Genomic DNA, 907,963 nt, shown 5'->3' on the forward strand with positions numbered 1-907,963 from the left:
TTGATGCGGCCATCGTCATAGAAGTGGATGCTGTGGAACACCGTCAACCGCTGTCCGGCCAGCGCTGGCAGCTGCTCCAGTGCCTGGCGGGCAGCCAGCAGGTAGTCCGCATCGAACAGGCGATTGTTGCGCTCGGGCGCCGCAGCGGTACTCGCGGCGGGGAAGGGCGCCGGAGATGGCACAAGCGATGCCCGTTGTTCGCGCGGCGACTGTGACGAGACGGAGGGTGGCAACCGGTCCGGCTGTACCGAATGCCCCAGCGTTTCACTGATGGTCTGCACTGCGCCGCCGGCAACGGCCGCGCCCGCCAGAACCAGCAGCAGTACCAGGAACACGGTGCGGGTGGAGGGCGGCTGTTTCATATTCCCTCCAGGCGCACGTTGCTGCGGTCATCCGGGTCGTACAGCAGGGTCACGTGTTCGCGCGGGATGTTGGCCAGGTCGATCAGCGGAATGAAGCGACGCACGCTCACCTGCTGTACGCGGCCGTCACGATCGGTGTACTCCAGCTGGAACTCCACCTGCGGCTGCTCGTTGAGGTAGGTGCCGGTCTGACGCACCTTCAGTACCCTGGCCTCCACGCCGATGCCGCGGTACTTCAACGCGTCGCCGCGCGCATCAGCCTGCAGCAGGCGGCCAAGCAGGCGCAGTCCCAGCGCATAGCCGCACAACACCAGCGGGCACACCAGCAGTGGATGGCCGAACGACAGGAAGGTCCAGCCTAGGCCCTCGCTCTGCAGCCGGTAGGCAAACACATAGGCACTGGCCACCGCCACGATGCCGATCGCTCCGCCGACACCACGACGCCAGAGGCTGGCGACATCCAGTTCGGGCTGCGCCCCCTCCAGCACCACGTTGGGGAACGCGCCCGGTTCGCGGCTCAGGCGAACCTCGATGCGCTGGCCGGCAACGAAACGCTGCAGTCGCGGCTTGCTGTCCACCACCAGCATCTGTTCGTTGATGGGCGTGCCGGACAGGTTCTGGAAGCCCAGCTGCAGCTTCCACTGCGCGAAGCCGCGCACGTGCACGCCGGTCTGCTCGGCCTGTTCGATCAGCGCATCACGCGGTTCGCCATCGGCGAGGATCGAGCGAACGCGATGCAGGGCGCGCGGTGGGCCGAGCAGCAGGAAATGCAGGAACGCGAACAGCAGAGAGAGCCATGCAGCCAGCGACAGCACAAGCAGCAGCAGGGACAGCCACGGCGCGCTGCGATCAGCCAGCGCCACCGGCCAGGAGGTGCCGAAATAGAGGATGCAGGGGAAGGGCAACGCGAAGAACAGCAGGAACGCGCCCCAGAACCAGAGATAGGCTTTCATGGGGGGAGGTGGCAGGCCGGTGGAACAGGGCGCGTAGCGTACTACGCTCAGCGGAACTGCAGGGTAAGCAGGTAGTAACGACCCAGTGGATCGTCCAGTCCCGGCATCTGCCCGCCATTGCCGTCCAGGTAGTTCACCGGCTGCGCATCAAGCACGTTGTGCACGTCCAGCGCCGCGATGACGCGCGGGCCCAGGCGGCGCGCCAGGTGCAGGTTCCAGCGCAGCTGGCGCGGGTTCATGCAGTGGTTCTGTTCGATCTGCCGCTGCGGGCACTCGGCGCCGGGCAGCCATGCACGGGTGCGGCCCACCTGGTTGCCGCGCAGGGCGATGTCCCAGTTGCTGTTCTGCCATTGCACGTTCAGGACCGCCGCCATTTCGGGCGTGACATGTCCGCGCAGGTCGATCGCCGGTTCGTGGTCGCGACGGCGGCGCAGCTCCTGCTGCTTCAGCGCGTCCAGCGAGAACATCCACTGGCCGTTGCTGCCGGTGTCGATCCGGTATTCGCCACGCAGGACCCAGTTGCGGGAGGTGGTACGGCCGATATTGTCGAACGACAGCCGCAGGCTGCTCAGGTTGCCATCCTCATCCAGCTGCCAGGTATCACGGTTCCACACGGCATCGGCTGGCTGCAGCGCGAGGATCTCATTGCGCAGTTCGACGATGTTGTGGGTCAGCGAAAGCGAGAACGCATCGCTGGGTGACCAGGTCGCCGCCAGCGAATGGCTGCGTGAGCTCTCGGCCTTGAGCGTGGTGTTCTCCGCCACATCCGCAGTGACCACACAGCGGCCGTCGGGCTCGCTCTGTGCACAGGGCGGCAGTGCGCTTGAGGCGGGCAGGGTAAGGGTGCCGAACTGTCCTGGTGGACGGCGCTGTTCGAACAGGCTGGGCGCGCGATAGCCGCGGCCGCTGGCCAGCAGGAACGACCAGTGCGGTGTTGGTGTCCAGCGCAGGCCGGCACGGGGCGAGAATGCCGTGTAGTCGCCGTCGTAGTCCCAGCGCGCGGCCACGTCCATGCGCAGTTCCGATGTGAGCGGCAGGCCCAGTTCCGCATACGCGCCGCCACTCTGCCGCGACAGGCGCCGCTGCTGCTGCGGCAGCCCCAGTGCCAGATCGCCCTGGCTCAGCAGGGTGTCCGGGTGGGACGTCCAGCGTTCATGGCGCAGGTCGATACCGGTGGCCAGCTGCGCATTGCCGCCCCGCATCGGCATCAATGCGCGCTGTATGCCCCACCAGCCCTGCCACTGCTCGGTAAGTCCACGGTTGCGGATCGATGGGAACAGCGACGTGGCTTCATCGGCGGGCAATGCATCGAAGCCTGGCAGGAACCTGAGTGACTGCGCAGCCTCGATGAAGGGCTTGGCGCGCACGGTGCCCGGCGTGGACAGAGTGACGTCGCTGCGCTGCGCGCTGATGCCGGCGTCCCAGCTGTGGCTGCCCTGGTCCCGGCCGATGCCCAGGGTGAGGTCGGCGTCGGTGGCACGTACCTGGGGACGCACATTGCCGGCTTCGCGCAGGACGCTGTTGAAGGTGTAGCCGTACAGGCCGAGGGCGACGGCGGTCGGGCCCAGATCGAAGCGCTGCCGGTTGTGGCTGGCGCGGGCTTCGGCATAGACGTAGCGCCCCTGGCCACGCTCATGCCGGTAGCGCACGTAGGCCGACGCGGTATCGGAGGCCGGTTGAAGCGAACGAGGGCGCGAGCTGTCGAACCAGCAGGCGCCATCGCGTCGTTTCAATGGTCCGTCGCAGCGCGTAGCGGGCCAGTAGTCGCCATCGCGGAAGGCACCGATCAGGTATTGCGACGTCTCTGCGTGCCAGTCACGCTGGTCCCCCGCCAGGTGATCGACGCGATGCAGGTCGATGCCTGCGAACCAGCGGTCGCCGTTCCCGCGCAGGCCTCCGGTGGCGGCCTGCACGCGGTACTGGCCAGCGTCGCCACGGCTGCTCAGGCCGGTCTGCAGCGTCGCCTCCGGGCCGTCGGCCTGGTCGCGCAGGATGATGTTGACCACGCCGGACATGGCATCGGCGCCGTAGATGGCCGAAGCACCGCCGCGCACCAGTTCGATGCGTTCGACAAAGCTGAGTGGAATGCCGCCCAGATCGGTGAGCCCGCCCTGCTCCAGCGACACCATCGGGTAGCGGGGCAGGCGCCGGCCATTGACCAGGAACAGGGTGGCGCGTGGTCCCATGCCATCCAGGCTGGTGGTGGCGGCAGCACCGACAGGCAGGTACTGCGAATCGCCACTGCGGGCGCTGCTCATGGCTGGCAGCCCGTTCATGCCGGGCAGGTGCCGCAGCAGGTCGAACAGGCTGCCGTAGCCGCTGCGCAGGATGTCTGCGCGATCGATCGTGGTCACCGGCAGGGTGGTCTGCACGGAGGTGCGCGGCAATCGGCTGCCGGTGACATGGATCGGCGCCAGTTCCACCTGGGGTGGCGACTGCGGGGGCATGTGCGGGCGCGGCGCGACCGTTGCAGGAGCCGGCGGCGCGGCGGCGGGCGCGACGCGGATGCGGCGGACCACGAAGCCTCCGGACGGTGTTCGAAGGATGGTCACCGGCATGCCGGCGACCAGCTGTTTCAGGGCCGATGCTGGATCGGCCTGGCCATGGGTGCCATTGGCATGGAGCCCCGCCAGTTCCCGGGCATCGAACACCAGAGCGATGCCGCTTTGCCGTGCCCATTGCTGCAATGCCGAAGGCAACGGGCCAGCGTTGATGCGGTAGTCGTGGGTGGCGGCCTGATCGCCTGCGAGGGCGGCAGGCGGCGCGGCGACCAGCAGCGCCAGGCACAGCAGGGGGCGGAGCAGCCCCCACTGCAGCGCGCCTGGTCCTGCCATCACCGCAGGCCTCCTCAGTACGTGCGGCGCAGTTCCAGCGCGCCATCCGGGCGCGTCTGGCCAGCAATGGACCAGCCAAGTTCCAGCGCGGACAGCAACTCCTGTGCGTCACCTGCGCGGAACGTGCCGCTGACCGCTAGATCACTGATCTCCGGGTCAGCGATCACCAGCGGTGCATGACCATAGCGGTTCATGCGTTCGACCACGATCGACAGCGGGGTGGCATCGAAGACCAGCTGCCCGTGCAGCCAGCCTTCGGCGGCTGCCGTGGAGGACAGCGCTGGACCGGGCTGGATGCGCCCGGAGGGCAGTACCTGCAGTTGCTGGCCAGGGGCCAGCGTGTGCTGGGCGGCGCCGTTGCTGACTTCCACCGCGCCCTCCAGCAGCGCGACCTCGACCAGGCCATCGTGCAGGCGCTCAACCTGGAAGGTCGTGCCGATATCGCGGATCGTGCTGGTGCCGGCGCGCAGCTGCAATGCCTTGCTTGATGGCGCGACCTGCAGCTGCAGGCGGCCGCGTTCGAGGTCCAGCTCGCGGTGGCGCCAGCCGAAGCGGGCATGCAGCGTCGTGCCGGCATCGAGCATGGCCACGCTGCCATCGGGCAGGGTCAGCCGCTGTGCCTGATGCGTGTCATTGGCAAAGCGTTGCGGGGCAGGGTTGCCATCCACCGCTACCATCCAGCCCACGCCGATGGCCAGGCAGATACCTGCGGCTGCGGCCGCAGCAGGCAGCCAGCGGCGCCGGGCAGGCCGTGCCGCGCGCGCCGCAGCCGTCCGCAGCCACGGGTCCGCAGCCAGGCCCTGGCCCTGCTGGAAAAGGTCTTCGGCCTGCACCCAGGCTTTGACATGGGCAGGGTCTTCAGCAAGCCAGTCTTCGAACGACTCGCGTTCGGCCGCGGTGCAGTCCGGAGCTTCCAGACGCGCCACCCAGGTGCTGGCGCGTGCGAACAGCGAGGCGTCTTCCCTATGCCGGTGGCTGCTCATTCGGTATCCCTGTCGTTGTGCAGCGGATCCGGTCCCAACTCCTGGCGCAGGCCCTGCAGGGCGCGGGCGATATGTTTTTCCACGGTCTTGGCTGTAATTCCACAGTGCCGCGCGATCTGTGTATAGCTCATGCCGGTGATCCGGTTGAGCAGGTACACCTCGCGCGCGCGCTCGGGCAGTTTGAAAAGGGCCTGCCGCAGCAGGGACAACATCTGCCCGGACTCTGCCTGGCGCAAGGGGTCCGGCGACAGGCTGGTGGGCTCGTCGTGACCATCATGCTCGGCCAGTGACAGGTGCGGTCGCGACTGCGGCGATCGGCCGCGATCGGCCAGGCGATTGCGCGCGATACGATACAGCAGCAGGCGCAGTTCGTCGGTGCCGTGCGCGCGATAACGGATCAGCCGCTCCATGCAGTCCTGCGCGATGTCCTCCGCATCCTCCGGCCCGACGCCCCGTGTGCGCAGGAACGCGCACAGTGGCGCGCGTTCCTCGCGTACGAACGCGATGAAGGCGTCCGCAGGCGCGTGTGGCTCCGGCGCGTGGTGGATCAGGGGGGACGGGACGGACAGGGCTGGCCTCGGCTGACGTTGGCGGATGCGCCTTCGAGTTTTACGCGACGATGATCGGATGGGGAAGAGTGTGTGGTGCTCCTCTCTCATTGTGAATGCATTCATTTTTCCTGGCCTGGCGGGCTGGGGGAGATTCCGGCGCTTTGCCGTTTGACTCCTTACCCGCGTGTTGCGGGTGGAGAGAGAGAACGTATGAAGCATTCGAAGTTGAGCCTGGCCCTGGCCGGGCTGATCGCCGTTGGCGCCATCGCGGCGGCTGATGACGTCATGGCAATGAGTTATCACGTGCAGGGGGATCGCATCTTCCTGAGCGGCGGGGTGACCTACGCCGATGTGGTGTCGTTGCCCGCGTTGCTGGCCAAGGCACAGGCCGAGGGCCGGCCGATCCGCGAAGTGGTGCTGCGCACCTCCAACGGTGGCGCGCTGATCGCCGGCGAGTGGCTGCAGGGCGTGATCCGCACGTCCGGCCTGAACACCATCGTGTCCGGCCACTGCATTTCGTCCTGCTCGATCATGCAGTCCGGTGGCGTCGAGCGCTATCTGGCCGGTGACCTGCCGATCGTCGATTCGGTACAGATCCACGCGGCCAGCAACAGCGGCAAAGTGATCTACACGCCGTCGCCGCGGATGACCCAGATCTACACCGGCAACTACGGCGGCGGCATCGATGCCGGGCTGCTGCACAAGGCCATGTATGAAGTCGTGCAGCCCAACGGCCTGCTGGTGTTCCGCGATCCGGCGCGCACCACGGGTGCCTCGGTCACTTTCGATCCTGATGGCAGCGGCAGCAAGCTGGAGTCGTTCCCGGGGCAGGACATCTACAACAACAGGATCATCACCGCGAAGGGCTACCGCGATCCGGGCGATACATTGAATGTCGCCGCCAACGTGAGCGGCGACATCAACCCGGGCTACCTGCGCACCGGTCGCCAGCTGCAGACCTTCGTCGATGATGATTTCGCGCGCTGGAACACCAACTGGCAGTCCAGCTACATCAACCTGGCGCAGAGCATCTACAACGCGTCCAGCAATGGTCCGCAGGGCATCGGCGCGAACTCGGTACAGGACTACCAGAACGATCCCACATACAAGGCCCTGCTGCTGTCCAAGCTGCGCCTGGGCGACCTGGATGCGTCCACGCTGGACAACTCCATGGGCGTGATCCGCGTGACCAGCGGCGCGACATGGCGGACCTCCGCGACCACCGGTGCCGACTTCATGCTGGTCGACAACGGCACCATCGCGCTGGAAGGCGGCGCCCTGCGCGCTTCGGAGGTGCGGGTAATGGGCGCAGGCATGCTGGTCGGCAATGGTGACGTGGCCGGCACCGCTATGGATCTCAGTGCGCTGGCCAGCGGTAGCCGCCCGTCCTGGCGCGAGGACGGCTTCAACCGCCTGCGCGTGTACGGGACCCTGATGCCGCGCGGCGGCGATCTGGTCACCCATGGCTACGTCAACATCATGCCGGGCGGGAAGGTGTTGTTCGATGTGACCGAGAACGGCGGGACGGGCAGTGGCCGCTTGCGCGTAGGCAGTTTCTTCGACAGCAAGCAGACCGACGGCGCGCTGGTGATCTCCAAAGGGGCCTTCCTCGAACTGAACGTGGCGCAGGGTTACTACGGTCAGGACTTCCGCCGTGACCTGGTGCAGGGCCCGATCTACCAGGGCGGCTTCGAAGAGGTCGTGCGTCTGGGGGACACCGGCTACAGCGCCAGCATCACCGGCGGCGAAGTGTTCCGCCCACGCCACAACTCGCTGCTGAGCTTCAACGTGAAACAGACCGCGGATGGCCTGTGGTTGACCGCCAACCCGGGCTTCGACCAGCTGGGGCTGTTTGCCAATGGTGCTTCGGGCGATGCCCTTGGCCGTGCGCTGGCGACCGCTTCCGATCGCAGGGATGGTGGCCTGAAGTCGCTGCTCGGCGCGCTGCAGTTCGCCGACCGTGATGTGATCGCACAGCAGGCCGGTGCCCTGCGCGGTGACGCGCACGCGAGCCTGCGCCTGGCCGACAACGCATTGGTGGGCAGCGTTGGCAACGTGGTGCAGCAGCACCAGGCCGCGATGCGCAGTGGCGGTGATGCCGACGGCCTGGCCTCGCAGGCCGCGCAATCGGTGTCTGCGCAGCCGGGCATGCGCCACGGCAGCCTGTTCAACCAGCTGGCCATGCATCTGGTCGAGCCGGCGGCGGGTGGCGGTGAAGGCAGTGGCTCTGGTCGCAACCATGGCCTGTGGGCGCGAGGTTTCGCCAGCCACGGCCGCATCGATGCCGACGGTGGCGTGGCCGGCTTGAGCCATAACATCGGCGGCGTCGTCGTCGGTGCCGATACCCGCGTTGCCGATGACCGCGTCACCCTGGGCGTCAGCGTGGCAGCGGCAGATATGTCGACCAAGGGCCGCGACGGCTCCGACTTCAGCGGTGACGTGCGCGCGCTGGACGTGGGCGGCTACCTGGACGCGACCTATTCGCGCGGCTATCTGTCGGCGGCGGTGCGCTACACCGACCTGCGTCACGACACCCGCCGCAGCGTCAGTGGGATCGATGGCCTGCAGCAGCCGCTGCGCGCCAAGTACAGCAACGATGCGATCTCCGCGCGGGTGGAACACGCGTTCTCGTTCACCACCGGCAAGGGCCTGGTGATCCAGCCGTTGTTGCCGGTGGTGGACTACGCGCGTACCTCGGCCACGCGCTTCAATGAAGGGCAGGGCGCGGGTGCTCTGGTCGGTCGCAGCGGCAGCCTGGAGAGCATCCGTGTGGGTGCCGGCCTGCAGCTGTTCAGGACCTTCGAGGGCAACAACGGCGAGCGCATCACCCCGCGTGCGCGCGTGGTCTGGCAGAAGGAACTGGGCGACTCGCAGGCGCGCTACAGCACCGGCTTCGCCGCAGCACCGGATTTGGTGTTCGGTGCCAGCAGCCAGGCCGTGGGCGAGCAGGTGCTGACCTGGAACGTCGGCGTGACCAGTCGCGCCAGCGAGCGCCTGTCGATCATGGCCGACTACGTGGGTGAGCGCCGCGACGGGCAGATCCAGAACGGCGTGATGCTGGGCCTGGGCTACCGGTTCTAAGTAAGTGGCAGGGGGTACCGGCGATGCCTGCATCGCCGGTGCCATCCCCATGCGTGCGTGGCTGCGGTATGGTCGGCAGGGCATTCCATCCCAGGTCCTTCCATGCAGATCGCCGTCTTCAGCGCCCGTCCTTATGACCGCCGCTTCATGGACGAAGCCAACCAGCGTGTTGCGGACGGGCAAGGGTACACGTTCATCTACTTCGATGCCGCGCTGGATGTGCATACCGCAGCACTGGCACAGGACTGTGCGGCCGTCTGCGTGTTCGTCAACGATCGCCTGGATGCAGCGGTGCTGCACGCCCTTCATGCGATGGGCGTGCGGGCCGTGCTGCTGCGCTGTGCTGGGTTCAACAACGTGGATCTCGCCGCCGCGAAAGCACTGGACCTGTTCGTCGCCCGGGTGCCAGCGTATTCGCCCGAGGCCGTGGCCGAGCATGCACTGGCGCTGGTGATGACCCTCAACCGCCAGACCCATCGCGCCTACAATCGCGTGCGCGAAGGCAACTTCATGCTCGATGGGCTGCTCGGGCGCACCCTGCATGGACGCACCGTCGGCATTGTCGGTACTGGCAAGATCGGGCTGGCCACCGCGCGCATCTTCAAGGGCATGGGCTGCACCGTGTTGGGGCATGACCCGTATCCGTCGGCCGCCTTCGCGGCTGTCGGCGAGATGGTGGCGCTGGAAGAGCTGCTGGCGCGCGCTGACATCGTCTCGCTGCACTGCCCGCTGACGCCCGATACCCAGCACCTGATCAATGACGGGTCACTGGCGCGGATGAAGCCGGGCGCGATGCTGGTCAATACCTCCCGCGGCGCATTGGTGGACACCCATGCGGTGATCCGCGCGCTGAAGTCGCGCCGGCTCGGCCACCTGGCCATCGACGTGTACGAACAGGAAAGCGCGTTGTTCTTCCAGGACCTGTCCGGCGAGATCATCGACGACGAGGCCTTCCAGCGCCTGATGACCTTCCCCAACGTGCTGGTGACCGGCCACCAGGGCTTCTTCACCGTGGAGGCGCTGCAGGAGATCTCGGCAATCACGCTGGGCAACCTGGCCGATTTCGCCGCCGGGCGGCCCTGCGCCAACCGGGTCGAGGCGTGCTGAGCCGGGTGGATTGACCGCCGGGGCGCCCAACCCGTAAAATCGCGGGCTCCGCCGGAATAGCTCAGTTGGTAGAGCGGCGCATTCGTAATGCGTAGGTCGCAGGTTCGACTCCTGTTTCCGGCACCAGTTGTAGAAAAGCCCCGGCCTTGGCCGGGGCTTTTTGTTTGGGCGTTCGACCCGGATGGGGTTGGGTGGGGCTGGCCCGGCCCGGGTTTCGAAGAATTATCGGATTAATCTGATTCACATTCAGGCCGGAGCCTGCTATCAAGAAGGCGGGTGTGGAGGGGAATTCGCACCGGCTCCAACGTCTGCACTGTCGTCTCTGGTCAAAGGTCAGGGAAGGGGACGGCTTGTGCCTGAAATTGAGGCTCCAGGTCGCCAACGGACGGAGGACTCTTCAATCGTTGCGCGGCTCCCGTTCCGGGGGCGTAGGTAGGGAGGGAGAAGCATGCAGGGAAGACGAGTGCCTGGGGCTGCCAGCACGTCCGAGTACCGTAGAAGCAGGGCCTTCAAATTGCGCGTCCGGAGTTGGATTCTCCTTGTCTCAGGTACCTGCGCCCTGGCCGCTTTTCATGCGCAAGGGCAGGAGGTTCCCAGTTATGCCGAGTCGATCAAGGTTGGAAGTACGGTTGCCCCTCTGGACCAGAATGCCTTCGGCGAGCGCTTGGACAAATACAAGGGCGATCTGTCCTTTCATCAGACCGATCTGGTTCTAAGAGGCACGGGACCGGACATCGTCGTTGGCAGAAGCTACGAACTGGGGCGCTATCGAAAAGGCGATGGCCCCTTGGGCTTTGCGGATTGGTCCCCGTCCATCCCCCACATGCTCACCAGGGGAAGCGCAGAAAAACCCTGGCGCGTGGTCCAGCAGGACGCGTTGAAGCGTTGCACGTTCTTCTCCGCCAGTGGGCCGGTCATTCCCATCCCTGTGAGGGAGTGGTGGGAGGGCTACGAACTCGTTGACGAGCTGGGGCGAGTGCAGGTACCGATGCGCCGGGATGCCAATAATGCGGTGGCGCCATCAGACAATCCGGCTGGCTATCCCATTGTGACCCAGGCGGGCTGGCAGGCGAGTTGCCTGCCGCAGACATCCAATGGGCAGGAGGGTGAGGGTTTCAGCTTCCTGTCTCCAGCGGGGAACCGCTACCGGTTGGATCGTCTGCTGGTCTCCCGCCGATCGCAGGTCCACATCCTCGAGAGGGATCCGGTGCCACCTGTTCGCGCGCGGGTCAGCACCCTCGCCATGGTCGCCAGTCGAATCGAAGATCGCTTCGGGAATTTTGTCGACTACAACTATGACGGCGACAGGTTGATCTCCATAAGCGGCAGCGATGGCCGTCTGGTCACATTCGAATGGAACGACGATGTCATCACTGCGATGAATGCCAATGGTCGCGTGTGGACCTACGGCTATGCCGTCGAGGGGACATCTGCCATCTCCCAGTTCAAGACCCTCAAGTCGGTGACCCAGCCGGATGGAAGCCGTTACAGCTTCGATCTGGGCTCGTTCTATTCCCTGGTTGCGCCGCCGCCGCCCACGGAATGCGCGCCTCCTGATACTTCAGCCATCAATCGGCCCGTACAGGCCTCGATGGCCGGACCCTCGGGTCTGTCTGCAACGTATCAGCTGAATGTCGCCCGACGTGGGCGGTCCAACGTGCCCTACGAATGTGTTCCCGCAAACGCGATGAGCGACGAACACGTGGTGACTCCTTCCGCCTATGACGTGTATGCGCTGAGTTCAAGAACGTACTCCGGTCCGGGTGTGAACCAGACGTGGCAGTACTCGTATGGAGCTCCCAACGCCAGCTGGACTCATCAGTGTGTTGGGGGCTGTATCCGAACTGTGCAGACCACCGAAACGCTGCCGGGCGGCCGCTGGGTGCGCAGCACCTTCAGCAATGAATGGGGCACGTACGAGGGAAAGCTGATGGTGGTCGAGGACGGAGGCTCTGGGGCCGTACTTCCGACCAGAACAACTCGGTACCATTACGCTCCGCCCAGCGGGAATGCCTATCCTGCGGTGCTGGGTGCTGTGCCTGCCAGTTCACCGTGGGCGTCGAACTTCGCTCCGCTTAGCAGCCTTACACCAGTTCACCAGGTAGACATCGAGCTGGATGGTGATTGGTACCGTTCCACTTTCGGGGGCTACAACGCATTTGCGCAGCCGTCGTCCCGGTCCGATCTGGATTCCACAGGCGGTGGTCGCACTCTGGATTTCGCGCCCGTGAACAACGTGAAGCATTGGGTGCTGGATCTGCCCGGAACAACATCTCTGGCCGGGAGTGCGGTCGCTTCCGAGCAGGTGACCTACGACGACAGGGCCCGTCCCGTATCGGTAAGCATCTTTGGTCGCATCGACCGGACCGCAGAGTACTGGCCTGACGGCAATCTGCGCAGTGTCGTGGATGGAAGGGGCAATGCGACACTTCTCTCGGAATGGTACCGGGGGACGCCGCGCCAAACCGTCTTCGCCGACGGTACCTCCCAGCGTGTCGACGTCGATGCTAATGGCTGGATCACCTCCGTGGTCGATGAGGCTGGCAACAAGACCTGCTACGCATTTGATCGCATGGGCCGGATAAGTGGCATCACTTTTCCGGCTGCCACGCCGGGGGTTTGCGACGGCAGCATCAGTAATCCGGTGGCAGTGGTATTCGGACCCGTTGGCAGTGCAGAGCATGGCCTTGCCGCAGGGCACTGGCGAAGGGCCGAGACACGGGGCAATGCGGTCAATGAACAGTTCTTTGACGCGCTATGGCAGCCGGTGTTTTCCACCCGGCGTGACAATGGACGTGCCGATTCCACTGTCTGGATTCGGCGCAGCTATGACGAAGCGGGAAGAACTACGTTCGAGTCCTATCCCACACGAACAGCGGACGGCGCGACGTCTGGTGTATGGACCGAGTACGACGCTCTGGGGCGAGTGAGTTCGACATCCCAAGACGGTGAAGTTGGATTGCTGACCACAGTCACGACCTATCAGGCCGGCAACTCGGCGCTGACCCGGCTCCCGGAAGGACAGGTCACAGCCTATCGATTCGATGGCTACGGTGCTCCGGTGAAAGAGCTTCCTTCCGTCATTGACCGTCCCGAATCGGCCAGGACGTCCCTCCAGCGCGACGCGTGGGGCAAGCCTTTGATTATTGAAAGGAGCAAGCGATGAGCCGTACTTGGCCGATTCGACAATCGTGCTTCTCCTGGCACCGGGGGCTGCGTGCTGCGGTACTCGTGATATCGCTTTTGTTGTTCGGATCAGCATTCGCTGCACCGCCACGATGTGAGGATGGGAGCCGACCGCATCCAACCAAGGGGTGCCCAGAAGACTACGAACCCCTGCCAGGTTCGCTTCAAAGGCAGTCGACCTACATCTCGATGTCGGTGCCCACGCAGATGGTGGTCGGGCAGCCTTATGCAGTCAGTGTCACCTACAAGAACATTGGCAAGGCCACATGGACGAATGAACAGAATTTCAGGCTCGGTTCCTGGTACCCCCCTGACAATCTGACCTGGGGTATTTCCCGGGTCAATCTGCCGGCGGCAGTGGCACCCAATGAAACGGTGACTATCCCCTTTTCCGTGCGAGCGCCTGCACAGCCCGGTCAATACGGGTTCCAGTGGAGGATGGTGCAAGACGGGGTGGAATGGTTTGGCGGTGAAACGCCTGCACCGTTTGTAAATGTCGTTGCGTCCAATGTCACAGGCTACATCGATGGAATCTCCGGGATCTATCTGACCGGTTGGGCGTGTTCGACGGGAATCGAATCTCCAATTGACGTACATCTCTACGTAGGTGGCGCTGCTGGGCAGGGCATCGGTGTCTCCTCGACCCGAGCAGATCTGCCCGCTGGTGCCGGGGTAGCATCCGCTTGCGGGACGCATGGTGACGCACACGGTTTCCGCATTCCCATTGATGGCGGGCTGATCGCAGCGCATCAGGGAAAGTCGATCCACGTGCACGGCATTTCGCCCGTTGGAGCGGCCAACAACGCGATAGGGCAGTCAGGCGTATTCGTAGTCCCGGCCAACCAGCAGCCCGTCGTAACGTTGGTATCTCCGGAGCATGGCGCCGTGTACTCGGAAGGCACGGTCATTCGTCTCTCTGCAACGGCCAGCGATGCGGATGACGGCGTTGCATCGGTGAGTTTCGTCGTGGATGGCGCCACGGTCGGCGTGACGTCCCCGCCCAATCACTTCGTTGACTGGGTGGCATCACCGGGTAGCCATACAGTGCAGGCATCTGCGCGAGATACGCGTGGAGCGGTGGCGTTGAGCGACTCCAGGACCGTACATGCATCAAAGGTCTCAGGTGCAATCACGGGTCTGCGGGACGGCAATATCGTCGGCTGGGCCTGCTCGACGCATGTGCCCGGGCCGATCAACGTGCGTGTGTTCATTGGAGGGCCTGAGGGCGCAGGACTGTCTTCTGGAGAGTATCTGGCCGACCGGGCAAGTCCGGCTGAAAGGGCGGCCCAGTGCGCAACGGGGAGCGCGCATGACTTCCTGATCACTCCTTCGGCTGACGTGCTTCAGGCTGGCTTGGGAAAGACCATTCACGCCTATGGAGTTTCCGCGCTGACCGGACAGCCGGTTGCGCTCGAAGGCTCGGGGCGTCACGCGCTCTCAGCGAACCAGGTCCCCGTTGTCCGCATTACCGCTCCGCAAGCGACGACTGCGCTGACCGCGCCTGCGACGACGCTCTTTACCGTTTCGGCGAGTGATGCCGATGGTGTTGTCAGTGATGTCAGGCTTTACCGGGATGGAGCCCTCGTCGCGGAATTGTCCTCGGCTCCCTATCAGGTGCAGCTGACGGGGCTGGGCGAAGGACCGCACACGCTGCGTGCCGTTGCACGCGACTCCAGGGGAGCATCGGGTAGCGACGAGATCACGATCAGCGTGAGTGCGCCGCAGTCACCCGCCAGTGCGGTCCGGCGATACGTGTATGACGCCCAGCAGCGACTGTGCAAGGTGATCGAGCCGGAAACCGGTGCGACCGTGATGGAGTATGACGGAGCTGGCAATCTGACCTGGTCTGCCGCGGGCCTGGCACTGCCGGATGCCGGGCGCTGTGACCGCGAATCGGCCTGGTCTTCTGGACGTCGTGTCGATCGCGTCTATGATGTGCGAAACCGCCTTGTGGAACTGCGCTTTCCAGATGGCAGGGGCAATCAGCGCTGGGAGTACACGCCTGACGGGCTTCCCTCGAAGGTGATCACCAGCAACGATGGGCCGAACGCCGCGGTCGTCAACAGCTATCGATACTCACCAAGCCGGCAGCTTGTATGGGAAGAGTCGACCCTCGATGGCGGCAGCCCGCTTTCAATAGGCTATGGCCACGATAGAAATGGGAACCTGTCCAGCGAGACGCGACCAGGAGGGCTGATACTGAGCTATGAGCCCGACGCCCTTGGCCAGGCCAGACGAATCTGTGACAGTGCTGGAGCGCTCTATGCCGAGAACATCGCCTGGCATCCCAATGGCGCGCTCGCTGGCATGCGCTATGGCAATGGCATCGAGCATCAGGGCATGCTCAATGCGCGGATGCTTCCGTCGCAATTAAAGGACGGCACCGCCAGCGAGCTTCTATATCAGTACGGTGCCAATGGTGATGTTTCGGCAATCACCGATCGGCAGCAGGGGGCTGCGCATGACATCCGCATGGGTTATGACGGGCAGGGCAGGCTGACGCTTGCGCAGTCGGCATCCTTCGGGGGCGATGGCGCATTCCGCTACACCTATGACGCGCAGGACAATCTACTGAGCGTGCAACTGGCAGGCGTACGCAGCCAGCAGTTCTGGTACGACGCGCGCAACCAGCTGACCAATGTCCGCGATGATGCCGGCGCGACAGTAACCGGATTGGCCTGGGATGTTCAAGGCAATCTCTCGCTGCGCAACGGGCGGAAGTACGACTTCGACTTTGGCAACAGGCTGCGCGAAGTGAAGGAGGCGGAGCGTTATGCCTACGATGCCTATGGGCGGCGTGCGGTGGCGTACGATGCTCAGGGGCAACGCCTTCGCGCGATGTATTCGTTGGCCGGGAAGGTGGTGCATGAGGAGCGACGAGGGAAGGGCGCTTCGGAGAACATCCATGTAGGTGGTCGACTGCTGGCGACCCGCAGCCCGACAGGGGTTACCTGGATGCATGTGGACGCGCTGGGCAGCCCGGTTGCGGTCACGGATGCCACAGGCAGCGTTGTCGAGCGACGCCGGTTTGAGCCGTACGGTGCCGAGTTGGGTGGGCTGGTCAAAGACGGGCTTGGGTACACCGGGCATGTGAGTGATTCGGCCACAGGGCTGAGTTACATGCAGCAGCGGTACATGGATCCGCAGCTGGGTGTGTTCCTGTCGGTGGATCCGGTGACGGCGTATGAGCAGCCTGTGGGGCAGTTCAATCGCTATCGGTATGCGAATGGAAATCCATACAAGTTCACCGATCCCGACGGCAGACAGGCAGTCCCTGACCAACCGCTTGTCTTCTACCAAACAACTACGCGTACGACGACCGGCAGTGGGGCGGTCGATGTCGTGAGGACGAATGTTTCCAATTATGGAATTGTCCATGGAACACGGACTGAAGTTCGTGGAACCGTCACTCTTCTGCCTCAGAATTCACTGGGTGGTGCGCCAGCCAATCCAGGATCTGAAGTGACGACCAAATTACTCAACTTCAGTGATAAATACGGCAAGAATGTCGAAGTGACCAGTGGTCAAAGAACGGTGGAGCAGAATCGAACGGTGGGTGGCGCGAGTCGGAGCCAGCACCTACAGGACAACGCGGCAGACATACGGATCAATGGGAGCACAGCAAAGCAGACCGCTGATGCGGCCCATGGTTCCGGCGAATTCAACCGGGTCAATCAATATACTGATGGCCGTGGTGTACATGTAGATCTTAAGCAGGATGGAACGCAGGGACGCTTCACTGACTGGAAACCCAAAAAATGAAGATCATCTCCGGCGGAGCTTGGCTCATGATGCTAGTGGCATGCAGCCCTGCTCCCTCCGACGTAATGGATGTCACGAAGCATACGCCCACTGAAGCCCCCTCCGTGGTGGCAGGCATTGATGCCAGTAGCGGCTCTCTTGCGGGCCTGCGTATTGGGATGACCAAGGGCCAGCTTTTCGCAGCCGGGAATTCCATCATTGAGCGATCGGTTATGCAGGAAGGGGACGAATATATAGTCATGGACGTTTCGTTACCCGGCGGTTTGGCTGTCGAATGCTGGTTCGATCAAGGCCGGATAGAAAGGCTGCGGACTATCTCCAAAGGATTGGTGGATGAGAAGGGAATTGGTGTTGGCTCCACACTGGCGGCACTGAAAGCTGCCTATCCGGACGGTCGTCTTGTCACGGGAAATGAAGATGGCAGACGCTATGCCAACTTCGTCAACCGTTCCAGAGTGGTCTTCGAAATGGACATGGCTGGGCTTCCGCAAGAGTGTTTCAACGACGAAAGCGCGGAATGTGAGGTGCACCAGGACTTGCGTGTGCACGGCGTTGTCGTGCATTCCGGTCCAAGCACTTAGGGCCAGCCTTCTAAGCAAGTATGGTGACCGGATTGGCCTGGGATGTTCAAGGCAATCTCTCGCTGCGAAACGGGCGAAAGTACGACTTCGACTTTGGCAACAGGCTGCGCGAAGTGAAGGAGGCGGAGCGTTATGCCTACGATGCCTATGGGCGGCGTGCGGCGGCGTACGATGCTCAGGGGCAACGCCTTCGCGCGATGTATTCGTTGGCCGGGAAGGTGGTGCATGAGGAGCGACGAGGGAAGGGCGCTTCGGAGTACATCTATGTAGGTGGTCGACTGCTGGCAACCCGCAGCCCGACAGGGGTTACCTGGATGCATGTGGATGCGCTGGGCAGCCCGGTTGCGGTCACGGACGGCACAGGAGGTGTTGTCGAGCGACGCCGGTTTGAGCCGTACGGTGCCGAGTTGGGTGGGCTGGTCAAAGACGGGCTTGGGTACACCGGGCATGTGAGTGATTCGGCCACAGGGCTGAGTTACATGCAGCAGCGGTACATGGATCCGCAGCTGGGTGTGTTCCTGTCGGTGGATCCGGTGACGGCGTATGAGCAGCCGGTTGGAATGTTCAATCGGTACCGATATGTAAAGGGAAATCCATACAAGTTCACGGATCCGGATGGTCGGAGCGCCTTACTGGCTGCGCCGCTGGTGATTGTTCCAATCGTTATTGGCGTGACCTACTATGCAACCACGACAGCCGAGCAGCGTACGGATATCGGCAACAAGCTGGGCGGGGCAGTAAAGGGCCTGCTTCAGAAGTCTGAGGAATCATCGAGACTACCCGCACTGCAAGATGATGGGTCAATTGCCAGAGATAAACAGTCTCCGAAAGCCGAATCGGACGCCGGAGAGCAGAGGGCAACTGGCACGATCTATGTCGATTCAAAGGGAAACGCGATCCCGACACCGCCGGGTGGCAAAATTGAAGGATCACCCGATGGTCGATTTGTTCAGGCAAAAGGACCGGATGGTCAACCCACCGGGATTCGAATAGATGGCGGGCACAAGCCATCAACTCATCCCGATCCCCGGGCCCAGCAACCGCATGGCCATGTTCCCGGTATTACTAATGCCGACGGAACCCCATGGCTTCCTATCAATCAATGATTTGGAGGGGCGTAAATCATGGAAACTGAAGCTGCGATTATTGAAATGACGAAGCTTGTGAGAGATTTTGCGTTGGGCTCTGTTGATGCCCAAATCTTCATTGATAAATACTCGAATTTCTACTACTACGAAGCGCTGGACGGACATGAATCTTCAAGTGTGCTGCACCCCGAGAGCATGATGAAGCTCGGGCCTGCTATCGAGCTGCATCGCCGCGTTCAAGAAGATGTGGTGAACAAGATCTCGTTCGATGCGGGGCTTTCAGCTGAAGAAATGAGGATGGCTGGGCGATTGTCCCCGGCAGAAGCTCGGGAGCACGCTCTGCGGGTATGTGCAGATGTTGGGATTGAAGTCGTTCTGTCGACGATTAATTCCGCATGAAACCTGTCTGGCGACAGGTCGTTAATGTCAGTGCGCGATGCACCTGAGTTTGGCATACAGGGGCTTAATCAGATCAGGAAGCAAGGGGCTCTGATGCGCTGGCCTCCAAAGATCTCGAAACAAGGGCTAACGGAATGCGGGTGGGGAAGTTGGAGGATGGGGGTCAGGTTGTTGATAGAAACTACTTGAAAGAGCGGCGGCCTACGCTGGAGATCCAACATCAGGATGGTCGCCCAGCTGAGAGATTTAGATATGGGAGGGGCTGTGATTGGACGGAATTCAGGAAATTTTGAAGAGTGGCGGCCTGGCGAAATGGACGGGGATCACTCGTGGGACGTGGGGGAGGTTGGATGTTCGATCGACGGATCTCTGGCTGTAGATTTATTCGAGAATGCGCGAAAGAAGGCGTGGGTTCTGATGTTCACAACGCCGTTGACCGTTCGAATTACTCAGGAGGGAAGCCTTCACGAATACTGGGAGTCAGGCGTAGTGGTGGTCAGGCATAACCTGGTTCGTGCAACCAGCTCATCGCTGCTGACGTGGTTGGAGAGCTCGAGTGGCGGCGTTCACTCTTCAGGTCATGTGGCTCATTACGCTGTCTTCTCCGATGATGTCTGTGTTGAAATACTCTCACGTGCCGTTCCTTCTCTGACGCCAACATAGACTTGGCTGAGGATGATCCTTATCCAAACACCCCCTCGCATCCTGTCCTAAGTTGGCCCTGTCGCTACTTAAGGACAGGTTGTCTGACGTCATCCAATAGCGCGCTCGCTGGCATGCGCTATGGCAATGGCATCGAGCATCAGGGCATGCTCAATGCGCGGATGCTTCCGTCGCAATTAAAGGACGGCACCGCCAGCGAGCTTCTATATCAGTACGGTGCCAATGGTGATGTTTCGGCAATCACCGATCGGCAGCAGGGAGCTGCGCATGACATCCGCATGGGTTATGAAGGGCAGGGCAGGCTGACGCTTGCCCAGTCGGCATCCTTCGGGGGCGATGACGCATTCCGCTACACCTATGACGCGCAGGACAATCTACTGAGCGTGAAACTGGCAGGCGTACGCAGCCAGCAGTTCTGGTACGACGCGCGCAACCAGCTGACCAATGTCCGCGATGATGCCGGCGCGACGGTGACCGGATTGACCTGGGATGTTCAAGGCAATCTCTCGCTGCGCAACGGGCGGAAGTACGACTTCGACTTTGGCAACAGGCTGCGCGAAGTGCAGGAAGCGGAGCGCTATGCCTGCGATGCCTATGGGCGGCGTGCGGTGGCGTACGATGCTCAGGGGCAACGCCTTCGCGCGATGTATTCGTTGGCCGGGAAGGTGGTGCATGAGGAACGACGAGGGAAGGGCGCTTCGGAGTACATCCATGTAGGTGGTCGACTGCTGGCGACCCGCAGCCCGACAGGGGTTACCTGGATGCATGTGGATGCGCTAGGCAGCCCGGTTGCGGTCACGGACGGCACAGGAAGTGTTGTCGAGCGACGCCGGTTTGAGCCGTACGGTGCCGAGTTGGGTGGGCTGGTCAAAGACGGGCTTGGGTACACCGGGCATGTGAGTGATTCGGCCACAGGGCTGAGTTACATGCAGCGGCGGTACATGGATCCGCAGTTGGGTGTGTTCCTGTTGGTGGATCCGGTGACGGCGTATGAGCAGCCGGTTGGGCAGTTCAATCGTTATCGGTATGCAGCAGGAAATCCCTACAGATACATTGATCCGGATGGGAGGGCTGAAAGCCCTGCCTGGATGCGCTATACGATCCCTGGCCAAGCTACTTGGGACGCGGCCGTCACATCCGCAGAGCAAGGCAACTATGGCCTGGCAGCAGCAGGTGGGGTGGTTGCCATTGCGGAAGGCGTAATGGGGATTGTTACACTGGGCCAGTCCCAGCGGGTCACCGTCTCAGGCCAGCTAGTCTCCAAAGAGATTGCAGCGTTGAGCGCGGCTAGATCGGCATCGGCAGAAGCTCAAGCAAGCAAGGCGGCAGGAGGAGGCGTGACGGGTCTTGTGACAGAATCCGGTGAAGTTTTTGTTGGGGCAAGTTCTCGCGCCGGTGGCCCTGGCGGTGCGTCGAATGCCGCGATCCAGAAATCACTGGATGGGGTCGCCGGCAGAGCCAGATCTCCATTCCACGGCTGCTGTGGAGAAATCGATGCGATGAGCAAAGCCTTAAACTCAGGCGCCAATTGGAGGGGGGGGGCACGATGGCGACAGTTCGAGCAGTGGGTTCGAAGGCCGGACAAGTCATGGAGCTCTGTACCAGCTGTGCCACTGTGGCGAAGGATCAAGGCGTTCGTGCCATTCTGCCGGTTAATACACCTCCATTATAGGATGTTGCCATGAATATCGAGAATGTCTCTTCTGGGCGCATGCGCCATCTGATCGATGGTCTTGATGAGGTGCTTGATGTCGCTGGACTGGAGCGAAGTAATGCTGCGAGGGCGAAACTTGCGATTGCATTGTGCGATCATCTTGGTGAACGCCTTGGCGAGGATGGGTTGGCTGCAGTGAATGCGGCTAGAGGGTTTTGGTTGAGAGGTGAGTTCGTTGAATATAATAGATGGTTCGATTTATTCTCTCTGAGGATGAATGATCAGCACATGTTGCAATCAATCGATCGGCTGGTTTGGAGTTCGTTAGCCCAGTCAGGTGGGCTTGATTCATATGCGGGGGAGTGTCTTGTCCTTGAGGCTTTCGATGCTGGCTTGGGGGTGGATGACATTTCTGCGGCGATAGCCGAAGTCGTGCCTGGTTTTTCGGCTGGTTGAGGATTTTGTTCTGCTTCCATGTTTTGAGATGCGTAGTTCGCAGGTACGAATCATGGACCAGGCAAGAGTTGCGTGAACGGTTCCGAGCTGGGTGGGCTGGTCAAGGATGGGGGGTGTACGCGGGCATGTGAGCGATTCGGCCACAGGTCCGAGTTACATGAAGCAGCGCCACTGCGATCCACAGATTGGGTTGTTCTTGTCTGGGGGTCCAGTAACGGCGCGCAGTAATTTAGTTAATCAATTCCACCGCTAGGGATCAGTCCGATTACTGACAAGGGGTGGGGCTCAGTCAGTGGGGGTGACAAGGCTGGGGCGGGGCCGGAGATAGCAACTGTGCTTCCCTCAGTGAAGCTATTGCGGAGTTTCAACCTTCTAGCCAAGGAAGGTATCATGTCAATGAATTTCAGTCGCTCTCAGCTGTGGCATGCTTTTAAACATGCTGGCGACTTTGGTGTGGTTGGAAATGCCAACAGTAAGACATTATCGAAATTCGGCTCAGCCATCGAGCGCCATGTAGCAGGCGATTCAACAGTCGCCATCCAGGGGGGCATGTCGCGGCAAGGATGTAACGCATTTTGTCGATCCCAGGGCAGGGTTGAACGTGATGAAGGGTTCTTCTGGGAGCTTTCTCTTGGGCTGGAAAATGAGTGGCCAGCAGCTGAGATATGTGCTTGACACTGGTTCGCTTGGAGGAAGGGAGTGATGCGCAGAACAGACGAGTACCTATCACTGATCACTTCGTACATTGATGGCAAGGTTGATGCCAGGAGCTTTAGTGGGGTGTATCTTGAGAAGTTTAAGAGTGAGAGATCGGAGCTTCCCGGCGATGCCTTTGAGATCCTTGATCGGCTGTTCGGAGATGTGGATTCATACACCGATGACGAAGATCTGTTGGCGTCGACGCCATCCTTTTATCTCAGCGCCGAACAGTTGAAAGAGCGGGCGGCGATGGCGGCAGCTGAGCTTGCCAACGGTGTTTGAAAATTCAGTTGATGGGTCGATGAGTTCATGCGGGCAGGCGGCTAGATCGGCATCGGCAGAAGCTCAAGCAAGCAAGGCGGCAGGAGGAGGCGTGACGGGTCTTGTGACAGAATCCGGGGAAAGTTTTGTTGGGGCAAGTTTGCGCGCCGGTGGCCCTCGTGCTGCGTCGAATACCACGATCCAGAATTCACTGGATGGGGTTAGAAGGGCGCTTCGGAGTACATCCATGTAGGTGGTCGACTGCTGGCGACCCGCAGCCCGACAGGGGTTACCTGGATGCATGTGGACGCGCTGGGCAGCCCGGTTGCGGTCACGGACAACACAGGCAGCGTTGTCGAGCGACGCCGGTTTGAACCGTATGGTGCTGAGTTGGGTGGGCAGGTCAAGGACGGGCCTGGATACACCGGGCATGTGAGTGATTCGGCCACAGGGCTGAGTTACATGCAGCAGCGGTACATGGATCCGCAGTTGGGTGTGTTCCTGTCGGTGGATCCGGTGACGGCGTATGAACAGCCTGTTGGGCAGTTCAATCGGTATAGGTATGCGAACGGGAATCCTTACAGGTTCACGGATCCGGATGGACGCATTGTCGAGACCGTATGGGACGTTGCGAACATTGCGATGGGCGCGACCAGTGCCTACTCGAACTTTAGCCAAGGTAATGTGGGGGCAGGTATTGTCGACTCAATCGGCGTGGCGATTGATGCGACGGCAGCTGCAGTGCCCTTTGTTCCCGGAGGCGCGGGTACGGCAATCAAGGCAGCCAGGGGACTTGAGAAGGCTGTTGACGGTGCGCGCACAGCTGAAAAGCTCGGTGACGCGGGCAAGATGGTTGGAGATCTTCCAAAGCCACCCACGGGCCCGGGGGCAGTTCCAGTAGCACAACGAGACCCGCAGCGGTTGTTCACTGATTCCGCACGAGAATCCAAGCGAGCTGAACAAGGTGGAAAGTGCGCGACGGGCTGCGGGACGTCAATTGATCGGAGTAATTCCGCCGGGCATCATATCGAGCGACACGCCGACGGTGGTCCTACAACTTCCTCCAATCATGCCGAGGTCTGTTTGGACTGCCACAAGCAATTGCACGGGAGAGATTAGCAATGAATGAGACGACCATAGCTAAAGATGGTGAGAACGAGACTGCGGTGCCGCAAGCTTGGCGGCCCACGCTCGCAGCCATCGTTGATGCTCTGATTCAAGGTGGCGAACCATCGCTACCGCAGGTAACCCTTCAGGCCCCAGATGTGTGGGCAAGCGCGCTAGAGAACATTCGCGCGTATGGCGCACACTTGAAAAGGCTGCCAGATGAGTCCTGGAACTCTTCTGTCTGCATCTGGTATGGAGATTTTTGGAATGTTCTGGTTGATCTTTACACAGAAGAAGAGGGGAGGAGTGATCTAGTGCTTCAGGCTCACGTGTACGAAGTTGGTGATGGGTATCGATACGAGGTGATTTTGGTATACGTGCCGTAGAACCTGAAGGTCTGTTCGAATTTCATCGGTTTTCAGATTAAGTGGTGACTTAATTGGCGGCTACATGGGGCGGGGCTGTGCACTGCGGACGATCCGCATCCAAACATGGCCTTGCATCCTGTCCTAAGTTGGCCTTATCGCCACTTACGGACGCTCCGCCCAATGTCATCCGCCCTCACCAAGCGCATCGTTCTCACAGCAGAACCCCGAGATCGCCCCTACGAGCTCAGGGACGCTCAGGTTCGCGGCCTGATTCTGCGAGTGCAACCCTCGGGCCACAAAGCTTGGATCGTCACCTGGGCGCACGGTAAGCGTCGTACCTTGGGGTCGGTCGAGCACCTTCTGGGGAGGAGTTGGACGCGCGGTCGGTGATGCTGCCTACAGCATTGGCCGGAATGCTGGCCCGAGCGTATACGGCACCGTAGATATGTCCCGAACGCGGGAGCTAAATGGCGGCCCGTTGTTTGGTGCGCCGGCGAGTCAAGTTGGGCAAGGTGGCTACAAATTCGGTTCCGCACTAATGGTTGCGGAGGGGATGCGGGGCGCTGGTCAGGCCGTCGGAGGGCTCGCAACGGCTGAAGCTCGATTGGCGAACAGTGCATTGGTAGTTCGAGGTGGCTCCGCTCAGGGAGCAAATTCAGCGGCCGGAATTGGGAAGGGTGCCGGCCAGCATCCAGCAGGGCCCTTCGGTTTCTCCGCAGAGAGTGCAAATGGATCGTCGTTCTGCCAGTTGTGCAGCAATGTAACTCACAATCAGGTCGGTGTTTCCACGGTTGGGCAGGTAAGGGCTGCGGGAGGTGATGTCATCTCGACAGGCGGGGTCTCGCCGACGCACGCAACAGTTGTGGGGCTTGAGCCGGAAGCAGCGAGCCGGTTGTTTTCCCCTGCAGTATCCAATCCGGTTCCAGCCGTTGAAAGGCTGCAGAGGCCATAGATGTCTGAGCTCAGAATATTTGTCGACTTCAACAATAGAGATTCTGATGGCTTCTTGAGGCTTAACCTCACGGGGACGCTGGAGGATCTGAGAAGAGAGCAACTGGTTCTCGAAGAGGGGATGCCCGCTACAGGATCAGACGGTGATCTCACTGCCAAGATCATCGTTGTTGCACCTGGAATTGAAGGCGTATGGCGGGGGAGGATCGTTGAAGGTCCTTGGGAGGAGGGTGCATAAACTGGTACCCGTTGTTGGTTAGGTTGGGAGACGCTCCTCGTCCGATCGGGGGAAGCAAGAGCCAAGCCCAAATGACAGGCCCGTTGGCTTCCGGATCCTACCCAAGGAGGGCTTTGGGGATGAACGGTGAAAGCTGCGCTTCTGGCCAGAATTGTGGATAGAATTTGGGCGAGCGTGGTTGAAGATGCTCTGTGACATTTGCGCCGGTATGGCCGACTGCTGCATGGCGTGTTTGGCCTTGGCGCGGGTTGACTGCTGTTGAGGTTCAGTTGGCGAGTCACCTTTGCGTAGGTCGCAGGTTCGACTCCTGTTTCCGGCACCAGTTATAATGAAAAGCCCCGGCCTTGGTCGGGGCTTTTTTGTACTCCGTTAGTGCCGGCCGCTGGCCGGCAACCCCAGGAGTGCCAGCCCATGGCTGGCAGGTCGCGATTTCCGAATCTCGGGGGTCAGCTCGCCCCTCCGGCTTCCCAGGCGCTTAGCTCCTCGCACAGTTCCTGACCTGGCAAACACAGCGGTCATTCCTGTGCTATGGGTACCCAGCCTTGCTTCAAGGCATTTTCAGGAATTGCAGGGATGCGCAGGTTCGGGCGAACTGCAGGCGGTGTGTCGACCCGCTTCAGCAGGATTGAAGATCGAGTTCGGAAGCTGGGGGCATTTGGCGCCTGGCTGTGCTGCGTGCTGCTCGTTGGCCTTGGCGTGTCGCCAGCCGCAATCGCCCAGACGACGGTCACTTACATCCACACGGATACCTTGGGCTCGGTTGTGGCCAAGAGCGATGCCAACGGCAAAGTGATCAAGCGCTATGACTACGAGCCTTATGGGGCCGTGGTGGGTGGTCAGGTCACGGATGGCCCGGGATATACCGGGCATGTGAGTGACTCGGCGACCGGACTGAGTTACATGCAGCAGCGGTACATGGATCCGCAGTTGGGTGTGTTCCTGTCAGTGGATCCGGTCACGGCGTATGACCAGCCGGTTGGGCAATTCAATCGCTATCGGTATGCGAACGGCAACCCGTACAAGTTCATTGATCCGGATGGGCGTCAGAGTCTGCCGCGTTCGGTTTTACGAGACCGACTGGACGAAGCCTGAAACTAGGCAGGCGTTCCGTGAAGCAGCCACTATGGTCGCGGACTTCGTCCCTGTAATCGGTGACGTCAAGGGCGCGATTACTGCAGTTCAGGATCCTTCTGCTGTCAACATAGCTGCCGCAGCCGTTGGCCTAGTCCCCATCGTGGGTGATGGCGCTGGCACGATGGCCCGAGGAGTAGCGTCGGAAGCAAGGGTTCTTGGAGCCATCGGTGAAGTCAAGAACACGGAGAAGGCGCTGACCTCGCACGGGGCGACAATTCCTGATTTCAAGGATTCTCGACAGGTTGGCGAAATTAAGGATACAAAACGACTGTCTGATTCGTCGCAACTCAGAGCGCAGCGGGAACATGCTCAGGCGACTGGGCGAGAGCATGTTGTCGTCACTGGCACAAATACTAAGGTAAGCTCTACGGTAGAGCGGCAGTCATCAATTGTTCGACGAGATGACTTAGGACCTAAAAGATGACGCCCAAAGAACAAGTCGAGAAAATGCTCGAAGACATTCTGAATTTCGCCAGAAAGATGCTTGTAGAGCATGGTGAGTTTCACCCATTTGGAGTTTGCCTTGCATCTACTGGAGATATGGTGCATGCGGGCGTCAAGATGAATGGTGGAGGCGCCGCAGGTCGGATGAGGCTGCTTCAGTTGGCGCTGCAGGAGCGGAAGGATTGTGCGATCGCATACGGCATAGCTTCCAATGTATGGTTGCCGCAGAATGATGAGTCTGGTCTCGATGCGGTTAAAGTGTTCTTGGAGCATCGGGATGGGTATTGCGCGGAAGTGTTCTGCCCGTATGACCTTTCCAAGAGTGATCCGCTGATAGTTTCGGAAATTTTTGCTCAAGAAGGCGATGCAGTCTTCTTCTCCAGCTCGCCCGCTGACGACGAGAGGTGTTGAGCTTGAACGCTGAATGTCTGGCGCCGCCGTTCGATAGACGGGTCGTTGTGGCGTAGGTCGCAGGTTCGACTCCTGTTTCCGGCACCAGTTTCATGAAAAGCCCCGCCCTTGGCCGGGGCTTTTTTGTGCTCTGGTAGTGCCGGCCGCTGGCCGGCAACCCCAGGAGTGCCGTGTGTCTGGCATTGCTCACAAGGCGGGTCCGGTTTCTCGCGTGCAGGGTTGCTTGCGCGAGGATCCGGGGACGTTGTTCATCCTCGAAACTACAGGTCGATTTCCCGAGTCCCTTCCTGTGCTATGAATGCAGCGCCTTGCTTCGAGGCTCTTTCAGGAATTGCAGGGATGCGCATGTTCGGGGGGACTGCAGGCGGTGTGTCCAACCGCCTCAGGAAATTCGAGGATCGAATTCGGAAGCTCGGCGCAATGGGCGCCTGGCTGTGCTGCGTGCTACTGATGGGCCTTGGCCTGTCACCAACCGCAATCGCCCAGACCACGGTGACGTACATCCACACTGATGCCCTGGGCTCGGTCGTGGCTGAGAGCGATGCCAACGGCAATGTGACCAAGCGCAACGACTACGAGCCCTATGGCGATTTGGTAGGTGGCCAGGTTGCGGATGAGCCGGGCTACACCGGTCATGTCAGCGACTCGGCTACTGGTCTGAGCTACATGCAGCAGCGCTACATGGATCCGCAGTTGGGGGTGTTCCTGTCGGGCAGTTCAACCGGTACCGGTATGCCAACGGGAATCCTTACTCGTTCACGGATCCGGATGGGCGAGTGGCCTACCAGGCCGGCAGTACCGTCTACATTCCCATCTACTATCAGGGCGTAGGAGCGACCCCCGACTTCATCGCTGGCCAATTGAAGGCGGCCGCCGGTTTGGTTACTGAAGACGGTACCCGGTTTGTCATCGTTCCGCTTCGCAACAGCATGTATCCCCCGGCAACATCATGGACGTATCGCCAGGACAGAATTCAAATACGATCCGTGGCGAAGGCATCGTGAGGGGATACAACGGATCGGTGGCCCATATCGACTCCACCCGCAGTGATGCCAAGGGGGGCGACCCTGCATGACTCTCTGCACTTTGTGCCGGGTTTGGGGGATGGCCGGAAGTCCGATGGCTACCTTGAGACCGCGGGCAAGGACGGGGGACGTGCATTCACTGGTTACAAGCCGGGATTCGGCAAGGACCAGATCATGGCCAATACCGGTGGCAACCTGCTGAAGTCGTTTGAAACAAGCTTCATGAACCACGCATACAACGGCAACGGTAGTGAGCAGCAGTTCAAGACGCTCGTTGAGGATGACAAGAAAAATGATTGCGCGGATTGCTTCTTCGGCCGTCGTTCTGATCGCCTTGCTCCCGGCTGCGGCATCCGCTGCGCCGCCGGCGTCTGTGCCGCAGGCCTGCGCGCCGACCTACTGTATCGAGGTTATCGCCACGATGCCTGACCGGCCGATGGCGATCCGGGTTGAATCGATGGTTCCCGCAGACGCTTCGACGACAACGGTGGACATGGGGCGTGGATTTTCAATTGCCTTCCATTCCCGGTATGTTGAATGGAAAGCCGGGCGAATGGGCCTTCCGCCCGCGCGATGGACACCAGGCAAAGCCAAGGCGAGCGCGGCAGCTTGCCTGAAGTGTGGCGCGCCGGGCTGGAATGAAGTCATGGGCATTGCCATGACCGGCATCCCCGAAAGCTATGGCAATGACCTTTCCGGTATCAGTGTCTGCTTCTGGCCGCTTGATCGTTCATCGGCCGGGCACGGGGACGGAAGGACCCTGCGCCTTGGGGAGAAGGTCTGCATCGCAGATCCCGCCCCGAAGCGCTGAGCAGCATGTCTGAGCGGATCGGTGCCCTTTGGTAAACCCGCGATTCGCGGCGGCCTATCCATCCTCACGTATGGAGGTCGATTTTGCGAGTCGCTTCTTGTGCTATCAATACCCTGCCTTGCTTCAAGGTTCTTTCAGGAATTGCGGGGATGCGCAGGTTTGGGCTGCTGATTGCGTTGGCCTTGTCCAGTGGCTCATGTCGCGCCGGTGAGGAGCTCCCGAAGCCTTGCCAGGACGCAAGCAGCCCGGTGGAATCCATTGCGCCGGTCGTTCCCGCCACGACTGAAATGCAGCTGCGCGGCTCTATTGTGGCGACAGTCGTCGTTGAAGAGAATGGACAGGTGACGAGTCCGGTCATCACGCGGTCCCTGCTTGAAGGGCAGGATCGGGGAAGGGTCGACAATGCTGCTTATGAGCGCGCAGTCCTGATTGCTGTGGCGAAATGGCGTTTCCCGCCGCTCCCATTTCGTTGCACCAGGAAAGTCACATTCGACTTCCAGCGTCTGGAGTGATTGAGCTTGCCTCAATAGTGAAGATCACATGTCTTCCCTGCAGGCCCGGGTGATCAAGCCCTATATATAGCGCAGTACGTGCCGGATCTGATGAGCGCGAGCATCATCAGTTGCCGCAGGAAGCCGCCGATCACCCCGGCCAGCACCCCGGCGGCGATCCGCATGGCCAGCCGGAACCATCGCCCGGTGCGTTCCCGCAGCCAGGGCAGTACCACCGTTACCTGTGCAGCCAGCAGCAACACCACCACATCCAGCCCCAGCGCATCGACCAGCGACAGCAGCGGCAGCAGGTCGGGATTGCAGGCCAGTACAAGCAGCAACACGCTGCACAGCAGCGCAATGGCCCGACGGCTGGTCGGCAGGGTGGTACAGCGCAGTAAACGATCAATCAGGGGCATGAATCTACGGGGCCTTGTCAGAGCGGTGCATGCAGGCGGTCATTTCGCGCGGACGGGCTGCCGCAGCACTGTCCTCAATCGAGCGGCTTCGGTCCTGCGCGGGTCGCTCAGGTAGATCTCATGATGGGGGCCGGCAAAGGTGTAACCCAGTGCGGGCATCAGTTCGTCGTGCAGATGGGCCAGGGCCGGACCCTCGTCATCGTAGGCGCCTACGTGAAGCGTCTGCAGGCAGAGGCCTTCTTCGAGAATTTCGTGGCGAAGGCTGGCCGGAACGTCGCCCAGTTTCTTCGCCGCCTTGGCAATGGCAGCCTCCAACTGCGCTGGACTGATCCCGTCCGGCGTGCGGATCATCACCGTCCACCTCCACTCATCCTTGCGGCGTGCCACAAAGCTCGACGGATCCTTGGCGGTCCAAAGCGCTTCCAACGGCGGCACCACGTAGTCCTGGCCCCCGGCCTTCAATGCGAACTTCAGTGCATAGCTCACCGAGTACAGCCATTGCACCGCCTGCAGGTAGGCCGGGGCGGTGTTCGGGTCGCCGCGACCATCGACCATCAGGTAGGGCAGGGGCGGTACATCGACCGGTACGAACTGGCCGGCGGGCGGTTGATAGAGCGCCCGGTCGCGCTTCTTGAAGTCGATCTTGTCCATCGGGGGCTTCCTCCTGCGCCGAGCATCCCATGCCAGGCACCGCTCAGCACGCCTGAACCGGTTCAGGTGACTTTGCCGAACGAGGGCGAACGACCCGCGAACGTCCGGGGCCGGAATGCCGCCCTGGGTCATGCGCGCGTCATGCCCGCGCACTGCGACAACGTGTCGCAGCCAGAATCGGGCCTTTCCTGCGCTCGATCAATGTCAATGCCTTTCTTAAATGGTGGGTGACGGCCTAAAATTGAAAGGCTGACTCGACCCCACCTCCCTGCCTGTCTTCCGGACCGGCGGGACCGGCTTTTGCCGGAACAGGCAGGACGGGGAACGGCATTCCCTCGCAATTGGATCGACCGATGATTCCGTTGAAAACCCTTGGGCGCTGGTTGCGCCCGGGCCTGCTGCTGTCGTTGCTGGTGATGCTCACCGGCTGCGATGCCGTGGCCATCCTCAGTCCGAAGGGCCAGATCGGCCAGGATGAGAAGACCCTGCTGATCACGGCCACCGTGCTCATGCTGCTGGTCGTCATCCCGGTCATCATCATGACCCTGACCTTCGCGTGGAAGTATCGCGCCTCCAACACCAAGGCCCGTTACGAGCCGAAGTGGTCCCACTCGACGGCGATCGAGGTGGTGGTGTGGTCCATTCCCTGCATGATCGTGCTGGTGCTGGCGGTCCTGACCTGGCGTTCGTCGCACGCGCTGGACCCGTACAAGCCGCTGGAATCGGACGTCAAGCCGGTCACCATCGAGGCGATCTCGCTGGACTGGAAGTGGCTGTTCATCTATCCGGAAGAGAAGGTGGCGGTCGTCAACGAAATCAAGTTCCCGGTCAACACGCCGCTGAACTTCAAGATCACGTCCGATTCGGTGATGAATGCCTTCTTCATCCCGCACCTGGGCAGCATGATCTACTCGATGGCTGCGATGGAGACCAAGCTCCACCTGATCGCCAACGAGACCGGTGAATTCCCGGGCATGTCCTCGCACTACAGCGGCGCGGGCTTCGCCAAGATGCACTTCACCGCCTACTCGGTCACCGATGCCGAATACCGCCAGTGGCTGGACCAGGTCCGTGCCGGCGAGCAGACCCTGGACAAGACCTCGTTCAAGGCCCTGGGTGAAGCACGCAACGCCGAGTGGTACCCGGTCACCTACTTCGGCAAGACCGAAGACGGCCTGTTCGACTGGGTCATCGCCAAGCACATGGGCGACAACAAGCATTACGGGATGAAGCACTCGCACGCCGGTGCCGCCGCTGCCGATGCCGCCAGCCATGAAGCGCACGAGGGGCATGCCCCCAGTGACGCGCATGATTCCAAGGAATCGGGTGAAAACCTGGATGCCACCGAACACGAACACGCTGGCCATGCTGGCCACGCGGGTTCGGGAGAATGAACATGTTGGGAAAACTCTCTCTTGAGTCGATCCCCCACGATCCGATCGTGCTGACCACCCTGGTCGGCGCGGTGCTGGGTGGCCTGGGCGTCATGGCCCTGATCACCAAGTTCAAGCTGTGGGGCTATCTGTGGAAGGAGTGGTTCACCTCGGTGGACCACAAGAAGATCGGCGTGATGTACCTCATCGTCGCCTTCGTCATGCTGCTGCGCGGCTTCTCCGACGCCATCATGATGCGTACCCAGCAGGCACTCGCCGTCGGCGGGTCCGAGGGTTACCTGCCGCCGCACCACTACGACCAGATCTTCACCGCCCACGGCGTGATCATGATCTTCTTCGTGGCGATGCCGCTGATCACCGGCCTGATGAACCTGGCCGTGCCGTTGCAGATCGGTGCGCGCGACGTCGCGTTCCCGTTCGTCAACTCGCTCAGCTTCTGGCTGTTCGTGTCCGGCGCGGTGCTGATCATGCTGTCGCTGTGGATCGGTGAATTCGCCGCCACCGGCTGGCTGGCGTTCCCGCCGTTGTCGGGCATCGAATACAGTCCAAGCGTCGGCATGGACTACTACATCTGGGGTCTACAGGTCGCAGGCCTGGGTACCACGCTGAGCGGTATCAACTTCTTCATCACCATCCTGAAGATGCGTACCCCCAGCATGAAGCTGATGCAGATGCCGGTGTTCACCTGGACCGCCCTGGTGACCAACGTGCTGATCGTCGCGGCCTTCCCGGTGCTGACCATCACCCTGGTGCTGCTGACCCTGGACCGTTACCTCGGTACGCACTTCTTCACCAATGACGGTGGCGGCAACGCCATGCTGTACATCAACCTGATCTGGATCTGGGGTCACCCGGAGGTGTACATCCTGGTCCTGCCGGCGTTCGGTGTGTTCTCCGAAGTCATCGCGACCTTCTCGCGAAAGGCGCTGTTCGGCTACAAGGGCATGGTCTACGCCACCGCCTGCATCGGCGTGCTGTCGTTCATCGTGTGGCTGCACCACTTCTTCACCATGGGCTCGGGTGCCAACGTCAATGCCTTCTTCGGCATCACGACGATGATCATCTCGATCCCGACCGGCGTGAAGATCTTCAACTGGCTGTTCACCATGTTCCGCGGTCGCGTGCACTTCACCACTCCGGTGCTGTGGACCATCGGCTTCATGGTCACCTTCGTCATCGGCGGCATGACCGGCGTGATGCTGGCGATCCCGGCCATCGACTTCGTGCTGCACAACAGCCTGTTCCTGATCGCCCACTTCCACAACGTCATCATCGGCGGCGTGGTGTTCGGCATGTTCGCCGGCATCACCTACTGGTGGCCGAAGATGTTCGGCTTCCGCCTCAATGAGTTCTGGGGCAAGTGCGCGTTCTGGTGCTGGTTCATCGGCTTCTACGTGACCTTCATGCCGATGTACGTGCTGGGCTTCATGGGCATGACCCGCCGCCTGCAGAGCACCGTCAACCCGGCCTATGAGCCGCTGCTGCTGATCGCCGCCGCAGGTGCCTTCATCGTGGGTGCCGGCATCCTGTGCCAGATCATCCAGGTGGCCGTGTCGATCCGCGACCGCAAGAAGACCGTCGACCTGACCGGCGACCCGTGGGATGCCCGTACGCTGGAGTGGGAAACCTCTTCGCCGCCGGCCTTCTACAACTTCGGCACCCTGCCGGAAGTCACCGAGCTGGACGATTTCTGGGAGCGCAAGCAGCGTGGTGAAGCCTGGCCGAAGCCGGCCAAGTACACCGACATCCACATGCCGCGCAACACCGGCACGGGCGTTGTCATCGGTGCCTTCAGCCTGGTGTTCGGCTTCGCGATGATCTGGCACATCTGGTGGCTGGCCATCGTCGGCTTCGTCGGCATGATCGCCACGTTCATCTACCGCACCTTCGACCAGGACGTGGACTACTGGGTCCCGGCCGCCGAGGTGGAACGCATCGAGAACGAACACCGCAAGCACCTGGAAGCCCAGGGCCTGGTGAAGTCGGAGCTGAAGGCATGAGCACCAATACCTCGACCCTGAGCCACGGGCACGCCGCGCATGCGGCGGCCCATGGCCATGACGACCACGAGCACCACGACACCGGCGGCAACACCGTCTTCGGTTTCTGGGTGTACCTGATGAGCGACTGCCTCATCTTCGCCTCGCTGTTCGCCACCTACGTGGTGCTGGCAGGCGGCACCGATGGTGGCCCCACCGCGAAGGACCTGTTCGAACTGCCGTTCGTGGCATGGGAAACCGCGCTGCTGCTGACATCGTCGCTGACCTTCGGCCTGGGCATGATCGCCATGCACCGCAAGCAGATGGGCCAGATGTACCTGTGGCTGGGCATCACCTGGCTGCTGGGCTTCGGCTTCATGTGCATGGAAGTGTGGGAGTTCCAGCACCTGATCCACCAGGGCTACGGTCCGGACCGCAGTGCCTTCCTGTCGGCGTTCTTCGCCCTGGTCGGTACCCACGGCCTGCACGTCAGCGCCGGCCTGCTGTGGCTGCTGGTGATGTTCGTGCAGCTGAAGAAGTACGGCCTGACCCCGACCAACAAGACCCGCATGGCGTGCCTGAGCCTGTTCTGGCACTTCCTGGACCTGATCTGGATCGGCGTGTTCTCCGTCGTCTACCTCAATGGAGCCCTGTAATGGCACATGACAACCATGCACACGACCACGGCACCGGCGGCGAAAGCCATGGCACCGTGAAGTCGTACCTGATCGGCTTCGTGCTGGCGGTGGTGCTGACCGTCATCCCGTTCTGGATGGTGATGTCGGGCGATTTTTCGCGCACCGTCAACGGTGTGGTCATCGCCATCACCGCGGTGCTGCAGATGCTGGTCCACCTGGTGTTCTTCCTGCACCTGGACCGCTCTTCGGAAAGCCGCTGGAACGTCAACGCTGCGGCCTTCACCGTGGTGGTGATCGGCATCATCGTGGTCGGCACCCTGTGGGTCATGCACAACATGAACGTGCACATGATGCACTGACGTCTTCGCGACGTTGCCACGCAGGAAGGCCGCCCTCGGGCGGCCTTTTTGTTTGTCGCGCCCGCCGGGAATGGCACGCGCGGTGGTAGTGCCGGTCGCTGGCCGGCAATTACGGGAAGCCGGCCAGCGGCCGGCTCTACCAGGAGATCCACGCCATGCGTGGATGGGCTCTCACCCTACCCGGCGCAGGAATTCCTCGGCGTCCATCGGTCGGCCCAGGTGGTAACCCTGCAATTGATCACACCCCAGTTCGCTCAGGTATTCGCGCTGCGCCTGCGTCTCCACGCCCTCTGCCACCACCTGCAGCTGCAGGGTGCGCCCCAGCGCGATGATCGACGAGACGATAGCGGCGTCCTCTTCATTGCATTCCAGATCGTGCACGAACGCGCGGTCGATCTTCAGTTCGGTGGCGGGCATGCGCTTCAGGTAGAGCAGGCTGGAATAGCCCGTGCCGAAGTCGTCGATGGCAATGTGCACGCCCATCGCGGTCAGGTCGTTGAGAATCGCCAGGCTGGCGTCCACGTCCTTCATCGCCGTGGTCTCGGTGATCTCCAGGGTCAGGCACGCCGGCTCGATGCGGTGCCGTTGCAGCACCTCGCGCACACTGTCCAGCAGCGCCGGCGAGGCGAACTGCAACGGTGACAGGTTCACCGCCATCGACCATTCGCTGTGCCCTGCGTCGTGCCAGGCACGCAGCTGTGCACAGGCACGGTCCAGTACCCAGTCACCGATGGGCAGGATCAGACCGCTGCGTTCGGCGATGGGAATGAACACATCCGGTGCCAGCAGGCCCAGCTCCGGGTGCTGCCAGCGCAGCAGGGCCTCGGCGCCGGTGGCCGGTGCACCCGCCGCGGGGAACTTGGGCTGGTAGTGCAGCACCAGCTCGTCGCGGGCGATGGCCTTGCGCAGGTCCTGCAGCAGGCGCAGCTGGCGGTTGGCACTGAGCTGCATCGAGGGGGTGAAGAACGTATAGCCGTTCCGGCCGGTCTCCTTGGTGTGGTACATCGCCGCATCGGCGTGTGCCATCAGTTCGCGCTCGTTGCCGGCATCATCCGGATACAGGGCGATGCCCAGGCTGGCGCTGACCTGCAGCTCGGCTGCATCCAGCAGGAACGGTTCGCCCGCCGCCGCGATGATCCTCTCGGCGACCACCACGGCATCGTCGGGAATATCGATGGCCAGCACGATCACGAACTCGTCGCCGCCGAGGCGGGCGAAGGTGTCCTGCGGCCGGAGCAGGCCGCCGATACGCTGCGCCACCGCCACCAGCAGGCGATCTCCCAGCTGGTGTCCGTACGCATCATTGACCGCCTTGAAGCCGTCCAGGTCGCAGAACATCACCGCCACCGCCTGGTTGCGCCGCCGCGCCTTCTCGATGGCCTGCTCGATGCGGTCCTGCAGCAGCATGCGGTTGGGCAGCTGGGTCAGCGGGTCGTGCAGGGCGGCCTGGATCAGCTTGTCGTTGGCGTGCGCCAGCGAGTCGGCCAGCAGCCCGGTGCGCACGCGCATCTGCCGGTCGAACAGCGAGGCCACCAGGGCGATGCCCAGGGTCGCCACGGTGGTGACGATCACCAGCACTGCCAGCCAGCGCGTATCGATGCCGCCACTGCCAACCGCGCCGCAGATGCTGCCTTCGGGGAAGCGCGCGGCCGCCATGCCTGTGTAGTGCATGCCGACGATGGCCAGGCCCATCACCAGTGAGGCAAGCAGGCGCAGGCGCGTGGTGTTGCGCTGCTCGGCACGCAGGCGGAAGGCAATCCACAGCGCCGCACCTGCTGCACCGATGGCGACCGCGATCGAGGCGGCAAACCAGCCGGGGTGGTAGTCGATGCCCGGCTGCATGCGCATCGCGGCCATGCCCAGGTAGTGCATGGTGGCGATGCCCAGCCCCATCAGTACGGCGCCGGCCAGCAGCCGTCGCCAGGGCAGGCTGGGCCGCGACACCAGCCACAGTGCGTAGGCCGAAGCGCCAATCGAGACCGCCAGCGAATACAGGGTGATGCCGAGGTCGTAGCCGACCGGGATCGGCAGGTCGAAGGCCAGCATGCCGATGAAGTGCATCGACCAGATGCCCAGACCCATTGCCGCCGCGCCCCCGGCCAGCCACCAGCGGGCCACGCGCCCCTCGGCCGTGGCCAGGCGTCCGGCCATGTCCAGCGCCGTGTACGAAGCAAGAATGGCCACCAGCAGGGAGATGATGACCAGGCTCTGACTGTAACTGCCAGTCATGTTGAATCCAGTGGGAGAGGGAGGGGCGCCCGCAAGGCGCACGCCCGCGACCCCTATCGGCGCGGGTGGGCGGGACTTGAGCGGTCGCAGCACCTGCGACCCGGCTCGGCTATCCTGCCACGCCTGTTCCCGTTGCTGGAAATCATCCGATGGCAAAAGCCCGCACCGCCTACGTCTGCAATGAATGCGGCGCCGAATTCAGCAAGTGGCAGGGCCAGTGCACCGAGTGCAATGCCTGGAACTCGCTGTCGGAAATCGTGCTGGAGAGCGCGGCGGCGGCCAAGGCGCCGGCGTCGCGGCGGGCGGGCTGGGCGGGCAAGATCGATCCGCCGAAGATCACCGCCCTGAAGGACGTGGAGCAGACCGAGCACCGACGGGTCAGTACGGGCATCGGTGAGTTTGACCGCGTGCTGGGCGGCGGCCTGGTCGAGGGCGCGGTGGTGCTGGTCGGCGGCGACCCGGGCATCGGCAAGTCCACCCTGCTGCTGCAGGCAGTGGCGAAGATGGCGGCGGAGCTGCCGGTGCTGTACGTCACCGGCGAAGAGTCGCTGGCGCAGGTAGCCGGCCGCGCGCACCGGCTGGAACTGCCACTGGATGGCGTCAACGCGCTGGCCGAGACCGGCGTCGAGTCGATCCTGCAGCATGCCTCCAGGGCCGGCCCACGGTTGATCGTGGCCGATTCGGTGCAGACCCTGTGGACCGAGAGCCTGACCGCCGCGCCGGGTTCGGTCAGCCAGGTGCGCGAGAGCGCCGCGCGCTTGGTGCGCTTTGCCAAGGAGACCGGCACCGCGGTGTTCCTGGTCGGCCATGTGACCAAGGAGGGCGGCATCGCCGGCCCGCGCGTGCTCGAGCACATGGTCGACGCGGTGCTGTATTTCGAAGGCGAGAGTGGCAGCCGCTTCCGTTTGCTGCGCGCGTTCAAGAACCGCTTCGGCGCGGTGAACGAGCTGGGCGTGTTCGCAATGGGCGACAAGGGCCTGAAGGAAGTCTCCAATCCTTCGGCGATCTTCCTGTCCGGTGGCAGCACGCACCAACCCGGCAGCTGCGTGATGGTCACCCGCGAGGGCACCCGGCCGCTTCTGGTCGAGGTGCAGGCGCTGGTGGATGCGTCGCCGCTGTCGAACCCGCGCCGTGTCGCGGTCGGCCTGGAGCAGAACCGTCTGGCCATGCTGCTGGCGGTACTGCACCGTCATGGTGGCGTGCTGGTCGGCGACCAGGACGTGTTCGTCAATGTGGTCGGGGGTATCCGCGTACAGGAGACCGCGGCCGACCTGCCGGTGCTGCTGGCGGTGCTGTCCTCGCTGCAGGACCGGCCGCTGGCGGAAAAGACGATTGCCTTTGGCGAGGTTGGCCTGTCCGGCGAGATCCGCCCGGTGCCCAATGGCGAGGACCGCCTGCGCGAGGCGGCCACCCATGGTTTCAAGCGCGCCATCGTGCCCAAGGCCAATGCGCCCAAGGGCGGTTCGGTGAAAGGCATGGAAGTGATCGCGGTGGAGCGCCTGTCCGAGGCCATCGACGCGGCGTGATGCCAGCCCTGTAGAGCCGAGCCCACGCTCGGCTGCTTTCTGTAGGGTCGAGCCATGCCCGACGGGTGGTCGAACTGCAGCCGAGCATGGGCTCGGCTCTACAAGTGTCCAATGCAGTAACGGTCAGCTTCACTGTGCTAGTTTTTCCCGCTCGACGAAGGCGCCCTCTGGCGTCTTTCCGTGCCCAGGAGTAAACGATTACATGCAGGACACCGCGCTCACCGCCCCCAACGCCGAAATCCGTCGTGCCGGGGTCGATCTCAATGGACTGATGACGGTGCTGGGCAAGCACCTGTACTCCACCCCGGTGGTGGCGCTGCGTGAGCTGGTGCAGAACGCGCACGACTCGATCATCCGCCGTCGCATCGAACAGCCGGGCATCGAAGTGCCTTCGCGCATTTCGGTGCAGGTCGATGCCGCTGCCGGCGTGCTGCGCATCACCGACACCGGTGCCGGCCTGACCCGCCAGGAAATCCACGACTACCTGGCTACCGTGGGCGTCGGCTACACCCGTGGCCTGCGCCAGGGCGGCGAGGACGATGAAGGCCTGATCGGCATGTTCGGCCTCGGCTTCCTGTCGGCCTTCGTACTGGCGCGCAGGGTCAGCGTGCGTACCACCTCGTACCAGACGCCGGAGCTGGGGCATCTGTACGTGTCCAGCAATGCCGAGCAGTACACCGTCAGTGAAGTGCCGGCACGTGCGGTCGGTACCGAAGTGGAACTGGAGCTGCATCCGGACTTCCTGCCGCTGGCCAACGAGGCGCGCCTGCACGAGGTGCTGGGCCGTTACTGCGCACTGCTGTCCGAGCCGATCTTCATCGGCGCTGCGGCCGAGGCGCTCAACCCCGAGCCGCCGCCGTGGCGCAGCCACGGTGACGTCGTCGTGCATCCGGTGCAGGCGCGTCGCCAGGCGCTGCAGTTCGCAGCGCGCTTCGAGCACGATTTCGAGCCGATCGTCACCGTGCCGTTGCGCGCGGATGGCGACAGCGATGCCACCGGCCTGCTGTGGGTGCAGGACGGTGCTACCTACGGCACCAGCGACAACCGCAACCTGTCTGTGTTCGTGCGCGGCATGCTGCTGGACGACGACGCCCGCGACCTGCTGCCGCCCTGGGCCGGTTTCATCGGCGGGGTGATCGAATCCTCGCGTCTCACGCCTACCGCCAGCCGCGAAGACCTGCAGCGCGACGACCAGTACCGCGCCGTGCAGCATGCACTGCTGGAGGCGCTGATTGATGGCCTGGCCGACGTCGCACGGCAGCAGCCGGAAGCCTGGAGACGCGTTCTCACGCGCCATAATGAGGCCTTGCTGGGCGCGGCGCTGTGTGATGACCGCCTGTTCGACCTGCTGCTGGAGCACGTGCGCGTGCCGACTTCGCAGGGCGACCTGCCGGCCAGTGCGCTGCCGGCGCGTGGTGCCGTGCATGTGATTCTCGACAATGGCGGTGGCTTCGAGGAGATGCTGTTCCGCGCGATGGGCGTGCCGGTGGCGCACGGCCATCGATATGCGGTGGTGCCATTCCTGCGGCGCTGGGCCCAGGCCAAGGGCCTGCGCCTGGTCGAGCTCGGCACAGAGCAGGGCAACCGCGCGCTGTTCCGCACTGACGACAGCCTCGACGAGGCGCAGCTGGCATGGCTGCGCGAGCAGCTCGGCGATGGTGAACAGCTGCTGCCGGCACGTTTCAGCCCGGAGGCATTGCCGGTGGTGGTGGTGCCCGACCGCGAGGCCGAACTGAAGCAGCGCCTGGAAGACGACGAGAACGACAAGCGCGTTTCGATGGCCGCGCTGCGCCTGGCCCGGCAGTTCACCGCACGCATTGAGTCGCGTGCGCCGTCGCGGCTGTACCTCAACCTTGACAATCCGGCCGTGCAGGCGCTGTTGCGCGCCCAACGCGACGGGCACCCGCAGGCCGAAGCCGCAGCACGCCTGCTGCGTTCGCTGAAGATCATCGTCGCCGCGCAGGGCCGTCCGCTGGCCCGTGCGACTGCCACGCCCGGCCCGGACCTCAACGGTGCCTTCGCCGATATCGCCGGTGCCCTGCAGCAGATGCTGCGCTGAGCACCGCCCCCTCTCATCCAGCCTTCGCTAGACAGGAGCACTTACCCCATGGACATCTGGAACTGGGTCGAAAAACTGCAGGGTGACCTGCGCCAGGCAGGCCAGGCGCAGAGCGCGCACCTGCTGAACCGTCTCGCCGACGAGGTGAGTGAACTGCAGATCGACCGCGTCGATGCGTTGCTGCCCGAAGCGCGTGCGCTGGGCAAGGCGCTGGACAACCCGTGGGTCGACGTCTACGTCGGCCACTGGGCGCTGCGCAACCGCGTCGGCAACCGCGTCGAAGGCGAGAGCGCGCTGGGCGAAGCCGTGGCGCTGTTCGAACGCGCGCATCGTGAGGACACGCTGGAGTGCCCGCAGTCGATCTGCGTGACCCAGGATCTGGCGGCCTGCTACGGCAACATCGATGGCCCGGGCTGGGTGCCCGAGCGCATCGAGGTCTGCGATGAAACACTGGGTCGCATCGACCCGAGCTGGGCCTGTTTCCAGTGCCTGAGCTGCGAGAAGGCCGATGCGCTGCTCGATGATGGTCGTGGCCAGGCGGCGCTGGATTACCTGCAGGCGCAGGCCGATGCCGTGGAGGCCTGTGGCAAGGAAGTGTTCGACAGCTTCCCGGAGATGCAGATCAAGATCCTGCTGGGAATGGGCCGTGCCGATGAGGCACTGGCGCTGATCGAAAAGCGGGAGGCCGAAGTTGCTGCGTCCGGAGAATACGAGCCGGCCAACTGCACGGTGCCGCGCCGCCTGTCCAAGGCCTGGGCGCTGGCCCAGCTGGGCCGCGACGAAGAGGCGCTGCAGCAGCTGGTGCCGTGGAGCGAGCTGACTCCGAACTACTGGCGCCTGTGGGCCAACACCGCCGCCGCGCTCTGTCAGCGGGATCCTGCGCGCAATACCTGGGATCTGGGCACGCGCTTCAACACGATCATCGAGCACTTTGCCCGGGTCGGATCGCATCGCCTCCTGATCGAAGTGGCAGCGCTGAGCCTGGAGCTGGCGCTGCAGCGTGGCGCTCGCTGGGTCGCACTGCGGCAGCTGGAACTGGCCCGCACCCATCTGGCGCAGCTGCGCCAGGATCGGGGTGCTGCGGCGCTGGTGGCCGGCCTGGCCGCGCGCATCGACGCGTTGCCGGATGTCGCACCGCTGCCGGTGCCGGCGGGCCAGCTGCTGGCATGGCTGGACGCGCAGGGCGAACAGAACCAGTCGCGCGATCCCGAGCGCGAAGCGCAGTGGTTGCTGCAGGCGCATGCCGAGTTGCCCGATGACGAGGCGCTGGCCGAGATGGCGGCTTCGGCACTCAATGCCTGCGGCGCGCAGCCCGAAGCGCGCGCGCTGCTGTGGCGGTTCGTACGCGGCCATGCGCAACACGATGGCCCCGCGGCCTACACACTGATGCGCTGGCTGGCCGAGCAGGGCGACGACGATGGCCTGCGCCAGCTGGCCGATCTCTACCGTGGCAGCGTGCCGGTGTTCGCACACTGGTGCGAGGTGCAGCGTGCCCGTCGCGTGTCCGACTGGCCGGCGCTGGAGCAGGCGGCTCGATCCCTTCTGGAGCTGTCTCCGGGTTCGCACGGTGCGCGTGGCACGCTGGCGCGCATGTACATGGAAACCGGACGCTTCAGCGAAGCACAGGCCTGCTATGCGCAGCTGGTTGAATTGTTGGAAGAGCCGAATGCCGCGCATTGGGACCACATGAGTGCCGCCAGCGCGGCGCGGGATTGGGGCGCCGTGCGTCGCTCGGCGACGGCGATCGGCATGGAGCTGTCCAGCCAGGATGGCGTGGTCGAAGAGCCGTGGGGCTGGGTGATCATCCGCAGCGAAGAGAACGGTGAGCCGATGGAGTACTACGCCCGTCGCAGCGGACCGGTGACCGCGCGCATCGTCGAGAACGCGCCGTCCAACCGCGCCCAGCAGGTGGGCGACTGGGTAGTGTTCGATGCCGCGCTGGTGCATCCGGCACCCGAGGAGGAGGAAGCGCGCGAGCATTTCATCCCGACCTATGCGCAGGTGCATGTGCTGGAACGCGGCGGCTTCGCCCGCAGCTGGATGATCGATGGCGCGCACCCGGGCGAAGAGGCCTGGAACGTCTTCGTCGAGGCGGCCGAAGCACAGGGTTGGAAGGTGTGGTCACACAGCCGGCCGGACTACACCGTCACCGACCCCGATGTGGAAGAGGGTACGCTGCCCGGCCTGCTGTTCACCGTGGCCCAGCCGCAGGACCATGCACCGCTGGCACTGCACCGCTTCCTGCAGCAGCACACCGCGACGTGGCCGCATCCGCATTGCTGGCTGCGCCTGGCGGAAGCCTGTGACCAGGATCGCCAGCCGCACCTGGACGTGATCGAGCGTTACGGGTTGTAAACCGGGTATCGGGTAGTGCCGGCCGCTGGCCGGCAGCGCCGGGATATCCTGTATTGCCGGCCAGCGGCCGGCACTACCTCAAGGAAAAATACATGCGAAAGACAGGGATGTTGATGATCGCCGGGCTGCTGCTGGCCCCCACCGTGCAGGCTGCACCTGCCTGCCAGGAACCAGAGGCGGTGGCCCGCGCCTTCTACGAGGCAACGACGGGCAACGGTGATCTGCTGGAGCCACCCCCGGCGCTGGTCAGCCCTGCCTTCGGCAAGGCGCTGCGCGGCGAGCGAGCCTGCCAGCAGCGCGAACAGGGCATCTGCACGATCGATTCCGATCCGTGGCTGGATGCGCAGGACGGTGACATCGAAACCCCGGTGCGCTACAGCTGGAAGGAGGCTTCGGCCTCCGCCGGCCAGGTCGAGATGCGCTATTCGGTATGGAAGAAGGCCTACGTGACCCGCCTGCCCATGGTGCGCCAGGCGCAGGGCTGCTGGCAGGTCGATGACATCCTCACCAACAGTGGCCGTTCGGTGCGGAAGATCCTGGCCCAGCCGCTGACTTGATCGCGTACGGCCTCCACGCATGATGCGGTCCAGTTGCCGGCCAGCGGCCGGCACTACCCGGTGATGTTGGGTGGGTGCCGACCGTTGGTCGGCACGCCTCTACCGCGTATGCCCGAACACCAGCTCGATCACGAACTGGCTGCCGAAGAAGGCCAGCAGCAGCAACAGCATCGCTGCCAGCGTCCAGTGCACCGCCTTCATGCCGCGCCAGCCGTAGCGCCGGCGGCCGATCAGCAGCACGCCGAACACGATCCACGACAGCACGCTCAGCACGGTCTTGTGCACCAGCTTCTGCGCCAGCAGGTCGTCGACGAACAGCACCCCGGTGACCAGGGTGAGGGTCAGCAGCGCGAAGCCGACGGTGATCACCCGGAACAGCAGTGATTCCAGGTCGGCCAGCGGCGGCAGCGCCCGCAGCCACGGGCGGAACTCGCGGCGGCGCAGCGCGCGTTCCTGCAGCCACAGCATGATCGCCAGCAGCGCGGCGATGCTCAGCGTCGCGTAGGCCAGCAGCGCCAGCCAGGCGTGGCTGGCCAGGCGCCAGCCGAGCACCTTGCTCGGTTCGTGGCCGTAGCCGTGGTAGGCCAGCAGCAACACGGCGGCCAGCGGGAACACCACCACGCCCAGTGCCGACATGCGTCCGCGCGCGCCGACCAGCGAGGTCAGCCAGGCCATGCCCAGGCCGACCAGCGACAGCGCGGCGAAGAAGTGCATGTCCGGCCCGCCGTTGGTGCGCATCGCCACCATCACGTGGTAGCCGCCGTGCAGCAGCATCGCCGGCAGGGCGGGCCACAGCCAGGCGGGGGAGCCGGTGCTTTCATCGCGGCCAAGCGCACGCACCAGCAGGGCGCTGGCGGCCAGGTAGAGCAGGGCGGCGATGAGAACGATTAACATCGTTGCAGTTTCGCACACCCCTGCGGTGGTGGCGACGGCCCCGTGGTCGCAGTCCGGGGAGGCAGCCGGACCCGTTATACTGTCTGCCTTATTGTCCCCCGCTTTCAGACAGGTTGCGCCGCATGTTCGAGTCCCTGACCCAGCGCCTTTCCGGCACCATCGAGCGCCTGCGTGGCCGTGGCCGCCTGACCGAGGAGAACATCCGCGAGGCGACCCGCGAAGTGCGCATCGCGCTGCTCGAAGCCGACGTTGCGCTGCCGGTGGTGCAGGCCCTGATCGAGCGCATCAAGGTGCGCGCGGTCGGCCAGGAAGTGCTGAAGTCGCTCACCCCGGGCCAGGCGCTGATCAAGGTCGTGCGCGACGAGCTGACCGCGGTGATGGGCGCCGAAGCCAGCGACCTGAACCTCAACGTGCCCGCGCCGGCCATCATCCTGATGGCAGGCCTGCAGGGCGCCGGCAAGACCACCACCGTGGGCAAGCTGGCCAAGCACCTGAAGGAAAAGCGCAAGAAGAAGGTGATGGTGGTCTCGGCCGACGTCTATCGTCCGGCCGCGATCGAGCAGCTGAAGACGCTGGCCGAGCAGGTCGGCGTGCTGTTCTTCCCGTCCAGCGCCGACCAGAAGCCGGAAGCCATCGTGCGCGCCGCCATCGACGATGCACGCAAGTCGTTCGTCGACGTGCTGCTGGTCGATACCGCCGGCCGCCTGGCCATCGACGAAGCGATGATGGCCGAGATCAAGGCCCTGCACGCTGCCGTGAACCCGGCCGAAACCCTGTTCGTGGTCGACGCCATGACCGGCCAGGACGCGGCCAACACCGCCAAGGCCTTCGGCGACGCCCTGCCGCTGACCGGCGTGGTGCTGACCAAGACCGACGGTGACGCCCGCGGCGGTGCCGCGCTGAGCGTGCGCTACATCACCGGCAAGCCGATCAAGTTCGTCGGTGTCAGTGAAAAGCCGGAAGGCCTGGACGTGTTCCACCCGGACCGTATCGCCAGCCGCATCCTGGACATGGGCGACGTGCTGTCGCTGGTCGAGCAGGTCGAGCAGCAGGTCGACAAGGACAAGGCCGCCAAGCTGGCCGAGAAGGTCGCCAAGGGCAAGAAGTTCGACCTGAACGACATGCGTGACCAGCTGGAGCAGATGCAGAACATGGGCGGCATCGGCGGCCTGATGGACAAGCTGCCGGGCCTGGGCAACATCCCCGACCATCTGAAGCAGCAGGTCAGCCAGGGCAAGGAAGTGCCGCGCATGATCGCCATCATCAGCTCGATGACCAAGAAGGAACGGCGTAATCCGAACCTGCTCAACGGCTCGCGCCGCGCGCGCATTGCCAAGGGCTCGGGCGTGACTCCGGCTGACGTCAACAAGCTGATGAAGCAGTACATGCAGATGGAAAAGATGATGAGCAAGATGGCCGGCGGTGGCATGAAGGGCATGCTGCGCAGCATGAAGGGCATGATGGGGGCCATGGGCGGCCGTGGTATGCCGTTCCGTTGATGACGGATCCGTCCGCACCCTGATGTAGCGCCCGAGCCTGTGCTCGGGCGGCGTCGCGCAGGCGTCGCAACACGCCGCCGCGCAAGCTCGACTCTGCCCCCATCCTGCGCGCACCATGGGGGCCTGTCCGAAACGATGGGCCGTCATGCAGAGTTCCGCCGTATCTTCCCGCGTCGAGGCGTTCTGCCGGCGCTTTGGCGTTTCCGTTCCAATCCTGCTGGCCCCGATGGCCGGTGCCTGCCCGGTGCCGTTGTCGGCGGCGCTGGCCAACGCCGGCAGCATGGGCGCGATGGGCGCGGTGCTGTCGTCATCGGCCGATATCGGTCGCTGGATGGACGACTTCCGCGCGGCCTCCAGCGGTCCGGCGCAGGTGAACCTGTGGGTGCCGGATCCGGTACCGGCCCGTGATGTGGCCGCCGAAGCTGCCAGCCGCGCCTTCCTCGCGCAGTGGGGCCCGGAGGTGCCAGCCAGCGCTGCCGACGCCACGCCCGCCGATTTCGAGGAACAGTTTGCTGCGTTGCTTGCGGCACGTCCGGCGGTGGCCTCGACCATCATGGGCGTGCTGCTGCCGCGCCACGTGCAACAGCTGAAGGATGCCGGCATTGCCTGGATCGCTTGCGCGACCACGTTGTCCGAAGCACGCGCTGCCCAGGACGCGGGTGCGGATGCCGTGGTGGCGCAGGGAGTGGAAGCGGGTGGGCATCGTGGTTCATTCGATCCGGCGATGGCCGAGCGCCAGCTGGTGGGCCTGTTTGCGCTGTTGCCGCGCCTGGCCGATCACCTGCAGATTCCGGTGATCGCCGCCGGTGGTATCGCCGATGGCCGTGGCATCGCGGCCGCACTCACCCTGGGGGCCAGCGCCGTGCAGATCGGCACCGCCTTCCTGCGCACGCCCGAAGCGGCGATCGCCTCTGCGTGGGCAGACGGCTTGGCCGCCAGCGAACCGGAAGACACCTGGCCGACCCGCGCCTTCAGCGGGCGCCTGGGCCGCGGCCTGGCGACACCCTATGTACGCGCCGCCGCTGCGGAAGGCGCCCCGGCGCCGCGTCCGTATCCGGTCCAGCGCGGGCTGACCGCGCCGATGCGCAGGCAGGCCGCGCAGGAAAACCGCCTGGCGGCGATGCAGGCCTGGGCCGGGCAGTCGGCGTGGATGGCGCCGGCACAGCCGGCCGCCGACGTGCTGCGCGGCATGTGGGAACAGGCGCAGGCACTGCTGCGATGACGCTGACCTGCAACGGCCTGCCGGCACAGGTGGAGGATCTGCTGCCGGCGCTGGTCAACTACGGCCACTTCACTTCGCTGCAGGTGCGCGACCACGCCGCGCAGGGACTGGACCTGCATCTGGCGCGGCTGTCGCAGGCGACGCGTGAACTGTTCGGCAGCGAGCTGGATACGGTGCAGGTACAGACCTGGATGGCACAGGCCCTGCAACAGGCCGGCCTGGCCGATGCCTCGCTGCGGGTGACGGTGTACTCGCGCCGGTTCGATTTCCGCAACCCGCTGGCGGCGGTGCCGGTGGACGTGCTGGTGGCAGTATCAGCGCCGGTGGCCCTGGTCGCGCCCAAGCGCGTGCGCAGCGTGGTCTGGCAGCGCGAAATGGCGCAGATCAAGCACGTGGGCACGTTTGGCCTGTTCGCCGAGCGCCGCGCGGCGATGGCCGAAGGATTCGACGATGTGCTGTTCGTGACCGCTGATGGCGACGTGAGTGAAGGCAGCACCTGGAACCTGGCCGTGCACGATGGTGAACGGCTGCTCTGGCCGCAGGCGCCGGCCCTGCGCGGTACGGCCGAAGCGCTGCTGAAGCGGCATTGGCCCGATGCGCAGTTGACGCGGCCGTTGGCGCTGGCTGAACTGGGCTGTGTGAAGGCCGCTTTTGCCTGCAACGCCAGCGGCCTGTGGGCGCTGGAGGCCATCGACGGGCACGTGTTTTCTGGCTCGCAGGCCTTGGCTGAACGGGGCAGGGCGGTGCTGGCGGCGGTGCCTTGGGACAGATTGGGGCCAGATCCCTTTTGCGGCGCAAAAGCGATCTGACCCCAAGCGAACCCCCGGGGTTGGCTCGGCCGGGCTCTGCCGCTATAATCGCCCGCTTACCTCGCCATCCTGGCGACTGGGCAATAGGAAAAACACCATGGTCAAGATTCGACTGACCCGCGGCGGCGCCAAGAAGCGTCCGTTCTACCACATCATCGTCACCGACGTGCGCAGCGCGCGCGACGGCCGCAACATCGAGCGCGTTGGTTTCTACAACCCGGTCGCCCAGGGCGGCGAGAAGCGCATCGAGCTCGACCTGGCCCGCGTTGACCACTGGGTCAAGAACGGCGCCCAGCCGACCGACAAGGTCCGCAACCTGATCAAGGAAGCGACCAAGTCCCAGGCCGCTGCGGCCTGATCCTGACGGGCCACGCTTCGGCGTGGCCCTCTTGGTTGAAGCAGATGAAAGATATCGAGCGCCGCATCCTGCTGGGCAGGGTTGTCGGCGCTTTTGGTGTGCGCGGCGAGATCAAGCTCGAGTCCTGGACCGAGCCACGTTCCGCCATTTTCCGTTACCAGCCGTGGATCGTGCGCAGCCCGTCCGGCGTGGAAACCACGATTGAAGGTGTGCGTGGCCGCGACAGCGGCAAGCACCTGGTCGCCCGTTTCCCCGGCGTCGAGGACCGCGATACCGTCGAAGCGATGCACGGCACCGAGATCTACGTGGCCCGCAGTGCCTTGCCGCCGCCGAAGCCCGATGAGTATTACTGGGTGGACCTGGAAGGCCTGGATGTGAAGACCACCGAGGGCGTTGCCCTGGGCCAGGTCTCGCACCTGTTCAGCACCGGCGCCAATGACGTGGTGGTGGTCCGTGGCGACCGCGAGCGGATGATTCCGTTCGTGCAGCCGGACTTCGTCAAATCGGTCGATTTCGAGGCCAACCTGGTCGTGGTCGACTGGGATCCCGAGTTCTGAGTGTGAGCATGCGTTTCGACGTCATCACCCTGTTCCCCGAGTTCCTCGCCCAGTCCGCCGGACTGGGCGTGGTCGGGCGCGCGCAGGAGAAGGGGTTGTTCAGCCTGCACGGCTGGAATCCCCGTGATTACGCCGAAGGCAACTACCGCCGGGTGGACGACCGTCCGTTCGGCGGTGGCCCGGGCATGGTGATGCTGATCGAGCCGCTGCAGGCCTGCCTGCAGGCGATCCGCGATGCTGATCCGACCCCGGCGCGGGTGATCTACCTCAGCCCGCAGGGTGCGCCGTTGACCCAGGCCAAGGTGCGGGAACTGGCGGCACTGCCGCGCATGGTCCTGCTCTGCGGCCGTTATGAAGGCATCGACGAGCGTTTCCTGGAGGCCAATGTCGACGAGGAGATTTCCCTCGGCGACTACGTGCTGTCCGGCGGCGAACTGGGTGCGGCGGTGATCATCGACGCCGTGGCCCGCCTGCAGGACGGGGCCCTAAATGACGCCGAATCGGCGGCCCAGGACAGCTTCGAAGGTGACCTGGGCCTGCTCGACTGCCCGCACTACAGCCAGCCGGCCCAGCACCCGCTGGGTGACGTGCCGGATGTGCTGCGCTCGGGCAACCATGCGGCCATCGCGGCCTGGCGCCGCCAGCAGTCGCTGGTCCGTACTGCCGAGAGACGCCCGGACCTGCTGGATGAACAGGCGCTGGGCAAGGCCGACCGCAAGCTGCTGGAACAGGGCCGCCAGACCCGGAAACAGAAGGCCAACCCCTAGCGCAGGGCTGGCTTTATCGGCTATCATGGCCAATTACCGCCAGCCCCGGCCGGCGCGCGCAGTACCCACAACAAACGTGCAGCACAGTCCGGTGACTGCATGAGCCTACGTTGTCGACACGACACGCCCACCCGAACAAGAATCGGTGTAACCCATGAGCAAGCTGAACAAGTCCATCGTCGCGGAATTCGAATCCGCCCAGATCACCCGTGAACTGCCGAAGTTCAGCCAGGGCGACACCGTTGTCGTCAACGTGAAGGTGAAGGAAGGCAGCCGCGAGCGCGTGCAGGCCTACGAAGGCGTCGTCATCGCCACCAAGAACGCCGGCCTGAACTCCTCGTTCACCGTCCGCAAGATCTCGCACGGCTACGGCGTCGAGCGCGTTTTCCAGACCCACAGCGCCATCATCGACTCGGTCGAAGTGAAGCGTCGTGGTAAGGTCCGCGCCGGCAAGCTGTACTACCTGCGTGGCCTGGAAGGCAAGGCTGCCCGCATCAAGGAAGACCTGGCTGCCGCTGCTGCCGCCAAGGCTGCCCGTCTGGCCGAAAAGGCCTGATAAACAACTTCGGTTGTTGCCGCGACGGCCACCTTCGGGTGGCCGTTTGCGTTTCCGGCATCGCATCGGCCACGATCAGGTGATGAACGACATCAACCCGCACTATCCCGCTGTGATCCAGGCGGCATTGCGCTTCCTCGACGGCAAGGGGCTGGCGCGCGTGCAGTCGGCGCCGCTGCTGCACCGCCTGCTGTGGCGCCTGGGCATTGCCCTGCCGCCACCGATCCTGGCCGGCTTCGGCATCAATGCGCTGATGCAGGGCCTGCTGTTCGGGTTGTTCTGGACCGCGCTGATGTGGCTGATGCTGTGGCAGGGCAGCGAGCGCCCGCTGGCGCTGCTGCTGGTGGCTGGCCTGTTGGCCGGCGCGCTGTTCGGCGTGGTGATGGCGGCCCTGATGCGCGCGCTGCGCCGCCACCGCAAGCTGCCGGACTGGCGGCAGTTCCGCGCGGGGCAGGCGGACTGAGCCGATGGCGCAGTGCGCCGTGACCACTCGGCGGGTCCGCGCTAGGCTGCAGCTTCATCCCGATGGACGTATCGTGCGATGCCTGCCAAGCGAACCGCACCTTCCACTGCGCCCACGCTGCTGTCCGGTGGCAACCCGCAGATCGCCAAGGGTGAGGGCGATGCCCCGGTGCAGGCCTACATTGCCGCCATGCCGGACTGGAAACGTCCGATCGGCGCGCGACTGGATGCATTGATCGAGCAGGCCGTACCTGGCGTGCACAAGGCGGTGAAGTGGAACTCGCCGATGTATGCGGTTGCGCCGGGCGAAGGGTGGTTTCTCAGCTTCCATTGCTTCACCCGCTACATCAAGGTCGCGTTCTTCCGCGGCGCTGCGCTGAAACCGGTGCCGCCGGAGCCGTCCAAAAGTGCCGATACGCGCTACCTGCACATTGCACAGGATGGCGTACTGGATGAAGCACAGTTCCTCGACTGGGTGCGCCAGGCCGCCGCGTTGCCCGGCGAGCGCATGTAGCCCCGACATTCTGATTCCTTTCCCGACGAGAACCGCTGATGGCCACGCATGCCCCCAACCCGGCCGATGCCGGAACACCGGCCACCGAGTTGATCGATGCACGCATCGCCGAGCTGGGAGACTGGCGTGGCGAAGCGCTGGCACGCGTGCGTGCGTTGATCCATGAAGCGCTGCCGGATGTGCAGGAAACCTGGAAGTGGCGCGGTACGCCGGTGTGGGAGCACAACGGCATCCTGTGCACCGGCGAAACCTACAAGCAGGCGGTGAAACTGACCTTCGCCAACGGGGCGGCGCTGCCCGATCCGAAAGGCCTGTTCAACGCCAGCCTGGACGGCAATACGCGGCGCGCGATCGACATCCATGAGGGCGCGATGCCCGATTCCGCGGCGTTGAAGGCGCTGCTGCGCGCGGCGGCCACGTTCAACGCGGCGAAAAAGAAGAAGCGGTAGAGCCGGCCGCTGGCCGGCTGTTGCACGATGCTTCCGGAGAGGTCTGAAGGTGCCGGCCAGCGGCCGGCACTACCGCAGCGGCGCTGCATCCGGGTCAGCCACCGGCGACGGTGGGCAGGCGGGAATTTCCGAGGGCGTGGCCAGTTCTTCGGCATGCGAGGGCTTGCCCATCATCTTCGCCTTGCGCCAGCCACCCCAGCGGTAATACGCCAGCGACAGCAGCATCGACACCAGCGAGCTGACCGGGAAACTCCACCAGATCGCATCGGCGCCCCAGTACGGCTGCAGCAGTTCGGCGAACGGCACGCGCACGCCCCACAGCGAGCCGGCCAGGATCAGCAGCGGCGGAATCACCGCGCCGGTGGAGCGCACCACGCCGGAGATGACGAAGCTGACACCGAAGAACAGGAACGAGCCGATCACCACGTGATTGAGGTGGCGGGCGATGTCCAGCGCCTGGCTGGCCGGAGGCAGGAACAGCGCCAGCAGCTGGCGATCGAACACCACCAGCGGCAGGATCAGCGCGCCGGTCAGCAGGAAGTTGAACAGCACGCCCTGGCGCGCGGTGCCGCGCACGCGATCCCAGCGCTGCGCACCGACGTTCTGTGCGGCCATCGACGAGCACGCTGCACCGATCGCCATCGCCGGCATCTGCAGGTAGTTCCACAGCTGCAGCGCGGCGCCGTAACCCGCGCCGGTGTCGGTGCCGTACTGGTTGACCATGGTCATCAGCAGGATCACCGACAGCGAGATCAGCACCATCTGCAGGCCCATCGGCACGCCCTTGACCACCAGCGCCTTGAGGATGGTCAGGTCGAGCTTGAACAGGCGCATGTCGGCACTGCCCAGCCACAGCGTGTGGCGCTTGTGCCGCATGTACAGCAGCAGGCCTGCCAGCGACAGCGTCTGCGCGACCAGCGTGGCCCAGGCCGAGCCGGCAATGCCGAGCGCAGGGAACGGCCCCATGCCGAAGATCAGCACCGGGTTCAGCACGATGTCCAGCGCCACCGAGACCATCAGGAAGCGGAACGGCGTGCGCGAATCGCCGGCACCGCGCAGCGCGGCGGTGAGGAAGGCGAACGCATACAGCGTCGGCATCGCCAGGAAGATGATCCGCAGGTAGGCCTCGGCCAGCGGCAGCGAGGCGGCCGGGGTGCCCATCGCCGCCAGCAGCGGGTGCGCCATGAACCAGCCGGCGATGGCGATGATCACCGACAGGCCGATGAAGAAGGTGGCACTGGTGCCGACCACGCGCCGCGCCTGGGCGATGTCGCGCGCGCCGATCGCCTGGCCGATCAGGATGGTCGAGGCCATGCCGAAGCCGAATACCGAGCCGATCAGGAAGAACATGATGTTGTTGGCGTTCGCGGTGGCGGTCAGTGCCGCTTCGCCGAGGAAGCGCCCCACCCACACCGCATTCACCGAGCCGTTCAGCGACTGCGCGATGTTGCCCGCCAGGATCGGCAGCGAAAACAACAGGAGATTGCGGCCGATCGGGCCGGAGGTCAGGTCAAGCGGCGCTTTGGCCATGGAGTGGTGATCGAATCCCGGGAGGCGCACACTAGCACCAAGCCGGTTTGCGGGATGTGGCAATGCATCAACGACTGCAGGTGACGCGGGCTCTGGCGCTGGCCTTGATCGGCGCCACACTGGCCGCATGTTCGACAGGTGACCGGCTGGGCGATACCCAGGTGCGGCCGACCGACCGTCCCGAGTGCCTGGTCGGCAGCCAGCGCCAGGATCTGTCCGCGGGTGTGCCGACCCTGATCGGCGGCACCGGCTGCCGGACCGACCCCGACCATCCGCGCCCTCTGAACAAGCCACCGGAGTAGTCCAGATCGATGCATGAACTTTCCCCGCTGTCGCCCAGTGTCCGCCTGGACATCTGGCTGTGGGCGGCCCGTTTCTTCAAGACCCGCAGCCTGGCCAAGCAGGCCATCGAAACCGGCAAGGTCAGCGTCGCCGGCCAGCGTCCGAAATCCTCGCGCGCGGTGCGCGTGGGCGAGCAGCTGCAGGTGGACCGTGGCGAGGAGTATTTCGAGGTCCAGGTGCTGGGCCTGAGCGATCAGCGCGGGCCGGCACCGGCGGCGCAGCAGCTGTATGCCGAGAGCGAGGCCTCAAAGGCGCGCCGTGCCGAACAGCGTGCGCTGCGTATCGCCGCACGCGATGGGTTCCAACCGCCGGAGCACAAGCCGGACAAGCGCGCGCGGCGGTTGATCCGCGCGCTGGGCGATATCGACGCGTTGTAAGCAACAGGGCGCCGGACCGGGTCCGGCGCCCGCAGACCTCAGCGCTTGCCGCCCAGCAGGCTGCCGCCGATCTTCAGCAGATCGCCCACACCGAGCTGGCCGTCACCGTCCTGGTCCAGCAGGCTGCCGAGCAGACCACCGGCAAGACCGCCCTGTTGCTGCACCTGCTGTTTTTCCTGGCCGAGTGCCTGGCTGAGTGAGCCGGCATCGGCCTGGCCGCCACCGAGGCGCTGGGCAAGGAAGGCCATCACGATCGGGGCAAGGATCTGCAGCAGCTGGCTGGTGCGGCCGCTGTCGAGCTGGGTGGCCTGGGACAGGCCGGTTTCCACCTTCTGCTGGCTGCCGCCGAAGATGTGGCCGAGGATGCCGGCGCCGTCGCTGGCGGCACCACCGCCACCGCCACCCAGTACCGAGCCGAGCACGCTGCCCAGGTCCAGCCCACTGTGGTTGTTCTGCAGTGCGCCGAGCAGCGCCTGTGCGCCCTGAGGCTGCGAGGCGTTGTTGCCCAGTGCACCCATCAGTACCGGCAGTGCCGCGCTGATCGCGCCGGAAGCCTGGGTATCGCTGATGCCGAGCTGCTGGGAGACCTGCTGCAGCGGCGCGCCCTGCAGTTTGGCAAGAAGTTCATCGGTCAGGCTCATCAGGGGAATCCTCGATTGGGGTTGGGCGTGCAGAAGGTACGACGCGGACCGTTAAAACGGCGACGCCGCCTCACGGGGAGGCGGCGTGCCGTACACGGGGCAGGGCGATCAGAGCTCGATGTCTTCGGCGCCCGGGGTCGCGGTGGGGAAGTCCGCTTCCGGCTGCGCCGGCTTGAACGGATCCGACGGCTGGCTGGCCAGCGCCTTCAGGGCCGCGGCAATGCCGGCGCCATAGGCCGGGTCGGCCTTGCTGCAGTTGTCGATGTGGCGCTGCTTGATGAAGTCCGGCGCATCGCCCAGGGCACGGGCGGTGTTGGCGAACAAGCGGTCCTTCTGCGCCTGGTTGTAGCTGCGGAACAGCGCACCGGGCTGGCTGAAGTAGTCGGCGTCGTCTTCGCGGAAGTTCCAGAAGTCGGCGTCACCGCGGATCTTCATCGGCGGCTCGCGGTACTCCGGCTGCTCCTGCCACTGGCCGTAGCTGTTCGGCTCGTAGTGCGGCAGGCCACCGTAGTTGCCGTCCACGCGCATCGCACCGTCGCGGTGGTTGCTGTACACCGGGCAGCGTGCGGCGTTCACCGGAATCTGGTGGTGGTTCACGCCCAGGCGGTAGCGCTGCGCATCGGAGTAGGCGAACAGGCGCGCCTGCAGCATCTTGTCCGGCGAGGGGCCGATGCCCGGCACCAGGTTGCTCGGTGCGAATGCCGACTGCTCAACGTCCTGGTACCAGTTGACCGGGTTGCGGTTCAGTTCGAACTGGCCCACTTCGATCAGCGGGTAGTCGCTCTTCGGCCATACCTTGGTCAGGTCGAACGGATGCACGCGATAGGTTTCCGCCTCCAGCTCCGGCATGACCTGGATGAACAGCTTCCACTTCGGGAAGTCGCCCTTCTCGATCGCGGCGAACAGGTCGCGGCCGTGGCTTTCGCGGTCATGGCCGACCAGGATCTGCGCCTGCGCGTCGGTCAGCGATTCGATGCCCTGCTGGCTTACGAAGTGGAACTTCACCCAGAAGCGTTCGCTGTCGGCGTTGGTGAAGCTGTAGGTGTGCGAGCCGAAACCGTGCATGTGGCGGAAGCTGCGCGGAATGCCGCGGTCGCTCATCACCACGGTCACCTGCAGCAGGGCTTCGGGCAGCAGCGTCCAGAAATCCCAGTTGTTGCGTGCGCTGCGCAGGTTGGTGTGCGGGTCGCGCTTGACCGCCTTGTTGAGGTCGGCGAACTTGCGCGGGTCGCGCAGGAAGAACACCGGCGTGTTGTTGCCGACCAGGTCCCAGTTGCCTTCCTCGGTGTAGAACTTCAGTGCGAAGCCGCGGATATCACGCTCGGCGTCGGCGGCGCCACGCTCGCCAGCCACCGTGGTGAAGCGGGCGAACATCTCGGTCTGCTTGCCGACCTTCTCGAACAGCTTGGCGCGGGTGTACTTGCTGATGTCGTGGGTGACGGTGAAGGTGCCGAACGCACCCGAGCCCTTGGCGTGCATGCGGCGCTCGGGAATGATCTCGCGGTTGAGGTTGGCCAGCTTTTCCAGCAGCCACACGTCTTCCATCAGCAGCGGGCCGCGCGGGCCGGCGGTCTTGCTGTTCTGGTTGTCCACCACCGGAGCGCCGAAGGCCGTGGTCATCGGCGTGACCGGATCGTCGCCCTGCTTCTGCTTGGGCGTGGTGCTCAGCTCACGCTGCTGCTGGGCGCCTTCCTCGGGCGACGGGGCGCTGTGGTACGGGCACTTGGCGTTGTTGTTGTCGGACTGGCTCATCGGCTGGCTCCTGGTGGCGGTGAAGACGTGGGAGAAACATCTTCACTCGACTGTAGCTAGGGCCAGATGAAATGAATAATCGAATGATCCATTCAGGTTGATAGATTCTGTCAATTGAAACGCAGATTCGGATTTGCGTAATCTTTCGACGGCCTCGCGCACGGTAGCGGGAGGCCATCGGCGTGTGCTGCGGTTACAGCAACACTTTCAACCGGTACAGGGCTTCCAGCGCCTGCTTCGGCGTCAGTTCGTCCGGGTCGATCGCTGCCAGCGCTTCCTGCGCCTTGCTGGCCGGTGCGCTGAACAGGCCGAACTGTTGCGGCGCATCCAATGCCTGCGGCGCCAGCTCGGCGGCATGGCTCTCGCCGCCGCGCTGTTCCAGCTCGGCCAGGCGACGACGTGCCTGCGCTACGGTGGCCCGCGGCAGGCCGGCCAGCGCAGCTACCTGCAGGCCGAAGCTGCGGTTGGCCGGGCCGTCCTTCACCGCGTGCATGAACACCAGCGCTTCGCCATGCTCGACCGCATCCAGGTGCACGTTGGCGATGCCGCTGCGGCCGCCCTCGTGCTGCTCGTCGGCCAGCGCGGTCAGCTCGAAGTAGTGGGTGGCGAACAGCGTGTAGCAGCGGTTCTGGTAGGCCAGGTGGCGGGCCACCGCGTCGGCCAGCGCCAAGCCATCGTAGGTGGAGGTGCCGCGGCCGATCTCATCCATCAGCACCAGCGAATGGGCGGTGGCGTGATGCAGGATGTAGCTGGTCTCGGCCATCTCGACCATGAAGGTCGACTGCCCGCGGGCCAGGTCGTCGCCGGCGCCGATGCGGGTGAGGATGCGGTCGATCGGGCCGATCAGCGCACGGCTGGCCGGCACGAAGCTGCCGATGTGGGCCAGCAGCACGATCAGCGCGTTCTGCCGCATGTAGGTCGATTTACCGCCCATGTTCGGGCCGGTGATGACCAGCATGCGACGGTCCGGATGCAGGTCCAGATCATTGGGTTCGAACGGCTGCTCGCGCACCGCCTCAACCACCGGATGGCGGCCACGCTCGATCTTCAGGCACGGCTCGGGCTGCAGCTCCGGGCGCGCCCAGTCCAGCGCCTGCGCGCGTTCGGCGAAGGCTGCCAGCACGTCCAGCTCGCTCAGTGCAGCGGCGCACTGCTTCAGTGGCTCCAGTTGCCCGCCCAGGGTATCCAGCAGCTGCTCGTACAGATACTTCTCGCGCGACAGCGAACGGTCGCGCGCGGACAGCACCTTGTCTTCGAAGGCCTTCAGTTCTTCGGTGATGTAGCGCTCGGCATTGGTCAGCGTCTGGCGGCGGGTGTAGCGCACCGGCGCGCGGTCGGACTGGCCCTTGCTGATTTCGATGTAGTAGCCGTGCACGCGGTTGTAGCCCACCTTCAGGGTGGGAATGCCGCTGCTCTCGCGCTCGCGCAGTTCCAGGTCGACCAGGAACTGGTCGGCATGGGTGGACAGGCGGCGCAGTTCATCCAGCTCTTCATCGAAGCCGTCGGCCAGCACACCGCCATCGCTCAGTTTCAGCGGCGGCATTTCGGCGATGGCGCTGGCCAGCAGCTGCGCGCACTCATCGTGTTCGCCCAGCGCGGCATGCAGGGCCTGCAGGCGCGGCGAATCCAGCGGCGCCAGCACCTCGCGCACCGCCGGCAGCAGGCCCAGGCCATCGCGCAGGGTGGAGAAATCGCGCGGGCGCGCCGAACGCAGTGCGACGCGGGTGAGGATGCGTTCCAGGTCGCCGAGGCGACGGAACTGTTCGCGGATGTCGGCGTCGCTGCCGCGATCGATCAGGGTTTCCACCGCATGGTGGCGCTGCACCAGCACCTCGCGCAGGCGCAGCGGGCGGTGCAGCCAGCGCCGCAGCAGGCGGCCGCCCATCGGCGTCACCGTGCTGTCGAGCACGCCCAGCAGGGTATTGCGGGTATCGCCGTCGACGCGCGTATCCAGTTCCAGGTGGCGACGGGTGGCGGCATTCATCGCGATCGCCTCGCCGGCGGTTTCCATCGCGATCGAGGTCAGGTGCGGCAGGCGCTGCTTCTGGGTTTCCTCGACATAGCCGAGCAGGGCACCGGCGGCGGCGGTGGCACGTGGCTTGTCATCGATACCGAAGCCGCTCAGATCGTGCAGCTTGAAGAAGTTCAGCAGCTGGCGGCGGCCGCTGTCGGCGTCGAACAGCCACGGCGCACGGCGGCGCACGCCGGTGCGCTGGCGCAGGAAGTCGGGCCAGTTCTCCTCGTCGGGCACCAGCAGCTCGGCCGGCTCCAGGCGGGCCAGCTCGGCTTCCAGCGCGTCGTCGGTCTCCACCTCGTTGACCAGGAAGCGGCCACCGGCCAGGTCGGCCCAGGCCAGGCCGTAGCCCTGCTTGCTGCGCGACAGGGCCATCAGCAGGGTGTCGCGGCGTTCGTCCAGCAGCGCCTCGTCGGTGACGGTGCCGGGGGTGACGATGCGCACCACCTTGCGTTCGACCAGGCCCTTGGCCAGCGCCGGGTCACCGATCTGCTCGCAGATCGCCACCGACTCGCCCAGCGCCACCAGCCGTGCCAGGTAGCCTTCGTAGGCATGCACCGGCACGCCGGCCATCGGAATCGGTGCGCCGCCGGAGCTGCCACGCTGGGTCAGGGTGATGTCGAGCAGGCGCGCGGCCTTGCGCGCGTCGTCGTAGAACAGCTCGTAGAAGTCGCCCATGCGGAAGAACAGCAGCAGGTCCGGATAGTCGGACTTGGCTGCGAAGAACTGCTTCATCAGCGGGGTGTGTTCAGCGGACTTGTCTTTGGACATGGGACTCGTGGATCTGGGCGTCCGGCCGCGCCAGAGGGCGGCGGCAGCGGAGCGGGTACAGGGCCGTCCATGGTAACTGCTGGGGCCGGTGGACGCCGCTGCGGTTGGCGGGCATTGCCCGTGCGGGGCACGCAGTCAGGCCGGGATGAGGGTGATCCGCCGGTGGCTGGCGAAGATCTCCATCACGATCTCGAAGTAGGTCTGGCCCTGGCCCTGCTGCAGGGCGTCCAGCTGGAGCACAATGGCCCGCGTGTTGAAGGTGCCCGGGGCTTGAAGCTTGGACTGTAGCCACTGGCAGGTGGCAATTTGCCCCAGTGCGGCGCGGCTGTGCTCGATATCACTCCAGATGACCGTGGCACGGTCGTGGCCGGCCAGCGCGCCATAGCCGCCATGCAGCAGGTCGTCCAGCGCGTCCAGGCTTGGCCCGAGCTGCCAGCCCTCGTCGGCCATGAACACGCGGTTGATCTCCGCGTACAGGCTAGGGATGTCGTGAATGGCACAGCCTTCAATCTGCAGGACAAGCGTCATATGTCGACTGTAGCGTCGTTTCCTGTGCGTTGGGCATGGCTGAGCGCCGGATGCTTTGGGACCCACGCTGGGGTTTCGCATACTTCTTCGCTGAGTCAAGGTGCTCGGCACTCCCGTCGCGGCGCGCGCCGGTTTGCAGGGAAGAAAACGATGTGACCCATCCCCAATAGCAGGGCCAGCAGCTGGTAGAGAGATCGCCCGAAGTCTTCTTCTTATTAATTGATTGGTGCCATCGGCAGCAGGACCCCCTCGGGCGCGCTCAACTTCCACTGTCAGTGATGATTGGCTGGGTGATGGAAATAGTTTCTCATCCTGTATCATCGGCGAGAAAGGTCTGGCAAATTGTTTCTGGCATGGTCAGTAACGTTGCATCTGCGTCTCCGGTGCGATGGGGGTTGTTTGATCTGTCCCCGTTGTGAGCAGGGTGAGGTGTTGAAAGCTCAAGTAAAGGAGCGCGGCGTTCAGATATTTGTCTGCGACGAGTGTGATGCCGTGTGGTTCTCCTTGGCTGCGGTAGGGGTCTCTCCGTTCAGAGACCTTGAGGGGTATCTTGAGGAAATTTCCGTCGCCCCGTCCTGGGAGTCAATTTCTGTGGACAGGCATGAGTAGAAAGTACGCAATTTCCATGCACTCCTTGATCGTGTTGCCTCAGCGCAGCGCGTGGGTCCGTGCAGCATGGGGTGACCTTCCCGTCTCCTACTTCCAGAGCGACGAAAATCTGAATGACTGCAGTTTTATTGACTTGAAGGTCAACAAGTGGGAGATCAGTGGCAGTGGAGCCCAAGGGGGTCTGGACCCCTTCATCAGGGTTGAAATACTCAAGGGCCGGGGACTCGTAGATTACCTGGGGGAAACAGAATTTCGCCCGGCTGTAGATGTCGCTCAGGAAATTCTGCTTGTTTTCGAGTTGGACGATGGTGGTGATGAATCCGACGAGTGGCTGTTGATGCGGCTTGTATCTGTCCTGGCTGACGGCAGCAGGCTCTATTGCTGGAGGGACGGCTTCCAGCAGATCGGCATGGAGTTTTTCAGCGCTGTCCCGGCATTGGGGGGCGTTCGGGTGCGGCTGCAGCAGCGTGGGTAGCCCTGCGATGGCAGCTGCCAGATTGCAGCCCTGATGGTAGTTGCGAAGTGGCGCGCGTTATTCCTCTGGACAGCGGGGGGATCGATGGGCTTCATCCTCGTCTTCCGTACATCAAGTGAAGGCTTCTGCAGTCACGACTCGCGAGCGCTGCGTGATGATTGCGATTGATGTGCTCGTACATTGATATGCCCAGCAGGAATAACCACCTCAATTGAATGTGTCCTTCACACCTGTCTGCACAGTTCCAGAGTTTTAGATCGATATAATAATACCGACCCATAAAGTTTCCCCTGCCTGCGCCGCCATCGATCGTACGGCCATGATCAAGGGAATTGAGATGCTCGCCTTACGCAACCTCCGAGTGGGATCCCGGCTGGGTGCCGGGTTCGGTTTGCTGCTGCTGTTCATCGTGGCCATCGTCGGCCTGGCGCTGTACGGAAATCACCTGAAGTCTGCCCAGTTCGAGAAAGTGGTGGACGTCAACATGGTGAAGATGCGGCTGTTGAACGACATGCTGGATACCAACAACGCGGTGTTGATGCACCGCCGGCTGATGGTGATCAAGCGCGGTGAGGATTTCGACAAGGATTATCAGAAGGCGCAGGAGCTGTCGCAGACCTACGACGGTATCTGGGCCAAGTACATCAAGATTCCGCGCGACGCGACCGGCGATACCTTGGTTGCGAAAATCGACGCGGCACGCAAGGCCACCGACGCCTCCACCCAGCATCTGCACGAGCGCATGAAGGTCGGGGACTTCGATGGCGCGGCCAAAGAGTTGCTCGCCGAGCACGGCTTGGCCACCGCATGGAATGAGGCGATCTCGACCCTGCTGCGGCATCAGGAGACACTGACCGAGCGCAGCCGCGAGGAATACCGTTCAACCGAATCCTGGACCGGCACGTTGTCGATCGTGTTCGGGGTGCTGAGCCTGATACTTGGTTCACTGGCGGCGTGGGCCATCACCCGCAGCCTGACCCGCCCGCTGGAAGGTGCGGTGAAGCTGGCCGACGGCATCGCCAACGGGCGGCTGGACAGCAGCATCGACGCGTCCGGCAACGATGAGGTGACGCAGCTGCTCAGGTCGATGCAGCGCATGCAGGCGCAGTTGCAGTCGGTGATGGCGGCGCAGGGCGAGCTGGCCCGCCAGCACGATGCGGGCAGCCTCAGCTATCGCATGGATGAGAGTGCCTTCCCCGGCGACTACGGGCGCATGGTGCACGAGACCAATGCGCTGGTCGGCTCGCACGTGCAGGTGCAGAACCGGCTGATCGAAGTGATGAAGCATTACGCCCGTGGCGACCTGTCGGTGGACATGGATCCGCTGCCGGGCGAGAAGGCTGCGATCACCCAGGCCATGGACGAAACCAAGACCAGCCTGTCGGCGATCAACAGCGAGATCCGCCGGTTGGCGACAGCGGCCGCGGCAGGCGACTTCAGCCTGCGCGGTGACGAAGATCGCTTCGCCTACGATTTCCGCGACATGGTGGCCGGGCTCAACCGGTTGATGCAGACCACGGACGAGAATCTGGTACAGGTATCGACCCTGCTGCAGGCGATCTCGCGCGGTGACCTCACCGTACGCATGCAGGGTGACTTCCACGGCGTGTTCGCCCGCATGCGCGATGACTGCAATGCCACCGTCGATCAGCTCAAGCAGATTGTCGGCCGCATCCAGTCCAGCGCGTCCAGCATCAACCTGGCAGCAGGCGAGATTGCCTCGGGCAACACCGATCTGTCGCGTCGCACCGAGCAGCAGGCGGCGAACCTGGAAGAGACGGCGGCGTCGATGGAAGAACTGACCTCCACCGTGAAGCAGAACGCCGAGCACGCACGCCAGGCCAACCAACTCGCGATCGGCGCGCACGGTGTCGCCTCGCAGGGCGGCGAGGTGGTCGGCCAGGTGGTCACCACGATGTCGGCCATCGAAGCCTCGTCGAAGAAGATTGCCGAGATCATCAGCGTCATCGACGGCATCGCCTTCCAGACCAACATCCTGGCCTTGAACGCGGCGGTGGAAGCTGCGCGTGCCGGCGAGCAGGGCAGGGGCTTTGCGGTGGTGGCCAGTGAGGTGCGCACGCTGGCACAGCGCTCGGCCGGTGCGGCCAAGGAGATCAAGGGCCTGATCGAGGATTCGGTCGGCAAGGTCGCCGATGGATCGGCGCTGGTCCGCCAGGCAGGCACCACGATGGGCGAGATCGTGGCGTCGGTGCAGCGCGTGACCGACATCATGGCTGATATCTCCGCGGCATCGCAGGAGCAGAGCTCGGGCATCGAACAGGTGAACCAGGCGGTGGTGCAGATGGACGAGACCACCCAGCAGAATGCCGCGCTGGTGGAAGAGGCCAGCGCCGCAGCGCGCTCCATGGAGGAGCAGGCCACCCTGCTGGCCGAGGCGGTGTCGGTGTTCCGCACCGGCGCGGCAACGGCGGTGGCAGCCGTGCGTCCGGCCCTGGCTGCGGTGGCCGCGACGGTCACCACGGTGCGCAGGCCGGCGGCACTGTCGCCGCGCATAGAGCCGACACTGGCGGCCAATGCCGGTGGCTGGGAAGAGTTCTAGAACGGGGCACGCCGGCAGGGAGACGGCGCCCATCGCGATGGCTGATCGTGATGGGCGCGGATCTTCTTCCTGAACGCGCGATGGCCGATGAGGTGGCGGGCACGCGCATTTCACTTCCGGTTGCCAACGGCGGGAGGACACTTGCGTCATACCGGAACTCAGGAGATGGCCATGAAGACCTCGACCCGATTGCTTGTGCTGGGCACCCTGCTGGCGGCTTCGTCGGTAGCCGGTGCGCAGACCTATGGGCCGCGCGATGAGGGACGCAAGTTCAATGACGGCAGCCGCGTGGTCTGCAAGAACGTGGAAGTGCAGCGCAACTCGCGCGATCCGAACCGCATTGCCGGTACGGCCACCGGTGCGGTGATCGGCGGCCTGCTGGGCAACCAGGTGGGCGGCGGCAATGGCAAGAAGCTCGCTACCGTGGCCGGTGCCGTGGCCGGTGGTGCGGCCGGTCGCCAGATCCAGGGCAACAGCCAGCAGAAGAACGGCGACCGCGTGGTCGAGCGCCGCTGCGAACGCGTCTACCGCTGATCTATCACTGCCACGCTCGATTTCCCTTCCACATCGCGATACCTCGAACGCCGGCCCCGCGCCGGCGTTCTTCGTTACGGGGCCCTGTATCGCCGGCCGCTGTGTCGTGCCTATACTGCGCCGACCTCCAAGGATGAATGCCCTGTGAACGAATTGCCCCTGGCAGAGTCGCAAGTGCCGGTTGCTGGCCGCGATCCCGGGCCCGAGCCGACCACGCGATTCAGTCGGCTGCGCGAGCGTACCGATGAATTGGAACTGTTCATTTCCGGCCTGCTGGCGTTCGCACTGTTGGCGGTACCCGGCTACCTGTTCGATGCGTGGGCGCACAGCAGCCTGCACACGGAAGGCATGTACTTCCAAGTGCTGTGGTTTGGTTTCAGCATCAGCGTGGGCATGTGCTACGTGCTGGCGGTGGCGCTGATCGCGCACCTGACCGTGCGCGGGTACTGGATCGGCCTGATCGGGCTGAAATCACACTTCCCCAAGGGCATCGACTGGGAACGGTTGCCGCAGATGGGCCCGGTATCGCGTGCCTTCCTCAAGGCTCGCGACGGTGGCCTGGACGGCAGTATCGAACGCGCTGATCGTTTGGCCACCATGCTCTTCTCCACCACACTGCTTGCGGTGCAGACGCTGGCCGGCACGCTGGTGATGGCCGTGCTGACATTGTGCGTGGCGATGGCGATCAGTGCGCTTGCCGGCGGTTCCGATCGTGTGGCCATGATCGTGGTCGGTACCGTGCTGGTCATCCTGCTTGCGCTCGCACTGGTTCCTGCACTGCTGGAGCGTGTCATTGCGCGCCGGCAGCGGCGCGACCAGTCATCGGACGGCCTGCAGCGGTTGCTGCAGCGTTTCCTGGCGGTGCTGCAACGGATTCCCCTGCTAGGCCTGATGCAGACGATGCAGTTGACCCTGCAGAGTAACCTGCGCTCGCGTTCGTTCATGGCGGTCTATCTGCTGGCGGTGATGGTGGCCATGGTGCTGGGCGCGGTACAGGTGCTGGGCTCGGTGAAATTCTCGTTGTTCAACCGATACCAGGTGATGACCGACGAGGCCGTCGAACAGGGCATGTTGAGCGCGCATTACGAGTCGATGCGCTCGGCGCACGATCAGCTGCTGCCGTACCCGATGATCCCGTCGGACACGATCAGTGGTTCACGCCTGCGTGTGTTCATTCCACACCGCCCCCAGCGCGACAACCCGCTGGCGCGCCAGCACTGCACCGCCTTGCCCGCAGCGCGCAATGAAGCGACTGGCGCAAAGGCTGCCAGCGCAGCGGTGGAGTGCCTGTCGCGGTTGTGGCGGGTGCAACTGGATGGCACGCCGGTCGACCTGCACGACTTCATGCCGATGGAGCGCCGCGATCTCGACATGCGTGGCCTGGTGGGCTATCTGCCCATGGCGACGCTGGCACCCGGTCGCCACGACCTGAGCCTGGTCTGGAATGCCGAAGGGGGCGAGCGCGGCCCGGAGCGACGCCGCGAGTACCGCATCCCGTTCTGGTACGCGCCAGACCCCTGAAAAGGGGGGGGATTAAGTCGCAATCCCCCAGCCTTCCCGTTTACGACTTAATCCCCTCCGTCCCCTTTTGCGAGGAGGCGCCAGGTGGCGAGGCCGCCGTAGAGCAGCAGCAGGACGGTGAGGGTGATCAGTTCGTGGCTGACTTCGGCCAGGCGGGCGTCCATCTGGTTCAGGCGCACCATCAGGTTGATGCCCGAGGTAGTTGGCAGCAGTTGCGCCAGCCACACCAGCGGTTGCGGCGTCATCACCGCCGGCCACGACAGGTTGGCGAGGAAGAACAGCGGGATCGAGGTGGCGATGATGTACTGGAACGCGCGTTCGCGGGTACGGAAAAAGCTGCCGATGAACAGGCCGAACGCCACCGTCGCGGCGATGAACAAGGTGCCGCCCAGCAGCTGGCCCAGCGGATTGCCGCCGCGCGGATAGTCCTGCACCCACGCGGTGAACCCGGCGTAGTAGAACAGGCCGAACAGGCCGATCAGGCCGAAGCCCAATGCCATGCCGGTCAGCGTCGGCAGGTCGAAGCGCAGGCGGCGGCCCAGTACGAGTCGGCGGCCGCCGAGCAGTACGCCGATGCCCATCAACAGGGTCTGGTGCACGATCAGCTCGGCCACGCCGGGCACGATGGCGCTGCCATAGCCTTCCTGGGTGTTGTACAGCGGGCGCTGCACCAGCGTGACCGGCGGTGCCTGCGGTGCGCCCATGAAGGCGGCCTGGCCGACCACCGCGTCACGTCCGAATGCGCCCAGTGCATCGGCCACGCTGCCCAGCACCCAGCTGGCGCGGCCCAGGTACGCACCGTTGCCGAGCAGTACCAGCTTGGCCGGGTGCCCACGCAGGATGTCGCGCTCAAGATTGGCCGGGATCAGCACGATGCCCTCGGCGTGGCCGGCTTCCAACTGCTGGCGCGCGCTGTCGATGTCGGCCGGCTGCCCGACCACGCGCGCGACCCGCAGGGCATCGAGCTTGCGCAGCAGTTCGCGGCTGGTGGCGCTGTGGTCTTCGTCCACCACCAGCACCGGCAGGTTGCCGGCCACCTGGTGGCGATACGCGGCCGGGTAGAAGAACGAGTACAGGATGACCGCACCGACCATCACCACGATCGCGTAGCGGTCGCACAGCACCGCCATCAGGGTCTGCCGCAGGCTGCGCCAGAGTGCGCTCATGCGTCTGCCCCTGCCGGTTGTGCGGCTTCGGGCGTGTGCGCGAAGGCGATCAGGCGCACGCCGCCGATGCCACCGGCCACCACCGTCATCAACAACAGCGTGGCCAGCGGCCATGCCGAAACCTGCAGCGGCGAACCGATGAACTGCTGCTGGGTCTGCAGCTTGATGTAGGCGCTGAGTGGCAGCAGTTGATGCCAGATGCGGGTGAACAGGGGGCCATCCAGCACCGGGAAGGTGGCGCTGGAGAATGCCAGCGCCGTGCCGATGCTGAGGCCGACCGCGGATAGCGCAGTACCCATGTCGCGAGTGACCCCGACGAAGAACAGCGCGTAGGCGGCGGTGGCCAGGTAGAACACCGGCTGCGCGAGCAGCAGCAGGAGCACGCTGCCCGCAACGCCATCGCCGCGCAGCCAGGCCAGGTAACCGATGCCGAGCGCGCCATACAGCGAGAACAACAGGATGTACGGCGCGATCTTGCCGGCAATCGCAGCCCACGGCGTGCGGCCCAGCCAGGTGGGCAGGGTTCCGTCGCGGATCTCGCGGCCGAGGCTGCCAGCCACGGCAAGCGCCAGCACCAGCGACAACACTGCCGGGAAGATCAGCGGCAGCAGGAACAACTCGTAGCTGCGCGCCGGGTTGTAGAGGATGTCCGACTGCACCGCGATCGGCGCCGCGCGCAGCTTGCCCGGGCCGACCTGCAGGCCGATGCGCTCGCGCAGCAGGCGCGCGTTCCATGCCGAGACCGCATCGCCGATATCGCGCGCCGCCGACTGGCCGGTGGTCATGTAGGTGGCGTTGTAGTAGGCGAACACCGTGCCCTGGCGGCCGCGCAGGGCTTGCCGGGTGACGTCGCGCGGCACCAGCACGATGGCGAACACATCCAGGCGGCGCAGCTGCGAACGTGCGTCTTCCATGTCCGCAGGCTGGCTGGCGATGCGCACGCCGGGGCTGGCATCGAGCATGCGCAGCAGCAGGCGGCTGTCACTGCTGTGGTCGAGATCGACCACGGCGATCGGGATGTCGCGCATCACCGACGGAGTGAACATCCACGCCATCACCACCAGCATCAGCAGTGGCAGCAGGGTGACCAGCATCAGATCGGCGCGGTTGCCGTACAGCGCACGCAGCTCGCGCCGCCAAGAGGCGGCGAAGCCGCCTTGGCCGGGGCTCAGTGCTGGGGCCATGCGAACAGCACGCTCATGCCGGGGCGGAAACCCTCGATGCGGCGTACCGGGCGCACCCGCACCTCGAAGCTGCGGACGTCGTAGCCGGACGACTGGCGGGTTGTGCGCCAGGTTGCATAGTCGCCGGCCGGGTTGATGAAGTAGACCTCGAACTCGCCGTCCAGGCCGAGTGCCGGCACGCTGCCCTGCAGCTTGCTGCCGACCTTCAGGCCCTGCATCTGCGATTCGCGCAGGTTCATCGCTACCCACATGCGATCGATGTCGACCAGGGTGAACACCGGGTAGCCGGCCGGCACCAGTTCGCCCGGGTCGGCCATGCGCTTGTTGATCTCACCCGCCACCGGCGCGCGTCCTTCCACTTCGGCACGCGCAGCGTTGACCTCGGCCACCGCGCCTTGTGCCTGCTGCACCTGGCCCTGCGCCGCGCGCTTGTCCTGCTCGCGTGCGCCGGCCAATGCCATGTCGTACTGCGCGCGGGCGGCACGCGCCAGTTCGCGCGAGCTGGTGGCCTGGGCATGCGCTTCATCGCGCTTCTGCCGGGTCATCACCCCTTCGTTGAACAGGTTCTGCACGCGCTGGTAGGTGGCTTCAGCCAGCGTCGCACCGGCTTCGGCCCGCTTCCAGTTCGCTTCGGCGGCGCGGATGTCCTCGCTACGCGCACCTTCGTCGGCCTTGTCGGCCACCGCCTGCGCGGCGGCCAATGCGCCGTGGGCCTGCTGTTCCTTGGCGGCCACCTCGGGGCTGTCGAGCAGGAACAGCACCTGCCCGGGCTGCACGCGGTCACCCTCGCGCACCTTCAGTTCGGCCACGCGCGCGGTGATCTTGGCGGCCACGTTGATGGTGTCCGCATCGGCCATGCCCTGGATCTGGTCCGCCGGGCTGCGCCAGGCCAGCCACAGGCCGAGCACCACCACGACCAGCAATACCACCACCAGGATCGGTCCCAGCCGCCGCTTGCCAGGGGGCGTCGTCGCTTCGTCGTGCAGCACATCACTCATGGTCGATCACCTCGTCCGCACGCCGCCGGAACTCTTCGAAACGGTCCATCTGTCCACTGATCTCCAGCAACTGTGCCAGCGCAATATCGTATTGGTAGGCGGCCTGCGCACGCTCGACACGGGCGCCGCCCAGGCCGAGCCGCGCGTCGATCACATCCAGCGAAGTCGCCTGGCCTTCGCGGAATGCCAGCTCCTGCAGGCGCAGGTTTTCCTGCGCCTGCGCGATGCTGCTGTCGAGCAGCACATACTGCTGGCGCGCGGTTTCCAGCTCATTCCAGGCCTTGCGCACGCCCAGCGCGACCTGGTTCTCGGCCTCGCGCAGGCCGGCTTCGGCCTGGTCCTGCTGCGCACGCGCGGCGCTGATCTGCGCCGGCCGCGAGTTCGGCGACAGGAAGGTGTACTTCAGGCCGATGCCGAACGCCCAGTCCGGATCGGTCAGCATCTCGTCGCGGCGGCGGAAGTCGTACTGGCCGAAGGCGAAGATCTGTGGCTTCAGCTTGGCCTGCTGCACGCGCACGCCCTGTTCGGCCTGCGCCACCTTCGCCCGCAGGCGCGCGATCTGCGGCTGGCGCGCCTGTGCAGTGCGCTCGAAGCTGGCCACCGGTTCCAGCGGCACGCGCTGCACGAACAGCGGCGACACCGGCTGCACCTCGCCACCGCTGCGCAGCAGCGTGGCCAGCGCGGCCTTCAGCGTGGCCAGGTCGTTCACTGTCTTCTGGTATTCGCGCTCGGCCTTGTCGCGGGCCACGGTGGCCTGCAGGCGCTGCGCGCGGGTGGCGAAGCCCTCGCGTTCCAGCTTCTCCGCATCGGACAGGTGGCGGTTGAGGCCATCACGTACGTCGCGGCGTACGTCCACTGCCTGCTCGGCCAGCCGCTGGCCGAAATAGGCCTGGGCCAGCTGCACGGTCAGCGATTGGCGCTGTGCCTCACGCTCGGCGCTGGCCTGTTCGTGGGCGGCGCTGGCGGCACGTTGCGCGGCCGGAATCACGCCGCCGGTGTACAGCGGCAGCACCGCGGTGACCACGGGACGGGTACGCCAGTCGCGCTCGGTGAACGACAGTGGCGAATCGATGCCGAAGGCTTCTGCCACGGGGGCCAGCGAGCCCAGTGGCAGGGTGAGGGTCTTCTGGAACTGCAGGCGGCGCACTTCGCCGGTGATTTCCGGCAGGCGCAGCAGGCGGGTGGCGTCCTGCAGGTCCTGCTTGTTGCGTACCGCTGCATCCGCGGCCGCCAGTGCATCGGAGACCTGCTCCAGGCGTTGCCGCGCTTGTTCCCAGTCCAATGCAGGTGCGTCGGTGTTGTTCTGCGCGGACGCAGCAAATGGCAGGCAGGTCGCCAGCGCCAGCGCCAGCGCGGCGTTCGCGCGGTGCATCCTTGTACGTCGGCCGATCACGCCCATGCCGTCCCAGTGGTAAAGAAGTGCGCAAACGGTAGTGCGCGCGGCGTGAAGCCCGGGTCTGCGATCATCGGATTGTCCTCAACGAAGGGTGCCGCTGGCCGCAGTGCGCAGCGCCTGGGTGATGTGCTGCAGCGTGCTTGAGCGCACGGCGGCATGCTGCCAGTACAGCGGCACATCGAGCCAGCGGCGGGGTTCCAGTACCACCACGCGGCCGGCGCGCACGGCAGGTGCGACCAGCGATTCCGGGGCCATGCCCCAGCCGAGTCCGCACGCGGCGGCTTCGACGAAACCGGTGGAGGAAGGCAGGTAGTGTAGCGGTGGCTGCAGGCGCGCGCGGGTCAGTCGTCGCACGAAGCGCCACTGCAGTTCATCCTTACGGTTGAACACCAGCATCGGAACGCGTGCCAGTGCTGTGGCGTGCATGCCGTCGCTGAAGTATTGGCGGGCGAAGCCGGGCGAGGCGATGGCGTGGTAGCGCATCGCGCCGAGCGGGTGCACGTTGCAGCCCTTCACCGGCTGGCTTTCAGCGGTGACCGCGCCGAGCACGCTGCCATCGCGCAGCAACTGCAGGGTGTGGTCCTGGTCGTCCATGCGCAGGTCGAACAGGTAGCCATGGCGCTGGTGCAGGTCGGCGATGGCCGGCACGAACCAGGTGTCGAGCGAGTCGTCGTTGACCGCCAGCGGGATCGGCGTGCGCACGGCGTCACTGCCACGTTCGGGCAGCAGCTCGGCCAATGCCTCGGCCTCCAGCGCCTGCATCGGTCGTACCCGGCGCAGCAGCGCTTCACCTGCGGTAGTCGGCCGGCAAGGTGCCTGGCGTACCACCAGCACCTGGCCCAGCCGGTCCTCGAGTGCCTTGATCCGCTGCGACAGCGCCGACGGGCTGATCGACAGGCGGCGTGCGGCGGCCTCGAAGCTGCCTTCCTCCAGCACGGCAGCGAACGCGGCCAGTTGTGGATGTACCAGGTCCATGCGGGGCCTCTTCAGTCCTTCTGCACAGGATAAAGAAAAACCAGATTGTATTAACCGGCCATTGGCCGCACCCTGCGCATCCCCTCGCTGCCCGGCCTGTCCTGATGTGGATCGCCGCTACCGTTGCCGGCCTGTTCGCGGGCGCCGGCCTGATCATCGCCATCGGTGCACAGAACGCCTTCGTGCTGCGCCAGGGCCTGCAGCAACGTCACGTGGGAACGGTGGTGGCCGCCTGCGCCGGCGCGGACATCGCGCTGATCCTTGCGGGCGTGGGCGGCATGGGCGCGCTGGTGCTGCAGTGGCCGTTGCTGCTGCAGGTGCTGCGCTTCGGTGGTGCAGCGTTCCTGCTCTGGTATGGCCTGCAGGCCGGGCTGCGCGCGTGGCGCGGTGGCAGTGCGCTGGCGGCGGGCGAGGTGGAGGGTGGCAATCGATGGCAGGTGCTGCTGACCTGTCTGGCCTTCACCCTGCTCAATCCGCACGTGTACCTGGATACCGTGGTGCTGCTGGGCAGCCTGTCCACGCGCTACCCGGGTGATCTGCGTTGGGCGTTTGCTGCCGGCGCCTGCGCGGCCAGCGTGATCTGGTTCTGTGCACTGGGCTATGGCGCGCGGCTGCTGCAGCCGGTGTTCCGCAGGCCGAGTGCCTGGCGTGTGCTGGACGCCGGCGTGGCGATCTTCATGTTCTGCCTCGCCACGCTGCTGCTGTTGCGCCCGCTCTAGGCCGCTTCCACCGCGCACAACGGTGTTTCGCCCGGACGCAGGGTCAGTACGCGCACGCCGTTGCGGGTGACCGCGACGGTGTGTTCGAACTGTGCCGAGAGCTTGCCGTCGCGGGTGTAGACCGGCCACTCGTCCGGCTGCTGGCGGATGGCCGGCTTGCCCTGGTTGAGCATCGGTTCGATGGTGAACACCATGCCTTCTTCCAGCACCCTGCCGGTGTTGGGATGGCCGTAATGCAGGATCTGTGGTTCCTCGTGCATTTCCTGGCCGATGCCATGGCCGCAGTATTCCTTCACTACGCTGTAGCCGTGGCTGCGCGCGTGGCGGGCGATGGCGTGGCCGATGTCGCCCAGGCGTGCGCCGGGGCGCACCGCGGCGATGCCTTTCCACATCGCCTGGTAGGCGGTCTGCACCAGCCTGCGCGCGGCGTAGTCGACCTCACCGACCAGGTAGGTGGTACTGGAATCTGCGATGTAGCCGTTCTTCTCCAGGGTGATGTCGAGGTTGACGATCTGGCCGTTGCGCAGCACGTCGGTGGTGCTGGGCACGCCGTGGCAGATGACGTTGTCGATCGAGGTATTGAGCACGTACGGGAAGCCGTACTGGCCCTTGCTGGCCGGCCGCGCCTCCAGCTCGTCGACGATCATGCGTTCGACGAAGTCGTTGATCTCCATCGTGCTGCGGCCCTGCAGCGGCAGCTGGTCGAGCGCGGCGAATACCTGTGCCAGCAGGCGCCCGGATTCGGCCATCAGCGCGATCTCGTGCGGCTGCTTGATCATCGCCATGTCAGGCCCGCCCAGGCGCCAGCGCCTGCGGCTGTACCCCGGCCGCGCGCAGTTCGCTGGCGACGATGTCCTGGAAGCTCAGTGTGGGGTTCATCTCGCACAGCATGCCGACCCGGATCCAGAAGTTGGCCTGGGCGTTGATCGAGCGGCTGGAGACGGTGCAGGCACGGCGCAGCTGGTCGTGCAGGGTGTCATCGATGTTGACGATGCCCATGGGCGGTCCTCGAGAAGCGGTTATACGAATCGTATATGTTTCGTATATCCATCTCAAGCCGACGTCGTTTAGTCCACGTGGGTGGCAAAGCGCAGCCGGTTGCCGTCGGGGTCGCGCAGCAGCATTTCGCGGCTGCCCCATTCGGTGTCGTGCGGTGGCTGCTCGATCGGCACGTTGGCCGCACTGAAGGCGCGGTGCAGGCTGTCGACGTCGTCGACAATGAAATACACCGCGCCGCCGACCTCGCAATCGCCGCTGTGTTCGGTGAGGAAGATCGTCTGGCCATCGCGGGTAAGCTGGGCGAACAGCGGGAAGCCGGGTTCGAAGCGGTGTTCCCAGTCGACCACGAAGCCCAACCCCTGCACGTAGAACGGCAAAGTGGTGTCGGCGTGGCGCATGCGCAGCTGCGGGATGACGGTCTGGGGCATGGCGGTGGCTCCTGGGACAGGCGCCCAGTGTAGTGCCGGCCGCTGGCCGGCATCCTTGGGAGCCTGGCCACGATGAGGTTGCCGGCCAGCGGCCGGCACTACCGAAGCCACGCCGGCCAGCGGGCGGAACGAACGACAGCGGTCAACCGGCCATCGGCACCGAAGCCATCGCCGCCAGCAGTTCGCGGTTCACCTGCTGGTGCCGGGCCTGCCAGGCAGGAAGATCATCGGCGCTGACGTCCGGCTGGCCATCCAGCGACGACAGCCAGCGCTTGAAGCGGCTCTGGTAATTGGCCAGCGACACTTCGCCGGTAATGTCGCTGCCGACCAGGCCGCCGGCACGCAGCGCTTCGATCACCACCAGCGCGTCTTCCAGCTGGAAACGGCCCTGGTCCCAGTTGCTACGCGCGACGTCCTCGGCGAACACGTCCTTGTCGATCGACAGGTAGGTCGGCTGCGGCGACTTGGCCTGTTCGGCAGCAAACGCAGCCACCAGCGCTTCGGGGTGCTCGAAGCGGCGGAACGCGTGGCCCATGCCGAGGCGATGGCCCCAGCCGACATCCACGTCCATGCACCAGTAGGTCAGGCGACCGCCCATCAGCGGGCGCCAGTGGTTCTCCCAGGCATGGCCGAGGCCGATGTCGCTGGAGGTGATGCCGAGCACATGGATGTGCGAGATCTGCGGCAGCTTGCTGGCGGCATTCACCCATGAACCGCAATGCATGCCGAACGGAAAACGCATGTTGTCCGGATGGTTGTCCAGCACCACCAGCTGGAACGGCGCTTGCGCGCGCATGCGGCGCAGCAGCGGCAGGCTGAGGTGATGGAAGTCACCACTGCCGAGCATCACTGTGCCGAGCTGGGCCGGCAGCGGCGCAAGCACCTCGGTGCTGAAGCGATCCAGGGTGCCGTTGCTGCAGGCGAAGCGCAGCGGGTCGTGCCACTGCGGCAGCGCCAGGGTCTGCGCCTGGGCCAGTGGCAGCACGCCACCGTCCAGGTCGAGGATCAGCGGAGAACGCAACTGCATCACTCAGCCGCCTCCATCAGGTTCGCCCTGCAGGTACGGGGCCAGCCGGCGCAGGGCGGCACGCAGCAGTGGGGAACGGGCGTGGATCGCGTGCCGGGTTGAGGTGAAGCTGGCCCCCAGCTCGGCCTTGATCCGCGAGTCGGTCCAGCCGGCCACGTAGTGGCTCAGGCCGTGCTGCAGGGCGTACTCGAGGTTGTGCATCCAGCTGACCGCGTACAGGTTGTGCTCGCGCGACTGCGGGTAGGCCAGGCCGATGTACTTGTCCACCAGCTTGCCGGCATGCACATAGCACAGGTTCCAGCCGATCAGCTGGCCCTCGTGACGGTACAGGAACATCCGGCCCTGACCCTGGCTGTCGGCCAGCAGGTGCTGCAGGTAGGGCAGGCCGAGCTGGTCGAAGTGCACCGCGCTCTGCGCATACACGCCCAGGTACAGCGCATGCAGTTCGGCCTGCAGCCGTGGGTCGGCCAGGGCCGGATCACCGGTGGCGATGCAGTCGATCTGCAGGTCGTCGCGCGAGCGCAGCTTGCGCCGGATGTTCTTGCGGCGCGAGGACGACAGGCGGCCGAGATAGCCGTCGATCGAATCGAAATCGATCGCCACCCAGGCCAGCGGCATGCCTTCCAGTTCAACGAAGCCGCGTGCCAGCAATGCCTGCAGGAAGGCGCCACTGTGCGCATTGGCCGCGTCGTCCAGCAGCGGTGAATCGATGGCAAGGTCCTTTACCACCAGCAGCCGGGTATCGCCGATGGCGTGACGCGTCACGTCCTCGGCCAGCGCCTCCGGCGCAACGTGTGCCGGCAGCGGGGTGTACTCGGTGCTGGTGGCGCCGACGAAGCGGGTCTGCCAGGTGATCCACGGCCGCCACAGGCGCGACAGCGGCAGGCCGAGCAGCTTGCTGCGCAGCGCGTCGTCCATCGTGGTGGTCAGGTCGAGCGGTGCACGGAAGGTCGGCAGGCCGCTGGGAAGGCGGCCTGCCTCGAATCCGAGCGGCGGGTGGGCCAGGAAGCCCTCCAGCAGCGCGGCCGGTTCCAGCGCGGTGCTGGATGCGCGTGACGTCATCTCCATCGGCACGGGAACCGGCAGCGCATCGACCTCAGCCCTTGGCCTTGGTCAGCGCCTGGTCGAGCAGGGTGATCGCCAGGTCGATTTCTTCGTAGCTGATGTCCAGAGACGGCGCAAAGGTGATCACGTTCTTGTACCAGCCACCCACGTCGAGCACGAGGCCCATGCGCTTGCCGTCATGCAGCAGGTCGCCGGCCAGGCCGATGTCGACCATGCGGTCCAGCAGTTCCTTGTTCGGGGTGTAGCCGTCGGCCTGGCAGATTTCCGCGCGCAGGGCCAGGCCCAGGCCGTCGACGTCGCCGATTTCCGGGTGACGCTTCTGCAGGCCACGCAGGCCGTCGAGGAAGTACGCGCCCTTTTCCGGCACGGTGCGTTCGTAGTCCATTTCCTTGCCCAGCTTCAGCACTTCCAGGCCCAGGCGGGTGCCCAGCGGGTTGGAGTTGAAGGTGGAATGGGTGGAGCCCGGCGGGAATACGGTCGGGTTGATCAGCTCTTCGCGTGCCCACAGGCCGGACAGCGGGTTCAGGCCGTTGGTCAGCGCCTTGCCGAACACCAGCACGTCCGGGGTCACGCCGAAGTGCTCGATCGACCACAGCTTGCCGGTGCGCCAGAAGCCCATCTGGATTTCATCGACCACCATCAGGATGCCGTACTTGTCCAGCACGCGCTTGAGGCCGGTGAAGAAGTTGCGCGGCGGGATGACATAGCCGCCGGTGCCCTGGATCGGCTCGACGTAGAACGCGGCGTACTCGGCCTGGCCGACCTTGGGATCCCACACGCCGTTGTACTCGCTTTCGAACAGGCGCTCGAACTGCCACACGCAGTGGTCGGAGTACTCGTCCGGGGTCATGCCCTTCGGACGACGGAAGGGGTACGGGAACGGAATGAACATCGCGCGCTCGCCGAAGTGGCCGTAGCGGCGGCGGTAGCGGTAGCTGGAGGTGATCGACGACGCACCCAGGGTACGGCCGTGGTAGCCGCCTTCGAAGGCGAACATCAGGCTCTTGCCGCCGCGCGCGTTGCGCACGATCTTCAGCGAATCCTCGATGGCCTGTGCACCGCCGACGTTGAAGTGCACGCGGCCATCGAGGCCGAACTTCTCGTGCATGTCCACGGCAATGGTCTTGGCCAGCTGCACGCGGGTCGGGTGCAGGTACTGGCTGGCGACCTGCGGCAGGGTGTCGATCTGGTCCTTCAGCGCGTCGTTCAGGCGCTTGTTGCTGTAGCCGAAGTTGCAGGCCGAGTACCACATCTGCAGGTCGAGGTAGGGCACGCCCGCACCGTCGAACATGTAGCTGCCTTCGCCACGCTGGAAGATCTTCGGCGGGTCGACGTAGTGGACGGTGTCGCCGAAGGAGCTGTAGCGCGCTTCGTCGGCCAGCAGCTGCGCATCGGAGGCAGCGGCGTCGGCGTTCTTGTCAAAAATGTTCATGCAGTTCGGTTCCGTGAAGGACGTTCGAAAGGGGGCAACGGGGGAGCGTGGCTGGAAGGGCGTGCTCAGGCGGTGGCCAGCAGCAGGGGCGGTACGGCGGGCTGCGGGCTGGCGTCGATGCGACGTGGCTGCAGCAGGTTGCCATCGAGCAGGCGCGGCAACAGCGCGATTGCATCGTGGAAGGTGTCGATGGCGGCATGCTCGATGCCGGCATTCGTGCAATGGGTGATCAGGCGACGCTTGGCGAACACGAAGTCGGCATCTTCGGACACGCAGAAATCCGAGCTGCCGTCGCCGATCATCAGCACGCGCGGCGCTTCGTTGGCACGCGCCTGCGCGGCGCAGGTGCACTTGCAGGTACCGCTGCGGCAGCCTTCTGCCTGGTAGGGCGATTCCAGTTCCCAGTGGCCGTCGCACCAGCGCAGGTGGTTGGCCACCACCGGCAGCCGCGACAGGCCGTGGTTGGCGAGGATGCGGTGGATCGCATAGTCCAGGCCGTCGCTGACGATGCGCAGCGGCAGGCCCAGCTGCTCGGCGCGGGCGACGAAGTCGACGAAGCCCGGATCGATCTGCACCTGGTCCAGGTGCGCATCAAGCGTGGCCGGGTCCAGCTTCAGCAACCGCACCTGGCCCTGCATGCATTCGCGCGAGCCGATCTTTCCAGCCTTCCACTGGTCTTCCAGCGCCTGCCAGCCCGGCTGGCCGTACTTCTCCAGCAGCGAGTCGATGACATCTTCGAGGCTGATGGTGCCATCGAAGTCACACAGGATGCTCCAGCGCATGGGCAGGTCCGTCGATGAAAGAAGCGTCCGGCACGATGCCGGGGCAGGCTCAATGTAGGCAGGCCGCCTTTCTCGTTCCTTTCCTGTTGAAAGGCTCTTTTGACGGGCTGGGAAAGCGTTCAGGAAGGTGCATGGATGAATGCGCGGAGCGCAGGCCACGCGTGCACGTGCGGGTCAGCCGCGGGCCAGGGCCTGCAGTATTTCGGCCGTCTCTTCACGGGTCTGCCAGGCGCTGTTGCCAAGGGTCAGCATGCGTGCGGCGAAGTCGCGTGCGTTGGGCATGTCGTCCTGGGGCACGATGCCGCGCAGGTACGCGTAGTCGGGCAGGGCATGGATGAACATGCGGCTGGCGCCGAGACCGCGTGGCCACAGGTCTTCAAGTACGGCATCGCGGGCCCGCTGGCTGGGCAGCAGCAGCATCAGCATCGGCCAGGTGCCGCCGGTACCGGCCAGCCCATCGACCACTTCCACCGCCGGCAGCTGTGCCAGTTGCACGCGCAGCTGCAATGCACGCAGGCGTCCGGCCTGCAGGAAGGCAGGCAATCGCCGCGCGGCATGGGCACCGATGTTCTGCCGCCACTGGCTGACCCGGTGTTGCGGAATCTCCAGCGGGAAAATGTCACCGACCGCTTCTTCCAGGTCGCCACGCTGCAACGCACTGCGCAGCGGATTTCCGTACACCAGCGATAGGAGCGATGGTCGATAGCAGGCGGCCAGGCCGAGCAGCTGCACACTGCGCAGCAGTTCCCAGCGCAGGCTGGAACGCACCTGTTCGGCGGCATGTCCGGCCAGCGCGGCACGCAGCTCGTCATCGCGGCTGACCAGCAGACCGCCTTCGTGCAGGCTCAGGCCCTTTCCGGCGGCCAGGCTGAAGAATCCGATATCACCGCGCAGGCCGACACTGGTGTTGCCAACGCGCGCGCCGAGCGCCTGCGCGGCATCTTCGATTACCCAGGCGCCTGCGCCGCGTGCGACCTCGCAGGCCAGATCGACATCGGCGATGCGCCCGCCCAGGTGGGTGGGCAGGATCGCCAGCGTGCGTGCGTCGGCCAGGCGCTTGAGCTGGCCAGGATCGAAATCGAAGTGGCCATGACGGGTGTCGCACAGCTGCACGCGCAGGCCCAGGCTGTGCACCGCGATCGGCACCAGCGGGCAGGTGTAAGCCGGCAGGATCACGGTGTCGCGCTTGGGCGCGCGCTTGCGCAGCGTCCGCAGGGCGATCAGCAGCGCGTGCGTGCCGGAACAGGTCAACTGCAGCGGCGGTGTGCCAAGCTGGCTGGCCAGGATCGCGCGCAGGTCGCCACCGCCGGGGAGGAAGTCGCTGGCCTGCATGGGCAGGCCGGCGGTGGGCGGCAGCTCGCGCGCGAACAGGCTCATCGCAACGCGCTCATGCGGCGCTTTCGGCAGGGCTGTGCGGATCGTCCGCTTCGGCACGGCCGAGGCAGACGATGCCGGCCACGATCAGTACCGCACCTAGCAGATGGTGCAGGGTCAGCGGTTCGTTCAACAGCCAGGCCGACAGCAGCAGCACGCTTATCACTTCCAGGTGCGATGCGGCAAATGCAGGGCCGATCGGCGCATGCCGCAGCAGGCTCATCCAGGTGAAGAACGCACCCACGTAGCCGAGGATGGCGCCGTACACCCACGGCTGCGACAGCACGCGCAGCAGCCATGCCGTGTTGGCCTCGACCGGCAGCGCGGCATCGCCGGCGTACTTGAAGCACAGCTGGGCCAGCGTGTCGAAGGCCATCAGCAGCGGGAAGCCGATCACATACAGGCGCCTCATGAGCCCGCTCCCACCACGGCCACGCCGGCGGTGACCAGCAGCATGCCGGTCACCCGCAGCGGGGTGAGCTTCTCGCGGAACAGGAAGCGGCCGGCGATCATCAGCGCGACGATGTTGATCGAGCCCAGCAGCACGCCCTTGGACAGCGGCACCAGCGACAGGAAGGCGATCCAGGCGACGAACTCAAGCACGTAGCAGGCGATGCCGATCCACAGCCACGGGCGGCTGAGCATGTGTTTCCAGCGCTGCAGGCCTTCGCCGTCCTGCGGGTCGCTGGCGGCGGCCTTGAAGGCAAGCTGGCCACCGGTATCGAGCACCACGTTGGCCAGCCACAGCAGCGTGGCAAGTGCCCCCATCTCAGGCCACCGCCTTGAGCACACCCGTACGCTCACCGATCTCGGTGAAGAAGCGGGCGCTGCGGCGGATCACGTCGCGGCGTTCGCGGTCGATGGTGATCATGTGGTAGCTGTCTTCCAGTACCACCAGCTCCTTCGGGCCGCTGACCCGCGACATCACCAGCTCGGCGTTGCCCATGCTGGCCACGTCGTCCTCGCGGGCGTGCATCACCAGGCACGGCGCGGTGACCTGGTGCAGGTGGCGGCGGGTCCAGTGGCTGAGCGCACGCATTTCGGCCAGCGCATGCCAGGGGTTGCCCGGCAGGCCAGCGGCGGCGCTGTCGCCGGACAGCATGGCGGCGCTGACCTGCGCACGCAGGCGCTCGTCACGCAGGCCGTACGGCGGTTCTTCCATGAACATGCGGTCGCGGCCGATGTTGAAGCGCTTGAACCACGGCAGGAGGAACGAGAAGCGGGCCACGGCGGGAATGTTCCAGCCGTCGTAGCGGAACGTGGCGCCGTATACGCCCACGCCGGACACCCATTCCGGGCGACGTGCCGCCAGCGCCAGCGACAGTACCGCGCCCATTGACAGGCCGCCGACGAACAGCTGGTCAACCTTGCCGCGCAGGCTGGCCGCCGCGTCTTCCACGCCCTGGTACCACTGTTCCCAGGTGGTCGCCAGCAGGTCATCCACGGTGCCGCAATGGCCGGGCAGCTGCACGCCGTGCACCGTGAAGCCGGCATTGTTCAGGCCCTTGCCCAGCATGCGCATTTCCGCCGGGGTGCCGGTCAGGCCGTGGACCAGCAGCACGCCCTGTGGGCCACCGGGGAGGAAGAAGTCGTGCGATTCGGTCACCTGGCGGCTCCGGGACGGCAGTGGGGATGGCAGGATCGCAAGCGCGATTTTCACCAGCCTTTCAGCGCCCCGGGCCGGGTCAGGGGGCCTTCAGCAGCGGCAGCGTGATGGCGACCTTGAGCCCGCCACCCGGGCGGTTGAGGAAGCTCAGGCGACCGCCGAAGTGCTCCACCGCCTCGTGCGCGATGGCCAGGCCCAGCCCGGTGCCGCTGGCAGTGGTGCCAGGGGCGCGGAAGAAGCGCTCGCCGAGGCGCGGCATCACGTCTTCCGGGACGCCCGGGCCGTTGTCTTCCACATAGAGTTCGACATCATTGTCGTCCAGTGCGTGCACGCCGACTGTGACGGTGGCTTCCCGGCCCGCATAGCGCACGGCGTTGTCGATCAGGTTGTCCAGAGCTTCCTGCAGCATGGCACCGTTGCCCAGCACGCGCAGCGGCTGGGGGCTGCCACGGTAGCCGAGGTCGATGCCATCACGGATCGCTTCCGGCACCCGCATGCCGACCCACTGCGGTATCAGTTCGCACAGGTCGAGTGCTTCCACGGTATCCGGCACGGTCTGTGCCCGGCTCAGCGCCAGCAGCTGGGTGCTGACCCGCGCGGTGCGCTGGTTGAGCCGGCGGATGTGCTGCAGGGCCTCGCGCACCGTATCCGGATCGCCATGTGCCAGCGCCTGGTCCACGTGCAGGGCCATTCCGGCCAACGGCGAGCGCAGCTGGTGCGCAGCGTCGGCGATGAAGCGGTTCTGCAGGGTGATCATCTCCGCCTGGCGCGCGAACAGATCGTCGATGGTGCTGATCAGCGGCTGGATCTCTTCCGGAACGTCGGCATCGGAAATCGGCGCCAGCTCGCCGCGGCGCTGCGCCAGGCGGGTTCTCAGCGGGGTCAGGATGCGCAGGCCGTAGGTCACGCCGAACCAGACCAGCGCGGCGGTGCCCAGCGCCAGCATGGTCATCAGCGGAATGATGATCATCAGGATCTCGCGTGCGCGCTGGCGACGGTCGGCCATGCTCTCCGCCACGGTCACTGCCAGCTGGTCCTGCGGATCATTCATCGCCTGCGTGCAGACCGTGGCCATGCGTACCTGCTGGCCGTTGAGGGTGCCGTCGTACAGCGCCGGGTGCACGCCGGTGCAGTCCTGCGAGGGGGCATAGGGGCTGAAGTCGGCGTTGCCGCTGAGGGTGCCCTTGCGGCTGCTGTCGACGTTGAAATAGCGGTGGCCGTCGGGGTCGTACTCGATCAGGAAGCGCGCCTGTGGTGACAGGTCGCTGGTCACCGGCATGGTGCTGAGCATCTGCGCGAACGAGTGGGTGTCGTCGATCAGGTTGCGGTCGTGGATGCGGTTGGAATAATCCAGCGCAACGTAATAGGCCAGGATCGTGTTGAAGGTGAGCAGGCCCAGCATCGGCAGCGCCAGGAAGGCGAGCAGGCGCCGGCGCAGGCTGGGCGGTCCACTGATCACGGGGTGCTGTCGTCCTGCGCGTCTTCCAGCATGTAGCCCAGCCCGCGCACGGTGCGGATGCCCATGCCGCCGGGCTGCAGCTTGCGGCGCAGGCGGTGCAGGGCGATGTCCAGGCCGTTGTCGGTCAGGTCCTGGCCCCAGTCGCACAGCGCTTCCACCAGCTGCGCGCGCGATACGATGCGCTCGGCGCGTACCGCCAGTGCCGACAGCAGGCCGAATTCGCGCGCGGTCAGTTCCAGCGACTGGTCGTCGATCCACACCCGATGCCCGGCCAGGTCCAGGCGCAGGCGGCCGATGCGCAGGTCCGGGTTGCCATTGCTGGTGACCCGGCGCAGCTGGGCACGCACGCGTGCTTCGAATTCGTCCAGCGCGAACGGCTTGACCAGGTAGTCGTCGGCACCCAGGTCGAGCACGCGCACGCGTTCGGCCAGGCCGTCGCGGGCGGTCACCACCAGCACGGCCAGGCCATCACCGCGCTGGCGCAGGCGCTGCAGCACGTCGCGGCCATCCAGCTGCGGCAGGCCCAGGTCCAGCACCAGCAGTGCGTACTGGGTCGAGCCCAGGGCAGCGTCGGCGTGCGCGCCATTGTCGACGTGGTCGACCACGTGCCCCTGCCGGCGCAGCGAGGCGCACAGGCCGGAGGCGATGTCCGGGTCGTCTTCAGCAATCAGAACGCGCATGCGCGGGGCTCCTGTAACGGTCAGGCCCACCGGATGGACGGGGTGGGCCTCTCGGCTGCCGAGGGTAGCCGCAAACCGGGTGAAGGTGGAGCGCGGCGGCGCCGTCGGGCGCGGTCGCGCTGTCCGTCCATTCAGTCCTGAAGGCCGGGCTCGCCCTGCGCCAGCGGCACCCGCGAACCGTCCAGCAGGCCACGGCTGAGTCTGCCATCTTCGATGAACAGAAGTTCGCCGTTCTCGCCGTTCTTGATGCTGCTGTCGATGGCGATCACGCGGTCGCCGTGGAAGCTGCTGACGTGCGGCATCGAGGTGTGGCCGACCACGATGCGCGAGAGCTGCAGGCGGTCGAGCACGTTCTGCACTCCTGCGGTGTCGAGGCGGCCATCGAAGTAGCCGCGGTACCAGATCGGGCTGGTCTTGCCGTCATACAGCGGAGCGGTGGCCGGATCGGCTTTCACTTCGGCCTTGGGCAGGCCCAGCGAGGCCTGGTAAGCCGCGTTAGTGCGTGCCGGGTCCAGCGCCAGCTCGACGGCTTCGGGCGAGATGCCGCCGTGCAGGAACAGGGTGTCACCGATCTTCAGCAGTACCGGGCGGGTACGCAGCCACTGGCCGATCACCGAGTCGGGACCGTACAGCTGCGGGTAGCTGCGACCAAGCAGCTGGGCGCTGCGCAGGTACTTCGGGTTGACGTAGCGCAGGTCGTCGTACAGCACCATGGTTTCGTGGTTGCCGAGCACGAAGTGCACCGCGCCACCGGCCGCAGCTGCCTGCTGCTGCAGGCTGTACAGCAACCAGAAAGCCTCGGTCACCTGCGGGCCGCGGTCGAAGACGTCGCCGGCGATGACCAGGGTGTCCTTGCCCAGCGCCCAGCGGTCCTGTGCGTCGATGACCCGGTTGGCGCGCAGCAGGCGCACCAGCAGCCCATATTGGCCGTGGATGTCGGACAGCGCGACGATGCGAGGCACCGCAGGCAGTACGGAGACCAACGGTGTACTCGCTGGCGCCACATGCACGCTGTGCTGGTAGCCGCACAACGGGGCGATATCGGTGCCGGCCGCGTTGGCGGGCAGCGTGCGCGACTCGACCTTGTCGGCGCAGATCCAGTTGGCCTGCAGCTGCTTGCCCTGGCGGAACACGTAGGGGCCGTCGGCCTCCACATGGGCAGCCGGTGCGGCGACCTCGCGGGCCTGCAGGGTTCCGGTGGCGCAGGCCAGCAGCAGGGCGGTCGACAGGAAGGGGCGATAGCGCGACATTGGCGGCATCCAGCGGCGGAAAGCGCCGATGCTACCCGGCGCGGCCGCGCCACGGTGTGCGCGAATGGGCGGATCAGGCGTCGCGCCCTTCGTCCCTGAGCTTGCGCACACGGGTGGCCGCGGGCTGAAGCGGTTGGCCATCGCGCCCGCGCGGCTGCATGTAGGGCAACGGCCGCCGCGTGCTGGATTCAATCAACTGCGAATGTGCTTCGCCCGCGCCGAAGCGGTGGCGCTCGCCCCACTGGCGCAGCGCGACCAGCAGCGGGAACAGCTCCTGGCCGGCGGCAGTGAGCACGTATTCCTGGTAGGCCGAGCCGTCGGAGGCCGGCTGCAGCCGCAGGATGCCGGCATCGACCAGCCTGCGGAGGCGGTCACTGAGGATGTTGCGTGCCGCGCCGAGGCTGCGCTGGAAATCACCGAAGCGGGTGATGCCGTCGAACGCGTCGCGGATCACCAGCAAGGCCCAGCGGTCACCGAGCAGGTCGGCACTGCGGGCTACAGGGCAGGGGCTGTCGGCGTGCATGGGGCATCCATGGGGCATCTCCTGAATATGGTTGCAGTTTAAAACCAATGGCGCTAGCCTGCATCAGGTTTCAAATTGCAACTACATGATGAGCGTCTCGTCTGTTCCGCGCCCACTGCGGGTCCTGCTTGCTGTTGCCGCCGGTGCCAGTGTTGCCAACGTCTATTACGCCCAGCCGCTGCTGGAGCAGCTTGCGCGCGCTTTTGCACTGGACCGTGCGGTGGCCGGCGCGGTATTGGCCGCGACCCAGGCGGGCAGCGTGCTGGCGTTGCTTGGCCTGCTGCCGCTGGCCGACCGCGGTGACCGACGGCACTTGGTGCGGCTGCAGCTGGCGGCGCTGGTTGTCGCCCTGCTGTGGCTGGCGGCCGCGCGCACTGCCGGCTGGCTGCTGTCGGGCATGCTGCTGGCCGGACTGCTGGGCACGGCGCTGACGCAGGGGCTGATTGCCTACACGGCAACATTGGCACCGCCCGAGCAGCGCGGTCGCGTGGTGGGCGTGGTGCAGGGCGGTGTATTCATCGGACTGCTGCTGGCGCGTGTGGTGTCGGGTACGGTGGCGGCAGCATTGGGCTGGCAGGCGGTCTATCTGCTGTCGGCGCTGGTGATGGCAACCCTGGCGGTACTGTTGTGGCGGCGCCTGCCTGCAGTGCCGGTGCCGGAAGTCCCCCCACGCTGGCGCGAGCTGCTGGGCTCGATGCTGTGCATGCTGCGCACCGACCGAACGCTGCGCGAGCGTGGGCCGCTGGCACTGCTGCTTTTTGCCGGGCTCAACGTGTTCTGGGCGGCCGCCCCGCTACCGTTGTCGGCACCGCCGTTGCACTGGTCGACTGCGGCCATCGGTGCACTCGGCCTGGCCGGGGTGGTTGGCGCATTGATGGCGGCGCGGGTCGGGCACTGGATGGACCGTGGATTCGCACATCGGGTCAGCCTCGGCGCGCTGCTGCTGATGCTCGCCGCGTGGTGGCCGCTGCTGGGCCTCCCGCATTCGCTGTCCTTGCTGTTGCTGGGTGTGGTCGTGCTCGACCTCGGCGGCCAGGCACTCCATGTCTCGAACCAGGCATCGTTGCTGCGTGCACCGGCAGAACAGCATGGGCGCCTGGTGGCGTTGTACATGCTGTTCTATGCGGTGGGCAGCGGTGCGGGAGCGGCGGCGGGGCCCTGGATGCAGGTGCGGCATGGCTGGCCCGCCGTGTGCCTGCTGGGGGCAGGCATCGCGTTGCTGGCGCTGCTGTGGTGGGCAGCGTGGCGGGTGGGGGCGGTGAAAGCAGCGGCTGGCGCGCGAACCGGTAGAGTCGACTGTTAGTTGTGTAAACCCACTACGTTGTTCAGCGGCACTCTGGAGATAGGTGGCTGGCCGCCGATCGCCATATGGGGACGGTGCCAGTTGTAGTGGTGCAGCCATTGGCTCAACACGGAATTGCGCTGGTCCGAGGATGCGTACTCGCAGGCGTAAGCCCACTCGCGCAGGCTGGTCTGGATGAAGCGCTCGGCTTTGCCATTGGTCCGCGGCGTGTAGGGCTTGGTTCTGATGTGCTTGATCCCAAGGGATTTGAGCAGCTTGGCAAAGGCGGTGGAGCGATAGCAGGCACCGTTGTCGGTCAGGATCCGCTTGAAGGTGATTCCCAGGCTGGCGTAGTACTCCAGAGCGCCCAGCAACGCCTGGCAGGCGGTTTCGCCCTGTTCGTTGGGGTGGACGCTGCTGAAGGCGACCCGGGAGTGATCGTCAATGGCCACGTGGACGTAGCCCCAGCCACCGCCAGCGGTATTTCCCCGGCGTTTGGCATCGGTTCTGTGCCCTGGCCGCTGGAAGTTGCCCAGCTTCTTGATGTCCAGGTGCAGCAGCCCTCCGGGCTGATCGTATTCGTATCGGATGACCTCCTTGGGCGGATCAAGCCGACACAGCCGATTGAGGCCGTGGGCGCGCATCAGCCTTGAAATCGTACTGTGGCCGACCCCCAGCGCCTTGGAGATGGTCAGGTAGGTCTGCCGCTTACGGCGATGCTCCTTGATCTGCTCGACTACCGGAGCAGGTGTGGCATGCGGCGTCTGGTGAGGCCGTGAGCTGCGGTTTTCCAGCCCCGGTGCCCCGAACTGGCGGAATCGGGCCAGCCACTTGTAGGCCGTACGCACACTTACGCCACACGCTTGAGCTGCTTCTTCCGGGCGTAAGCCCTCGTGGAGGATACGGTGGACCAGAAGCGCTCGACTAAACGTCGTCAAACGGGCATTTTTATGATTGTTCATCCGGGCTCTTTGGGGGCTGGAACGGTGTGGTAACCACCATTTTCCAAAGATGCCCCGGATGAACAACGTACAGAGAGATCACAGTTAGTCGACTGCTCTTCGTTCCGACGGCGAAAAATCCCGCGCTGCGCGCGATAGTCGACCAGCGGTCGACTCTACCTGTCCTGCCGTCATCGCTGCAGTGCACGCCGCCCCGGGGCTTCCTGCAGGTCCGCGCTGGCCACCACCACGCGGTTGCGGCCGCTGCGCTTGGCCTCGTACATCGCGGCGTCGGCACGTGCCATCAGCCGCTCGTAATCCGGATGACCATCGTGACCGGCCACGCCGATGCTGGCGGTCAGCTCCAGCACCTGGCCGTTGGCCAATGCCACGGGTGACTGCGCGATCTGCCGGCGCAGGCTCTCGGCGATCACCGCGGCCTGTGATTCGCTGGCCGCGACCAGCACCACCACGAACTCCTCGCCGCCATAGCGGAACAGGTAATCACTGCCGCGGGTCAGCTGGCCGAGCAGGCCGGCGACGTGCTGCAACGCGCGGTCGCCGGCATCGTGGCCGTGGCCGTCGTTGATTGCCTTGAAATGATCCAGGTCGAGCAGCAGCAGCGAGAACGGCGTGCGGTTGCGGGTGGCCAGCTCGATTTCCCGGCGCAGCACGGTGGGCAGGAAGCGGCGGTTGAGCAGGTTGGTCAGGGCATCGCTGCCGGCATCCAGTTCGCCGATGCGTTCGAACAGCAGCGTCATCAGGGTGCGGATCGCGGCCAGGTCCTCGCGGATGGCCGGCAGCACCGCCAGTCGCTGCGCCGGAGCATCGCCACTCGCGCGCTGCAGGTGGCCGTCAATGCGGGCCATCAACTGGCCCACCTGCTGCGTTTCGCTGCTTTCGCCGAAGCTGGGGATACCCTTGTGGGTGAACCACAGGCCGAACTCCGAGGTGGCGAGGCTGGCGTTGTCGCTGGCCTGCACGTGGCCGGCGAGTGCGTAGAGCAGGGCGTTCTCCCAGTCCAGCAGCAGTGCGCGCTGGCGCTCGCGTTCGGTACCGACGTTCTGCACCAGCGAGAACAGCCTGTAGGCGGCGTCGGCACGGGTGGAGCGTTCGCGCGCATGGGTGTAGGCCAGGGTCATGCCTTCCATGGCGATGTCCATGATCGCGCTGAGGCAGTCGATGGCAGCGAAGGCGGTGGCGCTGTCCGGCGCATCGTCGCGTAGGCGCAGGAACAGTTCGTGCTTGAGCACGCGTGCGCCGCGGGTGACCAGATCGACCGGAATGCCAACCCGCGCATGCACGTCGCCGATCACCCGCTGCGAGGCGACGGTGGCGACGACGCCGGCGGTGTCGGTGGTCAGCAGTTGTACCAGCCAGCGCTGCATGGCCGGCTGCAGGCGCTGCTTGACCTGCTCGTGGGACAGGAAGCGGCGCGCGCGGCCATCCTGCAGCAGCACTTCATAGAAGCGCCCGGCGAGCGCCGGTGGCGCGTCCGCGGCGGCGGCGTGCAGCAGCGCGGTGGCGGCTGGGCCGGCCTGCTGCAGGCACAGTTGCCACGCCTCGGCCAGCGGTTGGCTGGCTTCATCCAGTTGGGGTGTTTCCACGTCGATCTCTGACTGCGTACGGCAAACCACGGGTATCGGCCGCGGCGGCGTGCGGTTGATGGCGGGTTAGCCAGCCAGTTTACGCGGGGTGCAGGGTTGCGCGGTGCGCAAACCACATCGGTGCCGCTGCGGCAATGCGCGAACGCATTTGAGAATCACTCGCATTAATGGGAGAATGCGCGCACGGAGCGGGGTGCAGGTGCCTGCAGCAACGTTCCGCACCTCCCCCTCGTCGTTGCCTCAAGCCCTTTGCCAGAGGCCCCGTAGCCCTGCCAGAAGGTCCTGATCATGTCCCCTGCCGTTGTCCTTTCGCCGCGCCCGCTGGCGCTCGCCGTTACCGCCCTGTTGGCGGGCGGCGCCCTGACCGCCCATGCCGAAACCGACGCCACCGATATCGACACGGTGCATGTCACCGCCTCGCAGATCGCACGCCAAGCGCTGGGTACCTCGACGATCACCGCCGAGGACATCGCCAGGCGCCCGCCGGCCAACGACATCGCCGAGCTGCTTCGCACCATGCCGGGCGTCAACCTGACCGGCAACAGTGCCTCCGGCCAGTACGGCAACAACCGCCAGATCGATCTGCGCGGCATGGGCCCGGAAAACACCCTGATCCTGGTCGATGGCAAGCGCATCGGTGCCCGCGATGCAGTACGCATGGGCCGCAGCGGCGAGCGCAATACCCGTGGCGATACCAACTGGGTGCCGGCGGAAATGATCGAGCGCATCGAGGTGCTGCGCGGCCCGGCGGCGGCACGCTATGGCTCCGGTGCTTCCGGCGGCGTGGTCAACATCATCACCAAGCGCCCGACCGGCGACCTGACCGGTGCGGTGGACCTGTATGGGCTGGTGCCCGAACACAGCGCCGAAGGTGGCAGCGAACGCATCGGCCTGCAGCTGAGTGGGCCGATGACCGACACCCTGTCGTTCCGCCTGTACGGCAATCTCAACAAGACCGACGCGGACTCGCTGGAGCTCAACCGCCAGTACGCTACCAACCCGAACGCGGTACCGCCGGCCGGTCGTGAGGGCGTCAAGAACCGCGATGTCAACGCGCTGCTGCGCTGGGACGTGACCGCCAACCAGGTGGTCGAGTTTGAAGCCGGCACCAGCCGCCAGGGCAACATCTACGCCGGCGACCGTGCGGTCAGCACCACCGGCACTTCGACCGGCATCGATCTGGCCGCCTTGGCCGACGACAAGGCGGAAACCAACCGCATGTACCGCAACACCGGCGCGATCACCCATCGTGGCCGCTGGGGCGATGTCACCTCGCGGGTGACGGCCGCGGTGGAGGCGGTGAACAACTCGCGCATCAACGAAGGCCTGGCCGGTGGCCCGGAAGGCAGCTTCAACGGTACCGACTGGTCGACCTCGCGCCTGCGCAATTACCAGCTGGATGGCGAAGTGAGCTTCCCGACCACGCTGGGCGGCGCCGAGAACATCTGGACGCTTGGCTTTGAATACCTGGACAGCCGCCTGACCGACCCGTACTCGATGAGCCAGTCCAGCAGCAGCGGCGGCGGCATCCCGGGGCTGTCGGCCGATCGTGCGCGGGGCAAGGCCGATGCGCAGACCACCGCCGTGTTCGTCGAAGACAACATCTACCTGGGTGAGCGCTGGATCGTTACCCCGGGCCTGCGCTTCGACCACCACAGCCAGTTCGGCAATAACACCAGCCCCAGCCTCAACGCGCAGTTCCGCATCAACGGCGACTGGGTGGTGAAGGGGGGCATCGCCCGTGCATTCAAGGCGCCGAACCTGTACCAGTCGAATCCAGACTATCTGTACTACACCCGCGGCAACGGTTGCCCGAATGCACTGCCGAGCCTGGGCGCCGGCTGCTACATGCGCGGCAGCGCGGACCTGAAGGCGGAAACCAGCCTGAACAAGGAACTGGGCATCGAATGGGCGCCGCAGAGCGGCTGGCAGGCGTCGCTGACCTACTTCCACAACGACTACAAGGACAAGATCCAGGCCGGCTACGACCAGATCGGCCTGACCGCCGACGGCCGCGGCCGCATCTTCCGCTGGGAGAACGCACCGAAGGCGATCGTGCAGGGGCTGGAAGGCAATCTGGTGGTCCCGCTGCTGGGCGAGCAGGGCAACCGCCTGAAGTGGAGCAACAACTTCACCTACATGGTGGAGAACGAGAACAAGACCACGCGCCAGCCGTTGTCGGTGATCCCGAAGTACACCATCAACACGATGCTGGACTGGCAGGCCACCGACAAGCTGTCGTTGCTGCTGACTGGCACGTTCTATGGCAAGCAGAAGCCGGCTACCACCAACATCAACAACGATCCGCGCTGTACCGGCACCTGCGATCCGTCGCTCGCGCTGCAGGATCGTGGTGCATACAACATCTGGGGCGTGAGCGCGCGCTACAAGGTGACCGAGACGGTCAGCTTCGGCTTCGGCGTCAACAACCTGGCTGACAAGCGCCTGTTCCGTGAGGCCAACAGCAGCGATGCCGGCGCGGCAACCTATAACGAGCCGGGCCGCGCGTACTGGGCCAGCCTGCGCTTCGGATTCTGACTGGATGAGCGCTGCGCCGGGGAGCTCCCCGGCGCAGCCTGATGGTTACTTCACCTGCCGGCAATCGCGCAGGTGGACGCCACCGGTGTCCATCTTGTCGACCACGCCCTCCAACTTCACCCAGTCGTTCTCGCGCAGAGTGGCACCCAGCGCCATCTGATCCGGGGCCAGCGCACAGTGCACGGTGAAGTTGGCGTTGTTGTCGTCGTTCGACTGGCGTCCACCAATGCCACCGATGCCCTTCATCTTGGTGACCAGATAGCCGACCTCGAAGGTCTTGGCAAAGCGGTTGGGCTGAGCGGTGTAGACCTGGCCATCGATGATGAAACGACGGCCGAAGTACTTGACGAGCAACGGCTGGTACATTGCTTCGGTATCCGGCGCAGTGCTGGTGCCGGAGAACAGTGCCCTGAGCGGTGCGGTGTTGATTTCCCGCTGCAGGCGCTTGGCGTCCTTGCCCATCTCGGTGGACATGCCGACCGCAGTAGCCTGGATCGGCTTGTCGAAACCGCTGGAGACACGTACGGCTTCGGCGATCGCCTCGCCTTCGGGGCCGGTCTTGAGCTTGTCCAGCCAGCCGCACAGCGCGCTGCGCGCGTCCTCTTCCTTGGCAGTCTGCCCGCGTGACAGCTTGGTGCCGACCACCACGTTGCCGCCATTGGAGGCGGTGATGATGCTGACCAGCGGCATCTTCGTGTCGGTCTGCAGCACGTACATCTGGCCTTCGGTCTCGGTGATGACATCACCGCTGACGAAGTTGTTGCCCTCATCAAGCGCTGCCTTGCGGAGCTGTCCGAGCGCACTGCGGGGCTTCAGGCCGGGAAGGGTGACTTCGGAGGTGAAGAACTGGCCATTGCGGGGGTCGCCTACTGCCTGGAAGTTCTGTTGGCAGGTCTTGGCCGAGGCGCTTGCGGCCAAACCCAGCGCGCAGGCTACGGCGACGGCGACCCAGGGGGTCTTGGTAGTCCACATGTTCCAGATTCCTTGTGCTTGGGTGTCCATTGCGGGCAGCAACGCCGAAGCGATCTGGCTGCCCGTTCCCCGTCCAGAGGGGATGCGGCCATCATAGTGTGGCCCGGCGCAGGCGCAACCTGCAGCGACCCGCGCCGTGGATTCTGCAATGTTATAAATACCGTGATAGTTTCCCCACGGTCGCCAGCGTAGCCTGCCTCCATCGCAAAGGAGCTGTTGCCATGGGCCACGACCACGACCACCTGCCGTCCGAGATCCGCCACGAGAAGCCCTTGTGGTGGGCACTCGGCCTGACCTCCACCTTCCTCGTCGTCGAGGTGGTGGGTGCGTTCTGGACCAACAGCCTGGCGCTGTTGTCCGACGCGGCCCACATGGCCACCGACGCATTGGCGCTGATGATCGCGCTGATCGCGGTGCGGCTGAGCCGGCGCCCGCCGGATGCGCGCCGCACCTATGGCTACGCGCGCCTGGAAGCACTGGGCGCGATGATCAACGGCGCGATGCTGTTCGTGGTTGCCGGCTACATCCTGTGGGAAGCCGTCGGGCGCTTCAGCAAGCCGCAGGAGATCGCCTCCACCGGCATGCTGGTGATCGCGGCTGCAGGTCTGGTCATCAACCTGATCTCGATGCGCCTGCTGCAGGCCGGCAGTGGCGAGAGCCTCAACGTAAAGGGCGCCTACCTGGAAGTCTGGGCGGACATGCTCGGCTCGGTGGCGGTGATCGCGGGTGCGTTGCTGATCCAGTTCACGGGCTGGAAGCCTATCGACCCGATCCTGGCGGTGCTGATCGGCCTGTGGGTGCTGCCGCGCACCTGGGTGCTGATGCGCGAGGCGATCAACGTGTTGCTGGAAGGCGTGCCCAAGGGCATGGACGTGGCCAAGGTGCGCGACAGCCTGTCCGGCCATGCCGCGGTACTGGACGTGCATGACCTGCACGTGTGGGCGCTGGCCTCCAGCACGCCGGCGCTGACCGCGCATGTCGTGATGCGCGACGGCACCGATGCCGATGCGCTACGCCGTGAGCTGGGCGCCCGCCTCCACGATGATTTCGGCATCGAGCACGTGACGCTGCAGATCGAGGCCGACCACTGTGGCGAAGCCTGCGGTGAACCGGTGCCGGCCAAGGGCGGCGAGCACGAGGGCCATGAAGGTCATGACCATGGCGAGGACGCGCAGGGCCATCGCGGCCACGTGCATCGTTGAATGGGATGTGCCGTCACGCGGATCGGGTGAAACCGACCGGGCGAATCCGGCTTGGTAGAGTCGACTGTCAGTCGACTGCTCTTCTGCGAGGCTGCGACAGAGCCCGCGCTGCGCGATAGTCGACTGACAGTCGACTCTACCCAATCGTCCCGACGCGACTGCGCAGGCTGCATCCGTCCAGAGCAGCGAAGGTCATTCGTCCCGTCGGGAAGCCAGTCGATCCGCCAGCCGGGTCGGCTCCGGCAGCCGGTAACCGCGCAGGGTGCGCCGCACCCAGTCCAGCGCGGTATCGGCACCGACTCGATGGCCACCGGCCACGAACAGCGGCTTGCAGCGCAGCTTGCTGCGCAGCACCCAGCCCAGCTGCTCATCGCCGTCCAGCAGTCCAGCATGCGCGCCCGCTTCGGCGCCCGGTTCGATGAACCGGCCCACCAGTTTCGACTTTGCGACGCCGATGCTGGGCAGGTCGGTGACCACGCCCAGGTGCGCGGCCACGCCCAACCGGCGTGGATGGCTGATGCCGTGGCCATCGACGAATACCAGGTCCGGCGTGCGTGGCAGCAGCGTCAGCGCGGCCAACAACGCTGGCAGTTCGCGGAAGCTGAGCAGGCCGGGGATGTACGGCATCACCGTAGGAATCCGCGCGATCTCCTGCGCCACGGGCTGCAGCGTATTCGCATCCAGCAGCACCGCTGCGGCGCGGGTGATGGCGCCGTTGTCCTCGAAGCCGACATCCAGCCCGGCAAGCCAGCGCACGTTGCGCGGCAGGCGGTCCTGGCGCTCCACGCGGCTGGCAAGCTGGGTCTGCTGCGCGCGGGCAGTGGCGACGCTGCCTTCCCAGCGTCCGGGGTCGATCACCGTATTCATTGGCCACAGCATCGCATGGGTGGCGCCACGGCCCGGTGAGTGGCGGCCGGGGCTACAATGGCGGCCTGCCTTTCCTCGCGTTGGAGACCCTGCAGTGACCCGTAAACTCGTACTGTTGCGCCATGGCCAGAGCCAGTGGAACCTGGACAACCGCTTCACCGGCTGGGTCGATGTCGACCTGACCGAGCAGGGGCGCCGGGAAGCGGCCGCCGCCGGTCGCCTGATGCGCGAGGAAGGCCTGCAGTTCGACGTCGCCCATACCTCCGTGCTCAAGCGTGCCATCCACACCCTGCAGGGGGCGCTGGCCGAGCTGGAGCAGGACTGGCTGCCGGTGAGCAAGTCCTGGCGCCTCAACGAGCGCCACTACGGCGGCCTGCAGGGCCTGGACAAGGCCGAGACTGCAGCCAAGCACGGCGAGGACCAGGTCAAGGTGTGGCGCCGGTCGTACGACATCCCGCCGCCGGCCATGGACCTGGAAGATCCGGGCCACCCGATCCATGATCGCCGCTATGCCGGCCTCGATCGCAACGCGCTGCCGGGCACCGAATCGCTGGCCACCACCCTGGACCGCGTGCTGCCGTACTGGCACGACGCGATTGCGCCGCAGCTGAAGGACGGGAAGACCGTGCTGGTCACCGCCCACGGCAACTCGCTGCGCGCGCTGTACAAGTACCTCAACAACGTCTCGCGCGAGGAAATCCTCGAGCTGAACATCCCGACCGGCATCCCGCTGCTGTTCGAACTGAACGATGACCTGACCGTGCAGTCGTTCCGCTACCTGGGCGACCCGGAGGCGGCGCGGAAGGCCGCTGAAGCCGTGGCCAACCAGGGCAAAGCGAAATAAGCAGCAGAAGGCCAGCGCAAGCCGGCCTTCTCTTCTGTAGCGTCGAGCCCACGCTCGGCTGACGCTGTCGCAACCCAGTAGAGCCACCCCACGGGTGGCTGTATCTGTCCGCTACGAAGGGCCCAGCAGGCGCACCTTCGGCGGCTGCAATGCAGCAATGTCGATGACGTGGTCCTGGCATATCACCTGATAGTGCGTGAATGGGCCCGGGTAACGGGTATCAGCGAAGGTGGCACGGTCCAGATAATCAAGGAACTTCGAACGGCTGTATCGGCGGAACAGGTTGCCGCTCCAGGCTTCGGAGTCATCCCAGCTCTGGTAGGACTCGTTGTGCACGGCATAGCTGATGTAGTGGTCCCAGATCAGTTCAAACCGCTGCGAGTGGGGCACCACCTCTATTGCACGAACACCATCGATTGAACGTCCATGACCGAGCTCCACACGGGAGGGTTTTCCGACGACTTGGCCTTCTTCGACGACCAGGCGCAGTTGATTCGCTTCCGGCTCGCCAATGCTCGTCAGGAACAGAAACTCACAGGCGTCGACGGCCAGCAGCAGTGCAGGTTCGTCCATGGTCATGAGCTCCAATGTTCGCGGAGGCCAGAGCATACCGGCATGTGGCGGAAGCCGCGGCGGGGGCTCGTGACCTTTGGCCGGTCCCCGCGCTGGGCCTTCCCGGCTACCCTGTGAAATTACCCGCAGGAGAGCCTCATGAACTTCCGCAACCTGGCCCCGCTGGGCCTGACCATCGCCATTGCTGCCTCGCTGGCCGCCTGTGGCAAGAATGAATCTGCGCCGGCTGCCAACGCCGACGCCAAGCCGGCCTTCGACCAGTCGCAGATCAAGACCCCGCTGATCTCGCTCAACAGCGCCGATCTGGACCCGTCGATCTCGGCCTGTACCGATCTCAATGGCTTCGTCAACAGCAAGTGGCTGAAGGCCAACCCGGTGCCGGGCGACCAGACCACCTGGGGCAGCTTCGAGATCCTGCGCGAGCGCTCGCTGGAAGTGCAGCACGCGCTGGTGCAGCAGGCCGCCGCCAGCCAGGCCAAGGCCGGTTCGGTGGAAGCCAAGATCGGTGACATCTGGAAGACCGGCAACGACGAAGCCAAGATCGAAGCCGCCGGCCTGGCGCCGCTGCAGCCGCAGCTGGACAAGATCACTGCACTGAACGACACCGCCGCCATCACCCAGTACCTGCGCGACAGCCAGGCCGAGGGCAAGGGCGTGCTGTTCTCGCTGTTCGCCAATGCCGACTACAAGGATTCGGCCAACGTCATCGCCTACGTCGGCCAGGGCGGCCTGGGCCTGCCGGAGAAGGGCTACTACTTCGACGATGCGCAGGCCAAGATCCGCGACGCCTACGTCGCCTACATCGCACAGGTGCTGACCCTGTCCGGTGTGGACGCGGCGCAGGCCGCCGAGCAGGCCAAGGCCGTGATGGCCTTCGAAACCCGCCTGGCCAAGGCCTCGATGTCACGCATCGAAATGCGTGATCCGGCCAAGCGCTATAACCCGCTCAGCGCCGCCGACGCCGACAAGCTGACCCCGAACTTCAGCTGGACCGCGCTGTTCGATACCCTGAAGGTGCCGGCCGCGCAGAAGTTCTCGCTGGCCCAGCCGGGCTTCTTCGGTGAAATGGACAAGATGCTCGCCGACGTGCCGGCCAGCACCTGGCAGGCCTACCTGCGCTTCCACACCATCGACGACGCCTCGCCGTACCTGAGCAGCCAGTTCGAGAAGGCCAACTTCGATTTTTACGGCACCACCCTGCGTGGCCAGAAGGAAATGCAGCCGCGCTGGAAGCGCGTGCTGGAGTCGGTCAACGGTGGCATGGGCGAAGCGCTGGGCCAGCTGTACGTCGACGCCGTGTTCCCGGCCGAGTCGAAGGTGGCCATGCAGCACCTGGTGGAGAACCTGTCGCAGGCGCTGAAGGCGCGCCTGGAGCAGCTGCCGTGGATGGGCGAAGAAACCAGGAAGAAGGCACTGGAAAAGTGGGCGAGCTTCACTCCGAAGATCGGCTACCCGGACAAGTGGCGTGACTGGGCGGGCCTGCAGACCAACGGCGACAGCTATCTGGGCAACATGCAGGCGGCGCGTGCGTTCAACTACCGCTACATGCTGGACAAGATCGGCAAGCCGGTGGACAAGACCGAGTGGGGCATGACCCCGCAGACCGTCAACGCGTACTACAACGCCACCAAGAACGAGATCGTGTTCCCGGCGGCGATCCTGCAGGCGCCGTTCTTCGACGCCAAGGCCGATCCGGCGCTGAACTACGGTGGCATCGGTGCGGTCATCGGCCACGAAATGATGCACGGCTACGATGACTCGGGCAGCCAGTTCGCCGCCAACGGCAATTTCGACAACTGGTGGACCGACGCCGACCGCAAGGCCTTCACCGAGCGTACCGACCAGCTGGTCGCGCAGTTCGATGCCTATGAATCGGTGCCGGGCGTGTTCGTGAAGGGCAAGCTGACCCTGGGCGAAAACATCGGCGACCTGGGCGGCCTGACCGTGGCCTACGACGCGCTGCAGATGGCGCTGAAGGAAGACCCGAAGGCCAATGTCGAGGTTGATGGCCACAGCCAGGACCAGCGCTTCTTCATGAACTGGGCCACCGTGTGGCGCCGCAACTTCACCGATGGTGAGCTGCGCGTCCGCCTGAACACCGACCCGCATGCGCCGGCCAACTTCCGTGCCAACGGCGCGCCGTCGAACATGCCGTCCTTCGCTGCGGCGTTCCAGTGCAAGACTGGCGATGCGATGGTGCGTGCCGACGACAAGCGCGTGGTGATCTGGTAATTGATCGCACGTGATGCGTGATGCGAAAGGCCCGGCGAACGCCGGGCCTTTTGCTTGCCGGCACGATGGCGCCAGGTCGGTAGAGTCGACCGTTGGTCGACTATCGCGCGCAGCGCGGGATTTTCGCGATCTGTAGCAAGAGCAGTCGACTAACAGTCGACTCTACCAGCAAGTCGGTCGACGCATCAGCGGACGTGTCCGTCGGCAAGTCGGTCGGCGCATCAGCCGCCACGTCAGCGGACGCATCCGTCAGCACATCAGCCGACGCGTCACCTCACGTCCGGGAAAATCTCAGGCCAGCTCGGGCTCCCGCGCCAGCATGCGATGGAAGCGCTGCAGCACATAGGGATCCACCAGTCCTCCGGATTGCGCTTCCATGATCCGCAACGCGGTTTCGTGCTCCATCGCGTCGCGATAGGGGCGCACGCTGGTCATCGCGTCGTAGGCATCGGCGATGGTGACGATGCGCGCGCCCAGCGGGATGGATTCACCGCGCAGCCCATCGGGATAGCCGCTGCCATCGAAGGCCTCGTGATGGGCGCGGATCAGCTGCGCGACCGGTGCGGCATCGCTGCGGCCGGTGGCGAGGAAGATGTGTTCGCCACGCACCGGATGCTCACGCATGATCGCGCGTTCCTCATCGGTGTGTCGGCGCGGTGCCAGCAGTACATCATCGGGAATACCGATCTTGCCGATGTCATGGAAGCGCGCGGCCAGGCCGATCTGCGCACAGGCCTCGTCGTCGAGATCGCAGTGCGCGGCGAGGCGCTGCGCGAACAGGCTGACGCGGTCGCAGTGGTGGCGGGTGTAGGCGTCGCGCATCTGCAGCGACATCGAGAGGGCATCGATCAGGCAGGCCTGCGCGTGCAGCAGGTCGGGGGCGGGTACGGCGTCAGGGAACATGGTCATCCGCCCGCACCGGGTGGGGACCGGTGCGGGGTGTTCGGGGGGCGATCAACCCGGGGCGAGGGTGGTCAGAAGGGCGCGGGCCGCATTGAAGCGGTCTTCCGGCAACGGCAGCGGGTGCTTGATGCGCAGCTTGTCAGGCCCTTCCATGGCGTAGAGGTTCGGTTGTTTCTGGATCAGCTGGATCACCGCCATCGGATCGATGTTCGGCTTGGACTCGAACACGATGCGGCCGCCGTTCTCGCCCAGGTCGAGCTTGCGGATACCCAGCGTATTGGCTTTCAGCTTCAGCTCGGCGATGGCGAACAGGTGCTTGGCCGCATCCGGCAGCAGGCCGAAGCGGTCGATCATCTCCACCTGCAGCTCGCGCAGCGCATCGCTGTCGCGCGCGCTGGAAATGCGCTTGTACAGGGTCAGGCGGGTGTGCACGTCCGGCAGGTAGTCTTCCGGAATCAGCGCCGGCACATGCAGTTCGACCTCGGCGCCGCGCACTTCCTCGCCGGCATCCAGGTCGGGCAGCTTGCCCTGCTTGATGCTGCGCACCGCGCGCTCCAGCAGCTCGGTGTACAGGCTGAAGCCGACCTCGGCCATCTGCCCGCTCTGGTCCTCGCCAAGCAGCTCACCGGCGCCGCGGATTTCCAGATCGTGCGTGGCCAGGGTGAAGCCGGCGCCCAGCTCGTCCATCGAGGCGATCGCTTCCAGGCGCTTCTCAGCGTCGGGCGTGATCGCGCGGCGGTCGGGCGTGATCAGGTAGGCGTAGGCGCGGTGGTGCGAGCGACCGACGCGGCCACGCAGCTGGTGCAGCTGGGCCAGGCCGAAGCGGTCGGCGCGGTTGATGATGATGGTGTTGGCGTTGGGGATGTCGATGCCCGACTCGATGATCGTGGTCGACAGCAGTACGTTGAAGCGCTGCTTCTGGAAATCCAGCATCACCTTTTCCAGCTCGCGCTCGGGCATCTGGCCGTGGGCGATGCCGATGCGCGCCTCCGGCACCAGCTCGGACAGCTCGCGCTGCATGCGGCCGATGCTTTCCACGTCGTTGTGCAGGAAATACAGCTGGCCGCCGCGCGCCAGCTCGCGCTGGAAGGCTTCGCGCAGCAGCGCATTGTCCCACTGGGTGATGAAGGTCTGCACCGCCAGCCGGTTCGGCGGTGGGGTGGCGATGATCGACAGGTCACGCAGGCCGGCCATGGCCATGTTCAAGGTGCGCGGGATCGGCGTGGCGGTCAGGGTCAGCAGGTGCACGTTGGCGCGCAGCGCCTTCAGGGCCTCCTTCTGGCGCACGCCGAAGCGCTGTTCCTCATCGACGATGACCATGCCCAGGTCCTTGAACTTCACGTCAGGCTGCAGCAGGCGGTGGGTGCCGACGATGACATCGATGGTGCCGGCGGCCACCTTCTCCAGTTCGGCCTTGATTTCCTTGGTGGTCTTGAAGCGCGACAGCACCTCGACCTTCAGCGGGTAATCGGCGAAGCGGTCGCGGAAGTTGCGGTAATGCTGTTCGGCCAGCAGGGTGGTCGGCACCAGCACGGCCACCTGCTTGCCGGCACTGGCAGCGGCGAATGCAGCACGCACGGCGACCTCGGTCTTGCCGAAGCCGACGTCGCCGCAGACCACGCGGTCCATCGGCTGGCTGCTGGCCAGGTCGCGCAGGGTGGCATCGATCGCGGCCAACTGGTCCGGGGTTTCCTCGAACGGGAAACCGGCCGCGAACGGCTCGTACATCGCACGGTCCACCTGCAGCGCCAAGCCGGCACGCGCCTGACGGCGCGCCTGGATCTCCAGCAGCTCGGCAGCCACATCGCGCACCTTCTCGGCGGCCTTGCGCTTGGCCTTGCTCCACTGCTCGCCACCGAGCGAATGCAGCGGCGCGGTTTCCGCCGATGCACCGGAGTAGCGGCTGATCAGGTGCAGCTGGGCGACCGGCACATACAGGCGGTCGCCCTTGGCATATTCGATTTCGAGGAACTCGCCGGGCATGCCGCCGACGTCCATCGCGATCAGGCCACGGTAGCGACCGACGCCATGGTCCTCGTGCACGATCGGCGCGCCCTCGGTCAGTTCGCCGAGGTCGCGGATGATCGCTTCCGGCTCGCGGCCGGCGCGGCGCGTACGGCGGGTGCTGCCGGCGCGCTCGGGGAACAGCTGGCGTTCGGTCAGCACCGCAATGCGCGGATCGTCCAGTGCGAAGCCATCCTCCAGCGGCGCCACCGCGATCGCGAAGCGCGCATCGTCGGCGAGGAACGCGGGCAGGTCGGCCACCACCGGCGGTTTCAGCTCGGCGGCCTGCAGCACTTCCAGCAGGGCTTCACGACGGCCGGGCGAATCGGCCGCGATCAGCACGCGGCCCGGGTAGTGGCCGAGGAAGGATTTCAGTGCGTCGCCGGCCGGTGCGTCGCGCGCGGCCACCGGCAACGGCGGCAACGGCTGGTCGCCCAACGGGTGCGCGTCGGCGATGCGTGCGTGGTCAGCAGCCCACACCTCGATGCGCGGGGCATCGTTCAGGCGCTCGCGCAGGAGCTCCGGCGACAGGTACAGCGCCGATGGCGGCAGCAGCGGCCGTTCGACATCGTGGCGGCGCTGTTCGTAGCGCTCACCGGTCTGCGCCCAGAACGCCTCGGCGGCTTCGCCGGCACCGGCGCAGACCACCGGCAGGCTACCGTCGGGCAAGTAATCGAACAGGGTTGCGGTGCGCTCGAAGAACAGCGGCAGGTAGTACTCGACGCCCGCCGGGGCCAGCCCGGACTTCAGGTCCTGGTACAGCGCGCTGCGTCGGGTATCGACGTCGAAGCGCTCGCGCAGCGTGGCCAGCACGCGGGCAATGCTGGCCTCGTCCATGGGGACTTCGCGGCCGGGCAGCATATGCACCGCTTCGACCCTGTCCAGCGAACGCTGGCTTTCCGGGTCGAAGGCGCGGATCGAGTCGATGTCCTCGTCCAGCAGTTCGACACGCAACGGCTCATCGGCACCCATCGGGAACACGTCGAGCAGGCCGCCGCGCACGGCGAAATCACCCGGGTCCATCACCTGCGGTACGTTGCGGTAGCCGGCGCTTTCCAGGCGTCGCTTCTCTGCTTCCAGGTCCAGGCGCTGGCCGACCTTCAGGTCGAAGCTGCCACCGATCACATAGCTGCGCGGGGCCAGCTGCTGCAGCAGGGTCTGCACCGGCACGATCACCAGGCCGCGCTTCAGCGTGGGCAGGCGGTGCAGGGCCGACAGGCGCTGCGAGATGATGTCCGGATGCGGGCTGAAGCGGTCGTAGGGCAGGGTTTCCCAGTCCGGGAAGGCGACCACCGGCAGGGCGGGGTCGCCGCCGAGCAGGGTGTGCAGATCGGCTTCGAGCTGGTTGGCACCGTGGTTGTCACGGGCGATCACCAGCAGCGGAGCGTCGTGCACGCGCGCGGCCTGGGCCAGGTACCAGGCCAGGGCGGTCGGCGAGGCGGGGGCGCGCCACCAGGCGCGGAGCTGGCCGGCACGCGGCAGCGGCGGGGCGGGATATGAGGTACGCGACATGGACCCCGGATTTTAGCAGAAGCCCCTGCCGGGCCCATGATCGTGACGTGAGCGGGTGTAGCGCCGGGCCAAGCCCGGCGAGCGCAGCGGTTGAATCAACGTCGCCGGGCATGGCCCGGCGCTACCTTCAGTTGTCCAGCTCCAGCACCATCCGCACCAGGCCTTCGGCACCGGTCGGGTGCGGCACCGGCTTGAAGCCCAGCGAGGCGGCCAGCTGCTTCATCGGCTCGTTCTCGGCGGCAACGTCGCCGTACAGGCGGTCCAGGTACTTGCCGCGGCCCCACTTCACCAGTTTGCGCATCAGCTGCCGGCCCAGGCCCTGGCCGATCAGGAAGCGGCTGATCAGGATCGCGTACTCGGCTTCACGGGTACCGGGGATGATCGAGGCCCGGGCGACCGCGCCGACCACCGCTTCGCCAGCGGGCAGGGATTCGGCTGCGACCAGGGTGATCTCGGTCTTGGGATTGGGGTGGGTCAGGCGCTGGGTGGTTTCCGGCGACAGCTCGGTCACCGCCTGCAGGAAACGATCACGGATTTCTTCCGGCCCGAACAGGCTGAACGCCGCTTGCAGCGGTGCGCCATCTTCCGGGCGGATGGGGCGGATCAGCAGCTCGTGGCCGCTGGGAGCCTTGAAGATCTCATGCCAGGGCGGCATGCGGTTGCGAGTGGCCATACCGGGTGATTCCTTGGTGGTCCACCGATTGTGGCATCACCGGGGCTGCATTCCGTGAACGAAAGGCTCACGGCGGTACAGCCTCGTGAAGGCCGTTATTCGGGTGCTTTGAGCCAATCCAGGCGGGTACTGGCACCGGGCTCGCCCAGGTGCTGGCGCAGCGCCGGCAGGGCCGGGCCGACCACCCGGTCGAACTGCCAGGGCGGGTTGAGCAGCAGCATGCCGCTGCCGTTGAGGCGCAGCGGTGAGTCGTCCGGGCGTACCAGGAACTCGATGGTCATCGCCGATTTCACCGGAAGGGCGGTGGCCTTGCGCAGGAAATGCAGGATGGTGCGGCGCTGCTTGATCGGGAACCAGACCGCGCAGGTGGCCTGCGGCCAGCGTGCCAGGGTCTCGGCCAGCGCGGACAGGACGGCCTGGTATTCGGCGTCCTGCGCCTCGTAGGGCGGGTCGATCAGCACCAGGCCGCGGCCGATCTTGCTGCCGTTGAACTTCGGCGGCAGCAGCGAACGCAGCAATGCATAGCCATCGCCCGGATGCACGCCGACCCGGCTGTCATGCGCGAACAGCGCCTTCAGCGTGGCCGTTTCGGCTTCCTGCAGCTCGCACACCGCCATGCGGTCCTGGGAGCGCATGGCCTGCGCGCTCAACAGCGGCGAGCCCGGATAATTGGTCAGCGCGCCCACCGGGTTGTCGGCCTGTACCGCCTTCAGATAGCGCTCGACCACCTCCGGCAGCTTGGGCTGGGCCATCAGCCGCATGATCCCGGATTCGGCCTCGAGGGTCTTGCGGCTCTCTTCGCTGGCCAGCAGGTAGCGGCCGGCACCGCCGTGGGTGTCGAGCACGAAGAACGGGCTGTCCTTGCGCTTGAAGCTGTCGATCAGGGCCAGCTGCACGATGTGCTTGAGCACATCGGCGTGGTTGCCGGCATGGAAGGCATGGCGATAGTTCATGGGCGGCAGTGTACGGGGCGGCGGCCGCAGCGGCTATGCTGCGCGCCATGACAGCTCCCGTTGCCCATGTCCTGGTAGTCGAGGACGAAGCCGCCATCGCCGAAACCGTGCTCTATGCGCTGCGCAGCGAGGGCTATGCCGCCAGCCATTGCCTGCTGGGCGGCGAGGCCCTGCAGCGGCTGCAGGCTGGGGATATCGACGTGGTGGTGCTGGACGTGGGCCTGCCCGACCTGGGCGGCTTCGAGGTGTGCCGGCGGCTGCGCGCGCAGCCCGGACCGGCGGCCCAGCTGCCGGTGATCTTCCTGACCGCCCGCAACGATGAAGTGGACCGGGTGCTTGGCCTGGAGCTGGGCGCCGACGATTACATGACCAAGCCGTTCTCGCCGCGCGAACTGGTGGCGCGGGTGCGTGCGCGCCTGCGCCGCGCGGCACCGGTCGTCGCAGCACCCGGCGCCGATGCGGGCTGGCAGGAACATGGCGCCTTTGCCATCGACCGTGAAGGCCGGCGTATCCGCTTCCATGGCCAGGCACTGGACCTGACCCGTTACGAGTACGCGCTGCTGGAGGCGCTGCTGCAGCGCCCCGGCGCCATTCTCAGCCGTGCCCAGCTGATGGACCGTGGCTGGGACAGCAGCGCCGACAGCGCCGACCGGACCGTCGATACGCATGTAAAGACGCTGCGCGCCAAGCTGCGTGCGGCCGGTGCCAGCGATGACCCGATCCGTACCCACCGTGGCCTTGGCTACGCGCTGGAGGTCTAGCCGATGCGCCTGGTACTGAAGCTGTTCCTGGGCTTCTTCCTGATCACCGGCATCGCCGCCTTCTTCGTGATGCGCGTGTTCGTCAACGAGGTGAAGCCCGGTGTGCGTCAGGCGATGGAATCGACCCTGGTCGATGCGGCCAACGTGCTGGCCGAAATGGCCGCCGCCGACGTCAAGGCCGGCACCATCCGCAGCGGCAGCTTCACCCGCAACCTCGCCAAGGCACGACAGCGCGACCTGAAGGCGATGGTCTGGCGCTTCCCGAAGCGCTCGCTGGATTACCGGGTGACCATCACCGATGCCAAGGGCATCGTCATCTACGACTCGCTGGGCCGCGACCTGGGGCGCGACAACTCGCGCTGGAATGATGTGTACCGCACGCTGCGCGGCGAGTACGGCGCCCGCTCCAGCCCGGAAACACCGGGTGAGGAAGGTGACACGGTGATGCACGTGGCCGCGCCGGTGTATGACCCGGCCGATGGGCGCACCCTGATCGGCGTGCTCAGCCTGGCCCAGCCCAACCGCAGCATCGATCCGTTCATTGCCGCCAGCCAGCGCGCCATCATCGAGCGCGGTGCCTGGCTGATCGGCTTGTCGGCGCTGGTCGGTGTGCTGGTGACGATGTGGCTGACCACGGGCCTGGGCCAGCTCAGCCGCTATGCGCGTGCGGTCAGCGCCGGCGAACCGGTGCCACCGCCGCGCCGCCGCCGCGACGAGATCGGCGATCTGGGCCAGGCACTGGAGACCATGCGCCGCAAGCTGGAGGGCAAGGCCTACGTCGAGCAGTACGTGCAGTCACTGACGCATGAAATGAAGAGTCCATTGGCGGCGATCCGCGGTGCCGCCGAGCTGCTGCAGGAGCCGCTTCCGGAAGCCGATCGCATGCATTTCGCACGCAGCATCGTCGATCAGCAGGAGCGGTTGACCGAGACCATCGACAAACTGCTGGCGCTGGCCGAAGTGGAACAGCATGGCTGGCTGCAGACCCGTGATCCGATCGCGCTGCCAACCTTGTTGGCCGATGCGGCCGCGGCCGCACAGGTACGCGCACAGGCGGTGGGCGTGCAGGTCCGCATCGGCAGCGTGCCCGACCTGCAGGTGCAGGGCGACGGCTACCTGCTGCGGCAGGCACTGCACAACCTGATCGACAACGCGATTGCGTTCTCTCCGGCCGGCGCGGAGATCGCGCTGCAGGCCGAGGCGGACGGGCAGGGCGTGCGCCTGCAGGTGGCCGACCGCGGTGCAGGCATTCCCGACTATGCACGCGAACGGGTGTTCGAACGCTTCTATTCGCTGGCCCGCCCCGGCAGCGGACGGCGCAGTTCCGGCCTGGGCCTGCCGTTCGTGCAGGAGGTCGCGCGCCTGCATGATGGCCGCGCCAGCGTCGATGCCCGCGACGGCGGCGGTACCGTGGCCAGCCTGTGGTTGCCGCTGGGTACACCGGGCCAGCGTCCGCGCCGCTGACTTCACACTCGCTTCAAATTCGCCACAAACCCTGCTCACTGCAGCGGTCCATCCTGCAGCCCTCTCCAACGAGGATGGACCATGAAATCCCTGAAGATGCTGCTGCGGTTCGCCATTGTCGGCGGGCTGATCCTGCTGCTGCTGGTTCCGCTGACGATGATTCGCGGTGTCATCAACGAACGCAGTGCGTACCGCGACGAAGCCTTCTCGCGGGTGGCCGACAGCCGCGCCGGTGCACAGCAGCTGGTGGGCCCGGTGCGGGTGGTGCCTTGGGTGGAGCGCAAGCAGGTTGAGCTGGTCGACCCGCTGGGCGTCAAGAAGACCGAGGTACAGGTCACCGAAGGGCACTGGCTGCAGATGCCGGCGTCGCTGGAGGTGGGCGGTGAGATGCTGCCGAGCCAACGTGAGGTCGGCCTGTTCAAGGTGCCGGTGTACAGCTGGAACGGCCAGATGAAGGCGATCTTCGCCGAAGACGATTACCCGGTGAAGGCAGGCCGCAGCTACGGTCAACCGTACGTGGCGGTGGGGGTTTCCGATGTGCGTGGCCTGGTGGGTACGCCTAACCTGCGCGTGGATGGCCAGCAGCTGCGCCTGCTGCCGGGCGTCGGTGCAGCCAGCGAAGTGGGCCGCGGTCTGCATGCACCGGTGGCCGGATTCGCCGAAGACCATGGCGGCACGCTGGCCGCCAGCACAGTCGAGCTGGAGCTGCGCCTGGACGGCAGCCGCATGCTGTCGGTGGTGCCGGTGGGCGATGACACCCACATCGCGCTGCGTTCGAGCTGGCCGCATCCGTCGTTCAGCGGTGCGTTCCTGCCGAATGAACGCCGCGTTGATGCGCAGGGCTTTGATGCGCGCTGGGCGGTGTCCTCGCTGGCGTCCGACGCACAGCGACAGCTGCGCAATGATGGTTCGGTGGATTCGCAGGCAGTGACGGTATCGCTGGTCGATCCGGTCGACACCTACACCCAGGCCGACCGTGCCTCGAAGTATGGCGTGCTGTTCGTGCTGCTGACCTTCGTCGGCTTCATCCTGTTCGAGCTGATCAAGTCGCTGCGCATCCATCCGCTGCAGTACCTGATGGTGGGCCTGGCGCTGGCGATCTTCTTCCTGCTGCTGATCAGCCTGTCCGAGCACATCGCCTTCTGGAAGGCGTACGTGGTCTCGGCGGTGGCCTGCATCGGCCTGCAGGCGGTGTACCTGGCCAACGTGCTGGGCCACTGGAAGCGTGGCCTCGGCTTTGCCGCGCTGCTGACCGTGTTGTACGGCGCGCTGTATGGCCTGCTGGTGTCGGAGAACAACGCGCTGCTGATGGGTTCGCTGCTGCTGTTCGTGATCCTGGCGCTGGCGATGTGGGTGACCCGCCGGGTCGACTGGTACGCGCTTGGCGCGGAACTGAAGTAAGGAGCACGCCATGGGCTGGCGCCAGGGATTGCGGCAACGGGCACGGCAGGGCATCCCGGCCCTGCTGGAAGTGGATGCATTGCTGCAGGCACATGGCGTGCTGGCGGCCTTGCCGGGGGCACGGATCGCCCCTGGCCTGGTCCGATTCCAACTGGCCGCGGTGACCTGCGAAGGATTGCAGGGGCAGGGGCTGGGATGGCTGCAGGGTGCGCGGCAGGGACGCGGCGCGATGGCCGGCCGGGTGCCGCGCTACCGGCCATGGAAGGCCGGGGCAGAGGCGCTGGCCGAGATCGGCATCGGCGGCCTGCCGCATGACTGGCCGGCACATGCGGCGGTGTATGGCTGCAGCAGCATCGATCGGCGGCACTGGTTGCTGTTGCTGCCGGAGCGGGCCCAGCTATGGCTGGGCTGGAATGAGTGATTCGGCTGTTCATCCACGCACGGCGTGGATCTACTGGCGAGAACCCAACACCTTGGTGGGTGCGAGCCGACCGGTCACCTGTGGGTGCGAACCTTGGTTCGCACGCTCCTGCCCCATGACCGATGGGACGGTATCGCGCTCTCCGGGCTGGCTAGACTCGATGGGTTGATGATCGAGCCGAAAGGCAGGGGTGCGATGTGTTGAAGTGGGGCGTGCTGGCCGCAGCGCTGGTGATGGGTGGCAATGCAGGGGCGCAGCAGCGCGAAACGGTGGACCTGGACATGGTCAGCCGCATCCGCCAGGAGGCCTTCCACCGTTCGCAGGTGATGGACACCTTCAGTTATCTCACCGAGCGCATCGGCCCGCGCCTGACCAACTCGCCGGCGATGGGCCGCGCCAACGCCTGGACCCGCGGCAAGTTCAACGAATGGAAGCTGGACAACGTCCACGACGAAGCCTTCGATGACTTCGGCCGTGGCTGGGAGTTCACCTCGGCCAGCGTGGAAATGCTGGGTGACCGCGTGCAGCCGCTGCATGCGCTGCCGAAGGCCTGGACGCCGGGCACCAAGGGCCCGGTCGAAGGCGAGCTGGTCCAGGTCGAGATCAAGAAACCCGAAGACATCGAGAAGTACCGTGGCAAGCTGCGCGGCAGGATCCTGCTGCTGGGCGAGGCACGCGAATACAAGCGTGGCACCGAGCCCGATTCGCACCGCCACGACGCGACCTCGCTCGAGGGCCTGCAGGAGTTCACCCTGCCCAAGGACAAGGACGCTACCGCCGAGCGCGCCAAACGGGTCAAGGAATACCAGGAGCGCCAGCAGCTGGCGGCCAAGGTCAATGCGTTCTTCGTCGAAGAGGGCGCACTGGCCTCGATCAGCATCAGCAGCTGGGACAACGGCATCATCCGGGTTGCCGGTGGTGGTTCGCGCAAAGCCGGCGAGTCGGTGGGCATCCCCGAGCTGGCGATGATCAGCGAACACTTCAATCCGTTGGTGCGCGCGCTGGAGGCCAAGCAGACCGTGCGCCTGCGCGTGGATGTAGCGGCGCGCTTCACCGACGAGGCCAACCAGCCGGGCTACAACACGCTGGCCGAGATCCGCGGCAGCAGCAAGCCGGATGAAGTGGTGATGATCGGCGCGCACCTGGATTCCTGGCACAGCGGCACCGGTGCGGCCGACAATGCCGCCGGCGTGGCGGTGATGATGGAAGCGATGCGCATCCTCAAGGCCACCGGCGCCAAGCCCAGGCGCACCATCCGGGTGGCGCTGTGGAGCGGTGAAGAGCAGGGCCTGATCGGCTCGCAGGCCTACGTGGCCAAGCACTTCGGCCAGTTCCCGGAACCGGCCGACCCGGCGCAGAAGGCGCTGCCGGCGTCGCTGCGCGAGCCGACCGGTGCGCTGCAGAAGACGCGCGACTACGGCAAGTTCCAGGTCTACTTCAACATGGACAACGGCTCCGGCCGCTTCCGTGGCATCTACGCGCAGGAAAACCTGGCGGCGATGCCGATCTTCGAAGCCTGGCTGGCCCCGTTCCATGACGTAGGCGCCGCCACCGTGGCCACCCGCAACACCGGCAGCACCGACCACATCAGCTTCGACCGCATCGGCCTGCCGGGTTTCCAGTTCATCCAGGACCGGCTGGACTACTTCACCAATGTCCACCACAGCCACCTGGACACCTGGGACCATGCCGAACCGGAAGACCTGAAGCAGGCCGCGGCCATCGTTGCCTCGTTCGCCTACAACGCCGCGATGCGCGAGCAGTCCTTCCCGCGCAAGCAGGAACCGTAAAAGGGGACGGAGGGGATTAAGTCGTTTCTCCCCCTCCGTTTCCCGGTTGCAGCGCCCAGAGGCTGGGCAATCGCGACTTAATCCCCTCCGTCCCCTTTTTCCGTCGGGGGCGGAGGGCTGGTAAAATCGGGGAATTCCCGTTCCTCGAGCCGTCCATGACCTGCCGCACCCGCTTCGCCCCCAGTCCCACCGGCTACCTGCACATCGGTGGTGCCCGCACTGCGCTGTACTGCTGGCTGGAGGCCCGCCACCGTGGCGGCGAGTTCGTGCTGCGCATCGAGGACACCGACCGTGAACGCAGCACCCAGGGTGCGATCGACGCCATCCTGGAGGCGATGGAGTGGCTGGGCCTGGATTACGACGAGGGCCCGATCTACCAGACCGACCGCGTCGCCCGTTACCAGGAAGTGGCCGAGCAGCTGATCGCCGACGGCAAGGCGTACTACGCCTACGAGACCCGCGAAGAGCTGGATGCGATGCGCGAGGCCGCCATGGCCAGGCAGGAAAAGCCGCGTTACAACGGCGCTGCACGCGAACTGGGCCTGCCGTACAAGGACGACCCGAACCGCGTCATCCGCTTCAAGAACCCGCTGGAAGGTACGGTGGTGTTCGACGACCTGATCAAGGGCCGCATCGAGATCGCCAACAGCGAGCTGGATGACATGGTCATCTTCCGTCCGGACGGCTACCCCACCTACAACTTCGCGGTGGTGGTGGATGATTGGGACATGGGCATCACCGAGGTCATCCGCGGTGACGACCACATCAACAACACCCCGCGCCAGATCAACCTGTACGAAGGCATCGGCGCCCCGGTGCCGAAGTTCGGGCACATGCCGATGATCCTGGACGAGCAGGGCGCCAAGCTGTCCAAGCGCACCGGCGCGGCCGACGTGATGCAGTACAAGGACGCCGGCTACCTGCCCGACGCGCTGCTGAGCTACCTGGCCCGCCTGGGCTGGTCGCACGGTGACCAGGAGCTGTTCAGCCGCCAGGAACTGATCGACCTGTTCGACGTGAAGGACTGCAATTCCAAGGCCTCGCGGCTGGACATGGCCAAGCTGGGCTGGGTCAACCAGCACTTCCTGAAGACCGAGGATGTGGGCGCCATCGTGCCGCATCTGGTCTACCAGCTGCAGAAGCTGGGCCTGGACGTGGCCGCTGGTCCGGCCCCGGAGGACGTGGTGATCGCCCTGCGTGAGCGCGTGCAGACCCTGAAGGAAATGGCCGAGAAGGCCGTGGTCTGGTACCAGCCGCTGACCGAGTACGACGAAGCGGCGGTGGCCAAGCACTTCAAGGCCGGTGCCGAGGTGGCGCTGGGCAAGGCCCGCGAGCTGCTGGCCGCCTTGCCGGAATGGACCGCCGAGTCGGTGGGCGTGGCCCTGCACGACGCCGCCGCCGCGCTGGAGATCGGCATGGGCAAGGTCGCCCAGCCGCTGCGCGTGGCCATCACCGGCACCCAGGTCAGCCCTGACATTTCCCATACCGTGTACCTGGCCGGCCGCGAGCAGGCCTTGAAACGCATTGATGTGGCCATCACCAAGGTAGCAACGGCCTGAGGCATCCTTGCCAGGCCCGAACCGGAGAACACGCATGCCCGCCAAGACCGCCACTGCCTGTACCGCCCCGCACCACCACGTCCATGACGCATCGGATTTCGTGGCGGTGGTCGAGCGCGTCTCGCGCGAACGCGGGCTGCGCCTGACCCCGATCCGCGCCAATGTGCTGAAGCTGATCGCCGAGGCCGGCAAGCCGGTCAAGGCCTACGAGCTGCTGGAATGGGTACGCAACGGCAAGGGCGTGGGCGCTGACGCCCCGCCCACCGTGTACCGTGCGCTGGATTTCCTGATGGCCAATGGCTTCGTGCACAAGCTGGAATCGGTGAATGCCTTCGTGGCCTGTCACCATCCCAGCAGCGCCGCGCATTCGGTGCCATTCCTGATCTGCAACAGCTGCCACAGCGCGGTGGAACTGGAAGACCGCGAGATCGTCACCCAGCTGGAGAAGCGCGCCAAGGAGCTGGGTTTCCAGCCGCAGGCACAGACCCTGGAAGTGCACGGGCTCTGCGCGCGCTGCGCGGGCTGAGCGCGAGGGGGCGGGGTAGAGCCGACGGGGTAGAGTCGACGGGGTAGAGTCGACGGGGTAGAGTCGACGGGGTAGAGTCGACGGGGTAGAGTCGACGGGGTAGAGTCGACTGTTAGTCGACTACCGCGCGCAGCGCGGGGTGTTCATGGGGTTCATGGAAGAGCAGTCGACTAACTGTGTAAACCCACCACGTTGTTCAGCGGGATTCTGGAAATAGGCGGTTGGCTGCCGATCCCCATGTGGGGTCGGTGCCAGTTGTAGTGGTGCAGCCATTCAGGCAGCACGGCGTCGCGCTGCTCTGACGAAGCGTACTCGCAGGCGTAGGCCCATTCGCGCAAGCTGGTCTGGATGAAGCGCTCGGCCTTACCGTTGGTTCGCGGGGTGTAGGGCTTGGTCCGATAGTGCTTCATGCCCAACGAGGCGACGAGTCGAGCGAAGACGCCGGAGCGATAGCAGGCTCCGTTGTCAGTCAGGACACGCTGGAAGGTGACTCCCAGCGTCCTGTAGTACGCCACGGCGGCCAGCAGCGCTTGGCAGGCCGTTGAGCCCTTCTCATCGGTGTGAACGCTACTGAAAGCGACTCGGGAGTGGTCATCAATGGCCACATGGACATAGCCCCAGCCACCGCCGCCAGCGTTGCCACGCCGATTCGGATCGACCCGGTGCCCGGGCCGGCGGAAGTTGCCGAGTTTCTTGATATCCAAGTGCAGCAAGCCGCCCGGGCTGTCGTACTCATACCGGACCGCCTTCTTCGGTGGGTCCAGAAGGCACAGGCGATTGAGTCCTCTTCGACGCATCAGTCGTGAAATGGTGCTGTGAGCCACGCCCAGTGCCTTGGAAATGGTCAGGTAGGTTTGCCGTTGACGTCGACGCTGGACGATCTGCTCAACGAGCGCCTCGGGGGTGCTATGGGGGCTGCGGCCGGGCCGAGAGCTGCGGTTCTGCAGCCCACTCAGGCCCTCGGCTCGATACCGGGCCAGCCACTTGTAAGCCGTGCGCACACTCACCCCGCAAGCCTGGGCGGCCTCTTCTGGCCGAAGGCCTTGCTCAGTGATGCGGCGGACAAGAAGTTCTCGACTAAACGGCGTCAAACGGGCATTTTTATGGTGGTTCATCCGGGCTCTTTGGGGACTGGACAGGTGTGGTAACCACCATTTTCCAAAGATGCCCCGGATGAACAACCTACCGAGAGATCACAACTAACAGTCGACTCTACCCAGCCGAGTCCACCAGGCCGCAGGCTAGTCCATCGGCTTGCTTGCCGTATCCACCCGCACGATCACCGACATGCCGGGGCGCAGCTGCGCGGCCAGCTTCTGGCCTTCATCGATCGAAATCCGCACCGGTAGCCGCTGCACCACCTTGGTGAAGTTGCCGCTGGCATTGTCGGGGCGCAACACGCTGAATTCCGATCCGGTGGCCGGGGCGATCTCCTGCACGCGGCCCCGCAGCACCTGGCCCTGGAACGCGTCCACCGAGAACGAGGCCGGCTGGCCGATCGCCATTCCCCAGGTCTGGCCTTCCTTGTAGTTGGCCACCACCCACAGCGTGTCAGGGACCAGGAACAGCAGCTGCGAACCGGCCGCGACGTACTGGCCGACGCGCACGCTGGCCTCGCTGATCTGGCCGTCGCGCGGCGCATGGATCACGGTATTGGCCAGATCGATGCGCGCCAGTTCCAGCTGCGCCTGCGCACTCTCCACCTGCGCCTCCAGGCTCTTGCGCGCGACCTGGGTCGAGACCAGGGTCTCCTCGGCGATGCGGATCTGCGCCTGCGACTGCTGCACGCTGGCCTGCGCCGAGGCCTGCGCGGTGCGGAACTTGTCGCGATCGTTGATCGATACCAGCTGCTGCGCGGCCAGTTCCTCGTAGCGCTTGGTCTCGTTGCGTGAGCGTTGCAGCTCCGCCTGCCCGGCCGAAAGTGTGGCCTGTGCGGAGGCGATCTGCGCACGGTTCTGCGCCTGGGACTGGTCCGAGTTGGCCAGGGCCGCGCGTGCGCTGTCCAGCGTCGCCTGCGCCTGGGCGACCCGCTGCGTATAGATGCGGTCATCGATGCGCAGCAGCGGCTCGCCTTCCTTCACGTGCTGGAAGTCCTTCACCAGCACCTCGGTCACATAGCCGTTGACCTGTGGCGCCATCACCGTGATCTGTCCGCGCACATAGGCGTTGTCGGTCACCATCACGCTGCTGGTGAACGGCCACAGGTGCCAGGCGCGCAGAATCAGCGCAATGCCCAGCAAGGCCACCACCACCATCACCACCACGCTGCGCGCGCTGGGCTTGAGGTACTTCGGCGCGACCGCGGGTTCTACCGGCGTGGGGGCAGGCGCCGCGTCGGTCGGCGGCGGTGGGGTGACGCTGTCGGTGCCGGTATCGTCAGGGCGGGGCGGGAGGGGAGGCATGAGGACGGACTCAACGGGATGCGGCCGGCGCGGCCGCAACAGGGGAAATGGGATGGCGCTTGTGCCATTGCTTGAGCACGGCGGTGCGCAGCGACAGCAGCAGCAACCAGCACAGGAAGCCGATGGCCAGCCAGCCACTCAGCGTGAACACATCATTGAAGCCACGCACGTTGGCTTCCCGGCGCGTCGTCTGCGCCAACTGCGCGCTGCCCTGTGCGCTGCGCAGGACCGGGTCGGTGATCTGGGCGGCGTACAGCTGCTGTTGGATGCGCAGGCGTTGTGCCACCACCGGATCGGCCGGGTCGAGCTGGCTGGTCAGCGCGCTGGAATACAACTGCTCGCGATGCAGCTGGAAGGTGCCCAGCACCGCCGAGCCGGCCAAGCCGCCCAGCGTCTGCGTGATCGACAGCGTCACCAGGAAGGTGATCATGTGGTCCACGCCCTGTTTCAGCGCGGCGGAAATGCCGAGCATGATCAACGGGCCCATGAACATGCCGGCACCGACCGAGGCCAGGAACTGGCTGGCGTAGAAGTCGTGCGGGCGATCCATGCTGGTGCGGTGCTGGTCGAAGAACGCGGCGGCGCCCAGCAGCAGGATCGCCATCAGCAACTGCGGGATCAGCCGTTTGGGCCCGAAGGTCAGGGCAGTGCCGGCGATACCGGTGATCACGCCGGCGAGAATCACCACGAACAGCGGCCGCAACTGATCAGGGCCCATGCCGAGCGTGCGCATCAGGTTGACCACGCCGTAGGACTGCTCGGTGGTCAGGAAGCGGATCAGGAACGCACCGACGATGAAATGCAGTACCGGCAGGCTGGCCAGCCAGCGTGTCTGCAGCAGCGGATTGCGCCGGTAGTGTTCGATGATGAAGGCGGTGGTGGACAGCACGATCGAGGCAACCAGTGCCCAGCCCAGCCACGGCGTGTTGAGCCACCAGCGCGTGTAGCCCTGCGCCAGCACGATCACCAGCAGCGCAACCGCCGGTGCCAGCAACGCGAAGGTAAGGAAATCCAGCGGCTCGAAGGCCTTCACCTGGATGCCGGGCGGCAGCTTCAGCACCACCACGGCGGCAAACGCGCACAGTGCCAGGCCGGCTTCGAAGGAATACAGCTGGTGCCACTGGCCGGTATCGACCAGGCCTGGCGAAACGATCCAGGCGATCGGCACCGCCAGCTGCGAAAGGCCTACCCCGACCACCAGCAGATTGCCGGTGAACCGCCGCGGCAGCGCCTGCAACATGTACAGCGTGCCCAGGGTCGAGCAGGCCGCGCCGGCGAAGCCGCTGGCGGCACGGGTCAGCATCGTGGTCTCGAAGCTGCCGACGAACAGGTGCAGCACCGCCAGCGCTGCATACAGGCCCAACCCGATCTCGGCGAACAGGCGGATGCCGTACTGCTGGCGGAACTTGAAGGCCAACAGGTTGGCGGTGACATTCACCATCGCATATGCGGCCACCAACCAGCTGCCCTGGGTCGGGGTCAGCGCCAGCTGGCCCTGCAGGAACGGCAGGTTGGCGGTGACCAGCGCATTGCCGAGGCCGCCGGTGATCGCCACCAGCAGCGATACCAGTGCATAGGCCAACCGACGGTACGGTGGGTGCCAGGGCATCGACGCCGAACCGGGCATGGTCGGCTTCTCGTGCTCCTCCCAATCCGGAACCGGCTTCAGATACGGCTGGACCATCAGCGGGCCTCGCTGGTTGCTCCCTGGAGACCCCCACGCAGCAGCTGGAGGGCGCGCCCGGCCAACTGGGCGCGCTCGTCGCGGGTCTTGCCGCGCAGGGCCGCACCCAGCATGCCCGAGATCAGTGAAATATCCGTCTTTTCCAGGTCGGAACGGCACAGCCCGGCGGCCTTGGCGCGCGCGATCGGTTCCTCCAGCAGGTCGCGCACGGTCTCGCGCGCGGCGCGCATGGAGGGCACGTCCGAATCGACCGCACGCCAGTAATCCGCCAGCGCCGGCGAATCGATGATGCGCTGGGCCATGCCCTCGAACACCTCGAACAGGGCGTCGTCGCGGTCGCCGAGCTGTTCGACCTGGCGCCGGATGCGATCGACCGTACGCTGCAGCAGCGCCTGGATCAGCGCGGTGCGGTCGGGGAAGTTGCGGTACAAGGTGGCGCGGCCTACCTGGGCACGTTCAACCACCAGGTCCAGCGGGGCGGTGACACCGTGTTGGCCGAACACATGATCGGCGGCGTCGAGGATGAGGGCGCGGCGGGCAGCAGCATCGGCACGTTGGGCGGTCATGGGTATATTTTCGGACATTAATGTCCGGTTGGCGAGACATTGAGTGACGGGATTGTCCGCTTGTTGTCGTACGCACATCTTTGTGACGGATACGTGATGGTATCGACCCCAACGAGAACGGGGACCCGAAGGCCCCCGTGGGATCCGACCCCTGCCGATCGGTACATCCACGCCATGCGTGGATGCCGTTGCTCTGGGGTCAGAGCCCTTTCCGTCGGAAAGGGACCCGCCCCCCGTTACGCGATCAGAAGAACGCGCGGATGCCGAACGCGACGCCACGGCCCGGCAGCGGCGAGTAGTCACGCAGCAGCGACGTATGCGGGCGCACTTCACGGTTGGTCAGGTTGCTGCCATCCAGGAAGACCTCGTAGCTGTTGCTGGCGTTGCGGTCCCAGCGATAGGCCAGGTGCGCATCGACCAGGGTGTAGCCGTTGCTCGGCTCCTCGTTCTGCGCCACGTCCTTCTGGCGGCTGTAGCGCACCGCACCGACCGACGCGCGCCAGCCGTCCTTCGACCAGCGCAGGTCGGCGCCGACGCGGGCCGGGGCGATACGCGGCAGGTAGCCGGTGTTGGCCAGCTCCACGCTGTAGTTGTGGTTGTGGTCGCCGTGCGGCACGGCGATGTCAAGGTTGCGGCTGCCGCTGCCATCCAGCTTGGCCTTCACGTAGTCACCGAACAGGCGCAGATCCCAGTCACCGGCGCCACCCTCGAACAGGTGCACCAGCGCTTCGGCCTCGGCGCCGCGGAACACCGCGTCCTGCTGGGTCCAGGCGCGGACCGGCAGGCCTTCGGTAACGCCGGTGTCGGCCAGGTAGATGAAGTCCTTGAACTTGGTCTGGTAGACCGATGCGGAGAAGTCCAGGCGCTCGCTGTGGGTGTGGATGCCCAGTTCCACGCGCTGGCCGCGCTCGGTCTTCAGGTTGCCGTCGCCGATTTCCAGCGAACGGGTAGCAATGTGCGCGCCGGCGGCGTACAGCTCTTCATTGGTCGGCGCACGCTCGGAGCTGTCCACGCCGATGCGCAGGTCGACTGCGTCGTTGAGCTTCCAGATGCCGGCAGCCGACAGATTGGTGGCGCCGAAGGTGCGGCGACGGTAGTCACCGGTCGGGTCCAGCTTGACCTGGTCGTGGCGGCCGCCCAGTTCCAGCTTGAACGGGCCGAACTGCTTTTCCTGCAGTACGAACAGGCCGATGTTCTTCGTGCCGGTATCCGGAACGAATGCCTCTTCGCCCTTGGCGCCGAAATCACTGTTGCCGAACTGCAGGCCGAAGGCACCGTCCCAGCCGCCGATCTGCTGCTGCACCGCCTCCAGGCGTGCTTCGATGCCACGGTTGGTGAAGCGGGTCGACGGCGTGCCGGCCTCCAGCTCCACGTGCTCGTAGTCGGTATAGGCCACGCGTGCGTTGATGTTCTTCAGGAACGAGACCGGGTTGTAGATGCCGGCTTTGGTCTCGAAGCGGTTCTGCACCATGTCGATGCGCACGTCGTGCTCGTCGCCGCCTTCCTCTTCGTCGCCGTGGTCGTGGCCGTGGTCATGGCCGTGATCGTCGCCATCGGCGTGCACGTGCGCGCCATTGGGAATGCCGTAGTTGGTGCGGTAGGTGCTGGCCGACACGCCGAAGTAGCCGCCTTCGCCCAGCCAGGTCGCGCCGACGCCGCCGGCGCGGGTACGGATGGAGCTGTTGTCGAGGCGGCCGCGGCGCGGCTCTTCGCCTTCCTCGCCCGCGTGGTCGTGGTCATGGTCGTCGTGGTGGTCTTCCAGGCTGTCGATCACCGCATAGCCGGGAATGCGGTAGTCGTCGCCATTGCGCACCAGGCCGTCCACATGAAGCACGACATTGCCGCTGACGCCATCGAGGCGGAACATGCCGCTGCGCTCGTTGTTCACCGAATTGCCGCGCAGCTCGGCGCGGCCGCTGAGCGGGCGCTCCGGCAGTTCGCGCGCGATGCGCCCATCGACCACATTGACCGCGCCACCGATGGCGCCGCTGCCGAACAGCAGCGTCGCCGGCCCCTTCAGCACTTCGATCTGGTCGGCAAGGAACGGCTCGATGCTGGTGGCATGGTCCGCACTGACGGTGGACGCATCCATGTTGCCCATGCCGTTGGACAGCACGGCAACGCGCGGGCCTTCCTGGCCGCGGATGATCGGCCGGCCGACGCCGGGGCCGAAGAAGGTGCTCTGCACGCCCGGCAGCTTGGCCACGGTGTCGCCGAGGGTACCGGCCTTCTGCTCGTCCAGGCGCTCGCCAGCCAGCACGTCAACCGGGCGCGCCAACGATTCGGCATCGCCCTGAAGCGGCGACGCGGTGACCTGCACCGACGACAGTTCAGTCAGGTGGCGGTCACGATGGGAGGTGTCCTGGCCGGCTGCAAAGGCAATGGACGGTAGCAGGGTGGCCAGAGCCAGGGCCAGGGAATGCGGCTTGAGCCGCGGGGTGTGGGCGGGCATGAAGAAGTCCTTTGTTACTGTATATCAATCGCTGGGCGCACGAATCCCGTCAGCGGGACAGGGGGAGGGAAACCGTGCGGGTCGGGAATGGATGTTATATTATTCCATAACGATTCGCCGACCCTGCTGGAAGTCATGTCCCTGTCCTCACGCCTGCGCCACCTGCTCGACCGTTTCGGCGCCACGGGTTCGATGCTGTGCGCGGTGCACTGCGCGGTGATCCCGGTGCTGCTGGCCGCCGCGCCCTCGCTGGGCCTGTCGTTCTGGCTGAGCGACGGCGTGGAACAGGCGCTGGTGGTGTTCGTGACCCTGCTGGGGTTGTTCAGCCTGGTCTGGGGCTACCGTCGCCACGGTGCGCTGCGTGCGCTGGGCTTCCTGATTCCCGGTCTGGTCGCGCTGTGGGCGGGCGTGCTGTACGACCCGCTGCATCACAACGCGGTACCGCATGCGGTGGTGATGACCATTGGCGGCTTGTTGGTTGGCGTTGCCCACCTGGTCAACCTGCGCCTTAACCACGGCCACGTGCACGACGCCAGCTGCGCGCACTAGGCGCTCCATGGTAGGATTTTCGATCGTGCGCGGGGGCGCCCAGCAAGGCGGCCCCGCCGAACCCGTGTCAGTACGGGGTAACCAGATTTCACACTTGAGGAGTTGAAGACATGGGTAAGGGTGACCGCAAGACCGCCAAGGGCAAGCGCTACAACGCCAGCTACGGCAACGCCCGTTCGCACACCGCGAGCAAGGTCGCCGTAGGCGCCGCCGCTCCGGTTGCCAAGAAGACCGTGGCCAAGGCTCCGGCGAAGAAGGCTGTGGCGAAGAAGGCCGTCGCCAAGGCCTGATCCGGCGGAACGACCGGTTCAAGGAAGAACGCGGCGCCTGGCGCCGCGTTTTTTTATGCGTGTCGTCCGGGCCGGCGCTACCCACATTGGCGCGGTAGCGCCGGGCCATGCCCGGTGAAGACATTCGATCAACGCAGGGTCTGCTTCAGTGTTTCCGCATTGCCGTCGTTCGGCGCGGCCGGTACCTGCAGCAGGTGAGCCAGCAGCGGGTAGACGTCGACGTTGTCGAAACCGTCGATCACCAGGCCCTGGCGGAACGACGGGCCACCGGCCACGAACACGGCGCGCATCGAGGGCAGGGCGTTGTCATAGCCGTGCGAGCCGCGGTCCTGCTTCGCGCGCTTGGCGATCTTTTCGCGGTGCAGCGCATCCCAGCCTTCATCCATCGCACAGACGATGGCCGGAACCCGCGGGTGCGTACCGTAATGCCAGCGCGGTGGCAGGTTTTCCTTCTTCCAGCATTCGTAATGCGCATGGCGGCCAAGCAGCGCGCGCTCGGCATCCGTTTCACGGCCGGGCAGAGGGGCGAACCCTACAGATTGGCCCTGGCTGACATTGCGCGCGATGGCCGGATCGACCATCGATTCGGTCGCGATCACATGGCCGTCGGCGACACTGGCCATGCCATGGTCGGACACCACGATCACATTGGTGGTCGATGCCAGCCCACGCTGCTGCAGGCCGTCCAGTACCTGCCCGATGATCTGGTCGGCACGCACGATGGCCTCGGCGTACTGCTTCGATTCAGGGCCGTAATTGTGGCCGGCCTTGTCCACGTGTTCCATATACAGCGTGGTCAGGCGCGGCGCATCGGCGTCGGTCTGCGACAGCCAGTCCAGCACGGTGCCGGCGCGCTGCTCCAGCGGTTCCTTGTCGTCGTAGACCCGCCACTGGCTGGGGCGCACGCCACGGATTTCCGACTCGCTGCCCGGCCACGAGGTGGTGGCGGTGCGCACGCCGACGTTCTCGGCGCCGACCCAGATCGGTTCGCCACCCCACCAGCCGCTGGTGATGACCGCGTCGCGGTTGCTCAGTTCGAAGCGGCCCAGGATTGCATCGTCCATGCTGTTGTTGACGATGCCGTGGTGGTCCGGGCGCAGGCCGGTGACGAGGGTGTAGTGGTTGGGGAAGGTCAGCGACGGGTACGAAGGCGTCATCCAGCGCGCGCGGACGCCGCCGTCGATCAGTCGCTGCAGGTTCGGAGTGAGCCCGCGGTCCAGCGCATCGGCGCGCAGGCCGTCGATGGAGATCAACAGCAGCTTCGGCGGCGCGGTCGTTGCAGCAGCGGCGGGAACGGAGGCGGAAGGGGCGGGCGTGGTGGTGCAGGCGGCCAATGGCAGCAGCAGCGCCAGCGCGCAGGTCAGGCGTACGGAAGTCATCGGAACATCATAAGCGGCGGCAATGACGCGCCCAAGACACGCTGCACCGAAGGGCGCAGCGTGTCCGCGCATTTTTCCTTATCCCCGCGCCTGTGGGCGCGCGCCCTTCAACAACAAGGGGGCTCTTCTCCAGACAGAGTACAGACGCTTCCATCCACGCATGGCGTGGATCTACCGTGTCGACCAAGGTCGACACCTGCCAGCAGCAGTGCAGTACGCCGTCCCGGCAGATCGCAGGAATCAGTCGAAGGCGGGGTGGGTCCGGTTGCAGGGGCGTGAGCGCCATGGATGGCGCGACCGAGCTTACAGGGATGTACTTGCAGCGTCCCCTGCAACCGGACCCGCCCCGCCTCCCCGCAAGTAGCGCGCTGTTGCAGTTGCTGTTGCTCTAGCCTCGGCGGGTGCCGGGCGCAGCCCGGCCAGCAACTCTCAGGTAAACAGCGGTGCCTGCCGTTGTTCCAGCCGCAACAGCGCGGCCTTGGTTTCCAGCCCGCCGCCGAAACCGGTCAGCGCGCCGTTGCTGCCGATCACACGATGGCAGGGCAGGATGATCGGCAACGGATTGCGGCCGTTGGCCGCGCCCACCGCGCGGGTCGCGCTGGGTTGGCCCAGGTGCTGCGCCAGCTGCAGGTAACTCCAGGTCTGGCCGAACGGGATCAGCGCCAGCGCCTGCCACACGCGTAGCTGGAACGGGGTGCCACGTGGCGCAAGCTGCAGGTCGAACTGGTGGCGCTCGCCGTGCAGGAACTGCAGCAGCTGGTCGCGCGCTTCCGGCAAAGCATCCGGCACGTAATGCCAGTCGTCGCGGCCGCGTGCCGGATGGCGGTTCTCCGGGAACAGCACATGTGACAGGCCACGCTCGTCACCGGCGATGGTCAGCACGCCGATGGGGCTGTCGAAACGATCAAACAACAGGGTCATGTCGGTTCTCCAACGAAGGTGCCGGACAGGTGCCACAGGTGCAGCACGGCGTAGGCGCGCCACGGGCGCCACGGTTGCGAGCGCGCTTCAGTTGCACGCTCGCTCAGGCGCTGGCCCTGTGCGTGGCCAAGCACCTGCTGCAGTACGAGGTCGCCGGCGGGGAAGGCATCGGGTTGGCCGAGCCCGCGCAGGGCGATGTACTGCGCGGTCCATGGGCCGATGCCCGGCAATGCCACGCAGCGGGCCACGAACTCCTCCAATGCCTGGCCGGGTCCGAAGTCGAGCTGGCCACTGGCACACGCAGCGGCCAGCGCACGCACGGTGGCGGCGCGGCTGCGCGGCAGGCCGATCAATTCCAGCGGCGCTTCGGCCAGTACCTCGGGCGCCGGGAACTGGCGATCGAACTCGGACGGCATGCCCGGCAGATGCGCCCCATACGCATCCACCAGACGCCGCGCAAAGGTCGTGGCGGCGGCGACGCTGACCTGCTGGCCGAGCACGGCGCGTACGCCGACCTCGAAGCCATCCCAGCCGCCCGGAACGCGCAGGCCCGGGCGTTCGGCAATGCCGCGTGCCAGCAGCGGTTCCTCGCCCAGGGCGGCATGGACCTGTTGCAGGTCGGCGTCCAGATCGAATACACGACGCACACGGCGCACGATGTCGGGGATCAGGCGTGGATCGACGGCACCCAGCTGCAGGCGTAGTTCCGGCCGTTTCGGGTCGGCGGTGACACGCAGCAGCGTAGGGCGCTCGGGGGTGCCGAGCACGCGCTGGTAGCTGTCTTCGCCGATCAGCTCGATGCCGGGCAGGCTGCGCTTGCGCAGGAACGCCAGCATGCGTGGGAAATCCAGTGGCGGGCGATACACCAGGCGCAGCACCAGGCTGCCATCATCGGATGCCAACGGTTGATGCTGGCGGCGCAGCGCGGTCGGCGCCATGCCACAGCCCTGCAGGAACGCGGTATTGAAACGACGCAGGCTGTTGTAGCCGGCGGCCAGCGCGACGTCGGTCACCGGCAGCGTGGTTTCGGTCAGCAGCTGCTTGGCCAGCAGCAGGCGGTGGGTGGCATGGATCTGCCCGGGTGTTGCGCCGAGATGTTCGACGAACAGGCGCTGCAGCTGTCGCGCGCTGAGTCCGATCTTCTGCGCCAGGTCCGCTACCGGTTGCTCCTGCAGGAAGCCGCCATGGATGATGGCCAAGGCGCGCTGTACGGTCTGCCCGGCGAGGGCCTGCTGGGCCTGTGGCGCCAGTTCCGGGCGGCAGCGCAGGCAGGGGCGGTAACCGGCGGCAGCGGCCGCGGCGGCGGTCGGGTAGTAGGTGATGTTGTATGGTTTCGGCGGCGGCGCCGGGCAGACTGGGCGGCAGTAGATGCCCGTGCTGCGCACGGCGGTGAAGAACACGCCGTCGAAGCGTGCGTCACGGGCCAGGCGGGCGCGGTCGCAGGCGGCGGTGTCGAGGGCGAGGGCGGTGTCCATGGCGCCAGTCTAGGCCTGCGAGGGCAGCGATACTCGCCACATTCGGACATGGATGCTGAAGGGGGATCTGGCAGGGCCGCGCCCTGCACCCGCCGAGGCCAGAGCAACAACAGCGGGCTTCCTGGGGGACGGCGGGGTGGGTCCGGTTGCAGGGGACGCTGCAAGTACGTCCATGTAAGCTCGGTCGCGCCATCCATGGCGCTCACGCCCCTGCAACCGGACCCACCCCGCCTTCGAGAGGTTCCTGAGGCTGTTGGTGGGTGTCGACCTTGGTCGACACGCTTTCCCAAGGGTCAGAAGGGGTTCAGTGCCACGCGCTGAATGCGCGCCCCGGACGGGTAGACTGTGGCTCTTGCTCCCATGAATCCCGGTTGCCCGATGTCCGCCAAACTCCGCTGGTTGCCCCTGTTGTGCCTGGCCCTGGCGGGCTGCAGTCAGCTGGAGAATCCGGGCAATGTCACCGCCGCCGACAAGGCCGCACGGGCGCCGGCCAGCGATGGCGAGAACATGGTGTCGATCAACGCCGCCGACGCACCACCACCACCGGCGCCGCCGCGCAGCCGGGCGGATCGGCCGTGGCCTCAGGCGCAGCTGGAGAACGGCCGTGCGTGGGTCAGCTGCAGCACCGAATATGCCGGTGACGCGGGCGACGGCACCGAACTGAAAGGCCTGCAGCGCGAGCAGATCAGCCAGGCGCTGGCGCCGTGTGCCGAGCGCGGCCTGATGCGCGTGCGCTACGCCGGCAAGATCAATCCGGGCTTCGCCGAAATGATGTGGCGGTTGGCCGTGGTCGCTGACGAACAGAAGATCCACAAGCGCATCCTCGACCTGGACTCCAGTGGTGGCCAGGTGGAGTCGGCGATCGTTGCCGGCGACAGCATCGGTGAATCGGGCTGGACGATCTGGGTGCGCGAAGGCTCGATCTGCCACAGCGCCTGCGTGTTCGTGCTGGCGGCGGGTGACAACCGCCTGCTGTCGGGCAAGGTCGGCATCCATCGCATGATGCGGATCAGCTCCAAGGCCACCTCGCGCGCGGAACTCAACCGCGAGCTGCACGAGGTCTACGACAACGTGAAGGACTACCTGCAGCGCAACGGCGTGGCGGTGGGCGTGGCCGACCTGATGATGACCGTGCCCAACCGCAGCCTGCGCCTGCTGACGCAGGATGAGCTGCGCCAGTACGGCCTGGACGGCACCAACGCGGTGCAGGACGATCTGGAACGAATCAAGCAGATGCGGGCCTGTGGTGACGATTTCGTGCAGCGCAAGGACGCATTCCTTATCGCGTTCGACCAGCAGTGCAAGCGCGAAGGCGCCGACATGGAATCGATCAACAGCTGCGGCCAGGCACTGAAGCAGCGCTTCGGTTTCCCGGATGCGGTGTGCCCGGAAGAAAGCCCGCTGTCGGAAATCGACGTGGCGACGCTGCCGCCGGCACCGTCGGAGCCGGCGCCGGTGGCTGAGCAGGCGCCTGCAGACGTCGCCAAGCCCGCCGCGCAGGCCGATGCCGCCGTGGTGGAAGGCAGTGCCCACGCGCGCTGACGGCGTGGTCACCACGCTGGCGTAGACTGCGGTTCTTTCCCGAGAACCGGCGGTGTCCATGAAGCGCGTGCTCCTGCTGCTGTCCCTGATGCCCCTGACCGCGTTGGCGCAGGTTCCTGCGCCGAGCACGCCTGCACCGGCACCGGCGCGCCCGGCCCCGTCATCGCCGGCGGCTGCGAAACCGGCCACCGCCGGTATACCCGCGTTGACCGCCGCGCAGCAGGCGCAGGTGCAGAAACAGGATGCGGAAATGGGCGCGGCCGCAGTGAAGGCGGCGCAGCTGGTCGATGCCAACCGCGCCGGCGAATTGTGGGATGGCGCGTCGGCCGTTGCGCGCCGTGCGGTACCGAAGGCCGCCTTCGTCAGCCAGTTGACCGCCGAGCGCACGCGCCTGGGCGCGCTGGCGGGTCGAGGCCAGCCGACCATTACCCGGGTCAAGTACAGCGCCGGTGCTGCCGTGCCGGAGGGTCTGTACATCAACGTCAGTTTCCCGACCCGTTTCGCCAACAGTGCGCAGCCGGTGCGCGAGCTGGTCTCGTTCCGTTTCGACGAGGACCAGGTGTGGCGCCTGGCCGGTTACAGCCTGCGTGCGTCGGCACCCTGAGGAGATGATCGATGACAACTGAACTGACGATGCTGACGTGGTCGGTGCTGCTGGGCTTCGTCTACATCTTTGCTACTTCCACCGTGGTCACCCGCGAGCGCGGGATGAAGTGGAATGCCTCGGCACGGGATGGCGATGCGAAGCCGGTCAGCCCGCTGGCTGGTCGCCTGCAGCGGGCCCAGGCCAACTTCCTGGAGACCTTCCCGTTCTTCGCCGCCGCCGCGATCGCAGTGGTCGTGGCCGGTCGCGGCAACGACACCACGGCGCTGGCCACGCAGGCCTACTTCTGGGCGCGCGTGGTCTACCTGCCGCTGTATGCCGCGGGCGTGCCTTACGTGCGCAGTCTGGTGTGGCTGGTGTCGCTGCTGTCGATTCTGGCGCTGGTGTTCGCACTCCTGTAAGTCGGCCTGATCCAGATCAAGGCCGCTCAGGTGCGTGACGCTATGCTGGCGCGGACTGAATCAACAGCAGGAGGCGCGCATGCGCAGGATGGACGTGGTGGTGGTCGGCGCCGGACCGGCAGGCCTGTGCTTCGCGCGCGCGCTGGCCGGCAGTGGCCTGCAGGTCGGGCTGGTCGAAGTGCAGCCGCGCCAGGCCCTGGCCGAAGCCGCCTTCGATGGCCGCGAGATCGCGCTGACCCATGCCTCGCGGCAGAGCATGGAGCAGCTGGGGCTGTGGCAGCGCCTGCCGCAGGCCGAAGTCGCTGAACTGCGCGACGCCAAGGTAATGAACGGCGGCTCGCCGTTCGCGCTGACCTTCGCCAGCAGCCAGGTTGATGGCCAGCCGCTGGGGTGGCTGGTACCCAACCATCTGATCCGCCGCGCCGCGTGGGATGCGGTGCAGGGCCAGGACGGCCTGGAACTGTTCGATGGGCGCAAGGTGCAGGGCGTACAGGCCGATGCACAGGGCCATGTGGTCAAACTCGATGACGGCAGCCAACTTCATGCACGGCTGCTGGTGGCCGCTGACAGCCGCTTCTCCGCCACCCGCCGCACGCTTGGCATCGGTGCGCAGATGCGCGACTTCGGCAAGTCGATGCTGGTGTGCCGCATGCAGGTCGAGCGCGACCATCACCACACCGCCTGGGAGTGGTTCGGCTACGGCCGCACCATGGCGCTTTTGCCGCTCAACGAGGGCCAGGCGTCGGCGGTGATCACGTTGCCGCCTCGGCAGATCGAGGCGCTGCTGGCGATGGACGAGATAGCCTTTGGTGAGGCCGTCAGTGCCTGCTTCGAGCGCCGCCTTGGCCGGATGCAGCCGGTGGCCACGCCGCAGGCGTATCCGCTGGTGGGGGTGTACGCGCACCGCTTCGTCGGCGAGCGTTCGGCGCTGATCGGCGATGCCGCGGTGGGCATGCACCCGGTCACCGCGCATGGCTTCAACCTGGGCCTGGCCAGCGCGCAGCGGCTGGCGCAGGGTATCGTCGCGCAGCAGCGCCGCGGTGCCGATATCACCGCCGAGGGGATGCTGGCCAGCTACCAGCGTGGTCATCGGCTGGCGTCGCGGCCCCTGTACGAGGCCACCAACGCGATCGCCAGCCTGTACACCGACGATCGCCGTCCGGCGCGCCTGCTGCGGGCGGCCGGCCTGCGCCTGGCGCAGGGCGTGGCACCGTTCAGGCAGCTGATCGCCTCGCACCTGACCCAGCGCGTGGCCTGAACCGGTTCAGATCAGCCGGCAGCCAGCACCCGGATCTGGCTGTCGGCGAACTCGACCACCTGGCCTGCGCGGATCTTGCAGGCCTTGCGCAGTTCGATTTCGCCATCGACCCGTACCTGGCCCTCGCTGATGACCATCTTGGCCTCGCCGCCACTGGTGACCAGGTCGGCCAGCTTGAGCAGCTGCTTGAGTTCGACGTAGTCGCCGTCGAGGTCGAATTCGAGAATCTGCATGGAACGGTTTCCTGGAGAGGGGCGTGGGCCAGCGGCCGGGCCGGTGAAGAGGGCGCGTATTGTGCGCCAGCGCGGGGCATGACGGCACACGCACGGCAAGCTGTACGCCTCGTTCAGGATCAATGCGGTATCATTCCGCTCTGAGCGAGTGAAATCTCCTCCGACCGAGCAGCGCCAGGGCACGCGATAAGAAGGGCGCCCAAAGCGCGGACCACCACCTTTTTTATCGCACTGCCAGGAAGACGGCAGTGCCTTCGGAGTTCCCCATGTCCCAAGATTCCCAAGCGCCGCTGCAGTTTGCGCAGCTCGGCCTGTCCGAGCCCGTGATGCAGGCGGTCACCGCCATCGGCTATGAAACCCCGTCGCCGATCCAGGCTGCCACCATCCCGGCGATGCTGGAAGGCCGCGACGTGCTGGGCCAGGCCCAGACCGGCACCGGCAAGACCGCAGCGTTCGCACTGCCGGTACTGTCCAACATCGACCTGCAGCAGATCAAGCCCCAGGCCTTGATCCTCGCGCCGACGCGCGAACTGGCCATCCAGGTCGCCGAGGCGTTCCAGTCGTATTCGTCGAAGATCCCGGGCTTCCGCGTGCTGCCGGTGTACGGCGGACAGCCGTACGGCCAGCAGCTGTCGGCCCTGCGTCGTGGCGTGCATATCGTGGTCGGTACCCCCGGCCGCGTGATCGACCACCTCGACCGCAGCACCCTGGACCTGTCCGAGCTGAAGACGCTGGTGCTGGACGAAGCCGATGAAATGCTGCGCATGGGCTTCATCGACGACGTCGAAGCGGTGCTGAAGAAGCTGCCGGAGCAGCGCCAGGTGGCCCTGTTCTCGGCCACCATGCCGCCGCAGATCCGCCGCATCGCGCAGACCTACCTGCAGGACCCGGTGGAAGTGACCATCGCGGCCAAGACCACCACTTCGGCCAACATCCGCCAGCGTTACTGGTGGGTGAGTGGCATGCACAAGCTGGATGCGCTGACCCGCATCCTGGAAGTCGAGCCGTTCGACGCGATGATCATCTTCGCGCGCACCAAGGCCGGCACCGAAGAGCTGGCCAGCAAGCTGCAGGCCCGTGGCCTGGCCGCTGCCGCCATCAACGGTGACATGCAGCAGGCCCAGCGTGAGCGCACCATCGCCATGCTGAAGGAAGGCAAGCTGGACATCCTGGTCGCCACCGACGTGGCCGCGCGCGGCCTGGACGTGGAGCGCATCAGCCACGTGCTGAACTACGACATCCCGTACGACACCGAAAGCTACGTGCACCGCATCGGCCGTACCGGCCGTGCCGGCCGCAGCGGCGAGGCGATCCTGTTCGCCACCCCGCGCGAGAAGGGCATGCTGCGCCAGATCGAGCGCGCCACCCGCCAGCCGATCGAAGAAATGCAGCTGCCGAGCGTGGAAGCGGTCAACGACACCCGCATCAACAAGTTCACCTCGCGCATCAGCGAGACCCTCGGCGCCGGTGGCCTGGACTTCTACCGCCAGCTGCTGGAGCGCTTCGAGAACGAGCAGAACGTGCCGGCGATCGAAGTGGCCGCCGCGCTGGCCAAGATGCTGCAGGGCGACACTCCGTTCCTGCTGCAGGCGCCGGTGCGCGCCCCGCGTGAAGAACGGGGCCCGCGCGAGCGTTTCGACCGTGGCGACCGCCCGGAACGCGGCGATCGCTTCGACCGCAACGAGCGTGGCCCGCGTTTCGAGCGCGGCCCGCGCCGTGACGACGCCGAAGGTGGTTTCGAGCAGCGTCCGCGCCGCGAGGTTCCGCCGCGTGGTGCACCGGAGCAGGGCATGGAGACCTACCGCATTTCGGTGGGCCACCAGCATGGCGTGAAGCCGGCCAACATCGTCGGCGCCATCGCCAACGAAGCCGGCCTGGAAAGCCGCTTCATCGGCCGTATCGACATCCACGACGACTTCTCGCTGCTGGACCTGCCGGCGCAGATGCCGCCGGACGTGCTGTCGCACCTGCAGAAGGTGTGGGTGTCCGGCCAGCAGCTGCAGATGCGTCCGCTGGCCCCGGGTGAAGACACCAACCCGGCCCCGCGTCCGTTCAAGCCGCGCTTCGACAAGCGTGGTCCGGGCGGCCCGGGTGGCCCGCGTCGTGGTGGTCCGGGTGGTCCGGGTGGCCACGGCGGCGACCGCGGCGGTGACCGCGACAGCCGCCCGCCGCGTCGTGACGGCTTCAAGCCGCGCGGTCCGCGCAGCTACTGAGCCGTAACGCAGCCATGACAACGCCAGCCTTCGGGCTGGCGTTGTGCGTTATGGGGCTGGAAAAGGGGACGGAGGGGATTAAGTCGTAAATGGCTGGCCGGGGCGCTTATGCCGAAAACGACTTGATCCCCTCCGTCCCCTTTTTCGCATGGCCAACACATTCCCGGTCCTAGGCTGAGCCGGTTCCAAAGGAGGTTGTCACCGCATCACATTCGGGGGGATCCGGGATGGGTAGGAGTGGCACGGACCAACAGAGCCGGCGGGTGCCGATGACCCGTGGCCTGGGACTGCGGTTTGCGTTGTTGACGGGCATGGCGATTGGACTGGTCGCACTGTCCGCCTTGATCCAGGAACTGCAGGCGGCTTCCACCGCCTGGATTGCCGGCCAAGGGTACTGGTCGCGGGGGCAGCAGGATGCGACCGCCGCACTCAGCCGCTACCTGGCGCGTGGTGATGCCCAGGACCTGGACGATGCGCGCCGGGCCCTGCAGGTGCCCATGGGGGATCTGCAGGCGCGGCTGGCACTGGAGCAGGCCGAACCGGACGAGGCCAAGGCCCGGCAGGGCTTCCTGCGGGGCGGCAACGCGCGCGCCGACATTCCACGACTGGTGTTCTCGTTCCGGTATGCACGCGACATCGGTGCATTCCGTGAAGCGACCGCCTTGTGGCGGCAGACCGATGGCGACCTGATGGCCGTGCAGCGGCTGGTGGATGAGCTGCAGCAGCGGCATGGCCAAGGCGTGCTGCCGGTCGCTGCGCGTGACCGCTACCTTCAACAGCTGCGTGATCTCGACCGTCGCCTGCAGGTGCAGGCGCAGGCGTTCTCGCAGGCATTGCTGCGCATGGCCACCATGGTGCGCATCGCGACGTTGGTGGTGGGAGGACTGTCGGTGCTGGCGATCAGCCTGATGGCGGTGGCCCTCGCGCGCCGCGTAGGCAAGGACCTGACCGAACACGAGAGCCGCTTCCGCGCGGCGTTCTACCAGGCCAACGTCGGCATGCTCAAGCTTGACACCGAAGGCACGGTGGTCGAAGCCAACCAGGCGATGGCCGATATCCTCGATTACCGGCGTGAGGTGCTGCTGCAGATGTCGCTCGGCGATCTGCTGATGGAAGGCGAGCTGGTCATCGACGGCGTTGGCCGCATCGACTGGGACCGCCAGCTGCGGCCGAGCGAACTGCGCTTCTGCCGCCGTGACGGCAGCCTGGTCTGGGGGCGCTGGAGCGGTACCGGGGTGCGCAGCGCCGGCGGTGGCCTGTCGGTGTTCGCGATCATCGAGGACGTCAGCCAGAACCATGCGCTGGCACGCGAGATCGAGCACCACGCCAGCCATGATCCGTTGACCGGCCTGATCAACCGTCGCGAGATCGAACGCCTGCTGGAACGCGCACTGCTGCAGGTGCGCAGCGATGGTGGAACGCATGCGCTGTGCTACATCAACCTGGACCACTTCAAGCTGGTGAACGACAGTTTCGGCCACGCCGCCGGCGATCAGATGCTGCGCAGTTTTGCCGACTACCTGGTGGCTGCGGTGCGTGATGGCGACTGGGTCGGGCGACTTGGCGCCGATGAGTTCGCGGTATTCCTTGCACATGCCAGCCAGGACGAAGCCAAGCGGGTGCTGCAGCGGGTGATCCGCAATCTGGGGCAGGCGACCTTCCCCGTCAGTGAAGGCAGCCCGCAGCTGAGCTGCAGCATCGGCGTGGTCGAAGTCAGTGCCGACGCACCCGATGTGAACTGGCTGATGAGCGCTGCCGACAGTGCCTGTTATGCCGCCAAGCAGGCAGGCCGCAACCGCGTGCACTGCTTCAACGAGAACCGCATGGCACTGGAGGAGCGGAGGCAGGAGGCCGAGCGCCTGCAGGGTGTCAGCCTGGCGATGGCCGAGAACCGGATGCTGCTGTATGCGCAGCGCATCGCCCGGGTTGGCGATCCGTCCTACCTGCACTACGAAGTGCTGGTGCGCATGCGGGGCACCGACGGCAGCCTCCACCTGCCCGGGCAGTTCATGCCCGCGGTGGAGCGCTATGGCATGGCGGTAGCGCTGGACCGGCATGTGCTCGGACTGCTGTTCCGCCACCTGCAGGTCTGCCCGGCGCATGTCCGCCAGCTGGGGCTGTGCAACGTCAATGTATCTGCCCAGTCGATTGCCGAACCGGGTTTCCTCGCCTTCGTCTGCGACCTGCTTGAACGCAACCGTGCGCTGGCTTCCAAGCTGTGTTTCGAGATCACCGAAACAGCCGCGATCAGCAACCTCAGCCAGGCCCGTGCGTTCATCGATGCGGTCAAGGCGCGGGGCTGCCGGATGGCACTGGACGACTTCGGCTCCGGCCTGTCTTCTTTCGGCTACCTGCGCCAGTTGCCGGCGGACATCCTGAAGATCGACGGCGCCTTCGTGCGGGACATGGATACTGACCCGGTCAGCCACGCCACGGTGCGTGCGATCAGCGAGCTCGGGCGCGAGCTGCAGATGGAAGTGGTGGCGGAGTGGGTGGAGACTGCCGAGGTCGCCGGTGCGCTGACCCGGCTTGGCGTACAGGGCCTGCAGGGCTACGCGATCGAGCGCCCGCAGCCGCTGGAACGGATGACCCTGGCGGACCTGAGGCCGTTCCGGCTGGTGGCCGTGAAGGGACCGCCCAGCGCTGGCTGAACCGCGGGCGCCGACTTTGGTCTACACATGCGCGGCGTACCCGGCTGCGATAATGCGCGCCAGGGGCGACGCGCAGTGGGCGCGGACGTAAGCAGGAACAGGACGTGGCGTGGGCGGCAGGCAGTGGCGGTATGGAACAGGAGCGGTGCTGGCCGTCCTGATGGTGTGGTTGGCGTTGCCGTGGCCACTTCAGGCTGCAGAGGCCGTGTCGGGCCGTGATTATCTTCTGGTCGGCGGCGCTACCGACGAGCCGACGCCGCACCGTGCGTGCACGCCGCAGATGCTGTCCGGCGCCCGCCAGCAGGCCGAGGTGCCGGCACCACCCACTGGCTGGTCGGGGGAGCCGCAGGCACTGGATGTGTTCAACGTCTTTGCCGGTGAAGTGCGCGTCCGGCATGGTGATCGCGAAATCTGCGGCGACATGCATGATGCCCGTACCCGCGATTCGCGTTTCCGTGCTGGTATCGGCATGGTGGCCGTACCGCCGGCCGGCAGCCACGAGCCCTTCCTGGTCTCCTGGCAGACGCCGCTGAAAACACGCTGGGTACCGACCCTACGGCTGGGCGCGCCCAGCCCGGTGCAGCAGAACGATACCGCGCGCCTGCTGGTACGTGCCGCCTGCATCGCGGTGGCGATCGCGCTGGCGCTGTCGGCGCTGATGGCGTTCCTGACCACGCGCGACCGCAGCTTCCTGGTCTATATCGCCTGCACCACCGTGCTGGTGCTGTGGCAGGCCGTCCTCGGTGGGCTTAGTGGCTACCCGGAACCCTGGTTGCCGGTGGGGGAGCATGGCGCGAAGTGGCTGCTGTCGTTGACCGCGGCCTCGCAGGCGCTGGTGCTGCCAGCGCTGTGGCGGCTGAACGGAGGCGACCGCGTGCTGCCTCGATCGCGCCCGGCGCAGCTGTTTGTGTTGTGGACCCTGATGGTGCTGGCCGCGCTGGTGCCGTGGCTGCGCTGGGAGCATCTGGCCTGGGTCGCACAGGGCCTGCAGGTGTCCTATCTGTCCGGGTGTGGCCTGGCACTGCTGGTCGGCATATGGGCACGCTGGCGCGGTGACCGTTGGGCGCAGGCGGGCCTGGCTGCACTGGCACCGATGCTGGTGCTGATCATCGCCGATGCCTGTGGTGCGGAGTGGCTGCTGGAATACCGGGTGGAAGCGTTGCAGCTGGCGGTGACCTGGCTGCTGATGATGGCTGCCTATGCCCTGAACCAGCGGCTTGGCCGCCTGCGCCAGCAGCGTGACGAGCTGCGCCAGCTGGCCGAGACCGATGGCCTGACCGGCCTGCCCAACCGTCGTGCCGGCCTGCAGCAGCTGGCGCGGCATCTGGAGCGTGTCAACCGCGAGGGCGGGCCGCTGGTGATCGGCTTCCTCGACATCGACCTGTTCAAGGACATCAACGACCGTCATGGCCACGCGGTTGGCGACCAGGTGCTGGTGGCCGTTGCGCGGGCCCTGCGTACGGCGGTGCGCAGCCAGGACGAAGTGGTGCGGATGGGTGGCGAGGAGTTCCTGCTGCTGATGCCGGGCATGCCGCGTGAGGCGGCATCGGCGCGACTGGACCGCCTGCGCCAGCGCATCACCGAGGCCGGGCAGGCGCTGCAGGTAGCGGGGCTGGAGGTAACCGCCAGCATCGGCCTGGCACAGTGGCGGCCGGGCGAGGATGACCTGGCGGCACTGCTGCGGCGGGCCGACCATGCCATGTACGTGGCCAAGCGCGCCGGCCGCAACCGTGTGTTCGACGGTGAAGAGCTCGATCCGCCTGGCCCGGCATGAGGCGCAGCGGGCGGCGATGCCGGATAATAGGGCGATGACCACCCGACTCAACAAACACATCGCCGACACCGGCTTCTGCTCCCGCCGCGAGGCCGATCGCCTGATCGCCGCGCGCCGCGTCACCGTCAACGGCCACCCGGCCGGCACCGGTGCGGTGGTGGGGGAAGAAGACCAGGTGCTGGTCGACGGCCAGCCGCTGCGCGCCCGCGTCGCCCGCAAGCCCGGCACCCGCCGCCACGTCTACATCGCGCTGAACAAGCCGGTTGGCGTCACCTGCACCACCGAAACATCGGTCAAGGGCAACATCGTCGACTTCGTCGGTCACGAACAGCGCATCTTCCCGATCGGCCGCCTGGACAAGGAGTCCGAAGGCCTGATCCTGATGACCAGCAACGGCGACATCGTCAACCAGATCCTGCGTGCCGAGAACGGTCACCAGAAGGAGTACCTGGTGGCGGTCAACAAGCCGGTCACCGATGAGTTCCTGCGCGGCATGGCCCGCGGCGTTCGCATCCACGACCAGATGACGCTGCCGTGCAAGACCTCGCGCATCGCCAAGTTCGGGTTCCGCATCACCCTGCAGCAGGGCCTGAACCGGCAGATCCGACTGATGGCTGCTGAGTTCGGCTACCGCGTGACCCAGCTGCGCCGTGTGCGCATCGACAACATCAAGATCGGCGCGCTGAAGCCGGGCCAGTGGCGCAACCTGACCGAGCAGGAACTGCAGGGCCTGCTGCCGAAGCAGCTGGACTGGTAAACGACGCCTGTGGGGCCGAGCCATGCTCGGCCGCCATTTGCCGGGTGCAGCCGGGCATGGGCCCGGCTCTGCATAAGCTAGACTTCGCGGTGACCTGCCGGAACGTGACGCTGCATGATCAAGCCCGACAAGCCTGCCAACGAAGCCCTTCGGCTAGAGGCGCTGTACCGCTACCGCATCCTGGATTCGGAGCGCGAAAAATCCTTCGACGACCTGGTGGTGATCGCCAAGGCGGTCTGCGGCACGTCGATGGCGGCGGTGACCCTGATCGACGTCGAACGGCAATGGTTCAAGTCGATCCAGGGCATCGATGCGGCGGAGAACCTGCGTAGCGAATCGATGTGCGGCCACGCCATCCTGCAGCCGCAGGAAATCATGGTGGTCGAGGACGCGCTGCAGGACATCCGCTTCCACGACAATCCGGTGGTGACCGGCGATCCGCACATCCGCTTCTATGCCGGTGCGCCGCTGATCAGTTCCGATGGCCTGCCGCTGGGCACGCTGTGCGTGTTCGATGCGCATCCGCAGCACCTGGCCAGCGACAAGGCCGAAGCGCTGGCCGCACTGTCGCGGCAGGTGATGCTGGTGATGGAACTGCGGCGCTTCGCCCTCGACATCCAGAAGCACATGCTGGAGCGGGATGATTACGAGCGCCTGTTGTCGGAATATCAGGAAGTACTGCTGGCGCAGAATGCCGATCTGGCCGCACAGAGCCGTACCGATGACTTGACCGGCCTGCCCAACCGCCGTGCGATGGCGGCCGCGCTGGAAGAGGCGGTGGCCGGGAATCCACCCACCGCGGCCTGCGTGGCGCTGTTGGACATCGACCATTTCAAGCACATCAACGACTTCCAGGGGCACGCCACCGGCGACCGGGTACTGGCCGAACTGGGAGCGTTGCTGCGCTCGCACTTCGCCGGCCGCGGCATGGCCGCGCGTTATGGCGGCGAAGAGTTCGTGGCGGTGATGCCCGGTACCGACCTGCGCACCGCGGAACTGCAATGCGAGTTCCTGCGCCTGGCGGTGGCCGACCTTCCGCTGGGGTTCCCGGTCACGATCAGTATCGGTGTCGCCCAGCACCACATTGGCGAGAGCGTGGACGAGACCCTGGCACGTGCCGACAAGGCGCTGTACCGGGCCAAGGGCAATGGCCGCAACCGGGTGGAACGGGCGGGCTGAATCGCCCCGCCCGGTAGATCCACGACATGCTTGGATGCACTCAATCGGCGATGTTGCGTGCTTCGGCCGTGCCAAGGATTTCCGGGTGCTGCACCGGCTTGCGGCGGTTCAGCAGCGGATGCAGGAACACCGCGCCGACAATGATGGCCACGCCCAGGTAGAACCACGGCGTGACCTCGTGCTGCTCGCGCAGCAGCACCACCGCCAGCACCACCGCATAGACCGGCTCCAGGTTGGTCACCAGTTGAACCGTATAGGCGCTCAGGTGGCGCAGCGCGACCAGGGCCAGGGCGAACGGCAGCAGCGTGCAGAACCCGGCCAGCACCAGCAGCAGGATGCCGTCGTGCAGATTCGGGACCACCCACAGCGGGCTGGCCAGTGCTGGCAGCAGGTAGGGCATCAGCGGTGCCAGCAGGGTCAGGGTGAGGGTGCCGGCCCCCAGCTCCAGGGCGGTGACCGTGAGCGGATCGGCGTGGCTGACCATGCGCTTGTTGAGCGAGCCGAACACCGCCACCAGCAACGCCGAGATCGCGCCGATCAGTACACCCAGGCGCATGCCATCGGGCACGCCACCCACCACCAGCGCCACGCCCGGCAGTACTGCCAGGCCGAAGGCCAGTTCACGCAGCTGGAACGGCCGCTTGGCCACCCACGGTTCGATGATTGACGTGAACACCGGCGCCAGCGCGATGCAGGTGGCGGCCACCGAGGCATTGGCCAGCTTCACCGCACCGTAGAACGTCAGCCAGTGCAGGGCGACCAGCGCGCCGATGCCGGCGTAGCCGGCCACCAGCCGCAGGGGCAGGGTGCGCAGCCCGCGCCACACCCGTGGCAGCAGGGCCAGCATCGCCGTCACCAGCAGCATGCGCCACCACACCAGCGGCAATGCGGGCAGGGTGATCAGCTTGCCGAGGATGGCGGTGATGCCCCACAGCAGGACACAGAAATGGATCTGCCACAGCGCTTTGCGGGTGTCGGGTGTGCTCATCTGCCTATTGTGAGGCAAGGCGAACGTCGCAGCGCTACCCGCGTGCGGAATGGCTGCTCTGGTCAACCTGCCGCTGCAGCGCCATCGCTGCCGCCGGGTTGCGCGCCTTGCCTGCGCCGATGCACAGCAGGTAGACCTCGCGCGGGCTTTCAGGGGTGGGCCCTGCCAGGCAGGGCAGGTCGTCCACCGGCTCGCCGCGCGACCAGCGCCTGGCCCGTTCGGCCCAGCGCTGCTGCACGGGCGCCGGCAGGCCCTCCTTCAAGCGGGCCTGGCTGCGCTTGATCCGTGCGTAGACGAAGCCGGCGCTGACATCGCCGTGCAGGGGCGCCTCGTCGCTGTCCTCGATCACCAGGGCCACGCCATGCGCGCGTGCGGCGGTAACCAGTGCCGGGCCATGCGCCTCGGCATTGCGGACTTCCAGGGCGTGCTGCAGCGGCACGCCGTCCAGCTGCTTGGGCAGCTGCGCCATCAGCCGTTCCAGTGCTTCGGCATCGGCCGGATGCCGTGGATCGAACTGCCACAGCAGCGGGCCCAGCCGGTCGCCGAGTGCGAGTGCGGCCTGCAGGAACGGCGCCGCGGCATCCACCGTGCTGGACAGGTCGCGGCGCTGCACCAAGTAGCGCGGCGCCTTCAGCGAGAAACGGAAGCCTTCGGGGGTCTGCGCCGCCCACTGCGCACACTGCGCTGCGGTCGGCGTGCGGTAGAACGTGCCGTTGATCTCGATGCAGCGCAGCGCACGGCTGGCGTGTGCCAGCTCTTCGCGCTGCGGCAGGCCGGCGGGATAGAACACGCCGCCGCGCCATTCCGGAAACACCCAGCCGCCGATGCCGCAGCGGATCGCTTCGGCGGTCACTGGCCGTGGTCCGCGCGCCACGGATCGTAGCTGCCGAACCACCACAGGTAGCCTTCCGGATCGGCGCAGGCATAGCCACGGCCGCCGTAGTCCTGGTCGGCGATGTCGATGACGATGCGGGCGCCTGCGGCCTTGGCCCGGGCGTAGTGCGCGTCGGCATCGGTGACGATCACGCAGGCACTCTGGGTCTGGCGGCCGCCCACCTCGTCCGGCATTGCGGCATGCTGGCTCCACGCGCTTTCCTTGTTGGCCGAGCCGAGCATGATCATGCCGTTGCCGAAGGTCAGCTGGGCGTGGAACACGGTATCGCCGTCGGCATACACCGCCTGGGCATGGAAGCCGAAGGCGCGCTGCAGCCAGTCGATCGCCGCCTGCGCATCGCGGTAGCGCAGGCAAGGAATGATGGTGGATCCATTGCTCGGTTGGCCGTTCCCGTCCATGACGCCCCTCCTATGGCACAGGCCAGCCTGCGCCGATGACCGTTACCATCGCGCGAACCCCTGATGACGGCCTGCACATGGCCGCCACCCCTGTTCGGAGATCGTGCTGGATGAAACCCTGGATTGGAGGAGCCGTGCTGCTGGCATGCACGACCATGGCAAGCGCGGCCACGCCGGCGCAGCTGCAGGACCTGGATGCGACCGTCGAGCGCGTACGCGCGCAGTTCGACGTGCCCGGCATCGCCGTGGCCGTGGTCAAGGACGGCCAGGTGGTGCTCGAGCGCGGCTGGGGCGTGCGTGAACAGGGCAGGCCGGAGCCGGTCCAGGCCGACACCCTGTTCGCCATTGCGTCCAATACCAAGGCGTTCACCGCAACCTCGCTGAACCTGCTGGCCGAGGACGGCACGCTGAAGATGGACGACAAGGTGATCGATCACCTGCCGTCGTTCCGCATGTCCGACCCGTTCGTGACCGGCCAGATGACGATCCGCGACCTGCTGTCACACCGCAGTGGCCTGAGCCTGGGCGCTGGTGACCTGCTGTTCTGGCCGACCACCTCCTACAGCAATGCCGAAGTGGTGGAGCGCCTGGGCAAGGTGCCGCTGAAGGGCGGTTTCCGCGAAAGCTATGCCTACGACAACATCCTGTACGCGGTGGCCCAGCAGGTGATCGAACATGTCTCCGGCATGAGCTACCAGCAGTTCCTGCAGACCCGCATCTTCGACAAGGTCGGCATGGCCGGCACCCGCTACAACGCCGATCACCTGAAGCCCGGTGACAAGGCCGCCGTCGGCCACGCCAAGTACGATTTCAAGGACCTGCGCACCGTTGCGCCGCTGACCTGGTCGAACAACGCCGGTGCCGGTGGCATCTATTCCAGCGCGCATGACATGGCGCGCTGGATGCAGGTGCAGCTGGCCGAGGGCAAGCTGGCCGATGGCACGCCGCTGTTCACCGAGAAGAGCCAGCAGCAGATGTGGCGGATGATCACGCCGCAGTCGATCCCGGCGCCGAGCGTGCCGGAGCTGGCACCGGCTCGGGCCAACTTCGCCGGCTATGGCGAAGGTTGGAGCCTGAGCGACTATCGCGGGCAGAAGCTGGTCTGGCACACCGGTGGCTGGCCGGGCATGGTCTCGCGGCTGACCCTGGTGCCGGGCGAGAAGCTGGGCGTGGTGGTGCTGACCAACCAGGAAGTGGGCGCAGCGTTCAATGCGATCACCCTGAGCGTGCTCGATGCCTACCTGGGCGGTGAAAAGCACGACTGGGTGGATGCCTATGCCAAGGCCGTGGCCAAGGGCCAGGACAAGGCCGACGAGGCGTGGGCCAAGCACCAGAGTGCACGCGACAAGGGCAGCAGGCCGTCGCTGGCGCTGGCCGGCTATACCGGCACCTTCCGTGACCGCTGGTACGGCGACATGCAGGTCAGCAGCGAGGGCAAGGGCCTGCGCCTGCGCTTTGCGAAGACCGCGCAGCTGAGCGGGCGCCTGGAACACTGGCAGCACGACACCTTCATCGTGCGCTGGGATGATCGTTCGCTCAACGCCGACGCGTTCGTGAACTTCAGCCTGGACCCGGATGGCAAGGTGCGCGAGGTGCACATGCAGCCGATTTCCGACCTGACCGATTTCAGTTTCGATTTCCAGGACCTGCTGTTCACCCCGGTGAAATGACGCCGCCGGGCGTGGCCCGGCGCTAACGTTTGACGAACCCGATGGGTAGTGCCGGCCGCTGGCCGGCAACCTCATGATCCCCGGAATCATCGCGAGGTTGCCGGCCAGCGGCCGGCACTACCGGAGCCGCGGAGATCATCGGCCGGCGTACACATCCGCCGTGGGATACTCCGCCGGCTAATGTTTGCGAGGGAATGCAATGTTCCGTTGGTTTGAATCCCTGATTCCGGTGTTCCCGCCCGTGGATGGGCGCATGCCACCGCGCAAGGTACTGCCGTTCTACCTGCACTACCTGCGCCCGGTGTGGCCGGTGCTGCTGGCCACGCTCATCGCCGGCCTGCTGCTGGCGCTGGTGGAAGTGGCGATGTTCGATTACCTGGGCCGCATCGTCGACATGGTCGCCGAGCAGCCGGGCGCCGACTTCTTCAAGCGCCACGCCAATGAACTGGGCTGGATGCTGTTCATCACGGTCATCGCGCGGCCGATCCTGGTCGGCCTGCACAACCTGCTGGTCAACCAGGCCATCGTGCCCGGCCTGAGCAACCGCTCGCGCTGGCTGATGCACAACTACGTGGTGCGGCAGAGCCTGAGCTTCTTCCAGAACGACTTCGCCGGCAGCGTCGCCAACCGGGTGATGCAGACCGGTACCTCGCTGCGCGAGTCGGCGGTGCAGATGGTCGATTCGCTCTGGTACATCGTGGTCTACACCGGTACGGCGCTGTACCTGTTCGCGCAGGCCGACTGGCGGCTGATGGTGCCGCTGATCCTGTGGCTGCTGGCCTATGCGGTGATCCTGGCCTACTTCGTGCCGCGCGCGAAGGAACGGGCGTGGATCGCGTCGGAGGCGCGTTCCAAGGCCATGGGCCGCATCGTCGATGGCTACACCAACATTCCCACGCTGAAGCTGTTCGCCCATGGCGGGCGCGAGCAGGCCTACGTGGCCGAGTCGATCCAGGAGCTGGCGGTCAAGCACCGCGCACAGACCCGCATCACCACCGGCATGGACCTGACCATCGCCATCGTCAACGGCTTCCTGATCGCCGGTACCTGCGGGCTGGCGCTGTGGCTGTGGAATGGCGGGCACATCACCGTCGGCGCGATCACCCTGGCCACCGGCCTGGTGATCCGCATCCACAACATGTCCGGCTGGATCATGTGGACCATCAACGGCATCTTCGAGGATATCGGCACGGTGCAGGATGGCATCACCACCATCGCCCAGCCGCTGACCGTGCAGGACCGCGACGATGCGGTGCCGCTGCAGGTGACCCGCGGCGGCGTGCATTTCCAGGACATCCATTTCCACTACGGCAAGAAGGGTGGAGTGATCGCCGGCCTGGACCTGATGGTGAAGCCGGGTGAGAAGATCGGCCTGGTCGGTCCGTCCGGCGCCGGCAAGTCGACCCTGGTCAACGTACTGCTGCGCCTGTACGACCTGGAGAGCGGCCGCATCCTGATCGACGACCAGGACATCGCGTACGTCACCCAGGAAAGCCTGCGCCAGCAGATCGGCGTGGTCACCCAGGACACCTCGCTGCTGCATCGCTCGATCCGTGACAACCTGCTGTACGGCCGCCCGGATGCCACCGATGAGCAGCTGCACGCGGCGGTGGCCAAGGCACGCGCGGCTGCTTTCATCGATACGCTGGTGGACGGGCAGGGCCGTCGCGGCTACGACGCCCACGTCGGCGAGCGCGGCGTGAAGCTGTCCGGTGGCCAGCGCCAACGCATCGCCATTGCCCGCGTGCTGCTGAAGGACGCACCGATCCTGGTGCTTGACGAAGCCACTTCCGCGCTGGACTCGGAAGTGGAAGCGGCGATCCAGGACAGCCTGGATGAGCTGATGGGCGGCAAGACGGTGATCGCGATCGCGCACCGGCTGTCGACCATCGCGCGCATGGACCGGCTGGTGGTGATGGACCAGGGCCGCATCGTCGAGACCGGCAGCCATGCGGAGCTGATTGCGGCCGGTGGCCTGTACGCACGATTGTGGGCGCGGCAGACCGGTGGTTTTGTCGCCGCCGATCAATGACCGCTTCCGGGTCAGAGTCCTCTCTGCGAGAGGGATCCGACCCCGATCCCGTATCCCTTGGGGTCAGAGCCCTTTGCGAAGGAAAGGGCTCTGACCCCAGTGTGCTTCTGGAGACCTGCATGATCCTCCCCCTACGCTCCCTGTTGCTGGCGATCGCGCTGGGTATGAGCACTGCAACCGCAACGGCCGCACCCGCCGCAGACGAACAGCTTGAGCAGGTCATCCTGCTCAGCCGCCACAACCTGCGCGCGCCGGTGGTGGCCTCCGGCGCGCTCGCCAACGCGACACCGGAACCCTGGCCGCGCTGGGAGGTGGCACCGGGCGAACTGACCACCAAGGGCGGCGTGCTGGAGGTCTACATGGGCCGCTACATCGCCCAATGGCTGCGCCAGGCACAGTTGCTGCCGGCAACAGGCTGCCCGCAGCCGGGCGACTTCCACGCCCATGCCAACAGTGTGCAGCGTACCCAGGCCACCGCACAGTTCTTCGTTGCCGGTGCCTTCCCCGGCTGCCATGTTGCGGTCGAGCAGCGCATGCCGCTGGGCACGATGGATCCGTTGTTCAATCCGGTGATCCACAACCGAGACACGGTCTTCCGCGAGCGCGCGCTGTCGGCAATGCAGCAAGCGCTGACCGACGTGGACCTGGCGCCGGCACTGGCGGTGGTGGAGGCGGTCACCCGCTACCCGGAGTCGGCGGCGTGTACCGGCCGCGGCGACTGCCGTCTGACGCTGGCCGATACCACCTTCAGTGCGGAGCCGGGCAACGAGCCTCGCGCTTCGGGTTCGCTCGCGCTGGCCAGCGGGGTGGTGGATGCGCTGCTGATGGAGCACTACCAGGAAAGTGGCATTCCGCGCGAAGGCTGGGGCCGCTTGAACAACGAGGCGCAATGGCAGGCGCTTGCGCAGATCCGCAATCGCTACCAGGACATCCTGTTCGGAACGCCCGAAGTGGCGCGGGACGTGGCCACACCGCTGCTGGCACGGGTAGACGCGCTGTTCAAGGATCCGGCGTCACCGAAGGTGACCCTGCTGGTCGGTCACGATTCCAACATCGGCTCCGTGCTGGCGGCGTTGGGAATCGGTGACTACACGCTGCCGGGCCAGTACGAGAAGACGCCGATCGGAGGCCTGCTGCAGTTCGAGCGCTGGCGCGAGCGTCGCAGTGGCCTGGAGCGTTTCCGCATGTCCTACGTCTATCCCACCACCGGGCAGCTGCGCGACGCGCTGCCGCTGACCGGGGTGCAGCCGCCGGGCCGCGTCGTACTGTCCTTGCCGGGCTGTAATGCACAGGGCTGCAGCAGCGCGCAGTTCCAGCAGCTGCTGCAGCGGACGATGCGCTGAGGCACGCGGCTAGCGCACGGGCGTGCGCACGATGCCGTGCGCGGCCATCAGCGTAAGGTCGCCACCCAGCCGCGGTGAGTGGAACGGTCCGCGTGCATGTGCGGCATCGAACAGGCCGCCATCCGGTGAGCGCAGCCGATAGAACTCGACCCAGCCGCTGACCTTCAGTGGCAGCTGTGCGACGCCGGTGCGTTGGTTGAACCACGCGGGGTCGTTGCTTCCACCGATCACCCGGCGCGCCAGGCGGTCGATGGCGTGATCGCGGCTGGCGTACCAGTCCTGTCCGCGCAGCCGCGCCAGTTCGGCCATCATCACCAGTGGCGCCAGCGCGTAGTCGTGGTAGTGCAGGGCCCGTTGCCCGCGCGCCATCTCCAGCGGCAGGCTGCCATCGTCCTGGATGTCATCGATGCCCTTCTGGAAGGCGGCGCGGCCGGCCTGCCACAGGGCGTCGTCGTCGGTGGCCAGGCCGGTCGCCAACACGCCCAGGCCTCCCCAGTAGTAGTGGTTGTTGCGGCGCCGTTTCGGGTTGTCCCAGTACACCAGGTTGGCCCGTGCCAGCTGCTGCAGCCAGGGGTCGATGCGCGCACGCTGGCGGCCATCGGCCTGGCCGTGCACTTTCAGGTAGGCCATGGCCACTGCATCAAGCATCCACTGCCGCATGTAGAACGACTGATCGTTGTTGACCCGGATCATCTGCCCGAGCATGGCGCCATCGTCGGCCCACGCGCCCAGCCAGCGCAGCGTGCACTGCGCCGCTGCCGGGTCACCGTTGCGCAGATAGTCGTCGCTCATGCGCGCCACGTCAGCGGCATAGCGGTCCAGCGGCGCAGTGGCGTCCTTGTTCTGCTGGTGCAGTGCCGGGTCGATCACCGAGCCGACCTTGTCGGTGTAGTAGCCAAGAGCGCGGATGTCCGGCTGGCCGGGCGGCGGCGGGGGGCAGGCGGCGAAGGCACAGGCGCTGGCCAACAGTGCGGGCAGCAGTGCAAGACGGAGTAGAGGGAGAGACATGGACGCCGGTGGAAGGGGGGAACCCGGCGAACGATGCGCCCGGAGTCGTTCGCCAGGTGTGAGGTCACGCACGCCCGATGTGCAACTGTTCAGGACCGTGGAGGCTCCAGCGTGGCGGGAAGGATGCGTTGCCCCGTAGGCGACGCGTGCCCTTCTGGACAGCGGGGGGGCCGATGTAGTCTGCGGGTGGTTCACCTACTCCGGAGATCGACCATGAAAATCACAGACTTCCTCGTGATGGATCACTATGGCGACCAGATTGACGCCGATCCCCATGGCAACAACATTGCATTCTGCTGTTTCGACTGCGGGCATCCCATACTGGCCGTCGCGCTGGAGAACCAGCGTGGGTTTGATGAAATGCATCCGGCGGCATGCCGGGGCTGCAAGGCGAAATACTTTCTTGATATCCGCAGCCATGCCGGGAAGCTGTACATACACCGGATGTGAGGCAGTCGGGCGCTTCAAACGAGAACGGCCCGGGAAGCCCGGGCCGTGAGGTACTGCCAGACCCGCGGGGCATTCAGCCCCGCGCCCGATCACTCGATCGGCTGGTCCAGCATCAGCTGGCGTGCGAAACGCACCGGCGGTGCGCCGTAGGACAGTACCTGGTCGTGGTACGCCTTCAGGTTGAACTTGTCGCCCAGCTTCTCCTGCACCGCCTTGCGGGTGTCGAAGTGTTCCTGCGCACCGACGAAGTAGGTCGGCAGCTGCGCCGAGGTCAGCTGCGCGCGCACCCACTTGCCCGAGGCTTCGCTTTCCTGCTGGAACGCGTCGTGGGTCATCAGGTGCATCGCCTTTTCGCGATCCCAGTTGTCCACGTGCACGCCCTGGTCGAGGATCGCGTTGGAGATCGTGCGCAGGTAGAACTTCAGCTGCACCAGGTGGAACAGCGGATCGTTGTTGAGGTAGCCCTGCTCCTGCATCATGCGCTCGGTGTAGACCGCCCAGCCTTCGGCGAACAGGCCCGAACGCAGTACCGCACGCAGGGTGGAGGGGAACTTGGCCGAGTGCCAGCCTTCCAGGTAATGGCCCGGAGTACCTTCATGGATGCTGAGCAGGTGGATCATGCGCGAGTTGTATTCACGCAGGAACGAGTCGACCTGCTTCTCGTTCCAGTCGTCCGGAATCGGCGACACGGCGTAGAAGGTCTTCAGGTTCTTGTCCAGCGGGCCCGGCGAATCGCAGTAGGCCACGGCCACGCCACGCTGGAATTCCGGCATCAGGATGATGTCCACCGGCGCGTCGGGCAGGGTCACCAGGTCGTGCTCGCGCACGAAGGCGGTGGACTGCTCCAGCGCGGCCTTGGCATCGTCGACCACCTTGTCGCGTGCCGGCTTGTCGGCGTAGGCCAGTTCCAGCGCGGCCTCGATCGCCTTCTGCTGCTGCTCGTCGGTCGGCTGGGCCGGCATCTCCGGCGCACCCGGCTTGTCCTTCAGCACGGTCTGCGCGATGCCGTACATGTCTTCGCGCACGCGCTTGAGTTCGGCACGTGCACGCTCACCGATCTCCTGGCGCGACAGCGACGAGCTCAGCGCGAACTTCAGCTTCTGGTCGTACTTTTCCGCACCGATGCGGAAATCACCCTTGGCGTTCGGCACCAGCGTCTTGTCCAGCCAGGTCTGCTGCTCGTCCACGGCCTTCTTCAGCCCGTCGATGGCAGCCTGCAGGCGCTGCTGGTCGGCCTGCGGCAGTTCACCGATGTGCGGGGTGATGAAGGTATCGACAATGCTGAGGATGCCCTTGTTCTGCTTGGCCACGGTCTCGGCATGGATCTTCGGCACGCGGGCCGGATCCAGGTTCTCGCGGGCCTGGGCGAAGATCGCCGGCAGCTTCTCCATGCGTGCGGTGGCCGACTTCAGGCGTTCCGGCAGCGGTGCGAATTCACGCGCCATCAGGCCGTAGATCGCGCTGCCGGCGATGCCGTTGTACAGCTGCGGGTCCCACTTGCCGGACTGCAGCACTTCGGCATTCCAGATTTCCGACTGCAGCTGGTTGCGCAGGATCGCCGCGTCCACCTGGTTCTCGCGGCCCAGCTTGGCCACCTCGATCTTGTCCAGCTCGCCCAGCAGCGCCTTGTAGGCGGCCACGGTCTTCTGCTGGCCGGCGGCGCTCAGGTCGTCCAGCTCGCTGTCGTAGCGATGGTCACCGATCTGGGTGGCACTGACTGGCGACAGCTGCATCCAGGTATCCAGCGCACGCTTGGACAGATCTGCGAAGGCGGCATCGACCGCCGCGTCGCCGGCCTGCTGGCTGGCGGTCGGGGTGGAAGCGTTGGTCGGGGCGTCGGCCGGCTGGCAACCGGCCAGGGCGGCGACCAGGGCAAGGGCAAGAAGATGCGGGCGCATCGGCGTTCCTGTACGGGGTCAAACCCCGAGCATAGGGCCCTGGAGCTGCTTTGTCCCCGTGCCATAGGATTACCATGGGCGCAGACACGGACCCTCCAGCGGAGCACAGGACATGGAATACCAGGGAAGCTGCCATTGCGGCAGGATCGCATTCACCGTACAGGCCGAGGCGCCGATCAGCGACGTCATCGACTGCAACTGCTCGATGTGCCGCCGTCGCGGCAGCCTGCTGTGGTTCGCCCCGCGCGAGGCGTTCCAGCTGACCACCGATCCGGCCGACGTGGCCACCTACCACTTCAACAAGGCCCACATCGACCATCACCACTGCCGCGAATGCGGCATCGCTCCCTACAGCGAAGCGGTCGACCCGCGCACCGGCACGCCGATGGTGGCGGTGAATGTGCGCTGTGTGCCTGCAGTGGATCTGGCCACGCTGGCGGTGAGTTCCTACGACGGAGCCGCACTGTGAGGCCGGTGTGCGCGTGGACGCGCATGGCAGCAATGCCGGTGCTGTTGCTGGCGCTGGCAGCGTGCGGAAAGCATGGCGACGTCGCGGCCGATGCCGGAGGCGGTGCCGAAGCCGCGGTCGCTTCGCCGGAAGGTGCGTTCCTGGCCTACGAGCATGACGTGCAGATACAGCTGGACGCTGCGCAGATCGCACCGCGCATCCAGCAGGTGGCGCTGGCCTGCCAAAGCGCGAAGTTCGGGGATTGTGCGGTGCTGCAGGTCGACCAGCGCAGTGGCGAGCAGCCCAGCGGCGAGGTCAAGGTACGCATCGCTCCGAAGGGTACCGAGCCGCTGATCGCGATGGCCGGTGAGGGCGGCACGCTGCAGTCGCGCAACACGCGCGCCGAGGACCTCGCGCAGGAAGTAGCGGACACCGCGCTGACCAAGTCCCGGCTGGAGAAGGAACACGCGCGGCTGCTGTCCTACCAGGACCGCAAGGACCTGAAGATCGAGGACCTGATGGCGATCACCACGCGGCTGTCGGAGATCGAGGCGGGCGTCGAGCAGGCCAACAAGGATGCCGCGCAGCAGCGCCGGCGCATCGATACCCAGCTGGTGACGATCCACTTCGACACCACCTCGGGGCAGCGCAGCCGCAGCGAGATCGGTGAGGCACTGAGCGAATCGGGCAGCATCCTCAGCACCAGTATCGCGTTCCTGATCCGTGCGGCGGCCGCATTGCTGCCGGTCGCGGTACTGGCGTTGATTGCAGGATGGGGCGTGCGGACGTGGTGGCGTCGCCGCCGTCGCGCGCCGTAATCGCGCACGGTCGCCGGGCATGGCCCGGCGCCACCGGAATTTGCAGAACGTAGCGCCGGGCCATGCCCGGCGGACAGTCATCCCTCGTCAGTCTCGTACTCGATGAACACATCGAGTTCCAGCGCCAGCTCCTGCACCGCGTCACGCACCTTCTGCGCGGTGCTTTCGTTGCCGACTTCCACTTCCAGTTCGTGGATGCCCGGACCGATGTCATCGGACAGTCCGGCCGAGCTGGAATCGTCGTCGTCCATGTGCGGCATCAGGTCGTCGGTTTCCTCGACATGCTCGATGCCCTCCAGGCCGAGCAGCAGATCGCTGATGGCGCGGGCGTCGTCTTCGGTTCCGGTGATGCGCAGTCGCAGCAGGCTCATGTCAGGGGCACGTGGGAGGGTTCGACTGCAGCCTAGCCAGCGCGAAGCAAAGAGCGGGTGAGGGCGCAGTCAGCCGCGCGTGGCCGGGCGCCCCAGCAGACTGTCCGGCAGCGCGGGAATCGGCGTGCGCTCGTCCTGCGCCTGCTCCAGCAGCCAGTCGATGAACAGGCGTGCCGCAGGGCTCGGCGGCTGCCCTTCGGCATGCACCACGTAGTAGGCGTAACGGGCCTTCAGCGCAGGGCCGGGCAGGCGCACCACTTCATAGCGCTGCAGGTAGGGCTGGGCGACGTGGGTGCGTGCCAGCACCGCGCCCATGCCGTACACCGCCGCACGCATCGCATCGGTGCTGTCGGCAAAGGTGTGCATCGGTGGCAGCGGTGAGGGCGGACGCACGCCGGCATGGCGGAACCAGTCGCGCCACCCCTGCGGCGACAGGTCGGTCAGCAGCGGCAGCTCGGCGATGCGCGCCGGGTCGTCCAGGGTTTCGACGCCGGCCAGCGCGGGTGAGGCCACCGGGAACAGATAGTCGTCCATCAGATGCTGCGCGCGCAGGCCGGGCCACTGGCCCAGTCCGTAGCGGATGCCGACCTCTGGGCCGTTGTCATCGTAGCGATCCAGTCCGCTGCCGGTGTGCAGCTCGATGCGGATATGCGGATGCGCCTGGGTGAAGCGCGGCAGGCGTGGCAACAGCCAGCAATAGGACAGCGAGCGCAGCGTGGTGATCCGCAGCGGCACGCTGTCGGCATCGGGGTGCAGATGGTGGGCAACCGCTGCGACGTCGGTGAACGCGGCGCTGGCGGCGTCGGCCAGCTGCCGGCCTTCGGCGGTCAGGCGCACGCCGCGGGCGTGGCGCAGGAACAGCCGGGTTTCCAGTACCTCTTCCAGGCGACGCACATGGTGACTGACCGCGCTGGCGGTCAGGTGCAGTTCCTGCGCGGCCTGGGCGAAGTTCTGATGGCGTGCGGCGACCGCGAACACGGCCAGTGCGGGGAGCAGGGAAGGGCGTAGCAGCATGTCGAGCCTCAAACCATATTTGTGGCTGACAGCGATACTACGCGCTTGTGCGGTGGACGTCTGCGCCCGATCCTGTCTGCCCTGGCGAGAAACAGACGATGGATGGAGGCAAGGCATGAATGCGGTCCCACAGGCGGTCGAGCGCGACTGGCGCACACCGCTGGAATTGACCCTGCTGGGCGCCATCTGGGGCTGCTCGTTCCTGTTCATGCGGGTGGCGGTGCCGTCGTTCGGCCCGTTCGCGCTGGTCGAGGTGCGGCTGGTGCTGGGCGCGCTGGTGCTGCTGCCGTTCCTGTGGCGCGCCCGCGCGCAGTTCCCGCCGCGGCGCTGGCTGTGGCTGGCGCCGATCGGCCTGATCAACTCGGCGTTGCCGTTCGTGCTGTTCGCCTATGCAGCGGAACAGGCGCCGGCGGCGATCGGCGCGATCTGCAATGCGATGACCGTGCTGTTCGCCGCGCTGATCGCCTTCCTGTTCTTCGGCGAGAAGATCGGCATGCGCCGCGCCGGTGCCTTGCTGGTTGGCTTCGCCGGCGTAGTGGTGCTGGCCACCGCCAAGGTGTCGGGCCTGAGCATCGGCACCGCGGTGCTGGCCGGGGCTGCTGCGTCGCTGCTGTACGGCCTGGGCGTAAACCTGGTGAAGCGGCACATGACCGGCCTGCCGTCGGCGGCGGCTGCGGCAGCCACGCTGTCGTGTGCCTCGCTGTGGATGCTGCCGATGGCGCTCAGCCACTGGCCACAGACGGCGATTCCGCTCAAGGCATGGGGTGCGGCAATCGCCTTGGGCGTGGCCTGTACCGGCCTGGCGTTCCTGATGTTCTATCGCCTGATCGGTCGTATCGGCCCGTCACGCGCATCGACGGTGACCTACCTGATTCCGCTGTTCGGCGCGGCGTTTGCGTGGTTGTTCCTGGGTGAGGCGGTGACGGTGCAGATGCTGATTGCCGGTGCGTTGATTCTGGGTAGTGTGGCGGTTAGCCAGAAGGGCTGAGGGTGCCGAAGCGCTGGTAGTGCCGGGCGCTGCCCGGCAGGTCTTTTCCGCGCCTGCGGAGAGGTGTCACTTTCTTTGCTCGTGCAAAGAAAGTAACCAAAGAAACACGCCGCCAGGTCGCGAGCCGCCGTGCTTCGCACGTCGGTCCCCTGCGCTTCTCGGTGAATCAGGGGACGGTGCCGAACTCGCTGCGCTCAGACATCGGCACCTCTTCGCCCCTGATTCCCCTGCGATGCTCGGCTTGCTCAAGGCGGATTCAAGATCAAGGGCAGAAGCGGTCGCTTCGCTCGCCGGGCCTGGTCCGGCGCTACCCAATATCGTCGTGCAGCTGTGGCCTTTGATCTGGGTCCGCCTTGAGCGAGCCGAGCACCGCAGGTCCGGCGAGGGCGAAGAGGCGCGGGTGTTTGAGCGCAGCGAGTTCCCGCGCCGTCCCTCGACGGGCCGAGGAGCGCAGGGTACCGGTGCGCAGCGCCGGCTCGCGGCCGGCGGAACGTTTCTTTTGGTTACTTTTCTTTGCGTACAAAGAAAAGTAACGTCCATGAACAGTGAAGCACCTTCAGCACGCGCCACGTGCAGGAAGCCAGGCTCCTACCGCACCGGCACCGGGATATTGCAGAGATCGATATGCCCCGCCGGGCGCTTGTAGAAATCATCCACGCGATTGCGTCGCGCCTCTACCGTATCGGCGAAGGTCTTCGAATCGGTACGCAGTACCTGGATCGGCGTGCGCTCGGCCGCTGGCACGTCGCTGGCACGGCGGATCGACACGATCGGCGTGCGCAGCTTCGGGTCGGTGTAGAAGCCCATCGGCGCCGGTCCGCGCGGGATCGCGCTGAGCAGCTCCATGCCCTTCAGCACGCGGCCGACCAAGGTGATGTTGCGGTCCAGCTGGCGCGGCGACTGGCCGGTCACCACGTACAGTTCGGCGCCGATGCTGCTGTCTTCTTCATTGCTGCGGCCGGCGCCGAGCATCCCGTAACAATGCGCCAGCCAGGCCTTGCCGGCCTGCGGATCCTGGCCGACCGGGAAGCCGTCGACGAAACCAGTCTGCGCGGCCCAGCCATCGCGGTCCGGCAGCACGCTGACCTTCAGGCCGGCGCTTGCGCGTTCGAACTCAGCCGGCAGCTTGCGCACCGCACTGCCGAACGGCTTGGCCTTGGCCGCGTCATCGGCGTCGGCATCGCCGAACTGCACCACGAAGTTGTCCTGCGAGCGGTAGATGCTGGTGCCGTCCCAGAAGTGCTCGTGGGCGAAGGTCTGGATGTTGGCGACATGGCGCGGGGCGAACTGCGGCGCCAGCTCAATGATCACCCGCCCCGCCGGTAGGTCCATGTACAGCAGGTTGGCCGGGTCCGGCGTGCGCCAGTCGCTGGCGGCCGAGGCGTCGAGGATCTGCTGCGGGCTGCGGTACGGGGTGGCCGCGCTGGCCAGCGAGGGCAGCAGGCAGGCCAGGGCGACGGCGGTCAGGGCAAGGCGACGACGGTGCGGCATGGGAACCCCGGAACATGAACGAGGGTTCGATTCTGCGTGAGCGCACCGGTCTCGCCAACCGGCACGATGACTAACGACACATTCGCTATACCGAACTTCGCACTACTGTGGACTTCAACGTAGTGGAGGGCCGGTCATGGTCGAAGACGATGTCCACCTGAAGAAGTTCCAGAAGGAGCTGAGCGCCGGAACGGTGTCGCTGGCCCTGCTGGCGGTGCTGGCCCGGGCCGGGGAGCCGCTGTACGGCTACCTGATCGCCAAGGAGCTGGAGCGCGTGGGCGAGGGCGTACTGAGCGGCAAGCAGAGCGCGCTGTACCCGGTGCTGCGCAACCTGGAAGGCGCCGGCCTGCTGGAAAGCCATGTGGAGCCGTCCAGCAGCGGGCCGCCGCGACGCTACTACCGCATCAATGAACGTGGCCGTGACGTGCTGGCGCAGTGGCGCCAGGCCTGGCAGGCCACCCGCGATTCCGTCGATTCCGTGTTGGAGGGGGTACCGCAATGAACGACCCGAACCTGGCAGGCCGCGCCCTGCCGACCACCATCCCGCAGTACCTGGCGCAGCTGCGCGCGGCGCTGGAAGACGCCGACCCGGCGATGGTGCAGGACGCGCTGTACGACGCCGAGGAGTACCTGCGCTCGGAGCTGGCCGCGCAGCCCGGTCGCAGCGAGGCCGAGGTGATCGCCGACGTGGCCGGCAGCTACGGTGCGCCGGATGAAGTGGCCGAGATCTACCGCGAGACCGAAGTGACGGTGAACCGCGCGCTGCGTACGCCGCGTGCGGATACCGCGCCGGTACTGCGTGCGGCGGCCGAAGCCAGTGGCGTCGAGCCGGCCGCACCGCCGCCGGCGCCGGTGCAACGCTCGCTGCTGGCGCGCTTCTTTGGCGTGGTGGCCGATCCGCATACCTACGGTGCGCTGTTCTACATGCTGCTGTCGCTGGCCACCGGCATCTTCTTCTTCACCTGGGTGGTGACCGGCCTGTCGCTGTCGCTGGGCCTGCTGATCCTGATCGTGGGCATTCCGCTGACCGTGCTGTTCTTCGGCTCGGTGCGCGGGCTGGCGCTGCTGGAAGGGCGGCTGGTGGAAGCGCTGCTGGGCGAGCGCATGCCGCGCCGTCCGCGTTACACCGACCGCAGCCGCAGCTGGCTGCAGCGCATCGGCGACATGTTCACCGATGGCCGCACCTGGCTGACGCTGCTGTACTTCGTGCTGATGCTGCCGCTGGGCGTCATCTACTTCACCATTGCTGTGACGCTGCTGTCGCTGTCGCTGGGACTGATCTGGGCGCCGGTCGCGGCGATCTTCAGTGGCGAGATTCCGGGCGTGTACGTCGATGGCGTGAATGTACTGCCGATGGCGGCATCGCCGCTGGTGGCGATCGCGGTCGCCGCGGTGGGCGTGCTGTTGCTGCTGTTGACGATGCATCTGGCGCGCGGCATCGGCAAGCTGCATGGGTTGATCGCCAAGAACCTGCTGGTGCGGTTGTAAGCAGGGGCCGACGCTCTGGTAGGTGCCAACCTTGGTTGGCACGATCCATCAGTTACCGGGATTCATGGTAAAGCGCCAACCAAGGTTGGCATCTACCAGGGCGTATCGACCAAGGTCGGCATCCACCACGGCGGTTTACCCCGCCTTTCGCCGCAGCGGAGTGACGTTGCTCTTCTTCCTGGTGGCCTTCGCCGCCGGTGCTTCGGCATGCGCTGCGAAGAAGTCGCGCACCTTCGGATACACCACTTCGCGCCAGCGGCGGCCGCTGAAGATGCCGTAGTGGCCGGCACCTTCCACGATGAAATGCTCGCGACGGTCAGCGCTGATGCCGGTGCACAATGCCTGCGCCGCTTCGGTCTGGCCGAGGCCGGCGATGTCGTCCAGCTCGCCTTCGATGCTCAGCAGCGCGGTATCGCGGATCGCCGACGGATCGACCTTCTCGCCGTTGACCACCCACTCGCCACGCGGCAGCAGGAAGTCCTGGAACACCACGGAAATGGTATCGAGGTAGTACTTGGCCGGCATGTCCAGCACGGCGTTGTACTCGTCGTAGAAACGACGGTGCGCGTCGGCGTCTTCCAGGTCGCCCTTGACCAGGTCGGTGTAGAAATCCCAGTGCGAGCTGAAATGACGGCTGGGGTTCATCGACAGGAAGCCGGCATGCTGCAGGAAGCCCGGATACACGCGACGGCCGGCGCCGGGATAGCTGGCCGGCACGGTGTGGATGACGTTGTTCTCGAACCACGACAGCGGGTTCTGCGTGGCCAGGTTGTTCACTGCGGTCGGGCTGCAGCGCGCATCGATCGGGCCACCCATCATCACCAGCGTGCGCGGCGTCGGCTCGCCACGGCTGGCCATCAGCGAAACCGCGGCCAGCACCGGTACGGTCGGCTGGCAGACGCTCACCACGTGCAGGCGCTCCACACCGAGGTGACGGATGAATTCCTGGATGTAGGCGATGTAGTCGTCCAGGCCGAATTCGCCTTCGCTGGCCGGCACCATGCGCGCATCCACCCAGTCGGTGACGTACACGCGGTGGTCGCGCAGCAGGGTGCGCACGGTATCGCGCAGCAGGGTGGCGTGGTGGCCGGACAGCGGCGCCACCACCAGCACGAACGGCTGGTTGAGCATGGTGTGCAGCTGGTCGGCTTCATTGCTGTGGCGCTTGAAGCGCAGCAGCTTGCAGAACGGCTTGCTCACTTCTTCGTGCACGACGATCGGCACGCGCTCGCCATCGACATCGATTTCGTTGATGCCCCATTCGGGCTTCTCGTAATCCTTGCCGATGCGATGGAACAACTCGTTGACCGCGGCCAGGCGATCGGCACCCGGCATCTGCGACCACCAGTGGCCCGGGTTGGCGAAGAATCTGGCGTTGGCCTGGGCCTGGTGCACCCAGGGGGCGAGCAGGTTGCGGGTCAGTTCGTGCAGTTGATAGAGCATGACGACCGAATATGTATGGTCATATGTTGCCGCGCAGCATATCCCATCCGGGTGTCCCGCAGGTTAAGTTGGCTGAAAATAATGAATCCGGATTCACATCCGTTCCAGCGCGGCCGCATCGCCTGCCAGCGCGGGGCCCAGCCAGCAGTGCGACCCTACCGGCTGCAGGCCATGCCGGCCCAGCGTGCGGCGGTACCAGCGCGCCGGGCGATCCTGGAAGCCGTCGTGGTCGCCCTCGAACGCGTCCTCGGCAGCGAAGGTTTCCAGGAAGGCTACCCCTCCGGTCAGTTCGGATAGTCCGGCCAGGCCGGCGCGCAGCTCGCGGTCGGGCACGTAGTGCATCACGTCCGAGCAGACCAGCAGGTCGACCGGAGCGCAGGGCCGCAGCCAGGCGAAATCGCCGAAGCTGGCCAGGTGCAGGTTGCGGGTCCTGCCGTAGCGGCGAACAGCGTACTCGCTGCTGTCGAAGCCCAGGTATTCGACCTTCGGACGCAGCTTCAGCAGCGGTGCGCGCCAGGCGCCTTCGCCGCAGCCGATGTCCAGCACGCTGCGGATCGGTCGTTCCAGGTAGTACTCGGCACTGGCCACGGCCAGGGCGACCTTTCGCGCCAGGCGGGCGCTGCCGCCGATGTCGGCACGGCGGTACCAGCGTTGGAAATAGGCGGCGTCGTAGGTCTTGTCCATGGGGCGGTGCGCGATCGGGGAAAACGGCGCCTATCGTACGGTGTTGCGACGCGCCATGCGTCGATGTGTCGCGGCGTACGTGCCTGCGGCGGCTTCGCCACGGCATGCGAGAATGGCCGCCAATCTACGCCAGCCGCCGGAGCGAGCGCATGCAGAGCTACTACTGGGTCAAGACCTTCCACATCGTGTTCGTGGTGGCGTGGATGGCCACGGTGTTCTACCTGCCGCGCATCCTGGTGAACCTGGCCGAGACCGCTGGCCAGCCGGCCGTGACCGAGCGTCTGCAGCTGATGGGGCTGCGCCTGTACCGCTTCGGTCATTCGATGTTCGGCCTGGCCTTCCTGCTGGGCCTGGTGCTGTGGCTGGGCTACAAGGTGATCCCCGATTTCCCGACCATGGTCGCGCCTGGTGGCGCCGGCTGGCTGCACGCCAAGCTGGGCCTGGTGGTGCTGCTGCTGGTCTATTTCGGCTGGACCGGTCGCCTGCTGAAGGGCGTGGCCAAGGGCCGCGCGCTGCCGTCCTCGCGCGCGCTGCGCTGGATCAACGAGATTCCGCTGCTGGCGTTCATTCCGATCGTGTGGCTGGTGCTGGCCAAGCCGTTCTGACCCAACCGGTAGATCCACGCCACGCGTGGACACGCCCGGTAGATCCACGCCATGCGTGGATGCCGTGAGGGCACAAACGAAAGAGCCGGGCATCTGCCCGGCTCTTTCGTTTGTGCAATTACCCGGATGCTGCCGGCCAGCGGCCGGCAGTACCTCAGGCGGCTTCGTACGTGCCGTAGCTGCGCAGGCGCGCGTAGCGCTGTTCCAACAGCTGCTCGGTGGACAGCTTTTCGAGCGCGTCCAGTTCGTTCAGCAGCACGGCCTTCAGGCGCTTGGCCATCTGCGTCGGGTTGCGGTGGGCGCCACCGGTCGGCTCGCGCACGACCTTGTCCACCAGGCCCAGGCTCTTCAGGCGCGGGGCGGTCAGGCCCAGCTGCTCGGCGGCTTCCTTGGCCTTGCCGGCGTCCTTCCACAGGATCGAGGCGCAGCCTTCCGGCGTGATGGTCGAGTACACCGCGTATTCCAGCATCACGGTGCGGTCGCCCACGCCCAGCGCCAGCGCGCCGCCGGAGCCGCCTTCACCGATCACGGTGCAGATGATCGGCACCTTCAGTTCGGCCATCTCGATCAGGTTGCGTGCGATCGCTTCGGACTGGCCGCGCGATTCGGCGTCAATGCCCGGCCAGGCGCCGGCGGTGTCGATCAGGGTCAGCACCGGCAGGCCGAAGCGCTCGGCCATCTTCATCAGGCGCAGGGCCTTGCGGTAGCCCTCCGGCTTGGGCATGCCGAAGTTGCGCTTGATCTTTTCCTTGGTGTCACGGCCCTTCTGGTGGCCGATCACCATCACGGAACGGCCATTGATGCGGGCCAGGCCGCCCATGATGGCCTTGTCGTCGGCGAAGGCGCGATCACCGGCCAGTTCCTGGAACTCATCGCAGATGATGCGCAGGTAGTCGGCGGTGTACGGACGCGACGGGTGGCGGGCCAGCTGCAGCACCTGCCACGAGGTCAGGTTGCGGAAGATCTGCGCGGTGCGCATGCGCAGCTTGTCCTGCAGCGCGTGCACTTCCGCCTCGACATTGACCGCCGGCCCGGCACTGGCGTTGCGCAGTTCCTGGATCTTGGCTTCCAGGTCGGCGATGGGTTGCTCGAAGTCGAGGTAGTTCGGATTCATCGGAAGCCGTCGTGTAAAGAAGAGGGGAATTCTAGCCGAATGCGTGCAAACCACCCGTACGCCCTCGTCTGGAAGGCGACGGTAGCGCAGCCGGGCAGGGCGCGCCAGTCAGCTCAGGGCACCACCAGGGCGCTGCGGCCCATCAGCTGGCTGCGCTGGGAGACGAAGTCGTTGTAGGCCTCGTTGGCCTCCCGGCCCAGCCCGCTGCCCAGGGTGGCGGTGGCCGAGGTGAAGGCCATCTGCGCGGCGAAGTCCTGCTTGCGCAGGGCCTTCTGTTCATCGGCGGTGGTGGCCTTCAGCCAGTGCGCATAGACCTCGCGCAGCGGCGCGGCGTGGGTCTCGAAGGCCGGTACCAGCGCCGGCAGGCTGGCCGGGGCCGGTTCCAGGCTGTAGGCCGGGGCCACGTAGCCAGCCGGCTGCTCGCGCTTGAACGCACCTGGCTCGCCCATGCCTTCTTCGACGTAGGCGATGAAGTCCGGCGCGGTGAACACCTTGGCCACGATCTGGCCACCGCTGGAGTCGACGTGGGCCACCACCTTTTCCTTCGGGAAGGGCTCGCGCACGCCGTAGGTCCAGGTCTTGTCGATGAACAGTTCGTGGTGCTTCTCGAACGGGCCTTCGAAGTCGACGCCACCCAGCTCGATGCCAGCCTTGCCGGTGCCGAAGTTCTTCAGCTTGCTCTCGTCGGTGACGTAGATCTCGCGGGCGACCACGTACTCGCTCAGGGTCGGGTTGATCAGTCCGCCGCGGCCATCGACGTAGACGATGAAGCGCACGTCGCCCAGTTTGTCGGTGTGCAGGCGGTGCTCACCGACGGCGAGCGAGATCGGGCGCGAACCCTGTGCGGCCACCGGCAGGTCCTTGCCATCGATGCTCAGCGCCAGCGGCGTGTCGGTCGGGTTGTCGATCTGGAACTCGATCTTCGACGGCGAGCAGGCGGCCAGGGCCAGAGCGGCGGCGAACGGGAACAGCAGGGTCTTCATGGGCAATCGTCCTTGATACTTGGAACGGGGAAACAGGGGGTTCAGGAAAACCAGGGAGCCAGCCTCAGCTGGCCCACGGTGGGCTGTAGCGCACCTTCAGCGTGCGCACGGCCGGGTCGGCGCGCAGCGCCTCCATCAACTTGGAATCGATGCGCACCGCGCTTTGCCCGGAGACATCGAGCATGCCGGCGACGCCGCCCTGCGGACCCTTCAGCAGCAGGTCCAGGCGCAGGGGGGTGCGTCCGGGGCGATGGCGGTCGAGCAGGGCGTCGATGCGCTCCCAGACCGGGCGCTGCTGGCGCAGGTCCAGGCGCAGCGACAGCCGCGTGGCGTAGTTGGCGCAGACCTCATCGAAGTCCCAGCACTGGCGGATGCGCAATGCGTAGCCGCCGTTGAATTCGTCCTCGCGCAGGCCACCCTTGACCACCAGGATGCGGTCCTTGGTCATCAGGTGGCCGAACTCGGCCATCGCGTCGGAGAACGCGCTGCACTCGACGCGGCCGCGGCCATCTTCCAGCTGGATGAAGATCTGGCTCTCGCCCTTGCGGCGCACGCCGACCACCTGGCCGGCCAGCACGGTCTGCACTTCCGGGCGCCAGCGCTTTTCGCCGCCACCGCCGCCACCGCTGTTGGCGCTCCAGATCTTCTCCACCGAGCCCAGATCGTTGCCGACCAAGTCGCGCACATCATCGCGCCAGGGATCGAACGGGTGGCCGCTGAGGTAGAAGCCCAGCGTGTCGCGCTCGCCGTTCAGGCGCTGCAGCAACGGCCATTCCTCGGCCTCGGGCAGGTCCAGCTGGATTGTGGTCGCGCTCGGGTCCGGGCCGCCGAACAGCGAGTTCTGCCCCGAAGCACGCTCGCGTGCCATCTGGTCGGTGGCCTTGATCACCTCCGGCAGCTGCAGCATCAGCGAGGCACGGTTGCGACCGAGCTCGTCCAGCGCACCGCAGTTGATCATCGCTTCCAGCGTGCGCCGGTTGAGCTTGGCCGAGCCGACGCGGGTGCAGAAGTCGAGCAGGTCCTTGTACTCGCCGCCCTTCAGGCGCTCGTCGACCACCGCTTCGCAGGCGCCCTGGCCGACGCCCTTGATCGCGCCCAGGCCGTACTGGATGGTGTCCGGGGTGACCGCTTCGAACATGAAGGCCGACTGGTTCACCTTCGGCGGCAGCACGGTCAGGCCGAGGTTGCGTACTTCGTCGAGGAAGCCGACCACCTTGTCGGTGTTGTCCAGGTCGGACGACAGCGTCGCGGCCATGAACTCGGCCGGGTAATGGCGCTTCAGCCACGCGGTCTGGTAACTGACCAGCGCGTAGGCGGCGGCGTGCGACTTGTTGAAGCCGTAGCCGGCGAACTTCTCCATCAGGTCGAAGATCGCATCGGCCTTGGCTTCGTCCACGCCGTCCTTGGCCGCGCCCTCGCGGAAGATCTCGCGGTGCTTGGCCATTTCGGCCGGCACCTTCTTGCCCATCGCACGGCGCAGCAGGTCGGCGCCGCCCAGCGAGTAGCCGCCGACGATCTGCGCCATCTGCATCACCTGCTCCTGGTACACCATGATGCCGTAGGTGTCCTTCAGGATCGCTTCGGTGCGCGGATCGGGATAGATGATTTCTTCCTGGCCGTGCTTACGCGCGTTGAAGGAGGGAATCAGGTCCATCGGGCCGGGGCGGTACAGCGACACCAGCGCGATCAGGTCTTCGAAGCGGTCGGGGCGCGCGTCCTTCAGCAGGCGGCGCATGCCCGAGGATTCGAACTGGAACACCGCGCCGGTGTTGCCGTTGGCGAAGATGTCCTTGTAGGTGGGCGTGTCGTCGAGCGGAATCGCGGCGATGTCCACCGGCGGGATGCCCGCGCGTTCGTGGCGCTTGTTGATCGCCTTCACTGCCCAATCGATGATGGTCAGCGTGCGCAGGCCGAGGAAGTCGAACTTCACCAGGCCCACTTCTTCCACGTCGTTCTTGTCGAACTGGGTGACCGGGTTCTTGCCGAGGCCGTTCTCGTCGTGTTCGGCGTACAGCGGGCAGAACTCGCTCAGCGGTTCGGGCCCGATCACCACGCCACCGGCGTGCTTGCCGGCGTTGCGGGTCAGGTCCTCCAGCTGCAGCGCCAGGTCGATCAGGTCGCGGACATCGTCCTCGGTCTCGTAGCGCTGGATCAGCTCCGGCGAGGCCATTTCCGAACTGGGGCCTTCCTTGCCCTTGCCCAGCGCATCCTTCAGGTGGATGCCGAGGATGTTCGGGATCAGCTTGGAAACACCGTCGACCAGGCCATACGGGAAGCCCAGCACGCGGCCGGAGTCGCGCACCACCGCCTTGGCCGCCATGGTGCCGTAGGTGATGATCTGGCTGACGCGTTCGCGCCCATACTTGCGCGCGACGTAGTCGATCACTTCGTCGCGGCGGTCCATGCAGAAGTCGATGTCGAAGTCGGGCATCGACACGCGTTCCGGGTTCAGGAAGCGCTCGAACAGCAGGTTGTAGGGCAGCGGGTCCAGATCGGTGATCTTCAGCGCCCACGCCACCAGCGAACCGGCACCCGAACCACGGCCGGGGCCAATCGGGATGCCCTGGTTCTTGCCCCACTGGATGAAGTCGGCCACGATCAGGAAGTAGCCGGGGAAGCCCATCTTGATGATGGTGTTGAGCTCGAACTCCAGGCGTTCGAAGTATTCCTCGCGGGTCTTGCCCGGCGCCAGCGGATTCTTCTCCAGGCGCTCGGTCAGGCCGTCGCGCGACATCTTCTGGATCCAGGTGTCCAGCGTTTCGTCGTCGGGCACCGGGTAATTGGGCAGGAAGTAGGTGCCCAGGCGCATCTCGATGTTGCAGCGCTCGGCCAGCGCCATCGTGTTGTCGATCGCATCGGGAATGTCGGCGAACAGCGCGCACATTTCCTCGGCCGACTTCAGGTACTGCTGGTCGCTGTACTCGCGCGGGCGCTTGGGGTCGTCCAGCACGCGGCCGGTGGAAATGCACACGCGCGCTTCGTGCGCGCTGAAATCGGTCGGCGACAGGAAGCGCACATCATTGCTGGCCACCACCGGCAGGCCACGCTGGCCGGCCGCCATCAGCGCGAACTGATTGAAGGTTTCCTCGCCCTCGCGGCCGGTACGGGTCAGTTCCAGGTGCAGGCCATCGCCGAACACGCGCTGCCAGTCGGCCAGCTGCTGTTCGGCCAGTTCATGCTTGCCGTCCAGTGCCAGGCGCCCGGCCAGGCTCTGCCGGCCGGCCAGTGCGAACAGGTTGGCATTGCCGGCCTTCAGCCAGTCCGGGTGGATGGCCACACCGCCCTCCGGGCGATGGCCTTCCATCCAGGCGCGGGTCAGCAACCGCGACAGGCTCAGGTAGCCCTCGCGGTCGCGGCACAGCAGGGTCATCCGCCACGGGTCCTGGCCTTCCTCGGCGATCAGCACGTCGGCACCGGCGATCGGCTTGATGCCCACGCCTTCGGCGGCCTTGTAGAACTTGACCAGGGCGAACAGGTTGTTGAGGTCGGTGACCGCCAGCGCGGGCAGGCCGAGTTCGACCGAGCGCGACAGCAGGTTGGCCTGCTTGGCCTTCTTCGGGTCCGCCTGGTCCGGCTTGGCCGGCACACGGATGGTGGAGTCCGCCAGCGAGAACTCGGTGTGGACGTGGAGATGTACGAAGCGGGAGTTGGACATGCCGGACCAGGTTGGAGCGCGCGGGCCCCGGGTGCCGACGGGGGAATCGTCGCCGGGGTCGGGAAGCGCTGGAGTGCCCGGTCAGGGTAGCGAGGGCGGGGGGAGGCGACAAGGACTTGACGGTACGTCGATTGCGCGAATACCGCCGGGCATGGCCCGGCGGCTGTTCAGGCGATCGTGGCGGCCTGCTCGGCCTGCAGGCACTCACGTACCGGGGCGAAGCTGCGGCGGTGCTCCTCGCAGGGGCCGTGCTCGCGCAACGCGGCCAGGTGAGCCGGGGTGCCATAGCCCTTGTGCTGCTCGAACCCATACTGAGGGTGGCGGGCGTGCACGTCCTGCATGTAGCGGTCGCGCGAGACCTTGGCCAGGATCGAGGCGGCCATGATCGAACGGTCGATGCCATCACCCCCGACCAGGGCCTGCGCCGGCAGCACCAGGCCCTTGGGCACCACGTTGCCGTCGATGCGGGCGAAGCCGGCCACGTGGGCCACTGCCGCGACCACGTCGCGCATGCCCTGCAGGGTGGCCTGGTAGATGTTCAGGCGGTCGATGGTGTCCGCGTCCACCAGCACCACATGCCAGGCCAGGGCGCGCTCGACGATGCGGTCATGCAGCTGCTCGCGACGGGCCGCGGTCAGCTGCTTGGAATCGTCCAGGCCGTTGATGCGCGGCCGGGATGGATCGAACACCACTGCTGCCACCGCGACCGGTCCGGCCAGCGGACCACGGCCGGCTTCGTCGACGCCGGCGACCAGACGCTCCGGCTCGACCACGGCGGCGCCGTCGAACAGGGCCAGGCTGGCCGCTGCGGCGTGGCGGCGGCTCATGCCTGGGCCTGGTCGCGCATCAGCAGCTCGCCCACCGCATCGGCCGCGCGGGCCGAGGCATTGCGGCGCAGGCGCTCGTGCAGGCGGGCATAGGTGTCCTGCAGGTCGGTCACCCGCTGTGGGTGGTCGAACCACTGCTGGATGGCTGCCGCCAGCTTGTCCGGCGTGCAGTCGTGCTGCATCAGTTCCGGTGCCAGGTCCTGGCCCGCCAGGATGTTGGGCAGGGCAAAGCGGTCGACCTTGATCAGGCCCAGCGCCTTGACCAGGCGGTAGGTCAGCTCGTTGACGCGGTAACCGACCACCATCGGCCGCTTGACCAGCATCGCCTCCAGCGTCGCGGTGCCGGAGGCCAGCACCACCACATCGGCGGCGATCATCGCGTTGCGTGCCTCGCCGTCGAGTACGTGCGAGAAGGCCACCGGCAGCGCTGAGCGTGACAGCTGCTCTTCGATCAGACGCTTGCAGGCCGGGTTGGCCGCGGGCACCACCACGTGCAGGCCGGGGATGCGTTCGGAGACCTGCCAGGCGGCCTCGAAGAACGGTTCGCCCAGGCGCGCAATCTCGCCCAGGCGGCTGCCTGGCAACACTGCCAGTACCTTGGCCGAGGTCGGCAGGCCAAGCGCGGCACGGGCCTCCTCGCGGTTGCCCTGCAGCGGAATGTCATCGGCCATCGGGTGGCCGACGAAGCGCGCGTCGATGCCGTGTTTGGCATAGATCGGCGGTTCCATCGGGAACAGGCACAGCACCAGGTCGGCGCTGCTGCCGATCTTCTCCGCCCGCTTCTCGCGCCAGGCCCAGACCGAGGGGCTGACGTAGTGCACGGTGCGCACGCCGCGCTGCTTCAGCCAGCGCTCGATGCCCAGGTTGAAGTCGGGCGCGTCGATGCCGATGAACACGTCCGGCTGCCATTCCAGCGCACGCTGGCGGAACGCCGAACGCAGTTTCAACAGGCGTGGGAGATGGCGCAGTACTTCAGTCAGGCCCATCACCGCCAGTTCGCTGGCATCGTGCCAGGTCTGGCAGCCGGCGCTGCGCATGGCATCGCCGCCGATGCCGGCGAATTCGGCATTCGGGAAGCGTGCTTTCAGTTCGCGCACCAGGCCCGCACCGAGCAGATCGCCGGAGGCCTCACCGGCCACCAGGGCAATCCGCAACGGGCGCTCGCTGAGCACCCGCTGGGCAGGGACGCTGCCGGCCATCGAGGCCAGCGGAATCACGGCGGCGCCGGCCGGCGCCTGGCCGGTCGTGCTGCTCATCGCAGCAAGGGCCTCTCGGCGTGCTCGATGAAGTCCAGCATCGCCTTCACGTCATCGCTGTCACGCGCCTGTTCGGTCAGCTGCACCTTGGCTTCGGCCAGCGGCAGGCCTGCCACGTACAGGGTGCGGTAGGCACGCTTGATGGCGGAAATGCGCTCGGCATCGAAGCCGCGACGCTTCAGACCTTCGCTGTTGATGCCGCGCGGGCGGCCCAGCGAATCGGTGCCGACCATGGTGAACGGCGGTACGTCGCCATTGGTCAGCGCGCCCATGCCGAGGAAGGCGTGCGCACCGATGCGGCAGAACTGGTGGGCACCGGCGAAGCCGCTGATGATCACGTAGTCGCCCACGGTCACGTGCCCGGCCAGCGTGGTGTTGTTGGAGAACACGCAGAAGTTGCCGACATGGCAGTCGTGCGCCACGTGCGTGTAGGCCAGCATCCAGTTGTCGTTGCCGATGGTGGTGATGCCGCCGCCGCCGCCGGTGCCACGGTTCAGGGTGACGAACTCGCGGAACACGTTGCGGTCGCCGATCACCAGTTCGGTGCGTTCGCCGGCGAACTTCTTGTCCTGCGGCTCGCCACCGATCGCGGCATGGCCGATGAAGCGGTTGTCGCGGCCGATCCGCGTCGGGCCGTGGATGCTGCAGTGGGGGCCGACCACCGTGCCGGCACCGATTTCGACATCGGCCCCGATCAGGGTGAACGCGCCGACCTGGACGTCATCGGCCAGGCGCGCGGCCGGATCGATGACGGCGGTCGGGTGGATCCGCGGTGCGTTGTCAGTCATTCCTGCCTCCAGTGGATCAGCCCTTGGCGCCGGCGCACATGACTTCGGCCGAGGCAACGACTTCACCGTTGACCTTGGCTTCGCCGTAGTACCAGCCCATGTTGCGGATCAGGCGCTTCATCTGCACATCCAGCATCAGCACGTCGCCGGGGACGACCTGCTTGTTGAAGCGGGCGTTTTCCACCTTGACCATGTAGAACAGCTTGGACTGCGCATCGCGGCCGAGCGTGAGCTGGGTCATCACGCCACCGGCCTGGGCCAGCGCTTCGATGATCAGCACGCCGGGCATGATCGGGCGGCCCGGGAAGTGGCCCTGGAAGAACGGCTCGTTGATGCTGACGTTCTTCTGCGCCAGGATGCGCTTGGCCTCGATGTCGAGTTCAAGCACCCGGTCCACCAGCAGGAACGGGTAACGGTGCGGGAGCAGTTCCTGGATCTGGCAGACGTCGATAGGAAGCTGCAGCGTGTCGTTCATTCTTTCTCCTTGCCAGCAGCCAGGACGCGGCGAGCCAATGCGTCCAGCTGCTTGAAGCGCGCGGCGTTCTTGCGCCACGTGCGGTTGTCGGTCAACGGGGTGCCGGACGAGTACTCGCCCGGCTCATGGATGGAATTGCGGACCACCGACTTGCCGGTGATCACGACCTTGTCGCAGATCTCGAGGTGGCCGACCACGCCGACGTGGCCACCGAGCAGGCAGTAACGGCCGATCTTGGCGCTGCCGGCGATGCCGGTGCAGCCGGCGATGGCCGAGTGCGCGCCGATCTGCACGTTGTGCGCGATCTGCACCAGGTTGTCCAGGCGCACGTCCTCGTCCAGCACGGTGTCTTCCAGCGCACCGCGGTCGACGCAGGTGTTGGCGCCGATTTCGCAATCGTCGCCGATGCGCACGCCGCCGAGCTGCGGCACCTTGATCCACTTGCCAGCGTCCATCGCCAGGCCGAAGCCATCGGCGCCGAGCACGGCACCCGGGTGCACGCGCACGCGCTTGCCGAGCTTGACCCGGGTGACCAGGGTGACCCGGGCGATCAGCTCGCAGCCGCTGTCCAGGCTGCAGTCTTCGCCGATCACGCTGCCGGTGCCGATGATGCAGTTCTCACCGACCACGCTGCGCGCGCCGATGGAGACGAAGGGACCGATATGGGCGCTGACGGCGACCTGGGCGCTGGGATCGATGACGGCGCTGGGGTGGATGCCCGGCGGGCGCGTCGGTGCGATGTCGAACAGCGCGGCGATCTTGGCGAAGGTGGTGTACGGGTCCTTGGCCACGAGCGCGGCGCCGGGGGCGGCCTCGGCATCGTCGGCGCGCAGCACGACCAGTGAGGCCTGGCTGTCGGCCAGCTGGGTGCGGTAGCGCGGGTTGGCGAGGAAGGTCAGCTGGCCAGGACCGGCATGGGCGAGGGTGGCCACGCCATGGATGGCGGTGGCGGGGTCGCCATGGACCTGCAGGCCGAACTGCTCGGCGAGTTGCTGGGCGGTGTAGGTGGGAGTATTCACGGCGGGAGTTTAACGTGTGACGCCATTGCGGTCATGCGGGGGGCATGCAGCCAACGGCAGGGCCCCTCGCGGCCGGCAGAGCCAGTGTCATGGGCTGGGTCGGACGGGGCGGGGCTGCGGGGGGCGGCGCAAGTACGTCCATGTAGCCTTGGTCGCCGCTTCCATGCGGCTCACACCCCCGCAGCCCCGCCCCGTCCGACCTCCGACGGCGTGGCGCGAGTGCCAGCCACGGAAAAACAGAAAAGATCAAAAGCAGAGCGGGCGTTTCCGGCATCCGGGCCAAACGAAAACGCCGGGCAGTGCCCGGCGCTTCGCGCTCCGTCTGGTGGAGAGCCCCCCTTTGTTAAGGGGGGGCGCGCCGACGGCGCGGGGGATAGGAGGGATGCGCGTGCAGTTCTGATGAACCGCAGGGCGGTTCGTCAGAACTGCCCACCGAACGTGAACTGCAGCCGTTCGATCTTGTCGCCGTCTTCCTTCTTCAGCGGGAACGCGTAGCTGATCGAGATCGGGCCGACCGGGGCGCGCCACAACAGGGCGACACCGGAGGACACGCGCAGCTCGTTGGCCTTGAAGTTCTTGGTGCCGTTGTAGACGTTACCGAAGTCGACGAAGGCCGACACGCGGGCCGACGGGCTGTCGAACAGGCGCGGGAAGTAGGCTTCGACCGAACCGACGGTCTTCAGCGAACCACCCAGCGGCTGGCCTTCCGGGTAACCCTGGGTCACTTCGCGCGGACCGAGGGTGTTGTCCTCGAAGCCGCGGACCGAGTTGGTACCACCGGCGTAGAAGTTCTCGAAGAACGGCAGGCCGCTGGCCGTGACGGTACGGGTTTTGCCGTCGGCGTCGGTGATCGTGCGGGTGTAGTCCTTGCCGTAGGCATCACCGTAGCCCACTTCGGCGCGGGTGTTGATCACCAGCGACGGCATGATCGGCCAGTACTTGCTGATCTGGTAGTTCAGCTTGTAGTACTCGATGGTCGAACCTGGCAGGGTCGTTTCCAGGCCGATGCGCTGGTAGGTACCGCGGGTCGGCATGAAGTAGTCGTTGCGCGAGTCGCGCGCCCAGCCGAGCTCGGTACGCCAGGCATGGAAGGTGCGCGAACCGACCGCATCGATGTAATCGATGATCGAGGCGGGAGTCGAGCCACGGTAGGTGGTGATCTGGTTGCTGTCGATGCCGAACATCAGCGAGACGGTATCGGTCTCGGTCAGCGGCACGCCGAACACCACCTGCGCCGAACCATTGGTGCTGTTGTACTGCGCGGTGTTGAAGTCGGAGTAGTCCAGTTCGCGCCAGGACAGGTTGTAGCCCAGCGACACGCCGTCATCGGTGAAGTACGGGTTGGTGTAGCTGAAGCCGTAACGCTGCAGGTAGCTGCTGCGCGAGGCTTCGACCGACACGCGGTTGCCGCCGCCAAGGAAGTTGTTCTGCGACAGCTGCACCGAGGTGGTCATGCCGTAGGACTGGGAGTAGCCCAGGCCGAACACGAAGCTGCCGGAGGTGGTTTCCTTGACGTTGTAGACGACGTCGACCTGGTCGTTGCTGCCGCTGACGGCTGGGGTTTCGACGTCCACCGACTCGAAGTAGCCCAGGCGCTGCAGGCGGATCTTGGAACGGTCGATCGCGGCCTGCGAGTACCAGCTGTTCTCGAACTGGCGCATTTCGCGACGCATCACTTCGTCGGACGTGCGGGTATTGCCGCGGAACAGGATGCGGCGCACCGACACGCGTGGGCCCGGAACGACCTGCATGTTGATGGCCACGGTCTGGTCGGCGCGGTTGGTGGTCGGGATCGGGTTCACCTTGGCGAACGCGTAGCCGATATTGGACAGCGAGTTGGTGATGGTGTCCGAGCTGAATTCCAGCAGGGCACGCGAGAACGTGTCGCCGGACTTCTGGATCACCATGCGCTCGACGTCCTCCTGCGGGAGGATGGTGTCGCCGCTGACCTTGATCTCGGAGATCTTGTACTGCGCACCCTCGGTCACGCCCGCGGTGAGGAACATGTCGCGCTTGTCAGGGCTGATCGAGACCTGGGTGGAATCGATGCTGAAGTCGACGTAGCCGCGGTCCAGGTACCAGGAGTTGAGCTTTTCCAGGTCGCCGGACAGCTTTTCCTTGGAGTACTGGTCGTCACGGCGGTACCACGACGCCCAGTTGTGCTCCTTGGACTCCCAGGTCTCCAGGATGTCCTTGCTCTCGAACTTCTCGGTGCCGACCAGGTTGACGTGGCGGATCTTGGCCGCCTTGCCTTCCTTGATGGCGATCGCGATGTCGACGCGGTTGCGGTCCAGCGGGCTCACGGTCGGGGTGATCTCGACGGTGTACTTGCCGCGGTCGTTGTACTGGCGGCGCAGTTCCTGGGTCACGCGGTCCAGGCTCAGGCGGTCGAAGGTGCCACCCTCGGTCAGGCCGATGTCGGACAGGCCCTTGAGCAGCTGCTCGGACTTGATGTCCTTGTTGCCGGTCACGGTCAGCTTGTTGATCGCCGGGCGTTCCTTGACCGTCACCACCAGGATGTTGCCCTGGCGGTCCAGCTGCACGTCTTCGAAGAAGCCGGTCTTGTACAGGGCGCGGATGGTCTCGCCGATCTTGTTGTCGGTGATGGTCTCGCCACGTTCCACCGGCAGGTAGGTGAACACCGTACCCGAGCTGATGCGCTGCAGGCCGTCGACGCGGATGTCGCTGACAGTGAAGGGCTCGGCTGCCTGGGCCAGGGCGGGAGCGCCGGTGACGGCGGCGAGGGCGAGGGCCAGCAGGCGGCGATTGGGGAGTCGCGTCATGTCACGTCCGGTAGGAAGGTCGATTTCATTGGTGCGGGATGCCGACGCTGTAGACGGCAACAACGTGGAAAAGTTCATCGCGGGACCAGGCCGAGGATGTCGTTGTAGAACGCCAACCCCATCAGCCCGGCCAGCAACGCCAGGCCGATGTATTGGCCGGCGGCGATGGCACGCTCGCTCAGCGGGCTGCCCTTGACCAACTCGATAAGGTAATACAGCAGGTGGCCGCCGTCCAAGATCGGGATCGGCAACAGGTTGATGATGCACAGGCTGAGTGACAGCAGGGCAAGGAACTGCAGGAACCAGTCGAGGCCGCGCTTGGCCGAGACATTGGCGACGCGGGCGATGGTGACGGGCCCGGAAACGTTCTGCAGCGAGGCTTTGCCGGTGACGATGCGGCCCATCATGCCCAGCGAATCGGCGGCAAGCCGGCCGGTTTCACGTACGGCGACGGTCACCGCATCCAGCGGCCCATAGCGCAGCAGGGTGTCGTAGGAGGGGCTGTAGGTGGTGGGGAAGCCGATGCCGATCTGCCAGACCGGATTGCCCTTGCCATCCTTGCCCTGGCGGGGCGTGACTTCCAGTGCAAGGCGTTCACCGCCTCGCAGGACCTCGATCATGCCAGGGCCTCCGGCACGGCCAAGGGCCTGGATCTCGCCGATCACCTGGTCGACGCTGTCGATCCGCTGGCCGTCGATCGCCACGATCAGATCGCCCGGCTGCAGCAGCCCGGTGACCACCGAATCGGCGGTGAGCGAGTCGACCAGCGCAGGCTGCAGCCACGACTGCCAGTACAGGCCGGCCAGGATCGGCACCCGTCGTTCATCGAAACCGGCGGGCAGCTGCGACAGCGGCAGGGTGCGCACGCGCACCTGGTCCGCAGGGTCGAGTACTTCAAGCTTGACGTCGCGGCGATCCATCGCGGCGGCGGTCAGCGCCATGCTGGCCTCGCCCAGGGTGGCGACCTGGCGGTCATCCACCCGCAGAACGCGGTCACCGCTGGCCAGGCCGGCACTGGCGGCGATGCCGTCAACCCGGCCGATCGTCGGCGAGTAGTCCTGCTTGCCGATCACGAACATCGCCCACAGAAGCAGGATGCACAGCAGCAGATTGGCGATCGGCCCAGCAGCAACAATGGCGATGCGCTGCCACACGGTCTTGTGGTTGAAGGCCTGGCCGCGCTCGTGGGGATGGACCTCGACCTCACGTTCGTCGAGGAACTTCACGTAGCCACCCAGCGGGATGGCGGCAATGGCGAACTCGGTACCGTGCTTGTCGCGGCGCGACCACAGCGGGCGGCCGAAGCCGACCGAGAAGCGCAGGATCCTGACCCCACAGAGGCGGCCGACCCAGTAATGCCCGAACTCGTGGAACGTGACCAGCAGCCCGAGGCTGACAATCATCCACCAGACCGATCCGATGAAGTCAGTCATGCAGGCTCACAGTGGCGGGCAGGGGCGGCGGCGTCATGCTGGGCGAGGCGGTCGTTCAGGCGGCGTCGATGGCGTTCAGGGTGAGCTGGCGTGCCCGCTGGTCGGCGGACAACAGGACCTCCAGTGTATCGGCTGGCTGGGTCGGCAGTGTTGAAAGAGCGTTAGCAACCAGCTCCGGGATGGTCAGGAAACCGATCCGGCCCTGAAGAAATGCTGAAACCGCCTCTTCATTGGCGGCGTTCAGCACCGCCGGGGCGGTACCGCCGGCCTGCATGGCCTGCCAGGCCAGCGCCAGGCAGGGGAAGGCGTCGGTGTCAGGCGCCTCGAAATCCAGCCGGCCCTGCGCCAGCAGGTCCAGTCCAGCCACGCCTGATTCGATGCGCTGCGGCCAGCCCAGGCCGACCGCCAGGGTGGTGCGCATGTCCGGCAGGCCCATCTGGGCCAGGGTCGAGCCGTCGACGAACTCGACCAGCGAATGCACCAGGCTCTGCGGGTGCACCAGCACTTCGATGCGCTCGCCGGGCACCGCGAACAGGTGATGGGCCTCGATCACCTCAAGGCCCTTGTTCATCAACGTCGCCGAATCGACCGAGATCTTCGGGCCCATCGACCACTTCGGGTGGGCCACGGCCTGGGCCGGGGTGACCTCGGCCAGCTCGGCGCGGCTGCGGCCGCGGAATGGGCCACCGGAGGCGGTCAGCAGGATCCGGCGCACGCCGGCGCCGTCGATGCTGGCGTCGCGCGAACGCAGGCACTGGAAGATCGCGCTGTGCTCGCTGTCGATCGGAATGATCTCGGCGCCGGCGCGCTCGGCGGTGCGGGTCAGCAGTTCGCCGGCCAGTACCAGCGATTCCTTGTTGGCCAGCAGGATGCGCTTGCCGGCCGCAGCGGCGGCGAGGGTCGAGGACAGCCCGGCAGCACCGACAATGGCTGCGACGACGGTGTCGCAGGCATCGCTTGCTGCCAGCTGGTCCAGTGCGGCATGACCGGCGTGGGCTTCGGTGGACAGCCCGGCATCGCGCAGGCCGTCGCGCAGTTCGGTGAACAGCGCTTCGTCGGCGATGACCGCGTGCGCGGGCTTGTGCTGGCGGCACAGCGCCAGCAGCGCCTGGACCTGCCGGCCGGCGGCCAGCACCGTGGCCTGGTAGCGCTGCGGGTGGCGGCCGATCACGTCCAGCGTGGAGGCACCGATCGAGCCGGTGGCGCCGAATACGGCGACCCGGCGCAGGTCTGCGACAGCATTCATGGTCAGAACCCGAAGATTTCCTTGCCCAGCGCGAACACCGGCACGGCGGCGAGGACACCGTCGACGCGGTCGAGCACGCCACCATGGCCCGGAATCAGGTTGCCCGAGTCTTTGGCACCGGCGTGGCGCTTGATCAGGCTTTCGAACAGATCACCCAGCACCGACGCGAATACGGCCACCACCGAGGTGATCAGCAGGCCCGGCAGGTGCGCGATGTCGATGCCGGCCAGCCAGCCCAGGCCGAGGGCCACGGCGACACCGGCCAGCAGGCCGCCGAACAGGCCTTCCCAGGTCTTGTTGGGGCTGATCCGCGGCGCCAGCTTGTGCTTGCCGAAGTGACGGCCGGCGAAATAGGCGCCCGAATCGGCTGCCCAGACCAGTGCCAGTGCCGCCAGCAGCCACAGGTGGCCCTGCTTGCCGGGCGGGTCACCGCCAGCGTGGATCAGCACCAGCGCTGCCCAGGCCGGAACGATGGCCAGGGTGCCGGCCAGCATCTTCACGATCCGGGAGGGGGCAGTCGGCTGGGCGCCGAAGTTGAAGAAGCGCAGCCAGACCAGCGCTGCCAGCCACCAGGCGACACCCGCCAATGTGGTGATCTGGAACAGCACCAGCGTGCTGCCATCGGCCCACACCAGCAGCACCATCAGCAGCAGGTTCAGCACCAGCAGCACGGTGCGCGCGAGGGTGTCTTCGATGCCGGCCAGCTTCAGCCATTCCCACAGGCCGATCAGCAGCACCGCGGCGGCGGCGGCGGCCAGCCATTGCGTCGGCAGCAGCAGGATCGCGGCGATGGCGACCGGCGCCATGATCAGCGCGGCGAGGACTCGGGTCTTGGTCATGGGCTGGAGGTCTCGGTGGCCAGTGCGGCGATCTGGGCGCTGGTCAGGCCGAAACGACGCTCGCGGCTGCCATAGGCATCCAGCGCCTGCTGCAGCAGGGCGGCATCGAAGTCCGGCCACAGCGCCTCGGTGAACCACAGCTCGGTGTAGGCCAGCTGCCACAGCAGGAAGTTGCTGATGCGGGTGTCGCCACCGGTGCGGATGAACAGATCCGGCGGCGGCAGGTCGGCCAGGGCGACCTGGCTGCCCAGCAGCGATTCGTCGATCTGTTCGGGCAGCAGGCGACCTGCGGCGACTTCAGCAGCCAGCGCGCGCGCGGCACGGGCGATGTCCTGGCGACCGCCGTAACTGGCGGCGATCGACAGGGTCAGGGTGGTGTTGTCGGCGGTGCGCTGCTCGGCCAGCTGCATGCGGCTGACCAGTCCGGCACCGAAGCGCTCGCGTTCGCCGATGAAGCGTACGCGCACGCCACGCCGGTGCAGCTCGTCCACTTCGCGGTCGAGCGCGCCGAGGAACAGCTTCATCAGGGCGTCGACCTCTTCCTGCGGCCGGCCCCAGTTCTCGCTGGAAAACGCGAACAGGGTCAGCGCCGGAATGCCCAGTTCAAGGCAGCGCTCGATGGTGCGGTTGACCGCGCGCGCGCCGGCGCGGTGGCCGATCACGCGCGGGCGGCGGCGCTGCTGTGCCCAGCGCCCGTTGCCATCCATGATGATGGCGACGTGGCGGGGCAGGGCGGCCGGCAACGGAGGCGGGACTGAAGGCATCGACTTCAGACCGACAGCAGTTCTTTTTCCTTGTCGGCGACGACCTTGTCGACGTCCTTGATGTTGGCGTCGGTCAGCTTCTGGATGTCGTCTTCGCCGCGCTTCTTTTCGTCTTCGCTGATCGCCTTGTCCTTGACCAGCTTGGCGATTTCCTTGTTCGCGTCCTGACGGATGTTGCGGATCGCGATCTTGGCGCCTTCGCCTTCCTTCTGCACCTGCTTGGCCAGTTCCTTGCGGCGCTCTTCGGTCGGCGGCGGCATGTTGATGCGGATCGCGGTGCCCAGCGTGTTCGGGGTGAACTCGGCGTTGTAGAGACCCTTTTCGATCTCCTTGATCATGCCCTTGTCGAACGGGGTGACCAGCAGCGAGTGCGCGTCGGCGTTGGAGATCGAGGCAACCTGGTTCAGCGGGGTGCTGGCGTTGCCGTAGGCATTGACCGTCACGCGGTCCAGCAGGGCTGGCGTGGCACGCCCGGTCCGGATGGAGGTGAGGGTGTGCTTCAGAGCGTCGATGCTCTTGGCCATGCGCGTCTGCGCGTTGTTCTTGATGTCGTTGAGCATCGCCCGGTCCTGGATGTATCTGGAATCGGGCGATTATAGGCGAATACGGGACGCTGCCGGGCCTGAATCGGCCCGGTTGTCGCCGCGCGCTCAGGCTCAGGCCGGATCGCGGCCCTGGACCAGGGTGCCGATGTTCTCGCCGTTGAGGATCTTCAGCAGCTCGCCCGGCTGGCCCATGTCGAACACGCGCATCGGCAGGTCGCTGTCGCGGGCCAGTGCGAAGGCCGCGGTATCCATCACTTCCAGGCCGCGGCGGATCACTTCGTCGTAGCTCAGGCTGTCGAAGCGGACCGCATCGCTGTGCTTGTTCGGGTCCTTGTCGTACACGCCGTCGACCTTGGTGGCCTTCAGCAGCAGGTCGGCGCCGATCTCGATCGCGCGCAGGGCAGCGCCGGAGTCGGTGGTGAAGAACGGGCTGCCGACGCCGGCGGCGAAGATCACCAGTCGGCCCTTTTCAAGGTGGCGGATGGCGCGGCGGCGGATGTAGTCCTCACACACGTCGTTGATCTTGATCGCACTCATCACGCGGGCCTTGGCCCCGAGCTTCTCCAGCGCGTCCTGCATGGCCAGGGCGTTGATGACAGTGGCCAGCATGCCCATCTGGTCGCCGGTGACCCGGTCCATGCCACCGGCGGCCAGGCCGGCACCGCGGAAGATGTTGCCGCCGCCGATCACCAGCGCCACTTCGGCACCGGCCTGCTGGGCTTCGATGACCTCACGGGCCAGGCGGTTGATGATCTTCGGGTCGATGCCGTAGTCCTCATCTCCCATCAGCGCCTCCCCGGACAGTTTCAGAAGGATGCGGCGATAGGCGAGCTTGGACATGGGGACCTCGGGTGCGTGGAAATCGCGGGCGATTCTACGCGCATGCGGCGTCGGGCCAAAGTGTTTTGTGCACTGCGGCGCAAAATCCTGGCATCCGCCCCGGTCATCCGGGGCTTCCCGTTCAGCCCAGCTCGGCGCCCGCGGTCGCTGACAGCTCGTCGTGGCCGAGGGCGCCGGGGGAGCGCGCGATCACCCGGTTGCGGCCGAGGTTCTTGGAGCGGTACAGCACGTCGTCGGCGGCGCGCAGCAGGTCCTGCACGTCGGCGAAGCGTTCGTAGCCGCCCTGGGTGGCTACGCCGGCGGAGAAGGTGACGAACAGCGGGCCGCCTTCCAGTTCGGCCATCGGCGTGGCAACGATGTTGGCCAGCACCCGGCGGATCACGTCCAGTGCTACCGATTCGCTGGTGTTGGGCAGCAGCGCGACGAACTCCTCGCCGCCGAAGCGGGCCACGGTGTCGCTGTGGCGCAGCTGGCCCTGCAGTTTGCCGGCAAAGGCCCGCAACACCTCGTCGCCGGTCAGGTGGCCATGGGCGTCGTTGATCTTCTTGAAGTCGTCCAGGTCGATGAAGGCCACCGACAGCGGCCAGCCCTGGCGACCGGCGCGCAGGAATTCCTGCTCCAGCACGGCTTCCAGCTGGCGCCGGTTGAGCACGCCGGTGAGGGCGTCACGATGAGCCTGGTCGGCCAGGCGCTTGGCCCGGGCTTCGAATTCGTCGGCGCGGCGACGGGCCTGGTCGGCATCCTGCAGCTCGCGCAGGTTGCGCAGGGTCGCCAGTTCCTGCGCGTGGTCGATCAGCTCGCGCACCCGCAAGGGGGAATTCAGGCCGGCCTCGAACAGGCTGGCGATGTCCGGCAGCGCCTCGCTGATGCGGGTCAGGACCTGGTCGAAACGGGCGCTGTCCAGTTCAAGGCGGTCATGCACCTGCTGCAGGGCGCGCTCGCGGGCGGCATCGGCGTCATCGTCCAGCCAGATGTCGGCCACCGCGCCGGACAGCTGCACGCAGGCCTGGAACGGCGATTCCGCAGCGTCCAGGTCTTCGCTGTGACTGATGCTTTCCACCAGATAGCGGGGCAGGCCCCACTGCTCGGCCACCCAGGCGCCGACCTCGGCGTGGCTGCAGCCCAGTTCGTCACGCTCGCGCGCGACCAGATCGATGTTGTCGCGCGCTTCGCGCAGCAGCGGCAGGTAGCGCTCCGATTCGGCCTGGGCCAGGCACAGTACACCCAGGTCCTGCAGCAGGCCGGCCAGCATCAATTCTTCCAGCCGGCGCAGGCCGCGGGCCTGGCCCAGCTGGCTGGCGGCCAGCGCGCTGAGGATGCTGCGCTTCCAGGCGCGTTGGCGCAGGTCGTGGTCGGCGCCGGTGCCGCCGGTCAGTCCCTGGGTGACGGTGAAGCCGAGGGCCAGGCTGATCGTGGCATTCAGGCCGAGCATGGTCAGCGCCTGGCCGAGGTTCTCGATCCGGCGGCGGCTGGCGTACAGCGGCGAATTGGCGATGCGCAGCATGCGAGCACTCAGCGCCATGTCGATGGCGATGATGTCGGCGGCGGTGGCGATATCCGCTTCCGGGTCCTGTGCCAGTTCGATGATGCGCAGGGCAATACCGGGTGGCGAGGGCAGGTTGCGGCAGAGCGCCAGGGCAGCTGTCAGCTCGGGAGGCATGTCGGGTCGTTCAATTCCATTGGGACAAGAATACCTAGGAATGCATCACAGTCCGCGATTTTCGTTCCTGCTAAATGACTGTTGATTCCCTGTGCCGAGTATCGGCTTGATTCGCGCGCAACGCAAAGCCCTCTGGTGCCGGTGTGCGCACCCACGGTGCGCACCCACAGAGAGCAGGGAGTACCCACAGAGAGCAGGGCACCCTCAGAGGTCAGGGGCAGCCACAGTGGTGCATGGGCGCCCCCCATCTTCCCGGACATAAAAAAAGAGCCGCGGTTTCCCGCGGCTCCTTCTGGTCGTTTCACAGCCCGAGGGCTGGAATCAGACCTGCATCGCCTTGGCAACTTCGGCGGCGTAGTCTTCCACCACCTTCTCGATGCCTTCGCCGACGATCAGCAGCTTGAAGCCAGCAACATCGGCGCCAGCGGCCTTGACCACCTGCTCGACGGTGGTGTCGCCCAGCACGTAGGTCTGGCCGTACAGGGTCACGTCGCTGACGATCTTGTTGATCTTGCCGCTGATGATCTTTTCCAGGATGTCGGCCGGCTTGGCCTTGTCCTTTTCGGACATCTTGGCCAGCTCGATTTCCTTTTCCTTCTCGACGAAGTCGGCCGGAACGTCCGCAGCCTTGTTGTGCGGCGGCTTCAGCGCAGCCACGTGCATGGCCAGGCCACGGGCCAGCTCGACGTCGCCGCCGATCAGATCGACCAGCACGCCGACCTTGCCGTTGGTGTGGACATACGCACCGATGTTGCCGGTGGTGTCGACATTCACCATGCGACGGATCTGGATGTTCTCACCCAGGGTCTGCACAGCGGTGGCGCGGGCTTCTTCAACGGTGCGGCCATCGGCCAGCTTGGCAGCCTTCACGGCTTCGACGTCGGTGGCGCCCGATGCCAGGGCGGCAGCGGCAACGGCATTGACGAAGGACTTGAAGTTGTCATCGTTGGCGACGAAGTCGGTTTCCGAGTTGACTTCGACCAGCACGGCCTTGCCGCCATCCTGGGCCAGTCCCAGACGGCCTTCGGCGGCCACGCGGTCAGCCTTCTTGTCGGCCTTGGCAGCGCCGGACTTGCGCATGGCTTCAGCAGCAGCGTCGATGTCGCCGTTGGCTTCGGTGAGCGCCTTCTTGCATTCCATCATGCCGGCGCCGGTGCGCTCGCGCAGTTCCTTGACCAGGGAAGCAGTGATTTCCACGGGATTACCTCACGAAAGAAAGGGGTTGGGCCGGCATGGTGGCCGGCCCGTGTGACACGGTCCTGTCACGCGCCAAAGGCTGCGCGCAGGGAGGGTGGACGCCGGGCGTCCACCCCGGGCCTGGATCAGGCCTGGGCGTCGTCGCCCTTCTTGGCAGCCTTCTTGGCCGGAGCGCGGCGGGCCGGCTTCTCTTCGCCTTCAGCAGCGGCTTCAGCGAACTCTTCCTCGCGCACCGAAGCGGCGTGCGGAGCAGCGGCCTTGCCTTCCAGCACGGCGTCGGCAGCGGCGCGGGCGTACAGCTGCACAGCGCGGATGGCGTCGTCGTTGCCCGGGATGGCGTAATCAACCAGTTCCGGGTTGTAGTTGGTGTCGACCACGGCGATGACCGGGATGCCCAGCTTCTTGGCTTCCTTGATCGCGATGTCTTCGTGGCCGATGTCGATCACGAAGATGGCGTCCGGCAGGCGGTTCATGTCCTTGATGCCGCCCAGCGAGGCTTCCAGCTTGTCGCGCTCGCGACGCAGGCCCAGCACTTCGTGCTTGACCAGCTTCTCGAAGGTGCCATCGGTTTCACCGGCTTCCAGTTCCTTCAGGCGGGCAACCGACTGCTTGACGGTACGGAAGTTGGTCAGGGTGCCGCCCAGCCAACGCTGGTTCATGAACGGCATGCCGCAACGCTCGGCTTCTTCCTTGATGGTTTCGCGGGCGCTGCGCTTGGTGCCCAGGAACAGGACGGTGCCGCGCTTCTGGGCAACCGACGAGATGAAGTTCATCGCGTCGTTGAACAGCGGGACGGTCTTTTCCAGGTTGATGATGTGGATCTTGCCGCGGGCGCCGAAGATGTACGGAGCCATCTTCGGGTTCCAGTAGCGGGTCTGATGGCCGAAGTGGACGCCGGCTTCCAGCATCTGACGCATGGTGACCTGGGGCATTGCAATACTCCTGATATGGAACCAGCGATTCCGCCCGCGGGGATAGGTATGCGGGACGCGTGGAAGCGCGATCGGTTCCGGGGTTGGGCTTCCCTGTTGCCTCCGTGGCCGAACTCCTTGCGGAGCACCCCGGCACGGATGGGGGCAGCAGGTGTGGATTCACCGGTGACGTCCGGTGTGGACGGGCTCCCGCGCACGCAGGCGGCAGGAATCCGGTCGATTATAGCCCGCTCGGTGCGCTCGCTGCAATTGCCGGGTCTGGAGCGGCCAGATCGACCACCCGGCCATCCTGCAGCCGGGCCTGGAAATGACCGCCGGCGTAGCCATCGGCGTGGGCGGGCAGGGCCCAGCGGCGCTCACGGCCGGCCAGCAGATAGCCGGCCAGGCCCGGCAGCAGCAGGGTGCGCCGGCCGTCGCTGGTGATGTAGGCGAGATCGTTCAGGCGTGCGTGCAGGGCACCGGTGTTGCTCAGTCGCAGGAAGGTATGTGACTGGCCCGGTTCGATCCCTGCATGCAGCCGCGGCTGGGTCATTGGTGTGGCGTGCCCTCGGAACAGCGGCAGGGAATAGCGCTGCAGGCCTGGCGTGGTGGGAGCCAGGACGACCCGATAGGCCTGTTCACCGACTGCGGGTGTCGGCTGGCGTGGCAGCAGCCAGATGCGCTGGCGGGTGCCGGGCGGGATGTCGAGCTGGGTGGGGCTGGCGAGAACCTGGTCGGTGGGGCGCAGCACTTCGGCGTCGGTCTGCTGTTCCCAGCTCAGGATCTGCACCCGCCCCTGCCAGCGGCCGGGACCGGGGTTGTAGAGCCACAGTTCGCCCTGGCCACCTTCGGCGGGCAGTTGCAGTGTGGTCGGCAACAGGTCCAGTGCTGCGGCAGGCCACACCAGCAGCAGCATCGCCAACAGGGTCGGAAGTGCCCGCATCAGTAGATGACGGTTACGGCGGACGTCGAGTCTTCGTCGTCGGCGGGAGGTGCGAGCTCGCGGACCTGGGGAGGCAGTTGCGGTGCGTCGCTGCGCTGGTGGGGGGCGGGGCAGTGGGTGCTGCCGGGGTCATCGCCACAGGCTTCGACCACGGTCAGGCGGATCTGCAGCGGCGTGGGACTGGGTTCAGCCCATGCGGGCGTGCTGGCGACCAGCATCGCCCCGATCAGAATTGCGCGAACCACCTGCCGACCACCGTGCTGAAAGATCTCGCTGCGCGGTATCGGCTGGATCGGCCGAATCTGTAGAGTCGACTGTCAGTCGACTGCCCCTGGCGCAAGCGTGATGCGCGCATCCACGCATGGCGTGGATCTACCGAGGCCTGCCCGGTGGGTGTCGGCCGTTGGTCGGCACGCAGGTCAATAGGTGATCGTCACCTGCACCACGTCGTTGTAGGTGCCGGCCGGCGGTTGGCCCGTGACCGGCGGCACCCGGCCATAGATCGTCAGCTGCTGCGCGCTGCCAGTGCCGGTGCCGCTGGCGGTATCGACGGTCAGCGTGTTGCCCCAGCGCTGGGTGCGTGTGGAATCGCGGTACAGCTCGTAGGTGAGGTAGTAGGTGCTGGCGCCGATGGTGGTGGCCATGCGTCGCGTGCTGGTGGCGGTGGGGTTGTTCTGGCCGTTGTTGAGGCTGACCTGGTAGGCGGTGTTCTTCAGGCAGGTCAGGGTCAAGGTGGCGGTCTGGTCGATGTTGGCGGGGATGCTGCCGGTGACGTTGCCGAAGTTCATGTTGGTGGTGACGTAGCTCCCGCACTGCGGCAACACGTCGGCGGTGGCGGTGAAGCTGAAGGCGGCACTGGCGCTGTTGGTGCCGGTGGCGCCGCCGTTGCAGGTGGCCGGCACGGTGGCTGTGCCGAGCAGCACTTCGTTCCAGGCCCAGGTCAGTACCACGTTCGCGCCACTGAAGGTGCTGCTGTAGGCGCCCGACGCCAGCACCTGGTTGGCCGGGATCTGCGCGAACAGCTGGGTGGCCTGCGCGCCACTGCCGCCGGTCAGCAACGGCACGTTGTAGGTCATGGTCAGTTCCTGCGCCGGCGGTGTGCCGCGCGGGGTCAGCCCGGTTACCTGGCTGAAGTTGGAGGTGTTGTAGAGCTGGAAATTCATGGTGTCGCTGGCGCTGGTCTTCATCGTGCGCCAGGTGGAGCTGCTGCCGCCGCCGCTGCCGGCGCCGATGCCCACGCAGACCCGCACGCCGGTGGTGGCCAGCAGGCTCAGCGCGGTGGTGGTGCAGGACACCGTGATGTTGAGCGTGCCGGTGGTTGCGCCGGGCGCATTGCTGTTCACGTTGCCGAACGGCAGCGTCGGATCGGCGATGGCGGTGCAGACCGCGGTGGCACGTGCCGGTGCCGCCGCCAGCAGGCCGGCAACCAGCAGCAATCCGAGCAGCTGCACCTTCATGGCGCCACCTCCGGAATGCACTGCAGCGGCGCCGGTTTGGGGCGTGCACCGGTGGCCACCACCTTGGGCAGGTCCGGCACCTTCACCCGGCACTGGGCGCGGCTGGTGGTGATGTACAACACGCTGCCGGCGGCCACGTCTTCCAGGTACAGCAGACCGTCATAGCCCACCAGCGCCTGGCGCCCGTCCGGCAGCTGCACCTCGCTGCCGACCTCCAGCGGTTGCCCGTCCATGCCGTGCAGGGTCAGGCTCAGCGAAGGCCGCGAGCGCAGTGCGAAGGTCACCCGCGTGCCCGCGCGCTGGCGTGGGGTCACCCAGTCTTCGATGCGGTCGGCGCGCATGTCCTCGGGCAGGTCCAGGGTATCGATGGAGACGCGGTTGCGCTGCCAGGACAGCAGCGGGCTGACCAGCAGCAGGCCGCGATCATCAGTCACGCCGATCAGCCGGTTTTCCAGCCGCACCGGCACGCCGCCGACGCCATTGGTGCTGATCACCGCGAATGCGTCGGAGACCTCGCGGGTGGCGAAGGCATGCCCACCCATCCACACCAGGCTGCCACTGGCGCTGGCGTAGGCATAGTTCAGGCCGCCCTGGCGCGAGGCGCCGAATGAGTAGCGACCGACGTCATTGAGGATGCCGACTTCGGCCAGGCCACCATTGCCATCTTCGCCATGGCGCACCTGCGCGCGCCAACCGACGCCGCCGGCGCTGCCGTCGCCGGGCACCGGCTGGGTGACGTCGGCCACCCAGCTCTGGCTGTCGCCATTGCGCTGGCTGGACAGGCTGGCCTGGCGGTTGTTGCCCAGGCTGGCGGTAACCGACAGGTAGATGCTGCGGTCATCGCCCTTGTCCAGGTTCTGGTTCACCGACAGGTACGCCGACCAGCGCTGGCTCCAGGTGCGCGACCAGAACAGGCTGGCGTAGCGGTTGTCCTCGCCGTCGGGGTAGCGCAGGCGCAGGTAGCTGGCGCTGAGCGTGCCCAGCCGCAGCAGATCGGCGCCGACCGTGGCCTGTTCGCTGATGCTCGGCGGCAGGTTGCCCTGCAGTGCGCCCAGATCGCGGTAGTCTCCATGGCTGCGCACGGTGCGCAGATTGACGTTGAGTCGGCGGTTGTTCCAGCTGTAGCCCAGTGCCCATTGCCCGCCCTGCAGGCCGTGATAGTCACTGTGCGCATAGGCGGCGTTGAACACGCCCGCGCCGCCGAGCAGCCACCAGCCGCCGATGCCGGCCTGGGCCAGGCCCCCACCGCCTTCGGCATGGGCTTCACCGGTAAAGTTATCGCTGACGCCGCCGCGCCAGCTGGCACTGGCCACGGTGCGATCGTCGTAGGCGAAGGAACGCTGGCCGAAATCCTCACGCAGGCGGCCAACGCCGGCCGACCAGTCCGACAGGCCCTTGGCCAGCAGCTGCTGGGTGCCATAGAAACTGAAATCCAGCGTCTGCATGCGGCCGAACGCATCGGTCACCACCACCTGCGCACTGCCGGTGCCGCTGATGCCGGGCTGCGCGGCCAGCTGGAATGGACCGACCGGCACCTGCCCGCTGTACTGGCGCAGGCCGTCGACGTACAGCTCGACCGTGGACGGCACCACCGCCTGGCCGAGGAAGCTGGGGGTGGGCGTGAGCACGCGGTAGGGCTGCAGGCCGTAGTTGCGGCCGATCTGCAGGCCGCCCATGCGCACGGGGCGGGTCCAGTCGACGAAACCGCTGTAGAAGTCGCCGACGTCCAGGGTCATCGCCCTGTCGGGGAAGTCCAAGCTCCAGCGGGTGTCCAGGCGCACGCTCTCACCACGCCAGCGGCGGTCACCGGATTGCTGGTAGCGGCGGCTGATCGCGGTGTTTTCGAAGGTGCCGTTGCCGATCCCGAACAGACGCAGCTCCGAGCTGAGGCTGAGGTTGCCGAGCGTGTCGACCCGGCTGCCATAGACGTCGTAGTTCAGCAGCAGGCCGGGCGAGGCGCTGCCGGCCGGTGCGCGGGTCTGCGGCTGGCTGAGCACGGTGGTCGGCAGGGTCAGCTGGTCCAGTGGCACGTCCAGGGCCAGGGTCTGCATATGCGCGTCGTAGCGCACCACGGCCCCGCTGATCTGGTCCAGATAGACCGGCGCATCGCCGCGGGCGCTGAAGCCGAGCTGGCGCAGCACTTCCGGACTGGCCTGCAGCCGGCCACGGTTTTCGGTGAACGGCAGCAGGCCGCGCGGCGTGCTGTTGAGCGAGACGTCCAGGTAAAGCGTCTGGCTGGCGGTCAGGGGCGTGGGGGCAGGCAGGATCGCATCGGCCGATACCCCGGAGACATCCGCAACCCCGGCAGCAGCCATGCCGGACACATCGGCGGCCTCGGTCACCGCAGGAGCCAGAGCAGCCAACAGCGCGCCCATCAACGCCTCAGCGAGCCGGTGGTGGCGACAGCGGCGTCTGTTCCGACTCGCCATTGAGCTTGGCCGTGATCTGGTCGTTGTCGCGGTCGATGGCCGTGCGCTCGATCGGCCAGCGCATCACCTGCCCGGGCAGTACATACCCCAGCAGGCCGGGGTGCACGATGCGCGGACGCTGGACGCTGCCCAGCGCGAGGTCGGCGATCTGTGCATAGCTGTTGCCGGTGTTGGCCACCTCCACGCCGTTGCGTCCGTCTTCCAGCTTCACCAGATGCGCCCGGAGTTGAGCGGCCAGCTTGCCGCCCGAGGGTTGCACGAACACCGGAATCGAATAGCGCAGCACGAACTGCATGCCGTTGGCACGGGTCGCCAGGTCAGGCACTTCGTCGACGATCAGCCGGTAGTACTGCTGTGCCGCAGGCGGTTCGTGGTTCGGGCGCATCACCCGTACCAGCTGCTGCTGGCCAGCGCCCAGTTCCTGCATCGGAGGGGTGGCCAGCAGTTCATCAGTGGGCAGCAGTTGTTCCTGGCCATCCTGCTGTACCCAGCGGAAGACCCGCACCTGCAGCCTGACCGGCGAGGTGCCACTGTTGGTCAGCCACAGTTCGCCGGCGCGCTGGCGGGCCTCAAGCTGAAGGCTGGTGGGGGCGACCTGCAGACTGGTAGCACCGGCAGGGGCGGCGGCCAGCAGGTAAAGGGCGAGCAGCGCCACGCCGGTGGCGCGCCACGGGCGGGGTCCGGCCATGCGGGCGTGCTCCATCAATAGGTGATCGTGGCGGTGACCGTATCCAGGTAGTTACCGGTGGCCGGGTTGTTGGTGCTCAGGTTCAGGATCTGGCCGTAGACGATGTAGGGCACGGCCAGGCCGGTGCCGATGCCGGCCTGGGTGTTGGTGCCCGAGGTGGCACCCCAGACCAGGGTATGGGCGGCGTCCTGGTACAGCTGGTAGCCGACGAAGTTGTTGGCGGTCACCGCGGCATTGGTGTTCTTCATCCGGCGGGTTGTGACGTCGTTGGCGGTGCTGGCATTGGCGCCCGCGTTCAGCGAAATCGTGTAGGGGGTCAAGGCCGAGCACTGGGCGGTCACCGTACCCTGGCCCAGAGTGGGGGTCGCCGTGGTCGAGGCCGCCGTGCCGAAATCAACGTTGGTGGCGGCCGCGGCCGTGATCGTGCAGGCCTTGGTGACCACCAGGGTGACGTTGAAGGTCGTGGTATCGGCCGCCAGTGCGGGGCCGGCCAGCAACAGTCCGGTCAGGGCCCAGGCGAGCGGTGAGCGGAGCGTGGATCGCATGGACAACCTCCCTGACCCGAAGGTCTGTTGAACAAGGCGAAGGCGGCGCGTTCAGGGCCGCTTTGACGACGGTCGCGGCCAGCTTGTGCGGGTAAGTGTCTGTAATCCGTGATAAATAGGCGTGCGAAAGGGGGGAGGTCGTCACGCTTTCACTTTCCTTGCCGGAACCGTGCATGCCCCGGATCGCCAGTTGGGTGGCGTTCGTTCAGATTGCAGCCGGATCAGCGATAATGGGCGCCATGAGCGTGAATCTGAAAACCCCGCAGGAAATCGAGATGATGCGCATCGCCGGCCGCCTGGCCAGTGAAGTGCTCGACATCGTCACCCCCCACGTCAAGCCCGGTGTCACCACCGAGGAGCTGGACCGCATCTGCCACGACCACATCGTGAACGTGCAGGGCGCGATTCCGGCCAACGTCGGCTACCGCGGCTTCCCGAAGACCGTGTGCACCTCGGTCAACAACGTCATCTGCCACGGCATTCCCAGCGAAGGGAAGGTGCTCAAGGATGGCGACATCATCAATATCGACGTTACCGTCATCAAGGACGGCTGGCACGGCGACACCAGCCGCATGTACTTCGTCGGCACGCCGTCGGTGATGGCCCGCCGCCTGGTGGAAACCACGTACGAAGCGATGTGGCGCGGCATCCGTGCGGTGCGTCCGGGCGCAACCCTGGGCGACATCGGCCATGCCATCCAGAGCTACGCCGAAGGCGAGCGATTCAGCGTGGTGCGCGAGTACTGCGGCCACGGCATCGGCAAGGTCTACCACGACGAGCCGCAGGTGGTGCATTACGGCCGCCCGGGCCAGGGCCTGGTGCTGCAGCCGGGCATGACCTTCACCATCGAGCCGATGATCAACGAGGGCACCCGTTACAACAAGGTGCTGCCGGATGGCTGGACCGTGGTGACCAAGGACCGCAAGCTGTCGGCGCAGTGGGAGCACATGATCGCGGTCACCGAGACCGGCGTCGACGTGCTGACGCTGTCGCCGGGCGAGTCGCAGGTCTCCTGAGGATGCTGCCGGCGAGTTCGCTGCTGGACACGCCGGCCGCGTCGCTCAACGACCCGGACTGGGCTGCTGCTGCGCGCCAGGCGCTGCAGCAGGCCGACGCGCGCCTGTACCGCCGCTTCGACCAGGGCGACAACATCGAGCGCCTGCTGGCGCTGCGCGCGCGTGCCGCCGATCATCTGATCCGCCTGGCCTGGCAGCGCTGCCTGCCGGTCGACAGCGGCCTGTCGCTGTTCGCAGTGGGGGGGTATGGGCGCGGCGAACTGTTCCCGCGCTCGGACATCGACCTGCTGGTGTTCGGCGACCCGCCGGCACAGTTGGCGCACGAATCCGCCCTGGCACGCCTGTTCGCGCTGCTGTGGGATTGCGGGCTGGCGGTCAGCCATGCGGTGCGCAGTGCCGCGCAGTGCCGCGAGGCTGCTGCCGACCAGACCGTGTTGACCGCGCTGATCGAGGCGCGTCCGATCCTGGCCGAGGACACTGCCCGCCGTGCGCTGCGCGAGGCCATCGACGACCGTGAGCTGTGGCCAGCACGTGCCTTCTTCCTGGCCAAGCTGGAAGAGCTGCGCAACCGCCACCAGCGTTTCGGCGACACCGCCGACAACCTGGAACCGGATCTCAAGGATGGCCCCGGCGGCCTGCGCGATCTCAACACGCTGGGCTGGATGGCGCTGCGCGCCTTTGGCGTGCGCGACCTGGAAGCGCTGGTCGGCCTGGGCCACCTGGGTGCCGACGAAGCGGCCGCGCTGAAGCGCGAGCGTGCGGTGCTGGCGCGTCTGCGCTTCGGGCTGCACCTGGTGGCGCGGCGCCCGGAAGAACGGTTGCGCTTCGATTACCAGAAGACCCTGGCCGCGCGTCTGGGCTTCGAAGACGATGCCGAGAATCTCGGTGTCGAAAAGATGATGCAGGGCTTCTACCGCGCCGCGCTGGTGGTGCGCCGGATCAGTGACCGCCTGCTGCAGCGCTTCGAGGAACAGTTCGATGGCGAGGCGCAGCCGGAACCGCTGACCGTGGGTTTTTCCCTGCGACGCGGCTACCTGGCAGCCAATGATGCCGATTGGCCGTGTGGCGATATCGGCCAGGTGTTCGCGCTGTTCTCCAGCTGGGCCAACAACCCGCAGGTGCGCGGCCTGCATTCGCTGACCGCGCGCGCGCTGGCCGAATCGCTGCCGCTGCTGCCGGCCTACGACCAGGCCGACTCCGATGCGCGCGAGCAGTTCCTGGCCCTGCTGCGTGGCCAGCGCCCGGTCGATACGCTTTCGCGCATGGCGCGGCTGGGTGTGCTCGGCCAGTGGATTCCGGCATTCGCCCAGGTCAGCGGGCGCATGCAGTTCGACCTGTTCCATGTCTATACGGTGGATCAGCACACGCTGATGGTCCTGCGCAACATCGGCCAGTTCGCCAGCAGCCGTGCCGATGAGCGCTTCTCGATCGCGCATGAGGTGTGGCCGCGCCTGCGCAAGCCGGAGTTGCTGCTGCTGGCCGGCCTGTTCCATGACATTGCCAAGGGGCGCGGTGGCGACCACTCCGAACTGGGCGCGGTCGATGCGCGCGCGTTCTGCCAGGCGCATGCCCTGAGCATCTCCGACACCGAACTGGTGGCCTGGCTGGTCGAACAGCATCTGCGCATGTCGGTGACCGCGCAGAAGCAGGACATCGCCGATCCGGTGGTGATCCATCGCTTTGCGACCCTGGTCGGCAGCCGCGACCGCCTCGACTATCTGTACCTGCTGACCTGTGCCGATATCGCCGGCACCAGCCCGAAGCTGTGGAATGCGTGGAAGGACCGCCTGCTGGCCGACCTGTACTTCGCGACCCGGCGCGCGCTGCGTGAAGGCCTTGAGCACCCGGTGCCTGCCGCCGAGCGCGTGGCCGAGGCGCGTGACAGCGTGCGTGCGCTGGTGCGCGAGCAGGGCTACGACGATGCCACCATCGACCGCCAGTTCGCCGTGATGCCCGACGAAGGCTTCATCCGCCTGCGCCCGGAGCAGCTGGCCTGGCAGGCCGCCGCGCTGGTACCGGTGAAACAGGGCCAGGCGCTGGTGAAGGTGCGCCGCATCAGCGTCGACGACCCGGCACTGGAAGTGTTCGTGCATTCGCCGGACCGCGACGGCCTGTTCGCCGCCATCGTGATGACCCTGGACCGCAAGGGCTACGGCATCCATCGCGCGCGCGTGCTGGATGGTCCGGCCGACACCATTTTCGATACCTTCGAAGTGAACCCGGCCGACAGCTTCGCCGATGGCAGCAGCGCCAATCTGGAGGCCGCGCTGCGCGAAGCACTCAGTGGTGACCTGTCGCGCCTGCGCCCGTCGCGTCGGGTGGTGCCACGTCAGCTGCGCCATTTCCGCTTTGCCCCGCGCATCGAGTTCCGCGATGAACCGGGCGCAACCCGTTTTGCCCTGGTCGCACCCGACCGCCCCGGCCTGCTGGCCGACGTGGCGTTCGTGCTGCGCAACCAGGGCCTGCGCGTGCATGATGCGCGCATTGCCACGTTCGGCGAACGCGCCGAAGACACCTTCGTGATCAGTGACGAACACGACCTCCCCCTGACTGAACCTGCCCGGCAGCAGCTGCATGACGCGATGCTGGCCTGCCTGGACCCTGATCGAAACGCCGGAGACCCCGCCTGATGGCCACCAAGCCTGTTAAGAAGACTGCTGCCACCGCCAAGAGCGCAGCGGCCAAGAAGATTGCCGCCGTGCCGGCCGCGAAGAAGGCTGCCGCGCCGAAGAAAGCCGCAGCGGTGAAGGCGCCGGCGAAGAAGGTGGCGGCACCGAAGAAGGCTCAGGCCAAGAGTGCAGAAGCCGCACGCGCCGAAACCATCGCCCGCAAGTCGCTGCGCAAGCCGGCCACGCCGGGCGTGGAAGAACTGAAGTTCGGCATCGAAAGTGCCTTCGAACGCCGCGCCACGCTGACCCTGCACGAACTGGAAGGCTCGACCAGGCCGCTGGTCAACCGTGTGATCGATGGCCTGGAAAGCGGCGAATTCCGCGTTGCCGAACCGGACGGCCACGGTGGCTGGAAGGTCAACGAATGGCTGAAGAAGGCGGTGTTGCTGTACTTCCGTGTCAACGACATGGCCGTGGTCGATGCGCGCCCGGCGCCGTTCTGGGACAAGGTCGAATCGCGTTTTGCCGGTTATGACGAAGCGAAGTTCCGTCGCGGTGGCGTGCGCGTGGTGCCGGGCGCCATTGCCCGCCGCGGTACGTACTTCGGCAAGGACGTGGTGCTGATGCCGAGCTTCACCAACATCGGCGCCTATGTCGGTGAAGGCACCATGGTCGATACCTGGGCCACCGTGGGTTCCTGCGCGCAGATCGGCCAGCACTGCCACCTGTCCGGCGGTGCCGGTATCGGCGGCGTGCTGGAACCGCTGCAGGCCAGCCCGACCATCATTGAAGACCACTGCTTCATCGGTGCGCGTTCGGAAGTGGTGGAAGGCGTGGTGGTCGGCCACCACAGCGTGATCGGGATGGGCGTGTTCCTCAGCCAGAGCACCCGCATCTACAACCGCGCCACCGGCGAGATCAGCTACGGCTACATTCCGCCGTACAGCGTGGTGGTGTCCGGCTCGCTGCCGAGCAAGGACGGCACCCACTCGCTGTACTGCGCGGTGATCGTCAAGCAGGTCGACGCCAAGACCCGCAGCAAGACCAGCGTCAACGACCTGCTGCGCGGCCTGGCCGACTGAAGGTGACCGCGCCGGAGGATCTGGCGCAGTCCGCGGTCTACCGACATCCGTCCGACACCCTGTTCGGGCGGATGCTGCCGCGCCTGCTGCACGCTCCCCGCTGGACCCGGCTGCGTCGCGCGCTGTCGCGGCGCTGGCCGATGCCGGCACTGGTCAGCGATGTGCGCGACGTGGTCTACGCGAGCTGGTGGGTCGACGTGCGGCATGCACCGCCGCCACCCCCGGGCCATCACTACGTGGTGCATGCCGGGCGCACGCCATACACCATCCTCAGCTACCGCCACGGGTACTTCGGGCCCGCACTGGCCGGGCCGCTGCGCGCGCTGATGCCGTCGCCGCGGCAGAGCAACTGGCGCTGGTACCTGCGCCGTGACGACGATCCGGACGCAACGCCGGTGGTGCTGTTCGATCGCAACGTGATGGACCAGCTGGCCTTCGTCGCCGGCGCGCGCGCGTTCAGTGATGCCATGCAGCCCCATCTTTCCACCCGCTTCGAGCATGTGCTGGATGCCACCGGTCGTGGCCACACGCTGATCGAAGGCGGGCAGGGCAGTGCACCAGACCTTCGCCTGCAGTGGCGGGCGGCTGCCGAATGGGCGGATGCCGCGTGGGCGGCGGCCTTCGGTGGCCAACAGGCCCTGCTGCGCTTCCTGACCTGCCAGGACGCAGCCATCGCCCGCACCTGTGATCGCCGCTGGGCCAGCACCCGCATCGCGCTGCCGGTGGACGTCGACAGCCTCCAGCCGCTGCACCTGGAAGGCGAACTGCATTGCCCGCGCCTGCAGGCGATGGGCGTAGCGCTTGAATCGGGCCTGGCCTTCCGCTTGCCGAGCGTGCCGTTCCGGGTCGTGTCCGAGCGCCTGTTGTGAGATTCTGGACCCCTGTTTTCCAGCATCACAGATGGCCATGAGCACCACTGTCTACGGTTTGAAGAACTGCGATACCTGCAAGAAGGCGACTAAGTGGCTGGACCGCTTCGGCGTGCCGTACACCTTCGTCGACTACCGCGAGAACAAACCCAGCCCGGAAATGCTGTTGGAATGGGCCGCGCAGCTGGGCGGGCTGGCGGCGATGGTCAACAAGTCCTCCACCACCTGGCGGCAGCTGCCGGACAACCGCAAGGCCGCCGATTCCGACGCCGAGTGGAAGCTGCTGCTGCGCGAGTACCCGCAGCTGATCAAGCGCCCGCTGGTGGTCACCGCCGATGGCAAGGCCAGCCAGGGTTTCAGTGACAACGGCTTCAAGGCCCGCTTTGGCGTGGGCGACGCATGAGTGCCGTCCTCGACCTGGCCTGCGAGCTGATCGCACGGCCTTCGGTGACGCCGGATGACGCTGGCTGCCAGGCGCTGCTGGCGGCGCGGCTGAAGCAGGCTGGATTCCACTGTGACCACCTGCGTCTGGGCGACGTCGACAATCTGTGGGCGACCCATGGCCAGGGCGCACCGGTGCTGGTCCTGCTGGGCCACACTGACGTGGTGCCAACCGGCCCGCGCGAAGCCTGGACCAGCGACCCGTTCACCCCACAGATCCGTGATGGCGTGCTGTACGGGCGCGGTGCTGCCGACATGAAAGGCAGCGTGGCTGCGTTCGTGGTCGCCGCCGAGCAGTTCGTCGCCGCGCATCCCGATCATCCCGGCACGCTGGCGGTACTGCTGACCAGCGACGAGGAGGGCGATGCCATCGATGGCGTGCGCCACGTTGCACGCCTGTTCGCCGCACGGGGGCAGCGCATCGACTGGTGCATCACCGGTGAGCCGTCATCGACCGCGACGCTGGGCGACCTGCTGCGCGTGGGCCGCCGCGGCAGCCTGTCCGCCAAGCTGCGCGTGCAGGGCGTGCAGGGGCATGTGGCGTACCCGGAGAAAGCGCGCAATCCGATTCACCAGGCGGCGCCGGCACTGGCCGAACTGAGTGCGCGACGCTGGGACGACGGCTACGAGAGCTTCCCGCCGACCAGCCTGCAGATTTCCAACATCCACGCCGGCACCGGTGCCAACAACGTGATTCCCGGCGAGCTCGAAGTGGATTTCAACCTCCGCTACACCCCGCATTGGGACGCGCCGAAGCTGGAAGCAGAGATCGCCGCACTGCTGGACCGGCATGGCCTGCAGTACACGCTGAAGTGGCACCGCAGCGGTGAGCCGTTCTACACCCCGGAAGGCACGCTGCGCGCCGCGGCACGCGCAGTGCTGGCCGAGCACATCGGCCGCGCGCCGGAAGAAAGTACCGGCGGCGGTACCTCCGATGCGCGCTTCATCGCGCCCTTGGGTGCGCAGTGCATCGAAGTAGGACCGGTCAACGCCAGCATCCACCAGGTGGACGAGAACGTGCGCGTGGACGAACTGGAAGCACTGCCCGGGCTGTACCAGCGGCTGGTGGAACGGCTGCTGGTGTAAGGACGGTGGGGTGGGAATGGTGGGTGCCGACCGTTGGTCGGCACGCCCCCCGCCGGGGCTGCATCCCTGTAGAGCCGAGCCATGCTCGGCTGGTGTCCACCGGCAGAAGCAGGCGAGCACGGCCCGGCTCTACTATTCCGAAAAAAGGAAGAACGGCGGCTCTACCGCTTTTTTCCAGTAGCTGGGCGCCGCCATGTAGAAGCGCTGTGCTTCGGCCTTCGCGAACCAGCGTGCCGCCGCCTCGGTGTCCTTCTCCACGCCCGGCGCACTCCGGCCCAGCAGCAGCCCGGCAAAGTACTGGCCGAACACATTGCCCTGTTCCCCGGCACGCCGGTACAGCTGCAACGCACGTGCCGGATCGCTCGGCACGCCCACGCCGCGTTCCAGCAGTGCGCCCAGATCCACCTGCGCCTCGGCATCGCCACGCGCCGCGCGACGCTGCAGGTGGGCGACCAGCGGGTGCACGGTGCCGGCCTGCGCGGCCACTGCATCCGGCAGTCGCGAGGAACGGCTTGGATAGCGGTGATAGATCATCGCGCGCAGGTCCCAGCGCAGTGCCTGCTGTGCGTCGCCCTGCTGGCGATAGGCAGCAGCCAAGTCGTGGAACGCGTAGGGATTGCCGTGGTTGGCCGCGGCCAGGTAGGCGCGCTCGCCGCGTCGCCACGAAGCGCGCAGCACCGGTGCAGGATCGATGCGGGGGCTGTCGGCATGCCGCAGCGTGCCGGAGGTCCAGATCCGGCCCAGTGCTTCTTCCGCCTTGGTGTTGTGGAAGGTCCAGGGCGTGACCGCAGCGGCACGCTCGTAGTAGGCGACCGCGCGCGGGTCGTTGAAGCGCTCGAAGGTCTCTGCGGTATCCCAGGCGCCGTCAAAGCTGCCGTCGCTGCCGCGTTGTTCCAGGGCCTGCAGCTGGGCCGCTGGCAGGCGCGAAGGCGGGGGCAGGGTCTGGCAGGCGCTCAGGCCCAGGCCGAGCAGGACGGCCAGTAGGGCGGTGCATCCAGTGCGGTGTTGCATTTCCATTACACATTGCTGGGCGCGCCATTATGCGCTTCACGCGTGGTTGCCAACGCAACTGTTGCGCCGCGCCGGAAACCGGGGTACGGTCGATCCCATGTCGATCCGCCTGGCCACCGCCGTCAATAACAACAACCGCAATAATCTGCGCGCGAATAATCGTGCGCGGCCGATGCGGGACTGCGCCCTGGGTAGATAGACAGCAACACACGCCCGGACACCAGAAAACCCGCATCGGCCGATGCGGGTTTTTTTGTGCCCGGGTGCAGCCTTCCCGGGCCTGGATGGCCGGTCGAACACCTTCCCCTCGTGAAATCCCCCAACAGGAGCTCCGCCATGTGTTCGATCTTCGGAATCTTCGGCCTGCAGGCCGGTGATGATCTTCCCGCCCTGCGCCGCCACGCGCTGGAACTGTCGCAGCGCCAGCGCCACCGGGGCCCGGACTGGAGCGGCGTGTACCTGGACGAAGGCGCATTGCTGGTCCACGAGCGGCTGGCCATCGTCGATCCGGCCGGCGGCTCGCAACCGCTGCTGTCTGCCGACGGCCAGCTGGCGCTGGCGGTGAACGGCGAAATCTACAACCACCAGCAACTGAAGGCCGCGCTGACCACCGCCTACGACTTCCAGACCGGCTCGGACTGCGAAGTGATCAACGCGCTGTACCGCCAGGGCGGATCGCCGGCGCGGTGGCTGGAGCAGCTCAACGGCATCTTCGCCTTCGCGCTGTGGGACCGTGACCGCGGCCGCGTGCTGGTGGCACGCGACCCGGTCGGCGTGGTGCCGCTGTACTGGGGCCACGATGCGCAGGGGCGCCTGCGCGTGGCTTCGGAGATGAAGGCGCTGGTCGATTCCTGCGCCGATGTCGCGCAGTTCCCGCCGGGCCACTATTTCGACAGCGCCAGCGGTGAACTGGTGCGCTACTACCAGCAGCCGTGGCGTGAGTATGCGCATGTGCAGGGCCGCCAGGCCGACCTCGCCGAACTGCGGCAGGCCTTCGAGCACGCCGTGGAGCGCCAGCTGATGAGCGACGTGCCGTATGGCGTACTGCTGTCCGGTGGCCTGGATTCATCGCTGGTGGCCGCCGTGGCCGCACGCTACGCGCGCCGTCGCATCGAGGACGGCGGGCAGACCGAAGCGTGGTGGCCGCGCCTGCACTCGTTCGCGATCGGGCTGAAGGGATCGCCCGATCTGGCCGCTGCCGCGGTTGCTGCCGAAGCGCTGGGTACTGTGCACCACGGGTTCGAATACACCTTCGAAGAAGGCCTGGACGTGCTGCCGGAAGTGATCCGCCACATCGAAACCTACGACGTCACCACCATCCGCGCGTCGACGCCGATGTTCCTGCTGGCGCGGCGGATCAAGGCGATGGGCGTGAAGATGGTGCTGTCCGGCGAAGGCAGCGACGAGATCTTCGGTGGTTACCTGTACTTCCACAAGGCGCCGGATGCGCGCGAATTCCACGACGAGCTGGTGCGCAAGCTCGACGCCCTGCACAACTACGATTGCCTGCGTGCCAACAAGTCGATGATGGCCTGGGGCGTGGAGCCGCGCGTGCCGTTCCTGGACCGTGAATTCCTCGACGTGGCGATGCGCTTCGATGCCGCGCACAAGATGGTCGGTGCCGGGTTCGGTGGCCGTCGCATCGAGAAGGCGGTGCTGCGCGAGGCGTTCGATGGCTACCTGCCGGACAGCATCCTGTGGCGGCAGAAGGAGCAGTTCAGCGATGGCGTCGGCTACGGCTGGATCGACGGGCTGAAGGCGCATGCCGAAGCGCAGGTGAGCGATCGTGTGCTGGCGGCCGCCGACAAGCGCTTCCCGCACAACCCGCCGCAGACCAAGGAGGCGTATTACTACCGCCACCTGTTCGAGCAGTTCTTCCCGAGCCGCGCGGCGGCCGAGACCGTGCCGGGCGGCAAATCGATTGCCTGTTCCTCGCCGGCGGCGATTGCCTGGGATGCCAGCTTCGCCGCGGCGGCCGACCCTTCCGGACGCGCGATCGCCGGCGTGCACGAACAAGCCCTGGCGTAATGCTTCCGCCGGGCATGGCCCGGCGCTACCGAGCGATGGTAGCGCCGGGCCACGCCCGGCGAGCACAAGGAGGACTTAATCCCCTCCGTCCCTTTTTGCGACGTATCATCGGCGCCCTGCACATTGGGGAATGTTCATGGACGTACCGCGCGGCAGCCAACGGCCGCCGATGAAGTGGGGATGGCGCTATCTGGCATGGGCCGCGCTGCCCTTGCTGGCCGGTGTACTGCTGGCACGCTTCGCTGGCCCTGCTGCACCCGCTGCGGTTGCCCGCGCTGCGGCTGTGGCCGAGGGCGGCTGGGCGCAGCATCTGGCCTCGCCGTTGGGCCTGTTCCTGCTGCAGTTGCTGGTGCTGTTGCTGGTGGCCAAGGGGGCGGGCGCACTGCTGAAGCGGCTGGGCCAGCCGGCGGTGATCGGCGAGATGGCGGCCGGCCTGATGATGGGTCCACTGGTGCTGGGCAGCGTGCTGCCGCAGCTGCATGGGGCGCTGTTCCCGGCCAGTTCGCTGGGGCCGCTGGGCATGCTCAGCCAGCTGGGCGTGCTGATGTTCCTGCTGGTGGCCGGTGCCGAGCTGGATCTGGCTGCGCTGCGCGGGCGACGGCGTCTTGCGTTCACGGTCAGCCATGCCGGCATCGCGGTGCCGTTCCTGCTCGGCATCGCGCTGGCGATCTGGCTGTACCCGCAGCACGGCCCCGAAGGTGTGGGCTTCACCGCGTTCGCGCTGTTCGTCGGCATCTCGATGAGCATCACCGCGTTCCCGGTGCTGCTGCGCATCCTCGCCGACCGTGGCATCACCCAGTCATCGCTGGGCCAGACCGCCATCGCCTGCGCCGCCTTGGGCGACGCCACCGCGTGGTGCCTGCTGGCGCTGATCGTTGCCGCGGCCCAGGCCAGCGGCTGGCTGCCGGCCAGCCTCAACCTGCTGTGCGTGGTTGCGTTCGTGGCGCTGATGCTGGGGCTGGTGAAGCCCTGGTTCGCCCGCCAGCAGGTCGCGCCGGGCCGCGAGGGGCGCTGGCTGCTGGGCATCCTGCTGCTGTCGCTGGCCAGTGCGCTGGTCACCGAGATGCTCGGCATCCATGCGCTGTTCGGTGCCTTTGCTGCGGGCGTGGCGGTGTCGTCCAACGTGCAGCTGCGCGAGCTGCTGATGGCCCGCGTCGAACCGTTCGCGGTGACGCTGCTGCTGCCGCTGTTCTTCGCCATGACCGGTCTGCGCATGCGCGCCGACGCATTGCAGGCCAGCGATATCGTGCTGTGCGCGGTGGTGATTGTGGTGGCCACGGCCGGCAAGCTGCTGGGTACCTTCAGTGCTGCGCGCAGTGCCGGCATGCCCACGCGTGAGGCATGGCGGTTGGGCGCGCTGATGAATACCCGCGGCCTGATGGAGCTGATCGTGCTCAACCTGGGCTACGAGCTGGGCCTGCTCGGCGACCGCCTGTTCGCGGTGCTGGTGATCATGGCGCTGGTGACCACGGCAATGACCGGGCCGCTGCTGAACCTGATCGAGCGGCGCAGGGGCTGAGCGCTGGACGGTAGTGCCGGCCGCTGGCCGGCATCCATGCGGGTGTGTCCAGGATCATGAGGTTGCCGGCCAGCGGCCGGCACTACCGTGTTGGGACCAGCGTCATGGTGTGCTGCGCCTTGCCGGGCAGGAACGGGGTTGGGCGGCCATGCACCCAGTCCTCGTGGCCGGCACCCCAGTAAGGTGACAGCGGATGGCCGCTCTGGCCGCCAGGCATGTGCACGATGCCGTCGGCCTCGTGGCCGGGCGAGACCACCATGCGCTCGGAGGCGCCGAAGCTCGGCGTCTGCACGCGTGGCATGTCACGATCGCCGGGAAGGCGGTCGGCCGGCATGCACAGCCAGCGTTTGGCGATGTCCGGCAGCGCCTGTGCAATGGGGTGGCAGATCGCCGCAGTGTTGCGTTCGCCCCACGTACGCTTGGCCAGCGGGCCCTGCTTGGCCAGCTCGCTCTCGGTGCGGCGTGCGGCATCAAGCAGCAGCGTGTCCCAGCTGTCGTAGGCCGGCGGCAGCAGATTGGCCGGACGCTGCTGCAGCATCGGCCAGGCCACGCCTTCCAGCTGCGCCAGGCGTGGGTCCAAGTAGTCATCGCCCAGTTGCGCGTTGGCCGGTGCCAGCAGTGCATCGGACAACGTCTCCATCACCTGCGTACGGAACTCGCGCACCACCCGGTAGCTGACCGAACTGGCCGAGGCACGGCCGCCCCATTGATGGCTGGCTTCCTTCAAACGCTTCAGTGCAGGGTCGTCACTGCGTTCGATGACGTCGTGCAGCAGGGCCCACCAGCGCTGCAGGAACACGGCGCGGTCGTCGAGCTGGATCGCCAGCAGGTCGTGTTCGTCGAAGCGCTGCTGGATCGCCAGCAGGTCGCGGATCTGCCGTGCGCGGGCGCCAAGGTCATAACCACCGTTGCCGACATGGGCCAATGCCTCGCCGTCGAGGACGCGGCCGTTGGCGGTCCACAGGCGATGGTTGGGTGGGTCGATCAGTGCCGGCGAGGCGTCGCTGCGGATCGGCCAGGGGGCGCAGTCCTGGTTGTTGGCGACCGTGAAGCCGGCCGGTGCGCAGCCCGGACCGCGATCCGGGCGGGCGCCGATCAGGCGCCAGGCGATGCGTCCGCTGCGGTCGCCGACCACCAGGTTCTGCGCGGGAATGCCAGCGCGGTCGGCGAACTGCAGGGCCGCGTCCAGATCGCCAGCGCGGGCCAGGTCACCGAAGTCCAGGCGCACCGCGCCGGGCAGGTGGGCGACCCAGCGCAGCGCATCGCCGCGGCCATCTGCATGGGTGTGCAGGATCGGGCCCCAGGCGGTTTCGCGCACCGGGAACACCACGTCGGCCTGGCCGGCTACGGCGATGCGTTCTTCATGTACGGTCGCGGCGACGTTGGCCGGTTCAGTCCGGTAGTCCGCCGTGTCGATGTAGCTGTTGGTGAAGCCCCAGGCCACGTGCCCGTTGCTGCCCACGATCACCGCGGGCAGGCCGGGCAGCGAGAAGCCGGTGACGTCGACCTGGCCGCCCGCGGCCTGCGGGTCCGGGTAGCGCAGGCGCACGCGGAACCACAGGCCCGGTGCGCGCAGGCCCAGGTGCATGTCGTCGGCGACGATGGCGCGGCCATCGGCGGTAAGCGCCCCGGCCACCGCGAAGTTGTTGCTGCCGACAGCGTCCGCCTCTTCCTGCGCGGTGCCGGATTTTCCCTTCAATGTGCGCAGGTCGAGCTGGCTGGCATCGGGGAGCGTGGCGTTGCCGGTCGGTTCGCCGAACAGCGGTGCATCCCATTCGGTGCCGTCGTGGGCGATGAGCGCGTACAGCGCGGGCGGCACCACTGCGCGGATGCGGCTCAGTGCAAGCTCGGTCTGGTTGCCGGGGTCCTGCAGGTCGGCGTACATGGCCAGCCCGGTCAGCACGCTGTCGCTGGCCTGCCACGGTTGCGGTGACTGCCGCAGCAGCAGGTAGGCCCATGGCCGCACGGAGAGATCGGCCAGGCCCTCATTGACCCCACCGACATAGGCGCTCATGGCTTCGATGTTGTCGCCCAGCGCAGCCTGCATGTTCGCCTCGGTGCGTGCGCGCAGCCGATGTACGCGCATGCGCTTGTCGGCATCGATCGCCTTCGGCCCGAACAGCGCCGACAGTTCGCCGGCGGCGCTACGGCGCATCAGGTCCATTTCGAAATAACGTTCCTGCGCATGCACGCGACCCAATGCGCGCATGGCGTCGGCCTGGCTGGCGGCGGTGATGGTGACCACGCCCAGCGCATCACGTTCGATGGTGACTGGCTTGGCCAGCCCCGGCAGCGCATGCTCGCCGTCCAGGTCGGCCAGGCTGCCACGCAGCAGCAGCCACAGGACCAGTGCGGTGACCAGCACGATGGCGATCAACACGCCCAGCACCCAACGCCATGTATGTCGCATCGCACGTCCTTTCCGAACTCGTGGGTCGATTGTAGCCGCAGGCGCAACTGCGACTGATTCCGATTAGATCACCGTATTCTGAAATGCGGCACCCTATGCCACATCGATTCACAGGAGCCCCCCATGAAAGGCAACCCGGACGTCATCGCCTGCCTGAAGGAACTGCTGCGCGGCGAGCTCGCTGCCCGCGACCAGTACTTCATCCATTCCCGCCGCTACGAGGACCAGGGCCTGTTCGCGCTGTACGAACGCCTGAACCACGAGATGGAAGAGGAAACCCAGCACGCCGATGCGCTGCTGCGCCGGATCCTGTTCCTGGGCGGCGACCCGGACATGCGCCCGCATGCCACCGAGCCCGGCAGGACAGTGGAGGAGATGCTGCAGAAGGATCTCGATACTGAATACGCCGTTCGGAACAATCTGGCCGCCGGCATGAAGCTGTGCGAGGAGAAGGGCGACTACGTGAGCCGCGACATCCTGCTGGCGCAGCTGAAGGACACCGAGGAAGACCACGCCTGGTGGCTGGAGCAGCAGCTGGGCCTGATCAAGCGCATCGGCCTGGAGCTGTACCAGCTGAGCAAGATCGACGGCAGCGGCGCCCCGGCGCACTGAGCCGGCACCGCGCTTCGGTAGAGCCGACCGCTGGTCGGCTGCTTTCCGGTAGAGCAGCCGACTAGCAGTCGGCTCTACCAGGAGCAAAAGAGCAGCCGACTGACAGTCGGCTCTACCAGAAGCACAGCGTTCTGTCGCCCGCCAGCACCGGAGCATCGCCAGCCAGCCTTCGCCCGCCAGCTGCTCCACCGCCCGCCAGCCGACAACGAAAAAGCCGGGGATTGCCCCGGCTTTTTCGTGTCTGATCCCCGGCAAGGCGTGTCAACCAAGGTTGACACGCACCAGGGGCCGGGCCCCAGCCCTCATTCCACCGACAACCCTTCCACCTTCTGCCAGCCGCGCGGCAGCAGGTGGCCGCGGGTGGCGCGGGCGCCGAGGTAGGCGTCGAGCTCGTTGAACTTCAGCCCCATCGTGCGCTGGCCACTGCGCACCTGCAGGGTCTGCCCCGGGCTGATCGCCACGATGGCGACCACGCGTTCGGTGGCGAGCTTGGCCTTCGGGATCTCGATGATCTTGTTGCCCTTGCCCTTGTCCAGTTCCGGCAGGTCGTTGGCGGCGATCGCCAGCAGGTTGCCCGAGCTGGTCACCGCCACGATGCGGTCGGTGGCCACGTTGGCGAGCACCGACGGAGTGAGCACCGACGAGCCGGACGACAGGTTCAGCATCGCCTTGCCGGCCTTGTTGCGGCCGATCAGGTTCTCGAAGCGGGTGACGAAGCCATAGCCATGACTGGAGGCCAGCACGAAGCGGGCATCCGGCTCGGCACTGGCCAGGGTCACGAAGCTGGTGCCCGGTGCCGGCGAGAAGCGGCCGGTCAGCGGTTCACCGTTGCCGCGCGCCGAAGGCAGGGTGTGCACCGGCGTCGAGTAGGCGCGGCCCTCGCTGTCGAGGAACGCGACCTGCTGGGTGCTGCGCGCACGCACCGCGCCCTGCAGGGCGTCGCCGTCGCGGTAGGAGAGGGCGGACGCATCGACGTCGTGGCCCTTGGCGGCACGGATCCAGCCCTTCTCCGACAGCACCACGGTCATCGGCTCGCTCGGCACCAGCTCGGTCTCGTCGATGGCCTGCGCGGCCTGGCGCTGCACCAGCGGCGAACGGCGCGCGTCGCCGAACTTCCTGGCGTCGGCGGTCAGTTCGTCGCGGATCAGCTTCTTCAGCTTGGCCTTGCTGTCGAGGATGCCGAGGATCTTCTCGCGCTCCTTGGCCAGCTCGTCCTGCTCGCCACGGATCTTCATCTCTTCCAGGCGGGCCAGCTGCTTCAGCTTGGTTTCCAGGATGTACTCGGCCTGTTCCTCGGACAGGCCGAAGCGCGCGATCAGCGCCGCCTTCGGTTCGTCCTCGGTACGGATGATGTGGATCACCTCGTCCAGGTTGAGGAAGGCGACCAGCAGGCCTTCCAGCAGGTGCAGGCGGCGCTCGACCTTCTGCAGCCGGTGCTGCAGGCGGCGGGTGACGGTGTTGCTGCGGAAGGTCAGCCATTCGCTGAGCAGCATCTTCAGGTTCTTCACCTGCGGACGGCCGTCCAGCCCGATCACGTTGAGGTTGACGCGGTAGCTGCGCTCCAGGTCCGTGGTGGCGAACAGGTGGCCCATCAGCTGCTCGGCGTCGACGCGGTTGGAGCGCGGCACCAGCACCACGCGCACCGGGTTGGCGTGGTCTGACTCATCGCGGATGTCTTCCAGCCACGGCAGCTTCTTGGCGCGCATCTGCGCGGCGATCTGCTCGATCACCTTCGACGGCGACACCTGGAACGGCAGCGCCGTCACCACGATGTTGTTGGCTTCCTTGGTGAAGGTCGCACGCGCACGCACGCTGCCGTTGCCGGTCTCGTAGATGTTCCGCAGATCGTTGGCGGCGGTGATGATCTCGGCGCTGGACGGGTAGTCCGGGCCCTGCACGTGCTCGCACAGGTCGCGCACGGTCGCATCGGGGTTGTCCAGCAGGTGCAGCAGCGCGCTGACGATCTCGTTGAGATTGTGCGGCGGTACGTCGGTGGCCATGCCCACGGCGATGCCGGTGGTGCCGTTCAGCAGCAGGTGCGGCAGCCGCGCTGGCATCCAGGTCGGTTCCTGCAGGGTGCCGTCGAAGTTCGGTGCCCAGTCGGTGGTGCCCTGGCCCAGTTCGCCCAGCAGCACTTCGGCGATCGGGGTCAGCTTGGATTCGGTGTAACGCATCGCCGCGAACGACTTCGGGTCATCGCTGGAGCCGAAGTTGCCCTGGCCCTCGATCAGCGGGTAGCGGTACGAGAACGGCTGCGCCATCAGCACCAGCGCCTCGTAGCACGCGCTGTCGCCGTGCGGGTGGTACTTACCGATGACGTCACCGACGGTGCGCGCGGACTTCTTCGGCTTGGACGCGGCATTCAGGCCCAGCTCGCTCATCGAATAGATGATGCGGCGCTGCACCGGCTTCAGGCCGTCGCCGATGAACGGCAGGGCGCGGTCCAGGACCACGTACATCGAGTAGTCGAGGTAGGCGCGTTCGGCGTACTCGCGCAGCGGCAGTTGTTCGAATCCGTGGAACACGGGGCGGGCAAGTTCGGTCATGCGGCGTTGTTACCTATGTCGGGAGGCGGCGACGGCGGTCGCCGCTCGCAATCCTGTGATTATCCGGATGCGGCGGGGGATGCCAAGCCACGTGCAGGGTCCAGCCCGGTTTCGAGGCCATGCCCGGCCCGCGCCAGATAGCGCCCCGGTGGCAGCCCGAAGTGGCGGCGGAACACGGTGACGAAGGCACTGGCGCTGCTGAAGCCCAGCGCGTGGGCGATGTCAGCCACGCTGCGGCCGTCGGTGAGCTGGCGCAGGGCCTCGGCCAGGCGGGCCTGTTGCCGCCACTGGGCGAAGCTGAGCGTGGTCTCATCGCGGAAGTGGCGGGTCAGGCTGCGCGGCGACAGACCGGCCCAGTGCGCCCATTCGGCCAGGCTGCGCTCGTCGGACGGGTCGGCCAGCAGCTGCGAGGCGATCTTCAACAGGCGCCGGTCGTGCGGCATCGGCAGGTGCATGCGCTGGCGCGGCGCGGTACGGATCTCGTCCAGCAGCACGTCGATGATGTGCTGGCGCTCGGGCGTGGTGTCGTAGCCCAACGGCCATTCGCAGATGCGGTCGGCCAGCGCCTGCGCCAGCTTGGACAGGCCCAGCACGCAGGGATCGGCGGGCAGGGGGGCGCAGGCCGGTGCGGCCAGTGCCATGCCCCAGCCCCGCAGCGGACCGTCCAGGGTCACCGTATGCGGCTCCAGCGGCGGCATCCAGCCGGCCGAGCCCGGCGCCAGCGACCACGTCCCGTGCGAGGTGCGGGTGGTCAGCAGGCCGCGTTCGACGCAGATCAACTGGGCGCGCTGGTGGTGGTGCCAGTCCACTTCCCGGACCAGGCCGAGGGGGCTGTCGAAGCGGAACGCGACCACCGGCGGGCCGTCGTTGCGCTCGAACCAGTCCAGTGCGTCGTCGCGCAGCAGGCGTTTCGGAGGGGGGATTTCTGCCTTGTTCATCATATCCGCTGGCTGAAATGTGTCATCCATTGGCTTAATTGTACTACCGGGCCAGCTGAGCAGACCATTAAGGTGTGCGCCGTCACTGATCCAGTCCACTGCTGCAACACAGCATTCGATGCCAGATCGAATATTTCCATTGAGAAATATTTTTTTTGGAAGAGAATGCTCCCCCATGATCTGTCCTGCAACCACTCCCCCCAGCTTCGGCCTGCTGCTGCGCCAGGTGCGCGACGGCCTGGTCCGGCAACTCGACGCGTCCATGGCTGAAGAAGATCTGGGTATCGGCTTCACCCATTACATCGGGTTGAAGGTGCTTTCCCATATGGCGCCGTGCACCGCCAACGAACTGGCCCAGGCCATCGACCAGGTGCCCAGCGCGGTCACCCGCCTGCTGGACAAGCTCGAGGCACTGGGCTGCGTCCGCCGCGAACCGCATGCACAGGACCGGCGTGCGCTGCAGATCGTGCTGACCGATGAAGGCCGCGCGCTGTGGGCGCGGCTGAAGCTGCGCGGCGACGCGGTGATGGATTACGCGCTGCGTGATCTTTCCGCCGACGAGCGCACGCTGCTGCTGTCCCTCCTTACCCGAATCCGCGATTCCCTGACGACCCCATGAACCCGATCCCGCATTCCACTCTCCGCCGGTCCGGGCGCGCGCTGCTGGTGTCAGCGCTGGCCCTGGCCCTGGCCGCCTGCGCCAGCAGCCGTGGCCTCAACCCGCAGGGCCACGTGCTCGATGTGGACAGCCTGCACAGCGAACGCACCCTGGCCGACACCGACCTGAGCGCCACCGGCTTCCCGGCGCAGGACTGGTGGAAGGCACTGGGCGACGCGCAGCTGGACGCGCTGGTTGCCGAAGGCCTTGCCGGTCATCCGAGCCTGGATGCCGCCGACGCGCGCCTGCGCCAGGCCCAGGCCCAGGTCGGCACTGCGCGTGCCGATGAGCTGCCCAGCCTGTCGGTGTCCGGTGGCTACACCGGCTTGCGCCTGCCCGAGTCGATGGTCGGCAGCGAGATGGGTGGCCGCTATGGCGGCAGCAGCCAGGTCGCCTTCGACTTCAGCTATGGCGTGGACCTGTGGGGCGGCAAGCGTGCCGCCTGGGAAGCCGCCGTGGATGGCGCGCATGCGGCCACCGTCGAGGCCCAGGCTGCACGCCTGAACCTGTCCACCGGCATCACCCAGGCCTATGCCGACCTGGCCTACGCGTGGCAGCTCAACGACGTGGCCGAGGAAGAGCTGGCCCGTTCGCAGAAGTCGCTGCAGCTGACCCGCCAGCGCCGCAGCGCCGGTATCGACAGCGACCTGCAGGTGCGCCAGGCCGAAGCCCGCGTGCCGGCCGCGCAGCAGCAGGTGCAGGCTGCGCAGCAGCGCATCGATGCCGCCCGCACCGCACTGGCGGCACTGGTCGGCAAGGGCCCGGACCGTGGCCTGTCGATCCAGCGCCCGCAGCCGTTGAACCCGATGGCGCTGCAGCTGCCGGGCGTGCTGCCCAGCGAACTGCTTGGCCGTCGCCCCGACATCGTCGCCGCACGCTGGCGCGTGGAAGCGGCCGACAAGCAGATCAAGGTCGCCAGGACCAAGTTCTACCCGAGCTTCAACCTGACCGCGCTGGCCGGCGTGGTCGCCCCGAACGTGGGCGACCTGCTGAAGAGCAGCTCCACCTTCGCCTACATCGGCCCGGCGCTGAGCCTGCCGATCTTCGAAGGCGGCAAGCTGCGTGCCAACCTGGCCAACACCGATGCGCAGTACGACCTGGCGGTGGCCAACTACAACCAGGCTGTGCTCGACGCGCTGCGTGACGTGGCCGACCAGGTCAACGCGGTGCGCTCGCTGGCCCAGCAGGCGCAGTCGCAGCAGCAGGCGGTGGATACCGCACGCTCGGCCTTCGACCTGGCCCAGCAGCGTTACCGCGCCGGCATCGGCAGCTACCTGGACGTGCTGACCGCGCAGTCCACCCTGTTGCAGTCGCAGCAGCAGCTGGCCGGCCTGCAGTCGCAGCAGGTGCAGTCCTCGGTGCGCCTGAGCAAGGCGCTGGGCGGTGGTTTCCAGCCCGCTGACGCCGACCTCGCACCGATCGCCTCCCATTCCAATTCCTCGCATTCCTGAAGACGCCCGCCATGAGCCAGACCCAAGACACCGCGGCACCGGCCGCCCCCAACCGCCGCGGCAACCTGCTGCGCGGCCTGTTCGTGATCGTCGTGCTGCTGCTTGCCGCACTGGCGCTGTGGTACTTCATGTTCGGCCGCTGGTTCGAAGAGACCGACGACGCCTACGTACAGGGCAACCAGGTGCAGATCACCCCGCTGGTGGCCGGTACCGTGGTCGCCATCAACGCCGATGACGGCATGCGCGTGGAGCGCGGCCAGCTGCTGGTGCAGCTGGACCCGTCCGACACCGCGGTGGCACTGCAGCAGGCCGAAGCCAACCTGGCCAAGACCGTGCGCCAGACCCGTGGCCTGTACCGCAGCGTGGAAGGTGCGCAGGCGGACTTGAACGCGCGCCAGGTGACCCTGAAGCGCGTGCGTGATGACTTCGCCCGCCGCAAGGACCTGGCCGCCACCGGCGCCATCTCCAACGAAGAGCTGGCCCACGCCCGCGACGAGCTGGCTGCTGCCGAAGCGGCCGTGGCCGGTTCGCGCGAGACCGTCGAGCGCAACCGCGCACTGGTCGACGACACCGTAATTGCCACCCAGCCGGACGTGCAGGCGGCGGCCGCGCAGCTGCGCCAGGCCTTCCTCAACAACGCCCGGGCCGGCATCGTCGCGCCGGTCACCGGCTACGTCGCCCGTCGTTCGGTGCAGGTCGGCCAGCGCGTGCAGCCGGGCAATGCGCTGATGGCGGTAGTGCCGACCGAGCAGATGTGGGTCGAGGCCAACTTCAAGGAAACCCAGCTGCGCCACATGCGCCTGGGCCAGGAGGTGGAGCTGAAGTCGGACCTGTATGCCGGTGACGTGAAGTACAAGGGCCGCATCCAGAGCCTGGGCCTGGGCACCGGTTCGGCGTTCTCGCTGCTGCCGGCGCAGAACGCCAGCGGCAACTGGATCAAGATCGTGCAGCGCGTGCCGGTGCGCATCGCCATCGATGCCAAGCAGCTGGCCGAACACCCGCTGCGCATCGGCCTGTCGATGAAGGCTGAAGTGAGCCTGCGCGACCAGAAGGGTGAAGTGCTGCCGAGCACCCCGGCCAAGGGCACGGTGTTCGACACTGACGTGTATGCCAAGCAGCTGCATGATGCCGACGAGGTGATCCACACGATCATCCAGGGCAACCTGCCGCAGCAGCAGGCAAAGGTGGGCTGAGGTCGCCATGTCCGCACAAGCTCCAGCCGCGCCCGGCGCTCCGGGCGCACCGGCGGCGCCGGGTGCGGCCTCCGGGTTCCTGCCGCCCAGCGTCGCCCTGTGTACTGTTGGCCTGGCGATGGCGTCGTTCATGCAGGTGCTCGACACCACCATCGCCAACGTCTCGCTGCCGACCATCGCCGGCAACCTCGGCGCCAGTTCGCAGCAGGCGACCTGGGTCATCACCTCGTTCGCGGTCAGCACGGCCATCGCGCTGCCGCTGACCGGCTGGCTCAGCCGCCGTTTCGGCGAACGCAAGCTGTTCGTCTGGGCGACCCTGGCCTTCGTCATCACCTCGCTGTTGTGCGGCCTTGCGCAGAGCATGGGCATGCTGGTGGTGTCGCGTGCGCTGCAGGGTTTCGTGGCCGGTCCGATGTACCCGATCACACAGTCGCTGCTGGTCTCGATCTATCCGCGCGAGAAACGCGGGCAGGCATTGGCGCTGCTGGCGATGATCACGGTGGTGGCGCCGATCTGCGGCCCGATCCTCGGTGGCTGGATCACCGACAACTACAGCTGGGAATGGATCTTCCTGATCAACGTGCCGTTGGGCATCTTCGCCGCGCTGGTGGTGGGCAACCAGTTGAAGGGGCGCCCGGAACAGATCGAGAAGCCGAAGATGGACTACGTCGGCCTGATCACGCTGGTGATTGGTGTCGGCGCGCTGCAGCTGGTGCTCGACCTGGGCAACGACGAGGACTGGTTCTCGTCGATGAAGATCGTGGTGCTGGCCTGCGTGGCGGTGGTAACGCTGACCGTGTTCCTGATCTGGGAACTGACCGACAAGGATCCGATCGTCGACCTGAAGCTGTTCCGGCACCGCAACTTCCGCGCCGGCACGCTGGCGATGGTGGTGGCCTATGCGGCGTTCTTCAGCGTGGCCCTGCTGATTCCGCAGTGGCTGCAGCGTGACATGGGCTATACCGCGATCTGGGCAGGCCTGGCGACCGCACCGATCGGCATCCTGCCGGTGATCATGACCCCGTTCGTGGGCAAGTACGCCTCGCGCTTCGACATGCGGATGCTGGCTACGATTGCATTCATCGTGTTGTCGATGACCAGCTTCCTGCGTTCGGGTTTCAATCTGCAGGTGGACTACATCCACGTGGCCGGCGTGCAGTTGATCATGGGTATTGGTGTCGCGCTGTTCTTCATGCCGGTGCTGCAGATCCTGCTGTCGGACCTGGATGGGCGCGAGATCGCGGCGGGCTCCGGCCTGGCCACCTTCCTGCGTACGCTGGGCGGCAGCTTTGCGGCGTCGCTGACGACGTGGCTGTGGGCGCGGCGCACCCAGGTGCACCATGCCGACCTGACCGAGCATATCTCGGCCTATCAGCCGGGCATGCAGGACCAGGTTGCCGCGATGGGGCAGGGCGACCTTCAACACGGTGCAGCGGTACTGAACAACATGATCAACCACCAGGCATCGCAGATGGGCTTCAACGACATCTTCTTCCTGCTGGGCTGGATCTTCCTGGCGATCATCACCTTCCTGTGGCTGGCCAAGCCGCCGTTTGGTGCGGGCGCGGGTGCGGCCGCCGGTGGTGGACACTGATTGATTGTTGTTGCTGAAAAAACGAAAACCCGCCGTAAGGCGGGTTTTTTGTTTGCAGCCCCACTGTTGGTGGACGACTACGGAGTTGGCTCAGATTCAGCGGCTCGCTTCAGCATCGCTGCGGCCCTATCGAGTTTGGAGGTGAAATCGATAAGGGCTGCACTGAGCAGGAATGCACCCAGCAGCGAGAACGCGACGGCGTAAGGGAAATGATTCCACTGCTCCCAGAGCCCATATTCGACCCCTTTTTGGTAAATGGGGGTTGATGCCGCGGACAGGCCGACAATAACTGCGGTAAGGCCGTGACGTCGCATCGCCAGTGACGACTCCAGTACGTACTGCTCTGCGCGCAGCCTCAAATCGGACGGGGCGAACGGGCGGAGAGCAAGCAAAACGCTTTCGGCATGCAGTCCGCGGCGATCAATTGCGGCATGCATGGATTGAGAGCCATTGAAGAACGCAACGATGGCTGTCGCTGCGGTGGCTACCACCCACAACAGTCCTAACACAAGGATCAGGATCGCAATTCCCCACGCCATAAGGCGCAGATCCGGATGTGGTGCCAAGCCCCATGCAACGGCGACCGCAAGCAAAATTACCAGGAAGACCGCATAGACTGACAGTACCACGCGATCAAAGGTACTCAGAAAGGTCTTCTGACCGCTGTTGAACAGGATCTTGAAAAGTTCTTTCGAGGGCGGGAGAGGCTGTGATGGTGGCGAAGTCGACTGTTCAGGCATCGTCATCTGCTCATGGGCAAGGCGCACAAGAATGAGGGCAGCGAGTCTCAGGGGACGAGACCATCATCCGAAGTTGCCGAATCGTCACTCGTCCGTTTGGAGGAGCCAAACCCCGGAAACGAAAAAACCCGCTTTCGCGGGTTTGATCATCTTGAGTCGTGGTGCCCAGGAGAGGACTCGAACCTCCACGGTTTTACCCGCTAGTACCTGAAACTAGTGCGTCTACCAATTCCGCCACCTGGGCGACTCAGGAGATGAATTGTGCGGGACGGCAGAGAGTGTGTCAACAACATTTCACACTTTTTTCTGCGGCCGTACGCCCAGGTGATGAAGCAGGCTGCGCATCGCTGGTGAGAGCTGCGCCCACTCGGCGAAACAGGCGCACAGGCGGCGCTGTGCCCACGCATCTGCAAGCGGAACTGCAACAGTACGGGTATTGCGTCGATGCTGGCGGGCGATGGTACGCGGCACGATGCCGACACCAATGCCGTGGCCGACCATGATGCACACGCCCTCGAACGTCTTCATGCGGATGCGCACGTCCAGGCGTCGCCCGATGTCGCGTGCCTGGTCTTCGATGTAGGCCTGCAGTGCATTGCCGTCGGCCAGCGCGACGAAGGTCTCGCCGGCAACATCGGCGAAGGCCACGCTGCGCCGCGATGCGAAGCGGTGTTCCGCGGGCAGCAGCATCACCAGTGGATCTTCGGCGACCACGTGCTGCTGCAGGCCGGCAGCGTCGACCGCATCACTGATGATGCCGGCTTCGGCCTGGCCAGCGTTGATCGCACGCACGACTTCGGGGCTGGTGCGCTCCAGCAGTTCCACGTGCAGGCGCGGGCGTTCGGCCAGCCACGGTGCCAGCCGCGAAGGCAGGTAGTTGGTCAGTGCTGCGGTGTTGGCATACAGATGCAGTGTGCCGCGCGCGCCGTGCGCGAACGCCTGCAGTTCACCGCGCAACTGCGCCTGCTGCTGCAGGATCAATCGTGCATGGTGGGCGAGGGCGGCGCCGGCTTCGGTCAGGCTGACGCCGCGGGGGTGCCGGTTCAACAACGCGGTGCCGGCATCGGCTTCGATCATGCGCAGGCGTTCGCTGGCCGACGCCAGTGCCAGGTTTGCCTGCGCTGCGCCGGCCGTGATGCTGCCCGCCTCGGCAATCGCCAGGAACAGGCGCAGGTCGGCGATATCCATCCGCATGTGATGCCCTCATCGCAACGGCTGCGCCTTCGGATCAGCCGAAGGCAAGGCCGGAAACACCGCATTGTGCGCCGAGCGGCCGGCCGATCCAATGAAGGCATGAATGAATCAATGTACTTCTACGTGCTGCTGGTGGCGGTGTTCGTGCTGGCCGGTGTGGTCAAGGGTGTGACTGGCATGGGGTTGCCGACGGTGGCGATGGGGCTGCTGGGCAGCACGCTGTCGCCGGTGGCGGCAGCGTCGATGCTGTTCATTCCCACTTTCGTCACCAATGCGTGGCAGCTGTTGTCCGGGCCGTCACTGGACCGTATCGTGCGGCGCCTGTGGCCGATGATGCTGGCCGTGGTGGTGGTGACGCTGGGCTCGGCGGCGCTGCTGGTGCGGGTCGATCGCACTTGGTCGCGCGTTGCGCTGGGCGTGGCATTGGTGGTCTATGCCGCCTATGCGTTGCTTGCGCCGGTGTTCCGCGTGCAGCAGCGGCGCGAGCGTTGGCTGGGGCCGCTGGTGGGTGCGTTGTCGGGCGTGGTGACCGGCGCCACCGGCGTGTTCGTGATGCCGGCGGTGCCGTACCTGCAGTCGCTGGGGTTGCAGCGCGAGGAGCTGGTGCAGGCGCTGGGGCTGGCGTTCACGGTGTCAACGGTTTCGCTGACCGCCGGCCTGGTGCTGCACGGCGCATTCGGCATCCAGCAGCTGGGGCTGAGTGCGCTGGCGGTGCTGCCGGCATTGCTGGGCATGTGGCTGGGGCAGGTGATCCGGCAGCGCATCAGTGCGCGGGTGTTCCGGGGCTGCTTCCTGGGTTTCCTGCTGCTGCTCGGGCTGGAACTGGTGCTGCGGCCGCTGCTCTGATGCCGGGCATGAAAAAACCCGCTCTCGCGGGTTTTTCTCATTCTCGACGTGGTGCCCAGGAGAGGACTCGAACCTCCACGGTTTTACCCGCTAGTACCTGAAACTAGTGCGTCTACCAATTCCGCCACCTGGGCGTCGAGGAGCGAGATTATGGGGTGTTGTTACGGGGGTGTCAACACCTTCTGGGTGAAATCTCCTGTCTCAGTTTTCGGTGAGCTTGACCAGGTAGGCGGTCGGGGTGAACTGGCCATGGAACGTGGCCCAGGGGTCGGTGATGATCTGCAGCCTGGGATTGGCGTTGCAGCTTCCAACCAGGTACAGATGGTAGTTCTGGCACAGTCTCTCTGCAGCGCGGCGCTCGTTCTCTGTGATTTCAAAGCTCAGGAAGAACTGTCCGGTGGTTGATTTGACTTCGACAGCGATCTGCTGGCCAGTCCGGTCCACGTATTCAATGTCCCATCCGGGGAAGAGGCCCTCATTTGCTATCCAGCGGAGCGTCTGCCGCTCAGTCGCCGATAGCGTCGCTTGAAGATGAGTGAGGACGGCCTTTTCTCCTGCGTCTCCAATGGCCTTGGCATTTCTGGAAAATCTACGCGAGGCCTGTGCTCCAGGCTGTTCGTCGGTTTCGCGTCGCACGGTCGTCCTCAGAAGGTCTGTCACTATTGGGAGTGCACCCTTTGCAGCGACCGGAGCGCTGTCGATCGCTATGGGCTTCGACTGCTGTGGACGGCCAATCAGTTTCAGTGCCCAGTTGTCGATGCTTCCGAAAGTCGCAATTGCGTGCTTTGCTCGCACCATGTCCGTGATCGGACTTGCGCCGCGAGGCGGATATGACCAGTAGGTTCCATCGGAGGAAAGACTCTTTCCCAATTCTTGTGGGGTGAGTGCGAGTTCTACCGGCTCTTCCAGGAAGTAGGGGATGAAGTCTGGGGAATCCCAGAGCGCGCTGGAGAAAAGCTGCTGGTCGGTAGTCGCTATCTGGAAGACCTTCGCCGCGCGAAGGTAGCCGCCTCCTTCCTTGATGCGCATGTAGAACAGGCAAATGTCGCCAGCCTTCATGGCAAGGGCGTTCTTCTTGTTCCTGTCGTTGTTGGGAAAGCCCCAGGCGAACAAAGGGGACTCGGGTGGTAGCGGGTCATGAGGCAGGGCAGCCCTGCGTTGAGCGCTTACCGGAGATGTAAGGGTCTTCGGGTAGTTCTCTTGGGATTTAGAATCCGAAGCGGGAATGATCCAGACGGCCATCGCGATCAGTACTCCGTGTACTTCTTCGATGAGCCGAAGACCAGGCTTGCCGGGTACTTGAGGGCATTGACCTCGATCTTTCGGTGTATGGCGGATTCCAGATCTACGCCAGCGAGGTCGGACAGCCTTAACAGGTAGAGCGCAATGTCCGCGAGCTCTTCGGCAACTTTTGCCTGAAGGTCGACGTTCATGGGGATCTGCGAGGCTTCTTCCGGTGTGAGCCACTGAAGTAGCTCGAGCAGTTCGCCAGTTTCGCATGCCAGCGCCATGGCGAGATTCTTCGGGTTGTGGAACTTGTTCCAGTCCCTTTCGTCCGCGAACGCCTGCAGTTGTGATTGGATTGCTTGGATGTCCATAGATCCGTGTCGTATTCGGCCTGTTGCATCGTAATGCACGGGCGAGCACGGCTGGGACGGACGGTGATGTGATGCTTGGCTTTGGGAGTTGGCCTGCGTGAGATCAGGCTGCAGGCAAAAAAAATCCCCGCCGAAGCGAGGAGTTTTTTCGTTGGTGCCCAGGAGAGGACTCGAACCTCCACGGTTTTACCCGCTAGTACCTGAAACTAGTGCGTCTACCAATTCCGCCACCTGGGCGTTCCAGAGACGCCATTGTGAAGATGAATCCGCAGGCTGTCAACGACTTCCTGAATATTTTTCACGCAAGGCCTTCAAGACGGCCACTGACCCGTTCTGCACGCCGTCAACGGCTACCATGTAGGGCGATGACTACCAAAAAACCAAGCAAGGGCGGGAGCACCTCCCGCAGCCAGGCCCCGAAGAAGGGCGCCAAGGCGGGCACGGCCCGCGCCACCAAGCCGGGCAAGCCGTTGCCGGGCTGGTTCCCTGAATTGAATGAAGGCGGCGCACCGCCGCGTGGCCGCAAGGTCCGCAGCAGCGACGCACCGGGCCCGGCCCCGGGCCGCAAGTTGCCGCCGACCGGCAAGGTGATCGACGATCCCTATGCCGCCCGCGAAGCAGAGAAGTACGAACAGCCCATCGCCAGCCGCGAAGCCATCCTGGCCCTGCTGGAGCGTTGCGAAGGGCCGCAGACGGCAGAGGAACTGGGCGCACGCCTGGGCCTGACCGCCCCGGACCGTGCCGAAGCACTGTCGCGCCGGCTCGGCGCCATGGTCCGCGACGGCCAGCTGGTGCAGAACCGCCGCGGCGGCTTCGCCCCGATCCAGACCCTGAACCTGGTCACCGGCGTGGTGATCGCCAACCCGGAGGGGTTCGGCTTCCTGCGCCCGGTCGAGGGCGGCGACGACCTGTTCCTGCCGCCGTATGAAATGCGCAAGGTCATGCACGGCGACAAGGTGCTGGCCCGCGTGACCGGCATCGACCACCGTGGCCGCCGCGAAGGCAGCATCGCCCGCGTGCTGGAGCGCGGCATGACCCGTCTGATCGGTCGCTTCAGCGTCGAGATGGGCATCAACTACGTGGTGCCCGACGACAAGCGCGTGCAGCGCAACGTGCAGGTGCCGCCGGACCAGACCGGTGGTGCGCGCGACGGCCAGCTGGTGGTCTGCGAACTGACCCAGGCGCCGGACAGCCGTCGCCCGCCGATCGGCCGCATCATCGCCGTGCTCGGCGACAAGCTGACCGCCTCGCTGGTGGTGGAGACCGCCATCCACGGCCATGAACTGCCGTTCGAGTTCCCGCAGGAAGTGCTGGACGAAGCCGCCTCGGTGCCGCTGGTGGTCGAGCCGGCGATGATCGGCGACCGCGTGGACCTGCGCAGCATGCCGCTGGTCACCATCGACGGTGAAGATGCCAAGGACTTCGACGACGCGGTGTACTGCGAGCCGAACGCCGATGGCTTCCGGCTGGTGGTGGCGATTGCCGATGTCTCCAACTACGTCCGGCCCGGCACGCCACTGGACGAAGAGGCGCAGAAGCGTGCCACCTCGGTGTACTTCCCGGGCTTCGTGGTGCCGATGCTGCCGGAGACGCTCTCCAACGGCATCTGTTCGCTGATGCCGAAGGTCGACCGCATGTGCTTCGTCTGCGACATGCAGATCGACCGCGACGGCCTGGTCACGCATTCGCGCTTCTACGAGGCGGTGATGAACTCGCATGCGCGCCTGACCTACACCCAGGTGTGGAAGGCGGTGGGCGAGGACGATGCCGATACCAAGGCCTGGATGGGCGACCTGCTGCCGCAGGTGCAGCGCCTGCACCAGCTGTACAAGGTGCTGTCCAAGGCACGCGCCAAGCGCGGTGCCATCGAGTTCGAAAGCAGCGAAGTGCGCTTCGTGCTGGACAACCGCGGTGAAGTCACCCAGGCCGGCATGCTGGTGCGCAACGACGCGCACAAGCTGATCGAGGAATGCATGATCGCGGCCAACGTCGAGGCGGCGAAGTACCTGCTGTCGCGCCACGTGCCAGCCCCGTACCGCATCCACGAGAAGCCGCCGGAAACCAAGTACGCCGACCTGCTGGAATTCCTCAAGGAGTTCAAGCTGAGCCTGCCGCCGTGGTCGAAGGTGCGCCCGGGTGACTACACCAAGCTGCTGAAGAAGATCCGCGACCGCCCCGATGCCACGCTGCTGGAATCGGTGCTGCTGCGCAGCCAGAGCCTGGCCATCTACAGCCCGGAGAATCACGGCCACTTCGGCTTGGCGCTGGAGGCATACGCGCACTTCACCTCGCCGATCCGCCGCTACCCCGACCTGCTGGTGCATCGCGCGATCAAGCACGCACTGTCCGGCAAGCCGCTGGACAAGTTCACCTACAACGCCCGCGAGATGGCCGCGCTGGCACTGCAGTGTTCCGAACGCGAGCGACGTGCCGACGAGGCAGAGCGCGAGGTGGACGAGCGCTACCGCGCCGCGTGGATGGAAAAGCATGTGGGCGGCCAGTTCGACGGCGTGATCAGCGGCGTGACCAGCTTCGGCCTGTTCGTGGAACTGGACGAGTCGAAGGTGCAGGGCCTGGTGCACGTTACCCAGCTGCCGCAGGACTATTACAAGTTCGACGCCACCCGCAAGACGCTGACCGGCGAACGCCGCGGCAGCAGCTACCGGCTGGGCGACCGCGTGCGGATCCTGGTGCTTAAGGCCAGCATGGAAGAGCGCAAGATCGACTTCCGCCTGGTGGAACACAAGGGCGAGGACGAAGGCGATGGCCTGCCGCCGCTGCCCGAGCGTGGCAAGCCGGCCAAGCGCACCAAGAAGCAATATTGAATGGTGTGCCGACCAGCGGTCGGCACCTACCTCAGCTGGTGGGTGCCAACCTTGGTTGGCACATCCCTCACCCGGTAGGTGCCAACCTTGGTTGGCACGCCGTTACGGAGGAAAGCAGCAATGCAGGGCCAACCCGAATACAGCGGCGGCTGCCAGTGTGGCGCGATCCGCTTCCAGGCGCGTGGCGCGCTCACCGACAGTTCGATCTGCCACTGCCGGATGTGCCAGAAAGCCTTCGGTGCCCACTACGCGCCGCTGGTCTCGGTGCGTGGCGTGCAGTTCAGCTGGACCCGCGGCCAGCCGCGCTATTTCCAGTCGTCCAACGTGGTGCGGCGCGGCTTCTGCGCCGACTGCGGCACACCGCTGACCTACGAGGCGCCGGACGGCGTGGCGGTGGCGGCCGGGGCCTTTGACGAACCCGAGCGCCTGCCGCCGACGATCCAGTACGGGGTCGAGCGCAAGCTGCCGTTTGTCGATACGCTGGCCGGCCTGCCGGCCCGTCGTACCGAGGAAGACATCGCTGCGCTGGAGTTCCTGGCCACCATCGTGTCCCATCAGCACCCGGACCACGACACGCCGCACTGGCCGCCGCGCAGCCGTTCAGCCGAAGGGTGAACGGCGGGTAGCGCTGGGCCGTGCCCGGCGAGCGCGAAGCGCGGCCGTCGCCGATGCTCTACCATAGCCACCCCCTTTCCGGTCCCCGCCCGCATGAGCAAGAACAGCCAGTGGATCGTCGGCGTCAACGCCGTCGCCTCCTCCATCGAGAACGACGCCGAGAACGTCCGCGAAGTGCTGGTCGAGGCCGGTGCGAAGAACCCGCGCCTGACCGAGATCGAGGAAAACGCCCGCCGCAAGGGCATCGACGTGCGCAAGGTGAACAGCCAGGCGCTGGACGGTGTCGGTGGTTCGGTGCGCCACCAGGGCGTGGCCGCGCGCTATGCCGCCGCCCGTACCTACAGCGAGAACGAGCTGGAAGGCCTGGTCACCGCAGCCGAGGGCAAGGCCCTGCTGCTGGTGCTGGACGAGGTGCAGGACCCGCACAACCTCGGCGCCTGCCTGCGCTCGGCCGCTGCGGCCGGTGCGACCGCCGTGATCATTCCCAAGGACAAGTCGGCCACGGTCAATGCCACCGTGCGCAAGACCTCGGCCGGTGCCGCCGATCTGATCCCGGTGGTGGCGGTGACCAACCTGTCGCGCTGCCTGAAGGACCTGCAGAAGCAGGGCGTCTGGATCTATGGCCTGGCCGGTGAAGCCACCGCCTCGCTGTACCAGCTGGACCTGAAGGGCAATATCGCCCTTGTGCTGGGCGGTGAAGCCGACGGCCTGCGTCGCCTGACCCGCGAGAACTGCGATGGCCTGGTCAAGATTCCGATGCCGGGCGAGATCGAGAGCCTGAACGTCTCCGTCGCCGCCGGCGTCAGCCTGTTCGAGGCCGTGCGCCAGCGCGGTTGATCGGCCCGCGCGATGTGATCGGGGTCAGATCCCTTTCCCCTTGGGAAAAGGGACCTGACCCCTTTTTCATGTGCCGTGTCGACCAAGGTCGACACCCACCGGGTAGTCGCCAACCTGGGTTGGCGCCCTTGCCGCCTCACCCCGCGCTGCCGCCCAGTGCCTTGAACAGGGTCACGTCGTTGTTCAGCTGCCCCTGGCGCACGCGCGCCAGCGACAGCTCGGCATCGCGCCGGGTCTGCTGCGCTTCCAGCCAGGTGCGCAGGTCGGTGGCACCCACGCGGTAACGCACTTCCTGCGCGCGCTCCACTTCCACCGCTTCGTCGTACGACGCCTGCGAGGCCGCCACCTGGCGCGCCAGCTGCTCGCGTGCCGACAGCGCGTTGTCCACTTCCGAGAGCGCGGTGTACAGCGTCTTGCGGAAATTGGTCGCGGCGATCTGATAGCTGGTGCCGGCGATGTCGGTATCCAGCTGCGCGCGCTGCAGGTTGAGGAACGGCAGCGACAGGCCGGCGCCCAGCGTGGCCACCGGGTTGCGCAGCACGTCACCCAGCGATGTTGCACTGGAGCCGAGGCTGCCGGTCAGGCTCAGCGCCGGGTAGTACTGGGTGGCGGTCACCTTGATGGTCTTCAGGCTGTTGCGCAGGCGCAGTTCGGCCGCGCGCAGGTCGGGACGGCGGCCGAGCAGGTCGGCCGGCAGGCCTTCATTGATCCCCGGGCTGCGTGCGCCCAGCAGGTCCTGCGGTTCGTCCTGCTGCGGCCAGGGCGTGCCGTCCAGCAGCACGGTCAGTGCATTGCGCACCTCCACCCGCTGCTGTTCCAGCGCGCTCTGCGAGGAACGCTGCGACTGCAGGTTCTGCAGCGCCTGGCGCACTTCCAGGCGCGATACCGCACCGGCGTCGAAGCGGGCCTGCACCAGGTCGCGGGTGCGCTCCAGCCGCTCCAGGTTGGCCTGGCCGGTGGCGATGGACTGGTTGAGATACGCCAGGTTCCAGTACTGGGTGATGGTGTCGCCGATCACCAGCAGCGCGGTGTTCTGCCGGTCTTCCTCGCTGGCCTCGGCTTCCCAGCGGGCGATGTCGCGCTGGGTGCGCAGGCGGCCCCACAGATCGACCTCCCAGCCCAGCGAAACGCCGGTGGAATAGCTGCGGCGCCAGTCATCAGCCTGGTCAGTGGCGCGGCTGGCGCTGCCACTGACGCCGGACGACGAAGGCTGCGGCCACAGCGCGTTGCTGGCCAGGCCAGCCTGCAGGCGTGAGCGTTGCACGGCCAGGCCGGCGGCAGCGAGGTCGCTGTTGGCGGCCAGCGCCTGCGCCACCAGACGGTCCAGCCGCTCATCGCCGAAACCGGTCCACCATGTGTCCTGGCGGATGTCACGGCCCGGTGTGTCCAAGCTGCTGCGCGGGTCGTCGGCCGGTGCATTGAGCGCGGCATCGCCGCGCCCGTAGGTGGCTGCCACATCGGGGTCGTGTACTGGGTAGCGGCCTATCGACGCACAACCGGACAGCGCGAGCAGGACGGCGCCGGCCAGCAGCAGGCGCGAGGGAGCAGGGAAGGACAATCGGGTCATCATCTTCATTCGCGGGCCAGGGCCTCGACCGGGTCGAGCTGCGCGGCATTGCGCGCGGGCAGGAAGCCGAACGCCACGCCGATCAGGGTCGAACAGGCGAACGCGGCAACAATCGAGGCAGTGGAGAACAGCACCTGGAAGTCACTGGCAAAGCGGCCGATCATCGAGCCCAACAGCAAGGCCAGGCCGATGCCGAGCACGCCGCCGAGCAGACATACCAGCACCGCTTCGATCAGGAACTGCTGGCGGATATCGCTCTGCCGCGCGCCCACGGCCATGCGCACGCCGATCTCGCGGGTACGCTCGGTCACCGATACCAGCATGATGTTCATCACACCGATGCCGCCGACCAGCAGCGCGATGGCGGCAATGGCGCCGATCAGCAGGGTCATCGTGCGCGTGGTCTGTTCGATGGTCTGGCGGATTTCGGCGCTGTTGCTGAGGAAGAAATCCTCGGTGCCGTGGCGCAGGGTCAGCAGGCGGGTGATTGCTTCCTGCGCCGCATCCATCGGCGTGCTGTCATCCACGCGCACGGTGATGCTGGAGACGTGGCTCTGGCCGAGCATGCGCGACATCACCGTGGTATACGGCACCCACACGCTGAGACTGGTGCTGCCGCCGAAACCGAAACTCTGGCGCTTGGCCACGCCGACCACGCGCGCCGGCACATTGCCGAGCAGAATCACCTGGCCGACCGGGTCGACATCGGGGAAGAACTGGGTCTGGGTGTTCTCGTCGATCACCGCCACCTGGCCGAGGCCCTTCACTGCGTCACTGTCGAAGAAGCTGCCACTGAGCAGGGTCACGCCCTTGACCCGGAAGAACTGTTCGCCGACACCGCTGACCTGCGCGGTGGACGACTGGTTGCGGTAGCGCGCGGTGACCGAAGTCGACACGCTCGGGGTGGCGCTGTCCACGTAGCTCTGCTTGGCCAGGGCGTCGGCATCGCTGGCCTTGAGCGTCTGCACGCGTGCCGAGCGCATGTCGCCGAAGCCGCGGCCCGGATAGACGTCGATGGTGTTGGTGCCGAGCGCGCTGATGTTCTGCAGGATCTGCTGCTGCGAGCCATTGCCCAGCGCCACCACCGAGACCACCGAGGCGATGCCGATGATGATGCCGAGCATGGTCAGGAAGGTACGCAGCCGATGTGCGTTCATTGCCAGCAGTGCCATGCGGAACGCTTCGGTGAAGCGGTCGCGGGCCGCCCGCCAGCTGTTGCCGCGGGCGACGCCGGTGCTGGCCTCGCGCTGCGCACGGTAGGTCGGTGCGTTCGGGTTGGCGCGGTCGGCGATGATCTCGCCGTCGCGGATCTCGATGATGCGCTGTGCGTGTTCGGCCACGCTCATGTCGTGGGTGACGATGATGATGGTGTGGCCTTCGGCGTGCAGCTCGCCGAGGATCGCCATCACTTCCTCGCCGGATTTCGTGTCGAGCGCGCCGGTGGGTTCGTCGGCCAGGATCACCTCGCCGCCGTTCATCAGGGCACGTGCAATCGACACGCGCTGCTGCTGGCCACCGGACAGCTGGCCCGGCTTGTGGTGCATGCGGTCAGCCAGGCCCAGCCGCTGCAGCAGCTGCTCGGCCCGCGCGTTGCGCACCGGGCCAGGGCTGCCGGCATACACCGCGGGGACTTCCACGTTGCCACGCGCGTCCAGGTCTCCCAGCAGGTGGTAGCGCTGGAAGATGAAGCCGAAATGTTCGCGGCGCAGTTCGGCCAGTTCGTCCGGCTCCATCCGGCCTGTTTCGCGGCCAGCCACCTGGTAGCTGCCGCGGGTAGGGCGGTCGAGGCAGCCGAGGATGTTCATCAGCGTCGACTTGCCCGAGCCGGACTGGCCGACGATCGCCACTATCTCGCCGGCGTGGATATCCAGGTTGACGTCGCGCAGTACGGCGATGACGTCATCGCCCGCCGGGAATTCGCGTCGCAGGTCGCGCAGGCGCAGCAGCGGCGCCGTCGTGCTCATCGGCGCGGACCCATGCCCGGGCCGCCGACCCGCATCTGCATGCCGCCACGGTTCCCGCTACCGGCACCGGCCGCAGCCGCATTGGCCTCGCCGACCACCACGCGCTCGCCTTCCTTCAGCCCGGACAGGATTTCGGCCGAGGCGCCGTTGTTGATGCCGACCGTCACCTTGCGCGGCTGCGGCTGGCCCTTGTCGTCCAGTACCCGCACCATGCGCTCATTGCCACGGCGCTTCGGCCCCAGCGCCACCGCCGGCACCATCAGCACGTTCTTGGCCTGCCTGAGCAGTACCGAGACCTGGGCGGTCATGTCGATGCGCAGCGTGCCGTCCGGGTTTTCCACGTCGAACAGTGCGTTGTAGTAGACCGCGCTGCTGGAACTGGAACTGGACGAGCTGCTGGAACTGGAGGCGTTCTCGTTGGCGATCGAGGCCGGTGCCGGATTGATCTGGCGCAGGGTGGCGTGGTACTTGCGGTCCGGGTCGCCCAGCGTGGTGAAGTACACCGGCATGCCGGCCTTGATCTTGACCACGTCGGCCTCGGAGATCTCGGCGTTGACCGTGACCACGTCCAGCCGAGCCAGCATCACGATGGTGGGCGCGGTCTGGTTGGCGTTCACGGTGCGGCCTTCCTCGGCCACCACCGCCACCACGGTGCCATCCATCGGCGCGGTAATGCGGGTGTAGGCCAGGTTGGCGCGGGCGGTGCCCAGTTCGGTCTGGCGGCCCTTGATCTGCGCCTCGTAGGACTGCAACTGGGCGCGGGCGGTCTTCAGCTGGGCCTCGGCGGCATCATATTCCTGGCGCGAAGTGGCTTCGGCGGCCAGCATCTGCTGCTGGCGCGCGAACTCCAGTTCGGCCTGGCGCAGGGTGGCCTGCTGCACGGCACGCTGGGCGGTGACCTGGTCCAGCGAGGCCTGCGCGTTGAGCACCTGGTTCTGCTGGGTGGTGGCGTCGATCTCGGCGATCAGGTCGCCTTCCTTCACTGTGTCGCCCAGCTGCACCTTCAGCGACTTGATCTGGCCGGAGGCCTGCGCGCCGACGCTGACCAGCTTGTAGGCGTCGATCACGCCGGTGGCATCCACGGTCTGTTCGATGTCGCCGCGGCTGACCGGGGTGGTCGCCACGGCCGGGGCGGCGGGCTTGCGCAGCAGCCACCAGGCGGCCACGGCAACGATCAGGGCAAGCAGGGCGATCAGTATCAGGCGACCCCGGCGGGTCGCGGGCAACAGGCGGAACGTCACGTCGTGGCTTCACTCTCGGGGCCGCGGTGGCGGCGTTGGTGGGCATTGTGAAGACCGGGCGATGGACGGCTCAATCCTCGGGGTATGTCTCTATGTAACACTGTCGGTGAATACGCGTAACCAGAGGTATCCCGCCCGCGGCTGGATACACTGGTACGCATTGCCCCGGATGCGGTTCAGCTGCCGACACGGGATGATCGCGACATGGAGACTGAAAACACGATGCATCGACTGCTGATCGTCGACGACGACAACGACATCCGCACCCTGCTGGCCGAGCAGCTCGGCCGTGCCGGTTACCAGGTGAGCACCGCCGCCGATGGCACCGCCATGCGCCAGCTGCTGGACCGCGAGCACGTGGACCTGATCGTGCTCGACCTCAACCTGCCGCGCGAGGATGGCCTGACCCTGTGCCGCGACCTGCGTGCGCGCTCGAACACGCCGGTGATCATGCTGACCGCGCGTGCCGAGCCGATCGACCGCGTGCTGGGCCTGGAAATGGGCGCCGACGATTACCTTGCCAAGCCGTTCGAACCGCGCGAGCTGCTGGCGCGCATCCGCAACGTGCTGCGCCGGACCGAGGCGCTGCCGGCCAACCTGGAGCCGCTGGCGGTGCGCCGTGCGCGCTTCTCGCGCTGGGTGTTCGATCTGGAGCATCGCCACCTGGTGGACCCGGATGATCGCGTGGTGGTGCTGTCCGGCGCCGAGTTCCGCCTGCTGCGGGTGTTCATCGCCCATGCCAACAAGGTGTTGTCGCGCGAGCAGCTGGTCGCGCTCAGCAGTGGCCGCAACTATGAGGCGCAGGACCGCGCGATCGACCTGCAGGTCAGCCGCCTGCGCAACAAGCTGGGCGATGATGGTGGCCCGGATGGCCTGATCAAGACCGTGCGCAACGAAGGCTACGTACTGGCCTCCTCGGTGAACCTGGAATAGGCCGCCATGAAGCGCCTGCGCCATTTCCTGTCCTCGATGGTCGGGCGGTTGTTCGTCATCCTGCTGCTGGGCATGAGCGTGGCTGCGATCGGCGCGACCATGCTGGCTACCTCCAAACGCCAGCAGGAGTTCGAGCGGCAGAACCTGAACCGCATTGCCGACCGCCTGCAGGGCTACGTCAACCTGCTCGATGGCAATCCCGAACTGCGTGAGCGCCTGCTTGAGGTCGGTGGGCCCAGCGTGCGTGCGCTGCAGCCTGGCGCGCGCCTGGGGCGGGCGGATACCGCACTGATGGAAGTCCTGGATGACCGGCCCGGCCCGGTGTCGCGCGCGCACGTGCACTTCACTTCGTTCCGTTCCTGCATTCCCAAGCTGCAGGATCTGCTGCCGCCACCGCCGCCGGGGCACCGGCGGCATCCGCGTGAGCGTGATCCGGCCTTCATTCCGCCCAAGTGCCGCGCGGTCGACGTGACGCTCAACGACGGTACGCTGCTGAAGCTGGCGCTGGATTCGCCGGCGGTGGCCCACAACGGCATTCTGGCCGTGGACCCGTGGTTCCTGACCTTGCTGGTGCTGGCCATCGCCGTGCTGGCCTACATCGTCGCGCGCATGGCCAGCGCGCCGCTGCAGGAGCTGGCGGCCGCCGCCGAGGATCTCGGTGACGATCTGCAGCGCGATCCACTGCCATTGCGCGGCCCGCGCGAGGTGCAGCGCGCCGCCGAGGCCTTCAATGCCATGCAGCACCGCCTGCAGCGGCACCTGGCCGAACGCACGCAGATGCTGGCGGCGATTACCCACGACCTGCAGACCCCGTTGACCCGCCTGCGCCTGCGCCTGGAGAACGTCAGCGACGAGGTGCTGCGCGAACGCCTGATCGGCGATCTGGCGGCGATGCAGGCACTGGTGCGCGAAGGCCTGGAGCTGGCCCGCAGCGCCGAGAGCGCCGAGCAGCGCGCCGCGCTGGATCTGGATTCGTTGCTGGAAAGCATCGTGGAAGACGCCGCCGAGGGCGGTGCCGACGTGGTCTTCGAAGGTGGCACCGGTGCGGTGCTGATGCTGCGCCCGCTGGCCATGCACCGGCTGTTCTCCAACCTGGTGGACAACGCCGTGATGTATGCCCACCGCGTGCGCGTGCGGGTGGAGCGCAGCGGCGGCGCGATCACGGCGATGGTGTCCGACGATGGCCCGGGCCTGGCCGAGGATCAGCTGGAAGCCGTGTTCGATCCGTTCGTGCGGGTGGAGACCTCGCGTTCGCGCGAAACCGGCGGCGCCGGTCTGGGCCTGACCATCGCGCGCGCCCTGGCCGAGAAGGATGGCGCGCGGCTGTGGCTGCGCAACCGCGCCGAAGGCGGGCTGGAGGCGGTAGTGCAGTGGCCGGCCAGTGCACAGGTGGTGCCGCCAGGCCGGGCCGGCTGAGCCTGCCGGCCGCACGGTGATGACGCCGGGGCCAGGGTTTGGCCTATCATCTGCGCATCTCCCCAGTTTCTCCCCGATGAGTCAGCCTGTTCCTGCCGGCACGCTTTTCCGCGTTGCCCGGTCGTTCCCGCTTGCTGCCATGCCCTGCAGCCGCCACCGGCCACTGCCGCCGAGCTGATGGGCAGGCCAGGGGACAACGGGTGCTGGGTGGAGCGCCGCGTTTCGAAAGCCAGGCAGGCGCTGCGGCGCGGCCTGCTGTGGCTGTTGCTTGTCCTGGCGCTGCCGCTGGCCGCGCAGGAGGGAGCACCGACCCTGCGCGACTACGCCATCGATGTGTGGACCTCGCGCAATGGCCTGCCGCACAACTCGCTGCGCGATATCGCGCAGACCCCCGAGGGGCACCTGTGGTTTGCCACCTGGGAAGGCCTGGTGCGCTACAACGGCCTGGATTTCACCGTGTTCGACCGCAGCACCCGCCCGGGGCTGCGCGACAACGGCATCGGCGCACTGCTGGTCGATCGGCAGGGTGGGCTGTGGATCAGTGATTCGCGCGGTAATGTCAGCCATCGCGGCAACGACGGCCAGTGGCGGGTCTGGGAGCATCAGGCCGACACCCCGCAGGTGCTGATCCAGTCCATGCAGATGGACAGCCAGGGGCGCCTGTGGCTGCTGTACGAAGGCAAGGGCATCGGCTATCTGACGCCGGACAAGGGCATCGTCTACCAGGCACCGGCGGCCGACCTGCCGATGGCGATGAGCTTCACCAAGCTGGTGGTCGATGCGCAGGACCGGGTCTGGGTTGGCACGCTGGACGGGCTGGTGCTGCGCGACAACGACGGCGTGCTCAAGCGCGCACCCGCGGCGTGGGGTCTGGGTGCCGGCACTGGCCTGTCATGGCCGTACCGGGCTCCGGATGGCGCGCTGTGGATCGTCGCCGGCGAGCGCCTGTACCGCGTAGAGGACGACCAGCTGGTGCTGGTGCACCGCCTGCCGGGCCAGCTGCACATGACCTCGATGCTGCAGGACCGCCACGGCGACCTGTGGCTGGGAACCGAGAACCAGGGCCTGCTGCGGATCTCGGCGCATGGGCTGGAGCGGTTGCCGGCCGGCCTGAACCTGCCGGGCGGACGCGTTGTCAGCCTGCGCGAGGATGCCGAAGGCAGCATCTGGGTGGGGGCCAACGGTGGCCTGTACCGCCTGCGAGAAACCCTGTTCAGCAGCTACACCGAGCGCGATGGCCTCAGTGGCGACTATGTGCGCACGGTGCTGGAGGACCGCGACCGCCAGTTGTGGGTCGGCAGTGCCAGTGGTCTGGATCTGCAGACCGCTGATGGCCGCTTCCGCGCAATGCCGCTGCACAACCGCGGCGGCAAGGCACCTTCGGTGCTCAGCCTGGCGCAGGGCCCGGACGGTGACCTGTGGGTCGGAACGTTCGGCGATGGTGTCTACCGTCTTGGCCGCGATGGCCGGCTGCGGCACAACTATGCCGCCGCCGATGGCATGCCGGGCGGCAACATCCGCGCGATCAGCGTGGACCCGCAGGGCGTGGTCTGGGCAGGCACGCAGAAGGGCGTGGTACGCATCGACGGCGACCGCGTGCAGGTATCAAACGTTGTGGGCATGCCCAGTGGCCTGATCACCGCGCTTGAGCACGATCACCAGGGCAACCTGTGGATCGGCACCATCGAGGGAATCCGCGTGCTGCGTGGCGACCACGTGCAGTCGATCGACCTGGCACCGATGGGCGGGGGCCGCAGCGTGTTCGGCTTCCATCAGCTGGGCGATGCGATGTGGATCAGCAGCGACCGCGGCCTGTACCGTTGGCTCGACGGAAAACTGGCACGCGTCGGTCTTGAGCAGGGCATGCCGGTGGATGCGGTGTTCCAGCTGGTGCCGGACCGTCTGGGCAATGTGTGGATCAGCAGCAACCGCGGCGTGCTGCGCACCGACATGGCCACCCTCAACGCCGTGGCCGATGGTCGTGCACCGCGCGTAGTGGTGGAGCGCTACAACGAGATCGACGGCATGGCCAACGCACAGGCCAACGGCAGCTCCGGACCCTCGGCGATCCTGCGCCAGGACGGCACGTTCTGGGTGGTCACCGCCGGTGGCCTGAGCACCGTCGACCCGCAGCGCCTGCAGCGTTTCCGTGAGCGTCCTTCACCGCCTGCAGCGATCGAGAGCGTGCAGGTGGATGGCGCCCCCGTGCATTGGGAGGGCCCGGATCGCAACTACATTCCCGGCGGCCGACGTCTGGCGGTGAGCTATGTGGGCCTGAGCTACCTGATGTCGGACCGGATCCGATATCGCACGCGGCTGGATGGCCTGGACACCGGCTGGGTCGAGCGCGGCCCGCAGCGCAGCGTCGAGTTCGTCGGCCTGCCTCCGGGTGACTACACTCTGCACGTGTCGGCGGCGCATCCGGGCGGGGCCTGGGGCCAGCAGGAAGCCGTGTGGAGCTTCACGGTGGAGCCGTTCTGGTGGCAGCGCCGCAGCGTGCAGATGCTGGGCGGGCTGCTGCTGCTGGCCGGGCTGGTTGTGCTGTACCGCCTGCTGCTGCAGCAGCTGAAGGCCAGCAACCTGCGCCTGGCACGGCGCGTGGACGAGGCAACCTTCGACCTGCAGGCCAAGACCGTGCACCTGCAGGCGCTGAACCAGGAAAAGACCGAACTGGCCGAGCGCCTTGCACGGCAGGCCGAGGCCTTCGAGCGGCAGGCGCGCGAGGATGCGCTGACCGGGCTGGCCAATCGCCGTGCCTTCGACGAAACGCTGGCGCGCGACTTCGCCCGCTCACAGCGCAGCGGCCACCCGCTGTGCCTGGTGGTGCTGGACATCGACCACTTCAAGGACGTCAACGACCGGCACAGCCACAGCATTGGCGATGCTGTGCTGGTGCAGGTGGCCCGACTGATCGCCGCGGCCTGCCGCGACTCGGACCTGCCCGCGCGCACCGGTGGCGAGGAGTTCGCGCTGCTGCTCAACGACACCCGCCTGGAAGAAGCCGCGCAGCTGTGCGCGCGCCTGCGTGGCCTGTTCCATGACCACCCCGACTGGGCCGGAGTAGCGGGCCTGCGCGTGACCTTCAGTGCGGGCCTGGTGGAACTGGATGCCGATGACCGCACCCCGGCGCTGTTGTACCAGCGTGCAGACCGCGCGCTGTACCGCGCCAAGAGCGACGGCCGCGATCGTACGAGTATTGGTTGATCGCATCCACGCATGGCGTGGATCTACTGGTGTTGTCGTACCAACCGGCGGTGCCGACCAACGGTCGGCACCCACCAGAGAAGTGCGGCTAAGCCCCCAGGGACGGGTTCACGGCGTCCCCCGCGAACCCACCTTGTCCGGCCCGACCGCTGATTTGCTTCACGCCACGAGGGGCTCCGCCGTTGGACGCTTCACCGCGGCCAGGCGTTGGCGATGGTGCAGAACAAGCGTGCGGTCTGTTCGGTGTCGTACACCGCGCTGTGCGCTTCGTTCGCATCCCAGCCCAGCCCGGCGGCGGTGGCGGCACGCGCCAGCACGGTCTGCCCGTAGGCGATGCCGGCCAGGGTGACGGTGTCGAACACGCTGAACGGATGGAACGGATTGCGCTTGTGGCCGGTCCGGGCCACCGCGGCGTTGACGAAGCCCAGGTCGAAATGGGCGTTGTGGCCGACCAGGATCGCGCGCTGGCAGCCGTACTTCTTCATCGCCGCGCGTACCGGGGTGAAGATGTGGTCCAGTGCGGCCTTCTCTTCCTTGGCCAGCCGGAACGGATGGTCGAGGATGATGCCGGTCACTTCCAGCGACTTCGGGTCGATTTCCAGGCCTTCGGCCGGCACCACATGGGCGCTGGCGGTCTGGCCGGGGTAGAGCAGCCCGTTCTCGTCCATCTCGATCGGCACTGCGGCGATTTCCAGCAAGGCGTTGCGCTGGCTGTCGAAGCCGCCGGTCTCCACGTCCACCACCACCGGCAGGAAGCCGCGGAAGCGTTGTGACATCGCGCGCTGCGCCTGGGGGACTGCGGAATCGGAGGCGGCGGCAGGTGCGGGGGTGGGGTCATTCATCCGTGAATTCTAGCAGAGCGACCCTGAGCGCCCGGCCAGCCTTCGGTGCATGCGTTCCCTGCGCGGGCGTGTGTCGACCAAGGTCGGCATCTACCGGACTGCTGGCCGCGCAGGCTTGGCCGAGGGAGACCTCCGCGCCAACCACGCATCCAGGCTCAGCCTACCGGCGCCGGTGAAGATCAGCGGCAGCAGCATCGCCATGAACAGTACCGGCAGCTTGAAGTTGCCGAAGCCCTGGTCAGTGATCGCGTAGCCCATGGCCAGGTCGGCCAGCGAGTTCCACTCCATCGGCCAATGCACCGCATAGGTGGCCACTACGGTCAGCACCAGCAGGCTGGCGGCGGCGAAACGCGTGCCGAAGCCCAATAGCAGGCAGGCCGCGCCGACCAGTTCGAACCAGGTCGCCAGCTGCCAGTTCAGCGAGCTCGGCAACTGGTCGAACGGGAACGGGAAGGCATCCTGCAGGTCGGCAAACCAGTTCTGGCCGTGCAGCTTCTCACGGCCGGATTCGAAGTATTCCCAGGCCAGCAGCAGGCGCAGGCCGAGCGGGGCCAACCACGGGGCGAGACGGTCCAGCTGGCCACGCGCGGTGGCCAGGGTCGGAAGCTTCATCGGTGGATCTCCGGGGGAAGGGGGTGTCAGCCGGGGGCCGGCAGTGGGCCGATCACGCCGGCCTGCAGGAACTGCTGCAGCAGCGCAGCGCCGGGTCCGGCCAGTGCATCCCCGGCCAGGCCGTGCGCGGCAGCCAGTCGCTGCAGGTAGGCATGACCATCGAGGCCAGGGTGTTCGCCGATGCTGGACAGCAGGTATACCGCCAGCGGGCTGAGCGTGGCGAACCGCACCTCGCCGTCGGCATCGCGGCGCACAAGAAGGCCCGTCGGCTCGGCCGCTGGCTCGGTCGGTGCATCCTCGGCGCCGAGGCGGTGCACCGGCCACTGGTACAGCAACGGCCAGGCCAGTGGCGAGCGTTGCAGCGGCACCCGCAGCGGGTCGATGTCCGCCGCGACCGGCAGCGGTTCGGCGTCCAGCTGGTACAGCGCGGTTTCCACCCACTCGTAGTGGGCCAGCTCGGCCAGCGCCGGGTGTGGCAGCTGCGGCTGCGCCTGCAGCCACTGCACGAATTCAACGGCCAGCTCGGTGAACAATGGTGTCTGGCAGCGGTGCGTGGCGAAGTAGTGGCGGACCAGCGTGCTCCAGGCCGGTCCGCCGAGCAGGCGCACGCAGACCGGGAAGCCGTTGCTCAACAGACCGAGCAGGTTGTTGAACAGCAGCCGCTGGTACACGGCCACGCGGTGCGGTTCCAGCCCGGCTGGTGCAGCCACCGCCTGTGGATCGCGCAGGTGTGCGGTGAACGCGTGCTGCTGCGCACGCAGCGTGGCGGGGGTATCAGCCATATGCCGCCTCGGCGTGCACGGCCTGCAGGTGGCGGATGGTCTGCAGTTCGCTGCGCAGCTCGGCGTAGGGCGGGAAATTGAAATCGCGCTCGAGCAGGGTGGGGCGAGCGCCGATGCGCGCATAGGTGCGTGCCAGCAGCTCCCAGACCGGGTCGATCACCGCACTGCCATGGGTATCGATCTTCAGGTCCGGTGCCTCGTCCAGATGCCCGGCCACGTGCAGGCAGACGATGCGGTCTGCGGGCAGGCCAGCGATGAATGCGTCGGCGTCGTAACCGTGGTTGCAGGCGTTGACATAGACGTTGTTGACGTCCAGCAGCAGGTCGCAATCGGCTTCGGCAAGCACGGCGTTGGTGAAGGCCAGCTCGTCCATCGCCGGCTCCGGCGCCAGGTAGTAGGAGACGTTCTCCACCGCGATGCGGCGGCCAAGCAGGTCCTGCACCTGGGCGATGCGCGCGGCGGTATGGTGCACGGCCTCGTCGGTGAACGGAATCGGCAGCAGGTCGTACAGGTGGCCGTCGTCGCTGCAGTAGCTCAGGTGTTCGCTGTACAGCGGCACGCGGTGTTTTTCCAGGAACTGGCCAACCTGCTCCAACAGCTGCGTATCCAGTGGCGCAGTGCCGCCCAGCGACAGGGACAGGCCGTGGCAGCTCAGCGGATGGCGCTGTGCCAGCTCGGCCAGTGCGTCACCGGCGGGGCCGCCGACATGGATCCAGTTCTCCGGCGCGCATTCGAGGAAATCGAAATCGCCCGCCGGTGCATCGCGCAGCTCCTGCAACAGCGCCCGGCGCAGCCCCAACCCGACGGCCGCCGCACGAAGCGGCGACCGCAGGTTGGCGATGCTGGCGCGGACCTCAGTGCTTGCCACCGCACTTGCCTTCGCCACACTTGCCTTCGGCGGCCTTCTTGTCGCCGGTCTTGGCCTTGGCGCCTGCTGCCGCACCGGCAGCCTTGCCCTTGTCTGCGCCGCACTTGCCTTCGGCGGTCTTGCCGTCGGCACCACACTTGCCTTCGGCATGCTTGGTCGCGTCAGCGGCCATCCTGGTGTCGGCGGCCTTGGCGTCGGTGCTCGCCTTGGCTGCCTGTCCGGCCACCAGGTAGCCTTGGGCGAGGTTGCTCATGCTCAGGGCCGAGGCACTGGCGGTCATGCCCAGGCCGGCGGCCAGGGCGGTAGCAGTCAGCAGGGACAGCGTCTTGTTGGAACTGCTCATCGGTCGTGCTCCTGGGTGGTGTGGGCGGGTGCCCGGGTGGCCGGCAGGGATGCCGGTGGAAACGATGGTGCAGCGATCCTACTCAACGAATCCTCGCCAAGAACTCAAATTTTCGTGAGGTTTGTTACAGAAGCATCCGGAAGGTCCGCACCGGGCAAGCCCGGCGCCCACAATGCGGGGGGATACCCAAAAAAGAAGGCCGCTGTCACCAGGACAGCGGCCACCTTGGACCCAACTCCGTTGTTGCAGTGCAGCGTCAGATCTGGCCGGTACTGGAGGTCTCGTCACGTTTCTCACGCGGCGGCAACGGCTGCTCGCCGTGCACTAGGAACCACACGTTCTCGGCGATGTTGGTGGCGTGGTCGCCGACCCGCTCCAGGTTCTTGGCCATGAACAGCAGGTGGGTGCATGGGGTGATGTTGCGCGGGTCTTCCATCATGTAGGTCAGCAGCTCGCGGAACAGCGCGGTGTACTGCGCGTCCAGGCGGGCGTCGTCCTCGCGCAGTTCCAGCGCGGCATCGGCGTCGTTGTCGCGGTAGGCAGCGATGGCGCGGCGCACCTGCTGCGCGGCGAGGCGGCCGAGCGCACGCAGGCCCTGGATCTGCGGCAGCGGCGGCACCTTGCCCAGCGCGATCGAGCGCTTGGCCACGTTGGCCGCGTAGTCGCCGATACGCTCGATGTCTGCAGGGATGCGCAGGCCGGCGAGGATCTCGCGCAGGTCGCGCGCCATCGGGCCACGCAGCGCCAGACGCATCACGTCGTGGCTGATCTGCTGTTCCAGCGCGTCGATCGCTTCATCATTGGCAATGATGCGATGGGCAGCGTTCTCGTCGCGCTTCTCGATCACGTCCATCGCCGCTTCGAGCTGGGCGACGGCCATCTCGCCCATGCGCACGATTTCGGCCACCAGGCGCTGCTGCTCTTCGTCGTAGCTCTTGACGATGTGGTCGTTGGGAAGATTCATGGTCTGCAATCCGGGTAGAGCCAGGCCATGCCTGGCTGGGACATATGTCGAAGAAACAGCGTCGATCAGCCGAAGCGACCGGTGATGTAGTCCTCGGTCTGCCGCTGCGACGGCTGCGAGAAGATCACTTCGGTGCGGTCGTGCTCGATCAGGTCACCCAGGTACATGAAGGCGGTGTAGTCGGACACGCGCGCGGCCTGCTGCATGTTGTGGGTGACGATGACGATGGTGTACTCGTGCTTGAGCTCTTCCACCAGCTGCTCGATGCGGCTGGTCGAGATCGGGTCCAGCGCCGAGGTCGGCTCGTCCAGCAGCAGCACCGACGGGCGCAGGGCCACGGCACGGGCGATGCACAGGCGCTGCTGCTGGCCACCGGACAGGCCCAGCGCGCTCTGCCCCAGCTTGTCCTTCACTTCGTCCCACAGCGCGCCCTGGCGCAGCGCCTGCTCGACACGGTCGGCCATGTCGGCCTTGCTCAGCTTCTCGTGGTGGCGGATGCCGTAGGCCACGTTCTCGAAGATGGTCATCGGGAACGGCACCGGCTTCTGGAACACCATGCCGACCTTGCTGCGCAGGCGGTTCATCGGGTACTTCGGCGACAGGATGTTCTCGCCGTCCAGCAGCACCTCACCGCGCGCTTCCAGCTTCGGGTACAGCGCGTAGATGCGGTTGAAGATGCGCAGCAGGGTCGACTTGCCGCAACCGGAAGGACCGATCAGCGCGGTTACGCGCTTTTCCGGGATTTCCAGGTTGATGCCCTTCAGGGCGTGGAATTTGTCGTAGTAGAAGTCCAGTCCACGCGCAGCCAGCTTCACCGGCGACGGCGTGTGCAGGCTCTCGTGCGAGGACGGCACGGCGATGCGCTGCATCGGCACGGCGTTGGAAAGGTCGTTCATGGCGTTATCCACGGAAAGGTCAGTCATGGGAGATACGGTTGCGCAGCAGGATGCCGCGGGCGGCAAGGCTGACCAGCAACACGAAGACAGTCAGCACCAGGGCACCGGCCCAGGCCAGCACCTGCCAGGATTCATACGGGCTGCCGGCGAACTGGTTCATCACCACCGGCACCGAGGCCATCGGCTGGAAGATGTTGTTGTTCCAGTACTGGTTGCCGAAGGCCGTAAACAGCAGCGGGGCGGTTTCGCCGGAGATGCGCGCCAGCGCCAGCAGGATGCCGGTGATGATGCCGGCCGATGCACTGCGGTACAGCACCTGCACGATCACCTTCCACTGCGGGATACCGAGCGACAGCGCCGCTTCGCGCATCTGCGAGGGCACCAAGCGCAGCATCTCGTCGGTGGTGCGCACCACCACCGGCAGCACGATGAAGGCCAGCGACAGGGCACCGGCGAACGCCGAGAAGTTGCCGCCGGTCTGCATCACGTACAGGGTGTAGACGAACAGGCCCAGCACGATCGACGGTGCCGACAGCAGGATGTCGTTGACGAAGCGGACCACGGTGCCGGCCTTGCGGGCGTTGCCGTACTCGGCCAGCCAGGTGCCGGCCAGCACGCCCAGCGGGGTGCCGATGCCGATCGCCAGCGCGCACATCACCGCGCTGCCGAAGAAGGCGTTGGCGAGGCCGCCTTCCTGCATCGGCGGCGGCGTCATCTTGGTGAACAGATCCAGGTTGATGCCGGCCAGGCCCTTGGAGGCCAGGGTGAACAGGATCCAGCCCAGGAAGAACAGGCCGAACAGCGCGGTGGCGCACGACAGCGCGATGGCAATGACGTTGCCGATGCGGCGGCGCAGGTACAGGGAGTCAGCGGTGCTGGACATCAGTTGCCCTCCTTGCGGGACAGGCGCATCAGCATCAGGCGGGCGATGGCCAGCACCACGAAGGTGACGATGAACAGGACGAAGCCGAGCAGCAGCAGGGCCGAGCGGTAGGTTTCAGTGGCTTCGCCGAAATCATTGGCGATCAGCGCGGCGATGGTGGTGCCCGGTTCCAGCAGCGACGGCGACAGGCGCACGCTGTTGCCGATCACGAAGGCGACCGCCATCGTCTCGCCCAGGGCGCGGCCGAGGCCGAGGAAAATGCCGCCGATCACCGCCGAGCGGGTGTAGGGCAGGACGATGTCCCAGCTCACTTCCCACTTGGTGGAACCCAGCGCATAGGCCGATTCCTTCAGGCGGGTCGGCACGGTCAGGAACACTTCGCGCATCACCGAGGAGATGAACGGAATGACCATGATGGCCAGCACGAAACCGGCGGTGAGCATGCCGATGCCCAGCGGCGGGCCCTGGAACATCGGGCCGATGATCGGCCATTCGCCCAAGGTCTCGTTGAGGAACGGGGTGACGTACTCGGTCATCACCGGCACCAGCACGAACAGGCCCCACATGCCGTAGATGATTGAGGGAATGCCAGCCAGCAGTTCGATGGCGGTACCGACCGGGCCACGCAGCCAGCGCGGCGCGACTTCGGTGAGGAAGAAGGCGATACCGAAGCTGACCGGCACGGCGATGACCATCGCGATGACGGCGGTGACCAGGGTGCCGTAGATCGGGGCGAGCGCACCGAACTTGTTTTCGACCGGATTCCAGTCGGCGGAGAAGAAGAAGCTCAGGCCCTGCATCTGCAGGGCATGGCGACCGCCCCACAGCATCGACAGCGCGGCACAGGCCAGGGCGATCAGGACGAAGATGACGGTGCCGACCAGCACCCATCGGAACAGTTTGTCGTTGCGGGCATCACGCGCATCACGCGTGGACGGGGCGGCTACAGGCTGGGCGATGGCATTCATGGGGACGGCAGGGCCAGGAAGGGGCGGGGCGGCACGGCGTGGAAGAAGCGGTGCCCGCGTGGGGCGGGCACCGTCGTGTCCATCACTTCAGGTCGGTCGCCCAGTAGGCCTCGATCTGCTTGACCAGTTCGGCCGGCAGCGGCACGTAGTGCAGCTCGTTGGCCTGGGCCTGGCCGTTTTCGAAGGCCCACTTGAAGAAGGCCAGGGTGTCCTGGTTGCGCTTGGCATCCTTCGGCTGCTTCTGCATCAGCATGAAGTTGGTGGCGGTGATCGGCCACGCCTGCTCGCCCGGTGCGTTGGTGATGACCAGGTTGAAGTCCTTGGCGCTGGCCCAGTCGGCGCTGGCGGCCGCGGCGGCGAAGGTTTCCGCGCTCGGCTCGACCCAGTTGCCTGCGGCGTTCTGCATGGCGGTGTACGGCATGCCGTTCTGCAGCGCGTAGGCCAGTTCGACGTAGCCGATCGAGCCCTTGATCTGCTTCACGTACGAAGCGACGCCTTCATTGCCCTTGCCACCGACGCCGTCCGGCCACTGCACCGAGGTGCCTTCGCCGACCTTGGTCTTCCACTCCGGGCTGACCTTGGACAGGTAGTTGGAGAAGTTGAAGGTGGTGCCCGAACCGTCCGAACGGTGGACCAGGGTGATCTTGCCGTCCGGCAGCTTCACGCCCGGGTTGGCGGCGACGATGGCCGGGTCGTTCCAGGTCTTGACCTTGCCCAGGAAGATGTCCGCCAGCAGGGCGCCGCTCAGGCGCAGCTTGCCGGTTTCCAGGCCCTCGATGTTGACCACCGGCACCACGCCGCCGATGGCGGACGGGAACTGGGCCAGGCCGGCCTGGGCGAGTTCTTCGCTGCTCAGCGGCTTGTCGGAGGAACCGAAGTCGACGGTGCCGGCCTTGATCTGGGCGATGCCGCCGCCGGAACCGATCGACTGGTAGTTGATCTTGGCGCCGGTGCTGGCGTTGTAGTCAGCCGACCACTTGGAGACCAGCGGGAAGATGAAGGACGCGCCCGCGCCGGACACTTCGGCGGTCACCTTGGCACCGGCGGCGGCCGGAGCGGCGGCACCGTCGGCCGCCGGCTGCTGCGCGGCCTGCTTGTCGCCACCGCAGGCCGACAGGCCCAGGGCGATGGCCAGGGAAAGGGCGGCAAGGCCGGCCGAGTGCAGTTTCATGGTCACTCCATAGCGGGGAAGAGCCGACGTCGTCGGCGGATGCGGCTATGAAATGATGTTTTTGTTACAGCCGTATTACGACCATGACAGAGGTGTCCTGGATCACGTTACGACAAGGGTTTCACAGGGTTGGCTGCGATCCGTGAGACCCCCGCAGACCCCGGATCTGCGCACCGGCATGACCGCCGGATGGCCCTCGTAGCGTCGAGTCTGCTCGACTGCTCCCTGCCCTCGGTAGGTGCGGACCGTTGGTCCGCACGCTCCAGAGCGCAGCCGAGTATGGGCTCGGCACTACAGAGGCAGGTGCACCCCGAAAACAAGAAGAGCGCGAGATCTCGAGGATCTCGCGCCCGGGTGGGATCGACGGGGGAGAGAGGACCCGCCGATCCCGTTCCTGCGGGGGAACGCTTACTTCAGGTTCTGCGACCAGTAGGTCTCGATCTGGCGGACCAGGCTGTCCGGCAGCGGCACGTAGTCCAGCTGGCGGGCCTGGGCGTCGCCGCTCTTGTAGACCCAGCGGAAGAACTCCTGGGTGGCCTTGCCGTTGGCAGCATTCTTCGGCTTCTTGTGCACCAGGATGAAGTTGGTGGCGGTGATCGGCCAGGACTCGGCGCCCGGGGCGTTGGTCATCACCAGGTAGAAGTCCTTGGCGTTGGCCCAGTCGGCGCTGGCGGCAGCGGCGGCGAAGGAGGCGTCGCTCGGCTGCACGAACTTGCCGGCGGCATTCTTCATCGCGGTGTACGACAGCTTGTTCTGCAGCGCGTAGGACAGTTCGACGTAGCCGATGCCACCCTTGATCTGCTTCACGTAAGCGGCAACGCCTTCGTTGCCCTTGCCGCCGATGCCAGCCGGCCACTGGACCGAGGTGCCTTCGCCGACCGAGCTCTTCCACTCCGGGCTGACCTTGGACAGGTAGTTGACGAAGTTGAAGGTGGTGCCCGAACCATCCGAGCGGTGCACGACGGTGATCTTGGCGCTCGGCAGGGTCACGCCCGGGTTCAGCGCGGCGATGGCCGGGTCGTTCCAGGTCTTGATCTTGCCCAGGAAGATGTTGGCCAGCACGGTGCCGTCCAGCTTCAGCGCGCCCGGGGCGATGCCGGCCACGTTGACCACCGGCACCACGCCGCCGATCACCGACGGGAACTGGGCCAGGCCCGAAGCGGCCAGTTCTTCCGGCTTCAGCGGAGCGTCGGAGGAGCCGAAATCAACGGTCTTGGCCTTGATCTGGGCGATACCACCGCCGGAACCGATCGACTGGTAGTTGACCTTGTTGCTGGTGGCGGCGTTGTAGTCGGCCGACCACTTCGACATCACCGGGTAGATGAACGAGGCGCCCGCGCCGGTGATTTCAGCGGCGTTGGCGGCGAACACGGACGACGCTGCGAAGACGGCAACGGCAACGCGCGACTTGAAGGCGTGGATCACGGGGTGGCTCCTGGGTTGATTGGGATGCGGGGTTACCCGCCCGGCGCACATTCCATAACGGTTCGATGACAGCGCAGGGACCGTTGTATGACGCAACCGTTACAGCGCTGGCCGCTGCCGCTGCAGGGGGGGGCGTGAAGGTTTCGCGCGCGGTCGAGGCGCGGCTGGGCGGCGCGTCGCCAACCTCCATATGTCGTTGACGGAGCTTCCGCGCTGACGCGCGGGCATCCCGGGAAATGGGCATCCGGCAGCGATGTCATGTAGTGCACAGGGATGCATGGGGGCCGCGTTGCGCGTTGAAGCGGATACATCACGCCATGTGCCGCAAGGCCTCGACACAGATGCCGGCGCAAATGCGTCGTCCGCATGACCGCACGAAGAAACCTGTGTTTGGTGCGCAGTTTGTCATTCGACTGTCATGGTTTTAACGGAACGTTCGCAAAACGCTTGACCGGCCTGCCGGCGTGGCGTTCTGCCCAAGCCATTCCAACCCTCTGGAGAGATCCAAAATGCGTTCCCATTTGCTCGCCGCCGCGGTCGTTGCAAGCCTCGGTCTGGTTTCCGCCGACGCCTTCGCAGCCCCCGCCAGCTCGGGCGTATCCCAGGCACAGCTGCAGCAGCTGCAGGCACAGATCGCCGCGCTGCAGGCCCAGGTCCAGCAGTTGCAGAACGATTCGCAGGCGCTGCAGGCGCAGTCCGACGCGCAGTCCGAAGTGAACATCACCCAGGCGCAGGCGCTGGAAGGTGCACAGAAGACCCAGACCAGCGTCGACAAGCTGGCCAAGCTGGTCAATGACAACAAGATCGGCGGTCGCATGTTCTTCGACCTGACCAACATCGACAAGACCAGCAACGGCAAGGACACCGCCGCCAGCGGCACCGGCCTGGACGTCAAGCGCTTCTACCTGACCGTCGACCACAAGTTCAACGACATCTGGTCGGCGAACCTGACCACCGACTTCCAGTACAGCTCGGCCATCGGCAATACCGAACTGTTCGTCAAGAAGGCCTACGTGCAGGGCAGCTTCGACCCGGCCTTCAACCTGCGCGTCGGTGCCGCCGACATGCCGTGGATCCCGTACGTCGAGAAGTTCTACGGCATGCGCTATGTCGAGAACACCCTGACCGACCGTCTGAAGTACGGCAACTCGTCCGACTGGGGCCTGCATGGCTTCGGCAACCTGGGCAACAACTTCAACTACGCCGTCTCGGTCGTGTCCGGCGCCGGTTACAAGAACCCGACCCGCAGCAAGGGCATGGACGTGGAAGGCCGCGTGGCCTACACCCCGAACGAGAACTTCGTGGTCGCCGTCGGTGGCTACAGCGGCAAGCTGGGCAAGGAAACCGACATCCAGAGTTCCGAGAACACCTACACCCGCGCCAACGCGATGGTGGCCTACGCCGACAGCAACTTCCGCGTCGGTGGTGAGTACTTCCAGGCCAAGAACCTCAACAACGTGATGACCGTTGCCACCGACAAGTCCAGCGGCTGGTCGGTGTGGGGCAGCGTGCGCGTGACCGATGGCGGCATCAACGTGTTCGGTCGTTACGATGACACCGACGTCAGCAAGACCCTGGACCCGACCCTGAGCGACAAGTACTGGAACGTCGGCGTCGAGTTCCCGGTCATGAAGAACCTCAAGCTGTCGACCGTGTACAAGTACACGCACCTGGCCAACGCCGGCGACAAGAAGAACGACAAGACCAAGGAGTTCGGCGTCTGGGGCGACCTGTCGTTCTGATCCCCTGAAGCAGGCTTGTCCTGAAACACAGACGGCGGGCCTTGTGCCCGCCGTCTTCGTTTGGTCACAACAGAGACTGCGTCACGCCTCGGCCGTGGTCTTTTCCTTGAACCGGCACAGATCGGCGATCACGCAGCCCGGGCAATCCGGCTTGCGCGCCTTGCACACATAGCGTCCGTGCAGGATCAGCCAATGATGCGCGTCGAGCAGGAACTCGGCGGGGATCACCTTCACCAGCTTGTCTTCCACTTCGCGCACATTCTTTCCCGGGGCCAGTCCAGTACGGTTGGAGACGCGGAAGATATGCGTGTCCACCGCCATCACCGGCTCGCCGAACGCGGTGTTGAGCACCACGTTGGCGGTCTTGCGGCCCACGCCCGGCAACGCTTCCAGTGCATCGCGATCGCGCGGTACTTCACCGCCATGCTTTTCCAGCAGGATCGCGCAGGTGGCGATCACGTTCTTCGCCTTGGCGTTGAACAGGCCGATGGTGGCGATGTACTGCTTCAGTCCTTCTTCGCCAAGCGCGAGGATCTTCGCCGGCGTATTGGCCACCGGGAACAGGCGGCGCGTGGCCTTGTTGACGCCGACGTCGGTGGCCTGCGCCGACAACGCCACCGCCACCAGCAGCTCGAACGGCGAGCTGTACTCCAGTTCGGTCTTCGGGTGCGGGTTGAGTTCACGCAGGCGCGTGAACATCTCCACCACGTCGGCGCGCGGCATCGTGCCGCCACGCCGCGCCGGGGCGCGTGCGGTCTTCTTCGTGGTGGCCATTACTGCTCCTTGCCGCTGGCGCGGGCCTTGGCCCGGGCGAGGATGGCGGCGGCTGCGGCGGGCAGGGCGGGCTTCACGTCCGGCGCCGGGGCTGGCGTGCGCCGCGCGTCGCGTTCGGCTTCGCGGCGGGCCAGTCGCACCGCACGGGCGCGGTAACGTTCGCGGGCCGCCCAGGCGGCCTGAAGCTGCTGCTGGGCCTGCTGCAACCGCTGCGGGAGTTCCGGGTGGCCGGGCAGCAACCGCGCGTCGTCGGCGCGGGCGACATAGTCCATCAGCCCGGCCTGCAGGGCGCCATCGAGATCGTCTGCCTGGACCCGGGCGAACAGCTGCGCGGGGTTGGGTCGGGATGCCATGGCGTCAGCGGTTCTGGAAGGCCGGCGGGCGGCGCTGCAGGAAGGCGCTGGTTCCCTCGCGCATATCCTCGGTGGCGAACAGCAGGCCAAACTGCGTGCTTTCGTATTCCAGCCCGGCTTCCAGGCTGCATTCGCCACCCACGTGCACCGCGTCCAGCAGGCCGCGCAGGGCCAGCGGCGCCGAGCGCGCCAGCTGGCGGGCGACGTCATTCACGCGATTGTCCAGCGCGTCGGCCGGCACCACCTCGTTGACGATCCCCAGTTCCAGCGCACGTGCGGCGTTGATCGGTGCACCCAGCAGGCAGAGCTCCAGCGTGGCGGCGCGGCCGCACAGGCGCAGCAGGCGCTGGCTGCCCCCGAAGCCGGGAATCAGGCCGAGATTGATTTCCGGTTGGCCGACTTTGGCGGTATCGGCGGCGATGCGCAGGTGGCAGGCCATGGCCAGTTCCAGGCCACCGCCCAGCGCGAAACCGTTCACGCGGGCGATGACCGGCTTGGGCATGCGCTCGATCTGGCGCATCAGGGCCTGGCCCAGCAGCGAGAAATCACGTCCCTGAACCGCGCTGAGTGTGTTCATCTCGGCAATGTCGGCGCCGGCCACGAACGCCTTCGGGCCAGCACCGGTCAGCACCACCACGCGCACCTCCGGATCTGCGGCGGCAGCACTGAAGGCCTCGGCCAGGGCCTGCAGGGTCGCGGCATTGAGGGCGTTGAGCTTGTCCGGGCGCTGGACGGTCACGGTGCGGATGGCGCCGTCGTCGGTGACAGCGATCAGGGCATCGGCCACGGGTAAACTCCTGGAACGTTAAAAAAAAGTGATATTGAACTCCGCGAACGCAGACGGGTCATAGCCTGCATCGTGAGTAGCGGTTACACGTTGCGCCCGTTATCCTAACCCGTCGCCTCAGGGCGGCGCAGAACGTCCCTGAGTTACCACCCCTGGAGAACTGTTTGATGAAGTTGCGTTCTATCGCGGTCGCCGTCGCGGCCCTGGCCCTGACGGGCAATGCCTTCGCCCAGGACGTTTCGTCCGAAAAGGGCAAGCTGAGCTACTACTTCGGTTACGACTACGGCAACAACCTGGCGGAGCTGACCGGTCGTGGTGAGCAGCTGGACATCAACTCGGTGGTGAAGGGCCTGCAGGACGCCTACGCCAAGAAGCAGCCGGCGATCACCGCCGAGCAGCTGAAGCCGGCCGTTGAAGCGTTCCAGAAGCGCGAGCAGGGCCGTGCCCAGGCTGCCAAGGCCGAGTACGAAAAGGCTGCTGCCGAAAACAAGACCAAGAGCGATCAGTTCATCGCGGCGAACAAGGCCAAGGCCGGCGTGCAGTCGCTGCCGAGCGGCGTCCAGTACCGCGTGATCGAAGCCGGCAAGGGTGCCAAGCCGACCCAGGCCAGCACCGTGCAGCTGGAAGTGGCCGGCCCGTTCCCGTACGGCCAGCGCCCGACCGAAGCCCGCCCGGCCCAGCAGATCCCGTCGATCAAGGTCAGCGAAGTTGAAATGAAGGCCATGCGCGAGACCCTGCTGCAGATGCCGGCAGGCTCGAAGTGGGAAGTCACCCTGCCGCCGGACCAGGCCTACGGTGCCGACCCGCGCACCCCGTTCCCGCCGAACGTGGCTGTGCAGTTCGAGATCAAGCTGGTCAGCGTCAAGTAAATCGAAGCGGTAAACCAAACGCGCCGGTGATTCCACCGGCGCGTTTTTGTTTGCGCAGTCCCCGACGGTAGAGTCGACCGTTGGTCGACTATCGCGCGCAGCGCGGGGTTCCCCGCAAGAAGATGGAAGAGCAGTCGACTAACTGTGTAAACCCACTACGTTGTTCAGCGGCACTCTGGAGATAGGTGGCTGGCCGCCGATCGCCATATGGGGACGGTGCCAGTTGTAGTGGTGCAGCCATTGGCTCAACACGGAATTGCGCTGGTCCGAGGATGCGTACTCGCAGGCGTAAGCCCACTCGCGCAGGCTGGTCTGGATGAAGCGCTCGGCTTTGCCATTGGTCCGCGGCGTGTAGGGCTTGGTTCTGATGTGCTTGATCCCAAGGGATTTGAGCAGCTTGGCAAAGGCGGTGGAGCGATAGCAGGCACCGTTGTCGGTCAGGATCCGCTTGAAGGTGATTCCCAGGCTGGCGTAGTACTCCAGAGCGCCCAGCAACGCCTGGCAGGCGGTTTCGCCCTGTTCGTTGGGGTGGACGCTGCTGAAGGCGACCCGGGAGTGATCGTCAATGGCCACGTGGACGTAGCCCCAGCCACCGCCAGCGGTATTTCCCCGGCGTTTGGCATCGGTTCTGTGCCCTGGCCGCTGGAAGTTGCCCAGCTTCTTGATGTCCAGGTGCAGCAGCCCTCCGGGCTGATCGTATTCGTATCGGATGACCTCCTTGGGCGGATCAAGCCGACACAGCCGATTGAGGCCGTGGGCGCGCATCAGCCTTGAAATCGTACTGTGGCCGACCCCCAGCGCCTTGGAGATGGTCAGGTAGGTCTGCCGCTTACGGCGATGCTCCTTGATCTGCTCGACTACCGGAGCAGGTGTGGCATGCGGCGTCTGGTGAGGCCGTGAGCTGCGGTTTTCCAGCCCCGGTGCCCCGAACTGGCGGAATCGGGCCAGCCACTTGTAGGCCGTACGCACACTTACGCCACACGCTTGAGCTGCTTCTTCCGGGCGTAAGCCCTCGTGGAGGATACGGTGGACCAGAAGCGCTCGACTAAACGTCGTCAAACGGGCATTTTTATGATTGTTCATCCGGGCTCTTTGGGGGCTGGAACGGTGTGGTAACCACCATTTTCCAAAGATGCCCCGGATGAACAACGTACAGAGAGATCACAACTAACAGTCGACTCTACCGTCCGGCCAGGCCACCCGCGCAAATCCCGCCCATTCGCGCTACTGTTGGCGGGTGCAAACAATGGAAGAAACGGCGCGTGTTGTCGCAAGTCCCTGCATCGGAGTGTGCACGCTGGATCCGCACCGGCAGTGCAGCGGGTGCGGGCGGCATATCGACGAAATCGCGCGGTGGTCGTCGATGAGCAATGACGAACGCAACCGCATCCTGCACCGCGTGCAACCGCTGCGCGCGCAGCTTCAGCAGTCACTGCGCGGCTCGCTGGCCGACCACGAACGGCTGATGCGCGCGCTGCACCCGCTGGCCGAACCGCCGGTTGGTGATGGCTGGAACCGCAGCGAACTGATTGACCTGCTGCCGCCCGGGCCTCCGGTGGAAGCGGCGGTGCTGGCCGGCATCGTGCCACGCGCCAATGGCGCGCAGGTGATTCTCACCCGTCGCACCGAAACCCTGCGCCAGCACGGCGGCCAGGTCGGCTTCCCGGGTGGCCGCACCGAACCCGATGACCGCGACGCGCTGGCGGCGGCCCTGCGCGAGAGTCAGGAAGAAATCGCACTGGCGCCCGGGCAGGTGCAGGCGCTGGGGTATCTCGATCCCTTCGTGACGATCACCGGCTACCGGGTCACCCCGGTGGTGGCGGTGGTCGATCCGGACTTCGTGCCGGTGCCGCAGCCCAGCGAAGTGGCCGAGGTGTTCGAGGTGCCGCTGGACTACCTGATGGCGGCGGACAACCTGCGCCAGGTCGAAATCAACCATCGCGGCCGCATCCGCCACGTCCTTGAGTACGGCTGGCCCGGCCAGCGCATCTGGGGAGCGACCGCGGCCATTCTCTACAACCTGCGTCGTCGCCTGGAGCAAGTGCAATGAACCCGATCGATCCGCCGTGGACCACCCTGGTCGATGTCGCCACCCTGGCTGCCGCGTTGGGCGAAGGCATCCGCGTGGTCGACGCACGCGCCACCGCCAGCACTGCGGTGCGGGTGGTCGATGCGCGCTCCTCGCTGGCCGACCCGCAGGCGGGAAGCAGCCAGTATCTGGCAGGTCATATCCCGGGTGCGGTGTATGCCGATCTGAATCGTGACCTGTCTGATCTGTCGCGCGTCGGCCATGGTCGCCATCCACTGCCGGACAGCGATGCCTTGGCCGCAAAGCTGGGGCAGTGGGGCATCGACGCCGACACCCAGGTGGTGGTCTACGACGGCAGCGACGGCAGCATGGCCGCCTCGCGCCTGTGGTGGCTGCTGCGCCTGATTGGTCACAGCAAAGTCGCCGTGCTCGACGGCGGCATCGCGGCCTGGCAGGCCGCCGGTCACACGCTGGAAAGCGGCCAGGCTGAAGTGACAGCGCTGCCCGCCTACCCGGGCCGCTTCGACACCACCCAGATCGCCAACGCCGATGAAATCACCGCGCGCCTGAAACATGCACCGGGCTGGTTGGTCGACGCACGCGCGGGCGAACGTTTCCGCGGCGAAGTGGAGCCCCTCGACCCTGTTGCCGGCCACGTGCCGGGCGCGGTCAATCGGCCGTTCGCGTTGAACGTGCTCGATGGCCGACTGCGCGACGCACAGGAACTGCGCGCCGAACTGCAGGGCGTGATCGGCAACCGCGATCCAGAACAGGTGGTGCTGATGTGTGGCTCTGGCGTGACCGCCTGCCACCTGCTGCTGGCGATGGAAAGCGCAGGACTGAGCGGTGCGCGCATCTATGCCGACTCCTGGAGCGGCTGGGTCAGCGACAGCAGCCGCCCGGTCGCCACCGGCGCCTGACTCTATCGTCTCGATTTCCACGCAAAGGGCAGTCGAGCTACAAAAGCCCGTTCCGATCGCTTCAACGTCCATCCACGCATGGCGTGGATGAACCGTGTCGACCAAGGTCGACACCTACCAACAGCGGCGGAGATCTGTCGAAGGCGGGGTGGGGCCGGTTGCGAGGGTGTCCGCGGCATGGATGCCGCGGCCAAGCCCCCATGGATGGGTTTACGGCGTCCCTCGCAACCGGACCCACCCCGCCATCCCACGGAATGCTGCTGTTGCACTTGCTTCGGCCGTTGCTTCTGCGGGTGCAGGGCGCAGCCCTGCCGCTTACCCAACAGGCTGCAACGGCACCTTCGCCAGCACCCGCGCCCACGGGAACAGCGGCCCCGGGTCACGCTTGCGCGCCACCCTCAGCGCCGGATCATCACTGGCCGGCACCTGTTCCCGATCCAGCTGGTCATGCCCGGCAATCCGCCGCAGCGACGGATAGCGCGCCACCAGCGCCAGCAGCAGCGCCTCCAGCGCCACCAGCTGCGCCTCGGTGTAGGCCTCGTCCATCGCCTGGTGGCGGCTGTCGAACCAGTGCGGATAGCGTCCGGTATTGACCAGTTCGATGCCCAGCGTATGCGCGTTCATGCCGCGCACGTGGTGGGCCACCCGCTCCGGCGCCACGTACTGCGCCACGGTGCCATCGCGGTCGATGTAGAAATGCCCGCTGTTGCCGGCGCCGCTGTCGTACAGCACGCGCTCGCCGTACTCCCGGGCCATGGCCAGATCGGGCAGCTCGGTGCAGTGGATCACCACCATCTCCAACGTGGCCGGGTCGCGCAGCGGCAGGCGGTCTTCGTAGGGCAGGGGCTGCAACAGCAGGCCGGGCAGGAGCGGGTTGGGCATCCGGCGATGCTAGCATTGCGGCATGAACCTGCCTTCCCTTTCCTTGTCGAACCGCGCGCACGGAGCCTGCGCGTGAGCCGCGGCCACTGCATCCTGTCCCACGGCTTCGAGAGCGGCCCGGAAGCGACCAAGGTCACCGCGCTGGCCGAGGTGGCCCAGCGCCTGGGCTGGACCCACGAGCGCCCCGACTACACCGACCTGGACGCGATGAGCGAGGTCAGCCGGGTAGGCGACGTGCCGACCCGCTTGCGCCGCCTGGTCGAGCGCGCCGCCATCGCCGCCCGGCAGGGCCCGGTGGTGCTGGCCGGCTCGAGCCTGGGCGCCTATATCTCCGCCATCGCCTCGCTGCAGGTGCCGGTGGCCGGCCTGTTCCTGATGGTGCCGCCGACCACCATGGGCCCGATGCCGGCGCTGGATGCCGCCGCGGTGCCGACCACGGTGGTACAGGCCTGGCATGACGATGTGGTCCCGGCCGCCGGGGTCATCGCCTGGGCGCAGGCGCGCGCCGCGCAGCTGCTGCTGGTCGACGATGGGCACCGCCTGGAACGCCATGTGGAGGCCTCCGCGCAGGCCTTCGAGCGCCTGCTGCGGCAACTGTGAAGCCCGGGCGCACGGCGCGCCCGCCCGCTTTGACTACAATGGCAGCCCCGCCGCCCCCGGCGCGGGCCTGCCGGCCGTGCTTGCGGCCCTCCTTTCCGACCGGCCCGGCCCTTGTGCCGCGCCCGACCACCTGCGAACCGATCCCGTGAAATTCTTCGTCTCCTGTGCCAAGGGCCTGGAATACCTGCTTGCCGATGAACTGTCGGCCCTGGGCCTTGGCAAGGCCACTGCCACCATTGCCGGCGTCAATGCCGAGGGCGAACTGGAGCAGGCGCTGCGGATCGTGATGTGGTCGCGTCTGGCCAGCCGCGTGCTGTGGCCGATCGACGAGTTCGACTGTCCGGACGAACAGGCCCTGTACGACGGCGTGCGTGCGCTGCCGTGGCACGAGCACATCAAGCCGGAGATGACCCTGGCGGTGGATGCGCACGTGTCCGGCGACAAGATCACCCACGCGCGTTTCGCCGCGCAGCGGATCAAGGACGCCATCGTCGACCGCATGCGCGATGAAGGCCTGGAGCGTCCCTCGGTCAACACCGATCTGCCTGATGTGCGCGTGAATCTGTCGCTGCGCAAGGGCCGCGCCTCGTTGTCGATCGACCTCGGTGGCGGCCCGCTGCATCGCCGTGGCTGGCGTGGCGCCGCCCACGAGGCACCGCTGAAGGAAAACCTGGCCGCCGCGCTGCTGCTGCGCGCGCAATGGCCGCGCCTGCATGCCGCCGGTGGTGGCCTGCTGGACCCGATGTGCGGCAGCGGCACGCTGCTGATCGAAGGCGCGCTGATGGCCGCCGATGTCGCCCCCGGCCTGATGCGCCATGGCAGCCTGCCGCCGAGCCGCTGGCTGGGCTTCGACAAGGCCGCCTGGAAGGCGATCCAGAGCGAAGCGCGTGACCGCGAGGCGGCCGGCCTGGCCGCGCTGAAGCCGGTCATCCACGGCAGTGACATCGACCCGACCGCGATCCAGGCGGCACGCGAGAATGCGGAAGTGGCGGGCGTCGCCCATGCGATCCGCTTCACCCGTGCCGACGTGGCCGACCTGGCTGCGCCCGAACAGGAGATCGGCGCGGTGGTCTGCAACCCGCCGTACGACGAACGCCTGGCCGCCGATCCGGCGCTGTACCGCGCGCTGGGCAATGCCCTGCAGAAGGCCGTGCCGCAGTGGCGCGCCAGCCTGCTGTGCGGCAACGACGAACTGGCCTTCGCCACCGGCCTGCGCGCCGGCAAGAAGTACCAGATGTTCAACGGCGCACTGGAATGCGCGCTGATCGTCTGCGACCCGATCGCCGTGCCGGGCCGCGATCCGGCGCAGCCGCGCGAGTTGAGCGAAGGTGCGCAGATGGTGGCCAACCGCCTGCGCAAGAACCTGAAGAAGTTCAAGAGCTGGCGCGCCCGCGAAGACATCACCTGCTTCCGCGCCTATGACGCCGACCTGCCGGAATACGCGGCCGCCATTGACGTCTACGAGGAAGATGGTGGCAAGCGCCGCACCTTCCTGCATGTGCAGGAGTACGCCGCACCGGCGGCGATTCCGGAGAACGACGTGCGCCGCCGTCGTAACGAACTGCTGGCCGCCGCGCGTGAAGTGTTCGGCGTGCCGCCGGAGCAGGTCTCGATGAAGTCGCGAGAGCGCGGCAAGGGCGGCAGCAAGTACGGCCGTTTCGAGCAGCGTGATGAGTTCATCGTGGTGCGCGAGAACAACGCGCTGCTGCAGGTGAACCTGTTCGACTACCTCGATACCGGCCTGTTCCTCGACCACCGCCCGCTGCGCCGGATGATGGCCGAGCAGGTGCGTGGCAAGCGCTTCCTCAACCTGTTCTGCTATACGGGCGTGGCCAGCGTGCAGGCCGCCGTGGCCGGTGCCGCCAGCACCACCAGCGTCGATCTGTCGGCTACCTACCTTCAGTGGTGCTACGACAACCTGGCCTTGAACGGGCAGGGCGGCAACCAGCACCTGCTGGTGCAGGCCGATGCGATGGCATGGCTGGAAGCGGACCGTGGCCAGTACGATGTGATCTTCTGCGATCCGCCGACCTTCTCCAACTCCGCGCGCGCCGACGATTTCGACGTGCAGCGTGAGCAGCTGAAGCTGCTGCGTGCGGCGGTGGCACGATTGGCGCCCGGCGGTGTGCTGTACTTCTCCAACAACTTCCGCCGCTTCAAGCTGGAAGAGAACGCCATCGCCGAGTTCGCCCAGTGCCGCGAGATCACCGCGCGCACCATCGGCCCGGACTTCGAGCGCAACGCGCGCATCCACCGCGCGTGGGAACTGAAGCGGTTGGGGTGATTCCAGCCGAAAGGGGATGCCGGCCAGCGGCCGGCACTACCCACGTGCGCGCAGAACGGTAGCGCCGGGCCATGCCCGGCGAGCGTGGGTCCGGTAGATCCACGCCATGCGTGGATGGCGGTTACAGCAACGCCACCACCAGCCCCAGCACCGGCAGCGCGATCGCCAGCGGCGCGATCCACGTTGGCCGATACGGGTACAACCCGAACGACAGCACCACGCCACCCACGGTCATCGCACCCAGCCACAGCACCGGGCCCATCGCCCAGCCGTGGTCGGCCACGCACAGTGCGAAGGCCACTGTCAGCAGCACCCAGCCCAGTACCCGCCACTGCATCCGCCGTGCCGGTGCAGCAGCGGCCTTGCCATGCAGGTCGTGCTGGTGCTTTTCCATCCCCAGCGACAGGGCGGTGAACGCAGAGAACGACAGCGTCAGAGCCAGCAGCATCATGCGCTGGCCTCCGCTTCGGCCGCTTCGACGGATGCCTTCGGCGCTGCTGCGGCAGCCGCGCGCTTCTTCTTCTCGGCCGCACTCAGCGGAGGCGTCCAGCGCTGCATGCGCCAGCCGCACATCGCCAGCATCGCGCCGAAGGCAATCATCGACAGATCAACGCCGGCCAACACCCAGTCACCGTTGCGCAGGGTGACGCCGAGGTGGGCATGCGTGGTCAGCGCGTTGACCACCGGCACCAGCGCGAACGCGGCCGCGCCCAGGTACAGCTGCCACGCCCACATCATCCGCTTGGGCCAGATGAAGGCGGCCAGCAGCGCCGCGCCCCAGGCGTAGAAGAACACGTTGGCCTCGGCGCTGGAGCGCTCGGCGATGTCCAGCGGCAGCAGGCGGTTGCCCCAGAAGTAGGCCGCGAAGGCAATCGGCAGGCCGGCTACGGTGCCGATGTTCAGCGCATCGACCAAGCGCAGGCCGAAGCCGGTGCGTCCACTCTTGGCATGCTTCGGCCGTTCCTTCACCGCCCACAGCACCACGCCGCTGGCCACCATCAGGCAGCCGACCAGGCCGGACAGGAAGAACAACGCGCGCAGGCCCCAGTCGGCAAAGCGTGCCAGATGCAGGCCGTACAGCACGCCGCGGGTGGCGGTGGCGCCACCGGAAGGCGGTGTTTCTTCCAGCAGCGCACCGCTGACCATGTTGTAGCGCACGGCCGGGGTGTCGGTGGACAGTCGCTTGCCGTCGCGCTGGCGTATGTCGATCACCGCATTGGCCGCGCCCGGGTTGGACACGGTGAAGCCGGCCACTTCCACGCCGTGCCAATGCGCGCGTGCGCTGTCCAGCAGCTGTGCGATCGGCAGCGGGGTGGCGCGTCCTTCGGCCGGCGCGGTCACCTCTGGCATGCCGCCGAAGGCCTCGAAGAAGAATTTGTCCTCGTCCTGCGGATAGGCCACCTTCACGCCCCAAGGCAGGTACATGATCATCAGGGTGACGATGCCGGTGTAGGTGATCATCGCGTGGTACGGCAGCGCCATCACTGCGCTGACGTTGTGGAAATCCAGCCAGGAACGCAGGCCCTTGTCCTTGCGGAAGGTGAAGAAGTCCTTGAAGATTTTCTTGTGGGTGATGACGCCGGTGATGATCGCCACCAGCATGAACATCGCGCAGAAGCCGACCAGATAGCGCGCCCACAGCACCGGGATGTAGTGCAGGTCGAAGTGCAGCCGGTAGAAGAAGTCGCCGCCGCGGGTCTCGCGCGCCTCCAATGCCTGGCCGGTGTTCGGGTCCAGCGTGGCGTCGCCAAAGCCACCGCGGCGGCCACGGCTGGGGTCGGCCAGCTCCGGTGGCAACCGCCAGAACATCTGCATGGCCGGGTTGCGCGGCTGCGGCAGCGTGACGAACCAGTTCCCGGCCTGGCTGGCATTGGCCTGCAGGTAGTCCACCGCGCGCTGCGCGGCCACATCGATGTTGACCTTGTTGGCCGGCAGCTCCGGGCGCATCCAGCGGCTGATTTCCTCGCGGTAATAGCTGGCTGTGCCCGCCATGAAGATCAGCAGCAGCAACCAGCCGACCAGCAGCCCGGTCCAGGTATGCAGCCAGGCCATCGATTGGCGGAATCCGTTCTTCATGCCCAGGCCCCCATCAGGCGCGAAATGCCTGCCATCAGCAGGGCCGGGGCGAGGATGCCCACCCAGGCGCGCAGTGCGCTGCGGGTGGCGAATGCCCACAGGGCGGCACAGGCGGCGACCAGGATCGCCAGCAGCATGCCGGTCAGCACGGTCTGGCCGCGCGCGCCGGGCAGCGCCACCGCGCAGAACACGCTGGTCACCGAGGCCAGCGCATAGCCGCCGAAGATCGCGGCCAACGAACGTGACAGCACGCCCCAGCGCGGGTTGGAGAAAAAGGTGCGGGGGCTGGCGGTTGCGGGCGAGCGGTCCACGGCGTTCCTGCAGGTTTCAGTGGAAGAGGGCCGGCGCACCGCAGTGCGCCGGAGGAGGCCATCCCTGGCCTGGCACCGGTCGCAGAACCGGTGCCATCCATCAGGGTCAGAGCTTCCAGCGCAGCGTCACGGTGACATTGCGTGGTTCGCCCCAGTACACGCCGTTGTAGAAACCGACGTTGTTGAAATACTTCTTGTCCAGCAGGTTGTTGATGTTCAGCTGGGCGCTGAAGTTCTCGTTGAAGCGGTAGCCGCCGGCGAGGTTGACCAGGTAGAACGCGTCCTGGGTGATCCTGGCCTTGCTGCGGTCGGGTTTGGTGCTGGTGTTCCAGATGCTGCTCTGCCAGGTCACGCCACCACCCAGCCAGAAGCGGCCGTCGACACCGCCAGGGCGCCAGCTGGTGTTGAGCCGGAAGGTATCCTGTGGGGCTGTGGTCCGCTGCAGCACGCCGTCCTTGTTGCGGATGACGGTGTGGGCGAAACCGGCCGAGACGTTCCACTGCTCGCCGATGCTGCCCTGGGTTTCGATCTCCCAGCCCTTGACCTTGTTGCCCTTGCCAGTGGAGCGGTAGGCCTGGCTGCCGTCGGGCAGCGAGTTCACCGGCACCGAATCATCGATCTCGGCGACGTTGTTCTGCTTGCCCTCGAACACGGCGGCCGAGGCATTGAGCAGGCCGCCGAAGAACTCGGCCTTGACGCCTGCTTCGTACATGTTGCCGACCACCGGCTCCAGGTAGTTGCCATTGCGGTCGCGGTAGTTCTGCGGCTTGAAGATGTCGGTGTAGCTGACATAACCGCTGAAGATCGAATTGAAGTCGTAGACCAGGCCGGCATACGGGGTGAGCATGTCGTCCGGCCTGTAGCCGGTGCGGGTAGTGCGGTTGCGGCTGCCATTGACATCGTAGCCGTAGGCCCAGCTGCGGGTTTCCCAGCTGCCGTAGCGTGCGCCGACCACCGCCAGCAGCGGGTCGGCCAGGCGCAGCCGCGCGGCAACGTAGGCTGCGCGCTGGCGCAGTTCATTCTGCGAAGACAGCCTGCCCAGGCGGGTCACCGGCAGCACCGGCACATTGCCGGTCCAGTGGCGCCAGTCCGGCACCACGGCATAGGCATCGTCGTAGTCGAAGTCCATGCCTTCCGACTCGCCCTTGCGCACCGACTGGCCCAGGCCGAACACCAGTTCATGCTCGCGACCGAACAGTTGGAACGGACCACCGACGTTGACGTCGAACACGTCCATCGTGCTGTGCTCGTTGAAGTGCGAGATGTAGGCGGTGACGCCGGTTCCATCGGCACGCGGATTGCCGGCGGCGCCGTACCAGACGCTGCCGTCGGTATCACGCACGGCGTGGCTGATATTGCCCTTCACCGACCAGCCGTTGCCGAGCTGCTGCTCCAGCCGCGCGAAGCTGGTCTTCTCCACGATCGGCCAGGCGCTCCACGAGGCCGACAGGTTGGTCGAGCGAGGCAGGTTGGCTGGCGTGCCATCGGCACCCCAGTACGGCACCACGCCCCAGGTCACGCCGGTGGTGCGGGGCGACTGGTATTCGTAGCCCACTTCGAACAGCGTGTTGTCGCTCAGGTCGGCCTGCACGATGCCGTAGAACACATCCTTGTCGAGCGAATAGACATCACGGAATGAATCGCTCTGCTGCTTGGCCGCGACCACGCGCGCACGGATGCGGCCGTCCCAGGCAACCGGACCACCGAGATCGGCTTCCAGGCGGCGGTTGCCCCAGCGTCCCGCGGTGAGGTTGGCGCCCATCTGGAAGGTGTCAGTGGGGCGCTTGCGGATCATGCTGATGGTGCCGGAGGGATCGCCGGCGCCGGTGGTCAGGCCGGTGGCGCCACGGATCACCTCGATACGCTCGTAGATCACGCTGTCGGTGTTGGTCTTGACCGAGCCACCGAACGTGTTGAGCATGCCGTCGATCTGGAAATTGTCGATGGTGTAGCCGCGCGAAACATAGTTGATGCGCTCGCTGTCGGTGACCGACACGCTGACGCCGGTCACCTGGCCCATCACGTCCGACAGCGAGAACAGGCCCATGTCGTCCAGGCGCTGGCGGGTGATCACGGTCACCGACTGCGGCGTCTCGCGCAACGACAGGTCCAGCCTGGTCGCGCTGCGCGCGTTCTTCACCGTGTAGCTGTTCGGAATCTCGCCATCGGCGGTCACCTTCACGGTGTCCAGCGTGCGCGCGGAAGATTCAGCGGTGCCGTCGGCGTGTGCCAGCGGAGCGATCATCAGTGCGGTCACGGCCAGGGCCAGCAGAGAGGGACGAGGGTGGTTGAGCGGCATTGCCATCGGTGCGATTCCATGCAGGACGAAACAGGCGATGGAATGCGCAGACGCAGCAACCGCGCGCTCCGCGCACGTCGCCCAGCGAGTCCCATCGACGGTGCGCCACCCGCGCAGTGCGGGCGACCCGGTAGTCGGGGGATGTACACGGGCGAAGGGGCGGGTGGGTGCGTGCTTCCGTGCCCCGCTTGGCTAAGCGTACAACCGATTAGCAAATGATAGGCATTCGCATTTCGTTAATCAAGCGTGACGGCACCCGCTCCCGTGCAGGGAGGCTTCAGAAGTGGAAAAGGACCGTCGCAGCGTGCAGCAGCAGGCCGATCAGCCCGCCGACCAGGGTGCCGTTGAAGCGGATGAACTGCAGGTCACGGCCCACGCTCAGTTCCAGCTGTTCGACCAGGTGCCGCTCGTCCCAGCCCTTCACGGTCTGCGCGATATGCGTGGTGACGCCCTCGCGCAGGCGCCCGGTCAGGCGCTGCGCACCTTCCATCAGATGCTGGTTCAGTGCCTCGCGCAGCGCCGGGTCGGCCTGCAGGCTGGCACCGAGCGAACCCAGGCTGCGCTGCAGGTGGCCGACCAGCGCCGAATCCTCGCGCTGTAGGTCCGCCCGCAGGCTGGCGTGGATGCGCGCCCACAGCCCCTGCACGTACTCCTGCAGGGCCGGGTGGTCGATCATTTCCTGCTTGAGCTGCTCGATGCGCTCGGCCAGCGCCGGATCCTCGCGCAGGCGCTGCACGTAGTTCTGCAACCAGGTCTCGTAGTCCTGGCGCAGCGGATGCTGCGGCTCGGCCAGCACCTGCTGCAGCTCTTCCAGCACCGCGCGGGCCAGGCGTTCGGCCAGGCTGTCGCCGATCTCGTCGATCGGCTTGACCCAGTTCACCGTGCTCGACAGCGTCGGCCATTCGCGCTGGATGTAGCGCACGATCAGCTGCGAGGCGCGTTCCTTCACCTCCGGCTGTTCCAGCCAGCGGCCCAGCCGCTGCAGGCCCTCGTCCAGCACGCGTTGATGGCGACCATCGGCGGTCAGCAGGGCCAGCAGTTCACCGGCAGTGGCAGCGGCATTCCACTGCCGCAACTGCTGCACCACGAAGCCGTGCAGCTGCCGGCGCACGGCGGTTTCGTCGAAGAAATCCAGCGCCTGCAGCGCCCAGCCGCGAGCCATGTCGGCCAGCATGCGCGAGCGTGCCGGGTCGGCCAGCCAGCTACCGAGGCGGCTGGCCGGATCGAACACCTGCAGCTTGGCCAGCAGCACACCTGGCTCCAGGAACTGGTCGCGCACGAACAGCGCCAGGCTGTCGCCGATGCGCTCCTTGCTGCGCGGGATGATCGCGGTGTGCGGAATCGGCAGGCCCATCGGCCGCCGGAACAGCGCGACCACGGCGAACCAGTCGGCCAGCGCGCCCACGGCTGCGGCTTCGCAGAAGGCCGAAACCCAGGCCCAGATGCCGCGTTCGCCCTGCCAGTGGCTGACCGCGAAACCGGCCAGCATCAGCAGCAGCAGGCCCAGCGCGAGGGCTTTCAGGCGCCGCAGCTGAGCGCGGCGCGGATCGATGGCAGGCGTCATGCCGGAAGTCTAACCGCCACCGAATGAGCGTCGGGTAGTGCCGGCCGCTGGCCGGCATCTGCAGTTCACCCGATACGTTCATGGGGTTGCCGGCCAGCGGCCGGCACTACCCAAGGGGTCAGAGCGCTTCCAGCTGCTTGCGCAGCGCGGCCAGCTGCGCGCGCAGGGTGTCGTTCTCGCGGGTCAGGGCGACCACGCGACGGCGCAGGGCCGGTGCATCCTCGCCCAGCTGTTCCAGTGCGGACAGCACTTCGGCATCGCGGCTGGCGATCTCGTCCTCATCCGCCTCCTCGAAATCCATCTCGGCCGGTTCAGGCTTCGGCGCGCGCGGCTTGCGCTTGGACTCGCGCACGCGCTTGGCGGCCTGCTTCAGCTCGTCCTTGCCACCGGCGGCGGCGGCGCGCTGTTCTTCTTCAGGCAGGTCGGCCACGGCCGCGGCGGCGCTGATCGAGATCATGCCGGCCTTCACCGCTTCCACCACCTCGGCCGCGGCCTGGGCGTGGATGCGTTCGATCATGCCGACCTGGCTGGTGCTCAGCTTGGCCTCGCGGGCCAGCTCGGCGCGGCTGACCTTCGGTGCCGGCTCCCACGGCGGGCTGTCTTCACCGCCTTCATCGGCCATCTCTGCCGTGCCATCGCTCTCGCGCTGCAGCTGGGCCTGCTCGACCTGCTTGCGGGCGGCCAGGATGTCGCGCTTGCGCAGCGCCAGCACGCCGCGCTGGAAGTCGGACACGCTACGGCGCCCCAGGTGCTGCTCGATCATCCACAGGTGCACGTCTTCCATGCTCTGGAAGCGGGTGTTCTGCACGGTGTTGAACGGCAGGCCGTGCTTCTGGCAGATGCCGAAGCGGTTATGGCCATCGACCAGCACGTCACCCCACAGTACCAGTGCATCGCGGCAGCCTTCGGCCAGGATGCTGCGCTCCAGCGCGTCATGTTCGTCCGGGGTCAGTGGGTCGATATAGGCCTTGAGTTCTTCTTTGACGACGATATCCATGGGCACGGCAACGAGCAGGAGCGGAACCGACCATTGTACCCGCTCGCCGCCGCCGGCCCGGGCTCAGGCCGTGGCCCGGATCATCTCACCCAGCGTGCCGGTGATCTGGTCGATCTGCGCCTTGTCCACGATCAGCGGCGGTGACAGCGCGATGATGTCACCGGTGCAGCGCACCAGCAGCCGGCCATCGTGGAAGCAGCGCCGGAACACCTCGTAGCCGCGGCTGCCGGGCATGTCCCGGCGTGGCGCCAGCTCGACCGCCCCGACCAGCCCGAAGTTGCGGATGTCGATCACGTTGGGCAGGCCCTGCAGCGCATGCAGCCGTTCCTGCCAGTATTCGCCCAGTTCGATGGCCCGCTCGAACAGGCGCTCCTCGGCGTAGACCTCCAGAGTGGCCAGCGCGGCCGCACAGGCCAGCGGGTGACCAGAGTAGGTATAGCCGTGGAACAGCTCGATGGCCTGCGGTGGCGCCTGCATCAACGTAGCGTGCACCGCATCGCTGGCCAGCACGCCGCCCAGCGGCACCGCGCCGTTGCTGACCGCCTTGGCGAAGGTCAGCAGGTCGGGGGTGACCCCGAAGCGCTGTGCGGCGAAGGGCATGCCGACCCTGCCGAAGCCGGTGATGACCTCATCGAACACCAGCAGGATGCCGTGGTGATCGCACAGCTCGCGCAGGCGCTGCAGGTAGCCCGGCGCCGGCAGGATGACCCCGGCGGACCCAGCGATGGGCTCGACGAAGACCGCCGCGATGGTCGAGGCGTCATGCAGCGCGATCAGCCGCTCCAGGTCGTCGGCCAGTTCAGCGCCCTGGCGCGGCAGGCCCCTGCTGAATGCATTGCGCTGCAGGTCCAGGGTGTGGCGCAGGTAGTCCACGCCGCCCAGCTGCAGGCCGAACGCCCTGCGGTTGTTGGGCAAGCCGCCTAGTGCCATGCCGCCGAAGCCGACGCCGTGGTAGGCCTTCTCGCGGCTGATGAAGCGCGTGCGCTGGCCCTCGCCGCGCTGGCGGTGGTAGGCCAGCACGATCTTCATCGCGGTATCCACCGCCTCCGAGCCGGAGCTGGTGAAGAACACATGGTTCAGGGGCGTTGGTGCCAATGCGGCCAGCCGCTGCGCCAGCGCGAATGCCGGCGGCGAGCCCATCTGGAAGGCGGGCGAGTAGTCGAGCGTATGCGCCTGCTCGACGATGGCCTCGACGATGCGCGGCCGCGCGTGGCCGGCGTTGCAGCACCACAGGCCGGCGGTACCGTCGAGGATCTGGCGGCCGTCGACATCCTCGTAGTGCATGCCCTGGGCACGCACCAGCACACGCGGCGCCGCCTTGTACTGGCGGTTGGAGGTGAACGGCATCCAGTACGCCTCCAGTGATTCCGGGCGCTGGGTAGCAAGGTCGTGCAGGTCGCTTCCGGGACGCTTCATGCCAGCTCCGTCGGGTCCGATGGGGGAAATGTAGCGCAGCCACGTCACGGTGAAGTCGCGGTCGCGCCGGTATAACCGGGGAAACTGTTCCGTGGAGCCCGACATGGCCGACTTTCCCCACCGCAGCCACTGGCAGGCGTTGTCGCAGCAGCTTTCGATGCCCGGCCAGGCCTTCATCGATGGCCGCTACACCGACGCCGCCAGCGGCGCCCGCTTCGACTGCATCAGCCCCATCGATGGCCGTGTGCTCGCGGCGGTCGCCGACTGCGATGCACAGGACGTGGAGCGCGCAGTGCTGGCGGCGCGGCGTGCCTTCGATGCGGGCCACTGGTCGCAGGCCAGCCCGGCGCATCGCAAGCGCGTGTTGCTGGCGCTGGCCGCGCTGGTGGAGAAGCACGCCGATGAGCTGGCGCTGCTGGAAACCCTGGATATGGGCAAGCCGGTGCGCGACGCACGCCGTATCGACCTGCCCGGCGTGGTGCGCTGCCTGGCCTGGACCGCCGAAGCGGTGGACAAGCTGTACGGGGAAATCGCGCCGACCGGCCCACACGAGCTGGGGCTGGTCACGCGCGAGCCTGCCGGCGTGGTGGCGGCGGTCGTGCCATGGAATTTCCCGTTGCTGATGGCCTGCTGGAAGATCGCGCCGGCACTGGCGATGGGCAATTCGGTGGTCCTCAAGCCGTCCGAGCGTTCGCCCCTGTCGGCGTTGCGGCTGGCGGCGCTGGCGGCCGAGGCGGGCCTGCCGGACGGAGTGCTGAACGTGCTGCCCGGCCATGGTGCGCGCGTGGGCGAGCCCTTGGCACTGCATATGGACGTGGACGTGCTGGCCTTCACCGGTTCCACCGCCACCGGCGCGAAGCTGCTGGAGCATGCGGGACGGTCCAACCTCAAGCGGGTCTGGCTGGAATGCGGTGGCAAGAGCCCACACCTGGTGTTCGCCGATGCGCCGGACCTGGACGCAGCGGCCAAGGCCGTGGCGCAGGGCATCTTCTTCAACCAGGGCGAAGTCTGCACCGCCGGCTCGCGGCTGCTGGTGCAGCGCTCGATCCGTGAGGACTTCGTGCACCAGGTGATTGCCTATGGCCAGCACATGCAGCCCCGCCATCCACTGGAGGCCGATGCACCGATGGGTGCGCTGGTCGACGCCGCGCACGTGGACAAGGTGCTGGCCGATATCGCCCGTGCCGAAGGCGAGGGCGCTCGTCTGCTGATGGGGGGCCATCGGGCCGAGGTGGAGGCCGGCGGCTGCTACGTGCAGCCCACGGTGTTCGACCAGGTGCGTCCGGATCACGCCTTGGCACGCGAGGAAGTGTTCGGGCCAGTGCTGGCCGTGCTTGGTTTCGACGACGAGGCCGAAGCGGTGCGCGTGGCCAATGACAGCCGCTATGGATTGGCGGCGGGCCTGTGGACGCGTGACCTGGGCCGCGCCCATCGTGTCGCACGCCAGCTGCGCGCCGGCAGCGTCTGGGTGAACGGCTGGGACGGTGGTGACATGACGGCCCCGTTCGGTGGCTACAAGCAATCCGGCAACGGCCGGGACAAATCGCTGCACGCCTTCGGCAAGTACAGCGAAATCAAGGCCACCTGGATCCAGTTGTAACGACGCGCCTGCCTAGCGCTTTTCGTAGAGCCGAGCCCACGCTCGGCTGCTGTTTGCTCTTAGTAGAGTCGAGCCATGCTCGACTGCACTTCGCGAGATGCAGCCGAGCATGGCTCGGCGCTACAGAATGCTAGAAGCCGTCGAGCAAGCTCGACGCCACAGTAATGCGACTACCGGCAACGCGCGCTCACCTGCAACACCGCCGCACGCAGCATGTCGCGGTCGGCTTCTTCGACGGCGTTCTGGAAATAGTCCATGTCCTGCTTGCCCAGCTCGCACGGGTCGACGATGTAGCCCGGTGGCCACAAACCCAGCAGTTGCGCGACGCCATGCACGATCTGCTCGGGGGTCATCTGCCGACGGATCCGGAAGTAGTTGCGGCGCGCCGCGAATGCCGGGTGTATCTCGCGGCGACCAATAAGGCGCGGAGCGACACCCGCAGCGCTTATGCCGTCACCACCGTCGATGCTGCCCGCAGGCAGACTCAGGATCAGTGGCGCCACCGCAGCCGCGTTCTCCGCGGCAGGCTGGGCGCTGTCTGCCTGCGCAACCGGGGCAGGGCGGGGCATCACCGATGCGGCCGGACGCGTCAATTGTGCAGAGGGCAAGGTGGGCTGCTTGGCTACCGGCGTCGGCAGTTCCGGTGGCAGCCAACGCAGCAAGATCCGTGGGCCGTCGTCGCTGCGCAGTTCGATCCGGCCGCTGTCCAGCAGCCACAGAGCAAGCCCGCCATGCACCAGCAGTACCACCAGCCACGCCGCCATGCGCGGCAGCTTCGGCGAATCGGACCACGACAGCGCGACTGCAGTCATCGGCAAAGCATCCATGCAGGGACCGGTGGCGCAGCCTAGCGGGTGGCCCGAAAAATTCCGTTGGCATCGGTGTCGGCTGAAACCATCGCCCCGTGCGGCCATCGGCCCGTGGCAGAATCGGGCGATCCGCCGTTACCCGTGTTGCCGATGTCGACGATCACCGCTGCCGCGCCGTCCGTGAATTCCCCCAGTCGAGTCCTGCTGGCCAGCCTGATCGGCACCACCATCGAATTCTTCGATTTCTACATCTACGCCACGGCAGCAGTGCTGGTATTCCCGCACCTTTTCTTCCCGGACAGCAGCGAGCAGGCGGCCCTGCTGCAGTCACTGGCGACCTTCGCGGTGGCGTTCATCGCCCGGCCGGTCGGCTCGGCAGTGTTCGGCCACTTCGGTGACCGTATCGGCCGCAAGGCCACGCTGGTGGCCGCGCTGCTGACCATGGGCCTGTCCACGGTGCTGATCGGCCTGTTGCCCACCCATGCACAGATTGGCCTGTGGGCCCCCGGGTTGCTGGCGCTGTGCCGCTTCGGCCAAGGGCTGGGGCTGGGCGGCGAATGGGGTGGGGCGGTGCTGCTGGCCACCGAGAATGCGCCACCGGGCAAGCGCGCCTGGTACGGCATGTTCCCGCAGCTGGGCGCGCCCATCGGTTTCCTGCTGTCGGCCGGCATCTTCCTGGTGCTGGGCCGCTGCCTGAGCCAGGACGACTTCCTGCAGTGGGGCTGGCGCATTCCGTTCGTGGCCAGCGCGCTGCTGGTGGGTCTGGGACTGTGGGTGCGGCTGAACATCCACGAGACGCCCGATTTCAAGAAGGCGCTGGAGCGCAAGGCGCCGGTGCGGCTGCCGATGTGGACGGTGCTGCGTGACCATCCAGTGCCGATGCTGTTGGGTACGCTGGGCGCGTTCGCCACCTTCGTGCTGTTCTACCTGATGACGGTGTTCAGCCTCGGCCACGGCACTGCGGTGCTGGGCTACAGCCGCGAGCAGTTCCTGCTGATGCAGATGGCCGGCATGCTGTTCTTCGCGCTGGGCATCCCGCTGTCGGCGCGCTATGGCGACCGCTGGGGCACGCGTCGCACCATGATCGTCGCCAGCGTGCTGATCATCGGCTTCGGCGTACTGTTCGCGCCGTTGTTCCAGCCGCACAGCCCATGGCTGGTCACCGCCTTCCTGTGCCTGGGCCTGTTCCTGATGGGCCTGACCTATGGCCCCTGCGGCACCTTCCTGGCCGAGATCTACCCGGTGGAGGTCCGCTACACCGGCGCTTCGCTGTCATTCAACCTGGCCGGCATCCTCGGTGCGGCACCGGCCCCGTATCTGGCGACCTGGCTGGCCGAGCGCTTCGGCCTGGTCGCGGTGGGTTACTACCTGTGCCTGACCGCGGTTGCCACCCTGTGCGCGCTGGTGGCACTGCACCGGCGCGCGCTGCGGCTCAACCAAAGAAGCGCTTGAGCGTGCGACCCAGCCAGCCACCGCCCTGGTGTTCGCGGGCGAACTGGTTCAGGTGCGCCTTGACCTGTTCGGCATAGGCCTGGTCATCACCACGGATGTGGTTGAACAGCCAGCGCGAAAGCATGGTGCGCAGTTCGTCGCTGATGTCCTCGCCGGCCTGGAAGCGCATGCGGTACTCCGATACCCGCTTGATGAAGACCTCATGCACGCGCTTGTGCGCGGCACAGAACGGGTAGCCCGCTTCTTCCATCAGCTCTTCCTCGAACGCGAAGTGCGACATGGTGTAGTCCACCACTTCGTCGATCACTTCACCCACCGCGGCACGCTGCATGCTGGCCTGGGCCACGTGCAGGTGGTTGAGCATTTCGATGATGCGGCGGTGTTGTTGGTCGATCACATCGATGCCGATGTTCAGATCGTCCTGCCAGACCAGTAGTGCCATCCCCGGCTCCCCTTCATGCGTATGTCGGGGCCGACTGTAGAGCCGCCCTGCGCGGGCGGCGTTGATCTGGATCAAAGCGTGCCGGTCAGGGCAGCGCCGGCTCGCGTGGGCGCAGCGGGCTGGCCACCGTGGTGCAGCTGACCCGGTTGCGGCCACCGGCCTTGGCCAGGTACAGCTGGCGGTCGGCTTCGGATATCAGCCGGTGCAGTGCATCGCGCTGCGGGCGCAGGCAGCACAGGCCGATGCTGACGGTCATGCGCAGGGTTGCAGTGCCGATGTCGACCTCCAGCGCGGCGATGCGCTGGCGCAGTTCCTCGAAGTACAGCAGTGCCTCGTCCTGCTCCATGTCAGGTACCAGAAGGCAGAACTCCTCGCCACCGAAGCGTGCGATCAGGTCCTGGCTGCGCGCGTGCGCGGCCACCGCGCTGGCCACAGCGCGCAACGCATCGTCGCCGGCTTCGTGGCCATGGGTGTCGTTGATGTGCTTGAAGTGGTCGATGTCGATCATCGCCACCGCCACGCACTGCCCGTGCAGCTGCAGTTGCGGCAGCTGGCGCTGGCTCTGCTCGAGGAAGCAGCGCCGGTTGGGCAGCCCGGTGAGGAAGTCGCGGGTGGCCAGGTCCTGCAGGGTGCCGATCAGCTCCAGCTGGTCCACATTCTGCGAGACCCGGCAGAAGAATTCCTCGCGCGAGAACGGCTTGCGCAGGAAATCGTTGGCGCCGTTCTTCAGGAAGCGCGGGATCAACGACGCATCGGTATTGCCGGAGATGCCGATCACCGCCACCTTGTCGCGCGAGCGCAGGGTGCGCAGGCGGCGGGTGAACTCCACGCCCTGCATGCCCGGCATCTCCTGGTCGACCACCGCCAGGCGGATCGCAGGATGCGCTTCGATCGCCGCCAGGCCCTCGTTGCCGTCGGCCGCTTCGTGCACCTCATGGCCATACATGCGCAGCAGGGCGGCGGCATAGCCACGTGCAGAGGGCGAATCATCCACCACCAGCGCGGCGATGCGGCGGTTGCGTTCCAGCCGCTGTACCAGCCACACCAGGTAATCGATGCTGCCGGGCGTGTTCTTCAGCACATAGTCGATGATCTGCTGCTGCAGCACGCGCTTGCGCAGGTCCTCGTCGTAGACGCCGCTGACCACCACGGTGGGCAGGTTGCGCTTGAGGAAGAACTCGACCACCGCGTCGCGGTCGCCATCGGCCAGCACCAGCCCGGTCAGTACCAGGAACCAGCCGCCACCTTCGTTCAGCAGGCGGTCGGCCTCGGCCAGGGTGGAGGCGATCACCACCGGCAGCTCCAGGCGCTGCTCGATGGCCTCGCGCAGCATGCCGGTGAAAGCACGGGAGTTTTCGACCAGCAGGATCCGCTGCGGCAGCGGATCGGCCAGGTCGCCATCGACGGCGGCCTGCGGCAGGACGGGCATGATGCGGTGGCTCACGAGGGAGGGGCTCGGCACGGATAACGGCGGTTTCGGCTGCAACTTTAGCTGCGAACGCTGCGCGCCGGGCGGGATTGCGTGTCAGGCCGCCGCGGGCGACGCGTGGGTGATTGGTTCATGCAGGACCAGTCGCAGCCGATTGCCCCGACAGTGGACTGCTCCGCCGTAGGCAAGCATCCGCCCGGCCAGGCGCTCGATGGCCTGGTGGGTGGTTCGCGTGGACAGCGTGCAGCCACGGTCGAGCAGGCTCACCACAGCAACAATGCCGCGACGTTTGCCTGCCCGACCACTTCGGGCACGCACGCATACCTGGCCGGTCTCCAGCTCCAGCAGAAGTGAAACCGCCTCGATCAGCGAGCGATAGATGGCCAGTTGCAGATCCACGGTCAGCAGGCAGGGATTGCCCGCCAGCCTGGGCGGAATGACGCGATGCGTGTTGTTCCAGATTTCGCATGCACCGCCGGCTTGCAGCGCGATGTAGAGCCCGACCTGTTCCAGTCCAGTGGGATAGACCAGGCTGGCCTGTTCACGGAACAGGCGTGAATGCACCGACGACGCGTGCTGCAGGCTGTTTGCGACCGCATGGTGGCCTTGGGACTTCAGCCAGCTGACCATCTCGCTGAGCGAACTGTCCATGCCCTCGCCCAGGTGTTTCAGGTGGACGGCCCGTTCACGCAGCTCACGCTCGCTGGTCTGATGCGAGCCGCGTGCCAGGCGCAGTGTGGTTGCCTCGGCCAGGCCGCGGGACCGGGCGCGCTGATGGTGGTAGCTGATGCTGGAACCGAGTGCCAGCAGTGCGACACTCATCACCGCCATGTTCTGTTGGGTGGCGAACGTGCCCAGGTCGAATGAGGAAGGCAGGCCGGTGCTGGGCGTTGCACCGTGCAGGGGGAGGTTCAACAACGGAATCGCGATGGCCGCACCGCGCCACCCATGCATGAAGGTCAGGGCGATGGCGGGCAGGGCGGCCAGCAGCACCATGTGTGTGCGCGTCGTGTGGGCGCCGGCGCTAGTCAATTGCATGCACAGGCCCAGCACCAGCATCACCAGGATCGCCGAGGCGGTAGGGGCGACGAAACGGTCGGTCCAACCGGGATCGGCCTGCCGTCGCGCCCAGAGGAATGCCAACGGCACCAGGGTGATGATGGCGGCGAAGTGGCCAAAGATCGTCCGGTCGACCGCGTCCAGCAGATTGCTGGGTGGTGGGTTCGACCATAGGACATATGAAATGCCCAGGTTGAGACCCGGGACGAACAGTGCCGTGCAGAAGGACAGTGACAGCAGCCAGAGACCGGTAGCTGCTTCGGACGGCATTCTCATCCGATGCAGGTAGACCACCAGCATCGCCATCGGCATCAGCAGTGTCGAAGCCAGGATGACCCAGTCCAGGCCATAGGTGTCGATCATGGGGATGCGCAGCGTTGCGAAGTACGCGTACTCGCCCAGCAGCAGGTAGGGCCACAGGCGGGTCGGTACGATCAGCAGTGCCGCTGCACGGATGCCCGCCGGCAGGAAGAACTGATCCAGCGAGAACTGACGCGAACCGAGGCAGCTCAGCGCATAGACGGCCGCGAGGGCGATCCCGGCTGGCCGGATACGGAAGCTCAGTTCAACTGCCTTTTTGAATCGGTCCAAACCCGAGCCTCCCTCGCTCGTGACATGGCGGCGGGCGTGCGGGTTGCTTGAACGCGCCATGACGCGCCATTGGATGACAGTATCGATAGAAGCATGGGGGCGCAATTGCACGCCGGCGCCGGATCCTGACGGGGTGGGTTCGGCGCCGACCAAAGATCACTTTCGAGTAGTGATCCGCATCTCCTTTCATTGGGAAGGTCAGATCGCGGCCCGGGGGGCGCCAGGGTCGATGGAGCGTGTGCTTTCCTTCACGGCTTCAGGAGCGCCTGCCTGACGGGGAGCTTCCCGTGCTTCGGTCAACACCATCCTGAGCCTGTTGCCACTCAGGTCCATATGGCCCGCGTGTGCGAGGACCCGGCCCAGCAGCTGCTCGTTTGCCAGTTCCTTTGCCTGGCTTCCCAGTGATTCGTGGCGGTCCAGAAGAGCCACGCAGATGAAGGCACCACGCTTCCGGATGGAACTTCCGCAGCGGATACTGACCGAGATCTGTCCAGACTCGCATTTCAATAGAAGCGAGACCGCATCGACCACGAGTCGATAGGCAGCAAGCTGCAGGCCGACCCCGAGCGCACAGGGGTCCCCCGTCAACCTCGGCTGGCCGATTCGATGCGTAGCATTCCATGCCTCACGTACCCCACCTGCCTGCAATGCCACGTACAGGCCCAGCTGTTCCAGGGCGGCGGGATAGATCATGCTGGCCTGGGCCCGGAACAGGCGTGAATGTACCTCCGAGGTATGCCGCAGGCTGTCGGCCACGGCGTGATGACCCTGGGCATGCAGCCAGTTCACCATTTCATTCAGGGACAGGTCCATGCCATCGCCCAGCTGGCGCAGGTGCGCCGCCCGTTCGCGCAGGTCCATCTCGCTGGCCAGATGTGAATTCCGCGCAAGCTGCAGGGCCGCTCTGCCATCTTCCTCGCGCAACCGGTGCTGGCTCTGGAAGTGGGTGATGCGCGCACCGAGCAGCAGCAGGGCGATGCTGGCGATGGCCATGGCCTGCTGGGTGGCGAAGGTGGGCGGGTCGAATGCCGTCGGATGGTCGGCGGGGGCGCTCAGGCCAAGGATCATGTTCACGGCGGCGACACCAATGGCCGCGCCGCGCCATCCCAGCAGGCAGGTCAGGGCGATTGCGGGAATAGGCAGGATCAACAACAACTGCAGCGAACCAGGGGCCGTGATCGAGGCAGGTACCGGCGTCGCCTGCAGGCCAATGACCAGCATGGCGCCGAGTGCTGCGACCGTGGCCGCAACAGACCGGGTTGTCCATTCTTCCTCGGCGCGGCGTATCCACAGCAATGCCAGAGGCGCGAGGATCAGGATGCCGGTGAAGTCGCCCAGCGCATAGCGCAATACATTGGTGAGAAATGTCTCTTCATGCATCGGGGCCCAGAGCAGGTACGAGATTCCCAGGTTGAGCAGGCTGATGACCGTCGCGGCGCATGCCGCGATGGAGATCACGCCGACGATCGTGGTACGTGCCAGCAGTCTCCGGTGCAGGCGCACGATCAGCATCACGGCAGGCATCAGGAATACCGAGGCCAGGATCACCCAGGTCAGGTTGTATTTGCTGATCAGGGGGATGCGCAGATGCGCGAAGTAGGCGTATTCACCAATCAGCAGGTAGGGCCAAAGACGGGGCGGGCACAGCAACAGTGCGGCCACCCGCACGCCGGCAGGCAGGAAGAACTGGTCCAATGACAGCTTGCGCGCGCCCCAGCAGGCGAAGGCATAGAGCAGCGCCAGCACCAGCCCCTCGGGGCTGACGCGTATCTTCACCTGCAGGCCGTCCTTCCACCACTGCATCTACGTGCTCCCCAGCTCCTGCGCCGATTATGTGGCTGGGAAGGGGCCCGCTACCACAACGCATCCCGCAGCTTGTACCACGACATCGCCGCCACCAGCAGCGGCGTGCGCAGCAGCCGGCCGCCGGGGAAGGGCGCATGACGCAGGCGCTGGAACACGTCCAGGCGCTCGCTCTGGCCGGCGATGGCGGCGGCGATCACCTCGCCGGCCAACCCGGCGGCGGCGACGCCATGCCCCGAAAACCCCTGCGCGAAGTACAGATTGCCGTCCAGCCGGCCCCAGTGGGGTGCGCGGTTGCGGGTGATGTCCACGTAGCCACCCCAGACCTGGTCCAGCACCACGTCGGCCAGCTGCGGGAAGACATCGTGCATGCGTCGCTGCATCACCCCGCGCAGGCCGGGCGGGGGCAGTGCCGAGTAGCTGGCGCGGCCGCCGAACAGCAGGCGGTGGTCGTGGCTGAGGCGGAAGTAGTCCAGTGCCCAGGCGGTGTCGGCCACGGCCATGTTGTTGCCGATCAGGGCGCGGGCACGTTCTGCGCCCAGTGGCTCACTGGCACCGATATAGGTGCCCACCGGCATGATCCGCCGTTCCATCTCGGGCAGCAGGCCCTGCAGCCAGGCATTGCCGGCCACCACCAGATGCGTGGCGCACACGCTGCCCTGGGCAGTGTGCAGGCTCGGCCGTGGCCCGCGCTGGATGCGCACGACGGGCGAATCCTCGTGGATGACCACACCTGCCGCGCGCGCTGCATCGGCCAGACCGCGTGCATACGCCAGCGGGTGCAGGTGTGCGCTGAGCGGGTCGAACATCGCGGCGCGGTAGCGCGGGCTGTCCAGCTGCGCGCGCAGAGCGTCACGGCCCCACCACTGCATGGGGTAGTCGTAGTGGCGTTGCAGGTGCTCGCAGTTGGCGCGCAGGCCACGCTCGTGGCGTTCTCGGATGGCCACGCTGGCGTGGCCTTCAACCCAATGGCAGTCGATGCGGTGGCGATCGATGCGCGTGCGCATCGCCTGCACCGCGTCGCGCGACCAGTCGAACAGGTGGCGTGCATCATCACGACCCAGCTGACGCTCCAGTTCGTCCACCTCGCAGCCGTAGCCGACCAGCGCCTGGCCACCATTGCGGCCGGACGCGCCCCAACCGATCCGCTGCGCCTCCAGCACCACCACGCGCTGGCCACGTGAGGCCAGTTCCAGGGCCGCGGTCAGGCCGGTGTAGCCCGCACCAAGCACTGCGACATCGGCCTGAACCTCGCCCTGCAGCGGGGGCAGCGCGGGTGGTTCGGGCAGGCTGGCGGCATACCAGCTGGGCGGGAACGCGGCACTCACCGCAGGCCTCGCGGGCGCAGTGCGGTGGAGGAGAGCGGGGGAGGACGATCAGCATTCACCCGAGTAGTTTCGCCGATGCGTGACAGCCATGGTGTGACGGCGACGACTTGCCGCCTTCGCCGGACGGCGGGTAACGTGTCGGCACGCCAAGGAGTTTTCCCATGCGCCGCCTGCCCTGGGTGGGCCTGCCCACCGACAGCACCGTGCTCGGCCATCACCGTTTCGCGGTGGCCGGCGAGAAGTACGTGCGCGCGCTGGCCGAGGCCGCCGAGGTGACCCCGGTACTGTTGCCGAGCGTGCAGCCGCCGCTGCTGGCCGGCGACTGGCTGCAGGGGCTCGATGGCCTGCTGTTGACCGGTGCGGTCAGCAACATCGAACCGCAGCATTACGACGGCGGTCGCAGCTGGCCGGGCAATCCGCATGACCCGGCCCGTGACGCCAACGCGTTCGCGCTGCTGCACGAGGCGCTGGCGCTGGACCTGCCGGTGCTGGCGATCTGCCGCGGCCTGCAGGAGCTGAACGTTGCGCTGGGTGGCACGTTGCATCCGCAGGTGCACGCGGCGCCCGGTCTTTCGGATCATCGTGAAGACCCGAAGGCGCCGGTTGATGTGCAGTACGGGCCGGCCCATGCGGTCGCCCTGGCGGCGGATGGCTGGCTGGCGCAGTGGCAAGGCGGTGACCGCGCACAGGTCAATTCGGTTCACGGGCAGGGCATCGACCGACTGGCACACGGGCTGCAGGTCGAGGCCGTGGCCGATGATGGACTGGTCGAGGCAGCGCGCAGCCCACGCCATCGTTTCGTGCTCGGCGTACAGTGGCACCCGGAGTGGCGTGTCATGGACTCGCCGTTCTATCACGCTATTTTCCGTGCGTTCGGCCAAGCTTGCCGGCAGCACCAACAGAACCGACTGGATTCCCGATGAGTTCCCGAACGCGCCCGCGCAAGACGGCCACGCCCCCCGCACCGCAGGAAAGCAGCCTGCTGCGCTGGCTGAAGGAGCGGCGCATCACCGAGGTCGAATGCCTGGTGCCGGACATCACCGGCAATGCGCGTGGCAAGATCATTCCTGCCGACAAGTTCTCGCACGACTACGGTACGCGCCTGCCCGAAGGCATCTTCGCCACCACCGTCACCGGCGAGTTCCCTGACGATTACTACGAGCTGACCTCGCCGTCGGACTCGGACATGATGCTGCGCCCCGATCCGGACACGGTGCGCATGGTGCCGTGGGCGGCCGACGCCACCGCGCAGGTCATCCACGATTGCTACACCAAGAGCGGTGAGCCGCACGAGCTGGCACCGCGCAACGTGCTGCGCCGCGTGCTGGCGGCCTACGCCGAGCTGGGCCTGCGCCCGGTGGTGGCACCGGAGCTGGAGTTCTTCCTGGTGCAGAAGAACACCGACCCGGATTTCCCGCTGCTGCCACCAGCCGGCCGCTCCGGGCGACCGGAGACGGCGCGGCAGTCGTACTCGATCGATGCGGTCAACGAGTTCGACCCGATCCTCGACCTGATGTACGACTACGCCGACGCGATGAAGCTGGACGTGGACACGCTGATCCACGAATCCGGCGCAGCGCAGCTGGAGGTCAACTTCACCCACGCCGATGCGATGGACCTGGCCGACCAGGTGTTCCTGTTCAAGCGCACCATGCGCGAGGCGGCGATGCGCCACGGCGTGTATGCGACGTTCCTGGCCAAGCCGATGGAGAACGAGCCGGGCAGTGCCATGCACATCCACCAGAGCCTGGTGCGGGTGAGCGATGGCAGCAATGTGTTTGCCGGTGATACCGATGCCGAAGGCGAGTTCAGCCCGGTGTTCGGCCATTACCTGGGCGGTCTGCAGAAGTACGCGCCGCAGGCGATGGCGTTCTTCGCGCCGAACGTGAATTCCTACCGCCGGCTGGTGTTCGGCGAAGTCTCGCCGAGCAACGTGCACTGGGGCTTCGACAACCGTACCTGCGGCCTGCGCGTGCCGCTGGATACGCCGGAAAACATGCGCGTGGAGAGCCGCTTCGCCGGTTCCGACGCCAACCCCTACCTGGCGATGGCCGCGACCCTGGCCTGCGGCCTGCTTGGCATCCGCGAGCGGCTTGCACCGGACGCGCCGGTCACCGGCAGTGCCAAGGAACTGGGCTACAACCTGCCGCGCTCGCTGGGCGAAGCGCTGGACGGCCTGGAGCAGTGCAGCGAGTTGCAGGCCCTGCTGGGCGAGCGCTTCTGCCGCGCCTACATCTCGGTGAAGCGCAAGGAATACGAGACCTTCTTCCGCGTCATCAGCTCGTGGGAGCGCGAGTTCCTGCTGCTGAACGTCTGAGCATCTGGAATAGAAAAATCCGCCGCCGGGGGGTAGGCTGGCACCCGTCACCGGCCCCGCCGGCCCCCCTTCCCGCATTCTGGAGCACCCGATGAAGCTGCGTATCCTCACGCTCGGCCTGGCCTCCGCCATGCTTGCCGCCTGTGGCGGTGGCAACGGCGGCGCGCAGGACAGCCAGGTCCTGAACGTCTACAACTACAGCGATTACATCGCCGAGGACACCATCCCGACCTTCGAGAAGGAGAGCGGCATCAAGGTGACCTACGATGTGTTCGACAGTGACGAGATGGTCGAGACCAAGCTGCTGGCCGGCAACAGCGGCTACGACGTGGTGGTGCCGACCCTGAACTTCTTCGGCCGCCAGATCCAGGCCGGTGTGTTCCTGCCGCTGGACAAGAGCAAGATCCCGAACCTGGCCAATCTCGATCCGGCGGTGATGAAGCGCATCGCCACCCAGGACCCGGGCAACCAGTACGGCGTGCCGTACATGATCGGCACCACTGGCATCGGCTACAACGTGGAGATGCTGAAGCAGCGTTTCGGTGGCAGCACCGACATCGCCAACAGCTGGGACCTGGTGTTCAAGCCGGAGAACATCAGCAAGATGAAGGACTGCGGCGTGACCATCCTGGACACGCCGGCCGACATGATCCCGATCGCGCTGCACTACCTGGGCCTGGACCCGCACAGCGGCGACCCGGCCGAGCTGCAGAAGGCGGCCGACCTGCTGAAGTCGATCCGCCCGTACGTGCAGAACTTCCACTCCTCGCAGTACGTGGGTTCGCTGGCCAATGGCGGTACCTGCCTGGTGGTCGGCTGGTCGGGTGACATCATCCAGGCCCGCGATCGTGCCGAGGAAGCCAGCAATGGCGTGCACGTGGCCTATTCGATCCCGAAGGAAGGCGCACCGCAGTGGTTCGACATGCTGGCGATCCCGAAGGACGCCAAGCATCCGGAAGCCGCGTACGCGTTCATCAACTACCTGCTGCAGCCGAAGGTTGCCGCGGCCAACACCAACTTCATCCACTATGCCAATCCGGTTCCGACCGCGACTCCGCTGGTGGACGAGGCGATCCGTACCGACCCGACCATCTACCCGCCGGCCGATGTGGCCGAGAAGATGTTCACCTACTCGATCAACACGCCGGAGACCGACAAGCTCTACACCCGGCTGTGGACCGAGGTGAAGACCGGCCGGTAAGCGGCCCGGGTAGCGCCGGGCCATGCCCGGCGGCTGCCTTACCCTGCGTCGGAGCCGGCCCTGTCGCTCCGGCCAAGGTGCTGCAGGATGGCAGGCAGCAGGTCGCGTGCATCGCGACCGCCGTTGCACAGGAACGACGAACTCATCCGCTGCAGGTTGTGCATGCCGATGAAGAACAGCCCCGGCTGCGGTGAAACACCGAACTCGCCGAGCGGGTAGCCATGTGCATCCAGCGCGCCCGGTACGTCGAGCAAGGGCCATTCGGCGACGAAGCCGGTGGCCAGCACCACCGAGCGGATGCCCGCGGCCTGCAGGTCCAGTTCGCGCGGGGATGCGTCCGGTTCCCAGTGCAGATAGACCTCCTCCGGAATGTAGCGGGCATCGTCGGTGCGTGGCTCGGGACGCGTGGCGTAGTACGCGCTGGCCAGCGAATCGAGATAGGCGTATTCGGCCCGCGTCGCCTCGATCGCGGTACGCAGCTGCGGGCGGACATCGGCGAAGCGGGCGATGCTTCCATCGAAGCCCTGCAACCGGCCCAGCAGCCTGATGCCCGCGCGGTGCATCGCCAGCAGGCTGATCGAGCTGCCCAGGCCGCCGCTTCCCTTGCCGGAAATGAGCGGGAACTCCGCGGTACGCGCCTTGCGCAGCGCATCCGGTTCCCCGGCCAGCACGCCCGCCGCTTCACTCACATGCTGGTGGATGCGCCCGGCCATGTCCCACCAGGTCATCGAGTCCTTGCCGCGCAGCCGGCGGGTATGCGAATGACGCTGGGCCAGTGACCAGTACACGCTGCGACCGCTGTCGTGCAGGTCCTGGGCGATCTGCGCGCCGGACTGCCCACCGCCGATGACCAGCACGGCGCCATCGGGCAGCTGGCGGGCACCGCGGTAGTCGCCCGAGTGCAGCACGGCAAGGCCGGGCGCGGGCGCGAAGGGGACCCGGGGCATCCGCGCACGGCGGTACTCACCGGTCGCGACCACCACCGCGCGGGCATGGATCAGCCCCTGGCTGCTGTCGATGGCATAGCCGCCGCACTCGGGCGCGACCCGATGTACCGCGCACCCTTCGCTGATCGGCAACACGCGCTCGTCGGCATAGTCGCGGAGCCGGCGGATCACCTCCGGGGCGCCCATGAAGCCTTCCGGGTCCTCGCCCGAATAGGCATGACCGTGCAGGGCCATGGTCGCGTTGGCGGTGTTGGTCTGGAACGAATCCCAGCGCCGCTGCCAGCTGGCGCCCACGGTTTCGGCCTCCAGCACGCGATGCTCGACGCCGGCCTCCTGCAGGAGTGCGCTGAGGGACAAACCGGCCTGGCCGGCGCCGATGATGGCCAGCGGCAGCCCTGCAGGCAGGGAGCCCGGCAGGCGGGGCGGGAAGGGGGAGGGGCTGTCCGGGGAAATCACCAGTGTGGGTCCATGCAAGGCCTTGATCCCGGGCATTGCGCGGGGAATGTCCCGGGCCTTCAACACATCCGGTTCTGAAAAACGTTGCAGATCGGGCCAACGCCCGTGGCGCCTAGCCGGGAAGGCCGCAGGAGCGTCCAGGCGAGCCCGGGCCTTGGAGCGGACAAGCCGCCATGGCGGGGGAAAACCGACACCCCTCGGGGCCCCGGGGGCGGGCCGCAGGCGGCTTCCGCCCGTCGCCGTCATATCCCCTTCGGCCCCCGGCCGTTAGAATGGCGGCCGCTGTCCACCGCCCGCTCCCGGAGCCCCCATGCCCGTTGAAGCCCAGCCGGTAGCCACCGTCGTCGACACGACCGGTGCGCCCGGCTATCTCTCCATTCGTGATTTGCGCAAGGAATTCGACGGTTTCGTCGCCGTCGACGACGTCAACCTGGACGTGCGCAAGGGCGAAATCTTTGCCCTGCTCGGTGGCTCCGGCAGTGGCAAATCGACCCTGCTGCGCTGCCTCGGCGGCTTCGAGACGCCCACCAAGGGCAGCATCACCGTCGATGGCCAGCGCCTGGACGCGCTGCCGCCGTACCAGCGACCGGTCAACATGATGTTCCAGTCCTATGCCCTGTTCCCGCACATGACGGTCGAGCAGAACATCGCCTTTGGCCTGAAGCAGGATGGCCTGGGCAAGGACGCGATCAGCAAGCGCGTCGGCGAGATGCTGGACCTGGTGCAGATGGGCCATCTGGGCAAGCGCAAGCCGCACCAGCTGTCCGGTGGCCAGCAGCAGCGCGTGGCGCTGGCGCGGTCGCTGGCCAAGGGGCCGAAGCTGCTGTTGCTGGACGAACCAATGGGCGCGCTGGACAAGAAGCTGCGCTCGCAGATGCAGCTGGAACTGGTCAGCATCATCGAATCGTCGGGCGTGACCTGCGTGATGGTCACCCACGACCAGGAAGAAGCGATGACCATGGCCACCCGCATCGCGGTGATGGATGCCGGCTGGATCCAGCAGGTCGGCAAGCCCGACGAGGTCTACGAGCAGCCGGCCAACCGCTTCGTCGCCGAGTTCATCGGCTCGGTCAACCTGTTCGACGGGGTGATCGACGAGGACCTGCCCGAGTACGTGACCGTGCGCTCGCCGTTGTTCCCGGCGCCGATCTACATCGCGCACGGCATCACCGGTTATGAAGGGCAGCCGGTCGCGTTCGCGCTGCGCCCGGAGAAGGTGATGATCGGCAAGGACGAGCCGGAAGGGCACACCAACAAGGCGCAGGGCGTGATCGAGGACATCGCCTATTTCGGCAGCCACTCGGTCTACCACGTGCGCCTGCCCAGCGGTGCCAAGGTGCTGGCCAACTTCGCCAACTCGCAGCGCTGGGCCAGCGACGGCCTCACCTGGGGCGACAGCGTGTGGGTGCACTGGCGCGACAACGACGGCGTGGTGCTGACCTCATGAGCGTCGCCGGCCTGAAGCGCTGGCTGCCGGGGCTGCGTGCCACGGTGATCGGCATTCCATACCTGTGGCTGCTGCTGTTCTTCGCAGTGCCGTTCCTGATCGTGCTGATGATCAGCTTCTCGCTCAGCCGGGTCGGCTCGCCGCCGTACACCTGGTTGCTGCAGTACGTGGATGGCGGCTTCTCGCTGAAGCTGAACCTGGAAAACTACCTGGCGCTGTTCCGCGATTCGATCTATGCGCAGGCCTTCCTGAGTTCGATCAAGATCGCGGCGATCTCCACCTTCCTGACCCTGCTGATCGGCTACCCGATGGCCTATGCCATCGCCCGCCTGTCACCGGCCGCGCGCAACGTGGCGATGATGCTGGTGGTGCTGCCGTCGTGGACCTCGTTCTTGATCCGCGTGTACGCGTGGAAGGCGATCCTGGACCGCAACGGCCTGCTCGACCAGTTCCTGCAGTTCACCGGCCTGCAGTCGCTGATGACCAGCCTCGGCCTGCCCAAGCTGCAGCTGATCGATACGCCGACTGCCGCCTACATCGGCATCGTCTACTGCTACCTGCCGTTCATGGTGCTGCCGCTGTACGCCAACCTGGTCAAGCATGACCATCGCCTGCTGGAAGCGGCCTACGATCTTGGCGCGAAGCCGTGGCAGGCGTTCCTGCGCATCACCCTGCCGTTGTCGAAGCCGGGCATCATCGCCGGTTGCATGCTGGTGATGATTCCGGCGATCGGTGAATTCGTGATCCCGGAAATGCTGGGTGGCTCGGAGACGCTGATGGTGGGCCGCCAGCTGTGGAACGAGTTCTTCAACAACCGTAACTGGCCGGGCGCGTCGGCGATGGCGGTGGCGATGATCCTGTTGCTGCTGGTGCCGATCCTGCTGTTCAACCGTTCCCAGCAGCGCCTGCTGGAAGGGAAGCAGGCATGAGCCCGCGTACCGCCAAGGGCCTGGGGCTGGGCGTGCTGCTGCTCGGCTTCGCCTTCCTGTACCTTCCGATCCTGCTGTTGATGTTCTATTCGTTCAACAGCTCGCGGCTGGCGATGGTCTGGGCCGGGTTCTCCACCCGCGCCTACAGCGACCTGTTCGCCGACCGCGCGCTGATGGATGCGATGTGGACCAGCCTGGTGGTGGCGTTCTGGACCGCCTGCACCGCCACCGTGCTGGGCACGCTGGCGGCGATGGTGATGACCCGCTTCAAGCGCTTCCGGGGCAAGCCGCTGTTCGGCGCGCTGGTGACCGCACCGCTGGTGATGCCGGATGTCATCCTTGGCTTCTCGCTGATGGCGCTGCTGGCCTCGATGGGCGCGATTCCCGGCTTCCCGGCACGCGGCCTGACCACCATCTGGATCGCCCACGTCACCTTCACCCTGTGCTTCGTCACGGTGGTGGTGTCCTCGCGCCTGCAGGAAATGGACCTGTCGCTGGAAGAAGCGGCGATGGACCTGGGCGCGAGCCGGCTGACCGTGTTCGGCCGCATCACCCTGCCGATCATCGCGCCGGCGCTGGTGGCGGGCTGGCTGCTGGCCTTCACCCTGTCGCTGGATGACGTGGTGGTGGCGAGCTTCGTCGCCACGCCGGGCTCCACCACGCTGCCGATGAAGGTGTTCGCGTCGGTGCGCATGGGCATCAGCCCGAAGATCAATGCGTTGGCCACGCTGCTGGTGTCGGCGGTGTCGGTCGCCGCGGTGATCGGCTGGTACATCAATGCGCGTGCGGAGAAGCGGCGCCAGCGCGACCTGCAGCTGGCGCGGCAGGACAACGGCTGACGCCGCAGCCACATCCGGCTCACGGCCGGCGGCGCACAATGGGGGTCTTCCAGAAGGAGATCCCCATGACCGTCGAGATCGTCGACCCGGCCACCGGACAGGTGACCTACCGCCATGAACTGATGGGCGCTGCCGACATCGAGCAGCGCCTGCAGGCCGCTGCCGATGCATTTCCGGGCTGGGGCGAGCGCTCGTTGCAGGACCGCGGCGCCATCCTGCGCCAGATCGCCGCGCAGCTGCGCGCGCGTCGCGACGACCTGCAGCAGGCGATGACCCACGAGATGGGCAAGCTCAAGACCGAGGCGCTGGCTGAAGTGGACAAGTGCGCCGCCGCCTGCGAGTACTACGCCGACCATGCTGCCGACTACCTCAAGCCGCAGCTGATCGACACCGAAGCCCAGCGCAGTTACGTGCGCTACGAGCCGATCGGCTGCGTGTTCGCGGTGATGCCGTGGAATTTCCCGATCTGGCAGGTGTTTCGTTTCCTGGCCCCGGCGTTCATGGCCGGCAACGTGGCCCTGCTAAAGCACGCCAGCAACGTACCGCAGTGTGCCGACCTGATCCTGGCGGTGTGTCGTGATGGTGGCCTGCCGGACGGCGTTTTCGATGTGCTGCACATCGACAACGACCAGGCCGCCGACGTGCTGCGCGACGCACGGGTGAAGGCGGTGACGCTGACCGGCAGCGAGCGGGCAGGGCGCTCGATCGCCTCCAACGCCGGCATCCAGTTGAAGAAGTCGGTGATGGAGCTGGGTGGCAGTGACGCCTTCGTGGTGCTCGACGATGCCGACCTCGACAAGACCGTGGCGGCGGCAGTGAAGTCACGCTTCGACAACAGCGGGCAGACCTGCATCGCGGCCAAGCGCTTCATCGTGGTCGATGCGGTGGCCGATGAATTCACCCGTCGCTTTGTGGAAGCGGCGGGTGAGCGCCAGTACGGCGATCCCGATGAGCGGGGCACCACGCTGGCGCCAATGGCGCGCGCCGACCTGCGTGACGAACTGCACAAGCAGGTGCAGGCCAGCGTGGCCAAGGGCGCACGCGTGCTGGTCGGTGGCGAGCCGATTGCCGGTACGCATTCCGGTTATCCGGCCACGGTGCTCGACCAGGTCGGGCCGGGCATGCCGGCCTACGATGAAGAACTGTTCGGCCCGGTTGCCGCGGTGATCCGGGTGAAGGATGAGGCCGAGGCACTGCGCGTGGCCAACGACACCCGTTTCGGCCTGGGCGGCAGCGTGTGGACGCGCGACCCGGTGCGCGGTGAACGTTTTGCCCAGCGCATGGAATGCGGCGCCGCATTCGTCAACGCCATCGTCAAGAGCGACGCGCGGCTGCCGTTCGGTGGCAGCAAGCAGTCCGGTTTCGGTCGCGAACTGGCCGACCACGGCATCCATGAGTTCATGAACATCAAGACCGTCTACGTGGCTTGATGCCTGTCAGGTAGTGCCGGCCGCTGGCCGGCATTGCCTGGTTGCCGGCCAGCGGCCGGCACTACCGAGCATCATGGGCCACCGGCCCGGTGGGTATCGACCGTTGGTCGATACGCCCTACAACCATTTAGCGCGCTTGAACAACCGGTACAGCACCACGCACACGCCGCCCACGCCAACGATCATCAGCGGGTACGACCACGGCTCACTCAGCTCCGGCATGTGGCTGAAGTTCATGCCGTACCAGCTGGTGATCAGCGTCGGCGCGGCCAGCAGCGCGGCCCAGGCACCCAGTCGCTTCACCGTCTCGCCCTGCGCCAGTGTCACCAGCGAAAGATTCACGCTCAGCGCGGTGCCCAGCATCTCGCGCAGGGTGTCGATCACATCGCTGATGCGCACCGCATGGTCATGCACGTCGCGCACGTACAGCTTCACTTCGTCGGGAATCAGATCGCCCTGGTAGCGGCGGATCTGGGCCAGCACATCCTGCAGCGGTGCCACCGCCATGCGCATCTTGTTCAGTTCGCGCTTGAGCTCATACAGCCGCACCACCGTGCTGCGCTTGTAGGTGTCGGCGAAGATGTCCTTTTCCAGCAGGTCCAGGGTGTCGCGGAAGCGGTGCACGATGGGCAGGTAGTTGTCGACCACGAAGTCGGTCACCGCGTACAGGCAGTACGACGGGCCCATCTTCAGCAGCTGCGGCTCGCGCTCCACGCGTGCACGTACCGGGGCGTAGGACAACGAGGCGCCATGGCGCACCGTCACCAGGAAGCGCGGGCCGAGGAAGGCATGGGTTTCGCCATACTGGATGCGTTCGTCGACCATCTGCGCGGTGGTCACCACCACGAACAGCGAATTGCCGTAGGTCTCGACCTTGGGCCGCTGGTGCGCATTGCGCGCATCCTCGATGGCCAGGTCGTGCAGGCAGAATTCTTCCTGCAGTTTCAGCAGCACGTCTTCGTTGGGGTCGTACAGGCCGACCCAGACGAAGCCGTTGCCGCTGGCAATGACATCGCTGATGGCGTCCAGGCTGATGTCGTGGCGCTTGCCCTCGTCATCGTAGTGGACGCAGTTGATGACGCAGGTAGGGTTGGCCGAAGCCGGGGCGGAAGCGGAGGCGGGCAATGACATGCCCGCCATCGTGCGTCAGGGCCGTGTTTCGGACAAGTGAGGACGACGCGCCAGCACCCACGCCAGGGCGACGTGCACCGGCAGCAGCAGCACGATCCACTGCACGTTGTACTGCGCCTGCAGGCTCAGCCAGTGCAGCACCAGCGCGGCCACGGCCTGCACTGCCAGCAGCCACAGCACCACCCTGAACATGCGGCCCGGCGCGCGCCGGCGCAGCAGGGCAATCGCACCCGGCAGCAGCAGCAGGGCCAGCGGCGAAAGCAGCAGCAGGTTGCGGTTGGCCCACGCGGCGTAGTGGATGCTGAAGCCCCACAGGAACACCAGCACGCCACCGAACAGGGCACACAACAGCCAGAACGGCAGCGCCAGCCCGGCCAGCAGGCGCGGACGGTGGCGCAGCGCCAGCACGCCGGCGGCGATCACCAGGCCGCACAGCAGCCACGGCCACCAACGGCGCGCGAACTCCTTCGGCTCCGGGGCGATGCGGTGTGGCAGCAGTTCCTGTTCGGACTGCACCAGCGGCCGGCCGTCGCTGTTGCGTGCCTGGCGCAGGGCATCGGCCAGGCGCATCGGCACGAACGCCTCCTGCCAGCGGGACAGCGGCTGGTCGGCGAACGGCCCCAGGCCGACGTCGAAGCCCAGCCACATCCACGGAGCTGGCGAGGCCAGGCGCACCGATTCGCTGCGGTAGGTGTTGCCGCGCGAGCGACCGGCCAGCTGCGACTGCAGGCCGCCGCCCAGTGCCTTGTCCACCGTGTCGCGCACCATCGTGGCGCAGTTGGCGGTGTAGTAATCGTAGTGGTAACGCGCGTTTTCCGGCTTGGCCCGTTCGGCAAGGTCGGCGGCCAGCGAGCGCGCCTGGTCCGGGCGCAGGTCCAGCCACTGCACGCTGGCGCCACGGCCGGTCTCGTCGTAGTAGGACAGGTCCTGCTGCAGCGGCAGCGCCACCAGGTAATACATCATGTCGCCGCGCGCGAAGCGGCTGATGAAATCGTCCTCGGACGGATCGAAGTAGCCGAAGTTGTACGAGGTCGCTTCGCCGCTGAGCGGATCGACCACGACGATGGCGTCGTGGCCGAATCGCTCGAAGAACACCGTGCCCGGTTGCATGGTGACCACGCCGATGCGAGGCGCAGGCGACTCGGTGCTTGCGATGGGCGCTGCATGCGTGGCCGCCGCCGGCTGCGCGAAGGCGGCCAGCGGCAAGGCCATGGCCAGCACGCACAGTGCCAGCCACAGCGTCAGGATCAGGCCGCGGCGCTTCAAGCGTCGTCCTGCGCGTCCGGCGGCAGCACGGTCACATGGAAGGCCTGCACCCGGCGCGCATCGGCGCGGGCTACGCGGAACATGAAGCGGTCCAGCGCCAGTTCGTCCCCGACTTCCGGCAGGTGGCCCACGGCCTCGGTGACCAGGCCACCGATGGTGTCGTAGTCCTCGTCGGAGAAGGTGGCACCGAAGCGTTCGTTGAAGTCGCCGATCGGGGTCAGCGCGTCGACCACGTACTGGCCGTCGGACTGGATCGCGATCTGCGCGGAAGGATCCTCGGCCTCGTCATGCTCGTCATCGATCTCGCCGACGATCTGTTCCAGCACGTCCTCGATGGTGACCAGGCCGGCGACACCGCCGTACTCGTCCACCACGATGGCCATGTGGTTGCGGGACAGGCGGAACTCCTTCAGCAGCACGTTGAGCTTCTTTGCCTCCGGAATCAGTACCGCCGGGCGCAGCAGCTCGCGCACGTTGGCCGGGCCGTTGTCGGCCACCACGCCGCGCAGCAGGTCCTTGGCCAGCAGGATGCCGAGGATGTCGTCCTTGTTCTCGCCGTGCACCGGGAAGCGCGAATGGCCGGATTCGACCACCTGCTTCATCAGTTCCAGGAAGGGCGCTTCGACCGGCAGCGAGACCATCTGCGAGCGCGAGATCATCACGTCGCCCACGGTCAGCTCGGCCACCGAAATGGCGCCTTCCATCATTTTCAGGGTATCGGCGGCGATCAGACCCTCTTCCTGCGCGGTGTGCAGGACAGCGACCAGCTCGTCGCGGGTATGGGGTTCGCCGGAGAAGGCGGAGGTCAGGCGTTCAAGCCAGCCGCGCTTCTTTTCACTGTGCTCCGCAGGGGAGCTACTACTGTCGTCTTCTGACATCTCTGGAAAAAAGGCACCCGGCAGGCCGGGCGTTGGCCCAAGTCTAGCAGGATGTAGCGGCCTGTCAGTGACTGCCGGTGGCCGGGGCAGGGGCGGCCGCGGCCGGCTCCTCCTCGGGCAGGTCCAGGCTGTAGGTGCAGCCGGCCAGGGTCTTGCCCGGGTGGGAGGCCACGGTGGAGACGCTGAGGATGATCGACTCGATCTGGGCCTCGCCGGTCCGCGCGTCGGTCACGTCACGGCTGACGACCTCGCGGCCGGCCATGAACTTGCCGTCCTGGTCGTAGCCGGTTTCCAGCGCCAGGCGCTTGGCCAGCGGGCGTGGGTCGGCCTGGTCGAGGACGGCCATGACGCTGGCCCCGGCCACCGCCACCCGCTCGGTGCTCACCCCGAACACGCTGATCGGCTGGGCCAGGCGGTACTCGCTCATGAACTGGTTGCCCTGCGGCAGCGGCTGCAGGCCCTGGGCCACGGCCTTCAGCGGGTCGGCCAGCAACGGCGCCAGCGCGGCCTGGTCGGCCACGCCCTGGCGGCATTCGATCAGCGCCGGCAGATCCAGGCGGGAAGCGAAGGCGGATGGAACCGCAAGGGCACACAGCAGTGGCAGGCAGCAACGCAGGGACACGGGCAGGTTCCGCAGGCGGGCTGGACATCATAACGGTGACGGGGGCGGGTTCTCAGCCTTGCTGCTGCGGCGGCCACGGGTCAGCAGGGCGCGTAGCCCCATCACCGGCAGGGTGAGCAGCACCGCCTGCATCGAAGCGTGGACGACCGTGACCAATCCGCGAGCCGCCAACGGCAGCAGGCCCGATTGTTCGAACCAGGGCATCAGTGCCGGCTCGGCGGCCTTTGCGAGTGGCATGTACATCACGCAGAGCGCGTACAACAGCCAGAGTGAGCCGGTTGACGCATGGAAGAACGGCAAGGTCGCCGCCGAGCGCCGCAGGCGCTGCTGGACCGCCACGCGCCAGGCCACCGGCGCGGTGAGCGCGCCAATCAGCATCAGCAGCAGCGCGCTCGTCACCAGGCCCATCGTGGTGCTCATTCCGTGCCGCTGTTGCATCAGCTGAGGCCCGATCACGCCGACCGCCAGGCTGGCAATGACGCACGCCGGTGACAGCAGTGCCAGCGTGCGCAGCAGCCAGTGCTGCCCGCTGGGGTCGCGTGCACTGACACGGCGCACGGCATGCGCGCCCAGCACCAGCAGAATGGCGAAAAGGCCGGCAGCTATCATCGTCGTCATGAAGCCGTACCCTGGGTTCATCCTTTTTCCTTCCGAGTCCTGGCAGGTGTTGAACAATAGCGCAGCGCATGGGCTGGCGTTCCAGCCCGGGCGCAGTCAGGGCGGATGCCAGCGCGTGGCCGCTGGGTACCAGCGCAGCCTGACCGGGTAGCCCAGTCGCGCCTGCAGGTGGTCACGCACGGCCGCCGCCGTCGCGCGGTTGGCTGGGGTATCCCGCAGCTCCACCTCCAGCTCCCCGGTCTTGACATCCAGGCCACAGCCGAACAGGTCAGGCAGCTGGGCCCGCAGCCAGTCCCGCTGTGCGTGCAGCCGGCGCGTCATCTCCGCTTCGGTCATCGCGGCGCCGGTGATGTAGCGCACACGTTGCGGGCCATCCGCCCCTGGATGTGTCTCATCGGCCTCGGGTGCGGCGCCTGTCAGTCGCACGACAACGTTCCAGCCCCTCGCATTGTCCACCCAGATGCCGGCCAGACGTGCCGCGTGCCGCGCTTCCAGGCGCTCGATCAGTGCCCGTTGCTGGGCAGTGGCGACGATGTTGCGGGTGTCGCGCTCGCTGCTGCCGAAGAACGCCCGTAGTTCGGCGATCTTTGCGGCGATGTCGGCCTCGCTGTCGCTGGTGGGGAAAGGTGAGGGACGGTCAGGATCGGGCATCAGGCCTGCCCCGGATTGCAGTAGCGCGGCAAGCACAAGTGCGGGCAGGGTCATGCTGCGCTCCTCTTCCGTGAGTGCGTGGGCTCGGAACAGGGCCCGGTGTCAGCGCTCGCCCGCGTAGGGGTCGTCGATGCCCAGCTCGGCCAGGATCTCCCGTTCCAGCTGTTCCATCGCTTCGGCTTCCTTGTCGTCCTCGTGGTCCCAGCCGAGCAGGTGCAGCACGCCGTGCACGGTCAGGTGCGCGTAGTGGGCGTTGAGCGCCTTGCCCTGTTCGTCGGCCTCCCGCGCTACGACCGGTGCACAGATCACCAGATCGCCGAGCAGCGGGAACTTGACGCCCTTGGGCAGGCCTTCGGGCACCTCGGCCGGGAAGCTGAGCACGTTGGTGGCGTAGTCCTTGCCACGGTAGTGGCGGTTCAACGACTGGCCTTCCTTGGCGTCGACCACGCGGATGGCCAGGTCGGCCTCGCGGATGCGGCCCTTCAGCGCGGCAGCCACCCACTTGCGGAAGCTCACTGCCGCCGGCAGGCCGGCACGCGGCAGGGCATAACTGACGGCGACGTCCAGTCGCACGGGACCACGGGTCATGGAGTTGCTCCAGGTTGGATCTGATGCAGGTCGCGGCGGTCGTAGGCGCTGACGATGCGCGCGACCAGCGGGTGGCGGACCACGTCGCGGGATTCGAAGAAGGTAAAGCTGACACCCTCCACCTCGCGCAGTACATCGATGGCATCGCGCAGTCCCGACTTCACGTGCTTGGGCAGGTCGGTCTGGGTCAGGTCACCGGTGACCACCGCAGTCGAGCCGTAGCCCAGGCGGGTCAGGAACATCTTCATCTGCTCGATGGTGGTGTTCTGTGCTTCGTCCAGGATCACGAACGCATCGTTGAGCGTGCGGCCGCGCATATAGGCCAGCGGCGCGATCTCGATGACGTTCCTTTCCAGCAGCTTGACCACCTTCTCCACGCCCATCATCTCGTACAGGGCGTCGTACAGCGGTCGCAGGTAGGGATCGACCTTCTGGCTCAGGTCGCCGGGCAGGAAGCCCAGCTTCTCGCCGGCTTCCACTGCGGGGCGGACCAGGATCAGCCGCTGCACCCTCGATTCGTTCAGTGCTTCGACCGCGCTGGCCACGGCCAGGAAGGTCTTGCCGGTACCGGCCGGCCCGATGCCGAAGTTGATGTCGTGGGTAGCAATCTGATGCAGATAGCGGGCCTGGTTGGCACCGCGACCGCGCACCGTACCGCGCTTGACCTTGATCGCGACCTCCTGCGCTTCGTAGGAGCGTTCGGCGATCTGTTCGACATTGGCCTGCGCCAGGCGCAGATGGATGGCGTGGTTGTCGAAGGTGGTTTCGCCGGCTTCGGCGTACAGCGCTTCAACCAGCTTCTGTGCCTCGATGATGGCTTCGTTGGGCCCGCTGATGCGGAACACGAAGCCACGGTTGGCGATTTCCACGCCGAGTTTCAGTTCGATCTGCCGCAGATGACCGTCGAACGGGCCACACAGGTTGGCCAGCCGTTCGTTGTCTTCCGGCGACAGGGTGAAGTCTCGATGCTCGATGCTTTTCATTGCTTCGGGTGGGGCGGACGCCTTCCACCGCAGTGTATTCAGGGGAGACAAGGGTAGCGCGCGCATGGGGCGCGCGGCCAGCAGCGGGCCGATACGCGGTTTTCCACACCCGGTGTGGACGGGGTGCGCGAAAACCTGTGGATAGGCCCTCGCAGTGCTTGTGCCACAAGGTCCATGAGGTGGTGGTGAAAAAACCGTCACGGCCGGTCGGCCCGTGTGACGGCAGCGCATGTTCCGCTGCCAGGCAGCCAACCCGGCCACCTCCTGCCGGTTTTCCACACCGGCTGTGGAATGATGCTGAACCAAGCTGTGGATAGGTGGCGCGGAGCCCTGCGGTAAAAGGCCCGGCAGCCGGCGGTGAAAAAAACACCATGGCTGATTGCAATCATTGTGGGTGCACGGAGCGCGTGGCACCGTGGCGCCGTCGCAGAAGGGGATGGCATGGACACCGGAAGCTGGACGCGCGGGATCGGACTGGCAGGCCTTGCCTTGCTGGCAGGCTGTGGCCAGACGCCTCCGGTTGCACTGGGGACACTGGAGTGGGACCGGATCACGGTGCCGGCGCCGGCGGCCGAGGTGATCGCTACGGTGGAGGTGCGCGAGGGCCAACAGGTCAAGGCCGGTGCGGTGCTGATGCAGCTCGACCCGGCGCGCGGCGACGCGCAGTTTGCCGCCGCCCAGGCCGACACGGTGCGCGCGCAGGCGCAGCTGGAAGAGCTGAAGATCGGACCGCGCCAGGAACAGATCGCCCAGGCCCAGGCACAGCTGGCCGCGTTACGGGCGCAGTCTGCCGAAGCCAGTGCCTACTACCGCCGGGTGCAACCGCTGGCACGCCAGCGCCTGATCGCTGCCGCCGAGCTGGACCGCGCACGGGCTGCGGCCGGCAATGCCGAGGCCAGCGTGCGTGCCGCCGAGCAGGCCTGGCTGGAGCTGGTGCATGGCAGCCGGGCGCAGGACATCGCCCAGGGCCAGGCCGCGGCGGACGCCGCGCAGGCGCAGCAGGTGGTGCAGGGCGTCAACCTGCAGAAGCTGCAGCTGCGCGCGCCCCGCGATGGCGTCGTCGATGCCTTGCCCTACCGGCAGGGCGACCAGGCGCCGATTGGCGCACCGCTGGCGGTGATGCTGGTCGGCGAGCGCCCCTATGCGCGCGTCTACCTGCCGCAGCCCTTGCGGTTACAGGTCAAGGTCGGGCAGGCCGCGCAGGTGCATCTGGAAGGGCAGGGCGCTGCGTTGAAGGGGCATGTGCGCTCGATCCGCAGCGAGCCTTCATTTACGCCGTACTACGCGTTGACCGGCGACGACGTCGCGCGGCTGAGCTACCTGGCCGAGATCGAAGTGGACGACGCTGCCGACATGCGGAAGCTGCCGGCGGGAATGCCGGTGCAGGTGAGCTTCTGAACACCGGCGGCGACATTGCGGTGCATGCGCAGGGCCTGACCCGCCGCTTTGGCGATCTGCTGGCCGTGGACAACGTCGACCTGACCGTACCGCGCGGACAGGTGTATGGCTTCCTGGGCCCGAACGGGTCGGGCAAGTCGACCACGATCCGCATGCTGTGCGGCCTGCTGGAACCGAGCGCGGGGCAGATCGAGGTGCTCGGCCTGGCGGTGCCGGAACAGGCCGAGGCGCTGCGTCGTCGCATCGGTTACATGACCCAGCGCTTTTCGCTGTACGAAGACCTGTCTGTGCGCGAGAACCTGGAGTTCCTCGCCGCCATTCAGGACCTGCCGCGCGGCCAGGCACGGCAGCGGGTCGATGAGCTGCTGCAGCAGTACCGGTTGCAGGACCGGCAGCCGCAGCTGGCCGGCACGCTCAGCGGTGGCCAGAAGCAACGCCTGGCGTTGGCCGGTGCCGTCGTGCAAGCCCCGGAGCTGCTGTTCCTGGACGAGCCGACCAGCGCGGTCGATCCGGAATCGCGCCGCGATTTCTGGGAGGCCCTGTTCGAACTGGCCGATGCCGGCACCACGGTGCTGGTTTCGACCCACTACATGGACGAAGCCGAGCGCTGCCATCGGCTGGCTATTCTTGATCGTGGCGCGCTGGTCGCCGATGGCACGCCGGCTGAACTGTGCGCACGGTTGCAAGGGCGCACGTTGCAGGTGACATCCTCGCAGCCGCGCCAGGTCAGCCGCGCGCTGGCGGAACTGCCTGGCGTGCTGAGCGTGGCGCAGATTGGCACGCAGCTGCGCGTACTGTGCAGCGAAGACGCGGCCGACATGGCCACGTTGCAGCGCGCATTGGCCAGTGCCGATCCGCAGGCCCGCATCGACGCGGTGGCCCCGAACCTGGAAGACGTGTTCGTCGCCGCCACCCGCGGCCGTGGCCGGGAGCCGGCGGCATGAACCTGCGCCGGCTGTGGGCGATCATGCTCAAGGAGCTGCGCCAGCTGCGCCGCGACCGCATCACGCTGGCGATGATCGTCGGCATTCCGGTGATGCAGCTGTTGCTGTTCGGCTATGCGATCAACCTCAACCTGCGTCATCTCGATGCGGGTGTCGCCGATCAGGCCAACAGCGCCGCTTCGCGCGCGCTGGTGCAGGACATGGTCGCCACCGGTGTGATCACCCCGCGCAGCGAAGCCTATACGCCTGACCAGCTGATGCAGGCACTGCGTCGTGGTGAGATCAGTGTCGGCATCGTGGTGCCGGCCGATTTCGAGCGTCGCCGTTTCGATGGACGCGAAGCGGTACAGGTGCTGGTCGATGGCAGCGACACCGTGGTGCAGAGCGCGGCGATCCAGCTGGCGCAGGTGCCGCTGGATACGCGCCCGACCAGCAACACGCGGTCGTTGCGCGAAGGCAGCATCGCCAGTGGACAGGTCAGCGTGACCAGCTTCTACAACCCGCAGCGGCGCTCGGCGGTGAACATCGTGCCGGGGCTGATCGGCGTGATACTGACCATGACCCTGGTGATGTTCACGGCGGTGGCGGTGGTGCGCGAACGCGAGCGCGGCAACATGGAGCTGCTGATCGCCACGCCGGTATCGCGCAGCGAACTGATGGTCGGCAAGGTGCTGCCCTACGCAGCGATCGGCCTGCTGCAGACCACGCTGGTGCTGGTGCTGGGCACCTGGCTGTTCCAGGTGCCGATCCGCGGCAGCCTGCTGGACATCTACCTGGCCGCGGTGCTGCTGGTGCTGGCCAACCTCGCGCTGGGCCTGCTGATCTCCACGCGCGCGCGCTCGCAGTTCCAGGCGATGCAGATGACGTTGTTCCTGTTCCTGCCGTCCATCCTGCTGTCCGGCTTCATGTTCCCGTTCGCCGGCATGCCGCGGCCGGTGCAGTGGCTGGCCGAAGTGCTGCCGCTGACCCACTTCCTGCGGCTGGTGCGCGGCATCATGCTGCGCGGCGCCTCGCTGTGGGAGTTGTGGCACGACGCACTGGCACTGCTGGCCTTCATCGTGGTGATGATGACGCTGGCGATCCTGCGTTTCCGCAAGCGCCTGGATTAAAAGCATGCCATCCGGTAGTGCCGGCCGCTGGCCGGCATCATTTCCGGTGGGTGCCGACCGTTGGTCGGCACGCCCAATCCTTACTCCGCCACCACCCGCGCGCGCAGCGAATTGGTCAGCGCCTCGGTGATCACCACATCAACGAACTGGCCGATCAGCCGCGCCGGCGCCGGGAAGTTCACCGAACGCATGTTCTCGGTCTTGCCGGTCAGCTCGTTCGGGTTCTTGCGCGAGGGGCCTTCCACCAGCACGGTCTGCACGGTGCCGACCATCTTCTCGGAGATGCCGGCGGCGTGTGCATTGATGCGCTCCTGCAGGCGCGACAGGCGCGCGTGCTTCTCGGCATCGCTGATCGTGTCCTCCAGGTCGGCCGCCGGGGTGCCCGGGCGGCGCGAATAGATGAAGGAGAAGCTGTGGTCGAAGCCGATGTCCTCGATCAGCTTCATGGTCTTCTCGAAATCGGCATCGGTCTCGCCGGGGAAGCCGACGATGAAGTCCGAGCTGATCGAGATGTCCGGACGCACCGCGCGCAGCTTGCGGATCTTCGACTTGAATTCCAGCGCGGTGTAGCCACGCTTCATCGCCGACAGCACGCGGTCGCTGCCGGCCTGTACCGGCAGGTGCAGGAAGTTGGCCAGCTGCGGCACGTCGCGGAACGCATCGATCAGCGAATCGCTGAACTCCAGCGGGTGCGAGGTGGTGAAGCGGATGCGGCCGACGCCGTCGATCTCGGCGATGGTACGGATCAGCAGGCCGAGATCGGCGAATTCGCCATCACCATAGGGGCCGCGATAGGCATTGACGTTCTGGCCAAGCAGGTTGATCTCGCGCACGCCCTGCGCGGCCAGCTGCGCCACCTCCACCACCACGTCCTCGAACGGGCGGCTGACTTCGGTGCCGCGGGTGTAGGGCACCACGCAGAACGAGCAGTACTTCGAGCAGCCTTCCATGATCGACACGAACGCCGAGGCGCCATCGGCGCGCGGTTCCGGCAGGCGGTCGAACTTCTCGATCTCGGGGAAGCTGATGTCCACCTGCGGGCGCTTCTGCTCGCGACGGGCGCGGATCAGTTCCGGCAGGCGATGCAGGGTCTGCGGGCCGAACACCAGGTCGACGAACGGCGCGCGCTTGATGATCGCTTCGCCTTCCTGCGAGGCGACGCAGCCGCCCACGCCGATGATGACCTCGCGGCCCTTGTTCTTCAGGCCCTTCCACACGCCCAGCTGGCTGAACACCTTCTCCTGCGCTTTTTCGCGGATGGAGCAGGTGTTGACCAGGATGACGTCGGCGTCGTCCGGGCTGTCGGTCAGTTCCAGGCCATCGCTGGCGGCAAGCACGTCGGCCATCTTGGCCGAGTCGTACTCGTTCATCTGGCAACCGTGGGTCTTGATGTACAGCTTGCCTTTCACCTGGTCGGGCTTGCGCGGACCGGCGGGCAGGGCAACGAGCGGGGTACCGCCCGGCGTGGCGGGCGGAAAGACGTCTGGCGTCCCGGTCATGGCGCTTAATCCATTCGGGTGGCGGGAAAGCGGGCAATTCTACCCGCATCCCGGCGCGGGCGCCGCGCTGTGCGCTCGCGGGGCACGGCCCCGCGCTACCTGCATCCCGCCGGTCCCGGTGGCGCCGGGCCGTGCCCGGCGGGCGCCCTTACGCGGCCACCAGCTCCGCATCGATCCGCCGCGAACGATCGAAGGCGGTCATCGCGCTCATCCGGGCGATGTAGTCGGCCGTTGCCGGCGCCGGCTGCACCAGGCCGAAGGCGGTGGTCCAGGCCAGCGCATTGCCCCACAGCACGTCGGCGGCGCTCATGGTCTCGCCGAGCAGGTACGGGCCCTGCGCCAGCTGGGCCTCGACCACCTGCAGCACGGTCTCGGCGTCGTTGTAGGGCGACATCAGGCGCGGCGGCGGTTCGCGATGCATCGCCTTGTCGATCATGGCCGGCTCGAAACAGGCGCCATAGAAGGCCATCCAGCGCAGGTAGGGGCCGCGCAGGGCGTCGCCGATCGGCGGGGCCAGCCCGGCTTCCGGGTACAGGTCGGCCAGGTACAGGTAGATCGCCACCTGCTCGGTCACCAGTGCGCCGTTGTGGACGATGGCCGGCACCTTGCCCATCGGGTTGATGGCCAGGTAGGCCGGGGCCAGGTTGGCGCCGGCCTTCAGGTCCAGCACCTGCATGCGGTAGTCGGCACCCAGCGCTTCAAGCAGGGCCACGGCGCCGCTCGAGCGTGAACGGGCGGCGTGGTACAGGGTGATCTGGCGTGAGGTCATGGCATTGCTCCTTGCGGTGGGTGGTGAACTGGAGGCCATCCTGGGGCACTATTGCGGACGACTTCTGTCCTCGATCCTTCATGCGGCACACCGCCCACCGACTGCTGCGCCTGATCGCCCTGTTGCAGGCCCGCCGCCAGTGGTCGGGGGCCGAGCTGGCCGAGCGCATGGGTGTGGAGCGGCGCAGCATCCGCCGCGATATCGAGCGCCTGCGCGAACTGGGCTACCCGGTGCAGGCCTCGGCCGGGGTGGGGGGCGGCTACCAACTGGGGGCCGGTGCACCGGTACTGCCGATGCTGCTGGACGAAGAAGAGGCGACCACCCTGGCCATCGCGCTGCGCGCGGCCTCGGCCACCGTTGCCGGCATCGATGACACCGCGCGTGGCCTGCTGTCCAAGCTCGACCCGCTGGTACCCACCCGCCGTCGCCAGCAGGCCGGCGAAGTGCATGCCGCCACCGCCACCCTGTCGGATCTGCCCGCCACCGACGCGCGCCTGCTTGGCCGGTTGGCGCAGCATTGCCGGCAGGCGTCACGGCTGGCCTTCGAGTACCGCAGCGCGCAGGACGCGGTCACCCAGCGCGAGGTCGAGGCCCAGCATCTGGTCAACTATGGCCGGCGCTGGTACCTGCTGGCCTGGGACCTGGGACGCCAGGACTGGCGCACCCTGCGCGTGGACCGGATGGGCGCGGTACGCGAATGCACCGAGCCGGGCCTGCATCGGCGCACGCCAGCGCCTCCGGACGTGATGGTGCGGCAGGCGGTCAGCCAGGCGCCGTTCGCGCTGCAGGCCATCCTCCGCCTGGCCGGCAGCCATTCCGAGCTGGAAGGCCGCGTTCCGCCGTGGTGTGGAGTACTGGAAGCGGATGGCCCCGACCACTGCCTGCTGCGCATGGGGGCCGAGAGCCGCGGCATGATGCTGGCGCAGATTCTCAGCCTGGACCGCATACCTGTGGCGCTTTGGACCACCCCGCCGGGCCTGCGCGAGGAACTGGCGCAGCGCCTGGCGGGCCTCGGCCAGCTGCTGGCTGTGCCGCCGGTCACAGGCTGAGCCACATCGCTTGGCAAGCCCCGGCGAAGCTGGGACACTCGCCGCCATGAAGGGGATACTGGGGACAACGGCGATCATCATCGCTGCGCTGACCGCTGCGCCGGCCAGCGCTGGAACCCTGTACAAGTGCCAGGGCGCCGACGGCGTCACCAGTTATGTGAGCAAGCGGGTGGCCGGTGCGCGCTGCAGCACCATCAGCTATAGCCGTGACGCCCGCCCTGCACCGCGCCCGGTGGTGGCTGCACCGAAGCCTGCGCCGACCACTGTCGCCAGCATCGAACGCAATCCGGTCGCTGTGGCGGCCGGCGCCGCTGCGCCGGCCCAGGTCGCACCGGCGCCGGCTGCGCCAGCCCCGGTCGCGGCAACGACGGCCTCGCGCGCCGGGCGCATGGTCAGTGGCCAGGTCTATTCCTTCATGAAGGACGGCGTGCGGCACTACACCAGTGCGCGCCCCACCCAGGTGGCCAATCTTGGCCCGGTGCGGACCATCCGCTACAGCTTCATCGAGCGCTGCTACGCCTGCGGGGTCACCCCGCGCGTGGACTTCGGCACGGTGCGGCTGAACACCTCGGCCTTCCAGACCGAGATCACTTCGGCTGCGCGCGAGTTCGGCGTGGAAGAGGCGGTGGTGCGCGCCATCATCCATGCCGAGTCGGCCTACAATCCGACCGCGCTCAGCCGTGCCGGGGCACAGGGCCTGATGCAGCTGATGCCGCCGACCGCCGCGCGCTTCGGGGTCAGTGATTCCTACGACGCCGGGCAGAACATCCGCGGCGGCGTGCAGTATCTTGCGTGGTTGCTGAAGCGCTTCAATGGCGACCTGACCCTGGCCGCGGCCGGCTACAACGCAGGCGAGGGCGCGGTCGACCGCCACGGCGGCGTGCCGCCCTACAGCGAGACGCAGTACTACGTGCGCCGGGTCGGGCAGCTGGCCGAACGTTACCGCACCGCTTTGACCAAGCAGTAGGTGCCGACCGTTGGCCGGCACGCATTTGGTAGTGCCGGTCGCTGGCCGGCAACCCCGTAATTCAATGTTGTTGCAGTGCGTTGTGTGGCGCGCGACGGTTCCGCTACACTCGCCCAAGATTCAATGCGGCTCTGGCCCCCACCGGATCCGCTGGCAGCCTTAAAGCTACCTAATCAATATCGGAGTGCCGGATGGCCAACGATGGGGTACACGATCCAGTCAACACCGGACGTCGGCGTTTTCTTTCTGCCACCACAGCCGTGGTGGGCGCCGTCGGCGTCGGATTCACCGCAGTTCCTTTCATCAAGTCCTGGAACCCCAGTGCCCGCGCCAAGCTTGCCGGCGCACCGGTGGTGGCCGATATCAGCGCCCTGCAGGAAGGCCAACGCCTGATCGTGGAATGGCGTGGCCAGCCGATCTGGATCGTCAAACGGTCCAAGGCCATCCTCGACGCGTTGCACGGGCTGGATGGCCGTCTCAAGGACCCCGAGTCCGGCGAGAAGGACCAGCAGCCGGACTACGTGCTCAAGCAGAATCCCGAGCTGCGCTCGATCAAGCCGGACATCTCCGTGCTGGTCGGCCTGTGCACGCACCTGGGCTGCTCGCCGGAAATGGTCGCCGAGATCCGACCCGAACCGTATGACCCGCAGTGGAAGGGCGGCTACTTCTGTCCCTGCCACAAGTCGCGCTTCGACATGTCCGGCCGCGTCTTCAAGGACGTGCCGGCACCGATCAACCTGAAGGTGCCCGCGCACCACTACCAGGACGACAACACCATCATCATCGGTGTCGATCCGCAGGGGGCTGCCTGATGGCCAATATCCTCAGCCGTACCGCCAGCGGCGTGGCCGACTGGGTCAACGCCCGCGCGCCCGGCCTGATGCCGGTCTACCGCAAGCACGTCAGCGAGTACTACGCGCCGAAGAACTTCAACATCTGGTACTACTTCGGTTCGCTGGCGCTGCTGGTGCTGGTCAACCAGATCGTCACCGGCATCTTCCTGACGATGCATTACAAGACCAACGCCGCCGAGGCGTTCGGTTCCATCGAATACATCATGCGGGACGTGGAGTGGGGCTGGCTGATCCGCTACATGCACTCCACCGGGGCCTCGCTGTTCTTCATCGTGGTCTACCTGCACATGTTCCGCGGCCTGCTGTACGGCAGTTACCAGAAGCCGCGCGAGCTGGTGTGGATCCTGGGCATGCTGATCTACCTGGTGCTGATGGCCGAAGCCTTCATGGGCTACGTGCTACCGTGGGGCCAGATGTCGTTCTGGGGCGCCAAGGTGATCATCTCGCTGTTCGGCGCGATACCGGTGATCGGCAACGGCCTGACCGAATGGATCATGGGCGATTACCTGCCCAGTGACGCCACGCTCAACCGCTTCTTCGCGCTGCATGTCATTGCATTGCCGCTGGTGCTGCTGCTGCTGGTGGTACTGCACCTGGGCGCGCTGCACGAAGTGGGTTCGAACAACCCCGATGGCGTGGAGATCAAGAAGGGGCCGAAGGGCAACCGCTGGTCGCCGAACGCGCCGGCCGACGGCATTCCGTTCCACCCCTACTACACGCTCAAGGATGGCGTCGGCGCCGGCTTCCTGCTGATCATCGCCGCCTTCATCATCTTCTTCGCGCCCGGTTTCGGTGGCCTGTTCCTGGAACACGACAACTTCACCGAGGCCAACCGCCTGGTGACCCCGGAACACATCAAGCCGGTCTGGTACTACACGCCGTACTACGCGATGTTGCGGGTGGTGCCGAACAAGCTGGGCGGCGTGCTGGTGATGTTCTCGGCCATCGCGATCCTGTTCCTGGTGCCGTGGCTGGACAAGGCGCGGGTGAAGTCGGTGCGCTACCGCGGCTGGATCTCGAAGGTGATGCTGGGCGTGCTGGCGGTGTGCTTCGTGTGGCTGGGCGTGATCGGCTCCGGTCCGGGCACTGACGTGCACGAGACCTACATCGGGCGGGTGCTGACCTTCCTGTACTTCGCGTTCTTCATCACCATGCCGCTATGGACACGGTTGGACAAGACCAAGCCAGTACCGGAGAGGGTGACCACCCATGACTGATCGCTGGATGGTCCGGCTGGCCCTGACGGCCGCCCTGATGCTGGGCAGTTTCCTGGCCTCCGCCGCCGAAGGTGGCACCAAGCTGCTGCAGGCCGGCAACGACCTGGGTGACCGGGCCTCGCTGCAGCGCGGCGCGCAGCTCTACATGAACTATTGCTCCGGCTGCCACGCGCTGAAGTACCTGCGCTATTCGCGGATGGCGCAGGACCTGGGCCTGACCGAAGAGGAGGTGATGAACAACCTCAACTTCACCGGCTCGGCGATCGGCGACCCGATCCCGGTGGCGATGCCCAAGGAGAACGCCGAGAAGTGGTTCGGCAAGATGCCGCCGGACCTCAGCCTGATTTCGCGCGTACGCGGCAGCGACTGGGTCTACACCTACCTCAAGTCGTTCTACCTGGACAGCAGCCGGCCGCTGGGCTGGAACAACGCGCTGTTCGCCAACGCGTCCATGCCCAACCCGCTGTGGGAGATGCAGGGCCTGCAGCATGCCGTGCATGGCAAGCCTGAAGCACCGGGGATGGACCCGCCGGTGACCGGCCTGAAGATCGAAACGCCGGGTTCGGTTGACGCCGGGCAGTACGACCAGGCCGTGCGGGACATCACCAACTTCCTCGAATATGCCGGTGAACCGGCCGCGCTCAAGCGCCAGCAGCTGGGCGTGTGGGTGATCCTGTTCCTGGCCCTGTTGACCTTCCTGCTGTACCTGCTGAAGAAGGAATACTGGAAGGACGTTCACTGATTCTGCCGCCGACCATCGCACGGGCCTATTGGCTTTTGTGATGGTCGGTTGCACACTCGGGGAGGAGTCGATCGCTGGCACGGTGCCGGCGGCGCCGATGCGGCAGGCGGTCTCCTGTCGTGGGAGAGCCTTTGATGGCGGCGAGCGTACGCATGCGCAATACACTGACGCTGTTTTCCTCGAACGACGATGTGCTGTGCCACCGAGTGCGCCTGGTGCTGGCGGCCAAGGGGGTCACGTTCGACTTCGTTCCGGTCGATCCGCAGAACCCGCCTGAAGACCTGATCGACCTCAATCCGTACCATTCGGTGCCGACCCTGGTCGAGCGCGAGCTGGTGCTGTACGCCGCATCGGTGGTCAGCGAGTACCTTGATGAGCGTTATCCGCATCCGCCACTGATGCCGGTCGACCCGCTCTCACGCGCACGCATCCGCTTGGCGATGCTGCGCATCGAGCACGACTGGGTGCCGCAGGTGCAGGCCATCCAGCTGGGCAACAAGACCCAGGCCGAGGCAGGGCGCAAGCGCCTGAAGGAACTGCTGACCGCCTCGCTGCCGCTGTTCAAGGCCAGCAAGTTCTTCCTCAATCCGGAAATGAGCCTGGCCGACTGTGCGATGGCGCCGATCATCTGGCGCCTGCAGTCGCTGGATGTGCCGCTGCCGAAGGACGGCAAGGCGATCGAAGACTACGGCAACCGCATCTTCCGCCACCCCGGCTTCGTCCGCAGCCTGACCGACCAGGAAAAGAAGCTGCGCGATCTGCCGGTCTGATCCGGCCATGCGTTACCCGTCTGCACGCCGACCGGCGTGCAGGCGATCCGCCCCGGCGGGGCGCCGGGCGCGTACACTTCACGCATGACCGAAGACTTCTTCCACATGACCAGCCACCGCCCGTACCTGCTGCGGGCGCTGGTGGAATGGATCAACGACAACCAGCTGACCCCGCACATCCTGGTCGACGCCGGCGTTCCCGGCGTGCAGGTCCCGCCTTCGGCGGTCAAGGATGGCCGGGTCGTGCTCAACATCGCCGAACGTGCCGTCGTACGGCTGATGATCGACAACGAGATGGTGAGCTTCTCGGCGCGCTTCTCCGGCACCAGCTATCCGGTGCAGGTACCGATCAGCGCCGTGCTGGCCGTCTACGCCCGCGAGACCGGGCAGGGCATGGCGCTGCCGGACGATATTCCGGGCAACGATACCGCTCCGACCAGCGATGAACTGCTGCACGATGAAGGTACGCCGCCGGACGATACGCCGCCGGCCAGTCCGCCGCCCAAGGGGCGCCCGAACCTGCGCGTGGTCAAATGATGTTTCCGACGCCGCCCCGATGGGCGGCGTTTTTCTTTGCAGGATTCACCGGTGGGTGCCGACCGTTGGTCGGCACCCAAAGCCCCTAGACATCCTCGGCATCCTCCACATCCGGCCGGATCTGGCTGATCCGCGCCGCCCCCGGGCCGGTGAACGAGATCAGCTGGTCGCCGCGCAGCACCATGCGGCCCACATGGCGGTCGATGCCATCGTAGGAATACTCGAACTTGAAGGTGCGCTCGAAGCCGAGCCGGCCATCTTCGCCGCGCGACAGGCGCAGGCCGGTGGCGTGCACCGCCTGGTCCAGCCATTGCACATCGGCGGCGCGGCAGGCGTTGCGACCCAGCTCGACGGCGCGCTCGGCGGCCGAACGCGCAGCGTTCCAGAAGAAGTAGATGATTCCGCCGGCAATCAGCAACAGCAGCAGGGTGGGCATGGCGTCAGCCGTCAGAGTTCGATCCCGCAAAGATGGCGGCGAACGCGGGCTGGATCAAGCGCCGGCATCAGCGTGTCGGTCGAGGTTCGTCCGTCACCGGCTGTGCGGGCGCGCTGGTCGGTTGCGACACCGGCGTGGGTTGCAGCGGCGTGGCAGTGGGCGAGGGCATCACCAGCGGTGAGGTTGCAGTCAGCTGCAGCAGGGCGGCCCAGTCCTGGCGGTTGAAACTGCATTCTTCCTCACGCCCCGGGGTGCAGCTGGGGTCAATGCCAGTGCTGTTGCGTTCGCGCGCCGGTGGCAGTTTGATCAGCCCGGTACGATCAAGCTGCAGCAACCGCATCGCCACCGTGTTCATTACGTTGCCGCCAACCAGGTACAGCGTCTGGTCGCCGCCGAGGTTGGCCGCCACCACCACTTCGCAATGCGATTTCCAATGGCCCACCGAGCCATTGCCAAGCGCCTGTACCAGCCCGCTGTAGCTGAGCGTGGTACTGCGGTCACGCAGGAAGCACAGCAGGTCGCCGGGCGCGGGCTTGGCGGTGGCGGGGTCGACCAGCCGGTAAGGTACGCCCGATGGGCCGCCCTGGTAGGCCGCGCGGATGTAGTCGATATGGCGTGGCGAGGTGTTGAAGCCCGGAACACCGGCGCGCACCATCACCCAGGAAATGAAGGCAGCCGACCACGGGTTGTCGATCAGGAACGCCCGGCAGTCACTGTCGGTGTAGCGCGTGCCCAACGGGGCCAGGCAGCTGCTGGCCCCCGCGATGCTGCCCATCGCATTGAGCGTGCCGCTGTTGCGCCAGTAGCCGGCCACGCGCTGCCAGGCGATCAGACCATTGTCAGCCAGGTGATCGCTTTCGGCCTCGGTGACGCTGAGGCTGGCAGCGCGGCCATCACGATCGATGAAGGGCCGGAACCACAACCGGTGCTCGTTGCAGGCGGTATTGCGGATGGCCACCGCCAACGGGCTCAGGCCGAAGCGGGGCGGAACATCGCAGGCCTCGGCGGCAGCCGCGGACAGCGGGGCGGCCAGCAGCAGGCAGGCAGGCAAGAGCATCCGGCGCATGCGCGGCTCCTGTGGGGGATGGCCGCAGCGTCGCAGAGGCTGGCGTAGCCGAGCCGTGAAGGCCGCCAAGCCGGTAGCGCCGGGCCATGCCCGGCGAGCGAAGCGGTAGATCGGCTCATCGCGCGCAGCGCGTGCGGGGCTCGCTGCAGATCGAGAGGCAGCCGAGCGTTGGCTCGGCTCTACAAGGTCCCGTAGGCCTCAACCCGGCGGCGGGCCCAGCTTCAACGAAAGATCGATGGCCTGCACATGCTTGGTCAGTCCACCGATGGAGATGCAGTCCACGCCGTCTTCGGCGATCGAACGCAGTCCGCCCAGGCCCACGCTGCCCGACACTTCCAGCGGAATGCGGCCCGCCGTGATGCGCACCGCCTCGCGGCGCAGGTCGGGGCTGAAGTCATCCAGCAGGATACGTTCGCAACCGGCTTCCAGTGCCTGTCGCAGCTGCGCCAGATCCTCGACCTCGACCACCAGCGGCAGCCCCGGCCATTGCCGGCGTGCGGCGGCCACGGCCGCGGCCAGCGAACCGGCGGCACGGATGTGGTTTTCCTTCAGCATCACCGTGTCGTACAGACCGAAGCGGTGGTTCTCGCCGCCGCCACAGCGCACTGCGTACTTCTGCGCCAGGCGCAGGCCGGGCAGGGTCTTGCGGGTGTCGAGGATGCGCGTACCGGTACCGGCCACGGCGGCCACGTAGCGGGCAGTGGTGGTGGCGGTGCCGGACAGCGTCTGCAGGAAGTTCAGCGAGGTGCGCTCGGCACTGACCAGGCTGCGGCTGCGCCCGTGCAGCAGGGCCAGCACGGTGCCGGCAGTGACCGCGTCACCTTCGGAGACACGCCATTCGATGCGCACCTCCGGGTCGAGTGCGCGGTGGGTGGCGTCGAACCAGGGGCGACCGGCGATCACTCCGTCCTGCTTGCACAGCAGGTAAGCGCTGTCGGCCTGGTCGGGCAGCAGCGCAGCGGTGACGTCGCCGCTGCCCAGGTCCTCGGCCAGCGCACGCGCGACATCGGCGGCGACAACGGCCGCATCCGGCGTCGGCAGCGCGCTCATGCGGCCGGGAAGTCGGCGATCTGGGCGGTCGGGATGGCTTCCTCGGCCAGCAGCACCGGGATGCCGTCGTCGACGCGGAACACCTGCTTACGGTCGCGGGTGACCAGCGCTTCGCGCAGCGGCTGCGCCAGCGGGTTGCCATCGGCCTTGTTCACCGCACCGGCGGAAATGGCCTTGTTGAGGGCTTCCAGGCCCTTGCCATCCAGCAGGGACAGGGGCTGGCGGGTGTCCGGCGACACCAGCAGGTCGAGCAGCTTGCGATCCATGGTTCTTCGTCTTGCGTGGAAGATGGCTAGAATACGTCTTTAAGGCAGGTGACGGCCAATGACCCCCAACCCGATCGCGCCGCTTGTCGGCATCGTCATGGGTTCCCGTTCCGACTGGGAAACCATGCAGCACGCCGCCCAGAAGCTTGAAGCCCTGGGTGTTCCGTTCGAAGTGAAGGTGGTGTCCGCGCATCGGACGCCGGATGTGTTGTTCAGTTACGCCGAGCAGGCGGGCCCGCGTGGCCTGCGCGCGATCATCGCCGGGGCCGGCGGGGCCGCCCACCTGCCGGGCATGATCGCCGCCAAGACCGCCGTGCCGGTGCTGGGTGTGCCGGTGCAGTCCAAGGCCCTCAACGGCATGGACTCGCTGCTGTCGATCGTGCAGATGCCAGCCGGCATCCCGGTCGCCACCTTCGCCATCGGCAATGCCGGCGCGTCCAACGCCGCGCTGTTCGCCGCCGCGATGCTGGCCAGCGACCAGCCGGCGATCGGCCAGGCGCTCGACGCCTTCCGTGCACGCCAGACCGAAGACGTGATGGCCCACGACGATCCGCGCCAATGAGCCTGACCGTCGGTATCCTGGGGGGCGGCCAGCTCGCCCGCATGATGGTCCTGGCCGGTGCGCCGCTGGGGCTGCGCTTCGAACTGTACGACCCGGCGGCCGACGCCTGCAGCGGCCCGCTGGCGCCGCTCACCGTCGGCGCCTTCGATGACCGCCAGGCACTGGCGGACTTCGCTGCCAAGGTCGACGTGGTCACCTTCGATTTCGAGAACGTGCCCGCCGGCAGCGCGCAGTTCCTGGCCGACCGCGTGCCGGTCTATCCGCCGCCGGCCGCGCTGGCGGTGGCCCAGGACCGGTTGAGCGAGAAGACCCTGTTCCAGCAGTTGGGCATCCCGCTGCCGGCCTTTGCCGATATCCGCAGCCGTGACGAGCTGGCTGCGAAGGCGGCTGAGTTCGGCCTGCCGTGCATCCTCAAGACCCGCCGCCTTGGTTACGACGGCAAGGGCCAGTTCCGCCTGCGCAGCGAGGCCGACATCGACGCCGCGTGGGATGCACTGGGTGCGCAGGTCGAGCGTACCGGCCTGATCCTGGAAGGCTTCGTGGCGTTTCAGCGCGAGGTCAGCGTGGTGGCCGTGCGTGGCCGCGATGGCAGCTTCGAGGCCTGGCCGGTCACTGGCAACTGGCATGTCGACGGCGTGCTGTCGGCCAGCGTGGCCCCGGCCGTGCTCTCCGATGCCGAGCAGCAGGCCGCGATCGGCTATGCCCGCCGCGTTGCCCAGCACCTGCAGTACGTCGGCGTGTTCGCGCTGGAGCTGTTCTGCCGCGATGGCGAACTGCTGGCCAACGAGATGGCACCGCGCGTGCACAACTCCGGCCACTGGACCATCGAAGGCAGCGAGACCTCGCAGTTCGAGAACCACCTGCGTGCCGTGCTGGGCCTGCCGCTGGGCAGTACCCGCATGCTCGGCCATGCCTGCATGCTGAACTGGCTGGGTGCGATGCCTGACCCCGCGCCGGTGCTGGGCCAGTCCAGCGGCCATTGGCACGACTACGGCAAGGAGCCGCGCGAAGGTCGCAAGGTCGGCCACGCCACGTTGCGCGATGACGAGGCTGCCGCACTGGCCGATGCGCTGGAGCAGGTCGGCCTGGAGCTGGATCGCCAGGCGCAGGTGGCGCCGGCGGTGCACGCGCTGCGCAACCGCTGAGCAAAGGGGGCCGGCCAGCGGCCGGCACTACCCTGTGTGGCTGCAACGGTGTGGCGCGCCGGTGCAGGCATCGGCGCAACATTCCCGGTGGTAGCGTGGAGCTCCTTTCACAGGAGTCACCCCCATGCTCGACTGGAATGCCTACCGCAAGGAACTGAAGGGCCGCATCGGCGAGATCGGCAAGCTCTCGCCGGATACGGTGAAGGGTTACGCCACCCTGGCCAATGCCGGTGCCCAGACCAACCACCTCGATGCAAAGACCCGCGAGCTGATCGCGCTGGCGGTGGCGGTGACCACCCGCTGCGACGGCTGCATCACCGTGCACGTGGATGCCGCGCTGAAGCACGGCGCCAGCCGCGAGGAAATCGCCGAGGCGCTGGGTGTGGCAGTGTCGCTCAATGCCGGTGCGGCGCTGGTGTACTCGGCACGGGTGATGGACGCGGTGGCCGCGCACGAGAGCGCGTGAAGCTTCATCTGTAGAGCCGAGCCCATGCTCGGCTGCTGTCCGGCCAGCCGAGCATGGGCTCGGCTCTACAGGGGGTCAGCGCAGCTGGCTTTCGGCGAATTCCCAGTTGACCAGCTGCCAGAACGCATCCAGATAACGCGCGCGGTCATTCTGGTAGTCGGTGTAGTAGGCATGCTCCCAGACATCGCAGCACAGCAGCGGGGTGCTTTCACCCGTCAGCGGCGTGCCGGCATTGCGGGTCGCCTGGATGCCCAGCTGCCCGCCCGGGTGCTGCACCAGCCACACCCAGCCCGAGCCGAACAGGCCCAGCGCGGTGCGGTTGAATTCCTCGCGCAGGCGCTGCACGTCGCCGAACTGGCGTTTCACCAGCTCGCCCAGGCGGCCCTGCGGTTCGCCGCCGCCTCGGGGGCGCAGGCACTGCCAGTAGAAGCCGTGGTTCCACGCCTGGGCGGCCGCATCGAACAGCTTTCCCTGGGCCTGGCGGACGATCTCCTCCAGTGACGCGTCCTCCCACTCGGTGCCGAGGATGCCGGCATTGACCGCATCCACGTAGGCGCGATGGTGGCGGCCGTGGTGCAGCTCCAGGGTCTGTGCGGACAGGTGCGGCTGCAGGGAGCCGGAAAGGTAGGGCAGGGCAGGCAATTCGACAGGCATGGACAGGTTCGTGGCCAGAGGGGCGGCGGCAGCCGGTTCCATCCGCTTACAATGGCGGCTACCGTGGGCAGTCTAGCCGACCACCGCGGTCGGTTTGTCCGGCGAAGCAAGGAGTGAGGTTGTGGCGGTAATGCAGCAAATCCAGGCCGAGGTCGATCGTTACCCGCTCGTGCTGTTCATGAAGGGCACCCCGCAATACCCGATGTGCGGCTTCTCCAGCCGCGCCGTGCAGGCATTGATGGCGGCCGGCGCGGTCACCCTGCGTACCGTCAACGTGCTGGAAGAACCCGAGATCCGCGCCAACCTGCCGCGGTTCTCCAACCTGCCGACCTTCCCGCAGCTGTTCATCAACGGCGAGCTGATCGGCGGCTGCGACATCGTCCTGGAACTGTTTGAAGCCGGCGAGCTCAAGCGCATCGTCGAAGAGGCGACCCAGGGATGAATGCCCGGCCATCGACGTCACCGACCAACGGGGCGCTCGATGGCCGCCCGTTGCAGGATCGCGTGGTGCTGGTTGCCGGCGCCGGCGGTGGGCTGGGCAGTGCGGCGGCCGTTGCCGCCGCCGCTGCCGGGGCTACCGTGGTCCTGCTGGGCCGCAAGCCGCGCCGCCTGGACCGTGTCTATGCCCAGGTCCAGGCCGTCGGCCCGGAACCGCTGCTGTATCCGCTGGATCTTGAGGGTGCGGGCCCCGACGACTATGCCGAACTGGCCCAGGCCCTGCAGCGCGAGCTGGGGCGGCTGGATGGAGTGCTGGTCTGCGCCGCGCATTTCCCCGGCCTGACCCCGTTCGAGCTGGCCGACCCGGCCAGCTTCGCCCGCGCGGTCCACGTCACCCTGACCGCCCCGGCCTGGTTGGCCCAGGCCTGCCTGCCGCTGCTGCGGCAGCGCGAGGATGCCGCCCTGGTGTTTGCGGTCGATGCCTCCGAACGGGTGGGGCAGGCCTACTGGGGTGGGTACGGCGTGGCCCAGCATGGCCTGCGCGGGCTGATCACCACCCTGCATGACGAACTCGGCCGCAGCCCGGTGCGGGTCAGCGGCCTGTATCCGGGCCCCCTGCGCACGGCGCTGCGCGCCCGGGCCTATTCGGTCGACCAGGACCCGGCCGCGCAGGGTCCGGAGGCCGCCGCTGCTGCGGCCGTGGCCTTGCTGTCCAGCGCTGGCAGCGCCTGGCGGGGCCAGATTCTCGATGCCAGCCAGGCATTCCCCGGCGAGTGAACCCCGGGGAAAGGCGGAGTGAAGAACCCGTCACGATTGCGTTGCGATCCGGTGCCGTTTGTCGCACAACCGTCACATTGATGGCGTAGCGTGTTAATCTAGTGTTAACCGTTATGGCTGCCTTCAGCCAAGCGGTAGGGAACCCCAGATAAATCTCCGACCAGCCACCCGCAGGGCTGTTTGGATGCGCTTTTTTTCCGCCATCGCCAACTCGCATCGAGGCTACCGAAAAATGACCCACCCACTCCGGATGTCCAAGCTTACCCTTGGTCTCGTGGCCGCACTTGCCGCCGCTCCCGCCTTTGCCCAGAGCACCTCTGCAGGTGTCGGTGGCCAGGTGATGTCCGCCGCAGGCCAGCCTGTCGCCGGCGCTGAAGTCACCATCACCCACACCGAGTCGGGCACCGTTTCGCGTGCGACGACCGATGCGTCGGGTCGATACAACGCGCGCGGCCTGCGCGTGGGTGGTCCGTACACCATCACCATCACCAAGTCCGGTGAAGGTACCAAGACCGAAGAAGGTGTCTTCCTGAACCTGAATCAGGTCAACACCGTCAACGCCAGCCTCGGCGGTGACCTGGCTGCGACCAACCTGGACGCAGTGAACGTCGTCGCCACCGCGGGTGGCCTGGACCTGTTCAGTGCCAACAAGATGGGCACCGGCAGCAACGTGACCCGCGAAACGATGGACGCGCTGCCGTCGGCCAACCGCAACATCCAGGACTACATCCGCCTGGACCCGCGCATCTCGCAGGTCAGCAAGGCTGACGGCGCGATCTCGGCCGGTGGCCAGAACACCCGCTACAACGCCATCCGCATCGACGGCATCAGCGCCTCCGATCCGTTCGGCCTGGGCTCCAACAACCTGCCGACCGAGCGTCAGCCGGTGTCGATGGACGCCATCCAGGAAATCAACATCGACCTGGCCAACTACGACACCACCATCGCCGGTGGTACCGGTGCGGTGATCAACGCCGTGACCAAGTCGGGTACCAACGAGTTCCACGGCACCGTGTACGGTTCGTACCGCGACAAGGACATGATCCGTACGCGCCTGGAAGGTGACACCACGGACTTCAACGGCTTCAAGGACGAGAAGACCTACGGCATGACCCTGGGCGGCCCGATCGTCAAGGACAAGCTGTTCTTCTTCACCAACTATGAAAAGTACGAGCGTAGCGGCGGCGGCGTGAGCCTCGGCGAAACCCCGTACAACAAGCCGAACGGCATCAGCGACGCCGACATCGCCCGCGTGCAGAAGCGCATGTCCGATCTGGGCTACCCGGTCGGCGGCATCGGTGCGCTGGACAACAAGACCTCGATCGAAGAGTACGCGATCAAGCTCGACTGGAACATCAACGAGAACCACCGCGCGGCCCTGCGCTACAACAAGATGAAGCAGGACGTCGTCCGCTTCCCGCAGGTCAACAACAGCGCCATCTCGCTGAGCGACTTCTGGTACACCCAGCCGACCCAGTACGAAACCTGGATGGGTGAACTGTTCAGTGACTGGTCCGAGAACTTCTCGACCGAGTTCAAGGTTTCGCACAAGGACTACTCGTCCAACCGCGTTGCTGCCTCGCACCTGCCGCAGATCCGCGTGCGCTTCGGCAACAACTCGCTGTACCTCGGTACCGAGCAGAACACCCACACCAACATCGTCGAGTCGAAGGAACTGAGCGCCTTCGGTGCCGGTACCTGGTACATCGGTGACCACACCGTCAAGTTCGGTTTCGATTACACCGACAACGACCTGATGAACTTCTACGGCCGCAACCTGTACGGCGCGTACGAGTTCGCCGACCTGGCTGCGTTTGAAGCCGGTACCCCGTCGGCCTACCAGGTGCGCGTCCCGCGCGCCGGCGGCAGCGTTGACGACATCCCGGCCAAGTTCCACCTGAAGAACACCGGTCTGTTCATCCAGGACACCTGGGCGATCAACTACAACCTGAGCCTGATGTTCGGTATCCGTATCGACATGCCGGACTTCAGCACCCAGCGCCTGTACAACCCGCGCATCGAACAGCTGTACGGCTTCAACAACACCCAGCTGGTCGACAAGAAGCTGTTCCAGCCGCGCGTCGGCTTCAACTACACCTTCGACACCGATCGTCCGACCCAGCTGCGCGGTGGCGTTGGCCTGTTCGGCGGCGCTGCGCCGAACGTGTGGCTGGCAGGTGCCTACCAGAACACCGGCCTGAACTACTCCGAGTACAACCTGACCCGCAACCCGGGTGGCTTCAGCTTCGACGCCGACAACCCGTACATTCCGAACCCGTCGCTGGCCTCGGCCCGCCAGAACGTCGACCTGATCGCTCCGGGTACCCGTCTGCCGTCGGTGTGGAAGGCCAACCTGGCGTTCGACCATGAGCTGCCGTGGTACGGCATCGTGGCGTCGGCTGAAGTGCTGTTCACCAAGGTCAAGGATGGTCTGTACTTCGATCGCCTGGACGTGATGTCCCCGAATGCCAACCGTTCGGTCGGCCAGGATGGCCGTGCGCTGTACTGGAACGACTACGGCATGAACGGCGCCAATGCCGGCCCGAACGGCATGCAGGCTGGCCAGAAGAATGGCCGCGCCTGCTCGGCGACCGATCGGACCTGCCCGGGTGACCGCGTCAACCGTCCGGGTGACATCGGCGACGTGATCCTGCTGCGCAACACCGACAAGGGTCGTGGTTCGCAGGCTACCTTCTCGCTGGCCAAGCCGCTGACCGAGAACTGGGGCTGGTCGCTGGGTTACACCTACACCCAGTCCAAGGAAGTGAGCCCGCTGTCCAGCTCGCAGAACACCTCGAACTGGAACAACACGCTGAGCCTGAACGCCAACGACAACGTTGCGTACAACTCGCGCTACGCGATCAAGGACCGCATCACCGGCACCCTGGAGTGGAAGCACAACTTCTTCGGTGACAATGCCACCCGCGTTGGCCTGTTCTACGAAGGCCGTTCGGGCCGTCCGTATAGCTACGTCTACTACAACGACGTGAATGGCGACGGTGCCGGTACCAACGACCTGTTCTACGTGCCGAAGGGCCCGGGTGACGTGATCTTCACCGGCGGTGCCGACATGGAGAAGAAGTTCTTCGATTGGCTGGCGCAGAATCCGGAACTCGAGGCCTACCGTGGCAGCGTGGTCCCGGCCAACTCGCACCGTGCCAAGTGGGTCAACAGCTTCGACGTCCGCATCAGCCAGGAATTCCCGGGCTTCGTGAAGGGTCACAAGGGTGAAGTCGCCCTGGACATCATGAATGTCGGCAACCTGCTGAACAAGAAGTGGGGCCTGATCGACGACTACGGCTTCTACGCCACCCGTCGCGTTGCCAACTACTCGGGTATCGACCCGGCTACCGGCAAGTACCTGTACAACTTCACCGGCCGTACCGACAATTCCTCGATCCAGGAAAACAACAACGACAAGGGCAACACCGCCGTGTCGCGTTGGTCGATGCAGCTGACTGTGAAGTACAAGTTCTGATCAATCAGAGCCTGAAGCGGTAAGTGAAAACGGCCGGGGAAACCCGGCCGTTTTCCGTTCAGGCGAAAGTCCTTGCGGGCCACTCTGCATCGGCGTACCATCCAGAAATGTGCGCGGTGCCAACGCCGCCGATGCGGTCCCGGAAAGGCGAACGCGGGGAGCACACATCCAACGGTCGGGCTTCCCGGCCGTTTTGCTTTTTAAGGGGGCGGCAGTACAGTCGGAAACCTTGAAGGAAGCGAAAAATTGGACATGACCACGAACGAAAAATCAGCCCGTGCACTGCCGGTGCAGGACGCGCGGATCTACCCGCGCGGCGGGCTGGATGTGCTGTCGCGTGCCGAAGTGGCCCGCCTGCGCGATGCCTCCGCCGGCGGCATGCACGAACTGCTGCGCCGCTGCGCGCTGGCTGTGCTCACCAGCGGCAGTGCCTCTGACGATCCGCGCGCGGCGCGCGATCTGTATCCCGATTTCGACATCCAGGTGGCACAGCAGGATCGCGGCGTGCGCATCGACCTGGTCAACGCACCGGCGATGGCCTTCGTCGATGGCGAGATCATCCGCGGCGTCGCCGAACTGCTGTTCGCCGTGGTGCGTGACCTGGCCTACATGGCCATCGAGATGGGCCCGGCCTACGCGGCCGAACTGGAGTCGTCCGAAGGCATCACCAACGCGGTGTTCGGCCTGCTGCGCAATGCACGCATCCTCAACCCGGGCGACCCGAACCTGGTTGTGTGCTGGGGTGGCCATTCGATCTCGCGCGACGAATACCTGTACACCAAGCAGGTGGGCTATGAGCTGGGCCTGCGCGGCCTGGACATCTGCACCGGCTGTGGCCCGGGCGCGATGAAGGGCCCGATGAAGGGCGCCACCATCGCCCACGCCAAGCAGCGCCGTACCGTGACGCGTTACATCGGCCTGACCGAGCCGGGCATCATCGCCGCCGAGTCGCCGAACCCGATCGTCAACCACCTGGTGATCATGCCGGACATCGAAAAGCGCCTGGAGGCCTTTGTCCGCATCGGCCACGGCATCATCGTGTTCGCCGGTGGCGTCGGCACCGCCGAGGAGATCCTGTATCTGCTCGGCATCCTGCTGCGCGAGGAGAACAAGGATCTGCCGTTCCCGCTGATCCTGACCGGACCGACCGTGGCGGCGCCGTACTTCGAGCAGATCGACCGCTTCATCCGCCTGACCCTGGGTGACGAAGCCGCCGAGCGCTACGAGATCATCATCGGCGACCCGGTCGCGGTGGCGAAGAAGATGGCCAATGGCATCAAGCGCGTGCGCGAGCACCGCCTGGCGCAGAAGGACTCGTTCTTCTTCAACTGGTCGATCGAGATTCCGTGGGAGTACCAGCAGCCGTTCGTGCCGACCCATGAGGCGATGGCGGCGCTGGACCTGCACCACGGGCGTGCACCGCATGCGCTGGCGGCGGACCTGCGCCGGGCGTTCTCGGGCATTGTCGCCGGCAACGTGAAGGAAGACGGCATGCGCCGCATCGAAGAGTTCGGGCCGTTCCAGATCCATGGCGACCCGGACATGATGCAGGCCCTGGATGGGCTGCTGCGCGCTTTCGTCGAGCAGCGCCGGATGAAGATCTCCGGCGAATACCAGCCCTGCTACCAGGTGCTGGCCTGAGCCTGCGCCGGCGCGATGGGGATCGCGCCGGCCGGGGTGGGGCGGGGCGGGTTGTCAAGGCTTTGACGCCCGTCGCCCTGGATTGACCGTTCATCCTGCCGCCGCTTGCCGGTGGCAGGGCGATGGCCCATCGTGGCCATCAACACGCTGGGGAGCGTCCAATGTCTTTGCGCCGGCAAAACGGCTTCACGCTGGTCGAGTTGATGATCACGCTGGTCATCCTGGTCATTCTGGCCAGCATCTCCTATCCCAGCTTCCGCACCGCGATGCGCTCCAACCGCCTGACCACCACCAACAACGAGGTGATCGGTCTGTTGTCGCTCGCCCGCAGCGAGGCCATCCGCAACCGCCACGGTGGCGGGGTGTGCGGCAGCAGCAACGGTACGTCCTGCGATGGCGAGTGGAGCAAGGGCATGCTGGCCTGGGGCGACGTCGATGGCGATGGCTCCGTCAGCGGCAGCGAGAGCGTGCTGCGCTTCTCCAAGGGCAGCAGCAGCCTGGCGGTCGAGGCTCCCAGCCCGGCCGTCATCTCCTTCGACTCCCAGGGGCGCCGTCGCGCGTCCGCCGACCAGGTCGTGAGCCTGGTGCCGCAAGGCTGCAAGGCGGGTGACCCCATGCGGACCCTGATCGTCCTGTTCTCCGGTCAGGTCCGCTCCACCGCAGGAACCTGCAAATGAAACGTCGTCGTTCCGGCTTGGGCGGGCCCGCCCGCAGTCGTGGCTTCAGCCTGATCGAGGTGCTGATCGCGCTGCTGGTGCTGGCGTTCGGCCTGCTTGGCTTTGCGCTGCTGCAGACCATGAACGTGCGGTTCGTGCAGAGCGCCAGCCAGCGCACCCAGGCCACCAGCCTGGCCTACGATCTGATCGAGCTGATGCGCGTGCAGCGCAGCGAAACCCTCAACGGTGGCGAATACACCAAGGCCTCCTTCACCGCCGGCTCGGTCACCGCGCCGGCGGGCCCCTGCACCTGGCCCAACAGTGCCGACGTGACGGCCTCCAAGGCGAACGTGGCGCGCTGGCAATGCCAGGTCGTCAAGGTGCTGGGAGGCAAGGCCAGCGCCAACGTGACTGTCAATGATGGCTTGGTCACGGTGGGCATCGGCTGGGGAGACGAGCGATGGAACGCAGCCAATCCCGACAGCATCACCACGTTCACCCTGGTTACCCGTCTATGAAGCGCGCGCCTTCCGTTGCCAGCCATGCGGCAGGCCTTTCGCTGGTGGAACTGCTGATCTCGCTGGTCATCGGCCTGGTGCTGATGCTGGGCGTCACCCAGATCTTCATGGCCTCGCGGGCGGCCTCGCAGCTGTCCGAAGGTGTCGCGCGCACCCAGGAAAACGCTCGATTCGCACTGGAGTTCCTCGAGCGCGACATCCGGATGGCCGGGCACATGGGCTGCGTGAATGACCAGGCGCACCTGGTGCGCGCCCAGGACAGTGTCAAGGTCAACATTGCCGGCGTGAAGTCGGGTGATGGCAGCCCGATGGACTTCTCGGTGCCGATCCAGGGTTACGAGGCGCAGGGCACCGCGCCTGGCAACAAGCTGACCCTCGGCGCAAGCTGGGGAGCTGCCGGCAGCACGCCGTCGGCGATCACCAATCTGAAGCCCAAACCGCTGGGTGGCAGCGACATCATCGTGATGCGCTACCTGGCGCCGGAAGGCTCGCCGGTGCTGTCCATTGGTTCCGGTAATTCACCGGACATCACGATCGCCAAGGACGCGGCGGCCCGACTGTCGGCCGGTGCCGTCACCACGCCCTCGGCGTTTGCAGTGGCCGATTGCAGCAAGGTGGATGTGTTCGCCGGGAAAATCGCCGACAGCACGATCACGGCCAGCAAGGTCGATCTCTCGGCGTATTCGGCCAACAACGCGGTGACCATGGTCTATCGGGTGGAATCGATGGCGTACTACGTGGCCACCAATACCGCCGGCGAACCGGCGCTGTACCGCGCGCGTGGCGCTGGCGACAACACGTTCGCCACCGGTGAGGAACTGGTGGAAGGCATCGAGAGCCTGCAGTTCCTCTACGGCCAGGATACCGAGACGGCGATCAGCAGCACTGCGCCGCCGACCGGGGTAATCGCCTTCCAGAAGACCGCCAGCGGGGTCAGTACCGGTACCGATGCCGCCGCTGTCGCTGCGTGGCGACGGGTTGGCCTGGTGCAGTTCGGGCTGCTGGTGCGCAGCCCGCAGCGCGCCGCCGCCGAGCAGGCCAATACGGCCGTGGCCCAGCTGGGCGTGCTCGGCGTTGGCTTCAATCCGCCCACGACCTACGACGATCGCTACCGTGCCTCCTACGAGGTGTCCGTGGCACTGCGCAACCGACTGTTCGGGAACTGACCCATGAAGCCCTCCGTCTCCCGTCGATTCCAGGGGCGCGCGCAGCAGCGCGGTGCGGTGCTGTACGTGGCCCTGATGCTGTTGATCCTGCTGTCGCTGATCGGCGTGGTCGGCATGCAGGTGGCGAGCATGCAGGAGCGCATGTCTTCCAACTACCGGGCCGCCAACGTGGCGTTCCAGGCCAGCGAGCGGGCGGTCCGTGATGCCGAGCGGTCGATCGAGGAGATCGACAACAATACCGGCGATGGCGGCGCGTTGAAGGCTGACGCCATCAAGCGCATCTGCGATGACGGCTTCGATCCCACCCGCTGGGTGGGTGAGCAGAAACTGTCGGCGGCGCCGGTGGTCAGCGTGCGCCGCATCGACGCCTGCATCCAGGGCGAATCGACGCTGGGCATGGGCACGCCGGAAAGCGAAGAGCCCACCCGCGTCTACCAGATCACCGCGTTCGGCTCCGATCGCGATGCCGCCACCAGCAACGAGGGTACTTCCTCGGCAGCTGTCGACACTGTTTTCAAGCTTTGAGGAACCCGGTCATGGCGACCCGAAAGATCAAGATCCTGGCCGGCTCCGGGCTGTTGCTGGCGGTGGCTGGCGGCACCTGGCTTGCGATGAACCTGTTCGCCGCACAGGCGCAGGGCACGTTGTCGCAGCACCCGATGAACCTGAAGGTCTCCGCGCCGCCGTCGTTCATCATGGCGGTGGACGATTCGGGTTCGATGACCTTCCAGACCCAGTTCCCGGGGCAGGATGGTACGGCGTGCTGGAGCAACGCGCGCAAGAGCTTCTTCAAGTCGGCCGGGGTCCTGAACAAACCGGATGACATCATTGCTTACGATTCGCGGAACAGGCCCTACAACGATGGGCAGTGCAACTATTTCTACCTGTTGCCGGGGCCTCGGATCAACACCAGTTATCTCGGAATCCCTGCGTTGGACGTGTTCGGGTTTGCCCGATCCGCGGCCTACAATCCGGCCTACTACGATCCCTCGATCCAGTATCAACCCTGGCTCCGTATCGTCAATGAGGCTGTTGAATCCTACCCGGCATCGGTCGCCAGCGCCGCGCTCATTGATCCGCGCAACCAGAATGACAACAACTATGTCGTAAATGTATCGAGCAGCTACCTGGGAACTCGATCCTGGGATGTGCAACGCATGCAGGACGGCATGTATGCCCCGCCGGGCCAGCGATACATGACCGTATCCGACTCCGGACGGTTCAGTTCCGTGCAGGAGAACAAATATGGGAACTCATGGTCGTCCGCGGCCAACGCGTCGTTGGAGTACACGCCTGCGACGTTCTATATGCCCTTCAAGAGCGATGGCGACCCCTATCCGCAGTTGGCAGGAACGCCCAATGCCTATGCCAACGCGGGCAACAATCGGACCAAGGTCCTGGATGCCTGCGGCAAGGGTTGCCACATGTGGAAGTACGTGCTCACGGCAAGTGATGCGGCGGCAATGCAGAACTTCGCCAACTGGTTTACCTACTACGGAAACCGCAACCGCGCGATGATCGCGGGCATGACGCATGCGTTGAATGTCAACGATATGTATGTCGGCTATTTCAGGATCAACGATTTCCTGAAGTACAACAGCTCGACGGATGCTGCGAAGCGTCTAACGATCCAGGACATGAGCCTGATTGGTCAGAAGACTCAGCTGTATAACGACATGATCGCACTGACGGCCAGCGGTGGCACGCCAAACCGCAATGCGGTAAATGCGGCCGGCCTGCAGTTCATGCGAACCGACGATGCGGCCCCCATCAAGCTTTCCTGCCAGAAAAACGCTGTGATGCTGTTCACCGATGGCTACAGCAACAACGGCAACGGGTTCCCATCGAGTTCGATTCCCACCCCAGGGAACATTGACGGTGCCATGGGTGCCCCGTTCAAGGACAGCAACTCGGATACGATGGCTGATATCGCGGCGTACTACTACGTCAATCCGTTGCGCACCGATACAGCGATGCCCAAGGGCAATGTACCGGTGCCGGAGCAGTGCGCGACCAGTACCGACAAGTCGCTGGACTGCAACAAGGACCTGCATATCAACTTCTACGGGATCACCCTGGGTGCGCGTGGCAATCTGTTCGATCCTGACAAGCAGCAGAATCCGTACACCGATTCGGCGGTCTACAACAACTGGCCGGATCGCCAGAACGACAACCCCAGCACCGTGGATGACATCTGGCACGCCGCGACCAATACCCGCGGTGAGTACATCAACGCGCGTACTCCGGCAGACATCACCACGGCCATGCGGCGGGTGCTGTCGTCGGTCACCTCCGGGCCAGCGCCTTCGGGCAGCCAGGGCCTGACCGGCGCGCGTATCGGTACCGGATCGCTGGCGGTCACGCCCCAGTTCGAAGTGGCCAACGAGGAAACCGATTGGTTCAGCCGCCTGAAGGCATCCAAGCTCGCGGTGAACGACAAGACGCAGCAGACCGAGTACACGCAGGTGTGGGAAGCGGCGGAGAAACTGGGCGCGCAGCGTTCGCGCACCATCGTCGCCACCAAGGGCAATGCTGCAGTTGACTTCAGCAGCACCAACATCGCCTTCACCGACCTCTGCAACAAGGACGAGAAACAGTATCCGGGCATTGCGCGCTGTTCTGCGACCGAGGCTGAAAAGCTGGGTGGCGACATCGCCACGGCCATGGCTTATCTGCGCGGCGACGCATCACGCGAAGTACGCAATTCGGGGGGCATCTATCGCACCCGTACCACCGTGCTGGGCGACATCGTCAATTCCAGCCCGGTGATCAGTTCGCCCCGCGACGACTATGGCTACCAGCGCATCAGCACCGCGATGGCGACCTCGTATGCCACGTATCTGACCCGCAAGCGCAACAACGGCCGCTACATGGTCTATGTCGGTGCCAATGACGGCATGCTGCATGCCTTCGACGGTGGCATGAACGGCAACGGCGTGAGTGACAGTGCCGGTGGCAGCGAGACCTTCGCCTACATCCCTGGAACTGCGCTGGGCCACATGGCCAACCTTCTGTATCCCTACGTGGCGGCCAACAAGTCCGACCAGCGCTTCCGTCATCGCTACTACGTGGATGGACCGATCGCGGTGGCGGACGCACAGATCGGTGGCAACTGGGCCACGGCACTGGTCGGTACGGCGGGCGCCGGTGGGCGCTCGGTGTTCGCGCTGGATGTCACCACGCCGTCCAGCTTCGGTACCGGCAATCGCTTGTGGGAAATCAGTGACGTGGCGCCGGGGCTCGATAGCACCGTGAAGGCGAACATCGGCCATGTCCTTGGCAAGCCGGTGATCGTGCCGGTGAAGGAAGGGACCGGGGTGGCGTGGAAAGCGATCTTCGGCAACGGTTACAACAGCCTCAGCCGCAAGGCCGTGCTGTTCGTGGTCGACCTGGGATCGGGCGCGGTGCGGATGATCACTGCTACCGAGGCCGCGGCGACTGCACCTGCCGGTGACAACGGCCTGGGCAATATCGTGGCTGTCGACCGTTGGCGCGCCGAAAGCGCAGGTGGTACGGGGCGTGTACGTGGCCGCGACGGCCTGGCGGACACGATCTATGCGGCCGACCAGCGCGGCGCGCTGTGGAAGTTCGACCTGGAAAGCACGGCGACCTCGGTCACCACACCGGTGTTCACCACGGCGCGCCAGACCAACAACAACAACCAGGTGTACCGCCAGCCGATTACCGGTGGCATGACCGCCGTGACCGGACCGGGTGGTGGCGTGATGCTGGTGCTGGGTACCGGCAGCTTCTCCTTCGACAATGACCCGCAGGATCTCACCGCGCAGTCGCTGTACGGTGTCAACGACACCAGCAAGGACCAGCCGGAGGCTACGATCGTGCCCGCCAATCTGCTGGCCTATACGGTGACCACCACCAACAAGTTGCGCACGGTCACGGCCACACCCTTCTCCGGGGCGGCGCGCGGGTGGAGCATTGCATTGCCCGGCGCAGGTGAACGCTTTGTTGGTAATCCTGCCGTGGCGTCGGGAACGGTGTTCATGCCGACCTACATGCCCACCGCGGGTGGCCGTGGCTGTTCGACCGAGGGAAGCAACTGGCTGTTTGGCCTCAATCCCATCTCGGGTGTTGCATCGCTGGAGCAGGCGCGGGTCGGGTCCATCACGGGCACGCCCTACGGGGCGGGCACGGCCGGCGTCAGTCTCGACACCGGCGGCACTGCACCGGTGAAGGACGTCAATGTCTCGGTGATGCCGCGCCTGGCAAAGGGCGCCGATCGAGGCGGGCGCGCCTGCTGGATGGCGGTCAACGTGGCGGGTGCTCCGACGATGTACGTGCCTTATCCCTGCGGTCGCCAATCCTGGCGCCAGATCCAGTAACGAAGACATTCCCATGAGCCTGAACACTCTTTCCAGCACCCTGCGTCGTCCCGGCAGGCAGCACGGTTTCTCCCTCATCGAACTGATGATCGTGGTGATCGTGCTCGGCATCCTGGCCGCGATTGTCGTTCCGTCGTACCAGCAGTACATCCGCCAGTCGCACCGGGGCGTGGCCAAGGCGGACCTGGTGGAGTACGCACAGCGTGCTGAGCGCTACTACTCGGTGAACAACACCTACTCGGGCTTCGCGCTGCCCAGCAAGGTGTCGCCGCGCGAGGGCGGGACCACACGCTACGCGATCACCTTCGATGGCAAGGCGTCCTCGTTCACGCTGACGGCGACGCCCCAGGGCAACCAGACCAAGGACAGCTGCGGGACGCTGAGCGTGGACCAGGCCAACCGCAAAACGGCCAGCGGCACGGTTTCCGATTGCTGGTAAATCAGGTGTTGATCTTCCTCTGAACGCCCAGTACAATGCGCCTCCCCGCCCGAATAGCTCAGCCGGTTAGAGCACTTGACTGTTAATCAGGGGGTCGTTGGTTCGAGTCCAACTTCGGGCGCCAGATACTGCAAAAGCCGCGAGAAATCGCGGCTTTTGTCTTTTTGGCACGTCAGCAGGGCAGGGTGCGGTCGACGCGCTCGCTGCGGATGCGGCCGCCATTGTTGATGACCAGCCTGCCATGCAGCCGGTTTCCTGCGCAGATGCGTAGCGTCAGATTGGCGCCGGGACTGCGCCCATCAGGCTGGAAGAACAGCAACGGCCGTCCACTGCTGGCCTGGGCGACGATTGCGATGTCGGTCCGGCCCTGGTGGTGGGTCAGGATGTCCTCGGCGGATGCCGGTGTCCCCCGATGCCTGCCGCTGCGATAGATGATCCAGCCGGTGCTCCAGTCGAGTGAGCACTGCTCACCGTCGTCGCTGGCGCACAGCCCGATCAGTTCACGGCGCTTCAGAGCTTCGCTTCGGGCGCTTGAAAGACTGGCATGCAGGGCCAGTTGCAGGGCGTCGGCGCGATGCCGCAACAGCAGCGGATGCAGCGCGGGCCAACCCGCGGCTACCAGGACGGCAAGGACGGCGATCACCACCAGCATCTCGACCAGGTGCATGCCGCTTAGCGCCGAACGATTGGGACGGGGGGTGTGGTGCATGGCTTCAAGCCTCGCGCCCCGGCAGCAGCGCCGCCATCAGGCACCGCCGCGCCAGCCTGCCCGGAAACCCCTCAGCTGGCCGTCACCCCTTGCCCCGTATACTTGTGCTCCCCGGGAACTGGCAACACCATGAGCGACCGTTTCGAACTCGTCTCGCCGTATTCGCCGGCGGGCGACCAGCCTGATGCCATCGCGAAGCTGACCAGCAACTTCGAAGCGGGCATCGCCAAGCAGACCCTGCTGGGCGTCACCGGCTCGGGCAAGACCTACACCATCGCCAACGTCATCCAGAACGTGCAGAAGCCGACGCTGATCATGGCGCCGAACAAGACGCTGGCGGCGCAGCTGTATGGTGAGTTCAAGGCGTTCTTCCCGCACAACGCGGTCGAGTACTTCGTCAGCTACTACGACTACTACCAGCCGGAGGCCTACGTGCCTTCGTCGGACACCTTCATCGAGAAGGACAGTTCGATCAACGAGCACATCGAGCAGATGCGGCTGGCCGCGACCAAGACCCTGCTGTCGCGCCCGGATGCGATCGTGGTGGCCACGGTGTCGGCGATCTATGGCCTGGGTGCGCCCGAGGACTACCTGTCGCTGCGCCTGATCCTGTCCAAGGGCGAGCGCATCGACCAGCGCGACCTGATCAATCACCTGACCCAGCTGCAGTACACGCGCAACGAGTACGAGCTTCAGCGTGGCACGTTCCGCGTGCGTGGCGAAGTGATCGACGTGTTCCCTGCCGAGTCGGACAGCGAAGCGCTGCGCATCGAGCTGTTCGACGGCGAGGTCGAGAAGATCACCCTGTTCGACCCGCTCACCGGTGAGACGATGCGCAACATGCAGCGTTTCACCGTCTACCCCAAGACCCACTACGCCACCACCCGCGAGCGCGTGCTGGCCGCAGTGGAAACCATCAAGGTGGAGTTGAAGGAGCGGCTTGAGCAGTTGTATGCGGAAAACAAGCTGGTCGAGGCGCAGCGCCTGGCTCAGCGCACCCAGTTCGACATCGAGATGATGGCCGAGGTCGGGTTCTGCAACGGCATCGAGAACTATTCCCGGCACCTGACCGGCAAGAATGCCGGCGAGCCGCCCCCGACGCTGTTCGACTACCTGCCGCCGGACGCGCTGCTGGTCATCGACGAATCGCACGTGACCATTCCGCAGATCGGTGCGATGTTCAAGGGCGATCGCTCACGCAAGGAGACCCTGGTCGAGTTCGGCTTCCGCCTTCCGTCGGCACTGGACAACCGACCGCTGCGTTTCGAGGAGTGGGAGGAGCGCTGCCCGCGCGCGATCTACGTGTCCGCCACGCCGGGCCCGTATGAGTACCGCGAGGCCGGCGACGAGATCACCGAGCTGGTGGTGCGCCCGACAGGCCTGATCGATCCGGTGGTGGAGATCCGCCCGGTGGGTACCCAGGTCGACGACCTGATGAGCGAGGCCAACGCGCGCATCAAGGCGGGTGACCGTGTGCTGGTCACCACGCTGACCAAGCGCATGGCCGAGAACCTCACCGAATACCTGACCGAACACGGCATCCGCGTCCGTTACCTGCACTCGGACGTGGACACGGTCGAGCGCGTGGAGATCATCCGCGACCTGCGCCTGGGCAAGTTCGATGTGCTGGTGGGCATCAACCTGCTGCGTGAGGGCCTGGACATGCCGGAGGTGTCGCTGGTGGCGATCCTCGACGCCGACAAGGAAGGCTTCCTGCGCTCCACCGGTTCACTGATCCAGACCATCGGCCGCGCCGCCCGCAATGTGCGCGGCAAGGCGATCCTGTATGCGGACAAGGTGACCCGCTCGATGCAGGCAGCGATCGACGAGACCGACCGCCGCCGCGCCAAGCAGGTCGAGTACAACGAAGAACATGGCATCGTGCCGCGCTCGGTGGCGCGCCCGATCGTCGACGTCCTCGAAGGTGCGCGTTCGGATGCGGCGGAGAAGGAAGCCAAGAAGGGCAAGGGCAAGGGCAGGGCGGGTGTTGCCGAGGACGGAGCCGATTACCGTTCGCTCGGTCCGGCGCAGCTGGCGGCGCGTCTCAAGGCGCTGGAACAGCAGATGTACCAGCACGCCAAGGACCTGGAATTCGAGGATGCCGCACGGGTGCGTGACCAGATCCGGCAGCTGAAGGAAGCGAGTCTGGGCTGAACGCGGCGGTGCGGCATCTTCTTCACAAAAGTGTTGCGCTTCACGGCCGGCATCCGTAATATACGCGGCCTGCACCGACGCAATCGCGGACGTCCAGAAGCAAAAACGGGCGGTTAGCTCAGCGGTAGAGCACTACCTTGACATGGTAGGGGTCACAGGTTCGAACCCTGTACCGCCCACCACGAAGTCTTCGGAAGGGGGCTGTCGTGAACTGAAGAGCCCGGCCCTGGCGCCGGGTTTTTACGTAGCAAGGCCAGCCTTCGGGCGGCAAGAACAAGATGGGCGGTTAGCTCAGCGGTAGAGCACTACCTTGACATGGTAGGGGTCACAGGTTCGAACCCTGTACCGCCCACCACCTGGCTCCCGGCATTGCCGGTGCAGCGGTGGATCACGATGAAAGCCGGCCCTGGGCCGGCTTTTTCGTTTGCGACGGTTGCCGGTGCCCGAGCGTCAGCGCTGGGCAACCCATTCGTCGATGCTGATCATGCGCTGCAGCCGCCAATGGCCGTCCACGCGTTCCCAGACCTGCGCGAAACGAGCTGAGCCGGCCTGATGCTGCTGGCCGCCTGCAGGCAGGCGCTGGTTACCCACGCGCAGCACGCGGTCCTGGCGCAACCGGTACAACTGCAGGGCCGTTGGCTCCGGTGTCTGGTCATGCGCCGGGGGCACGCCTGCATGCCCGGCGTCGGCCTGCAGGATCTGGCTGCGCAGGGAGGCATCCCCGGCGTCGGCATCGCGGCCGAACAGGCCAGCGCACAACAGCAGCAGGGCAAGCATCGGCATGGCACGGTGCTCCGGAGAAGGGAGTCCAGCGTGGCACTGCCCCCTGCGGTGTGAAACCGGTATGCGACGAAAGCCGGTAAAGCGCGCGCCAAGCCGCTGCGGGAAGGATGAATCCGGGCCGGGAAGTGCCGGGCCGCGCTTCAAGGCGGCCCGGCGTGGTGGGCCACTGCGGGGTGGCCCGGTCATGGCCGCGGCGCTGGCTCAGCTCCGCGGCGGGTGAGGCAGGTCAGCGATGCCGACCCCATTTACGGATCCGGTTACAGCGGGTCGCAGCACAGCAGCTGGCCGTGCTTGCCCGCGTTGCCGAACGGGCACTGCGGGTGCGGTTCGCAGCCCGGTGCATATCCGGTCTTGGGCGAGACGGCGAAGGCCTGGCTGGCGCCGAAGGCCATGGCCGCGACAACGACGATACCGGCGACGGACGAAAGCACTTTCTTTCCGATCATGTGTATCTCCTTGGTTGGCGTTGTGGAGTTGCAGTTGCCGAAGGCACGGGAGTGCCGGTTGTGGCGCGAATGCGGTAACAGGGCGCCGCGTCGTGATGCGCGGCATGCGGGATCAGGGCAGCGCCGGCTTCGGTGCGAGCGACGCCACGGCGGCCTGCACGACCTGGGCGTCGAGCTGGCCCACATGCTTGTAGGCAACGCGGCCATCGGCAGCCAGCACCATCAGCATTGGCGTGACGGTGGCACGATAGCGCGTGGACGCAGCGGCTTCGTTGTCGATGGCGATCGGGAAGCGCAGTGCATGCTTGCCGGCGTAGTCCGCCAGCCGGTCGTATGGCGGCAGGCCGACACCGACCAGTTCGCTGTTGCCGCGGGCCGCGGCGATCTGTTGCAGCTGCGGTACCGAGGCCAGGCAGTAGCGGCATGCAGTGGAGAAGAAATAGAGGATCTGCGGAACGTCGCGCGCACCGCCGATATCGACGAAGGTCTGCTGCGTGGTGCGCAGCGCCAGTGCATCCGGGCGACTGCCCAGCTCGAGGCCGTGCGCTTCAAGGCGCATGTCCTGCAGCTGCGTGGCCATCTGCTCGTTGATCTGCCGCAGCTGGCGGTTCTGCCATCCGAGCGCGATGACCAGCACGGACAGCATCAGGGCGACAACAGGGAACAGGACGCGCTTGAGCATCGATCATCCTTGAACGCAGCGTTGGGTCGAACATACCCGAACTGGCGCGCAGGGTGTTAAGCGGATGTTCTCGGCACATCCACCGATGACGCACCTGTACTAGAGTGATGCCCGCGCAGGCATGCGTGCATACCCTCCACCCATCATCAGGATCTTTCACCGATGAGCGATCATGTGCCGGTTTCCAGGCCCAATCCGTTCTTTGAACTGCTGTTCGGCGGCAACATGCTGGAAGGCACGTTCAAGGCAGTAATCTGGGTCGCCCTGTTGTCCGCTGTGCTGGCCTGGACTACGTTCCGCTGAGCGGGTGCGCGGCACTGCAGCATCGCTGCCGATGACCCGAGCTCAGGCGCTGAAGGCCTGGCGCAGGCTACGCAGGGTGGCCTGCCGATGCTCTTTCGCGCTGGCCTCGCCCATCTCCAGTTCCTGCAGGCGCAGCCCGACCAGGGTCATCGACAGCGCGTATCCCCGGGCCGCGTCGGCAACGCGCGACTGGCCGAGCGCGCGGCGTGCAAGCGCGCTCACGTGCGCAAGGTCGGGCATCAGCCCAAGGTAGACGCGCTCGGCGCTGTCCAGATCGGGGGCTCGCAGGATCGCGTGTGCTTCGGAGGTGGGGGAGAGGGAGGCCATGGGGGTCCTTGTCCGTAGCGGGCGCTCGTTCAGAACGAGCGCATCAGGGAAATGAAGGCCGACGACTGTGTGCCGCGTCGTGCCATCGGGCTGTCCTTCACCGCATCGCCGAACCACTGGTTGGCGACGACGCCGGTCGCGCGCCACTTCGTGCCCAGCGGCGTGCTGACGGCGATCTGCAGGCTTGGCGATGTCGTGCTGCCCGGCCGGTAGGCGGCCAGTCCGGAGCGCAGCGCTTCCTCATCGCTGATGCCGTAGTAGTAATCCAGCAAGCGTGCGCTGGAGTGCACCACGCCCACCTTGGGGACCCAGGTGAAGCGGCCGGCCTGGATCGGATAGCTGTAGTGCAGGCGCGATTCGAAACCGCCGCCGTGGCCGGTGATCTCACGCATCACCCCAGCTTCGATGATGCCCCAGTCGGCGCTGTATTCGCCGTTGATGCCGGCCATGGCCGACATCTGCCGGCTGTGCAGGCGGCGCAGCTGCGGATCATTCACGTCATCGGTCTTGAAGCGCAGCGTGTAGGGCGTGAGCGCCGTCGAAAGGCGCAGGCCCTGGCCCTTGTACAGGTACATCCCCAGCGAGCCGGGGCTGGCGAAGAAGCGCTGGCCCTGCCAGGCAATGGACGGAACCACCAGTGGCTTGACGTCGTAGTGCGCATACGCGCCCGAGGTTGCGCCAGCGCTGATGCCGGCCTGCACGCCCGGGTTGCGGTCGGCGGCCTGCGCGAACACCGGCAGGCCGAAGGCAGCGGAGAACAGCAGCGGGCGCAGCAGGGTCGGGGACAGTGACGGCATCGATCAGCGACTTTGCGGGGGATGGCTGCGCATGATGGCGGGGCAACATTGTCAGAACATTGCGTCGGCGCATCCGGCAGGCCGAAGCGGAAAAAGTGGGCGCCAGGCACTATGATCGGCACCGTTTCCGGTAGCCGAGCCCCCGATGCGCATCCTCCTGGTCGAAGACGATCCTGATCTGTCCCGAGCCCTGCAATCGGGACTGGAGCGGCAGGGCGTGGTCGCCGATGTGGTTGGTTGCCTGGCCGAAGCGGCCATCGCGCTGCGCGAACCCGTGCACCAGCTGATGCTGCTCGACCGCCAGTTGCCTGATGGCGACGGCGCTGGCTTCGTTGCCGTTGCGCGGGCCCTGCGCCCGAACCTGGCGGTGATCATGCTGACTGCCAAGGGCACGCTGTCGGACAAGGTCGAGGGCCTGGATGTCGGCGCCGATGACTATCTGGTCAAGCCGGTGGCGATCGAGGAGCTGATGGCGCGCATCCGTGCGGTGTCGCGGCGGCCGTCTGCGATGGTGACACCCAGCCTGCGACTGGGCCGGCTGGAATTCGATTTCGAATCGCTGCAGGCGCAGGTCGACGGCCAGCTGCTGGCGCTGCCGCGCCGGCAGGTGCTGGTGCTGCAGGCGCTGGCGATGCGGCAGGGACGCACCGTCACCCGCAGTGCCTTGGAGGCGGCGGTGTACGGCTTCGATGACGAGATCCAGTCCAATGCACTGGACGCGCATATCTCCAAGCTGCGCAAGGCGCTGCAACAGGCGGGGGCCGGCGTGGAGATCCATGTGATCCGCGGTGTCGGCTACCTGCTGGCGGAGGCCTGAGATGGCACGTCCGATCCGTTCCATCACCCTGGGCCTGGCCTGGCGCCTGTTCCTTGCACAGGCCTTCACCGTGCTGTTCGCAGTGGTCGCGTTGATCCTGACCTGGGGTGACAAGGACACCTGGGGCATGGACATGTTCATGGCCGAAGCAGTGGCCAAGGCAGTGCACAGCGAGGGTGGCCGGCTGGTGCTGGACCAGGCGCGCTGGGAAAAGCTCGATGCCAGTGCAGGCGGCAACCTCTGGTTCGCGGCAGTCGACGACAAGGGTGTCTGGTTGGAGCGCGGCACGATTCCGGCGATCCACGCGCCGCTGCTGGCGCGGTTGCCGACGCTGGGCGCGACCGAACTTGGTTCGCTGGTGCCGCCGTACCTGGATGTGGCGCGGGTGATGATCCGCAACGAAGAGGGGCGCCGCATCACGGTGATGGTCGGTGGCGCTCCAAAGGGCGGGTTGCTGGATGGCGCGCTGATGGTGCTGCGCCTGATCGGCCTATGGTTCTTCCTGCCGTTGATCGTGGTCACGCTGCTGGTAATGCCGACGGTGATCCATCGCGCGATGCGCGGCGTGCGCCGCTCCGCGCAGCAGGCCAAGGAACTGGACATCGGCCAGCCGGGCGCGCGCCTGGATGCGCAGCTGGTGTCGACCGAGGTCGCACCACTGGTGGAAGCGTTCAACGATGCGATCGACAAGGTGCAGCAGGGCTATGCAGCACGCGACAAATTCCTCGCCGATGCCGCGCATGAGCTGCGCGTACCGATCGCGGTGGTGCAGGCACGCCTGTCGCAGCTGCCGCAGGGTGAACTGAAATCGCAGTTGCTGACCGATGTCGCCCGCCTCGGCAACGTGGCCGAGCACCTGCTCGACCTGCAGCGGCTCGACCGCAATGTCGGCGCGCTGCAGCGGCTGGACCTGGCGTTGCTGGTGCGCGAGGCGGCCGCCGATCTGGCACCGCTGGTGGTCGGCGCCGGTTATGGCTTCGAGGTGGATGCGCCGGAGTCGCCCGTGTGGATCCATGGCGACAGCCTGGCGCTGGGGCGGGTGATCGCCAACCTGGTGCACAACGCCATCGTCCATGGTGGCGGGCGCGGCATCATCTGCGTGCGCCTGGATGCACGCGGCCTGCTGGAGGTCAGCGACCAGGGCGCCGGCATTCCGGTCGGTGACCGCGAAGCGATCTTCGAGCCCTTCCACCGCCTGCGTGCAGCCGGCAGCGGCAGTGGCCTGGGCCTGCACCTGGTGAAGGAAATCGTGCAGCACCACGGTGGCTCGGTCAGCGTGGGTGAAGCGGCGGGTGGCGGCGCCAGCTTCAGAGTCAATTTCCACCGCGGTACCGTACGGCGCTGACAGGCACACGGGGAAAGGCCCGATAGGCAGGCTGCCACCTCCAGCGGCAGGCTGGGGGAATGGTTCCCGATCGCTCCGCCCCGGCCCTGTTTGGCTTTGGCTGCGCCGCAGGCCTGGTGCTGGGGGCGCTGGCCTGCGTGCAGATGCCGATGCTGCTGCCGCTGTGGCTGAGCGTGCCGATGGCGGTCGCCGGCGCCAGCAGCTGGCTGCTGCGCTGGCGCGGCCGTGCGTGGGCCGCGACCCTGCTCGGCCTGGCATGGGCAACACTGCACGGGCACTGGGTCCTGCACGGCCAACTTGCACCCGGCGCGCCGCCGCAGGATGTGCAGGTGCGGGGCCGGGTTGCCGACCTTCCGCAGCAGGGGCCCGGCTACACGCGTTTCGTGCTGCATGTCGAAGATGCCGACACGCTGCCATCGCTGCGTGGCAAGCGCCTGCAGGTCACCTGGAACGATCCGTGGCGCGGGCCTCCGCAACGTGGCCCGGGCGCTGGACGCCATGCGGTTCGCGCCGGCGCGTACTGGGAACTGTCGTTGCGCGTGCGGGCGCCGCGTTCACGGATCAATCCCGGTGGCTTCGATGGCGAGCGCCACGCCGTGCTGCGGGGCATCTCCGGCAATGCCTCGGTGCGTGATCCGGCAAGTGCACGCGAGTGGCTGCCGGCGCAGGGCCTGCAGGCCTGGCGGGAACGCAGCAGTGCCGCGATTGCCGTGCAGGTGGCACATCCTGCCGCACGGTTCGTGCAGGCGCTGGCACTGGGCGATACCCGTGGCCTGTCCGATGCCGACTGGGAACACCTGCGCGCGTTGGGCCTGACCCATCTGGTCGCCATTTCCGGTTTCCACGTGGGCGTGGTCGCAGGCTTCGGCGTGCTGCTGTGCCGCCTGTCGTGGTGGCTGTGCCCGCTGCTGGGGCGGTACTGGCCACGGCCGCAGGCCGCCGCATGGGGAGCGGCGCTGGCCGCAGCCACCTATGCGGTGGCGGCGGGGGGGGCACTGCCGACGGTGCGCGCGGCGCTGATGATCGGGCTGGTCGCACTGGCCAGGGCCGGGCGCCGCCCGGTTGGCGCAGGGCAGGGGCTGGCGTTGGCCGCGATGGTGATGCTGCTGCCGGCGCCGCTGTCGGTGCTCTCGGCTGGATTCTGGCTGAGCTTCGGTGGCGTGCTGTGGCTGCTCTGGTGCCTGCCGAGGACGGGGCCGGAGGGTATCGGTGGTGGGCTGCGCGGGTTCCTTGCCGCGCAGGGGGTTGCCAGCCTCGGCCTGCTGCCGCTGTGCGTTGCCTTGTTCGGCGGGACCGCGCGGTTGGGGCCGCTGGTCAATCTGCCGATCATCCCGTGGTGGACAATGCTGGTTGTTCCGCTGTCGCTGCTGGGTACCGCCCTGCACGTGCTGCATGACGGCGCGGGGCGTTGGGCCTGGCGCGCCGCGGCCTGGCTGTTCGAGCTCAGCTGGGAGGCCCTGCAGCCGTTGGCGCTGCATCCGCAGGCGATGTGGTGGCTGGCCGAGGCGCCGCGCTGGGCGGCACCGGTGGCCTTGCTGGGCGTGTTCTGGTGGCTGCTGCCGCGCGGTGCCGGCGGTGGCCTCGCTGGCCTGCTGTTGTGCCTGCCACTGCTGTGGCCGGCACGGCATGCCCCTGCCGAGGGCGAGCTGGAGCTGCTGGTGCACGATGTCGGCCAGGGCACGGCGGTGCTGGTGCGCACGGCCCGGCACGCGCTCTGGTACGACGTTGGGCCGCCGACCGGTGGTGACGGCAACGAGCGGATCCTGATTCCGGCGTTGCGTGCGCTCGGTCAGGGGCCGCCGCAGCAGGCGATGCTCAGCCATGACCACCTGGACCACACCGGCAGCCTGCCCGGCCTGCGCCGGCAGCTGGCCGGGCTGCAACTGCTGGCGCCGCCCGGCAGCGCCATCGCCGGGGCTGCCCCGCGCCAGCAGGGGACGCGCTGGCAGTGGGATGGGGTCGATTTCCAGGTCCTGCATCCCGCGCCGGGCAGCCGGCAAGCCGAAAACGAGGACAGCTGCGTGCTGCGCATTGCCAGCCGCCACGGCGTGGTGCTGCTTCCCGGCGACATTGGTCGCCCGGCCGAGGGGGCGCTGCTGCGGGCGTATCCGCACGCGCTGAAGGCGGACGTGGTACTGGTGCCGCACCACGGCAGCGGTGGCAGCTCCAGTGCGCCGTGGGTTGCGGCGGTGGCGCCGCGGCTGGCGATGGTCTCTGCCGGGCACAGGAACCGCTTCGGCCACCCGCGCCAGGAGGTGGTCCAGCGTTGGCAGGCGCAAGGCGCGGAAGTGCTGGCCACGGCCGACTCCGGGGCGATCCGCGTATGGCTTGGCGCACAAGGCCTGCAGCTGCGTGAACAGCGCATCCATGCATCCCGGTGGTGGGATGCCGCTGGGCGGGCGCGGTCGGCTGCTATCCTATCGCCGATCGAACAAGCGGCCGTTGGGCCGGAGGGTTGAAACGTGTGGGAACTGGTCAAGGCCGGTGGCTGGCCGATGGTGCCGCTGCTGCTGTTGGGCGTACTGGCTTTGGCGATCATCCTGGAGCGTTTCTGGTCCCTTCGGCGGACTGAGGTGCTGCCGCCCGGCCTCGGCCAGGAAGTGCGCAACTGGGCCGCTCGCGGCAAGCTCGACCCGGCCCACCTGCAGACCCTGCGGGCGAACTCGCCGCTGGGGGCGCTGCTGGCTGCCGCATTGGAAGCCCGCAACCGCCCGCGCGACCAGATCCGCGAGCGCATCGAAGACACCGGCCGCCACCTGGTGCATCGCATGGAGCGATTCCTGAACGCACTGGGCACCATTGCCTCGGCGGGCCCGCTGCTGGGCCTGCTCGGCACGGTGATCGGCATGATCCAGATGTTCCTGGGCATCCTCGACCACGGCGTGGGCGACGTGAACCAGCTCGCTGGCGGCATCGGCAAGGCGCTGGTGTGCACCGCCACCGGCATGATCGTGGCGATCCCGGCGCTGATGTTCCATCGCTACTTCAAGGGCCGCATCCACGGCTACGTGGTGGAGATGGAGCAGGAAGCCAGTGCCCTGCTGGATACGCTCGACGGCCGCCCCGGGGTGATGAACCCGGCACCGGCCGCGCGCCAGGCCGGCGCCGCCACGGCGAAGGCCTGATCGATGCGTATCGGCAACGACCGATCCCAGGATGAGCCGCATATCGACCTGGTGCCGCTGATCGACGTCATCCTGGTGCTGATCATCTTCTTCGTGGTCACCACCACCTTCGACGCGCGTTCGACGCTGCAGGTGCAGCTGCCGACCGCAAGCCAGCAGCAGACCAACGAGCCGCCACGCTCGCTCAGCGTGCTGATCAACGCCGAGGGCCGCTACTTCATCAATGACCAGGAAGTGCTGCGCAGCGACGTCGAGTCGGTCAAGCAGACCATCGCCGCCGTGGCCGGCAGCGATCGCGAGCAGACCGTGCTGCTGCGCGCCGACGCGCGCACTCCCTACCAGGCCGTGGTGACCGCGCAGGACGCGCTGGGTCAGCTCGGCTTCCGCCGTATTGCCATTGCAACAGCACCCGAGGTGCGTCCATGAGTTCCAATCACGCGCCGGTGTGGCCGATCTACAAACGCCTGCTGGGGTACACCCGCGCCTACTGGGTGTTCATGGTGGCCGCGGTCATCGCCATGGTGGTCGAAGCCCTGGCGGGCTACCACTTCACCAAGTTGATGGAGCCGCTGGTCAACCGTGGTTTCGTCAACCCGGAACCGCGCATGGCGGTGATCCTGCCGCTGACCATCCTCGGCCTGTTCCTGATGCGCAGCCTCGCCACCTGGGTGAGCGACTATGCGCTGGCCAAGACCGGCCGCAGCGTGGTGCGCGACCTGCGTGAGCAGGTGCTGGCCAAGTACCTGCATCTGCCGTCCTCGCACTTCGATACCGAAGCGACGCCGGTGATGGTCAGCCGCCTGAACTTCGACACCGAACAGGTCACCCAGGCCAGTGCCGACGCACTCAAGACCGTGGTGGCCGACACCCTGACCATCATCGCCATGCTGGCGGTGATGCTGCAGATGAGCGTCAAGGTCACCGTGGCCATGCTGGTGGTGGTGCCGCTGATCGGCGTGATCGTGTCCTACGTGGGCAAGCGCTACCGCCGCATCAGCCGCGGTATCCAGGACGGCATGGGCTCGATGGCGCAGACCGCCGAACAGTCGCTGGCGGCGCAACAGGAAGTGAAGGTGCATGGCACCCAGCAGCATGAAATCTCGCGCTACTCGCGCCTGGCCAACCGCATGCTGTCGCTGAACATGAAGGTGGAAGTCACCCGTGCGGCGGCGTCCAGCGTGGTGCAGTTCCTGGCCGCACTGGCGCTGGCGGTGATCGTCTGGGTATCGACCCGCGAAGCGCTGGCCGGCCGCCTCAACGCCGGCCAGTTCATGGGCCTGATGACCTCGATGATGGCCATCATTCCTTCGCTGCGCCGCCTGACCAGCGTGCAGACCTCGATCTCGCGCGGCGTGGCCGCCGCAGAGCGCCTGTTCGGCATCCTCGACATGCAGGTCGAGCGTGACGAGGGCCGCAACAGCGTGCAGCGCGTACGCGGCGAACTGGCCTTCGACCACGTCATGCTGCGCTACCGCGAGGACAGCGGCATTGCCCTGGACGACATCAGTTTCGTTGCCAAGCCCGGCACGGTCACCGCCATCGTGGGTCGTTCCGGCAGTGGCAAGACCAGCCTGATCCGGCTGGTGCCGCGTTTCTACGAGCCCAGCGGTGGTGTCATCACCCTCGATGGCGTCGCGCTGGATGACTATCCGTTGGCCGACCTGCGTCGCCAGGTGGCGATGGTCGGACAGAAGGTCATGCTGTTCGATGACACCATCGCGGCCAACATCGCCTATGGCATGGAAGCGAGCGAGGAGCAGATCCGTGCGGCGGCCGAAGCAGCCAATGCGTGGGAGTTCATCGCGCGCATGCCGCAGCAGCTGCAGACCCCTGTCGGCGAGAACGGCGCGCTGCTGTCCGGTGGCCAGCGCCAGCGCCTGGCGATCGCCCGCGCGATCCTGCGTGACGCGCCGATCCTGATCCTCGACGAAGCCACCGCCGCGCTGGACAACGAATCCGAGCGACTGGTGCAGGATGCACTGCAGCGCCTGATGCCCGAACGCACCACGCTGGTCATCGCGCACCGCCTGTCGACCATCGAGCATGCCGACCTGGTGCTGGTGATGGACCACGGCCGCATCGTTGAACGGGGCACGCACAAGGAGCTGCTTGCCATGGGTGGCCTGTACCAGCATCTGCACAGCATGCAGTTCCGCGAAAGGCAGGACTGATGGCTGGCAAGGGTACCCAGACCCCGCCGTACTGGTACGACGGCAGCCCGGTTCCGTGGGCGATGCGCCTGCTGGCACCGCTGTATGCCGGCGTCACCGCGTTGCGTCGCCGCGCTTATCGGCGCGGCTGGCGCAAGCGCTACACGCTGCCGGTGCCGGTCATCGTGGTCGGCAACATCACCGCCGGTGGCACCGGCAAGACACCGCTGACCATCGCCCTGGTCGAGCGCCTGCGCGCGGCCGGCTGGAAGCCGGGCGTCGCCAGCCGTGGCTATGGCCGCGAAGACGCCGACAAGCCGCTGTGGGTGCAGGCCGACACGCCAACTGCCAAGGGCGGTGACGAACCGGTGCTGATCGCCTGGAAGACCGGCGTGCCGGTGCGCGTGGACGCTGACCGCGTGGCTGCGGGCAAGGCACTGATCCAGGCCGGCTGCGATGTGATCGTCTGTGATGACGGCCTGCAGCACTACCGGCTGGCGCGCGACATCGAGATCGAAGTGGTCGATGCCCAGCGGCGCTACGGCAACGGCCGGATGATTCCCGCCGGACCGCTGCGCGAGCCGGTCAGCCGGGCCGGCGAATGCGATTTCCGTGTGGTCAATCTGGGCCAGGCCGATGAGGAAACCGCGGCGCAGGCCTGCGGTTTCGGCCAGTGGCCGATGGCCCTGCACATCGACAGTGCGCAGCCGCTGGCCGGTGGCCGCGCGCGCCCGTTGTCGTACTTCAAGGGCCAGCGTGTTCATGCGGTGGCTGGCATCGCCCATCCACAGCGCTTCTTCGACATGCTGCGCGCGCGTGGCATCGGCGTGGTGCCGCATGCCTTCGCCGACCACCAGGCCTACCAGCCGCAGGACCTGTCCTTCGGCAGCCAGCTGCCGGTGCTGATGACCGAGAAAGACGCGGTGAAATGCCGCGCGTTCGGCAACGATTGGCATTACGCGGTGCCGTTGCGTGCCGAGCTGCCTGCCGCGTTCTGGGTGGCGCTGACTGACCGCCTGGACAAGCTGCGACCGAACTGAGTGGCGCGGCGGCGCTTGCATTCACGCGTCGCCGGCCGCACCCCCGTTGTAACGAGCCTGCCGAGTATCGCCCCATGACTGAATTCGTTGTCGCCATTCCGGCCCGCTATGCCGCCTCTCGCCTGCCGGGCAAGCCGCTGCGCCTGCTGGGCGGTGAGCCGCTGGTGCTGCACGTGGCGCGCCGCGCGCTGCAGGCCGGCGCTGGCGAGGTCTGGGTCGCGACCGACGATCAACGCATCGCCGACGCGCTGTCCGGGCTGGCCGAGGTGAAGGTGGCCATGACCGCCACCTCGCATGCCTCCGGTACCGACCGCCTGGCCGAGTGCGCGCGCATCGTCGGCTGGGCCGACGACACCGTAGTGGTCAACCTGCAGGGGGATGAACCGTTCGCGCCGGCTGCGGGAATCCGTGCGGTGGCCCGGGCGCTGGTTGAAGGCAATGCGCCGATGTCGACCCTGGCGACCGCCGTGGAGGATGCAGAAACCCTGTTCGATCCGAACGTGGTCAAGCTGGTGCGCAACGTGCGCAACGAAGCGATGTACTTCAGCCGAGCGCCGATTGCCTGGCACCGCGATGGCTTCGCGCGCAGCCGCGACGTGCTGCCGGAAGGGCATGCCTGGCTGCGCCACATCGGCATCTACGGCTACCGCGCCGGTTTCCTGCAGCAGTTCGCGGCGATGCCCCCGGGCCAGCTGGAGCAGGTCGAATCGCTGGAGCAGCTGCGCGTGCTGGAAGCGGGCCATCCGATCAGCGTGGCGATCTCGCCGGAACCGTTTCCGCCCGGCATCGACACGCCCGAGGACCTCGAGCGCGCCGAAGCACTGCTGCAGACGCTGGTCGCGCGATGAGGCTGCTGGTCGTCTGCCTCGGCAACATCTGCCGTTCGCCGATGGCCGAAGGTGCGCTCCGCGCACGCCTGGACGCTTCACCGCTGGCGGGGCGGGTGCAGGTGGATTCGGCCGGCACCGGCGACTGGCATGTCGGCCAGCCGCCGGACCGGCGCGCGATCGCCTGTGCGGCCGGGCATGGCGTGGACATCGGCGGCCTGCGTGCGCGCCAGCTGCAAGCCGCGGATTTCGACCGTTTCGACTGGATCCTGTGCGCCGACGAGGCGAACCTGCGGGATGCGGGACGCTTGGCTGCACCTGCCCAGCGTGAGCGGTTGGCGCTGTACCTGCCCTGGTCGGGCGGGGAGGGGCGGGTGGCCATCCCGGATCCCTACACCGGCGGCAGCGATCACTTCGAACAGGTCTGGACGCTGGTCGACAATGCTGCAAAACGTGCAGTGGCACGACTGTTGCATGACGCCGACTCCGGCATAATCGGGCCATGAACGTCCAGCCCGTCCCGGACCTGCCCGAGTTCGCCACCTGGCTCAATGCCGCCCCCTGCACCCTGACCGAACTGCGCGGTCGGCCGGTGGCGCTGTTGTTCGTCAACGCCGCTTCTGCCTGGAGCGCGCAGCGCCTGGCCGAGTTCGGTCAATGGCTGTCGCGTCACCCCGGCATGCTGCAGCCGCTGGTGTTGCAGGTCCCCCGTTTCGATTTCGAGCGTGATGCCGGCGCCGCACTGAAACTGCTGCGTCGCCAAGGGCTGTCAATGCCGGTCCTGCTCGATGCCGACTGGGATGGCTGGCGTCGCTTCGGCATCACATCCTGGCCGACCGTGGTGCTGCTGGACGCGCAGGGGCGCGAACAGCAACGGCTGGTCGGGCTGGGTGCTCCGGGAGACCTTGAGCGTGCGTTGAATGCGCTGTGCCACGGCGCGCCGTCGGCTCCGCCGCGCGGCGGTACCGAGCTGCATCCGGAGCCGCGCCAGGCACTGCGTTTCCCGCTGGGCCTGGCGGTCAGCACCGAACGCCTGTACATCGCCGACAGTGGCCATCACCGCATCCTCGAATGCAGCCACGGCGGGCGCATCCTGCGCCAGTTCGGGTTGGGGACGGCCGATTTCATGGACGGCAACCTCGCCGAAGCGGCGTTCCATCGTCCGCAGGCGCTGGTGCTGGAGCGCGACGCGCTCTACGTGGCCGACACCGGCAACCATGCCGTGCGTCGCATCAACCTGCTGACCGGCATCGTCGACACGCTGTGCGGCAATGGCCGCCCCGGCGCGCCGGTGGAGGGCCCGGTCGCGCAGGCGCGGCAGGTCTCGCTGGACCACCCGGTTGGCCTGGCCATCGCGGACAACCAGCTGCACATCGCCATGGCCGGCGACAACCGCATCTGGAGCTACCACCTCGGCCAGCGCAGCCTGCAATGGCGCGCCGGCAGCGGTGCCATCGACGAGCGTGATGGCAGCGGCCACCTGGCCGCGTTCGCACAGCCGACCGCACTGGCCGTGGTGCAGCAGGTGCTGTACGTGGCCGATGCGCTGGGCTCCTCGATCCGCGCACTGCAGCTGCGCGGGGATCTGGTGCAGACGCTGGTCGGGCAGGGCCCCTGGCGTTTCGGTGACGAAGATGGCCCGCGCGCGCAGGCCAGCCTGCAGTTCCCACAGGCGATCGCGCTGAGTCCGGATGCACCGTTGCTGTGGATTGCCGATACCGGCAATGGCCGCCTGCGCACGCTGCGCCTGGGCGGTGGCGAACTGACGACCCAGCCGCTGCCGCGCCGCCTGCATGGCCCGGCCGGTCTGGCCGTGGGTGCCGGTGCGGTGTGGATCGCCGAGACCGATGCCCACGCCATACTGCGATTCGACCCCGAAAGTGGCGTGCTCAGCGAAGTGCCGATCAGCGAATGACCGACGTTCCCGCCCCGGCCTTCGACGGCAAGGCCTTCGCGGCCCAGCTCAGTACCGCCCCCGGTGTGTACCGCATGTACGCTGCCGACGACACGCTGCTGTATGTCGGCAAGGCGCGTGCGCTGCGCAACCGTGTCGGCAGCTATTTCAACGGCAGCCCGAAGAATGCGCGGATCATGTCGATGATCTCGCAGATCGTGCGCATGGACGTGACCGTGACGCGTTCGGAAGCCGAGGCGTTGCTGCTGGAAAACCAGCTGATCAAGTCGCTGTCGCCGCGTTACAACGTCTCACTGCGCGACGACAAAACCTATCCGCATGTGCTGCTGACCCGCGAGGACTGGCCGCGCATCGCCCTGCATCGCGGCCCGCGTGCCATTCCCGGGCGCTATTTCGGGCCGTATCCCGGCGTCACTGCGGTGCGCGAAACGCTGAACCTGATGCACAAGCTGTTCAAGCTGCGCAGCTGCGAGGACAGCGTGTTCCGCAACCGCTCGCGGCCTTGCCTGCAGTACCAGATCGGCCGCTGCAGCGCGCCCTGCGTGGAGCTGGTGGCGCCTGCCGAGTACGCCGAATCGGTGCGCCGCGCCGCGCTGTTCCTGGAAGGCAAGAGCGACGAGCTGACCCGTGAACTGGGCGAGCAGATGCAGGTCGCCAGCGAGGCGCTGGAGTTTGAACAGGCCGCGCGCCTGCGTGACCTGATTTCCTCGCTGCGCAGCATGCAGACCCGCCAGTATGTGGACGGCCGCGCCGCCGATCTGGATGTGCTGTCGGTGGCCATGCAGGGCTCCCAGGCCTGCGTGCTGCTGCTGGCCTTCCGTGATGGACGCAACCTCGGCACCCGCCCGTTCTTCCCACGCACCAATGGTGAAGAAAGCCCGGAAGAAGTGCTGGCGGCGTTCGTCTCGCAGTACTACATCGAGTTCGAGCCGCCGCGCGAGATCCTGCTGGATCGCGAGATTCCGGACGCCGATCTGCTGGTCGCCGCGCTGTCCGCTTCGGCCGAACGCAAGGTGCAGCTGAAGTGGAACGTGCGCGGCGAGCGTGCCGGCTACGTGGAACTGGCCAGCCGCAACGCGCAGCTGACCCTGGCCACTGAACTCAACAGCCGCAACGCGCAGCACGCGCGCAGCGATGCGCTGCGCGACATGCTGGGCCTGGCCGAGCCGGTCAAGCGGGTCGAGTGCTTCGATATCAGCCACACCCTGGGTGAGGCCACCGTGGCCTCATGCGTGGTGTTCGACGCCGCCGGTCCGGTGCGCGCGCAGTACCGCCGATTCAACATCAGCGGCATCGAGCCAGGCGACGACTACGCCGCCATGCGCCAGGCCATCGACCGCCGGTTCCGCCGTGCGGTGGAAGAGCAGGGCGTGCTGCCGGACGTGCTGCTGATCGACGGTGGCGCGGGCCAGTTGGCGCAGGCGCAGGCCGCACTGGCCGATCTGGGGGTGGAGGGCGTGCTGCTGGTGGGCGTGGCCAAGGGTGTGGAGCGACGCGCCGGCCATGAAGCGCTGGTGATGCCTGACGGCCGCGAGCTGCGCCCCGGCGCGGCCAACCCGGCGCTGCAGTTCATCCAGCAGGTGCGCGATGAAGCCCACCGCTTCGCCATCACCGGCCACCGGGGCCGCCGCCAGAAGGCGCGGATGACCAGCAAGCTGGAGGACATCCCCGGCATCGGCCCGCGCCGTCGTGCCAGCCTGCTCAAGCATTTCGGCGGCCTGGTCGGCCTGAAAGCGGCTGGTGAAGCGGAAATCGCCAAGGTGGAAGGCATCAATGACGCCCTCGCGGCACGTATCTACGCTAACCTGCACGGGTTGGCCACGCCTGATGCGGCCGAGTAGAGAGAGAAGCACGCAAGCATGAAGTTGACCCTGCCCACCTGGCTGACGTTGTTGCGGATCGTGATGATCCCGGTGCTGGTGCTGGTGTTCTACCTGCCCTACACCTGGACCAACTTCGCTTCGGCGGCGATCTTCGGCCTGGCCGCGATCACCGACTGGCTCGATGGCTGGATCGCACGCCGTTACCAGCTGGAGTCGGCCTTCGGTGCCTTCCTCGACCCGGTTGCGGACAAGCTGATGGTGGCAGTGGCACTGTTCCTGATCGTGCAGGGCCACCCGACGCCGTGGATGGCGTTCTGGGCGGCGGTCATCGTCGGCCGTGAGATCGCGGTGTCGGCGCTGCGCGAGTGGATGGCTGAGCTGGGCCAGCGTGCCAAGGTGCGTGTGGCGATGATCGGCAAGGTCAAGACCACCGCGCAGATGGTTGCGCTGCTGTGCCTGCTGTATTCGGTGGCCCCGAACGTGCCGGTGGAAGATATCTGGATGGGCTGGCCGGTGTTCCATATTGGCGACTGGACCCTGGCGATTGCCGCGGTGCTGACCCTGTGGTCGGGCCTGCAGTACCTGCATGCCGCCTGGCCGAGCCTGCGCGAAGACGAACGGGCCGCACGCGAGCGCTCGCGGCAGAAGAAGCTGGGCAACTGAGTCCCGGGGACGGAGGCCCTTCCGCAAGGAAGGGCCCTGACCCCATTGATGCGCCTATCCACGCATGGCGTGGATCTACGCGACGCGCTGGACGGATCTACGGTGATGCCCCATCCACGCATGGCGTGGATCTACTGGAAATGCTGCATCCACGGAGGATGCGGAACAATCGGTTTGCGGGGACGCCGTGGTAGATCCACGCCATGCGTGGATACGCGGTGCAAGGCGCCTCGCAGACCCTGAAAAAAAGCGCTTGACGCCATCCTTGGAACAGGTAAAATTTCGCCTCCCAAGCGGGAATAGCTCAGTTGGTAGAGCGCAACCTTGCCAAGGTTGAGGTCGCGAGTTCGAGTCTCGTTTCCCGCTCCAGATTCAAGAAAAGCGCTCCCGGAAGGGGGCGTTTTTCGTTTGCGTACTGTTCGCTTCATCCCCACTTCACCGCCACTCCTTCGCCTCACCACGCGGCAGTTCGAAGCTGCATCTGTGTTCCTCCAGACCGATGCAGCAATGCCCCACACTCCCTCCGCCTACGACCACGACGTAGTCATCGTCGGCGCAAGCTTCGCCGGTGCCGCCTGCGCCTTGGCGGCCGCCCAATACGGCCTGCGCGTCTGCGTGCTGGAACGCAAGGCTGACCCCGGCGAGCGCCTGCACACCACCGGCATCGTGGTGAAAGAGGCGATGGAGCAGACCTGGCTGGGACGCATGCCCGAATGTCTGGTGCGCCGCGTCGCCAACGTACGTCTGTATGCCCCCAATCTGCGCAACGTGTTGCTGGCCGCGCCGGGCTATTACTTCCTCACCACCGATACGCCGAATCTGATGCGCTGGCTGGTCAGCGAGCTGCATGCGAGCGGTGTCGACCTGCGCCTGCAGCAGTCCTTTACCGACGCACATCGCAGCGGTGATGGCTGGCAGGTGGATGGGGCAGGGCGATGCGCCTATCTGGTTGGCGCTGATGGCGCACGCTCACGCGTGGCACAACGCACCGGGCTCGGCCAGGTACGTGACAACCTCTACGGCGTCGAGCGTGAGTTCGCCGGCCTGCAGGTGTCGCAGGGCGACGCGCTGCATTGCTTCGTCAGCAAGCACTACGCGCCGGGCTACATCGGCTGGGTCGCGCAGAATCCGACTGGGCTGCAGGTGGGGTTGGCGCTGCGCCATGACCTGCAACAGGTGCGGTCGCCGAATATCGATGGCTTCCTCGACCACGTGCGCGATGTGGTCGGCATTCCGCCTTCGGCGCGTCCCTCGGCCACCCGCGCAGGGCTGGTGCCCTGCGGCCGGCCGGATGGGCCGTTCACCGGCCAACGCGTGATCCTGACCGGCGACGCGGCAGGCATCGTCTCGCCGCTGTCCGCCGGGGGCATCCACTCCTCGTGGCGGCACGGCTGGGCGGTCGGCGAGGCGATTGCCCGCCATCTGCGTGGGCAAGGGCCGGAAGCGGAACGGGTGGCGCGGCAGGTAGCGCCGGCATTCCATGGCAAGCGTCTGCTGCGCTGGGCGATGGATCATCTGCAGGCCGACTGGCCGCTCAACGCGCTGCTCCACACGGCGCCCACGCGGCGCATCGCCGAGCAGGTCTACTTCCACCGCCGTGGTGTGCGCACGTGAAGAGAGCAGGTGGGGGCGTCTGAACACCGTCCTTCACTCACGTGAAAATTCCTGTTGACGCCGCGCAGCAATATCGACACAATAGCGCTCCTTCGACGCAGGTCGAACGAAATCTGCGGGAATAGCTCAGTTGGTAGAGCGCAACCTTGCCAAGGTTGAGGTCGCGAGTTCGAGTCTCGTTTCCCGCTCCAGATTCAAGAAGAACGCTCCCGGAAGGGGGCGTTTTTCGTTTGTCATGAAGTTGGCCGGCAGGGCCGCTACAGTCGCGCCACGGCATCTTCATGGCGGGCGTGATATCAGTGGCCCGGCGTGACGAATCCGACGTCAGTGTCGCAATCGGAATGGCGGGGCGTATCGGTCGTGGGGATGGCCGCAGGCGCGGGGCTCGGGGAAGGTGGCAACAAGACGCAATGGCCTGGATGTCGCACCAGCGTTCCGTGCGTCGCATGCAGTGAAAGGCTGGCGAAAGGCCAATGCCATCGTTGCCTGAACCGCACGCGTGCTGTGACCTTTTTCGGACCATTTCTCCATGTTCGCTCCACAATCGCACGGTAGCCTTCATGCTCCTTCTACACGTTGGCGGGCTGGTGGTCAGGCGTATCACTCCAGTGGCAGTGCCCAGGACCGGGCGCGGATTTTCCCTGCAGGCAGTGCTGCGCCCCGGCGCGCTGCTGGCAAGCCTGGCCCTGGCGGGCTGCATGTCGGTACCGGTTCCGGACCTGCCTGACCGCACACCCAGCGCCTGGACCCAGGTGCCGCAGGGCCAAGGCGTGGCCGTGGATGCCAGGCAGTGGTGGAAGGTGCTGGCCGACCCGGCGTTGGACGGCCTGGTCGACCACGCCATCGCCGGCAACCTCGACCTGCAGCAGGCCGCGCTACGGCTTCAGGCCGTGCGGATCGTCGCCGGCACCTCGGACTCGCGCTTCCTGCCGGAAATCACGGCCAGCGCCAAGCAGGTACAGGACGCTGCTGCCGTCGATACCTACTTCCATGCCGGTATTGAAGCGATCTGGGACCTGGGCCTGTTCGGTGCCGCCGAGAGCGCGCAGTTGAGTGCACAGGCCTCGGCCGGCAATGCCGAGGCGCTGCGTAGCGCCGCGCAGGTCGCGGTGATTGCCGACGTGGTGCGCAGCTATCTTGACCTCACCGTGGCACAGGCCCAACAGGACCTGCTGGCCCGGCAGCAGACCGTGGACGACCGCGGTGAACAACTGGCCCTGGTGCGCCAGCGCCTGCGCCTGGATGAACCCGGCGAGCTGGACCGCTTGCGTGCGCGCCAGGCGGCGACCCGCGCGGCCGCGGCGCAGGCCCGCGAAAATGCTGACAACGCGGCCCGCGCGCTGGCGTTGCTGCTGGGCCGTGACGGTCCGGATCCAGCCTGGCGCGCGTATCGCACGCCGCCGAAGCTGGGCACGTTCTCGCTGCAGCAGGTTCCTGCGGATCTGCTGCGCCACCGGCCACAGATCCTGCTGGCCGAATCGGAGGTGATGCAGGCCGCGGCCAGCAAGGGTTCCGCGCGTGCAGCTATGTATCCGCGGGTCAGCCTTGGCGGCTCCATCCTGTACGCCTACAACCTTACCCAGAACGCGCGCTCCAATTCCGACTCCAGTCCGTCGATCGGCCCGTACGTCGATATTCCGCTGTGGGACTGGGGCCAGCGCCGCGCGCGGTTCCATGCCGATGAGAAGCAACTGGACGCCGCATTGCTCGGCTACCGCAAGGCCGTGCTGGAAGGCGTTAGCGAAGTGGAAGGTGCGCTGGGCAGTCTGGCGCGGCAGGACAGCAGCATCCAGTCGCTGCGTGCGGCCAATGATGCCGCCAACCAGCAGGTCAAGCGGCAGGCGCGGCAGGTGCAGCTGGGCCTGTCCAGCGAGTTCGATGGGCTGGATACACAGCGTGCCGCGTTGGCCTCGCAGGCCGACCTGATCGGTGCGCAGGGTGCGCGCGTGTTGGCGTTTGCGTCGCTGTACCGCGCCCTTGGCGGCGCACCGCTGCCGGTCGAGGGTGAGGACGTGCCGCAATGATCGCGCTGGCCCGCAAGACCCTGGCCTACGAGTGGCGCCGGTTCCTGCCGGTGGTGCTGGCGATGTGTTTCGCCGGTGTGCTGCTGATCGTGCAGGCCGCACTGGTGCTGGGCATCTTCGGCACCGCCGCGATCTACGTGAAGGCATCCTCGGCCGATATCTGGGCCGGTTTCCCCGGAACCCAGAGCGTCAACTACGGGCATGCGATCAGCGCGGATGTCGAAAGCCACCTGCGCATGGACCCGGATGTCACCCGCGTCGAACCCTACGAGTGGGTGGATGGCGAGTGGCGTTCCAGTGCGCAGGGCACCGGCAATGTGTCGGTGTACCTGTCCGGCATTTCCACCCGCGACGACGCGATGATGTTCGCGCACATCCTGCCGGCCGATCTGCGTGCACAGCTGCGCGAACCGGGCGCCGTGATCGTGGACAGCGCCGACCTGGATACGCTGGGCGTGGACCTGCAGAACAACCGCGCCTGGATCAACGGCAAGGCCGTGCGTGTGGTTGCCGCGCAGCCGGGCCTGCGTGGCCTGGGTGGCGTAAACGTGCTGGCCTCGCTGGACACCGCGCGCGCCATCGCCGGTACCGACCCGCATGAGGGCAGCACCTATTTCGTGGCGGGCCTGCGCTCGCCGGAACTGGCCGATCGCGTGCGTGACCGCCTTGCGGCGTCGATGGGCCAGGCCACACCGGTCGAGTTCTGGACCGCACCGGAATTCGCCAGCCGCTCGCAGCAGTACTGGTTGTTCGATACCGGCGCGGGTATCGCGGTGTTGTTCATGGCGGTCATCGTCTGCTTCGTCGGTGCGGTGATCACCAACCAGTCGTTCGCGTCGGTGGTGGCCGGATCGGTACGTGAGTACGCCACGCTCAATGCACTCGGTGCGGGTCGCTATGCGCTGGCGCGTGTGGTGTTCGAGCAGGCCTTGCTGATCGGCGGCGTGGGCATGTTGCTGGCGGCAGCCTTCAGCACGGTGGTGCTGTTGATCGCGCAGACCCAGCGCGTGCCGGTGCAGCTGACGCCGATGGTGATCCTTGGTTGCGTGGCGCTGGTTGCGGTGATGGCCATGCTGTCGAGCATCATGGCAGTGCGCAGCGTGGTCCGTTCCGATCCATCGTTGCTGCTGCGTTGAGGACCGGCCGATGACCTCCAAACATGCCGTCGCCCCCACGTTGCAGGCCGACGCACTGGAAAAGGGCTTCATGTCCGGCGATGTGCAGGTGCCGGTGCTGCGTGGCCTGTCGCTGGACATCTATCCCGGCGAACTGACCCTGGTATCCGGCCCGTCCGGCTGCGGCAAGAGTACGCTGTTGTCGCTGCTGTCCGGCCTGTCCGCACCCGATGGTGGTCGCGTGCATGCACTCGGCCAGGATGTGGGCCACATGAGCCGCGCCGAAGTGGAGCGTTTTCGCCTGCACCATGTCGGTTTCGTGTTCCAGGGCTTCAACCTGTTCCCGGCGCTGACCGCGCTGGAGCAGGTGCAGCTGCCACTGGGCTACCGCGGCATGAGCAATCGCGAAAGCGAACCGCTGGCGCGCCGTGCGCTGGAAGAAGTCGGCCTCAGCCATCGCAGCCACATGCGCCCGGCGCAGCTGTCCGGTGGTGAGAAGCAGCGCGTTGCTGTCGCCCGCGCATTTGCAAAGTCGCCGACGCTGATCTTCGCCGACGAACCCACCAGTGCGCTGGATGCCGAGAACGGCCAGCGCGTGATCGACATCCTGCATCGCTATGCACGCGCGCATGGCGCCACCGTGCTGTGCGTGAGCCACGATCCGCGCCTGATCCGGCATGCCGATCGGGTGATCGCCATGGAAGACGGCATGGTCCGTGATGACCGCCGCCAGAACGAAACTGTAGAGTCCGCCCCATGACCAAGACGTCGCACCTGCTTCCCCTCAGCCTGGCTCTGTCCGCGGCATTGCTGCTCGGTGCCTGTTCCAGGGAAGCGCCCACCCCCGCATCTGCACCCTCAGGCAAGGCGGGTACTGCCGTCGCCGGAAAGGTCGCCGTGGCGCGGGGCATCATCGACGTTGAAGGCGGGCTGATCGCACTGGCGCCGCCGGTGGATGGCTCGATCACCGCTGCGCCGGTGAAGGAAGGCGCCGTGGTGAAGAAGGGGCAGCTGCTGCTGTCGCTGGATGGCGCCCTGTTGCAGCAGGAAGTAGCAATGGCCACCGCCGACCTGGCGTTGGCCAATGATCGCCTGAAGGGCAGCCAGGCGCAGCTGCGCGAACTGGAGCGCAACGCCACCCGCCTGTCCACGGGCGCCAGCGAAGGCGTGTCCTCGAACCAGCAGGCCGATGCGGCCAAGCAGCAGCTGGCCGGCGTACGTGCCGATGTCGACGTTGCCGGTGCGCAGGTCGATATGGCCCAGCACAAGCTGGAGCACGCCAGGCTGAAACTGCAGCAGATGTCGTTGAGCGCGCCGGAAGCCGGCACCGTGGTCGGCCAGGTGCCGGGCCTCGGCGCTTTCGTGCAGGCGGGCAAGCCGGCGATCTCGTTGTTGCCGGCGCGCCCGCTGCAGGTGCGTGCCGAACTCAGTGCCGCCTACGCCGACGCGGTGCAGGTAGGCATGCAGGCCACCGTGGTGCCGGACAGCGATGGCGCCGAGAACACCGGCACGCTGCCGCCGGCACGCGTGGTACGCATCAGCCCGGTGTTCGCGCAGGCGCGCCTGCCTGAAGACGCAGGCCGTGGCGTAGCCAAGGTGGTGGAGTGCGTGCTGGAGTTCGATGGCGAGGCCAAGGCGCGCTTCGGCCAGCACGTGCGCGTGGAGTTCCGGAAGTAACTTCAGCCCGGTGGCGGGGCTGGTTCATGGGCCCTGCGATGCCGGAGCGTGCGCCAGGCGCTCACCACCGAGACAAGGCATAGCGCCAGCAGCAGGCCCACATCCAGCAGCAGTAACCACAGCAGGTGGGTGCCATGTACCGGCGGCTGGTGCATGGCCGAGAGCATCCACGGCACCGACCACGCCAGCAGCAGCGCGAAGGCGATCAGCAGGCGCAACCACAGCCGCTTCAGTTTCCAGGGCCGCACGATCAAGGCGGCCACCACCAGCTCGACCGTTCCCAGCAGTGCGAACACGATGACGGTGCTGGTCGGGTAGGGCAGCTCGGCGCCCTCCAAGTGATGCAGCAGCCAGTAGTCCGGGGTGAAGCCGGCATTGACCAGTGCGGCGATCAGCGCCAGCCAGGTCAGCGCGACCAGCAGCCAGAACAGGCGGACGTAGCGTCTAGGCATCGGCGGTGTCCGTGGTGGCGGGCAGGTGGTTGCGTGATGCATACCACGCGGAAATGGCGATCGCGGCCAGTGCCAGCAAGCCGGGCCCGACGGTGAAGTACAGCAGGCGCAGCGGGTGGTTGTGCATCAGTGTCCAGCTCGCGAACGCCAGGGGAATCGCCAGCACCAGCAGCTTGGCGAAGAGCGGTCGCAGCACGGCGATCAGTGGCTGGGCGCCAATGAACATCCAGAACAGATGAAACTGGGCGATGCCCAGGCCGATGTCACGATGTGAAGCAAAGCCGAAATGGTCGCGATACCCGTTCATTCCCAGTGGTATGAGTGCCCAGTACAGCAGGGCCACCAGCAGGTGCAGCAGCAGGGCGATCAACAGGGGCGTGCCGCGAAGGAACATGGGCGAACCGGGCCGGGCGGGGCAGCGTACCCCAGCGCGTACGCCTGTGACCGCATGATGTGAAGACTGTTGACGGCGTGAAGGAATTTGGACACAATAGCGCTCCTTCGACGCAGGTCGAACGGAATCTGCGGGAATAGCTCAGTTGGTAGAGCGCAACCTTGCCAAGGTTGAGGTCGCGAGTTCGAGTCTCGTTTCCCGCTCCAGATTCTACAGGGCCCCGGTAGGGGCCTTGTTTTTCTCCCGCCATGGCGAGGCGGGGCACGTTGGGCCACAAGGCTTTGCGCGCAGTCAGAAAGGTGAAATCGCTGGTGTGTTTTCCGGATTTCCGGTAGCATGTCGGCTTACGCGGGAATAGCTCAGTTGGTAGAGCGCAACCTTGCCAAGGTTGAGGTCGCGAGTTCGAGTCTCGTTTCCCGCTCCATGTTCCGACAGGCCCCGTCTTGGGGTTTTGTCTTGTCAGGGCTCAGTTCCTGGCGCGCAGTACGTTGGCCTCATGGCAGAGTGGCTATGCACCGGATTGCAAATCCGTTTACAGCGGTTCGATTCCGCTTGAGGCCTCCAATTGAAAAGCCCTGACTCCGGTCAGGGCTTTTTGTTTGCCTGGATACCGGCACGCGCCCGGATCGATACCCGCTACAACCGGGCCAGCGCCTGCACCGTGGCCTGGGTCAGCGGTTGCGGCAGGGCATCCCGCGCGAACCAGCCCAGCCCGGTCTGCACGCCCGGCTCCTGGATGGAGGCCTCGATGCCGGCAATTGCCTGGGCTTCGTAGATCGGCGCGACCCAATGCTGCGCAAGCGCCGGCTCGAAATGATCGGCCACGCACAGCAGGCGCAGCAGCGTCACTTCCAACGCCGTCTCCTCGCGGATTTCACGGACCACGGCAGCCTCCACCGTTTCCATCCAGTCGACTTTTCCACCGGGCAGGCCCCAATGCCCGCGCTCCGGCTCGCGTCCGCGCTGGATCAGCAGGATGCGGCCGTCGGCATCACGGACGACGGCGCCACATCCCACGCGGGGAATCTGCAGTTCAGTCATGGCGGTGAATGAAGGAGGGACGGTTTTCATTCTTGCATGCACGCCGCACCGGGCGAACCCGCGCTAGGCTGGGCACCTGTGCATCAACAACCTCGCGGGTGTGTCGCATGGTCATCCGGCAACTTGGTGCTGACGACGCCGACATTCTCTGGCAGGCGCGGTTGCAGGCGCTTCGCGAGTCGCCCGCTGCGTTCCTGTCCACGCTGGCCGAGGCGCAGAATGAGACAGCAGACGTGATGCGCGCCCAGCTTGCTGATCCCGGCACGCGTTATTTCGGCGCTTTCATCGACGGCAAGCTTGCGGGCTTCCTGCGCTACGTACGCCCGATGCGAACGGCGCGACGGCATACGGCGGAAGTGCACAGTGTCCATGTGGGCACCGGCCACCGTGGCCAGGGTATCGCCCGCCACCTTCTTCTTGCTGCGTTTGCATCTGCGCGCGCCGAGGGCATTGAATCGCTCACCCTCACGGTGCTGGAGGACAATGCTGCTGCGCGCGGGCTGTATGAATCGCTGGGTTTCAGCGTACTCGGCAGGGAGCCGCGCGCAGTCAAGCGCGAGGGCAGCTACACGGATATCGTTTCGTACTGGATCACATTGCACTGACAGTGAAACGTTACTGCGGGCCCGGTCATGTTTCCGTGGCACGATGGGCCTGGACACACATTCATTCGACGAAGATAGGGCAATGCACGTTCAGGTATGCCGCTGGCAAAGCGTAGCGCCGCAACACCGTCAGCAGGCGGTGGATCTGCTCCGCCAGGCTTTCCCGGACATGCAGGGCGAGGGCTACGCCATCCCGGGGCCGGTTGCTCTGGTCCTGGCGATGGAAAGTGATCACGTGGTCGCCCACCTCGCACTGTACGAACGCAATGCACTGCTGGATGGCGAGCCGGAACGCATCGGCCTGATCGGCGGCGTGGTGGTGCGTGCCGACGTTCGCCGGCAAGGCGTTGCCTCGCGCTTGATCGAGGCGGCCCATGCAGAGCTGCGCCTGCACGGTATCGATTTTGCCGTGCTGTTCGCTCTGGATCATCGGCACTATGCTTCTGCGGGCTATGTGCCGATGCAGAACGAGACCTGCTTCATTGAAGACGGTCACGTACGTCGGTTCGTCTATCGCGGCGGCATGGTGGCCACGCTGGGAGCGCGCCGCTGGACCACGGATGTGCTCGATCTGCAGGGCGAAACGGTCTGAATGGCGGCAGCGTGCAGTCGCCACCAAACCACCGTATCGTGGCGGTTGTCCAATGAACCAGGGAGTGGTGCAGGATGAAGGGGAAGGTAGTGATGGCGATGATCCTGCTGGGGTGTGCCCCGCTGGCATCGGCCCAGGTCTACAAGTGCAAGGGCGCATCCGGCGAAACGGTGTACAGCCAGAATCCCTGTGCTGCCGGCGCTGAACCCATGAAGCTGCGTTCCAGCCGTTCCTCCACGGAATCGGCGGGGGAGGCATCGAACCGCGCGGCGGTGTACCAGAACACCGAACTGGCCGACGCCGGCATCGCCGAGCGCAACTGCGTGCAGGGCGAGCGCTCGCGCATCTACGGTCCGCTGGAGTCGCGCAGCCAGCAGATCGGTCGGCAGATCGCCGAGTTGAACCGGCAGATGGCCGCGTCGAGCAACAACCTGGCCGGCGCAACCCGTGACTCGGGCATCCGCACGCAGATTGCCAGCCTGCAGCAATCGTTGAGTGCCGAGCGGATGGCGGCGGATACACAGATGGCGAGTGCGCGCGAACAGTGCGCCTCGACCCGGCGTGAACGCGAGCGTTCGGTGCGCGACAAGTTCAGCAACGTACCCGCGGGTACGCCATGAGTCGTTACCGCTAGGCGGGAAGGCGCATGGGTGTCTCCGCACGGAAGTTGCGCCCGACCGGCGCGCTCACGCCCAGGCAGTGCCGGAACAGGTAGATCAGCGGTTTCCAGCGCGCCACATCGATGTGCTGGGTGCCGTCCACGGTGATGTCTTCGTGCGCATGCACGCAGCGGATGCGGCCTTCGACGATCACGAAGCCCTGGCCATCATCTTCGCCTGGCGGATGCATCGCCATTACGCTGGCCTCCACCTGCAGCGGGCACTCGGCAATGGTCAGCGGAGCAACGTGGGTGGATGCGACGGGGCTGAACCCGCCCAGCGCGAATTTGTCACGCACATGCACGTAGCCCATCGCCTGCTTGGCGGCCGGCACAGGGTTGCAGCCGGTCGCTCTGGCGATGGCCTCGACCTGTGCGGCCTGCGCGGAGGAGGGGAAGTTCAGCACGCACTCGTTGCGCAGCTGCAGGTTGCGATAGCCCTGGCCGTGCGTGCCGAGGCCCAGCACCACCCGGTTGCCCAGTGCCCAGAACGAAGAAAGCGGGCTGATGTTGCTGCTGCCATCGTCATTCAACGTGGTCATCAGCAGCACGGGCGTGCCTGGGTACAGGACCGAAGGGGTGATGCGGCGGCGATGGATCGAAGCGGTCTTCACGGCAGGTCTCGCGGTTGCGGGCGGCCACTGTGCCGTGCCAGCGGCTGCAGACGCTTCGGCCTGCATCGAACTGTCGGCAGATGACGGCATGCCACAATGCGGCATGGTCCACACCTCCGGTTCCCTTGTCAGTGTCGGTGCCCTGGTCGGGGACCAGGCGCGTGCCGCCATGCTGCTGCAGCTGATGGATGGACGGGCCTATACCGCGACGGAGCTGGCGCGCGTGGCCGGGGTAAGCCCGCAGACGGCGAGCACGCACCTGCGCAGGCTGGTCGAGGGCGACCTGCTGGTGGCGGTGGCGCAGGGGCGTCATCGCTACCACCGGCTGGCCTCGAGCGAGGTGGCAGAGATGCTCGAAGGCATCCTGCGCGTGGCCGACCGCACGCCCTCGTGCACCGCCGCAGCGTCACGCAGCATGCCTGCACTGCGCGAGGCGCGTTCCTGCTATCGGCACCTGGCCGGCGTGCACGCGGTCGCCATCACCGATCGCCTGCTGCAGGCGGGGCATGTACTGCCATGCGAAGGGCATTGGCAGATCAGCGCTGGAGGCGCCGCATTCCTTGCCGGACTGGGCCTGCCGTTGCGCGAGCTCCTGCAGCAGCCGGTGACGGCCAAGCCGGCGCGCTACTGCCGTGGCTGCCTGGACTGCACCGAACGGCGGCCGCACCTGGCAGGGCTGGTCGGTGAGGCGATGCTGGACAGTTTCGTGAACAACGATTGGCTGCGGCGCGTCGAGGGCCGGCGCGAACTGCGGCTGACGCCACCCGGGCGCGAGGCGCTGTGGCGGCTGTTCAACCTGGCGACCTGAGGCGCCCGCTCAGTCTCAGTCACCCACGACATGGCAAGGCGCTATGGTCGAGTTCCACGTCTCAGGGAGCTGCAATGGCGAGCAAGGACATCACGGGTCGCTTCGGGCACGGAGCGAGCCGGAAATGAGCAAAATCATGGCAGATGTGCGCTGGCTGACCTTTCGGCTGAAGAACGGGCAATCCATCGGGCCGGAGCGGCTGAAGGATGGATGGGTGATTGCCTCAGAAACCGCCCGCTGCGAAGTCCGCCGCGAGCATATCGAGGGATCGGGCCTGGTGTATGCCCTGTATGCGCCGGCCAACCTGGCCTCACCGCGGCGCGCGGAAATGCGCATGCGCGAATTCCTGATGAGCTCGGGCTACACCTTCACGATGGGCACGCTGGGCGGCTGATCCCCGCCTGCTGCGGCTACGGGCGCACGGCCAAGACCTGGCCGAGCGCGCCGATCTGACCGCGCGCATCGAATGGCACTGTGCTGGTCGGCCGACACCGGGGTGGCCAAACGGCACCGACATGTCGAAGCCCAGCCACTCGCCTTCGGGCATGCCGAACAGGTGCGCGGTCGGATCGAGGGGAGGCGACACATGCTGCGCGGGTCCTTGCACCGTAAGCGTTGCCAGCCTGGCGGACACGTTTCGCTACGCGATGGACTCAGCGTTGCACTGTCTTCAAGGCATCGACAACCTGTGCTTCCGAAAAGCCACAATGCCCTTCGCCCACCGATGGCAGTACCCGCGGCGCTGGCCGCGCACCGGCGTGTGCGGCCAACTGCGGATACACCGTCTGCATGTGCGGCACGATGGTCGGGTCGTTGTGGTTGAACTGGATCACCAGCGGTCGCTTCAGTGCGCCGGTCAGCGCCAGCGTCGCACGTACCTTGGCCTGCGCGGCAGGTACAGCATCCAGGCGCCGCACCCCAGCGTTGAATGCGGCGTCATCGCCGAAGCCGCTGTAGACCACGCCCATGTTGCCAACCGGCATGCCACCGCTGCGTGTGGCCAGTTCATGCAGGACCAGGGCGTGCAGGCTGATCGTGCCGGCTACTTCGTCGGGGGAAACCTGCAGCCGCTGCGCCAGCAACGCGGCATGCGCTGGGTCGCGCTGCAATGCAGTGGCGATACTCTGGTACAGCTCACCCTGCGGCAGCATGGCGGCTTGGCGCGATGCCAGCCCGGTGCCCGGCAGCCCCTCGGCCTTGGGGAAGAAATAGTCGAACGCGACCAGCGTGGTGAGCAGGTCGGCCGCGATCTGTTCGCCGCTGAGATTGGCGCCGCACAGCGACACGCCACCGGCATAGTGCTGCGGGAAGCGCTCGAGGCTGCCAATGGCCACGGCACCGCCCATCGAGAAGCCCAGGATCCAGGTGTGCTGCACGCGCTTGAGTTCATCCAGCGCATGTTGTCGCAGGTGTTCCATGTCGTTGACCGCATCAGCCACCGCCCAGCCCTGGCTGGAATACGCGCTCTGCGCGACGGCGTAACCGGCGCCCAGCAGCGCTGCCATGCTGTCGTTGGCAGCCATCGGCGTGGTGCGCGGCGCGCCCACGGGCTCATAGCCATGGGCCAGCATCACCAGGTCGCCGTTCCAGTCTGCCGGTACATCCAGCCGCCAGGGGGCGCCCTGCAGCTCGCCGCTGAGCGTGCGTGGCGCCGTGGGTGGCGTTGCCAGCAATGCCGTCGAAGGAAGCAGCAGGCCAAGGGCGAGGGCACATCGAAGCAAGGGGCGCATCGTGGTCATTCCATGCGGGAATGGCGCCGAGCATAGATGCCAGCGAAACGTTGCGCGCGCTGCACTGCCGCAGGGGATTGCGGGCCGAACAGGCGGCGCTCTACGCTGTCGACATGGTCCCGCACGTCACCGCGTCGATTATCCGCATTCCCCACGGGAAGGCGGGGTAGCGCGCGGTCGTCACGGCCCTGCAACCCGCCCGGGAAGGCGGATTGCAGGCAGCGCTCTCCCGGGAACTGGAATCCACCGAGGAGATCGCAGATGCAACACCCTTCATCCGCCGATGGCGGCGCAACCCTGCACCTGCTGTGCGGCAAGATCGGCGCAGGCAAATCGACGTTGTCGCAACAGCTGGCGGCCAAGCCTCGCCACGTATTGATCAGCGAAGATGCCTGGTTGGCCACGCTGCACCCGGGCGAAATCCACTCCGTCGCCGATTATCTGCAGCGCGCAGCCACGCTGCGCAGCGTGCTGACCGATCATCTGCGTGCGCTGCTGCAGGCCGGCGTCTCGGTGGTGCTCGATTTCCCCTTCAACACGCCCGCCACCCGCGGGTGGGCACGTGCGGTGTTCTCGCCAGTGGGCGCCGCGCATCAACTGCACTTCCTCGATATCGCCGACGAGGTCTGCAAGGCGCGGCTGCGTGCACGCAATGCATGCGGCGAGCATCCCTTCCAGGCCAGCGATGAGGAATTCGAGCAGATCACCCGCCACTTCGTTGCACCGGCCGCAGAAGAGGGTTTCATGGTGATGCGCTACACCGAGGCAGGCCCGGCATAGCGCGGTCGGCTCAGTCGCCGACTGCCGGCTTGCCTTCGGTGGCGGTGCGCACGAGCGTCCTGCGGAAGGTCTCGACCAGGGGGCGCAGGTTAATGTGGTGCCAGGCCGCCCACAGCGGTGTGCGGTAGCTGAACCACGGCAGCTCGCGCAGCACCACGCCGTCCGGCGCCTGGTGATCCAGGCTCTGCTGGACGGTGGTCAGGCCCAGGCCGGCGGCAACCAGGCCAAGCGCGGCCAGTGGCTCGGTCGCTTCCATGGCGATGGTCGGGGTGAACCCGGCTTTCGCACACGCGGCGATGAAGGTGTCGTGGCGCAGTGCGTTTTCCCTGTGCATCACGCCGATCCACTGCTGGCTGGCCAGATCCTCTGGCGTGATGGTCTCTGCGCTGGCCAGCGGGTGGTCGGCCGGCACGGCCAGCAGCATCGGGTCGTTCAGCACCTGCGTGGCTTCCAGGTCCGGATCGTCGAACGCCGGTGGTTCGCAGACCAGGGCGATGTCCAGGCTGCGTTGTCGCAGGCCTTCCAGCTGCACGTCCGACTGCTGGTTGTAGAGCGCGATATGCACCGCCGGGCGATCGCCGCGCAGTTCGCGCAGGGCGGTGGGCAATACGCCGGAGTGCATCGCGTACTCCAGATAGCCGATGCACAGGCCGCCTTCGTCGCCGCGGCCGAGCCGGCGTGCCAGCGATTCCAGCCGGTTGGCATGGGTCAGCAGGGCCCGCGCCTCGGCCAGGAAGGTACGGCCATCGGCGGTCAGCCGGATGCGCTGCTGCGAGCGTTCGAACAGCTGCAGCTCCAGCCGTTCCTCCAGCTGGGCGATCTGCCGGCTGAGCGGGGATTGGGAGATGTGAAGGCGCTCGGCAGCGCGGCCGACGTGTTCATCTTCGGCGACTGCCACGAAGTAGCGCAGTTGGCGGAGGTCGAGCATAAGACCTTGTAGGACTCAAGATAATCAAATTATGTCTTGGAGGGTCTTATCGGGCAAGCCTAGCCTGTGCCTCAACTTCAACAACCTCCCCAAGGGGGAATCCATGAGCATCAACACGCTGCTGGCTGGCAAGACCCTCGGCTTCGGCACCGCCCCACTGGGCAACATGTTCCGTGACATTCCGGAAGCCGAGGCCCAGGCCACGGTGGACGCGGCCTGGGAACAGGGCACCCGCTACTTCGATACCGCCCCGTTCTATGGCGCAGGCCTGGCCGAGATCCGCCTTGGCGACGCGCTGGCCAAGCGCAACCGCGATGACTTCGTGCTCAGCACCAAGGTCGGCCGCCTGATCCTGGACGAAGTGGAAGACACCAGCGCCCGCGACCTTGGCGAGAAGGGCGGCCTGTTCGTCGCCGGCCGCCCCAACAAGCTGGTCAACGACTATTCGGCCGATGCCACCCTGCGCTCCATCGACGACAGCCTCACGCGCCTGAAGACCGATCGCCTGGATATCGTCTGGGTGCATGACATCGCCCAGGACTTCTACGGCGATGAGTGGCTGTCCTATTTCGAGACTGCACGCCGCGGCGCCTTCAAGGTGCTGACCCGCCTGCGCGAGGAAGGCGTGATCAAGGCCTGGGGCCTGGGCGTCAACCGTGTCGAGCCGATCGAGCTGACCCTGGACCTGGATGAAGTCCGTCCCGACGGCTTCCTGCTGGCCGGCCGCTATTCGCTGCTCGACCACGAGCGTGCGCTGCAGCGGGTGATGACCAAGGCGGCCGAGCGCAACACCGGCATCGTGGTCGGCGGTCCGTACAGCTCCGGCGTGCTGGCCGGTGGCAGCCACTTCGAGTACCAGAAGGCGTCGCCGGAGATCCTGGCCAAGGTCGAGCGCATCAAGGCCATCGCGGCCGAGTACGGCATCAGCATCAAGGCGGCCGCGTTGCAGTTCTCGCTGGCCAACCCGGCAGTGGCTGCGGTGATCCCGGGCGCCAGCCGTCCCGAGCGCATCGCCGAAGACTACGCCGCACTGAAGGAAATCATCCCGGCCGGGTTCTGGCAGGCGCTGCGCGCCCAGGGCCTGGTCGCGGCCAACGCCCCGCTGCCGATCGACAACATCTGAGTCCCGAAGGAGACATTCCCATGGCAACTGCTTTTGTATCCATCACCGTGCCGACCCCGGCCGACCAAGTCTGGAACCTCATCGGCGGCTTCGATTCATTGCCCGACTGGCTTCCGTACATTCCCCAGAGCACGCTCAGCGAAGGCGGTCGCGTGCGCCATCTGGCCAATCCCGATGGCGATGCCATCGTCGAGCGCCTGGAAGCCTTCGACCAGGCCGATCGCAGTTACACCTACTCGATCCTGCAGGCCCCGTTCCCGGTCAGCGGCTATCGATCCACCCTGCGTGTGGTCGAGCAGGGCGACGGTTCGCGGATCGACTGGTCCGGTGAGTTCACTCCGGTGGGCGTCAGCAACGAAGAAGCGTCCGCGCTGTTCGAGGGCATCTATCGCGATGGCCTGAAGGCCCTGGAAACCACGCTGGCCGGGTGAATGCCCGTGTGGCGTTGACCGCATGCAGGCGCCCCGGCCGGTCCGGGGCGTTTGTGTGTCAGCGTGCGGGAGCCGGCCCACCGCAGGCGATGCGGTGCATCGGGAAATCCATTGCCTGTTCCGGATTGTCCTGCGCGATCTCGATGCGCGCATTCGCCCGCTGCTCGTCCAGGCGCCGGTAGCGGATGCGCTGCGGAAAGTCGTTGGCCGGGTTCTCGAACACCGCTTCGTTGCCATCGACCCGCGTGGCGTTGAAGTCCGTGGCGTTCTGGCCAGAGGGCAGGGCGGTCAGCACCAGGCGCCCATCATCGTGCTGGCGCAGTTGCATGAATTCGAAGCCGACGGTTCGCCCGTCACGAAGGCTGCGGCTGCTGCCGAACAGGGTGTTTCCAGCAAGGCTGGACCACTGCTCGCCGGCGCCGGGCGGCTGCCCATCAAGCTGCCAGCAACCGGCCAGCCACGCCAGGTGTTCGATCTTCGACGGCGGCGAGGCCTGTGCGTGGGCCACCGCAAGCAGCAGCGTCAGCAGGGCCGGGGCGGTGCGGATCGACATCGGTGCCTCCATGCGCGGGAATCTGTGGCCTGTATAGCGCCCGGTGGATCGCCGGGCCAGTGCCCTCCTTTCCTGCAGTGATTCCGATACGATCTGTCGCACTGAGCCTGTCTCGCTTGACCCAACGTCCCGCCATGGTCGATCGCCTCGCCATTCTGCTTGAACGCTTCGCGGTCACCGCCTCGGTGTTCCATGCCGGTGCGCTGTGCGGCATCAACACGCTGGAGGGTGAGGATGAAGCCGGGCAGCTGCACCTGGTGCGACGTGGCCCGCTGCAGGTCAGTCATGCCCAGCAGACCGTACAGGTGGATGTGCCCAGCCTGCTGCTGTATCCGCGGCCGATGCCGCACCGCTTCAGTACCGACCCACAGCAGGGCGCCGACATGGCCTGCGCGAACCTGCATTTCGAAGGCGGCCGGCTCAATCCGATCAGCGCCGCGTTGCCGGATTTCATCTGCCTGCCACTGGCCGAGCTGTATGGCGGCAAGGCGGCCCTGGAGTTGTTGTTCGAAGAAGCGTTCGAGCAGCGTTGCGGGCGAGCGGCGATGGTCAACCGCCTGTTCGAGGTGGTGATGATCCAGGTGCTGCGCCAGCTGATGGAAGGTGGCGAAATGCGCGGCGGTCTGTTCGCTGGGCTTGGCCATCCGCGATTGCGGTTGGCGCTGGTGGCGATGCACGAAGCCCCGGCGCAGGGGTGGACGCTGGAGGATCTGGCCGAGGTGGCCGGCATGTCACGCAGCGTGTTCGCCGCCAGCTTCCGCGAAGCGATGGGGACCACCCCGGGCCAGTACCTGCAAGGCTGGCGGGTCGGGCTGGCGCAGCAGGCGCTGCGCCAGGGCCGGCCGCTGAAGCGGATTGCCGACGAGGTGGGCTACGGCAGCGAGGCGGCACTCTCGCGCGCGTTCAAGGCGCACACGGGGCAGTCGCCACGCGAATGGCGCGGACAGGCGCGTGCTGGCGCGGCCTGAGCCTCAGCCCAGGACCAACCGGGCCAGCTTCATGCCACCGAACAGGCCGGCAAGGCCCAGCGCCACCGAGCCACCGGCATACAGCGCGGCCAGTCCGTGCTGCCCGCGCTGCAGCAGCAGGCCGATCTCCAGCGCATAGGTAGAGAACGTGGTGTAGCCGCCAAGGATGCCGGTGGCGAGCAACAGGCGAAGCTGCGGCGAGGCACCATTGCGCATCGCGAAGACCTCGACCACCACGCCCATCAGCAGGGCGCCGCTGATGTTGATCAGGAAGGTCGACCACGGCCAGGGGCTGCCGACGGCCACTCGGGCGCCGATCAGGTTGCAGGCGTGGCGCAGGCAGGCACCGATGCCGCCGCCGACGAAGACCAAGAAATAGTTGTTCAATGCTTGCATGGCGTGCCTCGAATGCGGGTTCGCAGGGTCGATGGCGAACGCCGAGGGCAGGCACGGCCTGCCATCGACGAACACCGGGTTCGTCTTGGCAGGAGCCATCAGCCTTCTCAGGCGGTTATCGGGGGAGCCCCATCCCCATCGTGCTCCATGCTACCAGCGGTAGTGCATTCACGTCATCGAGGTGGTCAGCACGCGGGCGACCTTGCTGCGGCTGAAGCCATCCATCAGCAGTTCGAACGCGAGCAGGTCCAGCGCCGCGTGGCGGCGGTGGTCGATTTCCAGGCCATTCTCGGCCACCAGATGACTGACCAGCTCGTAGGCGTCCTGCCATACATCCAGGTGGGCCTGGCTGGGAATGTAGGCGTTACCCGGCTCCCCGACGCCGCGCCCGTTCACTCCGTACAGCAGCTCGCGTGCGTCCAGCTTGGCCGCATCTGCGATGCGGAACAGCTGCTCGGCTTTCACATGGGACGCACTGACATGGTCGTTGAGCCAGTTGCTGATGGTTGCCGTGGTGGATTTGGCGGCGCGGGCCAGATCGGCCGGGCGGGGGTGCCCGGCTTTCTTCATGGCGGCGGCGAGTCGTTGGCCGAGAGTATTCATCTATGCAAGCCAGCTTAACGCGTGGAATGCGAAGAATCCTTGCCGCAAGAATAAGTCTGGTTAACAGAAGGGCAGACCATGACCGAATTCTGGAACAAGCGGCAGGTGCGCACGCGGCTGGGATTCCAGACCGATGCGGAGCTGGCGCGCTTCTTCGGCATCAGCCGTTCCGCAGTATCGCAATGGCCGAAAGACTTCCCGATTCCGGCTCTGCGGCAGTACATCCTGCATCAGCGCTACCCGAACCTGTTCCCCGCAACTGCCGCCGCCGAAGTCGAATCCATCTGAATTACGCCGCTTTTTGTCGCATTTAGCACGCTAAGCGCATTCGGCTAAGTACACTTAGCAAAATAGGAAAAACTGATCGTTCTGGCAGTACCGATCGTCGACGCCTACCGGCTGCCGTGACAGGTGCCTGGGTCGCGTTGTCGGCTTCACCCCATCCGGGAGGGGCGGGGTCCCGTATGTAGTTTCGTGAACGATTAATAATTTCAATCGCGAAAGTCGCTGCATGTAATTGACCTGTCGTGAAATCTGTGACTAATTTGGATCAACCGGACGTGAAGCCCGGGAGTCTTTCAGTAGCACGCAAGTGAGTCGGTAGACCGTCAACGATGCAGAACAAGTCCAACGGAGGTCGTATGGAATACGGCATGCATGGCTTGGCTGAACGGGTACGCCGCGAACTGGAAGCCAGCTATCACAAACACGGATGCGGTCCGGCGTTCTGGGATACCTACCAGCAGGTGCTGGACCGGCTCGTCCCGCAGGGGACCGAGCGTACCGAGTTCACCAACGAAATGGCGCTGATCATCGAGCAGCTGGGCATTGTCCGACGTGCGCAGCTGGTTCCGCCGCACGCCGACGGGCCGCGTTGATTCAGAGCAAGCGCCAGGCGCCGAAGGCAAGCAGCGTCAGCATCAAGCACAGCAGGGCCAGGGTCCGGGGTCGCCACCAGCGCTTCTGTTGCCCGGCCATCGCCTGCGGACTGCAGTAGCGCACCAGCCCCGGACCGAACCCGGCCCGGTGCTGTTGCTGTGCGCAGGCTTCCAGACAGGCGCCGCAGGCCAGGCAGTCGGCCTGCGGCCCCTGGCGGATGTCCAACTGCATCGGGCAGGCGCTGACACAGGCGGCACAATCGGTGCAGTCTCCGAGACGATCGGCGTTGAAGGTCGGCATCGGTCCGGCCAGCAGCGGGTGCGCGGCGCGGAACACGTAGTCCTGGGCGGTGGTCGGGTCGAGCAGGCCGCGACCCCGGCCCAGTACGCCGCCCAGCCCCGACGGGCGCGGCCCACGCGGCTCGCCGCGGCGGGCGTCGTACAGCATGCGTGGCGTGTGTGGATCGGTCAGCAGCGGCTGCATGCGTGCGAATGGGCACAACGAACGGCAGACCTGTTCGCGCAGGAAACCGGCATTGCCCCAGGTGGCGGCGGCGTAGAACAGCACCCAGAAGGTCTCCCAGCCGCTCCAGCCAGCACGCGGCGCTGCGATCACCAGCTCGGCGATCGGGCTGAACAGGCCCACGAAGGTGATGCCGGTCCACAGTGAGAGCAGCCCCCAGGCCAGCTGCGTGGCCGCGCGCGCAACGCGTGCCGGAAGCGTGCGGACCATGCCGCCGGCGATCCAGTCGAAGGCGCGGCGCCAAAGTGTCTGCGGGCACGCGTGGCCGCACCAGATGCGCCCGGCGAGGTGGGTGAGCAGGGCAAGGCCCACCGCGAGCACCGCCAGCAGGCCGATCAGCACGCCGACGTCGCTGGGCCACAGGGTCCAGCCGAACAGGTCGAAGCGCCGTGCGTTGATGTCCAGCAGCAACGCCTGCCGCCCGTCCCAGCGCAGCCACGGCAGGGCGTAGAACAGCGCCAGCAGGGCTGTGCTGAGCGTGCCGCGCCAGTGCCGGGGCCTGGTTCTCGAGGTAGGGCGCGCGCTCATCCCAGTGGCAGCTCGTCGTCGTCGTCACTGGGCATCGGGCGTTGCAGGTACCAGGTGACCGCGCTGGACAGCGCCGTCACCGTCCAGAACATGAAGAAGCCTGCGGTATAGCCCAGCTCGCGGCTGATGGAGGTGTCCGGGAAACTGATTGCCTGCAGGCGCAGGGGATCGACGAAGGCGAAGAACACCACGCTGGCCACGCCCGCGGCGATGAAGCTGGGCCAAAGGATGGCGCCCCAGTGCTGGATCAGCTGCTGGCGGCGGCTGGGAGAGGGTCTGTTCATGCTGTCCCGGATCGAAAAGTGGGCGGCGCGTATACTCCGCCGAGGTTGGCGCAGCATCCGCAGGGCATGCTTCCTGCAGGCGTGCCAGCCTAGGTGCAGCCGACTGCGCCGACATTGATCTGGATCAACGGTGGTGCCGCCTCGCTGCGGCACACTGCCGGCACGCTTTGGGTACCCCGATGAACGCAACACCGCCGCCTGTTCTCCCCGTCGCCTCGCCTGGGTTGTGTACCGAGCAGGAGGTGACCCGCCTGGTCCACGACTTCTACGCGCGCGTGCGCGAGGAAGAGCGCCTCGGGCCGGTGTTCGAGGCGCATGTGCACGACTGGCCAGAGCACCTGGCACAGCTGGTCGACTTCTGGTCGGCGATGCTGCGCGGTACCCGCCGCTTCAAGGGCTCGCCGATGTCCAAGCACATGGCCATCGAGCTGGACAAGGACCTGTTCGACCGATGGCTGGTGCTGTTCCGGATCACCACGGCCGAATGCGACAACCCGGCGATGCAGGAACTGGCCAACGACGTGGCCGCACGCATCGGCGATACCTTCTGGAAGCGCTACCAGATGCTGCGCTGGCCGCAGGTCGGGCTGCCGGTGCTGGGGATCGCCGCCAAGGATTGATCTGGGTCAAGGCGGTAGCGGCCGTCCGGCGCGATGCTGGTGGCATGGACACGTTCTCTCCCGCCGCCGGTGGCCTGGCCTGGACCTTCGACCCCGACCTTCTGCGCCGGCATGACCGGCCGGGGCCACGCTACACCTCGTATCCGACCGCGCCGCACTTCCACGATGGCTTCGATGCACCGGCGCTGCGCCAGGCGATTGCCGACAGCAACAAGCTGGCACGCGCGCTGTCGCTGTACGTGCATGTGCCGTTCTGTTCCAGCCCGTGCTTCTACTGCGGCTGCAACCGGGTGATCACCCGCGATCGCGGTCGTGGCCACAGCTATGTGTCGCGCCTGCTGGCCGAGGCCGATCTGCTGGCACCACAGTTCGATGACGGTCGCGAGGTCATCCAGCTGCACCTGGGTGGCGGTACGCCGAATTTCCTGGATGCCGAGGCGATGACCACGCTGGTGGAAGGCCTGCGCCGTCGCTTTGACTTCAGCGATTCGCCGCAGCGCGATTTTTCGATCGAGCTCGATCCGCGCTTCATCGATGCCCGCGACGTGGGGATGCTGGCGCGGCTGGGGTTCAACCGGGCCAGCCTGGGCGTGCAGGATTTCGACCCGTTGGTGCAGGAATCGATCAACCGCGTGCAGGGCGTGCAGCAGACCCTGGACATCCTCCGTGCGTGCCGCGACAGCGGCATGCGTTCGGTCAATGTCGACCTGATCTACGGCCTGCCCGGGCAGAGCCTGGAGGGATTCGGGCGAACCCTGGACCGGGTACTGGCGCTGCGCCCCGACCGCCTGGCGGTCTACGGCTACGCACACCTGCCGCATCTGTTCCGCGCGCAGAAGCAGATCGACGAAAGCCGCTTGCCCTCTCCAGAAGACAAGCTGGCGCTGCTGGGGCTGGCGGTGGAGAAGCTCTCCGCGGCCGGCTACCAGTACATCGGCATGGATCATTTCGCATTGCCGGAGGAGGATCTTTCACGCGCGCAGCGTGCCGGCCAGCTGCATCGCAACTTCATGGGCTACACCACCCACGCCGATACCGATCTGCTCGGCCTGGGCGTCAGTGCGATCAGCCATATCGGTGCCACCTACAGCCAGAATCCACGTGACCTGCCGTCGTGGGAGGACGCGGTGGACCAGGGACAGTTGCCGGTCTGGCGCGGTGTCGCGCTGAGTGCCGACGACCAGCTGCGCGCGGAGCTGATCCAGCAGCTGATGTGCCAGGGCGAGGTGGATGGTGCAGTGCTGGGGCAGCGCCACGGCGTGGATTTCCAGCAGTACTTCGCCGAGGACCTGCGTTCGGTACAGCGGCTGCAGGAAGATGGCCTGGCCGAATACCGCGATGGCGTGGTGCGTGCCAGCGAACCCGGGCGACCGTTGCTGCGGTTGCTGGCAATGTGCTTCGACCCGTATCTGCGTGCCGCACATGAGCAACCACGTTACTCGCGGGCGATCTGAAAGCGGGATGTGCTGCGTGCGTGTGGTGCCCGGAGCCGGAATCGAACCGGCATGGGGTTGCCCCCGGCGGATTTTAAGTCCGATGCGTCTACCAGTTTCGCCATCCGGGCCTGCAGCGCGGCGCCGATTGTAGCCCACCTGCAGCGCGGCGACCGGATCGCGTCGCGCCGGTGACGTGCTTAACTGTTATCCCTGTTCATGTCATAGTCGCAACCATCGTTCCCGGGGGGGGAGCCACCCGATGTCGCTGCACGCGATTGCCTATGCCAGTGAGGCCCGCGCCGATCTGCGGACAACCGATCTTGATCGCCTGCTGGCCGATGCCACGGCCTTCAATCGTGTAGCGGGTGTCACCGGTGTGCTGATGTTCGATGGCAGCCGCTTCCTGCAGTATCTGGAAGGCCCGGAAGATGGCATCGATTCGGTGTTCCAGCGCATCGTCAATGCACGCAGCCATGCGCAGATGAGGGTGTTGTGCCGCGCGCCGGTACTGCAGCGTGCGTTCCCGCGCTGGTCGATGGGCACGCGGCGGATCGATGCGGACCTGCTGACCCAGATCGTTGACGCGGCGTGGCCGGGTTTCCTGCTGGGCAGTGGAGGTTTCGAGCGCCTGCTGCAGGCCTGGACCGGTGCCGATGGCGAGCTGGAACCGGCTGCGGTCGCGCTGGGCTCCTGAGCCCGCCTTGGCGGCGGGGTGCCGGGGCCGTTAGGCTGTAGCCTTCCTGGTGCGGGTTTTCCGGAGTGGTACAGCGAATGAGTGGGTTGGCCGAAGCCATGGCAGCACGCATCAGGTTTCACCCGGTGCACGGGATGTGCCGATGAGCGTGCCCGTTGCCGCGGCGGTGACGCCGCGTTTCGCTGTGATCGGCCTGGGTTACGTCGGCCTGCCGTTGGCGGTGGCGTTTGGCCGGCACTGGCCGACACTGGGCTTTGACATCGATGCCGGCCGCATCGCCGAGCTGCGCGGTGGCCGCGATCACACGCTGGAGATGGAGGCTGACGAGCTGGCCGAAGGCACGCATCTGCAGTACGGCAGCGATCCTTCGCTGCTCGATGCCTGCAATGTCTATATCGTCACCGTGCCTACCCCGATCGATGCCTACGAGCAGCCCGACCTGGAGCCATTGCGTTCGGCCAGCCGCCTGATCGCCAGCCATCTGCGCACGGGCGATCTGGTGATCTACGAATCCACGGTGTATCCCGGCACCACCGAAGAGGTGTGCGTGCCGCTGCTCGAGCAGGGCTCGGGCCTGCGCTTCAACGAGGATTTCTACTGCGGCTACAGCCCGGAACGGGTCAGCCCAGGTGACCGTCAGCGACGCCTGGCCGACATCCGCAAGATCACCTCCGGCTCGACGCCCGAGGTCGCGGCGGTGATTGATGGCCTGTACCAGCGCATCATCGACGCCGGGACCTTCCCGGCGCCGTCGATGCGCGTGGCCGAAGCAGCCAAGGTGGTCGAGAACATCCAGCGCGACGTCAACATCGCGCTGGTCAACGAGCTGGCGCTGATCTTCGACCGGCTCGGCATCGATACCCAGGACGTGCTCGATGCGGCGGGCAGCAAGTGGAATTTCCTGCCATTCCGGCCTGGCCTGGTGGGGGGGCATTGCATTGGCGTGGATCCGTACTACCTGCTGCACAAATCCGAAAGCGTGGGCTACCACCCGGACCTGATCCACACCGCACGGCAGGTCAACAACCGCGTCGGCGAGCACGTCGCCGCGCGGGTGCTGGCCATGCTGGCCGAGCGTGGCCGCGCACCCGCGCAGTCGCGTGTCCTGGTGCTGGGCGTGACCTTCAAGGAGGACTGCCCGGACCTGCGCAACAGTCGCGCGCTGGAACTGGCCCAGCGACTGCGCGATGCCGGTGCCGAGGTGGAAGTCAGCGACCCGTGGGTGGGGCCGGCGGCGCTGGCCGAGGCCGGCGTGCAGTGGCTGCCCGAGCCGGTTCCAGGCGGCTATGACGCGGTGGTGCTGGCGGTGGCCCATGCCCGCTTCAAGGCCATGGATGAAGCGGCCATCCGGGGCCTGCTGGCACCGGGGGGGCTGGTCTACGACGTGAAATCGGCCTGGCCGCGCAACGTGGTTGACGGTCGCCTGTAAGCCTGGGCGGCGGGCAGCGCGGTAGACTCGGGAGCAGTTGCAACCGAGGAAAGCCATGCACCGGTATATCGTCTACCTGCTCGCCATCCTGATGTTCCCGATATGCCTGTGGCTGGCCACGATATGGCCGGCCTGGTATTGGGGCGTCGGCCTGACTGCCGCGATGGTGGCATTGGGGACCTGGGATCTGCTGCAGAAGCGCAGCACGCTGCGCCGCAACTATCCGGTGATGGCGCACTTCCGCTACGGGCTCGAATCGATCGGACCGGAAATCCGCCAATACTTCGTGCAGAGCGACCTGGAGGACGTGCCGTTCTCGCGCCAGCAGCGCGCGCTGATCTACCAGCGCTCCAAGAACGAGATGGACACGGTACCGTTCGGCACCCTGCGCAGCACCTATGCGGTGGACTACGAGTGGATCAACCATTCCTTGGCACCGACCGCCATCGCCAAGCATGACTTCCGCGTGCTGATCGGTCCGAACTGTGCCAAGCCCTATTCGGCCAGCGTGTTCAACATCTCGGCGATGAGCTTCGGTTCACTGTCGGCGAATGCGATCCGCGCACTGAACGAAGGCGCGCGGCGCGGTGGTTTCTACCACGACACCGGCGAAGGTTCGATCTCGCCCTACCACCGCGAGATGGGCGGTGACCTGGTGTGGGAAATCGGCTCGGGCTACTTCGGTTGCCGCGACGACAAGGGTGGTTTCAGCGAGGAGCGCTTCGTTGCCAATGCCACCCATGACCAGGTCAAGATGATCGAGATCAAGCTGTCGCAGGGTGCCAAGCCAGGCCATGGCGGCGTGCTGCCAGCGCCGAAGGTGACCGCCGAGATCTCGGTGACGCGCGGTGTACCGATGGGCGTGGACTGTGTGTCGCCGTCGCGTCATTCTGCGTTCTCCACGCCCGTGGAGCTGTTGCAGTTCGTCGCCCGCCTGCGCGAGCTGTCCGGTGGCAAGCCGGTCGGTTTCAAGCTGGCCATCGGCCACCCGTGGGAGTGGTTCGGCATCGCCAAGGCCATGCAGGAAACCGGGCTGCTGCCGGACTTCATCGTGGTGGACGGCGCCGAAGGCGGCACCGGCGCGGCACCGGCTGAGTTCGTCGACCATGTCGGCGTGCCGATGCACGAGGCGCTGCTGCTGGTGCACAACACCCTGGTGGGCCTCGACCTGCGCGAGCGCATCCGCATCGGTGCGGCCGGCAAGATCACCAGTGCGTTCGACATCGCGCGCACCATCGCGCTGGGTGCCGACTGGTGCAATGCCGGGCGTGGCTTCATGTTCGCGCTGGGCTGCATCCAGTCGCTGAGCTGCCACACCGACAAGTGCCCCACCGGCATCGCCACCCAGGACCCGGCGCGCTGGAAGCATCTGGACGCACCGGACAAGGCCACCCGTGTGTACAGCTTCCATGAGCACACACTGCATGCGCTGAAGGAGCTGCTGTGTGCTGCAGGCCTGAATGACCCGGCGGAACTGGGCCCGGAACATATCCTGCGTCGGGTTTCGCCTGTTGAGATCCGCTCGCTGGCCTCGCTGTACCGTTACCTGGAACCGGGCGAGCTGCTGCACAAGGTGCCGGACCACGCCGTGTTCCATGCGTTCTGGGCCGACGCACGCAGCGATTCCTTCCAGCCGCCGCCGAAGATCCAGGCACTGCGGGCCAGCAAGTCGCGATAGCCGTTGTTGTAGAGTCGAGCCATGCTCGACCGCCTTTCGATCAGGCATCGCGACGTCGGAACGAAGAACAGCCGGGCATGGGCTCGGCTCTACAAGGAGATGCCATGCGGTTCAGGACCGGCACCATGGATGACGTGGCCATGCTGTGGGCGCTGCGCACGCGGTGCGTGCGTGAGACCTGCAGCAGTCATTACCCACCCGAGGTCATCGCGCCATGGTCGGCCTCGCCGCCACCGTCGCAGTACGCGCGGCTGTTGTCGCAGGGCGGATGCGTGGTGGCCGAGGACGGGCAGGGCGACCTGCTTGGCTTCGGGGTGTTCGATGCCGATGCCAATGAAGTCGATGCGTTGTTCGTTGATCCGGATCGTGGCGGCCAGGGCATCGGCCAGGCGCTGATGCAGCGGTTGCTGGCAATGGCCGATCGCGAGCGTGAGGTGGTGCTGTCGGCCTCGCTCAATGCCGTGCCGTTCTATCAGCGGCAGGGGTTCATCAGCGTGAGCGAAAAGGTCTACCCACATCCCAGCGGCGTGGCGCTGGCGTCGGTGGGCATGCGCCGGCCGTGGTGATGTAGCTCGACGGCTTTTGTAGAGTCGAGCCATGCTCGACTGCTTTTGATTCAATCGATGAAGTAGTCGAGCATGGCTCGACTCTACAAGGCAGGCGTCACCGCTCCGCCAGCCACCTGATCACGCCTTCCGCAGCACGCAGGCCACTGGCGTAGCACGCGGTCAACAGGTAGCCGCCGGTGGGGGCTTCCCAGTCCAGCATCTCGCCGGCGCAGAACACGCCGGGCACTGCCCGCAGCATCAGGCCGTCATCCATCGCATCCAGGCGCACGCCACCGGCGGTGCTGATCACCTCGACCATCGGCCTTGGCCGCAGCAGGCGCAGCGGCAGGCGCTTGAGCGTGGCAGCCACGGCCGGTAGATCGTTGCCGGCCTCCTTGCCAAGACTCTCGAACACCAGTGCGGCCTTCACCGCATCCAGACCCGCCTGGCGGCGCAGGTGTTCGCCGAAGCTGCGGCCCTTGCGCGGACGTGACAGGTCGGCCAGCAGGCGCGCTTCGTCGCGGCCGGGCACCAGGTCCAGCCACAGCATGGCGTGGCCGTCGTGGTTGATGGTTTCGCGCAGATCGGCGGCCAATGCGTAGATCAGGCTGCCTTCAATGCCGTACTCACTGGCCACGCACTCGCCCTGCAGCGACTGCGGCTGTCCAGCCAGGTCGATCCAGTGTGCAATCACCGGCTTCAATGGTTCACCGGCATTGCGCTGGGCGAAGAACGGGGTCCAGTCCACGTCGAAACCGCAGTTGGCCGACTGCAGTGGCGCGATGTCCACGCCACGCGCCTGCAGTGACGCAACCCAGGCGCCGTCGCTGCCCAGCTGCGGCCAACTGCCGCCGCCCATCGCCAGTACCGTGGCATCGGGGCGCACATCGATTTCCCCCGCCTCGGTGGCAAAGCGCAGGGCGCCGTCGTCACTCCAGCCGATCCAGCGGTGGTTGGCATGCAGGCGCACGCCCTGTTCCTTCAGTTGGCGCACCCAGCCGCGCAGCAGCGGCGCTGCCTTGCGGTCGACCGGGAACACCCGGCCAGAGCTGCCCACGTAGGTCTCCACGCCGAAGCCGGCGGCCCAGTTGCGCAGTGCCTGCGCGTCGAAGCCATCCAGCCAGCTGCCGACCACGGCGGCCTGCTCGCGGTAGCGGCTGTCGAACAACGGCCGTGGATCGGAATGGGTGAGGTTGAGCCCGCCCTTGCCGGCGATCAGGAACTTGCGGCCGGGTGACCCCTTGGCCTCGTACAGGTCGACCTCCAGCCCAGCGGCGCGCAGGCGCTCGGCGGCGAACAGGCCGGCCGGGCCGCCACCGATGACGGCGACCCGCTGGGGCAGTGCGGTATTACGGTTTGACATCGAGCAGCTCGACGTCGAACACCAGTGACGAGCCGGCCGGGATCGGGCCGACGCGGCGGTCGCCGTAGCCGTAGTCCGGCGGGATCATCAGGGTGCGCTTGCCGCCGACCTTCATGCCAGCCACGCCCTCATCCCAGCCGCGGATGACCTGGCCGGCGCCGAGTGCGAAGGTGAACGGTTCGCCGTGCTTGAAGGAGCTGTCAAATGTCTTGCCGTGCTTGGTTTCGGTGCGGTTGTCGTAGATCCAGCCGGTGTAGTGCACGGTGACCTTGCTGCCGGCAACGGCTTCGGTGCCGGTGCCGGGCACGGTATCGATGCGCTCGAAGGCGGTCAGGGTGCCGCCGGGCGGTGGGCCGGACGGTTCGGTCGAGCAGCCAACGGCGGCGAGGGACAGCAGCAGGGGAAGCATCAGGCGGCGCATCGGGCGTCTCCGGAAGGGCGCAGGGCAAGGGCGGCAAGGGTAGCGCATCGGCGCCGGGTATCATGGGGCCATGGCAAAACTACTGCTCAATCTGCGCAATGTCGGCGATGACGAGTATGCCGATGTCTGCACGTTGCTCGACCAGCACGGCATCGCCTGGTATCGCACCGAACCCAGCCCGTGGGGCATTTCCAACGGCGGCCTGTGGCTGCGCGAGGACGCTGATCATCCGCGCGCGAAGGCGCTGATGGACGAGTACCAGGCCGAGCGCGGGCCGCGCATCCGCGCCGAGCGTAAGCAGGCATTGCGTGATGGCACCGCCGAGACCTTCGGCAGCCTGTTCCGGCGGCGGCCGGTCTACGTGGTGCTGGTGCTGCTGGGGATGGTGGGTGCGGCGGCGCTGGTGCTGCTGCCGTTCATGCTGTTGCGGGGGTAAGGGGGCTTCTGGCCGGGTTACACCCGGCACCCGCGGTAGTGCCGGCCGCTGGCCGGCAGCAGCAACAGCAGGCATTCCGTGGGATGGCGTAGCGGTGTGGGTTTGCGGGGCCGCCGTGAACCCGTCCCTGGGGGCTTGGTCGCCGCATCCATGCGGCTCACTGATCTGGCCCCCCGTCAGCGGACGCCAAGAAGCGATACTTTGATCGCACCTGGAGGTCCCTTATGTCCCGTATCACCCGTCGTAGCTACACCGATGAGTTCAAGCACCAAGCCGTGGAGTTGGCCGAGTCGCTCGGGCCTGCCGCAGCAGCCCGTCAGCTGGAGATGTCGGTCAAGACGCTGGCAAATTGGCTTGACGCGGTCCGTGCTGGCCGGTCGTTGACCTCTGAGGCTCGCAGGCCGGCCACCGACCTGGAAAGCGAGATCAGCCGCCTTCGGGCCGAGAACGCCAATCTGAAGATGGAGCGGGAAATCCTAAAAAAAGCGGCGGCGTTCTTTGCCAGAGAGTCCAAGTGAGGTACGCCTTCGTCGCCAGTCAAAGGACTCACTACCCGACCAGGTTGTTGTGTCGGGTTCTTAGGGTTTCTGTCTCTGGATTCCATGATTACCTGCGCCGGCAGTGTGCCCAAACGTGCGATGTCGATTCGGCCCTCCGTACCGAGCTTCGGGCCATTCATGTGACCAGCAAGCGCAGTTATGGGCGACGTCGGCTGGTCAGGGCCTTACGAGCCAGGAATCACCCAGTCGGCCACAAGCGCGTGGCACGGTTAATGGCCGAGGAGCGAATCCAGGGCAAGACCAAAGGCCGATTCCGACCCAAGTCCTCCGGCGGCTCATCTCAGCTCGCCCCCAACCTGCTGGATCGGCAATTTGCCCCCGGAACCGGACCGACGGCGTGGGTTGGGGATATCACGTATGTCCCCACCCGCCAGGGATGGCTGCATCTGGCCGTGGTCATCAGCGTCCAGACCCGGCAGGTGCTGGGCTACAGCGTTTCCAAGCGCCTGACTGAAGAGCTGGTGGCGAAAGCATTTGCCAATGCTTGGGCTCTGCATCCACAACGACCCGGCCTGATCTTCCATTCAGATCGTGGTGGGCAGTACTGGGGGAACCAGTTTCGCCAGCTGCTGCAGTCCCATGACGTGGTCCAAAGCATGAGCCGGCCTGGCAATTGCTGGGACAACGCGGTGGCCGAGAGCTTCTTTGCGACGCTCAAGACAGAAGAGGCTGCCGAGCCTTACGCCAGTAGGGAACAAGCCAGCCAGTCCATCGCTGCTTACATCCACGGCTTCTACAATCCAGCCCGGCTACACTCGGCGCTGGGCTACCGCTCGCCTAACAACTACGCCCGGCAGCGCCGGGCTGCCGCCTGAAACGGCTTCATGGCGTCCGTTTTCAGGGGGCCAGATCACACACCCCGCAAATCCACACCGCCCCGCCTTCGACAGTTTCACGCGATCTGCTAGCGCTGGGGGCGGATCCTTCCGATGCGCAGAGGGCTCTGACCCCTGAATCTGCAGATCCTCGGTAGATCCACGCCATGCGTGGATGAACGTGAAAATCTGACCCTGGGGCGGTCTGGCGCTAAAATGGCGGGATGATCGCCAATACTGCTGCCTACCATTTCGCCGTCATCGACGCTCCCCAGGCCCTGTGCGACCAGTTGCTGGCGCGTGCCGAGGCGGCGCAGTTGCGGGGCACGATCCTGGTGGCGGGCGAGGGGCTGAACCTGTTCCTGGCGGGTGCGCCGGAGGCGGTCGAGGGTTTCTACACGGCGCTGCGTTCTGACGCGCGGTTCGCCGATATGCGGGTCAAGACCAGCTTCAGTGAACATCAGCCGTTCGCGCGGCTGAAGGCCAAGGTGAAGGACGAGATCATCAGCTTCCGCCGCGACGACGGTCAGCCGCTGGACTATCCGCGCGCGCCGGCGGTCGATCCGGCCTCGTTGCAGCGCTGGTTGCGGCAGGGGCATGACGACGCCGGCAAGCCGGTGGTGATGCTCGACACGCGCAACCTGCAGGAAGTGGAGTACGGCACCTTCAAGGATGCGCTGGTGCTGCCCATCCACAAATTCACCGACCTACCCGAGGCGCTGGCGCCGCACCGCGAAGCGCTGAAGGACAGCACCGTGGTCAGTTTCTGCACCGGCGGCATCCGCTGCGAGAAGGCCGCGCTGTGGATGGTCAACGACGGCATGGACAACGTGCTGCAGCTGGACGGCGGCATCCTCGGATACTTCGAGGAGGTGGGCGGCGAAGGCTACGAGGGGCGTTGCTTCGTGTTCGATGAGCGCGTGGCGCTGGATGCCGAGCTGAAGCCGATGGTCGATCAGCCGCTTCCGGAGCCGCGCCCCAGCGCGTTCTGACGCTTCCCCGGTAGAGCCGGCCGCTGGCCGGCTGCGAAGCCATCTCCCTGTATGCCGGCCAGCGGCCGGCACTACCAATCGCGCTTGGCGCGGATCAGGGCACCCCGGATCGGCCCGGTCAGCGCTGAACCTGCCCCACGGGAATCAGCATCCCGCCACCGTCACTGGCCGCGGCGCCTGGCCGTCCCCATGCATGGGGGATCCCGTGACGGAAAAACGCCTGATGATCCCGTTGTCGATTCTCGACCTGGCCCCGGTCTGCGAGGGCAGTGACACCACCGCCGCCTTCGCCAACATGCTGGAACTGGCCCAGCACGCCGATGCGCTGGGCTATCGCCGCTACTGGCTGGCCGAACACCACAACATGCCCGGCATCGCCAGTGCGGCCACCGCCGTGCTGATCGGCCATGTGGCCGGGGGCACCAAGCGCATCCGCGTCGGTGCCGGCGGCATCATGCTGCCCAACCATGCGCCGCTGCAGGTGGCCGAGCAGTTCGGCACGCTGGCATCGCTGTATCCGGATCGTATCGACCTTGGCCTCGGCCGCGCGCCGGGCACCGACCAGCCGACGGCGCGGGCCCTGCGTCGCTACTTCGACAGCGCCGACCAGTTCCCGCAGGACGTGCGCGAACTGCTGCACTACTTCGAACCGGTACAGCCCGGGCAGGCCGTGCAGGCAGTTCCGGGTGGGGGGCTGCGGGTGCCGACCTGGATCCTCGGTTCGAGCCTGTTCGGTGCGCGCATGGCCGCCTCGATGGGCCTGCCGTACGCGTTTGCCTCGCACTTCGCGCCGGACGTGATGGACGAAGCGCTGGCGGTGTACCGCCGCGAGTTCCGACCCTCGGCCACGCTGAAACAGCCGCACGCGATGCTGGCCTTGAACGTTGTCGCCAGCGACAGCGAAGCCGAATCGCGGCGTTTGTTCACCAGCCAGCAGCAGAGTTTCGTCAACCTTCGTCGCGGCCGTCCGGGCAAGATTCCGGCACCGATCGACGACATCGAGTCCTTCTGGGAACCGCATGAAAAGCTGGGCGTGGAGCGGGCATTGGCCTGCACCGTACTGGGTGATCCGCAGCAGGTGGCCGAGGGCATCGCCGCCTTCGTCGAACGGCACAAGCCCGACGAACTGATGCTCACCGCCAACCTGTACGACCACCGCGCGCGCCTGCGCTCGTTTGAATTGGCCATGCACGCCTGGCATGCCCGCCACGCGGGCTGAACAATTGCGTCACGGCCTGTTGCGGCCGATCCGCGTCTGATGGGGGCTCCCCCTTCTGGAGTCCCCACCATGGTCGAGACCCGTGCCGAACACATCACCCAGCTGGCCGAACTGATCAAGGACGTGGAGGTGGCGATGTTCACCACCACCGGCGTCGATGGCCGCCTCTACAGCCGGCCGTTGGCCACCCAGCAGGTCGCCTTCGACGGTGACCTGTGGTTCGTGATCACCGGCGACAGCCCGAAGGTGGCCGAGGTCGCGCTCGACCCGCGGGTCAACGTGGCGTATGCCTCGCCCTCGAAGAACACCTATTTGTCGGTGGCGGGGCGGGCACGCGTGGTTGACGATCGCGCGAAGATCGAGGAGCTGTGGTCACCGGCGATGAAGCTGTTCTTCCCCGGTGGCAAGGATGACCCCAACCTTCGCCTGATCCATGTGCGCGCCGACAGTGCCGAGTACTGGGACGGACCGGGCACGCTGCTGGGCAAGGCGTTGACGTTCGTGCTGTCGGCGGTGCAGGACGAACCGGCGGCGTTGGCCGACAACGGTTTCATTGATCTGCGCTGAGGTTTCGCCCCGCCGGGCATGGCCCGGCGCTACCGGGGGCGCATCGTGGGTAGCGCCGGGCCATGCCCGGCGAGCGCAGTGGTCGGCTTTCAGAACCAACGCTGGAACAGATCCACCGTATAACCCACCAGCTGCCCCGAACTGAAACCGAAGAAGGCGATCGCCGCCAGCGCCGCGATCCAGTTGAACAGCATCAGCGCGCCATCGCGCTCCAGCAATGCCAGCGCGAACAGCAGCAGCTGGAAGCCGAACAGGAAATTGGTGAACGGAATCGGCAGCGACAGCAGCACGCCCAGCAGCACCAGCAGCAGGCCGGTGAAGGCGTGCGCCGGCAGCGGTGTCAGCAGCTGCGGCAGGCGCGGCTTCAGCATCTTGTCCAGGCGCCGCAGCGGGCGATCGATACGGTCAAGGAAGCGGTGCATGGTGCCGCGCTTCGGCCCGCGCCGGGCAATGAAGCCGGGCAGCCAGGGGCGGCGCAGGCAGCACAGCATCTGCAGGCCGATCAGGATCACCAGTGGACCGCTGACCGCGCCGCCCATGCCCGGAATCGGAATGAACGAGGGCAGGATGGCCACGAACAGGAATACGCCGAACGCGCTCTGCTGCAGGTTGCACAGGATCTGGCCGAGCGGCATGTGCTCGGCCGGATCACCGGAGGCGAACATCTCCAGCAGGGTGCGGATGCCCTCGTTGCGGTAGGCCGGGCGCTCGGCGCCCGGACCCTGGCCGGCCTCAGGCGGTGAGCTCATCGGCCTGCTCGTCGGACAGCGTGCGCAGCAGCAGCTTGTCCACCCGCGCACCGTCAAGGTCGACCACCTCGAAACGCCAGCCGGCCCAGTCGAAGTACTCGCCGGCGTGCGGAATGCGACCGAAGTAATGGATGCACATGCCGGCCAGCGTGTAGTAGTCGCCGTCCTCGGCGTCGGGCAGGTCGTTGCTGCCGATCAGTTCGCGCACGTCTTCGATCGGCAGCGAGCCGTCCACCAGCAGCGAGCCGTCTTCGCGGGTCACCACCAGGGCGTCCTCATCGGCGTTCTCCACCGCCTGCAGGCGGCCAACCACCGCGCCCATCAGGTCGCTGATGGTCACCAGGCCCTGGATCTCGCCGTACTCGTCCACCACCAGTGCCATCGACTGCTGTTCCTCGCGGAAGATCTCCAGCAGCTTCATCGCGTGGGTCGATTCGGAAACATACAGGGGTTCGCGCAGGGTCTGGAACAGCGCGTTGTCGCCACGCGCCATGCGCGTGGCCAGCGATTTCAGCTCCAGCACGCCGACCACGTCCATGTCGTTGTCGCGGTACACCGGGTACCGCGAGAACTCGTGCTCGGCCATGATTTCCAGGTTGCGCTCCAGCCCGGCCTGGGTATCCAGCCACGCGATGCGGTTGCGCGGGGTCATCAGGCTGTCGGCGGTGCGGTCGCCAAGGCGCATGACGCGGTTCATCATGTCGCGCTCGTGGGCATCGATCACGCCCGCCTCGTGGCTCTCGGCCACCAGCATGCGGATCTCTTCTTCGGTCACCGAGGCGACTTCATCCTTGCCCAGGCCGAACAGGCGCAGGACCAGCTGGGTGGTCTTGGACAACAGCCAGACGAAGGGCAGGGCCAGCTTGGCCAGCCAGCTCATCGGCATCGCCACCAGGCCGGCGATGGCCTCCGAACGGGTCAGCGCCAGGCGCTTGGGTACCAGTTCGCCGAAGATCAGCGTGATGAAGGTGATCAGGCTGACCGCCAGCGCCGTGCCGATGTTGCCGGCATAGGCGAAGCCCGGCATCAGGCCCTGGATCCAGCCGGCGAAGGCCTCGCCCAGTGCTTCGCCACCGAGGTAGCCGGTCAGCACGCCGATCACGGTGATGCCGATCTGCACGGTGGACAGGAAGCTCTCCGGCTTCTCCGACAGCTCCAGCGCCTTGGCGGCGCGCTTGGAGGTGGCGGCCATCTGCTTCAGGCGGCTCTTGCGCGAGGTCATGACCGACATCTCGGACATGGCGAAGAAGCCGTTCAACAGAACAAGCGCGAAGACAATCAGGATCATTTCAAACACGGGCGTCGTCCCCGGTTGGTGGCAGGGAGGGCGGGTGCTTGCGATGGCGGCAGGCGCTCAGGAATGGGGTCCGGCGCGGCGCTGGGGGATAAGGGTCGTCGTCCATAAGGTGCGCCCGAAGGCGCGCTGGCATCTTAGCAAAGGGGCGTGGCAGGGTGGCAACCGCCTGTTCAGGTTGGGGGTTCCACGCCCTTGAAAGGGGGCGGGGATACCCGAGATGGTCATCTAGCCGTCATAATTCCGTCTGGTGCCGTCCTTCCCGCGACGGCTGACAGGTTTCTCAATGTTCTCTCTGCAGACCATTTTCGGTTCCGGCAAACAGTTCTACACCCTGCTCGATGAGGCCGCCGTCGCGGCGTCCGACGCCGCCAAGGCGCTGCATTCCATGCTGCGCGAGGCCGACCGCCAGCCCGCGCTGGACGCTTTCAAGCTGGCCCGCCTGCGCGAACGCGCGGCCTCGGACAAGATCAGCCAGGCGCTGGTGGACAGCTTCATGACCCCGATCGAGCGCGAAGACATCGAAGCGCTGGGTTCGGCCCTGTACAAGATTCCCAAGCAGATCGAGAAGTTCGCCGATCGCTATTCGCTGGCCACGACCCACCTGGAACACATCGACTTCGCGCCGCGCGCGGCGATGCTGGAACAGGCCGCTGGCGTGGTGGTGGAGATGGTGGCCGACCTGCGCCACATGAACCTGGACCGGATGACCGCGCTGAACGAGAAGCTGCGTTCGCTGGAGAACGAGGCCGACCGCCTGATGCTCGAGCTGTACCGCGACATCTATTCCGGCCGCCTGGACAACCTGCAGATGTTCCTGCTGAAGGAATTCTTCGAGATCCTGGAAAAGGCCATCGACCGTTGCCGCGAGGCCGGCGTGGTGGCGTACCAGATCGTGTTGAAGAACAGCTGACGGACGCCGCCGCATGTTGACCCTTGTCCTGGTGGTGATCCTGGCCGCACTCGTCTTCGAGTTCATCAACGGCTTCCACGACACCGCCAACTCCATTGCCACCGTGGTCGCGACCAAGGTGCTCTCGCCCGGCTGGGCGGTGATGCTGGCCGCCTTCATGAACCTCATCGGCGCGCTGACCGGTACCGCGGTAGCGCTGACCATTGCTTCGGGCCTGCTCAACACCAACGTGGTCGAGGTCACCCCGCAGGTGATCCTGTGTGCCCTGCTGGGCGGCATCATCTGGAACCTGATCACCTGGTGGAAGGGGCTGCCGTCCTCGTCCTCGCATGCGCTGATCGGTGGCCTCTGCGGCGCCGGCCTGGCCGCGGCCCACAACAACTGGGACGCGCTGATCTGGTCCGAGCGGCTTGGCAGCTGGGCGCAGAACAAGGGCCTGCTGTGGAAGGTGTTCGTGCCGATGATCACCTCGCCGATCGCCGGTTTCCTGCTCGGCATCGTGGTGATGGTGCTGCTGTGGGGCCTGATCGCCGGCCTGGCCAAGATCGGTGGCGCCATCGGTCGCCTGGCCCGTCCGCGCATCGTCAATGCGTTCTTCGGCAAGGCGCAGATCGCTTCGGCGGCCTATATGGGCTTCGCCCACGGCCACAACGACGCGCAGAAGACCATGGGCATCATCGCCATGACCCTGATCGGTGCCGAAGCTACCGGCGCCCTGAACGACCTGCCGTCCTGGCTGGCCTTCATGCACCCGGACGCGCACGCCGGTGACGGCATTGCGATGTGGATCGTGCTGACCTGTGCGGTAGTGATGGCCGCCGGTACCGCCTCGGGTGGCTGGAAGATCATCAAGACCCTGGGCCACAAGATGGTCAAGCTGCACCCGATCCACGGCTTCGCCGCGGAGACCAGCTCGGCCACCATCCTGACCCTGGCTGCCCACTTCGGCATGCCGGTCTCGACCACGCACAGCATCTCCACCGCGATCATGGGCGTCGGCTTCGCCAAGAACCCGCGTTCGCTGAAGTTCGGCGTGATCGAACGCATCGTCTGGGCCTGGATCCTGACCATCCCGGCAGCCGGCGGCTGTGCGTACCTGATCCTGAAGCTGTTCGAGCTGTTTGGCTGGACCTGATCTGCACGCACACGTTGCACGAAAAAAGCCCGCCGTATTCCGGCGGGCTTTTTTCATGGGCAGAGAATTCTTCCGCACACATCGTGTCGACCAAGGTCGACACCTACCAGAGCAGAAACAGGGATCCGATCCCGTGCCGACCAACGGTCGGCACCCACCAACAGCAGCAGGAACCTGTCAGCGGCGGGGTGGGGTGGGGTTGCAGGACCGTTGGCGCCATGGATGGCGCCATCGAGCCCCCAAGGACGGGTTTACGGCGTGTCCTGCAACCCCACCCCACCTCGCCAGCCCACGGAAACCCTGCTTCTGCCGTTGCCGTTGACCCGGCGGGTGCCGGGCCGCAGGCCCGGCCGCCCCCCTCAATTGCGCTGGAACAGCGCCTGCACATCCTTGCGGAATGCCGCCTGGCTGTCCGCCCGGCTGTAGAACATGTGCCCGCCCGGATAGCTGCGCACCTGCACCCGGTCCGGGTTGCTGCCCATCGCCGGCATCTGGTCCACCGTCAGGATCGAACCCATGAACGGGCACGACAGGTCATTCCAGCCGTGCACGATCAGCACCTGCAGATGCGGGTCGATCGCCACCGCCTGGCGCAGCTGGGTCACCGCACCCTGGCGCAGTTCGCCGTTGCGGTCCCACAGCCGGTTCACCTCGTAGTTCAGCGCCTGGTAGCGCGCATCCACCTTCCAGCCGACCACGCGCGTCACGAAGTCGACCATCGCCGTGGTGGTCGGCGCGATGATGCTGTCCAACAGCGGATCGTTGGCACGCTGCTCCGGATCGTTCGGGAACGGATCGAACGCGGTCACGTTGGAATCGTAGCGGCTGCCCAGCGTGCCCTTGTCGCGGAACACTTCGCGCAGGTAGGCCTGGGTTTCAAGACGGCCGCCGGCGCGACGCACGAACTGCGGGTCCAGCCCGGTCAGCTCGGTCACCCGGCGCAGCATCGCCTCGGTCGCCTGCGGGTCGCTGCGGCCCTTCATCAACGCGGTGGCGTAGTCGCCGCGGGTGTACTCGACCACCTCGCGCATCGCCGCATCGGTCAGCCTGCCCTGGCGCTCCAGGTGCGCGGCCGCGATCGACGGCAGCGTCTGCATCCATGCCATCGGCGAGACGTCGGCGTTGTCTTCCAGCGTCGGGCTCAGGTATGGCGACACCAGCACCAGGCCGTTCATCGCCACGCCCAGCCGGGTCTGCAGGAAGTGGGTGATGCGCGGGCCGCGATAACCGCCGTAGCTCTCGCCGGTCAGGTACTTGCGTGACGCCATGCGCTGGTTGCGCAGCAGCCAGTCGTAGATCGAGCGCGACAGGTACTCGATGTCGGCGCTGGGGTTGTACAGCTGCTTCTTCGCCTCGTCATCGCCGATGCGCGCGCGGCTGAAGCCGGTGCCAACCGGATCGATGAACACCAGGTCGGTGAAGTCCAGCCAGGTGCCGGGGTTGTCGTGCAGGGTGGCGGGTGCCGATGCGCTGTCACCCTCCGAACCAAAGGTGACCACCTTGGGCCCGATCGCGCCCATGTTGAGGTAGACCGACGAGGCACCGGGGCCGCCGTTGAGCGCGAAGGTCACCGGCCGGTCCTTGCCCGGCATCGTGTAGGCGGTGAACACCACATCGGCGATCACCTTGCCCTTGTCATCGCGCACCGGCAGGGTGCCGACCGTGGCGGTGTAATCGAGGCTGCGCCCGGCCAGGCGCATGCTCTGGCGGACCGAGGCATCGGCCGGCAGCGCGGGCGCTTCGCTCTTGTCATCCTTCTGGTCGGGTTTGGCGTCGGCCGGTGCGGCCAGCACGCTGGCAGGGGCGATGAGCAGGCCGACGCAGAGCGCGGCAGTGTGCAGCAGGGACTTCATGGCACCGTATCGGCAACGGAAGGGGGTTCCGATGCTAGGCCGGTGGGTGCCGCACCGGATGTGTCCAAAGGCATGCCCGAGCGCGCTGGCCGGTTGCGGCCAGATTGGGTCAAGCGGGCAGGGCGGTTGCCGCTTCGTCGTTGGCCAACAGGCCGTAGACGGCCGAGTCCGAAAGCTCACCCTGGATGCGCCAGCGCTGGCGCAGTACCCCCTCGCGGTGGAAGCCCAGGCGGTCAAGCACATGTGCCGAGGGTATGTTGCGTGGATCGATCTCGGCTTCGATGCGGTGCAGGTGCAGGGTGCGGAACAGATAGCCCAGCATCTGCTGCAGGGCCTCATGCATGTATCCCTGGCCCTGGCGGTCGGGCGCCAGCAGATAGCCGATCTCGGCCCGCATGGCCTCGCGATCAATGGCGAACGCAACGCAGATGCCCAGCAGTGGGCCGTTGGGCGATTCGCGCACGGCCAGCTTCAACTGGGTACCGACGGCGTGCGCAGCAAGATCGTCGTCGATCTGTTCGCGGGCTTCGGCCGGACGGGTCCAGGCCGGGTGGTTCCACCAGCGCATCACGTCCGGATTGGACTGCAGCGTGAACAGCGCGGCCGCGTCGTCACGGCGGATCGGGCTCAGCACCAACCGTGCGCTGTGCAGCGGCAGGGCGGGGAACAGCAACGAGTGGCTGGCCAATACGATGGTCCACACGGGTGGACGCGCATTATGGCGCCGCCGGGTTTGCCGATGGCGGCGGGATGGCCGGGGTCGGAGCCGTTTCGCCCGGGAAACGGCTCCGACCCCGCGCCGGCGTCAGACTTCGAGGGAGGCGAGGTCGCCCTTCGACTCCAGCCAGCCCTTGCGGTCGGAGGCGCGCTTCTTGGCCAGCAGCATGTCCATCAGCGAGCTTGTCTGTTCGCGATCGTCCACGGTCAGCTGCACCAGGCGGCGGGTATCCGGGTGGATGGTGGATTCACGCAGCTGCGGCGGGTTCATCTCGCCCAGGCCCTTGAAGCGGGTCACGTTGATCGCGCCCTTGATCTTCTCGCGTTCGATCTTGTCCAGCATCGAGCGCTTTTCTTCCTCGTCCAGGGCGTAGAACACCTGCTTGCCCACGTCGATGCGGAACAGCGGCGGCATCGCCACGAACACGTGGCCGGCATCGACCAGCGCCGGGAAGTGCTTCAGGAACAGCGCGGTCAGCAGCGTTGCGATATGCAGGCCGTCGGAGTCCGCGTCGGCCAGGATGATGACCTTGCCGTAGCGCAGGCCGCTGATGTCATCCTTGCCCGGGTCGCAGCCGATGGCGATGGCCAGGTTGTGCACTTCTTCCGAGGCCAACACGCTGTTTGACGAGACTTCCCAGGTGTTCAGGATCTTGCCGCGCAACGGCATGATGGCCTGGAAGTCCTTGTCGCGGGCCTGCTTGGCGCTGCCGCCTGCCGAGTCACCTTCCACCAGGAACAGCTCGGTGCGCGACAGGTCCTGGCTGATGCAGTCGGCCAGCTTGCCGGGCAGGGCCGGGCCCTGGGTGACCTTCTTGCGGACGACCAGCTTCTCGGTCTTCAGGCGCGCGCTGGCGCGCTCGATGGCGATCTGCGCGATCTTCTCGCCCAGTTCCACGTTCTGGTTCAACAGCAGGCTGAAGGCATCGTGGGCGGCGCCTTCAACGAAACCGGCCGCCTGGCGCGAGGACAGGCGTTCCTTGGTCTGGCCGCTGAACTGCGGGTCGGTCATCTTCAGCGAGAGCACGAACGACACGCGGTCCCACACGTCTTCCGGGGCCAGCTTGACGCCACGCGGCAGCAGGTTGCGGAAGTCGCAGAACTCGCGCAGCGCCTCGGTCAGCCCGGTACGCAGGCCGTTGACGTGGGTGCCGTGCTGGGCGGTGGGAATCAGGTTGACGTAGCTTTCCTGTACCAGCTCGCCCTCCGGCAGCCAGGCCACGGCCCAGTCCACCACCTCGGTGTCCTTCTTCAGGTTGCCGACGAACAGGTCGGCCGGCAGCGATTCGCGCTCGCCCAGTTCCAGCTTCAGGTAATCACGCAGGCCGTCTTCGTAGTACCAGGTGTCGACTTCACCGGTGGCCTCGTCGGTCAGCTTGACGGTCAGGCCCGGGCACAGCACGGCCTTGGCGCGCAGCAGGTGCTTGAGCGCGCGCACCGCGAACTTCGGCGTATCGAAGTACTTCGGGTCCGGCCAGAAGCGCACGCGGGTACCGGTGTTCTTCTTGCCGACAGTGCCGACCACTTCCAGCGGGGTGGCGCGGTCGCCATTGCGGAAGGTGATGCGGTGTTCGGCACCTTCGCGCTTGATGTGCACTTCCACCAGGGTCGACAGCGCGTTGACCACGCTGACGCCGACGCCGTGCAGGCCGCCGGAGAAGGTGTAGTTGTTGTTGCTGAACTTGCCGCCCGCGTGCAGGCGGGTGAGGATCAGCTCGACGCCCGGGATCTTCTCTTCCGGATGGATGTCCACCGGCATGCCACGGCCGTCATCGCTGACCTCCACGCTGCCGTCCTTGTACAGGGTGATCTCGATCGAGCGGGCGTGGCCGGCGAGGGCCTCGTCCACCGAGTTGTCGATCACTTCCTGCGCCAGGTGGTTCGGGCGCGCGGTGTCGGTATACATGCCGGGACGGCGCTTGACCGGGTCAAGGCCGGACAGGACTTCAATATCGGCGGCGTTATAGCGGGCGTTCATCTATCTTCTAAAGCGCGGAGCGACGCGCAAGTGTGCGGTCTGTGCGGCGAATTTGCACGCCTGCGGTTCAGCCTCGGCGGCGGGGAGGGGGTAAAATGGCAGCCGCTGGAATCTGAACGCCGGCGACCCCCGTTGGGTCGGAACATCCAAGCCATACCGCGAGGAGGACCTCATGAAGAAGTTGCTGACCATTGCGATCCTGGCCGCTGCCGCCGTTGCAGTGCCGCTGGTGGTGGCGCAGAACGCCGGCCAGCCGGCCCCGCAGCAGGGTGACCAGGTCGACAAGGCGCAGGCCGAAGCCGATGCCAAGGCCAAGCGCCGCGCCCAGGCCAATGCCGAAATGAAGGCGCAGGGCCAGCCGGCCCCGCAGCAGGAAGAGGAAGAAGAGGCGAGGAAGAAGAAGTAACGCTTCCGCCCTCTGAAGCCCTTGCCGCAAGGGATTCGCCCCCCGACGCCCCGCCCAGCGGGGCGTTTCTTTTGGGTGATGGCCGCAACTGCCTCTTGGGTTGGCGGCCATCAATCTGTAAACTATGGCTTTCCGGGAGTAAGTGCGTGTCCACCCTTTGCGAATGGGCTGGCACGGCCATGCGTGGTCGCCAGCAATGCGGGTCGCAGGTGACGGTCGATATGACCGGCACGGTCGCCCCGACCTCGCAGGGTGGTCCCCGTCCGGCGCCTGCCGCCGCACGGCCCAGCACCTCCCTCGCTGCCCCAGCGAACCGGAAAACCCCCTTCAAGCACCATGCCCGCCCTACGGGTGCGCGTGGTGCTGCCGTTTTCCATTTCCAGACAGGATGCTTGCAGCCATGACTCCCTTGATTTTCGTAACCGGCGGCGTGGTGTCCTCGCTCGGCAAAGGCATTGCCGCTGCGTCACTGGCCGCCATTCTCGAAGCCCGTGGCCTGAAGGTCACGATGATGAAGCTCGACCCGTACATCAACGTCGACCCGGGCACCATGAGCCCGTTCCAGCACGGTGAGGTCTACGTCACCGACGACGGCGCTGAGACCGACCTCGACCTGGGCCACTACGAGCGCTTCGTGCGCACCCGCCTGAGCCGCAAGAACTCGGTCACCACCGGCCGCATCTACGAGAACGTGATCCGCAAGGAGCGTCGCGGTGATTACCTGGGCGCGACCGTGCAGGTCATTCCGCACATCACCGACGAGATCCGCCGCTGCATCGATGAAGCCACCGAAGGCTACGACGTGGCGCTGGTCGAAATCGGCGGTACCGTCGGTGACATCGAATCGCTGCCGTTCCTGGAGGCGATCCGCCAGGTGCGCACCGAGCGCGGCCCGGAGAAGGCGCTGTTCATGCACCTCACCCTGGTGCCGTACATCGGCGCCGCCGGTGAACTGAAAACCAAGCCGACCCAGCACTCGGTGAAGGAACTGCGCTCGATCGGCATCCAGCCGGACGTGCTGCTGTGCCGTTCGGAACAGGCCGTGCCGGATTCGGAGCGCCGCAAGATCGCGCAGTTCACCAACGTCTCCGAGCGCGCGGTGATCAGCGTGCCGGACGTGGACGTGCTGTACCGCATCCCGTCGGGCCTGCATGCACAGGGCCTGGACGAAATCGTGGTCAACCAGCTGAAGCTGGCCGACAAGGCGGGTCCGGTCGACCTGTCGATGTGGGAGGACGCGGTCGACGCGACCCTGCATCCGCTGGATGAAGTGACCATCGCCGTGGTCGGCAAGTACGTCGACCACCAGGACGCCTACAAGTCGGTCGGCGAAGCACTGAAGCACGGCGGCCTGCGCCAGCGCACCAAGGTCAACCTGAAGTGGCTGGAAGCGCAGGATCTGGAAGGCACCGACATGGCCGCACTGGCCGATGTCGACGGCATTCTGGTGCCCGGTGGCTTCGGCGATCGTGGTTTCGAAGGCAAGGTGCTGACCTCGAAGTTCGCCCGCGAGCAGCAGGTGCCGTACTTCGGCATCTGCTACGGCATGCAGGCGGCCGTGGTCGACTACGCGCGCAACGTGGTCGGCCTGGAAGGCGCCAACAGCACCGAGAACGACCGCCAGTCGCCGAACCCGGTGATCGGCCTGATCACCGAATGGCGCACCGCCACCGGTGATGTGGAAAAGCGCGACGACAAGAGCGACCTCGGCGGCACCATGCGCCTGGGCCTGCAGGAGCAGCGCCTGAAGCCGGGCACGCTGGCCCGCGAGCTGTACGGCAAGGACGTGGTCGCCGAACGCCATCGCCACCGCTACGAGTTCAACAACCGCTACCGCACCCAGCTGGAAGATGCCGGCCTGGTGATCGCCGGCAAGTCGATGGACGACACCCTGGTGGAAGTGGTCGAACTGCCGCGCGATGCGCACCCGTGGTTCCTGGCCTGCCAGGCGCACCCGGAATTCCTGTCCACGCCGCGTGACGGCCACCCGCTGTTCATCGGTTTCATCCGTGCCGCGCGCGAGCGCAAGGCCGGCGGCAAGCTGCTTTCCGAAGCGCGCGCCTGACTTGTGAATGGGGGCTTCGGCCCCCATCCTGCATGCATCAACCCCCAGCGCACCGGCCCGTCCGGTGCTGCGGACAACAAGGAAACGCCATGAAACTGTGTGGATTCGAGGTCGGGCTGGACCAGCCCCTGTTCCTGATCGCCGGCCCCTGCGTGATCGAGTCGATGCAGCTGCAGCTCGATACCGCCGGCAAGCTGAAGGAGGTCACCGACAAGCTCGGTGTCAACTTCATCTTCAAGTCCAGCTTCGACAAGGCCAACCGCACTTCGGGTACTGCCTTCCGCGGCCCGGGCATGGAGGAGGGCCTGAAGGTCCTGGCCGAGGTCAAGAAGCAGATCGGCGTGCCGGTGCTGACCGACGTCCACGAGTACACCCCGATGGATGAAGTGGCCTCGGTGGTGGATGTGCTGCAGACCCCCGCGTTCCTGGTCCGCCAGACCGACTTCATCCGCAAGGTGTGCTCGGCCGGCAAGCCGGTCAACATCAAGAAGGGCCAGTTCCTGGCGCCGTGGGACATGAAGCCGGTCGTGGAGAAGGCCAAGGCCACCGGCAATGAGCAGATCATGGTCTGCGAGCGCGGTGCCAGCTTCGGCTACAACAACCTGGTCAGCGACATGCGTTCGCTGGCGGTGATGCGCGATACCGGTTGCCCGGTGGTGTTCGACGCCACCCATTCGGTGCAGCTGCCGGGCGGGCAGGGCACCAGTTCCGGTGGCCAGCGCGAGCACGTGCCGGTGCTGGCCCGTGCCGCCGTGGCGGTGGGCATCTCCGGCCTGTTCGCCGAGACCCATCCGGACCCGTCCAAGGCGCTGTCCGATGGCCCCAATGCGTGGCCGCTGGACCAGATGGAAGCCCTGCTCGAGACCCTGATGGAACTCGACGCGGTGACCAAGAAGCACGGCTTCTCGCGCTTCGCGTGAGTCGTGACCCGTGGGTGGCGCTGGAAGCCCAGCGTCATCGCCGGCACTGGAAGCAGTGGCCCTGGGGCCTGATTGCACTGGGCCTGGCCGTGCTGTTCACCCTGGGCATGTTCGGGCTGGTGTTGATCGGCGCAGCGTCCGTGCGGCCACCGGGTGATGGTGGCAGCGCGCTCAATCTGCGCGCGTACTTCATCGCGCTGCTGGTGGCGGAGCTGCTCGGCGCCGTGGGCTGCGTCGCTGCCGCCGTGCTGGCCTGGCGCCTGAATCGCGGCAAGGTGATGGCTGGCCTGGCGATCATCCTGCTTTCGCTGTGGTTCGGTGCCCTGTTCTACGGAGTGCTTTGATGAATACGACCACGTCGGCGCGCGGCTGGCCCTGGGGTCTGATCGCTCTGGGCCTGGCCGTGTTGACCTGGATGGCCCTGGTGGTGGGCGTGCTGGCCTTCACGTCCGGCTTCCGGCCGCCGGGAGACGGAAACAACGGCGTGCAGGCCACGCAATGGTGGATGCTGGGCGCGTTGGTCACGATGGTGCTGTCCTTCCTGGGCTGCCCGGTGGCGATGGTGCTGGCCTGGCGTCGGCAGCGTGGCCCCATCCTGGCGGCGATTGCCGGTGCATTGCTGGTGATGCTGGTGTCGATGGTCCTGATCGTGATCGGGTCCAGCTGGGGCTGAAGCCGCCTGCGCCATTTGGCAAGTGGCGGGCAGCCGGGGATAATCACGCGGCATTCGTTTTGTCGCCCCCTCTCCATACAGGTAACCGGCCCGACCATGAGTACGATCCGCAGCATCCACGCCCGTGAAATCCTCGACAGCCGTGGCAACCCCACGCTGGAAGCCGAAGTCATCCTGGAGGACGGTTCGTTCGGTCGCGCCGCGGTTCCCTCCGGCGCCTCGACCGGCACCAAGGAAGCGGTCGAGCTGCGTGATGGCGACAAGACCCGTTACCTGGGCAAGGGCGTGCGCAAGGCCGTCGACAACGTCAACACCACCATTGCCAATGCGCTGAAGGGCTTCGAGGCCACCGACCAGAACGGCCTCGACCGTCGCCTGATCGACCTCGACGGCACCGAGAACAAGGGCCGCCTGGGCGCCAACGCGTTGCTGGGTGTTTCGATGGCCGCCGCGCATGCCGCCGCCGCATCGAGCAAGCAGGCACTGTGGCAGTACCTGGCCGCCAAGACCGGCGTGACCCCGTCGCTGCCGGTGCCGATGATGAACATCATCAACGGCGGCGCACATGCCGACAACAACGTCGACTTCCAGGAATTCATGGTGCTGCCGGTCGGCTTCACCTCGTTCTCCGAAGCGCTGCGCGCCGGTACCGAGATCTTCCATTCGCTGAAGTCGGTGCTGAAGGGCCACGGCCTGAGCACCGCCGTGGGCGACGAGGGCGGCTTCGCACCGGACTTCCGCAGCAACGTCGAAGCGCTGGATACCATCCTCGAAGCGATCGGCAAGGCCGGCTACACCGCCGGTGAAGACGTGCTGCTGGGCCTGGACGTGGCGTCCAGCGAGTTCTTCGAGAACGGCAAGTACAACCTGGTCGGCGAGAACAAGCGCCTGACCTCCGAGCAGTTCGTCGACTTCCTCGCCGACTGGGCCGCGCAGTACCCGATCATCACGATCGAAGACGGCCTGGCCGAGAACGACTGGGCCGGCTGGAAGCTGCTGACCGACCGCATCGGCAAGAAGGTGCAGCTGGTGGGTGACGACCTGTTCGTGACCAACCCGAAGATCTTCCAGGAAGGCATCGACTCGGGCACCGCCAACGCGATCCTGATCAAGGTCAACCAGATCGGCACCCTGAGCGAAACCCTGGAAGCGATCGCCATGGCCGATCGCGCCGGCTATGCCGCCGTGGTCTCGCACCGTTCGGGCGAAACCGAAGACACCACCATCGCCGACATCGCCGTGGCCACCACCGCCACCCAGATCAAGACCGGCTCGCTGTGCCGCAGCGATCGCGTGGCCAAGTACAACCAGCTGCTGCGCATCGAGGAAGCCCTCGGTGCCGGCGCGCGTTACGCCGGTCGTGACGCGTTCGTTTCGCTGAAGCGCTGAGCCGATGCGCGACTGGCGCTGGATGCTGCTGGTGCTGGCCCTGCTGCTGGGCTGGCTGCAGTACCGTTTCTGGTTCGGTCCGGGCAATTCGGGTGAAGTGATGATGCTCGAAGCCCAGGTCGCCAACCAGGAGCGGGACAATGAGGGCCTGCAGCAGCGCAATGATGCGCTGGCTGCGGAAGTGAAGGACCTCAAGGAAGGCCAGTCCGCCATCGAGGAACGCGCGCGCAGCGAGCTGGGCATGATCAAGCCTGGCGAAAAGTTCTACCGCGTGGTCGAGGATGCGCCGGTCCAACCGCCGCAACCTGCGGCAGGTGTCAGTGCGCAGGTCGGCGAACACCCGGCGGACGTGCCATGAGTGCGGCGATCTGGGTCGTGGTTCCGGCTGCCGGCCGTGGCACCCGCTTCGGCGCGCCGTTGCCCAAGCAGTACCTGCAGGCAGGTGGGCAGATCCTGCTTGCCCATACCCTGGACGCCCTGCTGGCGCACCCGGCCGTGGCCGGGGCGATGGTGGTGATCGGCCAGGACGACGCCGACTGGCCCGGCTGGAACGAATGGGTGGGCAAGCCGGTGCTGACCTGCATCGGTGGCGCGACCCGTGCCGCTTCGGTGCTGGCTGGCCTGCAGGCGTTGCCGGAGACGGTGCGCGCTGATGAGTTCGTACTGGTCCACGATGCCGCGCGGCCGAACCTGTCGCCGGCCGATCTCGGCCGCCTGCTTGAGGTCGGCCGTGCCGACCCGGTCGGCGCGATCCTGGCTGCCCCGGTGCGCGACACGCTCAAGCGTGCGGGTGACGACGGTGGCATCGATGGCACCGAGCCGCGCGAACGCCTGTGGCGCGCACTGACCCCGCAGTTGTTCCGTCGCCATCAACTCAGCCGCGCGTTGTCCGAAGCCGCGGCGGCCGGTGTCGAAGTCACCGACGAGGCGATGGCCATGGAGCGCCAGGGCCAGCGCCCGCTGCTGGTGGAAGGCAGCGAGGACAACTTCAAGGTCACCACCCCGGCCGATCTGGACCGGTTCGAATTCGTACTTTCCCGCCGCGCCAGCTGATTGCCCGCGCGGCCCTGCTGCAAGGGTTGCATCCATGAGCACCGCACCGTTCCCGCCCGTCCGCATCGGCCAGGGCTATGACGTCCATGCCTTCGGCGAAGGCGATCACATCATGCTTGGCGGCGTGAACGTTCCACACAGCTGTGGCGTGCTTGCGCACAGCGACGGCGACGTGATCCTGCACGCCTTGTGCGATGCGATGCTCGGTGCGCTGGCGCTGGGTGACATCGGCCAGCATTTCCCGCCCAGTGACGACCGCTGGAAGGGCGCCGACAGCAGCGATTTCGTGCGCCATTGCGACAGCCTGCTGCGCGAGCGCGGCTGGCGTGTCGGCAACACCGACATCACCGTGATCTGCGAGCGGCCCAAGGTCGGCCCGCATGCCCTGGCCATGCGTGAGCGCATCGGCGAGCTGCTGCAGTTACCGCTGGATACGGTCAGCGTGAAGGCAACCACGTCGGAGAAGCTGGGTTTCACCGGGCGCGGTGAAGGCATTGCCGCACAGGCGGTCGTGTTGCTGGTGGCGGCATGATCCCGCTGCCGCTCGCGTTCGGTGCGCCGTTGTTGACGGCGCGCATTCGCACCACGCCGGAAGATTTCCAGGTCGACGAGCTGCCCGCCTTCGAGGCCACCGGCGAAGGCGAGCACCTGTTGCTGCACATCCGCAAGCGCGGTGCCAACACCGTGCATGTGGCCAAGCTGCTGGCCAAGTGGGCCGGCCTGCCGGAAATGGCGGTGAGCTACGCGGGCATGAAGGATCGCCACGCGGTCACTACCCAGCGTTTCAGCGTGCACCTGCCCAAGCGCGTCGCGCCGGACCTGGCCGAGTTGGCCGGTCACGAGATCGAAGTGATCGAGTCCACCTGGCACAACCGCAAACTGCAGCGTGGCGCACTGGCTGGCAATCGCTTCAAGCTGGTGCTGCGTGAAGTGCAGGGCGATGCCGCAGCGATCAGCGAACGCCTGCAGCAGATTGCCGGACGCGGCCTGCCGAACTGGTTCGGCGAACAGCGCTTTGGCCGCGACGGCGGCAACGTGCCGGCGGCACTGGCGATGTTCGGTGGCCGCCGCATGCGCAAGGATCAGCGTTCGCTGCTGCTCTCGGCCGCGCGCTCGGCGCTGTTCAACCGCGTGCTGGCCGCACGCGTGGAGCAGGGCAGCTGGGATCAGCCGCTGGACGGTGAAGTGTGGATGCTCGATGGCAGCCGCAGCGTGTTCGGACCCGAGCCGTACACCGACGTGCTGGCCGAGCGCCTGACGCGTTTCGACATCCATCCCAGCGCGCCGCTGTGGGGCGAAGGCGAGCTGCGCAGCACCGAAGCGGCACGCGAGCTGGAGCTGGCCGCGCTGGACGACGAGGAATCGAAGGCCCTGCGGGCCGGCCTGGAAGACGCGCGCCTGAAGCAGGAGCGCCGCGCGCTGCGCCTGCGCCCGGCGTTGCTGCAGCACCAGTGGCTGGCCGATGACGTGCTGGAGCTGTCGTTCGCATTGCCGCCCGGCTGCTACGCGACGGCCGTGCTGCACGAGCTCGGCCCCGTCGAAGACGCTTCGCAGGCCTGACCGGGGTGCGCGGTTTTCGCGCGCCGCTGGAAGAGCAGTCGACTGACAGTCGACTCTACACCGCTGTGCTGCACGAGCTCGGTCCGGTCTGAGCAGAGCGCGCGGTAGAGTCGACTATTAGTCGACTTTCGCGCGCAGCGCGGGGTATTCGCGTGCCGCTGGAAGAGCAGTCGACTGACAGTCGACTCTACCTGGATGCATGGCGTCCCCTTTTTTCATCGTCGCGCCAGCAGCACCAGCACCGCGCCGGTGCCGCCTTGTCCGGTCGGCGCCGAATGGAAGGCCAGCACGTCGTTGCGCAGCCGCAGCAGGCGATCGACCAGGTTCTTCAGCACCGGCGCGCCACCATCGGACTGCAATCCCTTGCCATGGATGATGCGCACGCAGCCGTACTCATGTGCATGCGCCTCCAGCAGGAACTGGCGCAGCAGCGTCTCTGCCTGCGCGGCAGTGGCACCATGCAGGTCCAGTTCGTCCTGCACCGAATACTGGCCACGCTTCAGGCGCTGAAACAGGCGCGGCGGCAGGTTGTCGCGGCGATAGCTGGCCACGTCGCCGGCTTCCAGCGGGGAGCTGTCGCGCAGCAGCCGAGCGAACTCGCCGGCCGCTTCGGCCTCGTCGCGTTCGGCCATGCGCGCGCGCGGCTTCGGCCGGGGCGCGGCGGGGGCCGGCTCGGCATCCTTGCGCAGCGGCGTCACTTCGCCGATGGCCGCACGGAACAATGCGGCCGGATCTTCGTCTTCAGGGTGCGACATGTGCACAGGGTAAACCGCCGGCGCAGGTCTGCCTATGACGGTTCGATGTCGGCCGTGACCGCCGGCAGGGTAGGACCGGCGGCTCGCATGCGGCACAATAGATGATGCCCTTGCAGGGTCGACGGCTTCCGCAGGGAGCACGACGGTCCCGCCCACACTGCACGGTGACGGAATCGAATTCTTGGAAAATCAAGCGGTTAAATCGAAGATGCGAATCCTGGTGAGTAACGACGACGGTGTCGACGCCGCAGGCATCCGGATGCTGGCCTCGGTGCTGCGCGAGGCTGGACACGAAGTCACGGTGGTCGCACCCGACCGCGATCGCTCCGGCGCCAGCAACTCGCTGACCCTGGACCTGCCGATCCGCCTCAAGCGCATCGACCATTACACCGTCTCGGTGGCAGGCACGCCCACCGACTGCGTGCACCTGGCGCTGACCGGCCTGCTTGAATTCGAGCCCGACATTGTCGTGTCCGGCATCAACAATGCTGCCAACCTTGGCGATGACGTGATCTATTCCGGCACCGTCTCGGCGGCGATGGAAGGTCGTTTCCTCGGCCTGCCGGCGGTTGCTGTTTCACTGGTCAGCCGCAATCACGACCCCAAGCATTTCGAGACCGCAGCGCGCGCCGCGGTCGAGATCGTTGCCCGGCTCAAGGCTGATCCGCTGCCCGCCGACACCATCCTCAACGTCAACGTGCCGGACCTGCCGTGGAACGAGGTCAAGGGCTTCGAGGTCACGCGCCTGGGCAATCGCCACCGCGCCGAAGGCTGCATCGCGCAGAAGGACCCGCGCGGCAACGAGGTCTACTGGATCGGCCCGGCTGGTCGTGAGCAGGACTCCGGCCCCGGTACCGATTTCCACGCGGTACGCACCGGCCACATCTCGATCACCCCGATCCAGGTCGACCTGACCCGCTACCAGGCCCTGGAGAAGGTGGCCAGCTGGGTCGGCGGCCTCAGCGCCGCGCTGGGCCAGCCGGCATGAGCCCACGCCTTCGCCTGCAACCGGAAGCCGTTGGTATCGGCATGACCTCGCAGCGCGTGCGTGACCGCCTGGTCGATCGCCTGCGCGAGGCCGGCATCGTCGACGAGTCGACCTTGAATGCGATCCGGGTGGTGCCACGTCATCTGTTCATCGACGAAGCGCTTGCGTCACGCGCCTACGAAGACACAGCCCTGCCGATCGGCCACGGCCAGACCATCTCACAGCCGTGGGTGGTGGCGCGCATGACCGAAGCCGTGCTGCAGGTCTCGCCGAAGAAAGTGCTGGAAGTCGGTACCGGTTCCGGCTACCAGGCCGCCGTGCTCGGCGCGCTGGGCCTGGAAATCTACACCGTCGAGCGCATCGGCGACCTGCTGCGACAGGCGCGCAAGCGCTTCCGTGCGCTGGGCATGAACATCCGCACCAAGCATGACGACGGCCGCGCCGGCTGGGCCGAGCATGGCCCGTTCGATGCCATCGTGGTCACCGCCGCAGCGCCCGCACTGGTCGATGAACTGGTCGGGCAGCTGGCCGAGGGCGGCCGCCTGGTGGCGCCGGTCGGTGGGCCGGGCGGGCAGTCGCTGGTGCAGCTGGACCGCAAGGCTGACGGCAGCATCGAACAACGCGTGCTGGCGCCGGTCACCTTCGTGCCGCTGCTGTCCGGCATGCTCGACTAATCCACGGAGCAGGGTTGCATGAAGATTTTCGGGCCGCTGTACGAGCGGGCGATGAAGTGGGCGGCGCACGAACGCGCGCCGACCTACCTGACGGTGTTGAGCTTCTTCGAGGCGATCATCTTCCCGGTGATGCCGGAAGTGATGCTGGCGCCGATGTGCGTGGCCCAGCCCAAGCGCGGCTGGTGGTTCGCCACCCTCAGCCTGGCCGGCTCGATGGTCGGCGCGCTGGTTGGCTATGCACTGGGTCATTACGCCTTCGAGGCGATCAAGCCGCTGTTCGAAGTGCTGGGCATGCTGCCGGCCATCGAGCAGGGCATCACCACCGTGCAGGCGAAGATGGCCGAGTCGCCCTGGGCGGTGTTCACCTTCCTGGTGCTGGGCGGCTTCATGCCCATCCCGATGAAGGTCTTCACGTGGGCATCGGGTATCGTCGGTGTACCGATGCCGCAGTACCTGTTGAGCATGCTGATCGGTCGTGGCAAGCGCGTGTTCGTGCTGGCTGCGGTCATCCGTATCGGTGGTGCGCGTGCTGAAGCGGCACTGCGTCGCTGGATTGAACCGCTGGGCTGGATCGCCACCGCGTTGGTGGTGGTGCTGATCGCCTGGCTTGTATGGAGGTCGAAGTTCGCATGAATCCTGATCGTCTGAGCAAGGGAGTGCGCATCGGCGCGCTGGCGTTGCTGGTTTCCACCCTGGCCGCCTGCGGCACCGCCACCGTGGTCCGCCCGGGCGGCGGCAGCACTGGTGGCGTGACCACGCCGAAGACCTCGGTGCCCAAGCCCGGGCAGACCGTGGTGGTGCGCAAGGGTGACACCATCTATGCGCTGGCCCGCATCCATGACATCACTCCGGCCGACCTGATCGCCTGGAACAGCCTGGACAACCCGTCGACCATTCATCCGGGCCAGGTGATCCGCCTGTATCCGGCCGGTGCCAGCGGTGGCCGCGCGCCGACCACGGTGGTGACCCCGCCGCGTTCCGGCGGTGGCAGCACGGGCAGCACCACGCCAGCCCCGGCGCCGGTCGGCCCGGTGAAGAGCAACATCGCCTGGCGCTGGCCGGCTGACGGCGCCATCGTTGGCCGCTACGTGGCCGGTGATGCGACCAAGCAGGGCGTGGATATCGCCGGCACCAGCGGCCAGGCGGTGAAGGCCACCGCCAATGGCGTGGTGGTGTACTCCGGTGCCGGCCTGGTCGGCTACGGTGAACTGATCATCATCAAGCACAGTGACCAGTGGCTGTCGGCCTATGGCCACAACCGCAAGCGGCTGGTGAACGAAGGCCAGAGCGTGAAGGCCGGTGAGCAGATTGCCGAAATGGGCCGTACCGGTGCGAACCGCGACATGGTCCACTTCGAGATTCGATACAACGGCAAGCCGGTCGACCCGCAGCAGTATCTGCCGGCGCGCTGACGCAGGCAGAGACGGGCAGCGCCACATGTAGAGCCGAGCCATGCTCGGCTGCGCTTCGCTTCGCTGCGATGCGGCGCCGCCCGGGCGTGGGCTCGGGCGCAGGCCACGGGTGATCCAGGGTAGGGCCGGGGCATGCCCGGCGTGCGCCCAGGCTGAACGGTAATGGCCGTTTACGACCCTGATTGCCGCGTCTCCATCTTCCCGGTCAACCGCGAACGCGGCATCCTGCCGCAGACCCCATCGCCTGTGGTGCCGCATGATCCGCCGCCTTCCCGTTCTGGCGTTGCTTGCCATCCCGCCGCTGGCCACCGCGGCCAGCGATCCGCACGAGGCCGTCTCCCGCTTCTACGCCGCTTTGCAGGCCAGTGGGCCAGACCAGGCCGCGATTGCGCCGCTGCTCGGCGATGCCCTCCGCTCAGCCATCGATGCGCAGCGTGCATATGAACAGGCCTGCACCGCACTGGCGGTGCCCGACGAAAAGCCGCACATGCTGGACCAGAGCCCGTATCTGATGGCGCCGGATCGGCCGGAAACGGTAAAGGTGGGGCTGCCCGCGACCAGCGGCGATGCCGGTTGGGTGCCTGTCGAAATGGCAATAGGCGACCATCGCTGGACCGACCGGGTCCTGCTGCAGAGGCAGGGCCAGGACTGGAAGCTCATGGATATCCGCTGGAGCCAGGGCGGCAACCTGATCGGACGGCTGAAGGACTTCTCGGCCTTCCGTTGTACCGCTACGCACGGGTAGCGCCGGGCCATGCCCGGCGGCACCACGTCAGCCTTCGAGAATGAAGGCGGCGGCAACCTTGCGGCCTTCGCCTGCAAGGATGTTGAAGGTGCGCGCGGCGGCCGGATTGTTCATCACTTCCAGGCCGATCCCGCGCGACAGGCAGGCGGCCATCACCACCGCCGGCGGGAACACCTGGCGGTCACCGGTGCCAAGCACGATCAGTGCCGGATTCAGCGCCAGGATCGGCTCCAGGTCGGCCAGCTGCAGTTCGGTGGCCTGCTTCACCGGCCAGCGCTCGACCAGCTGGTCCGGGGTCAGGAAGAAGCTGCTGCCCAGCACCAGCTCGTTGACCCGGGCCGAGCGGCCGTCGGCGGCGCGCAGGCTGTAGGCGTAATCCGGCGGTTCGTGGTTCAGCTGCATGGCAGTCGGGCGATCAGCCGCGCGGCAGCACGATCTGGCGCTGTTCCTTGCTCGGGCGGTACAGCACGGCGACGTGGCCGATGCGCTGCACCAGCGCGCTTTCGGTGGCTTCGACGATCTCGCCGATCATCACGTCACGTGCATCGCGGTCTTCGGCAGCGACTTTCACCTTGACCAGCTCGTGGCGCTCCAGCACTTCGTTCAGCTCAGCGATGAAGGCCGGGGTCACACCCTTGCCGCCGGTCTGCAGCAGGGCCTTCAGGTCGTGGGCTTGGCCGCGCAGGAAACGGGTCTGGGAGGCGGTCAGGGCGATGGACATGCAGGAAAACACGGTTGAATGGGGCGATCAGGGTATCATGAGGACCCCATCTGCCCCTATTTTCAATGGCTACCCGCAGCAAAAGCAGCCAGCGCTGGCTCAAGGAACACTTCTCCGACCCCTTCGTGAAGAAGGCGCAGGCCGAAGGCATGCGCTCGCGCGCCGCCTACAAGCTCGAAGAGCTGCTCGAACGTGACCGGTTGCTGAAGCCGCACATGGTGGTGGTCGACCTCGGCGCGGCGCCGGGTGGCTGGTCTCAGCAGGTGCGGAGACAGATTGGCGACACCGGTCGCGTGCTCGCCTTGGACATCCTGGACATGCCGCCGCTGGCCGGCGTGGAGTTCCTTCATGGTGACTTCAGGGAAGAAGCCGTCCTATCACAGTTTGAAGCCATGCTCGGGGACCAGCCGGTAGACCTTGTGCTGTCGGACATGGCCCCCAATAAGAGTGGTGTGGGCGCGGTTGACCAGCCGCGGATGATGCACCTGGCGGAGCTGGCCCTGGATTTTGCCGACAACCACCTGAAGACCGGTGGGGCGTTCCTGATCAAGCTGTTCCAGGGTGAAGGCTTTGACGACTACGTGCGAGACATGCGCCGCCGGTACGACAAGGTCTCCATCCGCAAGCCGGAGGCCTCGCGCAAGCGCTCTCCCGAGGTGTATGCCTTGGGTCAGGGAAAACGCGCCCACATGAAGTAAGCTCGCAACGTACGCAAGTTCGACCCCAACGCAACGCCAGCACTGAGAGGAACACCGGAGCCAATGAGGATGAACGACTTGACCAAGAACCTCCTGCTATGGGTGGTCGTCGCCGTCGTGCTGATGGTGGTCTTCCAGAGCTTCTCGCCCAAGTCCTCCGGGGCCGGGGCGCAGGGCGCGTCGTATTCGCAGTTCCTGGACCAGGTGGACAGCGGCAACGTGCAGAAGGTCGCTTTCGGCGGCGACATGCGCGGCGGCACCAGCCAGCTGACCTACACCACCCGCGGTGGGCAGTCGTCCACCATCACCGCGCCGTTCGATCGTGACCTGATCAACGTGCTGCGTACCAAGAACGTGGAAATCGTGCAGGAGGAGCCGTCCAGCGGCATTTCCCTCGGTGCGATCCTGATGAATTTCCTGCCGGTCATCCTGATCATCGGCTTCTGGTTGTTCATCATGCGGCAGATGCAGGGCGGTGGCGGCGGTGCCAAGGGCGCGATGTCCTTCGGCAAGTCGCGCGCCAAGCTGCAGGGCGAAGACCAGATCAAGGTCACCTTCGCCGACGTCGCCGGCTGCGACGAGGCCAAGGAAGAAGTGGGCGAGCTGGTCGACTTCCTGCGCGACCCGTCCAAGTTCACCAAGCTGGGCGGCAAGATTCCGCGCGGCGTGCTGATGGTGGGTCCGCCGGGTACCGGCAAGACGCTGCTGGCCAAGGCCATCGCTGGCGAAGCCAAGGTGCCGTTCTTCTCGATCTCCGGTTCGGACTTCGTGGAAATGTTCGTCGGCGTCGGCGCCAGCCGCGTGCGCGACATGTTCGAGCAGGCCAAGAAGCACGCCCCGTGCATCATCTTCATCGACGAAATCGATGCCGTCGGTCGCCACCGTGGTGCCGGCCTGGGCGGCGGTCATGACGAGCGCGAGCAGACCCTGAACCAGCTGCTGGTCGAAATGGACGGTTTCGAGGGTGGCGAAGGCGTGATCGTGATCGCCGCGACCAACCGTCCGGACGTGCTGGACCCGGCGCTGCTGCGTCCGGGCCGTTTCGACCGTCAGGTCGTGGTCGGCCTGCCGGACGTGAAGGGCCGCGAGCACATCCTGAAGGTGCACATGCGCAAGCTGCCGCTGGCCGACGACGTCGAGCCGATGGTGATCGCGCGTGGTACCCCGGGCTTCTCCGGCGCCGACCTGGCCAACCTCTGCAACGAGGCCGCCCTGTTTGCCGCCCGTGGCAACGAGAAGGAAGTCCGCATGGACCACTTCGACCGTGCCCGCGACAAGATCCTGATGGGTGCCGAGCGCCGTTCGATGGCCATGAGCGAGGAGGAGAAGACCCTCACCGCCTACCACGAAGCCGGCCACGCCATCGTTGGCCGCCTGGTGCCCGAGCATGATCCGGTCTACAAGGTCACCATCATCCCGCGCGGCCGTGCGCTGGGTGTGACCATGTACCTGCCCGAAGGCGACAAGTACTCGATGAACCGCGTGGCGATCAAGTCGCAGCTGTGCTCGCTGTACGGCGGCCGCGTGGCCGAGGAGCTGATCTTCGGTGCCGACAAGGTCACCACCGGCGCGTCCAACGACATCGAACGTGCCACCAAGATGGCCCGCAACATGGTCACCAAGTGGGGCCTGTCCGACCAGCTCGGCCCGATCGCCTATGGTGAAGAGGACGACGAGGTGTTCCTGGGCCGTTCGGTCACCCAGCACAAGAGCGTGTCCAACGACACCGCGCGTCGCATCGATGAGGAAGTGCGCAACATCCTCGACGAGGCTTACGCACGCACCACCGAGCTGATGACGGCCAACCTGGACAAGCTGCACGCCATGTCCCAGCTGCTGCTGCAGTACGAGACCATCGACGCGCCGCAGATCGACGCCATCATGGAAGGCCGCGATCCGCCGCCGCCGGCGGGTTGGAACAAGTCGAACAAGGATGGTGGCAACGACAAGGGCGGCGACGCCCGTCCGCTGCCGCCGATCGCGGGCCCGGCCGAATCGCACTGACGGCCCGCTGCACGTGACACCAGACGAGGCCGGGGCAACCCGGCTTCGTCGTTTCCGGGCCCCCGGCCCATCTGCTGAACTGAACTGACGCTGGAGTCTGCATGTCCGCCCCGAAGCCCGAACCGATTTCCCACACCGTCGAAATGGTCATCGCCACCGTGGTAGGCGTGGGTGTGGGCCTGGGGGCCGACAACCTGCTGCTGGGCTGCGTGGTGGGTATCGGTGTGGGCATCGTGCTGAGCATCGCCAAGACCCTGTACGTGGACCGCAAGCGCCGCCGCCGTTGAGGGCGCGGCAGGGCTGCGCCCTGCACCTGCTACGAGCCAGAGCAACAGCAACGGCAACAGCAACAGCAACAGCAACAGCAACAGCGGTATTCCGTGGTTTGGCGGGGCGGTGTCGGATGGCGGGGACGCCGTAAACCCATCCATGGGGGCTTGGCAGCCGCATCCATGCGGCTGACACCCCGTCATCCGACACCGCCCCACCTCTGACAGAGTCCTGCTGCTGTTGGTAGGTATCGACCTTGGTCGACACGGTAGATCCACGCCATGCGTGGATGAGTCTCCATCGAATTCGAGTATTTCGAGAATTGAACGAAGAGCATCCACGCATGGCGTGGATCTACCGGGCCCCATCCAACCGTCACCGGGAATCTGCCGAAGGCGGGGCGGTGTGGGGCTGCAGGACCGTTGGCGCCATGGATGGCGCCATCGAGCCCCCAAGGACGGGTTTACGGCGTGTCCTGCAGCCCCACACCGTCCCGCCAGACCATCAGCAATCCAGCGCTGCTTTGGCTTTGGCTTTGGCCGTTGCCTCTGCGGGTGCAGGGCGCCGCCCTGCCGAACTAAACTACCCGCCGTTGTCCCTGCAGGATTGCCCATGTTCGATACCTCGCCCCAGCTCGATTGCGCCGGCCGCATCCTGCGCCTGGACCGTGCCCGGGTCATGGGCATCGTCAACGTCACCCCGGATTCGTTCTCCGACGGCGGCGCGCACGACACTACCGAAGCCGCGGTCGCGCACGGACTGAAATTGGTGGAGGAGGGCGCCGACCTGCTCGACATCGGCGGCGAATCGACCCGCCCGGGCGCCGCGCCGGTATCGGTCGAGGATGAGTTGCGCCGGGTGATTCCGGTGATCGAGCAGTTGGCCGCGCGCAGCGCCGTGCCGATCAGCATCGACACCTTCAAGCCGGAGGTGATGCGCGCGGCGGTGGCCGCCGGCGCCGGCATGATCAACGACATCTACGGCCTGCGCCAGGACGGCGCATTGGAAGCCGCTGCCGACGCCGGCGTGCCGGTGGTGCTGATGCACATGCAGGGTGAGCCGGGCCATATGCAGGCCGATCCGCACTACGACGACGTGGTCGCCGAGGTGCACGGTTTCCTGGTGCAGCGGCTGTTCGCTGCGGAAATGGCCGGTATCGCCAAGAAGAACCTGCTGATCGATCTCGGTTTCGGTTTCGGCAAGACCACCGTGCACAACATGACCCTGCTGGCACGCTCCGAGCGCTTCCTGGAACTGGGCGTGCCGATGCTGGCCGGCCTGTCGCGCAAGCGCAGCCTTGGCGAACTGACCGGCCGCGACACGCCCTCCGAGCGCGTGGCTGCCTCGGTGGCCGCGCATCTGATCGCGGTCCAGCGCGGCGCGCGAATCGTGCGCGTGCATGACGTGGCCGCCACTGTCGATGCGCTGAAGATCTGGCAGGCGGTCGAGGCCGTGCCAACGCCGCGCGCCGACGCCACGCCGACGGTCCGCTGGCCGGACGAAGACTGATGGGCATTGACCGGCGGCCACTGGCGATCGCCGTGATGGGGCCGACCGCCAGTGGCAAGACCGCCACCGCGATCGCCCTGGCGAAGCAGCTGGATGGCGAGATCGTCAGCGTCGATTCGGCGCTGGTCTACCGGCATCTGGATATCGGCTCGGCCAAGCCGGATGCGGCCGAGCGGGCGCAGGCGCCGCACCATCTGCTGGACCTGCGCGATCCGTGGCAGACCTATTCGGCGGCCGAGTTCGCCGTCGATGCCGGCCGCGTCGTGGCCGACATCGTGGCACGCGGCAAAACGCCGATCCTGGCAGGTGGCACGGGGCTGTACTTCCGGGCCCTGCTGCAGGGCCTGTCGCCGATGCCGGAGGCCGACCCGGTGATGCGCGAAGCGCTCAGTGCCGAAGCCGCCGAGCGTGGCTGGGCAGCGCTGCATGCGGAGCTGGCCGAGGTCGATCCGGCCGCGGCCGCGCGGATCCATGCCACCGACCCGCAGCGCATCCAACGGGCGCTGGAGGTCTATCGCCTCAGCGGCACCCCGATCTCTGAATGGCAGCGCCGGCCAGGCGTGGCGCCGTTGCCGGTGCGCACCCTGAAGCTGATCCTGGCCCCGCGTGACCGTGCGGTACTGCACCAGCGCATCGAGGCCCGCTTCGATCTCATGCTGGCGCAGGGCTTCCTCGACGAGGTGAGGGCGTTGCGTGCGATGCCGGAAATGGCCGCCGTGACGGCGCCGCTGGACCTACCGGCGGTGCGCGCGGTCGGCTATCGCCAGGCCTGGGAATACCTGGACGGCCAGGGCGATGCCGCCCGTTTCCGTGACAAGGCGATCTTCGCCACCCGCCAGCTGGCCAAGCGCCAGCTGACCTGGCTGCGCGGCGAGCTTGATGCGCGCTGGTTCGACCCCCATGTAGATGGAGAGCGTCTGGCCGGCGCGGTGTCGACCTTCGTCGCACGCTGAACCCCCGCCGGCCGTGTAACATCATCGGTCGGCGGGCGGCTCGGGGGCCGCGGCAGCCGTCGGCAACCCAATAAGAACAATAATCAGGAGTGTGCAATGTCCAAGGGGCAATCGCTGCAGGATCCTTTCTTGAACGCACTGCGGCGCGAACGCGTGCCGGTTTCGGTGTACCTGGTCAACGGCATCAAGCTGCAGGGCACGATCGAGTCGTTCGACCAGTTCGTGGTCCTGCTGCGCAACACGGTCAGTCAGATGGTCTACAAGCACGCCATTTCCACGGTCGTTCCGGCACGCAACGTGAAGGTTGGTCCGGGCGGTGGGTATGTGCAGTCCGGTGAAGGTGGTCAGGCGGGTGATGAAGCAGACGAGTAAGACCGGAGCGGTGAATGTTTGACCGCTCAAAAAAGGGCGAACACGCCCTGTTGATCCAGCCGCATTTCGGCAAGCTGGAAGACGATGTGCTGGAAGAATTCGGTGATCTGGCCCGCTCGGCTGGGGCCAGCATCGCCGCGACGATCACTGCCCGCCTGGACCGTCCGAACCCGTCGACCCTGATCGGCAGCGGCAAGCTGGACGAGATCAAGGCTGCGGCCGATGCCAGTGGTGCCGACCTGATCCTGGTCAACCATGCGTTGAGCCCGGGCCAGGAGCGCAACCTGGAACGGTTCCTGGAGCGCCGGGTGATCGACCGTACCGGCCTGATCCTGGACATCTTCGCCCAGCGTGCGCACAGCCACGAAGGCAAGCTGCAGGTCGAGCTGGCGCAGCTGCGCCACCTGGCCACGCGGCTGGTGCGCGGCTGGACCCACCTGGAACGCCAGCGCGGTGGTTCGATCGGCCTGCGCGGCCCGGGTGAAACCCAGCTGGAAACCGACCGCCGCCTGCTGCAGAAACGGGTCGAGCAGCTGCAGAAGCGCCTGGAAAAGGTCGAAGTGCAGCGCACCCAGATGCGCCGTGCGCGTGTGCGCAGCGAGTTGCCGCGCGTGGCCCTGGTGGGCTACACCAACGCCGGCAAGTCGACCCTGTTCAACGCCATGACCGGCGCTGAGGCCTATGCCGCCGACCAGCTGTTCGCGACGCTGGACCCAACCGTGCGCCGCATTGCGGTGCCGGGGGGCAACGTGGTGCTGGCCGACACCGTCGGTTTCGTCCGCGACCTGCCACATGATCTGGTGGCCGCGTTCCGTTCGACCCTGTCCGAGGCGCGCGAGGCCGACTTCCTGCTGCACGTGGTCGACGCTGCCGATCCGCATCGCGAGGAACGCATCGCGCAGGTCGACGAGGTACTGACCGCAGTCGGTGCAGGCGACCTGCCGCAGCTGCTGGTGTTCAACAAGATCGACCGCATCGACGGTGCTGACGTCCGCCACGATGGCCAGGACGGTATCCCGGATGAGTCGCGCCGCGAGCGGGTGTGGATTTCCGCACGCGACGGGCAGGGCCTGGAGCTGCTGCAGGCGGTGCTCGGCAAGCGCCTGGGCCTGCAACACGTCACCGGTGAACTGCGCCTGCCACCCGATGCCGGTCGCCTGCGCGCGCGCCTGCACCAGCTGGAAGTGATCCGCAGCGAACAGGCCGATGAAGACGGTTGGCTGCTGCAGGTCGACCTGCCGATCGCCGAAGCCGAGAAGTTGGCCGCCAGTGCCGACGGCGCGCCGATCCGGGCGCTGCTGCCGGAGAAGCTGCCGGAGTGGTGAGCTAGCGGCCGATGCCTGGTAGTGCCGGCCGCTGGCCGGCAACGCAACCGCGCCGGGGGGGCGCGACATCAGGCTGTCATCTGCGGTACAACGTGCAGGTTCTTCACCCCACCGTCATGCCGATGTCCATTCCCACCGACGCTGAACTCAATGCCCAGTCCGCCGCGCTCGGGCAGCGCCTGCAGCAGGCCTCCCTGCAGCTGGTGACCGCTGAAAGCTGCAGTGGTGGCTGGATCGCCAAGTGCATGACCGACATTGCCGGTTCCTCGGCGTTCTTCGACTGCGGCATGGTGGTCTACAGCTACGAAGCCAAGCAGCGCCTGCTCGGCGTGCGCGCGCAGACCCTGGAGCAGTTCGGTGCGGTCAGCCGCGAAACCGTGCTGGAAATGGTCTCCGGCGCGCTGGTCAATTCCGGTGCCGGCATCGCGGTGGCGGTGACCGGCATTGCCGGCCCCGGCGGTGGCAGCCCGGACAAGCCGGTCGGCAGTGTCTGGATCGGCTGGAAGCGCCGTGGAGGCTATGCCCGTGCCGAGCTGTTCCAGTTCGATGGCGACCGCGAAGCCATCCGCCGGCAAACCGTAGCGGCGGCATTGCGCGGTATCGACGTCCAGCTGTGACATGCTGCTCCGGTAATCGTCCGGAGCACGCATGATGTGGGAAACGCTGGGCACGGTCCGTGACCTGGGCCGACTGCAGGAAATCGCGGTTGTCCTGATCCGCTATGGCTTTGGCGACGTGGTGCGGCGCATCGGCCTGGCCAGCACGCTGGAGCGGGCAGGCCGCCTGCTGCACTGGAACGAAGAGCGGCAGGAACTGCTGCGGATGACCGCGCCGGTGCGTGTGCGCAGCGCTATGCAGGATCTCGGTCCCACTTTCGTCAAGCTCGGGCAGGTGCTGGCGACGCGCGTTGACCTGCTGCCGCCGGAATGGATCGCTGAACTGTCCGAACTGCAGAACGCGGTGCCGGCGCTGCCGTACGCGGATATCCGCGAGCAGCTCGAAGCCGACCTTGGCGCCTCGCCGACGGAAGTGTTCGCCTTCCTTGATGAAACCCCGATGGCCGCCGCCTCGCTGGCGCAGGCCCATCGCGCGCGCCTGCATGACGGCCGTGAGGTGGTGCTGAAGGTGCGGCGCCCGGGCATCCGGGATGTGGTCGAGGCCGACCTGCGGCTGCTGGCCCGCCTGGCCGAGATCGTCGAGGCGCGCCTGCCGGACCTGCGTCGCTATCGTCCGGCCGAGGTCGTGCAACAGTTCACCGTGTCACTGCGCCGCGAACTGGATTTCGCCGCCGAGTGCCGCAACGCCGAGCGCATCGCGCGCAACTTCAACGGCCGTGACGACATCCTGATACCCAGCGTGCACTGGCAGTGGACCTGCGAGAGCCTGAACGTGCAGGATTTCGTCGACGGCATTCCCGGCCGAGACCTCGCCGGTGTCGATGCGGCCGGGCTGGACCGCCGCGAACTGGCCCGGCGCGGCGCGGACATCGTGTTGAAGATGGTGCTCGAAGACGGCAGCTTCCATGCCGACCCGCACCCCGGCAACATCATCTACCTGCGTGACGGCCGCATCGGCGTGATCGATTTCGGCATGGTCGGCGCCTTGTCGGAAGTGCGGCGATTCCAGGTGGCGCAGCTGCTGCACGGGCTGGTCGAGCAGGACCCGCAGGGCGTGGCCGACGTGCTGCTGGACTGGGCCGGCGGTGTTGAGGTGGACGAGAACCGGCTGCAGCACGACATCAGCCAGTTCGTAGATCAATACCGTGGTGTGCCGCTGAAGGACCTGCGCATCGGCCTGATGCTGGGCGACATCACCCAGCTGCTGCGCAGCTACAGCCTGACTCTGCCGGCCGACCTGGCGCTGATGATCAAGGCGTTCCTGACCCTGGAAGGCATGGGCCGGCAGCTGGATCCGGATTTCGACATGGCCAGTGCCGCGCGCCCTTTCCTGGAGCGGGTGGTGCTGCAGCGCTATGCGCCCAGGGCGCTGCTCAAGCGTGGCCGACGCAGCCTGCTGGGCCTGGTCGACTTCGCCGGGGAATTGCCGCGCGACCTGCGCAAGCTGGTGCAGGCGGCGCGCCGGGGACGCCTGCAGTTGAAGGTGGAAACCACCGCGCTGCAGGGCTTCGGCGAACAGGTGAACCGCGCAGCGAACCGGTTGGTGATGGGCATCGTCACTGCTGCGCTGATCATCGGTTCCTCGATCGTGATGCACAGCGTCGGCGGCGTCTCCAGCCGCTGGCTGCTGGCGCTGGGCGTCTGCGGCTTCATCGGCGCCGGCTTCTGCGGCGTGTGGATCCTGTTTTCGATATGGAGAAGCGGCAAGCACACCTAGTGTGCTTGCCGCAGCGGTTCCCAACGGGAACCGCGGAATCGCGCAGCGATTCCTGTAGAGCCGACTGTCAGTCGGCTGCATCTGCTTTTGCCCTTGCCTTTGCCGTTGCCTTCTTCGACCGGCTGGCTGGCTGGCCGGGGGCGCGCCTGCCGAGCATGCCTCGGCCCAACAGGTCCGCATCACCCCGTGTCGCCCCCGGCACTTGCAGTCCCGGATATTAGTAGTAATACTACTAACCATGGACCTGACCGACACCCAGCAGGCGATCCTGCAGTTGATCGCCGAGCGTATCGAGAGCGAAGGCGCACCGCCGTCGCAGACGGAAATCGCACGTGCGTTCGGCTTCAAGGGCGTACGCGCGGCCCAGTACCACCTGGAAGCCCTGGAGCAGGCCGGTGCGATCCGTCGCATTCCGGGCCAGGCCCGGGGCATCCGCCTGGTACAGGCGCCACCGGTCGAGAAGCTGGCTGAGCCGGGCCTGCCCGACAGCGTACTGCGCCTGCCGGTGCTGGGCCGGGTTGCGGCCGGCCTGCCGATCGGCGCCGATATCGGCTCGGACGACTTTGTGGTGCTGGATCGGGTGTTCTTCTCGCCGGCACCGGACTACCTGCTGAAGGTGCAGGGCGATTCGATGATCGACGAGGGCATCTTCGATGGCGACCTGATCGGCGTGCACCGCACCCGCGACGCCCATTCCGGGCAGATCGTGGTGGCCCGCATCGATGACGAGATCACCGTCAAGCTGCTGAAGATCGCCAAGGACCGCATCCGCCTGCTGCCGCGCAACCCCGACTACAAGCCGATCGAGGTGCTGCCGGACCAGGACTTCGCGATCGAAGGTCTCTATTGCGGCCTGCTGCGGCCCAACCGTTGACCCGTTCCATAGCGCATTACCCCGCGGTCTTTTGTGGCGATTCTCTGGTTCCACTGAGGTTGGTACGGATGTCCGATAATTCTTTTCAGAGCGCCGGGCAGAATCTCAGCCTGTGCGATACGTCCGACTTAAAGTGAGCCCATGGCAAAGAAGACCCCCAAAGACAGCACCCCCAACGACACGACCTCTGCAAGGACCAATCCGATGGACGAGAACAAGAAGCGCGCCCTCGCTGCAGCTCTGGGCCAGATCGAAAAACAGTTCGGCAAGGGCTCGGTGATGCGCATGGGCGACCGCGTGGTCGAACCCGTCGAAGCCATCCCGACCGGTTCGCTGATGCTCGACATCGCGCTGGGCATTGGTGGTCTGCCGAAGGGCCGTGTCGTCGAGATCTACGGGCCGGAATCCTCGGGCAAGACCACCTTGACCCTGCAGGCCATCGCCGAATGCCAGAAGATGGGCGGCACCGCGGCCTTCATCGACGCCGAGCACGCGCTGGACCCGATCTACGCCGCCAAGCTGGGCGTGAACGTGGACGACCTGCTGCTGTCGCAGCCGGATACCGGTGAGCAGGCGCTGGAGATCGCCGACATGCTGGTCCGTTCGGGCTCGGTCGACATCCTGGTGATCGACTCGGTCGCCGCGCTGACCCCGAAGGCCGAAATCGAAGGCGAGATGGGCGATCAGCTGCCAGGCCTGCAGGCCCGCCTGATGAGCCAGGCGCTGCGCAAGCTGACCGGCAACATCAAGCGCTCCAACACCCTGGTGATCTTCATCAACCAGCTGCGCATGAAGATCGGCGTGATGATGCCGGGCCAGAGCCCGGAAACCACCACGGGTGGCAACGCGCTGAAGTTCTACGCCTCGGTCCGCCTGGACATCCGCCGTATCGGCGCGATCAAGAAGGGTGACGAGATCATCGGTAACCAGACCAAGATCAAGGTCGTCAAGAACAAGCTAGCACCTCCGTTCAAGCAGGTCATCACCGAGATCCTGTATGGCGAAGGCATCAGCCGTGAAGGCGAGCTGATCGACATGGGTGTGGATGCCAAGCTGGTCGAGAAGGCTGGTGCCTGGTACAGCTACGGTGAAGAACGCATTGGCCAGGGCAAGGACAACGCCCGCGGCTACCTGCGCGACAACCCGACTGTCGCCGCCAAGCTCGAGGCCGAGCTGCGCGAGAAATTCCAACCGGCCGAAGCGGCCCGCGAGGAAGGCGACGACGAAGGCGAAGACGAATAAGGCTTGCTGTGGGGCAGGGCGGCGCCGTCAGTGACGTCGCCCTGTCCCGCAGGTTCGAATCGCCCAGGGATGGGCTGGGCGCCACGGATGGCGCCACCCTTGGAGTACCCATGTCCGACGCCGAAGACATTCCGACCGGCCGCAAGCGCCGGCCGCGTGAGCAGACCCCCGTGCAACGGGCGCTGGGCCTGCTGGTCCGCCGCGAGCACTCGCGCAAGGAACTCACCCGCAAGCTGACCGCCCGTGGCATCGAAGACGAAGCCGCGCAGGCTGCTGTCGCCAAGTTGACCGAGGCCGGCTGGCAGGACGACACCCGTTTTGCCGAGAACCTGGTGCGGATGCGCGCCAACACCGGTTACGGCCCGATCCATGTCCGTGCTGAACTCGGTACCCACGGCCTGGACAGCGCCGCGATTGCGGCGGCGATGGACAGCTACGAAGGCGACTGGCAGGAAAACGCCCGTGATCTGGTCCGCCGACGCTTTGGCGAGGCCGGCCCGCAGGACCTGACACAGCGGCGCAAGGCTGCCGATCTGCTGGCCCGACGGGGCTTCGACGGCGACAGCATCCGCCGCGCGACCCGCTACGACCCGGATGACTGAGACTGGCGGCGCCGGGCCTGATACCCTTTAGGTTTTCGGCGGTCCCTCGCGACCCTGGCCAACGCGGCCGGTGGTCCGGGTCCGCCGGCCCGCAGACTGCCAGCCCCCAATGAACGCATCCGCCAAATTCACGACTTCCCAGATCCGCAGCGACTTCCTTGAATTCTTCAAGGGCAAAGGCCACACCATCGTGCCGTCGGCGCCGCTGGTGCCGGGCAATGATCCGACCCTGCTGTTCACCAACTCCGGCATGGTGCAGTTCAAGGACGTGTTCCTTGGCGCGGAGAAGCGCAGCTACGTGCGTGCAGCCGACGTCCAGCGCTGCCTGCGCGCGGGCGGCAAGCACAACGACCTCGACCAGGTCGGCTACACCGCGCGGCATCACACCTTCTTCGAAATGCTCGGCAACTGGTCTTTTGGCGACTACTTCAAGAAGGACGCGATCGCCTGGGCCTGGGAGCTGCTGACCCAGGTCTGGAAGCTGCCGGCCGATCGCCTGCTGGTCACCGTCTACCAGACCGACGACGAAGCCTACGAACTGTGGCGCGACATGGTCGGCGTTCCGGAAGAACGCATCGTACGCATCGGCGACAACAAGGGTGCGCCGTTTGCTTCGGACAACTTCTGGCAGATGGCCGACACCGGCCCCTGTGGCCCGTGCACCGAGATCTTCTACGACCACGGCGACCATATCGCCGGCGGCCCCCCGGGTTCCCCGGATGAAGACGGTGACCGCTTCATCGAAATCTGGAACCTGGTGTTCATGCAGTTCGACCGCCAGCCCGACGGCACCCTGGTGCCGCTGCCGGCGCCGTGCGTGGACACGGGCATGGGCCTGGAGCGCCTGGCGGCGATCCTGCAGCACGTGCACACCAACTATGAGATCGACCTGTTCCAGGCCCTGATCCGCAAGGCCTCCGAGCTGACCGGCACCGCCGACCTGGAGAACAAGTCGCTGCGCGTGATTGCCGACCACATCCGTGCCTGTTCGTTCCTGATCGTCGATGGCGTGCTGCCGTCCAACGAAGGCCGCGGTTACGTGCTGCGCCGTATCATCCGCCGCGCACTGCGCCACGGCTGGATGCTGGGCGTGCGCCAGCCGTTCTTCAGCAAGCTGGTGCCGACCCTGGTCGAGCAGATGGGCGAAGCCTATCCGGAACTGCCGGCTGCGGTGGACACCGTCACCCGTGCGCTGCAGGCCGAGGAAGAGCGTTTCGCTGAAACCCTCGATGCCGGCATGAAGATCTTCGAGGACGTCGCGGGCAAGGCCAGCAATGGCGTGATCCCGGGCGTTGACGCCTTCCGCCTGTACGACACCTATGGTTTCCCGCTCGACCTGACCCAGGACATCGCCCGCGAGCGCGACCTGACGGTCGACATCGCCGGCTTTGATGCTGCGATGGAGCAGCAGCGCGAAACCGCACGTGCGGCCGGCAAGTTCGGCGGCGGCGTGACCCTGCCGGCCGAGCTGGTGGCGACCTTGAGCCCGACCCGGTTCCTTGGCTACGACCGCCTGCAGGCCGATGGCCTGACCGTGCTGGCCCTGCTGAAGGACGGTCGACCGGTGCAGTCGGCCGATGCCGGTGACGCAGTCATCGTGATCACCGACCAGACCCCGTTCTACGCCGAGTCCGGCGGCCAGGTCGGCGACACCGGCGTGCTGACCGGCAACGGCGTGCGCCTGGCGGTGGACGATACCCAGAAGTTCGCCGGCCAGTTCCATGGCCACGTCGGCACCCTGTCCGACGGCGGCCTGAAGGTCGGCGACGTGCTGTCCGGCCAGGTCGATGGCGAGCGCCGCGGCGCCACCATCCTCAACCACTCGGCCACCCATCTGCTGCACGCCGCCCTGCGCGAAGTGCTGGGCACCCACGTGCAGCAGAAGGGCTCGCTGGTCGCTCCGGACCGCCTGCGTTTCGACTTCTCGCACTTCCAGCCGATCAGCGCGGAAGAGCTTGCCGTGATCGAGCGCAAGGTCAACCAGCAGGTGCGCGCCAACAACGCCGCCGAAGTGCACAACATGGGCATGCAGGAAGCGCTGGACTTCGGTGCGATGGCGCTGTTCGGCGAGAAGTACGGCGAGCACGTGCGCGTGCTGAAGATGGGTGACTACTCCACCGAGCTGTGCGGCGGTACCCACGTCAACCGCACCGGCGACATCGGCCTGTTCAAGATCACCTCCGAGGGCGGTGTCTCCGCCGGCGTGCGCCGCATCGAGGCGGTTACCGGCCAGGGCGCCCTGGATTACGTGGACGCCGAAGAGGCCCGCCTGGCCGAGGCCGCTGAACTGCTCGGCGGTAGCGCTACCGACGTGGTCGAGAAGATCCGTGCCCTTGGCCAGCGCCAGAAGCAGCTGGAGCGCGAACTGGAAGCCGTGAAGGCCAAGGTCGCCGCAGGTGCCACGGCCGACCTGTCCGGCCAGGCCGTCGAGGTTGCCGGCGTGAAGGTGCTGGCCGCCCGTCTGGAGGGCTTCGACGCCAAGGCGCTGCGTGACGCCATGGACCGCCTCAAGCAGCAGCTGGGCGACGCGGTGATCGTGCTGGCCGGTGCCCAGGACGGCAAGGCTGCCCTGGTTGCGGGTGTGAACGGCAGTGCAATGGGCAAGGTCAAGGCCGGGGAACTGTTGTCCCATATCGCCAGTCAGATCGGGGGCAAGGGCGGCGGACGCCCGGACCTCGCCCAGGGTGGTGGCGAGGACGGGCCCGCCCTTGCCACTGCGCTGGCTGCAGTCGTCGAATGGGTCAGCCCCCGCCTGTGATGAACCTGGCCGTCCCCCTCCTTGTAGGAGCGGGACGGCTGACGGTACCATTGCGAATCTTTTCCCTTTGTCGTGGTAGCGCTTCTTGACGGAGCGTCAAGCCGGTGGGGGATACCCTTCCACACGGTTCCATGGAGACTTACAAAAATGTTGATCCTGACTCGCCGCGTCGGCGAAACCCTGATGATCGGTGACTCGGTGAGCGTCACCGTGCTTGGCGTCAAGGGTAACCAGGTGCGTATCGGCATCACCGCGCCGAAGGACGTCGCTGTGCATCGCGAAGAGATCTATCAGCGCATCCAGCGCGGTGACGAAGCCGGTGGCACCGGTAGCGAAAATTCTGCCGAATAACGCTTTACCTTCGCACTCGATTAACGTTATGATTCACGCCCCGCTGAGGTGCAACGCACCAGACGCGGAGAAAACCCCGGAGTGATGCCCGAGTGGCCGAAGGGGCTCCCCTGCTAAGGGAGTATAGGGTCAAAAGCTCTATCGAGGGTTCGAATCCCTCTCACTCCGCCAGATACAAAGAAGCGCCTGCAGATCCTCGATCTGCAGGCGTTTTTCTTTATGGCGGCACTCATTGCCGGTGCACCATCCACTGATCATCGATCAATGGATGGCGCTTCGGATGCCCCCGGCTCAGAGCCTTACCGTCACCCCCACCTGGAACCCACGCCCCGGCAACGGCGCGATGTATTTCAGCGGCGAGTTGTGCGGGCGTGCTTCCTCGTTGAGCAGGTTGCTGCCATTGACGAACACCTCCATGCCGGCGATGTAGCTGTTGCGTACCGGCAGCTCACGACTGACCTGCAGGTCGACCAGGTTGAAGGCATCCAGCGGTACTTCCTCGCTGACGTTGCGGCCGAGGTACTTCTGCGTGTCGTAATAGGTGCTGGACAGCTGTGCCTTCCAGCCTTCGCGCTGCCACTGCAGGTTGGCACCGTAGCGGTTGGTCGGCATGTTCGGCAGGTACTCGCCGTCGTTGTGGGCGCGCAGCGAATCGGGGCGATCGGCCTTGTTCTTCACCAGGTCGGCGAAGGCGGAGAGGTTCAACGTGCCATAGCGGCCAAGGTCCAGAGCCTGTGATGCGTCGATCTCGAAGCCCTTCACCGTGGTGTCGGTCTGCTTCCAGTATTTCAGCGGCAGGCGGTTGGCGGTCTGCACGCCCGAGTAACCCAGGTACAGATAGTTCTCATATTTCATCCGGTACGCGGTGGCCGACAGTTCGAAACCACCAAGGTGGAACAGGCCGGTCAGTTCCAGGTTCTTCGCGCGTTCCGGCTCGAGGTTCTGGTTGCCTTCTTCCTGGGTCATCACCGAATAGTGGGCATTGCTCGCATACAACTCGTTGATCTCCGGTGCGCGCTGCGAGGACGAGTAGCGCACCTTGGCGGCGAACAACGGACCGAGCTCGACATACGAACCCAGGCTGTAGCTGTTGAGCCGGTAGGAACGATCCTGCAGTTTCGTGTTGGCAGCATTGCGCGCGGTCTTGAAGCGGCTCGGCTGCAGTTGGTGATCGACACGCTCGTGGCGCACGCCGGCATCGAAGGTGGCCCAGCCGACGTCCAGCGTTTCCTTCAGGAACACCGCGTTGCTGCGGGAATCCACATCAGGCAGGTAGCGCAGCGATCCACTTCCTGTCACGTCACGCGACTGGTGGCTGAAACCGAGCAGGCCGCTGAGCGGTCCGATCCGCTGGTGGCTGAGCAGCAGTTCGGCCTGGGTGCTCTCGAAATCGTAGTCGTTGGCCTTGGAAGCACCCAGCCGTTCGCCGGAGGTGTTGTCGAGCCTGGAGACACGCAGTTCGGCACGCTCGAACCCCGGCAGCGGATCGCGTAGCAGTGTTTCCAGCGCGTAGCGCTGCTGCTTGATCACCACGCCCACCGGCAGCCCATCCGTGTAGTTGGAACCAAACGACAGGTTCTGCATCGAGAAACCAGGCACGCCGTATTCGCTGTCCTTGGCATCGATGCTGATGCCCACATAGCCGCGATCGCAGAACAGAGTGGAACCGAACGCCACCTGCGAGTTGCGCGCGTAGCTGTTGCCTAGCGTGTGGTGATAGTCGGGGGTCACATCGTTGTTGATCTGTTTCTGCACGTATGAGGGCGTGCCAGCGACATAGGCAGGATTGACCGGGTTGATGTAGGTGCGGCGCTGCCAGACCGAAGTCGGGTTGTTGGTGTAGAACGAGAAATCACCGTCGGCCCAGTCCGGGTTCTCGGTCATGAACTGGTCGATGTAAGGCTGCGAGGCCTTGTTGTAGATCTGCTGCACGCGCGCTTCCTTCTGGCAGCTGTCGGCCAGCGCAGAGTTCACGCCACCGGTCGGCGGGAACAGGCGCGTATTGCAGACACTGGCCTTGCTGTTGCCGGGGATGTCGTAGTGCGAGATGCGCTGACGCGAGACCTGCAGGTTGGTCGAGAAGTTGCGCTGGTTGTTGAAGTTCATGCGGAAGCCCTGCGCGTCGGCGGCATTGAAGCCCTTGCGCAGGACCAGTTCCATCGCCTGGTCCTTGTCTTCCATGCTGCGCGAGATCAGGCCGGAATCGATCTCCACGCTGCCGCCGATCGCGTTGCCACCGTAGCGCACGGTATCGGACGACTTGTTGACGGTGACGCTGCGCACGAACAGCGGGTCGAACGGAATGTTGATGTCGCCGCTGATCGCGTTCATGCCCAGAATCGACTGGCCGTCCTGCAGGATCTGCACGCGGTTGCCACTGAGGCTGCGGATGACTGGGGCGCCCGCGTTCGGCCCGAAGGCGCTGCTCTGCACACCGGAGACGTGTTCGAGCAGGCCGCCGAGGGTGCGGTTCTGCGCCTGCGGATTGTCGACGGTGACCCGGCTGTCGATGCGCGAGGGTTGGGAGGCCTGGACCTGGATGGTGGGGAGGGTGGGTTCGTCCGCAGCCTGGGCGGTGTGGACGGCGAACAGAATGGCTGCAGCAAGGAGATGGCGGCGCATGACACGATCCGTGAAGTTGATGTGAAATGTTATAACGTAACTATTTGTATCGACAAGGGCGAATTGGGCCTTGCCATCAGGACTGGATATGAGAACGGTTCTCATATGAGAATGGCAGGTGATTCTTCACGGGCGCACCATGTACAGCCTCACCCTGGCCGACCTCGACCGCCTGGGCCGCAGCAGCGGCTTCCGCTATCGGCTGCCTGCGCGGGCGGCTTCCGATCTGTCGGGCGAGGAATGTGTGGTGCAGGGCAGGGTCGAGCAGCGTCGCCTGCGTCCGGGCGTCCATCTGGCGCTGTCGGACGTGATCGCACGCCAGCCGTTCGAGGCCACGTCCGAGTCGCCGCCTGCCTTCTCGGCAATCGTGATGCTGGAGGGCCGCGCAGGTGCGCGCCTGGCGGGGCAGGCGGTGATCGGCATGGGTCCAGGCGCTGGCACGATGGTGCTGGCCGACGCCACGCCGATGACCGCTATACACCCAGCGGGCCAACGGATGCGCAGCCTGAATGTCTCGCTGGACGCACCGGCCGAGCTGGACGATCCGATCATCACCGAACTGCTATCCGCCGTGCATCGCAGCGGTGGCCAGCAGCTGCGCAGCTGGCAGGTGCCCGGGCATCTCGAGCACGCCGCCGACCAGGTGTTGTCGGGCACCTGGCAGGGCGCAATGCATGCACTTTTGTGCGAAGGCATTGGCCTGCAGATGCTGGCCATGGCGCTCGGCGCGCCGGCACCGGGGGCATCGCCCGACCTGCGCGTTTCAGCACGTGATCGCCGCATGCTGCAGCGGGTGATCGACTGCCTGCAGGCGGCACCGGCCGCTGACCACAGCCTGGAGGATCTGGCGCGCCTGGCCTGCATGAGCCCGAGCAGCCTGCGGCTGAAGTTCCAGCAGTTGCACCGGTGTTCGGTGTTCGCCTGGCTGCGCGAGCGGCGCCTGCAGTTGGCCTGCGAGCAGCTGCGGCAGGGCTGCAGCGTGCAGCAGGCCGCGCATTTCGTCGGCTACCGGCACGCCACCAATTTCGCGACCGCATTCCGCGCGCGCTACGGCATCGCACCCAGCGAGCTTCGCTGAGCCCGGGCCACCGTCGGCAGTGCGCATACGCCTGCTGCGTCCGCGCATACGTGCGCTCACGCTCAAATGACAATAATTCTCATCCAGCCTTTTCTTCCCGCTGGATCTCCCATGCCTGCCTGTTTCCGCCCGTGTGCCCTGGCTACCGCCGTCGGCACGACCCTGGCGCTGTTCAACGCTGCCCACGCCGCCGAACGCGCCCCTGCCGCGACGACCTCCCAGTTCCCGACCGTGCAGGTCACTGCCGACCTTGATGGCAGCACCGAAACGTCGCGTTCGTACACCACCGACTCGATGGGCACGGCGACCGGACTGTCGCTGACCTCGCGGCAGACCCCGCAATCAGTCAGCGTGGTCACCCGCCAGCAGATCGAGGACCGTGGCCTGCTCAGCACCGCCGATGCCTTGGCGACCGCACCCGGCATCTCGGTCACGCGCAGCGACGCCAACCGCTACTCGTTCTCCGCACGCGGCTTCGACATCGACAACTACCAGTTCGATGGCGTGGTGATGCCGGTATTGTCGCCATGGAACTTCGGCGAAAACAACCTGGACATGGTGGTGTACGACCGCATCGAGATCGTGCGCGGCGCCAATGGTCTGATGACCGGTGCCGGCAACCCCTCGGCGGCGGTGAACTATGTGCGAAAGCGTCCGCTGCGTGATTTCGCTGCCAGTGGCGGCATCAGCCTGGGCAGCTGGGACGCGCGGCGCGCCTGGGTGGACGTGTCCAGCCCACTCAGCCGGGAAGGGCGCGTGCGTGGCCGCGTGGTCGCCGCCCAGGCCGAGGGGGACAGCTATACGGCGGGCCTGGACAGCACCGCAAAGACGCTCTACGGCGTGGTCAGCATGGACCTGGGCGAAGACACCGGATTGATCGCCGGCTTCTCCTACCAGGCCAACGACAACCGCGGCTTCGGTAGTGGCTTCGCGCTGTTCAATGCCGACGGCACGCGTACCCGCTTCGATCGTTCGGTATCGGCTACCGCCCCGTGGGCACGGATGAGCACCGATACCCGCAACGGCTTCTTCGATTTCAACCACCGTTTCGGCAACGACTGGCAGGCGCGCGTGTCCTACAGCCGTTCGCACACCGACATGGAGATGAAGCACCTCTATCGTGGCGGCTATCCCGATCCGGTTACTGGTGCCATGCCCAGTGGCAACAGCTTCACCCGTTACGACGGGCCGGTGCGCCGCGAGGCGGTCAGTGTCAGCCTGACCGGCCCGTTCCAGCTGTTCGGCCGCCAGCACACTGCGTCGGTGGGCTGGTCGCGCTCGCGAGATCAGATCGCACTGGGGCAGTACCGCGCACTGGCGCCGTTGCCACCGTTGGCCAGCTATTTCGACTGGCACGGGCCGGGCACGCCGGAGCCGGTGTGGGCCAGCAGCACGACCCAGGCCGATGACCTGGACAACCATCAGAGCGGTGCCTACGCGGTGGCGCGCTTGTCGCTGGCCGATCCGCTGCATGTGATCGTCGGCGGCCGCCTGAGCAACTGGGAGACCGACCAGGTCTACTTCGGCAGCAAGCGGAAATACCGCTACCGCAACAAGTTCGTGCCGTATGCAGGCGTGGTCTGGGACCTGAACGGCTACAGCAGCGCGTATGCCAGCTACACCGGCATCTTCAAGCCGCAGAACAACCGCAATGAATCCGGGCAGATCCTCGACCCGGTCAGCGGCCGCAGCTATGAGCTGGGCCTCAAGGGCAGCTGGCTGCAGGAGCGCTTGAATGCGTCCGCGGCGCTGTTCCGCACACAGCAGGACAACCTCGCCGAAGCTACCGGTGGGCTGGTCGAGGGCAGTACGCAGGCGGCCTATCGTGCGGTGAAGGGCGCAACGGTGGACGGCCTGGAACTGGAACTGGCCGGTGAGCCGCTGCCGGGTTGGAGCCTGGGCACCAGCTTCACCACCTTCATCGCGCAGGACGCGCAGGGCCGGGCGATCAACACTGCCAAGCCGCGCAGCCTGTTCAAGCTGTTCACCACTTGGCGCCTGCCCGGTACCTGGGACCGGCTGACCATCGGTGGAGGCGTGGACTGGCAGAACCGCATGTACCAGACCGCCACCGCGCCAGGGAACCGGCCGGCGCCGGTCGAGCAACCCAGCTACGCGTTGGTGAACCTGATGGCGCGCTACCAGTTCAGCTCCAACGTGTCGGCGGCGGTCAACATCAACAATCTGTTCGACCGCCACTACTACTCGCAGATCGGCTTCTACAACCAGGGCTGGTACGGCGCGCCGCGAAACGTGATGTTCACCGTGAAGGTTGGCTATTAAGGCAGGAGGTTGCCGTACGTTCAGCGCCCTGCCTTGTGCAGGGCGCCGATGCTGTGCACGATCCGGGTTGCTGCGCCCCACAGCGCTTCACGCAGCGTCTTCTTCACGGGAATGGAGCAACGTATGAAGCTGCTGTCCGCTGTGTTGATGTCTGCGCTTTCGCTGCCGGCCGCTTCGGCGTTCGCGGTGGAGGCACCGCCTTCACCGCTGCTGGGGCGCTGGTCGCTGGATGTCGCGACCTCTGCGCTGCCCGAGGCGCAACGCCCGAAACAGGTGGTGCTGGAATTCAAGGATGCCGGGAGTGGACGCTGGAGTTCGCACGTGGACATCGTCCTGCACGACGGCAAGACGATGAAGTCCGATGGCACGCTGTCCCTTGACGGCACGCCGGGCGCCCTGTCCGGCACCTACGGCGCGGACAAGGCCAACCTGAAACTGCCGGCGCCGAACACCCTGGTGATGCAGCTGGTGGACCATGGAACGCCGGCGTCCACCCGCATCTATACCGTAGCGGCCGACCGCACGACGATGACCGAAACCAAGGCGTTCTACAGCCACGACGGTACGCCGATCCTGCAGACCAATCTGTTCAAGCGGATGCCTTAGCGTTGCCACCGGCACCACGCCCGTAGAACGGGCATGGTGAATGCTGCAGCCTTACACCGCGGCCGGGTCGCGCTTGCCGGTGTCGATGCCGTACTTGTCGATGGCCTCCTGCATCCGCGAGCGTTCGATGCGCCCCTCGTCGGCCAGCGACCTCAGGGCGGCCAGCACGATGAAGTGACGATCCACTTCGAAGAACGTGCGGAGCGACTCACGCGTGTCGGAGCGGCCGAAGCCATCGGTGCCGAGTGCGGTGAAGCGGCGGTCGTTGATGAACGGGCGGATCTGGTCGCCGACGATCTTCATGTAGTCGGTGGCCACCACCACCGGGCCGTCGTGGCCCTGCAGGCATTGCTGCACGTAGGGCACGCGCGGCTGCTCGGCCGGATGCAGCAGGTTCCAGCGTTCGGCGGCCAGGCCATCGCGGCGCAGTTCGGTCAGGCTGGTCGCGCTCCACACATCGCTGGTGACGCCGAAGTCCTGCTGCAGCAGTTCTGCCGCGGCTTCCACTTCGCGCAGGATCGAGCCGCTGCCCATCAGCTGCACACGTGGCTGCGAGGCGGCATCGGCGGCTGCCGGACGCAGCAGGTACAGGCCCTTCAGGATGCCGGCCTCGGCGCCTTCGGGCAGTGCCGGCTGCGGGTAGTTCTCGTTGAGTACGGTGATGTAGTAGTAGATGTCTTCCTGGTCGACATACATGCGGCACAGGCCGTCATGGATGATCACCGCCAGCTCGTAGTTGTAGGTCGGGTCGTAGGACACGCAGCTGGGGATCACCGACGACAGCACGTGGCTGTGGCCGTCATCGTGCTGCAGGCCTTCGCCCATCAGCGTGGTGCGGCCGGAGGTGGCACCCAGCAGGAATCCACGGGTGCGCGCATCGGCGGCGGCCCAGGCCAGGTCACCGACGCGCTGCAGGCCGAACATCGAGTAGAAGATGTAGAACGGGATCGTCGCCAGGCCGTGGTTGCTGTAGGCGGTACCGGCCGCGATCCACGAGCAGATCGCACCGGATTCGTTGATGCCTTCCTGCAGGATCTGGCCGTCCTTGGCTTCCTTGTAGTAGCTCAGCTGGCCGGCATCCTGCGGGGTATACAGCTGGCCCAGGTAGGAGTGGATGCCGATCTGGCGGAACAGGCCTTCCATGCCGAAGGTGCGCGATTCATCGGGCACGATCGGAATCACCAGCTCGCCCAGCTCCGGGTCCTTCAGCAGGCTGGTGAGGATGCGCACGAAGCCCATGGTGGTGGACTGGCCACGATCGCCGCTGCCCTGCAGCTGGGTGTTGAAGATCGACAGCGGCGGCAGCGGCAGCGGATCGACCTTCGCCAGCCGCGCCGGCAGCTGGCCGCCCTGGATGCGGCGGCGCTCGGCGAAGTAGGCCGCCTCGGGGCTGCCCGGCTCCGGACGCAGATACGGCATGTCCTCCAGCTGGTCGTCGCTGACCGGCAGGTTGAAACGATCGCGGAAGGCACGCACCGCATCGGCGCTCATCTTCTTCAGCTGGTGGTTGATGTTCTGGCCTTCGCCGGCTTCGCCCATGCCGAAACCCTTGACCGTCTTGGCCAGGATCACCGTCGGCCGGCCGCTGGTGTTCACCGCCTGCTGGTAGGCAGCGAAGACCTTCTGTGGATCATGGCCGCCACGCGCCAGCGCCCAGATATCGTCGTCGCTCATGTGCGCGACCAGTTCCAGCAGCTCAGGGTAGCGGCCGAAGAAATGCTCGCGCACATAGGCGCCGCTCTGCGACTTGAAGGTCTGGTAGTCGCCGTCCACGCATTCCATCATGCGCTGGCGCAGCAGGCCGCTGTGGTCGCGGGCCAGCAGGTCGTCCCAGCCGCTGCCCCAGATCAGCTTGATCACGTTCCAGCCGGCTGCGTGGAAGGTGCCTTCCAGCTCCTGGATGACCTTGGCGTTGCCGCGTACCGGACCATCCAGGCGCTGCAGGTTGCAGTTGACCACGAACACGATGTTGTCCAGCCGCTCGCGGCCGGCCAGCGAGATCGCCGCCAGCGATTCGGGCTGGTCCATTTCGCCATCGCCGAGGAAGGCCCAGACCTTGCGGCCCTGGTGTTGTTTCAGACCGCGGTACTCCAGGTAGCGCATGTAGCGTGCCTGGTAGGCGGCGGTCAGCGGGCCCAGTCCCATCGACACGGTGGGGAACTGCCAGAACTCCGGCATCAGGCGTGGGTGTGGATACGAGGACAGGCCTTCGCGGCCGGCTTCGCGGCGGAAGTTGTCCATCCGTGCCGGATCGATGCGGCCTTCCACGTACGCGCGGCCGTAGATCCCCGGCGCGGAGTGGCCCTGGATGTAGATCATGTCGCCGTCGAAGGTGTCGGTGCGGCCACGGAAGAAGTGATCGAAGCCCACGTCGTACAGCACCGCCGCGGACTGGTAGGTGGCGATGTGGCCACCGACGTTGGAGTGCTTGCCGGCGCGCAGCACCATCACCATCGCGTTCCAGCGGATCATCGCGTTCAGGCGGCGCTCGATGGCCAGGTCACCGGGGTAGGCCGGCTGGCGCTCGGGTGGTATGGTGTTGACGTAGGCGGTCCAGGCACGGGTATGCAGGTCGCCGTGCTGCTGGGCGTCCAGATCGCTCAGCTGGTCGATCAGGTAGTGCGCGCGCGGCCGGCCGCCGGCCTGCATCACCGCCTCCAGCGATTCACGCCACTCCTGGGTTTCCAGTGGATCGGTATCGAAGGAAATGAGGGCTTGGTTCATGGCTTTCTCCAGAGGGCGCCGGTCGGACGTCTGCCTGGGCGACAACACCGGCAGGGCGCACAGCACTGGAGCGGGGTCGCAACGGCGGGGGCCGTGACGCGAAGGGCGACCGTGGCGGCCACCGAGAAGACAAGCGTAGGCCTGCCCCCCACGCTTCGGTAGGCGGGCGGGGCTTGGGTCTCTGGCAAGCAAGGGTTGGCGCCACGCGCCGTATCATGGGCGGATTCGCTGGGTGCGGCAGCTGATCAGGCCGGGGACAGCCCCGGCAGGAACACCGGGATGACCGCCACGCCGATGCCGAGCAGGCACCAGGCGACGATGGGCAGCCAGCGCGCCAGGCGTTGGGCGGGTTCCGGTGCGCGACGGCCGCCGATCCACAGCAGCAGCGTGAGCACGCCCAGTGCATAGGCGAGGGCGACGATCACCGGATGCACATGGATGACCCGGCTGGGCGGCCACATCTGCTGCTGGTAGGCGGTGGTGTGGGCGACCAGCAGCAGGAATAGCAGGCTGCTGAGGGTGTTGATGGCGATGCGTGTGTTCATTGCGGGGCACTCCTTGTGCCGGCTGCCGGGACATTGCAGGGGCGGCATTCTAGCGGCTGCCTGCCGGTCGTTGAAACGCCACTGTCATCGATGGCGGTCACCCTGCGGGGCTTTCCAGCCTCGGGGTGATTGGCCGGCCGTGAACAGCGTGAGGATCTGGGAGAAAAGCTACGAACTGCGGCGCCGGCTGCTGCGTGGCTTCTTCCTGCGTCGCGGTTCGGCCAGCGAGGATGCCGAAGACCTGGCGCAGGAGGTCTACCTGCGCCTGCTGCGCAGCACCGGCGAGGATGCCGATGCGGTCGAGAACCCGGAAGCCTACCTGTTCACCGTGGCGGCCAACCTAGCGCGCGAGCATGCGCGCGCGCGGTCGTCATTGCCGCCGCTGGAAGACGTCGACCTGCTGGCCGAAGTGCTGAAAAGCGAAGAAGACATCGAAGGCGAATTCGAGCGTGCGCAGCGCTGGAACGATATCCGCAGCACCATCGCACGACTGCCGGCAACCACGCGGCGGGTGATGGAGCTGCACTACCGCGACGGACTGGACTGCCCGGGAGTCAGCCAGCAGCTGCAGGTGTCGGTGCACATGGTGCGCAAGCATATCGGCAAGGGGCTGGAGGCCTGCAGGAAGGTGCTGGCCGCCAGGGAGGTCACATGAACCGGTATCCATCGCGCAGGCCTGACGACGAGGTAGCCCGTGAGGCAGCTCACTGGTTCCTGCGTAATCGCGACGGAACACTGGGCGAGGCCGAGCGGGTTGACTTCCTGGACTGGATGAAGCGCTCGCCCGAACATGTGCGCGCCTACATGCGTACCCTCGCATTGCATCGGCAGTTGGGCGAGGCGCTGCAATCGCCATCGGCTGACGAGGTATCGGTTCCACCGCGGCAGGTCGCCGCCAAGGTGGTGCCGCTGTTCGGTAGCGTGCACGCGCCGCCGCGCGCTGTGCCGCGTCGCGGTCGTGCGCGCTGGTGGGTGGCGGCTGCCGCAGCCTGTATCGCCCTGCTCGGCGTGGGCCTGGTTCCGCAGGTGGTGCCCGCCGAGCAGCTTTACAGTGCCGGACAGGGCGAACTTCGCGACCTGGTGTTGCCCGACCAGACCCAGGTACGGCTCAACGCGGACAGCCGCCTGCGGGTACGCATGGGCTGGTTCAGCCGCAAGGTGGAGCTGCTGCAGGGTGAGGCCACATTCGACATCGCCCGCGACCGCCGTCCGTTCGAGGTGCAGGTGAACGGCCTGGAGATCCGGGACATTGGCACGGTGTTCGATGTCTCGCGACGGCTGCAGAGCACGCGCATCGGTGTGGTTTCCGGCGAGGTGGAGGTATGGAGCCAGGGTGTGGACGGCCGGCGTCTTGCGCAACTGGGCGAAGGCCGGGTGGTGCAGGTCGACGCGCGCAGCCATGCGGTCGAGCCATTGGACCTGCCATTGTCGATGCTGCTGGATTGGCAGCAGCGCAAAGTGTCCTTCCTCGATGAGCGGCTGGACGAGGTGGCAGCTGCCTTCAACCGGCACAACCAGGTACAGGTGCGCGTGCTGGACGAAGGCGCGGCATCGGCACGGTTGTCCGGCAGCCTCGATGCGCATCGCATCGGTGCGCTGCAGGCCTTCCTCGAACGCGACCCGCGCTTCATGGTGAGGCGCGAAGGCGACACCGTGCGGGTTGGCAGCCGCTGAGGCCCGTGTGGTCGTGGACTGTCAGAAAAAATTCATCGAATCCGTGTTCTCCACTTCGGTGGATGCCGGCTCTTACTTGGGAGAAGCCGCTGCCGATCCGCGCAGCGGCACCTGCTGCCTTCTCTCTTCCAAGGACCCGTGATGCGCAACACGCTCTATCTGTCGATCATCCTCGCCCTGTCTCCCTGCAGCGTGCCACTGGCCTTCGCCGCCGCTGCCGATGGCCTGGAAGCGCATCTGTCCACGCCAATCGCGGCACAACCGTTGGCGCGTGCGCTGGAGCAGTTGTCGCGCGGTTCCGGGGTGCAGTTCCTGTACTCGGCCGGCGGTGATGCCCGCATGGCCGGTGCGGTGCCGCGCGGTGCTACCGTCAGGCAGGCGCTGGACGCGCTGCTGGCCGGTACCGGCCTGGGCTACACCGTGGTGGATGGCAATGTCATCGCCATCGATCCGGCGCCAGCTCGCAACCAACCGAAACCGGCAGCGCCGAAGCCGCGCGAGGCCGAGGCAATGGTGGCGCCGACCCTGGACACGGTGAAGGTGATTGCCGCACATGAGGTCATCGGCCAGAAGAAGTCGTCGCCGGTGATCAAGGATTCGGTGGTGTATGACGAGATGGACAGCTATGGCGACGAGACCCTGGCCGAGAGCCTGATGGCTGCTCCAGGGCTGAGTGCGGTGGAGGATGCCGGCGAGCCACGTTACGTGACCGTGCGCGGCGTACAGGCCAACCTCAACTACACCACCATCGATGGCATCGCGATTGCCAGCGTGGGGGGCAGTGGCTCCGGCGAGCGCATGAACAACCTTCAGCTGATTCCCAGCGACATCGGCACCCGTACCGACATCTACAAGAGCTTCAGTGCCGAGCAGGCACCGGATGCGATCGGCGGCGTGATCGACATCATCAGCCGCAGTGCCTTCGACCGGTCCGGCAAGTACGTGTTTGCCGATGTGGCAGGCATCTATTCCACCGCCGAGACCAACGTCGAGCGCAGCGCTGGCGGCAACCACCAGACCCTGGGCCACTTCGGCAAGAGCGCCAAGATGGTGTTCTCCAACCAGTTTGGTGTCGACCAGGAGTTCGGCATCGTTGCGGTGGCACGCTATGAACAGCGTTCGCGCAACAGCGTCAAGCGCTGGGTGGAATCGAATTACTACTACAACGACGCCGGCAAGTACCTCACCGACGGCACTACCGGTCCGGACGAGGCCAAGGGCTGGAACGGGCTGCGTGCGCCCGGCAATTTCAGCACCGGCACCTATACCAATTTCATCACCAACTTCGGTGGCTCGGCCAAGCTGGAATGGAAGCCATCGGACGATCCTTTCTACGCATCGTTGCTGCTGTATTCGTACCGGTTCTACGAGAACTCGACGATGAACAAGACGGATCTGTACGGCAACGCCAAGTTTCCAGTCCGCAACCAGACCGAAGACAGCGGCACCACCCAGATCAACAGCATCTACATCAAGAACCGCCACGACCGCTGGGACCGCAGCAACCGTGGCGCCATCGCCAGCTTCAACTGGGACATGGGTGACCGTTCGCGGCTGACGCTACGTGGTGGCCATACCGAAGAGACCTTCCACAACAGCCAGGTCTACTGGGGCGTGCGCGCCTATCCAAGCAATCTGTCCGTCGACTACGAGAACGACAGCCATGGTTTCCCCAACGCGGTGGCCATTTCCGATTCCAGCCTGCTGACCAGTTCCGCATTCAAGCTCAATCCGGCGCAGGCCTATGTCTCCCCGCGCGATGCCAAGGAGAGCATCGACAACCTGCGCGCCGACTTCAGCTACAACATCGACGCCGATGCGAGAGGTTTCGGCCTGGCCGCCGGCGCCGAGTACCGCCACCTGAAGATCTGGCAGGACATCGACTTCGACTACTTCAAGAGCAGTGCCACGCTCAACGACTACCTGTATCCGGGTTCGACGCTGCTGGGTAGCGTGTCGGGCTTCCCGCTGATCGACAACCGCAAGTGGAATGAGGAACTGCTGCCGAAACTGGGCAACAACAATGCGGCGTATCCGAATGCCAACTTCACCAGTGACTACAAGTACGTGGAGGACATCACCAATGCCTATGTGTCCGCGCACTACGCCTGGGACCGGTTGCTGCTGATCGGCGGCCTGCGCTACGACCACACCCGCTTCGATGCCTACAGTCCGTTCAGCGATGATGGCGGCACTACCTATACCCATGCGTTCCGCAACACGAGCGGTGGCTACAACAATCTGCTGCCCTCGTTGAACGCAACCTTCAAGCTCACCGAGGACCAGCGCCTGCGCTTCTCCGCCAGCCGCACGCTGGGCCGGCCGACGCCGAGCAACATCGCCCAGGCTACCAGCACCAGCTGTGGCGATGACGAGGAGGGCAGGGGCTTCTGCAGCATCAAGCAGGGCAATGCCGGGCTGCAGCCCCGCCGTTCCACCAACATCGACCTGGCGTGGGACCTGTATTTCAACGGCAACAACGGCCTGGTCTCGGTGGCGTTGTTCGACAAGGTGATCAAGGACGACATCTACACCCTGACCACCTTCGAGAACGTGGGCGATACCCGCTACCGGGTAACCCAGCCGATGAACACCGATGAGTCCAAGCTGCGCGGTGTCGAGTTCGCGGTGGCCAACCGCAACCTGCAGTGGGGCCGCCAGCGTTTCGACATGTACTTCAACGCCACGCGACTGGAAGGCCAGACCAACTACCGCATCAGTGATGGCACCGAGCGCCGCCTGGACCGCCTGCTGTACCAGCCGGACTGGTCGCTCAACGGTTCGGTGATCTGGCGCATGCCGTGGAAGAGCGCGCAGCTGCGCCTTTCCGGCACCTACCGCAGCCGGATGCTGGTCGACTTCGGCGACACCCAGTGGCTGGATTCGTACTACGACCCGTACATGACCTTCAACATGGGCTTCAGCCACAAGGTCAGCAGGCACGTGACGCTGAAGTATGAGACCAAGAACCTGTTCAACACCCAGCCGACCTACAGCACCGGCCCGAACGGGCGCTTCCGTACTGAGATCGACGACTACGGCCGCTTCTTCTACTTCCACATCATCTACAACTGAGGGCACAGCCGTGGATACGATCAATCGCAGGCGATTCCTGGCCCTGGCCGGCCTGTCCGCTGCCGGTGCCTGGATGGGCACGGCACACGCGCTGGCAGCGCAGGCCGATGCCACCGTGCTGAATCCGCGCAACCTGCTGGCCAAGCCGCGCTTCGCCAGCACACCCTTCACTCTGGGCGTTGCCTCGGGCGATCCTTCGGCCGATGGCATGGTGCTGTGGACGCGACTGGCAACTGAGCCACTGGTGTTCGGCGGCGGCATGCCGACCCGGCCGATGCTGGTCGATTGGCAACTGGCCGCAGATGAAGGCATGCGCAGGGTGGTACGCCAGGGGGCGGCGATGGCGCATCCCGAGCTCGGCCACGCCGTGCACGTGGAGCTGGACGGGTTGGCGCCCGGACGGCCCTACTGGTACCGCTTCAGCGTCGGTGGCCACGCCAGTGCGGTCGGTTGCACCCGCACGCTGCCCGCAGCCACGGCCGCGGTGGATCGCGTGCGCTTTGCGGTGGCCGGTTGCCAGCACTACGAGGAAGGCCACTACACCGCGTGGCGGCACATCGCCGAGGAACCGCTCGATTTCGTCTTCCACTATGGTGATTACATCTACGAAGGCGAAAGCCAGCCGGGCCTGCGGAAGATGAACGGCCAGCCGTTCACCAACCTGCGCAACCACGTCGGCCCACAGATCTATACGCTGGATGATTACCGCCGCCGCTATGCCCAGTACAAGAGCGATGCCGACCTGCAGGCCGCACATGCATCGGCACCCTGGTTCGTCACTTTCGATGACCACGAAGTGGACAACAACTGGGCCGGCGCCGAAGACCAGGATGACACGCCCAGCGAAGTATTCCTGCTGCGCCGCGCACAGGCGTTCCAGGCCTACTACGAGAACATGCCCTTGCGCCGCTCGGCATTCCCGCGCGATGGCCACATGCAGATGTACCGACGTGCGCGCTACGGCACGCTGATGGACCTGCACCTGCTCGACACCCGCCAGTACCGCAGCAAGCAGGTGAACATGGCGCTGCGTGAGGAAGTGGAATCGCCGGAGCGCAGCATTGTGGGGGCGAAGCAGGAGCGCTGGCTGTTCGACGGCCTGGCCGATGCCGCACCGCGCTGGCATTCCATCGCCCACCAGGTGGCGCTGGGCAACTACATGCGCGAGAAGGACGGGGTGGTGCAGTCGTCCGACGACCAGTGGTCGGGCTATCTGGACAGCCGCCGGCGCCTGCTCGATCACATCCAGAAGGTGGGTTTCGGCAATGTGGTGACCGCCTGCGGCGACGCGCATCGCCACTATGCCAGCGATCTGGTGCAGGACCACCTTGACTCGGGCGTGATTTCCAGCGAGTTCCTCGCCACGTCGATCACCTCCGGCGCCGATGGCCAGGGTGTGGACGCGTATGCCAGGAACCAGCTTGCGCACAGCCCCTATCTGAAGGCGACCACCGACAAGCGTGGCTACGTGCTGTGCGATGTCACCCGCGATGCGTGGATCGGCGACATGAAGACGCTGGATACCGTGATGCAGCCGAATGGCGCGGTGCAGAGCTGGAAGCGCTATGCGGTGGAGCACGGCCGGCCGGGCCTGCAAGAGGCCTGATCGGCCCCGCCCCCTTGTAGAGTCGAGCCATGCTCGACTCTACAAGGGGGCAGGGTTGCTCAATCGTGCTCGAACCGCAATGGCTCGCTGCCCATCGCCGGGTCACTGGTGCCGGGGCGCCCATCCTCGGCGCGGCCGGCCAGGCGCAGCACACTTTCACCCGCGCTGAGCTGCAGGTCATACCAGCCTGCGGTGGGCGCTGCTTCCCAAGCCACCGTGGTCTCGGCATGCGCCGGCAGCGCCAGCGTCTGCTCGGGCATGTGCCCGGCATAGGCACCTGCCTGCACGCGCACCTGCTGCGCGCTGTCATCGAGGTTGCGCAGGTGCAGCCGCAGCTGGCCATCCGCACGCTCGACCGTGGCCTGCATGGCCACCTTGGCGCTGCCCCGGAAGTGACGGTGGAAACCGTTCGGGCCGAGCAGCCACAGGTCATAGCGGCCCTGGGCGTCCAGCGGCCAGCGCTCGCGCAGCGGCGTACCCGGCAGCAGCGTGTAGCGGCGTGGCACCGCATCCAGCCGCAGCCGGTCGTAGACATGCAGCACAGCCGCTGCGCCTTCGCAGGACAACGTCAGATCCACGCCCGCGGCGTCGACCGCAGCAATCGATGCCTGCGGGCGATAGGGCAGGGCGCGTGCTGGGCGTACGCCGCTTTCCTGCTTCGCTGGCTTCAGCCCCTCCGGCAGCGCCGGCACGGTCCGCCCGGGCAGCGCCGCCGCACGTGCCGCCACCGCGCTTACATCGGGCAGGCCACGCACGAATGGGCGGATATCGCGCTGGGCGAAGTCGAAGGCGCCCGTCAGGTCTCCGCAGACGGCGCGGCGCCACGGCGAGATGTCCGGTGCGGCGACGCCGAAGCGACGTTCGATCAGCCGTATGACCGAGGTGTGGTCGTACACCTGCGAATCGACCCAGCCGCCACGGCTCCACGGCGAGATGACGTACAGCGGCACGCGCGGGCCGAGGCCATACGGGCGTCCGCGCAGCTCGGCAGCATCGTACTTTTCGTCGCCCGGAGCGGGATGACGGTGATACTCGCCCTCGGTACTGACCGACGAGGCACCTGCCCATCCACCGTTCACCGATGAGGGAGGGGCCGGTGGCGGCATGTGGTCGAAGAAGCCGTCGTTCTCGTCGAACATCAGCAGCAAGGCGGTGCGGCTCCACACCTCAGGATCGGCGGTCAGCGCGTCCAGTACCCGTGCGGTATAGGCCGCGCCCTGTGCCGGGCTGGACGGGCCAGGATGTTCGCTGCCGGCAGCGTCGGCGATGATGAAGCTGACCTGCGGAAGGCGCCCGTCCAGCACATCCTGGCGCAGCTGTGGCAGGCCACGGGTGCTGACACCACGTGCGCGCAGCTGCGGATCATGCCCGGCTGCAGCGCTGTAGGCCCGACGGAACGCATCGAAACCGGCCAGCGGGTTGTCGGTGAAGTTGTCGGCCATGTCCTGGTAAATCTGCCAGGACACGCCGGCCTTCTGCAGGCGCTCGACATGGCTGGTCCAGCGGTAGGACGCCGGATGCCCGCCGTGTTCGGGGAAGTTGTCGTGCGAGTTGGCGATCACTGGGCCACCGGCGCGGGCCTGCGCATCGTTGTGACCGGTCCACAGGAACACCCGGTTCGGGTTGGTACCGGCCTGCATCGCGCAGTGGTACGCATCGCAGATCGTGAAGGCATCGGCCAGCGCGAACTGGAACGGCAGGTCGTTGCGCTGGAAGTAGCCCATCGAGTGGTTCTGCTTGGCCTTCGGCCATTGCCCCATGCGGCCGTGGTCCCAGGCGCGCTGCGCATCGGGCCAGGTATGCGGCGTGCCTTCCACGCGCATGTAGCCGAAGTGCGCGGCGGTATCCAGCGGGAAGGGCGCGATCGCACGCCTGCCGCTGGCATCAGGCTGCAGCCACAGGCTGCGGGTGCGGCCACCCGCTTCCAGCGCGGCGGCCGGGGCGACGAACCGATCACCGAAGCCACGTACGCCCGGCAGTGTGCCGAAGTAGTGGTCGAACGAACGGTTCTCCTGCATGAACACCACGATGTGCTGCAGGTCTTCCAGGCTGCGCGTCTGCGCGGCGGGGGCGATCGCTGCGGCCCGGGCGATGCTGGGCAGCAGAGGGGAAAGGCCGGCGGCAACGCCGGCCTGCAACAACCGGCGTCGGCCGATATCGGTCACGGGCTCACTCACAGGTCCACGCGGAAGGAGATGCCGACGGTGCGCGGAGCGCCGATGAAGGCGTTGTCGCGGCCGTCCACCCCTGCAAGATACCGCTTATCGGTGAGGTTGCTCACCACCAGGTTGGCCCCCATGCCCTTCAGGCGCGGCGACAGGCCCTGCAGGTCGAAGCCGATGTTGGCGTTGAACACGGTCGCCGAGGGCAGCTTGTTGACGTTGGCGGCATCGAGGTAGCGCGTGCCCAGGTAACGTCCGGAGAGGCCGACGTTCCAGTTGGCGCCCTGCCAGTCGGCCGACAGCACCAGGGTGTTCTCCGGCTGGCCGATCACCTTGGCGCCGTCGACGATGCCCAGCTGGGTATCGCGGGCGGCATTGCCACTGCCCAGGTATTTGGAGCGGTTGTAGGTGTAGGCCGCGTTGATCCGCCAGCCATTGTCCCAACCATAGCCGAACGCCGCTTCCAGGCCGTTGCTTTCCACGCCACCGAAGTTCTCATAGACGCCGTCGGTCTCGCCCAGGTAGTCGATGCCGCTGACGAAGCCCGCCGGCAGGTAGACGATGCGGTTGTCGAACTTGATGTTGTAAAGCGTGACCGAGGCGGTCAGCGGCCAGCGGCTGATGCGCATGCCCACTTCGATGTTGTCGGCGGTTTCGGGTTCGACATTGCGGAAGCGTTGCGGGTCGGTCTCGCCAAGCACGCCGGACGGAATCGCGGCGAAGTTCTGTGAGAAGCCGGCGAACAGCTCCATGCCGTCCCAGCCGGGTGCCCAGGTGAAGCCGGTGGAGAGCAGCGGATCGGACTTGGAATCGGAGGTGACGTGCTCACTGGCACCGATCACGCGGCGGCGCGACTGGTCGACGAAGAACTGCTTCACGCCCAGGCGCGCGCTGAACGGACCGAAGCGGGCTACGTCCTCGACGTAGTACATCTGCTCGTCAACCTTGTACTTGTCCTCGAACTGCACCCAATACGGCTGGTGGTCGAAGGCGATGCTCTGGCCGACATTGAGCAGGCGATGCCAGTCGCGGCGCGCCGAACGGTCCAGCTTCTCCACCCACAGGCCGCCACGGATCGTGTTGTCGACCGCGCCAAAGGTCTGTCGCCACTCGACATCGGCGGTCACGCCCATGCGGTCGTTGTCGTAGTGCGTGTGGCGATACGACTGCGCGCCCAGCACGTTGCCGGCGTAGCAGTTCGGATCATATTCGGCGGTGAAGCCCCGCCGCGGCGTGCAGCTTGCCAGGCGCTGTGCGGCGCTGCCATCGGGATTGACGAAGAAGATCTGGCCGCGATTGCTGCCGCCGTACACGGTCTTTCCACCGATGTACTCCGATTCGGGGCGGCCGGCACCATCGTCGCTGACCTGTGCCAGGTAAGGTGGCAGCCAGTCGCCACGGCCCTGCATCCGGTGCCCGTACGCGGCCATCGAGGCCTTGAATCCATTGCCGCCATCGAACGCCGCGCGCAGGTAGCCGAAGGTGTTCTCGCGCAGCGCACGCGAACCGGAACGGTAGTTCTGGTCCAGGTAGGGGATGCCGGTCAGGGTGCCGACCAGGTTGTCGCGCTCCGGGTTGGTCGCGAAGCCCTTCGGCGAAACGCTGGTGTACTCCGGTTCGTCGGCATCGTTGTAGGACAGGTAGCCGGTCAGCGTCCAACGGTCCAGTTCGGTGATGAACTTGCCGGCGATGTGGTCGTTGCTGGCGTGGCCGGTGCCGTCGATCCAGTCGTGCACCTTCGACGAGGAGGCACTGACCCACGCGCGGGTGTGGCCGCCGAGCAGGCCGGTGTCGTAGCGCACGTAGTACTTGCGCGCATCGTTGTCACCGGCGCCGACCACGAAGCGCAGGCGGCTGTCCTGCAGCGGGTCGCTGGTAAGGAAGTTGAGCGTGCCGCCCAGTGCTTCGTTCGAGCGCGAGGAGATGTCAGCGGTGCCCTGGCTGACCTCCACCGTCTCCAGGTCGAGGGTGTCGATGTAGCGGTTGGCCAGTGAACCGCCACCGTAGCCGGAGCCGCCGTTGGGCAGGCCGTCGATGGTGGTGCCGATCTGCTGCGTATCGCGGTTGGTGACGAAGCCGCGCATGCTGATCTGCGTGCCCCACACCGACGAACCGGTGGCGTCGGCCTCGCTGACCACCACGCCGGGTACTTCGTTGAGCGCATCGTTGACGCTGCTCATCACCGTCTGCCGGTTCAGTGTTTCTGCGCGCACCGACGTCTTGGCGTAGCTGGTGGCCTGGCCGATCACCTGCACCTGGTCGAGGGTGCGGGCATCGCTGCTGCGCGCTTCGGCCGTCTCGCCCTGCGGTGCTTCGGCCAGGGCGTCCAGTGAGGGGGCGATCAGCAGGGCAAGCAGCGAAACACGGGGAAAGCGCGCAATCGTTCGCATCGATACCGGACCTTGAGGGGAGACAAGCCCCCGAGTGTCGGCAGCACCAATGACATCGACATGACGTAGAGATGCAGGAACCGTGTTGTGTGACGGCCGGCGCCCCCGGCCGCCTGCCTGTCAGTACCGCGCGTCCTTGGGTTTCGGGTCGCGCGGCCAGTCCTTGGCCTTGTTGGCGAAGTCCGGGCGTGGCTGGTTGATGAAGTAGCTGGCGATGTCCACCGCATCCTGGTCGGGCATCACCTGCTGCCCAAGCGGGGGCTCGCGGGTCACCGCCGGTGGCATGTTGTGCTTGACGAAGCCGGCGGCCTTGTACAGGCGCGCCATGCCGGCGCCGATGTTGAAGCTGTGGTCGCCCCACAGCGGCGGGAAGGCGATGTCACCGCTGGCGTCGCGCCGACCTTCGCCGTTTTCGCCATGGCAGGCTGCGCACTGCACGGCGTACAGCGCCTGGCCGCGGACCGGGTCCGGGGTCAGCGTGCTGTCGATGGGCCCCTCACTGGGGGCGGCCACCTTTGCACCGTCTGGCACGGGACTGCTCAACCACGCCATGTAATCGAGCATCGCGCGCATCTGCGGTGCGTCCTTCGGCAGCGGCTTGCCGTTCATCGAACGCTGCAGGCAGCCATTGATGCGCTCGGCCAGCCCGATCACCTTGCCCGGACGCGGCATGTAGCGCGGATAGGCGCCGCCGCCGGTATTGAAATAGTGATTGCCGAAAGGCCGCTTGCCTTCGGCCATGTGGCATGAATTGCAGTTCAGATCGTTGCCGACATTGTCCGGCAGCAGCCGTGCGGTCTCGTTGAGGATACGGCGGCCGAGCATCACCGATTCGGCATTGCCGAGCCCGGCGATCTCTTCGGCGCTGGGCGCGTGGTAGTGGCCGACCACCTTGCCCTGCGCATCGAGAATATCGATCGTGCTGGCCACGGCGGCATCCAGGTCCGGGTACAGATGACGGTAAGCGAGGGTACCGGCACCGGCCAGCACCACGAGGGTGATCGCACTGCCGATCAGCAGGTGGGAACGCGTGCGCGAACGCTTCATTGTGCGGCCTCCTGCGGAACGTAGTGCACCGGCTTGTCGCGCACCACCCGGCGCATGCGCGCCACGTCGACCTCGCTCACCGCGCTGGCCTGGTTGCCCCAGCTGCTGCGGATGAAGGTCAGGATCTGTGCCAGCTGCGCGTTCGGCAGCTGCTCGAAGCCCGGCATGGTGAAGGCCATGCGGTCATGCGGGGTATGCGGCGTGCGGCCGCCGATCAGGGTCACCTGCACCAGCGAGCTGGGGTCATCGGCGAACACGATCGAGTTGCCGGCAAGGGCCGGATAGACGCGCGGCATGCCGCGCCCGTCGACACGGTGGCAGGCCTGGCAGTGCTCGGCATAGGCCAGCGAGCCGGCAACACGGTAGTCGCCGCTGCGCAGTGCGGCGGTGGTGGTGTCGGTACCGGGGGACCACTGCGCACTGCGGCCCTCACGCGCCGGCAGCTGCTTCAGGTAGCGCGCCATCGCCAGCAGGTCAGCGTCGGACAGGTACTGCGTGCTGTGCTCGACCACGTCGGCCATGCCACCGAAGGCCGCCGATCGATCGGTGCGGCCGGTGCGCAGGAAGTCGACGATCTCGCCTTCGTTCCAGCTGGCCAGGCCGGTCGATTCATTGCGCAGGTTCTTCGCATACCAGCCTTCCAGCACCGAGCCGGACAGGAACTGGCGGCTGCCATCATCGGCCATCGCCTTTTCCTGGAAGGCCAGGCCGCGTGGCGTGTGGCAGGCGCCGCAGTGGGCCAGGCCTTCCACCAGTTCGGCGCCGCGCTGCTGGCTTGCATCCAGCTTCGGATCCGGGTTGAACGTGCGCGGGCGTGCGAACAGCAGCTGCCACCAGGCCAGTGGCCAGCGCATGTTGGCCGGCCACGGGATCGTGCTGTCGGCGTTGTCCTGCTTCACCGGCTGCACCGAGCCCATGAAGTAGGCGTACAGCGCCTTGATCTCGGCGTCGCTGGCGATCACGTACGAAGCGTACGGCATGGCCGGATACAACGGCTGCCCGTCGTGACGGATGCCGCGACGTACCGCGCGCTCGAAGTCGGCGTAATCGTAGGCACCGATGCCGGTCTGCGGATCGGGCGTGATGTTGGTCGAGTAGATCGTGCCCATCGGCGTCTGCATGCCGAGGCCACCGGCGAACGGCTTGCCGCCCGGTGCGGTATGGCAGGCCGCGCAATCGGCGGCGCGCGACAGGTACTGGCCCTGCGCGATCAGCGCCGGGTCGTGGATATCGACCTGCGCCGTCTGCCGCGGCGCAAACCAGTAGGGCGTGGTGCGGGCGATGCCGTAGGCGGCGGCCAGTGAGGCGGCCAGGGCAATGGCGAGCTTGAGCGAGGTGCGCATGGCGGCACTGTGAGCAATCCCGCGCGCGCGTTCATTGATCCGGATCAAGGACTGAACCGATACAGCTTGTACACCAAGCTGAATCGTTCCTGCGTTGTCATCAAGCCGTCATCCATGCGCGATAGATGGCCCGCGCGCGCGTCGCTAACCTGCCACGCTGTCGCACCTTTTCCCCGATTGCCCATGAAGCGCCTGCTGCTGTTGTTGCTGGCGTGCGCCGGCCTGTGGCTGGCTGCATGCTCGTCCTCGATCAACGCCTCGTCCACCTCGCTCGCCGATAGACTCATCGCACCGGGTGGCGTGTCGACCCTGCTTGATCGCCCGCGCATTGCCGCGGCCATTGCCGAACTGCCCAACCGCCATGGTTTCGCGCCGGGCCGCGATGGCGTGCCGATCTTCTGGCGTGTGTTCGATCCCGGCGATTACGGCGCGCGTTACCGCTACCTGCCGCAGCGCCACGAGAACGGCCTGCCGCTGGATACCGGCCTGAGCCTGGCAGTACCGCAGCCGTTCCGCGCGCAGGCACCGCGCGGCACCGTGGTGCTGCTGCACGGCTGGATGATGAACGGTGATTCGATGCTGCCGTGGTCGCTGCAGCTGGCCGAATCGGGCTACCGCGTGGTCACGCTCGACCTGCGCAATCATGGCCAATCCGGTGCGGGGCCGTCCGGCTATGGCACCTATGAATCCGACGATGTGGTCGATGTGATCAACGAACTGCGTGCACGCGGCGAAGTAACCGGCCCGCTGTACCTGTTCGGCGTGTCCTATGGCGCCGCCACAGCGGTACTCACCGCCGACAAGCTCGGCGACCAGGTGGAAGGGGTGGTGGCGATGGAATCGTTCGCCAATGCTGGTGTGGCGATCCGCACGATGATTCCGCACCTGATGGGACTGCAGCCGGAAGGCCTGAAGGCGCAGGCGATGGCGTCGTACGCGCGCTGGCGCTACGGCGGCCAGGACATCAACCAGGTGATCGCAGCTGCCAGCCGCCGCATCGACGTCGATCTGGACCGCGTGGATGTAGCGCGCGCGCTGGCCGATACCCGCGCCTGCGTGCTGCTGCTGCACGGGCAGGGCGACCAGCACATTCCGGTCAGCCAGGGCCGCGAGTTGGCCCTGGCCAACCCGCGCGCGCACTACATCGAGATGCGCGGCGAGGACCACATCACCCTGCCGCTGCGGCTGGACCTGCTGGCCGGCGTGGTCGACGACTGGATGGCGCGCGACGAGCACCACTCGAAGAGCGCCTGCCCGGCCCCGCAGCTGCCAGCCCAGGCCGAGTGGCTCACCCACACCTGAAAAGAAGGGGACGGAGGGGATCAAGTCGTTTCCAATCCAGGTGTGTGGGAAACGACTTGATCCCCTCCGTCCCCTTTTCGTGTCAGGGCAGGCGTTGTGCCAGTGCACGGGCGGAGGCGGCTACGCCGAGCAGCAAGGCGGCCACGCACAGGAAGGCAAAGCCGAGGCTGGTGGCGTGAGCCAGCGCACCAATGGCTGCCGGGCCGGCGAGGATGCCGGCGTACCCCAGCGTGGTGACCGCGGTGATGGCGATGCTCTCCGGCATCACCCGTTGCTGGCCGGCCATCGAGAACAGCGCCGGCACGATGTTGGCGCAGCCCAGCCCGACCAGCACGTAGCCGGCCAGCGCCACCGGGAACGAGGGCACCAGCGTGGCCAGGGTGAAGCCTGTTGCGGCGGTGATGCCGCCGAAGACCAGGGTACGGGTCCGTCCGAGGCGCTCGACGATGCTGTCGCCGAACAGGCGCATCGCGGTCATTGCCAGGGTGAACACCGCAAAGCCAGCCCCGGCCTGGTCGCGTGGCACCTGTCGCACTTCGGCCAGGAACACCGCGCTCCAGTCCAGCATCGAGCCTTCGCCGAGGAACACCACGAAGGCCAGCACGCCGATGAACAGCACCACGCCATGCGGCAACGCCAGCAGCGGGCCTTCATGCAGGATCCGTTGCGGACGCCAGTGCGGCGCCGAGAGCGCTGCCACCAGCAGCAGAGCAGCCACCGCAACCAGAGCGGCCAGCCACAGCGGCGTGCCGAGGATCAGCAGCCCGGTCATGCAGCCGGCGCCAATGAACCCGCCGATGCTGTAGAAGGCGTGGAAGCCGGACATCATCGCGCGCCCGGCGTCGCGTTCGACCGCTACCGCCTGCATGTTCACCGTGCAGTCCATCGCACCCACGCCGGCACCGAACACGAACAGGGCAGTGCCCAGTGCGAGTGGCGAGGGGGCCAGCGCCAGCATGGGCAACGCCAGCAGCACCATCGAGCAGGTGGCCACCAGCAGACGGCGGCATCCCAGTCGCCCAGTCAGCGCACCCGCCAGTGGCATCGCCAGCAACGAACCCAGCCCCAGGCACAGCAGCACTGCACCAAGGCTGGCATCGGTCAGCCCGGCCTTGGCCTTGGCATAGGGCACCATCGGCGCCCACGCGGCGGTAGCGAATCCGGGAATGAAGAAGGCGGCACGGGTGGCGTGCTGCTGGGCACGTGGGGATGAAGGCGTCATGCGCGATACGAAGCTCCAGGGAATCGTCATGAAAACGTTCCCAAGAAGAATCGGCAAGTGCCAAGGGCGACAACCTTCGACGCATACGTTTGCAATGACGCGAGGGCGTCACCAGTGATTAACGCGATTCACGGACAGTGGCTGCACGGTCGGCATCCCGCCGGCCGCTGCCGGAGACCTGTTCATGAGCACGACACCGACCATCCTCCTCGTCCATGGATTCTGGGGCGGGGCCGCACATTGGGCCAAGGTGATCCTGGAACTGCATCGAAGTGGCCACGATCGCGTGCAGGCGGTGGAACTGCCACTCACGTCGTTGGCTGACGACGCAGGGCGCACCCAGAAGATGATCCGCCAGATCGACGGGCCGGTGCTGCTGGTCGGCCATTCCTACGGCGGCGCAGTGATCAGCCAGGCCGGCCACGAGGCCAATGTGAAGGGCCTGGTCTACATCGCCGCGTTCGCGCCTGATGCCGGCGAGAGTCCCGGTGGCATCACCCAGCAGCACCTGCCGGAGGCGGCGCCGAACCTGGCACCGGACAGCGATGGCTACCTGTGGCTGCGTGCGGACAAGTTCCATGAGAGCTTCTGCCAGGATCTGAGCGAGGACGAGGGCCGGGTGATGGCGGTGACCCAGAAGGCGCCGCTGGCCAGCACCTTCGGTGATACGGTCAGCGATCCAGCGTGGAAGGTCAGGCCGAGCTGGTACCAGCTGTCCCGCCACGATCGCATGATCGCACCGGAAAACCAGAAGGCCATGGCCGCAAGAGTGCAGCCCAAGCGCCTGCTGGAGCTGGATGCCAGCCATGCCTCGCTGGCCTCGCAGCCGAAGGAAGTGACCGCGCTGATCCTGGAGGCCTGCGCCGCCATCGGTGGGTAACACTCCTCCTGTAGCACGCCTGGCGCAGGCCGGGCTCTACGAAAAGGCCCCCGATGCTCTGCAGCATCGAGGGCCTTGTGGTTACAGCGGCAGGTCGAACACCAGCACTTCGGCATCGTTGCCGTTTTCCAGCGTCAGCTGGGCCTCGTCGCTGACCTGCAGCGCATCACCGGCTTCCAAGGTGATGCCGTTGACCTGCAGCTGGCCACGCGCCACCTGCACATAGGCGCCACGGCCGTTGCCGAGCGCATGGTGCAGCCTCTGGCCGCCGTCGAGGATGGTGGCGAAGATGCGGGCATCCTGGTGGATGCGCAGCGAACCGTCGGCACCGTCCGGTGAAGCGATCAGGCGCAGCTGGCCGCGCTTGGTCTCCGGCGCGAAGTGGGTTTCCTCGTAGGACGGCGCGATGTTCTCGGTGTCCGGGAAGATCCAGATCTGCAGGAAGTGCACGGTCTCGTCGGCCGAGTGGTTGAACTCGCTGTGGGTGACGCCGCTGCCGGCGCTCATGCGCTGCACGTCGCCGTAGCGCAGCACCGAGCCGGTGCCCATCGAGTCCTTGTGTTCCAGCGCACCGCCCAGCACGTAGGAGATGATCTCCATGTTGCTGTGGCCGTGGGTGCCGAAGCCCTGGCCGCCGATCACCTTGTCTTCGTTGATCACCCGCAGCGGGCCGAAGCTGACGTAGCGCGGGTCGTAGTAGTTGGCGAAGGAGAAAGTATGGCGCGAGGACAGCCAGCCATGCTCGGCCAGGCCACGGGTAGCGCTCTTGCGGATCTGCAGCATGATGGGATCTCCTTGTTCGATGGTTTCGATGGGGCGGGGTGGGCTGGCAGCCGCTGTGTTTCCCCGTTGGAGAGAAGTATCCGCTTGCGCCCTGGGTTTGAAAAACGGATAGTTTTGACAGCCATCATCGAAAAATTCGAATGCTCAAGCTCAGCCTCGATGCCCTGCAGATCCTGGATGCCATCGACCGCCGTGGCTCCTTTGCCGGCGCCGGCAAGGCCCTGCACAAGGTGCCCTCGACCATCTCCTACACCGTGGCCAAGCTGGAGGAGGATCTGGGCGTACAGCTGTTCGACCGGGTCGGCCCGCGTGCCGAGCCGACCGAGGCCGGCCGCGCGCTGCTGGACGAGGGCCGGCACCTGCTGCGGGCGGCCCGCGAGCTGGAGCTGCGGGTACGCCGGGTGGCCTCCGGCTGGGAAACCGAACTGACCCTGGCAGTGGACTCGGTATTTCCGACCTGGCTGCTGGGCCCGGACATCGCCGCCTTCCGTGAGGCCGAGGCGCCGACCCGGCTGCGGCTGATCGACGAGGCCCTGTCCGGTACCTGGGAGGCCTTGCTGGATCGCCGTGCCGACCTGCTGGTCGGCGCGCCGGGCGAGGGGCCCAGTGGTGGCGGTTACGTGGTCGAGCCGCTGGGCACAGTGGAGTTCGTATTCGCGGTCGCACCTGATCATCCATTGGCTGCAGTACCGGGCGTGCTTGGGCGCGAGCAGCTGGTCGAGCACTGCGCGATCGCCGTCTCCGATTCGGCGCGTCGGCTGTTGCCACGCACGGTCGGCCTGTTGATGGGGCAGGAGATGCTGACGGTGCCGGACATGGCCAGCAAGCTGAAGCTGCAATGCGAAGGGGTGGGCTTCGGCTTCCTGCCTGAGCCGTGCGCGCGTGCTGCGGTGGCACGTGGCCAGCTGGTGATCCGCGAGGTGGAGGAGCACAAGCCGGAAGAGACCTTCTGGCTGGCCTGGCGCACCGGCGAGGACGGCGCCGCGTTGCGCTGGTGGCGCGAGCGCCTGCGCAGGCCGGAGCTGCTGTCGCAGTGGTGGCAGGCAATGGCCAGGGGGTAGGGGTACGGCAGGGCTGCGCCCTGCACCCGCCAGGGGCTGGAGCAACAGCAACAGCAGAGGCAGAAGCTGTTTCCTGAGGGATGGCGGGGTGGATCCGGTTGCGGGAGACGCCGTAAACCTGTGGTGGTCCAGTATTTTTGGACACTCCCAAAGGGAGTTCAGGCCACCTGCTCTTCACAAAGCGCAGGTGGCACAAGGCCGTTGGCACTGTGTAGCCGACGGTGGTTGTACCAGTCCACGAACTGCTCGATGTCTGCTGCCGCCTCCTGTCGAGTAGGGTATTTGGAGTAAAGCCATTCCCCTTTGAGGGTGGCGAAAACCCGTTCCACCACCGCGTTGTCCCAGCAGTTGCCCTTCCGGCTCATGCTCTGGGTGATGCCGTTGTCACGCAGGATTTCGGCCATGGCATGGCTGGTGTACTGCCGACCTTGATCCGAGTGGAAAAGTAGTCGCCCGTTGGGACGACGCTGTTTCAGCGCCCCGCGCAGGGCTCTGACGGCCAGCCAGGCATCCCCTTCGTGAGAGTGGGCCCAGCCCACGATCCGGCGGGCAAACAGATCCACCACGATGGCCAGATAGAGCCAGCCTTGCTGGGTCGGGATGTAGGTGATATCCCCTGCCCAGACCTGGTTGGGGGCCGCCGGGTTGAATTGGCGTTCCAACACGTTGGGCGCCGTCAGTGCCTGCGGCCCAAGGCTGTGGTACTTGTGCCGCCGGTGCTGTCGCGCCCTGACACCGGCTCGGCGCATCAGCGTCCGGGCGCGGTAGCGCCCCATGGGTAGGCCGCGGTTGGTCAGCTCCCTGGCCATCTTGCGAGAGCCACAGCTCCCCCGATGGGACTGATGAATGCGACGAACCAGATCAACCTGGGCCAGCAGCGCCCGGTCAATCCGGGGCTCCCGGTGCAGCCAGGCGTAGTAGCTGCTACGGGGATAGTCCATCAACTGACACACCAACCGGATCGGAGCGACCTTCCCCAATTCCTGGATCACCTGTTCCGGTGATCGCTGTCCCGAATGAAGAAGGCGATGGATTTTTTTAGCAGGTCGCGCTCCTCCTTGAGCCTGCGATTCTGGGCCTCCAGCTCGGCGATTCTGACTTGGGCATCCACGGGCGGTGCCTCGGCCTGAGGGTCATGCTTCCGACGCCATTGCTCGATCCAGCGCCTCAGCGCCGTCGGGCCGACATCCATCAGCTGGCAGACGTCCCTGACTGTCTGCCCCTCCACAACGACAAGGCGAACCGCCTCATCCCTCATGCCCTGAGTGATCTGTTTTGCCATGGGTCTACCTCGATGCTCGAAATTGATCCTATCGAGTGTCCAAGTTGATTAGACCACCACAACCCGTCCATGGGGGCTTGGCAGCCGCATCCATGCGGCTGACACTCCCGCAACCGGACCCACCCCGCCTTCGACAGATTTCTGCTGCTGTTGGTAGGTGTCGACCTTGATCGACAAGGTAGATCCACGCCATGCGTGGATGCTCTTGGATCAATTATCGAAATACTCGAACTCGATGGAGATTCATCCACGCATGGCGTGGATCCATCAGATCGCTGGAATCTGTCAGAGGTGGGGCGGTGTCGGAGTGCGGGGTGTCCGCGGCATGGATGCCGCGGCCAAGCCCCCATGGACGGGTTTACGGCGTCCCCGCACTCCGACACCGCCCCGCCAACCCACGGAATGCCAGCTTTTGCTTTTGCCGTTGAGGTTGCCGGCCAGCGGCCGGCACTACCAGGGGTGCAGGGCGCAGCCCTGCCGAAAAACACGCACAAAAAAAACAGCAGGCCGAGGCCTGCTGTTTCGGTGTAATGGTGCGCCCGGAGAGATTCGAACTCCCGACCGCCTGGTTCGTAGCCAGGTACTCTATCCAACTGAGCTACGGGCGCCAATTACATAAACTTGTTGTGCTGACTGTGTATGGTGCGCCCGGAGAGATTCGAACTCCCGACCGCCTGGTTCGTAGCCAGGTACTCTATCCAACTGAGCTACGGGCGCGCGGTACACAATCAAATTTTACTGCATTTCCAGCGGCGGATGCTGGAAACCTGTCGAGTGGTGCGCCCGGAGAGATTCGAACTCCCGACCGCCTGGTTCGTAGCCAGGTACTCTATCCAACTGAGCTACGGGCGCCCTGCGACAGGAGCGGAATTATGCGGATGTCGGCGCGTACCGTCAACAGTTTTGTGAAAATTTTCATCCAACTGAATGAGAAAGCTGTCAGCCACGGCGTCCGGGGCCTTCAGCCAGGCGAAGTGATCGGCGTGCGTACCCAGTTCCTGCGCGGACAGCACGCGCAGCTGCGCGACCACATTCGGCAGTTTCGCCAGCAGCGTCTGCATCGATCCGGTCGGTGCCAGCCAGTCATGTTCCATCAGCACCGCCTGCGCGCTGCCATGCACGCGCGCCATCTGCGCGTCGAGGTCTTCGTCCATGCCGACCGCGGCGTAATGGTTGTTCAGGCCGACGCGCGCCCAGTCGGCGATCAGCCCGCGCGCTTCGGTGCCACCGAAGCCGAGGCGACGGCCATGCAGCACGCCCTGGCGCTGTGCGATCCACGGCAGGAAGCGGTAGACCAGCGGCAGCAGCCAGCCACGCGGTGGTGGGAATCCGCGCCAGAACGGTGAGCCGCTGGCGGCCAGCCACAGCCGGTTGAAGTGCTGCGGGTTGCGGCCGGCATGCACGCAGGCCAACTGCCCGCCGAGGCTATGGCCGCCGATGATCCAGGGCAGGGCGTCGCCTTCGTCATCCGCTGCGGCCAGGACGGCCTGGCTGGTCGGCAGATCCTGTTCGAGTACCTCGCGATAGCCCCAGTCCTGCGTGCGCGACGGGCGCAGCGAGCTGCTGCCGTTGCCGCGCCACTCGTGCAGATAGACCGCCACGCCCTTCGCTGCCAGTGCCTGCGCCAGCGGCAGATAGTGGCGCGCGGCCACGCCCAGCGCCGGCAGCCACAGCAGGCGTGCGACGGGCTGTGCGGGCACGCGGGCGATCACTTCGTAGCGATGGCCGTCGTTGCATTGCACGGCGAGGATGCGCGGTGTCAGGCTCATGCGTGCGGTGCCGCGCCGAAATGGTCGAGCACCAGTACTTCGCTGCGGCCCGGCGCATAGCCTTGCTGCAGCCCACGTGCGACGTAGTCGATGCCGGCTTCGCAGGCATTGGCCAGGCTCAGACCATTGCACAGCTGCGCAGCAATGGCCGAAGCCAATGTGCAGCCGGTACCGTGCGCATCCAGGGGCAGTCGCGCATGGATGAATTCTTCGCTGCTGACGCCGTCGAAATAGCGGTCGATCACGCGATTGCCTTCCTGCAGGTGCCCGCCCTTGAGTAGCACTGCGCCAGCACCGAGGTCGAGCAGGGCCGAGGCGGCCTGTTCTGCGTCTTCGCCGTTGCTGATCTTCCGCCCGACCAGCAGTTCTGCTTCCGGCGTGTTGGGGGTGATCAGCGTGGCCAGCGGGATCAGGCGCTCACGCATGGCCTGCAATGCGCTGTCTTCCAGCAGGCGTGCGCCGCTGGTGGCAACCATCACCGGGTCCAGCACCACATGTGGTGGCCGGTGGCGCTCCAGTGCGTCGGCGACGGCATTGATCACTTCGGCGTTGGCCAGCATGCCGAGCTTCACCGCGTGGATGTCGAAGTCGTCGAAGCAGGCCTCCAGCTGCGCGTGCAGGAACTCGATGGGTGGCACGTGCACGGCGGTGACGCCGCGGGTGTTCTGCGCGGTCAGTGCAGCAATCGCGGAAAGGCCATGCACGCGGTGCGCGGCGAAGGCCTTGAGGTCAGCCTGGATGCCGGCGCCACCGCCGGAGTCGGAGCCGGCGATGGTGAGGGCGGAAACGGGAGTGGTCGGGCTCATCAGGCGATTGTGCCGTGGTCCCGCAGGGGAAGGTAGATCCACGCCATGCGTGGATGTCCTTGATTCAATGCCGCCAACGCGCCCACTGCTGGTACACCACATAGCCCAGCCCGGTCAGGCCGGTCAGCAGGGCAGGGGCGAGCAGGGCGTCATACTGCCAGCGCACGAACAGCCAGGCGCCGATGATGCCTCCGGCGAGGAAGCCGCTGATGATCAGGCCGCTGAGGGTCAGGCGACGTATCTGCAGCGGCAACCCGCGCAGCAGGTGACCGAGGCCGATGCCCAGGTCGGTGAACATGCCGCTGAGGTGGGTGGTGCGCACCACCGCGCCACTGAAGGTGGTGGCCATCGCGTTCTGCAGGCCGCAGGCCATGGCGGCGGCCAGCGCGCCCCAGATCTGGTGTTGTTCAAAGAGCGGAATGGCGATCAGCAGCAGTGCCGATTCCAGCGCCAGTGCCACGCCATAGCGCCGGCCCAGTTGCAGGGCGCTGTCCTGGATCAACAGGCCGCTGAGCATCGCGCCCAGCGAGAACGCGATCAGAAGCCCCCACAGGTGCCCGACGGCGCGCCAGTCACCCTGCGCAAGCGCCATGCCGAGCTGGCTGGTGCTGCCGGTCATGTGGCTGACCGCCTGGTGCTCGAAACCGAGGAAACCGACCACGTTGACCATGCCGGCCACGCACGAGAGCGCGACCGCACCGATCCAGACCCAGGTGGGCAGACGTATTCCCATCGGCGGGGCCCCTCAGGGCCCGCCGAAGCCGCCGTTGAACTGCAGCTCGCTGAAGGTGTTGCTGGCCGGATCGAACACTGCGCCCCAGAACTGTGCGCCGCCATCGCAGGCGCGGATCGCTTCCCGTGCGGGATTCACGCCGCTGTCGTCGTGCGGGAAGGCGTTGATGTAGATCAGCCGCTTGCCGGCACTTTCGATGCCGACGTACTGGCGGTCGAAGTCCAGCACCTTCGGCACCTGCGCTTCAAGCGATGACAGCCGCGCTTCCAGCTGATCGATCTGCTGCCGGCTGGGTGCCCAGTAGCCGCTGACCCGCCCGGCCTCGCGGCCGGGGCTGGGCCGCGAGCAGGTGTCGAGCACCTGCGCGGCGATGATCGGGCGGGTGACCACCCAGGACTGGCCGGTGCGCTCGGCGGTCGGCACGCTGGCCGGGCCGCGCGTAGTGGTGCAGGCGCCCAGAGTGGCCGCGAGGGCGATCGCAGCCGTGGGCAGCAGCAGGCGGGTGCAGCGGTTCACAACACCTCCGAAGCGTAATCGGCCAGGCGCGAACGCTCGCCACGGCGCAGGGTGATGTGCGCACTATGCGGCCAGTTCTTGAAGCGATCCACCGCGTAGGTCAGGCCCGAAGTGGTTTCGGTCAGGTACGGGGTGTCGATCTGCTCGACGTTGCCCAGGCAGACGATCTTGGTGCCGGGGCCGGCACGGGTGATCAGCGTCTTCATCTGCTTCGGGGTGAGGTTCTGCGCCTCGTCCAGGATCAGGTAGCGCGACAGGAAGGTGCGGCCGCGCATGAAGTTCATCGAGCGGATCTTGATGCGGCTGGCGAGCAGGTCGTTGGTGGCCTGGCGGCCCCAGGTGCCGCCTTCCTGGTTGTGCGTGAGCACTTCCAGGTTGTCGGTCAGCGCGCCCATCCACGGCGTCATCTTCTCTTCCTCGGTGCCCGGCAGGAAACCGATGTCCTCGCCGACGCTGACCGTGGCGCGGGTCATGATGATCTCGCGGTAGCGCTGCTGGTCCATCGTCTGCGCCAGGCCGGCGGCCAGTGCCAGCAGGGTCTTGCCGGTACCGGCGGTACCCAGCAGGGTCACGAAGTCGATCTCCGGGTCCATCAGTGCGTTGAGCGCGAAGTTCTGCTCGCGGTTGCGCGCACTGATGCCCCACACGGCGTGGCTGCCGTGGCGGAAATCATCGACCAGCGACAGCACCACCTTGCCGTCGCCGACCACGCGGCTGACACGCAGTTCGACTTCGTCTTCGCCGGGCAGGTAGACGTACTGGTTCGGGTACCACTCCTCGCCGTCCTGCGCGAGGATTTCGTAATGGGTACGGCCCTTGTCGCTCCAGCTGCGCAGGTCGTCGCCGTGGCGCTTCCAGAAGTCTTCCGGCAGCTCGGTGGCGCCGGTGTAGAGCAGGCTGAAATCGTCCAGCGCGCGGTCGTTTTCGTAGTCCTCGGACACGATGCCGGCGATGGCGGCCTTGATCCGCAGGTTGATGTCCTTGGAAACGAACACCACCGGCAGGTCCGGCGTTTCTTCCTTCAGGGCCAGGATCGCGCCGAGGATGGCGTTGTCCGGAATGACCTTGCCGAAGCTCTTGCCGGCATCGAAATGGCTGGTCTGGAAGCGCAGCTTGCCCGCGCTCTGCTTGCCGCGCAGCTGCAGGCCATTGGGCCGCTGCAGCGGAATGCCGTCGGCCAGGTTGTCCAGGCCCGATGCCTGCACCAGTTCGTTGAGGAAGCGGCTCACCTGGCGGGCGTTGCGGCTCGCTTCGGAGGTGCCCTTCTTGCCGTTGTCCAGCTCCTCGATCACCTGCATGGGCAGGTAGACGTCGTGCTCCTCGAATTTGAACAGCGCGGTGGGATCGTGCATCAGCACGTTGGTATCCAGCACGTAGATGCGCTTGCCTCGGGTCATCGTCGATTCCTGGTTACGGACAGGGAAAAACCACCACGGCCTGCTGCGGGGCAGGGTGATGGCAGACACAGTAGGCAGTGGGACTCACTTGGACTGGGAGGCCTTCAGTTCGGCGAGAACAGCATCGGCATGGCCTGCAACCTTGACCTTGCGCCAGGACTGCACGATGCGGCTGTCGGGGGAAATCAGGAAGGTGCTGCGCTCGATGCCACGCACCTGCTTGCCGTACATGTTCTTCATCTTGATCACGTCGAAGGCGGTGCACAGCGCTTCGTCGCCATCGCTGACCAGCGGGAAGCTGAAGCCCTGCTTGGCACAGAAGTTGTCGTGCGACTTCACCGAGTCGCGCGAGACACCGAGCACGACCGCACCGGCCTTCTTGAACTTCGGCAGCAGCGCGTTGAAGTCGATGCCTTCGGTGGTGCAGCCGGGCGTGCTGTCCTTGGGGTAGAAGTACAGCACCAGCCACTGGCCGGCATAGTCGCCGAGGGTGGCCTGGTTGCCACCGGACAGTGCCAGCGGCAGGGAGAGGGTAGTGCTGTCCAGGGTATCGCCGTTGTTCATGAGGTCCTTCTGTCGAGCCTGGGTTGTTTCTACGACAATTGCATGAAACGCCACGCGCCCGTGAGAGGCGCGCGAAAAATCCGCACTTCCGATCAGAATTTCATCGGGTCCATGATCGCGTCCAGGTTCAGGTGGTCGCAGAACTCGAGGAAATCGTCGCGCAGCGCGGCGATGTGCATGTTGGCCGGCACGCCGATGGTGACCTGCGCGCTGAACATCTCCGCACCGGTCTGCATGGCGCGGTAGCGGGTGCTCTGCAGGTTCTCGATGGTGATGCCCTGGCGGTCGAAGAAATCGGCCAGCTGGAACAGGATGCCCGGCTTGTCGGCGGCGATCACCTCGACGATGTACGGCAGCAGGTTGGACTGCGCCTGCTTGGCGGCGGTGCGGTACCAGACCAGCTTCAGGCCTTCCTCGCGCTCGAGCCGGGTCAGCATCGCTTCCAGCTTGGCCACCGAGTCCCAGGAGCCGGTGGCCAGGGCGGTGACCGAGACATCGCGACCGACCGTGGCCAGGCGTGCGTCCACCAGGTTGCAGCCGCTGTCGGCGATGCGGCGGGTGACGGACAGCAGGGGGGACTCCGGATGCGTCGTATAGGCGTTGATCAGGAGGTGGTTTTCGCTCGGCGCGGGGCGCGGGGTGGTGTCGGTCAAGGCGATTCCGGGTAATGCATGCGTTAGTCTGAATGCCCGCCAGAGGCGGGGATCCACCGGTGTCCAGCATACTTGCCCGTGCTTTCGCGCCGCAAGTAACATTCAGGTCGCCCCCGGCCTTTCGTGGCGGGCGTTTTCCCTTTCCAGCCAAGAGCAGCACGTCCTTGTCCCTTTCCGGCCTCATCACCGCGCTGGCGACCCCGTTCCGGGCCGACGGCGCCCTCGATCCCGACGGTTGGCAGCGCCTGCTGCACCTGCAACTGGAAGGTCGCGTCCACGGCGTTGTCGTTGCCGGTTCGACCGGCGAAGCGGCAACGCTCACCGATGCCGAGTACGACCTGCTGCTGGCCAGTGCGGTCGAGCGCATTGGCGGCCGCATTCCGGTCATGGCCGGTACCGGCCTGTCGGGCACCGCCAAAACCATCGAACAGACCCGCCGCGCCGCTGCACTCGGTGCCAGTCACGCGCTGGTGGTGACCCCGCCGTACGTGCGCCCGACCCAGGCCGGCCTGATCGCGCACTACCGCGCGGTGGCCGACCAGGGTGGGTTGCCGGTCGTGCTGTACAACGTGCCCGGCCGTACCGGTTGCGACATGCAGCCGGAGACCGTGGCCGAACTGGCCAGCCATCCCAACATCGTCGGCATCAAGGAGGCGGTGGGCGACACCGGCCGGGTGCAGGCGCTGCTGGCCCTGCGCAGCCCGCAGTTCGCCGTGCTCAGCGGTGACGACGGCACGGCGGCCCGGTCGATCCAGGCCGGCGTCGATGGCTTGATCTCGGTCGGTTCCAACGTGCTTCCGGGCGCCTACCGCCGGATGTGCGAGCTGGCCGCCGCCCACGACCATGAAGCCACCGGGTCCTGGGACGCGCGCCTGCAGCCGTTCCATGACTTCTGCGGTGTCGAGCCGAACCCGATTCCGGTCAAGGCGCTGCTGCGCCGTATCGGCATCGGCCACGACCTGCGCCTGCCGCTGCTGCCGCTGTCGGCGCCGCATCATGCGGCTGCCGACCATCTTGCCGGCGACATCGCCGCCCTCGAAGCCCTTTCCAGCCACTGACCTTTCGTCTTGGTCTGACCCAGGAGATTCACATGCGTCAATCCGTTTCCACTGTCCGCGTGCTGTCCTACGCCCTGCTTGCTGTAGCTGTTGCGGCCGGCACCACCGGTTGCTTCAAGCGTGGCGTCAAGGGCGACTACGCCCTGGCCCCGGAAATGCGCCCGCTGGAAGTGCCGCCGGACCTGAACCTGCCGGCCACGACCGGTGACAACAAGGTGCCGGCGCTGGTTTCGGCCACCAAGCCGGCAGCGCCGGCGGCCGCGGCTCCGGCCGTTGGCAACACCGGTTTCACCATTGCCGGTGGCAAGGATGAAGCCTTCGCCAAGGTCGGTACCGCGCTGGAAGGCGTGCAGGGCGTGACCATCGCCAGCCGCGCCCAGCTGCTCGGCTCGTACGACGTGGCCTACGAAGGCAGCAACTTCCTGGTCCGCGTGGTCGCCGTCGATGCCGGCGCCTACATCTCCGCGGTCGACCCGCGTGGCCTGCCGGCCACCGCCGAAGCGCCGGTGAAGCTGATCGCCGCGCTGAAGGCGAAGCTGGCACAGTAAGGGCCAGCCGGGCGGGTGCGGGCCTTGGTCCGCACCTGCCTTGGGTAGCGCCGGGCCATGCCCGGCGAGCGTGAAGCGCGGCCCAGGATCCGCCGGGCATGGCCCGGCGCTACCGGAAATGGAAAAGGGCGCCCAAGGCGCCCTTTTTCGTTGCTGCTGCTTGCGCCTCAGCGCTCCAGCAGCTTCAGCTTGTCCGGCTTGCCATCCCATTCGCCGGCGTCGGCCGGCGGATCCTTGCGCACGGTCAGCACCGGCCACTCTTTCGCCAGTTCGGCGTTGAGGGCGACGAAGCCTTCCTGGCCGGCGGGGACATCGTCCTCCGGGAAGATCGCATTGACCGGGCACTCCGGCTCGCAGAGGGTGCAGTCGATGCACTCATCCGGGTCGATCACCAGGAAGTTTGGGCCTTCGTGGAAGCAATCCACGGGGCACACTTCCACGCAATCGGTGTGTTTGCACTTGATGCAGTTTTCGGTGACGACAAAGGGCATGGGCTGGGGGTGGATCGATTCCTGAACCCGCCAATTCTAGAACAGGTTGGCCCCCGGTGTCGGCGCAGGGCGGAAATCGGGCGTCTGGCAGGCGCGGCCGGGGCGCTCATTGGCGGCAGGGCGAGGCCTGTGCGACGCTGCGGGTCAGCCGGCTGCGTCGGATGGCCGGACCCCTTCCCAGCAGGATCGTCCATGTCCCCAGCCCAGCCCAACATCGCCTCCCATGGCGGTGAGAACACTGCATTCATCGTCCTGATCAGCTGCGTGGCCACCCTGGGTGGATTCCTGTTCGGCTTCGACAGTGGTGTCATCAATGGCACGGTCGATGGCCTGCGCCAGGCTTTCAACTCCAGTGAGGCGGCGCTCGGTTTCGAAGTCGCCTCGATGCTGCTGGGCTGCGCGATCGGTGCCTTCCTGGCCGGCTGGCTGGGAGATCGCCTGGGCCGTCGTGGCGTGCTGATCGCCTCGGCGCTGATGTTCCTGGTTTCGGCGCTGGGTGCCGGTGCCGCACACGCCTCCTGGTTGTTCATTGCCGCACGCGTGCTCGGCGGCTTCGCGGTGGGCGCGGCCAGTGTGATGTCGCCGGCCTACATTGCCGAGGTGGCTTCGGCGCGCTATCGCGGGCGTTTGGCCACGGTGCAGCAGATGGCGATCATCTGCGGCCTGTTCGCCGCCTTCCTCAGCAATTACCTGCTGGCCCGTGCCGCTGGGGCGTCGACCGAGCCGCTATGGCTGGACCATGAGGCCTGGCGCTGGATGTTCTGGATGCAGGCGCTGCCGTCGGGGCTGTTCCTGCTGTTGTTGCTGGTGATTCCGGAAAGCCCGCGCTTTCTGGTCGTGAAGGGGCGTCAGCAGCAGGCGAGGGCGGTACTGTCGCGGCTGTACGGCGAGGCCGCTGCGGCGGCCAAGCAGGCCGAGATCGAAGCCAGCCTGGCGCAGGACCAGCACAAGCCGCGCTTTGCCGACCTGCGCGACACGGTCAGCGGCAAGCTGCGCCCGATCCTCTGGGTGGGCATCGGCCTGGCCATGTTCCAGCAGCTGGTCGGCATCAACGTGGTGTTCTACTACGGCGCGGTGCTGTGGCAGGCGGTGGGCTTCTCGGAAAGCGATGCGCTGCTGATCAACGTGCTGTCCGGCGCACTGAGCATCGGCGCCTGTCTGCTGACGGTGCTGTTGATCGACCGCATCGGGCGCAAGCCGCTGCTGTGGATCGGCTCGGTTGGCATGTCGGCCGCACTGGTGCTGATGGTGGTGGCCTTCGCCAGTGGCAGCCTGGCCGACGGTCGCCTGCAGCTGTCCGACGGCATGGGCCGGCTGGCGCTGGTCGCGGCCAATGTCTACGTGGTGTTCTTCAACATGTCCTGGGGCCCGGTGATGTGGGTGATGCTGGGCGAGATGTTCCCGAACCAGATCCGCGGCCCGGCGTTGGCCGTTGCGGGTGCGGCGCAGTGGACCTCGAATTTCGCGATCACCGTGACCTTCCCGATGCTGCTGGCCGGCATCGGGCTGGCCGGTGCCTATGGCATCTATACGGTGGCGGCCATCCTCTCGATCGTCTTCGTGGTCCGCTACGTGCGCGAGACCAAGGGCAAGGAGCTGGAGCAGATGGAAGGCTGACGGCGACTGGCTTCGGTTGCGTTCCGTTGGCGCCTGCTTGTCCAGAGTGTGAGGGGGCAGGCCGCCCTCTCCAGGACACGCAAGAGCCCATCCATGGTGCTCGATGGCGCCATCCATGGCGCCAACGGTCCTGGAGAGGGCGGCCCGCCCCCTCCTGACAGTTTCATGGTGCGTGCGGATGCGGCGAAGCGCTGGTCGGTTGTTGCCGCAGCTGGCGGGAAACCGTCCAGAGCCGGTGGGGTCACCCAGGGCAGGACCGTTGGCGCCATGGATGGCGCCATCGAGCCCCCATGGATGGGTTCACGGCGTGTCCTGCCCTGGGTGACCCCGCCGGCTCAAGCCGATTGCAGGGAGGCGCCAACGCGACCAACCCGACCGCAATCACTGCAATCCCGGAAAACAGAAAAGCCCGCACAAGGCGGGCTTTTTCGGTTCCTGCTGCGGCGACTGGCGCTCCCTAGGGGACTCGAACCCCTGTTTTAGCCTTGAGAGGGCCACGTCCTAACCACTAGACGAAGGGAGCGTAACTGTGTCGCTGCCGAGGCAGGAGCGCTAGTATATGCACCTCGATGCCATTGGGCAATCCCGAAACTTCAACCGGAAGCGCCAACATCATTTCCTCTGCTACATCACCGTTCAGCCTGCGCGTCATCCCGCGCGACCAGCACACGATCTCCCGCAAGGACATCAGCCCGAACGCCCTGCGCGTGCTTTATCGCCTGCGCGATGCCGGCTTCGGCGCCTACCTTGTCGGCGGCGCGGTGCGCGACCTGCTGGTCAATGGCCAACCCAAGGATTTCGACGTGGCCACCGATGCCACGCCCGAACAGGTCAAGCAGCTGTTCCGCAACTGCCGCCTGATCGGTCGTCGGTTCCGCCTCGCCCACGTCGTGTTCGGCCGCGAGATCATCGAAGTCGCCACCTTCCGTGCCAACAGCGATGACGGCAGCGGCGACCGCGAGATGGAAAACGGCATGCTCGTGCGCGACAACGTGTACGGCCCCATCGAAGACGACGCCATCCGCCGCGACTTCACCTGCAACGCCCTGTACTACGCCATCGAGGACTTCTCGGTGCGTGACTACACCGGCGGCTTCGAAGACGTGCAGGCGCGCCTGATGAAACTCATCGGCGACCCGGTACAGCGCTACCAGGAAGACCCGGTACGCATGCTGCGCGCCGTGCGCCTGGCGGCCAAGCTCGGCTTCCAGATCGAAGAGGGCACCGCTGCGCCGATCCCGCAGCTGGCCGGCCTGCTCAACGAAGCCGCGCCGGCACGCCTGTTCGAGGAAGTGCTGAAGCTGTTCCTGTCCGGGCACGGCGTGGCCAGCTTCGAAGGCTTGGAGCGCTACGGCTTGCTCGACGTACTGTTCCCGGAAAGCGCCAAGGCGCTGAAGTCCAACCGCACCGGCGCGCTGCGCCGCATGCTGGTCGAGGGCCTGGCCAACACCGATGCGCGCGTGGCCAACGACGAGCCCGTCTCGCCGGCGTTCCTGTTCGCGCTGCTGCTGTGGCCGGCGTTCTGCCGCGCGCAGGCGACCCTGCTCAAGCAGGGCGTGGCACCGGAAGAGGCACAGCGTCGTGCTGCCGACCGCGTCACCGTGCAGCAGCTGAGCACCATCGCATTGCCGCGCCGCTTCTCGCTGCCGATGCAGGAAATCTGGCTGCTGCAGTCGCGCTTCGGCTCGCGCCAGCGCAAACGCGTATTCCGTACGCTCACCCACCCGCGCTTCCGCGCCGCTTTCGACTTCCTCAGCCTGCGCCAGGTGGCCTCGGCCGAGCACGCAGCCGACGTTGAATTCTGGCGTGAGGCACAGGCCCAGTCCGGCCGCGAGCTGGAATCGTCGCTGGACGCGATGCACAGCGAAGAGGGCGATGGCGAGAACGGAGTACCGCGCAAGCGGCGCCGTCGTCGTCGCCGTCCGGGTGCCTCGGCCGGTGCAGCTGGCGAATAAGCAATGACGCCTGCGTGGATCGGTCTCGGCGCCAACCTCGGCGATGCGGCCAAGACTGTAGGGGCGGCGATCACCGCGCTGGACAGCCTGCCCGGGACACGCGTGCTGCAGGCCTCGCGCCTGTACGCAACGCCGGCCTGGGGCAATGAAGACCAGCCACCGTTCGTGAACGCGGTGGCCGCGGTCGAAACGTCACTGGTGGCCGATGAACTGCTGCAGGCGATGCTGGCACTGGAGCAGCGCTTTGGTCGCGTGCGTGATGCGGCGGTGCACTGGGGGCCGCGCGCGCTGGACCTGGACCTGCTGCTGTATGGCGCGCAGGTGCTCGACCAGCCCGGCCTGCAGGTGCCGCACCCTTACATGCACGAGCGTGCCTTCGTGTTGGTGCCCCTGGCCGAAATCGCGCCGGATCTGGCCATTCCCGGTCATGGCCGCGTGCGGGATGCAGTGATGCGGGTGGATGCCTGCGGGATCGCGCCGATAGGGTGATAATGCCCGGGTTATCTCCCCCGGTTATCAGCACATGAGCACCCACGCAGACAGCAAGCCCTGGACCGTTCCCGCCCTGGCCGAGGCCAAGCGCAACGGCCAGAAGCTGGTCATGTTGACCGCCTACGACGCTGGCTTCGCCCGCACCTTCGATGCCAATGGCATCGACCTGATCCTGATCGGCGATTCGCTGGGCATGGTCGTGCAGGGCCATGATTCGACCCTGCCGGTGACCGTGGCCGACATGGTCTACCACACCCGCGCCGTGGCCCGCGTGCTGCAGCGTGCGCTGCTGGTGGCCGACCTGCCGTTCGGCGCCGATGCCACTCCGGAACGCGCGCTGGATGCCTCGCTGCAGCTGCTGCAGGCCGGTGCCGAGATGGTCAAGATCGAAGGTGCCGGCTTCAAGGTCGACATCATCCGCTATCTGGTCGAGCGCGAGATTCCGGTCTGCGCGCATCTGGGCCTGACCCCGCAGTCGGTATTGCGCCTGGGCGGCTTCAAGATCCAGGGCCGTGGCGATGCCGCGCGCCAGCTGGTGGAAGATGCCAGGGCGGTGGCCGCCGCCGGCGCCAGCATCATGGTGCTCGAATGCGTGCCGACCCCGGTCGCCGCCGAGGTGACCGCGGCGGTGGATGTGCCGACCATCGGCATCGGTGCCGGCCCGCAGTGCGATGGCCAGGTGCTGGTACTGCACGATTTCCTCGGCCTGGACAGTGGCCATCGCCGCCCCAAGTTCGTCAAGGATTTCCTTGCCGAAGGCGGCTCGGTGGCCGGAGCCACCCGCGCCTTTGCCGACGCCGTGCGCGACGGCAGCTTCCCTGACGAACAACACGCCTACGCCCAATGATCCAGACCTTCAACGAACTTGGCGCACTGCGCGAGCAGATCGCCCAGTGGAAGCGGCAGGGCCTGCGCGTGGCGCTGGTGCCGACCATGGGCAACCTGCACGGTGGCCACCATTCGCTGGTGACCCTGGCCCGCCAGTACGCCGACAGGGTGGTGGCGAGCATCTTCGTCAACCCGACCCAGTTCGGGCCGAACGAAGACTTCAACCGCTACCCGCGCACGCCCGAGGCCGACGTGGCCGGGCTGGAGCAGGTCGGCTGCGACGCGGTGTGGTTGCCCAGCGTCGAGGCGATGTACCCGCTGGGCGTGGACAAGACCACGCAGATGCACACGCCGGGCGTGAGCGAGGTGCTGGAAGGCGCCAGCCGCCCGGGCCACTTCGATGGCGTCTGCACGGTGGTGGCGCGCCTGTTCCTGCAGGTGCAGCCGGATGTGGCCGTGTTCGGCCGCAAGGACTACCAGCAGCTGGCCGTGATCAAGCAGATGGTGGCTGAGCTGTCGTTCCCCATCCAGATCGTCGGCGCCGAGATCGTGCGCGACGAGGACGGCCTGGCCAAGAGCTCCCGCAACCAGTACCTCAGCGCAGAACAGCGCCCGGTTGCGACGACCATTCACCGCACGCTGCTGGGCATGCGCGAAGGCTACGTGGCCGGGTACACGCTGGCGCAGATCGAGGCCGACGCCACGGCCGCGCTGCAGGCGGCTGGTTTCCAGGTCGACTACGCGGTGCTGCGCACGCCCGAGCTGGCCGAGCCGACCTTCGATGGCGGCGGCCGCGTGGCGCTGATCGCCGCGCGCCTGGGCACGACGCGCCTGATCGACAACCTGGAATTCTGAGCCGCACCTGGCTCCTGGGCGCCCCACGGGGCGCCTCTCACCATCCCACGGACGGGAGACTGGAAATGAAGGAACCGAACACTGACGCGGGCCGCCTCGCCCAGGCCTCGATCCTGGCGGTGCTGGCGGCCGGCATGCTGCCGGCCCAGCTGTTTGGCGGCCTGTTGTTCGCGCTTGAATTCAGGCGTACGCCGATGCCTGCGCTCACCGGTGGGGGGCTGATGTTCGTGCTGGTAGCCTGCAATGCGATTGCCGTGCTGTTGCCGATGGCATTGATCCAGCAGTCTCAGCGACGCCTGCGCCGGGCCGGTTTCGTGATGGCCGGCTTTGGCGTTGGCGCGCTGGCGATGGCCACCTGCGGCTGGCCGGGTGAAACCCAGGGCCCCCTGCTGCACCGCCTGCGCTATGTCGATACCTTCGATGTGATCAGCTACGCCTTGATGGTGCTGGCGGCGGGTGGCTTCGGCCTGCTTGCCGGGCTGGCCTTCCATGCGGTGTTCCGCCTCTGGCTGGAGGGTGTCTCCGGCCGCGCTCCGGCAATGCCACCGGGCGAGGGCACCTGAACGGCCTTCAGCGTCCTGCCTTGGGCCCCTGACGATGGCCAAGCGGGTGCTAGAATCCGCTCTTTCCTTTGCCGTTGCAGCGCCCCCATGCACCTGTCCCTGCTCAAGACCAAGATCCACCGCGCCACCGTCACCCATTCCGAGCTGAACTACGAAGGCTCGATCGCCATCGATGACAACCTGCTGGCTGCCACCGGCATCCGCGAGTTCGAGCAGGTGCACATCTGGGACGTGACCAACGGTGCGCGCTTCTCGACCTATGCCATCCGCGCCGAAGCCGGCAGCGGCGTTGTCTCGCTCAACGGTGGCGCCGCGCGCCACGTGCAGGTCGGTGACATCATCATCATCGCCGCGTTCGCCAGCATGACCGAGCAGGAAGCCGACAGCTTCAAGCCGAAGCTGGTGTACGTTGATGGCAAGAACCAGATCACCCACACCAACGACACGATCCCGACCCAGGCCGCATGACAACGAACAACGGATTCGACTCGCTGCATTCCCACGCCCAGCGCCTGAAGGGCGCAAGCATCCCCAGCCTCCTCGCCGCCGAACCCGGCCGTGTGCAGGAACTGGCGCTGCGGGTCGGTCCGTTGTACGTCAACTTCGCCCGGCAGAAATACGATGCCGCGGCGTTGCAGGCATTGCTGGCTTTGGCCGCCGAACGTGATGTCGGCGGTGCCATCACGCGCCTGTTCCGTGGTGAGCAGGTCAATCTGACCGAAGGTCGCGCTGCACTGCACACCGCACTGCGCGGCGACGTGGTCGATGCGCCGGTGGCGGCCGAGGCCTATGCCACCGCGCGCGAAATCCGCCAGCGCATGGGTGTGCTGGTGCGCGCGCTGGAAGACAGCGGCGTCACCGACGTGGTCAGCGTCGGCATCGGTGGTTCCGATCTCGGTCCGCGCCTGGTCGCCGATGCGCTGCGCCCGGTCAGCGGTGCGCGCCTGCGCGTGCATTTCGTCTCGAACGTGGACGGCGCCGCCATGCAGCGCACGCTGGCTGCGCTGGATCCGGCCAGGACCGCCGGCATCCTGATCTCCAAGACCTTCGGTACCCAGGAGACCCTGCTCAACGGCCAGATCCTGCACGACTGGCTGGGTGGCAGCGAGCGCCTGTACGCGGTCAGCGCCAATCCGGAACGTGCCGCCAAGGCCTTCGCCATCGCCGCCGAGCGCGTGCTGCCGATGTGGGATTGGGTCGGTGGCCGTTATTCGTTGTGGTCGGCGGTTGGTTTCCCGATTGCGCTGGCCATCGGTTTCGAGCCTTTCGAGCAGCTGCTGGACGGCGCCGCGCAGATGGATGCGCACGCGCTGGACGCGCCGCTGGAGCGCAACCTGCCGGTGCTGCATGGCCTGACCGACATCTGGAACCGCAACGTGCTGGGCCATGCCACGCATGCGGTGATGACCTACGACCAGCGCCTGGCACTGCTGCCGGCCTACCTGCAGCAGCTGGTGATGGAAAGCCTGGGCAAGCGCGTGCAGCGTGATGGCCAGCCGGTCACCACCGATACCGTGCCGGTGTGGTGGGGCGGGGCAGGTACCGACGTGCAGCACAGCTTCTTCCAGGCGCTGCACCAGGGCACCAGCATCGTGCCGGCCGATTTCATCGGCTGCGTGCACAACGATGATCCGTACACGATCAATCACCAGGCGCTGCTGGCCAACCTGCTGGCGCAGACCGAAGCGCTGTCCAATGGCCAGAGCAGCGACGACCCGCACCGCGATTACCCGGGTGGCCGTCCGAGCACGCTGATCCTGCTCGACGCGCTGACCCCGCAGGCGCTGGGTGCGTTGATCGCCATGTACGAACACGCCGTGTACGTGCAGTCGGTGATCTGGAACATCAACGCCTTCGACCAGTTCGGTGTTGAACTGGGCAAGCAGCTGGCCAGTGGCCTGTTGCCGGCGCTGCAGGGCGAGGATGTGGCGGTAGCCGATCCGATGACCCGCGAGATCCTGACGCAGCTCAAGCGCTGATGCCCTGGTAGTGCCGGCCGCTGGCCGGCCTTCCGGCGATGCGTCCACCGTTCATGAGGTTGCCGGCCAGCGGCCGGCACTACCGGTGGACGGCGTGGCGTCTCACCGGCTCGGATCGCGTTCCGGGCTGGGCCGCTTGGCCAGCTTGCGCTGCAGCGAACGCCGGTGCATGCCGAGCAGGCGTGCGGCCGCCGATACGTTGCCACCGGTCTCGTGCATCGCCTGCTGGATGTGTTCCCACTGCAGGCGGCTGATCGGCGTCATCGCGTCGGGCACTTCCATTTCGCCGTCGTCGGCCGGGCCGTCATCCTCCTCGCCCAGGGCGCGCAGGATCATCGGTACCGTGGCCGGCTTCGGCAGGTAGTCGTCGGCACCGAGCTTGATCGCTTCCACCGCGGTGGCGATGCTGGCGTAGCCGGTCACCAGCAGGATCCGCATGTCCGCACGCAGGGCGCGCAACGGTTGGATCAGTGCCAGGCCGGAGTCGCTGCCCAGCTTCAGGTCGATCAGGGCGAACGCCGGCGGGTGCTGGCGGGCCAATGCCAGCGCGCTGGCGGCATCCTGCGCGGTCTGGGTTTCAAGCCCCTTGCGGGCCAGGCTGCGCTGCAGGGTACGCAAGTACAGTTCGTCGTCGTCGACCAGCAGGCCGAGGGTTGAGGCGCTCATGGGGTTTCCTCGCGTGGGGCCAGCGGCAGGCGGAAGCCGACGCGGCTGCCGGCCCCTTGGGCCGGGCGCATCCACATCTCGCCGTCGAGGCGTTCGATCGTGGCATGGGACAGGGCCAGGCCGACCCCCATGCCTTCACTCTTGCTGCTGCCGAACAGCTTGCCCGGCAGTACCGCGGCGCGCGCGTTGAAGCCGTGGCCGTAGTCACGTACTTCGCCGATCAGGTCGTCGCCTTCGATGCGCAGGTCCAGGTCCACGCGCGGCCGGCCGGCCTGTTCGCCGGCATCGGCGGCATTGTTGAGCAGGACCATCAGCAGGTGGCCCACGCCCGGGTCGAGCGGCAACCGCAGCGGCGCATCGTCGTTGCGGTGCAGGTCGATGGTCGGGCGCACCAGCCGCCATTGCTCCAGCACCTGCTGGGCGCTGGAATGGCTGCGTCCGGGCGCATCGGCCGAGGCCGGTGCGGCCAGCGCCAGCACGCGCTCGCGGCACTGCACCAGCAGTTCGCGCAGCGTTTCCATGTCCTCGCGCACTTCCGGTTCTTCGCTGCGCTCGGCGACATCGTCGGCCAGCAGGGTCATGGTCGCCAGCGGGGTGTTCAGTTCATGGGCTACCGAGGCGGCATGAGTGGCCAGAGCGACGATGCCCTCGTTGCGGGCGAAGCGCTCGCGCAGGGCCGACAGTTCCAGTTCGCGCTGGCGCAGCGCAAGGGCCAGCCGGGTCGAGAAGGCCAGCACCACCGCCGCGGAGATCAGGAAGTTGGCGACCACGCCCCAGCGGTTGAGGTCCTGCGCGCGGAAGTAACCGTCCGGCAGCGGCTGGCCGAAGATGCCACTGCTGGCATAGCCGAGCAGGCAGGCCAGTGCCACCGCCAGCGCCCAGCGCAGGGGCAGGGCGAACGCAGCCAGCGCGATCAGGATCAGGAACAGCGAGCTGAACGGATTGGCCATGCCACCGCTCCAGCCGACCATCCAGGTCAGGATGATCACGTCCACCAGGATGTGGCCGAACGCGGTCAGGGGCGCGGTATCAGCCGCTTCCGGGCGCAGCTGGGTGTAGATGTTGAACAGGGTCAGTACGGCCACGCCGGCCCACAGTGGCAGCTGCGGCAACGGCAGGCCCAGCACCCAGGTGGCGACCAGGATGGTGGCGGCCTGGCCGCCCACGGCAAGCCAGCGCAGGCTGCACAGGGTACGGAGAAACGGGGCGTCGGGACCGGTCATGCACGCTCATCGTATGCGTTCACGGGCGAGCGTGCCTGCGACAATAGGCCGCAGCCGTGCCGCTGGCTGAATGCGAGTCACCCCGAATGCGGGGGCGGGCGGTAGAATGCGCCCATGCACGACGCCGTCACCCGCCCGACTCCTCCCTCCGATGCCACCTCCTGGCCCCGCCGCCAGACCCATGCCGTGCAGATCGGCGGGGTCACCGTAGGCGGGGGCAAGCCGGTGGTGGTGCAGTCGATGACCAATACCGACACTTCCGACGTCGCCTCCAGCGTGAAGCAGGTGGCCGAGCTGTGGCGTGCCGGTTCGGAGATGGTGCGGTTGACCGTCAACACCGTGGAAGCCGCTGCGGCGATTCCGCGCATCGTCGACAAGCTGGCGATGATGGGTATCGATGTACCGCTGATCGGTGACTTCCACTACAACGGCCATCAGTTGCTGACCGCCGAGCCGGCGTGTGCCGAAGCGCTGGCCAAGTACCGCATCAACCCGGGCAACGTCGGCTTCGGCAAGAAGAAGGACCTGCAGTTCGCCCAGCTGATCGAGTTCGCGATCCGCTACAACAAGCCGGTGCGCATCGGCGCCAACTGGGGCTCGCTGGACCAGGCCCTGGCGGCGAAGCTGATGGACGAGAACAACCTGCGCGAACAGCCCTGGGACGCCGGCCGCGTGCTGCGCGAGGCGCTGATCCGCTCGGCGCTGGATTCGGCCGAGCAGGCGGTGGAACTCGGCCTGCCGCGCGACCGCATCGTGCTGTCGGCCAAGGTCAGCGGCGTGCAGGAGCTGATCGCGGTGTACCGCGACCTGGCCCAGCGCTCGGACTTCGCCCTGCACCTGGGCCTGACCGAGGCCGGCATCGGCAGCAAGGGCATCGTCGCCTCGTCCGCGGCGCTGAGCGTGCTGCTGCAGGAAGGCATCGGTGACACCATCCGCATCTCGCTGACCCCGGAACCGGGCCAGTCGCGCACGCAGGAAGTGATCGTCGCCCAGGAACTGCTGCAGACCACCGGCCAGCGTGCCTTCACGCCGCTGGTCACGGCCTGCCCGGGTTGCGGCCGTACTACCTCCGAGTTCTTCCAGGAGCTGGCCAAGGTGGTGCAGAACCACGTGCGCGAGAAGATGCCGCTGTGGAAGATCCACCACCCGGGTGCGGAAAACATGACCCTGGCGGTGATGGGCTGCATCGTCAACGGGCCGGGCGAGTCGCGTCACGCCAACATTGGCATCTCGCTGCCGGGCACGGGTGAGACGCCTGCGGCACCGGTATTCGTCGATGGCGAGAAAAAGGTGACCCTGCGCGGCGACAACATCGCCCAGGAGTTCGTCGCCCTGATCGACGATTACGTCGAACACAAATATGTCCGAAGCGCCGGATAAGCCTGCGATCCTCGCCGCACCGGAGTCCGCCTCCGGCTTCCGCCACTGGATGGCGCGCAACGCCTGGCGCCTGGTCCTGTTGTTCGGTGGCGTACTGCTGCCGTTGGCAGGCTTTGTTGCCCTGGCGGACGAAGTGCACGAGTTTGAATCGTTCCATTTCGACGCGCCGCTGCTGTGGCAGATGCATGGCCTGCATTCGCCGTGGCTGGACCGTTTCTTCGTGCTCATCTCGAAACTGGGCTACGAGTGGTTCCTGATCCCGGCTGACGTGCTGATCATCGGCGCGCTGCTGGGCTACCGGCGCTGGCGCGAGGCGACCTTCGTTGCGGTCAGCTTCATGGGATCGGCGCTGCTGAACATGGGCAGCAAGCAGTTCTTCCAGCGCCAGCGCCCCAGCCTGTGGGAATCGATTGCGCCGGAATCGACGTTCAGCTTCCCCAGCGGGCACGCGATGGGCTCGATGACACTGGCCGTGACCCTGGTGCTGCTGGCCTGGAACACCCGCTGGCGCTGGCCGGTCCTGATGCTGGCACCCGCGTTCAGCCTGCTGGTCAGCGTGTCGCGGGTCTACCTGGGGGTGCATTACCCCTCCGACATTCTGGCCGGATGGTGTGCCGCGCTGGTTTGGGTGGTAGGGTGCTACCTGGTCATGTTCAGCCGCCGACACCCTTGGCGACGGCACGGCCCGCCGCCAGCGAAGGCCAGCGAAGCACCACCACAGGGGGTTTGACGTGGATGGCCCTTGAGGGACGTCTACGTGATAGATCAGTTGTTTCGTTGCAGCAGGTTCTGCAAGACAGGGGGCAAGCACAACGCGCGGTTATGTGATGCGCAAGGCAGATCGCCGGCGCCGCATTCCAGACGCGCTTGCAGGGTATCGGCACCCTGCCTAGCTTGACCTGCAATGGCCGCATTCGAAGAGGTACGTGAATGACGATTCGAGTCTACCTGGTGGATGACCACGCACTGGTCCGCACCGGTATGAAGATGATTCTGTCGGGGGAAACCGACATCGAGGTGGTGGGCGAAGCCGAGACCGGCGAGGACGCGCTGCGCGAGGTCCGCCAGCTGCTGCCGGACGTCGTGCTGTGCGACCTGCATCTGCCGGGCGTGAGCGGCATGGAAGTGACCGAGCGCATCGTCCGCAGCCACCGCAACACCCGCGTGGTGATCGTGTCGGTACTGGAAGACGGCCCGCTTCCCAAGCGCCTGCTCGAAGCCGGCGCGGCCGGTTACATCGGCAAGGGCTGCGATGCGCAGGAACTGCTGCGTGCGGTGCGTGATGTGGCGGCCGGTCGTCGCTACCTGGGCACCAGCATCGCGCAGAATCTGGCGCTGTCGACGGTGGAAGGCAATGGTTCGCCGTTCGACAACCTGTCGCCGCGCGAGCTTGAGGTGGCGCTGCTGCTGACCCAGGGCCTTCGCCAGGAAGACATCGCGCGGCGCCTGAGCCTGAGCGCGAAGACGGTGAACACGCACAAGGCGCGGTTGTTCGAGAAGATGGGGATCCACGACAACATTGCGTTGGCGCGGATGGCCAGCCAGTACGGGCTGGTGGATCCGGCGCGGCCGCTGTAAGGGGTTCGGCCAACGGCTGAGCCCCTCGCGGTGTGCGGCAGGATTCGTGTGGTTGGCCCTGCGGAGGGATTGCGCAGGGGCGTAAGCGCCATGGATGGCGCGCCCGAGCCTTCAGGGATGGATTCACGGCGTCCCCTGCGCAATCCCTCCGCAGGGCCACGGACAGTTTCCGTGCGCGTCCATCGCGGAATGAAGAAGGAAGAGCAGGAGCGGGTCGCGCGCTCTGGATGCTGGCCCTGTAGAGCCGAAGGTAGCGGCAGGAGCCGCTGCCAACGTCGCTTGCGACGGCCCGAAGGGTGCCGGTCAGGACGACCGGCATAGCCATGCTCGGCTGTTTTCCATTCCGCTGGCGTGGAGCCGAGCGTGGGCTCGGCTCTACAGCTGCGTTGGGCTCAGTGGCCGCGTACGCGCTTGATGATCTTCGCGGCGTCGGCGGCGCTGGCGCGCACCTTGTCCCATTCGCCGTCGGCGATCCAGTTGCCCGGCACCATCCACGAACCGCCGATACAGACCACGTTCTTCTGCTCCAGGTACTCGGCAGCGGTATTTTCGGTGATGCCACCGGTCGGGCACAGCTTGAGGTCGGCGACCGGGCCGGCCAGGCCCTTGATCATCGCCAGGCCGCCCACGGCCGTGGCCGGGAACAGCTTGCACACGCGGAAGCCGCGCGCGTACAGCGACAGCAGCTCGGTGGGCGTGGCCGCACCCGGCACCACCGGCAGCGGTGCAGCGGCCAGTGCATCCGCCAGCGCTGGCGGCGTGCCCGGGGTCACCAGGAAATCCGCACCCGCGTCGATGGACTGCTGCATCTGCTCCACGGTCAGCACCGTGCCCGCGCCCACCACCACATCCGGCAGCTCACGCTTGAGCATCGCCAGCGCTTCCATCGCCACTGGCGTCCGCAGCGTCAGCTCGATGGCCGGCAAACCACCTTCCAGCAGCGCCGCACTGACCGCACGCGCCTGGTCCAGCGTATGAATCGTCACCACCGGCAGGATGCCCGCCGCATGCAACAGCTCCGCCGCCTTCACCTGATGTTGTTCGATACCCATAGCTCTGCTTCTGCCTTTGCTTTCGAGTTTGATTTTCAATGATCACTTCGCGGCGCGAGGGCGCCGGGAAACTGTGCTGAGGCGGCGGGTAGCCCCCACCAGGACCGTGAGCGGCATGGATGCCGCGACCGAGCCCCCAAGGATGGGTTTACGGCGTGTCCTGGTGGGGGCTACCCGCCGCCTCAACCAGGACACTCACCGCCAACGCACGCCCGCAGCGCTCTTCGACCCTCAGGCGTCCTTCGCCTCATGCGGCGCCGCCGCCGCGGCCGCATCGTGCCCCAGCTCATACTCCGCGTCGTAATCCCACGGCCCGCCATCGGCCGCCGCCGGCCCGCACGAAATCGAGATCGCCCCCTGGTCCGCCGGACCCACCACGCGACGGTTGATCGCGAACAGATTGCGGCCCAGGTCATGCGCGGCCGGCGCGGTGTTCGGTGCCAGCGAACGTGCGGCCCATTCCGCCGCATCCACCAGCACTTCCAGCGTGCCAGCTTCACCGTCCAGGCGGATCATGTCGCCCTCGCGCACCTTGGCCAGCGGGCCACCGCGCGCCGCTTCCGGCGTCACGTGGATCGCTGCCGGAATCTTGCCCGAGGCGCCGGACAGGCGACCGTCGGTCACCAGCGCCACACGGCGGCCCTGGTTCTGCAGCAGGCCCAGCAACGGCGCCAGCGAATGCAGTTCGGGCATGCCGTTGGCACGCGGGCCCTGGTAGCGCACGACCGCCACGAAGTCCTGCGGCAGGAGGCCACCGGCGTGCAGCTTGTTCAACACCTGCGGTGCATCCACCACCACCGCCGGTGCTTCAATCGTGCGGTACTGCGGTTTCACCGCCGACAGCTTGATCAGCGACTTGCCCAGATTGCCGCGCAGCAGGCGCAGGCCGCCCTGGTGTTCGAACGGGTTGTCGACACCACGCACGACCTCGTCATCGGCGCTGTGTTCCAGGCCCGGCAGATAGACCAGCTGGCCGTCGCGCAGCTGCGGTTCGCGCGCGTAGTCGGCCATGCCGCCGCGCGCCACGCTGACCAGGTCGCCGTGCATCAGGCCGGCCTTGATCAGCTCACCGAACACGAACGCCGGGCCGCCGGCCGCAGCGAAACGGTTCACGTCGGCGTCGCCGTTCGGATAGACGCGGGCCAGCAGCGGAATCAGCTGCGACAGCTCGTCGAAGTCGTCCCAGGTCAGCACGATGCCGGCGGCACGTGCCACCGCGATCCAATGGATGGTGTGGTTGGTCGAACCGCCGGTGGCCATCAGCGCGATGACCGCGTTGATGATCGCGCGCTCGTCGATGATGCGGCCCAGCGGACGGAAGTCATCGCCCAGCGCGGTGATGTCCAGCGCACGTTCGGTCGCTTCGCGGGTGAGTGCATCGCGCAGCGGCGTGCCCGGATTGACGAACGACGCGCCCGGCAGCTGCACGCCCATCGCTTCCAGCAGCACCTGGTTCGAGTTGGCGGTGCCGTAGAAGGTGCAAGTGCCGGCGCCGTGGTACGAGGCGGACTCGGCTTCCAGCAGCTCTTCGCGGGTGGCTTCGCCGGCGGCATAACGCTCGCGCACTTCCGCCTTCTGCTTGTTCGGGATGCCCGGGGTCATCGGGCCGGCCGGCACGAACACCGCCGGCAGGTGGCCGAAGGCCAGTGCACCGATCAGCAGGCCGGGCACGATCTTGTCGCACACGCCGAGGTAGACGGTGGTGTCGAACATGTCATGGCTGAGCCCGATCGCGGTCGCCTGTGCGATCACATCGCGCGAGAACAGCGACAGTTCCATGCCGCCACGGCCCTGGGTGACACCGTCGCACATCGCCGGCACGCCGCCGGCCACCTGTGCGGTGGCGCCCAGCTCGCGGGCGATCTCGCGGATCTGCTCGGGATAGGTCTCGAACGGCTGGTGCGCCGACAGCATGTCGTTGTAGGCGGTGATGATGCCCAGGTTCGGCGTCACGCCACCGCGCAGGCGGCTCTTGTCGGTGCCGCCGCAGGCGGCGAATCCGTGGGCGAGGTTGCCGCAGCTCAGGCGGCTGCGGAACGGGCCCTCGCGCAGGGAGGCGTCGATCGCGGCCAGGTACGCGGCGCGTGAGGCGGCGCTGCGGCGGATGACGCGCTCAGTGATGGCTTGCAGTTGCGGATGGAGGCTCATTGGCTACCGGCGTTCGTGGTGGCGAGAGGCAAGCGGCGGCATGCGCCGCCGCCGACATCAATCAGCCCAGTGGACGCGCAGGCGCGCGCCGTCCAGGTTGATCGCATTGAGGATCGGGTACTGCTGGGCGTCATTGCTGTCCAGCGCCTGGCGCAGCACCTGCAGCTTCTGCTTGCCGCGCAGCAGCAACAGGCGCTGGCGGCACTGGCGCAGGCCATGCGGGGTCAGCGTGATGCGCAGCGGCCACTGGTTCGCGCCCGGGCAGCCGGTGGCATCCAGCGCTGCGTAGGGCAGGGTGCTTTCCAGTGCACGGGCCAGGTCCTTCGAACCCGGGAACAGCGAGGCGGTGTGGCCATCGTTGCCCATGCCAAGTGCCACCAGGCTCGGCGGCTGGCTGTGCTGGGCCTGCAGGTTGGCGGTATAGACGCATTCCGGCAGCGGCTTGCCGATCCGTACCAGCGGATCGAAGTGGGCGCCTTCAGCGCGCTTGAGCAGGTGCTCGCGGACCAGCCAGGCGTTGCTGTCGCGATCCTGCGGCGACAGCCAGCGCTCGTCGGCCAGGCTCACCTCCACGCGGTCCCAGTGCACGTCCAGTTCGGCCAGGGCCTGGTACACCGGCGCCGGCGTGGTGCCACCGGACAGCAGGATGCGCGCACGGCCTACTTCATTGATGTCGTGGTTGAGGGTCTGCGCCATCTCGGCGGCCACCGCTTCGATCCAGCCATCGGCGTCGCCGTGGTGGATGAACTCGATGCGGTCGTCGTGGAAGGTGGGGCTCATGCGGCAACTCCTGGTGCGTCACGTTCGGCGTCGGCGGCATAGGCGGCGGCGCCCAGCAGCCCGGCGTGGGGGTGCATCACGGCCAGCGACGGCACCCGCGCCATGATCGAAGAGAACCGCCCCTTGTGTTCGAAGCGCTGGCGGAACCCGGAGTGCTGCAGCGAATCGAGCATCTTCGGGGTCAGTCCGCCGGTGAGGAACACGCCGTCCCAGGCGCCCTGGGTCAGTACCAAGTCGCCGGCAATGGCGCCGAACACAGCGCAGAACACATCGACGGTGCGCATTGCCTGCGGATCGCCATGCAGGGCGCGGGCGGTCACGTCCACCGGTTGCAGCTGGCCCGGGTCGATGCCGGCCATCTCGCACACCGCGCGGTGGATGTTGACCAGGCCGGGGCCGCAGATCAGCCGCTCGTTGGAGACGCGGCCGAACTGTTCGGACAGGATTTCCAGGATGCGGATCTCTTCCGGTGTTCCCGGTGGGAAGCTGACATGGCCGCCTTCGGTCTCCAGCGGATAGCAGCGGCCGTGGCGCAGGATCAGGCCACCGACGCCCAGGCCCGTACCCGGCCCGATCACTGCGTAGTTGCGCGGCTGGCCCGGCTTGCCGGGCACCCAGGCGGCACCACCGACCTGGACCACGTCCTCGGGCTGCAGCAGCGAGATCGCCATCGCCTGTGCGGCGAAGTCATTGATCAGGTGCAGTTCGTTGAAACCCAGCATCGCCGCGGTGCGGCTGCGCGAGATCACCCACGGATGGTTGGTGATGCGGGCTTCATCGCCATCGACACGGCCGGCCACCGCGAATACGCCGCGGCTGGCGGCGGCGCCGATCTGCTCAAGGTGGTGGCGGGCCGCATCGCCGAGCGACGGGAACTCCGCCACCGCGTACTCGCGGATGCTCTCCTTCAGCAATGGCGCGTCCAGCGAGGTGTCAGCCAAGGCGAAGCGAGCGTTGGTGCCGCCGATGTCGGCGACCAGCACCGGCTGCGAGTTGGCACTCATGCCGACGCCTCGCTGTCCGGTGCGTCCACGCCCTGCGGCAGGAACTCCGTTGCGTTGCTTGGGCCCCATTGGCCAGCGGGGTACGGTTCGAGCGGGAGCTTGGCCTCTTTCCAGGCGTCGGCGACGCTGTCGATCCAGGCCCACGCGGCGCGCACTTCGTCGTCGCGCACGAACAGGGTGTGGTTCCCGTTGAACGCATCCAGGAACAGGCGTTCGTACGCGATGCGCCGATGTAGGCCGGTCGGCACCGACAGTTCCAGCTCCAGCGGATGCAGTTCCAGCGCCCCCCATTCCGGGCCGGCCAGACTGCTCATCAGGCCCAGTTCGATGTTCTCCTGCGGCTGCAGCTGGAACACCAGGCGGTTCGGTGCAGCCTGTGCGCGCTGCGGGCGCTCGAACAGCCAGTGGGTGACCGGCTTCAGCGTGACCACCACGCGGGTGGTGCGTTCGGGCAGGCGCTTGCCGGTGACCAGGTGGAACGGCACGCCGCTCCAGCGCCAGTTGTCGATGTGCGCGGTGACGCCGGCGAAGGTTTCCACGTCGCTGCCTTCTGGCGGCTGGTAGGCCTGGGCCGGCTGGCCGTTGATGGTGCCCGCGGTGTAGCGGCCACGGATGCTGTCACGCGCGGCGTGCCTGGCATCGAGCGGGCGCAGCGCGCGCAGCACCTTGACCTTCTCGTCGCGGATGCGATCGGCTTCCAGCGACGCAGGTGGCTCCATGGCCACCATGCACAGCAGCTGCAGGATGTGGCTCTGCACCATGTCGCGCAGCGCGCCGGAACGGGCGTAGTAGGCATCGCGGCCGTCCACGCCTTCGCTCTCCGCGACCAGGATGTGCACCGATTCGATGTAGTTGCGGTTCCACACTGCTTCCAGCAGCGTGTTGCCGAAGCGCAGCGCGATCAGGTTCTGCACCGCCGCCTTGCCCAGGTAGTGGTCGAGGCGGAACACGCGGTCCTCGTCGATCCACTGGCCGATGGTGCTGATGATTTCCTCGGCGCTCTCGCTGTCGCTGCCGATCGGCTTCTCCAGCATCAGGCGTGCCGGGGCGGCGAGGGCGCCGCCCTTGGCCAGGCCTTCGCAGGTGGAGATGTACAGGCCCGGCGGAATGGCCAGGTAGCTGACGCACTTGCGGTGCACCAGGTCGGAGACCGCGGCGGCGACAGAGTCGACGTCGCGCAGGTCGACCGAACGGTAGTCGATGCGGCGCAGCAGGCCGTTGATGTCGTCCTGCGATGCCATCGGCATGGCCTGCTGCAGGCGCGGGCGCAGGATGTCATGGAAGGCTTCGGTGTCATGCCCGGAAAGGGCCAGTGCGCGGATGCGGAAGTCCTCCGGCAGCAGGCCGTCGCCAAGCAGGCGAAGCAGCGAAGGGAACAGGTAGCGCTGGGCCAGATCACCTGTGGCACCGAACAGGAAGAGGGTGTCGTGCATCGCTCGAGTTTCAGATCCGGGTGACATCGTTGTCAATCGCTTCATGGCTGGGTTCGGGGGACATCCGCGCAACTGCCTGTCCGAGGTTCGTCAGGGGCGTTCTACCGTACTGCGGAAGACCGTTCCATTCGAAACCACTGCCCCGGCGGAACCTTCGTTCAACCGCCGACGCAGATCGGTGCGCACCGATCATCGGATAGTGCCACGTGAAAACGTTTACATGGCAGAATGGGCAACTGTATTCGATTGCAGTGCTCGCCGTCATGCGGCAAGCGCGCAATCATCACTGCCATCGGGAGGGCCGAGGCAGTCCCAAAAGACAGCCCGGCTTCGGGCGGACCGGATAGGTGATATGGCAAAAGTGCAGTTGCAGGGTGTGCGCAAGGTCTATGACAACGGCCAGGTCGCGGTGAAGGACGCCACCTTCGAGGTCGCCGATGGCGAGCTGATGGTGCTGGTCGGTCCGTCCGGCTGTGGCAAGTCGACCCTGCTGCGGATGGTGGCCGGCCTGGAGGAGATCAGCGGCGGCACGCTGAGCATCGGCGACCGCGTGGTCAACGACGTGGCGCCGAAGGATCGCGACATCGCCATGGTCTTCCAGAGCTACGCGCTGTACCCGCACATGACCGTGGCCGAGAACCTGGCCTTCGGCCTGAAGCTGCGCGGCCATGACAAGGCCACCATCGAGAAGCGCATCGCCGAGGCGGCGCAGACGCTGGGCCTGACCGAGATGATGGACAAGCTGCCCAAGGCGATGTCCGGTGGCCAGCGCCAGCGCGTGGCACTGGGCCGTGCGCTGGTGCGCGAGCCGGCGGTGTTCCTGCTTGACGAGCCGCTGTCCAACCTCGATGCCAAGCTGCGCCACAGCGTGCGCACCGAAATCGCGCAGCTGCACCGCAAGCTGGGCACCACCATGATCTACGTGACGCACGATCAGGTGGAAGCGATGACCCTGGGCCAGCGCATCGTGGTGCTGAAGGACGGCATCATCCAGCAGATCGATACGCCGATGGCGCTGTACGACCGCCCGGCCAACCTGTTCGTGGCCGGCTTCCTCGGCAGTCCGGCGATGAACGTGCTGCGCGGTATCCTGCAGGGCGATGCCGGTGGCGTGACCGTGGTCGACGGCGACTGGCGTGCACCGCTGGGCCAGGCCACGATCGATCCGGCGTGGCTGCAGAAGCCGATCGCGGTGGGCGTGCGTCCGGAGCACCTGCAGCCGGCAGGCGCTGATGACGCGCATGCGTTCACCGCACGTATCGAAGGCATCGAACCGGTCGGCAACGAGATCTTCGTCAACCTCAGCAGTGGCCAGCACGCGCTGACAATGCGCGTGGCGCCGCAGTCGCTGCCGGCCGTGGGCGAGGATATCCGCGTGGCGATCCACCCGCAGGGCCTGCATTTCTTCAACGCGGAAACCGGCGAACGCCTGTAAGGGGTAGTGCCGGCCGCTGGCCGGCAACCCCAACCCTGCATGGTTGCCGGCCAGCGGCCGGCACTACCATTCCTTCATCCACCAGTGCAGGTCCCCGCCTGCTTCAGCGGGCCAGTCCATCCAGCAGCGGCACGCGCTGCGCGATCGACCCACCCACCTGCAGCTCGGCGTCGCCGGCCTCCAGCGGCAACACCGCCAGCGCCAACTCACCAGCCACGCTGGCAATCGTCCCCAGCGCTGTGTCGTCCTGCTGCACGCCATCGCCGGCCTGTGCCGGCGCTGCGGTCTGCAGCAACTGCACCGCGCGCTTGGCCTTGCCGAGGAAGTGGGTGCGGGCAACGATTTCCTGGCCCGGGTAGCAGCCCTTCTTCACGCTGTAGCCGTTCAGGCGGTCCAGGCCCAGCTGCTGTGGGGTCCACACTTCGCGCTGGCTTTCTTCCAGCCGCGGAAGGCCGTAGCGCAGGTCGGCCTGGCGCCAGGCCAGGGCGAAAGCGGCCTCATCGGTTTCGCTGCCGGCCGCAAAGGCATCGGCGGCGCCAATTCGCAGGGTGCGTGGCAGGGCATCGCTGCCCAGGTCCAGTTCCCAGCCGTCCGCTGCAGCGTGCGCAATGGCGGCGTCGCTGGCGGCCTCCGGCGCAGTGAACGCGCCGGCCACGGCCAGATCGCTGCGCACCTGCACCTTCACCTTGCGACGGAACACGAAGCGCTGCAGTTGCGACGCAATCGCATCGGCATCGCCGTCGGCCAGCACCAGCATCACGTGGTCCTCGGCCAGCCGAAGCAGCTGGAACACCGCCAGAGTGCGGCCCTTGGCGCTCAGCCAGGCACTCCACTGCCAATGAAGCAGGGGCAGGGCAGTGACGTCGCTGCTGAACTGGGCATGGGCGAACACGGCCGCATCCACGCCCTGCAGGCTCAGCAACTGGTGGCCGGGCAGGCGCGGATATCCGACGAAAGCAGGGGGCAGGTTGTCAGGCACGTGAACGAGGTCTAAAATTTGTGCGTTGCGAGACCGAACATGATAGGCCAAACAACCCCCACTCCCGACGACGAATCTGAAGCTCCGCTGGTCCCCGCGGCACCCGTGCCCGTGGAACAGGAAAAAGCAGAGGAATTCGGCGGCCGCGGCGGACTTGATCCGGTGCGGTATGGCGATTGGGAGAAAAACGGACGCTGCATCGATTTCTGATCAGCATTGAGCCAACGCGGCCGTGTGCCGCCCAGCCGAGACAACGAGCCCAGCGAATGGCGACCAGACAACGCCCACTTTCCCCGCACCTTCAGGTGTATCGCTGGCAGATTCAGATGGCCACCTCGATCCTGCATCGAGCCACTGGCGTCTTTCTGTCTGTTGGTGCCCTCATCATCGCCGCCGGCCTGCTGGCCCTGATGATGGGGCCCGAGTCCTGGAACTGCTTCACCGGCCATGCCGGGGCCTGGTATGGCCGCGTGTTCCTGTTCGCGTGGACATGGTCGTTCGCCTATCACCTGTGCAATGGCATCCGCCATGTGGTGCAGGACTTCGCCATCGGCTTCAGCATCCCCGCTTTCATCCGCAGCAGCTGGCTGTCGGTCATCGGCAGCCTGGTGATCACCCTGCTGGTGTGGGCCTATGTGATGTTCGGAGGTGCTGCGTGAGCAAGTTCCGTACCCCGCTGAAGAACGTGCGCGGCCTGGGCTCGGCCAAGACCGGCACCGAGCACTTCGTGCACCAGCGCCTGACGGCCGCCGCGCTGGTGGTGCTGGGCATCTGGTTCCTGGTCTTCGTGCTGGGCCTGCTGGGCTCCGACTACGCGACCGCCGCCGCCGCCGTGGCCAAGCCGTGGAACGCCGTGCCGCTGATCGGCCTGCTGATCGCCATGTTCTGGCACGCGCAGCTCGGCATGCAGGTCGTGCTGGAAGACTACATCCACGAATCGCTGCTGGCCCTGGTGCTGCAGACCGCGGTGAAGTTCGTCGCCGTGCTCGGCATGATCGTCAGTGTGTTTGCGGTGGGCCGCATCGCCCTCGGCGTTGCCTGAGCCCAGGCACCTACACAGGAATCCAGATTAGATGTCCGCTTACAAGATCACCGAACACAAGTACGACATGGTCGTGGTCGGCGCCGGCGGCGCCGGCCTGCGCGCCACGTTCGGCCTGGCCGCCAAGGGCCTGCAGACCGTGTGCCTGACCAAGGTCTTCCCGACCCGTTCGCACACCGTTGCCGCCCAGGGCGGTATCTCGGCCGCGCTCGCCAACATGGGCGAGGACGACTGGCGTTACCACTTCTTCGACACCATCAAGGGGTCGGACTGGCTGGGCGACCAGGACGCCATCGAATACATGTGCCGTGAGGCCATCCCGGCCATCATCGAGCTCGAACACTACGGCGTGCCGTTCTCGCGCACCGCCGAAGGCAAGATCTACCAGCGTCCGTTCGGTGGCATGACCACCAAGTACGGCGAAGGCCCGGCGGCGCAGCGTACCTGCGCGGCGGCCGACCGTACCGGCCACGCGATGCTGCACACCCTGTACCAGCAGTCGCTGAAGCACGATGCGCGCTTCATGATCGAGTACTTCGCGCTCGACCTGATCTTCGACGACGAAGGCGCCTGCCGCGGCGTGCTGGCCCTGGACATGTCCGACGGCACCCTGCACCTGTTCCGCGCCCAGGGCGTGGTGCTGGCCACCGGTGGCTACGGTCGTGCCTACTTCAGCGCCACCTCGGCGCACACCTGCACCGGCGACGGTGGCGGCCTGGCCATGCGTGCCGGCATCGCCATGCAGGACATGGAGTTCGTGCAGTTCCACCCGACCGGCATCTACGGCGCCGGCTGCCTGATCACCGAGGGTGTCCGCGGTGAAGGTGGCATCCTGCGCAACAGCAGCGGCGAGCGCTTCATGGAGCGCTACGCACCGCACTACAAGGACCTGGCCTCGCGCGACGTGGTCAGCCGTTCGATGACCATCGAGATCCGCGAAGGCCGTGGCGTCGGCGAGCACAAGGACCACATCCTGCTCGACCTGACCCACCTCGGCCCGGGCGTGATCGACGAGAAGCTGCCGGGCATCGCCGAAAGCGCCCGCATCTTCGCCGGCGTCGACGTGCACAAGCAGCCGATCCCGGTCATCCCGACCGTGCACTACAACATGGGCGGCATCCCGACCAACTACCACGGCGAAGTGGTGCAGAAGGTCGGCGACAACGACAATGCCGTGGTGCCGGGCCTGTACGCCATCGGTGAAGCGGCCTGCGTGTCCGTGCACGGCGCCAACCGACTGGGCTCGAACTCGCTGCTGGACCTGGTGGTGTTCGGTCGTGCGGTGGCCAACCGCTGCGCCGAGACCATCAAGCCGGGCGCATCGCACAAGCCGCTGCCGGCTGATGCCTGCGACAAGGCGCTGGGCCTGCTGGACAAGCTGCGCCACGCCAACGGCGATACCCCGACCTCGGTCATCCGCGATCGCATGCAGCGCACCATGCAGGCCGACGCGGCCGTCTTCCGCACCAGCCAGACGCTGAAGGAAGGCTGCGAGAAGATGGACAAGATCTTCGACTCGTTCCAGGACGTGAAGGTCTCCGACCGTTCGCTGGTGTGGAACTCGGACCTGATCGAGACCTACGAGCTGAACAACCTGCTGCTCAATGCGGTGGCGACGATCAACTCGGCCGAACAGCGCAAGGAAAGCCGTGGTGCGCATGCGCACGAGGACTATCCGGACCGCGACGACGTCAACTGGCAGAAGCACACCCTGGTCAGCGTCGACGAGAAGGGCAAGTGCAGCTTCGACTACCGTCCGGTGCACATGTACACGTTGACCGACGACGTGTCCGTGGTTCCGCCGAAGCCGCGCGTGTACTGATCCGACCCCGCCTACCATGCAATCCGCGCCCAAGGGCGCGGGCCGCCTGAGCCAACGAGAGCAGCCATGGCCGAGTTTTCACTCCCCAAGAATTCCAAGATCACGAAGGGCAAGCACTTCCCCGTCAAGAACGGCGGCAAGAACGTGCGCACCTTCAAGATCTACCGCTGGAGTCCGGACGACGACAGCAACCCGCGCACCGACACCTATGAAGTCGATCTGGACGCCTGTGGCCCGATGGTCCTGGACGCCCTGATCAAGATCAAGAACGAGATCGACCCGACCCTGACCTTCCGCCGCTCCTGCCGCGAAGGTATCTGTGGTTCGTGCGCGATGAACATCGACGGCACCAACACCCTGGCCTGCACCCGAGCCATCTCGGACTGCGGCAAGAAGGAAGTGCCGATCTACCCGCTGCCGCACATGAACGTGGTCAAGGATCTGGTTCCGGACCTGACCCACTTCTACGCGCAGTACGCATCGATCAAGCCGTGGATCCGCACCCAGACCCCGGCGCCGCCGGACCGTGAGCGCCTGCAGTCGCCGGAAGACCGCAAGAAGCTCGACGGCCTGTACGAATGCATCCTGTGCGCCTGCTGCTCGACCAGCTGCCCGAGCTACTGGTGGAACGGCGAGCGTTACCTGGGTCCGGCGATCCTGCTGCAGGCCTACCGCTGGATCATCGACTCGCGCGATGAGGACACCGGTGCGCGCCTGGACGATCTGGAAGATCCGTTCAAGCTGTACCGCTGCCACACCATCATGAACTGCGCCCGGACCTGCCCGAAGGGCCTGAACCCGGCGCTGGCGATCGCCGAGATCAAGAAGCTGATGATGGAACGCCGCGCCTGATACGGTCCGGCTGTACCCGGTAGAGTCACGCCGTGCGTGGCTGCACCTCCCAGCAGAGCCACGCCATGCGTGGCTTTGCTGCATCTGGAGAAACACGATGGAAGAAGATGTTCTGCTGAAGAAGCTGCGCTGGCGCTGCCGCCGCGGCATGCGCGAGCTGGACCAGCTGTTCGGCCGTTACCTCGACCACGAATGGAGCACTGCGCCGACCGAAGAGCGCGAGGTTTTCCTGTTCCTGCTCGACTGCGAGGACGATAAGTTGTGGCGCTGGTTCATGGGCTATGAGGCCTGCCCGCATGCGCACGCAATCCCCCTCATGCAGAAGATCCTCGCCCTCAAGCCTTGAGTGGCGGCCCTCACGGCTGCAGGGCGCCGCCCAACTGGCGGTGCTGCTGGCCGCACCCTGGCTGCTGCGCGCATCGGACCTGCCGCCACGCCTGCTGATGCCCGCGGTGCTGCTGGCCTGGGCCATCGGCGTGGCCGAACTGGTCTGGCGACAGCGCAGGCCACGCGTGCAGGTGCTTCTGCCGGCGCCACCCGAGCCGCTGCAGGTGGCGGGGAAGGAGGTGCAGGCGCCGCAACTGGTGGTGCGCGGCCCCTGGCTGCTGTTGCTGTGGCGTGAGGATCGGTGCCGCCGGCGCCTGCTGTTCTGGCCGGATGTGCTCGATTCCGGGCAGCGACGTGAACTGCGACTGGCCGTCGCCGCACGCAGCGTTTCCCGTCGGCCCCGGTCGATGGCACCATAAGCTGAATTGACCGGCGTGCCTGCATGTTCAAACCCATCCCCGTGGCCATCGGCCTGCGCTACCTGCGCGCCAAGCGCCGCAACGGCTTCATCTCCTTCATCTCGATGGCATCGATCCTGGGCATCGCGCTCGGCGTCACGGTGCTGATCACCACCCTGGCGGTGATGAGCGGTTTCCAGAAGGAAATCCGCAGCCGCCTGCTGCAGATGACCGCGCACACCACCATCAGCCGTGACGGCGAGCCGATGCCGGACTGGATGCGGGTGGTCGACGTGGCCAACAAGGATCCGCGCGTGGCCGGTGCCGCGCCGTACATCGAGATCCAGTCGATGATCAGCGGTCCGCGCGTGCAGGGTGCGATCATCCAGGGCATCGATCCGGCGCTGGAGCCGAAGGTGTCGGTGATCGACAGGAAAATCACCAAGGGCAGCTATGACAGCCTCAAGCCGGGCAGCTTCAACGTGCTGCTGGGCAAGGAGCTTGCGATCTGGTTGGGTGTGGACGTCGGCGACCAGGTGCTGGTGACCTTTGCAGAAGTGCAGGGCACGCCTGCCGGCGCGGTGCCACGGATGAAGCGCTTCACCGTCAGTGGCATCTTCGAGGCCGGTTACAACGAAGTCGACCGTGGCGTGGGCTTCGCCAACATGCAGGACCTGGAGCGCGTACTGCGCAGCGACGGTGCCACCGGCGTGCGCCTGAAACTGCACGACATGGACCGCTCGCTGGAAGTGGGCGTGGATCTGGCGCAGAACCTTGGTGGCGCCTACCGCGTGAGCGACTGGACCCAGCAGAATGCCAACCTCTACCACTCGCTGCGCATGGAGAAGGTGGTGATGGGCATCCTGCTGTCGCTGATCATCGCCATGGGCGCTTTCAACCTGGTCTCCTCGCAGGTGATGCTGGTGACCGACAAGCAGGCCGACATCGCCATCCTGCGCACCCTCGGCCTGACCCCGGGTGGCGTGATGCAGGTGTTCATGGTGCAGGGCTCGCTGATCGGCATCTTCGGCACGCTGGCCGGGCTGATCGGTGGCATCACCCTCACACTCAACCTGGAGCGCATCCTCGGCGCCATCGAGAGCGTGTTCAACGTCAAGCTGCTGCCGGAGGATGTGTACTACATCACCGGCCTGCCGACCGACATGCAGACCGGCGACGTGGTGGCGATCACCGTGGTCGCGCTGCTGATGAGCTTCCTGGCCACCCTGTATCCCGCCTGGCGGGCAGCACGCACCCAGCCGGCGGAGGCCCTGCGCTATGAATAAGGTCTTCAACCGCGGCGATGAAGTGATCCGCGCCGAAGCACTGGGCAAGACCTACGCCGAAGGGCGCATGCAGACCCCGGTGTTCGATGGCCTGGACCTGACCGTGACCGCCGGCGAAACCGTGGCGATCATCGGTGCCTCCGGTGCCGGCAAGAGCACGCTGCTGCACCTGCTGGGTGGCCTGGACATTCCTACCGCCGGCGAGGTCTATGTGACCGGCCAGCGTATGTCGGCGCTGTCGGACACCGCGCGCGGCCTGCTGCGCAACCAGGCGCTGGGTTTCGTCTACCAGTTCCATCACCTGCTTCCCGAGTTCACCGCACTGGAAAACGTGATGATGCCGGTGCTGCTGGCCGGCACCGCGGTGGCCGAGGCGAGCAGCCGGGCGACCACGCTGCTGGAAGCGGTCGGCCTCGGCCATCGCCTGGATCACAAGCCGGGCGAGCTGTCTGGCGGTGAACGCCAGCGAGCAGCGGTGGCGCGTGCGCTGGTCAACCATCCGGCCTGCGTGCTCGGTGACGAGCCGACCGGCAACCTGGATGACCGCACCGCTGGCACCGTGTTCGAGCTGATGCTGGAACTCAATCGCGCGCGCCATACCAGCCTGGTGCTGGTCACCCACGACCGCAGCCTGGCGCGTCGCCTGGACCGGGTACTGGAGTTGCGCGAAGGGCGCCTCCACGCACTGGCCCACGCCGACGTCTGAGGCGCCCGGCCCGCTTTGGTAGAAGCCGACCTTGGTCGGCTGCTCCTGCAGGGCAAGCGCCTATCAAGGTTGGCGACTACCGGAATCGGGAGCCCTGGGTCTGCTTTGGTAGAGGTCGACCTTGGTCGACCGCCGACCGGCGCCTGAATGGGGCTGCCGGTCGTCGCGCCGGCATTGCCGGCCCAGGCGCATGATGGCGGCAGTTCCCCGAGGAGATCGCCATGAAGACCCCGCTTCTGCTGGCCGGCCTCTGCCTGGCCCTGGCCGCCTGTGCCACCACTGGTCGGATCAGCAGCACTGAAAAACTGGCTCTGTACCGCGCCCATGCGGGCGCGCCACAGAATGACATGCAGTTCTTCGGCAGCCTCAATGGCTGGACCGAACTGGGTGACAGCGCGCTGGCGGTGTGGACCCGGCCCAGCGAGGCTTATCTGCTGGAATTGAGGGGACCCTGCCAGGACCTGCCATATGCCACCGCCATCGGCCTGACCAGCCAGATGAACCGCGTTTCGGCGCGTTTCGACAAGGTGCTGGTGCGCGACCCTACCGGTGGCCCGCGCATGCCGTGCTTCATCGACAGCATCCGCAAGCTGGATGTGAAGGCACTACGCGCTTCCGAGCAGGAGCTGCGCCAGGCGCAGGTGCAGGAGCGCGAGGAAAACACGAAATAACGCGGTAGTGCCGGCCGCTGGCCGGCATCGCGCAGATGCCAGGTTGCCGGCCAGCGCCCGGCACCACCTGTGCGTCAGGCTTCCGGAATGAAGCCGGCCGGCTTCTCTGCGTCCTTCTCGAACAGGAACTTGACCAGTTCGCCTTCCAGGAACGCACGATGCTCCGGCGTGCGCGGCGACAGCCGGTTCTCGTTGATCAGCATGGTCTGGTGCGCCAGCCACGCGGCCCAGGCCTGCTTGCCGATGTTGTTGAAGATGCGCTGGCCCAGCTCACCGGGGTAGGGCACGAAGTCCAGGCCCTCGACATCGCGTTGTTCGTACTGGCAGAAGACGGTTCGGGGCATGGCACTCACTCGTGGTTGCGGGGTTTCTTGGAATTTCGTTTCGGCTTCTTGATCGTGGCGCCGTCGAGCAGTTTGCGGATCGGCGCGGGAAGGCCCAGCGCGGGCAGTTCGTCGGCAGCCACCCAGCGCAGCGTGGGTTCTTCCACGCGCAGGCCGTGTACCTGCCGTGACAATACCTGCAGATGCAGCTTGTAGTGGCTGAAGGTGTGCTGCAGCACCGGCAGTTCGTCAGCGTCTTCCAGCGAGCCGTCGACATGCGCGTCGAACCAGTCCTGCAGGTCACTGCCCGCCTCGGCCTGCGGCAGCGTCCACAGCTGCGCCCAGATGCCGGTGTCCGGCCGCTTCTGCAGCAGCACGCGCTGCTGGGCGTCGCGCAGCAGCAGGGCGACCGCTTCGCGCTCGGGCAGCGTCCTGCTCGGCTTGGGCGTGGGCAGGTCCGCAGTGCGGCCTTCGCGGCGCGCCACGCACGCGTCCTGCAGCGGGCAGATCACGCAGGCGGGTCTGGCGCGGCTGCACACGGTGGCGCCCAGGTCCATCTGCGCCTGGGTGTAGTCGGCCAGGCGCCCGGCCGGCACCCGTGCCACGTGCGCCTCGGCGACGGCCCACAACTGCTTCTCGATGGCCGGCAGGCCGGGGAAGCCGTCGATGCCATGGTAGCGGCTGAGCACGCGCTTGACGTTGCCGTCGAGGATCGCGAACGGGTCGTTCCAGGCCTGGCTGAGGATCGCACCAGCCGTACTGCGGCCGATGCCGGGCAGGGCATGCAGCGCGTCGAAGTCACGTGGCAGATCACCATCGTGCAGTTCGACGCAGCGCTTGGCTGCCGCATGCAGGTTGCGCGCGCGGGCGTAGTAGCCGAGCCCGGCCCACTGCGCCATCACCGCGTCGTTGCTGGCGGCGGCAAGGTCGGGCAGGGTCGGGAAGTGCTTCAGGAAACGCTGGAAATACGGGATGACAGTGGCCACCTGGGTCTGCTGCAGCATGATCTCCGACAGCCAGACCCGGTACGGGCTGCGCGGGTGCTGCCAGGGCAGGTCGTGGCGGCCGTGGTCGTCGAACCAGTGCAGCAGGCGGGCGACGAAGTCGTCTTGCTGGGCGGTGTCGGCGCTGGCGTGCGGCTGGCGGGGCATTGGAGTTCCATAGAGGCAGCCATCCGCGGGGTGGCTCTACCGGGCTGCAGTAGAGCCACGCCACGCGTGGCTGCACGGTCTATCAGGCACCCAGCGCTTCAGGCAGCAGGGCGTCGACGAAGGCTTCCGGATCGAACACGCGCAGGTCTTCCGGGCGCTCGCCGATGCCGGCAAAGCGGATCGGAATGCCGAACTCGCGGGCCAGCGCGAACACCACGCCGCCCTTGGCAGTGCCGTCCAGCTTGGTCACCACCAGGCCGGTCACGTTCACCGCAGCATTGAACTGGCGCAGCTGCGACAGCGCGTTCTGGCCGGTGGTGCCGTCGATCACCATCAGCACCTCATGCGGCGCGGTGGGGTCGATCTTGCCGAGCACGCGGCGGATCTTGCCCAGTTCGTTCATCAGACCGGACTGGGTGTGCAGGCGGCCGGCGGTATCGGCGATCAGCACCGAGGTGCCACGGGCCTTGCCGGCCTGCAGCGCGTCGAACGCCACCGAAGCGGCATCGGCGTTCTGCCCCTGTGCGACCACGGCCACGCCGTTGCGCTCGCCCCAGGCCTGCAGCTGCGCGACGGCAGCGGCACGGAAGGTATCGCCGGCGGCCAGCATCAGGCTGTGGCCATCATCCTTGAAGCGCTTGGCCAGCTTGCCGATGGTGGTGGTCTTGCCGACACCATTGACGCCGACGGTGAGCACCACGAAGGGCTTGGCGTTGCGGTCGATCACCAGCGGCTTGGCGACCGGTTGCAGGATCGCGATGAGCTCGGCGCGCAGCGCGGCCAGCAGCGCATTGGCATCAGCGAACTCGCGCGACTTCATGCGCTTGCGCAGGCCCTCGACCAGGTCGGTGGTGGCACCCACGCCGACGTCGGCGGTGATCAGTGCGGTTTCCAGTTCGTCCAGCAGGTCGTCATCGAGCTTGGGATTGCGCGAGAACAGACCGCCGAAGCTGCGTGCGATGACGCTGTTGCGCAGGCGTTCGCGCCAGCCGGGCTTGCCGGCCGGCGCCGGAACGGCGTCGACCGAAGCAGCGGCCGGCAGGTCGTCGGCGGCCGGTGCCGGGATGGACTCAGGCGCCGGTGCCGGCTCGATGACCGCGGGCGCGATGGGAGCGACGTCGATCGGCGCCGGAGCTGCCGGAACCGGAGTGGCTGGAGCCGGAATCACCGGAGTGGGCTCGACAGCGACCGGAACGACGGCTGCGGCGGGCAGCTCGACCGGTGCAGGCTCGGCCGGTACGACTACCGGTGCCGGCTCCTTGTCCTCGACCGGCGCGGCCGACGGGAACGCCGCCGCCAGCTCTTCAGCCGAGTAGTGCTGGGTCTTGGGGGCCTCCGTTGCGGGGGCATCCTGGGGCTTCTTGCGGCGGAAAAAACTGAGCATTGGCAAAAGGCGCTGAAATCAGGGGGATATGCTACCACTCGGGCCTGTCCGGCCGATGTGGACTCAAGGCCGCGGCCCGTCGGCCGTTAACGGGTCCGAAGGGCTGCGCGGGGCGGCCCGGAGACCACCATGAACAACGTGATGGGAACTGCACTCGGCGGCATGCGTGCAGCCCTGCAGGGCGTGCAGGTGGCCGCGCACAACGTGGCCAATCTGGCGACCCCGGATGCCCAGCACCTGCAGTTGCAGCGCAATACCTCCGAGCAGGGTGGGGTGCAGGCTTCGGTGACGTCCACCGGCGCCGATGCCGGTGCGCCGCTGGGTGATCTGCTGGCGGCGAAAGCCGAGGTAGTGGCCTTCACCGCCAATGCCGCGGTGATCCGCCGCCAGGACCAGATGCTGGGCTCGCTGCTGGATCGCGAAGCCTGAGCAACCCGTCTCGGCAGGTGCCAACCTTGGTTGGCACGCTTTTGGGGCGCCAACCAAGGTTGGCACCTACCAGAGCATCGCCGGGCCATGCCCGGCGACCACCGCCTCGATCAGGCCGACAGCTCCAGCAGCAGCTTGTTCAGCCGCGCCACGTAGGCGCCCGGGTCCTTCAGGCTGTCACCGGCAGCCAGTGCGGCCTGGTCGAACAGCACCCGGCCGAGGTCGTCGAAACGCGCGCCATCGGCTTCGGCATCGAGCTTGGCGATCAGCGGATGGCCCGGGTTGATCTCCAGCACCGGCTTGCTGTCCGGCACCTTCTGCCCGCTGGCTTCCAGGATCTGGCGCATCTGCAGGCCCAGGTCCTGTTCGCCGATGGCCAGTACCGCCGGCGAATCGGTCAGGCGGTGCGAGACGCGCACTTCGGCCACGTCATCGCCCAGCACCGTCTTCAGGCGCTCCACCAGGCCCTGCTTGTCCTTGGCCGCTGCTTCCTGTTCCTGCTTGTCCGCTTCGGTTTCCAGCGCACCCAGGTCGAGGTCGCCGCGGGCGATGTCGACGAAGCCCTTGCCGTTGAAATCGGTCAGGTAGCCCATCAGCCACTCGTCGATGCGGTCGGTCAGCAGCAGCACTTCCACGCCCTTCTTGCGGAACACTTCCAGGTGCGGGCTGTTGCGCACCTGGCTGTAGCTCTCGCCTGTCAGGTAATAGATCTTGTCCTGGCCTTCGGCCATGCGGCCGAGGTAATCGGCCAGCGACACGGTCTGCGCATCGCCGTCGCCACGGGTGGAGGCGAAGCGCAGCAGGCCGGCCACCTTCTCGCGGTTGTTGTAGTCCTCGGCCGGGCCCTCCTTCAGCACCTGGCCGAATTCCTTCCAGAACGTGGCGTACTGCTCGGGCTTGTCGGCAGCCAGCTTTTCCAGCATGTCCAGCGAGCGCTTGGTCAACGCGGCCTTCATCGAATCGATGACCGGGCCGGACTGCAGGATCTCGCGCGAGACGTTCAGCGACAGGTCGTTGGAATCGACCACGCCCTTGATGAAGCGCAGGTACAGCGGCAGGAACTGCTCGGCCTGGTCCATCACGAATACGCGCTGCACGTACAGCTTCAGCCCCTTCGGCGCGTCACGGTGGTACAGGTCGAACGGCGCGCGGCCGGGCACGTACAGCAGCGAGGTGTACTCCAGCTTGCCTTCGACCTTGTTGTGGCTCCACGCCAGCGGGTCGCTGTGGTCGTGCGCCACGTGCTTGTAGAACTCGGTGTACTCGGCGTCGCTGATCTCGGTGCGCGGGCGGGTCCACAGCGCGCTGGCGCGGTTGACGGTCTCCCACTCGACGGCGGCGCCTTCTTCGCCTTCCTTCGGCATCTGGATCGGCAGACCGATATGGTCCGAGTACTTCTTGAGGATGCTGCGCAGGCGCCAGCCATCGGCGAAGTCGTGCTCGCCGTCCTTCAGGTGCAGCACAATGCGGGTGCCGCGCTCGGCCTTGTCGACGGTGGCCACCTCGAAATCGCCTTCGCCACGCGAGGTCCAGCGCACGCCTTCGCCTGCAGCCAGGCCGGCACGGCGCGAGGTCACTTCCACTTCGTCGGCGACGATGAAGGCGCTGTAGAAGCCGACACCGAACTGGCCGATCAGCTGCGAATCCTTCTTCTGGTCGCCGGACAGCTGGCGCAGGAAGTCACCGGTGCCGGATTTTGCAATCGTGCCCAGGTGGGCGATGGCTTCGGCGCGGCTCATGCCGATGCCGTTGTCTTCGATGGTGATGGTGTGGGCGGCGGCGTCGAAGCTCACATGCACGCGCAGCTCGCTGTCGCCTTCCAGCAGGGCCGGCTGGGTCAGGGCCTCGAAGCGCAGCTTGTCGGCGGCATCGGCGGCGTTGGAGACCAGCTCGCGCAGGAAGATTTCCTTGTTGGAGTACAGCGAGTGGATCATCAGCTGCAGCAGCTGCTTGACTTCGGTCTGGAAGCCAAGGGTTTCGGTCTGGGTGGTCTCGGTCATCGATAGGGCTCCATGTGCAATGCCGCGCCAGCGCGTGCGGCCTCGCCAAGGGGTAGGGATGATTGTCCCGAAATCAAGGGGTTGGTCGGGCAGGGCTTGCAGCCCTGCACCTGCAGAGGCCGATGCAACAGCAACAGCAACAGCAACAGCGGGCTATCCGTGGGATGGCGGGGCGGTGTGGGTTGGCAGGACACGCCGTGAACCCATCCATGGGGGCTCGATGGCGCCATCCATGGCGCCAACGGTCCTGCCAACCCACACCGCCCCGCCTCTGACAGGTTCACGCGGCTGTTGGTAGGTGTCGACCTTGGTCGACACATCTGTCAGATATCGAAATAAATCTGGGGTCAGATCCGTTTTCCGCAGGAAAACGGATCTGACCCCAAGAGTCGTTCCGACAGCTCGCAGGAAACTGTCGAAGGCGGGGTGGGTCAGGTTGTGGGGGTGTCCGCGGCATGGATGCCGCGGCCAAGCCCCCAAGGATGGGTTCACGGCGTCCCCCGCAACCTGACCCGCCTCGCCAACCCACAGGAAACCAGCTTTGCCGTTGCTCTGGCTGTTGCTTCGGCCGCTGCTTCGGCCTCTGCGGGTGCCGGGCGCCGCCCGGCCGAACTACAATCCCGCTCATGCTGAAATTCTCGAATGAACCCCGCCGGGGGCGCCGATGAGCGGCCGCGCGGGCAATGACGGCCAGGTCCGCATCATCGGCGGGCGCTGGCGCAACACCCGTCTGCCAGTGCCGACCCTGCCAGGCCTGCGGCCCAGCAGCGACCGCGTGCGCGAAACCCTGTTCAACTGGCTGATGCCCAAGCTGGGCGGTGCGCGGGTGCTGGACCTGTTCGCCGGCAGTGGCGCGCTCGGGCTGGAGGCAGTCTCGCGCGGTGCCAGCCACGCCACCCTGGTCGAGCGTGATGCTCAGCTCGGGCGCAATCTGACCGCCGCCGTGGCCAAGCTGCAGGCTACCGGACAGGTCACCGTGGTGCAGGCCGATGCCCTGCGCTGGCTGCAGGGCGCTCCGGCACAGCTGGCCGATCTGGTCTTCATCGACCCGCCGTTCGCCGACGGGCTTTGGCAGGACGTGCTGGCCCAGCTGCCGCGGCACCTGGCCGCCGATGCCTGGCTGTACCTGGAATCCCCGGCCAGCCACGTGCCGGTGCTGCCGCCGGAATGGCTGCTGCACCGCGAGGGCGGTACCCGCGAGGTGCGCTTTGCCCTGTACCGCCGCGCCGCTGCTACACTTTGACTTCATCTGAACATCTGCATCCGCCCATGACCGTGGCCAACCGCCGCATCGCCGTCTACCCCGGCACGTTCGACCCGATCACCAATGGTCATATCGACCTGGTCAGCCGGGCCGCGCCGCTGTTTGAAAAGGTCGTGGTGGGCGTGGCGCAGAGCCCGTCCAAGGGCCCGGCGCTGCCGCTGGAACAGCGCGTGCAGCTGGCGCGTGGCGCACTCGGCCACCATGGCAACGTCGAGGTCATCGGCTTCGACACCCTGCTGGCCCATTTCGTACGTTCGGTCCAGGGTGGGGTGCTGCTGCGCGGCCTGCGCGCGGTGTCCGACTTCGAGTACGAGTTCCAGATGGCCAGCATGAACCGCCACCTGATCCCCGAGGTCGAGACCCTGTTCCTGACCCCGGCCGAGCAGCACAGCTTCATTTCGTCCTCGCTGGTCCGCGAGATCGCGCGCCTGGGCGGCGACGTGTCCGGCTTCGTGCCGGCCGCGGTGCTCGAAGCCCTGCGCAAGGTCCGCGAAGCGAAGGCGGCACAGTCGTAAGCCCTGCTGTACCCGCACCCCATTACGTACAACACCACGCACCATTCCGGGAGGAAACCCATGAACACCACCATGCGCGCGATGCTGATCGCTTCATTGGCCCTGGCCTTCACCGCCTGCAAGAAGGAAGAGGCCGCACCGGTCGACGAGGCCAAGCAGGCCCTGGTCGCCCCGGCCAAGGATGACGATGCAGGCTGGAAGAAGTACCTGCAGGAAGTGGCCATCCAGAACATGGGCAACATCACCAACAGCCCGTTCCTGTACTACCTCTCCCCGGAATCGGACCCGGACTTCCAGGCCAAGTACGAGCGCCAGACCGAGAGCGCGACCCAGGCCGTGGCCCGTGGCGTGCAGCCGGGCAACATGCTGGCCTTCGGTTCGTCGGCCTCGGGCAAGATGGCTGACATGATCCAGGCCGTGTTCAAGGACGTGTCGCCGGATTCGATGAAGGGCGTGCGCGTCGTCTTCATCGGCCAGTCGGCCGACAACGCCCGCGTGCAGGCTGCCATCCAGCCGACCGGTGCCGAGTACATTTTCGTCGAAGCCAAGTAATACCGAGCCATGGCGGCCATGTTCCGGCATGGCCCGGGCGGCGCTCCGCAAGAGCGCCGCTGATGACCTGACCGGCCCGCGCGCCCGCGCTGGCCGGTCCTTTGTCCCAGGGCGCGGGCGAGGAGTATCGCCGTGTCGCTGAAAATCAACGAGCTCTGCGTCAACTGCGACGTATGCGAGCCGGCCTGCCCGAACCAGGCCATTGCGATGGGTGAAACCATCTACGTGATCGACCCTGCGCGCTGCACCGAATGCGTGGGTCATTTCGACGAGCCACAGTGCGTGGTCGTCTGCCCGGTCGAGTGCATCGATCCGGACCCGGAGATCGTGGAAACGGAAGACCAGCTGCTGGCCAAGCTGCGCCAGCTGCAGCACGATCACCCCGAACTCTATGCGGAGCCCCCATCCGAATGAAGACGTTGATCGTCCGCCCCCTGTTGCTGCTCGGCCTGCTGCTGAGCCCGGTTGCCTGGGCCGACAGCCCGGCCCGTGCCGAGCGCCCCGATGGCGCGGCCATTGCCAGTGGGCACGCGCTGGCCACGCAGGCCGGCATCGACATCCTGGCGCAGGGCGGCAACGCCTTCGACGCCGCGGTGGCAGTGTCGTCCACGCTGGCGGTGGTCGAGCCGATCAGTTCCGGGCTGGGCGGTGGTGGCTTCTTCCTGCTGCACGACGCGGCCACCGGCAAGGACGTGATGCTGGACGCGCGCGAGACCGCGCCGGCCGCTGCAACGCCGCAGGCCTTCCTCGACAAGCAGGGCAACCTCGACCGTGACCGCTCGGTCAACGGTGCCTGGTCGGCCGGTATTCCGGGCCTGCCTGCAGCGCTGGTCGAATTGTCGGCCAAGCATGGCAAGCTGCCGCTGTCGGCCTCGCTGCAGCCAGCCATCCGCATCGCGCGCGAAGGCTTCCCGGTGTACGACCGCATGGCCAAGGGCTATGCCTCGCGTCGTGAGGTGATGGAGCGCTATCCCGGCACGCGCGAGGTTTACCTGCGCAACGGCAAGCCGATCGCCAGCGGCGACCTGTTCAAGCAGCCGGAACTGGCGCAGACGCTGGAGCGCCTGGCCGCGGGTGGCTTTGATGGCTTCTACAAGGGCCAGACCGGAAAACTGCTGCTGGCCGGGGTGAAGCAGGCTGGCGGCAAGTGGACCGCTGAAGAGCTGGCCGGCTACCGCGTGAAGCAGCGCGAGCCGATCGTCTTCAACTACAACGGCTGGAAGATCACCACTGCGCCGCCGCCGTCGTCCGGTGGCATCGCGCTGGCCAGCATGCTGCAGATCCTGGAAGGCTGGGACATCAACAAGATGGACCCGGCGCACCGCACCCACCTTGTGGTGGAGTCGATGCGCCGTGCCTACCGCGATCGCACCTTCTTCCTCGGCGATCCGGACTTCGTGCAGATCCCGCAGAAGGTGCTGACCAGCAAGGATTACGCACAGGGCCTGCGCGCCACCATCCATCCGGAGAAGGCCACGCCCAGCGACCTGCTGTCGGGCAATCCGACCCCGCTGGAAGACGACGAGACCACGCATTTCTCGATCATCGACCGTGACGGCAACCGTGTCGGCGCCACCCAGACCGTCAACCTGCTGTACGGCTCGGGGCTTATTCCGAAGGGCACCGGCGTGCTGCTGAACAACGAGATGGACGACTTCGCGCTGAAGCCGGGCACGCCCAATGCGTTCGGTGTGATGGGCTACGAGGCCAATGCGCCGAAGCCGGGCAAGCGCATGCTCAGTTCGATGACGCCGACCTTCATGGAGAATGCCGACAAGGTGGTGGTGTTGGGCACCCCGGGTGGCAGCCGCATCATCACCATGGTGTTGCTGGGCATCCTCGGCTACGACGCCGGGCTGGATGCGCAGCAGGTTGCCGCGCTGCCGCGTTACCACCACCAGTGGCTGCCGGACCTGATCGAAGCCGAGGACGATGCGTTCGACGCGGCGACGGTGAAGCAGCTGCAGGCGATGGGCCACAAGATCGACCTGCCGGGCAATGTCGCCGCCGGCGGCCGCGGTTCCAGCCACGTGTGGGGCAACCTGCAGACCGTGGAATGGGACCGCAAGGCCAATAGACTGTTCGGCGGCAGCGACCCGCGCAACCCGGTCGGCAGCGCCCAGGTCGTGCCGGCCCGCTGATGCGGCGGTAGCGCCGGGCCATGCCCGGCGGACGCAAACCTTGAAGCCCCGCCACGGCGGGGTTTTCTGTTTTCTTCCTAGCGATTATTTAACGAGCCGGCGCCGATAATCAGCCCATGAAACTCTGGTCTATTCGTGGAAACTCGCAACGCCTCGATGGCGGCGCGATGTTCGGCAACGCGCCGCGTGCGTTGTGGGAAAAATGGGCGGCACCGGACGAGCTCAATCGCATCGAGCTGGCCTGCCGTGCGCTGCTTGCCAGCCCGCTGGAAGGCAAGACAGTGCTGTTTGAAACCGGTATCGGGGCATTTTTCGATCCGCGCATGCGCGAGCGTTACGGTGTGCAGGAAAGCCAGCACGTGCTGATCGATTCGCTGCGCGAGGCCGGTTTCGAGCACGAGGATATCGACGTGGTGGTGCTCAGCCACCTGCACTTTGATCACGCCGGTGGCCTGCTGGCGGCGTGGAGCGAAGGGCGTGAGCCGGAACTGCTGTTTCCCAATGCGACCTATGTGGTCGGTGCGCAGCATTGGCAGCGCGCCATGCAGCCGCATCCGCGCGACCGCGCCAGCTTCATTCCGGAGCTGCCTGGCCTGCTGCAGGCCAGCGGCCGCCTGGAAGTGGTGGACGGCGAGTATTCGAAGGTACTGGGTCGCAGCGTCCGCTTCAGCTACAGCGATGGTCACACGCCGGGGTTGATGCTGGCCGAGATCGTCGGCCATGCGCACGCCGGCGAGGATGCGCACGGCGGGGTGGTGTTCTGTGCCGACCTGATTCCCGGCCGCTCATGGGTGCATGTACCGATCACCATGGGCTACGACCGCAACGCCGAACTGCTGATCGACGAGAAGCGGCAGTTCCTTGAGGACAAGCTGGCGCGCAACGTGCATCTGTTTTTCACCCACGATCCGCAGGTGGCACTGGCGCAGCTGGGGCGCGATGACAAGGGGCGTTTCGTGACCCTGCACGAGCAGGGCGAACTGAAGGCGCGCGCGCTGGGGTGAGGGGTGTTGTCGGCAGGGCTTGCAGCCCTGCACCTGCACGACGGCAACGTCAACGTCAAAAGCGGGCTATCCGTGGGGTGGCGGGGCGGTGTCGGATTGCGGGGACGCCGCAAGTACGTCCCTGTAAGCTTGGCCGCCGCATCCAAGCGGCGGACACCCCGCAATCCGACACCGCCCCGCCTCTGACAGATGGCTGCGATCTGTCGGGGTCGGATCCCGTTGCTGTGCAACGGGCTCTGACCCCATTCGATTGAACTGGACTGTCTTACGAGGCTTTCAGGCAGCTGCTCATGAAGGTCTTGCGCGCGTCACCGGCCAGCTTCTTGGCACCCGCGTCAGCGTTGCACTTGCGCATGCGTTCCTGCTGCGCATTGACCGGCTTGGCTTCGGCGGCATGGCCACTGAGGCAGGAACTCTGCGCGGTCTTGTAGGCGTCCCCCTTCAAGCCCTTGTTCTTGGCCGAGCAGTCGGCCATGCGCTGCTGCTGTGGGGTGGTGGCATTGGCGGCCAAGGGCAGGCTGACCAGCAGGACAGCGGCCAGCAGGAAAGAAGCTTTCATCGAGGACACTCCAAGCGGTGGCGGGTGCGCGGAGCATTGGCCTGCGGGCAGCAAGGCCACGTGAAGAATCGTGCCCCGGCAGTGATCGCTTGCAGCGGCATTCAGATGGGCGTATTACTTAGTCGTATGGGTAAGTATGATCCTGCCATTCAAGACGTGTTCCAGGCTCTGGCCGACCCCACCCGATGCGCGATCGTGGCCGCACTGGGGCAGGGGCCGCGCACGGTGTCGACCTTGGCCGAGCCTTTCGAGATGGCCTTGCCCTCGCTGATGAAACATCTGGCCGTGCTGGAGCGCAGCGGCGTGGTGCGCAGCCGCAAGCAGGGACGTGTACGCACCTGCGAACTGGTGCCGGAACGGTTGGGCCAGGCCGAGCAATGGCTGGCCGCGCAGCGCGCCGTGTGGGAAGCACGCGCCGACCGCATGGTCGAGTTTGTTGAAACCCTTCACCGACAGGAGCAGGCCCATGGCCGTAGACGCAGGTAAAAACCCCGACACCGATCTGGTCATCAGCCGCGTACTGAACGCACCGCGTTCCGCGCTGTGGCGGGCTTGGACCGACCCGGAACTGCTGCGCCAGTGGTGGTGCCCGAAGCCATGGACCACCGAGGTCCGCGCATTCGACCTGCGCCCCGGGGGGGCCTTCCACACCTTCATGCAGGGCCCCGACGGCGGCAGCAGTGACAATCCGGGCAGCTTCCTGGAGATCGTGCCGCAGCAGCGCCTGGTGTTCACCTCGATGCTGGGCCCGGGTTGGCGGCCGCAGTCACCGTGGCTGGGCTTCACTGCCATCATCACGATGGAGGACGAGGGCCCGGGCTGCCGTTACACCGCGCGGGTGATGCACCCGGACAAGGCCCTGCGTGACCAGCATGAGCAGCTGGGTTTCTTCGACGGCTGGAACACCGTCATCGGCCAGCTGGAAGCGTTCGCAGCCGGCCTGTAGTCCATCGCTTGGGGTCGGAGCCCTCTCCCGTGGAGAGGGATCCGAACTGGGCCCGGTTGGGGTCAGATCCCTTTCGGCACGAAAGGGCTCTGACCCCCGGTACTCCGGATCAGCCCACGCGGGTACCGAAGATGCGATCACCGGCATCGCCCAGGCCCGGCAGGATGTAGCCCTTGTCGTTGAGCTGGGCGTCGATGGCCGCGGTGTAGATTTCCACGTCCGGGTGCACGGCCTTGACCGCCTTGATGCCTTCCGGCGCGGCCACCAGGAAGATGCCCTTGATGCGGCGGGCGCCGGCACGCTTGAGCATGTCGATGGTGGCGATCAGGGTGCCGCCGGTGGCCAGCATCGGGTCCAGGATCAGCGCGTCGCGCTCTTCCAGTCGGCCGGTCAGGCGCTCGAAGTAGGGCACCGGCTGCAGGGTTTCCTCATCGCGCTGCAGGCCGACCACGCTGACGCGCGCGGCCGGGATCAGCGAAAGCACGCCGCTGAGCATGCCCAGGCCGGCGCGCAGGATCGGCACCACGGTGATCTTGGCGCCGGCGATGCGCTGCACGGTGACCGGGCCGGCCCAGCCGGGCAGGGTGTGCGGTTCGGTGTCCAGGTCGGCGGTGGCCTCGTAGGCCAGCAGGGTGCCCAGCTCGTTGGCCAGTTCGCGGAAATCCTTGGTGCTGAGCGCAGCGTTGCGCATCAGGCCGATCTTGTGCTGCACCAGCGGGTGGCGCACTTCGACGATCTTCATGGTCGGGAAGGGGGAAAGGAGAGAGGAGGCCATTTTGCCGGATTGGGCGCCCAACCCCAAACCGGGGCCGGAGACGGCCTGCATGAAATGTGCAGATGCATGTCATTGCCATGCAACCTTGCGGACATACCGTGCAGACCCATTCTTAACAGGAATGGGGATTCCCAGTGCATATCAAGACTCCGTTGGCCGTTGCCATCACCCTGACCCTGGCGATGGGAGCTGCCGCACCACTGCAGGCCGCCGGGCAGCAGGCGGTCGCCACCACCGGCGCAGTGGCCGCCGATGCGGTCGACCTGGACCGCATTGAAGTGCGCGCCCAGCTTGAATCGCAGATCCGCGCGGTGGACCTCAAGCGCAGCAGCAACGCCATCGAGGATGCGGTGTCGTCCGACGCGCTGGGCCAGTACCCGGACAAGAACGTGGCCGAGTCGCTGCAACGCCTGCCGGGCATCAGCGTCACGCGCGACCAGGGCGAGGGCCGCTACGTGGTCGTGCGCGGACTGGATGCCAACCTCAACAGCGTCAGCGTCGACGGCATTGCCATCGGCACCCCGGACAACTCCAGCCGCGCCGCACCGATGGACGTGATCCCGTCCGATTCGACCGAGCGCCTGCGCGTGGTCAAATCGCCGACCCCGGACATGCCGGGTGATGCCATCGGTGGCGCGATCCTGGTCGAGACCGCCTCGGCGTTCGACCGTGATGGCCGCAGCCTGCGTGGCAAGATCGAAGGCAGCCACCAGCAGCTTTCGGGCGAGACCAGCCCGAAGGCCGCCTTCAACTACAGCGAAGTGTTCAACGACACCTTCGGCATCGCCGCCGGCGTGAACTACCAGAAGCGGACGTTCGAATCGGACAACAGCGAAGTGGAGTACGGTGATGTCAGCGGCAACAAGGACCTGACCACCACCCGCCCAGGTGAAATCACCGCGCTGAACCTGCAGAACCGCAAGTACGAGATCGAGCGCAAGCGCATCGGCGCCAACCTCAATCTGGACTGGCGCACGAACGAGGACAGCCGCTACTACCTGCGCACGCTGTACAGCCAGTTCGACGATGCCGAAACCCGCCAGCGCGTGATCTTCAACTTCAACAGCGCCGACATGATCGCCACCGGCACCGACCAGTATCGACTGGCCGGCATGCCGAAGGATTCGATCGACAAGCGCATGCGCTACCGGACCAAGGAAGAGAACACCTTCGCCGCCAGCCTGGGGGGCGAGAACAAGCTGACCGACGCGGTACTGGACTACAAGATCGGCTATACCCGCACCGAAGAACGCGTGGACGACGAGATCGAGGCGCGCTTCAAGCTCAACGGCAAGGCCTTCAATGGCACGTTGGACCAGCGCAGCCGCCTGCCCACCTATACCTTCGACAACGACCAGTGGCTGGACAACGCCAACTACAAGTTCGACCGTGTAGTGGCCAAGCCGAAGAAGGTGGACGACGAGGAGCGCAGCGCGCAGGTCAACATCCGCTTCGACGGCGACAACAGCAGCTACAAGTTCGGCCTGCTCGGCCGCTGGCGCGACCGTGACGTGAACGTCGACGAGGCGTCGCTGCGCGTGGGTCCGGCGATCAAGCTCAGCGACTGGACCAGCGGCTCGCCGGAACACCGCCATGGCCCGATGGGGCAGGGCATGGACTCGTCGGCGATGCGCAGCTACTGGTCGCAGCACAGTGGCGAATACAGCGCCCGTCCGCAGGACGTCGGTGGCAACGCCGCGACGTCTCTGGAAGGCGACTACACCGCGCGCGAAGACGTGTTCGCCAGCTATGCGATGGGCACCTGGGATATCGGCGCGCTGCGCGTGATCGGTGGCGTTCGCGTGGAGAACACTCGCTTCAGCGCCACCGGCAATCGCGTGGACGTGGCCAAGGACGGGCGTTCGTACACGGCGACCCGGGTCACCGCCAGCAAGAGCTACAACAATGTGCTGCCGGGCCTGCACCTGCGCTATGACGCCAGCGATGACTGGGTGATCCGCTTGGCCGCCAACAAGACGGTGGCGCGCCCGGGCTTCGGCGACGCCTCGCCGCGCATCGGCCTGGCCCGCAACGACAATGAAGTGCGTTTGGGCAATCCGGAGCTGGATCCGTACGAATCGACCAACATCGACCTGTCGGTGGAGAAGTACATCGGCGACAGCGGCATCCTCTCGCTGGGCGTGTTCCACAAGTCGATCGACGGCTACATCGTGCAGGTCCGACAGGGCGGCACCGACGGCATCTACGACGGCCTGCCGGTGGTGACCTCGATCAATGGCGACAAGGCCAAGGTGCGCGGCGCCGAATTCAACTGGCAGCAGCAGTTGTCGTTCCTGCCGGCCGGCTGGGATGGCCTGCTGGTGGGTGCCAGCGGCACTTGGCTGGACACTGATTTCGACCCGGACCTGGCCAAGCGCGCCGGCGAGGACTTCACGCTGCCCCGTGCCTCGAAGAACGTGTACAGCGCGCACATCGGCTACGAGAAGTACGGCCTGAGCACCCGCGTGGCGGCCGTGCACCGCAGCGAGTACCTGGACACTCTCGGTGCCGGCCGCGCCTTCGATATCTACGTTGCGCCGAACACCCAGCTCGACTTCTCGCTGGACTACAAGTTCACCCCGCGCGTGAGCATGTACCTCGAAGCGCAGAACCTGCTGGACAAGCCGCTTGAGCTGTACCAGGGCACGCGCTCGCGCACGCTGCAGATGGAAGAGTATGGCCGTACCTACGCGCTGGGCCTGAAGGTGGCACTGTGATGGGGCGTCGCATCACCGTCATGGCCGCGGCGCTGGCGGCTGCCCTGCTGGCGGGCTGCACGCCGGGCTCCAGCAACGATCCGTCCGTGGCCAAGCCCGAGGCGAAGGCCACGGCCGAGCGTGCGGTGACCACCATCGCCGAGGCATTCCTTTCACCGATGACGCCGGCCGACAACATCGATTCGCCCGCCGCCTGGCGTGCACCTGACGGAAAGCTGTGGCTGATCGCCACTGCCAAGGCCACCGACAAGCTGGTGGTCTACGACGGCAGCAGCGGCCAGCACCTGCGCGACGTAGGCAGCAGCGGCACCGCGCCGGGGCAGTTCGACCGCCCAAACGGCATCGCGGTGACCGACGATCTGCTGTGGATCGTGGAGCGCGACAATCACCGCGTACAGGTGCTGAGCCTGCCGGAACTCACCCCGCTGGCGACCTTCGCTGCGGACGACCTGCGCAAGCCGTACGGGCTGTGGGTCGACCGCCGTGCCGATGGCTACAGCGTCTACGTCACCGACTCCTGGGACAACGGCGAGGATGCACAGGGCCGTGACATCCTGCCGCCGCTGGCCGAGCTGGACAAGCGCGTGCGCCTGTACCGGGTGACCCGCGACGGTGCGAAGGTCGAAGCGAAGCTTGTGGCCAGCATTGGTGACACCACGGAGGCCGGTGCCCTGCGCGTGGTCGAATCGATCTGGGGCGACCCCGAGAACGATCGCCTGCTGATCGCCGAAGAGGACGAGAGCTACGCCAGCGAGTTCAAGGTCTACACGCTGGCCGGGCGTTTCACCGGAACCACCTTCGGTCGTGATGTGTTCAAGGCGCAGGCCGAAGGCGTGACCCTGCGCACCTGCGGCAAGGACGGCTGGTGGATCACCACCGAACAGAGCAAGCAGCGCAGCGTGTTCCACCTGTTCGACCGCCACACCCTGAAGCCGGTTGGCGCATTCCAGGGCAATACCGTTGCCAACACCGATGGCATCTGGATGATGCAGCAACCCAGTGCACGCTTCCCGCACGGTGCGCTGTACGCGGTGCACGACGACCAGGGCGTGGTGGCGTTTGACTGGGAGAGCATCGCCAGGCAGCTGGCGCTGCCGCTGGAGTGTGGCGCATGAGCCGGCCTTGCGTGATGCGCACGCTGGTGCTGGGCCTGCTGTTGGCCGTGCCGTCGCTGTCGTTCGCAGCGGCTGAACCGAACACCCAGGTGCCGGTGGGCAGCCGCCACTACGCGGCAACCATGGTGCCTGACCGCATCGTGGCTTCGCCTGCAGTCGATCCCAGCCACGGCTTCGCCGTGGCCTGGCGCACCGACGGCAGCGTGCAGGCGCCACTGCTGGAAATCGCCCTGGCCGGTGATTCACCCGCCATCGAGGGCATCCGCCAGATCCGTGCGACGACCCGCGCACTGCAGACAGAGAACGGTGTATCGCACCATCATCGCGCCGACATCGATGGCCTGAAGCCGGATACGCAGTACGTCTACCGCGTGCAAGGCAATGGCAGCTGGAGCGCCTGGAACCAGCTGCACACGCTGGCTGCGCCCGACCAGCCGCTGACCCTGCTGTACTTCGGTGATACCCAGAACAAGAACGTCAGCCATGTCAGCCGCCTGGTGCGCGCCGCACAGAAGGCCGCACCCGAGGCACGCCTGAGCCTGTTCGCCGGCGATCTGGTCAGTGGTGGCGACGGTGCCGATGACAGCGAGTGGGGGGAGTGGTTTGCCGCCACCGGTTGGCTCGCGCAGGAAACGCTGGTGGCGCCGGCGATCGGCAACCACGAGTATTTCGAGGAGTTCGCGGACACCCCGCAGGAGCGCCGCGTGCTGGGCAGGCACTGGCCGGTGACGTTCGCGCTGCCGGGCAATGGTGCTGCCGCCGCACGGCAGACCAGCTACTGGTTCGATGCGCAGGGCGTGCGCGTGGCGGTGGTCGATGGCACTTCGGCACTCGACCTTGGCACGGCCAAGGCACAGGCGCAGTGGCTGGACAAGGTGCTGACCGGCAATCCGCAGCCGTGGACCCTCGTACTGCTGCACCAGCCGTTCTATTCGCCGCGCGAAGGCCGCGAGAACGCCGCGCTGCGCGACGTGCTACTGCCGGTGGTACGCCGCCACAACGTCGATCTGGTGCTGCAGGGCCACGATCATACCTATGGTCGCCGTGGCGAAGGGCAGGCCGCGACGCCACAGTACGTGGTGACCGTGGCGGGGCCGAAACAGTACCGTCTCTCCGACGAGGCACGAAAGACGATGGATCCGGTGGCCGAGGACACCCAGCTGTTCCAGGTGTTGCACATCGACCCGCAGCACCTGCGCTATGAAGCGCGCACGGTGACCGGCCGGCTCTACGATGCCTTCGAGCTGCGCCGCGACGCCAAGGGCGGCAAGCAGCGCACGGAGCTGACCGAAGGCCGCATCACGCCACGCGACTGCCCGCGTGCGCAGACCGTCAAGGGTCGTGCCGATCGTTGCTGGGAATGAGGAGAAGCAGATGACCACGCCCCGCCGCATCCTCCCGTTCGCCGCCATCGGCGCCGCTCTTCTGTTGCTGGCCAGTGCGGTGACCGCCGCCGATACCGTACTGCATCCGTTCCTGGTGGCGCAGCCGAAGCAGGCGCCGCAGGAGGTGAATCTGGCCGTGGAGATTCCGGCAGGCAGCTTCACCAAGTACGAAATCAAGGAAGACGGCCTGGTGCATGTGGATCGCTTCCAGTCGATGCCGGTCGCCTATCCGGCCAACTACGGTTCGATGCCGCGTACGTTGGCTGGCGACAACGATCCGCTGGACGCGCTGGTGCTGACCCGTGAACCCCTGCACCCGGGCGTGATCGTGCGCTTCCGGCCGATCGGCTACCTGAAGATGATCGACGGCGGCGAGCACGACGAAAAGATCATCGGCGTGCCGACCGACAAGGTCGACCCGACCTATGCCGGTATCCGCGATCTGGCCGATCTGCCGGAGATCGAACGACAGCGCATCGAAGCGTTCTTCCGTATCTACAAGGACCTGCCGGCCGGGCGCAACCCGGTGCGGCTCAACGGTTGGGGCAACGCCGCCGAGGCGCGGGCACTGATCAGCGAGGCGATGCAGCGCTTCGAAAAGTAGATCCACGCCATGCGTGGATTCAGTCCAGCAACGTCTCGATGAACGACTCGGCCTGCAGGCGGTCGCCCAGTACCCGGGCCACCGCCTGTACGGCTGCCTCCTGGTGTTCAGGACGGATGCCGCCATCGTCGTCGTCGTTGTAGAGGTCATCGCCGGCATCGAGGTACACCGTGCCTGCAGCAGCCAGAGCCGCCATCAAGGTCGGCACATCGGCAGTGATCTCGCCGGCATCCAGCAGGCCGGCACCGTGGTGGCTGAACAGCACACGACCGTCGTCCAGGTCGAGGATGAACGGATCAGCCCCGCGATCGGCAATCACCAGCCAGTTCGATGGCCAGTCGTTGATCCGTTCGCCGCTGATGCCGTGCCATCGATAGCCGGCCTGCTGGCTCCACAGGCGTTGCAGTGGCGGTATCCAGACATCAAGGCCGGGAACAGTGATGCCGGCGCGGCCAACCCTGGCATTGATCTCTTCGCCCAGCGGCCCGACCTGCGCGTAGAAGCACGCCAGTGCCGGGGGCAGCGGGAACGGGCCCTGCCAGTCACGCTCCTGCTGGGCATGCAGCAGCCCGAAGCGGGCGAATGAGGCGTGCAGATCATCCATGTCAGAGTCCAACGGGTAGCGGCCGTGCAGCCTAGCAGACGGCGTCTGCGCGCATCTCCTTCACCACCGCTGGCTATCATGTGCGCCTTCCACAACGAAGGCAGTGCCTGTGTCGGTAGCGTTGGTATGGTTCCGCCGCGATCTGCGGCTGCAGGACAATCCGGCCCTGCAGGCCGCGCTTGATGGCGGTCACGAGGTGGTGCCGGTCTACATCCATGCGCCGCACGAAGAAGGCGAGTGGGCACCGGGTGCTGCCTCCGATGCGTGGCGCCACCGTTCACTGGCCGCGTTGGATGCGGATCTGCGCGCGCGGCGTTCCTCACTGGTGCTGCGCAGCGGTGACAGCCTGCCGACGCTGCTGGTTCTGATCGAACAGACCGGCGCAGAAGCCGTGTACTGGAACCGCAAGTACGAACCGGCCACCCAGCCACGCGACGCGACCATCAAACGCACGCTGCGTGAGCGGGGCATCGACGCGCAGAGCTGCAATGGCAGCCTGCTGTTCGAACCCTGGGATATCGCCACCCAGCAGGGGCAACCGTACAAGGTGTTCACGCCGTACTGGCGCAACGTGCTAAGCCATTGGCGCCTGCCTTCGCTGCAGGCCGCACCGAAGGCACTGGCGGCGCCCGCGGTCGACAGCCTGGCATTGGATAATCTCCAGCTGGCACCGACGCTGGACTGGGATACCGGCTTCTGGGAGCACTGGCAGCCGGGCGAAGCCGGTGCGCTGGAAGCACTGTCCGTCTTTGAAGACGGTGCCCTGCGCGGGTACCGCGAGCAGCGCGACCTGCCGGACCGTGTCGGGACCTCGCGGCTGTCGCCGCACCTGCATTTCGGCGAAATCGCACCCTGGCGCATCGCCCACGCCCTGGAAGGGCTGCGCAGTGCTGGCACCGACGCCGGCATCGATGGCTACCTGCGCCAGCTGGGCTGGCGCGACTTCGCCTACCACCTGCTGCATCACTTCCCGAAGACGCCCACCGACAACCTCAACCCGCGCTTCGATCGCTTCCCATGGGCAACGCCCAGCGACGCGCAGCTGCGCGACTGGCAGCGCGGCAACACCGGTGTGCCGATCGTCGATGCAGGCCTGCGCGAGCTGTGGCACACCGGCTACATGCACAACCGGGTGCGGATGATCGTCGCCAGCTACCTGTGCAAGCATCTGCGTGCGCACTGGCTGCATGGCGCGCGATGGTTCTGGGACACCCTGGTCGATGCCGACCTGGCCAACAACACGATGGGCTGGCAGTGGGTGGCGGGAACCGGCGCCGATGCTGCGCCGTACTTCCGCGTGTTCAATCCGGTCACCCAGGCCGAGAAGTTCGACCCGCAGGCCCGCTACATCAGCCGCTGGGTGCCCGAGCTGGCCGCACTGCCGGTGAAGGCACGATTCGCGCCCTGGCAGCATCCGTTGCTGCTGGCGGCACACGCCCCGGACTATCCACGCACGCCGCTGGTGGATCTGGCCGCCGGCCGCGACGCCGCGTTGGCGGCTTACCGTCAGTCGGGGGCAGGGTAAAGGGCGACCTGAGCGATCCGGTCAGTTAGCTGAACGTGGGCCTGTCGCGGTGTCCGATCATCATTCCGGCATCGCATCGTGCTGTTTATTCTCTTTGCGCCCGCAGGCCGCCGGCCAACCGGAAACCAAGGAGAACCTCATGATCCGCAACACCACCCGCAACGTCGCACTGGCCCTGATGAGCGCGGCCGTCCTGTCGGCCTGCGCCACCGGCGGCTCCTACGTACAGAGTGACCAGTACGGCAACCCGACCGAGCAGCAGAACCGCACCGGCCGCAACGCCCTGATCGGTACCGCCATCGGCGTGGCAGCTGGCCTGCTGACCGGCGACAGCGCTACCGAGCGTCGTCAGCATGCACTGATCGGTGCCGGTATCGGTGCGCTCAGCGGCGCCGCCGTCGGCCAGTACCAGGACCGCCAGGAACGCGCGCTGCGCGAGCGCACCGCCAACACCGGCATCGATGTGCAGCGCCAGGGCGACAACATCATGCTGAACCTGCCGGACGGCATCACTTTCGACTTCGGCAAGTCGACCCTGAAGCCGCAGTTCTACGGCTCGCTCAATGGCGTGGCGGGCACCCTGCGTGACTACAACCAGACCATGATCGAAGTGGTCGGCCACACCGACAGCATCGGCAGCGATGCGGTCAACAACCGCCTGTCGAAGGAACGTGCCGACTCGGTCGCGCAGTACCTGATCGGCCAGGGCGTGCAGAGCGTGCGCATCGAAACGCTGGGCGCTGGCAAGTCGTACCCGATTGCCGACAACAGCACCGATGCCGGTCGTGCCAAGAACCGCCGTGTCGAGATCCGGGTGATTCCGCTCAAGCAATAACGCGTAGCGTTACTGCTTGAGCCGGTCCGGCCATCGGCCGGAACGAAAATGCCGCCCTTGCAGGCGGCATTTTTTGTGGGTGCCGAGCGTTGCTCGGCACGCCGATAGCGCATCTCTCTGTAAGCCATGCCGACCAAGGTCGGCAACTACCAGGAGATGGGTAGGCGCTCTTGTTGCAGGCTACGCCGCCGAAGCGGCCACCTTCTCCAGGATCCGCTTGCCGCTGCTTTCCAGCGCAGCGTCTTCCTTTTCTTTCTGCTGCTGTGCCAGCTTCGCGCCCGGGCATTGCGCCAGCATGTAATTGGCGTCGAAGTTGAGCTTTTCGACCAGGAAGTCGACGAACGCACGCACCTTTGGCGAGACCAGGCGGCCGCCGGCGAACACGGCGTTGAAGTCCACTTCCGGGCCGGTCCAGCCAGCCAGCACGCGGCGCACCATGCCCGATTCAACGAACGGCTTGGCCATCACGTCGCCGGTCAACAGCAGGCCTTCGCCACACACCAATGCCCCATTCAACGCAGACATGTCGTTGGCGGTCATCAGCGGAGTAACCGGGAAATCACGCAGCTCGCCGCCGTTCTCGCCCAGCTGCCAGGTGAAGCGCGGTGAATTGCCCGTGTGGTACGGCTTGCGCATGGCCAGGATGCGATGGAACTGCAGTTCTTCCGGATGCAGCGGTTCGCCATAGCGCTCGATGTAGGCAGGGCTGGCGAACACCTGCGTCCGCAGGCTGCCCAGCTTGCGCGCGACCAGGTTGGAATCGGGCAGGGCCCCCACGCGCAGCGCAAGGTCCGCTTCACCTGCAATCAGGTCCAGCTTCTCGTTGCCCATGTGCATGTCCAGGCGGATCTCTGGATACTGCGCATGGAACTGGCCCAGCAGCGGGGCGATCCAGGTGATGCCGATCGAGTAGGGCACGGTGAAGCGCAGCCAGCCGCGCGGGCCGGACTGCAGCTGGCTCACCGCGCTCTCGGCTTCTTCCAGTTCGCGCGCGATGCGCTGGCAATGTTCGTGGTAGATCGAACCCGCTTCGGTCAGGCCGAGGCGGCGCGTGGTCCGGTGCAGCAGGCGCGCGCCCAGGCGCGTTTCCAGCTCCTGCACTTTGCGGCTGACCGTGGTCTTGGGCAGGCCGAGCGATTTGGCAGCGGCAATGAAGCTGCCTTGCTCGACCACTTTGACGAAGATCAGCGTCTCGTTGAGATCGTGGGACATGGTCGGGGATCCTGGACGTCGGGGATGGGGCAATCGTGACAGAACGATTGGACCGGGAGCGGGATGATTATTCCCCTTAATCAGGACTAATCAAGTAAAGGTTTGAGGTCTATCGTGGCGCCATTCGTTAATTGGAGCCCGTCCGCCATGAGCCTGCGCAACATTCTTGCCCGACTCCGGAACGCCGGCCAGAACACCCTGGACCTGGCGATGACCGTCGAAGCCCGTCCGAGTTCCTTGGTACACAAGGACTTTCGTGAGTTTACCGCGCCCATGCGTCAGCAGCGTGGCGGTGCCATCCGCCTGGCCCCTCACGAGGGTGACCGACTGCGCCGAATCGGGACTATCCCGGATTTGGGAGGAAATGTCCCGTGAATGGGATGCTGACGCCGGAAGTCCTGGTCCTGGGCGGCACCGGTGCCGTCGGCCAGGGTGTGGTTGGCGCGCTGCTGGAGGCCGGCAGCCCGGTACTGGTTGTCGGCCGCGATCCGGGCCGGCTGGCGGCGCTGCACGAGCAGTTCGCTGACGAGCCGGGCCTGGAGACGCTGCTGGGTTCGCTCAGCGACGACGGATCGGCGCGCGCGCTGGCTGAACGCATCGCGCAGCGCCCGCGCCCGCTGGCGGCAGTGATCGCCGCAATGGGTGGGCCGTACCGCCGCGGTCGCGTGGTCGATCGCAACGGTGACGAACTGATGGCTGCGATGCAGGCCGATCTGATGCCGCACGTGCACGCGGTGCGTCACCTGCTGCCTCTGCTGCAGGACAACGTGCACGCACGACGCTACGTGATGATCGGCAGCCCGGCCAACGCCAAGCCGTGGGCGGGCTACGGCGAGACCTCGATCACCACCGCCGCGCTGCGCATGTACGCGCAGGTCGTGCACCAGGAAGCGCAGGCGCTGGGCGTGCGCGCGCAGATGCTGGAAGTCTGCAGCCCCGTCTGTACCCCGGCCAACGCGGCCAATGCCTGCATCGAGTGGCCCAGCTCGCTGCTGGTCGGTCGTCGCGTGGTCTCGCTGCTGGATGGTTGCCGCGACAACCGCGCCATCGTCCGCTGTGACAGCAGCGATGCCGAACTGCCGCGCGGCCTGCTGCACCTGGAAGTTCCCCCTTTGTGGCGCGATACCGCAGGCGTCGCTTGACCTTGACCATGGTTGAGGTCGCAGTATGCGCCGCCGATTTTTGCAACACGTTCTCATATAGCTGTACCACCCCTCCGTACGGATGCATGCCATGACTTCCCCCAATACCACCCCACATCGTTTCGGCCATCGCATCGCGATGGTCGGCGTGTCGATCCTCGCCGCGGCCGTGCTGGCGGCCTGCAGCGGCGGCCATGCCGAAGAAGCCGGTGCACCGCCTCCGCCGCAGGTCAGCGCAGCGCCGGTGCTGGTCAAGCAGGTCAGCCAGTGGGACGAATTCAGCGGCCGCGTCGAAGCGGTACAGAGCGTTGAACTGCGTCCGCGCGTGTCCGGCTACATCGACAAGGTCAACTACGTTGAAGGCCAGGAAGTGAAGAAGGGCGAAGTGCTCTTCACCATCGACGCGCGCAGCTACCAGGCCGAGTACGATCGCGCTGCCGCAGAACTGGCCCGTGCCCGCACCCAGGCTACGCTGGCCCGCAGCGAGTCCGAGCGTGCCAAGCGCCTGTCCGAGCAGCAGGCGATCTCCACCGAGACCGCCGAACAGCGTCGCGCGGCGGCCGACCAGTCCGGTGCTGCGGTGCAGGCCGCGCAGGCGGCGCTGGACGCGGCACGGCTCAACCTGGAGTTCACCAAGGTGCGTGCACCGATCGACGGCCGTGCCGGCCGCGCGATGGTCACCGCCGGCAACCTGGTCACCGCCGGTGACAGTGCCAGCGTGCTCACCACGCTGGTCTCGCTGGATACCGTGTTCGTCTACTTCGATGCCGACGAAAGCACCTTCCTGCGCTATGCCCAGATGGCACGCAAGGGCGAGCGCCCGAGCGAGCGTGACAGCGAGCTGCCGGTGAAGGTCGGCCTGTCCGGTGAGGAGGGTTACCCGCACTCGGGCAAGGTCGACTTCCTCGACAACCAGGTCGCCCGCAGCACCGGCACCATCCGCGTCCGCGCACTGCTGGACAACGCCGACCGCCAGTTCACCCCGGGCCTGTTCGCCCGCGTGCAGCTGCTCGGCAGCGGCCAGTTCCAGGCCCTGCTGATCGACGACAAGGCCGTGCTGACCGACCAGGACCGCAAGTATGTCTATGTGGTCGACAAGGATGGCAAGGCCCAGCGCCGCGACATCCAGCTCGGTCGCACCGCTGATGGCCTGCGCATTGTCGAACACGGCCTGGCCGCGGGCGACAAGGTGATCATCGACGGCGTGCAGAAGGTCTTCATGCCGGGCATGCCGGTGCAGGCCAAGGCGGTGGCGATGCAGCCACAGGCCGCGCCGGCACCGGGCCGCGATGCCACCGCCGCCCTGAAGCACTGATCCGCCGTCTCCTGATCCGCGTCCCCGCTTAGCTGCCGGCGCCAGCGGCAGCCTTCCCTGCCTTCGTCATTTCGGCGAGGGGCAGGGTGGCTGTTGCCCGCCGAATGCCTTTCCCAGGAATTCCTCCATGGACTTTTCCCGTTTCTTCATCGACAGGCCGATCTTCGCGGCGGTGCTGTCGATCGTGATCTTCGCCGCAGGCCTGATCACGATTCCAATTCTGCCGATCAGCGAGTACCCGGAAGTGGTGCCGCCCTCGGTGGTCGTGCGCACGGTCTATCCGGGCGCCAACCCCAAGGTCATCGCCGAGACCGTCGCCACGCCACTTGAAGAAGCCATCAACGGCGTCGAAGGCATGATGTACCTGAAGTCGGTCGCCGGTTCCGACGGCGTGCTGCAGATGACCGTTACCTTCCGCCCGGGTACCGACCCGGACGCGGCGGCGGTGAAGGTGCAGAACCGTGTGGCGCAGGCGCAGGCGCGCCTGCCCGAGGACGTGCGCCGGCAGGGCGTGACCACGCAGAAGCAGTCGCCGACCTTCCTGATGGTGGTGCACCTGACCTCGCCGCAAGGCAAGTACGACACCCTGTACCTGCGCAACTACGCCCGCCTGCACGTCAAGGACGCGCTGGCGCGTATCCCGGGCGTCGGTGACGCGCAGATCTTCGGTGGTGGCGACTACGCCATGCGCGCCTGGCTGGATCCGGACAAGGTGGCTTCGCGCGGCCTGACCGCCAGCGACGTGGTGCGCGCCATGCGCGAGCAGAACGTGCAGGTGTCGGCCGGCCAGCTCGGCGCCGAACCGCTGCCGGACAGCAAGTTCCTGACCCTGATCAATGCCCAGGGCCGGCTGAAGACCGAAAAGGAATTCGGCGACATCGTGCTCAAGAGCGGCACCGATGGCGAGATCGTGCGCCTGTCCGACGTGGCCCGTCTGGAGCTGGGTGCGGGTGACTACACCCTGCGCTCGCAGCTGGACGGCAAGAACGCGGTCGGTATCGGTATCTTCCAGTCGCCGGGTGCGAACGCGCTGGAAATCCGCGACCAGGTCATCTCGACGATGGACGAGATGCAGAAGACCATGCCGGCCGACGTGAAGTACGAAGCGGTGTATGACACCACCATCTTCGTGCGCGACTCGATCAAGGCCGTGGTCTCCACGCTGCTGGAAGCCATCGCGCTGGTGGTGCTGGTGGTGATCCTGTTCCTGCAGACCTGGCGCGCTTCGATCATCCCGCTGATCGCGGTGCCGGTGTCGGTGGTCGGTACCTTCGCCGCGCTGTACCTGCTGGGCTTCTCGATCAACACGCTGAGCCTGTTCGGCCTGGTGCTGGCGATCGGCATCGTGGTCGACGACGCGATCGTGGTGGTGGAGAACGTCGAGCGCAACATCGAGGAAGGCCTGTCGCCCACCGCGGCGGCACACCAGGCCATGCGCGAAGTGTCCGGCCCGATCGTGGCGATCGCGCTGGTGCTGTGCGCCGTGTTCGTGCCGATGGCCTTCCTGTCCGGTGTCACCGGCCAGTTCTACAAGCAGTTCGCGGTCACCATCGCCATCTCCACGGTGATCTCGGCGATCAACTCGCTGACCCTCTCGCCGGCCCTGGCCGCGCGCCTGCTGAAGGCCCACGGCGCACCGAAGGACGGCCCGAGCCGCCTGATCGACCGCCTGTTCGGCTGGGTGTTCCGTCCGTTCAACCGCTTCTTCAAGTCCAGCTCGGAGAAGTACGAGCGTGGCGTGGCGCGCATCCTCGGCCGTCGTGGCGCGGTGTTCTTGGTCTACGCGATCCTGCTGGTCGGTACCGGCGTGATCTTCAAGCTGGTGCCGCCGGGCTTCATCCCGACCCAGGACAAGCTGTACCTGATCGCCGGCGTGAAGCTGCCGGAAGGTTCGTCGATCGCGCGTACCGATGAAATGCTGCGCAAGGTGGCCAAGATCGCCCAGGAAACCGATGGCGTGGCCCACACCATCTCGTTCCCGGGCCTGAACGCGCTGCAGTTCACCAATACGCCGAACACCGGTGTGGCGTTCATTCCGCTCAAGCCGTTCGCCGAGCGTCATGGCCGTACCGCCGCGCAGATCAACGCCGAGATCAACCAGAAGATCGCCGGGCTGCAGGAAGGCTTCGCGTTCGCGATGATGCCGCCGCCGATCCTCGGCCTGGGTAATGGCAACGGCTACCAGATGTTCATCGAGGACCGCGGCAACCTGGGCTACGGCGCGCTGCAGAATGCCGTGCAGGCAATGCAGGGCACCGTTGCGCAGACCCCAGGCATGGCCTTCCCGATTTCCAGCTACCAGGCCAACGTGCCGCAGCTGGATGCCGAGGTGGACCGCGTCAAGGCCAAGGCGCAGGGCGTGCAGCTCACCGAACTGTTCGACACCCTGCAGACCTACCTGGGTTCGGCCTACGTCAACGACTTCAACCAGTTCGGCCGTACCTGGCAGGTGATCGCCCAGGCTGACGGTCCGTTCCGCGAGACGGTCGAGGACATCGGCAAGCTGCGTACCCGCAACGACCGCGGCGAGATGGTGCCGATCGGTTCGATGGTCACCATCAAGCAGACCTTCGGCCCGGACCCGGTGCTGCGCTTCAATGGCTACCCGGCAGCGGACCTGGCCGGTGAAGCCGACCCGCGCCTGCTGTCCTCGGCCGAAGCGATGAACAAGCTGACCGAGATCGCCGGCAAGGTGCTGCCGGTGGGCATGACCACTGAATGGACCGACCTGAGCTATCAGCAGGCAACGCAGGGCAAGGCCGCCTTCATCGTGTTCCCGGTGGCGATCATGCTGGCCTTCCTGGTGCTGGCCGCGCTGTACGAGAGCTGGTCGCTGCCGCTGGCGGTGATCCTGATCGTGCCGATGACCCTGCTGTCCGCGCTGTTCGGCGTCTGGCTCACCGGCGGTGACAACAACGTGTTCGTGCAGGTCGGCCTGGTGGTGCTGATGGGCCTGGCGTGCAAGAACGCGATCCTGATCGTCGAATTTGCCAGAGAGCTGGAGATGGGCGGCAAGGGCATCGTTGAAGCCGCGCTGGAAGCCTGCCGCCTGCGTCTGCGCCCGATCGTGATGACCTCCATCGCGTTCATCGCCGGCACGGTGCCGCTGGTGCTGTCGCACGGTGCAGGCGCCGAGGTGCGCTCGGTGACCGGTATCACCGTGTTCGCCGGCATGCTGGGCGTGACCCTGTTCGGCCTGTTCCTCACCCCGGTGTTCTACGTGGCCCTGCGCAAGTTCGTCACCCGCAATGGTGGTGGCCAGCTGGTGCAGCACGGCGAGCCGACCATCCACCACTGACATGGAACCCCGTCGCCGCCGGTCATTGGCCGGTGGCGGCTTCCTCCTCACAAGGCATGCATCCATGAATACCCATCAGAACAAGATCGCGCTGGTCACCGGCGCCACCCGTGGCATCGGCCTGGAAACCGTGCGCCAGCTGGCCCAGGCTGGCGTGCACACGCTGCTGGCCGGTCGCAAGCGTGAGACCGCCGTTGAGCTGGCGCTGAAGCTGCAGGCTGAAGGCCTGCCGGTCGAAGCCCTGCAACTGGACGTGACCGACGCGGCCAGCATCGCCGAAGCGGTCGAGCAGGTACGCCAGCGTCATGGCCGCCTCGACATCCTGGTCAACAACGCCGGCATCATGATCGAGAACCCGGCGCAGGCGCCGTCGGAGCAGTCGCTGGACACCTGGAAGCGCACCTTCGACACCAACGTGTATGCGCTGGTGGCGGTGACCCAGGCCTTCCTGCCGCTGGTCAAGCAGGCCAAGTCCGGGCGCATCGTCAACGTGTCGAGCATGCTCGGCTCGCAGACCCTGCACGCCGACCCGGCGTCGGGCATCTACGATTTCAAGGTGCCGGCCTACAACGCCTCCAAGGCAGCGGTGAACAGCTGGACCCTGAGCCTGGCCTACGAACTGCGCAACACCCCGATCAAGGTCAACACCGTGCACCCCGGTTACGTGAAGACCGACATGAACGGCGGCAACGGCGAAATCGAAATCAGCGAAGGCGCACGTTCCAGCGTGGAAATGGCGCTGATCGGTGAATCCGGCGCCAGCGGCAGCTTCACCTACCTGGGCGAGGTGCTGCCATGGTGATCCGCACGTTGGCGATGGCCGTCTCCAGCCTGGTGCTGGCAGGCTGTGTCAGCGTCGGCCCGAACTACAAGGCGCCCGTGCAGGAGCCGGTGGTGCTGCAGGGAGCGCAGCAGCCGGTGTTCAGCACCACCTCGCCGGTGGCCAGCTGGTGGGCGCAGTTCGATGATCCGGTGCTGGAAGAACTGGTGCACGGCGCGCTGTCGGACAACCTGGACCTGCGCGTGGCGGTGGCCCGCGTCAGCCAGGCCCGTGCGGTGTTCGTCGAAAGCCGTTTCGACCAGGCCCCGCACATCACCGCAGGCGGCAGCTACGACCGCCGCAAGCAACCCGATCCGCAGCTGGGTGGGCAGCGGGTGTTCAGTGAAAGCTACCAGCTCGGCTTCGACGCCGGCTGGGAGCTGGATCTGTTCGGCCGCAAGCGCCGTGCTGCAGAAGCCGCGCGCGCCGACCTCGACGCCGAGCAGGCCAACCTGGCTGATGCGCAGGTACTGGTCGCCGCCGAAGTGGCACGCAACTACTTCGAGCTGCGCGGTACGCAGAAGCGCATCGCGGTGGCCCAGCACACCCTGGTCAACCTGCGCGATACGCAGAAGCTGACCGAGGCGCGCTGGGAGCTGGGCGCGGGCAGCGAGCTGGACGTGCAGAGCAGCCGTGCCCGGCTGAAGGCGATCGAGGCCGATATCCCGCTGCTGGAAGTGGCCGAAACGCAGTCGCGCAATCGCCTGGCGGTTCTGCTGGGCCAGCGTCCGGAAACGCTGACCGCCATGCTTGCGCCGCATGACGTGCCGGCATTTGCCAAGGCGCTGCCGCTGGGCGATACCCGCGAGCTGCTGCGCCAACGCGCCGACGTGCGCGTGGCCGAGCGTCGCCTGGCCGCCGCCACCGCGCGGGTGGGCGTGGCCACTGCGGACCTGTTCCCGCGGCTGTCGTTGTCCGGTTTCGTCGGCTTCCTCGGCGGCGACGCCAGTGGCCTGGTCAATGGCAACAACAAGGCCTGGTCACTGACGCCGTCGCTGAGCTGGGCAGCATTCGACTTCGGCACCGTGCGTGCACGCCTGCGTGCCAGCAAGGCTGAAGCCGAGGGTGTGGCTGCGCAGTATGAGCAGACCGTGCTGTTGGCACTGGAAGACACCGAAAACGCGCTGACCCGCTATTCCAAGCAGCAGGCGCGGCTGGCGATCGTGGTCGAGCAGGCGCAGGCGGCACGACGTGCCGAATCGCTGGCTCAGATCCGCTATCGCGAAGGCTCGGAAGACTTCCTTACCCTGCTGGATGCGCAGCGCACGCAGTTGGCGGCGGATGATGCATTGGCGGCGGCCGAGGCGGAAGTCAACGTCAGCGTGGTTGGTGTGTACAAGGCGCTGGGCGGCTGGGGGCAATCGCCGCAGCAACCCAGCGTGGCGCAGCTGCAGTAGGCATGAGGGGACGGAAGCCGCGGCTTCCGTCCCTTTCTGCTTCAGGGCCAGAGATTGGCCGGTACTGCGCGTTCGCGCATGCGTACGATGCAGAAGCGATGGCCGGTGGGCGCTTCCATCACCCACCAGCGTTTGACGAAGCCGATCCGGCGCGCGCCGAGTTTTTCCAGTCGATCTGCCTCGGCATCGATATCGTCGCTCTCGATGTCCAAGTGCACCCGCGAGGGGTGAGCGACCCGCTGCACCTCCACCTGCAGCCCTCCCGGCGCATTCTGCAGTTCGGCGTACTCGGCGCCATCTTCGCCATACGATGGCTGCGTCTGCAGACCGAGTGCAGCCGCCCAGAAGCGTGCGCCTTCGTCAGCGGGCGTGTCCTGGCAGTCGATGATGAATCCGGCCAGACGGCTCTGGTGCGCCATGACGTCCTCCGCAGATTGGGAATGGAGGCAGGGTAGCGCGTCGCGTGCTGTGGACGTTGTCACAGTCATGACGTTTCTGACTCTGCCGGAACCGGGGCCCGCGGTGTAACTAGTGGGGCAGATTCCAGGAGGGCAGGCGATGAGCGATGACAAGCGCGATACCCAGCGCATGCTGTTCGGTGATCCGGGACCGCCCGGCGCGGGGCTGTCGGTGGCGGTCGTAGTGCTGATGGTATTGGCTACGATGGCGGCTGCGATCGGCTTCGTGCGCCTGCCGGACCAGATGCTGGGGCTGGGCCTGATCGGCATCTCCGTGTTTCTGGCCGTCGGCGCCCGCATCTGCCAGGCACGCAACCAGCATCAGGCGCTGTACCGGCTGATGTCGCGACAGCCGCCGCCGTAGCTGCGGCGGCCGCGCAGGTTCAGCGTTTCGGCCAGTCCAGCTCGACCACCAGCGGGAAATGATCCGACGGCAATACACCGTCGATGCGACGGTCATCGGTGACGAAGCTGCGTGCATGGAAGCCGCGCACCAGCACCCAGTCCAGCTGCACGGTGGCCTTGCCGGTGAAATCGTGGAAGGTCAGGCGTGGTCCCTGCGGAGCCTTCACCTGGGTACGGGTGTCCTGCAGCAGGCGGGTGAATGCCTTGTAGGTGTCACCACCGGGCTCGCTGTTGAAGTCACCGGTCAGGACCACCGGCAGGTCGGCCGGCAGGGTTGCCAGATGCTTGCCGATCAGTTCGGCACCCTTCACCCGGCGCGGCTCGTCCTCGTCGCGGTAGGGCAGGTGGGTATCCATGAAGTAGAAACGACGGCCATCGTCCAGGCGCCGGAACAGGGCCCAGGTGACCATGCGCGGGTACAGGTTGCCCCAGGTGATGCTGCCGGGCACCTCCGGCGTATCGGACAACCAGAAGTTGCCGGATTCCTCGACGGCCAGCACCTTGCTGTCGTAGAACACGCCCATGTGTTCGTCACCGCTTCCGCCGCGGCGGCCTTCGCCGAACCAGCGGTAACCGGGCAGGTGCCCGGACAGGTAGTCGGCCTGCTCCTTCACCAGTTCCTGGGTGCCGATCACGGCCGGGTGTGCATCAAGGATGACCTTGACCATGGCATCGCGACGGTCCGGCCAGCGTTTGCCCGGTTCGGTATCAGCCGGGGTGCGGACATTGAACGACATTACCTTCAGTGGCGCCGGCGCAGCGGCCCAGACAACGGCAGGCAGAGCAAGCGCCAACAATGCGCACAGCGCAGGGCGATGGAAACGCGACAACATCTTGGAATCTCTCCATTCCATGAAAACGGTTTCATGGAGCATGCCATGGAAGGCGAGGGCAGCGGTATGCCGGGATGGGCGGATGGCAGGTGCCGGGCGGGCGGTGAAAGCGCCGCCCGGCAGATGCCCCTTGCCCGATCAGGGGTCGTAGATCATCCCGTTCTCGTCGCGGTTGTAGTGGTCGCTGGCCACGCGGGTGCCGTCGTCATGGACCACGTACAGCGTGCAACGCTGGTGGAACACGTTGCCGCTGATGCGGAAGGGCACGCACTCCTCCTGCAGGCCGACCTCTTCGGCTGCATTCGCCGGCGGCGAGGGCACCAGGACAGCAAGTGCAACTACTGCAGCGAAAGAAAAAGCGGTCATTCGATTGTGCAGCGTCATTGATCACACTCCTTGTCGTAGTCGGTGTCCGATGCAGATCAGTCTGCCGGGAGGTACCACTGACCGTTCTCGTCTATCCAGTACACCGACGTGAAAACGGTGCCGTCTGCCAGAGTGCGGGTGACGGTGCAGCGCTGATGCACGAGGTTGGGCCCAAGTCTTACGGGCACGCAATCGGTCGTCGATCCGGGGGACCCGGCCGCGTGGCCGGTTGCCGGTACCACACTACCCACTGCCAACATCAATGCGGCCATCGCGGCCAGTTGCAGTTTCATAAGCATCATCCTTGCTTTCTGCAATCGCGCACATGCGCATGGCGTGTGTAACACGCGAACCAGGCCGCCGGAAGTGTCTCGCCGTGATCAGTCTTCGATCTCGCCGCGACGGCTGGCAGCACGCACTGCCTGCGCGGTGGTCGCCACACCCAGCCGTTGCCGTGCGTGGCGCAGGTGGTTCTCCACCGTGCGCGTGGAAAGCCCAAGCGTGGCCGCGATCTCAGCTTGGCGACGGCCAGCGGCGACCCAGCGCAGCACTTCGCGCTCGCGGTTGCTCAGTGCGCTTCCCGAAAGCTCGGCAGGCGATTCGGCCAGATGGCGTGCGGCTCGGAATGCTGCGGTTGCAGCAGCCTCCAGCTGCAGGCGCGCGCTGGCCGACGCGTCGATCGACGTACCGGCAACGCTGACCGCGCCTTCCAGGCCGGTGGTGCCGAACACCGGCACCTGCAGACCATGCAGGCCTTCGCCGCGAGGTTGCTTCACCACTTGGTAGCGTTCGCCACGAACGCCCTGGCGCTTGCTCCAGAAGAACGGCGCGTCACTGTCCAGTACGTGGCGGTTGACCGGACAGGCGTGCAGATAGCGCGCAAGGTCGGTACTGCTGCCGTCGCCGAACCAGTCGCCCTCGATCCAGTACACGCGCTGGGTACCGCGCTCCAACCCCGTGCCAGTGGCGAACACCAGCACGCGGTCGTAGCCGAGCGGTGCAGAGATGCTGCGTAGTACGGCGCCCACCGCGCTCAGCGAACGGGCGCGTTCCAGTTCCAGCAACGCCTGCACCAGCGCGGCCATCCGGTTCAGCGCCCGGCCAGGGCGTCGAGCAGGGTGCGTGCAGCCAGTTTGCCCAGCGCATTGCCGGCCAGCGGGCTGTCACCGGTCAGCAGCAGTCGGTCCTGCAGCACGCTGCCGTCGATGCCGTCGTTGACGATCTGCACCCCCTGCTGCGCCAGGCGCTCGCCGAAGAACCACGGCAGCTGCCCGGGCATGTAGCCGATCTCTGGCGTCTGCCGGTCCATCGCATCGGGGAAGGCGCAGATGCGGTAGCCACGGAACAGCGAACCACCATCGGCCTCGTCCACGCCTGCAGCGAGCAGTGCGGCCGGACCGTGGCACAGGGTGATGATGTGGCGTTTCTGGGCCATCGCCCAGTGCAGGACGGCCTTCACAGCGCGGCTCTGCGGCAGTCCGATCAGGGCGCCATGGCCGCCGGGGATGAACACCGCAGCATAGTCTGAATCCGCATCAAGACCGGCGACTACCTCGTCCAGCGGCAGCGGCTGGCGGAAGCGCGACTCGTAACGTTCGTACAGTCCGCCGATTTCCTTGTCCTCGCGCGGGAACGCCCACCACTCGAATTTGGCGGCGTTGCCCGATAGCGTGGCGACATCGATGCCGAAGCCGGCCTTGTCGAGGTGGTACATCGGCAGCAGGGTCTCCACCGGATGGTTGCCGGTGGAGAACAGGTGGCCATTGGCGGTGGGCAGGTAGCGCTCGTCGGCGGCGATCATCAGCACCTTCCAGCGACCGTCGCGGCGTGCGTCCGGATAGTCGGCACCGGACAGGTCGCTCTTGGGCGCGGTGAACTGCGACAGCGAGTAGGGCGACGGGAAGAAGGCGTCTCGCTCGGCCGGGTCGGGACTGGGCTGGCGGCTGGGCTCTTGCGTGTTCATGCGGACCTCCTGCGGGGAATGTGGGGCCAGCATAGGAGGACGGGTGCGCACGCGCGATGAGGGATTTCCCTCAGCCACGCGCAGCTACTTCACCGTGGCCGAATGCTGCTGCATGTCTTCATGCAGGATCCGCCGCAGCTCGACGATGGCCGGCGTGGCTTCCTGCACGCTGTGACCGGACACGATCACCTTCTCCGAGTCCGCGTGCGACAGGTGCGAGCTCCAGTAGGGCACCAGCCCGTCGTCGGTCTTTTCCAGCGGACCATCGGCCTTGGCGCGTGCGATGATCGAGTGGTAGTGCACCTTCGGCGACATCGGTAGGTCGGCCACCGCGCGGACGAAGGGATCATCCTTGTCCAGGTTCTGGATGCTGTTCATCTGGTAGCCGTGCTTGCCGTCATTGCGGTCGATCTGACCATCGTTGGCAATGGTGGCCACGTCTTCCAGCACGGTCAGCGGCAATCGCACCAGGCGTCCGATCCAGCGGCCCAGGCGGGTGCCGGCCACGTCGGTGCCGCGGTGCGGCGTGGCGATGAACACCACGCGCGACACTTCCGGTTCCGGCAGGAAGGTCAGCACAGGTGCGCCCTTGGTGCGCAGGAGTTCCCGCTGCGCAGGTGTCATCTGAGCGGTTGCCAGCAGCGTGTCCACCAGATGATCGCCGGAAGAGGAGATCATCAGCCGCGCGATCACGCCGCCCATGCTGTGCCCGACCAGCACCATGTCGTGCGACGCCTGCGCCTTGCCACTGGGATCGAAATGCTTGAGCACTTCGGCCAGCGTATGGCGCATTGCATCGTGGCTCATCGCGATGGGCATGTTGGTCGGGTAATAGAACTGCCAGATCTGGAAATCCTGGCGGATCTCGTCGTCACGCAGCAGCTCGTTGGCAACGTTGACCCAGGCTTCCGGGCTGCTGGCCAGGCCATGGATCATCAGCAGCACGCGGCGGTTGGGATCGTAAGGCTGCATCATGTACAGATGCGGCGTGTCGATGCCGCCCCTGCTGCCGAACAACGAGCGCAGCGACTGGTGGCTGAAGTTGGAACGCGCCAGCCACAGCGCGTAGCCAGCGGTGAAGTTCGCGGCCAGCGGCACCTGCTGGCCATGAAGGGTGACTTCCGTGACCTGGTAGGGATCGTGGATCTCCAGTTCCGGCTCGTCGTCGTGCAGCACTTCCCACAGGTTCTTTCCCGAGAAGCGCAGCAGCACCGTCATCGACGGCGACGGCATCTCGCTCCAGCTCTGCGTGGCCGAAGCGCGGGCCTGCGTGGCAGGCGTCGCTGCCGGCGGCATGGTGGTCGTGGCGGCCGCAGGATCGTCCATCACCGCCACCAGCTCGGCACCGAAGCCATCGCGGCGATGCACGCTGCGCAGCGTGCCAGTGAACGACAGCGAGGCCGCCGGCACCAGCTCGGTGGGGGTGCGCGTATCCAGCGGCGAGGGTTCGCCGGACGGGGCCAGCACGAAGGTCCATCGGCCCAGCTGGAAGTGGCTGGCTTGGCTGTGCACGCGGCCGGTGGCGTAGGCGTTGTACAGCTGTACCGAGGCCTCCTGCACGGCCAGGTTGTAGTAGTCGCGCACCTGGGTCTGGCGGTCTTCGAAGCCGCGTTGGTTGGCGGTTCGCTCGGTGAAGAACAGGTAGGCGTAGGCCTGGCGCGCGACCTGCATCCACGCGTCCAGGCGCGGTTGGAAATCGGCATCCAGCTCGGTGATCGCGCTCTTGGCACGGCCGGAGGTGGAGTACTCACGCTTCGGCGCGGGCAGGGTCATCGCATACTGCAGCCACAACTCGGCCAGGCTCGAACGCTTGTCCTCCTCGCGCACCACGATGCTGCCTTCCATCGCTTCGATGCAGGGCAGGCCCGGCTTGGCGCAGACGCCTTCATCCAGGCCGGCCACGCGCAGCGTTTCCATCGTCGCCGAGCTGAGCTTGCCGGTGGTGAGGATGTCGCCGCGCTTGAGCGCGATGTACTGGCCGGGCGTGACCGAAGCCACCTGCACCGAGGGGCCGAACTGGCGCAATGTCGCGCAGCCGCCCAGGGTGAGCAGCACGGTGATGATGAGGGTCGTGCGGCCAATGAAGCCCAAGCCCGTGGTAGCCATACGATCCTCCTGCGCGGTCGCGCCACTCTAGCGGTCGGCCTGTCAAAGCGGAAGATACCGGGCGGTCGGTTTGGGCCCCTGAGCCGCTGCCGTGCAAGCGATTCAGACAGGTTCGTGTGACACTGGGGTGAATGGAGCGATGCAGGGACTGCGATGACGTGGCTTGAGACCCGGATCCCGCCGCCGCTGGTGATGCTGCTATGCGCGGGGATCGGCTGGCTGGGGAGCCGACTGTGGCCGGAGGCGGCGTTGCCCCTGCCGATGCCGGCGCTGATGGCAGGCGGGGTGATGGCGATTGGTGTGGCGCTGAACCTGCTGCCGAAGCTCGCGTTCCAGCGGGCGCGCACCACGGTCAATCCGCTGCGCCCTTCAGCATCGAGCGCGCTGGTCATGCACGGCGTGTACCGCTACACGCGCAATCCGATGTATCTGGGCCAGGCAACGATCCTGGCCGGTGCGATGTTGTACCTGCAGAACGCGATCGCGTTGCTGGCTGTACCGTTGTTCGTGCTGTACATCACCTGGCTGCAGATCATGCCGGAAGAGCGGGCGTTGCTGGCCCGCTTCCCCGAGGTGTATCCGTTGTTCCGCCAACGTGTGCGGCGTTGGCTGTAGCGGGGATCAACCCGTTACCGGGTGATCTGGCACTTCACGGCAGCGGAATAGCCTTCGTAGTCGTCGCCTGCGATCACGTGCAGGGTGTGTCGCTTGTCGATGGCCTTCACGTATGAAGGCTCTTCCGAGTTGGCGTGCTCGTTGACCGTGGTTACTGACCATGCCTTGGCCAGACGCTTGGAATCAACGCCGTTCAAGTAGACGAAGAGGCTCTTCTCGCCCTCGGCCACGTTCACATCGGCACTGGTGACGGTACCGCCGAACAGGGCGACTGGCTTGTCCTCCGGCTCGAAAGAGCCACCTGGTTTCCTGGCCAGGCCGGCGGCCTGCAGTGCATCGATGGCGTCGGCCTCGCTGAAGTTCGAGCCGGCCTTGCAGGCCAGCATGGCTTCCAGCGTGGCGGTGCCGGGGGGCGCGATGGCCGGTGCGGCGGCGTGCGTGGCTGGGGCCGCGGCGAGGGTAGTGAGGAACAGGACGAGCGTGGTTGTGGCGGTCTTCATTGCAGATCCTTCTGGCGGTAGCAGGCCGGGGCAATGCAGCGATGGAGCGAAAGCGTCATCCCGATTATGCCCCACGCTTCCTGCACGACGAGCAGGCACAAAAAAGCCGGAACTCCATTGACGGGAGATCCGGCTTCTTGCGGCCTCGACAGGCCATACAGATGGTGGAGGTGGGCGGAATTGAACCGCCGTCCGAAGGCACTCCATCCCCAGCACTACATGCTTAGCTCGCCGTTAGATCTCGTCCCCGAACAGCACGGCGTGCAAAGCGCATCCGGGAACCAGCCTGTTGTGTTCTAGTGCCGGACTGACAGGCAGCCACCCAGCGCGATTCCATGATAGTGACTCTACACCGCGAGCATGGACACAAGCGGTTTCGAGGCTTAGGCCTTAAGCGGCCAGAGCGTAGTTGTCGTCGTTGGCAACTAGAGTTTTGCAGCTGGATTTACGAGGAAAGCTACCCCCTCGGCATGCGCCAGGCGACTTCACAACCCCCGTCGAAACCAATGCACCCCCGGTTTCTACAGTGCTGCAAGGTACAGGGCCGATTCCGTGTCGCCACGGGCAGGGCCTGCCCAACGGCTGCAATGCTACGGCAAAACAGCTGAACAGTCACCTTTGCAATCCACAACAAGTTGTAGAGCCGCCGTCATAGCGGATTGGTAACGTCATTGGCACGAATTTGCGACACACTGGCGACGACCATCCAAGCCAGGACAGACACGGAGACGGTGGGTGACCGATGCAAGCCAACAACGCAGCCTGCGACAGCTGATCGGGCCGGTCGGTGCCGATTACCAGCGGCGCGCGTTGCCGCCGGGCTGGGTCTGGGCGGTGCTGGCGGTGCTGCTGGCGGCCACCTGGCTGACCGAGCTGCCGGCCACGGCTGCGGCCGCGCTGATCGCCAGCGCGGTGGTGGTGCACTGGTCGCAGCGCGGTCGCATCCATTGGCTGGGTTGGCGCTTGCCGGGCCTGGCGGTACTGGCGGCCTTGTTGTGGGGGCCGGAAGTGCTGTCGCAGTGGTTCGAGCACGGGCTGGCCGTGGTCCTGATGTCGCTGGCCAGTCTCAGTATTGGCGTGCACGTGTGGCAGTCGCGGCAGATGGCGCGCCAGCTGCAGGGCGCGGCCGATGCGCTGGATGATGCCCAGCTGCTGTCATTGCTGCCCGATGATGCCGCGCAGCTGGCCCAGCAGTGGCGGGAAGGCGATGACCGCTACGCGCCGGAACTGGCGGTGGTGATGCACCTGGCGGTGATGCACGCGGCGCTGGCGCCGCGCATGCGCGGGCAGGGCGTGCTGGCGGGGTGATCCGCCTTTTGTAGCGTCGAGCCATGCTCGACTGCTTTTCTTACCGAAGCCGAGCATGGCTCGGCTCTACAGAAAGCCAGGGCAGCCGAGCATGGCTCGGCTCTACAGAAAGCCAGGGCAGCCGAGCATGGCTCGGCTCTACAGAGGGCCAGGGCAGCCGAGCATGGCTCGGCTCTACAGAAAGCCAAGGCAGCCGAGCATGGCTCGGCTCTACAGAGGGCCAGGGCAGCCGAGCATGGCTCGGCTCTACAGAAAGCCAGGGCAGCCGAGCATGGCTCGGCTTTGCAGAAGGCCAAGGCCGCCGGGCATGGCCCGGTAGTGCAGCCTTACGCGTCGCGGTTGCCGCGACGCATCACGCGCTGCTTCTCGATCGCCCAGTCGCGGTCCTTGGCGGCATCGCGCTTGTCGTGGGTCTGCTTGCCCTTGGCCAGCGCGACTTCGAGCTTGATCTTGTTCTTGCTCCAGTACATCGCGGTGGGCACGATCGTGTAGCCATCGCGCTCGACCTTGCCGACCAGCTTGTCGATCTCGCTCCGGTGCAGCAGCAGCTTGCGCTCGCGCCGGTCGTTGGCCACCACGTGGGTGGAGGCCTGGATCAACGGGGTGATCTGGGCGCCGATCAGGAAGATCTCGCCGTGCTTCACGTAGGCGTAGGCATCGATGATGTTGCCGCGGCCAGCGCGGATCGACTTCACCTCCCAGCCCTGCAGCGCCAGGCCGGCCTCGAAGCGTTCTTCGATGTGGTACTCGTGGCGGGCACGCTTGTTCAACGCGATGGTCTTGTTGGCCGTCGCGCTCTTTGCTTTATCCTTGCCGCTGTTCTTGCTCATTTCCGTATTGTCTCCGATTCGGGCCCGCCCGGTCGATTGCCGAAACGTCCTGTATTCATGCCTACTATCCGCCGCAGCGCCCTGGTCGAGCATTCGTCCGCGCGCATGTTCGACCTGGTCAACGATGTCCAGGCCTATCCGCGCCGCTTCCGCTGGTGCTCGGCTGCCCAGATCCTGGAGCAGGGCGAGGACCGCCTGGTGGCGCGCCTGGACCTGGGCCTGGGTTCGTTCAGCACCTGGTTCCAGACCGAAAACACCCTGCAGCGCCCGCACAGCATCGACATGCAGCTGCGCGATGGCCCGTTCAAGCAGTTGCACGGCCGCTGGGAATTCCATGCGCTGGCCGAGGACGCCTGCAAGGTCACCCTGACCCTGGAATTCGAGCCCAGCTCGCGCCTGCTGGGGCCGGCCCTGGCGATCGGCTTCCAGGGTCTGGCCGATCGGATGGTCAATGATTTCGTCCGCGTCGCCGACGAGGCCTGAGCGATGATCGAGGTCGAGGTGGTGCTGGCCTGGCCACAGCAGGTGCTGTCGCGCCGGCTGCAGCTGGACGAGGGCTCGACCGTGGCCGATGCCATTGCCGCCGCCGCGCTGGAAGGCAGTGACCGATGCCCGGCCGTGGCCGTGCATGGTGTACTGGCGCGCCCGCAGCAGGTGTTGCTGGAGGGTGACCGCATCGAGCTGCTACGCCCGTTGCTGGCCGACCCCAAGGACAACCGCCGGCGACGCGCGCTCGGCGGTTGATGCCCGTAACCCGTCCGTGGGGACGGGCAAGGGGCCTCAGCGACCCTTCTTCTTCTTGTCCTTCGGCAGATTGCGGCCGAACTGGCGCACGGTCTGCTGGGCCAGGGCCTTGTCGTTGCCCGGGAAGTAGTCGCCTTCCCAACGGGTCACGGTGTCATTCTCGAAGAACACCACGAAGTTCTTCACTTCAGTACGGCCCAGGCGGTTCACGCGCTGGCTGGAGGTGTAGTCCCAGCGCTGCGCATGGAACGGATCGGGAATGGACGGGGTGCCCAGCAGCGCGGTGACCTGCTGCTTGCTCTGCCCGACCTGCAGCTTGGCCACGGCATCTTCCCGGATCAGGTTGCCCTGATAGATGGGTTGCTTGTAGATGATGCCGCACCCGGTGGTGGACAGGGCGACGGCGGCGACCAACAGGAGATTGCGCATCGGGACTGGCGGTTGGGGAAATCAAACCGATGATACACTCCCGGCGTGCCACCGCGACCCAATCCGAGGCAGCTGGCGCTAAATCGCCAATGAACGGAGACCTATGGAAACCCACGACCTGCGTAAAGTCGGCCTGAAGGTGACCCATCCGCGGATGCGGATCCTGGCGCTGCTCGAGCAGCGCAATGCCCAGCACCACATGACCGCCGAAGACATCTACCGCCAGCTGCTGGAGCATGGCGACGAGATCGGCCTGGCCACGGTATACCGGGTTCTGACCCAGTTCGAGGCCGCCGGCCTCGTGCTCAAGCACAATTTCGAAGGCGGCCAGGCCGTCTACGAGCTGGACCGTGGCGGCCACCACGACCATATGGTCGATGTGGACAGCGGCAAGATCATCGAGTTCGAAAGCCACGAGATCGAGGAGCTGCAGCGCAAGATCGCAGCCGACCACGGCTACGAGCTGGAAGAGCACTCGCTGGTGCTGTACGTGCGCAAGAGGCGCAAGTAAGCCGATCCGGCCAGCCATATGCGACGAAACCCCGGGCCTGCCCGGGGTTTTTCGTTGCTTAGGGTAGATCCACGCCATGCGTGGATGGACCCATCAGAACCCCCAGATCCACCGCCTCGGCCATCGCCCGGTTCCCCGCATCACCCGGGTGCAGGTGGTCGCCGGAGTCATAGGCAGCGGCCATCCGCGACGGATCGGCCGGGTCGCGCAGCGCCGCGTCCAGGTCGATCACCGCGTCGAACGGGCCGTCTGCGCGCAGCCAGGCGTTGAGCTGGCTGCGCAGGGCGTCCTTGTCCGGCTGGTAATAGTCGTCCAGCGGCGTACCGGGCAGGGCGCCGGCGAACGGCGGCAGGGTCGCGCCCACGATCCGAACGCCACGGCGATGCGCCTGTCCGGCCAGGGCGCGGTAGCCCGCCTGCAGTTTGGCAAGCGTGGGCCGCGCCTGCGTGCGCGCGAAGGCGGTACCGGGCCAGCTGATGTCATTGATGCCAATCAGCACGACCACGCTGGATACGCCAGGCTGATCCAGCGCATCGCGGTGGAAGCGGGCCAGTGCGGATTCCCCCATGCCGTCGCGCAGGAGGCGGCCACCGGAGATGCCGGCATTGACTACCGCCACCCCCTGCGGAGCCAAGCGGGTGGCCAGGTGGTCGGTCCAGCGCTGGTTCCGGTCGAGGCTGGCGGTGGCGCCATCGGTGATCGAATCGCCGATCACCACCACGCTGCGTGCGCTGGCAGGGGCCTCGACCTCGATGCCGGTCAGGAACAGGCGGGCCGTGGTGGCGCTGGCCCGGTCCAGCTCGCGTGCAAGGCTCTGGTCGCCGGGGGCGATCCAGCTGGTCTGGCGGCCGTCCCAATGGAAGGTCTGCAGCGGCGTCGGCGCTGGCACGAAGACGCTGACCTGCAGCGCCTGGCCATCCTGTACAGCCAGCAACAGCGGGTCGCTCAGCCGTTCCTGGCCGGGGCCGATCAGCACCTCGGGCCGGCCATCGAAGCGGAGCTGTTGCGGCGTCGCACCGGCCTGCGGGGCGACGCTGGCACCGCCGATCCGCAGCGGCTGGGTGCCATAGGCATTGCTCAGCCGCACCCGTAGGCGCGGGCCGCCCAGGCTGATACGCGCGGTCTGGCGGAAGGTCTGGTCGTGCAGCGACGCCGGTATCAATGACGGGAACAGGAAGTCCGCTCCCCAGGCCGGTTGCGGGCTGGCCTGCCAGCTGGCCACCCAGTGCGGGGCAGGGGCGGCGCTGGCGGTGCTGGACAGGCCGATCAATGCGGTGGCGACGAGCTGGCTGAAGCGATTCATCGGGCAATCCCGGGTGGAGGGAAGGCCATGGTGATTCCGCACTCATCTGTGAACTAGACTGCGCATGGACAATCATCTGTGAACTGGATTCATTGCCATGGCGCGCTCCGACATCAACCGATCCGGCGAACTGGAAGTGTTCGTGCGGGTGATCGAGACCGGGGGCTTTTCCGCGGCCGCCCGAACGTTGGAGATGACCCCGTCGGCGGTCAGCAAGCTGGTGGCGAGGCTGGAACAACGGCTGGGGACGCGCCTGCTGCAGCGTTCCACGCGCCAGCTGCAGCTGACTCCCGAGGGCTGCGCGTTCTACGAGCGCGGCCTGCGCGTGCTGGCTGACCTGGACGAGGCCGAGCGCTGTGCCAGTGCTCACGCCGAGCCGCGTGGACGCCTGCGGGTCAATTCCAACGTGCCGTTCGGCCAGCATTTCCTGTTGCCGCTGCTGCCGGTGTTCCTGCAGCGCAACCCGCAGGTAGGCGTGGACCTGACCCTCAACGACGAGGTGATCGATCTGCTGGAGCAGCGCACCGACGTGGCGGTGCGGGCCGGTCCGCTGAAGAGCTCCAGCCTGGTCGCGCGGCGGCTGGGCGCGACGCGGATGATGATCGTGGCTGCACCGGCCTACGCGCAGCGGCACGGGCTGCCACGCACTGCCGAGGAGCTGCAGTCGCACAACCGGCTGGATATCGGCCATGCGCGCGCGATGCAGGGCTGGCCGTTGTTGCAGGACGGGCGCGAACGCATGCTGCTGCCCAGTGGCAACGCGCGCGCCAGCAACGGCGATGCGCTGCGCCAGCTGGTGCTGGGTGGTCTGGGCATGGCGCGGCTGGCAGCGTTCCAGGTGCAGGCCGACATCGCTGCCGGACGCCTGCTGCCGGTGCTGGAGGAAGCCAATCCCGGTGACCTGGAAGAGGTGCACGCGGTGTTCCTGGGGCAGGGCGGCTACCTGCCGCTGCGGGTGCGCGCGTTTCTTGATTTCCTGGTGGAGAACGTCGACCTGGCGCAGCCACGGCGGTAGTGCCGGCCGCTGGCCGGCAACCTCACGATCTTCGCCCACCCGCATCGGGGGACCGGCCAGCGGCCGGCACTACCGTGCGGGTGGGTTGTAGATCCACGCCATGCGTGGATAACCGCGAACAGGCCTCAGGCCTGCAGCAGCTTGCGCGCAGCGGCGCGCGCTTCCTTGCTCACTTCCACGCCGCCGAGCATGCGTGCCAGCTCTTCCTCGCGTGCCTTGCTGTCCAGCTTTTCCACTGCGCTCTGGGTCATGCCTTCCACTGGCGCCTTGCTGACCCGGTAATGCGCGTGGCCCTTGGAGGCGACCTGCGGCAGGTGGGTCACGCACAGCACCTGGCGCTTCTCGCCGAGGGCGCGCAGCTTCTGGCCAACGATGTCGGCCACCGCGCCGCCGATGCCGGAGTCGACCTCGTCGAACACCATGGTCGGCACCGCATCCAGGTCCAGCGCGGCGACTTCGATGGCCAGCGAGATACGCGACAGTTCGCCGCCCGAGGCGACCTTGCGCAGGGCGCGCGGCGGTTGGCCGGCATTGGCCGCGACCAGGAATTCCACGCGCTCGGCACCCTGCGGATCGGGCTTGCCGGCATCCTGCGGCTCCAGCTCGATCAGGAACTGGCCACCGCCCATGCCGAGCTCGGCGATGATGCCGGTGGTGGTAGCCGACAGCTCGGCGGCGGCATTGCGGCGGCTGGCGGTCAGCACCTCGGCCTGCACGCGCCAGGTGGCGGCGGCCTTGTCGATCTCGCCGGCCAACCGCTGCAGGCGCTCGTCGGCACCGCGCAGCTGTTCCACTTCGGCATGCATGCGCTCGCGCTGCGCGCCCAGCTCATCCATCGGCACGCGGTGCTTGCGGGCCAGGTCGTGCAGGCGGCCGAGGCGGCGCTCGTTCTCTTCGAACTGCTCCGGGTCGGCGTCGAGGTCGTCGTGCACCCGGTCCAGCAGCGACAGGGCTTCGTGCAGCTGGATCGAGGCGTTCTCGATCAGGCTGTCCACCTCGCCCAGGCGCGGGTCGTGTTCGATCAGGCGTGACAGTTCGTGGCGCACCTGCTGCAGCAGGTCCAGTGCGGAACTGCCGTCGTCGCCGTTGAGCTGGTTGCTGGCCGCCTGGCAGGCGCTCAGCAGGGCGCTGGCGTGGGCCTGGCGGCGGTGGCTGGCGCCGAGTGCGGCGATCGACTCCGGCTCCAGGTCTTCACGGTCCAGCTCGCGCAACTGGTGCTCCAGGAAGCCGATCCGGTCACTGACGTCGCCCTGTTGCGACAGCGCCAGCGATTCATCCACCAGTGCCTGCCAGGCCGCGGCGGCGCGGCGCACCTGGCGGCGTTCGTTTTCGTTGCGTGCATAGGCGTCGAGCAGGGCCAGCTGCGACGGGCGCGTCAGCAGGGCCTGCTGTTCGTGCTGCCCGTGGATCTCCACCAGCAGCGAGGCCAGGTCGCCCAGCTGCGCCAGGGTCACCGGGCGGCCATTGATCCAGGCCCGCGAACCGCCATCGGCGCGGATCACCCGGCGCAGCTGGCACTGTTCCTCATCGTCCAGCTCGTTGTCGGCCAGCCACTGGCGCGCGGCCTGCAGCTGCTCCAGCGCGAACTCGGCCGAAAGCTCGGCGCGGGCGGCGCCATGGCGGACCACGCCGCTGTCGGCGCGCAGGCCGGAGAGGAAGCCCAGGGCGTCGACCATCAGCGACTTGCCGGCGCCGGTCTCGCCTGAAACCACGGTCATGCCTGGCCCGAACTCCAGTTCGGTGGCGCGGACGACGGCGAAATCCTTGATCGAAAGATGTCTGAGCATGGGTAAGGGGGTATCAGCAGCCGCGCAACGCTAGCACGCGGGCGAGGGAGGTCCAATGACTTGCCAAGGTGATGCGCCGCCATTATCTAGTGTCCGTGTCTCACAGGTTGATTCCATGCACGGTTCTCCCGACCAGCTTGCCCCGCGTGCGCGCCATCTGCTGCGCACGCTGATCGCGCGTTACATCCAGGACGGTGAGCCGGTCGGCTCGCAGACGCTGGCGCGCGTGGCCGGCCTGGAGGTCAGCCCGGCCACCATCCGCAACATCCTCGGCGACCTCGAGGACCTGGGGCTGCTGGCCTCGCCGCATACCTCGGCCGGGCGCGTCCCGACGGCGCATGGCTACCGGGTGTTCGTCGACAGCCTGCTGCAGATGCAGCCGCCGGGCGAGGGCGAGCTGGCCCGGTTGCGCCAGGAGCTGGCCGGCGGCGGCAGCACCCAGGCCCTGCTCGGCAGCGCTTCGGAGCTGCTGTCGGCGATGAGCCACTTCGTCGGCGTGGTCAGCGCGCCGCGACGCGAGCAGTTCGCCTTCCGCCAGATCGATTTCGTGGCGCTGGACGGGCGCCGGGTGCTGGCGATCCTGGTGTTCGCCGACAACGAGGTGCAGAACCGGGTCATCGAGACCCGCCAGGAGTTCGCGCCGGGCCAGCTGGAGCAGGTCGCCAACTACCTCAATGCCCATTTCGCCGGCCTGCCGATGGCCGAGATCCGCACCCGCCTGTTGCTGGAGCTCCGCGACGCCCGCTCCGAGCTGGAACAGCTGCTGGCGCACAGCATCGAACTGGCCGAGCAGGCCCTGCAGCCGGCTGCCGACGACATGCTGGTGGCGGGCCAGACCCGCTTGATGGGGGTGCAGGACCTGTCCGACCTGGAGCGCCTGCGCGAGCTGTTCGAGCTGTTCTCCAGCAAGCGCGAGATCCTGCAGCTGCTGGAGCGGACCATCCAGGCGCCCGGCGTGCGCATCTTCATCGGCGAGGAGACCGGGATGATGCCGCTGCAGGGGGTCTCGCTGGTCACCGCCCCGTACACCGCCAACGGCCAGGTGCTGGGCGTGCTGGGCGTGATCGGCCCCAAGCGGATGGCCTACGACCGTGTGATCCCGCTGGTCCAGGCCACCGCCGATGTGCTCGGCGCGGCCTTTTCGCCGGCCGGCCGCACGCCAGGAACATCCGACGCTTGAAACGCAGCATCCCGCCCACACTAGGGTGGGTGGAGGCGGAGATTGACCGCCAGGGACCCAGACATGAACCACGAACATCCAGATATCGAATCCCAGCAGAGTGCCGCTGATGCGGCTGCCGCCGCCGGCGTCAACGACGAAGTGGAGCGCCTGCGCGCCGAAGTCGAGCAGGTCAAGGCCGATGCGCTGCGTGAGCGCGCCGACCTGGAGAACCAGCGCAAGCGCGTGGCCCGTGACATCGAGCAGGCCCGCAAGTTCGCCAACGAGAAGCTGCTGGGCGAGCTGCTGCCGGTGTTCGACAGCCTGGATGCCGGCCTGAAGGCCGCCGGCGACGACCCGCACCCGCTGCGCGAGGGCCTGGAGCTGACCTACAAGCAGCTGCTGAAGGTGGCCGCCGACAACGGCCTGGTGCTGCTGGACCCGATCGGCCAGCCGTTCAACCCGGAACACCACCAGGCCATCAGCCAGGTGCCGACCCCGGGCGCAGCCCCGGGCAGCGTGGTCACCGTGTTCCAGAAGGGCTACCTGCTCAACGAGCGCCTGCTGCGGCCGGCGCTGGTGGTGGTGGCCGCCGACTGACCCTGCGGGGCCGGGAGGCGGGAATGACCCGCGACCCGGCCCAACGCTGAACGCGCCGGACGACCGGAAACACAGCGTTCGGGAGATGGCTTGAATGTTCCACGAGCCTCCCCCACATCGTATTCATCCACCGGCCGAGAGGCCGGACTGACACCAACAAGCATCCTCAGGAGTCTCCCCCATGGGCAAGATCATTGGTATCGACCTCGGCACCACCAACTCGTGCGTGGCGATCATGGACGGCGGCAAGGCCCGCGTCATCGAGAATTCGGAAGGCGATCGCACCACCCCGTCGATCGTCGCCTACACCAAGGACGGCGAAGTCCTGGTCGGCGCCTCGGCCAAGCGCCAGGCCGTGACCAACCCGAAGAACACCTTCTACGCGGTGAAGCGCCTGATCGGCCGCAAGTTCACCGACGCCGAAGTGCAGAAGGACATCGCCCACGTCCCTTACAGCATTCTGGCCCATGACAATGGCGACGCCTGGGTGGCCACCAGCGACGGCAAGAAGATGGCCCCGCAGGAAATCTCGGCCAAGGTGCTGGAAAAGATGAAGAAGACCGCCGAGGACTTCCTCGGTGAGAAGGTCACCGAAGCGGTCATCACCGTGCCGGCCTACTTCAACGACAGCCAGCGCCAGGCGACCAAGGACGCCGGTCGCATCGCCGGCCTGGACGTCAAGCGCATCATCAACGAGCCGACTGCGGCTGCGCTGGCCTATGGCCTGGACAAGGGCGACAACAAGGATCGCAAGATCGTGGTGTACGACCTGGGCGGCGGCACCTTCGACGTCTCGGTGATCGAGATCGCCAACGTCGACGGCGAGAAGCAGTTCGAAGTGCTGGCCACCAACGGCGACACCTTCCTGGGCGGCGAAGACTTCGACAACCGCGTCATCGAGTACCTGGTTGAAGAGTTCAACAAGGACCAGGGCATCGACCTGCGCAAGGATCCGCTGGCCCTGCAGCGCCTGAAGGATGCTGCCGAGCGCGCCAAGATCGAGCTGTCCAGCGCCCAGCAGACCGAAGTGAACCTGCCGTACGTCACCGCTGACGCGTCGGGTCCGAAGCACCTGAACATCAAGCTGACCCGCGCCAAGCTGGAAGCGCTGGTGGACGACCTGATCAAGAAGTCGATCGAGCCGTGCCGCGTCGCCCTGAACGATGCCGGCCTGCGTTCGAGCGACATTAGCGAAGTGATCCTGGTCGGTGGCCAGACCCGCATGCCAAAGGTGCAGCAGGCGGTGACCGAGTTCTTCGGCAAGGAACCGCGCAAGGACGTCAACCCGGACGAAGCCGTGGCACTGGGTGCTGCGATCCAGGGCGGCGTGCTCGGCGGCGACGTCAAGGACGTGCTGCTGCTGGACGTGACCCCGCTGTCGCTGGGCATCGAGACCATGGGCGGCGTGTTCACCAAGATCATCGAGAAGAACACCACCATTCCGACCAAGGCCTCGCAGGTGTTCTCCACCGCCGAGGACAACCAGTCGGCCGTGACCGTGCACGTGCTGCAGGGTGAGCGCGAACAGGCCCGCTTCAACAAGTCGCTGGCCAAGTTCGACCTGTCCGGCATCGAGCCGGCCCCGCGTGGCCTGCCGCAAGTGGAAGTGTCCTTCGACATCGACGCCAACGGCATCCTGCACGTGTCGGCCAAGGACAAGAAGACCAACAAGGAACAGAAGGTCGAGATCAAGGCCGGTTCGGGCCTGTCCGAGGAAGAGATCGCACGCATGGTCGCCGACGCGGAAGCCAACCGCGAAGAAGACAAGAAGTTCCAGGAGCTGGTGCAGGCCCGCAACCAGGCCGACGCCCTGATCCACGGCACCCGCAGCGCCATCACCGAGCACGGCAGCAAGGTCGGCGGCGATGTCATCGGCAAGGTCGAGGCCGCGCTGGCCGACCTGGAAACCGCGATGAAGGGTGACGACAAGGCACAGATCGAAGCCAAGTCGAAGGCGCTGGAAGAGGCTGGCCAGGCGCTGTTCGCCGCTGCTTCGGCCGACCAGGGCGGTGCCCCGGGTGCCGACGCCGGCAATGCCGGCAAGGCGCAGGACGACGTGGTCGACGCCGAGTTCACCGAAGTCAAGGACGACAAGAAGTCCTGATCCGGACCGACGCGGGACGCTGGCCACCAGCGTCCCGTTGTCGCATCAGGGTCCTGACCGCCCACCGGCGTGTCGGGGCGCCCGACGCAAGAGCGGACCTGGTTCCGCTCTTCCGCTTTGACGAATCCCGACTTTCCGGAACCCGATTCACGATATGAGCAAGCGCGATTACTACGAAGTGCTGGGCGTTGCCCGCACCGCCACGGACGACGAGCTGAAGAAGGCCTACCGTCGCTGTGCGATGAAGTTCCACCCGGACCGCAATCCGGGTGATGCGGCGGCCGAAGCCTCCTTCAAGGAGTGCAAGGAGGCCTACGAAGTACTGTCCGACGGCAACAAGCGCCGCATGTACGACAGCCACGGCCACGCTGCGTTCGAGCACGGCATGGGCGGCGGCGGGCCGGGCGGCCCGGACATGAACGATATCTTCGGCGATATCTTCGGCAACATCTTTGGCGGTGGCGGCGGTGGTCCGCGCCAGGCCCGTCGCGGCGCCGACATCGGCTACGTGATGGAGCTGGACCTGGAAGAAGCCGTGCGCGGCGTCGAGCGCCGCATCGAGATCCCGACACTGGCCGAATGTGGCGACTGCGATGGCAGTGGCTCGGAAGACGGCAAGGTCGAAACCTGCAATGTGTGCCATGGCCGCGGCCAGGTGCGCATCCAGCGCGGCATCTTCGCCATGCAGCAGGCCTGCCACAACTGCGGCGGCCGTGGCCAGATCATCGCCAAGCCCTGCAAGACCTGCCACGGCAACGGCCGTGTCGAGGAAGACAAGGTGCTGTCGGTGAAGGTGCCGGCCGGCGTCGACACCGGCGACCGCATCCGCCTGCAGGGCGAGGGTGAGGCCGGCCCGGCCGGTACGCCGCCGGGTGACCTGTACGTGGAAGTGCGCGTGCGCGAGCATGCGATCTTCCAGCGCGATGGCGACGACCTGCACTGCGAAGTGCCGATCCGCATCTCGCAGGCGGCGCTGGGTGATACCGTGCGCGTGGCCACCCTGGGCGGCGAAGCGGAGATCCGCATTCCGGCCGAGACCCAGACCGGCAAGCTGTTCCGCCTGCGCGGCAAGGGCGTGCGTTCGGTGCGCAGCCGCAGCGAGGGCGACCTGTACTGCCGCGTGGTGGTGGAGACTCCGGTCAACCTCACCAACGAACAGCGCAAGCTGCTGGAGCAGTTCGAAGCCACCTTCGTCGGCGAGGAAGCGCGCAAGCATTCGCCGAAGTCGGCCACCTTCATCGATGGCGTGAAGGGCTTCTGGGACCGGATGACGTCCTGAGTTTTCAACGCAAGCGTTGAACGGTAGCGCCGGGCCATGCCCGGCGTTTTCGTATGCGGGCGCCGGCTGCATTCCGCCGGGCATGGCCCGGCGCTACCGGGAAATGCCGCGCCGTGGTGGATCCACGCCAGGCATGGATGCGGTTCAACGATTCCGTCGGGGCGCCCCGGTTCTGCTGGCAATGCGCCGTGGTAGATCCACGCCATGCGTGGATGCCGTTCACCGCATCACCGGAAAAACGCCGCCGGTGTCTGCCCCAGCTGCCGCTTGAACATGCTGGTGAACGCACTGGGGCTGTCGTAGCCCATCGCCAGCGCGACATCGATGACCTTGTCGCCGACCGCCAGCCGTTCCAGCGCAGCCAGCAGCCGCGCCTGCTGCCGCCACTGGCCGAAGGTCATGCCCAGTTCGCCGCCGAAGTGGCGCTGGATCGTTTTCACGTCCACCTCCAGTGCCTGCGCCCAGTCCTGCAGCGTGGCGTCATCGCCGGGGTGCTTCTGCAGATGCTGGCAGATCCGCCGCAGGCGCGGGTCGGTCGGGGCGGGCAGGTGCAGCGGCAATACGTCCATGCGGTGCAGTTCGTCCAGCAGCAGGCGCACCACGCGGCCATCGCGGCTGTCTTCGATGTGCTCGCCCTTGATCAGGGTGGCTGCCTGCAGCAGTTCGCGCAGCAGCGGCGCCACCTGCACCGCGAACGGTTCGGCCGGCAACTGCGGGGCGAACGATGGTTCGATATAGAGGCTGCGCATGTGCACGGCGGCGATGCAGTCCACCGCGTGCACCATGCCCGCCGGCATCCAGATCGCACGGGTCGAGGGCACGACCCAGCGACCCACTTCCGAGCGCACCACCATCAGCCCGGAGATGGCGTAGACCAGCTGGTGGCGCTGGTGCTTGTGGCCTGCGATATGGGTGCCGGCCGGGTACTGGGTAACCCGGTAGGTGACCGGGCGATGCAATGGCACATCGCGCCATGGCGCAATCGGGTCGACGTCGCCGGTAATGTCCTTTTTGCGATAGGCCATGACCCGAACGCGGCAGAAGGGAGGGGAGGGCAACCGTAGCATGCGTGGCTCGCCCCCAACCTGACTGCGTCCATGTCCGCCTTGGCTTCTCCCGCAACGACCTCACGCCCGGTGGCTCTCGGTGTGCTGGCTGCCATTTCCACCTCGCATGTCGTCAACGACATGATGCAGTCGCTGATCCTGGCCATCTATCCAGTGATCAAGGGCGGCTTCAACCTGAGCTTTACCCAGATCGGCCTGATCACGCTGACCTACCAGCTGACCGCCTCGATCTTCCAGCCGCTGATCGGCATGGCTACCGACCGCCGCCCGGCGCCGTACTCGCTGCCGATCGGCATGGCCTCGACCCTGTGCGGCATGCTGCTGCTGGGCTTCGCACCGAACTACGCGGTGGTGCTGATGGCCGCGGCGATGGTCGGCATTGGTTCGGCCATCTTCCATCCGGAAGCCTCGCGCATCGCGCGGCTGGCCTCGGGCGGTCGCCATGGCTTCGCGCAGTCGGTGTTCCAGGTCGGTGGCAACTTCGGTACCGCGCTGGGCCCGCTGATTGCAGCGGCGGTGATCGTGCCGTATGGCCAGCATGCCGCCTCGTGGTTTGCCGGTGCCGCCCTGATCGGCATCGCGCTGCTGACCTATGTCGGCCGCTGGTACGCGCTGCACCTGGGCACTCCGCGCCCGGCCAGCACCGCCTCGATGGCCCCGCGCCATCCGCCGCGTACCGTGGCCAAGGTGCTGGCGATCCTGCTGGTGCTGATCTTCAGCAAGTACTTCTACATGGCCAGCATCGGCAGCTACTTCACCTTCTACCTGATCCACCACTTCGGCATTCCGGTGGCACAGGCGCAGCTGCACCTGTTCGCGTTCCTGGTGGCCTCCGCGGCCGGTGGTTTCCTGGGTGGTCCGCTGGGTGATCGCATCGGCCGCAAGCCGATCATCTGGACTTCGATCCTGGGTGTGGCGCCGTTCGCGCTGATGCTGCCGCATGCCGATCTGCTATGGACCACGGTGCTGGCGGTGCTGATCGGCTTCGTGCTGTCCTCGGCGTTCTCGGCCATCGTGGTGTATGCGCAGGAAATGATGCCGCACCGCATCGGCATGGTCTCCGGCCTGTTCTTCGGCTTCGCGTTCGGCATGGGCGGGCTGGGTGCGGCGGTGCTGGGCCTGCTGGCGGACAAGACCAGCATCGAGTACGTCTACCACCTGACCGCATTCCTGCCGTTGCTCGGCATCGTGGCGGCGTGGCTGCCGCCGTCGCGGCCTGCTGTTAACTGAGGGGGTTTGGGTTGCAGGGCTTGCAGCCCTGCACCTGCCGAAGCAACGTCAACGTCAACAGCAGAAGCTGGCTATCCGTGGGTTGGCGGGGTGGGTCCGGTTGAGGGGGACGCTGCAAGTACGTCCATGTAAGCTCGGTCGCCGCATCCATGCGGCTCACGCCCCCTCAACCGGACCCACCCCGCCTTCGACAGTTGGCCGCGATCTGTTGGAGCAGCACTCTGCTCTGGTGGGTGTCGACCTTGGTCGACACGGTAGATCCACGCCATGCGTGGATGAATTCATTCGATATCTGACAGATGTGTCGACCAAGGTCGACACCTACCAACAGCCGCGCGGAACAACAGCCGCGCGGAACAACAGCCGTAGTTACCAACAGCCGCGTGAACCTGTCGAAGGCGGGGCGGTGTCGGAGTGCGGGGTGTCTGATCTGGCCCCCTGAAAACGGACGCCATGAAGCCGTTTCAGGCGGCAGCCCGGCGCTGCCGGGCGTAGTTGTTAGGCGAGCGGTAGCCCAGCGCCGAGTGTAGCCGGGCTGGATTGTAGAAGCCGTGGATGTAAGCAGCGATGGACTGGCTGGCTTGTTCCCTACTGGCGTAAGGCTCGGCAGCCTCTTCTGTCTTGAGCGTCGCAAAGAAGCTCTCGGCCACCGCGTTGTCCCAGCAATTGCCAGGCCGGCTCATGCTTTGGACCACGTCATGGGACTGCAGCAGCTGGCGAAACTGGTTCCCCCAGTACTGCCCACCACGATCTGAATGGAAGATCAGGCCGGGTCGTTGTGGATGCAGAGCCCAAGCATTGGCAAATGCTTTCGCCACCAGCTCTTCAGTCAGGCGCTTGGAAACGCTGTAGCCCAGCACCTGCCGGGTCTGGACGCTGATGACCACGGCCAGATGCAGCCATCCCTGGCGGGTGGGGACATACGTGATATCCCCAACCCACGCCGTCGGTCCGGTTCCGGGGGCAAATTGCCGATCCAGCAGGTTGGGGGCGAGCTGAGATGAGCCGCCGGAGGACTTGGGTCGGAATCGGCCTTTGGTCTTGCCCTGGATTCGCTCCTCGGCCATTAACCGTGCCACGCGCTTGTGGCCGACTGGGTGATTCCTGGCTCGTAAGGCCCTGACCAGCCGACGTCGCCCATAACTGCGCTTGCTGGTCACATGAATGGCCCGAAGCTCGGTACGGAGGGCCGAATCGACATCGCACGTTTGGGCACACTGCCGGCGCAGGTAATCATGGAATCCAGAGACAGAAACCCTAAGAACCCGACACAACAACCTGGTCGGGTAGTGAGTCCTTTGACTGGCGACGAAGGCGTACCTCACTTGGACTCTCTGGCAAAGAACGCCGCCGCTTTTTTTAGGATTTCCCGCTCCATCTTCAGATTGGCGTTCTCGGCCCGAAGGCGGCTGATCTCGCTTTCCAGGTCGGTGGCCGGCCTGCGAGCCTCAGAGGTCAACGACCGGCCAGCACGGACCGCGTCAAGCCAATTTGCCAGCGTCTTGACCGACATCTCCAGCTGACGGGCTGCTGCGGCAGGCCCGAGCGACTCGGCCAACTCCACGGCTTGGTGCTTGAACTCATCGGTGTAGCTACGACGGGTGATACGGGACATAAGGGACCTCCAGGTGCGATCAAAGTATCGCTTCTTGGCGTCCGCTGACGGGGGGCCAGATCAGTCAGCCGCATGGATGCGGCTGCCAAGCCCCCAAGGACGGGTTCACGGCGTCCCCGCACTCCGACACCGCCCCGCCATCCCACGGATAGCTCGCTTGGCTTTTGCCGTTGCCGTTGCTGTTGCATTGAGCAGGTGCAGGGCTGCAAGCCCTGCCGAACCCCTCACCGGGCGTAGAATGCGGTCATGAGCGAATCCCTTGATAACCACCTGGTCCACGGCCGCCGCCAGCGGCCAGACGGTCCGTCGCCGATCGATGTCATCTCGGTCCAGTCGCAACTTGTCTACGGCCACGCCGGCAACAGCGCCGCCGTGCCGCCCATGCGCGCATTGGGCGTGCGCGTCGCGGAAATCCCGACCGTGCTGCTCAGCAATGCGCCGTTCTACGCCACCACCCGCGGCCGCGTATTGCCCGCTGACTGGTTCGCCGACTTGCTGCTGGGCACCCGCGAACGTGGCCTGCCGCAGCGGGCGAAGATGCTCGTCTCGGGGTACTTCGGCAGCACCGCCAATGGTGCCGCCTTCGCCGACTGGCTGGACGAGATCCTGCCGGCCTGCCCGCAGCTGCGCTATTGCCTCGACCCCGTCATCGGCGACACCCACACCGGCCCCTATGTGGAGCCAGGCCTGGAAGCGATCTTCGCCGAGCGCTTGTTGCCGCATGCGTGGCTGGTCACGCCGAATGCTTTCGAACTCAATCGCCTTACCGGCATGCCGGCGTTGGCCGAAGGCGATGCCATCGCCGCCGCGCGTACGCTGCTGGACCGTGGCCCACACTGGGTGATCGCGCATAGCGTCGGCGGCAACCCGGGGGAACTGGTGACTCTGGCCGTTGGCCGCGAGGAAACCTGGCGCTGGACCTCACCGCTGCTGCCGGTGGACGTGGCTGGCACCGGCGACGTGCTGATGTCGCTGGTGGTGTCGTTCCTGCTGCGCGGTGAATCGATGCAGCAAGCGATCTCGCGTGCGATCGCCGGTACCCATGCAGCGTTGGAAGCGACCCTGGACAACGGTTTCGAAGAGTTCGACGTGATCGCCGCCACACCTGCTGCGTTGGCCGAAGGTACGCGCTTCCGCGCCGAACGCGTGGCATGAGCGGCCTGCTCGAACGCACGCCGCGCACGGTCGGCATCGTCGGAAGTGCAGGCGCCTACGGGCGCTGGCTGACCCGCTTCTTCCAGCAGCACATGCAGCTGCAGGCGATCGGCCATGATCCGGCGGATCCGCAATCGCATACGCCGGAGCAGTTGCTGGCACAGGCCGACGTGCTGGTGTTCTCGGCGCCGATCCGGCATACGCCCGCATTGATCGCCGAATACGTGCGGCAGTCCGCAGGCCGCGAGCGCGATCGCCTGTGGCTGGACGTGACCTCGGTGAAGGAGGCACCGGTGCAGGCGATGCTGGCCTCGGAGGCCGAGGTTGTCGGGCTGCACCCGATGACCGCGCCACCGAAGGCGCCGACCCTGAAGGGTCGGGTGATGGTGGTCTGCGAAGCACGGCTGCAGCACTGGCAACCCTGGGTCGATGCGTTGTGCGCGACGCTGCAGGCCGAGTGCGTGCGCGCAACTCCGCAGCACCACGACCAGATGATGGCGCTGGTGCAGGCGATGGTGCACGCCACCCACCTGGCCCAGGCCGGGGTGCTGCGCCAGTACCAGCCGCAGTTGGGCGACCTGGCCGCGATGATGCCTTACCGGTCGGCATCGTTCGAACTGGATGCGGCGATCATCTCGCGCATCCTGTCGTTGAACCCGGCGATCTACGAGGACATCCAGTTCGGCAACCCGTATGTGGCGCCGATGCTGGAGCGCTTGGTCGCCCAGCTGCAGGCCCTGCAGGGCCAGGTCGGGCAGGGCGACGACACTGCACGCAGTGCATTCCGCGAGCAGCTGCTGTCGGCCAATCGCAGTGCGTTCGGCGAGCAGGCGCTGGCCGAGGGCAACTACACCTTCGAACGCGTGGGCTATCTGCTGGCAGACCTGACCGAGCGCAACGCGCTGTCGGTGCACCTGCCGGAAGACCGACCGGGTTCGCTGCGCGAACTGCTGAACGTGTTCGAGCAGCACCGCATCAGCCTGGCCTCGATCCACTCCTCGCGTACGCCCGGCGGCGAAGTCCATTTCCGCATCGGTTTCGTTGCGGGCAGTGATCCTGCAGCGATCACCCTGGCGGCGGCCGAAGTGGACGCCAGCGGCATCGGACGCGTGCTCGGCTGAGCGCATTCATCCACAGGCGATGTGGATGATTCCTCAGCAAACATGTGGATAACCGCGTGCTGCCCTTGGCAGCCAAGGCTGTCAAGATGGTTGGTCAAAAATTGACCATGCTGTTTGTGTAGAGCCGAGCCATGCTCGGCTGGTCTCACGTGTCCACCAAGGTGGGCACCTACCAGAGCAGGGCGATGCGAAATCCGGTAGCGCCGGGCCATGCCCGGCGTACCTCAGATCGTCAGCCTCAGCTCACCACCGCTGGTGGTGAATTCGCGGCCATTGCGCACCAGCAAGCGACCATCGTCGAGCTCGTAGCGGGGCGTGGCTTCGGAGTGGTGCCCGCTGCCGTTCGCCTCGGGCTTGAACTCGATGATGATGTGGCTTTCACCATGGCTGTCGACGGCGGGAAACTGACGGAACGACATCGTGCACCTCCTTCAGCGGATGCTGTTGATGCGGTGCCAGCTTCACTCCGCCGATGTTAGCCGGCCGTCATCAATCGATGAACTGCAGTCGTGCCAGTTCAGCGTACAGGCCGCCTTCGGCAAGCAGCTGTGCGTGCGTACCTTCCGCCACGATGCGGCCCTGGTCCATCACCACGATGCGGTCGGCCTTGAGCACGGTGGCCAGGCGGTGCGCGATCACCAGCGTGGTACGGCCAGCCATCAAGCGCTCCAGGGCCTGCTGCACGCCATGCTCGCTCTGTGCGTCCAGCGCGCTGGTGGCTTCGTCCAGCAACAGGATCGGTGCGTCCTTCAGCAGTGCGCGTGCAATTGCCACGCGCTGCTGCTGGCCGCCGGACAGGCGCGCGCCGCGCTCGCCCAGCTCACTGTCATAGCCCTGCGGCAACGCACGCAGGAAACCATCCGCCTCGGCGGCGCGTGCGGCAGCCTCGACCTCGCTGTCGCTGGCCTGCAGGCGGCCATAGCGGATGTTGTCACGCGCACTGGCAGCAAACAGCGTCGGCTGCTGCGGCACCAGCGCCAACTGTCCACGCAGCTCGGCCGGGTCGACCTGGCGCACGTCGATGCCATCCACGCAGATGCGGCCCTCCGCCGGATCGTGGAAACGCAGCAGCATCGACAGCACCGTGCTCTTGCCCGCGCCCGACGGGCCGACCAGGGCCACGGTCTCGCCCGGGCGCACGTGCAGGTTGAAGTGGTCCAGCGCGGCCTGGTCCGGTCGCTGCGGGTAATGGAACACCACGTCGTCGAACTGGATCTCGCCACGCAGCGGCTGCGGCAGCACGTGCGGCTGCGCCGGCGCGCGGATCTCGATGTCTTCCTGCAGCAGTTCGCCGATGCGGCCCATGCCGCCGGCCGCGCGCTGCAGTTCGTTCCAGACTTCGGCCAACGCACCGACCGAGCCGCCGCCGATCAGTGCGTACAGCACGAACTGGCCCAGGGTACCTGCGCTGAGGCGGCCGTCGATGACATCGTGCGCACCCAGCCACAGCACGCCGACGATGGCGCCGAACACCAGCAGGATGGCGCTGGCGGTGACCAGCGACTGCGCACCGATGCGGCGGCGGGCGGCCTTGATGGCATCGCCCAGCGCGTGGTCGAAGCGGCCGCGCTCGTAGGGTTCGCGTGCGTGCGCCTGCACCGTCCGTACCGCACCGAGGGTCTCGCTGGCCAGACTGTTGGCATCGGCGATGCGGTCCTGGCTGCTGCGCGCGACGGTGCGCAGCTTGCGCGCGCCGATGATGATCGGCAGTACCGCAAGCGGAATGCCCAGCAGCGACCACGCCGCCAGCCGTGGGCTGGTGACGAACAGCATCGCCAGGCTGCCGACCACCGTGACGCTGCTGCGCAATGCCACCGACATGGTCGAGCCGACCACGCTGCGCAGCAGTTCACTGTCGGCGGTCAGGCGCGAGACCAGCTCGCCGCTGCGGCTGCGGTCATGGAACCCGGCACCGAGCTGGATCAGGTGTGCATACAGGCGGCTGCGCAGGTCAGCAACGACCTTTTCGCCCAGCAGCGACACGAAGTAGAAGCGCGCGGCAGTGGCCAGGGCCAGCACCACGGCCACCAGCATCAGCAGGGCGAAGGCGCGGTTGATCTGGCCTCCGCTGCTGAAGCCATGGTCGATCATCTGCTTGACCGCCGGCGGCAGGCTCAGCGTGGCTGCTGAAGACACCGCCAAGGCCAGCAGCCAGGCGGTGAACAGGCCACTGTGGCGGCGCACGAACGGCCATAGCGTGCGCAGGCTGCCGAGGCGGCGCAGCGGCGGGGGCGAGGCGGGGGCGCCGTCCTTGTCAGTCATCCTGGTGGTCGTCTTCTATGCGGATACGGTCACGAGTGGCGTCGCGCAGGCGGATTTTCAATGCGTCGACCTGATCGGCCGGCAATTCGATCCGCAGGCACACCCCGCTCGCGTCGAACTGTTCATCGCGCTTCTCCGCGCCGAATGCCGGCAGGGCCGCATGCAGGGTGCCCAGGTCTTCGAAGCCGGCCTGCAGCTGCAACCGGGCCATGGCAACCAGCGCCAGCCGCGGCGCAGTGCGCAGGCATTCGGCGGCGGCGCCGCCGTAAGCCCGGACCAGGCCGCCGGCACCGAGCTTGATGCCACCGAACCAGCGCGTCACCACCACCATCACCCGATCGAAGCCCTGGCCGTCGATCGCGGCCAGGATCGGCCGCCCGGCGGTGCCTGCCGGCTCGCCATCATCGCTGGAGCGGTAGTCCTGGCCATGCCGGTAGGCCCAGCAGTTGTGCGTGGCGTCGGCCACGGCAACCTGTTGCAGGAACGCCAGCGCTGCGGGGGCACCGTCGATCGGCGCGGCATGGGCGATGAAGCGGCTGTGTTTGACTTCCAGCGTGTGGCTGACGGGCTGGGCGAGGGTATCGAGCATTCCCGTCATTCTACGGTGTTGCCGGGTACCCCCGTCCGTTTCAGTCGTCCAGCAGCGGGCGCAGGTCGCGCGGCAGGCGCGCTTCCGGATACTGCTGGATGTAGCGTTCCAGGCTGGCACGGGCGAGGTCGCGCTGGTCCTGGTCACGGCGCTCGCGGATCTTCTGCAGCCATTGCCGGCGTGGCAGGCGCGCGTCGGCGTCTACTTCGGCCTGCACCGTGTCCGCACTCAGTCCGGCTTCGCTGCTGCGACGCATGACGCCGGGTGCCGAGCGGTTGGTGGCAACGCGCTTGCTCGAAGTGACCTGGACCCGATCGAGTGCCGGAGCCGGTTCGGCGTCGGCTGTGCTGGCTGCGACTGGCGCAGCGCTGCGCGCCTGCATGGCGCCGACCGGAGCCGGTGCGGATGCTGGAGCGGATGCTGGAGCGGGTGCTGGAGCGGGTGCGGCGTAGGCAACCGGTGGCGCCGCCGCCGGCGGAGGTGGTGGCAACGCCACGAAGGCGGTATCGGCGACAGGCTCTGCGACGTGTGCGCGTGCCACCTCTGCCTTCGCCGAGGCGGGGGCCGGCGCTTCAGCAGGCGCTGCCGGGGCTGGCACCGGGGCGCGGGCGAGGGCGGGTGCCGGAGCGGCAATGGGCGTCGCCTCGGAAGCGGCGGGGGGCATCGCCTGGGGTGCGGCGAATGGCGCCGCCTCTGGCGCGGGCGGAGCCGGAGCCATCGCAGTCTCGGCCGCATTGCCTTCGGCGGCCTGGTCGGCCACGGCGTCGTCAGCGGCAGGCGCGGCGGCGACCTGCGCTTCGCCGGCCGGAATCGGCGGCGGTTCCGGGCGCAGCTGCCAGGCGATGCCGATGGCGAACACCATCGAGGCGGCGATGCCGAACACTGCCGGCCAGCGTGGGCGTGCTTGCCGTGCGCGCGGTGCGTCCGCAGGGGCAACGGTGCCAGCGGCCGGAGCATCCACGGCGGCACGCGCCGCGGCCAGGATGGCAGCATCCAGCGCGGGCGGCGGTGCCTGCTCGGTGCGACGGCCGAGCAGCCGGGCCAGCTCGCGTTCTTCCGGCGTCAGGGGTTCGTCTCGGTTCATGCGTTCAGTCCCGCACGCAGCTTGTCCATCGCATAGCGCAGCCGCGATTTCACTGTCTCCCGGCCCACGCCGGTGATCTGGCCGATCTCCTCCAGGCTCAGTTCCTGATCCAGCCGCAGTTGCAGCACTTCGCGCTGCTCGGGCGGCAGTTGCTCCATCGCCAGCTGGATGCGGCGACGTTGTTCGAATTCAGAGAGTTCCGCTTCCGGGGTCTGCCCATCCTCGATCGCCGCCAGGCGCAGATCGGCGTCGGCTGGTGCAGCCGGGCGATGACGGGCCGCGCGCCAGTGGTCGTTCAGGCGGTTGTGGGCGATGCGGAACAGCCAGGTGCTGAACGCCGCCTCGGGTTGCCAGCCTGCGCGCGCGCTGATCACCCGCTGCCACACGTCCTGGAAGATCTCTTCGGCCAGCGCGGTATCGCGCAGTTGCCGCAGCAGGAAGCCGAACAGGCGCTTGCGGTGGCGCGCATACAGGCTTTCGAACGCGCGCAGGTCGCCACCGGCCCAGGCCAGCATCAAGGCTTCATCGGTTGGCAGTGCGCTGGCTTCCACGGCGTACAGGGTAAGGCCTGCAGGCGGTGGCGCATAGCCGGTGGCAGGGGCGGGCAGGGCGAGGTTCATGGCATGGAAGCGGCTACGGACAGCACGAAAAACGTACGAGCGCACGATTCGGGGTTTACGGGCTTCCATTGCCCCCCGGGTGGCGCGCTATGCTCGGCGGCTCAGGGGAGGCGACGCACAGACGGCGCCAAGAGATTGTCATTTGTCCACGCATGCTGAATCGGCGGAAGAGCCACCACACGAGGCCGTGTTGAGCACGGCGCTGGTGCGCGCGTTGCATGCGCTGTTGCCGGAGACGGCGGTGGTCCGCGTCGGTTGGGACGATCCGCAGCTGGGGTATGGCCAGGGGGGCTGGCCCTTGCTTGCGACTGGCAGCGCTGCGTCCGTGGAACCCGGCACCGGCGATGGCCAGCACGGCTGGGAGTATGACGGTGCGCGGCTGCTGCTGTCGGTTGCGGGCGCGGCGCCTTCACCCGCGTGGTGGGGCCTGGCCCGGCAGGCGATGGAGCTGGCCCTGCAGCGCGGCCGCCAGGCCGGCCAGATCAAGGCACTGGAAGAAGCCGAGCGGCTCCAGCAGGCCCTGTTCCAGATCGCCGACCTGGCCGGTGCCGACCTGGAGATGGGCGAGATGCTGCGCCACGTGCACGGTGTGCTGGGCACACTGATGTACGCGGAGAACTGCTACATCGTCGAGTACGACGATGTGCGTGAACAGATCCGTTTCCTGTACTTCGCCGACCAGGTGGATGACTTCGTTGCTGATCCCTCGCAGAGCCATGACGCCAGCGAGATGCCGCGCAGCCTGACCGTGGCGCTGCTGCGCCATGGCAAGCCGCTCAGTGGCCCGTCGCGCGAACTGCTGGCGCGGGTGGTTGAACAGGAGCATGACCCGCAGCGTGGTCCGGAAAGCCTTGACTGGCTGGGCGTGCCGATGCTGCGCGATGGCCGTGTCTGCGGCGCCATCGTAGTGCAGAGCTACGAGCATGCTGCCCGTTATGGCGAGGCAGAGCGGGCCCTGCTGGGGTTCGTTGCCCAGCACGTCCAGACTGCGATGGATCGGCGCCAGGCACAGGTCCGGCTGGAACAGCAGGTGGAGCGGCGCACGCTCGAGCTGCAGCGCGCCAACCGCAGCCTGCAGGATGAGGTGGCCGAGCGTCGCCGCGCCGAACAGCTGCAGACCGCGCTGTACAACATCGCCGAGATGGCGATGTCGGCCGACAGCCTGGCCCAGTTCTACGGCCAGGTGCATGGTGTGGTCGGGCGCTTGCTCGACGCCCGGAATTTCTACATCGCGCTGGTCAACCCGGCTGGCAACGGGCTGGACTTCGTCTATTCGGTGGACGAGCACAATGCCAGCCGCGCGCCACGGCCGTTCAGCCGCGGCCTGACTGAGTACGTGGTGCGCAACCGGCGCCCGCTGCTGGCTTCACGCGCGCAGATCGATGCGCTGCTGGCCAGTGGTGAAGTGCGCGAGTCCGGCGCGCGCTCGCATTGCTGGCTGGGCGTGCCGCTGCTGCGCGACGACGAGGTGGTGGGTGCGATCGTGGTGCAGAGCTACAGCGAGAACAGCACGTTCAGCGTGCATGACCAGCGCCTGCTGATCTTTGTCGCGCAGAACATCGGTACCGGGCTGGCCCGGCAGCGCGACCAGCAACGGCTGCGTTTGGCGCACGCCGAGCTGGAAAAGCGCGTGGAAGAGCGTACCCGCGAGCTGGCCGAAGTGAACGAGAAGCTGCTCGGCCAGATCGGCGAACGCCTGCGCGCCGAGCAGCGCCTGACCCACCAGGCCATGCACGATGCGCTGACCGGCCTGCCCAACCGCCTGCACCTGCTGGATCGCCTGCAGGATGCCCTGGCACTGGCCAGGCGTGAAGGCGGGCCGGTATTTGCCGTTCTGTTCCTCGACCTTGATCGCTTCAAGCTGGTCAATGACAGCATCGGCCATGCCGCCGGTGACCGCATGCTGGTGGAAGTGGCCAAGCGCATCGTGTCGATGGCCGGTACCGAAGATGTGGTGGCACGGCTCGGCGGTGATGAGTTTGCTGTGCTGCTGCAGTGTCCGCAGGGCCTGGCGCAGGCATTGGATTTCGGCCAGCGGCTGCTGCTGGCGTTGCAGGAGTCGATGTGGATCGCCGGGCGCGAACTGTTTCCGTCCGGCAGCCTGGGCATTGCCCTGTGGAATCCGCGCTACCGCACCGGTGAAGAGCTGCTGCGCGATGCGGACGCAGCGATGTACCGGGCCAAGGCGCAGGGCCATGACCGCTGTGCGATCTTCGACGAGGACATGCGCGAAGAAGCCATGCGCAGCCTGGACCTGGAAGCCGATCTGCGCCGTGCGATCAACAACCGCGACTTCCTGCCGTTCTATCAGCCGATCGTGCGCTTGTCCGACGGCGAAGTGGTTGGTCACGAGGCGCTGCTTCGCTGGCAGCATGAGCGCCGTGGCCTGCTGCTGCCCGGTGCGTTCCTGGAACTGGGCGAAGAGAGCGGCCTGATCGAACAGGTGGACTGGCTGATCTACGAGCAGGTCATCGCGGGGCTGGCACGGGGGGGCGAAGGCTACGTCTCGGTGAACGTGTCGCCTCGGCATTTCCGCTCGGCGGAGTTCAGTGATCGCCTGTTCGGCCTGCTCGACAGCTGCGGTGCCGATCCGCGTCGGCTGCGCCTGGAAATCACCGAGGTGGCGTTGCTGGACGATGGCCCGCACACGCTGCGCATCCTGCAGGGCCTGCGCGAGCGCGGCATCCAGGTGCAGCTGGATGATTTCGGCACCGGCTTCTCCGCGTTGTCCTACCTGCATCGCTTCCCGATCAGCACGCTGAAGATCGACCAGAGCTTCATCGCCGGACTGCATGGTCCGGAAGTGCAGAGTACGCGCGCGCTGGTTGAAGGCGTGCTGTCGCTGGCGCGCACGCTGGGCATCGAAACCATCGGCGAAGGCATCGAGACCGACGCGCAGCGGCAGACCCTGCGCGAACTGGGCTGCGATTACGGCCAGGGCTACCTGCTGGGGCGGCCCGCCCCGTGGGCGACCGCGGCGGCCTGAGCCGCCGCGTGCAGTTGCATCATCGCAGGGCGGCGCGGCGCTTCTCGTCGATCCACTTCGAGGCCTGCGCCGGCTGGTAGTTCTTCATCCACTCCAGCATCTCTTCGATGTCCGAGCCGTACCACAGGTCCTGGCGCTGGTCCGGGTGCAGGAAGCGCTCTTCCACCATGCGGTCGATCATGCCGATCAACGGGGCGTAGAAACCTTCCACGTCGAGGAACGCGCATGGCTTGTTGCCGATGCCCAGCTGGCGCCAGGTCAGCATCTCGAAGATCTCTTCCATGGTGCCGAAGCCACCCGGCAGGGTGACGAAGCCGTCGGCGAGATCGAACATGCGCGACTTGCGCTCATGCATCGAACCGACGATTTCCAGTTCGGTCAGGCCGCGGTGGGCCACTTCCCAATCGGCCAGCTGGCGCGGGATCACGCCGGTCACCTCGCCACCGGCGGCGAGCACGGCATTGGCCACGGTTCCCATCAGGCCGACATTGCCGCCGCCATACACCAGGCGCAGGCCATCGCGGGCGATGCGGTCACCCAGGGCAATGGCGCGTTCGGTGTAGGCCGGCTTGCTGCCAGCGTTGGAACCACAGTACACACAGATCGATTTCATGGATCTTCCTGTCTCTTGGCCGGAAACGAAAACGCCCCGTCGCCGACCGGAAGGCGGTCAGGGACGGGGTGTGCGTAGAGTATGAGGCCTTGAGAAGCCTTCTGTAGAGCCGAGCCGCGCTCGGCTGCTCTTCGTTCAGATCGCCACATGCCCTTGTAGAGCCGAACCATGCTCGGCTGCTCTTCGTTCAGATCGCGGCAAGGTCCCAGCCGAGCATGGCTCGGCTCTACAAGAAGCAGGGGTTTACGCCGCCGCCGCCTGCTCGCGGCGCGGGCCTTCACGCAGGGCGCGGCCGACCATGCCCACCAGCAGGTCCAGCTCCTCGCTGTCCATGCCGAAGTGCGGGGTGAAGCGCAGTGAGTTCTCGCCACCATGGATCACATTGATTCCGTGCTGGCGCAGCCATTCCTCGGTGGAGTTGGCGCCGTAGCACTTGAACTGCGGTGCCAGCTCGCAGGAGAACAGCAGGCCGGTGCCCTGCACCTTGGTGATCAGGCCACCCAGCTCGCCCTTGAGCTGCTCCAGCTTGCGCACGGCCTCGGCACCGCGCTCGGCGATGTTGGCACGTACCTGCGGGGTCAGCTGCGCCAGGGTGGCGCAGGCCACGTCCAGCGCACGCGGGTTGCTGGTCATGGTGTTGCCGTAGATGCCCTTGCGGTACAGCTGCGCGGCATGCTCGGTCACCGCCAGCACCGACAGTGGGTACTGCGCCGCGTTGAGCGCCTTGGAGTAGGTTTCCATGTCCGGCGGGTCCAGACCTTCGAAGCCCGGGTAGTCGACCACCGACAGCACGCCATGCGCGCGCAGGCCGGCCTGGATCGAGTCCAGCAGCAGCAGGCTGCCATGGGCGCGGGTCAGCTCGCGGGCAACAGCATAGAACGACGGCGGCACCGAGCGGCCGGGGTCGCCTTCGCCCATTACCGGCTCCAGGAACACCGCTTCGATGAACCACTGGTTGCGCGTGGCATCCTCGAACACCTTGCGCAGGCCGGCCTCGTCATAAGGCGCCACGGTGATCACCGAATCCTCGCCACGGTAGCTGGCCAGGTGCTGCATGTAGCTCTTGCGGCTGGAATCCGAATAGAGGGCAGGGCGGTCGGTACGGCCATGGAAGCTGCCCTTGACCACCACGCGCTTGATCGCAGCGCCGGCGTGGCGAGCCCCCGGGTCAGTCTGCAGCTTGGCGTTGACGTCGGCGATGCGCGCGGCCAGGCCAACGGCTTCGGAGCCGGAATTCAGGCACATGAAGCGGGCGAACGGGCAGCCGCCACGGCGGTGGCCGATCTCGGCGCGCAGGGCGGTGATGAAGCGCTGCTGCGACAGGCTGGGGGTCATGATGTTGGCCATCACCTGCGGGCGGGCCATCGCCTCCAGCACGGCGTCCGGGGTATGCCCGAAGCCGAGCATGCCGTAGCCGCCGGCGTCATACAGCACGGCGCCCTTCAGGGTGACCACCCAAGGACCGCGCGCGGCCAGCGCCACGTACGGCGTCACCGCGTCATCGGCGTAGAAATTGACGAAGCCGTCCTGCATCGCGTCGATCTGCGCCTGTTCGTCCTGCGCCAGCAGCGGCCCCAGGTCGGCCTGCACGCGCGCGAATTCCTCGGCGGCGGCGTCCACTGCCGCGATCAGCTGCGGGTGGCGGGCGGACAGGGCGGTCAGGGTGGCATCGTCCAGACCGGTGGTGAGACGGGTGCCGGGCTGGCTGCGCAGGGGGGCGAGGCGTTCGATGAAGCTCATTGCAGATCTCCTGAAACAATGGGTCGCACGGGTCTTCAAAAGCAAAACGCGCGTCATCACGCGCGCTTGGGGCAGGCTCGTGCAGCGGACTTCCGGCTCGATGCTAGCACTTGTTTTTTTGCGCGATAACCCCGCAGAAACCTGCTGCATAGCAGCATTTTGCGCGACGTTCGCCGCGAAGCGCGCCGGCTCGCAGACGCTGGACGTACAATGCGCGCCATTGTCGACCTGTTGCCGCCCACTGCCTTGAAGAAGTCCGATTTCCATTACGACCTGCCGGCCGATCTGATCGCGCAGGCCCCCCTGGCCGAACGCTCCGCAAGCCGCCTGCTGCTGGTGCCGCCGGCGCCCGATGCCTTCACCGATCTGCAGGTGCGCGACCTGCCGTCGCTGCTGCAGCCGGGTGACCTGCTGGTGTTCAACGACACCCGGGTGATCCCGGCGCGCCTGTTCGGGCAGAAGGCCAGTGGTGGCCGCGTGGAGATCCTGATCGAGCGCCTGCTCGGTGGCCAGCAGGCCCGGGCGCAGGTCGGTGCCAGCAAGTCGCCGAAGGCCGGCAGCCGCATCGCCCTGGATGCCGGCGGTGAAGCCGAGGTGCTGGGCCGTGACGGCGAGTTCTACGTGCTGCAGTTCCATGTGCCGGAGTCGCTGGAGCAGTGGCTGCTGCATGCCGGCCGCCTGCCGCTGCCGCCCTACATCCAGCGCGAACCGGGCGTGGACGACCGCGAGCGCTACCAGACCGTGTTCGCGCGCGAAGTGGGCGCGGTGGCCGCGCCCACCGCCGGCCTGCATTTCGACGAACCGCTGCTGGCCGCACTGAAGGACAAGGGTGTGGAGTTCGGGCACGTCACCCTGCACGTGGGCGCGGGCACCTTCCAGCCGGTGCGTGCCGATGACCTGAAGGACCACGTGATGCACCGCGAGTGGCTGAACGTCGGCGCCGAACTGGTACAGCAGGTACGGCGCACGCGCGCGGCCGGCGGCCGAGTGATCGGCGTGGGCACCACCGTGGTACGCGCGCTGGAAAGCGCGATGCGCGATGGCGAACTGCTGCCGTTCGCCGGCGAGACGCAGATCTTCATCACCCCCGGTTACCGCATCCGCAGTGTCGACGCGTTGGTGACCAACTTCCATCTGCCGGAAAGCACGCTGCTGATGATGATTTCCGCGTTTGCCGGCAAGGAGCGCGTATTGGAGGCCTACCAGCACGCGATCGAGCAGCGCTACCGCTTCTTCAGCTACGGCGATGCGATGCTGCTGTTCCCGCAGGCGGGGTAGGGCAGCCTGGGAGGGCAGGCCCCCTGTGGGTGCGCACCTTGGTGCGCACGCCTTCTTGGGAGACAATAGGCGACTATTTGCCTGAACGACCGCTCCATGTCCCGACTGCAGTTCCAGCTCCAGACCCGCGACGGCCGTGCCCGCCGTGGCCGCCTGACCTTCCCGCGTGGCACGGTGGAAACGCCGGCTTTCATGCCGGTGGGGACCTATGGCTCGGTCAAGGGCATCCTGCCGGACCAGGTGCGTGCGCTGGGTGCCGAGATCATCCTCGGCAATACCTTCCACCTGTACCTGCGCCCGGGCCTGGACATCATCGCCGACCACGGCGGCCTGCACGGCTTCTGCCGCTGGGATGGCCCGATCCTGACCGACTCCGGCGGCTTCCAGGTGTTCTCGCTGGCCCACCGCCGCAAGATCACCGAACAGGGCGTGACCTTCGCCTCGCCGACCGACGGCGCCCGCGTGTTCCTGGGCCCGGAGGAGAGCATGAAGATCCAGAAAGTGCTCGACTCGGACGTGGTCATGATCTTCGACGAGTGCACCCCGTACCCGGCTACAGAGGATGTTGCCCGCCGCTCGATGGAACTGAGCCTGCGCTGGGCCCAGCGCAGCCGCAACGCGCATGACGAGCTCGGTAACGACGCGGCCCTGTTCGGCATCGTCCAGGGCGGCGTGCACACCGACCTGCGTAGCCGCTCGGCCGAGGCCCTGCAGGCGATCGGCTTCGACGGTTACGCCATCGGCGGCCTGGCCGTGGGCGAGCCCGAGCACGAGCGCAATGCCATGCTCGACCACCTGGACCCGGAGCTGCCCAGCGACCGTCCGCGCTACCTGATGGGTGTGGGCCGGCCGGAGGACCTGGTCGAGGGTGTCGCACGTGGCGTGGACATGTTCGATTGCGTGATGCCGACCCGCAACGCCCGCAATGGCCACTATTTCACCTCGTTCGGCACCGTCCGCATCCGAAACTCGCAGTACGCGCGCGACATGGACCCGATCGAGCCGGGCTGCGGTTGCGTGGCCTGCACCGGCGGCTACACCCGCTCTTACCTGCGCCACCTGGACCGCTGCAACGAGATGCTGGCGCCGATGCTGGGCACCCTGCACAACCTGTTCTATTACGAAAAGCTGATGGCCGACATCCGCGCGGCGATCGAGGCGGGAACCTTCCTGGCCTTCCGTGAGTCTTTCTACGCGGCACGCGGGGCGGTCGCGCCGCCCCTGTAACCCCGACGCCCCCTGCCAAACGGCCCAAGGACGAACGCCCGGGGCCGTGGCATACTTCAAGGCTGACCCAGATCCGCGGTCGACACGCCGTGCCCGTGAAAGGGCCGGAGCGCCGCCCAACCAAAGGACCAACGATGAACCTGCTTGCCTTCCTGATTCCCGCCGCCCACGCCCAGGCCGCCGGCGGCCAACCGCAGGGCATGGGCCTGACCACGCTGCTGTTCCCGGTCATCCTGATCGCCATCATGTACTTCCTGATGATCCGCCCGCAGATGAAGCGGCAGAAGGAGCACAAGGCCATGCTGGAGAAGATCAAGCGTGGCGACGAAGTGCTGACCAACGGCGGCATCGCCGGCATCGTCACCGACATCGGCGACAACTTCATCACCATCGAAGTGGCTGACAACGTGCGCATCCGCGTGCAGAAGGGCGCTGTCGGCAACGTGCTGCCGGCCGGTACCCTGAAGTCGGCCCAGTAAGCCACTCCCTTTCCGATGCACAACCGCGGCGCCGGGGATGGCGCCGCGCGGGACCCAAGCAATGCTCGAATTTCCACGCTGGAAGTACGTCGTCATCCTGATCGTACTGGCGCTCAGCGCGCTGTACGCGCTGCCCAACATCTACCAGAAGGACCCGGCCGTCCAGATCACCGCCAACCGTGGCGGGCAGGTCGACGACGCGCTGCGCGACCGTGTGCTGGCCGACCTGAAGAAGGCCGGTATCACCGCCGTCGGTGCTGAGAAGGAAGGGGAGAGCCTGATCGTTCGCCTGCCGGACCTGAAGGCGCAGTCCGCCGCCAGCGACGCCCTGCGTGACACCGTCGGCGAGAAGTACACCGTGGCCCTGAACCTGGCCTCGACCGTCCCGGACTGGCTGGCCAACCTCGGCGGTCGCCCGATGGTGCTGGGCCTGGACCTGCAGGGTGGTGTGCACTTCGTGCTGCAGGTCGACCAGAAGGCCGCCCTCGACAAGCGCCTGGACGCCTACACCGAAGACGTGCGCAGCACGCTGCGCGACGCCCGCATTGCGTACCAGTCGGTGGAGCGCCGCGCGGACAACAGCATCGTGGCCAACCTGAGCCCGTCCGCCGGTGATGACGCCGCACAGCGTGCCCGTACGGCGCTGGTGAAGGCGCAGCCGACGCTCGGCTACGACGTCAGCGGCAACCGCATCACGGTGACCGTGCCGGAGACCGAGATCGCGCAGATCGCCAATGGCGCCATCGAGCAGAACATCAACACCCTGCGCAACCGCGTGAACCAGCTCGGCGTGGCCGAGCCGATCATCCAGCGCCAGGGTGCCGACCGCGTGGTCGTGCAGCTGCCAGGCGTGCAGGACACGGCCGAAGCCAAGCGCATGATCGGCGCCACCGCCACCCTGGAATACCGCGCGGTGGTCGAGGGCAATGCCCAGGACGCCATCGACTCCGGCCGCATCCCGCCGGAAGCGAAGGTCTATCAGCGCCGTGACGGCGGCGGTCCGATCCTGCTGAACAAGCGCGTGATCGTCACCGGCGACCAGATGGTCGGCGCGCAGGCGGTGACCGACTCCACCAGTGGTGCCCCGGCGGTGAGCGTGACGCTGAACAACGTCGGCGGCCAGCGCATGTTCGACTTCACCAGCGCCAACGTGAACAAGCCGATGGCGGTGGTGTACACCGAACGCGTGCCGACCGTGACCATGGTTGACGGCCAGGAAGTGCGTGGCTTCAAGGTCAATGAGGAAGTGATCTCGGTGGCCAACATCAACGGCGTGTTCGGCAAGAACTTCCAGACCACCGGCCTGCAGAAGAAGGAAGCCGACGACCTGGCCAAGCTGCTGAAGTCGGGTTCGCTGGCCGCACCGATGGACTTCGTCGAAGAGCGCGTGGTTGGCCCGAGCCTGGGCGCCGAGAACGTCAAGAACGGCATGCGCGCGGTGGTGTTCGCGTTCCTGTTCACCCTGGTGTTCTTCAGCGTGTACTACCGCATGTTCGGTGTGATCACCTCGGCAGCGATGCTGTTCAACCTGCTGATCGTAGTGGCGGTGATGTCGCTGTTTGGTGCCACCATGACCCTGCCGGGCTTTGCCGGCCTGGCGTTGTCGGTGGGCCTGTCGGTGGACGCCAACGTGCTGATCAACGAGCGTATCCGTGAAGAGCTGCGTGCCGGCGTGCCGGGCAAGACCGCGATCGTGACCGGCTACGAGCGTGCCTCGGGCACCATCCTCGACGCCAACCTGACCGGCCTGATCGTCGGTGTGGCGCTGTTTGCATTCGGTACCGGTCCGCTGAAAGGCTTCGCGCTGACCATGATCATCGGTATTTTCGCCTCCATGTTCACCGCGATCACCGTGTCGCGTGCGCTGGCGACGCTGATCTACGGCCGTCGCAAGAAGCTCCAGAACGTGGCCATCTGACGGGACGACACGCACAATGAAACTGTTTCCGCTGCACATCCTCCCGAACGACACCAAGATCGACTTCATGCGCTGGCGCCATGTCGCCATGGCAGTCACCATCGTGGTGTTCCTGGCCTCGATTGCCATCATCGGCATCAAGGGCTTCAACTACGCGCTGGACTTCACCGGCGGCACCCTGATCGAAGCCCGCTTCGACAAAGCGGTGGACGTCGAGCAGGTCCGCAACAAGCTCGAGCAGAATGGCTTCGAAGGCGCCCAGGTACAGAGCGTCGGTGGTAACACCGACCTGCTGATCCGCCTGGCCCCGCACGGTGAGCATGCGCCGGGTACCGGTGACGCCGCCGCCGAGGACAAGGCCACTGCCGCCGCCGTGGTGAAGGCGCTGTCTTCGGCCGACAACCAGGCCACCGTGCTGCGCAACGAGTTCGTCGGCCCGCAGATCGGCAAGGACCTGGCGATGAATGGCCTGTACGCCACCATCTTCATGCTGGCCGGCTTCCTGATCTACATCGCGGTGCGCTTCGAATGGAAGTTCGCGGTCACCGCCAGCATCGTGGCGATGTTCGACCTGATCGTGACGGTGGCTTACGTGTCCCTGCTGGGCCGTGAGTTCGACCTGACCGTGCTGGCCGGCCTGCTGTCGGTGATGGGCTTTGCGATCAACGACATCATCGTGGTCTTCGACCGCGTCCGCGAGAACTTCCGCAGCCTGCGCGTGGACTCGATGGAGGTACTGAACCGTTCGATCAACCAGACGCTGTCGCGTACGGTGATCACCGCGGTGATGTTCTTCCTGTCGGCACTGGCGCTGTACATGTACGGCGGCAGCTCGATGGAGGGCCTAGCCGAGACGCACATGATCGGTGCGGTGATCGTGGTGCTGTCCTCGATCCTGGTGGCGGTGCCGATGCTGACGATCGGCTTCCTGCGCGTCAGCAAGCAGGACCTGCTGCCGAAGGCGAAGGACGTCGAGGCCCTGGCCCGTCGCCCGTAAGCAGCTGCTGCCCTCAGCACACAGAGAACCCCGCGCAAGCGGGGTTTTTTGTGTGCAGGGCTGCGCCCCGCACCCGCCGAGGCAACAGCAATAGCAACGTAAAAAGCCGGAGCTGGCTTTCTGCTGGTTGGGCGGCGCCATGTGGGTTGGCAGGACACGCCGTAAACCCATCCTTGGGGGCTCGATGGCGCCATCCATGGCGCCAACGGTCCTGCCAACCCACATGGCCCCACCTCCGACAGATTCCTGCGGCTGTTGGTAGGTGTCGACCTTGGTCGACATATCTGTCAGATATCGACAATCAGAATTGAGTCAGTTCTACCGTGTCGACCAAGGTCGACACCCACCAGAGCAGACTGCCGTTCCGACAGATCGCGGAAAACTGTCGAAGGCGGGGTGGGTCCGGTGGCAGGGGTGTGAGCCGCATGGATGCGGCGACCAAGCCCCCATGGATGGGTTCACGGCGTCCCCTGCCACTGGACCCACCCCGCCATCCCTCAGGAACCGGCTTTGGCTGTTGCCTCGGCTCCGGCCGTTGCCTCTGCGGGTGCAGGGTGCAACCCTGCAAAACAAACACCACCCTACGCCAGCGTCGGTTGTGCAATCAGCCCCCGCGCACTACGATCCTGCGGTTCGCGCGCGCTGGCGCGCGCCCGCATTCCTGCTGAGCGCCCCGTGCGCCGCATCTGCCAACCCGAGGTATCCATGGTCATCAAACCGCGCGTCCGCGGCTTCATCTGCGTCACCACACACCCGACCGGCTGCGAAGCCGCGGTCAAGCAGCAGATCGACTACATCCGTGCGCGTCCGCCCATCCAGAATGGTCCCAGGCGCGTGCTGGTCATCGGTGCCTCCACCGGCTACGGCCTGGCTGCGCGCATTACCGCCGCGTTTGGGAGCGGCGCCGCCACCTTGGGCATCTTCTTCGAGCGACCGGGCACCGAATCCAAGCCAGGCACCGCCGGCTGGTACAACTCCGCCGCGTTCCACAAGTACGCCGACGAAGCCGGCCTGTACGCCAAGAGCATCAACGGCGATGCCTTCTCCGATGAAGTGAAGGCCAGGACCATCGAGATGATCAAGGCCGATCTGGGCCAGGTCGACCAGGTTGTCTACAGCCTGGCCGCGCCGCGCCGCAAGCATCCGAAGACCGGCGAGATCATCAGCTCCACGCTGAAGCCGATCGGCGAGCCGATCACCCTGCGTGGCCTGGATACCGACAAGGAAGTGATCACCGAGACCACCCTGCAGCCGGCCACGCCGGAAGAGATCGCCGGCACCGTCGCGGTGATGGGCGGTGAAGACTGGCAGATGTGGATCGACGCGCTGGCCGACGCCGGCGTGCTGGCCAACGGCTGCACCACCACCGCCTTCACCTACGTGGGCGAAGAGATCACCCAGGCCATCTATTGGAACGGCTCGATCGGCGCCGCCAAGAAGGACCTGGACACCAAGGTGCTGGGGCTGCGCGAGAAGCTGGCCAAGATCGGTGGCGATGCGCGCGTGTCGGTGCTGAAGGCCGTGGTCACCCAGGCCAGCTCGGCCATTCCGACCATGCCGCTGTACCTGTCGCTGCTGTTCAAGGTGATGAAGGAAAAGGGCACCCACGAAGGCTGCATCGAGCAGCTCGACGTGCTGTACGACATCCTCTACGGCGGCAAGGCCGACGGCGTGGCGATCGATCGCCTGCGCCACGACCTGGTCGATGGCGATGGCCACACCGTTGCGCTGGTCGACGAGGAAGGGCGCCTGCGTGCCGACTACAAGGAAATGGCGGCGGACGTGCAAGGCAAGGTGGTTGCGCTGTGGCCGCAGGTGACCAACGAGAACCTGTACGAGATCAGCGACCTGGCCGGCTACAAGGCCGACTTCCTGCGCCTGTTCGGTTTTGGCGTGGAGGGTGTCGACTACGAGGCCGACGTCAACCCGGACGTGAAGATCGACAACCTGGTCGACATGACCTGATCAACGAAAAGGCCGGCGAAAGCCGGCCTTCTCTTTGTGTAGAGCCGAGCCATGCTCGGCTGCTCTTCGCTTGAGTCCCGCAGCCGAGCATGGCTCGGCTCTACAGAGAGGCATCAACCAAACTCGAAGCCCATCTCCGGCAGCGCCGGGCCGACGAAGTCGCCCTGCACGTAGTCCACGCCGGCACTGAACAGCAGGGTCATCGAATTGGCATCGCTGACGAACTCGGCGATGGTGCGGATGCCGGCTTCCTGCGCGCGTGCGGTGATCTGGCTGATACGGTCGATGTTCTCGCGGGTGGCCGCCAGGTCGCTGGTGAAACCGCGGTCCAGCTTGAGGAACTGCGGCTGGAAGTGGGCCAGCAGCTGGAACGAGTCCAATCCCGAACCAAACTGTTCCAGGCCGATGCGGCAGCCCAGCGGCGCTACTTCGGCAAGGAACTGCTGCGCACTGCGCAGGTGGGTGAACACCTTCGCTTCCGGCGCATGCAGCCACAGTCGTTCACCGGGTACACCCTGCGCCTGCAGTTCGCGCCGCAGGGTGGCGATCATCTGCGGGTCGTCGAACGACTCCGGCGTCACTTTCACCAGCACCTGGGTGGCATGGCCCTCGCGGGCGCGCTGGCCGAGCACCGCGATCGCCTGCGAAACCACCCAGCGGTTGATGTCGGCCAGCAGGCCGTACTCCTCGGCGATGCCCAGGAACGCGGTCGGGCTCAGCAGTTCGCCATTGTGCTCCAGGCGCAGGTAGGCCTCGTACAGCTCCAGCGGCTCGCCCTGCAGGTTCAGCACCGGCTGGTAGTGCAGCTGGAAGCCGTCACCGGCCAGTGCTTCACGGATACGGGTGACCCAGCGCAGTACGCGTTCTTCCTCGACGCGGTCGGCCGCGGCCGGGTCGAAGATGCGGCAGGTATTGCCCAGTTCAGCGGCGGCATGCGTGCACTCGCTGGCGCGTGCGAGCACCTGGCCGATGCTGGCGATCTTCTCGCCCACCTGTACGCCACCGATGCTGACCGTCACCGTGGCCGAGCGCGCACCGATGCTGAACACATGCGCTGCATACGCTTCGCGGATGCGCTCGGCCAGTGCCACGGTCTGTGCGTAGGGCCCGGCCTGCAGCACGGCGAAATTGTGTTCACCGAAGCGGGCCAGCTGGGCCTCCTGGCCGACCACCTCGGCCAGCAGGGCGGCGAGGGCGCCGATCAGGGTGTCGGCTGATGCCAGGCCGATGTCCGGCAACAGGCGCGCATAGTGGTCCGGCTCGATAAGCAGCAGGCCGAACTGGCCTTCGCTGCGGCCGGCCTGGGCCACCGCGCTTTCCAGCTGCAGCATGAAGGTCGGGCGGTTGAGCAGGCCGGTGACCTGGTCGCGCTGCCGCAGGTCCTCCACTTCGCGGGCCAGCTCCGGATCGAATTCCATGCGGCGGCGAAGCACTACCTGCAGGCAGGATTCGCCTTCGTAGGTGGCAGCGGTGAATTCCATGGTTGCCGCGAACGTACTGCCATCCTCATGGCGGGCATCGAGCTGGTACTGCGGTGGCGGCGCCTCGCCGCGGCTGAGGCCCTTCAGCAGCTGCTTGAAGCCTTCCACGTGCTGGGCCGCGACCATGTCCAGCAGCGAGATGCCTTCGATGTCGTCGAACTGCTCGTAGCCGAACATTTCCAGGTAGGCATCGTTGGCACGGATGTGCATGCCTTCGTGCACGTAGGCGATGGGATCGCGCGAAGAGGCGATCAGCGCATCGCAGCGGCGCTCGGTCTCACGCATCTGCGCCTCGATGCGGCGCAGGCCGCGACGCGCCTGCAGGTCCACCCATTGGTCGCGGACCACGGCCAACAGATGTTCGGAGCGCTGGCGCAGGGCGAGAGCACGGATGCCGTGGCTGCTGGCCTGCACCAGCTCGTCCTCGTCGATGCGCTCGGCCAGCAGCACCAGCGGGATGTCCTTGCCACTGGCGGCGATGTGCTGGGCCACCAGTGGCAGCGGGATGCCCTGCGAGGGCGACGCCAGCACCAGGTCGATGGCCTGGCTGGACAGCACCTGGGCCAGCTCGGCCGCGTCCTGCGGCCGCCAGGGCCGCACCGCGATGCCGCTGTTGCGCAGGGTGCTGACGATGGCTTCGGCATTCTCGCCGCTGTCATCGACGATCAGCAGGCGGATGGTGATGTCGTTCGCGTTCTGCATGCACTGCTCCCCAATCTGCGAATCTAGATACACGATGCGCGGCGAACCGTCCATGCGCGCACCCCTTGCGCGCATCGAACGGCGATCTGGTTCACACCACGCCACCGGCCGCGTGGCCGCTGGCCCAGGCCCACTGGAAGTTGTAACCACCCAGCCAGCCGGTCACGTCCAGCACCTCGCCAACGAAATGCAGGCCCGGCACGCGCTTGGATTCCATCGTCGAGGACGACACCTCGGCGGTATCCACGCCGCCCAGGGTGACTTCGGCGGTGCGGTAACCCTCGGTGCCGCTGGCCACCAGCGGGAACGAGCCCAGCAGCTGCGCGGCCTGGCGCAGCACCGGCTCGTCCAGCTGGCGCACGGGCCGGTCGGGCAGCCAGTGCTCGCACAGGCGCTGCGCCAGTCGCTTGGGCAGCATCTCACCCAGTACCGTGCGCAGCTCGGCGGCCGGGCGCTCGCGCTTCATCTGGCGCAGCCACTCGCCGGCATCCTGGCCGGGCAGCAGGTCCAGCTCCAGCGCATCACCGGGTTGCCAGAACGAGGAGATCTGCAGGATCGCCGGGCCGCTCACGCCACGATGGGTCAGCAGCATGAAGTTCTGGAAGCGCTTGCCGTTGCAACGTGCCTCGATCGGCAGGGCGACACCACTCAGATCGGCCAGCCGCTCCTGATGCTTGCCGCTGAGCGTCAGCGGTACCAGGCCTGCGCGGGTTGGCAGCACCTGATGGCCGAACTGGCGCGCAATCTCGTAGCCGAAGCCGGTGGCGCCCATGCTCGGAATCGAGAGGCCGCCAGTGGCCACCACCAGCGAGGCGCAGTGGAACAGGCCCTGCGTGGTGTGCACGCGGAAACCGTCGCTGCCGTGTTCGATGCGCTGCACGCTGCACTCGGTGCGGATCTGCGCGCCGGCCGCCTGGCATTCATCCACCAGCATCTTCACGATCTGCTTGGACGAGACGTCGCAGAACAGCTGGCCCAGCTCCTTTTCGTGATAGGCGATGCCGTGCTTGCTGACCAGCTCGATGAAGTGCCAGGGCGTGTAGCGCGCCAGCGCCGACTTGCAGAAGTGCGGGTTGGCCGACAGGAAGTTGGCCGGGGTGGTGCCGGTGTTGGTGAAGTTGCAGCGGCCACCGCCGGACATCAGGATCTTCTTGCCGACCTTGTTGGCATGGTCGATCACCTGCACCTGGCGGCCGCGCTGGCCAGCCGTGATCGCGGTCATCAGACCGGCCGCGCCGGCGCCGATGACCACCACGTCGCAGCGGATCGTGCTCATGCCTTGGCGCGCTTGCGCCAGTTGGGGATCACGTCGAGCTGCATCTGATCGTTGAGCAGCTGCACTTCACCGTCCTGGATCAGCACGCTCCAGCGCATCGCGCGCTGGACCTGCTGGCCCCAGCGTTCGACGAACTCACCGTCCAGATCAATCACCGACAGGTTGTCGAAGCGCGCCAGGCCCTTGCCCTGCTTGCCCCACCAGATGTCAGAGGCGTTGCCGCCGTAATTGATCACCTGCACCTGGCGGCTGCGGTTGCTGGCCTTGCGGATGCGGGATTCGTCGGGATGACCCAGGTCGATCCACTGCAGGATGTCGCCGGTGTAGTCGTGTTCCCACAGGTCCGGCTCATCGTCGGTGCTCAGGCCACGGCCGAACTCCAGGCGGTCTCCCGCATTGAGGGCGAAGGCGAGCAGGCGCACCATCAATCGTTCGTCGGTCTCGGACGGGTGCTGGGCCAGGGTCAGGTTGTGGGTCGCGTAGTAACCGCGATCCATGTCGCTGATCTGCAGTTCGGCCTTGCGGATGGTGGCGGTAAGAGCCATGGGGGATCCGTGGACTAAAGACGACAATGATAGAGGTTTGCTCCTGGGGTGTCCGTTGCGGGGCTGTCTGCGGGACGTCAACGTGGCACGCTTGCACGCTTTCCCGCCGCAGGAATGGATCCGATGACCCTGCCCAGCCGTCTGCAGCTGCCACCCGGCCACTGGCCCAGCCTGCTCGAAGGCCTGTGCGCCCGTTTCCCGCGCATCGACCGTGCGCAGTGGCAGGATCGCTTCGCGCGTGGCCGCGTGCAGGACGTGCAGGGCAGGGCGCTGCCGCCGGACATGCCCTGGCAGGCGGGGCTGGAGATCCAGTACTTCCGCGAGGTGGCCGACGAACCGGTGATTCCCTTCGCCGAGACCATCCTGCACCTGGATGAGCACCTGCTGGTGGCCGACAAGCCGCACTTCCTGCCGGTGACGCCGGCCGGCAGCTACGTGCGCGAAACCCTGCTGGCGCGCCTGATCGCACGCACGGGCAATACCGGGCTGGTACCGCTGCATCGGCTGGACAGGCTGACCGCTGGCCTGGTGCTGTTCTCGACGCAGGCGGCTACGCGCGATGCCTACCAGCGGTTGTTCCGCGAGCGCCGCATTGAAAAGACCTATGAGGCGCTGGCACCGGCGCTGCCCGGACTGGCGTTCCCGCTGCGGCGGCACAGCCGGCTCGCGCCGGGCGAGCCGTTCTTCCGCATGGCCGAAGTGCCGGGCGAGCCCAATGCGCGCAGCCTGATCGAGCCGATCGAGGCCGAGGGGCCGATCTGGCGCTACCGGTTGAAGCCGGAAACCGGCCGCAAGCACCAGTTGCGCGTGCACATGGCCGCGCTGGGCGCGCCGATCGAGGGCGATGACCTTTACCCGCAGCTGCAGTCGCGGCCGGAGGGCAGCGCCGAGCCACCGCTGCAGCTGCTGGCACAGGCGCTGGCCTTCGATGACCCACTCACCGGGGAGCCGCGGCGGTTCAGCAGCCAGCGGCACCTGCGCCGAATGGACCAGGGCGGCTAGCGCGGGTCAGCGAGCCGGGCGCCGCGCCAGCCAGCGGTCCAGCTCGGCGGCGAACAGCTGCCGGTCGCGCGGTCCCAGCGGAGGCGGTCCTCCGGTCTGCACCCCGGCGCCGCGCAGCTCCTCCATGAAATTGCGCATCGACAGGCGCTCGGCCATGTTGTTCGGCGTGTACAGCTGGCCGCGCGGGTTCAGCGCCACGGCCTTCTTCTCCAGCACCAGTGCGGCCAGCGGGATGTCCTGGGTGACTACCAGGTCGCCGGCAGCCACCCGTTCGACGATGGCACTGTCGGCCACGTCCAGGCCCTGCGGCACCTGGATCGAGCGCAGCCAGCGCGATGGCGGGGTACGGATCCACTGGTTGGCGACCAGGGTCAGCTCGATCCCGACCCGTTCAGCGGCCCGGAACAGGATGTCGCGAATGACGGTGGGGCAGGCATCCGCGTCCACCCAGATGCGCGGGAGGGCGGGTTCAGCTTGGGTTTCAGCTTCAGTCATTTACCCAGTGTAGGGTAGGAAAAACCTGAATGGGGACTCGGGTTTAGCCCTGATCGGCTGCCAGCCCTTGCCACGCCTAGCGGGCGGGGCCCGCCCATGAACGTCCGGGCTATCGCTTTTTGCAGAAAACACGCGTATCGTTCGTCCCACTGTGTTTGCTAGGGTCACCGTGAATCGTGGCCTGGTGCAGTTGATCTCACGATCCGCTCATCGATCCGCTTTACCAACGCCTGCAACTCAGTCTCGGCCCCGATACCCGGTGGCTGCGATTTTTTCAACATGTGTTTCAGGAGTTAGTCAAATGTCTGATCGTCAGACCGGCACCGTCAAGTGGTTCAACGACGCCAAGGGCTTCGGCTTCATCACCCCGGAAAGCGGCCCGGACCTGTTTGTGCACTTCCGTGCCATCCAGGGCACCGGCTTCAAGACCCTGCAGGAAGGCCAGAAGGTTACCTTCATCGCCGTCCAGGGTCAGAAGGGTATGCAGGCTGACCAGGTGCAGGCGGTCTAATCCGTCTGCTACCGTTTGGTAGCCAGAACGCCGGAAGCGAAAGCTTCCGGCGTTTTTTGTTGTCCGCTGTTCTGTAGAGTCGAGCCATGCTCGACTGCTCTCAAAGGCAGTCGAGCATGGCTCGACTCTACATGGGGCATGCAGCCATCACGGTACGATGTGGGCTTCCCCAAGGATCGTCCCCATGCGCATCGTCCACCATCTGGAAAACTCCCGTTCCCTGCGCGTGCTGTGGATGCTGGAGGAGCTGGGGCTGGACTACGAGCTGCGCCGCTATCCGCGCGATCCGAAGACGCTGCTGGCACCGCCGGAGCTTCGCAACGTGCATCCGCTCGGCAAGTCGCCGGTGCTGCAGGATGGCGAACTGGTGCTGGCCGAGTCCGGTGCCATCCTCGACTACCTCGCGGATCGCTATGACACCAAGCGCCAGCTGTCGCCGTCACCGATGCCGGCCGATGGCGCAGAGCGCATCGCCTACCGCTATTGGCTGCACTACGCCGAAGGCTCGGCGATGCCGCCGCTGCTGCTGACCCTGGTGATGGGCCGCATCCGCAACGCGCCGATGCCGTTCTTCGCGCGCCCGATCGCGCGCAGCATCGCCGACAAGGCCGAGCGCGGCTTCATCGGTCCGCAGCGGCGCCTGCACCTGGACTGGATGGAGCGCCGCCTGGCCGAAAGCCCGTGGTTCGCGGGTGAGCGGTTCGGCGCAGCAGACATCCAGATGAGCTTCCCGATCCAGGCCGCGGCCGCACGGGGTGGTGGTCTCGACGACAAGCCGGCGCTGCGTGGCTTCCTCAAGCGCATCAGCGAGCGGCCGGCGTACCAGCGCGCCGAAGCCCACGGCGGGCATCTGCAGGCGCTCAGCGGCAATTGAGGCGGGCAGCGGCCGCCCCCATCTTCAACGCCATGGATACCGACAGCCCCCGTTTCGACAACCGCCTGCTGCATGCCCTGCCGGGTGATCCCGAATCCGGCCCGCGCCGCCGCGAAGTACTGGGCGCCGCCTGGTCGCCGGTGATGCCGACGCCGGTGGCAGCCCCCACGCTGCTGGCCTGGTCGCCGGACGTTGCCACGATGCTCGGCTTCGACACCACCGAGGTCGAGAGCGAAGGCTTCGCGCGTGTGTTCGGCGGCAACGCGCTGTACGCCGGCATGCAGCCGTGGGCAGCCAATTACGGCGGCCATCAGTTCGGCCACTGGGCCGGCCAGCTCGGCGACGGCCGCGCGATTTCGCTGGGCGAACTGGTCGCACCTGATTGCCGTCATTGGGAGCTGCAGCTGAAGGGGGCGGGCCCCACGCCGTATTCGCGTGGCGCCGATGGTCGCGCAGTGCTGCGCTCATCTATCCGCGAATTCCTGTGCAGCGAAGCGATGCATCACCTGGGCGTGCCGACCACGCGCGCGCTGTCGCTGGTCGGCACCGGCGAAGACGTGGTGCGCGACATGTTCTATGACGGCCACCCGCGTGCCGAGCCCGGCGCGATCGTTTGCCGGGTATCGCCCTCGTTCCTGCGCTTTGGTTCATTCGAGCTGCCAGCGTCACGCGGCGAAACCGCGCTGCTTCAGCAGTTGGTTGATGCCTGCATCGCCCGCGACTTCCCGGAGCTCGAAGGGCAGGGCGAGGTACTGTACGGCGACTGGTTTGCGCAGATCGCGGTGCGTACCGCCGAGATGATCGCGCACTGGATGCGCGTCGGCTTCGTGCATGGCGTGATGAACACCGACAACCTGTCCGTGCTCGGCCTGACGTTGGACTACGGCCCCTATGGCTGGGTCGAGGACTTCGATCCGGACTGGACACCGAACACCACCGATGCCCAAGGCCGGCGCTATCGCTTCGGTACACAGCCGCAGGTGGCGTACTGGAACCTGAGCCGGCTGGCGCAGGCGTTGTCGCCGTTGTTCGCCGATGTGGCACCGCTGCAGGCGGGGTTGGCGGCGTATCAGTCCACGTTTGTCGCGTGCACCCGTCGCGATGCCGCAGCCAAACTCGGCCTGGCTGCGGCGGATGATGAAAACCTGCAGCTCTACCTGCGCTGGCAGCAGTTGATGCAGGACGGCGCGATGGACATGACCCTGGCCTGGCGCGCGCTGATGCGCGTTGATCCAGCGTCGCCCGATGTGGGTGTGCTGGACGCGGTGTACTACGACGAGGCACGCCAGCAGTCGGTGCAGGCACCGTTGCAGCAGTGGCTGCAGGATTACGCAGCGCGGCTGCGCGTGGATCCGCTGTCGGCCAGCGAGCGCACGGCGAAGATGGCCGCGGCCAATCCGCTGTACGTGCTGCGCAACTGGCTGGCGCAGGAGGCCATCGATCGCGCCGAACAGGGCGACCTCGGCGGTGTTCATGCGTTGCAGGATGTACTGCGTGATCCGTACACCGAGCGTGCCGGGCTCGAGCACTTTGCCGGCAAGCGCCCGGCCTGGGCCGACAACCGCGCCGGCTGCTCGATGCTGTCCTGCAGTTCCTGAGGGTGGGGTTCGGCAGGGCTGCGCCCTGCACCCGCAGAGGCAACAGCCGAAGCCAAAGCGGCTCTGGATTGCTGATGGTTTGGCGGGGCGGTGTGGGGCTGCAGGACACGCCGTAAACCCGTCCCTGGGGGCTCGATGGCGCCATCCATGGCGCCAACGGTCCTGCAGCCCCACACCGCCCCACCTCCGACAGATTCCCGCTGCTGTGGGTAGGTGTCGACCTTGGTCGACACGGTAGATCCACGCCATGCGTGGATGATTTTCGTTCAATTCTCGAAATAATCGATTTCGATTGAGAGTCATCCACGCATGGCGTGGATCTACAGAAGCAATGCCCGACAGATCGCAGGAATCTGTCGAAGGCGGGGTGGGTCCGGTTGCGGGGGCGTGAGCCGCATGGATGCGGCGACCGAGCTTACATGGACGTACTTGCAGCGGCCCCCGCAACCGGACCCGCCCCGCCATCCCTCGGAATGCGGCTTTTGCTTTCGCTTTTGCTTGCGCGGTGGCCTCTGCAGGTGCCGGGCGCAGCCCGGCCGAACACCCCCAACAGGCAGCCGGCGCCCGGAACAGGTACCCTATGCCGCCATCAGATAGCCAACGTGACATGACCGACGCCCTCGTCGCTCCGCAGTGGGCCTCCCGCCTGCGCGACATCGCCGACTTCCCCAAGCCCGGCATCCTCTTCAAGGACATCATGCCGCTGCTCGCCCACGGCGAGGACTTCCGCGGTGCCATCACCGCGATGGCCGACCGTTGGCGCGACCAGAAGCTGGACGCGGTGGTGGGCATCGAATCGCGTGGTTTCATCCTCGGTGCCGCGATGGCGCTGGAGCTGGGCGTGGGCTTCGTGCCAGTGCGCAAGCCGGGCAAGCTGCCTGGCCAGGTGCTGCGCGAGGAGTACACGCTGGAATACCGCAGCGACTGCATCGAAGTGCATGCCGATGCGCTGCCGGCCGGCGCGCGCGTGGCGATCATTGATGACGTGCTGGCCACCGGCGGCACGCTGGTCGCTGCCTTGTCGCTGGTGCGCCGCCTGGGCGTTGACGTGGTCGGCGCCGGTGTACTGGTCGAACTCGACGGCCTTGGCGGCCGTGCGCGCTGGGAAGCGGACCTGCCGCTGCACACCGAACTGGTGTTCTGAGTCTGTCGCCGGGCGTGGCCCGGCGCTACACACGGCATGCAGGTAGCGCCGGGCCATGCCCGGCGACCACCTTGCCGATCACATCATCCGCACGCGGAAACGACGGCCCTTGATCTTGCCGGCTTCCAGCTTTGCTACGGCCTTGTTGGCCTGCTCACGCGCGATCGCCACGTAGGAACGGGTCGGGAAGATCGCGATCTTGCCGATGAACTTGCTCGACAGGCCGGCGTCGCCGGTCAGCGCACCGAGAATGTCGCCCGGGCGCAGCTTGTCGGTCTTGCCACCATCAATGCGCAGCGTGCGCATCGCCGCCTGCGGCAGCTCGGCCGGGCGCGAGGTCGCCAGCGGCGTCTTCTGCCAGTCCAGCGGCTGACCCATCTGTGCTTCGATGGCTTCGGTGCGGGTCTTCTCGCGCCCGGCCACCAGGCTGATCGCCAGGCCGCTGGCACCGGCACGACCGGTACGGCCCACGCGGTGCTGGTAGCTCTCCACGTCGGTCGGCAGCTCGTAGTTGATCACCGCCGCCAGTTCTTCCACGTCCAGGCCACGCGCGGCCACGTCGCTGGCCACCAGCACATTGCAGCTGCGGTTGGCCAGCAGCAGCAGCACTTCCTCGCGGTCGCGCTGTTCCATGTCGCCATGCAGGGCCAGTGCAGAGAAGCCGAACTGCTGCAGCGAGTTCGCCACTTCGTCCACGTCCTTGCGGGTGTTGCAGAACACCACCGCCGATTCCGGCGTGTACTTCAGCAGCAGGCCGGCAAGCGCCTTCTGGCGATGCGCCGGTTCCACCTCGCAGAACAGGTGGCGGATGGCCGGGGCCTGGTCGGCACCTTCCACGGTCACTTCCACCGCGTCGCGCAGCAGGTCACGCGCCATGGCGCGGATGCTGTCGGGGAAGGTGGCGGAGAACAGCAGGCTCTGGCGGTCCTTGTGGGTGCGGCCGGCAATCTCGCGGATCGGCTCCTCGAAGCCCATGTCGAGCATGCGGTCGGCCTCATCAAGTACCAGCGTGCGCACCGCACCCAGGTTCAGCGCGCGCTTGCGCGCCAGTTCCTGCACACGGCCGGGCGTGCCGACCACCACGTGCGGGTCGTGGCCTTCCAGCGACGCCAGCTGCGGGCCCAGCGGCACGCCGCCCACCAGCAGCAACAGCTTCAGGTTGGGGATGCCGGTGGCCAGCTTGCGGATCTGCTTGCCGACCTGGTCGGCCAGTTCGCGGGTCGGGCACAGCACCAGCGCCTGCACGCGGATCAGGCTGGGGTCGATGGACTGCAGCAGGCCCAGGCCGAAGGCGGCGGTCTTGCCGCTGCCGGTCGGCGCCTGTGCGATCACATCGCGGCCATCGAGGATGGCCGGCAGGCTCTGCGCCTGCACGGGGGTGAGAGTGGTGTAGCCGAGGGCATCCAGGCCGGGCTGCAGGGCCGGGCTCAGCGGCAGGGTCGAGAAGTCAGTCATGGCGCATTGTACCTGCCTGCGCGGCCGGTCCCGCCTGATGGGGTGGGGTCGGATCCCTCATCCACGCATGGCGTGGATCTACGGGTGGGTGCCGACCGCCCCCCTTTGGTGGGTGCCGACCGTTGGTCGGCACTGCCCTCACCCCAGCAACGCCAGCACGCCCTGATGAATCGCCAGGCCACCGAACAGCAGCCAGGCGAACAGGATCAGCGCCAGCAGCAGCGGCTTCAGGCCCGCCTGGCGCAGCGCCGAGACGTGGGTGGTCAGGCCCAGCGCGGCCATCGCCATCGCCAGCAGTACGGTATCCAGCTGCACCAGCGCCGCCTGCAGGCCGGCCGGCAGCAGATGCAGCGAATTGAAACCGGCCACTGCCACGAAACCGAACGCGAACCACGGCACCACGATGCGCGCCGTGTTGCCGTCGGTGCTGGCCTTGCCGCCACGCGCCAGCCACAGCGACAGCGCGATCAGGAACGGCGCCAGCAGCATCACCCGCACCATCTTGGTGATCACCGCGGTATCGGCGGCGGCTTCGTTCACCGCACGGCCGGCGGCCACTACCTGCGCCACTTCATGCACCGTCGCACCGGTGAACAGGCCGTACTGCCGTGCGTCCATTGCCAGCCAGCCGTGTGACTGAACCAGTGCATACAACGCCGGATACAGGAACATCGCCAGCGTGCCGAACACCACCACCGTAGAGACCGCCACCGTGACCTGCGCCGCACGGCCACGCACCACCGGTTCGGCGGCCATTACGGCCGCTGCGCCGCAGATTGCGCTGCCGGCGCCGATCAGCATCGCCGCCTCGCGTTCCATCTTGAACACGCGCACGCCCAGCCAGCAGGCCAGGCCGAAGGTGCTGGCCACCACCAGCACGTCCATCAGCACGCCGCTGACACCGACATGGCCGATGTCCTGGAAGGTCAGGCGCAGGCCGTACAGCACGATGCCGGCGCGCAGCAGCCAGTGCTTGGAGAAACCAACACCGGCCGCGCTGCTCGGTGCCAGCCGCGGATAGAAGGTGTTGCCGACCACGATGCCGGCCACGATGGCCACGGTCAGTGCGCTCAGGCCATGCGCCTGCAGCCAGGGCAGCTCGGCCAGGTACAGCGACGCCGCCGCGACCAGGCCGACCAGCAGCAGGCCGGGCAGGCGCGGCTGCCAGCGCTGGCGCAGGGCGGACAGGGACCAGGGGGAGAGGGCGGGGGCGTTCATGGCGGGACAGGACTGGAGGGATGGCGCAAGCGTGCGCCTACCAGAATTACCTGTAAAACGAATAATATTGTTGAAACCTACCTATAAAACGGGTATTTTCCATGCGCCTGACCCTGCGCCAGCTTCAGGTCTTCGTCGCCATCGCCGATCACGGCAGCACCACCGCCGCTGGCCAGGCCATCGCGCTATCGCAGTCGGCCAGCAGTGCTGCCCTGCATGAGCTGGAGGCGCACTTCGGCACCCCGCTGTTCGACCGCATCGGCCGCCGCCTGGCCCTGAACGGGCATGGCCGGGCGTTGCTGGAGCCGGCGCGCACGCTGCTGGTCAACGCCGCCGACCTGGAGCGGCAGCTGGCCGCGGGCGGCGACCCGGCGCAGGGCGCACCGCTGCGGCTGGTGCTGGCGGCCAGTACCACCATCGGCAACTACCTGCTGCCACCGCGCATCGCCGAGCTGTTGCGCCAGGCGCCGCAGGCCGAGGTCGACCTGCGCATCGACAACAGTGCTGGCGTGGTCGCCGCCGTGCAGCGCCTGGATGTGGACGCCGGCCTGATCGAAGGCCCGTGCCACGAGCGTGGCCTGCAGGTCACCGCCTGGCAGCAGGACCCGCTGGTGATCGTGGCTGCCGCCGATGTCCCCGCCCGCTGGACGCAGGACGAACTGCGCCGCGCACGCTGGCTGCTGCGCGAACCCGGCTCCGGCACCCGCGAGGCGGTTGAACAAGCGCTGCTGCCGCACCTGCGTGGCTTCGCGCAGACCCTGCAGCTGGGCAATACCGAAGCGATCAAGCAGGCGGCCATCGCCGGCCTCGGCCTGGCCTGTCTTTCGCGTCATGCGCTGGAGGAGCCGCTGGCCCTGGGCCGCCTGCGCGTACTCGAGACCCCGCTACCCGACCTGCAGCGCACCCTGTGGCTGGTACGCCACCCGGGCAAGCAATGGCTGCCGGGCCTGCAGGCGTTGTTGGGGGACGTGGGGTAAGCCATCAGATTCCCATGTGTCGACCAAGGTCGACACCCACCAGAGCAGAATGCCGTCACGGCAGATCGCAGGAAATTGTCGAAGGCGGGGTGGGTCCGGTTGCGGGGGCGTGAGCCGCATGGATGCGGCGACCGAGCTTACATGGACGTACTTGCAGCGTCCCCCGCAACCGGACCCATCCCGCCATCCCACAGGAAACCAGCTTTTGACGTTGCTTTGGCTGCGGCCGTTGCCTCTGCGGGTGCCGGGTGCAACCCGGCCGACGCCCCCAACCCGTACAATATGCGGATGCCTCTGATTACTCTGCAGAACGTCGACTTCAGCGTCGGCGGCCCGTTGTTGCTGGAAAAGGCCGAACTGTCGATCGAGCCGGGCGAACGCATCGCCCTGATCGGCCGCAACGGCGCCGGCAAATCCACCCTGCTCAAGCTGCTGTCCGGCGACCACAAGCCCGATGACGGCGAAGTCCGCGTGCAGCAGGGCGTGCGCGTCACCCGCCTGGAGCAGGAGGTGCCGCACGGCGCCGCCGGCTCGGTGTTCGACGTCGTCGCCGATGGCCTGGGCGAACTGGGCCAGTGGCTGGCCGAATTCCACCACCTCAGCCACGCCGAGGTGTTCGACGGCGAAGCGCTGGGCAACGTGCAGGCCAAGATCGACGCCGCCAACGGCTGGGGCCTGGACCAGCGCGTCAGCGAAACCCTGACCAAGCTCGACCTCGACGGCGAGGCCGAGTTCGGCCGCCTGTCCGGCGGCATGAAACGCCGCGTGCTGCTCGCCCGTGCACTGGTCTCCAGCCCGGATGTGCTGCTGCTGGACGAACCGACCAACCATCTGGACATCGAAGCCATCGACTGGCTCGAAGCGTTCCTGAAGGGCTGGAGCGGCAGCGTGGTGTTCGTCACCCATGACCGCCGCTTCCTGCGCGCACTGGCCACCCGCATCGTCGAGATCGACCGCGGCCAGGTCACCAGCTGGCCGGGCGACTGGGCCAACTACGAGCGCCGTCGCGAGGAACGCCTCAACGCGCAGGCGCAGGAAAACGCGCGCTTTGACAAGCTGCTGGCGCAGGAAGAAGTGTGGATCCGCCAGGGCATCAAGGCCCGTCGTACCCGCGACGAAGGCCGCGTGCGCCGCCTGAAGGCGATGCGCACCGAGCGTTCGCAGCGCCGCGATCTCAGTGGCAACGTCAAGATGGAAGCCGCGCAGGGCGTCAGCTCCGGCAAGAAGGTCATCGACGTCAAGGACATTTCGTTCGCCTTCGGCGAGCGCACCATGGTCCGCGACTTCACCACCACCATCCTGCGTGGCGACCGCATCGGCCTGATCGGCCCCAACGGCAGCGGCAAGACCACGCTGCTGAAGCTGCTGCTGGGCGAGCTGCAGCCGGCCAAGGGTGAGGTCAACGCCGGCACCAACCTGCAGATCGCCTACTTCGACCAGTACCGTGCGGTGCTGCGCGAGGACTGGAGCGCGATCGAGAACGTGGCCGAAGGCCGCGATTTCCTCGAGTTCAACGGCAAGCGCAAGCACGTGCATGCCTACCTGCAGGACTTCATGTTCACCCCGGAACGCGCGCGCGCGCCGATCACCCGCCTGTCCGGCGGCGAGCGCAACCGCCTGCTGCTGGCCAAGCTGTTCGCGCAGCCGTCCAACCTGCTGGTGATGGACGAACCGACCAACGACCTGGACGTGGAAACCCTGGAGCTGCTGGAAGAGCTGCTGGGCGAGTACACCGGCACCCTGCTGCTGGTCAGCCACGATCGTGACTTCATCGACAACGTGGTGACCTCCACGCTGGTGATGGAAGGCGATGGCGTGATCGGCGAGTACGTGGGTGGTTACAGCGACTGGCAGCGTTATGCGGCCAGCATCGCAGCGCCTGCCGCGGCCCCTGCGGCCAAGCCGGCGGTCGCTGCACCTGCCGCGCCGGCAGCTGCTCAGGCGGCACCCAAGCGCAAGCTGGCCTACAAGGAAGCACGCGAACTGGAGCAGCTGCCGAAGACCATCGAAAAGCTGGAAGGCGATGTCGAAGGGCTGACCTCGGCGATGAACGACCCGTCGTTCTACACCCGCAGCAGCGCCGAAGTGACCGCGCACACCCAGCAGCTGGCCAAGGTGCAGGCCGAGCTGGATGCCGCGTACGCGCGCTGGGAAGAGCTGGAAGGCTGAGTTTGCCGGGTTCGTGCGGACCAACGGTCCGCACCTACCGGAGCCAATGCCCGGTAGATCCACGCCATGCGTGGATGGCGGCATCCGTGCGGACCAAGGTCCGCACCCACCAAGGCGGATTCCGCACCCACCGGGGGGCTGGGGGTTATTTGACCCCGTGCAGGTCCCGCAGCTGGCTCGGCCGGCTGCCGAAATACGCCGCCAGATCGGCGATGTCCTGATCGCTCAGGTCCTTCGCCTGCGGCGTCATCAGCATGTGCTGGCGGTCACCGGCGCGGTAGGCCTGCAGCGCGTGCGCCAGGTAGTCGCCGTACTGCCCACCCAGCTTCGGATAGGTCGGGTCGATCGGCGCATTGCCGTCGGCCCCGTGGCAGTCGATGCAGCTCTGGTTGGTGGCCTTGCCCTTCACCTTGGCGCGGGCTTCGCCGGCGGCCTCGCGGCCTGCGGGCAGGCCAGCCGAAGAGGAAGAGCCGTGTTCGCCGCTGGCATGGCCCGGGTCGGCGGCGGATTTCTCGCTGTTTTCCACCTGCGACTGCGAACAGGCGGCCAGCAGCAGGGCAACGGACAGGGCGATGGCATGACGCATCGGATGCGCGGCTTTCGACATGGGCGGGCCTTACTTGACGGTGGACAGGTAAACAGAGAGATCGGCGATCTCCTGTTCGCTGAAGCTCATCGACTGCGCCTGCATCGTCGGATGCCGGCGCTTGCCCTGGCGGTACTCGGTCAGGGCCTGGGCCAGGTACTGCTGGGTCTGGCCGCCGATCTTCGGCACCCGGTAGCTGGGGTAGGCGTTCTTGTAGCCGGTGATGCCGTGGCACCCCTGGCAGGTGTAGGCCAGCACGCGGCCATTGTCGAAGTTGCCGGTGGGCGCGGCAGGCGCCGGCGCAGCGGCAGCAGCCGGGGCCGGAGCGGGTGTGGCAGGAGCAGGAGCGGGCTGTGCGGCGGCCCCAAGGGGCAGGAGGACGGCCAGAGCGAGACAAGCGGCGAGCGGCTGCGGGCGCATGGTGTCGTTTCCGGGGATTCGGGTCTGGTCGTTCCGGCGTGGGGTACGGAACGACCCGAGTATAGCCTCAGGTTTCATCTAGCTGAAATGGGGTCGGTCCGACCGATGGCGTGAAGGCACCATGACCTTTGGGATATGGTGTGGCCGTGAAGTGGTGCATTACTTTGCTACCACACCTGTCCACGCATCCTCCAGGGACCTGACGATGTCGCACCCAACCTTCCTGTCCGGCCGTCGCAGCGGAATCTGTGCCGCCGCACTGCTGATCTCCACCTCCCTGCTGCTGGGCGGTTGCGCCGCAGGGCCCAATTCCGAAGCCAAGGCCGCCGAGACCAAGGAGGAGAAGAAGGTCGACGCGGTGCCGGTCGAAGTGGCGGTGGCCAGCCACCGTGCGGTCGCGGCCAGCTACACCGGAACCGCTGCGCTGGAGCCGCGCGCCGAATCGCAGGTAGTCGCCAAGACCTCCGGCGTGGCGCTGGCGGTGCTGGTCGAGGAAGGCCAGCGGGTGACCGCTGGCCAGCCGCTGGTACGCCTGGACCCGGATCGCGCACGCCTGGCCGTTGCCCAGAGCGAAGCGCAGATGCGCAAGCTGGAAAACGACTACCAGCGTGCACAGAAGCTGGTCGTCCAGCAGCTGGTCAGTGCGGCCAGCGTTGACCAGCTGCGCTACGACCTGGAAAACGTCCGTGCGCAGTACCGCCTGGCCACGCTGGAACTGTCCTACACCACGGTGGTGGCACCGATCTCCGGCGTGATCGCCTCGCGCTCGATCAAGACCGGCAACTTCGTGCAGATCAACACGCCGATCTTCCGCATCGTCGACAACTCGCGCCTGGAAGCCACCCTCAACGTGCCCGAGCGCGAACTGGCCACGCTGCGTGCCGGCCAGCCGGTAACGTTGGCCGCCGATGCGCTGCCGGGCCAGAGCTTCACCGGTACCGTCGATCGCATCGCGCCGGTGGTGGATTCGGGCAGCGGCACGTTTCGCGTGGTCAGTGCCTTCGACGGCGCCGCCCATGCGCTGCAGCCCGGCATGTTCGGGCGCATCCGCATCGATTACGACCAGCGTGCCGATGCGCTTGTGGTGCCGCGCCTGGCGCTGCTCGACGACGGTGAGCCGGCGGTGTTCCGGGTGCGCGAAGGCAAGGTCGCACGCGTTCCGGTCAAGCTGGGTTACGCCGAGGGCCCGTGGGTGGAGATCCGTGATGGCCTGGCGGCCGGTGATCAGGTGGTCACCGCCGGCAAGGTCGCGCTGCGCGACGGTACCGCGGTGCAGGTGATCGCTGATCCGAAGGCAAAGGCGAAGACGGTCGCAGCGGCCGCCAAGCCGGCAGACAAGGCCGGGAGCAAGCAATGACCGCCCCGGGCCACGACCACGGTGCCTCGCCGGCGAGCGACGGCGCCGCCGCCGGCATGCGCGGCGGGCTGGTGGAGTTCGCCACCCGCCGCCGCGTGACCATCGCCATGTGCACGGTCACCCTGCTGCTGTTCGGGCTGATCGCGCTGGGCAACCTCAAGGTCAACCTGCTGCCTGACCTGAGCTACCCGACGCTGACCGTGCGCACCGAGTATACCGGTGCGGCGCCGACCGAAATCGAAACCCTGATCACCCAGCCGGTCGAAGAAGCGGTCGGCGTGGTCAAGAACCTGCGCAAGCTGAAGTCGGTCTCGCGCACCGGCCAGAGCGATGTGGTGCTGGAGTTTGCCTGGGGCACCAACATGGACCAGGCCAGCCTGGAGGTGCGCGACAAGATGGAAGCGCTGAACCTGCCACTGGAGGCCAAGGCCCCGGTGCTGCTGCGCTTCAATCCGTCCACCGAGCCGATCATGCGCCTGGTGCTGTCGAGCAAGGACGTGCCGGCCACCGATGCCGATGCGATCCGCGAGCTGACCGGCCTGCGCCGCTATGCCGATGAAGACCTGAAAAAGAAGCTGGAGCCGGTCACCGGCGTGGCTGCAGTGAAGGTGGGCGGCGGCCTGGAAGACGAGATCCAGGTCGACATCGACCAGCAGAAGCTGGCGCAGCTGAACCTGCCGATCGACACCGTCATCAAGCGCCTGAAGGACGAGAACATCAACATCTCCGGCGGTCGCCTGGAGGAGGGTTCGCAGCGCTTCCTGGTGCGCACCGTCAACCAGTTCGCCGACCTGGAGGAGATCCGCAACCTGCTGGTCACCACCCAGGCCGCCAATGGGAGCGCGGCCGACTCGGCGCTGCAGCAGATGTTCAACATCGCCGCATCGACCGGTTCGGCGGCCGCCATCGCGGCGGCCTCGGCGGCGCAGAGCGCGTCCTCCGGCGGTGGCTCCAGCGTGGTCGCCAACGGTGTGCCGGTGCGCCTGAAGGATGTGGCCACCGTGCGCCAGGGCTACAAGGAACGCGAAGCGGTGATCCGCCTGGGCGGCAAGGAGTCGGTTGAGCTGGCCATCTACAAGGAAGGCGATGCCAACACCGTGTCCACCGCCGAAGCGCTGCGCAAGCGCCTGGAGCAGATCAAGGGCACGTTCCCCTCCGATGTCGAGATGACCACCATCGAGGACCAGTCGCGCTTCATCGAGCACGCCATCGCCGACGTCAAGAAGGATGCAGTGATCGGCGGCCTGCTGGCGATCCTGATCATCTTCCTGTTCCTGCGTGATGGCTGGAGCACGTTCGTGATCAGCCTGTCGCTGCCGGTCTCGATCATCGCCACGTTCTTCTTCATGGGCCAGCTCGGCCTGAGCCTGAACGTGATGTCGCTGGGCGGCCTGGCACTGGCCACCGGCCTGGTGGTGGACGATTCGATCGTGGTGCTGGAGAGCATCGCCAAGGCCCGCGAGCGCGGCCTCGGCATCCTGCAGGCGGCGATTGCCGGTACCCGCGAAGTGAGCATGGCGGTGGTCGCCTCGACCCTGACCACCATCGCGGTGTTCCTGCCGCTGGTGTTCGTCGACGGCATCGCCGGCCAGCTGTTCCGCGACCAGGCACTGACCGTGGCGATCGCCATTGCGATCTCGCTGCTGGTGTCGATGACACTGATCCCGATGCTCAGCTCGCTGAAGGGACGGCCGCCGCTGGCGTTCCCGGAAGAAGCACCGAACGAACCGTGGCAGCCACAGAACCGCTGGCAGAAGCCGGTGGCACTGGGCCGTCGTGGTGCCGTCGCAACCGCGCGCTGGAGCTTCTATGCGCTGGCCTGGCTGGTCGTGCGTGCGTGGCGTGGGGTGGTGGCGCTGGTCGGCCCTGTCATGCGCAAGGCCAGCGACCTGGCGATGAAGCCCTATGCCGGTGCCGAGCGCGGCTACCTGCGCCTGCTGCCGGGCGCGCTGGCCCATCCGGGCAAGGTGCTGGGCGTGGCCACGATCATCTTCGGGGCGACCATGGCGCTGGTGCCGATGCTCGGTGCCGACCTGATCCCGCAGCTCGCACAGGACCGCTTCGAAATGACGGTGAAGCTGCCGGCCGGCACGCCGCTGAAGCAGACCGATGCGCTGGTGCGCGAGCTGCAGCTGGCCCACGGCAACGGCGAGGGCGTCGCCTCGCTGTACGGCGTCAGTGGCAGTGGCACCCGCCTGGATGCCAGCCCGACTGAGAGCGGCGAGAACATCGGCAAGCTGACCGTGGTGATGGAAGGCGGTGGCAACGCGCGTACCGAAGCGGAGATCACCGAGCGCCTGCGTGACACCATGGGCCAGCATCCGGGCGCACAGGTCGACTTCGCGCGGCCGGCGTTGTTCAGCTTCTCCACGCCGCTGGAAATCGAGCTGCGCGGGCAGGACATGGCGACGCTGGAAGTGGCTGGCCAGCGCCTGGCGGCGATGCTGCGTGGCAATGCGCACTACGCTGACGTGAAGTCGACGGTGGAAGAGGGCTTCCCGGAAATCCAGATCCGCTTCGACCAGGAGCGTGCCGGTGCACTGGGCCTGACCACCCGACAGATCGCCGATGTTGTGGTGAAGAAGGTGCGCGGCGATGTAGCGACCCGCTACAGCTTCCGTGACCGCAAGATCGACGTGCTGGTGCGTGCCCAGGAGGGCGACCGTGCCAGCGTGGAGAGCATCCGCCGGTTGATCGTCAATCCGGGCAGCACCCGCCCGGTCACGCTGGACGCGGTGGCCGACGTGGTCGCCACCAGCGGCCCCAGCGAGATCCATCGCGCCGACCAGACCCGCGTGGCCGTGGTCTCGGCCAACCTGCGTGACATCGATCTGGGCGCCGCCATGCGCGAAGTGCAGCAGATGGTGGCCGAACAACCGCTGGGCGCAGGCGTCGGCCTGCATATCGGCGGCCAGGGTGAGGAGCTGGCGCAGGCGGCGAAGTCGCTGATCTTCGCCTTCGGCCTGGCGATCTTCCTGGTCTACCTGGTGATGGCTTCGCAGTTCGAGTCGCTGCTGCATCCGTTCGTGATCCTGTTCACCATCCCGCTGGCACTGGTCGGCGCGATCCTGGCACTGATGCTGACCGGCAAGCCCATATCGGTGGTGGTGTTCATCGGCCTGATCCTGCTGGTCGGCCTGGTCACCAAGAACGCGATCATCCTGATCGACAAGGTCAACCAGCTGCGCGAGGCCGGCGTGGCCAAGCACGAAGCACTGGTGGAAGGTGCGCGCTCGCGCCTGCGGCCGATCATCATGACCACACTATGCACGCTGTTCGGCTTCCTGCCGCTGGCGGTGGCGATGGGCGAGGGCGCCGAAGTACGCGCGCCGATGGCGATCACCGTGATCGGTGGCCTGCTGGTGTCGACCCTGCTGACCCTGCTGGTGATCCCGGTGGTGTACGACTTGATGGATCGCCGCGGTGATGCCTATTACCGTGAGCGCGGCCGCAAGCACGCCGGTGAGATCGAGCCGGGTGCGGCGGGCAGTGCGGCGGGCGCGGAGGAACCGGCATGAGTGTTGCCGAGTTCTCCATCCGTCGTCCGGTCACCACCATCATGTGTTTCGTGTCACTGGTGGTGATCGGCCTGATCGCTTCGTTCCGGCTGCCGCTGGAAGCGCTGCCGGACATCTCCGCGCCGTTCCTGTTCGTGCAGATCCCGTACACCGGTTCGACGCCGGAGGAAGTGGAGCGGACCATCATCCGCCCGGTGGAGGAATCGCTGGCGACGATGACCGGCATCAAGCGCATGCGCTCGTCGGCCACCTCCGAGGCAGCGCTGATCTTCATCGAGTTCAGCGACTGGGGCCGCGACATCGCCATCGCCGCCTCCGATGCACGCGAGCGCATCGATGCGATCCGCAGCGACCTGCCCGATGACCTGCAGCGCTACAACGTGTTCAAGTGGTCCAGCAGCGACCAGCCGGTGCTGAAGGTGCGCCTGGCCAGCACCACCGACCTGACCACTGCGTACGACATGCTCGACCGCGAGTTCAAGCGGCGCATCGAGCGTATCCCCGGTGTGGCCCGCGTCGACATCACCGGCGCGCCGCCGAACGAAGTCGAGATTGCCATCGACCCGAACCGGCTCAACGCGCACGGCCTGAGCATTAATGAGCTGAGCGAGCGCCTGCGCACGCTGAACTTCTCGATCTCGGCCGGCCAGATCGATGACAACGGCCAACGCGTGCGCGTGCAGCCGGTGGGCGAGATCACCGACCTGCAGGAAATGCGTGACCTGGTGATCAACGCCAAGGGGCTGCGCCTGGGCGACATCGCCGACGTGCGCCTGAAGCCGGCGCGGATGAACTACGGGCGCCGCCTGGACGGCAACCCGGCGGTCGGCCTGGACATCTTCAAGGAGCGCAGTGCCAACCTGGTGGAGGTGTCGCGCGCGGCGCTGGCCGAGGTTGAAGCGATCCGTGCCGAAGCGTCGATGCGCGACGTGCAGATCAAGGTGATCGACAACCAGGGCAAGGCGGTAACCTCCTCGCTGCTGGAGCTGGCCGAGGCCGGTGCCGTGGGCCTGATCCTGTCGATCACCGTGTTGTTCTTCTTCCTGCGCCATTGGCCGTCCACGCTGATGGTGACCCTGGCCATTCCGATCTGCTTCACCATCACCCTGGGTTTCATGTACTTCGTCGGGGTGACGCTGAACATCCTGACCATGATGGGCCTGCTGCTGGCGGTGGGCATGCTGGTCGACAACGCCGTGGTGGTGGTGGAGAGCATCTACCAGGAGCGCGAGCGCATGCCCGGGCAGCCGCGGCTGGCCTCGATCATCGGCACCCGCAACGTGGCCATCGCGCTCAGCGCCGGTACGCTGTGCCACTGCATCGTGTTCGTGCCGAACCTGTTCGGCGAGACCAACAACATCAGCATCTTCATGGCGCAGATCGCGATCACCATCTCGGTCTCGCTGCTGGCCTCGTGGCTGGTGGCGGTCAGCCTCATTCCGATGCTGTCCGCGCGCATGGCCACGCCCAAGCTGGTGCACTCGCAGACCGGCCTGATCGCGCGGCTGCAACGCCGCTACGCCAGGCTTCTGGACTGGTCGCTGCACCATCGCGGCTGGAGCCTGCTCGGCATCGTGCTGGTCGTGCTGGTCAGCCTGGTGCCGATGAAGCTGACCAAGGTCGACATGTTCGGCGGCGATGGCGGCAAGGACATCTTCATCGGCTACATGTGGAAGGGCGCCTACACCTACCGGCAGATGTCCGAGGAAGTGGCGCGCGTGGAGAACTGGATCGACGCCAACCGCGAGCGCCTGCACGTCAAGCAGGTGTACTCCTGGTACAGCGAGCAGGAAGGCAGCTCGACCGTGGTCACCCTGGACGAGAAGTACGCCAAGGACATCAAGTCGCTGCAGGAAGAATTGCGCAAGGGACTGCCGAAGTCGGCGCGTACCGACTACTTCGTCGGCAACCAGGGCGGCGATGGCGGTGGCGGCGGCAACCAGGGCGTGCAGGTGCAGCTGGTCGGTGATTCCAGTTCGATGCTGCAGGAGATCGGCCAGGAAGTGGTGCCACTGCTGGCCCAGCGTGCCGAGCTGCGCGATGTCCGCATCGACAATGGCGAGAAGGGCGGCGAACTGAAGGTGCGCGTCGACCGCGAGCGTGCGGCGGCGTTCGGCTTCAACGCCGAACAGGTGGCCAGCTTCGTCGGCCTGGCCCTGCGCGGTGCACCGATGCGCGAGTTCCGCCGTGGCGACAATGAAGTACCGGTGTGGGTGCGTTTCGCCGGTGCCGAGCAGAGCAGCCCGGAAGACCTGGCCGGTTTCAGCGTGCGTACCGGCGATGGCCGCAGCGTGCCGCTGCTGAGCCTGGTCACCGTTGACGTCGGTTCTTCGGCCACCCAGATCGGTCGCACCAACCGCCAGACCACGTTGACCATCAAGGCCAACCTGGCCGAGAAGGTCACCGCACCGGATGGCCGCAAGGCGATGGAATCGGTGCTCAAGCCGATGAACTTCCCGGCCGGTTATGGCTTCACCTTCGATGGCGGCGACTACGGCAATGACGACGAGGCGATGCAGCAGATGGTGTTCAACCTGCTGATCGCGCTGGTGATGATCTACGTGGTGATGGCGGCGGTGTTCGAGTCGCTGCTGTTCCCGGCGGCGATCATGAGCGGCGTGCTGTTCTCGATCTTCGGCGTGTTCTGGCTGTTCTGGATCACCGGCACCTCGTTCGGAATCATGTCCTTCATCGGCATCCTGGTGTTGATGGGCGTGGTGGTGAACAACGGCATCGTGATGATCGAGCACATCAACAACCTGCGGCGCGGCGGCATGGGCCGAACGCAGGCACTGGTTGAAGGCTCCCGCGAGCGCCTACGCCCGATCATGATGACCATGGGCACGGCGATCCTGGCGATGGTGCCGATCTCGCTGACCAATACGCAGATGTTCGGCAACGGCCCGGAGTACGCGCCGATGGCGCGCGCGATTGCCGGGGGCCTGGCGTTCTCGACCGTGGTCAGCCTGCTGTTCCTGCCGACCATCTACGCGGTGCTGGATGACCTGCGTAGTGCTGTGACGCGGCTGATCCGCCGCGCGCGCGGCCTGGAGGTCGTCGCGGGTACCGCGGTGTAGTGGTCGAGCTTGCTCGACCATAACGCGCGACAACGTGTTGTGGTGTGGGGGAGGCCGGTCGTAGTGGGGCGGCCTCCCCCTTTTTTTTTCAACTCATTTCGACCTTGATCAACTGTGATTTGAACTTTGGAAACAGCGTGATCCGATGGTTGAGGAAACCCTTTACGCGCGCGTGAGGGTCTAGACGCCTTACCGAGCTTTGTTGGGGGTCTGATGCCCTCCAAAGGCCAAACGCAATGACATGAGTGCCATGCGGATACTGCTGGAGCCATTCCTGGTCGGTGTGACCGATACTAGCTCCATACGTCAGCTGTATCCCGTCAGTTCCAACCTTGTGCCTTTCCGGAACCAGATTGAGAAACGTATTTCGTTGATTCGAGCTGGTGTTCGGAAGCCCGATTCGATCCACGACGCCGGCTATCGCAAACGGGTGGGCCGAAGGCTCGGCCTTGCTCAGCATTTTCCAAGCGTCCTCATACCGATCTTGTTCAAAGTAGAAACGGCGCCAAGGAATTTTGCGATTGCCAAAGCGCAGGAGCAGAGTCGCGCTCAGTTCAGCATCCTCCTCGCAGCGTTCGCGCAGCTTGAGAATGTCCATCGTAGTTCGCAGATAGCCGTCTAGCTTTCCACCAGTTCTGATGTAGTCTGTTCTTATGTGTTCATCTCTAGTTTTCGATCCAGTCTGGTAGCCAGCCTTCATAGATCGATCAAAATTGCCAAGTGCGTTGTGTAGCAGTTGTAAGCGAAGCTCGTGTTTTCCTTGGTCAAGGCTTGACAAGAAGTCAGGATCAGATTGATTGGCGATAATCAGCTTGAGCTTTCCGGTTGCGTTGTAGCTGCAGCTTGTCGCGTGATCTGAATCTCTGGCTGATGTGAGGCCAATGTATGCAGCCCGCTCTACCGGCTCTTTTCCTGGCGGTCCATTTCGAAGTCCAAGTTTGACGAAACGGACGGATGCAGAGCATCCAACACCATCGCAGAAAAGTGGAGGGATTGTCTGACCATTTTCGGCTCGATTCTGCAGTGATTCGAGCGTATGTCGGTTCCTCCGATCGTCCACGGCAGAAGCCATCTTGATACCTTTTCCCATACTGGCCCTCCCAGGCTCAGAAAAGTTTCATTGATCATACTGGCCGGAAGCGCGGCACAAAAAAAGCCACGCAATGCGTGGCTTTTTGCTTGTGAATGATGTGCCAACCAAGGTTGGCACCTACCGGTCGCGCGCGCAGACGCCATGCGGCCAGTAGCGCCGGGCCATGCCCGGCGCGGCGCGTGCAATCAACCGGCGACCTTGCCCCACACCTTGAACGTGGTCAGCCACAGGCCGAGCATGCTGCCGATGTTGGTCAGCATGAAGGTCAGCACCACGCGGGTGACGCGATTGCGATACCAGCCCTTCAGGCTCTGCGCATCGTCGCGCAGCTTGAGGAAGTCCTCATACGCCGGCTTGCGCAGGCGCGCTTCCACCAAGGCCGAGAATGCGCCGGTCGGGATGCTCAGGCGGAACGGCTTGAACGGGGCCACCGCGATTGCAGTGAGGATGCTCAGCGGGTGGCCACCGGCCAGCAGGCAGCCCAGACCGGCCAGGCCGCCGGTATACATCGCCCAGGTCGCCAGCAGTTCGGTACCCACGCCGAGGCCGCCGCGGTAGAAGCCCACGCCGATGCCAGTCGCCACGATGGCCAGGATGCCCAGCGTGAACCACGGGATGTTGCGCTTCTTCGGTACTGCTTCCAGTTCGGCACGCAGCGGCGCCGGTGCTTCGGTGTCGGTTTCCAGGTAGCGCGCCAGGCCTGCAAGGTGACCCGCACCGACAACGGCCAGCACTTCACGCTGCTGCGGGTTGTGTTCCTCGCGCAGGCGCGTGGCCATGTAGCGGTCACGCTCGCCGATAATGGTCTCGTACAGTGCCGGGCTCTCACTGGCGAACTCGCCGAAGCTCGACTCCAGCATGTCGCCCTGCTTGAGCTTCTCGATCTCGTTTTCGCCCACTTGCTCGGACGAGAACAGGCCGGCGCCAAGGCCGGCGACCAGCTTCAGCTTGCCGAAGAAACCCAGCCGCTGCGAGGCGCGGCGGAAGGTCAGGCCGACCTCGCGGTCGATCAGCTGCACCGGCAGGTCGCGTTCACGCGCCAGTTCCACCGCGCGCTTCAGTTCAGCGCCCGGCTCGATGTCCAGCTGTTCGGCCAGGCGGCGCTGGTAGGCGGACAGGGCCAGGTTGGCGGCGAACAGGGCGACGCGGCCCTTGCGGATCACCTCGACCAGGTCGAGCTTGGCCAGCGTGTCTGGATCACTCAGTGCCTGCAGGCGCTGTGGGTCAAGCTCGACGGCCACCGCATCGAAACGGCCACTGTCGATGGCTTTCTCCACCGCCTCGACGCTGGCACGCGAAACGTGGGCAGTGCCCAGCAGGGTGTAGCGCACGCCGTCGCGTTCGACGACGCGCACCGGCTGGCCAGCGAACAGATCGTCGCCGGTCTCGGGAAGGGTTTCGGTCATGGGTTCATTCATTGGAAGGTGCGGTGTCGGCGCCGTCGCCGAGCGCGCGCTGCATCTGCACGGTATCCAGCCAGCGGCCGTGCTTGCGGCCGAGGCCACGGAACACGCCGACCAGCTCGAAGCCGAAGCGTTCGTGCAGCTTGATTGAAGCGGTATTGGTGGGTTCGCCGATCACCGCCACCATCTGCCGGTAGCCTCGCGTCACGCAGGCGTCGATCAGGGCCTGCAGCAGGCCGGTGCCGACGCCCTTGCCCTGGAAGCCGGCATCGACGTAGACCGAGTTTTCCACGGTCCACTGGTAGGCGACGCGGGTGCGGTAGGTGTTGGCATAGGCATAGCCGGCCACCTGGCCGTCGATCACGGCGACCAGGTAGGGGAAGCCGCGATCGACGATGTCGCGCATGCGGCGCAGCATCTCGGTCGCGTCCGGGATGTCGTACTCGTAGGTGTTGACGAAGTCGGTCACTTCCACCGCGTAGATCGCGGTGATCGCCTCGATGTCGGCCGGGCCGGCATCACGGATGAGGACGGCCATGCGCGGCTCCGGCTCAGTCGATGTAGCGCTTGAGCAGGTCACTGTACGCGTCGATGCGACGGTCGCGCAGGAACGGCCAGATGCGGCGCACGTGCTCGCTGCGCTGCAGGTCGACATCGCACAGCAGAACCGTGGCATCAGTGCCGGCTTCGGCCAGGAACTCGCCCTGCGGGCCCAGCACGTGGCTGTTGCCCCAGAACTGGATGCCCGACGCACCCAGCGGCGATGCCTCGTGGCCGACGCGGTTGCAGCTCAGCACCGGCAGACCATTGGCCACGGCGTGGCCGCGGTGGCTCAGCACCCAGGCGTCGCGCTGGCGGGTCTTCTCGTCCTGGACGTCGTCCGGGTCCCAGCCGATCGCGGTCGGGTACAGCAGCAGTTCGGCACCGGCCAGCGCCATCAGGCGCGCCGCTTCCGGGTACCACTGGTCCCAGCACACCAGTACGCCAAGGCGACCCACCGACGTGTCGATCGGCTTGAAGCCGATGTCGCCCGGGGTGAAGTAGAACTTCTCGTAGAAGCCCGGATCATCCGGGATGTGCATCTTGCGGTACTTGCCGAGCAGGGTACCGTCCTTCTCGAACACCACGGCGGTGTTGTGGTACAGGCCGGCAGCGCGGCGCTCGAACAGCGAGCCGACCAGCACCACGCCATGCTTCTTGGCCAGCGCGCCCAGGCGCTCGGTGCTGGGGCCCGGAATCGGCTCGGCCAGGTCGAACTCGTCCACCGATTCGTGCTGGCAGAAGTACGGGCCGTTGTGCAGTTCCTGCAGCAGCACCAGTTTCGCGCCCTGCGCAGCCGCCTCGGCCACGCGTGCTTCGATCACCGCCAGGTTGGCGGCGGCATCACCGTGGTTGCGCTCCTGGACCAGGGCGACGGTAAGGGGGCTGCGCGAGTTCATGCGGGGCGTTCCTGCGGGGGAAAACTAGCATGTTAGCGCGGATGGACGGCGACGGCGTGTCGCGCGCTGAATGGGTGCTGGTAGTGCCGGCCGCTGGCCGGCAATCCCGTGAATCCATCAGGCAGTGCACGGTTGCCGGCCAGCGGCCGGCACTACCGCTTACGCCTTCAACAGCCCTGCCGGCAGCTGCATGGTGATGCAGTGCAGGCTGCCGTTCTGCCAGATCAGCGAGCGGCAGGGGACCTGCACGATCTCGCGGCCCGGGTGCGCCTGCGCCAGCACGTCGCGGGCCAGGTCGTCGGCCGGATCGCCGTAGGCCGGCATCAGCACCGCGCCATTGACGATCAGGTAGTTGGCATAGGAGGCGGCCAGGCGGCGGCCCTCGTCGATCACCGGCTGTGCCCACGGCAGCGGGAACAGGCGGTACGGCTGGCCATCCTTGGTGCGCAGCGCGGCCAGTTCGTTGCCCATCGCCTGCAGCTCGGCGTAGTGCGAGTCGCTCTCGTCGTCGCAGGCCTGGTAGACGATGCTGTCAGCCGAAGCGAAGCGGGCGAGAGTATCGATATGCGCGTCGGTGTCGTCGCCTTCCAGGTAGCCGTGGTCCAGCCACAGCACGCGGTCCTGTTGCAGCCAGTCGGCCAGGTCGGCGCTCAGGCTGGCGCGGTCGCGGTCCGGGTGGCGCTCGTGCAGGCACTTCCAGGTGGTCAGCAGGGTGCCTTCACCGTCGGTTTCGATGCCGCCGCCTTCCAGCGCGAACGGGATGCTGCGCACCGGCGCGTCATTGAACACGCCGGCCTGGTCCAGCACGCCCACCAGCTGGTCATCCAGGGTGGCGTCGAACTTGCCGCCCCAGCCGGTGAAGCGGAAATCCAGCAGCTGGAAACCGCCGTCGGCGCGGCGCAGGGTGATCGGGCCGGAGTCGCGCAGCCAGGTATCGTCGTAGGCCGCCGTGGTGAAGTGGACCTTGTCCATGTCGATGCGGTTGGAGCGCAGCCGCATTTCGGCATAGGTCTCCACATCGTCGTCGGCCACGCAGATCAGCACCGGCTGGAAGCGGGTGATGGCCGCGACCAGGGCAATGTAGGTCTCTTCCACCTGGCCCAGGCGGTCGGCCCAGTCGGTGTCGGCGGTGGGCCAGGCAATCAGGACGCCGCTCTGGGCTTCCCACTCGGCAGGAAAACGAAGGGTCTGGTTCATGGTCTCGCTACACAGGCCCGCTCGCGGCGGGCATAGGGATCAGCGGATCGGCGGTTTCGGGCCGATTTCGTTCGGGTCCGCCCGGTTGGCCACCACGTCGATCACCTTCTGCTTCTCGAAGTAGACGGTGAACTGCGGGTACACCCAGCGGTTGATGGTCGGCCATTGCCGCTTCTGCCCGCCACGCGGCTGCAGCTGTTCGCTCGGCGCGCCGAACTGCGCCTGCACCTGCTGCATGCTCTGGCCGCGCACGGGCAGGGCACCGGCCGGCTTCTCGCGGGCGCGGTCGACAAGCAGGGTATCGGCCATCGCCGGCGTGGCGGCGGCCAGGGTGGCCATCACGGCCAGGGCGGACAGGTAACGCTTCATCTCGATCTACTCCCCAGTGGTCAAGAAAGGCGATTACAGCAAAAACGGCAGGAAAAAGCCGCATAAACAAAAAACCGCCCGAAGGCGGTTTCTTGCATCGGGTCGGCCCCGCGTAGGGCCAGCCGCAGCCGCGAGGGCTGTTGGGCTTAGCGCTGGCGCGCCTTGAAACGCGGGTTCGACTTGCAGATGACGAAGATCTTGCCGCGACGACGGACGACCTTGCAGTCGCGGTGACGGGCCTTCGCCGACTTCAGGGAGGACAGGACTTTCATGGCATACCTCGGCGTAAACAGTAGTTGTTCGGGTGGAGCGTGGCCGCGATATGCGAAAGACAATCGGCAGTTGACGCTCGTTCAAGCCCGCCATTCTACCGGGCTTTTTGTCGATGTTTCAAGTGGTTGCGCGAAAGTCGCCGCGCGGGGCCCCGGGCAGGGGCTAGAATGACCCCTTCACACGCTCTGGGAACCCCATGAATCCACTCGCCCCCATCCTGACCATCGACGGCCCTTCCGGGGCCGGCAAGGGTACCATCAGCCGCATCATCGCGCGCCGGATGGGCTGGCATTACCTGGATTCGGGCGCGCTGTACCGCGCAGTGGGCGTGGCCGCGAGCTGGGCAGATATCGACACCTCCGACGCCTCGGCCCTGGTGCGCTGCACCTTCGATACTCATGTTCAGTTTGTTGAACAGGGCGAGTCGATGCGGGTCATGGTCAATGGCACCGATGCCACCGACGAGCTGCGCCTGGAGACCACCGGCGCCCTGGCCTCGGCCATTGCCGCTATTCCCGAGGTCCGCGCGGCCCTGAAGGAGCGCCAGCGCGCATTCAGGGAACTGCCCGGCCTGGTCGCCGACGGCCGTGACATGGGCACGGTGATCTTCAAGGATGCCCCCTACAAGGTCTTCCTGACCGCCAGTGCCGAGGAGCGCGCCGAGCGCCGGCATAAGCAGTTGAAAGACAAGGGGGTTTCTGTTAACTTTGATGACCTCCTGCGCGAGATCATGGCCCGCGACGCCCGTGATGCCCAGCGTACCGTGGCGCCCCTGAAGCCGGCAGACGATGCTGTCCTCATCGACACCACAGGCATCGACATCGATGATGTCGTTGCCCGAGTGATGGATCTGCTTCCGGTTCCGGCTGCCTGATCCGTTCGCGCGGGAGCACTGCCAGCTGCATCGGTGGTGGTCGCGCAAAGCAGTGCTGTACCAGCTCCGTCGCGCAATGATGCGTGGCGGTTTTCCTACTACACACGACCTGCGTTTCCGGGGTCGACCAACAGGCGGGCGGTCGCCATTCCCCTGAAGGGGACGCCACCGACCCATGTGTCCAACAGAGTAAATCTAATGACCGAATCATTTGCCGAACTGTTTGAAGCCAGCCAGGCCAACCTGGCCAAGCTGAAGCCGGGCGCCATCGTCAGCGGTACCGTTGTTGAAGTCCGCGGCGACGTCGTGGTGATCAACGCTGGCCTGAAGTCCGAAGGCATCGTGCCGATCGAACAGTTCCGTAACGACGCTGGCGAAATCGACGTCGCCGAAGGCGACATCGTCAAGGTCGCCCTCGACTCGATCGAGAACGGCTTCGGCGAAACCGTCCTGTCGCGCGAGAAGGCCAAGCGCGCGATGGTGTGGGACGAGCTGGAAGAAGCGTTGGAAAAGAACGAAACCATCACCGGCCGCATCAGCGGCAAGGTCAAGGGTGGTTTCACCGTGGACATCAAGGATGTCCGCGCCTTCCTGCCGGGTTCCCTGGTCGATGTGCGCCCGGTGCGCGATCCGGCCTACCTGGAAGGCAAGGAACTCGAGTTCAAGCTCATCAAGCTGGACCGCAAGCGTAACAACGTCGTGGTCTCGCGCCGCGCTGTCGTCGAAAGCGAGCACTCGGAAGAGCGCGAGCAGCTGATGGACAAGCTGCAGGAAGGCGCGATCCTGAAGGGTGTCGTCAAGAACCTGACCGATTACGGCGCGTTCGTGGACCTGGGCGGTATCGACGGCCTGCTGCACATTACCGACATGGCGTGGAAGCGCGTGCGTCACCCGTCGGAAGTCGTGAACGTCGGCGACGAGCTGGACGTCCGCGTGCTGAAGTTCGACCGCGAGCGCAACCGCGTTTCGCTGGGCCTGAAGCAGCTGGGCGAGGATCCGTGGGACAACATCGGCCGTCGTTACCCGGCCAACAGCCGCGTCTTCGGCAAGGTCTCCAACGTCACCGATTACGGTGCATTTGTTGAGATCGAGCCGGGCGTCGAAGGCCTGGTGCACGTCTCCGAGATGGATTGGACCAACAAGAACGTCAACCCGTCCAAGGTTGTCCAGGTTGGTGATGAAGTCGAAGTGATGGTGCTGGACGTCGATGAAGAGCGTCGCCGTATCTCGCTGGGCATGAAGCAGGTTGCCGCCAATCCGTGGGAAACCTTCGCTGCCACCCACAAGAAGGGTGACAAGGTGTCGGGCCAGATCAAGTCGATCACCGACTTCGGCATCTTCATCGGCCTGGACGGCGGCATCGACGGCCTGGTCCACCTGTCCGACATCAGCTGGAACACCACCGGCGAAGACGTCGTTCGCAACTTCAAGAAGGGCGATACCCTGGACGCCGTCGTCCTGGCTGTCGATCCGGAGCGCGAGCGCATCTCCCTGGGCGTGAAGCAGCTGGAGCAGGATCCGTTCGGCCAGTACATGGCTGCCAATCCGAAGGGCTCCAAGGTCGAAGGCGTGGTGAAGGAAGTCGACGCCAAGGGCGCGATCATCGAGCTGGCTGACGGCATCGAGGGTTACGTTTCGGCTCGCGACATCGCCAACGAGCGCGTTGACGACGCCACCCAGCACCTGAAGGTCGGCGACAAGATCGAAGCCAAGTTCGTGGGCATGGACCGCAAGGGCCGTACCCTGCAGCTGTCGATCAAGGCCAAGGATGACGCGGAAATGCGCGAAGTGCTGGAGGAATACCAGTCCTCTTCGGCTTCCAGCGGCACCACCCAGCTGGGCGCGCTGCTGCGTGCACAGCTGAACGGCAACAAGTCCGAGTAATCGGCCTTACGCTGTTTGTTGTTTCCTGGACGGCCCGGGCTTCTGCCCGGGCCGTTTCAGGCTGAGATGCCCCTGATGTGAGCCGGTAATGACCAAATCCGAACTGATCGAAATCCTTGCGCGCCGCCAGGCGCACCTGAAGGCCGATGATGTCGATCTGGCGGTGAAGTCGTTGCTGGAAATGATGGGCGGTTCGCTGTCCGCAGGGGATCGCATCGAAATCCGTGGTTTTGGCAGCTTCTCGCTGCACTATCGTCCGCCGCGCCTGGGTCGCAACCCGAAGACCGGCGAATCGGTTGCCCTGCCGGGCAAGCACGTCCCCCATTTCAAGCCGGGCAAGGAACTGCGCGAGCGGGTCAGCAGTGTGCTGCCGCTGGACGCCGATCCGGCCTGAGCCTCCGTCGCGCCACCGCGTGCGAATCCAGCCGCGGGTCGGATAAGCTACGGACTCCTGCCACTGGAGCTGTCGCATGAAGGTCTTTCGTCTGCTGGTCCTGCTGGCGGTCCTGATCCTTGGGCTGATCATCGGTGCGGTCAACATGACCGCGATGTCGATCAACCTGCTGTTTACCCAGTTGAATACCTCCGTCGGCGTGGCGCTGATTGCGGCCCTGCTGATCGGTGTCATCGTCGGTGCCGGCCTGGTGCTGGTGAGCGTGGTCATTCCGCTCTACAGCCAGCTGCGCCGTGCCAACAAGTCCGCCGCCACGCCGGCCGCGGCTGTTTCCCCCCAATCTTTTGATGGACGCTGATCGAAGATGGATTTCGTCACCGAGTGGCTGTGGTTTTTCCTGTTCGTCCCGCTGGCCGCACTGGCCGGGTGGGTGATTGGCCGGCGTGGTGGCCAACGCCACGGTGACAACCAGGTCAGCCGCCTGTCCAGCACCTACTTCCGCGGCCTGAACTACCTGCTCAACGAGCAGCCGGACAAGGCCATCGAACTGTTCCTGCACATCGCCGAGCTGGACAAGGAAACCTTCGAGACCCAGGTCGCGCTGGGCCACCTGTTCCGCCGCCGCGGTGAAGTCGATCGCGCCATCCGCCTGCACCAGGGGCTGGTCAACCGCCACGACCTGAGCGACGCGCAGCGCGTGCAGGCCCTGCTGGCGCTGGGCGAGGACTACATGAAGTCCGGCCTGCTGGACCGTGCAGAGACCGTGTTCACCGAGCTGGCGCAGCTGGACCAGCGCGCCCCGCAGGCGCTCAAGCACCTGATCGGCATCTATCAGGCCGAGCGTGACTGGGAGAAGGCGATCGACAACGCCACCCGCTTCGAAGACGTCACCGGCGAGCCGATGGGCAAGCTGATCGGGCAGTTCGAATGCGAACTGGCCGAACGCTTCCGCGGTGCCGGCAAGCTGGAAGAGGCGAGGGCGGCGATTGCCCGCGCCTACCAGGCCGACGCCATGTCGGTGCGCGCCGGCATCATCGAAGGTCGCCTTGAGACGGATGCGGGCAACGCTGAAGCCGCCGTGCGTGCATTCGAGCGTGCCGCGCGCAACGACCCGGAGTACCTGCCCGAGCTGCTGCCGGCGTTGATGGAAAACTACCGCAAGGTCGGCGACCTGGGTGGCGCACGTGCGTTCCTGTCGGAAATGACCGAGCACTACCGTGGCATCGCCCCGGTGCTGGCCCTGACCCGACTGATGGAAGAGCAGGAGGGCGTGGCTCCGGCCCGAGCCTACCTTGGCCGCCAGCTCAAGGATCGTCCGTCGGTGCGTGGCGAATCGGCGCTGATCGACCTGACCCTGGCCGAGGGCGCCGATTCCACGGCGACCCTGCATGACCTCAAGCACATCACCGACCAGCTGCTGGTGCGCAATCCCGCTTACCGCTGCACCCGTTGCGGGTTCGGTGCACGCACCCATCATTGGCAGTGCCCGAGCTGCAAGGAATGGGGCACGGTCAAGCCACTGCTGAACTACGCGGTGCTCTGATCCATGCCGTGGCTCGTGATGGGCGCGCTGCTGGGGCTGGCCCTGCTGAGTGCGGGGTTGACCTGGGCGGCACGGGGTTATGCCCTGCGCCAGCAACTGATGGACCAGCCCGGCGAGCGTCGCAGCCATAGCGTGGCAACGCCACGCGGTGGCGGTATCGCCATCGTCATCAGCCTGCTGGTCACCGCCGGTGCAGCGATGTGGGTCTGGCCCGAATCGACACCGAGCCTGCTGGTGGCCAGCCTGGGCCTGGTACTGGTGGCGGGCATCGGCTGGTGGGACGATCACCGGCCGTTGCCGGCCATGCGCCGCCTGCTGGTGCACTTCATTGCCGCCGCGCTGCTGGCCGCCCTGGTCAAGGTGCACGGTGGAAGCTGGTTGCTGGCCGGGCTGGTGCTGGTATTCACCGCCTCGTTGATCAACATCTGGAACTTCATGGATGGCATCAACGGTATTGCCGCCAGCCAGGCCATTGTCGTTGCACTGGGGCTGGCGCCGGTGCTGCCCTGGCCGTATTCGCTGGCGGCGGTGGCGCTGGGCCTGGCCTGCCTGGGTTTCCTGCCGTTCAATTTCCCGCGGGCCCGGATCTTCATGGGTGATGTCGGAAGTGGCGCGCTGGGCTATGCAGTCGCCGTCGTCCTGGCCATCGCCGCGGTGCGTACCGATATCAACTGGATCCTGCTGCTGGTGCCGGCTTCGGCGTTCCTCGTGGACGCGGGCTTCACACTGGCGGCGCGCATCATTTCCGGACAACGCTGGATGGAACCCCATACCCAGCACGTCTACCAGCGGGCGGTGCAGGCAGGAGCCAGCCACGCCCAGGTGACAGGGATGTACTTTGCTTTGGGCCTGTTCAGTATTACAGTGCTTAATGTCTGCTCCAATTTGCAGCCGAGGTGGGAGGCTGTCCTGGCGGTCGCGTGGTTTCTCGCGCTGAGCGTCCTCTGGCTCCTCCTGCGCAATGGATTGCGTCACCGACAAGGAAATACCTGACTTATGGCTTCACCCTGGCGGGACAGAATTCTCGGCCTGATGCCGCGTTCGGCCATCGTCTGCCACGACCTGTTCATGGTCTGGGCATGCTGGCAGCTGCTCCACGCCGGGCGGTACTCGATCCTCCCCAACGCGCCCGCGCTTCCGCTCTGGAATGTCGACACCACGCTGGTGCTGCTGCTGCAGGGCCTGGTGTTCTGGCGCGTAGGCCTGTACCGCGGGCTATGGCGTTTCGCCAGCGTCAGTGACCTGCTGAACATCTTCAAGGCCAGCTTCATCGGCCTGGTCGGCATCGTGCTGGTGCTGATGTGGAAGCGTTTCGACGGCGTGCCGATGTCGGTGCTGGTGATCTATCCGTTCGCGCTGTCGGCGCTGCTGGGCGCGCCGCGCCTGCTGTACCGGGCCTGGAAGGATTACCAGGCACTGCAGTCGGATTCGAGCGCGCGCCGCGTGCTGATCCTGGGGGCCGGGCAGGCTGCCGAGACGCTGGTTCGCGACCTGCGCCGCTCCGGCAACTTCGAGCCGGTCGGCCTGCTGGACGACGCACCGCACCTGCGCGGTGCCAAGCTGCAGGGCCTGCCGATCCTCGGCAGCCTGGATGACGCCCCTGCCGTGGTCCGCGAGACTGCGGCCAAGTTGCTGGTGATCGCCATGCCCTCGCTGGATGCCGCAGGCATGCAGCGGGTGGTCGCCATCTGCGAAAGCACTGGCGTGCCGTTCCGTACCGTGCCCAAGCTGAGCGACATCCTGCAGGGCCAGTCGCTGCCCGGCCAGCTGAAGGAAGTGGCGATCGAGGATCTGCTCGGCCGCAAACCGATCACCCCGGACTGGAACCTGATCCGCGGCTGGTTGGGCGGGCGCACCGTGATGGTTACCGGTGCCGGTGGCTCGATCGGCTCGGAGCTGTGCCGCCAGTGCGCGCGCCATGGTGCCGGCCGCATCATCCTGCTGGAGATCAGCGAGCTGCTGCTGCTGACCATTGAAGGTGAGCTGCGCCGCAGCTTCCCCGATATCGAGATCGAAGCGGTGCTGGGCGATTGTGGCGATCCTGCGGTGATCCGCCATGCGCTATCGCTGCATCCGGTCGACACCGCGTTCCATGCTGCCGCATACAAGCATGTACCGGTGCTGGAACGGCAGCTGCGCGAAGCCGTGCGCAACAACATCCTGGCGACCGAGAACGTGGCCCGTGCCTGCCTGGAAGCCCGCGTCGAGCATTTCGTGTTCATCTCCACCGACAAGGCGGTTGACCCGGTCAACGCGCTGGGTGCCAGCAAGCGCTATGCCGAGATGATCTGCCAGAGCCTGGACCAGAAGTCCACGCACACCCGTTTCGTTACCGTGCGCTTCGGCAACGTGCTGGCCTCGGCCGGCAGCGTGGTGCCGCTGTTCCGCGAGCAGATCCTGCGTGGTGGGCCGGTCACGGTCACCGATCCGGAAGTCAGCCGCTACTTCATGACCATCCCCGAGGCCTGCCAGTTGATCCTGCAGGCAGCGGCTTCGGCCTCGCACGGTGCGATCTACACGCTCGACATGGGCGAGCCGGTGCCGATCCGGCTGCTGGCCGAGCAGATGATCCGTCTGGCGGGCAAGCAGCCGTACAAGGACATCCCGATCATCTACACCGGCCTGCGTCCAGGCGAGAAGCTGCACGAGACGCTGTTCTATTCGGACGAGGACTATCGTTCCACCGCGCACCCGAAGATTCTCGAGGCCGGTGTGCGCATGTTCTCGCGCGATCTGGTGCTGGGTAACGTCCCGCGCCTGCGCGAGGCGGTGTGCAGCTATGACACCGACAGCATCAAGGAAGTCCTGTTCGCGACGATGCCGGAGTTCTCTCCAATCGAACAGGATGCTTACATTTCATCCGCTAAAGTCGTGCCCTTTCCGGCACGCGAGGCCAACAGGCACCAATGAGCAAGCGAATTCGCAAAGCGGTTTTCCCGGTAGCAGGTCTGGGGACGCGTTTTTTGCCAGCAACCAAGACCGTTCCGAAGGAGATGCTGCCGATCATTGATCGGCCGCTGATCCAGTACGCGGTGGATGAAGCAATCGAGGCGGGCTGTGACACGCTGGTGTTCATCACCAACCGTTACAAGCATGCAGTCGCCGACTATTTCGACAAGGCCTACGAGCTGGAGCAGAAGCTCGAGCGCGCTGGCAAGCAGGAGCAGCTGGAGCTGATCCGTCACGTACTGCCCAATGGCGTGCGCGCGATCTTCGTGACCCAGGCCGAGGCGCTGGGCCTGGGCCATGCGGTGTTGTGTGCCAAGGCCGTGATCGGTGACGAACCGTTCGCGGTTCTGCTGCCGGACGACCTGATCTGGAACCGCGGCGACGGCGCACTGAAGCAGATGGCCGACCTCAACGAAGCCAGTGGCGCCAGCGTCATTGCGGTTGAAGATGTGCCGCACGACAAGACTGCCAGCTACGGCATCGTGGCCACTGACACGTTCGACGGCCGCAAGGGTCGCATTTCGCAGATCGTGGAGAAGCCGAAGCCGGAGGACGCGCCGAGCGACCTGGCGGTGGTCGGCCGCTATGTGCTGAGCCCGAAGATCTTCGAGCTGCTGGAGCAGACCGGCAGCGGTGCCGGCGGCGAGATCCAGTTGACCGATGCGATCGCGCAGTTGCTGAAGACCGAAGAGGTCGATGCCTACCGATTCGAGGGCACTCGTTTCGACTGCGGTACACACCTGGGGCTGGTGGAGGCGACGATCCGCTTCGCGTTGGACAACCCGAAGCTGGCAGGGCCGGCGCGGGAGAAGCTGACGGCGATGTTGGCGGAATGAGGGTTTTATCAAGCGCTCCGTTCGCGGCGCCTTGACTGATACGTGGGGGAGGGGGCGGATGGCCCTCTCCAAAACACGCCAAAGCCCTTCCATGGTGCTCGATGGCGCCATCCATGGCGCCAACGGTTTTGGAGAGGGCCATCCGCCCCCTCTCGACAGTTTCCGTGCGACGCGGACGGGAAGGGCGGAATCAAGGGCAGGGGCAAAAGCAAAAAAGGCAGCCATTGGCTGCCTTTTTCGTTTCCGGAACATCCACGCATGGCGTGGATCTACCGCTCTTGCCTTTGCTCACCCCTTCGCCGCGCGGAATGATGGATGGCGACGGTGGGTGAGGCTGACCGGGACCGTTGGCGCCATGGATGGCGCCATCGAGCCCCCAAGGGTGAGGGCGCTTTGCTTGCGAAGCACTGCTTCGCAAGCGCCCGAACGCACAGCCGCCAGCGGCTGGGCCGGACCGCGGAGCGGGGTTCACGGCGTGTCCCGGGCAGCCCTGCCAACCCGGCCCACGCCATGAAGCCCAACGAGGCAACGCTTTGAAACTTACAGCGCCTCGAAAATACCCGCCGCACCCATGCCGGTGCCGATGCACATCGTCACCATGCCGTACTTCTGCTGGCGACGACGCAGGCCGTGCAGCAGGGTGGCGGTACGGATCGCGCCGGTCGCGCCCAGCGGGTGGCCCAGGGCAATCGCGCCGCCCAGTGGGTTGACCTTGCTCGGGTCCAGGCCGCAATCGCGGATCACCGCCAGCGACTGCGCGGCGAAGGCTTCGTTCAATTCGATCCAGTCCAGCTGGTCCTGGGTCAGGCCGGCCTGCTTCAGTGCCTTCGGAATCGCGGCGATCGGGCCAATGCCCATCACTTCCGGACGCACGCCGGCCACCGAGAAGCTGACGAAGCGGGCCAGCGGGGTCAGGCCGTAGTCCTTGATCGCCTGTTCCGAGGCCAGCAGCACGGCGCCGGCGCCGTCGCTCATCTGCGACGAGTTACCGGCGGTGACGGTGCCGCCGAACTGGCCGTTGCGGAACACCGGGCGCAGCTTGGCCAGGCCTTCAGCCGAAGAATCCGGGCGCGGGCCCTCGTCGGTGTCGGCGATCTTGTTGCGGGTGATGATGCGCTGGCCATCGGCCAGGTCCGGCAGGTGCGAGACGATCTCGTACGGGCTGATCTCGTCCTTGAACTCGCCGTTCTGGATCGCGGCCATGGCCTTCTGGTGCGAGGCGAGGGCGAAGGCGTCCTGGTCTTCGCGGGAGACCTTCCACTCTTCGGCCACCTTCTCGGCGGTGATGCCCATGCCGTAGGCGATGGCCACGTGGTCGTTGTCGAACACACTCGGCGCCATCGCGATCTTGTTGCCCATCATCGGCACCATCGACATCGACTCGGTACCACCGGCCAGCATCAGGTCGGCGTTGCCCAGGCGGATCGCGTCGGCGGCCTGCGCCACGGCCTGCAGGCCGGAGGAGCAGAAGCGGTTCACGGTCTGTGCGGCGATGGTATTCGGCAGGCCGGCCAGCAGCACGCCGATGCGCGCCACGTTCATGCCCTGCTCGGCTTCCGGCATGGCGCAGCCGATGATCGCGTCATCGATGCGGTTGACGTCCACGCCCGGAGCCTGGGCCACGACGCTGCGCAGTACGTGCGCAAGCATGTCATCGGGGCGGGTGTTGCGGAACATGCCCTTGGGCGCCTTGCCGACCGGGGTGCGGGTGGCGGCGACGATGTAGGCGTCCTGGATTTGCTTGGTCATTGCAGTGATCTCTTGAATAGGGGTTGGAAGAGGTTGCCGGCCAGCGGCCGGCACTACCGATGTCTTCCGTCAGTTCCGCAGCGGCTTGCCGGTCTTCAGCATGTGCGCGATGCGGGCCTGGGTCTTTTCCTGCTGGGCCAGTTCGACGAAGTGCTTGCGCTCCAGAGTCAGCAGCCACTCTTCGTCCACCAGGGTGCCGCGGTCGACCTTGCCGCCGCACAGCACGGTGGCGATGCGCTCGGCGATCTCGTAGTCGTACGGGCTGATGAAGCGGCCTTCCAGCATGTTGACCAGCATCATCTTGAAGGTGGCGATACCCACGTCACCGGCGACCTGGATGCGGCGTGCCGGCAGCGGCGGACGGTAGCCCGCTTCGGCCAGGGCGCGAGCTTCGGCCTTGGCGATGTGCAGCGCTTCGTAGCTGTTGAACACCACCTTGTCGGTGCTGCGCAGCAGGCCCAGTTCCTTGGCATTGACCGCCGAGTTGGACACCTTGGCCATCGCCACGGTCTCGAAGGTCTTCTTCAGTTCGGCGAACACGTCACCGCCCGGGCCCGCGGCCTGCGAGGCACGCACGGCCAGTTCCTTCAGGCCACCACCGGCCGGCAGCAGGCCGACGCCGGCCTCGACCAGGCCGATGTAGCTTTCCAGGAAGGCCACGGTCTTGGCGCTGTGCATCTGGAACTCGCAGCCGCCGCCCAGGGCCAGGCCGCGAACCGCTGCCACCACCGGCACCAGCGAGTACTTGATGCGCTGGCTGGTGCGCTGGAAGTTGGCGACCATTTCTTCGAACTGGTCGACCTTGCCGGCCTGCAGCAGGCCCAGCGCGCCGGCCAGGTCGGCACCGGCGGAGAAGGGCTCCTTCTGCTGCCAGATCACCAGGCCCTGGAAGTCCTTCTCGGCTCGGCTCACGCATTCCTGCAGGCCATCCAGCACCTGGTCGGACACAGTGTTCATCTTGGTCTTGAAGCTGACCACGGCGATGCCATCACCGTCATGCCACATGCGCAGGCCGTCGTTCTCGAACACGGTCTCGCCCGGCGCGAACTTCTCGCCCAGCAGCGGATCCGGGAAACGCTGGCGCTGGTACACCGGCAGCGACGAACGCGGCAGCTTGGCGTTGCGCGACGGGCTGTAGCTGCCTTCGGCGGCGTGCACGCCGTCGCGGCCATCGAACACCCAGTCCGGCAGCGGGGCGTTGCTCATGCTCTTGCCGGCGACGATGTCATCGGCGATCCACTGTGCCACCTGCTTCCAGCCCGCGGCCTGCCAGGTTTCGAACGGGCCCAGCGACCAGCCGTAGCCCCAGCGGATGGCCAGGTCGACGTCACGCGCGGTCTCGGCGATATCGGCCAGGTGGTAGGCGCTGTAGTGGAACAGGTCACGGAAGGTCGCCCACAGGAACTGCGCCTGCGGGTGCTGGCTCTCGCGCAGCTTGGCGAACTTCTCGGCCGGGTTCCTGATCTTCAGGATCTCGACCACTTCCGGTGCGGCGGTGCGGTCGGCCGGACGGTAGTCCTGCTTCTCCAGGTCCAGCACCACGATGTCCTTGCCGACCTTGCGGAAGATGCCGGCGCCGGTCTTCTGGCCCAGCGCGCCCTTGGAAATCAGCGCGTCCAGCCACTTCGGCGACTTGAAGAATTCATGCCACGGGTCGTTGGGCAGGGTGTCGCCCATGGTCTTGATGACGTGGGCCATGGTGTCCAGGCCGACCACGTCGGAGGTGCGGTAGGTCGCCGACTTCGGGCGGCCGACCAGCGGGCCGGTCAGTCCGTCCACTTCATCGAAGCCCAGGCCGAACTGCTGGGTGTGGTGGATGGTGGACAGGATCGAGAACACGCCGATGCGGTTGCCGATGAAGTTCGGGGTGTCCTTGGCGTACACCACGCCCTTGCCCAGGGTGGTGACCAGGAACTCTTCCAGGCCTTCCAGCACGGCGGCATCGGTGGTGGTGGCCGGGATCAGCTCGGCCAGGTGCATGTAGCGCGGCGGATTGAAGAAGTGCACGCCGCAGAAGCGGTGGCGCAGCTGCTCGGGCAGCACGTCGGCCAGCTTGTTGATGCCCAGGCCCGAGGTGTTGGACGCCAGCACCGCGTGGTCGGCCACGAACGGGGCGATCTTCTTGTACAGGTCCTGCTTCCAGTCCATGCGCTCGGCGATGGCCTCGATGATCAGGTCGCAGTCCTTCAGCTGCTCCAGCCCGGATTCGTAGTTGGCCGGGGTGATGGCTTCGGCCAGCGACTTGCTGGCCAGCGGCGCCGGGCTCAGCTTGCCCAGGTTGGCGATCGCCTTCAGCACGATGCCGTCGGCCGGACCTTCCTTGGCGGGCAGGTCGAACAGCACGGTGTCGACGCCAGCGTTGGTGAGGTGGGCGGCAATCTGGGCACCCATGACGCCGGCACCCAGCACGGCGGCGCGGCGGACTAGCAGGGAATTGGACATGGTGTAGGGCCTTTGTTGGTCAGCAGTTACTGGGTGGAATCAAGGGGAAGCGGGCAGGGCGCTGGCGCGTGCGGCGGCGCGGAACCCGGCTTCGGCGAAATGGATCAGTTCGTGGGCGGCATGGGCACGATGCGCCGCTTCGGTGACACCGGCGGGACGCTTGATCAGCCCGAAGTCGGCCATCGCATAGGTCAGCGAGCCGGCCAGGAAGTCGAGGCGCCAGTACAGCTCCTCCTTGCTCAGGTCCGGCACGCATTCGCCGATGGCCTTGCCGAACGCACGCAGCACGTGGCCGTAGTGGTCGGACAGGAACTTGCGCAGGTTGTCGTTCTTCTCGGCGTAGGCGCGGGCGATCACGCGCACGAAGGCGCCGCCGTTCTGGCGGTCCTGGGCCAGCGCCAGTGCCGGCTCGACGAAGGCGGCCAGCACCGGGCGCAGCTGGCCGGGGTGCTCCGCGCGGGCACGTTCCAGCTGCGACAGGCGGGCGCCGGTCATCTCGTCCATGCGGCGGCGGAACACCTCGTTGACCAGGTTTTCCTTGGAGCCGAAGTGGTAGTTGACCGCGGCAATGTTGACGTCGGCCTGGCTGGTGACCTGGCGCAGCGAGGTGCCGGCGAAGCCGTGCTGGGCGAACAGCTCCTCGGCGGCACCGAGGATCCGGTCCTTGGTCGAGAAGTGGGCGGGCTTGGCCATCGGTGGGCGGACCTTAATCAAACGATTGTTTGATACTAGAACCAGACGGTACCGTATGGCATTTTGCAGTGCAGCAAAAATACCCGGGGCGGTCAGAATCCGCTCAGGTGGATGAATGGGGTGGGGCGGGGTGGCCTGGAAGGGTGTGCGGCTTCTGTAGAGCCGAGCCCATGCTCGGCTGCCTTTCTGGCCAAAAGCAGCCGAGCATGGGCTCGGCTCTACAGGGGGCGCTGGCCGCCCTCTACCACGGCAGCGCTTTATCTTTTACAATTCGCCTACGTTTATCAGGCTAAGCCCGCGTCCCGACGCGGGTTTTTTTCATGTTACCCTTCGGGCCATCAGCGGCCCGATTCCATTGGAGACATCCCATGGCGCTGGAGCGCACCCTTTCGATCATCAAGCCGGACGCCGTTGCCAAGAACGTCATCGGCGAAATCTACGCCCGCTTCGAGAAGGCCGGCCTGAAGGTCGTGGCCGCCAAGTACAAGCAGCTGTCGCGCCGTGAAGCCGAAGGCTTCTACGCCGTGCACCGCGAGCGTCCGTTCTTCAACGCACTGGTCGAGTTCATGATCTCCGGCCCGGTGATGATCCAGGCCCTGGAAGGCGAGAACGCCGTCCTGGCCCACCGCGACCTGCTGGGCGCCACCAACCCGAAGGAAGCCGCGCCGGGCACCATCCGCGCCGACTTCGCCGAATCCATCGATGCCAACGCCGCCCACGGCTCGGACTCGGTCGAGAATGCCGCGATTGAAATCGCCTACTTCTTCGCCGCCACCGAAGTCGTTTCGCGCTGAGAGTAATGCCGTGAACGAGGTCGTACAGTCCCCCGCCATCCAGCCGCTGCCGAAGTCGGCACCCACGGCTGGCAAGCAGAACCTGCTCGACCTCGATCGCGCGGGCCTGGAGAAGTTCTTCGTCGAGGTTCTTGGCGAAAAGAAGTTCCGTGCCCACCAGGTGATGAAGTGGATCCACCATCGCTACGTCACCGATTTCGATGAAATGACCGACCTCGGCAAGGTCCTGCGCGCCAAGCTGCAGGCCCATGCCGAGGTACTGGTTCCGAACATCGTGTTCGACAAGCCCTCCGCCGACGGCACCCACAAGTGGCTGCTGGCGATGGGCGTGGATGGCAAGAACGCCATCGAGACCGTGTACATCCCGGACAAGACCCGCGGCACGCTGTGCGTGTCCTCGCAGGTCGGTTGCGGCCTGAACTGCACGTTCTGCTCCACCGCCACCCAGGGCTTCAACCGCAACCTGACCACCGCCGAGATCATCGGCCAGGTGTGGGTTGCCGCACGCCACCTGGGCAACGTGCCGCACCAGATGCGCCGCCTCACCAACGTGGTGATGATGGGCATGGGCGAGCCGCTGATGAATTTCGACAACGTCGTGCGCGCCATGAGCGTGATGCGCGACGATCTGGGCTACGGCCTGGCCAACAAGCGCGTGACCCTGTCGACCTCCGGCCTGGTGCCGCAGATCGACCGCCTGTCTGCCGAAAGCGACGTATCGCTGGCGGTGTCGCTGCATGCGCCGAACGACGCGCTGCGCGAGACGCTGGTGCCGCTCAACAAGAAGTACCCGATCGCCGAGCTGATGGCCTCGTGCGCACGCTACCTGCGCGCCAACAAGCGCCGCGAATCGGTCACCTTCGAATACACCCTGATGAAGGGCATCAACGACAAGCCCGAGCATGCCCGCGAACTGGCCCGCCTGATGCGCCAGTTCGACAACGCGGTGCAGGCCAAGGATTCGGGCAAGGTCAACCTGATCCCGTTCAACCCGTTCCCGGGCACCCGCTACGAGCGTTCGGAAGAGGCGCACATCCGCGCCTTCCAGAAGATCCTGCTCGACAGCAACGTGCTGACCATGGTCCGCCGCACCCGTGGCGACGACATCGATGCGGCATGTGGCCAGCTCAAGGGCCAGGTGATGGACCGCACCCGCCGCCAGGCGGAGTTCAACAAGACGCTGCAGGCGGGGAAGGGGAGCGATGCCGCGGCCTGACCGCCTCTGGCTGGTTCTGCTCGCAGGCACGCTGGCCCTCGCGGTCGGCGGCTGCAAATCCCATCCCAAGGCCAAGCTCGGCCCGAGCGAGGCGCCGGTCTACTCCGTCCGTGATCCGGAAGGGGTGCGGCAGCAGGTGCGCTGGCAGGAGTTGCTGACCCTGGCCGGCCGCGACATCCAGGGCGGTAATCTCGATGCTGCCGAGCGCAAGGCGCGCGTAGCCCAGAAGCTGGTGCCCACGGCCCCCGATGGCCTGGTCCTGCTTGCGGGCATCGACGAGCGTCGCGGTCGCAGCCAGCAGGCCGGCGAGAACTTCCGCAAGGCCGCCGAGCTGGCGCCGCAACGCGGCGACGTGCTCAACAACTATGGTGCGTGGCTCTGCCAGCAGGGTCAGACGGCCGAATCGCTGATCTGGTTCGATCGTGCCCAGCGGGCGCCGGGCAACCCCGCCGTAGCCGAAGCACAGGCCAATGCCGGCAGCTGTGCGCTGGATGCAGGCCAGTTCGAGCGTGCCGAGCGCGACCTGCGCGCGGCGCTGGCGACGCTGCCCGGCAACCCGGTCGCATTGGAGGCCATGGCCCAGCTCAGCTTCCGCCAGGGCCGCTACATGGAGGCCAGGGCCTTCGCCGAACGTAGGATTGCGGCTGCACCCGCAACGCGTTCCGTGTTACAACTTGCGTCTCAAATCGAAGCGCGGCTGGGGGATAGGGCGGCATCTGACCGCTATCTCCAGCGGATTCGACAGGAATTTCCGCAGGAAGCGGGCTCCTAACTCCAGGGTTGATGCATTGTGATTGATGACCAGACTGTGAGCGCTCTCGAGACTGCGGCCGGCTGCGGCACCCGCCTGCGCCAGGCCCGTGAAGCGGCCGGACTGACCCTTGAGGATGTCGGCTCGCGCCTGCGCATGCCGGTCCAGGTGGTCAAGTCGCTGGAAGAAGAGCAGTGGCAGAAGCTGGGCGCGCCCGTATTCGTGCGCGGCCAGCTGCGCAGTTACGCGCGCCTGCTTGATGTCGATGTGGGCCAGCTGCTCGAGCAGGCCCAGGTGGGGCCGGTGGTGCCGCCCACCCTGGTCAGCCATACCCATACCCCGCGTGCGCGCCGCATCGCCGAGAACCTCGGCCGGCGCGTGCTGTATGTCGGTATCACCGCCGTGCTGGCCGTGCCGGTGTGGTTCGCCACCCGCGGCCATTTCGATGGCAGCGCCACGCCGTCGCCGAACACCGCCTCGCTGGACGCGATCCCGGCCGCTGTGCCGGTGGCCCCGTCCGCTGCGGGGGTCGAACCGGCAACCCCGGTTGAAGTCGCGAGTGCCCCGGCCAGCAAGCCGGCCGCAACCCCGTACGTCGCTTCGCTGTCCCCGGTGCCGCGTTCGGCACCCGCTGCGCTCGCGGCCGCCAATACGCTGGAGATGCAGTTCAGCGGCGACAGCTGGGTCGATATCGGTGGTCCGGACGGCGCCACCGTCGAGAAGGCGCTGATCAAGTCCGGCGAGAGCCGCAGCTTCACGCCGGGCCAGGTGACCCGGGTGACTCTGGGGAACGCTTCGGCGGTCCAGGTTCAGCAGAACGGCGCTATCGTCGATCTGACCCCGTACCAGCGAGCCAACGTGGCACGCTTTCAGGTATCCTCTGAAGGCTCCGTAGTCCCGGTTTCGCACTGAGGCGCGGTTTCACCACCTTCGATTAATTCCAATGGTCCCTCCCGATGGGCGGGGCGAGAGTACGCATGGCGATCGACGATCTGCTCGACGAGCACGAACAAAGTGAACGCGTCCGCAGCTGGCTGCGGAAGAATGGCGCCAGCATCCTCGGTGGCGTAGCCATCGCGATCGGTGCCATTGCCGGCTGGCAGTGGTACCAGAAGGATCAGGGCGGCAAGCTGGCCTCGGCCAACGTGGAGTACCAGAAGGCGCTGGTCGGCCTTCAACAGAACAAGCTCGACGACGCTGCCAAGGCAGTGAAGGCGCTCGAAGCCGGCCCGTCCAGCATCTACGGCGACCTCGCGGCGCTGCAGCTGGCCAAGGCCCAGGTCGACGCCGGCAAGAACGAAGAAGCGCTGGCCACCCTGCGCGCCGTGAAGGTCGAAAGCGACCTGCAGCGCGTGGTCGACCAGCGTGTGGCCCGCCTGCTGGTGGCCACCGGCAAGAGCGACGAGGCAATCAAGCTGCTGGGCAGCGCCACCGACAGCAGCAGCCTGGAAATCCATGGCGATGCGCTGATGGCGCAGGGCAAGCGCGATGACGCCCGTGCACAGTACGAGAAGGCGCTGAAGTCGCTGGACGTGGCAGCGCCGCAGCGGCGCCTGCTGGAAACCAAGGTTATGGATGCCGGCGGCACGGTCGCCGCCCCTGCGGAGTCGGTTTGATGAGTCAGAAGGTCATGATCACCCGCGTCGCCACCGTGCTCCTGATGGGCATGGCCCTGACCGGCTGCAGCACCATGAAGGGCTGGTTCGCCGGCAAGGACGCGGCAGCGAAGAAGGCCCAGGAGCCGGCTGAGCTGGTCAAGTTCGAGCCGAGCGTGAAGGTCAACAAGGCCTGGTCGGTCAACCTCGGCAAGGGCGAGCGCCGCATCGGCGTGCGCCAGGGCCCGGCCGTGGCCAATGGCCATGTGTTCGCCGCGGCGATCACCGGTGGCGTGCACGCCATCGACCTGCAGACCGGCAAGAAGGTCTGGACCTGGGAGCCGCAGAAGGAAAAGAAGAAGCCGAAGCTGCGCCTGTCCGGCGGTCCGGGTGTTGGTGAGAACCTGGTCGTGATCGGCACGCTCGATGGCCAGGTCATCGCGCTGGACATCAATGACGGCAGCGAGAAGTGGCGCGCCCGTGTCCCGGGTGAAGTCATTGCCGCGCCGGCCGTGGCCCAGGGTCTGGTGTTCGTGCGCAGCAATGATGGCCGCGTCACGGCCTTCGATGCCGGCAACGGCACCCAGAAGTGGTTCAACCCGAGCGAACTGCCGGCGCTGACCGTGCGCGGCAACGCCCCGGTGGTCACCGGCCCGGGCGTGCTGTTCATCGGCAAGGACGAAGGCGCGGTTGCCGCGCTCGCCATGCAGGATGGGCGTACCCTGTGGGAGCAGAACCTCGGCAACGGCGAAGGCCGTACCGAGCTGGAGCGCATGGCCGACGTCGATGGCGCCCCGGTGCTGGAGGGCAACACCCTCTTCGTGAGCAGCTTCAAGAACCAGACCATGGCCATCGAAGGCCCGACCGGTCGCCCGCTGTGGGCGCGTGACCATGGCGGTGCAGGTGGTGTGGCGGTGTCGTCGGGCAATGTGTTCGTTACCGACAACAAGGGTGGCGTGTTCGGCCTGGACAAGGCGACCGGCGCTGCCATGTGGTCGCAGACCGAGCTGGCGCGTCGTTCGCTGACCGGCCCGGCGCTGCAGGGTGATTACGTGGTCGTCGGCGACTACAAGGGATACGTGCACTGGTTGAAGACCTCCGATGGTGCGATGGCGGCACGGGCGAAGAGCGGCGGTGACGCCCTGCTGGCCCAGCCGGTCGTCGTCGACGGGGTGCTGCTGGTGCAGAACGTGGATGGCAAGCTGACCGCCTTCCGGTTGGCAAATTAAAAATTGGAGTAATCGCGATGCTGCCTTTGGTCGCCCTGGTTGGACGGCCGAATGTCGGCAAGTCGACTATTTTCAATGCGCTTACGCGCACCCGCGACGCGCTGGTCCATGACCAGCCCGGCGTTACCCGTGACCGCAACTACGGCGTCTGCCGCCTCGACGAGGACAACCATTTCCTCGTCGTGGATACCGGTGGTATCGCCGGGGAAGACGAAGGCCTGGCGGGCGCCACCACGCGTCAGGCCCGGGCTGCCGCGGCCGAAGCCGATCTGATCCTGTTCGTCGTGGATGCCCGCGAGGGCACCTCGGCGCTGGACGACGAGATCCTGGCCTGGCTGCGCAAGCTGTCGCGTCCGACGCTGCTGCTGATCAACAAGATCGACGGCACCGACGAGGACAGCGTGCGTTCGGAGTTCGCCCGCTACGGTTTCGGCGAGATGCTGACCGTTTCGGCCGCGCATCGCCAGGGCCTGGACGATCTGCTGGATGAAGTGATCCAGCGCCTGCCGGAAGAGGGCAGCGGCGAAGAGCTGGACAACGATCCGAACCGCATCCGCATCGCCTTCGTCGGCCGCCCGAACGTGGGCAAGTCGACCCTGGTCAACCGCATCCTCGGCGAGGAGCGCATGATCGCCTCCGACGTGCCGGGCACCACCCGCGACTCGATCGCAGTGGACCTGGAGCGCGACGGCCGCGAGTACCGCCTGATCGACACCGCCGGCCTGCGCCGCCGTTCGCGCGTGGACGAGGTCGTCGAGAAGTTCTCGGTGGTCAAGACCATGCAGTCGATCGAGCAGTGCCAGGTGGCCGTGCTGATGCTCGACGCCACCGAAGGTGTGACCGACCAGGACGCCACCGTGCTCGGTGCCGTGCTCGACGCCGGCCGTGCACTGGTGATCGCCATCAACAAGTGGGATGGCCTGACCGAGTACCAGCGCGAGCAGGCCGAGACCATGCTGTCGCTGAAGCTGGGCTTCGTGCCGTGGGCCGAGTCGGTGCGCATCTCGGCCAAGCATGGCTCGGGCCTGCGTGAGCTGTTCCGTGCGGTGCACCGCGCGCACGAATCGGCGAACAAGACCTTCACCACCAGTGAAGTGAACAAGGCGCTGGAAGTGGCCTACGAGACCAACCCGCCGCCGACCATCCGCGGCCACGTCTCCAAGCTGCGCTACGTGCACCCGGCCGGCGCCAACCCGCCGACCTTCATCGTGCACGGCACGCGCCTGAAGGAGCTGCAGGAGTCGTACAAGCGCTACCTGGAGAACTTCTTCCGCAAGCGCTTCAAGCTGATCGGTACGCCGGTGAGCTTCATCTTCCGCGAGGGCACCAACCCGTACGAGGGCAAGAAGAACGTCCTCACCGAGCGGCAGGTCAAGGCCAAGCGGCGCTTGATGAAGCACGTCAAGGGCAAATGATTCACGGGAAGGCGGCCGCAGGGCCGCCTTTTTCGTTTGAACGCCGCGACGGGGTAACGGCGATGGCGTGACATTGATGGGGCAATGGCGGCGGGCTAACCGCGGCGGGGTGACCGCGACTGGGTAACGGCGACTGGGTAACGGCGGTGGGATAACCGCGACTGGGTAGAGTCGACTGTTAGTCGACTACCGCGCGAAGCGCGGGGTTTCGGCATTCCACGACACCCCCGACGGCCGCTCTACAATGGGTGCATGAGCATTCCCCAGCTTTCCCCGCAGCAGGCCCATGAACGCCTGGCCCACGGCGCGGTGCTGATCGATGTGCGTGAGGCGCACGAACGGGCCGGCGGGATGGCCGAGGGCGCGCGCGGCGTGGCCAAGCGCGAACTGCATGCCGACCCGGCCGCGCATCTGCCGCGGCACGACCAGGAGATCCTGCTGATCTGCCAGAGCGGCAAGCGCTCGGCCGATGCCGCGCAGTTCCTGCTGGAGGCCGGCTACACAAACGTCGCTTCCGTGACGGGCGGCACCGTGGCCTGGCGCGAGCAGTCGCTGCCGCTGGTGCAGCCGCTGGCCAGTGCTGCCGACCGCGACTTCTACGATCGCTATTCGCGCCACCTGCTGCTGCCGCAGGTGGGCGAGGCAGGGCAACGGCGGCTGCAGCAATCGCGCGTGCTGCTGCTGGGCGCGGGTGGGTTGGGCGCACCGGCCGGCTTCTATCTGGCCGCGGCCGGGGTGGGGCACCTGCGCTTTGCCGACCACGACCGCGTCGAGCGGAGCAACCTGCACCGGCAGATCGTGCATACCGAGGCCAGCGTCGGCCAGCTCAAGGTCGATTCCGCGCGTGAGCGGTTGCTGGCGCTGAACCCGTCGATCGAGGTCGAGGCCGTGCCTGAGCGGGTCACATCCGAGAACGTGGATGTGCTGCTGGACGGCGTGGACGTGGTGCTGGACGGCTCGGACAACTTCCCGCTGCGCTACCTGCTCAACGATGCCTGCATCAAGCACGCCACGCCGCTGGTGTATGCCGCCATCGAGCGCTTCGACGGCCAGGTAAGCGTGTTTGACGCCGGCCGCCAGCGTGGCGTGGCGCCGTGCTACCGCTGCCTGTTCCCCGAGCCGCCGCCGCCGGAGTTCGCGCCGAACTGTTCGGAGGCAGGGGTGCTGGGCGTGCTGCCTGGCCTGGCCGGCGTGCTGCAGGCCACCGAGGTGCTGAAGCTGCTGCTGGGCATCGGCGAGCCGCTGGTGGGGCGGCTGCTGCGCTTCGATGCGCTGGGCATGCGCTTCCGCGAGACCGGCATCCGGCCCGACCCGCAGTGCCCGGTGTGCGCGCCGGGCGTGCCGTTCCCGGGGTACATCGATTACGCCGCGTTCTGCCGGGGTGGGTGAGGCTGGGCGGGGATTCATCCACGCATGGCGTGGATCTACCGGGGCGCGGCGGCTGTGCGTCATCCACGCATGGCGTGGATCTACTGGGGCATGACGGCTGTGCGTCATCCACGCATGGCGTGGATCTACTGTAGAGCCGAGCCCATGCTCGGCTGCTTCTGGCCTCGGCACGAAGAGCAGCCGAGCGTGGGCTCGGCTCTACAGGTCATGGCGCCCACCGAAGCATGTGCAGGGTTTCAGGATGATGTCGGGGGTCACTCCCATCATCGTTCCACCTCCAAGACAATCCGGCGCAACATGCGTGCTATTGCCGTCATCGGCATTGCTCTATTGTTGAACCCGATTCTGGATCTTGGGGAAAACACCGCATGGCGGTAGAAGCAGCGACCAGCGAGCTGGTCAAGGTCGTCGCCCTGCTGGGCGCGGCGGTGGTGATGGTGCCTTTGTTCCGCCGGGCCGGCCTGGGCTCGGTGCTGGGCTACTTCGCCGCTGGCCTGGCGATCGGACCGTTCGGGCTGGGCTGGTTCTCCGACCCGCAGGCGATCCTGCATACCGCCGAACTCGGCGTGGTGATGTTCCTGTTCGTGATCGGCCTGGAAATGCGGCCGTCGCACCTGTGGAGCCTGCGCAAGGAAATCTTCGGGCTGGGCACGCTGCAGATCGTCACCTGTGCGCTGGTGCTGACCAGCATCGCCAAGCTGTTCGGCCTGCCGTGGCAGGTGGCCTTCATCGGCGCCACCGGCTTCGTGCTCACCTCCACCGCGGTGGTGATGCAGCTGCTGGCAGAGCGCGGTGACATCGCGCTGCCGTCGGGGCAGAAGATCGTTTCGATCCTGCTGTTCGAAGACCTGCTGATCGTGCCGTTGCTGGCGCTGGTGGCGTGGATGGGCCCGAGCGCGGGCAGCGCCGATGGCGAAGGCTCGCGCTGGCTGTCGGTGGCGATCGGCGTGGGTGCCATCATCGGCCTGGTGCTGGTCGGCCGCTTCCTGCTCAACCCGTTGTTCCGCGTGCTGGCCGAATCGAAGGCGCGCGAGGTAATGACCGCCGCCGCGCTGCTGGTGGTGCTGGGTGCGGCGCTGCTGATGCAGCTGTCCGGCCTGTCGATGGCGATGGGCGCGTTCCTGGCCGGTGTGCTGCTGAGCGAATCCACCTTCCGCCACCAGATCGAAGCGGACATCGAACCGTTCCGCGGCATCCTGCTCGGCCTGTTCTTCCTCAGCGTGGGCATGGCGCTGGACCTGGGCGTGGTGGCCGGCAACTGGCAGCTGATCCTGGGCCTGGTGCTGGCGCTGATGGCGGCCAAGGCGCTGTGCATCTACGTGGTCGCGCGCATCATGGGCAGTGATCACGCACAGGCGCTGGATCGCGGTGTGCTGATGGCGCAGGGCGGCGAGTTCGCCTTCGTACTGTTCTCCGCCGCGGCATCGGCCGGCGTGATCAACCTGGAGATCAATGCCAACTTCACCGCGGTGGTGGTGCTGTCGATGGCACTGACCCCGCTGGTGGTGCTGCTCTACAAGCGCGTGGCACCTAAGCCGACGGTGAACATGGACGGCGTGGACGAGGCCGAGGGCCTGTCCGGCAGCGTGCTGCTGATCGGCTTCGGCCGCTTCGGCCAGGTCGCCAGCCAGTCGCTGCTGGCGCGCGACGTGGACGTGACCATCATCGACAACGATGTGGAGATGATCCAGAGCGCGGCACGCTTCGGTTTCAAGATCTATTACGGCGATGGCACGCGACTGGATGTGCTGCATGCTTCCGGCGCGGCCACCGCACGTGCGATTGCCGTGTGCGTGGACAAGGCCGAGGCGGCTGATCGCATTGTTGAGCTGGTGGCGCACGAGTTCCCGCAGGCCAAACTGATGGTGCGCTCGTTCGACCGCGAGCATTCGCTGCGGCTGATCCATGCCGGTGTCGATTTCCAGATCCGCGAGACGTTCGAGTCGGCGGTGCTGTTCGGCCAGGCCGCGCTGGTGGAGCTGGGTGCGGACGAAGACGATGCGGTGGAGATTGCCGAGCAGATCCGTCGCCGCGATGCCGAGCGTTTCGAGCTGGAGATTGCCGGTGGTGGTCTGAATGCCGGCGCGCGGATGATCTACGGCAACAGCCCGCAGGGCGTACCGACGCCGACGCCGTTCACCGCGCCGAAGCGCGAGAGCAAGACGCTGAACCCGCAGGATGTGCCGGAAGAGGAATGACCTGTGTTGCCCGACGGGCAACCGGGCCGGGCTAATTCAGCGGGCGGGCACAATCGGGGGGATGGGTGAACGGAACCGGGCGGGTAAAGGGAACCGGGTAGAGTCGACTGTTAGTCGACTATCGCGCGCAGCGCGGGGATTTTGATCATCTGAACGAAGAGCAGTCGACTAACAGTCGACTCTACCGACAGCGGTTCCCAACGCCAGCAGTTCCCGATCGGTGGCGCGGCGGTGGGCGAGGGGGCCTGAATCGGGGACAATAGCGTCCCCGCCGCCCCACGCCTGCCCCCGATGACCGATTCCGCCCCCCAGCATCCTGCCCGCATCCTTGATGGCCGCCGCATCGCCGAGGACCTGCTCGACAGCCTGAAGGTGCGCGTCGACGCCCGCGTGGCCGCCGGTGGCAGCCGTCCGGGCCTGGCCGTGGTGCTCGTCGGTGGCGACCCGGCCTCGACCGTGTATGTGCGCAACAAGCGCCGTGCCGCCGAGAAGGTCGGCATCGAGGCGCATGACTACGACCTGCCGGCCGGCACCACCGAAGCCGAGCTGCTCGACCTGATCGACCAGCTCAACGCCGATCCGAAGATCAACGGCATCCTGATCCAGCTGCCGTTGCCGGGCATCCCCGACGCGCGCCGGCTGATCCAGCGCATTGACCCGCGCAAGGACGTGGACGGCTTCCACCCGGAAAACGTCGGCCACCTGGCCCTGCGCGAGTTCGGCCTGCGCCCGTGCACCCCGCGCGGCATCACCACGCTGCTGGGCCACACCGACCAGCCGGTGCGTGGCCGCAACGCCACCATCGTGGGCGTCAGCAACCACGTCGGCCGCCCGATGGGCCTGGAGCTGCTGATTGCCGGCTGCACCGTCACCAGCTGCCACAAGTTCACCCCCAAGGACGTGCTGGAACAGGCCGTGCGCAACGCCGACATCCTGGTGGTGGCGGTGGGCCGCCCGGGCATCGTGCCGGGCGAGTGGGTGAAGCCGGGCGCGGTGGTGATCGACGTGGGCATCAACCGCTTGGATGACGGTCGCCTGGTGGGCGATGTCGGGTTTGAGGCCGCTGCCCAGCGGGCGAGCTGGATTACCCCGGTACCGGGTGGCGTGGGCCCGATGACCGTGGCCACGTTGATGCAGAACACCCTGGAAGCGGCGGAAGCGCTGAGCTGACCTGCCGTTGGTGGGTGCCAACCAAGGTTGGCACCTAGCAGGGACGGGTCAGCTCCCCCTGAATGAATCACCGCCCCGCGCGACGCTGCGGCACCGCTTGGTGGTACCGGGCCTCGGGCCCCCTGTAGAGCCGAGCCTATGCTCGGCTCATCGCGGTCTGGCGGGAAGCGCAGCCGAGCATGGGCTCGGCTCTACAGGTGAGCGGGTGCGACACTGTGTCGCGCGAAGTTCCAATTCTGGCTACCAAAAATGCTGTTCTTGGCTCCTGAAAAGGGGTAAAATGTCGCGCTTCCCCACATCTCGGGTATGCCGATGCTGCGCATCCAGGCTGAAGCACTCACTTACGACGACGTCTCGCTCGTCCCCGCCCACTCGACCATCCTGCCCAAGGACGTCAACCTCGAAACGCGGTTGACCCGAGACCTGAAGCTCAAGCTTCCGATCCTGTCCGCCGCCATGGATACCGTCACCGAAGCCCGCCTGGCCATCGCCATGGCCCAGCTCGGCGGCATGGGCATCATCCACAAGAATCTCAGCCTGGAACAGCAGGCCGCGGAAGTGGCCAAGGTCAAGAAGTTCGAGGCCGGTGTCATCCGCGACCCGATCACCGTCGGCCCGGAAACCACCATCCGCGACGTGCTGGCCCTGACCCAGGCGCACAACATCTCCGGCGTGCCGGTGGTGGGCAGCGACGGCCAGCTGGCCGGCATCGTGACCCACCGCGACATGCGCTTCGAGACCGAGCTGGACGATCCGGTCCGCCACATCATGACCAAGAAGGATCGCCTGATCACGGTCAAGGAAGGCGCCGCCTCCGACGAAGTGCTGCAGCTGCTGCACCGCAACCGCATCGAGAAGGTGCTGGTGGTCAACGACTCGTTCGAACTGCGTGGCCTGATCACCGTCAAGGACATCCAGAAGAACACCGACTTCCCGAATGCTGCCAAGGATCTGTCGACCCGCCTGCTGGTCGGCGCTGCCGTCGGCGTGGGTGGCGATACCGATCGCCGCGTGGAAGCGCTGGTCGCCGCCGGCGTGGACGTGATCGTGGTCGATACCGCGCACGGCCACTCGCAGGGCGTGCTGGACCGCGTCAGCTGGGTCAAGAAGAACTTCCCGAACGTGCAGGTCATCGGTGGCAACATCTGCACCGGCGAAGCTGCGCTGGCGCTGCTGGACAGCGGCGCGGACGCAGTGAAGGTCGGCATCGGCCCGGGCTCGATCTGCACCACCCGCGTTGTTGCCGGCGTCGGCGTGCCGCAGGTCACCGCCATTGACCTGGTGGCCGAAGCCTTGCAGGACCGCATCCCGCTGATCGCCGACGGTGGCATCCGCTACTCGGGCGACATCGGCAAGGCGCTGGCCGCCGGTGCCTCGACCATCATGGTCGGCGGCCTGCTGGCCGGTACCGAGGAATCACCCGGCGAGACCGAGCTGTACCAGGGCCGTTCGTACAAGAGCTACCGCGGCATGGGTTCGCTGGCTGCCATGGAAAAGGGGTCGAAGGACCGCTACTTCCAGGACGCCGCCACCGCCGACAAGTTGGTGCCGGAAGGCATCGAAGGCCGCGTGCCGTACCGCGGCCCGGTGGGCGGCATCATCCACCAGCTGATGGGCGGCCTGCGCGCCACCATGGGCTACGTGGGCTGCGCCACCATCGAAGACATGCGCAGCAAGCCCAAGTTCGTGAAGATCAGCGGCGCCGGCCAGCGTGAGAGCCACGTCCACGACGTGACCATCACCAAAGAGCCGCCGAACTACCGCGCCTGATGCGCTTGCGAACTGCTCTTGCGATTACGGGCAGCCTGCTGATGGCAGGCTGTTCGTTGTCCGAACCGCCGCCGCGCTCCGGGTCTCCGGGCGCGGCGGTTTCGCAAGTGAAGGACGTACAGGCGTGCCAGAACGCGTTCTCGCTGCCGAAGGGCTGGCAGGTGCAGGCCGCTGGCGCGCAGCGCTGGCTGCTGAAAGGCACCGGCGAGCGCCCGCTGCAGGTCACGCTGCGGTGCGTTACCGATCTGGGTGACAGGCTTGAAGATCCTGTGGTCACCGCCGAGCTGGGGCCACTGGAGCCGAAGCGGATGAGCGTGCAGTCCGCGTTCTGGGGCAACGCCGTGGATTCCGGTTACCCGATGCACACGCTGCAACGGCGCATCGTGCCTGGCACCGAAGTGCAGGAAATCGCCGAGCTGCCGCGCGCCGACCGCGCCAACCCCAACGCACCGCATGGCCTGCTGATGCTGCGCTGGGACGAGGAAGACCCCTCACATATTCAACAACGCGAGGCATTCATCGCCACGCTGACGCAGAGCCTTGAAGCGCCGGGCGCTGCGAAAAACACCACTGGAACGGCACCATGACCAATATCCATAACGACAAGATCCTCATCCTCGATTTCGGCGCGCAGTACACGCAGCTGATCGCCCGCCGCATCCGCGAGCTGGGCGTCTACTGCGAAATCTGGGCGTGGGACCACAACCCGGCCGAGATCGCCGGCTTTGGCGCCAAGGGCATCATCCTGTCCGGTGGCCCGGAATCGACCACGCTGCCGGGCGCTCCGGCCGCGCCGCAGGAAGTGTTCGACAGCGGCCTGCCGATCTTCGGCATCTGCTACGGCATGCAGACCCTGGCCGCGCAGCTGGGCGGTGCCACCGAAGCGGCGGATCAGCGCGAGTTCGGCCACGCCGAAGTGAACGTGGTCAACCCGAATGCGCTGTTCAAGGGCCTGAGCGACCACGGCGGCGAGCCGAAGCTGAATGTCTGGATGAGCCACGGCGACCACGTCTCCGTTGCGCCGCCGGGCTTCACCATCACCGCCACCACCGACCGCATTCCGGTGGCCGCCATGGCCAACGAAGAAAAGCGCTGGTACGGCGTGCAGTTCCACCCGGAAGTGACCCACACCCTGCAGGGCCAGGCGCTGCTGCGCCGCTTCGTGGTGGACGTGTGCGGCTGCCAGACCCTGTGGACCGCCGCCAACATCATCGACGACCAGATCGCCCGCGTGCGCGAACAGGTGGGCGATGACGAAGTGATCCTGGGCCTGTCCGGCGGCGTTGATTCGTCCGTGGTGGCGGCGCTGCTGCACAAGGCCATCGGCGAAAAGCTGACCTGCGTGTTCGTGGATACCGGCCTGCTGCGCTGGCAGGAAGGCGACCAGGTGATGGCGATGTTCGCCGAGCACATGGGCGTGAAGGTGGTGCGCGTGAATGCCGCCGACCGTTACTTCGCCGCGCTGGAAGGCGTGAGCGACCCGGAAGCCAAGCGCAAGATCATCGGCAACCTGTTCGTTGAGATCTTCGACGAAGAGTCGAACAAGCTGAGCAACGCCAAGTGGCTGGCGCAGGGCACCATCTACCCGGACGTGATCGAGTCGGCCGGCAGCAAGACCGGCAAGGCGCATGTGATCAAGAGCCACCACAACGTGGGCGGCCTGCCGGAGCACATGAAGCTGGGCCTGGTGGAGCCGCTGCGCGAACTGTTCAAGGACGAAGTGCGCCGCCTGGGTGTTGAGCTGGGCCTGCCGCGCACCATGGTCTACCGCCACCCGTTCCCGGGCCCGGGCCTGGGCGTGCGTATCCTGGGCGAAGTGAAGCGTGAGTACGCCGAGCTGCTGGCCAAGGCCGATGCCATCTTCATTGATGAGCTGCGCAAGGCCGACCTGTACGACAAGACCAGCCAGGCCTTTGCCGTGTTCCTGCCGGTGAAGTCGGTGGGCGTGGTGGGCGATGCGCGGGCTTATGAGTGGGTGATTGCGCTGAGGGCGGTTGAGACGATCGACTTCATGACCGCGCATTGGGCGCATCTGCCGTATGAGTTCCTGGGTACGGTTAGCAGCCGGATCATCAATGAGTTGCGGGGGGTGTCGCGGGTTGTCTATGACATCTCGGGGAAGCCGCCGGCTACTATTGAGTGGGAGTGAATTTAGGTCTTTCGAGGACTATCGCCAGCTATCGAAAAACTGCCGTAACGCGTTGAAACTGAAGTAAATTCGTTGCGGCACTTATTGGTGACTATCGCTGAGCAGCAGAAAAGATTGGCGGTAGAGCTGACGGTAAAAATCGCGGCCAGATTAAGACACTCTCATTCACTACTCAGACTTTTACCGTCTTTGACGGTAAAAGTCTTCTCGGGAATGCTTGTTTTATGGGGCTTTCCGGGCATCAACAGGTCTCCTGACCCCTGACGGTAAAAGCCGTCACCAACAGGAGGAAAACCTCGATGCTTACCGACATCGCGCTGCGTAATTTGAAGCCTAACTCATTGACTTATAAGGCTTCTGGTCGGGGCGGGATGTACGTGACGGTATCGCCCACCGGTACCGTCACCTTCCGCTACGACTACCGTCTCAACGGCCGCCGCGAGACCCTGACCATTGGCCGCTACGGGCCGGCGGGCATTTCGCTGGCGATGGCCCGCGAAAAGCTGATCGACGCCAAAAAGGCCGTCGATCAGGGCAAGTCCGCCGCGCTGGAGAAGCAGCGCGAAAAGCGCCGCCTGACCGCCGCCAAGACCTTTGGCGACGTGACCGAGAAGTGGTTGGCTGGCGCTCGGATGGCCGACAGCACCAAGGCGATGCGTAAGAGCATCGTCGATCGGGACGTCCTGCCGGCCTTCCAGAACCGGCAGCTCAACGAAATTACCGCCGATGACCTGCGCGCCCTCTGCAACAAGGTGAAGGCGCGCGGTGCGCCCGCCACGGCGGTGCACGTCCGCGACATCGTGAAGCAGGTCTATGCCTTCGCCATCCTGCACGGTGAGAAGGTGGACAACCCGGCTTAGGGTGTCAGTGCCGCGTCGATTGCGACCTTCGTGCCGAAGGATCGCGCCTTGTCGCCTCTGGAGATCCGGCTGATGGCGCGGCAGATGGAATCGGCATGGGTTCGAACGGGCACATTGATCCGAGTCGCGGATCCTTCCGCCGTGAATGCATGGATCTATGCCAACGTCGGCAATGGAGACTCCTTGTCGTACGATCTGGCTCCATTCCATTCGGCGTATGGAAACGGACTTCAGGTAATAGCCGGTCAAGCCAAGCAGGAGGGCGTGACCAAAGCGAGTTACTATCTTGAATTTGAAGGGCGCGACTGTGTCAAACATCCGTCGCCGCACTTGTGCATGGAAATGTAGTACCTGTTAAGTTGTTGGAGCGGGGGCATCAGCCCCCGCTTTCATGCGGGGATAGGATGCATAGAATCGCACTCTTCTTAGTCGGGGTTGGCGCCATGGGCCTTTCAGGCTGCGCGACCACTGTACTCCCGAAAGGGCTTGCCTCCGCCGGATACACTGAAGTGGTTTCCGTCCCCCTAGGCCCTTTCCGCTACTTCCATACGGCGTCCATGCTTCCTGGGAAAAACGCCGTAGGCACCACCTACTTCGTCCGCTGCGCGAACACGGAGCGGGCCATCAACCTACAGATCGCGGATGGGCTTGCAATTGACGCCGAAGAGGCCTGCACGCGTGTCGATGCGGCGGCTGCCTTGTCCGAATCATGGATACCGGCAGCATCAAACCGCTATCGGATCCTCCTTGCACAAGAAGGCACGGCAGCAGGCGTGCGGACAAGATCGCTCGGTCGCTTTGCCACGGGAAGGACGCTTGCACTCGCGTCAGCCGTCTACGGCGATCCGCATCAGACCTTCGCGAATCTGGTTGACCTGGTGGCGCACGAGGGCCTTCATGCATTGGGCCACGCTACAAGGCATCCTCGAGCGCTCGACGAAAGAAGCGCTTACTACGCGGGTCTATGCGCGCAGCTTCAGATCAACGGCCTCATCACCGAGGAGGGCTTGCCGGGTGTCCCTCTCGCGTCCGGTGACCGGGCGGTACGCTACTCCTCGCAGGCGGCCTATCGCGTGCGACTGGAAACCTACCCGTTGCTGGCGGGCGAAGGCATTCGGCTCGGGGCTCCATCCGGAGAGTCGATGCTGCAACGGTGCCAGGAGGTCAGACGCGAGATGCATCGGCTTCAGTAAGGGCGCGTCGATCGACACGCCGACAGCAAACGGACGCCGTCCGTTGCACAGAACTCTGTGAGAAGGCGAACGCAGAGCATGACAGCTGACAAGGATTTCACTCCCTACATCGACCGGTGGGCGCTGCTGCCCAACGGTGATCCGATCATCACGCGTTCAAGTCGACTTCTCCCGGTTCTTCACGATCGCAAGCCGGCCATGTTGAAGATCGCGATCGAGCGAGAGGAAAAATGGGGCGCTGGCCTTATGATCTGGTGGGCCGGGATCGGTGCTGCTCGCGTTCTTAAGCGCGAGGGCGATGCAATCCTTCTTGAACGGGCGACAGGCGCTCGCTCACTGGGTGAGATGGCGAAACACGGGAAGGACGACGAAGCGAGCCGCATCCTCTGCGAAACCGTGGCAACACTTCACGCACCACGCGAGGCAGCGCCTCCGACCCTTATCCCGCTGTCTGACTGGTTTTCAGGCGCTGATCGCCGGACGCGAAGGCGAAATACTCGCCCGTTGTGCCGACACCGCGCGGAGGCTTCTTGCCGATCCGGGCGACGTGGTCCCGCTGCACGGTGACATACACCACGGGAACATTCTCGATTTCGGAGACAGAGGTTGGCTCGCCATCGATCCGAAACGGTTGAAGGGCGAACGGGGATTCGATTACGCCAACCTCTTCTGCAATCCGGATCATCCGATCTTGGGGGAGCACCGCATGGCGCTGTGCGCTTCGCCGGCGTTCCTGGCGCAGCAAGCCCTGCCGGAGAGCCTCGAGGCGCTACAGGCGTTGGACGCCGTGGCGTACAGCCGGCATGGGCGAGGAGCGGAGTGGAAGGTGGTGGTCGACGGCCGGACGCATGCGCTCCGGCCGAAGGCGCGGATGCTGCTGGACGACATGCAGGGGGTGCTGGTTGCGGCCGTCGCAGGGCTAGGTGTGGCGTGGTTGCCGTACTGGCTGGTGCGCGATGCGCTGATGGATGGGCAGTTGCAGGAGGTGTTTCCGGCGGCGTCCAGTCCGGTCTATCCGATCCACGCGGTCTGGCAGCGCATGCCGCACCTGCCGTTGAAGACGCGCGTCACCGTGGACGCGCTGCTGCAACAGCTGCCCGGGCGTTTGCAGGACGTGGAGGGGCCGCGGGCCTGAGTCTTCCTCTTCCCATGCGGGCTGTGTCTCCGCCAGGATTGCCGGACCGCTCGCGTCGACGAGGCTGGGCGTGGCACGGTCGTGGCGATGCGCGTCCCGGCCCGATCGACGAGTCCGCCGCGCACTGGCGCGCTCGCGACGCGGCGTCCGAATGGCGTGCTCCCTGGAGCGTCTTGCGGACCGGCGCCGTGGGCGGCGGGATGCTCAGCTGAACAGCTCCGCCAGCCAGGCGCCTATCGGCAGGCGCGATGCGCCGAAGACGCCGGATAGGGCAAGGACGAGCGTGGTCAGGACGATGCGAATGTCACGCGAGATCAGGGCGTGCAGGCGTGCCCGGTCATCCTTGAAGGCACAGTAGGGCGCCTCCCCGGATCGCGGGACTCGCGCCTGGCTCCTGCGCGGCGTCGGCGGTTCATGGGTGTTGGCCATGATCCGTCTCCGCCACTTGGCTCTTGGCCGGGTTCTTGCCCTTGGCGCGCTTTGGCTTCTTGCCTGGGGTGACCGGCGTGTCTGGCGATTCGTCGGCCTGCTCGGCGGCGTCCAGTTCCGCCATGCGCTGCTGGTATTCGTGAATGTCGCGCTTGGCGCCAATCTCGGTCAGCCGGTCCTCGAAGCGGTCCGCCAGGCCGGCCTGCAGGGCGTTCTTCTCATCCAGCTGCGCAAGGACCACATTGGGATTGAGCAGCAGCACATAGTGGAACTCGCCGCTGGTGCCCTTCTTGGTCCGAATGAAGCCCAACTCGCGCAGACGCTTCATGCGCCGGCGCCACGTGTCGGTGGCGCGCTCGCCGGTGTAGCCCGCTTCTGCCGCGAACATGGCCGGCGACTCGATGACGATGAGCGGATGGTCGGGTGCGCGCGCCCAGAGGCAGAACAGGGTATGCCCGGCCGCGTTGCCCTTCGATTGCATGTCGATCGCCTGCATGGCGATGGGAAGCGTGCGGGGAATGGTGGAGTAGCCGTCGTTGGTCTTTCGGTTCCACAGCGGTTCGCGGATGTAATCCGGGAAATGCTTCGCCATTTGCTCCGCCGCGCGTTCGGCCATCTTGGGGCGCGGGAGCCGGATTTTGGTCTTCGTCGTCATCGCTGTGTACGGGTAGGGGCCTGGGAACTATTACAGGCCACCGATGCCCGGATTGCCAGCCGTGAGTAGACGCAAGTCAGACTGTACTGGGGCAATGATCTCTCCCCATAACAAGCATTAGGCCGCGAGATGTGCTGCGTCGAAACCCGGTCCAGTTCGCACTATTCCGCAGGCTTGATGGCGCAAACACCTTTCTTTTCAATTGGTTGGGGCAGTTTGGTGGTGCTCGCGGTACTCCAGTGCTCGAGGTGCTCGGCGTGCTCCCGGCTCCCGTGCCGGGGAGGATTGGCAGGGAGGGGGGGTGAGCGGGCGGCCTCCGGGGAGGAAAAAGGGCCTCCGGAATGCCTTTGCGGGCGCCGATCCAGGACCACCCGTGCGCTTGGTCGGTGGCGGGCTGCGCTCCAACAGGTGCCCTCGCTCGCGGGTGGAATGCGAGCGGCTGGGTTGTGGCCGCGGTCCCGCCCAAGGCGCACGACCGGTCGACGTGGCTGCGGTCGAGCCGCCCCAACGATCAGAAGGCCGGTGGCTCTTTCGGTGGTGTGTAGGGCACCTTGCCGTCGCCGAGGAAGATCTTGGTGTTGGCAGCCCCGACTCGATTGCAGAGAACGTCGCCCACGTGGGGACGATCCGTCCTGCACTTGTCGCGCAGATGCCTCAATCGGACACCGGCATGGACAGCGGACCCGCATCGTCGCTCGGCGGGGCGTGATTCTGGCTGCAGGCGGGTTCGACCACAACATGCGGATGCGAGCGGACTACCAGTCGCCCTCGCTGAACCGACGGCACGCGAGGGAAGGGGCCATGAGCCTGTCGGACAAGGTCAGCGCCGAGACCTTGGCGCTGCGGGCGAAGCCACGTACCGTTACGCGCCTGAACCGCCGAACGCTGGTCTTCCTCGTGGGCGGCCTGTCGGCCGCAGTCCTGGCAGCGACGTTGTGGGCTTTGCAGCCCCATCGGCGCATCGTCGAACATCTGACCGAGCTGTACAACGTCGAGCGAGTGTCCAAATCCGAAGGACTCGACACCCTGCCTTCGGACTATTCGAAGCTGCCGACGAAAGTGCCGGAGCTGGGTCCGCCGCTGCCCGGTGACTTGGGGTCCGCCATCGTAGCTTCGCAGCAGCCGGTAGTGCCCACCTATGCGCCGCCAGGTCAGGATCCGGAAGACACCTTGCGCAGAGAATCCGAGGCCGCGGCCGCCTCGTCGGTGTTCTTTCATGCCGGCAAGCAGGGCCAGACTGCAGCAGCGGCGTCCGGGGAGGGCGCGGCGATCCCGTCCTTGTCGACCTCCGTCTTCGACCCGATGGCGGCCGGCCCGCTGTCGACCTCCGCACAACCGGTCGATCCGAGCGTTGTGCAGAACCAGCACGACCAGGAAGCGGCCTTCCTGAAGTCCGGGTCTACGGAAACTCGCAACAGCGGTGACCTGCGCATGCCTGTCTCACCGTACCAGGTGATGGCCGGCACGGCGATCTCCGCAGCGCTGATAACGGGCATCCAGTCCGATCTGCCGGGCGATGTGATCGGAACGATGACCGAGCCGGTCTACGACACCGCCACTGGCAAATTCCTGCTGATCCCGCAGGGATCACGTCTCCTTGGCCGCTATAACAGCCAGGTCAGCTACGGACAAAGCCGCGTACAGGTGGTCTGGAATCGGGTCATCCTTCCCGACACCTCCTCGCTCGCCCTGGACGGACTCGTGGGAACCGGCCCTGCGGGCTACGCCGGGCTCGAAGACGGCGTTGACCGCCATTGGGGACGCATTCTGTCGACCGCGGCGCTGACGACCGTCCTCGGCGTCGGCGCCGAGCTGGCAGCTCCCGAGAACCGCCAGGACGGCAATCGGGTCGTGCTCGCCGGCAGGAACAGCGCACAGGACAGCATCAACCAGCTCGGGCAGGAGATGACCCGGCGCAACATGAACGTGCAGCCAACCCTGACCGCGCGGCCAGGCTTGCCGGTGCGCATCATCGTTGCCCGCGATCTGGTGTTGCGTCCTTATCAGCCGCTATTTCTCAATCGGGGAGCGATGCGATGAGCGCCACCAAGAAGTTGCGCCTTGGGCCGTTGCCCAAGCTCGAATCCACGCGGGTGACCTTTGTCTGCCCCGGTGGCCTGAGGGCGGATATTGATCGGTATGCCGCGCTCCACGCGCAGACCTATGGAGAGCCGGTGGACGCTGTGGTCCTGATTCCGCTGATGCTCGAGGCGTTCATGGCGAGGGACCGGGGATTTAGGCGCCGGAATCTGTAGACGTCCCTTCAGCGGTCAGGATCGTTGCGGCCGTTTCTGAGAATCTCCAGCGCTGCCTGAAGGTGTCGCTCTTCTGGCCCCAAAGCGGAGAGCGACGAGAACACCGCCTTTGTTTGGTGCCAATAGATGGCGTGACTGATTGCGGGGCGCAGCGCGTCGAGTTCTTGGCTCGTCAGAGATGCAGCAAACGCGCGAAGCCGAATCTCCGCTTTCTCTCGCCGTATGTGACACTCGCGACACAAGGCGCGCAAGGCACTAAGTGGATATTCCCAAGGCTCAAAGCCTTCTCGCATAGTCGCGTAGTAGCAGTGGTGGGCATCCAAGGGCTTCGTGGCTCCGCAATCCTGACATTGATGTCCTGCGCGAGCTTTTACAGCCGCTGCCTTCTTGCGCCATCTTTCATCTTGCAGCTTGGACGAATAGCTGCCTGAGAGGCGAGAGTAGTCATACCCTTCGATAGGGTAGAAGCCCATGCTCCAAGAATGCCCAAGCTCATACCCGAAGCCGAACGAATCAATCAGGTCGTCGAATTCTTCGGTGTCCCCCCCGGAGTTCAACATGGTATGAAGTGTGCTGCCATCGAAAGCCAAGACTAGGAGTGAGTCGTCACCATAGGACTCGCCTCGCGATCGCCAGGTTTCGATGTCGACGAAGAACGCGTCTCCTAGTATTTCCTCTTTAATCATCCATTCGGTGAGAGCGGCGCGCATGCGCTCCAGGTTTCTGCCCATTGAGGTGAAATGCATCTTCTGCTCCAAAGGGAAGGGGCGGAGTTGGGTAGCGGCTGAGCATCTCATTGCGTCGGAGCAGGACATCCCGAGATTGTCGGCCGTCTGAGGATCTATATTGCCAACACCTGCCTTTTCCGGGGGGTGACATGTAGATTCGAGTTGCGTGAGGATAGGTAGGGTGGCTGGGAGACCCGATCGACATGGCCGACCAACGGGGGGCTGGCAAGACCAGGGGGGAGATCGCAGCGTGGGGCAACAAACGTCCCCACGGCACCCCTACGGTCCCTCGTAGTAAGGGATCAGACTCGGAGCACCCTCAACTCCGGCCATCCCCCTTTGCAGAAAGTTTGGAAGATATTCCTCAGGCTCCACTACGTCGGAGTCGATGAGCAGGAACTGGATAGCCTTGTCGCCGGCGCCAGACGCAAGACGATAGATTTCTCGATACAGCGATTTGACCAAGTCGGGATTCATGTCTTCGCTGATGTTCTTGGTAGGGCTGTCGATGATCAAGACATTCGGCACAGGCAAATTGCGGTCCCTAGCTGTTTCGTGGACAGCCAATGCGTAGCAAACATTGAAGAGCGTCTTCTTGCCACCACTCCCTGCTTCCCAGAAAGTCCATTCCTGATCATCGTGCAGGATAACGGGGCGCCATGAGCGCGGATCGACAATGACTTCATCTTCTTCGGAAACCCCTGGAAAGCCGACGGACAACATGACTGCCTTGAAATTAATGGCAATGGCGGCTGCATTCTCATCGGCATTCTGCAAGTGCTTACCCTCCAGTTCGATGGCCGCCCTCAGACGGTCGATCTTACCCTGAAGTTGGGCCGCCTGATCTTCTAGCTCGCTGATTGATTCCGGCATCTTTCTGAGCTTCTCGAGTGAACGGATGCGCTCAGTCAACGTCGCATTCTCACGGTCCAGAGAGCGAACGCTCTCGATGAAGGCGGAGTCGTAGTGGGAGAGCTCTTGCTGCAAAACGCGGTCAAGGTCGATCTTCTCGGCTCTGAGTATATTGAAATTTCGAATTGATTGCGCCAGTGCTCGCTCTCGTCGTTGAATGGAGTCGTTGAGCTGATCGATGCGATCATTCAACTCGCGGCGAGCAGCTTCAAGTTCCAAGCTATCCATAGGGCCGTTAAGCTCTGTCTCCGAGCAGCACAGCCTGCATTTGCCCGTTTCGACCTGCCGCAGAGAGATATCGGTTGAGCAATCGGGACAGCGCATGTAGCTGACGCCGTCAAGGAGCTTGCCTGCTTGCTCCGTACGGTCGGCCTTTACTTTGGCTGTGATCAGCTCGGCCCGTAACGCGCGCTGCTCAGAAATGGCAATTTCGGTTTCCTTGATCGCTGCGCCAAGATCAGAAAGCTCCTCGCTCATTTCCCGCAACTTCGTGCGCTTGGGATCTGTCGGATGGATAATTTCTAGACGCTCGCGCTCCAGCTTGCTCCTGCGGCTCTCGCTCTCGGAAAGCTCCCGTCTGGCATTCTCGATGCGGCTTTCGACGTCGAGCTCGGAGCCCAACTCGAACCGATCCATGAACTCACGGATCTGATGTGCGGCCTCGCGCTTTCCCTTCTGCTGGTCGATCGCGCGGTACAGCTCCGTTTCTAGTTCGCTAAGTCGTTCGGAATGAAGCCCCGTAAAGAAACGCATGGCATCCTGGCTCTTGCGACTTCGGAACGGATCCTCCATTCTGAAGAATGACGAGTCCAAATGGGTCTGATCAAGGTAGCAGTACCACCAAATGTCGCGGAAGCTGAGCCGGATCATCGGAGAGTCCGGGTCTCGCATTCGCTTACGCACCTTAATGGGAGTTACGCCGCACAGATGGAATAGCAAGTCGCTAAGATTGTACACGCTGTCCCCAAGGATGGGCGTGGCGGCATCGGCCTCGAGCGGGGCATTTATCGACTCGATCTCATTGTCGCCAACTGACCAGGAGACACGTACGTACTGAGTGTCTGTTGCTGACCGCTCAAACGTGCATGTGTGGACATCAAAATCCGCGAACAATTGTGCTGAGACAAATTCCTTCTGGACGGCTGGTGTGCGCTCCAGCTCCCCGCCGAGGCAGTAGTCGATGAGACGTGCAACGGTTGATTTCCCAGTTCCCACCGGGCCATACAAGAACGTTACGGATGGCGAGAACATCACAACTTCCGTTGTGTGGCGAGTTGTCACGATCAGTCTTTTAAGTCGAATCTTCACGTGGGGATGGCCTTGTTTGAACGAAGCGAAACGATTTCTGGGAAAGTCTGATAGATGAAGCGCATCAGGTTAGTGCCTGTCAAATCGAAGTTTCGCTTCAGTAGTGCTGACCTTCGCGCGTAGGGCTCGAACAAGGGGTCCTCCGCAAGCTGGCGTGCGATCTCCCGACCGTTCTTGGTCAGTAGTATCACTACCTTTCTGCCTTCGATAGACACCGCAACAAGATTTTTGGCTATCAGAATGTTCAGGAATTCGCGGTAACGATGGTCCCAAGGCCCAAATCGGTATCGAACCATCTCGGATTCCACGCTCTGCCGCTCGTGATCTTCCAACTGAACCTCTCTCGTGCTCTTCCCCTTTGCCTGAAGTGCCCTGTCGAGCATCACCGGGTAGCGCAGGAGAAAGTCCAGCTTGGCGAGCTTCGTCAGTCCCTCTATCGAACCTTCATCATCTTCTTTAGAAAAGGCATTTAACAATAAGAGGATTCTTGCTAAATGCAATCCCGGGGCAGCGTCAAGGGCGGCGACTGCTTTAACGATGTCCATCAATCATCTTCCCAAGGCCTGTCAATGCTCCACTGCACCTTGCACTGAGAGGTGAGTGAATAGGTGAATCCCTCAAGGTGCTCAATGCTGCAATCGAACAGTTGTTCGCCTTGCGCTTTACGCTTCTGGAAGCGCTCTAGCAGATCTTTCTGCATGGTGGGTCCAAATGGATCACCATGGCTCTTGGTATTTTCGAAGGCCCGTGCAGCGTCGGTAAGAGCGATTGATCGGATATGGTCGTATCGCTCAAGTCCTTTGTCGCGACCTAGCTTCTTCGTCCACGTAATTCCGAGGTAATCGGCTTTATCCCGTAAGTTCTCCGCCGAACTCCGGGAGACAGCCGAGAATCCGCCCGCATCAAGCTTCTTGAACATCAAGTCGGTGCTGCCCTGTCCAGGCTCGATCCACTTTGAGGGCTCGCCAGACAATGGGGCAGGGGCGTTTATTCCATCGTCGAGAATAGCCAATAGGCGATCAACGGTAATGCGCTTGCCATTGATGCGTGATAGGACTTTGACTTCTTGTGCTTCATTTGAAATTATATAAGCGGGAAGCAGTTGCTCATGATCAAGGGATGATGCTCTCGCGCACTCATCGATTAAGGAATGAGCGGCACGTGAGACAGATGTGTGTACACAATCAGAAGCTGTCGGCCAACACTCAACCAAGGTTTGGATAAGGCGCATGTGTGAGTCCGTCAGCTTGGGTAGCTTATCTGTCGCCGAGCACTTCTTTAGCGCTTGAAATGCCACGGATTCCGTAACTTTTGCGTCGCGCGCGATGCGCTTGAGCCATGTGCTTGCGTTGGATGGGAGATCCGAAAGCGCTTGCGCTTTGGCAATCGTCGCGATGATGTATCCGAGTGACTGGGCGTTCTTCGCCACGTAGAGGGGATGGTTGGTGAGGAATCGGTAGGCACAAAAATGATCGGGGTATTGATCTTCCATTTGGGCAAAGCGCGCAAATGCGCCCATTACTTGCGGGTCGCTCGCTTTCCAGATGGGCTGATTCGATTCTCGAGTCTTTACCTGCTCGCCGGTGAAGGTGTTATTGCGATGCTTGATTAAGATATCTTCATGATGCTCGCAGAAAACCTCAACGACATCTTGTGTTTCATCCAAGAGCATGCAGCAGTCTATTGCTGCCCAAGTGTACTGAAACCTGTATCGCCGCGCCGTTTCATCGCCCGGATCATGAGATGCAAGAACTTGATCCGGCGCGGGATTTGCAGAATCCTTTGTCGACATGTTTCCCCCTATTTGTCGTTACAGGGCCATTGCTTCCAAGCATGCATGCGTGCGAAGTGAGTGCCCCCTGCCTGCCGGCGGGGGCTTTCACATCCCCAATGGCACTCATTTCATCGTTAAATTGCCAAATTGGCAAGTTGCTGATGGATTCGCATAAGCGCTCTGAGTAGCCGCACTGTGAGCGCTGGTTGTCGGGGCACTCTGCAGGCAGTTTCGTCTGACGCTCGAAGACCTCGGGCCATGACTTTGGCGAAGACTTCGGGCGCGACCGTCAGGAGCAGTCGGAAAGTATTGGGATGTGTCTTTCGATATAGAGGTAGTCGCAGTAGCGGTCCGTCCTCCAGGCGGGCCGTCCAGACCATTAGCCACCGGTCGGCAGCGTGTGGTTGGACTGTAGGGTGGCGACGTCAAGCAAGTTGGTTTCGCTCGCTAGGTTAGGAAAAGATGTACAGTCTTAACGTTCTTTCGAAATGGCAGCAGGCGCACCAGTAGTTCCTTGGCGAATCAAGCAGTTGACGTGTCTATTCTGGGCTCTTGGGGGGGGGGGGGGGGGGGGCTACTTCGTAGAGCAGTTCAAGAACGGTTCGCTATGGCAGCCGAAACGCAAATGGTGGAGATCGAAAGCATCAATCGGCTGGTGATGAACCGCGTGGCCTATGAGTTCCATCATGGACCGGCAATCGCCTAGTCTCGATTGGAGAGTAAAGGGCGCGATTACCTATTGGGCCTTCGAGCAAGTTGGCCGGGCACTTGGAGACCAATGACGTGAGACGATTTGACCAGAAGGAATTTCGTGCCATCGCCTGGGCGGCCGAGCCGGACAAAGCCGCCTGGTTGCTGGATGCCGAGGGCGCCATTGAGTTCCTGAAGAGTAACGCGACTTGCGAGGAGCTGGTGATCTACGCCAGCGCGGGCGCGGTGCTGATCCATGGGGTCCTGGCCCCGACGGCGCAGGTTACTCCGGCAGATCAGACCGACCTGCTCGGTGCGCACGTGATGTCAGACGACAGTTGGTGCATCCAGAAGTCATGGGGTGGAGGGCAGGGGCACAGGATCTATCTCGAACCGCCACTGACGCATCCGGGATGCAAGTCGCTGGTCGGAGGCGAGAAGCTGATCTTCCGCCGCTCGTTCACAGGTGTGGATACCGGCCCAGCACCTATCGAACTGAGCCAGAAGCTGGTGCACAGCCTAGAACTATACTGGGTGCCCGAGCGTAGCGCTTACTCGCGCCTCGATAGTAAGGGAGATATTGAAGACGTAATCAGGGTGATCTGGCTCAAAGCCCCGGAATCGGAAACCGGCGCGGTTGTTGTGACGATGCTGATCAAGGAACTGGCGACCTACATGGCGTTGTCGGACCTGTCGCTGGTCATCAAGTTCGATTTCACTCGATTCGATCCCGATAACTTCTCTGGATGGGCGCAGGATCGCCAATCGAGCCGCAAGCTGGGCCCCGATCTGTTTTACAGCGCCGGCCGCTCGACAAATGCGAGCTATGCCAACGGTTGCATGATCCTGAGAGCGGCCGTCACTGTGGATGAATTGATTCAGCAGTGGAAAGAGGAAGAGGACCCGACAACGAAGCAGTATGCGACGTTCAAGATCCAGGACTGGAAGAATCAGCGCAGTGTCGAGACCTCCTGCGCGCCAGAGTTCTTGTCCAACTACTTCACTCAGTCCGATAAGCCCTATGAAATCTCGCCCGTCTTCTTCCGACCCGATGTACTGGCTCGTTTCAAGAACGATCCGGAGAAGTACGACTTGACCGACCGCACCATCAGCTGTCGCAACGCCTGGTACCTCAAAACGTACGACATCAACGAAGCAGGCCAAGTGCACACCTATATCGGCTATCTGGCTGACTTGCCTTACGAAGAGCAGTTGTACTGGCGGTCCTTCAACGAGTGGCCCAAGGCGCCAATTTCGAAGCGGGCGTTGGAGAACGATTTCCAAGGCCAGTTCAGTAGTGAATACGACCCGCTGCAGATGCTCAAGTACAAGATCCGGCAACTCGACGAGGCGCCGCCGCCGTGGTGGAAGCCACGCGGAAGCGAGCTTTCGGATGCGGCTCGGTATCCCGCGACCGACTCGGTATCGGAGTGGGGCGATGAGATCCTCGCGCTAGACCAGCTTCTGGTGGAGGGCTTCCTGCAAAGGCCGCTGCAGAAGCTTGCTGCCGAAGCTGGACGCATGATCGACAAACAGTGGCAATCCCTGCGGCTGTTGCAGGACTATCTGGAAGCCCAAGGCTGTAACGCAGAGGAGGCGAAGGTGGTGATGGAGCCTCTTGCCCGGCTGCACAAGCTGCGTAGCGTTCTGAAGGGCCATGGGGCGCCATCCGAGCGCACGGCCGCGTCCAAGCAGGCGCGTACTGAACATGGCACGTTGCGTGCGCACTTCACAGCGCTGGCAGGGGAATGCGACACAGCCTTCATAAGGATCCTCACCATCTTCGGTGTCGCTATCAAGCTCGATTGACTACCAAGCCGCTGGATCGGTACGGCGTCTGCCTTTGGCCGAAGTCAGGCAATAACGTCCCGGTCAACGGACCGGCCAGCCGCTCGCGAATTAGTGTCTGCAAAGGATCAGGATCTTGGGTGTGCACACGGTCTGCGCAGTTGAAGGCCGGATCGGCTAGTTCTAGGTTCACATCACCATGAAGTTCCGGGTCGTGGTGCGCCTTGCTATTGAAGCCCCGCCATTGAGAGCGACAGGCGGGGTGCCTTAGGTGTCCAATGGCATACGTTAAGTTCACTTTTAAGGTATGCGTTGACATACTTTAAAGTGAGCGCTATCATTGTGCAATGAAAAATCTAGACGACCTCCTAGGGGGGGGCAGGGGCAACGAGCCGACGTTCAGCACCATGTCGGACGTCTCGGAGCAGATTGGAGAGCGCCTTCGACGCCAGCGCGTGGCTTTCGAGTGGCGTCAGTCGGATGTCGCGAAGCGAGCAGGCGTGTCCGTGCAAACCGTAAAGGCGATGGAGAAGGGTGACCCTATCTCGGGTGAGAGCCTTTTCCGCTTGCTGCTTGCGTTTGGGCATGGCCCGGACCTCCTCAGGGTGCTTGAATCCCCCCACTTTCCAAACCTCAACGCTCACAAACGCTACGTGGAAAATGCCAGTTCGGCCGCTTCGCTTCAGAAGCGGGTCAGGAGCAAGGTGGGGGCATGATTCTCGAAACCGCCTGGCTGGAGTCTCCGGTCCATCGATTGGAGGTTTGGACCCATCACCTGCCGCTGCCGGTACTGGTGGGTCACCTGAACTACGAGGTGCGTGCTGGACGGAGCTTTTTTGAGTGGAGCCATCAGGCAATTCAGCTGGGTATCAATCTGTCTCCGCTCAAGCTGCCGACCGGTGCCGGCGTCTGGTCTAGCGAGCAACAGCCCAACCTTCCATTGGATTACGAGGGGTTGCCAGGCCTGTTGAACGACGCCCTTCCAGATGGCTGGGGGCGCTATCTAATGGACAAGGCCATGGCCCGGCGGCGGATTGACCCGCAGTACATCTCGCCAGCTGCTCGATTGGCTTTCATTGCCGATCGGGCCTGGGGCGCCTTGAGCTTCCGCCCGGCCATGGAGGAGGAGGTCGAAGGGGAGGTGTCCCTGGTGGCTTTGAGTGAGGAGGTGGAGGCTGCAATCGAAGGGATGCTGGACGACGTCTCCAACGAGTTGCTGACCGCCGGCAGTTCTCCCCAAGGCGCTCGACCGAAGCTCATGCTCGATCTGGATGCCGGCATGAAGCAAGCTCGCACGAGCTCCCGAACCCCTTCGCCTGGCTACGCCTCTTGGCTGATCAAGTTTGCGGCGCGTGATGAGCCGCTTGATGCGCCGATACTGGAACAGGCCTACATGGAATGCGCTAGGGAGGCGGGAATCGCGGTGATGGATAGCAGTTTGCTGGACATCAATGGTCAGATCGCGTTTGCCACGCGACGCTTCGACCGCGCGGGGCCGCATCCCACCTTCTGCCACACCCTTGGAGGGTTGATGCACTTCTCGCACAGACAGATCGGCCTGGACTACGTCAACATCGCGCAGGTCATGACGCGTCTAGGCATGTCCGGAGCGGCATTCAAGCAGGCCTACAGCCGGGCGGTCTTTAATGCCGTCATGAGTGTTCGCGATGATCATGCGAAGAACTTTGCCTTCATCCTTGATGGAGGGCAGCAGTGGGGGATATCGCCGGCCTATGACTTGACCTACATGCAGGGGCCGGGCGGCTATCACACCCTGACATTTGCGGGTGGGGACGCAAGGGATCCCACCAGGAGCGATCTTCTGCGCTTGGCCGACTCCTATGGGATCGAAGCACCCGATGCGTCCAGGATCATCGATGGGATGCTTCCCCGGGCGGCCCGTTTCGGCGTCCTGGCAAAGCAGTTCGGCGCACGGTCAACGGTAGTCAATCCCGTGGTCAAGCGCCTGGGCGAAATTGGCAAGGGTCTGAAGCGATGATGGCGGAGGGGGAGTTCTCAGACCCTGTCTCTGCGCACTATCATGAGAGGTGATCGACAGTCTCAAGGTGCCGCCTCGGCGCCATGAGGTGAGCTGCCGCAGAAGATGTATGCTCTCGACGGTAAAATGTGCGGTACTCACTCATGTCAATCACCGAAAATTCCTTTAACTACACAGACTTGCGCGATCTGTTGATGATCGAGTGGGAGTGAGTTGAGAGAATGAGGGCGCCGAGAGGCGCCCTTGTTGTTTACATGGCTTCGTGGATACATTTCGAAAATGTTCTAAAGTGGAAAGAACTTGGGCGATCCAGAACTTCGGGCAAATTCTGGCGGGGATTGCGGATCGAACACGGGCTAGGAGAAAGGGGTTTAGGATGCAGCATCCCCGCGAATTATCATTGGCGATCGCAAATTCCCGAGGAGGCGTTCAGAAAAAGGCTCGATTGATGATCTTCCGTGCGGAAGGAGGGGCATATCCGTTCGGTACTTTTTTCTGTGAGGACGGCTTCTTTCATGCGGATGAAGATATCGCATTTTCTGTCGTAAAGTGCGGCGGATGGAGGTCGGTTGCCGACGAATTGCCATTTTCGGAATTTGCATGGGCATCTCCCGCGCAAGTTCGAATATTGGGGTCATTACTATTCTGTCAGGTGATTGACGAAGCTTGGGTGCGGCTGTACCCAGTAATTGGTCGGCATTTGGTTTTGGAGCCGGACGAACTCGATCTGGCGGACGTTAATGTCGTCCAGTTGATCAGATCTCGTATTTTGAATTCTTCGGATTTCCTATTGAATCCGAACGGAACTGCAGGTACTCCCGCATCCATTGGTTGTGCGAGATATGATCTGCTGAGCTCGGAATCCGTAGCGATGAGTAGATTTCCAAGCTCATATCGTAGTATCGATCCGGGAAATCTCGTCCTTATGCGCGGCATTCAGGCGCTGGTGAAGTCTGACATGCTTGGGTGCCATCAGGAGTTTGGCGAGGAGTCCGTCCTCTCCATTTATATCGCGATGGATGCTTCGTTCTCCCTGATCCAGAGGGAGCTAATCAAGGCAGGGAACCCAAATCCCTCCGCGAACGACGCCGCCAGATGGTTGCACAGAGTCTTTGACGAACCCTATGGCTTTGATGCACCTGGTGATTTTGAGAAATATCTTGGTGAGTTCTATGAGAACAGGATATCTGCAATACATCCGGCCAGTCGCTTTGGGGACTGCCCATTCCCTCCGGCGATTTGGGGTGATGCGATTCATCTAAGATCTATTCTTCGTCAGGTTTTTTCCTATCTTGTGCATGGAGCGCATTTTGACGACTTTGATTCTGCGGTTTCAAGGTTTCATCGCGCGTGATTTAGTGTCTAGGGACTGAAGGGGCAATTGATAATTAATTATCAATTACATGAAATTTTAGAAATTCTAGTACGCGTGCACGATGTCGGACTCCAAGTCTCTCACTGCCTTTGTAATTTTTAAAGTGAGGAGTCGGTCTACTTTCTCGTCTGACATTGCGGCTACGCGCTCTCCAAGCCACATTGATAGGCGCTCGCGCTTCTGTGCGGCGCTAAGATTGTCGAAGTTTGGGATGTAGCTCCCAGCCTCCAAGCTCTTTCCACTGAGCTCGTAGTATGTCTTGATAAGGGACTTGGGTTTGAATTTATCCTTTAGCCCAAAGCGATTCATTAGCTTGGAGATTGTCCAGTTTACGGCGCGTAACTGTGATGTTTCTGTGATCTGTGAAAAATAGCAAACCCATCCGAGTCTTTTGTTGTTGAAGGTGCATCCCGTGATTCTTAGATTTATTTTCCACTTGCAGTATGCGAGGGCTCTGGATCTCTCGGCATCGCTCCGGGCTGCTGAGGCCTTGTGCTTGTAGGCTGTAAGAATTTTCGCAATTGAAGATTCAAATCTCAGTATGCTCTCGCGTCGAATTCGAATTCTATTGCTGCTGATGAGGTAGCCTAAAAAGCTGAACTCTTGGTTTAGTTTATCTATCTTTTTTTTTGAGTCTCCTCCTGGCTCATGGGCCTTGAGACCCATTTTCTTAAGCCTAGTGATGATCTCACTGGCGGTCGGTGCTGCCTGATCACTTGACGTCAGAATGAGTATGTCGTCGACGTATCTGCAATACCAGATTCCCTCAATCGAATTGAAGTGTTTATCTACTTCAATCATTGATATCTCGGCCAGTAGATTGGAAACTGCGAGGCCTTGGGGCACACCTATTGCGGTAGACTTTAGGCCCTTCGATGTTTTTGATTCTGGCACTGTCGGTGTCGTGATGGCACTTCGGATTAGAGATCGAATTTCGATTTTCCTGATTCTCTTCCAGGTGCTTCCAAGAACTAGCTTGTGCGGAATGGATGGATAAAATCCTTGAAGATCTATCTTCGCGAACTCGGAAAATTCGCCGGATGATAGTTTCTCCTTGAGTGTCTCGATCGCGATGTGGGGCAATTTAAGCTTGGCTTCGGGATAGACGTCGCCCAAGCATTCGCAAAGTGCGCGCAATGTTATACGGTCTCGGACAGTTGGAATTGAAATTTGTCGCGGCTTTGAGTTGTAGCCTTTTGATATGAGCTTCTCTTTATAGGCCGTAAACTTGTACTTGCCTTGGATGATCTTTGAATTAATTAACGAAATTTCATCCCCGAGTCTTTCTCCTAGGGTCGAAGGCTTTACTCGGTCGATTCCGATGGCTGAAGACTTTGATATGCGCTCCGCGTATATCTCGATCAAGTGATCCTTCGAGAACCTGGCTCTGAAACTCTCAGGGGCCTTCATTGGTAAGTATCCATTGCGCAGTACGCTGCAATTAAAGGGGTGGCATAGAGGGTTATTATCAATATGTACCTAAGTATTATTGATGCGATGCCTCTTGCGCACTCAATTTTGGTGGGAATTCTGCTTGTCAGACCAGTGGATAACACTCGCGCCAAGATGTCATCCATTGATGTATGATTCTCGCTGTCCCTGAGCAGTCCGGCGTACAAATCTTGCTCTGCGAGAGTTGGACCGGTTGGCTGGATGTCGTTGTAAAGTTTCTGCAAATGCAAGTAGTTCCCTCGCATCAGCATGGCACGGCCTCTGAAATCCCTGTTCGTTACAGATAGTGAGATTGCTAGTAGGCCAATTGAAAGTATGGCGCCCAATATGTCGGTGTTATCGCCAAGTATAGTTGGATATCTGATGCTCAGAATGGCTAGGATCGAGCTCAGAATTGCGTACCAGACCAAAAGGAGTTGCGAATGGAAATCCATTCGCTCCAGTCGTTCGTGAGCTTTTATTCGAGCCTTGTAGGTGAACCAGATCTTGTCCCTCACGACCCTCTCCAAGAAAAAGAAAAAGAGGGGGCAGGGAGTCTTGGTTACCGTTGAACATCCCAAAGGATCAGTAGGCCGGAGCCCAACAGCCGAAGCTGTTACTTATTAGTGCCGCCCTCGCCTAGGCGAGAGGAAATGCCTGCCCCCGAGGCCGATCTTACGGTTAAACCTTCTGAATAGGAAGATGGGTGCCCAAGCCAAAGTGGGGCGGGCATATGGTGCGATCACTCGGCCTAAGCTGCCATAGTCGGGGGCATCTAGGACGCTTGCCTACTCCTACAGCTATTGCAAATGAAGTGAACCTAATATCGTCGGTAATAGTGGCATGGGGCAGATGAGCGCCACACCTACTCCGGCCTAATCTCCCGACAACCCCACTCAACCAACCCCCGACAAGCTAGAAACAGCCCATCCACAACCCCCTCATCCAAATGCCGCTCCGGGTCCGCTGCCACCCGGCAGCGGTCCGCCGCGTGCAGTAGCTCCAGCACCGTCAGCGCCCCCACCATCGCGCGCTCGCTCCTGGCCAGGCTCACGCGGCGGCCCGGTGACACATCGGTTTCTGGCCAGGGGTGCCCATCAGCCCCCTCGCAGCCGCGCATGCGCTTGAGGATGCCGAGCAGGGAGTTCAGGTCGGGCTGGGGAGTGTCGTCGTTGATGGGTTCAACAAAGGTGTACGAAGAGAAGGTATCGGATTCGTTCATGGCGTCGGCTTCCGTGGCTGTGCTTAACAGCGCCACCGCGTTGCGGGGTGGCGGGCGATGCGTGGCTGCAAACCGGGACGAAGTAGTGCCATGACCGGTGGGCCCGAAGGCCCCCACGCACCGCCCGCCAGATAGGCCGACGGATTGCCCGCCAGCACCGGTTAAGGACGGTGCCGACGGGCAAGCGTAAACAACAGGCACAGCAATCGTCGCGGGTTTGCAGACCCGGAGCCACCCGTTGTCGGTGGCACGTCATGTTGGTTACGCAGTCGCTTCGAATGCCAATAGAAATTCGCGAAGGAATCGCGGAATCCGAGAGCGAAGGACTATTGTTGCACGCACCATTCGTGCAGCACGCGACGCCATAAGATGCATTCGTGCAGATGCTCTGCTGATGGCGAATCAAAGTGCCGCAATCGCCCATGCCACAAGCGAATAGCGCGACAGCTTGCTTTGCAACAGTTCTTAGTCCGCCTCGCCAAGCAACGGCGCACGATCAGCTACACACCCCGAAAATCGGTTCAAACCCGACACCGCCAGCGCGCCTTGCGGCTTCAATCGGCGCCATTCTCAGCCGCATTCCCCACCAACAACTCAATCATCGCCCGCGCCGCTGCCGACTGCCGCCGATGCGGCGCATAGATCACCGAGAACGGCCTTGATCGCCCACGCAGCTGCGGCAGCACTTCCACCAACTGCCCGCGCTGCAATCGCTCTTGCACGATGAATTCATAGCTCTGGCATATGCCGATGCCCTGTTCGGCCAGCGACACCACGCCCAGCACATCGTCGGAAGTCTCGATGGACGAACGCGGCAGCCAGTCCACGTCGCGCCCGTCGTCGCGGAAGATCCATGGCGCCAACCGCCCGGTGCGCGGCATCACGAAGGGCAGGCACAGGTGCTGCTGCAGGTCGTCTAGCGTCTGCGGCGTGCCGCGGCGCTGCAGATAGTCCGGCGCGGCCACCAGCAGCAGCGGGGCGTCTTCCAGCTTTCGCGCGACCAGCCCGCTGTCTGGCAGCTGGCCCAAGCGGATGGCCAGGTCGAAGCCTTCGGCCACCAGGTCCACGTTGCGGTTGGTGATGTTCAGTTCCACCTGCACCTGCGGGTACTGCTGCGCAAAGCGCGCCAGCACGGGCGGCAGCCGGTAGTGGCCATAGGTGGTGGGCACGCTCAGGCGCACGCGGCCGGCCAGCGCACCGTCCTGGGCCAGTACGTCGCGCTCGGCGTCGTCCAGCAGGCCGAAGGCGGTGCGCACCTGTTCCAGATAGAGCCGCCCGGCGTCGGTCAGGCCCACGCGGCGGGTGGTCCGCTGCAGCAGCTGCCGGCCCAGCCGCGCTTCCAGGCGGGTGACCGCGCGGCTCAGCACCGAGGGCGTGGTGGACAACGCCACGGCGCCGGCCGTGAACGAACCGTGCTCGACCACCGCCAGGAACACCTCCACATCGCCCAGGTAGTCGAACTTGCGGCTCATTTGGCTCTCCCGGGAACAGATGTTTTGCGGTGGGGCCAATTTATCGCCGCTGGGGCGATGAATAAAGTGGCCGCCATTCCCGATAGGAGCTCCCCATGAACCTGATGACCCGGCTGGCCGCAGCGCTGGCCCTGACCCTGGCCGCCAGCGGCGCGCAGGCCGCCAACGTGCTGGTGGTGCTGTCCGACGAAAACCACCTTGACCTGAAGGATGGCAAGGTGCTGTCCACCGGCTTCTATCTCAACGAGTTGATGCAGCCGGTCAAGCTGTTGCTGGACGCGGGGCACGAGGTGACCTTCGCCACGCCGCAGGGGCGTGCGCCGACGGTGGACGCGTCCTCGGTGACGCCGGCGTATTTCGGCAACGATGCCGCGCAGATGACGCTGCACAAGAATCTGCTGGAGAAACTGGCGCTGACCTCGCCGACGGCGTCGCCGGTGGTCAGTCTGGCGCGCGTCGAGCAGCAGGGCTACGCGCGCTTCGATGCGGTCTACATTCCCGGCGGCCACGCGCCGATGCAGGATCTGCTGAAGAGCCCGGCGCTGGGCCGCTTGCTGGCCGACTTCCACCAGCGCAACAAGACCACCGCGCTGGTCTGCCACGGGCCGATCGCGCTGCTGTCCACGCTGCCGGATGCCGGTGGTTTCGTGGCGAAGCTGGAGGCGGGCGCGATGCCGGCTACGCCGAAGTGGATCTACAGCGGCTACCAGATGACGGTGATCAGCAACCAGGAAGAGGAGCAGGCCAAGCCAATGCTGGGCGGCGGTGAGATGAAGTTCTACCCGCAGACCGCGCTGCAGCGGGCGGGTGCGAAGTTCAGCAGCAACACCACGCCCTGGACCGGGCATGTGGTGGTGGACCGCGAGCTGATTACCGGCCAGAACCCGGCTTCGGCGATGGAGGTGGGGCAGCGGTTGGTGGAACGGTTGAAGTAAGGCGGGTTCTGCATCGCGTGCGGTGCCGTGGCACCATGGCGGACTGGTCTCGTCCTTATCGACGAGGCCGGTTTTCCAGGGAAGCCCTTCACTACGACATGCGAACGTCCATCTTCTTCATTCTCTCCGCACTGTGCCTTGGCCTGCTGTCTGGTTGCGCCAGTGGTCCGGACTACCACCATTCCAATCGCGAGATCACCGGCGCGTTCGTGGCCGACGACGGCAAGCTGTACCTGTTGCCGGTCTATGACGAGCCGATGCGCTTCGACGCCGCGCCGTTCCGTGATTACCGCGCTCTGATGGACAGCCCGCTGCGTGAGGCCGTGGTCTGCGCGCAGCTTTACTTCCGTGAGGACTGGCGCGTGCCGGCCGACAGGACCAAGGTGCATGGCAGCTATGCGCTGTTGCTGCGGCCGGAGCTGGTGACACCGGAACAGGCGGCGCAGTTCAAGCTGGAGCGGTTGGAGATCAGCCCGCGGGTGGCCAAGGCCATCGATGCATTGACGCGCCAGCCGTACATCCTTGAAGCCCGGAGCCGTTACGAGCTGGCGGCCAACCCGGACTGCAATCTTTCCAGGCAGGGCGGCAGCTATTACAGCGCGCTGTTCGAGAGTGACGGCGAGCGGGTGAAATTGCCGGACGCCGCTGCGCTGGCCGCGAAGGCGAAGCTGGCGCAGCCGATCACCGCGCGGGCGGAGCGGATTCGGCCGGACGATACGGACAAGCCGGGTGTGGCTACGGCGGCCGGGAAGGTGCTGGGCGCGGCGTTGGTGCCGGTGGCGGTTCCGGTGTTTGTGTTGAGCCTGCCGTTTTTGGGGCCGGATCATTGGAAGTGAAAGGGCGTTGAGGGAGAGTCATCCACGCACGGCGTGGATCTACTTGGGCATCGCCTGAACGTTCATCCTGGAGATCTGTGTGCCAAGCACGCTGGAAACTGTTTTGAAGACCGTAGGTTTCATTGTCCTTGCGGCACTTCCGTTGGTGATCCTCTGGTTTACCCTTCGGCGTATGTCGGCAACTGCTCGCTCGTCCGTGAAATCGGGGCTGCGTTTGGATCCTCCTCGCCGGATCTCCGGTACATCCATGACCTTGGTGATGGTGGATGGCAAAGAGAATCGCGAGCACTATTTCTTTGATACAGAATCCTTCTACCTGCGGCGGGGCCCGGTACCCACGGCGGTTCCTCTTTCGCAGATCACCTCAGTCACACGAACGTCCGACAGGATCTACGGGCGCTATGTCTGGCAGGTGTGCTTCAGCAGAGCATCGGGTAGAAAGTGCGTGACGTTTACCAGCAACCTGACCCTGTTCAATCGCGATTTCCTGCTCTTCCTGGAGGCGGTGCGGAAGGCCAATCCGCTCGCGACCGTTGATCAGGCGGGTCTGCTCTTCTGATTGCGCGGGACATCAGCGGCGTTGATTGGCAAATGGAGGGGCTAGGGGGGCGGGTTGCCTTGGACACGGTGCTGGATGAATCAGATGTGCGGGCGATGAGGGAGTGAATCCACGCGTGGCGTGGATCTACCGGCACCTCGGTTTGCCACCTGCCACGCAGCTTGCCCGCCAATGCTCCCAGGTCTTGCCATCGATGCCGGTCTTCAGCGCAATGCGCTGCAGTTCCGCCCAGTTCCTCGGCGAAGGTGCGGCCAGCAGCCCGCGCATGAAGGTCTGCATCTTCGCCTCACCCACCTGCTTTTCCAGCGAGAGCAGCAGCAACGGGCCATAGACGTAGCGATACATCTCACCCAGGTCCGAGCTGCCGTCGATGGCATCGAATGCCGGCAGCGGCGTACTCTGCTTGTCGACGGCGGCCTGCAACCCGGCAACGTAGCGGTCGGCCGCAGCATCACCACTGATCTCCCGCAGCGCCTTGATCGACAGGAACTCGGCGCTGGATTCCAGCAGCACCCAGAAGTACGGCCCCTGCGGACGGTTGAGCGTGCCGAAGTAGTAATGCCCCATTTCGTGCGCGATGTACTGCACGCGGCGGTCGGCGTTCTCGCCACTGGCCAGCAGCGAATCGGCCACGCTGCCGATGCTGCCGCTCATGGCGATGGTCGGCCAGGTGGCAAAGCCCCATTCGCTGCCTTCGCGGTCGCGCTCGATCTGGTTGAGGGTGACCATGCGCAGGAAGGTGGGGCGGTCGGCCAGTGGTACGCCCATGTAACGGCTGTGCACGTCGGCTACTTTCTGTACCGTGCTGGACAATGCATCGACCTTGGCCGCAGGCAGGGCCTCATTGAGGATGGTGACCTGCGCGGTGCGGGTGATCGGGCCGCTGCCGCCGAACAGCAGGATCGGCCGCGCGTTGTCGCTGCGGAACCGCCCCTGCGCGCCTTCGATGGCCGGGCTGCCGTTGAGATATAGGAAGCGGCAGCCGGCACAATCCACCTGCAGGGCGTAGCGGCTTTGGCTGCTGCGCACGCGTGCCTTGGGGTCGAACGCCTGCGGCAGCCATGCGGACTGTTCGGTGAAACGGGCGCTGTCGCCGCTGAAGGCCATCATGCCTTTGAAGTCGTCCATGGCATCGTGCTCCGGGTACAGCGGAAACGCGCCGACGTACTTTATGCAGAGCTTGGCGGCAGGTTCGGCCAGAGTGTAGACGCGCGCCTCACCATCCACGCCCGGGTCGTACCAGCCATCGAACCCTAGTGGCGTGCCCTCGCCATCGGTGACCCGCGCCACGTTCAGGCCGGCGTTGAGCACGAAGTGGGCTTGCGCGTTGGCGGGGGAATTGGATACGCACACATCGCCATCTACGCGGCCGGTCGCGATATCCACCCGCACGCTGCCGGTGGTGAGCGGCGTGGCTGGTTGTGCCATCGGTGCGGCCATGCTGGTGGCGGGGGCGAGCAGCGCGATCAGGGCGGTGGGCAGCAGGGCGGTGCAGGGGTTCATCGGGCCATCCTTGGGTGGACGGCGTTGACTATAGAGCCAACATCGATGGACGCGGAGAGTCTTCTGGTCACCCGGTCTTGTGGGGATGGCGGAATGCCCTGGCATGGTGCAGGCATAATGCCAGCGGGGCGAACGGATGCCCACGAACAGGAAGGACACCTGCGCCATGACGAACATGCCAACCCAGCTCACGACTGACTTCGATGCGGTGCTCGACCGTGGTGACATTGCCGAGGCGCGGCGGCTGTTGGCTCCGCAGCTTGCAAGCGGCTGTGCCGAAGCGTTGTTCCTCTCTTCTTCGATGCCTGTGGGGGAGGACGACGCACATGCCGAGGCTGACAGCTTTGCGACCCTCAAGCGAGCCGCAGAGAAGGGCTATATCCCGGCAATCCATGCGGTAGGGCTGTGCCTGCTGACCGGTGACCGCGTCGAGCAGGATGTCATGCGGGCGGCCGCGCATTTTGAGCGCGCATCGGAGGCCGGCTATCCGTCGGCCATGTACGAGTTTGGCCTGGCGTTGTTCCATGGCAAGGGAGTCGCCAGCGACGTGCCGCGTGCGGTGTACCTGATCCGCGCTGCGGCGCAGGGCGGGAATGAGTACGCCAGGGAGTTCCTGTTGGCGTATTCATTGGACGTGGACGCGTAGGAAGTGGGTGCGGCGGCCGGTGACGCTACACTGGTGGCCCATGCCCGATGGAAGCTCGCCCATGTTCTCTGGAAAGGTTGCGGTGGTTACCGGTTCCACCAGCGGTATTGGTCTTGGTATCGCCACGGCGCTGGCGCGGCAAGGTGCCGATATCGTGCTGAACGGCTTCGGCGATGCGGCGGAGATCGAGCGCATTGGTTCGCGGTTGGAAGCTGAGTTCGGTGTGCGAGTGGCGCATGACGGCGCCGACCTGTCGCGCGGCGAGGCGGTGCGCGGACTGATCGACCACGCCGTTGCGAAGATGGGCCGCATCGACATCCTGGTGAACAACGCGGGCATCCAGCACACCGCATCGATCGAGGAATTCCCGGTCGAAAAATGGGATGCGATCCTGGCGCTGAACCTGTCGGCGGTGTTCCATGCAACGGCGGCGGCCTTGCCGCACATGAAGCAGCAGGGCGCCGGCCGCATCATCAACATCGCGTCGGTGCACGGGCTGGTCGGCTCGGTGAACAAGTCGGCCTATGTGGCGGCCAAGCATGGCGTGGTGGGGTTCACCAAGGTGACCGCGCTGGAGAATGCGGGCACCGGCATCACCGCCAATGCCATCTGCCCGGGCTGGGTGCGAACCGCGCTGGTCGAGCAACAGATCACCGCGTTGGCGCAGAAGGAAGGCACGGATCAGGAATCCGCTGCACGTGCGCTGCTTGCCGAGAAGCAGCCTTCGTTGCAGTTCGTGACGCCCGAGCAGCTGGGCGAGATGGTGGTGTTCCTGGCCTCGGACGCGGCAGCGCAGATCACCGGTACGGCGCTGCCGGTGGATGGGGGCTGGACGGCCCGTTAGTGTGCCGGTTGCGTGCGCCGCTGCAACATCGGTAGCGCCACCAGCGTTACCAGAATGGTGAACAGCACCAGCGACGAACCCACGGTGCCGAAGCCCAGGCCGCCCTTTTCCAGCGGCTTGGTGAGCAGATCGCCGAAGGTGGCGCCGAACGGGTGGGTGAGCACGAAGGCGATCCAGAACAGGATGACCCGGTTGATGCCCTTGAGGCGGCTGGCCAGTGCGGTGAGCGCGATGAGGCTGCCGATCAGCAGCGCGCCGCCGGTGAAGCCGAGCCCAGAATCGTCGGCGAGGAAATCACCCAGCGCTGTGCCGAGCGTGTTGGAGAACAGCACGGCGGTCCAGTAGAAGCCTTCGGCGCGGCGCGATGCGATGTTGCTGACCGAGATCGACTTCTCCGACATGCGCCAGGCCAGCAGCACCAGCGCCAGGCAGCCGGCCAGCAGGCTGGCGCCGGTGGCGTAGCCCAGGCCGAGCGTGCGGTCGAGCAGGTCGGAGATGGTGGTGCCGGCGGTGCTGGTGGCCAGCACCACCGACCAGAACAGTACCGGGTGGAAGCGCCGTGCCGACAGCTGCATGCCCAGCAGGGCGGCGAAGATCGCCAGCAGGATGGCCGAGCTGGCCACGTAGCCCAGGTTGAGTGTCATCGACAGCAGGTCGCCCGCGGTCTCGCCGAGGGTGGTGGCGGCGATCTTCATCACCCAGAAGCCGAGGGTGACCGCCGCCACTTTGCTGTGCAGGGAATCTGCGTCTGAAGCAGGCATCGAACGTCGCCTGGGGAGCCTGCGGGTGATGCTGTGGCGGCGGGCGTCGGAGCGCGGTCGGAACCGGGTTCGGTGAGGGTGAGTGTGGGGCTGGTGTTCAGCCGTCGGCCAGTGCATCCACCAGTCGATCATCGCCCCAGAACATTGCTTCGCAAACGAAGAATGTCGGCGCGCCGAAGATGCCGCGGGCCATGGCCTGTTCGGTCTGCGCGCGCAGGGCCTGCTTGTTCTGCTCCGAGAGTGCCGCGGCGATGATGGCCGGAGCATCCAGGCCGAGGCCGCTCAGTACCTCGTTGATGAGCTGCGGATCGGCGATGTTGCGGTCCTCGGCGAAGTTCAGTGTCATCACCTGGCGGCAGAAGGCACCGATCCATGCTTGCCCGGCACCGTACAGTGCAACCCGCGCGGCCAGCAGCGAAAGGCGTGGAAATACGCTGGGCTTCTGCCAGGGCAGATCATGTTTGCGGCACTGCCGGGGCATGTCCTGCCAGACGTAGTTGCCCTTGGCCTTCTGCAGCACGAAGGGCGAATTGTTCCAGCCCTGCGCTTGGAAGATCGGGCCGAGCAGGAACGGTCGCCAGTGCACTTCACGTCCGGCCTGGCGTGCAGCATCCTCGATGCGCATCACGCTGAGGTAGCTGTAGTTGCTGGCGAAGTCGAACCAGATTTCGATGGGGGCCTTCATTCGAACACCACCAGGCAGCGCAGTTCGATGCTCTCGCGCAGCGGTGTATCGGCTGGAATCCTTGGCAGGTCGAACGCGGTATGCAGCACGAAGCGGGCGACACCCTCCGGTTGCGAGTCGTACTGCTTGAAGACCAGCGCCTCGTGCGGGGCCATCAGCGAGAAGTACGACCAGCGGTGTTGCGGTGCATGCACGGCGTGGTAGATCTCGCCCACACGGCGCGGGTAGCGCACGTCACTGTCGACCAGGTCCTGTGCGGCCACCGAGCGGGCGTCGCACACGGCCAATGGCGTGTCACGTACCGGGCCGTTGATGGCGCGCCAGATGTTGACGATGGCGAAACGCTTTACCTGGGTGGCGGCGTCTTCACCCAGCACGCGTGCCAGGCGCGCGCGGCCGGACGCCTCGGTGTAGTCGTTGTGGATGCGTCCGTTGACGGCGGCGCGGCCATCGCTGCCTTGGCGCCCGAAGGACACCGCATCGCGGCTGGGTTCGCGCCGGCGCAGCAGATGGTCAAACACGTGCGCCCAGCGTGCGCCGGTGACCGTCAGTGCCAGCGCGGCGGACTCGGCGTAGTACAGGCTGCGGATCTGCGCGTCATCCTGGAAGTCCTGCACGGCGGTGGGGGCATCCCACAGCTCGAAGCCCTCGCGATGGATGGAGGTTTGGCCCTGCGCGAGCCGCGCATCGTTGATCGGCATCCAGGTGGGCGTGTACGCGTGGCTTTCCCATGGCGTGCCCTCCGGCGGAGGACAGGCATAGCTGAAAGGCCGGCTGCCGTTCGCCTGCAGATAGTTCAATGGGGCCGCAACAGACAGCGCGGGCGCGGGCGCGGTGACGCGGCGGGGGGAGGGCAACAATGCAGCGGCGTTCATGCGGGGGCTCCGTGGGGGAACGACCTGCATTGGGCGCCCGCGCGACGGCGGGCTCAAACGCTATTTCGGTCGCTTCACATGCGTTGGGTGCATGCGAAGCGTAGTTGTCAGGGGCCGGCGCTGGCCGACTCCTGCTGCAGCCAGGCCGCCACCTGCTGCACCTCTCCGCGCGGGTGCGACTCGGCCTGGATCAGCCAGTATGCGTGCGAGGTTTCGTGTGGGGGCGTCGCAACCTGGGCCTGCATCAGCCGGCCTTCGTCCAGCAAAGGCTGGATCAGCGGCAGGCGCCCCAGTGCAATGCCCTGGCCAGCCAGTGCGGCCTGGATCACCTGGTCGTACTGATTGAAGCGCAGGATCGCCTTCGGTTTGGCCCCGGCCCACCCCTGGGCGTCCAGCCAATCCGCCCACTGCAGCCACGGGTGGGGTGGGTCGTCGAATTCGAGCAGGGTGAACCCGGCCACTGCCTTTGCCGAGCGCAGCGGCGGTGTCTCTGCCGTGGCGCGCATCACCGGTGCGATCGATTCCCCGAACATGCGCAGGGCGCCTTCGGGTACGGCCTGCGCAGGGGCATAGCGAATGGCCAGGTCGATGCCATCGCGGCGCAGGTCAGCCACGCGGTTGTCGGCGGAGACGCGCAGGTCGATGTTCGGGTGCAGGGCCTGCAGACGGCTCAGGCGAGGCAGCAGCCACAGGCCGGTGACACCGATGCTGGCGCTGAGGGTGACCGGGCGCGCGCGGCCGCGCGGGCTGACTTCGCCCAGCACATCCTGCAGTTGCTGCACCGAACTGTCGGCGCTGCGGAACAGGCGCTCGCCTTCGGCGGTGAAGCTGAGCGAGCGATGCCCGCGCAGCAGCAGCTTCACGCCCAGCAGTTCCTCCAGCGCATGGATCTGCCGGCTCACTGCCGACTGGGTAAGGCACAGGTCCTGCGCGGCGAGGGTGATGCTCATGCGGCGGCCGACGGCAACGAAGCCGCGGACCAGATCGAGCGAGGGCAGGCGGACCAGTGGCAGTGACATGACCAATGGGTATGCAACGAAGGGCCGCTACACCCTAGCATGGGGGCGCAGGCGGGTCAGTCCACGGCGCGCGCGGGCAGGGCAGTTGTGGGCGCTGGCGCAGAGTGGCGGATAGCGGGTAGGGTGGACGCCGGCAGGGCGCCGCGGCGCAGGAAGGAAGGGAATGGAAGACAGGCCGGAACCGGGTGTTTCATTGCATGCATGGATGGCGGTGGCCCCTTGGCGCCGCTGGCTGGTGGCGGGCGTGCTGCTGATGACCGGGTTCAGCGTGTTCTTCGCCGGCTGGTTCGGTCTGGCAATGCTGCTGGGTGACAACGAGGATGGCGCTGCGACGGCGCTGAATGCCAGCTTCGTGGTGTTGCTGTCGCTGGTACTGCTGCCGGCGCTGCACTACGGCTTCCTGCGTGGGTTCCGGCGCAGCGCGCAGGAGCGCGATCGGGTGGCCTTCCGCTTCGGAGCGGAGGATGCACCGCCGGCACCGGCCATCAAGTGTCCATGGTCCTGGCGGCTGCGGCATGCGGTGCTGTACGTGCTCGGTATTGCGGCGTTGTTGCTGGTCTTCCTGCCGCAGGATAACCAAGCGGCTTTCAGTGCCTTCATTGGCCATTACAGTGCGGGCCGCGCGTCTGCGGGCAGCTTGACCATGCTGGTATTCGCGTGGCTGCCACTGCTGGCGCTGATCGGGTTGTGCATGCTGCTGCTTCGCCGCCAGTTCCGGCTCCGGGATGCTGGGCTGCTGGATGCGGCGGGTAAGCGGCTGCTTTCAGCGGAGACCCATTGGCTGTTCTCGTTTGCGGCCGCGTTTGCCGCGACCGCGTTTCTGTGCCGATTGATTGGCAGCGTGGCGCTGTAGGCGCGCGGGTGGCCACGCGCCAGTACCGCGTTAGTTCGGCTTGGCAAACACATCCAGCCCCTTGCCCGTCTCCAGCAGCGACTTCAGGCTGGACAGCACGATCGGCCAGCCCTGGCGGATGCCGGTATCCATGCCGCTGCCGGGTTCAAGCTCGTCGTGGGTAACGGTCAGCCGCACCATGTCCTGGTAGGGCACGATCTCGAAGGTCACCCGGCTGTAGGCGTCCGGGTTGTCGGCCTGCGAGGCGGCGGCCCAGGTGATGACCAGCCGCGAGGGCGGGGTGCTCTCCACCACTTCGCCGACCAGCTCGACCGAGCGCGTTTCGTTGGCGCGCACGTGCTGCCAGCGCGAGCCGGGCTTCCAGTCCGAGACGTTCTCATGGCCCCAGTAGCGGCTGGCGATCTCGGGGCGGGTGATGGCCTCGAACACCTTCTGTGGCGTGGAGGCGATATAGATCACGTGGATGAAGCGGGTGGTCTCTGCGGACATCGTCATTCTCCTTCCAGTTCTCGTTTCAGGTCATGCAGCAGGCTCAGGCGCTGCTGCTCGAACTTGCGTACCCAGCGCTCGTAGACTTCATGCAGCGGCACCGGGTTGATGAAGTGCAGCTTCTCGCGGCCTCGGCGCACGGTGCTGATCAGGTTCGCGTCTTCCAGCAGGCCCAGGTGCTGGGTGACCGATTGCCGGGCCATGTCCAGGTGCTCGCAGAGCTGGCCCAGGGTCTGGCCGTTGTCTTCGCAGAGCAGGTCCAGCAGCGTTCTGCGCGTGGGGTCGGCCAGGGCCTTGAACACCTTGTCTGCATTCATGCGGGGCGTCTTCAGTTCCAGTTGTCGATCCTGATGTCGTGTGGGTTGGGCTGGCCCTTGCCGGTTTCCAGCAGGGCTTTGAGGCTCATCAAGAAGACCGCCCACTTGGTGCTGCAGTGGGAGGTGAACTCGACGCGTTCCTTCCAGCCTTCGTGGGTGAACAGCACGATGCAGTAGTCGCCTTCCTGTTTCAGCACGAAGCGCGCGTGGGTGCCGATCCATTCGGCGGGACCGGCGAGGAACCGCCAGAGCACGAGCCCGCCTGGAATGAGCTGTTCCAGCTTCATTTCCATGGCGCCGATTTCCTGGCCGTTGTTGGTGAAACGCGCCTTGACCGTGCCGCCAACCTCGCGGTCGCCGTGGGTGTCTTCGGCCCACCATCCGGCGACGCCTTCGGGGGTGGCCAGGGCCTGGTACACCTGGCTTGCGGGGGCCTTGATGCCGACCCTGTGTGCGATATCCACCATTGCAGGTTCCTCGCGATGGGCGGGCGGGTGCCGTCCTTGGGAGGAATATATGCAGGCAAATGCCTGCATGTCAATCATCGGTGTGGAGGGGATCTGCCAGGCATGGTCTGGCACTACTGCGTCACTGGGTCGCAGGCGGGCTGAAGCATGAGGGACACGGGTTCGGCGCTAGAGTGGGGTGGACCCCCTCCAGGAAGGAGCAGTGCATGTACTACAGCAGTGGCAACTACGAAGCCTTCGCGCGCCCGCGCAAGCCGGCCGGTGTGGATGGCAAGCGCGCCTGGTTTGTGGGCTCGGGCCTGGCTTCGCTGGCCGGTGCGGCGTTCCTGGTACGCGACGGGCGCATGGCCGGTGAGCGCATCACCATCCTGGAGCAGCAGCAGATTGCCGGCGGCGCGCTGGATGGCCTGAAGGTGCCGGAAAAGGGTTTCGTGATCCGTGGTGGCCGCGAGATGGAGAACCATTTCGAGTGCCTGTGGGACCTGTTCCGCTCGATCCCCTCGCTGGAGATCGACGACGCCAGCGTGCTGGACGAGTTCTACTGGTTGAACAAGGACGACCCGAACTATTCGTTGCAGCGCGCCACCATCAACCGCGGCGAGGATGCGCACACCGACGGCCTGTTCACGCTGACCGAGCAGGCGCAGAAGGACATCATCGCGCTGTTCCTGGCTACCCGGCAGGAGATGGAGAACAAGCGCATCAACGAAGTGCTCGGCCGTGATTTCCTGGACAGCAACTTCTGGCTGTACTGGCGCACGATGTTCGCGTTCGAGGAATGGCATTCGGCGCTGGAGATGAAGCTGTACCTGCATCGCTTCATCCATCACATTGGCGGCCTGCCGGACTTCTCGGCGCTGAAGTTCACCAAGTACAACCAGTACGAATCGCTGGTGCTGCCGCTGGTGAAGTGGCTGCAGGACCAGGGCGTGGTGTTCCAGTACGGCACCGAGGTGACCGACGTCGACTTCGATCTGCAGCCGGGCCGCAAGCAGGCCACGCGCATCCACTGGGTTCGTGACGGGGTGGCTGGTGGCGTAGATCTGAGCGCGGACGATCTGCTGTTCATGACCATCGGTTCTCTGACCGAGAACTCGGACAACGGCGACCACCACACCGCGGCGCGCTTGAACGAAGGCCCGGCACCGGCCTGGGACCTGTGGCGACGCATTGCCGCGAAGGATGCAGCGTTCGGGCGTCCGGACGTGTTTGGCGCGCATATCCCGGAGACCAAGTGGGAATCGGCGACGGTAACCACGCTGGATGCGCGCATTCCGGCTTACATCCAGAAGATCGCCAAGCGCGATCCCTTCAGCGGCAAGGTGGTGACCGGCGGCATCGTCAGCGTGCGCGACTCGCGCTGGCTGATGAGCTGGACGGTGAACCGCCAGCCACATTTCAAGAACCAGCCCAAGGACCAGATCGTGGTCTGGGTGTATTCGCTGTTCGTGGATACGCCCGGCGATTACGTGAAGAAGCCGATGCAGGACTGTACCGGAGAGGAGATCACCCGCGAGTGGCTGTACCACCTGGGCGTGCCGGTGGAAGAGATCGACGAGCTGGCCGCGACCAGCGCGAAGACGGTGCCGGTGATGATGCCGTACATCACCGCGTTCTTCATGCCGCGCCAGGCCGGTGACCGCCCGGATGTGGTGCCGGAGGGGGCGGTGAACTTCGCCTTCATCGGCCAGTTCGCCGAATCGAAGCAGCGCGACTGCATCTTCACCACCGAGTACTCGGTGCGCACGCCGATGGAAGCGGTGTACACGTTGCTGGATATCGAACGCGGCGTGCCGGAGGTGTTCAATTCCACCTACGACGTGCGCTCGCTGCTGGCCGCGACCGGACGGCTGCGCGATGGCAAGGAACTGGATATTCCCGGGCCGGCGTTCCTGCGCAACCTGCTGATGAACAAGCTGGACAAGACCCAGATCGGTGGCCTGCTGCGCGAGTTCAAGCTGGTGCAGGAGGACTAGGCCTCGCCGGGCGTGGCCCGGCGCTACCGGGAAAGCTGCGTCAGGTAGCGCCGGGCCATGCCCGGCGAGCGTAGCGACGGAGAGATGGCATCAAGACCGAGCCTGCGTGCCCCGCGGATCAGTCGGCCAATACGGTGTCGGCACCTTCGCGGTAGCTCGCGCGGGCGCTGCCACACACCGCATGGGTGGCCGCACTGGCGGGCAGGCCGGTGGCCTTGATGCCGCGCAGCCTGTCGTCCTCGAAGAGCTCGGCGTAGCGTTCGGCGGCCAGCGTGCCGTCGGGCAGTACGTACAGCAGGACGCGCTGCAACGTGGATTGCCCCTGCAGTGGCAGCGGCTGCCGGAACGCAGGCACGTGCACGCGCACGCTGTGCCAATGCGTCGGTGCATCGACGGTCTGCCAGCGCACCTGCAGGGGGGCGTCCAGCGACAACAACGCGCCGCCGAGGGGGTAGCCGTAGGCCGTGCAGTCCCCGGGCGCGTCCGGGATGCTCGCGATGGCCCTGTCACCAATGTCCAGTGCGGTGCCATTGACCTCCAGCCGCACGATCGGTGCACCGCCATAGTTGTTGATTTTGAACAGCACCAGGCCTTCGAAGCGGCTGCGTTCCAGATCGTCGGCAGTGAAGCCGCTGAGGCGTGCGAGTGTTGGCGCGACCTCCACGTGATCGCTGTAGTGGTAGTAGATGTGCACGAGTTCCGGTGTGCCTGCGCGGCGCCATCCGGCATTGAAGGGGGCGGTGTCCGGATACGGCTGGCGCTCCAGGGGCACATCGGTGACAGTGCGATCTCCAGAGGGTGTGGCGTAGCGATAGTGGTCAACGGAGCGCTTCAGGCGCCCGTCCTCATACGGGAACGCTCCGTCTGCATCGGACTGTGCATTGGGATAGCGATGGAAAGCCATGAACTGCCCGGGCGTTTCACCCTGCATGGGCAGGTCTGGGCCAGCGCCGGAGCCGGTGGATGCATACGGCGTGGTGTCCAGCCACAGCGGCTGCCCGCTGAGGTTGACGTGCAGCTCTGCGATGGAGGCACGCGAACCGCCACCAAGGCTGGCCCAACTGCTCTGCAGGGAATGCCACAGCGGAATGATGAGCATGGCGGCGGCGGTCGGCACGAACATCAGCGCGTGTACGCGGCCGGGCACCTGACCGCGCTGCCGCACCATGTAACGCAGCCACGCCAGCAGCAGGACAAGCAGCAAGGGGAGGCCGACCCAGATCGCGACGGTGGCCAGCGCCACGACGCCCCAGCCCAGGTTGGGCGTCGCCACCGCGATGAGCGAGAGCGCGGTGATAAGCGCGGCCAGCAGCAGCGACACGCCGATTCCGACGCGGTAATTCCGGTAGGGGCTGTCAGTCATCACCGTTCCATCGGCAGTGTGGGGCGTGCCCCTATCTTGCGGCGGTGGGGGCGCCGTGGAAAGCCGGGAAAGAGGGCACTCAGCAGCCGACCAGACGGTCGGCACCGATGCCATTGCGATGCTGGCTGCGGTACTCGGTCGGGCTGGCGTCGGCCTGGCTGCGGAAATGGCGGCGGAACGACTCCTGCGAGCCGAAGCCGGCCTGCTCGGCGACCCACTGCAGCGGCCGGTCGGTGGTTTCCAGCAGTTCGCGCGCGAAGGCCACGCGCTCGCGGATCAGCCAGTCGATGGGCGACAGGCCGGTGGCTTCCAGGAACTGCCGCTGCAGGGTGCGTTGGCTGAGTGCGGCCTGCTCGGCGAGGCTGCCAAGCGAATGTGGCTCGCGCAGGTTGCGGCGCATCCACTCCATCAGCTTCGCCAACCGCGTGGGCTCGCCGTTGGGAATGGCCCGGCTGACACGCTGGCTGCGCCCGGCATCGCGCCAGGGCGCCAACACCAGCCGTTCGGCAACGAGATTGGCCACGCGCGCGCCATAATCCTTGCGCACCATGTGCAGCATCATGTCCATGCCGGTGGCTGAACCAGCGGAGGTGATGATGCTGCCGGTATCCACGTACAGCACATCCTCGCGCACGTCGATGCGCGGGAACGCGTGCGCCAGCGCTTCGGTGAGGCGCCAGTGGGTGGTGGCCTGGCGGCCGTCGAGCAGACCGGCCCATGCCAGCACGAAGGCGCCGGAGCAGATCGAGGCGATGCGCGCGCCACGTGCGTGGGCGCGGATGAGTGCATCAAGCAGTGCCTGTGGCGGACGCTCGCTGGGCTCGCGCCAGCCGGGAATGACGATGATGTCGGCGTCATCAACAGTGCTGAGATCGTAGGGCAGCTGCACCTGCGCACTGCCGAGCATGCGCAGTGCGCCGGGCTCGCCTGCGCATAGCTGGGTGCGGTACCAGGCCACGCCGAGTTCCGGTCGCACGGGTGCGAACAGGCCCACCGCACAACCGAACTCGAACAGCCCCTGGCCGTGGCAGGCAACGATGGCGACGAGCGGCGCGGTGGGATCGGCAGGTGGGCTGGGCATGGCCTGATGCTACGGGTCGAGGTGCGCGGCGCGGAGTGGTGCGCGGGCATGAGGTTATGCCTGTGGAGCATGTGCGCGGGGGAGCATTCGTCTGGCTTGGGGCACCCGACTGGGTAGAGTCGACTGTCAGTCGACTGCTGTTGGCGACACCGATGAAAACGCCGCGCTGCGCGCGATAGTCGACTGACAGTCGACTCTACCCTGCCGTTCGCCGTTCGCCGTTCGCCGTTCGCCGCCCGCCGCCCGCCGCCCGCCGCCCGTCACCCGTCACCCGTCACCCGTCACCCGTCGGTTGTCGCCCGCCGCAGCCCGCCGGCTGCCCGCCCGCCGCGCATCATCCAACGTCGGTTGCCCATCGTCACCCCATTTGCGTAGCGCCCAGCGCTGCCTAACCTCATTACCAGCGGTCATGTGGGTGGCCGGATGTTACGGCTGGGTGACGCGTTCATGCCTGTCGCAGTTGGTGAACAGGCCCTTGAATGGAAGCGTGTTTCCGGCCCACCCCCACGAGCCCCCATGCCTGCCGCCCACACTCCTGTCCTGAGCTCTCTTGCCGTCCTGATCGCGGCCACCCTCGCCACGTCGCCCAGCCATGCCGCTGAAGCCGATGCGGATCCTGCCACCACGGCGGCATCCGCCAATGTCGCGGCATCCACGCTGGATGCCGTGGTCGTTACCGGTTCGCGCACCAGTACGCGCACGGTGAAGAACAGCTCCACGCCGATCGATGTGATCTCCGCCGAAGACCTCACCGCCACCGGCCAGGCCAACCTGCTGGAAGCACTGCAACGCGCGCTGCCGTCGCTCAGCCAGATCGGTGGCTACCAGAGCGACCAGGAGAGCCTGATCCGCGGCTACCAGCTGCGCAACCTGTCGCCGGGCTACACGCTGGTGCTGGTGAACGGCAAGCGCCGCAATGCCAGCGCCTACGTCAGTGGCGCAAACGGTGGCGGCTTTCCGGGCCACGCCTGGGCCGACCTGGCGCTGATTCCGGTCTCAGCCATCGACCACGTGGAAGTGCTGCGCGATGGTGCGTCGGCCATCTATGGCTCGGATGCGATCACCGGTGTGGTCAATGTGATCCTGAAGTCACAGGCACAGGGTGGCGAACTGGCTGTGGAAAGCGGGCAGAGCACCGACGGCGATGGATCGCGCACCAGCGTGCGTGCCAACGTGGGCCTGCCGTGGGGCCAGGACGGCTTCGTCAACCTGTCTGGCGAGACCACCCGCCAGCATCATGCGATCCGCACCCGCCGCTACATCGATGGCTACCTGAGCTATCCGGCGGTGGATGGCAGAGGCAATCTGGTGGCGTTGCGGCCGAACAATCGATTGCCAGCGGGTGCTGCGCCGAACCCGGCCGAGGCCAACCGCGATGCCGAGGCCAACACCATCCTCAGTTCGCCGTCGTACGCGTTGAAGGCCTTTGCGGTGAACGTGGGCCATGGCCTGGGCGAAAGTGCGCAGTTCTACGCCAATGCCACCGCCAGCGATCGCACCGCACAGGCGATCCAGAACTTCCGCCTGCCGGCGACCATCTTCACCACCTACAAGGCGCCCGGCGTGTTGAGTGTGTTCCCCGATGGCTTCCTGCCGGTGCTGGAAACCAAGGAGAAGCAGTACACCGGCACCGCGGGCGTGAAAGGCCAGATCGCGGGATGGGACTATGACGCCAGCCTGACCGGCAACCGCAGCACGGTGCGCACCTACACCCGTAATTCGGTGAACTACTCGCTTCCTTACCCGGGATCGCCCACGGATTTCTATGACGGCAAGCTGGACTACCAGCAGGGTATCGCCAACCTGGACCTGCGCCGTGGCTTTGAGGTGGCAGCGTTCGCCTCGCCGCTGGAAGTGAGCGCGGGCGCCGAGTACCAGCACGAACAGTACGAACGCGGAGCAGGGCAGTGGGAGTCGTATACCGGCTTCGGTGCGGCCGCCTTCGTCGGCTATTCCACTGCCGACGCGGTGAAGGCTACCCGCAACAGCAAGGCGGTGTACGTGGGTGCGGCCAGCAACATCACCTCGCGCTGGTATCTGGATGCCGCTGCGCGCTGGGAAGACCACTCCGACTTCGGCAGCGTTTCCACGGGCCGCCTGACCACGCGCTTCGACTTCACCGACGCGTTGGGTGTACGCGCGACGGTCAGCAATGGCTTCCATGCGCCCAGCCTCGGCGCGCAGTACTACCAGGCCACCGGCAGCTGCCCGTGCGGTACCACGCTGGTGGCGCAGGTGTCGTCGCCGGCGGCGATCGCACTGGGTGCCACACCGCTGAAGCCTGAGAAGGCCACCAACTACAGCCTGGGCGTGACCTGGGACCCGAGCCCGGCCTTCCACCTGGCCGTGGATGCGTACCAGATCGACATCCGCGGCCAGCTCGGCCAGTCCAGCCAGATCGGCTACAACGCACAGGACCCGGCGCGCGTCACCGACAACAGCGGCACGGTGCTGAGTGCGGCGCAGAAGAACACCATCGATGCGCTGCTGGGGTCGGCCGGCATCAGCATCCTGCCGGGTGATGCGTTCTACGCGAGCTACTTCACCAACGTGGGCAACACCCGCACACGCGGCGTCGAATTGACCCTGGAAGCGAACCAGGAAACGGCATGGGGCAAGCTGCGCTGGAGCTACGCGGCCAACGTGGGCCGCACCACCATCCAGAAGGTCAGCGACATTCCGGCGGCGCTGCAGGGGCTGCCGAACATCAACCTGTTGACCAAGAGCAGCGAGTACGCGCTGCGCTTCCGTACGCCGAGCTACACGCAGGTGGCCGGGCTGGGCTGGCAGAACGGGCGCTGGCGCTCGAATGTGGACTTCACGTACTACGGCCCGATCAAGCGCCTGAACAACGGCGTGGAGTACAAGCAGCCGCCGGTGCTGGTGACCAATCTCTCCGGTGCGGTGGAACTGGGTGCGGGCTGGAGCGCTGCGCTGGGCATCAACAACGTGTTCGACAAGCGCACCCGCAAGGTGCCGGAGTACGCGCGCAGTGCCACCGATGTGGCCAGCATCGAGACGACCTGGGACAACGGCGATGTGCTGGGCAACGTCGGGGCGTACTGGTATGGGCGGGTCAGTTACCGGTTCTGAGGTTCAGGCGAAACGTCGCCGGGCATGGCTCGGCTCTACAAAAGGCGAACGGCGGCCGGACGTAGTCCGGCATCATCGAGGAGCAGTTCATGTCTTCTGCATTGAAGGTGGTTGCATTGGTGGGGTCGCCGACCAGTTCGGCGACGTCGCGCACGTTGCTGCTGGTGCGGCATCTGCTGGAGTCGTTGCAGCAGCGGGTGCATGCGAGTGTGGATCTGGTGGAGCTGGCGCCGATCGCGCGCTCGCTGGGGCAGTCGTTGTCGCGCGACGAAGCGGAGCCCGTCGTGGAGCAGGCGCTGCGGACCATCGAGACCGCCGAACTGCTGGTGGTGGCCGCGCCGGTGCATCGCGGTTCGTATCCGGGGCTGTTCAAGCACCTGGTCGACTTCATCGAGCTGGAGGCGCTGGTGGATACGCCCGTGCTGTTGGCGGCGACCGGTGGCAGCGAGCGCCATGCACTGGTGATCGACCACCAGCTGCGGCCGTTGTTCAGTTTCCTGCAGGCGCACACGCTACCGATCGGGGTGTATGCCACGCCTGCGGACTTCGATGGCGAGCACATCAACAGTGCAGCGTTGCAGGCCCGCATCGCGCTGGCGACCGAGCGCGCGGCCGGGCATCTGGCTGTGCAGGCGCTGGCGGTACCGGCGCCGCTGCGACGGATCGCCTGACGGCATAACCGGCGGCGCTTTGCTTATGGCCAAGGCGCATCTGCATGGCCGGATCTGACCGCCGATTGTCGCCTGGCATCGCCGTCCCGGCGGCCGTCATCTCTAGCATCGATATCGAAGCGGCATCGCATTGCCGCCCCCCCGATGAGGACGCCCCCGTGAGTCTGGACGCAACCGACAAGCCCATCCTGTTCCTGCTCGACCGTGAGTTCGAGGACGGACAGATTCCCGGCCAGCGCTTCTTCTGCCGGCACAGCCTGCTGCTGGAAGGGGCACTGTCGAGCATCGACGGCCTGGACGCGCAGCTGGACGTACGTCGCATCGGTTTCGCGCGGCCACGCCGCGAGGTGATTGCCGAGATCGGCGAGCAGGACCAGTCGTTGCCGAAGCTGGTGCTGCCGCAGGGCGTGCGCAGCGAACTGGCCAGTGGCGCGCACCAGGATCGCCAGTACATCTCCGGTGCCGAGCCGATCCTGGCCGCGCTGAACGGATTGCTCGGCATTCCCGTGGCCCACCCCTGAGCGAGGACGCGACGATGAGCTATCAGATCAGCGTGCTGGACAAGAGCCCGGTGGCCGAGGGCGCCTCGCCGGAGCAGGCGCTGCGCAACAGCCTGCAGCTGGCGCAGCGCGCCGAACAGCTGGGCTATCACCGCTACTGGTTTGCCGAGCACCATGCCGCGCCGACCTTGGCCAGCCCCGCGCCGGAAGTTCTGGCGGCCTGGGTGCTGGCGCAGACCCGGCGCATCCGTATCGGAAGCGGCGGAGTGATGCTGCGCCACTACGCGCCGTACAAGGTGGCGGAGAACTTCAACCTGCTGGCGGCGCTGGCGCCAGGGCGCGTGGACCTGGGCGTGGGCAAGGCCCCCGGTGGCCTGCCGGCCTCTACGGCGGCATTGGCAGCGGGGCGACCGGCGTTTGCCGATTTCGACCAGCAGCTGCGCGACCTGGAGGGTTACCTTTCCGGCACCGAAACCGAGGCGCAGGCGCGCCCGATTCCGCAGCAGGCGCCGGAGCGCTTCCTGCTTGGTGCCAGCCCGCAGAGTGCGCAGCAGGCGGCCGAGCTGGGCTGGCGCTTCGTCTACGCCGCGCATTTCGATGGCGACCCGAAGCACATTGAGGCCGCGTTCGACGCCTACCGCAGCGTCTCCTCGCAGTCCCCGCTGCTGGCCACGGTGGCCTTCGCCGCACCGACTGCGGAAGCCGCTGCGCGTCATATCGGTGCGCTGCGCGTCTACAAGCTGCACCTTGGTCCCGGGCAGACGGTGAACCTGCCCAGTCCCGAGGCGGCCGCCGAATATGCACGCCAGGTAGGCGTGGCCGACTTCCGCATCGAGGAAACCCGCCCCAGTGTGTTGTCCGGTGATGCGCAGCATGTGCGTGACGAACTGGATGCGCTGCACCGGCGCTTCGGCGTGGGCGAATTCATCCTCGACGCGCCGGTGGCCGACCTCGACGCACGCCTGACTTCCCTTGAGCTGCTGTCGCCCGCGCCACGCGCGGCGGTGGCCTGACCTGCAGGAGCGACTCCCATGAGCACCACCCCGCGCCACATTCCGTTCGGCATCATGCTGCAGGGTCCCGGCAGCCACATGCATGCCTGGAAGCATCCATCCAATCCGGCTGATGCCAGCGTCAACCTGCAGTTCTACATCGACATCGCGCGCACGGCCGAGGACAACGGCATCGCCTTTGGCTTCGTGGCCGATGGCCTGTACATCAACGAGAAGTCGATCCCGCACTTCCTCAACCGCTTTGAGCCGATCTCGCTGCTGTCGGTGCTGGCCACGGCAACGAAGAAGATCGGCCTGGCCGGCACGCTGTCGACCTCCTACAGCGACCCGTTCACCGTGGCCCGGCAGTTCGCCTCGCTGGACCTGCTCAGCGGCGGCCGTGCCGGTTGGAACGTGGTGACCTCGCCGCTGGAGGGTTCGGGCCGCAACTATGGCCGGCCGCATCCGGAGCACGCGCTGCGCTACCAGATCGCCGATGAGTATCTGGACGTCGTGCAGGGGCTGTGGGATTCCTGGGACGACGACGCCTTCGTGCGTGAGCGCGACAGCGGCACCTTCTTCGCACCGGAAAAGTTCCGCCGTCTCGACCACAAGGGCCGCTTCTTCCAGGTGGAAGGCCCGCTCAACATCCAGCGTTCGCCGCAGGGCCAGCCGGTGATCTTCCAGGCCGGTTCGTCCGACGATGGCATTGCACTGGCCGGCAAGTACGCCGATGCGGTGTTCACCCATTCGCCGTCGCTGGAAGAAACCCGCGCGTTCACCCAGAAGGTGAAGAACTCGGCGATCGCGCACGGTCGCAGCGGCAACGACGTGAAGATTTTCCCGGGCATCGGCCCGATTGTCGGCCGCACCGCCGAGGAGGCAGAAGCCAAGTACCAGGCAATCGCCGCGTTGGCCACGCTGGAGGATGCGCTGGCCTACCTCGGGCGCTTCTTCGATCACCACGATTTCAGCCAGTACGACCCGGACGCACCGTTCCCGGAGCTGGGCGACATCGGCAGCAATTCGTTCCGCTCCACCACCGACCGCATCAAGCAGGACGCGCGCGAGAAGGGCCTGAGCCTGCGCCAGGTTGCACTGGAAGCGGTCAGCCCGCGGCCGAACTTCATCGGCACACCGGAGCACGTGGCCGATGAGTTGATCCGCTGGTTCGATGCCGGTGCCAGCGATGGCTTCATCCTCGGCTTCGCCGCGCAGCGCGAAGGCCTGGACGATTTCGTGACCCAGGTGCTGCCGATCCTGCAGGCGCGCGGCTACCACCAGCGCGAGCTGACAGGGCAGACCCTGCGCGAGCATCTGGGCCTGCCGTACAAGGCCAGCCGCTATTCGACCGACGCCGAACCGGCGCGGAAGGTGGGATAAGGCGATGAGCGGAGAGAACTCGGTAGCGCCGGGCCATGCCCGGCGGGATCCCGCGTCCATCGGCGTGCTGCCGGAAATTGCAGCGCGCGCCGAGGCCGCCATCGCGATCCGTCACGATCTGCACCGCCACCCGGAGCTGGCCTTCGAGGAGCACCGCACCAGCGCCCGTGTGGCCGAGTTGCTGCAGCAATGGGGCTATGAGGTGACCACCGGGCTCGGCGGCACCGGCGTGGTCGGCACGCTGCAGCGCGGGCGGGGCAGCCGTCGCCTCGGCCTGCGCGCCGACATCGACGCACTGCCGATCCATGAGGACTCCGGGCTGGCCTACGCCAGCCAGACCGAGGGGCTGATGCATGCCTGCGGCCACGATGGGCATACCGCCATCCTGCTGTCCGCTGCACACTACCTGGCCCATCACGGTGATATCGACGGCACCCTGCAGCTGGTATTCCAGCCCGCCGAGGAAACCGGCTCGGGCGCGTCGAAGATGATTGCCGATGGGCTGTTCGAGCGCTTCCCGGTGGATGCGATCTATGGGCTGCACAACTGGCCAGGCGTGCCGGTGGGTCACTTCGGTTTCGTCGACGGCCCGGCGATGGCCTCGGTGGACTGGGCGCGGTTGAAGGTGATCGGCAAGGGTGGCCACGGCGCCGAGCCACAGGGCAGCGTCGATCCGATCCTGGTGGCGGCACACATCATCACCGCGCTGCAGAGCGTGGTGTCGCGCAATGTCGATCCGCGGCAGATGGGCGTGGTCACCGTCGGCTCGATCCATGGCGGCCAAGCCGCCAATGTGATTCCGGACGTGGTGGAGCTGAAGCTGACGGTGCGCGCCTATCTGCCGGAGGTGCGCGACACCCTGCGGCGCCGGGTGACAGACATTGCCGAGCAGACCGCTGCAGCGTTCGGTGCCCGCGCCGAGATCGAGTTCCCACGTGGCTTCCCCAGCGTGATCAACCATTCGCAGCAGACCGCCTACATCCGCGAGGTGGCAGTGCAGGGCTTCGGTGCGGATCACGTGGTGCCCGGGTTCGCGCCGCGCACCGCCAGCGAGGACTTCGCCTTCCTGCTGCAGGCGCGCCCCGGCAGCTTCGTCTTCGTTGGCAACGGTGACAGCGCCCCGCTGCACAGCCCGCGCTATGTGTTCAACGACGCGGCCATCGCACCCGCCGCCAGCCTGTGGGCACGGCTGGCCGAAGACTATCTGGCGAAGGACGCGACATGAGCAGCAACGAACGCTTCCTCTATACCTCGGTGGATGATCCGCTGGCACGGCCACTGTTCGATGGCCTGGAGCAGGAGTACGACAGCCGCTACGCCGACGTGCGCCGCCGCATCGGCGGCAGCGCCCGCGAGGAACTGCAGCGCTACCCGGCGCAGGCCTTCGCCGCACCGGTAGGGGCGTTCGTGCTGCTGCTGCGTGATGGCGCTGCCATCTCGGGTGGCGCCTTCATGCCGCATCGTGATCCGGATACCGCCGAGTTCAAGCGCATCTGGACGCTGCCCGGGCTGCGCCGCCAGGGCATCGCGCGGCGCGTGCTGCAGGAGCTGGAAGACCAGGCGGCACGCCAGGGCTATCGGCGTGTGTTCCTGACAACCGGCTTCCGCCAGCCCGAGGCAGTCGGCCTGTACCTCAGCCATGGCTACACCGCGCTGTTCGATCTGGACGCGGATCCGGAAACCATCGCGCACCTGCCGTTCGAGAAGCTTCTTGGGCAACCGGCGCCAGTGCTTTCGCCGTCCCAGACAGTGCTGCACGGAGCCCACGCATGAGTACGCCGTCGTCTGCGCTTGAGGGGATCACTGCGCGTCCAGCGCCAGCACCCGAGTTGAAGGTCGTACCGGCCCGGCATCCGCTGCAGGTGGTTGGCACGGTGCTGGCGCTGGCGCTGATCCTGATCGGCCTTCAATCAGTACTTGGCAATCCGCGTTGGGGCTGGGGCACCTTTGCCGAATGGTTCTTCGCACGCCCAGTGCTTGAGGGCCTCGGCCGCACGCTGCTGCTGACCGCGCTTGGCACCGGCCTCGGCTTCGCGCTGGGGACCCTGCTTGCGTTGGCCCGCGTCTCCGGCTCGCCGCTGCTGTCTGCGGTGTCGTGGGGCTATGTGTGGCTGTTCCGCTCGATCCCGCTGCTGGTGCTGTTGTTGCTGCTGAACAACCTGGGCTACCTGTACAGCACCATTGAGCTGGGCGTACCGTTCACTGGCATCAGCCTGTTCTCGTACCCGACCACGCAGCTGATCGGCGTGTTCACCGCAGCAGTACTGGGCCTGACCCTGAACCAGGCGGCGTTCTCGGCCGAAGTGATTCGTGGCGGCATTCTCTCGGTCGACCACGGACAGTATGAGGCGGCCGCTGCGCTTGGCCTGCCGCGTGGCCGCCAGGTGCGCCGCATCATCCTGCCGCAGGCAATGCGCTCGATCCTGCCGGCCGCGTTCAACGATGTGATCGGCCTGGCCAAGAGCACGTCGGTGGTCTACGTGCTGGCGTTGCCGGAGCTGTTCTACACCGTGCAGGTGATCTACCGCCGCAATCTGGAGGTGGTGCCGCTGCTGATGGTGGCCACAGTCTGGTACCTGGTGATCCTGACCGTGCTGTCGCTGCTGCAGCGACGCGTGGAGCAGCGCTTCGCGCGCGGCCAGCTGCAGCGCGAGCGCTCGGTTTCGCGCGTCTCATCGCCTCAGCGCGTGCAGAGCGATGCCGCACCGCGCGTGGCCAACCGCCCGCGCATCGCCACCCAGGTCGAAGCGGGCGAGGGTGCGGCGGTATCGCTGCATGGCGTGGGCAAGGCATTCGGCGAGCAGCCGGTGCTGGAAGACGTGAACCTGGACCTGCGCGCCGGCAGCGTGACCGTGCTGATCGGCCCCTCGGGTGCTGGGAAATCCACGCTGCTGCGGCTGATCAACCACCTGGAGCGCGCCGACAGTGGCTACGTGACTGTCGGTGGCCAGCTGATCGGCTACCGACGCGATGGTGACACTCTGTACGAACTGCCGGAGCGTGAGATCCGCCGTCGCCGCGCCGAAGTCGGCATGGTGTTCCAGGGCTTCAACCTGTTCCCGCACCTGACCGCGCTGGAGAACATCATCGAGGCGCCGATCGCCGTGCGTGGCGTACCGCGCGCGCAGGCCGAAGAGCAGGCGCGCACGCTGCTGGAGCGGGTCGGCCTGGCCGACAAGGCCGATGCGTTCCCACGCCAGTTGTCAGGGGGCCAGCAACAGCGCATCGCGATTGCCCGCGCGCTGGCGCTGCAGCCGAAGGTGCTGTTGTTCGACGAACCCACCTCGGCGCTGGACCCGGAGCTGGTGGCGGAAGTGCTCAGTGTGATCGAAGAGTTGGCCAGCTCCGGTACCACGCTGGTGATCGTCACCCATGAGCTGGGCTTCGCCCGCCGAGTGGCCGACCACGTGGTGATGATGGACCAGGGCCGGGTGATCGAGCAGGGCACGCCCGAGGCGTTGTTCGAGCGCCCGCGCCAGCAACGCACGGCCGATTTCCTGGCCAAGACCCTGTAACCCTCAAGGAATGCCATGAGCCCTGCATCCCCCCGTCGCCCCTCGCGCAGCACCCTGTTGATCGTGGGCGTGCTGGTCATCGGCATCGCCGGCATCGTCTATTCCCGCGTGCGCCAGGCCCCGGAGGCTGCGGTGGTGGCCGCGACCAGCCTGGCCGGTACCAACACCACCGTGCTGAAGGGCACGCTCGATCCCAAGGCGCAGGCCTTGATTCCCGCCGGCTACCGCTTCGTCACGCCGGGGGCGTTCACCGTGGCGACCCATCCGGGACAGTTGCCATTGGCCGACTACGGCGCCGACAGCAAGGACGTGGTCGGCATCGAGCCCGACATCGCGCGCCTGATCGCCGATGCGCTGGGCCTGAAGCTGGTGATCGTGCCGGTGGCATGGGCCGATTGGCCGCTGGGGCTGGAATCGGGCAAGTACGATGCAGTGCTGTCGAACGTGACGGTCACTGAAGAGCGCAAGAAGAAGTTCGATTTCTCCAGCTATCGTTACGACCTGCTGGGCATCTATACGCGCACTGATGGGCCGATCCAGAAGATCGAGAAGCCGGCGGACGTGGCGGGGCTGAAGGTGGTGGTGGGTGCCAGCACGAACCAGGACCAGATCCTGCGCCAGTGGGACCAGCAGAACATCGCCGCGGGCCTGAAACCGGTGGAGTACCAGTACTTCGACGACGCGGTGGTCGGCCGTTTGGCGGTGATCACCGGCCGCGCCGATGTCTCGTTCGAGCCCAATGCCACCGGCGCGTACTCAGCACGCGATGGCAAGGTTCGGCGCGTGGGCCTGTTCCCCGGTGGGTGGCCGAACGCCGCTGCGATCTCAGTGACCACGCGCAAGGGCAGTGGCCTGGCCGATGCGGTGACGCAGGCGCTGAACACGCAGATTGGCAGTGGCACCTATGCGCAGGCGCTGAAACGCTGGAACGTGGCCGAGGAAGCGGTGCCGCAGTCGCAGACCAATCCGCCAGGGTTGCCGACGCTGCAATGACGCCGGGCGTGGCCCGGCGCTACCTCCGTCTTTGTAGAGCCGAGCCATGCTCGGCTGCTCTACCAACGTGCCTCCAGCGTCTTGAACGGCTTTGCCAGGCGCACACCCTCGGCATCGAAGTTGGAAACGCTACGACCATCCACACGCACCGCCTTTGGCATCGTGCGCGCCGGCCACCAGACCTTCACCGCCGTCCCGTTGCGCAGCCCCTCGCCAAGCGCCACCGTCAGCACGCCGTCGCGCTGCCGCGCCTGCATCTGCAACGTGCCATACGCGGTCGGCAGGCGTTCCACCGCCAATCCATCCCCCGCCACCCACGACGGCGGCGTACCCGGCAGCAGCGACAGCGCATCATCGTCTTCGCGCATCAGCATGCCGAACAGCGTGCGGCCGTACTCGGCGCCGATCCAGGTGTGGGGCATGTCGCCGAGGTAGCGCGGGAAGCGCAGCCGCGAATGCAGCACTTCGGCCAGCACCTGCCACTCAAGCGGGCGTCGATCATGCAGCAGGCCCTGCAGCAGCTCGTCGGCCACCTGTGGCTGGCCAAGGTGCACGTAACTCAGCACGTTGCGGATCTCGTACGGTGTGTACGCATACAACGCACCTGGCTGGCCGCGCTTGCGCACATCCTCGAGGTAACGGGCGAAGGTGGTGCGCAGCGCTTCGGCGGGCAGTACGCTCTGCGCCCCGGTGGGGTCCAGCGCGATCGATACCCCGGTGGGATCGCCATCGCCCAGATCGGCAGAGGACGGAATGAAGTCGATGCCCTTCCACGCCATCGTCGCCCGGATCGAGGCGTGCAGCGCGTCGTAAAGCAGTTTGTACTGTTCGCGTGCCCACACTGCAGTCTCGTGGTCGCCCAGCGATTCAGCCAGCCACGCGCCGTCGTGCCAGCCCTTCAATCCCCAGTAGTCATCCCAGTAGCTGTGAGTGGGCGAGGGGTAGCCCTCGTGGCTGATCGACGGCGCAAGAATGCCGGCGAAGCGCTCCGGCGCTGGCTGGTCGGCCTTGTAGCCGGGCGCCAGCGTGCGTTCGCGCAGTTCCTGCAGGAAGCGCAGCGCGGCCTTCACTTTCGGCAGATAGGCACGTACCGATTCGGGTCCGCCATCGAGGCGCGCGACATCGGCCACCAGCGCCACGTACTGGCCCTGGCTGTCGTACTCGATATCCGAACCGAAACCGGTGTTGACGCTGCCATCGTCGTTGAGGATCGGCGAGACCAGGCCGTTGGCATGCACGCCGTGTTCGCTGTACCAGCCCAGGTAGTCGCGCGCGACCTTGGCTTCACCCATGCGCAGCAGCACCGCCGAGGTGGCCATGCCGTCGCGGATGAAGGAGCGGTTGTAGTTGCGCGGGCCGGGCTGCATGGCCGGGCCGGTCTGGTTGATCAGCATGTAGGCGGCCTGCGCGCGCAGCATGTCCACCAGTGAGGGATCGGGCAGGCGCAGGCCGACCTGGCCCAGCCGTGCCTGCCAGTCTGTTGAAACCTGCGTGGCCAGGGTGTCGAATGCCGTGCTGGCGTCGCGCGGCAGCGAGGCCAGATCGAGCGGTGGTGCCTCGGGCAGCACACCATTGGTATCGGCGGCGGCAGTACCCAGCGGGAAGGCGGCCACGACGGCATCGCTGGCCCCCGGATCCAGCGAGATACGGTAGTCCAGAGCGGCGGCGGCCAGACCCTGCTCGTCGCGTGCCTGCTGGGTGGAGGGCAGCTGACCAGCGGCGAGGGCCGAGGTGATTTCCGTTGCGCCCTCCTTGCCGAAGGCTGCCGCACCGGACGCCGATACCGGCGTTAGCGAGCGCAACAACGTTCGCCCGTTGATGCGCACCGCCTGCCCATCGATGGTCACTTCACGGATCGGCGACAGGCCACCGTTCTGCCACGGCGGATTCATCTGCATCGGGCGTACGACAAGGCTGAGCGTGCCTTCGATCCTGGTGCTGCCGGTGTTGTGCAGGCGGTGGCGCAGGAAGGTCACCGGCTGGCCATCACGTTCGATGGCGAACACTTCGCTGCGCAGTTCCAGCCCGGGCTGCGGCGACCAGGTGGCGGAGGGCATCGGCTTCCAGCCATCACGCAATGCATGCTGCACGTTCTGCCCGGCGGCACCTGCAGTGCTCCCATTGGCGCTGCGCCAGATCGGCTGCACCAGCGGCGCGCCCTTGAACGCTTCCAGGTTGCCGTACTCGTCGAAGATCGATTTCTGTCGCCCGGCATGCACACCGACAGCGGTCCAGTAGGTCTGCTGCATCTGCAGCGAGGCCGGGAACAACGCGCGCTGCGCACCGCTGGCGGCAATCTGGTACTGCTTCATCGGCGTCATCACCGCCTTCGGCCCGAGCAGGCGCAGGCGTGCCACCTTTGGTGCAGGACCATCCACGCTCAGGCGGAATGCACGCACGGATTGCGCGGTATCGGCGGCGAGCCAGCTCTGCTTGTGATCTGCCGCCTGCGCATCGTGGGCCAGTTCCTGCCAGCGGCCTTGGGCGTCCTGTGCCTGCAGGCAGGCCGCACCGCGCGCGCCATCGGCCCATTCCACTGCCAGGCCAGCCGTGGATTGCGTGCGCGGCAGCGTGATGTCGAGCGTGTGGCTGCCACCTTTCCCGGTCGGCAGGGCGACCGGACTGCCGCCTTGCCAGAGTGCGGCTGCCTGCGTCGCATCGACACCGCCGATGCGAGCGCTGAGTGTGCTGTCCAGTGGCTCCATCTCGAAGATCGACACGCCCCAGTCGGAGGTGCGCTGTGGGCTGGCCAGCCGCAGGTAGCGTGCCTGGCGTGGTGCGAAGTACAGCGTTTCCACGTCGCCCAGCGAATCGGCCATGGTGTACGCGGTCTGCCACTGCGTGCCATCCAGTGAGGTCTGCAGTGAATAGCCTTCCGGATTGGAGACATCCCAGGTGAGGCGCGCGCCGGCCAGCAGGGTGGGCGCGCCCAGGTCGATCTGGAACCAGTGGCCGGGGCTGAAGGCGCCGCCGGTGACGGTCTTCGGGTCGCCGTCGATCAGGTGGCTGATCGCCATCGCCGGTACCTGCTGCGAAGAGCTGCTGGCTTGCCATTGGCTGCGCGGGGGGAGGGTCTGTGCCTGTGCGCTGGAGGCGAGGGCGGCCAACAGCAGGGCAATGGCAGATCCCCATGGGATAGCTGAGCGGGAGACCTTGGAGCGTTCGGCGCGCAACGTCATTACGGACAGCCTCGCAGGTTCGACCGGAATCGGGCGAGCGCTACGCTAGCAAGGTATGTAATCGGTTACATGACGCGCTGCAGTAGCGCCAGGCTGTAGCGCCGGGCTGTGCGTGGCGTGTCGGAGGCATGACCGCGTTGACGGCTATGGCTCTGGACGCGCGCAATGGAAGGGCTAGCTTGGGTCGAGGCCAAGGAGTTCAATATGGGTTGTCATTTGACAACCTTCGTTGGACAGGTGCAGGCTTCGGAGAAGGCGGATGTCTCGTGCGCGTCACCCCGACAAGGACATTGAGGCCGCATTGCGATTAGCGGAAGCAAGGGGGTGGAGATTGCGGGTAGGTGGCAGCCATGCGTGGGGGCGGATGTACTGCCCCTATAACGACAGCAAATGCCGGTGCGGGAATTCTGCGTCGTGAGCATCTGGAGCACGCCACGCAACACCTGCAATCACGCCAGAGCGCTGAGCCGTGTGGTCGAGAACTGCAGCCGTGAGCAATGAGAAACGGTGCGAGCCGAAACGAGGTGGGCAGATGATGGAATTCAATTTCACCCTGAAGTACCGCCTGCCGGACGCGTACCACGATGGCGGCATGCTGGAGCAGCGACTTGTGGAAACGGGGTGCGATGATGCGCTGCTGGGCATCGGGCGACCCGGCCGGATGGCGCTGGCATTCTGTCGTGAGGCTGACAATGCCGGTGCTGCCCTGGCGGCGGCAGTGGGCGATGTACAGCGTGCCGTGCCGGGGGCCGAGCTGGTCGAAGTAAGCCCCGATCTGGTGGGGCTGACCGATGTGGCGGACCTGTTGGGGGTATCGCGCCAGAACATGCGCAAGCTGATGCTGGCTAACCCGCAGTCGTTTCCATCTCCGGTTCACGAGGGAACCACTTCGATCTGGCATCTGGCCGACATCCTCGGTTGGCTGCAGGCGCGCGGCAGCGGGAAAGTCACCTCGGAACTGATGGAACTTGCCGCGGCCGCGTTGCAGCTCAACCTGGCCCGGGAAGCACACAGGTTGGGGCCAAAGGCGTAGCGCCGGACCAGGCCGGCGCACACGGGAGATGCAGGTTACAACTCTACCGTCTCCCACCAGCGCGTGCCCGCCTGCGGCGACTGCATATCCAGCGCTTCGCCCATCATCGGCGTGGCCACCGGCACGTTCTTCGCTGCGGCCAACGCGGTGATGCGTTCGAACGGCTGCTGCCACTCGTGCAGGGCCAGGTCGAAGGTGCCGTTGTGGATCGGCAGCAGCCATTTGCCGCGCAGGTCCAGGTGCGCCTGCAGGGTCTGTTCCGGCTGCATGTGCACGAACGCCCAGCGCGGGTCGTAAGCACCGGTTTCGATCATGGTCAGGTCGAACGGGCCGTATTTCTCGCCGATGGCCTTGAAGCCGTCGAAGTAGCCGGTGTCGCCGCTGAAGAAGATGCGGAAGTCACCGTCCTGGATCACCCACGACGCCCACAGGCTGCGGTCGCTGTCGCCCAGCCCGCGGCCGGAAAAATGCTGGCCCGGGGTGGCGGTCAGGCGCAGGCCGTTGGCTTCGGTGGATTGCCACCAGTCCAGCTGTTCGACCTTGCTGGCATCCACGCCCCAGGCGATCAGCTGGTCACCCACGCCGAGCGGTGCGATGAAGCGCGCGGTCTTGCCGGCCAACTGCATCACGGCGGCGTGGTCGAGGTGGTCGTAGTGGTTGTGCGAGAGGATTACGCCGGCAATCGGCGGCAGCTCGTCGATGCTGATCGGCGGCGCATGGAAGCGGGCCGGTCCCATCCACTGCACCGGCGAGGCGCGCTCGGAAAATACCGGGTCGGTCAGCCAGTACTGGCCGCGAAGCTTCAACAGGATCGTGGAATGGCCGATGCGGAACAGGCTGCGGTCCGGCGCAGCGTCCAGCGTGGCACGGTCCAGCGGCTGCACCGGGATCGGATGATTGGGCACGGTGCCCTTGGGCTTGTTGAACAGGAAGGTCCACCAGATCTCCAGGCCGTCGCGCAGGCCCATTGCCGGCTTCGGCAGGGCGTTGCGGAACTTGCCGTCGCGGTACTGCGGCGAGTCGGGGAAGTCGGGGAGGGACCAGGACTTGCAGAAGGTGTAGGCGGTCACGGCGAGGATTCCAAGCAGGAGGACAAGGAGCAGGCGCTTCATGGGTGACGTCCGCTGAGTACACTGCACAGTGTAGTTTCCGTTTTTTGAAAAGTACACTGCCGGGTGTAAAATGCCGGTGTCCGTTCAGCTATCCGGTTTCCGCCATGTCCCATGCCCCGCAACGCCTGACCGACCGCAAACGCGAAGCCATCGTGCGCGCGGCGGTGGAGGAGTTCCGTGCCTCGGGCTACGAGGCGACCAGCATGGACCGCATTGCCGAGGTGGCCGGGGTCTCCAAGCGCACCGTCTACAACCACTTCCCGAGCAAGGAAGCGCTGTTCTCGATGATCCTGGAGGAGCTGTGGGAACGCAGCGTAGCCAGTGATACGTTGCCGTACCGCGCCGACCAGACGCTGCAGGCGCAACTGCTGCAGCTGTTGGGGCAGAAGCTGGAACTGCTCAGTGATGCCAATTTCATTGATCTGGCAAGGGTGGCGATGGCCGAGATCATCCATTCGCCGGAGCGCGCGCAGGCCATCGTCTGCCGCATGGGCGAGAAGGAAAGCGGCGAGAGTGCCTGGATCCGCGCGGCCATCGCCGATGGCCGGCTGCGCGAGGTCGATCCGGAATTTGCCGGCCACCAGCTGCACGGCCTGGTGAAGAGCTTCGCGTTCTGGCCGCAGGTGACGATGGGGCAGGCGCCATTGAATGCGCAGGAGCGTGCACGCGTGGCCGAGTCGGCGGTGGCGATGTTCCTGGGCTTCTACGCAGTCTAGTTGGCCTAGTTGGCGGCGAAACGGCGGAACTCGTCGGCCGGCAGCGCTGCCGAGTACAGATAGCCCTGGCCGACATCCACGCCCAGTGCACGCAGTTGTTGTTCCTGCGCCAGGGTCTCGGTGCCCTCGGCCACGACAACCGCACCGCAGCGGTGCGCGACTTCGACGATGAAGCGCACGATCGACTGCGACTTGGCGTCGGACAGCGTGGCGATCAGCGCCTGTTCGATCTTGACCTCGGCAATGGCCAGCTGCGAAAGCAGGATCAGGGTTGAGTAGCCGGCGCCGAAATCATCCAGCGACAGGCTGACCTCGGCCGCCAGCAACTGCGCGATGTTGGCATCGACCACGTCGCGCTCGACGATCTCGGTCCATTCGACAATCTCCAGGCGCAGCATCGCACCAGGCACATCGTGCAGCTGCAGCAGTTCCTGCAGGCGCTGGCCGAAGCCGGGTTGGCGCAGGGACTCGGCGGAAACATTGACGGCAACGGTCAGCGCCACACCATCGCGCCGGCACTGCTGCAGGAAATGGATGGCCGACTGCAGCGTGGCCCATTCCAGCTCGGCCAGACGGCCTTGGCGGCGTAGCAGGGAGATCACCCGCATCGGTGCGATCATCCTGCCCTCGGTATCGCGCATGCGCAGCAGTGCTTCGGCGCCGACCAGCCGGCGATCCTGCAGGCGATGCTTGGGTTGGTAGCACAGAGGCGCATCCCCCTGCTGCAACCAGCGTTCGAGTGAGCTCTCGATCAGGGCGTCGATCTCACTGTCGCGCTGGATCGGATCATCGAAGAACACCACGCCCGATTCGATCGCACTCAGCGCCAGCGTGATCGCCCGGAACGGCAGGTGGCCGTCGTCTGTATCAGTGGGTGGCTTGAGTTCAACCACCGCACAGCGGAACAACGGGCGGAAGCCCGGCCAGTCACGGCCGACCTGGTCAGCCAGGTTGCTGGCCAGCTCGGTGATCTGCGGTTGCGTGCGCAGTTCGGGCAGGCTCAGGTCGCGTACCAGGATCGCCAGTGCGGCATCACCGAACTGATAGATCTCCAGCTGCCCGGCCGGCAGCGTGGGCAGCAACCGATGCACTTCATTGGTGCTTTCGCGTTGCCACAGGCCGTTGTCCTGCAGCGGACCGTAGCGCAGGCGCAGATCGCGCAGGTTGCCCATCTCGGCCACGATCAGGCAGGCCTTGACGATGTCGTCGTTGTCGCGCCAGAAGTGCTGCAGGCGTTCACCGAGCGCGCGCATGTTGGGCAGGCCACTGATCGGGTCGATACGCAGCCAGGCCTGTTCGCGTTGGCGCTGCACGTCGATCTGCGCATCGTTGTAGACCAGTGCGAACACCGCGCCCAGCATCAGCAGTGACAGCGGCAGCGCCAGCAGGCGCTGGATCGCCAGTTCCTCCACCGGCAACAGATCGGCGCCGATGATCGCCACGCCCAGCGCCAGGCCGAACGCGGTGACAGCAATACGTACGCCCCAGGCCTGCAGGATCATGCGCAGCGAGAGTTCGTTGAGCATGCGCGGGTGCAGGCGCCTGCGCAGCCAGACGCCTGCCATCATCTGCAGTGCGGCCTCCAGGCCAGCAGGCAGGAAGTACAGCGTGCCGGCGAACTGGTAGCGGGCCAGCAGGCTGGCGCCGAGGCAGGCCAGTCCGCCGCGCCAGCCGCCAAGCAGGCCACTGACCAGCAGGATGTCGAAGCCCAGATGGAGCTTGACCACCCCTTGCGTATAGCGGGCCACGAACCACGAGTTGAACAGGTAGATCAGGCCTAGCGCCGCGCCCACGTAAAGGCGGCGGCCTTCAATGGCGTGGCCGGCGCGACGGGTGGCGATCAACAGCACGCCGATCATGCCGATCACCGCCGTGGCCTGCAGCAGGTACAACGGCAGGCTGGGCAGGGCGCTGTCCAGGACCTGGGCCGCAACCCGTGAAAGCGCATCCATAGCAGGTTCCCGCCTGTGACCGACGGCCAGTGAGCAGCAGGGTAAACCACAGCGGTCCATGCGGCCACCGAGGCTGTCCGGCGTTGCGTCCCAGGGTCAGTAGCGCGGGTCGGCGATGGCGGGCAGTACCAGTTCGCGCACGAATCCGGACGGCGACAATTGCAGGAGGGCGCGCACCATCGCCACCACGTCGTGCACCGGCACCAGTTCGCCATCGCCGCGCGCTGCCGCCGCTGCCACGGGGACCGATAGTGCATCGTCGGTATTGAGGTAACCCAGCTGCAGGCTGGTTACGGCCAGGCGGAGGTTACGGAAGCCTTCGCGCAGGGCATCGGCGATGCCGTTGAGTGCGAACTTCGAGGCACCGAAGGCGACTTCCGGGCGACCGCTGCGTGGCAGGGCCGAGGTTGAGCCGGTCAGTACCAGCTGTGGGCGCGGTGCGCCCAGAACGCGCGGCAGCAGGCGCTGAAGCAACACGAGCGTGGCGGTGATGTTGACGTCAACCAGCTGGGTGAGCGCGGCATCGCTTTCGTCGAGGAACGCGTACTCGTCGCTGAAGGCCTTCTCTTCCCAGATGCCCAGGTTGTGGATCAATACATCCAGATCAGCGGGCGCCCGCGCCGCGATGTGATTGGCAGCGAGGGCGGGCTGGGACAGGTCGGCTTCGATCCATTGCAGTGCAACGCCTTCGGGGCAGGCGATGTCGCGCGGGCGAGTGCGCGAGACACCGACGACGGTGTCGCCGGGCTGGCACAGGCCTTCAACGAATGCCCGACCGAGGCCCCTGCTGGCGCCGATGACCATCAATTTCATGTTGCTTCCTTGTTGTGCATTGGCGGCCTTGCCCGGCCGCGAGGATGATGTCCCCGTCACCAAACGCACGCAGGCCGCTGCGTTCGGCGGTGATGATCGAGGTCGTGTCGTCGAGCGAGAAGGGTGGCGAACGGCTGTGGCATGCAGAACTCCGGGAAGGGATTTGGCAGGCCGCGCAGCATCGGGCCTCAACCGCAGTTGAGGTCAAGGTTGGCTGAACGACGCCCTGTCATGGCGTGATGCCTATCTATTAAATGGACGAACGTTCGTTCACTATCTGTGCCATGAGCCGAACCGACCGCAACGAGCAACGCATCGCGCAGATCCTGCAGGCCGCCCTGCAGTGCTTCCTCGTCAAGGGATTCCACCAGACCAGCATGCGTGACATCGCGCAGGGAGCAGGCGTCAGCCTGGGCAACCTCTACAACCATTTCCCGGGCAAGGAAGCGATCATCCTCGCGGTGGCGGTGGCCGAGAGCGAAGAACTGGCACCCTTGCTGCAGCGCCTGGCCGTGTCTGACGGCGACCGCGCACAGGTGCTGGCCTTCCTGCAGGCGTTCCACGCACTCTGCCGGCAGCCGGAATGGGCGATGCTTGCCGTTGAAGTGCTGGCCGAGAGTGCGCGCAATCCCGCTGTGGCCGAGGCTTTCGCGGCCAATCGCAGGCAATTGCACGAGGCGCTGGCCGAGGCGCTGCAGCGCGTAGCACAGCGCGAACGTCGGCGCCCGGCGTTGACGCCGGCCGTGCAGTCGCAGGTGCTGCTGGACGCCATCGAGAGCGATGCGCTGCGCCGGGGCCTGGCCGAGGAAGGCGATGCGGATGGTGCGCCGTTGGATCTGGGCCTGCTGACGCGGCTGCTCGGGGCACGCGCATGAGCGCCGACGACCGGCGGCTGCACGGCCTGGATCTGGCCCGCTATCTGGCGCTGGCCGGCATGGTGCTGGTCAACTTCCGCCTGGCGATGGCTGTTCCCGCAGAAGAAGCGGGTTGGCTGGCGGGCTTCTTCCATCTGCTGGAAGGCAAGGCGTCGGCGACCTTCGTCACCCTGGCCGGTCTTGGCCTGGTGCTGGCCACGCAGCGGCAGCAATGGTGGCCGGCCAGCGTGCAGACCTGGCGACGCGCACTGTTCCTGCTGGTGCTGGGCCTGCTCAACCTGACCGTGTTCCCCGCCGACATCCTGCATTACTACGCGGTGTACTTCGCGCTGGCCGTGGTGTGGCTGCGCGCCTCGCCGCAGGTATTGCTGGCCAGCATCGTTGGCCTTGCCGCCTGTTCGTTCTGGGCGCTGCTGCACTGGGACTACAGCCAGGGATGGAACTGGCAGACGCTGGAGTACGCCGGCCTCTGGCAATGGCCAGGTGCCGCGCGCAACCTGCTGTTCAATGGCTTCCATCCGCTGCTGCCCTGGTTGTGCTTCTTCCTGCTGGGCATGTTGCTGGCGCGGCTGCAGTTGTCGCAACCGCGGGTGCAGCGTGCATTGCTGGTGCTGGGCGTGCTGTTGATCGGTGCCGGCCAGGGCGTGCAGCATCTTGCGCAGGGAACGCCATGGCAGGCGTGGCTGGGTACGCAACCGATGCCGCCGGGCCCCGCCTACGTGCTTACCGGTGCGGGCGCGGCCTGCAGTGTCATCGCCGCCTGCCTGTGGCTGGCACGGGTACATCCGGGCGACTGGCTGGAGCCGTTCACGGCGGCAGGGCGCATGACCCTCACGCTCTATGTCTGCCACATCCTGCTGGGCATGGGAACACTGGAAAGCCTCGGCCTGCTTGATGGACGTGCGTCGCTTGCCTCGGTGCTGTTGTGGGCGCTGTCGTTCCTGATGCTGGCGACAGGCGCGGCGTGGCTGTGGTCGTGGCGTTTCGCACGCGGTCCACTGGAGGCGATGATGCGGCGCATCGCAGGCTAGTCCTTTGGTCGCGCCGAGGTGATGTTGTGACGGACATGTCTGTGTCGCGGCGATCGCATCTGCGATAGTGGAGGCAGGTATTACTTTCCGCTTGCATCCATGTCATTCGCTTCGGCGCAGCATCTCGGCGAAGTTCTGCAACAATCCTATGGCATTACCGCCACCGCCGTGGTGCCGCGCCCGGTGGGCGCCGACGCCAATGCCAGCGTGTATCGTGTCGACGCACGCCACGGGCAATGGTGGCTGAAATGCCGCACGTACCAGGTTGCTCCGGCGGTATGGGACAGCCTGCACTGGCTGCGCGGTACGCTGGGCATCGATGAAATCGTTGCTCCGTGGCCGGCGTTGACCGGTGGCGCGTCGGTGCAGCGTTGGGGATTGCAGTTCACCCTGTTCCCTTACATCGAAGGCCAGTCCGGGTTCGAGGCGGCGTTGAGCCATGGGCAGTGGCGGCGCCTGGGCCAGGTGCTGCGGCGCCTGCACGCGTCGCAGCTGCCGACCGAACTGCAGCGTGCGCTTCCGACTGCGCGGCTGGAAACTGCGGCACTTGAGACCGTTGGGCAGTGGCTGGCCGGCGAGGGCCTTGCGGCTGCAAAGGATGGGCTGGGCCGTGCATTCGTTTCCGTCTGGGACCGGCAGCATGCGCGTATCACCGCACTGCACGCGCAGGCACTGCAGCTGCACGCGGCGTTGCAGGACGTGCCGGTAGACCTGCACCTGTGCCATACCGATCTGCACGCTGGCAATCTGCTGATGGGCAATGACGGTGGCCTGCACCTGATCGACTGGGATGGCCTGTCGCTGGCCCCGCGCGAGCGTGACCTGATGTTCATCGGTGCCGCTGTTGGCGGGCGCTGGGGGCGTGAGAATCCGCTGGGCTTCGAGGAGGGCTACGGCAGTGACCGTGGCGACCTGCGCTGGATCGCCTGGTACCGGCACTGGCGCATCCTGCAGGACCTGATCGAGTTCCAGCAGGTGTTGCTGGGGAGTGATGGAGAGGAGCGTTCGCCTCCATTGCGGCGGCAGTCGCTGCACTATCTGGGCGAACAGTTCGCGCCGGGCAACGTGTTCGACGCGGCCGAGCGTGCGTATCGCGCGCTGGGCTAGGCTCCGGGCCGTTGCCTGGCGCCCGGGTTGCCAGGATCGCCCGGGTAGAGTCGACTATCGCGCGCAGCGCGGTTTCTGCCCGCTCCGAACGAAAAGCAGTCGACTAACAGTCGACTCTACCCATGGCCTGTTCATGCACGACCCATGGCCTGTTCATGCACGACCCATGGCCTGTTCATGCACGACCCATGGCCTGTCCATGCACAACCCATGGCCTGTCAATGCACGACCCGTGGCGTGCCCATGCAGGCCCCATGGCTTCCCCATGCAGATGGTTTTCATTCTGCGGGCTTGGCCGCTGCCGAGGCCGCGGCGCTGGCGGCACGCCGTGACAACACCGCTTCGCGGTGGGCGATGTAGGCGTTCGCGGCGAGGATGATGCTGGCGCCGATGAGCGTCCAGCGATCCACGCTTTCGTTGAACAACAGCCAGCCGAAGAGTGTTACCAGCGGCAGCTGCAGGAAGCTGATCGGGGTCAGTGCCGAGACTTCGCCGAGCCGCAGCGCCCGCGTCCACAGCAGCTGGCCGACGGTGCCGAGTACGCCGGTGGCCAGCAGCCACAGCCAGGCGATGCCGGTTGGCCAGACCCAGACGAACAGGGCCGGCACCAGCGATAGGGGGACCCAGAACACGTAGGTGTAGAGCACCACGGTGTCGGCGCTGTCGACGCGGGTCAGCTGCTTGATCTGGATCGCCACCAGTGAGCTGAGCACGGCGGCAGCCACCGCCACCAGGCTGCCCGCGGTGAAGCCGGCGGTACCGGGGCGCACGATCACCAGCACGCCGATGAAGCCGACCACCACAGCGGCCCAGCGCCGCACGCGCACGGTCTCGCCCAGCCAGAGCACGGCAGCAATGGTGACGAACAGCGGCGTGGAATACGAGAGTGACACCGCCTGCGCCAAAGGCAGGTGGCCCAGCGCCCAGAACGCGCACAGCATCGAACCGAGGCCGATCGCACTGCGCACGAAATAGCGCGGCAGCTGCTGGGTCTTCAGCGGCGCATGGCCCGGGCGCAACAGCATCGGCAGCAGTGCCAGCAGGCCGAAGGCATTGCGGAAGAACGCCACTTCCTGGGTCGGCACGTAACGGGTGGCATAGCGGATGGCCACCGCCATCAGGCCGAACGCCATCGTACTGCCGAGCATCAGCAGCGCCGCCCGCATCGGGGCGGCGCTTGGGGAGAGGGCGGGGGTGTTCACCACTGTGCGCCGAGCAGGCGGGGCTCCGGTTCGATCGGTACGCCGAACTTCTCCAGTACCGAGGCCGAGATGCGGCGCGCCAGCGCCAGCAGTTCAGCGCCGCTGGCATTGCCGTGGTTGACCAGTACCAGCGCGTGGCTGGGGGCCACGCCGGCATCGCCTTCGCGGAAGCCCTTCCAACCGCAGGACTCGATCATCCAGGCCGCAGAGACTTTGCGCTTGTCGTCCTGCTCGGCCGGGAACACGGGCAGGTCGGGGAAGTGCTGCAGCAGCACGTCGACCTGTTCCAGCGGCAGCACCGGGTTCTTGAAGAAACTGCCGGCGTTGCCCAGTACATCCGGATCGGGCAGCTTGCGGCGGCGGATCGCGATCACCGCATTGGCCACGTCCACTGCGCTCGGCAGCTCCACGCCCTGTGCCTGCAGTTCCTCGCGGATACCGGCGTAGTCCATGCGCAGATCGTGCAGCAATGGCAGCTTCAGCTCGATGGCAGAGATCAGGTAACGGTCCATCTGCTGCTTGAACACGCTGTCGCGGTAGGCGAAGCCACACTGTTCGTTGTCCAGTCTTACCCAGGCCTGTTCCTGGCAGTCCCAGGCTTCAACAGCCTGGATGAACTCGCCGACCTGCGCGCCATAGGCACCGATGTTCTGGATGGGCGCAGCACCGGCCGTACCGGGAATCAACGCCAGGTTCTCGAGGCCGGACAGGCCCTCCTGCAGCGACCACATCACCAGCCCGTGCCAGGGCACGCCGGCACCGGCGCGGATCACCGCGTGGTCGGCGCGGTGTTCCAGGAAGCTGATGTCACGGTTGCCGAACACCAGTACCGTGCCTGGCAGGTCTTCGGCGATCAGCACGTTGCTGCCGCTTCCCAGCACCAGCAGTGGGCCGCTGGCCACTTCGGGCAGCGCCAGCACTTCCGGCAGCAGGGCAGTGTCGTGCAGTTCCAGCAGCTGTGCCGCGCTGGCCTGCACATGGAAGGTGTTCAGCGCCTGCAGCGGCGCATTGCGGGTGAGCGTCCAGCGCAGCGGTGCGGCTGCATCGGTGGTGTCCATGGGCGCGCTCACAGAGGCGCCACCGCGCCGCGACTCGGCGCCTCGCGGCGGCGGCGGATCGCCTCCACGCATTCGGAGACCAGGGCAGGGCCACGGAAGATCAGGCCGCTGTAGCACTGCACCAGCGCGGCGCCGGCGGCCATCTTGGCCACGGCGTCGGCACCGGACAGGATGCCTCCGACCCCCACCAGCGGCACGGATTCGGGCAGGCGCGAGCGCAGGCGGCGCAGCACCAGGGTGGACTGCTCCAGCACCGGCGCACCGGACAGGCCGCCGGCCTCGTTGGCCAGCGGATCGCCGGCCACCTTGCTGTGGTCGATGGTGGTGTTGGTGGCGATCACGCCGTCCACCTGCAGTTCGCCCAGCACGCGCGCGGCGGCATCGATGTCGCGTTCACTCAGGTCCGGTGCCACCTTCACCAGCATCGGCACGCGGCGACCATGCTGCGCGGCCAGGGCCTCCTGGCGGTCACGCAGCTGGCTGACCAGCTGGCGCAGGGCGGTCTCTTCCTGCAGCTCACGCAGGCCGGCGGTGTTGGGCGAGGAGATGTTGACCGTGATGTAGTCGGCCAGCGGATACACCTTGTCCAGGCAGGCGATGTAATCGTCCACGGCCTGTTCGTTGGGGGTGTCCTTGTTCTTGCCGATGTTGATGCCGAGCAGGCCGCGACGGTTGCGCGCGCGTTCGACATTGCGCACCAGCGCATCCACGCCTGCGTTGTTGAAGCCCATGCGGTTGATGATCGCGTTGTGTTCCGGCAGCCGGAACAGGCGCGGCTGCGGATTGCCGGCCTGCGGGCGCGGGGTGATGGTGCCGATTTCGACGAAGCCGAAGCCCAGCGCGAACAGTGCATCGATATGCTCGCCGTTCTTGTCCAGGCCGGCAGCGAGGCCGACCGGATTGGGGAACGTCAGCCCGAACACGGTGCTCGGCATCGGCGCGATGCGGGCGGCCAGCAGCGGCGTGGTGCCGGTGCGGTAGGCCAGGTCCAGTGCGGACAGGCCGAGGCCGTGGGCGCGCTCGGCGTCGAGCGAGAACAGGAAGGGGCGGGCAAGCGAATACATGCGTCGGTTCAGTCCAGCGTGCCGAGGAAGGCTCGGGTTCGATATTCAAAAGCAACCTGGCCGTCGACCGCGTGGGCGGCGAACAGGTCCTGCAGAGCGGCGATCATCGGCGCATGGCGCGGGTGACCGGGTTGGGGGGCATAGGAGGAGGACAGCAGGCGCCCCTGCAGGGCGTCGAGATCCAGGTGCTGCACGTTCGGCAGCTGCACCATGCCGCGCAGCCCGGCGCCGAACCAGGCCTGCATGGTGGCGTCGTCCTGGTAGCGCTCGGCCACGGCGGTGTAGTCGGTGCCGTAGTCCAGCAGCAGTTGTTCGTAGCCGACCAGGAACGGGCTGGCATCGAGCAGGCGCGAATTCCAGTAGATCAGTGCCTGGCCACCCGGGCGCAGGATGCGCTGCCATTCGGCGCGCACCGCCACGGTGTCGAACCAGTGGAAGGCCTGCGCGACGCTGACCAGGTCAACGCTGGCCTCGTCCAGCCCGGTGGCCTCGGCGCGGCCGTCGATGGCGCTGAACTGCGGGTACTGCGGTGCCAGCCACTGCTCGGACGCGGCGCGCATGGCAGCGTTGGGCTCCACCGCAATGACCGGATGGCCGGTAGCCAGGAACAGGCGGCTGGAAATGCCGGTGCCGGCGCCGATGTCGGCGACCACGGCCTCGTGGCTGACGCCCATGGGTCCATGCAGCCACTCCAGCAGGGCGGGCGGGTAGTCGGGCCGGTAGCGGACGTAGTCGGCGACGCGGCTGCTGAAGCGTTCAGTGCTGTCGGAAGTGGTCATGGCGTCAGTTCGACACCGCGGCCAGCCACGCCAGGCCGCCGAAGAACAGGATGAACACCAGGATGGCGGCGACTACCGCGCCGACCATCACCCAGCCCAGCACCAGGCCGGTGACGGCCAGGCCATCGCCTTCCAGTTCATGCGGGCGGCGGCGGATCTCGGCGCGGGCCATGTGGCCGGTGACGATCGCCACGATGCTGGCCACGAAGGGCAGGACGGTCCAGCTGGCGATGCCCATGACCAGGCTGACCACGGCCAGGGCGCTTGTCTGTCGGGGTGCCACGCTCATCGGGGTCCTCCTTGGCAGTGTGCACATGATAGTGCCTCTGCCCGGGCAATCCCATGGGCAGTGCCCTGTAGAGCCGAGCCCATGCTCGGCTGGACCCTGGACAATGCAGTGTCGACCGCGCCTCGCGCGCTGGCCGAGCATGAGCTCGGCTCTACAGATTCAGCCCATCAACACCTGGCCGCCGTCCACATTGAGCACATGGCCGGTGATCCAGCGCGCCAGCGGCGAGCACAGGAACAGGGCCGCGTCGGCAATCTCGCGCGGATGGCCGAAGCGGCCGAACGGGATCTTCGCCAGGGTGCCGTGGTACAGCGCCGGATCTTCGGTGCGGCGGCGATCCCACAGGCCATCGTCGAATTCGATGGAACCGGGGGCGATGGCGTTGACCCGGATCTGGTCCTTGGCCAGCGCCAGTGCCTGCGAGGTGGTGTAGTGCGACAGCGCGGCCTTTGCGGCGGCGTAGGGCGCGCCACCGGGGCGTGGCTGCTGTGCGGCGATCGATGACAGGTTGAGGATGCAGGCATCGCTGGATGCGCGCAGCCACGGCAGTGCCAGACGCGAGGCCCGCACCGCCGCCATCAGGTCGATTTGCAGGCTGGCGGCCCAGCCCTCTTCGTCATCGGCCATACCGTAGCCGGTGGCGTTGTTGACCAGCACATCGATGCCGCCGAGTGCATCGGCCGCGGCCTGCAGCCAGGACTGGATCTGGCCGACGTCTGCCAGATCGGCGGAGACGGCATGCAGCGGGGTGCCCAGTGCCTGCGCATCGGAACGCAGGGCATCCAGGCCGGCCTGGCCACGCGCGCAGACCGACACCCGCGCGCCGGCGCCGGCAAATGCCAGCGCCATCTCACGGCCAATGCCCTTGCTGCCGCCGGCGATGAGCACGCGGCGACCGCTGAAATCGAGGGTCAGATCCCCGGAGGGGCTCTGACCCGCAGGCATGGTCGAATCGTTCGGCATCACAGATCGAACTTGATGCCCTGGGCCAGCGGCAGCGAGTCCGAATAGTTGATGGTGTTGGTCTGGCGGCGCATGTAGACCTTCCACGCATCCGAACCGGACTCGCGGCCACCGCCGGTGTCCTTCTCGCCACCGAAGGCGCCACCGATCTCCGCACCGGACGTGCCGATGTTGATGTTGGCGATGCCGCAGTCGCTGCCGGCGGCCGACAGGAACTTCTCGGCAGTCTTCAGGTTCTGGGTGAAGATCGAGGACGACAGGCCCTGCGGCACGCCATTCTGCATGTCGATGGCTTCGTCGAGGGTGTCGTACGGCATCACGTACAGGATCGGCGCGAAGGTCTCGTGCTGGACCACGGCATCGCTGTTCTTCAGGCCGGAGACGATGGCCGGCAGTACGAAGTTGCCTGCGCGGTCGATGCGGGTGCCGCCGGTTTCGATGGTGCCGCCAGCAGCCTTGGCCTGGGCGATGGCATCGAGGAACTGCTGCACGGCGCCGTCGCTGTTCAGTGGGCCCATCAGGTTGGCCGCATCGGTCGGGTCGCCGATCTTGCCTTCGACCTGCTTGTAGGCCTTGACCAGGGTGGCCAGCACGTCGGCGTAGATCGAGCGGTGCACGATCAGGCGGCGGGTGGTGGTGCAGCGCTGGCCGGCGGTGCCGACGGCGCCGAACACGATGCCCGGCACGGCCAGCTTCAGGTCGGCGGTTTCGTCCAGGATGATGGCGTTGTTGCCACCCAGTTCCAGCAGGCAGCGGCCGAGGCGGCGCGCGACCTTCTCGTTGACGGTGCGGCCGACCTGGGTCGAGCCGGTGAAGCTGATCAGCGGCACGCGACGGTCATCGACCATCTTTTCCGACAGCGCGGTGCCTGCATCGTTGATCAGGAAGAAGATGTCCGGGAAGCCGGCTTCGCGCAGGGCGTCGTTGCAGATCTTCAGCGAGGCAATGGCGGTCAGCGGGGTCTTGTTGGACGGCTTCCAGATGCACACGTCGCCACAGATGGCGGCCAGGAACGAATTCCAGCTCCACACCGCGACCGGGAAGTTGAAGGCCGAGATGATGCCGACCAGACCCAGCGGGTGGTACTGCTCGTACATGCGGTGGCCGGGGCGCTCGGAATGCATGGTGTAGCCGTACAGCATGCGGCTCTGGCCCACGGCGAAATCGGCGATGTCGATCATCTCCTGCACTTCGCCATCGCCTTCCGGCTTGCTCTTGCCCATTTCGAGGGCGACCAGCGAGCCCAGCGCATCCTTGTGCTTGCGCAGTGCTTCACCGCACAGGCGCACGGCTTCACCGCGACGCGGCGCCGGCGTGGTGCGCCAGACCTTGAAGGCTTCCTGGGCGCGGGCGACGACGGTCTCGTACTCGGCCTCGGTGGTCGCGCGGACCTGCGCGATCGGCTCGCCGGTGGTCGGGTTGACCGGGGTGATCAGCTCACCGCTGGTCGCGCTCGACCACTCCCCGTTGCCCAGGTACGTGCCAGCGTTGATCGCGTCCAGGCCAAGGGACTTGAGCAGCTCGGAAGACATGCAGACTCCTGTGTTTCGTTACGTTGTTTGGTGCCATCGCGGGCAGGTGGGGGACGCGATGAACTGAATCGCCGATGGTAGCAGAGCGGCCTGTCCGGCCATGGTGCAACGCGCCAGCGGAAGCGTACGGAGCAAGAATGCTTGGAGGGCAGGGCGGGTTACCTGTAAACTTCCCGGCTGCATGGCCCCGTAGCTCAGCTGGATAGAGCGTCCCCCTCCTAAGGGGAAGGTCGCCCGTTCGAATCGGGCCGGGGTCACCAGAATCAATAACTTAGACAGACTCAGTGGTGAGCATTTCCCACTGTTTCCTGCATATCCACAGGATTTGGTCCCGGTGGTCCCAACGCCGCGGATCAGTACTTGAGCTTCGCTACGGCGCCATCGTCGCCCTCAGGAGTTAGGTGAGCGTAGAACTTCTCGGTCGTGGCGTAATCAGCGTGCCCGGCCAGAATCTGCACCCTTCGCAACGGAACCCCGGCGATCACCATGTGGGCGCAGAAGGTGTGCCGTAGCCGGTGGAGGCTGCCACCGATTCCCGCACGCTTGGCATCGGACGCGAACCAGTCGGATACGGTGTCTTTGTGCACGGCCACCAGCGGATCGCTAGGCGGCGCAGCGCCCAGCGCGCATACCGGTTAAGCGGCACCTCGCGCCACTTGCCTGACTTCGTGCGCCCCTGGCCATCTTCGTCTGGCTCGCTCTCGACCCTGAGTCTGCTCCCTGCCACCGAATCCTTGCCCAGTCCAACCAGCTCACCACGGCGCAGCCCAGTGTGGGCCATGAAAAGCCACAGAGGCGCCCGACCGGGGTCACCGACCCAGGTTGGGAGTGTCTGGGGATGAAGGCAGGTCCCTTCGTCGTACAGGCAAACGCCTACCCCGTTCCTGGGATCGGCGGTAAGACGATAGGCAGGGCCGTGATTCAGGTCGCCGGCTGCAACGAGCCCATCCTGGCGGTCACCTGCGCTGGCGCGCTTGTCGGCGTTGTGAGCAAGAGCCAGTCCGGTTCCACCTATGAGTGGGTGATCAACACTGACGTCGTAGGGGCTAGCGTCACCTACTGGGTGTTCGACACCACCGACGTGGCTCAAATGCAGTTCATCACTACGAAGGGGCTGAGGATTCGGAATCCGGCCAACAATCGGGTGATCTTCGACTCCCGTTACAAGTACATGCGGGTCCTACAAATGGTGAACACGCTTGCCGGCACGGGAACCGTGGACATCCCAATCCCGCTCACATCGGGGTACGCGGTTGGTATCTGCAACACGGGCCTCTATACCCGCGTGGATGGCGGACCGATCAGCGGCGGTGGCGGTTGGCGCACCCAGACGGTGGGTTACGTCGTAGGCGTACGGACCAATTCCAATGGAACCATCAGCGTCGGGCTGATCAATACTCGCAGCGCGACTGATGAAGGGCCGGGGCCGCCGTACCCGCCAACCGGGCAGATGGGCTACAACAACCTGACCGGCCTGATCCTGGACATGCGGAACTACTAGCGAACGATGCGGGGGCGCTTGCTGGCGCCGTCCTGGTACTTCACCGACCAGGGGGTGATCAGATAGCCGGGACGCTGCCAGTTCACCTGCGAGAAGTGGTTCTCTCGCGCGTCGGTGGCTGTGCCATTCACCAGTAGATAAGGCTTGCCAGTCTTAGGCAGGGCGCAGTCGCTGACATAGCCGTCGGTCTTCAGCCGAACGCTGAAGATGCCTGCGTCCTGTTCGACCTGGCCGCAAACAGTTGCCCTGGCAGTCTTGGACGATTCCAAGGCTTGTGGGGCAATGCGGACCACGAAGTCATCGAGGCTCTCGCCGGCGACGGACGACTCACGATGCAGTTCGACTGTGCGCCCGTGTATCACGCCCGGCGCGGTGCTGCAGCCGGTGATCAGTGCTGCGGCAACGGTGGTGGTAAGCAGTACGCGCATGACGCTCTCCCTGTGTTGTGCTGCGAACAGGGTCGAGATTACGCCCAAAGCGGGGCATGCGCCTTACAGAAAACCGTTCGTGTTTGGCCATCGCGAACGTGTCAGAACACTGAGGTCGATGGGCCTTCCGAATTGTTCCCTGGCTTGCAGGGCTCTGCGGATATAGCAGGGTCGTGGCGATGGGAACTAGGTCATGTCGCGCGCTTGCAAGCCCCGCTAGGATGGTCCGGCGAGCAAGAGGCTCGCGATTGAAGAAATGGAGATGTCCGTGAAAGCATGTCTTTTGGGAATTTCGTTGCTTCTGGCAGCCGGAACCGCAGCCTCGGCGCCTGCTAGCCAATCCGATATGTCCGCCGCGGCAAACGCAGCAGTTCAGATGGACCCGACGCTGGCCGTGCCGCCCGGGGTGACATTGAGCGAGGTCGTCCGCATCTACAGACCGAACCTTGGCTCACACATGAGCGTCAACTGGGACTACGGTAGCTTGTTGCAAGGAGGGTGGCACATTGAGGGAACGTTGGGATTCATCTCCTTGACTCCCTTTGAGAACAGCTTGCCGATCCGCGAATGTGTCTCGCATACTCCCTGGGACACCTTCAGTAGCACCGACGTGAACTGTGAGGGGCAGCCGATGCTCCCATACTCGCATCTGCGCGGCTACATCTCGCAAGTCCAGTTGCCAGGTACTGTTCCCCTGTACCGCTGCCGCCATCTCTGGGAGGGGAAGTCGCGGCATTTTGATACCCTTCGCGCGGATTGCGACGGGGCGCCTGGCGCTATCCTTGACGGTCCTTTGGGTTACGTCTTCATGTGATCCCCTGCTGCCCAGCTACGGCTGGGCAGTTCGAGCCAAGGGCAATAGCAGATCCTCACTGTTGTTCCGGGGCGTGTTCACCGCGCGGGTGACGCGGTAAGCCTCCATCGCCGGCGGCTCGCTGGCCAGCAGCATAGCCATGGCATCGTCAGGGCTGGCGGCCATCCACTCATCGATCTGGCCGGCCTGCAGCCACACCGGCATGCGGTCGTGGATGTCGGCGGAGACGCCGCTGCTGTCGCCGGTGAGTGGATGAATTGCTCATATCGAATTTGATCGGTGGTCGGGTGCTATTCGCTTAAGTAATTTGACGGGGGCGGATGGCTCGTGTTAACTGAACAGGCTGGATAACGGAATTATCGCCAGTATCTTGGCCAATTCGATAGGGATATGTAATGAAGCTCAAAGTCTTTGTGCTGTCCACAGCTGTAGCATTGCTCTCTGTCACTGGAACTGCGTCGGCTGGCAACACCACCTCTCCGCGAAGCGTCGTGATGCTGAGTAGCAAGAGTATTTATGCCCCCGGCTCCGCTGAAGCCCAATCCGTGTTGCAGTGGGTGAAGCAGCGCTCCCCAGAATACGCGCCGGTGCTGGAAGGTGTGACCGTGGAAGTGGTTAAGAAGACCTCTTCTGCCCCTGCGTCCAGTGGAGCTGTAACGCGTGCATCAGCCCCGCCGCCGCCCGTGCCGCTCCCGAGCTCAGCCAATGCCGGCGATGAGTTCACCGTGACGACGACTGACCGCTACGGTAATAGCGAGACCTGGGGGTACACGTGGGTCGGCGGCGGCAATGGTGGCGGTGCGTGGGTGCTCGTTGAGTATCACTACAAGAACGTCAACTTCGAAAATCAGGATAGCCCTGAGACGCTCGGCGGCTGAATCACCGTAGTTCTAGTTGCAGTGAACGGCGACCTCTCGGTCGCCGTTTATCTTAGAGCTACCGTTTTGCTCGCGGGCCTTGCAAGTCACGTTGGCCGTGTCGGCCGTAGCTTTTAAGCGGGATCCGTTCTACGAGCACAAGCTGGCCGCATAGGGAGAACCCCGAACGTCAGTGGGTGTTTGCCCGATAGCGGAGACCTGCCCGAAAAGGCATCCTGACCTTGCCGGATCCGGGGCCACAGGCAGCTCAACCCGGGGGCGCGTGAGGAGCGGCTCGCCGACAAAGAGTCGAACCAGGCTCGACCCTGCGATTTTGGCAAATTGACGATTTTGTCCAGCGCCGATCAGTCGCCGGTGGGCGGCGCGGCAACTGGCTTCGGTGGCAACAGCGGCGGTGCTTCGGCAACGGCAACTGGGCAACCGTAGGTGCCAGCAACGTCCATGTACAGGCTGTAACGCTGGGTTGAAGCAAAACCCAAGCGCCATTCGGGATTGAACAACGGCCTGGGCCCAGGTGAAAGGCCTATGTCCATCGGAAGATTCAGAACTTCGTCGCCAATCATCACCGGCGTGGTTGCTTCCACGTACTGGATATCTTCGCTGCCTTCGGTGGTGATCACGTTCTTGCGCCGTATAGCAGCTGCCGGTGGGCGCGCGGGCAGCGTTCCGCGCGCCTGGAAGCCACCGTTGAATCCGGTATCCACCTTGACCAGCACATTCTGCTTGCCGGCACGGATCGGATAGCGGACGTCATACGCATCGCCCCACAGCGAGGATAGTGTCGCCATCCGTCGCGCGCATGGCACCGGGCTGGCAGCGGCCTGGATCACAAGGGCGTTTTGGTTGATACGCACCCGTCCAAGCGCGCGCAACACGTCCAGGCCGATGCGCGGTAGATCGTCCTTGCCCAGCACTGCAAAGGAGACATCGCGCACCAGAACACTTCCGATGTCCAGAGTCACCGGCGACGCCAGCGCATACACCGCCCCAGCCTTTCCATCGGCAACCATGAAACCTTCGGTGAGTTCCAGCCCGAGTTCGGCTGCCAGCGTGCGCCCGATGCGCGAATGCGCTGCGCCACTGTCCACGTGTACGCGCAGCTCGCGCTCACCGGCCTTAGTGCGCATCTTCAGGCTGATTGTCGGCAGTTCGTTTTGCAATTGGATGGGAACATGGATATCGCTTGGAGGTGTTTGTGCCGCCAAGGCAGTGCGTGGCCAGGCTGTGAAGCGCTCGAAATGCGGCTCGCTGATGCCCGCTAGGTGGATGTCGCCCGCTTGCTGTTTGAGCATTGGGCGGATATCGCGGTCCAGCAGCATTCGAACTTGGATCATCTGCGCAGCCCATCCGGCAATATCGCCCTGGATGAGTAAGTTGCCTGCCAAGGAGGCTGCACATAGGTACTCGATGCCTTTTACCTGTTCGCGGGGCTCGTTGGCCACCGCCTGAAGACATTGCTCGGCGGCCTTGCTGGAGCGATCGATTTCGCCGCGTACACGGTAGAAGCCTGTCTGGCCAAGCAGCCCCTTAGCGCCCTGCGTCTTGCCCATCGCCTGGAGCGCGCCCAGTTCAGCACGGCGTACGCTGCGGGTATAGCCGTAGGGATCGCTCAGTTCACCCTCGGGTGTGTCGGCTGTCGCAGCTGAAGCCACTGCCGTAACGAATAATGCACTCACGCCCCACCAGCGTCGATTCATTGAGGTTGCTCCCTTCTACCCGGTTGGAACCTAGCATGGCGGCCATCACGACTTCCATCGCCGCCGCTCGACCCCTGAACGACGGTATATGGGTTGCCTCGTGGATCAGCAGGGACATGGTCCGGGCGGGCCGTTCCGCTGGTGCAGCAGCTGCGCAGCGCCGCGCCGGTTCAGATCCAGTGGACACTGGGCAGTGCTCCAGCCATAGTCTCGACTTGCCAATGGACGCGCCCCATGAGCATCCTCAATGTTCTGATCAGCCGTGACCAGCTTGTCGTTGCAGTGGACACGCTTGCGGAGGATGCCTTGACCGGCGCCCATTCCGCTGGTGCCAAGATGCTCCTGATACCGCAGCACAACATGCTGCTGGCGACGAGAGGTGCGGCCCAGTTTCCTGAAGATCTACGAGCTGTTCCTGCAGGCCAGCTTCCGTGCGGATTTCTCCATTGAGAAACTGTCCGCCGAGATGGGACCTGTAATGGACCAGCTATGGCTGAACTACGAGAAAGCCGCGGCGGAGGCCGACCTGCCAATCGAACAACTCGGGACCGAGATCATCTTGGGTGGTTGGTCGCCGGGAAGTGGCAGGATGATGGCCACTGCCTATACCAAGAGCGACAGTCGGCGCGCAACCGCGGTCCAGCCGATCGGTGGCCAATTCGCGTCACCAGGTGATCCACTTAAGGGCGTGGTGCCGAGCATGCTGCAGGTCGATCTGATGGCGGCCGGACGACTCCAGGCCAACTACCTCAATGAGCAGATGGGACGGCAAGTCGCTGGCGGCCGTCTGCTGATCGGGTTCTTGCAGCAGGGCCAGGCGGTCGTGAAGGACCTAGGGCCGATCTGACGAGTAGGAGCAGGAAGCTGGACGAATCGGCCGCACATGGCCGGCGGGTAGCCCTGTCGCCTGGGGCCGGGGCTTGTAGGGACAGCCCGACCCGACATGGCGAGGTTGCCCGATGGTGCCGGCCGGACAAGGCGGGCATCCTGGGCTTGCCGGATCCGGGGCCGATGGCTGCTCAACCTGGAAGTTCTTGAACAGCGCCACGCAGCCATATGATCGTCCCCATGTCGATCACATCTCATCTGACCTACAAATACATTTGCTGGTGGTTGTCCTCCGAAGTGGAACAGCTACCAGTAAATTGCGGGCCGTGACACATGGCGACTATGCTTGGAAGATATTCATCTCTACCGCCTTCAATTCAACTGCGTCCAGCACTTCTTTTACTTTTGACTCCAAGTATCGGAACACCGGCTCAATCGGCATTCCCTCCACGTACGGGACATCGCCGAATACTAGGCTTATTGTGTAACTGAGGCCGTCCATGGTGAATTCTGAGTCGGATCCAATTTCTGCGATCACCATCTCGCCTTTCTGCTCATCCCAAGGGCCGAGAATGTCGCCGTTTCCTGAGATTCGTAGCATGCCTACAGACGCTTGTGAAACGGATCCCGGAAACGCTTTGGTAATTCGGTGCTTGCTTGTGTTTGCAATTTCGTTCAATGCCCAGAGTAACTTGTCGCCTTCCTTGTGAGGGCGAAAGGCAGTCATGATTGCGAAGATCTCCGGGGGAATTTCTTTAGATTGACCACTTGCTCTGGCTTGCACTTCACTGTCATTGTCTCCGAAAGGGAAGGCGCACTTTTTCCCGCCTGCCCCCAACTTCCTAACGACTGCGTAGCCAACTTGATCTAGAGCCTTTCGCAGCGCCTCGAACGAATCGTTAATGGTGTCAGCCACTTCCATTGGTGGGTTTTTTACTCGACGCAGAACGATGCGAGTCGCATCTGACGTGGCGAAGTTCTCGACGTCCACCTTGAATGGTCCTGAATCTGCGTATCTCTTGAGGAGCGGCTTGACCGCAAAAAACTTCTCTCTCGCTTTCGCTAATTGATATCTCGGGCTGTCCATTGGTCCCGTGCTGTAAATCCCGCTAGTCATATTTTTGTGCGGTCCATTGCGTTCTGCTTCTGCCAGGGCGGAAATGATCGTCTCTGTGATCAGTACATAACCAACAGCCGCCATTTCGATGTGCTGCAGCCGTCAGTGCCGCGTCGGCAGCCTATAGGCTGCGGCGGCGCAGCGCCAAGCTTCTGACGTCAGTCTTGCTCAATCCTATACGCTGACGCAGCGATCTGCGCGAATGACGGTGGCAATTGCTTTTGAGCGATCTTGCCCTCTAAGTAGCGCACGAACTTTCCTGCGCCGATGTAGTCCTCGCGAAGCCAGCGGCGGAATTCTCCAAGAGCGGCTTCCGGATAGCACCAGGGTTCCTGTGGGTTAGCTGTAGCTTGCGGGTAGTACTCAGGGAAATTGTGTTCGAACTTAATCCTTGGCCCGAATTGAGCGTCGTAGCCCTTGTTGCGCCAGTGGGTGCTCCAGTGCTGGCCCACGCTGATATCGGGCACAAAGGAGGAGTCGATGTGCAGGCCGGCCTGTCCAAGGTTGACGATCATGTCCGCCATCTCCTTGAAGATGCCGAAGTAGCCAGCAGGCACCGAGTTGTATGTAAGTGACACGCGATCGTGGAAATTCCGCCATACATCCGGCACCAGCGCTGTTGGATCGTAGCCAACTTGGCTGTAGATGAAGTCACGAAGCGCTTGGCCCGCAAGCTGGCGATATGCTGCCTGGGCCTGCTCCTTGACGTTTGCTCCTGCGTCGAATGCGTAGTACTCAAGGACGGCGAGGCAGAAGGTGTCCGGATAGGCGAAGAACGTCGTGCCCTTGTCGATGACCTCGACATAGGGATGGGGGAGGCTGACGCTCTTCGATTCAAGGATCTTCTTGATGGCCGAAACGCGCGGCTTCTGTACCGGCTCGTTCCATTCCGATGAGAGCTCCTGAATTACGAAATGGCGAACGCCACAGAGCCGGGAAAGGCCACGCCCACTCAGGAACGGCGTTCCGTCAGAAAGGACGCCCATGCCAATGCCATCAATCTCCCGTTGTTTCTCTATTCCGAGCGACAATTGGCCTTGCCGGGGGTCGGCCAGCTTGGGCGGGAAAAATGACCCTAAGGTGTTGTTTTCATTTCCCTTTTGGCCGGCCATCTTTATCCCCCTGCTCCGTGTGAATTTAAGGTGAGCATGGCCGAATCTGAGCAGTTTTTCCATAAGTAGGGGTGCGCTCGCAGGATCTGCGACGGCCAGTCGTATCCTTCCGGCAATGATTCCCTCGCACGGCTACCAAGGCTTCCGCGCCGCCCCGATCCCCTCTGGCTGGGCCCAGATTGGGGAGAGCTGGGTGCTGTGGTGGAGCGGTCGACAGATCGCCAACGTAAGCTGCGGCAAGGATGGCGCTGTGCGCGTGCACCTGGATGCCCGCAAGATGTGGCAGACCAAGGACGTTTCGGCGGCCAGCATCAGTAAAGGCAAGCGCTATGCCGAGCGGTGGTGCGCGGCCAGGCTCTACCCGGAGATGCGCCTGCGCGCGGCTGTGGCGCGGCTTACTGACACCAAGCCGATCCAGCCGGCACCCCCACCACCTGGCCTGCCGCCGACCCGCGAGCAGCAGCAACAGGCTCGGCGCCTAGCGGAGGCCGGGACAATGGAAGTGGCGCGAATCAAGGAAGCGCTGGAACCACGCCGACCGCCGGAGGAGACCAAGCCAAGGGCGAGAGATCCCATGAAGGCTAGGGTGAGGGCCGGGCTACAGCAGCTGAGGCGGGGTGTTTGAGCGGAAATGGACCCACGCCGGTCCCATGCACTTCGTAAGTAGTTGATTGAGCGGGCGACGAAATCCCCCTCCTAAGGGGAAGGTCGCCCGTTCGAATCGGGCCGGGGTCACCAGAATCAGTCACTTGCGACGATTCGTGATCGCGTGGCCCTCTTTATTCCACTGCATCTTCCGGTGCTTTGGTCACATTGGTCACAATGGCGGATCTACAGGCGGCCGTTGCCGCGAAGCCGTCTTCGCCTTCAGGGATCAAGTGCGCAGGCAGGCCCAGACTGCCGAGCCTGTCATATTTGTCGGCAGACCTGATGGGTAGACTCGGTGGGCACGCATGAGGCGTGCACTACGCCACTACCGAGGACGACAGTCATGTTGAAAGGATTGAAACCTCTCGCCGCAGTCGCCGTATGCCTGCTTGGCCTGTCCGCCTTTGCCCAGAGCGCTGCCGCGGCGCAGTGGGTAGAGAGTGACCGTACCGCGTACCTCAAGACCAGTTTCTTCGGCAGCTTCGCCTACCACATCTGCGACGCAGGCGGAACGCAGATCCAGGGGTATCCGGGCAGCTGTGGCAGCGATGCCGCCAGCGGTTGGACGGCCAACTACACAGCTTCCAGTGGCCTGGCCAACGATCAGCTGATGGCCTGCAACCACAATCCGTTCCAGCTCGGCTCTGCCTGCTACGGCTTGGCCTATGCGATCAACGGCCAGGCATACGCAGGCGGGCTGCCGGCCGGCTGCAATCTTGGCGCGCGCGCGGTGGTTACTTCCAGCAGCATGGAAACCGTCGAGATCCAGTACGAAGAGCTCGACGTGGACACCATCGAGTCGGCACGCGAGTACGTTTGCCGATAGACCGGGGTAGCAGGGCGCCGCCGTTGCGTGCAGCGGCGCCCTGCGCGTTACCCGGGGCGACCGACGATCAACGCCCGGGACGCTGGTCTGCCTTGCACGAGCGGGGCAGGTCGCCGCGATGCCGCTTGAACGCCGTCGGCCTTCTGCCTGCCCAAGACGCTTTCCCGGCCGGTCGGAGTCGAGCCGCTTATTTGGTCCTGACCGGTGTCCAGCCGTAGTTCCAGAGGAGCTCCGGCTCCATGGACTGGCAGGGGGACGAACCAATCAACTGGCACGCCTCCTGGCGTGTGAACGACGGGTTGCCTGCCAGAATGATGGACAATGTGTTGTCTACGCCGACGTGGCATTGATCGTCTTCCGGCGGACAGAATTCGGTTGCGCCGCAACCGGTGGTGATCTTCAGGAAGATGGGAGATGAGGTAGCGCCACCTTGCCACTGGACGCCATTGCAGTAACTGGCAGTCTGTCCAATGGGCGTTCCATTCGCGTCGAAGTAGATGTAGTTGCTCGCCTTATAGCGGGCAGCCTCGGCGCTGGAGCAGATGGATGCGAGCGCAACTGCCAGCAGGAACATGCTTGTTGTCTTCACGGATACTCCTCTTCGGCGACGGATTCGTCCGCCCGCCGGATCATGCTGGCGGACGGACTAGGGCGGGTCAGACCGGGCGGACCATGGCGGCGATCTGTCGCCGCGTCATGCGCTCATTGCAGAACGAGCGCTTCGCGAACCGGTTGCGTCCAGGTATCCGTCACCACGCACTGATCTTCATGGCAGAAGGTCTGCGTGCACTGCGCCATGCCGCCGCCGACGGGTACACAGGAGGTATGGAAGGAAGCGGCATTCGCGGTGGGAACAACGCCAACGGCTGCGGCGGCTCCAGCGGCTGCGACGATCAGGCCAAGCAAGACACTTTGGATCTTCATGATCACTCCACTGTCTGGTTGATGAACGCCTTGTGGGCCTGTGGACGTTCTCAGTACAGTGGCGGGCATTCAATAAGGAAACGCCTAACGAGCGAGTAGGTAAATGCCTACGTTGTCGTGTGTCAAATCCGTGGCGGCGCTGTTGTACACGTGGTGGTGTTTCAGCAGGGCCCGAGATGCCGCGACGTCACGGTTGCAGCCGCAGACCAAGCCGCGCAAGCACGTCCGCTACAAGCGCCTGATCATCGGCCTCCAAGCCAAGCAGCGGCCGCGGCAGGTTGCCGGGCCCACTCAGCCCCATCAGCGCTGCAGCGCACGCCATTACACGTATTCCGCCGAATCGGTCATACAGCGCCCACAGTGGCGCCAGCCCCGCCGACAAGGCCTTTGCCGTGGCGATCTCGCCGCCGAGGGCTGCGCGCGTGATCCGCAGCGCCACCTCGGGGAACAGCCCGCCGATCACCGAATACCAGCCATCGCAGCCGGCGGCCAGCCCATGCACTGCGGCCGCGTCGCCGCTGATGCCCAGCGTGACGTGCTTCGGGATGTGGGCACGCAAGGTGGAAACCCGAGCTACCGCTTCCGCTGGGTCATCGGAGAGACGAGGCATCTTGATCGAGGCGATGTTCGGCAGTGCAGCGATTCGCCCATGCAGTTCATCGCTGAACCGGAAGTGGGTGGCTACGGGGTTGTCGTAGACACAGATCGGGGTACGCACTGCATTGCACACCGATTCGAACAACGCGTAGACCTCGTGCTCCTTCAACGGATGGTAGGACACAGGCGCCAGCAGCAGACCGGCCGCGCCGGCATCCTCGGCATCCTTGGCCAGTTCCAACACGTCGCGGGTGCGCAGTGCGCCAATCCCGGCGATCACTGGAACGCCACCGGCGTTGGCCAGGGCCTGGCGCAGCACCCGCTTGCGTTCGGCCTTTTCCAGGTAGGCATAACTGCCGGTGGAGCCAAGGATGCCCATCGAGTCCACTCCCAAAGCCACGAGGCGCTCGACCAGGCCGGCGAACGCGCGGGTGTCGATGTCTTCGTTGTTGAAGGGCGTGAGCGGAAACGCGCTGAGACCTGTGAACATGAGGGGCCTGGAGAGATGAAGGGAGGGCTGCCGGACGCAGGCAGGTGCATGGACGCATGGCATTGTTTATTGTCCTAGGACAAAACTCAAGAACTGCCGCGCAGCGTGACGACGCCGGCCGGGTCGCTCACAATCAGTAGACCAGACCACACTGGCATCCTCATGCCCGCACAGTTGCAACCGGTTCAACCTCCGCATTACCCGTGTATCGCTGGCTGGCTCGATTCGGTTGCAGCGACGCAACGCTGGGCTGGCCCAGGCGTTGCGTTTCCTCTGCTGCCTGAAGCGTTCGCGCAGACACTTGAACTGGCCGAGCGCCCGGGTTGGGTGCTGCTGGACGGGGAGGGCGCGTGCATGGGGTTTGGCCAGTACTGGTTGACCGCGCCCGGCGCCGCCCACCTGGGCCGCATCATTGTTTCGCCGCAGGCGCGTGGGCGCGGCCTGGGGCGGGTGCTGATGCAGTTGTTGGGTGCCGAGGCCCTGCGGTCGCCGGGGGTGCAGCGCCTGACCCTGCGTGTCTATCGTGACAACCTCGCGGCGGTGGCCCTCTACCGTGATCTCGGCTTCCAGCCGGTGGACGACGTTTCGACGCCGGAGCTGCTGTTCATGCAGCGCAGCGGGGTCTGATCCAGCCCCAGCGTCGGCTACTGCGGGTGGGGACGGCATCTTGATCATTTCGGTACTTTTCACAAGTCTGGTGCCGGGCCCGATATGCTGGGCCTCGGAATCCAGCCGGATCGGCCCATGGACCGCATTCCCCAGCTTCTGGAACAGGACGAATCCATGCGCCTGGAGGTCAGCACGCTGGCGGAAGGCTTGGGTGTTCCACTGTCGTTCGGGCACGCGTACCTGGCGGTGCTGGTGTGCGTGTCCGGGTGTGCGCGTTTTGCACTGAACTTCCGCGAGGTGGCGGTGCAGCGGCACGACGTGCTGGTGCTGACCGAGGGTACGCTGGCGCTGCTGCGGCAGCGCTCGCGCGGTTTCCTGGCGGTGGTCTGCCTGATGCCGAAAGCGTTGGCCTCGGAGGTGGCCTATGTGCTGCCCAATGCATTGTTCAAGTTCCTGCACGAGCATCCCCATTGCGTGCCGTCACCGCTGGAGGTGCCGCTGCTGCAGGGTTGGCTTCAGCAGTTGATGGATGCCCAGCACAACGGTGGCCGCCATCGGCACGTGATGCTGCGCAACGTGCTGCAGACCTTTTTCCTGAAGTTCGCCACGCTGCTCCCGGCACACTACGAGGCCGCGCCGCAGGTCGGCCGGCGCGAGCGCCTGGCCTGGAACTTCTGGGAGCTGGTCGGCCAGCGCAGCATGCGCCAGCGTGACGTGCAGTCCTACGCCGAGGCGCTGTGCATTACCCCGTTCTATCTCTCGCAGTTGACCCGGGAATGCTTCGATGAAACGCCGAAGGCGTTGATCGACCGCCAGGTGGTGCTGGAGATCAAGGCACTGCTGAGCTACAGCGAACTGCCGATCGGACGCATCGCCGAACGCCTGTGTTTCGAGGATGCGTCCTACCTGTGCCGCTACTTCCGGCGGCATACGGGCCTGTCGCTGACCGGCTACCGCCGCGCCGCACAGGGTGGCACTAGTGCGATACGAACAGCGGCGCCGGAACTTCGGCCAGCAGATCCTCGGTGACGCCACCGAGCACGCGTTCGACCACGCGGCTGCGGCTGTAGGGCCCAAGCACCAGCAGATCGGCTTCGGCATCGAGTACATGCTGGCGGATGGTGGCGGCAACGCCCCCCTGGCTGGGGCTGATCGCCTGGATTTCGACCTCGACACCGTGCCGCGCCAGATGCTGGGCCATTTCGGCGCCGGGTGCGGCCTCAGCCTTGGGCGTGTCGACCATCAGCAGGTGCACGGCCTGCGCCCGCGCCAGCAGTGGCAGGGCATCTGCCACGGCACGGCGGGCCTGCTTGCTGGCATTCCAGGCCACCACGATACGCCGGCCGACCTGCTCGCCCTTCCAGTGCGGCGGCACCAGCAGCATCGGCACGCCGGTCTGGCGCAGTGTGCCCAGCGGATGCCAGCCGGAGGGAGCACCGGGCGTATGCGGATAGCCGGCGATGATCAGATCGCAATACAGCGATTGCAGCGCCAGGTCGGCGCCGCCCAGGTAGTCCGAGACGATGCGCAGTTCGGTGCTGATCTGCAGCGGTTCGGCAGCGTCGCGCAGGATCTGCATCAACTGCGCGGTGCAGGCGGCGTCGGCGCGGGCTTCATGGTCGAGTGCGGCGGCGATGCCCGCGCCACGCGCGAAACCGCTGGCGATGTCGGTGGGATGCTGGGCGGTCGATACCGCCACCAGATGCGCCTGCTGCGCCTGCGCCAGATGCGCGGCGATGTTCAGTACGCGGTCCCCGGTCTCGCTGGCGTCGAACAGCACGGCGATGTCGCGTAGCGGATGCAGCATGGCGTTGTCTCCTTCGATGCCTGTGACGCGTTCCCTGTCGTGCACCGACCGGGTGCACCGGACGCAGGTCTGTTGTAGCGCATCCGTGATTCGAATGAATCAAATGTGATTCAGTTTATTAATTTATGATTCATGCTAGCGTGAGCGCCAGCCCACACCTCAATGCTTTTCATGCGACCTGCCGCAGCACGTACACGACGCGACCTGCCGCACGCGCTGGCGGCCACCCTGGTCAGCCATCCACGCTGCACCCTCAGCGAACTCGCGCGCGGGGTGGGCATCAGCCGCGCCACCCTGTACCGGTTTGCGCCTACCCGCGAGGCGATCGACGAGGCCCTGTTCGCGGCCGGTTTCGAGCGCGTGGAAGCGGCGGCGGCCTGGTTCGACCAGGGCGGTGATGCACGCCACGTGCTGGAGCAGGTCACCGCCACGCTGCTGGCGGACTGGGAGCTGGTGACGCTGCTGTTCGCGCGGATGATGGAAGAGCAACAGCGCGTGGGAGACCTGCATCTGCTGCCGGAGCGCTGGGCGCCGATCGGCGAGCGCTTCGAGGCGTTTTTCCTGCGCGGCCAGCGAGCGGGTGAGTTCAACGTGGAGTTCACCGCGGTGTGGTTGGCCGACTTCTACTGGACCTGCTTCTACGGCATCACCTGGTCGCTTGCGCGCGGCCGCCTGGCTCCGGCAATGGCCGCATCCACGCTGTTGGCCTCGTTCCGGCATGGGGCGATCAAGGGCTGATCGTGGCGCCCACGGCGCATTTCGTGCCGACAAGACACACGGAAATCTGCGCCGAATTCGCGTGACGTCTTGCCGGAAAGGGCGTTCGCGCTGCCGGAATCGTGCACGGTGCCGCACTTCCGGATTGCTACAACTGTGGTCGTCGAATAACGCCGGAATCGGCAAAATTAAATGAGACGTTCATCACGCTTTTGCTGCGGTGCAGTATCGTAGTCACTGAACTTCATACCTGACCAACGAGGTCCAGGGACGGTTGTAGTGGCCATCGAGCCGGCAGAACGTGCTTCGCGCGCGTTGCGTGGCTGATGAGTTCGTCCCAGGCGACCTATTGAACAGCGGCCTCTGCGGGCCGCCCGGGGAAATCACCATGTGGCAGTCGACGACGTCGCGCATTCGCGCGGGCGGTGGATGCGTTCATCCCAAGAAAAACACCCGATGCGTGCGGCCCGGCCGCTGGATCGCGCTTGTGCTGATCCTGCTGCTGTCGATGGTGGCGCCATCGCTGGCGTGGGCAGCCGCCTACGCCACCGGTGGCAGCAGCCCGTATCGCAATACGGTGTTGTGGTTGACCTGGGGGGGCGGTGCCAACGGTGTCGACAACGTCGTGCTCAATGATGGGGCGCTGTCGTCCATCGACATGCCGATTGCCGCGGGCATCAACCTGCGCGTCGATTGCCGCTTGAACACGGCCGAGACCGGCGTGCTGCGCAGCTATCGGCCAGGCAACTTCGGCGGCGACAGCCTTGACGATCTGTACAACATCGGCGGCACTGGCACCAGCAACCAGCTGATTGCCGGCATCGCACGTGCGGGCGGCACCTCCAGTTTCAACATCACCTGTACGTCGACCCTGGGGGGGGCGCCCTACCGCCTGCGCGGCGTGGTGATGGCCGACGCCGAATCGATCAACAACAGCGGCGAGTTCGTCGAAGCCAGCGCGCAGGGCACCTGGAACGTGGTGGAGGTTCGCAAGAACCTGGCCAATGCCACGCCCTATCTGGTGAACAAGTCGACCAGTGGCGTCAACCAGGTGATCCGCTTCGGACCCGGCAACGACGACAACACGGCGGCCGTTACCTTCCTCAGTTTCGACAATGCCGCACACGCGCCGGGCAACCTGGCGGTGAACATGGGCTTCTCGATGCGCGGCGGCGGCACCACCGCCATCGCCATCGGCCTGCTGGTGCCGTATGCCGACTTTGGTGACGCACCGCAGAGCTACGGCGATGCGATGCATGTGGTGGACGATCTGCAGTTCCGTTCCGATGGCATTCCGCAGGGCGCCAGCAACTTCAACATCAACACCGCCGGTTACGCGCCGGGTGGCCTGGCACCACCGTTGACCGATTTCCTCGGCAGCCTGGGCCCGGATACCGAACAGAAGAGCAGCTACAGCGCGGACGCACTGGGCGATGACAACTTCCCGCAGGTTGGGAGCCATGAAGAAGATGCCTGGCCAACCAGCTACCGGTTGACGGTGATGCAGGCCGGTACGCTGATCACCCAGGCGGTGGCCTGTGTAGGCAATGGCAGCGTCGCTGGCTGGATCGACTTCAACCGCAACGGCCAGTTCGATGCCAACGAACGCAGCACCACCGCGCTTTGCAGTGGTGGCCAGGCCAACCTGGGTTGGACCGTGCCGACGTCGGTCAGCGCGGGTACCAGTTACGTGCGCCTGCGCTATGCGACCAACGCCACACAGATACAGAGCCCGACCGGCGTGGCCGATGACGGCGAGGTGGAAGACCACCGCATCACCATCACCGCTCCGTCGCTGAAAGTGGTCAAGGGCAACAACGCCACCGGTGGCATCTGGAACTACGGGCAGGCCGGCACCCAGTACACGCTGACGGTGAGCAATACCAGCGATGTCCCCACCGGCAATCCACCGAATGTGCCGGCGGGCGCGATCATCGTGCGCGACCAGCTGCCGGCCGGGATCGTGCCGAACTGGACGGGTGCCCATGTGAGCGGCAGCTGGAGCTGTACGGCCAGTGGCCAGGACGTCACCTGCACCAGCAGCCAGGTGCTGGCCGCCGCCGGCAGTCCCGGCTCCAGCTCGGCGTTCACGCTGCCGGTGACGGTTACCGCGGCTGCGAACGGCGTGCTGACCAACCATGCCAGCGTGGGCGGCGGCTACGATCCCTTCAACAACGGCAATCCGCCGGTACCCGGCAGCAGCTGCACCGACGTTGATCACTGCACGCGCAGCGACGTGACCGTGCCCGTGACGCGGGTGGGCTACGCCAAGCGTTCGAACACCACCGGCCCGGTCGCGGTAGGCGCGACCGTGAGCTACACGGTGGATGTCACCGTGGCCGACGGCAACACCCGCGATGTGCTGACCCTGACCGACACCCTGGGCACTGGCCTGGATTTCGCCAGCGTCAGCAGCCCCGGTGCATTTACCTGCAACGCGGCCAACCCGCTGGTGTGCACGCTGCCGGCAGGCACGGTGCCGGGCACCTACAGCCTGAGCTACACGGCCACGGTCAATGCGCAGGCCAGTGGCCAGGTGGTCAACACCGTGGTCGGCACGGGTACTGACACGCCCACCTGCAGCAGCAACTGCACCACCACCACGCCGGTGGCAGCGCCACGCATCTCGGTATCCAAGGCCAGCGGCACCGCCGGTCCGGTCGCCATCGGCGACAGTGTTGCCTACACCGTGACGGTGCTGGTGGCCGACGCGCGCACCACGACGGTGACCACGCTGACCGACACGCTGGGTACCGGCCTGGACTTCGGCAGCGTCACCAGCGCAGGCAGCTTCAGTTGCACGCCAGGCAATCCGCTGGTCTGCACGCTGCCGGCCGGCACCGTGCCGGGTAGCTATGCGTTCTCCTACACCGGCGTGGTCAACGCGCAGGCCAGCGGTCAGGTGCGCAACGCCGTCGTACCCAGCGGTACCGACAATCCTTCCTGCGTGGGTGCGTGTGATACCACCACGCCGATGGCTGCCGCGCAGGTGGTCTATGCCAAGCAGGCCTCCACCGGCGGCCCGGTACAGGTCGGTGACCGCATCGACTACACCCTGACTGCAACGGTGACGCGTGCGCGCACCAGCGCCGTGGTCACGTTGACCGATACCCTGGGCAACGGCCTCGATTTCGCTGGCGTCAGCAGCGCAGGCATCTTCACCTGCAACGCCGCCAATCCGCTGGTGTGCACGCTGCCGGCCGGCACCGTGCCCGGCACCTACAGCCTCACCTATGGCGCCACTGTCAACGCGCAGGCCAGCGGCAGCGTGCGCAATGCCGTGCTTGGTAGCGGCACCGACAACCCGTCGTGCAGCGTGAACTGTGACACCACCACCCCGGTGGCGACACCGGGCGTGAGCTACGCCAAGTCGGTGAACAGCACCGGTCCGGTTTCAGTGGGCGATCGCCTGACCTACACCCTGACCACGGTAGTGACCAACTCGCGCACCACCGATGTGGTGACCCTGACCGATACGCTGGGCACCGGCCTCGACTTCGGCGCGGTGACCAGCGCGGGCGCCTACACCTGCAATGCCGCCAATCCGCTGGTGTGCACCTTGCCGGCGGGAACCGTGCCGGGCAGCTACAGCCTGACCTACACGGCGGTGGTGAACGCACAGGCCACCGCCCAGGTCACCAATGCCGTGCTCGGCAGCGGTGGCGACAACCCATCGTGTACCGCCAACTGCGGTACCCGCACGCCGGTGACCGGCAGTGCGATCGACTATCGCAAGACCTCGGCCGCGGCGGGTCCGGTGAAGGTGGGTGACAGCATCGCCTACACACTGACCGCGGTGGTCAGCAATTCGCGCACCACGGCGGTGTTCACCCTGACCGACACGATGGGCCCCGGCCTGGACTTCGGTGCGGTGACCGCCAGCCAGGGCTTCAGCTGCAATGCCGCCAATCCGTTGGTGTGCACGCTGCCGGCCGGTACGGTGCCGGGCACCTACACGGTGGACTACACCGCGCGGGTGAACGCGCAGGCCAAGGGCAGCGTCAGCAACGCAGTGCTCGGCAGTGGTACCGGCATCAACACGTGCACCAGCAACTGTGGCACCACCACGCCCGTGCTGTCGGCGGTGGTGACCTACCGCAAGCAGTCGAGCACCGTTGCCCCGGTTGCCGTGGGCGATGCGGTGGACTACAGCGTGGAGGTGACGGTCGCCAACTCGCAGACCCTCGATACGCTGACCCTGACCGATACCCTGGGCACGGGCCTGGACCTGCAGTCGGTCACCCAGCCCGGGCCGTTCTCCTGCAGCGCCAGCAATCCACTGGTCTGCACGCTGCCGGCCGGCACGGCGCCGGGCACCTATACGCTGGGCTACCGCGCGCTGGTCAATGCCCAGGCCAGTGGCAGCGTGCGCAATGCCGTACTCGGCACCGGTGGTGACACGCCCACCTGCAGCGGCGACTGCAGCACCGAGCACGCTTTGGCCGAACCGCGCGTGGTGCTGGAGAAGCAGTCCGGACCTGCCAGTGGCACCGAAGTGCGACCGGGCGACCGCCTGCGCTACACGCTGGTGGCCACGGTCGAGCGCGCTGCGCTGCGTCGTCCGCTGCAGCTGGTGGATACGCCCGATGCCGGCTTGAGCATCGAGGGCCTGCCGGCCGGATGCGTCCAGCAGGGGCCGGACATCGTCTGCACGGTGCCGACGGGTACCTCGATCGGTCGCCACGAGTTCGTCTACGAGGCCGTGGTCAACCAGGAGGCCCGCACCGAAGTGCTGAACCGTCTGCGAGGCCAGTATCCGGATGGTTCGCCGCCGCCGGACTGCACGACCTGCGAGACGCGGCACAAGGTGGTGTCCGATTTCGCCCTGCGCATCACCAAGACCGCCAGCCCGCGCCGGGTGAAGGTGGGCGACCTGGTGCGCTACCAGCTGGTGGTCGAGAACGTGGGCGGCAGCCATTGGCGCAGCGGCGTGGTGGTCGATACGCCGCCGCCGGGCTTCAGCTACGTCGACGGTTCGATGCGCGTGGCTGACGATGACGGTGCGTTCGCGCTGGCCAGCAGCCAGTCGCCGTTGCGCATCGGTGCGGTGGACATCGCGGTGGGTGGCAGCGCAACCATCACCTACCTGCTGCGGGTGGGCGCCGGCGTGCGCGCGGGCAACCACGTCAACCAAGCCGTTGCCATTGCCGACGATGGCACGCCGCTGTCGAACATCGCCACCGCCGAGGTGGCGATGGATGCCGATCCGCTGCTGGAAGACAGCCTGGTATTCGGTACAGTGTTTGACGATCGTGACGGCGACGGCTGGCAGGACAGCGCGGAGCTGAGCGGCGTTCGCGTGCAGGGTGGCTTCGCTGCTTCGGCCTACGTCCCGGGCTCGACCACGCTGGATCGCGGCGATGGCCCGCAACCGCTGGCCGATGCCAGTGCACCGCTGCTGCACGGTGTTCAAATTGGCGTGGTGCATGGCCGCGCGTCCACGTCCGACACCGCCGAGGCGCATCAGGTGGTGCTGCGCCAGCGCCTGCGCGAACTGTCCTTCAGCGATGACTTCGTGCTGGAAAGCGCGCAGGGCCACCGCCTGCGGATGGACGCGCAGGGCGCCACGCGCGTGGAACGCAGCGGTGAGGCCGGCAAGGGCCTGACTGCGGCCGAGCCGAGCGTGCGCCGCGAGATCGCCCGTGTCGCCGAGGGCTACGAAGTGGCCTACGTGATCGGCAACGAAGGCATCCAGGAGCAGGGCATCCCCGGCGTGCGCCTGGCCACGGTGGAAGGCCTGCTGGTCGAGACCGATCCGTTCGGGCGCTACCACCTGGCTGACGTGCACGGTGGTGACGCGCGCCTGGGCCGCAACTTCATCGTCAAGCTGGACCCGGCCACGCTGCCGGCCGGTGCCGAACTGACCACCGAGAATCCGCTGCTGCGGCGGGTGACGCAGGGCGTACCGACCCGCTTCAGCTTTGGCGTGCGGCTGCCGCCGTCGCCGCAGGCCGCCGCAGAGCGCATGGAGATCGCGTTGGGTGAGGTGCTGTTCGCGCCGGGCAGCAGCGAGCTGCAGTCCAGCTATCGCCCGGTGCTGAAGAAGATGGCCGAGGTGGTGGATCGCTACCAGGGGGGCGACGTGGTGATCGCTGCCAATGGCGAGCGCCAGGCACTGGCCTTTGCCCGCGCCGCAGCGGTACGCGATGCACTGCAGGCCGAGGTTGCGGAAAGCGCACGCGCCGGCCTGACCGTGCAGCTGCGCACCGATGTGCGCGATCCCCACTCGCTGCTGGCCGGTGTGGATGCCGGTGGCGCGCTGCTGGGCAACGTGCTGTTCGACACCGACAAGGCCACCGTACGCGACGAGTTCAAGCCGTTGCTGGCCGCCATCGCCGCGCGCCTGGAAAAGCTGGGTGGCGGCCAGGTCAGCCTGGTCGGCCACACCGATGTGCGCGGCAGCCATGCCTACAACCAGGCACTGGGCCTGCGCCGTGCCAACGCCGTGTTCGAGGCGCTGCACAGCCAGCTCAGCCCCGCCGTGCAGCAGCGCCTGCGCGTCCGCAACGAGGAGAGCGCCGCCACCCGTGCGGCTGCTCGCCAACAGGAGGCACGCCGATGAGCGCGCATCACTCTGCCGCCCGCCGTGCGGCCCGCCTGCCGCGCGCTGCGCTGTATCAGGCCCTGCTGCTCGGCCTGGCCGGCGCCGCCCAGGCCACGCCGCCCGCCGCCGAGCCGGCGCCGATCCGTTGTGACGGCACCCAGTGCAATGCCGAGGGCGAACTGTTGTTCAGCCTGCGCTCGCGCAGCTACGACGAACCGGTGACCGAGGGCACCTCGACGCGTTCCAGTTCGCAGGCCCTGCAACCGGACCGCCGGGTCAGCCTGGCGATCGATGAGCCGGGCAAGGCCACGGTGCGCGGTGAGTTCATGATCCGCCTGCCGGAAGGCGGCGCGATCTGGGCCACCGAAGATCCGGCGATGGGCCAGCCGGAACTGTCGGTGTCCGCACCGGGCATGGTCGCCTTCGACGAAGGCCGCATCGTGCGACCGGTCGAGTTCTACGTGCGTGGCAACTACACCGCGTTCATCCAGCGCTTGGAAGTCAGCGTCTACCGCGGCAGCGACACGGATCGCGTGGCAGCACTGGCGACGTTCGAACTGCCGGTGGCCGCCGTTGCCCAGGGCGTGTGGGATGGCGCGTTGCCAGCCTCGGCGCCGCTGCGCCGGGGCGACCGCCTGGTCTATGTGCTGCGCGCCTTCGATGCCGAGGGCAATGTCGATGAAACCACCGCGCAATCGATGCAGCTGGTGACGCCAGCGGAATTCGAGCGCGGCAACCAGCAGTTGCGCGACGCGCTGGAAGACCGCCGCGGTACCTCGGTGGACGCCAACCAGGCAGCATCGTTGTCACTGCTGCAGCAGGTGTTCGATGGCAATGGCCTGCGCCAACAGAACATCCCGGTGTATGGATCGCGGGTGCGCCTGCGTGGCCGCGACCTGCCGCTGGGGGCGTCGCTGAAGATCAATGGCGACAGCTATCCGCTGGACCAGGATCGCAAGTTCGCCGCCGAGTACCTGATGCCGATCGGCCATCATGCGTTCGACGTGCGTGTGGAGCGACCGGATGCGCCGGCCATTGCGCGCACGCTGGAGGTCGATGTCAGCGGCCAGTACCTGTTCGGTGTCGGCCTGGCCGACATCACCGTGTACCAGAACAAGGCCAGTGGGGCAGGGCAGGACCTGGCGCGGGGCGAGCGCAATGATGACGTGCTCAGCGATGGCCGCCTGGCCTTCTACCTGAAGGCAAAGACCCGTGGCCGCTACCTGCTGACGGCACAGGCCGACACCCAGAACCGTCCGCTGGACCAGCTGTTCACGGGTTTCACCAACGCCGATCCGCGTGACCTGTTCCGCAGCCTGGACCCGGACCTGTATTACCCGACCTATGGCGATGATTCGCTGACCCAGCGTGATGTCGACAGCATGGGTCGCTTCTACCTGCGCATGGACTGGGACAAGAACCAGGCGCTATGGGGCAACTACAACACCGGCCTGACCGGGACCGAGTACGCGCAGTACGTGCGTTCGCTGTACGGTGCGGCACTGTCGTGGCGTTCGCGTGGTGCCAACGCCTGGGGTGATGCCCGCAGCGAGCTGCGCCTGTTCGGTTCACAGGCCGAGACCGCGCCGGGCCACAGCGAATTCATCGGCACCGGTGGCAGCCTGTACTACCTGCGGCATGCAAGCATCCTCAGTGGTTCGGACCAGGTGGTGCTGGAAGTCCGTGACCGCACCACCGGCCGTGTGGAGCAGCGTGTGCCGATGGTGCGTGGCGCCGACTACGAGATCGACGCCCTGCAGGGGCGCATCCTGCTGACCCGGCCGCTGGCGCAGGTCAGCCGTGAGAACCTGCGCCGGATCAGCCGCGATGTGCCGCTGGACGGCTATGAGCAGCGCCTGATCGTCGACTACGAATGGGTGCCGACTGGATTCGACAGCGATGACATCACCGCAGGCGTGCGCGGCAAGCACTGGTTCGGCGATCACGTTGCCGTGGGCGCCACCTACGTGGACGAGCAGCGCTCCGGCCAGGACTATTCGCTGAAGGGCGCGGACCTGACCCTGCAGGCCGGCCGTGGCACCTACCTGAAGGTCGAGCACAGCCGCAGCGAGGCGACCAGTGCGCCGGTGTTCTTCTCGGACAACGGCGGTCTGAGCTTCAGTCACCTCAACCCGGAGGGGCCGCGCGAAGGTGAAGCGACCGCCGTGGAAGCGCGCATCAACCTGCGTGAGCTGGGCTGGACCCAGCGCGACTGGAGCGCCGGTGCCTGGTGGCGCCAGGTGGACGGCGGCTATTCGGTGGGTCGCTTCGACACCGGCCAGCGGGTGCGCGAGCAGGGCGCCGAGCTGCTGGGCTACGTGACCGACGACTTCAGCCTGTATGCGCGCTACAGCGAGGCCCGCCGTGGCAATGCGTCGTTGATCCAGGCGCAGGCCACCGCCGAATGGCGGATCGGCGAGAACGACCGCCTGTCGGCTGAACTGCGTCGCGTGCAGGAAGACCGCGGTGCCGGCGGCAACGTGGCCGGCGTGCTGGCTGCGGCGCGCTACACGCACCGCATCGGTACGTCGCTGGACGTGTACGGTGGCGGCCAGATGACCGTCGATGACGACCATGGCCGCTACGCCGACAACGACGCGGTGGTGGCCGGTGGCACCTGGACCTTCGCCAACCTCTCCACCCTCGGTGCGGAAGTCTCGGACGGCGACCGTGGCACCGCCGCGCAGGTCAACGCCGAGTACCGGTTGACCCCGCAGCACAGCTTCTACGGTGCCTTCACCCAGTCCACCGACCGCAGCGAGTACGACCCGTTGTTCAGCCCGAACGCACAGGATGGCTGGACGCTGGGCCAGCGCTGGCGTCTGTCTGATCAGGTCAATGTGTTCAATGAAAGCCAGTTCCTGAAGTCCGAACAGGCGTCTGGTCTGGCACACACCTTCGGCATGGACTTCTATCCGGCAGTGGGGTGGAACGCGGGCTTCACGCTGAGCAACGGCAAGCTTGATGCCAGCAGTGGCCAGGTGGATCGCAAGGCGGTCAGCCTGTCCGGCGGCCGCACCGCGCCGGGCACCGAGTGGCAGAGCAAGCTGGAATGGCGGCGCGATACCGGTGCCGAGCGGCGGACGCAGTGGGTCAGCACCAATCGCCTCAGCCACCGCCTCAACGACAGCTGGCGCATCGCGGCGCGTTTCAACTATGCCGACACCGACGATGCGATCAATCCGGTGGCGGGCGCGCGCTTCATCGAAGGCAACCTGGGCTTCGCCTACCGGCCGTGGGACAACGACCGCTGGGCGTTGTTCGGTCGCTACAGCTACCTGTACGACCTGTCGACGATGGGCCAGGTGAACGGCGTGGACTACGATCAGCGCACGCAGATCCTGTCGCTGGAGGGCGTGTACCGCATCGACCAGCGCTGGGAGGTGGCGGCCAAGGCGGCGCGGCGCGAAGGCGAAGTGCGCTATGGACGCGGCACAGGCCCCTGGTTCGACTCGGCCACCAACTTCGCTGCGGGACAGCTGCGCTATGACCTGTACTACCAGTGGCACGGCCTGCTGGAGTACCGCGTGCTGGATGTCCGCGACGGCGGCAGCAGGCAGGGTTGGCTGGCCGGTGTCGATCGCGATATCGGCCGCAACTTCCGCGTGGGTGTGGGCTACAACTTCACCGACTTCAGCGATGACCTGACCAGGTTCGATTACACCCATCGCGGGTGGTACCTGAACCTGGTGGGGCGCTATTGAGGAGCGCAGCCGGGCATGGGCTCGGCTCTACAGGAACGGACACGCCGGGCCATGCCCGGCGAAGGATCATTCCTGCCTGAGCAGCTGCACCAGCTGGCGCAGGCGATAGGGCTTGGGCAGGAACTCCACCTGCTCGGGCAGCGGCGGCAGCTGCGAACGGGCATAGCCGGACGACAGGATCATCCGTGCCTGCGGCTGTTCGCGAGCCACATGCTCGCTCAGCTCGATGCCGGACATGCCGTTGGGCATGCTGACGTCGCTGAACACTACGTCGAAACGTGCCTCCCCCTTCAGCAGGGCGGCGGCCTCATGCGCGTCGGCGGTCGTGGCCACGTCGATGCCAAGGTCGCGCAGGGCAAGGCCGATCATTTCACGCAGATCGGTCTGGTCTTCCACCATCAGTACGCGGATCGGATCATCGGTCATGGGCAGGGTCCTCCATTGCGGGGAGCAGCAGGCTGACCGTGGTGCCGACACCGGGCGTGGTGGACACGTCGACGAAGCCGCCGCTCTGGGTAGTGAATCCGAACACCTGGCTCAGGCCCAGGCCGCTGCCCTTGCCGATGTCCTTGGTGGTGAAGAAAGGCTCGGTGGCCCGTTCGGCGATGTCGGCCGCCATTCCGTGGCCATCATCGCAGACGCTGAGCGTGACATAGCCCCGTTGCAGCGTGGAGTCCGCATCCGGGTCGAGCCGATGCTCCACTGCGGTGCCGATCAGGATGCGCCCGCCTTCGAGGGTGGCATCGGCGGCATTGGCCACCAGGTTGGCCAGCGCAGCCTGCAACTGCATTGCATCGGTGTTCACCTGGGGCAGGCCGGGTGTGAGCCGTAGCTCCAGCAGCGCCGCAGGCGGACAGGCGCGCTGCAGGTCCGGCAGCCATTGCCGTACCAGGGCATTGATGTCCAGTGGCTCGCGGATCAGGGTCTGGCCGGTGCTGAACGCCAGCAACTGGCGGGTCAACAGCGCGCCGCGGTCGGTGGCTGCCTGCGCAGCGTCCAGCAGCTCGGCGGCACGCGCATCGTCACCGCTTACACGCAGTGAGAGCAGGTCCAGCGCATTTCCGATGGTGGTCAGCAGGTTGTTGAATTCGTGCGAAAGGCCGCGGCTGAGGCGGCCGACGGTTTCGAACTGCTGGGTGTTGCGCAGCGCACGCTGGGCATCGCGCAGCAGTCGTTGTGCCTGCCACTGCTCGGTGATGTCGCGGGTGATCTTGACGAAGCCGAGCAGCTCGCCTGCCTCGACGACCGGCTCGATGACCACGCTGGCACGGAACGAGGAGCCATCGCGACGTACCCGCCACCCTTCGCTGGCAACGTGGCCATGTTGAGCTGCATGGCGGAGCAGGCGCTGCGGTTCCCCCGCCTCGCGATCGGCAGCCAGATAGAAACGGCCAAAGTGCGTGCCTATCACTTCATCGGCTGAATAGCCCTTGATGCGCTCCGCGCCTGGGTTCCAGCTGCAGACCATGCCATCAGGATCAAGCAGGTACAGCGCATGGTCGCGCACGCTGTCGATCAGCAGTCGCAGTTGGCGGGAAGGGTCCGTCAGCACGGACGTCGTAGAGGCGGCAGCGTCCACGTGGAAATGAGCATTACCCCTGGGAGGGACGTGAAGCTAGGCAGTGCAGTGTGAAGAGTGTGTGGAGGCATGGCACGTGCCATTCGTACTGTGCGGCTGAATACGACACGGGGTACCATCTCCCACCTTTATTTCCTGGAACCGACCTGCATGCGTCCTGGTGCGACCACGCGTGACCGCTGGATCTGGATGACCTCCGCCGTCCTGCTGGGGGCGACCATCGCCCTGGAACTGGTGGTTCCACTGGGCTATGCCGTCTGGCTCGCCTATTTCCTGGCGGTGGGGGTCACGGTGTTCCAGCGTAGTGCACGCGCGCCGTTCATCGTGGCTGTGCTCGCCTGCGTCCTGCTGGTCATCGGGTTCAACATCGCCCCGGCCAGCTCGAATTCGGCGTTCTCGCTGGTCAACCGAAGCATCGGCGGCTGTGCGTTCCTGATGATCGCGCTGATCGTTTCCCGCGCGATCCAGGCACGCCGGGATGCAATGCGGGCGTTGTGGCTGCAGGAGGCCGAAAACGCGGTGGCGATGAGCCTGCGCGGCGATCTCGGTCCCGAGCAGATCGCCGAGGCGGCAGCGACCAGTCTGGGCGCGCAGCTGGAGGCCGACGTCGGCGCCGTATACCGGCTGGATGGAGGGCGGTTGCAGCTGACCGGTGGCCTGGCGTTGCCGTCCGGCATGCCGGCGTCGCTGGCATTGCAGGAGGGCGTGGCCGGGCAGGTGGCGCGGGATGAATGCATCCGTCACCTGGAGGGCAGCGACGACGCCGTACTTGAACTTCAGACCAGCCTGGGGCGGTTGCCTGTGCGCGAGCGCATCCTGGCGCCGATCAGCAGTGATGGCACCGTGGTCGGCATCATCGAACTGGGACGCGCCCGGACGGGCCGGCAGCGCGATCTGGATCGCGAGCTGCTGGAGCGCTGCGCCGAGACGATCGGCATGGCGCTGCGCGCCTCCCTGCTGCGCGCGCAGCTGGTTGTTCTGCTGGAAGAGTCGCAGCGCCAGGGCGAGGAGCTCCAGGCGCAGCAGGAAGAGCTGCGCGTGGCCAACGAGGAGCTGGAAGAGCAGAGCCGAAGCCTGCTGCAGTCGCAGAGCCATCTGGAAGAACAGCAGGCCGAACTGGAACAGAGCAACGTCCAGCTGGAAGAGCGCACCCATGAGCTGGAGGCGCAGAAGCAGGCACTGCTGGTTGCACAGTCACAGCTGGTGCGCAACAGCAACGAGCTGGCGGCTACGTCGCGCTACAAGTCCGAATTCCTGGCCAACATGTCGCACGAGCTGCGCACGCCGCTGAACAGCTCGCTGATCCTGGCCAAGCTGCTGGCCGACAACAAGGACGGCACGCTCACCGAAGAGCAGGTGAAGTACGCCCGCGCGATCCTGTCGTCCAACAATGACCTGCTGGCGTTGATCAATGACATCCTCGACCTGTCCCGCATCGAGGCCGGCCACGTCGAGCTGGCCGACGAAGTGGTGGTGGTGGACAGCGTGCTGCAGCGCCTGCGCGAGACGTTCGAGCCGATGGCGCGGCAGAAGGGCCTGTCCCTGCAGATCGAAGCCGACGCACTGGCGCCAAGCCAGCTGATGGCCGACAGCCAGCGCCTGCAGCAGATCCTGAAGAACCTGCTGGCCAATGCGGTGAAGTTCACCGAGCACGGCAGGGTCGGTCTGCAGGTGCGCGCGGCTGGCAATGGCCGCGTCCGGTTCGAGGTCAGCGACAGTGGCATCGGCATCGCGCGGGAGCAGCTGCAGGTCATCTTCGAGGCATTCCGCCAGGCCGATGGCAGCACCCGCCGCCGCTACGGTGGCACCGGCCTGGGGCTGTCGATCTCTCGCGATCTGGCCGAGCGCATGGGTGGCAGCATCCAGGTCGACAGCGAACCGGGTCGAGGCAGCTGCTTCATCCTGGAACTGCCGTTGCAGGGTGCGCCCGCATCGAACGCCGCTGACATCTCCGCGGCGCCCGTGGCGGTGCCGGCCACGGCCGCTGTGCCGGCGATGCCGGCACCTGCAAGGGCTGCGGTGGCGCCGACCACGACGGAGCCCAGCGTGGCTGATGACCGCGGTCGTCGCCAACGCGCTGGCCGCTTGATCCTGGCCGTTGAGGACGACGCCACGTTCGCTGAAGCGCTGGTGGCCCTGGCCCATGAACTGGACTTTGACTGCGTGGTGGCCGGGACCGCCGAAGAGGCGCTGACCCTGGCCAGCGAACTGCGCCCGAACGGCATCCTGCTCGATATCGGCCTGCCGGACGTGTCCGGCCTGAGCGTGCTGGAGCGCCTGAAACGCAACCCCGACACCCGGCATATCCCGGTGCACGTGGTCTCGGCGATGGATCGCAGCCAGGTGGCGCGCGAGCTGGGCGCGATTGGATTCGCGATCAAGCCGACCACGCGCGAACGGCTGGTGACGGCCATCGAACAGCTGGAACAGACCAGCCAGCGCGACGTGCGGCGCCTGCTGATCGTCGAGGACGACAGTGAGCTGCGCCACAACCTGGAACTGCTGCTGGGCCGTGATCAGCTGCAGATCGTCGCCGTGGGAACGCTGGCCGGCGCGCTGGAGCAGCTCAGCACGGTCACCTTCGACTGCATGGTGATGGACCTGTCGCTGCCCGACGGCAGCGGCTACGACCTGCTTGAACACATGGCCGGCAACGATGACGTCGGCTTCCCGCCGGTGATCGTCTATACCGGTCGCGCACTCAACCGCGAGGAAGAGCAGCGCCTGCGCCGCTACTCCAAGAGCATCATCATCAAGGGCGCGCGCTCGCCGGAGCGACTGCTGGACGAGGTGACCCTGTTCCTGCACAGCGTGGAGGCCAGCCTGCCAAGCGACCAGCAGCGCCTGCTGCGCGAGGCCCGCCGTCGCGACACCGTGCTCGACGGCCGTACCGTGCTGCTGGCCGAAGACGACGTGCGCAACATCTTCGCGTTGTCCAGTGTGCTCGAGCCGCTGGGTGTAACGCTGGAGATCGCGCGCAACGGCCAGGAAGCGGTGGACCGCCTGGCCGAGCGCGACGTCGACCTGGTGCTGATGGACATCATGATGCCGGAGAAGGACGGACTGGCCGCGATGCGCGAGATCCGCGCGCAGCGCCGCCTGCAGGACCTGCCGATCATCGCGTTGACTGCCAAGGCCATGCCCGATGACCGCGAGCGCTGCCTGCAGGCCGGCGCCAACGATTACATCGCCAAGCCCATCGACGTCGACAAGCTGGTCTCGCTGTGCCGGGTCTGGTGCTCGCGGCAATGAGCGAGCAGGCGCTGTTCGACCTTGAGCTGAGGATCCTGCTGGAGGCGCTGTACCAGCGCTACCACTACGATTTCCGCAGTTATGCGGTGTCGTCGCTGCGCCGGCGCATGCGCCAGGCGATGCAGCGCTATGAGTGCGAGCGGCTGGTCGACCTGCAGTACCGGCTGCTGCACGAGCCGGAACTGTTCGCCCAGGCCATGCAGTTTTTCACGGTGCAGGTCTCGGAGATGTTCCGTGACCCTGCGTACTTCCGTGAGCTGCGCGAGCAGGTGGTGCCGGTACTGCGCACCTATCCCTCGGTGAAGTTGTGGGTGGCCGGCTGCAGCACCGGTGAGGAAGTGTGGTCGCTGGCGATCCTGCTGCACGAAGAGGGCCTGCTTGATCGCAGCATCGTCTATGCCACCGACATCAATCCGGCCGCGCTGACCACCGCCGAGGCGGGTGCCTATGGCATCGACCGGATGGCCCAGTTCAGCCGCAACTACCTGGCCGCCGGTGGCACGGCGTCGCTGTCCGACTACTACGCCACCGCCTACGATGGTGCGGTGTTCGACCGCCAGCTGCGTCGCAACGTGGTGTTCGCCGACCACAGCCTGGCCACCGATACCGTGTTCTCCGAAGTGCACCTGGTGTCGTGCCGCAATGTGTTGATCTATTTCAACCGCGATCTGCAGGACCGGGCCGTCGGCCTGTTCCGCGAAGCGCTGGTGCACCGTGGCTTCCTTGGCCTGGGCAGCAAGGAGTCGCTGCAGTTCGGGTGCCACCATGACGCCTTCGAGGTCTGTTCGCGCGAGCACCGCCTGTACCGGAAGGTGGCCTGATGATCGTGCCGGCGCGTCCCGCGCTGCTGGTGATCGGTGCGTCGGCGGGTGGCGTCGCGGCCCTGCAGGCCGTGCTGGGTGCGTTGCCGTCGGGGCTGCCGGCGCCGGTGCTGGCCGTGCTGCACCTGCCGCGTGACCGCACCAGCCGCATCGCCGAGGTGCTGGCGCCGTACTGCGCGTTGCCGGTGCGCGAGGCCGAGGACAAGCAGCCACTGCAGCCCGGTACGGTGACGTTCGCGCCACCGGACTACCACCTGCTGGTGGAAGACGCCGGTTCGCTGGCGTTGTCGGTGGATGCGCCGGTGCTGTTCTCGCGGCCGGCCATCGACCCGTTGTTTGAATCCGCCGCCGCGGTGTTCGGCCCGCAGGTGCTTGCACTGTTGCTGACCGGTGCCAGCAGCGATGGCAGCGAAGGTGTCGCCGCAGTGCGTGCTGCCGGTGGCTGCGCCTGGCTGCAATGTCCCGAGGAGGCCGAGGCATCGATGATGCCGGCTTCCGCCCTGCAGTACGCCGGCGCCGATGCCGTGCTGCCCCTTGAACTGATGTGTCGCCGCCTGAAGGAGTTGTTTGCATGAACCTGTTGCCACCGGACCCTGCGCAGTCGCAGACCCCGGTCAACCTGCTGATCGTCGACGACGTGCCGCAGAACCTGGTAGCCATGCAGGCATTGCTGCAGCGCGAAGGGGTCAACCTGCTGCTGGCCGCCTCGGGGGCGCAGGCACTGGAGCTGCTGCTGGAGCACGAAGTAGCGCTGGCCCTGCTTGACGTGCACATGCCGGAGATCGATGGCTTCACCCTGGCCGAACTGATGCGCGGTTCGCATCGCAGCCGCGACGTTCCGATCATCTTCCTGACCGCGTCCCCGGATGATCCGCTGCGCGTGTTCAAGGGCTACGAGAGCGGCGCGGTCGATTTCCTGCACAAGCCGGTGGCGCCACCGGTGATTCTGAGCAAGGTCAACGTCTTCATCGAGCTGTACCAGCAGCGGCAGTTGCTGAAGGTGCGCAACGAGGCACTGGAGCGGGCGCTGAAGCTCAACGAGACAATGGCGGCGGTGCTGACCCACGATCTGCGCACGCCTTTGTCGGCGATCCTGCTGTGTGCCGACAAGCTGGCGCTGGAGCTTCCGCAAGAAAACGCGGGCGCGCAGCAGACCCTGCAGTACCTGGAGGCGAGCACCCTGCGGATGGCGCGGATGGTCGAGCAGCTGCTGGATTTCTCGCGGATCCGCAGCGGTGGCCTGAGGCTGGAGGCAAGTGCCTGCGATCTGGCCGACGTGACGCGCGCGGTAGTAGCCGAAGCGGGCAGCGCGCATGGGATGGACCGGATCCGCCTGGACATGCAGGGAGACACGCGTCTGCAGGGCGATCTGGATCGCCTTGGCCAGGTCGCCGCCAACCTGGTCGGCAACGCGCTGACCCATGGCAGCGAGGCGAGGGTGGAGGTGGACGGGCGCGACCCGCGCAGCGTACTGCTGCGGGTCAGCAACGCCGGCCGGATCGATGACGCGTTGTTGCCGCGACTGTTCGAACCGTTCAAGGCCAGCTTCCACCAGAGCAAGGGCCTGGGCCTTGGCCTGTACATCGTCGATCAGTTCGTCCGCGCGCACGGCGGGCGCATTGCGGCCCGCAACGACGCGGGGCAGGTGGTGTTCGAAGCAATGCTGCCTCGGCGCTGCGACGGCGCGGTCATGGCGGCAACCTGAACTCTTCAGCCAGCGCGCGGGCGGCCTGAGACGGACTCGTCCGCAACTGCTACCGTGGTTGCACATCCTGCCAGGGAAGCGCCATGCCATTGCGCGTCATCGCCTACGTCAGCCGGGCGCTGCCGGACTTGTCCGCCGAGCGCCTGCATCGGCTGGTGGAAGACGCGGCACGTTTCAACAAGCTGGCAGGGGTGACCGGCGTGCTGCTGCATGACGGCGAACGTTTCCTGCAGTACATCGAGGGTCCGCCGGACGGCATCGATTCGGTCTACGAGCGCATCCTGCAGGCAGGAAGCCACATCGACATCATCGAACTGGGACGCGGGCGCCTGGGCCAGCGCCAGTTTCCCTATTGGGCGATGCGTTCGCTACCGGTCGACGCGGCGATGCTGCGGCAGCTTTCTTCCAGTGACTGGTCCGGGTTCACCCGGACCCTGCAGGGCGACCGTTCGGCACCGACGCCGGTGGACCTGCTCGATCAGGTGGTGCAGCCGGCGCTGCACGCTGGCTGACGGCCTGCGCGGGATTCAGCGCGAAGTACCACCGCAGTAGGCTGCATGTAGCGCCTGCAGCACGCCCAGCGCCGGCCCTTCAACGACCCGGTAGTGGATCGCCTGTGCTTCGCGCCGGGTCGCCACGATATCCAGTCCGCGCAGTACCGCCAGATGCTGTGACAGCGCCGATGCGCTCAGGCCGGTGAGCGCCTGCAGTTCCGGCACCGGCGCCTCACCTTCGACCAGGCGGCACAGCACCCGCAACCGGGCCGGATGGGCCAGGCTTTTGAGCAGCGTGGCTGCCTGTGAAGCGTGTTCGGCCATCGCGGCGCTGTCGAGCGGGGTCCGGGCCATGGTTGACCATTTTGTTTAGGATGATCTAATTTAGAATAATCTAAATAAATGGACAATGCCATGTGCGGCAGCGAAGAGGGCGGGGCATGAACGTGCCATGGAGCGCGGTGGCAGGCGGTGCGTTGATCGGCGCCGCTGCGGTGCTGTTGCTCGCCACCATCGGACGCGTGGCGGGCATCAGCGGCATCGCCGCGGGCAGCCTGCACGCAGCCAAGGGCGAGCGTGGCTGGCGCTGGGCCTTCCTGACCGGCCTGCTCGCATCGGCGGGGCTGGTGCTGTGGTGGCAATCGGTGCCCGAGGCATCGCCACGCGGGCTGCTGCGTGATGCCTTGCCGGCGTGGCAGCTGGTCGGTGCCGGCCTGCTGGTCGGCTTCGGTACGCGGTTGGGCAATGGCTGCACCAGCGGTCACGGGGTCTGCGGCCTGGCCCGCGGCTCAAAGCGGTCGCTGCTGGCGGTGCTGGTGTTCATGGCCTGCGCGATGCTGACCACCTTCCTGGTCCGCCATGGCGGAGGCCTGTCATGAGCCGCGTCGTCTGGGCCGCCGGCGCGGCGGGCGCAATGTTTGGCATGGGGTTGGCGATGTCGGGAATGACCGACGCGCGTCGTGTCCTCGGCTTCCTCGACATCACCGGTGATTTCGATTCCACGCTGATGTGGGTGCTGGGCTCGGCGTTGCTGGTCAGTGCGGTCGGGCAGCGGTGGGTGTTGCGGCGACAGCAGCCGCTGTATGCAGACCACTTCCAGCTGCCTGCTACGCGGGGCGTGGATGCTCGCCTCCTGCTGGGTGCCGCGCTGTTCGGCATCGGCTGGGGCTGGGCGGGCTATTGCCCGGGCCCGGCCATCGCCGGGCTGGCCGTGGCGTCGCGCGAAGCCCTGTGGTTCGTGCCTGCGATGCTTGCAGGATTCTGGCTGCACGACCGCTTCGTACGTTGAGGCTTTCACCCCTGTGTCACCCTGCTTGGGGTCCTATCTTCGGATCACGGGGAAAGGAGTGCAACGACATGGCACGGATGAAGTGGATGGGAAGGGGAATGCTGGCGGTCGCGCTGGCCGCAGCCGTGGCACCGGCACTGGCCTGCACGCGCGCGGTGTACCTGGGCGACAACGGCGATGTGATCACCGCGCGCTCGATGGACTGGAAGGTCGATGTGGCGACCAACCTCTACATACTGCCGCGCGGCATTGCCCGCACCGGTCAGGCCGGCCCGAAGTCGTTGGCCTGGACTGCGCGTTACGGTTCGGTGGTGGCGACCGGCTACGACGTGTCGACCACCGATGGCATGAACGAAAAGGGCCTGGTGGCCAACCTGCTGTGGCTGGTCGAATCGGAGTATCCACAGCAGCGCGGCAACAAACCGGGCCTGGCGATTTCGTTGTGGGCACAGTACGTGCTGGACAACTTCGCTACGGTGGAGGAGGCAGTGGCAGCGCTGAAGCGTGAGCCGTACTCCATCGTCACCGACAAGGTGCCCGGCGAGGATCGGCAGGCAACACTGCATCTTTCACTGTCCGATGCCAGCGGCGACAGCGCCATCGTCGAGTACATCGGCGGTCGCCAGGTGATCCACCATGACCGGCGCTACCAGGTGATGACCAACTCGCCGATCTTCGAGCAGCAGCTGGCGCTCAACACCTACTGGCAGCAGATCGGCGGCACGGTGATGCTGCCCGGCACCAATCGCTCCGCGGACCGTTTCGCGCGCGCCTCGTTCTACATCAACGCCATTCCCAAGGCGGAGGACCCGGTGGTGGCCCTGGCCAGTGTGTTCAGCGTGATCCGCAACACCTCGGTGCCGTATGGCATTACCACGCCGGGCGAGCCGAACATTTCATCCACGCGCTGGCGCACCGTGGCTGACCACAAGCGGCGGCTGTATTTCTTCGAATCGGCGCTGACCCCGAACACCTTCTGGGTCGATCTGAACAAGGTCGATTTCGGCGGCCAGGTGCTCAAGCTCGAACTTGGCAAGGACCAGCGCAACACCTTTGCCGGCGATGCGCTGGGTCACTTCGTGCCCAGCGCACCGTTCACCTTCCTCGGCGTTGACGGTTAGTTCGACGCCTGGCTGGAGGCCGGGTAGACCGCCTGGATCGCGCAGCTGCCGCGGGTGTACTGCGGCAGCGGCGCGATCCCGTCATGGCGCAGGTCGCCTGCTTCGAACCCGGCGGTCGTGACCCGGTCGCCGGGATTGCCACAGATCAGGCCGTTCTGAAGGCCCGAGTGGAAGCTCAGCTGCGGTGCACGGTCGAGCTGGCGGCAGTGGCTGCCGAGTTCGACCCGGTAGTAGCGGTGGCCGCCATTGCGGCGCGGATCGGTCTCCACCAGCACGCCCTGCGGGTCGGAGGACCAGGCGCGCACGTTGCGCGTGGCAAAGCAGTAGGACGGTGAGCCGCCGAAGCTGCGGCGTACCTCCTTGCGTTCGCGGATGGTCACGGCGGGCAGGGTGGCCGTGCGCAGGCGGTCGCTGTCGCGGGCGACGCTGGCGTAGTCACGATCCTGCAACGGAGTGACCGCGCTGATGGCACATCGGCGGCCGTCGACCACGACGCGTTCGCTGGGGCGGCCGCAGGCCCAGCCGGCGGGGGCTTCCAGCTTCAACGAGGTGGCACCGCGGACGCCGGGACAATCTTCGTTGAAGTCGATCCGATAGGCCTGGCCGGAGGCGGCGCGCAGTGCGAGCGAGCGCGGTGATGCCTGCTCCACTTCCTGTACACCGACAGCGTCCATGCAGTGCGGAGCCGGTGGCGTACGCTCCTGTGCGGAGGCCGAAGCTGCGAGCATCAGGCCGAGGCTGGTGGCGATCACCGGGGACACCTGCTGATGGGTCATGTCCTGCACTCCCTGCGTTGGATGACGGATCGACTATAGCAGCGGTTTGCACGGCCGTTGTTGCACGCGCACACTGCGCGGATGGGCGCGATCTTCCATCTGCGGCACTACGGGCAGGCCACTGGCCTGGATCGGCATGACTACGCGCAGTGGGTGCTCCCGCTGCAGGGTGAGCTGCAGTTCGAGATGGAAGGGCGCGGTGGTCGGCTGGACCTGCTGCAGGGAGCATTCGTTGCTGCCGGCGAGGCGCATGACCAGATGGCTGACGGGCCCAATGGGTTCGTGATCGTTGACTGTCCTCCGGGCGTGCTTGATGACGGCACGCAGGAACATCTGTGCCGGCAGCGCTGGCTGCATCTGCCGCTGGCATTGCGTCGGCGCCTGGCCGAGGTGCAGGCGGGGCAGCCGATGCCAGCGCTGCTGCCGCAGTTGCTGCAGGTATTTGCACCTGCTGGCAGTGGCGCGCGCATGCAGGGCCTGTGTGCGGCGGTGCAGGCTGGCCCTGGGCAGGCCTGGCCGGTGGCGCGCATGGCCGGATTCGTCGGGGTCAGCGAGAGCCGGTTGCACGCGCTGTTCCAGCAGGAGTTCGGGCTCAGCCCGCAGGCCTGGCTCAGTGCGTGCCGGTTGCGCTGGGCCAAGCATCGGTTGCGCACCAGCACGGCGCCGATCAGCGATATCGCGCTGGCCGCAGGCTATTCCGAGCAGAGCGCGCTGACCCGCGCGCTGCGCCGCGAGTGTGGGCAGACCCCCGCAGCATGGCGCAGGGGCGCAGGACTGTAGCGTCGAGCCAGACTCGACGGCCGTTCGCGGGATGGCTGGTGCAAAAGCAGTCGAGCATGGCTCGACTCTACAATCGCCGGTGTCCTGTAGAGCCGAGCCCGCGCTCGGCTGCGATTGCCCGCTGCGTAGACAAAGGCAGCCGAGCATAGGCTCGGCTCTACAGATCAGCGACTGCGCAGGGCAGTAGCCTGGGTCAAGAGCGTGCACCGGCCAGCGCTTACACTGCGCGGCCCGTTCTCTCCCCCGAAGAACCCGAATGCGCAACAACCCGATGGCCCTGGGCATCGCCAATGGCGTTGCCGCTGGCGCGCTGTGGGGCGTGGTCTTCCTCGCGCCCGCTGTGCTGCAGTCGTTCAACGCCCTGCAACTGTCCGCCGGTCGCTACCTGGTCTATGGCCTGATCGCCGTGGCCCTGTTGCTGCCGCGCTGGAAGCGGCTGGCACCGCGGCTGGGCCGCGCCGAATGGATCGGCCTGCTGTGGCTGAGCCTGGCCGGCAACCTCGTGTATTTCCTGTTGCTGGCCACGGCGGTGCAGTGGGCCGGCGGCGCGGCGGCGTCCCTGATTGTCGGCCTGATTCCGGTGGTGGTCACCCTGGTCGGCGTGCGCGAACAGGGCGCAGTGCCTTTGAAGCAGCTGCTGCCGGCACTGGGCCTGTGCGTGCTCGGCGTGGCCCTGGTGGGCTGGGAGGCACTGATGTCCGAGCACCTGGCAACACCGTGGCGGCAGCGCCTGATCGGCCTGCTGTGCGCGTTCGGTGCGCTGTTCTCGTGGGCGCTGTACTCGATCGGCAACAGCCGCTGGCTTGCGCGCCGGCCGGACCTGTCCAGCCACGACTGGTCACTGCTGACCGGCGTCACCACCGGCGGCCTGGCCCTGCTGCTGGTGCCGATGGCCTTCATCGGTCACACCGGCGGGCACACAGCGGCACAGTGGAGTGGTTTCTGGGCGATCAGCGCCGGTGTGGCGGTGGTCGCATCGATCCTTGGCAATGCGTTCTGGAACCGTGCCAGCCGCCTGCTGCCGCTGACCCTGACTGGCCAGATGATCGTATTCGAGACCCTGTTCGCGTTGCTCTACGCATTCGCCTGGCAGCAGCGCTGGCCCTCGCTGCTGGAAGCGCTGGCGATCGTGTTCCTGGTGGCCGGCGTGATGCTGTGCGCGCATGCCCATCGCACCCCACGAGCGATCGCCGAACATGCCGGCTGAATGCGGTAGTCATGGGTACTGATATCGGCTTGGTCTCAGTTGCAACCAAATGTCGGCACGTTGGCCGATGATCGCCGCAGCGGATTTTTGCATCGCAGCACTTGACAGCCGCCCGGCGTGCAGTGTTTTCTGTACGCCATGGTTCTTGATGCCGCCCACGCCAGCCTGATCGCCCCCGCCACTGCGGGCGGTTCGACTGCGCCGGTCGCCACCACCACCATTACCACCACCACCGTCACCACTGCCCTGGTGCGGCCCGTCGTCTTCGTGTAACTCCCGAAAACCACGGCCCCGCACCATACAGGTGGCGGGGAAACTCGACACCTGCATGCGACGGGGCCTCCTACCGAGGTCTGCATGTCTTCCCACGCCCCCGCTCATCCCGTTGCCCCGGCCGACCTGGCTGCACCGTCCATCGTCGTGCACAAGTTCGGCGGTACCTCGGTGGCCGATGCCGAACGCTACCGCCATGTTGCCGGCCTGCTGCTGGCGCGCCCCGAATCGCTGCAGGTCACTGTGGTCTCGGCGATGAAGGGGGTCACCGACGCACTGATCGAGCTGGCTCAGCTGGCAGCCAAGGGTGACGAAGGCTGGCGCGAGGCCTGGCATGCGCTGCGCGCGCGCCACCGGGGCGCCGCCGTGGCCCTGCTGGGCGAGCAGGTGGGCGAGACCGTCGAATGGATCGATGCCCGCTTCGAGCAGTTGGCCGAAGTGCTGGCGGCGCTGGCGGTGATCGGCGAGCTGCCACGCGAAGTACTCGACCGCGTGCAGGGCCTGGGCGAAGTGTTCTCCGCGCAGCTGCTTGGCACGCACCTGCAGGCGCTGGGCGAAGACTGCGCGGTGCTGGATGCGCGCGATGTGCTGGTGGTCGGCCATGGCGAACTGGGTGTGGATGTCGACTGGGAAGCCAGTGCCGACCGCTTGGCCAAGTGGCGCCTGCAGCATCCCCAGCCGCGGGTGGTTGCCACGGGTTTCGTCGCCCGTGACCGCCATGACCGCATCACCACCCTCGGCCGCAACGGCAGCGACTACTCCGGTGCGATCTTTGCCGCGCTGTTCAACGCTGACGAGCTGCACATCTGGACTGATGTCGATGGCGTGCTGTCGGCCGATCCGCGGCTGGTGCCCGAGGCGGTGCAGCTGGAATCGCTGAGCTACGACGAGGCCTGCGAACTGGCCTATTTCGGCGCCAAGGTGGTGCATCCGCAGACGATGTCGCCAGCGATCCGCCTCGGCCTGCCGATCTTCATCCGCAATACCTTCCAGCCGGCGCATCCGGGTACGCGCATCTCCGCCGAGCGCTCGCCACGCGGGCCGGTGAAGGGACTGACTCTGAGCCCCGGGCTGGCCCTGCTGAACCTGGAGGGCACCGGTCTGATCGGTGTGCCGGGTACGGCCGAGCGCGTGTTTGCCGCGCTGCGCCAGGCGCAGGTATCGGTGGTGATGATCTCGCAGGGGTCGTCGGAGCATTCGATCTGCTGCGTGGTGCGTGCTGCCGAAGCGGCGCGTGGCCGCGAGGCGCTGCTGCACGCGTTCGCGCATGAACTGTCGGTCGGGCAGGTGCAGCGCGTGCAGGTCAGTGAGGGCGTCAGCGTCCTGGCGGCGGTCGGTGACGGCATGGCCGGCCAGCCGGGTGTGGCCGCACGCCTGTTCGAGGCACTGGGGCGTGCGCAGGTGAACATCCTGGCGATCGCGCAGGGCTCGTCCGAGCGCAATATCTCGGTGGCGGTGGACAGTGCCGATGCCACCCGTGCGCTGCGCGCGGCGCATGCCGGTTTCTGGCTGTCGCCGCAGACCTTCGCGGTGGGTGTGATCGGGCCGGGCAATGTCGGTGCCGCACTGTTGGACCAGCTGCTGGTGGCCCGCCCGCAGCTGCTGGCCAAGGCCAATGTCGACCTGCGCCTGCGTGCACTGGCCTCGCGCTCGCGCATGCGGTTGGAAGTGGACGGCCTGCACGCCGACTGGCGGGAGGCTCTGCAGGAAGCGGGCGAGTCCAGCGACCTGGATCGATTCACCGAACACCTGCTGGCCGCGCACCTGCCGCATGCGGTGGTGATCGACTGCAGTGGGAGTGCCGACGTGGCCGAGCGCTATGAGGGCTGGCTGGCGGCCGGCATCCATGTAGTCACCCCGAACAAACAGGCCGGTGCCGGGCCGCTGCCGCGCTACCAGCGCATCCGTGCTGCTGCGGCTGCCAGTGGTGCGCGCTTCCGCTACGAGGCCACGGTGGGCGCGGGCCTGCCGGTGATCACCACGCTGCGTGATCTGGTGGATACGGGCGACGAGGTGCTGGCCATCGAAGGTATCTTCTCCGGCACGCTGGCCTGGCTGTTCAACCGCTTCGACGGCAGCCAGCCATTTTCTTCGCTGGTCGCGCAGGCGCGGTCGATGGGCTACACGGAGCCGGACCCGCGCGATGACCTGTCCGGCGTGGACGTGGCACGCAAGCTGGTGATCCTGGCGCGCGAGGCGGGCCATGCGCTCAGCCTGGAGCAGGTGCAGGTGGAAAGCCTGGTGCCGGCACTGCTGCGCGAGGGCAGCGTGGATGATTTCATGGCGCGCCTGGGCGAGTCCGATGCCAGTCTGCTGCAACGCCTGCACGATGCGCGGGCGCGCGGTGCCGTGCTGCGCTATGTGGCGCGGCTTGGCGCCGATGGTGCTTCGGTGGGTCTGCAGGAGCTGCCGGCCGATCACGCCTTCGCCAACCTGCGGCTGACCGACAACGTGGTGCAGTTCCGTACCCGCCGCTACTGCGACAATCCGTTGGTGGTGCAGGGGCCGGGCGCCGGCCCCGAAGTCACCGCCGCCGGTGTGTTCGCCGACCTGCTGCGGGTGGCGGCCGGTGAAGGAGCGCGCCTGTGATCGCACGTGCGTTTGCGCCCGCGTCGGTGGCCAACGTGGCGGTGGGCTTCGACATCCTCGGCCATGCCATTGCCGGGGTTGGCGATAGCGTGAGCGTGCGCCGCATCGAGGGGCAGGTGGTGCGCATCGAAGCGATCCGTGGCAGTGCGGTCGAGCTGCCGCTGGATGCAGCCGGGAACACTGCGGGCGCTGCGCTGATGTCACTGCGCGAAGGCCTGGGCCTGGACTTCGGCTTTGCGGTCGAAATCGACAAGGGCATTCCGTTCGGTTCCGGCATGGGGGGCTCTGCGGCGTCATGCGTCGCGGCGCTGGTTGCCGCCAACGCGCTGCTGGATGCGCCACTGTCACGCGAGGCGCTTTATCCGTTTGCGCTGGATGGCGAGGCGGTGGCCAGCGGTGGCCGCCACGGTGACAACGTAGGTCCGTTGCTGCTGGGCGGTCTCGCGCTGTGCACGGCCGATCGCCTGCTGCCGATCGCGGTGCCGGCCAGCTGGCACAGCCTGCTGGTGCATCCGCACGCGGTGCTGGAAACGCGTCGCGCCCGCCAGGCACTGCAGGGCAGTTATGCACTGGGTGAGTTCGTGGCGCAGAGCGCGAACCTGGCGCTGGTACTCAGTGGTTGCCATCGCAGTGATGCGGCGCTGGTGCGGGCTGGACTGCGCGATGTGCTGGTGGAACCACGGCGGGCCGGCCTGATTGCGGGGTTCGTGGCAGCCCGCGATGCGGCGCTGTCGGCGAATGCGATGGGCGCAGGCATTTCCGGTGCCGGTCCCAGCGTGTTCGCCTGGTTTGAAGACGCCGACCAGGCCCACGCTGCGGTGGCGCCGGTGCGGGCCGCCTTCGCGGGTGCCGGCTTTGACAGCGATGCCTGGGTGTCGCCGCTCGACGCGCCGGGAGCCCGGCTGTGCTGAATCCCTCCCCCTTACTGGATACCCGACCCATGCAATTTGTTTCCACACGCGGCCAGTCTCCGGCCGTTGGCCTCAGCGCAGCCATCGCCGCAGGACTGGCGGCCGATGGTGGGCTGTATGTGCCCCAGGTGCTGCCGGCGCCGCGTGAGCTGCAGGCCGGTGCGACGCTGGCCGATAGCGCCGCCGACCTGCTGGCGCCGTTCTTTTCCGGTGACGCGCTGGAGTCTGCGTTGCCGTCGATCTGCCGGGAAGCGTTCGATTTCCCCGTGCCGCTCCGCCCGCTGGGCGATGGCGACCATGTGCTGGAGCTGTTCCATGGGCCGACGGCCGCATTCAAGGATATCGGCGCGCGCTTCCTTGCCGGCACGTTGTCGCGGTTGCAGGCTGGCCAGGATCGCGACCTGACGATCGTCGTCGCCACCTCCGGCGATACCGGTGCCGCGGTGGCGGCGGCGTTCCATCGCCAGCCCGGCGTGCGCGTGGTGGTGCTGTACCCGGATGGCCGCGTGTCACCACGGCAGGCACACCAGCTCGGCTGCTTCGGCGACAACATCCAGGCGCTGCGCGTGGCCGGTGCATTCGACGACTGCCAGGCCATGGTCAAGCAGGCGCTGGCCGACCGCGAACTGCAGGCGCAGGTGCCGTTGAGTTCGGCCAACAGCATCAGCCTCGGCCGCCTGCTGCCGCAGATGAGCTACTACGCGCATGCGGCACTGACCCATCATGCTGACACCCGTCGCCGGCTCAATCTGGTGGTGCCGACCGGCAACCTTGGCAACGCGATGGCGGCAGTGCTGGCGCGCGCGCTGGGCGTGCCGATCGGGCAGATCGTGCTGGCCACCAATGCCAATGCGGTGCTGCCGGCGTACTTCAATGGTGGCGACTACCAGCCGCAGGCCAGCGTGGCCACCGTGGCCAATGCGATGGACGTGGGCGCGCCGAGCAACTTCGAGCGCCTGCGCTGGCTCTATCACGGCGATGATGCAGAGCTGCGCGCGGACTTCCGTGCGTTTGCGGTGGACGACGTGACCATCCGTGCCACGATTGCGGCGGCGCATGCGAGCCGCGGCGAACTGTTCTGCCCGCACACGGCAACGGCGGTGAAAGTGTTGCAGGACCTGCGTGCGCGCGGCGCCAAGGGTGACTGGGCGGTGGTGGCCACCGCACATCCGGCCAAGTTCGAGGCGGTGGTGGAGCCGTTGATTGGCGAAGCAGTGGCGGTGCCGCCGGCACTGGATGCACTGTTGCAGCGGCCTGCGCACGCGGAACCGTTGGCGGCCGATTACGCGGCGTTGCGCGAGGTGTTGTTGCGCTGATCGAAGATGTCTGGGGTCGCCGGCCAGCGGCCGGCACTACCGTGAGGATGCAGCGCGGGTTGCGCGCGACCGGATGGATGCAGGCCGGTAGTGCCGGCCGCTGGCCGGCAACTCAACCAACCGCGATGCGGTCAGATCAACCCTTCACCGGCCAGCGTGCGCAGCCCGTCCTCGTCGAGGATCTCCACCACGTTCAGGTGGGGCAGGGCAATCAGCCCCTGCTGGCGCAGCTTGGTGAAGGTGCGGCTGACCGTTTCCATGGTCAGGCCCAGATGGTCGGCGATGTCGCCACGGCCCATCGGCAGCGAGACGCGCAGGCCATTGCCGCCCAGCTTGGCTTCGCGCGCGGCCAGGCGCAGCAGGAAATCGGCCAGCTTCTCGGCGGGCTGCAGCCGCGCCAGTGCCAGTGCGGCGTCCTGCGCGGCGTCCAGCTCCTGGCAGGCACGCTGCAGCAGCTTGCGCTCCAGATGCGGGAAGCGGCTGCGAAGTACCTTCATCTGCGGCAGGGCGACGCGGCATACGCGGCTGTCGGCGATGGCCTCGATATCGTAGCGGTGGTGGTCGCTGCCGCTCAGGCCCAGGTAGTCGCCGGGAAGCACGAAGCCATTGATCTGGCGGCGGCCATCGGCCAGGGTGCGCACCAGGCGCAGGGCACCGGCGGTCAATGTATAGACATGGTCGCGCTCTTCGCCGGTGCGGGCCAGCGTACTGCCCATGCTGACCTGCTGGGAAACGGTGACCTGTTCCAGTGCCTGCACTTCATCGGGCGACAGCGCCGAGCACACCGCAAGGTGGCGAACCGAGCAGTGCAGGCAGTCCAGCGTGGTGCAGGACGGCGAGGCGGGATCGTTGGCGGCGGGCGGAGCGCCGGAAGGCCGTGACATGTTGCGGGGGCGTATCGCGGGCGGGGAGGGCCTTATGATACTTCAAGCGGCCGTTCGACCCTGCCGGAGGCGGGGGCGCTAGAATGTCGCCCCCTCCCACGTCCCGTTCCAGCAGGAGTTCCGCCCGTGATCAAGCCCCGTACCCCGCCCGGCACCCTTGAACTGTTGCCGCGCGAGCAGATTGCGTTCCAGCGCATGCTGGACGTGATCCGCCGCAACTACGAGCGCTTCGGGTTCCTGCCGGTGGAGACGCCAGTGTTCGAGCTGTCCGACGTGCTGCTGACCAAGTCCGGCGGCGAGACCGAGCGCCAGGTGTATTTCGTGCAGTCCACCGGTGCGCTGGCCAACGCCGCCGAATCGGGTGACCGTTCGCTGCCGGAAATGGCGCTGCGCTTCGACCTGACCGTGCCGCTGGCGCGCTACGTGGCCGAGCACGAGCACGAACTGACCTTCCCGTTCCGTCGCTACCAGATGCAGCGCGTGTACCGCGGCGAGCGTGCCCAGCGCGGCCGTTTCCGCGAGTTCTACCAGTGCGACATCGACGTGATCGGCAAGGACAGCCTGAGCGTGCGCTATGACGCCGAAGTGCTGGCGGTCATCCACGCGGTGTTCTCGGAACTGCGTATCGGCGACTTCAGCATCCAGTTGAACAACCGCAAGCTGATGCGTGGCTTCTTCGAAAGCCTGGGCGTGGCCGAGGGCGAGCGCCAGCTGGCGGTGCTGCGCGAAGTGGACAAGCTGGACAAGCGCGGCGCCGATTACGTGCGCGAGACGCTGGTCGGCGAAGGCTTCGGGATCCCGGCCGAACAGGTCGAGAAGATCCTGGCCTTCGTGGCTGTGCGTTCGCAGGGCCATGCCGATGCGCTGGCCCAGCTGGCCGCGCTGGAAACCGGCGCGGCTTCGTCGGAAACGCTGCGCACCGGTGTTGCCGAGCTGCGCGAAGTGCTGCAGCTGGTGCAGGCGCTGGGCGTGCCGGAAAGCGCCTATTGCCTGAATTTCTCGATTGCGCGTGGCCTGGATTACTACACCGGTACCGTGTACGAGACCACGCTGACCGACCACCCGCAGATCGGCTCCATCTGCTCGGGCGGCCGTTATGAAGACCTGGCCAGCCACTACAGCAAGTCGAAGCTGCCGGGCGTAGGCATTTCCATCGGCCTTTCGCGCCTGTTCTGGCAGCTGCGCGAGGCCGGCCTGATCGACGGCATCGAAGCCAGCAGCGTGCAGGCGCTGGTGGCGCTGATGGACGAGCAGGGCATGCCGCAGTCGTTGGACATCGCCCGTCGCCTGCGCGCCGGCGGCATCAACACCGAAGTGCAGATGGAGCCTAAGAAGATCGGCAAGCAGTTCCAGTACGCCGCCAAGGCCGGCATCCGCTTCGTGGTGCTGGCCGGTGAGGACGAGCTGGCGCGCGGCGTGGTGGCGGTGAAGGACCTGTTGCGCGAGCAGCAGTTCGAAGTCTCCCGCGACGAGCTGGCCAGCACCCTGCAGGTGGAGCTGGAGCAGTCCAGGGCGATGGCGTGATGCGGGCCGCCGCAGGGGCGCTGAGCGTGCTCCTGCTGGCGGGCTGCCAGAGCGATCCGGCGCTGCACAGTGCGCGGATCGGTCCGGCACAGTACCGGTTGCAGGTCGATCGCTGCCACGTGATCGACCGCGCGCAGCTGGAGGATGACCTACGAGCCCTGGCCGCTCGGACGTGCGTGGCGAGCGCAGGCGTGTTGGAGAACATCCAGCCACTGCCGAGCCGGCAGGGCAGCCTGTTCGGCGAATGCCTGCGACGCGGGGCGCTGCAGGCCGAGGTGCGCTGCCTGCCTTGAGTCTATTTTAGGTTGTTGATTTATAAGAAGAACGCCCGCCTATGGTGGGCGTTCTGCGTTTACGGGCGAAGCCCAGTCGAGCATGGCTCGACTCTACAAAAGCCGGTTCCGATCCGATCCATGCTGTTCTGACAGATCGCGGCCAACTGTCGAAGGCGGGGAGGGTTCGGTGGCAGGGGTGTGAGCGGCATGGGCCCGAGGCATGCCTCGGGCGGGTTGGGCAGGATGCCCAGCCCCGGTCTTGCCGTGTGCGCAGGACAGCGCACACGAGCAAGCCGCGACCAAGCCCCCATGGATGGGTTTACTGCGTCCCCTGCCACCGGACCCTCCCCGCCAACGCTCAGGAAATCAGCATTTCCTTTTGCTCTGGCTCTTGGCGGGTGCAGGGCAGCAGCCCTGCCGCACCCCAACCCTCGATTTGACGCACTGCGCAAGAATGCGCTAATGTACTAACGCGCTATTACATTGATGCAAAGAGATCCGCCCCGTGAAGGCCCGTCCCGAAATTGCCGCCAAAGACCCGAAGGCCGACCTGCAAGCCCTCGCCCGGGCCTTTGCCGGCCTGCGCGAGCCGGAGCAGGTGGAAGCGTTCCTGCGCGATCTGTGCACCCCCGCCGAACTGGAAGCCATGGCCGACCGCTGGAAGGTGGTGCCGCTGCTGCAGCAGGGCGTGCCGTATCGCGAGATCCACGAGCGCACCGGGGTCAGCGTGACCACCACCGGACGGGTGGCACGCACGCTCGAGCATGGCCATCGAGGCTATGCCGCCGCCATCGACCGCCTTGCTTCGCGCTGATCCGCGCCCCGTTCCGAACTTCGAGACCTCCCCCATGAGTGCAACCCAGGCAGCGCCGGCACGCGACCGGCTGCGTATCGCCATCCAGAAGAGTGGCCGGCTGGCCGAGCCCGCCCGCAACCTGCTCAGTGCCTGTGGCCTGAGCTGGCGCGAGAGCCGCGACAAGCTGTTCTGCTACGGCGAATCGCTGCCGGTGGACCTGTTGCTGGTGCGCGACGACGACATCCCGGGCCTGATCGCCGATGGCGTCTGCGACCTCGGCATCGTCGGCCGCAACGAGCTGGATGAGCAGGCCGCGGCCCGCCGTCAGATTGGCCTGCCCGATGCCTACCAGGCGCTGCGCGGGCTGGGCTTCGGCCAGTGCCGGCTGATGCTGGCGGTGCCCGAGGAATGGCAGTGGCAGGGCCCGGCGCAGCTCGCCGGCACCCGCATCGCCACCAGTTACCCGGCGATCCTCAAGCAGTGGCTGGATGAGCAGGGCGTGGATGCGCAGGTGGTCGAGCTGTCCGGGTCGGTGGAAATCGCGCCGCGCCTGGGTACCGCCGACCTGATCTGCGACCTGGTCTCCAGCGGCGCCACGCTGCGCGCCAACCAGTTGACCCCGGTGCACAACCTGCTCGACAGCGAAGCGGTACTGGCCGGTGCGGTGCGCGTGCCGGATGACGCACGCGCGTCGCTGCGCGCGATGCTGTTGCGCCGTCTCGACGGCGTGGTGCAGCGCCAGGACCGCAAGCTGCTGATGTTCCGCGCCAGCGAGGATCGCGTCGATGCGCTGGCACAGCTGCTGGCCGATGCCGAGCCGCTGGTGCGGCTGCCGGCCGATGGCGGTGCGCTGCGCCTGCAGACCATGTGCCCTGGCCCGTTGAGCTGGCAGCGCATGGAAGAACTGGAGCGCGCTGGCGCGCAGGGCCTGATGGTGTTGAGCGTGGAGCGGTCGCTGGCATGAACCGTCTGATCTGGTCCCGACTTGATGAGGCCGCGCGCAGCGCGGCATTGACCCGCCCGGTGCAGACCGTGGCACAACAGACCCGCGACGCGGTGGCCACGCTGATTGCAGAAGTGCGCGTACAGGGAGACGACGCGCTGCGTGCTATCACCGCACGCTTCGATGGTGTCGAGCTGCCATCGTTCGAAGTGAGCGAAGCGGAGTTCGCAGCGGCCGAAGCTGCCGTCCCCGCCGAGCTGCGCCAGGCCATGGTCGAAGCGGCCGAACGCATCGCCCGTTTCCACGCCGCCGGCATGGGTATGGGGTATGCCGTGGAAACCGCGCCGGGCGTGGTCTGCGAACGCATGCCGCGCCCGATCGGCCGGGTGGGCCTGTACGTACCTGCTGGCAGCGCGCCATTGCCGTCCACCGCGTTGATGCTGGGCGTGCCAGCGCAGCTGGCCGGCTGCCCGCAGGTGGTGCTGTGCACGCCGCCGCGCGCCGACGGCACGGCTGATCCGGCCGTGCTGGTGGCCGCGCGGCTGACCGGCGTGCGGCGCGTGTTCAAGCTGGGCGGCGCGCAGGCGATCGCCGCGATGGCCTATGGCACCGCCAGCGTTCCGGCCTGCGACAAGCTGTTCGGGCCCGGCAACAGCTTCGTCACCGAAGCCAAGCAGCAGGTCGCGCAGGATGGCGCCGCCGCCATCGATATGCCGGCCGGTCCCTCCGAAGTGCTGGTGATTGCCGATGCGGGCGCCAATCCGGCGTTCGTCGCCGCCGACCTGCTGTCGCAGGCCGAGCACGGCCCGGATTCACAGGTGCTGCTGTTGACCGACGATGCCGCGATGCTGGCGGCGGTCGAGGCCGAAGTGGAGCGCCAGGTGGCCCTGCTGCCGCGCCAGCAGATCGCACGCCAGGCATTGTCGGCTTCGCGGTTGATCCAGGTCGATTCGCTGGAGGAAGCCTTCGCGATCAGCAACCGCTATGCGCCCGAGCACCTGATCCTGGCCCTGCGCGACCCGCGCGCGTGGCTGGACAAGGTGCAGGCGGCCGGCTCGGTGTTCCTGGGGGATTACACCCCCGAAGCACTGGGCGACTACTGCAGCGGCACCAACCACGTGCTGCCGACCGCCGGTGCCGCGCGTGCCTACAGTGGCGTCAGCGTTGCCAGCTTCCAGAACCTGATCAGCGTGCAGAGCGCCAGTGCCGCCGGCTTGGCCGCGATCGGCGGCTGCGCGCGCATCATCGCCAGTGCCGAGGGCCTGGACGCGCACGAACGTGCGGTTGCCCTGCGTATGGAGGCCGCCGCATGAGCGCTGCCATTGATGACGTGCTGGCACTGGTACGCCCGGATCTGCAGGCCTTTGCCGGCTACAGTTCGGCACGCAGCGCGGCGGTGCAGGGCGAGGTCTGGTTGAACGCCAATGAATCGGCCTGGGCCAATCCGGCCGATGCCGACGGCAGCAGCCGGCGCTATCCCGAACCGCAGCCACCGGCGCTGCGCGAGAGCCTGGCCGCGCTGTACGGGGTAACGCCGCAGCAGTTGCTGGTCGGGCGCGGCAGTGATGAGGCGATCGATCTGCTGGTGCGCGCGCTGTGCGTGCCCGGTCGTGATGGCGTGCTGGTCACGCCGCCGGTGTTCGGCATGTACGCCGTGTGTGCGCGGTTGCAGGGCGCCCCGCTGATCGAAGTGCCGCTGGTGGACGGCGAAGACGGCCTGCGCGCCGATCTGGATGCGGTCATCGAGGCCGCCACCGCGCGCAATGCCAGGCTCGTGTTCCTGTGCGCACCGTCGAACCCCGCCGGCAGTGATATCGCCCTGGTCGAGGTCGAGCGCGTGGCCAGGGCGTTGCGCGGGCAGGCACTGGTGGTGGTGGATGAGGCTTATGTCGAGTACGCGCAGCGTCCGTCGGCGACCACGCTGTTGGCCGTGAACCCGAATCTGGCGGTGCTGCGCACGTTGTCGAAGGCGCACGCTCTTGCCGCCGCGCGCATCGGAACCCTTATCGCCGCACCGGAACTGATTGCCGTGCTGCGCCGCTGCCAGGCGCCGTATCCGGTGCCGACCCCTTGCGCCGAACTGGCGGTGCAGGCACTGCAACCGGCCGCACTGGCGCGCACCGCCGAACGCGTGGCCACGGTCATTGCCGAGCGTGAACGCCTGTTTGCGGCGCTGCCCGGCCTGCCCGGCGTGCGCCGCGTGTATGCCTCGTCGGGCAACTACCTGCTGGTGCGCTTCGCCGATGCGCAGGCCGCGTTCGATACGCTGCTGGCTGCGGGCGTGGTGGTGCGCGACCAGCGCGCGGCGCCGCAGCTGGGCGATGCGCTTCGCATCAGTATCGGCAGCCCGGAAGAGAATGACCGCGTGCTTGCGGCCCTGTCGGCGCGGAGGGCCGCAGCATGACCCCGATCCTGTTCATCGACCGCGACGGCACCCTCATCGAGGAGCCGTCCGATTTCCAGATCGACGCCTACGAGAAGCTGCGCTTCGTGCCGCAGGTGATCCCGGCGCTGCTGAAGCTGCGGGATGCCGGCTACCAGTTCGTGATCGTCACCAACCAGGATGGCCTGGGCAGCGACAGCTACCCGCGTGCCAGCTTCGATGGCCCCAACGAGCTGATGCTGCAGATCTTCGAAAGCCAGGGCATCACTTTTCGTGACGTGCTGATCGACTGCAGCTGGCCGCACGACAATGCGCCGACCCGCAAGCCGGGCATCGGACTGATGACGGCTTATCTGCAGGACCGCAGCATCGACTGGGCGCGTTCGGGCATGGTCGGCGATCGCATCACCGACCTGCAGTTTGCCGACAACCTCAACATCCGCGGTTTCCAGCTGCGCACCGCGCAGTTTGGTGGCGAGTGGGATTGGCCGGGCATTGCCCATGCGCTGGCCGATGCGCCGCGCACCGCCGTGGTCCAGCGCAACACGAAAGAAACGAAGATCCGCGTCGAACTGGACCTGGATTGCGCGGGTGATGCACGCATCTCCACCGGCCTGCCGTTCTTCGACCACATGCTGGAACAGATCGGCAAGCACGGCGGCTTCGCGCTGGACATCCAAACCGAGGGCGACCTGCACATCGATGAGCACCACACCATCGAAGACACCGGGCTGGCCCTGGGCCAGGCGCTGCGCGAGGCGCTGGGCGACAAGCGCGGCATCGGCCGCTACGGCTTCACCCTACCGATGGACGAGACGCTGGCCAGCGCTGCGCTGGACTTCAGTGGCCGCCCGTACTTCGTGTTCGAGGGCGAGTTCAAGCGCGAACGGGTGGGCGACATGCCGACCGAGCTGGTGCCGCATTTCTTCCGCTCACTGTGCGATGCCAGCGGCCTGAACCTCAACCTGCAGGTACGCGGCGACAACGATCACCACAAGGTGGAGGCCTGCTTCAAGGCGCTGGCGCGCGCGCTGCGGCCGGCGCTGGCCCGGCAGGGCACGGCGTTGCCGACCACCAAGGGGGCGCTGTGAGTGACGTAGCGCTGATCGACGCGGGCGGTGCCAATCTTGGTTCGGTGCGCTATGCGCTCGAACGCCTTGGCGCCAGCGTTCGGCTGGTGCGCGATGCCGATGGGCTGGTCGGCGCGCAGCGGGTGATCCTGCCCGGCGTCGGTGCGGCGGGCCCCGGCATGCAGCGCCTGCATGCGCAGGGCCTGGTCGAGCCGTTGCAGCGGCTGGAAGTGCCGTTGATGGGCATCTGCCTGGGCATGCAGCTGTTGTTCGAGCGCTCCGAGGAAGCCGGCGTGGAAACGCTGGGGCTGATTCCCGGGGTGGTGCGCAAGCTGGTACCGGCCTGCGGCATCCGGGTGCCGCACATGGGTTGGAACCGCCTGCTGCCGCTACGTGAGTCGCTGCTGTTGCAGGGTGTACCCGAGCGGGCCAGCGCCTATTTCGTGCACAGCTATGCGGCGCCGCTGAATACCCACACCGTTGCTGCCTGCGATCACGGCGGCCTGTTCACGGCCGTGGTGGAGCAGGGCCGCTACTACGGCGCGCAGTTCCACCCCGAGCGCTCCGGCGAGACCGGCTCGCTGATGCTGCGCAATTTTCTCGAGGGCACTGCTGCATGAGTTTCATCGTCTACCCCGCGCTGGATATCCGCGACGGCCGCGTGGTGCGGCTGCGCCAGGGCGACTACGCGCAGGAAACCTCGTATGGCGACGACGCCCTGCCGCGCGCGCAGGCCTTTGCTGCGCAGGGCGCGCAGTGGATGCATCTGGTCGACCTGGACGCTGCGCGCGCCGGTGGCTACACCCTTGCGCCGCTGCTGGCGTCGATCCGTGCGCAGACGCCTTTGCAGGTGCAGACCGGCGGTGGCGTGCGCGGTCGCGACGACGTGGCGCGCATCCTCGATGCCGGCGCCGGTCGCGTAGTGGTCGGCTCGCTGGCCGTGCGCCGTCCCGATGAGGTGGTGGGCTGGCTGGAGGAATTCGGCGCCGAACGCATCACCATTGCGCTTGACGCCCGCCAGGATGCACGGGGCCAGTGGCAGCTGCCGGTGCACGGCTGGACCGAGAACGCCGGGGTGACCCTGGACGTTCTGGCCCAGCGCTACGCTCGCGCCGGCATGCGCCACCTGCTGTGCACCGACATCGCCCGCGACGGCATGCTGGCCGGGCCCAATATCGACCTCTATCGGCACCTGTCCGGCTTGTTGCCGGGTGTGGCGGTGCAGGCGTCCGGTGGCATCCGCGACGTAGCCGATGTGGCCGAGGCCCGTGCCGCCGGCTGTGGCGGTGCGATTCTCGGCAAGGCACTGCTGGAGCAGCGCATGGATCTGGCGGAGGCACTGGCATGTTGAGCCGCCGCATCATTCCCTGCCTGGACGTGCGCGATGGCCGTGTGGTCAAGGGCGTGCGCTTCCGCGACCACGTCGACATGGGCGACATCGCCGAGCTGGCGCAGCGCTATCGCGACCAGGGGGCGGACGAGCTGGTGTTCTATGACATCGGCGCCAGCCCCGAGGCGCGTTCGGTCGACGTGGCGTGGATCGAGCGCATCGCACGCTTGATCGACATTCCGTTCTGCGTGGCCGGTGGCATCGACAGTGTGGAAACCGCGCGCCGCGTGCTGTTTGCCGGTGCCGACAAGGTGTCGATCAATTCGCCGGCGCTGGGCCGGCCGGAGCTGATCACCGAGCTGGCCGACGAGTTCGGCGTGCAGTGTGTGGTGGTGGGCGTCGATTCGGTGCGCGAGGCCGACGGGCAATGGCGGGTGCGTCGTTTCAGCGGCGATCCGGACAAGACCCAGGCGGTGCCGCTGCGCACTCTGGACTGGATCGTCGAAGCACAACGGCGTGGCGCGGGCGAGATCGTACTGAACTGCATGGACAGCGATGGCGTGCGCCGTGGCTACGATGTCGTGCAGCTGCAACAGGCGCGGGCACTGTGCCAGGTACCGTTGATCGCCTCGGGCGGTGCCGGTGCGATGGAGCACTTCGCCGAAGCCTTCGACCAGGCCGACGTCGACGGCGCGCTGGCCGCCAGCGTGTTCCACAGCGGCGCCATCGCCATTCCAGAATTGAAGCGCTACCTGCGCGGACAGCAGATCGAGGTGCGGGATGTCTATTGAAGTCAGGCCGTCGTTGGACACATTGCAGGCGCTGGACTGGGCCAAGGGTGACGGCCTGCTGCCGGCGGTGGTTCAGGATGCCGATACCCTGCAGGTACTGATGCTGGGCTATGTGAGTGCCGAATCGCTGGCGGCCACGCTGGCCATCGGCCACATGACCTTCTTCAGCCGCAGCAAGCAGCGGCTGTGGACCAAGGGCGAGCAGTCCGGCAACGTGCTGGTGGTGCAGTCGATCAGCGTGGACTGCGATGCCGATACGCTGCTGGTGATGGCGCGCCCGGCCGGGCCGACCTGTCACACCGGTGCGGAGAGCTGCTTCGATGGCGCGCCGAAGGACTTCCTTGGCGGGCTGGGCCAGTTGGTGGCGATGCGCGAGGCGCAGCGGCCACCGGGCAGCTACACCACGAGTCTGTTCGAGGGTGGTATCCGCCGCATCGCGCAGAAGGTGGGCGAGGAGGGCGTGGAGACCGCACTGGCAGCGGTGGCGCAGGACGATGAAGCGCTGCTGGGCGAGGCCTCGGACCTGCTGTACCACCTGCTGGTGCTGCTGCGCGCGCGTGGTCTGTCGCTGGAGGATGCGCGCGCGGTGCTGGAAAAGCGCCATCGTTGAGCTGCGGTAGTGCCGGCCGCTGGTCGGCAACTCATGTTCGCCTGGCATCTGAGGGTTGCCGGCCAGCGGCCGGCACTACCGTCCTGCAATGCAGCCGAGCATGGCTCGGCTCTACAATACCGGGTCTCTTTCTGCCGGATCTCCCTCATGAAACTGCCTGCCGCGTGGCTGTGCTGCCTGTTGCTGACCTCGCCGGCCTGGGCCGCGGACACCGTGGTCACCGGCAAGGTCTATCTGGAGCGCGACGGGAAGCCGGGTCGCGGTGCCACCGATCCGGGCCTGGCCGGGGTGCAGGTCTCCAACGGCGAGACCATCGTCAAGACCGCCGCCGATGGCAGCTACAGCCTTCCGGTGCGTGACGGCCAGACCGTGTTCGTTATCAAGCCGGACGCCTACGCCTTCCCGAAGGCGACCGATGGCCTGCCGTCGTTCTGGCGCCACTACCGCCCGAACGGTTCGCCGGCGCTGAAGTACGGCGGCATCGCCGCCACCGGCGACGTCACCCGCAACTGGGATTTCGCGCTGCAGCCGGACCGCCATGACAGCCGCCGTGGATTCCAGATGCTGGTGTTCACCGATTCGCAGACTGCCAGCCTGAAGGACATCGGCTACTACCAGCAGTCGATTGTGGCGCCGCTGGTCGGCCAGACCAAGGCGCGCCTGGGCACCACCCTGGGTGACATCGTCAACGACGACCTGACCCTGTACCCGGCGATCAACAAGGTCACCACCTCGCTGGGCGTGCCGTGGTTCCATGTGCCGGGCAACCACGACCTCGATTTCGATGCAGCCAGCGACGTCCATTCGCTGGACAGCTGGCGCAACATCTATGGCCCGGACACCTACGCGGTGGAAGAGGGCGGCGCCAGCTTCGTATTCCTCGACGACGTGGTGTACGACCCCAGGGCCAGGCCGAAGTATGTCGGCGGCCTGCGCGAAGACCAGTTCGCCTTCCTCGCCAGCTATCTGAAGGGCCTGCACAAGGACCGCCTGCTGGTGCTGGGCATGCACATTCCGCTGTTCGATGCGGCGCCAGGGCGCGAGACCTTCCGTCATGCGGACCGCCAGCGCCTGTTCGACCTGCTCAAGGACTTCCGCAACGTGCTGGTGCTCAGCGGCCACAGCCACACCCAGCAGCACGTCTATCACGGCAAGGCCGAGGGCTGGAACGGCGACAAGCCGCTGCACGAATACAATGTCGGTGCCAACTGCGGTGCATTCTGGTCCGGGGTGAAGGATGCCGCCGGCGTGCCGGACAGCACCATGAGCGATGGCACGCCAAAGGGCTATGCGCTGCTGGATGTCGCCGGCAATGGCAGCTACAAACTGCAGTACCGCGTGGCCGGTAGGCCAGCCAGCGAACAGATCGGCCTGCATGCACCGAAGGTGCTCCGCCAGGGGGCCTACCCGGCATGGGGCATCTATGCCAACGTCTACATGGGCGAGGATGCCAGCGTGGTCGAGTACCGCGTCGACGGCGGCGCCTGGCAGCCGATGAAGCAGGTCAGCCAGCCGGACCCGCGCCTGATGGTGGAGAACGTGGCCGACGATATGGCAAACAGCCTGCGTGGCTACGATCGTTCGCCGGAGGCCACCGCATCGCCTCACCTGTGGCGTGGCGCGCTGCCGACCGATCTGGCGGTGGGCAGCCACAAGGTCGAGGTACGCTCCACCCAGCCTGATGGTGCAGTGTTCACCGCCACCACCAGCTACAGCCTGCAGACTGCCCAGCCCTGACACGCCGCAAGGCCTCTCCAGCGAAAGGACCCCGCATGGATATCCGCTTCATGGCCGGCACCACGCCGGTGACCCTCAGCCGCCACTGGTTCACCGGCGCGATGCTGCTGCAGAGCGCCACCGAGAAGGTCTGGGTGCAGCATCCGCTGCATCCGGGCACCCACTTCTCGTTCTCGCTGGTACAGTCGTGGCTGCGCCACATTGCTGGCCATGAAGTGCTGGTAGAACGCACCCGGCCGCTGCTGTTCGCCGGCTTCCGCCCGCAGCGCCTGCGCGTGCTGGTGGACGGCGTGCAGGTGGCCGAACAGGAAGGCATGTAGGCCAACCTGAACCACCGGCGTGCTAGGCAAAGCCGCCCCGATGCCTGAGAATCGGGGCGATTCAATCGATCCAAGCAGGCCAGCGTGACCATCGCAGCAGCGTCCCCGGTTTCCTCCGACTCCGCCCGCGGCGGTCTTCCGCGCCATCTGGTCGTCGCCGATGTCGGCGGCACCTTCGCCCGTTTGGCGTTGGCTGAAACGCAACCCGGCCAGGCGCCGCTGCTGGGCAGCCATCGCACCTACGCCTGCGCCGAGCATCCCAGCCTGGCGGCGATCCTTGCTGATTTCACCGCTGGCCTCAGCCAGCCGGTGCAGACCGCCGTGGTGGCCATCGCCGGCCTGCTCGATGGCGATGTACTGATCAATTCCAACCTGCCGTGGACGGTCTCGCTGTCGGCCACCCGCGCGCAGTCCGGGCTGCGCGAGCTGCAGCTGATCAATGATTTCGAGGCGGTGGCACTGGCCATCCCGTACCTGCAGCGCGAGACGCTGGTGCCACTGAACGGCGACGCCGATCCGGCGCAGGCGTTCCCGGCGCTGGTGCTGGGCGCGGGCACCGGCCTGGGCGCCGCGCTGCGTTTCGCCGATGGCGAGCGCCCGGTGCTGGCCAGCGAGATCGGCCATGCCGCGCTTGGCGCCGGCAACGCGCTGGAACTGCAGGTGCTGGGCAAGCTGCTTCAGCGCTGGGCGCACGTGGACAACGAGCGCGTGCTGTCCGGTAGTGGCCTGATGAACCTGTACCCGTGCATGTGCGAGCTGCGCGCCGTCACCCCGGTGTGGACCAGCACCGAAGCACTGATCGGTGCCGCCCGCAGCGGTGAAGACGCGCTGGCGGTGGAGACGCTGCAGGTGTTCTGCGCCTGGCTGGGCAGCCTGGCCGGCGACGCAGCGATCGCCGTCGGTGCGCGCTCGGTGTACCTGGCCGGAGGCATTTCCGCGCATGTGCAGGATTTCCTGGCCGATGGCCGCTTCCGTGAGCGCTTCCTCAACAAGGGCGTGCTGACCGAGGTGCTGCGCCAGGTGCCGGTATGGCGCGTGGAGCACGGCCAGCTGGGCGTACTCGGTGCAGCGGTCTGGCACGCCGCACGACAGCCCACGCACGACTGATCGCTGCGACCGGCATCGGGCCGGCCGTGCATTGCAGACTGGGAGGGGAAGATGGTGGATCGCAGGCAGTTCCTGCAGGCCGGCGCACTGGCCGCAGGCATGGCAGCATTACCGGGCGTACACGCGCGCGCACAGGGTGGAGCCAAGGTGGTTTCGACCTGGGACTTCGGCGTGCCGGCCAACCAGGCCGCATGGAGGGTGCTGGCGCAGGGCGGCAGCGCACTGGATGCGGTGGAAGCGGGCGCACGCTGGGCCGAGAGCGAGCTGTGCAACCCGACCGTTGGCCACTGCGGCAACCCGGATCGCGACGGCGTGCTGAGCCTGGACGCGAGCATCATGGATGGCGATGGCCGTTGTGGTGCGGTGGCCGCGCTGGTCGACATCCTGCATCCGGTGTCGGTGGCCCGCAAAGTGATGGAGAACAGCCCGCATGTGCTGCTGGTGGGCGAGGGCGCGCAGCAGTTCGCGGTGCAGCAGGGTTTCGAACGCCAGCGCCTGCTGACGCCGCAGGCCGAGGCGGCCTGGCGCGAGTGGCTGAAGACCGAGAAGTACCAGCCGCAGATCAATGCCGAGCGCCGGGGTATTCCCGGCAACAGCGACAACCACGACACCATCGGCATGCTGGCACTGGACGCCAAGGGCCATCTGGCCGGTGCCTGCACCACCAGTGGCATGGCCTGGAAGCTGCACGGCCGGGTCGGCGACAGCCCGATCATCGGCGCCGGCCTGTATGTCGACAATGAAGTGGGCGCGGCTACCGCCTCGGGCGTGGGCGAAGAAATGATCCGCAACGCCGCTTCGTTCCTGGTGGTCGAGCTGATGCGCCAGGGGCGCTCGCCGGCACAGGCCTGCCGCGAGGCGATCGACCGTGTGGTGCGCAAGCGGCCGGAGGCGAGCAAGACCCTGCAGGTGTGCTTCCTGGCCATGAACAAGCAGGGCGAGGTGGGCGCCTACGCGCTGCATCGCGGCTTCGTCTACGCCGTGTGCGATGCGCAGCGCCAGGATGATCTGCGCGATTCGCCGTCGATCTATGCGAGCACCCAGGCGTGAGCACGCGGCTGACCCTGGAGATCGCCAGCAACTCGCTGGCCTCGGCGTTGGCGGCGCAGGCCGGCGGGGCCGACCGCATCGAGCTGTTCGACAACCTGGTCGAGGGTGGCACCACGCCGTCGTTTGCCACCATCGCGATTGCCCGCGAACGCCTGTCGATTCCGCTGTTCGTACTGGTGCGCCCGCGGCCGGGTGATTTCCACTACGACGCGTTGGAAACCGAACTGATGCTGCGTGACATCGCGCAGTGCCGCGCGCTGGGCTGCGATGGCGTGGTGATTGGTGCGCTGGATGTGCAAGGCAACATCGATCTGCCGCTGTGCCGCGAACTGGTGCAGGCCGCCGGGCCGTTGCAGGTGACCTTCCATCGCGCCTTCGATGCCGCCCGCGATCTGCCTGCCGCACTGGAGCAGGTGATCGGGCTGGGATGCCAACGGGTATTGACCTCGGGGGGCCAGGCAAGCGCCGAGGCCGGTGCCGATGTACTGGCGGGCCTGGTCACCCAGGCGGCGGGGCGCATCACGGTGATGGCTGGTGCCGGACTGGGCCCGGCCAACATTGCCACGGTCGCGCGGAAGAGCGGCTGCAGCGAACTGCACGCCTCGGCCAAGGGCCTGCGGCGCTCGGCCATGCAGTTCCAGAATCCGGCCCTGCGTGGGCTGGACCCGGACTGGAGCCAGACCGCCACCGCCACCGTGGCCGCATTGCGGCAGGCGCTGGACGGCGCAAGCTAGCCCGCTTCTTCTGTAGAGCCGAGCCCACGCTCGGCTGCTCTTTGCGGTGAACAACAGCAGCCGAGCGCGGGCTCGGCTCTACAACGACCCGCTGCCGGCCGCACGCGACGCCGCGGACAAAATCGTTCCGCGCGTGATTGTCGCAATCGTGTCATGCATTCCTGCGCCGCTCTCTCAGCCATAGTCCGCAACCCATTGATTGCTATCGATACCGGTAGCCGATAACGGCACGCCGTCGCCGGTTTGTGCGCCGCCGCATGCCGTGCGTGGTTCAGCTGTGCTTTAGTTTGGATCGATCCACAGGGGAGGGCGCCGCGATGGTCTTGAACCGATCCAGGCGCCCGGATCAGCCGTAGTGCCGCGCCACCACCCGTCCGTGCGTCCACACTTTCGAAGAGCAACCACCCATGGCTCAGATCGTCCGCAAGCGTCGTCACCTGCTGTCCCAGGCCCTGGTCCTGGCCCTGCTTCCCCTGGCTGCCAATGCGCAGGAAGCCTCAAGCTCGTCCACCAAGGATCTCGACGCGGTCACCGTGACCGGCTCGCGCATCAAGCGCGCCAGCGTCGAAGGGCCGGCGCCGGTCAACGTGATCACCGCCGCGCAGATCCAGAAGGAAGGCTTCGTCAGCGTGTACGACGCGCTGAAGACCCTCACTGAAGCGACCGGCACTGTTGAAGCCGCCTCGCAGTGGGGCTCGCATACGCCCAATGCCAGCGGCCTGAACCTGCGCGGGATGGGCCCGAACCGCTCGCTGTTGCTGGTCAACGGCCGTCGCGTGGCGGACTACCCGCTGCCGTATGGCGGTGAAACCAACTTCTCCAACTACGGCAACATTCCGGCCGCGGCGGTGGAGCGCATCGAAGTGCTGACCGGTGGCGCCTCGGCCATCTATGGCTCCGATGCGATCGCCGGCGTGGTCAACGTCATCCTCAAGACCAACTACGACGGCGACGAAGTGCGCGTGCGCGGCGGTACCTCCACCGAAGGCGGCCGCGATACGTGGGACCTGTCCTGGGCCGGCGGCAAGACCGGTGACAACTGGAGCTTGACCTACGCGCTGCAGTACACCAAGCGTGATCCGTTGTTCGGCCGTGACCGCCCGCAGATGGACGACGCAGACGATGCGCCGTACCCTTCCTGGAACATGGAACAGCGCAAGGTCGGCTTCCGTCCCACTGCTGGCCTGGCGCTGATCGATCCGAGCAACGGCCAGCGCCTGGCGCCACCCGCCGGCACCTGCGAGAAGTTCAACGGCGAGTACTACACCGCCGATCGATTGGTCTACAACTACGCCGCCAACACCATCACCAATACCGGCCGCCTGTGCGGCATGAGCGCCGACTACGCCAACTGGCTGCTGACCGGCGGTGCCGAGAACGTGTCCGGTAACCTGTATGCCACCTTCGATTTCAGCAGCGACCTGCAGGCCTGGACCAACCTGGCGGTATACCGCTCGGAGGCGATATGGGGCACCAATCCCCCCGGCGTGTCGCTGATCGACGATGACAACGGCTACTACTGGGATGCCAACCGCAACCGCCCGATCCTCGGCGTGCGCCAGTTCACCCCGAACGAGGTGGGTGGTCTGGATACGCTGCGCAACACCAACCGTGAACTGTCCTGGGACTGGAGCGCGGGCCTGCGTGGGCGTCTTGCCGACCGCTTTGACTGGAGCGCCACAGTGGGACGTTCCTATTACCGCGTGGAAGAACGGCAGAACGTGGTCGACAAGCAGAAGTCGTACGACTACTTCCTCGGCCCGAAGCTGGGCACCACCGCCAACGGTGAGGCAATCTATGCGCTGAACGAATCGCGCTGGTGGAACCCGCTGACGCCGGACCAGTACTGGCAGATGGGCACGGTGGCGAAGAACCGTGCGTCCTCATGGGTCAATCAGGCCTCGGCGGATATCACCGGCGAGCTGTTCCAGGGCTGGGCCGGCCCCATCTCGTTCGCCGCCGTGGCCGAAGTCGCGCAGCAGGGCTACCACCTCAGTCCTGACCCACGCGCCGGCATCGATTTCGATCTGCAGAACGTCGACCGTGGTGGTGGCGAGCGCACCCGCTATTCGGCGGGCGTCGAGTTCAAGATCCCGCTGCTGGAGAGCGTGACCGCCACAGCGGCCGCGCGCTATGACCGCTATGGCAACTACAAGGCTGACAACAGCGGCGAAGCGCTGGACATCGGCAGCCAGAAGGAAACCACCTGGAACGTCGGCCTGGAATGGCGCCCGGTGGAGTCGCTGCTGGTGCGAGGCTCCTATGCCACCAGTTTCCATGCGCCGGACATGCACTACCTGCTGGGCCAGCCGAGCAGCTCCGAAGTGCAGACGTATGACCGCCTTCGCTGCATCCAGAGCGGTGCCTACCTGGTCAACAACTGTGGCGTCGGCAATACCGATGTCTGGTACACGTTCGACGTGAACCGGCGCGGCACGCCCCTGCTGCGTTCGGAAACCGGCGATTCGTGGACGGTCGGCTTCGTCTGGGATGTGATGCCCAATCTGTCGGTCAGCGCCGACTACTGGGCGATCAAGCTGGAAGACATGATCGTCGACGTCGGCGCCGACGAGGTGCTGGCCAGCGAAGCGGGCTGCCTGACCGGCAAGAACATGGACGGTACGCCGTGGGCCAATCCGGCCGGTGGCGAGTACTGCGCCGGCATCCTGGCCCGCGTGAACCGTGACAGCAACGGGCGCCTGGTATCGATCGAGCGCGGTCCGTTCAACCTGGCCAGCCGCGAGGTGCGTGGCATCGACCTGACCGCACGCTATCGCCTGGACACCGCGCAGTGGGGCAGCTTCCAGCTGGGCCTGAACTACACCAACCAGATCTCCACCAAGGAACAGCGCTACGCCAACGACCCGAATCCGGAGCGGCGCGATCGTGACCTGCGCAGCAAGCTGCGCGCGAGCCTGGCCTGGCAGCGTGGCAACTGGAACGCCAATGTCTACGCCGACCGCGTCGGCTCGGTACCGGGCGTGCGCTATCACTGGGGCACCGACCGCCTGGACAACCCCGGCGGCTGCCTGCCGTTCGCCGATGGCTACGTGCCCAGCGACAGCCCGTCGCTGAACTGCCTGGAGCCGGCGACGCGTCCGGACGGCTCGCCCAACCCGAATCCCAATGCCGGGCAGCAGACCGCACGGTACTTCGGCCGGGTCGGGCCGTTCATCACCTGGAACTTCAACGTGGGCTACCAGGTGACCGAACACGCGAAGGTGAACGTATACGTCAACAACGCGTTCAACTCGGCCAGCTGGAACCACAAGGATCCGTACAAGCTGGACTACGACTTCGCCCCGACCCGCCTGCTGGGCGCGGTGGGCCGTGAGTTCGCGCTGGAGTACGTGTTCAGCTTCTGAGGCGGGTTGCAGGCGGTACGCCGGGCATGGCCCGGCGCTACCGGTTGGTCCCGGGGCGGCTGGATTTGACCTTCCCACGATGGCAAGGTTTAGCCTGTCCGCATCCAGAAGGAACCCCGGGAATCCGATCATGAGCACGCCGCGCGCTACTGCAGTCCCCGCCAGCCCCTCCACCATCAGCCTTCCCATCGAGGGCATGACCTGTGCCAGCTGTGTCGGCCGGGTCGAGGCAGCGCTGTCCAAGGTCGAGGGCGTCGGCAGTGTCTCTGTGAACCTCGCCACCGAGCGCGCGGACATCCGGCCCTCCGGTCCGGTTGATCGCGCGGCGCTGATCCAGGCGGTTGAACGGGTGGGCTACGACGTACCCGCCGCGACCGTTGAACTGGCGGTGGAGGGCATGACCTGCGCATCCTGCGTTGGTCGCGTGGAGCGCGCGCTGCTGGCGGTGCCCGGGGTCAGCCAGGCCAGCGTGAACCTGGCCACCGAGCGTGCCACCGTGCGCGGCGTGGCTGATACGGCCTCCTTGGTGGCGGCCATCGACAAGGTCGGTTATGCCGCCCGCCCGATCGGGGCCGGTGTGCAGTCCGATGATGAAGCCGCTGAAAAGAAGAATGCCGAGCGCGCCGAACTGAAACGCGACCTGATCGTGGCGTCCGCGCTGGCGCTGCCGGTGTTCGTGCTGGAGATGGGTTCGCACCTGATTCCCGGCATGCACGAATGGGTGATGGCCAACATCGGCATGCAGGCCAGCTGGTATCTGCAGTTCGCACTGACCCTCCTGGTGCTGGCCATCCCCGGTCGCCGTTTCTACCAGAAGGGTTTCCCGGCGCTGCTGCGGCTTGCGCCGGACATGAATTCGCTGGTGGCGGTGGGCACCGCCGCAGCGTTCGGTTATTCGGTGGTGGCGACCTTTGCACCGCGGCTGTTGCCGCCGGGCACGGTGAACGTCTACTACGAAGCGGCCGCGGTGATCGTTGCGCTGATCCTGCTCGGCCGCTTCCTCGAAGCGCGGGCCAAGGGCCGCACCTCCGAAGCGATCAAGCGCCTGGTCAACCTGCAGGCCAAGGTCGCTCACGTGATCCGTGAGGGCCGCGCAGTCGATATCCCGGTCAATGAAGTGCAGAGCGGCGACGTGGTGGAAGTGCGGCCGGGCGAGCGCGTGCCGGTCGACGGCGAGGTGGTTGAAGGCCGCAGCTACATCGATGAATCGATGATCAGCGGCGAGCCGATTCCTGTCGAGAAGCAGCCGGGCAGCGGCGTGGTGGGCGGTACGGTCAACCAGAAGGGCGCACTGACGGTACGTGCCACGGCGGTGGGCGCGCAGACCATGCTGGCGCAGATCATCCGCATGGTCGAACAGGCGCAGGGCTCGAAGCTGCCGATCCAGGCGGTGGTCGACAAGGTCACGTTGTGGTTCGTGCCGGCGGTGATGCTGGCCGCACTGGCGACCTTCGCGGTCTGGCTGATCTTCGGCCCGCCACCGGCGCTGAGCTTCGCACTGGTCAATGCGGTGGCGGTGCTGATCATTGCCTGCCCGTGCGCGATGGGGCTGGCGACGCCGACCTCGATCATGGTCGGTACCGGCCGGGGCGCTGAATTGGGCGTGCTGTTCCGCAAGGGCGAGGCGCTGCAGCTGCTGAAGGACGCGCAGGTGGTGGCGGTGGACAAGACCGGCACGCTGACCGAAGGCCGCCCACGCCTGACCGATCTGGAGATCGCCGATGGTTTTGATCGCAGCACAGTGCTGGCGGCAGTGGCCGCAGTGGAATCGCGCTCTGAACATCCGATCGCCCGCGCCATCGTCGATGCAGCCACCGAGCAGGGCATCGCGTTGCCGGCGATGGCTGATTTCGAATCGGTCACCGGCATGGGTGTGCGTGCCAGCGTTGATGGTGCGCGGGTGGAGGTTGGTGCTGATCGATTCATGCGTGAGCTCGGCGTCGACATCGGTCCGTTCGCTGAACTGGCCAGCCAGCTTGGAACGCAGGGCAAGTCGCCGCTGTATGCCGCCATCGACGGCCGCCTGGCCGCGATCATCGCGGTGTCCGATCCGATCAAGCCGAGCACGCCGGCCGCGATCGCGGCGCTGCACCGGCTTGGCCTGAAGGTGGCGATGATCACCGGCGACAATGCTGGTACCGCGCAGGCGATCGCGCGCCTGCTGGGCATCGATGAGGTGGTGGCCGAGGTGCTGCCGGAAGGCAAGGTTGAAGCAGTGCGCCGGCTGAAGGCCGCGCATGGTCATGTCGCGTTCGTCGGCGATGGCATAAACGATGCGCCGGCGTTGGCCGAGGCCGATGTTGGTCTGGCCATCGGCACCGGTACCGATATCGCGGTGGAATCGGCCGACGTGGTGCTGATGTCAGGCAACCTGCAGGGCGTGCCGAATGCCATCGCGCTGTCGAAGGCGACGCTGGGCAACATCCGCCAGAACCTGTTCTGGGCCTTCGCCTACAACACCGCGTTGATCCCGGTGGCGGCTGGCGTGCTGTACCCCCTCTGGGGCGTGCTGCTGTCGCCGGTGTTCGCGGCCGGTGCGATGGCCCTGTCCAGCGTGTTCGTGCTGGGCAACGCGCTGCGCCTGCGCCGCTTCCAGGCGCCGATGGCGGATGCCCCCGCTGCGAGCCACTGAAGGAGAACCGCATGAATATCGGTGAAGCCGCCAAGGCCTCCAGCGTGTCGGCGAAGATGATCCGCTACTACGAACAGATCGGCCTGATTCCTGCGGCCGATCGCACCGAGTCGGGTTACCGGGCGTACTCGCAGGCGGACATCCACCGCCTGCGTTTCATCCGCCGCGCACGCGATCTCGGCTTCCAGGTTGCCGAAATCACCGACCTGCTGGGCCTCTGGAACGACACCTCGCGGCACAGTGCCGACGTGAAGCGCCTGGCAGAACAGCACATCGTCGATCTGGAGCAGCGCATCGAGAGCATGCGGCAGATGGCCGACACGCTGAAGTCGTTGATCAGTTGCTGCGCGGGCGACGAGCGCCCGGAATGCCCGATCCTGCAGCGGCTGGGCGAGGACGATGAGACGCCGGTGCCGGTCGATACCGCGAAGACCGGCGCGGTGCGGCGACGCGCACAGAAGCATTGAATCGATATCGCATGCACTGAAAAGCCCGCCCTGTGACAGTGCACGGGGCGGGCTTCATTGTGGATGCGATGCAGGGGGTCAGGCGCTGCGCGGCGGGAAACCGGCATCGTTCACTGCGGCGAACACCTGTTCCTGCGACGCAGTGGTCTGCACCTTGACCAGGCCGGTCGCCGGGTCGGCAACCACGCTGGCGTTCGGATCGACCTGCTGGATCGCGCGGGTCACGCTGCGCGCGCAGCCGCCGCAGGTCATGCCGTCGACATGGAATTCCATCTGTAGCTCCTTCGGTGCTCTTGGGATGGGACCAGTGTGCACCTTCCAACGATGGCAGGGTCAAGCGCTGGACTGAATGACAACGCACCAATGAGCACGCATCAATAAAGACGGCAGCCGCCTGTACCAGCGCGGCTGCCGTGGAGGATCGTCCCCGCCGGGGCGGGGCGTGGGTTGCGCCGGGGCAGGCCCGGGCAACCCGGTACGGGCTTAGAACTTCCAGTTCACGCCGAGGTACAGCTGGCGGCCGGCGTACAGGTTGGACAGCAGGCGGGCCTGGCTGTCGTTGCCGATGTAGCTGCGCAGCTCGGACTTGGTGGCGTTCAGCACGGCGGCGGTCACCGTCCAGTCCGGGGTGAGGTTGTAGGCCACGTTCAGGTCAAGCTGGCTATACGGCTTGGTGTAGGTGGTCATGCCATTGTTCAGGCCGCCGACCACTTCACCGCGACGGTTGTACGAGGCACGCGCCAGGAACTTGTCGTTCTCGTAGAACACGGTCACGTTGGCCTGGTTCTTGGCACTGCCGACCAGCGGCGATGAGCCGATTTCCTCGCCGTCCAGTACGATCGATGCCAGGTTGGTGTCGTTGTAGGTGTAGTTGGCCTGCACACCCAGGCCGAAGTCGAACGTGTACTGGCCATACAGTTCCACGCCCTGCGACACGCCATCGCGGCCGTTGGCCTGGGTCTCGTACTTCTGCACGGTCACCGACTGCCCACCGACATTCATCTGCTGGTCGCGCACCACCGGCACGGTGAAGTTGTCCACGTTCTTGCGGAACAGCGAAACACCTGCGACCGCGCCCGGCTTGAAGTACCACTCCAGGCCCAGGTCGAACTGGACCGCCTTGAACGGCTCCAGCGCCTTGTTGCTGCCCGAGCCGTACCAGCCGGGCGTGTCGGTGCCGCCGGTGACACGGCGATCGTTGGCGTACTCCTCGCTGATGTAACGCAGGCCGCCGGGGTAGGCGATGCTGGTGTAGCTCGGGCGCGCGACCACCTTCGATGCCGCGCCACGCAGCACCAGGTTGTCGGTGATGTCCCAGGCAATGTTGAAGCTGGGCAGCACGTCGGTATAGGTCTTCTCCAGCGACGACAGCGCGTACACCTTGTCGCGGACCTGCGGGTCGGGCAGGCGGACGAAGCCACCCTGGCAGCGCAGGTTCGGATCGGCGGCCGGATCATCGCAGCTCATCGGTGCGCCGCTGGCGTTGTCGACGAAGTAATCGTTGAAGCGCTCTACCGAATCGCTGGACTGGGCGAACTGCTTGGTGCGCACCACGCGCACGCCGATGTTGCCGCGGACGCGTTCGGTGCGGAAGTTGGCCTGGAAGTATCCGGAATGGATCTTCTCGTTGACGTCGTAGACGAAGTCTTCCTCTGTACGGTTGTGCGAGCCGCCATAGGTCTTGTTCAGGTAATCGATGTAGGCCGGGTAGTTGATGCCCGGGAACACGTTGGCGTTGAACGCGCCGGTGATGTTGCTGATCGGGTTGGACAGGAAGAAGCCCGGCTGCGCATCGCCTGCGGTCGGGTCGCAACCGGCCTGGTAGCGATTGTTGTCATAGTCGGACGGGTCCAGGCCCGGGCATACCCAGTAGGTGTTGCCGGTATTGCGGTGGACCTTGCCATCGCGGTACTTGGCACCGAACTGGATCGAGTCCAGCCAGCCGGCCTCGAACAGTTTGGTGACATCTACCTGGAAGTAGTTCTGCTTGACCTCCGTCTGCATCCACGACGAGTCGGTCGAGCCGGTATCGACTTCCGCGACGCCCGCCATCAACTGCTGCTGCAGGTCCGGCGAGAACTGCACCGACGGCGTGCCGGTCAGGTCCCACGCGGTGTACTGGTTGCCGGACTGCCACTGGTTGCCGACCTTGCGGCGCGGCTTGGCCGACATGCGGAAGTTCATCGACGGGCCACCTTCGGACCAGGTGCGGCCACCGGTGAACGAGGCCTTCCACAGCGGGCTGATGTCCCAGTCGATGGTCAGGTCGGCGGTCTGCGAAAGCGCCTTTTCCTTGCTGTAGCCGCCGGTGAGCTGCGGGGTGGGGATGGTGCAGTCGTCCGGGCCCCAGCCGCCGGGCTTGAGGCCGGCGGCCGCCGCTTCTTCTTCGCTGCAGTAGTAGGTCTTTCCGGCCAGCTTCTGGTACTGCGCGCCGGTAACGATGCTGCCACTCGGGTCGAAGTCCAGGCCGTTGAGGAGGCGGCCGCCGGCCCAGTTGCCGTCCTGGTTGTAACGGGCCAGGTTCCACTCCGGCACCTTCAGCATGTTCTGCGTGTAGTCGCCCTGCAGTTCGAAGCGGAAGTAGTTGGCCGTCATCGTGACGTTGTCGACCGGCTTGAACTGGAAGGTCAGCTGCCCGCCCTTGCGCTCGCGCTTCTCTTCCTTCACTGCGAAGTTCACCGAGGTCGGCATGAAGAACTCGCTGTAGTTCTTGCCGGCCTGGTTGTTGAAGCCGGACTGGCCCCACCAGTAGTGAATACCATCCTGTTCCAGCAGATTGCCATTGGCATCGCGGGCCGTGGTGCCGTTGCCGTACCACTGGTAGTCCTCGGTGCTGGCTTCCATGGTGCGGGTGGTGCGGTTCTGCTGGGTCACGCCGACCAGTACGCCGAAGCGCTCATCCTTGCTGTGCCATGAGTACAGCGCCGACACCTGAGGATCGACATCGTGGCTGGTGTCGGAGGTGGTGCCCTCCAGGTTCACGTAGCCGGAGTTGGATTCCATGTCGAGCGGGCGCCGGGTATGCAGGATGACCGTGCCGCCGATGCCGCCTTCGTCGATGCGCGCTTCCGGCGACTTGAACAGCTCGGCGCTGGACAGCATGTTCGACGGCAGCAGGGTGTAGTTGAAGGAGCGGGTCGCTTCGTTGTTGGTTTCCGAGGAGGCGACGAAGTTGCCGTTCAACTGGGTCAGGGTCAGGTCCGGCGCGAGGCCGCGCACGCTGACACTCTTGCCCTCACCACCGCTGCGGGTGATGACGACGCCGGGCACGCGCTGCAGTGCGTCGGCGACGTTCTTGTCGGGGAACTTGCCGACGTCTTCGGCGGTGATCACTTCGACCACCGCGTTGGCATCGCGCTTCTGCTCAAGGCTCTTTTCAATGGCGTAGCGGTAGCCGGTGACCTGGACACTGTCCAGCGTGGTGGCATCCTGCGCGCCGGTGGACGTGGCCTGCTGCGCGGCGGCGCCAGCCGGAATGACGGCGGCGGCCAATGCCAGCGCGATGGCCAACGCCAGTGCGTCCTGGCCATGTGTGCGTGTTGAATGCTTCATTCCCATCTCTCCCTCTCTCCTGGATTGATCCGGTGACGTGGCACGGACAACTTGAATCGATCTAATTTGAAGTGACTTTGTCGCTGTCGCCATGCAGTGGCAGTAGCACCGCGCGCGTGGCCTGGTACGTCCTGTTGCTGCTCCCCCAACTCCCGGCCATCGCAGTGTCGTCTTGGATCGATCTAAGCGATGGGCGGGCGATTTTTAGCACGGGTCGCCCGCAGGCGCATGCTGCTGCGCAATATGGTACTGGCGTGGCGAAGGGATGACGGTTTGCTGAAATCAGTGAAATCGTTTTCGTGCGCAGGGGAGGGTGGGTCGGCAGGGCTGCGCCCTGCACCTGCTTGAAGCCAAAGCCAAAGCCAAAGCGGCTCTAGGTTGTCTGTGGGTTGGGCAGGGCGGTGTCGGATTGCGGGGACGCCGTAAACCCCGCTCCGCGGTCCGGCCCAGCCGCTGGCGGCTGGGCGTTCGGGCGCTTGCGAAGCAGTGCTTCGCAAGCAAAGCGCCCTCACCCCTGGGGGCTCGATGGCGCCATCCATGGCGCCAACGGTCCTGCCAGCCGACACCGCCCTGCCTTCGACAGTTTCCCGGTGACGGTTGGATGGGTCCTGGGGACGGCATGGGGAATGGCTTGGGGTCAGATCCGTTTTCCGTTGGAAAACGGATCTGACCCCGATTGATTTCGTTATCCGACAGAGATTCATCCACGCATGGCGTGGATCCACAGATCGCGGAAATCTGTCGAAGGCGGGGTGGGTCCGGTTGCGGGGGTGTCCGCGGCATGGATGCCGCGGCCAAGCCCCCAAGGACGGGTTTACGGCGTCCCCCGCAACCGGACCCACCCCGACTCCCCGCAGGAAACTGGCTGTTGCTGTTGCTCCAGCTTGTAGCAGGTGCAGGGCGCAGCCCTGCCGAACACCCCTCTCATGCTGCGCCGCAGAATGCATTCGGCTGAACCTGCATGCTCTACTTGAATCGATCTAAATTCACGGTCTGATGGGTCGGGCGTCATTCCAGGGGGAGCTCTCTGCAGGTCAGGGCAGGGCTCAGCGGAACGATGCCGGACGTCCCTGGCCGTCTGCCTCCGCGTCATCGACTACAGGAACCCGACATGCGTCCAGTGCCGTCCGCTCCCGCCGTCCCATTGTCCTCGCGCCCGCTGGTGCGCCTGGCCTGCCTGCTCGCGCTGTCGTCCGTGCCGGTGCTGCTGCAGGCCGCACCGGCTGCGCTGGAGCGCGAGGTCAACACCTTCATCGGCAGCAAGGACGACGGCAATACGTTCCCGGGCGCGTCGGCGCCGTTCGGCCTGATCCAGGTCAGCCCGATCGGCAGCCACTATTCGGGCTGGCGCTATGACGACGAGAAGATCCGCGGTTTCGGCCATTCGTTCATCTCCGGCGCCGGTTGCTGGGAGCAGGGCGGCCAGGTGTCAGTGCTGCCGGTGACCGGGTCGATCGGCCCGGGCGGCGATTTCGATACCGGCAACGCCAAGCAGTTCGACCACAAGGCGTACGCCTCGGCCTACACCCATGACGGCGAGATCGGCCAGGCCGGCTACTACAAGGTGCGCCTGACCAGCTACGGCGGCATCGATGCCGAGGCCACCGCGCGCACCCGTGCGGCAGCCGAGCGCTACACCTTCAGCCAGCGCCAGGGCGATGGCCACGTGCTGGTCAACGTCGGCCAGGCCAATGAGCGCCACTCGGTGATCGGCAGCGTGGTCGACGTGGTCGGCGACCGCGTGGTCGAAGGCAAGCTGGTGACCAAGAGCTTCTGTGGCGGCCACCAGTACACCACCTGGTTCCGCATCGAGTTCGACCGTCCGTTCAAGGCGCACGGTACCTGGGGTGAGGGCGGTGGCCTGCCGGGCGCGCGGCACAGCATGGAAGGCGAGCAGAAGCCCAATGGCGCCTGGCTCAGCTTTGATCTGGCCAAGGGCCAGTCGGTGACGGCGGTCAGCGCGATCTCGCACGTGGATGCCGAAGGCGCGCGCATCAACCTGCGCGCGGACGGCATGCAGGATGGGGCGCTGCTCGGTTTCGACCGCATGCGTGCGCTGTCCCAGCAGTCCTGGCGCGAGCAGCTGGGCCGGGTGCGCGTGCAGGGTGGCAACGCCGACGACCGCGCGGTGTTCTACAGCGCGGTCTACCACGCGCTGCTGCAGCCGATGACCGGCAACGACGCCGACGGCCGCTACCGCGGCTATGACGATGGTATCCACCGTGCCGACGGCTGGACCTACTACGAGTACTTCTCGCTGTGGGATACCTACCGCGCGCAGAACCAGTGGCTGGCGCTGACCCGCCCGGACGTGGCACGCGATATCGGCCGTACCCTGCTGGCGATCGACGAGCAGGGTGGTTGGCTGCCGCGCTGGGGCTATGCCAACTTCGAAACCAACATCATGACCGGCGACCCGGTGACCCCGTTCATGGTCGACCTGTGGCGCTTCGGCGCCCTCAAGGGCCGTGAATCGCAGGCCTGGGATGCGCTGCGCCGCAACGCCTTCGGCACGCCGCCGTTGAACTCGCGCATGGCCGGCCGTTCCGGTAACCCGACCTATCTGGACAAGGGCTACGTGGTCTACGACCGCGCGTTCCCGTCCAAGGGCATGGACGTCGATCCGCACCATGGCGGTTCGGCCACCTTGGAATACGCGCTGGCCGACTGTGCGCTTTCGCAGATGGCCGATGGCCTCGGCCACGCGCAGGACGCGGCGACGCTGCGTGAGCGCGGCCGCAACTGGCGCAAGGTATGGGACCCGCAGGTGCGCGATGCCGAAACCGGCTTCACCGGTTTCCCGCGCCCGCGTACCGAGGACGGCCAGTGGTACACGCCGGCCGATGGCCATTACAGCCCGCGCTCGCACCATGGTTTCCATGAGGGTACGGCGTGGCAGTACCAGTGGCTGGCGCAGCAGGATGTGCCGGGCCTGGTCGAGGCGATGGATGGCCGCGAACAGGCCGGTCGTCGCCTCGACGCGTTCTTTGCGATGGACGCACTGCAGGCCGACCCGCTCAACGCCGCCCGCAAGGAGTGGGTGGTCGGGCCGTACAGCTACTACAACCAGTTCCGCTACAACCCGAACAACGAACCGGACCTGCACTCGCCGTGGCTGTACACGCTGATCGGCCAGCCGTGGAAGACCGCTGCCGTGGTGCGCGCTGCGCAGCAGCTGTTCACCAACGCCCCGAACGGGGTGACCGGCAATGACGACCTCGGCACGATGTCGGCCTGGTACCTGTTCAGTGCCATCGGCGTGTACCCGGCGGTGCCGGGCAGCGGCCAGTTCCTGCTGCACACCCCGCGCTTCAGCAAGGTGGAAGTGGACATGGGCAATGGCCGCACGCTGCGCATCGACGCGCCGGGTGCCGATGGCCGCCGCCTGCAGTACGTCCAGGGCGTGAAGGTCGATGGCCAGGCACATGCGCCGGTGTGGCTGGACTGGAACCAGCTGCAGCAGGGCCCGCGCCTGCAGTTCGCGCTCGACGCGAAGGCGCCTGAGCAGGGCTGGGGTACGGCAGCGAAGGACCTGCCGGTGTCCTGGTGCGCGGCACCGGGCAGCCAGCTGCGCTGAGCCGGACTGTGCCGTTCGCGGTGACCCAGCGAACGGCACGGCACGACACGGCCCTGATCCATTAGGCTTGAGCCTCCAGCGGAGTCCGGGAAGACGATGAACGACAACGGCAGCAGTCCCAGCAAGCGCGCCGGCAAGGCAGTGACGGTGACCGACATCGCGCGTGCCATCGGCGTGTCACGGGCGACCGTGTCGCTGGTGCTGCGCGGCAGCCCGCTGGTCAACGTCGATACCCGTGCCAAGGTCGAGGCCGAGCTGCGCCGGCAGCGCTATGTCTACAACCGTGCTGCCGCCAACCTGCGCCGACGTACCTCGTCGAGCATCGCGCTGGTGATCAACGATCTGTCCAACCCGTTCTTCGCCGAATTCGCCTCCGGCGTGGACGAGGCGTTGGGCGGGCGTGGCTATGTGACCCTGCTGGGCAGCACCGGCGAATCACCGGAGCGCCAGCAGGCGGTGCTGTCCACGCTGATGGAGCACACCCCGGCCGGCCTGATCCTGTCGCCGGCCGAAGGCAGCGACACCGCGCAGCTGCGCCAGGCATTGGGCGCCAATGCCAACGTGCTGTTGTTCAACCGCGAACTGGAAGGGGCCGACTGGGACTTCCTGACCCTGGACAACCAGCACGGCGCCTACCTGGCGACGCGCCACCTGATCGAGCGCGGCCATCGCCAGATCGCCTTCTTCGGCGGCCACGCCGCATCGAGCTCGTGCCACCAGCGGCGTGCCGGGTTCCAGCAGGCGCTGGCCGAGGCCGGTCTATCGCTGCCACCGGGCTGGATGATCGAATCGGCCCCGAACCGCCTGGAAGCGGCAGCGCGCACCGATGAGCTGTTCGCCGACGGTCATCGCCCAAGTGCGGCGGTCTGCTACAACGACACCGTCGCGCTGGGACTGATGCTGGGCCTGAACTCGCGTGGCATCCGTCCGGGTGGCGACTTCGCCGTTACCGGTTTCGATGATATTTCCGAGGCGTCGGTCGCGGTGCCGCCGTTGACCACGCTCACCGCCGACCCGCGCGAGCGGGGCCGCCAGGCTGCCGCGCTGTTGCTGCAACGACTGGACGAACCGGATGCGCCGCCAAGGCGCACGGTCGCGCCGGTGCAGCTGCGCATCCGCGAAAGCAGTGCCGCACGGCCGAACTGATTCCTTCCACATACCCCTTCCACGCAACAACGACCTTCCGCGCATCGAGGCGCGTACCGCATGCCGATCTCCGCAACGCCCCGTCCATCGGGTTCTTCGGGCAACGCACCCGCCGTCACCAACGGCAAGGCGCTGGCCGTGGTCACCACGATCTTCTTCATGTGGGGCTTCCTGACCTGCCTCAATGACATCCTGATCCCGCACCTGAAGGCAGTGTTCGAGTTGAACTACGCCAAGGCGATGCTGGTGCAGTTCACGTTCTTCGGCACCTATTTCCTGATGTCGCTGCCGGCGGGTCGCCTGGTGGCGGCGCTGGGCTACAAGAAGGGCATCGTGGCGGGCCTGGTGATTGCCGGTATCGGTGCGCTGGGCTTCTGGCCGGCGGCCGAGCTGCGCGTGTATGGCGCCTTCCTCGGCGCATTGTTCGTGCTGGCCACGGGCATCACCGTGCTGCAGGTCGCTGCCAATCCCTACGTCGCGCTGCTGGGCCCGGAACAGACCAGCTCCAGCCGCCTGACCCTGGCGCAGGCGCTGAACTCGCTGGGCACGGCCATCGCCCCGATCTTCGGCGGCATGCTGATCCTGTCCAACACGGTGAAGAGTGCCGATGACATCGCGGCTCTGCCGGCCGCCGAACAGCTGGCCTACCGTGCCGCCGAAGCGCAGGCCGTGCAGGGCCCGTACGTGGGCCTGGCCGTTGCGCTGGTGCTGCTGGCGCTGTTCGTATTCCTGTTCCGCCTGCCGGCACTGAGCGATGCCACCGAGCAGGCCGACCAGGGCCATCACCACAGCTACCTGGATGCGCTGCGCAAGCGCCACCTGCTGCTGGGCGTGCTGGGCATCTTCTTCTACGTCGGTGCCGAAGTTTCGATCGGCAGCTTCCTGGTCAACTACCTGTCGATGCCCAACATCGGTGGCTTCAGCGAGCAGGAAGCCACGCATTACGTGTCGGCCTACTGGACGATGGCGATGATCGGCCGCTTCGCCGGCTCGGCGCTGCTGGCGCGCTTCTCGCCCAGCCGCCTGCTGGCGATCTTCGCGCTGGTCAACGTGGCCCTGCTGGTCACGACCATGCTGACCTCCGGCAACATCGCGCTGTACTCGGTGGTGGCGATCGGCCTGTTCAATTCGATCATGTTCCCGACCATCTTCGCGCTGAGCATCGAGCGCCTGGGCCCGCTGACCAACAAGGGCTCCAGCCTGCTGATCATGGCCATCGTCGGCGGTGCCGTGGTGCCGTACCTGCAGGGCGTGCTGGCCGACCACATCGGTGTGCAGGCCAGCTTCATCCTGCCGCTGCTGTGCTACGGCTACATCATTTTCTACGGACTGGTCGGCGCACGTACGCCGGCTTCCGCAACGCAGGGAGGCTGAGTCCGGAATGGGTTCCATCGTTTGCTTCGGCGAAATTTTGATCGATCTACTAGCGCAGCCGCCGGCCTCGGCCGACACGCCGCGCGCGTTCCTGCAGTACGCCGGCGGGGCGCCGGCCAACGTTGCGGTGGCGGCAGCGCGACTGGGTGCGAAGACTCAGTTCGTCGGCATGCTCGGCCGTGACATGTTCGGTGACTTCCTGGCCGAGAGCCTGGTCGAACACGGCGTAGGCACGGATTACATCGTGCGTACCGATGCGGCCAAGACCGCACTGGCCTTCGTCGCGCTGGATGCCAGCGGCGAGCGCAGCTTCAGTTTCTACCGCCCGCCGGCCGCCGACCTGCTGTTCCGTGGCAGCGACTTCCAGGCCGCGTGCTTCGACAGCGCGCAGTGCTTCCACGTCTGCTCCAACAGCCTGACCGAGCCGTCCATCGCCGAGGCGACCTTCGCCGGCATGGAGCGCGCCCGTGCCGCCGGTGCGGTGGTCAGCCTGGACCTCAACCTGCGCCCGGCACTGTGGCCGGCCAACGAAGATCCGACGCCGCGCCTGTGGCAGGCGCTGCAGCGTGCCGACCTGGTCAAGCTGTCGCGCGAGGAGCTGGATTACCTGGCGGCACCGCTGGGTGCCGATGGTGAGGCAGTGGTGCTGAAGCGCCTGCTGGCCGCGCAGGCACGCTGGGTCATCGTTACCGATGGTGCGGCCACGCTGCACTGGTACACGCGCGACAACCACGGCACGGTCACCAGCTTCCGCGTAGCCACCGTCGATAGCACCGCCGCCGGCGATGCCTTTGTCGGTGGCGTGCTGGTCGGCCTGCTGGAGCGGGGGGGCACCGGCGCAGACTTTGCCGCGTTCTGCCAGGACCCGGAGGCGATCACCGCCACGCTGCGCTTCGGCGCCGCCGTGGGGGCGCTGGCTGTTACCCGCAAGGGCGCGTTCGCCGCAATGCCCTCGCTCGATGAAGTGCAGCAGCTGCTGCAGGCCCAGGACATTACCGCATGAGCATCTCGCCCGATTTCCGTTCGCCCGCGTTCCTGCGCGCGCACATCGCCGATACCATGGCGTTCTACCATCCGCGCTGCATCGATCAGGACGGCGGCTTCTTCCACTACTTCCGGGATGACGGCAGCGTCTACGATGCCAGCCACCGCCACCTCGTGAGCAGCACGCGCTTCGTCTTCAACTACGCGATGGCCTACCGCGAATTCGGCAATGCTGAATACCGCGAGGCGGTCGAGCACGGCGTGCGCTACCTGCGGGACGTGCACCGCAACCCGGCCACCGGTGGCTACGCCTGGACCCTGCGTGATGGCAAGGTCGAGGACGACATGAACCACTGCTACGGCGTGGCGTTCGTGCTGCTGGCCTACAGTTGCGCGCTGAAGGCCGGTATCGAACAGGCGCGTGTGTGGATGGACGAAACCTGGCAGCTGCTGGAAGCGCGCTTCTGGGAGCCACAGCACGGCCTGTACAAGGACGAGGCCGACGGCCAGTGGAACTTCACCGGCTATCGCGGCCAGAACGCCAACATGCACATGTGCGAGGCGATGCTGGCGGCGTTCGAGGCCAGTGGTGAGCAGCGCTATGTCGAGCGTGCGCTGCAGCTGGCCGACAACATGACCCGCCGCCAGGCGGCCAAGGCCGGCGGGCTGGTCTGGGAGCACTACGATGAGAACTGGGAGATCGACTGGGACTACAACCTGGACGATCCCAAGCACCTGTTCCGCCCGTGGGGCTTCCAGCCCGGTCATCAGACCGAGTGGGCCAAGCTGCTGCTGATCCTCGATCGCCACGTGCAGGCCGATTGGCTGGTGCCGACCGCGCAGCACCTGTTTGATGTGGCGGTGGCGCGCAGCTGGGATGACGCCCGCGGTGGCCTGTATTACGGCTTCGCGCCGGAAACGCGCCGCCAGCCGGGCATGGACGGCGCCCCGATCGGCGGCGACAGCTTCGTCTGCGACGATGACAAGTACTTCTGGGTACAGGCCGAAACGCTGGCTACGGCCGCGCTGATGGCCAAGCGCACCGGCGATGACCGCTACTGGCAGTGGTACGAACGCATCTGGGCCTACTCGTGGGAGCACTTCGTCGACCACCAGTACGGTGCATGGTTCCGCATTCTCGATGCCGACAATCGCAAGTACAGCGACGAGAAGAGCCCGGCCGGCAAGGTGGATTACCACACCATGGGTGCGTGCTACGAAGTGTTGAACGTCGTGCGTTGAGGTCTGCCGCGCTGCGCGCTCGCCGGACGTGGTCCGGCGCTACCGTGGCGTGTTGAATTGGTAGCGCCGGGCCATGCCCGGCGGAAAAACAGGAGCATCCCGTGCATCGCCTTCCCCTCGCTGTCCGCCTGCTCCTGCTGCTGATCTCAGCCTCCGCGTTCCCTGCACCGGCGGCCCCGCTGCAGGCGCAGTGGGAATTCCGCATGTTGCCCGGCGACGCGCAGGGCGCGGCCCATCCGGGCCTGCAGCAGTGGCGTGCGGCCCAGGTACCCGGCAGCGTGCACACCGACCTGCTGGCCCACGCGCTGATCCGCGATCCGTATGTCGGCGCGCCGGAGGCCGAGCTGCAGTGGATCGGCCTGGCGGACTGGGAATACCGCGCCAGCTTCGATGTGGATGCCGCGACGGTTGCCAAGCCCAATGCCGAACTGCGCTTCGACGGGCTGGATACCTATGCCGAGGTCGTGCTCAACGGCAAGCCGCTGCTGCGCGCGGACAATGCGCACCGCACGTGGCGTGCGCGCGTGGAAGGGCGCCTGCGTGCGAAGGACAATGAACTGCAGATCGTGTTTCGTTCGCCGATCCGCACGCTGTTGCCGGGCGTGCAGGCGATGCCGCACAAGATCGCCGGCAACTATCCTTCGCCCCATGGCGATGAGCCGAAGGACGCGATGGTCGGCAACTTCGCGCGAAAACCGGCCTACCACTTCGGTTGGGACTGGGGCCCGCGTTATGTCACCGCCGGTGTCTGGCGCGGCGTCGACCTGCAGGCCTGGGATACGCATCGATTGACCGATCTGGCCGTGCGCACCGATGCATTGAGCGCGGAACAGGCGAAGCTGGCGGTGCTGCTGCAGGTGGAGCAGGGCAGTGCAGCCGGTTCTGCGGTGGTCAATGTGGATGTGCGCGATCCGCAGGGTCGCAGCGTGGCCCAGGTGAAGCGCACGGTGCTGTTGAAGCCCGGCCAGAACAGCATCGAGGTTCCGGTTGAACTGGCTGATCCGCGGCGCTGGTGGCCAGTAGGCCACGGTGCGCAGGACCGCTACACGGTGCAGGCACGCCTGGACGACGGTGGCGCGCCGGAGCTGGCCCACGAGCAGCGCATCGGCCTGCGTACGGTCGAACTGCGCCGCGAAACGGACGACAAGAGCGGGCAGGGCTTCGCTTTCGTCATCAATGGCGTGCCGATCTTCGCCAAGGGCGCGAACGTGATTCCGTTCGATGTCTTCCCCGCACGCGTTGATGCCGCGCGCCTGCGCCAGGTGCTGGTGGCCGCGCGCGACGCCAACATGAACATGCTGCGCAACTGGGGTGGCGGCTATTACGAGGACGACGCGTTCTTCGACATCGCCGATGAGCTCGGCCTGCTGGTCTGGCAGGACTTCATGTTCGGCGGTGGCATGCAGCCCGGTTACGACCCGGCGTTCCGCGCCAGCGTTGTCGCCGAGGCGCGCGACAACGTGCGGCGTCTGCGGCATCACCCCAGCATCGTGCTGTGGTGTGGCAACAATGAAGAGGAAACCGCCTGGAAGGACTGGGGCCACGGCCGCGACCTGAAGGCGGCCGATCCGGCGTTCGCGGCGAAGGTCTGGCAGGGCTATGTCGACCTGTTCGGCCACGATCTGCGTGCGGTGGTTGGCGAGGAAGGGCTGGGCGTGCCGTACTGGTCCAGTTCGCCCAGCAACGATCTGGATGAAAAGGCCAACGACTCGAGCCGCGGCGACAAGCACTACTGGCAGGTCTGGGGCAATCCGGCGCTGCCGGTGCAGGCCTACCTGCGCGAGACGCCGCGCTTCATGTCCGAGTACGGCCTGCAGGCGTGGCCGTCGGTGGCGACGGTGGACCAGATCGCCACCCGTGCCGAGCAGCGCATCGACAGCCCGGTGATCCGCGCACACCAGAAATTCATGGCCGGCGAGGGCAACAGCCGCCTGCTGCATTACATCGAACTGGGCTACGGCACGCCGAAGGACTTCGAGGACTTCGTCTACCTCAGCCAGGTGATGCAGGCCGATGGCATCGCGCTGGCCGCGCTGCATCATCGTGCCTCGCGGCCGTACACGATGGGTTCGCTGTACTGGCAGCTCAACGATGTCTGGCCGGGCGCTTCATGGTCCAGCGTGGACTACTTCGGCCGCTGGAAGGCGCTGCACTTTGCCGCGCGGCGTTTCTTCGCGCCGGTGACGGTGGCTGCGCTGCGCGACGAGGGCAATACGCGGGTGCGCCTGATCAATGATGGCGCCGCGCAGGAGGCACGTTGGCGGCTGCGGGTGGTGGACGTGGACGGCAAGGTGCTGCGGCAGCGCGAGGAGGCGGTGGCGTTGACCGCGGAAGGTGTCACCGCGCTCGGTGACTTCCGCGACGCGGAGCTGCTGGCCGGTGCCGATCCGAAGCGGACCGTGGCGGTGTTCGAACTGCTGCAGGACGGCAAGGTGAGCGCGCGGCAAGTGGTCGGTTTCGTCGAGGCCAGAGACCAGGTGCTGCCACGGCAGAAACTGAAAGCGACTCTCGCCATCGACGGCGATCATTATCGCCTGCGGCTGCAGAGCGCGGCCTATGTGCGTGCGGCGTGGATCGACTTCGGCGCGCTGGACGTGACGCTTGAAGACAACCTGCTGGACCTGCTGCCGGGCGAAACCCGCGACATCGCGGTGCGTGGCCCGGTGGACCTGACCACCCTGCGCGACGCGCTGAAGGTGAAAACCCTCAACGACCGTTGAGGGCATCCGCCGGGCACCGCCCGGCGCTACCATTCACGGACCACGGTAGCGCCGGGCCATGCCCGGCGAGAGTGCGGACCGTTGAGGTGGGTGCGGACCGTTGGTCCGCACACCCTTACAGCTGGATCTGCTGGAAATTCTCCACCCGCTCATGGCCGTTCGCGGCCTGGCCGGTACGCGGCATCGGGTAATCATCCAGACGGTCGATCAGGCGGGTCTGCAGGCCGGCTTCGCGGGCAGCGTCCAACTCTTCCACCACATCCGACAGGAACAGCATCTCGCCGGCCGGGACGCCGATCGCCTGCACGATGCGGCGGTAGCTGTCGGCCTCGCGCTTGCCGCCGACTTCGGTATCGAACCAGCCCGATACCAGCGGGCTGAGGTCGCCGGCATCGCTGAAACCGAAGAACAGCTTCTGCGCCGGCACCGAGCCGGACGAGTACACGTAGAGCGGCAGGCCCGAGGCATGCCAGCCCTTCAGCATCGGTGCCACTTCCGGGTAGAAATGCGCGGTGTAATCGCCCCGGCGGTAGCCTTCGTCCCAGATCTGGCCCTGCAGCGCCTTCAGCGCGGTGTGCTTGCGGTCCTGGTCGATCCAGCCCTGCAGCGTCTCGGCCACCAGACTGTCCTGGCAGGCGCCGCCGATCTCGGTGGCCACCGCGTCCAGCCAGCGGCGCACGTCCGGGTCCTGGCCGTGTTCGGCGACGAAGCCGGGCAAGGCCTTGCGGGCATAGGGGAACAGCACGTTCTTGACGAACGAGATGCTGCTGGTGGTGCCTTCGATATCGGTCAGGATGACGCGGGGCTGCATGGATCAGGACGCCTGGGTGGGTACGTAACGGGGGAACTTCTGCGCGATGTCGGTGCCGGTGAAATGACCGACCCAGCCATCCGGCTCGGTGAAGAAGCGGATCGCCACGAAGCTGGGCTCATCGCCCATGTCGAACCAGTGGGTGGTGCCATCGGGTACGGCGATCAGGTCATCCTTCACGCACTCGATCTCGTAGACCTTGTCTTCCACGTGCAGGGTGAACAGGCCGGAGCCGGCGACAAAGAAGCGCACCTCGTCTTCCTTGTGGAAGTGCTCGTCGAGGAACTTCTTGCGCAGTTCGGCGCGGTTCGGATTGTCCGGGGCGATCGAGGCCACATCCACGCTCTTGAAGCCGTTCTCGGCCACCAGGCGGTCGATGTCGGCGCGGTAGGCCGCGAACACTTCCTCCTGGCTGGCGCCGGGCGCGACCGGTGCAGTGGCCTGCCAGCGCTCGAAGGTGACGCCGATCTTCTTCAGTTCGGCAGCAATGAGCGCGCCGTCCTGGGTGTCCAGCAGCGGCGATTCGGGGCGGGTGTCGTCGTAGATGCGCAGTCGGCTCATGGCGGCAGCTTGAACGTCTCGGGGGGAAGACAGGGTATCAGGGTGGGGGCGAGGTGCAGATTCCGGATCGGCATCTGCACCTGCGCGCGGGTTCAGCCGCGCAGCCTGCGCAGTTCCAGTTCGCAGTGGAACAGGAATTCGAAGGCTTCCAGATGACGGCGCGCCTCGGCCATGTCACGGCCCCAGGCGTACAGGCCGTGGCCGTCGATCAGGTAGCCCCACAGGTTCTGGCGGTCGAGCAGATCATCGACCTGCTTCGAAAGCACGTTCATGTCCTGGGTGTTGGCGAACACCGGTACGTCGATGGCCATCTCGTGGGTGCTGTTGCCGGCGAAGGCCTTCAGCAGTTCGTAGCCTTCCAGGTGCACATGACCCTGCGGCGCGTACAGGCGCGAGGCAATGGTCTGCACCGGCGAATGGGTGTGCAGTACGCAGCCGATTTCCGGGAAGCGGCGGTACAGCTGGGTGTGCAGCAGGGTTTCGGCGGAGGGGCGCAGCGGGCGGCCGACGGCCTTGCCATCGAAGTCCACCACCATGATGTCGTCCTCGATCAGGCGGCCCTTGTCCTTGCCCGAGACGGTGATCGCGGCGTGGCGGTCGTCCAGGCGGTGGGAGAAGTTGCTGCTGGTGGCCGGGGTCCAGCCGGCCTGGGCCAGTTCGCGGACGTTGTCGATCAGCAGCTGGGCCAGTTCGCCCAGGCGGGCGGTGTCGTAGGGGAAGGTGGTGGTGTCCATGGACGGCATTTTACGTGATCCGGCCCGATGCTGGGCCCGCGCGGCGACCGCCTGCCTGCTGCGTGGGCAACGCGAAGCGGTGTGCTGGCAGGCGGCGCGCAGGGGTTGGATCGAGGCAAGCAGAGCGCTGGCTGAATGGGGGCGGCAACGCTCCCGCTGGAAGCGATTCCGGTCGTGGACAGCCCTCTTGCCGCGAAACATCATCGGATTGCCGCAGAAGTTCCGGCGAGCGCCAAGGAAAGGAGTACTTCGATGATCGCGCGCGCGATGGGGATGATGGGGGCGATTGGCATCATGCTTGCCAGCAGTGGCTGCACGATGGAATGGGTGAAGATGGATGCGGGTGCGCGGTCATTCGGCCCCGCCCATTCGAGTTGCAGGGCGCAGGCCGACGATCATTGGCCGGTCAGGAATGAAGTGGCCACGCGCACCGTCTACGAAGACCGCAAGGTGCCCTGCAGGCTTGATGAAGTCTGCGCCATTGACGGCAAGTACAACATGGTACCGATGCCGAAAGAGGAGAGTTACATCGTGGACGTCAACGCGTCCGACCGCAGCAGCGAGTTCAATGCCTGCATGGCCGGTGCCGGCTGGCAGCAGCAGCTCATCTGGTTCAATCGCCGCTAGGCGGGGCCGGCGCAGGGGACGACAGCTGCTCGACCGGTTGATGCTCAACGGAGTCCAGGCAACAGTGGCCAGCGGAGAATGACGTGGCTCTGCAAACCGTTTAGGCCTAGAGGCTGGAGACGTGCAGGGAGCAGGACAAGAACACGTACGACGTGGATGGAAAGTACAAGTGCGTCCAGCGGCCGGAAATCGAGTGCGGCGCCCTGGACGTGAACCAGAGCCACTGCCGTGGCGCACACACAGGTTGGATACAGAAGACCATCTGGTTTGGTCGTAGGTGATTCTCATCCGATAGCCGGCACATTCACGGTGCAGATGATATCCACGCATGGCGTGGATCTACCGGACACGCCGGGAGACTGTCAGGGGTGGGGAGGCATGGGTTCGCGGGGGTGTCAGCCGCATGGATGCGGCTGCCAAGCCTACATGGACGTACTTGCGGCGTCCCCCGCGTACCCATGCCTCCCCGCCAAACCAACACACCCGCTCTTGCCGTTGCTCCGGCGAGTGCAGGGCCGCAGGCCCTGCACTGCACTGCAAAACCTCACTTGCCCCGCAGACGGCTGTGCCTGAACCCGTAGCAGAAATAGATCACGAAACCGACGAATGTCCACACGCCCATCAACATCCAGTTGTGCATCGTCATCGCCGACAGCAGCGCCAGGCAGCTCAGCACGCCCAGGCTGCAGATCAGCCAGGCCATCGGCATGCGGAACGGGCGCGGCAGGTCCGGCTGGGTACGGCGCAGGATCAGCACGCCGGCGCAGACTGCGGCGAACGCGATCAGCGTGCCCATCGAGGTCAGCTCGCCCAGAATGTCGAGCGGGAACAGCGCCGCCAGCAGCGCGATGCCGATGCCGGTGATCACCGTGTTGATGTGCGGGGTGCGGTACTTCGGGTGGATCCTGGTGAACACTGGCGGCAGCAGGCCGTCGCGCCCCATGATCATGAAGATGCGCGGCTGGCCGATGATCATCACCAGTACCACCGAGGACAGGCCGACCAGCGCGCCGACCTCGACCACCCAGCGCAACCAGCCCAGCTGCGGGTGAGCAGCCACGGCAGTCACCACCGGCTCATCGGTGCCCAGCAGCTGGAACGGCACCAGGCCGGTCATCACGGCGGCCATCGCGATGTACAGCACGGTGCAGATCACCAGCGACAGCATCATGCCGAACGGCATGTCACGTTGCGGGTTCTTCGACTCCTGCGCCGCCACCGACACCGCCTCGAAGCCGATGTAGGCGAAGAACACCATCGCCGCGCCGCGCAGCACGCCCTCCATGCCGTACTTGCCGGGGCCTTCGTTGGCGGGAATGAACGGGGTCCAGTTGCTGGTGTCCACGTATTTCCAGCCGACCACGATGACCAGCAGGATCAGGCCGGTCTTCAGCACGACCATTGCCATGTTCATCGCCGAGGACTTGCTGATGCCGACGTAGCACAGCCAGGTCAGCAGCAGCACAAGTGCCGCGGCGGGCAGGTTGGCGATCGCGCCGGTGGGGCGCAGCTGTGCATCGAGTGGGGCGCTGACCAGCGCCGCCGGTAGATGGATGTCGAACTGGCTGAGCAGACTGAGGAAATAGCCGGTCCAGCTGACCGCGACCGCCGAGGCGGAGACGCCGTATTCGAGCACCAGCATCCAGCCGATGAACCAGGCCGAGAGCTCGCCGAAGGTGGCATAGGTGTAGGTGTAGGCGCTGCCGGAGACCGGCACCATCGAGGCGAACTCGGCATAGGCCAGTGCGCAGAAGGCGCAACAGATGGCGGCCAGCACGAAGGACAGCATGATGGCCGGGCCGGCGTGGTTGGCGGCGGCCTGGCCGGTGATGACGAAGATGCCGCCGCCGATCACCGCGCCGATGCCCAGGGCGGTCAGCCCCCAGGGGCCGAGGTGGCGGCGCAGGCTCAGGCCATTGGCGTCTTCATGGGCGGCATGCGGGTGCTTGGTGGCCCACAGTTGCTTGAACATGTGTGGTGGTCTTGTCGAAGCGCGCCATGACCGGCGCGCGGGGAAAACGGACGGGCCGGCGCGAGGCCGGCCCGTAGGCGGATCACGGCGACTTGGCCAGCTTGCTGTTGCGGATGCCGTAGCCCAGGTAGATCAGCAGGCCGAGCAGCGTCCAGCCGACGAACAGGTGCCAGTGCACCACGAACGCCTGCCAGAACAGGAACAGGCAGGTGGCTGCACCGAGCGGGCAGATGATCCACACCGCCGGCACGCGGAACGGGCGATGGATCTCCGGCTTGGTATAGCGCAGCACCAGCACGCCGATGCAGACCGTGGCGAAAGCCAGCAGGGTACCCATCGAGACCAGCTCGCCCAGCACGTTCAGCGGCACCAGGCCGGCCAGTGCGGCGGCGATCACGCCGACCACGATGGTGGCGACGTACGGGGTGCGGAAGCGGGCGTGGACCTTGCCGAAGAATTTCGGCAGTAGGCCGTCGCGGGAGATGGTGTAGGCGATGCGGGTCTGGCCCATCATCATCACCAGCACCACCGAGGACAGGCCGGCGATGGCGCCGATCTCGACCAGGGTCTTCAGCCACGACAGGGTCGGGTAGGGCTCCAGCGCGGTGGCCACCGGCTTGTCGGTGCCCAGCAGGTGGTACGGCATCATGCCGGTCAGCACCGCGCAGACGATGATGTAGACGATGGTGCACACGGCCAGCGAGCCGAGCAGGCCGATCGGCATGTTGCGCTGCGGGTCCTTGGTTTCGCCGGCGGCGGTGGAGACCGCATCGAAACCGATATAGGCGAAGAACACGATGGTGGCCGCACGGAACACGCCGCTCCAGCCGAACTCACCCGGCACACCGGTGTTTTCCGGGATGAACGGCTGCCAGTTGGCCGGGTCGATGTGGGCCGCGCCGATGCCGATGAACAGGCAGATGACGGTGACCTTGATCGCCACGATGATGGCGTTGACGAAGGCCGACTGGGTCACGCCCACGTACAGCAGGCCGGACACCGCCGCCACGATCAGCACTGCCGGCAGGTTGAACAGCTTGCCCGAGGTAATGAACTCGCTGCCGGTCCAGGCAATCGGGGCTGCGCTCAGGGCATCCGGGAACGGCATGTGCAGGGTGGTGGTGATGAAGCTGATCAGGTACGCCGACCAGCCCACCGCGACCGAGGCCGAGGCGAACAGGTATTCCAGCACCAGGCACCAGCCGATGAACCAGGCCATGCCTTCGCCCAGGGTGGCGTAGGAGTAGGAGTAGGCGCTGCCGGAGACCGGCATCATCGCCGCGAACTCGGCGTAGCACAGGCCCGCCAGGGCGCAGGCGAAGCCGGCGATCACGAACGACAGCATGACCGCCGGGCCGGCGTGGTTGGCCGCGGCCTGGCCGGTCAGCACGAAGATACCTGCGCCGATCACCGCACCCACGCCAAGCAGGATGAGGTGTTTAGCCGTGAGGGTCCGTTTCAACGTGGCTTCGCCGTCCAGGCTGCCTTCGATGGGTTCGCCGGCATCGACGTGCCCGGCCGGTTCAACCGGCTTGACCCTCAACAGAGCTTTCAGCATGCAGTACTTCCTAGTGATCGGATTGGGTGGGCCGCCGATACGTTGCCGGCAACCCTGGAATGGTGAAGGCCGCGCGAACGGCCCGCTGTACCTTAGCCAAAGCTGAAGCCAACGCACAAGCGCAATCGCAACAATGAACGGCGATAATGAGCAGTATTTTTCCGGACCGCCCCCATTCATGCGCCAGACCGCCGAAACCCTTGCCGTGCTTGACGATCGCCTGCGTGGCCTGCTGCGGGACTATGCCCGCCGTGAGCCGGCCCACGACGCACTGGCTGCCGAATTCGGCACATTGCTGGACGATCCGGAAGATCCGTTCCGGCGCGAACGGCTGGCCGGGCACTTCACTGCCAGCTGCTGGCTGGTCAGTGCCGATGGCCAGCGCCTGCTGCTGACCCATCACCGCAAGCTGCAGCGCTGGTTGCAGCTGGGCGGCCACGCCGACGGCGACCGCGACCTGGCCCAGGTGGCACTGAAGGAAGCCGAGGAGGAGTCGGGACTGAGCGGCCTGGTGCTCGAAGACCCTGCCATCTTCGACATCGACAAGCATTGGATTCCGGAACGCAAGGAGGTGCCGGGACACTGGCACTACGACGTGCGTTTCGTGATCCGGGCGCTGGGTGGCGAGGCCTTCGTGCTCAGCGAGGAATCGCTGGACCTGGCCTGGCGGCCGGTGACCGAAGTCGCGGCCGACCCGGAATCGGACGAATCGATGCAACGCATGGCACGCCGCTGGCTGGCGCGCTAGCAACCTGTAGAGCCGAGCCGGTGCTCGGCTCGATGCGGGCCGGAACCTCAGCCGAGCATGGGCTCGGCTCTACAAGTGCATGGCGGGATCCGCGTCAGTACAGGATGCGCGTCCGCAGCGTGCCCGGAATCGCGGCCAGCTCGTCGCGTACGGCGGCGGCCTGTGCCTCGCTGGCGGTGATGTCGATGACCACGTAGCCCACCTTCGGGTCGGTGCGCAGGAACTGGCCGTCGATGTTGACGTTGTGGCGCGAGAAGATCTCGTTCACCTTGGACAGCACGCCCGGCACGTTCTGGTGGATGTGCAGCAGGCGCAGGCTGTCGGCGTGCTCGGGCAGGGTCACTTCGGGGAAGTTGACCGCCGACAGGGTGCTGCCGTTGTCGCTGTAACGCACCAGCTTGGCCGCCACTTCCACGCCGATGTTGTCCTGCGCTTCCAGGGTGCTGCCGCCCACGTGCGGGGTCAGGATCACATTGTCGTGGCGGGTCAGCGGCGATTCGAAGATATCGCCATTGCCCTTCGGCTCGACCGGGAACACGTCCAGCGCAGCGCCACCGACGTGACCGCTGGCCAGCGCCGCATCCAGCGCATCGATGTCGACCACGGTGCCGCGCGCGGCGTTGATGAGGTGGGCGCCCTTGCGCATCTTCGCCAGCTCGGTGCTGCCGATCATCCACTGCGTGGACGGGGTCTCCGGCACGTGCAGGGTGACGATGTCGGCGCGCGCCAGCAGGTCGTCCAGGCTGGCCGCTGCACGGGCATTGCCCAGCGCCAGCTTGGTTTCCACGTCGTGGAAGATCACCTGCATGCCCAGCGATTCGGCCAGCACGCCGACCTGGGTGCCGATGTGGCCGTAACCGATGATGCCCAGGGTCTTGCCGCGCACTTCATGGCTGCCGCTGGCCGACTTCGACCAGCCGCCGCGATGGCATTCGGCGTTCTTCTGCGGAATGCCACGGGTCAGCATGATCGCCTCGGCGATCACCAGCTCGGCCACGCTGCGGGTGTTGGAATAGGGCGCGTTGAACACCGGGATGCCGGCCAGCTCGGCCGCATCCAGGTCGACCTGGTTGGTGCCGATGCAGAAGCAGCCCACCGCGATCAGGCGCTTGGCCTCGGCCAGCACCTCGGCGCTGAGCTGGGTGCGCGAGCGGATGCCGACAATATGTGCCTCGGCGATGCGCGCCTTCAGTTCGTCCTCGGGCAGCGCCTTGGTGTGCGCTTCGATCTGGCTGTAGCCGGCGGCGCTGAACACCTCCACGGCGGTCTGGCTGACCCCCTCCAGCAACAGCACGCGGATATCCTGCTTCGGGAACGAGGTCTTCTTCGGCGACATGGGGCAACACGGCCAGTGGGACAGGGGCTGACCACTATGCCAGATCGGACCGCCGATGGTGCAGTGCGCAATTGGTTGCATCCGTAGCGATCTGCCCGGCTGCGGGGCTGGACGCTGGCGCGCGCCGCTGGCACGCTTGCCCGTTCTTCACGCACCGCGCTGGACCGTCATGACTGATTCCCGCATTGCCTCGCTGCAGCAGGCCTGTCCCGGCCTGAAGCTGAAGACCGACCCGGCCGACCTGGAGCATTACGGGCGCGACTGGACCCGGCGCTGGACGCCGGCGCCGCTGGCGATCGCACTGCCGGCCACGGTCGAGGAGGTGCAGGCGGTGATGCGTTGGAGTGCAGGCGAGGGCGTGGCCGTGGTGCCGTCCGGCGGCCGTACCGGCCTGTCCGGTGGCGCGGTGGCCGCCAACGGCGAGCTGGTGCTCAGCCTGGAGCGGATGAACAAGGCACTGGCCTACGACGCGGTCGATCGCACCCTGGTGGTGCAGGCGGGCATGCCACTGGAAGCTGTGCACAATGCCGCGCTGGACCACGGCCTGATCTACCCGGTGGATTTCGCCGCGCGCGGGTCCTGCACGATCGGCGGCAACATCGCCACCAATGCCGGTGGCATCCGCGTGATCCGTTACGGCAACACCCGCGAGTGGATCGCCGGGCTGAAGGTGGTCACCGCCAGCGGCGAGCTGCTGGAGCTCAACAAGGGCCTGATCAAGAACTCCAGCGGCTATGACTTCCGCCAGCTGCTGATCGGTTCGGAAGGCACCCTGGGCGTGATCGTCGAAGCCACGGTGAAGCTGACCGATCCGCCGCCGGCCAGCAACGTGATGCTGCTGGCGCTGCCCAGCTTCGAAGTGCTGATGCAGGTATTCGCCGCGTTCCGCGCGCGGCTGCAGTTGCAGGCCTTCGAATTCTTCACTGATCGCGCGCTGGAGCACGTGCTGGCGCATGGTGCGCAGGCACCGTTCGACGAGGTGCACCCGTATTACGTGGTCACCGAGTTCGCGGCCAATGACGAAGCGCAGGAAGCGGCGGCGATGGCCGCCTTCGAGGACTGCATGGGCAACGGCTGGGTCAGCGACGGCGTGATCAGTGCCAGCGACGCCCAGGCCGCCCAGCTGTGGCGCCTCCGCGAAGGCATTACCGAGTCGCTGGCGCGCTACACGCCCTACAAGAACGACGTGTCGGTGCGGATCTCGGCGATGCCGGCGTTCCTGGCCGAGACCCAGGCGCTGATCGGGCAGGCGTATCCGCACTTCGACGTGGTCTGGTTCGGCCATATCGGTGACGGCAACCTGCACATCAACGTGCTCAAGCCCGATGCCACCAGCAACGCCGATTTCGTGGCGCAGTGCGAGCACGTCACCAAGCTGCTGGCGCAGGTGCTGGCGCGCTTCGATGGCAGCATTTCGGCTGAACACGGCATCGGCCTGGTCAAGAAGGGTTACCTGGACAGCACCCGTGGCCCGGCCGAGATCGCCCTTATGAAGGCGGTCAAGCGCGCGTTTGATCCCCAAGCGCGGCTGAATCCCGGCAAGCTCTTCGACCTCTGAAGCGGAAAAATCCTTCACGTACCCGTTACGCTACCCACCTTCACAACCGGCTTCGCACCGATGATCCGTCCGCTTCTGCTGCTCGCCCTGCTGTCCCTGCCGCTGGCCGGCTTCGCTTCCAGCTTCGCCGGCACCTCGGCCGGTTCCGCCACCGGCGCATCGTCGGGCTCTTCGGCCAGTAGTTCGGGCGACGACAAGGTGGTGCAGGCTGCGCGCGATGATGCGGCTGCATTCGTTGCCAGCGACGGCCAGATCCGTGGCGCCCGCCTGCAGGCCGCACTGGTCCACCTGCGTGAGCAGAGCGCCGCCGCGCAGCAGCAGAGCGACCTGGAACTGGCCCGCGCGCTGCTGGCTCGTTGATCCGGGCGGCATGACCTCGGCGTCATCGCTTTCTGTAGAGCCGAGCCATGCTCGGCTGAGCGCCAGGCGCAGATGGGCAGTTACAGCAGCCACGCATGGCGTGGCTCTACTGCTGATCGCCCACGTCGCGCACGCGGCTGATCGCCTGCAGCTTGATCCGTCCGGTCTCGATCCGGCGCAGCAGCAGCTTGCCCGGCAGACGCTCACCGACGTGCAGTCACTGCTGCCGGAGGGTCTGCTGCGCGCATTGCCGGCGCAGGTCCAGGTGAGCTGGAGTGATGCGCTGCCGGCCGATGTGCACGGCCGCGCTTTTGCCGGGCACATCGCCCTGCGCCGCGATCTGCTGGATGACGGCGTGCCCGGCGCCCGCCGCGCGCGACGCAGCGCCCTGGTGCATGAGCTGACCCATGTTGCAGACCGTGGCGGCGCGAACTGGTCGCGCAGTGTGCGCTGGCGTGATCTGGCTGGATGGCAACGCAAACCCTGGCATCTCGGCCGTGCTGGCAACGACTTCAGTGACCGTAGTCCGGATGCTTACGAACTGAAGGACCCGGCCGAGTACCTGGCGGTGAACGCCGAGCATTTCCTGCTGGACGCTGAGTTCGCCTGCCGGCGTCCGGCGCTGGCGCAGTGGTACCAGGCCCATTTCGGAACCCCGCCATCGCTGCCGCAGTCGCACTGCGCGACCACGTTGCCACTGCTGCAGGCCGAATCGGAAGAGGGGGCGGCATCGCTGCTGCAGCTCGACCCTTCCCGCGTTTATGCGGTGGACTACCTGTTCGCCGAAGGCAGCGCACAACCGATGAGCCGTTGGGGCCACAGCATGCTGAGGCTGGTGATCTGCCGGCCCGGCCGCGCACCGGGGCCGGACTGCCGCCTGGATCTGGAGTACCACCGCGTGCTGTCGTTCCGCGCGTTCGTGGGCGACGTGCAGATATCCAACTGGCGTGGCCTGACCGGCGGCTATCCCTCGCGGCTGTTCGTGTTGCCGCTGCAGCAGGTGGTTGACGAATACACCAAGGTCGAACTGCGCGGCCTGCAGTCGTTGCCGTTGCAGCTGCAACGCGACGAGGTCGCCAGCCTGCTCGAGCGCACTGCCCAGGCGCACTGGAGCTATGACGGGCGCTACTACTTCGTCAGCAACAACTGCGCGGTGGAAACCGCCAAGCTGCTGCAGGCGGGCGTGCCACGGCTGGGCGAGGCCGGGCTGGCCCAGCTGAGCCCGCGCGGGCTGAAGCGGCGACTGGTGCGGCTGGACGTGCTCGACGAGGGGGTGCTGACGGACCGCCATGCAGCGCAGGCGCAGGGGTACTACTTTGCTTCGGCGCGCGACCACTACCAGCAGTTGTTCGCAGTGGCGGCGGGGCAGCTGGCCTTGCCCGCCCGTGATGTGCGCGCCTGGTTGAAGCTGCCTGCACCGCAACGGGCACCGTGGCTGCTGAAGGGCGACCTGCGCGCCAGCGCCGGCCTGCTGCTGCTGGAACAGGCCGCACAGCGGCGTGCCGAGCTGCGCGCGCGTGACGTGCTCAAGCGGCAACTGCTGGCCGCACCGCATAGCGCTGAAACGCGCAGCCTGCGGGGGTTGCTGGAGCAGAGCGGGCAGTGGCTGCGCCCGGGGACGCTGCTGCAGGACGGTGGCTATGGATTGCCGCTGGGCGACGAGCAGGCGCTGCTGTCCGAGGCCGTGGCCACCGCCAGTGCGCAGGCGGTCCCGGCGTGGCAGGCGCTGCGCGTACGGCTGCGTCAGCAGCTGCCGGTGAAGCAGCGCGACGAAATGGATGCGATCGACGCCAATCTGGCCGCACTCGGTGCACACCTGCGCACGCAGGCAGCCCGTCCGGTTATTGACGCGGCAGTTCGATGACGAAGCGGCTTCCGCCGGTGCTGCCGGGGATGCAGTAGACGCGGCCGCCGTGCGCATCGGCAATGGCTTTGACCACCGCCAGGCCCAGCCCGCTGCCGCCGCCCTGGCGCGAGCGCGAGCCATCGGCACGCATGAAGGGAGTGAAGATGTCGGTATGGAGTTCCGGATCAATGCCCGGACCTTCGTCCTCGATCGCTACCTGCACATGGCCCGGCGTGTCATGCACGGCGATCCGCACCTTGCCCGGGCTGGCGTAGCGGCGCGCGTTCTCCAGCAATGCCAGCAGTGCCTGGCGCAAGCGTGTCGGGTCACAGTGCGCGTTGTGTTCCTCGCGGCTGGTTTCCAGCTCCAGCACGAAGCCGGCGGCGCGGAACTGCGGGTCGACCAGGGTCATCACCGAGTGCACCTCGGCGACCACGTCGGTGCGTGCGCGGCGCACGTCCAACCGCGCGTTGTCGGACAGGCTCAGCACGCGCAGATCCTCGATCAGTCGTGACAGTCCTTCGACCTGGGCCAGCAGGCTGCGGAACTGCGACTCGTCTGGCTGGAACACGCCCTCGGCCAACCCCTGCAGGCGACCACGCAGGATCGTCACCGGAGTCCGCAGTTCATGGGCAATGGCCGCATGCCACATCGCGCGCTCGCTCTCCATGTGCTGCAGGCGGCGCGCCATCGCATTGAAATCCTCGACCAGGGTGGCCACTTCGCCGGGTGAGTTTTCCTGGGCGCTGGCGCGCGCACCGAGGTCGCCAGCGGCAAGCGCGCGCACGCTGTCAACCAGTGAATTCAACGGCGACAGGATGCGATGGGCAAGACGGAACGATGCGGCGATGGCCAGTGCCAGGCCGGTCAGGATCACCCCGACCATCCATGCCAGCTCCGGCCCGGTCGGCAGCCAGCTTTCGGGTTCTTCGGCACTGCCGGGGAAGAACTCGACCAGCACCGCGTACAGCAGCCACGACGACAGGATCATCATCACGATGACGCCGATCACCATCAGCGACATCGAGACGATGATGTGGCGGCTGAGCCCGGAGCGGCGCAGGCGGGCCATCAGCGGTCGGCCATCAACCGGTAGCCGACACCGCGCACGCTGGCGGGTACGTTGACCATGCCCACTTCATCCAGCTTGCGGCGCAGCTTGCTGACATGGCTGTCGACCGTGCGCTCCAGCGCCTCGCTTTCCGGCAGGCATTCGTGCATCAGTTCGCTGCGGCTGAAGATGCGGGTCGGCGCCAGCGCCATGCAGTGCAGCAGCTTGAACTCGGTGAGGGTGAGCAGCACTTCGTGGCTGTAGCCGTCGCCTTCCACGTGCACGGCATGGGTGGCCGAGTCGATCAGCAACGGGCCCGCGCGCAGTGCGGTCGGCGCGTCCACGCGTGAGGCACGCAGCGTACGCCGCAGTACCGCACGAACGCGCGCGGCAACTTCGGCCGGATTGAATGGCTTGACCACGTAGTCGTCGGCGCCCATGCGCAGCGCGGTCAGCTTGTCCAGGTCCTGGTCCAGCGCGGTCAGCATGATCACCGGCGTTTCGCCGCGCTGGCGCAGCTGGGTCAGTACGCTCCAGCCATCCAGCCGCGGCAGCTGTACGTCGAGCAGGACCAGGTCGGGGCGGGCGCTGCGATGCAGGTCCAGTGCGCTGTGGCCATCGGCGGCACGCAGGGTACGCAGTCCTTCGCGTTCCAGGTAAGCGGTAAGAATATCGGCGATCTCGGCCTCATCCTCGACGATCAGGACGAGGGCGGCGAGGGCGGGGGAGGCATGCATGCAGGGGCGGGGCCTTAAGGTGCTTGCCTCCATCGTATCTCCACAGTTCCTCCATCGAAACCCCATCATCGCCCCGCAGACTGCGCGCTTCAGAACCTATCAGCCGCCCGCGCGGCATTGTGCACAGCAATGAGAACCTTCAGGACTCCGGTCGCGTTGATCGCGGCCCTCGCCCTGGCCATGACGGCCTGCTCCGCCCCCGAAGCCACGCCCGAAGCCACACCGCGCGTCAGCGTGGTCACTGTCGGCCCGCAGGTCGTGCAGCGCGACGATGAATTGCCCGGCCGCGTGGCCGCCGTGCGTACCGCACAGATCCGTGCGCAGGTCGGCGGCATCGTGCAGCGCCGGCTGTTTGAGCAGGGTGCGGAAGTGAGCGCCGGCCAGGCCCTGTTCCAGATCGATCCGGCGGCGTTCCGTGCCGATGTCGACTCGGCACTGGCCGCGCTGCAGCGCAGTGAGGCAGCCCTGGGTCGCAGTCGCGTGCAGTCGCAGCGCCTGCACGCCCTGGCTGCCGCGCAGGCGGTCAGCCAGCAGCATCGCGACGACGCCAGTGCCGAGTACGAGCAGGCGCGCGCGGCGGTGAATGAAGCGCGCGCGATCCTGGCCCGCCGGCAGCTCGACCTGCGCTATGCCACGGTCAGTGCACCGATTGCCGGCCGCATCGACCAGGCGCTGGTGACCGAAGGCGCACTGGTCGGCGTGGCCGATGCCGAGCCGATGGCGGTGGTACAGCAGATCGACCAGGTCTACGTCGATGTGCGCCAGCCGGCGGCGCAGCTGGAGTCGCTGCAGCGCAGTGCCGCCGGTGGTGGCGAGCTGCCGGTGACGATCATCGGTGCCGCCGGCAAGCCGCTGTCCGAGCGCGGCCAGCTGCTGTTCTCCGGCATCAACGTCGATGCGCGGACGGGTGACGTAATCCTGCGCATCCTGGTCGACAACCCGCAGCGGCAGCTGCTGCCCGGCATGTATGTGCGCGCAAGGGTGCCACGTGGCGCGCCCGCCAGCGCATTGACCGTGCCGCAGCAGGCCGTGCTGCGCAGCGCCGGCGGCCAGGCCTATGCCTGGGTGATCGCGGGTGATGGCAAGGCGGTGATCCGCACGCTGGAGGTCGACGGCAGCGTCGATCGCCAGTGGCTGGTGCGCACTGGCCTCAAGGCGGGTGAGAAGGTGGTGGTCGAGGGCCAGGAGCGCCTGCAGGAAGGTGTGGTGGTCGATGCGCGCGACTGGCAGCTGCCGGTCGCAGGCGCCGGTGCCGTGCAGGCCGGCAGCAAGGGCTGAGCCTCTACCGGGCCGGTCCCTCCAGGAAAATCCAACATGGCACGTTTCTTCATCGATCGCCCGGTGTTCGCCTGGGTGCTGGCGATCTTCATCATCCTGGCCGGTGTGCTGGCGATCCCGCGGCTGGCAGTGGAGCGCTATCCGGCGGTGGCGCCGCCCAGCGTCAGCATCTACGCCAGTTACCCGGGTGCGAGCCCGCAGACGCTGAATGACGCGGTGGTCGGCCTGATCGAGCGCGAGCTGTCCAGCGTCAAGCACCTGCTGTACTTCGAGTCATCGGTGGACACCTCCGGCGAAGCCTCGATCACTGCGACCTTCAAGCCAGGTACCAACCCGGAGCTGGCGCAGGTGGACGTGCAGAACCGGATCAAGGCGATCGAGCCGCGCCTGCCGCGCAGCGTGCGCCAGAACGGCCTGTTCGTGGAGGCCGCCGATTCCGGCTTCCTGATGCTGGTCGGCCTGCGTTCGCCGGATGCCAGCGTCAGCGAGGCGGCGCTGGGCGATTTCATGGCGCGCAACATCATCGAAGAGCTGCGCCGCATCGATGGCGTCGGCCGCGTGCAGCTGTTCGGTGCCGAGCAGGCGATGCGCGTGTGGCTGGACCCGACCCGGTTGACCGGCTACGGCCTGACCATGGGCGATGTGGCCACCGCCATCGAGCAGCAGAACCTGGAGATCTCGCCGGGACGCATCGGCGATTCGCCGGGCGTGCCGGGCCAGCGCATCACCGTACCGTTGAGCGCCGATGGCCAATTGTCGACCCCTGAACAGTTCGCCGCCATCGTGCTGCGTGCCGGGGCCGACGGTTCACGGGTGGTGCTGGGCGATGTCGCCCGCGTCGAGCTGGGCGCGCAAAGCTATGCCTGGGGCACCCGTGAGGACGGCCATCCGGCCACCGCCGCCGGCGTGCAGCTGCGTCCCGGCGCGAACGCGGTGCGCACCGCGTCGGCGGTGCGTGAGCGCATGGCCGAACTGGCGCCGCTGCTGCCGCGCGGCGTGGAATCGAGCATTCCGTTCGACACCGCGCCGTTCGTCAAGATCTCGATCCAGAAGGTGGTGCAGACGCTGCTGGAGGCGATGCTGCTGGTGTTCGCGGTGATGTACCTGTTCCTGCAGAACTGGCGCTACACGCTGATTCCAGCGTTGGTCGCACCGATCGCGCTGCTGGGTACCTTCGCGGTGATGCTGGCGCTGGGCTTCTCGATCAACGTGCTGACCATGTTCGGCATGGTGCTGGCGATCGGCATCATCGTCGACGACGCGATCGTGGTGGTCGAGGGCGTGGAACGGATCATGGCCGAGGAGGGCCTGCCGCCGCGCGAGGCCACCATCAAGGCGATGCGCGAGCTGACCGGTGCGGTGATCGGCATCACCCTGGTACTGACCGCGGTGTTCATTCCGATGGCGCTGGCCAGCGGCTCGGTGGGCGCGATCTACCGCCAGTTCACCGTGGCGATGGCAGTGTCGATCCTGTTTTCGGCGCTCCTGGCATTGAGCCTGACGCCGGCGCTGTGCGCGACCCTGCTGCGCCCGAACACCCATGGCCACCATGGTCGGGGCGGTCTGTTCGGCGCCTTCAATCGTGGCTTCGAGGCGATGACCGGGCGCTACCAGCGTGGCGTGGCCTCCGTGTTGCAGCGAAGCGGGCGGGTGATGGGCGTGTTCGCCGCACTGGTAGTGGCGCTGTTGCTGGGCCTGCACTGGTTGCCGGGTGCATTCCTGCCGGAAGAAGACCAAGGCTATTTCATGACCTCGATCCAGCTGCCGGCCGAAGCGACCGCCGAGCGCACGCTGGCCGTGGTCGAAGCCTACGAACGGCATGTAGCCTCGCGCCCGGGCATCGGCTCCAATCAGTCGATCCTTGGCTACAGCTTCTCTGGCTCCGGCCCGAGCGCGGCGCTGACCTACACCATGCTGAAGGACTGGGGCGAGCGCGCAGGCGCCACCGCGGCCGCTGAGGTGGAGGCCGCGCAGAAGGCGATGGCCACGATTGCCGAGGGCGAGGTGATGAGCGTGATGCCGCCGGCGATCGACAGCCTGGGTCGTTCGTCCGGGTTCTCGCTCGCCCTGCAGGCGCGTACCGGGCAGAGCCAGGCCGAGCTGCGCGCGGCCCTGCAGCAGCTGCTGAAGCTGGCCGAGGCCAGTCCGCTGCTGTCCGAGGTGCATGCCGATGGCCTGCCAGCAGGTACCAGCGTGCGGCTGGATATCGACCGTGCCAAGGCCGAGGCGATGGGCGTGGGCTTCGAACACATCAGCAGCACGCTGTCGGCTGCGATGGGCTCGCAGTACGTCAATGACTTCCCCAACAAGGGCCGGTTGCAGCAGGTGATCCTGCAGGCCGACGCACCGCACCGCATGGAACTGGAGGACGTGCTGAAGCTGTACGTGCGCAACAGCGAAGGCGGCATGGTGGCGTTGTCGGAGCTGGTGACCCCGCACTGGACCGAGGCGCCACTGCAGCTGCAGCGCTATCTCGGCTTCCCGGCGCTGAACCTGTCCGGTGCACCGGCGTCCGGCGTATCGACCGGCCAGGCGATGGCCGAAATGGAGCGGCTGGCCGAAAGACTGCCGTCCGGCTTCGCCCTGCAGTGGACCAGCCAGTCGCTGCAGGAACGTGAGTCGGGGGCGCAGGCGCCGTGGCTGCTGCTGTTGTCGATGCTGGTGGTGTTCCTGGTGCTGGCGGCACTGTACGAGAGCTGGTCGATTCCGCTGGCGGTGATGCTGGTGGTGCCATTGGGCCTGCTCGGCGCGGTCGCCGCCGTGTTGTTGCGCGGCATGCCCAACGATGTGTTCTTCAAAGTCGGCATGATCACCGTGATCGGGCTGTCGGCGAAGAACGCGATCCTCATCGTCGAGTTCGCGCGGCAGCTGCAGCAGCAGGGTCGCGGCCTGGTTGAAGCAGCGCTGGAGGCGGCGCGGCTGCGCCTGCGGCCGATCGTGATGACCTCGCTGGCGTTCGCGCTGGGCGTGGTGCCGCTGATGCTGGCGCAGGGCGCGTCGAAGGAAACCCAGCAGGCGATTGGAACCGGTGTGTTCGGCGGCATGGTCAGTGCGACGGTGCTGGCGGTGTTCTTCGTACCGGTCTTCTATGTAGTGGTGCAGGGCGCGCGGCAGTGGATCGCGCAACGCCTGCGCAGGCGCCGGCCGATGCCGGAAGGATCCGTGGATGGAACGGGACATCGTTGAAGACCTGCATGAGCGGCAGCTGGCAGCGCTGGAACAGCGCCTGCGGCAGGCATTGCTGGATGACGACCACGATGCGCTGACCGCGCTGGTGTCGCCGGCATTGTTCATGATGGACGGGCAGGGCGGGCGCTTGCTCGATCTGCCCTGGCTGGGCGACTGGCTGGCCGGAAACCTGCAGGTGCGCAGCCTGCAGTCGTACGCTGTGGAAAAGCTGCTGTGCGGACGCCTGGCATTGTTGTCCAGCGACGTGCGCTTGTCGGTGCGCGCGCAGGGCCAGGAGCGCGAGCTGAAACTGCGGCTGCTGCGGGTGTGGACCTGCAGTTCCGGCGAAAGCGGTGCGCAGCTGTTGTCGATGGCGGTACTGGCCGCATGAGTGCGGTCAGGCCGCTTTCAGGCCCTGCTCACCGCGAGGTGGTAGGGTCGAGCCTCTCTGTAGTGTCGACAAGGAGTCGAGCCATGCGTGTAGTTCCCAGTCTGTTGGCAGCCTCCCTCGGGTTGGTGCTGGCCGCGTGCCAGCCGGCCCCGCCGCCCGCCGCAGGCGGCAATGATGCCCCGCCTGCTACGCCGCCGCCGGGCGCCAGCACCGAAGGTAGCAGCGAGACCGCCTACCAGTGTGGTGATCTGAGCGTGCGCGCGACCTTCAGTGGCGAGGATGCAGCCACGGTGGTGATCGGCGACCGCACCTTCGCCATGACCTCCGAACGCGCGGCATCCGGCGCCAAGTATGGCGATGGCCAGGGCAACAGCTTCTGGACCAAGGGCAGCGATGACGGCCTGTTGAGCCTGAAGGGCGAAGCCGATCGCGAGTGCCATGCGGTCGAAGCCACTGAAGGCGATGGCAGTGCTGGCAACGCCGCGTTCCGTGCCACCGGCAACGAGCCGGGGTGGCTTGCGGTCGTTGATGGCGACACGCCGGGCCTGCAGGTGGAAGTCGACTATGGCGAGCGCCGCTTCGATGTGGCCAAGCCCACCGAAGGCGCTGACGGCTGGAGTGGCAAGGCGTCCGACGGTACCGACGTGAAGCTCAGCTTCCAGCGCACCACCTGCCAGGATGACATGAGTGGCGAGGCATTCGATGCCAAGGTGAACCTGACCATCGGCACCCGCCAGTACCACGGATGCGGCAATTTCGGCGCGAAGCAGCCATAAGGCATCTGTAGAGCCGAGCCCACGCTCGGCTCTACATCATCGAGGGGTCAGCCCGCGCAGGGCTTCAGGTCTAGATCGAAGTCCAGGTCATAGCGTGTGTTGATCCCGATCAGCGCTGCGCGGATCGCACAGTCGCCGCGATGACGCGTGACCAGATCGGTGAAGTTCTTCTCGCGGCCTTCGCAGTACTGGGCGTTGGCTTCTTCCAGCTCGCGGCGACGCTCGTCGTCGTACGCCTCTTCACCTGCGAAGTGCTGGCAGGTGTTCTCGCGCGCGAGGAAGGCCTGGACGTCGGCCGGCATCGCGCAGTAGATGCGCACGTCGTCGACGTCATACACATCCTCCGGGACCGGACAGCCTGCGGCTGCACGTGCCTTGTCCAGGTCGTCATCGCCCGAAGGCCGGTCGGTAGCGGGCTCCGCTTCGGCGGTGGGCTCGACGGCGGCCGGTGCCTCCGCCGCAGGTGCGGCCGTCACGGCCGGCGTGGCCTTCGGCGCGGCATCGGCATCGGCAGCGCTGTCCGCTGCCTGCGGCGAGCACGCCGCAAGCAGGGACAGGCAGCCGATCAGCGCGAGGCGCTTAGTCGGCACGGCCGGCGAATTCGCCGGTGGCGGTGTTCACCAGCACGCGCTCGCCGTTGACGATGTACTCCGGCACCATGATCTCGATGCCGGTGTTGAGCTTGGCCGGCTTCGGGCGCTTGGTGGCGGTGCCACCCTTCAGCTCCGGCGGCGTCTCGATCACTTCCAGCACCACCGAGGCCGGCAGCTGGATCGCCACCGGCTGCTCGTCGATCACCTGCACGTAGATGCCGGTCAGGCCGTCGGTGATGTAGCCGGCGTCATCGCCGATCACGTCCGCGTCCAGGGTGTAGGGGGTGTAGTCCTCGTCATCGAGGAACACGAAGGCATCACCGTCCTTGTACGAATAGGTGGACTGGCGGCGCAGCAGTTCGACCTCGACCAGGTTGTCGTCGGCATCGAAGCTGGCATCGAGCTTGTTGCCGCCCGGCACGCTGTACATGATGAAGCGGAAGCGGACGTTGCCGCCGCGACCCTGCGGCGAGCTGCGCTCGATGTCGCGGATCTGGTACACGCCGTTGTTGTACTCGACGACGTTGCCCTTCTTGATGTCGTTGGCTTTCATGGTGATCTAGGTCGTTGGGGGAGGGCGCCGTCCCGGCGCCCGGGGGGAATCACTTCGGAGCGAGGCGGGTAGCGCCGTCCAGGCGGATGGTCTCGCCGTTGAGGTAGGTGTTGCCGAGGATGAAGCCGACCAGGCTGGCGAAGTCTTCCGGCTTGCCCAGGCGCGACGGGAACGGGATCGAGGCGGCCAGCGACTGCTGCACGGCCTCGGGCATGCCGTCGACCATCGGCGTCCAGAACACGCCAGGTGCAATCGTATTGACGCGGATGCCAAAGCGCGAGAGTTCGCGCGCCATCGGCAGCGTCATCGAGACCACGCCGCCCTTGCTGGCGGCATACGCGGCCTGGCCGATCTGGCCTTCATAGGCAGCGATGCTGGCGGTGTTGATGATCACGCCGCGCTCGCCGTCGGTACCGGCGGCGTTGTGCTGCATGCGATTGGCCGCGGCCTTGGCGACGTTGAAGCTGCCGACCAGGTTGACCATCACCGTGCCCTGGAAGCCAGCCAGCGGCATCGGGCCTTCCTTGCCCAGCACGCGGCCGGCGCCGAGGATGCCGGCGCAGTTCATCGCCACGTTCAGGCCACCGAGGAAATCGTGGGCCTGGTCGATGGCCGCAGCCACGGCCGCCTCATCGCTGACGTTGACGTTGAAATAGCGGGCCTTGTCGGCACCCAGCCCGGCAACGGCGGCTGCACCCTTGTCGTCGTTGAGGTCGAACAGGGCCACCTTGCCGCCCTGGGCGACGAGGTGCTGGGCCACGGCCAGGCCGAGGCCGGAGACGCCGCCAGTGATCACGGCACGTACGGAAGACAGCTGCATTGAACGGTCCTGCAGGTTCGAGAACCGCCGATTCTAACGGAAGCCGTGACCGCCGCTGTTGTGCACTGCGCCGCCGGTGCAGAGCGGCGCAGTGCACCGGTCAGCTGGCGGCGGCCAGTGCCTGGCCGGTGCGGCTGGCAGTGGCGCGGCCGAGCAGGCCGGCCAGCCAGCGGCCGGTCTCGGCCAGTGCCGGCAGGTCCACGCCGCTGTCCAGGCCCAGGCCCTGCAGCAGGTAGACCACATCCTCGCTGGCGACGTTGCCGCTGGCGCCCTTGGCATACGGGCAGCCACCGGCACCGGACACCGCGCTGTCGACCACGCGCACGCCTTCTTCCAGGCAGGTGGCGATATTGGCGATGGCCTGGCCGTAGGTGTCGTGGAAGTGCACGGCCAGTGCCGTCATCGGAATCTCGGCGGCAACCGCCTGCAGCATCGCCCGTGCCTTGCGTGGGGTGCCGACGCCGATGGTGTCGCCCAGCGAAATTTCGTAACAGCCCATCTGGTGCAGGGCGCGTGCAACGCGCACCACATCAGCCAGCGGCACTTCACCCTGGTAGGGGCAGCCGAGCACGGTGGAGACGTAGCCGCGCACGCGCACGCCATCGGCGGACGCACGGCGCAGGATCGGTTCAAAGCGGGCCAGCGACTCGTCGATGCCAGCATTGGTGTTGGTGCGGTTGAACGCCTCGGAGGCGGCGGTGAACACCGCCACTTCCTCCACGCCCACCGCACGGGCGCGGTCGTAGCCCTGTTCGTTCGGCACCAGTACCGGGTAGTGGATGCCGGGCCGGCGCTGGATGCCGGCGTAGACCTCGGCGGCATCGGCCAGCTGCGGGATCCACTTCGGGCTGACGAAGCTGGTCGCCTCGATGCTGCGCAGGCCGGTGGCCGACAGGCGGTTGATCAGTTCGATCTTGTCGCCGGTGGAGACCGACTGCTTTTCGTTCTGCAGGCCGTCACGCGGCCCGACCTCGACGATGCGGACGTAGTCGCTCATGCGGTTGCCCCATCGGCAGGGCGGTGGCAGACCGCCTCGATGTTGTTGCCGTCCGGGTCCAGCACGAAGGCGCCGTAGTAGTCCGGGTGGTACCACGGGCGCAGGCCCGGGGCGCCGTTGTCGCGGCCACCGGCGGCGAGGGCGGCGGCATGGAAGGCGTCCACCTGGTCGCGGCTGGCGCAGGCGAAGGCCACGTGCACGCCATGGCTGGCGGTGCCGCCATTGCCAAGCCAGAAGAACGGCTTGCCGTCGCTGCCGAAGCCGATGTGGTCGTGCGCGCCGGTCTGTTCGGCGGTCACTTCCATCACCACGCCGATCTGCAACGGCGCCAGTGCCTGCAGGAAGAAGGCCTTGCTGCGCGCCAGGTCGGCGCTGGTCAAACCAAGATGATCGAGCATGTTCAGGCTTCCGTGACCCAGTGGGGCGCGCGCTTGTCGAGGAAGGCGCCCAGGCCTTCCTGGCCCTCGGCGGACACCCGCAGGCGCGCGATCAGGGCGGCATTATCGCGATCCAGGGTGTCGCGGTCATGGCTGTCGCGGACCTGGCGCACCAGCTGCTTGGCGGTGGACGAGGCGATCGGGCCGGCCTTGTCGAGCAGGGCCAGCTGGCGTTGCACGGCCTCGTCCAGGCGTTCGGGCTCGACCAGCTGGTGGACCAGGCCGATGCGCAGCGCGGTGTCGGCGTCGAAATGCTCGCCGGTGGCGAACCAGCGGCGGGCTTGGCGGGGGCCGATGGCCTCGATCACATAGGGCGAGATCACCGCCGGCAGCAGGCCGAGGCGGCTTTCGGTCAGGCCGAAGCGGGCGGAGGTGCTGGCGATGGCGATGTCGCAGCAGGCGACCAGGCCGACGCCGCCGCCGAAGGCCGCGCCATGGACCCGGGCCAGGGTCGGCTTGGGCAGCTCGTCCAGGGTGCGCATCAGCCGTGCCAGCGCCAGCGAGTCCTCGCGGTTGTCGGCCTCGCTGGCCGCCGCCATGCCGCGCATCCACTGCATGTCGGCACCGGCCGAGAAGGAGGCGCCGTGGCCGGCCACCACCACTGCCCGGACCGAATCATCGCGGCCGGCGGCCTCCAGCGCGGCGGTCAGCCGGGCGATCAGGCTGGCGTCAAAGGCGTTGTGCAGCTCCGGCCGGTTCAGCCAGAGGGTGAGGGCGGCGCCGTTGCGCTCGATCTGCAAAGCATCGTTCATGGGATTCCAGGGTCACTCCATACCTGTATGGATCATAGCGGGCCATTGGTCATGGGCCATGACGCGACGCGGGAATGTTAGAATCGAGAACCATTTACATCCAGCAGAGAACACGCTAGATGACGCTGTCCGAACTGCCGCTGCACACCTCGGCCGTGGTCGAGTCCGTGCAGGACCTGCATGCCAACGATGCCATCGCCCGTCGCCTGCGCGAGCTGGGTTTCGTGAAGGGCGAGGAAGTACGCCTGGTGGCCAAGGGCCCGGTGGGGGGAGAGCCGCTGCTGGTGCAGGTCGGGTTCACCCGTTTCGCGCTGCGGATCAGTGAAGCCAAGCGGGTCGTGGTCGACGCCGCCAGCCAGGAACGACGCGCATGACTGCTACTGCCACTACCGCGCCCCTGCGCGTTGCGCTGGTCGGTAACCCCAACAGCGGCAAGACCGCTCTGTTCAACCAGCTGACCGGCAGCCGGCAGAAGGTTGCCAACTACACCGGCGTCACCGTCGAGCGCAAGGAAGGCCGCCTGCGTGCGCCGTCCGGCCGCGAGTTCGCGGTACTCGACCTTCCGGGCGCCTACAGCCTGCATCCGGCCAGCCTGGACGAGGCGATCACCCGCGACCTGTGCCGGGGCTTCTACCCGGGCGAAGCCGCGCCGGATGTGCTGCTGTGCGTGATCGACGCCACCAACCTGCGCCTGCACCTGCGTTTCGCGCTGGAACTACGGGAGCTGGGCAAGCCAATGGTGGTGGCGCTGAACATGGTCGATGCGGCCCAGCGCCGCGGGATCCAGGTGGACGTGGCCGCGCTGGAGCGCGAGCTGGGCGTGCCGGTGGTGGAGACCGTGGCGGTGCGCAAGCAGGGAGCCAAGGCGCTGGTCGAGCGCCTCGATGCGATGGTGCCGCACCTGGATGCACCGGTGCCGGGCCCGGAAGGTGGCATCGACTACCATGCCAAGGTGCGCGAGATCCTGTCGGTCGCCGTGCGGATGCCGGCGCGGACCGCGAAGATCGACGACGCACTGGACCGTTGGCTGCTGCACCCGGTGTTCGGCCTGGTCAGCCTGGCGGTGGTGATGTTCCTGATCTTCCAGGCGGTGTACGCCTGGGCCACGCCGTTGATGGACGGCATCGAAGCCGGCTTTGCCTGGCTGGGCGAGTTTGTCGGCAGCGTGCTGCCGGAAGGTCCGCTGGCCAGCCTGCTGACCGACGGCATCATCGCTGGTGTCGGTGGCGTGGTGGTGTTCCTGCCGCAGATCCTGATCCTGTTCTTCTTCATCCTGGTGCTGGAGGAATCCGGCTACCTGCCGCGCGCGGCGTTCCTGCTGGACCGCATGATGGCGGCCGCCGGGCTGTCCGGCCGTTCGTTCATCCCGCTGCTGTCCAGCTTCGCCTGCGCGGTACCGGGCATCATGTCCACGCGCAGCATCCAGGACCCGCGTGACCGCCTGGCCACGATCCTGGTTGCGCCGCTGATGACCTGTTCCGCACGCCTGCCGGTGTACGCGCTGCTGATCGGTGCGTTCATTCCGCAGAAGACGGTGTGGGGCGTGTTCAACCAGCAGGGCCTGGTCCTGTTCGGCCTGTACGCGGCCGGCATCCTCAGCGCGCTGGCGATGTCGTGGATCATGAAGAAGTGGCGCCGCGACAAGAGTGAGCATCCGCTGATGCTGGAACTGCCGTCGTACCGGCTGCCACATGTGCGTGACCTGGCGGTCGGCCTGTACGAGCGCGGCATGATCTTCCTCAAGCGCGTCGGTGGCATCATCCTGGCGCTGACCATCCTGCTGTGGGTGCTGCTGTCGTTCCCGGCGGCTCCCGCTGGCGCCACGATGCCGGCCATCGACTACAGCTACGCCGGCCAGATCGGCCATGCGATGGCCGTGTTCTTCGCGCCGCTGGGCTTCAACTGGCAGATCTGCATCGCACTGATCCCGGGCCTGGCCGCGCGCGAAGTGGCAGTATCGTCGCTGGCCACGGTCTACGCGCTGTCCGCGGCCGATGATGATGCCGCCAGCCAGGCGCTGACCCCGCTGATCAGCGATGGCTGGTCGCTGGCGACCGCGCTGTCGCTGCTGGTCTGGTACATCTACGCCCCGATGTGCATCTCGACGCTGGCCACCATCAAGCGCGAGACCAACTCGTGGAAGCAGATGGGCTTCGCCGCGTTCTACCTGTTCGCAGCGGCCTATGTGGCCGCGCTGATCACCTACCAGGTGACCAGGGCGCTGGGAGGCGGTTGATGGATACCGGCCTGCTGATCCAGTACCTGATCATCGCGGTGGCCGTGCTGGTCAGTGCCTGGGTGGTGCTGAAGAAGCAGTTCCCCGGCACGGTGCGCAAGCTGCGCGGCGCGTTGGCGCTGGCCTTGCTGAAGCCGGGCCGCGCGGCCTGGGCGCAGGCGCTGGGGCGGAAGATCGCGCCGCCAGCGAGTGGAGGGGGTGGCGCTTGTGGCGGTTGCGACAGCTGCGGGCCGACTCCGCCGAAGCAGCACTGACGCTGCTTTCCTGCTCTGGTGGGTGCGAACCTTGGTTCGCACGCTCTCTGGATTCAAACCTCTCTGCGGATGAGCGCCCGGAAGTTCCCGTCCCGGTTCAATCGCCGCACCGATTCCCTGTTCCCATGGGCTGCCGCGAAACCCGCCACGTCGGCCAGGGCATCGAGCAGCAGGGCCTTCAACGCGTCGCGATTGCCGGCCTCCAGCAGATCGTCAAGATCCTGCTGGATGAAGGTCCGGCGCAGGCCCGGCGTTTCTTCGATCCGCCAGTCGACATGGGGCGTGGGAATGCTGGAGCGGTACCGGAAAGCCGTTTCAAGGTCGTCAGGCGCGAGGGGATACTCGAGCAGTTCCGGAAAGTAGAGTCCAGCATTCACATAGAAGCCCCGGCTTTCGCTGGCGCGCTGGTGATTCACGACAAGCAGGGCGTCATCCAGCAAGCGGTAGCGGGTCGTCGACGTCCCGGCAAAGCCGGTCTTCCTCGCGCACTTGCTGAAGACGGTCGAGGATTTCATGGGTTCTGCCTGGGCCGGAAGACGGGCCCACAGCCTTGAGGCGCAGTGCCTTACGGTCAATTGGCAAACGCGACATCCGGAACACTGGCCAGCATTTCATCCACGCATGGCGTGGATCTACCGGGCGCGTGAGCCCAGCTCCGCTGCCAGCGCCAGCCACCGGTTGCGTTGTGCCGCTGTACTGCTGCGTACAGCGCCAAGCCGGCTGACACGCACCGGGCGGATGCCGCAGAACTGCAGGATGGTGGCGCGGATCTGGGCGACGCCCGGGTCGCGGTAGATCCAGCGGTAATACCAGGGCGGCGTGTCCATCGTGGTGATCACCCGTGCGCTGCGTCCGGCCAGCAGCCGGTCCCACCACACCGAATCGCGCCGGTAGCGGAAGGCGTACCCCGGCAGCAGCACGCGGTCGAAGAAGCCCTTCAGCAGGGCCGGCATTGCACCCCACCAGGTGGGGTAGACCAGCACCAGATGATCGCAGGCTTCGATCGCATCGGCGGCGTCCTGCAGATCGGCTTCAAGTGGCTGGATCTGGCGGTAGCCGTGCCGCAGCACCGGATCGAATTCAAGGTCGCCCAGTGCGATCAGGCGTACCTGGTGACCGGCGTTCTCGGCGGCGGTGGCGTAGCGCTGGACGAGGGCGCCGCACAGGCTGTCGCGGTCGGGATGGCCGAGCAGGATCAGGATGGAACGGGACACGGCAACCTCGGGCAATGGGAAGTGCGCGAGGGTGCGGTCTGCCCCTGGGGCAGAGTCAAACCCCGGTGGTGCAGCCGCTGGGTTCCAGTACGCAGTCGCCGCTGCCGGAGTGCAGCCACTGCTGCAGTTCGTCGCTGACCTTCTGCAGCGCAAGTTCGACCTGCGCCAGTCGCACCCGCTCGTCGGCAACGCGACTGCGCTGCTGCTCCAGCAAGGCCAGCACCGCTGGCCAGTCGAGCCGTCCATCGCGGCGCTGCAGGCGCGAGATCGCGGCCAGCGTGATACCCAGCCCCAGTGCCTGGCGGATCAGCTGCACCCAGGCCACGTCCTGTTCGCTGTAGTCGCGGTAGCGGTTCAGTCGTGGCACCGGCGGCAACAGGCCGCGCGCCTCGTACAGTCGGATGGCCTTGGCGCTGGCACCGGTCAGGCGGCTGACTTCGGAGATGCGCATCGGTTCAGTCCCGCACCAGTCCGCCATCGACGATCAGGTTCTGCCCGGTCACCGCACGTGACCACGGGCTGGCGAAGAGCAGTGCGGCATCGGCGAATTCGGCCGGGGTGGTGACGCTGCGCAGTGGCGTGTTGGCCGCGATGTAATCGAACACCGCTTCGGGCGTGGCGGCACTGGCGTCGGTGGTGCGCAGCAGGCCGCCGGACAGCATGTTGACGGTGATCCCGTGTGGGCCGAGGTCGCCGGCCAGGGTGCGGGTCAGCGACAGCAGCGCGGCCTTGGCCGCAATGTAGTCGTGGTAGGGCACCACCGGGTTCTGGAACAGGTTGGTGCCGACGTTGATGACGCGGCCGAAACGCCGGGCCTGCATGCCCGGCAGGGCCGCCTGCACGGTGTTCAGTGCGCCGCGCACGCTGCCCTCGAACTGCGCCTGGAAGGCGGGCCAACCGATGGTGGCGGCACTGTCACGGGCATCACCATTGAACGAGAACGCTGCGAGTGCGTTGTTGACCACCGTGGTGACGCCCTGGCCGAAGTGGGCCAGGGCATGCTGCAGCATTGCATCGATCTGGCTGCGATCAGTGACGTCGGCCGGCAGTGCGATTGCCTGTCCGCCCAGCTCGGCGGCCAGCGCCCGGGCGGTGCCTTCGCTGCGGTGGTAGTTGATGATGACGCGCGCACCCTGTGCAGCGAAAGCACGGGCGATGTGCTGGCCAAGGCCGCGGCCGGCACCGGTGACCAGCACCAGCTGTTCGCTGATCTGCATGAGGGAGCTGCCATCCATTGCATGAAAGGGCATGCAGCGTAGCAGCGATGGCGCTTGCCCGAGCGGGCTTGCTGCCGCTAGCCTGCAGGCATGAACCAGACTCCCCTGCGATTGCTCATTCACGGTGCCTCCGGACGCATGGGCCAGGCCCTGCTGCGGCTGGCCGCCGAACATCCCGAAACCCTGCAGATCGTGGCCGCAGTGGCCGGCCGTGCGCCGGCCCAGCGCGTGGTCGACGGCGTGCCGTTCTTCGGTGCCAGCGAACTGCCCGGCGCGCCGGTGTTCGACGTGGCGATCGACTTCAGCCTGCCGGAGGGTTTCGACCCGATGCTGGCGTTGTGCGTGGAGCGGGGTGCCGGGCTGGTGTCGGGCACCACCGGCATCTCCAGCACGCAGCGCCAGGCGCTGGAGGCCGCAGCGGCGAAGATTCCACTGGTCTGGGCCTCGAACTTCAGCCTGGGCGTGGCGGTACTGGACGAACTGGTGGAGCGCGCGGCGCAGGCGCTGGCCGGCTGGGACTGCGATATCGTCGAATCGCACCACACCCAGAAGAAGGACGCGCCATCGGGCACCGCGCTGACCCTGGGCGCGGCCGCGCAGCGGGGCGGGGTGGAGCCGCACTACGCCAGCCTGCGTGCCGGTGACATCGTGGGCGAGCACCTGGTGCAGTTCACTGGGCTGGGCGAGCGCATCGAGCTGGTGCACCGGGCTACCAACCGCGACATCTTCGCCCGCGGCGCCCTGTTCGCCGCCCGCCAGCTGCAGGGCCGGGCGCCGGGCAGCTATCGGGTGCGGGATCTGCTGGACGGGCCGCGTTAACCGGTAGCGCCGGGCCGTGCCCGGCGTCGGTGTCGGTTCCGCCGGGCATGGCCCGGCGCTACCAGCGGGCGCCGCATACGCCGCCGGATTGAAATGAATGCGCAATCGCCTGTTCATGAAGCGCGATAACCGCTGGCGCGAGCGCCCCGGCAGCGCTACAATTCGCACTCGCCGAATCACGAAAGCCGGACCGGTCCCAGACCGTACGTCCGCGCTTTTTTGCAACCGGATTTCCGTGAAGCGCAGGCGTGACTTCGGCAGCCCCCTCGGTAGCCAAAGTGAGATTCCCGTGACCCAAGCCGCAATCCTCGTCCTCGAAGACGGCACCGTATTCGAGGGCGAATCCGTAGGCGCGCCCGGCCTGTCCGTCGGTGAGGTGGTGTTCAACACCGCCATGACCGGCTACCAGGAAGTGTTGACCGACCCGTCCTACGCCCGGCAGATGGTCACGCTGACCTATCCGCATATCGGCAACACCGGCATGACCGACCAGGACAATGAAGCGTCCAAGGTGTGGTCGGCCGGCCTGATCGTGCGCGATGTTCCGCGCCGTCCCAGCAACTGGCGCAGCCAGGTGTCGCTGCAGGACTGGCTGATCCAGCGTGGCGTGGTCGCCATCGCCGGCATCGACACCCGCAAGCTGACCCGCATCCTGCGCGAGAAGGGCGCGCAGAACGGTGCACTGATGGCCGGCGACATCGACGTGGAAAAGGCACTGGAAGCCGCCCGCAAGTTCCCGGGGCTGAAAGGCATGGATCTGGCCAAGGTCGTCACTACCGAGAAGACCTACACCTGGACCGAGGGCCAGCTGGACCTGGATGCCAACGCCTTCGTCAGCGTGCCGTCCCGGTTCAAGGTCGTGGCTTACGACTTCGGCGTGAAGACCAACATCCTGCGCATGCTGGCCGAGCGTGGCTGCGAAGTGACCGTGGTACCGGCGCAGACTCCGGCCGCCGAAGTGCTGGCGCTGAAGCCGGACGGCGTGTTCCTGTCCAACGGCCCGGGTGACCCGGAACCGTGCGACTACGCCATCGAAGCGATCAAGACCTTCATCGACGTGAAGATCCCGACCTTCGGCATCTGCCTGGGCCACCAGTTGCTGGGCCTGGCCTCGGGCGCGCAGACCATGAAGATGGGCCACGGCCACCACGGTGCCAACCACCCGGTGCAGGACCTGGACAGCGGCCGGGTGATGATCACCTCGCAGAACCACGGCTTCGCGATCGATGAAGCGACCCTGCCGCCGACCCTGCGCGTGACCCACCGTTCGCTGTTCGACGGCACCAACCAGGGCGTGGCCCGCACCGACGTGCCGGCGTTCTCGTTCCAGGGCCACCCGGAAGCGTCGCCGGGCCCGACCGATGTCGGTCCGTTGTTCGACCGCTTCGTGGTGCTGATGGAGCAGGCCAAGGCGTGATCAGTACGCCGCCGGCCCCCCGGTGGCGTCGCGATGGACCGTAAACCCCGCATCGCTGCTGCCCCCGGCGCGGCGCTGCGGATCAAGATTCCTGATCGACAGCGTGCGATCACCCCCCTTGTCACGCTGTACTGACTTAGAGAAGAAAATGCCCAAGCGCACTGACCTCAAGACCATCCTCATCATCGGTGCTGGCCCGATCGTCATCGGCCAGGCCTGCGAGTTCGACTACTCCGGCGCCCAGGCCTGCAAGGCCCTGCGTGACGAGGGTTACCGCGTGGTGCTGGTCAACAGCAACCCGGCCACGATCATGACCGACCCGGAGATGGCCGACGCCGTCTACATCGAGCCGATCAACTGGCAGACGGTCGAGAAGATCATCGCCAAGGAAAAGCCGGACGCGCTGCTGCCGACCATGGGTGGCCAGACCGCGCTGAACTGCGCGCTGGACCTGGCCGACAACGGCGTGCTGGAGAAGTACAACGTCGAGCTGATCGGCGCCAAGCGCGAAGCGATCCGCATGGCCGAAGACCGCGAGCTGTTCCGCGTGGCCATGGGTGAGATCGGCCTGGAATGCCCGACCGCCGCCGTCGCCCACACCCTGGACGAAGCGCTGGAGATCCAGACCCGTGTCGGCTACCCGACCATCATCCGCCCCAGCTTTACCCTGGGCGGCAGCGGTGGCGGCATCGCCTACAACCGCGAAGAGCTGGTCGAGATCGTCAGCCGCGGCCTGGAACTGTCGCCGACCACCGAAGTGCTGGTGGAAGAGTCGGTGCTGGGCTGGAAGGAGTTCGAGATGGAAGTGGTCCGCGATACGGCGGATAACTGCATCATCGTCTGCTCGATCGAGAACCTGGACCCGATGGGCGTGCACACCGGTGACTCGATCACCGTGGCGCCGGCACAGACCCTGACCGACAAGGAATACCAGCGCCTGCGCGATGCCTCCATCGCCGTGCTGCGCAAGATCGGCGTGGATACCGGTGGCTCGAACGTGCAGTTCGGCATCAACCCGAAGACCGGCCGCGTGGTCGTCATCGAGATGAACCCGCGCGTGTCGCGTTCCTCGGCGCTGGCCTCCAAGGCCACCGGCTTCCCGATCGCCAAGGTCGCTGCGAAGCTGGCCGTGGGCTACACCCTGGACGAACTGAAGAACGAAATCACCGGTGGTCTGACCCCGGCCTCGTTCGAGCCGTCCATCGACTATGTCGTCACCAAGATCCCGCGTTTTGCCTTCGAGAAGTTCCCGGCGGCCGATGCGCGCCTGACCACCCAGATGAAGTCGGTGGGCGAGGTGATGGCGATGGGCCGTACCTTCCAGGAGTCGGTGCAGAAGGCGCTGCGGGGTCTGGAAACTGGCAAGGTCGGCTTCGATCCGACCGGCCTGGACCTGGGCAATGAAGAAGACCTGCAGACCCTGCGCCGCGAGCTGAAGGCACCGGGTCCGGAGCGCCTGTTCTTCGTTGCCGATGCGTTCCGTGCCGGCATGAGTGTGGAGGAGATCTACGCGCTGTCGTTCATCGACCACTGGTTCCTGGACCAGATCGAGGAAATCATCGCCGCGGAAACCGCCGTCGCCGCCGATGGCATCGACGCGCTGGACGCTCCGCGCCTGCGCAAGCTGAAGCGCGCCGGTTTCTCCGACGCCCGCCTGGCGCAGCTGACCGGCACCAACGAAGCCGCCATCCGCGCGCTGCGCCGTGCGCACAAGGTGCGCCCGGTCTACAAGCGCGTCGATTCCTGTGCCGGTGAGTTCTCTACCGGTACCGCCTACCTGTACTCGACCTACGAGGACGAGTGCGAGGCCGCGCCGAGCAACCGCGACAAGATCATGATCCTGGGCGGTGGCCCGAACCGCATCGGCCAGGGTATCGAGTTCGACTACTGCTGCGTGCACGCAGCACTGGCGCTGCGCGAGGATGGTTATGAAACCATCATGGTCAACTGCAACCCGGAAACCGTGTCGACCGACTACGACACCTCCGACCGCCTGTACTTCGAGCCGCTGACACTGGAAGACGTGCTGGAAATCGTCGAACTGGAACAGCCGAAGGGCGTGATCGTGCAGTACGGCGGCCAGACCCCGTTGAAGCTGGCGCGCGCGCTGGAAGCCAACGGCGTGCCGGTGATCGGTACCAGCCCGGACTCGATCGACCTGGCCGAAGACCGCGAGCGCTTCCAGCAGCTGGTGGACAAGCTGGGTCTGAAGCAGCCGCCGAACCGCATCGCCCGCAACGACCAGGAAGCGCTGCTGCTGGCCCGCGAGATCGGCTACCCGCTGGTGGTGCGCCCGAGCTACGTGCTGGGTGGCCGTGCCATGGAAATCGTCTACGGCGAAGCCGATCTGGCCCGCTACGTGCGCGACGCGGTGAAGGTGTCCAACGATTCGCCGGTGCTGCTGGACCGCTTCCTCGACAACGCGGTGGAGTGCGACGTCGACATCATCGCCGACAAGGATGGCAACGTCCTGATCGGCGGCGTGATGGAGCACATCGAAGAAGCCGGCGTGCACTCGGGCGATTCCTCCTGCTCGCTGCCGCCGTACTCGTTGTCCGCTGAAACCCAGGCCGAGCTGCGTCGCCAGGTGGTGGAGCTGGCCAAGGCCCTGAACGTGGTCGGCCTGATGAATACCCAGTTCGCGATCCAGACCAGCGACGAAGGTGCCGACACCATCTACCTGCTGGAAGTGAACCCGCGTGCGTCGCGCACCGTGCCGTTCGTGTCCAAGGCCACCGGCATGGCGCTGGCCAAGATCGCCGCCCGCTGCATGGCCGGCAAGAGCCTGGCCGAGCAGGGTGCGACCAAGGAAATCGTGCCGGACTACTACTCGGTGAAGGAAGCGATCTTCCCCTTCGCCAAGTTCCAGGGCGTCGACCCGATTCTCGGGCCGGAAATGCGCTCCACCGGCGAAGTGATGGGTGTGGGCCGCACCTTCAACGCCGCATTCGCGCGTGCGCAGGAAGCCGGTGGCATCAAGGCACCGCCGATCGGCAAGGCCTTCGTGTCGGTGCGCGATCCGGACAAGAAGCGCGTGCTGCCGGTGGCCAAGGCGCTGCTGGCGCGTGGCTACAGCCTGGTCGCCACCCGTGGCACGGCCGCGTGGCTTCAGCAGCACGGCATGGACTGCGAGATCATCAACAAGGTGGTCGAAGGTCGTCCGCATATCGTCGACTCGATCAAGAACGGCGAGATCGTCTACATCGTCAACACGACCGAAGGTCGTTCGGCGATCAACGATTCGTTCTCGATCCGTCGCGAGGCGCTGCAGCACCGCGTCACCTACTCGACCACCATTGCCGGCGCCAAGGCGCTGGTGGATTCACTGGAATTCCGTGGCACCGGCCCCGTCTGGTCGCTGCAGGAGCTGCACAAGGAGTTGAATGCATGAGAGCCCCGATCACGATGAAGGGTGCGCAGAAGCTGCGCGATGAGCTGGATCACCTGAAGTCGGTCAAGCGCCCGAAGGTCATTGCGGCCATCGCCGAAGCGCGTGAGCATGGCGACCTGAAGGAGAATGCCGAGTACCACGCCGCGCGCGAGGAACAGGGCTTCATCGAAGGCCGCATCAAGCAGCTGGAAGGTGAGCTGTCGCACGCCGAGATCATCGACGTGAGCAAGCTCAATGCCGGCTCCAAGGTGGTGTTCGGCGCCAGCGTGACGCTGGCCGACGTGGAAACCGACGAAGAGAAGAAGTACCAGATCGTCGGTGACCTCGAGGCGGACATCAAGCAGGGCCTGATCGCGATTTCCTCGCCGGTGGCGCGCGCGATGATCGGCAAGCTGGAAGGCGATTCGATCGTGATCGACGCCCCGGCCGGCCAGCGCGAGTACGAGATCGTCAGCGTCAGCTACGTGGACTGACCGCGTGGCGACGGCGACCCTGCTGTTGCCTGCACGCAGCCGCTTTGCCGCGGCTGCGCTGCCGGACGATGTGGCGCGTGCGCTCGGCCGTGCCACGACGGTGCAGGTCGCACCGGGCGAACGCGCACAACTGACGCGCCATTTCACGGTTGCCGCGCCGCACTGGCCGGTGGCCGCGTTGACCCGCCAGCGCGACGTCGGCGATGCCGCCGGCGCCAGCTGGCTGCGTGCCGACCCGGCCTGCATGGTGCCGGACATGCACGGTGCACGGATGATGGCCTACGGCGAAACGCTGCGGCCATCGCTGGCCGACAGCCTGGCCCTGCTGCCGGTGCTGCAGCCGTTGTTTGCCGATGCCGGATTCGTGCTCGACGCGCCGGATCCTTCGCGCTGGTACCTGCGGCTGCCGATCGACATGGCGTTGCCCGACTTCGACAGCCCCGACGAGGTGCTCGGCGATGACTTGTTCTCGCACCTGCCCGAAGGCGAGGGCGGTCGCCGCTGGCGTGCGCTGATGACCGAAGCGCAGGTGCTGCTGCACAACCATTCCTGGAACCAGCAACGTGCCGCGCAGGGCCAACAGCCGATCAACTCGCTGTGGTTCTGGGGCGGTGGCGTGATGCCGGTGTCGGTGAGTACGCCGCACGCGCAGGTGCGCAGCCGCGATGCCCTGCTGCAGGGGCTGGCTCTGGCGGCTGGCGTAGCCGTGGATGGCGAGCAGGCGGTGGATGCATTGGTCGACCTGCGCCAGCTGCGTTCATTGCAGCAGCTGGGCAATGATGCGATCCGCCCGTTGCTGGCCGCGCTCAAGCGTGGCGAACTGCAGCGGCTGGTGCTGGATTTCGAGGACGGCCTGCAGTTCCAGCTGGAGCGCGGACAGCGCTGGCAGTTCTGGAAGAAGCCGCGCCAGCTGCACGACTGAGCATCCGGCAGGATCCGGTAGGTAGAGTCGACTGTTGGTCGACTGCACTTCGCTCGGATGCAGAAAATCCCGCGCGTTGCGCGTTAGTCACTAACAGTCGACTCTACCGGGCGGCCGCCGTGGCGGTATCATCGACGGGTCTTCCGTCACCCGGCGATGCCGATGTCCCTTGCCGCCGATGCTGCGCAGCCGCCCTCTGATACACCGCTGATCCGCCGCCGCGATGCGGTCCCGCCCGGCAGTTGGCCGGAGGGCACGCTGCCATTGCTGGCGCGTCTCTATGCCAGCCGGGGTGCGGGCACACCGGAGCTGGCGCAGCCGAAGCTGGGCAATCTGCACGCTCCCGAGTTGCTGACCGGCATCGACGATGCGGTGGGCCTGCTGATCGAGGCCATCGCCAACGACAAGCGCATCCTGGTGGTCGGTGATTTCGATTGCGATGGCGCCACCGCCTGTGCGGTCGGCGTGCGTGGCCTGCACATGCTCGGCGCACGGCATGTCTTTCACGCCGTGCCGAACCGCATGGTGCATGGTTATGGCCTGTCGCCGTCGCTGGTGGAGGAACTGGCCGAGTTGAAGCCGGACCTGCTGGTCACGGTCGACCATGGCATTGCCTGTCACGCGGGTGTCATTGCGGCCAAAGCACGCGGCTGGCAGGTGCTGGTCACCGACCATCATCTTCCCGGTCCGCAGTTGCCGCCGGCCGATGTCATCGTCGATCCGAACCTGGACGGTGATGCGTTCCCCAGCAAGTCGCTGGCGGGTGTCGGCGTGATCTTCTACGTGTTGATGGCGTTGCGCCGGCAGATGCGCGAGGCCGGTGTCTTTGCCGATGGCAAGGGACCTGACCTGACCACGCTGCTGGACCTGGTGGCGGTCGGCACCGTCGCCGACCTGGTGGCGCTGGATCCGAACAACCGTGCGCTGGTCAGTGCGGGCCTGCGCCGCCTGCGCGCAGGGCAGGGTTGTGTCGGCCTGCGTGCGCTGATCGAAGCCAGTGGCCGTGACGCCACGCGACTGACGGCCACCGACATTGGCTTCGCACTCGGCCCACGCCTGAACGCGGCGGGCCGGCTGGAAGACATGGCGCTGGGCATCGCGCTGCTGCTGACCGAAGACCCACGGCAGGCGCGCGAGATCGCGCAGACGCTGGAGCAGATCAATTCGGAACGGCGCGCCGTGCAGCAGTCGATGACCGACGACGCCGAGCAGGCGTTGACCCGCGTGGTGCTGGACATGGCCGGCCAGCGCCCGGTGGCTGCCTGCCTGTTCGATGCGGACTGGCATCCGGGCGTGGTCGGTCTGGTTGCATCGAAGATGAAGGATCGCCTGCATCGCCCGGTGATCGCCTTCGCGCCGGCCGAACCGGGCGCCGACACTCTGCGTGGCTCGGCTCGCTCGATCCCGGGCCTGCACATCCGTGACGCACTGGCGCTGGTCGATGCGCGCCATCCCGGCCTGATCGAACGTTTCGGTGGGCATGCCATGGCGGCTGGACTGAGCATGCGGTTGGATCACGTCGATGACTTCAGGGCCGCGTTCATTGCCGTGGTGCTGGAGATGCTCGATCCAGCGGCACTGCAGCAGCAGGTTCTCAGTGACGGCGAACTGGCTGCCGACGAGCTGGACCATCGCCACGCCGATGCGCTGCGCTTGGCCGGACCTTGGGGCCAGGGCTTCCCCGAACCGTTGTTCGACGGCTGCTTTGAAGTGGCCAACTGGCGCGTGCTGAAGGAGCGCCACCTCAAGCTGGAGCTGCGCCTGCCGGGCGTACCCGGCACGATCAACGCGATCCATTTCGGTGGCTGGCACGGCAATGCGCCTGGCCGCCATGTGCACCTCGCCTACCGGCTCGCCTGCGACGACTATCGCGGCGGCTGCGCCATCCAGCTGATCGTGGAGCACAGCCTCCCCGCTTGAAGAAAAGGGGACGGAGGGGATTAAGTCGTTCTTGCCTTGTTTGCCATTGCGACTTAATCCCCTCCGTCCCCTTTTTTGGGCCCCGCCAACCCCGTTCCGGCAGCTCGCGCGTTCAACGGTCTACGATCCCACTGGAGCCCTGCCATGGTCTTCGCCCGATGCTGCACTGTGTTGTTGCTGGCCCTTGTGGCCTGGCCCGCTGGCGCGCAGTCGCCACGGATCTCCCGGCCTCAGGCCGCCACGCCGCTGCTGATCGCGCCGGCCGCCGAACAACCGGTGCAGCTGCAGCGCGCACGCATTGAAGGCGACGTGCAGGCAGGCGTTGCCCAGACCCGGATCACACTGGAATTCCACAATCCGAACCGGCGCGTGCTGGAGGGCGAGCTGCAGTTCCCGCTGTCCGATGGCCAGCAGATCTCCGGCTTCGCCCTGGATATCAACGGGGAGCTGCGCGACGCGGTGCCGGTGCCCAAGGACCGTGGCCGCCAGGTGTTCGAGGAGATTGCCCGCCGTGGCGTTGATCCGGGCCTGCTGGAACAGACCGCCGGCAATCAGTTCCGCCTGCGCATCTATCCGCTGCCGGCCGGCGGCAGCCGCCGCGTGCAGCTGGTGATTCGTGAGCCGTTGGCCTTCGCCGGGCAAGGTTGGCAGTGGACGCTGCCGCTGCAGTTCGCCGCCGGTGCGGCCTCGGTTGAACTGAAGCTGCAGGCGCCTTCCACGACCAGCGCAGGTGCGGCTCCGTTCCGCATCAGCACGGGCCAGCTGCACTGGCAGGGCAAGGGCGCGCAGCTACCGGCGCAGCTGCAGTGGAGCCTGCCCGCAGCACGTCAGGCACAAGTCCAGGTGGCGCCCTGGCAGGACGGCCACTACCTGCTGGCGCAGCTGCCCGTGCCGGTCAGCCCCATGCCACGCGCAATGCCCAGCGAGGTCGGGTTGCTGTGGGATGGTTCCGGCTCAGCGGGCCAGCGCGACCGCACGCGTGAGTTCGCCCTGCTGGATCGGTACTTCGCCGCAATGGGTGACGGCACGGTGGCACTGACCGTGCTGCGCGACCGCGCCGAACCGCTACGGCGCTTCCGTATCCGCGCAGGCAACTGGAGCGAGCTGCGCGCAGCCCTGCAGGCCGTGCGCCCGGACGGTGCCAGCGCGCTGGCCCAGTGGCAGCCGCAGCCGGGCGTGAAGGAATACCTGCTGGTCAGTGATGGCCTGCTGACCTATGGGCCGGAGCAATTGCCGACGCTGGCATCGGATCAGCGCCTGTTCGCGATCAGCAGCGCCGGTGCCCGCACCGACAGCACGCGCCTGCGCGGCTGGAGCGAATCCCATGGCGGTCGCTTCGTCGCGCTGGGCAAGGATGTGGGGGCAGCTGCCAGCGCGTTGCTGTCGTCGCCGTTGGACGTGCAGGTTGATGCGGGTCGTGGCGTTCAGGACGTGGTGATCGATCGTCGCAGTGAAGCCCAGGGCTGGCTGTGGCTGCACGCACGACTGGCCGCCGACGGCGTGCCGATGCGGGTGCGCGTGGGCGGCGGCGAGTGGCAGGCGCTGCCAGCGACGCAGAAAAGCGATGACGGCGAACTGCTGGCCGGCCTGTGGGCGCAGGCGCGCCTGCAGCAACTGGCCGTCGACCGCCGCAGCAACCGTGAGGCCATGCAGCGCCTGTCCCAGCAGTTTGGCCTGGTGGGGCCGGATACCTCGCTGATCGTGCTGGAGACACTGGACGACTACCTGCGCTATGCGATCCGTCCGTCTGGCACGCTCCGCACCGAATACGATGCACGATTCGCCGTGCAGGTGGCGGATCGCGCCGCTGCGGATCGCGAGCGCCTCGATGAAGTGGCTGCACGCTGGAAGGAGCGCCAGCAGTGGTGGAACCGTAGCTGGCCGAAGGGAATGCCGCCGCAGCCGAAGGGCGGGGCACTGGAAGTGGCCTCCGCGGACTACGCGATGGAATCGGCGCCGGTGGCGATGCTCGCCGCGCCGGCCCCTGCGGCACCGCCCGCCCCGGCACCGATGGCCGCCGCCGAGCAGCGCATGGAAGCCAGCAGCGCGCGTGCACGTCGCTCAGCGCCTGCATCGAACAAGGCCCTGGATTCAATCACGGTCACGGGTGGCCGTGTCGCTGCGCCCGCTGCCGCCAACGAGGGCGAGCTCGGCATCCAGCTGGCGGCCTGGCAGCCGGACTCGACCATCGCCCGGCGCCTGCGCCAGGGTCCAGCGTCGCAACTGTATGACCGCTACCTGGCCGAGCGCGATGCCCATGCCGACAGCAGCGCATTCTTCCTCGACGTGGCCGACCTGCTGCTGGCGCAGGGTCAGCGCGACCTGGCACTGCGCGTGTTGTCGAACCTGGCCGAGATGGACCTGGACAATCGCCACCTGCTGCGCGTGCTCGGCTATCGGCTGATGCAGGCCGATGCCCCCGCGCTGGCGGTGCCGGTGTTCGAGCAGGTGCTGGCCATGGGCCAGGAAGAACCGCAGAGCTTCCGCGACCTGGGCCTGGCACTGGCGGCGGCCGGCAAGCCGCAGCAGGCGCTGGCGCCGCTGTACCAGGTGGTGGTGCGGCCGTGGGACAGCCGTTTCGATGGCATCGCCCTGATCGCATTGGATGAACTGACCAACCTGGTGGTCCGCAGCACGCCCCGGCTGGATACCACCAGCATCGACCCGCGCCTGCTGCAGGCGATGCCGCTGGACCTGCGCGTGGTGCTGTCGTGGGATGCCGACAACAGCGACATGGACCTGTGGGTGACCGACCCGAACGGCGAGCGCGCCTACTACGGCAACCGCCTGACCTACCAGGGCGGGCAGATGTCGCAGGACTTCACCGGCGGCTATGGTCCCGAGCAGTTCTCGCTGCGCAACGCCAAGCCGGGCAAGTACAAGGTGGAAGCGAACTACTTCGGCAGCCGCCAGCAGCTGGTGACCGGGGCGACGACGCTGATGCTGCGCCTGACCACCCACTGGGGCACGCCGAAGCAGAAGGACCAGATGGTCACGATGCGGCTGAAGGACCGCGCCGAAACCGTACTGGTGGGGGAGTTCGAGGTGCGTTGATCACTCGGACGCCCCTGTGGAGTCGAGCTTGCTCGACTGCCTCAATGTAGAGCCGAGCCTGCGCTCGGCTCATGGCAGAAGCAGCCGAGCGTGGGCTCGGCTCTACACTGCTATTTTCCGCGCATCCAAGCGTCTAGTTGTCTGGCCAGCGTGCGATTCTTGTGGGCAGACGCAACCGAATCCGTGCCTGGAACCAAGTTGATACCCAGGCTTGTATTTATCTGCTTGACCCATTCGGGAAAGTGATCAAGCGTGGCGCCGATGATTGGCGGCAACTGGAAGTCGTTGCTGGTGGGTCTGTCCCGGTAGGCGACGTAGGAGCCATCACCAGAGGTCAGGTTGATTGACCAAGGGCTGTCAGGCCAACTGTTGAGGGTCAGGCTGATCCGAGGATGCCCGCTCTCGCTGCTGTACTCGCCGTCCTGATAGAGGGTGATTCTGGCGCTCCAGTCTCGGATGTTCTGCACGCGCCAACCCTGGCGCTGCACCAGCTGGACAGCGTCCCCCGCCATGATCCGCATGTCATGCAGTTGCGCCAGATTTTCACAAAGAGCGACGTACTCGCTGTTCTCCGCGCAGTGTGGTCGGGCGGCTTCGGCAGACAGGTAAAGCACGGAGAGCGCGTGGCTTCGATCTCCGTCTCCAGACCACTTCCTGACCATCAGGTCATGTGCCATCTGGATGCGCGTGTCCTCATTGAGTTGTGCAATGAGTGCCATGCCCCAATAGAGGATTGGCCCCATTTCCTTGATATCGTGTTGCAGGGATCGGCCGGCTTCGAGAATGATTGGGGCCGACGAGCGGAATGGAAGGAATTTTTCGACCTTCTCTCGCTGGGCATGGAACGATTGGTACTTCCTGCAATGCTCCACCAGACGGGTGCGCTGTTTCAGATCGGCTGCATTTGCAACCGTGCCACTTGGCAGCTCGCCATGCTCATTGAAGCCGAAGCAGAACAGGTGCTCGAGGCTGCGGCTGGCTTGGCGCGTGTAGTAGCCCACCGGGAGCTTTGTGAGTTCCAGATAGGCTGCAACAAGGGTGGGGAAGTCTCTCTCAGGGAGTCCGGCGACCTTCCAGTCCCCAACGCGCAGCCAGTGGAAGTAGAAGCGTTGCAACATTTCCCCGGACAGGCCGCGACCGGCTTTCGGCGCAAGTGCTCCGAGGGGGTAGTGACAACTCGGGTATAGGTCGCCCTGACGTTCTTCAGCAAGCGCAGCTTCTTCTGAATCAACAAAGGCTACGAGCAGATTGATGTCGGATTGATCCATTGCAGGCCTCCAGGCAAAAGGGGAGCCTTCCGTCGGGAAGGTGACCTCCTAGGCTCGCAGGGCGCCTTGGAACATCCAATGCGAATAATTGCAAATGCCGTGAAGGCAACGAGTATCCGTGCACGTATCAGGCCGCAGTGACCCTGCGCGGAATCCACCGCGTCAGCGCCACGCCGCCGCCGAGGACCAACAGCGTGCCGACGGTCTGCCACAGCAGCCCGGTAGCCGGCACGTCGGGCAGCGCCGCAGTTCCGGCAAGCCAGTCGATCAACGGCCGCGCCAGCAGGTAGATCAGCACCACGCCCAACACGCGCAATATCCGCTGCACGACACCCTGCGGGTCCTTCGGCCAGCCACGCCATTGCAGCCACGCCACCAGCAGGCCCAGTGCGAGCAGTCGACCGGCTTCACCCACTGGAACGAAGCGGGTGGTCGCTGCCGCCCAAGCCAGCAGCACGCCCAGTCCCAGGAGGGTTGGCAACTGCCAACGCTTGCTTGAGCGCAACCCGGGCATCAACTGCCACGCCAGCAACGCAACACCGATGCCGATCAGCCAGCCGGCCAGCACGTCGGCCAGGAAATGCCGGCCCAGATACATCCGTGACACCGCCATCAGCAGTGGCCAGCCGAACGCCAATGCCCAGCGCAGCCAGCGGCGGCGGATGCCGAAGGCCAGCAGCAGGCCCACGCAGGCGGCGGTGGCCACGCCCACGTGGCCACTGTTGAAGCCATAGTCGGCATCGGGCTGCACGCGCAACATCGCGGTGGCCCGGGCATCAGGCAGGGACCAGAACGTGTGCCCTCCGCCATCGACCACGAACGGATGCGACGGCACCCCTTTGTCCAGCACGCGTGCATCCACGTCCGATGGGCGGGGCAGGGCGGCACCCTGCTTGATCGCGTGGGTGGCGCAGGCCATCAGCAGTATCGCCAGCATCACGCACAGGCCGGCGCGCAATCGTGCGCCGAACGCGCAGAGCAGGATCAGCGCGGTGTAGGCCATTTCGTAGCCGAGCAGGCTGATGAACTGCATCAGCGCCAGCATCCAGCCGCCGTCGAAGGTCTGCTGCAGCCACAGGTGCCAGTGGGTCTGGAACATCCGTTGTCCTCATTGCGCCGTGGCGGCGCGTACCGCCGGTGACGATAGCGGATCGGCCTTCAGGCCGAACAGGGGCCGCAGCCAGCGGGAGCGTCGGATCAGGAGTTCGTGGATCAGCATGCAGCCGCCGACGGTGCCGCCCAGCAGTAGCGACGGCTCCAGCCAAGGACCCAGTTGCAACGGCTTGAGCCAGAACAGCAGGGCAATGATCAGGCTCTGGTGCAGCATGTACCAGGGATAGATTGCCTCGGTGCAGTACGGCAGCCAGCCGAACGGGCGGTCGAGGAAGACCTTGCTCCAGCCGAGGATGGCCAGCAGCGCGGTCCAGACATACACCGACTGGCTGGTCCTGCCCTGCAGGTCCCAGAACGTTTCAGGCCATTGCCGCAGCGAGGAGTCAGCCGGCAGCACCTGGCCGAGGATGCGCAACCCCAGATACCAGCCGACCGCCGCCAGCGCCAGCCACAGCGTGGTGCGGCGCAGGGAGACCACGTGCTGCCAGAACACCGGCTCACGACCGAGCAGGTAGCCGGCCAGGAACACTGTCGCGTACTTCGCGTGCTGGTACCAGTCGCCAAGCAGGGTATTGGTGGACGGATAGACCGGCTCCAGCCAGATCAGCCAGGCCAGCAGCAGCGCAGACGGAATTCCGATCAGCAGTATCGGCGAGGCGGCGCAGAACGCGATCGCACGGCGCACCACGGCCGTTCCCAGCACTGGCATCAACAGGGCCAGGGCCAGCGTGTAGTTCCACAGATAGGCCAGGTACCACAGGTGGTTCCAGGTGATGCCGTATTGCCAGCCCGCGAAGCTGCCTTCCGGCCACGGCCGCACCTGCCAGTAGCGCAGCAGGAAATGCCCGAAGCCGGGCGCAACATGACCGTTGGCCACGCCCTCGCAGTAGGGCTGGATCGGTACGATCACGAACATGCCGAACAGCAGAGGCAGCAGCAGCCGCCACGTGCGCAGGCCGGCAAAGCGCAGCAGCCTGCCTTCCGGCCGCATCAGCGCGATGGCGATGCCTGAAATCAGGAACAGCAGCGACATCCGCCAGCGGTTGACGAATAACATCGGCCACTGCAGCCATTCGGCGGTGTGCACGCTCTTCAGGTGGAAGCCCCAGTCGGCCACATAGGCCATGCCGGTGTGATAGAGGATCAGCAGAGCGAAGGCGAACACGCGCAGGGCGTCGATGTCGTGGCGTCGGGTCATGGTGGTGGTGTGTCGGAGAGTCGTCCCAAGGTGACGCCGTCGGGCATGCGCGGCGACTGGCCAGGGGCCGCCGGAACCCGCGCAGTGACCAATGGCGGGGGTGGTGGGACCAATGGAGCCGCTACCCTCGGTCCCTTGAGGCAGGCTGGAGCACCGCAACGACATGGATGCAGCAATGACCCAGGGCCGACCACCGCGCTGGCGCATTTCAACCCGACTGCTGGTATGGGCGGCAATCCTGTCGGCCTCGGCGGTGGCCAACGCGTTGGTCGACGTGATGGATGCCAGTCGCCGCGGCGCTGACCTCGGCTTGTGGGAACCCTTGATCTGGGAGTTCAGCAGCCTCGGCCTGATCCTGTTGACCCTGCCGTTGCTGTGGTGGGGCTGTGAGCGCTGGCCGCTGCATGCCGATACCTGGAAGCGGCGGTTGCCGTTGTACCTGGTGGCCAGCGTCGGCTGGTCGTTGCTGCATGTGGTGGGGATGATGCTGCTGCGGCACCTGGCCTATGCGTCGCTGGGCTACCGCTACCAGGATGATGCCGGCTGGTTGGAGCGTTTTGCGTATGAATACCTGAAGGATGTGCGCACGTTCGCGATTTTCGTCGCGCTGGAGCACTTCGCCAGCTGGTTCGGCCGGCGCAGGCAGGGCGAGGCGCGTCTGCTGGCCGAGCCCGACGTCGGCCCGCCGGTGGAGCCGGTCGAGCGCCCCCAGCACTTCCTGGTGCGCAAGCTGGGCAAGGAGTTCCTGGTGGCCACGGCAGACGTGGAGTACGCCCAGGCGGCGGGCAATTACGTGAACCTTCGGGTGCGCGGACATGACTATCCGCTGCGGATCACCATGGCTGTACTGGAGCAGCGGCTGGACCCGGGCGAGTTCCTGCGCCCGCACCGCAGCTGGCTGATCAATCGCGGCCAGTTGCGCTCGATCGAGCCGCTGGATGGCGGCGAGGCCCTGCTGCACATGGCCGATGGAGCCAAAGTGCCCTGCAGCCGGCGCCAGCTGCCAGTCCTGCGGCAGGCGCTGGGCGCAGGGTGAGGCCGCATTCCGGGCGCCCCCGGCCTGCGGTATCATTGGCAGTCATCTTTTGAATGCATAACCGCCGACATGATCGAACTGAATCCTGTCCGCCAGCGCATCACCGATCTGACCGATCGCGTGCTGTCGCTTCGGGGGTATCTTTGACTACGACGCCAAGAAAGAGCGTCTTGAAGAAGTAACACGGGAGCTGGAAAGCCCCGATGTCTGGAACAACGCCGAGTACGCCCAGAACCTGGGCCGCGAACGTTCCAGCCTGGAAAAGACCGTGGGCGGCATCGCCTCGGTGCTGGACGGCCTGACCGACGCCACCGAGCTGCTGGAGCTGGCCGAGTCCGAGCAGGACGAGGACACCGCACTGGCCGTGGTCGCCGACCTGGACAAGCACCAGGCGCACGTCGAAAAGCTGGAGTTCCAGCGCATGTTCTCCGGCGAGATGGACAATGCGGCGGCGTTCGTCGACATCCAGGCCGGTGCCGGTGGCACCGAAGCCCAGGACTGGGCCGAGATCCTGCTGCGCATGTACCTGCGCTGGTGTGAATCGCGCGGCTGGAAGACCGAGCTGATGGAAGTCTCCGGTGGCGACGTCGCCGGCATCAAGTCGGCCACGCTGCGCGTGGAAGGCGACTACGCCTACGGCTGGCTGAAGACCGAGACCGGCGTGCACCGCCTGGTGCGCAAGTCGCCGTTCGACTCGGACAACCGCCGCCACACCAGCTTCACCTCGGTGTTCGTGTCGCCGGAAATCGATGACAACATCGACATCACCATCAACCCGGCAGACCTGCGGACCGACGTGTACCGCTCGTCCGGTGCCGGTGGCCAGCACGTGAACAAGACCGAGTCGGCGGTGCGTATCACCCATATCCCGACCAACATCGTCGTGGCGTGCCAGACCGGCCGCAGCCAGCACCAGAACCGCGACAACGCGATGAAGATGCTGGCCGCCAAGCTGTACGAGCTGGAGATCCAGAAGCGCAACGCCGAGAAGGACGCCGTGGAAGCGACCAAGTCCGACATCGGCTGGGGCAGCCAGATCCGCAACTACGTGCTCGACCAGAGCCGTATCAAGGACCTGCGTACCGGCATTGAACGCTCGGATACGCAGAAGGTGCTCGACGGCGACCTGGACGAGTTCGTCGAGGCCAGCCTGAAGGCCGGCCTGGCCGTGGGCTCCAAGCGCGTCGATGCCTGATCGACGCGCCTGCGCGGAGATCGTCACCCTCGCGCGCAACGCCGAGGGTGGCCGATCACGCGTTCTGTAGAGCCGAGCCCATGCTCGGCTGCTGTTGGCGCAGTAGCAGATGCGTCGAGCCTGGCTCGACGCTACAACGGGTACGGCGGTAGCGATGATGCGCAGCGAAAGTGAACGCAAGGAACTGGGCGGCTTCCTCAAGGCCTGCCGCGCCCGTGTCGACCCTGCCACGCTCGGCCTGCCGGCCGGGCGCCGGCGGACCCCGGGACTGAAGCGCGAGGAAGTCGCCCTGGCCATCGGGGTCAGCGTGAGCTGGTACACCTGGATCGAGCAGGGCCGCGAAGTGCGCGCATCGCCCGAGGTACTGGAGCGCCTGGCACAGGTGCTGCGCATGAGTGATGACGAACGCGCCTATGCCTTCGCGCTGTCCGGCTATGGCGTACCGCTGGAATCAGCGGACGAGAGCGTGACCGACGGCCTGCGCCAGCTGGTGGAGGCGATGCAGCCGATCCCGGCCTACGTACGCAACACCCGTTTTGACATCCTGGCCTGGAACCCGGCCATTGCCGATCTGTTCGTGGACTACAGCCAGCTGGCGCCGCACGAGCGCAACACGCTGCGGCTGATGTTCCTGTACCCGCCGTACCGCACGCTGATCCTCAACTGGGAAGAAATGACCCGCGGCCTGCTGGCCGGCTTCCGCGCGGCGATGGCGCAGGCGCCGGACAAGGCGCCGTTCCTGGCGCTGGTGGAGGACATTGCCGCGCACAGCGAGGAGTTCCGCCAGTGGTGGCCCGAGCACGATGTGCGCCGGTTCGATGAGGGTGCGAAGAAGTTGAACCATCCCACGCGCGGGTTGCTGGATCTGCAGTACGTGGCGCTGGTGCCGGAGAGCCGGCACGATCTTTCCCTGGTGACCTACCTGCCGCGTAGGTAGGTTGGTTGGCAGGGCTGCGGCCTGCACCCGCGGTAGTGCCGGCCGCTGGCCGGCAACCTCAGAAGCAACAGCAACAGCGGGCATTGCGTGGGATGGCGGGGCGGTGTCGGAGTGCGGGGACGCCGTAAACCCGTCCCTGGGGGCTTGGCAGCCGCATCCATGCGGCTGACACCCCGCACTCCGACACCGCCCCGCCTTCGACAGTTGGCCGGCGGCCAGTAGATCCACGCCATGCGTGGATGGTTTTCGTTTTGAGATATTTGATTCCGATGGAGATTCATCCACGCATGGCGTGGATCTACTGTGGCGACCGATTAGCGTCTGGGGCAGAGCCCCCTGAGTCAGGGGGCGGCCGCGAAGCGGCGGGGGTCTGGGAGCTGGTAAGTGGGGCCCGCGGTTCGCGCAGCGAAGCGTGGGAGCGGCAGCGCGCATGCGATGGGGCGTACCCGGGCGCAGCCCTGCCGACCAACCCCATTCAGACAGGTAAGTGCAGGTCACAGGATAAGCAGACGCCTTGTTGCTTCCGTCAATCGGGTCCACATTCCTGTGCAGGAGACGGGCCACCGCCCGTCGTCGAGACACCAGGAGACCTGCATGTCCGCTGCCCCCACCACCGCCATTTCCCGCGATCCAGCCACCGGCCAGCAGATCGCCAGCCATCCCTTTGCTACCGACGCCGAACTGGACGCCATCCTCGATCGCGGCCAGGTTGGCTTCGCCGCCTGGAGCGCCAGGAGCCTGGAGCAGCGGGCCGAGGTGCTGCGCGCGATGGCCGCTGTACTGCGCCGTGACCGCGAGAAACTGGCTGCGCTGGCTACGGCCGAAATGGGCAAGGTCCAGGACGAAGCGCTGGCCGAGATCGAAAAGTGCGCCGTGCTGTGCGACTGGTATGCCGATCATGGCGCGCAGTTCCTGCGCGACGAACCGACCCAGGTGCCCGACGACAAGGCCTACGTGTCCTACCTGCCGCTGGGCGTGGTGCTGGGCATCATGCCGTGGAACTTCCCGTACTGGCAGGTGATGCGCGCGGCGGTGCCGATCCTGATGGGCGGCAACGGTTTCCTGCTGAAGCCTGCCGAGAACATCGTCGGCACCGCGCAGCTGCTCGACGCCGCCTGGCGCGATGCGGGGCTGCCGGAGGGCACCTTCATCGCCGCCAACATCAGCCGCGAGGGCACCAGCCGCGCGATTGCCGATGACCGCATTGCCGCGGTGACGCTGACCGGCAGCGTGGCCGCCGGCCGCAGCATCGCTGCCCAGGCCGGACAGGCGCTGAAGAAGGTGGTGCTGGAGCTGGGCGGTTCCGATCCGTTCATCGTCCTGGCCGATGCCGATCTTGGTGCGGCCGTCGATGCGGCGGTGGCCTCGCGCTTCCAGAACACCGGGCAGGTCTGCATCGCCGGCAAGCGCATCATCGTCGAAGATGCGGTCTACGATCGTTTCGTGGCGCAGTTCTGCCAGAAGGTGCAGGCGTTGACCGTCGGCGATGGCCGCGACCCCGGCAACCGAATCGGCCCGATGGCGCGTCAGGATCTGCTTGAACAGCTCGATGCGCAGGTGCGCGCGTCGGTCGACGCCGGTGCGCAGCTGCTGGTCGGCGGGCACCAGCTCGATCGTCCCGGCGCGTTCTATGCGCCCACCGTGCTGGCCGGGGTTGAGCCGGGCATGCAGGCCTTCGATACCGAGACCTTCGGGCCGGTGGCCTCGATCAGCCGCGCCCGTGATGCCGACCATGCGGTGGAACTGGCCAACCAGAGCGAATTCGGCCTCAGCGGCAACCTGTGGACCGGCGATCGTGCCCGTGCGATGCAGCTGGCGCGCCGGCTGCAGACCGGCGGCGTGTTCGTCAACGGCTTCTCGGCCTCCGACCCGCGCGTGCCGATCGGTGGCGTGAAGAAGAGCGGCTTCGGACGCGAGCTCTCGCACTTCGGCATCCGCGAGTTCGTCAATGCGCAGACGGTGTGGTTCGACAAGCGTTGACGCGCGGCTTCCATCCCTCCTGCAACGATCCACCATCAGTTCAGCGAAAAAAGGACGGCATTCCCATGTCCAAGGGTTCAGACCTGCTCGTCGCCGCACTTGAGAACGAAGGCGTCGAGCGCATTTTCGGCATTCCCGGCGAAGAGAACCTCGACGTCGTCGAATCGCTGCGCCATTCCAGCATCGAGCTGGTGATCACCCGCCACGAACAGGCGGCGGTGTTCATGGCCGCCACCTACGGTCGCCTCACCGGCAAGCCGGGCGTGTGCCTGGCCACGCTCGGTCCGGGCGCGCTCAATTTCACCACCGGCGCCGCCTACGCGCTGCTTGGCGCGTGGCCGGTCATCATGATCACCGGCCAGAAGGGCATCGTCGCCAGCAAGCAGGCGCGCTTCCAGATCGTCGATATCGTCAGCACGATGAAGCCGCTGACCAAGCAGGCGCGGCAGATCGTCTCGGCACGTACCATCCCGACCATCGTCCGCGAGGCGTTCCGTGTGGCCCAGGAAGAGCGCCCCGGACCGGTGCTGCTGGAGCTGCCGGAAGATATCGCGGCCAATGAAGTCGAGGGTGCGGCGCTGATTCCACCGCACGCGGTGGACCGGCCGATTGCCAGCCCGGAGGCGCTGGATCGGGCGGCAGAGATCATCCGCAATGCCAAGCGCCCATTGCTGATGATCGCCTCGGCCGCCTCGCGGCCACAGTCCAGCGGGGCGCTGTCGGCGTTCGTGCTGCGCGCCGGCATCCCGTTCTTCACCACGCAGATGGGCAAGGGCGCGGTGGCCGGTGGTTCGGGCCTGTACATGGGCACCGCAGCGCTGACCGAACGCGACTACGTGCACATGGCCATCGACCAGGCCGACGTGATCGTGACCATCGGCCATGAGGTCACCGAGAAGCCGCCATTCGTGATGCGTCCGGGTGGACCGACCGTGATCCATATCGGCTATTCGCAGGCGGCGGTGGAGCAGGTGTACTTCCCGCAGGTGGAGGTGATCGGCGATATCGGTCGCTCGCTGACCCAGCTGGCCGACCGCATCGAAGGCGCAGTGCCGAACGCCGACGCACTGCTGCCGCTGCGGGCGACCATCCTGGAGCATCTGGCTGACCGTGCCGAGGAGGCCGGTTTCACCCCGCAGCGGCTGGTGCATGACGTGCGCCAGGTGATGCCGCCAGACGGCATCGTGGCGCTGGACAATGGCATGTACAAGATCTGGTTTGCGCGCAACTACCGCACCCAGGTGGCCAATACGCTGCTGCTGGACAACGCGCTGGCGACGATGGGTGCAGGCCTGCCGTCGGCGATCATGGCCTCGATCCTGTACCCGCAGCGGCGGGTGCTGGCGGTGTGCGGCGACGGTGGGTTCATGATGAACAGCCAGGAGCTGGAGACCGCGCGCCGGTTGGGCCTGAACCTGGTGGTGCTGATCCTCAACGACGGCGCCTACGGGATGATCCGCTGGAAGCAGGCGGTGGATGGCTTCACCGACTACGGCATGACCTTCAGCAACCCGGACTTCGTCAAGTACGCCGAAGCCTATGGCTGCAAGGGGCATGAGGTGACCGCCATCGAACAGTTCATCCCGACGCTGGAGGCGGCGTTCAACGAGGGCGGGGTGCACCTGGTGTCGGTGCCGATCGATTATTCGGAGAACCAACGGGTGCTGGTGGACGAGCTGAGGCAGGCGTTCCCCGGGAACGGCTGACGCCGGACCAGGCGCGCCTGTGGGTGTCGACCTTGGTCGACACACGGACCGCCAACCAAGGTTGGCGGCTACCGGGGCGAGGGCGGCCGCCAAGGCCGGGGCAGGGCGGTTTTGGTATGCTGGGCAACCGGCCGTGCCGGGCGCAACATCCCCCCTCACTAAACGATTCCCGCAGATCCATGAGCGAAGCTACCGATACCCCCCCCGTTGACGAAAACAAGTTGATCGCCGAGCGCCGCGAGAAACTCAAAACGCTGCGTGGGCAGGGCATCGCGTACCCGAACGACTTCCGTCGCGAGGACTTCGCCGGCCGCCTGCAGGAAGAATTCGCTGATGCCGAACAGTGGACCGCCGAGGCCCTGGAAGGTAACGGCCGCCAGGTGAAGATGGCCGGCCGCCTGATGGCCAAGCGCATCATGGGCAAGGCCAGTTTCGCGCAGATCCAGGACGAGTCCGGCCGTATCCAGCTGTTCCTGCAGGGTGCCGTGCTGGGTGATGCCTACACCGCCTTCAAGGGTTGGGACGTGGGCGACATCATCGCCGTCGAAGGCGGCCTGACCCGTACCAAGACCGGCGAACTGTCGGTCAAGGCGGAGTCGATCCGCCTGCTGACCAAGTCGCTGCGCCCGTTGCCGGACAAGTGGCATGGCCTGGCCGACGTCGAGCAACGTTACCGCCAGCGTTACGTCGACCTGATCGTGACCCCGGAATCTCGCGCGGTGTTCATCAAGCGCTCGAAGATCATCCGTGCCATGCGCGCGTGGCTGGACAACCGCGACTTCCTGGAAGTCGAGACGCCGATGATGCATTACATTCCCGGCGGCGCGGCGGCCAAGCCGTTCACCACCCACCACAATGCGCTGGACCTGGACCTGTACCTGCGCGTGGCGCCGGAGCTGTACCTCAAGCGCTTGACCGTGGGTGGCCTGGAGCGCGTGTACGAGATCAACCGCAACTTCCGCAATGAAGGCGTGAGCACCCGCCATAACCCGGAATTCACCATGATGGAACTGTACGAGGCCTATGCCACGTACAACGAAATCATGGACCTGACCGAAGGCGTGATCCGTGACGTGGCCCAGGCCGTGAACGGTGGCACCGAAGTGGAATGGGACGGCGCGAAGATCGATCTGGGCCCGGCCTTCCGCCGCTGGCGCATGGATGAAGCGGTGCGGCACCACAACCCGGAAATCTCCGTGGCCGACTGCACCGACCGTGAGGCGTTGCTGCGTCATTGCGAGCGCTTGAAGATCCGCGTCAAGCCGTCTTACGGCTGGGGCAAGCTGCTGCTTGAGATCTTCGAAGCCACGGTTGAACACACCCTGATCCAGCCGACCTTCATCACCGATCACCCGGTGGAGGTCTCGCCGCTGGCCCGTGCCAACGACAACGATCCGGGCTATACGGATCGCTTCGAGCTGTTCGTCAATGGCAAGGAGCTGGCCAACGGCTTCTCCGAACTGAACGACCCGGAAGACCAGGCGCAGCGTTTCCAGGCCCAGGTGGCCGCGAAGGAAGGCGGCGACGACGAGGCGATGCACTACGATGCCGATTACATCCGTGCGCTGGAGTACGGCATGGCGCCGACCGGTGGACTTGGCATCGGCGTCGATCGACTGGTGATGCTGCTGACCGGCAGCAGTTCGATCCGCGACGTACTGCTGTTCCCCTACATGCGTCCGGAGCAGTAAGTCGCTTTTCTGACTCCTGATTGTGCGCGCCGTCGCGAAACGAGACGGCGCATTTGACGCCTCCCGCACTCGGCGTATCGTTAATGCACTACCTTGACGTCCGTTATGGCTTGATCGACGTCAGGGGGATGACGCATTGTGAAGAGTCCGCTTCACAATGCGATGACGATCATGAACCGGGACGCATGACACGGGAGTCGGGCCGATGCAGGGTGCGAGCGTTCGCAGCAGCAGGGTATCCTCGCCTGCTGATGATCCAGCATGGTCGAGAAACCAGGCGGAGTACGCGTTGAACATCGTCATTGTTGACGACCAGACGTCCGCGCGGACGATGCTGCGTCACGTCATCGAAGACATCGCGCCGGAACTGAGCGTGTATGACTTCGGTGATCCGCTGACCGCATTGGCCTGGTGCGAGGCGCACCCGGTCGACCTGCTGCTGCTCGATTACCGCATGCCGGAGATGGACGGGCTGGAGTTCGCCCGTCGTTTCCGTCGCCTGCCCAAGCACCGCGACATCCCGGTGATCCTGATCACCGTGGTCGGCGATGAGCCGATCCGCCAGGCGGCGCTGGAAGCGGGGGTCATCGACTTCCTGGTCAAGCCGATCCGCCCGCGCGAACTGCGCGCCCGCTGCTACAACCTGCTGCAGCTGCGCCAGCAGACCGAGAACGTGAAGCAACGCGCGTTGTCGCTGGAGCAGCGTTTGCTGGCCAGCATGCATGAGGTCGAGGAGCGCGAACGCGAGACCCTGTCGCGATTGGCGCGGGCGATCGAGTTCCGTGATGCCGGCACCAGTGCCTACCTCGAACGCATGGCACGGGTTGCGGGGCTGATCGCCGAGCAGCTGGGCCTGCCCGAAGACGACGTGCGCCTGATCGAGATGGCGGCGCCGCTGCATGACATGGGCAAGATCGCCATTCCCGATGCGGTGCTGCTCAAGCAGGGCAAGCTCAACGACGAGGAGCTGGCGATCATGCGCCGGCACCCGCGCATCGGCCACGAGCTGCTCAGTGGCAGCCAGAACCGTTTCATCCAGGTCGGCGCGCTGATCGCGCTGCGCCACCACGAGCGCTATGATGGCAGCGGCTATCCCGATGGCCTGGTTGGCGAGGCGATCCCGCTGGAAGCGCGGATCGTTGCTGTCGCTGACGTCTTCGATGCACTGATCTCGCCCCGTCCGTACAAGGAAGCATGGACCATGGAAGCCACACTGGCTTATCTGTACGCCCAGCGTGGGCGACTGTTCGATCCGCGCTGCGTGGATGCGCTGATGCGCGGTCGTGAGCAGCTGGACCAGATCTGCGCCGAGCATTCGATGGCGTCCGCCCGTCCGGGGCTGGGCGCGTGAAACGCCTGTTGTCGCGGCTGCGGCAGCGCCTGTCCCAGCGGCAGGACAGCGAGCACGGCCAGCAGATTGTCCGTATCGTCCTGATCAGCCTGATCCTTGCCTACGTGCTGTTGCCGGCGCCGCGCCACGATCTGCCGCATGGCCAGTACGTGGGTGTGCTGGCGATCGTCCTGACCGGATTGAGCCTGTCCCTGATGCTGTTCGGTTGGCTGCTGTGGCGACCGGCACGTTCCGATGCTCGCCGCGTGCTGGGCATGCTGGCCGACTACGGCCTGATCGCGGCCGGCATGGTGCAGATGGGTGAGCCGCTGGCCTGGGTCTACATCGTGGTGATGTGGGTGACGGTCGGCAACGGCATGCGGTTCGGCAACCACTACCTCTACGTGGCAGTGGCAATGGCCATGGTGAGCTTCGGCTTCACCGTACTCCAGACGCCGTACTGGATGCAGAACTTCCGCCTGGCCATCGGCCTCTGGCTCGGACTGGCCGCAGTGCCGCTGTACTTCTCCACGCTGCTGCGGCAGCTGACCGAAACGATGGCCGAGGCCCGGCGCGCGAGCGAGGCCAAGAGCCGCTTCCTGGCCAACATGAGCCACGAGTTCCGCACCCCGTTGAATGGACTCAACGGTATGACCGAAGTGCTGGCGACCACGCGCCTGGATGATGAGCAGCGCGAGTGCCTCAGTACCATCCAGGCGTCTTCGCGCAGCCTGCTGGCGCTGGTGGAGGAGGTGCTGGACATCTCTGCCATCGAGGCCGGCAAGCTGCGCGTGGTGGCCGAGGATTTCGCCGTGACCGACGTGATCCAGGCGATCGGTTTGATCCTGATGCCGCAGGCCAGGGCCAAGGGCCTGGATTACCGGGTGAAGGTTGCCGACGGCGTTCCAGCGCGCGTGCGCGGCGACGTCGGGCACCTGCGGCAGATCCTGTTGAACCTGGCGGGCAACGCAGTCAAGTTCACCGACCACGGCCGGGTCGAGATCCGCGTTGGTGTGGTGCATGCTGATACCAGCGGCGCGGTGCGGCTGCGCTTCGACATTTTCGATACCGGCATCGGCGTGGCGCCGGCGATGCGTGCGCGCTTGTTCGATGCCTTCGAGCAGGCGGATGTGAGCATGGCGCGCCGCCATGAGGGCACGGGACTGGGCACGACCATCGCCAAGGGCCTGGTCGAAGCGATGGACGGCGACATCGGCTATCTGGAGAACCCGCCGCGCGGTAGTCACTTCTGGGTCGAGCTGCCTTTCGCGCCACCGCAGCCGATGGTGCCGGGCGCGGTCCCGACCCTGTCCGGCGAGGAGGACGCGGGGCCCGGCGGGAACGTGATTGCCTTTGCCGATCCATTCCTGCGCCATCGCGCGCGCGTGCGCAGCATGCAGATCCTGGTGGCCGACGACCACGAGGCCAATCGCATGGTTCTGCAGCGCCTGCTGCAGAAGGCCGGTCACCGGGTGCTGTGCGTCGACGGTGGTGAAGCCGTACTGGACGCATTGGCCGACAGCGAGTTCGATGCGGTCATCGTCGATCTGCACATGCCGGGCATGAGCGGGCTGGACATGCTCAAGGAACTGCGCGTGATGCAGTCCGGCGGTGGTCCACGCACGCCGGTGCTGGTGCTCAGTGCCGATGTCACGCCGGAGGCGATCCAGCGCTGCACCCAGGCCGGTGCCCATGCATTCCTGGCCAAGCCCGTGGTGGCGGTTCGGCTGCTCGACACCCTGGCCGAGATCGCCAGCAATGCCCAGTTGAGGACCATGGCCGCGCCGGTCGTGCGACCCGCGGCGACGGTGCAGGATGGCGTGCTCGACAGCAGCGTGCTGGACGAGTTGGCGTCACTGGGAATGGGTGAAGGGTTCGAGCGTGAGTTCATCCGCCAGTGCCTGGAGGATGCAGCGAGCTGCATGGGCAAGGCCGGGCAGGCTGGCGAAGCCGCACAGTGGGAGGTGTTCCGCGAGCAGTCCCACGCGATCAAGGGCGTGGCCAGCAATCTCGGCCTGATGCGCGCGTCCAACCGCGCCGGCGAGTTGATGCGGATGGCGGACTGGCAGTTGAAGGCCGAATGGCGCGTGCGCCTGGGTGTATTGCAGGACGCCATCAAGGAAGGCCGGCGTGCGCTGGATGCGCGCGCCGAGCGCCGCCTGCGGGGTGCGGCCGAGGATGGTGAGGCGCGCTGAGCCTGGGCGTGTGGTGTCATAAAAAAAGCCCGGCGGCCAACCGGGCTTGAACCCATCCTGGGGGAGGGAATGAATCAGGCCGCGTCGAGACCGGCGCGACGGGTCTGGGCCTTGATCAAGCGATCCATGGTACGCAAGGAGCGGTCGCCAAGGGCGAGGGCGGAATCGACCCACACCTTGGTGATCTCCAGCAGTTCGTCGTAGCTGACCGGCTGGGCAATGCTGCGTGCGGCGTTCATTGCCAGATAGGACTGCGGGGTGCGTTGCTGCTGGCGGATCAGCTCTTCAACCGCGGCACGACCTTCGCCCTTCTTCGCCAGTACATCGACGATGCCCAGCGCATGCATTTCCTCGGCGCTGTAGACACGGCCGTCAAGGATGATCTTCTCGGCCAGGTGCGGTGACACCCGCCGGCACAGGAACGAATAGGCCCCCATGCCTGGGAAAAGGCCGAACAGCACTTCGGGCAGGCCCATTCCGCTGCCTTCCTCGGCCACGATGGTGTGGCAGGCCAGCGCCATTTCCAGGCCACCGCCAAGCGCGTCGCCCTGGATCAGGGCGATCGAACGCACGTCGCCGCCGAATCCGGTATGCAGGTGGTGCACGCCTTCCACGCACCGCTGGGCGTAGTTCAGCAGGAGGTCACGGTTGCCTTCGCGGATCAGGCGGGTGAACAGGTCCAGATCGCCCCCCAGGTTGTAGGCGACGGCATCGGACGCCAGCACGAAATGCCGCAAGGTGCCGCTGTGGCGCTCGGCGGGGCTGCGGGTGATGGCCGCCATGAAGCTCCACATCTCGTCGAGCATGTCCTTTCGGCAGCACGGACGGATGCCGGTGGCAGCATCGGCATGCATGAACAGCCAGTGGGCATTGCCGTCGGCGCTGTCCTCGGTACGGATGGTGGCAAAACGCGAGCCGCTGCTGGGCAGCTTTTCGATGGTACTCATGGAAGGGTCCTCGGCATGCGGCCCGCAGAGTCAGGTGGGTGGCCGGCGGGCCGAACGGTCCACACACGCGGCGATGCTACACCGCCACCGGGGCGCCGCATGCGAAAGGGCCCGGAACGTTTCCGTCCCGGGCCCGAAGCCGTTCAAATTGCCCGAAACCCTTACTGGGCCGGCGTATCGCGGAGTTCGCGACGGAGGATTTTGCCGACGTTGGTCTTCGGCAGCTCCTTTCGGAATTCTACGATTTTGGGGTGCTTGTAGCCGGTCAGGTTGGCCCGGGCATGCTCCTTGACCATTTCGGCGGTCAGGTTCGGGTCCTTCTTCACGATGACCACCTTGACCACCTCGCCGGATTTCTCGTCCGGCACGCCGACCGCAGCCACTTCCAGCACGCCGGGCATCATCGCGATGACATCCTCGACTTCGTTCGGGTACACGTTGAAGCCGGACACCAGGATCATGTCCTTCTTGCGGTCGACGATGTAGAAGAAGCCCTGTTCGTCCATCTTCGCCATGTCGCCGGTGTGCAGCCAGCCGTCGGTGTCGATGGCCTTGTCGGTTTCCTCCGGACGCTGCCAGTAGCCCTTCATCACCTGGGGGCCCTTGATGCAGAGTTCGCCGACTTCGCCCAGCGGCAGGATGTTGCTGTTGTCATCCTTGATGCAGGCATCGGTGGACGGGATCGGCAGGCCGATCGAACCGTTGTACTCGGTGAGGGTAAGCGGGTTGATGCAGGCCGCCGGCGACGTCTCGGTCAGGCCATAGGCCTCGACCAGGGTAACGCCGGTGACCTTTTTCCAGCGTTCGGCCACGGCGCGCTGCACGGCCATGCCGCCACCCAGGGTGACCTTCAGCGACGAGAAGTCCACCGTGTCGAAACCGGGGGTATTGAGCAGGCCGTTGAACAGCGTGTTGACGCCGGTGATGGCGGTGAAGCGCACCGACTTGAGTTCCTTGACGAAACCCTTCATGTCGCGCGGATTGGTGATCAGGTGGTTGCAGCCACCGAACTTCATGAAGACCAGGCCGTTCGCCGTCAGTGCGAAGATGTGGTACAGCGGCAGGGCGGTGATGATCCACTCCTTGCCCATCTCGATGCCTGACGCACTGATCCAGGCCGAGGCCTGCTGCATGTTGGCGATCAGGTTGCGGTTGGTCAGCATCGCACCCTTGGCCACGCCGGTGGTTCCGCCGGTGTACTGCAGGAAGGCGATGTCGTCGTGGTCGATCTCGACCGGCGGGAGCGCGTGGCGGCTGCCCAGCTTGAGTGCCTGCCTGAAGCGGACGGCACCCTTGACGTGGTAGTTGGGCACCATCTTCTTGATGTACTTCAGCACGAAGTTGACGATCGCGCCCTTGGCGCCGAGCAGGTCGCCCAGGCCGGTGGTGATCACGTGCCTGACCGGCGTGTCGGCGATGACCTGCTCGACGGTATCGCCGAAGTTGTCGACCACGACCAGCGCGGTCACGCCGGCGTCGACCAGCTGGTGCTTCAGCTCGCGGGCGGTGTACAGCGGGTTGACGTTGACCACGGTGAGGCCTGCGCGCAGCACGCCGAAGGTGGCCACCGGGTACTGCAGGCAGTTGGGCATCATCAGGGCGACGCGGTCACCCTTCTTGAGCTTGAGCTCACCCAGCAGGTAGGCCGCGAACTGGGTGACCAGCGCATCGGTCTCACCGTAGGTGAGCACCTTGCCGAAGCTGGAGTAGGCCGGACGGTCGCGGAATTTCGCGACCGAAGCGTCGAAGACCGAAGCTACCGAATGGAACTCGTTGACGTCGATTTCGGCGGGAACGCCTTTCGGATAGCTCTGCAGCCAGGGACGATCCAGACTCATATTCCCCCTCCAGGAATCGTGATGTATTAGGTTCCGGCCCTGAGCGTAGCGACAATGGCCGTTCATTGCAGCATACCCCGCCGTAGGGAAAACGCGAAGAGGGGTTTGCGAGGCGCATTGTGCGAACGCGTCAAACGCCGCCGGGCATGGCCCGGCGCTACCGAAGGCAGGACGCGCCTGGTAGCGCCGGGCCATGCCCGGCGGGTGTTTCACCGTGAGCGGCTGGCTCAGCCCTGCTTGCGCACCGGTGCACCATTGGCCTTGTAGTACGGCGCGGTGCTGCGGGCCAGCGGGGTGCGGCCGCGGATCACGTCGGCCAGCTTCTCGGCCATCATGATGGTCGGCGCGTTGAGGTTGCCGGTCACCACCTGCGGCATGATCGAGGCATCGACGATACGCAGGCCTTCCAGGCCGTGCACGCGGCCCTGGCCATCGACCACCGCCATCGGATCATCGGCGTGGCCCATCTTGTTCGAGCACGACGGGTGGTAGGCGGTCTCGGCATGCTCGCGCACGAATGCGTCGATCTGCGCGTCGGTCTGCAGCGCGCTGCCCGGCGAGATCTCGCGGCCGCTGTACGGGGCCAGCGCCGGCTGCGCGAAGATCTCGCGGGTGATGCGGATCGCCGCGCGGAACTCGCGCCAGTCCTGCTCGTGCGACATGTAGTTGAACAGGATGCTGGGATGTTCGCGCGGGTCCTTGGAACGCACGTGGATGCGGCCGCGGCTGGGCGAGCGCATCGAGCCGACGTGCATCTGGAAGCTGTGTGCCTTGATCGGGTTGGAGCCGTTGTAATTGATCGCCACCGGCAGGAAGTGGTACTGCAGGTTCGGCCAGTCGAATTCGGCGTCGCTGCGGATGAAGCCACCGGCCTCGAACTGGTTGCTGGCGCCGATGCCGGTGCCCAGGAACAGCCACTCGGCGCCGATCGCCGGCTGGTTGTACAGCTTCAGTGCCGGCGCCAGCGAGACCGGCTTCTTGCACTCGTACTGCAGGTACATCTCGAGATGGTCCTGCAGGTTGGCACCGACGCCCGGCAGGTGGTGCACCAGGTCGATGTCCAGGCTGCGCAGCAGGTCGGCCGGGCCGACGCCGGAGCGCTGCAGGATCTGCGGTGAGGCGATGGCGCCGCCGCACAGCAGCACTTCGCGGCGGGCGGTGGCACGCTGCGGCTGCTCGTTGTGCAGCCACTGCACGCCCACCGCACGCTTGCCCGAGAACAGGATACGGTCGGTCAGCGCGTGGGTGACGATGGTCAGGTTCGGGCGCGGCTTGGCCAGGTCCAGGTAGCCGCGGGCAGTGCTGGAGCGACGGCCCTTCGGGGTCACCGTGCGGTCCATCGGGCCGAAGCCTTCCTGCTGGTAGCCGTTGAGGTCGTCGGTGCGCGGGTAGCCGGCCTGCACGCCGGCCTCGACCATCGCAGCGAACAGCTCGTTGTTGCCGGCCTTCGGCGTGGTCACGCGCAGCGGGCCGTCGCCGCCGTGGTAGTCATTCGGGCCGATGTCGCGGGTTTCGGCCTTGCGGAAGTACGGCAGGCAGTCCAGGTAGGTCCAGTCTTCCAGGCCCGGCATGCTGGCCCAGTTGTCGTAGTCCATCGCGTTGCCGCGGATGTAGCACATGCCGTTGATCAGCGACGAGCCGCCCAGGCCCTTGCCGCGGCCGCAGTCCATGCGGCGGTTGTTCATGAAGGGCTCGGGATCGGTCTTGTACGCCCAGTTGTAGCGCTTGCCCTGCAGCGGGAAGGCCAGCGCGGCCGGCATCTGGGTACGGAAGTCGAGCCGGTAGTCCGGGCCACCGGCTTCCAGCAGCAGCACGCTGACATCGGCATCTTCGGTGAGGCGGGTGGCCAGCACGTTGCCGGCCGAACCGGCGCCGATGATGATGTAGTCGTACTCGTTATGGGTGCTCATGGGTGTCTCCTGCAGGCCGGGGCGCGCTGCATGCAGGCGTCCCGGCGGAATGTCGGATCGGCACGATGGCCGCACGATGGGGCGCGCGCAGGGCGCGCCGGTCAGAACACGCTGGCGTAGTCGCCCAGCTCGACCTGCACCGACTTGATGCGGGTGTAGTGGCCGAGGGTGGAGATGCCGTTCTCGCGGCCGACGCCGGATTCCTTGTAGCCACCCACCGGCATTTCGGCCGGCGATTCACCCCAGGTGTTGATCCAGCAGATGCCGGCTTCCAGGCGGTGGATGATGCGGTGGGCGCGGCTGACGTCCTTGCTGACCACGCCGGCGGCCAGGCCGAAGGTGGTGTCGTTGGCGCGGCGCACCACTTCGTCCTCGTCGTCGTAGGCGAGGATGCTCATCACCGGCCCGAAGATTTCTTCGCGGACAATCGTCATGTCATCGCGGCAGTCGGAGAACACGGTCGGCAGCACGTAGGCGCCATTGGCCAGCGCGCCTTCGGTGGCACGGCCGCCACCGGTCAGCAGGCGGGCGCCTTCGGCCTTGCCGCTCTCGATGTAGCGCAGTACGTTTTCCATGTGCGGGAAGCTGGTCAGCGGGCCGAAGTTGGTTTCGGCGGCCATCGGGTCGCCGATGCGGATGCGCTTGACGCGCTCGACCACGGCGGCCTCGAAGGCGGCCAGCATGCTGCGCGGCACGAACACGCGGGTGCCGTTGGTGCAGACCTGGCCGGAACTGAAGAAATTGGCCATCACCGCGATGTCGGCGGCGCGGTCCAGGTCGGCATCATCGCAGATCACCAGCGGCGACTTGCCGCCCAGTTCCATGGTCACTTCCTTCAGCGACGAGGAGGCGGCGCTGGCCATCACCTTCTTGCCGGTGGCAACGCCGCCGGTGAAGGAGATCTTCTCGATCACCGGATGCTCGGTCAGCCACTGGCCGATCTCGCGGCCCGGGCCCTGCACGACGTTGAATACGCCGGCCGGAACACCGGCTTCGGTGTAGATCTCGGCCAGCCGGATTGCGGTCAGCGGCGTCACTTCGGACGGCTTGAACACCATCGCGTTGCCCGCGGCCAGTGCCGGGGCCGACTTCCACATGGCGATCTGGATCGGGTAGTTCCAGGCACCGATGCCAGCGACCACGCCCAGCGGTTCGCGTCGGGTATAGAAGAAGCTCGATTCGCGCAGCGGCAGCTGGATGCCTTCGATGGCGGTGGCCAGGCCGGCGTAGTACTCGACCACGTCGGCGCCGGTGACGATGTCCACGGTGGTGGTTTCGGCCAGCGCCTTGCCGGTGTCCAGGGTTTCCAGGTGGGCCAGTTCGTCGTTGCGCTCGCGCAGGAGCTCGACGGCACGGCGCAGGATGCGCGAACGCTCCATGGCAGTCATCGCGGCCCACACCTTCTGGCCTTCGGCTGCGCTCTGCACGGCACGTTCGACGTCGGCCTGGCTGGCGACCTGCACTTCAGCGATCACCTCGCCGGTGGCCGGGTTGATGGTCTTGAAGGTCTTGCCGCTGGTGGCATCGACGCGCTGGCCGTGGATGTAGAGCTGTTGGACGGGCAGGGTGGTCATGGGGCGTACTCCTTGGAAGGGGGCGGGTGCTGGAGCGCTTATAGCGCGACAGCCTGCAACTGGAAGTCGATGTAGCCGTAAGCGATGCGCCGGGACTTCTCGGCGTTGAACTGGCCGCCGACCAGGCTGCCGCGCAGCCACAGGCCATCGATCATCGCGGCCAGCCCGCGGGCGGCCAGGCGGGCCTGCGGGTGGGGCAGCAGGCGGTTGAACTGGTGGCACAGGTTGGAGAACAGGCGCTGGTCGTTGGCGCGCTGCAGCCGGGCCAGTTCCGGCTGGTGCATGCTCGCGGCCCAGAAGGTGAGCCAGACGCGCATCGCGGTGCCGTTGATCTGGCTGTCGTCGAAGTTGCCGTCGACGATGGCGCGCAGCTGCTCGCGTGGGTCGTCGCTGGCGTCGGCGCGGTAGCGGGCGACCGCGTCCTTCAGCTCGCGCAGGATCTGCCGCATTGCAGCATTGAGCAGGCCGTCCTTGTCGCCGAAGTAGTGGGCGACGATGCCGCTGGACAGCCCTGCCTTCTTCGCGATGGTGGCGACGGTCGCATCGGCCATGCCGATCTCGTCGATGGTCTGGAAAGTGGCCCGGATCAGCTGTTCGCGCCGTACCGGTTCCACGCCTTTCTTCGGCATTGTCTCTCCACGGATTGCGACCCGAAGGATCGGGCTGCCCGCCATTATGCTTTTTATTGATTGAACGTTCAATCAATAAACCCTAGGATGCGCTCGCGCCCCACGCCATGGGCCCGGTTTACCGGTCCGGCCCCGCCCATGTGCTCCCTCGGACTTGATGAGACGACCCCATGTCTTCCCTGGCTCATCCCAAGCGTTCGCCCCTGCGCTTGAACCGTTTTGTGTTCTTCAGTTCCTCGGTGTCGATCGGCATCCTCGGGCTGCTCACCGTTCTCTATCCCGAAGGCAGTGAGCACTGGCTGCAATGGGCGCAGGCCGAGGTCTCGGCGGCGTTCGGCTGGTGGTACATGCTGCTGATCGTGCTGTGCCTGGGCTTCGTGCTGTGGCTGGCGTTCTCGCCGTATGGCCGCATCCGCCTGGGCCACAACGAGGAATCACCGGCGTTCGGCTACGTCGCTTGGGTGTCGATGCTGTTCTCGGCCGGCATCGGCATCGCGCTGCTGTACTACGGCGCCTACGAGCCGCTGGACCATTTCCTCAATCCGCCCGGGCAGCCTGGCGGTACCGTGGCCGCCGGCCGCGAGGCGATGGTGCTGACCTTCCTGCACTGGGGCCTGCACGGCTGGGCACTGTATGCGCTGGTGGGCGTGGCGCTGGGCTACTTCGCCTACCGCCGCGACCTGCCGCTGGCGCTGCGCTCGGCGCTGTACCCGATCTTCGGTGAGCGCATCCATGGCCGCATCGGCGACATGGTCGATGGCTTCGGCATCCTCGCCACGCTGATCTCGATGGTGACCAACCTCGGCATCGGTGCGCTGGTGGTGCAGTCCGGCCTGGTCTACCTGTTCCACATCCCGGATACGCCGCAGGTGCTGGTGGCGATCGTGCTGGTGATGATGGTGGTGGCCACTATCGGTGTGGTTGCCGGCGTGGAGAAGGGCATCGCCTGGCTCTCCAACCTCAACGTGCGCCTGCTGTGTGGCCTGCTGCTGTTCGTGCTGGTCACCGGCCCGACCCTGCACCTGTTCGATGGCCTGATCCAGAACACCGGCGACTACCTGGGCGCCTTCGTGCGCAAGAGCTTCGACATGTACCTCAACGACCCGAAGGGCCGTGAGTGGATGGGCTCGTGGACGCTGTTCTACTGGGCGTGGTGGATTGCCTGGGCACCGTTCGTCGGTCTTTTCGTGGCGCGCATCTCGCGTGGCCGCACCATCCGCGAAGTGATCATGGGCGTGCTGCTGATCCCGCTCGGCTTCACCCTGGCCTGGCTGTCGATCTTCGGCAATACCGCCATCGACCTGGTGCTGAACCACGGCCAGTCGATCCTGGGGGAGGTGGCCCAGCACGATGCGGCGATGACGCTGTTCAAGCTGCTCGAGTACCTGCCTGCAGCGCCATACGTGGCCGGTGCCGCGGTGGTGATCGGCTTCGTGCTGTTCCTGACTCCGGTTGATTCGGGCACGCTGATGATCGCCAACCTGTGCACCCGTCGTGTCGATGACGGCGTGGAGGACGGTCACGATGCACCGATCTGGCTGCGCGTGTTCTGGGCGGCCGGCATTACCGTGGCCAGCGTTGGCCTGCTGCTGGCCGGCAACTTCAGTGCGATGCAGACCGCGGTGGTGCTGTGCGGCCTGCCGTTCTCGTTCACCCTGGCGTTCTACATGTGGGGCCTGCTGAAGGCGCTGCGCACCGACCCGGATGCGCCACGCCGCTGAGCGCGCACCTGGCGCCCATCCCGGTGCCGCCGGAGATGCGGTAGAGCCAGGCCATGCCTGGCTGCAGAGAAACAGGAAGGGCCGGATCCGCGAGGATCCGGCCCTTTTGTTGGGTAGTCGACTAGCAGTCGACTCTACCGAGAGCGGGACGTTACTTGCTGGCCAACTGGCGCAGCACGTACTGCAGCAGGCCGCCGTGGCGGAAGTACTCCACTTCCTTCGGGGTCAGCAGCATCACCGACACCTCGAAGGTCTTCTTCGTGCCATCGGCCTTGGTGGCGGTGACCGTGGCGCGCTTGCTGGCGCCGTCCTGCAGGCCGGTGATGTCGATCACCTCCGAGCCATCCAGGCCCAGGCTCTGTGCGTTCTCACCGTTGCGGAACTGCAGCGGCAGCACGCCCATGCCGACCAGGTTGGAGCGGTGGATGCGCTCGAAGCTTTCGGCGATGACCGCCTTCACTCCCAGCAGCAGGGTGCCCTTGGCCGCCCAGTCACGCGACGAGCCGGTGCCGTATTCCTTGCCGGCCAGCACCACCAGCGGCACCTTGTCGGCCTTGTACTTCATGGCCGCGTCGTAGATCGCCAGCTTTTCCGGCTGGCCACCGTTGGCCGGGTAGTACAGGGTGTTGCCGCCTTCCTCGCCACCGAACATCAGGTTCTTGATGCGGATGTTGGCGAAGGTGCCGCGCACCATCACGTCATCGTTGCCGCGGCGGCTGCCATAGCTGTTGAAGTCGGCCGGCTGCACGCCGCGCTCCTGCAGGAAACGGCCTGCCGGCGAGTCCTTCTTGATGTTGCCGGCCGGGGAGATGTGGTCGGTGGTGATCGAGTCGCCGAACAGGCCCATCACGCGTGCGCCATGCACGTCGTCGATGCTGCCGGTCTGCATGGTCATGCCATCGAAGTACGGCGGGTTCTTGATGTAGGTGGAGGCATCGCTCCACTCGTACAGATTGCCGTCCGGCGAGGCGATGGTGTTCCAGCGGGTGTCACCCTTGAACACATCGGCGTAGTTCTGCTTGAACATCTCCGGGCCGATGGTGGCGGCGATGACATCGCCGATTTCCTTGTTGCTCGGCCAGATGTCGCGCAGGAACACCGGCTGGCCATCGCTGCCGGTACCCAGCGGCTGGGTGGTCAGGTCGATGTCGGTGGTACCGGCGATGGCATAGGCGACCACCAGTGGCGGGCTGGCCAGGTAGTTCATCTTCACTTCGGGGTGCACGCGGCCCTCGAAGTTGCGGTTGCCCGACAGCACCGAGGTCACCACCAGGTCGCCGGTGGCGATGCCGGCGCTGACTTCGGTCGGCAGCGGGCCGGAGTTGCCGATGCAGGTGGTGCAGCCGTAGCCGACCACGTAGAAGCCGATCTTCTCCAGCTCCTTCAGCACGCCGGCCTTTTCAAGGTAGTCGGTGACCACGCGCGAGCCGGGGCCGAGCGAGGTCTTCACCCACGGCTGGCGGTTGAGGCCCTTGGCGGCCGCGTTGCGGGCCAGCAGGCCGGCGCCGATCATCACCGCCGGGTTGGAGGTGTTGGTGCAGGAGGTGATGGCGGCGATGACCACCGCGCCGTCCTTCAGCCGCACCTTGCGGTTCTCGATCTCGATGTCGGCGAAGCCCTTGGCCAACTGCTCGTTGCCGACCGCGGCGCCGCCGCCTTCATTGACGAACGAGGACACATCCTCGCTGCGCTTGTCACGGTTGGCGGTCATGCCGACCAGCGCTTCGCGGTAGTTCTTCTGCACGTCTTCCAGCAGCACGCGGTCCTGCGGGCGCTTGGGGCCGGCCAGCGACGGCTTCACCGTGCCCATGTCCAGTTCCAGCGTAGTGCTGTACTGGGCGTGCGGGCTGCCCGGTTCGTGCCACAGGCCCTGCGCCTTGGCGTACGCCTCGACCAGGTTGATCTGCTCTTCGCTGCGGCCGGACAGGCGCAGGTAGTTCAGCGACTCGGCGTCGATCGGGAAGATGCCGCAGGTGGCGCCATATTCCGGGGCCATGTTGCCGATGGTGGCACGGTCGGCCAGCGGCAGGTGCTGCAGGCCGTCACCGTAGAACTCGACGAACTTGCCGACCACGCCCAGCTTGCGCAGCATCTGGGTAACGGTCAGCACCAGGTCGGTGGCGGTGGCGCCTTCGGGCAGCTTGCCGGTCAGCTTGAAGCCGACCACCTGCGGGATGAGCATCGACGACGGCTGGCCGAGCATGGCGGCCTCGGCTTCGATGCCGCCTACGCCCCAGCCGAGCACGCCGATGCCGTTGATCATCGTGGTGTGGCTGTCGGTGCCGAACACGGTATCGGGGTAGGCAACGGCCTTGCCATCCTTGTCCGCGGTCATCACCACGCGGGCCAGGTTTTCCAGATTCACCTGGTGGACGATGCCGGTGTTCGGCGGCACCACCTTGAAGTTGTCGAAGGCCTTCTGGCCCCAGCGCAGGAAGCCGTAGCGTTCCTGGTTGCGCTGGAATTCGATCTTGCCGTTGAGGTCCAGTGCGTCGGGCTTGCCGAACACATCGACCTGCACCGAGTGGTCGATGACCAGTTCGGAGGGAATCTGCGGGTTGATCTGCTCTGGCGAGCCGCCGAGCTTGACCACCGCATCGCGCATCGCGGCCAGGTCGACCACGCAGGGCACGCCGGTGAAGTCCTGCAGGACCACGCGCGCCGGCATGAAGGCGATCTCGGTATCCGGTTCGGCCGCCGGATTCCAGCGGGCCACGGCTTCGATGTGGTCCTTGCCGACGGTGATGCCGCCATCCTCGTGCCGGAGCAGGTTCTCCAGCAGGATCTTCATCGAGTAGGGCAGGTGGGAGATATCGAAGCGCTGGCCCAGCGTGGGCAGGCTGAAGTAGTCGTAGGTCTTGCCGCCGACGTTCAGCTGGCTGCGGGTGGAGAACGAATCGCTCATGCGGGGTAACTCCTTCTTGCGGATGGCTTGCTCTGGCCCTTGCGTGCAAGGGCCTGCTTGCGGTCGCCGGTGGCATTCCGGCCCCGGATCCTGCCCAGTATCGGCGATCCAGCGCCCGGCAATGACCCGGCTGGCTTGGAACGCAAGGTTACAGCGGTGTGTGTAGCCTTCGTGTCAGCGCGTGCGGTCGTCGCCCGCTGGCCCGAACGCAGACGGGACGCCCATGGGCGCCCCGTCCGGAAGTGCGTGTCGAGCAGGACTTACTTGCCGTTGGCGGCATCCAGCAGCGGATTGCCGGTCTTGCCAACAGCGTTGCTCTTGGACTTGGCCGTCAGCACACCCTGCTTGTTGAATTCCAGGACGGTCGCTTCCTGGATGTTCTTGCCGAAGGTCTTGAGCTTCACGTAGTCGTAGTACCAGACCTGGGTGTCGCCCAGCTGTTCGCGGCGGCCGGGTGCGCCGAACTTCTCACGGACCTGGTCCTGGCTGGTCTTGCCGACTTCCAGGGTGTCCATCTGCTGTTGGGTGATCTCGACGCCGGTGGTGTAGGCGCCGAACGGATTGGCGTGGGCTGCCGTCGTCGAAAGGGCCAGCGGGGCAGCCAGCATCAGGGCAAGGGTCAAGGCGCGCATGGAACATCCTTTTATGGCGGTAGGTGCGGGCGGCACGCGGTGCGTCCAGCCCGGGGCCGCAGCAGGTTGCTGCGGAGCCAGTCTAACCCCCGGATGCGACCAGCGCAGGATCGCGGTCACGGATTGGGCGGGTTTGTTCCAGATACTGCGAGTATGTATAATTCATGCATACTTTTTGAGGCGTACCCCCCATGGAAGCCACCGTTGCTGAACGCGGACAGATCACCCTGCCCAAGGCGGTGCGTGATGCCCTCGGCCTGACCAAGGGCACGCTGCTGAAGGTCGAGCTGGACGGCAGCCGCATCATCCTGCGCAAGAGTGTTGACGATGCCATTTCACGGGCGCGCGGCAAGTTCGCGCTGGACGGCTTCGAATCGTCCGACGCGGCGGTGCGCGCGGTGCGTGACGAGGAGTAAGCCGTGATGATCGCCGTCGATTCGCCGGTGCTGGTCGAGCTGCTCAGCAATGGTCCGCAGGCCGATGCGGTGGAAGCCATCCTGCGGCAGAGCCTGGTCGGTGGCCGCGTGGTGGTGTGTGGCGCGACCTTGGCCGAAGTCTGCGCATCGCTGCGCGGCGGCGCCGAAGTGCTGGAAGCACTGGAAGAGATGGGCGTGCACTTCAACCCGATGGAAGCCAAGTCTGCCCTGCGCGCCGGCGAGATGCACCGCCGTCATCGCCAGCGCGGCGGCAGCCGCCGCAGCCTGGACGAATTCATGGTCGGCGCCCACGCACTGCTGCAGTGCGACGGCCTGATCACCTGGAACGACACGTTTTACCGCGACTACTTCAAGGGCCTGAAGCTGATCGTGCCGCACGCCTGAGCCCACTTTGTTTTTTCAACCTACGCATTACCCGGGAGTTGTCATGTTGGAAGCCTACCGCCACCACGTCGCCGAGCGCGCTGCGCTTGGCATCCCGCCGCTGCCGCTGAGCGCGCAGCAGACGGCCGATGTCATCGAACTGCTGAAGAACCCGCCGCAGGGCGAGGCCGAGTTCCTGCTCGACCTGCTGACCCACCGCGTGCCGGCCGGCGTCGATGACGCTGCCAAGGTCAAGGCCTCGTACCTGGCCGCGATCGCGCTGGGCAGCGAGCAGAACCCGCTGATCAGCCGCGAGCGCGCCACGGAGCTGCTGGGCACCATGCTCGGCGGTTACAACGTTGCGCCGCTGGTGCAGCTGCTGGACGACACCAGCGTCGGCACCATTGCTGCCAATGGCCTGAAGAAGACCCTGCTGGTGTTCGACGCGTTCCACGACGTGCAGGAAAAGGCCAAGGCCGGCAACGCCAACGCCCAGGCCGTGCTGCAGAGCTGGGCCGATGCCGAGTGGTTCACCAGCAACCCGGAAGTGCCGCAGAGCCTGACCGTCACCGTGTTCAAGGTGCCTGGCGAGACCAACACCGACGACCTGTCGCCGGCACCGGACGCGACCACCCGCCCGGACATCCCGATGCACGCCCTGGCGATGCTGAAGAACAAGCGCGACGACGCGCCGTTCACCCCGGAAGAAGACGGCAAGCGCGGCCCGATCCAGCAGATCCTCGACCTGAAGGACAAGGGCCACCTGGTTGCCTATGTCGGCGACGTGGTCGGTACCGGCTCCTCGCGCAAGTCGGCCACCAACAGCGTGCTGTGGTGGACCGGTGATGACATTCCGTACATCCCGAACAAGCGCGCTGGCGGCGTGTGCCTGGGCGGCAAGATCGCGCCGATCTTCTACAACACCATGGAAGATGCCGGTGCGCTGCCGATCGAGCTGGATGTGTCGAAGATGGAGCACGGCGACGTCATCGAGCTGCGCCCGTACGAAGGCAAGGCGCTGAAGAACGGTGAAGTGATCGCCGAATTCCAGGTCAAGTCCGACGTGCTGTTCGACGAAGTGCGTGCCGGTGGCCGCATTCCGCTGATCATCGGCCGTGGCCTGACCGGCAAGGCGCGCGAAGCGCTGGGCCTGGCCCCGACCAACCTGTTCCGCCTGCCGGTGCAGCCGGCCGATACCGGCAAGGGCTTCTCGCTGGCGCAGAAGATGGTCGGCCGCGCCTGTGGCCTCCCGGAAGGCCAGGGCATGCGCCCGGGCACCTACTGCGAACCGAAGATGACCTCGGTCGGCTCGCAGGACACCACCGGCCCGATGACCCGCGACGAGCTGAAGGACCTGGCGTGCCTGGGCTTCTCGGCCGACCTGGTGATGCAGTCGTTCTGCCACACCGCCGCCTACCCGAAGCCGGTGGACGTGAAGACCCACCACACCCTGCCGGAGTTCATCTCCACCCGTGGCGGCGTTTCGCTGCGTCCGGGCGACGGCGTGATCCACAGCTGGCTCAACCGCATGCTGCTGCCCGATACCGTCGGCACCGGTGGTGACTCGCACACCCGTTTCCCGGTGGGCATTTCGTTCCCGGCCGGTTCGGGCCTGGTCGCCTTCGCCGCGGCCACCGGCGTGATGCCGCTGGACATGCCGGAGTCGGTGCTGGTGCGCTTCAAGGGCAAGATGCAGCCGGGCGTGACCCTGCGTGACCTGGTCAACGCGATCCCGCTGTACGCGATCAAGTCCGGCCTGCTGACCGTGGCCAAGGCTGGCAAGAAGAACATCTTCTCCGGCCGCATCCTGGAAATCGAAGGCCTGCCGGAGCTGAAGGTCGAACAGGCGTTCGAACTGTCCGATGCCTCGGCCGAGCGTTCGGCCGCCGGTTGCTCGGTGCGCCTGAACAAGGAACCGATCATCGAGTACCTGACCAGCAACATCACCCTGCTGAAGTGGATGATTGCCGAGGGTTACCAGGATCCGCGTTCGCTGCAGCGCCGTATCGAAAAGATGGAAGCGTGGCTGGCCAACCCGGAGCTGCTGGAGCCGGATGCCGACGCCGAGTACGCCGCCGTCATCGAGATCGACCTGGCCGACATCCACGAGCCGATCGTGGCCTGCCCGAACGATCCGGACGACGTGAAGACCCTGTCCGAAGTGGCCGGTGCCAAGATCGACGAAGTGTTCATCGGTTCGTGCATGACCAACATCGGCCACTTCCGTGCGGCTGCGAAGCTGCTGGAAGGCAAGCGTGACCTGCCGACCCGCCTGTGGGTGGCCCCGCCGACCAAGATGGACGCCTCCGAGCTGACCAAGGAAGGCGTGTACGGCACCTTCGGCGCCACCGGCGCACGCATGGAAATGCCGGGCTGCTCGCTGTGCATGGGCAACCAGGCGCAGATCCGCGAAGGCTCCACCGCGATGTCGACCTCGACCCGCAACTTCCCGAACCGCTTGGGCCGCAACACCAACGTGTATCTGGGTTCGGCGGAACTGGCGGCGATCTGCTCGCGCCTGGGCCGCATCCCGACCAAGGAAGAGTACATGGCCGATGTGGGCGTGATCGCCGCCAGCGGCGCGGAGATCTACCGCTACATGAACTTCGACCAGATCGAGGAATACCAGGACGTGGCCAAGACGGTCGCTGCCTGATGCGGTAGTGCCGGCCGCTGGCCGGCAACCCGGTGAAACGAAGAACCCCCGGTGAAGGCCGGGGGTTTTTCTGTGGCGTGATGGCGGGTAGGGCCGAACCCATGCCCGGCTGCTGCTTGCCTTGCCTGCGCGTCAGCAGGACGGCGCCAGCGAGAGTGAGCGCTGCAGCCACGCATCGAGCTGGACGCTGACGAAGCCCGGATTCTCCAACGTGGAGATGTGGCCGGCCTCAGGTATCGATTGCAGGCGGCAGCCGATCCGCTCCGCCATCTGTCGTGCCTCGGTGAGGGGACGCGGCAGATCCAGCTCGCCGCTCAGGATCAGGGTTGTGCCTGGATCAAGCGCGTTGATGGCCGACAGCCGGTCCGGGCGGCCAAAGATCAGGCGACCCAGTGGCACGACTGCATCGAGCAGGCGCTGGCGGTGCCACGAGAGCAGCCGCTGCAGGAACTGCACCCGCATGGGATCGTCAGCAGCGATACCAGGGCGGAAGAACAGCGGCACGATCTGCTCGGCCATGGCTTCGGGGATGCAGCCCAGGTGTTCAATCATGTCGAGCATTCCGAAGTAGCGTTGACGGGATGCCTCGGGTTCCGCACCGAGGTACGTATCCATCAGGATCAGCGAGCGGATCTGGTCGGGACGCTGCAGTGCCAGTTCTGCAGCCCACATGCCGCCGACCGATAGTCCGGCCACTGCGTATTGCTGGATGCCCAGCGCATCCAGCAGGCGGCCCACTTCATGGGCGAGGCACGCCGGTGTGGTGAAGGCGGCTGACAGGGGCAGATCGTTGTCGTGGCCGGGCAGTTCCGGAATGATCAGGCGGTAGCGCCGCGACAACAGCTCGATCTGCGGCGCCCACATGTCGCGGCCCCAGAGATAGCTGCCGCCGAGGACAAGCGGAAAGCCGGTGCCGATATCGTGATGGGTGAGAAGATGCATGGGAAGGCTCCATGGAAGGGAGCCCCACGCTGCGGGGGGAGGGGACGCAGGTCCATTGTCGCGGATCGGCGAGGGGCCGTTCCTCGGTGCAACGGAGGTAGTTACGACACCGATGTGCGTAAGTCGCACTGTTGAAACGCCGCTGTCCGACGTTGCTGCAAGCACAAACGGGTTGAATGCGACATCTGGCCGGAGTGTATGCCCGGATGCGGAGCCGAGCGTGGGCCCGGCTCTACAGCCATTCCATCAGCCGCGTGCGAGCGCCAACAGTCGTTCGGCAATCCGTTCCAGCGGAACCTGTTCCTCGGCCGCCCCCAGCTTGAACGCGGCGCCAGGCATGCCCCAGACCACGCTGGTGGCTTCGTCCTGGACCAGCGTCGATGCGCCGGCCTGGCGCATCTCCAGCAGGCCGCGCGCGCCATCGTCACCCATGCCGGTGAGGATGGCGCCGATGGCGTTGCCGCCCGCGCTCTGCGCGACCGAACGGAACAGCACGTCGACCGCGGGCTTGTGACGGTTCACCGCCGGGCCATCGTCGACGCGGCAGCGCCAGCGCGCACCGTCGCGGATGATGCGCAGGTGCTTGCCGCCTGGAGGCAGGTAGGCATGGCCGGGCAGTACCGCTTCGCCATCGCTGGCCTCGCGCACGGCCATCGCCGAGTGCCGATCCAGTCGCTCGGCGAAGGCGCTGCTGAAGCTGGCGGGCAGGTGCTGGGTCATCACCACGGCGGGAGCATCGGCAGGCATGCCTTCCAGCACCACGCGCAGCGCTTCGGTACCGCCGGCCGAAGAGCCAATCGCGATCAGGCGGTCGGTGGTGCGGAACTGCGGTGCAGCCGGGCGCATTGCAGGAGCTGCTTCCAGCAGGAGCTTCGGAGCGGCCGCACGCACCAGCGGGCGCACCCGTGAGCGCGCCGCCATCTTGACCTTGGCGATGATCTCATCGGCGTAGCCCTGCAGGCCGCGCGCGACGTCCAGCTTGGGCTTGGAGACGAAGTCCACCGCGCCCAATGCCAGCGCCTGCAGCGTGGTGTCGGCGCCGCGTTCGGTCAGCGACGAGATCATCACCACGGGCAGCGGGTGCAGCCGCATCAGGTTTTCCAGGAAGGCCAGGCCGTCCATGCGTGGCATTTCCACGTCCAGCGTGATGACGTCCGGGGCCAGGCGCTTGATCTTCTCGCGCGCCAGCAGCGGGTCGGCGGCGGTGCCGACCACGTCGATGGTCGGGTCGCTGGACAGGATCTCGGTGAGCATCTGGCGCACGACGGCGGAGTCGTCGACGATCAGGACCCGGCAGGGGGCGTTGCCGGTCAGGGTCATTCGAACAACTCCACGCCGCCGGTGACCGGGGCCTTGGACAGGCGTGCACGTACCGCCGATTCGGTGGCGGCGACTTCGGCTTCGTGAGCGTGCGGCAGGCGCTGCACCACCACGCGGCCGGTATCGGCGAAGAACCAGATCTTGCGCGGATGGATGCCGCAGAGGTCCTCGGCGATGATCGGAATGTGCTCGGCCTGCAGGTACTGGCGCACGAACTCGGCGTTGCGGGTGCCGACCGGATTGCTGGTGAAGCCCTTCAGCACGTTGGCGCCGCCGAACACCTTGGCCTCGATGCGCTTGCGGTGCGCGCCGCGCTTGAGCATGTCGTTGATCAGCAGTTCCATCGCGTAGCTGCCGTAGCGCGCGGGCGCGCCGTCGCCGGCGTTGCCCTCAGGCAGCAGGAAGTGGTTCATGCCGCCGATCTTCAGCACTGGGTCACGCAGGCAGGCGGCCACGCAGGACCCGAGCGTGGTGGTCAGCGCCGTGGTGTCATCGACCACCAGGTACTGGGTGGGCAGCAGCTTGGCGGCAATGGTCTGGAAGCGCGCATCCTGGTAGCGCATCACATCGTCGGTACGCAGTGCGGCGTTCATGCGCCGGCCTTTGCCGCGCGGCGGTACAGGGTGCGCCCGCAGGGCTGGATCAGGTCGGCGGCGTGCAGGTAGTTCTCCGAGTGGCCGGTGTAGAGCAGCCCGTCGTCGGCCAGGTGCTGCACCAGGCGGCCGAGGATGGCGCGCTGGGTCGGCTTGTCGAAGTAGATCATCACATTGCGGCAGAACAACGCATCGAATGGACCGCCGACGTCGTAGCGCGGGGCGAGCAGATTCAACGGGCGGAACTCGATCAGCTCGCGCAGCGCCGGCAGTACGCGGCACTGCCCCTCGTTGGGGCCGCTGCCGCGCTGGAAGTAGCGCCGGCGCAGGTCGGGGTCGAGATTGGTGACGCGATCGATGTTGTAGACGCCACGGCCGGCGGTGGCCAGTACCTGGGTATCGACGTCGGTAGCGACGATGCGCACTGGCGGCTTCAGCGTGCCGAAGGCCTCGCAGGCGGTGATCGCCATCGAATAGGGTTCTTCACCGGTGGATGCCGCGCACGACCACAGCAGCAGCGGCGTGCGGCTGGAGCGCTGCTGCAGTTCTTCGCGCAGCTTGTCGAAGTGGTGCGGCTCGCGGAAGAACGAGGTCAGGTTGGTGGTGAGAGCGTTGGTGAACGCCTGCCACTCGTCGCCATCTTCCTGCTCCAGATGGTCCAGGTACTGCTGGAAGCTGCGCATGCCCAGCGTGCGCAGGCGGCGCGACAGGCGGCCATACACCATGTCGCGCTTTGCCGGCGCCAGGGCGATGCCCACGCGCTGGTAGATCAGGTCGCAGACGCGGCGGAAATCACGGTCGGCGAACTCGAATTCGCGCGGGCCGGTGACGATGGGAGTAGGACTTTGCACGGGGGACGTGTCCATCGGCGAGGGCGGTGGCCGAAGCCACCGCGGGTGGGTCTCAGAATTCCTGCCAGTCGCTGTCGCTGGCCACGAAGGTACTGGCGTTGCTGCTGCGGCGGACCGGCGCGGGCGCGCTGGTCGGCTGCGGATGGGCCACAGTGGTGATGCGCACCGGTTCCACGCGTTCCGCCGCAGCCTTCACTGCAGCGGAAACCTGGTTGTCGAGGCGGAAGATCGCCACGGCGTCGGCCAGGTGCGCGGCCTGTTCTTCCATCGCGCGTGCGGCGGCGGTAGCTTCTTCCACCAGCGCAGCGTTCTGCTGGGTGGTTTCGTCCATCTGCACCACGGTCTGGTTGACCTGCTCGATACCAGCGCTCTGTTCCTGCGAAGCGGCGGAGATCTCGGCCATGATGTCGGTCACACGCTGCACCGAGGCGACGATCTCGCCCATGGTGCTGCCGGCCTGGTGCACCAGGCTGGAGCCTTCGGCGACCTTGCCGACCGAGTCGTCGATCAGGCCCTTGATCTCCTTGGCGGCGGCGGCGGAGCGCTGGGCGAGGGTGCGCACTTCGCTGGCGACCACGGCAAAGCCACGGCCCTGTTCACCGGCACGCGCGGCTTCCACCGCAGCATTCAGCGCCAGGATGTTGGTCTGGAAGGCGATGCCGTCGATGACCGAGATGATCTCGGCGATCTTCTTCGACGAGGCTTCGATGGCCGACATGGTGGTGACCACCTGGCCGACCACGCTGCCGCCCTGCGAAGCGACACCCTGCGCGCCGATGGCGAGCTGGTTGGCCTGGCGGGCATGCTCGGCGTTCTGGCGCACGGTAGAGGTCAGTTCCTCCATCGAGGCGGCGGTCTCTTCCAGGTTGGCGGCCTGCTGCTCGGTACGGCGCGACAGGTCGCTGTTGCCGGAGGCGATTTCGCCCGCCGCCAGGGTGATGCTGGAAGCGCTGGCCTGGATCTGGCCAACGATCTGGGTCAGTTGCGTGACGGTGGTGTTGGCGTCGTCGCGCATCCGCGCGAACACGCCCTGGTAGTCGCCGTGCATGCGCGCGGTCAGGTCACCGTCGGCAATCGCCGACAGCAGCTTCGAGAGCTTGCCGAGATTGTCATCGCTGACCGCCATCATCGCGTTGAGGTTTTCCAGCATCAGGCGGAAATCGTGATCGAAGCGCTGCGCATCGCCACGACGGCTGAAGTCGCCGGCAGCGGCGGCACTGGCCAGTTGCTTGATTTCGGCGTTGATGCGGCCGAGGTTGGACTTGACGGTGTCGACGGTGGTGGTCATCGCCGCCTTTTCGCCGGGGTAGCGGGCGATGTCGCGGCTCAGGTCGCCGACGGCGTACTGCTGTACCACGTCCAGCACATCGTGCAGGGTCTGCACGTGGCTGCCGACCAGGGTATTGGTCTCCTGCACCATCAGCCCGTATTCGCCGGGGAAGGCGCTGGCGTCGATGCGGTAGCTCAGTTCGCCGGCATCGTGACGGCGAGCCATTTCGCGCTGGCCGCCGATCACCGCATGCAGCTGCTGCTGCATGCCGGACATGGCCTCCAGCAGGCGGCCGGGTTCGTCATGCGCCTGCGGACCGATGTGGCTGTCCAGCTTGCCATTGGCGATGCCTTCGGCGACGGCGGTGGCCTGCTTCAGCGGGCGCGCAATGCGGTTTCCGATGACCCAGCTCAGGGCCAGGACGATCATCACCAGCACGCCACCGGAGACCGCCATGATGGCGGTGAACACCAGCGCCTGCTGCTGCACGTCGTCCATGTAGACGCCGCTGCTGACCACCCAGTTCCAGGGCGCGAACAGGCCGGCGTAGGCGACCTTCTCGACCTCGCCCTTGCTGCCGGGCTTGGCCCAGCGATAGTTGACGAAGCCGCCGCCGGCCTTGGCCGCTTCGACCTGGTCGTAATAGATGCGCACGCCGTCGTCGGTACGGAAGTCCTTCATGTCCTTGCCGACCAGGTCCTTGCGGAACGGGTGCATCAGCAGGCGGTAGCCGGTGTCGTAGATGTTGAAGTAGTACGTATCGTTCTCGGCACGCATCGATTCCAGCGCCTGCAGCGCGGCGCCCTTGGCGGCGTCCTCGCTGAGCTCGCCGGTGCTGGCCAGGCGATGGTAGTGCTGCAGGATGCCGTAGCTGAGTTCGACCTGGGTCTTCAGCGCGGTCTTGCGGGTCTCGGTGAGGTCCAGGTACTGCATGCGGGCGGCGATCACCGAGAGCGCGATCACGCCGAGCGCGATGAGCAGCGTCAGCAGGTTGAGCTTGCGCCGGACGGAGAGATTGCTGAAGTAGTGTTGCCAGCGATGCAGGAGATTCATCGAGCAGGACCAGGTCGAAGCGGGCGGGCGGCGCCGAGCCGGTCAGCGGCGGGATACGCCGTGACAACCCCGTTATCGGCCGCGCGGGCGGGGGATTGAGGTGCGGTGTCCGAACGTATTCAGGTTTCCTTGCAGCGGCGGCTGCGGCGCTGCCTGCGGCAGGCTTTTGAAGCAACAGCAACAGCAGTTGGTCGGCGGTCGCGAGTTGCGAGGGGGGGCCGGGCCAGGGTGGGTTGGCGGGGGACGCCGTAAACCCGTCCCTGGGGGCTTGGCCGCGGCATCCATGCCGCGGACTGATCTGGCCCCCTGAAAACGGACGCCATGAAGCCGTTTCAGGCGGCAGCCCGGCGCTGCCGGGCGTAGTTGTTAGGCGAGCGGTAGCCCAGCGCCGAGTGTAGCCGGGCTGGATTGTAGAAGCCGTGGATGTAAGCAGCGATGGACTGGCTGGCTTGTTCCCTACTGGCGTAAGGCTCGGCAGCCTCTTCTGTCTTGAGCGTCGCAAAGAAGCTCTCGGCCACCGCGTTGTCCCAGCAATTGCCAGGCCGGCTCATGCTTTGGACCACGTCATGGGACTGCAGCAGCTGGCGAAACTGGTTCCCCCAGTACTGCCCACCACGATCTGAATGGAAGATCAGGCCGGGTCGTTGTGGATGCAGAGCCCAAGCATTGGCAAATGCTTTCGCCACCAGCTCTTCAGTCAGGCGCTTGGAAACGCTGTAGCCCAGCACCTGCCGGGTCTGGACGCTGATGACCACGGCCAGATGCAGCCATCCCTGGCGGGTGGGGACATACGTGATATCCCCAACCCACGCCGTCGGTCCGGTTCCGGGGGCAAATTGCCGATCCAGCAGGTTGGGGGCGAGCTGAGATGAGCCGCCGGAGGACTTGGGTCGGAATCGGCCTTTGGTCTTGCCCTGGATTCGCTCCTCGGCCATTAACCGTGCCACGCGCTTGTGGCCGACTGGGTGATTCCTGGCTCGTAAGGCCCTGACCAGCCGACGTCGCCCATAACTGCGCTTGCTGGTCACATGAATGGCCCGAAGCTCGGTACGGAGGGCCGAATCGACATCGCACGTTTGGGCACACTGCCGGCGCAGGTAATCATGGAATCCAGAGACAGAAACCCTAAGAACCCGACACAACAACCTGGTCGGGTAGTGAGTCCTTTGACTGGCGACGAAGGCGTACCTCACTTGGACTCTCTGGCAAAGAACGCCGCCGCTTTTTTTAGGATTTCCCGCTCCATCTTCAGATTGGCGTTCTCGGCCCGAAGGCGGCTGATCTCGCTTTCCAGGTCGGTGGCCGGCCTGCGAGCCTCAGAGGTCAACGACCGGCCAGCACGGACCGCGTCAAGCCAATTTGCCAGCGTCTTGACCGACATCTCCAGCTGACGGGCTGCTGCGGCAGGCCCGAGCGACTCGGCCAACTCCACGGCTTGGTGCTTGAACTCATCGGTGTAGCTACGACGGGTGATACGGGACATAAGGGACCTCCAGGTGCGATCAAAGTATCGCTTCTTGGCGTCCGCTGACGGGGGGCCAGATCAGACACCCCCGCCAACCCACCCTGGCCCGGCCCATTCGATATCCCGGCGTCGGACGGAAAGAGCGTTGGGTTTCCAAGTGGAAAGAGGGGTCAGATCCGTTTTCCGCAGGAAATCGGATCTGACCCCGGAAGTGACCTGGCTTTTGCTTTTTGCTCTTCTTTCTTCAATCCGGGGTGGACGCGCACGGAAATTTTCCGTGGCCGGGAGGGTGGGCTGCGCAGGGGCGTGAGCCGCATGGGTGCGGCGACCGAGCCTACAAGGACGTATTCACGGCGTCCCCTGCGCAGCCCACCCTCTCGGCCAACCCTCAGTAACCCAGCGCTTCGACCGACCACCCCGAGGGGCTTCGCCGTTGGCTGGATATCCAGATACCCCGTAAACGAAAACGCCCCGGCGCAGGGCCAGGGCGTCTTCGTGGATCAGGTCAGGCTGGAATCAGAACTCCTGCCAGTCTCCGTCGGCCAGTTCGGTAGCCATCGGGCGACCACCCGCGGTGCGGCGGGCGGGCGGGGCGGCCGGCGCCGGTGCTGCCGGTGCAGCAGCACGCGGGGCCGGGGCAGCGGCGCGCGGCGGGGCAACCACGGTCTCGGCTTCGTCGACCACGAAGATCGACACGGCTTCGCTGAGGTGGCCGGCCTGTTCTTCCATCGCACGGGCCGCAGCGGTGGCTTCTTCCACCAGCGCGGCGTTCTGCTGGGTGGTTTCGTCCATCTGCACCACGGTCTGGTTGACCTGCTCGATGCCGGCACTCTGTTCCTGCGAGGCAGCGGAGATCTCGGCCATGATGTCGGTCACGCGCTGCACCGAGGCGACGATCTCGCCCATGGTCGCGCCGGCCTTGTGTACCAGCGCCGAGCCGTCGTTGACCTTGCCGACCGAATCATCGATCAGGCCCTTGATCTCCTTGGCGGCGGCGGCCGAGCGCTGGGCCAGGGTGCGCACTTCGCTGGCGACCACGGCAAAGCCACGGCCCTGTTCACCGGCACGCGCGGCTTCCACCGCGGCATTCAGCGCCAGGATGTTGGTCTGGAAGGCGATGCCGTCGATGACCGAGATGATCTCGGCAATCTTCTTCGAGGAGGCTTCGATGGCCGACATGGTGGTGACCACCTGGCCGACGACGTCGCCGCCCTGCGAGGCGACACCGTGCGCGCCGATGGCGAGCTGGTTGGCCTGACGGGCGTGCTCGGCGTTCTGGCGCACGGTGGAGGTCAGTTCCTCCATCGAAGCAGCGGTCTCTTCCAGGTTTGCAGCCTGCTGCTCGGTACGGCGCGACAGGTCGCTGTTGCCCGAGGCGATTTCGCCGGCGGCCGAGCTGATTGCGCGGCTGGACTGCTTGATGCGGGTGACGATCTCGCTCAGCTGCGCGGCGGTGGCGTTGGCGTCGTCGCGCATGCGGGCGAACACGCCCTGGTAATCGCCGTGCATGCGCACGGTCAGGTCCCCCTGCGACAGCGCGGCAAGCAGGCCGGAGATCTGCTCGATGCTGCCGGCATTGGCGTCGAGCAGACCGTTGATCTGCTGCGCCAGCTGCAGGAAGAAACCTTCCTTGTCGCTGGCATCGATGCGGCCGGACAGGTCGCCGGCAGCCGCCTGGGCGATGACGCGTGCTACTTCGGCTTCGACCAGCGCTTCCTGGGTGCGGTCGCGCCATTCCACCACGTAGCCGACGGTGTCACCACCTTCATTGCGGATGGTCGATACCACCTGCGCGAACTGGGCATCGCCGTACTGCATCGGGCGACGGGCGACGCCGTGGGCCTTCAGGTTGCCCAGCAGGGTCTGGTCCATCTCGCCGCGGTGTTCCAGCACGGTGACCGGCTTGCCGATCAGCGAGGCCTGGGCGTCGAAGTCCGGCAGGTCGCGGCGCACTTCGTCCTGGTACTGGCTCAGGGTCTGCTGCAGGGCGCGGTTGCTGTAGACGATGGTGTTGCTGGTATCGGTCAGGTAGACACCGGTGGAGCTGTAGTCCAGCGCAGTGCGGATGCGCAGATTCTCGCGGGCAACGGCCTGGTCGGTTTCGATGCGCTCGCGCAGGTCGCTCTGCATGCGCTGCATGGCCTGCATCAGCTCGCCCACTTCGTCCTGGCGGCTGACGTCGATGTGGCCATCGAGCTTGCCGCCGGCGACGTCGTTGGCGACCGAAACGGCGCCACGCACGCTGCCGACCAGGGCGCGGGCGAACAGCCAGACCAGCACCAGGCCGAGTGCGGCGCCGCCCAGCAGGGCGATCACGGTCAGCACGGCCGAGGCGGAATAGGTGGACGCGGCCTCTTCGCGCGAGGCGCGGGCGAGGCGGTTGTCTTCGGCGATCAGCGCTTCCAGCGCCGAAGCCGCCTTGCGGTGCTTGGTGCGGGTCTCGCCCACGAAGGTATCGATGGCATCGTCCGGCAGGTCCAGTTCCAGCATCTCGGTGACGCTGTCATAGGAGGCCAGGGCGTCCTTCCATTCCTTGGCGAAGGTATCGAACAGCTTCTTCTGCTGCGCGTTGTCGACCAGCTTCGGGTAGTCCTTGATCGACGTGTCCATGCTGGTGCGCAGGTCGACGGCCTGCTTGCGTGCGTCGGACTTGACGTCATCGCTGGCGCGGATCAGCTGCTGGTAGGCGGCATTGCGGTACTCGCCCAGCATGCCGCGCATCTCGCCGGCCATGCGGATGCTTTCCATGCGCGAGCCGGCCAACTCGGTGGTGACGTTGTTCAGCGAATGCAGTCCGCGATAGGCGACGATGCCCTGCAGCAGCATCACCAGCAGGAGGACACCGAAGGTCAACAGCAGCTTCGGCATCAGTTTCAGGTTGTTGATCCACGGCATGGGCGTTGCGATCTCCTAAGGCAGACGCGTCCGGGCATCGGGCCCGGTTGCAGCAGAAACCACGCCGGCACGAGCTCCGGCGTGGTTCGACGGACAGCGGATTACTTGATGTTGGCCAGCTTCAGGCCCGCCGGCGAGCTGACTTCGATTTCCGCGCGCGAGGCGTCGCGCTGGATCTTGCCGATCACGCACACGGTCTTGCCTTCCAGGGTTTCCAGCGGGAAGGAGAACTTGCCGCGGTTCTCGCCGGCGATGCGGGCCGAGAAGGTGTGGCGCGGGAAGGCACCGCCCATGTACAGGAAGGTCGGCTGGCCTTCGGAACCTTCTGCGTAGCGGGCCTTTTCGACCTTGCCACAGACCATGCCGTCCTTGCCGACCGAACGCGGGGCCAGTTCCGGCGGGATCATGTCGGCCGCCTGGGCGAACGCGGAGGAAGCGGTGGTGGCCAGGACAGCGGCCGAGACGAACGCAAGCAGGGACTTCATCGAGGTGTATCTCCGGGGATGGTGATGGTCGTTCCGGTTCCGCGCGCTCCTGCGCGACCGGCTTCTGTCCCCCTATCGGCACTGCCGGGGGGAACTGAAGGGTTTTGTGACCAGAACGTGAAGCAGGTCCGCTGGGTCAGGCGGCAGCGTCTTCAGCGAGGGGGGTCTGGCCCATGTCGGCGCTGTCGAGCAGGGTCTCGATGTCCAGCAGGATCAGCATGCGGTCGTCGTGGGTGCCGATGCCGGAGATGAAGCGGGTATCGACCGCAGCGCCGAACTCCGGGGTCGGGCGGATCTGCTCGGCCGACAGCGGGATCACGTCCGACACGCTGTCGACCACGATGCCGACCACGCGGTCTTCGACGTTGAGCACGATCATCACGGTGAAGGCGTCGTAGCGGGCGTTGTCCAGGCGCAGCTTCAGGCGCAGGTCGATGACCGGCACGATGGTGCCGCGCAGGTTGATCACGCCCTTGATGTAGTCCGGGGCATCCGGCACGCGGGTGACCGCATCGTAGCCACGGATTTCCTGCACCTTGAGGATGTCCACGCCGTAGTGCTCGGCGCCGAGGGTGAAGCTGAGGAATTCGCCACCGGCGCTGGCGGCGGAGCTGGTCTTGTCGTTCATCGAGGGGTCCTGGTTCTGCCGGAAGTCCCGGTGTCAGGCTCGATATCGGCCCCGCCGGGGGGGACTTTAGGTGCCGGGCAGTGGATGGGGTCAGATCCCTTTTCAGGGAAAAGGGATCTGACCCCGGCATGCGTTCCAGGGTTGCCGGCCAACGGCCGGCACTACCACGTGACTACAGCTCGCCGTTGCGGCGGGCCTTGCGCTGGCGGTCGATGCGGAAGATGTAGCGCTGGATGGCGCTGTCGCCACCGCGCGGCAGGCTGTCAAAGCGCATGCCCACGCGCTTGACCTCGATGCCGTTGGGCTGTCGCTGTGGCAGCAGGTTGCAGACCACCAGTTCGATGTCCAGGTCCGGGCCATCGGGCAGCGACAGCTGCGCCGGGTAGCGCTTCTGCAGGCCGAACACGGCGCAGTCGTTGGGTACCACTACGGCCAGGCCACCACCGCTGATGTCCACCACCCGCATCGACAGCGCTTCGGCGCGGGCTTCGCCGGGGGGCAGCCGCAGCTGTGGCGAGTCGGTGACCGGGGTCTCCAGCCGGTACAGCTCGCGGCGTTGCAGGTGCACCAGTTCGTCCGGCAACGGGGCGCGGAAGGCGACGTGGCCATCGTTGTCCACGCGCTGCAGCGCGTGCAGTCGGAACCGCACGAGGACACGTTCAAGCTGGGCGAAGCAGAGCAGATGGTCGGCCTGCTCGGCAGCACGGTTCGATGCTTCCTGCGGGCTGCCGTCGAGCAGCAGGTAGTCTTCGTCTTCGTCGAGATCAAGTAGGGCGGTCGGGAACGAACGATCCCGGCCGTCGATATGCGCATTGATCAGTGATCGCTGGTCGATCAGCGAGCGCAGCAGCTGCCGCAGCTGGCGGGGGTTGCGGACCAGGAAGCGTTCGTCCGCGGCGTCGGCCGCGTGGACATCGTGCAGTTCAGTGTCGTGGCCGTCGGACATGGAATCTGTGATCAGGGGCGGGCGCCAGCACGCGTTGGCGCGAGGCTCGATGGGGATATCGGCCTCTGCATTGGATTATGAAGTGAGATTTGCATCACTTTCCATGCGTGTGGGGTCAGAGCCCTTTCCTGTGGGAAAGGGATCCGACCCCAGTGTCCTCAGAACTCCTGCCAATCACCCTCGGCAGCCAGCGCCGGCTGGGCGGCCGATGCGCGCAACGGTCGTGCCGGTGCTGCCTTGGTGGCGGGCAGGGCAGCCGCGACCTGGCGTGGCTGCGGCGCGTTCGCCAGCCGTGCCGGTGCAGCGGCGACGCCCTGCGATGCCAGCCGGAAGCGCGCTACGGCTTCGCCCAGCTGCACGGCCTGGTCTTCCATCGCACGTGCGGCAGCAGTGGCTTCCTCCACCAGCGCGGCGTTCTGCTGGGTGGTTTCGTCCATCTGCACCACGGTCTGGTTGACCTGCTCGATGCCGGCACTCTGTTCCTGCGAGGCAGCGGAGATCTCGGCCATGATGTCGGTCACGCGCTGCACCGAGGCGACGATCTCGCCCATGGTGCTGCCGGCCTGATGGACCAGGCTGGAGCCTTCGGCGACCTTGCCGACCGAATCATCGATCAGGCCCTTGATCTCCTTGGCGGCGGCGGCCGAGCGCTGGGCCAGGGTGCGCACTTCGCTGGCGACCACGGCGAAGCCACGGCCCTGTTCACCGGCACGCGCGGCTTCCACCGCGGCATTCAGCGCCAGGATGTTGGTCTGGAAGGCGATGCCGTCGATGACCGAGATGATCTCGGCAATCTTCTTCGACGAGGCTTCGATGGCCGACATGGTGGTGACCACCTGGCCGACGACCTCGCCGCCCTGCGAAGCGACACCGTGCGCGCCGATGGCGAGCTGGTTGGCCTGGCGGGCGTGCTCGGCGTTCTGGCGCACGGTGGAGGTCAGTTCCTCCATCGAGGCGGCGGTCTCTTCCAGGTTGGCGGCCTGCTGCTCGGTACGGCGCGACAGGTCGCTGTTGCCGGACGCGATCTCGCCAGCGGCGAGGGTGATGCTGGAGGCACTGGCCTGGATCTGGCCGACGATCTGGGTCAGCTGTGCGACGGTGGTGTTGGCGTCGTCACGCATGCGCGCGAACACACCGTTGAACTGGCCGTCCATGCGTGCGGTCAGGTCGCCGGCGGCGATCGACTGCAGCAGCTGCGAGAGCTGGCCGAGGTTGCCGTCGGCCACCTGCATCATGCTGTTGAGCTGCTCGATCATCACGCGGAAATCGTGATCGAAACGCTGCGCATCACCGCGCTGGCTGAAGTCGCCGGCGGCGGCGGCCGAGGCCAGCTGCTGGATCTGCGTGTTGATGGCCAGCAGGCTGGCCTTGGCCGCGTCCATCGACTCGTGCAGGATCGCGCGGCTGCCGGGCAGGCGGCGGGCGTCCGGGGCGAGGTTGCCGATGGCGTACTGGTTGAGCACTTCAATGGCATCGACGATCGCATCGAGGTGTTCGAAGATCACCGTGTTGATGCCGTTGGCCAGCTGGCCGTAGACGCCCGGGAAGTCTTCGGGAATGCGGTGGCTGATGTCCGGGCCGGCATGCATCTGCGCCATCAGCTGGGTCTGCTCGCTGAAGCGGCGCAGCATCGCGGTCATGTCGGCGGTGGCGGCCAGCATCTTGCCGGCTTCGTCCTTGCTGGTGGCCTGGGTGCTGACGCTGAGATCACCGCGCGCGGCGGCCTGGATGGCATGCACGGCCTTGCCGAGTGGGCCGGTCACTGCACGCGAGATGACGACGGCCAGCACGGCTGCGACCAGCGACAGCAGCACCATGCAGCCGACGATGGCAATCATGCTGGTGCGGTGGGTGGCATTGGCATCGGCGATCTTGCCGTCCATCAGGCCGGCGATGTGGGTGCCGAGGGTCTTCATCGCGGCGAACAGGTCGCGGCGTGCCGGGCGCGACTGCTCGTCGGAGATCTGCTGTGCGAGGGCGCCGTCACCAGCGGCCACGGCAGCGCGCATCGCCTTGTTGGCGGCAAAGTAGCGTTCCAGCTGCACGTTCGCCGCGCGATACAGTTCACGTTCCTTGGCCAGCGCCGGCAGTGCCGAGTATGCGGCCAGCTCGTCATGCACGGCCTTGGCCGTGTCGTCCATGCGCTTGTTGTAATCGGTCACCTTGTCCGGCTGGTCGAGCATGCTCAGCAGGGCCAGTTCATAGGTGCGGAACTCGCCCAGCTGCGAGCGCGCCTCGCCCAGGTGCTGCACCGACGGGATGTCGTTGCCAGCCATCTCGCGCAGCTGCGCGTTGGCTTCGCTCAGACGCACCAGTGCGAAGGCGCCGAGGACCAGGGTCATCAAGGTGGTGAGGGTGAACCCCACGGCCAGCTTGCGGGCGATGGGCAGATCTTGGAACCACTTCATGCAGGGTGCTCCAGGTGGGCAGAGTGCCGGCGTCTGTGCGCCGGTTTGGGGGTGGTTGCAGAGCGAACGGGAGTGCCCGGTGGGGGTTCGGTGACGGCCGTCATTGCGGAATAGCGGCGCAACTTGCGCGGACTTTATGGACGCAGATCACATTCGGATGCGTAGGGATAAGGGCGCGAAAGTGGCTTCGTGGCGGGGCGTTTGCTTCGGCGACGTGGTTACGTGCGAAACCATCGCGTTGACGGAGTTCACGGAATACGTGATGCCGTGGGTGGGGGGCAGATCCCTTTCCTGCAGAGAGGGATCTGACCCCCATGGCGGAACGCGCACAAACAAAAACCGCCGCCCCGAAGGGCGGCGGTTTCATGAACGTGTGCAGCGTGGATCAGGCGGCCTGCGGCATCCGCAGCGAGCGTACCAGGCCGCCGATGTCGACGATCAGCGCCACGCGGCCATCGCCGAGGATGGTGGCGCCGGACACCCCGCCGATGCGGCGGTAGTTGTTCTCGATGTTCTTCACCACCACCTGCTGCTGGCCGACAAGCTCGTCCACTTCCAGTGCGATCTTCTGGCCATCGCCTTCGACCACGACCACCAGCGATTCGCTGCCCGGTGCACGGTTGCCGTAGCCGTAGTACTCGCTCAGCGAGAGGATGGGCAGGTACTCGCCACGTACCCGCAGCACGCGGCCTTCGCCGGCCATGCTGCGGATGTCCTCGGCCTGCGGCTGCAGGGCCTCCAGAACGTAGGCCAGTGGCAGGATCAGCGTCTCGCCCGCGACCGCTACGGTCATGCCGTCGAGGATGGCCAGGGTGAGTGGCAGGCGGATCAGCGTGCGGGTACCGGCGCCGAGGCTGCTTTCGATCTGCACCTCGCCGCCCAGCGCCTGGATGTTGCGGCGGACCACGTCCATGCCGACGCCGCGCCCGGACAGGTCGGTGACCGCATCGGCGGTGGAGAAGCCGGGCTGGAAGATCAGGTCCCAGACCTGCGAATCGGTCGGGTTGTCCGGGACGGCCAGCCCGCGTTCGGTGGCCTTGGCCAGGATCTTGGCGCGATCCAGGCCGCGGCCGTCGTCGCTCACTTCGATGACGATGTGGCCGCCCTGGTGCGATGCGGCCAGGGTGATCGTGCCGGTCTCGTCCTTGCCTGCGCCGCGACGCACGTCGGGCATTTCCAGGCCGTGGTCGATCGAGTTGCGCACCAGGTGCACCAGCGGATCGGCGATCTTCTCGATCAGGCCCTTGTCCAGCTCGGTGCCTTCGCCGACGGTGCGCAGGCGCACCTGCTTGCCAAGGCGGCTGGACAGGTCGCGGACCAGGCGCGGGAAGCGGCGGAACACTGCATCGACCGGCAGCATGCGCACGCCGATCACGGCTTCCTGCAGGTCGCGGGTGTTGCGTTCCAGCTGGTCCAGGCCGGCGAACAGGCTCTCGGCGTGGACCGGGTCCAGCGCGTGCGAGACCTGCTTGAGCATGGCTTGGGTGATGACCAGTTCGCCGACCAGGTTGATCAGCGCATCGACCTTGTCGACGCTGACGCGGATCGAGGTCTCGGCTTCCTGGCTGGCAGCGCCGCTGGCGGCGGGCGCAGCAGGCGTTGCCGCTGCGATGGCAGCAGGCGTGGAAGGGGCTGCTGCAACGGGCGCCTGGGTGGCCAGGCTCGGCGGCGCTGCCGGACGGATGTCCAGCTCGCAGTCGTCCAGTACCCAGGCGAAGGTGTCTTCGATCTTGCTGCGCGGCACCTTGCCGACCAGGCCCAGGTCCCACGCCAGGTGGGCCTCGAGCGGGTCGAGCTGGGCAAAGCCGGGCAGGCGTTCCATGCGCGCGGCCACCTGCAGCGAACCCAGGTGTTCCAGTTCGCGGATGATGCGCAGCGGGTCGTTGCCGCTCATGAACAGCGACGGCGCCGGGGTGAAGCCGATCTGCCAGGCTTCCGGGGTATCGTCCACCTTGACGGCGGCGGTGGCCGGGGCGCTGGCTGCGGCCTGGCCGGAGAGCACCGCTTCCAGGCGTGCCTTCACCGCAGCGACAGCGGCGGGGTCGGCCGCCTGGCCGTGCTCGGCTTCGCGCAGCAGGGCGCGCAGCACGTCCACCGAGGACAGCATGGCATCGACAGCGTGGCCTTCCAGCGCCCGCTTGCCGGCACGCAGCTCATCGAGCAGCGTTTCCAGCACGTGGGTCAGGCCGGCGATGGCATCGAAGCCGAAGGTGCCGGCGCCGCCCTTGATGGAGTGGGCGGCGCGGAACACCGAATTGATGATCTCCGCGTCCTGCTGCCCCGATTCCAGGGCCAGCAGGCCAGCCTCCATCGCGTCGAGGCCTTCGCGGCTCTCCTCGAAGAAGGTGGCGTGGAAGCGTTGCAGGTCCATGCTCATGGCAGTGGTGGTCCGGAAGCGAAGAGGGGGAGCGGTGCCGGGCGATCAGCCCAGCACTTTCTGCACGGTGGCGACCAGCTGTTCCGGATTGAACGGCTTGACCAGCCAGCCGGTGGCGCCGGCGGCCTTGCCTTCGGACTTCTTGTCGGCGGCCGACTCGGTGGTCAGCATCAGCAGCGGGGTGAACTTGTAGTCCGGTAGCTGGCGCAGTTCGCGGATCAGCGCGATGCCGTCCATGTTCGGCATGTTGACGTCGGTGACCACCGCGTTGAAGCGTTGGCCCTTGGCGCGACCGAGCGCGACCGCGCCGTCTTCGGCTTCTTCGACGGCAAAACCGGCCGAGGTGAGGGCGAAGGAAACCATCTGGCGCATCGACGCCGAATCGTCCACCACCAAGATACGTGCGCTCATGCAGCGTTCTCCACAGATTTCAGGTTGTCATGGGTTGCGTCCAGGCCCAGGGCCTGGGTGACGCCCAGCAGGCGCGCGGCGTCACGGAAGGTTGCGGTGCAACCGTGGAAGCCGGTGCCCAGGCCTGCCTCGCGGCGGGCCTGCACGAAGGCACACAGCACCTGCACGGCGGCCGTGTGGATGCGGGCGACCTGGCTTGCATCCAGGGTCAGCTCGCCTGCCTGCGCCACCAGCGGGGCGAGGCGGTTCTTGAGCTCGGTGCTGCTCTCGATGCCGAGATCCTCACCCAGTTCGACAGTGCTCATCGTTGCTCCGGACAAACGGTTCCGTGATCCATAACGGCACCCCGGTGGGGTTCTTTAGAAGAATCGACGCGATGCGTCGGCTCAACTCAACAGCCGTGTGGCGTCAAGCAGGATCATCGGGCGCTGGCTGACCCGGGCGACGCCGCGGAACAGATCATTGGAGATCTGGCAGATACGGGCAGTATCCGGGGGTTCGATCTGCGAATCGGTGAGGTTGGCGACATCCTCCACGGCCGACACACGCAGACCGATGGTCTCGCCATCCTCTTCCAGCACCACGATGCGGGTCTGGGCGTCGTCTTCCGCCGCCGCGGCACCGAGGTGCAGGCCGAGGTCCATCACCGGCACCACCTGGCCACGCAGGTTCATGATCCCGAGCATCGCCGGTGCCGTGCCGCGCAACGGCAGCAGTGGCACCGGCAACACCACTTCCTGCACTTTCAGCAGTTCCAGCGCATAGGCCTGGGTCCCGCAGCGCAGGCGCAGCCAGCGCGAGGTGCGCTCGCCGGCGCGGCGGTTCTGCGGGTGCGGGCTGCTGGCGGGCTGGTGCGCCTGCGCCTGCAGCTCCTGCCAGGTACCGGGACGGCTGGTGGCCGGGGCATCCAGGGCAACGCGGGGCGGCGGCGCGGCGGCAGCACGCGCGGCCGGGGCGGGCGCGGGTGCAGGGCGCGGTGCCGGGGGCGCAACCACGGCCGGTGGCGGCGTGGGGACATCCTCGCCACCAGCAGCGGCTTCGAACGCAGCCTGCAGACCGGGGCTGTCAGTGTGGGCGAGCTGATGGCTGCCGGCCGCGTCGGTCTCGTAGATCACTTCGTCGGGCAGGTCGTCCCAGGTGGGCTCCGGGCCGGCTTCTGCTGCAGCCGGAGCGGGCGCGGTCTCATGAACGACCTCATCGGGCAGGTCGTCCCAGGTCGGCTCGCGTTCGGCGGCCGCTTCGCCCGCCGGGCGCGGCCCGGCGCTATCGCTGGTGGCGGCCTCGAAAGGTGCCTCCAGCATGGCCGTGTCCTCGGCTCGGGCGACAGTTCCGGTTTCATGGATCACTTCGGCCGGCAGGTCGTCCCAGGTGGGCTCGCGTTCCGTGCCGGTCGCCGTCGCGGGCGCGGAGGCGGCGTCGAAGGCGGCCTCCAGGGCTGCGTCGTCTGCAGCGGGCTGCGCGACGACGGCGTCCGTCTCGTAGATGACTTCGGCGGGCAGGTCGTCCCAGGTCGGCTCACGCTCGGGCGTTGCCACGTTCGTCGGGCAGGGGCCGGCGTTGTCGGGTGACGGCGTGGCAGGCGGCGTCGCCACAATCGCTTCGCCCAGCAGTTCGTCCAGGTAGTCGTCCAATACGCCTGTGCTGTTCATGCGGCCTGCTCCAGGGCGCGGGCATCCTCGCCGAGGATCCAGTTCAGTGCACGGCGGTAGGCGGCCAGGCCGCGGCCGGGGTAGTCCTCGCCGACACTGGGCAGGGTCAGGCCTGCGGCATTGCTGATGCGGGTGTCGATCGGAATCGCGTCTTCCCACACGCGGGTGCCGTGACGATCCTGCATGGTGCGCAGCGATTCGTTGCCGGCGCGGGTGCGGCGGTCGAACAGGGTTGGCAGGATCGAGATCGGCAGCGGGCGGCGGCGCGAGCGCTCGACCATCTCGCCGGTACGGACCATGCCATCCAGACCGTGCAGGGCCAGCGGCTCGGCCTGGGTGGGAATGATCAGGCGGTCGGCAGCGGCAAGTGCGTTGATCATCAACAGGCCAAGGGTGGGGGCACAGTCCAGCAGGATGTAGTCGTGCTGGCCCTGGTGACGCGCCAGTGCGTTCTGCAGGGCCAGGCCGAGGCCGGGCTGGTTGGCGCTGCGGCGCTCCAGCGTGGCCAGTGCCGACTGCGCGCAGACATAGTCCAGGCCATGGATGTGGCTGGCATGGCACAGGCTGGAAAGATCTGCCGGCGGGGCGCCGAACAGTTCCAGTACGCCGGCCGGCGGCGGATCCACCGGCACGCCGAAGGCGCGGCTGAGCGAGGCATGCGGATCGAGGTCGATCAGCAGCACGCGATGGCCAAGGGCTGCCAGGCCACGGCCGAGGGCGAGGGTGGTGGTGGTCTTGCCGACTCCGCCCTTCTGGTTGGCGACTGCCCAGATGCGCATCGGATTACTCCTTCATTGCCGGGGGAACGGCGGCGCCGACGCGGCTGCCAGCCGGCACCGGCGGCAACTTCACCGGTGCGATGGGGGAGGTGGGGGCGCTGGCCGGAGTTGCGGCGGCCTGTTCGGTGACGGTGCTGTCGGTGGCGCCGGTGGCTGCGTTCAGGCGCTGGCCCAGCGGATCCACCGAGTGCGATGTGTCAGCCAGGATGATGACCATCACCCGGCGGTTGCGGTTGCGGCCCTGCGCGCTGTCGTTCTCTTCGCGCGGGCGGAACTGGCCATAGCCGACCATTGCCAGCCGCGACGGCTGCACGCCCTGGTCGGCGAACAGATGCACCACGCTGGCTGCGCGTCCGGCTGACAGCTCCCAGTTCGACGGGAAGGTGGCGGTGGCGATCGGCACGTTGTCGGTGTGGCCCTCCACGCGCACGCTGTTGGGCACGTCACGCAGCACTTCGGCCAGGCTGGCCAGCGTCTGCCGGGCGTGCACGTCCAGCGCGGCCGAGCCGGTGGGGAACAGGATGTCGCTGTTGATCTCCACTTCGATCCACAACTCGGTGCGGCGCACGCTGATCATGCCGCGGTCGATCAGCGGCGCCAGTGCAGCGGTAAGGCGGTCGGCGATGCCGTTGAGCTGGCGCTCGGCACGGGCGATCTGTTCCTGGTTGTGGACGGAGACCGGCATGCGCATCTGCGAGGCCATCGACGGCAGCAGGGTCGGGTCGTGCGACGGCGCCGGCGCGGAGGGGCCGATCTTGGTGCCGGACTTGATCACCGAAGGGCTGTCCCAGCCGCCACCCTGCACCTGCTTGTTGCCGACCTGTACCGGGTTGATCGTGCGCGGCGCACCACCAAAGGCATCGGTGAGCGCGTCGGCCATGATCCGGTACTTGCCCTCGTTGACCGAGGAGATCGCGTACATGACCACGAAGAAGGCGAGCAGCAGCGTCATCAGGTCGGCATAGGGGATCGCCCATGCTTCATGGTTGGCGTGCTCTTCGTGGTGCTTGCGGCGGGCCATGTCAGTGCAGGAAGCCGGAGAGGTTGGTTTCGATGTTGCGCGGGTTCTCGCCCTGGGCGATCGAGATCAGGCCTTCGATGACCATCTCGCGGTCGCGGGTGTTGTGCGAGATCACGCTCTTGAGCTTGGCGGCGATCGGCAGGAACAGCAGATTGGCCGAGGCGATGCCGTAGATGGTGGCGGTGAATGCGGCGGCGATGCCGTGGCCGAGTTTGCTCGGGTCGGCCAGGTTCTTCATCACCGCGATCAGGCCGAGCACGGCACCGATGATGCCGAGCGTGGGCGCGTAGATGCCCATCGCCTCGAATACCTTGGCACCGGCCTGGTCCTGGTGTTCCTGGCTGCCCAGTTCGATTTCCAGCATGTGCCGCATCGATTCGGGCTCGACGCCGTCCACCAGCAGCTGCAGGCCCTTGCGCAGGAACGGGTCCTGCTGCGCTTCCACCTGCGATTCCAGGCCCAGCAGGCCCTGGCGACGGGCGATGTTGCTCCACTCGACGATCTGCTGGATCAGTTCGCGGCGATCGCTGTGCGGCGGGCGCACGACCCAGCGCACGATCTTGAACGCATGCTTGAACACCGCCGGCGAAGTGTGCAGCAGGATCGCGGCAACGGTGCCGACGATGACGATCACGAACGCCGCAGGCGACCACAGCGACGCCAGGCCGGCGCCCTTGAGGATGCTGCCACCGACCAGCGAGGCCAGGGCGAGAAAGAGTCCAATGAGGCTGAGTCTATCCATGGTTCCGGTATCGGCTTGTATGAATGGGACTTGAGACACCGGGAGAACGCGTACAGACGGTAGTCACAGTTTTCGGGTCGCCGGGCCATGCCCGGCGGTGTTCAGCGGATGCCGTCCACGTCCAGGATCAGTGCCATGCGACCATCGCCGATCAAGGTTGCACCGGCATAACCGCGCAGGCCGCGCAGGGCTTTCGGCAGTGGCTTGATGACCACCTCCTCGCGCCCGCGCACCTGGTCCACGACCAGTCCGAAGCGCGCTTCACCGGCCTGCAGCACCACGATGGTCAGCAGGGTCGACGCGGCGGGCGTCACATCCAGCCACTGGCGCAGGTCGACCAGCGGCAGGGTGTGCGAACGGCGGTCGAGCACGGCGCGGCCATCGAACCAGCCCAGCGACGTGCGCGGCGCGTGCAGCACTTCCATCACACGCGCCAGCGGTAGCGCGTAGACGTCCTCGCCGGCCTGCACCAGCAGGGTCGGCAGGATCGCCAGGGTGAGCGGCACGCGGATCAGGAAGCGGCTGCCACGCCCCAGTTCCGACTGGATCTGGATCTGGCCGCTCAGTTCGCGGATGCGCGACTGCACCACGTCCATGCCGACGCCGCGGCCGGAAATATCGGTGACCTGCTGCTTGGTCGAGAAGCCGGGCAGGAACACCAGGTGCAGGCACTCCTCGCTGCTCAGGCGGGCAGCGGCTTCCGGGTCGATCAGGCCCTTCTCGCGTGCCTTGGCACGCAGTTTCTCGGGGTCAATGCCGGCGCCATCGTCCTGCACCTCGATGCTGACGTAGTCACCTTCCTGCTGGGCGGACAGGCGCACATGGCCCATCCGCGGCTTGCCCTGCGCTTCACGCAGGTCGGGCATTTCCACGCCGTGGTCGATGGCGTTGCGGACCAGGTGCACCAGCGGGTCGGCCAGCGCTTCGACCAGGTTGCGGTCGAGCTCGGTCTCGGCGCCGACCAGCTCGAGGTCCACTTCCTTCTTCAGCGAGCGGGCGACGTCGCGGGCGACCTTGGGGAAGCGCGAGAACACCTTGCCCACCGGCTGCATGCGGGTGCGCATCACCGCCGACTGCAGGCGGGCAGTGGCAATGTCCAGCGTCGATACGGCGCGGTCCAGCTCCTCGTCGCGCAGGCGTGCACGCAGGGTCTTCAGGCGGTTGCGTGACAGCACCAGTTCGCCGATCAGGTTGACGATCGCATCCAGGCGCTTGGTGTCCACGCGCACGGTGTGCTCGGCCTCGGCCATCGGCTTGGCCGCCGGCTTGGCTGCAGGTGCTGGGGCGGGTGCTGGGGCGGGTGCCGGGCGCGGTGCGGCGGTGGGGGCCGCCGCGACGGCGGCAGCAGGCTTGGCGCCTGGCGCAGCGCCACCGTGCAGCTGGTCCAGCAGGGCTTCGAACTCGTCTTCGCTGATCAGGCCATCGTCGGCCTTCTTCGCCGGCGCGACCGCGGTCGGCGCGTTGCCGCCGTGCAGTTGGTCGAGCAGGGCCTCGAATTCGTCGTCGGTGATCAGATCGCTGCCACCTGCCGCTGGCGCGGCCGCAGCGACCGGTGCGGCAGTGCCACCGTTCATGTCGAACTGCGCGATCAGGTCCGGCGGCGCATAGCCCGGCTCGGTGCCGGAGGACACCGCATCCAGCATCGACTGCAGGTAGTCCAGCGATTGCTGGGCGGCGTCGAAGTGGTGGGCCTGCAGTGCCGCCTGCCCGGCACGCGCGATGCCCAGGGCTTCTTCAGCGGCGTGGCACAGCTCGACCATGGCGGTGACGCCAAGGAAACCGGCGCCGCCCTTGAGCGTGTGGTAGCCGCGGAATACCGCGTTGAGTTGCTCGGCGTCCTGCGGTGCCTGCTCCAGCGACACCAGCTGTTCGCCCAGGCGATCCAGGATTTCCTGGGCCTCGATGATGAAATCGGCAGTGATGTCGTCGGATACCGCGCTCATGCTTATAGCCCCAGGTCCGACAACAGGTCGTCGGCGTCGTTCTGCGAGACCGCGTGGCGGTCCAGTCCCTTCAGTGCCGGCCCGGCCAGTTCCGGATCGGTGCGATGCTGTTCCGGCGGCAGGCCGAGTGCGCCAAAGCCCTCGTGCACGCGGCGGACGATGCCGACCACGCGACGGATGATCTGCCCGGTCAGGTCCTGGTAGCTCTGGGTCAGGGCGATTTCGGTGAGGTTGTGGCGGATGCGCTCGAGCTGCGCGTCCTGGCCCGGCTGCAGGCCTTCGGCGCGCAGCTGTTCGGTCAGGCTGCGGCATTCCTCGGCCAGGTCCAGGGTGCGGTGCGTGGCCTGTTCGGTCATCGCCACCACGTGGTCAAGGCGTGCGCAGGCGTCGTCCAGCTCACCGGCCTCGCTGGGCACGGTCGGCAGTTCACCCAGTGCCTGTCCCAGCTCGCGGGCCAGCCGCGAGAGGCCGCTCATCATCGGCTGCGTGCGCAGCGCGACCAGTCCGTCGATGCGTTGCCGCCAGGCGGCTTCGTCGCCGGACTCCAGTGCGTCCAGGGCTTCCTGCAGGCGCAGGGCGAGGGCGTTCTTGTCGACCGTGGTATCCATCAGGCGCTGGCCGCCAGGCGTTCGAAGATCTTGCCGAGCTTCTCTTCCAGCGTCTGCGCGGTGAACGGCTTGATGATGTAGCCGTTCACGCCGTTCTGGGCGGCTTCGATGATCTGTTCGCGCTTGGCCTCGGCGGTGACCATCAGCACCGGCAGCGTCTTCAGCTTGGCATCGGCACGGATCGCCTTCAGCAGCTCAATGCCGGTCATCACCGGCATGTTCCAGTCGGTGACCACGAAATCGAACGGCTGGCTCTGCAGCAGCGACAGCGCGGCATGCCCGTCCTCGGCTTCGGCGGTGTTGGTGAAGCCCAGATCGCCCAGCAGGTTCTTGACGATTCGACGCATGGTCGAGAAGTCGTCGACGATCAGGATGCGCATGTTCTTGTTCAAAGCAGAGTTCCTTTGTTGTTCATTCCGGGCGGCCGGGGGCAGCCGCCTCGGGCATGTTCATTCTTCCAGGCCGGCGTCCGCCGCCTCGAAAATCTTGAGCCGGCCACGCAGGCGCAGCACCGCCTGGCCGTGGATCTGGCAGACCCGCGACTCGCTCACGCCGAGCACCGCGCCGATCTCCTTCAGGTTCAGTTCCTGCTCGTAATAGAGCGAGAGCACCAGCTGTTCGCGCTCGGGGAGGTGGCCGATGGCCTTGCCCAGCTCGCGGCCGAACTCGCCGCGCTCCAGCACCTGCTGCGGGGTCGGGCCACCCTGGGCGACGGTGTCCAGCTCGCCCTGGTCCTCGATGCGCGACTCCAGGCTCAGCACCTGGCCGCGTGCGGCGTCTTCCATCAGCCGCAGGTATTCGGGCAGCGGCATCTCCATCGCGGCGGCCACTTCGGTGGCGCTGGCGGCGCGGCCGCTGCTCTGTTCCAGGCGGCGGATGGTGGCGGCGGCATCGCGGGCACGGCGGTGCACCGAGCGCGGCACCCAGTCGCCACGGCGGATCTCGTCGATCATCGAACCGCGGATGCGGATCGAGGCATAGGTCTCGAACGAGGCGCCCTGATCGGCGTCGTAGCTGCGCGACGCTTCGATCAGGCCCATCATGCCGGCCTGGATCAGGTCGTCGACCTCGACGCTCGCCGGCAGGCGTGCGGCCAGGTGGTGGGCGATGCGCCGCACCAGGTCCGAATGCTGGGCGATGACCTCGTTGGCCGCCGAGCGCTGGACTTCCCTGTACTGGGCTGCGCCTTTCATGCGGCCACCCCGCGCTGCTTGAGGATGCGTTCGAGGAAGAACTCGACGCCGCCACGCGGTTCGGTCGGCGCCTGCCAGCGTGCGGTGCGACGCGCGATCTCGGTGATCGCCAGCGCGGCCGGGCTGGATGGATAGGCCTTCACCACCGGCTGCTGGCGCTGTACCGAAAGGCGCAGCCAGTCATCCTGCGGCACGCAGCCCAGGTAGTTCAGCGAGACATCGGCGAGGAACTTCTCGCAGACGCGGGTCAGCTTTTCGTACAGCACGCGGCCCTCGTTGGGGTCGCGCACCATGTTGGCCACCACCTGGATGCGGTCCACGCCGCGTTCGCGCGACAACACCTTGATCAGCGCATACGCGTCGGTGATCGAGGCCGGCTCGTCACAGACCACCACCACGGTATCCTGCGCGGCCTGGCAGAAGGTCAGCACGCCGTCGGTGATGCCGGCGGCGGTGTCCACCACCATGATGTCCAGTTCGCGTTCCAGCTCGGAGAACACGTTGACCAGGCCGACGTGCTCGGCCGGGGCCAGCTCGGCCATGTGCCGGCGGCCGGATGCGGCCGGCACCACCAGCACGCCGTTCGGGCCTTCGACGATGACGTCTTCCAGCGAGCAGCGGCCGGCGACCAGGTCGGCCAGCGTGAAGGTCGGGTTCAGCCCCAGGATCACGTCGATGTTGGCCAGGCCCAGGTCGGCGTCCAGCAGCAGCGTGCGCTTGCCCATGCCGGCCAGTGCCACGGCCAGGTTGGCGGACACATTCGTCTTGCCCACGCCGCCCTTGCCGCCAGTGACGGCAATGGTGCGCACAGGGCCGAGCGGCTCGCTGCGGGTGGCCGACAGCGGGAAGGTCTTGGTCAGCTTGGCGTACTCACGCGACGGCATGGTTCAACTCCGGGTTGCAGGGCATATCGGCCGCGCGGCGCAAATCTTCAAGGCGAAGTACGAGATTGGCCGCACTGGCCCGGTGCAGGTCCTCCGGAACGTCCTGCCCATCGGTCACCCAGGTGATCGGCAGGGCGTGGTCCACGGCCACCGACAGGGCGTTGCCGAAGCGGCCGGTCTCGTCCAGCTTGCTCAGCACCAGGCCCTGCAGGTTGGCGGCGCCGAAGCGGCGGACCACCTCGTCCATGTCGCCGAAGCTGGTGTTGGCCGGCAGCACCAGCAGGGTGCGTACCTGCCGGGCGGCGCGCAGCCACTGCAGCTGCGCGGCCAGGGCGCGGTCGCGCGGGCCCAGGCCGGCGGTGTCGATCAGCACCAGCTTGTAGTCCTTCAGGCGTTCCAGCAGCTGGTCCAGATCGGTGCCGCTGTTGGCCTCGTGCACGGCGATGCCGAGCTGGCGGCCGTAGCCATACAGCTGCTCACGGGCGCCGATGCGGGTGGTGTCGGTGGTGATCAGGGCGACGTCACGCGGGGCGTGCTTCTCGGCGAAGCGCGAGGCCAGCTTGGCGATGGTGGTGGTCTTGCCGGCGCCGGTCGGGCCGACCAGGGCGATCACACCACCTTCTTCCAGCGGGTCGACCGGGGCGATCGGCAGCTTGCGAGAGATCAGCCCCAGCATCAGGCCGCGGCCACGATGGGCTTCGGTCTCCAGCGGGATCTGCATGGCCACGTCGCGGGCCAGCCCAGCGTCGAAGCCGTATTCGTCCATCAGGTCCAGCGCAGTGGCGCGCACCGGGCTGCCACGCAGGCGCTCGTCGGTGAAGCGGTTCATCTCGCGCTCGATCACCTGGCGCATGCCGGCCACTTCCTGGCGCAGCAGGCGGATCTCGGCGTCGTCCTGGGCAACCACGGTCAGCGTCGGTGCCGGGGCCAGCATGGGGGCCGGGCTGGCTTCGCCGGCGGCTTCGACCGCTGCCGGTTCGCTGGCGGCGATGGCCGGCTGCGGTTCGGCGACGGCCGCGCCCGGCAGCGGCGGCGGCTGCACGGCGGGGGGCACGCTTTCGTGATGCATGTCGTGCGGCGGGTCGATCTGGAAGCGGGCACGGTTGGCTGGCGCGCTGACGGCCGGTGCCGGTGCAACGATGGCTTCAGCGAACGGGGCGAAGATCTGTTCCGGTAGCGTCGGTTCGTTGACGGCGGCGCGCGCCAGAGTGGCTGCGAAGCCGGTGCTGCCGCGGGTCGGCACGATCTCGTCGGCGCTGTCCAGGGTGCGGCCGGTGGCACCAACGGCCGCACGGGCGAGGGCGGCCACGGCCGAGGTGGTGGCCGCCACCGGCTCCGGCGTCGGGGTGCTGCTGCGGCGACGGGTAACCGCGGCGATCACCGCATCGGCAGCGGTGCGCGGCTTGGGTGCCGGCGGCGGTGCGACGTCACGGCGCGAGGCTTCCAGTGCGCGCTGCACGGCGCTCTCGTCGTAGTTGGCCGCGGCGACGATCTCGATGCCTTCCTCGATCCGGCGGTTGGACAGGATCACGGCGTCAGGACCATGTTCCTTGCGCACCAGGTTCATGGCCGAGCGCATGTCGGCGGCGACGAATCGTTTGATTTTCATGCTGTGGTCACGGGACGAAGACGGCGGGGTGGCGGTCGGAGAACTCGGGTGGTCGGTGGTCTGCACGGTGCGGGTTCCCCTTGGTATCTGTCTGTTGCGTTGGTTCGAAAGTGGTGTCTGTTTTCTGGCGCATCGGTGGGCGGCGTCAGCTGATCGTTCCGACCAGCTTCAGGCGCTTGTCCTCCGGCACCTCGCTGTAGGCCAGGACCGACAGCGACGGAACGCTGTGGCGGACCAGGCGGGCCAGCGCGGCGCGCACCGGGCCCGGTACCAGCACGACCGCCGGCTCGTTTCGCGCTTCCTGCTTGCTGACACATTCGGCCAGGCTCTGGTGCAGTCGCTCTGCGAGTCCGGGTTCCAGCGCGGCGCCGTTGCCCTGCGTGGACTCCTGCAAGACACGTTCCAATTGCGGGTTGAGGGTGAACACCGGCAGCTCCGCCGACATTCCGGCGATCTCCTGCACGATGAAGCGGCCCAGCGCGGTGCGCACGGCGGCGGTCAGCACGGCCGGGTCCTGGCTGCTGGGCGCGTGTTCGACCAGGGCTTCGGCGATCTTGCGCAGCTGGCGGATCGGAATGCGCTCCACCAGCAGGTTCTGCAGCACGCGCACCACCGCCGACAGCGGCAGCGCCTTCGGCGTCAGATCTTCGACGAGCTTGGGGGCGCTCTTGGCCAGGTTGGCCAGCAGGTGCTGCACTTCTTCGTGGCCGAGCAGCTCGGGCGCGTGTTCGCGGATCAGGTGCGACAGATGGGTGGCGACCACGGTGGCCGGGTCGACCACGGTGTAGCCCAGCGTTTCGGCCTGGGCGCGCTGGTGCGGCTGGATCCAGGTGGCATCCAGGCCGAACGCGGGGTCCTTGCCGGCGATGCCTTCCAGCGCGCCGAGCGCACTGCCCGGGTCCAGCGCCAGTTCGCGGTCGGGGTGGATCTCGGCGGTGGCCACCGGCACGCCGTGCACCAGCACGCGGTAGCCGTTGGCGGGCAGTTCCAGGTTGTCGCGGATATGCACCGAGGGAATCAGGAAGCCGACATCCTGGGTCAGCTTGCGGCGCACGCCCTTGATGCGCGCCATCAGTTCACCGCCCTGGTTGCTGTCGACCAGCGGGATCAGCCGGTAGCCGACCTCCAGGCCCAGCGGATCGACCGGGCGCAGCTCGTCCCAGCTCAGTTCGGCGGTCGGTGCCGGCGCGGCCGGGCGGCCCAGTGCGTTGAGGGCAGCGGCGTCATTGCCTGCGGCTGCCGGATCGGCGGCGGCGGTCTTGCCCTTGCGATAGACCTTCCAGGCGATGAAACCGAGGATCGCAGCCAGCGTCAGGAAAGCGACGTTGGGCATGCCCGGCACCAGGCCGACCACGCCGATGATGCCGGCGGTGATCGCCAGCGCGCGGTACTGGCCGAACACCTGGCCGGTCATGGCCTGGGCCATGTCCTGCGAGCGCGAGGCGCGGGTCACCAGCATCGCCACCGCGCTGGACACCAGCAGCGCCGGCAGCTGCGCCACCAGGCCGTCACCGATGGACAGCAGGGTGTAGGTGGCGGCGGCGTCGCCGAACGGCATGCCATGCTGCAGCACGCCCACGGCCAGGCCGCCGAGCATGTTGATGAACAGGATCAGGATGCCGGCGATGGCGTCACCGCGGATGAACTTGCTGGCACCGTCCATCGCGCCGTAGAAGTCGGCTTCCTCGCGGACCTCCTCGCGGCGCAGCTTGGCTTCTTCACGCGTCAGCAAACCGGCGTTGAGGTCGGCGTCGATCGCCATCTGCTTGCCGGGCATCGCGTCGAGGATGAAGCGCGCGGTCACTTCCGAGACGCGGCCGGCGCCCTTGGTGATGACCACGAAGTTGATGATGGTCAGGATCGCGAAGACCACGATGCCGACCGCGTAGTTGCCGCCGATCACGAATTCGCCGAAGGCGGCGATGACCTTGCCCGCGGCGTCGTGGCCGTTCTGGCCGTTCAGCAGGATCACGCGGGTAGAGGCCACGTTCAGCGCCAGCCGCAGCATGGTGGTGATCAGCAGCACGATCGGGAAGATGGTGAAATCCAGCGGGCGCTTCACGTAGACCACCGCCAGCAGCACCATCAGCGAGATGGCGATGTTGAAGGTGAACAGCGCATCGAGCACCGGCGCGGCCAGCGGCACCACGACCATGGCCAGCAGGGCCAGCACGATCAGCGGTGCGCCAAGGCCCTGGCGGATCATTTCCAGGGCGCGGCGGGTGTTGAATCCGGTGGAGGGCTGGGCGCTCACGGGCGGCCTCCCTTGCCGAATTCATCCACCTGGATGTGCGGGGCGTCCGGCATCGGGCCAGTGCGCCAGGCGCGCAGCTGGTAGACGTAGGACAGGACCTGGGCGACGGCCGAATACAGTCTCACGGGGATTTCCTTTCCGAGTTGGCCTTCCCGATACAAGGCGCGTGCCAAAGGCGGGGCAGAGACAATCGCGACCTTGTTGCCGTCGGCCACCTCACGGATGCGCAGGGCGGTCTCGTCCACGCCCAGGGCGACCACGGTGGGGGCGTTCATGGCCCCGCCTTCGTACTTCAGGGCCACCGCGTAGTGGGTGGGGTTGACCACCACCACGTCGGCGGTGGGCACCGCTTCCATCATCCGGCGGTTGGCCATCTGCTGCTGCAGCTGGCGGATGCGGCCCTTCACCTCTGGGCTGCCTTCGCTTTCCTTCATTTCCCGGCGCAGCTCTTCACGGGTCATCTTCAGCTTGCGCATCCAGTTCCAGCGCTGGTACGGCGCGTCGATGGCGGCCAGCACCAGCATGGCGCCGGCGGTGGCCAGCAGCAGGCGCAGGGTGAAGCCGAGGCCGTCGGTGATGGCGGTCTCCAGCGGGTGGTGGATCAGCCCGCGCAGGGTGTCGAAGCCGGCCCAGACCACCAGCCCGGCGGCGACGCCGACGAAGGCCACGCGCAGCAGCGATTTGGTGAATTCGGCGATGGCCTCCGGGCCATACAGGCGCTTGAGTCCGCTCATCGGGTTCATGCGGTTGATGTCGGGCAGCAACGCCTTCTGCGACCAGCGCAGGCCGCCCATCAGCAGCGGGGCGACGAAGCTGGCCAGCAGGCAGACCAGCACCAGCGGTGCGATCACCAGCAGGAACTGCAGCAGCAGGTCGCCGAAGTGGCCGAACAGTTCCTTCGGGTTCTGCCGCAGGCTCTGTTCCGGACTGAGCGCCTGCTTCATCCAGGCCGTGGCGCCACGGCCGATCGAGCCGCTCATGGCCATCACCGCCAGCACGCCGGCACCGAACACGGCGGCGGTGCCAAGTTCGCGCGAGCGCGGCAGATTGCCCTGTTCACGGGCGTCGCGCAGGCGTTTTTCGGTAGGTTGTTCGGTCTTTTCGCCGGCGGATTCGTTCTCGGACATCACAGGCACTGCGACAGGGGATGCCGGGGTGCGTGCAAGAACTGTTCCGTGATGGTGGGTAGCTCATCCACGCATGGCGTGGATCTACCGGATGCCCGTTTGTAGAGCCGAGCCCACGCTCGGCTCTACAGGAGGGTGCCGCAGGAACCGTTCCGTGATGGCGGGCGGCGGCACGGGTAACGCCGGACCGTGCCCGGCGCAATCATCCGTCCGGCGTCACCGGCTGCAGCGGAATCGACAACATGCTGTCGCTGTGCCAGTCCACCCGCAGCGGTTCGCCCGCATCGGCCACGCTCTCGTCGCTGACATCGCGCCCGGTACCGTGGTTCACCTGGTGCATCGCGTCCTTCAGTACATCCACCTTCACCAGCAGGCGGCTGCCGGCGGCCAGTCGGCGCGCCACCATGCGCGTGCGGTCGAAGGGCAGGCGGGTCCATTGCCCGGGTTGCAGCAGCTGGCGCGTTGTCGGGTCGCGTACATGGCTGGCCCGGCCCATGTAGTAGGACAGCTGCATCCGACGTCCATCGGCGAGCAGCTCGTACAGGGTGACAGTGAAATCGAAATCCCGCTTGTTGATCCTGACCTTCAGGTCGCCGGAGAAGCTGCCAACCATGTCCATGGAACGGGTGAACGGGTCGGAGACGAAGGACAGCGCGGTATCCACCTCGTCCCGCGCGGCGATGATCGGGAACGGGTAATAGCCATGCCGAATTTCATTGCGGTCGGCCATGTCCACGGTCTGCCGCAGCTGGCCCGGTACGGGTGGCTGTTCCTGCAGCCGGTGGTATCCATCGGACGATGCCTGGTCGGCGGAGAGGTGGTAGCGGCGGTGATCGCCTGCGGCCGCCTCCAGCGTTGCCGCATGGCCCCACGTGTTGGCGCCCATCAGCTGATAGTTCACACGGTTGGGCACCAGCGCCGGTCGCGGGGCACCGCGCAGTACATGGTCCAGCCATTGGAAGGTCAATGCGGGCGTGTCGAACTGCGCGACAGGGTCCAGCTCATATCCACGCAGCTGCATCGGCTTGAGCGCCGACTGCGCGCCGCCATGGTCGTAGGGGCCGATCAGCAGGGCATGGTCGGCGTCGGGACGATGCTGCAGGTGGTCCTTGAAGTACTGCAGTGCCGAGATCTGGCCATCGTCGTAGTAGCCCGTGATGGTCAGCACCGGTATGCGGATGTCGTTGAACTGGTCGCCATGCGGGACCATCGCCTGCCAGTAGGCATCGTAGGACGGGTGGGCCAACCAGCGCTGCAACCATGGGTTGGGTGTGCCATCGACCTGGTCGATCTGCCGGTAGGGGCGGCCGGATGCATACCAGCGTCGGCCGAGCTGGGACCAGCGGCGGTTCTGCGCGTAGGTATCCTTGTCCAGCATCGGACCATTGGCCACATAGAACGCCCAACCGTAGTTGGCACTCAGGAACACGTTGTTCTCCATCGGCAGGCCCTGGCCGGGGATGGCGGCAACGTAGGGCACGATGGTCTTCAATGCGGGATGGTGATGGCGCGCCGCCGCCCAGGCAGTAAAGCCCTCGTAGCTGCCGCCGTACATCGCCACCCGGCCATCGCTCCACGGCTGGCGGCTGATCCAGTCGATGGCCGCGTTGGCGTCCGTGCCGTCATGCTCGTAGGGTGCGATGGTGCCGCTGCCCTGGCCCTTGCCGCGCGCATCGACCACGATGCCGGCGTAGCCATGTGCGGCGGCCAGCAGCATCTTCTGCCGGTTCTTGGGTGGATCGGTGTAGATGGTGAACAGCATGGCCGCAGGCAGCGGCGCCATGGCAGCGCGTGGCCGTGCCAACTGGGCCGACAGCACCACGTCGCCGCCTGCGGGAATGCGCTGGGTGTCGTCGATGACGAAGCGACGCTGCTCTTCGGCCGCGACCAGCGGAGGAGCCAGTGCGGCGGCCAGGGTCTGTGCGCGCAGTACTGCGCGCAGCCGCAGCAGGTCCAGGGCGACGGCCTCGGCGATGGTCGCGGCCCCCGCCTGCGCGGCGATGGCCTGCTCCAGCTGGGCGCGCACCGGGGCTGGCTCGACCGAGAGCGCGGCATCGGCCTGCACTGCGGCAACGTCGTCGAGGGCGGAGAAGGTGCTGTGGAAGGCGCGCGCATACTCCGCTGCGTCCTGCTCGCCGGCGGTGGCGAGCAGCAGCATCGGCACCCAGCGTTGCACTGCTGCGGTATCACCGTCGCTTGCAAGCGATGCGCGTGCCTGCTGGATCGATCGCCGCGCTTCGGCCGTCTGGCCCATCGCCAGCAATGCGTGGCCGCGCTGTGCATCGGTCAGGCCGGGCGACTTCAGCACGCCCTTGCCAAGGGCCTGCAGGGCAGCGTCGACCTGGGCCGGGGAAGCATCGGCCGGCAATGACCACGGCAGATCAGCGGCGGTGGCGTGGCCAACAGCAAGGGCCAGCAACAGGCCAGCAAGGGGGGGGCGTAGGGCCACGGACGCTTCCTTGGATGACAGTGGAACGGCGCATCCACGCATGGCGTGGATCTACCGAAGGCCAACCAATGGTAGCGCCGGGCCGTGCCCGGCGGGAGGCGAGCGCAGGCGAGGCTCTACAGGGGCGCGTTGTCGCTGGGCGGCGGGCTCTGCGCCAGTTCCACCCGCGGCCGCGGCAGGTCGTGCAGTTGCATGAAGCGCGCCGCATCGACCGGCCGGCCCAGCAGATAGCCCTGCAGGTAGTCGCAGCCCAGACGCTCCAGGTAGGCGCGCTGGGCGGCGGTTTCCACGCCTTCGGCGACGATGTCCATGTCCAGCGCATGGCCCAGCGCCACGATCGCCGAGACGATCACCACGTCCTCGGCGCTGTGCTCCAGGTCGCGCACGAACGCGTGGTCGATCTTGATCTCGGTGGCCGGCAGCCGCTTCAGGTACAGCAGACTGGAATAGCCGGTGCCGAAGTCGTCGATGGAAATGCCCACGCCCAGAGCCGACAGCGCCTGCAGCAGGCGCAGGCTGGTATCGGTATCGCGCATGACGGTGCTTTCGGTGATCTCCAGCACCAGGTGGCGCGGGGCAATGCGATGGCGCTCGATCACCTCGCGCACATCCTGCAGCAGGTGCGGCGAACTGAACTGCACCGGCGACAGGTTCACCGACATCGACCAGCCTTCGTGACCGGCGTCGTGCCAGCGCCGCAGCTGCTGGCAGGCCTGGTCAAGCGCCCAGCGTCCGATGTCGTTGATCGCGCCGCTGCGCTCGGCCAAGCGGATGAATCGATCGGGCGGAATCAGGCCATGTTCCGGATGCCGCCAGCGGATCAGCGCCTCGGCACCGGCCACCTTCTGTGTTGCCACGCGGATCTTGGGCTGGAAGTTCAGGAACAGCTGGTCGCTGCCGATCGCCCGGCGCAGGTCGGCCAGCAGCCGGAACTGCTGCTCGGCACTGTCGTTCATCCAGTCGGCGAACAACACGAAGGCGTTGCGTCCGGATTCCTTTGCCTGGTACATCGCCGCGTCGGCAAACGCCATCAACTGCCGCTCGCTGGCGGCGTGGTCGGGGCAGATCGCCACGCCGATGCTGGCGGTTACCTGCAGTTCGTTGTCCGGCAGCAGCGGTCCGCTGCCAACCGCCTGCAGGATGCGCCGGGCGAGAGTAGGCAGATCCTCGTCGTGCCCGATGCGTACCACCAGCACGAACTCATCGCCGCCCAGGCGGGCCAGCATGTCGTGGGGGCGCAGCAGCTGGCGGGTGCGCTCGGCCACTGCCACCAGCAGCGCGTCGCCGGCCTGGTGGCCATAGGCATCGTTGACCTGCTTGAAGCCGTCCAGGTCCATGAACATCACTGCGAAACGGCTGCCGCCCTGTTCGGCCTCGGCCAACGCCTGCACGATGCGCCGCTGCAGCAGCAGGCGGTTGGGCAGGCGAGTGAGCGGATCATGCAGTGCAGCCTGGGTCAGTTCCTGCTGCGCGTCGGTCAGCGAGGTGCTCAACATCGAGTTGCGCAGCCGCAGCAGCTGGGCCTCGACCCGCTGGTCCAGCCACGACACCACCAGCACCACGGCCAGGATTGCGACGGTCAGCACCACAACCAGCATGGCCAGCCATTCGCTCTGCAGGCCATCGCCGACCGCCGCGCCACAGATGCTGCCTTCCGGAAAGCGTGCGGCGGCCATGCCGGTGTAGTGCATGCCAACGATGGCCAGCCCGAGCAGGCCGGCGGCCGCGAGGCGGTCGCCGACACGGGTACGCTGCGCGCGCAGGCGGAATGCCACATACAACGCAGTCCATGAGGCGGCGACTGCCACCATAAGCGAGAACAGCAGCCAGCCCGGGTCATAGTCGATGCCGGGTTGCATGCGCATCGCCGCCATGCCGACGTAGTGCATGCCGGCAATGCCGATACCCATCAGCAATGCCCCGCCGGCCAGGCGTGGATGCGGCAGGGTGCGCAGCGAAACCAGCCACAGCGCGAACACCGACGAGGCGATGGCCAGAGCCAGGGAGAGCAGGGTGATCGGCAGGTCGTAGCCGAGCGGAATGGGCAGGTCGAAGGCGAGCATGCCGATGAAGTGCATCGACCAGATGCCCAGGCCCATGGCGAAGCCGCCCCCCAGGCGCCACCACCACGCCGCGCCCTTGCCTGGTGCGGTGACGGTGCGCCCGGCCATCGCCAGCGCGGTGTACGAAGCCATCACCGCGACCAGCAACGAGATCGCCACCAGCCACGGATTGTACGTGCCTACCAGCATTCGTCAGTCTCCCGGACCTGCCTGTCGACGGAAACCACGGTGGGGCATGCATGAGGCAGGCCGACGCAGGGCGGCGGCCACGTGCGGCATCCCCCCGGTTGCCGCGCATTCACTCTAGCGCGCAGACCCGGGGGAAGGGCAAGCAGCAAAACGTGAAATTGCGCCCCTGTCGAGCCGAGCCCATGCTCGGCTGCCGCTCCTGCCGAAGACAGCCGAGCATGGGCTCGGCTCTACAGAAACAAAGGCATGGCAAGCAGTAAAACGTGATGATCGGGTCACTGTGTGACCGCGTCCGCAGCCTGGAAGGCGGCATCGAACAGGCGCTGTACCGGCGGGCCCATTTCCCCGGCCAGCAGCGCCAGCAGGAACAGGCCGAGCAGCAGCGAGACCGGCAGGCCGAGCTGGATCGGGTTCAGCGCCGGGGCGGCACGGGCGAGGACGCCGAACGCCAGATTCACCGCCAGCATTGCCACGGTCAGCGGGATCGCCAGGGTCAGTGCGCCGCGCAGCACGGTCAGCAGGAAGGTCGGGGCGATGCTGAAGAAGGCGTGCGGGTCCGGCAGCGGGGCGCCGATCGGCAGCGCCCGGTAGCTGTCCACCACCAGCGAGATCAGCGCCAGGTGCCCGTTGGCGGTGAAGAACAGCAGGCCGAACAGCAGATAGAACCACTGCCCGATCACGCCCGAGGTGCCGCCGCGCAGTGGGTCGCTCATCTGCGCGAAGGCGAGGCCGGTGCCCTGGGCGATCAGTTCGCCGGCCAGCGCACCGGCTTCGAACACCAGGCGCAGCAGGAAGCCGATGGACACGCCGATGGCCAGTTCCCGCGCGATGGTCAGCACGGTGGCGGCATCGAAGCCGGTCCAGTCCGGTACCGGCGGCAGCAGCGGTGCCAACGCGATGGCAAGGGTGCCGGCCAGGATCACGCGGATCCGCGCCGGCACCGCGCGGGTGCCGACCATGGGCATGGCCATGGCCACCGCACCGATGCGCAGCATGGTCCACAGTACGGTGCCGATCATGCCGAAGGCCTGCAGGCCGTCGGCAGCCATCTGGGTGGCGGCGTCCATCGAAGCGTGTGTCCTAGCCGATCAGGTGCGGGATGCGCTGGAACAACAGCGTGGTGAATTCAACCAGGTGGCCGATCAGCAGGCTGCCCAGCGCGAACAGCACCGCAGTCAGCGCCGCCGCCTTGGCGACGAAGGCGATGGTCGGTTCGTTGAGCTGGGTCGCGGCCTGCACGACGCCGACCACCACGCCCACCACCAGTACGGTGAGCAGCAGCGGGCCGGCCACCCACAACACGGTGATCAGGCCGCCACGCAGTTCGGTCAGGGCAAGTTCGGGAGACATGGTCTTTCCATCGGTAGCGCCGGGCCGTGCCCGGCGACGCTCATGTAGCGTCGAGCCATGCTCGACGGCCGTTGCGGTGTTGGGTCAAGCCGGATTGAAGCTCGCCGCCAGCGTTCCCACGGTCAGCACCCAGCCATCGACCAGCACGAACAGCAGGATCTTGAACGGGGCCGACACCAGCATCGGCGACAGCATCATCATGCCCATCGACATCAGCACGCTGGCCACCACCAGATCGATGATCACGAACGGGATGAAGATCAGGAAGCCGATCTCGAAGGCGGTCTTCAGCTCGCTGGTGACGAACGAGGCGACCAGCACCGGGAACGGGATCGCATCGGGGCTGGCGTAGGTGCCGTGCCCGGCGATGCCGGCGAAGGTCATCAGGTCGGTCTCCCGGATCTGCGCCAGCATGAAGGCGCGCAGCGGGGTGGTGGTCAGCGTCCAGGCGGTCTGGAAGTCGATGTCGCCGTTGAGGTAGGGCGCCATGCCGGTGCTCCAGGCCTTGTCCCAGGTCGGCAGCATGATCATCGCGGTGAGGAACAGGGCCAGGCCCAGCAGCACCTGGTTGGACGGTGTCTGGCCGGTGCCCAGTGCCTGGCGCAGCAGGCCCAGCACGATGATGATGCGGGTGAACGAGGTCAGCACCAGCAGCATCGACGGGATCAGGGTGATCGCCGTCATCAGCAGCAGGGTCTGCAGCGGCAGGCTGACCGGTGCACCGCCGATCTTGCCGACGTTGATGTCCGGCAGCGGCGTGGTCGGTGCGCCGGGCGCGGCGAACGCCAGTGCCGGCAACAGGCACAGGGCAAGCAACAGCAGCCACGGCATCAGGGTGGCAAGTCGGGTACGGGTGACACGCATGTCAGGGGTCCTTGCGCAGCCGCTGCTGCAGCAGCTGGGCGAAATTCGGCAGGTTCTTGAAGTCCGGCACGCGTACCGGCGCCGGTGGCGGCAACGGTTCGGGCAGGGTATGCAGGGTATTGATGCCGCCGGCGGTGACGCCCAGCAGCAGCTGCTGGCCGTTGACCTCGACCACCACCACGCGTTCCTTGGCGCCGACACTGAGGCTGGCCACCAGCTTCATGCCTTCGGCAGGGCGGAAGCCGCTGCCGGGCATGCGCTTGAGCAGCCAGCCCAGGCCGACGACCAGGGCCAGCACCGCCAGCAGCGCCAGCACCGCGCCGAACAGGCTGGGTGCAGCGGCCGCATGCTGGCCGACCTGCGGGCCAACCGGCGCGGCGGTCTTGCCGACCGCCAACAGGGTGGAGGCCAGCAGGCTCAACGCAGTCTCCGGATCCGCTCGCTCGGGCTGACCACGTCGGTCAGGCGCACGCCGAAGCGGTCATTGATCACCACCACTTCACCGTGGGCGATCAGGGTGCCGTTGACGAACACGTCCAGCGATTCGCCGGCACCGCGCTCCAGTTCCACCACCGAGCCCTGGTTGAGCTGCAGCAGGTTGCGGATCGGCAGGCGCGCGCGACCGACTTCCAGCGACAGGGTCACCGGCACATCGAGGATCACGTCCAGGTTCAGGTCAGGACCATTCGCCTCATCGGCCTGCAGGCTGCTGAACTGGGCCGGGGTCGGTTCGAGGGCGTCGATATCGTTCATTGCGGGTCTTCCTGGATGACGGGTACGCGCGGGCGGGAGCCCGGCGGATGGGTAGCGGTGATCTTCACGGCGTTCATGCCGTTGGCGATGCCGAACTCGCCGGTGAACACGGGGATGTTCTCCACACACAGCGGCACCTGCGGGCTCAGGTCGATCGGCAGGATGTCGCCGACCTTCAGCTGGGTCAGGTCGCGCAGGGTCATGCGCTTGCTGGCCAGGACGCTGGACAGGGTGACTTCGGCGATGTTGAGCTGTTCACGCAGGGTCTTGCCCCAGCTCTCGTCGCGGTCGTTGCGGTCGCTCTGGATGCCGGCATCGAGCAGCTCGCGGATCGGCTCCAGCATCGAGTACGGCAGGGTCACGTGGATGTCGCCGCCACCGCCATCGAGCTCGACGTGCAGGCGGCACACCACCACGTACTCGCGCGGCGTCACGATGTTGGCGAAGTGCGGGTTGATCTCCGAATTGATGTATTCGAAGTCGACATCCATCACCGGTGCCCACGCTTCGCGCAGGTCGGCGAAGGTCTGCTTCAGCAGCAGGTGGATCACCCGCATTTCGGTCGCGGTGAACTCGCGGCCTTCGATGCGGGTCGGGTAGCGTCCGTCGCCACCGAAGAAGTTGTCGACGATGGCGAACACCAGGGTCGGCTCGAACACGATCAGGCCGGTACCGCGCAGCGGCTTGAAGCGGATCAGGTTCAGGTTGGTCGGCACATACAGCGAGTGCATGTAGTCGTTGAACTTGATCAGCTCGATGCCGCGCACCGACAGCTCGGCCGAGCGGCGGATCAGGTTGAACAGGCCGATCCGCCACAGGCGTGCGAAACGCTCGTGGACCATTTCCAGGGTTGGCATGCGACCGCGGATGATGCGGTCCTGGCTGGCGAAGTCGTACGAACGCGCTTCGCCGGACGGCGGCTCCGGATCGGTTTCGACCGCGCCACTGTCCACACCGTGGAGCAGGGCATCGATCTCGTCCTGGGACAACAGATCATTCATCGGTGGGCCCTTACTGGGTCACGAAACTGGTGAACAGCAGGTCATCGGCACCATTGCTGCCGGTCTCGGCCTTGAGCACTTTCTGCACTTCAGCCAGCGACGCAGCCTGCAGCTTCTGCTTGCCGGCGACATCGGCGATCTGGTCGGGGCTGACCTGCGAGAACAGCATCAGCAGGCGAGCACGGATGGCCGGCGCGTGGGTCTTGATCGCTTCCAGTGCGGCCGGGTCACGCGTCATCAGCTGCACTTCCAGCTGCAGGTAGCGCGGGCCATCGACCGGGCCGTTGAGATTGACCACGAAGGCCGGGTCCAGTGCGAAGTACTGGGCCGGGGACGGCGTCGCGGCCTTCTTCGGCGCCTGTGCTGCCTTTTCCTCGTGCTTGGACTGGGTGAAGAACCAGACGCCGCCACCCGCGGCGGCGGCGGCCAGCACGGCCACCAATGCGGTGATCAGAATCGGACTGCGCGGCTTGGCGGTCTTGTCCTTCTCGGCGGACTTCTTGGTTTTGTCAGCGGCTGCGGCCACGGGGTGAAGCTCCTGAGGGTTGCTTCACCGGGATATGCAAGGGGTGTGCCGAAGATGGGGCCGAGGGGGGTGACGGAATTCCGTCGGGTTCCGGCGTTCCGCCGGGCATGGCCCGGCGCTACCCTGTTCTGGTGGGTGCCAACCTTGGTTGGCACGCCTGTCAGGCGTAGGCGTCCAACAACCCGCGCTGGCGGATCAACTGCGCGGACGACACGCTGGTGTCGCCCGGCGACGGTTCTCCGTCACCGGCCATGCCGCCGGCGCCGGATTGCCCCGACGCATTGCCGTCACCGCCGGGGGCCTGGTGGCCAACATCAGCGTGTGCCAGCTGGAAGCCCTGTTCACCCAGCAGTTCGCGCAGGCGCGGCAGGCTGCTTTCCAGTGCCTGCCGCACGTCCACGTGCGGGCTGCTGAAGCTGGCATGTACCTTGTCGCCGTTCAACTGCAGGCGAACATCCACCGGGCCCATGTCGTCCGGGCTCAGGCGGATGTGGGCGTGACCGATCTTCTGGTCGGCCAGCCAGCCCAGGCGTGCGCCGATGGCCTGGTCGAAGCCGTCGTCGCCGAGCACCGGCTTCGGCGTCGGTTCACCGTTGAAGACTGCATTGCCGGCGGTGAGCGCGGCCTTGAGGTCCTGCAATGCTGCCGGAGCAGGGGCGTGCAGGAGCGGGGCAGCGCCACGGTCGCCGATCGTGGCCGGGTCGCTGCCCTCGCCACGGTCGCCGCGCTTGCCACCGGGCAGGATCATCTCCGGCAGTGACGAGATGGCGGCATCGTCGGTGCTGGCGGCCGACGGCTTGTTGTCAGCCGCTGGTGTGGCAACGGTAGCCGGGGCGGTGGCGGGCAGTGCTGCCCCGGTCGCGGCGGGCAGCGCCGTACTGTCACTGGCGAGCGTCGGCGCACCCGCAGCCGCGGCCGAGGGCCGGGCCACCGCCGGGTCGGTGGGCGTGGGCATGGCCAACACCAGGCCCGCCAGTCCCAGGGGGGGCCACGGCGCGTCCTCTGCTGCGTTGGGCTTGTCCTTGTCGGTACCGGGGGCACCGGCCATCGACGGCAGCGGCGGCAGGGCGGGGGCTTCGCCAGGGGGAGCGTCTGCATCCGCGCTGTGCTCTTCCGGCGCCTGGCCATTGCCGTCGGCGGTCGATGGCGGGCTCGAAGTGGACGTGCCTGGCGACGCTGGCGTGGCCGGTGCCGGTGAGGCAGGCGTGCCGCCCTGCAGCAGCTGGCTGAATTCCTTGTTGCCCTCACTGCGCGGCGCACGCGTTGTACCGCCGCCGGCATTCTGGGTCTGCGCGTTGGCGCTGCTGGCGAGCGGGGAGGGCATCACGAGCGGCCTCCCTGCTCGGTGCCGTCCTGGTCTTCGGCCTGCACCAGGCGCGCGCGGCGCGCACCGATGTCGTCCATTTCGCGCTGGTCGCGGCGGTCGGTCACCACTTTTTCCTGCGCACGGTAGCTGGCGGCAAGCTGTTCCAGCACGGCCTTGTCACGGCTGGCCAGGATCAGGCGGGCACGTTCGGCTTCCACTTTTTCGCGGTTGCCGTTGACCGTGGCCTGCTGCTGCTCGACGGCACTGTCCAGGCGGTCCAGGAAAGCGCGCCGGTTCAACAGCTGCGCCGGGCTGGTCGCTGCCATCTGCGCGTTGGCGTACTCCTCGGCATAACGTCGCAGTTCGTCCAGTCGCGATAGATGGGTGTCGAGCACGCGCTGGCGCTCGGCGAGATCGCGGGCGACTGCGTCCTCGTGTTCCTGGGCCCGCTTGAGCAGGGGGTCGATGCGCTTGGACTGGTTCATGGCTTAACTCTCTTGTTCCACCAGGCGCTGCAGTGCCGCCTGGCTGTGCGGGAGATCTGCGGCCTTGGCAACGTCCTGGCCGAGGAACTCCATGATTTCCGGCCAGCGTTCCAGGGCTTCGTCGGTGGCCGCGTCGTTGCCGCGCTGGTAGGCACCGATGGCGATCAGGTCGCGGTTGGCCGAGTAGGCCGAGACCAGCCGCTTCAACTTGCGGATGCGCAGGCGCCACGGCTCGTCGGCGATTTCCGTGACCACGCGGCTGACCGACGATTCGACGTCGATGGCCGGGTACAGGCCGCTGTCGGCCACGCGCCGCGAGAGCAGGATGTGGCCGTCGAGGATCGCCCGTGCCGCGTCGGCGATCGGGTCCTGCGGATCGTCGCCCTCGGTCAGCACGGTGTAGAACGCCGTGATCGAGCCACGCCCCTTGGCGCCGTTGCCGGCGCGTTCGACCAGTGCCGGCAGCTTGGCGAACACCGACGGCGGGTAGCCGCGGGTGGTCGGCGGCTCGCCGACCGACAGGCCGATCTCACGCTGTGCCTGGGCAAAGCGGGTCAGCGAATCCATCAGCAGCAGCACGTTCAGTCCCTGGTCGCGGAACCATTCAGCGATGGCGGTGGCACGGTAGGCGCCGTGCAGGCGCGCCAGTGGCGGCCGGTCGGCCGGGCTGGCCACCACCACAGCGCGGCGCAGGCCTTCCTCGCCCAGCGTGGTTTCGACGAAATCACGTACTTCGCGGCCACGTTCACCGATCAGGCCGACCACGATCACGTCGGCGGCGGTGTAGCGGGTCATCATGCCGAGCAGCGTGGACTTGCCGACGCCGGAACCGGCGAACAGGCCGACACGCTGGCCGCGGCCGATCGGCAGCAGCGCGTTGATCGCGCGCACGCCCACGTCCAGCGGCTGGGTGATCGGTTCACGTGCCAGCGGATTGATCGAGACACCGGCCATGCCGACGTGGCCCTCGGCGCGGATCGGGCCCTTGCCGTCCAGGGGCACGCCATCGCTGTCGATGACCCGGCCGAGCAGGCCTTCACCCACTTCCACGCCACCGCGGCGTGCCGAAGGCACCACGCGGGCGTTGGGCAGCAGGCCGTGCAGCTCGGCACTGGGCATCAGGTAGGTGCGCTCGCCGGCGAAGCCGACCACTTCGGCATCGACCCAGCCGCCGTCGACCACCTCCACTTTGCAGCTGGCGCCCAGCGGCGCCTCGCAGCCAACGGCTTCCAGGGTGAGCCCGACCGCGCGGCGCAGCACGCCCTCGCGGATCAGGCCGCGACCATGCGCGGTATCTACGCGCAGGCCGTCGAGGCGACGGGCCAGGCGCAGGTTGCGGGCCATGGCCCAGTCGGCGGGCGGTGGTGTCGGCTGCGATTCGGGCGTCATGCGCCTGCTCCGGTCTGGCGGATCACCGCATCCAGCGCGCCACGCAGGCGGGCTTCCAGGGTGCCGTCGATGCGCACGGCTTCGGCATGCACGCGCAGGTCGCCGCGGCTGAGGCTGGTGTCGGGCACCAGTCGTTGCTGCGGCGACAGGTTCAGCAAGGGGGCGAGGGCAGCGATGTCGTCGGGGTGCAGGCGCACTTCGACTTCGCGGGTGCTGCCGCCGACCGCGTCGATCGCCTCGCCGACCAGCTGCGCCAACAGCGCAGGGTCGGCCTCGTAGGCACGCCCGACCAGCGCACCGGCAATGCGCACGGCCAACTCGCCGAGTGCACCGACCACTTCGTTCTCCAGCCGCACCAGCGGCCGGCTGAAGTTGTCGAGGATGCCCTCGATCTGCGCGGCGAGGCGACGCACCTCGGCCTGGCCTTGGCCATAACCGTCGGCATGGCCGTGCTGGAAGCCTTCCTTTTCCGCGCTGTCCTGGATGGCCTGGATTTCCTCCAGGGTCGGCAGCTGCAGCGGCGGCTCCGGTTCGTGTTGCGGGTCCGGCTCGGTGAGTTCGAACGCATCCTCCTGATCCAGCACCGGTTCGGGCTGGGCCAGCAGGTCCGGGGCAAGCCAGCGCACGACGTTGCTCACAGCATGGCCTCCGCGCTGCCGCCGATGGTGACGGTGCCTTCATCGGCCATGCGCTTGACGATGGCCAGGATCTCGCGCTGTGCGCCTTCCACGTCGGACAGGCGCACCGGGCCGCGGGCTTCCATGTCTTCCAGCAGGATTTCCGCCGCGCGCTGCGACATGTTGCGGGTGATCTTGTCGCGCACCTTGATGTCGGCGCCGCGCAGGGCCAGGCCCAGGCGCTCGCCGCTCACTTCGCGCAGCACCAGCTGCATTTCGCGGTCGTCCAGGTCGACCAGGTCGTCGAACACGAACATCAGGTCCTGGATGCGGTTGCTCAACGGCGCATCGATGCGGGCGATTTCGCCCAGGATCGCCTGGTCCTGGCCGCTGTCCATGAAGTTCAGGATGTTGGCCGCGCACTGCACGCCGCCGATGTTGGACGACTTCAGGTTCTGGTTGCCGGCGAACTGGCGCTCCATGATCTCGTTGAGTTCATTGAGGGCGTTCGGCGGAATGCCGTCGAGGGTGGCGATGCGCAGCAGTACGTCGACGCGGGTGCGGTCGGGCAGCAGCTTCAGCGCGTCGGCGGCCTGGTCGGTTTCCAGGTGCGCCATCACGATGGCGATGATCTGCGGGTGCTCGTTGCGCACCAGGTCGGCCACCGCGCGCGGGTCCATCCACTTCAGCGCGTCCAGGCCGGTGGTGTTGCGGCCGAGCAGGATGCGGTCGATCAGGTTCCCGGCCTTCTCGCTGCCCAGCGCCTGCACCAGCATGTTGCGGATGTAGTCGTCCGAACCCACGCCCAGCGAGGTCTTCGAGCCCAGCTCCTGGCCGAACTGGTCCATCACCCGTTCCACCTGTTCGCGGGTGATGTCGGTCATGGTGGCCATGGCGATACCGATCTTCTGCACCTCCTTGGGTTCCATGTGGCGCAGCACTTCGGCCGCGTCCAGTTCACCCAGCGAAAGCAGCAGCACGGCCGCGCGCTGTACGCCGGTCAGTTGTGCCTCAGTCATTGGCCACCCAGCCCTTGACCACCTGGGCCACGCGCTTGGAGTCGGTCTTCACGGCTTCACGCGCCATCCGCAGTCGTTCCTCATATGAATCCACCGGCAGGGCCAGTGCGTCTGGTCCGGCCAGGCTGGCCCGGTCGGCGCCCAGCGCCGGCAGCGGCATGCCATCGTCATCGACCAGCTGTACGTCCGCGGTGTGGGGTTCCAGAGCCTGTTCGTCGTTCTTCTTGTTCTGGCCGGTGATCGCGCGCAATGCCGGGCGCAGCACGCCGAACAGCAATGCCAGCACCACCACGGCGCCCAGCAGCATGCGGCCGGCGTCGTGCACCCACGGCAGCTCCCACCAGGCCGGGCCTTCGACCGGCGTGGTATCACGTACGAACGGGGCGTTCATCACCGATACGGTGTCGCCACGCTCGGCATTGAAACCGACGGCCTGCTTGACCAGTGCCTCGACGCGGGTCAGTTCGGCGGCCGACAACGGCTGCGGGCTGACCTTGCCGTTGGCACCGGCGCGCGGCACGTTGTCCACCAGTACCGCCACCGAGACACGCTTGATGCGGCCCGCCGGCTGGCGGGTGTGCTGCAGGGTGCGGTCCAGCTCGTAGTTGCGCGTCGCGTTCTTGCTGCTTTCGGTCGGGGTCTGTGCGGTGGCGGGTGCGGCCTGCTGGCCCGGCGGGCTGTTGCTGGTCGCGCCCGGCACGCCCTGCGGGCCCGGGGTGCTGGTGGTGTTCTCGCTCATCTGCTCGCTGCGCAGCTTCTGCGGTTCACCGTTGTAGAGCTCACGGGCTTCCTCGGTCACCGAGAAATCCATGTCCACGCTCACTTCCGGGTTGACCCGGCCGGGGCCGGTCATCGGTTCCAGCAGCTCGCGGATGCGCTGGTTGAACGAGGTTTCCTGGCGGCGCACCTGTTCGAACTGTGCAGCGTTGACCGCCGCCTCACTGTTGGGGTCGGTGATGCTGAGCATGCGCCCGCTCTGGTCGACCACGGTCACCCGTTCCGGGGCGAGATCCGGGATGCTGGCCGCGACCATGTGCACGATGGCATCCACCTGGCTGCGTTCCAGCTGTTGGCCGCCGCGCAGTTCCAGAGTCACCGAAGCGCTGGCGACATCGCGCTGGCGGGTGAAGGCGCTGGGCTTGGGAATGGCCAGGTGCACGCGCGAATCGCGCACCGGGCGCAGCGTGTTGATGGTGCGCGACAGCTCGGTTTCCAGCGCGTGCTGGTAGCGCGCGCTTTCCACGAACTGGCTGACGCCGAAGCCGGGGTCGCGCTCCATCAGCTCGAAGCCGAGCTTGCCGCTGTCGGTCAGGCCGGAGCCGGCCAGCTTCAGGCGGGCGTCGTGCAGGTTCTTTTCCGGAACGGTGATGCCGCCGGTGGCGGGATCGAGTGCGAACGGAATCTGCGCGGCGCGCAGCAGGTCGGTCGCTTCAGCAGTGGCCTTCTGGTCCAGGCCGGTATACAGCGGGACCATGCCCGGCTTCTGTGACCAGAAGAACACGGACAGGCCTGCCGCCACCGCCACCGCGATCATCGCCATCAGGCCCAGCCGACGGGTGATCTGCAGACTCTGCAGGCGGTCGAACCATTGCCCGGCCTTCTCGGCGTTCAGGCTGTCCTTGGAGAGCGTCAGTGCCATGCGTCAATGTTCCTTACAGCGGCATGTTCATCACGTCCTGGTAAGCCTGGACGAGACGGTTGCGGACTTCCACGGTGGCGCGGAAGGCGATCTGGGATTGCTGCGAGGCGACCATCACCTTGGCCAGGTCGGCACTGGGGTCGCCCATTTCGAAGGCCTTGGCGAGGGCGCCGGACTTCTGCTGTGCATCGTTGACGCCGGCAATCGCACCACGCAGGGTTTCGGTGAAGCTGGCCGGCTGGGCCTGCGGTGCTTCCAGCACCGTGCCCGGCAGGGCATTGCTGCGCGGCGTTTCGCCCAGCGGGTTGAGCGCCGGCTGTCCCATCTGGGTCTGATAGGAGCGGATCTGCGAAAGGATCGAAGTGACGGAGTGGGACATCTGCAACGGTTCCAGAAACAGGGATGGGGTTGTCTGCTGGAGCCAGTGCAAGTGCCGTGCCGAAACCGGTTTTCGATTCAGTGAGGTGAGGGTGGGGGGGGGTGGTGGCAGGGCTGCGCCCTGCACCCGCAGAGGCCACGTCAACATCAACGTCAAAATCGGGCTATCCGTGGGGTGGCGGGGTGGGTCCGGTTACGGGGGACGCCGTAAACCCGTCCTTGGGGGCTTGGCCGCGGCATCCATGCCGCGGACACCCCCGCAACCGGACCCACCCCGCCTTCGACAGTGGGCCGCGATCTGTTGGAACCTGCTGCTGATGGTGCTTCTGATGGTGCTTCTGATGATGGTGGGTGCCGACCGTTGGTCGGCACGGGGTCGGATCCCGTTGCGACGCAACGGGCTCTGACCCCATTGGTGGCGCCATTTAACCGGCGTCGGTTTTCTGGCCTGCGGCTGCAGGCTCCATCGGCCGGAATTCTGGCGCTGGTCGAGCGTGGCGGGCGGGGTGCAGCCGGTGGCGGTGGCAATGCCGGGGCAGAGCAGGGCGGCGAGCAGGGTGAGGCGTGCATGGTGGAGCCTCGTTGGGAGATCCCACTCCATCCTCCGGAACGCGGCAACGTTGCCTGTAGGAATTCGTGCAGATGCGCGGCGTTGTCAGCGCGCGGCCACGGTCTCTATCCACGCATGACGTGGATCTACTGACGTCATGCAGCGGTACCAGAAGCACCAACGCCTGGGCGAGCCCAGGCGTTCGTGCCCCCTTCATGCTGGTGGCGCGGTTCAGCCGGCCAGTTCGGCCTGCTCGCGTTCGATGCCGTACTTGCGCAGCTTTTCCACCAGGGTGGTGCGGCGCAGGCCAAGCAACTGGGCGGCGTGGGCGACCACGCCCTGGGTGCGTTCCAGTGCTTCGTTGATCAGGCCCAGTTCGATGCTGGCCATGTGGTTGCGCAGGTCCATGCCCTCGTCGGGCAGTGCGGCCGGTGCCGCCGGGCGATTGACGGCGATACCGTGTTCCAGCGCCGGCTGGTTGCCGCTGCCGGGTGTGTGGAACGAGAAGCTGCGCAGGTCCAGTCGCTCTTCGCTGGCGGCGGGCGGTGCCGGCGCCAGCGCAGCGACGGCGGCCAGTGCCGCATCGCCACGATAGCGGGCCGGCAGGTCCTGTACGCGCACCGAGCCACCCGGATGCAGTACGGCCAGTCGTTCGACCAGATTGGTCAGCTCGCGCACGTTGCCCGGCCATTCGTAGCCGGCCAGTGCCTGCAAGGCTTCCGGGGTGAAGCGCACTTCGCCACGGCCGGTCCGGGCCAGCTGCGCGGCGATGGTTTCCACCAGTGCCGGCAGGTCCTCGCGACGCTCGCGCAGCGCGGGTACTTCAATCGGGAACACGTTCAGTCGGTAGAACAGATCCTCGCGGAACTTGCCCTCGGCAATACGGGTTTCAAGGTCGCGATGGGTCGCCGCCACCACGCGCACGTTGCAGCGGATGGTCTGGTTGCCACCCACGCGCTCGAAACTGCGCTCCTGCAGCACGCGCAGCAGCTTCACCTGCATCGGCAGGCTCATGTCGCCGATTTCATCCAGCAGCAGGGTGCCGCCTTCGGCCATTTCGAAACGACCCTTGCGGGCGGTCAGTGCGCCGGTAAAGGCACCTTTTTCGTGGCCGAACAGCTCGCTTTCCAGCAGGTCCGCCGGAATGGCGCCGCAGTTGATCGCCACGAACGGGCCGTCACGACGCGGCGAGCGCTGATGGATCGCGCGCGACACTACTTCCTTGCCGGTACCGGATTCACCCAGCACCAGCACGGTGGTATCGAACGCGGCCACCTGCTCGATCATGGTGCGCAGTGCGGTCACCGCAGCGCCGTTGCCGGTCGGGCCCTGGTCCTGTGCAGCACCGGCCTGGTGTTCGGCATCCAGGCGCTTGAGGCTGGCGCGACGCAGCAGGGCTTCCATCTGCGCGTGGCGCAGCGGCGTTTCAAGCGGCCAGATATTGGCTTCGTGCAGGCCGTGCTGCTGCGCGAATGCAGAGGCATCACCATCGGCCAGCAGCACCGGCGGTGGCAGGCTGCTGCCGCCCAGCCAGTTGTAGAGTGCAGTGCTGGACGCGTTGTCGTCCAGGCTGCCGACGATCACCGCCATCCAATCGTTCTGGCGCTGCCGGCCCAGATCGAAGTCGGCCGCGTCGGAGACCCAGCGCGGGTTGAAGTCCATGAATTCCAGCAGGGCAACGGTGCGCTCTGCACGCACGGCGTCGTTGTCCAGCACCAGGATGCGCGATTCGCTCACGACTGTTCCTCCCTGAGGCCTTCCAGGATCGGCATGACTTCCTGGATGTAGGACAGCTTGCTGACGAAATTGTCGGCGCCGGCACGCAGCGCGTGCTCGCGATGCTCGGCGTCGTCGAAGTGGCTGGCGATCACGATGTACGGTGCATCGTCCTGCGACTTGATCAGGCGGGTGGCCTGCAGGCCGCCCATTTCCGGCATCGCCAGGTCCATCAGCACCACCTGCGGGCGCAGCGTTTCCGAGCGCTCGATCGCTTCCAGGCCGTTGCCGGCGCTGCCGACGATCTGCAGCCAGTCGATCTTGCGGAAATGGCGCATCGCCGCGTTGATGAAGCCCTCGTGGTCATCGACCAGCAGGACCGTGAGCTTGTTCATGTCCAACATCCTTTTCAGCCCACCCGGGCCAGCTGGGGTTGCCTGGCGCTGAGCCGGCGCCGTTCGCGGGCCGGGGCGATATCCAGTTGTTCTCGGTATTTTGCGACGGTTCGGCGTGCAATGTTCACCCCCTGGCGTGACAGCAGGCCGGCAATGGCCTCGTCTGCCAGCGGGCGGCCGGCCGGTTCGGCGTCGATCAGGCGGCGGACCATGGCCTTCACCGCCTGCCCGGAGACGCTGGCGCCTTCCAGGCGCACGGCGAAGAAGTGCTTCAGTTCGAAGGTGCCGCGCGGGGTCTGCAGGAACTTGCCGGTAGTGATGCGCGAAACGGTGGACTCGTGCATGCCGATCTCCTCGGCCACTTCCTTCAGGGTCAGCGGGGCCATGGCCTCTTCGCCACGGGCCAGGAAGGCGGCCTGGCGCTCGACGATCACCCGCGCGGTGCGCAGCAGGGTGTCGTAGCGCATCGACAGGCCGCGGCTGAACCAGCGCGCTTCCTGCAGCATTTCGCGCAGTGCCGGGGCGGCCTCGCTGGTCTCTGCCAGCGCCTGTTCGTACTGGCTGTTGATGGAGACGCGGCGGCTGGTGGTCGGGTTCAATGCCACCTTCCACTGGCCATCGGCGTGCCAGGCGACCACGTCCGGAACCACAACGGCATTGCGTTCCGGCAGCAGGCTGTCGCCCGGGCGTGGCTGCAGCGACAGGATCAGGCGTACCGCTTCGCGGACGTCGTCAATTTCGGCATCGTGCTGGCGGGCGAGGGCGGGGTAATCATGTGCGGCCAGCGCATCGAGCGCGCCGTCCAGGATGCGCGTGGCCAGGTGGCGGGCAGGCACCACGCCGTGCAGGCTGCGCAGCTGCGCCTGCAGGCCCTCGCGCAGGTCCTGCGCAGCCATGCCGGCCGGTTCACCGTGCAGCAGCTGCTGGCGGATCGCTTCGACGCCGTCGGCAGCGATGTCGAACTGTGCGCTGGCCAGCAGCTGCAGCTGGTCCAGTGGCGCCTGCAGGTAGCCGGCCTCGTCGCAGTGGTCCAGCCAGAATGCGGCTACTGCCAGCTGGCGATCATCCATGTCGAGCGACAGGCGCTGCAGGACGCGCAGCTGCGGGTCGGTCGATTCGCCGGCGGCGATGCGCGCCATGCGGTCGTCGTCACCGTCCTGCCAGCTGGCTCCGGCCACGTCCCACATCGAGGACTCTGGCAGTTCATCGAACGCGGCGGTTTCCAGCGCCGTGGCGGCAACCTCGGTGGCGTCGGCGGCCGGTGCTTCGGGTTCTTCGATTTCCAGCAGGGGGTTGGAGTCCAGCAGGCGCTGGATTTCCTGTTCCAGGTGCAGGCCATCGAGCTGCAGCAGCCGGATCGACTGCAGCAGCTGCGGGGTGAGGTGAAGTTGTTGGCCCAGCTGGGTCGAGAGTGCAGCCTTCATCGTGGTTCCCCGGCACCGCTCCCCGGCGCCTTGTGGAACGCATCTTGCTTTTGATCCGGCGGGGGCGGAATCGGGGGGTTCCTGAGGGGCTTGGTGGTTGCCCCGACAGGGTGTAGGGATTTTCCCTACATGGTTGCGAGATATTGACGATGGGTGGAGCTAAGGCATTGATTCCCGGTGCCGGATCCGTCGATCCCGCCGTGTGCCGTGTACGGATTCCCGTCGGGGAGCGTCGGGATGACGGGATTTCGTCGCCGATGCGGGATGTCGCGGGTTGGTGGTCGACTGCACTGTTAGTCGACTGCTCTCCGATCAGACCCTGGAAAAATCCCGCGCTCCGCGCGCAAGTCGACTGACAGTCGACTCTACCGGCAATCGACTCTACCGGGCATTTTCCCGCCGGCCACCGCGGGCGCGGATCACTCCAGCTCGTGCTGGTGGCGCGCGGCCAGCAGCAGGAGATCGTTGGCGCGACGGCAGCCCAGTGACTCCATCATGCGTGCGCGGTGGGTTTCCACCGTCTTGACGCTGATGCCGAGGTCGGCGGCGATTTCCTTGTTGCTTTCGCCCTTGCCGATGCGGCGCAGGATCTCGCGCTGGCGTGGCGACAGCGCGGCGATGCCGGTGGGTTTCTCGCGGCCGAGCATCGGTGCCAGCATCTTGGCGGAGATCTGCGGGCTCAGGAACACCTGGCCGGCATGCGCCGCACGAAGCGCCAGTTCCAGTTCCTGCGGCGCCGCATCCTTGACCACGAACCCGACCGCGCCGCGGTCAAGCGCATCGCGCACGTGCGCGGCATCGTCATGCATGGTCATCATCACAACCCGGGTACCGGGCGCGCGCAGCCGGATATCGCTGAGCGCTTCCAGGCCCGTACGGCCCGGCAGTGACAGGTCCATCAGCACCACGTCCGGTGCGTGCTGCAGGGCCAGCTGCAGCGCCTGTTCGGCGTTGCTGGCCTCCGCCACCAGCTGCACGTCGGCAAACCCCTGCAGAAGCCGCGCCAGGCCGGCGCGGACCAGGGTGTGATCGTCGACGATGAGAACTCGCACAGGCACGCAGCAGGTCCGTGTAGGGGAGTCCACCTTAACTTAGCTGAACGGGCGCGCCAAGGCTTGCCCGCCAAGCGTGATGGTGGCAGGTTTCAGCGCGCCCGGCGTGCCTCGGCCACCTGGCGTCGGTGCAGGCGGAACAGGTGGCGCTCCATGGCCATTTCCAGGCCATCGCCAAGGCGCTGGAAGCGCAGCCACAGATAGTGGCCGCCGCCGCCATCGGCCGCTTCGGCAATCACTTCCACCGGCAGGTCGATATGGTCGGGCAGCCAATCGCTGGGCTGCAGGCGCACCAGGCCCGCCTGGCCGGGGCTGGCGCCACTGCGCGGGCCCAGCTGCAGGCGTATCCCGCGACGCGACCAGCGCACCGGGCGCAGGGTCAGTTCCTGGCCCTGCTGGCGGACCAGGCGGCCAAGCAACACCATCGCCAGATCCAGCTTCGCCTCCAGCCGCTGCAATTGCAGGCTGGCTTCATTGCGATCGTCATGCTCGTCAACGCGGCTGTCTTCAACCAGTGCCAGGCTGCGCAGCAGGCCTTCGGCGCTGCCGGTACGGCCGGCGCCACTGCCTGCCTGGAACTCGGCAGGTAGCGCCAGCTCGCAGCTGAGCGTTTCGTCGAACAGCTCGCTTTCGGCAGGATGGTGCAGCGACGTTGTCGGCAGTTGGGTCATGCCAGCGATTCTGCCTGCAGGTAGGCATGCGCCGCGCGAAGAGAGCGCTGCCCGTCATTCATCAGTGCAGCCACCGCATCGCGGCGCTGGCGCAGCAGGCCCAGCAGGTTCTGCTGGCGCTCGAACAGAGCGCTGAGTGGTGCGTGGTCGTCCATGGTCAGCGGCTGGCTGAGCAGGGCATGCAGCGTGCTGTCGTGGCCGTCGAGCAGGCTGTCGGCCTGATCGAGCGCATCTTCGCCCAGGGCCTTTTCGAAGGCGTCCAGTTGCGCGTGCAGTTCGTGCAGGCTCATGGCGCCACCGCGGCCGGGCGGCGCTGTTCCATCGGGATCGCATTCCAGGCGCTGTCGATCTCGCCCAGCAGCTGCAGGGATTCGTCGAGGGCGGCACGGTCGTTGTGCAGGTTGGCCTCGGTCAGGCGCTGCAGCACGTAGTCGTAGAGTGCCGACAGATTTCCGGCGATTTCACCGCCGGCCTCATGATCCAGCGAGCCATTGAGGTGGCCGACGATTGCGCAGACCTCACCGATCGCCTTGCCCTTGCCGGCCTGGTCGCCACGCTCGAGGCTGGCCAGTGCGCGCCGCACGCGCTCCAGCGCGCCGGCCAGCAGCATCGCCACCAGCTTGTGCGGATCGGCGTCGGCAACCGCACTGGTCACTCCCACCTGGCGGTACTGCTCGGCATATTGACGGCTGGAACCGTACATTCGTGATTCTCCTTGCGCTGGGTGCCGCCGGCAGGTCGTGGGGACCGTTGCCGGCGGTGCGGCGTTGATTGCTGTTGCGTCCGTTATCGGTGCGTTACACGCCAAACTTGAGCGTTGCACGCCGTCCTTTAGCGGTTCAGCTGTGCCAGCTGCTGCTGCAGCGACGTATTGCTCTGCTGCAGCTTGCCCATCAGGCTGTCCAGCGCGATGAACTGCTTCTTGTAGCGCTCCTCCACGTTCTTCATGCGCGTGTCGAGATCCTTGCGGCGCTTGTCGATGTTGTCCAGCGTGGTGTTGAGGCCCTTGGTGCGAGCGACGAAGGCACCTTCCTTGCCGACCGTGGTGCTGACGTAGCCGTCGACCATGGTGTAGAGCGTGCCGGCACCGCCGGTGTCGCCGGTGATTGCCGAGCGGATCTTCTCGGGCTGGCTGGCCAGCGCGGCGGCAAACTTGGTGGCGTCCAGCACCAGGCTGCCGTCGGCGTTGGGATAGCCGCGCGTCTGCAGCCCGAGCGTCTTCGGGTCCAGGCCATCGGCGGACAGTTCCTTCAACACGCCCGACATCACCGAGCGCAACTGGCTGGAGGCACCGCGCATCTGCGCGTCGCCGGTCAGCGTGGCGGCTTCCTTGGTCTTGGCGTCGTACTTGGTCTCGGTGTTGATCGCCGCGATTGCTGCGTTGTAGGCGGTCACGAACTCCTGCATCACCTTGGTGGCTGCAGTGGTATCGGTGCTGATCACGACGGTGCTCTTGCCCTTGACCTTGAGGTTCAGGGTCAGGCCCGGCACAGCATCGGCCACGGTGTTGCTGGCGCTGACCACCGTGACGCCATCGATGGTCAGCTCGGCATCGGCTGCCGCGGTGTTTTCCTGGAGGCTGCCAACCAGTGCGCTCAGTTTCGGGTCGCTGCCGCCGTACTCGAGCTTGATGGCATTGGCGGCGCCGGTCTTTTCCTGGGCGATCGAGAGGTACTGGTTGTCGCCCGAGGCGATCAGGGTCGCCTGCACGCCTTCCTTCCGGCCTGCGGCGTCGATCTTGTTGCGCACGGTGGTCAGCGTATCGCCGGCTTCCACCTCGACCTTCATCGTCTTTGCCTTGTCGCCAACGCCAACGGTCAGCGTCAAGGTTCCGGCGCCGAAGGTGTCGGTCTTCCCCACCGAGGTATTGGCAATCAGCTTGTGCGCGGTGGCAAGGGATTTCACCTCCACCTGATGCGTGCCATTGGAGGCCGCTGCCTTGGTCGTGCCCAGGTCGTACAGTGCCACCGAGGCCGTCAGCACGTCGTCGGTGTTGGCGGGCTGCGCCTTGCCGGTGGCGGTCACCGTGCGGGTATCGAAGGCCGTGGTGGCCTTCAGTGCGGTCAGTGCGGTCTTCAGCTTGTCGAAGGCCGAAGTGACGGTGCCGATCGACGACAGCTGCATCTTGGCCTTGGACTGCTGCAGGTTCAGCGCATTGTCGGCGGGCTTGCGGTCGGCCGCGACCAGCTGGTTGACGATGTCCGAGATGTTGAGCCCCGAGCCAATGCCACCGTATCCAAAGCTTGCCATGTGATTCTCCTGGTATCCGGGCCTGGCCGCCGTGCGGTGGCCCGTCGTCAACGAAAATAGCGGCCTGCGCCGCTGGGTCTTGAGGACTTCGTTGATGCATGCGCCGTGCCAGTTGTCTGGCGGCGGATCTGGCACGCGGTTTGCAGGAGGGTTGGGGCAGGGTGCGGGTGGAATCACCGCAGGCTGCCGGGAGTCTGCAAAAAACCCTCCCCCAAGGCAGGGGAGGGATCAGGCTACTGACAATCGGGGGGAGACGAAGCCGCCCGGTACGTACAGTCAAAGGTACAGCGCTGAAAGAGAGGTCCGCAGGAGCGGGCGATGCCAGGCCGGTTCGGGAGTGATCCCGGGCCGGGCATGGCCCGCGCCTTCGTGCACCGTGGCTTCCGGGTTGCCGCTACCGTCGGTTCGATCCGACGGTAGCGGCGCCTTCTTGCCGTGGATCAGCGCAGCAGGCTGAGCACGCCCTGCGGCACCTGGTTGGCCTGGGCCAGCATGGCCGTACCGGCCTGCTGCAGGATCTGGGTGCGGGTCAGCTCTGCGGTTTCCTTGGCGAAGTCGGTGTCCTTGATGCGGCTACGCGACGCCGACAGGTTTTCCGACGAGGTCTGCAGGTTGGCCACGACCGAGGTGAAGCGGTTCTGGATCGCACCGAGGTCGGCGCGGGTGCTGTTGATGGCACCCAGGGCCTTGTCGACCACTTCCATCGCCTGCTGTGCACCCTTCACGGTGGACACGTCGATCTTGTCGGCGAAGCTCTTGCCCACTGCAGTGGTGCTGGCGGCGATGTCGGTCGGGCCGGCGGCGATGCCGGTCCAGGTGCCGGTTTCCACGGCGATGCCGAGGAAGGCGCCATTCTTGTCGACGCTGTCCTTGACCGAGCTCAGGTTGATCTTGCCACCACCGGCAGCGTCGACCTCGGCCAGGACGCCGGTTTCACCGATCTTGGCATTGATCGCAGCGACCATGGCCTTGGTGGCGGCGTCCTGGGTCTTGGTGCCATCGGCACCGCCCTGGGCGGCCACGTCGATGTCGGCGATGCTGATTGCCGAACCTGCGCCATTGGTGATGCTCATGCCGGTCATCTTCACGCCGGTCGTGGCGTCTGCCGGAGCGGCGATGGTGAAGCTGACCGAATCGAACATCGCACCGCCCAGGGCATTGGCCTTGGCGTCGATGGTCTTGTCGATGGCGATGGCCTGGCCGGCGTTGGCACCGACCTGGAACAGCTGGCTGGAGAACGAACCGTCCAGCAGCTTGGTGCCGTTGAAGTCCGACTGCTTGGCGACGCGGTCGATTTCCGAGACCAGCTGGGTCACTTCGGCCTGCAGGGCCTTGCGGTCGCTGGCCGAGTTGGTGGCGTTGGAGGCCTGCACCGACAGCTCGCGGACGCGCTGCAGGTTGTTGCCGATTTCGGTCAGCGAGCCTTCGGCGACCTGGGCCAGCGAGATACCGTCGTTGGCATTGCGGATGGCGACGTCGGTGCCGCGGATCTGCGTGCCGAAGCGCTCGGAGATCGCCAGACCAGCGGCGTCGTCCTTGGCGCTGTTGATGCGCGAACCGGAGGACAGGCGCTGGATGGTGGTGGCCAGCGAGCTGCCGCTGGTGCTCAGGTTGCGCTGAGCATTCAGGGACATGGTGTTGGTGTTGATGACTTGTGCCATGGTGCTTTCCTTTGGCGAAGGTGGAACGTATTTCAGGAGCCGGGCGGCGGTTCAGCTGCCGCCCGGCGGTCGATCAGGGTGCAGATCAGCGCAGCAGGCTGAGCACGCCCTGCGGCACCTGGTTGGCCTGGGCCAGCATGGCCGTACCGGCCTGCTGCAGGATCTGGGTGCGGGTCAGCTCTGCGGTTTCCTTGGCGAAGTCGGTGTCCTTGATGCGGCTACGCGACGCCGACAGGTTTTCCGACGAGGTCTGCAGGTTGGCCACCACCGAGGTGAAGCGGTTCTGCACGGCGCCGAGGTCGGCGCGGGTGCTGTTGATGGCACCCAGGGCCTTGTCGACCACTTCCATCGCCTGCTGTGCACCCTTCACGGTGGACACGTCGATCTTGTCGGCGAACTGCTTGGCCGGAACGGCCGGCGCGGTCATGTCGTCGGTGTAGGCGGCGCCGGTGGCAGCGACGGTGAAGCCCTTGTAGGCGCCGGTCTTGTCGACGCTGTCCTTGACCGAGGTCAGGTTGACGCCGGTGCCGGCCGAATCGACTTCGGCGAAGACGCCGGTTTCACCGATCTTGGCGTTGATGTGGGCAGCCAGTGCGGTGGCGGCGGCGGTGTTGGTGCCGGCAACGCTGCCAGCGCTCTTGACGGTCAGGTCGGCGAAGTCGACCTTGGCGCCCTTGCTGTCGGTGATGCTCAGGCCGGTCAGCGCGATGTCGGCCGTGGCGCTGGCGGCAGCGGTGATTGCGACCTTGCCGCTGGCGAACTGCGCACCGCCCAGGGCATTGGCCTTGGCATCGATGGTCTTGTCGATGGCGATGGCCTGGCCGGCGTTGGCGCCGACCTGGAACAGCTGGCTGGAGAACGAACCGTCCAGCAGCTTGGTGCCGTTGAAGTCCGACTGCTTGGCGACGCGGTCGATTTCCGAGACCAGCTGGGTCACTTCGGCCTGCAGGGCCTTGCGGTCGCTGGCCGAGTTGGTGGCGTTGGAGGCCTGCACCGACAGCTCGCGGACGCGCTGCAGGTTGTTGCCGATTTCGGTCAGCGAACCTTCGGCGACCTGGGCCAGCGAGATGCCGTCGTTGGCATTGCGGATGGCAACGTCGGTACCGCGGATCTGCGTGCCGAAGCGCTCGGAGATCGCCAGGCCGGCGGCGTCGTCCTTGGCGCTGTTGATGCGCGAACCGGAGGACAGGCGCTGGATGGTGGTGGCCAGCGAGCTGCCGCTGGTGCTCAGGTTACGCTGAGCATTCAACGACATCGTATTGGTGTTGATGACTTGTGCCATGAGGAGAGGTCCTTGAGCGGTTGCACGTGAGTTGGGTTAGACGCCCCCGACGTGCCCCGGGGGCGGCTCATGTCAGCGCTGCAACAGGCTGAGCACGTTCTGCGGTACCTGGTTGGCCTGGGCCAGCATGGCCGTACCGGCCTGCTGCAGGATCTGGGTGCGGGTCAGTTCGGCGGTTTCCTTGGCGAAGTCGGTATCGCGGATGCGGCTGCGCGAGGCCGACAGGTTCTCCGAGGAGGTCTGCAGGTTGGCCACCACCGAGGTGAAGCGGTTCTGGATCGCGCCAAGGTCGGCGCGCACGCTGTTGACCGATTCGAGGGCCTTGTCGACGATCGACAGCGCCTTCTGCGCGCCTTCGGCCGTGGTGACGTTCAGGTCCTTGACGAAGTTGGCCGTGGCGCCGGTCAGCAGGCCGCCGTTGGTGCTGGTTTCAGTCAGGCCCAGGCCGGCGATGGTCGCGGCGGTGGCGCCGGCCGGCGGGGTTGCGGCACTGACGCCCAAGGTGAAGGTCTGGCCGTCCTTGACCGAGGCCAGACTGATCACACCGGCATTGACCGAGGCCATGACGCCGGTTTCGCCCAGCTTGTTGTTGATCGCGGCAGAGGTGGCCGAGGTGATCGATTCACCCGCCTTCACGGTGAAGTCGTTGATGGTGACCGTGGTGGCGGTGCCGCCCGGCGGGGTCACCGAGATCTGCAGGCCGGAGTAGGTGGTGTCGGCGGTGGCCTTGTCGGCCGCGGCCAGGCTGGTGCCGGTGTAGCCGTTGGCGAAGGTCGCCGCGCCCAGCGAATCGGCCTTGGCGTTGACCACGCTGTTGATGGCGATCGCCTGGCCGGCGTTGGCGCCGACCTGGAACAGCTGGCTGGTGAAGGAGCCGTCCAGCAGCTTGGTGCCGTTGAAATCGGCCTGCTTGGCCACGCGGTCGACTTCCGAGACCAGCTGGGTCACTTCAGCCTGCAGGGCCTTGCGGTCGCTGGCCGAGTTGGTGGCGTTGGAGGACTGCACGGCCAGTTCACGGATGCGCTGCAGGTTGTTGCCGACTTCGCTCAGCGAACCCTCGGCGACCTGGGCCAGCGAGATACCGTCGTTGGCGTTGCGGATGGCCACGTCCAGACCGCGGATCTGGGTGGTGAAGCGCTCGCTGATGGCCAGGCCGGCGGCGTCGTCCTTCGCGCTGTTGATGCGCAGGCCGGACGAGAGGCGCTGGATGGTGGTAGCGAGCGAGCTGCCGCTGGTGCTCAGGTTGCGCTGAGCGTTGAGCGACATCGTATTGGTGTTGATTACCTGTGCCATGGGGTCGTCTCCTCTTATATGGAACCCGTTGGTGAATGAAACGAAGCGCCGCCTGTTTTTTTGTGTGGCTGTGTGCTTCGCTGTTGCCAAATGAATAACGGCGCTTTGTCAACAACCTTTAGCCGTGAATTCCGTCGAAGCTGAAATCCGGTGCCGGAGGCTGTTTTTCCGGGGTTTTTCAGCCCTGGTCGGGCGTGAAGGCGACCCCGGAAGGGGCGGTTGGGCATGCCCAACCAGCGCTGATGAAGGTATCGGCGGGGCAGGGCCGGGCTTGATGGGCAATCACGCAAAATGCGCAGGAGCACCTTTCCGGTAGCGCCTGGCCACGCCCGGCGAGCGCGACGGAACGGGCACGCAGGAACGAAAAAGGCCGCGATGCAGGGCATCGCGGCCTTCAGGGGGTGACGCTTGCGAAGCGTCAGCGGATCTTGTTGAACAACGACATCGACTGCATCTGCGAGAAGATCGTCTGTGCCGCCTGCAGTGCGGTGCTCTGCAGCTGGTACTGGCTCAGCGCATCGGCGTAGTCCAGGTCGCGCATCTGCGACAGCGTGGTCTTCAGGGTCACGCTGTTGGCTTCGCGCATGTCGGCGGCATTGTCCAGTGCCTTCAGCTGCGCACCGCCGGCCGCGCGCGAATCGATCATCCGTTCCGACGCACGGGCCACATCGCGCAGGGCGCTCTGCAGTTCGTTCTGCTGCGCGCTCATCTTCGCGGTGGTGCCGGTGTCGGCATCAAGCGCGGCAATCAGCTTGTCCATGGTGTCGAAGATGTCGCGGCTGGTTGCCGGCTTCACGTTGAAGCTGTCACCGGCAGCAGGTGCGCCAGTGATCTGCAGGCGTACACCGTTGACCTCCACGTTGTCACCGGCCTTGAAGGTGCCGGTGCCGGTCACGTTGCCAGCGCCGTCCAGTACCTGGTACTGGTCGGCGGCGGTGAAGCGGATGCTGAAGGACTGGCCGTTCCAGCTGTCGCTGCCATCGCGGGTGATGTTGGTCAGCACGCCGTTGCCGGTATTGGCGGCCGCGGCGCCACCATCGACGAAGCCGTCGCCGGTAGGAATGCGCATGAAGATTTCACTGCCGGGCAGGGCATCCCGCACATAGGTGTCGGGTCCGACTTCAATCTGGCGCTGGGTCTGGTCGCCACGGTAGACCACCTTGCCATTGATCTTGGCGAACGGCGGATCGCCATCGTTGGTGCCGCCGAACACGTAACGGCCGGTGCCGTCGTCGGCGTTGGCCAGCGACAGCAGGCCCTCGCGGATCTGGTTCAATTCGGTGATCAGCGTCTTCTTGTCGGCGGCGCCCAGCGCGGGATTGCTGGCCTGGATGGTCAGGTCGTTGACGCGCGCCATCAGGTCGTTGACCTGGGCCAGGGTGTTTTCCTGCACGCCCAGCCGGTTCTGCACGTTGCCGGCATTGAGTTTCATCCGGTCCAGTGCGGCCAGGCTGCGGTCAAGCCCCACGGCAGCACCCGCGGCGACCGGATCGTCCTTGGCGCTGACGATCTTGCTGCCGGTGGCGATCTGCTGCTCCAGGTGGCTGAGCTTGGCCTGCTTGGCCATCATCAGCGACACGGACTGGTTGAACATCATGCTGGTGGAGATACGGCTGCTCATCGACGGACGGCTCCCAGGATGGTCTGGAACATGCTGTCAGCGGTGGAGATCAGCTGCGACGCGGCCTGGTAAGCCTGCTGCAGGCGCAGCATGTCGGCCGCTTCCTCGTCCAGGTTGACGCCGGACACTTCATCGCGCGCTTCCTGCGCCTTGTCATTGATCACCAGCTGCGCTTCCAGCGAATACTCCGCCGAGCGGGCGGCTGCACCGACCTGGGTGGTCAGGCCGCCCAGGGCGCCGTTGAGGGTGACCGTGCCGCTGTTGAACGCCTTGGCGCTCTCCACCTTGGACAGCCTGGAGGCGTTGCTGTTGTCCGAAGAGCCCGCCGGTGTCGGGGTGATGTTGAAGGTGTCGCCGACCTTCGGCGCACCGTCCAGCACGAAGCTCCAGCCATTGGCGCTGATGGTCTGGCCGGGCGTGTAGGTCTGCGGCGGGCCACCATCGATGGTGTAGGTGGTGGCCGAGGTGAACACGATCGCGGCCGGATTGCGCAGGTTGGCGTTGGTCGAATCGCTGACGGTGACACCGCTCAGCTTGCCGGTGCCGGTGTTGGACGTCGCCGCCGCGCCCTTCACCGCCGCGGCGGCGGCGATGCGCGAGGGATCGGTGATGGCCACTTCCATGCTGCCAGCCACGCCTGCGGTCGGCTGCAGCAGGAAGCGGTCGTTGGCTGCCGGTGTACCGCCGACCACCAGCTTGACGCCGTTGATCACCAGTGGATCGGCAGCCGTGCCGGTGCCGGTCAGCGGAACGTTGGCGCCGGTGTCGGCACGGCTGGCCTTCCAGTTGGTGCCATCGAACTGCAGCACCACGTTCTGCGCGTCCAGCTTGCCGAGATCGCCATAGGCGGCGCTGAGGCTTGCGGTACCGGTGTTGGCATTGTTGGCGGTGACGCGTGGGTTGCCGATGTTGAAGAAGTCCCCCCCCAGCTGGCCATACAGGTCCACGCCCTGGTGATGCACCTGGTTGAAGCTCTCGGCCAGGCCTACCGCCAGCTTGCCCAGTTCGGCCTGGGCCGGCGTCAGCACGGTGTCGCGGAACTCCAGCAGGCCACCGATCTGGCCACCGACCGCCTTCGGGTCGAGCCGGATGGTGTTGCCCTGCGTTTCCAGCGCCAGCTGCAGCCGCTCCGGCTGGTACGGGTCGGCAACGGTGGTGACCTTGGTTGCCGTGGTACCGACCACCAGCGCGTTTCCGCCGGCGGTATAGACGTTCATGATGCCGCCGTCCTGGATCACTGCGGTGCCACCGGTGTAGCCGATCAGCTGGGTGATCAGCTGGTCGCGGCGATCGAGCAGGTCCGGTGCGGCGGTAGCGATGTTGGTGCCGATCGCACCGTTGATCTGCGCGATCTCCTGCGCCAACCGGTTGACCTCGGTGGCACCAGCCAGCAGGCCGTTGTTGACCTCGCTGTTGAGGTTGTTCAGGTGCGTGTTGAGCTGCACGAAGCGGTTGGCCAGCGCCTTGCCACCGTCCAGCATGTTCTGGCGGTCGGCGGTGCCGGCCGCATTGGAGGACAGGCCGCTGACCGAATCGAAGAACTTCGACCAGACGCCGGACACGTTGGTTGCCGCGTCGGAGAACAACGAATTGACCCGGTCGGCCATGCCGGAGAGCTGCTTCAGGCGCGCCAGCTCGCCGCTGCTGTCGAGCAGGCGCGAGATCGCCAGCTGGTCGGCGGTACGGCGGATGTCGGTGATGCGGGTGCCGTTGCCGACCGTGCCGTAGCCGTAGTTCTGGGGATCAGCCGTGGCGAAGTTGACCTTCTGCCGGCTGTAGCCCGGGGTATTGAGGTTGGCCACGTTGTGGCTGGTGGTCGCCAACGCACGCTGGAAGGCGAGCAGGGCACCGGTACCGGTGGAAAGTACGCTGGACATGGGGTTCCTCAACGACGGGTGATACCCAGCGCCGCGGTTGCGGTGCTGGCGAAGGTCTGGCCAAGCCGCGAGCCGGCGTCTGCCACGGCGCTGACGGCACGCTCGATGGTCGGTCCGCCGGCGATCGCGGCGATCTTGGCCGCGTAGCGCGGGTCGGTGGCATAGCCGGCCCGCTGCAGGCCACGGGCGAAGCCCTGCACATCGGTGCCGGCCTGCAGGGCCTGCTGGTAGCGCGGGCTGGTCTTCAGCAGGCGCACGTAGTCGGCAAAGCTCTCGGCCGGCGAACTGTAGGCACGGAAGCTGGCGGTCTCGTTGCGGCGCACGCCATCGACATACTCGTGGGTGCCGGCCACGGCGCGCTGGCCGTTCCAGCCATTGGCCTTGATACCGAACAGGTTGTGCGAGGTGCTGCCGTCGGCATGCTTGATGTGGCGCTTGCCCCAACCGGTCTCCAGCGCCGCCTGGGCGACCAGGGCGCGGGCGTCCACACCCAGCTCCTTGGCTGCACGCTGCGCATGCTGCCAGATGCTGGCGACGAAACCTTCCGGGGTGTGCTCGCCCAGCTGGGCGACGGCGGTGCGGGTAGCCATCGCATCGGCCGGGCTGATGGCCGTGCCGCGGTTGCTGGCGGTGGCCGACCACTGATCGCTGTTGGCGGCCCAGTCCTCGCCCTGCAGGCTGCTGATGTACGGATCTTCGGTGCCCAGCGAGCGGTGCATGCTGCTGCTTTCGCGCCCGGCGATCAGGTCCAGCGCCTGTTCCATCGGCGCAACCGCCGCGTGTGCGCCCGACTGTGCGCCGGCCGCCATCTGCTGCAGCATGCGCACGGCCTGGCTGCCGTCTTCCAACGGCAGCGACGGCGCAGGCTTGGCCGGTGCATTGAGCTGATAGGCACGACTGGCCTTGGCCGGATCCACGCGGGTATCCAGCGCCGGGCCGTCGGCGGCCTGGCCGGACAGCTGCCGGCTGATCATGCCGGACAGGCCCAGGCCCTTGCCGCGGGTCATCGCCTCGGCGATCTTCTGGTCGTACATGTCGCGGAACATCTTGTTCTCGCCGGGGAACAGCGAGTCGCCGAAGCTGGCGTCACGCATGCTCTTGACCAGCATCTGCGCGAACTGGCCTTCCAGTTGTCGCGCGACCTTGTCGATCTTGGCCGGATCATTCTGTTGCGCCGGGTGCAGATCGAATGCGGGATTGATGCGCATGTCAGATCACCTCGAGCTCGGCACTCAGGGCGCCGGCCTGCTTCAGGGCTTCCAGGATCGCAATGAGATCGCCCGGTGCCGCGCCTACCGCGTTCACCGCGTGCACGATCTCGTCCAGGGTGGTGCCGCCGCTGAACTTGAACATGCGGCTGCCGTCATTGGTGGCGGTAATGGTCGACTGCGGGCTGGCTACGGTACGGCCGGCGGACAGCGCGTTGGGCTGGCTGACATTGGTGTTTTCCTGGATCGTCACGGTCAGCGAACCGTGCGAGATCGCGGCAGGCCCGACCCGCACCTGCTGGCCGATGACCACGGTGCCGGTACGCGAATTGACCACCACCTTGGCCGGGGCGCTGCCCGGGGTCAGTTCCAGGTTCTCGATGCGCGCCAGCAGGCCGATGCGTGCACCCGGATCGGTCGGTGCGGTGACCGCCACGGTCACGCCATCGACCGCACGTGCCGCACCTTCGCCGAACGCATTGTTGAGCGCAGCGACCATGCGCGAGACGGTGGTGAAGTCGTTGTTGTGCAGGTTCAGGGTGATCTCGCCGCCATTGGCCAGCGGGTCGGGCAGGGCACGCTCCACGGTGGCGCCATTGGGAATGCGGCCGACGCTGGGCACGTTCACCGAAACCCGCGAGCCATCCTTGCCCTGCGCACCGAAGCCACCCACGATCAGGTTGCCCTGGGCGATGGCATAGATCTGGCCATCTGCGCCCCGCAGCGGGGCCATCAGCAGCGAACCGCCGCGCAGCGACACCGCGTTGCCGATCGAGGACACGGTGATGTCGATGGGCTGGCCCGGCTTGGCGAACGGCGGCAGTTCGGCGTGGATCGCCACCGCCGCCACGTTCTTCAGCTGCGGGTTGACGTTCGGCGGTACGTTGACGCCCAGCTCGCCGAGCAGGTTCTTCAGGCTCTGCACGGTGAAGGGTGCCTGGCTGGTGCGGTCGCCGCTGCCGTCCAGGCCCACCACCAGGCCGTAGCCCACCAGCGCATTGCCACGCACGCCACCGACCTGGGCCAGGTCCTTGATGCGTTCGGCGCTGGCCGGGGCTGCAACGATCAGCAGCATCAATGCGACGAACGACGCCGTGCGCCGCTGCCAGGAAGAAGAGAAGAAGAGTTTCATGGCCATACTCAGAACGGCGTCAGGCCGGAGTTGAAGAAGCGGCTCAGCCAGCCCATTGCGTTGGACTGCGCGACAGGGCCGCGGCCGCCGTAGACGATGCGTGCCTCAGCCACGCGGCTGGAAGGCACGGTGTTGTCCGCGCTGATGTCGCCGGGGCGCACGATGCCCTGTACCTGCACCAGCTCGTCGCCCTGGTTCAGGCGCAGGTTCTTCTGCCCCTGCACCACCAGGTTGCCGTTGGGCAGGCGCTGCACCACGGTCACGGTCACGTTGCCCTGCAGGCGGTTGCTCTGCGCGCTGTTGCCCTTGCCGGTGAAGTCACGCGCGCCCTTGGCCGTCGCACTCAGGATGTCCTTGCCGCCCAGCGTAACCGGCGCGCCGAGGATGGAGGGCGTGCCCAGGCTGAGGTTGGATTCCTTGTTGGTGGCCGTGTTGGCACTGGTCTGCGCGGTGGTGTTTTCCAGCAGGGTGATGGTCAGCAGGTCGCCGACATCGCGTGCGCGACGGTCCGAATACAACTGCAGGGTCGGACCGGCCGCATAGATCGCGCCTGCGGTCGGTTCGGCCTGCGGTGGCATGATCGGCTGGATCGGTGCCAGTGCCGGATAGGGGCGCACATCGCCGGCAATCACGCAGCCACCGAGCAGGGCAGCCACGGCGCAGGCGAGGGCAGTGCGGGCGAAGTTGGAAATAGGCGACATGGCGGTTTCCCGGGTTGGCCGGTCAGAGCTTGTTGTTGAGGTAGCCGAGCATCGAATCAGTGGTGGAAATCGCCTTGGCGTTCATTTCGTAGGCGCGCTGGGTTTCGATCATCGACACCAGCTCTTCCACCACGTTGACGTTGCTGCCCTCCAGCGCGCCCTGCACCACGGTGCCCAGGCCGTTGAGTCCGGGATTGCCGTTCTGCGCCGGGCCCGATGCGGTGGTCTCCAGGAACAGGTTTTCACCACGTGCCTGCAGGCCGGCCGGATTGACGAAATCGGTCAGGGTCAGCGCGCCCACTTCCACCGAGGCGGCGCCGTCGGCCATCTTCACGCTGATGGTGCCGTCGGTACCGATGGTCACCGACTGCGCGCCTTCGGGAATCTGGATGCCCGGCTGCACCGGGTAGCCGCTGTTGGTGACCAGCTCGCTGTCCTGGTTGATCTTGAACGAGCCATCACGGGTATAGGCCGAGCTGCCATCGGGCATCTGTACTTCGAAGAAGCCGCGGCCGTTGACCATCACGTCCAGTGCGCGGCCGGTCTGTTGCTGGCCACCCTGTTCGAAGTTCTTGGCGGTGGCGACCACGCGCACGCCGGTGCCCAGCTGCAGGCCGGTCGGCAGCTGTGTCTGTGCGGAGGAGGAGCCGCCGGGTTGGCGCACCTGCTGGTACAGCAGGTCCTCGAAGCTGGCACGGTCCTGCTTGAAGCCTGTGGTGTTGGTGTTGGCGAGGTTGTTGGAAACCACCGACATGCGCATCTGCTGCGCATCCAGTCCGGTTTTCGCGATCCACAATGCCTGGTTCATCTTCGGTGTCCTGTCTGGTGGAGCCGGCCGCGCGCTGCGGCCCTTGTCTTCGGGTGTGCAAGCGGTGTGCCAGCGCCGCATTCAAGCGGCGCCGGAATTCCGTCAGCTGCCCAGGCGCAGCAGGCTGTTGGCGCTGCGCGCGTTGTCGTCGCCGTGCTTGATCACCTGCACCTGCATTTCGTACTGGCGCTGCAGCTGGATCATCTGTACCAGCGCACCGGCCGCATCGACGTTGCTGCCTTCCAGCTGGCCGCTGTGCACGGCCGTGCCCTGCGCAGGTGCGAACGGCTGGCGCGGATCGGTGTTGCGGAACAGACCATCGAGGCCGCGCTCCAGGCGCTCGTCCGGCGCCTGCACCACCTTGATCCGTCCGACCTGCGCCATCGTCTGCGGGCCCTCGCCCTGCGGAATGATCGAGATCGTGCCGTCGGCACCGATCTCCATCGCCTGGTAGGGCGGAATGGCGATCGGGTTGTTGTTGTCATCCAGCACCGGGCGGCCGCCGGAGGTCACCAGCTGCCCGTTCGGCGTGACCGACAGTGCGGCGCCGCGCGTGTACGCCTCGGTGCCATCGGTGGACTGCACGGCCAGCCAGGTGCCGGTCTGCAGCGCCAGGTCCAGCGGCTTGCCGGTGATGTGCTGCGCGCCGGGCCGGCGGCTGAAACCGGCGTCGACGTGCAGTGCATCCACCCGCGAGGCAAAGCCCGGGCCCTTGATCGGGAAGGCTTCGGTGTTGGCCAGCGCTTCCTTGAAGCCAGGGGTGTCCGAATTGGCGAGATTGTGGCTGAGCGTACCCTGCGCCTGCAGGGAGGCGCGGGCACCGGTCATCGCCACGTAGAGGGCTTTATCCATGCGGGAAGTTCCGAGACGGGGTCAGCAGTTCATCAACGGATGTTGATGACGGTCTGGGTGATCTGGTCCTGGGTGGTGATCATCTGTGCGTTGGCCTGGAAGTTGCGCTGCGCGGTGATCATGTTGACCAGCTGCTCGGTGAGGTCGACGGTGGATGCTTCCAGCGAACCGGCCTGGATCTTGCCGAGGTTGGAGGTGTCCGGCATGCCGGTGCGCGGCGTACCCGAGCTGAACGTGTCCACCCACAGGTTGTTGCCCTTCGATTCCAGGCCCTGCGGATTGTTGAAGGTGGTCAGCGCGACCTGGCCCAGCGGCTTGTCGGCGCCGTTGGAGTAGCGGGCATAGACCACGCCGGTCTCCGACACGGTGATCTCATTGAGCTTGCCGGCGGCATAGCCGTCCTGCTGGGTGTTGCGCAGCGCGAACTTCTCGCCGTACTGGGTCGAGCCGTTGATATCCAGCGTCATGTTCAGCACGCCAGCGCCCGTGGTCGGGGTGAAGGTGCCAAGGCTGACCTTGCCACTGGCCGGTGCGACCAGCTTGCCACTGTTGTCGAAGGTGACCGGGGTCGGTGCGCCGGCCGGCTGGCCGTCCACGTAATTGCGCACGGTCCACTCGTTCGGATTGGCACCCTTCACGAAATACGAGACCTGGATGTGGCTCACGCCCAGCGAGTCGTACACGGTGATGCCGCCGCTGGAGTGGTTGTAGCTGTTGGAGTCGGTCGGGTCGAAGGTGGTGACGGTCGGCTGCTTGGCGTTGGCCGGCAGGGTGAAGCCGACCTTCACTTCGCTGGTCTGCTTCGGCGGGCTGTCAGTGGTCAGCAGCTGCAGGTCGACCATGCGGCCGGCATCGAAGTTGGTGCCGTCGGCATTCGGTGCGAACACCTGCAGGCGCGCGCCCTGCGGGTTGACCACGTAGCCCGATGCATCGGTCTGGAAGTTGCCGGCGCGCGAGTACACGCGGGTGCCGTTCATGTTCATGGTGAAGAACCCCTCACCGGAAATGGCCATGTCCAGGCTGCGGCCGGTCTGTTCGTTGTGGCCCTGCTTGAACTGCTGGGCAACGTTGGAGACACGGACGCCCGAACCCACGGCGTTCTTCGACAGCCCGTAACCGGTGGCCGAGAACAGGTCGGCGAATTCGGCGCGCGATTCCTTGAAGCCGGTGGTGTTGACGTTGGCGACGTTGTTGGCAGTGACGCTCAGGTCAGAATTGGCGGCATTGATGCCGGACAGCGAGACATTGAAGCCCATGGGATGCTCCTGGTAAGTGCGGGGTGTGCGGCTCAGCTGACGCGGAGCACGTAGTCGATCGGGGCCGTGCCCAGGCCCTTGAGGTTCAGGTACAGGCCGTCGGAACCGACGGTCACGCTTTCCACCGGCGCCTGCACGTAGGTGGACAACTTGGTGCTCTTGCCGGCGGTGTCGACGTGGTTGGCGACGATGGAATACTTGCCCGGCTCCATGCGCTTGCCGTTGGCATCCTTGCCGTCCCACTGGAACGCGGTCTCGCCGGCGGCTTTGGCTTCCACGCTCAGCGAGGTGACCTTGGCGCCGGTGGCATCGGTGATGTCGACGGTAATGATGCCGGCCGAGGGTGCGGCCACCGTGCCTTCAACGTTGCCTTCCTTCTCCAGTACCAGCTTTTCCGACGGCACCAGCACCTGGTGGCCGACCAGCGCCGCACCACGCAGCACCTGGTCGCTGGCCATCGATTCCTGGAAACCCTTCACCGTCTTGTTCAGATCGGTGATGCCCTGCACGGTGGACATCTGCGCCATCTGCGCGACCATCTGCGTGTTGTCCATCGGCTTGAGCGGGTCCTGGTGCTGCAGCTGTTCGGTCATCAGGCGCAGGAAATCGGCCTGGTCCAGCGTGTTCTTCTTCTTGGTGGCGTTGCTGTTCGGGGCGTTCAGACCGAGTGCGGTGTAGACGTCCTGGTTGGTCTGGTTGTTGACGGCGGTGGTCATGGCGGTATCCGGTACTGCGGGCCTCAGCGGCCCATGGTCAGGGTGGCCAGGGCCAGTTCCTTGGCGGTGGTCAGCATCTCCACGCCGGCCTGGTAATTGCGCGACGTCGAGATCAGGTTGACCATCTGCGCCACCGGATCGACGTCGGGCTGGTAGATGTAGCCGTCGGCGTCGGCCAGCGGATGGCCGGGCTCGTAGCGCTTGATCGGCGCCGCATCGCTCTGGGTGATCTCCTTCACCTTCACCGAGGTGATGTTCGGATCGTTCTTGCTGGTGACGGCCTGGAAGATCGGCTCCAGCGGCTTGTACACGGCGTCGGCGGAGCCGGCGACGGTGTCGGCGTTGGAGAGGTTGGAGGCGATGGTGCTCATGCGCACCGACTGCGCCTGCAGCGCGGAGCCGGCGATATCGAAGATCGGCAGGTTGCTCATGGCTTATTGCCCCGTGATCGCGGTCAACATGGAACGCACCTTGCTCTCGACGAAGCTGAGCGATGCGCGGTACTCGAGCGCGGCACGGCCATAGGCCGCACGCTCGGCATCGGGATCGACGGTGTTGCCGTCCAGGCTGGGCTGCACGCCTTCGCGCGCGATCTGGAACGGGTTCAGGCCACTACTGATTTCGTAGTGCTGCTCGTGGGTGGTGGCCATCAGGCCGTTGGCATCCAGCCCCTGGGCATGGCGCAGGGCGGCATCGAAGTCCAGGTCCTGGGCCTTGTAGCCGGGAGTGTCGGCATTGCCGAGGTTGCTGGCGATCAGCTTCATCCGCTGTTCGCGCAACGGCATGGCCTGGGCATGGACGCCCAGGTAGTCGGTAATCAGGTTGCGCACGGTGCACTCCCACGGGAACGTTGCCCGGGAAGCTGCAAGGGGTGTGCCAAAGTGCGCGCGACATCGCGTCGCCGGGCATGGCCCGGCGCTACCCCAGGGGTGGGGAAGGTTGTGGTAGCGCCGGGCCATGCCCGGCGGAGACCCGTGACGCGGCCTTACGCCGCCATCGCCACCTTGCGCAGGCGGTCCAGCACGAAATCGGCCAGCTCGTGCGGCGAGTATTTGGCGACGAAGGCGTTGGCGCCCACGCGCTCGACCATCGCATTGTTGAATACGCCCGACAGCGAGGTGTGCAGCAGCACATACAGGCCGGCCAGGCCCGGATGGCGCCGGATTTCCGTCGTCAGCGTATAGCCGTCCATGGCCGGCATCTCGATGTCCGAGATGACCATGGCGTAGCGTTCGGCCGGGTTCTCGCCCGAGGCGTGGATCTGCAGCAGGTGGTCCAGCGCCTGCTTGCCGTCGGAGAGCAGGGTGGCACCCACGCCCAGCTGGTCGAGCACGCTGCGGATCTGCTGGCGGGCGACGCGCGAGTCATCCACCACCAGCACCTGCAGCTGCGGGCCGTCCGAGGGCATCGCCATCGCCGGGTCGAGCACCGCCTCGCCGCGCACCTGGGCAATGTCGGCCAGCACGCTTTCGACATCGATGACCTGGATCAGCTCGCCCTGGAAGCGGGTCACGGCGGTCAGGTAGCTCGATTCGGCACCCAGCTCCGGCGGCGGATGGATGTCTTCCACCGCGATGTTGACGATGCGCTCCACGCCGCTGACCAGGAAGCCCTGGATCGAGCGGTTGAACTCGGTCACGACCAGGTAGCCGGGCGAGGTGTCCGCCTCCGGCTCGCGCTCGGGATGGCCGATGGCCAGGCCGAGGTCCAGCACCGGCACCGAGCGGCCGCGCACGTCGGCCACGCCTGAGAACTGGCTGGGCAGCCCGGGCACCTGGAACAGCTCCGGGCGCCGCAGGACCTCCTGCACCTTGAAGACATTGACGCCAAAAAGCTGACGTCCGCCGAGACGGAACAGCAGCAGCGCCAGGCGATTGTGGCCGGCCAGTCGGGTCCGCTGGTCGATCCGGTTGAGCAGGTCATGGGACATGGCTGCTGTATCGGCGCCGCAGTGGCGGAACTTGAGGGCGCTCTGCCGTCCGCGTGCTCCACATCGCTTTGTGCGGCTCTGCACCCCATTTCGTGCTCTACACCGCATTTTGTGTTCTACACCCCATTTGTAGAGTCGACTGTTAGTCGACTGCTCTTCTGGTCGACTGCTCTTGGATCCGATCGCGGGAAACCCCGCGCTTCGCGCGAAAGTCGACTGTCGCGAAAGTCGACTAACGGTCGACTCTACACATCCCCATCCCGAGACCTCGTCTCTGGCACACACCTTGCACGCAGCTGGGCCAGGTCCCATCGACAGGAGGCGCCATGCGCCGGGTCACATCTCTATTGGCCATCGCGCTTGCTGTGGCCTCGCCGTGGGCGGCGGCCGCCGACTGGCAACCAGTAGCCAGCATCCGCACCGCAGCGTTGTCGACGCTGCCGGCCGGCAGCGAGGGTGAGGCCCAGGTGGCCGATGCGCTGCGCCTGCCCAAGTGTGGCGGCGCGCTGCAGGTGCAGCCTACCGCCAACACCACGGTGGAGGTCAGTTGCCCTGATGCGGGGGGCTGGCGCCTGTTCGTGCCGGTGAAGGTGCGGCGCAACCAGACCGTGCTGGTGCTCAATCGTGGAATCGGCACTGGAGAAACCCTCACCGCCGCCGATATCACCACTGCCCAGCGTGACGCTGCCCGGATTGCCGGTGCCGTGCTGGCCGATCCCAACGCGGCGATCGGTCGCATCGCCCGCCGTCCATTGCAGGCCGGGGCCCTGCTGTCGAACAACGATCTGGCAGTGCAGCGTCTCATCAAGCGAGGAGACAATGTGGCCCTGGTATCGCGTCGCGGCTCGGTCGAGGTCCGCATTGCCGGTCGTGCGATGGGTGATGCCGGTGAGAACGAGCGGGTCTCGGTCGAGAACCTGTCCTCGCGGCGGATCGTGCAGGGCACGGTCGATGCCGCAGGTGACGTAATCGTGGCGCGTTGAATTACCGCAAAATATCCCTAAAGATCACGGCCCTGCGGCCGTTATCCCTTGTGAACGGCAACTCCAGGACACCCCATGAGCCAGAAAATCGACGGCAACCTGCAGGTCCCCCAGGCACTGCGCAGCGTGACGACCCCGGCCAGCAAGCCCGGCGTCAGCACCGATGCGGCGGCGCGCCCGGTCGAGGCGGCCGACAGCCTGCGCCTGACCGGCGAGGCCACCAATCTGCAGGCCATCGAGCGTGAGCTGACCACCGCCCCGGCGATCGACGCCCAGCGCGTGGCCGCCGTGCGCGAGTCGCTGCAGAACGGCACCTACAAGATCAATCCGGACGCGATCGCATCGCGCATGCTCGATCTGGACCAGCAGCTGCACGGATGACCGCGGCGATGAGCGAGCCGCTGCAGCGCCTCGCCCAGGCCCTGGACGTTGAACGCCAGGCCCTGGTCGAGCACGACGTGCACGCCTTGATCCGGGCCACCGGCGCCAAGCTGGAAGCGCTGCGTGCGCTGGAAGGCGCGCCGCCGGTGGGGCAGGGCGAGCAGCTGCAGGAACTGGCCGAGCGCAACCGCGCCAATGGCGTGCTGCTTTCGCGGCGCCGACGCGAAGTCAACTGGGCATTGCGCCAGTTGGGCCGTACCGAAGACGCCTCGGCCTATGACGCCAAGGGCCAGTCACACACCGTCACTGCCCGCCGCCCACTCGCCGTCGCCTGACGCGACGGCGGTCGCACTACCCACCCCCGCGGGCTGAAGCCCGCTGCGTGACCGCGTATATTGGGCGCCTGTTCGAATGCCCCGAGTCGCCGTGTCCGCTGCCAACGCCCTGGTTACCGCCCCCCTTCCGCCGCAGCCGGTGCTGCAGGCCTTGCTTGAGCGCCTGCGCGAAGGGCTGCTGCTGTTCACTGAAGACGGGCAGGTGGCGCTGGCCAATCCGGCCGCGCAGAATCTGCTGGCCGGCGGCGAGGACGGTGCATTGCCGCCGCCGCAGCGGCTGCGTGAACTGCTGCCATCCGACGCGCTGGAGCAGGCGCGCCAGCACGGTCACTGGAACGGCAGCCTGCCGCTGGGCGAGGGCGTGGTGATCGCGCATCTTTACCACCACGGCCCGGTTGGCCAAGGGCACTTCCTGGCACTGTTCCGCCACATCGAAGGGCAGGAAGACTACGAACGCGAACTGCAGCAGCGCCATGCCGAGCTGCGCCAGGCCTACCTGCGCCTGAACGGCACCCAGGAAAAGCTGCTGCAGTCCGAGAAGATGGCCTCGATCGGCCAGCTCGCCGCCGGCGTCGCGCACGAGATCAACAACCCGATCGGCTACGTGCACTCCAACCTGGGCAGCCTGCAGGAATACCTGCGCAGCCTGTTCACGGTGATCGAAGCCTACGAACGCGCCTTGCGCGCGCCGGACCCGAAGGCGTTGATTCCGGAAATCGACGATATCCGTGACCGCCTGGACATCGATTTCATCAGCCGTGACCTGCCGCAGCTGATGGCTGAATCGCGCGAAGGCATCGAGCGGGTCACCCGCATCGTGCGTGACCTGAAGGACTTCTCGTATTCCGGCCGCGACGAATCGTGGAAGCTGGTCGACCTGCATGCAGGTCTGGAATCGACCATCAACATCATCTGGAACGAGCTCAAGTACAAGGTCACCCTGCACCGCGAGTTCGGCCAGCTGCCGCTGGTGGAGTGCCTGCCGTCGGAGTTGAACCAGGTCTACATGAACCTGCTGCTCAATGCCGGCCACGCCATCGCCGAGCGCGGCACGATCACCGTGCGTACCGGTGTCGATGGTGACCAGGTGTGGGTCGAATTCGAGGACACCGGCGGCGGTATCTCGCCGGAACTGCGCCAGCGCATCTTCGATCCGTTCTTCACCACCAAGCCCGTCGGCAGCGGCACCGGCCTGGGCCTGTCGATTTCCTACAGCATCATCAACAAGCACCACGGCCGCATCGACCTCGACAGTACCCCGGGCGTCGGTTCGCGCTTCCGCGTGGTACTGCCGGTGAAGCAGCCGCGCTGAGGACGATGGCGCACGGGTCCGGATCGTATCGCGCCGACAGACTGGTAGAGTCGACTGTCAGTCGACTCGTGCGCAGCGCGGTTTTTTTAGAGACTCCACGAAGAGCAGTCGACTGACAGTCGACTCTACCCCCGATCCGCATTTCCCCTGCCGGCCCTCACCGCAGCGGCCGGTCCTCACCTGCATCCCCGGTTTCCACCGGCGCCGGACCGGCGTTGCTGCGCCGCTGCTCTTCGTAGGTGCGGAACGCCTGGTGGATGTGCTTGCGCAGCTCGTCGTCGTTCCAGGGCTTGGTCAGGAAGCGGTAGATCGCACCACGGTTGATCGCGTCGGTTACCGTGTTCAGATCGGTATAACCGGACAGCACCAGGCGGATCGTGTCCGGGTACAGCATCTTCACCCGGCCCAGGAACTCGGTGCCGCTCATGTCGCTCATGCGCTGGTCGGACAGGATCACCTGCACGTCGTTGATCGCCAGCAGGTCGAATGCATCGCGCACGTTGCCAGCGGCCAGGATGCGGTAGCCATCGCGCCGGAACAGGCGAACCAGCGAGCGCAGCACGTTCTCCTCGTCGTCCAGCAGCAGCAGTGTGCGGTCCGGGCGGGTCTCGGCGAAGGCTTCCGGGCGCAGGTAGCGGCGGCGCAGGGTCATGCCGGCGGCATCGGCCGACATCGGTTCGCCGAACAGGTAGCCCTGGAACACGTCGCAGTCGTTGCGGCGCAGGAAGCCCAGCTGCGCCTGCGATTCCACGCCGTTGGCAATGACCGTCATGCCCAGCTGGTGGCCCATGGCGATGATCGCGCGTGCGATGGCTGCCTCGCGGTTGCCGGCTGGCGCACTCTTGATGAAACTGCGGTCGATCTTCAGCTTGTCCACCGGGTAACGCACCAGCGCACTGAGGCTGGAATCGCCGGTGCCGAAGTTGTCCAGGCTCAGGCTGATGCCTTCGTTGCGCAGGTTGGCCAGTGTCTCGTGCACGAAATTGACATTGTTGGTCAGCGCGCTTTCGTTGATCTCCAGCGTCAGCATCTGTGCCGGCACGCCCGCGGCCTGGATCAGGCCCATCACTTCAGCGAAGAAGTTCGGCCGCAGCAGCTGCAGGGTGGAGACGTTCACGGCAATGGTGAAGTCGTCGAAGCCCTGGTCGCGCCACAGGCGGGCCTGCTTGAGCGCGCCCTCCAGCACCCAGGTGCCGATCTGCACGATGATGCCCAGCCGCTCGGCGGTGCGCATGAAGCGCTCCGGTACCAGCATGCCCAGCGTGGGGGACTGCCAGCGCAGCAGCGCCTCCATGCCCACCACATGGCCGTCGCGGGCACTGACCAGCGGCTGGTAGCGAAGCTTCAGCTCACCGTTGGGGATCGCGTCGACGATCTGGCGCGCGATGATGCTCTCGCTGTGCGCGCTCGGCGGGGTATCCACTGCATGGATGCGCACCGCGTTTCCACCTTCGCGGGCCGCCTGGTACAGCGCATCCTCGGCGTGGTCGAGCAGTCGCGAGGCGTTACTGGCGTGTTCCGGGCACAGGCTCACCCCCAGCTTGCCGGTCATGAACAGCGTGTACGGCAGCACCGACAGGGGCAACTCCATCTGTTGCCGGATCTCCTCGGCGAAGTCCTCCGGCAGCGGCACGTCGGCGTTGCGCGGGACCGCGATCAGGAACTCGTCGCTGCCATGCCGCCACAGTTTGCCGCGACCCCGCAGGTAGGACTGCAGCCGCTGCGCCACCAGCACCAGCGCCTGGTCACCCACCTCGGCGCTCATGTTCTCGTTGACTGAAGCGAAGTGGTCGATGTCGACGTGCATCAGCATCAGCGCGGTGCCGCCGGAGGCCGCTTCGGCGACCATCGCCTGCAGCTCGGGGTTGCCGGCACCGAGGCGATCGGGTGCATCATCGATGCTGACCGGCGGCTGGTTGGGATTCCACATAGGCTCAGTATTCCGGTGACTCAACGGCGGCCATGCTGGCCGCCTGGTAGGGGAGGTGAACGTCGATCAGGGTGCCTTCGCCATGTGCGGACTCGATGCGCACATGGCCGCCGACACTCTGCGCGCGCTCGCGCATCACGATCAGGCCCAGGCCGCGCGGGCCGTCCGGGTCGAAACCTTCGCCGTCGTCGCGGATCTGCAGGTGCAGGCTGCGCTTGCCGATGTCGCGCAGTTGCAGGTGTACCTGGCTCGCGCGCGCGTGCCGCAGCACGTTGGTCAGGCTCTCCTGTGCGATGCGGAAGCAGGCCTGTTCGATGCTGTTGTCGGGGCGATGAGGCAGGGGTTCGATCTCGGCCAGCAGCTCCACCTGCGAAGAACGGAACAGCACCCGTGCCTGCCAGCTGAGGGCCGCTTCCAGGCCCAGCGCGTCCAGCTGCGGAGGGCGCAGCAGGGTGGAGATGTCGCGCAGCTTGGCTACCGTGGTGTCGGCCAGGCTGACGATCTGTGCCAGGTCCTCGGCGCGGCGCTGCGGATCGTGCTCGTCCTGCGCGGCATGGGCGGACAATTTGATCGCCGTGATCGCCTGGCCGATGTCGTCGTGCAGATCGCGCGAGATCGCGCGGCGCTCGTCTTCCTGCAGCGAGAACAGGCGGCCGGCCATCGCCTGCAGTTCGCGGTTGCTGGTTTCCAGTGCACTGCGCGTCCGTTCGGAATCACTCAGGTCGCGCACGATCAGCAGCTTGCAGTCGCGGCCACCATAGCGGACCTCGCCCACCGCCAGGCCGGCATGGAAGCTGCGGCCGTCGGCGCGCTGCATGGCCACCACGCTGCTGTGGCCGGGGCCCAGGTGTGGTTGCCCGGCGCGCAGCTGGCCGCGGACGCGGATCAGGTCACCGGCAGCGACCAGTGCCGACAGCGGCTCACCCAGCAGGGTGTGGCTGCCATAGCCGAACAGGCTGGCCGCCCAGGCGTTGGCGTACAACACGTGCTCGTCGGAGAGGATCACCACGCCATCGGGCAGTACCCGCACCAGCTCGCGGAACTGTTCCTCGCGCTCGCGCAGCAGGCGTCGCGATTGCTCGCGTTCGGTCACGTCCTGCAGGGTACCCAGTACGCGGCTGCGGCCGGACTCATCGACACCACTGGCGGCACGCAGGTGCACCATCAGGGCGCGGCCGTCCATCGACAGCAGGGGCAGCAGTACGTCCACCTGCACCGGATCACCCGAGCAGAGGTCGGCCAGCAGCTGTTCGGTCTGCGTGGCGGTGGCGGGGTCGGCGGGCACCAGCAGCTCGTCGAAGCGGTGCCAGCGGCGGGCTTCCGGCGGCCGGCGGCCAAGCAGGCGGTAGACCTGGTTGGAATAGCGGCCCATGCCGGTGGATGGATCCAGTTCCCAGGCGCCGATGCGCGCCAGTTCGTGGGCTTCCTCGACCCGGGCCAGCGCCTGGTCGCGGCGCAGCTGGGCCAGGTCTTCCGCGGTGCGGTCGATGGCGATCAGCAACCGGGCATTGTGGCCGTCATAGCTGATGGCGTTGGAGCGCAGTTCCATCTGCCGCAGCGAGCCGTCGCGCAGCTGCAGCTGCGTCCGCAGGATGCACAGCTCCTCGGGTGCTTCGCGGATCGCCTCCAGCTTGGTCTGCAGTGCTTGGTCGTGGCCGGGTGGCCACAGCGCGTCGATGGTCTGCTCCAGCAGTTCATCGCGCTCCCAGCCGAACGCACTGCAGGCCGCCGGATTCGCGTCGAGGATCGCCAGCGTGTCCAGGTCGTAGACCAGGATCGGGCCGGGGTTGCCCTCGAACATCTGCCGCAGGCGCAGCTCGGACGCCTGTTGGCGCGCATGGGTGTGCAGCACATGCTCGGCCAGCGGCCGCAGCAGCAGGTACAGCAGGCCGGCACTTGCCAGCGCGAAGAACGAGCCCTTCACGCTCTGCCACATCGCTGCCTGCTGCGGATCCGGCACCAGTGCCTGCACGGCACTGTCGGAGGCGATCATCCAGGCCAATGCCATCACCAGGTAGCTCAGCACCACCCGCCGCCGGTCGCGGCTGAGCGCCTGCGCCATCCGCGGGTCGGGAACTGGGGCGTTGCCGGTCGGTTCTGCAGGCATGGACGGGCTGGATGAAAGGGGCGCCGGCCATCTTACCGCGCAGGTGCGCCCTGACCACTCAATTATCCGCCGCAGGCGCCGTTAACCACTGCGTGCCCCGCTGACGGGCGTGTCATCCGGAGCAAGATCGCGTGGACCAAGGGATCATCGCCAGCCTGCTGCAGCACCCGCTTGCGTCGGCGCTGGTCATCGTCGACCGCACGGGCCGCCCGCTGGCGGCCAATCCGGCTGCGCGCGAGCATGGCCTGCCGGCCACCGTGGCTGCCTATGCGCCGATGCTGGAGGATCTTCGCCTGATGGCGGCCGATGGCGGCATCGTGGCCTGCACGCTGCCGGGTGGCCCACATGGGCACTACGACGGCCACCTGCGCGCCGTGCACGATGGCGCCGGTAATCTGCTGGCCTTTACGCTGAGCATTCCCGAACCGGTGCCGCTTGGCGGCGGTGGGCGCTGGGAGCTGGCGCTGGACAGTGCCGGACACAGCCTCTGGGACTGGGACATTCCCAGCGACCGTGTGGTGCGCACCCCGGCGCTGGGCGACGAAACAGCCACCGAGATCCTGGCCCGCGTGCACAGCGAGGATATCGCCCAGGCGCGGGTCGCACTGGACGAGCATCTGCGTGGCTTGAGCGAGCAGTACAGCGCACAGTTCCGTTTCCGCCAGGCCGATGGCCAGTGGCGCTGGGTGCTGGATCGGGGCCGCGTGGTCGCGCGCACCGCCGATGGCCAGCCGTTGCGCATGGTCGGCACCCATACCGATATCGAACAGCAGAAGCAGCTGGAAGGGTTGCTTCAGGAACAGCAGCTGCACCTGAGCGAGGCCCAGCGCATCGCCAGCATGGGCAGCTGGTCGTTCGATCCCAACAGCGGTCACTTCTGGTGGTCGCCGGAGCTGCGTTCGCTGCTGGCGCTGGAGCAGGGCGCCGTGCCCGGCCAGCGCCGCTGGCTGAAGCAGCTGCACCCACGTTCACGTGGTGCGCTGCGCGCAGCCTGGCGACGGTTGTGGCGCGATGGACGCGCCGCCAATCTCGAGCTGGAACTGACCCGCGGCCATGAACCGTCGCAGCACCTGCGACTGTGGATGCAGCCGCTGCTGGACATGGACGGACAGCCCAAGCGGTTGCTCGGACAGGTGCAGAACATCACCGAGCAGCACCAGACCGATGCGCTGATCCGCTGGCGTACCGAGCTGCTCAACCGCGTCTCTGCGCTGGGCCGGATCGGCGGCTGCGAGATCGAGGTGAAGACCCGGCACATGCAGTGGACCGAGGAGTGCTATCGCATCCACGGCCTGCGCAAGGAACCGATCACCCTCGACCAGGCGCTGGCGTTGTACACCGAGGACTCACGCAACGCCTTCGAAGCGGCGTTGGGGCGCATCGCCAACGGCGGGCTGCCCGAGCAGCTGGACCTGTGCTTCTACCGCCAGTCCGGCCTGCGCGTCTGGGTGCAGGTGCTGATCGAGCTGGACCGCCGTGACGGCCTGCCGCCGCGCTTCGTGGTGCTGTTCCGTGACATCACCCGCGAACGCGAGGCCAACGAGCGCATCGAGCTGCTGGCCCATTACGATCTGCTCACTGGCCTGCCCAATCGCGTTCTGCTCGGCGAACAGACCGCCGAAGCCATCGAAGAAGCGCGCGACCGCGGCACCTCGCTGGCGATGCTGTTCATCGATCTGGACGGCTTCAAGACCATCAACGACAGCTTCGGCCATGCTACCGGCGATGCGCTGCTGAAGGCGGCCGCCACCCGGCTGCACCAGAACCTGCGCAACAACGATCTGTTCGGCCGCTTCAGTGGCGATGAATTCATCGTGGTGCTGCGTGACCTGGCCGAACCGGAGGATGCGGGACATGTCGCACGCAAACTGATCGCTTCGTTGGCCGAACCGTTGCGCCGGGGCGAAACCACCTTGAAGGTGGGCGCCAGTGTCGGCATCGCGATGCTGGGTGATGCGCAGACCGACTTCGATTCCCTGCTGCGTGCCGCCGATGCGGCGATGTACGCGGCCAAGGAAGCCGGCCGCAATACCTACCAGTACTACAGCCAGGACGCACTGGCCCGCATCCAGCGCAAGCTTGAGCTCGAGCATGCCCTGCACGGCGCCATCGAGCGCGAAGAGTTCAGCCTGGCCTACCAGCCGCTGCTGCATGCCCATCATGGCGAGCCGCCGGCGATCGAGGCGCTGTTGCGCTGGCACCGCCCCGGGATCGGCTACTGCAGCCCGGCCGAGTTCATCCCCATTGCCGAAAAATGCGGCGAGATCGTGCGGATCGGCGACTGGGTGCTGAATGAGGCCTGCCGCCAGGCAACCGCCTGGGACCGCGCCGGTCTGCGTTTCGACCGCATTGCGGTGAATGTTTCTGCGGTACAGCTGCGAGACCGCGGCTTTGCCGAGCGCGTGATCGAAATCTGCCACGCCCATGGCTGGCCACCGCAGCGGCTGGAGCTGGAGCTGACCGAGTCGGCGTTGATTCGTGACACCGACGTGCTGCGGCATTGCTTCGACGTGCTGGAACGGCACGGCGTACCGCTGGCGGTGGATGACTTCGGTACCGGCTTCTCCAACCTCAACTACCTCAACCGATTCCCGGTGGGCCGCCTGAAGATCGACCGCAGTTTCGTGCAGGGCATGCTGCACGATTCGGGTACGGCCGAAGTGACCCAGGCCATCGTGCACCTGGGCCACGCGTTGGGCATGAAGGTGGTGGCCGAGGGCGTGGAAACGCACCAGGAAGAGGACATGCTGCGCCGCCAGGGCTGCGACGAGATCCAGGGCTACCTGTACTCGCGACCGCTAAGCCCGCGCGACCTGGCGCAGTGGCTGCGCCAGCCGCAGCCGGTTTCGCTGCGCACCGATGCCAGCGGCGAAGCGATGCTGGTGCGCTGACGATCTGCGCTGGCAGATGCCGGCCCGGTGTGGCCTGACTCTGGTGCGCTCAGCTCTGGTAGGTGCCGACCGTTGGTCGGCACGGATGCATGTACCTCGCGATCATCCACGCATGGCGTGGATCTACTTGCAGCACCTGCAGTGGCGAGTGCCGGAGCCTGCCACGGTGGGTGCCGACCGTTGGTCGGCGCCGATGCCAGAGATCGCGACCAGCAATGAACGGCGCGGGTTTACCTGTCTTCAGCATCAGACCGCAAGGACCGTCTTGCTGCTGTCTGCTTGGCGAGTGACTTCAATTCAGCGAGACGATCCCGCTTGACCAGGTGCGCTGCCTGCCAGCCACCTTCAACAACCGAGGGTGAGAAGCTGTAGATCTCGTTGGGACCCAGGTGGCCCAGTAAATCGAGTGCGCGTGCGTACAGGGGCTGCTCGTCATCGTCGGTGGCATCGAGATCGGGCGCATCCAGGACGTGCAGCAGGAACTCCAGTTTCCAGTTGCGTTCAGTCGCGTCGGCAGTGGCTGCTACATCCGAGTCCGCCGAAACCTGTCCGCTGTGCGGGTCGATGCTGATATGCATGGAGGTGTTCTCTCCACACAAGAACATCTGGCCGAAAGGAGTCACCGCATAGGCATGGAACCGATCAGCACCCTCCATCGGAGTGCCCTGCAGGAAGGCTGCGACAACCCCTGAGTACAGGTGCGGATCGACCAAGATGAGCCTGTCGTCGCGATAGCGTGCGAACCCGTCGCGTCGCCACAGCGCCAGCAGCAGGTCGGGCAGCACGCCCTTCCATGAGGCAAGAGTCGCCTCGGAGAGCGCCTCGCCCCGGGAGCTCGCACTGAAGCTCTCCATGAACGCCCTGGTTTCAAAGCTTGATTCCTGCGCTTCGATGCCTGGTTCCACCAACGCATTCCTCCCGGCGTCGAATGGCAGATAATCCAGGAATGTCAGCATTCGCTCGGCCTGTGTGGCTTCCTTGTTCGCCTCCTGAGTTGAGATGATGGCCGCTGTGTTTCCAGAGACGAGCAACAATGTTCCCGCCGAAAGGCTTTGCCAGGGCTCGTTCAGCACCAGATAGCGCTCGGGTGCCTCGTCTACATCCGCGTCCAGGATGATGACCTGTGGACCATCCTTCACACACCCGGCGGAG

820 protein-coding genes, 19 tRNA genes, 1 other RNA gene, 5 pseudogenes and 1 riboswitch (2 of these 846 running past the window's edge) are annotated in these 907,963 nt (G+C 66.3%); of the genes and pseudogenes, 446 read left to right on the top strand and 399 right to left on the bottom strand.

Annotated features, from left to right (window positions below):
* The 5 genes in view from ACZK29_RS05995 to ACZK29_RS06015 are tightly spaced (at most 47 nt apart) and all read right to left on the bottom strand, a layout consistent with a single transcriptional unit that may run on beyond the window.
* Positions 1-362, bottom strand: partial view of a hypothetical protein gene (locus ACZK29_RS05995; protein ID WP_459048436.1) — the beginning only. Its footprint begins 370 nt before the window's first position; only the first 362 of its 732 coding nucleotides appear in the window; it begins with the start codon at positions 360-362; its stop codon lies beyond the left edge, outside the window.
* Positions 359-1,315: a hypothetical protein gene (locus tag ACZK29_RS06000; protein ID WP_111204866.1), complete on the bottom strand. Its 957-nt coding sequence runs from the start codon at positions 1,313-1,315 to the stop codon at positions 359-361. The genes ACZK29_RS05995 and ACZK29_RS06000 overlap by 4 nt, the downstream gene beginning before the upstream one ends.
* 47 nt (positions 1,316-1,362) lie before the next feature.
* Positions 1,363-4,149, bottom strand: a complete 2,787-nt coding sequence (locus tag ACZK29_RS06005) for a TonB-dependent receptor domain-containing protein (protein WP_478446797.1) — start codon at positions 4,147-4,149, stop codon at positions 1,363-1,365.
* A 14-nt stretch (positions 4,150-4,163) separates the two neighbouring features.
* On the bottom strand, positions 4,164-5,132 hold the full coding sequence (locus tag ACZK29_RS06010; RefSeq protein ID WP_106549441.1) for a FecR family protein: 969 nt from the start codon (positions 5,130-5,132) through the stop codon (positions 4,164-4,166).
* Positions 5,129-5,608: an RNA polymerase sigma factor gene (locus ACZK29_RS06015; protein WP_478447071.1), complete on the bottom strand. Its 480-nt coding sequence runs from the start codon at positions 5,606-5,608 to the stop codon at positions 5,129-5,131. The genes ACZK29_RS06010 and ACZK29_RS06015 overlap by 4 nt, the downstream gene beginning before the upstream one ends.
* A 285-nt stretch (positions 5,609-5,893) precedes the next feature.
* Between ACZK29_RS06015 and ACZK29_RS06020 the strand changes: the two genes are divergently transcribed.
* From ACZK29_RS06020 to ACZK29_RS06125, 22 genes are all read left to right on the top strand, one after another.
* Positions 5,894-8,764 (top strand): autotransporter domain-containing protein, encoded by a 2,871-nt coding sequence (locus ACZK29_RS06020; RefSeq protein ID WP_478446798.1) that lies wholly within the window; start codon positions 5,894-5,896, stop codon positions 8,762-8,764.
* A 102-nt stretch (positions 8,765-8,866) separates the two neighbouring features.
* The gene (locus ACZK29_RS06025; RefSeq protein WP_478446799.1) at positions 8,867-9,871 is read left to right on the top strand and encodes a 2-hydroxyacid dehydrogenase; all 1,005 of its coding nucleotides are present in this window, start codon (positions 8,867-8,869) and stop codon (positions 9,869-9,871) included.
* Positions 9,872-9,921: 50 nt separating this feature from the next.
* Positions 9,922-9,997 (top strand) — tRNA-Thr (locus ACZK29_RS06030).
* 538 nt (positions 9,998-10,535) lie between these two features.
* Entirely contained in the window at positions 10,536-13,037 is a 2,502-nt protein-coding gene (locus tag ACZK29_RS06035; RefSeq protein ID WP_478446800.1) for an RHS repeat domain-containing protein, read from the top strand.
* Entirely contained in the window at positions 13,034-16,819 is a 3,786-nt protein-coding gene (locus tag ACZK29_RS06040) for an Ig-like domain-containing protein (protein WP_478446801.1), read from the top strand. Before ACZK29_RS06035 ends, ACZK29_RS06040 begins: the two co-directional genes overlap by 4 nt.
* Positions 16,816-17,400 carry a hypothetical protein gene (locus ACZK29_RS06045; protein ID WP_111204877.1) on the top strand — a complete coding sequence of 195 codons (585 nt, stop codon included), beginning with the start codon at positions 16,816-16,818 and terminating at the stop codon, positions 17,398-17,400. The genes ACZK29_RS06040 and ACZK29_RS06045 overlap by 4 nt, the downstream gene beginning before the upstream one ends.
* Before the next feature lie 23 nt (positions 17,401-17,423).
* A complete protein-coding gene (locus ACZK29_RS06050; protein ID WP_478446802.1) occupies positions 17,424-18,506 on the top strand; it encodes an RHS repeat domain-containing protein in 1,083 nt (360 codons plus the stop codon).
* An 18-nt stretch (positions 18,507-18,524) separates the two neighbouring features.
* Positions 18,525-18,887: a hypothetical protein gene (locus ACZK29_RS06055; RefSeq protein ID WP_146268089.1), complete on the top strand. Its 363-nt coding sequence runs from the start codon at positions 18,525-18,527 to the stop codon at positions 18,885-18,887.
* Positions 18,888-19,663: 776 nt separating this feature from the next.
* Positions 19,664-21,235 carry an RHS repeat domain-containing protein gene (locus tag ACZK29_RS06060; RefSeq protein WP_478448745.1) on the top strand — a complete coding sequence of 524 codons (1,572 nt, stop codon included), beginning with the start codon at positions 19,664-19,666 and terminating at the stop codon, positions 21,233-21,235.
* On the top strand, positions 21,232-21,660 hold the full coding sequence (locus tag ACZK29_RS06065; RefSeq protein WP_146268091.1) for a hypothetical protein: 429 nt from the start codon (positions 21,232-21,234) through the stop codon (positions 21,658-21,660). Before ACZK29_RS06060 ends, ACZK29_RS06065 begins: the two co-directional genes overlap by 4 nt.
* Positions 21,661-22,050: 390 nt before the next feature.
* Positions 22,051-22,335, top strand: coding sequence for a colicin D domain-containing protein (locus ACZK29_RS06070; protein WP_478446804.1), 285 nt, complete (start codon positions 22,051-22,053; stop codon positions 22,333-22,335).
* A gap of 27 nt (positions 22,336-22,362) precedes the next feature.
* On the top strand, positions 22,363-22,641 hold the full coding sequence (locus ACZK29_RS06075; protein ID WP_111202726.1) for a colicin immunity domain-containing protein: 279 nt from the start codon (positions 22,363-22,365) through the stop codon (positions 22,639-22,641).
* 276 nt (positions 22,642-22,917) lie between these two features.
* Positions 22,918-23,739, top strand: a complete 822-nt coding sequence (locus tag ACZK29_RS06080; RefSeq protein WP_111204765.1) for an RHS repeat-associated core domain-containing protein — start codon at positions 22,918-22,920, stop codon at positions 23,737-23,739.
* A gap of 2 nt (positions 23,740-23,741) precedes the next feature.
* Positions 23,742-24,113 carry a DUF7668 domain-containing protein gene (locus ACZK29_RS06085; RefSeq protein WP_139042354.1) on the top strand — a complete coding sequence of 124 codons (372 nt, stop codon included), beginning with the start codon at positions 23,742-23,744 and terminating at the stop codon, positions 24,111-24,113.
* 934 nt (positions 24,114-25,047) lie between these two features.
* On the top strand, positions 25,048-25,284 hold the full coding sequence (locus ACZK29_RS06090) for a hypothetical protein (RefSeq protein ID WP_126928301.1): 237 nt from the start codon (positions 25,048-25,050) through the stop codon (positions 25,282-25,284).
* Positions 25,285-25,887: 603 nt separating this feature from the next.
* The gene (locus ACZK29_RS06095) at positions 25,888-26,376 is read left to right on the top strand and encodes an RHS repeat-associated core domain-containing protein (protein ID WP_239504002.1); all 489 of its coding nucleotides are present in this window, start codon (positions 25,888-25,890) and stop codon (positions 26,374-26,376) included.
* Between the two features lie 163 nt (positions 26,377-26,539).
* Positions 26,540-26,842 carry a putative toxin gene (locus ACZK29_RS06100; RefSeq protein ID WP_428999909.1) on the top strand — a complete coding sequence of 101 codons (303 nt, stop codon included), beginning with the start codon at positions 26,540-26,542 and terminating at the stop codon, positions 26,840-26,842.
* Positions 26,839-27,273 (top strand): hypothetical protein, encoded by a 435-nt coding sequence (locus ACZK29_RS06105; protein WP_146268084.1) that lies wholly within the window; start codon positions 26,839-26,841, stop codon positions 27,271-27,273. Before ACZK29_RS06100 ends, ACZK29_RS06105 begins: the two co-directional genes overlap by 4 nt.
* Before the next feature lie 369 nt (positions 27,274-27,642).
* The gene (locus ACZK29_RS06110) at positions 27,643-28,104 is read left to right on the top strand and encodes an RHS repeat domain-containing protein (protein ID WP_309250486.1); all 462 of its coding nucleotides are present in this window, start codon (positions 27,643-27,645) and stop codon (positions 28,102-28,104) included.
* A 368-nt stretch (positions 28,105-28,472) separates the two neighbouring features.
* On the top strand, positions 28,473-28,727 hold the full coding sequence (locus tag ACZK29_RS06115) for a hypothetical protein (protein ID WP_239504003.1): 255 nt from the start codon (positions 28,473-28,475) through the stop codon (positions 28,725-28,727).
* Positions 28,720-29,109 carry a hypothetical protein gene (locus ACZK29_RS06120; protein WP_239504004.1) on the top strand — a complete coding sequence of 130 codons (390 nt, stop codon included), beginning with the start codon at positions 28,720-28,722 and terminating at the stop codon, positions 29,107-29,109. Before ACZK29_RS06115 ends, ACZK29_RS06120 begins: the two co-directional genes overlap by 8 nt.
* A gap of 83 nt (positions 29,110-29,192) precedes the next feature.
* Positions 29,193-29,621: an energy transducer TonB gene (locus tag ACZK29_RS06125; protein WP_164147017.1), complete on the top strand. Its 429-nt coding sequence runs from the start codon at positions 29,193-29,195 to the stop codon at positions 29,619-29,621.
* Between the two features lie 53 nt (positions 29,622-29,674).
* Here the strand turns inward: ACZK29_RS06125 and ACZK29_RS06130 are convergent, their stop codons facing one another.
* Positions 29,675-30,019 (bottom strand): hypothetical protein, encoded by a 345-nt coding sequence (locus ACZK29_RS06130; protein WP_111204760.1) that lies wholly within the window; start codon positions 30,017-30,019, stop codon positions 29,675-29,677.
* Between the two features lie 39 nt (positions 30,020-30,058).
* A complete protein-coding gene (locus ACZK29_RS06135) occupies positions 30,059-30,670 on the bottom strand; it encodes a GyrI-like domain-containing protein (RefSeq protein WP_111204759.1) in 612 nt (203 codons plus the stop codon).
* A 353-nt stretch (positions 30,671-31,023) separates the two neighbouring features.
* Between ACZK29_RS06135 and cyoA the strand changes: the two genes are divergently transcribed.
* Genes cyoA through cyoD form a run of 4 tightly spaced genes read left to right on the top strand, consistent with a single transcriptional unit; the run spans position 31,024 to position 35,040 of the window.
* Entirely contained in the window at positions 31,024-32,064 is a 1,041-nt protein-coding gene (cyoA, locus tag ACZK29_RS06140; RefSeq protein WP_106549448.1) for a ubiquinol oxidase subunit II, read from the top strand.
* Between the two features lie 2 nt (positions 32,065-32,066).
* Positions 32,067-34,064 (top strand): cytochrome o ubiquinol oxidase subunit I, encoded by a 1,998-nt coding sequence (cyoB, locus tag ACZK29_RS06145; RefSeq protein WP_005408582.1) that lies wholly within the window; start codon positions 32,067-32,069, stop codon positions 34,062-34,064.
* Positions 34,061-34,699 (top strand): cytochrome o ubiquinol oxidase subunit III, encoded by a 639-nt coding sequence (gene cyoC, locus ACZK29_RS06150; protein ID WP_005408583.1) that lies wholly within the window; start codon positions 34,061-34,063, stop codon positions 34,697-34,699. The genes cyoB and cyoC overlap by 4 nt, the downstream gene beginning before the upstream one ends.
* On the top strand, positions 34,699-35,040 hold the full coding sequence (cyoD, locus tag ACZK29_RS06155) for a cytochrome o ubiquinol oxidase subunit IV (protein ID WP_005408584.1): 342 nt from the start codon (positions 34,699-34,701) through the stop codon (positions 35,038-35,040). Before cyoC ends, cyoD begins: the two co-directional genes overlap by 1 nt.
* Before the next feature lie 171 nt (positions 35,041-35,211).
* On the opposite strand, the gene ACZK29_RS06160 is transcribed toward cyoD, so the two are convergent.
* Positions 35,212-37,269 carry a putative bifunctional diguanylate cyclase/phosphodiesterase gene (locus ACZK29_RS06160; protein ID WP_164147018.1) on the bottom strand — a complete coding sequence of 686 codons (2,058 nt, stop codon included), beginning with the start codon at positions 37,267-37,269 and terminating at the stop codon, positions 35,212-35,214.
* A 149-nt stretch (positions 37,270-37,418) separates the two neighbouring features.
* On the opposite strand from ACZK29_RS06160, the gene radA reads away from it, so the two are divergent.
* From radA to ACZK29_RS06180, 4 genes are all read left to right on the top strand, one after another.
* Complete coding sequence (gene radA, locus ACZK29_RS06165; RefSeq protein WP_005408586.1) at positions 37,419-38,795, top strand: DNA repair protein RadA; 1,377 nt, start codon at positions 37,419-37,421, stop codon at positions 38,793-38,795.
* Between the two features lie 202 nt (positions 38,796-38,997).
* A complete protein-coding gene (locus tag ACZK29_RS06170) occupies positions 38,998-40,854 on the top strand; it encodes an ATP-binding protein (protein ID WP_111203371.1) in 1,857 nt (618 codons plus the stop codon).
* Positions 40,855-40,902: 48 nt separating this feature from the next.
* Positions 40,903-43,209, top strand: coding sequence for a tetratricopeptide repeat protein (locus ACZK29_RS06175; RefSeq protein WP_111203370.1), 2,307 nt, complete (start codon positions 40,903-40,905; stop codon positions 43,207-43,209).
* A 92-nt stretch (positions 43,210-43,301) separates the two neighbouring features.
* Complete coding sequence (locus tag ACZK29_RS06180; protein WP_111203369.1) at positions 43,302-43,766, top strand: YqhG/Tai3 family protein; 465 nt, start codon at positions 43,302-43,304, stop codon at positions 43,764-43,766.
* A gap of 99 nt (positions 43,767-43,865) precedes the next feature.
* Here the strand turns inward: ACZK29_RS06180 and ACZK29_RS06185 are convergent, their stop codons facing one another.
* On the bottom strand, positions 43,866-44,660 hold the full coding sequence (locus ACZK29_RS06185; RefSeq protein ID WP_099552435.1) for a cytochrome C assembly family protein: 795 nt from the start codon (positions 44,658-44,660) through the stop codon (positions 43,866-43,868).
* Between the two features lie 122 nt (positions 44,661-44,782).
* Here ACZK29_RS06185 and ffh point away from each other — a divergent pair, with 122 nt between their 5' ends.
* The 10 genes from ffh to ACZK29_RS06235 all read left to right on the top strand — a co-directional run bounded on the left by ffh (position 44,783) and on the right by ACZK29_RS06235 (position 51,853).
* A complete protein-coding gene (gene ffh, locus ACZK29_RS06190) occupies positions 44,783-46,159 on the top strand; it encodes a signal recognition particle protein (protein ID WP_005408591.1) in 1,377 nt (458 codons plus the stop codon).
* A gap of 145 nt (positions 46,160-46,304) precedes the next feature.
* Positions 46,305-47,381 carry an NAD(P)H-dependent flavin oxidoreductase gene (locus tag ACZK29_RS06195; protein WP_111203368.1) on the top strand — a complete coding sequence of 359 codons (1,077 nt, stop codon included), beginning with the start codon at positions 46,305-46,307 and terminating at the stop codon, positions 47,379-47,381.
* The gene (locus ACZK29_RS06200; RefSeq protein ID WP_111203367.1) at positions 47,378-48,190 is read left to right on the top strand and encodes an aminotransferase class IV family protein; all 813 of its coding nucleotides are present in this window, start codon (positions 47,378-47,380) and stop codon (positions 48,188-48,190) included. Before ACZK29_RS06195 ends, ACZK29_RS06200 begins: the two co-directional genes overlap by 4 nt.
* 97 nt (positions 48,191-48,287) lie before the next feature.
* Positions 48,288-48,548 (top strand): 30S ribosomal protein S16, encoded by a 261-nt coding sequence (rpsP, locus tag ACZK29_RS06205; RefSeq protein WP_005408594.1) that lies wholly within the window; start codon positions 48,288-48,290, stop codon positions 48,546-48,548.
* Between the two features lie 44 nt (positions 48,549-48,592).
* Positions 48,593-49,105 carry a ribosome maturation factor RimM gene (gene rimM / locus ACZK29_RS06210; protein WP_010483256.1) on the top strand — a complete coding sequence of 171 codons (513 nt, stop codon included), beginning with the start codon at positions 48,593-48,595 and terminating at the stop codon, positions 49,103-49,105.
* 8 nt (positions 49,106-49,113) lie between these two features.
* Complete coding sequence (gene trmD, locus ACZK29_RS06215) at positions 49,114-49,872, top strand: tRNA (guanosine(37)-N1)-methyltransferase TrmD (RefSeq protein ID WP_111203366.1); 759 nt, start codon at positions 49,114-49,116, stop codon at positions 49,870-49,872.
* 154 nt (positions 49,873-50,026) lie between these two features.
* A complete protein-coding gene (rplS, locus tag ACZK29_RS06220) occupies positions 50,027-50,428 on the top strand; it encodes a 50S ribosomal protein L19 (RefSeq protein WP_005408597.1) in 402 nt (133 codons plus the stop codon).
* A gap of 82 nt (positions 50,429-50,510) precedes the next feature.
* Positions 50,511-50,891, top strand: a complete 381-nt coding sequence (locus ACZK29_RS06225) for a DUF6404 family protein (protein ID WP_111203365.1) — start codon at positions 50,511-50,513, stop codon at positions 50,889-50,891.
* Between the two features lie 78 nt (positions 50,892-50,969).
* On the top strand, positions 50,970-51,404 hold the full coding sequence (locus tag ACZK29_RS06230; protein ID WP_111203364.1) for a DUF1801 domain-containing protein: 435 nt from the start codon (positions 50,970-50,972) through the stop codon (positions 51,402-51,404).
* Between the two features lie 38 nt (positions 51,405-51,442).
* Positions 51,443-51,853 (top strand): DUF1801 domain-containing protein, encoded by a 411-nt coding sequence (locus tag ACZK29_RS06235; protein WP_111203363.1) that lies wholly within the window; start codon positions 51,443-51,445, stop codon positions 51,851-51,853.
* A gap of 69 nt (positions 51,854-51,922) precedes the next feature.
* Here ACZK29_RS06235 and ACZK29_RS06240 read toward each other — a convergent pair whose 3' ends face one another.
* Complete coding sequence (locus ACZK29_RS06240; RefSeq protein ID WP_478446805.1) at positions 51,923-53,383, bottom strand: MATE family efflux transporter; 1,461 nt, start codon at positions 53,381-53,383, stop codon at positions 51,923-51,925.
* A 62-nt stretch (positions 53,384-53,445) separates the two neighbouring features.
* Here ACZK29_RS06240 and ACZK29_RS06245 point away from each other — a divergent pair, with 62 nt between their 5' ends.
* Both ACZK29_RS06245 and ACZK29_RS06250 read left to right on the top strand, forming a co-directional pair.
* Positions 53,446-53,685 (top strand): hypothetical protein, encoded by a 240-nt coding sequence (locus ACZK29_RS06245; RefSeq protein WP_111203361.1) that lies wholly within the window; start codon positions 53,446-53,448, stop codon positions 53,683-53,685.
* A gap of 9 nt (positions 53,686-53,694) precedes the next feature.
* The gene (locus ACZK29_RS06250) at positions 53,695-54,102 is read left to right on the top strand and encodes an RNA-binding S4 domain-containing protein (RefSeq protein WP_111203360.1); all 408 of its coding nucleotides are present in this window, start codon (positions 53,695-53,697) and stop codon (positions 54,100-54,102) included.
* A gap of 38 nt (positions 54,103-54,140) precedes the next feature.
* Here ACZK29_RS06250 and ACZK29_RS06255 read toward each other — a convergent pair whose 3' ends face one another.
* The 4 genes from ACZK29_RS06255 to ACZK29_RS06270 form a co-directional block, all read right to left on the bottom strand.
* Complete coding sequence (locus ACZK29_RS06255) at positions 54,141-54,743, bottom strand: DUF937 domain-containing protein (RefSeq protein ID WP_111203359.1); 603 nt, start codon at positions 54,741-54,743, stop codon at positions 54,141-54,143.
* 108 nt (positions 54,744-54,851) lie between these two features.
* Positions 54,852-56,495 (bottom strand): catalase, encoded by a 1,644-nt coding sequence (locus ACZK29_RS06260; protein WP_111203358.1) that lies wholly within the window; start codon positions 56,493-56,495, stop codon positions 54,852-54,854.
* 193 nt (positions 56,496-56,688) lie between these two features.
* Positions 56,689-59,280 carry a DNA mismatch repair protein MutS gene (gene mutS, locus ACZK29_RS06265; protein WP_478446806.1) on the bottom strand — a complete coding sequence of 864 codons (2,592 nt, stop codon included), beginning with the start codon at positions 59,278-59,280 and terminating at the stop codon, positions 56,689-56,691.
* A 135-nt stretch (positions 59,281-59,415) separates the two neighbouring features.
* Positions 59,416-59,808 carry a barstar family protein gene (locus ACZK29_RS06270; protein ID WP_111203356.1) on the bottom strand — a complete coding sequence of 131 codons (393 nt, stop codon included), beginning with the start codon at positions 59,806-59,808 and terminating at the stop codon, positions 59,416-59,418.
* A 625-nt stretch (positions 59,809-60,433) separates the two neighbouring features.
* Between ACZK29_RS06270 and ACZK29_RS06275 the strand changes: the two genes are divergently transcribed.
* From ACZK29_RS06275 to ACZK29_RS06290, 4 genes are all read left to right on the top strand, one after another.
* The gene (locus ACZK29_RS06275; protein ID WP_111203355.1) at positions 60,434-60,892 is read left to right on the top strand and encodes a hypothetical protein; all 459 of its coding nucleotides are present in this window, start codon (positions 60,434-60,436) and stop codon (positions 60,890-60,892) included.
* Between the two features lie 337 nt (positions 60,893-61,229).
* Positions 61,230-63,452: a methyl-accepting chemotaxis protein gene (locus ACZK29_RS06280; RefSeq protein WP_478447072.1), complete on the top strand. Its 2,223-nt coding sequence runs from the start codon at positions 61,230-61,232 to the stop codon at positions 63,450-63,452.
* Between the two features lie 165 nt (positions 63,453-63,617).
* On the top strand, positions 63,618-63,986 hold the full coding sequence (locus tag ACZK29_RS06285) for a glycine zipper 2TM domain-containing protein (RefSeq protein WP_005415760.1): 369 nt from the start codon (positions 63,618-63,620) through the stop codon (positions 63,984-63,986).
* Positions 63,987-64,130: 144 nt separating this feature from the next.
* Positions 64,131-65,507 (top strand): hypothetical protein, encoded by a 1,377-nt coding sequence (locus tag ACZK29_RS06290; RefSeq protein ID WP_478446807.1) that lies wholly within the window; start codon positions 64,131-64,133, stop codon positions 65,505-65,507.
* A 40-nt stretch (positions 65,508-65,547) separates the two neighbouring features.
* Here the strand turns inward: ACZK29_RS06290 and ACZK29_RS06295 are convergent.
* The 5 genes and pseudogenes from ACZK29_RS06295 to ACZK29_RS06315 form a co-directional block, all read right to left on the bottom strand.
* Positions 65,548-66,673, bottom strand: a pseudogene (locus ACZK29_RS06295) (ABC transporter permease).
* A complete protein-coding gene (locus ACZK29_RS06300) occupies positions 66,670-67,857 on the bottom strand; it encodes an ABC transporter permease (protein ID WP_478446808.1) in 1,188 nt (395 codons plus the stop codon). Before ACZK29_RS06300 ends, ACZK29_RS06295 begins: the two are co-directional and overlap by 4 nt.
* Entirely contained in the window at positions 67,842-68,855 is a 1,014-nt protein-coding gene (locus ACZK29_RS06305) for an HlyD family secretion protein (protein WP_478446809.1), read from the bottom strand. The genes ACZK29_RS06300 and ACZK29_RS06305 overlap by 16 nt, the downstream gene beginning before the upstream one ends.
* Entirely contained in the window at positions 68,848-70,254 is a 1,407-nt protein-coding gene (locus ACZK29_RS06310) for a TolC family protein (RefSeq protein WP_478446810.1), read from the bottom strand. Before ACZK29_RS06310 ends, ACZK29_RS06305 begins: the two co-directional genes overlap by 8 nt.
* 78 nt (positions 70,255-70,332) lie before the next feature.
* The gene (locus tag ACZK29_RS06315) at positions 70,333-71,226 is read right to left on the bottom strand and encodes a LysR family transcriptional regulator ArgP (protein WP_478446811.1); all 894 of its coding nucleotides are present in this window, start codon (positions 71,224-71,226) and stop codon (positions 70,333-70,335) included.
* Between the two features lie 104 nt (positions 71,227-71,330).
* Between ACZK29_RS06315 and ACZK29_RS06320 the strand changes: the two genes are divergently transcribed.
* Positions 71,331-71,945, top strand: coding sequence for a LysE/ArgO family amino acid transporter (locus ACZK29_RS06320; protein WP_478446812.1), 615 nt, complete (start codon positions 71,331-71,333; stop codon positions 71,943-71,945).
* On the opposite strand, the gene map (ACZK29_RS06325) is transcribed toward ACZK29_RS06320, so the two are convergent.
* The 15 genes from map (ACZK29_RS06325) to ACZK29_RS06395 form a co-directional block, all read right to left on the bottom strand.
* Positions 71,942-72,724: a type I methionyl aminopeptidase gene (gene map, locus ACZK29_RS06325; protein WP_478447073.1), complete on the bottom strand. Its 783-nt coding sequence runs from the start codon at positions 72,722-72,724 to the stop codon at positions 71,942-71,944. The genes ACZK29_RS06320 and map (ACZK29_RS06325) overlap by 4 nt on opposite strands.
* 7 nt (positions 72,725-72,731) lie before the next feature.
* Positions 72,732-72,944 carry a ParD-like family protein gene (locus tag ACZK29_RS06330; RefSeq protein ID WP_006425741.1) on the bottom strand — a complete coding sequence of 71 codons (213 nt, stop codon included), beginning with the start codon at positions 72,942-72,944 and terminating at the stop codon, positions 72,732-72,734.
* A gap of 68 nt (positions 72,945-73,012) precedes the next feature.
* Positions 73,013-73,372 (bottom strand): bleomycin resistance protein, encoded by a 360-nt coding sequence (locus ACZK29_RS06335; protein WP_106549541.1) that lies wholly within the window; start codon positions 73,370-73,372, stop codon positions 73,013-73,015.
* A gap of 142 nt (positions 73,373-73,514) precedes the next feature.
* Entirely contained in the window at positions 73,515-74,399 is an 885-nt protein-coding gene (locus ACZK29_RS06340; protein WP_111112127.1) for an arginase family protein, read from the bottom strand.
* A 3-nt stretch (positions 74,400-74,402) separates the two neighbouring features.
* On the bottom strand, positions 74,403-75,467 hold the full coding sequence (locus tag ACZK29_RS06345; RefSeq protein ID WP_478446813.1) for a GNAT family N-acetyltransferase: 1,065 nt from the start codon (positions 75,465-75,467) through the stop codon (positions 74,403-74,405).
* A 28-nt stretch (positions 75,468-75,495) separates the two neighbouring features.
* Positions 75,496-76,896 (bottom strand): aspartate aminotransferase family protein, encoded by a 1,401-nt coding sequence (locus ACZK29_RS06350; RefSeq protein ID WP_005408663.1) that lies wholly within the window; start codon positions 76,894-76,896, stop codon positions 75,496-75,498.
* 65 nt (positions 76,897-76,961) lie between these two features.
* Positions 76,962-77,678, bottom strand: a complete 717-nt coding sequence (locus tag ACZK29_RS06355; RefSeq protein WP_111203344.1) for an MtnX-like HAD-IB family phosphatase — start codon at positions 77,676-77,678, stop codon at positions 76,962-76,964.
* 174 nt (positions 77,679-77,852) lie between these two features.
* Entirely contained in the window at positions 77,853-79,055 is a 1,203-nt protein-coding gene (locus tag ACZK29_RS06360; RefSeq protein WP_111203343.1) for a DegT/DnrJ/EryC1/StrS family aminotransferase, read from the bottom strand.
* 10 nt (positions 79,056-79,065) lie between these two features.
* On the bottom strand, positions 79,066-79,464 hold the full coding sequence (locus tag ACZK29_RS06365; protein WP_019337581.1) for a DMT family transporter: 399 nt from the start codon (positions 79,462-79,464) through the stop codon (positions 79,066-79,068).
* The gene (locus tag ACZK29_RS06370; RefSeq protein ID WP_006425769.1) at positions 79,461-79,820 is read right to left on the bottom strand and encodes an EamA family transporter; all 360 of its coding nucleotides are present in this window, start codon (positions 79,818-79,820) and stop codon (positions 79,461-79,463) included. The genes ACZK29_RS06365 and ACZK29_RS06370 overlap by 4 nt, the downstream gene beginning before the upstream one ends.
* Position 79,821: 1 nt before the next feature.
* Complete coding sequence (locus tag ACZK29_RS06375; protein ID WP_049429589.1) at positions 79,822-80,658, bottom strand: alpha/beta hydrolase; 837 nt, start codon at positions 80,656-80,658, stop codon at positions 79,822-79,824.
* A gap of 79 nt (positions 80,659-80,737) precedes the next feature.
* Positions 80,738-82,117 (bottom strand): sensor histidine kinase, encoded by a 1,380-nt coding sequence (locus ACZK29_RS06380; protein WP_111203342.1) that lies wholly within the window; start codon positions 82,115-82,117, stop codon positions 80,738-80,740.
* A complete protein-coding gene (locus tag ACZK29_RS06385; protein WP_088025290.1) occupies positions 82,114-82,797 on the bottom strand; it encodes a response regulator in 684 nt (227 codons plus the stop codon). Before ACZK29_RS06385 ends, ACZK29_RS06380 begins: the two co-directional genes overlap by 4 nt.
* Positions 82,798-82,928: 131 nt before the next feature.
* A complete protein-coding gene (locus tag ACZK29_RS06390) occupies positions 82,929-84,047 on the bottom strand; it encodes a metallophosphoesterase (protein ID WP_111203341.1) in 1,119 nt (372 codons plus the stop codon).
* Positions 84,048-84,120: 73 nt separating this feature from the next.
* Positions 84,121-84,570, bottom strand: a complete 450-nt coding sequence (locus tag ACZK29_RS06395; protein ID WP_111203340.1) for a winged helix-turn-helix transcriptional regulator — start codon at positions 84,568-84,570, stop codon at positions 84,121-84,123.
* A gap of 88 nt (positions 84,571-84,658) precedes the next feature.
* Here ACZK29_RS06395 and ACZK29_RS06400 point away from each other — a divergent pair, with 88 nt between their 5' ends.
* The gene (locus ACZK29_RS06400) at positions 84,659-85,873 is read left to right on the top strand and encodes an MFS transporter (RefSeq protein ID WP_111203339.1); all 1,215 of its coding nucleotides are present in this window, start codon (positions 84,659-84,661) and stop codon (positions 85,871-85,873) included.
* Here the strand turns inward: ACZK29_RS06400 and ACZK29_RS06405 are convergent.
* Both ACZK29_RS06405 and ACZK29_RS06410 read right to left on the bottom strand, forming a co-directional pair.
* Positions 85,870-86,814 (bottom strand): IS481-like element ISStma3 family transposase, encoded by a 945-nt coding sequence (locus ACZK29_RS06405; RefSeq protein WP_478446312.1) that lies wholly within the window; start codon positions 86,812-86,814, stop codon positions 85,870-85,872. The genes ACZK29_RS06400 and ACZK29_RS06405 overlap by 4 nt on opposite strands.
* Positions 86,815-86,984: 170 nt before the next feature.
* A complete protein-coding gene (locus tag ACZK29_RS06410; RefSeq protein WP_111203338.1) occupies positions 86,985-88,400 on the bottom strand; it encodes a GGDEF domain-containing protein in 1,416 nt (471 codons plus the stop codon).
* Positions 88,401-88,688: 288 nt separating this feature from the next.
* On the opposite strand from ACZK29_RS06410, the gene ACZK29_RS06415 reads away from it, so the two are divergent.
* Entirely contained in the window at positions 88,689-90,938 is a 2,250-nt protein-coding gene (locus ACZK29_RS06415; protein WP_111203337.1) for a TonB-dependent siderophore receptor, read from the top strand.
* A 45-nt stretch (positions 90,939-90,983) separates the two neighbouring features.
* Here the strand turns inward: ACZK29_RS06415 and ACZK29_RS06420 are convergent, their stop codons facing one another.
* Complete coding sequence (locus tag ACZK29_RS06420; protein ID WP_111204665.1) at positions 90,984-91,910, bottom strand: hypothetical protein; 927 nt, start codon at positions 91,908-91,910, stop codon at positions 90,984-90,986.
* A 221-nt stretch (positions 91,911-92,131) separates the two neighbouring features.
* Here ACZK29_RS06420 and ACZK29_RS06425 point away from each other — a divergent pair, with 221 nt between their 5' ends.
* Complete coding sequence (locus ACZK29_RS06425) at positions 92,132-93,112, top strand: cation diffusion facilitator family transporter (protein ID WP_164146936.1); 981 nt, start codon at positions 92,132-92,134, stop codon at positions 93,110-93,112.
* A 192-nt stretch (positions 93,113-93,304) separates the two neighbouring features.
* Here the strand turns inward: ACZK29_RS06425 and nfi are convergent, their stop codons facing one another.
* Complete coding sequence (nfi, locus tag ACZK29_RS06430; RefSeq protein ID WP_111204663.1) at positions 93,305-93,979, bottom strand: deoxyribonuclease V; 675 nt, start codon at positions 93,977-93,979, stop codon at positions 93,305-93,307.
* 94 nt (positions 93,980-94,073) lie between these two features.
* Between nfi and gpmA the strand changes: the two genes are divergently transcribed.
* Complete coding sequence (gene gpmA / locus ACZK29_RS06435) at positions 94,074-94,823, top strand: 2,3-diphosphoglycerate-dependent phosphoglycerate mutase (RefSeq protein WP_111204662.1); 750 nt, start codon at positions 94,074-94,076, stop codon at positions 94,821-94,823.
* Positions 94,824-94,934: 111 nt separating this feature from the next.
* On the opposite strand, the gene ACZK29_RS06440 is transcribed toward gpmA, so the two are convergent.
* Positions 94,935-95,396 carry a hypothetical protein gene (locus ACZK29_RS06440; protein ID WP_239503997.1) on the bottom strand — a complete coding sequence of 154 codons (462 nt, stop codon included), beginning with the start codon at positions 95,394-95,396 and terminating at the stop codon, positions 94,935-94,937.
* A 138-nt stretch (positions 95,397-95,534) separates the two neighbouring features.
* Between ACZK29_RS06440 and ACZK29_RS06445 the strand changes: the two genes are divergently transcribed.
* Positions 95,535-97,628: a M13 family metallopeptidase gene (locus ACZK29_RS06445; RefSeq protein ID WP_478446814.1), complete on the top strand. Its 2,094-nt coding sequence runs from the start codon at positions 95,535-95,537 to the stop codon at positions 97,626-97,628.
* A 291-nt stretch (positions 97,629-97,919) separates the two neighbouring features.
* Here ACZK29_RS06445 and ACZK29_RS06450 read toward each other — a convergent pair whose 3' ends face one another.
* From ACZK29_RS06450 to ACZK29_RS06465, 4 genes are all read right to left on the bottom strand, one after another.
* Entirely contained in the window at positions 97,920-98,537 is a 618-nt protein-coding gene (locus ACZK29_RS06450) for an HD-GYP domain-containing protein (protein WP_111204660.1), read from the bottom strand.
* Positions 98,538-98,582: 45 nt separating this feature from the next.
* Positions 98,583-102,047 (bottom strand): transcription-repair coupling factor, encoded by a 3,465-nt coding sequence (mfd, locus tag ACZK29_RS06455; RefSeq protein ID WP_111204659.1) that lies wholly within the window; start codon positions 102,045-102,047, stop codon positions 98,583-98,585.
* A gap of 127 nt (positions 102,048-102,174) precedes the next feature.
* Positions 102,175-102,720, bottom strand: coding sequence for a GNAT family N-acetyltransferase (locus tag ACZK29_RS06460; protein ID WP_004150340.1), 546 nt, complete (start codon positions 102,718-102,720; stop codon positions 102,175-102,177).
* 95 nt (positions 102,721-102,815) lie between these two features.
* Entirely contained in the window at positions 102,816-103,673 is an 858-nt protein-coding gene (locus ACZK29_RS06465) for a 23S rRNA (adenine(2030)-N(6))-methyltransferase RlmJ (RefSeq protein WP_111204658.1), read from the bottom strand.
* Positions 103,674-103,708: 35 nt separating this feature from the next.
* Between ACZK29_RS06465 and creB the strand changes: the two genes are divergently transcribed.
* The 7 genes from creB (at position 103,709) to ACZK29_RS06500 (ending at position 111,595) form a co-directional block, all read left to right on the top strand.
* Positions 103,709-104,434: a two-component system response regulator CreB gene (gene creB / locus ACZK29_RS06470; RefSeq protein WP_111204657.1), complete on the top strand. Its 726-nt coding sequence runs from the start codon at positions 103,709-103,711 to the stop codon at positions 104,432-104,434.
* 3 nt (positions 104,435-104,437) lie between these two features.
* Positions 104,438-105,898 carry a two-component system sensor histidine kinase CreC gene (creC, locus tag ACZK29_RS06475; protein ID WP_100443645.1) on the top strand — a complete coding sequence of 487 codons (1,461 nt, stop codon included), beginning with the start codon at positions 104,438-104,440 and terminating at the stop codon, positions 105,896-105,898.
* Between the two features lie 81 nt (positions 105,899-105,979).
* On the top strand, positions 105,980-107,299 hold the full coding sequence (creD, locus tag ACZK29_RS06480) for a cell envelope integrity protein CreD (protein ID WP_049432784.1): 1,320 nt from the start codon (positions 105,980-105,982) through the stop codon (positions 107,297-107,299).
* Positions 107,300-107,309: 10 nt separating this feature from the next.
* Complete coding sequence (locus ACZK29_RS06485) at positions 107,310-107,720, top strand: hypothetical protein (protein WP_111204656.1); 411 nt, start codon at positions 107,310-107,312, stop codon at positions 107,718-107,720.
* Positions 107,721-107,917: 197 nt separating this feature from the next.
* Positions 107,918-109,510 (top strand): M20/M25/M40 family metallo-hydrolase, encoded by a 1,593-nt coding sequence (locus ACZK29_RS06490; protein ID WP_478448748.1) that lies wholly within the window; start codon positions 107,918-107,920, stop codon positions 109,508-109,510.
* Between the two features lie 155 nt (positions 109,511-109,665).
* Entirely contained in the window at positions 109,666-111,069 is a 1,404-nt protein-coding gene (gltX, locus tag ACZK29_RS06495) for a glutamate--tRNA ligase (RefSeq protein ID WP_111204654.1), read from the top strand.
* 34 nt (positions 111,070-111,103) lie between these two features.
* Entirely contained in the window at positions 111,104-111,595 is a 492-nt protein-coding gene (locus tag ACZK29_RS06500) for a Fur family transcriptional regulator (RefSeq protein ID WP_004150412.1), read from the top strand.
* 170 nt (positions 111,596-111,765) lie between these two features.
* Here the strand turns inward: ACZK29_RS06500 and ACZK29_RS06505 are convergent, their stop codons facing one another.
* From ACZK29_RS06505 to ACZK29_RS06525, 5 genes are all read right to left on the bottom strand, one after another.
* A complete protein-coding gene (locus tag ACZK29_RS06505) occupies positions 111,766-112,710 on the bottom strand; it encodes an IS481 family transposase (protein WP_478446480.1) in 945 nt (314 codons plus the stop codon).
* Positions 112,711-112,836: 126 nt separating this feature from the next.
* The gene (locus ACZK29_RS06510) at positions 112,837-113,997 is read right to left on the bottom strand and encodes an HlyD family secretion protein (RefSeq protein ID WP_478446816.1); all 1,161 of its coding nucleotides are present in this window, start codon (positions 113,995-113,997) and stop codon (positions 112,837-112,839) included.
* Positions 113,998-114,007: 10 nt separating this feature from the next.
* Entirely contained in the window at positions 114,008-115,681 is a 1,674-nt protein-coding gene (locus ACZK29_RS06515; RefSeq protein ID WP_111204652.1) for an MFS transporter, read from the bottom strand.
* The gene (locus tag ACZK29_RS06520) at positions 115,681-116,247 is read right to left on the bottom strand and encodes a TetR/AcrR family transcriptional regulator (RefSeq protein WP_111204651.1); all 567 of its coding nucleotides are present in this window, start codon (positions 116,245-116,247) and stop codon (positions 115,681-115,683) included. Before ACZK29_RS06520 ends, ACZK29_RS06515 begins: the two co-directional genes overlap by 1 nt.
* Before the next feature lie 244 nt (positions 116,248-116,491).
* Positions 116,492-118,699 (bottom strand): TonB-dependent receptor, encoded by a 2,208-nt coding sequence (locus ACZK29_RS06525; RefSeq protein WP_459047460.1) that lies wholly within the window; start codon positions 118,697-118,699, stop codon positions 116,492-116,494.
* 135 nt (positions 118,700-118,834) lie between these two features.
* Between ACZK29_RS06525 and ACZK29_RS06530 the strand changes: the two genes are divergently transcribed.
* The gene (locus ACZK29_RS06530; protein WP_008264835.1) at positions 118,835-119,248 is read left to right on the top strand and encodes a MerC domain-containing protein; all 414 of its coding nucleotides are present in this window, start codon (positions 118,835-118,837) and stop codon (positions 119,246-119,248) included.
* 110 nt (positions 119,249-119,358) lie between these two features.
* Positions 119,359-119,538 carry a 30S ribosomal protein THX gene (locus ACZK29_RS06535; RefSeq protein WP_004150462.1) on the top strand — a complete coding sequence of 60 codons (180 nt, stop codon included), beginning with the start codon at positions 119,359-119,361 and terminating at the stop codon, positions 119,536-119,538.
* 128 nt (positions 119,539-119,666) lie between these two features.
* Here ACZK29_RS06535 and ACZK29_RS06540 read toward each other — a convergent pair whose 3' ends face one another.
* The 3 genes from ACZK29_RS06540 to ACZK29_RS06550 form a co-directional block, all read right to left on the bottom strand.
* The gene (locus ACZK29_RS06540; protein ID WP_478446817.1) at positions 119,667-120,917 is read right to left on the bottom strand and encodes an alkaline phosphatase family protein; all 1,251 of its coding nucleotides are present in this window, start codon (positions 120,915-120,917) and stop codon (positions 119,667-119,669) included.
* Between the two features lie 429 nt (positions 120,918-121,346).
* The gene (locus ACZK29_RS06545; protein ID WP_111204648.1) at positions 121,347-121,838 is read right to left on the bottom strand and encodes a methylated-DNA--[protein]-cysteine S-methyltransferase; all 492 of its coding nucleotides are present in this window, start codon (positions 121,836-121,838) and stop codon (positions 121,347-121,349) included.
* Entirely contained in the window at positions 121,835-123,313 is a 1,479-nt protein-coding gene (locus ACZK29_RS06550; protein WP_478446818.1) for a DNA-3-methyladenine glycosylase 2 family protein, read from the bottom strand. Before ACZK29_RS06550 ends, ACZK29_RS06545 begins: the two co-directional genes overlap by 4 nt.
* Before the next feature lie 378 nt (positions 123,314-123,691).
* Here ACZK29_RS06550 and ACZK29_RS06555 point away from each other — a divergent pair, with 378 nt between their 5' ends.
* The 4 genes from ACZK29_RS06555 to ubiM all read left to right on the top strand — a co-directional run bounded on the left by ACZK29_RS06555 (position 123,692) and on the right by ubiM (position 127,118).
* Positions 123,692-124,855: a COG3904 family protein gene (locus tag ACZK29_RS06555; protein ID WP_111203968.1), complete on the top strand. Its 1,164-nt coding sequence runs from the start codon at positions 123,692-123,694 to the stop codon at positions 124,853-124,855.
* Positions 124,856-124,913: 58 nt separating this feature from the next.
* Positions 124,914-125,459 (top strand): DUF4019 domain-containing protein, encoded by a 546-nt coding sequence (locus ACZK29_RS06560; RefSeq protein ID WP_111203967.1) that lies wholly within the window; start codon positions 124,914-124,916, stop codon positions 125,457-125,459.
* Between the two features lie 11 nt (positions 125,460-125,470).
* A complete protein-coding gene (locus ACZK29_RS06565) occupies positions 125,471-125,860 on the top strand; it encodes an MAPEG family protein (RefSeq protein ID WP_111203966.1) in 390 nt (129 codons plus the stop codon).
* Between the two features lie 79 nt (positions 125,861-125,939).
* A complete protein-coding gene (gene ubiM / locus ACZK29_RS06570; RefSeq protein WP_478446819.1) occupies positions 125,940-127,118 on the top strand; it encodes a 5-demethoxyubiquinol-8 5-hydroxylase UbiM in 1,179 nt (392 codons plus the stop codon).
* Between the two features lie 11 nt (positions 127,119-127,129).
* On the opposite strand, the gene ACZK29_RS06575 is transcribed toward ubiM, so the two are convergent.
* Complete coding sequence (locus ACZK29_RS06575) at positions 127,130-127,351, bottom strand: RNA-binding S4 domain-containing protein (protein ID WP_478446820.1); 222 nt, start codon at positions 127,349-127,351, stop codon at positions 127,130-127,132.
* A 266-nt stretch (positions 127,352-127,617) separates the two neighbouring features.
* Between ACZK29_RS06575 and ACZK29_RS06580 the strand changes: the two genes are divergently transcribed.
* From ACZK29_RS06580 to ACZK29_RS06600, 5 genes are all read left to right on the top strand, one after another.
* Positions 127,618-129,564 (top strand): DEAD/DEAH box helicase, encoded by a 1,947-nt coding sequence (locus tag ACZK29_RS06580; protein ID WP_478446821.1) that lies wholly within the window; start codon positions 127,618-127,620, stop codon positions 129,562-129,564.
* Positions 129,565-129,791: 227 nt separating this feature from the next.
* Positions 129,792-132,215, top strand: a complete 2,424-nt coding sequence (locus ACZK29_RS06585; RefSeq protein ID WP_478446822.1) for a putative bifunctional diguanylate cyclase/phosphodiesterase — start codon at positions 129,792-129,794, stop codon at positions 132,213-132,215.
* 109 nt (positions 132,216-132,324) lie between these two features.
* Entirely contained in the window at positions 132,325-133,989 is a 1,665-nt protein-coding gene (locus tag ACZK29_RS06590; RefSeq protein ID WP_111203962.1) for a sensor domain-containing diguanylate cyclase, read from the top strand.
* A gap of 34 nt (positions 133,990-134,023) precedes the next feature.
* On the top strand, positions 134,024-134,746 hold the full coding sequence (locus ACZK29_RS06595; protein ID WP_012510490.1) for a pseudouridine synthase: 723 nt from the start codon (positions 134,024-134,026) through the stop codon (positions 134,744-134,746).
* 114 nt (positions 134,747-134,860) lie between these two features.
* On the top strand, positions 134,861-135,925 hold the full coding sequence (locus ACZK29_RS06600; RefSeq protein ID WP_478446823.1) for a sensor domain-containing diguanylate cyclase: 1,065 nt from the start codon (positions 134,861-134,863) through the stop codon (positions 135,923-135,925).
* 40 nt (positions 135,926-135,965) lie between these two features.
* On the opposite strand, the gene ACZK29_RS06605 is transcribed toward ACZK29_RS06600, so the two are convergent.
* From ACZK29_RS06605 to ACZK29_RS06615, 3 genes are read right to left on the bottom strand one after another with little or no spacing between them, the layout of a single operon-like run.
* Positions 135,966-136,913 (bottom strand): DMT family transporter, encoded by a 948-nt coding sequence (locus tag ACZK29_RS06605; protein WP_061479504.1) that lies wholly within the window; start codon positions 136,911-136,913, stop codon positions 135,966-135,968.
* A 34-nt stretch (positions 136,914-136,947) separates the two neighbouring features.
* Entirely contained in the window at positions 136,948-137,766 is an 819-nt protein-coding gene (locus tag ACZK29_RS06610) for a DUF72 domain-containing protein (RefSeq protein ID WP_111203959.1), read from the bottom strand.
* A complete protein-coding gene (locus ACZK29_RS06615; protein WP_049427701.1) occupies positions 137,763-138,206 on the bottom strand; it encodes a VOC family protein in 444 nt (147 codons plus the stop codon). The genes ACZK29_RS06610 and ACZK29_RS06615 overlap by 4 nt, the downstream gene beginning before the upstream one ends.
* 110 nt (positions 138,207-138,316) lie before the next feature.
* Here ACZK29_RS06615 and ACZK29_RS06620 point away from each other — a divergent pair, with 110 nt between their 5' ends.
* From ACZK29_RS06620 to agp, 3 genes are all read left to right on the top strand, one after another.
* Positions 138,317-139,876: a serine hydrolase gene (locus ACZK29_RS06620; RefSeq protein WP_164147114.1), complete on the top strand. Its 1,560-nt coding sequence runs from the start codon at positions 138,317-138,319 to the stop codon at positions 139,874-139,876.
* A gap of 199 nt (positions 139,877-140,075) precedes the next feature.
* The gene (gene smrA / locus ACZK29_RS06625) at positions 140,076-141,908 is read left to right on the top strand and encodes a multidrug efflux ABC transporter SmrA (protein WP_478446824.1); all 1,833 of its coding nucleotides are present in this window, start codon (positions 140,076-140,078) and stop codon (positions 141,906-141,908) included.
* Between the two features lie 119 nt (positions 141,909-142,027).
* A complete protein-coding gene (gene agp, locus ACZK29_RS06630; protein WP_478446825.1) occupies positions 142,028-143,251 on the top strand; it encodes a bifunctional glucose-1-phosphatase/inositol phosphatase in 1,224 nt (407 codons plus the stop codon).
* A gap of 9 nt (positions 143,252-143,260) precedes the next feature.
* On the opposite strand, the gene ACZK29_RS06635 is transcribed toward agp, so the two are convergent.
* Entirely contained in the window at positions 143,261-144,259 is a 999-nt protein-coding gene (locus ACZK29_RS06635; protein WP_111203955.1) for a polysaccharide lyase, read from the bottom strand.
* A gap of 213 nt (positions 144,260-144,472) precedes the next feature.
* Between ACZK29_RS06635 and ACZK29_RS06640 the strand changes: the two genes are divergently transcribed.
* On the top strand, positions 144,473-144,709 hold the full coding sequence (locus ACZK29_RS06640) for a hypothetical protein (protein ID WP_111203954.1): 237 nt from the start codon (positions 144,473-144,475) through the stop codon (positions 144,707-144,709).
* Positions 144,710-144,798: 89 nt separating this feature from the next.
* Here ACZK29_RS06640 and ACZK29_RS06645 read toward each other — a convergent pair whose 3' ends face one another.
* Positions 144,799-146,607, bottom strand: a complete 1,809-nt coding sequence (locus tag ACZK29_RS06645) for a DUF885 domain-containing protein (protein WP_111203953.1) — start codon at positions 146,605-146,607, stop codon at positions 144,799-144,801.
* Between the two features lie 112 nt (positions 146,608-146,719).
* Between ACZK29_RS06645 and ACZK29_RS06650 the strand changes: the two genes are divergently transcribed.
* Positions 146,720-147,076 (top strand): GFA family protein, encoded by a 357-nt coding sequence (locus ACZK29_RS06650; RefSeq protein WP_459047471.1) that lies wholly within the window; start codon positions 146,720-146,722, stop codon positions 147,074-147,076.
* A gap of 23 nt (positions 147,077-147,099) precedes the next feature.
* The gene (locus ACZK29_RS06655; protein ID WP_111203951.1) at positions 147,100-147,873 is read left to right on the top strand and encodes a DUF4349 domain-containing protein; all 774 of its coding nucleotides are present in this window, start codon (positions 147,100-147,102) and stop codon (positions 147,871-147,873) included.
* Positions 147,874-147,950: 77 nt separating this feature from the next.
* Here the strand turns inward: ACZK29_RS06655 and ACZK29_RS06660 are convergent, their stop codons facing one another.
* Positions 147,951-148,244 carry a hypothetical protein gene (locus tag ACZK29_RS06660; RefSeq protein WP_106550374.1) on the bottom strand — a complete coding sequence of 98 codons (294 nt, stop codon included), beginning with the start codon at positions 148,242-148,244 and terminating at the stop codon, positions 147,951-147,953.
* 69 nt (positions 148,245-148,313) lie between these two features.
* On the bottom strand, positions 148,314-149,258 hold the full coding sequence (locus ACZK29_RS06665; protein WP_111203950.1) for a LysR substrate-binding domain-containing protein: 945 nt from the start codon (positions 149,256-149,258) through the stop codon (positions 148,314-148,316).
* 115 nt (positions 149,259-149,373) lie between these two features.
* Between ACZK29_RS06665 and ACZK29_RS06670 the strand changes: the two genes are divergently transcribed.
* Positions 149,374-150,246 (top strand): DMT family transporter, encoded by an 873-nt coding sequence (locus ACZK29_RS06670; protein ID WP_111203949.1) that lies wholly within the window; start codon positions 149,374-149,376, stop codon positions 150,244-150,246.
* A gap of 588 nt (positions 150,247-150,834) precedes the next feature.
* Here ACZK29_RS06670 and ACZK29_RS06675 read toward each other — a convergent pair.
* Positions 150,835-151,737 carry a peptidylprolyl isomerase gene (locus ACZK29_RS06675; RefSeq protein WP_111203948.1) on the bottom strand — a complete coding sequence of 301 codons (903 nt, stop codon included), beginning with the start codon at positions 151,735-151,737 and terminating at the stop codon, positions 150,835-150,837.
* Between the two features lie 136 nt (positions 151,738-151,873).
* On the opposite strand from ACZK29_RS06675, the gene ACZK29_RS06680 reads away from it, so the two are divergent.
* Entirely contained in the window at positions 151,874-152,239 is a 366-nt protein-coding gene (locus ACZK29_RS06680) for a PadR family transcriptional regulator (protein ID WP_049411468.1), read from the top strand.
* Positions 152,236-153,225: a sensor domain-containing protein gene (locus ACZK29_RS06685; protein WP_111203947.1), complete on the top strand. Its 990-nt coding sequence runs from the start codon at positions 152,236-152,238 to the stop codon at positions 153,223-153,225. Before ACZK29_RS06680 ends, ACZK29_RS06685 begins: the two co-directional genes overlap by 4 nt.
* A gap of 135 nt (positions 153,226-153,360) precedes the next feature.
* Here ACZK29_RS06685 and ACZK29_RS06690 read toward each other — a convergent pair whose 3' ends face one another.
* Complete coding sequence (locus tag ACZK29_RS06690; protein WP_111203946.1) at positions 153,361-154,668, bottom strand: polyhydroxyalkanoate depolymerase; 1,308 nt, start codon at positions 154,666-154,668, stop codon at positions 153,361-153,363.
* Between the two features lie 93 nt (positions 154,669-154,761).
* On the bottom strand, positions 154,762-155,352 hold the full coding sequence (locus ACZK29_RS06695) for a class I SAM-dependent DNA methyltransferase (protein WP_099485259.1): 591 nt from the start codon (positions 155,350-155,352) through the stop codon (positions 154,762-154,764).
* 149 nt (positions 155,353-155,501) lie between these two features.
* Here ACZK29_RS06695 and ACZK29_RS06700 point away from each other — a divergent pair, with 149 nt between their 5' ends.
* On the top strand, positions 155,502-155,957 hold the full coding sequence (locus tag ACZK29_RS06700) for a CopD family protein (protein ID WP_049464381.1): 456 nt from the start codon (positions 155,502-155,504) through the stop codon (positions 155,955-155,957).
* A 154-nt stretch (positions 155,958-156,111) separates the two neighbouring features.
* Here the strand turns inward: ACZK29_RS06700 and ACZK29_RS06705 are convergent, their stop codons facing one another.
* The 24 genes from ACZK29_RS06705 to ACZK29_RS06820 form a co-directional block, all read right to left on the bottom strand.
* Positions 156,112-157,071 (bottom strand): acetyl-CoA carboxylase carboxyltransferase subunit alpha, encoded by a 960-nt coding sequence (locus ACZK29_RS06705; RefSeq protein WP_111112814.1) that lies wholly within the window; start codon positions 157,069-157,071, stop codon positions 156,112-156,114.
* Positions 157,072-157,184: 113 nt separating this feature from the next.
* Positions 157,185-158,054, bottom strand: a complete 870-nt coding sequence (locus ACZK29_RS06710) for a hypothetical protein (protein WP_111204215.1) — start codon at positions 158,052-158,054, stop codon at positions 157,185-157,187.
* Between the two features lie 64 nt (positions 158,055-158,118).
* A complete protein-coding gene (gene dnaE, locus ACZK29_RS06715; protein WP_164147117.1) occupies positions 158,119-161,709 on the bottom strand; it encodes a DNA polymerase III subunit alpha in 3,591 nt (1,196 codons plus the stop codon).
* A 167-nt stretch (positions 161,710-161,876) separates the two neighbouring features.
* Positions 161,877-162,536 carry a ribonuclease HII gene (locus ACZK29_RS06720; RefSeq protein ID WP_111204213.1) on the bottom strand — a complete coding sequence of 220 codons (660 nt, stop codon included), beginning with the start codon at positions 162,534-162,536 and terminating at the stop codon, positions 161,877-161,879.
* Complete coding sequence (gene lpxB, locus ACZK29_RS06725) at positions 162,533-163,735, bottom strand: lipid-A-disaccharide synthase (RefSeq protein ID WP_111204217.1); 1,203 nt, start codon at positions 163,733-163,735, stop codon at positions 162,533-162,535. Before lpxB ends, ACZK29_RS06720 begins: the two co-directional genes overlap by 4 nt.
* A gap of 53 nt (positions 163,736-163,788) precedes the next feature.
* Entirely contained in the window at positions 163,789-164,580 is a 792-nt protein-coding gene (gene lpxA / locus ACZK29_RS06730; RefSeq protein ID WP_005412736.1) for an acyl-ACP--UDP-N-acetylglucosamine O-acyltransferase, read from the bottom strand.
* A 16-nt stretch (positions 164,581-164,596) separates the two neighbouring features.
* Positions 164,597-165,055 (bottom strand): 3-hydroxyacyl-ACP dehydratase FabZ, encoded by a 459-nt coding sequence (gene fabZ, locus ACZK29_RS06735; protein WP_012479607.1) that lies wholly within the window; start codon positions 165,053-165,055, stop codon positions 164,597-164,599.
* Positions 165,052-166,074, bottom strand: coding sequence for a UDP-3-O-(3-hydroxymyristoyl)glucosamine N-acyltransferase (gene lpxD, locus ACZK29_RS06740; protein WP_111204212.1), 1,023 nt, complete (start codon positions 166,072-166,074; stop codon positions 165,052-165,054). Before lpxD ends, fabZ begins: the two co-directional genes overlap by 4 nt.
* A 419-nt stretch (positions 166,075-166,493) precedes the next feature.
* Entirely contained in the window at positions 166,494-168,857 is a 2,364-nt protein-coding gene (gene bamA, locus ACZK29_RS06745) for an outer membrane protein assembly factor BamA (protein WP_111204211.1), read from the bottom strand.
* Between the two features lie 74 nt (positions 168,858-168,931).
* The gene (gene rseP, locus ACZK29_RS06750; RefSeq protein WP_111204210.1) at positions 168,932-170,290 is read right to left on the bottom strand and encodes an RIP metalloprotease RseP; all 1,359 of its coding nucleotides are present in this window, start codon (positions 170,288-170,290) and stop codon (positions 168,932-168,934) included.
* A gap of 55 nt (positions 170,291-170,345) precedes the next feature.
* Positions 170,346-171,536 carry a 1-deoxy-D-xylulose-5-phosphate reductoisomerase gene (locus tag ACZK29_RS06755; RefSeq protein ID WP_111204209.1) on the bottom strand — a complete coding sequence of 397 codons (1,191 nt, stop codon included), beginning with the start codon at positions 171,534-171,536 and terminating at the stop codon, positions 170,346-170,348.
* 2 nt (positions 171,537-171,538) lie between these two features.
* Positions 171,539-172,375: a phosphatidate cytidylyltransferase gene (locus ACZK29_RS06760; protein WP_111112821.1), complete on the bottom strand. Its 837-nt coding sequence runs from the start codon at positions 172,373-172,375 to the stop codon at positions 171,539-171,541.
* Positions 172,372-173,139, bottom strand: a complete 768-nt coding sequence (gene uppS / locus ACZK29_RS06765; RefSeq protein ID WP_106550900.1) for a polyprenyl diphosphate synthase — start codon at positions 173,137-173,139, stop codon at positions 172,372-172,374. Before uppS ends, ACZK29_RS06760 begins: the two co-directional genes overlap by 4 nt.
* 5 nt (positions 173,140-173,144) lie before the next feature.
* Positions 173,145-173,699 (bottom strand): ribosome recycling factor, encoded by a 555-nt coding sequence (gene frr / locus ACZK29_RS06770; RefSeq protein ID WP_049427358.1) that lies wholly within the window; start codon positions 173,697-173,699, stop codon positions 173,145-173,147.
* 96 nt (positions 173,700-173,795) lie between these two features.
* Entirely contained in the window at positions 173,796-174,524 is a 729-nt protein-coding gene (gene pyrH, locus ACZK29_RS06775; protein WP_005408745.1) for a UMP kinase, read from the bottom strand.
* A 121-nt stretch (positions 174,525-174,645) separates the two neighbouring features.
* Positions 174,646-176,184, bottom strand: coding sequence for a GGDEF domain-containing protein (locus tag ACZK29_RS06780; RefSeq protein WP_111204208.1), 1,539 nt, complete (start codon positions 176,182-176,184; stop codon positions 174,646-174,648).
* 321 nt (positions 176,185-176,505) lie between these two features.
* Positions 176,506-177,381, bottom strand: a complete 876-nt coding sequence (tsf, locus tag ACZK29_RS06785; protein ID WP_005408747.1) for a translation elongation factor Ts — start codon at positions 177,379-177,381, stop codon at positions 176,506-176,508.
* 125 nt (positions 177,382-177,506) lie between these two features.
* Entirely contained in the window at positions 177,507-178,313 is an 807-nt protein-coding gene (gene rpsB / locus ACZK29_RS06790; protein ID WP_005408748.1) for a 30S ribosomal protein S2, read from the bottom strand.
* Between the two features lie 220 nt (positions 178,314-178,533).
* Positions 178,534-179,235, bottom strand: coding sequence for a fimbrial biogenesis chaperone (locus ACZK29_RS06795; protein ID WP_111204207.1), 702 nt, complete (start codon positions 179,233-179,235; stop codon positions 178,534-178,536).
* Positions 179,235-179,453, bottom strand: a complete 219-nt coding sequence (locus ACZK29_RS06800) for a hypothetical protein (RefSeq protein ID WP_181502600.1) — start codon at positions 179,451-179,453, stop codon at positions 179,235-179,237. Before ACZK29_RS06800 ends, ACZK29_RS06795 begins: the two co-directional genes overlap by 1 nt.
* Before the next feature lie 201 nt (positions 179,454-179,654).
* Positions 179,655-180,692, bottom strand: coding sequence for a Csu type fimbrial protein (locus ACZK29_RS06805; protein ID WP_478446826.1), 1,038 nt, complete (start codon positions 180,690-180,692; stop codon positions 179,655-179,657).
* A complete protein-coding gene (locus ACZK29_RS06810; RefSeq protein WP_111204204.1) occupies positions 180,689-183,067 on the bottom strand; it encodes a fimbria/pilus outer membrane usher protein in 2,379 nt (792 codons plus the stop codon). The genes ACZK29_RS06805 and ACZK29_RS06810 overlap by 4 nt, the downstream gene beginning before the upstream one ends.
* Positions 183,068-183,074: 7 nt before the next feature.
* The gene (locus ACZK29_RS06815; RefSeq protein ID WP_111204203.1) at positions 183,075-183,824 is read right to left on the bottom strand and encodes a fimbrial biogenesis chaperone; all 750 of its coding nucleotides are present in this window, start codon (positions 183,822-183,824) and stop codon (positions 183,075-183,077) included.
* Positions 183,824-184,354: a Csu type fimbrial protein gene (locus ACZK29_RS06820; protein WP_099551070.1), complete on the bottom strand. Its 531-nt coding sequence runs from the start codon at positions 184,352-184,354 to the stop codon at positions 183,824-183,826. Before ACZK29_RS06820 ends, ACZK29_RS06815 begins: the two co-directional genes overlap by 1 nt.
* 173 nt (positions 184,355-184,527) lie before the next feature.
* On the opposite strand from ACZK29_RS06820, the gene map (ACZK29_RS06825) reads away from it, so the two are divergent.
* Genes map (ACZK29_RS06825) through dapE form a run of 6 tightly spaced genes read left to right on the top strand, consistent with a single transcriptional unit; the run spans position 184,528 to position 191,457 of the window.
* On the top strand, positions 184,528-185,370 hold the full coding sequence (map, locus tag ACZK29_RS06825) for a type I methionyl aminopeptidase (protein ID WP_005408754.1): 843 nt from the start codon (positions 184,528-184,530) through the stop codon (positions 185,368-185,370).
* 20 nt (positions 185,371-185,390) lie between these two features.
* A complete protein-coding gene (locus ACZK29_RS06830; protein ID WP_459047633.1) occupies positions 185,391-188,000 on the top strand; it encodes a [protein-PII] uridylyltransferase in 2,610 nt (869 codons plus the stop codon).
* Positions 188,000-189,061: a 2,3,4,5-tetrahydropyridine-2,6-dicarboxylate N-succinyltransferase gene (gene dapD / locus ACZK29_RS06835; protein ID WP_111204201.1), complete on the top strand. Its 1,062-nt coding sequence runs from the start codon at positions 188,000-188,002 to the stop codon at positions 189,059-189,061. The genes ACZK29_RS06830 and dapD overlap by 1 nt, the downstream gene beginning before the upstream one ends.
* A gap of 2 nt (positions 189,062-189,063) precedes the next feature.
* Positions 189,064-189,930, top strand: a complete 867-nt coding sequence (locus ACZK29_RS06840; protein ID WP_478446827.1) for a hypothetical protein — start codon at positions 189,064-189,066, stop codon at positions 189,928-189,930.
* Positions 189,931-189,961: 31 nt separating this feature from the next.
* Complete coding sequence (locus ACZK29_RS06845; protein WP_181502598.1) at positions 189,962-190,333, top strand: arsenate reductase; 372 nt, start codon at positions 189,962-189,964, stop codon at positions 190,331-190,333.
* Positions 190,330-191,457, top strand: a complete 1,128-nt coding sequence (gene dapE, locus ACZK29_RS06850; protein WP_478446828.1) for a succinyl-diaminopimelate desuccinylase — start codon at positions 190,330-190,332, stop codon at positions 191,455-191,457. The genes ACZK29_RS06845 and dapE overlap by 4 nt, the downstream gene beginning before the upstream one ends.
* A 132-nt stretch (positions 191,458-191,589) precedes the next feature.
* On the opposite strand, the gene ACZK29_RS06855 is transcribed toward dapE, so the two are convergent.
* Positions 191,590-192,474, bottom strand: coding sequence for a tetratricopeptide repeat protein (locus tag ACZK29_RS06855; RefSeq protein ID WP_478446829.1), 885 nt, complete (start codon positions 192,472-192,474; stop codon positions 191,590-191,592).
* Between the two features lie 330 nt (positions 192,475-192,804).
* On the opposite strand from ACZK29_RS06855, the gene asnB reads away from it, so the two are divergent.
* Positions 192,805-194,496 carry an asparagine synthase B gene (gene asnB, locus ACZK29_RS06860; RefSeq protein ID WP_111204198.1) on the top strand — a complete coding sequence of 564 codons (1,692 nt, stop codon included), beginning with the start codon at positions 192,805-192,807 and terminating at the stop codon, positions 194,494-194,496.
* A 130-nt stretch (positions 194,497-194,626) separates the two neighbouring features.
* Complete coding sequence (locus ACZK29_RS06865; protein WP_478446830.1) at positions 194,627-196,015, top strand: cation:proton antiporter domain-containing protein; 1,389 nt, start codon at positions 194,627-194,629, stop codon at positions 196,013-196,015.
* A gap of 82 nt (positions 196,016-196,097) precedes the next feature.
* Here the strand turns inward: ACZK29_RS06865 and ACZK29_RS06870 are convergent, their stop codons facing one another.
* The gene (locus tag ACZK29_RS06870) at positions 196,098-198,425 is read right to left on the bottom strand and encodes a penicillin acylase family protein (protein ID WP_478446831.1); all 2,328 of its coding nucleotides are present in this window, start codon (positions 198,423-198,425) and stop codon (positions 196,098-196,100) included.
* Between the two features lie 123 nt (positions 198,426-198,548).
* Here ACZK29_RS06870 and bfr point away from each other — a divergent pair, with 123 nt between their 5' ends.
* The gene (bfr, locus tag ACZK29_RS06875; protein ID WP_065197871.1) at positions 198,549-199,037 is read left to right on the top strand and encodes a bacterioferritin; all 489 of its coding nucleotides are present in this window, start codon (positions 198,549-198,551) and stop codon (positions 199,035-199,037) included.
* A gap of 302 nt (positions 199,038-199,339) precedes the next feature.
* Here bfr and parC read toward each other — a convergent pair whose 3' ends face one another.
* Together parC and ACZK29_RS06885 are read right to left on the bottom strand one after the other, a co-directional pair.
* Positions 199,340-201,583, bottom strand: coding sequence for a DNA topoisomerase IV subunit A (gene parC / locus ACZK29_RS06880; RefSeq protein WP_459047485.1), 2,244 nt, complete (start codon positions 201,581-201,583; stop codon positions 199,340-199,342).
* Positions 201,584-201,642: 59 nt separating this feature from the next.
* Entirely contained in the window at positions 201,643-202,524 is an 882-nt protein-coding gene (locus ACZK29_RS06885) for a helix-turn-helix domain-containing protein (protein WP_181502596.1), read from the bottom strand.
* 172 nt (positions 202,525-202,696) lie between these two features.
* Between ACZK29_RS06885 and emrR the strand changes: the two genes are divergently transcribed.
* The 4 genes from emrR to emrB are packed head-to-tail and all read left to right on the top strand — an operon-like array spanning position 202,697 to position 207,417.
* Positions 202,697-203,140 carry a multidrug efflux system transcriptional regulator EmrR gene (emrR, locus tag ACZK29_RS06890; protein WP_005408766.1) on the top strand — a complete coding sequence of 148 codons (444 nt, stop codon included), beginning with the start codon at positions 202,697-202,699 and terminating at the stop codon, positions 203,138-203,140.
* Positions 203,137-204,630, top strand: coding sequence for a multidrug efflux transporter outer membrane subunit EmrC (emrC, locus tag ACZK29_RS06895; RefSeq protein WP_111204193.1), 1,494 nt, complete (start codon positions 203,137-203,139; stop codon positions 204,628-204,630). The genes emrR and emrC overlap by 4 nt, the downstream gene beginning before the upstream one ends.
* An 11-nt stretch (positions 204,631-204,641) precedes the next feature.
* Positions 204,642-205,823, top strand: coding sequence for a multidrug efflux MFS transporter periplasmic adaptor subunit EmrA (gene emrA, locus ACZK29_RS06900; protein WP_049451302.1), 1,182 nt, complete (start codon positions 204,642-204,644; stop codon positions 205,821-205,823).
* Between the two features lie 7 nt (positions 205,824-205,830).
* Positions 205,831-207,417 (top strand): multidrug efflux MFS transporter permease subunit EmrB, encoded by a 1,587-nt coding sequence (gene emrB / locus ACZK29_RS06905; RefSeq protein WP_478446832.1) that lies wholly within the window; start codon positions 205,831-205,833, stop codon positions 207,415-207,417.
* 77 nt (positions 207,418-207,494) lie between these two features.
* Here emrB and ACZK29_RS06910 read toward each other — a convergent pair whose 3' ends face one another.
* The 3 genes from ACZK29_RS06910 to ACZK29_RS06920 form a co-directional block, all read right to left on the bottom strand.
* Positions 207,495-208,157 (bottom strand): hypothetical protein, encoded by a 663-nt coding sequence (locus tag ACZK29_RS06910; protein WP_143565622.1) that lies wholly within the window; start codon positions 208,155-208,157, stop codon positions 207,495-207,497.
* Between the two features lie 159 nt (positions 208,158-208,316).
* Positions 208,317-208,401, bottom strand: a tRNA-Leu gene (locus ACZK29_RS06915).
* A gap of 50 nt (positions 208,402-208,451) precedes the next feature.
* On the bottom strand, positions 208,452-209,351 hold the full coding sequence (locus ACZK29_RS06920) for a LysR family transcriptional regulator (protein ID WP_478446833.1): 900 nt from the start codon (positions 209,349-209,351) through the stop codon (positions 208,452-208,454).
* A gap of 99 nt (positions 209,352-209,450) precedes the next feature.
* Between ACZK29_RS06920 and ACZK29_RS06925 the strand changes: the two genes are divergently transcribed.
* Positions 209,451-210,197, top strand: a complete 747-nt coding sequence (locus ACZK29_RS06925; RefSeq protein ID WP_443028555.1) for a sulfite exporter TauE/SafE family protein — start codon at positions 209,451-209,453, stop codon at positions 210,195-210,197.
* Positions 210,198-210,246: 49 nt separating this feature from the next.
* On the opposite strand, the gene ACZK29_RS06930 is transcribed toward ACZK29_RS06925, so the two are convergent.
* The 4 genes from ACZK29_RS06930 to ACZK29_RS06945 all read right to left on the bottom strand — a co-directional run bounded on the left by ACZK29_RS06930 (position 210,247) and on the right by ACZK29_RS06945 (position 212,032).
* Positions 210,247-210,331, bottom strand: a tRNA-Leu gene (locus ACZK29_RS06930).
* 67 nt (positions 210,332-210,398) lie between these two features.
* Positions 210,399-211,439: a protein NO VEIN domain-containing protein gene (locus tag ACZK29_RS06935; RefSeq protein WP_478446834.1), complete on the bottom strand. Its 1,041-nt coding sequence runs from the start codon at positions 211,437-211,439 to the stop codon at positions 210,399-210,401.
* A gap of 5 nt (positions 211,440-211,444) precedes the next feature.
* Entirely contained in the window at positions 211,445-211,795 is a 351-nt protein-coding gene (locus tag ACZK29_RS06940) for a nucleotide pyrophosphohydrolase (RefSeq protein WP_478446835.1), read from the bottom strand.
* A gap of 152 nt (positions 211,796-211,947) precedes the next feature.
* Positions 211,948-212,032 (bottom strand) — tRNA-Leu (locus tag ACZK29_RS06945).
* A 359-nt stretch (positions 212,033-212,391) separates the two neighbouring features.
* Between ACZK29_RS06945 and rnr the strand changes: the two are divergent.
* The 3 genes and pseudogenes from rnr to rlmB all read left to right on the top strand — a co-directional run.
* A pseudogene (gene rnr / locus ACZK29_RS06950) lies at positions 212,392-214,620 on the top strand (ribonuclease R); the annotation flags it as partial.
* Between the two features lie 120 nt (positions 214,621-214,740).
* Positions 214,741-215,235, top strand: coding sequence for a GFA family protein (locus tag ACZK29_RS06955; RefSeq protein ID WP_459047489.1), 495 nt, complete (start codon positions 214,741-214,743; stop codon positions 215,233-215,235).
* A 93-nt stretch (positions 215,236-215,328) separates the two neighbouring features.
* A complete protein-coding gene (gene rlmB, locus ACZK29_RS06960) occupies positions 215,329-216,072 on the top strand; it encodes a 23S rRNA (guanosine(2251)-2'-O)-methyltransferase RlmB (RefSeq protein ID WP_005408775.1) in 744 nt (247 codons plus the stop codon).
* Between the two features lie 136 nt (positions 216,073-216,208).
* Here the strand turns inward: rlmB and ACZK29_RS06965 are convergent, their stop codons facing one another.
* The 3 genes from ACZK29_RS06965 to ACZK29_RS06975 are packed head-to-tail and all read right to left on the bottom strand — an operon-like array spanning position 216,209 to position 220,844.
* The gene (locus ACZK29_RS06965; RefSeq protein ID WP_111204185.1) at positions 216,209-217,648 is read right to left on the bottom strand and encodes a TolC family protein; all 1,440 of its coding nucleotides are present in this window, start codon (positions 217,646-217,648) and stop codon (positions 216,209-216,211) included.
* Complete coding sequence (locus ACZK29_RS06970) at positions 217,645-219,603, bottom strand: MacB family efflux pump subunit (protein ID WP_478446836.1); 1,959 nt, start codon at positions 219,601-219,603, stop codon at positions 217,645-217,647. Before ACZK29_RS06970 ends, ACZK29_RS06965 begins: the two co-directional genes overlap by 4 nt.
* A complete protein-coding gene (locus ACZK29_RS06975) occupies positions 219,600-220,844 on the bottom strand; it encodes an efflux RND transporter periplasmic adaptor subunit (protein ID WP_459047491.1) in 1,245 nt (414 codons plus the stop codon). The genes ACZK29_RS06970 and ACZK29_RS06975 overlap by 4 nt, the downstream gene beginning before the upstream one ends.
* 204 nt (positions 220,845-221,048) lie before the next feature.
* On the opposite strand from ACZK29_RS06975, the gene ACZK29_RS06980 reads away from it, so the two are divergent.
* From ACZK29_RS06980 to ACZK29_RS06990, 3 genes are all read left to right on the top strand, one after another.
* A complete protein-coding gene (locus tag ACZK29_RS06980; RefSeq protein WP_005408779.1) occupies positions 221,049-221,777 on the top strand; it encodes a response regulator in 729 nt (242 codons plus the stop codon).
* A gap of 6 nt (positions 221,778-221,783) precedes the next feature.
* On the top strand, positions 221,784-223,193 hold the full coding sequence (locus ACZK29_RS06985; RefSeq protein WP_049428723.1) for an ATP-binding protein: 1,410 nt from the start codon (positions 221,784-221,786) through the stop codon (positions 223,191-223,193).
* 177 nt (positions 223,194-223,370) lie between these two features.
* On the top strand, positions 223,371-226,397 hold the full coding sequence (locus ACZK29_RS06990; protein ID WP_111204182.1) for a ligand-binding sensor domain-containing diguanylate cyclase: 3,027 nt from the start codon (positions 223,371-223,373) through the stop codon (positions 226,395-226,397).
* 191 nt (positions 226,398-226,588) lie between these two features.
* On the opposite strand, the gene rnt is transcribed toward ACZK29_RS06990, so the two are convergent.
* The 11 genes from rnt to pstS (ACZK29_RS07045) form a co-directional block, all read right to left on the bottom strand.
* The gene (rnt, locus tag ACZK29_RS06995) at positions 226,589-227,173 is read right to left on the bottom strand and encodes a ribonuclease T (RefSeq protein WP_005408782.1); all 585 of its coding nucleotides are present in this window, start codon (positions 227,171-227,173) and stop codon (positions 226,589-226,591) included.
* A gap of 156 nt (positions 227,174-227,329) precedes the next feature.
* A complete protein-coding gene (locus tag ACZK29_RS07000; RefSeq protein ID WP_459047492.1) occupies positions 227,330-227,851 on the bottom strand; it encodes an HvfX family Cu-binding RiPP maturation protein in 522 nt (173 codons plus the stop codon).
* A 26-nt stretch (positions 227,852-227,877) separates the two neighbouring features.
* Positions 227,878-228,633 (bottom strand): HvfC family RiPP maturation protein, encoded by a 756-nt coding sequence (locus tag ACZK29_RS07005; RefSeq protein ID WP_478446837.1) that lies wholly within the window; start codon positions 228,631-228,633, stop codon positions 227,878-227,880.
* Positions 228,626-229,501: an HvfB family MNIO-type RiPP peptide maturase gene (locus tag ACZK29_RS07010; protein WP_478446838.1), complete on the bottom strand. Its 876-nt coding sequence runs from the start codon at positions 229,499-229,501 to the stop codon at positions 228,626-228,628. Before ACZK29_RS07010 ends, ACZK29_RS07005 begins: the two co-directional genes overlap by 8 nt.
* Complete coding sequence (locus tag ACZK29_RS07015; RefSeq protein WP_111204178.1) at positions 229,488-229,844, bottom strand: hypothetical protein; 357 nt, start codon at positions 229,842-229,844, stop codon at positions 229,488-229,490. The genes ACZK29_RS07010 and ACZK29_RS07015 overlap by 14 nt, the downstream gene beginning before the upstream one ends.
* Before the next feature lie 256 nt (positions 229,845-230,100).
* A complete protein-coding gene (phoU, locus tag ACZK29_RS07020; protein ID WP_049444209.1) occupies positions 230,101-230,808 on the bottom strand; it encodes a phosphate signaling complex protein PhoU in 708 nt (235 codons plus the stop codon).
* Positions 230,809-230,873: 65 nt separating this feature from the next.
* Positions 230,874-231,704 carry a phosphate ABC transporter ATP-binding protein PstB gene (gene pstB / locus ACZK29_RS07025; protein WP_005408788.1) on the bottom strand — a complete coding sequence of 277 codons (831 nt, stop codon included), beginning with the start codon at positions 231,702-231,704 and terminating at the stop codon, positions 230,874-230,876.
* 19 nt (positions 231,705-231,723) lie between these two features.
* A complete protein-coding gene (pstA, locus tag ACZK29_RS07030) occupies positions 231,724-232,587 on the bottom strand; it encodes a phosphate ABC transporter permease PstA (protein ID WP_014036548.1) in 864 nt (287 codons plus the stop codon).
* Positions 232,587-233,555 (bottom strand): phosphate ABC transporter permease subunit PstC, encoded by a 969-nt coding sequence (pstC, locus tag ACZK29_RS07035; protein ID WP_005412771.1) that lies wholly within the window; start codon positions 233,553-233,555, stop codon positions 232,587-232,589. The genes pstA and pstC overlap by 1 nt, the downstream gene beginning before the upstream one ends.
* Before the next feature lie 82 nt (positions 233,556-233,637).
* Positions 233,638-234,726 (bottom strand): phosphate ABC transporter substrate-binding protein PstS, encoded by a 1,089-nt coding sequence (gene pstS / locus ACZK29_RS07040; protein ID WP_111204177.1) that lies wholly within the window; start codon positions 234,724-234,726, stop codon positions 233,638-233,640.
* 408 nt (positions 234,727-235,134) lie between these two features.
* Positions 235,135-236,151: a phosphate ABC transporter substrate-binding protein PstS gene (gene pstS / locus ACZK29_RS07045; RefSeq protein WP_294994957.1), complete on the bottom strand. Its 1,017-nt coding sequence runs from the start codon at positions 236,149-236,151 to the stop codon at positions 235,135-235,137.
* Positions 236,152-236,660: 509 nt separating this feature from the next.
* Between pstS (ACZK29_RS07045) and ACZK29_RS07050 the strand changes: the two genes are divergently transcribed.
* Complete coding sequence (locus ACZK29_RS07050) at positions 236,661-237,893, top strand: porin (RefSeq protein ID WP_049431224.1); 1,233 nt, start codon at positions 236,661-236,663, stop codon at positions 237,891-237,893.
* Positions 237,894-237,974: 81 nt separating this feature from the next.
* Here the strand turns inward: ACZK29_RS07050 and nth are convergent, their stop codons facing one another.
* Genes nth through ACZK29_RS07065 form a run of 3 tightly spaced genes read right to left on the bottom strand, consistent with a single transcriptional unit; the run spans position 237,975 to position 239,807 of the window.
* Entirely contained in the window at positions 237,975-238,667 is a 693-nt protein-coding gene (gene nth, locus ACZK29_RS07055) for an endonuclease III (protein WP_106550328.1), read from the bottom strand.
* The gene (locus ACZK29_RS07060; RefSeq protein ID WP_099485242.1) at positions 238,667-239,020 is read right to left on the bottom strand and encodes a hypothetical protein; all 354 of its coding nucleotides are present in this window, start codon (positions 239,018-239,020) and stop codon (positions 238,667-238,669) included. Before ACZK29_RS07060 ends, nth begins: the two co-directional genes overlap by 1 nt.
* 4 nt (positions 239,021-239,024) lie before the next feature.
* A complete protein-coding gene (locus ACZK29_RS07065; protein ID WP_478446839.1) occupies positions 239,025-239,807 on the bottom strand; it encodes an enoyl-CoA hydratase/isomerase family protein in 783 nt (260 codons plus the stop codon).
* A gap of 167 nt (positions 239,808-239,974) precedes the next feature.
* On the opposite strand from ACZK29_RS07065, the gene ACZK29_RS07070 reads away from it, so the two are divergent.
* Complete coding sequence (locus ACZK29_RS07070) at positions 239,975-240,676, top strand: FKBP-type peptidyl-prolyl cis-trans isomerase N-terminal domain-containing protein (RefSeq protein ID WP_005408797.1); 702 nt, start codon at positions 239,975-239,977, stop codon at positions 240,674-240,676.
* A 138-nt stretch (positions 240,677-240,814) separates the two neighbouring features.
* On the opposite strand, the gene ACZK29_RS07075 is transcribed toward ACZK29_RS07070, so the two are convergent.
* The gene (locus ACZK29_RS07075) at positions 240,815-241,759 is read right to left on the bottom strand and encodes an IS481-like element ISStma3 family transposase (RefSeq protein ID WP_111202610.1); all 945 of its coding nucleotides are present in this window, start codon (positions 241,757-241,759) and stop codon (positions 240,815-240,817) included.
* Between the two features lie 163 nt (positions 241,760-241,922).
* On the opposite strand from ACZK29_RS07075, the gene ACZK29_RS07080 reads away from it, so the two are divergent.
* Both ACZK29_RS07080 and ACZK29_RS07085 read left to right on the top strand, forming a co-directional pair.
* Entirely contained in the window at positions 241,923-242,726 is an 804-nt protein-coding gene (locus tag ACZK29_RS07080) for a CoA pyrophosphatase (RefSeq protein WP_111204174.1), read from the top strand.
* Positions 242,723-243,625: a sulfurtransferase gene (locus ACZK29_RS07085; RefSeq protein ID WP_478446840.1), complete on the top strand. Its 903-nt coding sequence runs from the start codon at positions 242,723-242,725 to the stop codon at positions 243,623-243,625. Before ACZK29_RS07080 ends, ACZK29_RS07085 begins: the two co-directional genes overlap by 4 nt.
* Before the next feature lie 315 nt (positions 243,626-243,940).
* Here ACZK29_RS07085 and ACZK29_RS07090 read toward each other — a convergent pair whose 3' ends face one another.
* A complete protein-coding gene (locus tag ACZK29_RS07090; protein WP_478446841.1) occupies positions 243,941-244,507 on the bottom strand; it encodes an N-acetylmuramoyl-L-alanine amidase in 567 nt (188 codons plus the stop codon).
* A 72-nt stretch (positions 244,508-244,579) separates the two neighbouring features.
* Between ACZK29_RS07090 and ACZK29_RS07095 the strand changes: the two genes are divergently transcribed.
* Together ACZK29_RS07095 and rlmKL are read left to right on the top strand one after the other, a co-directional pair.
* Positions 244,580-245,107 carry a hypothetical protein gene (locus tag ACZK29_RS07095; protein WP_459047497.1) on the top strand — a complete coding sequence of 176 codons (528 nt, stop codon included), beginning with the start codon at positions 244,580-244,582 and terminating at the stop codon, positions 245,105-245,107.
* Between the two features lie 145 nt (positions 245,108-245,252).
* The gene (gene rlmKL / locus ACZK29_RS07100; RefSeq protein WP_249844542.1) at positions 245,253-247,391 is read left to right on the top strand and encodes a bifunctional 23S rRNA (guanine(2069)-N(7))-methyltransferase RlmK/23S rRNA (guanine(2445)-N(2))-methyltransferase RlmL; all 2,139 of its coding nucleotides are present in this window, start codon (positions 245,253-245,255) and stop codon (positions 247,389-247,391) included.
* Positions 247,392-247,512: 121 nt separating this feature from the next.
* Here the strand turns inward: rlmKL and ACZK29_RS07105 are convergent, their stop codons facing one another.
* The 7 genes from ACZK29_RS07105 to aptA form a co-directional block, all read right to left on the bottom strand.
* Entirely contained in the window at positions 247,513-247,842 is a 330-nt protein-coding gene (locus tag ACZK29_RS07105) for a DUF3325 domain-containing protein (protein ID WP_478446842.1), read from the bottom strand.
* A complete protein-coding gene (locus tag ACZK29_RS07110) occupies positions 247,839-249,467 on the bottom strand; it encodes a PepSY-associated TM helix domain-containing protein (RefSeq protein WP_478446843.1) in 1,629 nt (542 codons plus the stop codon). Before ACZK29_RS07110 ends, ACZK29_RS07105 begins: the two co-directional genes overlap by 4 nt.
* On the bottom strand, positions 249,464-249,778 hold the full coding sequence (locus tag ACZK29_RS07115; protein WP_459047501.1) for a DUF3649 domain-containing protein: 315 nt from the start codon (positions 249,776-249,778) through the stop codon (positions 249,464-249,466). The genes ACZK29_RS07110 and ACZK29_RS07115 overlap by 4 nt, the downstream gene beginning before the upstream one ends.
* A 106-nt stretch (positions 249,779-249,884) precedes the next feature.
* The gene (locus ACZK29_RS07120) at positions 249,885-252,083 is read right to left on the bottom strand and encodes a TonB-dependent siderophore receptor (RefSeq protein ID WP_478446844.1); all 2,199 of its coding nucleotides are present in this window, start codon (positions 252,081-252,083) and stop codon (positions 249,885-249,887) included.
* A 271-nt stretch (positions 252,084-252,354) separates the two neighbouring features.
* Positions 252,355-253,641 (bottom strand): DUF445 domain-containing protein, encoded by a 1,287-nt coding sequence (locus ACZK29_RS07125; protein ID WP_459047503.1) that lies wholly within the window; start codon positions 253,639-253,641, stop codon positions 252,355-252,357.
* A gap of 118 nt (positions 253,642-253,759) precedes the next feature.
* The gene (locus ACZK29_RS07130) at positions 253,760-254,638 is read right to left on the bottom strand and encodes a ParB N-terminal domain-containing protein (RefSeq protein ID WP_111204411.1); all 879 of its coding nucleotides are present in this window, start codon (positions 254,636-254,638) and stop codon (positions 253,760-253,762) included.
* A gap of 63 nt (positions 254,639-254,701) precedes the next feature.
* A complete protein-coding gene (gene aptA / locus ACZK29_RS07135; protein WP_111204410.1) occupies positions 254,702-256,054 on the bottom strand; it encodes an omega-aminotransferase AptA in 1,353 nt (450 codons plus the stop codon).
* A gap of 103 nt (positions 256,055-256,157) precedes the next feature.
* Between aptA and ACZK29_RS07140 the strand changes: the two genes are divergently transcribed.
* Positions 256,158-257,654, top strand: a complete 1,497-nt coding sequence (locus ACZK29_RS07140; RefSeq protein ID WP_111204409.1) for an aldehyde dehydrogenase — start codon at positions 256,158-256,160, stop codon at positions 257,652-257,654.
* A gap of 170 nt (positions 257,655-257,824) precedes the next feature.
* On the opposite strand, the gene ACZK29_RS07145 is transcribed toward ACZK29_RS07140, so the two are convergent.
* Positions 257,825-258,466: a hypothetical protein gene (locus ACZK29_RS07145; protein ID WP_111204408.1), complete on the bottom strand. Its 642-nt coding sequence runs from the start codon at positions 258,464-258,466 to the stop codon at positions 257,825-257,827.
* A 147-nt stretch (positions 258,467-258,613) separates the two neighbouring features.
* Here ACZK29_RS07145 and ACZK29_RS07150 point away from each other — a divergent pair, with 147 nt between their 5' ends.
* Entirely contained in the window at positions 258,614-259,915 is a 1,302-nt protein-coding gene (locus ACZK29_RS07150) for an MFS transporter (RefSeq protein ID WP_111204407.1), read from the top strand.
* On the opposite strand, the gene ACZK29_RS07155 is transcribed toward ACZK29_RS07150, so the two are convergent.
* The 5 genes from ACZK29_RS07155 to ACZK29_RS07175 all read right to left on the bottom strand — a co-directional run bounded on the left by ACZK29_RS07155 (position 259,896) and on the right by ACZK29_RS07175 (position 266,567).
* Positions 259,896-260,357, bottom strand: a complete 462-nt coding sequence (locus tag ACZK29_RS07155) for a bacteriohemerythrin (protein ID WP_004151683.1) — start codon at positions 260,355-260,357, stop codon at positions 259,896-259,898. The genes ACZK29_RS07150 and ACZK29_RS07155 overlap by 20 nt on opposite strands.
* Positions 260,358-260,442: 85 nt before the next feature.
* Positions 260,443-261,786 (bottom strand): diguanylate cyclase, encoded by a 1,344-nt coding sequence (locus ACZK29_RS07160; protein ID WP_106550344.1) that lies wholly within the window; start codon positions 261,784-261,786, stop codon positions 260,443-260,445.
* A gap of 96 nt (positions 261,787-261,882) precedes the next feature.
* Positions 261,883-263,436 (bottom strand): MASE1 domain-containing protein, encoded by a 1,554-nt coding sequence (locus ACZK29_RS07165; protein WP_459047634.1) that lies wholly within the window; start codon positions 263,434-263,436, stop codon positions 261,883-261,885.
* A gap of 198 nt (positions 263,437-263,634) precedes the next feature.
* Complete coding sequence (locus ACZK29_RS07170) at positions 263,635-265,239, bottom strand: MASE1 domain-containing protein (protein WP_111204405.1); 1,605 nt, start codon at positions 265,237-265,239, stop codon at positions 263,635-263,637.
* Positions 265,240-265,289: 50 nt separating this feature from the next.
* A complete protein-coding gene (locus ACZK29_RS07175; RefSeq protein WP_111204404.1) occupies positions 265,290-266,567 on the bottom strand; it encodes an NAD(P)/FAD-dependent oxidoreductase in 1,278 nt (425 codons plus the stop codon).
* 161 nt (positions 266,568-266,728) lie between these two features.
* Between ACZK29_RS07175 and ACZK29_RS07180 the strand changes: the two genes are divergently transcribed.
* From ACZK29_RS07180 to ACZK29_RS07190, 3 genes are all read left to right on the top strand, one after another.
* Positions 266,729-267,490, top strand: a complete 762-nt coding sequence (locus ACZK29_RS07180; RefSeq protein WP_478446845.1) for a gamma-glutamyl-gamma-aminobutyrate hydrolase family protein — start codon at positions 266,729-266,731, stop codon at positions 267,488-267,490.
* Positions 267,487-268,884 (top strand): glutamine synthetase family protein, encoded by a 1,398-nt coding sequence (locus ACZK29_RS07185; protein ID WP_111204402.1) that lies wholly within the window; start codon positions 267,487-267,489, stop codon positions 268,882-268,884. The genes ACZK29_RS07180 and ACZK29_RS07185 overlap by 4 nt, the downstream gene beginning before the upstream one ends.
* A 91-nt stretch (positions 268,885-268,975) precedes the next feature.
* Positions 268,976-270,085: a polyamine ABC transporter substrate-binding protein gene (locus tag ACZK29_RS07190; protein WP_071228406.1), complete on the top strand. Its 1,110-nt coding sequence runs from the start codon at positions 268,976-268,978 to the stop codon at positions 270,083-270,085.
* A 38-nt stretch (positions 270,086-270,123) separates the two neighbouring features.
* Here ACZK29_RS07190 and ACZK29_RS07195 read toward each other — a convergent pair whose 3' ends face one another.
* Positions 270,124-271,524 carry a flavin-containing monooxygenase gene (locus ACZK29_RS07195; protein WP_478446846.1) on the bottom strand — a complete coding sequence of 467 codons (1,401 nt, stop codon included), beginning with the start codon at positions 271,522-271,524 and terminating at the stop codon, positions 270,124-270,126.
* Positions 271,525-271,798: 274 nt separating this feature from the next.
* Here ACZK29_RS07195 and ACZK29_RS07200 point away from each other — a divergent pair, with 274 nt between their 5' ends.
* The 4 genes from ACZK29_RS07200 (at position 271,799) to ACZK29_RS07215 (ending at position 276,133) form a co-directional block, all read left to right on the top strand.
* Complete coding sequence (locus ACZK29_RS07200) at positions 271,799-272,935, top strand: ABC transporter ATP-binding protein (protein ID WP_164146649.1); 1,137 nt, start codon at positions 271,799-271,801, stop codon at positions 272,933-272,935.
* Positions 272,932-273,864, top strand: coding sequence for an ABC transporter permease subunit (locus tag ACZK29_RS07205; RefSeq protein ID WP_111203373.1), 933 nt, complete (start codon positions 272,932-272,934; stop codon positions 273,862-273,864). Before ACZK29_RS07200 ends, ACZK29_RS07205 begins: the two co-directional genes overlap by 4 nt.
* Positions 273,861-274,703, top strand: coding sequence for an ABC transporter permease subunit (locus ACZK29_RS07210; RefSeq protein ID WP_049431292.1), 843 nt, complete (start codon positions 273,861-273,863; stop codon positions 274,701-274,703). The genes ACZK29_RS07205 and ACZK29_RS07210 overlap by 4 nt, the downstream gene beginning before the upstream one ends.
* 65 nt (positions 274,704-274,768) lie before the next feature.
* Entirely contained in the window at positions 274,769-276,133 is a 1,365-nt protein-coding gene (locus ACZK29_RS07215; RefSeq protein WP_478446847.1) for an NAD-dependent succinate-semialdehyde dehydrogenase, read from the top strand.
* 117 nt (positions 276,134-276,250) lie between these two features.
* On the opposite strand, the gene ACZK29_RS07220 is transcribed toward ACZK29_RS07215, so the two are convergent.
* The 8 genes from ACZK29_RS07220 to ACZK29_RS07255 all read right to left on the bottom strand — a co-directional run bounded on the left by ACZK29_RS07220 (position 276,251) and on the right by ACZK29_RS07255 (position 282,870).
* Positions 276,251-277,273: a magnesium and cobalt transport protein CorA gene (locus ACZK29_RS07220; RefSeq protein ID WP_111203375.1), complete on the bottom strand. Its 1,023-nt coding sequence runs from the start codon at positions 277,271-277,273 to the stop codon at positions 276,251-276,253.
* A 6-nt stretch (positions 277,274-277,279) separates the two neighbouring features.
* Positions 277,280-278,530, bottom strand: a complete 1,251-nt coding sequence (locus tag ACZK29_RS07225) for a lipoprotein N-acyltransferase Lnb domain-containing protein (RefSeq protein ID WP_111203376.1) — start codon at positions 278,528-278,530, stop codon at positions 277,280-277,282.
* Entirely contained in the window at positions 278,527-279,408 is an 882-nt protein-coding gene (locus tag ACZK29_RS07230; RefSeq protein ID WP_005408827.1) for an HlyC/CorC family transporter, read from the bottom strand. The genes ACZK29_RS07225 and ACZK29_RS07230 overlap by 4 nt, the downstream gene beginning before the upstream one ends.
* Before the next feature lie 64 nt (positions 279,409-279,472).
* On the bottom strand, positions 279,473-280,030 hold the full coding sequence (locus tag ACZK29_RS07235; protein WP_111203377.1) for a hypothetical protein: 558 nt from the start codon (positions 280,028-280,030) through the stop codon (positions 279,473-279,475).
* A gap of 27 nt (positions 280,031-280,057) precedes the next feature.
* Positions 280,058-280,705, bottom strand: a complete 648-nt coding sequence (locus ACZK29_RS07240; protein ID WP_478446848.1) for a hypothetical protein — start codon at positions 280,703-280,705, stop codon at positions 280,058-280,060.
* 39 nt (positions 280,706-280,744) lie between these two features.
* A complete protein-coding gene (locus ACZK29_RS07245; protein WP_459047514.1) occupies positions 280,745-281,353 on the bottom strand; it encodes a hypothetical protein in 609 nt (202 codons plus the stop codon).
* 48 nt (positions 281,354-281,401) lie between these two features.
* Positions 281,402-281,887: an rRNA maturation RNase YbeY gene (gene ybeY / locus ACZK29_RS07250; RefSeq protein ID WP_005408831.1), complete on the bottom strand. Its 486-nt coding sequence runs from the start codon at positions 281,885-281,887 to the stop codon at positions 281,402-281,404.
* Positions 281,884-282,870, bottom strand: coding sequence for a PhoH family protein (locus ACZK29_RS07255; protein WP_111203380.1), 987 nt, complete (start codon positions 282,868-282,870; stop codon positions 281,884-281,886). Before ACZK29_RS07255 ends, ybeY begins: the two co-directional genes overlap by 4 nt.
* 441 nt (positions 282,871-283,311) lie before the next feature.
* On the opposite strand from ACZK29_RS07255, the gene ACZK29_RS07260 reads away from it, so the two are divergent.
* Genes ACZK29_RS07260 through ACZK29_RS07270 form a run of 3 tightly spaced genes read left to right on the top strand, consistent with a single transcriptional unit; the run spans position 283,312 to position 286,321 of the window.
* Positions 283,312-284,268: an HlyD family secretion protein gene (locus tag ACZK29_RS07260; protein ID WP_459047516.1), complete on the top strand. Its 957-nt coding sequence runs from the start codon at positions 283,312-283,314 to the stop codon at positions 284,266-284,268.
* 20 nt (positions 284,269-284,288) lie between these two features.
* The gene (locus ACZK29_RS07265; protein WP_478446849.1) at positions 284,289-285,212 is read left to right on the top strand and encodes an ABC transporter ATP-binding protein; all 924 of its coding nucleotides are present in this window, start codon (positions 284,289-284,291) and stop codon (positions 285,210-285,212) included.
* Positions 285,209-286,321, top strand: a complete 1,113-nt coding sequence (locus tag ACZK29_RS07270) for an ABC transporter permease (protein WP_478446850.1) — start codon at positions 285,209-285,211, stop codon at positions 286,319-286,321. Before ACZK29_RS07265 ends, ACZK29_RS07270 begins: the two co-directional genes overlap by 4 nt.
* Positions 286,322-286,401: 80 nt before the next feature.
* Here the strand turns inward: ACZK29_RS07270 and miaB are convergent, their stop codons facing one another.
* Positions 286,402-287,820, bottom strand: coding sequence for a tRNA (N6-isopentenyl adenosine(37)-C2)-methylthiotransferase MiaB (gene miaB / locus ACZK29_RS07275; RefSeq protein ID WP_004151967.1), 1,419 nt, complete (start codon positions 287,818-287,820; stop codon positions 286,402-286,404).
* A gap of 148 nt (positions 287,821-287,968) precedes the next feature.
* Positions 287,969-288,589 carry a glutathione S-transferase family protein gene (locus tag ACZK29_RS07280; protein ID WP_207049570.1) on the bottom strand — a complete coding sequence of 207 codons (621 nt, stop codon included), beginning with the start codon at positions 288,587-288,589 and terminating at the stop codon, positions 287,969-287,971.
* Positions 288,590-288,669: 80 nt separating this feature from the next.
* On the opposite strand from ACZK29_RS07280, the gene ACZK29_RS07285 reads away from it, so the two are divergent.
* The 7 genes from ACZK29_RS07285 to ACZK29_RS07315 all read left to right on the top strand — a co-directional run bounded on the left by ACZK29_RS07285 (position 288,670) and on the right by ACZK29_RS07315 (position 294,725).
* Entirely contained in the window at positions 288,670-289,638 is a 969-nt protein-coding gene (locus ACZK29_RS07285; protein ID WP_478446851.1) for a helix-turn-helix transcriptional regulator, read from the top strand.
* Between the two features lie 46 nt (positions 289,639-289,684).
* A complete protein-coding gene (locus ACZK29_RS07290) occupies positions 289,685-290,605 on the top strand; it encodes a lytic transglycosylase domain-containing protein (RefSeq protein WP_478446852.1) in 921 nt (306 codons plus the stop codon).
* A 191-nt stretch (positions 290,606-290,796) separates the two neighbouring features.
* Positions 290,797-291,417, top strand: coding sequence for a ubiquinol-cytochrome c reductase iron-sulfur subunit (gene petA / locus ACZK29_RS07295; RefSeq protein ID WP_004151998.1), 621 nt, complete (start codon positions 290,797-290,799; stop codon positions 291,415-291,417).
* Positions 291,417-292,676 carry a cytochrome b gene (locus ACZK29_RS07300; RefSeq protein WP_006429450.1) on the top strand — a complete coding sequence of 420 codons (1,260 nt, stop codon included), beginning with the start codon at positions 291,417-291,419 and terminating at the stop codon, positions 292,674-292,676. Before petA ends, ACZK29_RS07300 begins: the two co-directional genes overlap by 1 nt.
* Complete coding sequence (locus ACZK29_RS07305) at positions 292,669-293,418, top strand: cytochrome c1 (protein ID WP_010486117.1); 750 nt, start codon at positions 292,669-292,671, stop codon at positions 293,416-293,418. Before ACZK29_RS07300 ends, ACZK29_RS07305 begins: the two co-directional genes overlap by 8 nt.
* 134 nt (positions 293,419-293,552) lie before the next feature.
* Positions 293,553-294,188 carry a glutathione S-transferase N-terminal domain-containing protein gene (locus ACZK29_RS07310; RefSeq protein WP_005408842.1) on the top strand — a complete coding sequence of 212 codons (636 nt, stop codon included), beginning with the start codon at positions 293,553-293,555 and terminating at the stop codon, positions 294,186-294,188.
* A gap of 84 nt (positions 294,189-294,272) precedes the next feature.
* Positions 294,273-294,725, top strand: coding sequence for a ClpXP protease specificity-enhancing factor (locus tag ACZK29_RS07315; RefSeq protein WP_049432553.1), 453 nt, complete (start codon positions 294,273-294,275; stop codon positions 294,723-294,725).
* 85 nt (positions 294,726-294,810) lie between these two features.
* Here the strand turns inward: ACZK29_RS07315 and ACZK29_RS07320 are convergent, their stop codons facing one another.
* From ACZK29_RS07320 to ACZK29_RS07335, 4 genes are all read right to left on the bottom strand, one after another.
* Complete coding sequence (locus tag ACZK29_RS07320; protein ID WP_005415950.1) at positions 294,811-295,161, bottom strand: DUF3301 domain-containing protein; 351 nt, start codon at positions 295,159-295,161, stop codon at positions 294,811-294,813.
* A gap of 67 nt (positions 295,162-295,228) precedes the next feature.
* A complete protein-coding gene (locus ACZK29_RS07325) occupies positions 295,229-296,227 on the bottom strand; it encodes a DUF2272 domain-containing protein (protein ID WP_111203386.1) in 999 nt (332 codons plus the stop codon).
* Positions 296,228-296,425: 198 nt separating this feature from the next.
* Positions 296,426-297,277: a carboxylating nicotinate-nucleotide diphosphorylase gene (gene nadC, locus ACZK29_RS07330; RefSeq protein ID WP_111203387.1), complete on the bottom strand. Its 852-nt coding sequence runs from the start codon at positions 297,275-297,277 to the stop codon at positions 296,426-296,428.
* Positions 297,274-297,543 (bottom strand): Trm112 family protein, encoded by a 270-nt coding sequence (locus ACZK29_RS07335; protein ID WP_005408847.1) that lies wholly within the window; start codon positions 297,541-297,543, stop codon positions 297,274-297,276. The genes nadC and ACZK29_RS07335 overlap by 4 nt, the downstream gene beginning before the upstream one ends.
* Before the next feature lie 58 nt (positions 297,544-297,601).
* On the opposite strand from ACZK29_RS07335, the gene purE reads away from it, so the two are divergent.
* From purE to ACZK29_RS07350, 3 genes are all read left to right on the top strand, one after another.
* Positions 297,602-298,105, top strand: coding sequence for a 5-(carboxyamino)imidazole ribonucleotide mutase (purE, locus tag ACZK29_RS07340; protein ID WP_005412808.1), 504 nt, complete (start codon positions 297,602-297,604; stop codon positions 298,103-298,105).
* Positions 298,102-299,250 (top strand): 5-(carboxyamino)imidazole ribonucleotide synthase, encoded by a 1,149-nt coding sequence (locus ACZK29_RS07345; RefSeq protein WP_164146653.1) that lies wholly within the window; start codon positions 298,102-298,104, stop codon positions 299,248-299,250. The genes purE and ACZK29_RS07345 overlap by 4 nt, the downstream gene beginning before the upstream one ends.
* A gap of 124 nt (positions 299,251-299,374) precedes the next feature.
* The gene (locus tag ACZK29_RS07350; RefSeq protein ID WP_004152082.1) at positions 299,375-299,716 is read left to right on the top strand and encodes a carboxymuconolactone decarboxylase family protein; all 342 of its coding nucleotides are present in this window, start codon (positions 299,375-299,377) and stop codon (positions 299,714-299,716) included.
* Positions 299,717-299,791: 75 nt separating this feature from the next.
* Here the strand turns inward: ACZK29_RS07350 and ACZK29_RS07355 are convergent, their stop codons facing one another.
* Positions 299,792-300,370, bottom strand: coding sequence for a superoxide dismutase (locus tag ACZK29_RS07355; RefSeq protein ID WP_043034403.1), 579 nt, complete (start codon positions 300,368-300,370; stop codon positions 299,792-299,794).
* A gap of 121 nt (positions 300,371-300,491) precedes the next feature.
* On the opposite strand from ACZK29_RS07355, the gene grxD reads away from it, so the two are divergent.
* The 11 genes from grxD (at position 300,492) to ACZK29_RS07410 (ending at position 313,947) form a co-directional block, all read left to right on the top strand.
* The gene (grxD, locus tag ACZK29_RS07360; RefSeq protein WP_005408852.1) at positions 300,492-300,812 is read left to right on the top strand and encodes a Grx4 family monothiol glutaredoxin; all 321 of its coding nucleotides are present in this window, start codon (positions 300,492-300,494) and stop codon (positions 300,810-300,812) included.
* Positions 300,809-301,585: an SDR family NAD(P)-dependent oxidoreductase gene (locus ACZK29_RS07365; protein ID WP_478446853.1), complete on the top strand. Its 777-nt coding sequence runs from the start codon at positions 300,809-300,811 to the stop codon at positions 301,583-301,585. The genes grxD and ACZK29_RS07365 overlap by 4 nt, the downstream gene beginning before the upstream one ends.
* Before the next feature lie 232 nt (positions 301,586-301,817).
* The gene (locus ACZK29_RS07370) at positions 301,818-305,063 is read left to right on the top strand and encodes a TonB-dependent receptor (protein ID WP_478446854.1); all 3,246 of its coding nucleotides are present in this window, start codon (positions 301,818-301,820) and stop codon (positions 305,061-305,063) included.
* A gap of 252 nt (positions 305,064-305,315) precedes the next feature.
* Positions 305,316-306,704, top strand: a complete 1,389-nt coding sequence (gene ppnN, locus ACZK29_RS07375; RefSeq protein WP_049432572.1) for a nucleotide 5'-monophosphate nucleosidase PpnN — start codon at positions 305,316-305,318, stop codon at positions 306,702-306,704.
* A gap of 161 nt (positions 306,705-306,865) precedes the next feature.
* Positions 306,866-307,381 (top strand): GspH/FimT family pseudopilin, encoded by a 516-nt coding sequence (locus ACZK29_RS07380; RefSeq protein ID WP_043034372.1) that lies wholly within the window; start codon positions 306,866-306,868, stop codon positions 307,379-307,381.
* Positions 307,378-307,878 carry a type IV pilus modification protein PilV gene (gene pilV, locus ACZK29_RS07385; RefSeq protein ID WP_106549010.1) on the top strand — a complete coding sequence of 167 codons (501 nt, stop codon included), beginning with the start codon at positions 307,378-307,380 and terminating at the stop codon, positions 307,876-307,878. The genes ACZK29_RS07380 and pilV overlap by 4 nt, the downstream gene beginning before the upstream one ends.
* The gene (locus tag ACZK29_RS07390; RefSeq protein WP_109338059.1) at positions 307,875-309,044 is read left to right on the top strand and encodes a PilW family protein; all 1,170 of its coding nucleotides are present in this window, start codon (positions 307,875-307,877) and stop codon (positions 309,042-309,044) included. The genes pilV and ACZK29_RS07390 overlap by 4 nt, the downstream gene beginning before the upstream one ends.
* Positions 309,045-309,047: 3 nt before the next feature.
* The gene (locus ACZK29_RS07395) at positions 309,048-309,569 is read left to right on the top strand and encodes a pilus assembly PilX family protein (RefSeq protein ID WP_099552693.1); all 522 of its coding nucleotides are present in this window, start codon (positions 309,048-309,050) and stop codon (positions 309,567-309,569) included.
* Between the two features lie 11 nt (positions 309,570-309,580).
* On the top strand, positions 309,581-313,384 hold the full coding sequence (locus ACZK29_RS07400; RefSeq protein WP_478446855.1) for a pilus assembly protein: 3,804 nt from the start codon (positions 309,581-309,583) through the stop codon (positions 313,382-313,384).
* Between the two features lie 13 nt (positions 313,385-313,397).
* Complete coding sequence (locus ACZK29_RS07405) at positions 313,398-313,823, top strand: type IV pilin protein (protein ID WP_111112432.1); 426 nt, start codon at positions 313,398-313,400, stop codon at positions 313,821-313,823.
* Positions 313,824-313,870: 47 nt separating this feature from the next.
* Positions 313,871-313,947 (top strand) — tRNA-Asn (locus ACZK29_RS07410).
* 48 nt (positions 313,948-313,995) lie between these two features.
* Here ACZK29_RS07410 and ACZK29_RS07415 read toward each other — a convergent pair.
* The gene (locus tag ACZK29_RS07415) at positions 313,996-314,532 is read right to left on the bottom strand and encodes a GspH/FimT family protein (RefSeq protein WP_478446856.1); all 537 of its coding nucleotides are present in this window, start codon (positions 314,530-314,532) and stop codon (positions 313,996-313,998) included.
* Positions 314,533-314,661: 129 nt separating this feature from the next.
* On the opposite strand from ACZK29_RS07415, the gene uvrB reads away from it, so the two are divergent.
* The 3 genes from uvrB (at position 314,662) to ACZK29_RS07430 (ending at position 317,041) form a co-directional block, all read left to right on the top strand.
* The gene (gene uvrB, locus ACZK29_RS07420) at positions 314,662-316,686 is read left to right on the top strand and encodes an excinuclease ABC subunit UvrB (protein WP_049432592.1); all 2,025 of its coding nucleotides are present in this window, start codon (positions 314,662-314,664) and stop codon (positions 316,684-316,686) included.
* Positions 316,687-316,793: 107 nt separating this feature from the next.
* Positions 316,794-316,868 (top strand) — tRNA-Val (locus tag ACZK29_RS07425).
* Positions 316,869-316,966: 98 nt separating this feature from the next.
* Positions 316,967-317,041, top strand: a tRNA-Val gene (locus tag ACZK29_RS07430).
* Positions 317,042-317,136: 95 nt separating this feature from the next.
* On the opposite strand, the gene ACZK29_RS07435 is transcribed toward ACZK29_RS07430, so the two are convergent.
* From ACZK29_RS07435 to ACZK29_RS07445, 3 genes are all read right to left on the bottom strand, one after another.
* On the bottom strand, positions 317,137-317,469 hold the full coding sequence (locus tag ACZK29_RS07435; RefSeq protein ID WP_005412816.1) for a hypothetical protein: 333 nt from the start codon (positions 317,467-317,469) through the stop codon (positions 317,137-317,139).
* Between the two features lie 257 nt (positions 317,470-317,726).
* Entirely contained in the window at positions 317,727-317,915 is a 189-nt protein-coding gene (locus ACZK29_RS07440; protein WP_005408865.1) for a hypothetical protein, read from the bottom strand.
* Between the two features lie 112 nt (positions 317,916-318,027).
* On the bottom strand, positions 318,028-318,597 hold the full coding sequence (locus tag ACZK29_RS07445; protein WP_111203397.1) for a TlpA family protein disulfide reductase: 570 nt from the start codon (positions 318,595-318,597) through the stop codon (positions 318,028-318,030).
* Between the two features lie 162 nt (positions 318,598-318,759).
* Here ACZK29_RS07445 and ACZK29_RS07450 point away from each other — a divergent pair, with 162 nt between their 5' ends.
* Positions 318,760-318,900: a hypothetical protein gene (locus ACZK29_RS07450; protein WP_005408867.1), complete on the top strand. Its 141-nt coding sequence runs from the start codon at positions 318,760-318,762 to the stop codon at positions 318,898-318,900.
* Positions 318,901-318,942: 42 nt separating this feature from the next.
* On the opposite strand, the gene ACZK29_RS07455 is transcribed toward ACZK29_RS07450, so the two are convergent.
* Positions 318,943-319,227, bottom strand: coding sequence for a hypothetical protein (locus tag ACZK29_RS07455; protein ID WP_459047524.1), 285 nt, complete (start codon positions 319,225-319,227; stop codon positions 318,943-318,945).
* Positions 319,228-319,256: 29 nt separating this feature from the next.
* Positions 319,257-320,024 carry a MipA/OmpV family protein gene (locus tag ACZK29_RS07460; RefSeq protein WP_478446857.1) on the bottom strand — a complete coding sequence of 256 codons (768 nt, stop codon included), beginning with the start codon at positions 320,022-320,024 and terminating at the stop codon, positions 319,257-319,259.
* Between the two features lie 145 nt (positions 320,025-320,169).
* Between ACZK29_RS07460 and ACZK29_RS07465 the strand changes: the two genes are divergently transcribed.
* The 19 genes from ACZK29_RS07465 (at position 320,170) to ACZK29_RS07555 (ending at position 340,159) form a co-directional block, all read left to right on the top strand.
* A complete protein-coding gene (locus tag ACZK29_RS07465) occupies positions 320,170-320,841 on the top strand; it encodes a response regulator transcription factor (RefSeq protein WP_033833867.1) in 672 nt (223 codons plus the stop codon).
* Between the two features lies 1 nt (position 320,842).
* Entirely contained in the window at positions 320,843-322,186 is a 1,344-nt protein-coding gene (locus ACZK29_RS07470) for a sensor histidine kinase (RefSeq protein WP_106549002.1), read from the top strand.
* Between the two features lie 59 nt (positions 322,187-322,245).
* On the top strand, positions 322,246-324,645 hold the full coding sequence (locus tag ACZK29_RS07475; protein WP_478446858.1) for a DNA internalization-related competence protein ComEC/Rec2: 2,400 nt from the start codon (positions 322,246-322,248) through the stop codon (positions 324,643-324,645).
* A gap of 3 nt (positions 324,646-324,648) precedes the next feature.
* Positions 324,649-325,311, top strand: coding sequence for a MotA/TolQ/ExbB proton channel family protein (locus tag ACZK29_RS07480; RefSeq protein WP_049432517.1), 663 nt, complete (start codon positions 324,649-324,651; stop codon positions 325,309-325,311).
* A gap of 3 nt (positions 325,312-325,314) precedes the next feature.
* A complete protein-coding gene (locus tag ACZK29_RS07485; protein WP_004152323.1) occupies positions 325,315-325,737 on the top strand; it encodes an ExbD/TolR family protein in 423 nt (140 codons plus the stop codon).
* Positions 325,734-327,482 carry a lipid A export permease/ATP-binding protein MsbA gene (msbA, locus tag ACZK29_RS07490; protein WP_099552684.1) on the top strand — a complete coding sequence of 583 codons (1,749 nt, stop codon included), beginning with the start codon at positions 325,734-325,736 and terminating at the stop codon, positions 327,480-327,482. The genes ACZK29_RS07485 and msbA overlap by 4 nt, the downstream gene beginning before the upstream one ends.
* On the top strand, positions 327,482-328,501 hold the full coding sequence (gene lpxK / locus ACZK29_RS07495; protein ID WP_049432514.1) for a tetraacyldisaccharide 4'-kinase: 1,020 nt from the start codon (positions 327,482-327,484) through the stop codon (positions 328,499-328,501). The genes msbA and lpxK overlap by 1 nt, the downstream gene beginning before the upstream one ends.
* Positions 328,502-328,575: 74 nt before the next feature.
* Positions 328,576-329,349 (top strand): 3-deoxy-manno-octulosonate cytidylyltransferase, encoded by a 774-nt coding sequence (gene kdsB, locus ACZK29_RS07500; protein ID WP_164146657.1) that lies wholly within the window; start codon positions 328,576-328,578, stop codon positions 329,347-329,349.
* A complete protein-coding gene (locus tag ACZK29_RS07505; protein WP_111112441.1) occupies positions 329,346-329,834 on the top strand; it encodes a low molecular weight protein-tyrosine-phosphatase in 489 nt (162 codons plus the stop codon). The genes kdsB and ACZK29_RS07505 overlap by 4 nt, the downstream gene beginning before the upstream one ends.
* Positions 329,831-331,243, top strand: a complete 1,413-nt coding sequence (locus ACZK29_RS07510; protein ID WP_106548996.1) for a hypothetical protein — start codon at positions 329,831-329,833, stop codon at positions 331,241-331,243. The genes ACZK29_RS07505 and ACZK29_RS07510 overlap by 4 nt, the downstream gene beginning before the upstream one ends.
* Positions 331,240-333,084: an excinuclease ABC subunit UvrC gene (gene uvrC, locus ACZK29_RS07515; protein WP_106548995.1), complete on the top strand. Its 1,845-nt coding sequence runs from the start codon at positions 331,240-331,242 to the stop codon at positions 333,082-333,084. The genes ACZK29_RS07510 and uvrC overlap by 4 nt, the downstream gene beginning before the upstream one ends.
* A gap of 18 nt (positions 333,085-333,102) precedes the next feature.
* A complete protein-coding gene (gene pgsA, locus ACZK29_RS07520; protein WP_010486073.1) occupies positions 333,103-333,729 on the top strand; it encodes a CDP-diacylglycerol--glycerol-3-phosphate 3-phosphatidyltransferase in 627 nt (208 codons plus the stop codon).
* 293 nt (positions 333,730-334,022) lie between these two features.
* Positions 334,023-334,098, top strand: a tRNA-Gly gene (locus ACZK29_RS07525).
* Positions 334,099-334,236: 138 nt separating this feature from the next.
* The gene (locus ACZK29_RS07530) at positions 334,237-335,343 is read left to right on the top strand and encodes an NAD(P)/FAD-dependent oxidoreductase (RefSeq protein WP_111203404.1); all 1,107 of its coding nucleotides are present in this window, start codon (positions 334,237-334,239) and stop codon (positions 335,341-335,343) included.
* A 115-nt stretch (positions 335,344-335,458) separates the two neighbouring features.
* Positions 335,459-335,534, top strand: a tRNA-Gly gene (locus ACZK29_RS07535).
* 369 nt (positions 335,535-335,903) lie between these two features.
* A complete protein-coding gene (locus tag ACZK29_RS07540) occupies positions 335,904-337,367 on the top strand; it encodes an efflux transporter outer membrane subunit (protein ID WP_111203405.1) in 1,464 nt (487 codons plus the stop codon).
* On the top strand, positions 337,364-338,503 hold the full coding sequence (locus tag ACZK29_RS07545; protein ID WP_111203406.1) for an ABC transporter permease: 1,140 nt from the start codon (positions 337,364-337,366) through the stop codon (positions 338,501-338,503). The genes ACZK29_RS07540 and ACZK29_RS07545 overlap by 4 nt, the downstream gene beginning before the upstream one ends.
* Positions 338,504-338,513: 10 nt before the next feature.
* Positions 338,514-339,242, top strand: a complete 729-nt coding sequence (locus ACZK29_RS07550) for an ABC transporter ATP-binding protein (protein ID WP_106548992.1) — start codon at positions 338,514-338,516, stop codon at positions 339,240-339,242.
* Complete coding sequence (locus tag ACZK29_RS07555) at positions 339,239-340,159, top strand: HlyD family secretion protein (RefSeq protein ID WP_111112243.1); 921 nt, start codon at positions 339,239-339,241, stop codon at positions 340,157-340,159. The genes ACZK29_RS07550 and ACZK29_RS07555 overlap by 4 nt, the downstream gene beginning before the upstream one ends.
* 2 nt (positions 340,160-340,161) lie before the next feature.
* Here ACZK29_RS07555 and ACZK29_RS07560 read toward each other — a convergent pair whose 3' ends face one another.
* Positions 340,162-340,611 (bottom strand): hypothetical protein, encoded by a 450-nt coding sequence (locus ACZK29_RS07560; RefSeq protein ID WP_111203407.1) that lies wholly within the window; start codon positions 340,609-340,611, stop codon positions 340,162-340,164.
* Complete coding sequence (locus ACZK29_RS07565; RefSeq protein ID WP_111203408.1) at positions 340,604-341,005, bottom strand: hypothetical protein; 402 nt, start codon at positions 341,003-341,005, stop codon at positions 340,604-340,606. The genes ACZK29_RS07560 and ACZK29_RS07565 overlap by 8 nt, the downstream gene beginning before the upstream one ends.
* A gap of 130 nt (positions 341,006-341,135) precedes the next feature.
* Here ACZK29_RS07565 and ACZK29_RS07570 point away from each other — a divergent pair.
* From ACZK29_RS07570 to ACZK29_RS07580, 3 genes are all read left to right on the top strand, one after another.
* Positions 341,136-341,211, top strand: a tRNA-Gly gene (locus ACZK29_RS07570).
* Positions 341,212-341,353: 142 nt separating this feature from the next.
* Positions 341,354-341,429 (top strand) — tRNA-Gly (locus ACZK29_RS07575).
* A gap of 66 nt (positions 341,430-341,495) precedes the next feature.
* Positions 341,496-341,569: transfer RNA gene (locus tag ACZK29_RS07580), tRNA-Cys, on the top strand.
* A gap of 72 nt (positions 341,570-341,641) precedes the next feature.
* Here the strand turns inward: ACZK29_RS07580 and ACZK29_RS07585 are convergent.
* Positions 341,642-342,046, bottom strand: a complete 405-nt coding sequence (locus ACZK29_RS07585) for an NUDIX hydrolase (RefSeq protein WP_111112217.1) — start codon at positions 342,044-342,046, stop codon at positions 341,642-341,644.
* A gap of 107 nt (positions 342,047-342,153) precedes the next feature.
* On the opposite strand from ACZK29_RS07585, the gene ACZK29_RS07590 reads away from it, so the two are divergent.
* The 3 genes from ACZK29_RS07590 to ACZK29_RS07600 all read left to right on the top strand — a co-directional run bounded on the left by ACZK29_RS07590 (position 342,154) and on the right by ACZK29_RS07600 (position 343,863).
* Positions 342,154-342,651, top strand: a complete 498-nt coding sequence (locus ACZK29_RS07590; RefSeq protein WP_111203409.1) for a GNAT family N-acetyltransferase — start codon at positions 342,154-342,156, stop codon at positions 342,649-342,651.
* A gap of 43 nt (positions 342,652-342,694) precedes the next feature.
* Positions 342,695-343,243, top strand: a complete 549-nt coding sequence (locus tag ACZK29_RS07595; RefSeq protein WP_111203410.1) for a GNAT family N-acetyltransferase — start codon at positions 342,695-342,697, stop codon at positions 343,241-343,243.
* A gap of 74 nt (positions 343,244-343,317) precedes the next feature.
* Complete coding sequence (locus ACZK29_RS07600; protein ID WP_164146658.1) at positions 343,318-343,863, top strand: DUF4124 domain-containing protein; 546 nt, start codon at positions 343,318-343,320, stop codon at positions 343,861-343,863.
* 10 nt (positions 343,864-343,873) lie between these two features.
* On the opposite strand, the gene ACZK29_RS07605 is transcribed toward ACZK29_RS07600, so the two are convergent.
* Complete coding sequence (locus ACZK29_RS07605; RefSeq protein ID WP_478446859.1) at positions 343,874-344,515, bottom strand: flavin reductase family protein; 642 nt, start codon at positions 344,513-344,515, stop codon at positions 343,874-343,876.
* Positions 344,516-344,618: 103 nt separating this feature from the next.
* Here ACZK29_RS07605 and ACZK29_RS07610 point away from each other — a divergent pair, with 103 nt between their 5' ends.
* Positions 344,619-345,323: an ArsR/SmtB family transcription factor gene (locus ACZK29_RS07610; protein ID WP_478446860.1), complete on the top strand. Its 705-nt coding sequence runs from the start codon at positions 344,619-344,621 to the stop codon at positions 345,321-345,323.
* Positions 345,324-345,447: 124 nt separating this feature from the next.
* Positions 345,448-345,717, top strand: a complete 270-nt coding sequence (locus ACZK29_RS07615) for a hypothetical protein (protein WP_005408911.1) — start codon at positions 345,448-345,450, stop codon at positions 345,715-345,717.
* A gap of 259 nt (positions 345,718-345,976) precedes the next feature.
* Here the strand turns inward: ACZK29_RS07615 and ACZK29_RS07620 are convergent, their stop codons facing one another.
* Positions 345,977-347,053, bottom strand: coding sequence for an alpha/beta hydrolase family protein (locus ACZK29_RS07620; RefSeq protein WP_478446861.1), 1,077 nt, complete (start codon positions 347,051-347,053; stop codon positions 345,977-345,979).
* 261 nt (positions 347,054-347,314) lie between these two features.
* On the opposite strand from ACZK29_RS07620, the gene ACZK29_RS07625 reads away from it, so the two are divergent.
* On the top strand, positions 347,315-347,833 hold the full coding sequence (locus tag ACZK29_RS07625) for a P-loop nucleotide/nucleoside kinase family protein (protein ID WP_049449133.1): 519 nt from the start codon (positions 347,315-347,317) through the stop codon (positions 347,831-347,833).
* 10 nt (positions 347,834-347,843) lie between these two features.
* On the opposite strand, the gene ACZK29_RS07630 is transcribed toward ACZK29_RS07625, so the two are convergent.
* Positions 347,844-348,761 carry a LysR family transcriptional regulator gene (locus ACZK29_RS07630; protein WP_478446862.1) on the bottom strand — a complete coding sequence of 306 codons (918 nt, stop codon included), beginning with the start codon at positions 348,759-348,761 and terminating at the stop codon, positions 347,844-347,846.
* Between the two features lie 103 nt (positions 348,762-348,864).
* Between ACZK29_RS07630 and ACZK29_RS07635 the strand changes: the two genes are divergently transcribed.
* Positions 348,865-349,884 carry an aldo/keto reductase gene (locus ACZK29_RS07635; protein ID WP_478446863.1) on the top strand — a complete coding sequence of 340 codons (1,020 nt, stop codon included), beginning with the start codon at positions 348,865-348,867 and terminating at the stop codon, positions 349,882-349,884.
* 20 nt (positions 349,885-349,904) lie between these two features.
* Positions 349,905-350,315, top strand: coding sequence for an SRPBCC family protein (locus ACZK29_RS07640; protein ID WP_088430743.1), 411 nt, complete (start codon positions 349,905-349,907; stop codon positions 350,313-350,315).
* Between the two features lie 58 nt (positions 350,316-350,373).
* On the opposite strand, the gene ACZK29_RS07645 is transcribed toward ACZK29_RS07640, so the two are convergent.
* Positions 350,374-350,868 (bottom strand): DUF6265 family protein, encoded by a 495-nt coding sequence (locus ACZK29_RS07645; protein ID WP_111203417.1) that lies wholly within the window; start codon positions 350,866-350,868, stop codon positions 350,374-350,376.
* Positions 350,869-351,002: 134 nt separating this feature from the next.
* On the opposite strand from ACZK29_RS07645, the gene ACZK29_RS07650 reads away from it, so the two are divergent.
* Positions 351,003-351,836, top strand: a complete 834-nt coding sequence (locus ACZK29_RS07650) for an AraC family transcriptional regulator (protein ID WP_111203418.1) — start codon at positions 351,003-351,005, stop codon at positions 351,834-351,836.
* A gap of 3 nt (positions 351,837-351,839) precedes the next feature.
* Here the strand turns inward: ACZK29_RS07650 and crcB are convergent, their stop codons facing one another.
* Positions 351,840-352,232 carry a fluoride efflux transporter CrcB gene (gene crcB / locus ACZK29_RS07655; protein WP_005412844.1) on the bottom strand — a complete coding sequence of 131 codons (393 nt, stop codon included), beginning with the start codon at positions 352,230-352,232 and terminating at the stop codon, positions 351,840-351,842.
* An 82-nt stretch (positions 352,233-352,314) separates the two neighbouring features.
* Positions 352,315-352,378, bottom strand: a riboswitch (Fluoride riboswitch).
* Between the two features lie 22 nt (positions 352,379-352,400).
* Entirely contained in the window at positions 352,401-352,802 is a 402-nt protein-coding gene (locus tag ACZK29_RS07660; RefSeq protein ID WP_005408921.1) for a transcriptional regulator, read from the bottom strand.
* A gap of 111 nt (positions 352,803-352,913) precedes the next feature.
* On the opposite strand from ACZK29_RS07660, the gene ACZK29_RS07665 reads away from it, so the two are divergent.
* Positions 352,914-353,123, top strand: a complete 210-nt coding sequence (locus ACZK29_RS07665; RefSeq protein WP_049430635.1) for a helix-turn-helix domain-containing protein — start codon at positions 352,914-352,916, stop codon at positions 353,121-353,123.
* Between the two features lie 353 nt (positions 353,124-353,476).
* Entirely contained in the window at positions 353,477-353,713 is a 237-nt protein-coding gene (locus ACZK29_RS07670; protein WP_005408923.1) for a hypothetical protein, read from the top strand.
* A 1-nt stretch (position 353,714) separates the two neighbouring features.
* Here ACZK29_RS07670 and ACZK29_RS07675 read toward each other — a convergent pair whose 3' ends face one another.
* Together ACZK29_RS07675 and ACZK29_RS07680 are read right to left on the bottom strand one after the other, a co-directional pair.
* The gene (locus tag ACZK29_RS07675; RefSeq protein WP_478446864.1) at positions 353,715-354,764 is read right to left on the bottom strand and encodes a 4Fe-4S dicluster domain-containing protein; all 1,050 of its coding nucleotides are present in this window, start codon (positions 354,762-354,764) and stop codon (positions 353,715-353,717) included.
* Positions 354,761-355,048 (bottom strand): hypothetical protein, encoded by a 288-nt coding sequence (locus ACZK29_RS07680; RefSeq protein WP_111203420.1) that lies wholly within the window; start codon positions 355,046-355,048, stop codon positions 354,761-354,763. Before ACZK29_RS07680 ends, ACZK29_RS07675 begins: the two co-directional genes overlap by 4 nt.
* A gap of 179 nt (positions 355,049-355,227) precedes the next feature.
* On the opposite strand from ACZK29_RS07680, the gene ACZK29_RS07685 reads away from it, so the two are divergent.
* A complete protein-coding gene (locus ACZK29_RS07685; protein WP_049430639.1) occupies positions 355,228-355,668 on the top strand; it encodes a group III truncated hemoglobin in 441 nt (146 codons plus the stop codon).
* A gap of 44 nt (positions 355,669-355,712) precedes the next feature.
* Positions 355,713-357,122, top strand: a complete 1,410-nt coding sequence (gene hemN, locus ACZK29_RS07690; protein WP_459047542.1) for an oxygen-independent coproporphyrinogen III oxidase — start codon at positions 355,713-355,715, stop codon at positions 357,120-357,122.
* Between the two features lie 23 nt (positions 357,123-357,145).
* On the opposite strand, the gene ACZK29_RS07695 is transcribed toward hemN, so the two are convergent.
* Positions 357,146-357,232, bottom strand: a tRNA-Leu gene (locus ACZK29_RS07695).
* 131 nt (positions 357,233-357,363) lie between these two features.
* Between ACZK29_RS07695 and ACZK29_RS07700 the strand changes: the two genes are divergently transcribed.
* The 4 genes from ACZK29_RS07700 to ACZK29_RS07715 all read left to right on the top strand — a co-directional run bounded on the left by ACZK29_RS07700 (position 357,364) and on the right by ACZK29_RS07715 (position 361,471).
* Entirely contained in the window at positions 357,364-357,798 is a 435-nt protein-coding gene (locus tag ACZK29_RS07700; protein WP_111203475.1) for a BLUF domain-containing protein, read from the top strand.
* 142 nt (positions 357,799-357,940) lie between these two features.
* On the top strand, positions 357,941-359,227 hold the full coding sequence (locus tag ACZK29_RS07705) for a nucleotide sugar dehydrogenase (RefSeq protein ID WP_111203476.1): 1,287 nt from the start codon (positions 357,941-357,943) through the stop codon (positions 359,225-359,227).
* 55 nt (positions 359,228-359,282) lie between these two features.
* Positions 359,283-360,905: an FMN-binding glutamate synthase family protein gene (locus ACZK29_RS07710; protein ID WP_478446865.1), complete on the top strand. Its 1,623-nt coding sequence runs from the start codon at positions 359,283-359,285 to the stop codon at positions 360,903-360,905.
* Between the two features lie 104 nt (positions 360,906-361,009).
* Positions 361,010-361,471, top strand: coding sequence for a GNAT family N-acetyltransferase (locus ACZK29_RS07715; RefSeq protein ID WP_478446866.1), 462 nt, complete (start codon positions 361,010-361,012; stop codon positions 361,469-361,471).
* Between the two features lie 97 nt (positions 361,472-361,568).
* Here ACZK29_RS07715 and ACZK29_RS07720 read toward each other — a convergent pair whose 3' ends face one another.
* Together ACZK29_RS07720 and ACZK29_RS07725 are read right to left on the bottom strand one after the other, a co-directional pair.
* The gene (locus ACZK29_RS07720) at positions 361,569-362,816 is read right to left on the bottom strand and encodes a TIGR03862 family flavoprotein (protein WP_478446867.1); all 1,248 of its coding nucleotides are present in this window, start codon (positions 362,814-362,816) and stop codon (positions 361,569-361,571) included.
* A complete protein-coding gene (locus ACZK29_RS07725) occupies positions 362,803-363,237 on the bottom strand; it encodes an FKBP-type peptidyl-prolyl cis-trans isomerase (protein ID WP_478446868.1) in 435 nt (144 codons plus the stop codon). The genes ACZK29_RS07720 and ACZK29_RS07725 overlap by 14 nt, the downstream gene beginning before the upstream one ends.
* A 70-nt stretch (positions 363,238-363,307) precedes the next feature.
* Here ACZK29_RS07725 and ACZK29_RS07730 point away from each other — a divergent pair, with 70 nt between their 5' ends.
* From ACZK29_RS07730 to ACZK29_RS07755, 6 genes are all read left to right on the top strand, one after another.
* Positions 363,308-363,673 (top strand): DUF6164 family protein, encoded by a 366-nt coding sequence (locus ACZK29_RS07730; protein WP_478446869.1) that lies wholly within the window; start codon positions 363,308-363,310, stop codon positions 363,671-363,673.
* A 224-nt stretch (positions 363,674-363,897) separates the two neighbouring features.
* Positions 363,898-364,191 carry a transposase gene (locus tag ACZK29_RS07735; protein WP_006388655.1) on the top strand — a complete coding sequence of 98 codons (294 nt, stop codon included), beginning with the start codon at positions 363,898-363,900 and terminating at the stop codon, positions 364,189-364,191.
* On the top strand, positions 364,188-365,048 hold the full coding sequence (locus ACZK29_RS07740; protein WP_111202687.1) for an IS3 family transposase: 861 nt from the start codon (positions 364,188-364,190) through the stop codon (positions 365,046-365,048). Before ACZK29_RS07735 ends, ACZK29_RS07740 begins: the two co-directional genes overlap by 4 nt.
* 224 nt (positions 365,049-365,272) lie before the next feature.
* Complete coding sequence (locus ACZK29_RS07745) at positions 365,273-366,040, top strand: sulfurtransferase (protein ID WP_111203482.1); 768 nt, start codon at positions 365,273-365,275, stop codon at positions 366,038-366,040.
* 223 nt (positions 366,041-366,263) lie between these two features.
* The gene (locus ACZK29_RS07750) at positions 366,264-367,259 is read left to right on the top strand and encodes an LLM class flavin-dependent oxidoreductase (RefSeq protein ID WP_106548961.1); all 996 of its coding nucleotides are present in this window, start codon (positions 366,264-366,266) and stop codon (positions 367,257-367,259) included.
* 69 nt (positions 367,260-367,328) lie between these two features.
* Positions 367,329-367,826 carry a pyridoxamine 5'-phosphate oxidase family protein gene (locus ACZK29_RS07755; RefSeq protein WP_478446870.1) on the top strand — a complete coding sequence of 166 codons (498 nt, stop codon included), beginning with the start codon at positions 367,329-367,331 and terminating at the stop codon, positions 367,824-367,826.
* A gap of 89 nt (positions 367,827-367,915) precedes the next feature.
* Here ACZK29_RS07755 and ACZK29_RS07760 read toward each other — a convergent pair whose 3' ends face one another.
* Both ACZK29_RS07760 and ACZK29_RS07765 read right to left on the bottom strand, forming a co-directional pair.
* On the bottom strand, positions 367,916-368,575 hold the full coding sequence (locus ACZK29_RS07760) for an exopolysaccharide biosynthesis protein (protein ID WP_478446871.1): 660 nt from the start codon (positions 368,573-368,575) through the stop codon (positions 367,916-367,918).
* Entirely contained in the window at positions 368,559-369,863 is a 1,305-nt protein-coding gene (locus tag ACZK29_RS07765; RefSeq protein WP_005408992.1) for a hemolysin family protein, read from the bottom strand. Before ACZK29_RS07765 ends, ACZK29_RS07760 begins: the two co-directional genes overlap by 17 nt.
* Positions 369,864-370,155: 292 nt before the next feature.
* On the opposite strand from ACZK29_RS07765, the gene ACZK29_RS07770 reads away from it, so the two are divergent.
* Complete coding sequence (locus ACZK29_RS07770) at positions 370,156-370,782, top strand: DUF47 domain-containing protein (RefSeq protein WP_004152833.1); 627 nt, start codon at positions 370,156-370,158, stop codon at positions 370,780-370,782.
* A 13-nt stretch (positions 370,783-370,795) separates the two neighbouring features.
* Positions 370,796-371,917 (top strand): inorganic phosphate transporter, encoded by a 1,122-nt coding sequence (locus ACZK29_RS07775; protein ID WP_197596921.1) that lies wholly within the window; start codon positions 370,796-370,798, stop codon positions 371,915-371,917.
* A gap of 359 nt (positions 371,918-372,276) precedes the next feature.
* On the opposite strand, the gene ACZK29_RS07780 is transcribed toward ACZK29_RS07775, so the two are convergent.
* The 3 genes from ACZK29_RS07780 to parE form a co-directional block, all read right to left on the bottom strand.
* Positions 372,277-373,770: a S10 family peptidase gene (locus tag ACZK29_RS07780; protein ID WP_111111341.1), complete on the bottom strand. Its 1,494-nt coding sequence runs from the start codon at positions 373,768-373,770 to the stop codon at positions 372,277-372,279.
* A gap of 109 nt (positions 373,771-373,879) precedes the next feature.
* Entirely contained in the window at positions 373,880-374,458 is a 579-nt protein-coding gene (locus ACZK29_RS07785; protein ID WP_164147341.1) for a GNAT family N-acetyltransferase, read from the bottom strand.
* Positions 374,459-374,575: 117 nt separating this feature from the next.
* A complete protein-coding gene (parE, locus tag ACZK29_RS07790; protein ID WP_049429545.1) occupies positions 374,576-376,465 on the bottom strand; it encodes a DNA topoisomerase IV subunit B in 1,890 nt (629 codons plus the stop codon).
* A 172-nt stretch (positions 376,466-376,637) separates the two neighbouring features.
* Between parE and ACZK29_RS07795 the strand changes: the two genes are divergently transcribed.
* The 10 genes from ACZK29_RS07795 (at position 376,638) to truD (ending at position 384,531) form a co-directional block, all read left to right on the top strand.
* Positions 376,638-376,871, top strand: a complete 234-nt coding sequence (locus ACZK29_RS07795; RefSeq protein ID WP_111203484.1) for a hypothetical protein — start codon at positions 376,638-376,640, stop codon at positions 376,869-376,871.
* 400 nt (positions 376,872-377,271) lie between these two features.
* The gene (locus ACZK29_RS07800) at positions 377,272-378,936 is read left to right on the top strand and encodes a CTP synthase (protein ID WP_005408998.1); all 1,665 of its coding nucleotides are present in this window, start codon (positions 377,272-377,274) and stop codon (positions 378,934-378,936) included.
* A gap of 89 nt (positions 378,937-379,025) precedes the next feature.
* Positions 379,026-379,856, top strand: a complete 831-nt coding sequence (gene kdsA / locus ACZK29_RS07805; protein WP_014036736.1) for a 3-deoxy-8-phosphooctulonate synthase — start codon at positions 379,026-379,028, stop codon at positions 379,854-379,856.
* On the top strand, positions 379,853-380,200 hold the full coding sequence (locus tag ACZK29_RS07810) for a hypothetical protein (RefSeq protein WP_459047550.1): 348 nt from the start codon (positions 379,853-379,855) through the stop codon (positions 380,198-380,200). The genes kdsA and ACZK29_RS07810 overlap by 4 nt, the downstream gene beginning before the upstream one ends.
* Positions 380,200-380,529, top strand: a complete 330-nt coding sequence (locus ACZK29_RS07815) for a hypothetical protein (RefSeq protein WP_106548955.1) — start codon at positions 380,200-380,202, stop codon at positions 380,527-380,529. The genes ACZK29_RS07810 and ACZK29_RS07815 overlap by 1 nt, the downstream gene beginning before the upstream one ends.
* A gap of 96 nt (positions 380,530-380,625) precedes the next feature.
* Positions 380,626-381,918: a phosphopyruvate hydratase gene (gene eno, locus ACZK29_RS07820; RefSeq protein ID WP_111203486.1), complete on the top strand. Its 1,293-nt coding sequence runs from the start codon at positions 380,626-380,628 to the stop codon at positions 381,916-381,918.
* Between the two features lie 4 nt (positions 381,919-381,922).
* Entirely contained in the window at positions 381,923-382,276 is a 354-nt protein-coding gene (gene ftsB, locus ACZK29_RS07825; RefSeq protein ID WP_100443622.1) for a cell division protein FtsB, read from the top strand.
* On the top strand, positions 382,273-382,971 hold the full coding sequence (gene ispD / locus ACZK29_RS07830) for a 2-C-methyl-D-erythritol 4-phosphate cytidylyltransferase (protein ID WP_459047551.1): 699 nt from the start codon (positions 382,273-382,275) through the stop codon (positions 382,969-382,971). The genes ftsB and ispD overlap by 4 nt, the downstream gene beginning before the upstream one ends.
* Positions 382,972-383,005: 34 nt before the next feature.
* Positions 383,006-383,503, top strand: a complete 498-nt coding sequence (ispF, locus tag ACZK29_RS07835) for a 2-C-methyl-D-erythritol 2,4-cyclodiphosphate synthase (protein ID WP_111203487.1) — start codon at positions 383,006-383,008, stop codon at positions 383,501-383,503.
* Entirely contained in the window at positions 383,500-384,531 is a 1,032-nt protein-coding gene (truD, locus tag ACZK29_RS07840; protein ID WP_111203488.1) for a tRNA pseudouridine(13) synthase TruD, read from the top strand. The genes ispF and truD overlap by 4 nt, the downstream gene beginning before the upstream one ends.
* Positions 384,532-384,746: 215 nt before the next feature.
* On the opposite strand, the gene ACZK29_RS07845 is transcribed toward truD, so the two are convergent.
* Positions 384,747-385,286, bottom strand: coding sequence for a Smr/MutS family protein (locus tag ACZK29_RS07845; RefSeq protein WP_111203489.1), 540 nt, complete (start codon positions 385,284-385,286; stop codon positions 384,747-384,749).
* Positions 385,287-385,494: 208 nt separating this feature from the next.
* Here ACZK29_RS07845 and surE point away from each other — a divergent pair, with 208 nt between their 5' ends.
* The 5 genes from surE to ACZK29_RS07870 all read left to right on the top strand — a co-directional run bounded on the left by surE (position 385,495) and on the right by ACZK29_RS07870 (position 389,105).
* Entirely contained in the window at positions 385,495-386,274 is a 780-nt protein-coding gene (gene surE, locus ACZK29_RS07850) for a 5'/3'-nucleotidase SurE (RefSeq protein ID WP_111203490.1), read from the top strand.
* A complete protein-coding gene (locus tag ACZK29_RS07855) occupies positions 386,271-386,948 on the top strand; it encodes a protein-L-isoaspartate(D-aspartate) O-methyltransferase (protein WP_049429575.1) in 678 nt (225 codons plus the stop codon). The genes surE and ACZK29_RS07855 overlap by 4 nt, the downstream gene beginning before the upstream one ends.
* 18 nt (positions 386,949-386,966) lie before the next feature.
* Positions 386,967-387,581 carry a YqaA family protein gene (locus ACZK29_RS07860; RefSeq protein WP_014646707.1) on the top strand — a complete coding sequence of 205 codons (615 nt, stop codon included), beginning with the start codon at positions 386,967-386,969 and terminating at the stop codon, positions 387,579-387,581.
* On the top strand, positions 387,578-388,360 hold the full coding sequence (locus ACZK29_RS07865) for a peptidoglycan DD-metalloendopeptidase family protein (protein ID WP_049429574.1): 783 nt from the start codon (positions 387,578-387,580) through the stop codon (positions 388,358-388,360). The genes ACZK29_RS07860 and ACZK29_RS07865 overlap by 4 nt, the downstream gene beginning before the upstream one ends.
* 256 nt (positions 388,361-388,616) lie before the next feature.
* The gene (locus ACZK29_RS07870) at positions 388,617-389,105 is read left to right on the top strand and encodes a YqhG/Tai3 family protein (RefSeq protein ID WP_478446872.1); all 489 of its coding nucleotides are present in this window, start codon (positions 388,617-388,619) and stop codon (positions 389,103-389,105) included.
* A gap of 27 nt (positions 389,106-389,132) precedes the next feature.
* Here ACZK29_RS07870 and ACZK29_RS07875 read toward each other — a convergent pair whose 3' ends face one another.
* Together ACZK29_RS07875 and yhbY are read right to left on the bottom strand one after the other, a co-directional pair.
* Entirely contained in the window at positions 389,133-389,507 is a 375-nt protein-coding gene (locus ACZK29_RS07875; protein WP_010485970.1) for an Mth938-like domain-containing protein, read from the bottom strand.
* A gap of 13 nt (positions 389,508-389,520) precedes the next feature.
* Positions 389,521-389,826 (bottom strand): ribosome assembly RNA-binding protein YhbY, encoded by a 306-nt coding sequence (yhbY, locus tag ACZK29_RS07880; protein WP_004152868.1) that lies wholly within the window; start codon positions 389,824-389,826, stop codon positions 389,521-389,523.
* A gap of 65 nt (positions 389,827-389,891) precedes the next feature.
* On the opposite strand from yhbY, the gene rlmE reads away from it, so the two are divergent.
* The 15 genes from rlmE to ACZK29_RS07955 all read left to right on the top strand — a co-directional run bounded on the left by rlmE (position 389,892) and on the right by ACZK29_RS07955 (position 405,289).
* Positions 389,892-390,524 carry a 23S rRNA (uridine(2552)-2'-O)-methyltransferase RlmE gene (gene rlmE, locus ACZK29_RS07885; protein WP_005409014.1) on the top strand — a complete coding sequence of 211 codons (633 nt, stop codon included), beginning with the start codon at positions 389,892-389,894 and terminating at the stop codon, positions 390,522-390,524.
* Between the two features lie 69 nt (positions 390,525-390,593).
* Positions 390,594-392,528, top strand: a complete 1,935-nt coding sequence (ftsH, locus tag ACZK29_RS07890) for an ATP-dependent zinc metalloprotease FtsH (RefSeq protein WP_010485966.1) — start codon at positions 390,594-390,596, stop codon at positions 392,526-392,528.
* Between the two features lie 101 nt (positions 392,529-392,629).
* Positions 392,630-392,815: a hypothetical protein gene (locus ACZK29_RS07895; RefSeq protein ID WP_043034328.1), complete on the top strand. Its 186-nt coding sequence runs from the start codon at positions 392,630-392,632 to the stop codon at positions 392,813-392,815.
* Between the two features lie 595 nt (positions 392,816-393,410).
* Positions 393,411-394,307 (top strand): dihydropteroate synthase, encoded by an 897-nt coding sequence (folP, locus tag ACZK29_RS07900; protein WP_478446873.1) that lies wholly within the window; start codon positions 393,411-393,413, stop codon positions 394,305-394,307.
* Positions 394,307-395,260 carry a tRNA (adenosine(37)-N6)-dimethylallyltransferase MiaA gene (miaA, locus tag ACZK29_RS07905; RefSeq protein ID WP_478446874.1) on the top strand — a complete coding sequence of 318 codons (954 nt, stop codon included), beginning with the start codon at positions 394,307-394,309 and terminating at the stop codon, positions 395,258-395,260. Before folP ends, miaA begins: the two co-directional genes overlap by 1 nt.
* A gap of 96 nt (positions 395,261-395,356) precedes the next feature.
* Positions 395,357-395,632, top strand: coding sequence for an RNA chaperone Hfq (hfq, locus tag ACZK29_RS07910; RefSeq protein ID WP_004152891.1), 276 nt, complete (start codon positions 395,357-395,359; stop codon positions 395,630-395,632).
* A 14-nt stretch (positions 395,633-395,646) separates the two neighbouring features.
* Positions 395,647-396,957 (top strand): ribosome rescue GTPase HflX, encoded by a 1,311-nt coding sequence (hflX, locus tag ACZK29_RS07915; RefSeq protein WP_005412934.1) that lies wholly within the window; start codon positions 395,647-395,649, stop codon positions 396,955-396,957.
* A gap of 122 nt (positions 396,958-397,079) precedes the next feature.
* Positions 397,080-397,574 (top strand): CinA family protein, encoded by a 495-nt coding sequence (locus ACZK29_RS07920; RefSeq protein ID WP_478446875.1) that lies wholly within the window; start codon positions 397,080-397,082, stop codon positions 397,572-397,574.
* Positions 397,575-397,608: 34 nt separating this feature from the next.
* Complete coding sequence (gene ubiB, locus ACZK29_RS07925) at positions 397,609-399,291, top strand: 2-polyprenylphenol 6-hydroxylase (protein WP_478447074.1); 1,683 nt, start codon at positions 397,609-397,611, stop codon at positions 399,289-399,291.
* Positions 399,292-399,529: 238 nt separating this feature from the next.
* Entirely contained in the window at positions 399,530-400,165 is a 636-nt protein-coding gene (gene lexA / locus ACZK29_RS07930) for a transcriptional repressor LexA (protein ID WP_005412936.1), read from the top strand.
* Between the two features lie 204 nt (positions 400,166-400,369).
* Positions 400,370-401,407 (top strand): recombinase RecA, encoded by a 1,038-nt coding sequence (gene recA / locus ACZK29_RS07935; RefSeq protein WP_005412937.1) that lies wholly within the window; start codon positions 400,370-400,372, stop codon positions 401,405-401,407.
* 110 nt (positions 401,408-401,517) lie between these two features.
* Positions 401,518-402,009 (top strand): recombination regulator RecX, encoded by a 492-nt coding sequence (recX, locus tag ACZK29_RS07940; RefSeq protein WP_005409024.1) that lies wholly within the window; start codon positions 401,518-401,520, stop codon positions 402,007-402,009.
* 109 nt (positions 402,010-402,118) lie between these two features.
* The gene (gene alaS, locus ACZK29_RS07945; protein WP_111203496.1) at positions 402,119-404,767 is read left to right on the top strand and encodes an alanine--tRNA ligase; all 2,649 of its coding nucleotides are present in this window, start codon (positions 402,119-402,121) and stop codon (positions 404,765-404,767) included.
* A 147-nt stretch (positions 404,768-404,914) separates the two neighbouring features.
* A complete protein-coding gene (gene csrA / locus ACZK29_RS07950) occupies positions 404,915-405,118 on the top strand; it encodes a carbon storage regulator CsrA (RefSeq protein WP_004152909.1) in 204 nt (67 codons plus the stop codon).
* A gap of 78 nt (positions 405,119-405,196) precedes the next feature.
* Positions 405,197-405,289 (top strand) — tRNA-Ser (locus tag ACZK29_RS07955).
* Between the two features lie 120 nt (positions 405,290-405,409).
* Here the strand turns inward: ACZK29_RS07955 and ACZK29_RS07960 are convergent.
* Entirely contained in the window at positions 405,410-407,740 is a 2,331-nt protein-coding gene (locus ACZK29_RS07960) for a TonB-dependent receptor domain-containing protein (RefSeq protein WP_478446876.1), read from the bottom strand.
* Positions 407,741-407,879: 139 nt separating this feature from the next.
* Between ACZK29_RS07960 and ACZK29_RS07965 the strand changes: the two genes are divergently transcribed.
* The 3 genes from ACZK29_RS07965 to ACZK29_RS07975 all read left to right on the top strand — a co-directional run bounded on the left by ACZK29_RS07965 (position 407,880) and on the right by ACZK29_RS07975 (position 411,707).
* The gene (locus ACZK29_RS07965) at positions 407,880-408,818 is read left to right on the top strand and encodes an AraC family transcriptional regulator (RefSeq protein ID WP_111204681.1); all 939 of its coding nucleotides are present in this window, start codon (positions 407,880-407,882) and stop codon (positions 408,816-408,818) included.
* A gap of 111 nt (positions 408,819-408,929) precedes the next feature.
* Positions 408,930-411,101: a TonB-dependent alcaligin siderophore receptor FauA gene (fauA, locus tag ACZK29_RS07970; protein ID WP_478446877.1), complete on the top strand. Its 2,172-nt coding sequence runs from the start codon at positions 408,930-408,932 to the stop codon at positions 411,099-411,101.
* Between the two features lie 123 nt (positions 411,102-411,224).
* Positions 411,225-411,707 carry a LuxR family transcriptional regulator gene (locus ACZK29_RS07975; RefSeq protein ID WP_478446878.1) on the top strand — a complete coding sequence of 161 codons (483 nt, stop codon included), beginning with the start codon at positions 411,225-411,227 and terminating at the stop codon, positions 411,705-411,707.
* Between the two features lie 51 nt (positions 411,708-411,758).
* Here the strand turns inward: ACZK29_RS07975 and aceE are convergent, their stop codons facing one another.
* Together aceE and ACZK29_RS07985 are read right to left on the bottom strand one after the other, a co-directional pair.
* On the bottom strand, positions 411,759-414,431 hold the full coding sequence (gene aceE, locus ACZK29_RS07980) for a pyruvate dehydrogenase (acetyl-transferring), homodimeric type (RefSeq protein ID WP_111204679.1): 2,673 nt from the start codon (positions 414,429-414,431) through the stop codon (positions 411,759-411,761).
* A 245-nt stretch (positions 414,432-414,676) separates the two neighbouring features.
* A complete protein-coding gene (locus tag ACZK29_RS07985; RefSeq protein ID WP_478446879.1) occupies positions 414,677-414,976 on the bottom strand; it encodes a hypothetical protein in 300 nt (99 codons plus the stop codon).
* Between the two features lie 139 nt (positions 414,977-415,115).
* Between ACZK29_RS07985 and ACZK29_RS07990 the strand changes: the two genes are divergently transcribed.
* From ACZK29_RS07990 to ACZK29_RS08005, 4 genes are all read left to right on the top strand, one after another.
* Complete coding sequence (locus tag ACZK29_RS07990; RefSeq protein ID WP_111204677.1) at positions 415,116-415,631, top strand: RNA polymerase sigma factor; 516 nt, start codon at positions 415,116-415,118, stop codon at positions 415,629-415,631.
* On the top strand, positions 415,628-416,650 hold the full coding sequence (locus ACZK29_RS07995; RefSeq protein WP_478446880.1) for a FecR family protein: 1,023 nt from the start codon (positions 415,628-415,630) through the stop codon (positions 416,648-416,650). The genes ACZK29_RS07990 and ACZK29_RS07995 overlap by 4 nt, the downstream gene beginning before the upstream one ends.
* A 141-nt stretch (positions 416,651-416,791) precedes the next feature.
* Positions 416,792-419,725 carry a TonB-dependent receptor gene (locus ACZK29_RS08000; RefSeq protein ID WP_478446881.1) on the top strand — a complete coding sequence of 978 codons (2,934 nt, stop codon included), beginning with the start codon at positions 416,792-416,794 and terminating at the stop codon, positions 419,723-419,725.
* Positions 419,726-419,735: 10 nt separating this feature from the next.
* Entirely contained in the window at positions 419,736-421,331 is a 1,596-nt protein-coding gene (locus ACZK29_RS08005) for an alkaline phosphatase D family protein (protein WP_478446882.1), read from the top strand.
* Positions 421,332-421,390: 59 nt separating this feature from the next.
* Here ACZK29_RS08005 and ACZK29_RS08010 read toward each other — a convergent pair whose 3' ends face one another.
* From ACZK29_RS08010 to ACZK29_RS08025, 4 genes are all read right to left on the bottom strand, one after another.
* On the bottom strand, positions 421,391-423,496 hold the full coding sequence (locus ACZK29_RS08010) for a phosphocholine-specific phospholipase C (RefSeq protein WP_111204673.1): 2,106 nt from the start codon (positions 423,494-423,496) through the stop codon (positions 421,391-421,393).
* Positions 423,497-423,504: 8 nt separating this feature from the next.
* Positions 423,505-425,883: a TonB-dependent receptor gene (locus ACZK29_RS08015; RefSeq protein ID WP_478446883.1), complete on the bottom strand. Its 2,379-nt coding sequence runs from the start codon at positions 425,881-425,883 to the stop codon at positions 423,505-423,507.
* 120 nt (positions 425,884-426,003) lie between these two features.
* Positions 426,004-426,930 (bottom strand): c-type cytochrome, encoded by a 927-nt coding sequence (locus tag ACZK29_RS08020; RefSeq protein WP_478446884.1) that lies wholly within the window; start codon positions 426,928-426,930, stop codon positions 426,004-426,006.
* Positions 426,927-428,273, bottom strand: coding sequence for a c-type cytochrome (locus tag ACZK29_RS08025; RefSeq protein WP_478446885.1), 1,347 nt, complete (start codon positions 428,271-428,273; stop codon positions 426,927-426,929). Before ACZK29_RS08025 ends, ACZK29_RS08020 begins: the two co-directional genes overlap by 4 nt.
* A 183-nt stretch (positions 428,274-428,456) precedes the next feature.
* Between ACZK29_RS08025 and ACZK29_RS08030 the strand changes: the two genes are divergently transcribed.
* Positions 428,457-429,575: an alpha/beta hydrolase gene (locus ACZK29_RS08030; RefSeq protein WP_478446886.1), complete on the top strand. Its 1,119-nt coding sequence runs from the start codon at positions 428,457-428,459 to the stop codon at positions 429,573-429,575.
* Positions 429,576-429,657: 82 nt separating this feature from the next.
* Here ACZK29_RS08030 and ACZK29_RS08035 read toward each other — a convergent pair whose 3' ends face one another.
* Positions 429,658-430,797: an MFS transporter gene (locus tag ACZK29_RS08035; RefSeq protein WP_459047636.1), complete on the bottom strand. Its 1,140-nt coding sequence runs from the start codon at positions 430,795-430,797 to the stop codon at positions 429,658-429,660.
* A gap of 184 nt (positions 430,798-430,981) precedes the next feature.
* Here ACZK29_RS08035 and ACZK29_RS08040 point away from each other — a divergent pair, with 184 nt between their 5' ends.
* On the top strand, positions 430,982-431,677 hold the full coding sequence (locus tag ACZK29_RS08040) for an alpha/beta hydrolase (RefSeq protein ID WP_478446887.1): 696 nt from the start codon (positions 430,982-430,984) through the stop codon (positions 431,675-431,677).
* 81 nt (positions 431,678-431,758) lie between these two features.
* On the opposite strand, the gene ACZK29_RS08045 is transcribed toward ACZK29_RS08040, so the two are convergent.
* A complete protein-coding gene (locus tag ACZK29_RS08045) occupies positions 431,759-432,460 on the bottom strand; it encodes a pirin family protein (RefSeq protein WP_111204666.1) in 702 nt (233 codons plus the stop codon).
* A 140-nt stretch (positions 432,461-432,600) separates the two neighbouring features.
* On the opposite strand from ACZK29_RS08045, the gene ACZK29_RS08050 reads away from it, so the two are divergent.
* Entirely contained in the window at positions 432,601-433,521 is a 921-nt protein-coding gene (locus ACZK29_RS08050; protein WP_478446888.1) for a LysR family transcriptional regulator, read from the top strand.
* 158 nt (positions 433,522-433,679) lie between these two features.
* Here ACZK29_RS08050 and ACZK29_RS08055 read toward each other — a convergent pair whose 3' ends face one another.
* From ACZK29_RS08055 to ACZK29_RS08110, 12 genes are all read right to left on the bottom strand, one after another.
* On the bottom strand, positions 433,680-434,513 hold the full coding sequence (locus ACZK29_RS08055) for an IS3 family transposase (protein ID WP_459048440.1): 834 nt from the start codon (positions 434,511-434,513) through the stop codon (positions 433,680-433,682).
* Complete coding sequence (locus ACZK29_RS08060; protein ID WP_019338990.1) at positions 434,510-434,803, bottom strand: transposase; 294 nt, start codon at positions 434,801-434,803, stop codon at positions 434,510-434,512. Before ACZK29_RS08060 ends, ACZK29_RS08055 begins: the two co-directional genes overlap by 4 nt.
* 531 nt (positions 434,804-435,334) lie before the next feature.
* Positions 435,335-435,411, bottom strand: a tRNA-Arg gene (locus tag ACZK29_RS08065).
* Positions 435,412-435,443: 32 nt separating this feature from the next.
* Positions 435,444-435,520 (bottom strand) — tRNA-Arg (locus tag ACZK29_RS08070).
* A gap of 58 nt (positions 435,521-435,578) precedes the next feature.
* Positions 435,579-435,655: transfer RNA gene (locus tag ACZK29_RS08075), tRNA-Arg, on the bottom strand.
* A complete protein-coding gene (locus ACZK29_RS08080; RefSeq protein ID WP_478446889.1) occupies positions 435,646-436,572 on the bottom strand; it encodes an alpha/beta hydrolase family protein in 927 nt (308 codons plus the stop codon). Before ACZK29_RS08080 ends, ACZK29_RS08075 begins: the two co-directional genes overlap by 10 nt.
* Positions 436,569-437,378, bottom strand: a complete 810-nt coding sequence (thiD, locus tag ACZK29_RS08085) for a bifunctional hydroxymethylpyrimidine kinase/phosphomethylpyrimidine kinase (RefSeq protein WP_111202486.1) — start codon at positions 437,376-437,378, stop codon at positions 436,569-436,571. The genes ACZK29_RS08080 and thiD overlap by 4 nt, the downstream gene beginning before the upstream one ends.
* Before the next feature lie 64 nt (positions 437,379-437,442).
* On the bottom strand, positions 437,443-438,111 hold the full coding sequence (locus tag ACZK29_RS08090) for a YoaK family protein (protein ID WP_478446890.1): 669 nt from the start codon (positions 438,109-438,111) through the stop codon (positions 437,443-437,445).
* 12 nt (positions 438,112-438,123) lie between these two features.
* Positions 438,124-438,627, bottom strand: coding sequence for a hypothetical protein (locus ACZK29_RS08095; protein WP_164147166.1), 504 nt, complete (start codon positions 438,625-438,627; stop codon positions 438,124-438,126).
* Positions 438,624-440,024: a PhoH family protein gene (locus tag ACZK29_RS08100; protein WP_014036782.1), complete on the bottom strand. Its 1,401-nt coding sequence runs from the start codon at positions 440,022-440,024 to the stop codon at positions 438,624-438,626. Before ACZK29_RS08100 ends, ACZK29_RS08095 begins: the two co-directional genes overlap by 4 nt.
* 84 nt (positions 440,025-440,108) lie before the next feature.
* On the bottom strand, positions 440,109-440,588 hold the full coding sequence (locus ACZK29_RS08105; RefSeq protein WP_087803263.1) for a peroxiredoxin: 480 nt from the start codon (positions 440,586-440,588) through the stop codon (positions 440,109-440,111).
* Positions 440,589-440,680: 92 nt separating this feature from the next.
* Positions 440,681-441,241 (bottom strand): glycine cleavage system transcriptional repressor, encoded by a 561-nt coding sequence (locus ACZK29_RS08110; protein WP_005409051.1) that lies wholly within the window; start codon positions 441,239-441,241, stop codon positions 440,681-440,683.
* A gap of 164 nt (positions 441,242-441,405) precedes the next feature.
* Here ACZK29_RS08110 and dapA point away from each other — a divergent pair, with 164 nt between their 5' ends.
* Together dapA and ACZK29_RS08120 are read left to right on the top strand one after the other, a co-directional pair.
* Positions 441,406-442,299 (top strand): 4-hydroxy-tetrahydrodipicolinate synthase, encoded by an 894-nt coding sequence (dapA, locus tag ACZK29_RS08115; RefSeq protein ID WP_111202489.1) that lies wholly within the window; start codon positions 441,406-441,408, stop codon positions 442,297-442,299.
* 32 nt (positions 442,300-442,331) lie between these two features.
* Positions 442,332-442,847, top strand: a complete 516-nt coding sequence (locus ACZK29_RS08120) for a hypothetical protein (protein ID WP_049430669.1) — start codon at positions 442,332-442,334, stop codon at positions 442,845-442,847.
* A gap of 167 nt (positions 442,848-443,014) precedes the next feature.
* On the opposite strand, the gene fdxA is transcribed toward ACZK29_RS08120, so the two are convergent.
* Positions 443,015-443,338, bottom strand: a complete 324-nt coding sequence (gene fdxA / locus ACZK29_RS08125; protein ID WP_005409054.1) for a ferredoxin FdxA — start codon at positions 443,336-443,338, stop codon at positions 443,015-443,017.
* Positions 443,339-443,530: 192 nt separating this feature from the next.
* Between fdxA and ACZK29_RS08130 the strand changes: the two genes are divergently transcribed.
* Positions 443,531-444,955, top strand: a complete 1,425-nt coding sequence (locus ACZK29_RS08130) for a sugar porter family MFS transporter (RefSeq protein ID WP_111202490.1) — start codon at positions 443,531-443,533, stop codon at positions 444,953-444,955.
* 448 nt (positions 444,956-445,403) lie between these two features.
* On the opposite strand, the gene ACZK29_RS08135 is transcribed toward ACZK29_RS08130, so the two are convergent.
* A tRNA-Glu gene (locus ACZK29_RS08135) sits at positions 445,404-445,478 on the bottom strand.
* Positions 445,479-445,530: 52 nt separating this feature from the next.
* On the opposite strand from ACZK29_RS08135, the gene pcnB reads away from it, so the two are divergent.
* The 7 genes from pcnB (at position 445,531) to pgi (ending at position 451,627) form a co-directional block, all read left to right on the top strand.
* Positions 445,531-446,910 carry a polynucleotide adenylyltransferase PcnB gene (pcnB, locus tag ACZK29_RS08140; protein WP_478446891.1) on the top strand — a complete coding sequence of 460 codons (1,380 nt, stop codon included), beginning with the start codon at positions 445,531-445,533 and terminating at the stop codon, positions 446,908-446,910.
* A gap of 3 nt (positions 446,911-446,913) precedes the next feature.
* Positions 446,914-447,399, top strand: a complete 486-nt coding sequence (folK, locus tag ACZK29_RS08145) for a 2-amino-4-hydroxy-6-hydroxymethyldihydropteridine diphosphokinase (RefSeq protein ID WP_111202492.1) — start codon at positions 446,914-446,916, stop codon at positions 447,397-447,399.
* A 34-nt stretch (positions 447,400-447,433) separates the two neighbouring features.
* Positions 447,434-448,249 carry a 3-methyl-2-oxobutanoate hydroxymethyltransferase gene (gene panB / locus ACZK29_RS08150; protein ID WP_061480290.1) on the top strand — a complete coding sequence of 272 codons (816 nt, stop codon included), beginning with the start codon at positions 447,434-447,436 and terminating at the stop codon, positions 448,247-448,249.
* Entirely contained in the window at positions 448,246-449,085 is an 840-nt protein-coding gene (gene panC / locus ACZK29_RS08155; RefSeq protein WP_478446893.1) for a pantoate--beta-alanine ligase, read from the top strand. Before panB ends, panC begins: the two co-directional genes overlap by 4 nt.
* Before the next feature lie 65 nt (positions 449,086-449,150).
* Complete coding sequence (locus tag ACZK29_RS08160) at positions 449,151-449,648, top strand: hypothetical protein (protein WP_478446894.1); 498 nt, start codon at positions 449,151-449,153, stop codon at positions 449,646-449,648.
* 87 nt (positions 449,649-449,735) lie between these two features.
* Positions 449,736-450,116, top strand: coding sequence for an aspartate 1-decarboxylase (gene panD / locus ACZK29_RS08165; protein ID WP_005409061.1), 381 nt, complete (start codon positions 449,736-449,738; stop codon positions 450,114-450,116).
* A complete protein-coding gene (pgi, locus tag ACZK29_RS08170) occupies positions 450,113-451,627 on the top strand; it encodes a glucose-6-phosphate isomerase (RefSeq protein WP_478446895.1) in 1,515 nt (504 codons plus the stop codon). The genes panD and pgi overlap by 4 nt, the downstream gene beginning before the upstream one ends.
* Before the next feature lie 102 nt (positions 451,628-451,729).
* Here pgi and ACZK29_RS08175 read toward each other — a convergent pair whose 3' ends face one another.
* Together ACZK29_RS08175 and ACZK29_RS08180 are read right to left on the bottom strand one after the other, a co-directional pair.
* Positions 451,730-452,293 (bottom strand): response regulator transcription factor, encoded by a 564-nt coding sequence (locus ACZK29_RS08175; protein ID WP_005409063.1) that lies wholly within the window; start codon positions 452,291-452,293, stop codon positions 451,730-451,732.
* Positions 452,290-453,516, bottom strand: a complete 1,227-nt coding sequence (locus ACZK29_RS08180; protein WP_197633514.1) for an ATP-binding protein — start codon at positions 453,514-453,516, stop codon at positions 452,290-452,292. Before ACZK29_RS08180 ends, ACZK29_RS08175 begins: the two co-directional genes overlap by 4 nt.
* A gap of 114 nt (positions 453,517-453,630) precedes the next feature.
* On the opposite strand from ACZK29_RS08180, the gene ispG reads away from it, so the two are divergent.
* The 3 genes from ispG (at position 453,631) to ACZK29_RS08195 (ending at position 456,474) form a co-directional block, all read left to right on the top strand.
* Positions 453,631-454,896, top strand: coding sequence for a flavodoxin-dependent (E)-4-hydroxy-3-methylbut-2-enyl-diphosphate synthase (gene ispG, locus ACZK29_RS08185; protein WP_014036794.1), 1,266 nt, complete (start codon positions 453,631-453,633; stop codon positions 454,894-454,896).
* Positions 454,877-455,626, top strand: coding sequence for a phosphatase PAP2 family protein (locus ACZK29_RS08190; protein WP_459047566.1), 750 nt, complete (start codon positions 454,877-454,879; stop codon positions 455,624-455,626). The genes ispG and ACZK29_RS08190 overlap by 20 nt, the downstream gene beginning before the upstream one ends.
* Before the next feature lie 200 nt (positions 455,627-455,826).
* Positions 455,827-456,474 carry a response regulator gene (locus ACZK29_RS08195; protein ID WP_005409067.1) on the top strand — a complete coding sequence of 216 codons (648 nt, stop codon included), beginning with the start codon at positions 455,827-455,829 and terminating at the stop codon, positions 456,472-456,474.
* Positions 456,475-456,866: 392 nt separating this feature from the next.
* Here the strand turns inward: ACZK29_RS08195 and eda are convergent, their stop codons facing one another.
* From eda to zwf, 5 genes are all read right to left on the bottom strand, one after another.
* Positions 456,867-457,526, bottom strand: a complete 660-nt coding sequence (gene eda / locus ACZK29_RS08200; RefSeq protein ID WP_049429315.1) for a bifunctional 4-hydroxy-2-oxoglutarate aldolase/2-dehydro-3-deoxy-phosphogluconate aldolase — start codon at positions 457,524-457,526, stop codon at positions 456,867-456,869.
* A 231-nt stretch (positions 457,527-457,757) separates the two neighbouring features.
* The gene (gene edd / locus ACZK29_RS08205) at positions 457,758-459,674 is read right to left on the bottom strand and encodes a phosphogluconate dehydratase (protein WP_478446896.1); all 1,917 of its coding nucleotides are present in this window, start codon (positions 459,672-459,674) and stop codon (positions 457,758-457,760) included.
* A gap of 57 nt (positions 459,675-459,731) precedes the next feature.
* Positions 459,732-460,454, bottom strand: coding sequence for a 6-phosphogluconolactonase (gene pgl / locus ACZK29_RS08210; protein WP_099554238.1), 723 nt, complete (start codon positions 460,452-460,454; stop codon positions 459,732-459,734).
* A complete protein-coding gene (glk, locus tag ACZK29_RS08215) occupies positions 460,451-461,458 on the bottom strand; it encodes a glucokinase (RefSeq protein WP_111117660.1) in 1,008 nt (335 codons plus the stop codon). Before glk ends, pgl begins: the two co-directional genes overlap by 4 nt.
* Complete coding sequence (gene zwf, locus ACZK29_RS08220; RefSeq protein WP_005409072.1) at positions 461,455-462,891, bottom strand: glucose-6-phosphate dehydrogenase; 1,437 nt, start codon at positions 462,889-462,891, stop codon at positions 461,455-461,457. Before zwf ends, glk begins: the two co-directional genes overlap by 4 nt.
* Positions 462,892-463,243: 352 nt before the next feature.
* On the opposite strand from zwf, the gene ACZK29_RS08225 reads away from it, so the two are divergent.
* Positions 463,244-464,326, top strand: coding sequence for an ABC transporter ATP-binding protein (locus ACZK29_RS08225; RefSeq protein WP_111202500.1), 1,083 nt, complete (start codon positions 463,244-463,246; stop codon positions 464,324-464,326).
* A 103-nt stretch (positions 464,327-464,429) separates the two neighbouring features.
* Here the strand turns inward: ACZK29_RS08225 and ygfZ are convergent, their stop codons facing one another.
* Complete coding sequence (ygfZ, locus tag ACZK29_RS08230) at positions 464,430-465,305, bottom strand: CAF17-like 4Fe-4S cluster assembly/insertion protein YgfZ (RefSeq protein ID WP_111202501.1); 876 nt, start codon at positions 465,303-465,305, stop codon at positions 464,430-464,432.
* 39 nt (positions 465,306-465,344) lie between these two features.
* Between ygfZ and ACZK29_RS08235 the strand changes: the two genes are divergently transcribed.
* The 10 genes from ACZK29_RS08235 to ACZK29_RS08280 all read left to right on the top strand — a co-directional run bounded on the left by ACZK29_RS08235 (position 465,345) and on the right by ACZK29_RS08280 (position 472,409).
* Positions 465,345-465,515, top strand: a complete 171-nt coding sequence (locus ACZK29_RS08235; protein ID WP_005409075.1) for a DUF1674 domain-containing protein — start codon at positions 465,345-465,347, stop codon at positions 465,513-465,515.
* Between the two features lie 56 nt (positions 465,516-465,571).
* Positions 465,572-465,964: a succinate dehydrogenase, cytochrome b556 subunit gene (sdhC, locus tag ACZK29_RS08240; RefSeq protein ID WP_024958620.1), complete on the top strand. Its 393-nt coding sequence runs from the start codon at positions 465,572-465,574 to the stop codon at positions 465,962-465,964.
* Positions 465,961-466,347, top strand: a complete 387-nt coding sequence (gene sdhD, locus ACZK29_RS08245; RefSeq protein ID WP_005409077.1) for a succinate dehydrogenase, hydrophobic membrane anchor protein — start codon at positions 465,961-465,963, stop codon at positions 466,345-466,347. Before sdhC ends, sdhD begins: the two co-directional genes overlap by 4 nt.
* Before the next feature lie 31 nt (positions 466,348-466,378).
* Entirely contained in the window at positions 466,379-468,169 is a 1,791-nt protein-coding gene (sdhA, locus tag ACZK29_RS08250; protein ID WP_049429308.1) for a succinate dehydrogenase flavoprotein subunit, read from the top strand.
* 66 nt (positions 468,170-468,235) lie between these two features.
* Positions 468,236-469,021, top strand: a complete 786-nt coding sequence (locus ACZK29_RS08255) for a succinate dehydrogenase iron-sulfur subunit (RefSeq protein ID WP_005409079.1) — start codon at positions 468,236-468,238, stop codon at positions 469,019-469,021.
* A gap of 97 nt (positions 469,022-469,118) precedes the next feature.
* Positions 469,119-469,367 (top strand): FAD assembly factor SdhE, encoded by a 249-nt coding sequence (locus ACZK29_RS08260; protein WP_005409080.1) that lies wholly within the window; start codon positions 469,119-469,121, stop codon positions 469,365-469,367.
* Positions 469,318-469,767, top strand: a complete 450-nt coding sequence (locus ACZK29_RS08265; protein ID WP_478446897.1) for a hypothetical protein — start codon at positions 469,318-469,320, stop codon at positions 469,765-469,767. The genes ACZK29_RS08260 and ACZK29_RS08265 overlap by 50 nt, the downstream gene beginning before the upstream one ends.
* 23 nt (positions 469,768-469,790) lie before the next feature.
* Positions 469,791-471,032: a lipoprotein-releasing ABC transporter permease subunit gene (locus tag ACZK29_RS08270; protein WP_111202503.1), complete on the top strand. Its 1,242-nt coding sequence runs from the start codon at positions 469,791-469,793 to the stop codon at positions 471,030-471,032.
* A complete protein-coding gene (gene lolD, locus ACZK29_RS08275) occupies positions 471,025-471,738 on the top strand; it encodes a lipoprotein-releasing ABC transporter ATP-binding protein LolD (RefSeq protein WP_014036806.1) in 714 nt (237 codons plus the stop codon). The genes ACZK29_RS08270 and lolD overlap by 8 nt, the downstream gene beginning before the upstream one ends.
* Before the next feature lie 221 nt (positions 471,739-471,959).
* The gene (locus tag ACZK29_RS08280) at positions 471,960-472,409 is read left to right on the top strand and encodes a DUF6491 family protein (protein WP_111202504.1); all 450 of its coding nucleotides are present in this window, start codon (positions 471,960-471,962) and stop codon (positions 472,407-472,409) included.
* Positions 472,410-472,483: 74 nt separating this feature from the next.
* On the opposite strand, the gene ACZK29_RS08285 is transcribed toward ACZK29_RS08280, so the two are convergent.
* From ACZK29_RS08285 to ftsY, 3 genes are all read right to left on the bottom strand, one after another.
* Entirely contained in the window at positions 472,484-472,753 is a 270-nt protein-coding gene (locus ACZK29_RS08285) for an oxidative damage protection protein (RefSeq protein WP_111202505.1), read from the bottom strand.
* 5 nt (positions 472,754-472,758) lie between these two features.
* Positions 472,759-473,883 carry an A/G-specific adenine glycosylase gene (gene mutY, locus ACZK29_RS08290; protein WP_111202506.1) on the bottom strand — a complete coding sequence of 375 codons (1,125 nt, stop codon included), beginning with the start codon at positions 473,881-473,883 and terminating at the stop codon, positions 472,759-472,761.
* Between the two features lie 82 nt (positions 473,884-473,965).
* Positions 473,966-475,267, bottom strand: a complete 1,302-nt coding sequence (gene ftsY / locus ACZK29_RS08295) for a signal recognition particle-docking protein FtsY (RefSeq protein WP_111202507.1) — start codon at positions 475,265-475,267, stop codon at positions 473,966-473,968.
* Positions 475,268-475,396: 129 nt separating this feature from the next.
* Between ftsY and ACZK29_RS08300 the strand changes: the two genes are divergently transcribed.
* Positions 475,397-475,696, top strand: coding sequence for a hypothetical protein (locus ACZK29_RS08300; RefSeq protein ID WP_478446898.1), 300 nt, complete (start codon positions 475,397-475,399; stop codon positions 475,694-475,696).
* Positions 475,697-475,806: 110 nt separating this feature from the next.
* Here ACZK29_RS08300 and htpG read toward each other — a convergent pair whose 3' ends face one another.
* Entirely contained in the window at positions 475,807-477,696 is a 1,890-nt protein-coding gene (gene htpG, locus ACZK29_RS08305) for a molecular chaperone HtpG (protein ID WP_164147161.1), read from the bottom strand.
* A 664-nt stretch (positions 477,697-478,360) separates the two neighbouring features.
* On the opposite strand from htpG, the gene rsmD reads away from it, so the two are divergent.
* The 6 genes from rsmD (at position 478,361) to ACZK29_RS08335 (ending at position 483,172) form a co-directional block, all read left to right on the top strand.
* Positions 478,361-478,939 carry a 16S rRNA (guanine(966)-N(2))-methyltransferase RsmD gene (gene rsmD, locus ACZK29_RS08310; RefSeq protein ID WP_111203700.1) on the top strand — a complete coding sequence of 193 codons (579 nt, stop codon included), beginning with the start codon at positions 478,361-478,363 and terminating at the stop codon, positions 478,937-478,939.
* A gap of 26 nt (positions 478,940-478,965) precedes the next feature.
* A complete protein-coding gene (coaD, locus tag ACZK29_RS08315; RefSeq protein WP_005409091.1) occupies positions 478,966-479,475 on the top strand; it encodes a pantetheine-phosphate adenylyltransferase in 510 nt (169 codons plus the stop codon).
* A 60-nt stretch (positions 479,476-479,535) separates the two neighbouring features.
* Positions 479,536-480,027, top strand: a complete 492-nt coding sequence (locus ACZK29_RS08320) for a hypothetical protein (protein WP_005409092.1) — start codon at positions 479,536-479,538, stop codon at positions 480,025-480,027.
* 132 nt (positions 480,028-480,159) lie between these two features.
* The gene (locus ACZK29_RS08325) at positions 480,160-480,441 is read left to right on the top strand and encodes a YfhL family 4Fe-4S dicluster ferredoxin (protein ID WP_004153175.1); all 282 of its coding nucleotides are present in this window, start codon (positions 480,160-480,162) and stop codon (positions 480,439-480,441) included.
* Positions 480,438-482,168, top strand: coding sequence for a gamma-glutamyltransferase (gene ggt / locus ACZK29_RS08330; protein WP_164147077.1), 1,731 nt, complete (start codon positions 480,438-480,440; stop codon positions 482,166-482,168). The genes ACZK29_RS08325 and ggt overlap by 4 nt, the downstream gene beginning before the upstream one ends.
* Positions 482,169-482,284: 116 nt before the next feature.
* Positions 482,285-483,172 carry an MBL fold metallo-hydrolase gene (locus ACZK29_RS08335; protein ID WP_005412984.1) on the top strand — a complete coding sequence of 296 codons (888 nt, stop codon included), beginning with the start codon at positions 482,285-482,287 and terminating at the stop codon, positions 483,170-483,172.
* A 265-nt stretch (positions 483,173-483,437) separates the two neighbouring features.
* Here ACZK29_RS08335 and ACZK29_RS08340 read toward each other — a convergent pair whose 3' ends face one another.
* Positions 483,438-483,731 (bottom strand): PsiF family protein, encoded by a 294-nt coding sequence (locus ACZK29_RS08340; protein ID WP_106549394.1) that lies wholly within the window; start codon positions 483,729-483,731, stop codon positions 483,438-483,440.
* Positions 483,732-483,791: 60 nt separating this feature from the next.
* Between ACZK29_RS08340 and ACZK29_RS08345 the strand changes: the two genes are divergently transcribed.
* Entirely contained in the window at positions 483,792-484,217 is a 426-nt protein-coding gene (locus tag ACZK29_RS08345; protein WP_239504013.1) for an ArsR/SmtB family transcription factor, read from the top strand.
* On the top strand, positions 484,198-484,677 hold the full coding sequence (locus ACZK29_RS08350) for an SRPBCC family protein (RefSeq protein ID WP_111203704.1): 480 nt from the start codon (positions 484,198-484,200) through the stop codon (positions 484,675-484,677). The genes ACZK29_RS08345 and ACZK29_RS08350 overlap by 20 nt, the downstream gene beginning before the upstream one ends.
* 109 nt (positions 484,678-484,786) lie before the next feature.
* Here ACZK29_RS08350 and upp read toward each other — a convergent pair whose 3' ends face one another.
* Positions 484,787-485,419, bottom strand: a complete 633-nt coding sequence (gene upp / locus ACZK29_RS08355) for a uracil phosphoribosyltransferase (protein WP_142234582.1) — start codon at positions 485,417-485,419, stop codon at positions 484,787-484,789.
* A gap of 215 nt (positions 485,420-485,634) precedes the next feature.
* On the opposite strand from upp, the gene ACZK29_RS08360 reads away from it, so the two are divergent.
* Genes ACZK29_RS08360 through ACZK29_RS08375 form a run of 4 tightly spaced genes read left to right on the top strand, consistent with a single transcriptional unit; the run spans position 485,635 to position 491,273 of the window.
* A complete protein-coding gene (locus tag ACZK29_RS08360) occupies positions 485,635-488,169 on the top strand; it encodes a TonB-dependent receptor (RefSeq protein WP_478447075.1) in 2,535 nt (844 codons plus the stop codon).
* Positions 488,169-489,284 carry a phytase gene (locus tag ACZK29_RS08365; protein ID WP_478446899.1) on the top strand — a complete coding sequence of 372 codons (1,116 nt, stop codon included), beginning with the start codon at positions 488,169-488,171 and terminating at the stop codon, positions 489,282-489,284. The genes ACZK29_RS08360 and ACZK29_RS08365 overlap by 1 nt, the downstream gene beginning before the upstream one ends.
* Positions 489,281-490,648: a purple acid phosphatase family protein gene (locus ACZK29_RS08370; protein WP_164147080.1), complete on the top strand. Its 1,368-nt coding sequence runs from the start codon at positions 489,281-489,283 to the stop codon at positions 490,646-490,648. Before ACZK29_RS08365 ends, ACZK29_RS08370 begins: the two co-directional genes overlap by 4 nt.
* Positions 490,649-490,658: 10 nt before the next feature.
* Positions 490,659-491,273 carry an inorganic diphosphatase gene (locus ACZK29_RS08375; RefSeq protein WP_111203708.1) on the top strand — a complete coding sequence of 205 codons (615 nt, stop codon included), beginning with the start codon at positions 490,659-490,661 and terminating at the stop codon, positions 491,271-491,273.
* Between the two features lie 19 nt (positions 491,274-491,292).
* On the opposite strand, the gene ACZK29_RS08380 is transcribed toward ACZK29_RS08375, so the two are convergent.
* Positions 491,293-491,877, bottom strand: coding sequence for an SMI1/KNR4 family protein (locus ACZK29_RS08380; protein ID WP_111203709.1), 585 nt, complete (start codon positions 491,875-491,877; stop codon positions 491,293-491,295).
* A gap of 109 nt (positions 491,878-491,986) precedes the next feature.
* On the opposite strand from ACZK29_RS08380, the gene ACZK29_RS08385 reads away from it, so the two are divergent.
* Both ACZK29_RS08385 and ACZK29_RS08390 read left to right on the top strand, forming a co-directional pair.
* Positions 491,987-493,402 (top strand): cryptochrome/photolyase family protein, encoded by a 1,416-nt coding sequence (locus tag ACZK29_RS08385; protein WP_478446900.1) that lies wholly within the window; start codon positions 491,987-491,989, stop codon positions 493,400-493,402.
* A 139-nt stretch (positions 493,403-493,541) separates the two neighbouring features.
* On the top strand, positions 493,542-494,237 hold the full coding sequence (locus tag ACZK29_RS08390) for a YiaD family glycine zipper/OmpA-like lipoprotein (RefSeq protein WP_010484399.1): 696 nt from the start codon (positions 493,542-493,544) through the stop codon (positions 494,235-494,237).
* A 180-nt stretch (positions 494,238-494,417) separates the two neighbouring features.
* On the opposite strand, the gene ACZK29_RS08395 is transcribed toward ACZK29_RS08390, so the two are convergent.
* Positions 494,418-495,449 carry a LysR family transcriptional regulator gene (locus ACZK29_RS08395; protein WP_005409107.1) on the bottom strand — a complete coding sequence of 344 codons (1,032 nt, stop codon included), beginning with the start codon at positions 495,447-495,449 and terminating at the stop codon, positions 494,418-494,420.
* A gap of 147 nt (positions 495,450-495,596) precedes the next feature.
* On the opposite strand from ACZK29_RS08395, the gene ACZK29_RS08400 reads away from it, so the two are divergent.
* From ACZK29_RS08400 to ACZK29_RS08425, 6 genes are all read left to right on the top strand, one after another.
* Complete coding sequence (locus tag ACZK29_RS08400; protein WP_111203711.1) at positions 495,597-495,824, top strand: hypothetical protein; 228 nt, start codon at positions 495,597-495,599, stop codon at positions 495,822-495,824.
* The gene (locus ACZK29_RS08405; RefSeq protein ID WP_111203712.1) at positions 495,821-496,591 is read left to right on the top strand and encodes an SDR family NAD(P)-dependent oxidoreductase; all 771 of its coding nucleotides are present in this window, start codon (positions 495,821-495,823) and stop codon (positions 496,589-496,591) included. Before ACZK29_RS08400 ends, ACZK29_RS08405 begins: the two co-directional genes overlap by 4 nt.
* 91 nt (positions 496,592-496,682) lie before the next feature.
* A complete protein-coding gene (locus tag ACZK29_RS08410; RefSeq protein ID WP_049429138.1) occupies positions 496,683-497,906 on the top strand; it encodes an efflux RND transporter periplasmic adaptor subunit in 1,224 nt (407 codons plus the stop codon).
* 127 nt (positions 497,907-498,033) lie between these two features.
* On the top strand, positions 498,034-501,204 hold the full coding sequence (locus tag ACZK29_RS08415) for an efflux RND transporter permease subunit (protein WP_111203713.1): 3,171 nt from the start codon (positions 498,034-498,036) through the stop codon (positions 501,202-501,204).
* 64 nt (positions 501,205-501,268) lie between these two features.
* Entirely contained in the window at positions 501,269-502,006 is a 738-nt protein-coding gene (locus ACZK29_RS08420; protein WP_111203714.1) for an SDR family oxidoreductase, read from the top strand.
* Positions 502,000-503,421, top strand: a complete 1,422-nt coding sequence (locus ACZK29_RS08425; protein WP_164147082.1) for an efflux transporter outer membrane subunit — start codon at positions 502,000-502,002, stop codon at positions 503,419-503,421. Before ACZK29_RS08420 ends, ACZK29_RS08425 begins: the two co-directional genes overlap by 7 nt.
* A gap of 41 nt (positions 503,422-503,462) precedes the next feature.
* Here ACZK29_RS08425 and ACZK29_RS08430 read toward each other — a convergent pair whose 3' ends face one another.
* Positions 503,463-503,840: a VOC family protein gene (locus ACZK29_RS08430; protein ID WP_111203716.1), complete on the bottom strand. Its 378-nt coding sequence runs from the start codon at positions 503,838-503,840 to the stop codon at positions 503,463-503,465.
* Positions 503,841-503,979: 139 nt separating this feature from the next.
* Here ACZK29_RS08430 and ACZK29_RS08435 point away from each other — a divergent pair, with 139 nt between their 5' ends.
* Positions 503,980-504,243 (top strand): hypothetical protein, encoded by a 264-nt coding sequence (locus tag ACZK29_RS08435; protein ID WP_049429133.1) that lies wholly within the window; start codon positions 503,980-503,982, stop codon positions 504,241-504,243.
* A 19-nt stretch (positions 504,244-504,262) separates the two neighbouring features.
* On the opposite strand, the gene ACZK29_RS08440 is transcribed toward ACZK29_RS08435, so the two are convergent.
* From ACZK29_RS08440 to ACZK29_RS08465, 6 genes are all read right to left on the bottom strand, one after another.
* The gene (locus ACZK29_RS08440; protein ID WP_111203717.1) at positions 504,263-505,117 is read right to left on the bottom strand and encodes an endonuclease/exonuclease/phosphatase family protein; all 855 of its coding nucleotides are present in this window, start codon (positions 505,115-505,117) and stop codon (positions 504,263-504,265) included.
* A 138-nt stretch (positions 505,118-505,255) separates the two neighbouring features.
* Positions 505,256-505,483 (bottom strand): hypothetical protein, encoded by a 228-nt coding sequence (locus tag ACZK29_RS08445; protein WP_239504014.1) that lies wholly within the window; start codon positions 505,481-505,483, stop codon positions 505,256-505,258.
* A 56-nt stretch (positions 505,484-505,539) separates the two neighbouring features.
* Positions 505,540-505,776, bottom strand: coding sequence for a hypothetical protein (locus ACZK29_RS08450; protein WP_111203719.1), 237 nt, complete (start codon positions 505,774-505,776; stop codon positions 505,540-505,542).
* A gap of 87 nt (positions 505,777-505,863) precedes the next feature.
* The gene (locus ACZK29_RS08455; protein WP_111203720.1) at positions 505,864-506,568 is read right to left on the bottom strand and encodes a PA1136 family autoinducer-binding transcriptional regulator; all 705 of its coding nucleotides are present in this window, start codon (positions 506,566-506,568) and stop codon (positions 505,864-505,866) included.
* Positions 506,569-506,573: 5 nt separating this feature from the next.
* On the bottom strand, positions 506,574-507,446 hold the full coding sequence (gene hchA, locus ACZK29_RS08460; protein ID WP_111203721.1) for a glyoxalase III HchA: 873 nt from the start codon (positions 507,444-507,446) through the stop codon (positions 506,574-506,576).
* Positions 507,447-507,530: 84 nt separating this feature from the next.
* Positions 507,531-509,552: an esterase/lipase family protein gene (locus tag ACZK29_RS08465; protein ID WP_111203722.1), complete on the bottom strand. Its 2,022-nt coding sequence runs from the start codon at positions 509,550-509,552 to the stop codon at positions 507,531-507,533.
* A 153-nt stretch (positions 509,553-509,705) separates the two neighbouring features.
* On the opposite strand from ACZK29_RS08465, the gene ACZK29_RS08470 reads away from it, so the two are divergent.
* The gene (locus ACZK29_RS08470) at positions 509,706-510,167 is read left to right on the top strand and encodes a methyltransferase family protein (RefSeq protein WP_049429124.1); all 462 of its coding nucleotides are present in this window, start codon (positions 509,706-509,708) and stop codon (positions 510,165-510,167) included.
* A 14-nt stretch (positions 510,168-510,181) separates the two neighbouring features.
* Here ACZK29_RS08470 and ACZK29_RS08475 read toward each other — a convergent pair whose 3' ends face one another.
* Both ACZK29_RS08475 and ssrA read right to left on the bottom strand, forming a co-directional pair.
* Complete coding sequence (locus ACZK29_RS08475; protein ID WP_164147085.1) at positions 510,182-510,667, bottom strand: hypothetical protein; 486 nt, start codon at positions 510,665-510,667, stop codon at positions 510,182-510,184.
* 162 nt (positions 510,668-510,829) lie between these two features.
* Positions 510,830-511,183, bottom strand: a transfer-messenger RNA (tmRNA) gene (ssrA, locus tag ACZK29_RS08480).
* Positions 511,184-511,402: 219 nt separating this feature from the next.
* Here ssrA and ACZK29_RS08485 point away from each other — a divergent pair.
* Positions 511,403-511,975 carry a hypothetical protein gene (locus tag ACZK29_RS08485; RefSeq protein WP_111112055.1) on the top strand — a complete coding sequence of 191 codons (573 nt, stop codon included), beginning with the start codon at positions 511,403-511,405 and terminating at the stop codon, positions 511,973-511,975.
* Positions 511,976-512,301: 326 nt separating this feature from the next.
* On the opposite strand, the gene smpB is transcribed toward ACZK29_RS08485, so the two are convergent.
* Positions 512,302-512,805, bottom strand: a complete 504-nt coding sequence (gene smpB / locus ACZK29_RS08490) for an SsrA-binding protein SmpB (protein WP_005409231.1) — start codon at positions 512,803-512,805, stop codon at positions 512,302-512,304.
* Between the two features lie 57 nt (positions 512,806-512,862).
* Here smpB and ACZK29_RS08495 point away from each other — a divergent pair, with 57 nt between their 5' ends.
* Together ACZK29_RS08495 and ACZK29_RS08500 are read left to right on the top strand one after the other, a co-directional pair.
* Complete coding sequence (locus tag ACZK29_RS08495; RefSeq protein ID WP_005409232.1) at positions 512,863-513,288, top strand: type II toxin-antitoxin system RatA family toxin; 426 nt, start codon at positions 512,863-512,865, stop codon at positions 513,286-513,288.
* Positions 513,289-513,291: 3 nt separating this feature from the next.
* Complete coding sequence (locus ACZK29_RS08500; RefSeq protein WP_111203726.1) at positions 513,292-513,549, top strand: RnfH family protein; 258 nt, start codon at positions 513,292-513,294, stop codon at positions 513,547-513,549.
* Between the two features lie 36 nt (positions 513,550-513,585).
* Here the strand turns inward: ACZK29_RS08500 and ACZK29_RS08505 are convergent, their stop codons facing one another.
* Positions 513,586-513,978: an outer membrane protein assembly factor BamE gene (locus tag ACZK29_RS08505; RefSeq protein WP_005409234.1), complete on the bottom strand. Its 393-nt coding sequence runs from the start codon at positions 513,976-513,978 to the stop codon at positions 513,586-513,588.
* 103 nt (positions 513,979-514,081) lie between these two features.
* On the opposite strand from ACZK29_RS08505, the gene fur reads away from it, so the two are divergent.
* Positions 514,082-514,489, top strand: coding sequence for a ferric iron uptake transcriptional regulator (fur, locus tag ACZK29_RS08510; RefSeq protein WP_111203728.1), 408 nt, complete (start codon positions 514,082-514,084; stop codon positions 514,487-514,489).
* 58 nt (positions 514,490-514,547) lie between these two features.
* Here the strand turns inward: fur and ACZK29_RS08515 are convergent, their stop codons facing one another.
* The gene (locus tag ACZK29_RS08515; RefSeq protein ID WP_478446901.1) at positions 514,548-515,792 is read right to left on the bottom strand and encodes an SGNH/GDSL hydrolase family protein; all 1,245 of its coding nucleotides are present in this window, start codon (positions 515,790-515,792) and stop codon (positions 514,548-514,550) included.
* Positions 515,793-515,889: 97 nt separating this feature from the next.
* Here ACZK29_RS08515 and ACZK29_RS08520 point away from each other — a divergent pair, with 97 nt between their 5' ends.
* Positions 515,890-516,807, top strand: coding sequence for a LysR family transcriptional regulator (locus ACZK29_RS08520; RefSeq protein ID WP_164147087.1), 918 nt, complete (start codon positions 515,890-515,892; stop codon positions 516,805-516,807).
* 125 nt (positions 516,808-516,932) lie between these two features.
* Here ACZK29_RS08520 and recN read toward each other — a convergent pair whose 3' ends face one another.
* Entirely contained in the window at positions 516,933-518,594 is a 1,662-nt protein-coding gene (recN, locus tag ACZK29_RS08525) for a DNA repair protein RecN (RefSeq protein ID WP_164147088.1), read from the bottom strand.
* 115 nt (positions 518,595-518,709) lie between these two features.
* Between recN and hrcA the strand changes: the two genes are divergently transcribed.
* The 4 genes from hrcA (at position 518,710) to dnaJ (ending at position 523,736) form a co-directional block, all read left to right on the top strand.
* Positions 518,710-519,774, top strand: a complete 1,065-nt coding sequence (gene hrcA, locus ACZK29_RS08530; RefSeq protein WP_005416180.1) for a heat-inducible transcriptional repressor HrcA — start codon at positions 518,710-518,712, stop codon at positions 519,772-519,774.
* A 63-nt stretch (positions 519,775-519,837) separates the two neighbouring features.
* The gene (grpE, locus tag ACZK29_RS08535; RefSeq protein WP_106549321.1) at positions 519,838-520,353 is read left to right on the top strand and encodes a nucleotide exchange factor GrpE; all 516 of its coding nucleotides are present in this window, start codon (positions 519,838-519,840) and stop codon (positions 520,351-520,353) included.
* Between the two features lie 181 nt (positions 520,354-520,534).
* Positions 520,535-522,457: a molecular chaperone DnaK gene (gene dnaK / locus ACZK29_RS08540; protein ID WP_164147089.1), complete on the top strand. Its 1,923-nt coding sequence runs from the start codon at positions 520,535-520,537 to the stop codon at positions 522,455-522,457.
* A gap of 154 nt (positions 522,458-522,611) precedes the next feature.
* A complete protein-coding gene (gene dnaJ, locus ACZK29_RS08545; protein WP_100477941.1) occupies positions 522,612-523,736 on the top strand; it encodes a molecular chaperone DnaJ in 1,125 nt (374 codons plus the stop codon).
* A gap of 227 nt (positions 523,737-523,963) precedes the next feature.
* On the opposite strand, the gene ACZK29_RS08550 is transcribed toward dnaJ, so the two are convergent.
* Positions 523,964-524,761, bottom strand: coding sequence for an AraC family transcriptional regulator (locus ACZK29_RS08550; protein WP_164147090.1), 798 nt, complete (start codon positions 524,759-524,761; stop codon positions 523,964-523,966).
* 72 nt (positions 524,762-524,833) lie between these two features.
* On the opposite strand from ACZK29_RS08550, the gene ACZK29_RS08555 reads away from it, so the two are divergent.
* Positions 524,834-526,033 (top strand): MFS transporter, encoded by a 1,200-nt coding sequence (locus ACZK29_RS08555; RefSeq protein ID WP_164147091.1) that lies wholly within the window; start codon positions 524,834-524,836, stop codon positions 526,031-526,033.
* Between the two features lie 464 nt (positions 526,034-526,497).
* Here ACZK29_RS08555 and ACZK29_RS08560 read toward each other — a convergent pair whose 3' ends face one another.
* Complete coding sequence (locus ACZK29_RS08560; protein ID WP_111202687.1) at positions 526,498-527,358, bottom strand: IS3 family transposase; 861 nt, start codon at positions 527,356-527,358, stop codon at positions 526,498-526,500.
* Positions 527,355-527,648: a transposase gene (locus ACZK29_RS08565; RefSeq protein ID WP_006388655.1), complete on the bottom strand. Its 294-nt coding sequence runs from the start codon at positions 527,646-527,648 to the stop codon at positions 527,355-527,357. The genes ACZK29_RS08560 and ACZK29_RS08565 overlap by 4 nt, the downstream gene beginning before the upstream one ends.
* Before the next feature lie 246 nt (positions 527,649-527,894).
* On the opposite strand from ACZK29_RS08565, the gene pdxY reads away from it, so the two are divergent.
* On the top strand, positions 527,895-528,803 hold the full coding sequence (gene pdxY / locus ACZK29_RS08570) for a pyridoxal kinase (RefSeq protein ID WP_164147643.1): 909 nt from the start codon (positions 527,895-527,897) through the stop codon (positions 528,801-528,803).
* Entirely contained in the window at positions 528,800-529,924 is a 1,125-nt protein-coding gene (locus tag ACZK29_RS08575) for a prephenate dehydrogenase (protein ID WP_164147642.1), read from the top strand. Before pdxY ends, ACZK29_RS08575 begins: the two co-directional genes overlap by 4 nt.
* Before the next feature lie 224 nt (positions 529,925-530,148).
* Here ACZK29_RS08575 and ACZK29_RS08580 read toward each other — a convergent pair whose 3' ends face one another.
* The 5 genes from ACZK29_RS08580 to ACZK29_RS08600 all read right to left on the bottom strand — a co-directional run bounded on the left by ACZK29_RS08580 (position 530,149) and on the right by ACZK29_RS08600 (position 534,374).
* Positions 530,149-530,343 (bottom strand): hypothetical protein, encoded by a 195-nt coding sequence (locus ACZK29_RS08580; RefSeq protein ID WP_049428506.1) that lies wholly within the window; start codon positions 530,341-530,343, stop codon positions 530,149-530,151.
* A 70-nt stretch (positions 530,344-530,413) separates the two neighbouring features.
* Complete coding sequence (locus ACZK29_RS08585) at positions 530,414-532,186, bottom strand: ABC transporter transmembrane domain-containing protein (protein WP_106551079.1); 1,773 nt, start codon at positions 532,184-532,186, stop codon at positions 530,414-530,416.
* On the bottom strand, positions 532,179-532,775 hold the full coding sequence (locus ACZK29_RS08590; RefSeq protein ID WP_478446902.1) for an IMPACT family protein: 597 nt from the start codon (positions 532,773-532,775) through the stop codon (positions 532,179-532,181). The genes ACZK29_RS08585 and ACZK29_RS08590 overlap by 8 nt, the downstream gene beginning before the upstream one ends.
* Before the next feature lie 40 nt (positions 532,776-532,815).
* Complete coding sequence (locus tag ACZK29_RS08595; RefSeq protein WP_478446903.1) at positions 532,816-533,859, bottom strand: hypothetical protein; 1,044 nt, start codon at positions 533,857-533,859, stop codon at positions 532,816-532,818.
* Entirely contained in the window at positions 533,856-534,374 is a 519-nt protein-coding gene (locus tag ACZK29_RS08600) for an RNA polymerase sigma factor (protein WP_238378638.1), read from the bottom strand. Before ACZK29_RS08600 ends, ACZK29_RS08595 begins: the two co-directional genes overlap by 4 nt.
* Before the next feature lie 247 nt (positions 534,375-534,621).
* Between ACZK29_RS08600 and ACZK29_RS08605 the strand changes: the two genes are divergently transcribed.
* Entirely contained in the window at positions 534,622-537,465 is a 2,844-nt protein-coding gene (locus ACZK29_RS08605; RefSeq protein WP_478446904.1) for a bifunctional diguanylate cyclase/phosphodiesterase, read from the top strand.
* Positions 537,466-537,484: 19 nt separating this feature from the next.
* Here the strand turns inward: ACZK29_RS08605 and ACZK29_RS08610 are convergent, their stop codons facing one another.
* Together ACZK29_RS08610 and ACZK29_RS08615 are read right to left on the bottom strand one after the other, a co-directional pair.
* Positions 537,485-538,078 (bottom strand): LOG family protein, encoded by a 594-nt coding sequence (locus tag ACZK29_RS08610; protein WP_049428514.1) that lies wholly within the window; start codon positions 538,076-538,078, stop codon positions 537,485-537,487.
* A 243-nt stretch (positions 538,079-538,321) separates the two neighbouring features.
* Positions 538,322-539,818, bottom strand: coding sequence for an aminotransferase class III-fold pyridoxal phosphate-dependent enzyme (locus ACZK29_RS08615; RefSeq protein WP_478446905.1), 1,497 nt, complete (start codon positions 539,816-539,818; stop codon positions 538,322-538,324).
* Positions 539,819-540,028: 210 nt separating this feature from the next.
* Here ACZK29_RS08615 and queA point away from each other — a divergent pair, with 210 nt between their 5' ends.
* From queA to fabV, 6 genes are all read left to right on the top strand, one after another.
* Positions 540,029-541,096: a tRNA preQ1(34) S-adenosylmethionine ribosyltransferase-isomerase QueA gene (gene queA, locus ACZK29_RS08620; RefSeq protein WP_288469453.1), complete on the top strand. Its 1,068-nt coding sequence runs from the start codon at positions 540,029-540,031 to the stop codon at positions 541,094-541,096.
* Between the two features lie 96 nt (positions 541,097-541,192).
* Positions 541,193-542,323, top strand: a complete 1,131-nt coding sequence (gene tgt / locus ACZK29_RS08625) for a tRNA guanosine(34) transglycosylase Tgt (protein WP_005409256.1) — start codon at positions 541,193-541,195, stop codon at positions 542,321-542,323.
* Positions 542,324-542,457: 134 nt separating this feature from the next.
* On the top strand, positions 542,458-542,802 hold the full coding sequence (yajC, locus tag ACZK29_RS08630; protein WP_005409257.1) for a preprotein translocase subunit YajC: 345 nt from the start codon (positions 542,458-542,460) through the stop codon (positions 542,800-542,802).
* Between the two features lie 61 nt (positions 542,803-542,863).
* Positions 542,864-544,720: a protein translocase subunit SecD gene (secD, locus tag ACZK29_RS08635; RefSeq protein ID WP_033834414.1), complete on the top strand. Its 1,857-nt coding sequence runs from the start codon at positions 542,864-542,866 to the stop codon at positions 544,718-544,720.
* 16 nt (positions 544,721-544,736) lie between these two features.
* Complete coding sequence (gene secF / locus ACZK29_RS08640) at positions 544,737-545,717, top strand: protein translocase subunit SecF (RefSeq protein ID WP_033834415.1); 981 nt, start codon at positions 544,737-544,739, stop codon at positions 545,715-545,717.
* Positions 545,718-546,422: 705 nt separating this feature from the next.
* The gene (fabV, locus tag ACZK29_RS08645; protein ID WP_478446906.1) at positions 546,423-547,682 is read left to right on the top strand and encodes an enoyl-ACP reductase FabV; all 1,260 of its coding nucleotides are present in this window, start codon (positions 546,423-546,425) and stop codon (positions 547,680-547,682) included.
* A gap of 113 nt (positions 547,683-547,795) precedes the next feature.
* Here fabV and ACZK29_RS08650 read toward each other — a convergent pair whose 3' ends face one another.
* From ACZK29_RS08650 to ACZK29_RS08660, 3 genes are all read right to left on the bottom strand, one after another.
* Positions 547,796-549,865, bottom strand: a complete 2,070-nt coding sequence (locus tag ACZK29_RS08650) for an EAL domain-containing response regulator (RefSeq protein WP_111204440.1) — start codon at positions 549,863-549,865, stop codon at positions 547,796-547,798.
* A 91-nt stretch (positions 549,866-549,956) separates the two neighbouring features.
* A complete protein-coding gene (locus tag ACZK29_RS08655) occupies positions 549,957-551,141 on the bottom strand; it encodes a BaiN/RdsA family NAD(P)/FAD-dependent oxidoreductase (RefSeq protein WP_478446907.1) in 1,185 nt (394 codons plus the stop codon).
* Complete coding sequence (locus ACZK29_RS08660) at positions 551,138-551,686, bottom strand: YaeQ family protein (RefSeq protein WP_111204438.1); 549 nt, start codon at positions 551,684-551,686, stop codon at positions 551,138-551,140. Before ACZK29_RS08660 ends, ACZK29_RS08655 begins: the two co-directional genes overlap by 4 nt.
* Positions 551,687-551,809: 123 nt before the next feature.
* Here ACZK29_RS08660 and ACZK29_RS08665 point away from each other — a divergent pair, with 123 nt between their 5' ends.
* Entirely contained in the window at positions 551,810-552,688 is an 879-nt protein-coding gene (locus tag ACZK29_RS08665) for a pseudouridine synthase (protein ID WP_478446908.1), read from the top strand.
* 6 nt (positions 552,689-552,694) lie between these two features.
* On the opposite strand, the gene ACZK29_RS08670 is transcribed toward ACZK29_RS08665, so the two are convergent.
* A complete protein-coding gene (locus ACZK29_RS08670) occupies positions 552,695-553,183 on the bottom strand; it encodes a YaiI/YqxD family protein (protein ID WP_059034065.1) in 489 nt (162 codons plus the stop codon).
* 301 nt (positions 553,184-553,484) lie between these two features.
* On the opposite strand from ACZK29_RS08670, the gene ACZK29_RS08675 reads away from it, so the two are divergent.
* The 4 genes from ACZK29_RS08675 (at position 553,485) to ACZK29_RS08690 (ending at position 557,310) form a co-directional block, all read left to right on the top strand.
* A complete protein-coding gene (locus tag ACZK29_RS08675) occupies positions 553,485-553,694 on the top strand; it encodes a cold-shock protein (protein ID WP_004153307.1) in 210 nt (69 codons plus the stop codon).
* Positions 553,695-553,878: 184 nt separating this feature from the next.
* Entirely contained in the window at positions 553,879-554,568 is a 690-nt protein-coding gene (locus ACZK29_RS08680) for a glutathione S-transferase family protein (RefSeq protein WP_478446909.1), read from the top strand.
* A 32-nt stretch (positions 554,569-554,600) separates the two neighbouring features.
* Complete coding sequence (locus ACZK29_RS08685) at positions 554,601-556,166, top strand: protein adenylyltransferase SelO (protein ID WP_478446910.1); 1,566 nt, start codon at positions 554,601-554,603, stop codon at positions 556,164-556,166.
* Between the two features lie 607 nt (positions 556,167-556,773).
* Positions 556,774-557,310, top strand: coding sequence for an adenine phosphoribosyltransferase (locus ACZK29_RS08690; protein ID WP_049457836.1), 537 nt, complete (start codon positions 556,774-556,776; stop codon positions 557,308-557,310).
* 78 nt (positions 557,311-557,388) lie between these two features.
* On the opposite strand, the gene dbpA is transcribed toward ACZK29_RS08690, so the two are convergent.
* Together dbpA and ACZK29_RS08700 are read right to left on the bottom strand one after the other, a co-directional pair.
* A complete protein-coding gene (gene dbpA / locus ACZK29_RS08695) occupies positions 557,389-558,765 on the bottom strand; it encodes an ATP-dependent RNA helicase DbpA (protein ID WP_478446911.1) in 1,377 nt (458 codons plus the stop codon).
* A gap of 138 nt (positions 558,766-558,903) precedes the next feature.
* Entirely contained in the window at positions 558,904-559,983 is a 1,080-nt protein-coding gene (locus ACZK29_RS08700) for a YeiH family protein (RefSeq protein ID WP_478446912.1), read from the bottom strand.
* Between the two features lie 101 nt (positions 559,984-560,084).
* Here ACZK29_RS08700 and ACZK29_RS08705 point away from each other — a divergent pair, with 101 nt between their 5' ends.
* Both ACZK29_RS08705 and ACZK29_RS08710 read left to right on the top strand, forming a co-directional pair.
* A complete protein-coding gene (locus tag ACZK29_RS08705) occupies positions 560,085-560,960 on the top strand; it encodes a LysR substrate-binding domain-containing protein (protein WP_164146930.1) in 876 nt (291 codons plus the stop codon).
* A 288-nt stretch (positions 560,961-561,248) separates the two neighbouring features.
* Positions 561,249-563,129 (top strand): ATP-binding cassette domain-containing protein, encoded by a 1,881-nt coding sequence (locus tag ACZK29_RS08710; protein ID WP_111112401.1) that lies wholly within the window; start codon positions 561,249-561,251, stop codon positions 563,127-563,129.
* Between the two features lie 145 nt (positions 563,130-563,274).
* On the opposite strand, the gene ACZK29_RS08715 is transcribed toward ACZK29_RS08710, so the two are convergent.
* Positions 563,275-563,736, bottom strand: a complete 462-nt coding sequence (locus ACZK29_RS08715; protein ID WP_019661289.1) for a c-type cytochrome — start codon at positions 563,734-563,736, stop codon at positions 563,275-563,277.
* A 9-nt stretch (positions 563,737-563,745) separates the two neighbouring features.
* Positions 563,746-564,135, bottom strand: coding sequence for a c-type cytochrome (locus ACZK29_RS08720; protein WP_111112400.1), 390 nt, complete (start codon positions 564,133-564,135; stop codon positions 563,746-563,748).
* 205 nt (positions 564,136-564,340) lie between these two features.
* On the opposite strand from ACZK29_RS08720, the gene ACZK29_RS08725 reads away from it, so the two are divergent.
* The 3 genes from ACZK29_RS08725 to ACZK29_RS08735 are packed head-to-tail and all read left to right on the top strand — an operon-like array spanning position 564,341 to position 572,087.
* The gene (locus ACZK29_RS08725) at positions 564,341-565,492 is read left to right on the top strand and encodes an efflux RND transporter periplasmic adaptor subunit (protein ID WP_010484552.1); all 1,152 of its coding nucleotides are present in this window, start codon (positions 564,341-564,343) and stop codon (positions 565,490-565,492) included.
* Positions 565,489-569,010 (top strand): efflux RND transporter permease subunit, encoded by a 3,522-nt coding sequence (locus ACZK29_RS08730; RefSeq protein WP_478446913.1) that lies wholly within the window; start codon positions 565,489-565,491, stop codon positions 569,008-569,010. Before ACZK29_RS08725 ends, ACZK29_RS08730 begins: the two co-directional genes overlap by 4 nt.
* Entirely contained in the window at positions 569,007-572,087 is a 3,081-nt protein-coding gene (locus ACZK29_RS08735; RefSeq protein WP_478446914.1) for an efflux RND transporter permease subunit, read from the top strand. Before ACZK29_RS08730 ends, ACZK29_RS08735 begins: the two co-directional genes overlap by 4 nt.
* Positions 572,088-572,175: 88 nt before the next feature.
* Here the strand turns inward: ACZK29_RS08735 and ACZK29_RS08740 are convergent, their stop codons facing one another.
* The 7 genes from ACZK29_RS08740 to ykgO form a co-directional block, all read right to left on the bottom strand.
* Positions 572,176-573,159, bottom strand: a complete 984-nt coding sequence (locus tag ACZK29_RS08740; protein WP_478446915.1) for a hypothetical protein — start codon at positions 573,157-573,159, stop codon at positions 572,176-572,178.
* A 206-nt stretch (positions 573,160-573,365) separates the two neighbouring features.
* On the bottom strand, positions 573,366-574,586 hold the full coding sequence (locus ACZK29_RS08745; protein WP_478446916.1) for a TraB/GumN family protein: 1,221 nt from the start codon (positions 574,584-574,586) through the stop codon (positions 573,366-573,368).
* 4 nt (positions 574,587-574,590) lie between these two features.
* Complete coding sequence (locus ACZK29_RS08750; protein WP_459047591.1) at positions 574,591-575,121, bottom strand: GNAT family N-acetyltransferase; 531 nt, start codon at positions 575,119-575,121, stop codon at positions 574,591-574,593.
* 13 nt (positions 575,122-575,134) lie between these two features.
* Positions 575,135-576,022 (bottom strand): carbon-nitrogen hydrolase, encoded by an 888-nt coding sequence (locus tag ACZK29_RS08755; protein ID WP_099523474.1) that lies wholly within the window; start codon positions 576,020-576,022, stop codon positions 575,135-575,137.
* 159 nt (positions 576,023-576,181) lie between these two features.
* Positions 576,182-577,219, bottom strand: a complete 1,038-nt coding sequence (locus ACZK29_RS08760; RefSeq protein WP_032130076.1) for an agmatine deiminase family protein — start codon at positions 577,217-577,219, stop codon at positions 576,182-576,184.
* Between the two features lie 39 nt (positions 577,220-577,258).
* The gene (locus tag ACZK29_RS08765; RefSeq protein ID WP_239503995.1) at positions 577,259-577,558 is read right to left on the bottom strand and encodes a hypothetical protein; all 300 of its coding nucleotides are present in this window, start codon (positions 577,556-577,558) and stop codon (positions 577,259-577,261) included.
* Between the two features lie 176 nt (positions 577,559-577,734).
* Positions 577,735-577,860, bottom strand: a complete 126-nt coding sequence (ykgO, locus tag ACZK29_RS08770) for a type B 50S ribosomal protein L36 (protein WP_005409283.1) — start codon at positions 577,858-577,860, stop codon at positions 577,735-577,737.
* A 197-nt stretch (positions 577,861-578,057) separates the two neighbouring features.
* Between ykgO and cmk the strand changes: the two genes are divergently transcribed.
* The 8 genes from cmk to galU all read left to right on the top strand — a co-directional run bounded on the left by cmk (position 578,058) and on the right by galU (position 586,341).
* Positions 578,058-578,735 carry a (d)CMP kinase gene (gene cmk / locus ACZK29_RS08775; RefSeq protein ID WP_478446917.1) on the top strand — a complete coding sequence of 226 codons (678 nt, stop codon included), beginning with the start codon at positions 578,058-578,060 and terminating at the stop codon, positions 578,733-578,735.
* A 198-nt stretch (positions 578,736-578,933) separates the two neighbouring features.
* Positions 578,934-580,619, top strand: coding sequence for a 30S ribosomal protein S1 (gene rpsA, locus ACZK29_RS08780; RefSeq protein WP_005409285.1), 1,686 nt, complete (start codon positions 578,934-578,936; stop codon positions 580,617-580,619).
* Between the two features lie 88 nt (positions 580,620-580,707).
* Positions 580,708-581,013: an integration host factor subunit beta gene (locus tag ACZK29_RS08785; RefSeq protein WP_005409286.1), complete on the top strand. Its 306-nt coding sequence runs from the start codon at positions 580,708-580,710 to the stop codon at positions 581,011-581,013.
* A gap of 76 nt (positions 581,014-581,089) precedes the next feature.
* On the top strand, positions 581,090-581,371 hold the full coding sequence (locus ACZK29_RS08790) for a LapA family protein (RefSeq protein ID WP_111202387.1): 282 nt from the start codon (positions 581,090-581,092) through the stop codon (positions 581,369-581,371).
* 6 nt (positions 581,372-581,377) lie between these two features.
* On the top strand, positions 581,378-582,556 hold the full coding sequence (lapB, locus tag ACZK29_RS08795) for a lipopolysaccharide assembly protein LapB (protein ID WP_049428020.1): 1,179 nt from the start codon (positions 581,378-581,380) through the stop codon (positions 582,554-582,556).
* 3 nt (positions 582,557-582,559) lie between these two features.
* On the top strand, positions 582,560-583,549 hold the full coding sequence (locus tag ACZK29_RS08800) for an MraY family glycosyltransferase (RefSeq protein WP_099552293.1): 990 nt from the start codon (positions 582,560-582,562) through the stop codon (positions 583,547-583,549).
* 3 nt (positions 583,550-583,552) lie between these two features.
* Positions 583,553-585,466 carry a polysaccharide biosynthesis protein gene (locus tag ACZK29_RS08805; protein ID WP_478446919.1) on the top strand — a complete coding sequence of 638 codons (1,914 nt, stop codon included), beginning with the start codon at positions 583,553-583,555 and terminating at the stop codon, positions 585,464-585,466.
* Positions 585,463-586,341: a UTP--glucose-1-phosphate uridylyltransferase GalU gene (gene galU / locus ACZK29_RS08810; RefSeq protein WP_111202388.1), complete on the top strand. Its 879-nt coding sequence runs from the start codon at positions 585,463-585,465 to the stop codon at positions 586,339-586,341. The genes ACZK29_RS08805 and galU overlap by 4 nt, the downstream gene beginning before the upstream one ends.
* Before the next feature lie 540 nt (positions 586,342-586,881).
* Here the strand turns inward: galU and ACZK29_RS08815 are convergent.
* The 3 genes from ACZK29_RS08815 to ACZK29_RS08825 all read right to left on the bottom strand — a co-directional run bounded on the left by ACZK29_RS08815 (position 586,882) and on the right by ACZK29_RS08825 (position 591,225).
* A complete protein-coding gene (locus tag ACZK29_RS08815; RefSeq protein ID WP_005409292.1) occupies positions 586,882-588,090 on the bottom strand; it encodes an acetyl-CoA C-acyltransferase in 1,209 nt (402 codons plus the stop codon).
* Positions 588,091-588,159: 69 nt separating this feature from the next.
* A complete protein-coding gene (locus tag ACZK29_RS08820) occupies positions 588,160-590,532 on the bottom strand; it encodes a 3-hydroxyacyl-CoA dehydrogenase/enoyl-CoA hydratase family protein (protein WP_106549643.1) in 2,373 nt (790 codons plus the stop codon).
* 39 nt (positions 590,533-590,571) lie between these two features.
* Complete coding sequence (locus ACZK29_RS08825; RefSeq protein ID WP_459047597.1) at positions 590,572-591,225, bottom strand: TetR/AcrR family transcriptional regulator; 654 nt, start codon at positions 591,223-591,225, stop codon at positions 590,572-590,574.
* A 368-nt stretch (positions 591,226-591,593) separates the two neighbouring features.
* Between ACZK29_RS08825 and ndk the strand changes: the two genes are divergently transcribed.
* The 18 genes and pseudogenes from ndk (at position 591,594) to ACZK29_RS08915 (ending at position 610,089) form a co-directional block, all read left to right on the top strand.
* Positions 591,594-592,019: a nucleoside-diphosphate kinase gene (gene ndk, locus ACZK29_RS08830; protein WP_005409295.1), complete on the top strand. Its 426-nt coding sequence runs from the start codon at positions 591,594-591,596 to the stop codon at positions 592,017-592,019.
* Positions 592,020-592,029: 10 nt separating this feature from the next.
* Positions 592,030-593,235 carry a dual-specificity RNA methyltransferase RlmN gene (gene rlmN / locus ACZK29_RS08835; protein ID WP_005409296.1) on the top strand — a complete coding sequence of 402 codons (1,206 nt, stop codon included), beginning with the start codon at positions 592,030-592,032 and terminating at the stop codon, positions 593,233-593,235.
* On the top strand, positions 593,222-594,007 hold the full coding sequence (locus ACZK29_RS08840) for a tetratricopeptide repeat protein (protein WP_478446920.1): 786 nt from the start codon (positions 593,222-593,224) through the stop codon (positions 594,005-594,007). Before rlmN ends, ACZK29_RS08840 begins: the two co-directional genes overlap by 14 nt.
* Positions 594,008-594,025: 18 nt before the next feature.
* Entirely contained in the window at positions 594,026-594,898 is an 873-nt protein-coding gene (locus ACZK29_RS08845) for a RodZ domain-containing protein (RefSeq protein WP_478446921.1), read from the top strand.
* 65 nt (positions 594,899-594,963) lie between these two features.
* Positions 594,964-595,602 (top strand): YfgM family protein, encoded by a 639-nt coding sequence (locus ACZK29_RS08850; RefSeq protein WP_005409299.1) that lies wholly within the window; start codon positions 594,964-594,966, stop codon positions 595,600-595,602.
* On the top strand, positions 595,602-596,810 hold the full coding sequence (bamB, locus tag ACZK29_RS08855) for an outer membrane protein assembly factor BamB (protein WP_478446922.1): 1,209 nt from the start codon (positions 595,602-595,604) through the stop codon (positions 596,808-596,810). Before ACZK29_RS08850 ends, bamB begins: the two co-directional genes overlap by 1 nt.
* A 17-nt stretch (positions 596,811-596,827) precedes the next feature.
* Positions 596,828-598,225, top strand: coding sequence for a ribosome biogenesis GTPase Der (der, locus tag ACZK29_RS08860; protein ID WP_012479950.1), 1,398 nt, complete (start codon positions 596,828-596,830; stop codon positions 598,223-598,225).
* A gap of 252 nt (positions 598,226-598,477) precedes the next feature.
* A complete protein-coding gene (moeB, locus tag ACZK29_RS08865; RefSeq protein ID WP_478446923.1) occupies positions 598,478-599,614 on the top strand; it encodes a molybdopterin-synthase adenylyltransferase MoeB in 1,137 nt (378 codons plus the stop codon).
* Positions 599,615-599,638: 24 nt separating this feature from the next.
* Entirely contained in the window at positions 599,639-599,992 is a 354-nt protein-coding gene (locus ACZK29_RS08870) for a hypothetical protein (protein ID WP_478446924.1), read from the top strand.
* On the top strand, positions 599,983-601,812 hold the full coding sequence (locus ACZK29_RS08875; protein WP_478446925.1) for a monovalent cation:proton antiporter-2 (CPA2) family protein: 1,830 nt from the start codon (positions 599,983-599,985) through the stop codon (positions 601,810-601,812). Before ACZK29_RS08870 ends, ACZK29_RS08875 begins: the two co-directional genes overlap by 10 nt.
* 291 nt (positions 601,813-602,103) lie before the next feature.
* Positions 602,104-602,982, top strand: coding sequence for a bifunctional methylenetetrahydrofolate dehydrogenase/methenyltetrahydrofolate cyclohydrolase FolD (gene folD, locus ACZK29_RS08880; protein WP_049402332.1), 879 nt, complete (start codon positions 602,104-602,106; stop codon positions 602,980-602,982).
* Positions 602,983-603,294: 312 nt separating this feature from the next.
* Entirely contained in the window at positions 603,295-604,752 is a 1,458-nt protein-coding gene (gene guaB, locus ACZK29_RS08885; protein ID WP_005416248.1) for an IMP dehydrogenase, read from the top strand.
* A gap of 107 nt (positions 604,753-604,859) precedes the next feature.
* A complete protein-coding gene (locus ACZK29_RS08890; protein WP_478446926.1) occupies positions 604,860-605,339 on the top strand; it encodes a hypothetical protein in 480 nt (159 codons plus the stop codon).
* Positions 605,336-606,901, top strand: a complete 1,566-nt coding sequence (guaA, locus tag ACZK29_RS08895; RefSeq protein ID WP_478446927.1) for a glutamine-hydrolyzing GMP synthase — start codon at positions 605,336-605,338, stop codon at positions 606,899-606,901. The genes ACZK29_RS08890 and guaA overlap by 4 nt, the downstream gene beginning before the upstream one ends.
* A 299-nt stretch (positions 606,902-607,200) precedes the next feature.
* A pseudogene (locus tag ACZK29_RS08900) lies at positions 607,201-607,890 on the top strand (tyrosine-type recombinase/integrase); the annotation flags it as partial.
* Positions 607,891-608,270: 380 nt separating this feature from the next.
* The gene (locus ACZK29_RS08905; protein ID WP_478446928.1) at positions 608,271-608,954 is read left to right on the top strand and encodes a hypothetical protein; all 684 of its coding nucleotides are present in this window, start codon (positions 608,271-608,273) and stop codon (positions 608,952-608,954) included.
* A 78-nt stretch (positions 608,955-609,032) separates the two neighbouring features.
* Positions 609,033-609,582, top strand: a pseudogene (locus ACZK29_RS08910) (aminoglycoside phosphotransferase family protein); the annotation flags it as partial.
* A 78-nt stretch (positions 609,583-609,660) separates the two neighbouring features.
* A complete protein-coding gene (locus ACZK29_RS08915) occupies positions 609,661-610,089 on the top strand; it encodes a LysR substrate-binding domain-containing protein (RefSeq protein WP_197608048.1) in 429 nt (142 codons plus the stop codon).
* Positions 610,090-610,293: 204 nt separating this feature from the next.
* Here the strand turns inward: ACZK29_RS08915 and ACZK29_RS08920 are convergent, their stop codons facing one another.
* Together ACZK29_RS08920 and ACZK29_RS08925 are read right to left on the bottom strand one after the other, a co-directional pair.
* Positions 610,294-610,518, bottom strand: a complete 225-nt coding sequence (locus tag ACZK29_RS08920; RefSeq protein WP_111206129.1) for a hypothetical protein — start codon at positions 610,516-610,518, stop codon at positions 610,294-610,296.
* Positions 610,502-611,173, bottom strand: a complete 672-nt coding sequence (locus tag ACZK29_RS08925) for a hypothetical protein (protein WP_181454189.1) — start codon at positions 611,171-611,173, stop codon at positions 610,502-610,504. The genes ACZK29_RS08920 and ACZK29_RS08925 overlap by 17 nt, the downstream gene beginning before the upstream one ends.
* Before the next feature lie 801 nt (positions 611,174-611,974).
* Between ACZK29_RS08925 and ACZK29_RS08930 the strand changes: the two genes are divergently transcribed.
* On the top strand, positions 611,975-613,213 hold the full coding sequence (locus ACZK29_RS08930) for a TraB/TrbI/VirB10 family type IV secretion system protein (protein WP_111206835.1): 1,239 nt from the start codon (positions 611,975-611,977) through the stop codon (positions 613,211-613,213).
* On the top strand, positions 613,210-613,428 hold the full coding sequence (locus ACZK29_RS08935) for a DUF2274 domain-containing protein (RefSeq protein ID WP_478446929.1): 219 nt from the start codon (positions 613,210-613,212) through the stop codon (positions 613,426-613,428). The genes ACZK29_RS08930 and ACZK29_RS08935 overlap by 4 nt, the downstream gene beginning before the upstream one ends.
* Before the next feature lie 8 nt (positions 613,429-613,436).
* Here the strand turns inward: ACZK29_RS08935 and ACZK29_RS08940 are convergent, their stop codons facing one another.
* The 4 genes from ACZK29_RS08940 to ACZK29_RS08955 all read right to left on the bottom strand — a co-directional run bounded on the left by ACZK29_RS08940 (position 613,437) and on the right by ACZK29_RS08955 (position 618,168).
* On the bottom strand, positions 613,437-614,174 hold the full coding sequence (locus ACZK29_RS08940) for a hypothetical protein (RefSeq protein ID WP_111206834.1): 738 nt from the start codon (positions 614,172-614,174) through the stop codon (positions 613,437-613,439).
* 261 nt (positions 614,175-614,435) lie between these two features.
* Complete coding sequence (locus ACZK29_RS08945; protein ID WP_111206832.1) at positions 614,436-616,319, bottom strand: AAA family ATPase; 1,884 nt, start codon at positions 616,317-616,319, stop codon at positions 614,436-614,438.
* A 53-nt stretch (positions 616,320-616,372) separates the two neighbouring features.
* The gene (locus ACZK29_RS08950; RefSeq protein ID WP_111206831.1) at positions 616,373-616,921 is read right to left on the bottom strand and encodes an ABC-three component system middle component 4; all 549 of its coding nucleotides are present in this window, start codon (positions 616,919-616,921) and stop codon (positions 616,373-616,375) included.
* Positions 616,921-618,168 (bottom strand): dsDNA nuclease domain-containing protein, encoded by a 1,248-nt coding sequence (locus ACZK29_RS08955; RefSeq protein WP_478446930.1) that lies wholly within the window; start codon positions 618,166-618,168, stop codon positions 616,921-616,923. The genes ACZK29_RS08950 and ACZK29_RS08955 overlap by 1 nt, the downstream gene beginning before the upstream one ends.
* 765 nt (positions 618,169-618,933) lie before the next feature.
* Between ACZK29_RS08955 and ACZK29_RS08960 the strand changes: the two genes are divergently transcribed.
* The 4 genes from ACZK29_RS08960 to ACZK29_RS08975 all read left to right on the top strand — a co-directional run bounded on the left by ACZK29_RS08960 (position 618,934) and on the right by ACZK29_RS08975 (position 623,981).
* Entirely contained in the window at positions 618,934-620,649 is a 1,716-nt protein-coding gene (locus ACZK29_RS08960) for a hypothetical protein (protein WP_478446931.1), read from the top strand.
* Between the two features lie 386 nt (positions 620,650-621,035).
* Positions 621,036-621,344 (top strand): helix-turn-helix domain-containing protein, encoded by a 309-nt coding sequence (locus ACZK29_RS08965; protein ID WP_168708225.1) that lies wholly within the window; start codon positions 621,036-621,038, stop codon positions 621,342-621,344.
* Complete coding sequence (locus ACZK29_RS08970; protein WP_478446932.1) at positions 621,341-622,627, top strand: type II toxin-antitoxin system HipA family toxin; 1,287 nt, start codon at positions 621,341-621,343, stop codon at positions 622,625-622,627. The genes ACZK29_RS08965 and ACZK29_RS08970 overlap by 4 nt, the downstream gene beginning before the upstream one ends.
* Before the next feature lie 376 nt (positions 622,628-623,003).
* A complete protein-coding gene (locus tag ACZK29_RS08975) occupies positions 623,004-623,981 on the top strand; it encodes a hypothetical protein (protein ID WP_478446933.1) in 978 nt (325 codons plus the stop codon).
* A 66-nt stretch (positions 623,982-624,047) separates the two neighbouring features.
* Here ACZK29_RS08975 and ACZK29_RS08980 read toward each other — a convergent pair whose 3' ends face one another.
* The 4 genes from ACZK29_RS08980 to ACZK29_RS08995 all read right to left on the bottom strand — a co-directional run bounded on the left by ACZK29_RS08980 (position 624,048) and on the right by ACZK29_RS08995 (position 628,127).
* A complete protein-coding gene (locus ACZK29_RS08980; protein ID WP_478453102.1) occupies positions 624,048-625,412 on the bottom strand; it encodes a reverse transcriptase domain-containing protein in 1,365 nt (454 codons plus the stop codon).
* On the bottom strand, positions 625,409-625,951 hold the full coding sequence (locus ACZK29_RS08985) for an SLATT domain-containing protein (RefSeq protein WP_478446936.1): 543 nt from the start codon (positions 625,949-625,951) through the stop codon (positions 625,409-625,411). The genes ACZK29_RS08980 and ACZK29_RS08985 overlap by 4 nt, the downstream gene beginning before the upstream one ends.
* A gap of 347 nt (positions 625,952-626,298) precedes the next feature.
* Positions 626,299-626,655 carry a hypothetical protein gene (locus ACZK29_RS08990; protein ID WP_478446937.1) on the bottom strand — a complete coding sequence of 119 codons (357 nt, stop codon included), beginning with the start codon at positions 626,653-626,655 and terminating at the stop codon, positions 626,299-626,301.
* Positions 626,656-627,209: 554 nt separating this feature from the next.
* On the bottom strand, positions 627,210-628,127 hold the full coding sequence (locus ACZK29_RS08995; RefSeq protein WP_478446938.1) for a LysR family transcriptional regulator: 918 nt from the start codon (positions 628,125-628,127) through the stop codon (positions 627,210-627,212).
* Between the two features lie 95 nt (positions 628,128-628,222).
* Between ACZK29_RS08995 and ACZK29_RS09000 the strand changes: the two genes are divergently transcribed.
* From ACZK29_RS09000 to ACZK29_RS09010, 3 genes are all read left to right on the top strand, one after another.
* On the top strand, positions 628,223-629,062 hold the full coding sequence (locus tag ACZK29_RS09000; RefSeq protein ID WP_478446939.1) for a type 1 glutamine amidotransferase domain-containing protein: 840 nt from the start codon (positions 628,223-628,225) through the stop codon (positions 629,060-629,062).
* 98 nt (positions 629,063-629,160) lie between these two features.
* On the top strand, positions 629,161-629,898 hold the full coding sequence (locus ACZK29_RS09005) for a hypothetical protein (protein ID WP_478447076.1): 738 nt from the start codon (positions 629,161-629,163) through the stop codon (positions 629,896-629,898).
* Between the two features lie 79 nt (positions 629,899-629,977).
* The gene (locus ACZK29_RS09010) at positions 629,978-630,457 is read left to right on the top strand and encodes a hypothetical protein (protein ID WP_478446940.1); all 480 of its coding nucleotides are present in this window, start codon (positions 629,978-629,980) and stop codon (positions 630,455-630,457) included.
* A gap of 126 nt (positions 630,458-630,583) precedes the next feature.
* On the opposite strand, the gene ACZK29_RS09015 is transcribed toward ACZK29_RS09010, so the two are convergent.
* The gene (locus ACZK29_RS09015) at positions 630,584-631,960 is read right to left on the bottom strand and encodes a M1 aminopeptidase family protein (RefSeq protein ID WP_478446941.1); all 1,377 of its coding nucleotides are present in this window, start codon (positions 631,958-631,960) and stop codon (positions 630,584-630,586) included.
* A 166-nt stretch (positions 631,961-632,126) separates the two neighbouring features.
* Between ACZK29_RS09015 and ACZK29_RS09020 the strand changes: the two genes are divergently transcribed.
* Together ACZK29_RS09020 and ACZK29_RS09025 are read left to right on the top strand one after the other, a co-directional pair.
* Positions 632,127-632,606, top strand: a complete 480-nt coding sequence (locus tag ACZK29_RS09020) for a tetratricopeptide repeat protein (RefSeq protein ID WP_478446942.1) — start codon at positions 632,127-632,129, stop codon at positions 632,604-632,606.
* Positions 632,607-632,667: 61 nt separating this feature from the next.
* A complete protein-coding gene (locus ACZK29_RS09025) occupies positions 632,668-633,450 on the top strand; it encodes a 3-hydroxybutyrate dehydrogenase (RefSeq protein WP_478446943.1) in 783 nt (260 codons plus the stop codon).
* Here ACZK29_RS09025 and ACZK29_RS09030 read toward each other — a convergent pair.
* From ACZK29_RS09030 to ACZK29_RS09045, 4 genes are all read right to left on the bottom strand, one after another.
* Positions 633,447-634,211, bottom strand: a complete 765-nt coding sequence (locus tag ACZK29_RS09030) for a COG4705 family protein (RefSeq protein WP_478446944.1) — start codon at positions 634,209-634,211, stop codon at positions 633,447-633,449. The genes ACZK29_RS09025 and ACZK29_RS09030 overlap by 4 nt on opposite strands.
* A gap of 97 nt (positions 634,212-634,308) precedes the next feature.
* Entirely contained in the window at positions 634,309-634,896 is a 588-nt protein-coding gene (locus tag ACZK29_RS09035) for a DsbA family protein (protein ID WP_478446945.1), read from the bottom strand.
* A complete protein-coding gene (locus tag ACZK29_RS09040) occupies positions 634,893-635,771 on the bottom strand; it encodes a CmcJ/NvfI family oxidoreductase (RefSeq protein ID WP_478446946.1) in 879 nt (292 codons plus the stop codon). The genes ACZK29_RS09035 and ACZK29_RS09040 overlap by 4 nt, the downstream gene beginning before the upstream one ends.
* A gap of 107 nt (positions 635,772-635,878) precedes the next feature.
* Complete coding sequence (locus ACZK29_RS09045; protein ID WP_478446947.1) at positions 635,879-636,790, bottom strand: LysR substrate-binding domain-containing protein; 912 nt, start codon at positions 636,788-636,790, stop codon at positions 635,879-635,881.
* Between the two features lie 253 nt (positions 636,791-637,043).
* Here ACZK29_RS09045 and ACZK29_RS09050 point away from each other — a divergent pair, with 253 nt between their 5' ends.
* Positions 637,044-637,643 (top strand): hypothetical protein, encoded by a 600-nt coding sequence (locus ACZK29_RS09050; RefSeq protein ID WP_313299086.1) that lies wholly within the window; start codon positions 637,044-637,046, stop codon positions 637,641-637,643.
* Positions 637,644-637,673: 30 nt separating this feature from the next.
* On the opposite strand, the gene ACZK29_RS09055 is transcribed toward ACZK29_RS09050, so the two are convergent.
* The 3 genes from ACZK29_RS09055 to ACZK29_RS09065 are packed head-to-tail and all read right to left on the bottom strand — an operon-like array spanning position 637,674 to position 638,916.
* On the bottom strand, positions 637,674-638,132 hold the full coding sequence (locus tag ACZK29_RS09055) for an SRPBCC family protein (protein WP_478446948.1): 459 nt from the start codon (positions 638,130-638,132) through the stop codon (positions 637,674-637,676).
* A 2-nt stretch (positions 638,133-638,134) separates the two neighbouring features.
* The gene (locus ACZK29_RS09060; RefSeq protein ID WP_005416268.1) at positions 638,135-638,449 is read right to left on the bottom strand and encodes an ArsR/SmtB family transcription factor; all 315 of its coding nucleotides are present in this window, start codon (positions 638,447-638,449) and stop codon (positions 638,135-638,137) included.
* Between the two features lie 11 nt (positions 638,450-638,460).
* Positions 638,461-638,916, bottom strand: coding sequence for an SRPBCC family protein (locus tag ACZK29_RS09065; protein WP_478447077.1), 456 nt, complete (start codon positions 638,914-638,916; stop codon positions 638,461-638,463).
* A gap of 206 nt (positions 638,917-639,122) precedes the next feature.
* Here ACZK29_RS09065 and ACZK29_RS09070 point away from each other — a divergent pair, with 206 nt between their 5' ends.
* A complete protein-coding gene (locus tag ACZK29_RS09070) occupies positions 639,123-640,892 on the top strand; it encodes an oleate hydratase (protein ID WP_478446949.1) in 1,770 nt (589 codons plus the stop codon).
* A 118-nt stretch (positions 640,893-641,010) separates the two neighbouring features.
* On the opposite strand, the gene ACZK29_RS09075 is transcribed toward ACZK29_RS09070, so the two are convergent.
* Entirely contained in the window at positions 641,011-642,255 is a 1,245-nt protein-coding gene (locus ACZK29_RS09075; protein ID WP_478446950.1) for a hypothetical protein, read from the bottom strand.
* A 79-nt stretch (positions 642,256-642,334) separates the two neighbouring features.
* Positions 642,335-643,336, bottom strand: coding sequence for a transcriptional regulator FtrA (gene ftrA / locus ACZK29_RS09080; protein WP_478446951.1), 1,002 nt, complete (start codon positions 643,334-643,336; stop codon positions 642,335-642,337).
* A gap of 516 nt (positions 643,337-643,852) precedes the next feature.
* Between ftrA and ACZK29_RS09085 the strand changes: the two genes are divergently transcribed.
* From ACZK29_RS09085 to ACZK29_RS09125, 9 genes are all read left to right on the top strand, one after another.
* Positions 643,853-646,429 carry a TonB-dependent receptor plug domain-containing protein gene (locus ACZK29_RS09085; RefSeq protein WP_478446952.1) on the top strand — a complete coding sequence of 859 codons (2,577 nt, stop codon included), beginning with the start codon at positions 643,853-643,855 and terminating at the stop codon, positions 646,427-646,429.
* 89 nt (positions 646,430-646,518) lie between these two features.
* The gene (gene msuE / locus ACZK29_RS09090; RefSeq protein WP_478446953.1) at positions 646,519-647,100 is read left to right on the top strand and encodes an FMN reductase; all 582 of its coding nucleotides are present in this window, start codon (positions 646,519-646,521) and stop codon (positions 647,098-647,100) included.
* Positions 647,101-647,258: 158 nt separating this feature from the next.
* Positions 647,259-647,621 carry a DUF3088 family protein gene (locus ACZK29_RS09095; RefSeq protein ID WP_005416277.1) on the top strand — a complete coding sequence of 121 codons (363 nt, stop codon included), beginning with the start codon at positions 647,259-647,261 and terminating at the stop codon, positions 647,619-647,621.
* Between the two features lie 14 nt (positions 647,622-647,635).
* A complete protein-coding gene (locus ACZK29_RS09100; protein ID WP_111204016.1) occupies positions 647,636-648,613 on the top strand; it encodes an MsnO8 family LLM class oxidoreductase in 978 nt (325 codons plus the stop codon).
* An 18-nt stretch (positions 648,614-648,631) separates the two neighbouring features.
* Complete coding sequence (locus tag ACZK29_RS09105; protein ID WP_478446954.1) at positions 648,632-649,975, top strand: LLM class flavin-dependent oxidoreductase; 1,344 nt, start codon at positions 648,632-648,634, stop codon at positions 649,973-649,975.
* A gap of 4 nt (positions 649,976-649,979) precedes the next feature.
* On the top strand, positions 649,980-651,200 hold the full coding sequence (locus ACZK29_RS09110) for a M20 aminoacylase family protein (protein ID WP_478446955.1): 1,221 nt from the start codon (positions 649,980-649,982) through the stop codon (positions 651,198-651,200).
* Positions 651,197-651,748 (top strand): GNAT family N-acetyltransferase, encoded by a 552-nt coding sequence (locus tag ACZK29_RS09115; RefSeq protein WP_106549611.1) that lies wholly within the window; start codon positions 651,197-651,199, stop codon positions 651,746-651,748. Before ACZK29_RS09110 ends, ACZK29_RS09115 begins: the two co-directional genes overlap by 4 nt.
* Positions 651,745-653,490 carry an amino acid ABC transporter permease/ATP-binding protein gene (locus ACZK29_RS09120; RefSeq protein WP_111204014.1) on the top strand — a complete coding sequence of 582 codons (1,746 nt, stop codon included), beginning with the start codon at positions 651,745-651,747 and terminating at the stop codon, positions 653,488-653,490. The genes ACZK29_RS09115 and ACZK29_RS09120 overlap by 4 nt, the downstream gene beginning before the upstream one ends.
* A 15-nt stretch (positions 653,491-653,505) precedes the next feature.
* On the top strand, positions 653,506-654,483 hold the full coding sequence (locus ACZK29_RS09125; protein ID WP_478446956.1) for an ABC transporter substrate-binding protein: 978 nt from the start codon (positions 653,506-653,508) through the stop codon (positions 654,481-654,483).
* 59 nt (positions 654,484-654,542) lie between these two features.
* Here ACZK29_RS09125 and ACZK29_RS09130 read toward each other — a convergent pair whose 3' ends face one another.
* The gene (locus ACZK29_RS09130) at positions 654,543-657,662 is read right to left on the bottom strand and encodes a galactose-binding domain-containing protein (RefSeq protein WP_478446957.1); all 3,120 of its coding nucleotides are present in this window, start codon (positions 657,660-657,662) and stop codon (positions 654,543-654,545) included.
* A gap of 532 nt (positions 657,663-658,194) precedes the next feature.
* Here ACZK29_RS09130 and ACZK29_RS09135 point away from each other — a divergent pair.
* Positions 658,195-658,695, top strand: coding sequence for a helix-turn-helix transcriptional regulator (locus ACZK29_RS09135; protein ID WP_478446958.1), 501 nt, complete (start codon positions 658,195-658,197; stop codon positions 658,693-658,695).
* A gap of 35 nt (positions 658,696-658,730) precedes the next feature.
* Here ACZK29_RS09135 and ACZK29_RS09140 read toward each other — a convergent pair whose 3' ends face one another.
* Positions 658,731-659,807: an MBL fold metallo-hydrolase gene (locus tag ACZK29_RS09140; protein ID WP_164146598.1), complete on the bottom strand. Its 1,077-nt coding sequence runs from the start codon at positions 659,805-659,807 to the stop codon at positions 658,731-658,733.
* Positions 659,808-659,911: 104 nt separating this feature from the next.
* Here ACZK29_RS09140 and ACZK29_RS09145 point away from each other — a divergent pair, with 104 nt between their 5' ends.
* Positions 659,912-660,523: a TetR/AcrR family transcriptional regulator gene (locus ACZK29_RS09145; protein WP_106549605.1), complete on the top strand. Its 612-nt coding sequence runs from the start codon at positions 659,912-659,914 to the stop codon at positions 660,521-660,523.
* Between the two features lie 5 nt (positions 660,524-660,528).
* Here ACZK29_RS09145 and ACZK29_RS09150 read toward each other — a convergent pair whose 3' ends face one another.
* Positions 660,529-662,475, bottom strand: coding sequence for an EAL domain-containing protein (locus tag ACZK29_RS09150; RefSeq protein WP_478446959.1), 1,947 nt, complete (start codon positions 662,473-662,475; stop codon positions 660,529-660,531).
* Between the two features lie 96 nt (positions 662,476-662,571).
* Complete coding sequence (locus tag ACZK29_RS09155) at positions 662,572-663,288, bottom strand: SDR family NAD(P)-dependent oxidoreductase (RefSeq protein WP_111204008.1); 717 nt, start codon at positions 663,286-663,288, stop codon at positions 662,572-662,574.
* A 284-nt stretch (positions 663,289-663,572) separates the two neighbouring features.
* On the opposite strand from ACZK29_RS09155, the gene ACZK29_RS09160 reads away from it, so the two are divergent.
* From ACZK29_RS09160 to ACZK29_RS09170, 3 genes are all read left to right on the top strand, one after another.
* Positions 663,573-664,163 (top strand): TetR/AcrR family transcriptional regulator, encoded by a 591-nt coding sequence (locus ACZK29_RS09160; protein ID WP_478446960.1) that lies wholly within the window; start codon positions 663,573-663,575, stop codon positions 664,161-664,163.
* A complete protein-coding gene (locus ACZK29_RS09165; protein ID WP_164146596.1) occupies positions 664,160-665,194 on the top strand; it encodes a DUF418 domain-containing protein in 1,035 nt (344 codons plus the stop codon). Before ACZK29_RS09160 ends, ACZK29_RS09165 begins: the two co-directional genes overlap by 4 nt.
* 99 nt (positions 665,195-665,293) lie before the next feature.
* Positions 665,294-666,301, top strand: a complete 1,008-nt coding sequence (locus tag ACZK29_RS09170; RefSeq protein ID WP_111204005.1) for an aminoglycoside phosphotransferase family protein — start codon at positions 665,294-665,296, stop codon at positions 666,299-666,301.
* Between the two features lie 278 nt (positions 666,302-666,579).
* Here ACZK29_RS09170 and ACZK29_RS09175 read toward each other — a convergent pair whose 3' ends face one another.
* The 7 genes from ACZK29_RS09175 to amaB all read right to left on the bottom strand — a co-directional run bounded on the left by ACZK29_RS09175 (position 666,580) and on the right by amaB (position 673,188).
* Positions 666,580-667,467, bottom strand: a complete 888-nt coding sequence (locus ACZK29_RS09175; protein ID WP_111204004.1) for a DMT family transporter — start codon at positions 667,465-667,467, stop codon at positions 666,580-666,582.
* 32 nt (positions 667,468-667,499) lie between these two features.
* Positions 667,500-668,561, bottom strand: a complete 1,062-nt coding sequence (gene murB / locus ACZK29_RS09180; RefSeq protein ID WP_111204021.1) for a UDP-N-acetylmuramate dehydrogenase — start codon at positions 668,559-668,561, stop codon at positions 667,500-667,502.
* Positions 668,562-668,569: 8 nt separating this feature from the next.
* Positions 668,570-669,625, bottom strand: a complete 1,056-nt coding sequence (locus tag ACZK29_RS09185; protein ID WP_021202868.1) for a quinone-dependent dihydroorotate dehydrogenase — start codon at positions 669,623-669,625, stop codon at positions 668,570-668,572.
* An 8-nt stretch (positions 669,626-669,633) separates the two neighbouring features.
* Positions 669,634-670,404, bottom strand: a complete 771-nt coding sequence (locus ACZK29_RS09190) for a class I SAM-dependent methyltransferase (RefSeq protein ID WP_111204020.1) — start codon at positions 670,402-670,404, stop codon at positions 669,634-669,636.
* Positions 670,405-670,408: 4 nt separating this feature from the next.
* Positions 670,409-670,693 (bottom strand): DUF4190 domain-containing protein, encoded by a 285-nt coding sequence (locus ACZK29_RS09195; RefSeq protein ID WP_033833269.1) that lies wholly within the window; start codon positions 670,691-670,693, stop codon positions 670,409-670,411.
* A 159-nt stretch (positions 670,694-670,852) separates the two neighbouring features.
* On the bottom strand, positions 670,853-671,638 hold the full coding sequence (locus ACZK29_RS09200) for an SDR family NAD(P)-dependent oxidoreductase (RefSeq protein ID WP_428993390.1): 786 nt from the start codon (positions 671,636-671,638) through the stop codon (positions 670,853-670,855).
* 17 nt (positions 671,639-671,655) lie between these two features.
* The gene (amaB, locus tag ACZK29_RS09205; protein ID WP_005413146.1) at positions 671,656-673,188 is read right to left on the bottom strand and encodes an L-piperidine-6-carboxylate dehydrogenase; all 1,533 of its coding nucleotides are present in this window, start codon (positions 673,186-673,188) and stop codon (positions 671,656-671,658) included.
* Between the two features lie 183 nt (positions 673,189-673,371).
* On the opposite strand from amaB, the gene ACZK29_RS09210 reads away from it, so the two are divergent.
* Positions 673,372-673,448, top strand: a tRNA-Arg gene (locus ACZK29_RS09210).
* A gap of 93 nt (positions 673,449-673,541) precedes the next feature.
* On the opposite strand, the gene ACZK29_RS09215 is transcribed toward ACZK29_RS09210, so the two are convergent.
* Positions 673,542-673,781, bottom strand: coding sequence for a tyrosine-type recombinase/integrase (locus tag ACZK29_RS09215; RefSeq protein ID WP_239503943.1), 240 nt, complete (start codon positions 673,779-673,781; stop codon positions 673,542-673,544).
* A gap of 245 nt (positions 673,782-674,026) precedes the next feature.
* On the opposite strand from ACZK29_RS09215, the gene ACZK29_RS09220 reads away from it, so the two are divergent.
* Positions 674,027-674,689 (top strand): hypothetical protein, encoded by a 663-nt coding sequence (locus ACZK29_RS09220; protein ID WP_478446961.1) that lies wholly within the window; start codon positions 674,027-674,029, stop codon positions 674,687-674,689.
* Here the strand turns inward: ACZK29_RS09220 and ACZK29_RS09225 are convergent.
* A complete protein-coding gene (locus tag ACZK29_RS09225; protein ID WP_478446962.1) occupies positions 674,686-675,117 on the bottom strand; it encodes a hypothetical protein in 432 nt (143 codons plus the stop codon). The two genes, ACZK29_RS09220 and ACZK29_RS09225, sit on opposite strands and share 4 nt — an antisense overlap.
* 262 nt (positions 675,118-675,379) lie before the next feature.
* Between ACZK29_RS09225 and ACZK29_RS09230 the strand changes: the two genes are divergently transcribed.
* Entirely contained in the window at positions 675,380-675,931 is a 552-nt protein-coding gene (locus tag ACZK29_RS09230) for a hypothetical protein (RefSeq protein WP_146268044.1), read from the top strand.
* 15 nt (positions 675,932-675,946) lie between these two features.
* On the opposite strand, the pseudogene ACZK29_RS09235 reads toward ACZK29_RS09230, so the two are convergent.
* Positions 675,947-676,180 (bottom strand): annotated as a pseudogene (locus tag ACZK29_RS09235) (SOS response-associated peptidase family protein); the annotation flags it as partial.
* 146 nt (positions 676,181-676,326) lie between these two features.
* On the opposite strand from ACZK29_RS09235, the gene ACZK29_RS09240 reads away from it, so the two are divergent.
* Positions 676,327-676,809, top strand: coding sequence for a hypothetical protein (locus ACZK29_RS09240; protein ID WP_146268042.1), 483 nt, complete (start codon positions 676,327-676,329; stop codon positions 676,807-676,809).
* A 344-nt stretch (positions 676,810-677,153) separates the two neighbouring features.
* Here ACZK29_RS09240 and ACZK29_RS09245 read toward each other — a convergent pair whose 3' ends face one another.
* Complete coding sequence (locus tag ACZK29_RS09245; protein ID WP_478446963.1) at positions 677,154-678,506, bottom strand: aspartyl protease family protein; 1,353 nt, start codon at positions 678,504-678,506, stop codon at positions 677,154-677,156.
* A 234-nt stretch (positions 678,507-678,740) separates the two neighbouring features.
* Here ACZK29_RS09245 and ACZK29_RS09250 point away from each other — a divergent pair, with 234 nt between their 5' ends.
* Both ACZK29_RS09250 and ACZK29_RS09255 read left to right on the top strand, forming a co-directional pair.
* On the top strand, positions 678,741-678,956 hold the full coding sequence (locus tag ACZK29_RS09250; protein WP_478446964.1) for a hypothetical protein: 216 nt from the start codon (positions 678,741-678,743) through the stop codon (positions 678,954-678,956).
* A complete protein-coding gene (locus ACZK29_RS09255) occupies positions 678,886-679,353 on the top strand; it encodes a hypothetical protein (RefSeq protein WP_478446965.1) in 468 nt (155 codons plus the stop codon). The genes ACZK29_RS09250 and ACZK29_RS09255 overlap by 71 nt, the downstream gene beginning before the upstream one ends.
* A 321-nt stretch (positions 679,354-679,674) precedes the next feature.
* Here the strand turns inward: ACZK29_RS09255 and ACZK29_RS09260 are convergent, their stop codons facing one another.
* Positions 679,675-680,535 (bottom strand): hypothetical protein, encoded by an 861-nt coding sequence (locus tag ACZK29_RS09260; protein ID WP_146268040.1) that lies wholly within the window; start codon positions 680,533-680,535, stop codon positions 679,675-679,677.
* Between the two features lie 74 nt (positions 680,536-680,609).
* Positions 680,610-681,626, bottom strand: coding sequence for a BstA C-terminal domain-containing protein (locus tag ACZK29_RS09265; RefSeq protein ID WP_164146882.1), 1,017 nt, complete (start codon positions 681,624-681,626; stop codon positions 680,610-680,612).
* A gap of 52 nt (positions 681,627-681,678) precedes the next feature.
* On the opposite strand from ACZK29_RS09265, the gene ACZK29_RS09270 reads away from it, so the two are divergent.
* Both ACZK29_RS09270 and ACZK29_RS09275 read left to right on the top strand, forming a co-directional pair.
* Positions 681,679-682,188 (top strand): hypothetical protein, encoded by a 510-nt coding sequence (locus ACZK29_RS09270; RefSeq protein WP_478446966.1) that lies wholly within the window; start codon positions 681,679-681,681, stop codon positions 682,186-682,188.
* A 366-nt stretch (positions 682,189-682,554) separates the two neighbouring features.
* Positions 682,555-683,037, top strand: coding sequence for a hypothetical protein (locus ACZK29_RS09275; protein ID WP_164146881.1), 483 nt, complete (start codon positions 682,555-682,557; stop codon positions 683,035-683,037).
* Between the two features lie 187 nt (positions 683,038-683,224).
* On the opposite strand, the gene ACZK29_RS09280 is transcribed toward ACZK29_RS09275, so the two are convergent.
* The 3 genes from ACZK29_RS09280 to ACZK29_RS09290 form a co-directional block, all read right to left on the bottom strand.
* On the bottom strand, positions 683,225-683,611 hold the full coding sequence (locus ACZK29_RS09280) for a hypothetical protein (protein ID WP_111203991.1): 387 nt from the start codon (positions 683,609-683,611) through the stop codon (positions 683,225-683,227).
* Positions 683,612-683,739: 128 nt separating this feature from the next.
* A complete protein-coding gene (locus tag ACZK29_RS09285; RefSeq protein ID WP_146268036.1) occupies positions 683,740-683,961 on the bottom strand; it encodes a hypothetical protein in 222 nt (73 codons plus the stop codon).
* Positions 683,962-684,148: 187 nt separating this feature from the next.
* The gene (locus ACZK29_RS09290) at positions 684,149-685,048 is read right to left on the bottom strand and encodes a dihydrodipicolinate synthase family protein (protein WP_478447078.1); all 900 of its coding nucleotides are present in this window, start codon (positions 685,046-685,048) and stop codon (positions 684,149-684,151) included.
* A 162-nt stretch (positions 685,049-685,210) separates the two neighbouring features.
* On the opposite strand from ACZK29_RS09290, the gene ACZK29_RS09295 reads away from it, so the two are divergent.
* Together ACZK29_RS09295 and ACZK29_RS09300 are read left to right on the top strand one after the other, a co-directional pair.
* Positions 685,211-685,675: a GNAT family N-acetyltransferase gene (locus ACZK29_RS09295; RefSeq protein ID WP_111203989.1), complete on the top strand. Its 465-nt coding sequence runs from the start codon at positions 685,211-685,213 to the stop codon at positions 685,673-685,675.
* Positions 685,676-685,792: 117 nt separating this feature from the next.
* A complete protein-coding gene (locus ACZK29_RS09300; RefSeq protein ID WP_478446967.1) occupies positions 685,793-686,686 on the top strand; it encodes an AraC family transcriptional regulator in 894 nt (297 codons plus the stop codon).
* Here ACZK29_RS09300 and ACZK29_RS09305 read toward each other — a convergent pair.
* Positions 686,634-687,464: a universal stress protein gene (locus ACZK29_RS09305; RefSeq protein ID WP_478446968.1), complete on the bottom strand. Its 831-nt coding sequence runs from the start codon at positions 687,462-687,464 to the stop codon at positions 686,634-686,636. The two genes, ACZK29_RS09300 and ACZK29_RS09305, sit on opposite strands and share 53 nt — an antisense overlap.
* Positions 687,465-687,635: 171 nt before the next feature.
* On the opposite strand from ACZK29_RS09305, the gene ACZK29_RS09310 reads away from it, so the two are divergent.
* The 3 genes from ACZK29_RS09310 (at position 687,636) to ACZK29_RS09320 (ending at position 698,429) form a co-directional block, all read left to right on the top strand.
* Positions 687,636-688,202: a TetR/AcrR family transcriptional regulator gene (locus tag ACZK29_RS09310; RefSeq protein WP_478446969.1), complete on the top strand. Its 567-nt coding sequence runs from the start codon at positions 687,636-687,638 to the stop codon at positions 688,200-688,202.
* Between the two features lie 466 nt (positions 688,203-688,668).
* Positions 688,669-694,743, top strand: coding sequence for a CshA/CshB family fibrillar adhesin-related protein (locus ACZK29_RS09315; RefSeq protein ID WP_478446970.1), 6,075 nt, complete (start codon positions 688,669-688,671; stop codon positions 694,741-694,743).
* On the top strand, positions 694,740-698,429 hold the full coding sequence (locus ACZK29_RS09320) for a TonB-dependent receptor (RefSeq protein WP_478446971.1): 3,690 nt from the start codon (positions 694,740-694,742) through the stop codon (positions 698,427-698,429). Before ACZK29_RS09315 ends, ACZK29_RS09320 begins: the two co-directional genes overlap by 4 nt.
* A 66-nt stretch (positions 698,430-698,495) precedes the next feature.
* Here ACZK29_RS09320 and ACZK29_RS09325 read toward each other — a convergent pair whose 3' ends face one another.
* The gene (locus ACZK29_RS09325; RefSeq protein ID WP_106549663.1) at positions 698,496-698,855 is read right to left on the bottom strand and encodes a response regulator; all 360 of its coding nucleotides are present in this window, start codon (positions 698,853-698,855) and stop codon (positions 698,496-698,498) included.
* Positions 698,845-700,008, bottom strand: a complete 1,164-nt coding sequence (locus ACZK29_RS09330) for a two-component system sensor histidine kinase NtrB (RefSeq protein WP_428993389.1) — start codon at positions 700,006-700,008, stop codon at positions 698,845-698,847. The genes ACZK29_RS09325 and ACZK29_RS09330 overlap by 11 nt, the downstream gene beginning before the upstream one ends.
* Positions 700,009-700,158: 150 nt before the next feature.
* On the opposite strand from ACZK29_RS09330, the gene ACZK29_RS09335 reads away from it, so the two are divergent.
* From ACZK29_RS09335 to ACZK29_RS09355, 5 genes are all read left to right on the top strand, one after another.
* Entirely contained in the window at positions 700,159-703,260 is a 3,102-nt protein-coding gene (locus tag ACZK29_RS09335) for a response regulator (RefSeq protein WP_111203983.1), read from the top strand.
* Positions 703,257-704,081, top strand: a complete 825-nt coding sequence (locus ACZK29_RS09340; RefSeq protein ID WP_111203982.1) for a CheR family methyltransferase — start codon at positions 703,257-703,259, stop codon at positions 704,079-704,081. The genes ACZK29_RS09335 and ACZK29_RS09340 overlap by 4 nt, the downstream gene beginning before the upstream one ends.
* Positions 704,081-704,656 (top strand): chemotaxis protein CheB, encoded by a 576-nt coding sequence (locus ACZK29_RS09345; protein WP_111203981.1) that lies wholly within the window; start codon positions 704,081-704,083, stop codon positions 704,654-704,656. Before ACZK29_RS09340 ends, ACZK29_RS09345 begins: the two co-directional genes overlap by 1 nt.
* Positions 704,653-705,786, top strand: a complete 1,134-nt coding sequence (locus ACZK29_RS09350; protein ID WP_164146877.1) for a hybrid sensor histidine kinase/response regulator — start codon at positions 704,653-704,655, stop codon at positions 705,784-705,786. Before ACZK29_RS09345 ends, ACZK29_RS09350 begins: the two co-directional genes overlap by 4 nt.
* A gap of 83 nt (positions 705,787-705,869) precedes the next feature.
* Positions 705,870-706,298 (top strand): BLUF domain-containing protein, encoded by a 429-nt coding sequence (locus ACZK29_RS09355; protein ID WP_111203979.1) that lies wholly within the window; start codon positions 705,870-705,872, stop codon positions 706,296-706,298.
* A 15-nt stretch (positions 706,299-706,313) separates the two neighbouring features.
* Here the strand turns inward: ACZK29_RS09355 and ACZK29_RS09360 are convergent, their stop codons facing one another.
* Positions 706,314-706,634: an ArsR/SmtB family transcription factor gene (locus ACZK29_RS09360; RefSeq protein WP_111203978.1), complete on the bottom strand. Its 321-nt coding sequence runs from the start codon at positions 706,632-706,634 to the stop codon at positions 706,314-706,316.
* Positions 706,635-706,720: 86 nt separating this feature from the next.
* Between ACZK29_RS09360 and ACZK29_RS09365 the strand changes: the two genes are divergently transcribed.
* From ACZK29_RS09365 to ACZK29_RS09375, 3 genes are all read left to right on the top strand, one after another.
* On the top strand, positions 706,721-707,158 hold the full coding sequence (locus tag ACZK29_RS09365) for a YeeE/YedE family protein (RefSeq protein WP_478446972.1): 438 nt from the start codon (positions 706,721-706,723) through the stop codon (positions 707,156-707,158).
* Positions 707,155-707,568, top strand: coding sequence for a DUF6691 family protein (locus ACZK29_RS09370; RefSeq protein WP_478446973.1), 414 nt, complete (start codon positions 707,155-707,157; stop codon positions 707,566-707,568). Before ACZK29_RS09365 ends, ACZK29_RS09370 begins: the two co-directional genes overlap by 4 nt.
* A 68-nt stretch (positions 707,569-707,636) precedes the next feature.
* Positions 707,637-708,689 (top strand): linear amide C-N hydrolase, encoded by a 1,053-nt coding sequence (locus tag ACZK29_RS09375; RefSeq protein ID WP_111203975.1) that lies wholly within the window; start codon positions 707,637-707,639, stop codon positions 708,687-708,689.
* Here the strand turns inward: ACZK29_RS09375 and ACZK29_RS09380 are convergent.
* Positions 708,686-709,465: a DUF6491 family protein gene (locus ACZK29_RS09380; protein WP_459047649.1), complete on the bottom strand. Its 780-nt coding sequence runs from the start codon at positions 709,463-709,465 to the stop codon at positions 708,686-708,688. The genes ACZK29_RS09375 and ACZK29_RS09380 overlap by 4 nt on opposite strands.
* An 81-nt stretch (positions 709,466-709,546) precedes the next feature.
* On the opposite strand from ACZK29_RS09380, the gene ACZK29_RS09385 reads away from it, so the two are divergent.
* Both ACZK29_RS09385 and ACZK29_RS09390 read left to right on the top strand, forming a co-directional pair.
* A complete protein-coding gene (locus ACZK29_RS09385) occupies positions 709,547-710,245 on the top strand; it encodes a helix-turn-helix transcriptional regulator (protein WP_459047803.1) in 699 nt (232 codons plus the stop codon).
* A gap of 256 nt (positions 710,246-710,501) precedes the next feature.
* Positions 710,502-711,452, top strand: coding sequence for a DMT family transporter (locus ACZK29_RS09390; RefSeq protein ID WP_049462024.1), 951 nt, complete (start codon positions 710,502-710,504; stop codon positions 711,450-711,452).
* A gap of 9 nt (positions 711,453-711,461) precedes the next feature.
* On the opposite strand, the gene ACZK29_RS09395 is transcribed toward ACZK29_RS09390, so the two are convergent.
* The gene (locus tag ACZK29_RS09395) at positions 711,462-711,782 is read right to left on the bottom strand and encodes a hypothetical protein (protein WP_164146869.1); all 321 of its coding nucleotides are present in this window, start codon (positions 711,780-711,782) and stop codon (positions 711,462-711,464) included.
* Positions 711,783-711,809: 27 nt separating this feature from the next.
* On the opposite strand from ACZK29_RS09395, the gene thrA reads away from it, so the two are divergent.
* From thrA to thrC, 3 genes are read left to right on the top strand one after another with little or no spacing between them, the layout of a single operon-like run.
* Complete coding sequence (gene thrA, locus ACZK29_RS09400) at positions 711,810-714,314, top strand: bifunctional aspartate kinase/homoserine dehydrogenase I (RefSeq protein ID WP_459047650.1); 2,505 nt, start codon at positions 711,810-711,812, stop codon at positions 714,312-714,314.
* A complete protein-coding gene (locus ACZK29_RS09405; protein WP_478446974.1) occupies positions 714,311-715,225 on the top strand; it encodes a homoserine kinase in 915 nt (304 codons plus the stop codon). Before thrA ends, ACZK29_RS09405 begins: the two co-directional genes overlap by 4 nt.
* A 29-nt stretch (positions 715,226-715,254) precedes the next feature.
* Entirely contained in the window at positions 715,255-716,541 is a 1,287-nt protein-coding gene (gene thrC, locus ACZK29_RS09410; RefSeq protein ID WP_478446975.1) for a threonine synthase, read from the top strand.
* 131 nt (positions 716,542-716,672) lie between these two features.
* On the opposite strand, the gene ACZK29_RS09415 is transcribed toward thrC, so the two are convergent.
* On the bottom strand, positions 716,673-717,425 hold the full coding sequence (locus tag ACZK29_RS09415; protein ID WP_111203969.1) for a Crp/Fnr family transcriptional regulator: 753 nt from the start codon (positions 717,423-717,425) through the stop codon (positions 716,673-716,675).
* 126 nt (positions 717,426-717,551) lie between these two features.
* On the opposite strand from ACZK29_RS09415, the gene hisS reads away from it, so the two are divergent.
* The 19 genes from hisS (at position 717,552) to cueR (ending at position 738,559) form a co-directional block, all read left to right on the top strand.
* The gene (hisS, locus tag ACZK29_RS09420; RefSeq protein WP_111205066.1) at positions 717,552-718,949 is read left to right on the top strand and encodes a histidine--tRNA ligase; all 1,398 of its coding nucleotides are present in this window, start codon (positions 717,552-717,554) and stop codon (positions 718,947-718,949) included.
* A 26-nt stretch (positions 718,950-718,975) separates the two neighbouring features.
* A complete protein-coding gene (locus ACZK29_RS09425; RefSeq protein WP_478446976.1) occupies positions 718,976-719,242 on the top strand; it encodes a hypothetical protein in 267 nt (88 codons plus the stop codon).
* Between the two features lie 487 nt (positions 719,243-719,729).
* The gene (locus tag ACZK29_RS09430; RefSeq protein ID WP_111205064.1) at positions 719,730-720,038 is read left to right on the top strand and encodes a YerC/YecD family TrpR-related protein; all 309 of its coding nucleotides are present in this window, start codon (positions 719,730-719,732) and stop codon (positions 720,036-720,038) included.
* A gap of 34 nt (positions 720,039-720,072) precedes the next feature.
* Entirely contained in the window at positions 720,073-720,984 is a 912-nt protein-coding gene (gene hisG / locus ACZK29_RS09435; protein ID WP_019338500.1) for an ATP phosphoribosyltransferase, read from the top strand.
* Positions 720,981-722,276: a histidinol dehydrogenase gene (gene hisD, locus ACZK29_RS09440; RefSeq protein ID WP_478446977.1), complete on the top strand. Its 1,296-nt coding sequence runs from the start codon at positions 720,981-720,983 to the stop codon at positions 722,274-722,276. The genes hisG and hisD overlap by 4 nt, the downstream gene beginning before the upstream one ends.
* The gene (hisC, locus tag ACZK29_RS09445; RefSeq protein WP_478446978.1) at positions 722,273-723,367 is read left to right on the top strand and encodes a histidinol-phosphate transaminase; all 1,095 of its coding nucleotides are present in this window, start codon (positions 722,273-722,275) and stop codon (positions 723,365-723,367) included. Before hisD ends, hisC begins: the two co-directional genes overlap by 4 nt.
* Entirely contained in the window at positions 723,364-724,437 is a 1,074-nt protein-coding gene (gene hisB, locus ACZK29_RS09450; protein WP_478446979.1) for a bifunctional histidinol-phosphatase/imidazoleglycerol-phosphate dehydratase HisB, read from the top strand. Before hisC ends, hisB begins: the two co-directional genes overlap by 4 nt.
* Complete coding sequence (gene hisH, locus ACZK29_RS09455; RefSeq protein ID WP_006436751.1) at positions 724,434-725,036, top strand: imidazole glycerol phosphate synthase subunit HisH; 603 nt, start codon at positions 724,434-724,436, stop codon at positions 725,034-725,036. The genes hisB and hisH overlap by 4 nt, the downstream gene beginning before the upstream one ends.
* Entirely contained in the window at positions 725,033-725,767 is a 735-nt protein-coding gene (gene hisA, locus ACZK29_RS09460; protein WP_478446980.1) for a 1-(5-phosphoribosyl)-5-[(5-phosphoribosylamino)methylideneamino]imidazole-4-carboxamide isomerase, read from the top strand. Before hisH ends, hisA begins: the two co-directional genes overlap by 4 nt.
* Complete coding sequence (gene hisF, locus ACZK29_RS09465) at positions 725,761-726,537, top strand: imidazole glycerol phosphate synthase subunit HisF (protein ID WP_005409431.1); 777 nt, start codon at positions 725,761-725,763, stop codon at positions 726,535-726,537. Before hisA ends, hisF begins: the two co-directional genes overlap by 7 nt.
* Positions 726,527-727,147, top strand: coding sequence for a bifunctional phosphoribosyl-AMP cyclohydrolase/phosphoribosyl-ATP diphosphatase HisIE (gene hisIE, locus ACZK29_RS09470; protein WP_478446981.1), 621 nt, complete (start codon positions 726,527-726,529; stop codon positions 727,145-727,147). Before hisF ends, hisIE begins: the two co-directional genes overlap by 11 nt.
* 147 nt (positions 727,148-727,294) lie before the next feature.
* On the top strand, positions 727,295-728,884 hold the full coding sequence (locus tag ACZK29_RS09475; protein ID WP_111205057.1) for a calcineurin-like phosphoesterase C-terminal domain-containing protein: 1,590 nt from the start codon (positions 727,295-727,297) through the stop codon (positions 728,882-728,884).
* Between the two features lie 35 nt (positions 728,885-728,919).
* The gene (locus tag ACZK29_RS09480) at positions 728,920-729,204 is read left to right on the top strand and encodes a hypothetical protein (protein WP_005409434.1); all 285 of its coding nucleotides are present in this window, start codon (positions 728,920-728,922) and stop codon (positions 729,202-729,204) included.
* Between the two features lie 84 nt (positions 729,205-729,288).
* Entirely contained in the window at positions 729,289-730,311 is a 1,023-nt protein-coding gene (locus tag ACZK29_RS09485; RefSeq protein WP_111205055.1) for a glucokinase, read from the top strand.
* 51 nt (positions 730,312-730,362) lie between these two features.
* Positions 730,363-731,361 (top strand): glycosylasparaginase, encoded by a 999-nt coding sequence (locus ACZK29_RS09490; RefSeq protein ID WP_111205054.1) that lies wholly within the window; start codon positions 730,363-730,365, stop codon positions 731,359-731,361.
* Positions 731,358-732,095, top strand: a complete 738-nt coding sequence (locus ACZK29_RS09495; RefSeq protein ID WP_111205053.1) for a copper homeostasis protein CutC — start codon at positions 731,358-731,360, stop codon at positions 732,093-732,095. Before ACZK29_RS09490 ends, ACZK29_RS09495 begins: the two co-directional genes overlap by 4 nt.
* A gap of 407 nt (positions 732,096-732,502) precedes the next feature.
* Complete coding sequence (locus ACZK29_RS09500) at positions 732,503-735,460, top strand: TonB-dependent receptor plug domain-containing protein (protein WP_478446982.1); 2,958 nt, start codon at positions 732,503-732,505, stop codon at positions 735,458-735,460.
* A gap of 130 nt (positions 735,461-735,590) precedes the next feature.
* Complete coding sequence (locus tag ACZK29_RS09505; RefSeq protein ID WP_478446983.1) at positions 735,591-738,092, top strand: heavy metal translocating P-type ATPase; 2,502 nt, start codon at positions 735,591-735,593, stop codon at positions 738,090-738,092.
* 11 nt (positions 738,093-738,103) lie between these two features.
* The gene (cueR, locus tag ACZK29_RS09510; protein WP_111205050.1) at positions 738,104-738,559 is read left to right on the top strand and encodes a Cu(I)-responsive transcriptional regulator; all 456 of its coding nucleotides are present in this window, start codon (positions 738,104-738,106) and stop codon (positions 738,557-738,559) included.
* Positions 738,560-738,637: 78 nt separating this feature from the next.
* On the opposite strand, the gene ACZK29_RS09515 is transcribed toward cueR, so the two are convergent.
* Together ACZK29_RS09515 and ACZK29_RS09520 are read right to left on the bottom strand one after the other, a co-directional pair.
* A complete protein-coding gene (locus ACZK29_RS09515) occupies positions 738,638-738,832 on the bottom strand; it encodes a heavy-metal-associated domain-containing protein (RefSeq protein ID WP_111205049.1) in 195 nt (64 codons plus the stop codon).
* Between the two features lie 210 nt (positions 738,833-739,042).
* Positions 739,043-742,117 (bottom strand): TonB-dependent receptor, encoded by a 3,075-nt coding sequence (locus ACZK29_RS09520; protein WP_111205048.1) that lies wholly within the window; start codon positions 742,115-742,117, stop codon positions 739,043-739,045.
* Positions 742,118-743,222: 1,105 nt separating this feature from the next.
* Between ACZK29_RS09520 and ACZK29_RS09525 the strand changes: the two genes are divergently transcribed.
* The 6 genes from ACZK29_RS09525 to ACZK29_RS09550 all read left to right on the top strand — a co-directional run bounded on the left by ACZK29_RS09525 (position 743,223) and on the right by ACZK29_RS09550 (position 753,154).
* Positions 743,223-745,688, top strand: coding sequence for a GH92 family glycosyl hydrolase (locus tag ACZK29_RS09525; protein WP_478446984.1), 2,466 nt, complete (start codon positions 743,223-743,225; stop codon positions 745,686-745,688).
* 96 nt (positions 745,689-745,784) lie between these two features.
* Positions 745,785-746,834 (top strand): LacI family DNA-binding transcriptional regulator, encoded by a 1,050-nt coding sequence (locus ACZK29_RS09530; RefSeq protein WP_087922403.1) that lies wholly within the window; start codon positions 745,785-745,787, stop codon positions 746,832-746,834.
* A 60-nt stretch (positions 746,835-746,894) separates the two neighbouring features.
* Positions 746,895-748,208 carry an L-fucose:H+ symporter permease gene (gene fucP / locus ACZK29_RS09535; protein WP_049464304.1) on the top strand — a complete coding sequence of 438 codons (1,314 nt, stop codon included), beginning with the start codon at positions 746,895-746,897 and terminating at the stop codon, positions 748,206-748,208.
* A gap of 7 nt (positions 748,209-748,215) precedes the next feature.
* Positions 748,216-749,211, top strand: a complete 996-nt coding sequence (locus tag ACZK29_RS09540) for a carbohydrate kinase family protein (protein WP_111204735.1) — start codon at positions 748,216-748,218, stop codon at positions 749,209-749,211.
* Positions 749,208-750,434 (top strand): AGE family epimerase/isomerase, encoded by a 1,227-nt coding sequence (locus ACZK29_RS09545; RefSeq protein WP_111204734.1) that lies wholly within the window; start codon positions 749,208-749,210, stop codon positions 750,432-750,434. Before ACZK29_RS09540 ends, ACZK29_RS09545 begins: the two co-directional genes overlap by 4 nt.
* A 101-nt stretch (positions 750,435-750,535) precedes the next feature.
* On the top strand, positions 750,536-753,154 hold the full coding sequence (locus ACZK29_RS09550) for a beta-mannosidase (RefSeq protein WP_111204733.1): 2,619 nt from the start codon (positions 750,536-750,538) through the stop codon (positions 753,152-753,154).
* Positions 753,155-753,269: 115 nt separating this feature from the next.
* On the opposite strand, the gene mtnC is transcribed toward ACZK29_RS09550, so the two are convergent.
* The 3 genes from mtnC to ACZK29_RS09565 form a co-directional block, all read right to left on the bottom strand.
* Positions 753,270-753,965, bottom strand: coding sequence for an acireductone synthase (mtnC, locus tag ACZK29_RS09555; RefSeq protein WP_478446985.1), 696 nt, complete (start codon positions 753,963-753,965; stop codon positions 753,270-753,272).
* A 3-nt stretch (positions 753,966-753,968) separates the two neighbouring features.
* Complete coding sequence (locus ACZK29_RS09560; RefSeq protein WP_111204731.1) at positions 753,969-754,526, bottom strand: 1,2-dihydroxy-3-keto-5-methylthiopentene dioxygenase; 558 nt, start codon at positions 754,524-754,526, stop codon at positions 753,969-753,971.
* A 92-nt stretch (positions 754,527-754,618) separates the two neighbouring features.
* Positions 754,619-755,260, bottom strand: coding sequence for a methylthioribulose 1-phosphate dehydratase (locus ACZK29_RS09565; RefSeq protein ID WP_043035629.1), 642 nt, complete (start codon positions 755,258-755,260; stop codon positions 754,619-754,621).
* Between the two features lie 252 nt (positions 755,261-755,512).
* On the opposite strand from ACZK29_RS09565, the gene ACZK29_RS09570 reads away from it, so the two are divergent.
* Complete coding sequence (locus ACZK29_RS09570; protein ID WP_032957971.1) at positions 755,513-755,887, top strand: hypothetical protein; 375 nt, start codon at positions 755,513-755,515, stop codon at positions 755,885-755,887.
* 544 nt (positions 755,888-756,431) lie between these two features.
* On the opposite strand, the gene ACZK29_RS09575 is transcribed toward ACZK29_RS09570, so the two are convergent.
* Together ACZK29_RS09575 and ACZK29_RS09580 are read right to left on the bottom strand one after the other, a co-directional pair.
* The gene (locus ACZK29_RS09575; protein WP_065183667.1) at positions 756,432-757,859 is read right to left on the bottom strand and encodes an amino acid permease; all 1,428 of its coding nucleotides are present in this window, start codon (positions 757,857-757,859) and stop codon (positions 756,432-756,434) included.
* A gap of 82 nt (positions 757,860-757,941) precedes the next feature.
* Entirely contained in the window at positions 757,942-759,417 is a 1,476-nt protein-coding gene (locus ACZK29_RS09580) for an amino acid permease (protein ID WP_111204730.1), read from the bottom strand.
* Positions 759,418-759,550: 133 nt separating this feature from the next.
* On the opposite strand from ACZK29_RS09580, the gene ACZK29_RS09585 reads away from it, so the two are divergent.
* Positions 759,551-760,165 carry an NUDIX hydrolase gene (locus ACZK29_RS09585; RefSeq protein ID WP_111204729.1) on the top strand — a complete coding sequence of 205 codons (615 nt, stop codon included), beginning with the start codon at positions 759,551-759,553 and terminating at the stop codon, positions 760,163-760,165.
* Positions 760,166-760,259: 94 nt separating this feature from the next.
* Here the strand turns inward: ACZK29_RS09585 and serA are convergent, their stop codons facing one another.
* Positions 760,260-761,501: a phosphoglycerate dehydrogenase gene (serA, locus tag ACZK29_RS09590; protein ID WP_111204728.1), complete on the bottom strand. Its 1,242-nt coding sequence runs from the start codon at positions 761,499-761,501 to the stop codon at positions 760,260-760,262.
* 169 nt (positions 761,502-761,670) lie between these two features.
* Between serA and ACZK29_RS09595 the strand changes: the two genes are divergently transcribed.
* The 3 genes from ACZK29_RS09595 to ACZK29_RS09605 are packed head-to-tail and all read left to right on the top strand — an operon-like array spanning position 761,671 to position 765,283.
* Positions 761,671-763,059, top strand: a complete 1,389-nt coding sequence (locus ACZK29_RS09595) for an FAD-binding oxidoreductase (RefSeq protein ID WP_111204727.1) — start codon at positions 761,671-761,673, stop codon at positions 763,057-763,059.
* A 60-nt stretch (positions 763,060-763,119) separates the two neighbouring features.
* Positions 763,120-763,419, top strand: a complete 300-nt coding sequence (locus tag ACZK29_RS09600) for a DUF2388 domain-containing protein (RefSeq protein ID WP_164147371.1) — start codon at positions 763,120-763,122, stop codon at positions 763,417-763,419.
* Positions 763,420-763,474: 55 nt separating this feature from the next.
* Positions 763,475-765,283: a DUF7844 domain-containing protein gene (locus tag ACZK29_RS09605; protein ID WP_478447079.1), complete on the top strand. Its 1,809-nt coding sequence runs from the start codon at positions 763,475-763,477 to the stop codon at positions 765,281-765,283.
* On the opposite strand, the gene ACZK29_RS09610 is transcribed toward ACZK29_RS09605, so the two are convergent.
* On the bottom strand, positions 765,261-766,337 hold the full coding sequence (locus ACZK29_RS09610; protein WP_111204724.1) for an ATP-binding protein: 1,077 nt from the start codon (positions 766,335-766,337) through the stop codon (positions 765,261-765,263). The genes ACZK29_RS09605 and ACZK29_RS09610 overlap by 23 nt on opposite strands.
* Positions 766,337-767,053: a response regulator gene (locus ACZK29_RS09615; RefSeq protein WP_033833468.1), complete on the bottom strand. Its 717-nt coding sequence runs from the start codon at positions 767,051-767,053 to the stop codon at positions 766,337-766,339. The genes ACZK29_RS09610 and ACZK29_RS09615 overlap by 1 nt, the downstream gene beginning before the upstream one ends.
* Positions 767,054-767,182: 129 nt before the next feature.
* On the opposite strand from ACZK29_RS09615, the gene ACZK29_RS09620 reads away from it, so the two are divergent.
* From ACZK29_RS09620 to ACZK29_RS09635, 4 genes are all read left to right on the top strand, one after another.
* Entirely contained in the window at positions 767,183-768,331 is a 1,149-nt protein-coding gene (locus tag ACZK29_RS09620) for an efflux RND transporter periplasmic adaptor subunit (RefSeq protein ID WP_111204723.1), read from the top strand.
* A gap of 36 nt (positions 768,332-768,367) precedes the next feature.
* Positions 768,368-771,517 carry a multidrug efflux RND transporter permease subunit gene (locus ACZK29_RS09625; protein ID WP_111204722.1) on the top strand — a complete coding sequence of 1,050 codons (3,150 nt, stop codon included), beginning with the start codon at positions 768,368-768,370 and terminating at the stop codon, positions 771,515-771,517.
* On the top strand, positions 771,498-771,890 hold the full coding sequence (locus tag ACZK29_RS09630; RefSeq protein WP_478446986.1) for a nuclear transport factor 2 family protein: 393 nt from the start codon (positions 771,498-771,500) through the stop codon (positions 771,888-771,890). The genes ACZK29_RS09625 and ACZK29_RS09630 overlap by 20 nt, the downstream gene beginning before the upstream one ends.
* A gap of 83 nt (positions 771,891-771,973) precedes the next feature.
* Positions 771,974-772,666, top strand: a complete 693-nt coding sequence (locus ACZK29_RS09635) for a COG3650 family protein (RefSeq protein WP_111204720.1) — start codon at positions 771,974-771,976, stop codon at positions 772,664-772,666.
* Positions 772,667-772,713: 47 nt separating this feature from the next.
* On the opposite strand, the gene ACZK29_RS09640 is transcribed toward ACZK29_RS09635, so the two are convergent.
* The 6 genes from ACZK29_RS09640 to ACZK29_RS09665 all read right to left on the bottom strand — a co-directional run bounded on the left by ACZK29_RS09640 (position 772,714) and on the right by ACZK29_RS09665 (position 776,818).
* Entirely contained in the window at positions 772,714-773,256 is a 543-nt protein-coding gene (locus ACZK29_RS09640; RefSeq protein WP_111204719.1) for a hypothetical protein, read from the bottom strand.
* A complete protein-coding gene (yeiP, locus tag ACZK29_RS09645; protein ID WP_005409468.1) occupies positions 773,246-773,812 on the bottom strand; it encodes an elongation factor P-like protein YeiP in 567 nt (188 codons plus the stop codon). The genes ACZK29_RS09640 and yeiP overlap by 11 nt, the downstream gene beginning before the upstream one ends.
* A gap of 49 nt (positions 773,813-773,861) precedes the next feature.
* The gene (locus tag ACZK29_RS09650) at positions 773,862-774,632 is read right to left on the bottom strand and encodes an SDR family oxidoreductase (protein ID WP_111204718.1); all 771 of its coding nucleotides are present in this window, start codon (positions 774,630-774,632) and stop codon (positions 773,862-773,864) included.
* A 100-nt stretch (positions 774,633-774,732) separates the two neighbouring features.
* On the bottom strand, positions 774,733-775,629 hold the full coding sequence (locus tag ACZK29_RS09655; RefSeq protein ID WP_111204717.1) for a hydroxymethylglutaryl-CoA lyase: 897 nt from the start codon (positions 775,627-775,629) through the stop codon (positions 774,733-774,735).
* Positions 775,626-776,027: a VOC family protein gene (locus tag ACZK29_RS09660; RefSeq protein WP_111204716.1), complete on the bottom strand. Its 402-nt coding sequence runs from the start codon at positions 776,025-776,027 to the stop codon at positions 775,626-775,628. The genes ACZK29_RS09655 and ACZK29_RS09660 overlap by 4 nt, the downstream gene beginning before the upstream one ends.
* A 2-nt stretch (positions 776,028-776,029) precedes the next feature.
* Positions 776,030-776,818, bottom strand: coding sequence for an enoyl-CoA hydratase/isomerase family protein (locus ACZK29_RS09665; protein ID WP_459047671.1), 789 nt, complete (start codon positions 776,816-776,818; stop codon positions 776,030-776,032).
* A gap of 119 nt (positions 776,819-776,937) precedes the next feature.
* Here ACZK29_RS09665 and ACZK29_RS09670 point away from each other — a divergent pair, with 119 nt between their 5' ends.
* The 3 genes from ACZK29_RS09670 to ACZK29_RS09680 are packed head-to-tail and all read left to right on the top strand — an operon-like array spanning position 776,938 to position 779,308.
* Entirely contained in the window at positions 776,938-777,192 is a 255-nt protein-coding gene (locus ACZK29_RS09670; RefSeq protein WP_005409473.1) for a FeoA family protein, read from the top strand.
* On the top strand, positions 777,189-779,054 hold the full coding sequence (gene feoB / locus ACZK29_RS09675) for a ferrous iron transporter B (protein WP_288468848.1): 1,866 nt from the start codon (positions 777,189-777,191) through the stop codon (positions 779,052-779,054). Before ACZK29_RS09670 ends, feoB begins: the two co-directional genes overlap by 4 nt.
* Positions 779,054-779,308, top strand: a complete 255-nt coding sequence (locus ACZK29_RS09680) for a DUF6587 family protein (RefSeq protein WP_111204713.1) — start codon at positions 779,054-779,056, stop codon at positions 779,306-779,308. Before feoB ends, ACZK29_RS09680 begins: the two co-directional genes overlap by 1 nt.
* 53 nt (positions 779,309-779,361) lie before the next feature.
* On the opposite strand, the gene ACZK29_RS09685 is transcribed toward ACZK29_RS09680, so the two are convergent.
* The 4 genes from ACZK29_RS09685 to ACZK29_RS09700 form a co-directional block, all read right to left on the bottom strand.
* Positions 779,362-779,823 (bottom strand): DUF4304 domain-containing protein, encoded by a 462-nt coding sequence (locus tag ACZK29_RS09685; protein ID WP_111204712.1) that lies wholly within the window; start codon positions 779,821-779,823, stop codon positions 779,362-779,364.
* 117 nt (positions 779,824-779,940) lie between these two features.
* Entirely contained in the window at positions 779,941-780,522 is a 582-nt protein-coding gene (locus ACZK29_RS09690) for an NAD(P)H-dependent oxidoreductase (RefSeq protein WP_478446987.1), read from the bottom strand.
* Positions 780,523-780,577: 55 nt separating this feature from the next.
* Positions 780,578-780,973: a MerR family transcriptional regulator gene (locus ACZK29_RS09695; RefSeq protein ID WP_459047672.1), complete on the bottom strand. Its 396-nt coding sequence runs from the start codon at positions 780,971-780,973 to the stop codon at positions 780,578-780,580.
* A gap of 4 nt (positions 780,974-780,977) precedes the next feature.
* Positions 780,978-781,739 (bottom strand): 3-oxoacyl-ACP reductase, encoded by a 762-nt coding sequence (locus ACZK29_RS09700; RefSeq protein ID WP_478446988.1) that lies wholly within the window; start codon positions 781,737-781,739, stop codon positions 780,978-780,980.
* A 138-nt stretch (positions 781,740-781,877) separates the two neighbouring features.
* Between ACZK29_RS09700 and ACZK29_RS09705 the strand changes: the two genes are divergently transcribed.
* From ACZK29_RS09705 to ACZK29_RS09735, 7 genes are all read left to right on the top strand, one after another.
* Positions 781,878-782,558: a 4-hydroxy-tetrahydrodipicolinate reductase gene (locus ACZK29_RS09705; protein ID WP_288468860.1), complete on the top strand. Its 681-nt coding sequence runs from the start codon at positions 781,878-781,880 to the stop codon at positions 782,556-782,558.
* A 289-nt stretch (positions 782,559-782,847) separates the two neighbouring features.
* Entirely contained in the window at positions 782,848-783,975 is a 1,128-nt protein-coding gene (gene carA / locus ACZK29_RS09710; protein WP_010482524.1) for a glutamine-hydrolyzing carbamoyl-phosphate synthase small subunit, read from the top strand.
* 148 nt (positions 783,976-784,123) lie between these two features.
* Positions 784,124-787,366, top strand: coding sequence for a carbamoyl-phosphate synthase large subunit (gene carB, locus ACZK29_RS09715; protein WP_111204706.1), 3,243 nt, complete (start codon positions 784,124-784,126; stop codon positions 787,364-787,366).
* A gap of 8 nt (positions 787,367-787,374) precedes the next feature.
* A complete protein-coding gene (gene greA / locus ACZK29_RS09720; protein WP_181453298.1) occupies positions 787,375-787,839 on the top strand; it encodes a transcription elongation factor GreA in 465 nt (154 codons plus the stop codon).
* Positions 787,840-787,843: 4 nt separating this feature from the next.
* A complete protein-coding gene (locus ACZK29_RS09725) occupies positions 787,844-788,761 on the top strand; it encodes a phosphoglycerate mutase (RefSeq protein WP_111204705.1) in 918 nt (305 codons plus the stop codon).
* 162 nt (positions 788,762-788,923) lie between these two features.
* Positions 788,924-790,681, top strand: coding sequence for a single-stranded-DNA-specific exonuclease RecJ (gene recJ, locus ACZK29_RS09730; RefSeq protein ID WP_111204704.1), 1,758 nt, complete (start codon positions 788,924-788,926; stop codon positions 790,679-790,681).
* Positions 790,682-790,825: 144 nt separating this feature from the next.
* Positions 790,826-793,735, top strand: a complete 2,910-nt coding sequence (locus tag ACZK29_RS09735) for a VIT domain-containing protein (protein ID WP_478446989.1) — start codon at positions 790,826-790,828, stop codon at positions 793,733-793,735.
* 110 nt (positions 793,736-793,845) lie between these two features.
* Here the strand turns inward: ACZK29_RS09735 and ACZK29_RS09740 are convergent, their stop codons facing one another.
* The 3 genes from ACZK29_RS09740 to ACZK29_RS09750 form a co-directional block, all read right to left on the bottom strand.
* Entirely contained in the window at positions 793,846-795,003 is a 1,158-nt protein-coding gene (locus ACZK29_RS09740; protein WP_478446990.1) for a hypothetical protein, read from the bottom strand.
* 127 nt (positions 795,004-795,130) lie between these two features.
* Positions 795,131-796,102 (bottom strand): phosphatase PAP2 family protein, encoded by a 972-nt coding sequence (locus ACZK29_RS09745; protein ID WP_478446991.1) that lies wholly within the window; start codon positions 796,100-796,102, stop codon positions 795,131-795,133.
* A gap of 9 nt (positions 796,103-796,111) precedes the next feature.
* Positions 796,112-797,314, bottom strand: a complete 1,203-nt coding sequence (locus ACZK29_RS09750; RefSeq protein ID WP_478446992.1) for an acyltransferase family protein — start codon at positions 797,312-797,314, stop codon at positions 796,112-796,114.
* Between the two features lie 175 nt (positions 797,315-797,489).
* Between ACZK29_RS09750 and ACZK29_RS09755 the strand changes: the two genes are divergently transcribed.
* The 8 genes from ACZK29_RS09755 (at position 797,490) to ACZK29_RS09790 (ending at position 809,384) form a co-directional block, all read left to right on the top strand.
* A complete protein-coding gene (locus tag ACZK29_RS09755; RefSeq protein WP_111204699.1) occupies positions 797,490-798,350 on the top strand; it encodes a LytTR family DNA-binding domain-containing protein in 861 nt (286 codons plus the stop codon).
* Positions 798,351-798,419: 69 nt separating this feature from the next.
* A protein-coding gene (gene prfB, locus ACZK29_RS09760; protein ID WP_099551678.1) for a peptide chain release factor 2 occupies positions 798,420-799,545 on the top strand; the annotation gives its coding sequence in 2 pieces (ribosomal slippage) (positions 798,420-798,494 and positions 798,496-799,545; 1,125 coding nt in all).
* 154 nt (positions 799,546-799,699) lie between these two features.
* Complete coding sequence (locus ACZK29_RS09765; protein WP_111204698.1) at positions 799,700-800,482, top strand: helix-turn-helix transcriptional regulator; 783 nt, start codon at positions 799,700-799,702, stop codon at positions 800,480-800,482.
* Between the two features lie 594 nt (positions 800,483-801,076).
* Entirely contained in the window at positions 801,077-802,462 is a 1,386-nt protein-coding gene (locus ACZK29_RS09770; protein WP_111204697.1) for an NAD-dependent succinate-semialdehyde dehydrogenase, read from the top strand.
* A gap of 65 nt (positions 802,463-802,527) precedes the next feature.
* Positions 802,528-804,168 (top strand): acetolactate synthase large subunit, encoded by a 1,641-nt coding sequence (locus ACZK29_RS09775; RefSeq protein ID WP_111204696.1) that lies wholly within the window; start codon positions 802,528-802,530, stop codon positions 804,166-804,168.
* Between the two features lie 179 nt (positions 804,169-804,347).
* Complete coding sequence (gene lysS, locus ACZK29_RS09780) at positions 804,348-805,859, top strand: lysine--tRNA ligase (RefSeq protein WP_111204695.1); 1,512 nt, start codon at positions 804,348-804,350, stop codon at positions 805,857-805,859.
* A gap of 205 nt (positions 805,860-806,064) precedes the next feature.
* Entirely contained in the window at positions 806,065-807,210 is a 1,146-nt protein-coding gene (rpfG, locus tag ACZK29_RS09785; RefSeq protein ID WP_049429881.1) for a cyclic di-GMP phosphodiesterase response regulator RpfG, read from the top strand.
* The gene (locus ACZK29_RS09790; RefSeq protein WP_164146920.1) at positions 807,207-809,384 is read left to right on the top strand and encodes a response regulator; all 2,178 of its coding nucleotides are present in this window, start codon (positions 807,207-807,209) and stop codon (positions 809,382-809,384) included. The genes rpfG and ACZK29_RS09790 overlap by 4 nt, the downstream gene beginning before the upstream one ends.
* A 74-nt stretch (positions 809,385-809,458) precedes the next feature.
* Here ACZK29_RS09790 and ACZK29_RS09795 read toward each other — a convergent pair whose 3' ends face one another.
* The 5 genes from ACZK29_RS09795 to betI form a co-directional block, all read right to left on the bottom strand.
* Positions 809,459-810,331 carry a crotonase/enoyl-CoA hydratase family protein gene (locus tag ACZK29_RS09795; protein ID WP_111204693.1) on the bottom strand — a complete coding sequence of 291 codons (873 nt, stop codon included), beginning with the start codon at positions 810,329-810,331 and terminating at the stop codon, positions 809,459-809,461.
* Between the two features lie 161 nt (positions 810,332-810,492).
* A complete protein-coding gene (locus tag ACZK29_RS09800) occupies positions 810,493-812,169 on the bottom strand; it encodes a long-chain fatty acid--CoA ligase (RefSeq protein WP_111204692.1) in 1,677 nt (558 codons plus the stop codon).
* A 227-nt stretch (positions 812,170-812,396) separates the two neighbouring features.
* The gene (gene betA / locus ACZK29_RS09805; RefSeq protein ID WP_111204691.1) at positions 812,397-814,079 is read right to left on the bottom strand and encodes a choline dehydrogenase; all 1,683 of its coding nucleotides are present in this window, start codon (positions 814,077-814,079) and stop codon (positions 812,397-812,399) included.
* 101 nt (positions 814,080-814,180) lie between these two features.
* A complete protein-coding gene (gene betB / locus ACZK29_RS09810; RefSeq protein ID WP_111204690.1) occupies positions 814,181-815,653 on the bottom strand; it encodes a betaine-aldehyde dehydrogenase in 1,473 nt (490 codons plus the stop codon).
* Positions 815,654-815,691: 38 nt separating this feature from the next.
* Complete coding sequence (betI, locus tag ACZK29_RS09815) at positions 815,692-816,282, bottom strand: transcriptional regulator BetI (protein WP_005409501.1); 591 nt, start codon at positions 816,280-816,282, stop codon at positions 815,692-815,694.
* Between the two features lie 170 nt (positions 816,283-816,452).
* On the opposite strand from betI, the gene ACZK29_RS09820 reads away from it, so the two are divergent.
* The gene (locus ACZK29_RS09820; protein ID WP_111204689.1) at positions 816,453-818,003 is read left to right on the top strand and encodes a BCCT family transporter; all 1,551 of its coding nucleotides are present in this window, start codon (positions 816,453-816,455) and stop codon (positions 818,001-818,003) included.
* 151 nt (positions 818,004-818,154) lie between these two features.
* On the opposite strand, the gene acnA is transcribed toward ACZK29_RS09820, so the two are convergent.
* Both acnA and bamE read right to left on the bottom strand, forming a co-directional pair.
* Entirely contained in the window at positions 818,155-820,908 is a 2,754-nt protein-coding gene (acnA, locus tag ACZK29_RS09825; protein WP_111205276.1) for an aconitate hydratase AcnA, read from the bottom strand.
* Between the two features lie 260 nt (positions 820,909-821,168).
* Positions 821,169-821,540 carry an outer membrane protein assembly factor BamE domain-containing protein gene (bamE, locus tag ACZK29_RS09830; RefSeq protein WP_111205275.1) on the bottom strand — a complete coding sequence of 124 codons (372 nt, stop codon included), beginning with the start codon at positions 821,538-821,540 and terminating at the stop codon, positions 821,169-821,171.
* Positions 821,541-821,731: 191 nt separating this feature from the next.
* Here bamE and ACZK29_RS09835 point away from each other — a divergent pair, with 191 nt between their 5' ends.
* Genes ACZK29_RS09835 through acnB form a run of 3 tightly spaced genes read left to right on the top strand, consistent with a single transcriptional unit; the run spans position 821,732 to position 824,996 of the window.
* On the top strand, positions 821,732-821,956 hold the full coding sequence (locus ACZK29_RS09835; RefSeq protein ID WP_005409505.1) for an AbrB/MazE/SpoVT family DNA-binding domain-containing protein: 225 nt from the start codon (positions 821,732-821,734) through the stop codon (positions 821,954-821,956).
* Positions 821,957-821,962: 6 nt separating this feature from the next.
* A complete protein-coding gene (locus tag ACZK29_RS09840) occupies positions 821,963-822,361 on the top strand; it encodes a type II toxin-antitoxin system VapC family toxin (RefSeq protein ID WP_005416402.1) in 399 nt (132 codons plus the stop codon).
* A gap of 43 nt (positions 822,362-822,404) precedes the next feature.
* Entirely contained in the window at positions 822,405-824,996 is a 2,592-nt protein-coding gene (acnB, locus tag ACZK29_RS09845) for a bifunctional aconitate hydratase 2/2-methylisocitrate dehydratase (RefSeq protein WP_111205274.1), read from the top strand.
* A gap of 132 nt (positions 824,997-825,128) precedes the next feature.
* On the opposite strand, the gene ACZK29_RS09850 is transcribed toward acnB, so the two are convergent.
* The 66 genes from ACZK29_RS09850 to ACZK29_RS10175 all read right to left on the bottom strand — a co-directional run bounded on the left by ACZK29_RS09850 (position 825,129) and on the right by ACZK29_RS10175 (position 896,872).
* On the bottom strand, positions 825,129-825,938 hold the full coding sequence (locus ACZK29_RS09850) for an alpha/beta fold hydrolase (RefSeq protein ID WP_111205273.1): 810 nt from the start codon (positions 825,936-825,938) through the stop codon (positions 825,129-825,131).
* A 246-nt stretch (positions 825,939-826,184) separates the two neighbouring features.
* Positions 826,185-827,258 carry a protein-glutamate methylesterase/protein-glutamine glutaminase gene (locus tag ACZK29_RS09855; RefSeq protein WP_111205272.1) on the bottom strand — a complete coding sequence of 358 codons (1,074 nt, stop codon included), beginning with the start codon at positions 827,256-827,258 and terminating at the stop codon, positions 826,185-826,187.
* Entirely contained in the window at positions 827,255-827,851 is a 597-nt protein-coding gene (cheD, locus tag ACZK29_RS09860) for a chemoreceptor glutamine deamidase CheD (RefSeq protein ID WP_111205271.1), read from the bottom strand. The genes ACZK29_RS09855 and cheD overlap by 4 nt, the downstream gene beginning before the upstream one ends.
* Complete coding sequence (locus tag ACZK29_RS09865; protein ID WP_019338555.1) at positions 827,848-828,717, bottom strand: CheR family methyltransferase; 870 nt, start codon at positions 828,715-828,717, stop codon at positions 827,848-827,850. Before ACZK29_RS09865 ends, cheD begins: the two co-directional genes overlap by 4 nt.
* Positions 828,718-828,754: 37 nt before the next feature.
* Positions 828,755-831,025, bottom strand: a complete 2,271-nt coding sequence (locus ACZK29_RS09870; protein ID WP_111205270.1) for a methyl-accepting chemotaxis protein — start codon at positions 831,023-831,025, stop codon at positions 828,755-828,757.
* Positions 831,026-831,357: 332 nt separating this feature from the next.
* Positions 831,358-832,218, bottom strand: coding sequence for an IS3 family transposase (locus ACZK29_RS09875; RefSeq protein WP_111202687.1), 861 nt, complete (start codon positions 832,216-832,218; stop codon positions 831,358-831,360).
* A complete protein-coding gene (locus ACZK29_RS09880; RefSeq protein ID WP_006388655.1) occupies positions 832,215-832,508 on the bottom strand; it encodes a transposase in 294 nt (97 codons plus the stop codon). The genes ACZK29_RS09875 and ACZK29_RS09880 overlap by 4 nt, the downstream gene beginning before the upstream one ends.
* Before the next feature lie 498 nt (positions 832,509-833,006).
* Complete coding sequence (locus ACZK29_RS09885) at positions 833,007-835,385, bottom strand: methyl-accepting chemotaxis protein (RefSeq protein ID WP_164147208.1); 2,379 nt, start codon at positions 835,383-835,385, stop codon at positions 833,007-833,009.
* A gap of 101 nt (positions 835,386-835,486) precedes the next feature.
* Positions 835,487-835,870: a hypothetical protein gene (locus ACZK29_RS09890; protein WP_005409515.1), complete on the bottom strand. Its 384-nt coding sequence runs from the start codon at positions 835,868-835,870 to the stop codon at positions 835,487-835,489.
* A gap of 136 nt (positions 835,871-836,006) precedes the next feature.
* A complete protein-coding gene (locus ACZK29_RS09895) occupies positions 836,007-836,498 on the bottom strand; it encodes a chemotaxis protein CheW (protein ID WP_111202992.1) in 492 nt (163 codons plus the stop codon).
* A 172-nt stretch (positions 836,499-836,670) separates the two neighbouring features.
* Positions 836,671-837,444, bottom strand: a complete 774-nt coding sequence (locus ACZK29_RS09900; protein ID WP_111202990.1) for a flagellar brake protein — start codon at positions 837,442-837,444, stop codon at positions 836,671-836,673.
* Positions 837,445-837,602: 158 nt separating this feature from the next.
* A complete protein-coding gene (locus ACZK29_RS09905; RefSeq protein WP_478446993.1) occupies positions 837,603-839,852 on the bottom strand; it encodes a methyl-accepting chemotaxis protein in 2,250 nt (749 codons plus the stop codon).
* Positions 839,853-840,237: 385 nt separating this feature from the next.
* Entirely contained in the window at positions 840,238-842,229 is a 1,992-nt protein-coding gene (locus ACZK29_RS09910; protein ID WP_459047693.1) for a chemotaxis protein CheA, read from the bottom strand.
* Positions 842,230-842,274: 45 nt separating this feature from the next.
* Positions 842,275-842,640, bottom strand: a complete 366-nt coding sequence (locus tag ACZK29_RS09915) for a response regulator (protein WP_005409521.1) — start codon at positions 842,638-842,640, stop codon at positions 842,275-842,277.
* Positions 842,637-842,945, bottom strand: a complete 309-nt coding sequence (locus tag ACZK29_RS09920; RefSeq protein ID WP_111202984.1) for an STAS domain-containing protein — start codon at positions 842,943-842,945, stop codon at positions 842,637-842,639. Before ACZK29_RS09920 ends, ACZK29_RS09915 begins: the two co-directional genes overlap by 4 nt.
* An 81-nt stretch (positions 842,946-843,026) precedes the next feature.
* The gene (locus tag ACZK29_RS09925) at positions 843,027-844,289 is read right to left on the bottom strand and encodes a chemotaxis protein CheW (RefSeq protein WP_111202982.1); all 1,263 of its coding nucleotides are present in this window, start codon (positions 844,287-844,289) and stop codon (positions 843,027-843,029) included.
* Positions 844,286-845,068, bottom strand: coding sequence for a ParA family protein (locus ACZK29_RS09930; RefSeq protein WP_111202980.1), 783 nt, complete (start codon positions 845,066-845,068; stop codon positions 844,286-844,288). The genes ACZK29_RS09925 and ACZK29_RS09930 overlap by 4 nt, the downstream gene beginning before the upstream one ends.
* Positions 845,069-845,072: 4 nt before the next feature.
* Positions 845,073-846,089 carry a flagellar motor protein MotD gene (gene motD, locus ACZK29_RS09935; RefSeq protein ID WP_111202978.1) on the bottom strand — a complete coding sequence of 339 codons (1,017 nt, stop codon included), beginning with the start codon at positions 846,087-846,089 and terminating at the stop codon, positions 845,073-845,075.
* Position 846,090: 1 nt separating this feature from the next.
* The gene (locus ACZK29_RS09940; RefSeq protein ID WP_005409527.1) at positions 846,091-846,831 is read right to left on the bottom strand and encodes a flagellar motor protein; all 741 of its coding nucleotides are present in this window, start codon (positions 846,829-846,831) and stop codon (positions 846,091-846,093) included.
* A gap of 101 nt (positions 846,832-846,932) precedes the next feature.
* On the bottom strand, positions 846,933-848,774 hold the full coding sequence (locus ACZK29_RS09945) for a chemotaxis protein CheA (protein WP_478446994.1): 1,842 nt from the start codon (positions 848,772-848,774) through the stop codon (positions 846,933-846,935).
* Between the two features lie 2 nt (positions 848,775-848,776).
* Positions 848,777-849,382, bottom strand: a complete 606-nt coding sequence (locus ACZK29_RS09950; protein ID WP_006442968.1) for a protein phosphatase CheZ — start codon at positions 849,380-849,382, stop codon at positions 848,777-848,779.
* Positions 849,382-849,774: a chemotaxis response regulator CheY gene (cheY, locus tag ACZK29_RS09955; protein WP_005413247.1), complete on the bottom strand. Its 393-nt coding sequence runs from the start codon at positions 849,772-849,774 to the stop codon at positions 849,382-849,384. Before cheY ends, ACZK29_RS09950 begins: the two co-directional genes overlap by 1 nt.
* 57 nt (positions 849,775-849,831) lie before the next feature.
* Positions 849,832-850,575: an RNA polymerase sigma factor FliA gene (locus ACZK29_RS09960; protein ID WP_005413248.1), complete on the bottom strand. Its 744-nt coding sequence runs from the start codon at positions 850,573-850,575 to the stop codon at positions 849,832-849,834.
* On the bottom strand, positions 850,572-851,459 hold the full coding sequence (locus tag ACZK29_RS09965) for a MinD/ParA family ATP-binding protein (protein WP_008267550.1): 888 nt from the start codon (positions 851,457-851,459) through the stop codon (positions 850,572-850,574). Before ACZK29_RS09965 ends, ACZK29_RS09960 begins: the two co-directional genes overlap by 4 nt.
* A complete protein-coding gene (gene flhF / locus ACZK29_RS09970; protein ID WP_478446995.1) occupies positions 851,446-853,068 on the bottom strand; it encodes a flagellar biosynthesis protein FlhF in 1,623 nt (540 codons plus the stop codon). The genes ACZK29_RS09965 and flhF overlap by 14 nt, the downstream gene beginning before the upstream one ends.
* Before the next feature lie 145 nt (positions 853,069-853,213).
* Positions 853,214-855,274: a flagellar biosynthesis protein FlhA gene (flhA, locus tag ACZK29_RS09975; RefSeq protein ID WP_181502553.1), complete on the bottom strand. Its 2,061-nt coding sequence runs from the start codon at positions 855,272-855,274 to the stop codon at positions 853,214-853,216.
* A gap of 44 nt (positions 855,275-855,318) precedes the next feature.
* Positions 855,319-856,449: a flagellar biosynthesis protein FlhB gene (flhB, locus tag ACZK29_RS09980; protein ID WP_478446996.1), complete on the bottom strand. Its 1,131-nt coding sequence runs from the start codon at positions 856,447-856,449 to the stop codon at positions 855,319-855,321.
* A gap of 202 nt (positions 856,450-856,651) precedes the next feature.
* The gene (locus ACZK29_RS09985) at positions 856,652-858,898 is read right to left on the bottom strand and encodes a CocE/NonD family hydrolase (RefSeq protein WP_478446997.1); all 2,247 of its coding nucleotides are present in this window, start codon (positions 858,896-858,898) and stop codon (positions 856,652-856,654) included.
* Positions 858,899-859,014: 116 nt separating this feature from the next.
* Positions 859,015-861,150, bottom strand: a complete 2,136-nt coding sequence (locus ACZK29_RS09990) for a putative bifunctional diguanylate cyclase/phosphodiesterase (RefSeq protein WP_111202966.1) — start codon at positions 861,148-861,150, stop codon at positions 859,015-859,017.
* Between the two features lie 275 nt (positions 861,151-861,425).
* On the bottom strand, positions 861,426-862,217 hold the full coding sequence (fliR, locus tag ACZK29_RS09995; protein ID WP_478446998.1) for a flagellar biosynthetic protein FliR: 792 nt from the start codon (positions 862,215-862,217) through the stop codon (positions 861,426-861,428).
* 13 nt (positions 862,218-862,230) lie between these two features.
* On the bottom strand, positions 862,231-862,500 hold the full coding sequence (locus ACZK29_RS10000; RefSeq protein ID WP_005413254.1) for a flagellar biosynthetic protein FliQ: 270 nt from the start codon (positions 862,498-862,500) through the stop codon (positions 862,231-862,233).
* Positions 862,501-862,584: 84 nt separating this feature from the next.
* Positions 862,585-863,364, bottom strand: coding sequence for a flagellar type III secretion system pore protein FliP (fliP, locus tag ACZK29_RS10005; RefSeq protein ID WP_049431111.1), 780 nt, complete (start codon positions 863,362-863,364; stop codon positions 862,585-862,587).
* A 1-nt stretch (position 863,365) separates the two neighbouring features.
* On the bottom strand, positions 863,366-863,785 hold the full coding sequence (gene fliO / locus ACZK29_RS10010) for a flagellar biosynthetic protein FliO (protein ID WP_010482437.1): 420 nt from the start codon (positions 863,783-863,785) through the stop codon (positions 863,366-863,368).
* Complete coding sequence (fliN, locus tag ACZK29_RS10015; RefSeq protein ID WP_005409543.1) at positions 863,782-864,117, bottom strand: flagellar motor switch protein FliN; 336 nt, start codon at positions 864,115-864,117, stop codon at positions 863,782-863,784. The genes fliO and fliN overlap by 4 nt, the downstream gene beginning before the upstream one ends.
* Entirely contained in the window at positions 864,114-865,118 is a 1,005-nt protein-coding gene (gene fliM / locus ACZK29_RS10020; protein WP_111202953.1) for a flagellar motor switch protein FliM, read from the bottom strand. The genes fliN and fliM overlap by 4 nt, the downstream gene beginning before the upstream one ends.
* 10 nt (positions 865,119-865,128) lie before the next feature.
* Positions 865,129-865,644: a flagellar basal body-associated FliL family protein gene (locus tag ACZK29_RS10025; RefSeq protein ID WP_111202951.1), complete on the bottom strand. Its 516-nt coding sequence runs from the start codon at positions 865,642-865,644 to the stop codon at positions 865,129-865,131.
* Positions 865,645-865,804: 160 nt separating this feature from the next.
* Positions 865,805-866,968, bottom strand: a complete 1,164-nt coding sequence (locus ACZK29_RS10030; protein ID WP_478453103.1) for a flagellar hook-length control protein FliK — start codon at positions 866,966-866,968, stop codon at positions 865,805-865,807.
* Positions 866,968-867,435, bottom strand: a complete 468-nt coding sequence (gene fliJ, locus ACZK29_RS10035; protein WP_005413256.1) for a flagellar export protein FliJ — start codon at positions 867,433-867,435, stop codon at positions 866,968-866,970. The genes ACZK29_RS10030 and fliJ overlap by 1 nt, the downstream gene beginning before the upstream one ends.
* A gap of 3 nt (positions 867,436-867,438) precedes the next feature.
* Positions 867,439-868,824, bottom strand: a complete 1,386-nt coding sequence (locus tag ACZK29_RS10040) for a FliI/YscN family ATPase (RefSeq protein ID WP_164147210.1) — start codon at positions 868,822-868,824, stop codon at positions 867,439-867,441.
* Positions 868,821-869,462, bottom strand: a complete 642-nt coding sequence (locus ACZK29_RS10045; RefSeq protein ID WP_478447000.1) for a FliH/SctL family protein — start codon at positions 869,460-869,462, stop codon at positions 868,821-868,823. Before ACZK29_RS10045 ends, ACZK29_RS10040 begins: the two co-directional genes overlap by 4 nt.
* Complete coding sequence (gene fliG, locus ACZK29_RS10050) at positions 869,459-870,445, bottom strand: flagellar motor switch protein FliG (protein ID WP_024958226.1); 987 nt, start codon at positions 870,443-870,445, stop codon at positions 869,459-869,461. Before fliG ends, ACZK29_RS10045 begins: the two co-directional genes overlap by 4 nt.
* Positions 870,446-870,452: 7 nt before the next feature.
* Positions 870,453-872,099, bottom strand: a complete 1,647-nt coding sequence (fliF, locus tag ACZK29_RS10055; protein ID WP_111202943.1) for a flagellar basal-body MS-ring/collar protein FliF — start codon at positions 872,097-872,099, stop codon at positions 870,453-870,455.
* Between the two features lie 13 nt (positions 872,100-872,112).
* Positions 872,113-872,478, bottom strand: a complete 366-nt coding sequence (fliE, locus tag ACZK29_RS10060; protein WP_005416441.1) for a flagellar hook-basal body complex protein FliE — start codon at positions 872,476-872,478, stop codon at positions 872,113-872,115.
* Positions 872,479-873,258: 780 nt separating this feature from the next.
* On the bottom strand, positions 873,259-874,764 hold the full coding sequence (locus ACZK29_RS10065) for a sigma-54 dependent transcriptional regulator (protein ID WP_478447001.1): 1,506 nt from the start codon (positions 874,762-874,764) through the stop codon (positions 873,259-873,261).
* The gene (locus ACZK29_RS10070; RefSeq protein ID WP_005409556.1) at positions 874,761-875,138 is read right to left on the bottom strand and encodes a response regulator; all 378 of its coding nucleotides are present in this window, start codon (positions 875,136-875,138) and stop codon (positions 874,761-874,763) included. The genes ACZK29_RS10065 and ACZK29_RS10070 overlap by 4 nt, the downstream gene beginning before the upstream one ends.
* Before the next feature lie 14 nt (positions 875,139-875,152).
* Positions 875,153-876,562 (bottom strand): RNA polymerase factor sigma-54, encoded by a 1,410-nt coding sequence (rpoN, locus tag ACZK29_RS10075; RefSeq protein WP_478447002.1) that lies wholly within the window; start codon positions 876,560-876,562, stop codon positions 875,153-875,155.
* 419 nt (positions 876,563-876,981) lie between these two features.
* On the bottom strand, positions 876,982-877,614 hold the full coding sequence (locus ACZK29_RS10080) for a response regulator (RefSeq protein WP_005413261.1): 633 nt from the start codon (positions 877,612-877,614) through the stop codon (positions 876,982-876,984).
* A 92-nt stretch (positions 877,615-877,706) separates the two neighbouring features.
* The gene (locus ACZK29_RS10085; protein ID WP_106549941.1) at positions 877,707-878,285 is read right to left on the bottom strand and encodes a PilZ domain-containing protein; all 579 of its coding nucleotides are present in this window, start codon (positions 878,283-878,285) and stop codon (positions 877,707-877,709) included.
* Positions 878,282-878,575: a hypothetical protein gene (locus tag ACZK29_RS10090; RefSeq protein ID WP_106549942.1), complete on the bottom strand. Its 294-nt coding sequence runs from the start codon at positions 878,573-878,575 to the stop codon at positions 878,282-878,284. Before ACZK29_RS10090 ends, ACZK29_RS10085 begins: the two co-directional genes overlap by 4 nt.
* Positions 878,572-878,988, bottom strand: coding sequence for a flagellar export chaperone FliS (gene fliS, locus ACZK29_RS10095; RefSeq protein ID WP_049448908.1), 417 nt, complete (start codon positions 878,986-878,988; stop codon positions 878,572-878,574). Before fliS ends, ACZK29_RS10090 begins: the two co-directional genes overlap by 4 nt.
* 128 nt (positions 878,989-879,116) lie before the next feature.
* Positions 879,117-880,535 carry a flagellar filament capping protein FliD gene (gene fliD, locus ACZK29_RS10100; RefSeq protein ID WP_099552279.1) on the bottom strand — a complete coding sequence of 473 codons (1,419 nt, stop codon included), beginning with the start codon at positions 880,533-880,535 and terminating at the stop codon, positions 879,117-879,119.
* Between the two features lie 440 nt (positions 880,536-880,975).
* Positions 880,976-882,196, bottom strand: coding sequence for a flagellin (locus ACZK29_RS10105; RefSeq protein WP_099594717.1), 1,221 nt, complete (start codon positions 882,194-882,196; stop codon positions 880,976-880,978).
* A gap of 85 nt (positions 882,197-882,281) precedes the next feature.
* Positions 882,282-883,478 (bottom strand): flagellin, encoded by a 1,197-nt coding sequence (locus ACZK29_RS10110; RefSeq protein ID WP_164146394.1) that lies wholly within the window; start codon positions 883,476-883,478, stop codon positions 882,282-882,284.
* A 72-nt stretch (positions 883,479-883,550) separates the two neighbouring features.
* A complete protein-coding gene (locus tag ACZK29_RS10115) occupies positions 883,551-884,771 on the bottom strand; it encodes a flagellin (protein WP_005413267.1) in 1,221 nt (406 codons plus the stop codon).
* Between the two features lie 418 nt (positions 884,772-885,189).
* Positions 885,190-886,392 carry a flagellar hook-associated protein FlgL gene (flgL, locus tag ACZK29_RS10120; protein ID WP_164146395.1) on the bottom strand — a complete coding sequence of 401 codons (1,203 nt, stop codon included), beginning with the start codon at positions 886,390-886,392 and terminating at the stop codon, positions 885,190-885,192.
* Positions 886,389-888,269, bottom strand: coding sequence for a flagellar hook-associated protein FlgK (gene flgK / locus ACZK29_RS10125; protein ID WP_049432138.1), 1,881 nt, complete (start codon positions 888,267-888,269; stop codon positions 886,389-886,391). Before flgK ends, flgL begins: the two co-directional genes overlap by 4 nt.
* An 8-nt stretch (positions 888,270-888,277) precedes the next feature.
* Positions 888,278-889,477, bottom strand: coding sequence for a flagellar assembly peptidoglycan hydrolase FlgJ (flgJ, locus tag ACZK29_RS10130; RefSeq protein ID WP_111202663.1), 1,200 nt, complete (start codon positions 889,475-889,477; stop codon positions 888,278-888,280).
* Between the two features lies 1 nt (position 889,478).
* Positions 889,479-890,615, bottom strand: a complete 1,137-nt coding sequence (locus ACZK29_RS10135) for a flagellar basal body P-ring protein FlgI (RefSeq protein WP_478447003.1) — start codon at positions 890,613-890,615, stop codon at positions 889,479-889,481.
* Positions 890,616-890,617: 2 nt separating this feature from the next.
* On the bottom strand, positions 890,618-891,310 hold the full coding sequence (gene flgH / locus ACZK29_RS10140) for a flagellar basal body L-ring protein FlgH (protein ID WP_164146396.1): 693 nt from the start codon (positions 891,308-891,310) through the stop codon (positions 890,618-890,620).
* 22 nt (positions 891,311-891,332) lie between these two features.
* Positions 891,333-892,118 (bottom strand): flagellar basal-body rod protein FlgG, encoded by a 786-nt coding sequence (flgG, locus tag ACZK29_RS10145; RefSeq protein ID WP_005409571.1) that lies wholly within the window; start codon positions 892,116-892,118, stop codon positions 891,333-891,335.
* A 102-nt stretch (positions 892,119-892,220) separates the two neighbouring features.
* On the bottom strand, positions 892,221-892,970 hold the full coding sequence (locus ACZK29_RS10150) for a flagellar basal body rod protein FlgF (RefSeq protein WP_164146397.1): 750 nt from the start codon (positions 892,968-892,970) through the stop codon (positions 892,221-892,223).
* 32 nt (positions 892,971-893,002) lie between these two features.
* Positions 893,003-894,226, bottom strand: a complete 1,224-nt coding sequence (gene flgE / locus ACZK29_RS10155) for a flagellar hook protein FlgE (RefSeq protein ID WP_106549949.1) — start codon at positions 894,224-894,226, stop codon at positions 893,003-893,005.
* A gap of 32 nt (positions 894,227-894,258) precedes the next feature.
* On the bottom strand, positions 894,259-894,942 hold the full coding sequence (locus ACZK29_RS10160) for a flagellar hook assembly protein FlgD (protein ID WP_005413273.1): 684 nt from the start codon (positions 894,940-894,942) through the stop codon (positions 894,259-894,261).
* A gap of 23 nt (positions 894,943-894,965) precedes the next feature.
* Entirely contained in the window at positions 894,966-895,373 is a 408-nt protein-coding gene (gene flgC, locus ACZK29_RS10165; protein WP_033835497.1) for a flagellar basal body rod protein FlgC, read from the bottom strand.
* 3 nt (positions 895,374-895,376) lie between these two features.
* On the bottom strand, positions 895,377-895,772 hold the full coding sequence (gene flgB, locus ACZK29_RS10170; protein WP_111202660.1) for a flagellar basal body rod protein FlgB: 396 nt from the start codon (positions 895,770-895,772) through the stop codon (positions 895,377-895,379).
* Positions 895,773-895,927: 155 nt separating this feature from the next.
* Complete coding sequence (locus tag ACZK29_RS10175; RefSeq protein ID WP_106549951.1) at positions 895,928-896,872, bottom strand: chemotaxis protein; 945 nt, start codon at positions 896,870-896,872, stop codon at positions 895,928-895,930.
* 326 nt (positions 896,873-897,198) lie between these two features.
* Here ACZK29_RS10175 and flgA point away from each other — a divergent pair, with 326 nt between their 5' ends.
* From flgA to ACZK29_RS10195, 4 genes are all read left to right on the top strand, one after another.
* Complete coding sequence (flgA, locus tag ACZK29_RS10180; protein ID WP_164146398.1) at positions 897,199-897,855, top strand: flagellar basal body P-ring formation chaperone FlgA; 657 nt, start codon at positions 897,199-897,201, stop codon at positions 897,853-897,855.
* Positions 897,856-897,930: 75 nt separating this feature from the next.
* Complete coding sequence (gene flgM / locus ACZK29_RS10185; RefSeq protein WP_014647067.1) at positions 897,931-898,236, top strand: flagellar biosynthesis anti-sigma factor FlgM; 306 nt, start codon at positions 897,931-897,933, stop codon at positions 898,234-898,236.
* Entirely contained in the window at positions 898,233-898,571 is a 339-nt protein-coding gene (locus tag ACZK29_RS10190) for a flagellar protein FlgN (protein ID WP_005409580.1), read from the top strand. The genes flgM and ACZK29_RS10190 overlap by 4 nt, the downstream gene beginning before the upstream one ends.
* 91 nt (positions 898,572-898,662) lie before the next feature.
* Positions 898,663-899,883, top strand: a complete 1,221-nt coding sequence (locus tag ACZK29_RS10195) for an ATP-binding protein (protein WP_111202658.1) — start codon at positions 898,663-898,665, stop codon at positions 899,881-899,883.
* Positions 899,884-900,040: 157 nt separating this feature from the next.
* Here ACZK29_RS10195 and ACZK29_RS10200 read toward each other — a convergent pair whose 3' ends face one another.
* Positions 900,041-901,813 carry an EAL domain-containing protein gene (locus ACZK29_RS10200; protein ID WP_478448848.1) on the bottom strand — a complete coding sequence of 591 codons (1,773 nt, stop codon included), beginning with the start codon at positions 901,811-901,813 and terminating at the stop codon, positions 900,041-900,043.
* 4 nt (positions 901,814-901,817) lie between these two features.
* A complete protein-coding gene (locus ACZK29_RS10205) occupies positions 901,818-903,920 on the bottom strand; it encodes a sensor histidine kinase (protein ID WP_478448850.1) in 2,103 nt (700 codons plus the stop codon).
* 131 nt (positions 903,921-904,051) lie between these two features.
* Here ACZK29_RS10205 and ACZK29_RS10210 point away from each other — a divergent pair, with 131 nt between their 5' ends.
* Positions 904,052-906,811 (top strand): bifunctional diguanylate cyclase/phosphodiesterase, encoded by a 2,760-nt coding sequence (locus tag ACZK29_RS10210; protein ID WP_478447005.1) that lies wholly within the window; start codon positions 904,052-904,054, stop codon positions 906,809-906,811.
* Between the two features lie 230 nt (positions 906,812-907,041).
* On the opposite strand, the gene ACZK29_RS10215 is transcribed toward ACZK29_RS10210, so the two are convergent.
* On the bottom strand, positions 907,042-907,963 hold the 3' portion of the coding sequence (locus ACZK29_RS10215; RefSeq protein WP_478447006.1) for a GAD-like domain-containing protein. The gene runs 254 nt beyond the window's last position; 922 of the gene's 1,176 nt are visible here — the last part of the coding sequence; the start codon falls outside the window, past its right edge — the gene reads right to left on this strand; it ends in the stop codon at positions 907,042-907,044.

The sequence above is a fragment of the Stenotrophomonas sp. 89682_Sma genome, from assembly GCF_056481405.1.

Coding starts and splice junctions, on each gene's coding strand:
- ACZK29_RS06000 (WP_111204866.1), bottom strand. CDS start 1,315: ATGAAAGCCTATCTCTGGTTCTGGGGCGCGTTCCTGCTGTTCTTCGCG.
- ACZK29_RS06005 (WP_478446797.1), bottom strand. CDS start 4,149: ATGGCAGGACCAGGCGCGCTGCAGTGGGGGCTGCTCCGCCCCCTGCTG.
- ACZK29_RS06010 (WP_106549441.1), bottom strand. CDS start 5,132: ATGAGCAGCCACCGGCATAGGGAAGACGCCTCGCTGTTCGCACGCGCC.
- ACZK29_RS06020 (WP_478446798.1), top strand. CDS start 5,894: ATGAAGCATTCGAAGTTGAGCCTGGCCCTGGCCGGGCTGATCGCCGTT.
- ACZK29_RS06025 (WP_478446799.1), top strand. CDS start 8,867: ATGCAGATCGCCGTCTTCAGCGCCCGTCCTTATGACCGCCGCTTCATG.
- ACZK29_RS06040 (WP_478446801.1), top strand. CDS start 13,034: ATGAGCCGTACTTGGCCGATTCGACAATCGTGCTTCTCCTGGCACCGG.
- ACZK29_RS06045 (WP_111204877.1), top strand. CDS start 16,816: ATGAAGATCATCTCCGGCGGAGCTTGGCTCATGATGCTAGTGGCATGC.
- ACZK29_RS06055 (WP_146268089.1), top strand. CDS start 18,525: ATGGAAACTGAAGCTGCGATTATTGAAATGACGAAGCTTGTGAGAGAT.
- ACZK29_RS06060 (WP_478448745.1), top strand. CDS start 19,664: ATGCGCTATGGCAATGGCATCGAGCATCAGGGCATGCTCAATGCGCGG.
- ACZK29_RS06065 (WP_146268091.1), top strand. CDS start 21,232: ATGAATATCGAGAATGTCTCTTCTGGGCGCATGCGCCATCTGATCGAT.
- ACZK29_RS06070 (WP_478446804.1), top strand. CDS start 22,051: ATGTCAATGAATTTCAGTCGCTCTCAGCTGTGGCATGCTTTTAAACAT.
- ACZK29_RS06075 (WP_111202726.1), top strand. CDS start 22,363: ATGCGCAGAACAGACGAGTACCTATCACTGATCACTTCGTACATTGAT.
- ACZK29_RS06080 (WP_111204765.1), top strand. CDS start 22,918: ATGCATGTGGACGCGCTGGGCAGCCCGGTTGCGGTCACGGACAACACA.
- ACZK29_RS06085 (WP_139042354.1), top strand. CDS start 23,742: ATGAATGAGACGACCATAGCTAAAGATGGTGAGAACGAGACTGCGGTG.
- ACZK29_RS06090 (WP_126928301.1), top strand. CDS start 25,048: ATGTCTGAGCTCAGAATATTTGTCGACTTCAACAATAGAGATTCTGAT.
- ACZK29_RS06100 (WP_428999909.1), top strand. CDS start 26,540: ATGGCCCGAGGAGTAGCGTCGGAAGCAAGGGTTCTTGGAGCCATCGGT.
- ACZK29_RS06105 (WP_146268084.1), top strand. CDS start 26,839: ATGACGCCCAAAGAACAAGTCGAGAAAATGCTCGAAGACATTCTGAAT.
- ACZK29_RS06115 (WP_239504003.1), top strand. CDS start 28,473: ATGGCCAATACCGGTGGCAACCTGCTGAAGTCGTTTGAAACAAGCTTC.
- ACZK29_RS06120 (WP_239504004.1), top strand. CDS start 28,720: ATGCCTGACCGGCCGATGGCGATCCGGGTTGAATCGATGGTTCCCGCA.
- ACZK29_RS06130 (WP_111204760.1), bottom strand. CDS start 30,019: ATGCCCCTGATTGATCGTTTACTGCGCTGTACCACCCTGCCGACCAGC.
- ACZK29_RS06135 (WP_111204759.1), bottom strand. CDS start 30,670: ATGGACAAGATCGACTTCAAGAAGCGCGACCGGGCGCTCTATCAACCG.
- cyoA (WP_106549448.1), top strand. CDS start 31,024: ATGATTCCGTTGAAAACCCTTGGGCGCTGGTTGCGCCCGGGCCTGCTG.
- cyoB (WP_005408582.1), top strand. CDS start 32,067: ATGTTGGGAAAACTCTCTCTTGAGTCGATCCCCCACGATCCGATCGTG.
- cyoC (WP_005408583.1), top strand. CDS start 34,061: ATGAGCACCAATACCTCGACCCTGAGCCACGGGCACGCCGCGCATGCG.
- cyoD (WP_005408584.1), top strand. CDS start 34,699: ATGGCACATGACAACCATGCACACGACCACGGCACCGGCGGCGAAAGC.
- ACZK29_RS06160 (WP_164147018.1), bottom strand. CDS start 37,269: ATGACTGGCAGTTACAGTCAGAGCCTGGTCATCATCTCCCTGCTGGTG.
- radA (WP_005408586.1), top strand. CDS start 37,419: ATGGCAAAAGCCCGCACCGCCTACGTCTGCAATGAATGCGGCGCCGAA.
- ACZK29_RS06170 (WP_111203371.1), top strand. CDS start 38,998: ATGCAGGACACCGCGCTCACCGCCCCCAACGCCGAAATCCGTCGTGCC.
- ACZK29_RS06175 (WP_111203370.1), top strand. CDS start 40,903: ATGGACATCTGGAACTGGGTCGAAAAACTGCAGGGTGACCTGCGCCAG.
- ACZK29_RS06180 (WP_111203369.1), top strand. CDS start 43,302: ATGCGAAAGACAGGGATGTTGATGATCGCCGGGCTGCTGCTGGCCCCC.
- ACZK29_RS06185 (WP_099552435.1), bottom strand. CDS start 44,660: ATGTTAATCGTTCTCATCGCCGCCCTGCTCTACCTGGCCGCCAGCGCC.
- ffh (WP_005408591.1), top strand. CDS start 44,783: ATGTTCGAGTCCCTGACCCAGCGCCTTTCCGGCACCATCGAGCGCCTG.
- ACZK29_RS06195 (WP_111203368.1), top strand. CDS start 46,305: ATGCAGAGTTCCGCCGTATCTTCCCGCGTCGAGGCGTTCTGCCGGCGC.
- ACZK29_RS06200 (WP_111203367.1), top strand. CDS start 47,378: ATGACGCTGACCTGCAACGGCCTGCCGGCACAGGTGGAGGATCTGCTG.
- rpsP (WP_005408594.1), top strand. CDS start 48,288: ATGGTCAAGATTCGACTGACCCGCGGCGGCGCCAAGAAGCGTCCGTTC.
- rimM (WP_010483256.1), top strand. CDS start 48,593: ATGAAAGATATCGAGCGCCGCATCCTGCTGGGCAGGGTTGTCGGCGCT.
- trmD (WP_111203366.1), top strand. CDS start 49,114: ATGCGTTTCGACGTCATCACCCTGTTCCCCGAGTTCCTCGCCCAGTCC.
- rplS (WP_005408597.1), top strand. CDS start 50,027: ATGAGCAAGCTGAACAAGTCCATCGTCGCGGAATTCGAATCCGCCCAG.
- ACZK29_RS06225 (WP_111203365.1), top strand. CDS start 50,511: ATGAACGACATCAACCCGCACTATCCCGCTGTGATCCAGGCGGCATTG.
- ACZK29_RS06230 (WP_111203364.1), top strand. CDS start 50,970: ATGCCTGCCAAGCGAACCGCACCTTCCACTGCGCCCACGCTGCTGTCC.
- ACZK29_RS06235 (WP_111203363.1), top strand. CDS start 51,443: ATGGCCACGCATGCCCCCAACCCGGCCGATGCCGGAACACCGGCCACC.
- ACZK29_RS06240 (WP_478446805.1), bottom strand. CDS start 53,383: ATGGCCAAAGCGCCGCTTGACCTGACCTCCGGCCCGATCGGCCGCAAT.
- ACZK29_RS06245 (WP_111203361.1), top strand. CDS start 53,446: ATGCATCAACGACTGCAGGTGACGCGGGCTCTGGCGCTGGCCTTGATC.
- ACZK29_RS06250 (WP_111203360.1), top strand. CDS start 53,695: ATGCATGAACTTTCCCCGCTGTCGCCCAGTGTCCGCCTGGACATCTGG.
- ACZK29_RS06255 (WP_111203359.1), bottom strand. CDS start 54,743: ATGAGCCTGACCGATGAACTTCTTGCCAAACTGCAGGGCGCGCCGCTG.
- ACZK29_RS06260 (WP_111203358.1), bottom strand. CDS start 56,495: ATGAGCCAGTCCGACAACAACAACGCCAAGTGCCCGTACCACAGCGCC.
- mutS (WP_478446806.1), bottom strand. CDS start 59,280: ATGTCCAAAGACAAGTCCGCTGAACACACCCCGCTGATGAAGCAGTTC.
- ACZK29_RS06270 (WP_111203356.1), bottom strand. CDS start 59,808: ATGACGCTTGTCCTGCAGATTGAAGGCTGTGCCATTCACGACATCCCT.
- ACZK29_RS06275 (WP_111203355.1), top strand. CDS start 60,434: ATGCACTCCTTGATCGTGTTGCCTCAGCGCAGCGCGTGGGTCCGTGCA.
- ACZK29_RS06280 (WP_478447072.1), top strand. CDS start 61,230: ATGCTCGCCTTACGCAACCTCCGAGTGGGATCCCGGCTGGGTGCCGGG.
- ACZK29_RS06285 (WP_005415760.1), top strand. CDS start 63,618: ATGGCCATGAAGACCTCGACCCGATTGCTTGTGCTGGGCACCCTGCTG.
- ACZK29_RS06300 (WP_478446808.1), bottom strand. CDS start 67,857: ATGGCCCCAGCACTGAGCCCCGGCCAAGGCGGCTTCGCCGCCTCTTGG.
- ACZK29_RS06305 (WP_478446809.1), bottom strand. CDS start 68,855: ATGAGTGATGTGCTGCACGACGAAGCGACGACGCCCCCTGGCAAGCGG.
- ACZK29_RS06310 (WP_478446810.1), bottom strand. CDS start 70,254: ATGGGCGTGATCGGCCGACGTACAAGGATGCACCGCGCGAACGCCGCG.
- ACZK29_RS06315 (WP_478446811.1), bottom strand. CDS start 71,226: ATGGACCTGGTACATCCACAACTGGCCGCGTTCGCTGCCGTGCTGGAG.
- ACZK29_RS06320 (WP_478446812.1), top strand. CDS start 71,331: ATGTGGATCGCCGCTACCGTTGCCGGCCTGTTCGCGGGCGCCGGCCTG.
- map (WP_478447073.1), bottom strand. CDS start 72,724: ATGATCAAGCAGCCGCACGAGATCGCGCTGATGGCCGAATCCGGGCGC.
- ACZK29_RS06330 (WP_006425741.1), bottom strand. CDS start 72,944: ATGGGCATCGTCAACATCGATGACACCCTGCACGACCAGCTGCGCCGT.
- ACZK29_RS06335 (WP_106549541.1), bottom strand. CDS start 73,372: ATGCCCCAGACCGTCATCCCGCAGCTGCGCATGCGCCACGCCGACACC.
- ACZK29_RS06340 (WP_111112127.1), bottom strand. CDS start 74,399: ATGCAGTTGCGTTCTCCGCTGATCCTCGACCTGGACGGTGGCGTGCTG.
- ACZK29_RS06345 (WP_478446813.1), bottom strand. CDS start 75,467: ATGGAGATGACGTCACGCGCATCCAGCACCGCGCTGGAACCGGCCGCG.
- ACZK29_RS06350 (WP_005408663.1), bottom strand. CDS start 76,896: ATGAACATTTTTGACAAGAACGCCGACGCCGCTGCCTCCGATGCGCAG.
- ACZK29_RS06355 (WP_111203344.1), bottom strand. CDS start 77,678: ATGCGCTGGAGCATCCTGTGTGACTTCGATGGCACCATCAGCCTCGAA.
- ACZK29_RS06360 (WP_111203343.1), bottom strand. CDS start 79,055: ATGAGCCTGTTCGCGCGCGAGCTGCCGCCCACCGCCGGCCTGCCCATG.
- ACZK29_RS06365 (WP_019337581.1), bottom strand. CDS start 79,464: ATGAGGCGCCTGTATGTGATCGGCTTCCCGCTGCTGATGGCCTTCGAC.
- ACZK29_RS06370 (WP_006425769.1), bottom strand. CDS start 79,820: ATGGGGGCACTTGCCACGCTGCTGTGGCTGGCCAACGTGGTGCTCGAT.
- ACZK29_RS06385 (WP_088025290.1), bottom strand. CDS start 82,797: ATGCGCGTTCTGATTGCTGAAGACGACCCGGACATCGCCTCCGGCCTG.
- ACZK29_RS06390 (WP_111203341.1), bottom strand. CDS start 84,047: ATGTCGCGCTATCGCCCCTTCCTGTCGACCGCCCTGCTGCTGGCCTGC.
- ACZK29_RS06395 (WP_111203340.1), bottom strand. CDS start 84,570: ATGCACGCCGACAGCCCCTGCCCTGTAGCCCGCAGTGCCGACCTGCTC.
- ACZK29_RS06400 (WP_111203339.1), top strand. CDS start 84,659: ATGAGCGTCTCGTCTGTTCCGCGCCCACTGCGGGTCCTGCTTGCTGTT.
- ACZK29_RS06405 (WP_478446312.1), bottom strand. CDS start 86,814: ATGAACAATCATAAAAATGCCCGTTTGACGACGTTTAGTCGAGCGCTT.
- ACZK29_RS06415 (WP_111203337.1), top strand. CDS start 88,689: ATGTCCCCTGCCGTTGTCCTTTCGCCGCGCCCGCTGGCGCTCGCCGTT.
- ACZK29_RS06420 (WP_111204665.1), bottom strand. CDS start 91,910: ATGTGGACTACCAAGACCCCCTGGGTCGCCGTCGCCGTAGCCTGCGCG.
- ACZK29_RS06425 (WP_164146936.1), top strand. CDS start 92,132: ATGGGCCACGACCACGACCACCTGCCGTCCGAGATCCGCCACGAGAAG.
- nfi (WP_111204663.1), bottom strand. CDS start 93,979: ATGAATACGGTGATCGACCCCGGACGCTGGGAAGGCAGCGTCGCCACT.
- ACZK29_RS06440 (WP_239503997.1), bottom strand. CDS start 95,396: ATGGACGAACCTGCACTGCTGCTGGCCGTCGACGCCTGTGAGTTTCTG.
- ACZK29_RS06445 (WP_478446814.1), top strand. CDS start 95,535: ATGAACTTCCGCAACCTGGCCCCGCTGGGCCTGACCATCGCCATTGCT.
- ACZK29_RS06450 (WP_111204660.1), bottom strand. CDS start 98,537: ATGACCATGTTCCCTGACGCCGTACCCGCCCCCGACCTGCTGCACGCG.
- mfd (WP_111204659.1), bottom strand. CDS start 102,047: ATGTCGCGTACCTCATATCCCGCCCCGCCGCTGCCGCGTGCCGGCCAG.
- ACZK29_RS06460 (WP_004150340.1), bottom strand. CDS start 102,720: ATGGCCACTCGCAACCGCATGCCGCCCTGGCATGAGATCTTCAAGGCT.
- ACZK29_RS06465 (WP_111204658.1), bottom strand. CDS start 103,673: ATGAACTATCGCCATGCCTTCCATGCCGGCAACCACGCCGATGTGCTC.
- creB (WP_111204657.1), top strand. CDS start 103,709: ATGCTGCGCGCCATGACAGCTCCCGTTGCCCATGTCCTGGTAGTCGAG.
- creC (WP_100443645.1), top strand. CDS start 104,438: ATGCGCCTGGTACTGAAGCTGTTCCTGGGCTTCTTCCTGATCACCGGC.
- creD (WP_049432784.1), top strand. CDS start 105,980: ATGAAATCCCTGAAGATGCTGCTGCGGTTCGCCATTGTCGGCGGGCTG.
- ACZK29_RS06485 (WP_111204656.1), top strand. CDS start 107,310: ATGGGCTGGCGCCAGGGATTGCGGCAACGGGCACGGCAGGGCATCCCG.
- gltX (WP_111204654.1), top strand. CDS start 109,666: ATGACCTGCCGCACCCGCTTCGCCCCCAGTCCCACCGGCTACCTGCAC.
- ACZK29_RS06500 (WP_004150412.1), top strand. CDS start 111,104: ATGCCCGCCAAGACCGCCACTGCCTGTACCGCCCCGCACCACCACGTC.
- ACZK29_RS06505 (WP_478446480.1), bottom strand. CDS start 112,710: ATGAACCACCATAAAAATGCCCGTTTGACGCCGTTTAGTCGAGAACTT.
- ACZK29_RS06510 (WP_478446816.1), bottom strand. CDS start 113,997: ATGCCTCCCCTCCCGCCCCGCCCTGACGATACCGGCACCGACAGCGTC.
- ACZK29_RS06515 (WP_111204652.1), bottom strand. CDS start 115,681: ATGGTCCAGCCGTATCTGAAGCCGGTTCCGGATTGGGAGGAGCACGAG.
- ACZK29_RS06520 (WP_111204651.1), bottom strand. CDS start 116,247: ATGACCGCCCAACGTGCCGATGCTGCTGCCCGCCGCGCCCTCATCCTC.
- ACZK29_RS06525 (WP_459047460.1), bottom strand. CDS start 118,699: ATGCCCGCCCACACCCCGCGGCTCAAGCCGCATTCCCTGGCCCTGGCT.
- ACZK29_RS06530 (WP_008264835.1), top strand. CDS start 118,835: ATGTCCCTGTCCTCACGCCTGCGCCACCTGCTCGACCGTTTCGGCGCC.
- ACZK29_RS06535 (WP_004150462.1), top strand. CDS start 119,359: ATGGGTAAGGGTGACCGCAAGACCGCCAAGGGCAAGCGCTACAACGCC.
- ACZK29_RS06540 (WP_478446817.1), bottom strand. CDS start 120,917: ATGACTTCCGTACGCCTGACCTGCGCGCTGGCGCTGCTGCTGCCATTG.
- ACZK29_RS06545 (WP_111204648.1), bottom strand. CDS start 121,838: ATGACCCTGTTGTTTGATCGTTTCGACAGCCCCATCGGCGTGCTGACC.
- ACZK29_RS06550 (WP_478446818.1), bottom strand. CDS start 123,313: ATGGACACCGCCCTCGCCCTCGACACCGCCGCCTGCGACCGCGCCCGC.
- ACZK29_RS06555 (WP_111203968.1), top strand. CDS start 123,692: ATGTCCGCCAAACTCCGCTGGTTGCCCCTGTTGTGCCTGGCCCTGGCG.
- ACZK29_RS06560 (WP_111203967.1), top strand. CDS start 124,914: ATGAAGCGCGTGCTCCTGCTGCTGTCCCTGATGCCCCTGACCGCGTTG.
- ACZK29_RS06565 (WP_111203966.1), top strand. CDS start 125,471: ATGACAACTGAACTGACGATGCTGACGTGGTCGGTGCTGCTGGGCTTC.
- ubiM (WP_478446819.1), top strand. CDS start 125,940: ATGCGCAGGATGGACGTGGTGGTGGTCGGCGCCGGACCGGCAGGCCTG.
- ACZK29_RS06575 (WP_478446820.1), bottom strand. CDS start 127,351: ATGCAGATTCTCGAATTCGACCTCGACGGCGACTACGTCGAACTCAAG.
- ACZK29_RS06580 (WP_478446821.1), top strand. CDS start 127,618: ATGTCCCAAGATTCCCAAGCGCCGCTGCAGTTTGCGCAGCTCGGCCTG.
- ACZK29_RS06585 (WP_478446822.1), top strand. CDS start 129,792: ATGGGTAGGAGTGGCACGGACCAACAGAGCCGGCGGGTGCCGATGACC.
- ACZK29_RS06595 (WP_012510490.1), top strand. CDS start 134,024: ATGACCACCCGACTCAACAAACACATCGCCGACACCGGCTTCTGCTCC.
- ACZK29_RS06600 (WP_478446823.1), top strand. CDS start 134,861: ATGATCAAGCCCGACAAGCCTGCCAACGAAGCCCTTCGGCTAGAGGCG.
- ACZK29_RS06605 (WP_061479504.1), bottom strand. CDS start 136,913: ATGAGCACACCCGACACCCGCAAAGCGCTGTGGCAGATCCATTTCTGT.
- ACZK29_RS06615 (WP_049427701.1), bottom strand. CDS start 138,206: ATGGACGGGAACGGCCAACCGAGCAATGGATCCACCATCATTCCTTGC.
- ACZK29_RS06620 (WP_164147114.1), top strand. CDS start 138,317: ATGAAACCCTGGATTGGAGGAGCCGTGCTGCTGGCATGCACGACCATG.
- smrA (WP_478446824.1), top strand. CDS start 140,076: ATGTTCCGTTGGTTTGAATCCCTGATTCCGGTGTTCCCGCCCGTGGAT.
- agp (WP_478446825.1), top strand. CDS start 142,028: ATGATCCTCCCCCTACGCTCCCTGTTGCTGGCGATCGCGCTGGGTATG.
- ACZK29_RS06635 (WP_111203955.1), bottom strand. CDS start 144,259: ATGTCTCTCCCTCTACTCCGTCTTGCACTGCTGCCCGCACTGTTGGCC.
- ACZK29_RS06640 (WP_111203954.1), top strand. CDS start 144,473: ATGAAAATCACAGACTTCCTCGTGATGGATCACTATGGCGACCAGATT.
- ACZK29_RS06645 (WP_111203953.1), bottom strand. CDS start 146,607: ATGCGCCCGCATCTTCTTGCCCTTGCCCTGGTCGCCGCCCTGGCCGGT.
- ACZK29_RS06650 (WP_459047471.1), top strand. CDS start 146,720: ATGGAATACCAGGGAAGCTGCCATTGCGGCAGGATCGCATTCACCGTA.
- ACZK29_RS06655 (WP_111203951.1), top strand. CDS start 147,100: ATGGCAGCAATGCCGGTGCTGTTGCTGGCGCTGGCAGCGTGCGGAAAG.
- ACZK29_RS06660 (WP_106550374.1), bottom strand. CDS start 148,244: ATGAGCCTGCTGCGACTGCGCATCACCGGAACCGAAGACGACGCCCGC.
- ACZK29_RS06665 (WP_111203950.1), bottom strand. CDS start 149,258: ATGCTGCTACGCCCTTCCCTGCTCCCCGCACTGGCCGTGTTCGCGGTC.
- ACZK29_RS06670 (WP_111203949.1), top strand. CDS start 149,374: ATGAATGCGGTCCCACAGGCGGTCGAGCGCGACTGGCGCACACCGCTG.
- ACZK29_RS06675 (WP_111203948.1), bottom strand. CDS start 151,737: ATGCCGCACCGTCGTCGCCTTGCCCTGACCGCCGTCGCCCTGGCCTGC.
- ACZK29_RS06680 (WP_049411468.1), top strand. CDS start 151,874: ATGGTCGAAGACGATGTCCACCTGAAGAAGTTCCAGAAGGAGCTGAGC.
- ACZK29_RS06685 (WP_111203947.1), top strand. CDS start 152,236: ATGAACGACCCGAACCTGGCAGGCCGCGCCCTGCCGACCACCATCCCG.
- ACZK29_RS06690 (WP_111203946.1), bottom strand. CDS start 154,668: ATGCTCTATCAACTGCACGAACTGACCCGCAACCTGCTCGCCCCCTGG.
- ACZK29_RS06695 (WP_099485259.1), bottom strand. CDS start 155,352: ATGGACAAGACCTACGACGCCGCCTATTTCCAACGCTGGTACCGCCGT.
- ACZK29_RS06700 (WP_049464381.1), top strand. CDS start 155,502: ATGCAGAGCTACTACTGGGTCAAGACCTTCCACATCGTGTTCGTGGTG.
- ACZK29_RS06705 (WP_111112814.1), bottom strand. CDS start 157,071: ATGAATCCGAACTACCTCGACTTCGAGCAACCCATCGCCGACCTGGAA.
- ACZK29_RS06710 (WP_111204215.1), bottom strand. CDS start 158,054: ATGAAGACCCTGCTGTTCCCGTTCGCCGCCGCTCTGGCCCTGGCCGCC.
- dnaE (WP_164147117.1), bottom strand. CDS start 161,709: ATGTCCAACTCCCGCTTCGTACATCTCCACGTCCACACCGAGTTCTCG.
- ACZK29_RS06720 (WP_111204213.1), bottom strand. CDS start 162,536: ATGAGCCGCCGCCACGCCGCAGCGGCCAGCCTGGCCCTGTTCGACGGC.
- lpxB (WP_111204217.1), bottom strand. CDS start 163,735: ATGGCCGGCAGCGTCCCTGCCCAGCGGGTGCTCAGCGAGCGCCCGTTG.
- lpxA (WP_005412736.1), bottom strand. CDS start 164,580: ATGACTGACAACGCACCGCGGATCCACCCGACCGCCGTCATCGATCCG.
- fabZ (WP_012479607.1), bottom strand. CDS start 165,055: ATGAACGACACGCTGCAGCTTCCTATCGACGTCTGCCAGATCCAGGAA.
- bamA (WP_111204211.1), bottom strand. CDS start 168,857: ATGACGCGACTCCCCAATCGCCGCCTGCTGGCCCTCGCCCTCGCCGCC.
- rseP (WP_111204210.1), bottom strand. CDS start 170,290: ATGACTGACTTCATCGGATCGGTCTGGTGGATGATTGTCAGCCTCGGG.
- ACZK29_RS06755 (WP_111204209.1), bottom strand. CDS start 171,536: ATGAATGCTGTCGCAGACCTGCGCCGGGTCGCCGTATTCGGCGCCACC.
- ACZK29_RS06760 (WP_111112821.1), bottom strand. CDS start 172,375: ATGACCAAGACCCGAGTCCTCGCCGCGCTGATCATGGCGCCGGTCGCC.
- uppS (WP_106550900.1), bottom strand. CDS start 173,139: ATGCCTTCAGTCCCGCCTCCGTTGCCGGCCGCCCTGCCCCGCCACGTC.
- frr (WP_049427358.1), bottom strand. CDS start 173,699: ATGCTCAACGACATCAAGAACAACGCGCAGACGCGCATGGCCAAGAGC.
- pyrH (WP_005408745.1), bottom strand. CDS start 174,524: ATGTCCAAGCTCGCCTATCGCCGCATCCTTCTGAAACTGTCCGGGGAG.
- ACZK29_RS06780 (WP_111204208.1), bottom strand. CDS start 176,184: ATGCCTCCCGAGCTGACAGCTGCCCTGGCGCTCTGCCGCAACCTGCCC.
- rpsB (WP_005408748.1), bottom strand. CDS start 178,313: ATGCCCCAGGTCACCATGCGTCAGATGCTGGAAGCCGGCGTCCACTTC.
- ACZK29_RS06795 (WP_111204207.1), bottom strand. CDS start 179,235: ATGCGGGCACTTCCGACCCTGTTGGCGATGCTGCTGCTGGTGTGGCCT.
- ACZK29_RS06800 (WP_181502600.1), bottom strand. CDS start 179,453: ATGCTGGTCGCCAGCACGCCCGCATGGGCTGAACCCAGTCCCACGCCG.
- ACZK29_RS06805 (WP_478446826.1), bottom strand. CDS start 180,692: ATGAAGGTGCAGCTGCTCGGATTGCTGCTGGTTGCCGGCCTGCTGGCG.
- ACZK29_RS06810 (WP_111204204.1), bottom strand. CDS start 183,067: ATGGGCGCGCTGTTGGCTGCTCTGGCTCCTGCGGTGACCGAGGCCGCC.
- ACZK29_RS06815 (WP_111204203.1), bottom strand. CDS start 183,824: ATGGAGCACGCCCGCATGGCCGGACCCCGCCCGTGGCGCGCCACCGGC.
- ACZK29_RS06820 (WP_099551070.1), bottom strand. CDS start 184,354: ATGCGATCCACGCTCCGCTCACCGCTCGCCTGGGCCCTGACCGGACTG.
- map (WP_005408754.1), top strand. CDS start 184,528: ATGCCCCGGATCGCCAGTTGGGTGGCGTTCGTTCAGATTGCAGCCGGA.
- dapD (WP_111204201.1), top strand. CDS start 188,000: ATGGCCACCAAGCCTGTTAAGAAGACTGCTGCCACCGCCAAGAGCGCA.
- ACZK29_RS06845 (WP_181502598.1), top strand. CDS start 189,962: ATGGCCATGAGCACCACTGTCTACGGTTTGAAGAACTGCGATACCTGC.
- dapE (WP_478446828.1), top strand. CDS start 190,330: ATGAGTGCCGTCCTCGACCTGGCCTGCGAGCTGATCGCACGGCCTTCG.
- ACZK29_RS06855 (WP_478446829.1), bottom strand. CDS start 192,474: ATGGAAATGCAACACCGCACTGGATGCACCGCCCTACTGGCCGTCCTG.
- asnB (WP_111204198.1), top strand. CDS start 192,805: ATGTGTTCGATCTTCGGAATCTTCGGCCTGCAGGCCGGTGATGATCTT.
- ACZK29_RS06865 (WP_478446830.1), top strand. CDS start 194,627: ATGTTCATGGACGTACCGCGCGGCAGCCAACGGCCGCCGATGAAGTGG.
- ACZK29_RS06870 (WP_478446831.1), bottom strand. CDS start 198,425: ATGCGACATACATGGCGTTGGGTGCTGGGCGTGTTGATCGCCATCGTG.
- bfr (WP_065197871.1), top strand. CDS start 198,549: ATGAAAGGCAACCCGGACGTCATCGCCTGCCTGAAGGAACTGCTGCGC.
- parC (WP_459047485.1), bottom strand. CDS start 201,583: ATGACCGAACTTGCCCGCCCCGTGTTCCACGGATTCGAACAACTGCCG.
- ACZK29_RS06885 (WP_181502596.1), bottom strand. CDS start 202,524: ATGATGAACAAGGCAGAAATCCCCCCTCCGAAACGCCTGCTGCGCGAC.
- emrR (WP_005408766.1), top strand. CDS start 202,697: ATGATCTGTCCTGCAACCACTCCCCCCAGCTTCGGCCTGCTGCTGCGC.
- emrC (WP_111204193.1), top strand. CDS start 203,137: ATGAACCCGATCCCGCATTCCACTCTCCGCCGGTCCGGGCGCGCGCTG.
- emrA (WP_049451302.1), top strand. CDS start 204,642: ATGAGCCAGACCCAAGACACCGCGGCACCGGCCGCCCCCAACCGCCGC.
- emrB (WP_478446832.1), top strand. CDS start 205,831: ATGTCCGCACAAGCTCCAGCCGCGCCCGGCGCTCCGGGCGCACCGGCG.
- ACZK29_RS06910 (WP_143565622.1), bottom strand. CDS start 208,157: ATGCCTGAACAGTCGACTTCGCCACCATCACAGCCTCTCCCGCCCTCG.
- ACZK29_RS06920 (WP_478446833.1), bottom strand. CDS start 209,351: ATGCGGATGGATATCGCCGACCTGCGCCTGTTCCTGGCGATTGCCGAG.
- ACZK29_RS06925 (WP_443028555.1), top strand. CDS start 209,451: ATGAATGAATCAATGTACTTCTACGTGCTGCTGGTGGCGGTGTTCGTG.
- ACZK29_RS06935 (WP_478446834.1), bottom strand. CDS start 211,439: ATGGCCGTCTGGATCATTCCCGCTTCGGATTCTAAATCCCAAGAGAAC.
- ACZK29_RS06940 (WP_478446835.1), bottom strand. CDS start 211,795: ATGGACATCCAAGCAATCCAATCACAACTGCAGGCGTTCGCGGACGAA.
- ACZK29_RS06955 (WP_459047489.1), top strand. CDS start 214,741: ATGCAGGGCCAACCCGAATACAGCGGCGGCTGCCAGTGTGGCGCGATC.
- rlmB (WP_005408775.1), top strand. CDS start 215,329: ATGAGCAAGAACAGCCAGTGGATCGTCGGCGTCAACGCCGTCGCCTCC.
- ACZK29_RS06965 (WP_111204185.1), bottom strand. CDS start 217,648: ATGAAGATGATGACCCGATTGTCCTTCCCTGCTCCCTCGCGCCTGCTG.
- ACZK29_RS06970 (WP_478446836.1), bottom strand. CDS start 219,603: ATGAGCACGACGGCGCCGCTGCTGCGCCTGCGCGACCTGCGACGCGAA.
- ACZK29_RS06980 (WP_005408779.1), top strand. CDS start 221,049: ATGGAGACTGAAAACACGATGCATCGACTGCTGATCGTCGACGACGAC.
- ACZK29_RS06985 (WP_049428723.1), top strand. CDS start 221,784: ATGAAGCGCCTGCGCCATTTCCTGTCCTCGATGGTCGGGCGGTTGTTC.
- ACZK29_RS06990 (WP_111204182.1), top strand. CDS start 223,371: ATGGGCAGGCCAGGGGACAACGGGTGCTGGGTGGAGCGCCGCGTTTCG.
- rnt (WP_005408782.1), bottom strand. CDS start 227,173: ATGTCACAACGCTTCCGCGGCTTCCTGCCGGTGGTGGTGGACGTGGAG.
- ACZK29_RS07000 (WP_459047492.1), bottom strand. CDS start 227,851: ATGAAGCTTCCGACCCTGGCCACCGCGCGTGGCCAGCTGGACCGTCTC.
- ACZK29_RS07005 (WP_478446837.1), bottom strand. CDS start 228,633: ATGGCTGATACCCCCGCCACGCTGCGTGCGCAGCAGCACGCGTTCACC.
- ACZK29_RS07015 (WP_111204178.1), bottom strand. CDS start 229,844: ATGAGCAGTTCCAACAAGACGCTGTCCCTGCTGACTGCTACCGCCCTG.
- phoU (WP_049444209.1), bottom strand. CDS start 230,808: ATGAATCTTCCCAACGACCACATCGTCAAGAGCTACGACGAAGAGCAG.
- pstB (WP_005408788.1), bottom strand. CDS start 231,704: ATGAACGACCTTTCCAACGCCGTGCCGATGCAGCGCATCGCCGTGCCG.
- pstA (WP_014036548.1), bottom strand. CDS start 232,587: ATGTCCAGCACCGCTGACTCCCTGTACCTGCGCCGCCGCATCGGCAAC.
- pstC (WP_005412771.1), bottom strand. CDS start 233,555: ATGAATGCCATCGCCCAGCCTGTAGCCGCCCCGTCCACGCGTGATGCG.
- pstS (WP_111204177.1), bottom strand. CDS start 234,726: ATGAAACTGCACTCGGCCGGCCTTGCCGCCCTTTCCCTGGCCATCGCC.
- ACZK29_RS07050 (WP_049431224.1), top strand. CDS start 236,661: ATGCGTTCCCATTTGCTCGCCGCCGCGGTCGTTGCAAGCCTCGGTCTG.
- nth (WP_106550328.1), bottom strand. CDS start 238,667: ATGGCCACCACGAAGAAGACCGCACGCGCCCCGGCGCGGCGTGGCGGC.
- ACZK29_RS07060 (WP_099485242.1), bottom strand. CDS start 239,020: ATGGCATCCCGACCCAACCCCGCGCAGCTGTTCGCCCGGGTCCAGGCA.
- ACZK29_RS07070 (WP_005408797.1), top strand. CDS start 239,975: ATGAAGTTGCGTTCTATCGCGGTCGCCGTCGCGGCCCTGGCCCTGACG.
- ACZK29_RS07075 (WP_111202610.1), bottom strand. CDS start 241,759: ATGAACAATCATAAAAATGCCCGTTTGACGACGTTTAGTCGAGCGCTT.
- ACZK29_RS07080 (WP_111204174.1), top strand. CDS start 241,923: ATGGAAGAAACGGCGCGTGTTGTCGCAAGTCCCTGCATCGGAGTGTGC.
- ACZK29_RS07085 (WP_478446840.1), top strand. CDS start 242,723: ATGAACCCGATCGATCCGCCGTGGACCACCCTGGTCGATGTCGCCACC.
- ACZK29_RS07090 (WP_478446841.1), bottom strand. CDS start 244,507: ATGCCCAACCCGCTCCTGCCCGGCCTGCTGTTGCAGCCCCTGCCCTAC.
- ACZK29_RS07105 (WP_478446842.1), bottom strand. CDS start 247,842: ATGATGCTGCTGGCTCTGACGCTGTCGTTCTCTGCGTTCACCGCCCTG.
- ACZK29_RS07110 (WP_478446843.1), bottom strand. CDS start 249,467: ATGAAGAACGGATTCCGCCAATCGATGGCCTGGCTGCATACCTGGACC.
- ACZK29_RS07120 (WP_478446844.1), bottom strand. CDS start 252,083: ATGGCAATGCCGCTCAACCACCCTCGTCCCTCTCTGCTGGCCCTGGCC.
- ACZK29_RS07125 (WP_459047503.1), bottom strand. CDS start 253,641: ATGACGCCTGCCATCGATCCGCGCCGCGCTCAGCTGCGGCGCCTGAAA.
- ACZK29_RS07130 (WP_111204411.1), bottom strand. CDS start 254,638: ATGGATATCGTCGTCAAAGAAGAACTCAAGGCCTATATCGACCCACTG.
- aptA (WP_111204410.1), bottom strand. CDS start 256,054: ATGAAGCGTCCCGGAAGCGACCTGCACGACCTTGCTACCCAGCGCCCG.
- ACZK29_RS07140 (WP_111204409.1), top strand. CDS start 256,158: ATGGCCGACTTTCCCCACCGCAGCCACTGGCAGGCGTTGTCGCAGCAG.
- ACZK29_RS07145 (WP_111204408.1), bottom strand. CDS start 258,466: ATGACTGCAGTCGCGCTGTCGTGGTCCGATTCGCCGAAGCTGCCGCGC.
- ACZK29_RS07150 (WP_111204407.1), top strand. CDS start 258,614: ATGTCGACGATCACCGCTGCCGCGCCGTCCGTGAATTCCCCCAGTCGA.
- ACZK29_RS07155 (WP_004151683.1), bottom strand. CDS start 260,357: ATGGCACTACTGGTCTGGCAGGACGATCTGAACATCGGCATCGATGTG.
- ACZK29_RS07160 (WP_106550344.1), bottom strand. CDS start 261,786: ATGCCCGTCCTGCCGCAGGCCGCCGTCGATGGCGACCTGGCCGATCCG.
- ACZK29_RS07170 (WP_111204405.1), bottom strand. CDS start 265,239: ATGCAGTGGTGGAAGGACGGCCTGCAGGTGAAGATACGCGTCAGCCCC.
- ACZK29_RS07180 (WP_478446845.1), top strand. CDS start 266,729: ATGCGCCGCCTGCCCTGGGTGGGCCTGCCCACCGACAGCACCGTGCTC.
- ACZK29_RS07185 (WP_111204402.1), top strand. CDS start 267,487: ATGAGTTCCCGAACGCGCCCGCGCAAGACGGCCACGCCCCCCGCACCG.
- ACZK29_RS07190 (WP_071228406.1), top strand. CDS start 268,976: ATGAAGCTGCGTATCCTCACGCTCGGCCTGGCCTCCGCCATGCTTGCC.
- ACZK29_RS07195 (WP_478446846.1), bottom strand. CDS start 271,524: ATGCCCGGGATCAAGGCCTTGCATGGACCCACACTGGTGATTTCCCCG.
- ACZK29_RS07200 (WP_164146649.1), top strand. CDS start 271,799: ATGCCCGTTGAAGCCCAGCCGGTAGCCACCGTCGTCGACACGACCGGT.
- ACZK29_RS07205 (WP_111203373.1), top strand. CDS start 272,932: ATGAGCGTCGCCGGCCTGAAGCGCTGGCTGCCGGGGCTGCGTGCCACG.
- ACZK29_RS07210 (WP_049431292.1), top strand. CDS start 273,861: ATGAGCCCGCGTACCGCCAAGGGCCTGGGGCTGGGCGTGCTGCTGCTC.
- ACZK29_RS07215 (WP_478446847.1), top strand. CDS start 274,769: ATGACCGTCGAGATCGTCGACCCGGCCACCGGACAGGTGACCTACCGC.
- ACZK29_RS07220 (WP_111203375.1), bottom strand. CDS start 277,273: ATGGCGGGCATGTCATTGCCCGCCTCCGCTTCCGCCCCGGCTTCGGCC.
- ACZK29_RS07230 (WP_005408827.1), bottom strand. CDS start 279,408: ATGTCAGAAGACGACAGTAGTAGCTCCCCTGCGGAGCACAGTGAAAAG.
- ACZK29_RS07245 (WP_459047514.1), bottom strand. CDS start 281,353: ATGACCCTGCCCGCACTTGTGCTTGCCGCGCTACTGCAATCCGGGGCA.
- ybeY (WP_005408831.1), bottom strand. CDS start 281,887: ATGACCCGTGGTCCCGTGCGACTGGACGTCGCCGTCAGTTATGCCCTG.
- ACZK29_RS07255 (WP_111203380.1), bottom strand. CDS start 282,870: ATGAAAAGCATCGAGCATCGAGACTTCACCCTGTCGCCGGAAGACAAC.
- ACZK29_RS07260 (WP_459047516.1), top strand. CDS start 283,312: ATGGACACCGGAAGCTGGACGCGCGGGATCGGACTGGCAGGCCTTGCC.
- ACZK29_RS07270 (WP_478446850.1), top strand. CDS start 285,209: ATGAACCTGCGCCGGCTGTGGGCGATCATGCTCAAGGAGCTGCGCCAG.
- miaB (WP_004151967.1), bottom strand. CDS start 287,820: ATGACCGGGACGCCAGACGTCTTTCCGCCCGCCACGCCGGGCGGTACC.
- ACZK29_RS07280 (WP_207049570.1), bottom strand. CDS start 288,589: ATGACCTCACGCCAGATCACCCTGTACCACGCCGCCCGTTCACGCTCG.
- ACZK29_RS07285 (WP_478446851.1), top strand. CDS start 288,670: ATGCGGCACACCGCCCACCGACTGCTGCGCCTGATCGCCCTGTTGCAG.
- ACZK29_RS07290 (WP_478446852.1), top strand. CDS start 289,685: ATGAAGGGGATACTGGGGACAACGGCGATCATCATCGCTGCGCTGACC.
- petA (WP_004151998.1), top strand. CDS start 290,797: ATGGCCAACGATGGGGTACACGATCCAGTCAACACCGGACGTCGGCGT.
- ACZK29_RS07300 (WP_006429450.1), top strand. CDS start 291,417: ATGGCCAATATCCTCAGCCGTACCGCCAGCGGCGTGGCCGACTGGGTC.
- ACZK29_RS07305 (WP_010486117.1), top strand. CDS start 292,669: ATGACTGATCGCTGGATGGTCCGGCTGGCCCTGACGGCCGCCCTGATG.
- ACZK29_RS07310 (WP_005408842.1), top strand. CDS start 293,553: ATGGCGGCGAGCGTACGCATGCGCAATACACTGACGCTGTTTTCCTCG.
- ACZK29_RS07315 (WP_049432553.1), top strand. CDS start 294,273: ATGACCGAAGACTTCTTCCACATGACCAGCCACCGCCCGTACCTGCTG.
- ACZK29_RS07320 (WP_005415950.1), bottom strand. CDS start 295,161: ATGCCCACCCTGCTGCTGTTGCTGATTGCCGGCGGAATCATCTACTTC.
- ACZK29_RS07325 (WP_111203386.1), bottom strand. CDS start 296,227: ATGCGCCGGATGCTCTTGCCTGCCTGCCTGCTGCTGGCCGCCCCGCTG.
- nadC (WP_111203387.1), bottom strand. CDS start 297,277: ATGAGCGCGCTGCCGACGCCGGATGCGGCCGTTGTCGCCGCCGATGTC.
- ACZK29_RS07335 (WP_005408847.1), bottom strand. CDS start 297,543: ATGGATCGCAAGCTGCTCGACCTGCTGGTGTCGCCGGACACCCGCCAG.
- purE (WP_005412808.1), top strand. CDS start 297,602: ATGACCCCCAACCCGATCGCGCCGCTTGTCGGCATCGTCATGGGTTCC.
- ACZK29_RS07345 (WP_164146653.1), top strand. CDS start 298,102: ATGAGCCTGACCGTCGGTATCCTGGGGGGCGGCCAGCTCGCCCGCATG.
- ACZK29_RS07350 (WP_004152082.1), top strand. CDS start 299,375: ATGCTCGACTGGAATGCCTACCGCAAGGAACTGAAGGGCCGCATCGGC.
- ACZK29_RS07355 (WP_043034403.1), bottom strand. CDS start 300,370: ATGCCTGTCGAATTGCCTGCCCTGCCCTACCTTTCCGGCTCCCTGCAG.
- ACZK29_RS07365 (WP_478446853.1), top strand. CDS start 300,809: ATGAATGCCCGGCCATCGACGTCACCGACCAACGGGGCGCTCGATGGC.
- ACZK29_RS07370 (WP_478446854.1), top strand. CDS start 301,818: ATGACCCACCCACTCCGGATGTCCAAGCTTACCCTTGGTCTCGTGGCC.
- ppnN (WP_049432572.1), top strand. CDS start 305,316: ATGACCACGAACGAAAAATCAGCCCGTGCACTGCCGGTGCAGGACGCG.
- ACZK29_RS07380 (WP_043034372.1), top strand. CDS start 306,866: ATGTCTTTGCGCCGGCAAAACGGCTTCACGCTGGTCGAGTTGATGATC.
- pilV (WP_106549010.1), top strand. CDS start 307,378: ATGAAACGTCGTCGTTCCGGCTTGGGCGGGCCCGCCCGCAGTCGTGGC.
- ACZK29_RS07390 (WP_109338059.1), top strand. CDS start 307,875: ATGAAGCGCGCGCCTTCCGTTGCCAGCCATGCGGCAGGCCTTTCGCTG.
- ACZK29_RS07395 (WP_099552693.1), top strand. CDS start 309,048: ATGAAGCCCTCCGTCTCCCGTCGATTCCAGGGGCGCGCGCAGCAGCGC.
- ACZK29_RS07400 (WP_478446855.1), top strand. CDS start 309,581: ATGGCGACCCGAAAGATCAAGATCCTGGCCGGCTCCGGGCTGTTGCTG.
- ACZK29_RS07405 (WP_111112432.1), top strand. CDS start 313,398: ATGAGCCTGAACACTCTTTCCAGCACCCTGCGTCGTCCCGGCAGGCAG.
- ACZK29_RS07415 (WP_478446856.1), bottom strand. CDS start 314,532: ATGCACCACACCCCCCGTCCCAATCGTTCGGCGCTAAGCGGCATGCAC.
- uvrB (WP_049432592.1), top strand. CDS start 314,662: ATGAGCGACCGTTTCGAACTCGTCTCGCCGTATTCGCCGGCGGGCGAC.
- ACZK29_RS07435 (WP_005412816.1), bottom strand. CDS start 317,469: ATGCCGATGCTTGCCCTGCTGCTGTTGTGCGCTGGCCTGTTCGGCCGC.
- ACZK29_RS07440 (WP_005408865.1), bottom strand. CDS start 317,915: ATGATCGGAAAGAAAGTGCTTTCGTCCGTCGCCGGTATCGTCGTTGTC.
- ACZK29_RS07445 (WP_111203397.1), bottom strand. CDS start 318,597: ATGCTCAAGCGCGTCCTGTTCCCTGTTGTCGCCCTGATGCTGTCCGTG.
- ACZK29_RS07450 (WP_005408867.1), top strand. CDS start 318,760: ATGAGCGATCATGTGCCGGTTTCCAGGCCCAATCCGTTCTTTGAACTG.
- ACZK29_RS07455 (WP_459047524.1), bottom strand. CDS start 319,227: ATGGCCTCCCTCTCCCCCACCTCCGAAGCACACGCGATCCTGCGAGCC.
- ACZK29_RS07460 (WP_478446857.1), bottom strand. CDS start 320,024: ATGCCGTCACTGTCCCCGACCCTGCTGCGCCCGCTGCTGTTCTCCGCT.
- ACZK29_RS07465 (WP_033833867.1), top strand. CDS start 320,170: ATGCGCATCCTCCTGGTCGAAGACGATCCTGATCTGTCCCGAGCCCTG.
- ACZK29_RS07470 (WP_106549002.1), top strand. CDS start 320,843: ATGGCACGTCCGATCCGTTCCATCACCCTGGGCCTGGCCTGGCGCCTG.
- ACZK29_RS07475 (WP_478446858.1), top strand. CDS start 322,246: ATGGTTCCCGATCGCTCCGCCCCGGCCCTGTTTGGCTTTGGCTGCGCC.
- ACZK29_RS07485 (WP_004152323.1), top strand. CDS start 325,315: ATGCGTATCGGCAACGACCGATCCCAGGATGAGCCGCATATCGACCTG.
- msbA (WP_099552684.1), top strand. CDS start 325,734: ATGAGTTCCAATCACGCGCCGGTGTGGCCGATCTACAAACGCCTGCTG.
- lpxK (WP_049432514.1), top strand. CDS start 327,482: ATGGCTGGCAAGGGTACCCAGACCCCGCCGTACTGGTACGACGGCAGC.
- kdsB (WP_164146657.1), top strand. CDS start 328,576: ATGACTGAATTCGTTGTCGCCATTCCGGCCCGCTATGCCGCCTCTCGC.
- ACZK29_RS07505 (WP_111112441.1), top strand. CDS start 329,346: ATGAGGCTGCTGGTCGTCTGCCTCGGCAACATCTGCCGTTCGCCGATG.
- ACZK29_RS07510 (WP_106548996.1), top strand. CDS start 329,831: ATGAACGTCCAGCCCGTCCCGGACCTGCCCGAGTTCGCCACCTGGCTC.
- uvrC (WP_106548995.1), top strand. CDS start 331,240: ATGACCGACGTTCCCGCCCCGGCCTTCGACGGCAAGGCCTTCGCGGCC.
- pgsA (WP_010486073.1), top strand. CDS start 333,103: ATGAAGTTGACCCTGCCCACCTGGCTGACGTTGTTGCGGATCGTGATG.
- ACZK29_RS07530 (WP_111203404.1), top strand. CDS start 334,237: ATGCCCCACACTCCCTCCGCCTACGACCACGACGTAGTCATCGTCGGC.
- ACZK29_RS07540 (WP_111203405.1), top strand. CDS start 335,904: ATGCTCCTTCTACACGTTGGCGGGCTGGTGGTCAGGCGTATCACTCCA.
- ACZK29_RS07545 (WP_111203406.1), top strand. CDS start 337,364: ATGATCGCGCTGGCCCGCAAGACCCTGGCCTACGAGTGGCGCCGGTTC.
- ACZK29_RS07550 (WP_106548992.1), top strand. CDS start 338,514: ATGACCTCCAAACATGCCGTCGCCCCCACGTTGCAGGCCGACGCACTG.
- ACZK29_RS07555 (WP_111112243.1), top strand. CDS start 339,239: ATGACCAAGACGTCGCACCTGCTTCCCCTCAGCCTGGCTCTGTCCGCG.
- ACZK29_RS07560 (WP_111203407.1), bottom strand. CDS start 340,611: ATGCCTAGACGCTACGTCCGCCTGTTCTGGCTGCTGGTCGCGCTGACC.
- ACZK29_RS07565 (WP_111203408.1), bottom strand. CDS start 341,005: ATGTTCCTTCGCGGCACGCCCCTGTTGATCGCCCTGCTGCTGCACCTG.
- ACZK29_RS07585 (WP_111112217.1), bottom strand. CDS start 342,046: ATGACTGAACTGCAGATTCCCCGCGTGGGATGTGGCGCCGTCGTCCGT.
- ACZK29_RS07590 (WP_111203409.1), top strand. CDS start 342,154: ATGGTCATCCGGCAACTTGGTGCTGACGACGCCGACATTCTCTGGCAG.
- ACZK29_RS07595 (WP_111203410.1), top strand. CDS start 342,695: ATGGGCCTGGACACACATTCATTCGACGAAGATAGGGCAATGCACGTT.
- ACZK29_RS07600 (WP_164146658.1), top strand. CDS start 343,318: ATGAAGGGGAAGGTAGTGATGGCGATGATCCTGCTGGGGTGTGCCCCG.
- ACZK29_RS07610 (WP_478446860.1), top strand. CDS start 344,619: ATGGTCCACACCTCCGGTTCCCTTGTCAGTGTCGGTGCCCTGGTCGGG.
- ACZK29_RS07615 (WP_005408911.1), top strand. CDS start 345,448: ATGAGCAAAATCATGGCAGATGTGCGCTGGCTGACCTTTCGGCTGAAG.
- ACZK29_RS07620 (WP_478446861.1), bottom strand. CDS start 347,053: ATGCGCCCCTTGCTTCGATGTGCCCTCGCCCTTGGCCTGCTGCTTCCT.
- ACZK29_RS07625 (WP_049449133.1), top strand. CDS start 347,315: ATGCAACACCCTTCATCCGCCGATGGCGGCGCAACCCTGCACCTGCTG.
- ACZK29_RS07630 (WP_478446862.1), bottom strand. CDS start 348,761: ATGCTCGACCTCCGCCAACTGCGCTACTTCGTGGCAGTCGCCGAAGAT.
- ACZK29_RS07635 (WP_478446863.1), top strand. CDS start 348,865: ATGAGCATCAACACGCTGCTGGCTGGCAAGACCCTCGGCTTCGGCACC.
- ACZK29_RS07640 (WP_088430743.1), top strand. CDS start 349,905: ATGGCAACTGCTTTTGTATCCATCACCGTGCCGACCCCGGCCGACCAA.
- ACZK29_RS07645 (WP_111203417.1), bottom strand. CDS start 350,868: ATGTCGATCCGCACCGCCCCGGCCCTGCTGACGCTGCTGCTTGCGGTG.
- ACZK29_RS07650 (WP_111203418.1), top strand. CDS start 351,003: ATGGTCGATCGCCTCGCCATTCTGCTTGAACGCTTCGCGGTCACCGCC.
- crcB (WP_005412844.1), bottom strand. CDS start 352,232: ATGCAAGCATTGAACAACTATTTCTTGGTCTTCGTCGGCGGCGGCATC.
- ACZK29_RS07660 (WP_005408921.1), bottom strand. CDS start 352,802: ATGAAGAAAGCCGGGCACCCCCGCCCGGCCGATCTGGCCCGCGCCGCC.
- ACZK29_RS07665 (WP_049430635.1), top strand. CDS start 352,914: ATGACCGAATTCTGGAACAAGCGGCAGGTGCGCACGCGGCTGGGATTC.
- ACZK29_RS07670 (WP_005408923.1), top strand. CDS start 353,477: ATGGAATACGGCATGCATGGCTTGGCTGAACGGGTACGCCGCGAACTG.
- ACZK29_RS07675 (WP_478446864.1), bottom strand. CDS start 354,764: ATGAGCGCGCGCCCTACCTCGAGAACCAGGCCCCGGCACTGGCGCGGC.
- ACZK29_RS07680 (WP_111203420.1), bottom strand. CDS start 355,048: ATGAACAGACCCTCTCCCAGCCGCCGCCAGCAGCTGATCCAGCACTGG.
- ACZK29_RS07685 (WP_049430639.1), top strand. CDS start 355,228: ATGAACGCAACACCGCCGCCTGTTCTCCCCGTCGCCTCGCCTGGGTTG.
- hemN (WP_459047542.1), top strand. CDS start 355,713: ATGGACACGTTCTCTCCCGCCGCCGGTGGCCTGGCCTGGACCTTCGAC.
- ACZK29_RS07700 (WP_111203475.1), top strand. CDS start 357,364: ATGTCGCTGCACGCGATTGCCTATGCCAGTGAGGCCCGCGCCGATCTG.
- ACZK29_RS07705 (WP_111203476.1), top strand. CDS start 357,941: ATGAGCGTGCCCGTTGCCGCGGCGGTGACGCCGCGTTTCGCTGTGATC.
- ACZK29_RS07710 (WP_478446865.1), top strand. CDS start 359,283: ATGCACCGGTATATCGTCTACCTGCTCGCCATCCTGATGTTCCCGATA.
- ACZK29_RS07715 (WP_478446866.1), top strand. CDS start 361,010: ATGCGGTTCAGGACCGGCACCATGGATGACGTGGCCATGCTGTGGGCG.
- ACZK29_RS07720 (WP_478446867.1), bottom strand. CDS start 362,816: ATGTCAAACCGTAATACCGCACTGCCCCAGCGGGTCGCCGTCATCGGT.
- ACZK29_RS07725 (WP_478446868.1), bottom strand. CDS start 363,237: ATGCGCCGCCTGATGCTTCCCCTGCTGCTGTCCCTCGCCGCCGTTGGC.
- ACZK29_RS07730 (WP_478446869.1), top strand. CDS start 363,308: ATGGCAAAACTACTGCTCAATCTGCGCAATGTCGGCGATGACGAGTAT.
- ACZK29_RS07735 (WP_006388655.1), top strand. CDS start 363,898: ATGTCCCGTATCACCCGTCGTAGCTACACCGATGAGTTCAAGCACCAA.
- ACZK29_RS07745 (WP_111203482.1), top strand. CDS start 365,273: ATGATCGCCAATACTGCTGCCTACCATTTCGCCGTCATCGACGCTCCC.
- ACZK29_RS07750 (WP_106548961.1), top strand. CDS start 366,264: ATGATCCCGTTGTCGATTCTCGACCTGGCCCCGGTCTGCGAGGGCAGT.
- ACZK29_RS07755 (WP_478446870.1), top strand. CDS start 367,329: ATGGTCGAGACCCGTGCCGAACACATCACCCAGCTGGCCGAACTGATC.
- ACZK29_RS07760 (WP_478446871.1), bottom strand. CDS start 368,575: ATGAGCTCACCGCCTGAGGCCGGCCAGGGTCCGGGCGCCGAGCGCCCG.
- ACZK29_RS07765 (WP_005408992.1), bottom strand. CDS start 369,863: ATGATCCTGATTGTCTTCGCGCTTGTTCTGTTGAACGGCTTCTTCGCC.
- ACZK29_RS07770 (WP_004152833.1), top strand. CDS start 370,156: ATGTTCTCTCTGCAGACCATTTTCGGTTCCGGCAAACAGTTCTACACC.
- ACZK29_RS07775 (WP_197596921.1), top strand. CDS start 370,796: ATGTTGACCCTTGTCCTGGTGGTGATCCTGGCCGCACTCGTCTTCGAG.
- ACZK29_RS07780 (WP_111111341.1), bottom strand. CDS start 373,770: ATGAAGTCCCTGCTGCACACTGCCGCGCTCTGCGTCGGCCTGCTCATC.
- parE (WP_049429545.1), bottom strand. CDS start 376,465: ATGAACGCCCGCTATAACGCCGCCGATATTGAAGTCCTGTCCGGCCTT.
- ACZK29_RS07795 (WP_111203484.1), top strand. CDS start 376,638: ATGAAGAAGTTGCTGACCATTGCGATCCTGGCCGCTGCCGCCGTTGCA.
- ACZK29_RS07800 (WP_005408998.1), top strand. CDS start 377,272: ATGACTCCCTTGATTTTCGTAACCGGCGGCGTGGTGTCCTCGCTCGGC.
- kdsA (WP_014036736.1), top strand. CDS start 379,026: ATGAAACTGTGTGGATTCGAGGTCGGGCTGGACCAGCCCCTGTTCCTG.
- ACZK29_RS07815 (WP_106548955.1), top strand. CDS start 380,200: ATGAATACGACCACGTCGGCGCGCGGCTGGCCCTGGGGTCTGATCGCT.
- eno (WP_111203486.1), top strand. CDS start 380,626: ATGAGTACGATCCGCAGCATCCACGCCCGTGAAATCCTCGACAGCCGT.
- ftsB (WP_100443622.1), top strand. CDS start 381,923: ATGCGCGACTGGCGCTGGATGCTGCTGGTGCTGGCCCTGCTGCTGGGC.
- ispD (WP_459047551.1), top strand. CDS start 382,273: ATGAGTGCGGCGATCTGGGTCGTGGTTCCGGCTGCCGGCCGTGGCACC.
- ispF (WP_111203487.1), top strand. CDS start 383,006: ATGAGCACCGCACCGTTCCCGCCCGTCCGCATCGGCCAGGGCTATGAC.
- truD (WP_111203488.1), top strand. CDS start 383,500: ATGATCCCGCTGCCGCTCGCGTTCGGTGCGCCGTTGTTGACGGCGCGC.
- ACZK29_RS07845 (WP_111203489.1), bottom strand. CDS start 385,286: ATGTCGCACCCTGAAGACGAAGATCCGGCCGCATTGTTCCGTGCGGCC.
- surE (WP_111203490.1), top strand. CDS start 385,495: ATGCGAATCCTGGTGAGTAACGACGACGGTGTCGACGCCGCAGGCATC.
- ACZK29_RS07855 (WP_049429575.1), top strand. CDS start 386,271: ATGAGCCCACGCCTTCGCCTGCAACCGGAAGCCGTTGGTATCGGCATG.
- ACZK29_RS07860 (WP_014646707.1), top strand. CDS start 386,967: ATGAAGATTTTCGGGCCGCTGTACGAGCGGGCGATGAAGTGGGCGGCG.
- ACZK29_RS07865 (WP_049429574.1), top strand. CDS start 387,578: ATGAATCCTGATCGTCTGAGCAAGGGAGTGCGCATCGGCGCGCTGGCG.
- ACZK29_RS07870 (WP_478446872.1), top strand. CDS start 388,617: ATGATCCGCCGCCTTCCCGTTCTGGCGTTGCTTGCCATCCCGCCGCTG.
- ACZK29_RS07875 (WP_010485970.1), bottom strand. CDS start 389,507: ATGCAGCTGAACCACGAACCGCCGGATTACGCCTACAGCCTGCGCGCC.
- yhbY (WP_004152868.1), bottom strand. CDS start 389,826: ATGTCCATCGCCCTGACCGCCTCCCAGACCCGTTTCCTGCGCGGCCAA.
- rlmE (WP_005409014.1), top strand. CDS start 389,892: ATGGCTACCCGCAGCAAAAGCAGCCAGCGCTGGCTCAAGGAACACTTC.
- ftsH (WP_010485966.1), top strand. CDS start 390,594: ATGAACGACTTGACCAAGAACCTCCTGCTATGGGTGGTCGTCGCCGTC.
- ACZK29_RS07895 (WP_043034328.1), top strand. CDS start 392,630: ATGTCCGCCCCGAAGCCCGAACCGATTTCCCACACCGTCGAAATGGTC.
- folP (WP_478446873.1), top strand. CDS start 393,411: ATGTTCGATACCTCGCCCCAGCTCGATTGCGCCGGCCGCATCCTGCGC.
- miaA (WP_478446874.1), top strand. CDS start 394,307: ATGGGCATTGACCGGCGGCCACTGGCGATCGCCGTGATGGGGCCGACC.
- hfq (WP_004152891.1), top strand. CDS start 395,357: ATGTCCAAGGGGCAATCGCTGCAGGATCCTTTCTTGAACGCACTGCGG.
- hflX (WP_005412934.1), top strand. CDS start 395,647: ATGTTTGACCGCTCAAAAAAGGGCGAACACGCCCTGTTGATCCAGCCG.
- ACZK29_RS07920 (WP_478446875.1), top strand. CDS start 397,080: ATGTCCATTCCCACCGACGCTGAACTCAATGCCCAGTCCGCCGCGCTC.
- ubiB (WP_478447074.1), top strand. CDS start 397,609: ATGTGGGAAACGCTGGGCACGGTCCGTGACCTGGGCCGACTGCAGGAA.
- lexA (WP_005412936.1), top strand. CDS start 399,530: ATGGACCTGACCGACACCCAGCAGGCGATCCTGCAGTTGATCGCCGAG.
- recA (WP_005412937.1), top strand. CDS start 400,370: ATGGACGAGAACAAGAAGCGCGCCCTCGCTGCAGCTCTGGGCCAGATC.
- recX (WP_005409024.1), top strand. CDS start 401,518: ATGTCCGACGCCGAAGACATTCCGACCGGCCGCAAGCGCCGGCCGCGT.
- alaS (WP_111203496.1), top strand. CDS start 402,119: ATGAACGCATCCGCCAAATTCACGACTTCCCAGATCCGCAGCGACTTC.
- csrA (WP_004152909.1), top strand. CDS start 404,915: ATGTTGATCCTGACTCGCCGCGTCGGCGAAACCCTGATGATCGGTGAC.
- ACZK29_RS07960 (WP_478446876.1), bottom strand. CDS start 407,740: ATGCGCCGCCATCTCCTTGCTGCAGCCATTCTGTTCGCCGTCCACACC.
- ACZK29_RS07965 (WP_111204681.1), top strand. CDS start 407,880: ATGTACAGCCTCACCCTGGCCGACCTCGACCGCCTGGGCCGCAGCAGC.
- fauA (WP_478446877.1), top strand. CDS start 408,930: ATGCCTGCCTGTTTCCGCCCGTGTGCCCTGGCTACCGCCGTCGGCACG.
- ACZK29_RS07975 (WP_478446878.1), top strand. CDS start 411,225: ATGAAGCTGCTGTCCGCTGTGTTGATGTCTGCGCTTTCGCTGCCGGCC.
- aceE (WP_111204679.1), bottom strand. CDS start 414,431: ATGAACCAAGCCCTCATTTCCTTCGATACCGATCCACTGGAAACCCAG.
- ACZK29_RS07985 (WP_478446879.1), bottom strand. CDS start 414,976: ATGAACACACGCATCGCCATCAACACCCTCAGCAGCCTGCTATTCCTG.
- ACZK29_RS07995 (WP_478446880.1), top strand. CDS start 415,628: ATGAACCGGTATCCATCGCGCAGGCCTGACGACGAGGTAGCCCGTGAG.
- ACZK29_RS08000 (WP_478446881.1), top strand. CDS start 416,792: ATGCGCAACACGCTCTATCTGTCGATCATCCTCGCCCTGTCTCCCTGC.
- ACZK29_RS08015 (WP_478446883.1), bottom strand. CDS start 425,883: ATGCGAACGATTGCGCGCTTTCCCCGTGTTTCGCTGCTTGCCCTGCTG.
- ACZK29_RS08020 (WP_478446884.1), bottom strand. CDS start 426,930: ATGAAGCGTTCGCGCACGCGTTCCCACCTGCTGATCGGCAGTGCGATC.
- ACZK29_RS08025 (WP_478446885.1), bottom strand. CDS start 428,273: ATGCGCACCTCGCTCAAGCTCGCCATTGCCCTGGCCGCCTCACTGGCC.
- ACZK29_RS08030 (WP_478446886.1), top strand. CDS start 428,457: ATGAAGCGCCTGCTGCTGTTGTTGCTGGCGTGCGCCGGCCTGTGGCTG.
- ACZK29_RS08035 (WP_459047636.1), bottom strand. CDS start 430,797: ATGACGCCTTCATCCCCACGTGCCCAGCAGCACGCCACCCGTGCCGCC.
- ACZK29_RS08040 (WP_478446887.1), top strand. CDS start 430,982: ATGAGCACGACACCGACCATCCTCCTCGTCCATGGATTCTGGGGCGGG.
- ACZK29_RS08045 (WP_111204666.1), bottom strand. CDS start 432,460: ATGCTGCAGATCCGCAAGAGCGCTACCCGTGGCCTGGCCGAGCATGGC.
- ACZK29_RS08050 (WP_478446888.1), top strand. CDS start 432,601: ATGCTCAAGCTCAGCCTCGATGCCCTGCAGATCCTGGATGCCATCGAC.
- ACZK29_RS08060 (WP_019338990.1), bottom strand. CDS start 434,803: ATGGCAAAACAGATCACTCAGGGCATGAGGGATGAGGCGGTTCGCCTT.
- ACZK29_RS08080 (WP_478446889.1), bottom strand. CDS start 436,572: ATGAGCCTGACACCGCGCATCCTCGCCGTGCAATGCAACGACGGCCAT.
- thiD (WP_111202486.1), bottom strand. CDS start 437,378: ATGAGCCCGACCACTCCCGTTTCCGCCCTCACCATCGCCGGCTCCGAC.
- ACZK29_RS08090 (WP_478446890.1), bottom strand. CDS start 438,111: ATGGGAATACGTCTGCCCACCTGGGTCTGGATCGGTGCGGTCGCGCTC.
- ACZK29_RS08100 (WP_014036782.1), bottom strand. CDS start 440,024: ATGACCCGAGGCAAGCGCATCTACGTGCTGGATACCAACGTGCTGATG.
- ACZK29_RS08105 (WP_087803263.1), bottom strand. CDS start 440,588: ATGAACAACGGCGATACCCTGGACAGCACTACCCTCTCCCTGCCGCTG.
- ACZK29_RS08120 (WP_049430669.1), top strand. CDS start 442,332: ATGCGTCAATCCGTTTCCACTGTCCGCGTGCTGTCCTACGCCCTGCTT.
- fdxA (WP_005409054.1), bottom strand. CDS start 443,338: ATGCCCTTTGTCGTCACCGAAAACTGCATCAAGTGCAAACACACCGAT.
- ACZK29_RS08130 (WP_111202490.1), top strand. CDS start 443,531: ATGTCCCCAGCCCAGCCCAACATCGCCTCCCATGGCGGTGAGAACACT.
- folK (WP_111202492.1), top strand. CDS start 446,914: ATGACGCCTGCGTGGATCGGTCTCGGCGCCAACCTCGGCGATGCGGCC.
- panB (WP_061480290.1), top strand. CDS start 447,434: ATGAGCACCCACGCAGACAGCAAGCCCTGGACCGTTCCCGCCCTGGCC.
- panC (WP_478446893.1), top strand. CDS start 448,246: ATGATCCAGACCTTCAACGAACTTGGCGCACTGCGCGAGCAGATCGCC.
- ACZK29_RS08160 (WP_478446894.1), top strand. CDS start 449,151: ATGAAGGAACCGAACACTGACGCGGGCCGCCTCGCCCAGGCCTCGATC.
- panD (WP_005409061.1), top strand. CDS start 449,736: ATGCACCTGTCCCTGCTCAAGACCAAGATCCACCGCGCCACCGTCACC.
- pgi (WP_478446895.1), top strand. CDS start 450,113: ATGACAACGAACAACGGATTCGACTCGCTGCATTCCCACGCCCAGCGC.
- ACZK29_RS08175 (WP_005409063.1), bottom strand. CDS start 452,293: ATGAGCGCCTCAACCCTCGGCCTGCTGGTCGACGACGACGAACTGTAC.
- ACZK29_RS08180 (WP_197633514.1), bottom strand. CDS start 453,516: ATGACCGGTCCCGACGCCCCGTTTCTCCGTACCCTGTGCAGCCTGCGC.
- ispG (WP_014036794.1), top strand. CDS start 453,631: ATGCACGACGCCGTCACCCGCCCGACTCCTCCCTCCGATGCCACCTCC.
- ACZK29_RS08190 (WP_459047566.1), top strand. CDS start 454,877: ATGTCCGAAGCGCCGGATAAGCCTGCGATCCTCGCCGCACCGGAGTCC.
- ACZK29_RS08195 (WP_005409067.1), top strand. CDS start 455,827: ATGACGATTCGAGTCTACCTGGTGGATGACCACGCACTGGTCCGCACC.
- eda (WP_049429315.1), bottom strand. CDS start 457,526: ATGGGTATCGAACAACATCAGGTGAAGGCGGCGGAGCTGTTGCATGCG.
- edd (WP_478446896.1), bottom strand. CDS start 459,674: ATGAGCCTCCATCCGCAACTGCAAGCCATCACTGAGCGCGTCATCCGC.
- pgl (WP_099554238.1), bottom strand. CDS start 460,454: ATGAGCCCCACCTTCCACGACGACCGCATCGAGTTCATCCACCACGGC.
- glk (WP_111117660.1), bottom strand. CDS start 461,458: ATGAGTGCCAACTCGCAGCCGGTGCTGGTCGCCGACATCGGCGGCACC.
- zwf (WP_005409072.1), bottom strand. CDS start 462,891: ATGCACGACACCCTCTTCCTGTTCGGTGCCACAGGTGATCTGGCCCAG.
- ACZK29_RS08225 (WP_111202500.1), top strand. CDS start 463,244: ATGGCAAAAGTGCAGTTGCAGGGTGTGCGCAAGGTCTATGACAACGGC.
- ACZK29_RS08235 (WP_005409075.1), top strand. CDS start 465,345: ATGATAGGCCAAACAACCCCCACTCCCGACGACGAATCTGAAGCTCCG.
- sdhC (WP_024958620.1), top strand. CDS start 465,572: ATGGCGACCAGACAACGCCCACTTTCCCCGCACCTTCAGGTGTATCGC.
- sdhA (WP_049429308.1), top strand. CDS start 466,379: ATGTCCGCTTACAAGATCACCGAACACAAGTACGACATGGTCGTGGTC.
- ACZK29_RS08255 (WP_005409079.1), top strand. CDS start 468,236: ATGGCCGAGTTTTCACTCCCCAAGAATTCCAAGATCACGAAGGGCAAG.
- ACZK29_RS08260 (WP_005409080.1), top strand. CDS start 469,119: ATGGAAGAAGATGTTCTGCTGAAGAAGCTGCGCTGGCGCTGCCGCCGC.
- ACZK29_RS08265 (WP_478446897.1), top strand. CDS start 469,318: ATGCGCACGCAATCCCCCTCATGCAGAAGATCCTCGCCCTCAAGCCTT.
- ACZK29_RS08270 (WP_111202503.1), top strand. CDS start 469,791: ATGTTCAAACCCATCCCCGTGGCCATCGGCCTGCGCTACCTGCGCGCC.
- lolD (WP_014036806.1), top strand. CDS start 471,025: ATGAATAAGGTCTTCAACCGCGGCGATGAAGTGATCCGCGCCGAAGCA.
- ACZK29_RS08280 (WP_111202504.1), top strand. CDS start 471,960: ATGAAGACCCCGCTTCTGCTGGCCGGCCTCTGCCTGGCCCTGGCCGCC.
- ACZK29_RS08285 (WP_111202505.1), bottom strand. CDS start 472,753: ATGCCCCGAACCGTCTTCTGCCAGTACGAACAACGCGATGTCGAGGGC.
- mutY (WP_111202506.1), bottom strand. CDS start 473,883: ATGCCCCGCCAGCCGCACGCCAGCGCCGACACCGCCCAGCAAGACGAC.
- ftsY (WP_111202507.1), bottom strand. CDS start 475,267: ATGCTCAGTTTTTTCCGCCGCAAGAAGCCCCAGGATGCCCCCGCAACG.
- ACZK29_RS08300 (WP_478446898.1), top strand. CDS start 475,397: ATGAACAACGTGATGGGAACTGCACTCGGCGGCATGCGTGCAGCCCTG.
- htpG (WP_164147161.1), bottom strand. CDS start 477,696: ATGACCGAGACCACCCAGACCGAAACCCTTGGCTTCCAGACCGAAGTC.
- rsmD (WP_111203700.1), top strand. CDS start 478,361: ATGAGCGGCCGCGCGGGCAATGACGGCCAGGTCCGCATCATCGGCGGG.
- coaD (WP_005409091.1), top strand. CDS start 478,966: ATGACCGTGGCCAACCGCCGCATCGCCGTCTACCCCGGCACGTTCGAC.
- ACZK29_RS08320 (WP_005409092.1), top strand. CDS start 479,536: ATGAACACCACCATGCGCGCGATGCTGATCGCTTCATTGGCCCTGGCC.
- ggt (WP_164147077.1), top strand. CDS start 480,438: ATGAAGACGTTGATCGTCCGCCCCCTGTTGCTGCTCGGCCTGCTGCTG.
- ACZK29_RS08335 (WP_005412984.1), top strand. CDS start 482,285: ATGAAACTCTGGTCTATTCGTGGAAACTCGCAACGCCTCGATGGCGGC.
- ACZK29_RS08340 (WP_106549394.1), bottom strand. CDS start 483,731: ATGAAAGCTTCTTTCCTGCTGGCCGCTGTCCTGCTGGTCAGCCTGCCC.
- ACZK29_RS08350 (WP_111203704.1), top strand. CDS start 484,198: ATGGCCGTAGACGCAGGTAAAAACCCCGACACCGATCTGGTCATCAGC.
- upp (WP_142234582.1), bottom strand. CDS start 485,419: ATGAAGATCGTCGAAGTGCGCCACCCGCTGGTGCAGCACAAGATCGGC.
- ACZK29_RS08360 (WP_478447075.1), top strand. CDS start 485,635: ATGGGAGCTGCCGCACCACTGCAGGCCGCCGGGCAGCAGGCGGTCGCC.
- ACZK29_RS08365 (WP_478446899.1), top strand. CDS start 488,169: ATGGGGCGTCGCATCACCGTCATGGCCGCGGCGCTGGCGGCTGCCCTG.
- ACZK29_RS08370 (WP_164147080.1), top strand. CDS start 489,281: ATGAGCCGGCCTTGCGTGATGCGCACGCTGGTGCTGGGCCTGCTGTTG.
- ACZK29_RS08375 (WP_111203708.1), top strand. CDS start 490,659: ATGACCACGCCCCGCCGCATCCTCCCGTTCGCCGCCATCGGCGCCGCT.
- ACZK29_RS08380 (WP_111203709.1), bottom strand. CDS start 491,877: ATGGATGATCTGCACGCCTCATTCGCCCGCTTCGGGCTGCTGCATGCC.
- ACZK29_RS08390 (WP_010484399.1), top strand. CDS start 493,542: ATGATCCGCAACACCACCCGCAACGTCGCACTGGCCCTGATGAGCGCG.
- ACZK29_RS08395 (WP_005409107.1), bottom strand. CDS start 495,449: ATGTCCCACGATCTCAACGAGACGCTGATCTTCGTCAAAGTGGTCGAG.
- ACZK29_RS08400 (WP_111203711.1), top strand. CDS start 495,597: ATGAGCCTGCGCAACATTCTTGCCCGACTCCGGAACGCCGGCCAGAAC.
- ACZK29_RS08410 (WP_049429138.1), top strand. CDS start 496,683: ATGACTTCCCCCAATACCACCCCACATCGTTTCGGCCATCGCATCGCG.
- ACZK29_RS08415 (WP_111203713.1), top strand. CDS start 498,034: ATGGACTTTTCCCGTTTCTTCATCGACAGGCCGATCTTCGCGGCGGTG.
- ACZK29_RS08420 (WP_111203714.1), top strand. CDS start 501,269: ATGAATACCCATCAGAACAAGATCGCGCTGGTCACCGGCGCCACCCGT.
- ACZK29_RS08425 (WP_164147082.1), top strand. CDS start 502,000: ATGGTGATCCGCACGTTGGCGATGGCCGTCTCCAGCCTGGTGCTGGCA.
- ACZK29_RS08430 (WP_111203716.1), bottom strand. CDS start 503,840: ATGGCGCACCAGAGCCGTCTGGCCGGATTCATCATCGACTGCCAGGAC.
- ACZK29_RS08435 (WP_049429133.1), top strand. CDS start 503,980: ATGAGCGATGACAAGCGCGATACCCAGCGCATGCTGTTCGGTGATCCG.
- ACZK29_RS08440 (WP_111203717.1), bottom strand. CDS start 505,117: ATGTTGTCGCGTTTCCATCGCCCTGCGCTGTGCGCATTGTTGGCGCTT.
- ACZK29_RS08445 (WP_239504014.1), bottom strand. CDS start 505,483: ATGACCGCTTTTTCTTTCGCTGCAGTAGTTGCACTTGCTGTCCTGGTG.
- ACZK29_RS08450 (WP_111203719.1), bottom strand. CDS start 505,776: ATGAAACTGCAACTGGCCGCGATGGCCGCATTGATGTTGGCAGTGGGT.
- ACZK29_RS08455 (WP_111203720.1), bottom strand. CDS start 506,568: ATGGCCGCGCTGGTGCAGGCGTTGCTGGAACTGGAACGCGCCCGTTCG.
- hchA (WP_111203721.1), bottom strand. CDS start 507,446: ATGAACACGCAAGAGCCCAGCCGCCAGCCCAGTCCCGACCCGGCCGAG.
- ACZK29_RS08465 (WP_111203722.1), bottom strand. CDS start 509,552: ATGGCTACCACGGGCTTGGGCTTCATTGGCCGCACGACCCTCATCATC.
- ACZK29_RS08470 (WP_049429124.1), top strand. CDS start 509,706: ATGACGTGGCTTGAGACCCGGATCCCGCCGCCGCTGGTGATGCTGCTA.
- ACZK29_RS08475 (WP_164147085.1), bottom strand. CDS start 510,667: ATGAAGACCGCCACAACCACGCTCGTCCTGTTCCTCACTACCCTCGCC.
- smpB (WP_005409231.1), bottom strand. CDS start 512,805: ATGAGCAAGAACAGCGGCAAGGATAAAGCAAAGAGCGCGACGGCCAAC.
- ACZK29_RS08495 (WP_005409232.1), top strand. CDS start 512,863: ATGCCTACTATCCGCCGCAGCGCCCTGGTCGAGCATTCGTCCGCGCGC.
- ACZK29_RS08500 (WP_111203726.1), top strand. CDS start 513,292: ATGATCGAGGTCGAGGTGGTGCTGGCCTGGCCACAGCAGGTGCTGTCG.
- ACZK29_RS08505 (WP_005409234.1), bottom strand. CDS start 513,978: ATGCGCAATCTCCTGTTGGTCGCCGCCGTCGCCCTGTCCACCACCGGG.
- fur (WP_111203728.1), top strand. CDS start 514,082: ATGGAAACCCACGACCTGCGTAAAGTCGGCCTGAAGGTGACCCATCCG.
- ACZK29_RS08515 (WP_478446901.1), bottom strand. CDS start 515,792: ATGAATCGCTTCAGCCAGCTCGTCGCCACCGCATTGATCGGCCTGTCC.
- ACZK29_RS08520 (WP_164147087.1), top strand. CDS start 515,890: ATGGCGCGCTCCGACATCAACCGATCCGGCGAACTGGAAGTGTTCGTG.
- recN (WP_164147088.1), bottom strand. CDS start 518,594: ATGCTCAGACATCTTTCGATCAAGGATTTCGCCGTCGTCCGCGCCACC.
- hrcA (WP_005416180.1), top strand. CDS start 518,710: ATGCACGGTTCTCCCGACCAGCTTGCCCCGCGTGCGCGCCATCTGCTG.
- grpE (WP_106549321.1), top strand. CDS start 519,838: ATGAACCACGAACATCCAGATATCGAATCCCAGCAGAGTGCCGCTGAT.
- dnaK (WP_164147089.1), top strand. CDS start 520,535: ATGGGCAAGATCATTGGTATCGACCTCGGCACCACCAACTCGTGCGTG.
- dnaJ (WP_100477941.1), top strand. CDS start 522,612: ATGAGCAAGCGCGATTACTACGAAGTGCTGGGCGTTGCCCGCACCGCC.
- ACZK29_RS08550 (WP_164147090.1), bottom strand. CDS start 524,761: ATGGCCTATCGCAAAAAGGACATTACCGGCGACGTCGACCCGATTGCG.
- ACZK29_RS08555 (WP_164147091.1), top strand. CDS start 524,834: ATGTCCGCCTTGGCTTCTCCCGCAACGACCTCACGCCCGGTGGCTCTC.
- ACZK29_RS08565 (WP_006388655.1), bottom strand. CDS start 527,648: ATGTCCCGTATCACCCGTCGTAGCTACACCGATGAGTTCAAGCACCAA.
- pdxY (WP_164147643.1), top strand. CDS start 527,895: ATGAGCGAATCCCTTGATAACCACCTGGTCCACGGCCGCCGCCAGCGG.
- ACZK29_RS08575 (WP_164147642.1), top strand. CDS start 528,800: ATGAGCGGCCTGCTCGAACGCACGCCGCGCACGGTCGGCATCGTCGGA.
- ACZK29_RS08580 (WP_049428506.1), bottom strand. CDS start 530,343: ATGTCGTTCCGTCAGTTTCCCGCCGTCGACAGCCATGGTGAAAGCCAC.
- ACZK29_RS08585 (WP_106551079.1), bottom strand. CDS start 532,186: ATGACTGACAAGGACGGCGCCCCCGCCTCGCCCCCGCCGCTGCGCCGC.
- ACZK29_RS08590 (WP_478446902.1), bottom strand. CDS start 532,775: ATGCTCGATACCCTCGCCCAGCCCGTCAGCCACACGCTGGAAGTCAAA.
- ACZK29_RS08595 (WP_478446903.1), bottom strand. CDS start 533,859: ATGAACCGAGACGAACCCCTGACGCCGGAAGAACGCGAGCTGGCCCGG.
- ACZK29_RS08600 (WP_238378638.1), bottom strand. CDS start 534,374: ATGCTGGCCTGGGCCGGTGGCGACCTGCGCGCGTTCGAAAGCCTGTAT.
- ACZK29_RS08610 (WP_049428514.1), bottom strand. CDS start 538,078: ATGAAATCGATCTGTGTGTACTGTGGTTCCAACGCTGGCAGCAAGCCG.
- ACZK29_RS08615 (WP_478446905.1), bottom strand. CDS start 539,818: ATGAGCTTCATCGAACGCCTCGCCCCCCTGCGCAGCCAGCCCGGCACC.
- queA (WP_288469453.1), top strand. CDS start 540,029: ATGCGCGCCATTGTCGACCTGTTGCCGCCCACTGCCTTGAAGAAGTCC.
- tgt (WP_005409256.1), top strand. CDS start 541,193: ATGTCCCGACTGCAGTTCCAGCTCCAGACCCGCGACGGCCGTGCCCGC.
- yajC (WP_005409257.1), top strand. CDS start 542,458: ATGAACCTGCTTGCCTTCCTGATTCCCGCCGCCCACGCCCAGGCCGCC.
- secD (WP_033834414.1), top strand. CDS start 542,864: ATGCTCGAATTTCCACGCTGGAAGTACGTCGTCATCCTGATCGTACTG.
- secF (WP_033834415.1), top strand. CDS start 544,737: ATGAAACTGTTTCCGCTGCACATCCTCCCGAACGACACCAAGATCGAC.
- fabV (WP_478446906.1), top strand. CDS start 546,423: ATGGTCATCAAACCGCGCGTCCGCGGCTTCATCTGCGTCACCACACAC.
- ACZK29_RS08650 (WP_111204440.1), bottom strand. CDS start 549,865: ATGCAGAACGCGAACGACATCACCATCCGCCTGCTGATCGTCGATGAC.
- ACZK29_RS08655 (WP_478446907.1), bottom strand. CDS start 551,141: ATGAGCACGATCCGCTGCGACGTGGTGGTCATCGGCGCCGGCGCGGCC.
- ACZK29_RS08660 (WP_111204438.1), bottom strand. CDS start 551,686: ATGGCTCTTACCGCCACCATCCGCAAGGCCGAACTGCAGATCAGCGAC.
- ACZK29_RS08665 (WP_478446908.1), top strand. CDS start 551,810: ATGACCCTGCCCAGCCGTCTGCAGCTGCCACCCGGCCACTGGCCCAGC.
- ACZK29_RS08670 (WP_059034065.1), bottom strand. CDS start 553,183: ATGACTGAAGCTGAAACCCAAGCTGAACCCGCCCTCCCGCGCATCTGG.
- ACZK29_RS08675 (WP_004153307.1), top strand. CDS start 553,485: ATGTCTGATCGTCAGACCGGCACCGTCAAGTGGTTCAACGACGCCAAG.
- ACZK29_RS08680 (WP_478446909.1), top strand. CDS start 553,879: ATGCGCATCGTCCACCATCTGGAAAACTCCCGTTCCCTGCGCGTGCTG.
- ACZK29_RS08685 (WP_478446910.1), top strand. CDS start 554,601: ATGGATACCGACAGCCCCCGTTTCGACAACCGCCTGCTGCATGCCCTG.
- ACZK29_RS08690 (WP_049457836.1), top strand. CDS start 556,774: ATGACCGACGCCCTCGTCGCTCCGCAGTGGGCCTCCCGCCTGCGCGAC.
- dbpA (WP_478446911.1), bottom strand. CDS start 558,765: ATGACTGACTTCTCGACCCTGCCGCTGAGCCCGGCCCTGCAGCCCGGC.
- ACZK29_RS08700 (WP_478446912.1), bottom strand. CDS start 559,983: ATGAACGCCCCCGCCCTCTCCCCCTGGTCCCTGTCCGCCCTGCGCCAG.
- ACZK29_RS08705 (WP_164146930.1), top strand. CDS start 560,085: ATGCGCCTGACCCTGCGCCAGCTTCAGGTCTTCGTCGCCATCGCCGAT.
- ACZK29_RS08710 (WP_111112401.1), top strand. CDS start 561,249: ATGCCTCTGATTACTCTGCAGAACGTCGACTTCAGCGTCGGCGGCCCG.
- ACZK29_RS08715 (WP_019661289.1), bottom strand. CDS start 563,736: ATGTCGAAAGCCGCGCATCCGATGCGTCATGCCATCGCCCTGTCCGTT.
- ACZK29_RS08720 (WP_111112400.1), bottom strand. CDS start 564,135: ATGCGCCCGCAGCCGCTCGCCGCTTGTCTCGCTCTGGCCGTCCTCCTG.
- ACZK29_RS08725 (WP_010484552.1), top strand. CDS start 564,341: ATGTCGCACCCAACCTTCCTGTCCGGCCGTCGCAGCGGAATCTGTGCC.
- ACZK29_RS08730 (WP_478446913.1), top strand. CDS start 565,489: ATGACCGCCCCGGGCCACGACCACGGTGCCTCGCCGGCGAGCGACGGC.
- ACZK29_RS08735 (WP_478446914.1), top strand. CDS start 569,007: ATGAGTGTTGCCGAGTTCTCCATCCGTCGTCCGGTCACCACCATCATG.
- ACZK29_RS08740 (WP_478446915.1), bottom strand. CDS start 573,159: ATGGCTTCTGCCGTGGACGATCGGAGGAACCGACATACGCTCGAATCA.
- ACZK29_RS08745 (WP_478446916.1), bottom strand. CDS start 574,586: ATGACCGAAACCCTTCCCGAGACCGGCGACGATCTGTTCGCTGGCCAG.
- ACZK29_RS08750 (WP_459047591.1), bottom strand. CDS start 575,121: ATGGCCGTCCTCATCCGTGATGCCGGCCCGGCCGACATCGAGGCGATC.
- ACZK29_RS08755 (WP_099523474.1), bottom strand. CDS start 576,022: ATGAACTCGCGCAGCCCCCTTACCGTCGCCCTGGTCCAGGAGCGCAAC.
- ACZK29_RS08760 (WP_032130076.1), bottom strand. CDS start 577,219: ATGAACCAGACCCTTCGTTTTCCTGCCGAGTGGGAAGCCCAGAGCGGC.
- ACZK29_RS08765 (WP_239503995.1), bottom strand. CDS start 577,558: ATGGCCACCCTGGCCGCCGCCACGCCGGCGATGGCCGATACCCTGCTT.
- ykgO (WP_005409283.1), bottom strand. CDS start 577,860: ATGAAAGTCCTGTCCTCCCTGAAGTCGGCGAAGGCCCGTCACCGCGAC.
- cmk (WP_478446917.1), top strand. CDS start 578,058: ATGAATCCACTCGCCCCCATCCTGACCATCGACGGCCCTTCCGGGGCC.
- rpsA (WP_005409285.1), top strand. CDS start 578,934: ATGACCGAATCATTTGCCGAACTGTTTGAAGCCAGCCAGGCCAACCTG.
- ACZK29_RS08785 (WP_005409286.1), top strand. CDS start 580,708: ATGACCAAATCCGAACTGATCGAAATCCTTGCGCGCCGCCAGGCGCAC.
- ACZK29_RS08790 (WP_111202387.1), top strand. CDS start 581,090: ATGAAGGTCTTTCGTCTGCTGGTCCTGCTGGCGGTCCTGATCCTTGGG.
- lapB (WP_049428020.1), top strand. CDS start 581,378: ATGGATTTCGTCACCGAGTGGCTGTGGTTTTTCCTGTTCGTCCCGCTG.
- ACZK29_RS08800 (WP_099552293.1), top strand. CDS start 582,560: ATGCCGTGGCTCGTGATGGGCGCGCTGCTGGGGCTGGCCCTGCTGAGT.
- ACZK29_RS08805 (WP_478446919.1), top strand. CDS start 583,553: ATGGCTTCACCCTGGCGGGACAGAATTCTCGGCCTGATGCCGCGTTCG.
- galU (WP_111202388.1), top strand. CDS start 585,463: ATGAGCAAGCGAATTCGCAAAGCGGTTTTCCCGGTAGCAGGTCTGGGG.
- ACZK29_RS08815 (WP_005409292.1), bottom strand. CDS start 588,090: ATGACCAAGCAAATCCAGGACGCCTACATCGTCGCCGCCACCCGCACC.
- ACZK29_RS08820 (WP_106549643.1), bottom strand. CDS start 590,532: ATGTCCAATTCCCTGCTAGTCCGCCGCGCCGCCGTGCTGGGTGCCGGC.
- ACZK29_RS08825 (WP_459047597.1), bottom strand. CDS start 591,225: ATGGCCAAGCCCGCCCACTTCTCGACCAAGGACCGGATCCTCGGTGCC.
- ndk (WP_005409295.1), top strand. CDS start 591,594: ATGGCGCTGGAGCGCACCCTTTCGATCATCAAGCCGGACGCCGTTGCC.
- ACZK29_RS08840 (WP_478446920.1), top strand. CDS start 593,222: ATGCCGCGGCCTGACCGCCTCTGGCTGGTTCTGCTCGCAGGCACGCTG.
- ACZK29_RS08850 (WP_005409299.1), top strand. CDS start 594,964: ATGGCGATCGACGATCTGCTCGACGAGCACGAACAAAGTGAACGCGTC.
- bamB (WP_478446922.1), top strand. CDS start 595,602: ATGAGTCAGAAGGTCATGATCACCCGCGTCGCCACCGTGCTCCTGATG.
- der (WP_012479950.1), top strand. CDS start 596,828: ATGCTGCCTTTGGTCGCCCTGGTTGGACGGCCGAATGTCGGCAAGTCG.
- moeB (WP_478446923.1), top strand. CDS start 598,478: ATGAGCATTCCCCAGCTTTCCCCGCAGCAGGCCCATGAACGCCTGGCC.
- ACZK29_RS08870 (WP_478446924.1), top strand. CDS start 599,639: ATGGCGTGGATCTACCGGGGCGCGGCGGCTGTGCGTCATCCACGCATG.
- ACZK29_RS08875 (WP_478446925.1), top strand. CDS start 599,983: ATGGCGGTAGAAGCAGCGACCAGCGAGCTGGTCAAGGTCGTCGCCCTG.
- folD (WP_049402332.1), top strand. CDS start 602,104: ATGACCGATTCCGCCCCCCAGCATCCTGCCCGCATCCTTGATGGCCGC.
- guaB (WP_005416248.1), top strand. CDS start 603,295: ATGCTGCGCATCCAGGCTGAAGCACTCACTTACGACGACGTCTCGCTC.
- guaA (WP_478446927.1), top strand. CDS start 605,336: ATGACCAATATCCATAACGACAAGATCCTCATCCTCGATTTCGGCGCG.
- ACZK29_RS08915 (WP_197608048.1), top strand. CDS start 609,661: ATGGCGCTGTGCGCTTCGCCGGCGTTCCTGGCGCAGCAAGCCCTGCCG.
- ACZK29_RS08920 (WP_111206129.1), bottom strand. CDS start 610,518: ATGGCCAACACCCATGAACCGCCGACGCCGCGCAGGAGCCAGGCGCGA.
- ACZK29_RS08925 (WP_181454189.1), bottom strand. CDS start 611,173: ATGACGACGAAGACCAAAATCCGGCTCCCGCGCCCCAAGATGGCCGAA.
- ACZK29_RS08930 (WP_111206835.1), top strand. CDS start 611,975: ATGAGCCTGTCGGACAAGGTCAGCGCCGAGACCTTGGCGCTGCGGGCG.
- ACZK29_RS08935 (WP_478446929.1), top strand. CDS start 613,210: ATGAGCGCCACCAAGAAGTTGCGCCTTGGGCCGTTGCCCAAGCTCGAA.
- ACZK29_RS08940 (WP_111206834.1), bottom strand. CDS start 614,174: ATGCATTTCACCTCAATGGGCAGAAACCTGGAGCGCATGCGCGCCGCT.
- ACZK29_RS08945 (WP_111206832.1), bottom strand. CDS start 616,319: ATGTTCTCGCCATCCGTAACGTTCTTGTATGGCCCGGTGGGAACTGGG.
- ACZK29_RS08950 (WP_111206831.1), bottom strand. CDS start 616,921: ATGGACATCGTTAAAGCAGTCGCCGCCCTTGACGCTGCCCCGGGATTG.
- ACZK29_RS08955 (WP_478446930.1), bottom strand. CDS start 618,168: ATGTCGACAAAGGATTCTGCAAATCCCGCGCCGGATCAAGTTCTTGCA.
- ACZK29_RS08965 (WP_168708225.1), top strand. CDS start 621,036: ATGTCGGACGTCTCGGAGCAGATTGGAGAGCGCCTTCGACGCCAGCGC.
- ACZK29_RS08970 (WP_478446932.1), top strand. CDS start 621,341: ATGATTCTCGAAACCGCCTGGCTGGAGTCTCCGGTCCATCGATTGGAG.
- ACZK29_RS08975 (WP_478446933.1), top strand. CDS start 623,004: ATGCAGCATCCCCGCGAATTATCATTGGCGATCGCAAATTCCCGAGGA.
- ACZK29_RS08980 (WP_478453102.1), bottom strand. CDS start 625,412: ATGAAGGCCCCTGAGAGTTTCAGAGCCAGGTTCTCGAAGGATCACTTG.
- ACZK29_RS08990 (WP_478446937.1), bottom strand. CDS start 626,655: ATGAACGAATCCGATACCTTCTCTTCGTACACCTTTGTTGAACCCATC.
- ACZK29_RS08995 (WP_478446938.1), bottom strand. CDS start 628,127: ATGAGCCGCAAGTTCGACTACCTGGGCGATGTGGAGGTGTTCCTGGCG.
- ACZK29_RS09000 (WP_478446939.1), top strand. CDS start 628,223: ATGAACCTGATGACCCGGCTGGCCGCAGCGCTGGCCCTGACCCTGGCC.
- ACZK29_RS09005 (WP_478447076.1), top strand. CDS start 629,161: ATGCGAACGTCCATCTTCTTCATTCTCTCCGCACTGTGCCTTGGCCTG.
- ACZK29_RS09015 (WP_478446941.1), bottom strand. CDS start 631,960: ATGAACCCCTGCACCGCCCTGCTGCCCACCGCCCTGATCGCGCTGCTC.
- ACZK29_RS09020 (WP_478446942.1), top strand. CDS start 632,127: ATGACGAACATGCCAACCCAGCTCACGACTGACTTCGATGCGGTGCTC.
- ACZK29_RS09025 (WP_478446943.1), top strand. CDS start 632,668: ATGTTCTCTGGAAAGGTTGCGGTGGTTACCGGTTCCACCAGCGGTATT.
- ACZK29_RS09030 (WP_478446944.1), bottom strand. CDS start 634,211: ATGCCTGCTTCAGACGCAGATTCCCTGCACAGCAAAGTGGCGGCGGTC.
- ACZK29_RS09035 (WP_478446945.1), bottom strand. CDS start 634,896: ATGAAGGCCCCCATCGAAATCTGGTTCGACTTCGCCAGCAACTACAGC.
- ACZK29_RS09040 (WP_478446946.1), bottom strand. CDS start 635,771: ATGAACGCCGCTGCATTGTTGCCCTCCCCCCGCCGCGTCACCGCGCCC.
- ACZK29_RS09045 (WP_478446947.1), bottom strand. CDS start 636,790: ATGTCACTGCCACTGGTCCGCCTGCCCTCGCTCGATCTGGTCCGCGGC.
- ACZK29_RS09050 (WP_313299086.1), top strand. CDS start 637,044: ATGACCGGGTTCAGCGTGTTCTTCGCCGGCTGGTTCGGTCTGGCAATG.
- ACZK29_RS09055 (WP_478446948.1), bottom strand. CDS start 638,132: ATGTCCGCAGAGACCACCCGCTTCATCCACGTGATCTATATCGCCTCC.
- ACZK29_RS09060 (WP_005416268.1), bottom strand. CDS start 638,449: ATGAATGCAGACAAGGTGTTCAAGGCCCTGGCCGACCCCACGCGCAGA.
- ACZK29_RS09065 (WP_478447077.1), bottom strand. CDS start 638,916: ATGGTGGATATCGCACACAGGGTCGGCATCAAGGCCCCCGCAAGCCAG.
- ACZK29_RS09070 (WP_478446949.1), top strand. CDS start 639,123: ATGTACTACAGCAGTGGCAACTACGAAGCCTTCGCGCGCCCGCGCAAG.
- ACZK29_RS09075 (WP_478446950.1), bottom strand. CDS start 642,255: ATGACTGACAGCCCCTACCGGAATTACCGCGTCGGAATCGGCGTGTCG.
- ftrA (WP_478446951.1), bottom strand. CDS start 643,336: ATGCCCAGCCCACCTGCCGATCCCACCGCGCCGCTCGTCGCCATCGTT.
- ACZK29_RS09085 (WP_478446952.1), top strand. CDS start 643,853: ATGCCTGCCGCCCACACTCCTGTCCTGAGCTCTCTTGCCGTCCTGATC.
- msuE (WP_478446953.1), top strand. CDS start 646,519: ATGTCTTCTGCATTGAAGGTGGTTGCATTGGTGGGGTCGCCGACCAGT.
- ACZK29_RS09100 (WP_111204016.1), top strand. CDS start 647,636: ATGAGCTATCAGATCAGCGTGCTGGACAAGAGCCCGGTGGCCGAGGGC.
- ACZK29_RS09105 (WP_478446954.1), top strand. CDS start 648,632: ATGAGCACCACCCCGCGCCACATTCCGTTCGGCATCATGCTGCAGGGT.
- ACZK29_RS09110 (WP_478446955.1), top strand. CDS start 649,980: ATGAGCGGAGAGAACTCGGTAGCGCCGGGCCATGCCCGGCGGGATCCC.
- ACZK29_RS09115 (WP_106549611.1), top strand. CDS start 651,197: ATGAGCAGCAACGAACGCTTCCTCTATACCTCGGTGGATGATCCGCTG.
- ACZK29_RS09120 (WP_111204014.1), top strand. CDS start 651,745: ATGAGTACGCCGTCGTCTGCGCTTGAGGGGATCACTGCGCGTCCAGCG.
- ACZK29_RS09125 (WP_478446956.1), top strand. CDS start 653,506: ATGAGCCCTGCATCCCCCCGTCGCCCCTCGCGCAGCACCCTGTTGATC.
- ACZK29_RS09130 (WP_478446957.1), bottom strand. CDS start 657,662: ATGACGTTGCGCGCCGAACGCTCCAAGGTCTCCCGCTCAGCTATCCCA.
- ACZK29_RS09135 (WP_478446958.1), top strand. CDS start 658,195: ATGATGGAATTCAATTTCACCCTGAAGTACCGCCTGCCGGACGCGTAC.
- ACZK29_RS09140 (WP_164146598.1), bottom strand. CDS start 659,807: ATGAAGCGCCTGCTCCTTGTCCTCCTGCTTGGAATCCTCGCCGTGACC.
- ACZK29_RS09145 (WP_106549605.1), top strand. CDS start 659,912: ATGTCCCATGCCCCGCAACGCCTGACCGACCGCAAACGCGAAGCCATC.
- ACZK29_RS09150 (WP_478446959.1), bottom strand. CDS start 662,475: ATGGATGCGCTTTCACGGGTTGCGGCCCAGGTCCTGGACAGCGCCCTG.
- ACZK29_RS09155 (WP_111204008.1), bottom strand. CDS start 663,288: ATGAAATTGATGGTCATCGGCGCCAGCAGGGGCCTCGGTCGGGCATTC.
- ACZK29_RS09160 (WP_478446960.1), top strand. CDS start 663,573: ATGAGCCGAACCGACCGCAACGAGCAACGCATCGCGCAGATCCTGCAG.
- ACZK29_RS09165 (WP_164146596.1), top strand. CDS start 664,160: ATGAGCGCCGACGACCGGCGGCTGCACGGCCTGGATCTGGCCCGCTAT.
- ACZK29_RS09170 (WP_111204005.1), top strand. CDS start 665,294: ATGTCATTCGCTTCGGCGCAGCATCTCGGCGAAGTTCTGCAACAATCC.
- ACZK29_RS09175 (WP_111204004.1), bottom strand. CDS start 667,467: ATGCGGGCGGCGCTGCTGATGCTCGGCAGTACGATGGCGTTCGGCCTG.
- murB (WP_111204021.1), bottom strand. CDS start 668,561: ATGGACACCACCGATGCAGCCGCACCGCTGCGCTGGACGCTCACCCGC.
- ACZK29_RS09185 (WP_021202868.1), bottom strand. CDS start 669,625: ATGTATTCGCTTGCCCGCCCCTTCCTGTTCTCGCTCGACGCCGAGCGC.
- ACZK29_RS09190 (WP_111204020.1), bottom strand. CDS start 670,404: ATGACCACTTCCGACAGCACTGAACGCTTCAGCAGCCGCGTCGCCGAC.
- ACZK29_RS09195 (WP_033833269.1), bottom strand. CDS start 670,693: ATGAGCGTGGCACCCCGACAGACAAGCGCCCTGGCCGTGGTCAGCCTG.
- ACZK29_RS09200 (WP_428993390.1), bottom strand. CDS start 671,638: ATGCCTGCGGGTCAGAGCCCCTCCGGGGATCTGACCCTCGATTTCAGC.
- amaB (WP_005413146.1), bottom strand. CDS start 673,188: ATGTCTTCCGAGCTGCTCAAGTCCCTTGGCCTGGACGCGATCAACGCT.
- ACZK29_RS09220 (WP_478446961.1), top strand. CDS start 674,027: ATGAAGGCAGGTCCCTTCGTCGTACAGGCAAACGCCTACCCCGTTCCT.
- ACZK29_RS09225 (WP_478446962.1), bottom strand. CDS start 675,117: ATGCGCGTACTGCTTACCACCACCGTTGCCGCAGCACTGATCACCGGC.
- ACZK29_RS09230 (WP_146268044.1), top strand. CDS start 675,380: ATGTCCGTGAAAGCATGTCTTTTGGGAATTTCGTTGCTTCTGGCAGCC.
- ACZK29_RS09240 (WP_146268042.1), top strand. CDS start 676,327: ATGAAGCTCAAAGTCTTTGTGCTGTCCACAGCTGTAGCATTGCTCTCT.
- ACZK29_RS09245 (WP_478446963.1), bottom strand. CDS start 678,506: ATGAATCGACGCTGGTGGGGCGTGAGTGCATTATTCGTTACGGCAGTG.
- ACZK29_RS09250 (WP_478446964.1), top strand. CDS start 678,741: ATGAGCATCCTCAATGTTCTGATCAGCCGTGACCAGCTTGTCGTTGCA.
- ACZK29_RS09260 (WP_146268040.1), bottom strand. CDS start 680,535: ATGGCGGCTGTTGGTTATGTACTGATCACAGAGACGATCATTTCCGCC.
- ACZK29_RS09265 (WP_164146882.1), bottom strand. CDS start 681,626: ATGGAAAAACTGCTCAGATTCGGCCATGCTCACCTTAAATTCACACGG.
- ACZK29_RS09270 (WP_478446966.1), top strand. CDS start 681,679: ATGATTCCCTCGCACGGCTACCAAGGCTTCCGCGCCGCCCCGATCCCC.
- ACZK29_RS09275 (WP_164146881.1), top strand. CDS start 682,555: ATGTTGAAAGGATTGAAACCTCTCGCCGCAGTCGCCGTATGCCTGCTT.
- ACZK29_RS09280 (WP_111203991.1), bottom strand. CDS start 683,611: ATGTTCCTGCTGGCAGTTGCGCTCGCATCCATCTGCTCCAGCGCCGAG.
- ACZK29_RS09285 (WP_146268036.1), bottom strand. CDS start 683,961: ATGAAGATCCAAAGTGTCTTGCTTGGCCTGATCGTCGCAGCCGCTGGA.
- ACZK29_RS09290 (WP_478447078.1), bottom strand. CDS start 685,048: ATGTTCACAGGTCTCAGCGCGTTTCCGCTCACGCCCTTCAACAACGAA.
- ACZK29_RS09295 (WP_111203989.1), top strand. CDS start 685,211: ATGCCCGCACAGTTGCAACCGGTTCAACCTCCGCATTACCCGTGTATC.
- ACZK29_RS09300 (WP_478446967.1), top strand. CDS start 685,793: ATGGACCGCATTCCCCAGCTTCTGGAACAGGACGAATCCATGCGCCTG.
- ACZK29_RS09305 (WP_478446968.1), bottom strand. CDS start 687,464: ATGCTGCATCCGCTACGCGACATCGCCGTGCTGTTCGACGCCAGCGAG.
- ACZK29_RS09310 (WP_478446969.1), top strand. CDS start 687,636: ATGCGACCTGCCGCAGCACGTACACGACGCGACCTGCCGCACGCGCTG.
- ACZK29_RS09320 (WP_478446971.1), top strand. CDS start 694,740: ATGAGCGCGCATCACTCTGCCGCCCGCCGTGCGGCCCGCCTGCCGCGC.
- ACZK29_RS09325 (WP_106549663.1), bottom strand. CDS start 698,855: ATGACCGATGATCCGATCCGCGTACTGATGGTGGAAGACCAGACCGAT.
- ACZK29_RS09335 (WP_111203983.1), top strand. CDS start 700,159: ATGCGTCCTGGTGCGACCACGCGTGACCGCTGGATCTGGATGACCTCC.
- ACZK29_RS09340 (WP_111203982.1), top strand. CDS start 703,257: ATGAGCGAGCAGGCGCTGTTCGACCTTGAGCTGAGGATCCTGCTGGAG.
- ACZK29_RS09345 (WP_111203981.1), top strand. CDS start 704,081: ATGATCGTGCCGGCGCGTCCCGCGCTGCTGGTGATCGGTGCGTCGGCG.
- ACZK29_RS09350 (WP_164146877.1), top strand. CDS start 704,653: ATGAACCTGTTGCCACCGGACCCTGCGCAGTCGCAGACCCCGGTCAAC.
- ACZK29_RS09355 (WP_111203979.1), top strand. CDS start 705,870: ATGCCATTGCGCGTCATCGCCTACGTCAGCCGGGCGCTGCCGGACTTG.
- ACZK29_RS09360 (WP_111203978.1), bottom strand. CDS start 706,634: ATGGCCCGGACCCCGCTCGACAGCGCCGCGATGGCCGAACACGCTTCA.
- ACZK29_RS09365 (WP_478446972.1), top strand. CDS start 706,721: ATGAACGTGCCATGGAGCGCGGTGGCAGGCGGTGCGTTGATCGGCGCC.
- ACZK29_RS09370 (WP_478446973.1), top strand. CDS start 707,155: ATGAGCCGCGTCGTCTGGGCCGCCGGCGCGGCGGGCGCAATGTTTGGC.
- ACZK29_RS09375 (WP_111203975.1), top strand. CDS start 707,637: ATGGCACGGATGAAGTGGATGGGAAGGGGAATGCTGGCGGTCGCGCTG.
- ACZK29_RS09380 (WP_459047649.1), bottom strand. CDS start 709,465: ATGACCCATCAGCAGGTGTCCCCGGTGATCGCCACCAGCCTCGGCCTG.
- ACZK29_RS09385 (WP_459047803.1), top strand. CDS start 709,547: ATGGGCGCGATCTTCCATCTGCGGCACTACGGGCAGGCCACTGGCCTG.
- ACZK29_RS09390 (WP_049462024.1), top strand. CDS start 710,502: ATGCGCAACAACCCGATGGCCCTGGGCATCGCCAATGGCGTTGCCGCT.
- ACZK29_RS09395 (WP_164146869.1), bottom strand. CDS start 711,782: ATGCAGGTGTCGAGTTTCCCCGCCACCTGTATGGTGCGGGGCCGTGGT.
- thrA (WP_459047650.1), top strand. CDS start 711,810: ATGTCTTCCCACGCCCCCGCTCATCCCGTTGCCCCGGCCGACCTGGCT.
- thrC (WP_478446975.1), top strand. CDS start 715,255: ATGCAATTTGTTTCCACACGCGGCCAGTCTCCGGCCGTTGGCCTCAGC.
- ACZK29_RS09415 (WP_111203969.1), bottom strand. CDS start 717,425: ATGTCACGGCCTTCCGGCGCTCCGCCCGCCGCCAACGATCCCGCCTCG.
- hisG (WP_019338500.1), top strand. CDS start 720,073: ATGAGTGCAACCCAGGCAGCGCCGGCACGCGACCGGCTGCGTATCGCC.
- hisD (WP_478446977.1), top strand. CDS start 720,981: ATGAACCGTCTGATCTGGTCCCGACTTGATGAGGCCGCGCGCAGCGCG.
- hisC (WP_478446978.1), top strand. CDS start 722,273: ATGAGCGCTGCCATTGATGACGTGCTGGCACTGGTACGCCCGGATCTG.
- hisB (WP_478446979.1), top strand. CDS start 723,364: ATGACCCCGATCCTGTTCATCGACCGCGACGGCACCCTCATCGAGGAG.
- hisA (WP_478446980.1), top strand. CDS start 725,033: ATGAGTTTCATCGTCTACCCCGCGCTGGATATCCGCGACGGCCGCGTG.
- hisF (WP_005409431.1), top strand. CDS start 725,761: ATGTTGAGCCGCCGCATCATTCCCTGCCTGGACGTGCGCGATGGCCGT.
- hisIE (WP_478446981.1), top strand. CDS start 726,527: ATGTCTATTGAAGTCAGGCCGTCGTTGGACACATTGCAGGCGCTGGAC.
- ACZK29_RS09475 (WP_111205057.1), top strand. CDS start 727,295: ATGAAACTGCCTGCCGCGTGGCTGTGCTGCCTGTTGCTGACCTCGCCG.
- ACZK29_RS09480 (WP_005409434.1), top strand. CDS start 728,920: ATGGATATCCGCTTCATGGCCGGCACCACGCCGGTGACCCTCAGCCGC.
- ACZK29_RS09490 (WP_111205054.1), top strand. CDS start 730,363: ATGGTGGATCGCAGGCAGTTCCTGCAGGCCGGCGCACTGGCCGCAGGC.
- ACZK29_RS09500 (WP_478446982.1), top strand. CDS start 732,503: ATGGCTCAGATCGTCCGCAAGCGTCGTCACCTGCTGTCCCAGGCCCTG.
- ACZK29_RS09505 (WP_478446983.1), top strand. CDS start 735,591: ATGAGCACGCCGCGCGCTACTGCAGTCCCCGCCAGCCCCTCCACCATC.
- cueR (WP_111205050.1), top strand. CDS start 738,104: ATGAATATCGGTGAAGCCGCCAAGGCCTCCAGCGTGTCGGCGAAGATG.
- ACZK29_RS09515 (WP_111205049.1), bottom strand. CDS start 738,832: ATGGAATTCCATGTCGACGGCATGACCTGCGGCGGCTGCGCGCGCAGC.
- ACZK29_RS09520 (WP_111205048.1), bottom strand. CDS start 742,117: ATGGGAATGAAGCATTCAACACGCACACATGGCCAGGACGCACTGGCG.
- ACZK29_RS09525 (WP_478446984.1), top strand. CDS start 743,223: ATGCGTCCAGTGCCGTCCGCTCCCGCCGTCCCATTGTCCTCGCGCCCG.
- ACZK29_RS09530 (WP_087922403.1), top strand. CDS start 745,785: ATGAACGACAACGGCAGCAGTCCCAGCAAGCGCGCCGGCAAGGCAGTG.
- fucP (WP_049464304.1), top strand. CDS start 746,895: ATGCCGATCTCCGCAACGCCCCGTCCATCGGGTTCTTCGGGCAACGCA.
- ACZK29_RS09540 (WP_111204735.1), top strand. CDS start 748,216: ATGGGTTCCATCGTTTGCTTCGGCGAAATTTTGATCGATCTACTAGCG.
- ACZK29_RS09545 (WP_111204734.1), top strand. CDS start 749,208: ATGAGCATCTCGCCCGATTTCCGTTCGCCCGCGTTCCTGCGCGCGCAC.
- mtnC (WP_478446985.1), bottom strand. CDS start 753,965: ATGCAGCCCCGCGTCATCCTGACCGATATCGAAGGCACCACCAGCAGC.
- ACZK29_RS09560 (WP_111204731.1), bottom strand. CDS start 754,526: ATGAGCCGACTGCGCATCTACGACGACACCCGCCCCGAATCGCCGCTG.
- ACZK29_RS09565 (WP_043035629.1), bottom strand. CDS start 755,260: ATGGACACCACCACCTTCCCCTACGACACCGCCCGCCTGGGCGAACTG.
- ACZK29_RS09570 (WP_032957971.1), top strand. CDS start 755,513: ATGATCGCGCGCGCGATGGGGATGATGGGGGCGATTGGCATCATGCTT.
- ACZK29_RS09575 (WP_065183667.1), bottom strand. CDS start 757,859: ATGTTCAAGCAACTGTGGGCCACCAAGCACCCGCATGCCGCCCATGAA.
- ACZK29_RS09580 (WP_111204730.1), bottom strand. CDS start 759,417: ATGCTGAAAGCTCTGTTGAGGGTCAAGCCGGTTGAACCGGCCGGGCAC.
- ACZK29_RS09585 (WP_111204729.1), top strand. CDS start 759,551: ATGAACGGCGATAATGAGCAGTATTTTTCCGGACCGCCCCCATTCATG.
- serA (WP_111204728.1), bottom strand. CDS start 761,501: ATGTCGCCGAAGAAGACCTCGTTCCCGAAGCAGGATATCCGCGTGCTG.
- ACZK29_RS09595 (WP_111204727.1), top strand. CDS start 761,671: ATGACTGATTCCCGCATTGCCTCGCTGCAGCAGGCCTGTCCCGGCCTG.
- ACZK29_RS09600 (WP_164147371.1), top strand. CDS start 763,120: ATGATCCGTCCGCTTCTGCTGCTCGCCCTGCTGTCCCTGCCGCTGGCC.
- ACZK29_RS09610 (WP_111204724.1), bottom strand. CDS start 766,337: ATGGCCCGCCTGCGCCGCTCCGGGCTCAGCCGCCACATCATCGTCTCG.
- ACZK29_RS09615 (WP_033833468.1), bottom strand. CDS start 767,053: ATGCATGCCTCCCCCGCCCTCGCCGCCCTCGTCCTGATCGTCGAGGAT.
- ACZK29_RS09620 (WP_111204723.1), top strand. CDS start 767,183: ATGAGAACCTTCAGGACTCCGGTCGCGTTGATCGCGGCCCTCGCCCTG.
- ACZK29_RS09625 (WP_111204722.1), top strand. CDS start 768,368: ATGGCACGTTTCTTCATCGATCGCCCGGTGTTCGCCTGGGTGCTGGCG.
- ACZK29_RS09630 (WP_478446986.1), top strand. CDS start 771,498: ATGGAACGGGACATCGTTGAAGACCTGCATGAGCGGCAGCTGGCAGCG.
- ACZK29_RS09635 (WP_111204720.1), top strand. CDS start 771,974: ATGCGTGTAGTTCCCAGTCTGTTGGCAGCCTCCCTCGGGTTGGTGCTG.
- yeiP (WP_005409468.1), bottom strand. CDS start 773,812: ATGAAAGCCAACGACATCAAGAAGGGCAACGTCGTCGAGTACAACAAC.
- ACZK29_RS09650 (WP_111204718.1), bottom strand. CDS start 774,632: ATGCAGCTGTCTTCCGTACGTGCCGTGATCACTGGCGGCGTCTCCGGC.
- ACZK29_RS09655 (WP_111204717.1), bottom strand. CDS start 775,629: ATGAGCGACTACGTCCGCATCGTCGAGGTCGGGCCGCGTGACGGCCTG.
- ACZK29_RS09660 (WP_111204716.1), bottom strand. CDS start 776,027: ATGCTCGATCATCTTGGTTTGACCAGCGCCGACCTGGCGCGCAGCAAG.
- ACZK29_RS09665 (WP_459047671.1), bottom strand. CDS start 776,818: ATGAACGATGCTTTGCAGATCGAGCGCAACGGCGCCGCCCTCACCCTC.
- ACZK29_RS09670 (WP_005409473.1), top strand. CDS start 776,938: ATGACGCTGTCCGAACTGCCGCTGCACACCTCGGCCGTGGTCGAGTCC.
- feoB (WP_288468848.1), top strand. CDS start 777,189: ATGACTGCTACTGCCACTACCGCGCCCCTGCGCGTTGCGCTGGTCGGT.
- ACZK29_RS09680 (WP_111204713.1), top strand. CDS start 779,054: ATGGATACCGGCCTGCTGATCCAGTACCTGATCATCGCGGTGGCCGTG.
- ACZK29_RS09685 (WP_111204712.1), bottom strand. CDS start 779,823: ATGAAATCCTCGACCGTCTTCAGCAAGTGCGCGAGGAAGACCGGCTTT.
- ACZK29_RS09695 (WP_459047672.1), bottom strand. CDS start 780,973: ATGCGCATCTCCGAAGTCAGCCGCCTGACCGGTGCCAGCGCCAAGGCC.
- ACZK29_RS09700 (WP_478446988.1), bottom strand. CDS start 781,739: ATGCAGATCAGCGAACAGCTGGTGCTGGTCACCGGTGCCGGCCGCGGC.
- ACZK29_RS09705 (WP_288468860.1), top strand. CDS start 781,878: ATGGGCCAGGCCCTGCTGCGGCTGGCCGCCGAACATCCCGAAACCCTG.
- carB (WP_111204706.1), top strand. CDS start 784,124: ATGCCCAAGCGCACTGACCTCAAGACCATCCTCATCATCGGTGCTGGC.
- recJ (WP_111204704.1), top strand. CDS start 788,924: ATGTCCCTTGCCGCCGATGCTGCGCAGCCGCCCTCTGATACACCGCTG.
- ACZK29_RS09735 (WP_478446989.1), top strand. CDS start 790,826: ATGGTCTTCGCCCGATGCTGCACTGTGTTGTTGCTGGCCCTTGTGGCC.
- ACZK29_RS09740 (WP_478446990.1), bottom strand. CDS start 795,003: ATGGATCAATCCGACATCAATCTGCTCGTAGCCTTTGTTGATTCAGAA.
- ACZK29_RS09745 (WP_478446991.1), bottom strand. CDS start 796,102: ATGTTCCAGACCCACTGGCACCTGTGGCTGCAGCAGACCTTCGACGGC.
- ACZK29_RS09750 (WP_478446992.1), bottom strand. CDS start 797,314: ATGACCCGACGCCACGACATCGACGCCCTGCGCGTGTTCGCCTTCGCT.
- ACZK29_RS09755 (WP_111204699.1), top strand. CDS start 797,490: ATGACCCAGGGCCGACCACCGCGCTGGCGCATTTCAACCCGACTGCTG.
- ACZK29_RS09765 (WP_111204698.1), top strand. CDS start 799,700: ATGATGCGCAGCGAAAGTGAACGCAAGGAACTGGGCGGCTTCCTCAAG.
- ACZK29_RS09770 (WP_111204697.1), top strand. CDS start 801,077: ATGTCCGCTGCCCCCACCACCGCCATTTCCCGCGATCCAGCCACCGGC.
- ACZK29_RS09775 (WP_111204696.1), top strand. CDS start 802,528: ATGTCCAAGGGTTCAGACCTGCTCGTCGCCGCACTTGAGAACGAAGGC.
- lysS (WP_111204695.1), top strand. CDS start 804,348: ATGAGCGAAGCTACCGATACCCCCCCCGTTGACGAAAACAAGTTGATC.
- rpfG (WP_049429881.1), top strand. CDS start 806,065: ATGCAGGGTGCGAGCGTTCGCAGCAGCAGGGTATCCTCGCCTGCTGAT.
- ACZK29_RS09795 (WP_111204693.1), bottom strand. CDS start 810,331: ATGAGTACCATCGAAAAGCTGCCCAGCAGCGGCTCGCGTTTTGCCACC.
- ACZK29_RS09800 (WP_111204692.1), bottom strand. CDS start 812,169: ATGAGTCTGGATCGTCCCTGGCTGCAGAGCTATCCGAAAGGCGTTCCC.
- betA (WP_111204691.1), bottom strand. CDS start 814,079: ATGAGCACCCATAACGAGTACGACTACATCATCATCGGCGCCGGTTCG.
- betB (WP_111204690.1), bottom strand. CDS start 815,653: ATGACCACCCTGCCCGTCCAACAGCTCTACATCCACGGCCAGCGCGTC.
- betI (WP_005409501.1), bottom strand. CDS start 816,282: ATGCCGAAGAAAGGCGTGGAACCGGTACGGCGCGAACAGCTGATCCGG.
- ACZK29_RS09820 (WP_111204689.1), top strand. CDS start 816,453: ATGTCTTCCCTGGCTCATCCCAAGCGTTCGCCCCTGCGCTTGAACCGT.
- acnA (WP_111205276.1), bottom strand. CDS start 820,908: ATGAGCGATTCGTTCTCCACCCGCAGCCAGCTGAACGTCGGCGGCAAG.
- bamE (WP_111205275.1), bottom strand. CDS start 821,540: ATGCGCGCCTTGACCCTTGCCCTGATGCTGGCTGCCCCGCTGGCCCTT.
- ACZK29_RS09835 (WP_005409505.1), top strand. CDS start 821,732: ATGGAAGCCACCGTTGCTGAACGCGGACAGATCACCCTGCCCAAGGCG.
- ACZK29_RS09840 (WP_005416402.1), top strand. CDS start 821,963: ATGATCGCCGTCGATTCGCCGGTGCTGGTCGAGCTGCTCAGCAATGGT.
- acnB (WP_111205274.1), top strand. CDS start 822,405: ATGTTGGAAGCCTACCGCCACCACGTCGCCGAGCGCGCTGCGCTTGGC.
- ACZK29_RS09850 (WP_111205273.1), bottom strand. CDS start 825,938: ATGCATCTTCTCACCCATCACGATATCGGCACCGGCTTTCCGCTTGTC.
- ACZK29_RS09855 (WP_111205272.1), bottom strand. CDS start 827,258: ATGACCCTGACCGGCAACGCCCCCTGCCGGGTCCTGATCGTCGACGAC.
- cheD (WP_111205271.1), bottom strand. CDS start 827,851: ATGAACGCCGCACTGCGTACCGACGATGTGATGCGCTACCAGGATGCG.
- ACZK29_RS09865 (WP_019338555.1), bottom strand. CDS start 828,717: ATGGACACGTCCCCCGTGCAAAGTCCTACTCCCATCGTCACCGGCCCG.
- ACZK29_RS09870 (WP_111205270.1), bottom strand. CDS start 831,025: ATGAATCTCCTGCATCGCTGGCAACACTACTTCAGCAATCTCTCCGTC.
- ACZK29_RS09880 (WP_006388655.1), bottom strand. CDS start 832,508: ATGTCCCGTATCACCCGTCGTAGCTACACCGATGAGTTCAAGCACCAA.
- ACZK29_RS09885 (WP_164147208.1), bottom strand. CDS start 835,385: ATGCCGTGGATCAACAACCTGAAACTGATGCCGAAGCTGCTGTTGACC.
- ACZK29_RS09890 (WP_005409515.1), bottom strand. CDS start 835,870: ATGAAGTCCCTGCTTGCGTTCGTCTCGGCCGCTGTCCTGGCCACCACC.
- ACZK29_RS09895 (WP_111202992.1), bottom strand. CDS start 836,498: ATGAACGACAAGACCAGCTCCGCCGCCAGCGCCGGTGGCGAATTCCTC.
- ACZK29_RS09900 (WP_111202990.1), bottom strand. CDS start 837,444: ATGTCCGACGGCCACGACACTGAACTGCACGATGTCCACGCGGCCGAC.
- ACZK29_RS09905 (WP_478446993.1), bottom strand. CDS start 839,852: ATGAAGTGGTTCCAAGATCTGCCCATCGCCCGCAAGCTGGCCGTGGGG.
- ACZK29_RS09910 (WP_459047693.1), bottom strand. CDS start 842,229: ATGAGCATGGACCTGCAACGCTTCCACGCCACCTTCTTCGAGGAGAGC.
- ACZK29_RS09915 (WP_005409521.1), bottom strand. CDS start 842,640: ATGAGCGCACGTATCTTGGTGGTGGACGATTCGGCGTCGATGCGCCAG.
- ACZK29_RS09920 (WP_111202984.1), bottom strand. CDS start 842,945: ATGAGCACTGTCGAACTGGGTGAGGATCTCGGCATCGAGAGCAGCACC.
- ACZK29_RS09925 (WP_111202982.1), bottom strand. CDS start 844,289: ATGAACAGCACAGGCGTATTGGACGACTACCTGGACGAACTGCTGGGC.
- ACZK29_RS09930 (WP_111202980.1), bottom strand. CDS start 845,068: ATGCGCATCTGGGCAGTCGCCAACCAGAAGGGCGGAGTCGGCAAGACC.
- motD (WP_111202978.1), bottom strand. CDS start 846,089: ATGGCCCGCCGCAAGCACCACGAAGAGCACGCCAACCATGAAGCATGG.
- ACZK29_RS09940 (WP_005409527.1), bottom strand. CDS start 846,831: ATGGATAGACTCAGCCTCATTGGACTCTTTCTCGCCCTGGCCTCGCTG.
- ACZK29_RS09945 (WP_478446994.1), bottom strand. CDS start 848,774: ATGAGCGCGGTATCCGACGACATCACTGCCGATTTCATCATCGAGGCC.
- ACZK29_RS09950 (WP_006442968.1), bottom strand. CDS start 849,382: ATGGATACCACGGTCGACAAGAACGCCCTCGCCCTGCGCCTGCAGGAA.
- ACZK29_RS09960 (WP_005413248.1), bottom strand. CDS start 850,575: ATGAAAGGCGCAGCCCAGTACAGGGAAGTCCAGCGCTCGGCGGCCAAC.
- ACZK29_RS09965 (WP_008267550.1), bottom strand. CDS start 851,459: ATGCCGTCGCGTGAGTACGCCAAGCTGACCAAGACCTTCCCGCTGTCG.
- flhF (WP_478446995.1), bottom strand. CDS start 853,068: ATGAAAATCAAACGATTCGTCGCCGCCGACATGCGCTCGGCCATGAAC.
- flhA (WP_181502553.1), bottom strand. CDS start 855,274: ATGATCCGCCAGGGCCTTGGCGCACCGCTGATCGTGCTGGCCCTGCTG.
- flhB (WP_478446996.1), bottom strand. CDS start 856,449: ATGTCCGAGAACGAATCCGCCGGCGAAAAGACCGAACAACCTACCGAA.
- ACZK29_RS09990 (WP_111202966.1), bottom strand. CDS start 861,150: ATGCTGGTAGGCACGTACAATCCGTGGCTGGTGGCGATCTCGTTGCTG.
- fliR (WP_478446998.1), bottom strand. CDS start 862,217: ATGGACGCCGCCACCCAGATGGCTGCCGACGGCCTGCAGGCCTTCGGC.
- ACZK29_RS10000 (WP_005413254.1), bottom strand. CDS start 862,500: ATGTCTCCCGAACTTGCCCTGACCGAACTGCGTGGCGGCCTGATCACC.
- fliP (WP_049431111.1), bottom strand. CDS start 863,364: ATGCGTGTCACCCGTACCCGACTTGCCACCCTGATGCCGTGGCTGCTG.
- fliN (WP_005409543.1), bottom strand. CDS start 864,117: ATGAACGATATCGACGCCCTCGAACCGACCCCGGCCCAGTTCAGCAGC.
- fliM (WP_111202953.1), bottom strand. CDS start 865,118: ATGAATGATCTGTTGTCCCAGGACGAGATCGATGCCCTGCTCCACGGT.
- ACZK29_RS10030 (WP_478453103.1), bottom strand. CDS start 866,968: ATGCCCTCCCCGCTCGCCAGCAGCGCCAACGCGCAGACCCAGAATGCC.
- fliJ (WP_005413256.1), bottom strand. CDS start 867,435: ATGAACCAGTCCAAGCGCATCGACCCCCTGCTCAAGCGGGCCCAGGAA.
- ACZK29_RS10040 (WP_164147210.1), bottom strand. CDS start 868,824: ATGACGCCCGAATCGCAGCCGACACCACCGCCCGCCGACTGGGCCATG.
- fliF (WP_111202943.1), bottom strand. CDS start 872,099: ATGGCACTGACGCTCTCCAAGGACAGCCTGAACGCCGAGAAGGCCGGG.
- fliE (WP_005416441.1), bottom strand. CDS start 872,478: ATGTCCCACTCCGTCACTTCGATCCTTTCGCAGATCCGCTCCTATCAG.
- ACZK29_RS10070 (WP_005409556.1), bottom strand. CDS start 875,138: ATGAACAAGCTCACGGTCCTGCTGGTCGATGACCACGAGGGCTTCATC.
- rpoN (WP_478447002.1), bottom strand. CDS start 876,562: ATGAAGGCTGCACTCTCGACCCAGCTGGGCCAACAACTTCACCTCACC.
- ACZK29_RS10085 (WP_106549941.1), bottom strand. CDS start 878,285: ATGACCCAACTGCCGACAACGTCGCTGCACCATCCTGCCGAAAGCGAG.
- ACZK29_RS10090 (WP_106549942.1), bottom strand. CDS start 878,575: ATGAGCCTGCACGAACTGCACGCGCAACTGGACGCCTTCGAAAAGGCC.
- fliS (WP_049448908.1), bottom strand. CDS start 878,988: ATGTACGGTTCCAGCCGTCAATATGCCGAGCAGTACCGCCAGGTGGGA.
- fliD (WP_099552279.1), bottom strand. CDS start 880,535: ATGGCAAGCTTTGGATACGGTGGCATTGGCTCGGGGCTCAACATCTCG.
- ACZK29_RS10105 (WP_099594717.1), bottom strand. CDS start 882,196: ATGGCACAAGTCATCAACACCAACACCATGTCCCTGAATGCTCAGCGC.
- ACZK29_RS10110 (WP_164146394.1), bottom strand. CDS start 883,478: ATGGCACAAGTCATCAACACCAATACGATGTCGTTGAATGCTCAGCGT.
- ACZK29_RS10115 (WP_005413267.1), bottom strand. CDS start 884,771: ATGGCACAGGTAATCAACACCAATACGATGTCGCTCAACGCTCAGCGC.
- flgL (WP_164146395.1), bottom strand. CDS start 886,392: ATGAGCAGCCGTATCTCCACCAGCATGATGTTCAACCAGTCCGTGTCG.
- flgK (WP_049432138.1), bottom strand. CDS start 888,269: ATGTCCAGCGTACTTTCCACCGGTACCGGTGCCCTGCTCGCCTTCCAG.
- flgJ (WP_111202663.1), bottom strand. CDS start 889,477: ATGCGCATCAATCCCGCATTCGATCTGCACCCGGCGCAACAGAATGAT.
- ACZK29_RS10135 (WP_478447003.1), bottom strand. CDS start 890,615: ATGGCCATGAAACTCTTCTTCTCTTCTTCCTGGCAGCGGCGCACGGCG.
- flgH (WP_164146396.1), bottom strand. CDS start 891,310: ATGTCGCCTATTTCCAACTTCGCCCGCACTGCCCTCGCCTGCGCCGTG.
- flgG (WP_005409571.1), bottom strand. CDS start 892,118: ATGAACCAGGCATTGTGGATCGCGAAAACCGGACTGGATGCGCAGCAG.
- ACZK29_RS10150 (WP_164146397.1), bottom strand. CDS start 892,970: ATGGATAAAGCCCTCTACGTGGCGATGACCGGTGCCCGCGCCTCCCTG.
- flgE (WP_106549949.1), bottom strand. CDS start 894,226: ATGGGCTTCAATGTCTCGCTGTCCGGCATCAATGCCGCCAATTCTGAC.
- ACZK29_RS10160 (WP_005413273.1), bottom strand. CDS start 894,942: ATGACCACCGCCGTCAACAACCAGACCAACCAGGACGTCTACACCGCA.
- flgC (WP_033835497.1), bottom strand. CDS start 895,373: ATGAGCAACCTGCCGATCTTCGATATCGCCGGCTCCGCGCTGCAGGCG.
- ACZK29_RS10175 (WP_106549951.1), bottom strand. CDS start 896,872: ATGTCCCATGACCTGCTCAACCGGATCGACCAGCGGACCCGACTGGCC.
- flgA (WP_164146398.1), top strand. CDS start 897,199: ATGCGCCGGGTCACATCTCTATTGGCCATCGCGCTTGCTGTGGCCTCG.
- flgM (WP_014647067.1), top strand. CDS start 897,931: ATGAGCCAGAAAATCGACGGCAACCTGCAGGTCCCCCAGGCACTGCGC.
- ACZK29_RS10190 (WP_005409580.1), top strand. CDS start 898,233: ATGACCGCGGCGATGAGCGAGCCGCTGCAGCGCCTCGCCCAGGCCCTG.
- ACZK29_RS10200 (WP_478448848.1), bottom strand. CDS start 901,813: ATGTGGAATCCCAACCAGCCGCCGGTCAGCATCGATGATGCACCCGAT.
- ACZK29_RS10205 (WP_478448850.1), bottom strand. CDS start 903,920: ATGCCTGCAGAACCGACCGGCAACGCCCCAGTTCCCGACCCGCGGATG.